Source organism: Phytohabitans rumicis (assembly GCF_011764445.1).
Classification (GTDB): Bacteria; Actinomycetota; Actinomycetes; order Mycobacteriales; family Micromonosporaceae; genus Phytohabitans; species Phytohabitans rumicis.
The window spans coordinates 4,067,056-4,985,637 of sequence record NZ_BLPG01000001.1 but is presented as its reverse complement, the minus strand read 5'-3'; the positions used below and the strand labels follow the sequence as shown (position 1 = coordinate 4,985,637).

The window sequence follows — 918,582 nt, the reverse complement described above, 5'->3', positions numbered from 1 at the left end:
CCGTTCGCCGATCAAGGGCTTCCGCGTCGATCAAGGGCAAACGGTCGTGGATCGGAGATCAAAGCGCGGCCGTTTGCCCTTGATCGACGGCAAAGTCCTTGATCGACGCCGCGCGGGCCGGGGCCCGGCGCGGGCGCGGAGGCCGGGGCGCCGCGCAAGCCGGCGCGCGGCGGAGCGGGCCGTGGGGCAACGGGGGGAGGGCGCGTTATGTGGCGTCGGCGTCGTACGTCTTGGGGCGGTTGACCGGGGTCAGCGTCGCGGAGGACGGGGCGGGGGTCCTGGGGTCGACGGAGGCCGCTACGTCGTTGATTTCGTCCTTGACGCTGGTCAGGTCGGACTTGACCGTGTCGTAGATGCCCTTCAGAGGCTTGCGCAGGGCCTCTTCGTCTTCCTCGCTGAGCAGGTGCTTGCGGATGAACGCCTTCGGGTGCAGATCCTCAAGCTGGATGTCCGTGCCCAGCTCGCGACTGAGGTCACCGGTGGCGTTGCGCGCCATGTTGCGCAGGTTGCGGACCATCCGAAGGCCGTCGGAGATCACGTTGGGCAGCTTGTCGCCAAAGATCAACAGGGCGAGCAGAAGCAGTGCCCCGATCTCCCACCAGTTCAGGTTCTCGAACATGTGACGCCCTCCTCGCCCCGAAGGCTACTTGGCGTCGGCGGCCAACGTCACTGAGGCGGTCTGCTTGGTGCTGCCCCGGCGGTACTCGACGGTGACGACGGCGCCGGGGGCGTACTTGCGGACCAGCGCGATCAGGTCGGTGCCCTCTTCGAGCAGGCGCCCGTCGAGCTTCGTCACCACGTCGCCCGCCTTCAGCCCGGCCGCGGCCGCGGGACCACCGGCGTCGACGGCCGAGAGGCGTACGCCGCCGCCCGGGTTGCGGCCGTTGTCGGCCACGGTGGCGCCGATCACCGTACGGCGGGCCTTGCCGGTGTCGATGATGTCCTGGGCCACCCGCTTGGCCTGGTTGATCGGGATGGCGAACGCGAGACCGATGTTGCCGGCCTGCTCCTCGTCCGCGGCGAGCGACTTGATCACCGAGTTGACGCCGATCACCCGGCCGGCGCCGTCGACGAGCGGGCCGCCGGAGTTGCCCTGGTTGACGGCCGCGTCGGTCTGGATCGCCGCGTAGTACCGGACCTGTCCACCCGGCTCGCCGGACTGGATCGTACGGTCGAGGGCGCTCACGATCCCGGCGGTGACGGTGTTGGCAAGCGCCAGCGGCGAGCCGAACGCGAGCACCGGGTCGCCGACCGCGATGGCCTCCGAGTCGCCGAACTCGACCGGTACGAGGTTGGGCCGCGACACCTTGATCACGGCGATGTCGGACTCCGCGTCGTGGCCCACGACCGAGCCGGACGCGGTCGAGCCGTCGCTGAAGACCACGGTCGCCCCGCCCGAGGCGCCCTCGACGACGTGGTCGTTCGTGATCACGTACCCGTCGGCGGTGGCCACGAAGCCGGAGCCGACGCTGGATCCGCCGCTGGCTGCCACGCGTACCGTGACGACGCTGGGCGACACGCGCTCGGCGACGCCCGCCAGCGAGTCCGGCGGGCGCTGGGCCACCTCGGGTGCTTCGCCGGACGAGCCGAGCACGGTCCCGCCCGCGACGCCGCCGCGCACCGCGAAGGCGTACCCGAGGGCACCGCCGAGCGACCCGGCCAGCAGGGCCGCGAAGATCGAGATCAGCAAGACAGAGGTCATGCCGCGCCGTGGCGCGGCATCCGGGTCGGTGACCGGCTCGGGCGCCGCACCGCCCGCGCCAGGGGGCGTCGGCAGCACCACCGCGGCCGGAGCGCGCGGGTCGCGCCACGGATCTCCGAGGGCGTCTGACCACCAGGGTGAACCGGCATCCGGCGGACTCACCGGCGGCCTCGTCAACGCCGGCTGGTGTGCCGGGGTCGCGGTGCCGTCGGGCTGGTGCCAGTTCCAGCCGTCGGTCACGTTCGCTGCCTCCCAGTAGGGGTCCTTCCCGTGCATCCAGGATTGCACGGATGGGGCGGAAGCATTCAGTGGATGCGTCGGCTCCCGTTCTGTTACCCCCGCGCCTTAGTCTGATACTCCGACCGGTACCCCGCCGCAGGAGGTTCACCATCGCCACGGTCGCTCGCTTCGGCGGCCTGACCACCGCCCAGGCGCTCCAGTTCGCCGAGGGGTACGTCGCCGAGGATCTCGTCCTACAGACCGCCCGCACGCTGGCCCGCGAGGTCGGGCTCGACCCCGTCGCGCCCAGCACCGGGGCGGCGTTACGACTGCTGGCCGCCGCCAGCAGCGCGCGGGCGGTGGTCGAGATCGGCACCGGCACCGGGGTCAGCGGCGTGTGGCTGCTGCGCGGCATGCGCGCCGATGGGGTGCTCACCACGATCGACCTGGAAAACGAGCACCAGCGCATCGCCCGGCGGATCTTCGTGGAGGCGGGGTTCGCGTCCTCGCGTACCCGGATCATCACGGGCCGTGCGCTCGACGTGCTGCCCCGGCTGGCCGACGGCGTCTACGACATGATCTTTGTCGACGCCGACCCGGCCGAGTACGGCGCCTGCGTCGACGCGGCCCTGCGCCTGCTGCGGCCGGGCGGGGTGCTCGCCCTCAACGGCGCGCTGGCCGGCGGCCGGATCGCCGACCCCGCCGCGCGCGACCTCGAGACCGTGACGATCCGCGAGGTCATCAAGGCGGTCCGCGAGGCCGACGAGTGGATCCCGGCGCTGCTACCGGCCGGCGAGGGCCTGCTGGCCGCCGTCAAGCGCGGCTAGCCAGCGCAACAGGGTGCGCACGCCATAACCGGTGGCGCCCTTGGCGAGCACGCCGTCGGCGTTGTCGGACCACGACGGGGCGGACATGTCCATGTGTGCCCAGCGGTCCCGCCGGTCACCGACGAACTCCCGCAGGTACAGCGCGGCCACCACCGAGCCGGCGCCGCGGTCCGGCGCGCTGTAGAGGTCGGCCAGGTCGCTGCCGAGGTACTCGACGTAGTCACCGTGCAGCGGCATGCGCCAGGCCAGCTCGCCGGCCTCCGCGGCCGCGTCGAGCAGGGCGCCGGCCAGTTCGTCGCTGTCGCTGTAGAGGGCGGCCGTGCGCTTGCCGAGGGCCACGGCGTTCGCGCCGGTCAGGGTCGCGAGGTCGATGAGCAGGTCCGGCGACAGGCGCTCCACCGCGTACGCCAGCGCGTCGGCGAGCACCAGGCGACCCTCGGCGTCCGAGTTGGTCGACTCGCTGGTGAGCCCGCCGTAGTGCTTGATCACGTCGCCCGGCCGGTACGCCGAGCCGCTGATCAGGTTTTCCGCGAGCGGGGCGAGCGCGGTCACCCGTACGGGTAGCCGCAGGGCCGCGGCGCCCAGCGTGGCCGCGAGGATCGTCGCCGCGCCCCCCATGTCCTTGCGCATCAGCTTCATGCTGTCCCGCGGCTTGATCGAGATGCCGCCGGTGTCGAAGGTGATGCCCTTGCCGACGAGCACCACGTGCGGCAGTGCCGGCCGGCCCGCTTCGGCCGGAGGGCGCCAGCTCAGCTCGACCAGGCGGGGCGGGCTGGCCGAGCCGCCGCCGACCGCGAGTACGCCGCCGAACCCCTCGGCGGCGAGTTGGGCCGGCTCCCGGACGGTGACGGTGACGCCGGGGCGCCCGGCGGCCGCCGCGACCACCTGGTCGGCGAGCCAGGCCGGGGTCTTGAGCGACGACGGCGTGTTGGTCAGGTCGCGGGCCAGCACGGTGGCCTCCGCGGTGGCGCGGGCGGTGGCCAGCGCGGCCTCGTAGCGGTCGGGCCGGTCGACGGCGATCGTCACATCGCGGTCGGGGTCGGAATCGGGGGGCATCCGGAACGCGTACGCGGCCAGCCACAGCCCTTCGGCCAGCCCGCGTACGGCGGCCGGCGGCGCATCGGCCGGCATCGCGATAGTGATCGACATCTCATCGCCGTACGCCCTGCTGATGGCCGCTCCGGCGGCGCGCCAACCGGCCTCGTCGCCGGTGTCCACCGGGACGAGCAGGAGGCGGCCAGGGGTGCGCAGGGGCCGCGGCAGCGCGTACGCGCCGTCGCCCACCTCGACGAGCACCGCGGTGGCTTCCGCGAGCGCGTCGGCTGGCAGGCCCAGTGCCAAACGGGGCAGCTCGGGCCCACCGTCCCCGGCCACCACCGGGAGTACGACGGTGCGCCCGCCACCCGGCTCCGTCGCGACGCGAACGGCCAACACCCTGGACACCTCCATGATCATGACAGAGAGGCCCGCCGGCACGGCCACGCTGCCGTCCCGGCGGGCCTCACATATTCAGTGACAGCTAGCCGGCGGCGGCCTTCAGCGCGTCACCGAGCGCGTTCGCCTCGTCGGGAGTCATCTCAACGACGAGCCGGCCACCACCCTCCAGCGGAACCCGCATGACGATGCCCCGGCCCTCCTTGGTGACCTCCAGCGGACCGTCGCCCGTCCGCGGCTTCATCGCCGCCATGTTGTCTCCCCTCAGACCTCTACGCCAGGGTCGGTGGGTCTCCCCACAGCCACTTCGTCAGCGTCACCGCGCTCACGGCCCGCGGTGCCGACCAACGATTTTCCCTGATGAAACCCGCTGAGCCCAAACTGAAGCCGGATTGATGTGACAGCATCTAGCTTATCCTGAAGTTGGCTGTCACAATGTCCCGTCATGCAGGCACGGTCGGCGCTCTTCGACCTCTACGGCGACTACCTCCGTCCCCGGGGTGGCCGCGCGCCGGTTGCCGCCCTGGTCAGGTTGCTCGCGCCGCTTGGGATCGCGCCGCCAGCCGTCCGTACCGCGGTGTCCCGTATGGTCCGGCAAGGGTGGCTTCATCCGCTACGGCTTTCCGTGGGCCCCGGGTACCTGCTGACCCCAAAAGCCGCCCGCCGGTTGGACGAAGCGGCAAGTCGGATCTATCGCACCGGCAAGATCAGCTGGGACGGCCGCTTCGACCTGATCGTGCTCGACCCGCCCCCGTCCCGGCGCGACCGCCAGCGGCTGGGCGACAACCTGGCGTACCTCGGCTATGGGGCGCTCGATGAGCGCACATGGGTGGCGCCGCGCCCCGGCGAGGACGTCGACGGGCTGCTCAGCGAGGGCGGCATCCGGTATGAGCGGTTCACCGCCAGCCACGCCATGGGCGGGCCAGGGGCGATGGGCGTGGTCCGGCGCGCCTGGGACCTCTCCGAGATCGGCACGGCGTACGAGCGGTTCGTCACCGAGCAGCGCGACCTGCTCACCCAGGTCACCAGCCGCAGCACCGACGAAGAGGCGTACGCGGCGCGGTTCCGGCTCGTGCACGCCTGGCGTACGTTTCTATTTCGGGACCCGCAACTGCCGCCGGCACTGCTCCCCGAGCGCTGGGCCGGCACCAGCGCGGCCGCGTTCTTCGACCGCCACGCCGCGCGCCTGCGCCCCGCCGCCGACCGCTACGTGGATCTCTGCCTGGACCAGAAGAAGGGCCAACAATCTTGAGTGATCCGCTTCTCGTCGACCGCGCCGGCGCCGTCGTGACCCTCACGCTCAACCGGCCGGACTCGCTGAACTCGCTGGACACGGCCCTGAAGGAGGCCCTGCGCGACACGCTCGCCGACCTTGAGCGGGACCGGTCCTGCCGGGCCGTCGTGCTCACCGGCGCGGGCCGGGCGTTCTGCGTGGGGCAGGATCTCCGCGAGCACGTGGAGACCCTGGAGTCCGGCTCGATCGACCCGCTGGGCACCGTCCGGGCGCACTACAACCCGATCGCGTCCAGCCTGGCCAACATGCCGAAGCCGGTGGTCGCCGCGGTCCGCGGGATGGCCGCCGGCGCCGGCGCGTCGCTCGCGTTCCTCGCGGACTTCCGGGTCGGCGGACCCAAGACCAGCTTCCTCATGGCGTTCGCCAACGTCGGGCTCGCCGCCGACACCGGCGCCTCCTGGTCGCTGCCCCGGCTGGTCGGCCACGCCAAGGCCATCGAGCTGCTCATGCTGGCCGAGCCCGTGCCGTCGGCCGAGGCCGTGCGGCTCGGCCTGCTCACCCGGCTGGTGGACGACGACGATCTGGTGCTGCCCACCGCGCAGGAGTTCGCCGCCCGCCTGGCGGCCGGCCCGACCGTCGCGTACGGGGCGATCAAGCGCCAGCTCTCGGTCGGCGACGCCGGCACGCTGTCCGAGGCCCTCGCGGCCGAGGCACAGGCGCAGGCGATCACCGGCGCCACCGCCGACCATCGGAACGCCACAACCGCCTTCGTCAACAAGCAGAAGCCGCTCTTCGAGGGCCGCTAGTCTTCGTCCTCTTCCGGGTCGAGGTTGGTCTCCTCGCCGAGCACGAACGCCTGCATCGCCAGCTCGTCACCGGTCGGCGAGACGAACGTGGGCAGCTCACGCGGGCCCAGCTCCATGACGTACGACCAGAAGAGCCGGACCGCCTCGGCCGGCGAGGATGCCTCGATCGGCAGGTCGAGGCTCACGATCCAGGTGCTGCGGTCGGCCGCCGGACGCACGGCCTCGGCGAGCTTGCGGTAGGTGCCGGCGTCGACCGGGGCCACGGGCCCGCCGAGGGCGAGCTGCGCGGCCGGCACCGGCTCGTCAAAGATCCGATGGGTGTACGTCACGACAAGTGGCTCGTCGTCGCTGGGCTGCGGGTCGTCCGGGTCGTGCTCGGCGGTCCCGGGCCGGACCAGTCCCAGCGCGACCACGGCGGGGTGCGCGCGCCCGGCGAGCACCAGCACCTGATCGCCGGGGCCGGGCGGTCGCCTTCCAGGCCGGTCAGCTCCAGGGTGTCGTGGTGGAACAGCCGCTCCGCCTCGTGCCTCTCATCCGAGATCACCACCGCCCAGTGCGCCATGGGGGCAATCCCATCACGGCGCGCCGACGTGGCACCCGGCGAGGTGGTCGTCGACCATGCCGGTGGCCTGCATCAGCGCGTACGCCGTGGTCGGCCCGACGAAGCGGAATCCGCGCTTTTTCAGGTCCTTGGCCATCGCGGTGGACTCGGGCGTGAGCGCGGGCACCTCGGCGAACGACTTCGGGCGCTTCTTGCGGGGCGGCGGCGCGTACGACCACAGCAGCGCGGCGAGCCCGTCGGGCAGGTCGAGCGCGGCGCGGGCATTGCTGACGACCGCCTCGATCTTGGCGCGATTGCGGACGATGCCGGCGTCGTTGAGCAGCCGGTCGATGTCGGCCTCGCCGTACTTGGCCACGGTCTCGATGTGGAACCGGTCGAACCCGGCCCGAAACGCCTCCCGCTTGCGCAGGATCGTCAGCCACGACAGGCCAGACTGGAACGCCTCCAGACTGACCTTCTCGTAGAGCGCGTCGTCGTCGCGGACCGGCTTGCCCCACTCCTCATCGTGGTAGGCGATGTACTCCGGCGTACGGCCGCCCCAGGCGCAGCGGGGCAGCCCGTCCGCCCCGATCACCAGGTCCGACATCAGATTTGACCGGCCTCGACAAGCCGGGCGAACTTCTTCAACGCCTGCGTGAGGCTCACCTTGGAACCGGGCCACAGCAGCGGCCAGGCCACCCGCCCGGCGACCCCGCCCGGCAGGTGGAACCACTCGTGCCAGACCACCTGGGTGCGGTCGCTGCCCATCGGGGTGCACCGCAGTACGCCGGGCCCGCGCAACAGCCGGCCGCAGTGGACCACGCGCACCTCGTACGGCGGGTCGAGCCGGACGACGCGCATCTCGTCGCGCAGCACGGCCGGGCCGACCGCGGTGACCGCCTCGACCAGGCTGCCCTCGCCGCCGTTGCCCTCGACCACGCGCACCTTCGTGAACGGGATCCAGTCCGACTGCCGCTCCCACGCGGTGAACGCCGCGAAGACCGCCGCGGCCGGCGCGTTCACGATCACCGTCGCGGTGACCTCGCCCGCACCGGGCTGCGCGGCCGCCCGCAGCTCACCCGCCTCACTCATGCCCGCTCATCTCGATCCGGAAGCTTGGCCCGGACGTCGGTGTCGACGTCGTCCTCGGGCTCGCCGTCCTCCCCATCCTCGCCGTCCTCGACCGCGTCGTCATCGGCCTCGGGCTCGGTGTCCGTGTCGACCTCGTCGTCGATCCCGTCCGGCTCGGCGTCGCTCGCCTCGTCCGCTTCGTCGGCTTCATCCGCGCTGATCACGACGACGGGCGTCTTATCGCTATTGTCCGAGTTGATGGGCGGGCCCGACACGTCCCCGAGGTCGACGAGGCCCGCGGGCGGGACCGCCGGCCCGAGGCCCGCCCCGCCAACCGCCGCGCCGGTGGGTGCCAACGCCGCCTCACGGGCGCGACGCAGCACGTCCGCGTCGTTCGAGCGGCCCTCGCGGAGCGCGGTGACCTCCGCCTCCAGCACGCCGATGAGCTCGTCCTTGTATCCGATGTCGTACGCCGCACGGCGCAGCGCCTGGTCGACCTGGGCCATCCGGTAGCCGCGCACGGTCGTGTCGAAGCGCACCGCCGAGACGTCGGCCTCCATCAATGGCCGGGTGCCGGGCAGCGGCACCGCCCGACCGTCCGGCTCGGCTGTGCCCAGTCCCGGATCCCCGCCCGTCACCAGCACGGTGACGCCGAAGACCACCGCCGCGACGGTCAACGCCACGACCAAGAGGAGGAGTACCTGACCCATAGAAGGATCGTGGCATGGTCGGCCGAACCGGGCGACCCCGCCACCCCGGGATAGCGTGATCGCGTGAGCGACCTGCGCCTCGGTACCCGCACGTTCCCACCAGGTGAGCTGGCCGTGATGGCGATCGTGAACCGTACCCCGGACTCTTTCTTCGACCGCGGCGCCACCTTCGCCGCGGACGCCGCCCTGCGCGCCGTGTCGCAGGCCGTCGCGGACGGCGCGGACATCATCGACATCGGCGGCGTGAAGGCCGGGCCGGGCGCGGAGGTCACCGTCGCCGAGGAGATCGACCGCACAGTGGCCACCATCGCCGCGGTACGGGCCGAATTCCCCGACGTGGTGATCTCCATCGACACGTGGCGGGCGGAGGTGGCCCGGGAGGCCATCCCGGCGGGCGCCGACCTGCTCAACGACACCTGGTCCGGCGCCGACCCGGCCCTCGCCGAGGTCGCCGCGGCCACCGGCGCGGGCCTGGTGTGCTCGCACGCGGGCCGGCTCCGGCCGCGCACCCGGCCGCACCGGGTCGCCTACGACGACGTGGTGGCGGACGTGGTCAGCACCGTCACGCGCCTCGCCGACAGGGCCTGTGCGGTGGGCGTACGTCGCGACGGCATCCTGATCGACCCGGCGCACGACTTCGGCAAGAACACCCGGCACTCGCTGGAGATCACACGGCGGCTGGGCGAGCTGGCCGCGACGGGCTGGCCGGTGCTGGTGGCGCTGTCGAACAAGGACTTCGTCGGGGAGACCCTCGGCGTGCCGGTGGGCGAGCGGCTCACCGGCACGCTCGCGACGACCGCGGTGTCGGCCTGGCTCGGCGCCCGCGTCTTCCGCGCCCACCAGGTGCGCGAGACCCGCCAGGTGCTCGACATGGTCGCCTCGATCCGAGGCGACCGCCCCCCAGCCGTGAGCCGCCGCGCCCTCGCCTGACTGTTAGGAGGGGACCCTTGCTATGCAAAAAGCGTTAACAGGGTGCCCTTCCTTGCAGCTAGGTCCAGCGGAGGATGCGCTTGCGCCAGGCGTACAGGATGCCGAGGGCGAGCACCGCCACGAAGATCGCCATCTCGACCACCGTGGTGAGCCCGAACCCGGGACGGTCGAAGATCACCGCCCAGGGGAAGAGAAAAACGGACTCCACGGCAAACAGGACATATAGATAGGCATACACGTAATAGCGGATCTGGGCCTGGGCCCAATCCCTACCAACCGGGTCGATGCCACACTCGTACGTCTCGCGCTTGCCGGACGGCTCGGCCGGATTGGCCGGTCGCAGCAGCCGATTGGCCGAAAACGCCCCGACGAAGACCAGCACCCCCGCGAGCAGCAGTAACCCCAGCGTCGCGTACGACCCGAGATACCCGTCCACGGTCCGGAGCCTACTCCGTGATCAAGATAACCCGTGACCGCGAGGCCGACCCGGGGTCAGGATGGTCCCAGAATTCGACGTACCCTCAGGGGTGGAAATACAACAGCGGGCCGGCCCATCGACGTGCGAACCCGCCGCCGTCGGCGCGCAAGGAGGCAGAGGTCAGTGACCAAGCAGGTCCGCCAGCTTGATCGGGTGGTCATCCGATTCGCTGGCGACTCAGGCGACGGTATGCAGCTCACCGGAGACCGGTTCACCTCGGAGACCGCCCAGCTCGGCAACGACATCTCCACGCTGCCCAACTTCCCGGCCGAAATCCGCGCGCCCGCCGGCACGTTGCCCGGAGTGTCCAGTTTTCAGGTGCATTTCGCCGACTACGACATCCTGACCCCGGGTGACGCGCCGAACGTGCTCGTCGCGATGAACCCGGCGGCCCTCAAGGCCAACCTCGGCGACCTGCCCCGCGGCGCGGACATCATCGTCAACACCGACGAGTTCACCAAGCGCAACCTGGCCAAGGTGGGCTACGCGGCCAATCCGCTGGAGGACGGCTCCCTCGACGGGTATTCCGTGCACCCGGTGGGCTTGACGAGCATGACCGTGGGCGCGCTCGCCGACCACGCGGTGTCGAAAAAGGACGCCGAGCGCGCCAAGAACATGTTCGCGCTCGGCCTGCTCTCCTGGATGTACTCGCGGCCCTACGAGTCGACCATCCGGTTCCTGGAGCGCAAGTTCGCCGCCCGCCCGGAGCTGGTGAGCGCCAACATCGCCGCCTTCAAGGCCGGCTGGAACTTCGGCGAGACCACCGAGGACTTCGGCGTCCGGTACGAGGTGAAGCCGGCCAAGATGCCGCCGGGCACCTACCGCAACATCACCGGAAACGCCGCGCTCGCGCTGGGCATCATCGCCGTGGCGGTACGGTCCAAGCTGCCCGTCTTCCTCGGTGCGTACCCGATCACCCCGGCGTCCGACATCCTCCACGAGCTGAGCAAGCACAAGCGGTTCGGCATCACGACGATGCAGGCCGAGGACGAGATCGCGGCCATCGGCGCGGCGCTGGGCGCGTCGTACGGCGGTGCGCTCGGCATCACCACCACCAGCGGCCCGGGCGTGGCGCTCAAGGGCGAGACGATCTCCCTGGCGGTCGCGCTGGAGCTGCCCCTGGTGATCGTCGACGTGCAGCGCGCCGGCCCGTCGACCGGCATGCCCACCAAGACCGAGCAGGCCGACCTCAACATGGCGCTGTTCGGCCGGCACGGCGAGGCGCCGGTGGCGGTCATCGCGCCCAAGTCGCCGTCGGACTGCTTCCACGCGGCCATCGAGGCGGCCCGGATCGCGCTGACCCACCGCACACCGGTGATCCTGCTGTCCGACAACTACGTGGCGAACGGGTCGGAGCCGTGGCTGCTGCCCGACATCGACTCCCTGCCCGACCTGCGGGTCGAGTTCGCCACCGAGCCGAACGGCGAGGACGGCAGCACGTTCCTGCCGTACCTGCGCGACCCGCGGACGCTCGCCCGGCCGTGGGCGATCCCCGGCACGCCCGGGTTGGAGCACCGGATCGGCGGCCTGGAAAAGGCGGACAAGACCGGCGACATCTCGTACGACCCGGCCAACCACGACTTCATGGTGCGCACCCGGGCCGCCCGGATCGAGGCGATCGAGGTGCCCGACATGGAGGTCGAGGACCCGGACGGCGATGCCCGCGTGCTGGTGCTCGGCTGGGGCTCGACGTACGGTCCGATCGGCGCCGCCTGCCGTACGCTGCGCCAGCGCGGCCACTCGATCGCCCAAGCGCACCTGCGTCACCTCGCCCCCATGCCGGGCAACCTCGGCGACGTGCTGAGCCGCTACGACCGCGTCGTCATCCCGGAGATGAACCTGGGCCAGCTCGCCCACGTCATCCGGGCCCGCTACCTCGTCGACGCGATCCCGTACAACCAGGTCCGCGGCCTGCCGTTCACCGCCTCGGAGCTGGAGACGATGCTGGAAGAAGTGGTTAAAAATGCCTGAGCCCATCGCTCTCAAGCTCACCACCAAGGACTTCAAGTCCGACCAGGAGGTGCGCTGGTGCCCGGGCTGCGGCGACTACGCGATCCTCGCCGCCGTGCAGTCGTTCATGCCGGAGCTCAACATCCCGCGCGAGCGGATCGTCTTCGTCTCCGGGATCGGCTGCTCGTCGCGGTTCCCGTACTACATGAACACGTACGGGCTGCACTCGATCCACGGCCGCGCGCCGGCGATCGCCACCGGCCTATCCGTGAGCCGGCCGGACCTGTCGGTCTGGGTGGTCACCGGTGACGGCGACGCGCTGTCGATCGGCGGCAACCACCTGATCCACGCTCTCCGGCGCAACGTCAACCTCAAGATCCTGCTCTTCAACAACCGGATCTACGGGTTGACCAAGGGCCAGTACTCGCCCACGTCGGAGCTCGGCAAGATCACGAAGTCGACGCCGGCCGGCTCGGCGGACTCGCCGTTCAACCCGCTGTCGCTGGCGCTGGGCGCGGAGGCAACGTTCGTGGCCCGCACGATCGACTCGGACCGCAAGCACCTGCAGTCCGTGCTGCGCGCGGCGGCGGAGCACAACGGCTCAGCGTTCGTGGAGATCTACCAGAACTGCAACATCTTCAACGACGGCGCGTTCGACGAGCTCAAGGACGTGGGCACCCGCGACGACTACCTGATCCGCCTGGAGCACGGCCAACCGATCACGTTCGGCAAGGACGGGCAGTTCTGCGTGGTGCACCCGCCGGGCGGGTTCGGCCTGGAGGTGCGCGACACCGCCTCCGTCGCACCCGACGACATCGTGGTGCACGACGCGGGAGTGGCCGAGCCGGCGTACGCGTTCGCCCTGTCCCGGCTGCCGGGCGAGGACCTGCGCAACACCCCGATCGGGGTCTTCCGCAACGTGTCCCGGCCGTCGTACGACAACCTCGTGCAGAGCCAGCTCGACGCGGCCAAGGCGAAGGCCACCGGAACGCCCGAGGAGCAGCTCGCCGGCCTCCTGACCGGCGGCGACACCTGGACGATCCTCTAGTTCGTTCGTGCAGCGCCGCGGCGCCGCTTTGTCAGTGGCGTCGCGGTCCGCACCGCCACGGACGCGGCCGCCGCTGGCAAGGCGGCGCTTCGGGCGGCGCGGAGCGAACGAACTCAGCAGGCTCAGCTACCTACCGTCAGCGAGTGCGCTGGCGGTAGGTGGTGGTCGCCGCCTCGATGCGCTTCTGCAACCGCTCGTCACGGTTGATCGCGCGCCGCGCCTTGCGGTAGAGGATTGCCCCGCCGCCGATCACGGCCGCGCCCACGATCAGATACACGGCCACACCCAGCAGCGCCTTCAGCAGCGCGATCGCCAGCCAGCCCACCGCTACCACGGCGACGACTCCCACCGCGGTCCAGGCCAAGAAACGTCCCATGACCCCAGGGTCCTCCACCGGGTCAACCATCGCATCAGGGAAAACCCGGGGCTTGCGCGAGGCGTACCCAGTATGAAAATTTCCTTCTAGCTGTAGATAAACGGCGGCAGATGTTGTCGAAGGGAAAGCTCATGAGGGCACGATCGGCCCGCGTGCGGGCCGGGCTGGTGGCAGCGGCGATCCTCGCCGCCGGGCTCGCCTGCCCCGCGGCGAGCGCGAGCGCCGCACCGGCGACAGAGACAACCAACCCCACTGCACCAGCCACAGATACGACAAAAACTACTTGTACGCCCAACCCGGACATGCCGAAGCGACAGTTCCGGGCGATGTGGATCGCGAGCGTGGTCAACATCGACTGGCCGAGCGCACCGGCGCTGGCCGCTGACAAGATCAAGGCGGAGTACCTGGACTGGCTCGACCTTGCCCAGCGACTCAACCACAACGCGGTGATCGTGCAGATCCGGCCGACGGCGGACGCGTTCTGGCCGTCGCCGTACGAGCCGTGGTCGGAGTGGCTCACCGGCGCCCGCGACGGCGTCTCGCCCGGCTGGGATCCGCTGGCGTTCCTGGTCGAAGAGGCGCACAAGCGCAACCTGGAGTTCCACGCGTGGTTCAACCCGTACCGGATCTCCATGCCGCAGGGTGCCGGCCCGGACGTCAACAAGCTCGCCCCCAACCACCCGGTGCGCCAGCACCCGGACTGGGCGGTCGCCTATCCGGTCAACGCGGCCGGGTCGCGGCTCTACTACAACCCGGGCATTCCGGAAGTACGCCAGTTCGTGCAGACGGCGATCATGGACGCGGTACGGCGGTACGACATCGACGGCGTCCACTTCGACGACTACTTCTACCCGTACCCGGCGGCCGGGCAGGACTTCCCCGACGCGGCGACGTTCACCCAGTACGGCGCCGGCTTCGCCAGCAAGGCCGACTGGCGGCGCAACAACATCGACCTGCTCGTCCAGGAGTTCGGCCAGAAGCTCAAGGCGGTCAAGCCCTGGGTGAAGTTCGGCATCAGCCCGTTCGGCATCTGGCGCAACAAGGCGGCCGACCCGCTCGGCTCGGAGACCAGCGGGACCCAGTCGTACGAGGCGAACTTCGCGGACACCCGCAAGTGGGTCAAGGAGGAGTGGATCGACTACATCCTGCCGCAGATCTACTGGCACATGGGCCTGGCCGTCGCCGACTACGCCAAGCTCGTGCCGTGGTGGTCGGACGTGGTCGCCGGTACGCGGGTGCAGCTCTACATCGGGCAGGCCGACTACAAGATCGGTGACCCGGCGCAGCCCGCGGCCTGGCAGGACCCGGCCGAGATGTCCCGGCACCTGACGTTCAACCGGGACTATCCGCAGGTCGCCGGCAACGTGCACTTCAGCGCGGTGCAGGTGCGGGCGGACAAGCTCGGCGCCACCACGCGGTACGCCGCGGACCACTACTCCAAGCCGGCACTGGTGCCCGCGATGGAGCACAAGCCGCACAAGCCGCTGATGTTCCCGATCGTCACGGACGCGTCCCGGACCGCCGACGGGGTACGCCTGCGCTGGTTCACCCCGCTGAGCAAGCCCACCTCGTACGCCGTGTACCGGTTCGACGGGATCACCCTGCCCGGCCGGTGCGGCTTCGCGGACGCGGCGCACCTGCTCGGCACCACCCGCGACACGTCCTTCACCGACGCGTCGGCCGAGCCCGGCCAGCGGTACACGTACTACGTGACCGCGCTGGACCGCCAGTGGAACGAAAGCCCACCCAGCCCCCACGCCCCATCCTCCGCTAGGGGCTCCCCCACCTTTCTCGCCGATCAAGGGCAAACGGTCGTGGTTTGATCTCCGATTCACGACCATTTGCCCTTGATCGGCACGGAAGTCCGTGATCGACGCGACCAGCACGGGAGTGCTTCACGTCGAATTCATCGACAGGTGCGAACGATATAGATCCACGAAAGGCGATACCCCGACACTGAGGGAACGTTAAGTCCCCCTACCCCCGGGAGGATCCACATGCCCCGTCGGTTCGCCACGCTGCTCGTCGCGGTGCCCCTCGCAATCCTCACCGCCCTCGGGGTGGCCGGTCCAGCCGCCGCCGTACCGGCCGACAAGCCGGCCGTCCTGTCCAGCTGGACGCAGACCAGCGCCAGCAGCTACAACGCCTGGAACTCCGCGCGCCAGAACCAGGGCGCCTGGGCCGACTACGCCTTCGACTGGTCAACGGACCTCTGCTCAAGCAGCCCCGACAACCCGCTCGGGTTCGACTTCAGGTACTCCTGCTGGCGCCACGACTTCGGCTACCGCAACCACAAGGCGGCCGGGATCTTCCCGGCCAACAAGGCGCGCATCGACAGCGCCTTCTACGAGGACCTCAAGCGCAAGTGCAACACGTACAACGTCGTGGTCCGTCCCGCCTGCCTGGCCCTGGCCTGGACGTACTACCAGGCCGTGAAGCAGTTCGGCAGCGTTGTCGTGAGCGACGCCCAGATAGCGGAGGCGAAGGCCCTCCTCTAGCCACGCGAGTTAGGAAGGGCCCCCTGCTATGCAAAAAGCGTTAACAGGGGGCCCTTCCTTGCAGCTCAGGCGGCGAAGCGGGGGGAGCCTAGGGCCATGTCGGGGTGGTCTACCGATAGGGCCAGGGAGGCTGCATCGGCCACCGACAGGGCGCCGCCCTCGGCGTACGCGGTGTCGAAGGCCGCGTCGCCCAGCGCGGCCCGGACAGCCGCCTGCCGCTCAGCCCAGTACGCGCCGAACCGGCCCGGTGTGCTGCGCAGCGCCGACCGGGTGGCCTGCGCCGCCCCGAACAGGCGGGCCGCGGTCACCGGGTCCCCGCCCAGCGCGCAGCGCACCGCGATCGCGCAGATCGCGTCGCACGCCCGGCTGTGGAAGCCGTGCCCGATCCGGGAGCGCAGCGCCACCACTAGGTGGTCATGCGCGGCGATCAGGTCGCGGCGGCCCAGCGCCACCATGCCGAGCAGGAAGTCCACGCTGCGCCGGCCGCGCTCGGCCGGACGGGCGGCCTCCAGCGGGCGGGCCGCGCCGAGCACCTCGGACGCGTCGTCCAGCGCCCCGCGCTGCCACAGCAGCTCGGCGAGGGTGTAGACGGCGAGCAGGGCCTCGTTGGCCACGTCGCTGGCGGCGGCCCAGTCGATCACCTCGCGGCAGACCCGCTCGGCGTCGGCGAGCTGGCCCATGTCGACCAGCGTGCCGCCTCGCCCGGCGAGCACCCGGGCGAGCAGGCCCGCGTCGCCGGCCTGCCGCGCCGCCGCCTCGGCCCGCTGCGAGAAACGCAGCTCCTCGGCGAACTCACCGTCGGCGCCGGCGTGTAGCGAGTGCATGTGGTACGCCGCCGCCAGCTCCGCCTCCGGGATCGGCTCGCCGGTCTCGGCGATCCGCCCGTACAGCCGGAACAGCCAGAGCCGGCCCTCCCGGGCCAGCCCGCGCTCGCGCCACCACTGGTCCAGGCCACCGGCCAGCCGCAGGCCGGCCCGCGCGCTGCCCCCGGTCGCGGTCCAGCGCAGGGCGGCACGCATCTCGTCCGCGAGCGGGTCCAGCGAGTACAGCGACAGCGTCACCGGCCGCTCGTCCGGGCCCAGGTGCGCCTTCTGCAGGGCGTACAGGGACCAGGCCACGTGCCGGTCCCGCGCCGCCCGCTCCTCACCCGCGTCGACCAGCCGCCGGGCCGCGTACGCCCGGATCGGGTCCAGCATCCGGTACGTCGTACCCGACGCGTGCGGCTCGGCTTGAATCATCGACTTGTCGACCAGCACGGACAGCGGGTCCAGCGGGTCGTCGTCGAGCAGCCACTCCACCGTCTGCAGGTCGACCGGCCCGGAGAACACCGCCAGCCAGCGCAGCAGCCGCGCCGCCCGCGGGCCCAGCGTCCGGTACGACCAGGTCACCGTCGCCTGGATGGTCGCGTGCCGCTGAGTCGCCGACCGGGTCGCCAGGGTGCGTTTGCCGGCCGGGGTGCGAGCCAGGTCGACGGTCTCCATCTGGCTGGCGATCCAGCGGCCGTCGCCCGCGTACGTCTGCTCGGGGTCGTCGCGCCCCGCGTCGAGCGCGCCCAGCACGTCGTCGAGCCGCTCGGCCAGCTGGCTCGCGGACAGCACGCGTAGCCGCGCCGCCGCCAGCTCGATCGCCAGCGGCAGCCCGTCCAGCCGGGAGACCACACGGTGCAGGTCGTCGGATTCGGCCGGGTCGGAACGCCGGCCACCCCGGGACGCGGTCGTGCGGTCCAGCAGCAGCGCGACCGCCTCGCTCGGGCCGCCACCGGGCCCGGGCGCCACGGACAGCGGCGGGATCCGCCACACCGCCTCGCCCGGCAGCATGAACGGCTCCCGGCTCGTCGCCAGCACCCGTACCCCACCGCCGCCGGTGAGCAGCCGCGAGATCACCTCAGCGGCCGCCGTGAGCTGCGCGTCGCAGGTGTCCAGAAGCAGCAGCATCCGCCGCGACGCGGCGTACTCCACCAGCGTGTCGACCACCGGCCGGCCCGGCTCCGGGCGCAGCCCGAGCACCGCGGCGATCGCGAACGCCACCAGGCCCGGGTCGGTCACCGTCGCGACGTCGACAAACCACACCCCATCCGGGTACGTCTCGACGAGCCCGCCGGTCAGCTCCACGGCGAGCCTGGTCTTGCCCGCCCCGCCGGCACCCACCACCGTCACCAGCCGGTGCTCGGACATGAGCGTGCCCAGCTCGGACCGCTCGGCGTGCCGCCCGACGAACGAGGTCACCTGGGTCGGCAGGTTGTGCGAGGCGGCGTCGGCCGTACGCGGGCGCGGGAACTGCCGCTCCAACCCCGGCGCGACCAACTGGAAGAGCCGCTCCCGGTCGTCGAAGCCGCGCAGCCGGTGCAGGCCCAGGTCGAGCAGCGACGCCTCGGGCGGCAGCGGGGCCGCGTGCCGGGCGGTCGCCGCCGAACACAGCACCTGGCCGCCGTGGGCCGCCGCGGCGATCCGCGCCGCCCGGTGCACCTCGGGACTGGCGTATTCGCCGTTGACGGCCTCGGCCTGTCCGGTGTGCAAACCCATGCGCACTCTCGGGGTGGACTCCGCGGACGGCCACTCGTGCGCGGCCAACGCCCGTTGCGCGGTCAGGCAGGCATCGACCGCCGCCGCGGCATCGGAAAACGCCACGAAGAACGAATCACCCTCGGTGAAGAGTTCCGTACCGTCACTCTCGGACAAAGTACGACGCAGTAACCGCCGGTGCTCACTCAGCACCGGTCGGTAACCCGCACCGAGCATCTGGGCCAACCTGGTTGAGCCCTCGATGTCGGTGAACATGAAAGTCACCAGCCCATTCGGCAGGTGAATCCGTGCCGACACGCGTGGAACCTCCGCCCCCTGGAAGTCGCGGTTCATGCTGCCGCACCTCCGCAACCTGGCACATCGTAGGAACGGCCGGTACAGACCCACCCCAAGGCCATAGCCAGGGGCGATCTCACCGAGCCGGACACACGAGCGGGGTATGCGAGGGGTGCTACGGCTGACGTAACGACAACCGGCGTACTCAGTTGTGGTACGAGAGGTCAAACAACTAGGGCCTTACGGCCTCAGCCGCAGCCACACCCGCCTCCGCAGCACCCGCCGCCCCCCGCGGCGCTCGCACCAGATCCACCGGTGGCGGCCGAGCCACGCCCGGTGACGGACACGGCGGACAGCAGCTTGACGGTGTCGGCGTGGCCCTGTGGACAGGACGCCGGCTGACCAGAATCGGTCATCGGGCGATTGACCTCGAATGTGTCGCCGCAGGCGCGGCACCGAAACTCGTACCGGGGCATGACAAACAGGGTACGACGAACCCGCTCCGCAGCGCGATGAGACATACTCGACGGGTGGCGGACGGGGAGGCGACACCACCGACAGAGCGACCGTTGCGCTCGGCCACTCCCGAGTGGGCCGGGCCGCTGGGCAGCTCCGGAGCGGCTCCCGAGCAGGAGCCGGAGGCGAGCACGCCCGCACCGAAATCCGAGCCGGCTACGGTCACGGTGGGGCCCGCTTCTGTCGTACCCGATGCGCCTAAGCCAGAACGACCACGGCGGCGGATGCCCGGACCGCGGCAGGCGGCCCGTGCGGTGGGCTCGTGGGCGCGGCGGCCGAGCGGCCGGCTGACACTGCCCGGCGTGCTGCTGCTCGTGCTCGTCGTGGCGGGCGCGGGGGCCGGTGCCATCGTGATCCCGATGACCGCCGGCTCGCGCACGGACGCCGCCGGCGGCACGCCGAGCCCGGAGGCCACCGGGACGGCACAGGCGCCGGACGCCCTCGGGCCGACCGGCATCCCGACCGGCGGATTCCCCACGACGGTACCGACGGCCACGCCCACGGCGACCGGGGCGGCCTCCGTTGGGCGCCCGGCCGACGTGCTGGCCGGCTGGGCCACCCAAACCGCCACCAAGGTAGACATTCCGTGGGTGGCGATGCAGGCGTACGGCTACGCCGAGTTGGTCCTCGCCCAGACCCGCCCGGGCTGCCAACTGCGATGGACCACGCTCGCGGCGATCGGCAAGGTCGAGTCCAACCACGGCCGGCACAACGCCACGCTGGGCACCGACGGGCAGTCGGCGCCGCGGATCCTCGGCCCGGCCCTCGACGGCACCAACAACACCCAGCGGATCCTGGATTCCGACGACGGGGTGCTGGACGGCGACCTCACATACGACCGGGCGGTCGGGCCGATGCAGTTCATCCCGTCCACGTGGCGGCTGCACGAGATCGACGCGGACAACGACGGTCTCAAGGACCCGAACGATATTGATGACGCGACGCTCGCGGCCGGTAACTATCTGTGTCAGGGTACGCGCAACCTGAGCAGCGGCACGGATTGGTGGAACGCGATCTATTCATACAACGACGTGAAACCATATGCGCAGGCAGTGTTTGACGCGGCAAATGACTACGGGGCGAAGAGCCGCACATAGCGTCACCTCATAGGCACTTTGAAGAACGAAGACCCTTCCGCTCACGTTCGGTTGACGGCAAGCTATACGGGTGATGGTGCGCGAGTGGGATCCTCGGACTGCGTCGTCCGCGGAGATTGGGTCCCTGCTGGACACTCTCAACGCGGTGCTCGCGGCCGACCTCCCGGAAGATCCGTTGTGGCAGGACGCCTCCCTTCGGGAGTACCAGTCCGAGACCATGCCTGGCGAGCGACGGATCTCGTGGATCGCCGAGGAGGAGCCGGGCCCGGACGGGGCGCCCGGACGACTACTCGGACACACCAACGTGCTGCTGCTCGGCGACATCGGCGTGGTCGAGCTCTTCGTGCACCCGTCCCTGCGGCGCACCGGCCTGGCCCGCCAGATGCTGACCAAGGCGGTGCGGCGGGCGTACGACGAGGGCTTCTCGTCGATCGGCGTCGAGGTGGTCGGCGGCACCCCGGCGGTGGCGTTCTACGAGTCGCTCGGCTTCGAGCGGGAGTACGTCGAAACACGCAGCGTGCTTAAGCTGTCCACGGTGGACTGGATGGCGTTGGGCGAGATGGCCGGCAGCATCAGCAACGGCTACCGGGTGGAGTTCTTCCCCGGCGGGCCGGGTGACGACCTCATCGAGGCGTACGCGGTGGCCAAGTCGGCGATGCGCGACATTGACGACGGCGACCTCGACCTGCGCCCCAGCTCGTACGATCCGCAGCGGCTCCGGGAGAGCCTGGCCTGCCTGCACCGGCGCGGCATGAAGCCGTACATCGTGCTCGCGATCCACGAGCGCACCGGTGCGGTGGCCGGGCTGACCGAGGTCGTGGTGCCGGCGCAGCACCCGACCCGGGCCGACCAGTACGACACGATCGTCGTGCCGGACCACCGCGGCTACGGCATCGACCGGGCGATCAAGGCACGGATGCTCTTCGAGCTGCGCTCGGCCGAGCCCGACCTCGCCGAGGTGCAGACGTGGAACGCGCTCGACAACGAGCCGATGCTGAAGGTCAACGCCGAGCTCGGGTTCCAGCCGGACCGCGAGTGGTACGAGTACGGCGCGGACGTGGCGGAGCTGCTGCACCGCCTCGATCCGAAAACGTGACATCTAACTGACACCCAGCCGATAGACGCGCGACGGATCGACGCCTTAACGTGCGTTGATCCCTCACGCCTGGAGGCTCCATGCGCCGCTTGTGCGCCCTACTCGCGATCACAGTCGCGTCGGTCGGGCTCGTACCCGCCGTGGCTTACGCCGCGCCGACGGACCTGTTCATCTCGGAATACATCGAAGGTTCGTCGAACAACAAGGCGATCGAGATATACAACGGCACCGGCGCACCCGTCGACCTGACCGCCGGCGCCTACCAGCTGCAGGTCTACTTCAACGGAGCGACCACCGCGGGACTCACCGTCGCGCTGGGCGGCACGGTGGCGGACGGCGACGTGTTCGTGTTCGCCCACTCGTCCGCGTCGGCGGCGATCCTCGCCCAGGCCGACCAGACGACCGGCGCGGGCCTGTTCAACGGCGACGACGCGATCGTGCTGACCAAGGGTGGTCCCGCCGGCACCGTGGTCGACGCGTTCGGGCAGGTGGGCACGGATCCGGGTACGGAGTGGGGCACCGGCCTGACCAGCACGGCTGACAACACGCTGCGCCGGCTGCCGACCCTTTCTGCCGGCGACACCGTCGCCGATGACGCCTTCGACCCGGCGGCGCAGTGGGCCGGCTTCGCGACCGACACGTTCGACGGACTCGGTGCGCACACGCTGGACGGCGGCGACGCTCCGGCGGCGCTGGCCTGCGGCGGCACGCTGACCACCTCGGACGGTGTCGCGGCCACCCGCACGGTGACCGCCACCGACACCGACGACACCATCGTGGACCTGGCCGTCACCGCGGGCACGCCGCTGATCTCCCGTACCGCGTTCACGCCCGCGGCCACCGTCGGCGGCACCGCGACCGCCGAGATCACCGCCTCGGCGGGCCTGTCGCCCGGCTCGTACCCGGTGACGGTCACCTCCACCGACACCGACGGCACGACCGCCACCTGCGGCTTCACCGTCCAGGTGACCACCGTGCTGACCGTCGGCGAGGTGCAGGGCCAGACCACCGACGCGGAAGCCGGCAAGACCGACCGGTCGCCGCTCGCGCCCGCCTCCGGCAACGGCACGAGCAGCACGCTCTACGACGTACGCGGTGTCATCACGCAGCGCACGCTCGCCCGCACCTCGGCCGGCGCCAACCAGTACGGCTTCTTCCTGCAGAGCCGGGCCGGCGCCTCCGATGGCGACCCGCTGACGTCGGACGGCATCTTCGTCTTCATGGGTGCGTTCACGTCGCTCATCGGCGGGTACGTCCCGACCGTCGGCGACGAGGTCGTGCTGCGCGCCCGGGTCTCCGAGTTCTTCAACCTGACCCAGCTCTCCAGCGCCTCGCTCGTCCGTCTGGTCGAGAGTGGGGTGTCCGAAGTAGACGTCACGGACGCCACGCCGCCGACCGTGCTGGCCGACGCCGACCGGTTCTGGGAGCGGCACGAGGGCACGCAGATCAAGGTCCGGTCCGGCAGCGGCGTGGTCGCCGGGCGGGACAACTTCGCCTCCACCGCCGACTCGGAGATCTGGTTGGTGGACAAGGACTCCGCGGTGCTCGACCGGGCCAACCCGTACGGCCGGCGGGTGTTCCGCGACGCGCACCCGAGCGATCAGGTGGCGGACGGCAACGGTGAGCGCATCATGCTCGGCAGCATGGGCGTGAAGTGGGCCGCGCAGGACAACACGACGCTCCTCCCGCCCGCGCACACCTTCGACACGCTGACCGCCGACGCGGTGGGCGGCCTGTACTTCTCCTTCGAGAAGTACGGTGTACAGGCTTCGTCGGCTAGTTTCGCCGACGGCCTCTCGCCCGCCTCCGGTCCTTCGCCCGCGCCCGCCAAGCGCGACCGGGAGTTCGCGGTCGCCACGTACAACGTGGAGAACCTGTACGACTACCGCGACGACCCGTTCGACGGCTGCGACTTCGCCGGAAACTCCGGGTGCACCGGGGTCAGCCCGCCGTTCGACTACGTACCGGCCTCCGACGCCGAGTACCAGGAGCAGCTCGGCAACCTCGCCGACCAGATCATCAACGACCTGCACGCGCCCGACCTGATCCTCGTGCAAGAGGCCGAAGACCAGGACATCTGCACCGTCTCCGGCGGCGCGCTGGTGTGCGGTGCGGTGGACAACGCGGACGGCGCACCCGACACCCTGCAGGAGCTCGCGCTGCGGATCGGCTCGTCCGGCGGGCCCGCCTACGCGGCGGCGTACGACCGGGACGGCGCCGACGACCGCGGCATCACGGCGGCGTTCCTCTACCGCACCGACCGGGTCTGGTTGGCCCCGGCCACCGCCGGCGACCCGGTGCTCGGCTCGGCGCCCACCGTGTCGTACCGGGCGCCCGGCCTGGCGTACAACGCCGACGTACAGAACCCGAAGTCGCTCAACGCCGACCTGCCCGCCGACGTGGACACCTCCACCGGCGTGGACGGCTCGGACGTCTACACCCGCGCCCCGCAGGTCGGCAAGTTCACGGTGGCGGCCGCGCCGGGTTCGGCGGACACCTTCACGGTGTGGGCGATCAGCAACCACTATTCGTCCACCCCGGATGCCCGCGTCGGCCAGCGCCGCGAGCAGGCCGCGTACGGCGCCGCGATCGTCGCCGCCCTCGGCTCCGCCCGGATCGTCTACGGCGGCGACCTGAACGTCTTCCCCGCCCCGACGACCCGGTGCAGCCGGCCTCCGACCAGCTCGCCCCGCTGTACGACGCCGGCCTGCAAAACCTGTGGGAGAACCTGGCGGCGGACAAGCCCGAGTCGGCGTACTCGTACGTCTTCCAGGGCCAGGCGCAGACGCTGGACCACCTCTTCGTCAGCCCGCTGCTGCACGACGACCTGGTCCAGATCCGCGCCGCGCACATCAACGCCGACTGGGCCGCCGACTTCGACGGCGACGGGTCGCGCGGCTCCAGCGACCACGACCCGCAGGTCGCCAGGTTCCGCTCCCGCCCGACGCTGTCGATCGCGGACGTGTCGGTGGCCGAGGGCAACAGCGGCAAGACGTCCATGACGTTCACCGTGGTGGCGTCCCGGCCGGTACCTGCGCCGATCGTGCTGTGCGCGGCGACGCTGGGCCTGACCGCGTCCGCCGGCTCCGACTTCGAGCCGCTGATCCGGTGCACGGTGCTCGGCACCGGACAGACGTCGGCGACGTTCACGGTCTCCGTACGCGGCGACCGCAAGCGTGAAGGCAACGAGACGCTGGCGCTCGTGGTGGGCTCCGTGCCCGGCCAGTGGCAGGGCGACCCCATCGCCATCGGCACCATCCTGAACGACGACTGACCGCGTCCTGTGGGCACCCGCAATTCCAGCGGGTGCCCACGCGGTGGGGCTCGTGGCGAATCGTCGCTTGAAATGGAGCGGGTTCCCCCGACTTCCGCCCGAGTAGGGCGCCCCTATTGGTTCCGCCGGCGCAAGTGGGGCGCCCTCAAGGCCGGGTAGTTAAGGATTCCTGGGCGCTGTCACGCCAGCCTGCGGTGATCATGAAGTTAGCGGCAGGGAGAAGGCTCTCCCCGGGCGTCAACTTCATGATCACCGCAGGAGCCGGGTCACACCGTCCGGGTGATCGGGAACGACGCGGTCACCTGACCCTGATGACACCCCCCTGCCACCAGATAGCGCACAACAGGGGCGCCCTCCATGGCCGCAACATCAGGGGCCGGTGCGGACGTCAAGGCCGCGACGACGAGGCGGGGTAGATCTAGACGAGTTATGGCTGACATCGAGCCCTAACTCGTCTAGATCTACCGCCAGCTTCGACCTTGGCCAGGGGCGGGCCGGGCCTGCACCCGGATGTATCCGATATGACCGGCCATTGGATCCCGGTCCGCCCACCGGGCCGGTGATGTGATCGACGGCAGGGCCGACGTACGCCGCGACCGTGGCGAACAGTTGCCCCTGGGCGGGCAACTTCTCGACACAGTCACCAAAGTCGAGGGCGATGGCCGCGTCACATCAGCGCTCGACATGGACCTGATTCCCTTAACTACCCGGCCTTGAGGGCGCCCCGCTCACCGTCCTGAGGGGAGTAGGGGCGCCCCACTCACGCCGCAACGCCCAACAGGGACCCCCTACCGGGGCGGGACGGCCCTCGCCTCGCCCTCGACGGCCCTCGCTCCCTCGCTGCCCGTCGATCAAGGACTTTCGCGTCGATCAAGGGCAAACGGTCGTGGAAAAGACATCAAACCACGACCATATGCCCTTGATCGACGCGGAGAGCGGGCCCGACGCGACGCGGAGAGCGGGCCCGACGCGACGCGGAGAGCGGGCCCGACGCGACGCGGAGAGCGGGCACGGGCGCGGCGCGGAGAAGGGGCGCGGCGCGGAGAGGGGTCAGTAGCGGGTGCGGAGGAGTCTGGCGGCTTCGACGGCCCAGTACGTGAGGATGATCTGGGCGCCGGCGCGGCGGATCGACGTGATCGTCTCCAGCATCGCGCGCTCGCGGTCGATCCAGCCGCTGGCGGCGGCCCCCTCGACCATCGAGTACTCGCCGGAGATCTGGTACGCGGCCACCGGGACGTCGACGGCCGCCCGTACCGCGGCCACCACGTCCAGGTAGGGCAGCGCGGGCTTGACCATCACGACGTCCGCGCCCTCGGCCACGTCCAGGGCCACCTCGCGCAGCGCCTCGCGGATGTTGGGCGGGTCCTGCTGGTACGTGCGCCGGTCCCCTTGCAGCGAGGACTCGACCGCGTCGCGGAAGGGGCCGTAGAACGCCGACGCGTACTTGACCGCGTAGGCCAGGATCGCCACGTCCTGGTAACCGGCCGCGTCGAGGGCCTTGCGGACCACGCCGACCTGGCCGTCCATCATGCCGGACGGGCCGACCATGCCGGCGCCGGCCGCCGCCTGGGCGACGGCCATTTCCGCGTACGCCGCGAGCGTCGCGTCGTTGTCGACCGTCCCGTCGGGGGCGAGCAGCCCGCAGTGCCCGTGCGAGGTGAACTCGTCCAGGCACAGATCGCTCATCACCACGGTGGCGTCGCCGACCTCGGCCACCACGTCGCGAAGGGCCACGTTGAGGATGCCGTGCGGGTCGGTGCCGCCGGAGCCGGTGGGATCCTTGGCGAGGGGCACGCCGAAGAGCATGACGCCGCCCACGCCGGCCTGCACCGCCTCGACCACCGCCTTGCGCAGCGAGTCGCGGGAATGCTGCATGACGCCCGGCATCGAGGCGATCGGGCGCGGCTCGGTCAGCCCTTCCTTGACGAACATCGGCAGCACCAGCTCGGACGGCGCTACCCGGGTCTCCTCGACCATCCGCCGCAGCGCCGGCGTGCGGCGCAGGCGGCGGGGCCGGACATCGGGGTACGACATGACGGGACCTCAGGTCTCAGCGGAAACGGAGCGCAGTCGGGCCCTGCACCTTCGACCCGCGGCGCTGCTTGGCCGGCATCGCGGCCAGCTTGTCGCGCAGTTCCACGGCGTACCCGGCGAGGGCCTCGACCAGGTCCGGCACGGACGCGTGGGGCGGCTGGACGTCGACCCGCAGGCCGAATTCCGTCGCCGTTTCGGCCGTCTTCGGGCCGATCACGGCGACCACGGTACGGGTGTGCGGCTTGCCTGCGATACCCACCAGGTTACGCACGGTCGAGGACGACGTGAAGAGAACCGCATCGAAACCGCCCGATTTAATAGCGTCCCGGATCTCGGCCGGCGGCGGCGCCGCGCGCACCGTGCGGTACGCGGTGACGTCGTCGACCTCCCAGCCACGCTCGGTGAGCCCGGCGGCCAGCGTCTCGGTGGCGATATCGGCGCGCGGCAGCAGCACCCGGCCGACCGGGTCGAGGATCTCGTCGTGCGGCGAGAACTCGGCCAGCAGTCCCTCGCTCGACTGCTCACCGGACGGCACCAGCTCGGGCTGGATGCCGAAGGCGCGCACCGCGTCGGCGGTGGCCTCGCCGATGCAGGCGATCTTCACGCCGCCGAAGTGGCGGGCGTCGAGGCCGTGCTCGGCGAACTTCTCCCACACCGCGCGCACCGCGTTGACGGAGGTGAAGACGACCCACGCGTACCGGCCGTCGACCAGGCCCTTGACGGCCCGCTCCATCTGGGCCGGGGTGCGCGGCGGCTCGACGGCGATCGTCGGCACCTCGCACGGGATCGCACCGTAGGCGCGCAGGTGCTCGCTCATCACGCCGGCCTGCTCCTTGGTGCGCGGAACGAGCACCTTCCAGCCGTACAGTGGGCGGTTTTCCCACCAGCTCAGCTTGTCGCGGTGGGCGACGCCCCCGCCGAGGGTGAGCACGACGCGGCCGGTGAAGCCGAGCGCGGCCGCGACGAAGCTGTCCACCGTGGACGTCGTCGTGTACTGCGTCTCGCCGGTGCCGTCGCCGGTCACGCCGACCGCCGTGGTGCCGTCGACGCCGGCCGCGAGCAGCCCGTCGCGTACGGCGGCGAGGTCGCCCGCGTCGACGGCGAGCGCGAGCGAGCCGCGGAGGATGGCCGCGGCGAGCGCCTCGAAGTCCAGCGCGGAGACGTCGTCGACGTCGGCGGCGGTGCGGACGCCGGGCAGCGGCACGCCGGCGTACGTGGCGACGCCCTCGGCCTGGCCCACCCCGGGCACCACCTCGAAGTGCACGGCGGTACGCGCGACCGCCTGCACCTCCTTGACCACGGAGTCGTGGCCGAACGGGTCGCCGGCGACGAGATGCACCGCCGACAGGCCGGAGCGGGCCGCGGAGAGCAGCACCTTGGCCACGTCGCCCGGCGCCCCCTCGGCCGGGGTGAACTGGGTGTCCGGCTTCGCCTCAACGCGGATCGCGTCGAGCAGCGGCTCGGAGACGCCACGGTCGTAGATGACCTGGTCCGCGTCGACCAGGGCGGCGTGCGCACGGCGGGTCAGCAGGCCAGGGTCGCCGGGCCCCGCACCGACGAACGCGATACGGCCTGCGGGCTTACGGGTGCGGCTCATTTTCTGTGCTCCCAAGTAGGGTCTCGGCGCCTGCCTCGAAGAGATCGGCGGCGAGCGCGCGTCCAATCTCTACCGCGGCGGCGGGCGTACCGGTGCGGGAAAGCCGGATGTCTCGGGTGCCATCCGGGCTGATAACCGCACCGCGCAGGTAGATCTCATCACCGTCGTCGCCCTCGGCGACCTCGGCGAAGGCGGCCACCGGAGCACTGCACCCGGCCTCCAGCGTGGCCAGCAGCGCCCGTTCCGCGGTGACCGCGGCGCGGGTCGCTGCATGGTCGAGCCTCCCAAGCAGCTCGACCAGGTCCTGGTCATCGGCCCGGCACTCCACCGCGAGCGCACCCTGGGCCGGGGCGGGCAGCATGAGCATCGGATCGAGAGTCTCGGTGATCTCCGCGGCGCGCCCCAGCCGGACGATCCCGGCGCGAGCCAGCACGACGGCGTCCAACTCGCCCTCGCTGACCTTGCGCAGCCGGGTGTCGACGTTGCCGCGGATCGGCACGACCTCCAGCTGCAGGCCGAGGGCGTGCAGCTGCGCCATCCGGCGCAGCGCGCCGGTGCCGATGCGGGCGCCGGGCGGCAGCTCCGCGAGAGTGCGGCCGCCGCTGGCCACCAGCGCGTCGCGTGGGTCTTCACGCGGGGGTACGGCCGCGATGCGCAATCCATCGTGTACGGCGGTGGGCAGGTCCTTGTACGAGTGGACCGCGAAGTCGATCTCCTTGGCGCCGAGCGCGTCCCGCAGGGCGGACACGAACACGCCGACGCCCAGTTGCTGGACCGGGGCCGACGAGCGATCGCCGGCCGTGACGATCTCCACCAGCTCCACCTCCCGCCCGGTCGCGGCGCGCAGCGCCTCGGCGACCTGCTGGGATTGGGCCAGCGCCAGCGCACTCCCCGAGTGCCGAGCCGCAGCGTCACGCGTCGCCCTCCAGATCGGGCAGGTCCTGCACCTGTGCGCTCTGCGGCACCTCAAGGTCGAAGAGCTCCCGCAGCAGGGCCGCGTACTGGTCGCCGCCCGGCTCGGCGGCGAGCTGGCGCACCCGTACGGTCGGCGAGTGCAGCAGGCGCTGCACCACCCGGTGGACGGTGTGCGCGACGTCGGCGCGCTGCTCGTCGGACAGGTCCGGCCGGCGCTGGGACAGCCGGCGCAGCTCGGCGGCCACGACGTCGTCGGCACGGGTGCGCAGGGCGGCCACGGTGGGGGCGACGTCGGCGCCGCGCAGCCAGGCCAGGAACGCCTCGACCTCGCTCGCCACGATCGTCTCGACCGCGGCCTCGTCGGCGGCGGCCGGGCCGGTACGGAGGCTGGCCGCCAACCGGTCGATGTCGACCACCACGACGCCCGGCAGCTCGGCGGCGGCCGGCTCCACGTCGCGGGGCACGGCCAGGTCCAGGATAACCAGCGGGCGGTCGCGGCCCTCGATGGCGCGCGCCACGGCCTCGCGGGTCAGCACGTGCTCGGTGGACGCGGTGGCGGTGGCCACCACGTCGACGCTCGCCAGCGCGTCGGCCAGCTCGGCGAACGGCACGGCCGTCGCGCCGTACGCCTCGGCGAGCCGCTCGGCCCGCTCGGCGCCGCGGTTGGTGACGGTCAACGGACCGGCGCCGGAACGCGACAGCGTGGCCAGGGACAGCGCGCCCATCGCCCCGGCACCGACGACCAGGGCGGGCCGGCCGGCCAGCTCGGTGGTCGGGTGCTCGCAGTCGACGCCCAGCAGGCAGTCGTGGTCGCCCGCCAGCACGGACGCGGCCAGGCCGAGCGCCGCGGTCACCACGCTCTGGCCGGCCCGGTCGATGCCGGTCTCGGTGTGCGCCCGCTTGCCCACCCGCAGCGCCTGCTGCATCAGCTCGTGCAGCACCCGCCCGGCGCTGTCCCGGTCGGTCGCCGCCTGGTACGCGTCGCGGAGCTGGCCGAGGATCTGCGCCTCGCCGACGACCATCGAGTCGAGCCCGGTGGCGACCCGGAACGTGTGCCGCACGGCCGCCGCGTCGTAGTGCACGTAGAGGTGGTTGGCCAGGTCGTTCGCCGTACAGCCGGCGCGCTCGGCGAGCACGCCGCAGATCTCACCCAGGCCGCCGTGGAAGCCGTTGACCGCGGCGTACACCTCGACCCGGTTGCAGGTGGACAGGACGACCGCCTCGCTGACGTACTGCTGGGCGAGCAGCCGGTCGAGCATGCCGTCCACCTCGGCCGGCGAGACCGCGACCTGCTCCAGGATCGACACCGGAGCGGTGCGGTAGGAAGCGCCTACGACGATCAGGTTCACGTGCCGACCGCCTCCTCGGTGCCGGTCGCCGAGAGCCCGCCCGGCAACGCCGTGAGGCCACCTGAGGGACCGGCGGCCGGCAACGAGGTCAGCGATGCCTTGCGGTGCTCGTGGAACGAAAGTATCTGCAGCTCGATGGCGAGATCAACCTTGCGCACGTCGACCCCTCAGGTACCGAGAGTACGCAAGGAGCGAAGTTGAGGATGCTCGTGACACCAGCGGCGACCAACTGATCCGCCACGCTCTGCGCGGCCGCCGCGGGGGTCGCGATCACGCCGATGGCGATCGACTCGGCCGCGGCGATCTCGGGCAGGTCCTCGATGTGCTGTACGACCAGGCCATTTATCCGCTCGCCGACCCGGCTGGGGTCGGCGTCGAAGAGGGCGGCTATGCGGAACCCGCGACTGCCGAACCCGGCGTACCCGGCCAGGGCGTGACCAAGGTTACCCACGCCGACCAAGGCGACCGCCCGGCGCTGGTGCAGCCCGAGGACGTACTCGATCTGCTCGATCAGCAGGGCGACGTCGTAGCCCACGCCCCGCGTGCCGTACGACCCGAGGTGCGAGAGGTCCTTGCGCAGCTTCGCCGAGTTGACCCCCGCCGCAGCGGCCAGGCCCTCGCTGGAGACGGTGTCGTTGCCGGCCTCGGCCAGGTTGTGCAGCGCACGCAAATATTCGGGTAGCCGGGCAACCGTGGCCTCCGGGAGGTCCGGAAGCGCCGGGACCGCGTGCCGACCGGACGAATCGCCGGGGCGCTGCTGACTCATGAGACTCCGTGCTCCGTGGGGAACCCGCCGTCGACAGCCGTGAGGAACTGTGCTAGCGGGGCGCTACGGGTTAACAGACTAGGCGCTTGTGAAGGCGTGCACAAATCGCGATCTTGATCAAGCGGGTGCGCCCAGATACGCCAGGACGGCCAGCACACGGCGATGCTGTTCCTCGTCGGGCGGGAGTTGAAGCTTGGTGAAGATGTTACGAACGTGCTTTTCCACCGCGCCGTCGCTCACCACCAAGGCGCGGGCGATCGCCGTGTTGGACCGCCCCTCGGCCATCAACGCCAGCACCTCCCGCTCGCGCGGAGTCAGCTCGCGCAGCGGGTCGTCCCGGCGACGGCGGACGAGGAGTTGGCTGACCACCTCGGGGTCGAGCACGGTGCCGCCGCTGGCCACCCGGCCCACCGCGTCCAGGAACTCGGCGATCGCGGCGACCCGGTCCTTGAGCAGGTAGCCGACCCCGCCGGCCCGGTCGGCGAGCAGGTCGTCCGCGTACGACACCTCGACGTACTGGGAAAGCACCAGGATCGGCGTGCGCGGCACCTGCGCGCGGGCGGCGACCGCGGCGCGCAGCCCCTCGTCCGTGTGGGACGGCGGCATCCGTACGTCGACGATCGAGATGTCGGGGCGGTGGGTCACGATCGCCTCGACGAGGCTCTCGCCGTCGCCGACCGCGGCGAGCACCTCGTGGCCGTGCTCGGTCAGGAGCCGGACGAGACCCTCCCGGAGGAGGACCGCGTCATCGGCGATCACGACACGCATGGGGCTTTCTAGCACGGCAGCTCTCCGCTTAGCACGGCAGCTCTCCGCGCACCTCGGTCGGTCCGCCGGTCGGGCTCACCACGTCGAGCGTTCCGCCGCCCGCGCGCAGCCGGTCGGCGATGCCGGACAGGCCGTGCCCCTTGGAGACGTGCGCCCCACCCTCCCCATCGTCGATGATCGCGATCCGGAGAAGGTCACCGTCGCGGGCGACGCTGACCCAGCACTCGGTCGCCCGGCTGTGCTTGGCGATGTTGGTGAGCGCCTCGGCGACCACGAAGTACGCCGTGTTCTCCACCGCCGGCTCGAGCCGGCCGCCCGGCGTACCCAGGGTGGGGTCGACGGAGAGGTCGACCGGGATCACGCCGCGGCCGGCCAGCGCGGCGAGGGCGCTGGGCAGGCCGCGGTCGACCAGGATCGGCGGCGCGATGCCCCGGGAGAGCGAACGCAGCTCGTTGAGCGTGTCCCGGGTCTGGGTGAGGGCCTCGTCCAGGGTCCGGCGTACGGCCTCCGGGTCGGTGTCGAGCTGCTGCTGGGCCCGGCCCAGATCCATGGCGAGCCGGACCAGGCGCTGCTGCGGGCCGTCGTGGATGTCGCGTTCGAGCCGGCGCAGCGCGTTCGCCTCCGCCGACACGGCCGCCCGCTTCTGCTCCTCCAGCACCGTGATCCGGTTGCGCATCTCGGCGACCCCGGTGAGCAGGACGCGGCCGAAGCTGGCCTCCAGGAGCGCGCAGCCCCGCACGACGAGCGGCAGAGTGATCAAGAAGAACACGCCGAGCGCGGTGTAGAGGCCGATCCGGGCACCGATCGAGTTGCCCAGCCCGAGCAGGTCGGCGAGATCCTGGTCGTCGGGGCCTTCCGGGATCGTCCAGGCGTACGTCCAGTAGAGCGTGCCGCCGATCGCCCCGGCCCACCACGTCACCGTGACGACGAATGAGAAGATGGCGATCGGGAGCCGCACGACGGCGTGGGCCAGATCGAGCCAGGACTGGGTGTCGGCGATCGGCACCAGGACCCGCCGCCAGACGGTGGCAGCCGGGTCGACGGTGCGGTAGTACGGGCGGACCCGGGCCTGGCGCAGCACCCCGGGCATGCGCAACCGCTCCATGTCGGCGAAGGCCCGAGCCGCGTAGAGCGCGCCGGCCAGGATCGGCAGACCGATGATCGTGATACCAAGGCCGACGCCGACGGCCAGCCCGACGATCACCACGATGAAGCTCGCCAGCGCCAGCGGGAAGCCGAGAAACACGTAGCCGGAGTCGGTCACCAACTGGCGAAGCATGGGGCGGCGCGCGATCGGCTCGGCACCGACGCCCGTTGGTGCGGTGGTGGTCGTCATGTCCTCGACGCTAGGCATCGGCCCGACTCGCTCCCATCCCGTCGGCTGGCCTCTTCAGGGTAGGGCTGCCCCTACTCCCCGCTGACCTCCGCACTGACCTCCTCGTCCTTGATCGGCGTCCCTTCTCGTCCCTCCTCGTCGATCAAGGGCATACGGCCGCGGTTCGATCTCTTTTCCACGACCGTTTGCCCTTGATCGGCGCGGAAGTCCTTGATCGGCGTACGCGCCACCGGGACTTAACAAAACCGAAGTGATCTCGTCGAGGGTGCCAAGTATGGTGCCTCGATGGCGCGCACTCACCTCGTCTGGGACTGGAACGGCACCCTCCTCAACGACCTGCCGCTGGTCGTCTCGTCGACCAACGTGGCGTTCGCCAGCATCGACGGCCCGACCCTGAGTGTCGACGAGCATCGCCGCGCGTTCCACCGCCCGGTCGCCGGCTTCTACTCCGAGGTGCTCGGGCGCCCGCTCGACCAGGACGAGTTCGGCCGCCTCGACAAGATCTTCCACGACGCGTACCGGATCGGGCTGGCAACCTGTGAGCTGGCGACCGACGCCCGGAGCGCCATCGGATCCTGGACCGGCACGCAGTCGCTGCTGTCCATGTGGTTTCACAACGAGCTGGTGCTCGAGGTCGAGCGGCACGGGCTCACCACGCTGCTGGCTCGGATCGACGGCCTGCGCTCCGCGATCGGCGGCGACCTGAAGGCCGCGTACCTGGCCCGGCACCTCGGCGAGCAGGGCATCGACGGCACGTCCACCGTGCTGATCGGCGACTCAGTCGACGACGCCGACGCGGCCGCCTCCGTAGGCGCCCGGTGCGTGCTCTACACGGGCGGCTTCACCGACCCCCTACGCCTGCACGCCGCAGGCGTACCGGTAGCCGACACCCTGGCCGAAGCCGTCCACCTCGCCACCTCCCTCCCCTAACCACCCGCCGCCACGCGCCGCGCGCTCGCCGCCGCACGCCGTCGATCAAGGAAAACAGCGTCGATCAAGGAGGGCTATGGGGTGGTTAGGTCGCGGAGGAGGCGGGGCTCTTCTACGCGCCAGTAGCCGTGCTCCTTGCCGTCGAGCAGGGTTACCGGGACGCGGTCGCCGTACTCCGCCTCCAACTCCTGGTCGCTCGTGACGTCGACCTCCACCCAGCGCTCCCCCGCCGCCGCCGCCACCCGCTCGATCGCCTCCTTGGCCACGTCGCACAGGTGACACCCCGGACGGGTGATCAACGTCAACCGGGCGTCACTCAACGACGGCCTCACTTTGGCTCCCCTAACCGCGGGGGCCCGGAGTGCGCAGCAGCGTCTTGCGCACCTTGCCGGTCGCCGAATGCGGCAGCGAATCCACGAACTCGATCGACGTCGGGCACTTGAAGCGGGCCAGGTTGCGCTCGCAGTGCCGGAGCACCTCCGCGACCGTGACCTCGCTGCCCGGGTCGCGCACGACGTACGCCTTGACCGTCTGGCCGGTGTACGGATGCGGGGCGCCGAGCACCGCGGACTCCGCCACGCCGGGGCACGCGTCCAGCACCAACTCCACCTCGTGAGGGTAGACGTTGAAGCCGCTGACCAGGATCAGCTCCCCCAGCCGGTCGACCAGGAAGAGGTCGCCGTCGGCGTCCGCGTACGCCACGTCGCCGGTCGCCCACCAACCGTCGGGGTCGGGGCCGTCGCGCCCGTCGGGCCAGTAGCCGGAGAAGAGGTTGGCGCCGCGCACCACGATCTCGCCCGGGTCGGTGCCCGGCGATTCCAGCTCCAGCAGCAGCTCGTCCTCGGTGTCCGGGTCGACCGTGCCGTCGCGCCAGATGTCTTCGCCGTCGGCGGCGACCAGGCGCAGTTCCACGCCCGGGATCGGCTGCCCGATCGAGCCCACCTTCGGTGTGGCGCTCAGCAGCGTCGAGGTGAGCACCGGCGCGGTCTCGGTCAGGCCGTAGCCCACGAACACCGGGCTCCCGGTCGCCTCGGCGATCCGGGCCGCGGTCGCCGACTCCAGGGGCGCCGCCCCGCACACCGCGAACCGCACCGACGCGAACGCCTCGCCCAGGCCGGGCAGCCGCGACCAGCCGACGTACATCGAGGGGACGCCGACCACCGCGGTGATCCGCTCGCGGGCGATCACCTCTAGCGCGCTCGCCGCGTCGAAGCGCTCCACGAGCACACCGCACGCGCCGTGGTAGGCCACCGCGCCGAGCCCCGAGTTGAGCCCATAGGCGTGGAAAAGCGGCACCGCGAGCAGCATCCGGTCGTCCGGGCCGATCACTTCCGGCGCTACGCGCGCGACCTGCGTGTGATTGGCGATCAGCGCCCGATGCGACAGCATCGCGCCCTTCGGGTTCCCCTCGGTGCCCGAGGTGTAAAGCAGCACGGCCAAATCATCACCGCCACCACCGCCGGCGGCCTCGGGCCCGTCGAGGTCCGACAATGTCTCTGGTACGGCAGAGAGGGCTGGCAGGTCTCCCCGGAGTCCCGCCACGGTGGTGCGGACCTCCTCCGTCCCGATCAGCACGCCGGCCCCCGAGTCGGCGAGGACATGCAGCAGTTCCCGAGCCGTGAACTCCGGATTGACCGGCACCGCCGCGAGACCGGCGCGGAGCGCCCCGAAGAACGCGACCGCGTAGTCCGGCGTGTTGGGCAGTGCTATCGCCACCCGGGCCGGCTGCCCTGGCGTACCCGCTGATCGGAAGGCCGAAAGCCCACGTGCGATGGCGTCCACGCGGGCATCGAGCTGCCCCCAGGTCGTGGTCTGGCCTTGCCAGACGAGCGCCGGGCGGTCAGCGCCCGATTGCGCGGCGCGACGCACGAAGTCGGCCAGGTTTTCAGCGGCTGGTTCCTGCACGGTCACAGGGTAGTGTGACGCGCCTTACTTCGGCTCTACCCGATGTTCAGATGCTGCCCGGCTGGCCGCGCGGCGTGTCGCTTGTGCTGGTCACTCGAATGGGGAGCGCTACCGCTGTCAGGAACGCGACGCCGCACATGGTGTGCGACGGATTTAGCCACCTTCGGTAAATAATTCGGCTCTGTGTAACGGACTCCGCACACGTGGGTGATGTTGGCCCTATTATCTCCTGGGTCGGCTCACCCGTTTTGCCGTGAGTCGACACCCCTCACCCCGAGGAGGCCGCTGTGCCCGTTAACGCACCGCACCAGCACCTCAAGGGTGTGTGTCGCCTAATGGCGCGCTCTGCCCGATCACCACGGGACCGCGCCAGACCCGGCACATGCCCGAAGATGACGCTGCGCGCGGTTCCGGAGGAGGGCAGTGACGGCCTACACGTATCAAGAGTTCTATGCGCAGATGGCGCTCTCCGATGGCCTGCGGACGCTGCGCTTCGCCATGAACGACATGAGCACCCGGCGCACCCGCAACCGGACCCCGCACATCAACGAGACGCCGGGCCGGCACGTGCCGGGCACGAACGCGAAGCCGATCGGCGGCCGCGTCGTCGCGCCCGGCCGGCCCGCGATGCCGGCCCAGCCCGCGCCGGGGCACAACCCGGCGGACCCGGGCGTGCGCGGATCCGACACCGACACGGCGGTCCTGCCCGCCGTCGAGACCGGGCCACCGTCGCCGCCCACCTATCCCGACCGGCCGGACCCCACCGACGCGGCCGCCGAGGTGTGGGCGCTGGTGGAGCGGGCCCAGGCCGGCGAGTCGGAGGCGTTCGGCCTGATCTACGACCGGTACGTGGACACGGTGTTCCGGTTCGTCTACTTCCGGGTCGGCAACCGGCAGCTCGCCGAGGACCTGACCTCGGACACGTTCCTGCGGGCGCTCAAGCGGATCGGCAGCTTCACCTGGCAGGGCCGCGACCTCGGCGCCTGGCTGGTCACGATCGCCCGCAACCTGGTGGCCGACCACTTCAAGTCCGGCCGCTACCGGCTGGAGGTCACCACGGGTGATGTTCTCGACGCGGACCGCGAAGATCGCGGACCGGAGGGCAGCCCGGAGGCCGCCGTCGTCGACCACATCACCAACGTCGCCCTGCTCACCGCCGTCAAACAGCTCAACCCCGAGCAGCAGGAATGCATCGTGCTCCGCTTCCTGCAAGGCTTTTCGGTCGCCGAGACCGCACAGGCGATGGGCAAGAACGAGGGCGCGATCAAGGCACTTCAGTACCGAGCGGTACGCGCCCTCGCCCGGCTCCTGCCGGACGGGTTCCAGCCGTGACGCTGGTCGCAGCCGCCGGCTTGCCCGTAACCGAACGTGGCCGCCCGGCGTTTGTCATGGTGCGATCGGCGGTGGCTCTGACTTCCCCCAGGCCCGTCTTGCGGCTTCCGCTGCCGTCGCACCGGTTGGCGATCACGCCGGCCGTGCAGTCGTGACCAGCGAAGGGAGGTGCCCGCGGTGACCACAGATGTCTTTTACCGCCGGCGTGCCGAGCGCTTCGCGCAGCTTCTCGACGAGGCCGACGGCGGCCGCCGTCACCACGTACGCTCCCGCTCCGACGAAGACCTCAACTCCCTGGTCTCGGTACGCGACCGGGTGCTCGCGGCCCGGCCCGACGTCGAGATCGATTCGGACTTCCGTACCGGCCTGCGCGCGATGCTGATCGCGAAGGCGGAGCGGGACGGCATCGGGGCGACCGCCGTGGACGCCCCCGAGCCGGATTACCCGCCGGAGGCGGTGCGGCCCAAGTTCACCGGCCGCCGGATCCGGGCCCGCGGCGCCGTGATCATCGGAGTGGCGGTCGGCGCGATCGCCGTGTCCGGCATGTCCGCGGCCAGCGAAAACGCGATGCCCGGCGACGCACTGTACGGCGTCAAGCGCTCCACCGAGCGGGCCCAGCTCGCCCTGGCCAGCTCGGATGTGACGCGCGGGCAGCTCTTCCTCGACTTCGCGAGCACCCGCCTCGCCGAGGCGGAGGCCGTACGCCGCGACAGCGCCGGGTTCGCCGACGTGCTCGGCGACATGGACGGCGACACCCGCCAGGGCGTCAAGCTGCTCAACACGGCCGCTGTGCAGCGCCAGGACGACACTCCCTTGGACGCGATCGACTCGTTCGTGACCAGCCAGCGCAAGCAGATCACCCGGATGCTCGACCCGATCTCCGGCGCCTCGCGCGACCGTGCCCTCGAGTCGCTCACGCTGCTCGACCAGGTGAGCCAGCGGGCCAAGGCACTGCGTGGCACGCTCGACTGCAGCGGCACGGCCACGGCTGGTACGGACCCGCTCGGCCCCAAGCCGAGCACCTGCTGGGCCGGGCCCGGCCAGGGTCAGTCCGGCAACGGCCGGGGCACCGAGCCGCAGCAGCGGGACGGCGCGCAGCCGGCCCCGACGCGTACGGAGAACGAGGGTCCGGGCGGACCGTCGGGCGGCAACGGCACGACGCCGTCCACCGCCGCGCCGACCGCCTCGACGCCGGCCGACCAGCCCGCCCCGTCCCCGTCGAGCACCGACGACGGCCTCCTCGACGGCCTGGGCCGCATCCTTGGCGACCTGCTCGGCTGAGCTCCATGTTTAGTCTGGCCCGCTACCCTCGCAAGGAGCGAGCCAGAGGAGGTCCAGGCGTGGCGCGTACCCGCAGGGTTGCTGGGAAACAGAAGGTGACCGTCAGCACCGACGCCCGTGGCCACACAGCCGGATGGGCCGCCACCGACCTGGAAGCGGCGTTGACCGTACCGCCCGATCCGTCGGCGGCGGCGTTCTTCGACGTCGACAACACGATGATGCAGGGCGCGTCGATCTACTGGTTCGCCCGCGGTCTGGCCGCCCGCAAGTACCTGACCACCGGCGACCTGGCCCGCTTCGCCTGGCAGCAGGCCCGGTTCCGGCTGCTCGCCCGGGAGAACGCCGGCGACATGTCGCAGGCCAAGAACGCCGCGCTCGCCTTCGTCGAGGGCTGGCTGGTCGAGGACATGGAGCGGCTCAGCGAAGAGATCTTCGACGAGCTGATGGCCGAACGGATCTGGACCGGCACCCGCGCGCTCGCCCAACTGCACCTCGACGCCGGCCAGCGGGTGTGGCTGGTCACCGCGGCACCGGTCGAGCTGGGCCGGGTGATCGCCCAGCGGCTGGGCCTGACCGGCGCGGTCGGCACCGTCGCCGAGGTACGCGACGGCGCGTACACCGGACGGCTGGTGGGCGACCTGATGCACGGGCCGGCGAAGGCCGACGCGATCGCGCAGCTCGCCACCGTGGAAGGGCTCGACCTGGCCCGCTGCACGGCCTACAGCGACTCGTCCAACGACGTACCCATGCTCTCCGCGGTCGGCCACGCGGTCGCGGTCAACCCCGACAGCGCGCTGCGGTCCACGGCGCGGGAGCGTGGCTGGGAGATCCGCGACTTCCGCACCGGACGCAAGGCCGCCAAGATCGCCGTGCCGGCGACGCTGGCGACGGGCGTCCTGGTCGGCGCGGTCACCGCCGGGCTCGCCGCGCGCCGCCGCCACCGGCGCCGGTGAGGCTGCGGCTCGTTGGGCTCGCGGTGGCGCTGGCCGCGGCCGGTGTCCTGCTCGTCCTGACGCCGCACGGGTCATCCGCGCCGGCCGGGCCGGCGCAGCCGCGTACCGTCGAGCAGGTCTGGCCCGAGGCCGCCCGCGCCGACGTCGACGGCAACCTGCCGGACGGCCCGGCGTACAGTCCGCTCTTCTTCCTGGACGCGCGGGCCTCGCTGGGCACGGCGCCGGACCCCGGCGGGAGCATGCAGCGGCTGGTGCTGCGCGGCGCGGACGGCGCCGTACGCGAACTGCGGCGCCTGCCGGCCGACAGCACCCCGCAGTTCGCCGGCTTCGTCCGGGCCGGCGACGAGGTGGCCTGGGCCGAGTCCGTCACCGACGAGGACGGCGCCGCGCACACCCGCCTGTGGGCAGCCAACGTGGTATCCGGCGGCGCGCCCCGCCAGCTCACCGCCGACACCGGCGACGTGGTCTTCTTCAACTCCCAGTACGACCTGGTGACCTCCGATGGCCGCCTTTACTGGGTGGCCGTGGCACCCAGTAAGTCGGAAGCGACCGAGATCCGCTCGGTGCCATTGGCCGGCGGCGCCGTGACGGTACGCACCGAGCCGGGCTCGTGGGCGCTGTCCGGCTGGCCCTGGCTGGTCAGCGCCGGCAGCGGCCAGACCGGCCCGGTGCAGCTGCTCAACCTGGACACCCGTCAGGTGTACACAGTGGACGCCGCGCCGACCGAGCTGGCCACCTGCGGGCCGGCCTGGTGCCGCGTGCTCGTCCTCGCCGGCGACGGCCCGTCCCGCATCGACCTGATGCGACCGGATGGCAGCGACCGCCAGCAGGTGGCCGGCGGTGCGGCGACCGCCTCGGTCATCGACGTGGCGTTGGAGGACCGCTTCGAGGTGCTGTCGGTGTCGGAGACCGCGACCCAGCTCCTGCTGTACGACCTGAAGAAGAAGCAAACCGTCGTGGTGGCCGACGGGGTCGGCATGGTCCTGAGCCGGGGCGGCGTGCTGTGGTGGTCCACTCAGGACACCTGGCACTCCCTCGACCTGCGGACGCTGCCCTAACGCCCGAAGGGGTCGGGGCGGCGCTCCAGTAGGCGGTGCAGGGCCTGCTGGATCGTCTCGCGCACCTGATCGGCGAGGTTGAAGATCACCATCGGGTCGTCCGCGGAGTCGACCAGGTCGGCCGTCGGGATCGGCGGGCAGAACTCGATCAGCCACTTGCTCGGCAGCGGCACCAGCCCGAGCGGTCCCAGCCAGGGAAACGTCGGCGTGACCGGGAAGTACGGCAGCTTGAGCAGGCGGGCCAGCGGCTTGAGGTCGGCCAGGATCGGATAGATCTCCTCGGCGCCGACGATCGCCACGGGCACGATCGGCGTACCGGTGCGCAGCGCCGCCGACACGAACCCGCCGCGCCCGAACCGCTGCAGCTTGTACCGGTCGCGGTAGTGCTTGCCGACGCCCTTGAACCCCTCCGGGAAGACGCCCACCAGCTCGCCGGTGTGTAGCAGCCGCTCGGCGTCCGCGTTGCACGCCACCGTCCCGCCTGACTTGCGGGTCAGCTCCGAGAGCACCGGCATCCGGAACACCAGATCCGCGCCCAGCAACCGCAGGTGGCGCGCCTTCGGGTGCTCGTCGTGCACCGCGATCGACAGCATCAGCGCGTCCATCGCGACGGTGCCCGAGTGGTTGCCGACCACCAGCCCGGCGCCGTCCTCCGGGATGTGCTCCGCCCGAAGACCTCGGTGCGGAACCAGTCCCGGTACAGCAGCCGCAGCACCGGGTAGAAGACCTGGTCGGTCAGCTCCGCGTCGAAGCCGAACTCGTCCACCTCGTACTGCCCCGACATCCTGCGGCGCAGGAACGCCAGCCCGGACGCGACGCGCTTGTCCCACACGTCGCCCGGCCGGTCTTCGACCGCGGGCCCGGGCACGTGCCCGTTGCGCCGCGCCGGCCGCTCCAGCTCGTCGGTCGGTTCAGACGGGGGTACGACGAGTCGCTTGTGATCCGTCACGGCTGCTCCTGGGCGGCGGCGCGTACCCGGCGGATGCCGTCGAGGATGATCTGCTCGGCGGTCGCGAGGCGCTCGGCGGTCATCAGTGCGCGGTCGGCGTTCCCGCGGATGAAGTCGTCGAACGCGACGGCCGTGGTGCGCGGCTCGTAGCCGTACTCGTTGATGAGCTTGGTCGTGTCGACCACCCGGCCGTGCACGAAAAGATCGAGCTGGTCGAGCCCGTAGCGCCCGACCCGCAGGCCGCCGGCGAGCGTCGCGGCGGCCGAGAGGCCGGGCTCGAAGACCGGCAGCGCGACCCGGCCGGCCCGCCGGATGGCTTGGGAGAGCGCGAGCACGCCGGCGCCCGCGACGTTGTACGTCCCCGGGTGGTCCTCGACCACGGACCGGTGCAGCACTTCCAGCGCGTCGTCGATGTGGACGAACTGCAGCCGCGGGTCGCGGCCGAGCACCGTGGGGACGATCGGCTGGGCGAAGTAGCGGGTCAGCGTCGTGGCGGCCGTCGATCCGATGAACGGCGCGAAGCGGAGCACGGTCGCGCTGACGTCCGGCCGGCGGCGGCGGAACCCGCGCAGGTAGCCCTCGACGTCGAGGATGTCGCGCGCGAATCCGCCCCGCGGCACCTGGCGCGGCTCGGTGTCCTCGGTGAAGACGGCCGGGTCGCGGAACGACGCCCCGTACGCCGCGGTGGACGAACGCATCACCAGCTTGCGCAGCCGCGGCGCCTGCTGGCAGGCGGCGAGGAGCTGCATCGTCCCGATGACGTTCTGCTCCTTCATCGCCGCCCGCCCGCCGTGCTGCGGCTCGGCCGCGGTGACGAGTGCGAGGTGCACCACCACCTCCGCGCCCAAGTCGGCGAGGACGGTGTTGGCCGAGCCCGCGTCGGCGCGCACGTGCTCCACGTCGGTCAGCATGGCCGCGACCTCAGGCGTGAGCTCGTTTGGGTCGAGCCCCACCACGCGACCGACGCGTTCGTCCGCCGCTAGACGGGCGGCAACATGCGCGCCGAGGAACCGGCCGATGCCGGTCACCACGACGACACCCAAGGCGGCTGTCACCGCCACCTCACGTTTCGTGCCTCGCCCGGCGCGTGGTCCGGACGTGGCTACTTGCCGAGACGACGACGCTGGACGCGGGTCTTACGCAGCAGCTTGCGGTGCTTCTTCTTAGCCATGCGCTTGCGGCGCTTCTTGACAACCGAGCCCATACGTAAGCCTTCCCATCACGAGCGCTAGACAGCGGACACCAGGGTAGCCCCTGCTACGCCGACTCTTGGAACGCCCCCGAAGGTATTCATGCACCGCGTGCTCGGGCACCCGGAACGACCGGCCAACCCGTACCGCGGTCAACTCGCCAGAGTGCACCAGCCGGTAGACGGTCATCTTCGAGACTCGCATGAGCGTCGCCACCTCGGCGACGGTCAGGAACTTGACCTCCGACAGCCTGCCCTCGGACTGTGGTGATCCTGCCATGGCTCACCAACCCATCCCATCCCGGACGCGTGCCGCCGGACGGGATTTTCCCGCGCCGCAGCGGGCAACGCGCGTGTAACTAGTACGGTACCGGGACGGCTGTGACCCACGCGATCCCTTCAAGCATTTGATCATGATCCGTCAAGTCGCCACTCCGCACGGACCGCATATTTCCCCCATTCATCCCCCATTCCGGACACCCCCGCGATGCCCCCTTCCCGCCCCTCTGCCCGCCCCTCTTCCCGCCCCTCTTCCCGCCCCTCTTCCCGCCCCTCTTCCCGCCCCTCTTCCCGTCGATCAAGGGCAAATGGTCGTGCTTTGATCTCTTTTCCACGACCGTTTGCCCTTGATCGACGCCGTTTCCCTTGATCGGCGCGAGGGCCGAGCACGCGAGGGCTCGGGGCTCGTCGGGCGCCAATGGGCCGCCCTTGTTGGCATGCGCCGCGCCCCAACAGGGGTCCCCTATGCACGCCGAAGCGGGTACCGGGGCGCCCCACTCACGCCCGCCGGCCAACATGGGCGCTTGCTCCGTAATCACCGCCGTGATCGGGCGGCAGCGCGCGCCGTGTGCCGTCGATCAAGGACTTCCGCGTCGATCAAGGGCAAACGGTCGTGGATTGGAGATCAAAGCACGGCCATATGCCCTTGATCGACGCGCAATCAGGGGCACGCACAGAGGGGCACGCGCAAAGGGGAGGCGGGGGCGGGGGTTACTCGGTGCGGAGGGCTACTACGGGGTCTAGGCGGCCCGCGCGTTGGGCGGGGACTACGCCGAAGACGATGCCGACCGCGGCGGACACGCCGAACGCGAGCGCCAGCGACCACCACGTGATCGCGGCCGGTACGGGGGACCAGCGTCCCACCAGGAGTGCCGCGCCCACGCCGAGCGCCATTCCCGTGACGCCGCCCAACGTCGTGAGCAGCACCGCCTCCAGGAGGAACTGCACGCCGATGTCCCGCGGCCGGGCGCCGACCGCCTTGCGCAGCCCGATCTCGCGGGTGCGTTCGCGTACGGAGACCAGCATGATGTTGGACACGCCGACCCCGCCCACGAGCAGCGAGATGCCGGCGATCGCGGCCAGTACGCCGGTCAGCACGCCCAGGATGTCGCCGAGTACGCCGAGGATCTGCTCCTGCGTGACGGCGCTGAACTCCGTATCCGGGTGCCGCGACCCCAGCTCGGCGACGATGCGCTCGCCCAGTTCGTCGATCCGATCCCGGTCGGGCGCCTTGACCGCGATGCCGTCGATGCGGTTGGTTCCGTAGAGGCGGTGGGCGGTCGTCACCGGGATGTGCACCTCGTCGTCCCGGTCCACGCCGAGGCTCTGGCCGAGCGGTGCGAAGACCCCGATCACCCGGAATCGCACGCCCGCGACGGAGACCTGCTGCCCGACGGGGTCGCGGTCGCCGAAGAGGGTACGGGCGACGGTCGACCCGAGGACCGCCACCCGCCGGGCGGTGTCCACATCGGACGATGTCAGGTAGCTGCCCCGGCCCATGGAGCGGACGAACACCTGGGGCGTCGTCTCCAGCACGCCCTGCACGGTGGTGAACGTCGACCGGGTGCCGGCGCGTACCGTCTCGCCGGAGGTGACGGTCACCGCCACCCGCGACGGGTCGCCGACCACACGCGTCACCGCGTCCACATCGGACAGTGTCAGGCGGGACACGGAGGGCGCGGAGTTGAACTCCAGCCGCCCCGGTACGACGATCAGCAGGTTGGAGCCGAGCCCCTCGACCTGCTGCTCCACCTCCCGCTTGGCGCCGGTGCCGATCGCGACCAGCACGACGACGGCGGCGACACCGATCACCACGCCGAGCATGGTCAGCCCGCTGCGCAACCGGTTGGCGCGCAAGGCGTCCAGGGCTACCCGCCAGGCTTCGACCAATCTCATGAAACGATCACGCCGTCGCGCATCACGATCTGGCGGCGCGCCCGGGCGGCCACGTCCCGGTCGTGGGTCACCAGGACGAGCGCCACGCCGGACGCGGCGTTCAGCTCCTCCAGCAGGCCCAGCACGGCCTCGCCGGTGACCGTGTCGAGGTTACCGGTCGGCTCGTCCGCCAGGAGTACGGACGGATCGGTGACCAGCGCCCGAGCGATCGCCACCCGCTGCTGCTCGCCGCCGGAGAGCTGGTTGGGTCGGTGGTGCAGGCGATGGCCGAGCCCGACCCGTTCCAGCATCGCCGTGGCCCGTGCGCGGCGCTGGCGGGCGCCGAGGCCCCGGTAGACGAGCGGCAGCGCCACGTTGTCCACCGCGGTCGTACGCGGCAGCAGGTGGAACGCCTGGAACACGAAGCCGATGGTCTCGTTGCGCAGCCGGGCCATCTCCGGCGCGGACAGGCCCGCCACGTCGCGCCCGCCGATGACGAGGCGGCCGCTGCTCGGCCGGTCGAGCCCGCCGAGCAGGTGCATGAGCGTGGACTTGCCCGACCCGGACGGCCCCACGACCGCCACATAGTCGCCGACCGCGATCTCCAGCGAGACGCCGCGCAGGGCGGGCACGGACACCCCGTCCAGCTCGTACGTCCGCGTGACGTCCGACGCCTGGACCGTCATGAAACCTCTTGGCCGGGGCGTACCTGGTCGGTGCCGCGGACGACCACCCGCTCGCCGTCGGCCACGCCGGCGACGATCTGCACCAGGTCCTGCCCCTGCACGCCGACGGTCACGTCGACGCGTTCGGCCTTGCCGCCGCGGACCACCCACACGGCGTCGCGCCCGTCCGCGGAGAAGACCGCCGCCGCGGGGACGGTGATCGCGTCGGCGGCCTCGCGGACCTGGAGGTGGACGACCGCGCTCATGCCGGGGCGGGGTGCGGGTGCCTCCCGGCCGTCGCCGTACGCCCCGGCGCCGAGCGCCAGCCGGACCCGGTACGCCACGCCGCCGCGCGCCGACGAGGTCGGCAGTACGTCGACCGAGCGCACCTCGCCGGTGTACGTCGCTCCGGTCGCCGCGTCCAGCTCCACTGTCGCCGCGAGGCCCTGCCGCACCAGCAGGATGTCGGTCTCGTCCACCTCGGCGACCAGCCCGAGGGCGGACACGTCGACGACGGTCAGCACGGCGGTGCCCGCGGTCACCTGGCCGCCCACCGGAATGGCCACATCGACGCCGGCCACCGCGGGTGCGGCCGGCAAGGATGCGGCCGCGCCGCCCAACAGGTCCGCGAAGGAAGGGGTGGTGGCCGTAGACGTACCACCGAGCTGCACCACGCCCGGGATCGGCGCCCGCAGCGTCAACGCGTCCACGGTGGACTTCGCAAGGTCGTACGCCTGCTGTGCCTGGAGGCGTTGCGCGGCGGACAGCGCGCTCATCGCGGAGCTGAGCCCGGCGACGCCGCGCTGCACCGCCCGGACGGCCTGGCCGGCGGCGCGCGCGGCGGTCTCGTACTGCTTCTGCGCGGCGTCGACCTGGGCCAGGAGCACGCCGCGGACGTGCTGGTCGGCGATCTTCCCGGCGGCGTCCCGCGCGGCGTCGAACGCCGCCGCGGCCGCCTTGTCGGTCTCGCGCTGCACGCCGGACAGGTTGACGCCGCCACCGAAGCCGCCGCCCGCCCGACGGGCCGCGTCGAGCGCCTGCTTGGCCTGCTTCAGCCGGGCCTTCGCGGTCGGCGAGTCAACAACCGCCAGCACCTGGCCGCGCCGCACCGAGTCTCCCGCCCGTACGCGGAGCGTGGCGAGCGTGCCGTCCGCGGGCGCGGTCAGCGTGGCCGCGGCCTTGGCCGTGACGGCGGCCGGGGCGTCGACCACCTCGGCGACGGTGCCGCGCGCGGCGTTGCCGAGCGCGACCGGGGACTCATCGTTGCCGCAGGACGCGGCGGTGGCACCGAGCGCGACAACCGACGCGACGGCGAGCACGGCCAACCTGGGAGGCGAGGGGGCGCCAGGCACGCCGACCATGCTACGAGGCGGCGCTCCGGACGTACGAGACGCAGTCGTCGTGCAGTGCCTGCCAGGGCTCGCCGAACACCTCGGTCGACGCCTGCTCCGGCGACTTTCGCTCGTGGATGACCGCCTTGAAGAACGCGAGCAGGGCCTGCTCACCGAAGCGGTCCACGAGGTGCCGGACCGCCAGATATCCGACCCCGTACGCGGCGCTGACCTGCCAGTCGGCCGCCCCGGCGCCCGGTTCGGCCTTGGTGAGCGGCCCGTTCCAGCCGCCCGCGACGAGCCTCTGGACGTCGGGCAGGCTTTCGTACCGGCCGACCGGGCGCCCGCCGGCCGCCGCGAGGTCGGCCACGCCCTCGACCAGCCACCAGTTCTCGCCGGTACGCGAGCCGCTGCCAGGCAGCGACGACGCGTGGGTCATCTCGTGCCGCAACAGGTCGTCCAGGACGGTGCTGTGCAGGTCCTTGCCGTTGAGCACCACGTCGTAGTGGCCGCCGCCCACCGGCACCGCGTACCCGGCCGTCCACTCCGGCCGGTCGCCGCCGTACCACCGCTTCCACTCCGCCTGGCCGGCGTAGAAGATCTCGTAGTAGTGCGGAGGCGTGCCGTCGACGGCGTACCGGTCGGCGACCTCGGCGGCCCGCTCGGCCTCGGCCAGCACCGCGGCGAGCTTGGACTTGTTGGCGGCGGTGGTGGCGACCACCGTGCGCTTGCCGACGGCGACGACCAGGTCGCTGACCTCCCAGGGGCGCGGTCCGTCCTGCACGGACGGCGACGGTTGTACGGCGACCAGCCGCGGCACGCCCGACCCCTCGACCCATCGCGTCTCGATCCGCACCGGCCCCGGATCGCACCCGGACTCGACGAAGCAGTGCCCGAACGTCACCGGTACCCGCCACTCGGTGCCGACCCGGGCCGGCAGGTCGGTGATCTTCGGCTGCCAGGCCGCGACCTTCAGCGCCCGCAGCGACCGGAACTGCCGACGCAGCACGCCGACCGCGGCCGACTTGGGCTCGGCGGCCGCGAGGAAGCCGCGCTCGTCGCCGCGCAGCAGGGCGCCGGCCTGCTGGGTGAGGACCGCCATGATCTGCTCGCGCAGCCACAGCTGGGTCATCGACTCCGGGTCACCCGGTCGCGGACTGTGCACCTCGACCGGGGTGGGGCTGGCGGACGCGCGCGGTTGGCGGGCCAGCAGGGTCACCGTCACGACGACCGGCACCGAGCACAGCGCCAGCGCGACGACCACCCCAGGGCCAGCCAGAGGGGCCATCGACGCGGGGGGTTCACGACGGGAGAGTACAGCTATCGCTTGGAACGCAGTGCCCGGAGGAAGAAGCCAAGATTCGCCGGGCGCTCGGCGAGCCGGCGCATCAGGTACGCGTACCACTGGTTGCCGTACGGCAGGTAGATCCGCACGGTGTACCCCTCGGCGGCCAGCCGGGCCTGCTCCTCGGGGCGCACCCCGTACAGGAACTGGAACTCGAACTCGTCCGGCGAGCGGTCGAACCACCGGGCGCGGTCCTCGCCGATCGCGACCAGCCGCGGGTCGTGGGTCGCCAGCATCGGGTAGCCGTCGCCCGACATGAGGATGTTGAGGCAGCGCACGAACGCCTTGTCGACGTCCAGCGCGGACTGGTACGCGACCGACTCCGGCTCCTTGTACGCCCCTTTGCACAGCCGTACCCGCGAGCCGGCCGTGGCCAGCTCCCGGCAGTCCGCCTCGGTCCGCCGCAGGTACGCCTGCAGCACCGCACCCGTCGTCGGGAAGTCGGTGCGCAGCTTGGTCAGGATGTCCAGGGTCGAGTCGGTGGTGGTGTGGTCTTCGGCGTCGAGGGTGACCGTCGTGCCCGCCTCGCTCGCCGCCGCGCAGATCGCGCGCGCGCCGTCGTACGCGAGTTGCTCGTCGAACTTCTGCCCGAGCGCGGAGAGCTTGACGCTGACCTCGGCCGCCGGGGTCAGGTCGGCCCCCTTCAGGGCGGCCAGCAGCTCGACGTACGCCTCTTTGGTGGCCGCCGCCTGCTCGGGCGTCTCGGTGTCCTCGCCGAGCAGGTCGAGGCTTACCGACAGGCCGTCGGAGACCAGCTCACCGGTGGCCCGCAGCGCGTCGTCGGCGGCCGCGCCCGGCACGAACCGCCGGACCACGCCGCGGGCGAGCGGGGCCGTCTCGACGAGCCGTTCGATCCGGGACGACCGGGAGGCGGCGAGGATGACCGATCGCAGCATGAGGCGAGCGTAACCCCCCGGGGCCTCACACGAGCGTAGTGAGCGCCAGCCAGCACAGCCGTGATCGCCCCGAGTCGTCTACGGTTGTCACGTGAACTTCGACGCCTACGCCAGGACCGCAGTTGACCTTGTCAACGCGTCGCTGGACGAGCTCGACAGCCTCAGGGGCCTCTTCAACGAGGAGAACTCCTGGATGGCGGCCGAGGTGGTCGAGCGGGATCTGGCCATCTTCCGCCGGGCGCAGAAGCGCCTGCGCGACGTCTTCGAGTTCGGCACCTCCGGCCGCGACGCCGACGCGGTCACCGAGCTCAATACGCTGCTTGAGACGTTTCCGGTCCAGCCGCGGATCTCCGGTCACGACGCCAACGACTGGCACATGCACGTGACCAGCCGGGGCGCCTCGGTCAGCTCCGAATACCTCGCCGGCGCGGTCTGGGGCCTGTCGGTGTGGCTGTGCGAGTACGGCAGCGCCCGGTTCGGCGTGTGCGCCGACGAGCGCTGCGGCAACGTCTACCTGGACACCTCGTCCAACAACTGCCGTCGTTTCTGCTCGGAGCGCTGTGCGACCCGCTCGCACGTGGCGGCCCACCGGGCACGCAAGAAGGAAAAGCTGCTCACAACGGTGTAGCCGGGGTGGGCGTACCCAGGTATTGCCTCGCGAAGGCGAGCGACTCGCGCAGGTCCGCCTCGCGGACCGCGCGGCTGCTCGCCTTGCGCGTGGCCACCTCGACGGCCACCGAGCCGGTGAAGCCGCGGCCCGCCAGCGACGCGAGCAGCTCGCCGCACGGCTGGCCACCCCGCCCCGGCACGAGGTGCTCGTCCCGGCCCTCGCCGGTGCCGTCGCCCAGGTGCACGTGGGCCAGCTGGGACCCCATCGCGTCGGCCATCGCCAGCGGGTCGCTGCGCGACGCCGCGCAGTGCGAAAGATCAAGCGTGTACGCGTCGTAGCCGGTCTCGGTCGGGTCCCAGCCCGGGACGTACGGCACGAACTCCCGGCCGGCCATCCGCACCGGATACATGTTTTCCACCGCGAACCGGACGTCCGGATGCTTGGCCACGAGCCGAGCCAGGCCGGTGCCGAACGTCCGGGCGTAGTCGCGCTGCCAGGTGAACGGCGGGTGCACGACCACCGTCGGCGCGCCGAGCGTCTCGGCCAGCACGGCCGCCCGGCGCAGCCGCTCCCACGGGTCCGAGCTCCACACCCGCTGAGTCACCAGCAGGCACGGCGCGTGCACGGAGAGCACCGGCACCCCGTAGTGCGCGGACAGGCCGCGCAGGGCTCCGGCGTCCTGGCTGACCGCGTCGGTCCAGACCATCACCTCGATGCCGTCGTAGCCCAGGCTGGCGGCCAGCTCGAAGGCCGCCGCCGTCGGCTCGGGAAAGACCGAGGAGCTTGATAGGAGTACGGGCACGCGGGAACTCACACAAACCAGCGTATCGCTAGGCCGGTTCAAGCTGGTCGAGGCGCCTCAGGATGACACCCTCCCGCAGCGCCCACGGGCAGATGTCGAGCGCGTCGATGTCGAGCCGGCGCATGGTCGCCTCGGCCACGATCGCGCCGGCGAGCAACTGGTGGGCGCGGCGGGCGCTGACACCCTCCAAACCGGACAGTTCGCTCGGCGGGATGTGCCGGATGAAGCCCAGCACCTGGCGGAGCCCGTCGCGGTGCAGCCGGCGCGGCGCCCACAGCCCGGCCGCCGAGGGCGCGGCACCGGCCAGCCGGGCCAGCGACCGGAACGTCTTCGACGTGGCGACCGGCCGCTCCCAGCCGTACTCGGACAGTTTCTCCACCGCCGGGTCGAGCATGTCCTCGACGTACTCCCGAAGCTCCTCGACCCGGTGATTCGGCGGCGGCGCGGCGGTGTCGCCGTCCACGTTGAGCCGGTCGCGGGTCAGCCGGCCGGCGCCCAGCGGCAGCGACATGGCCAGGCCAGGGTCCTCGTCGATGCCGGCCGCCAGTTCCAGCGAGCCGCCGCCGATGTCCAGCACCAGCAGCCGGCCGGCGGACCAGCCGAACCAGCGGCGCACGGCGAGGAACGTCATGCGCGCCTCGTCGGCGCCGCTGAGCACCTGAAGACGTACCCCTGTCTCGGCCCGGACCCGCGACAGGACCGCGGCGGAGTTGGTGGCGTCGCGGACCGCGGACGTCGCGAAGGCCAGCAGATCGTCGGTGACCAGCCGCGCGGCGGCGGTCATGGCGTCGGAGGCGGCCTTGACCAGCGAGTCGGCGCCGGTCTTGGTGAGCGCGCCGTCCTTGCCGATCTGCTCGGCGAGGCGGAGCACCGCCTTCTCGGAGTGGGCTGGCCACGGATGGGCGCCGTGATGGGCGTCCACGACCAGCAGGTGCACGGTATTGGAACCAACGTCAAGGACACCCAGCCGCATACTCAAACCATAAGGGGCCAGCGGCGTAAGCTGGCCAGGTGGCAAGCCTGCACGTCCTCGTCGACGACCCCCAGGACCCGCGCAGCAAGGAGGTCGCCCTCGACTTCCCGCGCGAGTGGATCGAATTCGCCGACCCCGAGGACCCGAAACATCTGGTACGCGCCGACCTGACCTGGCTGCTGTCCCGCTGGACCTGCGTGTTCGGCAAGGCGTGCCACGGCATCATCGCCGGCCGCGCGGCCGACGGGTGCTGTTCTCATGGCGCGTTCTTCACCGACGCCGACGACGAAAACCGGGTCAAGGTGGCCGTCAAGCGGCTGACACCGGAGACCTGGCAGCACTACCGCCGCGGCTTCAAGAACTACACCGAGATGGACTCGATCGACGGCACGAGCCCGGCCCGCCGCACCGCCACGCAGGGCGAGGAGGGACCGTGCGTGTTCCTCAACGACGCCGACTTCGCGGGCGGCGGCGGCTGTGCGCTGCACGCGCAGGCGCTGCGCGACGGGGTGCACCCGCTGGAGTACAAGCCGGACGTCTGCTGGCAGCTCCCGGTGCGCCGCGAGCAGGAGTGGACCAAACGGCCCGACGGCACCAAGGTCCTGGTGTCCACGCTGACCGAGTTCGACCGGCGCGGCTGGGGCTCCGGCGGCCACGACCTCGACTGGTGGTGCACGTCCTCCCCGAGGCGCACGTGGGCACCGAGGCGATGTACCTGTCGTACGAGCCGGAGCTGACCGCCCTGATCGGCAAGGCCGCGTACGCCAAGCTGGCCGAGCTGTGCGCGGCCCGGGCCAAGCGCGGGCTGGTGGCCACGCACCCGGCCACGGAGGCCGCTTCGCGATCGAAGAAGAGTCGGTAGGTGCCTTAGGGCTCGAACTTGTAGCCCAGCCCGCGGACCGTGACGATGTAGCGGGGCGCGCTGGGCTCGGGCTCGACCTTGGAGCGCAGCCGCTTCACGTGTACGTCGAGGGTCTTGGTGTCGCCGACGTAGTCCGCGCCCCAGACCCGGTCGATGAGCTGGCCCCGGGTCAACACTCGACCCGCGTTGCGCAGCAGCAACTCCAGCAGCTCGAACTCCTTGAGCGGCAGCTGCACGGCGGCACCGGCGACGGTCACCACGTGGCGCTCCACGTCCATGCGTACCGGCCCGGCGGCCAGCGTGGGCGCGGACAGCTCGACCGCGTCGACGCTCTGCCGCCGCAGCACCGCCCGGATCCGGGCCACCAGCTCGCGCGGTGAGTACGGCTTGGTGACGTAGTCGTCGGCGCCGATCTCCAGACCGACCACCTTGTCGATCTCGCTGTCCCGCGCGGTCACCATGATGATCGGTACGTGCGAGCGCTGGCGAAGCTGGCGACACACCTCGGTGCCCGACATCTCGGGCAGCATCAGGTCGAGCAGCACGATGTCCGCACCGGTGCGGTCGAACTCGGTCAGGGCCGAGGTGCCGGTCGCGGCGACCGAGACCTCGAATCCCTCCTTGCGGAGCATGTAGGACAAGGCGTCGGAGAAAGACTCCTCATCCTCGACCACGAGCACGCGGGCCAACTGACTTTCCTCCTGTTTCCTTCGTCCGGCCTGCCCCGTCAGTTCTGTCGGAGCTCGGCCGGACCGGCCTCGATCTCAACCGACGGCGGTAGCGGCAGAACGGCGTCCGGCGGACGCGCGGGCAGCCGGATGGTGAACGTCGACCCTCCGCCCAGTCTGCTCGACACCTCCACCCGGCCGCCATGGTTGGTCGCGATGTGCTTGACAATCGCCAGGCCAAGACCGGTGCCGCCGGTCGCCCGGGAGCGCGCCTGATCGGCCCGGTAGAACCGCTCGAAGATCCGGTCGAGGTCGCTCGGCCCGATCCCGATGCCCTGGTCGGTCACCGCAATCTCGATCGATTCGTTGTCACCGCGGGTGACGACGTCCACCGTGGTGTCCTCGGCCGAGTAGGCGACCGCGTTCTCCACCAGGTTGGCCACCGCCGTGGCGATCTGGCTGTCACTGCCGTACACGGTCAGGCCGCGCTGGCCTTCGACGTTGACCTCGATGCCGCGGGCGGACGCGGCCGTCCGGGTCCGGTCGATGACCTCCGCGAGCACCCAGTCGACCGAGACCGGTTCGGGCGCCGGCAGCGGCTCGGCGCCCTGCAGCCGGGTGAGCTCCAGCAGCTCGTTGACCAGCCGGCCGAGCCGGGTCGACTCGGTGTGGATCCGCTCGGCGAAGCGCCGGGCGGCCGCCACGTCCTCGGCCGGGTCCGTGGTCACGCTGTCCGGGTCGGTGGCGTCCAGCAGGGCCTCGGCGAGCAGTTGCAGCGCGCCGATCGGGGTCTTCAGCTCGTGGCTGACGTTCGCCACGAAGTCCCGCCGTACCCGGTCGACCCGGTGCGACTCGGTCACGTCGGCGGCTTCGACGGAGACGTAGTTGGCCCCGAGCGCGACCGCGCGCAGGTGCACGCCGAGCGGGGACTGCGGCCCGCCCTCCCGGCCCCGCGGCAGGTCCAGCTCCACCTCACGCCGTACGCCCGTGCGGCGCACCTGGCCGGCGAGCGTGCGCACGAGCGGGTGCGCGGCGATGGTGCCGGGCTGGGCTCCGGCGCGCAGCAGGCCCATCGCCCGTGCGGCCGGGTTCACCAGGACGGGTACGTCGTCCTGGTCGAGCACGATGACGCCGACCCGGAGCGCGTCGAGGCTCTTGCGGCCCATTCCGGGGAGCGAGCCTTGTTGATCATTGGCGATGGCGGGCCTCCCTTGGTCGTGAACGCCTGTCGCCCCTCCTATCGAGGGCATCAAGCGACCCAGGGTCGCGAACCTCGTCCATGCCACGACGCGATCGTAGGGTCATTGTTAACCCAGTTGATTCGCAGAATAGGACAAACCCGGCTCGCGTCCAAGAGTGTTCACCCTGCGGCCTAACGTCGTTAACGCCATGGAGCGTCTGTCACCTAACATCGACGCGATGCGTGATGACCTGAAGGCCGACCTTCTGGAGGTAGGCCGCTTACTGGTGTCGATGGCCGAGGCGGTCCGTACGGCCATGCGCAACGCCACGGATGCCCTGCTCGCCGCCGATCGGGAGGCGTGCGAGGGGGTCATCGCGCGCGACCAGGAGATCAACGAAATGCACCGGCAGGTCGACGAGCGGGTCTACGAGACGCTCGCCCGGCAGGCCCCGGTCGCCACCGACCTGCGGCTCGTGATCACGGGTATCCAGATCGCCGCCGACCTGGAGCGCATGGGCGACCTGGCCGAGCACGTCGCGAAGACCGCGCTGCGCCGGTACCCGGCCCTCGCCGTGCCGCCGGAGCTGCGCGAGGTGATCACCTCGATGGCCGCCGTCGCGGACCGGATCGCGGGAAAGGTCGGCCTGGTGCTGACCACGCAGAACGAAACGCTCGCCGCCGAGCTGGAGTCCGACGACGACGCGATGGACGAGCTCCAGCGGCAGCTCTTCCGCATCCTGCTGGGCAAGGATTGGCCGTACGGCGCGGAGGCGGCGATCGACGGAGCACTGCTCGGCCGGTGGTACGAGCGGTTCGCCGACCACGCGGTGAACGCCGGCAACCAGGTGGTCTACCTGGTCACCGGCGAGTCGGCGTAGGAGCGGCTACCGGCCCTGGTTGGCGACCGCGGCGGCGGCTTCCTTGGCCGCGTCCGGGTCGAGGTAGGTGCCGCCGGGCGTGACCGGGCGCAGGGCGGCGTCCAGGTCGTACCGCAGCGGGATGCCGGTCGGGATGTTGAGCTTGGCGATCGCCTCGTCGGAGACGCCGTCGAGGTGCTTGACCAGCGCCCGCAGCGAGTTGCCGTGCGCGGCCACCAGCACGGTGCGGCCGGCCAGCAGGTCCGGCACGATCGCGTCGTACCAGTACGGCAGGGACCGCTCCAGCACGTCCTTGAGGCACTCGGTGCGCGGCATCAGCTCGGGCGGGAGCGTGGCGTAGCGCGGGTCGCCCACCTGGGACCACTCGTCGTCGTCGGCGATGGGCGGGGGCGGCGTGTCGTACGACCGGCGCCAGAGCATGAACTGCTCCTCGCCGTACGTCTCGAGGGTCTGCTTCTTGTTCTTGCCCTGCAGGGCGCCGTAGTGCCGCTCGTTGAGCCGCCACGACCGCAGCACGGGGATCCAGTGCCGGTCGGCCGCGTTCAGCGCCAGCTCGCTGGTGCGGATGGCGCGCCGCAGCACGCTGGTGTGCACCACGTCCGGCAGCAGGTCGTGCTCGCGCAGCAACTCGCCGCCGCGCCGGGCCTCAGCCTCGCCCTTGGCGGTCAGGTCGACGTCGACCCAGCCGGTGAAGAGATTCTTCGCGTTCCACTCGCTCTCACCGTGCCGTAGCAGCACCAACGTCCCCAGAGTCATGCCCGCCATCCTGCCACCGTGACGCCCACCACGTGGAAAACGGGATGCACGGCTCCCATCCTCCGGACTAGGTTGTAAGGCACCGTACGTCTAGCGGCCGTTACGGTTTCGGGGGAGGACACGACGTGCGTCGCTGGTTTCAGGACACCACCGGCGGGCTGCCCGCCACCTTCTGGTACCTGTGGACCGGGACGCTGATCAACCGTCTCGGCTCGTTCGTCCTGATCTTCCTGGCAATCTATCTGACCACCGAGCGCGGCTTCTCGCAGACCGAGGCCGGCCTGGTCATCGGCCTCTTCGGGGCCGGCAGCGCCGCGGGCGTCACGATCGGCGGCGTGCTCGCCGACCGCTGGGGACGCCGGCCCACGCTGCTGACCGCCCATCTCGGCACGGCCACCATGCTGCTCGTGCTGGGCTTCGCCGAAGACCGGTGGACGATCACCCTCGGCGCCGTGGTGCTCGGCCTCTTCATGGACGGGGCACGGCCGGCGTTCCAGGCGATGATGGTCGACGTCGTGCCCGCGCAGGACCGCCTGCGCGCGTTCTCGCTCAACTACTGGGCGATCAACCTGGGCTTCGCGTTCGCCGCGGTCCTGGCCGGATTCGCCGCGCAGGCCAACTTCATGCTGCTCTTCGTGGTCGACGCGACCACCACACTGGTGACCGCGACCATCATCTTCCTCAAGGTGCGCGAGACCCGCCGGCCGCAGGGCTTCGCCCGCCAGCGCGACGCCACCGTCCCCGCCGCCGGCCTGCGCACCGTCTTCGCCGACCGGGTCTTCGTCGCCTTCGTGCTGCTCAACCTGCTGAACGCCGTGGTGTTCCTGCAACACATCTCGATGCTCCCGATCGCCATGGAGCAGGACGGGCTCTCCCCGTCCACGTTCGGCATGGTGCTCGCCCTCAACGGCGTCCTGATCGTGGCCGGGCAGCTCTTCATCCCGCGGTTGATCAAGGGGCGAAGCCGGTCACACACGCTCGCGCTGGCCTCCCTCATCACCGGGCTCGGCTTCGGACTCACCGCCGGGCCGACGTCGCCTGGCTGTACGCGGTGACCGTGCTGGTCTGGACGATGGGCGAAATGCTCACCTCCCCGTCGAACGCCACCCTGATCGCCGAGCTGTCCCCGAGCGCCGCACGCGGCCGCTACCAGGGCGTGTTCTCGCTCTCCTGGTCGGCGGCGGCGTTCCTGGCGCCAATCGCGGGCGGCTTCGTCATGGAGTACGTCGGCGACGCCGCCCTCTGGGTGAGCTGTGCCGTGGTCGGCGCGGTGATAGCGGTCGGCCACCTGCTGTCCGGCCCAGCCCGCGAACGCAGGGCACTGGCCCTCCGCGAGCCCGCCCCCGAGCCCACGCCTCTCGGGGCTCACGCCTGAGCCACCACGCCGTCCGCGAGCAGCTCCTCGGCGTCCGGTACGTCCCACTCGGCCAGTACGGCCCTGGTGTGCTCGCCGGGGACCGGCGGTGGGAGGGCGGGCGGGCCGGGCGGGGTGGCCGAGAAGCGGGGCGCGGCCGCGGGCTGCCGTACGCCGTACTCGTCGACGAAGACCCCGCGGGCGCGCAGGTGCGGGTCGTCGGGCGCCTCGGCCAGCGACAGCACCGGCGCGACGCAGCCATCCCCGTCCGCGAACACCGACGCCCACTCGTCCCGCGTACGGGTGGCGATGCGGGCCGCGATCAACTCCCGGAGCCGGGGCCAGGATGGGACGTCGAGCTGGGCCGGGGCCGTTTCCGGGTCGAGCCCTACGCGCCGTACGAACTCCGCGTAGAACCGGGACTCCAGCGGCCCGACGGCGACGTGGCGACCGTCGGCCGTCTCGTAGACGCCGTAGTACGGGGCGCCGCCGTCGAGCAGGTTGGCGCCCCGCCGGTCCTGCCACAGTCCACTGTGGAACAGACCGTACAGCTGGGTGGCGAGCAGGGCGGCACCGTCGACGATCGCCGCGTCGACCACCTGGCCGGCTCCGGTGCGTTCGGCCCGCCACAGCGCGGCCAGCACGCCGGCGACGAGCAGCATCCCGCCGCCGCCGTAGTCACCGAGCAGGTTGACCGGCGGCACCGGAGCGCCCTGCGCCGGCCCGATCGCGTGCAGCACCCCGGTCCGGGCCAGGTACGTCACGTCGTGCCCGGCCGTGTGCGCCAGCGGGCCGTCCTGGCCCCAGCCGGTCATGCGGCCGTACACCAACTTGGGGTTGACCGCGTGGACCTGCGCCGGGCCGATGCCCAGGCGCTCGGCGACGCCCGGACGGAAGCCCTCGATGAGCACCGCGGCCCGGGTGGCGAGCGTACGGACGAGCGCGGCGCCGCGCGGTTGCTTGAGGTCGACGGCGATCGAGCGCTTGCCCCGCCCCTGGAGGTCGTCGCGCGGCCCGAGGGGCAGGCCGGGCACGGCGCTGGTGCCCGGACGGTCGACGCGAACCACGTCGGCGCCCAGGTCGGCGAGCACCATGCCGGCGAAGGGAGCCGGCCCGATGCCGGCGATCTCGATCACGGTGAGCCCGTCGAGCGGTCCAGTCATGGAAGCCACCCTAGGTGAGGGGACGCGACGGCCCGATCCCGTAGATCTAGATATTCAGGGCTACCGCGACGCCCGCCGCGCTACAGACCGCTGCTCCCGCGGCCTCACCCGCCGCGACCCACACCCAAACCCCCGCCCGCGCGACTCTCAACCCGACACACCCCCAGCGATCTTGGTATCCCGCTGCCCCAGCGGGGCACTCGGATACCAAGGTCCTTTGGGCAACGTCCGTGCGTCGGGCATGCACGCCGCCGTCTCACCAGGGGCGGCACCCACCCTTGCCTCGTCGATCAAGGAATTCGCCGTCGATCAAGGGCAAATGGTCATGGTTTGGAGATCAAAGCACGACCATTTGCCCTTGGGCATGGACTGAATTTGTAACATCGATGTATGGGAAACGATGACGCAGGTCAGACGGGACAGCAGCCGGAGATCGACCTCTACGCGCGGATCAGTTACGCGATCACGGGTGATTTGATCAAGACGGATGATCAGATCGAGATGGGTCGGGAGGATGTTGAGGCGCGGGGCGGCCGGGTGGGCAGGGTGTTCCGGGATGATTCGTTGTCGGCGTGGAAGCCGAACGTGGTCCGTAAGGACTGGGAGCTGATGATGCATCGGTTGGAGTCGGGTGCGTCGGCTGGTGTGTGGGTGTTGGATTTGACGCGGTTTTCGCGGAAGGTGCGCGAGGGTGAGCGGCTGGTCGAGGCGGCGCAGAGTGGTGCGCGGGTGTGGTCTGCGGCGGGTGAGTACAACTTGCAGACGGCGGATGGGCGGCGGCATTTTCGTGAGGCGATGGTCGCGGCGGCCGGCGAGTCGGACAAGATTTCCGAGCGGGTCAAGCGGGGCAAGGTCCGCCGCGCACGGAAGGGCAAGACCCCCGGGGTCAGCGCGGGTACGCGATGCCGGGCTATGAGCCGAAACCAGACGGGTGGGAACCCGGCGACCCCCGCACCCCGATTCCCGCGCATGTAGTGGAGGCGGAACGGGAGATCGTGCGGGAGTGCTACCGCCGGTTGTTGGCCGGGGACTCTGGGGGCTCGGTAGCGCGGGACTTGAACGCACGCGGGTCGCGCGGGTTGCAAGGCAAGGCATGGACGCTCACGACGTTGCTGCAAATGCTGCGCCGCCCCGCCGTCGCCGGGTTGCTGGCCCACAACGGGGAAATCGTCGGGAAGGTGGCCGGGGTGGAGCCGATCGTGTCCGAAGAGGAATGGGCACGGCTCAACGCGCTGGTGGACTCCCGGCGCCGGGGACGTCCGCCCGGCCGGGTGCACCCGTTCTCCGGACTCATCTTCTGTGAGTGTGGGCAGAAGATGTTCGGCCGTCCGCGTAAGTCCACGGCGGGCCCTTATGAGGATGGGTCGCCGCGTCGGGAGTACCGGTGCCGTCCGACGTTCACGGGTGCGGGCTGCGGCGGCCGGAACCACATCGATGCCCGCGTCTTGGAGACGGCGATCCGGACTGCGGTGAAGGAAGCGTTGGCGGATCCGGATCTGGCGGAGCGGATCGCGGCGCGTGCGGCGAGGGTGAAGGGGGAGCGGGACCGGATCGAGGAGGAGTTGGCCGATTTGGAGCAGATGGGGCGCAACCTGGCTGGGAAGACCGCCAGGTGGGGTGAGGAGCGCGTGGATGCGGCGATGGAGCCGATCCTGTTGCGGGAGCAGGTGTTGAAGGCGGAGTTGGCGACGTTGGAGAAGCCGGAGACCCGCGCGGGCGCGGCAGAGGACGTCGCGCGGGACTATGACACGGCGGAAGCTACCGGGGATTTCGACACCATGCGGTCGATGTTCTTGACGGCGTTCCCGCACATGGTGCTCACCATGCCGATCGGGTGGAACGACCACCGGACGGAACGGTTCCTCTGGGACGGCAAGCCGAAGACCGCCGCAAAAGCAGGGTGACAGGCACGGGTCGGGCGCCCCCACCGGATGGTGGGGGCGCCCGTTTTCGTGCACGGTGCGAGTCATGGTCGGGGTTCCTGTCGTCGCTGTCGTTGTTGCTGTTCGGTGCGGCGTTGCCGCGCGTTGCGGATGATGTCCGCGATTCTGTCTGCCTGTTCGTCGGTTAGCGGCGGCATCGCGCGGACCGCCGCGCGAATGCGTTCGATCGCTTCATCGGACAACGGCCCGGGATCGGGTTTCGTGGTTGTGTCGTTGGTGGTTCCTTTCGGTCGGGAATTCTTCTTGCGGGGTGGAATGGTGTTCTCACCCCCTTTCCGTCAATTTCGGTTGGATAGCCGTGTGGGGGAGGGTTGGGGGAGCGCGCGCGGCTCCCGTGTCGCCGCGCGCACGCCTGCCTGTGGTTACGGTGCGTGAGTTGTGTCGCTGTCTCGTCTCGCGGCCCGATGAGTCCCTATAACGGGTGCAGGCGCGCGAGACAGTGAGACAACGAGACAGTGAGACAGTTACGTTACGTAGGGTCGGGTGGGTTGGTGGTCGTGGTGGCCCGCCAGTGTCCCCAGGTGACCTGGTGGGCGTGCCCGGCGTCGGAGAGTTGCTTCAACCGCCGGTAAACCCACACCCGGGGTTTCTCGGTCACGGCCACGAGTTCCGGCACCGTCACGCCTTCCTCAGGCGCGTTCCTCAGCGCCTCCAGAAGGACCCGTTCCGGAGTGGGCGGCCGGTCGATGACCGCCACATCAGCCGGGGTAGCGAACGTTTCGGCGGTTGGCGGTTCGGTGCCCGAATCCGTCACCAGATAGGTGTCGGGGTCGAATTCGGATGGCATGTCGGCGTTGGTGTGTGGGCTGTATTCGCCGTACTCGCCGACGATGCTGTTGATGTCGCGAAGGGTGATGTAGTAGGCGCGCGCCGGTCGGGGTACCTGGAATTGCGGTTCTCGGGCGCTGACGAGGAACTTCCCGGGCAGGTCAAGCTTGTGGGCGTTCCACCCGGCCGCCAGCATCCCGTCCCCCAAAATCAGGGTGACGTCACGGCGTTCCCGGACCCGTAGACAGATACGGATGTCCATTTGTGAGCGGACAGCGTTATGGGTCATGGCTTTCTGTGTGGGCCGTTGGGTGGCTATCAACAGGTTGACGGCGACGGCCCGGCCCAACCGTGCGATGGTGTCCGCGTGCGGGTGCGCCTCGTCGGGCAGCTCCACGTACTCATCGATCACGATGACCAGGGCGGGTCGGTCCGGGGTGGGTTCCCACACCCGTTCGCCCCGAGCGACTTGTTCGGCTTCCCGTAGCTGGATTTCCTCTACAGCGGCGGTCAGGAACGCGACCGCCTTGGCGGGGGTGGTGGCGAACCGTGCCATGCACGGCGCCCACGGCGCCAACTCCATGCCGCCCTTCAAATCGATGCCCCAAATCGCGACGTCCGGACACTGGGCGAGGTAGGCCAACGCCACATTGAGGACGCCGGACTTACCGGAGTCGGTGACGCCACCGACAAGGCCGTTGCGGCGCAGCAACGGCACCCGCACAACGCTGCCGTCGTCAAACAGGCCGAGCGGGATCGGGTGGTGGATGGACGCGCTCCCCGGCTCGGGCCGCACATAGGCGATCGCGTCCGCGTGCGGGTCTTTGTCGAGTACCCGCAGATACGCCCGGTCGGCGCGGTGCGGGTCCGGCTCGGCGCGTGCCGCACCGGGCGCGACGCCAAGCCCGGACTCGATGGCCGGGATGGCGTTGACGACCTGGGCAGCGGTTTGCCCGCGCGGCAACGCGATCCGGGCCCTCCACCCCCACTCATCCCCCAACGCCGAGACGACCCGCGATCCGGTGAGCCCGGCAGCGTCGGCCACTATCGGCCAGCCGTCAAGGATCCGTTCAATCCGTACTTTCGCCCGACGGCGGCGGTGCGCCCACCACGGGACGGCGCAGATGAGCACGCCGACCAGGGCCAGGACCGGCAACGGCTTTGCGGTCGGCCCGGCCACGGTCGCGACCGCCAGCCAGCCACCGCCGAGCAGCACGCACACGGCGATGTAAGCGCGTTCCGCCGCCCGCCCCAACCACGGCCAGCCCACGCGACGCCAGCGGCGCGGGAACGCCGCCAGGATGGCCACCACGGCGACGGTTGACACCGTGACGGGCAGCCACCAACCGGGGTGATGGGTGTGTGTCCACTGTGCACACCAGACGATCACCCCGGCGACCGCGAAGGGTGCGAGTTCGGAGCGGTAGCGGAACGCGGCACGGGCCAGGGTGCCGATCACGGTGCCGATCGCGGCGAGGATCGCCCCGACCACCATCCCCGTGATGGTGCGATCGTCATACCAGAAGTAGGGATGCTGCCGGTACCGGCGGCGGTAGCGCATCAGGCACCACCCCCACGCCGGTCGGTGTGCAGCGGATGTTCGGGCGGGGTTCGGGCAGCTCGTCCCGCAGATACACCAGCGGGTCTGCCTCCCCGTCCGCGTGCGCGCCGAGCGCGGCCCGGCACGCGGCCACCAAATCGGCGTACGCCCGCCGGACGGCGGCAAGCCTGGATTGCAGGCGCCGAATCTGCGCACGCAACTCCGCTACGGATTCGGTCTCGGGGTTTGGGATGGTTGGGTTCACCTCGCAGTGTTCGATCGGGTCGGTTGGATTGTTGGACAGGTAGACCACCTCCTGTAAGAGGGCGGACAGTCCCCACACCCGCTATCTGTTCGGGGTGTCAGGTGCCGCAGTTTGTTTGTTGCCGCCGGACACGAGACGTGTTCGGACGTGTGAGGGTTCGGGGAAAGGGTGCCGCAGCAGGGCAGCACATTCCCAACAAGGGACAAACGAGGGAATACGGGTTTAGGGGCTAGATGCGGATGTTCACTGCGGTGTGAACGTCGCGGTTATCGGGTCGGGAATGTCGATACGGCAGACCTTCCATCCGCCGATCGTGGCCGGCTCAAATTCGACATTCCATGTTTCCGTGATCGTGTCCGCCCGCATCCGGAACGGGCCGGGCGTGCCGGTATGCGTCGCGGACTCTAATGTCACCGCGTATTGGATGGTCGCGGTATCGCTGTCGATAGCGTCCGGATAGGGTGGGGCAACCGTGTTCCCGTCCACCAGGGTTTGCCCGTGGTCCCACCGAAGGGTGAAAGACAATTGGTAGCTACGGTTCCACTCCCACCATTTGGTGAATGCCTGTTTCGGTTGCGAGTCACACAGCTGGTTGTCGAACCCTGATTCGTCGTAGTCCCCGGCGTAAAAGTCGGCGTCCGGGCCGGACGGGCAATCCGCCCGTACGACGTGGGCGCCGTTGTTGTGGTACGGGTGATCGGCCAGGCACGAGTTAGCCGACAGTGCGGTAAACGCGGCCCACGGTGTCGGCTGTCCTTTCCAGCCGAAACCGTTCGTGGAATCCCAGGTGACCGCGAGGATCCCGGCGACATTCGCCGCGACCACCACACCCAACGCGGCAAGGTAGACAATCGCCCGCCGTGCCACCCCCGGCGCCCGTAGAAACCAGACGGTCAACCACGCCAACCCGGTCAGAGTGAGCGCACCCCACGCGATGTACCACGCCGACCACGCGCCATTCCACCAGAACGGCACCGCCGCATAGGCAGCCACGTGCGGCGCCTGCGTCAAAACGACGCGCACCGGTCCGGGGCGGGTGCGCCACGCCCACACCGAGGCCACCACGTGCCCGACCGCGACCAGCACGAGCACCAGCGCGAGCGCCGCGAACGCATCGAGACCGGACCCGGTGGACGGTTCGGAGATCAACCCCAGCCGCGACGCCACCAGGTACACCCCGGCCGCGCCGAGTCCACACATGCCGAGCACGGCGGCCAGACACCCGAACGCGACACCCGTTGCCACGTCCCGCCCCGACCGACCCCCACCCGTGCCCGGACCATTCGCCCCCGTCGAATCCATGCCGATCAACGTACGCCGCCGTCCGGCGTCACCGCATCGACAGCAGGCGCTACCGCATCCCCATCGGTGGGGGTGTCTACGGTGGCGGGTCCTTTGAGTAGACCGGCATCGGCCAGCAACCGCCGCGCCCGATCCGGGCCCGTGCCGAGAGCTTTCGCGGCCCGGCGTACCGGTACCGTCCCGTCCCGGTCGCGGCGGACTGTTTCCAGCACGGCCAGTAGCGCCGCATCAGTACGCTTCGCCGTGCCCGTATCCGCTGCTGTTCTGTCCCGTCCGGCGTGGGTACGGGCCCGGTGGGTGGACCGGCCATCCAGGTTCGGTGTTGGGGCGCCCGCCGGCGCCACCGGTGCCCGCATCACGCGCACCGCCCTGCCCGCGACCAGGGCACCGGTGGCCATCACCATCAGCCCGTCCACGGCGAGGGGTCCGAGCGTGGCGGTCACGGCGTCTTCGCCGTAGAAGGTCAACAGGCCCGACAGGTGCCGGTAGGACACCACGGCGGCGATCACCGCGACCGGCAGCAACCCACCGACCCGCAGCAGCAGCCACCGCCAGCCGGACGGCCACGAGATACGCGCGAACATTTCCACCGCGACCAGCAGCAGTAGCGGCCAAAACACCGCGCTGACCAAGGCGCCCGGCTCCGGTGCCCAACCGGGTAGCGCGTCCTTCGGCGGTACCTGGGCGTGGGCCACGTTCGCCGCGATGGACACGGCACCGCCGAGCATCACACCCGCGTACGCCCACCCCGCCCCGACCGGCCGCCGCGTTCGGGGCTCACGGGTCCACCTCATCGCGGAGCGCGGCCATGGCGTCGACCGGTTCCAGGCAGTGCAGCCGTACCGGCCCGCCGCGCCAGGTACCGGTGACGTTGGTCAACTGGCACAGCACCCCGTCGATACCGATGTACGGCTGAGAGCGCCACGGGTACACCGACAGCCCCAACCGGTCCGCCCACACCCGCAAATCGACGTGGGTGGCCAGATCGACGGCCAGCCCGAACCGTACCGACACCTCCACGGCTAGGGGGTCCGGCAACCCGCGCACGATCACGTCGGCCGTGTTGAACAGCACCGCCGGAATCGACGGCCCCACCTCCTCAGTACGTGTGTGTCCGCTCAGGTTGGTCAAGTGCTCACCTCCATCCGATCCAGGTACGCCCTACGACGCACCCACCGGGCACGCGCCCGGCACTTCACACACCGTTTGCCCGGTTCCGCGACGGCTCCACAGCCGCAGCGTGGACCGGACAGCCCCAACGGGCGATCTCTCAGCAGTCCCACCACCTCTTCCGCTCTGATCAACGGCCAACGTTGGCCGTTGCTCGTTGACAGAGTACGGCCAACGTTGTACGTTTCGCAACAGGGAAGACCCCGTCTTCGCCGAACCAACCGTTGGGGCATGCCCACCAACACACGCTGAGCAGCACAAACCCCGCCCACAAAATTCGGGCAAGATATTTTTAAGGGGGTGGCTTGATGCCACGGACTCCGCCGCAGATCACCGAACCGGTGACCCGACAGCGACAGGTCGCTGACTACCTACGAGACGGGATCCTGTCCGGCGACTTCCCCGCCGGGCAGCCGCTGCCCTCGGAGGAACGCCTGGCCGACCTGTTCGGCGTGTCCCGGCACGTGATCCGCCAAGCCGTCACCACCCTCGTCGGCGAAGGGCTGCTGATCGTGCGCCGCCCGCACGGCACCATCGTCCGCGACCCGCACGCCCGCCCTGCCCACCTCGACCACCGCGGCCTGACCCTCGCGGACGGCCACCACACCGAGACCGAACCCGTCACCTGGCAGGACATCGACCCGCCCGCGTTCGTCCGCGCCGACGCCACCGCCGCACAGGCAGACCTGTTCAACATCCCACCGGGACAGCCGATGCTCACCCGCGACGTGCTCCAGCAAGCCAACGGGCTACGCCGCTCGGTGCGGCTGCACATGCCCTTCTCGGTTGCCGCCGACCTCGACACCCCGTGGCTGGACGACCCGCACCTACCCGAACCCGTCCAGGTCTACGACTGGTTCCACAGCCACGGACACCCGCTCACCTTCACCGAGTACGTCCGCGCCCGCATGCCCGTCGGGGACGAAACCACCGCCCTACGCATAACCCCCGGCACCCCGCTGCTCGTCATCGCCCGCACCGCCACCACGGCCGGCCGCGTCGTGACACTGGAACAGACCCGAATCCCCGGCGACCAAACAGAACTGGCCTACCCACTCACCACCACCAGCCCGGCCGCACCCGCCAGCAAACCCGCCACCCGCACCCGCCGCACCACCCGCTAACCGGGACATCGGCACGCCGGGGGTGTGGGCGCGTTCCCAACCGCTACCCTCCCGGTAAGCCGCGCACGCAAACGGATTCCCTCCAGCGCGGCCCGATGCCCGCCCGCTTCCCCCGTAGCGGGCGGGCATCCTGCACCCTCCGCCAGACCTCCGACGCCGCGCAGCCCGCTACGCAGCGTATGGTGCCCGACCCGGGGCCGGTACCGCGCTGGCCGGTTGCAGGCGTGCCTGAGCCAACACGGCCGCCAGCAGCTCCGCCAGTTCCGGCGAAACACAGCCCAGCTCGACCACCCCGACACCCCACACACGACCTCGGCCCGCACCGCCGTCCGGCCCTCGATACCCCACGCCCGCAACTCGGCGCGCAGCACCTCGGCCGCCCGGTGCGCATCGGTCCAGCCGCGCACGTACGGGACGCCGTCGGCCAGCGCATACGCCGGGCCGGTCTCGTCCTCGAACGACGGTGCATCCCCGTCGACCACCCGCAGCAACCCTCCCCATCCGGGATCCTGCCGGGGCTCACCTCCGCGTTGCCGGACTGTGGCAACACGTGTACCCCGGTACCATCCGTACCGGGGTTTCGGCCCCAAGCCGGACCACCCCGAACTCTTGCGGGGAACGGGTGGTCCGGCCTGCCTTTCTGGTGTGGACGGTCGATCCCGTCCGCAGTTACGCGTCGGTTATCTCGTTGTCCTTGACGTTGTCGGCGATGAACCCGTCGAACTTGATCTGGTAGCCGTCACCGGTCTTGCCGATGATCCGTCCCTTGGCACCGCGCCATGCGGCGCCGTTGCTGCGTTGGATCGTGGTCACGGCGACTTGGACGGTGTCGCCCACGCTCGGCATGCTCGTGAACCTCCTCGTTTCGGGGGTGGGGGCGTCATGTGGCGGACTTCCAGCCCGCGTCCGGATGTCATGGCGCCGTGGTGGCGAGCGCGGCTGTACCGGTGGGCCGGTCGGCGGGTCGGGTGAGGTTGCGCAGCAGGGTGTGGGAGTCGGTCGGGGTGAGCGCGGCGTTCCAGAGTTGCTGGTGGGCTGCCGTGTACCGGTCGGCGTGGACGGACTCCACGATGAGTTGCCCGCCGAGGTGGTCGATGAACGCGACCGGAGGCATGCCGGTACGCATGTGCAGCACCATGTACGGGCCGTGCACCCCGGCATGGGCGTCGGCGGAGGTGGGCAGCACGCGGACCGTGACCGGGACGTCGCGGCGTAGCGGCTGCCGGTACAGGTGTTCCAGTTGGGCGGCCAAAACCTGTGCGCCGCCGATTGGCCGGTGTAGGACGTGTTCGGCGATCAACACCTCGACGGGTGCGGGTCGTCCGGCCGTGAGCAGGCGTTGCCGGTCGATCAGCCGGTCGACCGCCGCGTCGATGGACAGCCGGGCATCGGCGTGCGGTCCGTGGACATGTGCGGCGGCGGCGTGGGCGTAGGCGCGGGTCTGGAACAGTTCCGGTACCAGGGTGTCGGCGTAGAGGCAGACCCGTTCAGCCCGGCCGTATATCCAGCCGATCGGCGGGGGCGGCAAGTCGACCACGCCGAACGGACGCACCCGCAGCGGCGGGCCAGTGGTAACGGCGGGGTCCAGCCGCCACCAGTTGATACACCCGCTGTGTTCGGCCAAGCCGGTGACCTCGGCCCGGGTCTGCTCGTCGTGCACGGCGTACACGTTCAGCAGCCAGGCCGCGTGATCAGGGCGGAACGCCCACTCGCTGCGTTCGTACCGGGCCAGGGTGCTCATATCCACACCCACGTACGCGGCAACCTCCCTGAGCGCGAGACCGCGTTCCTCGCGCAGTTCCCGCATCAGGTGTCCGAGCCACTGGCCGCGCAGGGTGGGCACGAACGTCATGCGTTTGGTCGGCATGGTCCCGGCGACGCCCTTTCCTAGAGGTTGACATGGGTTTGGTGGATCGGCGCGGCGGCCCGTGTAGGGCCGACTGCCGTGCGCATGTCGTGGTGTGCGCGCGGCTGGTCAGGTGCGTGGGTGTGGCCGGACGCCCGGACAGCGGCAGGCGATTGCCGTTGTTGCGGGGGGATCGGGTGTCCGGCCACGGTCAGGGGTGCCGGCAGTTGCGGCGTACTGGGGTGCGCCCTTCCAGCCATCCTCGTCGCGGGGCGGGGTGTAGATGTCGCGCAGGATCGCGTCCAGAACGTGTGGGGGAGGCACCGCGTGCGGGTCGATTCCCCACCGGGCGCGCAGTTCCCTCCGCGCCCGCCACGTCCGCGCGGCGAAAACCCAGTCAGCCAGCCGATCCGCGACTGCGGCCAGCTTCGACACCACAGCGGTCACCGCCCTACCTCCTCCGGTGCCTGGCCCTGCACCGACCGGCGAACCGTGTACCCCGGGGGATCGACAGCGGCGTGTGTGGTGTCGTGGGGTGCGGTGGTCTGGATGCTCTCCGTGCCCTCCCGTCGCGCACCATCGGCCACATCGCGGGTCCCGCGTCTGGGAGGAAGAACGGTGACGGGTCTCGGTCCTGGTAGCCCTCCCGCGCAAACAGGTGGCGCGCGGCGCGGGTGGTGGCGACCACATAGGACGGCAGGTTCATGGCGTCCAACTCGTGGTGCCGGTAGCGCAGCAGTCGGGTGCCGAGGCCGTAGCCTTGCCGGTCTGGGCGCACGCCTATCCCAGACAGGCAGAAATGCTTGGTACGCGGTTGGTGCGCGACCGTGATGTCGTCCAGCAGGACTATCCGGTCTGCGTACGGGCCGGACACGCTGTTGACCAGTGCCCGCCACCGGGCTTCCGCTTGCGCATCGCTGAGTACATGGTCGGCGTAGTCGTCCCAGACCGCGACCGCGCACACCTCTGCGTCGATGTCGGCGACGTCCACATAGGTGGCGTCGTCCGCGAGGATGGCCGGGAACATAGCCGCGCTGTACCGCCGGTACACCGTCTCCCGCTCGTCCCGATCCGCGATGAGCCATACGGCGTCGGGGGTGTCCAGGCACGCCGTCACCATCACCTCGGTGATCTGGTCAAGGTCCTCATAGGTGGCCGCTCGAAGCGTCGGCACACCGGTCCGCAACGGCCGTCCGGGGCTGCTGCCGGGTGCGGCGGGCTGGGTCACCGTTGGGCCTCCACGCCCGTGTTAGCACCGGCCTTCGGTGGCGATGCCGGGTATGGGATGGGGGTGCACGGCGGGGCGATGAACCGCCAACTGCCGTCCGCCTGCCGGCTGGCCTTCACGTCGATGTTGGTCAGTGCGGGCAGAATCGCAGCGGACACCTTGTGGAGGTGGGTGGCGTCCTGCCCTGCCGGGCCGTACGCGTGCCAGACCTGCTGGCCGTCGCTGGCGCGGTGGCTGTAGATCACCGTCATCCGGACCGGGTCAGCGCCCCGCATTTGCAGCCGCACATCGGTCGGAGCCAGCACACCGGCAGGCGGCACCGCACAGGCCGGCAACATGTTGACGGCTGCCGACGCGGACACCACAGGTGATGCGGCGGGTGCCGCCGCTGCTCGTGTCGGCCCGGAAGCCGCCCGACCGTCACGGACGATGACCGTCACGCCGAACGCGACCAGCACGACAAGAGTCAAGGCGGTCAGCACTCGTACCGGCCAGCGCCGCATCGGCCCCGCCGGCACAACCGCGAACGGGTCCGCGCTGTCGCTGGGTGTGGCAAGGATCCGTTGCAGGATCTCCGCCTGCACCTGCCGATCCGGGCCCGGCTCACGCGCGATCAACGGCGCGAACTGCCGACGCAGATCCCGCCAGGCCCGATCCGTCTTCAAATCGAACCGATCCCGCACCCGGTTAACCGCGCGGCGGACTCTGGCCATGATCACGTTGCTCCCCTGACTTCTCAACAGATTCAGCTCCCCGGTTCGGTGCCCCGCCGTGGGTTGACCGGCCACGCCGGCCCACCCCTCGGTGACGGGGTCTGGTCGATGCATCCGACAAGGCGGCGAACAGATGAACCGTCCGGCCACGTGGATATCCAATCCACGAACCGTGCCTGCAACTGCTGAGCCGACAAAGCAACGAGATGAGGACGCGCTTCACCCATCCAACCGGCCAAGTGCTCAGCCATCGCCTCCGCACTACCGCCGAAATCGGACCACAGCCGGGCCTTATAGGGCGCGCATGGCCACTCCTGCCGATCATCCGCGCATAACCACGACGGACGCACCGGCAAGTGCAAACGCTCATTGAAGTTCCCCCGGTTTCCGGACAACCCAGGTGTGAGGGCAGCAGTTGTCCTCACTGAGAGGAGTCCGGACATGCCCGCACCACATCCTGCGGAGTTCCGCCGTCGTGCGGTGGAACTGGCGCGCCGGCGTGAGAAGCCGGTGGCCGAGCTGGCCAAGAGTTTGGGGATCTCCGAGTCGTGCCTGCGGAACTGGATGTCCCAGGCCGACGTCGAGGAAGGGCACCGTGAGGGCCTGACCGGCGCTGAACGCGAGGAGCTTCGTGTGCTGCGCCGTCAGGTTCGGGTGCTGGAGATGGAAAAGGAGATCTTGGTAAAAGCCGCGGCCTTCTTCGCCCAACAGAACGTTCTGCCACCCCGATGATCTACCGGTTCATCGAGGTGGAGAAGGCCACCTACCCGATCACCCTGCTGTGCCGCACCCTGGGCGTGTCCCGTTCCGGGTTCCACGAGTGGCGCACCAACGGCCCCTCCGGCCGCGATCTGGACGACGCCTATCTGACCAATGCGATCATCGACATCCACGCCGACTCTCGCGGCAGCTACGGCTCGCCGCGGGTACACGCCGAACTACGGCTCGGCCACAAAATCCACTGTGGACGTAAACGGGTCGAGCGGCTAATGAGAGACGCTGGCCTGCAAGGCATCCACCGCCGCCGGCTCCACGGCTGCACCGTCCGCGACCCCGAGGCGGCACCCGCCGACGACCTGGTCGCACGCAAGTTCACCGCCGAGCAACCCAACCAGCTCTGGGTCGCCGACATCACCCAGCAGATGACCTGGCAGGGCTGGCTTTACCTCGCCGTCGTCCTGGACGTGTACTCCCGCCGCGTGGTGGGCTGGGCCATCGGCGACCACATGCGAGCCGAATTGGTCTGCGACGCCCTGGACATGGCCACCTGGACCCGCCGACCCACCGACGGCACCGTGATCCACCACAGCGACCACGGCGCCCAGTACACCTCCTACATCTTCGGCAAACGGCTCCGCGACGCCGGGATCCTCGCCTCCATGGGCAGCATCGGCGACTGCTACGACAACGCCATGGCCGAAGCGTTCTTCGCCAGCCTGCAAACCGAACTGTTGGACCGGCACACCTGGCGCACCCGCGACGACCTCGCCAACGCCATCTTCGAGTGGATCAACGCCTGGTACAACCCGACCCGGCGACACTCCGCCCTGGGCTACCTCAGCCCCGTACAGTACGAACAAACCCACCACACGCCCGCTCAACGAGCAGCGTGATCACCACACGTCCCCCGTCCGGAAAACCGGGGGAACTTCACATCACTCGCCACAGCACCGTCATCCCGGTCAGGCATGAGGACCACCACGCAACCGCATCCGTCCGACCCGCAACGCCGCCTTGGCCAGATCCACCCGCCGTGCGCCGATCCGCTCCGGTTGCGACAACCCCGGAATCCTGCGCGGCAGCCACCGCTTCACCGAATAGACCGCCATCGCCGTCTCCCGGCGAAAACACGGTCCCAACACGCCGCACGCCAAACACCGCCCCGTTGCTGAGGACGTGACGTGCGTGTCCAACACGTTCTGCGCGGTCGCCAACTGTTGCGCCTCGCTGTACACCCTTACTTCCTGGTTCGCGTTCAGCTCAGCGCTCACCACGTCACCCCCGACTTGACGGCCACGCCGACCCATCCGGGGATACGGTTCCGCCGCTGGCGCTCCCGTTCGGTCAGGTGCTCCTCATCCGGTCGCCAGTCCGCGACCTTGACCACGCCCGGCACCGCCACCTCACCGAACACGGCAAGCAACTCGGCCACCTGATCACGGGAGCGCAGCGTCAATGGCGCGGTGCGCTCGCTGTACTCCCGCACCACCCGCACCTGCTCCGGGCTCATCTCCTGCGGCACCGACGCGTGCGAAACCACCAGCACCGAACCGGCCGCCACCGCATCCCGCAACACGGCGATGACCCCCGCCGGGTCGTCCGCGTCGGACACGAAATGCAGCACCGCACCCAGCAGCAGCACCACCGGCCGACCAAGATCACAAAAGTTGACCACAGTCGGATGCGCCAAGATCTCACCCGGACAGAGAAGATCACCATCAAGCGCGGCCACGTCACCGATCCCCGCCCGCTCCCGCTCAGCCGCCACAAACAACGCACTGGCCACAGCGACCGGGTCATGATCGACATACACCACCCGCACGGCAGGCTGATAGCCACCGGTCAACTGATGCGGAGCACCCGCCGTATCCGGAATCCCAGCACCAATATCCAGCACCTGACGCACACCAGCATCCAACGACCACCGCAACGCCCGACCCACGAACGCCCGATTCTGAAACGCCCAAAAACCCGCATCAGGCTCCACAGCCAACAAGTCAGCCGCCATCTCCCGATCAACACCGAACGAGTGCGACCCACCCACCAACCGGTCATACACCCGGGACGCCGTCGGCTTGTCCCCCGGCCAATCAGCAGGCGTCACGTCCTCCGCCATCGCGGCACGCCCCCCTTCCACGCTCGGCTGGTCCCGGACAGAACGCCCTGCGGCGCGCAGGGCCAAACGGTTTTCGACACGGGAATCGGGTCGTCGGCCACGGTTACGACACCCCCTTACTGTCTAAGGTGGGGTCCCTCCACATCGGCCACATCGCCGGACCATTCGCAGGAAGATAGAAAGGGATCTTTCTCCCGTCCTGATAACCGTGCCGCGCGAAAAGACGTCGGCACGCATGTGATGGGGCCACCGCATAGGAAGGGATGGCAACGTCATCCAAATCGGCATGCCGATGAGCGAGCAACGCCGACCCCAGCCCCACACCCTGCCGATCCGGGCGCACCCCGATCCAGGCCAAATAGAAATGACTTACAGCGGGACGATAGGAGGCGAATGTGGCGTCCAGCAAGCGGAAGCGTTCCGCGTGCACGCCGCACGCAGCCGTCAGCAGCGCATCCCAGTCTTGTTGAACGATCGCGCTTGTGCCGAAGTGGCTGTAGTCGTACCAGACCGCAGCCGCGTAAATCCGGCCGCTTATCTCGGCAACCTCGACATACCCGCCGTCGTCGTCCAAGACAGACGCCGCCATGGCTCGGTAGAACCGCCCGTAAACGGCTTCACGCTCGTCTTGGTCCGCCACGAGCCACGCCGCTTCCAGCGTCCCCATGAACGCCGCCACCATCACCTCAGCGAGCTGGTCAAGATCAAGTGACGGGTCCGCGTCTCTAACCCTCACTAGTTGGTCCGCCACCACGGCGTTTACCCCCCTTCCATGCCCGTCGCCCTGATGGTGGCGTGGACTCTTGGTGATCGACAGGTGACACCGAGCGGACAACGACGTGTCACCCCCACAGGTGGGGGTGCCGGCAAGCCGACCTGGCGGGCACACTGGAAGCTATGACCGGTGATCCGGACCAGGTGTTGCGTGATGATCTGCCTTCGTGGGCAAAGCGAATCCGCGCTGAACGGCGAGCGCGTGATTGGTCTCAACGTGACTCGATCCGCGCGCTTCGCGTACATGCGGGAAGCGAGCAGCTTCCGTCAGACGCAAGCCTGATACGCAACTGGCGCCGCTGGGAGTCGGGCGAGGTCGAGCCGGACGACTATTACAAGCCGCTTATCGCGAAGACGTTCGGCACGGTCACAACAGCGATCTTCCCTCGCTCGGCGAGTCGGGACGCAGATTCTGAACTACTAGCCGGCACTGGTCTAGACACCTTGGAAATTGTTTCGCGCCTACGTGCCTCGGACGTATCTGCAACAACACTAGAGGCCGTCCGTATTACAGTAGACAGGCTGTGCAGTGAGTATCCCTATATGCAAGCGCAGCAGCTTCATATAGAGGGTCAAGCGTGGCTACGCCGAATCACAGCACTTCTAGATAGACGGCTTACCCTGAGCCAGCACATAGAGGTGCTCAACTTGGCTGGTTGGGTTGCATTGTTGGTGGGCTGCGTCGAGTACGATATGGGTCGGCGACAGCCGGCAGAGGCCACCCGCCGAGCCGCACTTTCATTGGGAGAAGAATCCGGGACAGCGGAAATCATGGGCTGGGCTCACGAAATGCGAGCGTGGTATGCCCTCACCCAAGGCGACTATCGGGGAGTTATCGCGGCGAGCGAGACCGGAAATAAGCTCGCCCCGAGCCACAGCGTCGCTGTCCAACTCGCTGCGCAAAGGGCCAAGGCGTGGGCACGCATGGGAGATCGCCGACAGGTGGAGGTCGCTCTCGAAACCGGCCGAGTCATGCTCGATCAGCTTCCATACCCAGATAACCTCGATCATCATTTCGTGGTGGATCCTGCAAAATTCGACTTTTATGCAATGGATTGCTACCGAATTGTCGGCGAGAATGAGTTCGCTCGAACGTACGCCGATGAGGTTATTCGCGCTAGTGCGGACGCAAGCGGTGTCGAGCGCAAGCCCATGAGGATTGCGGAAGCTCGCATTACGCTTGCTGTCGTTGAGGCGCGGGAAGGCGATTTGAGTGCAGCGGTTAGGCACGGTGAAACGGCAATATCGGGTGAACGAAAGTCGCTGCCCTCGCTACTGTTTGCGGAGAGAGAATTCAGCTCGATTCTAGCGGAAAAATACAGCAATGAGCCGTTGGCCCGGTCATATCTCGAAGCCGTGCGGTCAATAGACAGCCGCGCGTGACTCGGCCAAAGCCGCGCGCATGCGGCGCAGTCCCATGTGGATGATCCACTTCGCGTCCCTGGGCCTCGGCGCGACGGGCACGGCTCCCATGCCTGCAACGTTTGACCAGTTTTCCTGGTCAGGCCACACGCACGCATAGCCCTAAGAGAATGCTGGTTGAGCCGACCATGGGGCCTGACATGTCGCCACGGTGTGCAGATCACCGCTCACGCGGGCGTTTGTGCATGTCAGGCGCAGCCGTTGATCATCTTCTCGAAGGCTGAGTCACACACCCAACAAGTGGTCCATGTCCTAGCAGTACCAGGCGAGGCACGCTCCGGGGGTGGGGATCCGCAGGAGTCACGCGCCAACCGCGTTCCCGAACTAACATATGCACAGTTCAGCCCACTACTGTTGATATCTTGCGGTTGAGCCCTCCGGAGGCAACACTCCCAGGAAATCAAGATCGTCAAGTAACCGATCCAGTAGGGAGTACGACTAGTGGTGATCAACGTCGGCAACATCGCCGATACATGTCGCAGGTCAGAGTCACCCGCACTCGCGGATCAGCCGCCTCGACCTGACGACATCCAGTCGCCGCCCAATGATGCAAGCATCCACCGTGGACTACGGTGTTACGCGTGACCATCCTCACTAACCCAGCCGGACGACTTCACGCCCTGCTCACCGCGTACCGCGAGACCGCTTCGTCGAACATCACCATTCTTCAGACCTGGGCAAAGGTGCTAGCCGCTGACACCGACGTCCTAGCCGTCCGGGAACTAGCCCTGGCCGCCGCTTTGCTGCCACAACTGGAGATCGCCGTCACCAATACGGGCGACATGTATCAACGCGCGATCGTAGATCTCCATATGTACGCCTGGGCATCTCCCATCTTCTTTCCAGAGCATCATGCCCGCCAGAACCCCTCACCCGGCCCAGACCTCGTCGATGCGGGAGCGCTCGTCTCTCTGGGGGGCGTCTCCTCTTTTCTCAACGCAACGGCGTCCGAGGGACGAATACCAGCGGAAGACCAACTCTCGAAACTCAAGCAACAGATCAGCGAAGTCATCGACGACGTGCCGAATACCTCTGATTTGCCGGCAGAGATCCGGCAATTCCTTCTGGATCGTCTTTACGACATCGCCTGGGCCATCGACCATTTGCGCCTGACCGGACCCGAGGGCGTAAAGGCAGCAACGGAGCGACTGGCGGGCGCTGTGGCTGTTAGTGCACCGACACGATCACATCCGATTATAAAGAGGGCACTTGAGGCGGCCGGCGCGGCGTGGATCGCCTTCTCCTCCGGTCCTATCGTTCAGAAAGGCATCGAATCGTGGACCGAGGTGTTCAAGGCCCTGCCCCCAGGCCCATAGATCCAGATGCCCAACTGCTTGATCCACATGTAGTCAACGGCCGCCGCCGATAGCCGTCCAGAATAGTACAGGACGCCACCTCGGATGACGCCGTGCCGAATACGTGCCCAACCGGCAAGCAACCGGTCCGTGAGACGACGTGTTGCCCAGGTCGACGGGCATAACACGCTCGGGTATAGACCGGCCCTCCGGAGGCGAGAGCGCCTTCCTGAGCGATGCGCGACCAAGGTCAACGGCAGGTCTGCTCACCGGACCTACAGCAGCGCAGAGCAGCGGGCTAGCGCGGGGCCGCAGCCGGGATGCCCTCACAGGGAACCTCCCGCAGGTCGCGGGCGTGATCACGAAATTGAAGAGTGCCCCGAGCGGGCGTGCAATCGCTCGGTCTTTCTGGTTTCTGCCAACTGTTGATCATCTTGGCGTAGATTAAGTATCTGTGTCCGTTTGGATGGTCGCGGTGGGTGCGTCAGCTCGTGCAGGGTGTTACCCGTGACAGGCAGTGGCCGGCCCGGCGGGCTGGATGTGTTCGTGAGTTATGCCGGTCCGCAGCGTCCGTGGGCGGAGTGGGTGGCCGACCAGTTGCGTAAGGCCGGGCTGACGGTCGAGCTGGACGTGTGGGACTGGGCGACTGGCAGCAATGCCGTGTTGAACATGAACACGGCGCTGGCGCGTGCCGACCGGGTGGTGGCGCTGTACTCGGCGGCGTATTTCGAGCCGTCCCGGTTCACCACTGATGAGTGGACGGCGGTGATTGCCGAGCGGCCAGGTGCGGATGGGCGGCGCCGGTTGGTGCCGTTGCGGGTGGAGCCGGTGCAGCCGCCGCCGATTTTGGCGCCGCTGGTGTACAGGGATCTGTTCGACCTAGGCGAGGAGCCGGCGCGGCAGGCGTTGTTGTCGGCGGTGTTCGGCTCGCGCAGCCCGGATCGGGACGTGTCGTTTCCGGGTGCCACGGCGGTGGACGGTGTGCGGCTGCCGGGTTCGCGTCCGGGACCGTTTAATGTGCCTCGGCGGCTGATGGGGTTCACCGGCCGGACGGCGTTGCTGGCCCGATTGCGGGAGCAGTTGACCGCCGGGGGCCGGACCGTGGTGCAGGCGCTGTACGGCATAGGTGGGGTCGGCAAGACCCAACTGGCGATCGAATACGCGCATCTGTTCGCAGGGGACTACGAGTTGGTGTGGTGGATCGACTCGGAGAAGCCGGAGCTGATCGGTGAGCAGATCGCCGCGTTGGCGGTGGAGGCGGGCTGGGCGGAGCCAGGCACCGCCGACGCGAAGGGCGTCCGGGCCGTACAGGCGAAGTTGCGGCACACGTCCCGGTGGCTGCTGGTTTTTGACAACGCCGAGTCGGCCGAGGACCTAGAGCCGTGGTTGCCGCCGCAGACAGGCCATACGGTGATCACCTCGCGTAACGCCGCATTCCTGGGTGTCGCGGTGCCCGTGGGTATTGACGTCTTCACCCGCGCCGAGTCGGTGGACATGGTCCGGCAGAACCTGCCCACCCTGCCCGAACACGAGGCGGACCGGTTGGCCGCCGCGCTGGGTGACCTACCGTTGGCCTTGGCGCAGGCTGTCGGGTTCATGGACGAAACCCGGATGCCAGTGACGGAATATCTGGTCGAATTGTCCGGCCACGCTCACGATGTGCTGGGCCAGAACCGGCCACTGGGATACCCGGCGCCGCTGGCCGCCGCGATCGAGATCTCTGCATCCCGGCTAGCCGAGGAAGATCCCGCCGCGCTGGCGCTGCTGCACCTGTGCGCCCATCTGGCGCCGGATCCGGTGCCGTTGGCCTGGTTCACGCCGACCACGGTCGACGACCCACTCGCCACGGTCGTGGCCGCGCCGAGGGCGTTCCGACATACCCTGAGCCGCCTGGCTCGCTTGGGGCTACTGAGACTCGCCGAGACGACCATCCAAATGCACCGGCTCACCCAAGCCGTGCTCCGTGAACTGTCCACACCGGAACACAACACCGCCACGCGACGCCAAGCCGAAGACCTGGTCGCAAACCAGACGGACGTGGACGGCACCGATCCCTCAACCTGGCCGCGTTGGGCCGAGATCCTGCCGCACGTGCTGGCCCTCAACCCGGCCGACGGCACACAGAGTCTCCAACACGTCGTCAATTCGACCCTCTGGTACCTGATCTCGCGCGGCGAATATCGGATCGCACTGCCACTAGCCGAGACCCAGCACCAACGCTTGCTTGCCGACCTCGGACCGGACGATGCCGACACCCTATTGGCCATAGCCAATCTCTCGGCCGTTTTGACCGGCCTGGGTGAGCATGAACGGGCGCGGGAGTTGGACGAGGACACCCTGGCCCGCCGCCGCCGCATACTCGGCGACGACCACCCCGACACCCTGAACTCGGCCCACTACCTCGCCGTCGACCTGGCGGAGTTGGGTGAGCATGAACGGGCGCGGGAGTTGGACGAGGACACCCTGGCCCGCCGCCGCCGCATACTCGGCGACGACCACCCGCGCACCCTGAGATCGGCCAACAACCTCGCCGCCAACCTGGCGGAGTTGGGTGAGCATGAACGGGCGCGGGAGTTGGACGAGGACACCCTGGCCCGCCGCCGCCGCATACTCGGCGACGACCACCCCGACACCCTGAGCTCGGCCCACAACCTCGCCGCCAACCTGGCGACGTTGGGTGAGTATGAACGGGCGCGGGAGTTGAACGAGGACACCCTGGCCCGCCACCGCCGCATACTCGGCGACGACCACCCCGACACCCTGAGCTCGGCCCACAACCTCGCCGCCAACCTGGCGACGTTGGGTGAGTATGAACGGGCGCGGGAGTTGGACGAGGACACCCTGGCCCGCCGCCGCCGCATACTCGGCGACGACCACCCCGACACCCTGAACTCGGCCCACAACCTCGCCGCCAACCTGTCGGAGTTGGGTGAGCATGAACGGGCGCGGGAGTTGGACGAGGACACCCTGGCCCGCCGCCGCCGCATACTCGGCGACGACCACCCCGACACCCTGAACTCGGCCCACAACCTCGCCGCCAACCTGTCGGAGTTGGGTGAGCATGAACGGGCGCGGGAGTTGGACGAGGACACCCTGGCCCGCCGCCGCCGCATACTCGGCGACGACCACCCCGACACCCTGAACTCGGCCCACTACCTCGCCGTCGACCTGTCGGAGTTGGGTGAGCATGAACGGGCGCGGGAGTTGGACGAGGACACCCTGGCCCGCCGCCGCCGCATACTCGGCGACGACCACCCGCGCACCCTGAGATCGGCCAACAACCTCGCCGCCAACCTGGCGGAGTTGGGTGAGCATGAACGGGCGCGACAGCTAGGCAAAGATACCCTTGGCCCCTAGTAAGGGCTTGGACGGCGGCGATGCGCAACGGCGGCTACTTGACGTGCAGCACACACTAGGCCGCGCTGTGAGCAGCCGTGCCGCTACGAGCATGACTTGCGGCCGTGGTCGCGCGGTCCGTACCGCCAGGGAGGTCCAACGGGCCGCACGAGTTTCCCCATGTCAGGCGATTGATCGAGACCTCACAAATCCGTCTCTTGACTGATCGACGCGGAGAGGGGGACGCGGAGGGAGGGACGCACGGAGGGCGGCGCGGGAGGGGGCGGGGGGAAGGACGCGGCCGGCGGCGGCGGACGACACTCACCCCCGTAAGCGTCGTCCGCTCTCGCCGCCGGTCTTAGGTGGTGCCGTCCCCCAACGGCGTTTAGAGCCACCCATCCCCGGCGCCGATGCCCGGATGTACGGTCCGAATCGGACCGGAGTTCCCCCGAACTCACCAGGCGCGGCGCGTGTAGATGACGTTACGTTGCAAGCGTTTGCACAGGCAAGACGGTTAACTTGTCTCGCCCGTCACACCGCGTGTCTGCCGGTCGGAAGCGTCAGTGTCCACAACGAACATGTGCGCGAACGCCTGGAGGTTCGCCAGCGACTCTCCGCGCTTGACCCGCCACTCCCACTCGCGGCGAATCGCCGTACCGAAGCCGATCTCCAGCATCGTGTCGAACCAGTCGTCGGCGTAGCTCAGCACCGAGCCCAGCAGCCGGTCCAGCTCCTCCTCGTCGAGGCCGCGCAGCCCCACCCGCCCGGTGAGGTAGACGTCGCCGACGGCGTCGATGGAGAACGCGACCCCGTACATGCGGGAGTTGCGCTGCAGCAGCCAGGCCCACAGCTCTTCGCGCCGCTCGTCGGGCTGCCGCATCACGAACGCCTCGACCCGCAGCGCGTGCTCGCCGACGATGAGGTTGCAGATCGTCTTGAGCTTGTGGGTGCCGGCGAGCGTCACCGCGTACGAGTGCTCGCCGGTGGGCTCGCACGGAAGCGCGAGCGAGGCGCAGACGCGCTCGATGAGTGCGGCGACGTCGGCGCGGCTCACACCCCGGCTCCGAGGGCCAACTCGGCGGCGATCCGGCCGCGGTGCTCGGTCACCGCCTCACGGTAGACGGCGAGCAGGCCGGAGGCCGTACGCTCCCAGGAGAAGTTCTGCGCGTGTCCGACCGCGCCCCGAGCGAGCGCCTCGCGCTGGGCCGGCGCCGCGAGCAGCTTGCCGAGCACGGTCGCCCAGTCGACCGGGTCGTGCCCGTCCACGAGTACGCCGCTCACGCCGTCCCGGACCGCGGTCACCAGTCCGCCGACGGCCGCCGCCACGACGGGCGTACCGCACGCCTGCGCCTCCAGGGCCACCAGCCCGAACGACTCGTTGTACGAGGGCACGGCCACCAGGTCGGCCGCCCGGTAGAGGGCCGGCAGGTCGTCGCCGGTCTGCGGCGGCAGGAAGCGCACCGAGTCGGCGATGTCGAGCCCGGCGGCCAGCTCCATGAGCGCGGTCGGCCGGTCCAGCCCGCTGCCGCTCGGCCCGCCGCACACCACGACGGTGACCTGGTCGGCCAGCTCGGGGTCGCGGTGGCGCAGCGCGGCGAGGGCACGCAGGAGCACATCGGGGGCCTTCAGCGGCTGGATGCGGCCGACGAACGCGACGACGTACCCGCGCTCCGGCAAACCGAGCTGGCGGCGGGCGGCGAGTCGCGCCGCGGCCTCGCGCCCGGTGCAGGCCGGGCGGAAGCGGTCGAGGTCGACGCCGGGCTCCACCACCGCGACCCGGCGCGGGTCGGCGTCGTAGCGGGCGATCAGGTCGTGCGCCTCGACCTGGGTGTTGGCGACGAGCCGGTCGGCCACGGCCACCACCTGCTCCTCGCCGACGACCCGGGCCACCGGTTCGGGCCGGTCCCCGGCGGCGAGCTGGACGTTCTTGACCTTGGCGAGGGTGTGCGCGGTGTGCACCAGCGGCACGCCCCAGCGCTCCTTGGCGAGCCAGCCGACCTGCCCGGACAGCCAGTAGTGCGAGTGGATCATGTCGTAGAAGCCCGGCGGGTGGGCTGCCTCGGCGCGCAGCACCCCGTTGGTGAACGCGCACATCTGGCCCGGCAGGTCCTCCTTGGCGAGTCCCTCGAACGGTCCGGAGTTCACGTGTCGCACCAGCACGCCCGGTGACATCTCGACACACGCCGGAAGGTCGCTGGACGTCGCCCGGGTGAAGATCTCCACCTCGACGCCCGCGCCGGCGAGCCGGCGGGCGATCTCCACGACGTACACGTTCAGGCCGCCAGCGTCGCCGGTGCCGGGCTGGTCCAGCGGGGACGTGTGCACGGAGAGCGTCGCGATCCGCCGCGGCATCGGCCGGGGATGAGTTCGCTGCCGCACCTGCACGAGACCTGCTCCTTCCACGGGCGGTTAACACGACGGCAATAAATACGCCTCAGGCACAACCCCCCGTGGCCCAGACCATCTTCCCGATCACCACTTGAAGGTGCATCTAACGCTGGCCCGGACGTGACCCAGCTCTCTTCCGGCGGTGCGGGACAATCGCCGCTATGACCCCCATCGCGATTGTTACCGGCGCATCCAGCGGGATCGGCGCCGCCACCGCCCGCCGGCTGGCCGCCGAGGGCTTCCACGTGGTGGCCGCCGCACGGCGTACCGATCGGCTGGAGGCCCTTGTCAAGGACATCACCGCCGCCGGGGGCACGGCGACCGCGGTCGCCTGCGACGTCACCTCCGACGAGTCGGTGGCCGAGCTGGCCGCCGCCGTGGCCGAGCTAGCCGGGCCGCTCACCCTCCTCGTCAACAACGCCGGCGGCGCCCGCGGCCTCGACCCGGTCGAGACCGGGTCGGTCGCCGACTGGCAGTGGATGTACGACGTGAACGTCCTCGGCACCCTGCGGGTGACCCAGGCGCTGCTGCCCGCCCTGGTCGCGTCGGGCGCGGGCACCGTCGTCGTCCTCAGCTCCACCGCCGGATTCATCGTGTACGAGGGGGGAGGCGGCTATGCGGCTGCGAAGCACGCGCAGACGGCGCTCGCCGGGACCCTCCGCCTGGAGCTGAGCGGCCGCCCCGTGCGGGTCATCGAGATCGATCCCGGGATGGTGAAGACCGACGAGTTCGGGCTGGTGCGCTTCGGCGGCGACGCGGACAAGGCCCAGTCCGTGTACGCGGGCGTCGCCGATCCCCTGGTCGCCGAGGACATCGCGGACTGCGTCGCCTGGTGCGCGACCCGCCCGCACCACGTCAACGTGGACCGCCTGGTGGTACGCCCACTCGCCCAGGCCGCCCAGCACAAGGTCCACCGGGTGCTCTGATGCCCACCCGGCCGCTCGGGGAGATAACTCGCGGGACGACGAACCCCAACCGGCTGCGCCGGGTGGACAAGTGGATCGCCGTCACGCAGCGTGACCGGCTGCGGGACACGGCCGACCCGCTCGTCGTCGACCTCGGGTACGGCGCGACCCCGGTGACGGCCGTCGAGCTGCGCGCCCGGCTGGCCGCGGCGGTCCGGCCCGACGTACGCGTGGTCGGGATGGAGATCGATCCCGAGCGGGTGGCCGCCGCCGCGCCGGCCGCCGATCCGCCCGGCCTGACGTTCGCGCGCGGTGGCTTCGAGCTGGCCGGCCTGCGCCCCACCGTCGTACGGGTCTGCAACGTCCTGCGCCAGTACGACGAGTCTGCGGTCCTGGACGCCTGGCACACCATGGTCGCCGCGCTGGCACCGGACGGCGTCCTGGTCGAGGGCACCTGCGACGAGTTGGGGCGGCTGGCGTCCTGGGTGCTGCTGGACGCGAGCGGGCCACGCTCCCTGACGCTCGCCGCGAAGCTGTCCACCCTCGACACCCCGGCCACGATCGCCGAGCGACTGCCGAAGGCGCTCATCCACCGCAACGTTCCCGGTCAGCGGGTGCACGCCCTCGTCGGCGCGCTGGACGAGGGCTGGCGCGACGCCGCGCCGTACGCCACCTTCGGTCCCCGGCAGCGCTGGCTGCGCGCGGTGGCCGCGGTGCGCGGTGCCGGGTGGCCCGTGCTGGACGGCCCGGCCCGCTGGCGCCTCGGCGAGCTGACAATTGCCTGGTCAGCCGTCCAACCTAGTTACCTGCACTGGCCCTGAATCGTTGAGAAAGGTGCTTACTAGCTTTTTTAGCGACATATTCAGGGGGAAATAGTGCGTACCACCGTGCGAATGGCGGCTGCGGCCGCCCTAGTCGCCGTTCCGTTGACAATGCTCGGCGCTACCGCCGTGTTCTCTTCGGCGCAGGCCGGCCCGCCGGTGGTCTGTAAGCCCGGCTACGGCCACTGCGAGACCACGCCGCCCACCAAGCCGCCGACGACGCGGCCGACCACGAAGCCGCCGACGAAGCCGCCGACCACGCCGCCCACGACGGGCCCGACGACCAAGCCGCCGACGACGCCGCCCACCACCACCCCGCCCACGACTTCGCCGACCACGCCGCCCACGACCCCGCCGACCACGCCACCCAGCACCGCACCGACGACGCCGCCCACGACGCCGCCGACCACTCAGCCGACCACCGCGCCGCCCACCACGCAGCCGCCGCTGCCGGTCACCGGCGACGCGACCACGGCCATCGCGGTGACCGGGGCCGTCCTGGTCGGCACGGGCGCCGCACTCGGCCTGGGCGCCCTGGCGTTCGCGCGCCGTCGCCGCTTCGAGGGCTAGTACCAACTACTCTCCGTGATCAGGGCGTCCCCTCACATCGTTCTAGCGACTTGGGGGACGCCCTGACCACATCCGCGCCCTAGGCTTGGACGCAGCGGGGTGTCTGGGAGGGGTAAGTGATGAGCAGACTGCACGGCTCGAAGGACTTCTGGGTCGCCGGCCTGCGCGCCGAGGGCCCGGCCTTCCGCGCCGCGATCGCCGAAGCCCCGCCGGATGCCGAGGTCCCGTCCTGCCCGGAGTGGACCGTCACCGACCTCGCGCACCACCTCGGTTCGATCTACCGGTGGGTGCGCGGCCACGCCGGCCGCGGGGTCACCACCCCACCCGAGTCCCGCAAGGCCCCCGTCCCCGCCGACCTGCCCACTGGCCCGGCGGTCGTCGACTGGTGGCAGCAGGAGTACACCGAGCTGGTGGAGACGCTCGACGGGCTGGACCCCGAGCTCCCCGCGTGGAACTGGGCACCACAGGCGAAAAAGGCAGGATTCTGGCATCGCCGGATGGCCCACGAGACCGCCGTGCACCGGTGGGACGCGCAGATGGCCATCGGCGCCGGCGAGCCGGTCGAGGCCAAGCTCGCGGTCGACGGGGTGAGCGAGGTGCTGGACACCTGGCTGCCCGCCGGCCGGCGCCAGCTCCCGTCGTCCCGTCAGGGCGTGGTCCATCTCGTCGCGACCGACGCTTCGCAGGAGTGGTTCCTGCGGTTGCGGGGCGAGGGAGTCGCGCTGCTCGACACCGGCACCCTCTTCGACAGCGACGAGCACCCCGCGCGGGTGTTCGCCGCCGGCACCGCCAGCGACCTGCTGCTCGCGCTCTACGGCCGGGTGCTCTTCGACGTGCTGGAGGTCACCGGCGACGCGACGCTGCTCGACTGCCTGCGTACCGGCTGACCCCACTGCCCGATCGCGGTTGGCACATAATCGTAAGGATCGTGCCGCGCGTCGTAAGGGGATGATGGTGGGCCTGCAGTTTCCAGACGACTTCGTATGGGGTGCGGCAACTGCGGCGTACCAGATCGAGGGCGCGGCGCGCGACGACGGCCGCGGTCCGTCGATATGGGACACCTTCTCGCGTACGCCGGGGAAGGTCTACGCCGGCCACACCGGCGACGTCGCCTGCGACCACTATCACCGGTACGCCGGCGACGTGGGGCTGATGGCCGACCTGGGCCTACAGGCGTACCGGTTCTCGATCGCGTGGCCGCGGATCCAGCCGGACGGCACCGGGCCGGTCAACCCGCGCGGGCTCGACTTCTACGACCGGCTGGTCGACGAGCTCATCGGCCGCGGCATCGACCCGATCATCACGCTCTACCACTGGGACCTGCCGCAGGCGCTGGAAGACCGTGGCGGCTGGGCCCACCGGGACACCGCCGCGTGGTTCGCCGAGTACGCGTCCGCCGTACACCTACGCCTGGGCGACCGGGTCCGGACCTGGACCACCCTCAACGAGCCCTGGTGCTCGGCCTACCTCGGGTACGCCGCCGGAGTCCACGCCCCGGGCCGGCAGGACGCGGCGGTGGCCTTCACCGCCGTACACCATCTGCTGCTCGGGCACGGCCTGGCCACGCGGGCCCTGCGCGCGGCGGGCGCCAGCAAGATCGGGATCACGCTCAACCCGGCCGCGGTCCTGCCGGCCGACCCGCAGAGCGAGGCCGACGCGGCGGCGGTACGCGTGGTCGACGGGATCGCCAACCGGATCTTCTTCGACCCGATCCTGGCCGGCGGCTACCCGGCCGACGTGCTCGAGCACATGCGCCGCTTCACCGACCTGGCCTTCATCCAGGACGGCGACGAGAAGCGGATCGCCGCCCCGATCGACGTGCTCGGGGTCAACTACTACTCGCCGACGTACGTCGCCGGGCGCCCCGGCGCGGGCGGCGGTGGCCCGGCGCACCCCGGCACCGAGGACATCCTCTTCCTGCCGCCCGCCGGACCGCTGACCGAGATGGGCTGGCAGATCGAGCCGGCCGGCCTCACCGCGCTGCTGGAGCGGATCGCGCGCGACTACCCCGGCACGCCGCTGCTGATCACCGAGAACGGCGCCGCGTTCGCCGACAAGGCCGGCCCCGACGGGCAGGTGACCGACGCCGACCGCATCGCGTACATCGACGGTCACCTCCGCGCCGTGCACACCGCGATCGCGCGGGGCGTGGACGTCCGGGGCTACCTGGTCTGGTCACTGATGGACAACTTCGAGTGGGCCGAGGGCTACCGCAAGCGCTTCGGCATCATCCACGTCGACTACCAGACCCAGCGCCGTACGCCGAAGGACAGCGCCCACTGGTACCGCGAAGTCATCGCCCGCAACGGGCTGGACTCATGACCGCCGCGCGGGAACGCCCCACCCTCGAAGCGGTGGCCCGCCGCGCCGGCGTCTCCCGCGCCACGGTCTCCCGCGTCGTCAACGGCTCCACCACCGTCGCCGAGCCCATCCAGGAGGCCGTACGGCAGGCCGTCAGCGAGCTCGGCTACGTGCCCAACCTGGCCGCCCGCAGCCTCGTCACCCAGCGCACCGACTCGATCGCGCTCATCCTGCCCGAGTCGGCGACCCGGGTCTTCTCCGACGACCAGTTCTTCCCGAGCATCGTGCGCGGGGTGAGCCAGGAGTTGGAGGCCGCCGACAAGCAGCTCGTACTGATCATGGCGGGCTCCGCGGCCAGCTACGACCGGGTCGAGCGGTACACGACCGGACGCCACGTCGACGGCGTCATGTTCGCCTCGATGCACGGCGTCGACCCGCTGCCCGGCACGCTGGCGCGCATCGGCATCCCGGTCGTGTGCAGCGGCCGCCCGCTCGGCCGCACCAACCCACCCGTGCCGTACGTCGACGTCGACTCCGTCGGCGGCGCCACCAGGGCCGTCCGCTACCTGCTCGACCAGGGCCGGCAGCGGATCGCCACCATCGCCGGCCCGCCCGACATGGTCGCCGGGATCGACCGGCTCGCCGGCTACCGCGACGCGCTGAAGGGCTCCCGCCGCCGGTCGATCGTGGCGGTCGGCGACTTCACCCGCGAATCGGGCGCCGTCGCCATGCGGCAACTCCTCGACGACGACCCGGCCCTGGACGCGGTGTTCGTGGCGTCCGACCTGATGGCCCACGGCGCACTCCGTACGCTCCGCGAGGCCGGCCGGCGAGTCCCCGACGACGTGGCCGTCATCGGCTTCGACGACGTCGAGATCGCCCGCTACACGGACCCTCCGCTGACCACCGTCCGACAGCCGATCATCGACATCGGCCGCGAGATGGTCCGCCAACTCCTGCGCATTGCCGACGGCGACCCGGTCGAGGAGTCGCTGATCCTCCCCACCGACCTGGTAATCCGCGACTCCACCTAACCCGTGATGGGGGCGCCGAGGACGCGGCGGGCGAGCAGGGTGCCGCCGGCCACCGCGGCCGGCATGATCAGCACCGCGCCGAGTGGGATCAGGAAGCAGCAGAACACGCTCACCCCGAACCCGAGCGCCACTACCCTGTTCGCCCCGAGGATGCGGCGCCGGTCGGGTAGGCGCAGCCCGCGCCGGTAGAACGCCATCCCCACCAACTCCAGCGCGAGGAACCAGCCGCCGACCAGCGCCCCGATGACCGGGATCACGGTCTGCCCCACGAACGGGATGAAACCGAGGAGGAAGAGCGGGATGCCGATGAGCAGCGACAGCGCGAGCAGCCGCAGCGAGTCCCACAGGCTCCGGCGCAGCGAACGCCACCACGGCACCTCGACCTCGCCCGGTACGCCGCCGAAGCGGTCCTCGACCTGCTCGGAGATCTTCTCGTAGAACGGGTCGCCGATGAGCAGGGTGACCGCCGTGAAGGCCAGGATGCCGATGAGCCCGCCCAGGCCGAGGATGCCGAGGGCGGCCAGGAGTTGGACGGCGTCCCGGAGTCCTTCGGACCAGTCGTCGGCGAACCAGGTGGCCAGGTCGGCCAGGTCGGATATGAAGTAGACCAACGTCGCGAAGGCGGCGATGAAGAGCAGCCCGGAGATGAGCGCCGGGATGATCCCTAGGAGCACCAGGCGCGGGCTGCGGGCGTACATCGCGATGCCGCGACCGAGCAGGCCAACGCCCTCGAAGAACTCACCCACCACGCCCGCGAGCTTAAGGCGTCGGCGTCGGATCCGCTGTGGACGGTGGCGGCTCGGCCGGGGACGGGGTCGGCTCGGGGGTCGCTTCCGGGGCGGAGGTGGCCGTGGGAGTGACGGTCGGTACGGCGGTCATGGTGGGCGCCAGCAGCGACGGAGTCGGTACGGCGGTGGGCGTTCCGGTCAGGGTGGCGGACGGGGTGGGCGGCACGGTGGTCCAGCCACGGATGGGGGTCGCGCCGGGCGGCGCCGTACCCAGGTTGCCGGCCCCGGCCGGATTGGACGCGGGCGGCGGGGCGCCGTCGGACCAGGTCCACCCGGCCCACACCGCTGGCGGCAGGCCGAGCAGCACTATTGCGGCGAAAACCACCTTTGGCGTCTTGTCCACACCAATTCACCGCGCAAGCGATGAAAAGGTTACGCAACCAAACGGATCCGCACCCGGCGGTTGGCCTTGCCCTTGCTCTCCACCTTGACCAGCTGCACCTTGCCGATCTGCGCGGTGGACGCCACGTGGGTGCCGCCGTCGGCCTGCACGTCCAGCCCGGAGATGTCGACGATCCGGATCTCCTGCTCCTCGGGCGGGATCAGGTTGGACTGGGTACGGATGATGTCCGGCAGGGCGAGCGCCTCCTCGCGCGGCAGCACCCGTACGGCGATCGCGCGGTCCTCGGCCACCTCCCGGTTGACCAGCTCTTCCAGCCGCAGCTTGAAGTCCGGCGGCACCTCGGGCAGGTTGAAGTCCATCCGCGCCTCGCCGGGCTCCATGTTGCCGCCCGTGACCAGCGCGCCGAAGTCGCGAAACACCACGCCGCACAGCACGTGCAGCCCGCTGTGCGTACGCATGAGCAGGCTGCGCCGCTCGTCCTCGACCGCGCCGGCGACCGCCGTACCGGCCGGCGGCAGCGGGTCCCCTCGGCGGGCAGCAGGTACAGGTCGTCGCCCTTGCGGGTGCCCACGATGCGGGTCTGCACGCCCTGCCACAGCAGCACGCCGTGGTCCGGCGGCTGCCCACCACCACCCGGATAGAACGCCGACCGGTCGAGCACGATCCCCTGCTCGGGATCGGCGAAGAGCACCGTGCACGCCCACTCGCGCAGCGTGGGGTCGACGAGGTCGAGCCGGTCCGTCCGGCCGTGGTGTGTCACGCCCATGACTTGGTCCTAACCGTTCAAGAAGGCGGAAATCCGGTCGCGCAGGTCCGCGCGTTCGGTCCAGAGGACGCCCGGACGGTCGTACACGTGCAGATCGGCCTCGGGTAGCGCGGCGGCGAGCTCCGCGGCGACCGCGGCCGGGTGCAGGTCGTCGCCGACGCAGCCGATCACCAGCGCGCGGGCCGTGACCGCGGCGAGCGCCGCCCGGTCCGCGACCGGCGCCTGCTCGGTGAGGCTGGCCAGCTCGGGCGCCAGGCCGTCCCGCATCAGCTGGTCGATGCGCTGGCGCAGGTAACCCCAGCCGGCGGGGGTGTTGCGCACCGCCGCGGGGGTCTCGGCCGAGACGGCCTCCGCCACCGCGGACACATCGCCCGACTGCACCGCGTCGACCAGCGCCGTCAGCCGCTCCCGCGCCGCCGCGGTCCTTGGCTCATCGAGTACGGCGGGAAGGAAGAACACCACCCGCTCGAAGCGCCCCGGGCTCTCGGCCAGCAGGTGGCACAGTGCCCCGGCACCCAGGCTCGCCCCGACCGCCCGGGTCGCCCCGGACAGGTCCGCGATCGCCCGCAGGTCACGAGCGAGATCCCCGTACGTCATGGGCCCGACCGGGGGATCCGACCGCCCGTGCCCGCGGAACTGGAAGAAGACCTTGCGGCCCTCGACCGCGCTGCCCAGCGGGCGGGTGGCGGCGATGCCGGTGGCGAACCCGTGGGCGAAGACGGTCGCCGGGTCGCCTGCGCCGGTGACGAGCCGCTCCAGCTGGGCGCCGTGCGGCGTGGCGACCAGCTCGGTGGGTGGCTCGGGTAGGGCCGGCCGCCCGGTCCGGGGCGCCGACGGTCCGGGGCCGTACGTCCGCGGCCCGCCGTCTGGCGGCGGAGGCCAGCGGAAATCTCTCACCAGAAGCCCTTGCCATCCGTCAGGTCGCGCAGCCCGACCCGCACATCGAGCAGGTAAACGGCGGCCGCGGCGATGCCGATCAGACCGAAAATGCTGATCGCGCTGAAGAAGAAGAGGGTGAGCAGGAGGGAGACGCCCAGGATGGCCAGCCAGGCGCCCTTGGGGATGGTCCCGATCGCGGGGAAGGCGTCGGACCGCTGGGTCAGGCAGTGCACGAGCGCAACGCCCTCGATCACGAGGGCGAAGATGAGCAGCACCAGGTTGATCGCGTCTCGGACCTCGACGTAGAAGAGCGGCGCGGTGATGGCCATGGGTTGAAGCTTATGCCGCAGGTGCCGGCCCTGGCTAAACGGGCCGTGCCAGCTGGCTCGCTCCGCTCGCTTCGGGCCTGAAGCCGGATCAACCCGGGCTGGTCGCTTCGCGCCCAACTCCGGGTTGATCTGGCCCCAGGGCCGCCACCTGGGCGGATGCCAATTACTTGGCGGCGGGGCGGGTGCGCTTCGCCGGACGGGTGGCCTTGGCGGCCGGCTTCGCCTCGGTGGCCTCGGCGGCCTCAGTGGCCTCCGCGGCCGGGGCAGCGGTCACCTCGGCGGGCGGCTCGGTGGCCTCGATGTCGGCGTTGACGGCGTCGGCTGTACGGACGACCCCGGTGCCGACGACGCGCTCACCGTGGGCGACGAGCGTGCCGTAGAACGCGACGGCGCGGTCCTGCACGACCTGGGCACCAGCGGCGAGCGCCGCGGCGTTGCGCTTGGCGGCCGCGCGCAGCCGGTCGGCGTCGAAGTCCGTGGTGGCGGCCTTGTCCCGCAGGGTGACGGCGGTGGTGTTGGCGGCCCGCAGCGTGGCGACGGCCTTCGCGCGCAGGTCGACGCTGCCAGCGGCCGCCTTCTCGCTCAGCTCGGTGACCACGCCGGGCAGCTTGCGCAGCTGCTGGTACGCCAGGTCACCGGCGCCGGCCGCGGCGTAGAGCGGGGCGGGGATGCGGGTCGACTTGCTCTGCTCGGTCATTGCTACTCCTCCTCGGCCGCGGGTGCGACCGTCTCTTTCGGTTTGGTCTCGGGCTCTGGCGACTCGGCGGGAGCCTCGTCGGTGCGGGCGTTTTCCCGCCGGAAGGTCTCGTAGATCTGGCTCAGCGACTGCTTCTGCGACAGGGTCAGGTCGGTGTCGGCCGCGATGGCCGCGAGCACGCCCTGCCCTTCGTTGGCGTCGAGCGCGTCAAGGAGGCCGGCACGCAGGTACATCACCGGGGTGGAGACCCGCAGGGCGCTGGCCAACTGCTGGAGCACCTCGGCGCTCGGCTTGCGCAGGCCGCGCTCGACCTGGCTGAGGTACGGGTTGCTGACTCCCGCCTGATCCGCGAGCTGCCGCAACGAGATCTTGGCGTTACGCCGCAGGTCGCGGATGAAGCCGCCGATGTCGCGGGGCAGATCTTTCGGGGTGGCCATGCATTCGACGGTAACCCCGACCGCTTGCTCTTGCAAGCAAAACGCTAGCTGTGCGCTAACTCACCAGAGCGCGCGCACCGCGCCGACCGACTCGCCGCCGCCCAGCAAGGGCACCTCCGCGAGCTCGCCGAGTATCGGAGCCTGCACCCCCAGGCGGCGCAGGGCGGACACCAGCACGGGCATCCGGGCACGCATGGCGCCATCTTCGATCTTGAGGGCGACCGCGCCGACGTCCGGGACGGCCACCGCCACGACGCCCTCGGCGCCGCCCTTGGCCAGCAGGCCGGGCACGCCGTGCATGAGCCGGGTGTCTTCGGCGTCCGTACCGGCGACCAGCTCGGGGTACGCCCGCATCGCGTCGGCGACGGTGTGCTCCACCGACGCCGGCGCGCCCGACACGAGCCGCAGGAACGCCGACGCCACCCCGGTCAGGGAGACCGCCAGCACGGGTGCGCCGCAGCCGTCCACGCCCACCGCGGCCACCCGCTCGCCGGAGAGGTCCTCCACCGCCGCCCGCAGCCTCTCCTGCAGCGGGTGGTCCGGCGACCAGTACTCCTCGGTCGACCAGCCGGCCGCCCGACAGGTCAGCAGCATCCCCGCGTGCTTGCCGGAGCAGTTCATCCGGACCCGGGACCGCCCGCCGCCCGACCGCAGCACGGCCGCCGCGGCGTCCTGGCTCAGCGGCAGGTCAGGCGGGCAGCGCAGGGCGTTTTCGTCCAGCCCGGCGCTGCGCAGCAACGCGCGCACCCGGGCCACGTGGAAGTCTTCGCCGTAGTGGCTGGCGCACACCAGCGCGAGGTCGGCCGGGTCGGCGAGCCGCAGCCCCGAGCGCACCATGCCGACCGCCTGCAGCGGCTTGTTGGAGGAGCGCGGAAAGATCGGCACCTTGACGTCGCCGGCCGAGTCGAGCACCGCGCCGCTCGCGTCGAGCACCACCACCGAGCCCCGGTGCATGCCCTCCACGAACCCGGACCGGACCACCTCCGCGAGCGGAACTCCTGCATTCATGCCTGCACGCCCAGGAGCGCGCGGGCTTGGCGGGAGGTCAGCGGCGGCCGCTGCGCCAACTGCGCGAAGCCGACCGCCCTGGCCACGAGCTGCATGTTGGACTCGACGGGCCGGCCCTTCGCGTACGTGACGGTGTCTTCCATGCCGACCCGCAGGTGGCCGCCCGCCGACAGCGACGCCAGCATCACCGGGATCGTCGAGCGGCCGATGCCGGTGGCCGAAAACGTGGTGCCCTCCGGCAGGTCACGCATCGCCTGGCGGCACGCGACCAGGGCCTCCGTCGTGCCGGGCATCCCGCCGGGCACGCCCATCACCAGGTCCACGTGTACGTGGCCGCCCGCCGGGAGGCCGTACTTGCCCAGGAGGCGCTGCAACGCGGTCAGGTGGCCGAGGTCGAAGATCTCGTACTCCGGCACGATGCCGCGCTCCTGCATCCGGGTGTGCAGCTCGACGATGAACTCCCAGCGGTTCATGAAGACGTCGTCGCCGAAGTTGACCGTGCCCATCGTGCAGGACGCCATGTCGGGAGCCGCGTCGAGGACGGCCAGCCGGGCGGCCTCCGGATCGGTCACCGCCCCGCCCGACGAGAGCTGCACGATCAGGTCGGTGGTGCCGCGCAGCGCCGCGACCGTGGCACGCAGCCGCCCCAGGTCGAGCGTCGGCCGCGCCTCGTCGTCCCGGATGTGCACGTGGATCACGCTCGCGCCGAGCGCCTCGCACTCCTTCGCCGTGACGACCAGCTCTTCCGGCGTGACCGGCAGCGCCGGCACGTCCGCCTTCGCCGACTCCGCACCGGTCGGCGCCACCGTGATCAACGTTCCCGTCATCCGGTCAGCCTAGATCGATGGCGGCGGTCGATTCGCCGATCCTCAGCACAGCGTCGTCGGGGACGTTCCGCTTGAGCACCGCCAGCGCGATCATGCCGAGCTCGAAGTGCCGCACCGCCGTGCCGACAAAACCCACCGCGCGCCCGTCCGCCGCGGTCACCGCCGTGCCCGGCGCCGGCGGCTGGTCGGTGGCGATCCCATCCAGATGCAGGAGTACGAGGCGGCGCGGCGGCCGTCCCAGGTTGTGCACCCGGGCGACCGTCTCCTGGCCGCGGTAGCAGCCCTTGTCCAGGTGCACAGCGGGCCCGATCAGGTCGATCTCCGCCGGGATCGTGCGGTGGTCGGTCTCCAGACCAAGCCGGGGTACGCGGGCCGCGACGCGCATCGCCTCGTACGCCCACAGACCGGCCAGGGGTACGTCGAGTCGCCGGATCACGTCGTCGATCGAGTCGCGGGGCACGATCAGGTCGATGCCCAGTCGACCGCGCCGGGCCAACCCTCCCTCCGGCAGGACGCGTACGTCGTACTCCGTGGTGGGCAGCGGTGGCACGGACCCGGCGGCGAACTTCGCACCCGGCACCGCGCGGACCTGTGGTGGTTTGAGGTCGAAGAGCTCGGTGGCGCGCGGGCCGACGAGCGTCAGTACGGCCCACTCGGCGCTGGCGTCCCGCGGGTCGACGCGGGTGAGGAAGCGCATCTTCTCCAGGAACGTGAGCAGGTCGGCGGCCGCGCCCGGCTCGGTGTCGAGCCAAGTGGTGGTGCCGTCCTCCGCTACCTGGGCGTGGTACTCGACGTGGCCGTGCGGGGAGAGGACGAGCAGCTCGGTGCCCTGGCCGGCGCGCAGGTCGGCGAGGTGCTGTGTGGTGATGCTGTGCAGCCAGCTGGCCCGCTCCGCGCCGGGCACCGCGAGCACGCCCCGGTTGGACCGGTCGACCAGGCCGACCCCGGTGGCGAGCGTGCGCTGCTCGCGCATCGGGTCGCCGTAGTGGGCCGCCACCCCGGCGTCCCGCGACTGCGGCTCGATGGCCTCGACGGCCACCGCGCCCGCGATGTCGATCATTTAGCTCCCCCGCAATCCTGGCAGGTCCCGAAGAGCGCCACATGACCGATATCGAGCCGGAAGCCACGGCTGGTGGCCAGGTCCTTGGCCAGCGGCGCGAGGACCTCCGGTTCGATCTCGATCACCGCACCGCAGTCCCGGCATACCAGGTGGGCGTGTTGATCCTCGCCCACCGGGTGGTACGTCGGCGACCCGTGCGACAGGTGCGTATGGGTAACCAACCCGAGGTCCTCAAGTAATTCCAGGGTGCGGTAGATCGTGGTGATGTTCACGCCGGCGGCTACCTCACGCACGGCGTGGTGCAGCTGCTCCGGCGTGGCGTGGCCCAGCTCGTGGACGGCCTCCAGCACCAGCTGACGCTGTGCGGTCAGCCGCAATCCTCGCGCCCGCAGGATCTCCGGGAGGGACGTTTCCGACACCGCCCGATAATAGTGCGGCGTCAGCCTCCGACGCGGATCAGGCGGGCGGACAGGTGCGGCGACAGGCTGTGGCCGACGGCGGCCATCTCCTGGGCGTACAGCAGGGCACCCTCGACGATGCCGAAGAGGCGGTGACCCGCGGTGACCTCCTTGGCGGTCGCGGTACGCACCACCGCGTCCGTCGCCATCTCCAGTTGGAGGCCCTTGGTCCGGCCGATGTACAACTCCATGATCCCGGTCGGGTTGGTCAGCAGCGCCTCGACGTCGTCGGTGGGCCGGCCGTCGTCCAGCACCGGACGCCACCAGCCGACCTCCCGCATCGCCGGGCGGACCGGCTGGCTCTGCTCGTCGAGGATCCACGCCCGCGACTCGTAGTGCAGGAACGGCCGGCCGTCGTGGCTGATCCGGATCTCCTGCGCGTAGTCGAAGTCTTCGATCGTGGGGAAACCGCCGCGTCCACGCCCACGCCACAGCCCGACGTACGGCAGCAGACCCAACAGCGCCGGGTGCAGGTCGGGACCCTTGCGCAGGTCATGCGTGTCCTCATAGGGGTACGGATCGACGGGCGGTGCGTTGAGCCAGGGCGGGGGTCCGATCGGGTTGTCAGTCACCAGCGTCCTCTTGAGATGCGCACGGCCAGATAGACCAGGCCACCGGCCAGCGCGCCGAAGCCCGCAACCAGCAGGCTGACGAACCCGATCTCGGTAACCATGACGGGCCAATCCTATGCTGACCGTTATGGCTCGCACTCTCGTCGTCAAGGTCACGGCCGGCTCGGACGCACCGGAACGATGCGCGCAGGCGTTCACCGTGGCCGCCACCGCCGTGGCGGCCGGGGCCGAGGTGTCGCTGTGGCTGACCGGCGAGTCGAGCTGGTTCGCGCTGCCGGGGCGGGCGGCGGAGTTCTCGCTGCCGCATTCGGCCCCGCTCCCGGACCTGCTCGACGCCGTGCTGGCCGGCGGCCGGGTCACGTTGTGCACCCAGTGCGCCGCCCGGCGCGAGATCACGCCCGACGACGTCCTCCCCGGCGTACGCATAGCCGGCGCCGCCGCCTTCGTCGAAGAGACCCTCTCCGACGACACCCAAGCCCTCGTGTACTAACCCCCCTTTCCCGCCCCGCCCCTTTCGCGCGCCCATGTCTGCGCGTCTGCCCCGTTGGCGCCTCTGCCCCGTTTGCGCGTCGATCAAGGGCATATGGCCGTGCTTTGATCTCTTTTCCACGACCGTTTGCCCTTGATCGACGGGGTTTTCCTTGATCGGCGAGGCCCGCGGTGGCACTCACCCGACGGGCACCGCGACGCGCGGGCCAGGCCGCGGGCGGCCGTCCTGGAGCGAGCCGGCTCGCTGCGATCGACGTGTAGATGTTGACGACCTTCTGTTGTTGGGACAGCACTAAGTCGTCAACATCTACAAATCACCCCGCGCCCCGCGCCCGCCCCCGATCAAGGATTTCCCCGCCGATCAAGGGCAAACGGTCGTGGAAAGGAGATCAAAGCACGGCCATATGCCCTTGATCGACGTGGAAGTCCTTGATCGACGCGGCCAGGGTGGGGTGGGGTGGGGTGGGGTTAGCAGGGGGTGGTTATGCGGGCGTCGGCTACGGAGTCGTTCAGCTCGATCGAGGCGGACGTTGACGCGGTGCGGTAGGCGAGCAGTTCCGGGGTGTCCAGTACGACGGTGGCGCCCGCCGGCCTCGGCAGCGGCGTCGGGGGCGTGCCGGCCAGGTCGCCGCTCGCCTCGACCGTGCGTACCGTGCCGCCGTCGGGGCATGGTGCCTCGGCGGTGGTCACCTCGGACGGCGTGACGCCCAGCGCGGACAGTACCGGCTCCACCGCACCCGGTTCGGCTTGCGGCGGCGCGGCGTCCAAGTCGGCGCCCGGACGGCAGCCGGTGCCGACGCTCACCACCACCACGCCGGGGGCGGTCACGCTGCCGCGTACTGTCACGAACTCGCCCGCGTCGGCCCGCAGCGTGTCCTGCTCCTTGGCGTGGCGCGTGCGAGCGCCGTACGAGGGCGGCAGGCTCTTCGCGAGCCGGTCGAGCAGCGCCGGCCCGTCCGCCTCACCGGTGTAGATGGTGACGTCGCGCCCCAGGGTCTGCCCCGAGCGAAATGGGGTGATGCGGCAACCGTCCGTCACCTCGTACCCGGAAATGTGCAGGACCACGTCGGAGCCGCCGGCGGCGGCCAGCTCGCCCACGGCGCGGTCGACGATCGGCCGGGCCTGCTCGATGCTGCGCTGGTCGCGGACGGTGGGCGGGTCGCGTCGGACCGAGGCGTACGCGACGGCGGCGAGGACCACCGCCCACGCCACGGCGATGGCCAGCAGCCACGTACGGCGGCGCGGAGGTGCCGGGGCTGGCAGGGTCACCTGGCCATGGTGCCAGGCGGCGGCCAGGCCACGTCCGTTAGGGCGCGGCGAGGCGGTAGCCGACTCCGCGTACCGTCTCGACGGCCGGCCCGCCATCGGCGGCCCGCAGCTTGCGACGCAGGCGCTTCACGGCCGAGTGCAGGATCGAGGTGTCGCCGAGGTACGCGCCGCCCCAGACGGTGTCGAAGAGCCGCTCGTACGTCCACACGCCCACCGGCGCGCTGGCGAGTCGGGCGAGCAGTTCGCGTTCGAGGCGGGTCAGCGCCAGCGGCTGGTCGCGCCAGGTGACCAGGTGTCCGGCGGTGTCCACGACCAGTTCGCCGAGGCGCACCGGGGCGCCGGCCGGCGGCGGGGCGGACCGAGCGGCAGGGCCGGGAAGAGCATCGCCCGCAGCTCCGACAGGTCGGTGCAGAGCACGACCGCGCCGCAGTCGTCGAGCCGCCGGACCACCCGCTCGCGCACCGCCACATCACTCGACACACACACCACGAACGGCACGTCTCCGTTGACCACCGCAGTCCTCCCCCAGGTAAGCACTGTCGGGTGCGTCCAGCCAACGCCCCGCCATAGACCAAGTCAACTACAAAGTCGGTTTTCTGCCCGAGAACTGCCCGACGCGCGCCATTGATCACCACCACTGCACGCAACAGAGTGACTGCATGCTGAGGTCACTGGTGCTTGGTTTGACGACGGTGCTCGCGGTGACAGCGCAACCCGCTGTCGCGTTCGCGGCTGATCCGGAAGCCGCCATTAGCAAGGAGGTCCTCGCCGAACTGGATGCGAAGGGCAGCACGGGCTTCGTGGTCTACCTGCGCGAGAAGGCGGATCTCAGCAAGGTCGCGAAGAAGAACGTGTACGGCGAGCTGACCGCCACCGCCACCCGTACGCAGGCCGGGGTGCGTGCCGACCTGGACGAGCGCAAGGTGGACTACAAGCCGTTCTGGATCGCCAACGCCATCTGGGTGAACGGCGACAAGTCCACTGTGGACGCCCTCGCGGCCCGGGGTGACGTGGAACGGATCGAGCCGGCGCGGATCTACCCGAAGCTGGCGCCCGAGGTGGCCGACCCCGCCCCGTTGGCCACCGAGTGGAACATCAGCGCCGTCGAGGCGCCGCGGGTGTGGTCCGAGTACGGCGTACGCGGCGAGGGCATCGTGGTGGCCACCATCGACGGCGGCGCGCAGTACGACCACCCGGCGCTGGTCAACCAGTACCGGGGCAACCTCGGCAACGGCACCTTCAACCACAACTACAACTGGTACGACCCGGGCGAGGTGTGTCCCAACCCGGCTCCCTGCGACGACGAGGACGGCCACGGCACCCACGTCGCGGGTACGGCGGTCGGCGACGACGGCGCGGCCAACCAGATCGGCGTGGCGCCCGGCGCGAAGTGGATCGCGGCCAAGGGCTGCGAGTTGACCGGCTGCCCGCTGACCTCGCTCCTCGCCGCCGGCCAGTGGATCGTCGCCCCGACCGACCTGGCCGGCGCCAACCCGCGGCCGGACCTGCGCCCCGACGTGGTCAACAACTCGTGGGGTGGCGGCCAGAACGACCCCTGGTACCAGCAGACGATCTCGGCGTGGACCGCGGCCGGCATCTTCCCCACGTTCGCGATCGGCAACTCCGGTCCGGCGTGCGGCACCGCGAACGACCCCGGTGACCAGCCCGGGTCGTACGCCGTGGGCGGGCACGACATCAACAACGTGATCTACAACCGGTCCAGCCGCGGTCCGTCCGCAGTGGACGGAGGCATCAAGCCGGACATCAGCGCGCCGGCCGTCAACGTGCGATCCAGCGTGCCGGGCAACGGGTACGCGGCGTTCAACGGCACCTCGATGGCGGCACCGCACGTGACCGGCACGGTCGCGCTGCTGTGGTCGGCCGCGCCCAGCATCCGCGGCGACGTCGCGGCGACCCGGGACCTGCTCGACCAGACCGCGATCGACGTGGACTCCACCAGCTGTGGCGGCACCGTCGCGAACAACAACAACTTCGGCGAGGGCCGGCTGAGCGCGTACCGGGCGGTCACCGCGGCGCCGCGCAGCAACCTGGGCCGGGTGACCGGCCTGGTGACCGGCGACGACGAGCCGCTGGCCGGCGCCACGATCAGCAGCGGTGGCCGCACCACGACGACCGGCCCGGACGGGCGGTACTCGCTCAGCGCCGAACCCGGCGAGCAGGTCATCACGGCGACCCGGTTCGGCTACGCCACCCAGTCGGCGACCGTTTCGGTGCCCGAGGGCGGCGCGGTGACCCAGGACTTCGCGCTGGTGAGCGCCCCGACCGTCACGGTGAGCGGGCGGGTCACCGACGGGTCCGGACACGGCTGGCCGCTCGCCGCCACCATCCAGGTCACGGGACGCCCCGGCGAGCCGGTGCGCACCGACCCGGCGACCGGCCGGTACGCCTTCGAGGTGTCCGGCGGCGCGACGTACCGGATCACGGTCACCACCCGCTACACCGGCTACCGGACGGTGACCCGCGACGTGGTGGTCGGCGACGCCGACCTGACCGTGGACGTCGTGGTGCCCGTCGACCCCGGCTGTACGGCGATCGGCTACGCGGCCGGCTTCGAGCCGCCGATGCTGACGGAGGCGTTCGACAGCCAGCAGGCGCCGGCCGGCTGGTCGGTCGTGAACCGCACGCCGAGCGGCGGCTGGACGTTCCAGGACACCCGCAACCGGGGCAACCTCACCGGCGGCTCGGGCGGCTTCGCGATCATCGACAGCGACGCGCTCGGCAGCGGCAACACGCAGGACACCGACCTGATCACCCCGCCGCTGGACTTCTCCGCCGCGCCGGCGCCGTACGTGCGGTTCAACAGCGACTGGCGTGCGGTCGGCACCACCGACAGCGCCGACATCGACGTCTCCACCGACGGCGGGACCACCTGGACCAACGTGTGGCACCAGACCGCCAGCCGGCGCGGGCCGCGGGTCGAGGAGGTGCCGCTGGGGCCGGCCGGTGGCGCCGCGAACGCCCTGGTGCGCTTCCACTTCCGGGGCACGTTCGCCTGGTGGTGGGAGGTGGACAACGTCCAGTTCGTGAACCGGGCGTGCACCCCGATCCCGGGCGGCCTTGTCGTCGGCGACGCCACCGACGGCAACACCGGCGCGAGCCTCGCCGGCGTACAGGTGACCAGCGTGGACGCGCCCGGTGACACCGGCGCGTCGCAGGCGGACGGCTTCTACTGGCTCTTCTCGTCGCTGGTCGGCGCGCAGCGGTTCACCGCGGCGAAGTCCGGCTACCAGCCGCAGACCAAGACGGTCGCGGTGGCGGCGAACAGCGCCACGCGGGCCGACTTCCCGCTCGCCGCCGGGCGGCTGGCGGTCTCGACCACCTCGGTCGAGGCGTTCCAGCCGTACGGGAGCACGCGCTCCACCACGGTCCGGGTCACCAACACCGGTAACGCGCCGGCGCAGGTCGACCTGCTGGAGATGACCGGCGGCTTCGGCCTGCTGAGCGCCGCCGGCGCCCAGCTCTCCGAGCGCTACCTGCCGGGTGGGGCCCGCAAGGAGCGGGTCAGCGACGGCAAGCTGCCGATCGGGACCTCGACCCAGCGGCCCGCGCCGCTCGTCGAGGACGCGTGGGGCCTGGTCGCCGACTACCCGGTCGACATCTTCGACAACGCCGCCACCGTCGTGGACGGCAAGGTGTACTCGCTTGGCGGCGGCGCGACCGGCACCGAGCGCCTGGTCTACCGGTACGACCCGGCGGCCAACGCCTGGACCAAGCTGGCCGACCTGCCGAGCGCCCGTTCCAAGGCGGCGGCCGCGACGGTCAACGGCAAGATCTACGTGTTCGGCGGGTGGGACGAGGCCGGCGTGCCGGTCGCCTCGGTCGACGTCTACGACCCGGCCAGCGGCGCCTGGAGCACGGTGCCTGGCGCGACCAACCCGGCGCCGCGCGCGGCGACCGGCGTGGCCGTGGCGGGCGGCCGGGTCTACCTGGTGGGCGGCTGTGTCGACGGCTCCTGCACGGACGCCGCCGACCTGGTCGTCTTCAACCCGGCCACCGGCACGTTCGCGACCCGGACCGCCTATCCGCACCTGTCGTCGTACATGTCCTGCGGCGGCATCGGGGGCAAGGTCTACTGCGCCGGCGGCGCGTCCAGCGTGGCGCACCGCGACGCGTACGCCTACGACCCGGTCACCAACCGCTGGACCCGCCTCGCGGACCTGCCGTTCGACCTGTGGGCCTCGCAGTTCTCCACCGCTAGCGGCCTGCTGGTGATCGCCGGTGGCGTCACGAACGGGCTGAGCACGATCACCAACCGGGCGGCGGCGTACGACCCGACCGCGAACGCCTGGCGGGTGCTGCCGAACACCCGGTTCAGCCGCTACCGGGGCGCCGGAGCCTGCGGCGTGTACGCGATCGGTGGCGCGCCGACCCCGTTCGTCGGCTCCTCGGAGACCGAGCGGCTGGGCGGGCTGGACCTGTGCGACGAGGTCGGCAACGTGCCGTGGCTCGCGACCACGCCGACCGCCTTCACGCTCGCGCCGGGCGCGTCCCGCAACGTGACCGTCACGCTCACCGCGACGGCCGCCGCCGGGGTCGCCCAGCCGGGGACGTACACGGCACGCCTGGGCATCCGGTCCGACACGCCGTACGCGGTGCCGCAGGTCGCGGTCCGCACGACGGTCTCGCCGCCGGCGAACTGGGGCAAGGTGCAGGGCACAGTCCTGGGTACGACGTGCGGCGGCAACCAGGTGGGCGTGCCCGTCGTCATCCGCGTCATCTCGGTCAGCAACTCCGCCGTCGGCTACACGGTGCTCGCCGACACGTCCGGCCGGTACGGGTACTGGGTGCCGCAGGGGCAGTACGACGTCGTGGTCGCCAAGGACGGCTGGCTACCCGAGTCCCAACGCGTACGGGTGAGCGCCGGGTTCGCCCTGACCGTCGACTTCGCACTCGAACCCCTGGAACCCTGCCCACCCACTTTGGGCGGCATCTGACCCAAACGATCAGGGCGTCCCTCCATACGAGGGACGCCCTGATCAGGGAGTAACTAGGCGACGGTGACGCCGACCTGGTTGATGCCCCGGTTGGCGGTGACGGTGGCGTCGCCGTTGCCGTGGCGGGAGAGCGCCCGCAGCGTCCAGGTGCCCGGTGCGGCGAAGAAGCGGAACTGGCCTTCCGGAGAGGTGACCACCTCGGCGGTGAACTCGCCGGTCGAGTCGAGCAGCCGCACGTACGCGCCGGCCACCGCCTCACCCGAGTCCGCCACGACCGTGCCGGTGATCACGGTCTCCTTCTCCAGGTCGACGCTCGCCGGGATCGGAGCGGCCTGGTCCGGGGCAGCGCAACCCGCCGCGGCATTGGTCGATGTCACAGCAGTCATTGTCACGCCTTCCCAGGCTCGTCGCCGAGCGCGACCGGCACGCCCACCAGCGAGCCGTACTCGGTCCACGATCCGTCGTAGTTCTTCACGTCCTGGTGCCCGAGCAGCTCCTTCAGCACAAACCAGGTGTGCGAGGAGCGCTCGCCGATGCGGCAGTAGGCGATGGTGGGCTTGCCGTCTTCGAGCCCGGCCTCGCCGTAGATCTGGCGCAGGTCGTCGTCGGACTTGAACGTGCCGTCCTCGTTGGCGGCCTTGCTCCACGGCACGCTGAGCGCCGTGGGGATGTGGCCGGCCCGCTGCGCCTGCTCCTGCGGCAGGTGCGCCGGGGCGAGGAGGCGGCCGGCGTACTCGTCGGGGGAGCGCACGTCGACGAGGTTCTTCACGCCGATGGCGGCGACCGTCTCGTCGCGGAACGCGCGGATGCTCAGGTCGGGCTCCTGCGCGGTGTACTCCGTGGCCGGGCGGCTCACCGGGTCCTTGGTGAGGGTGCGGGCGTCGAGCTCCCACTTCTTGCGGCCGCCGTCGAGCAGCTTGACGTCGCCGTGGCCGTACAGCTTGAAGTACCAGTACGCGTAGGCCGCGAACCAGTTGTTGTTGCCGCCGTACAGGATGACGGCGTCGTCGTTGCCGATGCCGCGCTCGGAGAGCAGGGCCTCGAACTGCTCCTTGTTGACGAAGTCCCGGCGTACCGGGTCCTGCAGGTCCTTCTTCCAGTCCAGCTTGATCGCGCCGGGAATGTGGCCGCCGTCATAGGCGGCCGTGTCCTCGTCGACCTCGACGAAGACGACGCCGGGCGTGGCGAGGTTTCCCTCTGCCCAGTCAGCCGATACGAGTGCAGTGTCGCGACTCATCGAATGAGCTCCTTGTGAGGATTGATTCGAGGTCTGCGCGCGGGCGCTTCACTTTGCCGTAGCGCGCGACCCATGGTTTGGGACGGATCACGGGTACGTGCGACGGCGCCACTGCCGGGCGTAGTGAACTTCAGGGGATACGCAAAACCGGCCCCGCCGTCAGATGACGGGGCAACACAGGCAGGTGGCCACGCGGCACAGGTCGACCGCGCGCCGTTTGGTGAGGAGCGTCCCCATGGGCAGGGAGCTTACCAGCCGTTCTTCGGCCCGTCACAGGAGCGACTCACCATCCGGGATGGGGAGCAAATCGGAATCCAGGTACAGCGCCGTCGCGCGCCACCCCGGCTCCTACCCCAACCGAAGGTGAAGCCTTACCACTGGTTCAGGGGCACGTTCTGGGCCGAGGCCGAGACGGTGAGGCCCTCCGGGAGCGGCTCGACGCTGCGCACGTTCAGCTGGAACGGCAACTCGGGCAGGGCCATGTTGACCGAGATCTGCCGGGCGTACTGGTTGATCGCGGACTGCGCGCCCGCGACGTTCGGCAGGTCGTCCGAGGTCAGGTTCTCGAAGTTGATCCGCACCTGGTTGTCGGCGACGGTCAGCTTGGCGGTGCCGCTGACGGTGATCCGCTGGCCGAGCACGTCGAGCGGCGCCGTGACGGCCAGGTTGCCGTCCTGCTCCGACAGGCGCAGGCCGGGCTGGTTCATTAGGTCCACGATGCTGGCGTACGCGATGGTGGCGGTGCCCTCGACGGTGCTGGCCACGACGTCGCCCTGGCCGCTGCGGATGGCGTCGAGAGGTGCCGACACGTCCCGGGCGTCCACGTCGAGCTGTGGCAGCCGTACGCCGTTGCCGGCGACGGTGCCCTCCAGGTCGCGCAGGCGGATCGAGATCGACTCGTACCGGCCGGACAGCACCTGGGTGAGGAACGGGAAGCCGCCGATGCCCACCTCGGGCTGGGACGCCTCGATGTCCTGGGCGACCAGCTCCTTGGCGATCTCGTCGCTGATGGTCCGCTCGGCCACGCTGGCGGCCACCCGGTCGGCGACCGCGAGCAGCCCACCGAGGATCACCAACAGCACGATCAGCACGACAAGCAGCCGCCGGCCCCACCGCCGCCGCCGCGGCGGCGCCGACACATCTCCATACGTGTACGTCGTCACGGCGCCGTTTATACCCAGCTTTCCTGTGTCTCAGTTATGTCTTCGGTTATGTCAGGAACAGGACGCACATCCCATATGCCGCCGGCGCGGCGAGCGCGAACCCGCCGAGCGGGCCCTGCATGTGCCGGGCGATCCACATGGTGGGCGGCTCACCGGCCATCTGGCGACCCGCCTCGGCGTACCCCGTGGCAAGGTCGGCGAGGCCGGCCGCACCCGCCGCGACCAGGCCGACCACGGCGGCGCTCGTCGGCGTGAACCCGACCAGGTAGCTGCCGATGACCGCGGCGACCAGCGTGCCGGCCATCGCGCCGAAGACGACGCCCGCCGCGCCGCGGGGCACCTGCGGCGCCAGGCGCGGCCAGGCGAGCACCGCGTCGGTCAGCCGCGCGACGATGAGCGAGATCCCGGTCGCGGCCAGGCACACGAAGATCGCCTGGGTGCCCAGCGGCACCCGGCCGAGCACGATCAGCGTGGCGAACGAGACGACGCCGACCACGATGAGCAGGGTGGCGCCGAGCGAGTCGGTGACCCGGGCCCGGTCGGCTGGGCGGATGAGCTGCCCGACCACGCCGACCGCGAACCCGCCTGCGGCGACGTATCCCAGCGGCGCGATCGTGGCGGTCTGCGGCAACACGGCGGCGAGGTCGGCACCGAGCGCCACGATCACGCAGACGCCCGCCACCACGGGCAGCGCGGGCGGCCTGATCGCCATCGTCCAGGCCAGGATGAAGAGGAGCTGGACCCCAAAGATCACGATCGCGTACGGGATGCGCGCGCTCCCCGGGCCGGCCGTCTGCGCACCGAAGATCAACCCGATCGTCAACAGCACGGCGAACCCCGCGATGGCGGCCGATAGCCCGGGACGTACCGGAACGACCTCCACCTCTTCGGGCTCGTCGTCGGCTTCGGCGGCCGGCGGGCTGGGGCGCGCCATCGCCGCGGCGATGGTCGCCGCCGGTGAGCCCGGTGCGGGCGGGGCGGGCGGCGGCGGACCGGGATCGGCGGCGGGGGGCCCGCCACGGCGCGCACGCCGTGCGGCCGCCCGTTCGCGCCGTTCGTCTCGCGGTCCGACCTCGGGGGAAGAGGGGAACACGGTGCGATCCTATGGCGCTTAACCGATCTTGGGATTATCAGTCGCCATATCGGACAAACGGACACGACATCAGCAAGATCGGCGGGTGGAAGGTCACACCGTTAACCCCTGATAATCGGTTAAGCTACCCCGGAGTCGCCTAGAAGCGACTCCCCCCGTCAGCGACGCCGGGATCCTGACGCCACCAGAGCGGCGTCTCGTGGACGGAGGTTCGGTGTGGAAATCTTGCTGCTGGTAACGGCGCGTGCCGGTGAGCCTTCCGCGGTGCTCCCGGCGCTCGACCTGCTCCCCCATTCGGTGCGCACCGCGCCTCGCGATGTGCGCACGCTGGTGTCCGGCCCGAGCCCGGACGCGGTCATGGTGGACGCCCGTTCCGAGCTTTCCGAGGCCCGCGCGACGTGCCGGATGCTGCACGCCACCGGGCTCGGCGTCCCGCTGGTCGCGGTGGTCACCGAGGCCGGCCTGATCGCGCTCAACGCCGACTGGGGCGTCGACGACGTCATCCTGGCCAGCGCCGGTCCCGCCGAGGTCGAGGCCCGCCTGCGCCTCGCGGTCGGCCGGCTCACCAACGCCACCTCGGGCGCCGGTGGGCTGATCCGGGCCGGCGAGCTGACCATCGACCCGGACACGTACGCCGCCAAGCTCAAGGGCCGGCCGCTCGACCTGACGTACAAGGAGTTCGAGCTGCTGAAGTTCCTGGCGCAGCACCCCGGCCGGGTGTTCACCCGCGACCAGCTCCTGCGCGAGGTCTGGGGCTACGACTACTTCGGCGGCACCCGCACGGTCGACGTACACGTCCGGCGGCTGCGCGCCAAGCTCGGCTCGGAGTACGAGTCGATGATCGGCACGGTCCGCCAGGTCGGCTACAAGTTCGTCGTGCCGCCCAACCGCCCGCTGCCCGACTCGGAGCCGGCGCCGCTGCCCGTCTGACCCCGAAAGCGCCGTAAAGCGCCACCTAGCTCCGGCTGGGTGGCGCTTTGCTGTATGCGAGGTAATTGGTCGATATCCACGTTAAAGAACTAAAGCGCGATTTATCCTTAGCGCCGTGTCCGTTACGAAAGGGACCGGTGAGACCGGCGATGCCACACCGTCCAACGCGCGTACCGTGGCCATCGTTGCTCTTGTGATCGCCGCGGTCGTGACCAGCGCGTACTTCGTCGGCCGGATGGCCGGGACGGACACCGGCGGCCGGGTCACGATGGCCTTTCCGACGGACAGCCCGACGCCCTCGAAGCGCGCGCCCCGGCCCGCCGCCCAGCGGCAGCGGCCCGTGGTGGCTCGGCTGCCCGCCGTCCAGCCCATCACCGGCCCCAACCGCCCGCCGCTGCCGGCCGAGCGTGGCGGGCCGTACGGCAGCCGGAAGACCACGGGTACGCCGGAGGTCGCGCTCACGTTCGATGACGGTCCGCACCCGACGCACACCCCGCAGACGCTCGCGCTGCTGCGCAAGTACGGCATCAAGGCCACGTTCTGCCTGGTCGGCGTCAACGTGATGGCGTACCCGAGGCTGGTGCGGACGATCGCCGCGGACGGGCACACGCTGTGCAACCACTCCTGGCGCCACGACACCAAGCTCGGTCTGCGCTCCCGGCCCGACATCCGTACCGACCTGCTGCGTACCAACAAGGCGATCATGGCTGCGGCGCCGGGCACCCGGGTCTCGTACTACCGCCAGCCCGGCGGCGCCTGGACCGCCGCCATCGTCGGGGTGGCCCGGGAGCTGGGGATGACCTCGCTGCACTGGACCGTCGACCCGCAGGACTGGCGCAAGCCGGGCGCGGGCAGCATCGCCGGCACGGTGAACGCCAGCACGACCCGCGGCGCGATCGTCCTGCTGCACGACGCCGGCGGGGACCGGCGCGGCACCGTGGCCGCCCTGCGCTCGATCCTGCCCAACCTGAGCCACCGCTTCCGGCTCTGCGCGCTGCCCCCGGGCGTCGATCCGCCCCGCCTGCACGGCCGTGAGCTACCCCTCAAGCCGGGGCAGGTGTAGGGCCCTGTCCCGATACCGTGGCGACATGACAGCGGTGCAGCCCCTCGTCGCCCGGGTGGACCATCTGACCCCGGACGACGTGCACGACGTCCTCGGGCTGGCCCAGGCGGCCGGCGACACCGACGGGGCGTACCCGCTGTCGGAGCACGTCGTGCTGCACATCCGGCACGGCGGCGACGCTCCTGCCGTACACCTGCTGGCGAAGGACCACGACGGCGCGCTCGTGGGGTATGCGCACCTGGACACGACGGACGAGGTCGAAGGCGCTTCGGCCGAGCTGGTCGTGCATCCGCTGCGCCGGCGGCACGGCCTGGGCCGCGCCCTGGTGAAGGCGGCGATGGAGGTCACCGACGAGACCGACCCGCGCGGGCGGCTGCGGCTGTGGGCGCACGGCGACCACCCGTCGGCCGGGGCGCTGGCGCTCGGCCTGGGCTTCACGCGGGCCCGGGTGCTGCTACAGATGCGGCGGTCGCTCTTCGCCCCGCTGAACGAGCCGCTGGCGCCGGACGGGGTGGTGGTGCGCCCGTTCCGGCCTGGCGAGGACGACGCGGCCTGGGTACGCACCAACGCCCGCGCCTTCGCCAGCCACCCGGACCAGGGCCGCTGGACCCTGCGTGACCTGCGGTTGCGGATGGCCGAGCCGTGGTTCGACCCGGAGGGCTTCCTGCTCGCGGTGCAGGCGTCGACCGGCCAGCTGCTCGGCTTTCACTGGACCAAGGTGCACGGCGGCGACGCCGCGCACGAGCACGAGCCGATCGGCGAGGTGTACGTGCTGGGCGTCGACCCGGAGGCGCACGGCGCCGGGCTGGGCGCGCTGCTGACCATCGCCGGCCTGCGGTATCTGCGGGGGCGCGGGCTGGACCAGGCCATGCTCTACGTCGACGAGTCGAACAGCCCCGCCGTGGCCCTCTACACCCGGCTCGGGTTCGCTCTGTGGTCGACGGACGTGAGCTACCACCGCGTGATAAATCCGGTAACGGTCGCGTCAACGTAACGTCGCGTGACGATAACGGCCGTGCCCCTATATCGGATATTTCCGGCACCAGTCTCTCAGTTCACGTAACGGACAACTCTCCCTCAGCATCGCGCCACCTTGCCAAGGTCACGTGTTCACCCTCAGTTCACCCGTGCCGGGGATGCCGGCTACCTCGCGCTCTTAGCGTCGCTTTTGGTCGGGCCAGGCCATGGCCGGACGCTTCCCAAACAGAGAGGCATACCTGAGGTGAACCGCAACGTGCTCTCGCGGCGCGTCCTCGCCGGCGTCGCGCTTGCCGCGCTCGCACTGGCCGGCTGTGGTAGCAACGACGATGACGGTGGCAGCACCGGTTCGGGTACTGACAGCACCGCCGGTGCCAGCGATTACGCCAGCCTGTCCGGCGACCTGAAGGGCGGCGGCGCCAGCTTCCCGAACGCCTTCTACACGGAGGCGATCGCCGAGTTCAAGGGCGTGGCGTCGAAGCTGAACGTCACGTACAACTCGGTGGGCTCGGGCCAGGGCAAGAAGGACTTCGGCGCCAACCTGACCGACTTCGCGGGCACCGACAGCACGGTCAAGGACACCGACGGCGTGGCCGCGGGCTCCTTCCTGTACGTGCCGACCGTGGCCGCGCCCATCACCGTGTCGTACAACCTCAGCGGTGTGGACAAGCTGCAGCTCAGCCCGGACACGCTCGCGAAGATCTTCCAGACGGACATCAAGAAGTGGAACGACGCGGCGATCGTCGCCGACAACCCGGGCGTGACGCTGCCCGACAAGGCGATCACCGTGGCGCACCGCGCCGACGGCTCTGGCACCACGAACAACTTCACCAAGTACCTCAAGGCCGCGGCGCCGGACGTCTGGAAGCTGGACAGCGGTGACACCGTCAACTGGCCGGCCAGCACCCAGGGCGCCCAGAAGAACACCGGTGTGGCCCAGCTGATCAAGCAGGCCGACGGCGGCATCGGCTACGTCGACTTCAGCGACGCCAAGGAGAGCGGCCTCACGTTCGCCGCGATCAAGAACAAGGACGGCCAGTACGTCGCGGCGAGCCTCGACGGCGCCACGGCGGCCCTGGAGGGCGCCACGATCAAGGAAGACCTCACCTATGACCCGCTGAACGCGGCCGGTGCGACGACCTACCCGATCACCGCCCCGACGTACATCCTGGTCCGCACCAGCTACACCGACGCGGCCACGAAGGCAGCGGTCAAGGGCTTCGTCAAGTACATCCTCTCCGAGGGCCAGACCCTCGCCCCGAGGTGGACTACGCGCCGCTGCCGGACGCGCTCAAGACGAAGGCACTCGCTCAGCTCGACAAGATCCAGTGACCTATAGCAGCTGAGGCACCCCCTGCGGGGCGGGATCGACGATCCCGCCCCCGGAGGCGTCCCAAGCCACCGGAGTGAGACCTTGACGACTCAAACACAGCCCAGACCCTCACCGGCACCCACCCTGACCGGCGGGGGCGGCGGCCCACGGGCCGATCGCTCCTTCATGGGGTTGACCATCGCGGCGGGCCTGGTCGTGCTCGCCGTCCTCGCGCTCATCCTGATCACCACCACCCGGGAGGCGTGGCCGGCGTTCAGCGAGATGGGGCTCAGCTTCATCACCAGCAAGACTTGGGACCCACCCGCCGAGGTGTTCGGTGCGCTGGCGTTCATCTTCGGCACTGCCCTCGTGTCGCTGATCGCCCTGATCTTCGCGGTGCCGGTGTCGCTCGGCATCGCGCTCTTCCTCACCGAGCTGGCCCCGCGCCGGCTCCGCGCGCCGGCGGTCACCGTGATCGACCTGCTCGCCGCGATCCCGTCGGTGGTCTTCGGCCTCTGGGGCGTGCTCGTGGTGGCGCCCAACCTCGTCCCGGTCTACCGGGGATCAACGACGTGCTCGGTGGGATTCCGGTCATCGGCAGCGTCTTCGCCGAGCCGGTCGGCAGCGGCCGCAGCTTCATGACGGCCGGCCTCATCCTCGCCATCATGATCACGCCGATCATCACCTCCATCTCCCGCGAGGTCTTCAGCACCGTGCCCCGGGCGGACAAGGACGCGGCGCTCGCCCTCGGCGCCACCAAGTGGGAAATGATCAAGGGTGCGGTGTTCCCGCACAGCTTTGGGGGATCGTCGGCGCGGTCATCCTCGGCCTCGGCCGGGCCATGGGCGAGACGATCGCCGTGGCGCTCATCATCGGCGGTTCCACCCAGATCACAGCCAACGTGTTCGCCAGCGGCAACGCCATGCCCGCGGTTATCGTGGATCAAATCGGCGAGTCCACTGGGACCTTCACAGCCGCCCTCATCGGCCTCGGCGTCGTGCTCTTCGCGCTAACGGTGATCATCAACACCACCGCGCAGTCCATCGTCCGCAGAGCCGAGATCCGGATGAAGGGAGCGGCGTCATGAGCCAGCCCGTCATCGACCTGACCCGCGGCGCGCTCTCGGCCCGCCGCCGGATCACCAACCAGCTGGCTCTCGGCGCGATTGGGCTCGCCCTCGTGATCGCCGTCATCCCGCTCGGCCTCGTCGTCTACTCGGTCATCGCCAAAGGAAGCGGCGTGATGAGCGGGGAGTTCCTCACCGCGGACATCTCCCTCTCGCAGCGCCGAGCCGGCGGCGGCATGGGCCCGGCGATCGTCGGCACGCTGCTCATCACCGGCATGGCCGCCCTGATGGCGATCCCGCTCGGCGTGCTCGGCGCGATCTACCTGAACGAGTACGGCAAGCAGAAGCCGCTGGCCCGGCTCATCCGGATGCTGGCCGACATCATGACCGGCGTGCCCTCGATCGTGATGGGCCTGTTCATCTACACGATCTGGGTGCTCACCTTCGAGGCGCGGACCGGCTTCGCCGGCGCGCTGGCGCTGGCCTGCCTCATGCTCCCGGTGGTCATTCGCAGCACCGAGGAGATGCTCAAGCTGGTGCCCGACGAGCTGCGCCAAGCCAGCCTCGCGCTCGGCGCGCGCAAGTGGCGCACCACCGTGACCGTCGTGCTGCCGGCGGCGGTCTCCGGCATCACCAGCGGCGCCCTGCTCGCGATCGCCCGGGCCGCGGGCGAGACGGCACCCATCGTCTTCGTCGTCGGCGCGGTCAACAACCCCAACTGGAACCTCTTCGACGGGGAGAGCACCGCCCTGCCGGCCCAGATCTTCAGCAACGCCAGCCTGCCGTTCCAGGTGTCCCAGGACCGTGCCTGGGGTGCCGCGCTGACCCTGATCGCGATCGTCCTGATCTTCACGATCGTCGCCCGCATCATCGCCAACCGCTTCGCGATTAAGGAGCGCTGACACCATGACCAACACGCCCGCCGTCAACATCACCAAACCCGTCACGGGGTGGGGCGCCGTTGACACCCCACACGTAGCCGGCGTTCCGGTGATGGACCTGCAGGACGTCAGCGTCTTCTACAGCAGCTACGAGGCCGTACGCGGAACGTCGATGCCGATCCGGCAAAACCAGATCACCGCGATGATCGGCCCGTCCGGCTGCGGCAAGTCGACCATCCTCCGCTCGCTGAACCGGATGAACGACCTCATCCCGGGCGCCCGGGTGGCCGGCAAGGTGACCTACCACGGCCAGGACCTGTACGCCAAGGGCGTCGACCCCATCCAGGTGCGGCGCCGGATCGGCATGGTCTTCCAGAAGCCCAACCCGTTCCCGAAGTCCATCTTCGACAACGTGGCGTACGGCCTGCGCATCAACGGCATCAAGGGCAACCTCAGCGACCAAGTCGAAGAGGCGCTCACCGGTGCGGCCCTGTGGGACGAGGTGAAGGACAAGCTCAAGATGAGCGGCCTGTCCCTGTCCGGCGGCCAGCAGCAGCGGCTGTGCATCGCCCGCACCATCGCCGTACGGCCCGACGTGATCCTCATGGACGAGCCCTGCTCCGCCCTCGACCCGATCGCCACCGGCAAGATCGAAGACCTGATGCACGAACTGGCGAAGACGTACACGATCGTCATCGTCACGCACAACATGCAGCAGGCCGCGCGGGTGAGCCACTACACCGCGTTCTTCACCGCCGAGGTCGACGAGAAGCAGGTCCGCCACGGGCGGCTGGTCGAGTTCAGCGAGACCGGCAAGCTCTTCACCAACCCGACCGACAAGCGCACCGAGGACTACATCACGGGCCGCTTCGGCTGAGCCTTAGATGCAAGGAAGGGCACCTTGTTATCGCTTTTTGCATAGCAAGGTGCCCTTCCTTGCATCGCTCGCTCAGGGGACGTGCAGGCGGACCGTGCCGTCGGGCGCGACCTCGGCCCGTGGGGTAACGGGGGTGGCGGCGTCCCGCGCGGCCGCCGCGGCCAGGACGCCAGCCACATCCTGGTACACGGCCAGCTCGCCCAGCATCACGACGGTCGGCGGCAGCATCGCTATCTTGCCCGCCTCGTAGCGCGCGACGGCCTCTCCGGGACGCACCCACATCGTGTGGTCGGCCTCCCCGGACACGTCCCGGGTCCGCTGCCCCTCCGGTAGGGCGGCCACGAAGAAGTACGTGTCGAAGCGGCGCGTCTCGAACTCCGGCGTGACCCAGCGCGCCCACGCCCCGAGCAGGTCGCCGCGCAACACGAGGCCACGCCGGGTCAGCATCTCGGCGAACGGCAGCTCATGACGTACCAGCCGCTGCCGGTCGGACTCCCAGTCGTCGCCGGTCACGTCGGCCACCAGCGCGCCGGTGCCCGACCCGGCGAGCAACACGCCGGCCTCCTCGAACACCTCCCGCGCCGCCGCACACACCACCGCCTGGGCCTCGCCCGGCGGGCGGTCCAGCCGGTGCATCCAGTCCCCTGCCGACGGCCCCACCCACCGCAGGTCCGGGTCACCGTCGACCGGGTCGACACCGCCACCCGGAAACGCGTACATGCCGGATGCGAACGCCATCGACGCGGCACGCCGCAAGACGTACGCCTCGAAGCCGCCACCTTCGGCGGGCCGCAGCAGCACGACGGTAGCCGACACCCGCGGCACCGGCGCCGGACCGCCTTCGCCGGCTCGCCAAAGACGCGCCCGTTCTACGAGCGCATCCGGCAGCCGCCACCCCTCGTACTCCGTCATCGTGCTCAGTATGCCCGTACGATCGCTGGGCATGAGCGAGCAGAGCTTGAGGGACCGTGTGCGGTGGGGGATCCTCGCTACCGGTGGCATCGCCACGACGTTCGTCAAAGACCTGCGGCTCTTGCCGGACGCCGAGGTCGTCGCGGTCGGCTCTCGATCCACCGAGGCGGCGCAGGCGTTCGCCGCCGCGCACGACATCCCCGCGCGTACGGCTCGTGGGCCGAACTGGCGCAGGACGACGACATCGACGTGGTGTACGTCGCGACCCCGCACTCGGCGCACTATGCGGCGGCCCGGATCTGCCTCGAAGCGGGCCGTGCGGTGCTGTGCGAGAAGCCGTTCACCCTCGACCTCGCCACGAGCGTGGAGCTGATCGACCTGGCCCGGGAGCGCCAGCTCTTCCTCATGGAAGCCATGTGGATGCGCTGCAACCCGGTCATCCGCCGCCTGTCCGAGGTGGTCGCGGACGGCGCGATCGGCGAGGTGCGTTCGGTGCATGCCGACTTTTCGCTGGCCGGCCCGTTCGAGCCGACGCACCGGCTGCGCGCGCCGGAGCTCGGCGGTGGCGCGCTGCTCGACCTCGGCGTGTACCCCATCCACCTGGCGCACCTGCTGCTCGGCGTGCCCGACCACGTACGCGCCTGGGCGAAGCTCACGCCCGAGGGCGTCGACGAGAACACCGGCATGATCTTCGGGTACGACTCCGGCGCCCTGGCCGCGCTCACCTGCGCCCTCGTGCGCGGCACCCCGGTGGCCGGCCTGATCACCGGCAGCGGCGGCCGGATCGAGCTGCCGCCCGCGTTCTTCGCCGCGCGCGAGTTCGTGCTGCACCGGGACGGCGCCGAGCCGGAAGTCTTCCGCGGCTCCGGCGAAGGCACCGGCTACCACCACGAGGCCGCCGAGGTACACCGCTGCCTGCGGGCCCACCAACTGGAAAGCCCGCTGGTCCCCCACCGCGTCACCCTGGAGGTAATGCGCCTCCTGGACGACATCCGCACCCAACTCGGCGTCTCCTACGCCCGTTGATCATGAAGTTGTCACCGGCGGGAGCGCTCTCCCGCGGCGATAACTTCATGATCAACGGGGCGGGGATCAGAAGAGCGGGCGGACCACCAGGTAGGCCAGGCTGGCGATCAGGCCGGCCGCGGGGAAGGTCAGGATCCAGGCGCCGACGATGTTGCCGGCGACGCCCCAGCGGACGGCGGACAGCCTTTTGGTGGCGCCTACGCCCATGATCGCCGACGTGATCGTGTGGGTGGTCGAGATGGGCGCGCCCAGCACGAGGGCGTTGAAGTAGAGGACGGAACTGGCCACCGTCTCGGCGGAGAACCCCTCCGCCGGGCCAAGGTCGATGATCTTGCGACCGAGGGTGCGGATGATCCGCCAGCCGCCGGCGTACGTGCCGAGCGCCAACACCGTGGCGGACGTCCAGAACGCCCACTCCGGGATCGTGTCGGCGCTGTCCTGGTAACCACCCACGTACAGCGCCAGGACGACGATGCCGATGGTCTTCGCCGCGTCCTGCATGCCGTGCCCGACGGACATCGCGGCCGCGGACACGGTCTGCGCCCGGCGAAAGCCGCGGTTGAGCTTGCTGGGCTGACCCTTCCGGAAGATCCACATCACCGCGAGCATCATCAGGTAGCCGAGGGCGAAGCCGACCAGCGGCGACACGATCATCGGCAGGATCACGCTCTTGGTGATGCCGCCCCACAGCACAGTGCCGGAGGCGGTGAGCGTCGCGCCCACCAGGCCGCCGATGAGGGCGTGCGAGGAGGAGGACGGCAGGCCGAAGTACCAGGTGATGAGGTTCCAGACGATGGCACCGAGCACGCCGGCGAACACCACGCCGAGGCTGGCCTGACCCGTCGGCAGCTCGACCAGGCCGCTGCCGACCGTCTTGGCCACATCCGCGCCGAAGTGGGCTCCGATGAAGTTGCCGACCGCGGCCATGGCCAGCGCCACCCGGGGGGTGAGTGCGCGCGTGGAGACGCTCGTCGCGATGGCGTTGGCCGCGTCGTGGAACCCGTTGGTGTAGTCAAACGCCATCGCAATGAGGATCACCGCGATGACGGCGGCGAGTTCGGCGCTCAAGGGTTTATGACTCCTTGACCGCGATTGTCTCGACCGTGTTCGCCACGTGCTCGAACGCGTCGCAGGCCGCCTCCAACTCGTCGGCGACCTCCTTCATCTTCAGCACGGTCAGCGCGTCGTACTCGCCGGAGAAGAGCCGCACCAGCAGCATCCGGTACGCCCGGTCGCCGTCGTTCTCCAGCCGGTTGCACTCGATCCAGTAGTCCTCGAGCGCCTTCATGGTCCGCAGCCGGGGCATGGCGTCCGCGGTCAGCTTGGCCTGCTGGTCCAGCACGGCGACCAGCTCGTGCATCTCCCGGGGCAGGGCCGGGAGCTTGGTGAGGCCGTACAGGTAGAGCAGGCTGCCGACCGCCTCCAGGTGGTCCATCACGTCGTCGAGCTGCGAGCCGAGCCGGTAGATGTCCTCCCGGTCGAACGGCGTGATGAAGGTTGAGTTGATCTTCTTGTACAGCTCGTGGGTGAGCTGGTCGCTGTCGTGCTCCACCTCGGTGAGCCGCTCGCTGACGGACTGCACGTCCACCCCGGGCAGGGCCAGCTCGTTGAGCAGCTCAGTACCGCGCACCAGGTTGTATGCGGCCTTGGTGAAGAGCTCGTAGAACGCCCCTTCGGTGGGACGGAAGGAAAACTTCACAGCGCGAACCTCATGCCGGTGGAGTGGACGTCACGTGTCGGGGACATGCTATTCATGCCCGGACCAGCGGCGACTCGCGGTCCGCCGCCAGCCGCCGGCGCTCCTCCTCGAGATCAAAATCCGGCTTCGGGTACGACAGGTGCATGTCCCGAAATGTCTCCAGCACGAGGTTCGCCACCGCCCAGTCGCGGTACCACTTGCGGTCGCCCGGCACGACGTACCAGGGGCGTGGTCGGTGCCACACCGGCTCAGCGCGTCCTGGTAGGCGGCCTGGTAATCCGCCCAGCGCGCCCGTGCGTCCACGTCCGCCGGGTTGTACTTCCAGTGCTTGGTCGGGTCGGTCAGCCGCTCCAGCAGCCGTGCGCGCTGCTCCTCGTACGAGATTTGCAGCATCACCTTGACCAGCGCGTAGCCGTTGTTGACCAGCTCCTGCTCGAAGCCGTTGATCTGCCAGTACCGCGACTTCCAGGTCCGCTCGGTCACCAGCGAATCGACCCGCGCGACCAGAACGTCCTCGTAGTGTGACCGGTTGAACGCGCCGACCCGACCGGCGGCGGGCAGGGCGCGCCGGATCCGCCACAGGAAGTCGTGCCGGCGCTCCTCCTCGGTGGGCGGGCCGAAGGCGACGATGTGCAGGCCGAGCGGGTTCATCGCACCGGCGACCTTCTTGATCGTGCCGTCCTTGCCACCGCAGTCCATCGCCTGCAGCACCAGCAGGAGCCGCCTCTTGTCGCCGGACGCCTTCGCCGCCGCGTACAGCATCTCCTGATGCCGGGCGAGCTCCGCGCCCAACGGCGTGAGCTGCTCGCGGGCCCAGCCCTTCACATCGTCGCCGGTCACCTTGCGACCGGGAAGGCCGGGCGTGGATCGCGGGTCGATGCCCGACAGGTCCACCGCCGGTCCGACCCGCAGGAGAGCGCGTACAGAGGTCATTTACCGATCATCGCGTACCCGGTGCGGGTACGCCCCTGGTCGGGTGGGTAACACTGGGAGCTGTGCGGGATCTGAGCACCGAGTTCGAGACGGAACGAGACCATCTGATGTCGGTGGCCTACCGGATGCTCGGCAGCCGCGCCGAGGCCGAGGACGCCGTGCAGGAGACCTGGCTGCGGTACGCGGACGCGCTCGCCGACCCGGCTGCCCGCACCAACGTGCGGGACCTGCGCGCCTGGCTCACCACCACGATCGGCCGGATCTGCCTCGACGTGCTGAAGTCCGCGCGGGTCCGCCGCGAGGCGTACCCCGGCCAGTGGCTCCCGGAGCCGATCGTGAACCGCCTGCCCGACGGCGGCCAGGATCCCGCGGACCTCGCGGCCCGCGCCGACGAGGTGAGCATGGCGCTGCTCGTGGTGCTCGAACGCCTCACGCCCGAACAGCGGGTCGCCTTCGTGCTGCACGACGTGTTCGCGGTGCCGTTCGACGACATCGCGTCCGCGCTCGGCACCACACCGGCGAGCGCCCGGCAGCTCGCGTCGCGGGCACGGCGGGCGATCGCCGACGGTCCGCCCCGGCACACCGCCGACCTGCCCGAGCAGCGCCGGCTGTTGGCCGCGTTCTTCACCGCGGTCCAGTCCGGCGACGTCGACGAACTGCTGAACCTGCTGGCTCCTGACGCGGTCATGATCGGAGATGGCGGCGGCGTCTTCCCGGCCGCCGGACGCCCGCTGGCCGGGTCCGTCGAGGTGGCGCGCTTCGTGCTCGGGCTCTTCAACCGGACGGGGAAGGACCTGCGGTCGCTGGTGGCCGCGCCCGTGCTGGTCAACGGTGGGATGGGCATACAGGTCGACGCCGTCTACAAGGACGGCCGGCCAATACGCACGGTCATGGCCTTCGCCATGGCGGACGGGCGGATCACCGGCCTGTTCAACCAGCTCAACCCGGACAAGGTGGCGGCGACACCGCCGCTGTCTCCCGCCGACGCCGCGTGGCCACCAACGCTCTAGGGCCTAGACCACCAGAGCGAGCCATTTCCGGTACGCCGACGCGAACGGCTCGGTGCCGTCGGCCAGCGCGCGAAGGAGCCACTCCGACGCGGCCCGCGCTTGCTCGACCAGTTCGTCCGGGTACCCGAACAGCACCTTGTGCTCGGCGAACTCGTCCTCGTCGCGCAACTCCACCGCACCTGTCGCGCGCCGCCGTACGACGTCGAGATCCAGGTCGATGATGCGTACGACGTCACCGTCCCACTCGGCCGGGCTGGTGATGTCGCAGTAGACCTCGCTGGTACGCGGCGGCGGATTGAACATGCCGGTCCACCATGCGCCGTGCGGCACCAGCACGACGAACGGGATCTGCTCGACGGACGGACGGCCGTGGTAGACCGAGCGGGTGCCGGCGCCCACGCCGAGCCAGGTGCCGAGGTCGTCCTCGGTCAGCCGGCGGGCCGGGTAGTCACGGTGCGCCGTGCCGTCGTACTTGCGGTAGACGACCCGGACCACGTCGCTCGGCATGCCCGCACCCTAACCGATGCCCCTTTCGGCCGAAGCGGGCTCCTCTATCCGGACGCCCAGCGCATCGGCGAGGAGGTACGTCAGGGGCGCCAGGTCGTGCGTGGCAACGGTCGCGCCCGCCAGACTGGTCACGCCGCCGATCCCGTCCAGTACGCAGTCGGCGAACCGGGTGTCCGACATCCGCGCGCCGGAGAACTGCGCCCCGGACAGGTCACACTCGACAAAGTGGACACCCGCCATCTCGACGCGCTCGAAGTCGGCCCGCATCAGGTTGCACCCGGTGAAAACCACGTCCTGAAACTTGCTGAACCGGAACGACGCCAGATCGGCCCGGCACTGCGAAACGGTGACGTCACGCAGCACGCCGTCGAGCCAGTTCAGGCCGGTCATCCGGAGCACGGCCAGCTCGGCCCGCCGCATGGAGGACTTTTCCGCGGTCAGGTTGGCGAGGCTGCCGTTCTCGAACGCGCAGTCGGTGAACGCCGTCCGGTCCAGCGTCGTACCGCTGAGGTCGGTGCCCCGGAACCGGCACTGCTCGAACTCCACGGAGGCCGCCGTACGGCCGGACAGGTCGAGGTCGGGAAACTCCAACTGCCAGAACGACGCCTCGTCCTCCACGTCGTGGTCTTCGACCGTGGCGACGCTCAACGCCGCCGACAGGTCCGGCGCAGCGGGTACGCCCGTGCGCTTCGTCGCTCGACCAGCCATGGCGCCACGCTACCCCCGTCACCCGCCAGCACCGCCGATCAAGGATTCCTGCGCCGATCAAGGGCAAACGGCCGTGGATTGGAGATCGAAGCACGACCCTTCGCCCTTGATCGACGGAACGGGCCCTTGGGGCGGGGGTGTGGATAACTCGCCGGGTTACGTGGGGGTTGTGGATAAGCCGTGGCCTGTCGGTGCGCACAGGTACGGTCGCACCGTGACGATCGCGACCAACGCCGAGCCCGCCACGCCACCCGCGCCCCGACCACGGTCCGCGGGTCAGCCGACGGCGGCCGATCTGCTCGCCGCCGCGGTGGGCGCGGTGCCCGGCGGCGCCGCCCGTCCCGGCCAGCAGCAGATGGTGCACGCGATTGAGCAGTCGGTCGACTCCGGCGAGCACCTGCTGGTCCAGGCCGGCACGGGCACGGGCAAGTCGCTGGCCTACCTGACCCCGGCCCTGCTGGTCGACGGCCCGGTGGTGGTCTCCACCGCCACGCTCGCGCTCCAGTCCCAGCTCGTCGACCACGACCTGCCCCGGCTCGCCGACGCGATCGAGCCGGTGCTGCGGCGGCGACCGACGTTCGCCGTGCTCAAGGGGCGGCATCACTACCTGTGCCTGGCCCGGTTGGACAACTCCGCCGAGGAGGAGCCGGAAGACGCCCTCTTCGACGCGCCCGGCAGCGGCGGCACCAAGTGGCTCGGCGAGGCGGGTCGGCTCGGCAAGCAGATCCAGCGGCTGCGCGAGTGGGCGATGAAGACCGTGACCGGCGACCGCGACGAGTTGGACCCGGGCGTCGAAGACCAGGCATGGCGGCAGGTTTCCATGCCGGCCCGCGAGTGCGTCGGGGCCAACCGCTGCCCGTACGGGGCGGACTGCTTCGCCGAGGCGTCCCGGGCGCGCGCCCGCGAGGCCGACATCGTGGTGACCAACCACAGCCTGCTGGCCGTCGACATGCTCGCCGGGCGCCACATCGTCCCGCCGCACAAGCTGCTCGTGGTCGACGAGGCGCACGAGCTCGTCGACCGGGTCTCCTCCGCGGCCCAGGCCGAGCTCACCCCGACCAGATCGACCGGGCCGCCCGGCGGGCCCGCACGCTGGTGCCGGCCGAGGTGGGCGAGGCGCTGGCCGAGGCGGGCGACGCCCTCGCCGTGGGCCTGGCCGAGGCGCCGGCCGGGCGGATCACGACCGGTCTCCCGGCGGCCCTGAGCGGGGCGTGCACGCTGCTCGACGCGGCCACCCGGCGGGCCCTCGACGCCATCGGCGACATCAAGTCCGACGATCCCGACCCGGTCCGCAAGCAGCAGGCCAAGGCCGTGCTCGACGAGCTGTCCAAGACGGCGCAGCGCCTGCTCGAAGAGGCCGACCACGACGTGGCCTGGGTGGAAAAGCCGGACCACGGGGGGCGGCGGGCGCTCGTCGTCGCCCCGCTCTCGGTCGCCGGCACCCTCGCCACCCACCTGTACGACGAGCGCACGGTCGTCGCGACCTCGGCGACGCTCACCTTGGGCGGCCAGTTCGACACGGTCGCCAAGTCGCTCGGACTGCCCCCAGGCGACGGCTGGCAGTCCCTCGACGTGGGCTCGCCGTTCGACTACGCCCGGCAGGGCATCCTGTACGTCGCGGCGCGGCTGCCCCGGCCCTCCGCGTCCGGCCTGCCCGAGGCGGCCGGCGACGAGCTGCTCAAGCTGGTCGGCGCGCTCGGTGGGCGTACCCTCGGGCTGTTTTCGTCGCGACGAGCCGCGCAGCAGGCGGCGGAGCTGTTGCGGGCGCGCACCGACCTGCCCATCCTCCTGCAGGGCGAGGAGGCCCTGCCCCTGCTGGTGCGGCGCTTCCGCGAAGACCGCGCGAGCTGCCTGTTCGGCGTGATGTCGCTGTGGCAGGGGGTCGACGTGCCGGGCGACTCGTGCCAGCTCGTGGTGATCGACCGGCTGCCCTTCCCACGCCCCGACGAGCCGCTCGCGGCGGCCCGGGCGGCGGCGGTGGACGCGGCGGGCGGCTCCGGGTTCGCGGCGGTGAGCGTGCCGATCGCCGCGGTACGGCTGGCGCAGGGCGTCGGCCGGCTGATCCGGTCGACCGGTGACAAGGGCGTGGTGGCGGTGCTCGACTCCCGGCTGGAGACGGCGCGCGGCTACGGGCAGTTCCTGCGCCGGTCGCTGCCGCCGTTCTGGTACACGACGCGGCAGGACGTCGCGCTGGGCGCGCTGGAGCGGCTACGAGGGAGTTGACGCGACGACTACCGCATCGGGCGGCAGCTCCGGCCGGCGCGGGTGGGTCAGCCGGCGGATCGCGGTGTTGAGCACGGCGACCAGCGGCACCGCGACCAGCGCGCCGACGATCCCGGCGAGCACCACGCCGGCCGCGATCGCCACGATCACCGCGAGCGGGTGGATGGCCACCGCCCGGCCCATGATCAGCGGCTGGAGCACGTGGCCTTCGAGCTGCTGCACCGCGATCACCGCGCCGAGCAGGATCAGCGCGCTGACCCAGCCGCTGTCGACCAGCGCGATGAGCACCGCCACCGCGCCGGAGAGCGTGGCGCCGACGATCGGGATGAACGCGCCGAGGAACACGAGCGCGGCCAGCGGCAGCGGGAACGGGATGCCCAGGATCCACACGGCGACGCCGATGCCGACCGCGTCGATGAACGCCACCAGCACGGTGGCCCGCACGTACGCCACCAGGGTCAGCCAGCCGGCCCGGCCCGCGTCGTCGACCTGCCAGCGGGCCCGCAGCGGGAGCAGCCGGACCAGGAAGCGCCAGATCTTGTCGCCGTCGCGCAGGAAGAAGAACGTCGAGAAGAGGACCAGGAACATGCCGGTGAGCACTTCGAAGAGCGTGGTCGCCGTGGAGACGGCGCCGCTGGTCAGCGACTCGGTGTTGTCTTCGAGCCACTGCTCGCCGGTGTCGATGTAGCTGTCCAGCTGGCTCTCGGACAGGTGCAGCGGGCCGGTCTGGAGCCACTCCTGGATCTGCCGTACGCCGGCGGTGGCGCTGTCGGTGAGCTGCGGCAGCCCGTCGATGAACTCGGTGATCACCAGGGTCAGGGTGCCGGCGACCGCGGCGATCCCGCCGATCAGGACGACGGCCGTGGCGAGCGAGCGCGGGAGGCCCAGGCGCAGCAGCCGCCGTACGGCCGGGGCCAGCAGGGCGGAGAGCAGCATCGCGATGACCAGCGGGATCACCACGATGCGGACCACGCCGATGACCCGGATGAGCGCCCAGACGAGCACCCCGAGGACGATCAGGCGCCAGGCCCAGGCGGCCCCGATGCGCAGGCTGCGGGGCACGTCGGCGTCGTCCCGGCTGGAGGTGCTGGAGTGCGTCTCCTCGACGGCTTCCGGCGGCGGCTCGTCCTGGAAGCCGCCGTTGCCGTTTTCGGCGCGCCGCGCGGCCTCCTCCCGGCGGGTGCGAACGGTCTCCCGACCCGACTCGTACGCCCGTCGCAAGTTGGCCCGGACACGCTGCAGACCTGACGCCGGCGCGTCAGCTCGCTCGGTCACGGTGCGACCCTCCTCAACTGCGGATTCGGCCTCTTACGGTAGCCCGCCGGAACCCGTCAATCCCGTCCATTCGTCCCTGAGTTCTCCCCCACATCGAAGCGCGGTAGCGTTCGGGCGTGACCGCCAATGCCGACCTCGACCACGGGCTGCCGATCCGGCTGCTGCACGACCGCGTTCTCGTACGCCTCGAGGGCAACGAGGGAGAGCGCCGATCCAGCGTCGGCATCGTGATCCCCGCCACCGCCTCGATGGGGCGCCGGCTGTCCTGGGCCACGGCGGTCGGCGTGGGCCCCCACGTACGGTCGATCGTGGCCGGCGACCGGGTGCTCTTCGACCCCGACGACCGCTCCGAGGTCGAACTGCACGGGCGGGAGTACGTCCTGCTGCGTGAGCGGGACGTGCACGCGGTGGCCGCCCAGCGGGTCGAGCCGGACTCCACCGGGCTCTATCTGTAGTAGTACTGGTAGGCCGGCGGCGGAGGCGGAGGCGGGGGCGGCGGCGTCAGCACCACCGGAACGGGCACAACCGGCTCGTCGGGCGCGTCGAGCGTACGGGTGACGCCGTCCGGAAATCTCACCTGATAGCGAACGCCGTCCCAGATGGCGGGCGGCGCCTGCGGGTCCCGCCCCACGAACGCCTGCCGGTACGCGGCGATCGACTCCAGTAGCTGCCGCTCCTCCGCCGCCGCGCGGGCCGCCTCCTCCGGGGTGTCGTAGAGGCCCCGCCGCATCCCGTCGCGCAGCAGCGCCAGCCGGGTGGCCGCGAACTGGTACGCGCGCATCGCCCGCAGGCCCGTCTCACCGGCGACGCGGCGCGCCCACCGGCGGGCGGAGTGCCGCCGGCCGAGGCTGCCCAGCGCCGCCACCTCGGGCGGGGACAGCCAGCCCGACCGCACGTACGCGGGGAGCGTGCGCTCGGTGAGGCGGCCCTCCCAGCCGCGCAGCCAGATCGCGAAGCCCACCATCCCGAAGAAGACCGGCACCATCACGCCGATGAAGCCGTACAGCAGGATCAGGTTTTCCCCGGTGGCCTGTGCCAGCGTGGGGATGAGGTTCCAGGTGCCGTGCAGCATCATCGCGAGCAGCAGGCCGCCGATCGGGGCCAGCCACCGGAGCCGGCGGTCGCCCGTGCGGGACGCGATGCCCAGCCCGACGCCGGTCATCGAGGTGAAGAGCGGGTGGGCAAAGCCGAACAGCAGGATGCGGCCGATGAAGAGCGCGAAGACCATCTGCGCGCCGGTGGCCGGGCCGTACTGGTCGGCGCCCGCCGCGTAGCCGTGCCCGCCCAGGTAGAGGATGTTTTCCACCATGGCGAAGCCGATCGCGGACAGGCCACAGTAGACGATGCCGTCGGTGACCCCGGACCACTCCCGGCGCCGCCGCCACAGCAGCAGGATCGGCCCGAGCGCCTTGGTCAGCTCCTCGATGAACGGCGCGACCAGCACCGCCACCAGCGCGTCCGGGATGCCGAAGCGGGAGAAGGCCGAGGCCGACACGGTGTTGACGAGCAGCGACGCCGCAGTCGAGACGAACGCGCCCCAGGCGAAACAGAAGACGAGGTACTTCGCCGGCTCCGGCTCGTACCGGTCGAGCCACAGGAAGCAGGCGACCAGCGCCGGCACCGGCAGGATCGCGGCGACCAACCCGATGATCAACGCGGTGACGCCGATGTTGTAGCCGAGGTAGCCGAGCATCCCGATCGCGCACGCGGCGATGAACGCGATGACGAGGCCGACCTGGACTGCGCGCCGCCCCACCCGCTTCTGCGCCGGTAGCACCGGTGGCGGTGCCGGGGCGGCGGCAGCAGCGGAGGCGCGTCGTTGGCCATGCCCGCCAGCCTAGCTATGATCGGCGGTAGGTCACGAGCGCCAGCGTGAAGCCCCGGCTTGCTGGCCGGCAACCCTCGTTGAGTTCGCGGTGGGGTGCCCCGGGTGATGACCGGGTCCGGCCGGACGGTCCGCCGGACAAGCGCGCACTCCGGAGGCATTCCGTGACGACCACCGTTCTTGGCGTACCCGATCAGATCAACCTTGACTACGCCGCCACCGCGCCGTGCGCGCGGGCGGCGGCCGACGCCGTGGCCGAGCTTTTGCCGTGGTACGGCAGCGTGCATCGCGGCGCTGGCGCGCTGTCGCAACGGTCCACGCTGGCGTACGAGGTGGCCCGCCAGGCGGTGGGCGACTTCCTCGGCGCCCGGGCCGGCGACCACGTCATCTTCACCCGCAACACCACGGACGCCCTCAACCTGCTCGCCCGCGCCCTGCCCGCCGGCACGCCGGTGGTGACGTACGGCGCCGAGCACCACGCCAACCTGCTGCCCTGGCCGGTGGGCGCGGTGCGGCTGCCCGTGCCGGACTCGCCCGGCGCGGCGATCCGTGCGCTCGACGCGGCTCTGCGCCAGCTGGACGCGCCCGCGCTGGTGGCGGTGACCGGGGCGAGCAACGTCACCGGCGAGCGCTGGCCGGTCGCCGAGCTGGCCGCGGTCGCCCACCGGCACGGCGCCCGGATCGCCGTGGACGCAGCACAGCTGGCCCCGCACGCACCGATCGACATCGCCGACCTGGACCTGGACTACGTGGCGGTGTCCGGGCACAAGCTGTACGCCCCGTTCGGCGCGGGCGTGCTCGCCGGCCGCGGGGACTGGCTCGACGCGGCGCCGCCGTACCTGACCGGGGCGGGGCGACGCGGCACGTGGGCGCGGCCACCCACGACGTACGGTGGGCGACCGGGCCGGCCCGGCACGAGGCGGGCACGCCCAACCTGCTCGGCGCGGTGGCGCTCGCGGCGGTGTGCACGACCCTCGACCCGACCGCCGTCCAGGCGACCGAGCGGGCCCTGGTCGCCCGCCTGCGGGCCGGGCTGGCCGAGATCCCCGGCGTGGCCGAGCTGCGCATGTTCGACCCCGGCGCCGAGCGGGTGGGCATCGTCTCGTTCGTGGTCGCCGGGCGGGACTCCGCCGAAGTCGCCGCCGAACTGGCCCGCGACCACGGCATCGGCGTACGCGACGGCCTCTTCTGCGCCCATCCGCTGACCCGCCGGCTGATCGCCGAGGCCGCCGCGCGCACCGGCCGCCGGGACCTGCCGCCGACCGCGCTGCGCGCCAGCGTCGGCCTCGGCACCACGGAATCGGACGTGGAGGCCCTGCTCAGCGCTCTTTGTCGGTAGCCGGGAGGTGCTCTTTGTCGGTAGCCGGGACGTGTCGGCCCACCGCGCGCCGTACCAGGCGGTGGGCCTCGGCGCGCTCCAGCCCCGAGGCGCGGACCAGGTCCAGCGCCGCCGAACGCACCTGCGCCACGATCACACTGCCGGAGAAGCCCACCCCTCCGCGTACGCCATGCCGGCCTCACCCGCCGCCCGCAGCGCCCGCTCCCGGGCGGCGACCGGCTCCACGGCATCGCCCAGCTCCCGCCGCAGCCAGTCCATCGCCTCGCTGAGCGAGCGCACCGCCGCCACGAGCGCCTCGGGCAGTTCCTCGCCGTCCTGGATCACGAGGATCGCCCGCCGCACCAGCACGCGCGAGTTGCGCAGCGCCCGCGCGACGTGCTCGGCCGCGTCGATGTACTGGTTCAGCGCGCCCCGGGTCCGCCACCGCGCCGGCGCCAGCGCCGCGGTCTCGCTCGCCGCGTCGATCGCCTCGTGCAGCCGCTGTAGGTCGCTCTCCGCCGCCCGCAGGCGCGCCAGCGCCGCGTCCGCTCGGTCCACGTCGCGCTCCGCCAGCGCCTCGGCGGTCTCGGTCAGCCCTTCCGCGAGTACGTCGAGAGCAGGCTTAGCCGCCCGACCGACCACGGTGAGCGGGTTGAGGGGCAGCAGGAGCGCCATCACGCCCAGCCCGATGAGACCGCCCACCAGCGCGTCGACGAACCGGTCGAACGAGACGCCGTCCGTGGGCGGGGTGAGCGTGGCGACCAACACCGCCGACGAGGCCGCCTGGGTGATCAACGCCGACCCGCCGCCGAAGAAGATGGCGGTCACGATCGCGAGCGTGACCACCAGCCCGACCTGCCCCGGGCCGGTGCCGATCAGGTAGATCAGGGTGTCGCCGATCGCGATGCCGATGGCCACCCCGACGACCAGCTCGAAGGCCCGCCGCAGCCGCTGGCCGACGGAGACCGCCAGCGTGATCACCGCGGCGATGGGCGCGAAGAACGGCCGTGGGTGGTTGACGACGTCGTGCGCCACGAACCACGCCAGCCCGGCCGCGATCCCGGCCTGCAGGGCCAGCAGGACGTTGACCCGGACGCGGTGGTAGCGGTCCCGCAGCCGGGCACCGGTGCGCCTGGCCAGGGCGCGTCCCGGTCCTTCTGTCGCGGCCGCCATGCCCGGGACACTACCGGCATGATCGAGTAATGACGCTGACCGAACGGTGGCACCGTGCCGTACGAGGAGCCGGGGCGACCGCCGACGACGCCCCGGTGGACGCGGCCGGCGCCGACCTGCTGGCCCGGTGGCGCGAGCCGCACCGGCACTACCACACCACCGACCACCTCGCGGCGATGCTGTCCATTGTGGACGGGTACGGCGGCTCCGACCCGGTGCGGCTGGCCACCTGGTACCACGACGCCGTGTACGACCCGCGCGCTCCCGGCGACGCCAACGAGCGGGCCAGCGCCGCCCTGGCCCGGTCGGTGCTGACCGACCTCGGGGTGCCCGACGCCGCCGAGGTCGAACGCCTGGTCCTGCTGACCGCCGGCCACACCGTGGACCCCGGCGACCCAGACGGCGCCCTGCTCTGCGACGCCGACCTGGCCATCCTGGCCGCCACCCCCGGGACTACGACGCCTACGCGCGAGCCATCCGCCGCGAGTACGCCCACGTCCCCGACGAGCCGTTTCGCGCCGCCCGAGCAGCCGTCCTCCGCCACCTACTAGCGCTACCCACCCTCTACCGCCTCCCCGCCCACACCCCCTGGACCCCTCTGGCCCGCGCCAACCTAGAGCGCGAGCTGCAAGGAAGGGCACCCTATTAACGTTTTCTACATAGCAAGGGTCCCCTGCTAACCCCAGAGATGCTTGGGGCGGCGGAGGCCGGCGCCGCGGAGGAGGCGCACGATCTCGCGGCTCGACACGACCTGGGCGCCCAGCCACACCGCCATCCGGAACCGGTCGGCCGGCACGTCGTAGTGGTCGCGGTCGAACCCGCGCCGGGGCGCGCCCAGCATCTCCGCGAAGGCGTGCAACTCCGCGTACGACACGTCGCTGACCATGTGGGACCAGAGTCGCCCCCGGGCCGGCCAGGCGGGTGGATCGACGTACACCATGGTCGTCACGCTAACGCGCGGAGACTAACCTGCGAGGCATGGCCGACCTCCTCGATGATCTGCGATCCGCGCTGCCCGACGGGGCGGTCCTGACCGACCCGGACCTGCTCCGCGGCCATCAGCGCGACGAGGCCGACCTGTGCGCGTACGGCATGCCGGCGGTCGTGGTCCGCCCGCGCACGACCGAGCAGGTCGCCGCGGTGGTCAAGATCGCGGCGGCGCACGGCGTCCCGGTGGTCCCGCAGGGCGCCCGGACCGGCCTGGCCGGCGCCGCGAACGCGGTGGACGGCGCCATCGTGCTCTCCACCGCCGCCCTGAACCGGATCCTCGAGGTCGACGCGGTGAACCGGATCGCCGTGGTGCAGCCCGGCGTCATCAACTCGGCCATCGCGGCGGAGGTGGCCAAGCACGGGCTGCGCTACCCGCCCGACCCCGGCTCGTGGGAGTCCTCCACGATCGGCGGCAACGTGGCCACCAACGCGGGCGGCATGTGCTGCGTGAAGTACGGCGTGACCAGCGAGTACGTGCTCGGCCTGGAGGTCGTGCTGGCCACCGGCGAAGTGCTGCGTACGGGCCGGCGCACCGCCAAGGGTGTGGCCGGCTACGACCTGACCCGGCTCTTCGTGGGCTCTGAGGGAACGCTGGGCGTGATCACCGAGATCACGCTGGGGCTGCGGCCGGCCGCCGAAGCGTCGCTGACCATGGTGGCGCTCTTCCCGTCGACGGCGGCCGCCGGTGCGGCCGTCGCAGCGATCTCGGCCGGCGGGCTCTCGCCCAGCCTGCTGGAGTTCCTCGACCAGACCCACCTGATAGCCATCGAGACGCACCGCCCGATGGGACTGCGCACCGACGCGAAGGCGCTGCTGCTCGCCGCGTCCGACACGGGCCCCCGCGCCGCCGCCGACCTGGCGCGGATCGCCGCGCTGTGCGAGGAGGCCGGCGCCGACGAGGTGTACGCCGCCACCGACGCCGTCGAGGCAGCCGCCCTGCTCCAGGCCCGGCGGCTGGCGCACCCGGCGATGGAGCAGTACGCGGCCGAGTCCTTCCCGACCGGCAACGGCGGCCTGATCATCGACGACGTGGCCGTGCCCCGGTCGGCCCTGGCCGCCCTCCTCGACGGCACCGAGAAGATCGCCGCGGAGCATGGCGTCGCGATCGGCGTGGTCGGCCACGCCGGCGACGGCAACATGCACCCGAACATCGTGGTGGACCGCGCCGACCCGGCGAGCGTGGCCAGCTGCCGGCGTGCCTTCGACGACATCGTGTCGCTCACCCTGTCCCTGGGCGGCACGTGCACCGGCGAGCACGGCGTCGGCCTGCTCAAGCGGGAGTGGCTCGCCCGCGAGATCGGCCCGGTGGGCGTACGCGTACACCAGGCCATCAAAGCCGCCCTCGACCCGGACACCCTGTTCAACCCCGGCAAGGTCCTATAACCGCTAGAACGGGGTGCTCTGCTCGACCAGCGTGACGATCTGCATGGCGGTGGCGGGCGAGCCGGTGCCGCAGTCCGCCCACTGGACCTTCGTGCGCCCGGTCACCAGCGTGTACTCGAAGCCGTCCGCGCAGTCGGAGCTCTTCCCGACCTCCCGGGCCAGCCGCGGGTTGGCGAGCAACCCCTGTAGCTCGGCCCGCTCGGCGCTGGTGAGCCGCCCGGTCTGGGGCGTGCCGCCGCCGCTGCCGATGCGGCTGCGCCGGTACGTCCACCGCCCGTCCGGCTCGACCACGATGGACTGGTCGATCCCGACGAAGCCGCCCGTGCGCTCGATGGTGACCCCGCGCGCGGCGGTCGTCGGCTCCGGCGCGGGGCGAGACGTGGACGGAGGAGGCGCGGTCGTGGCCGGCTCGGGTGGGGCGGTGGTCGGCGCTGTGGTGGTCGGCGCCGTGCTGGTCACCGGCGTGGGGGTCGCCTGGTCCGCTGCCGCGCCGCACGCAGCCAGCGCGAGACAGGCAATCACGAGGACGCATCGGCCGTACGCCATGTCCATCCGACGCACGCTACCCCGGCCGCGTTCCACGCACCGCCCTCGATCAAGGACTTCTCCGTCGATCAAGGGCAAACGGTCGTGGATCGGAGATCAAAGCACGACCATATGCCCTTGATCGACGGGGAGAGAGCGGGCGAGGGTAAGCCCGGCCAAGCCCTAGGTGGCGGCGCCGCGGACGTCGGGGGCGCCTAGGCGGGCGGCGTCGGCCGTCGCGTCGTCGGGCATCTTTTGGGACTGGCGCTCGGCTTCGACGCGGGCCAAGTAGTGCTCGACCTCGCGAGCCCGGGTCTCCTCGTTCCAGCCCAGCACCTCGCCCATGATCTCGGCCGCGTGCCCCGCCGACTCGGTGCCCCGGTGCACCGTCTCGAACGAGATCCGCGTACGCCGGGTCAGCACGTCGTCGAGGTGCAGTGCGCCCTCGGCCAGGGCGGCGTACGCGACCTCGGCGGCCAGGTACTCCGGTGCCCCGGCGAGCGGGTTGGCCAGCCGCGGCTCGGCTTGGATCAGCGCGAGCAGTTGGGTGGCGAGCGTGCCGTACCGCTCCAGCAGGTGCTCCAGCACCCCCACCTGTACGCCGTGCCGCCGCGCCAGGTCGGCCCGGTCGCGCCACATCGCCGCGTACCCGTCGGCGCCCAGCAGCGGGAGTTGGTCGGTGCGGGACGGGCGGGGCACGCCGAGCCGCCGAGCCGCCCGGTCGACCACGTCGGCGGCCATCACCCGGTACGTCGTGTACTTGCCGCCCGCCACCAGCATCAGCCCGAGCATGGGCTCGACCACGGCGTGCTCGCGGGACAGCTTGGACGTCGAGTCCGCCTCGCCGGACAGCAGCGGGCGCAGGCCGGCGTACACGCCCTCGATGTCCGATGTGGACAGTGGTCGGTCGAGCACCGTGTTGACCTGCTCCAGCAGGTACTCGATGTCCCGTGCGGACGCCGCCGGGTGGTCCCGGTTGAGCTGCCAGTCGGTGTCGGTCGTGCCGATGATCCAGTGGCCGCCCCACGGCAGCACGAAGAGCACCGACGTGGCCGTACGCAGGATCAGCCCGGCGTCGCCGGTGATCGCCGAGCGGGGCACCACCACGTGCACACCCTTGGACGCGCGCACCCGCAGCCCGGGGCGTACGCCGACCTCGCCCAGCATCGTGGTGATGTCGTCGCTCCACACACCGGTCGCCGCGATGACCGTGCGGGCGTGCACTTCGAACTCCGACGAGCCGGTGCCCTCCAGGTCCCGTACCCGTACCCCGGTGACCTCCCGCGCCTGCCGCAGGATGCCGACGGCGCGCGCGCTGGTCACGACGGTCGCGCCGAGGCTGGCCGCGGTGCGCGCGAGGGTGACCACCAGGCGGGCGTCGTCGACCTGCCCGTCGTAGTACCGGACCGCGCCGGCCACCACCTCGGGGCGCAGGCTCGGGAAGAGGTGGCGGGCCCCGTCCCGGGACAGGTGGCGGTGCATCGGCATGCCCCGCCCGCCGCCGAAGAGCCCGGCGAACGCGTCGTACGCCGCCACCCCCGCGCCGTAGTAGAGCCGCCGCCAGGCCCGCGCGGGCAGTTCGGCCGGCGAGTGGCCGCCGGGCAGCGGGATCAGGATCGGCACCGGCCGGACCAGGTGCGGGGCCAGCCGGGTGGCGAGCAGCCCGCGCTCGGTGAGCGCCTCGTGCACCAGGTTGACCTCGAACTGCTCCAGGTAGCGCAGGCCACCGTGGATCAGCTTGCTGGACCGGCTGGAGGTGCCGGAGGCCAGGTCGCGGGCCTCCACCAGGGCAACCTTCAGGCCGCGGGACGCGGCGTCGAGAGCGGCGCCGGCGCCGGTGACACCGCCGCCGATGACCAGCACGTCGAAGCGTTCGCTGCGCAGGCGTCGCAGGTCGGCGGCGCGGCGCGCCGGGGAGAGCTCCCCGGCGGCGTATCGGGAAACGGCAGGGTCACGCACCCGTCCACCGTAGCTGCCGGGCCGCCGTACTGTTTCGCACATGGTGCATCCGCAGCCCGCCCCCGGCAGTCCCTGGGCGGTCGTCGCCGCGGCATTGGTCGGCGTGTGGACGGTGGGTGTCACCGCACTCACCCAGAGTGTCGGCTGGCTCGCCGACCAGCTGCTGCTGGTCACCGGGTTCGCCACGCCGGTGTGGACCTGGCCGCTCGCGGCCGTTGTCAACGCGGTGCTGGTGGCGACGCCCGCCCTCATCCTCGCCACGGTGCCGCGGTCGGCGGCGGTCCGCACGGCCGGCCGCGCATGGCTGACCGGCGCGGTGGCACTGGGCGGCCTCGGTCTGCTCCGCGCGATCCCGGCCCCGCAGAACGAGCTCTACCTCGCCGCCCTCGCCCTCCTCGCCGGGGCCGGCACGGCCGTACTCCGCAAGGGATGGCCCACGCTGTCGCTGCCCGGACTCGCCGGCGGCCTGGCGGTGCTGCTGCCCTGGTTGTGGATCGGCGCCCTCGGCGGCCTGCTGGAGACCGTGCTCGCGGTGGCCGCCGCGGCGGCGGTCGGCTGGCTCGCGAGCACCATGCTGGACCTCGGCAACCGCTACGGCGTCGTCCTCGGCGGGCTCGTCGGCGGCGTGGCCCTCCTCCTGCTCGCCGCCGGCGTCGGCCAGGGCGGCGCCCAACTCGCGGCGATGCTCGTGCTGCCGCCGCTCGGGTTCGCGGCCGCCGCGCTGCGCGGCGCGGGCTGGCCGCTCGTCGCGGTCGCGGCCGTCGGCCCGCTGGCGTTCGTCGACCCCGAGGAGATCACGCTCCTGCTGGCCAGCGGCCGGGACCTGCCCGCGTGGGCGGCCATCGCCGCCGCCCTCTCACTCGCCGTCGCGCTCCTGGTCGGCATCGGGTACGCCGTGGCGCGTACCCGATTGACGCAGAGGTGGGTCGGCGCGTCCCTGGTGGCCGTCATGGCCATCGCCGGCGTGGCGATCTACCTCGGCCCCGGCCAGCCCGGCCTCCACGGCGAGCAGCTCTTCGTCGTCATGAAGTCGCAGGCCGACCTGACCGGCGTCACCGGGCGCGACGTCTACGGCCGGCTGGTCGAGCACGCCCGGCAGACGCAAGCCGACCTGCACGAGTCCCTCGACCGTTGGCACCTGAACTACACGCCTTACTACCTGGTCAACGGCGTCGAAGTGAACGGCGGCCCGGGGATCCGGGCGTGGCTGTCCCGGCGCGACGACGTCGACCGGGTGCTGCTGAGCCAGCGGCTGCGCCCGCTCCCGGCCGCGCCCGGCACCGCGCACGGCGACGAGCCGGCCCCGCCGCTTCCACCGTGGAACATCTCGCTGCTGCGCGCCGACCGGGTCGCCAGCCAGCTCGGCGTCGACGGCTCCGGGATCGTGGTCGGCACCTCCGACTCCGGTGTGGACGGTACGCATCCGGCGCTGTCGGCCGGCTTCCGCGGCGGCGACGACTCCTGGTACGACCCGTGGAACGGCACCCGCACGCCCGTCGACCACGGCGGCCACGGCACACACACGCTGGGCACCGCGGTCGGCCGTACGGTCGGCGTGGCCCCCGGGGCGAAGTGGGTGGGCTGCACCAACCTGGACCGCAACCTGGGCAACCCGGCCCGCTACCTGGACTGCATGCAGTTCATGCTGGCGCCGTTCCGGTACGGCGGCGACGCGTTCACGGACGGCCGGCCGGAGCGGGCGCCGCAGGTGCTCACCAACTCGTGGGGCTGCCCGCGGATCGAGGGCTGCGACGAGGGCGCGCTACAGGCGGCCACGGCGGCGATCGCGGCGGCCGGCATCTTCTTCGTCGCCGCGGCCGGCAACGAGGGACCGTTCTGCGGCTCGATCGAGGACCCGCCCGCGCCGTACGCCGACGTGCTCACTGTCGGGGCGGTGGACCGCGACCGGGAGGTGACCGAGTTCTCCAGCCGCGGGCCCACCAACTCGGGCACGGCCAAGCCGGACGTCGTGGCCCCGGGCGCGGACATCCTCTCCGCCATGCCCGGCGGCGGGTACGCCATCCAGAGCGGGACGTCGATGGCCACCCCGCACGTCGCCGGCGTGGTCGCCCTGATGTGGTCCGCCAACCCGAAGCTGGTCGGCGACCTGCCCCGTACCCGTGCGATCCTGCGCGAGACGGTGGTGGCCGCGACGGCGGGCGACAGCTCGGGCGACTGCGACACGGCCGACGTGACCGGCGCCGGCATGGTCGACGCGTTCGCCGCCGTGCAGGCGGCCCGAGCAGCGGGATAGCCAGCCGGCTAGGGTCGCGATCGTGGACTTCTCGATCGCCGTACTCACCGATGCCGACGTACCCGCCGTGCTGGCGCTGTGCCGGGAGGCGCTGGACGTGCCGGAGGACGCGGCCGAGGCCGAGCAGATCGTGTCCCGGCTGCGCGAGCAGCCCGGCGTCGGGTTCGTCGCGATCGCCGACGGCACCCTGGCCGGGGTGCTGCTCGGCTCGATCTCGCACCGCGACTCGTCGGTCGGCCACATCGACCTGGTGGCGGTACGCCCCGACGCCCGCCGGCACGGCATCGCGCGGGCGCTGGTCGGGCGGGCCGAGGGGGCGCTGGCCGGCAAGGGTGCGGCCGAGGTGCTGCTGGCCGGCAACCCGCCGTACTACGCCTGGCCCGGCATCGACGTGCGCTACACGCCGGCGATCTGCGCGGCCATCGCACTGGGCTACGAGCAGGACCGGACGGCCTGGAACATGACCGCTGACCTGTCGTACGAAAAGTCCCCGCGCTGCGCCCCACCGAGGCGGCCGAGGAACGGCTGGCGGCAGCCGGCGTCACGGTACGGCGTGCGGTGCCCGACGACATCGACGCCTTGGCCGGGTTCGCGCGGGCGAACTTCAACGACGGGTGGGCCGGCGAGATCACGCACTCGGTGGGCCGCGAGGGCGCGGGATGCTTCTTCGCCACCCGCGGCGACGAGGTGCTCGGGTTCGCCGCGTACGGCTCGTCCCGCCCGAGCTGGTTCGGCCCGATGGGCACCGCACCCGCCGCCCAGGGCCTGGGCATCGGCGGCGTCCTGCTCCGCCGCTGCCTACGCGAGCAGCACGCGGCGGGCCTGAGCCACACCCAGATCGGCTGGGTGGGCCCCGTCCCCTTCTACGCCACAGCCGCCGGCGCCCGCATAGAACGCGTCTTCTTCCTCTACCAAAAAAACCTCTAACCCACCCCACCCCTCACCCGCCCTCGCCGCCGCGCGCCGATCAAGGCTTTGCCCGTCGATCAAGGGCAAATGGTCGTGCTTTGATCTCCAATCCACGGCCGTTTGCCCTTGATCGACGCGGAAGTCCTTGATCGACGCGCCGCACGCCGCCTGCGGTGCGGGCCATCCTAAGCAGGCGAAGCGGACATGCGGATCGATATTCCCGATTTAGTCCGGAGTGCCGGTACCCGCCCATAGCGTGTGCCGTGGAAGGAGGAGATCATGGCCAAGGACAGACGACCAAAGGACGATCTCCAGACCATGGCGAAGTCACGGATGGCTCACATGCCGGCCGAGACCGCCGGAGGCAGGCTCGACGAGACCGCGGACCCCGGACCGGACGGGCGGAACGCCGATCCACGGCGTGACATGCCCCAACGGCGCGACATGCCGCCACGGCGAGACACGCCACCGGGGCGCGGGATGGCCCAGCCGTCCGGAGCGGACTCTCCGGAGGAGCCGCTGACCGATACGCCCCCGACGACGTCGCGGGCGGACAAGCAGCGCAACCAGCCAGGGCGCTGATCAGCAACGCAAAGGGGCGAGCCGGAGAACCGGCTCGCCCCTTCTGCTGAGACGGACTTAGAAGTCCATGTCCCCGCCGCCGGGCGCGCCGGCCGGGGCCTTGTCCTTCTCCGGCTTGTCCGCCACCACAGCTTCGGTGGTGAGGAACAGTGCCGCGATCGACGCCGCGTTCTGCAGCGCCGACCGGGTCACCTTCGCCGGGTCGATGATGCCCGCAGCCAGCAGGTCGACGTACTCCCCGGTGGCCGCGTTCAGGCCGTGGTTGGTGTCGAGGTTGCGCACCTTCTCCACCACGACGCCGCCCTCGAGGCCGGCGTTGACGGCGATCTGCCGCAGCGGGGCGTCCAGCGCGATCTTGACGATCTGCGCGCCGGTCGCCTCGTCGCCGCTCAGGTCGAGCTTGTCGAAGGCGGTCTTGCCGGCCTGGACCAGCGCGACACCACCACCCGGGACAATGCCCTCCTCGACGGCGGCCTTGGCGTTGCGGACCGCGTCTTCGATGCGGTGCTTGCGCTCCTTCAGCTCGACCTCGGTGGCCGCGCCGACCTTGATGACCGCAACACCGCCGGCCAGCTTGGCCAGGCGCTCCTGCAGCTTCTCGCGGTCGTAGTCGGAGTCGCTCTTCTCGATCTCGGCGCGGATCTGGTTGACCCGACCCTGGATCTGGTCGGCGTCACCGGAACCGTCGACGATGGTGGTCTCGTCCTTGGTCACCACGATCTTGCGGGCGCGGCCCAGCAGGTCGAGGGTGACGGCGTCGAGCTTGAGGCCGACCTCCTCGCTGATGACCTGGCCACCGGTGAGGATCGCGATGTCGGTGAGCATCGCCTTGCGGCGGTCGCCGAAGCCGGGCGCCTTCACGGCGACAGACTTGAACGTGCCGCGCACCTTGTTGACGATGAGCGTGGCCAGGGCCTCGCCCTCGACGTCCTCGGCGATGATCAGCAGCGCCTTGCCCGACTGCATGATCTTCTCGAGGATCGGCAGCAGGTCCTTGACCGACGCGATCTTGCTGTTGGCGATCAGGATGTAGGGCTCGTCGAGGACGGCCTCCATCCGCTCGGCGTCGGTCCAGAAGTACGGCGAGATGTAGCCCTTGTCGAAGCGCATGCCCTCGGTGAGCTCAAGCTCGAGGCCGAAGGTGTTGCTCTCCTCGACGGTGATGACGCCTTCCTTGCCGACCTTGTCCATCGCCTCGGCGATGATCTCGCCAACGGTGGCGTCGCCGGCGGAGATCGACGCCGTGGAGGCGATCTGCTCCTTGGTCTCGACGTCCTTGGCGATCTTCGCCAGCTCCTCCGCGACGTTGGCGACGGCCGCCTCGATGCCCCGCTTCAGGGCCATCGGGTTGGCGCCGGCCGCCACGTTGCGCAGGCCCTCGCGAACCAGCGCCTGGGCCAGGACGGTCGCCGTCGTCGTGCCGTCACCGGCAACGTCGTCGGTCTTCTTCGCGACCTCCTTGACCAGCTCCGCGCCGATCTTCTCGTACGGGTCCTCGAGCTCGATTTCCTTGGCGATGCTCACACCATCGTTGGTGATGGTCGGAGCACCCCACTTCTTCTCGAGCACGACGTTGCGGCCCTTGGGGCCCAGCGTCACCTTGACGGCGTCGGCGAGGGTGTTCATACCCCGCTCGAGGCCACGGCGCGCCTCTTCGTCGAACGCGATAATCTTGGCCATACGGCGTTGTCCTCCACTGGACATCCACTGCGCCCCGAGCCTGTCGACTCACGACGCGCACCTTCGAAAAGTCACCGCCTCGCGGCAGCGACGATCCGTCGGCCGGGCCGGATAGCCCGCGACGACCGGCCCGTGTCGCGCGGACGCGACCGAGCCTCACCGTCCCGACCTTTGGCACTCACATGCCGCGAGTGCCAATCACCTGTTTAGCACTCTGCCGGGGGGAGTGCAAGCGCGTCCGGTGAACGGGGGATGACGGGTGGGAACCCCGGGAAAAGCAGGAGGCGGGGCCGGATCCACCGGTGCCCCGCCTTGAACGCGTCCTGGACGTACTCAGGCGATGAGGCGAACCTTCTCAGCCTGCGGCCCCTTTTGGCCCTGCGCGATCTCGAACTCCACGCGCTGACCGTCGTCAAGCGCCTTGTAGCCGTCCATCTCGATCGCCGAGAAGTGGACAAAGACGTCCTGCCCGCCGTCTACCGCGATGAAGCCGTAGCCCTTTTCGCTGTTGAACCACTTGACGGTGCCCTGTGCCACGGTGCACTTCCCTCACTTCGATGGTGCTGGGTTTTCGACAACCCCCGGCCGAAGCGTTCGCTGGCCGGGGCCGCCGATCCGTGGTCCGGGGTGGTCCGTCGAACACAGCGGCCGAAATCGCACGCTACACGAGGACCCTCGCCCGTGCACTACCCCAAACCGGACACCGTGGTCGTGACCCGGCATCCTGCCACCGCCACCAGCGACGCTGACTCGTTGAATAAATCGTGGTTTCGCGAACGCCCGGACGGCGCGGCCGGCACCGGGCCCGACCCCGCTACGGGTGGCTCATGGCGGCTTCCGCCGCGGCCATCCTGGGCACCTTGGGGCGATCATGGTTGTCGATGCCGCCCCCGAGGCCACGCGGTGGGTAGCCGGCGCGGCGCCCCTGCCACCGACACCGTCCGCGCCGCCGTCGCTCACCGTCTCACTGCGCCGGGGCCCGGTGTACGTCGACAGCACCGGCTTCCTCTCCTGGGCCCTGCTCGATCGGCGTACCGGGCGGATCAGCGGCTCGGCGAACCTCACCGCGCCCAGCGACACCATGTCGATGGTCAAGTCCTGGATCGCGGCGGACTACCTGCGGATGTCGGCCGAGGAGGGGGTCACCCCGGACGAGGCCCGGATGCGGCAGCTCACCATCATGATCCGGGACAGCGACAACGCCGCCGCGCAGGCGATCTTCAAGCTGGTCGGCCGGCGCGCCTCGATCGAGCGCCTCATCGCGATCTGCCGACTCACCGACAGCAGCCCGTACCGGAACCGGTGGAGCAACACCACCGTGTCCGCCCGGGACACCGTACGGCTGGGCGCCTGCCTCGCCGACGGGCGCGCGGCCGGGCCACGGTGGACACGCTGGCTGCTGAACGAGATGCGCCAGGTACGCGGCGCGGGCGACTTCGGCGTGCGGGCCGCCCTCCCGGTGCCGATCGCCGAGACGGTCGCCATCAAGAACGGCTGGCTGCTGCGCGACGAGGACAAGCTGTGGCACGTCAGCTGCCTGGCGATCGGCGCCGGGTGGGTGCTCGCCGTGCTGGCCCGGTACCCAGGCCCGTTGGGCTTCGGGTACGGCACCGAACTGTGCCGAAAAGTCGGCGCGCAAGTCGTTAGGGTGGCGGCGTGACAGCTACGGTGCGCCGCGTACGGCCCGAAGATGCCGCCCGCATGCGCGCGCTCCGGCTGGAGATGCTCGCGGACACGCCCCTGGCGTTCCTGGAGACGCTCGCCGAGGCGGCCGCCTTCCCGCACGCCGAGTTCGCCGACCGGGTCGCCCGCAACTCGGTCGGCGGCTTCTGCGCCCAGTTCGTTGCCGAGGCGGACGGCCGCCTGGTCGGCCACGCGGGCGGCATCGCGTCGCCCGAGGAGGCCAAGCTCACCGTGATCTTCGCGGTGTACGTGACCCCGACCCGCCGGGGCACGGGCGTGCTGGCCGAGCTCGTCGAGGGCGTCGCCGCGTGGTCCCGCGACGTCGGCCGGCCCGAGCTGCTGCTCGAGGTCGTCGTCGGCAACGACCGCGCGGTGCGGGCGTACGAGCGCTTGGGCTTCGTGGACACCGGGATGCGGGTCGTGCACCCCACCATCCCGGTGCTCACGGAGCTGCAAATGCGCCGCCGCGCCTAAGCCATCACAGGTGGCGGCGGGACTGGACGATGCGGAAGCGGCTCGCCACGTACGCGCCGTCGGTGAGGGCCGCGTTGGCCGCCGGGTTGGCGCCGCTGGCGTGGAAGTCCGAGAACGCCGCCGACTGGTTCACGAACACCCCGCCGGTCAGGTTGCAGGACAGGTGCACGCCGGTGTCGAGCGCGGCCGCCTCGGCCGCGTCGAGCACCTTCTCGTCGGTCGAGTAAACCCCCGCCGTCAGCGCGCCCCGCTCGCCCACCGTCGCCCGGAAGATGTCGAGGCTCTGCGCGGTGGAGTCGGTGCCGATCACGAATGAGATGGGTCCGAACCACTCGCGGCCGTAAATCTGGTCGGCGTCCGCGGACAGCTTCACCACCGCCGGGGTACGCACGACCGCGCCCTCGTACGCGGGATGCGCGACGACCCGCGACTCCAGCACCGGCTCACCGACCGACTTGACCTCCTCCAGCCGGTCCAGCACCCCATCGTTGACGATCGCCCCGGTCAGCTCGACGGCGCGGGCCGGGTCGCCGGTCAGCTTGCCGACCACGCCCGCGATGCCGGCGGCCACCTCGTCGAAGGTCTTGTGCCCCTGGTCGGTGCCGATGCCGCCGGACGGGACGAGGATGTTCTGCGGGGTGGTGCACATCTGTCCGCTGTAGAGAGTCAGCGAGAAGCCGATGTTGCGGCACATCCCGGCGAAGTCGTCGGTCGAGTCCACGACGATCGTGTTGACCCCGGCCTTCTCGGTGTAGACGGCGGCCTGCCGGGCGTTGGCCTCCAGCCAGTCGCCGTACGCGGTCGAGCCGGTGAAGTCGATGATCTTCACCTCGGGCCGGAGCGCGAGCGTGGACGCCAGCCCTTCGCCCGGCGTCTCGGCGGCGAGCAGTACGAGGTTGGGGTCGAAACCAGCCTCGGCGAGCACCTCGCGGGCGTACTTGACGGTGACGGCGAGCGGCAGCACCGCGCGGGGGTGCGGCTTGACGATGACCGGGTTGCCGGTGGCCAGCGACGCGAAGAGCCCCGGGTACGAGTTCCACGTCGGGAACGTGTTGCAGCCGACCACCAGCGCCACGCCCCGCGGCACGACGTGGAACGTCTTGGTCATCCGCAGCGGGTCGCCCTTGCCCGCCGGCTTTTCCCACTCGGCCTTGCCGGGGTGCCGGGTCATCTCCGCGTACGCGTAGGCGAGCGCCTCCAGCGCCCGGTCGAGCGCGTGCGCCCCACCGGCCTGGAACGCCATCACGAACGCCTGCCCCGTCGTGAACTGCACCGCGTTGGCCAGTTCGAACACGTGCGCGTGCAGCCGGGCCAGGATCTCCATGCACACGCCGGTGCGGGCCTGCGGACCGGCGTCCCGCCAGGCCGGCAGCGCGGCCGTCGCGGCGGCGATCAGGGCGTCGACGTCGCTGTGCGGGTACGTCACGCCCAGCTCGACGCCGAACGGGCTGGCTTCCGTGGCGACCTGGCCGTTGGTGCCCGGCTGGTCCAGCGGGAAGAGGCCGCCGAGATAGGCCCGGAACGCCGCCTCGCCGTCGGCGGCCGCGGTCTCGCCGTACACCCGCGGGCTGGGCGACTCGGGGTAGGCCGACCAGTAGCCGCGCTCGGCGATCGCGGTCAGCGCCCGCGCGAGGGTGTCTGCGTGCTTCTCGTACAGATGCTGCGGGGTCTCCGTCATGCCAGTCATCATGCCGCAGTTGCCGTGCGATGCTGAGCGCTATGCCGACGTGGCACGCCGTGCGCAGCACGCTGACCTGGATCAACGGCACCTCACTGGCCGCGGTCGCGCTGGCGGCGGCCACCCGCACTCCCCTGGTACGCGGACCGGGCGGCGTCTTCGTGGCCGGCGGCTACCGGCTCCGGGTGCCCAGGCAGAAGTGCTTCACCGTCGGGACGGTCGTCTTCACCAAGCGCACCGCCGACTGGCTGCTCGACCCCGAACGCGCCGACCTGCTCGCCCACGAGACCCGCCACGTCGGCCAGTACGCCGTGCTCGGCCCGTTCTTCTTTCCGCTCTACTTCGCCGCGTGCGGCTGGTCGTACCTGGTCACCGGCGGGTACGGCGCGCGCAACTTCTTCGAGCGGCACGCCGGGCTCGCGGCAGGTGGCTACCGCGAGCTTCCACTGCGTCCGTGGGCGACTCGCCTCAGAGTGAGAGCTGCCAGTTCCCCCAACCGTCGATCGCCCGGAACCCCATCGCCTCATTGATCGAGATCATGTGGTCGTTGACGCCCGCGTTCCACGTGTCGATCGAGCGCAGCGCCGGCTCGTGCGCGCGGGTGTAACGCAGGTTCTCCACCTTCACCAGCATGCCCAGCCGGTGACCCCGGTGGGCCGGATCCACGATGGTGATCTGCTGGAACGCGTGCCAGTCCACCGTTCCCGGGAAGTCGATCAGCGTCCACGCGACAACCCGGCCGCTCTCGTCGTGGCGTACCCCCGTGTGGTAGCGACGGCGGCCGCGGGCCGCGGCGACGGCGTCGATCGCGCGGACCTTGACCGCGTCGACCTTCTCCGGCTCCCATTCGAGGTCGCCCATCGGCGCGTCGGCGAGCAGCCGGCCGTCGAGGTAGGCGATGTCGTCGATGTACTCCTCAGGAGTCGCGCCATTCCACTGGACGAGCGAATAACCGGCGGCCCGCTGGTACGCGGCGGCCAGCGACTCGTCCAGCGCCTTGTCGTCGACGGCCGTGACGTCCAGCCGGCGGCGCACGTCGGTCAGGGCGTTCTTGAAGCCCATGGCCTCGGCGAACACGCCGCCGGCCGGGTCGCGCGCCACGCCGCCGGGCAGCGTCTCGATCGCCATCGTGTTCATGCGCTTGCGGCCCAGGCCGCGGACCACCGACACGGCGTGCTCGTGCAGCGCCCGGCCGACGCCGCGGCGCCGGTGAGCCGGGTGGACGCTGAGGTCGATCTCGGCGTTTTCGAGGTTGTCCAGCTGCGGCAGGTGGACGGCGAGGTAACCGGCGGCCTCGCCGTCGACGAAGCCCACCGCTAACTCATGGGCGTTGCCGGGCCAGGGATGCGCCAGCTCGGCGAAGAAGCGCCGGCGCCCGACCGGCGGGAAGTCTGGCACGTCCGCGGCGATGACCGCTTCGACGACCTGGTACGCCTGGTCGGCGGTTACCTCGTCGGACGGATCCATGGGCTTGACGACGATGTCCATGCGACCGAGGATCCCGCGTGAACGCGCGGGCCGCGAGCGAATTTGGTCGGGAGGGACGGTCGCACAGCGCCTCCGGCGCTGGGACGTTAGAACTACGAAAGCCTACGGCGACCGCCCTCCCGCACGGAGCATCCTGCGTCGTCCGGTTGTCGCCGTCAAGTCCCCGGAGCGGTGTTTTCTCGACGGACGGCAAATTCACGATTACAGAATGCAACTCCCGTCCCAGGAAACCGCCGATCCGCCCCGATCATGCCCAGCGACCCCCATCCGCCGCTCGGCGCACCCCACGCACCACTCGGCGCACCACCCCGTCCCCCTGGCGCTCCCTCACCCCCACCCCGCCGCGCGCCGGGGCGCGTCGATCAAGGCCTTCCCCGTCGATCAAGGGCATCTGGTCGTGCTTTGATCTACAATCCACGACCATTCGCCCTTGATCGACGCGGAAAGCCTTGATCGACGAGCGCGGCGGGCGACGGCGTAGCGCGCGGCCGGCGCGCGGCCGATCCCGTGGATCTAGACGAGAAAAAGGTCAGGTCCGAACCCTTACTCGTCTAGATCCAATGCCGCTCAGTTAAGGCGTGGTGTGGCGTCGTCAAGGGCTCTGGGGCACGAGGATGTCGATGCTGATCGTGGCCTGGTAGGTCTTCCGGTCGATGTTGGGGCCTTTGGCGTTGTACTTGGAGATCGCTCGTTTGACGATCCGCGGGGCGCGCCTGGTCCGACGCTCGGGCATGAGGTTGGCTAGGACTCGCCGGCCGATCGCGCCGACCAGGTCGATCACCGCGCCGGTGATGGCGTTCGCCGCCTGCACGACCAGGTCACGCGCCGCGCTCAAGGCGGTAGTGAAGCAGGCCCGGTCGGGGTCAAGGTCGGGCTGGGTGTCGGTGGCGTCGGCCATGGCCAGGCGGATGGCCTGGTAGGTCACCAGCAGGGCGTAGACCTCCTGGCGGACCCCGGCCGGGGTCCTGGCTCGTAGTACCCGCCCGCCCAGGATCGTCGATTTCAGTTCCAGGAACGCTGTTTCGACCTCCCACCGTTCGTGGTAGAGCCGGACCAGGTCGAACGCCGGATAGTGGTGGTGCTCAATCAGCGTGGTGACGAGGCGGTACATGGTCGTGGCACGCCCGGCCGTGGTCTGCACGTGGATTTGACACTCCACCACGCGGACCCGCAGTTGGCCGATCACCGATAGGTATGAGCCGTCCGGCAGCCGCTGTATCACCGGCAGTTTCCGGTTGTCCTTGACCCGCACCACCAGGTATGCCCTGGCCTGCGCGATCGCCTCGATCAGGTCCGCCGCCCCAAAGGCCCGGTCCAACAGCACGACCATCGACGGACGCAGGCTGGCCACCAACCGTTTGGCGTAGGGCATCTCCCCCACCCCGGTGGGCCCGAAGATCGCGTCGATGACGGTCCGGGTTCCGCAGCACACCAACACCAGCAGCCGCAGCTTCGGATAGCCCGACCCGCCATGGTTGCAGCGATGCGGGGTGTACTCGGCCAGATTCGCCGCGCTGGCCGGGACAGCCGCGCTGGTCCCGTCTATAGCGCAGACCAGCAGCCCTCGCCACCACCGCCCACGGGTACGCGGCGCCGGACCCGGTCCCCGCACCAGGTCGAACAAGGCCCGCAAAGGAGCCGGTCCCATGCGTTGGCGGGCCTGGGCCAGCACACCCGAGGTCGGGTTCGCCACCGGCACACCGTCCAGGGCCGCTACCAGCTTGTCCCAGACCTGCCGGTAGCCCACCTCGGCGAACAACGCGCCGGCTAACAGCAGGTAGACCACAACCCGGGCTGGTACCTCACGCACACGGGACTTACCCAGACCGGCCTCCGCCAACGCGGCATCGACCATCTCGAACGGCACATGCTGCGTCAACTCCCCAACGTGCCCTGGGGCGAACACACCCGCAGCGACCTTGATCATCCGGCGGGTGACAAAATACGTGGACAGCGAGGCTCCCTACAGATCATGACCGTCTTGTGAGGACAGCCATGTCTACCGGAGCCTCGCTGCCCGTCTACCCCGGCCCCATCAACAACGCCCGGCCAGACCCTTAACTGAGCGGCATTGCGTCTAGATCCAAAAAATTCAGGGCTACCGCGACGTCCGCCGCGGTACAGACCGCTGCTCCCGCGGCCCCACCCTCCGCGATACAGGAAGCCTCCAGCTACGGACCCCTCGGGCGTGTCTGGCGGATCTTTGTGGGGCTGCGGCGGGTCCAGACGACGACCAGCGCCCTAGTGCAGGAGGCCGGCTTCGCGGGCGCCGCGGAGGGAGGGCTTGATCCGGTACGTCGGGCCGACCAGGTCGGCGACCGCGTCCAGCGTCTTGAGCCCTTCCCCGGTGTTGAAGACGACCGTCTCGGCGTCCGGGTCGAGCTTGCCGGACTCGACGAGCTTGCGCAGGACGGCCACGGTCACGCCGCCCGCGGTCTCGGCGAAGACACCGGTCGTACGGGCGAGTTGGCGGATTCCGTCGCGGATCTCGTCGTCGTCGGCGTAGTCCATCCAGCCCCCGGTACGGCGCACCGCCTCCAGGGCGTACAGGCCGGCGGCCGGGTCGCCGATGTTGAGCGACTTGGCGATGCCGGTCGGCTTGACCGGGACGATCTCCTCGGCGCCCTGGTGCAGGGCCACCGCGATCGGGTTGCATCCGGCCGACTGGGCGCCGAAGACGCGCCAGCCGTTCGCCGGGGCCTCGACCAGGCCGATCTCCACCAGTTCGGTGAACGCCTTGTCGATCTTGGTGAGCAGCTCCCCGCTGGCCATCGGGATCACCACCTGCTCGGGCAGGCGCCAGCCGAGCTGCTCGGCCACCTCGTACCCGAGGGTCTTGGAGCCCTCGGCGTAGTACGGCCGGACGTTGACGTTGACGAACGCGGTGTCCTCGAACTCGTCGGTCTCCACCAGTTCGCTGCAGAGCCGGTTCACGTCGTCGTACGAGCCCTCGATCGCGACCAGGTCGCGGTCGTACACCGCGGTCGTGATGACCTTGCCGGTCTCGAGGTCGCCCGGGATGAAGACGATCGACGGTACGCCGGCCCGCGCGGCGTGCGCGGCGACCGAGTTGGCCAGGTTGCCGGTCGAGGCGCAGGCGAACCGGCTAAAGCCCAGCCCGCGCGCGGCGGTGAGGGCGACCGAGACCACCCGGTCCTTGAACGAGTGGGTCGGGTTGGCGCTGTCGTCCTTGACCCACAGCGGGCCGCGCACGCCGAGCTCGGCCGCGAGCCGCGGGGCGGCGATGAGCGGGGTGAAGCCGGGTCCAGGGTGACCCGGGTGGCCGGGTCCTGGCCGGCGGGCAGCAGCGCCGCGTACCGCCAGATGCTCTTGGGGCCTGCCTCGATCTGGGCCCGGGTGACCCGCGCGAGGGCGGCCTGGTCGTAGGCCACCTCGAGCGGGCCGAAACACTCGTAACAGGCGTGCTGGGCGACGAGCGGGTACTCCGCGCCGCAGCCGCGACAGACGAGCGCGCGGGCGGGGCTGGCCTGGGTGGGGGTGTCGACGACCGTCGTCATGACGAGGGGTTTCCTCTCATCTTTCCCTGCGCCGCACCGTGCGACGGGGACGGAATTGGCACCTGCCCCGCCTGGCCTCGTCGTCGAGTCAGATTGCGGAGTGGTTGCCGGGGCGTCGTCGGGCCGTATCCCTCAGCCCTCTGGATGAGGTATTCAGTTGTGTTACGCAGTTACGCCCGAGTGTAAGGGCGTTCCTTACCGCTCCGCAGCCGCGGTGACGGTTATCACCGCATGTGCTCGGTAAACCACGCCAGCAGCTGCTCGTAGATCGTGGCGGCGGCCGCGGCGTCGTACCGGGCGCCGGTGTCGTTGAAGAAGGCGTGGCCGACGCCGGGCACCGTGACGATCTCGTGGGTGAGGTTGGCGCGCTCCAGGGCGGCACGGGCGGCGTCCCGGCTGGCGTTCACCCGGCTGTCGTTTTCGGCGTAGACGCCCAGCACGGCGGCGTTCCGGGAGCCGGCGAAGTCCGCGCCGTCCGGCAGCGGCCCGTAGAACGGGGCCGCGGCGGCCAACCGCGGCTCGCCGGCGGCCAGCAGGGTCCAGACCATGCCCCGCCGAAGCAGAAGCCGACCGCGCCGGGCTTTTGGTCCGGCTCGCGGCGCACCAGCTCGTCGATGCCGGCCTTCATGTCCGCGACGAAGCGCTCGTCCGGGGCGGCGTTGAGCGCGGCGGTGGCGGCCGCGGAGTCGGCGAAGCTGGCCGTGCCGCCCTCGGCGGAGAGCAGGTCGATGGCGAGCGCCGAGAACCCGCTGGCGGCCAGCCGCCCGGCGACGGAGCGGATGTGGTCGGTGAGCCCGCGGTTCTCGTGGACCACCAGGACCGTGCCGCGCGGTTCGCTGGCCGCCGCCCACGCGGCCTGCAGCGTGCGGCCTCCAGGACCGGCGAAGGTGACCGCCTCGGTCGGCAGGCCGGCCGGGGCCGGGGCGGATGGCGAGCCCGTGGCAGGCGCGGGCGTAAGCGAGTCGCCGCCGTCGCTTGAGCAGGCGGCGAGCAGGGATGAGGCGGCGACCCCGCCGACCCCGAGCAGCCCCAGCCGCCGCAGTGCCTCCCGGCGCGTGATGATGCCGTCGCCGAAGTCGACCGCTACCTCTTCGGCAAGGTACCCGTGGAACTGCGTCATACCCGGATGCACGCAGGATCGGACATTTGGGTTCAGCTCACCACGTCTTTGCGCGTGAAGCGCCAGAATGCCAGCGACCAGAAGACCGTCGCATAGGCGACCGCCGAGATGCAGCCCTTGACGATGTCGTCGGACTGCGCCGGGGTGGAGAGCAGCCCCAGCCAGGCGTCGCTGTAGTGGGTGGGCAGCACGGATCGCAGGCCACCGAGCGCGGTGATCTGGTCCAGGATGCTCGACAGGATGAAGAGCAGCACCGCGCCGCCGACCGCGCCGAGCGGGGCGTCGGTCAGCACCGAGAGCAGGAACGCCAAGCCTGCCACCACGAGCAGGCCGACGGCCAGATAGCCGAGGATGGCGAGCAGCCGCAGCAGCCCTTCGCCGGCCGGGATCTCGGCCGCGACGGTGCTGCGCAGCGGGGCCCAGCCGTACCGGAGCGTGCCGATGAGCAGGGCGGTGCCGGCGAGCAGCACCAGGGCCACCGCCGAGTACGCCAGCGCCACCACCAGCTTCACCGCGAGCAGCCGGGCCCGGGGCACCGGTACGGCCAGCAGGTAGCGCAGGCTGCCCCAGCTCGCCTCGCTGGCCACCGTGTCGCCGTGGAAGAGCGCCACCACGACGGTGAGCAGGAAACCGGCCGACACGAAGAGCGTGAAGAGGGTGAAGTTCAGCCCACCGTTCGTGGCCAGCTCGATCAGGCTGGCGAACTCGCCGCGACCGTTGTCGTCGTCCCCGCCGCTGTCGAACTGGAACGCGACCAGAATGATCAACGGCAGCAGCACCATGAACCCGAGGGCGAGCTGGGTACGCCGCCGGGACGCCTGCCGCCGCCACTCCTGCCGGACCGTGAGGGTCCGTCCGGGACGGTATCCAGAGGCGGCACCAACCAAGGTCATCTGTCCCCACTCCCCCGCGAGTTGTCGCCCACCAGGGCCAGGAACGCGTCTTCGAGGCGCCGCCGCGGCACCACCCGGTCGACCCCGATGCCGGCCCGGACCAGCTCGGCCACGACCTCGCTGCGGGCGGTGCCGTTGATGTCCACAACCAGCCCGCTGGTGCCGTCCCAGGCCACCGAGCGGACCCCGGCCAGCCCGTCCAGCACCGCCTCGGCGGCGTCCACATCGGACACGTCGAAGTGCACGGTTGGCGAGTCGCCGACGATCTCGTCGACCAGCCCGGATGCCACGATCTCGCCCTTGTTGACCACCACCGCGTGCGTACAGGTCTGCTCCACCTCGGCGAGCAGGTGGCTGGAGACCAGCACCGCCCGGCCGTCCGTGGCGTACCGCTTGAGCACCCGGCGCATCTCGGCGATCTGCGGCGGGTCCAGCCCGTCCGTCGGCTCGTCCAGCACCAGCAGCTCCGGCAGGCCCAGCATCGCCTGGGCGATCGCGAGGCGTTGCTTCATGCCGTGGCTGTACTTGCGGACCTTGCGGTGGATCGAGTCGCCCAGCCCGGCGATCTCGACGGCCTCGTCGAGGCGGGCGTCCGCCGCCGGGCGCCCGGTCGCCCCCAGTACGCCTTCAGGTTCTCCAGGCCGCTCAGGTGCGGGAGGAAGCCGGGCCCCTCCACCAGCGCACCGAGCCGGGAGAGCACCGGGGCGCCGGGCACGAGCCGGTGCCCGAAGACGAAGATCTCGCCGCCGCTCGGCTGAGTCAGCCCCATCAGCACCCGCAGCGTGGTGGTCTTGCCGGCACCGTTCGGCCCGAGCAGGCCCACCACCTGCCCGCGCTCGACCGTGAAGTCCACCTTGGACACCGCGACGAAGCCGTCCGCGTACTCCTTACGCAGCTGCTTGACCACCAGCGGCGTCTGCGCGTACTCCGGAAGGACAGAGGTGTCGGTGCGGCGGTGCCGGCGCCGCGCGATCAGGACGACCACGGCGAGCCCGAGCGCCACCGCGGCGATGAGGGCGACCAGCACCCACCGCCACAGTACGGCGGTGGTGGCGATCGGCTCGCCCGTCACCGTCGGCACGGTCACGCCGCCGCCGGCCAGCCCGACCGTGTAGACGGTGGGCTCGGCGGGCGTGGCGTACCCCTGGTCGGAGGTGGCGATCGACACGCGCAGCCGGTGCCCGGCCTCGATCCGCCGGACGATCGCCGGGAGCGTCACGGTGACCGGCTGAGCCTGCGCGATGTCGGTGGGCAGGCCGGTCAGGCGCACCGGGGCGATGAGGCCGCTGGGCAGCGTGCCGGTGCCGTTCTCGTCGAGGTCGTAGAGCTTGACGAAGAGCACGGCCTCGCCGGTCGGCGACGCGGCCCGGATCGACACGGTGGGCGCGCCGACGATGTCGACCGCGTCCGCCAGCGGCGCCGAGTCGAACATGGCGTGCTGCCCGGGCAGATCGGTCACCGGCAGGACCGAGCCGAGCGCGCCCGCCCCCGGCAGCGCCGAGATGGCTGCCGGGTTGCCGCCGGGCGGGTTGGCGATCGGCTGGGTCGGCCCGGTGAGCGCCACCTGCGACAGGGCCGTGCCGGTCAGCCCCGGGTAGGTGTCGACCGAGAAGCCGTTGGTGACCAGGCCCCGGTCCATCGCGTCGAACCCGGCCACCCGCGACCAGGTGAAGCTGTTGGACGGCGCGTCGCCCGCGCCCTTGACGTAGTGGTCCAGCCACTGCGCGGTCAGGTACCGCACCCGGTCGCGGTCGGTCTGCGGGCCGTCGCCGCCGTCGTGGCCGCCGGTGAACCACGCGACGCGTACCGGTGTGCCGCCGGCCGCGATGCCGCGCGCGTTCGCGTCCGCCTCGGAGAGCGGGAAGAGCGTGTCCGCCTCGCCCTGGATCAGCAGCGCGGGGGCCTTGATCCGGTCGAGCACCGGTGCCGGGCTGGACCGGCGCAGCAGGTCGACGGCGGACTGGGTGGCGCGGCCGGTCGTGGCCACCTGCTGGTACATCTCGCACACGTCGCGGGCGAAGCGGCCACACGTCGGGTCGCCCGCCCCGCCGGCCATGTCGCCTGCCGTGTTGCCGAAGAAGAGGCCGGCCCAGCCCTTCTTGAAGACCCCCTCGACCGGGGTCCGGCCGGTCGACTCGGGCAGGAAGGAGCGGGCCAGGTCGTTCCACGTGATCATCGGCACGATCGCGTCGACCCGCTGGTCCTGGGCCGCGAGCAGGAGGGCGAGGCCGCCGCCGTACGAGCCGCCGACGACGCCCACCCGCGGGTCCCCGTCGGCGTCCTTGCGCACCTCCGGCCGGGCGGCGAGCCAGTCCAGCAGCCGCTGCGCGTCGCGTACCTCGTAGTCCGGGCTGTCCAGGTGGACCTCGCCGCCGCTGCGCCCGAACCCCCTCGCGGTGTAGGCGAGGACCGCGTACCCGAGGCCGGCCAGGTCCTTGGCGTCCGCCGCCACGCTCTCCTTGGTGCCGCCGAAGCCGTGCGCCAGCAGCACCGCCGGCACCGGGCCGCCGCGGTCCGTGGGCAGGTAGAGCGTCGTGTCCAGGTCGACCGGCTCGTCCCCGCCCGGTCCGGAGCGCACGGTGACCACGGCGTTCTCGGTGGTGTAGGCCGGCGCGTCCGGCCACGCCGCCCAGACCGCGACGGCCGCGGTCACGGCCAGCCCGGCGGCTGCTGCGGACAGGGCACGGATTCGACGCATGCCGCAAACGGTACGGCCCTGCCGTGGCGCAGCGCTGAGAGCCTTCTCAGGATGTGGCGTGCGGCTACTCTCGGGCGCGTGGCCGAACGCGATCTCACCCTGACCGCCAGCATGCGCCCGGCGGCGCTGGATGCCCGCCGCGGCATCGTCCGGCTGCACCCGGAGGTGCTCACCGCGCTCGACCTCAACCCCGGCGATCCGGTGCGCCTGACCGGCCGCCGCGCCACCGCCGGCATCGCCGCGCGGGCCGAGCCCGGCGCCAGCCGCGCGCTCCTCTACGCCGACGACCTGATCCTCGGCAACCTGGGCGTCCGCGACGGCGGCCAGATCACGGTCGCGCCGGCGCCGGTCGTCGCGGCCCGCCGGGTCACGCTCGCCGGGCCCGTGGAGATCGTCGCGGCCGTCTCGCCCGAGATGCTGCGCCTCGCGCTGCTCGGCAAGGTGGTCACCGCCGGCGACAACGTCTCGCTCCTGCCCCAGGACGTGGTCGCCGAGTCCGGCGTCCGCGCGCTCGTCCAGGCCGCGCGGCGCAGCCTCGCCAACACCGTCGGGTACGCGTGGACGAGCACCCTCCTCACGGTGGGCGCGGTGGAGCCCGCCGACGCCGCGCTGGTCACCATGGACACCGCGGTCGCCTGGGAGGGCGGGCAGGCGACCCATGCGCCGTCCCCGACCCCGGCGGAGCCCGCCCCGGCGGTCGACGACCTTCCCGGCCTGCGGGCCCAGGCGCAGGAGCTGACCGAGCTGCTGGATCTCGGGTTCAACCACCGGGAGGTGCTCGGCCGGCTCGGCACCACCGTCGCGCTGGGCGTGCTCATCACCGGGCCGGCCGGCTCGGGCAAGACCGCGCTCGTACGCGCCGTGGCGGGCGCGGTCGGGGCGCGCGTCGTCGCCCTCTGGGGCCCCGAGGTGGCGGCGCTGACCAACAACGACGCGGCCGCGCGCCTGCGCTCGTCGGTGGGCGCCGTACGCGAAGGCGGGCCGGCCGTCCTGCTCATCTCCGACGTCGAGGCGCTCGTCCCGCGCGACCAGCCCGGTCCACTGTCGACAGTGTTCCGGCAGCTGCTCGCCGAGCTGGTCCGGGCGGGCGCCGCCGTGGTCTGCACCACCAGCCGGCCCGAGTCCGTCGACCCGTCCCTGCGTGGGCCGGACCTGCTGGCCGTACAGCTCGCGGTGCCGCTGCCGGACGCCGCGATGCGCCGGGAGCAGCTGACCGTGCTCACCCGCGGCATGCCGCTCGCCGAGGACGTACGGCTGGACGACGTGGCCGGCCGTACCCCCGGCTTCGTCGCCGCCGACCTGGCCGCACTGGCCCGCGAGGCCGGCGTACGGGCCGCGCTGCGCCAACTGGACGCCGAGTCGCCGACGGTGTCCATGGCCGACTTCGACGCGGCCCTGGAGGTGGTCCGCCCGACCTCCATGGCGCAGTCCACCCTGGAGGTGGCGGCCGTGTCGCTCGACGACGTGGGCGACATGGTGGAGGTCAAGCAGGTGCTGACCGAGTCGGTGCTGTGGCCCCTGACGTACCCGGACACGTTCGCGCGGCTGGGCGTGCAGCCACCGCGCGGGGTGCTCCTCTACGGGCCGCCCGGCTGCGGCAAGACCTTCCTGGTCAAGGCGATCGCCGGCACCGGCAAGGCGAACGTGCTCTCCGTGAAGGGCGCGGAGCTGCTCTCCAAGTGGGTCGGCGAGAGCGAGCGGGCCGTCCGCGAGCTCTTCCGCCGCGCCCGCGAGGCCGCCCCGACGCTGGTCTTCCTGGACGAGGTGGACGCCCTGGCCCCGGTGCGCGGCCAGGCCACCGACGGCGGCACCACCGACCGGGTGGTCGCGGCCCTGCTCACCGAGTTGGACGGCGTCGAGGACCTGCGCAACGTCGTGGTGATAGGCGCGACCAACCGCCCCGACCTGGTCGACCCGGCCCTGCTCCGCCCCGGCCGCCTGGAGCGCCTGGTGTACGTCCCACCGCCGGACACGGAGGCCCGCGCCGAGATCCTGCGGGCCGCGTCGCGCACCGTCCCGCTGGCGGACGACGTCGACCTGCCCGCGCTGGCGTCCGAGCTGGACGGCTTCTCCGCCGCCGACTGCGCCGCCCTCGTACGCGAAGCCGCCCTGGCCGCGATGCGCGAGTCCCTGGAGGCGTCATCGGTAACGGCCGCCCACGTGTCAACGGCCCGCGACCGCGTCCGCCCGTCCCTAGACCCCAGCCAGGTCGCCTGGCTAGAAACCTACGCCGCCCAACAGTCCCGCTAACCCCCCGCGATCAAGGCTTTCCCCGTCGATCAAGGGCATATGGTCGTGCTTTGATCTCCAAACCACGACCGTTTGCCCTTGATCGACGCACAAAGCCTTGATCGACGCGCCGCCGACCGACGCGCAGCCGACGCGTGCGCCGCACGACGCCGGCGCACGACGCGGCCCGCGGCCAGGGGCGGTCAGGGTTGGAAGGAGGTGCCGGTCCAGCGGTACGGCGTCCGGGTAGTGATGCCGGCCGCGTCCGCCGTCTCGACGGCGAGTACGCCGCGGTCGTAGGTCCAGCCGACCAGCGACCGCCCTTCCGGCGGGCGGATCGCGTCGAGGGCGGCCCAGCCACCGTCGAGGTGCCGGTCGAGCACGAACACCGCGGTCGTGCCGAGCCCGTCGTCGGCTCGGCGGTCGCAGGTGATCGCCACCAGCATCCGGCGCACGCCGTCGCCGTCCAGGTCGACCAGGTGCGGCAGTAGGTCCGGCGCCGACGGCTGCTCCAGGTCGAACGTGGTGCCGCCGCCAAGCGCTTTGCCGTCCGCTCCGAACGTCAAGGTCGGCGTGGGGCAGCCGGTACGCCCGGCCACCGGCGCCAGGTGCACCGGGCCACCGGCGAGCAGGCCCGGGTACTCGGTAGAGCTGACGCTCACGAACGCCCGGCCCGTCCACCGGTAGACCTGGGCAGAGCCGAGCGAGTAGTCCCACAGCTCGTGCCAGGGGTGGACGTCCACGTAGAGCCGGCCGTCCCGGACCCAGTGTCCGGTGTAGAGCGAGCCGCGCGGCCCGACCCAGCCGAGCGCGCGCAGGGCGTTGCCCTCCCGGGTCACCACCAGCAGCTGGCCCTGGCCGTCGCCGCTGTCCTCCGCGTCCTGCCGGCACTCGGCCGGCAGGATCGCCTCCGGTCGGCCGTCACCGGTCAGGTCGCCGAACGCCAAGAGCTCGGGGTTCAGCAGCACTCCCGGCAGGTGGCTCGTGCCGATCTCGGTGGGCTTGAACTCGACCGGGCCGGACGGGCAGCCGGCGTGCGGCGGGAACGTGATGGTGGTGTTTCGCCAGTCCGTCGCGCCGATCGGGTCGGTGATCTTCTGCTCCGGCCAGGGCTTCGGCGACGACGAGGGCTTCGGCGAGGACGAGGGTGCCGGCGTACTCGTCGTCCCGGGGGCGGGCTCCGGCGGCGCGGCGGAACCGCGTACCACGCTGATGCCGCCGATCGCGAGGACGAGGACGGCCGCGGCGGCGAGCGCCGCGGTGGCCGTCCGCCGGATCCGCTGCTGGTGCTCGGCCCGGCGGCGGACGGCGCTGGGCGCCGGCGGGACGACCACGCGCCGCACCTCATCGCCCAGCTCGGCCAGGTTCGTCCCGATACGCTCGTGGTCACTCACGGCCGGTCACCTCCTCGGCGGTGTCGCGGAGTTGGGCGGCGAGGGTGGCCCGCCCGCGGTGCAGCCAGGACTTGACCGTGCCCACGGCCACCCCCATCTCGTGGGCCACCTCGGCCACCGGCAGGTCGACGACGTGGTGCAGGACAAGCGCGCGGCGCTGGTCGGCGGGCAGCGTCCGCAGTGCGGTCACCAGCGCGACGTGGTCCGGGCTCAGCGGGGGTACGTCGAGGGTCCGTTCCCTGCGCAGGTGACGGCGCACCACGCCGAGTCGCCGCCAGCGGGAGGTCGCCAGGTTGGCCGCGACCCGGCGGATCCACGCCAGCGGGTCTTCGTAACCGGCGATCACGTGCCAGCGCTGCCAGGCCCGGCAGAACGCCTCCTGAGCCAGGTCTTGCGCCTCGGCGATGTCTCCGGTGAGCGCGTGGACCATCGCCACCACGTCGCCGTACCGGGAGTGGTAGAGCGCGTCGAAATCAGCGGCGCCCGGGGGCCGGTCGCGGCGTCGGGCTGTTGGTCAGCGAGAGCCGGCATGTACGTCACACGCCATGTGGTGCCGGCGGGTTGCGGCTAGCGGCGGCGGGTGCGCGCCCGGGTGGAGCGGATCCGGCGCAGCCGTCCGATGAGGACCGGATCGTGCTCCAGCGCGGCGGGGTTGTCGAGCAACCCGTTGAGCACCTGGTAGTACCGGGTCGCGGAGAGGTCGAACGCGTCGCGTATCGCCTGCTCCTTCGACCCGGCGTGCTTCCACCACTTTCGTTCGAACGCGAGGATCTGCTGCTCCCGCTCCGTCAACGGCGGCTCGGCCTGAACGGCTGCCGGCGCGTCGGTGTCCAGGTCGGTGTCCACGACGTCGAGGTCGGGCTCGAAAGCCTCGACTTCGACCGCCGGAGCGTCAGCGGCGGGCTTCATGGCGCTCCTCGCAGATATCGATTAGCACGGAAGTACTAAAGACTACCTCACGTGACGTCCCGACTCCGCATGAGCCAGATCGCAGCCGCCAGCACCGCCGCTGTGCCGACCCCGAAGACCAATGCGGACTGTTGCCATGTGACCACAAATGTGTCCGGAAGACACTCACCGCCGGGCGAGAAGTTGCAGGCGTTCCAGTCGGTCAGCTCGAACTTCTTCTGGAACCAGGCCACGGTGTACGTCGACAGCACCCACCGGTCGGGGAACTTCGTACCCGCGATGCCCAGCGCGATGCGGAGCCCGATTTCGCTGATGACGCCCACACCGACAGCCACCCCGAGCGCCATCGCCGTGTGCCGGCCGACCGAGGCCAGGCCGAACCCGATCGCCGCCACGGCGAGCACCAGGCCGGCGCCGCGCGCGCCGCTGAGCGCGAACGACTCCCAGGCGCCCTGGGTCATCGTGCCGGTCTGGCCGTCGTACTTGCCGATGAGCCAGAACGCGAGCGTCCACAGTGCACCGAGCGCCACCGTGACGCCGAGCAGGCTGGTCAGCAGCACGCCGAGCTTGGTGAAGAGCACGGAGAGCCGGCGCGGCCGCCAGAGCAGGAGGTTCATCATGCCGCCGCTGTGCCACTCCGCGCCGACGTACGAGGCGCCGACGATGAAGCCGAACAGCGCCACGATCCCGGCGAACACCGAGATGAAGATGCCGAACTCGCCGCGGAAGTTGAACTCGTACGGCATGAACCAGTCGGCGTCATACTGCTCGCGCTGCGGGCCGAACTCCGCGCCGCAGTCCGGCGGGTAGCGGTCGGTGATGTTCTCGCCGCGCGCCTTGGCCGCCTCGCACTCGGTCACCATCTGCTGGTGCCAGCGCACGGCTTCCTCGTACTGCCGCTGCGCCTCGGCCTCGGCGGCGGCCCGCTGCGACGGCCCGATCTCCTGGCTGGCCAGGGTGAACGCCACCGTGATGGTGCCCAGGCCCAACACCAGCAGCACCAGCATGAGCCGGGTCAGCCGCCGCTTGAAGAGCCGGCGCACCTCGGCCTTGATCAAGCCCTTCACGCGGGCACCTCCACAGACTGATCCACCTGGCGGTGCTGGCCGGCCACCGGCGCGGTGCCGGTCAGTTCGAGGAAGACGCTCTCCAGGTCGACGGTGACCGGCGCGAGCTCGCTGACGTACAGCTCGCGGCCGGCCAGCGTACGGGTGACCCAGGCCGGCTTCTCGACGCCGGTGACCAGCAGGTGGTCGGGCTTGATGTCGACCCGCGCGCCGGCCGCGACCAGCACCTGGGCCGCGGTCGGCAGGTCGGCGGCGGACTCCAGCCGCACCACGACGCCACCGGTCGAGTGCTGGGCCAGCACGTCGGCGACCGGTCCCGCGGCGACCCGCCGGCCCAGCGAGATGATCGTGACCGAGTCACAGATCTGCTGCACCTCGCCGAGGATGTGGCTGGACAGCAGCACCGTCATGCCGGACGCGGACAGGTCGCGCATGAGGTCGCGCATCTCCCGGATGCCGCCCGGGTCGAGGCCGTTTGCCGGCTCGTCGAGGATCAGCAGGGCCGGGTTCTTCAGCAGCGCGGACGCGACGGCCAGGCGCTGCTTCATGCCCAGCGAGTACGTCTTGACCCGCTCCTTGGCCCGGTCACGCAGGCCCACCAGCTCCAGCACCTCGTCTACCCGCTGCTGCGGGACCTGGCCCGCGTCGGCGAGCAGGGAGAGCGTGTCGCGCGCGGAGAAGTGCGGGAAAAACTGTGGACTCTCCACAATGGCCCCGACCCGCCCCGCCACCTCCGGCAGGCTGGCCGGCACCTCTTGGCCGAGGATCGCCATCCGGCCGCCGTTCGGGCGGATCAGCCCGAGCAACGTACGCAGGGTCGTGGTCTTGCCCGACCCGTTCGGCCCCAGGAAGCCGTGCACCTGGCCGGCCTCCACCACCATGTCGAAGCCATCCAACGCCTGCCGGGCACCCCGGCGGCGGCTTCGGTAGGTCTTTCGCAGACCTTCTATCTCCAGCACCGCTGTCACGCCGGACACCATACTCGGTATGCACAAGCGACGCTGTCCCGCTCAGGCGCGTGTCACCCGCACGCCCGCGGTTTCGAACGCCGCGACCGTCTCGTCCGGCGCCCCCAAGTCGGTGACCAGCATTTCGATGCGCTCGATGGGGCAGATCCGGGCGAACGCGTGACCGCCCAGCTTGGAGGAGTCGGCGATGATCACGACCCGCTTGGCGCGGGCGACCATCAGGTTGTTCATGGACGCCTCGCCCTCGTGGTGCGCCGCCGCCCCGAGCTGGACGTCGATCGCGTCCACGCCGAGCAGCGCCACGTCGAGGGTCACCTCGCGCAGCAGCGCACCGCCGAGCGGCCCGACCAGCTCGTACGACTGCGGCCGCACCACGCCGCCCGCCACCACGATCTTCATGCGGGACCGGACCAACAGCTCGTTGGCGATGTTCAGCGCGTTCGTCACCACCGTCAGCTGGGCGCCGTCGCTTCCGCTGTTCAGGTCGGGCCGTACGGCCAGGGCGCGGGCCACCTCGGTCATCGTGGTGCCGCCGTTGAGCCCGACGACCATGCCGGGCGACACGAGCGCGGCGGCCGCGGCGCCGATCCGCTGCTTCTCCGCGGAGTGCTTGGCGGTCTTGTAGCGCAGCGGCAGGTCGTACGAGACGCCGTTGGCGACAGCGCCACCGCGCGTGCGCGTAATCATCTGTTGCTGGGCGAGCTGGTCGAAGTCGCGCCGGATGGTGGCCTGCGAGACGTCCAGCTTGGCGGCGGCGTCCTCGACGCTGACCCGCCCGCTCTCGGTGAGCAGTTCGAGCAGGGCGTTCCAGCGTGCGTAGCGATCCACCGTAACCTCCGGTGTACGGACGGTGCTTGGATGCGTGCACAATAGTGCTCGAAACACTGCCACGCAAAACAGCCGGCTGCGCGAAGCTGCGCACGGTTGCCACCGGCCGGGACCACCGAGCACAATGACGCTCGAAAGACGGCCGAACTGAGCTGATACGCGCAGGAGAATCATGACTTACGTAGACGCGGAGATCGCCAGTCAGCCCGAGTGTTGGCGCCAAGCGGCCGCACTGGCCGCCGAGTCGGACAGCCTGCCCCACCGCGGCGAGCGGGTCGCCGTCGTCGGTTGCGGCACGTCGTGGTTCATGGCCATGGCGTACGCCAGCCTGCGCGAGCGCGCCGGCCACGGGGAGACCGACGCGTTCCAGGCGTCGGAGTTCCCCACCACCCGCAGCTACGACCGCATCGTGGCGATCACCCGGTCCGGCACCACCACCGAGGTGCTGGACCTGCTCGGTGCCGTCGACACGCGGACCGTTGCGATCGTCGGCGACCCGGCCGCGCCGGCCGCCGAGCTGGCCACCCACCACGTGCTCATGCCGTTCGCGGACGAGCGGTCGGTGGTGCAGACCCGGTTCGCCACCAGCGCACTGGCCCTGCTGCGGGCGCACCTCGGCGAGGACCTGTCGCCCGCCGCCGCCGACGCGGAGGTGGCCGTGCGGGCCCCGCTCCCGGTCGACCCGACCGGGGTCGAGCAGGTCACCTTCCTCGGTCGGGGCTGGACGATCGGCCTCGCCCAAGAAGCCGCGCTCAAGTGCCGCGAGGCCGCCACGTTCTGGGCCGAGGCGTACCCGGCCATGGACTACCGGCACGGGCCTATCTCGATCGCGGCGCCCGGCCGGGTGGTGTGGGCGTTCGGCGAGATCCCGGACGGGCTCGCCGAGGACGTCACGGCCACCGGTGCCGCGTTCGTGCACTGCAGCCTGGGTGCCGGCGGCGGGGTCTCCTCGCTCGGCCGGTGGGCCGCCGGCCGCAAGCCGCTCGACCCCATGGCCGACCTGATCCTCGCGCAGCGCTTCGCCGTCGCCATCGCGGTCGCCCGCGGCCTCGACCCGGACGCGCCGCGCCACCTGACCCGCTCCGTGGTACTCACATGACACAGGCTGTGGTCGCGCTCGATGTGGGCGGGACCGGCATCAAGTGTGGGCTCGTGTCGGCCACCGGCGCGGTCCTGCACACCGAACGCCACCCCACCGGCGCCGAGCGCGGCGGCGAGCAGGTGGTGGCCACCATCCTGGACCTCGCGGAGAGCCTGGCCGGAAAGGCCCGCGCCGATGGCGCGACCCCGGTCGCGGTGGGCGTGGCCGTCCCCGGCGTCGTCGACGAAGCCGCCGGCCGAGCCGTCTGGGCCGCGAATGTGGGCTTCCGCGACGTACCCCTGCGTGATCTCGTGTCGGCACGGCTCGGACTGCCCGCGGCGCTCGGCCACGACGTGCGTGCCGGCGGTCTCGCGGAGGCCCGGCTGGGCGCCGGGCGCGACCACCGGCACGTGCTCTTCGTCGCCATCGGCACCGGCATCGCGGCCGCGCACATCGTCGACGGGCGTGGCGCCGCCGGCGCGCATGGCGCCGCGGGCGAGTTGGGCCACATCGTGGTACGCCCCGGCGGTGCGCGCTGCGGCTGCGGTGCGCTCGGGCACCTCGAAGCCGAGGCGTCGGCGTCCGGGGTGAGCCGGCGGTACGCGACCGTGGCCGGCGCCCAGGCGACCGCGGCCGAGGTCGTGGCGCGCGCGGCGGCCGGCGAGGCGCTCGCCGCCGAGGTGTGGCGGGCGACCGTCGACGCGCTGGCCGACGGGCTGGTCATCGCCCAGACGCTCTACGACGTCGAGGCCGTCGTGCTGGGCGGCGGCCTGGCCGAGGCCGGCGACGCGCTGCTCGAACCCCTGCGCGGCGCGGTACGGGAACGGCTCACGTTCCAGCCGGAGCCCGCGCTGGTGCGGGCCGCGCTCGGCGACGAGGCCGGCTGCATCGGCGCGGCCCTGCTGGCCCTGGACGCGGCATCGTGAGGCTCACCGGACGGGTGGTCACCCCGGCCGGGATCAGCGGGTACGTGGACGTGGCCGGCGGCCTGTTGACCGAGATCGGCGGCGCGGACCCCGGCGACGGGCCGTGGATCCTGCCCGGGTTCGTGGACATCCACACGCATGGCGGCGGCGGGCACACCTTCACCACCGGCGACGTCGCGGCGGCGCGGGCGGCGGCCGGCTTCCACCTCCGGCACGGCACCACCACGCTGCTGGCCAGCCTGGTCAGCTCGCCTTTCTCGCTGATGAGCTCCGCGACGGTTGCCTTCGCCCCGCTGGTCGCCGAGGGAGTGCTCGCCGGCGTCCACTACGAGGGGCCGTACCTGTCGCAGATCCGGTGCGGCGCGCAGAACCCGGCCTTTCTAAGGGACCCGTCGATCGAGGAGCTGACCCAGCTGATCGCGCTCGGCGAGGGCGCGGTACGCATGGTGACCATCGCTCCCGAGCGACCGGGCGCCCTGGAGGCCATCGACCTGCTCGTCTCGCACGGCGTGGTGGCCGCCCTCGGCCACACCGACGCCACGTATGACCAGACGATCACCGCGATCGACGCCGGCGCGACCGTCGGCACGCACGTCTTCAACGGCATGCGCCCGCCGCACCACCGCGAACCCGGACCGGTGTTCGCCCTGCTCAGCGCCCCCACGGTGATCTGCGAACTGGTCGCCGACGGGATCCACCTGCACGACGGCACGCTGGCGTTCGCCGCCACGGTGACCGGCGCCGACCGGGCCGCCCTCATCACGGACGCCATGGCCGCGGCCGGCATGCCCGACGGCGAGTACGAGTTGGGTGGACAGTCCGTCGTGGTGGCCGACCGGGTCGCCCGGCTGACCCGGGACGGCTCCATCGCCGGCAGCACCCTGACCATGGACGCCGCGCTGCGCCAGGCCGTACACGCGGGGGTGCCCATGGTGGCCGCGGCCCAGATGGCGGCGACGACGCCGGCGCGCGCGATCGGCCTAGCGGACACGCTCGGCGCCCTGGTCGAAGGTTTACGCGCCGACCTGGTGCTGCTAGATGACACCTTGCGCGTCGACCGCGTCATGCGCGCCGGCACTTGGCTACCTGACGAGTGATGGTCCCCAGCTGGCGGGCGACGTCACTGGGCCTCTCGGTATGCGGGGCCAGGGGACGCGGGTCAGGAGGCGGTCGAGCAGCAGCCCCAGCAGGAGGCCGGCGACCGAGTCGGTCACCCAGTGGTAGTTCAGGTAGATCGTCGTGCAGAACACGATCACCGGGGGTGCCACCCGCAGCCAACGCCGGGCCGTGCGGCCCAGCCACGGGGTCAGCAGCAGCACGAGTACGCCGTACCAGACGACGGTGTTGACCAGGTGGCCCGAGGGGTACGAGATGCTGTACTCCCCGGGCGGCAGCGTGTTGAAGAGCTCCACCGCGTCGGGCAGCGTGGAGCGCGGCGCCGCCCGGTCGGTCCACAGCTTGAGCGGCATGATGGCGAACCCGGTGGCGAGGAAGGCGGCCACCACCGGCGCGATCGGCCAGAGCGAGCGGCGACGTACGCCCAGCCAGATGGCGATGCCCAGGCAGAGCAGGGTGAGCGGGCTGCCGCTGCCGAGGAAGTTGAGCACCCGGGCCAGCCAGTACGTCAGGTCGGTCTGGTGGGTGTCCACCCAGTCGGCGACCGCCTGGTCCAGGTCGAGCAGCCAGCCGGCCGCCAGCGCGGCGGTCAACGCGACGAAGCCGGCGACCAGCAGGGCGTCGTACCACCACCCGGCCGGCCGGACCCGGCTGGCCCGCGGGTGGTGGCCAGGGCTGTAGGTGGCTGGGCCTGCACGAACCCAAGCTACAGCTGCGACTTGATCTTGTTGTAGATCAGGTCCACGCGGACGGCCGAGTTCGGGCAGCCGCCGAAGTGGTGCAGGGCGAGCACCTTGTCGGTCTTCTTGGAGATCACCGGCGAGCCGGAGGAGCCGCCCTCGGTGTCGCAGTAGTACGAGACGTCGGACGCCTTGGCGTACCCGGTGTAGGAGGGGTCGTCGATCACGCAGTTGCCGTTGGCGTCCTCGTCGCTGTCCATCGCGATCATCGTGGGGTCGCCGCCCGGGTGCTGCGGGATGTACAGCTCCTCGCCGCGGGCGGCCCGGCGCAGGTCGAGCTCCAGGAAGCCGAACTTCTTCACCAAGCTGAAGTCCTCGAGCGTGAAGAGCGTGTAGTCCAACGCCTCGTCGGTGCTGAGCACCTTGTCGCCCCACACCTTGGTCGACCGAAACACCGCGTGGCCGCCGCACTGCGCGCACTGGTAGTTGAACCACACCTCGGTGTCGTACGCGTCGGAGGAGGTCGCGATGCAGTGGTTGTTGGTCAGCATCCGGTTGTTGCCGCCGACCCGCCAGGCGGTGCACAGCTCGGTGCCGTTGATCAGCAGCCGGGCCACCGCCTTGGACCGCTCGTACGCCACCGGGTCCTTCGAGCGGTAGCAGACCGCGTCGGCCTTGTCGTCGCCGCCGCAGAGGCTCTCCGGCTGCCGTTCACGCGCCGCGGCACGTGCCGACGAGGAGAAGCCGTGCGCCACCTTGTCCACGCTCACGCCCAGGTTGGCCAGGGTCGACTCCAGGCCGAGCAGGTCCGGGCGGATGGAGTGCAGCTCGACCACGGCGGTGTCGCCGGAGACCGACATGGCCCAGCGGCCGGCGGTGCTCAGCAGGTCACCGCCCACCCGGTGCACCTCGGTGCCGGCCGGGTCGGACACCGTCAGGTAGTCGCCGGGCAGCAGCAGGACGCGGCTGAAGTGCGGCTTGACGTACGTGGCGCCCGGGTAGTGCAGCGTCATCCGGCGCTCGGCGTCCAGGTAGCCCAGCACCCGGTCCACCTCGGCGATCGCGCCGATCTGCTCACGGCCGACGCGTACCGGGCCGGACGGGCGCGCCTCGGCGCGTGGCGCGGTGTCCGCGCGGCGCGGGGCGGGTGCATCCGGCCGCTCCGGGGCCTCGGCCACCGGCCGCTCCACCGACTGCGCGGCCGGAGCCGGCTCCGCTTCTGGCGAGACCCGCGCGTACGCGGTCGCGGCCACCCCCGCCAGCGCTACCACCGTACAGACTCCCGCCACCAGCGCCACAGTTCGCCGCATTCGTATGTCCCCCACGTGTCCAACCCAAGACGATCCGTTTCCGACACTGTGTAACGAGCCACGGTTGGCAGCGTCGCGCCGCGTGACCCGGCATGCTTGTCTGCGTGCGGATCACATCGGCCCTCGTGGACCCGGCGCTGCTCGACCTTCCGTGGTCGACACCGCTGGAGGAGTGGCCTGCCGACCACTTGGTGGCACTCCCGCAGGGCATCTCGCGGCACGTGGTGCGCTTCGTCAAGCTCGGGGCACGGTCTACGCGGTCAAGGAGACCGGGGAACGCGTCGCCGAGCGGGAGTACGACCTGCTCCGGGCGCTGGAGCGGATCGACTTCCCGGCCGTCGAGGCGGTCGCCATCGTCGCCGACCGGCAGAGCCGCGACGGCGAGCCGCTCGACCCTGTCCTGATCACGCGGCACCTCCAGTTCTCGCTGCCGTACCGGGCGCTCTTCTCCCACACGCTGCGCCCCGAGACGATGACCCGGCTGCTGGACGCGCTGGCCGCCCTGATCGTCCGGATGCACCTGACCGGCTTCTTCTGGGGCGACTGCTCGCTGTCCAACACGCTCTTCCGGCGGGACGCGGGCGCGTTCGCCGCGTACCTGGTGGACGCCGAGACCGGCGCCCTGCACCCCAAGCTCTCCAACGGCCAGCGCGGCGAAGACCTGGAGATCGCGCGGGTCAACATCTTCGGCGAGGCCCTCGACCTGCAGGCCGCGGGCCTGCTGCACGACTCGATCGACCCCGAGGTGGTCTCCGAGGAGGTCGTGCAGCGCTACGAGCGGCTGTGGCACGAGGTCACCTACGAGCAGGAGATCCAGCGCGAGGACCGGCACGACATCGAGGGGCGCATCCGCCGCCTGAACGAGCTGGGCTTCGACGTCGCGGAGGTGGCGATGTCCCTCGTCGACCGCGGCGCCTATCGGGTACGACCAAAGGTGGTCGACGCCGGCTACCACACCCGCCGGTTGATGCGCCTGGCCGGGCTGGACGCCGAGGAAAACCAGGCCCGCCGGCTGCTCAACGACCTCGACACGTACCGGGCCGAAAGCGACCTGACCGACGAACAGCAGGCCGCGCACCGCTGGCTGACCGAGGTCTTCGAGCCGGTGGTACGCGCCGTCCCCGCGCACCTGCGCCGCAAGCTGGAGCCCTCGGAGCTGTTCGTGCAGATCATCGAGCACCGGTGGCGACTGTCCGAAGAGGCCGGACGCGACGTCGGCCTGGCGCCGGCGGTGCAGTCGTTCCTGAACGACGTGCTGGTGCACCGGCCGGACGAGCAGGCCGTGCTCGGCGTCGAGCTCAGCTCTCTGTAGCCCCCTCGGGCTGCTCCGAGGTCTGCCTTAGCAGCCAGCCCAGGCCGGACCGGCGGGCCACGACGGTGAGCCGGTCGCCGCCGCTGACCTGGAACCCGGGCGACGGCGTCCAGATCGGCCGCGGCTCGCCGAACTTGGCCAGCGCGATGACGCGTACCTCGCCGGCGCGGGTGGCGTCGCGGATCGTCGTACCGTCCAGGAGTGAGCCGCGGGTGACGACCACCTCGGCGACCAGCAGCACGTGGCGGTCCACCGGGATCGTCGCGATCACGTCGCGGTTTTCCAGGGCGGCGGCGAACGCGGGCGCGGCCAGGTACGACACGCTGCGCGACGTGGCGATGTTGAACGCCTTCTGGATCTTGTCGGCCAGGTCGCCGTCGAACAGCCGCATGACCACCCGCAGATCCGGCTTGAGCGAGCGGCCGTTCAGGGCGGCCTGCAGGTTGCTGACGTCGTCGGTGGACACCACCACCAGCGCCTGGCAGGTGGCGACCGACGCGGCCCGTAGCACCGCCTCCTGAGCCGCGTCGCCGATGATGAGCGGGATGTTGAGCTGGCGGGCCACCGGCGCGCCACGGGCCTCCGGGTTCCGGTCGATCGCCACCACCTCGATGCTGAGGTCGTAGAGCTGCCGGATGATCCGGGTACCGACGTTGCCGACGCCGACCACGACGACGTGGCCCTCGCGCGGCATGTTCAGCCGTCCGGCGTTCAAGGCCAGCCGCGCGTTGACGATCGCGTCGACCACGACGGCCGTGATCAGCGGGACCAGCGCGAGCCCGGAGACCGTGAGGAGCACCTGCATCGCCTGTACGCGGAACGACTCATCCAGGTCCACGTCCGGCCCGGTGATGGTGGTGAGCAGGGTCACGTAGAGGCCCTGCCAGCCGTCGAGGCCCTGCAACCGGGCGAGCATCCCGCCGACGATGGTGGCCACCGAGAGCACCGAGATGGTGGCGACGCCCAGCTTGCGGTTGACGAACCAGCGCAGACCGCGGAACAGCGCAAAGAACGGCCGGCGCCGGCGCCGCTTCTGGACGATCCGCCGGGCCGCCACCTCCGTGCCCACCGGCTGCCCCATGACCTCGGCCAGTACCAGGTCGGCGCGGCTCTGGTCGGCGGGCAGCACGCGGGGGTTGTTGCGCTCCCGGGTGTCGGCGAGGCCGCAGACGATGCTGTCCGGCCGGACGTCGGCACGCCGGGCGACGTAGAGCGTGCGGCCGGCGTGCCGGAAGTTCGTCGGAGCCGGTTCGCCGAGGGCGGCGGCGACGAACGCGGGCGCCGCCATCACCGAGTCGGACAGCACCTCACAGTCGGCGAAGAGCCGCTTGACCCCCTCGCCGAGCCGCGGGCTGAACATGCGCAGCACCAGGCGTACCCGGGGCTCGACCTCCTGCGCACACAGGGCGGCGTGGATGTTGCCGACGTCGTCCTGGCGCATCAGCGCCAGGCCATCGGCGCCCGCCAGGCCCGCGGCCCGGAACGTGTCCTCGTTGAGCAGGTCCGCCCGGATGATGCGGATGCCCTTGATCTCGGCGAGGTCCGGGCCTTCGAGCCGGCGCCGGGTCGGCAGGACCACCGTGATCCGCGCGTCGGTCGACCGGGTCAGCTCCCTGACCACCCGGTACGTGAGCGGATCGCTGCCGCAGATCACGTAGTGCGGGGCATCGCCGTTGGTCCGGAGCCCATCGCGCAGGCGGGACACCACCGCGCGCCGCGCCCGGTTGCGCCACGGGTCCGCCGACATGACCGGATCGTAGTCAGCCCACTCCAACGGGCGCAGCCCCGCCGATCATGAACTTTCGCCAAGCCAGGAACGGTTTGGTCGGCGGCTCGTTGGACGATTTGGCGTACTTAGCACCCTATTGCTCGGTGCTACCGCAAAGCACTGAATGGATGGACATGAACAAGTGGTTCTATCGCGCGGTCGGAACGGTCGGCATCGCCGGCGGCTTCCTGCTGCTCGGCGGCGGCGCCGCGCAAGCGGATGACGTCGACGCCACCCCGGTCACCGACCCGCAGCAACTGCGCGGCCTGCTCGACGACTTCTTCTCGCCCACCGGCGGTGGGGACTTCTCGCAGGTGGCGGTCGGCCCGGCTGCCAAGGGCGTCGGCCCCGACCTGGTGATGACCGGCCAGCTCGGCAACCTGGGCGGGAACGTCGCACCGACCCGTGACCTCGGGTTCGTCGGCGCCGCGCCGTCGTCGCCGACCGCGGCGGTGAGCCCGGACGCGCTGGGACACACCTCCCTCGGCCGCGAGGCGGTCCGGACGGAGAAGCCCAACCTGCTGTCGGACCTGCCGGTCGCCGGCACGTTCACCGACACGATCGGTGCCACCCGCGCGGTCGACTCGCTGGGCCTGGCCGGCAGCACGCAGTCGCTGCTCAACGGCGCCAACGGCCTCAGCGCCAACGCCGGCGGGATGCAGGACCTGGTCCCGGCGACGGCCGATGTGGACACCACGCGTGCCGGTGCGGCCATTCCGGCCGCGCTCGGCGTCATGCCGGCCGACGCGATCCCGACGGTCGCCAGCCGCAAGGCCGTACGCGGCAACGGCAACGGCGTTGCCAAGTCGACGTCGTCCTCGGCCCACGGCATGGTGCCCGCCCTCATCGGCGACGCCATGACCGCGCAGAACCCGGAGCTGTTCACCCGCTCGTTCGAGCCGGAGGCGCTGCCGCCGGTCGCCACGCTGCCGCTGGTCGGCGACCTCAACCTCAAGGGCGTCCCGGGTGCGTCCGACAACCCGACGAACGACCTGCCGCTGGTCGGCGCGCTCAGCTCGCTGGGCCTGCCGGGTGCCGGCGCGCCGGCGACCACGCTGCCCGCGCCCGCGGGTGACGACGCCACCGGGGCCAGCCAGGGCCAGACGCGTCGGCACAGCACCACCAACGAGCGCCCGGTGGCCGGCGAGGACGCCGACTACACCGAGGCGGCCAGCGTGGGCCTCCCGCTCCTGGGCGACCTGAGCAACCTGACCAGCATCCTGCCCACGGGCGGCACCCTGGCGGGCATGCCCGGCATGAAGCACATGGACGTCATGTAGCTCCCTCCCCGCTTGCAAGGAAGGGCCCCTTGTTATCGCTTTTTGCATAACAAGGGGCCCTTCCTTGCAAGATCAGAGGAGGCGTTCTAGGAGGCGGGGGTCGCCGGGCCAGGCGGCTAGCAGTACCTCACGCGGGACCTGGCGGCCGGCGTACCGCAGCGCCAGAGCGACCACGACGATGTCGTCGAGCGGACCGATCACCGGAAGGAACTCGGGGATCAGGTCGATCGGGCTGGCCACCCACAGGCCGGCGATGACGATGGCGACCTTGGCACGCCGGGGTACCCGGGGATCCTTGCGGAGCCGCCGCACGGCGGTCACGCAGTCGGGGATGAAGGCCGCCAGGTCACGCAGGACGCCGGGCGGCAGCCGCCGGGCCAGCACGACGAGCAGTGCCCAACTCGCTACCAGGCAGCCCGTCGCGATCGCCAGCCCGAGCAGCCAGCTCCGCATGAGCCCCCGGCCGGACTCGAACCGGCGACATCTCGCTTACAAGGCGAGTGCTCTGGCCAACTGAGCTACAGGGGCGTGCCGTCGCCAGCATAACGACCAATGGCAGCCCCTGGTGATCCGCGTTTGGGCAGCGTACGCGCCGTGTCGTCGTACCCCTGATTTTGTAACGAAAATGGCACGCGACGTTCGTGCCCGGGCGTCCGGATCGCCCTTTCCTGTTTCCTTCAAGATCCCGGCTGACTATTGGCAGCCAGGCAGAAACCGTTTACCGTTGCGTGACGCGGGTGACACCTCGGTGCATCCGCCGGGCCGGCGCGAGGCAGCGCCGGTCGCTCCTTCACTCGGATCGTCCGGCACGTTCCTGCCGGTGAAAGGAAGCGCTTCACCATGGCTACGGTCACGTATTCCAAGGCGACCCGGATCTACCCGGGCACCGAGCGTCCCGCGGTTGACCACCTGGACCTGGAGATCGGCGACGGGGAGTTCCTCGTCCTGGTCGGCCCGTCCGGTTGCGGAAAGTCCACCAGCCTGCGCATGCTCGCCGGCCTGGAGGATGTCGACGAGGGCTCGATCCACATCGACAGTCGCGATGTCACCCACCTGCCCCCAAGGCCCGCGACATCGCGATGGTCTTCCAGAACTACGCCCTGTACCCGCACATGACCGTGTACGAGAACATGGCGTTCGCCCTCAAGCTCCGCAAGACCTCGAAGTCGGAGATCGACCGCCGGGTCAAGGAGGCAGCGGCGCTGCTCCAGCTGGAGGAGTACCTCAGCCGTAAGCCGAAGGCCCTCTCCGGCGGCCAGCGCCAGCGTGTCGCCATGGGCCGCGCGATCGTGCGTGAGCCGCAGGTCTTCCTCATGGACGAGCCGCTGTCGAACCTCGACGCCAAGCTGCGGGTGCAGACCCGTACGCAGATCGCGACGCTCCAGGCGAAGCTCGGCATCACCACCGTCTACGTGACCCACGACCAGGTCGAGGCCATGACGATGGGCCACCGGGTGGCCGTTCTGCTCGACGGCGTGCTTCAGCAGGTCGACACCCCGCGGGCGCTCTACGACACCCCGGCAACGTCTTCGTCGCGGGCTTCATCGGCTCCCCGGCCATGAACATCAAGACCGTTCCGCTCACCGAGCAGGGCGCCGTCTTCGCCCAGATGATCGTGCCGCTGAGCCGCGAGCAGATCGCCGCGGCGCAGGGCAACGGCGGCAACGGCAAGGTCACCGTCGGGTTCCGCCCCGAGGACTGCGACCTGGTCGGCGCGACCGAGGGCGGCCTGCCCGTCGTCGTCGAGCTGGTCGAAGACCTGGGTTCGGACGCCAACGTGTACGGCCACGCCGCGCTCGACGGCGGCTCGGAGCGCTTCACGGTGCGTACCGACCGGCGCCACATGCCCAACATGGGCGACACGGTCTTCGTGAAGCCGCGCACCGACCAGCACCACTCGTTCCACGCCGTGACCGGCCAGCGTCTCTGACGTACCAAAGCAAGGTGGGGGCGGGCCCGAGGGCCCGCCCCTTTGCTATCCGGTGTAACCGCGGAGCTCAGGTTGGAAGTCGCCCCAACCGTGATCAGGGCGGGGGCTACGCGGCGTAGGTCTCGAACTCGGCGACCTGTGGCGCGGCGCTCGCGCTGGTGATCTCGAAGGTGATCTTCTTCAGTGAGGTCTGGGCGAAGGTGATGACTCCGGCGCCGGTGCCGGAGGTCAGGACCGCGCCGGTGTCGTGGTTGATGACCCGCCAGGACCCGATACGGCCCGTGGCGCCGGACGCCTCCCGGATGTTGATCCTGGAAACCGTGGTGGCGGAGCCCCACTTGACCGAGATGGAGCCGGTCGTGCCGGTCGGCGACCAGTAGGTGCTCATGTTGGCGTCCAGCACGTTGCCGTAGCTCGTCCCGCTGGCCTTGCTGGAACCGTCGGCGCCGGCCCCGATGCTGAGGTTGGTACCGCTGGGCGTGGTCGGCGCCGGCGTCGTGGGTGCCGGCGAGGCGGTGGTCGGGTTCGGCGCGGGCGTGGTCGGTGCCGTTGTCGGTGTCGTCGGCGAGCAGTTGCCGTTCGACACCTGTAGGCCCTTGTTGGCGCCCGCCGTCTGGCTCACGATGCTCGGCACGCAGCTGGCCCCGTCGAGGGTGTACGAGTACGGGATGCTGACGGTGGTGTTGGACGGCATGCCGGGGCCGGCCGGGTTGGTGTCGGTGCCGGGGCTGGACCAGGTCACGTTGTCGAGGATGTTGCCGCTGGCCTGCCAGTAGCCGGCCGCGTCGGTGTAGAAGGTGCCCAGTACGTCCTTGGAGTTCTTGAAGTAGTTGTTGTCCACCTTGGCGCGAGCTCCGGCCCGGGAGTTGATGCCGGACTCGTTGAGGCTCACGTAGTGATTGTTGTAGATATGGGCCACGCCGCCACGCAGCAGGGGCGTACGGGAGTCGATGTTCTCGTACAGGTTGTGGTGGTACGTGATGAAGCCGTTCGTGAGGTCACTTTCGCTGGACCCGACGAGGCCACCGCGACCGGAGTTGCGCAGGACGCTGTACGAGAGGGTCACGTACTGGGTGTTGTTCTTCATGTCGAAGAGGCCGTCGAACCCCTCGGCCTCCCCGCCCGACGCCTCCAGGTTGACGTGATCGACCCAGACGTTGCGGACGGTGCTCTCCATGCCGATGGCGTCACCACCGTTGGAGAGGGGTGAGCCCGACTTCTTGACGTTCCGGACGGTCACGTTCTGGATGATGATGTTGCTGGCGTCGCGAATGTGGATGCCCAACTGGTCGAAGATGGCTCCGCCGCCGACCCCGATGATCGTGACGTTGCTGATCTCCTTGAGCTCGATCACGTCGGCGGCGGTGTTGCAGCTGCCGCCCGACACCTTGGTGGTGTTGCCGTGGTTGATGGTGCCCTCGACCTGGATGATGATCGGCGTGCTGCTGCTGGCCCGGCCGCACAGAGCCGTATGGATCGCGGTCCCCGTGGTGGCCCGCACCGTCTGCCCGCCCGCGCCGCCGGTGGTGCCACCGTTCTGGGTCGCGTAGCCGGTGACGCCACCGGTCGCGGCCGACGCCTCGGGTATCGACATGACCACACCGGTCGCGGCCGCCATGGCCACCGTGGCGAGCGCCGCATAGATTCGCAGTCTTTTCCTCACGTGCATGGGGTTCCTCCGGGCTGGTGGAGAAGGGGTTGTGGGGCGGCGGCCCGAGGGCCGCCGCCCCACGGTGTGGGAAGGGATGGCAAGACCGTGGAAGTGGGCCGGCCGGGGCGGGACGCGGGAAGCCCGGGCTGCGCCGCCCGTGCCCCGGCCCCGGCCGGTGTGGTGCCCGCGGACGGTGTCTGCCCACCGCCCGCGGTCACATCTGGGGTCACAGGTGCCCGGTACCGGCACCCGCCATGACGACCGACTTGATGGTGTTCGGGTCGGCGACCGTGTAGCTGTAGTAGTTCGACGGCTCCTGCACGGTGCCGCTGCAGTCGGGCTGGCCCGACTCGCCGACGAACACGTTGTTGCGGGCGACGCATCGGCCCGCCGGCCCGGCGTAGCTGTTGCTCACCGGCTCCTCGACGTCCTCGAAGTAGTTGCCCTCGACGACGCAGCCCGCGTTCGCCTGGCAGGCCACCCCGACGTCGGTGTTGTAGACGTAGTAGTTGTTGAACACGTGCACCGGCTCGCCGAAGCGGACGCGGGGGTTGCGCTGTGGCGTCCGGTCGAACCAGTTGTTGTGGTAGGTCACCTTCAGGTTGCCGGTGTCCTGCGCGCTGTTGCCGTCGTCGTGGCCGAGCAGCATGGTCTTCGTGTGGTTGTGGACGTGGTTCCACGAGACCGTCACGTACGACGAGCCGCGCTTGATGTCGATCAGGCCGTCGTACCCCTCGGCCAGGTCGTTGTGGTCGAGCCACACGTGGTGCGTGTACATCTGCACGTTGATCGAGTCGTCGGCCGCGTCCCGGAAGTTCAGGTTCCGGATGATCACGTTGTGTACGGCGTTCGCGGGCGGCGCGGTCACCTCGCTGATCGGCAGGCCGATGTTGAAGCCGGCGCCGGTGATGCCCGAGCTGGCGCCCACCCCGATGATCGTCTTGTCCGACGTCACGTCGTGCATCGGCCCGGGCAGGGCGATCATGCCGCTCACCCTGATGTTCAGCGGCCCGGCCTGGGCGATCGCGGTGAGCAGCTCGGACGCGGTGTCCACGGTGACCGTCGGCCCGCCGGCGCCGCCGGTCGTGCCGTTCTGGCCGAGCACGTTGACCGACGCGAAGCCGATCGGCGGGGCGCTCGGGTCCAGCGGCGGCTCGGTGGGCGGCAAGGTGGGACCGCCCGACGTCGGGCCTGGCGTCGGGGGTGTACCGCTGACGGTCTCGACCAGCACGTCGTCGACCGTGACGCTGGCGTAGCTGGCCGCGATGCCGGCCCGCCCCGACGAGAACGCGCTATCCGTGGCGCTGACCGCCAGCGCCCCGTTGACGTAGCCGCGCAATGACGTGCCGGCCGCCTCCAGGCGCAGCGTGCTCCACGTACCCGTGCCGCCGGCTCCCGCACCGCTGCCCAGAACGATGGGGCTACCGCCGGCCCGCTTGACGAGTTGCACGCCGCCCGAGCTCGTGATCACCAGGGCGTAGTAGTTGCTGCTGCTCTGCGCCCGAGCGATCAGGCCGGTGAACCGGTTGGACCCGTTGAAGCCGGTCGGCTTGACCCTGGCCTGCACCGCGTAGTTGGTCCAGGTGGTGGCGCCCACCACGCTTCGGGCGTCGCTGCTGGTGCCCGACTGGCGGTACGCCAGTGAGCCGTCGGTGACCACCGACCAGGTGCCGCCGGACGTGGACCAGCCGCTGGCGTTGCCGTCCTGGAAGTCGTCGGACAGCAGCGTGTCGGCGAACGCGGTCGTGGTGCCGAAGGCGATGAGCGCGGCGGCCAGGATGCCGGCGGCGCCCGCGGCCGCCAGGCGTCTCTTCTCCACGGAGGACCTCCCCTTCTACAGCCGGGCGCCGGCGAGTGCGAGCGTGGCGAGCGGGACGAGCGGCGCCGGCAGGACCGGACCGTGACGCAGGGTCGGCGTCCAGCCCGCGTCGGCCCCGAGGTCGGGATCGTGTGCCGCGTTGTACGCGTCGAGCAGGCCCACCTGAGCCGGTCGGGCGGAGCCGGCGCGCACCCAGTTGCCCTTCTCGGTGATCACCGTGCCGCCCCAGTCGAAGATGACGTCCTCGGCCGCGATGCCGTCGCCGAGCGAGAGGAAGTTGTTCTCCGCGTAGACGGCCGACTGGACGCCGACGCCCCAGGCGTACGAGAACGAGTCGCCGGCGAGCCGGTAGTAGTTGTTGTAGATGTCGACCTTGCCGAAGCGCACCCGCGGCAGCCGCTGGAGCGTGCCGTCGAAGACGTTGTGGTGCAGGGTGACGTTGAGCCGGCCGACGTCGGGCCCGACCGTGTTGGACGATCCGATCAGCATCACCTTGTCGCGGGCGACGAACCGGTTGTACGACACGGTGACCAGGCTGGCGGTGTGCGTGATGTCGAGCGCGCCGTCGTGCACCTGGTACGGCCGTCCGAAGTGGACCGGCTGCTCGCTGTCCGGGTTGTCGCCGTCGGAGAACGTGTTGTGGTCTATCCACACGTTCTCGCTGCGCCGCACGGACACCAGGTCGAACTGCGAGTTCCAGTTGCCCAGGCTGCCGTCGGTCGGCGACCACGCCGGGAAGCAGTCGTACGCGTCAACGAAGTTGATGTTGCGAACGATCGAGTTGCTCGCCGAGTCGAGCATGAGCGTGAGCCCGGTGAGCGTGGCGCCGCGCAGGCCGACGATGGTGGTGTTCGGCCCGACGTTGATCTGCGTGTAGCGGGTCTGGTTGGCCACCGAGCGCACCCGGGCCTCCTCCAGCGGCCCGCTCGGGTTGACCCGCCCCCACACCGCGGGGTCGTACGTCGCCAGGTAGGCGTCGAGCGAGTACGCCGGGTCGGCCAGGTCGGCGCACCCGTTGGCCAGGCCCTCGAAGCCGCCGACGCGGCCCTTGATGAAAATAATCTTGGGAGTGGCGTTGGTACGGTTCGTCGCGTTGTCGCCGCCGAGCGCCTGGATCAGCTCGGTGCGGGTGTCCACGACGTGCACCTGGTCGTCCGCGGCGGACGAGCCGCCGGTGGTGCCGGGCCCGGACGCGGCCCAACCGTCGTTAGCCGGCAATACCTGCCGGCCCAGGTTTCCCTTACCGGTACCACCAGCAAGCGCTGTGCCCGAGGGGCCCAGCGCGGCGACAAGACCGATTGCGACCGCTACCGCGGCCATTCGTCTCAGATGCATCGCACTCTCCGCGTCGTTAACGCGCACGAAATCTACTTAACAAGAAAGTAGATTTAGACGCTTAAGAGTGTCAATGCTCTTCGTATGCAGGTATTTTGCAATAAAATACGGCAAGGGTGATTTGCTCGGCCGCGAATTGCCGAGATAGCGGGTGTTCGGTCCGATTTCTACCGAACGAATGTCACCGATGTTTGCAGTTCGTTTTCCATCGATGCACCGAGCATCGGCTCAGGCATCGCCTACCTCCTTGATCAGGTCCACCCGGTGCGGGCGCACCGCCCACGGGTGGGTAGCTCGGAGAACAACGCCAGGCGCTCGGTGGCTTGCCGGAGCGCGGCGTTGATCCCCTGGATGGTGAGCGTCCGCGCCGGAGCGACACCCTCGGGCACGACGAGGTCGCCGCCGAGCAGGGTCGGTTCGGGCGCGGAGTTGAGCACGTCGAGGACCGCTGTGAACGGCTCGGTACGCGCCAGCGGCACGATGAGCGGGGTCCCGTTGGCACGGTGGTCGAGCAGGTTCTCCAGCAGGCTCGTGCGCCCGGACACCTCGCGGAAGTCGGCGTCACCGGGCAGCTTCAGGCGATCGGTCGGGTACTCCAGGACCGCGCGACCGGCCGTCCCGTACACGATGACCTCGCCCTCGATCTTGTCCTCGCCGCAGAGCGTGACCGCGACGACGATGTGGCGTCCGGACGCGAGTGTGATGCGCATGGCCGCGGTGTCGTCGACCTCGATGTCGCGGCAGCGGTAGCGCTCCAGCTCGACCGCGACGGGTGGGTCACCGTCCATGATGGCCAGACACTGCATCCACGAGTGGGCGAGCGGGTTGGCGAGCGCGCCATCCAGCGCGGGCCGCCCGTTCAGGGTGCGCCGGCCGGCCCACGGCGACCGCTGGTAGTACGCGTCCTCGCGCTGCCAGGACGCGACCGTCGCGATGCCGGTGATGGCGCCCAGCTTGCCGTCCACGATCGCCCCGACCAACTCCGCCAAGGCGGCCGAGCCCAGCGCCTGGAAGCCGATCTGGCACGCCCGGCCGGTCTGGGCCACCACACCGGCGAGGGCGCGGTGCTCGTCGAGCGAGAGCACCGGCGGCTTCTCCAGCAGCACATCCGCGCCGGCCCGCAGCGCGTCGCTCGCGATCGGCAGGTGGGTGTGCGGCGGCGTACAGATGACCACCGCGTCCGGGCGTACGGCCCGGAGCATCTCGGCGTGGTCGGTGAAGGTGGCGACGCCGTCCGGCGCCCCCTCGACCGGGCGCACGTCGACGAGCGCGGCGAGTTCGAGCCGGCCGGCGTCCTGCAACTCGGCGATCTGCTGCCGGTGCCACATCCCGTGCCCGCTCGCGCCGACCAGCGCCACCGTTGGGGTCGTCACCGCGTCGCTCCCTCCTCCCCTCGATCAAGGGATATCCCGCCGATCAAGGGCATATGGTCATGGTTTAGAGATCCAACCACGGCCGTTCGCCCTTGATCGACGCAGCCAGTCAAGGTGCGAGCACCGCCTCAACTCCGTGGGTCGTGAGGGCGGCCAGCCACTCGGCCACCAACGTGCGGATGGTGTCGTCGGAGGTCAGCTCCGCGGGGAAGACCTCGGTCAGGCCGAAGAGGGCGTCGACCACACCCTCGGGGTGTCCCGGCCGGCGGCGAGCGCCTTGCGGATCCGCTCGGCGAGCGGGTCGTCGAGCGGAAGCGGCTGGCCGGCGTCGGTCTCGCCCTGGACAAAGCGCATCCAGGCGGCCAGCACCAGCGCGCCCCAGCGCGGCGAGGCGCCGGACGCACGCCGGTCGATGAGCGTGTGCAGCACCCGCTGCGGCAGCTTCTGCGACCCGTCCATCGCCACCTGGATCGTGCGGTGCCGGATGGCCGCGTTGGCGAACCGCTCCAACACCGAGTCGCCGTACTCCACGACGGAGACTCCCTCCGGCGGGACGAAGCTGCCGGCCACGTCCTCCGCGACGAACCGGCGCAGCATCGCGGCCATCCCGGGCAGTGCCAGCGCCTCGGCGATGGTCTCCCGCCCGGCCAGCGCCCCCAGGTACGCCAGCGCCGAGTGCACGCCGTTGAGCGCGCGCAGCTTCAGCCGTTCCCAGGATCCGGCGTCGTCGGTGAGCACCGCGCCGGCCCGCTCCCAGGCCGGCCGCCCGGCCGGAAACGCGTCCTCGATCACCCATTGCCGGTACGGCTCGGCCGCCACCGCCGCCAGGTCGGCCACGCCCAGCGCGCGCTGCGCGGCGGCGAGCGTCTCGGTCGTGGTGGCCGGCACGATCCGGTCGACCATCGTCCCGGGGAACGTGACGTTGCCGCGCACCCAGTCCACGACCGCCCCCGGCGTGCCCGCGTACTCCAGGGCCTGGGTCACGAGGCCGTGCAGGCGCTTGCCGTTCGAGGGCAGGTTGTCGCAGCTCAACAGCGCGATCGGGCCGGCGTCGGCCGCGGCCCGCGCGAGCAGGCCGCGCACCAGCAGGCCGGGCACGGTCGCCGGCGGGCCGTCGCCGGTCAGGTCCGCCGCCACGGCCGCGTCGGGGCGCAGCCGGCCGGTCGCGGGATCCATCTGGTACGCCTTTTCGGTCACCGTCAAAGTGACGACCCGAATCTCGGGGCGGCCAGCAGCGCCACCACGGCGGCCGGGTCGCTCGCCGCGTGGCGCACGCCGGCCAGCGCCCCGATCACGTGGGTCTCCCCGCCGTCGTCGGACAGCGACGTCACGCTGAAAAGGCCGTCCTGGGCGGCGAGCTTGGTCAGCACGTCGGTGCTGCGCGGGGCCACCCCGACGATGCCCCAGTCGCCACCCGCCTCGGCGATCGCCGCCTCGGTGTAGACGGCCTGGTGCGCGCGGTGGAACGCGCCGAGTCCAAGGTGGACGATGCCCGCGGGCACCGTGCCCGGCCGCACCCGGGGCCGGCTCTGGACCGGAAGCTGCCGGAGCGCGCCGAGGCCGAGCCTCACCGCCATACCGGACCGTCCGGGAAGGAGAACTCGGCGATCGACGCCGGCTTCATGGTGGCGCTGTAGCCAGGGGCCTCGGGCAGCAGGTACCGGCCGTCGCGGGTGCGCACCGGATCGACGAAGTGCTCGTGCAGGTGGTCGACGTACTCGACCATCCGGCCGTCGAGCGAGGTGCCGACCCGCAGGTAGTCGAAGATGGCCAGGTGCTGGACGTACTCGCACAGGCCCACGCCCCGGCGTGCGGGCAGATCGGAACGCCGAACTTGGCGGCCATGAGGATCTCGGACAGCACCTCGTTGACCCCGCCCACCCGGCAGGCGTCGATCTGCATCACGCCGATGGCCTCGGCCTGCAGCAGCTGCTTGAAGATGACCCGGTTGGCGGCCACCTCGCCGGTCGCGACTCTGATGGGCGCTACCGACTGCTGGATGCGGGCGTGGCCGAGCACGTCGTCGGCGTGCGTGGGCTCCTCGATCCAGTACGGGTCGAACTCGGCGAGGAGCTCCATGTTGGCGATCGCCTCGTCCACGTCCCAGACCTGGTTGGCGTCCATCATCAGCAGCGCGTCCGGGCCGATCTCCGCCCGGATGATGCTGGCCCGCCGCACGTCGTCCTCGATCGGGCCGCCGACCTTCATCTTCATCGCCCGCCAGCCCTCGGCGTACGCCTGGCGGGTCAGCTCGCGCACCTTGTCGTCGGGATAGCCGAGCCACCCCACCGACGTCGTGTACGACGGGAACCCGTCCCGCGAAAGCTCGGCCAGCCGCTCGTCCATCCCGGCCAGGCCCTTGTCGAGGATCGCCGCGGCCTCGTCCGGGGTGAGCGCGTCGGTGATGTGGTGGAAGTCGACGCTGCGCACCAGCTCCTCGGTGGGCATCTCGGCGAGCAGCCGCCACAGCGGCTTGCCTTCCAGCTTGGCCCGCAGGTCCCACACCGCGTTGACGATCGCGCCGGTCGCCATGTGGATGACGCCCTTCTCCGGGCCGAGCCAGCGCAGCTGGACGTCGGCGCTGAGCGAGCGCCAGAACGCGACCGGGTCCGCGAAGATCTCCTCGACCGACCGGCCCACCACGTGGTGGGCCAGGGCGCGCACGGCGGCGCAGGTGATCTCGTTGCCGCGGCCGTTGGTGAACGTGAAGCCGGCGCCCTCCACACCGGCGTCCGTCTTCAGCGACACGTACGTCGCGGAGTAGTCACCCCGGTTGATCGCGTCGGACCCGTCCCCGGCCGCCGCGGTGGGGAACCGTACATCGTGGACATCGAGAGCGGTGATCACATTCTTCACAGTCGGAAGATCCTCTTTGGGAGTCGGTAGGCCAGGTCGACGATGGTCTCGGCGGCCTCGTCCAGCGGCAGCCGCTCCTCGGCCACCAGCCGGGCCAGGAAGCCGGCGTCGATCCGGCGGGCGACGTCGTGACGTACCGGGATCGAGCAGAACGCCCGGGTGTCGTCGACGAAGCCGGAGGTGTTGTAGAAGCCGGCGCTCTCGGTGACCGCCTCGCGGAAGCGGCGCAGCACCTCGGGCGAGTCCAGGAACCACCACGGCGCGCCGAGGTACACCGCGGCGTAACCGCCGGCCAGCGGAGCGAGCTCGCGGGTGAACGTGTCCTCGTCCAATGTGTACAGCACGAGCCGCAGCCGCGGGTCGTTGCCGTACAGGTCGAGCAGCGGGGCCAGCCCGCGCACGTACTCGGTGGCCTGCGGGATGTCGCCGCCGACGTCGCGGCCGTGCCGGGCGTACAGCCACTTGTTGTGGTTGCGGTCCGCGCCGGGGTGCAGCTGCATCACCAGACCGTCCTCGATGGACATCCGGGCGAACTCGACCAGCATGTGGTTGCGGAAGTACTCGGCGTCGTCCTGGTCGGCCTCGCCACGCAGGCCCAGCTCGTACAGCTCGGCCGCCTCCACCTCGTCCAGCACGAGCGTGTCAGCGGTCGGGTGGCCGTGGTCGGACGACGTGGCGCCCGCGGCGATGAACGCCTCGCGCCGCTTGCGCAGCGCCGCGATGTAACCGCGGTACGTCCCGGTGTCCTCGCCGGCGATCTCGCCCAGCTTGGCCACGTTGTCGGCCCAGCCCTCGAACTCCATGTCGACCACGTTGTCCGGCCGGAACGTCGTGATCACCCGGCCGCCCGGCCCACCCCAGCCGTCGGCGGCGAGCTTGGCGTGCCGGCCCAGGTCGTCCAGCGGGGACTCGGTGGTCGCCAGCACCTCGATATTGAATCGTTCGAACAGCGCCCGCGGACGAAACTCCGGCTCGGCCAGCTTCGCGGCGATCGCGTCGTACACCTCGTCGGCCGTGGCCGGGCTGAGCGCGGTGGTCACGCCGAACACGTTGGTGAACGTCTCCTCCAACCACAGCCGCGAGGGCGTGCCCCGGAAGAGGTGCCAGTGCTCGGCGAACCGCCGCCAGATCGTCCGCCCGTCCTGCTCGTACGGCTGGCCGTCGCGGGTCGGTACGCCCAGCGACGCCGGCTCGATGCCCTGGCTCAGCAGCATCCGGGTGACGTAGTGGTCCGGGCAGATGATCAGCCGCGCCGGGTCGGGAAAGGGCGCGTCGTCGGCCAGGATCGCCGGGTCGACATGCCCATGCGGCGAGATGATCGGCTGGTCCCGGGCGTGGGCGTACAGCTCCCGGGCGATGGCCCGCTGCGTGGGCTCGGACGGGAAGAGCAGGTCGGCTCGCGACACTGAGGGCTCCTAGGGGATGGTAAGCAGGTCGGCGACCTTGACCGGCTGACCGGTCTCGAAGGAGCGGTTGGCGGCCAGACCGGTGAGCAGCGCCAGCGCGCCGTCGCGGGCGGTCGCTCCCCGACCCATGGGATCAGTCTCCCCGCCGAACATGATCGCGGTCATGCGGGCGTCGGCGCCGCCGTGGCCGGCGCGGGTGTATCCGGTTACCGGCACCTGGCGCGGCTGCTCCCAGAACGGCCGGACGGTCAGCCGGGCCCAGCCCTCCTCCACGGCCGCCTGTACGCCGTGCAGGGCCGCGCCCTTCAGCTCGCCGGCGGCGTACGGGCTGACGAAGTCGCTCTCCACCACCTCGAGCTCCAGCCGGCCCTTGCTGCCGCTGAACATCACCCGGTAGCCCTCCCACGGGGCGTACGCGGTCAGGTGGTACGTCATCGTGGCGCCGGTGGAGTACTTGGCGAGCACCGCCATGTCGTCCTCGATCGTCACGCCCGGGGCGAAGACGTTCTGGTCACGGCGGTAGCCGTCCTCGGCCTCGGCGTCCAGGTAGAGCGCCCGCAGCCGCGGGTTGGCCGCGAGGTTGATCGCGAACGGGTCGCCGGCCGCCTCCGGTGCGCCGTACGCGCGCTCGTAGTCGCGGGCGTACCCGTGGCGGCGGCCTTCGTCCCCGTAGAAGAAGAGCCGGCCGTACGCGAAGACCTCCACCGGCGCGGCGCCCAGCCACCAGTTGACCAGGTCGAAGTGGTGGCTCGCCTTGTGCACCATCAGGCCGCCGGAGTTGGCCTTTTCGCGGTGCCAGCGGCGGAAGTAGTCGGCGCCGTGCCGCACGTCAAGCAGCCACTCGAAGTGCACCGAGCCGACCTCGCCGATCTCGCCGTCCGCGAGGACCTGCCGGACCCGCTCGTGCAGCGGGTTGTAGCGGTAGTTGAACGCGACGGTAACCTGCCGGCCCGTTTCCGCCACCGCGTCGAGGATGCGCTGGCAGCGAGGCACGTCGGTGGTCATCGGCTTTTCCGTCACCACGTCCCGGCCGGCCTTGAGCGCGGTCACGATGTACTCGTCGTGGGTCCGGTCGACGCTCGTCACCAGGACGGCGTCCACCCGCTCCTTGTCGAGCATGCTGCCGAACTCGCTCGCGTGGTACGTCGGGACCGCGTCCGCGCCCAGCTCCTCCAGCCAGGCGTTGTGCGCGTCCATCCGGGCCTGGTTGACGTCGGCGAACGCGACCAGCTCGGCCGAGCCCGGGTGGTCGAGCACGAGGGATCGCACGAACATCTCGGCGCGCGAGCCTGTGCCGACGAGGGCATAGCGAAGCCGCCGTTCCGTCCGATCCGGCATCGAAGTTCCTCCACGTCTCTGCAAAGGTTTGCAGTGGCAAGGTGCCATGGGGGCACCCAGCGAGTCAACGCTTTCCGGAAAACTACCTGATTTGTCCCATTAAGCGAACGTTGGAGCGCTCCCGAGATCCACTCTCGCAATGGATCCGTAACCAAAGCCCGTTGACACTGGAGCAACCGTTTGCATTAATTGGCCAACCTAAGTGACCGGAGCCACACGGAGAGGAGTGCGCGTGCCAGCCACGATTCGAGACGTCGCGCGGGCGTCCGGGGTGCACATCTCCACCGTGTCGCGCACGTTCTCGGCCCCGCACCTGGTCAACCCGGAGACCCGCAGCCGGGTGCTGGCGTGCGCGGAGCACCTCGGCTACCGCCCCAACCGGGCGGCCCGCGCGCTCATCACCGGCCGTACGCACAACATCGGCCTGATCGTGGCCGACATCGCCAACCCGTTCTTCCCGCCCCTGATCAAGGCGGCGGAGAGCCAGGCCAGGCATCGCGACTACCACATCTTCGTCACCGACACGAACGAAGACCCGGCGGTCGAGGAAGACCTGGTCCACGCGCTCGCCAAGCAGGTCGACGGCGTGCTCCTCTGCAGCCCACGCATGAGCAACAGCCTGATCGAGCAGCTCAGCCGCGAGGTGCCTCTGGTCGTGATCAACCGGCAGGTTACCGGCCTGCCCGCGGTCGTGATGGACGTCGGCCAGGGCGCCCGCCTCGCGGTCGAGCACCTCACCGGTCTCGGCCACCGCAGGATCGCCCTGCTCGGCGGCCCGCGCGGCTCCTGGACCAACCGGGAGATCCGCCGGGCCGCCACGGCCGCGGCCCGCGCCGGCGACGCGGAGCTCATCGTGCTCGGCCCCAACCAGCCCACCGAGCAGGGCGGCCTCGCCCAGGCGGACCCGGTCCGCCGGGCCGGCGCCACCGCCGTGCTCGCCTACAACGACCTCATGGCGATCGGCCTGATCGAAGGGCTCGACTCGCTGGGGGTACGAGTGCCGGAAGACGTCAGCGTCGTCGGGATCGACGACATCGCGCTGAGCCGGCTCACCCGGCCCAAATTGACGACGGTGGCGAACCCCACCGCAGCCGCCGGACGGGCGGCCGTCGACATGCTCCTGCAGCACGGAGACGACCGCCGCACCACCGCACAGGTAACGCTCCAGACCGAGTTGGTCATCCGCGACTCGACGGGCCCAGCCCCAGCGGCCCTCCCGGCCGTCACCGAAGCCACTGTCAAGGAGTGAAGCACAGAATGCACCCCACAATGCGTACCCCTAGACGACGCCTGCTCCGCGGCCTCGCCGTGGCCGCGATGGCGCTGCCGATCGCGCTCGGCGCCGCGGCGTGCGGCGACGACGAAAGCGGCGGCAGCACCGACCCGAACGCCCCGGTCAAGCTGTCCGTCTTCTACTGGGGCAGCGAGGCGCGCGCCAAGCTGACCGAGGAAGCGCTCAACGCGTACAAGGCCAAGCACTCCAATGTGGAGTTCGAGGTGACCTGGCAGGCAAACCAGGGGTACGCCGACAAGCTCGCCACGCTCGCCGCGGGCGGCGACGTGCCGGACCTGTTCGCGCTCGACGACAACATGCTCGCCGACTTCGCGACCCGCAACGTGACGGCCGACCTGACCGAGGCGAAGAGCAGCGGCAAGATCGACACGTCGAAGTTCCCGCCCAGCCTGGTCGAGTACGGCACGGTCGACGGCAAGTTCGTCGGCGTCGCGGCCGGCGAGAACACCCCGGGCCTGGTCTACAACAAGACGCTGGTCACCAAGAACGGGCTGCCCGAGCCGCAGACCGGCTGGACCTGGGACCAGTTCATCGACTGGGCCGCGCAGGTCACCACGAAGACCAAGGTGCCCGGCACGATGGACCCCAGCGCGGACTACAAGGCGTTCTGGGTGTGGCTGCGCCAGCAGGGCAAGGACCTCTACAACGGCAAGCAGCTCGGCTTCACCGCCGAGGACCTGACCAAGTGGTTCACCCTGTGGAAGGGCGCCCGGGACAAGAAGGCGACCCCCACCGCGGACGTCATCCACGAGGGCAACGTCACCGACATCAGCAAGCAGCTCGTGGTCACCGGCAAGGCCGCCACCTCGTGGGTGTGGGCCAACCAGATGCCGGAACTGAAGAAGAACACCAAGGACGAGCTGGGTGTCGTGGCGTACCCGGGCGACCCGAGCGGCCAGTGGGCGCGTGCCGCCATGTACTGGAGCGTGGCGCGCAGCAGCGAAAAGAAGGACACCGCGATCGATGTGATCAACTTCCTGGTCAACGACCAGGCGGCGGTCAACATCCTCGGCACCGACCGCGGCCTGCCGTCCAACCTGGACCTGCGCACCAAGTTCGCGGAGACGGTTACCGACCCGAACATGAAGCTCTCCATCCAGCTGGAGAACGACCTGGCGTCGAAGTTCGGCAAGGCCCCGCAGGTCCCGCCGAAGGGTCACAGCACGTTCCGGTCCGAGTTGGTGAAGGCGGCGGAGAACGTCCAGTTCGGACGCGCGACGCCGGAGAAGGCGGCGGCGGACCTGATCGCCCTGGTCCAGCCGAAGCTCGGCTAACTCGGAACAAGAGAGGAGTCAGCTCGTGGCGGTGACCACGGCCAACCAGCCGTCGGTGCACGCGAGCCAGGCCCCCGGGGCCTCCGTCAAGCGACGGAGGCCCCGGCGCGGCCAGCAGCGCGAAGGTGTGGCGGGATACGTCTTCCTGTCGCCGTGGCTCATCGGCCTCATGGTCGTCACCGCGGTACCGATGCTCCTGTCGCTCTACATCAGCTTCACCAACTACGACATCCTCAGCCCGTGGAGCGAGGTCGAGTGGGTCGGGTTGGCCAACTACGAACGGATGTTCACGGCCGACCCGTCGTACTGGCGCTCGGTCACGGTGACGATCTCGTTCGCGCTGATCGCGGTGCCGCTCAAGCTCGCGGTCGCGCTCGGCGTCGCCCTGCTGCTCAACAAGGCGTGGCGCGGCGTGGGCCTGTTCCGCGGCCTGTTCTACCTGCCGTCGCTGATCGGTGGCAGCGTGGCGCTCGCGATCGTCTGGGTCAACATGTTCAACCGGGACGGGGCGGTCAACGGCTTCCTGCGCCTGTTCGGCATCGAGGGCAAGCCCTGGGTGAACGACCCGACCTATGCGCTGGAGACGCTGATGGTCCTGGCCATCTGGCAGTTCGGGGCGCCGATGGTCATCTTCCTGGCGGGCCTCAAGCAGGTGCCCACCGAGCTGTACGAGGCGGCGTCGGTCGACGGCGCCGGGTGGTTCCGCAAATTCCGCTCCGTCACGCTGCCGATGCTGTCCCCGGTCATCTTCTTCAACCTGGTGCTGGAGACGATCAACGGGTTCCAGGGGTTCACCGCGGCCTTCGTGCTGAGCAACGGCACCGGCGGGCCGGTCGACTCCACGCTGATGTACACGCTGAACCTCTACATCAAGGGCTTCACCGAGTACGAGATGGGATACGCCTCCGCCATGGCCTGGGTCTTCCTGGTCGCCATCGGCATCATCACCGCCGTCTTCTTCAGCACCGGCCGGTTCTGGGTGCACTACTCGGATGGGGATCGCTGATGGTCGCGCATTCGCAAATGGTGGCCCGGCGGCGCCGCTCGGGATTCGCCCGCGGAGTCGTGCGTACGGCGATCCTGCTGGCGATCCTGACGATCGTGCTGTACCCGCTCGCCTGGATGGTCGGCACGTCGTTCAAGGGGCAGACGGAGATCGTCAGCAACACCGGGTTGCTGCCGACCGAGTTCTCCCGGGCAACTACACCGAGGGCTGGAACCACTTCGACGTCAGCTTCGCCCGCTTCTTCCTCAACAGCACGATGGTGGCGCTGCTGACCGTCGTCGGAAACGCGGCCTCCTGCCTGGTCGCCGCGTACGCGTTCGCCCGGCTGCGGTTTCCGCTGCGCGGCTTCTGGTTCGCCATCATGATCGGCACGCTGCTGCTGCCGCAGCACGTGCTGACCGTCCCGCAGTACATCCTCTTCAAGCAGTTGGGCTGGGTCGGCGGTGACTGGCCGTACGTGCCGCTGGTCGTGCCGCAGTTCCTGGCGACCGAGGCGTTCTTCGTCTTCCTGATGGTGCAGTTCATGCGCGGCATCCCGCGCGAACTGGACGAGGCCGCGAAGATCGACGGCGCCACACCGTTCGGCATCTTCCGGTACGTGATCCTGCCGCTGAGCCGGCCGGCGCTGGTGACGACCGCGATCTTCTCGTTCATCTGGACCTGGAACGAGTTCTTCCGGCAGCTGGTCTACCTGTCCCAGTTGCAGGACTACACGCTGCCGGTGGCGATGACGCTCTTCATCGACTCCAGCGGGCAGAGTTCCATCGGGCCGATGTTCGCCATGTCGGTGCTCTCGCTGCTGCCGGTGTTCCTGTTCTTCGTCGCGTTCCAGCGGATGCTCGTCGAGGGCATCAACACGAGCGGGATCAAGGGGTGAAACCCGGCTGGTACGACACCATCCGCAACGCCAGCGACCTGGCGCTGCTGGGGATCCTCACGGCCGTCGGCTCGCTCGGCGTGGTGACCGCCGGCGCGGCGGTCGCCACCGCCAGCGCGGCCGTGCACGACTGGTCCGCCGAGGAGCGGTGGCCGGCGGTCCGGGTCACCCTGCGCCGCTTCGCCCGAGCGCTGCTGCCCGGAGTCGTGCCCACACTGGTGGGCCTGGCCAGCGTGGTGCTGCTCGTGCTCAACCTGGCGGCCATCACGCGGGGCGTCGTACCGGGCGGGGTCGCGCTCGCCGTACCCACGTTTTTGCTGCTTGTCGCGGCGGCGGGCCTGGCCGGCCTGACCGTCGTCGAGATCGGCCGGCGCGGCGCGGCGGGTTGGTGGGCCGCCGCCCGCGCCGCGCTGCGGACCGGCCAGGCACAGCCGCGCGCCGTGCTGGCCGGTGCCGGCGTCATCGCGCTGGTGGCGGCGCTGGGCCTGATGATCATCCCGGTACTCGTCCCGGTCCTCGCTGGCTACGCCATCTTCGCCCTGCACGCTGTTGCCCGGCGGCTTTCCTGACCATAGTGTCGTCTTCCGTGCGGATGACCCACGCCCCAGGGCGCGTCCTGGCTGCGGTGCTGCTGATGACGCTGGCCGGATGCAGTGGCGACCCGTCGCCCACCGGCACCGGAAACCAGAAGGTCGAGATCGACGTCTTCTGGTGGGGTGGTGAGAAGCGGGCCGAGCTGACCGAGCAGGCGCTCAAGCTCTACACGTCGCGGCACCCCAACGTGACGTTCAAGAACCACTGGCAGGGCAACCAGGGCTATTACGACAACCTGGCGACCGAGGCCGCCGGCCCGAACGGGCCCGATCTCTTCCAGATCGACGACAACTACCTGACCGAGTACGCCGAACGGAACGTCACCCTCGACCTCTCGCCGTACGTGACGAGCGGGGCGCTGGACCTGTCCAAGCTGCCCGACAGCCTCGCCAAGTACGGCCAGGTGGGCGGCCGTACGGTCGGTGTGGCCGGCGCGGAGAACACCCCCGCGATGGTCTACAACCGCAGCCTCGTCAAGCGGTTGGGCGTTTCCGAGCCCTCGGTCGGCATGACGTACGAGCAGCTCTTCGAGTGGGCGACCCAGATCACCGACCGCACCGACGGCGCGGTCGCCGGCACGATGGACCCCTCGGCCGACTACAAGGCGCTGTGGCTGTGGCTGCGCGCCCAGGGCAAGGAGCTGTACGCCGGAAAGCAGATGGGCTTCACCGCCGCCGACCTGGGCGCCTGGTTCGACATGTGGAAGCAGGCCCGGGACAGCGGTGCGGCGCCCGGAGCGGCCGTCATCAAGGAGGCGAACGGCGGCGACGTGACCAAGCAGCTCGTGGCGACCGGGCGCGCCGCCACCTCGTTCATGTGGTCCAACCAGCTTCCGGAGCTGCAGCGCGGCACCAAGGACGAGCTGGCCCTCGTGTCGTACCCGGGTGACCCGAAGGGCCAATGGGCGCGCGCCTCGATGTACTGGTCCGTGTTCCGCGGCACCCGCTACGCCGACACCGTGGTCGACGTGATCAACTTCCTGGTCAACGACCCGGAGGCCGGCAAGATCCTCGGCACCGAGCGCGGCCTGAGCCCCAACACCGACGTCCGCAAGGTGGTCGGCGAGTCGCTGACCGACCCGACGGCCCGCGCCACCATCGCGTTCGAGAACGCCATCACGCCACGGTTCGGCGCCGCGCCGGCACCGCCGCCGAAGGGGCACGCCAAGATCCGTACGCTGCTGACCGCGGCTGCGGAGAGCGTGCAGACCGGCGCGAAGTCGCCCCGGCAGGCCGCCGACCAGTTCCTCAACCAGGCGAACGCGGTGCTGGCCGGCTAGCTCCCCGCTTTTCCCGGCTCACTTCGCGAACTGGCCGATCATGAAGTCGTACTCGCCGGGGCACACGATGTACTTCGCGTTCCACTTGCAGCCGCTGGAGCGTACGTCGTTGAGGTTGCCCATCTCGTCCGGCTCCTTCGCGCCGGCGTGCAGCCCGGCCACCCCGTAGTCGCCGACCGACTCGGTCGAGGAGTCGAGGAAGAGCAGGTTGCCGCCGTCGATGCGGGCGACCGCGCCCTCGCGGCTCAGCAGCTCGTTCCCGGACGGGTCGAGGATGCGCGACCGGTACTCGCCGCTCACGCTCCGGACCGCCACCTGGTCGCCGAAGTGGATCAGTATCTCCGCCTTGGGCGCCGGCTTGCGCCACAGCTGGCCACCCTTGTCCAGGTCGACCGCGACGACGTTGGTGGACTCCGCACCGGAGCCGCCGCTGTCCAACAGGCACAGACGCAGCTCGCCGCACATCGCCAGGAGGTCCAGGTCCCGGTCGGGGTCCGGCGCCGTGTAGAGGCTCTTCGGGTCGCCGAGACTGTCCAGGTCGTATCCCGAGAGCCGATAGCCGCCCGCGTCGTCCGACGCCACCACCAGCCACCCGTTGTACGCCATCACCTGGTCGTCGAGGTCCGCCACGTTGTTGCGGCTCTTGAGCACGTTTCCGTTGGTCGCGTCGATCACCCGCGCGGAGCGGTCCGCCGCGATCTGCACGATCCGCTTGTCGTCGTCCAGCCGCTGGGCGAACGGGGTGCCCCGCACGTCGGACGGGCCGGACACGTCCTCGACGGTCTGCACCTGGTAGACCGTGGTGCCCGCGTCGCCGCCGCCGGTACGCGGGTTGGGCTTCTCCCACCTGACCTTGCCGGTCTCGATGTCCAGCCCGAGCAGCCGGCTCTGCGCCGAATCGTCGAACACGACGATGTCCCCGACGAAGTACAGGCGGTCCTCGGTCTTGTACGGCCGCTTCCACATCTCGTCCCCGGTCTCGGGGTCCAGGACGATCATGTCCTTGATCGCCTCGCTGGTCGTCGGGTCCGCGTACGCGATCACGGCGTCCGGCAGCACGGTGATCCCGGCCCACCGGTCGGCCGTGGTCTTCGTCTGCTTGCGCCACCGCTCCTTCAGCGACGGCGGGTCCACCGCGACGATCTCCAGCCGCAGGTCCTTCCGCTCGTACGCGTAGTAGGCGTGGTCGCCGACGAATCCGGTGTAGACGTTCGACGTGTAGTCCTCCCCGCCCTTGACCCGGCCCAGCTCGGTCACCGACGCCTGGAAGTCGATGTCGTCGTACCCGCCGCCGGTGAGATAAAGCGCCGCGGCCGTGACCACCGCGGCGAGGGCGACCACGGCGGCGGCCGCGATCCACAGCACCGGACGCCGGCGCGGCGTGATCGGGGGCGCCGGCGCCGCCGGCGGAGATTGTGGAGAGAGCGGGACCGTCGTCTCGAACGGCTCCGCCGCTGCCGGCGGTGGGGGTGCGCTCACCGATCCGGCGCCCGCCATCGCCACCGCCCGGATCTCGGACAGCGCGCCCTCGGCGACCGGCAGCTCGGGCTGCTCCAGCACGGTCGGGGCGATGCCCAGCTCGGCGTGCAGCAGCCGGGCCACCAGCGGGACCCGCGACGAGCCGCCGACCAGGAAGAGCCCGGCGAGCTGGCTCGGCGCCAGCCCGCTGTTGCCGATGACCGCCGCCGCCGCGAACACGCCCCGGCGCAGCAGCGGATGGGCGAGCCGTTCGAGCTCCTCCCGGGTCAGGTGCACGGCCTGCTCGACGCCGGGCACCGGCACCGGCGCCGCCGACGTGCGGGACAGCATCTCCTTCGCCCCGCGTACGTCGTCCCAGAACTGCCGCCGGTTGCGCCACTGCGCGGCGGTCGCCGGCTGGGCGAGCTGCTGCCACGCCTGCTGGTGCGTCCCGCTGAGCGTCCGGCCGAGGTGGTCGACGAGGACCGCGTCCAGGTCGAGGCCGCCCAGCTCGGCGACGCCGCCCGAGCCGATGACCGCGAAGCCGGCGCCCTCGTTGCGTACGACGGCGACGTCCAGGGTCCCGCCGCCGAAGTCGAAGACCGCGATGCAGGCGCCCACCGGCACCGGCCGGCGCAGCACCTCGGCGAAGTACCGGGCCGCCGCGACCGGCTCGGGCACCATCCGCGTACCCGTGTCCCCGCCGACCGGCGGCCACCCGGCGCGGGCGATGGCGGCGACGAGCACGTCCCGGCGCCGCGCTCCCCACGCGGCCGGATACGTCACCACCGCGGGCGGCAGGAACCCGACCGCGTCGACCGCCGTACGGGCGACGGCGCCCAGCACGGCCGCCAGCAGGTCCGCGGTCGGCACCTCCAGCCCGCCGAGCAGCACGCCCGGCTCATCCACCCGCCGCTTGGGGTTCGGCTCGTAGCGGGCCGGGTCGGCCTGGCCCAGGCGCTGGGCGTCCCGGCCCACGTGCAGCCGGCTGGCGTCGTCGAGGAACACCGCCGACGGCATGACCGGCTGGCCGTCGAAGAGCAGGGGACGCGTACGCCCGTCGGGCCAGCGCAGCACCGCGACCGTGTTGGACGTACCGATGTCGACGCCGAGGGCGTACCCGCTGGCCGGGCCTGCCATCTACCGCTCCTCCGAGGGGGTGAGGGGTTCCGGCCCTGCATGTTACGGGGACCACGCAGCCCGCCCGCCCGGTACGCCCTACGCCATGCTGCGGCGGCGTACCACCTCGGCGAGCGTCACCGCGGCGGCCACGCTGGCGTTCAGCGACTCGACCGTCGACGCCATCGGGATGCTGACCCGCAGGTCACAGGTCTCCCCGACGAGGCGGGACAGCCCGCGCCCCTCGGAGCCGACCACGACCACCAGCGGGCCGACGGCCGCCTCAAGGTCGTACACGTCGGTCTCGCCATCGGCGTCGAGGCCGACCACGACGAAGCCGGCCTGCTGGCATGCCTTGATCGTCCGGGTCAGGTTGGTGACCTGCGCGACCGGCAGCCGCGCCGCGGCGCCCGCGCTGGTGCGCCACGCCGTCGCCGTCATGCCCGCGGCCCGCCGCTCGGTGAGGAACACGCCCTGCGCGCCGAAGGCCGCCGCCGACCGGATCACCGCGCCGAGGTTGCGCGGGTCGGTCACGCCGTCGAGGGCGACCAGCAACGGCGCCGGATGCTCGGCGGCCGCGGCCAGCATGTCCTCGAACGCCTCGTACGCGTACGGCGGCACCTGCAGCCCGATGCCCTGGTGCAGCACACCGCCGGTCATCCGGTCGAGCTCGGCGCGGCTGATCTCCAGGATCGCGATGCCCCGGTCGGCCGAGGTGCGGATGATCTCGTTGACCCGGTCGTCGATCTCGATGCCGTTAGCCACGTAGAGCGCGGTCGCCGGCACGCGGGCGCGCAGCGCCTCGACCACCGGGTTGCGCCCGACGAGCAGCTCCGGAGTGCCCTTGGCCGGGGTGGACCGGCGACCGGGCGCCACCCGGGGGCCGGACCGGGACGCGGGCGCCTTGCCCCGCTTGGTCGGCTTGACGCCCTGGGTGCCGCGCCCCCACGTGGTGTCCTTGGTGCCCGGGACGCCGGCCTTCGGCGCGCGGCCCTCCTCGGCCGCCGCGCGCCGCTCCTTGTCCTGCTTCCAGGCGGTGCGCTGGGGCAGCTTCTCCGTGCCCGAGTACGCCTTGTGCCACGGCCGCTCGTCGGCGGGCAGGGTGCGGCCCTTGCCCGACAGGCCGGCCTTGTTCTTTCCGCCGGAGCCGCCGGTCGCGCCCTTTTTCGACGTGACCCGCCGGCCACGCCGCTGAGAATTACCTGCCATCGCCCACCGTCCACCGCGGTCCGGCCGGCGTGTCCTCGACGACGACGCCGGCCTGTTTAAGCTGGTCACGAACCGCGTCGGCAGCGGCCCAGTCCTTGCGGGCACGCGCCTGGGCACGCTGGTCGAGGGCCAGCGCCACCAGCGCGTCGACGACGCTCTTCAGCTCGTCGCCGCGCCCGCCATCACCCCACGCGGGGTCGAGCGGGTCGAGGCCGAGCACATCAAGCATCGCCCGTACGCTGCCGAGCGCCTCCCGGACGGCGGCCTCGTCGCCCCGGTCCAGGGCCCCGTTGCCCTCATGAACGACCTCGCGCAGCTCCGCGAGCGCCGCGGAGGTGTTGAGGTCGTCGTCCATCGCGGCGACGAATCCCGCCGCCGGCGTGCCGAGCGGGACGGCACCGACCCGCTCCGAGGCCCGCTTGACGAAGCCTTCGATCCGCCGGTACGCCACCGCCTTCTCGCGCAGGTTGTCGTCGGAGTAGTCGATCCGGGACCGGTAGTGCGGCTCGGCGAGGTAGTAGCGCAGCTCGACCGGGCGTACCCCCAAGGAGGCCACGTGGTCGAGGTCGATGACGTTGCCGAGCGACTTGCTCATCTTGGCCTCGCCGAGATTGAGCAGGGCGTGGTGCACCCAGTAGCGGGCGAACGGCAGCCCCGCCGCGCGGGACTGGGCGATCTCGTTCTCGTGGTGCGGGAACGTCAGGTCGAGCCCGCCGCCGTGGATGTCGAACTCGGCGCCGAGGTAGCGCCAGCACATCGCCGAGCACTCGATGTGCCAGCCCGGCCGGCCGCGACCCCACGGCGACGGCCAAGTGGCGTCCTCGGGCTCGCCGGCCTTCTGCCCCTTCCACAGCGCGAAGTCGTTGGGACTGCGCTTGGCCCGGGCCGGGCCGTCGTCGGGCGCCTGCATCGCGTCCGGGTGCTGGCCGGAGAGCGCGCCGTACGCCGGGTAGGACCGGACGTCGAAGTACACGTCGCCCGACCCGTCGGCCGCCGCGTACGCGTGCCCGTCGGCGATGAGCTTTTCGATCAGCTCGAACATGTCGGTCATGTGCCCGGTGGCGCGCGGCTCGTTCGTCGGCGGCAGCACGTTGAGCGTGCGGTACGCCGCGCCCAGGATCACCTCGTTGGCGTACGCGATCGACCAGAAGGGACGCCCGTACTCGATCGACTTGGCCAGGACCTTGTCGTCGATGTCGGTGATGTTGCGGATGAGCGTGACCTCGTTGCCCGCGCGCAGCAGCCAGCGCCGCAGGACGTCGTAGTTGACCCCCGAGCGAAGGTGCCCGATGTGCGGCTCGGACTGCACGGTGACACCACACAGATAGATCGCCACCCGGCCGGCTTCTCGCGGGACGAAGTCCCGCACCGATCTGGCGGCGGTGTCATACAGGCGTAGCGTCACCCTGCAAGGGTAACTGCGCGGCTATTGGTACTGGATGTCGGCCGTCGCAAAGAAACAGTTCGTGCCGTCCGCGCCGCTGCCAATCTTCGTCGGCTCCCCGTCGGTGACGCCCTTGTACTTCTCGCAGATCGCGATCTTCTCGGCGCCGTCGCCGATGATCGTGATGCCGGAGAAGCGGGCGGTGTCGCCGAAATTGGCGTTGATGCCGGCGAGCGTCTTGCCCGGCGCGGTGACCGTGACGTCCTGGAAGACCACCGCGCGCTTGTGCTGGGTGGAGCAGTTGCCGCACGAGCGGTAGAGCTTGCCGAAGTCCTCCACCTGGAAGTTCTTGACCGTCAGGGTGCCGCCGCCGTTGTGCTGGAAGACCTTGTCCGACGCCGACCGCGCGCCGCCGCCGTCGACGAGATAGGTCGCCGAGGCGCCGCCCTTGAACGTGGCGGCGTCTTCGCCTACGTCCTGCCACCAGACGTTCTTCAGGGTGCAGGAGCCGGTGCAGTGCACGCCATCGCCGGCCGGTGCGCCGATGATGACGTTTTCCAGCACGGCGCCGTCGGCGAGCTTGAACATGGGATCCTGGCGTTCGCTCTGGCCGCCGTCGCCGATGCCGTAGTAGCGCTTGAGTTTGCCGTCCAGGCCGCTCTTGGGTACCTCGATGGTGTCGTCGACCTTGACCTGGTCGGTCGGCTCCGGCCACGCGGCCGGGGCGTTCGTCGTGGGCGCGGCCGTGGTCGGGGCCGCCGTGGTCGGGACGGCAGTCGTGGGTACGGCGGTGGCCGGCACCGCAGTCGTCGGGGCGGCGGTCGTGGGCGCGGGCAGGCCGCCGACCTCGGACACCGCCACGTCGTCGAAGTCCGCGGTGGCGTGGCCGGTGGTCAGCCCGATCCGCCCCGTCGCGAAGAGTCCACTGCTGCCCGAGACGACCGCCTTGCCGTCGACCGAGCCGCGGATCGTGCTGCCGGACATCTCGACCCGCAGCGTGTACCAGGCGCCGGGGGTCACCGGCACGACGGCGCTCGACAAGACGGTCGACGCGCCGCTCTTGACCGCCTGCAACTCGACCCGGCCGCCGTTGACCAGGACCAGCCGGTAGAAGCTCGTGGCGCCCTGGGCGCGGGCGGCGATGCCCGCGTAGCCGGTCGCGGTGCCGAAGCCGGTCGGCTTCACCCGAGCCTGTACGGCGTACCCGGCCCAGTCCGCCTCGCCGGCGAAGACCCGGGCCTGCTCACTGTCCAGCTTGGACTGCTGATAGACCCTGTTCGTGCCGTCGGTGGCGACCGCCCAGGTCCCGCCCGACTTCGACCAGCCGGCCGCGCCGTTGGAGAAATCCGTGCTGAACGAGGTTGTTTCCGCGAACGCGAACGTCCCGACGGCCCCCATGATGCCGACCACGCCCACGACCGCCCCGCCCAGCAGCACGCGCCTGCGCTGGGCAACGTTTGACGCCACGCATTACCTCCGGTGAATCCCCCCAATGTGCTCCCAGCAGGTTGCGGCAAAGGTTCAATAGTGAAAAGCCCTTTCATGAAGACTTAAGAAAACGCGCTCTCGTACGCTGACGGCGTGAGCGACAACGGGCGGCCGGCCGAGACCGCGCAGACGCTGGATCGGGGCCTGCGGCTGCTGCACCTCGTCGCCGACGCGCCCGGCGGGCTGACCGTCACCGAGGCGGCGGCCCGGCTGGGCGTGGGGCGGGCGGTCGTCTACCGGCTGGTCGGCGCGCTCGTCGAGCACGGCATGGTACGCCGGGACAGCCGCAGCCGGCTCCGCCTCGGCGCGGGCCTCCTCCTACTCGCCCGGCGCGCCCAGCCGCTGCTCGCCGACGCGGCCCGGCCCGCGCTACGCCGGCTGGCCGAAGGCATCGGCGCGACGGCGCACCTGACCATCGCCGAGGGCGGCGAGGCGGTGGCCCTGGCCGTGGTCGAGCCAAGCTGGACGGCGTTCCACGTGGCGTACCGCACCGGATCGCGGCACCCGCTGGAGCGCGGCGCCGCCGGCCGAGCCATCCTCGCCGGCCGGCAGGGCGACCCGAGCCCGGTGGCGACGAGCGGCGAACTGCAACCCGGCGCGTACGGCGTCGCCGCCCCGGTCCTCGGCCTGGAGGGCCTGGAGGCGAGCGTCGGCGTGGTCGCCATGAGCCCCCTGGACCCCGACGTGATCGGCCCGCAGGTCCTCTCCGCCGCCGCCGCCATAGCCCACGCCCTAAGCTAACCGCCCCGCCCGCCCCCGCCCCCCGCCCGCGCGCTCCGCCCGCCGCGCGGCCCGCGCGCCCCGCTCCGCCCAGCGCCGCGCGCCCTGCCCGCCGCGCGCCCTGCCCACCGCGCGCCCGCGCGCCCCGCCCCGCTCCCTGCCCGCCGCGCCGATCAAGGACTTTCGCGTCGATCAAGGGCAAACGGTCGTGCTTTGATCTCCGATCCACGGCCATTCGCCCTTGATCGACGACAAAGTCCTTGATCGACGCGCCGCAGCGGCCGGCGCGGGGGCGCCGCGGCGCTCGCTGACCGCGTGCCCCGCTCCCTCACCGCCGCGCCCCGCGCCCTGCGCCCTGCCCGCCGCGCGCCCTGCGCCCCGCCCCGCTCCCTCACCGCCGCGCCGATCAAGGACTTTCGCGTCGATCAAGGGCAAACGGTCGTGCTTTGATCTCCGATTCACGGCCGTTTGCCCTTGATCGACGGCGAAGTCCTTGATCGACACGCCGCAGCGGCCGGCGCCGGGCGGGCGCGGGGACGCCGCCGCGGCGGGCGCGACCACGCGCGGCGGGCGCGACCACGCGCGGCGGGCGCGACCACGCGCGGCGGGCGCGACCACGCGCGGCGGGTGCGGTGGGGGCGGGGCGGGGGCGCGCATGATAGCGGCCGCGAGGTGGGGAGCGGGGGTTATCCACAGGGCATTGTGGATCTTGGGGACGGAGTTATCCACAGGGGTTCTGATCTCGGCGGGCGCGTTGGGACGCTCTCTCACATGGCACCTCCACCTCAAAGGCCCCGGGCGTTGCAGTGGCAGGTATTCCGGGGCAGCGACGCCGTACGGCGCGACCTGCTCTCCGGAAAGCAGTTGCGCGGCGCGGCGTGGATGCGCGTGCACCACGACGTCTACGCCGACTCGCGGCTGGACCGGGACCACGCGCTCGCCTGCCGAGCCTTCGGCCTGCGCCTGCCGGTCAGCGCGGTCTTCGCCGGGCCGTCGGCCGCCCATCTGCACGGCGTCGAGCACGCGGCCGGGTTCGCCGACGACGTTCACGTGATCGTGCCGCCAGAGACGGGGGTCCGGTCTCGGCCGGCGATGCGGGTCCACGCGATCGAGCTGGAGTCCGACGAGTGGGAGGCGATCAACGGGCTGCGCCGTACGACGCCGATGCGCACGGTCTGGGACGTCGCCTGCTGGTCGGAGCTGGCGCACGCGGTGGGGATCCTCGACCGCCTGCTCGATGACGGGCTGGTGGCGCCGGACGACCTCACCGCCATCGCGGCCCGGTATGAGGACAGTCCAAGCCTGGGCCGCGCCTTGCGGGTCTTCGAGCTGGCGGACGCCCGCTCCCGGTCGCACGAGGAGTCGCACCTGCGGATCCGCTTGGTCGTCGCCGGCCTGCCTCCCCCGATGGCCCGCTACCCGGTCGAGCTCAACAGCGGGCGCGTGCTGCATCCCGGGGTGGCCTGGCCCGACTTCCGCGTCGCCGTGGAGCTGGACGAGCGGTCCCCAACAAACGACGAGCGACCCCTCAACGACGAGCGGCCCTCAACCAACGACGGCGACCCGGAGATCCTGCGCCGCTACCAACGTAGCCAGCTCATCGCCGCCGGCTGGGACGTGCTGCACGTGACCGGCCAGCAGCTGCAGCGGGACTTCACGACGTTCGTCACAGACGTCCGTAAAGCGCTCCTCGGGCGGGGCTGGCTGCCATGATTCCCTCGACCGCGTCCGGCACGTCGGCGAGCGACCGCACCTCGGCGTCCGGCCCGGGCCCGGGTGGGCGGGGCACGCCGGCCCGGTTCAGCCAGACCGTCCGCAGCCCGGCCGACTGGGCTCCGACCACGTCGTGGTCCCACGAGTCGCCCACGTGTGCGACGGCCGACGGGGCGCATCCGGCCGCCGCCACAACAGCCGCGAAGAACTCCGGCGCCGGCTTCTTCGGCAGCCCGGCCTCGTGGGCGTACACCTCGAAGGCGAACTCGCCGGTCAGCCCGCACCGGTCGGCGCGGCTGTTCCCGTTGGTGGCGAACCCGAGCACGTACGCCCGGCGGCGCAGCTCGGCCAGCGCCGGCAGCGCGTCGGCGAAGGGGCGGCTCAGCGCGAACCGAGCGGCGAAGAAGATCTCGGCGACCCGGTCCAGCTCGGCTTCCAGGCCCACCCGGGCCAGCGACCGGGCCAGCGCGGCGCGCCGGATGTCGGTCACCGGCTCGGCGCGCATCGCGGCGAAGACCGGCGTCCAGTCCGCGGCCAGGTCCGTCACGGCCAGCGCGGCCGCCGCCGGGGTCAGCCGCCGCATCTCCTCCAGTACGGCGCACAGCGCACCGTGCACCGCCGTCGACAGGTCGACAAGTGTCTCGTCGGCGTCGAATACGACGGTGGTGACGGTCATGGACGGGTCATTCGCAGCACGTCGAGCGCCTCCTCCAGCTGCTCCGCGGTGATCCGGCCGGCCTCGACGTGACCCCGGTCGCGCACCACGGCCCGGATCGGCTGGCCGGACGCCAGCGCCTGCTTGGCGATCGACGCGGCCTCCTCGTACCCGAAATAGCGGTTGAGCGGGGTGACGATCGACGGCGAGGTCTCCGCGTACTCGCGGCAGATCTCGACGTTCGCCACCAGGCCCGACACGCAACGGTCGGCGAAGAGCCGGCTCACGGCCGCCAGCAGCCGGATCGACTCCAGCAGGTTGCGGGCCATCACGGGGAGCATGACGTTGAGCTCGAAGTCGCCCTGGGAGCCGGAAAAGCCGACCGTCGCGTCGTTGCCGATGACCTGTGCGCAGACCTGGCGTACCGACTCGCAGACCACCGGGTTGACCTTGCCGGGCATGATCGACGAGCCGGGCTGGAGGTCGGGGATCTGCAGTTCACGCAGGCCGGCGCGGGGGCCGGAGCCCATCCACCGTATGTCGTTCGCGATCTTGTAGAGGCCGACGGCGACGGTGCGGAGCTGGCCGGAGGTCTCGACCAGCGCGTCGCGGGCGCCCTGTGCCTCGAAGTGGTTGCGTGCCTCGGTCAACGGGAGCCCGGTCAGCTCGCGCAGCTTCTCGATGACCGCGGGGGCGAAGCCGGGCGGCGTGTTGACGCCGGTGCCGACCGCGGTGCCGCCGAGGGGTAGTTCCGCCAGCCGGGGCAGGGCCGACTCCAGCCGCTCGATGCCGTACTGCACCTGGGCGGCGTATCCGGAGAGCTCCTGGCCCAAGGTGACCGGCGTGGCGTCCATGAGGTGCGTGCGGCCGGCCTTCACCACGGTCGCGAACTGGTCCACCTTGGCCTCCAGCGCGAACCCGAGGTGCCGGAGCGCGGGCAGCAGGTCGTGTACGACGCCGTACGTGGCGGCCAGATGGATCGAGGAAGGGAAGACGTCGTTGCTCGACTGGGACGCGTTGACGTCGTCGTTGGGGTGCACCGGCCGGCCCAGCTCCCGGCTGGCCAGCGTGGCGAGCACCTCGTTGGCGTTCATGTTCGAGGAGGTGCCGGACCCGGTCTGGAAGACGTCGACCGGGAACTGGTCGTCGTATCCACCGCCGGCCACGTGGGCCGCCGCCGCGGCGATCGCCTCGCCCACGTCGGCTGGCAGGACGCCGAGCCGCACGTTGACCTCGGCCGCCGCCCCCTTGATCTGGGCGAGGGCCCGGATATGCGCCGGCTCCAGCCCGCGCCCGGAGACCGGAAAGTTCTCCACCGCGCGCTGGGTCTGCGCCCGCCAGAGGGCGTCGGCGGGGACCCGGACCTCACCCATCGTGTCGCGTTCTACGCGCCATGCCTGCTCAGTCACGGTGTCCATCCTGCCGCAGATGCGGATGCGTCCAGCTCAACAAGGCGGCGAGCCACCGCCGCGGCCTCCGGTACGCCCAGCTCACGGCAGATCGTCAGGGCGCGCTCCCAATGCTTGCGGGCCTGCACCGGATCGGTCGGGGCGACCCGGCCGGCCAGCCCGTCGAGGGCGCGCGCCTCCTCGTACCGGTGCTTGATCTGCTCGGCGATGGCGAGCGCCTGGCCGTGCTGCTCGATCGCGGCGGACCGGTGTCCCGCCGCGGCGAGGGTCAGCCCCAGGTCGTTGCGCACGAGGGACTCGCCGCGCCGCTCGCCGATCTGCCGCATGATCGTCAGCGCCTGGCGGTGGTGCCGCTCGGCCGCGACGAGGTCGCCATCCATCCGGTACGCCACGCCGAGGTCGTTGAGCACCTCGCCCTCGCCGTACCGGTTGCCGGTGCGCCGCTTGACCTTGGCCGCGGCCTTCAGCAGGCGCCGCGCCGTGGCGTGCTGACCGAGCCGCAGCCGTACCTGGGCGATGTGGCCGAGCGCGATGCCCACCTGGAAGTCCAGCCCCCGTTCGCAGGAGAGCAGGAGGTGCCGTCGGTGCAGGTCGAGGGCCTCTTCGTAGCGGCCCAGGAACATGAACATCACGCCGAGGTCGGCGAGCGCGGCCGAGATCCCCCGGTCGTTGGCCAGCCGGCGCCAGGTGGCGAGCGCCTGCTGGGAGCAGTCGACGGCCTCGGACAGCCGGCCGAGTTGGATCAGCAGTACGCCGAGGTTGCCCCGGCAGATGGCCGCCTCGCGCTCATGCCCCAGCCGCTCGCGCAGCTTCAGCGCGGACTCCACGTGCTCGATCGCGTCCAGGTAGCGGCCGGCCCGGAAGTACACCGAGCCCAGGTAGTTGTGCATGGTCGCGACCGCCGCCTCGTCGCCGGCACGCTGGGCCGCCTTCAGGCCGTCGCGGTGGGTCGCGAGGAGGTCGTCGTTGTAGCAGCCGATGAAGAGGAACCGCCACGTCGCCCGGGCCAGCTTCCAGGCGTACTCGTGGTGGCCGGTCTGCACCGCGCGCCGGACGAACGGCGCGAGGTTGAGCCGCTCGTCCTCCAGCCAGGCCGCCCCGGCGTCGCCGTTCTCGGTGATCAGATCGGGGCGCAGCGGCTGGCTCAGGCTGAGCGTGCTGTGCAGGGCGCCCTTCTCCACCTCCGCGCTGGCCGCGACCACCGCGTGCAGGTACCAGTCGAGCACCCGGCCGACCGCGGCCTGGCGCGCCGCTTCCGGCTCCGTCGTGGTGACCAGCTCCCGGGCGTACTCGCGCATGAGGTCGTGCAGGCGGAATCGGCCGGCCTCCGGCTCCTCCACCAGGTGCCGGTCGACCAGCTCGTCGAGCTGGTCCTGGGCGTCGGGCAGCGGCAGGTCGGCGAGCGCCGCCGCACCGCGGGCGTCGAACCGCACCCCCGGATACAGCCCGAGCAGCCGAAACAGCCGCTGCGCGGGCTCGGGCAGCTGCCGGTACGACAACGCGAACGCGCTCGCCACCGTCCGATCCTCGGCGGCCAGCTCGGGGAGCACCGGGCGCTCGTTCCGCAGCCGCCCGGCAAGGTCGGCCACCTGCCAGCCGCGCCGGTGGGCCAGCCGGGCGCCCGCCAGCCGGATCGCCAGGGGCAGGTAGCCGCAGCGGCGCACGACGTCGACGGCGGCGGCCGGCTCGGCGGCGATCCGCTCCGGGCCGGCGACCTTGGCCAGCAGCTCCACCGCTTCCGCCTCGGCCAGCACGGGCAGCGGCTCGGGGTGTACGCCGTCCAGGCCGACCAGCCGGCGCCGGCTGGTCACCAGCGCCAGGCAGCCGGGCGCGGCGGGCAGCAGCGGGCTGACCTGCGCGGTGCTCGCGGCGTTGTCCAGCACCACGAGTACGCGCCGGGCCGCCAGCTCGGTCCGCCACAGCGCGACCCGGTCGTCCGGCTCGGCCGGGATCCGCTCGCTCGGCACGCCGAGCTGGCGCAGCAGGGTGACGAGCGCGGCGGCCGGATCCAGTGGGCGCCGCTCGCTGGATCCGTGCAGGTCGACGAAGAGCTGCGCGTCCGGGTAGCGGGCGGCCAGCAGGGACGCCACGTGTACGGCGAGCGTGGTCTTGCCGCTGCCGGCCATCCCGTCGATGAGCTGGATGACCGGTCCACCAAGATCGGCTCGCTCGACGGCGTTCACCAGTCGGGCCACCACCTCGCCGCGGCCGGTGAAGTCGGCCGCGGCCCGGGGCAGGCAGCGCGCGGGCGGGTGCTGGTGGCGGTCCTCCACCGGCGATCCGACGTCGCCGACCAGGATCCGCTGGTGCATCTCGCGCAGGGCCAGACCTGGCTCGATGCCCAGCTCGTCGGCGAGCGCCTCGCGGGCCTGCCGGTAGACGGCCAGCGCGTCGGCCTGCCGACCGGCCCGGTAGAGGGCGAGCATGAGCTGGGCCCGCAGCCGCTCCCGCAGCGGATACCGCTCCACCAGGTCGGTCAGCTCGCCGAGCAGCTCGCGCTCGCGGCCGAGGCGCAGCTCGACGTCGATGCACTCCTCGATCGCGACGGTGTGCTGCTCGTCCAGGGCCGCCGCGCCGCGCTGGACGGCTCGGCTGGAGATCCCGGCGAGCGCGGGCCCGCGCCACAGCCCCAGCGCCGCCCGGAACTGCTCACGGGCCTCGTCGGCGCGTTCCGACTCGGCGGCGGCCCGGGCCGCGGTGGTCAGCTGGCTGAAGACGAGCGAGTCCAGGTCGTCGGGGCCGACCCGGACGGCGTACCCGGCGGGGTCCGTGAGGATGACCTCGTCGCCGCTGGCGGTGGCGAGCGCCCGGCGCAGCCGGGACACGCAGCTCTGCAGCTGGCCGCGCGCGGTGGTGGGCGGCGCGCCGTCCCACATCGCGTCGAGCAGGCGGTCGACGGGCACCACCCGGCCCGCGTTGAGCAGCAGCATCGCGAGTACCACGCGGTCCCGTCCCGCGGTGACCGTGGCGTCGTCGGCGCCGCCCACACGCAGTGGCCCCAGGATCCCGAACCGCATCTCTTGAAATCTATCCCTGTCCGGCTAGAGGCGGTGTCCGAAGGCGAGAGCGAGATGGGAGCGGATTGAGAGCCCCCACCGTCACGATGGACGTGCGGGAACCAGGTGACGGGGTCCGTGCGGGCTCATGACGGGGGCGGTCGCCTGACTAACCGCAAGCGACCGTTTGAGCCTCAACGCCGACCAACGGTCAGCACGGGCTTTGTCACCTCCGCGAAGAAGTCGTTGCCCTTGTCGTCAACCACGATGAAGGCAGGGAAGTCCTCGACCTCGATCTTCCAGATGGCTTCCATGCCGAGCTCCGGGTACTCCAGGACCTCGACGTGCTTGATGCAGTCCTGGGCAAGACGTGCGGCCGGGCCGCCGATCGAGCCGAGGTAGAAGCCGCCGTGCTGGTGGCAGGACTCGGTGACGCCGCGCGACCGGTTGCCCTTCGCCAGCATCACGTGCGACCCGCCGGCCGCCTGGAACTTCGCCACGTACGCGTCCATCCGGCCGGCCGTCGTGGGGCCGAACGAACCCGACGCGTACCCCTCGGGGGTCTTGGCCGGCCCGGCGTAGTAGATGGCGTGGTCGCGCAGGTACGCCGGCATCGGCTCGCCCGCGTCGAGCCGCTCGGCGATCTTCGCGTGCGCGATGTCGCGGGCGACGACGAGCGGCCCGGTCAGCGAGAGTCGGGTCTTGACGGGGTACTTGGACAGCTCGGCGCGGATCTCGTCCATCGGCCGGTTGAGGTCGACGCGGACGACCTCTTCCGTCTCGAGCTGCGCCTCCGTCACATCGGGCAGGTAGCGCGCCGGGTCGGTCTCCAGCCGTTCCAGCCACACGCCGGACGGGGTCACCTTGGCCAGCGCCTGGCGGTCCGCCGAGCAGGACACCGCGATCGCCACCGGGCAGGAGGCGCCGTGCCGGGGCAGGCGGATCACCCGTACGTCGTGGCAGAAGTAGCGCCCGCCGAACTGCGCACCGATGCCGAACTGCCGGGTCAGCTCCAGCACCTCGGCCTCCAGCTGCACGTCGCGGAAGCCGTGCGCCAGCATCGAGCCCTCGGTCGGCAGCCCGTCGAGGTACTTCGCGGACGCGAGCTTGGCGGCCTTCAGCGCGTACTCCCCGGAGGTGCCGCCGATCACGACGGCGAGGTGGTACGGCGGGCACGCGGCCGTGCCGATCAGCCGCAGCTTCTCCTCCAGGAACTGCATCATCCGTGTCGGGTTCAGCAGCGCCTTGGTCTCCTGGTAGAGGTACGACTTGTTGGCCGAGCCGCCGCCCTTGGCCATGAAGAGGAACTTGTACGCGTCGGGCTGCCCGCCCGGGTCCTCGGCGTACAGCTCGATCTGCGCGGGCAGGTTGGAGCCGGTGTTGCGCTCCTCCCACGTGGTCAGCGGGGCGAGCTGGGAGTACCGCAGGTTGAGCCGGGTGTACGCCTCGTACACGCCGCGGGCGATGGCCTCCTCGTCCGTGCCGTCGGTGAGCACGTGCCGGCCGCGCTTGCCCATGACGATCGCGGTGCCCGTGTCCTGGCACATGGGCAGCACCCCGCCCGCCGCGATGTTCGCGTTGCGCAGCAGGTCGAGCGCGACGAACCGGTCGTTCGGCGACGCGGCCGGGTCATCGATGATCGACCGCAGCTGGGTCAGGTGCGCCGGGCGCAGATAGTGCGCAATGTCATGCATGGCCTCCGCGGTGAGCATGGTCAGCACGGACGGCTCGACGGTCAGGAAGCGCCGCCCGCCCGGACCGTGCACCACATCGACACCTTCGTCGCTGACCAGCCGATACTCGGTCAGGTCGGCACCGGTCGGCAGTAACGGAGAAAACGAGAAGGCGGCCGCGCTCATGAGCGGAAAGCCTAGCTCCCTTTGACGCGGGTCACTTGTCCGCGTTGCACTGCGGCTCCTTGGGCCCGTCGCAGAGCGAGGAATCGGTGGTCGAACCACCCGACGTGGGCGCCGGCGTCGCCCCGGAGCCGGCGAACGGGACGTACCCGATCTCCCGGCCCTCACCGATGATCATGCCGCCGGCTCCGATGGCCCAGACCTTCGCGGACGACCGGAGGTCGGCCAGCTTCTTGCCGTTGGCCGGCGCAAGAGCCACGATCCGATCAGGTTCTTCGGGTACGACGACAGCGGCGAACCGGGTGATCACGGCCTGCACCTTCTTGTCCTCGGACTCGAAGCTCCAGCGCGCCTTCTTGACCCCGAACTCGTACGCGGTGACCACCTTGCCACCCGACGGGCGCACCAGCGCGTACCGGTCGTCGACGGCGAGCAGCTTCTCCCCCTGTTTGCCGATCCACAACACCCGCCCGTCGTACGTGTCGACGACCACCTCGCTCCCGTCTGCGGCCACGGCGACGATGACGTTCTGCCCGCCGGCCGGGTCGTCCCGCTGCGTGCACCCGGCGCCGTCGGCCGTACGGAGGTTGAGCGCCTCGTGCCGCCACACCTCCTTCTCGGCGGCCGGATCGGTGGCGGTGACCGTGAAGTAGCAGCTGCCGTCCGCGGAGCGGGCCTCTACGCGCAGCACCCGGCCGCCCACCACCACGTACCGGTCGCGGCGCCCGGGGTCGAAGTCCTGCACGGCGCGGCCGGCGGCGGTGTCGACCACGCGCACCCGACCGTCGACCGGAAAGCCGAGCAGCGACGGCATCAGCGCCGGCCCGGCGGCGTCACCGGCGACCCGGCGCGCGGTGAGCGGCTTGGCGTCGAGCAGATCCGGGTTGTCGGCGAAGAGCACGAACCCGACGCCCGGCAGGTCAACCGTCCACATCGGACTGGAGCCGCGCGGCTCCCAGGCGGTCAGGGTGCAGTCCTTGGCGCCGCCGCAGCGCACGTCGAGCAGCGCGTTGCGGTACGTCCAGACGGCCACCGCGTCCTCGTCCGTCCGGCGCACCGTCCCGGAGACCGGGTCGAGTACCTCGTACCCCTTTTTCAGCAGATCACCCACGACGACGACCGCGTCGTTGCCCTCGCCCGCGACGGCGCCCCAGTCCTTTTTCGTCTCCCAGAGCCGGATGCCGGTGGTGAGGCTGCGGCCCTCGACCGAGGTGCGGTGCTCGACCATGATGGCGTTGCCGGCCATCACCACGCTCTTCGGGCTGCCACCGAGGCGCTGCTGCCAGGAGACCTTCGGGGCGGAGAGGGGCTGGCTGGTGTTCACCCAGTCCCAGAGGCCCGGGAACGGATTCCACGTGTTGGTGCTGACCAGGATGACCAGCACAATGAGGGCGGCCACGACCCACCCCGCCCTGCCATTGGCCGTCCCCTTAGCCATCGGCCCCACGGTAGCGACACGCGGGATTGAAACCCGCTAGCGCGATCCGCCCGTGTCGATGGGGTTTGAGGTGATCTTTCCCCCTGCGATCAAGGCAGCGGACCGGACCAGCGGCAGCGTACGGTACGGAATCTGCTCGGCCAACGCGATGATCGTCGAGGCGCGCACGATGCCCTCGTGCGCGACGATCTGGTCGATCACCCGCTGGAGGTCGGCGTTCGAGCGGGCCACGATCCGGCACAGCAGGTCGCCCGAGCCGGTGATGGTGTGCGCCTCCAGCACCTCGGGGATCTCCGCGAGGTGCGCGGCGACCGGATCGTGCCCCTGCCGCTGGGTGATCTCCAGCGTGACGAACGAGGTGACCCCGAAGCCGATCGCGGCCGGCGCGATGTCCGGCCCGAAGCCCAGGATGACGCCCCGCTCCACGAGCTTGTCCAGGCGGGCCTGTACGGTGCCCCGGGCCACCCGCAGCCGCCGCGAGCACTCCAGCACACCGATCCTGGGCTCGGCGGTCAGGAGCTCCACCAAGCGCCCATCAAGCTCATCGAGCTGGACAGTCTGTCCACCGGTCATAGCGAATGACCCTACCGGCTGCACAGCGGGCAGCGCCGCGTTGGGGAAACCTGTAACACTGTCCGCGTGACGCAACCCCCTGCGCCCTGGACCGCACCTCCGCCCCCCGGGTGGTACGCGCCCCCTCCTCCGCCGCCTCCCGCGTTGAGCCCCGGCGGGCAGCCGCTGGCCAGCTTCACCGACCGCCTGCTGGCTTACCTGATCGACTACGCCATCATCACGGGCGTAATGATCATCCTGGCCATCCCCGCGGGCGTCGTGTTCTTCGTGGTGGTCGGGCCCGACCTGTTCGAGGTGCAGCCGGACGGCACGCCCGCCACGCCGGACTTCCTCGAGTTCTTCGTGCCGCTGCTGCTGATCGACTTGGCGGTCATCGTCGCCACCATGGTCGTGGCGTACCTCTACGAGGTCGAAATGATGTTTCGGTCCGGGCAGACGCTCGGCAAGCGGGCCATGAAGATCAAGGTCACACCGGTGGACCCGGCGGGAGCGCTCAACCGGGGCATGGCGGCCCGGCGCTGGCTGGTCGACCGGGTCGCGGTGATGTTCCTGCCCGGCTTCCTGTACGTCGACGGCCTGTGGCAACTGTGGGACAAGCCCCACCAGCAGTGCCTCCACGACAAGTTCGCCAAGACCGTGGTCGTTAAGGTTCCTGCGTGAGCGTCGCACCTGGCTGGTACAAGGACCCCGGCGAGCCGACCACCCAGCGCTACTGGGACGGCGATGGGTGGGTTGGCGAGCCGCTGCCCGCCGACGCCACGCCGCCCGCCGGGCCCCCGGCCCCGAAGCCAACCCCGCCACCGCCACCAGCGGTGGTTCCGCCGCCTGCGCCGATCGACCCGCCCACGCCGCCGGCCCCGCCCACCCCGCAGAACGGCGTGCCGAGCCCGCAGCCGTGGCCGCAGATGGCACCGCTGCCGCCGGGTACGCGCCTGCCACCGCCGCCGCCCGGCTTCCCGTACCCGCCGTACGGCTACACCGCGCCGGTCCCGCCACCCCGGCCGCACGGGATGCGCCTCGCCCCCACCGGCCTGCGCCTGGTCGCCCGGCTGATCGACATCGGCGCGGTGCTCCTGCTCAACCTCGTGGTCAACGGCTGGTTCATCTGGCGGTACGTCGAGGAGGTCGCGCCGCTCTACCGCGAGCTGAACCGCCGCGCGCAGGAGGGCGAGCCGCTGCTGCAAAACCTCCCCCAGGCCGGCGACCAGGCGAACGGCCTGCAGATCGCCATCATGCTGATCGCCACCGCGCTGTGGTTCGCGTACGAGGTGCCGGCCACCGCCAACACCGGCCAGACGCTCGGCAAACGGATCATGCGAATCAAGGTGGTCCGCATGGAGACCGCCGACCGGCTCGGCTTCGGCCGCTCCGTCCGCCGATGGAACACGCTCGGCCTGCCGACGCTGCTGTGGTACTGCTGCGGTATCGGCTTCGTCCTACAGTTCGTGGACTGCGTGTTCGTGCTTTTCGACCGGCCACTGCACCAGGCACTGCACGACAAGTCGGCAGCCACGGTGGTCGTCGAGGTACCCCGCGAACCGCGGGTGGAAGAACCTGGAGGTAAATCATGACCAAGTTGACCCGCGCGGACCTCGACGCCCTGCCGACCTACCTGCCCGGCCGCAACCCGGCCGACGTGGCCCGCGAGCTGGGGCTGGCCGAGGCGATCAAGCTGGCCAGCAACGAGGTGCCGTACGGCCCCCTGCCCGGCGTCGTGGAGGCCGTCGCCGAGGCCGTCGCCGGCGTGCACCGGTACCCGGACATGGGCGTGGTGGCGCTCCGCGAGGCCCTCGCGCGCCGGCACGACATACCGGCCGACCGGATCGCCACCGGCTGCGGGTCGGTCGCGCTCTGCGAGCACCTCGCCCGAGCTACCTGCCTGCCCGGCGACGAGATCGTCTACTCGTGGCGGTCGTTCGAGGCGTACCCGATCATCGCGGCCATCACCGGCGTGACCAGCGTCCGCGTGCCCAACACCGCGGACCACGGCCACGACCTGTCCGCGATGGCCGACGCGATCACCGATCGCACCCGCGTGGTCATCGTCTGCAACCCCAACAATCCCACGGGTACGTCGATACGCCGCGCCGACCTCGACCGCTTCCTCGACGCGGTGCCCGACGACGTGGTGGTCGTGATCGACGAGGCGTACCGGGAGTTCGTCACCGACGCCGAGGTGCCCGACGCGGTGCGCACCTACCGCGACCGCCCCAACGTGGTGGTGCTGCGCACCCTGTCCAAGGCGTGGGGCCTGGCCGGCCTGCGGGTCGGCTTCATGGTCGCGCAGCCGGAGGTGGCCGCCACCGTGCGCAAGGTGATCACGCCGTTCTCGACCAACACGGCCGCCCAGGCCGGGGCGCTCGCGGCGCTCGCGCAGGAAGACGAGGTACGCCGCCGGTGCGCGCTCGTGACCGCCGAACGCGACCGCCTCACCGAGTCGGTGCGCAAGCTCGGCGTGGACGTGCCGGACAGCCAGGCCAACTTCATCTGGCTGCCGCTCGGCGACGGCGCGGCCGCGTTCGGCACCGCCTGCGAGTCCCGCGGCGTGATCGTCCGCCCCTTCCAAGGCGACGGCGTCCGCGTAACCGTAGGCACCCCCCAGGAAAACGACGCCTTCCTAACCGCCGCCGAATCCGCCCTGCCCTAGCCCGCGCGCTGCGCCCCCTTTGTCCGTCGATCAAGGGCAAACGGTCGTGCTTTGATCTCCAAGCCACGGCCGTTTGCCCTTGATCGACGCAGAATTCCTTGATCGACGCAGCCGCCCACCCCTACCCGGACCTCAGCCACTCCCCGGCTCACGCCACATCGGCCAAAAGGGCGTCCCATCGGGAACGGCGAACCACTCCTCAGCCCGATAGCCATGCCGGGCGTACAGGTCGCGGCTGGGCGGGTTGGTCGCCTCGACGTACGCCGCGATCCCAATGCTGTCCAGCTGGGCGTGGTGATGCCGCAGCAGGGCCGAGCCCACCCCTTCGCCCTGGCGCCCCGGCAGTACGGCCAGGAACGCCAGGCGGTGGTGCGGCCGGGTCGGACGGTTGACGGTGATGAGCTGGTCGAGCACCTGGAACCGCTCGGTCCACCGCCCGCACGCTCGGGCTCGGCGCTGGTCGTAGTCCGGCGGTGGAGGCAGCGGCCGGCCGTCGCGGAGAAACCACACCGCCACGCCCGACCGGTCGCCCGACATGTGCACCTCTCCGTACGTCAAGGCGTGCTCGACGTAGATCCGGATGTGGTCGCGCAGCACGGCACGCCGGTCCTGACGACCGGGCACAAGCCAGACGGCTATACCCAGGTACTGGAATGCGTCGGCGATCAGCTCGGCGACGTCGTCGACGTCGCGGTGGTCGGCCCGCACGATCCGGGATCTGGCCTCCGATGCGGTCAACGACATGCGGCGACTCCGGGGGTGAGCGCTCGATTTCGAGAACAGAACGCAGCGACTTGCACACCGGGAGTGACCTGGTTGACAGATGCTCAAGGACCCGGTAGCCACACCAGAATGCACCGGACAAAGTTGCAATGCAACTCCCGTTTCTCACTGAGAACGACCTTGGTGGCGCGCCGTGGATAGAGGTGCGAAACTCGCTGCCGTGTCTGGAAGCCCTACAGTTCGCCGCCGCCGCATCGCCCGCGAGCTTCGCCACCTGCGTGAGCGCACCGGGATGAACCTGGAGCAGGCGGCTCGCCAGCTCGATATGTCCAAGAGCAACCTGTCCCGAATCGAGAACGCGCAGATCGGGATCAAGCCGCGTGACGTACGTGCCGCCCTCGCTCTCTACCAGGTGACTGGGGCTGACGCCGAAGCGCTCATCGACATCGCCCGGGGAGCCCAGCAGCGTGGCTGGTGGCAGAACTACAGCGATGTGTTGCCCGTATGGTTCGAGTTCTACGTCGGGTTGGAGGCCGAGGCGTCCGCCGTTTGGACTTATGAAGCCGAAACGGTTCCCGGCCTGATGCAGACCGAGGATTACGCGCGCGCCGTTTACCGCCTCACCGCCGGGGACGAGGATCTAGATCGCAAGGTCGCGGCGCGCATCCGGCGCCAAGAGGTGCTGCATCGCGAATCGCCAGTCGAATTGTCCGTTGTACTCAACGAAGCCGTGCTCTTGCGTTCAGTGGGCGGAACGCAGGTGATGAGCCGCCAACTGGACCATCTTGCCGATCTCGGAGAGCTACCTAACGTAACTATTCAGGTACTGCCGTTTTCGGTTGGCGGTCACCCGGCGATGACAACACCCTACGTGATCATAAGCTTTCCCGACGCAGCCGACGAGCCGGTTGTGTATCTAGAGAATTTGACAAACGGCCAAGCCTTGGAAGAGCAGGATCACGTGCGCGGGTATACACTCGTCCACGAGAGGCTGCGCAAAATGGCGCTCGCTCCCGACGACTCGGTCGCCTGGATTCGCAAAGCTTCTCGCAACCGTCCGTAATCAATCTAGGGACAAGGGGTGCGGAATGGCCGCCCTGGACCTGACCCGCGCAGCGTGGTTCAAGAGCACGCGCAGTAGCGGGAACGGCAACTGCGTTGAGGTTGCGATCCTCGACCGCGCGGTCGCGGTACGCGACACGAAAGACCGGAGCGGACCGGTGCTGTTGTTCACGCCGGCCGGGTGGAGCACGTTCGTCGACGGTGCGAAGAACGGGGACTTCGATCTCCGCGACTGACGACTGAACGGCTGAACGGCAACGGCTCTCCAATCCCTAGGGGGCCGTAGTTTGCTTTTCGGGGGCACCTCACTGGGTGCCCCCGATTGCTTGCTGTCGGTAAAGCTTCTACGTTCGCGCGAGGATAACCGGCAGCGCGCCGAAGTACGTCTCTTCAGCATCATCCGTTTCATCTGGCACCGGCTCTATCAGCCGTTCCACTGCCACGAAGCCATCTCCGGCGCGCACCTGGCCGGGCACCCAGTTGACCCGCTCCCGCCCGTATGCCAGCACGAATCTCGACTTCTCCGCGCCGTTTGACGGATCGAGCGTGACAATCTCCCGCGCGTTGGTTAGCAGGTGCACCGCGCCGGGTTGGACCGCGAGCACTTCGGCGGTTCCGTCGCCACGCCAGCGCCAGATCTCCGCCCCCGTACGCAGGGCGCGGGCCACCGCCGCGCCGCCCTGGACGGCGACGCCCACCTCGCCCGCCACCGCGGCGGCCGGCAGATCCAGGGCCGGCGCCGCGACCGGCTGGCCACCCGCCGCCTCCGGTGTCAGCCAGCCCTTCGATCCGCCGCCTCCGGTGGTACGCAGCGCGGTGCAGGCCGAGTGCGCGGTCGCGCAGCCGAGCGGCTCCACGATCAGGGAGCGCCCGGCGTCCGGCGGCTCCCAGCGACCGGTGCGCTGCCCGGTCGCCAGGTCGTAGAACTCCAGCGCCGGCGTGCCCCCGCAGGTGTCCGTCGCGACGTACTGGCCGCCGGCCGTGGTGAAGCCACCGGTCCGGCAGCCCGGCAGCGCCGTACGCCATGCCTCCTGGCCGGTGACGGCGTCGAGGGCGCGCAGGAAGCCGGCATCGCGGACGATCACCTTCGGACCGGCCGTGTAGAGCCCCACGGGGGCGTACAGGGTCTCCGCGCCGGTGCTCCCGCCGTCGTACCCGGCCTTCGCGGTCGGCTTGCCCTTGGCCCGCCACACCACCTTCCCGGTACGGGCGTCGAGCGCCACAAGCTCGCCGTCGGACCACCGGCTGACCACGGTCGTGCCCACCGCGACCACGCCCAGCAGTTCCTCCGGCCACCGCCGGTACGACCAGTACGGCGTGCGCTGGGTCCGGGCGTCGACCGGGCCGTCGGCGCGTACCTGGCGGGTGGTGGCGTAGAGCCGCAGCCGCCCGTCGACGATGAGCGGCGCCGCCGGCAACGATCCGATCACGCCCGGCTGGGCGGCCGGCGCGGCCGGGTAGGCGGTGGTGGCGACGGTGACGGTCTCAGCGGGTGCCAGCACGCGATAAGCGATCACACCGCCAACGGCGACAGCGGCCGCGACCGCCACACCGGCTGCGGCAAGGCGCGGCCAGCCCGCAGTACGCATCCCCACGCGGGGCAGGTTACCTGCCTAGGCCGCAGCCGGCCGGGCCGCGGCGGTGGCCAGGTCGGTCAGGTCCTGCCGGAGGGCGCCCTCGACCGTGCGGGCCGCCAGGCCACCGAAGACCAGCACGAGGAGGCGTCCGCCGGGAGCGGACGGCGCACCCTCTTGTACGACGGTGACCGCCGTGCCGCCGCGGTGCCGCCCGACCTCGACCGGCGTGAACGTGTACGTCATCCGGTAGTTGGCGCCGATCCCGGGCGACGCGACCACGAAGCGGATCGGCGAATCGCACCGCAGCACGGTGAACTCCTCGGTGACCTGCACGTCACCGGGCATCGTGCGGGTCTCCCGCCACACCGTGCCGGCGCCGAAAGGACCGGGGGTGACCACCTCGATCGCATCCACTGTGGAGAGCCAGTCGGCGCGGGCCGGCAGGTCTGTGAAGACGCGCCACACCCGGACCGCTGGTGCATCGATCAACCGTGTTACCGCCACCGTGGACATAGCGCCTCCCCCAGTCGCCCACGGTACGCCCGCAACGCATCCGCGGCACGCAATATTGCTGACAGTGACGCGATCGTGACAGCAGCGTATTTTAGGTCCGCACCGGCCGGCGATCAAGGAAAAACCCGTCGATCAAGGGCAAACGGCCGTGATTTGGAGATCAAAGCACGACCATATGCCCTTGATCGACGCGGCGAGGGCCTTGATCGACGCGCAGAACGGGCCGCAAGGGCGCACGTCAGGAGAAGCCGCCGTTGATCAAGCCTAGGCGGATCAGGTCGGTTAGGGGTTCCAGCACGCTGCAGGAGCCGAAGCCGTTCCATAGTGGACGCTCCTGGTCGCGGCGGGTGCGGGCCGGATCGAGCAGGGGTACGGGGTCGGTGGCGGCGAGCAACTCGGCCACGTCCGCCACTTCGGCCCCGTCTGCGGCGATCGCGGTGCCGACCAGGATGTTGAGGAAGCCGTGGTGCACGAACCCGGTCTCCGGGTCGGTGTGCCGCAGGGCGTGGTGCAGCCCGGCGGTGAGCTTGAACGGCAGGCCGCGGTCCCGGCAGGCGCAGATCACGGCCGCCAGCTCGACCGGGGTGGGAAAGAGCTCGGCGGCCAGCCCGCCGGTGCGGAACTTGGCGGCGACCGCCAGGCCGCCGGCTCGGGCCTCGGCGAGGGTGTCCAGAGCCGCCAGCAGTCCCCAGGTGAGCGGTACTTCGGCGTACCCCTGCAAGAAGGGCCAACCGGCGAGGAGGGTGAGCAGCCGGCGGAGGCCGGGCTGCGGATCTTCGCCGCGCTTGGCCACGGCGACCTCGATCTGGCGGACGGCCAGGCGCGGGTCGGCGCCCTCGACGGCGGCCGGCAGGGCGTCGACGCCGCCGTCGCCGATCAGGCCGGCCACCAGCCGCTCGTCGGGCTTCAGCAGGCGGCCGAGGTCGGGCAGCGCCGACGCGGGCACGATGAGCGGCCCGATCAGGTCGGCGTACCAGGCGGCCCGGTGCTCCCGGTGGCCGGCCACGGCCTCGGGCAACGGCGCGCTCCCCGGCGGGAAGACCGCGGCGTCGTCGACGAGGCCGGCGAAGAGCGCCGGGATGAGACCGGTTGACACGAGAAGAGAACCTAATGGACGCTACAAGGAGCGGACAACAGCGTCCGATTAACGGACACTATCGGCCGGTGAACAGGACATAACGGAGGGTGCGGTCATGCCTTACTACCGCAGCGTCGGTGAGGTCCCACGAAAACGACACACGCAGTTCCGGCAGCCGGACGGCAGCCTCTTCGCCGAGGAGCTGATGGGCCAGGAGGGCTTCTCCTCCGACTCGTCGCTGCTCTACCACCGGCACCTGCCGACCGCGATCGTGGCCGCCGAGGAGTACGACCCGCCCGCCTGGACGCGGGCGCCGAACCGGCCGCTGAAGCCCCGCCACCTGCGCACCCACAAGCTCGACGCGAACGGCGCCGACCCGGTGCTGGGCCGCCAGCACCTGCTGGCCAACGACGACGTGCGCATCTCGTACGTGGTCACGGACCGGCCCTCGCCGCTCTACCGCAACGCGATCGGCGACGAGTGCCTGTACGTCGAGTCCGGCACCGCGCGGATCGAGTCGACGTTCGGGACGCTGGAGGTGGCCTCCGGCGACTACGTGATCATCCCGACATCGGTGATCCACCGCATCGTGCCGACCGGCGACCGGTTGCGCCTGCTCACCATCGAGGCTACCGGCCACATTGGACCACCGAAGCGCTACCTCTCGGTTCGGGGGCAGTTCCTGGAGCACTCGCCGTACTGCGAGCGGGACGTCCGCGGGCCGGACGGGCCGCTGGTGGTCGAGGACTCCGACGTCGAGGTGTACGTCCAGCACCGTCGCGGCTGGACCCGCTACGTATACGCCAACCACCCGTTCGACGTGGTCGGCTGGGACGGGCACCTCTACCCGTGGGCGTTCTCCATCCACGACTTCGAGCCGATCACCGGGCGGATCCACCAACCGCCGCCGGCCCACCAGACGTTCCAGGGGCCCAACTTCGTGATCTGCTCGTTCGTGCCGCGCAAGGTGGACTACCACCCGCTCGCGATCCCGGTGCCGTACAACCATCACAACGTCGACTCCGACGAGATGCTCTTCTACACCGGCGGCAACTACGAGGCGCGGCGCGGCTCCGGCATCGAGCAGGGCTCGATCTCCCTGCACCCGGCCGGGTTCACGCACGGCCCGCAGCCCGGGGCGGCCGAACGCGCGATCGGCGTCGACTACTTCGACGAGCTGGCGGTGATGGTGGACACCTTCCGGCCGCTGGACCTGTGCGAGCCGGCACTGTCCTGTGAGGACACCGGATACGCGTGGACCTGGGCGGGACGCAGCCTCGGCTGAGCCGCTTTTCGGCCGCGCCCGCGCCACCATCGTGGGCAGGGCCGCGCCAGCGGACGCAGCCTATTCCCTCCTCAGGACCACGGCCAGCTCGGCGAGCGTCGCGGCGACGATGGCCAGCACGAGCGGCCAGGGCGTGCCGGTGAACGCGTAGAGCAGGATGAGCGCCGGCGGGGCGAGCACCGCGGCCATCAGGCGCTTGTCCATGGTCCGCCGCAGCCGCACCGCGATGACGCCCAGGCCGGCCAGCCCGACCACCGCCAGTACGCCCGCGAGCAGGCGGGACCCCGCGCCGCCGGCCGCCGCCACGAAGGCCACCAGCACGGCCGCGACCAGGCCGTACCCGGCGCCGAAGAGGACCACTCGGCGTACGGCGTCGACCACCCGGCGGGTCTCCGGCTCCGGCGCGGGCGCGAACGTGGGGGCCGGCCGGAACACCGCCCCCTCGGACAGCCGCTCCAGGGCGCCGGCGTACCGCCGCCGGGCCATGCGCACCACGCCGGGCTCGTCCCGCGCCTGCTCCAGCGTCGGGTCCAGCCGCAGCGCCTCCCGGTACGCCCGCTCGGCCAGGTCGAAGAGCTCCAGCCCGCCGGCCACCAGGGCGAGTACGAGGTGCGAAAGCGGCTCGGTCGGCGCGAGCTGAGCCGCCCGCCAGGCCGCGTCGAGGGCCGCCTGCCCGTTCCGCGAGTCGGCGAGGATGGCGGCGGCGCTGCGCTGGGCGTACGGGTCGGCTGGGCCCAGCCGCAGGATCTCGTCCGCCACCTGGGCCGCCTCGGCGTGCCGGCGCAGGTCGGCGAGGGCCATCGCGCGGCTGACCAGAGCGGGCACCGAACCCGGCGCCGCGGTGACGGCCGCGTCGGCGGCGCTCAGGGCGTCGGTCGGCTGCCCGGCGGCGAGGCGCACGTTGGCGAGCATCGCGTACGCGGCCGGGTGCCCGGGGTCGAGCGCGAGCGCGTCGTCGAGCTCGCCCGCGGCTTCGTCGTAGCGGCCCAGGTCGGCGAGGAGTTCGGCCCGCTGGACGTAGCTGTCCGGGGTGGCGTCCCGGTCCGACGGCGCATCGCTGGGCACCCGCCGAGCGTACGTCAGCGGGGGTAGACCAGCGCCACCGCGAGGCCCGCCAGCCCCTCGCCCCGGCCGGTGAGACCCAGACCGTCCGTGGTGGTACCGGAGACCGTCACCGGGGCGCCTACGGCCTCGGAGAGGGCCTTTTCGGCCTCGTCCCGGCGCGGCCCGATCTTCGGCCGTACGCCCACCACCTGGATCGACACGTTGCCGACCTCGAAGCCGGCCGCGCGTACCCGGCGGGCGGTCTCGGCGAGCAGGGCGACCCCGGAGGCACCCGCCCACTCGGGACGGTCGGTGCCGTAGTTCGCGCCGAGGTCACCGAGGCCGGCGGCGGACAGCAGGGCGTCGCAGGCGGCGTGCGCGGCCACGTCGCCGTCCGAGTGGCCCGCCAGCCCGGTGACCCCGGGCCAGCGGAGCCCGGCGACCCAGCAGTCCCGCCCGGCCTCGAACGCGTGCACGTCGGTGCCGATACCCACCCTTGGGATCATGGCGAGAGCCCCGAGAGCAGGGCCTCGGCCACGACGAGGTCGAACGGCGTGGTGATCTTCAGGGCGTGGGTGTGGCCCGGCACGCAGGCCACCGGGACGCCCTGCTTTTCCACCAGGCCGGCGTCGTCGGTGAGGGCGTCGCTGGAGGCGGCGTGGGCGGCCTCCAGGACGGCCCGACGGAAGCCCTGGGGAGTCTGTACGGCGCGGAGCGCGGAGCGGTCGACCGTGCCCAGGACCACGCCGTCGGCGCCGATCTCCTTGACGGTGTCGACCACGGGAAGAACGGGGATCACCGCGTCGTTTCCGGCACGGACCGCCGCGGCGACCGATTCGACCAGTTCGGGCGGGGCGAGCGCACGGGCGGCGTCGTGCACCAGGATGATCTCTGCTCCGGCCGGCACCGCCGCGAGGGCCGCCGCCACCGACTCCTGCCGGTCGGCCCCACCGGGCACGACGGTCACGGGAGCCACGGGGCGAGCAGGGCGGTCACGGCCTCGACGTCGAGCGGCGGCGCGGCCACCACGATCGTCCGTACGCTGCGCGCGGCGGCGACCCGGCGTACGGCGTGCACGAGCAGCGGCTCCCCACCGAGCAGGCGGAGAGCCTTCGGGCCGCCGGCGCCCAGCCGTACGCCGGCACCCGCCGCAGGAACGAGGACCGCGACGTCACCGCGCGGGTTGAGCTGCGCGGTCACGTCGCGGTCCTCGTTGAGGAGTTGTAAACGGGTCAGGTGAAGCGTCAGGCCTCGGTGAGCACCTTGTCGAGGAGCATCTCCGCCTCGTCCTTGGTGCTCTTTTCCGCCAGGGCGACCTCGCCGACGAGAATGTCGCGGGCCTTGGCGAGCATTCGCTTCTCGCCAGCCGACAGGCCACGCTCCCGCTCCCGCCGCCACAGGTCACGAACAACCTCGGCCACCTTCAACGGGTTACCAGAGGCCAGCTTCTCCAGATTCGCCTTGTAACGCCGCGACCAGTTGGTCGGCTCCTCGGTGTGTGGAGCGCGGAGGACGTCGAAGACCTTGCCCAGGCCCTCTTCACCGACCACTTCACGCACGCCAACGATCTCGGCGTTCTCGGCGGGCACCCGCACCGTCAGGTCACCCTGAGCGACCCTGAGGACGAGATACTGCTTCTCCTCGCCCTTGACGACCCGAGTCTCGATTGCCTCGATGAGTGCGGCCCCGTGGTGGGGGTAAACAACGGTCTCGCCGACACTGAAAACCATAGGTTCGAAACCCCTTTCGCTGTGTCTAGGGTAACACGCTCAGGCACCGATGTCCCACCCCGACCATGACCGTTAGCGCAGCTCAGGGGCCCTGTGAGAGGTCTTTCTCCAGCTTGACATGCGGATTCCATACGTGATTCGACACGCAGAGTGACCCATAAATTACCCAGACGCCACCCCTGGACCCCGATACGGGACGCCCCGTAAGGACCGGACACCCCTAGCGGTCCCCGGGCCAGGTGCGAGATTCTGAAGGTAGACCCCGATCGACTTCCCGGTGAGCAGACAGGGGAAGGCATGGGAACCATGGGCAACGGCAACGGTGGTACGCCGCCGGACGGCGGCGGTCGCCCCGAGGGCGTGCCCGACCTGCCCCCGGAATGGGGCACGGTGGTCATCCCGGACGACGCGCGTGAGCTGGCCGAAGAGTCCGCCGCCATCCGCCGCGAGCTCCGCAAGGAGGTCAACCGCAGCGGCTGGCGCCGGCTGTTCGGGTGGCCATCGCGGGCCGGTGCAGCGGAGACGTCGCTGCGGGTGCCCCTCCTGATCATGGCGGTCGCCGTCCTGGCCACGCTGACGAGCCTGTTCGCCGTCGCGTGGCCCGGGCAGCGCCAGCCGCCGGCGGTCCAGCAGACGGCCGCCGGCCCGTCGCCCAGCCACACGCTCCCGGCGCTGGACCTCATCGACGTCGACGGCGCCACCGTCGCCCTGCGCGGGCTCCTCCCGGCCGCCGTGCTGCTCACCGACGGTTGCGACTGCGACGGGCTGGTCGCCGACACCGCCGCGGCCGCGCGCCCGGGCGTCACGGTGGTCACCGTGACCAAGGCGACCGCGCCCCCGCCACGGGCCAACACGCCGCGCGCCCCCGGATCGGGCGCCCCGGTCGTGCGTACGCTCACCGACCCCGCCGGTGGGCTCCGCACCCACCTCCAGCTCGGCACCCAGGGCCCCGGCAGCGTCGCCACGGTGGTCCTGGTGGCGCGCACCGGCGAGATCCTCGCCATGCGGACCGCGGTCACGTCGATCGAGCAGATCCGGGCCGACCTCGCCAGGCTGGTCTGACCAGCGGCTCAGGACAGGCCGAGCACCTGCACGCCCACCTCGGCTCCGTCGCCCTGCCCCGGCCGCCCCACGTCCACCGTCAGGCTCGGTCCGGCGGCCGTGACCTCGATGGCGCTGAAGCTGCCGCCGCAGTCCAACTCGTACAGCTCCTGGCCGTTGGCGGTGCCCTCGATCCGGATCCGCAGCGAGCCCGGGCCCAGGCAGACGTACTGCACCAGGTACCGGGCGTCCTTCGCGGTGTCGACCATCAGGACCCAGCTCTCGTCCGGGTCGAGCCGGTCGATTTGCCGGGTCAGCGTGTTGGGGAACTCCGGCAGCATGTCTGCCGGGTTGCCCAGCGGCTGCTCGACCGCCGGCTCGGGCTCGATTGGCGGCGCCGTGGACGCCCTGGGCGTGCCGGTGACCGTGGGTGCCGCGGCGACCCACCACGCGCCGCCGGCGGCCAGGGCGACGGTCGCGCCGACGGCCAGCACGACCAGGCTCAACCGCCCGCCCCGCCGTTGTCCACGCCCGCACTCTACGGGCTCAAACGCGTTCCAGGAGGGAGGCGTACAGGGTCAGGCCGGGACCGAACGCGAGGGTGATCACCCAGCGCGGTGGCTCGGGCCGCTGGCGCAGCGCCTCCAGGATCAGCAGCACGGTGGGCGAGGAGCAGTTGCCGTACGCGGCCAGCGTCTCCCGGGACGCGTCCAGCGCGCCGGGAGGCAGCGCCAGTTCGCGTTCGACCACGGTGAGGATGCGCGGCCCGCCCGGGTGCACCGCCCAGCCGTCCACATCGGACAGGACGAGGCCATGCCGGGCCAGCAGCTCGTCGATGAACCGCCGTACGTGCTGGGCCAGCACCTGTGGCACCCGTGGGGATAGCCCCATCCGGAACCCCAGATCGGTGACGTCCCAGGTCATGTGGTCGGCCGTCGATGTGTCGGTGACCGAGGCGACCTCACGGACGGCGTACCCCCGGGCGTTGCCGGGCAGGACCACGGCGGCGGCCGCGGCGTCCGAGAAGAGCGCGTGCGCCACGATCTGCTGGGTGTCCACGCGGGCCGACGCCGGCTGCAGGTGCAGGCTGGTCAGCTCGGCGCACAGCAGCAGCGCGGGACGGCCGCGCGCGGTCACGAAGTCCGCCGCGGCGCCCAGTCCGGGCATCGCCGCGTAGCAGCCCATGTGCCCCACGAAGAGCCGCTGGGTGTCCGCCGCCATCCCCATGTCGCGGGCGAGCAGGATGTCCAGCCCCGGCGTCACGTACCCGGTGCAGGAGCAGACCGCGAAGAGGCCGATGTCGGCGGCGGAGATGCCGGCGTCGGTGAGCGCCCGGTCCACCGCCTCCTTGCCGAGCGGCAGCGCCTCGACCAGGTACCGGTGCATGCGCCGCTCGGTCGGCCAGCCGGAGACGTCCTCGACCAGCGGGTTGGCGACCGCGTGCCGGGTGCGTACGCCGGCGTTGGCGAAGATCCGCTGAGCCAGCGCCCGGGTCGTCCCCGAGTAGTGCTCGGCGAAGAACCCGCGCCACAGGTCGTCCTGGTGGGCCTGGGCGGGCATCGCGATGCCAAGCCCGGCGACGACCGGCATCCCTACCATCGGGGCGTGGTCCCGTCTCGATCAGGGTCGCCGCCCAGCGCGGCCACGCCGAGCCAGTCCGCGCATACGTCCGAGGTGGCCGGGTGCAGCGAGCCGCATCGGGCGTCGCGGTAAAGGCGTTCGAGCGGGTGCCCGCGCCGGGTGGCCGAGGTGCCGGCCGCCTCCAGCATCGACGCCGCCACGTCCGCGGCGGTCGTCCCGGCCAGCAGCTTGGCCCGCCACACCCAGCGGTGGGTCTCGGCCGCCCCGGGGTCCTCGTCGACCCGCCGGGCCGCCTCCGCCACGACCAGGCGGGCCGCCGCCACGGCCGCGTCGGCACGACCGATCCGGGAACGCACCGACGGCAGCTCGGCGACCCCGCGCTTGGTCACGTGCTCGACCGCCGCGTCGACGGCCGCCTGCGCCACCCCGACGTACACGGCGGCGTAGCTGGCGATCAGCCAGTGCGGCATGAGCTGAGCGACCACCAGCGCCAGCCCTTCGACGCCGCCCAGCAGCGTGTCGTCCGGCACGGTCACGTCCAGGTGCAGGTCGTGCGAGGCGGTGGCGCGCATGCCGAGCGCGTCCCAGGTGGGCTCGACCTGCAGGCCGGTCAGGGTCGCCGGCACCAGGAACTGGGAGACCACCGACTGGTCGCCCACGCTGCGGGCCGCCACCAGGTACGCGTCGGCGTGCCCGGCCCCGGAGCAGAACGTCTTCGCCCCCTTGATGTGGTAGCCGCCGTCCACCTGCTCGTACGTGGTGGCGAGCTGGGACAGCCGGGAGCCGGCGCCGCGCTCGCTCATCGCCACGCCGTACCAGGAGCCGGCCGCCGCCTCGGCCAGCAGGCGGTCGCGGGCGGCAAGGGCCTCATCGGGTACGCCCAGCGACTCGGCGACGTCCTCGTCGATCGCGTTGAGCGCGCCGGTGACGGACGCGTGCATGTTGAAGACCAGCGCCGTCGCCCCGTTGCCCCGCGCCAGCTCGTACGCGATCGCGGCGTACTCGGCGAACCCGGCCTCCACGCCGCCCAGCCGCCGGGGCACCATCAGGCCGAAGAGCCCCGCACCGCGCAGATCCGCGAAGTCCTCCACCGGAAACGTGCTGTCCCGATCATGCTGCGCCGCACGCGCGGACAGCCGCGGCGCTAACCTCCGCGCGGCCCCTATCGCGTCAACCGCCATGCCTTGCCCCCTTCATCGCCCGCCCTGGCTTTCACTCCCGGCCTGCTTCACTCCGCGGCCCTGGTAGAGGACGGCCGTCGACCAGGTCGGCACGATCCGGCCCGCGCCGCGGCCGATACCGGCCAACCATGCGGCCAGTCCCGGCACGCCCGGTCGTACGCCCCGTACCAGCAGCGTCACGCCGTGCCGGGCGCACTCCTGCCTTAGTACCCGCGGATCCACAAAAAGTGCCGGGTCGTGCAGGCCACGCGGTACGCCGCGCACGCGCTCGGCGAGCGTCACCGCGATCAGCCGGCTCAGTGCGGTGGAGTTCAGGGTGTCGAGGACGAGCAGGCCGCCCGGCCGGAGCACCCGGCATACCTCCCCGACGGCGGCGGCCAGGTCGGGCACGTGCTCCAGGATCTCGCCGGCCACCACGACGTCGGCGCAGCCGTCGGCCAATGGGAGCGCGCCCGCGTCCGCGCCGACCGGGGCCACGCCGTGCGCGGCGGCTTGCTCCAGCGCGGACCGGGTGAGGTCGAGCCCGACGTGCCGGTAGCCCTTGCCGCGCAGGTGAGGCGCGAGCAGCCCGCCGCCACAGCCCACGTCGACGAGGACCGCGCCGGGTCGCGGCGCCGGTGGCACCAGGCGAGCCCGAGCCTCGGCCAGCCAGTGCAGCATCGCGAAGGCGCCGTCGGGCCGCCACCATTCCCCGGCAAGATCGTCGTACTGCCGGGGATCGTTGCGCGATGGTGTTGTGCGCGGCGCGATGCGCATGAGGTGAGCGTGGCACGACTCACCGGTAACGGCCAGACTTCCCGTTATGCGTACGCTGTCGGGACTCCTGCGTGCCAGCCATCCCGAGCCGGGGCTGGCGGTGACCGTCGCCGCGGCGCTCCTCGCCATCGGCGTCGGGCACGATCCGGCCGGCGTCGCCTTCGTCGCCGCCACCGTCCTGGCCAGCCAGCTCGCGGTGGGCTGGACCAACGACTGGCTCGACGCGGACCGCGACACGGCGGTGGGGCGCGCCGACAAGCCGCTGGCCACCGGCGCGGTGGACCGGCGCACGGTCGGCGTGGCGGGCCTGGTCGCGGCCGTGGCGACGCCCCTGCTGGCCATCGCCTCCGGCTGGCCCGCCGCCGCGTGCGCCACCGCCGCGCTGGTCAGCGCGCTGCTCTACAACTGGCCGCTCAAGTTCACGCCGATCTCGGTGCTGCCGTACGCGCTCTCGTTCGCCGGGCTGCCGGCCTTCGTCGTGCTGGCCCTGCCCGGGGCGCCCACCCCGCCCGCGTGGATCGTCGCGGCCGGCGGGCTGCTCGGCGCCGGCGCCCACTTCGCCAACGTACTGCCGGACCTGGACGACGACGTCCGTACCGGCGTGCGCGGGCTACCGCACCGCATCGGCCCGGCCTGGTCCCGGGCGGCCGCCGCCGCTCTGCTGCTGGCGGCCACGTTCACCCTGGTCTTCGGCCCACCCGGGCGCCCGACGTGGGCGGGCATCGCGGCGGTCGCGGCCGCCGCCGTGGTCCTACCCATCGGCTGGTACGCCGGCCGCGCGGCCACCGCCCGGGGAAACCGCCCGGTGGCGGTGTTCCGGGCCGTGCTCGTCGTCGCCGTCATCGACGTCATCCTCCTGATCTCCAGCGGGACGGTGGTATGACCTGTGCCCGAGGGTCGGCGCAAACCGGCGATCACGGGCAACTACGCTGGGGCGCGGTTACGGACGACATCAGGAGGGACCGTCGTGAGGCGCTCGTTGACGCTGCTGGCCGGCGTGGCTACCGCGACCGCTCTGCTGGCATCGGGGTGCGGTGCGGGGCAGATCGCCGAGACCGCGGAGATGAAGCCCGCGGTGCCCGGCACCAACGGTCAGCTTGACGTGGCGCAGAACCAGAGCCTGTCGGTCCGCAACGCGATGGTCGCGTACGACGGCAGCGAGGGTTACCAGGTCGGCGCGGACGCGCCCCTCGAGGTTTGGATCTTCAACGACACCTCGGAGACCGTCTCCGTGACGGTGTCCACTCCGAACGCCAAGGCGGTGACCCTCTCCGGCGGCGAGACGGCCTCCCCTCCCCGTCGCCGTCCCCCGCCGAGTCGGCATCCCCGTCGCCGGACGCCTCCGGTTCGCCCGCGCCGTCCCCGTCGCCGGAGGCCCCGCCGGCTCCGGAGCCGGCGTCGATCGAGATCGCGGCCGGTAGCTTCGCGGCGTTCAGCGAGAGCACCAAGCAACACCTGGTCCTGACCGGCCTCACCGAGGAGCTGAAGCCGGGTGAGACCGTCGAGCTGACCTTCGACTTCGGCAACGGGCGCACCCTGAAGCTCGACGTGCCGGTCGGTACCCCGCTGTCCCCGGCGCCACGCGCATCCGCCGAGACGGACGAAGGCGAGCACTAGGGCGCGTCGGGCGCGCCCTAAAGTCGTACCCCTTCGGTAGCTTGCCGGTGTGACGACGTCGAGATCGGTTCCGCGGGCGCCCGCGCGCCCGCGCCCCTCTGCCCGCGAGCCGCGCCCGGCCTACCAGTGCGACGCCTGCGGCCATCAGCCGCCCAAGTGGGTGGGGCGCTGCCCCGAGTGCGGCGAGTGGGGTTCGGTCATCGAGTCGACGGTGACCGGCCCGATGGCGGCCGGGCGGGTGGTGAGCTCGCGGATGCCGGCGGAGCCGGCCCGACCGATCGCCGAGATCAGCGCCGCGCCGGCCAAGGCCCGCCCGACCGGCGTGACCGAGCTCGACCGGGTGCTGGGCGGCGGGCTGGTGCCGGGCGCGGTGGTGCTGCTCGCCGGCGAGCCCGGGGTCGGCAAGTCCACGCTGCTGCTCGACGTCGCCCAGCAGTGGGCGGCCGGCGCGGGCAGCCCGTCGCTGGTCGTCAGCGGCGAAGAGTCGGTCAGCCAGGTGCGGCTCCGGGCCGAGCGCATGGGCACGCTGCACGAGCGGCTCTATCTGGCCGCCGAGAGCGACCTCGGCGCGGTCCTGGGCCACCTCGACGCGGTCAAGCCGGGCCTGCTGGTGCTCGACTCGGTGCAGACCATCTCGACGCCCGGCACCGAGGGCGTGCCGGGTGGCGTGACCCAGGTGCGCGCCGTCACAGCGGCCCTGGTGGCGGTGGCCAAGGAGCGCGGCATCGCCACGGTGCTGGTCGGCCACGTGACCAAGGACGGCCAGGTCGCCGGGCCCCGGGTGCTCGAGCACCTGGTCGACGTCGTGCTGCATTTCGAGGGCGACAAGCACTCGTCGCTCCGCCTGGTCCGCGGCGTCAAGAACAGGTTCGGCACGGCCGACGAGGTCGGCTGCTTCGAGATGCACGAGGGCGGCATCTCCAGCCTGCCCGACCCGTCCGGCCTGTTCCTGACCCGGTACGCCGAGCCGGTGCCCGGCACCTGCGTCACGGTGGCGATGGAGGGTCGACGGGCGCTGGTCACCGAGGTGCAGGCGCTGATCGGCGCCGCCGTGCCGGGGTCGCCCCGGCGCACCGTCTCCGGTCTGGACAGCGCGCGGTTGGCCATGGTGCTCGCCGTGCTGCAGCGCCGCACCGAGGGCCTCAAGCTGCACGACCGGGAGGTCTTCGCGGCCACCGTCGGTGGCATCCGGGTCGTCGAGCCGGCGGCCGACCTGGCCGTGGCGCTGGCCGTCGCCTCCGGCGGTCTCGACCTGGCCATCGCGCCCCATCTCGTCGCGATCGGTGAGGTGGGGCTCACCGGCGAGGTCCGCCGGGTAGGTGCGGTGCCGCGCCGGTTGGCCGAGGCGACCCGGCTTGGCTTCCGGATCGCGCTGGTACCAACGGGGTGCGGCCCCGAGGCCACCGGCGTAAAGGCAAAGAGCATCCGGGTGGTCGAGGTCGGCAACGTGCGCGCCGCGCTGCAGTGGGCGGCGCGCGCCTCCGCCGAGTAGTGACACAGCTTCGAGCCGGCGACAGTTCGAGTCGGTGACAGCGAGTGAGCCGCGGTGACGCTACGGATCTGCCGCCGAACCGCAACAGCAAAGGGCGGATGACGGTCCGTAGACTGTTGCCCGTGCCGATCGACCGCGATGCGAACAGAACCGCCGCCGCCAGCCTGGCCGGTCGCGCGGGCGTGGTCGGCTCGCCCGCGCGCACGGTCAGCGCCGGAGCGGCCGCCGTCCCCGGCCCGGCCACCGGTCCCGCCCTTGGAGGTGACCCCCTGCGCGCCAATCTGGCGCTGATGGCGCCCGGCACCGCCTTGCGCGACGGCCTGGAACGGATCCTGCGCGGGCGCACCGGCGCGCTGATCGTCCTCGGCTACGACAAGGTGGTCGAGTCGCTGTGCACGGGCGGTTTCCCCCTCGACGTCGAGTTCTCCGCGACCCGTCTGCGCGAACTGTGCAAGATGGACGGGGCGGTGGTGCTCTCCAGCGACGGGACCCGGATCGTGCGCGCCGCCGTACACCTCATGCCCGATCCGTCCATCCCATCGGAAGAGTCGGGCACCCGGCACCGTACGGCGGAGCGCGTCGCCAAGCAGACCGGCTTCCCGGTCATCTCGGTGAGCCAGTCGATGCGGATCATCGGCCTGTACGTCAACGGCCAGCGGCACGTGCTCGACGACTCGGCCGCGATCCTGTCCCGCGCCAACCAGGCACTGCAGACGCTGGAGCGCTACAAGCTGCGGCTCGACGAGGTCTCCGGCACCCTGTCCGCCCTGGAGATCGAAGATCTGGTGACCGTGCGCGACGCGGTCGCGGTGGTGCAGCGGCTGGAGATGGTCCGCCGGATCGCCGACGAGATCGCCGGGTACGTCGTGGAGCTGGGCACCGACGGCCGGCTGCTGGCGCTACAGCTCGACGAGCTGATGGCCGGCGTCGACGCCGACCGGACCCTGGTCATCCGCGACTACCTGCCCAGCGTGCGCAAGGCCCGCACCCTGGACGAGGCCCTGGTCGAGCTCGACCTGCTCTCGGCCACCGAGCTGATCGACCTGGTGGCGGTGGCCAAGGCCATCGGCTACCCGGGCGCCTCCGACTCGCTCGACGCGGCGGTGAGCCCGCGCGGCTTCCGCCTGCTCGCCAAGGTGCCGCGCCTGCCGGGCACCGTGGTCGACCGGCTGGTCGGCCACTTCGGCAGCCTCCAGCGGCTGCTCGGCGCCACGGTCGAGGATCTGCAGGCGGTCGACGGGGTGGGCGACGCACGGGCCCGCGGGGTCCGCGAGGGCCTGTCCCGGCTGGCCGAGGCGTCGATCCTGGAGCGGTACGTCTAGGTCTAGGTGAGCGTGAGCTTCACCGCTGAGCTTTGGTCGGTGCCCAGCCGGCCGTGGACCTCGTACTCGCCGGGCGCCGGCGGCCGACCCGACGCCGACCCGTTCGAGCAGTTGGTGCTCTGGTTGCCGTTCCAGGTCGCCCGGTATTCGCGCTCGAAGTTCGGCGTGAACGACTGCGGGTCGGAGCCCTTGGCCGTGCCGCACTTGTCGGAGGACCAGATGACCTGCGCGCCCTGCTTGATGTAGATCTCCTGGAAGTCCGGCCCGACGTCGCGCTGGCAGGTGCGGTCGGACTCGTTCTTGAACCGTATCTTGAGCACGATGGTCTGCCCGGCCGGGGCATTGGTGAGACCGGGCACCACCGTGACCTTGATCTCGGCGTTGGTGCAGGCCCCGTCGGCCTGCTGCGGGGGCGCGCTGGTGGCCGGGGCGGAGGTGGGCGGCGGCTCGGTGGGGGCCGGCGACTCGGCCGCCGTGGACTGGTCGACCTCCGGGGTCAGCACGGACGCGGTCACGTCGGGCGTCGGCGTCGCGTTGGTTTTGGCCGCGCCGGAACCGCCCTCGCCCCGACAGGTGGTGAAAAGGACCAGAATCACGACGAAAAGGGCACCAAGCACAACGGCCCGACGCCGCCAGTAGACGGCGGATGGAAGGGGGCCAACCGTCAGTCGCATGATGTCCTCACGGTAACGGGGTGGATCGCAAGGATCCCGCCGACGCGCCGCTGTGCACGCTCAGAGATAGACCTTGCGCGGGTATATCGCGTGCGCCCCGGCCACCCGGTCGAGGAAGAGCAGACCTGCACAGTGGTCGATCTCATGTTGCAGCGCACGCGCCTCGAACGCGTCGGTCGACAGCCGTACCAGCGCGCCGGTGCCCGGCAGGGTGCCCTCCACCACCAGCCGGCTCGCCCGCTTCACGTCACCGGTGAGGTCAGGCACCGACATGCAGCCCTCCCGGCCCGGACGCAGCCGGCTGGCCTCGATGATCTTCGCGTTGCACAGGGCGAACACGCCGTGCACGGTCACCGCCTTCGGGTGCCCCGTCACGTCGACCGCGAAAAGCTGCGCCGCCACGCCGACCTGGGGCGCCGCCAGACCGACGCAGCCCGGCGAGACGCGCATCGTGGCCACGAGGTCGGCCGCGAGCCGTACCACCTCGGGGTCGGTGGGGTCGACCTCGGCGCTGGGCCGGCTCAGCACCGGGTCCGGCGCCGCGACCACGGGGCGTACGCCACCCTCGCCGAGCGCCTCCGGCGTCCAGTCCTGGAGCGCGTCACTCACAGCACATCCGTCTCCGCCGGGCGGAGCGTCACCTCGACGTTCAGGCCGGCCGCCACTTCGGCGAGTCGGGCCGACACGCCGGCAGCCGCGCCGCGGGGCAGGTCGACCTCGGCGACGAGTACGTAGAGCGGGCCGCTGAGCCGGGTGGTGAGGTCGGTGATGTTGCCGCCGGCCTCGGCGAGCACCCGGGTGACCGCGGCCACGATGCCGAGCCGGTCGGCGCCGTGGACGCTCATCAGGTACGGCTCGCCGGCCGCGGTCGCCTCGGTCTCCGGCCGCACCTCCCGTACCGTCGCCAGCAGTTGGCCGCCGGCGGCGAGCGGGGCCAGCTCGGCCTCGACCTCGGCGGCGCCCGGGCCGGTGCAGACGAGCGTCCACGCGAAGTGGCCGCGCAGCCGGGTCATGGTGGAGTCGGTCAGGTTGGCGCCGAGCCGGGCGAGGGCCTCGGCGACGTCCGCGACGATGCCGGGCCGGTCATGGCCGATCACGGTGATAGCGAGCTCGCTCACGGGTGGAAGTCTGCCCGACCCGGTTCGCGTGGCAGGATCGACCCGCCATGCCTACGACCAATCTGGCCGACGCGGCCATCCGGTGGTACGACGAGAACGCCCGCGACCTGCCCTGGCGAGAGCCCGGCACGTCCGCGTGGGCGATCCTGGTCAGCGAGGTCATGCTGCAGCAGACGCCGGTGTCCCGGGTGCTGCCGGCGTACCACGCATGGCTGAGCCGCTGGCCGGTGCCGGCCGCGCTGGCCGCGGACACCCCGGCCGAGGCGATCCGGATGTGGGGCCGGCTCGGCTACCCGCGGCGCGCGCTGCGGCTGCGCGAGTGCGCGGTGGCGGTGGTGGAGCGGCACGGTGGGCAGGTGCCGGCCGATCTGGACGAGCTGCTGGCGCTGCCGGGCGTGGGTGCGTACACGGCTCGGGCGGTCGCGGCCTTCGCGTACGGGCAGCGGCAGCCGGTAGTCGACACCAACGTACGGCGGTTCGTCGCCCGGGCCAGCCGGGGCGCGGCCGATGCTGGCCCCAGCACCACGGCCGCTGACCTGGTGGACACCGAGGCGTTGCTCCCCGCCGAGCCGGCTCGGGCGGCTCGGGCGAGCGCGGCGTTCATGGAGCTGGGCGCGCTGGTGTGCACCGCCCGATCGCCCAGCTGCACGCAGTGCCCGGTGGTCGAGGTGTGCGCCTGGCGGGCGAACGGGCACCCGCCCGCCGAGGGACCGAGCCGCCGCCCGCAGCAGTACGCGGGCACCGACCGGCAGGTACGCGGGCTGCTGCTGGCCGTCCTCCGGGAGGCGCACGGCCCGGTGCCGGCGCAGCGGCTGGATCTGGTGTGGGCGGACGACGTGCAACGCGCCCGCGCCCTGCGGAGCCTGCTGGACGACGGCCTGGTGATGCCGTTTGGCGAGCGCTCGTACGCCCTACCCGCTCAATGATCAGGGCGTCCCTCACGCTGCTCTAACAGCATGAGGGACGCCCTGATCAAGGACTGGTCGTGCCCTTACTCGGCCGTCTCGGCGGCGGAGCCCAGGTCGGCTGGGACCGCGTCGGGGACAGCTACCGGCTTTTCGGCGCCCCGGAAGACGAGCTTCGACTTGTCGATGTCATCCGGGTTGCCTTCGCAGTCGACGACCACGATCTGGCCGGCCTTCAGCTCGTTGAACAGGATCCGCTCGGACAGGTTGTCTTCGATGTCCCGCTGGATGGTGCGGCGCAGCGGCCGGGCACCGAGAACGGGGTCGAAGCCCTTCTTCGCCAGGTACTTCTTGGCGTTGTCGGTCAGCTCCATGCTCATGTCCTTGTTGCGGAGCTGCGCCTCGATCCGGGCGATCATGATGTCGACGATCTGCAGGATCTCCGGCTCGAGCAGCTGGTGGAAGACGATGGTGTCGTCGATCCGGTTCAGGAACTCGGGACGGAAGTGCTGCTTGAGCTCGTCGTTGACCTTCTGCTTCATCCGCTCGTAGTTGGACTCGGAGTCCTCCGACGCCTGGAAGCCCAGCGACACGGCCTTGGCCACGTCGCGGGTGCCCAGGTTGGTGGTCAGGATGATCACCGTGTTCTTGAAGTCCACGATGCGGCCCTGACCGTCGGTGAGCCGACCGTCTTCCAGGATCTGCAGCAGGGTGTTGAACACGTCCGGGTGGGCCTTTTCGATCTCGTCGAACAGGACCACCGAGAACGGCCGCCGGCGCACCTTCTCGGTCAGCTGGCCACCCTCGTCGTAACCGACGTACCCGGGCGGGGCACCGACCAGCCGGGACACCGTGTACCGGTCGTGGAACTCGGACATGTCCAGCTGGATCAGCGCGTCCTCGCTACCGAACAGGAACTCCGCCAGCGCCTTGGACAGCTCGGTCTTACCCACCCCGGACGGACCGGCGAAGATGAACGAGCCGGACGGCCGCTTCGGGTCCTTCAGACCGGCCCGGGTACGCCGGATCGCCTTGGAGACCGCCTTGACCGCGTCTTCCTGGCCGACGACCCGCTTGTGCAGCTCGTCCTCCATCCGCAGCAGCCGGGACGTCTCCTCCTCGGTCAGCTTGTACACCGGGATCCCGGTCCAGTTCGCCAGGACCTCAGCGATCTGCTCGTCGTCCACTTCGGACACGACGTCCAGGTCGCCGGCCTTCCACTCCTTTTCCCGCTGCGCCTTCTGCCCCAACAGCTGCTTTTCCTTGTCCCGCAGCTGCGCGGCCCGCTCGAAGTCCTGCGCGTCGATCGCGGACTCCTTGTCGCGACGGACCTGGGCGATCCGCTCGTCGAAGTCGCGCAGGTCCGGCGGCGCGGTCATCCGGCGGATCCGCATCCGGGCACCGGCCTCGTCGATCAGGTCGATCGCCTTGTCCGGCAGGAACCGGTCCGAGATGTAGCGGTCGGCAAGGGTCGCCGCCGCCACCAGCGCCGCGTCGGTGATCGAGACCCGGTGGTGCGCCTCGTAGCGATCACGCAACCCCTTGAGGATCTCAATGGTGTGCGCCAGCGAGGGCTCACCCACCTGGATCGGCTGGAAGCGCCGCTCCAGCGCGGCGTCCTTCTCGAGGTGCTTGCGGTACTCGTCGAGCGTCGTCGCGCCGATGGTCTGCAGCTCGCCGCGGGCCAGCATCGGCTTGAGGATGCTCGCCGCGTCGATCGCGCCCTCGGCGGCGCCGGCGCCGACCAGGGTGTGAATCTCGTCGATGAACAGGATGATGTCGCCCCGGGTGCGGATCTCCTTAAGCACCTTCTTCAGGCGCTCCTCGAAGTCACCGCGGTAGCGGGAGCCGGCCACCAGCGCGCCCAGGTCGAGCGTGTAGAGCTGCTTGTCCTTGAGCGTCTCGGGCACCTCGCCCTTGATGATCCGCTGGGACAGCCCCTCGACCACGGCGGTCTTGCCGACGCCGGGCTCACCGATCAGGACCGGGTTGTTCTTGGTACGGCGGGAGAGCACCTGCATTACCCGCTCGATTTCCTTTTCCCGCCCGATGACCGGGTCGAGCTTGCCCTCGCGGGCAGCCTGGGTCAGGTTGCGACCGAACTGGTCCAGCACCAGCGACGTCGACGGCGCGGCCTCGCCCGCCGCCGCACCGGCCGCGGCCGGCTCCTTGCCCTGGTAGCCGGACAGGAGCTGGATCACCTGCTGGCGCACCCGGTTGAGGTCGGCACCCAGCTTGACCAGCACCTGGGCCGCCACGCCCTCACCCTCCCGGATAAGACCAAGGAGGATGTGCTCCGTACCGATGTAGTTGTGCCCGAGCTGCAACGCCTCGCGCAGCGACAACTCCAGCACCTTCTTGGCCCGCGGCGTGAACGGGATGTGCCCGCTCGGCGCCTGCTGACCCTGGCCGATAATCTCCTCGACCTGCTGACGGACGCCCTCCAAGGAGATACCCAAACTCTCCAGGGCCTTCGCCGCCACGCCCTCACCCTCATGGATAAGGCCCAGCAGGATGTGCTCCGTGCCGATGTAGTTGTGGTTGAGCATCCGGGCTTCTTCCTGAGCCAGGACGACAACCCGTCGCGCTCGGTCGGTGAACCGCTCGAACATGCCCTCGTGCTCCTCACGTGCCGTGCGCCATGATCTTGGCGGGGCCAGCGCCGGGGACGCCCCGTCGGGACGCCCGTGCCCTTACTCTATCGCCGCGGACCGACTCTGCTGATGCCCTGCGTGCCGGACTAGCCCACGTCCGCGACCTTTTCCCCAACTGTGCACGCTGTTGGGGTGTTCCCCGGGCCCGGCCTGTACGCGGAGAGCGAAATCCACAGCGTCCCCGACCCGCCGTCCACAGGCTGTGGAAAACGCGGGCGGGCCCGCGGCGCGCTGCGCCACGGGCCCGTGCCGGGTCCGATCACGGAGCCAGGGCTCAGCGCCCCGCCTTCGCGTGGTACTCGTCAACGATCTCCTGTGGGATCCGGCCCCGGTCGGAGATCTCCTTGCCTTCCTTCTTCGCCCAAGCGCGGATCGCCTTGTTCTGCTCGCGATCAGCTGCGGCGCCGCCACGCCCCCGGGCTGCGCGACCGCCGATGACGACGCCACCCCGTCCGATCTTTGAGCCGGCAGCCGCGTATGGGGCGATAGCCTCACGCAATTTGTCGGCGTTCTTCTTGGACAGGTCGATCTCGTACTGAACGCCGTCAAGCGAGAACTTGACGGTCTCGTCGGCGTCGCCGCCGTCCAGGTCGTCGACCAACTTGTGAATGATCTGCTTGGCCACGGGCCGTTATCCTTCCGAGCAGGTTCCCTCCCGCAAACAAGAGAACAATAGCTTGGAAGACGCTCCAGCCGTCAATAGGATCGAAGAAATCACTCAGGTCGAACCAGCGGGAAGAGGATGGTTTCCCGAATACCGAGGCCGGTGAGCGCCATCAGGAGCCGGTCGATTCCCATTCCCATCCCGCCGGACGGCGGCATTCCGTACTCCATGGCCCGGAGGAAGTCTTCGTCCAAGCGCATCGCCTCGTCGTCACCCTTCGCCGCCAACTGGGCCTGCTTGACGAGGCGTTCCCGCTGCACAACGGGGTCGACCAGCTCCGAGTACGCGGTGGCCAGCTCGAAGCCGAAGATGTAGAGGTCCCACTTCTCGGTCAGGCCGGACTCTTCCCGGTGGCCACGTGTCAGCGGCGAGGTCTCCTCGGGGTAGTCCCGCACGAACGTGGGCGCCGTGAGGTTTGCAACGACGAGCTCCTCGAAGAGTTCCTCGGCGAGTTTGCCAGGCCCCCACTTGGGCGACACGGGCAGATTGTGCTTCTCGGCGTACTGGACCAGCCGCGCCATGTCTGTACGCACCGTTACCTCCTCACCGAGCGCCTCGGAAAGTGCGCCGTAGAGGGTCACGGAGCGCCACTGACCGCCTAGGTCGTACTCGGTGCCGTCGGCGTGCGTAACAACATTGGACCCAAAGGTCGCTTGCGCAGCCTCCTGTACCAGTTCCCGGGTCAGGCTGGCCATCGTGTTGTAGTCACCGTAGGCGCGGTACACCTCGAGCATCGCAAACTCGGGAGAGTGCGAAGAGTCAACTCCCTCATTCCGGAAGTTGCGGTTGATCTCGAAGACCCGCTCGATCCCACCAACCACACAGCGCTTCAGGAATAGCTCTGGTGCGATTCGCAGATACAGATCGGTATCGAGCGCATTGCTGTGAGTTACGAAAGGTCGAGCCGCCGCACCGCCGTGCAGCAACTGGAGCATCGGGGTCTCGACCTCCAGATAGTCCCGCCCATGAAGGGAGTCGCGGAGGCTGCGCACCACCCGGGAGCGCGTACGGACCGTGTCGCGAGCCTGCGGCCGGACGATCAGATCGACGTACCGCTGGCGGACCCGGGCCTCCTCGCTCAGCGGCCGGTGGGCCACCGGCAGCGGGCGCAGCGCCTTGGCGGTCATCGTCCAGGAGTCGGCCAGCACGGACAGCTCGCCCCGGCGGCTGGTGATCACCTCACCCTCGACCCCGACGAGGTCGCCGAGGTCGACCAGGCGCTTCCAGTCCTCCAGCCGCTCGGCGCCCACCTTGTCCAGGGAGAGCATCGCCTGCAACTCGGTGCCGTCGCCGTCGCGGAGTGTCGCGAAACACAGCTTGCCGCTGTTGCGAATGAAGATCACTCGGCCGGTGACCGCCACCTTGTCGCCCGTGGCGGTGTCGGTGGCCAGCTCGGCGTACGCCTCCCGCAATTGGGCGAGCGAGGTCGTACGGGGGAAGCCCAGGGGGTACGGCTCCACCCCGTCAGCGAGCATCCGGTCCCGCTTTGACCGGCGTACCCGCATCTGCTCGGGGAGGTCCTCGGCGGGGTCAACGGCGGCGGGGGTCGACTCAGTCACGGCACAGCTTTCTAAGAGAAGGATTCGTCACGAGGGTACTAACCTTCCCACCGTGGCCGACCAGACGCAGGCGCTTTCCTTCGGAGCCGCTGCGGCGGCGTACGACCGGTTCCGCCCCACCTACCCGGCCGAGGCGGTGCGCTGGGCGGTCGGCGGACCGCCGCCCCGCCGGGTGATCGACCTCGGCGCCGGTACGGGCAAGCTGACCCGCGTCCTGCTCGCCGCGGGCTACGAGGTCGTACCCGTGGAGCCGGATCCGGGCATGCGGGCCCAGCTCGCCGCCGCCACCGAGGCAACGGCGGCGGTCGCCGGCTTCGCCGAGGCGGTGCCGCTGCCCGACGCGGACGCGGACGCGGTGGTGGCCGGGCAGGCGTACCACTGGTTCGACCAGGACCGGGCGCACCCGGAGATCGCCCGGCTGCTGCGGCCGGGTGGGCACTTCGCGGCCATCTGGAACCACCGCGACGACCGCGAGCCCTGGGTCGCCGAGCTGAGCCGGATCACCCACGACCGGTTCGACCCGGCGCCCTCGCTGGCCCTGCCCGACTCGATCTTCGGCCCGGTCGAGTACGCGGAGTTCGCGCACCGGACGGTGCACACCCCGGACAGCCTGCTCGCCATGGTGGCGACCCGCTCGTACCACCTCACCGCGCCGCCGGAGCGCCAAGCCGAGATCGACGCGGGGGTGCGGGACCTCACCGCCACGCACCCCGACCTGGCCGGGCGGGAGACGTTCGAGGTGCCGTACCGGGTGCTCGTCTACAGGGCCGGGGTGTTGCGCTCGTAGACCATCCGCAGGCCGATCAGCGTGATCATCGGCTCGTGGTGGGTGATCGTGCGGCACTCGCCGATCACGACCGGGGCCAGCCCGCCGGTGGCGATCACCGCGCGCAGCGGCCCCAGCTCCTCGGCCATCCGCTCCACGATCCGGTCGACCTGCCCGGCGAAGCCGAAGTACATGCCGGACTGCAGGCACTCCACCGTGTTCTTGCCGATCACCGAGCGAGGCCGGGTGGGCTCCACCTTGCGCAGCTGCGCGGCCCGCGCCGCCAGCGCGTCGAACGAGATCTCGATCCCGGGCGCGAACGCGCCGCCGAGGAACTCACCGCGCGCGCTGATCACGTCGAAGTTCGTGGTGGTGCCGAAGTCGACCACGATCGACGGCCCCCCGTAGATGGTGTACGCGGCCAGCGTGTTGACCACCCGGTCGGAGCCGACCTCCTTGGGGTTGTCGATCGCGAGCTGCACGCCGGTCTTCACCCCCGGCTCGACGATCACGCTCGGCGTTTCGCCGTAGTACCGGGCCAGCATGGTGCGCAGCGACCGCAGCGCCGCCGGCACGGTCGAGCAGGCCGCCACTCCGGTGATCTCCACCGCGTCGCCGGCCAGCAGCCCGCGCAGCTTCAGCCCCAGCTCGTCGGCCGTGGACCGGGCGTCCGTCTTGATCCGCCAAGAGTGGATCAGCTTCTCGCCGTCGAAGGTCGCGAGCACCGTGTTGGTGTTGCCGATGTCGATGCAGAGCAGCACGCGCTACCTCTTATGGGCGCAGGTCCAGGGCGATATCCAAGATAGGCGAGGAGTGTGTCAGGGCACCTACCGACAGGTAGTCAACGCCCGTCGCCGCGTACTCCGGCGCCACCTCCAAGGTCAACCCGCCGGTCGCCTCCAGCTCCGCACGGTCGCCGACCGCCGCGACCACCTCGCGCAGCAGCGCCGGCGACATGTTGTCGCAGAGCAGGAACGTCGCGCCGGCCTCGACCGACTCCACCGCCTCGGCCACGGTGGTGACCTCGACCTGCACCGCCACGTCGGGGAAGCTCTCCCGCACCCGCCGGTACGCGGCCGTCAGCCCGCCGGCCGCCAGCTTGTGGTTGTCCTTGATCATGGCGACGTCGTACAGGCCCATGCGCTTGTTGGTGCCGCCGCCGGCCCGGACCGCGTACTTCTCCAGGATCCGCAGGCCCGGCGTGGTCTTGCGGGTGTCCAGCACGGTGGTCTTGCTGCCGGCGAGCGCGTCGGCCCAGGCCCGCGTGTGGGTCGCGACGCCGGACATCCGGCACAGCAGGTTGAGCGCGGTGCGCTCCGCGGTGAGCAGGGCTCGGGTCGGGCCGGTCACCGTGGCCAGCACGTCTCCGCGCGCCACGCGCTCGCCGTCCCGGGCCTTGTCCTTCCATTTGGTACGCGGAGACACCTGATCGAAGACCGCGGCGGCGACCGCCAAGCCCGCCAAGACCCCGTCGGCGCGCGCCACCAGGTCGGCGGTGTCCGCCTGGTCGTCCGGGATCGTCGCCACGCTCGTGACGTCGAGCCGGGACGGCCCGAGGTCCTCGTCGAGGGCGGTACGCACGATCCGCTCCACCTCGACCGGGTCGAGCCCGGCCCCGGTCAACGCCACAACGATGTCCGCGTTCATAGGTGCTCCCACGCCTCGGTGACCATGCCGTCCGGCCCGATCCCGCCGAGGAGGTGGCCGAGCCACCGCTCGTCGGCGAGCGGAAAGTCCTCCCGCCAGTGGCAGCCGCGGGTCTCCTGCCGGGCGTACGCGGCGGCGACCAGGGCGGCGGCGACGGTCATCAGGTTGGTGGCCTCCCAGCTCGCCGTGCGGGGAGCCCCCGGGTGCCGCCCAGCGCGGTCAACGCGGTCGCGGCCTCGGCGAGCGAGCCGGCCGAGCGCAGCACGCCCGCCCCGCGCGTCATCGCGCCCTGCAGCGGGGTGCGCACCTGCTCGTCGACCACCCAGCCGCCACCGGCCGATGTGGACACCGGATCCGCCTGGGGTGGCAGGTCGCGGGCGATGTCCTCGGCGATGCGCCGGGCGAACACCAGCCCCTCCAGCAGCGAGTTGCTGGCCAGCCGGTTGGCGCCATGTACGCCCGTGCAGGCCACCTCGCCGCAGGCGTACAGCTGCGGGATGGAACTGCGGCCGTGCAGGTCCGTGCGGACGCCGCCGGACGCGTAGTGCGCGGCCGGGGCGACCGGGATGAGGTCGACGGTCGGGTCGACGCCGGCCGCGAGGCAGGCGGCGGTGATGGTCGGGAAGCGGTGCGGCATGTCGGGCAGGTGCCGGGCGTCCAGGTAGACGTGGTCGTCGCCGGTGGCCAGCATGACCCGGTGGATGCCCTTGGCGACGACGTCGCGCGGGGCCAGCTCGGCCAGCTCGTGCTGCCCGACCATGAACCGCTTGCCGTCACCGTCCACGAGGTGGGCGCCCTCGCCCCGCAGCGCCTCCGAGATGAGTGGCCGCTGTACTTCGTGCAGGGAGCCGCCGACGAACGACGTCGGGTGGAACTGCACGAACTCCACGTCGGTCACCGCCGCCCCGGCGCGCATCGCCAGGGCCACCCCGTCGCCGGTCGACACCGGCGGGTTCGTGGTGGCCGAGAACACCTGGCCCATGCCGCCGGTCGCGAGGACGACCGCCCGGCTCAAGATCGCGCCGACGCCGTCCTCGCTGCCCTCGCCGAGGACGTGCAGCGTGATCCCGCAGGCCCGGCCGTCCGCCGCCTGGAGCAGGTCCAGCACGAGCGCGTGCTCCACCAGGCGGATCCACGGGTCGCGGCGCACCGCCGCGTGCAGGGCCCGCTGCACCTCGGCACCGGTCGCGTCGCCGCCCGCGTGCACGATCCGGTTGGCCCGGTGCCCGCCCTCCCGGGTCAGCATCAGGGAGCCGTCCGGGTTGCGGTCGAACTCCGCGCCGATCCGGATCAGCTCGCGTACCCGGGTCGGCCCCTCCTCGACCAGGACGGCGACCGCAGCCGGGTCGCACAGGCCGACCCCGGCGATCGCCGTGTCGGACGCGTGCGCCGCCGGCGTGTCCAGCGGATCGAGTACGGCCGCGATGCCACCCTGCGCCCACCGGGTCGAGCCGTCATCGATGTTGACCTTCGTGACGACCGTCACGTGCAGGCCGGCTTCGCGCAGGTGCAGGGCGGCGGTGAGCCCCGCGATGCCGGAGCCGACCACCACCACGTCGGTCGTCTCGGCCCAGCCCGGCTCCGCTGCCCCGAGCCGTCGCGGCAGCGCGGGGAATGCAACATCCATCCGACCAGTCAACCACCGCGCGGCCGTCCGGTCGCCGGACTGTGGTGCCGCCCTCAGTCCTCGTACTGGATGGGAAGGCCGTTGGTGCCGGCGCCCTTCATCGAGCGGTTGACCGTGCGCTCGCTCAGCCACAGGTAGCAGCGCACGCCCCGGTTGCCGTCCTTCCACTCCGCCTCGCTGCCCGGTAGGGAGACGACGCCGGTGCGGTACTTGAGGTTGCCGTCGTTGGGCACGCCCGCGAACTTCGCGATCACCTTGCGGCACTCGTTGTGGAACCGGTCCCACTCGGCGCTCTTCGACGGGTACGTCGTGTCGGGCGCGTTCCACACGCCGGCGAACTCGCTGTTGTGCGCCTTGTTGCAGGCGGCCGCCGGCATGGTGTCGATGCTGCTGTCCTTGGCCAGCTTCACCGAGTAGCAGGTGAGCGACAGCGGCGAGGCGGCCTTCAGCACGTCCCGGATGCTGCCGGTGCGGCTCGAGGTGTCGCCGTTGTCCTCCACGTTGGCCACCTCGGTGACGTCGCACCGGAACCAGCGGGCGCCGCCCGTCCACGCCTGCGGCGACGGCACCACCACGCCGAGCCAGAGCCGGCCGTTGCGCCAGTCGCTGCCGACGTACTCCTTGGTCTTGGCGTCGCACTCGGCGTAGGCGGTGCGGACCTCGGCCGAGCCCTTGGCCGGCGGCGTCGTACGGCTCGCGGCCGCGCCGCTGAACTCACCGACGAAGACGGTCTCCAGGCGGTGGCTGCTGGCGCAGTCGACCGGGCTGAACGAAGACAGGTACGCGGTCTCGGCGTAGTCGGCCGAGTAGCACACCTCGGCCGGCGGGACGAACGACTTGGGCTCCGCCACCGCCGTCCAGTCGTCGGTCAGGTCGCCGTCGACGCCGGCGGGATTTCCACAGCCGGATAGCGCGAGAGCCGCCGCGCCGCCAAGAGCCATGGCGGCAATCCACCGTCGCATCGTGCGTCCTCCCCAAGGGCACAGCCAGTCCGGACGGCCGAGCATACGTCACCTATCCGGTTGCCCTCCTAACGTACGGTCCTCATGCAACCAGCTCCACCGGGACGTTGTCGATCAGGCGGGTGCTGCCCACCCAGGCGGCCACCAGCAGCCGGCCCGGCCCCTTCGCGGGTGGCGGGCCCAGATCCGGGTCGGTGAGGACGAGATAGTCCAGTTTGGCCGTACCCCCGTCGAAGGCCGCGCGGGCGGCAGCCTCGGCGTCCTCCCCGCGCCCGGCGGCGGCCACGCCGGCCCGCAGCGCGGCCGACAGCGTCAGCGCGGCCACGCGCTCGGCGGGCGCCAGGTAGCGGTTGCGGCTGGACCGGGCCAGGCCGTCCGGTTCGCGGACGGTGGGCACCGCGACGATCGTCACCGGCAGGTCGAGGTCGCGCACCATGCGGCGAACCAGGGTGACCTGCTGGTAGTCCTTCTCCCCGAAGAACGAGAAGTCCGGGCGGGTGAGCTGGAAGAGCTTGAGTACCACGGTCAGTACGCCATGGAAGAACCCGGGGCGGCTGGCGCCCTCCAAGATCTCGCCGAGCGGCCCCGGGTTGACCCGGACCATCGGCTCGCCGTCGGGGTAGATGTCGGCGCGGCTGGGCGCGAACACCAGGTCGACGCCGGCCGCCGCGCACACCGCGAGATCCTTCTCGAGGGTGCGCGGGTAGCGGCCGAAGTCCTCGTTCGGTCCGAACTGGAGCGGGTTGACGAAGATCGTGGCGACGAGGTGGTCGGCGCGGGCACGGGCGGCCCGCAGCAACGCCTCGTGCCCCTCGTGCAGCGCGCCCATGGTGAGCACGACACCGACGCTGCCGGTAAGCGCGCTCCGCGCCTGCGCCAACTCTTCCCGGGTGTGGACAACCTTCACGTGGCGGCCTCCTCGCGCGCACCAGCCAACACATCCAGCAGCCGCTCGGCATCCTGCGGGCGCAGGCGGCCGGCGGCGATCGCCCGGTCAGCGGTACGCCGGGCCAGCGCCACGTACGCCGGTACGGATTCTGGCGCGACCGCACCGAGCCGGTCCAGGTGCCGCGCGACCGTGCCGGCGTCGCCCCGCGAGACCGGGCCGGTCAGCGCCGCGTCGCCGAGCCGCAGGGCGTTGTCGAGCGACGCGTTGAGCAGCGGGCCGAGCACCTTCTCGGGGTGCACCACGCCGGCGTCGCGCAGCCGGTCGAGGGCCTCGTTGACGAGCGTGACCAGGTGGTTGGCGCCGTGCGCCAGGGCGGCGTGGTAGAGCGGGCGATCCGCCTCGGCCACCCACTCGGGCGTACCGGCGAGGTCGGCGACCAGGCGCTCGACGAGCGGGCGGAGGCCGGGCGGGGCGGTCACGCCGTACGAGATGCCGGGCAGCCGGGCCAGGTCGCCGGCCGTGCCGGTGAACGTCATGGCGGGGTGCAGGGCCACCCCTTCGGGCAGCACCGCCATCCCGTGTGCCCCGGACGTGTGGGCCGCCACCTGCCCGGGGAGCCGGGGCAGGCCGCCGGCGACCGCACCGAGCGCGTCGTCCGGCACGGCGATGAGCAACAGGTCCGTGGCCGCGCGCGCGACCTCCTCGGGCGGCAGGTGCGCCGCGCCGGGCAGGAGGCGGGAGATGCGAGCTCGGGACGCGTCCGAGGAGCCCGAGGCCGCGACGACCTGGTGGCCCGCACGGGCAAGGGCCGCGCCCAGCACGGCCCCGACGCGTCCGGCGCCAATGACACCGACGATCATGATCTTGATCCAGCCCTCGTGGGTAGGTACCGGTCAACGCCAGTATGAAGCTACGTCCTGTCGAGGCGACAAGGCTGTGTGAAGGTTTTCACCGCCGGTGACCGTAGGGTGTGGATCGTGCCGGCGGTTGAGCAGAATGCGAACTGGCGGAACGCGATGGAAGACGCCCTTTACGGACCGGGTGGCTTCTTCGTCGCGGAGGCTCCGGCCGCGCACTTCCGGACCAGCGTGCACGCGTCACCGATCTTCGCCGGGGCGATCGTACGGCTACTCGCGGCGGTGGACGCGGCCCTGGATCATCCTGCGGTCCTCGACGTCGTCGACATCGGCGCCGGCCGGGGCGAGCTGCTGTCCGCGCTTGTCGGGCACTCAGCCCGAGTCCGGCTGACGGCCGTCGAACGGGCCGCGCGACCGGCCGGATTGCCGGAGTCGATCCGCTGGCTCCCGGAGCCCCCGGACCGGATCACCGGGCTGCTGCTCGCGACCGAATGGCTGGACAACGTGCCGCTCGACGTCGTGGTCGACGGCCGGTACGTCGCCGTGGACCGTCACGGCGCCGAGTCGGTGGGCGGGCCGGTGTCCCCCGCGGACGCGGCGTGGCTGTCGAGGTGGTGGCCCGCTGGCCCGCGGGCCGAGGTGGGGCTCCCCCGGGACCGGGCCTGGGCGGCGGCGGTCGCGACCGTGGAGCGTGGGCTCGCGCTGGCCGTCGACTACGGCCACCTGCGGGACGGCCGGCCCGTCGACGGGACGCTCACCGCGTACCGGGCCGGACGGCAGGTGCCGCCGGTACCCGACGGCTCGTGCGACATCACGGCGCATGTGGCCATGGATTCGGCGGCCGAGGCGGGCGGTCCGCCGTACACGCTGATCTCGCAGCGGGAGGCGCTGCGGGCGCTCGGTGTCGACGGCGCCCGACCACCGCTGGCCCTGGCCTCGACGGACCCGGCGGGGTACGTGCGGGCACTGGCCGCCGCGTCACAGGCCGCCGAACTCCTGGACCCGGCCGGCCTGGGCAGCCACTGGTGGCTCCTGCACCCCGTCGGCATCCGGTCGCCGTGGGACGATGAGGCTCATGACTGACCTGCGCCAGGTCACGGTCGGCACCGGGGCCGGGCTGGACACCGCGGACATGGTGCTCAACATCGGGCCTCAGCATCCGTCGACGCACGGCGTGCTCCGGCTGAAGCTGGTGCTGGACGGCGAGCGGGTGATCTCCTGCGAGCCGATCATCGGCTACATGCATCGGGGCGCGGAAAAGCTGTTCGAGGTCCGCGACTACCGGCAGATCATCGTGCTGGCGAACAGGCACGACTGGCTCTCCGCGTTCTCGAACGAGCTGGGCGTGGTCCTCGCCGTCGAGCGCCTGATGGGCCTGGAGGTGCCGGAGCGGGCGGTCTGGCTGCGCACCGCGCTCGCCGAGCTGAACAGGGCGCTCAACCACCTGATGTTCCTCGGGTCGTACCCGCTGGAGATTGGCGCTATCACGCCGGTGTTCTACGCGTTCCGGGAGCGGGAGACGCTGCAGGCGGTCATGGAGGAGATCTCCGGTGGCCGCATGCACTACATGTTCAACCGGGTCGGCGGGGTGAAGGAGGAGGCGCCGGCCGGCTGGACGCGGCGGGCGCGGGAGGCCATCGGCCAAGTCCGGCGGCGCCTGCCCGACCTGGACAACCTGATCCGCCGCAACGAGATCTTCCTGGCCCGGACCGTGGGCGTGGGCGTGCTGTCCGCCGCCGCGGCCGCCGCGTACGGCGCTTCGGGCCCGGTGGCGCGCGCGTCCGGCCTCGACTTCGACCTGCGCCGGGACGAGCCGTACCTCGCCTACGGCGAGTTGGACGTGCCGGTGGTCACCCGGACCGCCGGCGACTGCCACTCGCGCTTCGAGGTGATGCTCGATCAGGTGTACGTCTCGCTGGACCTCGCCGAGCGCTGCCTGGAACGGGTCGACCAGATCACCGGGCCGGTCAACGTACGGCTGCCCAAGGTGGTCAAGGCGCCCGAGGGTCACACGTACGCCTGGACCGAGAACCCGCTCGGCATCAACGGCTACTACCTGGTGTCCCGTGGGGAGAAGACGCCGTGGCGGCTCAAGCTGCGCACCGCGTCGTACGCCAACGTGCAGGCACTGTCGACGCTCATCCCCGGCAGCCTGGTGCCCGACCTGATCGCGATCCTGGGCTCGATGTTCTTCGTGGTCGGCGACATCGACAAGTAAGTCGACAAGTAATAGGTCAGCGGTATTCGTCCTCGTCGCGGTATCGGCGGCGCCGGCCGGCCGGCTCGCGCTCCGGCGCGCTCCACTGCTGGCCCCACGACGTGGTGGGCTCGATCCCGCCGGCGGGCAGGGCTCCGGCGGCGGGGCGGCGCTCCCACCGCTCCTCCTGCGGCCAGGAGCCTTCGGGGGACGGGCGCCAGCTCACCTCGGCCCGGTAGTCGTCGCGGCGAGGCTCCTCCCGGCGTACGGCCGCCCAGCGGTCTTCGATGCGCATCTCGCTGCCGGACTCGTCGGAGTGCATGGCCGCCCGCCGCTCGCCCATCCGCACCTCGCGGCCGCGCTCGTCGCTGCGTACCGCGGTCCATCGGTCGCCGGCCCGCATCCCGGTGGTCCACCGGCCCTCGTCGCCAGGGTCGCCCTCGCCCCGGTCGTACGGCCGGGGCCGGCGCCCGTCGCCGCCGCCCCGCAGGCGCTGGTCGCTCCAGGACTCCTCGTCCGGCTCGGCGGCCCGGCGACCCCGGGTCGGCGGCGGGGGAGGTGGCGGAGCGGACCAGTCGTCGCCGTACCCGCCGTTTCCATACCCGCTGCCGTACGTGTTCGCGCCGTAGACGGTGCCGCTGCCCGGGTCGTCGCCGTGCGGGTCGACGATGGTCTGGCGGGTGGTCACCTGCACGGTCTCGGTGTGCCGCACCACGCCACCGGGCACGCGGGCCCGCCCACCGACGTGTCCGGCCACCGCCGGCTGCGGGATGGCGGCGGGCGCCTCCTGGCGCTGTGCCCCACCCGGTTGGCCCGCGGCGTTCATTTCTATCTGGGCCCGCAGTGCCTGCACGGTCTCCTGTAGCGCCTGCAGCTTTTCCCCGAACGCCTTGTGGGTCGCGCGCGCCGCGGTCGCGATGTCTTTTCGGACATCTTCCCGCAACATATCGACCTCTTCGAGAAGCGTCTCCTCCATGTCGAGGCGTACGGTCTCGGCGTCACGGCGCAAGGTAATCGACAGACCAATAAGGACAACAGCGAGTACGGCGAGCACGGCGGCCACTCGAAGCGCCCCAGCGCCCTGACCCACCAGCAGCAACAGTGCCGCCAGCGGTGCCAGTCCCACCCCCGACCAGAACACCACCGTGAGCATCCGCCTGCCCGGCCGCTCTGATGGCGGTTCGGAGGCCGGCATGGCTGAGGAGCCTACCGATTCTTCCGGGTCAGCGGAATGGCTGTTCTCCTGCACACCAAAACAACGACGCACGCGGGTGCGCCACGCTCATTTCACGGGAAAGTCCGCGATTCGTACCACGAATGGGCAACCGGACGGGTGCGGGACCGATCCCGCACCCGTCCGTCGTTGCGTCAGCCGGCCGCCAGTGCACCGTCCGACGAGAACACCAGGCCGACGGTGATCGTGCCGGTGGTCAGCGCGGACTTGGTCTGCGGGCCGCCCGCGTCGAGCGAGCTGAACGAGCCGGCCTTGAATCCGTAGGTCTCCTCAAGGCCCTTCTGGCACTTCGGCCGCTGCGGGCACTCCGCCGGACCACCCATGACGGTCGCCTGCCCCGAGCACTTCGCGGCCAGGTCAGAGAGGGTCTTGAGGCCGTACTTCGTGGCGGCCGCCTCGGTCACGGCGAACGCGTTCTGGTCTTGCGCCGCCGAGGGCGTGCCGAACGTGATGCCGACCTTCGTACCGACCGCCTTCAGGCCCTCCATCGTCTTGGCGAGGTCGGAGGACGAGATCGCGGCCGCGCTGGCGCCGTTGACCTTGCCGTTGAGGAAGTCGGCCATGGTCGCCGCGTACTCCGGCACCACCTGGATCTCACCCTTTTCCAGCGCCGGCTCGTAGAGCTCACGGTTGCCGATCTGCTGGAGCTTGGTCTGGAATCCGGCCGCCTTCAGCACGATCTGGTACAGCTCGCCGAGCGTCTGGTTTTCGCTGAAGTTGGCCGCGCCGATCACGATCGTGCCGCCCTGGCCCTTGGTGATGCCGGTGGTCAGCGAGTTGGCCGTCGCGAACTCCTCGGCGGCCACCTTCGGCGTCTTGCGGTCGACGTCGACCGCCTTGTTGAGCGCGATCAGCTTCGTCGTGTCGAGGGCCGCCGACACCTTGTCGAGCGCCGCCACCAATTCCGGCGTCGATGCCTTCGAGTTGATCGCCGGCACCACGTTGTCGGTGTTTTGTAGCTTCTTGTCGTCTTCGAGGACCACGAGCTTGTTGCCTGCCACCGGCGCACAGCCGGCGCCGTTGGCGGCCGTGGCCGGGGCCTCCGTGCCCGAAGATCCCGATTCCCCGCAACCCGCGAGGATCCCCGCGCCGGCGAGGACGCTTACCGCGCCCACAGCCAGACGTATACGTGCGCGCATTGTCATGCCCGCCTTCCGTGTCCCGGCGCGACCCTTATGGCCGGCCGCGTGTCTGGCGGACGACTGTCTGCTGCCGCCGCCCGCGAAATCAGCCAACATCCTTTCAGGGGGACCGACAACTCGACGCGATTTGTTGTCACCTGATCGTCATGCGCGGGCGGCGCGCGGCGCCCTCCGCAGAGGTCGGGGCGTGACGGCCCGCTCGACCAGCGCCAGGGCACTCTCGACCAGCAGGGCGAGCAGGGCGACCAGGATGCCGCCCGCCAGGATCTGACCGCCGCCCACCGCGATGCCGAGGCCGAAGCCGGCGCTGATGATCTGGCCCAGCCCGCCGCCGTTGACGAACGACGCCAGGGCGGCGGTCGCCACTACCTGAACGGCAGCCGTCCGGAACCCTGCTGCCAGGTAGGGCACCGCGAGCGGCAACTCGACCCGGGTGAGCACCTGCCAGCCGGACAGGCCCATCCCGCGCGCCGCGTCCCGCGCCTCCGGGTCGATCGACCGCACCCCGGTGTACGCGTTGGCCAGCAGCGGCGGCACGGCGAACACGGCCAGCGCCACGATCACCGGCGGCTTGCCGAAGCCCAGGAACGTCAGCGGCAGGATCGTGAGCAGGGCGATCGTCGGGATGGCCAGGGTGAGGTTGGAGATCAACACGACCGCGCCGCCACCGCGTCCGGTGTGGCCGAGCCACATCCCGATCGGCCAGGCCACTACACAGCCGAGCGCCACCGCCGCCGCGGATATCCACAGGTGCTCGCCGAGGCGGTCCAGGATGCCGCCCGGGTTGGTCCAGTTGAGCGGGTCGTTGAGCCAGAGCACGGCCTGCTGGATCGGGTTGTCCGACGTCATGCCGGACCTCTGCGGGTCCACGGGGTGAGCAGCCGGCCGACCGTGGCCAGCACCAGGTCGAGTACGAGGGCGAGCCCCACACACATCACCGCGCCGGTGAGGATCTCGGCCTTGTAGAAGTTGTTCCGGAAGCCGGTCATGATCAGGTCACCCAGGCCGCCGTACCCGATCAGGGCCCCGACCGTGACCAGCGCCACCGTCGACACGGTGGCCAGGCGGAGGCCGGTCACGATGCCGGGCAGGGCCAGTGGCAGGTCGATCCGGAGCAGGCGGCCCCACCGGCCGTACCCCATGCCCTGCGCGGCGTCGCGCGCCTCGGCCGGCACCTGGTTGAGCCCGGCGAGCGCGTTGCGCACGATCAGCAACAGGGCGTAGAGCACGAGCGCGATCAGCACGGACGCCGGGTTGGTGGTGCCGACGTACGGCGCGACGAAGGCGAGCAACGCCAGTGAGGGGATGGTGTAGAGCACGCCGGAGAGTGCGAGAATCGGCCCGGTGAGGGGCCGGAACCAGTACGCCACGACGGCCAGCGGCACCGCGATGAGGGTCGCGATCAGCACCGCCTCGGCGGTCAGGGTCGCGTGCTCGCGCAGCGCGGCGAGAATGGTGTCGGAGTTGTCCCGCACGTACTGCCAGGAAAACCACGGGTTACCCGGGCTTTCCTGAAGAGCGAGCCGGAAGGACATACGTGGACCGTACCCCGGAGGCCGACGACGCGGCACAAAAGAAGGCCGCGCCGATAGAACTTGTCGGAATTCGCAAGCAGTACCCGGACGGCACCGTCGCCGTCGGCGACCTGAGCCTGGAGGTCCGGGCCGGCGAACTGGTCGTCCTCATCGGACCGTCCGGCTGCGGCAAGTCCACCGTGCTCCGCATGATCAACCGGCTGATCGAGCCCACCGCCGGCAAAATCCTGCTCGACGGCGAAGACGTCACCCGGGTCGATCCGGTGCAGCTGCGCCGGCGCATCGGGTACGTCATCCAGAACGTCGGGCTCTTCCCGCACCAGACCATCCGGACCAACGTCGGCACCGTGCCTCGGCTGCTCGGCTGGTCCCGGGCGCAGGTCCGGGCCCGCTCCGACGAGCTGCTGGACCTGGTCGGCCTCGACCCGGTGCAGTTCGGGAGGCGGTATCCGCAGGAGCTGTCCGGCGGGCAGCGGCAGCGCGTCGGGGTGGCCCGGGCGCTCGCGGCCGACCCCGTCGTACTGCTGATGGACGAGCCGTTCTCCGCGGTCGACCCGATCGTGCGGGCCCGGCTGCAGGAGGAATTCCTGCGGCTACAGGAAGACGTGCGCAAGACCATCGTGCTGGTCACCCACGACCTGGACGAGGCGGTACGCCTCGGCGACCGGATCGCCGTCCTTTCTCAGGGCGGCAAGCTGGAGCAGTACGCCACCCCGGCCGACCTGCTCGGGCGGCCGGCCTCCTCGTTCGTGCGCGAGTTCGTGGGCGCCGACCGGGGGATCCGCCGGCTGGCCGTCACCCCGGTCACCCGCGACATGCTGGAGCCGCTGTCCGGCGACCACGACGGCTACCCGGAGGCCGAGCTCGGCTCGTCCCTGTACGACGCGCTCGCCGCCATGCTCGTCACGAACTCGGACCACGCCCTGATCGCCGAGAACGGGCAGCCCGTCGGCCTGCTCACCCGCCACCGCGTACTGAGCATCGACTACCCCGCCGACTAAGACCGTGATCAGGGCGTCCTTCAAGTCGTTCCGATGACTTGAAGGACGCCCTGATCACCGTGTCGGGGGCTACGTCGACCGGCCGCGCCAGCCTCCCAAAGTGGCCAGCCCGATGATCCACCCGACGAAGAGGCCGTACGTGGCCCCGCTGCCGGCGGCCCGGAAGGCGCCGAGCAGGGTGGGGTTGGACTGGATCAGTGCCGCGAAGAGCGAGGCGAACGCCCCGGCGAAGACGTATGCGGACCACCCGGCGAAGAACTGCGCGAGGGTGCCGCGGGCCCGGGCCAGCTGGGTGCCGGGCAGTGCGTAGAGGAACGCTGCGGTAAGGAGGATCACGAGGATCGCCCGGAGGTTGGTGGCGATGACGTCCTGCACCGGCATGTCGGAGTCGAACCGCCAGGCCGGCCATGCGAGCAACTGGAGGAACCAGCCGCCCGCCGTATTCGCGTCGGTGTTGGACTCGGCCCAGTCCCCGTACCAGGGGCTGCCGAAGACCAGGACCAGCACGAGCGCCGCGATGGTGCCCGCGCCCGTGGTGGTCTTGTTCCGGGTGGTGGTGAGCGCCATGACGCCTTAGATTCCCAAGGCATCGCTGGAGTCAAACCTGTCGTTATTTACCCGCTGGGTGCTTCATGAGGTAGTCGATGAAGGCGGCGCGCAGCAGCGGCTCGGAGTCCGCGTCGTACCCGTGGCCGGTGAACTCGCGCCACAGCGCGACGGCCTCGTCGATCGTCGGGCCGACCGCGTTGGGCGAGCCGTCCAGCTCCTCGATGTCGTCGGCGTGCGGCAGGTGCCGGAGCACTGACCAGAAGAAGCCCACGTCGCGGCGGTGCCGGGCCACGGCGAACGCCCGCTCCCGCAACTCCTCTGTGGATAGGGCATCCAACTCGGCAAACGTGCTCTCTGACATACCGTGAGCTTATCGGCCGCTCGTGCCCCAGCGGTCTTCCCAGGGGTCCGACCGACCGGCCGCGGGCTGCGCCGGGAGCGGGGAGACCCAGGAATCCTCGCGGTCCCGCCGGGAGGACCAGTTGGACGCCGGCGGGTCCGGCTCGGTCCATTCGTCGTCCAGGCCGTCGCCCCGGGAGCGCGGCCGCCCGTACGACTCGACGAGCCGGGTCACCACCAGGCCGGCCGCCAGCACGCCGCCCGCGATCGCGAAGAGGGAGATGTCCCAGTCGGTCTCGGCCTCGTACCGCAGGAACAGGGTGACGAGCACGACCGCCAGGATCGTGCCGAAGATCCCGCCGCGCCGGCCGAAGGCACTCGCGCCGCCGAGCAGCGCGGCACCGATCGCCAGGCCGGTCCACTCCAGCCCCGGCGAGGGCACCACCGGCGCGTTCTCGCCGGCCACCAGCAGGATGCCGGCCACCGCCGCGAACGCGCTGGACAGCACCAGCGAGCCGCCGGTCAGCACGGCGGCCAGGCCGCCACGGCGGCGGGCCGGGTCGGCCACCGGACGGAAGCGGCCCACCGCCCGGCGCACCGGTTTGATCATGCCGATCAGGCCACCGAGTACGGACAGGGCGGCGATCCCGGCGAAGAGGTACAGGGCCTGCTCGGTCGGGTCGTACTCGCCCTGCAAGTTGACCGGCGCGGACCGCTGCTGGATGAAGACGAGCGCCGCCAGCACGCCGGCGAGGGACCCCGCCCAGCCGGGCACGTGGAAGCCGACCACGAGGACGGCCATCACCAGGCCCAGGATCGCGGCGGCGACGGTCGCCTCGCCAGCGGCTATCAGCACGCCCCGGTCGCCGTTCTCCGCGAAGTGCAGCGCCGAGGCGACCGCGATCGTGCCGAGGGCCAGGTTGGGTGCGCCGGCCCGGAGAGTGAGGCTGGCCCCGAGCGCGATCAGGCCGAGGGCCGCCGCCTGCACCAGGAGCTGGTCGAGCGCGGCACCGCGGACGGCGTCCGGGTTCGCGCGGTAGAGCAGGAACGCGACGCCGCCGGCGGCGATCAGCAGGATGATCTCCCAGGCCACGTGCACGCCCATGCGGTCGCGGCCGGGCTCGCCGTGCGTCGGGTCGTCGAAGACGTCGTCCAGGTTCGTCGAGGAGACCGCGCGGCGCTGGGTCAGCTCCATCGGCTCCGGTTCGCGGAATTCGTTGGCCACCGGGAAGCTGCCGGTCTGGTACGTCGGTGTGGAGCCGAAGCCCCCGTCCGTACCGAAGCGCGCGTCTTCCCGCAGCCCGCCCCCGATCGGGTCCGTGCTGCCGGTGTCGCGCCGCCGAAAGGCCGGCTCGTCGTACGCCATTTTGCGCGCCTCCTGTGGTCGTTCAGCCTGGCTTCGCGCCGCCTAGCTTTACGGATCCGGACGCACGACGGATTGAAACCAGTCAGCCGCACCGTACTCGGCTCTACCCAGGGACGTCACCCCCTGTGTACGACACCCCGCATCGGTGGGTGCCCTACTTGTCGGACCTATCCGATTCTTTCTCATCATCTGGACGCTTCGGAACCCGGCACGAGCGCTCCAGCCACAGGGCCGCGCCGACCAGTGCCAACGAGGCGACCAGGCCGGCGGAGGCGGCCGGGATGTCGTTGCTGGCCGCCCTGGTGCGCTCGATCAGCAGCCACCCCAGCAGTCCCGCGTAGAACCCGGCGAAGATGGCCCCGGCCAGTGAGGACGCCTTCGCGAGCACGGCGTACCGCGCGACCGCGAGGGGGTCGACCGGCTCCCGCCCCGGGCGCCGCTCGATGCCGGCCCGGGTGTTGATCGCGACGTACGCTTCGAGCACGGCCAGCGCCGCCAGCGTCACAGTGGGTAACCATGGCAGGCTCGGAATGTCGTTGTAGAAGCTGCTGATCAGCCACCACGCCACCGCGGCCGCGGCGAGGCCGGCCACGACCAGCGTGGCGGGCCGGGTCGGGCCCATTCGCGGTCCGTGCGGCGCGGCACCGCGCGGTGGAGACTCCGGTTCCATCACTCCGACTCTAACCGCAGGTGCGGTCGAGGGCTGACGGCCAGGGCGTCTCCCGCGAGGGGTTCGGTCTGGAGCAGGTCGGACAGCGTCCCGTGGCCCGGCAGCTGCGCGTACGGCTGGATGTCGATCCACGGCCGGAGCACGAAGGCACGCAGGTGGGCGCGCGGGTGCGGGAGAGTCAGCTCGGGGTCGTCACCGCGAATCGGCACACCGTCGTCGGTCCACGCCGCGATCACGTCCACGTCGAGGCTGCGCGGCCCGAACGGGCGGGCCGGGTCGCGTACCCGGCCGGCCGCCTCCTCCAGCGCCCGCGCCCGCGCCAGCCAGTCCCGCGGCGTGGCCGCCGGGTCGTGGACCAGCGCCGCCGCGTTCAGGTACGCCGGCTGGTCCTCGTCGCCCCAGGGTGGCGTCTCGTACACCCCGGACACCACCAGCAACACGTCGGACAGGCCCGCCACCGCGGTACGGAGGTGGCCGAACCGGTCACCGAGGTTGCTGCCCAGCGAGAGGACGGCCCGGGTCATGGCTCCCGCCACCGGGACACGGTCACCGCGACGTCGGCGAACTCGTGGGCGATCGGGGCCTGCGGCTTGTGCACCGTCACGGTCGCCGCGGCGACCCGGCGGTCGGCGAGGCAGAGGGTCGCCAGCCGTTCGGCCAGCGTCTCGATCAGGTTGACCGGCTCGCCGGTGACCACCGCGACCAGGCGCTCGGCCAGCTCGCCGTAGTGCACGGTGTCGGCCACGTCGTCGGAGCGGGCCGCCGGGCCGAGGTCGAGATCCAGCACCACGTCCACGACGAAGTCCTGGCCCTGCTCGCGCTCGAAGTCGTACACGCCGTGGCGGCCGCGGGCGCGCAGCCCGGTCAGGGTGATTTGGTCGGTCACGGTCGCACCAGCCTCGGTGCGCCGGACGCCTCCCAGACGGCCAGCGCGTCCACCGTCCCGCGTACGTCGTGCACCCGCACCCCCCAGGCGCCCGCGGCCACGGCCAGGACGCTGGTGGCGACCGTCGCCGCCTCCCGCTCGTCCGCCGGCCGCGGAGTGCCGTCCGGACCGGCCAGCAGCGCGCCCAGGTACGACTTCCGGCTGGCCGCGACGAGCACCGGGTAGCCGAGCGTCATCAGCTCGTCCAGGTGCCGCGTGAGCTGCCAGTTGTGCGCCGGCTTCTTGGCGAAGCCGAGGCCCGGGTCGATCACCAGCCGGTCGGCGCGGACGCCGGCGGCGAGCGCCTGGTCGACCCGCTGGCCCAGTTCGGCGCGTACCTCGGCCACCACGTCGGCGTACGTGGCCAGGTCCTGCATCCGCCGGGAGTGGCCCCGCCAGTGCATCAGCACCCAGGGACAGCCGGCCTCCGCGACCACCTTTCCCATGTCCGCGTCGGCGAGTCCGCCCGACACGTCGTTGACAACGACGGCGCCGGCCTCTAGGGCCGCCGCGGCGACGCTCGCCCGAGTGGTGTCGATACTCATGAGTACGCCGGCGGCGGCCAGCTCGCGGATGACCGGCAATACGCGCTTGGCCTCGGTCTCCGCGTCCACGCGTGCGGCGCCGGGCCGCGTCGACTCGCCGCCGATGTCGACGATGCCGGCGCCCTGATCGCGCATCTCCACGCCGTGCCGGACGGCGTCCGAACGACACACATAGCGTCCGCCATCGGAAAATGAATCGGGCGTTACGTTCAGAACCCCCATCACGACGGGGCGCGCCGACCGCAGGAGTTCCACCGCTGCGGTGAGGCGTGATTCTGTCACGAATAGACGGTACCGACCGGCGATCAAACCGCTGCTCGCCGGCCCCGATTAGCACAAATGTTCGAGACAAGTTATCATGAGCCACGCCCGAACCACAGGTCACGAGCTTCGTAGCTTGGCAGAAAGGGGGGTGCCCCGTACGCTTTGCAATTGCGCATCATTCAGACGTCATAGCTTGAGGAGATGGGCTAAAGCAGGACAAAACGCCCAGAAAAGTTCACCATATGTGGTGAACGCCAGACAGTGAGTGATGGGGCAACCCGCCTACTCCCACCGCCGACGGGCTGCGCACCGGGGAGGTCCTTACCAATGAACACCACAGAGTTCGTCACAGCGGCGTGGTCAACGGCCACGCACGCGGCTGACGCGCTCGCCCTCATACCTGCGGCGGAGCCGGAACCCAAGGGTATCGACACCGAAAACATCGTCACCTTCTTCGCCAGCAACATCGCGCCGATCCTGCTCGCCGTACTGGGCGTGATCTTCATCGGCCGGGCCAGCAAGGGCGAGATATCGAAGGTGTTGACGAGTTCGGCGATCGCGATCGTGGGCCTGGCGTTCATCGCGGGAGCGGCGACACTGTTCTTCGTCGGCGACTACATCATCAACTTGATCTTCGAGTAGGCCGCGGGCTCGATATGCGGCTGCGTACCGACGACGACATCTACCGGGCTCGCCTGGTCTACCTCGGCCCGCCCGGCTACACGCTGCCCATCCACCTGCCGTACGCCCAGTACGGCGTCTTTATGCTGCTCGTGCCCCTCTTCATATTCATTCATTACCTCATCACGTGGGACGTGGAACTGTTCCCAGCATGGGAGATCGCGCTCGCTGTCGTGACGACGTCCTTCATATTTCGGTACGTCGATCCCGACCGTCCCGCGCGCATGGTGATCCGGACCGCCCTGACCGACTGGCGCCGCACCCGGGAGCCCGTGACGGAGCTGCGCGACCCGCGCCTCGTCGCTACCCGGATCCGGATCCGGGAGGAGTTGGTATGAGGAGCACTCACGGCCTTCTGCGCGGAGCGATGGCATGACCCCACCCTCCCCACCGGGCTCCCCTCGTCCGGTCGGCGTGCCGGCCGACCCTCAAGGTAACGCTGTGCGACCAGACGACTACTCGCCGTTTGATCATGACGATGACGCCGGCGACCTGATCACCAGCCCCGACCACGGCGCGGTCGCCGTTTTCCAGGCCCCCCAGCCGTCGCGCCGGCCGGCACCCCCGGCCGCGAGCAACGGGCGCGGCGAGACCGAACACCCCGACATCGACTCGCCCTTCCTCGACCTCTTCCCCGGCCAGGCCGGCCGACCGGCCCCGACTGCCGGCCCAGGCGAGCGGAGCGAGCGCGCCAGCAGAGCGCCGGCGCGGTCGCCGGCGCCCCAGCCTGCCGTGGAACCCGTCCGGCCGGCAGCCAACGGCACCGGCGCGGCCGCCCGACCCGACCACGACCGGGACCTGAAAGGCGTACCCCCGAAAGAAGCCGGACCAGCAGCGGCCACGCGGCCGCCGGCGCGGGCCGAGCGCCCACCGCGCCATGCGGCCCTTGACAGTGCCGCGTCCGCCGGCACAGCGAACGCGCACGACGTCACGGCTGCCCGGGGGCCGGTGAACCTGCCGGCCGTGCGGGAGCCGATGGCCGAGGCCCCGGTGCGGCGGCCGAGCGCGGAGCCGGCGCCCCGGCGGCGGCCGGAGGAGCCGCGACGGCCGGCGGAGGACGAGGCGCCGCCGCGCGAGCGGCGGTCCGGGGTCAAGAAGCGGCCCGGGTCGGCGCCCAAGCCGGTCCGCGCCCCGAAGATCAAGTTCGCGGACCGCGACCCGGCCGTGGACCTGGCGATCACCGAGATCGCCGGCCACCTGACGTTCACGCCGCACACGGTGACCGCCTGGTACTGGCTGCCGGAGGTGCGCTGGGCGTTCCGGCCGGACGCGGAGCGCGAGGCGCTGCTGTCGGCGATCTCCGAGCAGTACGCGGGGCTCGCCGGGTTCCGGCTGCACCTGCGCCGCACCACCCGGCCGTTCCCGGCCGACGAGTGGGCCCGCACCCTCGACATGCACACCCCGCACCCGCTCGGCAACGCACCCGGCGCCACCTCCTGGTCCGACCACCTGGTGGCCGCGCAGCGCCACCTGCTGTCGGTCAACCACGCGGAGGGCCAGACGTACCTGGGCGTGACGTTCGCCCGGCGGTCGCTCGGCGACTCGCTGGCCGAGCGGCTGCTGCGGGCGTTCGGGCGGGGCGTCGCCGAAGGCGAGCGGCGCAAGCTCGGGCGCACGGTGGAACAGTTCGACGAGGTGCTCGGCGCGTTCGGCATGCGGGGGCGGCAGGTGACGCCGCACGAACTGGAGTGGCTGCTCTACCGCTCGGTCGCGCTGTGCATGGCGCCGCCGACCGCGCTGTCTCCCGTCACCGGCGGACAGTGGGAGCGCGGCGACCTGCTGGCGCTGACCGAGCAGATCGAGCGCTACCGGACCCCGTACGGCTCGACGGTCAAGCTGGTCAACCGGATGACCGGCGAGGAGCGGCACGTCGCCGTGCTCGCCGTCGGCCGGATGGAGCCGCTGGAGATCCCCGAAAAGCACGAGCCGTGGATGCACTTCCACGAGCGGCTGCCCTGGCCCATGGAGCTGTCCTCGCGGGTCGACCTGCTGGGCTCCGGCGACTCGTTCAAGAACCTCGAACACCGCCTCCGGATGATCCGCTCCCAGCAGCTCGACTACGCCGAGCACGGCATCGACGCCCCGCCCGAGCTCGAACGGCTGGCCAAGCGGGCCCTCGTCATCGGCGACGAGATGACCACCGGCCTGCCGGTCGAGTCGGCGCGCGCACACGGCTGGCACCGGATCGCGGTCGGCGGACGCACCCGGGAGGAGTGCCTGGAACGGGCCCGGCGGCTCATCCAGCTCTACTCCCGCGAGCTGCGCATCTCGCTGCAGCACCCGAAAAACCAGGACTGGCTGGCGCGGGAGTTCATCCCCGGCGAGCCCATCGCCAACACCGGCTACATCCGGCGCATGCCGGTCAAGCTGCTCGCCGCCGCGCTGCCCCAGGCGGCGTCCACGGTGGGCGACCGGCGCGGCGACCTCATCGGGCGCACGTCGGGCACCTGCCGGCGGCCGGTCTTCCTCGACCTGCACTTCCCCATGGAGGTACGGGAGCGGTCCGGGCTCGCCGTCTTCGTCGCCGAGCCGGGCGGTGGCAAGTCGACGCTGCTCGGCGCGCTGGGCTACCTGGCCGCCCGGCGCGGCGTACAGGTCACCCTGCTCGACCCGTCCGGCCCGCTCGCCCGGCTATGCGCGATGCCGGAGCTGCGGCCATACTCGCGGGTGCTCAACCTGACCGGCTCCGAGCACGGCACGCTCGCCCCGTACTCGCTGATCCCCACGCCACTGCGGTCGGAATTCGCCGCCGGGCCGCCCGGCGACCGCGAGTTCGAGATCGCGGTGTCCAACGCCCGGGCCGAGCGCCGCATGCTCGTACAGGACATCTGCTCGATGCTGGTGCCGCCGCAGGTCGCCCGCGAGGCGGCGACGGCGACCCTGCTGCGCCACGCCGTACGGCAGGTGCCGGCCGAAGAGACGTCCACGCTGGACGACGTGGTCGCCTGCCTGTCCAGCCTGGACAACGACGAGGGCCGCGAGCTGGCCAACCTGCTCCTGGACACCGCCGAGATGCCGCTCGCCCTGCTCTTCTTCGGCCGCCCACCAGAAGGGCTGCTCGGCGCCGACGCCGCGCTGACCGTCATCACCATGGCCGGCCTGCGCCTGCCCGACCTGAAGATCGAGCGGGAGTACTGGTCGGCCGAGGAGGCGCTGGCCCTGCCGATGCTGCACACCGCGCACCGGCTGGCCGTACGGCGCTGCTACGGCGGCTCGATGTCGTCCCGCAAGATGGTGGGCTTGGACGAGGCGCACTTCATGGAGGGATGGCGCTCCGGCCGCTCCTTCCTCGTACGGCTGGCGCGGGACTCCCGCAAGTGGAACCTGGCAGCGCTGGTCGCCTCCCAGAACCCGCGCGACATCCTCGGCCTCGACGTACAGAACCTGGTCTCCACCGTCTTCGTCGGGCGGATCGCCGAAGACGTCGAGATCGCGTCCGAGGCGCTGCGACTTCTCCGCGTGCCGGTGAACGACGGTTACGAGGCAACGCTCGCTTCATTGTCTAATGTGGACACGTCATCGGCTTCACGACTCGGATTCCGGGAGTTCGTCATGCGGGACGTGGATGGGCGCGTGCAGAAGATAAGAGTGGACGTGTCGTACGTCGAGGGCCTCCTCGACCACCTCGACACCACACCGGCAGTCGCTACAGCGGCACAGTCCCTGCCCACCGGCGCATCCGACGCGGAGGTGTGAGGTGACCAGGCGCGCGACCGCGCTACTCCTCGTCATCCTCGTATCCGCCGCCACGTCCCTCGTCTGGCCCACAGGGCCGGCGTCCGCGTACCCAACCATGCCAACACAAGCCCCCGGCGACCTTTGCACAACGCAGGAGTGGCAAGCCGACTTCCGAGCCTGCGTCGACAAGCTTCAGGACGTGGCGGCCGCACGCGCGGAATGTCTCACCGCCCCGACCCCCGGCACGCCGGACTCCGGCCTCGCCGGCTGGTTCGCAAGTCGCCCCGAGGCATCGAAAAAGGACGGCCCGAAGGGCCTCTACACCGACTACGGCTACGCCGGATACGGCTACACGACCTACGATATCGACAACGGATGCGCCTCAAAGCTTACCCATCCCGAGTACAAGTTCACCACCACGGTCGCCAACGGCGAGTTCATGATTGCGACCGCGATCATCGGCGCGTCGAATGCGCTAAGGGAACGAGCCTGGGATCCAGAGTCGATGTGGGGCTGGGCCGACCCCTTGGTAGACCAGGCGACCAAGGCGGTCTACCAAAAGGTCTTCAGCGTTTTCGGTATCGTCACGCTGGCCGTGGTGGGTTTGTACCTGCTCTGGCGGTCCCGTCAAGCAGACATGAGTAACGCGATGACCACGGCAGGGTGGGCGCTGCTCATCATGGTCGCCGTAACGGCACTGGCGGCGTGGCCGGTGAAATCGGCCAACGTCGCGGACTCCACCCTCGTCGGCACGCTGGGGGTCGTGCACGACGCGGTCGGTCCCCGCTCAATGGATAGGCCGCCCGGCGAATGCCGGCTCGGAAATCCCGAGGCGTGTACGGATCATCGCCCCCGGCGGTGCGGGCCAGCGATACCGTCACCGAAACGATGCTGTACCGCAACTGGCTCCGCGGCGTTCTTGGTTCGGCCGACAGCGAGACCGCGAAGAAATACGGCCGCGCCCTGTACGACGCCAAGTCCCTAAGCTGGGATGAAACTGAAAAACTACGCTCCAACCCAGCCACCCGCGAAGCCACTAAGGCGGCCAAGGAACGGCAATGGATGAAGGTCGCGGAGCAAATCAAGACCGAAGATCCAGAGGCCTACGAGTACCTGCAAGGGACCAAGGACATGGAGCGGATAGGCGCCGGCTTCATCGCCGTGCTCGCCGCCCTTCTGTTCGCGATGTTCGACCTCACCGCCTCGCTGTTGGTACTGCTCGGCTTCCTGATCTTCCGCTGGGCGGTCATCGCCGCCCCGATTCTCGGCACGGTTGGCCTGATGCGGCCCGCCAGTGCGGGCATCCGCCGGCTGGCCAACGCCGTGGTGGCAGCCGTCTTCAATATCGCCATCTTCGGTACCGGCGCAGCGATCTATCTCTTCGCGGTCGACCTGATCATGAGCACACCCACCTTGCCGGGTTGGTTGCAGGTGGTCCTCGTCTGGCTGTGCGGCGTTGTCGGCTGGCTCCTCCTGCGTCCGTACCGCCGGATCACCCAACTTGGCGGCAAGGACGGTACTGCCGCGATCACATCTGCGGGTTCCTGGCATCGCCGCTTCTTCCGCGACGTTCGAGAGGCTGCGAAACTCAACGTCGCCGAGCCGGGCGGCACCGCCGAGCCACAAGCTGGCAAGCGGCGCCAGGTCGTCGTTGAGCAGACCAGCCTTCGGCCTGAAGCCCGGGACGAGGACCCTTCGCACGCCAGTACGTCACGAGCCGACGGCCAAGAGCGCGATGGAGCGGCAGCCCCCGACGTTTCGCCGCCATCCCGCGGAGCCTCGCCGGCCCCGTCACGCACGCGGCGCCCGGCCCAGTGGGTGGAGCCGGATGTCCCCGAGAAGCCACCGGCCTACACCATCTACCGGCCCGACGGTGAGCCAGCCACGGAGCCCGCACCGACGCCCCGGGTGCGCGCCGAGGCCAGGTGACACGAATGCGCCGGGCCATCGAGGTCATCGTCCGCGGGATCCTTCGGTCCCGCGTCGGCGTGGCCCTGGTCCTGTCAATCGTCGTGTTTGGCATCGTCGGTGCCGCAAAACTGTTTTCCAGCTCCACGGACGCCGTCCCGGGAACGCGCGGCGCGCCCGACCAGCCGATCATCACCGCCAGCCCGACGGCTGCCGATGACGGCCTAGCCACACCCGAGTCTGCGCCAGTACCCGTCATCAGTCCGGGGACTGCCGCCCCCGCCACGGTTGCCGAAGCCTTCGGGATGGCGTGGGTCGATCACCGCGACACAACCGCCGACCGCTGGTATGCCGGGCTGTTGCCGCATTGCACAGAGACGCTGGCCGGAAAGCTGGCCGATGTCGATCCGGCCGCGGTCCCCGCCGACCGCCTCACCGGCAAGCCCGTCCTGATTCCGTACGCGGAGAACATCGTCGACGCGACGATCCGCGTCGACTCCGGCCTACTGCGGCTGCGCTTGACCGCCGTCGCCGGGCGCTGGCTGGTCGACGGCGTGGACTGGGAGCGGGCATGACCGACAACCTCGTGAGCGACGTTGAGCGAACTCGCCGTCGGTCCACTCGGAAGGTTGGGCTCGCGGCGGCTCTCGTCGCGACATTGGCCTTGCTTTGCTGCGGGGGTGGGGTCACCTCGTACTTCCTCACCGACCTTGGCGGGGAGGACAACAGCTTGCTGAGTAATGCGTTCGGTTGTGGCGAAACGGGCATCGTCGACGCGTCCAAGGAGTTGCCCAGCGTCGGCCCTTACGGCCAGAACCAGATTCGCAATGCCGCCACCATCGTCAACGTCGGATCCCATCTGCGTGTGCCCTTTCGCGGCTGGATCATCGCCGTCGCGACCGCCATGCAGGAGTCCGCGCTGACGAACCTGCCGCATCTCGGTCCGGACAACGACCATGACTCCGTCGGCCTCTTTCAGCAACGCCCGAGCCAGGGTTGGGGGACGCCGGAGCAGCTCCAGGATCCGAAGTACGCCTCGCGCAAGTTCTACGAGAAGCTGCTGGCCATCCAGGGCTGGCAGCGGATGGCGCTGACCGATGCCGCGCAGAAAGTGCAGCGCAGCGCCTACCCCGACGCGTACGCGAAGCATGAGCCTCTAGCGACCCAGATTGTCAACGTCCTGACGGGCGGAGCGGGGAGGGCGGCTGGCGATGGCACCACCGCCCGGTGTGCCGCAGCCGGCGAGATCGCCGCATCGGGTTGGACGGTCCCGGTCCGTGCGCTCATCGTTTCCGGGTTCCGCACCGCCGAGCGTCCGACCCATGACGGCGTGGATCTCGGCGCCGGCCGCAATACACCCATTCGCGCTGCGGCTTCTGGCCAAGTTATTACCGCGCGATGCGACGTTGACCGGTCCGGCAGGCTCTGCGATCGCGATGGTTCTCCCTCGACGCCCGGCTGTGGCTGGTACGTGAAGATCCGTCACGCCGGCAACTTCGTGACCATGTACTGCCACATGGTCGTCCGGCCAAAGGTGACGGTCGGGCAGATGGTGGCTGCTGGTGAAGAAATCGGCCTGGTCGGCACTAGTGGTCATTCCTCGGGCCCGCACCTGCATTTCGAGGTCTACGACCCCGGTAAGGGTGACAAGATCGACCCGGCGGCATTCATGCGGGACAAGGGTGCGCCACTGGGCAGCAACCCATGAGCCGCGAACCTCGACCAGATCCGTTCGCCGGCCGGCCCGATTGGGCGCCGCATCCGCCGAGGCCTATTGTTCCGATGCCGGCGTTGAACCACGACGATCTGCGTGGCCGTCGCGTGATCGTCGGCCTTCCAGGACTTGGGTGGCGGTGCGACCTACGAGCTGACGAAAGGGTGGTGCAAGGCAGCCGGACCTACATCCCGGTAATGCCGGAACATGAGTGGTACAGGGCCGAACTGGAACAGGTCGAGGTGTTCGCGCCTCTCATACCAGCCGAACAAGTATGGGTAGAAGTACTAGGTGCACGCAACGAGATCGTCCCACACGATCGAAACGATATGCCTGATCGTCTCGTGTCGCTAGACGCTCCTCCGCGGCGAGAACCAATAGCCATTATGGATGTGTCGCGGCTTACAGGTCATCGAGTGGTGCAGGTCGTAGAAGGAGTAGAGCGCCGTGACTTGCGCGCGGTCACTGAGCTGCATACGAGCACCGACGGCTACACCTGCGCACGAGTTGCAACTGAACTGGAATGGTATCGGTGGGCAGCGAATGGCCGAGCTCCGAAAACCCGTGAGATTCCCGTCAATTTGCTCTGGATAGAGTGAAGCTCATCCCCTACGAGCGCTACACACTCGCCATCCATCGTCGTCTTCGGCATCAAACCGCCAGAGCTGCCGATCACTCTCACTTCCATCGGAAATTGTTCTGCGAATTTCGACACTAACTGTGCTTCGCCGTCCAGAGGTTTCCATTGTCAGTGAGCCCCAGGAGATCTGAACATTTATGGCGTGCTGAGACTCCCTCGCCTCAATATCCCGTCGAAATGCACGTATTTCGGCCAGATCTGCACCTCCACAGGTATATAGACCGGCACGCGTGTCATTACGTTCTACTAGGTAGGCGCGGAGGTAGTTATCTACGGCCACGTCGGGGGCGCTGCGGTCTGGTTCGGTGGCGTCGCGGTACGCGACCAGTGCCACCCCCGCACCTCCCAGGCAGAGCAGCGCCACCACCCCAGCGACCATCATCAACACGAGTCGCCCTGTCCGTACTGCAGCCACGCTCCGAGGTTAGCCGCACAGCGCACCACGGCGAAGAACGGACCATTAGTACATTGAGGACGCCCGAAGAAAGACATGAGCGGCTGCGCGACCAAACCCCCGCGCTGGGATACCGTCTCAGTCCAAGGGAGGTGGGCGGCGTGGCCAATGCGAAAGCACGGATCGGCCAGGCCGCCGCTCTGCACCGGCAGGCCGTGGCCACCGTTGCCGCCGCCGCTGGCGCCCTCGATGACTTCCGGCCGGCTCCGCCGGACCAGCGCGAGCAACACGACCTGGTCGAACGGCTGCGCGCCGCCGCCGCGACCCTCGTTCCCGGCTGGTTGGGCGCGCCGCTGGACGCGCAGTCCGAGGACACGCCGCTCGGCGGCCCGCTGCTGCCGCAGTTCGTCCGGGTGGGGATGGCCCAGCCGCTCGACGACGCGCGGTTTCCCGCGGTTGTGCCGCTGCTGGGGACCGGGCACCTCACCGTGGACGCGGATGCCCGCGATCCGCGGGTGGCGGGGCTGCTCCGCGCGCTCCTGCTCCGCCTGCTTGCCGCAGCGCCGGCGGGTTCGCTGCTGGTCCGGGGGGTGGACGCCGCGGGGCCGGGCTGGTTTTCGGGCCTTTTGAGCCGCTGGCCGACGCCGGCCTGATGCCGCCGCCGGTCACCGACCGCACGGGGCTGCGGGCCGTCCTCGCGGAAGCGGAGCAGTGGGTACGCCCAGCGCGGCCGGCCACGGCCCGACACTCCCGCCGGGACCGCACGCTGCTGCTGGCGGTCGCCTCGTTGCCGGAGCTGACCGAGGGTGCAGATCTTGCCCGGATCGCGGCGCTGGCACAGCACGGCCCCGAGGCAGGCTTGCATCTGATCGTGGCGGGCTGGCCGCCCCCACCGCTGACCGAAGACACCACGCAGCCGCCGTTGCCCCGCAGCACAAAGGTTGCCCTGCGCAACCCGCACGCGTTCATCAGCGACCCGCCGGGTGGGAGCTACGGCAGCAGCGGGCTCAACACCCCCGTGTTCCTCGACGAGGATCCGCCGGCCCACCTGTTCGAGCGGGTGTGCCAGGAGCTCTCCGAGCTCACCGCCGCCAGTGCCCACCTCACCCTGGACGATCTGCTGCCCGACGAGCCGATGTGGTCGGACGACTCGGCCGAGGGGGTGGCGACCGCGGTCGGGCAGGACGGCGACACCTCGGTGACGTTGCAGTTCAACGACCTGACTCCACACTGGATGATCGGCGGCCGGTCGGGTGCCGGCAAGACCGCGTTCCTGATCAACGTCCTGTACGGCCTCGGCCACCGGTACGCGCCGAGCGAGCTCACGCTCTACCTGCTCGACTTCAAGGAGGGGTCTCGTTCGCCGAGTTCGTGCCGAGCGAGCGGGACCAGACCTGGCTGCCGCATGCCAGGGCCGTCGGTGTCGAGTCCGATCGGGAGTACGGCGTGGCCGTCCTGCGGGAGCTCGACGCCGAGATGACCCGCCGGTCGGTGGCGTACAAGAAGGCGGGAGTCACCCGGTTCGCCGACCTACGCGAGCACCGGTCGCTGCCGCGCATCATCTGCGTGATCGACGAGTTCCAGGTGCTGCTGGCGGGTAGCGGGCCGCTGACCACGGAGGCGGTGAGCCTGCTGGAGTCTCTGGCCCGCAAGGGCCGGTCGTACGGCATCCACCTGATCCTGGCCAGCCAGACCGCGCTCGGCGTCGAGGCCCTGTACGACAAGCGCGACTCGATCTTCGGCCAGTTCCCGGTGCGGGTGGCCCTCCCGGGCGGCGGCGACGTCCTCGAACCGACCAACGATTCGGCGGCCGGCCTCCCGCTGGGCACGGCGGTGGTCAACACAGCCGGCGGGCTCGGTGGCCCTCGCGGAGCGACCCGGGGGCACGAGCGGACCGTCCGGTTCCCCGATCCACACGCGGACCGGTCCGCGCTCACCGCCCTGCGCCACAAGATCTGGGAGGCCCGCCCGGCGAGGTCGAAGCCGCCGTCCGTCTTCGCCGGCTACGCCCACCAGTACCTCGACGACGACCCGACCTACCTGGCCGCCCGGGGCAAGACGCCCAGCCGGCCGGCGGCCCTCGTGGGGCGAATCATCGACGTGCCGCTGTCGACCGCGGCGTTCCCGCTCGACGCCTCGCCGGGTCGGCACCTGGCCATCCTCGGTCCCAGCGCGCTCGGCGCGGACATCCTGGACGCGGCCGCCCGCAGCCTCGCGGCGCACCATCAACCCAAGTCGGTCCGGTTCGTGGTCGCGTCGCTGGTGGCCGACGGCGACCAGGTCGCCGAGTCGCTGACCACGCACCTCAACGAAACCCAGACCGCCGAGCTGGTCGAGGCCGGCAAGCTCGCGAAGATGCTGGACGAGTCCGCCTACCTCGTCGTGTTCGGCATGGACGCGATCAGCCGCGGCGCTCTTCCCACCGACCGCCTGCGGGACCTGCTGCGCGAGGGGCCCGGCCGCGGCGTACACCTGCTGTCCTGGTGGCGCGGCCTGCGCCGGTTCACCGAGGAGGTGGGCGGCAGCGCGGCTCGCGAAGACGTCGCCGGCATGGTCTTCCTCAACGTCCCGGGATCGGACGTGTCGCTGCTCCTCGGCCAGCAGGTCGACTGGCAGCCGCGGCCCAACCGTGCGCTGCTGCACGACCGGCACGCCGACCGCACCACCGTCATCGTCCCGTTCGTGCGACCGGAGCACGACGCATGACCGAGGCGTGGAGCGACTACGAGGCCGCCGCCCGGCGGCTGGACGCGGTCCGCCGGGGCGCGGCCAACGCCGCGGGCGAGCAGACGCAGGCCATGCGGGCCGCACGCGACGAGCTTGCCGGGGTACGCGCACGGCTGGCACCCCAACGCGCGAAGTTGCTCGCCCAAGGCGTACCAGAGGATCAGCTCCAGCCGTCGCCGGCGGACGTGGCCGCGGCCGCGGCGGCCATGGTGGGTGGACCGGTGGCGGTGCTGGCCGCGCTCCGGCGGGCCCGGACCACCGCGGACGCCGCGGACGCCACCGAGCAGGGCACCGCGCCGATGGGTCCCAAGGGGGAGACGCCGGCGTGGGTGCGCAACCTCATCGTGTACGGCCCGCTGGCGGCGGCGGTGCTCCTGGTGCAGCTCGCGCTCTACCTGACGGCAGACAACGACCTGCCGCTCTACGCCGTCCTGTGTGGACTGACCATGCCGGCGGTGGCCTTCGGGTTCGGCTGGGTGACGGTCGGCATGGCGTTCGAGGCCCCGGCGGGCGGCAAGGTGGACCGGACGCCGCTCGTCGGGGCGGCCGTCTGCTTCGCCCCGGTGGTCGCGACCTGCATGGGCGTCGGCCTGCTGACCCTGGTGAGATAGCACCATGGCGAGTGTCGAAGAGGTCAAGGCGCACGTGGCGGCGAGCGTCGACCAGACCCAGCGCGCGATGACCGCCCTGCGCGGCGTGACGGACCAGCTCGACGAGGCGCTCGCCCGGCTGCGGCTCACCGCCGTCGGCGCGATGCACCCGTCCGTGCTGGACGCGATCTCGCGGCTGGAGCAGGCCAAGTCCCGCCTGGACGAGGCGCACACGCTGGCCCGCGGCGCGATCGACTCCGCCGACCGGTACCGATCGATCGTGTAGTTAGCCGATGATGAGGCTCATCGCCTCGGCGCGCGACTTCGCGTCGCACTGGAAGAGCCCGCGTACGGCCGAGGTGACGGTCCTGGAGCCGGCCTTCTGGATGCCGCGCATCGCCATGCACATGTGCTCGCACTCCAGTACGGCGATCACGCCGCGCGGGTCGAGCTTCTCCATCAGCAGGTCGGCGATCTGAGCCGTCAGCCGCTCCTGCACCTGCGGCCGCCGGGCGAAGACCTCGACCAGGCGGGCCAGCTTGGACAGTCCGGTGATCCGCCCGTGCTCGCCCGGGATGTAACCGATGTGCGCGACGCCCCGGAACGGCAGCAGGTGGTGCTCGCACAGCGACATCACCTCGATGTCCCGGACGAGCACCAGCTCCTCGTGGTTGGCCTCGAACGCCGTGGTGAGCACCTTCGCCGGGTCCACCCGCAGGCCGGCGAAGAGCTCGGCGTACGCGCGGGCCACCCGGGCCGGGGTGCGCACGAGGCCGTCCCGGTCCGGGTCTTCGCCGACGGCGATGAGGATCTCGCGCACGGCCTTTTCGATCCGGACCAGGTCGACGGCCTCCTCGACGGGGCGACCGGTCAGCCTGCCGTTGACCAGCCGGGCCGCCAGATAGTCGAGGGCGTCGTCGCCGTCGCCGTCCGGCTCCGTCGACGACGCCCCGAAGTCGGGCTCGCTGGTCAGTGGACGCCGTCCGAGTTCGGGGACGAACCGCCCACCGTCGCCTCGGCACCGTCGGCCTGCGCCTGCGCCTTCAGCGCCTCCTTCTCGCCCGGCGTGAGCACCGGCGGCTCGTTGGAGGGCTGCCGCTTGCCGAAGCCGTTGTACGGCGCCATCGGCGGCCGCTTCGCGACGCGGGCGCAGATGCGGCCCATGTCGGTCTGCGAGATGGTCTCCTTCTCCATCAGCTCGAGCACGAGGTTGTCGAGGACGTCGCGGTACTCGACCAGGATCTCCCACGCCTCGTCGTGCGCGAGCTCGATCAGCGCCCGCACCTCGGCGTCGATCTCGGCGGCCACCGCGTCGGAGTAGTCCTTCTCGTGGCCCATCGTCCGGCCCAGGAACGGCTCGTCGCCGCTGGTGCCGTACTTGACCGCGCCGAGCTTGGAGCTCATGCCGTACTGGGTGATCATCGCGCGGGCCAGCGCCGTGGCCTTCTCGATGTCGTTGCCGGCGCCGGTGGTCGGCTCGTGGAAAACCAGTTCCTCGGCCGCCCGGCCACCCAGCGCGTACGCCAGGGTGTCGATCATCTCGGCCCGGGTCTGGGTGTACTTGTCCTCGGTGGGCAGCACCAGGGTGTGCCCGAGCGAGCGGCCACGGGACAGGATCGTCACCTTGTGCACGGGGGCCGAGTGCGGCAGGGCGTACGCGACCAGCGCGTGCCCACCCTCGTGGTAGGCGGTGATCTTCTTCTCGTTGTCGCTCATCACCCGGGTACGCCGCTGCGGGCCGGCCACCACCCGGTCGATCGACTCTTCCAGGTTGTCGTTGGTGATCGCCCGCTTGTCGTGCCGGGCGGTCAGCAGGGCGGCCTCGTTGATCACGTTGGCCAGGTCGGCGCCGGTGAAGCCGGGCGTCCGGCGGGCCACCGCGTCGAGGTCGACGTCCGGCGTGAACGGCTTGCCCTTGCCGTGCACCCGCAGGATGGCCTTGCGGCCCTCCATGTCCGGGGTGTCGACGGCGATCTGCCGGTCGAACCGGCCGGGACGCAGCAGCGCCGGGTCGAGGATGTCGGGCCGGTTGGTGGCGGCGATCAGGATGACCCCGCCCTTGGTGTCGAAGCCGTCCATCTCGACCAGCAGCTGGTTGAGCGTCTGCTCGCGCTCGTCGTGGCCGCCGCCCATGCCGGCGCCACGGTGCCGGCCGACCGCGTCGATCTCGTCGACGAAGACGATCGCCGGCGCGTTCGACTTGGCCTGCTCGAAGAGGTCACGCACGCGGGAGGCACCCACGCCGACGAACATCTCGACGAAGTCCGAGCCGGAGATCGAGTAGAACGGCACCCCGGCCTCGCCGGCCACCGCGCGGGCGAGAAGGGTCTTACCGGTACCGGGCGGGCCGAAGAGCAGCACGCCCTTCGGGATCTTGGCGCCCAGTGCCTGGTACTTCGCCGGGTTCTGCAGGAAGTCCTTGATCTCGTGCAGCTCCTCGACGGCCTCCTCGGCGCCCGCCACGTCGGCGAACGTCGTCTTCGGCGTGTCCTTGGTGATCATCTTCGCCTTGGACTTGCCGAAGTTGAGGACCCGCGACCCGCCGCCCTGCATCTGCGACATGAAGAGCAGCAGCAGGATCACCAGCACCGCGATCGGCAGCAGGTTGACCAGCAGGGTGAGGAAGACGCTGTCCTCGGACACCTCGGTGTTGATCGGTCCGGTGACCCGGCCCGCGGTCTTGGCCTCGACGATGTCGTTCCAGATCTCGCGGCCGACCTCGTACGGGAACTGCGCCTGGATCTTGTCGGTCGTGGTGTCGCCGAACTTGGTCTGGCTGCTCAGGTCGAGCTGGAGCGTCTGCTCCTTGTCTTTGAAGACGGCCTTCTTTATGTTGCCCGTCTCATTGAGCTGCTCGAGCGCCACCGAGGTGTCGACCTTGTGGTAGCTGGGGCCGCTGGTAAAGAAAGAGCTGAGCGCAATCGCCCCGATGATCACCAGGATGATCCAGACCACCGGGCGGCGGAAGAAACGCGTACGTTCCATACTGTTGTCGAGCGCCGCGGCGCCCGGACCCTCCTGATCGACGTCCTGACCGTCTGAATACCTGCGCCGCGGGATCACGGCCAGCCACTTGCCGCCTCGCGGCGGTAGCGACACCTGGCGCGGCCACGCCACGCCATCGGGTCATTCGACGGTACACCCCCGGGGCACGCTGCGGCTCCCGGATCAGGCACCGCGCTAGCAATCTGCGCAAACGGGACGCAAAGTCGTCCTGCGAACCGTTATATCCGCAGCTAGCGGGCGTTTCTGAGAGTACGCTGTGCGTTCACGCGCGGGCGTAGACCTCGGGCTTCAGGACGCCGACGAAGGGCAGCTCACGGTAGCGCTCCGCGAAGTCCAGCCCATACCCGACGACGAACTCGTTCGGGATGTCGAAACCGACGTATTTGACCGGGATGGGCACCTTCACCGCCTCCGGCTTGCGGAAGAGCGTGACCACCTCGACGCTCGCGGCGGACCGGGACGCCAGGTACTTCAGCAGCCAGGAGAGCGTGAGGCCGGAGTCGACGATGTCCTCGACCACGACCACGTGCCGGCCGGCGATGTTGCGGTCCAGGTCCTTGAGGATGCGTACGACGCCGGAGGAGGTGGTGCCCTGCCCGTACGAGGACACCGCCATGAACTCCAGCTCGATGGATGGCCCGAACCGGCCCAGCGCGCGGGCGAAGTCGGCCATGAACATGACCGCACCCTTCAGCACGCAGACCAGCAGGAGCCCGTCCTCGATCGAGGCGTAGTCGGCGGACACCTGCTTGGCCAACTCCGCGGTTTTCTCACGGATCTGCGCTTCACTGATGATCACGTGATCGATGTCGGCGTCGTACCAGGAGCCGTCAGCCATGGCCTAAGACTGCCGCATGCGGCTCCTGGCTCGACGCCGGGGTCAGGACCTGTGCTTTCGCGCTCAAGACAGACGCGGGCGGGTCCGCCGGCGGCCTTCGTCGGACGCCTTCCAGTCCGCGGAGTCGCGGCTGTCGGAGGTCCACCCGAAGATCGAGGCGAGGGCTAGCAGGACGAAGAACAGCAAGAGGACAACGAGTTCCATGGCGGCTCAACCTTCTTCGGTCGGTCTCTTTTTGAGGTCTGCCGCCGGTGCGCACCGGACGTCTGTATCTAGTTTCCGCCTGCCCTCCCCACCCGCACAGTGGCAGCAATGCCATTGACCCTTAAAATCCTGCCAAGTGCGGAGTAGGCTAGGTCACATGCTTCACAACGTGGCCGTCATCGTGTTCGACGGCGTTGCCGCCTTCGAGCTCGGCGTGCTGTGCGAGTTCTTCGGCACCGACCGTACGCAGGACGGATTCCCCGCCTACCGGTTCGACGTGTGCAGCGCGGACGGCAAGCCGGTCCGTTCGAAGTCCGGCTTCGATATCTCGCCGCACTCCGACCTGACGCCCGTGGAGACGGCCGATCTGGTCGCGGTGCCCGCGCACGCCGACGACGCGTTCGTCCCGGACGAGGCGCTCGACGCGGTGCGCCGGGCCGCCGAGCGCGGGGCGTACATATTGAGCGTGTGCTCCGGCGCCTTCGTGCTGGGCGAGGCCGGGCTGCTCGACGGCCGCCACTGCACCACCCACTGGAAGCACGTCGACGACCTCCAGCGCCGGTTCCCCGAGGCGAAGGTGCACTGCGACTCCCTGTACGTGCAGGACGGCAAGCTGCTCACCAGCGCCGGCACGGCCGCCGGCATCGACGCCTGCCTGCACCTGGTACGTCAGGAGCACGGCTCGGCGCTGGCCACCAAGCTGGCTCGCCGCATGGTGGTGCCGCCGCACCGCGACGGCGGCCAGAAGCAGTACGTCGAGGCGCCGATGCCCAAGACGCCCGACGCGCCCACCCTGGAGCCGGTGCTGACCTGGCTGATGACCCACCTCGACCAGCCCGTCAAGGTCGAGGAGCTGGCCGTCCGGGCACACATGGCTCCGCGCACGTTCGCCCGGCGGTTCCGGGCCGAGACCGGCACAACGCCGCACGACTGGGTGACCAACCAGCGCGTGCTGCTGGCCCGCCGCCTGCTCGAAGACACCGAGCTGGGCGTGGAGGCGATCGCCAACCGGGCCGGCTTCGGCGACACCGCGACGATGCGCCACCACTTCACCCGCCGGGTGGGCGCGACCCCGCAGGCGTACCGGCAGACCTTCCGCGAACGCGAGCCCGCCGCTTAGCGCGTGGGGCCGCCCGGCGGCAGGACGACCTGCACGTCGGAGGTCACCACGGAGACGCCCGGCACGGTCGACGCGGTCATCCGGGTGGTCACCCGGCCGATACCCGGCGCCGCACCGGTGAGCTGCACCGTGTACGACGCGGTCGCCGGCACCGCGCTGGTCACCCGCAGGTCGGCGGTGGGCGTACGACCGGCCGGGAGGCGCTGGCCGGCGCTGCCGTCGGCGTTCTCGGCGCCCACGAGCAGGGGCTTGCCGTCCGGGGCGGCGGGCAGGGCGGCCGGGTCGTACGCGAACACGACGTCCTCGACGCCGTTCGCACCGAGCCACACCTGGAAGTGCCGGTTGGCGTCGGTGCCGGCCACGTCGACCTGCCACTCCATCACCACCCAGCTCGACACGCCGTCGGTGAGCCGGGCGACCCGTATGCCCTCGTCGCGGGTGCCGTCCAGGTCGGTCCAGAAGGGCGCCAGGACGTTGTTGGGCCGGGCGACGTCGGGCAGCCGACCGGGCAGGCCGCCACCGGAGCCGGTCGCGTCGCCCACGACGAGGTAGCCGTTGGCGTCCGCGCCCAGCGACGTGTACGCCCGCCCGCCGTACACGAACTGCGGCACCTCGTACGTGAGGGTCTCCTGGTCACCGATCGGGGACGGCTGGATGCCGTACTCGGAAAGGGGCCGGTAGCCGGCGATGGTGCCCGGCTTCAGCGTGGGCTTACCCGGTCGGGCTCCGGGAATTGTGAGGCCGCGCCGCGTGACGGACCTCGGCCCGGTCTTGGTCGCGCCGCCGACTCCGCTCACCGTCAGCGGGGCGTCCACGGTGGTGGTCAGGTTGGCGACCGCGTCGGCCAGTGAGGCGTTCTTGGCGGTGATCGTGCAGACGGTCCGCTGGCGCCAGACCACGGCGGCGGCGCAGTCGCTGGTCAGCTCCACGTTGCCGGGCTTGGGAGTGAACGCCACCGGCAGGTGCAGGGTCGGCAGTCCCGGCCGCGCCGGGTCGAGCCGGACCTCGCCGACCTGCGGAGCCGAAGGGGCGGTCGAGGTGATCGTGATCTTCAGGGCGACGGACCGGCCGGCGGCGAGCGTGAAGACGCTGGGCAAGACCGCGATCCGGCTCCGGGCCGGCGACCGCACCGACACCCGGTACGTCTGGGTAGCCCCACTGACGTTCCGGGCGGTGCGGACGGTGGTGACCTGGCCGGGCATCGTGGGCGCGTAGACCGAGGGCAGGTTGAGGTGCACGGCGCCCACCGGGTCGGCGCCGAGCGCGAGCATCCGTTCCGCCGACTCGTCGAAGGTCAGCCCCGGGTCGTCCGCCGCCACCAGGTCGATCCGGCCGCTGCCGCGGTCCAGCGGGCCGGCCGCGGTCTTCAGGTCCTCCTTGAGCACGGCCGTGCGGGCGGTCGTCATGAGGGCGGACTTGATCTGGCCGGGCGTCCAGCTCCGGTGCAGCGCCTTGAGCAGGACCGCCGCGCCGGCCACGTGCGGCGCCGCCATCGACGTACCGGCGATGGCCTGGAAGAGCTCGCCCGGCGGGCCGCCCTCGACCGCGTGCGGGGTGGGCGTGTTGCCGGCGAGGATCTGCACGCCGGGGGCGGTGAGGTCGGGCTTGATGGCCGGACCGCCCGGGCCGCGGGCGGAGAACGCGGCGAGCACGTCGGCCTGCCCCTTTTCCCGCTTGCCGTCGGTGAACGTGCTGGTCACCGACGTGTGCCCGGCCATGAACGCCTTGAAGCGGGCACCGTCGGCCAGGTGCACGGTGGGCAGCCAGTGGTTGTCGGTCTCCACGTCGGCGAGCGACGGGTTGTAGAGGACCATGCCGACCGCGCCGCCCTGGACCACGTTGTAGCCCTTGGCCGCGCGGGCGTTCCCGCCGCGCTGGCAGGCCACGATCTTCCCCACGAAGACACCCCGGTCGGCGGGCTTGTCGCAGAGCGCTCCGCCGCCGTACCCGGCGACCGACTCGGCGAGCACCACCGGAGTCGCGGCGCCGACCCCGCTGGTGATCGACGCGCCCTTCAGCGTCAGCTTGTCGGCGCCGGCCTTCAGCGTCAGCGTCGACACGAACGAACGGGCCTCGGTCGACGCGCCGACCGTGGTCACCCAGGGCGCCAGGTGGTTGGCGGTCGCCTGGCCGGGCCCCGAGTTGCCGGCCGACGCCGCGACGAACACGCCCGCGGCGTACGCGTCGAGGAACGACAGCTCGACCGGGTCGGTGTACGGGTCGGTGCCACCGGAGACCGAGTAGTTGAGCACGTCCACGCCGTCGAGCACGGCCTGCCCGACCGCCCGCGCGATGTCGGAGCCGTAGCCGCCCGCCTCGCCCAGTGCCTTGTAGACGGACAGCCACGCGCCCGGCGCCACACCCTGTAGCGGGCCGCGGTCGACGCCGAAGACGGCGGCCGAGTTGACCACGTTGCCGGCCGCGGTGGAGGCGGTGTGGGTGCCGTGACCGCCGCTGTCCCGGGCCGTCGGGTATTGCTCGCCGTCGTGCCGGGCCAGGTACGTCTCCAGGAACGCGGCCCCGCCGATCAGCTTGTTGTTGCACGTGTAGGCCGTCTTGGTCAGCGGGTTGTCGCCGAAGTCGCAGGCGCGCGCGGCGCCGTCGGCCTTCGCCGGCGGTGCCTTCAGGTTGCCCTGGTCGGCGAACGACGGATGCTCGGGCCACGCGCCGGTGTCGATGACGCCGACGATGACGCCCCGGCCGGCGTTCCGGTCGCCGCCCACCCGGGGATAGACCGCGCCGGCCCCGATGAACCCCGTGCTCGCGTCGGTGAGCGGCTGGTGCAGCTCGTCCCGCTGCACGGCGACCACGCCGTCGATGCCGAGCACCTCGCCGACCTTGTTGGCCGGCACGGTGGCGGAGACGCCGCCGTACACGGTGCGCAGGCGCTGGCGGACGGAGGCGCCGGGCACCTTGACCGCCAGCTCGGCGATGAACCGGTCCTCGCGGGCCGCAAGGTAGTCCTCGTACGCCCGCTCGGTGCCGCTCCGGCTCAGCTTGCGACCGGTACCGGACGGGCTGGTGGCGGCGATCCCCGGCACCCCGCCGGCGTACGTGGCGACCGGGTCGTGGTCCAGTTTGATCAGTACCGGGAGGAGTGCCGTCTCGGCACGGCCGAGCAGGTCGGGATCGGTCTCGGCGAGCCGGCTCGTCGGCGCCGCCCCGGCCGCGACGCGCCCGGTCGGCTCGATGGACGTGGCCGCGAAGGGACCAACAGCGGCCTGCGCCGGGGCGCGAAGGCCAGGACCAGGACAGCCGACAACCACAGCGCTCTATGCATCCCCGTCAACCCCTCCACCCGCACAAGCAAGGGCGGAGTCAGTATCCCATCGCGCAGCCATCGGCACGTGGCTCCGAGCCGGCGACATACCCGCCAAAAGGCAAACGCCAGATCGCCTGGCCGTACCCGAAGATCGCAGACTCGCGCGAAGCGGTGACCTCGTGCCCGCGGCGTTCCAGCTCGGCCAGGACCTCGGGCGCCGCCAGCCCTTCCTCGACGAGCACCGACCGCCCGGCCTGCCAGTACCAGCGCGGGGCGTTCAGGGCCGCCTGCGGATCCAGGCCGCCGTCCACCGTGGACGTGACCACCTGCAGGTGGCCCTGGGGCTGCATGTGCCCGCCCATCACCCCGAACGGCCCGACCGGCTCCCCGTCCCGGGTCAGGAAGCCCGGGATGATCGTGTGGAACGGCCGCTTGGCCGGCCCGACCGCGTTCGGGTGGTCGGGTTCGAGGCGGAACCCGAGGCCCCTGTTCTGCAGCCCGAAGCCGTACCCGGGCAGCACCACATAGGAGCCGAAGCCCATGTAGTTCGACTGGATGAGGCTGACCATCATGCCGTCCGCGTCGGCCGCGCACAGGTAGACGGTGCCGCCGCGGACCGGGTCGCCGGGCGCCGGCGTCAAGGCCCGCGCGCCGATGTGCGCCCGGCGGGCCGCGGCGTACTCGGGGCGCAGCAGCTCGGCGGTCGGCACGATGACCCGGTCCGGGTCGGCCACATAGGCGAACGCGTCGGCGAAGCCCAGCTTCATCGCCTCGATCTCCCAGTGCAGCCGCTCGACGGGCGGCAGCGCGGCCAGGTCGACGCCGTCCAGGATGCCGAGGGCGAGAAGGGCCGCGATGCCCTGACCGTTGGGCGGCAGCTCCCAGACCTCGTGGTCCCGGTAGGCGACGTGGATCGGGTCGACCCAGGTCGACGTGTGCGCGGCCAGGTCGGTGGCGGTCAGCAAACCGCCGGTGCGGGCGGCGTGCCCGGCCAGCGCCGCGGCGATCTCACCCGTGTAGAACGCGTCGGCCGCGCTGTCGGCTATCAGACGCAGCGTCCGGGCGGCCGCCGGGTTGGCCCACCGCTCGCCAGCCCGCGGCGGGCCGCCACCGGGGACGGTGAAGACCCGCCCCCACTCGGCGAACTCCTCGCCGTCGAGCCGCGCGTGCACCGCCGCCGAACGGCCCCAGGCGCGGGCCACCTCGGGCGAGACCGGGTAGCCGCGCTCGGCGTACCCGATCGCGTCCGCGAAGAGCTCGGCGAACGGCAGCGCACCGAACCGCGCGTGCAGGTCCCACCAGCCGGCCGGCGCCCCCGGCACGGTCACCGGCAGCCAGCCGCGCTCCGGCATGCCGTCCCGGACCGCGTCCAGGCTCAGCGCGGCCGGCGAGCGGCCGGAGGCGTTCAGGCCGTGCAGGCGGGTGCCGTCCCAGACGATCGCGAAGAGGTCGCCGCCGATGTCGTTGGAGCCGGGCTGCACCACGGTCAGCGCGATCGCGGTGGCCACCGCGGCGTCCACGGCGTTGCCGCCGCGGCGCAGGACGCCGAGGCCGGCGCTCGCGGCGAGTGGCTGGCTGGTGGCCACGACGCCGCGCGGGGCGTACAGCGGCTTGTGCGGGTGGAAGGTCACCTCAACAGATTGCCGCGCCGGGCCACCGCGATGCCGCCCGGGAGGTGCACCGCGCCCTGGCCGCGCCAATCCGTGACAAGAGCATCGAGCGCGCCGACATGCCGGTGCGACAGCGCCGCCGGCGAAGCGCCGAGCTCGCGGGCCCATGCCTGCAATACCCGGGTACGCACAGCATCTGGCAGCCGGTCCAGTTCCTGCACCGCGAGGGCACCGTCCGGTCGGCGTGCCCGGTCCAGGGCGGTGGCGGCCAGCTCGTCCAGGGTGGCGGCGTCGGCGGCGAGCAGCCGCGCGGTGCGGGCCAGGTTGTCGACCACGCCCGCGCCCAGCGCCTCGACCAGCGCGGGCAGGGCGGTCGCCCGTACCCGGGACCGGGCGTACGCCGGGTCCACGTTGTGCGGGTCCTCCCACGGGCTGAGCCCGAGCGCGGCGCACGCCTTGCGGGTGTCCTCGCGTGCCACGTCGAGCAGCGGCCGCAGCAGCGCGACGCCGCCCACGTCGCGCCGGGGCGGCATGCCGGCGAGGCCGCGCGGACCCGATCCGCGGGCGAGCGCCAGGAGCACGGTCTCGGCCTGGTCGTCGCGGGTGTGCCCGAGGAGGATGGCGACCGCGCCGTGCCGCTCGGCCGCGCCGACCAGGGCCTCGTACCGGGCGTCCCGGGCGGCGGCCTCGGGGCCTTGCCAGCTGGCGCTCGCTCCGCTCGCGCGGTCCCCGGGGCCGGGCCGGTTGCGGACCGAGACGGTCGCCACGTCGACGGGGGCGAAGCCGGCCTCGCGTGCCCACTCGGCCACGGCGGCGGCGCGCTCGGCCGAGCCCGGCTGCAACCCGTGGTCGACCGTCACCAGCCCGGCCGGCATCCCCAGCCGGGGTGCCACGAACGCGGTCGCCGCCGCGAGCGCCAACGAGTCGGCCCCACCCGAGCAGGCGACCAGCACGCACCCGCGTACCCCGCGAAGGGCTTGCCGGACCGCCGCGCGGACGGCGGCGACCGGCGGCGCGAGCGCGGCCACGGGCCCGGCGTCAGGCGGCCTGGGGTGGACGCGGGCCACCCACGCGTCGGGGTCGCCCAGTTCCTCGACCCGGGGGAGGGTGAGCGGCGAGCTGAAGACCTTGTTGAAGCCCGCCATGCCGACCCGCTCGACGACGCCGTGTACGAACTTGCGGCCCTCGGCGTACTGGCGCATCTTCACGTCGACGCCGAGCAGCTTGCGGATCGCCTTTTCCAGCGGCGTGCCCGACTCGCGGCGCCGGTTGAACTTGGACCGGATCTGCTCGACCGTCGGGATCACCTCGGGGCCGACACCGTCCATGACGAACTCGGCGTGCCCTTCCAGCAGCGTCATCATCGCGGTGAGCCGGTCGAGCACGGCCCGCTGCCCCGGCGTCTGTACGAGGTCGATGATGCTGACCCGGCTGTCCGGGTCGCGTACGGCGTCCGAAAGCGTGGCGACGCTGCGCCGGAGCCGCTCCAGGAAGTGCTCGCCCTGGCTGGCCTGGGAGGCGTCGACGAACGCCTGCACCTCGCCGAAGAAGTGCCCGCGCATCCACGGCACGGCGGTGAACTGGGTGCGGTGGGTGACCTCGTGCAGGCACACCCACAGCCGGAAGTCCCGCGAGTCGGCCTGCAGCTTGCGCTCCACCTCGACGATGTTCGGGGCGACGAGCAGGAGCTGGCCGGGGTCGGAGGAGAAGACCTCGTACTGGCCGAGCACCCGGCCGGACAGGTAAGCGAGCACGGTGCCCGCCTGTACGCCGGTGAGCCGGGAGCCGATCGCGTCGGTGATCACACCCGGCTGCTTGTCGCCGGACAGCCGGCTGACCAGCGGCGTGACCACCTCGCGCAGGCCCGCGATGTTGATCGCCGCCCAGTCCTTGCGGTCCACCACGCGCACCGGCGGGTGGGCCACCTGCGATCGCAGCCCGGTGTACGACGTCACCAGGTCGGCCGCTTCATCGGTCAGTCGCCGCAGATCGGCGACGACGTCGGTGGCCTCGTCGTACGAGACTCTCGGGCCAGCCTTACCCAGCGCGCCAGCGGTAGCGGCGGCCAGGTCCCAGTCCACGAACTGCGCCATCACCCCAACGTACCCGGGTTAAGGCAACTCTCCGGCAAACGCTGGGAGCCGGGGTCGCACACGACGGCGCCCGACCTGTATTCCGCTTAAAGACACCCGCATTTGGCCAACGCGGTCGGAATCTTGTCGAGGGCGGTCTCGGCCTTCTCCTTGCCGAGCGGCACCTTGTCCGCCAGCACCGCGAACGCCAGCAGCCGCCCGTCGGCCGTCACCACCACGCCGGCGATCGCGTTCACCCCGTTGAGCGTGCCGGTCTTGGCGCGTACCACGCCGGCGCCGGGGCGGTTGTCCACGGCCGGGCTGCGGAACCGGTCGCGCAGCGTACCCGACCAGGCGGCCACCGGCAGCCCCGCGACCACGCCGGCCAGCTCCGGGTGCGACCCGCCGGCCGCGAGCGCCAGCAGGTCGGTCAGCAGCGTCGGGGTGAGGCGGTTCTTGCGGGACAGGCCGCTGCCGTCCGACAGCGCGCTCTCCGCCGCGGGCAGGCCCAGCTCACCGAGTACGGCGTTCGTGGCGGCCGCCGCGCCGGCGTACGAGGCGGGCTGGCCCTTGGCGAGGGCCACCTGGCGGGCGAGCAACTCGGCCACCACGTTGTCGCTCTCGCCGAGCATGAACTCGACCAGGCGCAGGATCGGCGGCGACTCGACCTTGCCCAGCTCGGTGCCGGCGGTCAGGGGTGCCGAAGACGGCGTCGTGGTCGCCTCCACCGCATCGGCCGGCGCCTTGCCCTTGGTCACGGCCGACTGCGGCAGCCCGAGCAGCTTGGCGAACGCCCTGCCGGCGGCGACGTCCGGCTGCGTGTAGCGCTCGGCGTACCCGCGGGTGGCCTTTGGGTTGATCCGGGCGCCGTTGGTCATCAGCGCGATGGTCGGCCCGCCGAACCCACCGGTCGGCACGTCCGCGTCCCAGCTCGGCTCGTACACCGGACCGGTGAACAGCGACGAGTCGACGATCACCTTGGTCGGCTTGGCCTCGCCGAGGGCCTGCTTCACCTGCTTGGCGAGCTGGTCCAGCCGGGCCGCGCCGGGGTACGTCCCGGTCCCGTTGATCGCCAGCGTCGGGTCACCGCCGCCGATGATCACGACCTCGCCGGGGTTGGCGCCGGCCACCACCCGGGTCGGGATCCGGTACGCCGGCCCGCGCGCCGCCAGTACCGCCGTGGCGGTGACCAGCTTGGTCGTGGACGCCGGGACAGTGGGCACGTCGGGCCCGCGGCTGTAGAGCTGGCCCGCGGAGGTGACGTCCACCACCGAGAGGTTGGTCTGGCTGCCCAGCCCGGCCGACGCCACGATCGGGTCGAGCACGGCCTGTACGCCCGCGGCGGTCGGCGCCGGCGCGTCGCCCGTCGCGGCCGCGAGGACCGGCGCGGGGGACGGCTCGGGCGTCTGCGGGGCGGCGGCGCTGGTCGGATCGGCGCCCGGCTCGCCCAGCCAGTCCGCGACCGGGCCGGGCCGGACGATGACGGCTCCCGCGCCGAACCCGCCGAGCAGGACCACCATGACCAGCGTGACGACCAGGCCGCGCCGCCCCTTACGCGGCTCCCGGGTCGGTGGCTCCGCCTGAGGCGGCTCCGCGGACCGCGGCGGCGCCGGGGGTGGGAAGAACGACGGCAGGCGTATCGTCTGCGTCTGTTCGGGCAGTGCGACGGGTAGGCGCACGGTCTCGTCACCGGAGCCGTACTCGGGACCGTGCTGTGAGTCTTGCCTCGCCACCGGCCCCTCCTCGCGCGCGACAACCGGACTAAGCGACGATACTTGCGTCCGAACACTATGCGGCGTTCGCTAGGCGAAATCGCGTGGGGCAACACGCGAGGGGCGGGACAAGAGTGGGGAGCGTGAGATGGATTTCGACGTAACGGTTGAGATCCCTAAGGGTCACCGAAACAAGTACGAGGTCGACCATGTGACCGGCCGGATCAGGCTGGACCGGACGCTTTTCACCGCGACGCAGTACCCGGCCGACTACGGCTTCATCGAGGGCACCCTCGGCGAGGACGGCGATCCGCTGGATGCCCTGGTCCTGGTGCAAGAACCGACGTTCCCGGGCTGCCTGATCCGTTGCCGGACAATCGGGATGTTCCGGATGAAAGACGAAAAAGGCGGCGACGACAAGGTTCTCTGCGTCCCATTCGAGGACCCCCGTCAAGAGCACCTGCGCGACATCCATCACCTGGGCGAATTCGACCGGCTGGAAATCCAGCACTTCTTCGAGGTCTACAAGGATCTGGAGCCGGGCAAGTCGGTCGAGGGCGCGACCTGGGTCGGCCGCACCGAGGCCGAAGCGGAGGTCCGCGCCTCGTACCGGCGCGCCGAATTAGCCGCCCAGCAAGAAACCCCACACTGACAAATTCCCGACTGCGCATCTAGCCCGCGCTTCACTCAAGGCCCGCGCCTCGCGCGTCGATCAAGGACTAGCCCGTCGATCAAGGGCATATGGCCGTGCTTTGATCTCCGATCCACGACCGTTTGTCCTTGATCGGCGCGGAAGTCCTTGATCGGCACGTCACAAGGCGCGGGCCTTGGCGTAAAGGTCCAGGACCGCGCACGCGATCGGGACCACCGAAACCACCATCACCGTGTCGAAGATGTCGGCCGCCCGGCCCAGGTAGGGCGAGGGCGGCCGTTCGGCATACGCCGCCCCGGCGGCGACGATCACCAGCGCGGCGAGCACCCCGCCGGCGGCCAGCCCCGGCAGGACCGACCCGCCCGCCTCCGCCACGACCGCTCCGGCCAGCGCGGCGAGCCCGACCAGCGCGGCCGCCAGCAGCGGCACCCGGTGCTGGACCGCGGCGAAGAGCCGGGACCGCAGCGACAGGATGGCCGCGCACACCGCGACCAGCAACCGTCCGGCCAGGCCGCCGGTAACGACCAGGACCGCGGCCGCCGCGGCGGCGAGGACCGCGTGGCCGATCAGCATCCCGCCGAGCAATTCCTCGGTACGCGCGACCGCGTCGAACACCCGCGCGCGATCCGGCCGGTCGGAGCCGCGCTGGCTGGCGCTCGCTTCGCCCGGGCGGGCTCCAGGGACTGAGAGGCGGCCTCTTCCCTCGTCACCTCGCTCCTCGGTCCAGGCGCCGGCGGCCCCGCGGCCGAAGCCGGGGTCGCCGCCGGAGGGCGGGGTGACCGGCGGCAGCGGCAGCCGGCCGAGGCGGATGGCGATGAGCGGCAGCACGCCGATCCCGCAGGCCAACGCGGCGAGCAGGAGCGCGGCGGCGCCCTTCGCGGGCAGCCCGTACGCGGCGAGCGCGGTCAGCCCGCCGAGCAGCCCCACGATCCCACCGGCGGCGAATACCCGCTGGTGGGCGGCCACCCCGAGCGCGCCGAGCACCGACCCGGCCAGCACCGCCGCCGCGCCACCGAGGAGATCGCTCGGCTCCAGCCGGCCGCCGGAGCCCGCCACGAAGGCGTACGGCAGGGCGCACCCGGCGAGCACCGCGCCGGCGGGACCGTCCCGGTGGGCGCGGGCGGCCAGCGTGCCGGCCAGGAGGAGCAGCACGCTCGCCCCGGCGGCCAGCGTTCCCGGTGAACCGGTACGCAGCAGGGCGGCCAGCCCGAGGGCGAGCAGCACGGCCGCCGCGCCGAGGGTGGCGACCCGGGTGGCTCCAGCCGACCACGCGGCGCCCCGGCGGCGGGCACCCTCGGCGATCGCCTCCACCACGTCGTCGTACTCCGGCTCGGCCCACCGGACCCGGGCCGGCACCAGAAAGAGCAGCTCGCCGTCGCGTACCCCTTGCGGTTGCAGAGGCTGGCCGCCGGACAGCGCCGCGCCGTCCGCGCGGCGCAGGACCCAGCCGCCGTGCCGCTCGCCGTCGTCGGCGAGCCCGTCGCCGGCGTGGCGCAGCACTTCGGGCAGCAGCTCGGCGACCGGTACGTGCTCGGGGAGGGCGACGTCGAGGCGGCGCCGCGGGGTGGTGATCGTGACCCGCGCCAGTCCGGCAGTCACTAGCGCCTCCCTCATTGAGGGGTCTCCATCGCGGGGCAGTTTACCTACGATGTGCGGTTGGGAGGTGACCCGAGCGTGACGACGGTCCTCTTGCGACGGCCGGCCCGGCGGCCCGCGCCCGAGATCCCGACCGGGGAGGTGCGTGTCGACCCGCCGCCGGAGATACCGCAGGTGGTCGGGGCCGCTGGCAGCAACTGCTGATGGTGTTGCCGATGCTCGGCGGCGGCGTGGCGATGGCCATGATGGTGGGCCACGGCGGCGGCACCTACTCGTACGTCGTGGGCGCGGTCTTCGGCGTTTCGTCCCTGGCGATGCTGGCCTCGTGGGGCGGTGCCGGCGGCCCGAAGAAGGCGGAGATGATGGCCGCCCGGCGGGACTACCTGCGGCAGCTCGCCAACCTGCGGCGCCGGGTGCGCGACACGGTCGTCAGGCAGCGGACCGGCCTGCTCTACCGCCATCCCGACCCGGAGCGGCTGTGGTCCACAGTGGCCAGTCATCGGCTGTGGGAGCGCCGGCCCGCCGATCCCGACTTCGGCGTCGTACGCGTCGGCCTCGGCCCGCAGACGCTCGCGACGCCGCTGGTGCCGCCGGCCACCCGCCCGCTCGACGACCTCGAACCCATGACCGCCGGAGCGCTGCGGCGCTTCCTCGACGCGTACTCGGTGGTGCCGGACCTGCCGGTGGCGCTGTCGCTGCGCGGCTTCGCCCGGGTCTACCTGGGCGGCGACGCGCGGGCGCTGGCCCGCGCGATGGTGGTCCAGCTGTCGGTCTTCCACGCCCCGGACGACCTGCGCATTGCGGTCTGCGCGGGTCCGGAGCGGCGGGCGGCGTGGGAGTGGGTCAAGTGGCTGCCGCACGCGCAGCACCCGAGCCGCACCGACGCGCTCGGCCCGGTACGGCTGGTGGCCGGCTCGGCCGGCGAGCTGGACCGGCTGCTCGGCGACGTGATCGGCGACCGGTCGCACGTCGTCGTGGTGCTCGACGGCGCGTCCTGGCCCCGGGGCGGGGGCGTCGAGGGTGTCTCCGTCCTCGACCTGGACGGCCGGCCGCCCCGGCTGCCCGACCCGGCCACGCTGGTCGTGGCGGTCGGCGACGGCGGCCGCCTCGTCGCGGACTCGGGCGACGGGCCGGCCGAGGTCGGGCGCGCCGACGGTCTGGGCGTGCCGGAGGCGGAGGCGGTGGCCCGGCGGCTCGCGCCGTTTCGGCTGGCCACCGCGGCCGACGCCGCCGACGCGCCGCCGGGCGGCGAGCCCGGCCTCGCCGAGCTGCTGGGCCTGCCCGACCCGGCGGCGTTCTCGACGGTGGACGGCTGGGCGCCGCGGGCCGGACGGGACCGGCTGCGCGTGCCGATCGGGGTCAGCGCGGCGGGCCGGCCGGTCGAGCTGGACCTCAAGGAGTCCGCCCAGGACGGCATGGGGCCGCACGGGCTGCTCATCGGCGCGACCGGCTCGGGCAAGTCCGAGCTGCTGCGCACGCTGGTGCTCGGCCTGGCGGCGACGCACTCGTCCGAGGTGCTGAACTTCGTGCTGGTCGACTTCAAGGGCGGCGCGACGTTCGTGGCGCTGGACCGGCTGCCGCACACCGCCGCGGTCATCACCAACCTGGCCGACAAGCTGCCGCTGGTCGACCGGATGGTGGACGCGATCAACGGCGAGGTGGTCCGCCGCCAGGAGATCCTGCGCCGGGCCGGCAACTTCGTCAGCCTGCGCGACTACGACCAGGCGCGAGCCGGCGGCGCGCCGCTCGCCCCGCTGCCGTCGCTGCTGGTGGTGTGCGACGAGTTCGCCGAGCTGCTCGCCACGAAGCCGGACTTCATCGAGCTGTTCCTCCAGATCGGACGGTTGGGGCGGTCGCTGGGCGTACACCTGCTGCTCGCCTCGCAGCGGCTCGACGAGGGGCGGCTGCGCGGGCTGGACACGCACCTGTCGTACCGGATCGGGCTGCGCACGTTCTCGGCGCTGGAGTCGCGGGCGGTGCTCGGCGTGCCCGACGCGTACGAGCTGCCGCGCTCGCCCGGACACGGGTTCCTGAAGTTCGGCACCGAGCCGCTGGTGCGGTTCAAGGCGGCGTACGTCTCCGGGCCGTTCCGGCGGGCCGCCGACCGGGAGCCCGCCGGGCGCGCGGGTCGGCACCGGGTGCTGCACTACGGGACACACTTCGTGCCGGCGCCCACCCCGCTCGTGGCGGCGGAGGGCGGACCCAGCCTGCTCGATCTCATTGCCGACCGGCTGGCCGGACAGGGCCCGCCGGCGCACCGGGTCTGGCTGCCACCGCTGGCCGACCCGCCCGCGCTGGACGAGCTGCTCGGCTCGGTCGGCTCCGACCCGGCCCGCGGCCTCACCGTCGCCAACCCGGACCTGCGCGGCGGGCTGCAGGTGCCGGTGGCGGTGATCGACAAGCCGTTCGACCAGCGCCGCGACGTGCTGTGGCTGGCGCTGTCCGGGGCAGCCGGGCACGTGGCGGTGGTCGGCGGGCCGCAGAGCGGAAAATCCACTGTGGTCCGCACGATGATCTGCGGGCTGGCGCTGACCCACACCCCGGCCGAGGTGCGGGTGTACTGCCTGGACTTCGGCGGCGGTTCGCTCGGCTCGGTGCGCGGGCTGCCGCACGTCGGCGGGGTGGCCGGGCGGCTCGACGCGGAGGCCGTACGCCGTACCGTCGGCGAGGTCGCCACGCTCCTCGCCGCGCGCGAGGGCGGCGCCGCGGTCGACGGCCACGTCTTTCTCGTCGTGGACGGTTGGGCCACGCTGCGCGGCGAGTACGACGACCTGGAGCCCATGATCACGGACATCGCCACCCGCGGCCTGTCGTACGGCGTACACGTCGTCGCCGCGGCCTCCCGCTGGCTGGACTTCCGGCCGGGAATGCGAGACCTCTTCGGCTCCCGGCTCGAACTGCGCCTCGGCGACCCCACCGACTCGACCGTGTCCCGCAAGGCCGCGCTGACCGTCCCGGAAAGCGTCCCTGGGCGGGGCATCACCACCGAGGGCCACCACTTCCTCACCGCACTGCCCGCGCTGGCCGCCCTCGGTGGCGAGCCCGCCGCGCTGGTCAACGCCGTCGCCGCCGGCTGGGCGGGGCCGCCGGCACCCCGGGTACGCCTGCTGCCGGCCGTCCTGCCGTACCCGGAGCTGGATCTCGACGCGTCCGCCGGGCTACGGCTGCCGATCGGGATCGCCGAGGCCGACCTGCTGCCCGTCGAGATCGACTTCACGAGCGAGCCGCACTTCGTGCTCTTCGGCGACGCGGAGTGCGGCAAGTCGTCGTTCCTGCGCGCGCTCGCCACCTCGGTCACCCGGCGCTTCGCGCCGTCCGAGGCCCGGCTCATCCTGGTCGACTACCGGCGCAGCCTCCTCGGCGCGATCGACTCCGAGCACCTCATCGGGTACGGCACGACGTCCGCCACCACGGCACAGCTCACCGAGTCCGTCGCCGGCTACATGCGCAAGCGGCTGCCAGGGCCCGACGTGACGCCGCAGCAGCTGCGCGACCGGTCATGGTGGACCGGTCCGGAGCTCTTCGTCCTGGTCGACGACTACGACCTCGTCGCCACCGCACCCGCCAACCCGCTCCTGCCGCTGGTGGAATTTCTCACCCAGGCGCGGGACATCGGCCTGCACCTGGTGCTGACCCGGCGAGCCGGCGGCGCGTCCCGGGCGCTGTACGAGCCGGTGCTCCAGCGGCTGCGTGAACTGGCCGCACCGGGCCTGGTCATGTCCGGCGACAAGGACGAAGGTGCCCTGGTCGGAGCCGTACGCCCGGCGGTCCTGCCACCCGGTCGAGGCCGGCTGGTCACCCGCAAGGAAGGGGTACGCCTGATCCAACTCGCTCACCTGCCGGCGTGATCTTCTCGCCCAGATGCTCTTCCGCAAACACATCGACGGGGTAACCTGCCTCGTACGACTCTGCCCGGAATGAGGGGGCGACTCGGCGGCGGCTGAGTCGTTAACCCGAACTGGAGGCCACACTGAGATGAGGCAGTCGCGCCATCGGTTCGCTGGGGCCGTGTTGATTGCGGTGGTCGGCATCGCCGGCGCATCGACCATCACGGCAACCCCCGCGCAGGCGGCTGCGGTGGCGGTGCGGCAGGACCCGGTACGCGAGGATCAGTGGCAACTCGACGAACTGCGGGCCAGCCACGCCTGGCGGCACTCGACCGGCGAGGGCGTCACCGTCGCGGTGATCGACTCCGGTGTGGACGGCAGCCATCCCGATCTCGCCGGCCAGGTGCTCCCCGGGATCGACCTCGTGGCGGGCAGCGGCGACGGGCGCACTGACCCGGTCGGCCACGGCACCACCGTCGCCGGCCTCATCGCCGGGCGCAACGACGACAGCAGCGGCGTCCTGGGCCTCGCTCCCAGCGCCAAGATCTTGCCGGTCCGGGTGCTGGACGCCGAAAACCGGTACGACGACGCGCTCATCGTCGCCAAGGGTGTGCGCTGGGCGGTCGACAACGGCGCCCGCGTGATCAACCTGTCCCTCGGCGGCAGCGGCGACAGCCCCGCCCTCGCCGCCGCCATCGACTACGCGTTCGCCCGCGACGTCGTCGTGGTGGCCTGCACCGGCAACCTCGCGCCCGAAGCCCCCACCGAGGTGTGGTACCCGGCCCGCGAGCCCGGCGTCGTCGCCGTCACCGGCCTCGAACGCGAGAGCGAAAGCCTCTGGTCCGGCGCGATCACCGGCGGGGCGACCGTGCTCTCCGCCCCGGCCACCGGTCTGCTCGGCGCCCGACCCGGCGGCACCTGGAAGGTCCAGGGCACCAGCTTCGCGGCGCCGCTGGTCAGCGCGACGGCGGCGCTGGTCCGGTCGCGGTGGCCCGGCATGTCGGCCGCCACCGTGGTCAACCGCCTGATCAGCACCGCCGACGACCTGGGGGCGGTGGGCCGCGACGACCGCTTCGGCTACGGCCTCGTCGACCCGGTCGCGGCGCTCACCACGGGCATCTCCACGGTCGAGCGCAACCCGCTGGACAACAACGACCCGCCGGGCGTGGCCGGGTTCGGCGCCGCCCCCGGGGTGACGACCGCCGAGGCAGCCACCGCCGACGGACCGCACACGGTCGGCGGCAAGGCACCCGGCACCACCGCAGGCTGGGCCGCCGAGCCCGTCGGCGCCGTCGAACACCACCACGGCGGCCTGTTCGGCGGCGCCACCGTGTTGATCGCACTCCTGAGCGCCGCCGCGGTAGTCCTCCGCCGCCGCCTCCGCCGCTAACCCCTCCCCCTCCCCCGCCCCGCCCCGCGCCCTCCCGCCCCGCGCCCCGACGCCCTCTCGCGCGCCGCACCGCGCCCTCCCTCCCCGCCGTGCGTCGATCAAGGCCCCGTGCGTCGATCAAGGGCAAACGGCCGTGCTTTGATCTCCAAACCACGACCGTTCGCCCTTGATCGGCGGGCATTCCCTTGATCGACGCGCTGAGCGCGGGCTCCATGCGAGCGGCGCGGGGCGCTTGGCGGGCCTAGGCGGGCGGCAAGACGGTGCAGGCCCTGGCGGGCGTGAGTAGGGCGCCCTGGTTGCGCGCCCGGCCGTGAGTGGGGCGCCCTTACTCCACTCCTGACGGCTACAGGGCGCCCCCAAGGCCGGGTAGTTAAGGGTTCCTGGATGCTGTCAAGCGGCGCCGGTTGGTCGCTTGCCGGCCAGTGGACTTGGTGGGGCAGGGCGGGATCTTGTATCCGGATGTATCCGACATAACCGGACCCAAGATCCCGGTACGCCCCACCCAAGTCGAGCGACCGACGCCAGCCTGCGGTGATCATGAGGTTAGCGTCAGGGCAAGCGCTCTCCCTAACGCTAACCTCATGATCACCGCGGCAATCGGGCTACCGCCCGAGTGGTCAGGGAACGGCGCCACCATCGGCGGCGCACCTTGCGCTGTACCGGGTTCCCCTAACTACCGGCCTTGGGGGCGCCCCACTCACACGCCAACGCCCAACCGGGGCGCCCTACTCACGCCCGCACCGCCCCTGGCCGACCACGCCAACTCCCCGCCACCCGCCGCCCCACCGCGCCCCACCGCGCCCCGCCGCCATCATCCTCCGTCGATCAAGGACTTTTGCGTCGATCACGGGCAAACGGCCGTGCTTTGATCTCCAAACCACGACCGTTTGCCCTTGATCGACGCAAAAGCCCCGGCGCAAAAGCCCTTGATCGACGCAAAGCCCGCGGCGCAAAAAGCCCCCGGCGCGCAAGTCCTTGATCGGCGCGCGAGGCCGCGCACACGGCGCGGGCGAAGAGTGCCGGACCCGCGGCGGTCCCAGGGCCGTCCTACGTGCAGTCGCCGGTCGTTGTCGCCCGGGTACGGCTCTGGCCGGCCGTGGCCACCGGCCCGGCCTCCTGGGCGGTCACCGCGAACCCCGTCGTACGGTCGTCCGCCGCCGCCGCGAAGATCACGCCGAGCACCTGCCCGTTGGCGGAGACCAGCGGACCGCCGGAGTTGCCGCTCCGGACCAGCGCCCGAATCGTGTAGATCTCCCGGGTCACGTCGCCCGAGTTGTAGATGTCCGGACCGGTGATCTCGCCGACGTCGCGTACCCGGGCCGGCTGGGCGTTGTACGGGCCGTCCAGGGGGAAGCCGATCACGATCGCGTCGGTGTTGGTCGGCGCCTTCCGGGTCACGAACGGCATCACCGGGGCGTCCAGGCCGGGCACGTAGATGACGGCGAGGTCGCGGTCCGGGTCGTACACGACGACGCGCCCGTCGAGCTTTTCGTCGCCGAGCTCGATCTGGACCGAGTTGGTGCCGGCCACCACGTGGGCGTTGGTCATGACCCGCTCCGACGCGTACACGAAGCCGGAGCCCTCGATGCGCCGCGAGCAGCTCCGCGCCGAGCCGAGCACCTTCACCACGGACTGCCGCGAGTTGACCACGACCTTGGAGTTGGCCAGCGCCGGGTCGGGCGCGGCGACCTCGCGGGCCCGGGTCGGTGCCAGGTTGCCGAAGACCTCCGGGAAGCCGCGGGTGTCGACGGTGGTGCGCAGCGCGTCGGAGAGCGCCTGCGCCTGCTGGGGCATGACCCGGTTGACGCCGTCCAGCAGGGCGCTGTTGCGCACCGAGCTGGCCAGCCACGGCAGCGACGACGACCCGAGCGGCACGGCCACCAGCCAGGCCACCACGAGCACGGCGAGCACCGAGACCAGTGCCCCGCCCGCGTCGTCCACCTTCCGCCCGGTTGGGCTGGTGATGGCGTGCCGCAGGTGGGTGCCCAGCCAGCCCGCCAGCGCCTGCCCGAGGACGGCGAGACCGAAGATGGCGATGAGCGAGACGACGACCCGGATGGCGTCGTCCGCGAACCGCTGGGCGACCAGCGGTCCCAGTTGCAGACCGATCAGCGCGCCGCCGAAGAAGCCGGCGAAGGACAGTGCCCCAATAACGAATCCCTGTCGGTATCCGCTGATAGCGAACAACAGCATGAGGAGCACAAGAGCGACATCGATGGCGGACACGCGTCAAGGGTACGGGGGTCCGGCCACCACTGAAGCCGACGCGCTGTCCGAGCCCGTCAGCCGACGTCGGTGCCCGCTGCCGGAGCCGGCTGCGGAGTGCTGACGGGCAGCTCAGCGATCCGATCCCGGGGCCACGGCCGGGCCCAGCCCGCCATCTCGAGCAGCGCGGAGAGCACCCCCGCGGTGAACCCCCAGACGAGCATCCCGCGCACCTGAAACGCCGGACCGACCCAGCCGCTCGGATGCCGTACCTGCAGGCGGTTGGCCGGATCGACCAGCTCGGCGACCGGCAGCCGGGCGACCCGGGCGACCTCTTCCGGAGCCCGCGGATGCACTTCGTGTGGCGCATGCCACCATGCCAGCACCGGCGTCACCACGAAGTCACTGACCGGAATCCACAGCTGCGGCAGCTGAGCGAGGACGGTCACGCTGGCCGGCGCGAGGCCGACCTCCTCCTCCGCCTCCCGCAGCGCGGTCGCCGCCGCGTCGGCGTCGCCGGGGTCGCTCGCGCCCCCCGGAAAGGCGGGCTGGCCGGCGTGCGTCCGGAGGGTTTCGGCCCGCTGCAGCATCAACACGTCAGGCTCGCCGTGCTGCTCTCCCAGCAGCACGAGTACGGCGCTCGCCCGGCCGCCCTCGGGTGGGGTGGGCAGGCGGGTGAAGTCTTCGACCCGCGCCGTACCCAACCGGTCCAGCAGGGGTCGCAGCCACTCCGGCACCCCGTTTGCTCGGGTCACGGCAGCGTCACTCCCAGGTGGCGGGCGGCGAGGGTCGCGAGCGTGGCGTCGTCGAGCGCGGTCGAGTTGTAGAGGTGCCGGACCCGCCCCTCCCGGTCGACGAAGAGCGTCGCCGGCAGCGCGGTCACCCGCAGTTTGATCCGCAGCTGCTCGGACGGGTCGTACAGATTGGGGTACGTCAGGCCGGCGTCCGTGGCGAGCGAGGTGGCGGCCGACCGGTCGTCGCGGGTGTCGACGCCGATGACGGTCACCTTGCCGGCGGCCCGGTCGGCGAAGCGCTGGAAGGCCGGCAGCTCATCCCGGCACGGCGGGCACCAGGAGCCCCACAGGTTGACGATGGCCGGACCGCGGATCGCCCGCACCGAGACCGTCTCGCCCCCGGTGAAGCACGGCAGCGCGACGTCCGGCAGCGGCTGGGCGTCACCAGCCGTCGCGGCCGCGGCGCCGGAGCCGGCGGGCGGCGTGGTCACCGCGGCACAGTCCGCGAACGGCGGCGCCGCCTCGGGCTGCGCCGGCTCGCCGCCACCGCCGCTACATCCAGCGACCAACAGCAACGCCAGTAAGGACGCTGTTTTCACGGCACGTCCGGCTTTCACGGCACGTCCGGCGCCGCCATCGCCCCGGCCGGCACCAGCTCGGGATCGACGCCGGCGGCCACCGCCAGCTCGCGGGCGCGGGGACCCTTGAGCAGCTTGGCCGCGGCGGCCGCCTCGGTCGGACCGGTCCCGTACGACGGGCACATCTTGGTCAGCGTGCACGCCCCACAGGCCGGCTTGCGGGCGTGGCAGACCCGGCGGCCGTGGAAGATCACGCGGTGCGAGAGCATCGTCCACTCTCGCTTTTCGATGAGCGCGCCGATGGCGTGCTCGATCTTCACCGGGTCGGTCTGCTCCGTCCACTCCCACCGCCGCACGAGCCGCTGGAAGTGGGTGTCGACGGTGATGCCCGGCACGCCGAACGCGTTGCCCAGGATCACGTTGGCGGTCTTGCGACCGATGCCGGGGAGCCTGACCAGCTCGTCGAGCGTGCGCGGCACCTCGCCGTCGTACTGCTCGACCAGCACCTGGCCGAGCCGCATCACCGAGTTGGTCTTGTTGCGAAAGAAGCCGGTCGGCTTGAGTAGCCCTTCGAGCTCGGCCCGGTCGGCGCCGGCGTAGTCGGCCGCGGTCGGGTAGCGGGCGAACAGCTTGGGCGTGACCTCGTTGACCCGCACGTCGGTGGTCTGTGCGGACAGGATCGTCGCCACCGCGAGCTGGAGCGGGGTCTCGTGGTTGAGCTCGCAGTGCGCGTCGGGGTGGGTCTCCTCCAGCACGCGCGCCATCTTGCGCGCCCGGCGCTTGCGGGACAGGTCACTGGATGCACGGGCCACGCGCGAAAGAGTACGCCCAGGCTGTGACACTCAGCCGGCAGAGGAGACGCTGATCTTGCCGGTGCGCTCCAGGGTGGCGCCCGTCGTGGGGAAGTCCGACTCGCTCAGCTCCCGTACCGCCTCGGCGCCGCGGTGCTCGTCGTCCAGGGCCGGCAGGCCGCCCGCGTTCAGGTAGGTGGAGGTGAGCTGGCCGCCCGCCCAGGTGCCGTCCGCGGTCAGCGAGACCTTGAGCACCCCGCCCAGCCCGAGCGGCCCGTCCTTGCGGAGCGTCCCGGCGCCGCCGGCGAAGTTGCCCAGGCTGTACGCGATAAGCCGGCCCTGGTAGAACTCCATCGCCCGGAGCACGTGCGGCCCGTGGCCCACGATGAGGTCGGCGCCCGCGTCGATCATGGCGTGGGAGAACTTGACCGGGTCGCCCCTGTTCTCCCCCAGGTACCGCTCGGTGCCCGGCTTGACGTGGCGCTTGTCGGCGCCCTCCGCGCCCATGTGCACCTGCACGACCACCAGGTCGGCCAGGCCCGCCGCCTTTTCCACCACCTCGGCCGCCGCGACGATGTCGACCAGGCTGTTGGACCACGAGTACGACGAGAAGCCCGCCACCGCCACCCGTACGCCCTCGACGTCCACCACCGTGATCTCGTCGGGCGCGCCGGTGTGCTTCAGCCCGTGCTCGGTCAGCGCCTGCTGGGTGTTGCGGAACCCGGCCGCGCCGTAGTCGTGCCCGTGATTGTTGGCCATGTTGAGCACCTCGAAGCCGGCGTCCCGCAGGTGCCCGGCGTACGACGGGGGCACCCGGTACTGGTAGCAGTTGGTGGACTTGGGCCCACACTTGCCGGCGCCGGTGTCGTCGGTGAGCGGCTCCTCCAGGTTGCCCATGACGAGGTCGGCGGCCAGCGCGGCGCGTACCGAATCGAAGAAGCCCTCGCCGCTGTTCGGCGGAAGCTTGCCGGGCGCGTTGCCCATGATGATGTCGCCGGTGGCGGACAGCGAGATGCTCCGGCCGGCCGCCTTGCCGGATGGCGGCGCGGCGGTGGGCTCGGCCGTGTCCTCTACCGCGCTGTCCCGCCACACCGGCGCGGCCGACCGGTGCTCCTCGCCGAGGATGGCGACGGCGCCCACCGCGACGCCCGCCATCACCGCCAGCGCGGCGCACGCGACGCCGATCCATCGACCGGCGCCGTAGGCTCGCTGACTGGGACTCATCGCCCAGGGACAATACCTGCCGGCCGCTACGCACGCCGCCCGGGACCGCGCTCTGACCAGGGCATTCCGGACCCTTTGCCGGTGCCGCCGCCGGCCCGTACGGCGGCGTGGACGGCGCGGGCGACCCGCGCGCCCCACTCCGAGCGCGGGCCACCGTACGCGGCGGGCGGCCCGTCGTGCGCGCAGAGGATCGAGACGGCGTCGGTGGCCGTACCCGTGGCGGGGAGGCCGAGGTCCCACAAGGCCTGCGCCTTCGCCTCGGTGGCCGTGGCGACGGCGTTGACCAGCGCGGCGTCGGACAGGCGGACCGGCACGCGCACGACGATGTTGACCGTGCCGGCGGCCGGCGGGGCGTCCGACGGCGGGGCCGCCGCCCAGATCGGGTCGCCGAGCCCGACGGTGGCCCAGACCCGTACGCCGCCGTCGCCGGCCGACACCACCTCGGCGACGTCGACGCCGGTGAGCAGTCCGATGCCGGGGCCGGTCAGCCCGAGACACTCGGCCAGCTCGGTGAGGTGCACGTCCGGATCGTCCCGGCGGTACGACATGGGCACGGTCGCGTTGACCACCCACCCTCGTACGCCGATCCCGCCGCCCAGCGGGGCCGACGAGATCGCCAGCAACGGCTCGTCGAGCCGCCACACGAGCAGCGGAATGTCGTATCCGTCCTCGCGGCGCATAGTCAAGATCGGCTCGACGGGCATCCACCGAAGCCTACGGCTCGCGCAGATCAAGTTTCCGGGGGTGGACGCCCGATTCTCCCCCCGGTACGCCTAGACTTACTCCGCGCGTCGAAACGACGCAGGCGGAGGTGGGGCGCGATGGACGAGGTACTGGCCCGCAGCGGGATCTTCCAGGGCGTCGACCCCGAGGCGGCGGAAGCGCTCGCCAAGGAGATGGAGACGATCGAGACCCGCAAGGGCGAGGTCGTGTTCAACGAGGGCGAGCCCGGCGACAGCCTCTACATCGTGCTGTCCGGCAAGATCAAGTTGGGTCGGCGCGCCGCCGACGGCCGGCAAAACCTCATCTCCGTCATGGGGCCGTCCGACATGCTCGGCGAGCTGTCCCTCTTCGACCCGGGTCCACGCACCGCCACGGCGACCGCGGTCACCGACACCCGCCTGGCCCGGCTGCGCAAGCAGGCCCTGCGGCCGTGGCTCAACAACCGTCCGGAGATCGCCGAGCAGCTCCTACGCGTGCTGGCCCGCCGGCTCCGCCGCACCAACGACGCGCTCGCCGACCTGATCTTCACGGACGTGCCCGGCCGGGTAGCGAAGAACCTGCTCCAGATGGCCGGCCGGTTCGGCACCCGCGACGGCGGCGTGCTGCGGGTGACCCACGACCTCACCCAGGAGGAGCTGGCCCAGCTCGTCGGCGCGTCCCGCGAGACGGTCAACAAGGCGCTGGCCGACTTCGCGTCCCGCGGCTGGCTCCGGCTGGACGGCAAGAGCGTCATCATCCTCGACCCGGAGCGGCTGGCCCGCCGCGCCCGCGTCTGAGCACCCGGCTCGGTTGCCCGAGCCGTTCGCTCTGATCAAAAACAAGCAGGCTTGACTGTTTGTTTTTCACGCGGGAGGCTGGCAACCGTGCCGGTACGGACGCCACAACAGCAGCGCAGTCGCGCCACCCAGGCCCGCCTTCTGGAGGCGACCGTGGAGTGCCTGGTCGAGCGCGGCTGGTCGGGCACGACCACCACGGTCGTCGCCGCTCGGGCCGGTGTCTCGCGCGGCGCCCAGCTACACCACTACCCGACCAAGGCGTCTCTGGTCATGGCGGCCGTCGGGCACCTCGCCGAGCGCCGCGCGGAGGAGATCCGCACCGAGGCGGCCCTGCTCCCGGCGGGCACCCAGCGGCTCGACCGGCTGATCGACATGCTCGCCGCCGCGTTCACCGGGCCGCTCTTCGTCGCGGCCCTGGAGTTGTGGGTGGCCGCCCGCACCGACGCGGAGCTGCGCGCCGCGCTGGTGCCGTTGGAGGCCAAGGTCGGCCGGGAGATGCACCGGCTGACCGTCGACCTGCTGGGTGCGGACGAGCGCACCCCGGGCGTACGGGAGGCCGTGCAGGCCACCCTCGATCTGCTCCGCGGGCTCGGCGTCGCCAACCTGCTCTCGGACGACTCGCACCGCCGCACCGCCCTGCTCGCCGCGTGGAAGCGGCAGCTCGCCACCGTCCTCGCCAGCGGGAGGTAATCGATGGTCGATCTCGCCGTACTGCTCGCCGATCTCGCCGACGAGTCGGCGGACCTGGACGCCCGGGTCGGCCCGCTGCCGGATGCGCACTGGGCCCGGCTGACGCCCGCCGACGGCTGGACCATCGGGCACCAGATCGCGCACCTGGCCTGGACCGACCACGTCGCGACGCTCTCCGCCACCGACCCGGACGCGTTCTTCGCCTCGCTGGCCGGGTCCGCGGTTGACCCCGAGCACTTCGTCGACCGGGGCACCGAAGAGTTCCTGGCGCCGCCCGCCGAGCTGCTCGCCCGCTGGCGGGCCGGGCGCGCGGCGCTCGCCGAGGCGCTGGCCGCCGCGCCGCCAGGGGCCAAGCTGCCCTGGTACGGCACCGCCATGTCGCCCGTCTCGATGGCCACCGGCCGGATCATGGAGACCTGGGCGCACGGCCAGGACGTCGCGGACACCCTCGGGCACCGGCGCACCCCGACCGAGCGCCTGCGGCACATCGCGTACCTCGGCGTCCGTACCCTCACGCACAGCTTCCTGACCCACGGCCGCGCGGCGCCGGCGGCGCCGGTCCGGGTCGAGCTGATCAGCCCGTCCGGCATCTGGGAGTACGGTCCGAGCGACGCCACCGACCGGGTCACCGGCCCGGCGTTGGACTTCTGCCTGCTCGTCACGCAGCGCCGGCACCGCGCCGACCTGGCCCTCGTCGCCACCGGCCCGGTCGCCGACGAGTGGCTCGACGTCGCGCAGGCGTTCGCCGGGCCGCCCGGCATCGGCCGCCAGCCCTCCGGTGCGCGGCCATGATCCGGATCGGCAACGCGTCCGGCTTTTACGGCGACCGCTTCTCGGCCTGGCGGGAGATGCTCGACGGCGGTCAGCTCGACGTGCTCACCGGCGACTACCTGGCCGAGCTGACCATGCTGATCCTCGGTCGCGACCGCCTCAAGGACCCTCGCTGGGGTACGCGCGCACGTTCCTGCGCCAGATGGAGGACTGCCTCGGCACGGCGGCCGACCGCGGCGTACGCATCGTGACCAACGCGGGCGGCCTCAACCCGGCGGGCCTGGCCGCCGCGCTCACCGCGCTCGCCGACCGGCTCGGCCTCCGCACCAGGATCGGGTACGTCACCGGCGACGCCGTGGACCACCCCGGTGCCCTGGTCGCCAACGCCTACCTCGGCGCGTTCGGGATCGCGTCCTGCCTTACGGCCGGCGCCGACGTCGTGGTCACCGGCCGGGTCACCGACGCGTCCTTGGTGGTGGGGCCGGCGATCGCGCACTTTGGCTGGGACCGGGCCGACCTCGACGCGCTGGCCGGGGCCACCGTCGCCGGCCACATCCTGGAGTGCGGCGCCCAGGCCACCGGCGGCAACTTCAGCTTCTTCACCGAGCTGCCGGACGGCGGGCGGCGGCCGGGCTTCCCCGTCGCGGAGGTGCACGCCGACGGCTCCAGCGTGATCACCAAGCACCCCGGCACGGGCGGCGCGGTCACGGTCGACACGGTCACCGCCCAACTCGTGTACGAGGTGGGCGCGCCGGCGTACCTCGGTCCGGACGTGGTCACGCACCTGGACACGGTGACGCTCACGCCCGACGGACCGGACCGGGTACGCGTCAGCGGGGTCCGCGGCACGCCCCCGCCGCCCACTCTCAAGGTCGGCGTCAACACCATCGGCGGGTACCGCAACGCGATGACGTTCGTGCTCGGCGGGCTGGACATCGACGCCAAGGCGGCCCTGGTCCGGACCCAGCTGGAGGACGCGGTCGGCAAGGACGGCCTGGAGTTCGTGCTCACCCGTACGGAGGACGGCGCTCTGCTCCTGGCCCACATCCGCGACGGCGACCCGAAGCGCGCCGGCCGGAGGTTCTCGGCCGCCGCGGTGGAGCTGGCCCTGGCGTCGTACCCCGGCTGCACCCTGACCACCCCGCCGGGAGACGCCACCCCGTACGGCGCTTTCACCTCCGCCACCGTCCCCCAGTGCCCCCACCTGGCGATCCACCCGGACGGCACCGCAGTCGCCATCCCCCACCGCCCAAGTGCAAGGAAGGGTCCCTTCCTATGCAAAATCCGATAACAGGGGGCCCTTCCTTGCATCCGGGGCGTGGGGTGGGAGCGCGGTCGGGGGACAAGGGGTCCGACGCCAATGTGGGGGTGTGGGCGCGGAGCGACCACGCCTACGCCGCGCTGCGTGGGTGGTTGACCACCGAGCGGTTCACCCAGCTGCTCCCGGAGACGGCGGGGCTCGACGTCGAGCGGTACGAGCTGCCCAACCTGCGGGCGGTCAACTTCGTGGTGCGCGGGTTGCTCGCCGGGAACCTGGTCGACCCGCAGGCCAAAGGGCTGGGCGAGCGGCTGCGGGCCCGGATCGCGGAGTCGGCGTGAACACCCCCGAGCGGCGGCAGCTGCGCGAGCTGGCCAGGCGGTTCGCCGTACGGGAGATCGTGCCGCACCTCGACGGGTGGGAGCGCGCCGGCCAGGTGCCTCGCGCCCTGCACGCCGCCGCCGCCAAGGTGGGCCTGCTCGGGCTCGGGTACGCCGAGTCGGTCGGCGGCAGCGGCGGTGACCTGCTCGACACGGTCGCGGTGACCGAAGAGATCATCGGGGCGGGCGGGTCGTCGGGGTTGATGGCGGCCCTGTTCACGCACGGCATCGCGCTGCCGCACATCGTCTCGGCCGGCGGCGAGGACCTGACCGACCGCTATGTACGCCCCACGCTCGCCGGTGAGCTGATCGGCGCGCTGGCGATCACCGAGCCGGGCGGCGGTTCGGACGTCGCGGCGATCGGCACGACCGCCCGCCGGGACGGCGACCACTACGTGGTGAACGGCGCCAAGGCGTACATCACCAGCGGGGTACGCGCCGACTTCGTCACCACCGCGGTGCGTACCGAGGGCGGCCTCTCGCTGCTCGTGATCGACCGGGGTACGCCGGGCTTCACGGTGACCGGGCCGCTGGAGAAGATGGGCTGGCACTGCTCCGACACCGCCGAGCTGTCCTTTGTGGACACGATGGTCCCGAAGACCAACCTCGTCGGCCCGGAAGGGCAGGCGTTCCCCCTGATCATGAGGCACTTCGCCAGCGAGCGGATCGCGCTGGCGGTCCACGCGTACGCGGTCGCCCAGCGCTGCCTCGACCTCACGGTCGCCTGGTGCCGGGACCGGCAGACCTTCGGCCGGCCGCTCGCCAGCCGGCAACTCGTCCGCCATCGGCTCGCCGAGATGGCCACCCGCACCGACGCCGCTCGCACGTATGTACACCAGGTCGCGATCCGTGTCGCTGCGGGCGAGCCACTCGTTACGGAGGTGGCGATGGCGAAGAACATCGCTGTCGCGGCGTGCGACTGGGTGGTCGACCAGGCGGTGCAACTGCACGGCGGGTTCGGCTACCTGCGCGGCGCGGAGGTGGAGCGGCACTACCGGGACGCGCGGATCCTCGGGATCGGCGGCGGCACGACGGAGATCATGAACGAGATCATCGCGAAACAGATGGGGGTCTGAGCCATGACCGTCCTGGGCACCGCCATCGACCCGCGCAACCCGTCGTACCTGGAAAACCGCGGCACGATGATCGAACGGCTCGCGGAGCTGGACGCGGCGCTGGACGCCGCCCGCGGCGGCGGCGGCGAGAAGTACGTGACCCGCCACCACGCCCGCGGCAAGCTGCTCCCACGGGAACGCATCGAGCTGCTGCTCGACCGGGATGCGCCGTTCCTCGAACTGTCCCCGGTCGCCGGCTGGGGCACCGACTTCCCGGTGGGCGCCGGCGTGGTGACCGGCATCGGGGTGGTCGAGGGTGTCGAGTGCGTGATCGTCGCGAACGATCCGACGGTACGCGGTGGCGCGGTCAACCCGTACACGTTGAAGAAGACCCGACGGGCCGGCGAGATCGCGCTGGCGAACCGTCTTCCGCTGGTCAACCTGGTCGAGTCCGGCGGCGCCGACCTGCCCAGCCAGGCGGAGATCTTCATACCGGGCGGCCGGGTCTTCCGCGACCTGACCCGGCTCTCGGCGGCGCGCATCCCGACGCTGAGCGTGGTCTTCGGCAACGCGACGGCCGGCGGCGCGTACGTCCCGGGCATGTCGGACTACACGATCATGGTGCGCAACCAGGCGAAGGTCTTCCTGGCCGGGCCGCCGCTCGTGCGGATGGCGACCGGCGAGGTCACCGACGACGAGTCGCTCGGCGGGGCCGCGATGCACGCCGCCAAGTCCGGGCTGGCCGACTTCGTGGCCGAGGACGAGCGGGACGGGATCCGGCTGGCCCGCCAGTGCGTACGCCGGCTGAACTGGCGCAAGGCCGGACCGGCGCCGCGTCTCGCGGTGGCTCCGAAGTACGACGCGGAAGATCTCCTCGCGATCGCCAGCGCCGACCTGAAGGTGCCGTTCGACCCGCGCGAGGTGCTGGCCCGGGTGCTGGACGGCAGCGAGTTCGACGAGTTCAAGCCGGCGTACGGCACCGCGCTCGTCACCGGCTGGGGTGAGCTGCACGGCTACCCGGTCGGGATCCTGGCGAACGCCCGGGGCGTGCTCTTCTCCGAGGAGGCGCAGAAGGCGACCCAGTTCATCCAGCTCGCCAACGCGTCCGACACGCCGCTGCTCTTCCTGCAGAACACGACCGGTTACATGGTCGGCGCCGAGTACGAGCAGCGCGGCATCATCAAGCACGGCGCCCTGATGATCAACGCGGTGGCCAACTCGACGGTGCCGCACGTGACGGTCAACCTGGGTGCGTCGTACGGCGCGGGCAACTACGGCATGTGCGGCCGGGCGTTCGAGCCGCGGTTCCTCTTCAGCTGGCCGAACGCCAAGTCGGCCGTCATGGGCCCGACCCAGCTCGCCGGCGTGCTGTCGATCGTGGCCCGGCAGGCGGCCGAGGCCAAGGGCCAGCCGTACGACGAGGACTCCGACAAGGCCATGCGCGCGATGGCCGAGCGGCAGATCGAGGCGGAGTCGGCCGCGCTCTTCCTCTCCGGCCGGCTCTACGACGACGGGATCATCGACCCGCGCGACACCCGGACCGCGCTCGGGCTCAGTCTGTCCGCGATCCATAGTGGACCGATCAAGGGCGCCGAGGGCTTCGGCGTCTTTCGGATGTGAGGGGTGGCCGCAATGATCAGACGCCTACTGGTGGCCAACCGGGGTGAGATCGCCCGGCGCGTCTTCGCCACCTGCCGGCTGATCGGCATCGAGACGGTGGCCGTCTACTCCGACGCGGACGCCGACTCGCCGCACGTCGCCGAGGCGGACTACGCCGTACACCTGCCGGGGAACGCGCCGACCGCGACGTACCTGCGGGGCGACCTGATGGTGGCCGCGGCCCGCAAGACCGGCGCGGACGCCGTACACCCGGGCTATGGGTTTCTCTCGGAGAACGCGGACTTCGCGGCGGCCGTGGCCGACGCGGGCCTGACCTGGGTCGGCCCGCCAGCCAAGGTCATCAAGGTGATGGGCTCCAAGATCGAGGCGAAGGCGCTGCTGGCCGACGCCGGCGTGCCGATGCTGCCCACCTTCCTGAACCCGGACGAGGTGACCGAGTTTCCGGTGCTGGTCAAGGCGTCCGCCGGTGGCGGCGGGCGGGGCATGCGGATCGTGCGCGACGCGGAGTCGCTCGCCGAGGCCGTGGCCTCGGCCCGCCGCGAGGCGGCCGGCGCGTTCGGCGACGGGACCGTGTTCTGCGAGAAGTACGTGGACCGGGCCCGGCACGTCGAGGTGCAGATCTTCGCGGACACGCACGGGAACGTGGTGCCGTTCGGCGAGCGCGAGTGCTCCATCCAGCGCCGGCACCAGAAGATCATCGAGGAGACGCCGTCGCCGGCCGTCACGCCCACGATGCGCGAGGAGTTGTGCGCGGCCGCCGTGTCCGCCGCCCGCACCGTGGGGTACGTCGGCGCCGGGACGGTCGAGTTCCTGCTCGCGCCGTCCGGCGAGTTCTACTTCCTGGAGATGAACACGCGGCTGCAGGTCGAGCACGCGGTGACCGAGTGCGTGTCCGGCTTCGACCTGGTGCAGCTCCAGCTCCTGGTCGCCGAAGGGCTCCCACTGCCGATCGTCGGGGGCGCGCCGATCCGCGGCCACGCGATCGAGGTGCGGCTCTGCGCGGAGGACCCGGCGTACGCCTGGCTGCCCGCCACCGGCACCCTGCACCGGCTGCGGGTGCCCGAGGTCGCGGCCGAGTTCCGCCCGCTGCTGCAGCCGGGCCTGCGACTCGACTCCGGGGTACGGGACGGCTCGGTCGTCGGCGTGCACTACGACTCGATGCTGGCCAAGCTGATCGCCTGGGCGCCGACCCGGCACGAGGCCGCCCGGCTGCTCGCCTCGGCGCTGACCCGGTCCCAGATCCACGGCGTGGTCACCAACCGGGACCTGCTGGTACGCGTGCTGCGGCACCCGTCGTTCCAGTCCGGCGGCATCGACACCGGCTTCCTGGACCGGCACCCCGAGGTGTTCGCCCCGCTGCTGTCCTCTGTGGACGCCGTACGCGTCTCCTGCCTCGCCGCGGCGCTCGCCGAGGCCGCGGCCCGGCGCTCGTCGGCAGCGGTGCTCAGCTCGCTCCCGTCCGGCTGGCGCAACGTGCCGTCCGCGGCCCAGACCACCCTGTACGACGGTCCCGCCGGCCCCGTCGAGGTCGGCTACCGGCTGGACCGGGCCGGCGAGCTGGCAAGTTGGTGGGTGCGCGCGGTCGACCCGGATGACCTCGACCTCGCGGGTCTCGGCCAGCCGCCGGTCACCGGCGACCACCCGCCGGTCGCGCTCGTGTCGGCCACGCCGGAGGGCGTCGTCCTCGACGTGAACGGCATCCGGCTCTCCCTCGGCGTGGAGCGGATCGGCGACGTGTCGTACGTGGACAGTGCGGAGGGCTCGGTCGCCCTCACCGAGTTGCCCCGCTTCCCCGAACCCACGGCGGAGCTGGCCGAGGGCTCGCTGGTCGCGCCGCTGCCCGGCGCCGTCAGCCGGGTGCTGGTCACCCCCGGCCAGCGCGTCGACGCCGGCGACCTGCTCATGACCCTCGAAGCGATGAAGCTGGAACACCCCGTACACGCCCCGGCCGCCGGGGTCGTGGCCTCCGTGCCGGTCAGCCAGGGCAGCCAAGTCGACACCGGAACAGTCTTAGCGGTTCTCACCCCTCCCGAGTAGGTCCCCCATGGATTTCGAGCTCACCCCTGCACAGTCCGACCTCCGCGACGCGGTCGCCGCTCTTGGCCGCCGCTACGGCCACGAGTACTTCGTGGCCAAGGCCAAAGCCGGCGAGCACACCACCGAGCTGTGGGCCGAGGCCGGCAAGCTCGGCTACCTGGGCGTCAACGTCCCCGAGGAGTACGGCGGCGGTGGCGGCGGCATCACCGAGCTGGCCATCGTGTGCGAGGAGCTGGCCGCGGCCGGCTGCCCGCTGCTGCTGCTCGTGGTCTCGCCGGCCATCGCCGGGACGGTCATCGCCAAGCACGGCACTCCGGCCCAGCGCTCGTCGTTTCTGCCCGGTATCGCCGACGGCACCCGCAAGGTGGCCTTCGCCATCACCGAGCCGGAGGCCGGCTCCAACTTCCACCGGCTCGGCACGACCGCCCGCCGGGACGGCGACGACTGGCTGCTCTCCGGCCGCAAGTGCTTCATCTCCGGCGTGGACGAGGCGTCCTACGTGTTGGTCGTGGCCCGGGTGGCCGCCGGCGACAAGCTCCAGCCGGCGCTCTTCCTCGTCCCGACCGACGCCGCGGGGCTGACCGCGTCCAAGCTGGACATGGAGATCCTCTCGCCGGAAGACCAGTGGCTGCTCTACCTCGACGACGTGCGCCTACCCGCCGACGCGCTGGTCGGCAGCGTCGACGCGGGACTGCCGGCCCTCTTCAGCGGGCTCAACCCGGAGCGGATCACGGTCGCCGCGATGGCCGCCGGCACCGCCCGGTACGCGTTGGCGCGCGCCTCGACGTACACGGCCACCCGGCAGGTGTGGGGCCGGCCGATCGGCGCCCACCAAGGGGTTGCGCACCCGCTGGCGCACGCCGCCATCCAGGTCGAGCTGGCCAGGCTGATGATCGCCAAGGCGGCCACCCTGTACGACGCGGGCCGTGACGTGGAGGCCGGCGTCGCCGCCAACATGGCCAAGTACGCGGCCGCCGACGCCTCGGCGCTCGCCGTGGACACGGCCATCCAGGTGCACGGCGGCAACGGCATGACCACCGACTACGGCGTGGCCACCCTGCTGGGCGCCGTACGCGCCGGCCGCATAGCCCCGGTCAGCCGCGAAATGATCTTGAACTACGTCTCCCAACACGTCCTCGGCCAACCCCGCTCGTACTGAGGCGGGCTAGAGGCCGCTGCAGGCGGTGCCGTTCACCGAGCAGGCGGTCGGGGTCGACACCGAGCCGGTGCGGTTGAACTGGAACCTCAGCAGGGCCACCTTGCCCGCCCCCACCGACGCCCCGCTCGTGAAGATGAAGGCGTTCCCGGACCGTTGGAGCTTGGGCTGCTGCGCGCCCTCCACCCAGAACGTGCGCAGCCCGCCGACGTTGGCCGGGAACTCCAGCCGGACCGTCCAGTTTCGAGCGCCGTTCGCCGAGTTGGCCACTCTCACCTCGCCGATGAACGTGTCGCTGAAGGACTCCACCACCCGGTAGCGCCCGGTCAGTTCGGGAGCCGGCGGCGGTGGGGGTGCGGGCGGTGCCGTGGTCCGGGTCGGCCGCGGTGCGGCCGTCGTACGCGCGGGCGTCGGCGACGGGGTCACCGACGCGCGGGGCGCCTCCGGTGTCGCCACGCCGGAGTCGCCGCTGTCCGGCACGCTCGGCCCGGCCAGGAACGGCGGCGTGTTCGTCACCGCCGCCGGGAGGCTGACTCCGTCAGGATCCGACGGTCGCAGGCTGACGACCGCGAAGACGAGCAATCCGAGCATGATGCCCACGCCGAAGACCGCGGGCACCCACGGCAGCATCTCGACAGCACCGGGCCGCAAAGCCCGGGGTAATCCGCGTCCCACGCGCATAGCCGTCCCCCAACGCCACTCCCCAGCGAGGGATACGCACGGGGCGAGCGATTGGATCAACGGGCCAGCGTCGGACTTTCCAGCGCGTCCTGACCCTTGCCGGCCAGGCAGCGGAACGTGCGGTCACTGCCCTGCGGCGGCAGCACCTCGAACTGCCATCCCGCGGTCGACAGCAGCAGCGTCGTACGCCGGAAGGTCAGGTTGGTGCACAGCTTGCCCGCGACGTCCTCGAGGTCGCCGCCGGCGGGCAGGTCGCCCACGGCGTACGCCTCCCAGGTGTGGCGCCCGGTGCAGGCGACCCGGGATGCCCGGGCGTCCGGGCCGCTCGCCTCCAGCGGGCCGTAGCACTCCAACTCGTCGGTGCAGCGCCCGCCCGCCAACGGCACCAGGCAACCGGGGAGCGCGCCACCGCCGCCGGCGAACGTGCTCTGCGCGACTCCGGTCGGCTTCGGCCCCGGCTCCGTGTCCCGGGAGACGTACCAGGCGCTGGTGCTGATCAGGCCGACCAGCGCGAGCGCACCGAGGCCGGCGAGGAACCAGCGCAGTCCGCGCTTGCGGCCGCCGCGGGACACGGTCGGCGTGTCGTCCGGGGTCCGGGGCGGCGACGGCGGCGGCACAAGCAGAGACGGCGGCGTGGGCGCGGTCGTGGGTGGCGCGGGTGGAGACGCGTACGCCCGGGAGATGTAGACGTTGGCGGCGGGCGTGCCGAGCGAGACCCCGGCCAGCATGTCGCGCAGCTGCCCGGCGGAGGGGCGCGCGTCCGGCTCGTTGGCCATGCCGTACCGCAGCACCTCCATCAGCGCCCTCGGCACGCTGGGCAGGTCCGGGATGGGATGGTTGAAGAGTTCCAGCAGCGTGATGAGGCTCGGGTTGCGGTCGTCGCGCCAGCGGGGCGGCTTGCCGCGCATGACCGCGTACAGGGTGGCGCAGAGGGCGTACACGTCGACGGCCGGCGACGGCGCGCTGTGCCGGAACATCTCCGGCGGCGCGTACGCCGGGGTGAGCACCTCGAGCGTCACCGAGGAGTCGCGGGCCTCGGCGAGGACGGCGAGCCCGAAGTCGGCCAGCGCCGGCTCGCCGAAGCGGGAGCAGAGGATGTTGGCGGGCTTGACGTCGCGGTGCAGCACGCCGAGCTGGTGGGCGTCCGCCAGCGCATCGGCGATCTTGACGCCGACCTCGCGGGTCTCGCCCGGTTCGAGCGGCGCGGTGCGCATCCGGTCGGCGTACGAGCCGTCGCACAGCTCCATGATCAGATAGGGGTGCTGGTCGGCGGTCACGCCGGCGTCGAAGAGGTCGACGACGTGCGGATGGGACGACATCCGGCCCGCCGCCCGCGCCTCGCGCAGGAACCGCCGCTGGTCGCGCTCGTTGTCGAGAGTCCGGTTTTCCACCTTTACCGCGACCTCGCGCGCGACCGACTCCTGGGTGGCCCGGTATACGGTCGCGTACCCACCTCGGGCAAGCACCGACAATCCGGACAGCCCTGGCACCACCGGCAACGGCAGCGCGCTGGGAACGGTGTCGGTCACGGGTTAGAAGGTACCGAAGACACCGCCGTCAGCCGCCCCCGCACCGCGTCTGCGCCGGCTCGCTCGCCCAGCCGCTGCGTCCCGTACGCGTACCGCACCGCGTCATCGGCCGCGGCCAGCGCCTCTTCGTGCAGGCCACCGGCCGCGAGCGCATCGGCCAGCACCTCCGCGGTGATCACACAACTGCGTACGTCTTCGGCCGGCACCGCCAGCGCCCGGCGCGCCCAATCCAGCGCCTGGATCTGCTGTCCCTCGGCGAGCAGCGCGGCCGCGTACGTCGCGAGGGCCTGCCGGCGCGAGAAGAGCAGCCCCGGTCCCTTCGCGGTGGCGATCGGGGCGAGCAGGCCGATGGCTGTCGGCGCGTCGCCGTCGGTGAGCCGGGCGCGGGCGAGCAGGACCCGCGGGCCCATCTGGGCGGGCGCCAGCGGATTGTGCGGCTCCACCGTGGTGATGACCTTCTGCGCGTCGCGCTCGGCGGACGAGATGTCGCCGCGGTCCAAGGCGACGAAGCCGCGTGCGGTGCCGGCGATCCCGGTCAGCAGCGGGTGCCCGGTGCGGTCGGCGTACGACAGCGCGTCGGTGAGCAGGTCGGTCGCGTGGTCGAACTGGCCCAGCCCGCGCGCGATCGCACCCCGCACCACCAGCGCGAAGCCGCGCCCCCAGTCGTCGGCGACGGCGTCGAAGTCGCGGTACGCCCGGCGGGCCTCGCGGTCGGCCTCGGCCAGATCGCCCAGCTCGGCGGCCGCGAACGCCTCGACCGCCCGCAGCGTGCCCACCGCCCACGCCTCGCCGACCCGCTCACCGAACGGCAGGAACACCCGGGCCAGCCGGCGCGCCTCGGCCAGCCGGCCGGCGAGCAGCCGGGCGAACGCGGTGGTGCCACGCAGCCAGGCCCGCCCGGTCGGGTCGCCCAACTCGGCGAAGAGCCGGGCGGCGCGGCCCAGCACCGCGTCGGTGCCCGCGAAGTCGCCCCGCGTCGTCGTCACCCAGGCCAGATCCTGCAGCGACCACGCCTGCCCCAGCCGGTCGCCGGACGCGAGATCCACCTGGTACGCCCCGGCGAACCGGCTGCTCGCCTGGCCCAGCCGCCCGCGCAGGTAGTCGGCCATGCCCAGTCGCCGCATCGCCTCGGCCCGCGGCCCGGGCAGGCCGGCGTCGGTCGCCACCTGCATGGCCTCCTGCCAGGCTTGCAGCGCCCGCTGGGGCTCGCCCAGCACGCGGTGCGCCCGCCCGATCACGAGCAGGGCACCGGCCCGGCACGCGGCGTCGTCACTGGCGTTGGCGGCGATCTTTTCCGCGTACGCCAAGGCGTCGCCGGCGCGGCCGGTCTGCAGCAGCGCCCTGGCCAGCACGAGGCGGTCGGCGGGCGGCAGGTGGTCCCCGGCCAGCCCGGCGGCGCGCTCGGCGTAGTCGGCGGCCAGCGTCGGCTCGCCCATCGCCAGGGAGCGGCGCGCGGCCCGGCCCAGGGCGGACACGCCCAGCGGCACCACGGTACGGGCCACCGCGTCCGGCCGGAGGCTGACGGCGTCGGCCAGCGCGGCGGCGCGTTCCACGTGATCGGCGACGAACGCGTCCCGGTCGGCCGGCGCCATGCCCCCGAACCCGCTGACCCGGCTCACCCGGTCGCCCACGGCCGGTGCCGCCCACTGGGCCAGCGCGGCGTGCCGCTCGGCCAGGTCGGCCTTGCCGATGCCCGCGTACGCGGCCTCGCGCATCAGCGGGGTCGGGAACGCGAAGCCGTCCCGGGCGCGCCGCAGCATGCGCCGCTGGAGCAGCTCGTCGATGGCGCGCTCGAGCTCGACGGCGGCGACGGCGGTCGGCCGCCCGTCGCGCCCGGCCCGGCTCTCGCGCAGCGCCTCCAGCGTCCCGCCGGGCACGGTGTCGCCGATGACTGCGGCGTCCCGCAGCACGGCGCGGGCGTCGGCGGGCAGCGCGTCGATGCGGGCCGCGAGCACGGCGGCCAGGTCGCGGGAGAGCAGCCGGCTGCCCAGCGAGCCGGGCGCCAGGCGCCACGTGCCCCGGGCACCGGCGACCGGCGTCAGCGCGCCCCGCTCCATCAGCAGCGTGACCAGCTCCGCCAGGTAGAACGGGTTGCCCTGCGCGGTGGCGAGCAGCCGGTCGGTGTCGGCCTGCGGCAGCCGGCCGCCGCCCAGATATGAGGTGAGCAGCCGGGCCGCGTCGGCACCCCGCAGCGGCGGCAGCGGGTAGACCTCGGCATCGGCCAACCGGGTCAGCGCGCCAGCGGTGCGGACCAGCTCGGGCCGGCCCAGCAGTACCAGGAGTACCGGGCCGCTCAGGTGCGACAGGGTCACACCCAACGCCTCGATCGTCTCCGGGGTGGCGTCGTGCAGGTCGTCGACGATCACCACCAGCGGCTGCTCGCCGGCCAGCCCGGTCAACAGCTGGCCCACCGCCGTCGGCGTCGCCTCGGTGTCGGGGGCCGCCGCGTCCGGGGTCCACTCGGCCACCCCGGCCGGGACGCCATGGGCGGCCGGCGCCTCGCCGTACCCCATCAGGGCCAGCAGCAGCTCGACGGCGACCGGCGGCGGGTCGGACCGGAAGCGGCCGAGGCGCTGGCCGAGCCTTTTCAGCCTTTCCTCGACGACCGTGCGGGTCACCGCGGTGGCCGAGTCGCGCGGCAGGCCGATGGCGGTGCGGACCAGGTCGGCGAGCGGGGCGAGGCGGCGGCGTTCGCCGAAGGCGGCGCAGCGCACGGACAGCACTCGCGCGCCGGTGGAGGACGTGTAGCCGCCGGCGCCCACGTCGTATCCGGCGGCGAAGCGCTCCACCTCGGCCGCGAACCGGGTCTTGCCGATGCCCGCCTCGGCGGTCAGCACGAGGACGCGCGGCTCGGCGCTCTCGATCGCTTCGGCGAGCCGCCCGGCGGCCCGCCCGATCTCGGCCTCCCGGCCCACGAACGGCGCCTCGTCGCCAAGGCCGGACCGGGTGCCGGGCGCGTCGTGCAGGCCCAGCAGCTCGTACGCCTCGACCGGCTCGCGCTTGCCCTTGAGCCGCAGCGGCCGCAGCGTCCGCCACGAGGCCACGTGCCGGGTGGCCGCCGATGTACGGGCGCCCGCGTAGACCGCGCCCACCGCGGCGGCGTCGGCCAGCCGGGCCGCGGTGTTGACCGTGTCACCGATGACCGTGTACTCGATCGCGGCCTGGATGCCGGCCACCACGTCGCCGGTGTTGAGCCCGACCCGCAGGCCCAGCGGGGCACCGCCGCCGCGCTCGTCGTCGAGCACCCGGCGCACCGCGCGCTGCATGCTCAGCGCGGCCCGGATCGCCCGCTCGGCGTCGTCTTCGTGAGCGACCGGCGCCCCGAAGACCGCCATGATCCCGTCGCCGGTGAGCTTGTCGACGTGCCCGCCGAACGTCTTGACCGCGCCCGCCAGCGCGGCGAGCACCCGGTCGGTGACCGCGCCGACCCGTTCCGGGTCAAGGTCTTCAGACCAAGAGGTGAAGTCGGACAAATCGCCAAATAAGACTGTAACCACGCGCCGCTCGGTCGCCGGCAGGGACGCGGCTGCGGGCAGCGCGGCGCCACAGTTGTGGCAGAAGCGCGCGCCGGGCACCGCGACGGTGCCGCACACGGGGCATGTCACGGTGAGTCCAACCACACTGGTTGGGATGTCGATTCCCCGTCGTCATGATCGAGGTACGCGAGTTGAGCCCGCACCGACCATTCGGCCGCCGGCCAGAGCGAGCGGTCCACATCCGCATAGACCTTCGCCACGACCTCTTGCGCGCTGCGCGCACCCTCTGATAACGCATGTTTCACCTGGTCAAGGCGCGCGCGGCGGTGCGCCAGGTAAAATCGGGCCGCCGCGGCGCAGTCGGCCAGCGCCGGGCCGTGCCCAGGCAAGGCCGTGACTTCCTGGTACGCCGTGAGCGTCGCCAGGCTCCCCAGGTAATCGCCCAGGTCGCCATCCGGCCAGGCCACCACCGTCGTACCCCGGCCGAGGATGGTGTCGCCCGTGAAGATCACCCGCTCACCGGCGGCCTCGACCAGGAAGCACACCGAGTCGGCGGTGTGCCCCGGGGTGAGGACCCGGGTGACCGTCAGACCGGCGATCGTGTCGCCGGCACCGGTCATCTCCACGAACCGCGCCAGCCCCTCCACGTGATCGGGGTGGCCGTGGGTCACCAGCACCGCCCCGACCGGGCCGTGGTCGGCCACCGCGCGCAGGTGCGCCTCGTCCAGCGGGCCCGGGTCGATCACGACGCACGACTCGGCGCCGGGCGCGCGCAGCACCCAGGTATTGGTGCCGTCGAGCGTCATCGGGCCCGGGTTGGGCGCGCGGACGAGCGTCACCCAACTCGGCAACCGGTCGGCCAGCGCGGCAGCCGGCGCGGTGACATGCCCCACCATGCCAGCGATGGTACGGCGACCGACTGACAGAACCGGCCTTCCTGAGTGTTCGCTCAGGCGACCTCGACTATTACCTCGACCTCGACCGGCGCCCCGAGCGGCAGCTCGGCGACGCCAACCGCGCTGCGGGCGTGTTGGCCCGCCTCGCCGAAGACCGCGCCGAAGAGCTCCGAGGCCCCGTTGATCACGCCGGGCTGGCCGGTGAAGCCCTCCGCCGACGCCACGAAGCCGGTCAGCTTGACGATCTTGACGACGTTTTCCAGGCCCACCAGCGCGTCGATCGCCGCCAGGGCGTTGAGGGCACACCGCTCGGCCAGGTCCTTGGCCTGCTCGGGCGACACCCCCGCGCCGACCTTGCCGGTCGCCAGCAGCTTGCCGTCGGCCACCGGGATCTGGCCGGACACGTAGACGTGCTTGCCCGACTGCACGGCGGGCACGTAGGCGGCCACCGGCGGGACCACCTCGGGCAGGGTCAGGCCCAGCTCGGCCAGCTTGGCGTACGCGTCAGCCATGGGTCAGGCCCCCTTTGGCCGCTTGAGGTACGCGACGAGCTGCTCCGGATTCGGGCCCGGCACGACGGCCACCAGCTCCCAGCCGTCCTCGCCCCAGTTGTCGAGGATCTGCTTGGTCGCGTGGACCAGCAGCGGAACGGTGGCGTATTCCCACTTCTGCATGCGGGCACCCTAACGTGCGCGGAACCTGCGGTAGGCGACCGCGTGCCCTATGGCGTTACCCTGTCGGCACACTGCGGACCGAGTCCTGGGGGAGACATGACGCAACCGCCCTACGGCGGCGCCGGACAACAGCCGGACGGCCAGCAGCCGCCCTATCCGCCGCCGGTCGACCCCTTCGCGACCCAACCCCCGCCACCTCCTCCTCCGCCGCCGGCCCAGCCGGTCGACCCGTACGCGGCCCAGCCGCCCGTGCCGCCGCCCCCGCCGGGCCAGCCCGTGGTGCCGCCGCCTCCTCCCGGGTACGGCTACCCGCCCGCCCAGCCGGTGTCCGGCCAGCCCTACCCGCAGCAGCCGCCGGTCTCCGGCCAGCCGTACCCAGGTCAGCCCTACCCGCAGCAGCCGCCCGTCTCTGGCCAGCCCTACCCAGGACAGCCGCCCGTTTCCGGGCAGCCCTACCCGCAGCAGCCGGTGTCCGGGCAGCCGTACCCGCCGTACGCGCCGACCAGCGGCTTTCCGCAGTCGCCTGTGGCCTACCCCGCCGACCCGTACGCCCAGCCCGGCTACCCGGGCCAGCCCGGCTACCCGGCGTACCCCGGCGCTCCCGCGCCCGCGCCGAAGAAGTCCAAGACGCTGGTGATCGTCGCGATCACCGCGGCGCTGGCCGTGCTGCTCTGCGGCGGCGGCGTCACGGCCGCGGTCCTGCTCCTGCAGAAGGGCGAGCCCAACGACGGCGCGGCCGAGCCGGTCGCGGCGGTCAAGGACTTCCTGACGGCGGTCTACACCGACCAGGACGCCGCCAAGGCCGAGCAGTTGGTCTGTGCCGAGTCCCGCGACGAGCCGGCGCTGACCAAGAAGGTCGACGAGGTCAAGGGCTACGCCACCACGTACAAGAACCCGCGTTTCAAGTGGGACGAGCCGAAGGTGGACAGCCAGGACACGGAGAGCGCCGCGGTCTCGGTCAAGCTGACCATGACCACCAGCGACGAGAAGGTCTCGGAGCAGCAGCTCAAGTTCACCGTCGTGCAGAAGACCGGATGGTTCGTCTGCGAAATCGGCGGCTGAGCGCCACCGGACTACGCTCGGAGCGTGCGAGCCACCGAGCAAATCGCCGGCCAGGTCAATCCGACCTGGCCGGCGCGCTTGCATGTCGTCACCGGCAAGGGCGGCACCGGCAAGACCAGCGTGGCCGCCGCGCTCGCCCTGGCGCTGGCCGAGGGCGGCCACCGGACGCTGCTGGTCGAGGTGGAGGGCCGGCAGGGCATCGCTGAGCTCTTCGAGATCGAGCCCCTGCCGTACGAGGAGCGCCGGGTCGCCGGCACCGCCGACGGCGGGGAGGTCCGGGCGCTGGCGGTCGACCCGGAGCTGGCCCTGCTGGAATACCTCGACATGTTCTACAAGCTCGGGGCGGCCGGACGGGCGCTACGCAAGTTCGGGGCCATCGACTTCGCCACCACGATCGCCCCGGGCATGCGCGACGTGCTGCTGACCGGCAAGGTCAAGGAGGCCACCACCCGTACGGCGGACCGGCGCCGGGTCTACCACGCGGTCGTGCTGGACGCGCCGCCGACCGGGCGGATCGGCCGCTTCCTCAACGTCACCGCCGAGACGGCCCGGCTGGCGAAGATGGGCCCGATCAAGACCCAGAGCGAGGGCGTCACCGCGTTGCTGCGCTCGCCGATGACCGCCGTCCACGTGGTGACGCTGCTGGAGGAGATGCCGGTCCAGGAGACCGTGGACGCGGTCGCCGAGCTCACCGCCCTCGGCATCCCGGTCGGCAAGGTGATCGTCAACGCCACCCGGCCGCCGCTCCTGGCCGGCCCGAAGCTCACCCAGGCCGACCTGCGCCGCGGGCTGGCCGCCGCCGACCTGCCCACCGACCGCGCCACGGTCAGCGGCCTGTACACGGCGGCGAAGGCGCACCTGACCCGGCGTTCCATCGAAGAGTCCCTGCGTGTGGAGCTGGCCGAACTGGGCCGACCGATGGTCGAACTGCCGCTTTTGCCAGAAGGTGTAGATCGGGCCGGGCTGCGCACTCTCACAGCGGCATTGGTAGCCGCACACTGACGGTCGCCGGATACGCTCGTTCGGTGCCTTCCGATCATCCGCGGCTCGACGTGGACCGCATCCTCGCCGACCCCGGCGTGCGGATCGTGGTCTGCTGCGGGTCGGGCGGGGTCGGCAAGACCACCACGGCGGCGGCGCTGGGCCTGCGCGCGGCGGAACGGCACGGGCGGCGCACCGTCGTACTCACGATCGACCCGGCCCGCCGGCTGGCCCAGTCGCTCGGCCTGACCGAGCTGGACAACACCCCACGGCAGGTCAAAGGCATCGAAGCGGACGAAAGCGGCGGCGAGCTGCACGCCATGATGCTCGACATGAAACGCACGTTCGACGAGGTCGTACTGGCCCACACCGACGCGGCCCGCGCCACGGAGATCTTCGCCAACCCCTTCTACCAGGCGATGAGCTCCACGTTCTCCGGCACGCAGGAGTACATGGCGATGGAAAAGCTGAGCCAGTTGCACGCCCGCGGCGACTGGGACCTGATCGTGGTGGACACGCCGCCGTCCCGGTCCGCCCTGGACTTCCTCGACGCACCGGCGCGCCTGTCCCGCTTTCTGGACGGCCGGATGCTGCGCCTGCTGCTGGCGCCCGCCCGCGCCGGGGGCCGGAGCATGTTCAGCCTGGTGACCGCGTCGTTCGGGATGTTCTCGCGGGTCGTCCAGAAGGTGATCGGCGCCCAGCTTCTGACTGATCTGTCCGGCTTCGTCGCCGCCCTCGACTCGATGTTCGGCGGCTTCCGGCAGCGCGCCGAGCAGACGTACCGCATCCTGCAGGCACGGGAGACGGCGTTTTTGCTGGTCGCGGCGCCGGAGCCGGACGCGGTCCGGGAGGCCGCGTACTTCGCGAGGCGACTCGGCCAGGAGCGGATGCCGCTCGCGGGCCTGGTCCTCAACCGGGTGCACCGCACCAGCGTCGACGGGCTGTCCGCGGAGCGCAGCCGGGCCGCGGCGGCGAAGCTGGACCGGCTCGGCGGCCACGAGGCCACCGCCGACGCGCTGCGGGTGCACGCCGTGGTGGCGCAGCAGGCGGTACGCGAGCAGCGGGTGGCCGCGGTCTTCACCGACGCCTTTCCCACCGTGCCGACCGTCGAGGTGACGGCTCAGCCCGCCGACGTCCACGACGTCGACGGGCTGCGTACGGTTGGTGACGCTCTCAGCCGGCCGTAACCAGGACCTTTTCCTTGTCTCGCAGTGCTGCCTCGAACATCTTCCGCCAGCTGTCCACATGCGGGTGCCGGCGCAGCAGGGCCCGGCGCTCGCGCTCGGTCATGCCACCCCACACGCCGAACTCGATCCGGTTGTCGAGCGCGTCGGCCAGGCACTCGTACCGCACCGGACAGCTACGGCAGATCCTCTTTGCCACGTTCTGTTCGGCGCCCTGTACGAAGAGTGCGTCCGGGTCGCCGCTCTGGCACGCCGCCATGCTCGGCCAGTCTGTGATCATCCCCATCTGTCCACGTCCCCCTTGCAGTCCGCTTCCCCGGCCCTGCCCGGCCGGTTTCCCCCCGACCACTCGCCCAATGACTCCCCCGAGTCCCGGCGAGTGACGTGCGATACTCGCCGGACCATCATGCTCTGTAGTCGTCCGATTACGCAACGTTGTCTGGCAAATCCATCAAACCGGACGCTCCGTACACTTCGGCAGGCGTCCAGATCACGGATACCCGGCGGCGATCTGCGAAAACGCCAGCCAAGTGTCCCGCACACGGGTCAAACTCAACATCGGCAGAACGCATCCGCACGCAGGGGTCGTGCGTCTAGCACAACGAGGCCAGCGCCCGCAGGACATGCCCAAAAGTCCGACCAGTTTCGGCGTTGGGCGGGCACTCTCACGCGGGACGGCTGATCGTTGCGTGGTCCCGTACCCTGACCAGGTGACCTGGATGCGCAAGCGTGATCACAACATCTTTGCGAACGCCGCGTCGCTGCTGATCTGCGGCCTCCTGGCCGGTGTGGTTGTCGCCGCGGCGGCGTTCCCAGCGGTTGCGATGTCGGGCCTGGCCGCCAAGGCGGGGGCGGAAACCTTCGACCGGCTGCCCAGCGAGCTGACCGTAAAGCGGTCGCCGCAGATGACGTACGTCTACGCGTCCGACGGCAAGACCCTGATCGCCACCATGTACGACGAGAACCGGCGGGATGTCCCGCTGAAGGACGTCTCGCCGCTCATGCAGGAGGCGATCATCGCGGCCGAGGATCACACGTTCCGCACGCACAACGGCGTCGACGCGAAGGGCATCGCCCGCGCGTTCATCGCCAACAACCAGGCCGGTACGACCCAGCAGGGCGCCTCGACCCTGACCATGCAGCTCGTCCGCATGCTGATCGCGTACTCGGCGACCCACCCGCAGGACGTGGTGGCCGCCACCGAAGACACCAACGCGCGCAAGATGCGCGAGATGAAGTACGCGCTGCAGCTCGACAAGCAGATGACCAAGGACGAGATCCTGGAGCGCTACCTCAACATCGCCCCCTTCGGAAACGGGGCGTACGGGGTGTTCGCCGCCAGCCAGGTCTACTTCGGCAAGCACCCGCGCGACCTGAAGATCGAGGAAGCGGCCCTGCTCGCCGGCATGGTGAAGGCCCCCTCGGCGTTCGACCCCACCACGAAGGCCGGCTACCCGCAGGCCGTGATCCGCCGCGACTACGTCATCGACAACATGGTCGAGACGAAGGCCATCACGCCCGAGCAGGCGGCCACCGCCAAGGCCGTGAAGCTGAAGGTCAAGGACAAGCGCACCCCAACGGCTGCGTCGCGACGAGCAAGAACCACTGGGGCTTCTTCTGCGACTACTTCTACCGCTGGTGGATGGAGCAGGAGACGTTCGGCGCCACCACGTACGACCGCGAGCGGCGGCTCAAGAGCGGCGGCTACCAGATCGTCACCACGCTCGACGTGAAGACCCAGGAAGCGGCGTACAAGAACATCCAGAAGCGGATCAAGAACAACAGCAAGAACGCCCTGATGCTCGCCGGTCTGGAGCCGGGCACCGGCCGGGTCCGCGCGCTCGCGGTCAACCGCGTGTTCAAGCTGGACGATCCGGACAAGCCGCAAAACAAGATCTCCAGCAACCCGGCCAAGGCGAAGAAGGGCATCCGGGGTACGTACCCCAACACCACCAACCCGCTGATGACCGGCGGCAATGACATCAACGGCTACCAGTTCGGCTCGACGTTCAAGATGTTCACGATGGTGGCCGCGCTGGAAAAGGGCTACCCGCTGCAATACACGATCGACACCGTGTCGCCGTACAAGTCGAACTACATCGTGGAGTCCGGCTCGCCGGCGGCGTGCCCCGGCACCAACAAGTACTGCCCCGAGAACGCCGGCCGCAAGGGCTACGGCGTACAGAACATGTGGGCCGGGTTCGGACGCTCGATCAACACCTACTTCGTGCCGCTGCAGGAGCGGGTCGGCGCCGCCAACGTGGTCGACGTGGCCAAGAAGCTGGGCATCCAGTTCCGGGCTCAGAGCGACGCCAACTTCGCCAACAACCGGGCCGCGGCCGACGACTGGGGCGCGTTCACGCTCGGGGTCTCCTCCGCCACGCCGCTGGAGATGGCGAACGCGTACGCCACGCTCATCGCGGACGGCAAGTACTGCGAGCCGATCCCGGTGCAGCAGATCGTCGACCAGGACGGCAAGAAGCTCGACATCGCCAACCCGCGCTGCGAGCAGCGGATCAAGACCGAAGCCGCCCGTGCCGCCGTGGACGCGGCGCGTTGCCCGGTCGGCGACAGCTCCTCGACGTCGAAGTGCAGCGGCTCCACGGTTCGGGCCGCACACGACTCCATCCGCAAGCCGATCATGGGCAAGACCGGCACCACCGACTCGGCCAAAACCGCAGCGCTGATCGTCGGCACCAAGCAGATCGCGGTGGCCGGCATCATCGCCGACCCGGACTGGGCGCAGACCTCCACGCACTTCTCACACGACGAGGTCAACCCCGCCGTCTACGAGACCGTGCGGGATGCCATGAAGGGCAAGCCGTCCCAGCAGTTCACCCCGCCCGGCAACAAGATCGTCAACGGCGATCAGCGGTCGATCCCGGACGTGACCTGCAGGTCCATCAACGAGGCCCGGTCCCGCATCGAGGGCGCCGGCTTCGAGGCCAAGGTCGACAGCACCCCGATCGACTCGCCCTGCCCGGCCAACACCGCCGCCGGCACCAGCCCCGACGGCCGCACCATCAAGGGCGGCGTGGTGATCATCCAAATCAGCAACGGCAAGGGCACCCCCCAACCCGGCACCACAGTGACCCCAGGCCGCCCAGGGCGAGGCGGCGCCATCCTCCCGCCACCCCCGACTAGCTCGCCCTTCCCGTCCGCTCAGACGGCGAGCTGGCGGCGGACCTCGGCGGCGACGCGGGCGCCCTCGGCGCGGCCGGCCACGGCGGTCTGGGCGGCCTTCATCGCGGGGCCCATCTGCGCCTTGCCGGTGACGCCGGCCGTGGACAGGGCCTGCGCGACCAGCTCGGCCAGCTCCGCGTCGTCGAGCTGCTTGGGCAGGTAGCGGGACAGCACGTCACTCTCGGCCGTCTCCTTCGCGGCCTGCTCGGCCCGGCCCGCGTCCGCGAACGCGGTGGCCGCCTCGCGGCGCTTCTTCGCCTCCTTGACGAGGACCGCGAGCACCTCCTCGTCAGACAACTCCCGCTTGACCTGGCCCGCCACCTCGGCGGTGCCGATCGCGGCCAGCGCCATCCGCAGCGTGGACGTGGTGAGCTCGTCACGCGCCTTCAAAGCGGCGCGCATGTCAGCGGTGAGGGTGTCCTTGAGCGTGCTCATGGAGGGTCAAACTACCCTTGGCGCCATGCGGAAGCGCACTGTATTCGGGATCGCCGCCGGCACGGCAGCCGCCGGCGCCGCCACGCTGGCGTACGCCTCGCTCATCGAGCGCAACATGTTCACCCTCCGGCGGTACGACGTACCGGTGCTCGCGCTCGACGCGGAGCCCATGCGCATCCTGCACCTGTCCGACATGCACATGACCCCGGCCAGCGGCGCAAGCAGGACTGGGTCGCCTCCCTCGCGGCGACCGACCCCGACCTGGTCATCGTGACCGGCGACAACCTCGCCCACCCGGATGCCGTACCCGGCGCCATACGGGCGCTGCAGCCGCTACTGGACTACCCGGGTGCCTTCGTCTTCGGCTCGAACGACTACCGCGGGCCGGTGTGGAAAAACCCGTTCAGCTACTTCTTCCCGGATCGGGAGTACCGCCAGGGCGTTGAGCTGCCCGCTGAGGAGCTGCGCGAGGTCCTGGCGGGCGCCGGCTGGGTCGACCTGAACAACGCGCGTACGACCGTCAAGGCGGGCGGCCGGCTGGTCGAACTCGTCGGCGTCGACGACCCGCACGTCGAACGCGACGACTACGCCCTCGTGGCCGGCGGCGCCTCCGCCGACGTCGACCTGCGCCTGGGGCTGACCCACTCCCCGGAGCCGTTCATCCTGGACGCCATGGCCGCCGACGGCTTCGACCTGCTACTCGCCGGCCACACCCACGGCGGCCAGGTACGCGTGCCCTTCGCCGGCGCCCTGGTGACCAACTGCGACCTTCCCCGCACCATGGCGCGGGGCCTTTTCCGCTGGCCCGGCTCGGACGCCTGGCTCCACGTCTCGGCCGGCATCGGCACCCACCCGACCGCGCCGGTCCGGTTCGCCTGCCCACCAGAGGCGTCGGTCCTGACCCTCGTCCCGCGGTAGCCGATACCGAATTTGTCCGCCGGTGCCCGTGGGCTACTATTACGCGGGCATGCCTCGGGGTGTGGCGCAGCTTGGTAGCGCGCTTCGTTCGGGACGAAGAGGTCGTCGGTTCAAATCCGGCCACCCCGACCAGGTCAGGGGCCATCTTCTATTGATGAAGATGGCCCCTTTGCCGTCGGTACAGCGGTGCACGACGACGATCCGTCGGCCCGGACGCCGCCCGGAGGGCATATCGGCATTGAAAGGGGGACCTCCCCAGATTCGGGAGGCCCCCTCATCTCCAAATCAGCGTGACCCGGTCCCCGGCGATAAAGGCAGGACCGCCAAGGGATAGATCAGCTTGGCAGGAGGTGCTGGATGCAACGGTACCACCGCGCTGCAAGGATCAGCCCGAAACTGCAAGTGCATCATATGGCGCGAATGCAGACAGCAGTTCCCGCTCAGCAAGTTGCGCCGCCGGTCACCACGGCGACGACGACCGTCCCCGGCGCGAACCGTCCACTATGTACCAGGTCGACGATCCCGTACATCATCTTGGCCACGTACACCCACTCAAGGACCATCGAGTGGCGTTCCGCGAAGTCGCTGATGAAGTCGTCCAGCTCGGCGTCGCGCCTGGCGAACCCGCCGAAGTGATAACCGGCCTCGATCGACCAGTTGTCGGTGACCCGGCCATAGCCTTCCTGGAGCCGCCGGACATCGTCGGCGAGGAATCCGCCGCCCTTCAACGCGGAGAACCCCATCGCCCGCTGCCCTTCCCCGAGCCCTAGCGCGATGCCGGCCAAGGTGCCACCGGTGCCGGACGCGCAGCAGATGGCGTCGAACGCGAACGGAATCTCGGCCGGCAGTTCGGCACAGCCGCGGAGCGCGAGCGCGTTGCTGCCGCCTTCGGGCAGGAGGTAGTAGTCGCCGAACTCCCGCCGAAGGCCCTCGACCAGGTCCGGATCGTGTTTGGCGCGGTACGTGGTGCGGTCCAGGTAAACCAACCGCATGCCCCGATCCGCCGCGTACGCCAGGACCGGGTTGAGGGGCAGGTGCTCCTCGCCCCGGATGATGCCGATCGTGGAGAAGCCGAAGTAGTGGCCCGCCGCGGCCACGGCCTGGATGTGGTTCGAGTACGCCCCGCCGAACGTCAGGAGGGTGCCGTGCCCCGCTGCCTGGGCGTGCGCGAGGTTGTACTTCAGCTTCCGCCACTTGTTGCCCGGGATCTCCGGATGGATCAGGTCGTCGCGCTTCAGGTAGAGGCGGACGCCGTACGGCGCGAGCCGGTCGTCGGAAAGTTCCACGACCGGTGAGGGCACACGCGGCGCGAACGACACCCCCACACCGTAATAGCCTCGCCGGGTGGCACTAGGTACGGAGCGACTGTGGCTGCGGCACTGGCGGGCGTCGGACCTCGATCCGTGGGCCGCCCTGAACGCTGATCCCGAGGTACGCGAGCACTTCCCCGAGGTCCTCACCCGGGAGCAGAGCGCCGCCTCGATGGCCCGTTTTCAGGCCGACCTTGACGAGCGCGGCTGGGGATGGTGGGCGGTCGAGGTGGCGGAGACGGGCGAGTTCATCGGCTTCACCGGCCTGGATCCGGCGGACGACGGCCTGCCGTTCTCCGGGGTGGAGATCGGCTGGCGGCTGGCCCGCTCGGCCTGGGGTCACGGGTACGCCACCGAGGCGGCTCAGGCCGCGCTGGCGTTCGCCTTCGACACGCTGGAGCTACCGGAGGTCGTCGCGATGACGACCACCACCAACCTGCGCTCGCAGGCGGTGATGCGGCGGATCGGCATGACGTACGACCCCGCTGACGACTTCGACCACCCCGAGGTGCCCGACGGGCCACTGCGCCGGCATGTGCTCTACCGGATCACGAAACGGCGGATCTCGTGATGTCCATCACCTCACAGCATCCGCCCAGATACGGTCAGTAGGCTAGGCGCTCCCCGTCCCCCACCATCGAAGGACCCGTGAACGCCGAACGCGTTGTTGCCGACGTCGCGGTCCGCCTGAGCCAGGCGGCGACCGCCGACGAGGCTTGCCAGGCCGTCGTATCCGTTACCGGCCAGCACACCCCGGCGATGTTGGCCGTGCTCCTGCGGGTGCGCGACCGGCTCCGCTGCACGGCGGCGACCGGGTCGTGGCAGGTGTACTCGTCCATCGCGCCGGACGCGGGCGTGGCCGGGCGGGCGTTCACCTCCGGCAAGACCGAGGTGGTCACCGACGCGGCGGCCGACCCCGACTACATCCCGCTCGGCCCGGACATCGACGCGGAGATCTGCGCGCCGATCTTCGACGCGGCTGGCCGCCCGATGGGCGTACTGAACGTCGAGTGGCCGGACCCGGTCGACGTGGACGTGTGGCGCGAGCCGGTCGAGCACATCGCGACCCTGCTGGGCGACCGGCTGGTCGAGGTCGGCGGCACGCCGGCCGAGTCCCGCAGCGAAAAGCTGCTGCGCTACGCGGGGGCGCTGACCGCCGCGACCAGCGTCCGCGAGCTGTTCTGCACCGCGATCGACGCGGCCCGCGACGTGTCCGGCCTCGCGACCGCCGTCCTGGTGCTGCAAAAGCCGGACGGGGTACGCGTCTGCACCGCCCCGGGCTTGCAGACCCGCTTCGAGTCGCGCCTGCGGGCCCACCTGGGCGCGGCCAGCGCGGCTGAGCTGGACCGGTTGGCGATGCGGGCCCGCCGGCACGGCACGTCGTACACCTTGGGAGATCCCGACCACCTCAACGCGCACGGCCTGGAAGAGCTGGTCGAGGCCGGCGTGCGCTCGATGATCGCCGTACCGGTGGGGCCGGACGACGACGGCGGCGTCCTGTTGGTCCTGGACGAGGCGGTGATCGCGCCGGAGCCCACGACGGTCAACCTGGTCGAGTTGCTCGCCGCTCAGGCGTGGACCTGCCTCGACCGCCTCAAGACCCTCGAACGGCTGCACCAGCGCGCGACCTCCGACCCGCTGACCGGCCTGCGCCACCACGGCTCGTTCGCCGAGCGCATCGCCGCGGCCACACCGGGCCGCACCGCGCTGCTGGCCATCGACGTCGACCAGTTCAAAACCGTCAACGACCTGTACGGCCACCAGGCCGGCGATCGGGTACTGGTCGGCCTGGCCCGGGCCCTGGAGTCGGCGCTGCGGCACGGCGACGAGCTGTACCGGATCGGCGGCGACGAGTTCGTGGCCGTGGTCGACGTGCAGCGCCCCGAAGAAGCGCTCGGCATCGGCGGCCGGCTCGCCGCGGCGGCCCGCGAGATCGGCCGCACGATCAGCGTCGGCGTGGCCTTGCGCCGGCTGGGCGAGTCCCCGGAGCTGACCCTGCGCCGCGCCGACGCCGCCCTGTACGACGTGAAGCGCGAGGGCCGCGACGGAGTCCGCGCCGCTTAGCTTCGGCGGGAGAAGTCCTCGGCGAGCAGCTCGGCGATCTGCGCGGTGTTGAGGGCGGCGCCCTTGCGCAGGTTGTCACCGGTCACGAAGATGTCGAGCGCGCGCGGGTCGTCCATCGAGCGGCGCAGACGCCCCACCCACGTCGGGTCGGTGCCGACCGCGTCGATCGGCATCGGGAACTCGCCCGCCGCCGGGTCGTCGACCAGGATCACGCCGGGCGCGTTGCGGAGGGCCTCGCGCGCCCCCTCGGCGTCGACCTCCGTGCCGAAGACCGCGTGGATGGCCACCGAGTGCCCGGTGACCACCGGCACGCGTACGCAGGTGGCCGAGACCTTGAGATCGGGCAGCCCGAGGATCTTGCGGGACTCGTTGCGCATCTTCAGCTCTTCGGACGACCAGCCGGCCTCCTTGAGCGAGCCGGCCCACGGCACCACGTTGAGCGCGAGCGGCGCCGGGAACGGGCCGAGGTCGTCGCCGACCGCCTGCCGCACGTTGCCCGGCCGGGAGCCCAGCACGCGGTCGCCCGCGATCTTGGCGAGCTGGTCGTGCAGCGTGTCCACACCGATCTGACCCGCCCCCGAAACCGCCTGGTACGACGCCAGCACCAGCTCGCGCAGGCCGTACTCGCGGTGCAGGGGCGCGACCGCCACGATCATGGCGAGGGTCGTGCAGTTGGCGTTGGCGATGATCCCCTTGGGCCGGTTGCGGAGCTGCTCCGGGTTGATCTCCGGAACGACCAGCGGCACGTCCTTGTCCATCCGGAACGCGCCGGAGTTGTCGACCACGACCGCGCCGCGCGAGACGGCGATCGGTGCCCACTCGGCGGAGACCTCGTCGGGCACGTCGAACATCGCCACGTCGACGCCGTCGAACACCTCAGGGGCCAGCTCCTGGACGGTCAGCGCCTCGCCCCGGCACATGACCTGCTTGCCGGCGGAACGCGCCGACGCCACGACCCGGATCTCGCCCCAGACGTTCTTGCGCGAGGAGAGCAGCTCACACATCACGGTGCCCACTGCTCCGGTCGCCCCGACGACGGCGAGGGTTGGCTGCGGCATCGGGTCTACCTCCCCGTTCCGGCGTAGACGACCGCTTCTTCCGCACCACCCAGGTCGAACGCCTCGTGCACAGCGCGCACGGCGGCGTCCAGGTCGGTGTCGCGGGTGACGACGGAGACCCGGATCTCCGAGGTGGAGATCATCTCGATGTTGACGCCGGCCTCGCCGAGCGCCGCGAAGAACTTGGCCGCCACGCCCGGGTGCGACCGCATGCCGGCCCCGATGAGGGACACCTTGCCGACGTGGTCGTCGTACAGCAGGCCCTTGAACTTCACCGACTCCTGGATCTTGCTCAGCGCCGCCATGGCGGTCGGCCCGTCGGCCTTGGGCAGCGTGAACGAGATGTCCGTACGACCCGTGCTCTCCGTCGAAACGTTCTGCACGATCATGTCGAGATTGATCTCGGCGTTGGCGACGGTCTCGAAGATCCGCGCCGCCGCACCGGGCTCGTCCGGAACGGCGACAATCGTGATCTTCGCCTCGCTTCGGTCGTGGGCGACCCCGGTGATCAGTGCCTGCTCCACGGAAAGCTCCTCCATCGATCCGGTGACCATCGTCCCGGTGTTGTACGAATAAGACGAACGGACGTGGATCGGCAGCCCGGCCCGGCGTGCGTATTCCACGCTGCGCAAGTGCAGCACTTTCGCGCCGCAGGCGGCCAGTTCCAGCATCTCTTCGTACGTGATCTGCTTGATATGGCGTGCGTTAGTAACGATCCGCGGGTCGGCCGTGAAGATCCCATCGACGTCCGTGTAGATCTCGCACACGTCGGCGTGCAGGGCCGCGGCCAGCGCCACGGCCGTAGTGTCGGACCCGCCACGCCCCAGCGTCGTGATGTCCTTGGTGTCTTGCGAGACGCCCTGGAAGCCGGCCACGATCGCGATCGCGCCCTCGTCGAGCGCGCCCCGCAACCGCCCCGGCGTGACGTCGATGATCCGCGCCCGCCCGTGCACCGACGTCGTGATCACGCCGGCCTGCGAGCCGGTGTACGACCGTGCCTCGAACCCAAGGTTGTGGATCGCCATCGCCAGCAGCGCCATCGAGATCCGCTCACCGGCGGTGAGCAGCATGTCGAGCTCGCGCCCGGCTGGCAGGGGACTGACCTGGTGTGCCAGGTCCAGCAGCTCATCGGTGGTGTCGCCCATGGCGGAGACCACCACCACGACGTCGTCACCCGACTTGCGCGCGGCTACGATCCGCTCCGCGACGCGCTTGATCCGCTCCGCGTCAGCGACCGACGAACCGCCGTACTTCTGCACGACCAGTGCCACGGCAGGTCCGCTCCTTCCACCCACTACGTGCCAACGCCGCCGGTCTGGAGCCGGCGGCGCCGCTTGAAGACCACCCCAGGTTACCGGCGTCCTGTGACGACGTGGACACGCGATCCCACCATCCGGCCCGCCGGTGCGGACGCGGCCGGCGTGTCACCCGCGTACCACATCGTCCGCCACGAGAATGTGAATGTGTATACGCGCGGAATCGTCGGCGTGGCGACGCTCGTTGGTCTGGTCGCGCTCGGCGCCTGTGGTGGCGACGAGCCGGCGCCGGCGGCGACCGGTGCCCCGGCCGCCACGCCCGCGGCGCCGGAGGCGCGCGCGCAGCTGGCCGCGCTCGCGGCGGCCGCGAAGGACCGCAAGCTCACCGCGCTCTACACCTGGTCCGCGTCGGACCGGCCGGACCGCGCGGTAGTGCTCACCAGCGCGGCCGACGGGAGCTGGCGGGTCGACGCGTCGCAGGCCGCCCTGGGCGGCACGGCCGACGTCTCGGTCGCCCAGAACAGGGACGGGCTCTTCCAGTGCGCGCTGGCTTCGGCGGACCGGCCGATCCAGCCCACCTGCGTACGGGTCGCCGACCCGGACGGCCGCATCGACGCGGGCATCGATCCGCGCGTGCAGCACCTGTTCACGGACTGGCGGGCCGTCCTGACCGACCGCACCGCACCGCTGTCGGTCTCGACCGCGAAGCCGCTCCCGGGTGTCGGGGGTGCCTGCTTCTCCGTGGACTCGACCACCGCATCGGTCGGCTCCCCGCTCGACGCCGGCATCTACTGCTACGACGCCGACGGCACGCTGACCGGGGCCAAGGTGAGCTTCGGCACGCTGGTGCTGTCCGGCACACCGTCGGCGCCGCCGGCCGCGATCACGCTGCCCGGTCCGGTGGTCGCCGAGCAGCCGCTGGGCATGGCGGCGCCGCCGACGCCGTCGCCGAGCACTTCCCCGTCCGCGTGAACGCTCTGTCGGAATCCAGACACGCCGGGTGACTCAAGGGGTGGTGACCGAGCGTCCAGTACGGCACACTCGGCGCCATGTCCGAGCTACACCCCTTGCTCGCGACCCGGTGGAGTCCGCTCGCCTTCGACCCGGTCGCCGTGCTGTCCGACGAGGATCTTGGCTCGCTACTGGAGGCCGCCCGCTGGGCACCCTCGTTCGCCAACAGCCAGCCCTGGCGGTTCGCCATCGGCATGCGCGATGAGGAGACACACAAGCGGATCTTGGAGAACCTGTCCGGCGACTGCCAGCGCTGGGCCGGCGCAGCCTCGGCGCTGATCGTGGCGGCCCACCTCACCAGCGCGGCGCTGCCCCACGCGGCGTACGACCTGGGTCAGGCAGTGGCGCATCTCACGGTCCAGGCGACCGCGCTGCACCTACACGTTCATCAGATCGCCGACTTCGACCTGGCCGGCCTGCGGGCCGACCTGGAACTGCCGGAAACCCTGCGCCCGCACGTCGTCATGGCCGTCGGCCAACTCGGCGACCCGGCCGCTCTCCCACCCGATCTGCGCTCCTGGGAGACCGCCCTGCGCAGCCGCCGTCCGGCAAGCGACCTGGTAATCGGGGGCTCGATCACCTAGAGTGTCGTTTGTCATGTGGCAGGCGCTCCTTCTTCGCCGCCGCGACGAGGCCCGCTAGACCGGCACCTCGTCGCGGAGTTTTGGCGCGCGCGCCGGTCGTTTGCCCGGATTCATCGCCCACATGACTTCCCAGGAGCGTTCCCCGTGTCAGAACCCACGGCTGATCCCATCGCGCGGCAACAACCGAGCCGCATGCCGTACCAGCGCTACCAGCCCTACCACCAGCAGTTCTCCATCGAGCTGCCGGACCGGCAGTGGCCGACCCGCCGGGTCGAGGCCACCCCCCGCTGGTGCGCTGTCGACCTGCGCGACGGCAACCAGGCACTGATCGACCCGATGTCGCCGGAGCGCAAGCGGCGCATGTTCAACCTGCTGGTACAGATGGGCTACAAGGAGATCGAGGTTGGTTTCCCGTCGGCGAGCCAGACCGACTTCGACTTCGTACGCCAGCTCATCGAGCAGGACCTGATCCCCGACGACGTCACCATCCAGGTGCTGACCCAGTGCCGCGAGCACCTCATCGACCGCACCTTCGAGTCGCTGCGCGGGGCCAAGCGAGCCATCGTGCACTTCTACAACTCGACGTCCACGCTGCAGCGCCGGGTGGTCTTCGGCCTGGACCGCGACGGCATCACCGACATCGCCACCCAGGGCGCGCGGCTGTGCCAGAAGTACGCCGAGATCCACACCCCGGACACCGAGATCTTCTACGAGTACTCGCCGGAGTCGTACACCGGCACCGAGCTGGACTACGCGCTGGAGATCTGCAGTGCGGTCATCGACGTGATCGACCCGACGCCGGACCGCCCGCTGATCATCAACCTGCCGGCCACCGTCGAGATGGCCACCCCCAACGTGTACGCCGACTCGATCGAGTGGATGCACCGCCACCTGCCCAGGCGGGAAAGCGTGGTGCTGTCCCTGCACCCGCACAACGACCGCGGCACCGGCGTGGCCGCCGCCGAGCTGGGCCTGCTGGCCGGCGCCGACCGCATCGAGGGCTGCCTGTTCGGCAACGGCGAGCGCACCGGCAACGTCGACCTGGTGACGCTGGGCCTGAACCTCTTCTCCCAGGGCATCGACCCGGAGATCAACTTCGCCCAGATCGACGAGATCAAGCGGACCGTCGAGTACTGCAACCAGCTGCCCGTACACGAGCGCCACCCGTACGCCGGCGACCTGGTCTACACCGCGTTCTCCGGCTCGCACCAGGACGCGATCAAGAAGGGCTTCGACGCGCTGGCCGTCGACGCGCAGACCGCCGGCGTCTCGATCGACGAGCACGACTGGGCCGTCCCCTACCTGCCGATCGACCCGAAGGACCTGGGCCGCAGCTACGAGGCGGTCATCCGGGTCAACTCGCAGTCCGGCAAGGGCGGCGTGGCGTACATCATGAAGGAAGAGCACCACCTGGACATGCCGCGGCGGCTCCAGATCGAGTTCTCCGGCGTCGTGCAGCAATTCACCGACGTCGAGGGCGGCGAGGTCGAGCCGGGCCGGATGTGGGAGATCTTCGCCGGCGAGTACCTGGCCAGCCACCAGGGCGCGCCGAAGCTCGCAGTGGGGTCGTACTCGACGGCCACCATCGACGGCAAGGTGGAGATCGGCGCCGAGGTGAGCTTCCGTGGCAACCGCCGGCCACTGACCGCGGTCGGCAACGGCCCGATCGATGCGTACGTCAACGCGCTGCAGACCTTGGACATCCAGGTACGGGTGCTCGACTACCACGAGCACGCCATGTCCTCGGGCGGCGACGCCCAGGCCGCGGCGTACGTGGAGTGCGAAGTGGACGGACGCACCGTGTGGGGCGTCGGCCTCGACGCCAACATCGTCACCGCCTCCCTCAAGGCCGTAACCAGCGCCGTAAACCGCGCCCGCTAACGCCCCTCCCCGCCGGGCTTTCCCCGTCGATCAAGGGCAAATGGTCGTGGTTCGATCTCCGTTCCACGGCCGTTTGCCCTTGATCGACGCAGAAATCCTTGATCGACGCGCGAGAGGCGGGGCACGGGGCCCGCGCGGACGGCGCGCGGACACCCCAGCAGGGGCGCCCTCAGGCGCCTGCTCCGGGGACAACGCCACGATCACCGCCGACCGGGTCGCATGATCCGCGCAATGTCCCGGAAACTGCTGCTTCCCGAGCCCGGGAACCAGCAACTTCCCCGACATTGCTGGCTTCTCGCCTGGGGCCGCAGCGGGAATAACCAGGTCGCCCGCCAGCGCCTCCCGTCCGCCACCCAGTAGGGGCCCCCTATTGGGCACCTCGCCGTGAGGAGGGCGCCCCCATACCCCCCGCAGAGCTGAACAGGCGCACCCCACTCACGCCGCAACCATCAACAGGGGCGCCCTCAAGGCCGGGTAGTTAAGGGTTCCTAGGTGCTGTCAAGCGGGGCCGCCCTGCCCACAAGTCGGGTGATCGATGATCATGAGGTTGGCGTTGGAGAGAGCGTTTGCCCGGACGCTAACTTCATGATCACCGCAGTGATCGGGCTGGTCCGGGGGAACGGGCCGGTGCGCATGTCAGGGCTGAGGCGAGACGAGTAGATCTAGACGAGTTAGGGCTCGATCTCAGCCATTTCTCGTCTAGATCTGCTGCCCGTACGTGCGCCGTGATCGTGGCGAGTGGTTGCCCCTGGGCGGGCAATTGGTCGACACAGTCGCCGAGTCTCTGCGCGATAGCGACGGCGCGGCCACCGCGCGGCGCCAAGATCCGACCGATCAGGCGTCGTCATCGCCTGACATGGATCGACTTTCCTTAACTTCCCAGCCTTGGGGGCGGCCTACTCACACGCACCTTGCCAACCTCCCGGCCTTGAGGGCGCCCCACTCACACGCGCCAAATGTGGCCTTAGCCATGAATCGCCGAAATCGCCTGTCGTTGCCGAGCGGTTTGAGCCGCCGCCCTCAAGCTTGTGGGTGTGCGCCTTCTCCTCGCGGCAGTCGCGGTCACGCTCGCGTTAGTCGGCTGCACCCCGGTCGCCGACCCCGACGCACCCTCCGACGCGCCGGCCGCCGCCGATGACACCGTACGCCTCCTCGGCCAGCTCACCGTCGCGAAGGCCGGCTCGATGAAGGGGTACAGCCGGGCGCGGTTTCCTCACTGGCGAGACGCCGGGAAGAACTGCGACGTCCGGGACACCGTGCTCCAGCGGGACGGCGAAAGCATCAAGCTCAGCGGCTGCAACGTCGTCGGTGGACGCTGGTACAGCGAGTACGACAAGCGCACGTTCTCGGATCCGGCCGACCTGGACGTCGACCACATGGTCCCGCTGGCGAACGCCTGGCGTTCGGGCGCCGACAAGTGGGACGACGAACGCCGGGGCGACTTCGCCAACGACCTGACCCGCCCGCAGTTGCTCGCCGTCTCGGCCAGCTCCAACCGGGCCAAGGGCGACCAGGACCCGTCCGAGTGGCAACCGTCCAACCGCGACTACTGGTGCACGTACGCCCAGAGCTGGATCGCCGTGAAGTCGTACTGGCGGCTTTCTGTCACGACCGCGGAAAAGGCGACGCTGACCGACATGTTGGACACCTGCCCGGCCCAGAAGCCATAGACTGCGGTGATGGCCGAGCAGACCACCGACATCACGGCGGGGCCGGGCGGTGTCATGACCGACGAGGTCGGCGTCGTCACGGGCGACCTGACGCTGCGCACCGAGCTGGTCGACGGTCAGGTCACGCTGCGCGTCCAGTACAAGGACGCCGACGAGTGGTACACCGTGACCGGCGGCCGCGCACCCCTGGCGAGCGAGGCCGACCTGGCCGCGGTGCACACCATCGCGGTCGGCCTGCTCAACCGCCCAGAAGGCTAGAGGTAGGCCCCGGGCTCGCTCGGCGCCGACACCACCGCCGGGGCCTCACCCTCGTCCGCCGGGCGGACCAGCTCGACGCGTACCTCGTGCGGCCGCAGCTCGCCCGACGCGATCTGCTCGGCCCAGTGACAGGCCACGCGCGTGCCGCCCACGTCGCGCAGCACCGGCCGCTCCTCCGCGCACCGGGTCGGCTGCGCCCACGGGCAGCGGGTGTGGAAGCGGCACCCCGCCGGCGGGTTGGCCGGCGAGGGCAGGTCACCGGCGAGCAGGATGCGCTCGCGGTGGTCCTCGATATCGGGGTCTGGCACCGGCACGGCGGACATCAGGGCCCGCGTGTACGGGTGCAGCGGCTCCCGGTAGAGCCGGTCGCTCGGCGCCTCTTCGACCAGCGCGCCGAGGTACATCACACCGACGACGTCGGAGATGTGCCGCACCACGGCCAGGTCATGCGCGATCACCAGGTACGTCAGGCCGAGCTCGCCCTGAAGCTCATCGAGCAGGTTGATCACCTGGGCCTGGATGGAGACGTCGAGCGCGGAGACCGGCTCGTCCGCGACGATCAGCTCGGGGCCCAGCACGAGCGCCCGGGCGATGCCGATCCGCTGCCGCTGGCCACCGGAGAACTCGTGCGGGTAGCGGGACAGCGCCCACCGCGGCAGGCCCACGGCGTCGAGCGTCTTGCCGATGATCTGCCGGCGCTCGGCCCGGCTGCCGCCGATATCGTGCGCGGCCAGGCCCTCGACCAGGATCGACTCGACGTTCTGCCGGGGGTCCAGGCTGGACATCGGGTCCTGGAAGATCATCTGCATGCGGCGCCGCATGCTCCGCAGCTTGGCCGGCGCCAGCTTGGTCAGCTCGACGCCGTCGAACCGCACCTCGCCCCCGGTCGGCGGGGTGAGCTGCAGGATCGCCCGGCCCAGCGTCGACTTGCCGCAGCCCGACTCGCCCACCAGCCCGTACGTCTGGCCGCGCGGCACGGTCAGGTCGACGCCGTCGACCGCCTTGACGTGCCCGACGACCCGGTCGAAGAACACCCCCGTCGTGATCGGGAAGTGCACCTTGAGGTCGCGGACCTCCACCAAAGCCTCGGTCATGCGGGGACCTCCGATGGAGCCGACAACGGCTCCGGGTTGACACAGCGGTACTCGTGCCCGGTGTGGGTCGGCACCATCGCCGGCGGCTCCCCGACGCAGGCATCGACCCGCCGGTCGCAGCGCGGCGCGAACGCGCACCCGTCCGGCCACGGCAGCACGTCGCGCACCGAGCCGCGGATCGGCGTGAGCTTTTCGCCACGGCCCACGTCGAGGCGCGGGATCGACCGCAACAACCCCACCGTGTACGGGTGCCGCGGCGCGGCGAAGAGCTCCCTCCGGCGGGCGGTCTCGACCACCCGGCCGGCGTAGAGCACGTTGATCGTGTCGCACATGCCGGCGACCACCCCGAGATCGTGAGTGATCATGATGAGGGCGGTGCCGGAATCGCGTACCAAATCCTTGAGAAGCTCGAGGATCTGGGCCTGGATGGTCACGTCGAGCGCCGTGGTGGGCTCGTCCGCGATGAGCAGCCGTGGCTGGCAGGCCACGGCCATCGCGATCAGCGCGCGCTGCCGCATGCCGCCGGAGAGCTGGTGGGGGTATTCCTTCAGGCGGCGCCGCGGGTCCGGGATGCCGACCCGGTCGAGCAGCTCCGCGGCCTCCTTGCGGGCGGCGTCGCCGCTCATGTTCCGGTGCCGGGCCAGGACCTCGGTCACCTGGATGCCGATGGGGATCACCGGATTGAGCGAGGAGAGCGGGTCCTGAAAGATCATCGCGACGTCCCGGCCGCGGACATCCCGCATCGAGCGCGCGTCGAGCCTGAGCAGGTCGGTGCCATCGAAGTCCGCAGCGCCGCCCACCTCGACGCCGCGCTGCTTGGGCAGCAGGCCCATGAGCGCGAGCGACGTCACGCTCTTGCCGCAGCCGGACTCGCCGACCAGGCCGATCACCTCACCGGCGTCCACAGTGAACGAGACGCCGTCGACCGCGTGCACGGTGCGCTGGCCGCGCCGGGAGAACGTGACGGAAAGGTCTGTGACATCCAACAGCGCCACAGCTACCTCCGCAGCTTCGGGTCGAGGGCCTCGCGCATCGCCTCGCCGAGGAGGGTAAAGCCCAGCGCGGTGATGATGATGGCCACGGCCGGGTAGATCGCCAGTGCCGGCCGGACGCTGAGCTGATCCTGCGCGTCCGCCAGCATCAGGCCCCACTCCGGCTGGGCCGAGTCGGTGTTGCCCAGCCCGAGGAACGACAGGGCCGCCACCTCGATGATGGCGGTGGCCAAGGTCAGGGTCGCCTGCACGATCACCGGCGCGAGCGAGTTCGGTATGACATGGCTAATCGCGATCTTCGACTTGCGTACGCCCAGCGAACTGGCCGCGAGCACGTAGTCCCGGTTGGCCTGGGCGATCATGGAGCCGCGCAGCAGCCGAGCGAAGATCGGCACCGACACCACGCCGACCGCGATCATCACGGTGACGAGGCTCGGGCCGAGGAGCGCCGCGATGCTCACCGCCAGCAGCAGCCCCGGCAGCGACAGCAGCATGTCGACGATCCGCATCAGGGTGCTGTCGACCAGGCGACCCCAGCGGCCACCGAGGCCCGCCGACGCGCCGGCGACGCCCCCGATCAGGACGCCGATCGTCAGGCCGATGAGCGTGGAGACGATGCCCACGAGCAGCGTCTGCCGAGCGCCCACGATCAGCCGGCTGAACTCGTCCCGGCCCTGGTGGTCATACCCGAACCAGTGCTCCGCGGACGGGCCGGGGATCAAGCCCGCCCTGATCACGCCCTCGCGGATACCGGACGGGTCGACCGGGTCGTGGGGCACCAGGAACGGGCCGACGACCGCGACCAGCACGAAGATCACAAGAATCACGGTGCCCACGATGGCGGACGGGTTGCGCCGCAGCCGGCGCCACGCCTCCCGCCAGAGGCTGACGCCCTGCTCGTCGTCGCGTACGGCGGACAGCTCAGCCAGCCGGTCAAGCTTCTCGGCCTTCTTGCGGCCCGGTGCGATTGTCATCGGACCCTCACCCTCGGGTCGATCAGGCTGTACGACACGTCGACCGCCAGGTTCACCAGCGCGAAGACCAACGCGATGATCATGATGAAGCCCATGAGCACCGGGTAGTCCAGATTGTTGATCGCGTCGTAGATGAACGCCCCGATCCCGCTGAACGCGAAGACCGTCTCGGTGAGCACCGCGCCGGAGAGCAGCAGGCCGGTGAGCAGACCGATCGAGGTCGCCACCGGGAGCATCGCGTTGCGCAGCACGTGCCGCCGGCGTACGACGCGCTCGGTGAGGCCCTTCGCCTCGGCGGTGCGGACGAAGTCCTCGCCGAGCACCTCCAGCACGCTGGCCCGGGTGATCCGCACGATGATGGCGAGCGGGATGCTGGCCAGCGCGATGCCGGGCAGGACCAGGTGCCAGATCGCGTCGGCGGCGGCGTCCCACTCGCGGGTGAGCAGCCCGTCCAGGACGAAGAAGTTCGTGATGTGGGTGGCCTCGATCGTGGGGTCTTGCCGACCGATGGTCGGAAACCAGCCGAGGTTCTCCGCGAAGATCGCCTTGAGGACGTACGCCAGGAAGAAGATCGGGATGCAGGTGCCGAGCAGCGAGCCACCGACCGAGCCGTGGTCGAGAAACGAGCCCCGCCGCCGCGCCGCCAGGTAGCCCAGCGGGATGCCGATGACGATCGCGATCGTCATCGCCGTGATGGTCAGCTCGACGGTGCCGGGGAAGCGCTCCACGAACTCGGTCGTGACCTCGCGCTTGGTGGCGATCGAGGTGCCCAGGTCGAAACTGATGAGCCGCTTCACGAAGCGGCCGTACTGGATCAGGATGGGCTCATCGAGGCCCAGGTTGTGGCGGATCTGGGCGCGCATCTCGGGCGTGCCGCGCTCGCCCAGCAGTGCGGTCTCGGGGCCACCCGGCAGGCGGTGCAGCCAGATGAAGAGCAGGATGGACAGTCCGAACAGCGTGGGGATGAGCTGCAGGAGCCGTCTGACGATGAATCGGAACACGGGCGCCTCGGCGGGTGACTAAGCGGGCCCGCGTGGGCGGGCACCTGGTGAGTGCCCGCCCACGCGTTCCTATCTATATATATTTAGGACTTGAACTCGGCGCTGGCGTACCGCTCGTCAGTGAGCGGGCTTGCCTTTACGCCGGTCACGTCCTTACCGAGGACAAGAGCCGGGGGAGAGTGCGAGATCGGCACGCCCGGCAGGAAGTTCATGATGTCCGCGTTCAGCTCCTTGTAGAGCGCGACGCGGGCGGCTGCGTCCGCGGTCTCGTCGGCCTTCTTGAACTTGGCGAACAGGTCGGGGTTGTTGTAGCCCCACTCGTCCTTCGGCCGGTCGAAGAAGGTGCCGATAAAGTTGTAGGCGTCGCCGTAGTCACCGGTCCAGCCCAGGAAGTGGATGTCGTGCTTGTTGCCCGACGTCGTCGCGTTCAGGTAGTCCGGGCTCCACTTGAGCGGGATCGCCTGCACCGTGATGCCGGCCGCCTTCAGGTCCGCCGCGACGAGCTCGAAGAGGTCCTTCGGGTTCGGCATGTACGGCCGGGTGACCTCGGTCGGGTAGTGGAAGCGCAGGGTCAGGTTGGACGCGCCAGCCTGGGCGAGCAGGTCCTTGGCCTTCTGCACGTTGTAGTCGTACGTGGTGACCTGGTCGTTCCAGCCCTCGACGGTGGGCGGCAGGAACTCCTTCGCCACCTCGGCGCCCGGCGGCAGCTTGGAGTCGACCAGCGCCTTGCGGTTCAGCGCGTACGCGATCGCCTGCCGCACCCGGAGGTCCTTGAGCTTCGGGTTGCCGCTCTGGTTGATGGCCAGGTAGAGGATGTTGAACGCGGGCCGGGTCAGCACGTTGAAGCCCTCGCCCTTGAGCGGCTCGACGTCGGCGGGACCGACCAGGTCGTACCCCTGGATGTCGCCGGACCGCAGCGCCTGCTTGCGGGCGTTCTCGTCGGAGATGGTCCGGAAGATCAGGGTCTTGAGCTTGGCCTTGTCGCCCCAGTAGGCGTCATTGCGCTCGATGGTGAGCGTCTTGTCGGCGATGTTCCAGCTCTTGAACTTGAACGGGCCGGTGCCGGTCGGGTGCTCCATCGCGTACGACGGGTACTTGATGTCGTCCGCGCTGCCGCCGACGTTGCTGGCGTCGTACTGCTGCAGGGCCTGCGGGCTGTGGATGGAGAACGAGGGCAGCATCAGCGCGGCCGGGATCTTGCTGGAGACCCGGGTGAAGGCGAGGTCGACGGTGGTCGCGTCCTTCGCCGTGCACGACTTGAAGAGGCTCGGCGGCAGGTCGGGGGATTCGCTCTTCGCGAAGCCGCCCATGATGTCCTGCCAGTACGCGGTGACGTCCGGGCTCTGCATCAGACCCGCGGAGTTGTACCACCGGTTGAAGTTCACGCAGACGGCCTCGGCGTTGAAGTCCGTGCCGTCGTGGAACTTCACACCCGACCGCAGCTTGAACGTCCACACCGTGCCGGTCGCGTCCGGGGTCCAGCTCTCCGCCAGGCCGGGCGAGACCTTCGTACCGCCCTCTTCGGGCCGGACCAGGGTCTCGAAGATCTGCCGGGCGACACGCAGCGACTCGCCATCACTGGCAAGGCTGGGGTCGAGCACCTTGGGATCCCCGGCGACACCGAAGACCAAGGTGTCCTTCGTGCTCTGGCCCGAGCCTTCGTCGCGATCGCTTTCGGCACAGCCAGCTACCGCGAGGGCGGCGACCGCAACGGCCGCGATCGCGGCCTTCGGCCTTGATGCACGCATGGTGCTTCACCTCGTCCTATGGGTACGGACATACGCGGTGACGGAGGTCACCGATGGCGTGGACACTAGCGGGCGTTCTTACTGGCCGGAAACCGCCCGATAAGGGGTTGGTACCGGATCGTGTCCTAGTCGCCACGGACCATGCGTTGGTGATCGACTGACCGAGACCAAACAAGCCGTTTGTCCCAATTTAGTCGATGCCAAGTTGTTACATGAAGAGAGTGTTTCACCGGCGCGCTGTCAGACCGCTCGGCGCCCCTCGAAGGCCCGCCCGAGCGTGATCTCATCGGCGTACTCAAGATCACCACCGACCGGCAGGCCACTGGCCAGGCGGGTCACCGAGATGCCCATCGGCTTGACCATCAGCGCCAGGTAGGTCGCCGTCGCCTCACCCTCGGTGTTGGGGTCGGTGGCGAGGATCAGCTCCTTGACCGTGCCCGCGCTCAGCCGCGCCATCAACTCGCGGATGCGCAGGTTGTCCGGGCCGATGCCCTCCAGCGGATTGATCGCCCCGCCGAGCACGTGGTAACGCCCGCGAAACTCACCGGTCCGCTCGATCGCCACGACATCCTTGGGCTCCTCGACCACGCACAGCACCTCGTCGCTGCGGCGCGGATCACGGCAGATCCGGCACTGCTCCGACTCGGCGACGTTGTAACAGGTCGTGCAGAACCGCACCAGCTCCTTGACCCTCCGCAGCGCGGTGGCCAGCCGGTTGACGTCGATCGGATCCGCTGACAGGACGTGAAACGCGATCCGCTGAGCACTCTTCGGCCCCACACCGGGGAGCCGGCCCAACTCGTCGATCAGGTCCTGGATGGCGCCTTCGTACATTCCCGTCCGTTCAGAAGCCGGGCAGGCCGAGGCCGCCCATACCGCCGGTGACCGGCCCCATCTTCTGCTCGGTCAGCTTGCGCACCGCGTCGTTGGCGTTGTGCACCGCCGCGAGCACGAGGTCTTCGAGCGTCTCCACGTCGTCCGGGTCGACCGCCTTGGGATCGATCTTCACCGACTTGACCTCGCCGGACCCGGAGATCGTCACCGTCACCAGCCCACCGCCGGACGTGCCGGTCACCTCGGCCTCGGCCAGCTCGGCCTGTGCCTCCGCGAGCTGCTCCTGCATCTTCTGCGCCTGCTTCATGAGCTGTTGCAGATTGGGCTGTCCACCGGGACGCATCGCCGTCTCCTCAGTTCATCGATTCGATGCCAGCCTAGGGCATGTCTGGTGGATCTTGTGGGTGCGAGGCGAGGTCCAGGCGGCGTCCGGCGGCACCCGCCGCAGCTCCACAAAGATCCGCCAGACATGCCCTAAACCTCGCCGATCTTTTCGGCGCCGAAGGTCTGCTGCAACAACTGCATGGCCTGCTGCTCGCTGCTCTGCCGCGCGGTCCGCTCGTCGACCACATCGTCGGTCGGCTCATCCCCGGGGTCAAAGCCCTCATAGGCGGCCTTCGGCCGCGGACCGTCAAACTCCGGGTCGTAAGGAGGCTCGCCGGCAAACGAACTGTCCGCGGTCTTGACAGCAGCAGCAGGGGTACGCCCAACCCGTCCCGCCGCAGCGGCCCTCGCCGCGGCGAGCCCGTTGGTCTGTGAGGGCTCCGGCTCGGGCGGCTTGCCAGCCGCTCCCGCCTGGGCGGCGGCACCTCCGGGGCGCGCCGGCTCGGGCCAGTCGTCACTGGTCGCCGGCTTCGGCGGCGGCGCTGGCGCTGCCTTTTGTGGCGGCGGGATCGCTTTGGGCGGCTGCATGGGGGTGGCTCGCTGGTCGCCCGCCATTTCGCAGCGGACCTCCCAGCGGACCCCGAGCACCTCGTAGATCGCTTCGGTGATGACGCTGGCTTCCTTGGCCACCATCTGCGCGTGCACCGGATGCTGGAACGTCAGCACCAGCGCCTCACCGTCCAACTCGCGGACGGTCGCGTTGCGGGCCAAGGCCGCGATCCGCTTGCTGCGATCGTTGACCATGCCGAGGATCTCGTCCCACGCCTGGCGCACGCCGGCGACGTCGAGCTGCGCCGGCGGGCGGCTGCCGGGGCGTTCCGGCTCGGGGGTCGCCGGATCGTCCATGACCGCGACGACCGGCTTTGCCGGCGCGGGCACCGTCACCGCCTCGGGCTGGGCCGCTGGCGCCTCCGCTACCGGCGGCGCGGGCGGCGCGGTCTTTGTGGGCGGTGCGGGCGTTGTGGGCGGCCGCACCTCCTGGACGCTGGGGCGGCTGCCTTCGTCGCTGAGCTTCTCGTTGCCGCCCTCGTAGCCGCCGCCCGCCGTGATCCGGCGCTCCATGCGCTCCAGCCGCTGGAGCAGGTCGCCGCCGCTGTCGGTGCCCGGCAGCAGCATGCGCGCCGTGATCAGCTCCAGGAGCAACCGCGGCGCGGTCGTGCCGCGCATCTCCACCAGCCCGTTGTGGACAATGTCGGCGCACCGCGACAGCGTCCCCTGGCCGAGCCGCTGCGACTGGGCGACCATCCGCTCGATCTGGTCGGTCGGCCCGTCGATCAGCCCCTTCGTCGCCGCGTCGGGCACCTGCTGCAACACGATCAGGTCCCGCAGCCGCTCCAGCAGGTCGGACGCGAACCGCCGCGGATCGTGACCGGCCTCGGCCACCCGGTCGATCGTCGCGTACGCCGCGGCCCCGTCACCGGCAGCCAGCGCGTCACACATCTCGTCGATCAACGCCACATCCGTGACCCCGAGCAGCGCCACCGCCCGCGGGTACGTGACGCCCTCCGGCCCCGCACCGGAGATCAGCTGGTCGAGCACGGACAGCGTGTCCCGCGCGCTGCCACCCCCGGCCCGCACCACCAGCGGAAACACCGCCGACTCCACCTTGACGCTCTCCGCCGCGCAGAGCTGCTCCAGGTACGGCCGGAGCACACCCGGCGGGATCAGCCGGAACGGATAGTGATGCGTACGCGACTTGATCGTGCCGAGCACCTTTTCCGGCTCGGTCGTGGCAAAGATGAACTTGACGTAGTCCGGCGGCTCCTCGACCAGCTTGAGCAGCGCGTTGAAGCCCGCCGACGAGACCATGTGCGCCTCGTCGATCACGTAGATCTTGTAGCGGCTGCTGGCCGGCGCGAAGAACGCCCGCTCCCGCAGCTCGCGCGCGTCGTCCACGCCACCGTGGCTGGCCGCGTCGATCTCGATCACGTCGATGGAGCCGGCGCCATCGTTCGCCAGGGACTTGCACGACTCGCACTGGCCACACGGCTCGGGCGTCGGACCCTGGGCACAGTTGAGCGAGCGGGCCAGGATGCGGGCGCTGCTGGTCTTACCGCAGCCACGCGGACCGGAGAACAGGTATGCATGGTGCAGGCGACCGCTGCGCAGCGCCTGAGACAGCGGCTCGGTAACGTGCTCCTGGCCGATGACCTCGGCAAACGTGCGCGGCCGGTACTTGCGGTAGAGCGCCAGTGCCACTCTCCCCGCCTCCTCTCGACCGCGCCATTCTCCCCGGCTGCCCCATAGGTTGCCACCGGGGTATGACACGAAAGAGGCCCCCGTGCACCCGCCAGAGCCCGCTTATCCTTGCTGCCTTCCGGCCCTGGGGAGGTTCACAGGGTGTACGCCGCACGAGGGGCGCTGCCCACTGTACCCGGTGGTGCCGGTTGCGCGTCGGCGGTGGGCGTACCTGTATCGTGTCCCGCGGAGGATTCGCCTAGAGGCCTAGGGCGCACGCTTGGAAAGCGTGTTGGGGGCAACCCCTCACGAGTTCGAATCTCGTATCCTCCGCCACGCTCAGCGGCCCAGGAGGCCCTCAGCTTCCCCGGGCACCGCGTCGGATGGCGTCGCCTGGTTCCTGGGGCCAGCGATCACGCCCGCGGCGCCGACCCACTCCGTGTGATCTCCACCACCCGCCATTGAGGGTGCCATCCAAGAGACCACGACGATATCCGCCGTGAATGAACGACGTGAACAGATCAAAAACACCTTCCTGTTGCGCGCATAGGCAAAATGGAGTTAGCAAGGTCCGACGACACAGGGGGCGGCGATGACGATTCGCAAGCTTGATCTGGCGCCCGAAGTCGGCGGAAACATCAAGAAGATCGCGACTGCCGCTATTGCCGTCGCGGCTTCTGTCGCGATCTCCATGGGCTTTCTCCTCTCCCCCATGCTTGTCGGTTCGTTGAACCGAAGCAATCAGGATTGGTCGCGGCTGAGCGAAATCGGCGAAGCGTACGGCCCGGTGTCCGCTCTGCTAGCCACGCTGGCGTTGGTCGCGGTCTCTGTGTCGTTGCTGCTCCAGCGCAGCCAACTGCGGCACGACCGGTTGTGGTTGCAGCGCGAAATGACCTTTAACCTTCTCAAGGTCGCGATGGACGACCCGGCCTATGGACAGTGCTGGGGACCTCGGGTAAGCCCACCGGAAGTAGACGAGCGCTTCTTCTACTACGTTAACTTGATACTGATGGTGTGGTCGCACACATGGGAAAACCAGCAAGTTTCGGAGGATCAAATCCGGACATATGCCCGAACGCTATTCGACAGCGAGGTACCGCGGCTTTACTGGCAACGCTTTGGCGGCTTGAGATCGAATGCACGCCCGCAAGAGCGTTCCTTCTATCGGATCATTAACGATGAGTACGTAAAGGCGGTCACCGCCGGGCCACCGTCTCGCCCATTCGAGCCTCCCAGCGAGCACCAACGCCGCAACCATGCCCCTTTTGTCCGGGAGGTGCATTGGCCGGCGAACGCCTCGCCGCAGCCTGCCCCTAGAGCTGGCCAGTTGGCGGCGCCTCCAGAGCACCAGCCTTAGCCGCGGCGACAAACGTGGCCCAAACCGGCAGTTCGAAGGTCAGGACGGTCTCAGGCTGCTGCGAGTTGCGGAACCAAACCCGATCTTCATGGAAGGCTATCTCCGCGCAGTGAGCCTCACTCACACATCGGCCGCTTCGATACCAGGCGAGGTGGGGTTGGTGGGCCAACGTGATCTCCTGCGTCTGACCAATGTGGACGGACACATCGTGGCATTGATAGAAAGATCAACAGCCCCATGACGCGCTCGACACGCCGAGCGGAGCGCGTCACGCCTGGCCGGTCCGTCGGGCCAGCCAGGCGTTCGACCTGCTTAGGAGCGGTGGCGGCGGGATTTGAACCCGCGGAGGGCTTGCACCCTCACACGCTTTCGAGGCGTGCTCCTTAGGCCACTCGGACACACCACCGCGAAGAAGGGTACCCGACCGCCGGGGGCGCGGTCGTGGCGGTATGCCGCCTGGCAGGATCGCTCCCATGAGTACGCACATCGGCGCGAAGCCGGGCGAGATCGCTGAGCGGGTCCTGATGCCGGGTGACCCGCTGCGGGCCAAGTGGATCGCGGAGACGTACCTCGAGGATGCCAAGTGCTACTCGACGGTGCGGAACATGTTCGGCTTCACCGGGACGTACCAGGGTGTGCGCGTGTCGGTGCAGGGCTCCGGCATGGGCATGCCGTCCGCGTCGATCTACGCACACGAGCTCATCAACGACTACGGCGTCAACACCCTCATCCGGGTCGGCTCGTGCGGCGCCCTGTCCGAGTCGATCAAGCTGCGGGACGTGATCGCGGCGATCGGGTCGTCGACCGACTCGAACATGAACCGGATGCGCTTCGACGGCCTGATCGACTACGCGCCGGTGGCGGACTTTGGCCTGCTCCGCACTGCGGTGGACGTGGCCGCGCGGCGGGGCATCCAGATGCACGTGGGCCCCATCCTGGCCGCCGACGCGTTCTACACGGACCGCCCTGACCTCTACGACACGCTGGCGGACTACGGCGTGCTGGCCGTGGAGATGGAGTCCGCCGCGCTGTACACGATCGCGGCGCGCTTCAAGGCTAGGGCGCTGACCATCCTGACCGTGAGCGACCACATCAAGACCGGCGAACGCACCACGTCCGAGGAACGCGAACAAACCTTCACCGAGATGGTCCAGGTGGCGCTGGACACCGCCATCGCCTGACCCCAAGATCCCCGTGATCAGGGAGTGACTCCGGCGCCGCGCCGCGACACGCCAGAGCCGCTCCCTGATCAACGCCCCGGCGCGCGCGGAGCGCGAGCGCGCGTGGGGCTAGGGGGTGGATAGGGCTTCGGTGGGGGAGAGGCGGGAGGCGCGGACGGCGGGGTAGAGGCCCGCTATGGCGCCGATCATGAGGGTGGCCAGCAGGCCGCCTCCCATGGCCCAGGCCGGGACTACCGTGGGCCACTCCTGGGTCCAGGAGTACGTGGCGGTGACGGCGATCCCGACCAGGACGCCTGCCAGGCCGCCCAACGCCGACAGCAGCAGGGACTCGGCCAGGAACTGTAGGCGGATCTGGCCTCTCGTGGCGCCCAGCGACCGGCGCAGCCCGATCTCCGCACGGCGTTCCAGCACCGAGATCACCATCGTGTTGGCCACGCCCACGCCGCCGACCAGGAGCGCCACCGCGCCCAGGCCGAGCAGCAGGCCGTTCAGGGCCTCGTCGGTGGCCTGCTTGGCGGCCAGCGCGTCGGACGGGCGGGACACCTCGACCTCGTTGGGGTTCTCCGGGTTGGCGGTCGCGGCGAGCACCGCCTGGACGGATTCCACGGAGGTCTCCGTCGTACGGGTGTAGACGGTCGTGGCGTACCCGTCGAAGCCGAGATCCGACGCGGCGACCGGCCAGCCGATCAGCGCGGCTGTGTCCAGTTCCGGGGCCAGCGGCACCGGGTCCAGTACGCCCACCACCGTGAACCAGCGCTCCCCCAGCCAGACCTGCACGGACGGGCCGGCCAGGGCCACGCCGAGCCGGTCGGCCGCGGTGGAGCCGAGTACGACGGCGGGGTATTCGGCGGTGCGGTCGTTGAGCCAGGTGCCGCTCGCCACGGTCGCGCCCACCGTGCCGGGCAGGTCGGTACGGGCGGCGCGTACTCCGATGCCGCCGGACTGGGCGGCGGGGATCTCGTCGTTGCGGTACACCTTCGCGTCGACGTTGCCGGTGGCGCTGACCGACTCGACCGGGCCGATCCGGTCGATCATGCCGATCGCCTCGTCGGGGAGGTGCGAGTCCTCGCCGAAGAAGGTCTGGCCGGGCCCGACGGTGAGCAGGTTGGTGCCCAGCCGGTCCAGGGTGCGGTCCAGTTCGGCGCGGGACGACGTGGAGATGCCCACGACGGCCAGCATCGCGGCGATGCCGATCGCGATGCCCAGCGCGGACAGGAAGACGCGCAGCGGCCGGGAGCGAAGCCCCGACCCCCCGACCCTGAGGACGTCGAGAAAACCCAGGCGAGCGGGCTTCACGACACCACCTGCCCGTCGCGCATGTGCACCTGCCGGGGCAGCGAAGCGGCGATGTCCCGGTCGTGCGTGATCACGACGACGGTCGTGCCGCTGGCGTGCAGGTCGCGCAGGAGCGCCATCACCGCCGCCCCGGACGCCGAGTCAAGGTTGCCAGTCGGCTCGTCGGCCAGCAGGATCGGCGGCTCGCCGACCACCGCGCGGGCGATGGCCACCCGCTGCCGCTCCCCGCCGGACATCTGGTGTGGCCGGTGGTCCAGGCGATGCCCGAGCCCGACGCGTTCCAAGGCGACCACCGCGCGACGCCGCCGGTTGCGCAGCGGCACGCCGGCGTAGAGCAGTCCGTCGGCCACGTTGTCCACGGCCGGCACGCCGCCGGCCAGATGGAACTGCTGGAAGACAAAACCGATCCGGGTTGACCGGAGCGCGGACAGCGAACGGTCGGAGAGCGTCGACACGTCGTACCCGTCGATGGTGACCTGGCCGGACGACGGGCGGTCGAGCGTTCCGATCATGTGGAGCATCGTGGATTTTCCCGACCCCGAAGGCCCGACGATCGCGACCAGCTCGCCGGCGGCGATCGATAGGGAAGCCTCACGGAGCGCCGTCACGCCCCCCGGGTAGGTCTTGGAGACCCCGGCCAGGGCGATCACTTGGGTACCCCCACGACCATGCCCTCGGCCAGCCCGTCGCCGGAGACCTCCACCTTGCCGCCGGCGAACATGCCGGTGTCGACGGCCACGTACCGGGTCGTGGCGCCCTCGACCACCTGCAGGCCGTACCCGCCCTCGGCGAGCGCGACCAGCGCGTTGAGCGGCACGGTGAGGACGTCCTTGCGCTGCTCGGCCGTAAGGACGACGTCGACGGGCGCCTCGTCGAGCGTGCCGAGCGCCTTCTGGTCGGCCAGCGTGACCGTCACGTCAACCGTCGTGGTTTCCTCGTTTCCGGAGGATGACTTGACAGCCACGGTGCCGACGGAGGACACCTTGCCCTGCACGCGCTTGCCGTCCGGCAGCTCGACGCTGGCCGCGATGCCCTTCTTCACCAGCTGCTGCTTGTCCACCTCCAGGTCGACGCTGACGATCCGGGTGGTGCCGGTGTAGGTGAACACGGGCCCGTTGGCCGGGTCGCCGATGCTGAGCTGGAGGTCAGCGACGCGGAGCTTGCCGGATGCGACCACAGCCTGGCCGACCCCCACGGTGCCGGTCTCGGAGAGGCCCAGGTCTTCCTGCCACTGCTCGACGGCGTCCGCCGTGGACGACGTGTACTCGTCGTCCACAGTGAACCCGTCATAGCCGAGCGCCGAAAGGTTCTGCTCAAAGAGCTTCACGTCCGCGCCCTCGACGCCCGACGACAGCGTGCGGTAGAGCGGCGTTCCTCCATAGAGGAGTACGACGGGATCGCCGTCCACTTCGTACAGCGGCTTGCCCCGGCTCACCACCGCGCCCTCGGCCGGGAGCCAGGTGAGCGTCCCGCCCGATCCGCGCGCCTTGAGGGCCGTCGCGTCGCCGTACCCGAGGGTGCCGTCCACCGTCTCGGTCTGGGTGAGGGTGGCGCGGGTGACCGTCGCGGTGGCGGGCGGCAGGCCGCTGCGTTCGGTCGTCGACGCGTCGGCGCCACCGAAGCCCACCGCGGCGGCGGCACCGGCCGCTACCACCAGCACCACGCCCCCGGCGCCCAGCAGGGCACTCCGCCTCATGAGCCCTGCCCCGGACGGAAGGTGAACTTGTCCTGGCATGCCTCCATGGCCTTCTGGAACTTGGGGTCGTCCATGTCGAACGACGGCTGCTCGCCACCGCCGCCGAAGAGCGAGCCGCTGTTGGGGTCCGGGTCCTGAACGTCGATGCCGTTGTCGCGCATGCACTGCGCCCACTGCCGCAACTGCTCCTGCTGGGCCGGATCCAGCTCCCGCTGCTCACCGCCGTTGGGCGCGAGATCGCGGCACGCCTCAAGCGCCTTCCTCGCCGCGTCGTTCTCGAACATGTCGCGCATCGCTCCAGACCCCTGGAAATTGCCGTCCGGGCCCGGGTCGGGGAAGTCGGGTACGCCGTTGTCCCGCATGCACTGGGCGAACTTGCGGCCCTGATCGCCGTCGCTCGCGCTGGCGCTGGCGCTCGTCGTGGGGCTGGCCTGGTTGTTGGACGCGGTCGCGATGCCGTCGTCGGTGTCAGTCCCGCCGCAGCCGGCGACCAGCGCCGCCGCGAACGCGACTATCAGGAGTCTTCTCATGTTCCGGAAGTGAAGCGAGTCACTGATAACCCCGGCGTAACCCGATGAGTTAACGGCCGCGTTATCCACCGCCGGGCAACCATGGAGGCATGCGGATCCTGGTGGTCGAGGACGAGGAGATCATGGCGGACGCGGTCGCGGAGTGGCTGCGCCGCGAGGCGTTCGCGGTGGACGTCGTCTACGACGGCGAGGCCGCGCTGGAGCGCTTCGGCGTCAACGAGTACGACGTGGTCGTACTCGATCGGGATCTGCCCGTGGTGCACGGCGACGAGGTGTGCCGCGCGATCGTCGACTCCGGCGCACCCGCCCGGGTGCTGATGCTGACCGCGGCGGCCGGGGTCCGCGACCGGGTCGCGGGCCTGGGCCTGGGGGCGGACGACTACCTGGTCAAGCCGTTCGCGTTCGTGGAGCTGTCCGCGCGGGTGCACGCCCTGATGCGGCGCGCCCGCCCGGCGGCGCCGCCGGTGCTGGAGCGGGCCGGCATCCGCCTCGACCCGGCCCGCCGCGAGGTCTTCCGGGACGGGCGGTTCGTGCCGCTCGCCAACAAGGAGTTCGCCGTGCTGACCGAGCTGCTGCGGGCCGGCGGCGCGGTGGTCTCGGCCGAGCAGCTCCTGGAGCGGGCCTGGGACGAGCACATCGACCCGTTCACGAACGTCGTCCGGGTCACCGTGATGAAGCTGCGCCGCAAGCTGGGTGAGCCACAGGTGGTGGAGACCGTGCCGGGAGTGGGGTATCGCGTGCCATGAAGCGCTCGACGATTCGGGTACGGCTGACCGTGCTCTACGGCGGCCTCTTCTTCCTCGCCGGGGCGCTGCTGCTCGGCGTGACGTACCTGCTGGTGGAGCAGAGCCTGCGCAGTCCCGGCGACGACAACGCCATGGGCGCCCGCTTCCAGCAACTGGCGACAACCTTCGGCATGGACCCCGCCCTCCAGGAGGCTTTCGAGGCGGCGCGCGCCGAGCGCGAGCAGGTCCGCGACGACGCCCTCAACTCGCTGCTCACCCAGGGCGGCGTGGCGCTGCTCGGCGTCGGCGCGATCGCGGGCGGGTTCGGCTGGGTGCTGGCCGGGCGGGCCCTGCAACCCCTGCACCAGATCACCGACACCGCCCGGCGGATCGCCGGCGCCGACGGGGCGGGCCGCGGGCTGCACGAGCGGATCGCCCTGGAAGGCCCCCGCGACGAGATCAAGGAGCTGGCCGACACGTTCGACGTGATGCTGGAACGGCTGGACCGCTCCTTCGACGGCCAGCGCCGCTTCGTGGCAAACGCCTCGCACGAGCTGCGTACGCCGCTCGCCCTCAACCGGGCGCTCGTGGAGCTGGCCGTGACCCGGCCGGGGGCGATGGCGGAGACCAAACAGCTCGGCGAGGCGCTGCTGACCGTCAACGAGCGGCACGAACGGCTGATCGACGGCCTGCTCACCCTCGCCGACGCCGAGAACGAGCTGACCGAGCGCTCCCCCGTCGACCTGGCCGAGGTCGCCCGTCACGTCGTGGACCAGACCAAGGCGCCCGAGGTGGAGGTCATCCGGCAGCTCGACCCGGCCGCCACGGCCGGCGACCCGATCCTGCTGGAACGGCTGACGCAGAACCTGGTGGAGAACGCCGTACGGCACAACGTGCCCCAGGGCTGGCTGGCCGTCACCACCGGCACGGTCGACGGGTGGGCCGTGCTCACCGTGACCAACACCGGCCCGGCCGTCCCCGGGTACGAGATCGAGACGCTCTTCCAGCCGTTCCGCCGGCTCACCCGGGAGCGGGTGGACGGCGGCCGGGGCTTCGGGCTGGGGCTGTCGATCGTGCGGGCCGTGGCGCGCGCCCACGGCGGCACGGTGCACGCCGCACCCCGGGAGGGCGGCGGCCTGGTGGTCCAGGTCACCCTCCCGCCCAGCGGTTAGGAAGGGCACCTTGTTATGCAAAAAGCGATAACAAGGTGCCCTTCCTTGCACTCCCTAAGGCGCGGCGAGCGCCTCAGTGGGCGCCAGGCGGGCGGCGCGGACTGCGGGGTACAGCCCAGCCACCGCGCCGATGACCACCGTCGCGCCCAGCCCGCAAGCGGTCGCCACCAGCGGCACCACCGTCGGCCAGGACTGGGAGAAGGCGTACGCCGACGTCACCGCGACGCCCAGCAGAACGCCGCCCAGCCCGCCGAGCGCCGACAGCAGCAGCGACTCGGCCAGAAACTGCGTCCTGATCTGCCCGCGGGTCGCGCCCAGCGAGCGCCGCAGGCCGATCTCGGCACGCCGTTCCAGCACCGAGATGACCATCGTGTTGGCCACGCCGACCCCGCCCACAAGCAGGGCGACCGCGCCCAGCCCGAGCAGCAGCGCGTTGAGCGTGGCGTCCGTGGCCCGCTGGGCCTCCAGCGCGTCGGACGGCCGGGAGACCTTCACCTCGTTGGGCTGCTCCGGGTTGGCCGTCGCGGCCAGCACGGCCCGGACGTCCTCCACGGCGTTCTCGGCAGACCTGGTGTAGATGGTCGTCGGGTGCCCGTCGAACCCGAGCACCGACGCGGCGGCCGGCCAACCGATCAGGGCCGCGCCGTCCAGCTCCGGCGCGAGCTGGCCGGGCGCGAGGATGCCCACCACGCCGAACCATTGGCCACCCAGCCACACCCGCACCCCCGGCTGGCGGATGTCGAGCCGGCGGGCCGCCGTGGCCCCGAGCACCACGCCCGGGTACTCGGCCGTGGCCGTGGACAGCCAGCTCCCGGTCGCCACCTCGCCAGCGACGGTCTCCAGCAGGTTCGGCTGCGCGGCGTACACGGCGATGCTGCCGGTCTGGCCCTTCGGGATGCGGTCGTTGCGGTACACCGGCACGTCGACCCGACCGACCGCGCTGACCGACTGCACCGGGCCGATGCGCGCGACCATCGCCAGCGACTCCTTGGGGAGCCGCGAGTCGTCGCCGAAGAGCGTCTGGCCGGGCCCGACGGTGAGCAGGTTGGTGCCCAGCCGGTCCAGGGTGCGGTCCAGCTCGGCGCGGGACGACGTGGAGATGCCCACGACGGCCAGCATCGCGGCGATGCCGATCGCGATGCCCAGCGCGGAGAGAAACACCCGTAGCGGCCGGGTGCGCAACCCGGACGCCCCGACCCGCATCACGTCCACAGGAGACAGTCGCGCCGGCCTCACGACTGGACCTTCCCGTCCCGCATGTGCACCTGGCGCGGCAGCCCAGCGGCGATCTCGTGGTCGTGCGTGATCACCAGGACCGTCGTACCGCCGGCGTGCAGGTCGTGCAGCACCGCCATGACCGCCGCCCCGGACGCCGAGTCCAGGTTGCCGGTGGGCTCGTCGGCCAGCAGGATCGCCGGCTCGCCGACCACCGCCCGCGCGATCGCGACCCGCTGCTTCTCGCCGCCGGACAGCTCGTGCGGGCGGTGGTCGAGCCGGTGCGCCAGCCCGACGCGCTCCAGCGCGGCCCGCGCCTGCCGCCGCCGCTTGCGCAGCGGCACGCCGGCATAGAGCAGGCCGTCGGCGACGTTGTCCACCGCCGGCACCCCGGCGGCCAGGTGGAACTGCTGGAAGACAAACCCGATCCGGTACGACCGGAGCGCCGACACCTGGCGGTCGGAGAGGTCGGCGATGTCGTACCCGTCGATGCTGACGCGGCCCGACGAGGGCCGATCGAGGGTGCCGATCACGTGCAGCATCGTCGACTTGCCCGACCCCGACGGGCCCACGAGCGCCACCAGTTCGCCGGCGGCCACGCCGAGGGATACCTCGTCGAGCGCGGTCACCCCGCCGGGATACACCTTGGAGACGGCTTCCAGAGTGATCATTTCGGCAGACCCACCGTCATGCCCTCGGTCACCCCGTCGCCGCTGACCTCGACCTTTCCGTCGGCGAAGAGCCCGGTCTGCACGCCGACGTAGCGGCTGGTCCCGCCCTCGACAACCTCCAGACCGTAGCCGCCCTCGGCGAGGGCCAGCAGCGCCGCGACCGGCACGGTGAGCACGTCCTTGCGCTCCTGCGCCACGTACGCGACGTCCACCGGGGTCCGGTCCAGCTTGCCGAGCGCCCGCTGGTCCACGATGGACACGGTGACCTCGATCTGGGCGTCGTCGGTGCCGGTGTCGTTCGGCGGCTGGTCCTCGCTGTCGTCCGTGCTCGCCTCGGTGCCGACCGACGCGACCTTGCCGGCGATCTCCTTGCCGTCCGGCAGCGTCACGGTGACCGCCGCACCCTTGACCGCCCAGTCGCTCTCGCCCGCGTCGACCGACACGGTGACCACCTTGGTGCTCCCGGTGTACGTGAACACCTCGCCGGACGCGGACGACCCGACGCGCGAGCTCACGTCGGCCACCCGTACGGCGTTCGGCGCGTACACCACCAGGGTCGAGTCGACCGTGCCGGTCTCGTCGACACCGAGGTCCTCCTGCCACTCCTTGACCGCACTCGCCGTCGCGCCCGTGAACTCCTCGTCGACGGTGAACCCCGTGTACCCCAACGCGCGCAGGTTCTGCTCGAACTGCTTGACGTCCTTGCCCTCGACGCCGGTCGACAGCGCCCGGTACAGCGGCAGCGCCCCGTAGAGCAGCACCACCGGCCGGTCGTCGGCGCGCAACAAGGTGCCGCCCCGCTTGACCGTGGCACCGGCCGCGGGCAGCCAGGTGACCGTGCCCTGGGCGCGGGACTCCAGCGGCACCTGCTCGCCGTAGCTCAGCTCACCCTCCACTGTGGTCGCCGCCACCAGGGTCTGCCGGGTCACCTTGGTGGTGGCGGCCGGCCGCTGACTCGCTTCCGCCGTACCGTCGGATCCGCCTCCGCCGAACCCGACGGCGGCCGCGCCGGCCGCGGCGACCGCGACCACCGCCGCCCCTGAGAAGATCGCCCCCCGCCTCACTGCGCCTCCTTGACCTTGCCCATCTGGGGCATCTTGTCCTTGCATTTCTCGTTGGCCGCTTCAATCTCCTTTTTGGACCCGTTCTTGCCACCGACCATCACCCCGACGCCGCCGGTGTCCGGGTCCGGATCGGGGAATTCGGGCACACCGTTCTCCCGCATGCACTGGGCGTACTGGCGCAGCTTCTCCAGGTCCTCCTGCGACATCTTCGGCGGTTCGCCGCCATCCGGCAGGAACTGCCGGCACTTCTCCATCGCCTCGGACGTCTCCTTCTTGTCGGCACGGATGGCCACACCCCCGCCCTCCACCTTCATGTCGTCCATGTCCACGCCGTTCGCCCGCATGCAGTCGGTGAACTGCTTCCTGCGTTCCTCGTCGTCGGCCGCCACGCTCGCGCTCGCGCTGGGCGCCGGCTTGGTGCCGGCGACCGTCGCCACGTCGGGCCCGTCGTCCTCGGCGCCCGCGCATCCGGCCAGCGCCGTCCCCAGCACCATCAGCAGGGGTACGGCGATGAGCATTCGTTTCATTTCGCTACTCCCTTCTTTGTTCACGCAGCACACTCCCCGCGCCGTAAGAGGGGCATCAGCGCGAATGCTTATGGCCGCCTTATCACTGGGCCGGGCACCATTGGCCCGTGCGGATACTCGTCGTGGAAGACGAGGAGCTCCTGGCCGACGCGATCGCGGAGGGGCTCCGGCGGGAGACGCTGGCCGTCGACGTGGTGTACGACGGCGACGCCGCCCTGGAGCGGCTCGGCGTCAACGACTACGACGTACTCGTGCTGGACCGCGACCTGCCGCTGGTGCACGGCGACGAGGTGTGCCGCGCGGTGGTCGCCGCCGGCGGCGAGACCCGGGTGCTGATGCTCACCGCGGCCGCCGACGTGCCGGACCGGGTCGCCGGGCTCGCCCTGGGCGCCGACGACTACCTGGTCAAGCCGTTCGCGTTCGTGGAGCTGGTGGCCCGCGTACGGGCGCTGGGGCGGCGCGCCCGGCCGGCGGCGCCGCCGAAGCTGGAACGCGCCGGCATCGCGCTCGACCCGGGCCGCCGCGAGGTCTTCCGGGACGGGCAGTTCGTCGCGTTGTCCCGCAAGGAGTTCGCGGTGCTGGAGGAGCTGCTGCGGGCCGGTGGCGCCGTGGTCAGCACCGAGCAGCTCCTGGAGCGGGCGTGGGACGAAAACATCGACCCGTTCACGAACGTCGTCCGGGTCACGGTGATGACGCTGCGTCGCAAACTCGGCTCGCCTCAGGTGGTCGAGACCGTTCCGGGAGTGGGGTACCAGATTCCATGATGATCCGCGGCTGGACATTCCGGGTACGGCTGACCGCACTGTACGGCGGGCTCTTTCTGCTGGTCGGCGCGGCGCTGCTGACCGTGACGTACCTGTTGTTGGCCGGTGCCCTGGACCGCCAGCAGGTCAGCCCGGGTGTCGTGTACAACGGCGGTGTCGCCGTCGCCGCGCCGGCCAAGGCAGGCGGGGCAGCCAAGATCGTCAATTCGGAGGATGTCGACGCCATCGCGAAGAAGGAGGCGTTCGCCAAGCAGGTCCAGCTCGACCTGCGGGAGAAGACGCTGAACAGCCTGCTCCAGTGGGGTGCGCTGGCACTCGGCGGGGTGGCGGTGGTCGGCGTGTACCTCGGCTGGCTCGTGGCCGGCCGTACCCTGCGGCCGATCCAACAGATCACCGCGACCGCCCGCCGCGTCGCGGACCGCAACCTGCACGAGCGGATCGCGCTCGGCGGCCCCCGCGACGAGCTGCGCGAGCTGGCCGACACGTTCGACGGCATGCTGGAACGGCTGGACGCGTCGTTCGACGGTCAGCGCCGGTTCGTGGCGAACGCCTCGCACGAGCTGCGCACCCCGCTCGCGATCAACCGCACGCTGCTGGAGGTGGCGATGGGCCGCCCGGACGCCCCGCCGCAGCTGTGCCAGCTCGGCGACACGCTGCTGGAGGTGAACGCCCGGCACGAGCGCCTGATCGACGGCCTGCTCACCATGGCCCGGTCGGAGCAGCAGGTGACGGATCCCGTACCGGTGGACCTGGCCGAGGTGGCGGGCCACGTGCTGGACCAGACCACGTCGCCGGGCGTCGAGGTCCGGCACGAGCTGCGGCCGGCGACCACGTCCGGCGACCCGGTGCTGCTGGAACGCCTGACGCAGAACCTGGTGGAGAACGCGGTCCGCTACAACGCCTCGGGCGGCTGGGTGCACGTGATGTGCGCCAGGGACGGCGACCGCACCCGGCTGAGCGTGACGAACACCGGCCCGGTCGTCGCCGCGTACGAGATCCCGGGGTTGTTCGAGCCGTTCCGCCGGCTGACCGACCGGGTCGGCTCGGCCCGCGGCACCGGGCTCGGCCTGTCGATCGTGCGCTCGGTGGCCCGGGCGCACGGCGGCGACGTGCACGCCGTACCGCGGGACGGCGGCGGGCTCGTGGTGCAGGTCACTCTTCCGGCAAACTAGGTTTACGACCGGTCGGTCTTATTCATATGCTGACCGGGTGATGGTCTCGACAGACGGGCGCCTGGCCCGCGGCGAGCGGACCCGGACGGCGGTGCTGGACACCGCGGTGGCGCTCGCCACCCAGTCCGGGCTCGACGGGCTGTCCCTCGCCCAGCTCGCCGAGGCCCTCGGCGTGAGCAAGTCCGGCCTCTTCGCGCACTGGCGCTCCAAGCAAGACCTCCAGCTGGCCACCGTCGAGCGGGCCCGCGAGCAGTGGCAGGAGCAGGTGATCGCCCCGGCCCGCACGGCCCCGCGCGGCGCGCGCCGGCTCTGGGCGCTGCACGTCTCCCGCCTCGACTTCTACGCGTCCCAGACGCTGCCCGGGCGGTGCTTCTTCGCCAACGCGAAGTTCGAGTACAACGCCCGTTCCGGCCCGGTGTACGACCGGATCGCGCAGACCCACGCCGAGTGGATGGAGTACGTCGAGCTGCTCGCCCGCCAGGCCGTCGAGCAGGGCGAGCTGCGGCCGGACACCGACGTGGCGATGCTCGCGTACGAGGTGGAGGCGGTAGGCGTCGCCGCCGTCATGCAGTACCGGCTGCTGTCCCCCGAAGTCGTCTACCCCCTGGCCTGGCGCGTCGTGCTGGAACGCCTGCGCGGCCTGTGCACCGATCCGACCCTGCTTCCGGAGGCATGAAGCCAATGACTGACCTGGCAACCGCCGTGGAATACGGCCACGTCGAGCCGATCACGGTCTACTTCGACGACCTCGACGCGATGGGCATCGTGCACAACGCCCGGTACGCCGTACTGCTGGAACGGGCGGTCACGCCGTACTGGACGGAGCGCGGCCACTACTTCGACCACAACGGCCCGTCCACGCCCGACCTCTTCCACGCCGTACGCGAGTTCGCTATCACGTACCACCGCCCCATCCGCGGCGCCGGCGAAGTCCACGTCCACTTCTGGCTCAACCACCTGGGCGAAACCAGCGCAGAGTACGGCTTCCGCTTCCACTCCCCAGACGCCACGGTGGTCTACGCCGAGGGCCGCCGCGCGATCGTCCGCCTGGACCCCGCAACCATGCGCCCCACCCCCTGGACCGAGTCCGCCCGCGCCGTGGCCTCCACCCTCCTCCGGTGACCCTCCCCGCTGACCCTCCCCGGTGATCAGGGAATAGCTCGGGCGTGTTGCGGCGTGGTGGGGGAGCTTGTCCCTGATCATCGGGATCTTCCGTAGCAGATTTCCGCATGATCAGGGCGTTATCCACAGGCACCCAAGTTATCCACAGGCCAGTGGCAACGGTGTGTACAGACGCCGTCGCGGTGGGCAGGCTGCCCAGCCGTGGCCTCCCGACTCGACCTCGCGACCGCGATCGCCGCGGACCAGGGTGGACTGATCACCGCGGCGCAGTGCGCGTCCCTCGGCTTCTCGGCCGGGGCGGTGGATCGCCTGGTGAAGGGTGGACGCTGGCGCCCGGTCTTTCGCGGCGTCTACTTCACCTGGCCAACGCTCATGCCGGACCGCCAACGGATCCGGGCCGCGTTGCTGTCCTGCGGTCCCGCGGCGGTCGCCATACTGGCCAGCGCCGGCATCCTGTACCGCTGGCCGGTGCTGCCCGACGATCCCACCGTCCAGGTCTCGCTTCCCGCCGCCGGGCGGCGCCTCGACCAGCCGGGCCTGACCGCGCGGCAGCTCGTCCTCGCCGAGGAGGACGTCACCGCCGTCGACGGGCTCGCGGTGACCACGCCCGCCCGTACGGCGGCGGACCTGCTGCTCCGGCTGCCGTTTGAGGACGGTGTGGCGATGCTCGACGCGGCCCTCAACGCGGGCCTGCTCAGCCCGGAGCACCTCGACGCCGCCAGCGCCCTCGTCTTCGGACGGCGCGGCGCGATCCAGGCCCGGGAGTCGCTCGCCGCCGCGGATGGACGCGCCCAGTCGCCGCTGGAGACCCGGGTACGGCTCATCTGCCGCGACGACGGTCTGACACCGGAGGAGCTCCAGTTCCGGGTGCGTGACGCGCGCGGCGTCCTCGTCGCCATCGCCGACCTCGCGTGGCCCAGCCGCGGCGTACTCGTCGAGGCGGACGGCAGGGACGTGCGCAGTAGGCCCGAAGCGTTGCTCCACGATCGGCGCCGGCAGAACCAGTTGATCGCGCTCGGCTTCATCCTGGTGCGCTTCACGTGGGCCGACACCCTCCACCCGCGCTATGTCGTACAGGCGGTGCGCCAGGCACTCGCCGTTGGCGGCCGCATCTCCCGTTGATCAGGGACCCGCTCCCCGATCAACGGGGAGGGGTGGGGCTAGCGGAAGAAGTCGCGGATCAACGCGGCGCAGTCGTCGGCCAGGACCTCGGGGTAGACCGTCGGGCGGTGCGGTTGGCGGCGGTCTCGGACTACGTCCCATAGGGAGCCTACGGCGCCGGTTTTGGGTTCCCATGCGCCGAAGACCAGGGTGGCTATGCGCGCCAGGACCAGGGCGCCGGCGCACATGGTGCAGGGTTCTAGGGTTACTACCAGGGTGCAGGCGTCTAGGCGCCAGGTGCCTCGGGTCTCGGCGGCGCGGCGCAGGGCGACGATCTCGGCATGTGCGGTCGGGTCGCCGGTCAGCTCGCGCTCGTTGCGCCCGACGCCCAGCTCGGCACCGTCCGGCCCGAGCACTACCGCCCCGACCGGCACGTCCTCACCCGACGTACCGGCGACCTCCAGGGCCCGGCGCATCCATGCCTCGTGGCGGGCACGGCGATCACTCACGGAGCTCTTCGACCTGGTCGCCACAGCCGATCACCTGGCACACCTCGGCGGTCACGTCGGCGGGCATCAGGCCCTCGTGCGCGCACAGGCTCAGCAGTTGGTGCGCGGAGATGCCGAGATCGGCCAGCAGGTCCGGGTCGCCGACCGGCTCGATGTCCGGCTCGGTGACGGGCGGCTCGTCGTCGTCCGCGACCGGCGCCGGTGGCTCGGTCACGTCGTCGATCTCGAGCGCGGGTGCCTTGATGTCGCCGAGCAGCAGCGCGCCCAGCCGGGACTCCTCGGCGAATACCGAGTCTGACCCGAAGACGCGCAGGTCCTCACCTTGGTCCAGGCGGAGGATGGCGAGGTAGGCATCGTCGGACTCGACGAAGAGCAGGGATACGTCCGCCTCGGAATCGAGGTCGCGCAGCCGGTCCGCGACCTCGTCGATGTCGGCCGCGCCGGCCAGGTCGAGCTCGGCCGCGGTCCACCCGGACGAGCCGCGCGCGACGGCAGCAGCGAAGTACGACACGGTCCCCCCAAGTTGTCCGATACGCGTGACGGTAGCCGCTCGGGTCGGTGACTGACCGTACAACGCCCCGATGAAGAGCCTGGAGGGATTACGTCAGCTTGCCAACCGGCGGCGCATGGCGATCAGCTCACGCAGCCGATCTCCGCGCGCACGCCGTGGGCGCTCACGATCCCGTACCGATTTCGCGCTGGCGAGCTCCGCGAGGAGCTGTAGCCGGCGGCGGCTTCGGTCGGGGTCGAGCCGCTGCACTGTCCAGGCCATGCCGCGAGGGTGCCGAACGCCGGCGCCCTTCGTCAAGCCCGGCTGCGAGGCGCAATCAACCCCACACAGACTGTTTACCAAAGGGGCCAGTCGCCGGTCATCCCCCACCGCACGGCGATGGCCGCGGCGGCCACCGACCACCCCACGCCGGTGCTGATCGCGACGCCGGCGGCCACGCCCCGATCGCCCTGCCGGCTGAGCGTCCACGCGGCCGCCCACGCCAGCGCGCCGGCCAGCACGGTCCACCAGACGTAGCCGCGCAGGTCGCGGCCGAGCAGTCCGATGAAGAGCAGCCACGCGACGCCCGCACCCAGGCCAGCGGTCAGCCCGCCCGCGCGAACGCGGTGCGGCTCGCGGTACGTGGGGCGCGGCGGCCGGGACGGAAACAACCCGGACGGCGTACGCGGGTAGAGGTCCGCCATAAAAGCAGCTTAGCCAAACCGGGGTACGCGCCAGCCAGCTTCGTCTGCCAGTATGTCCGGGTGCTTCTTCGGGGACGGGTACCGGCGTCGATAGTCGCGGTGATGGCGGTCGCCCTGGTGGCGGGCTGCGCGAAGGAGTCACCGGAGGCCAGCGCCCCGGTCTCCTGGGAGGACGCGACCACGCCCACACCGGAGGCGACGACGCCCGCGCCCACACCGGCGCCCACGACGGCGCTGCCCACACCGAGCGCGTCGCCCACACCGAAGAAGACCACCGAGGCGCCCACGACGACCAACACCAAGTGGAAGTACGTCTTCCCGGTCGCCGCCAGTAACGTTTCGTACCACCCGACTCACTCCGCGTACCCGGCGACGGACATCTTCGCCAACTGCGGCGAGCCGGTCGTCGCGGTCACCGACGGCAAGGTCCTCGAGGTGAGCCGGGTCGACAAGTACTCGAAGACGGGCGTCCAGGGGCCGTACAACGGTGGCCTGTCGGTGTCGCTGCTGGGCGACGACGGGGTCCGCTACTACGGCTCCCACTTCACCGTCGTGCAGTCCGGGATCGAGGCCGGCGTGCGGGTACGGGCGGGCCAGCGGATCGGCACGGTCGGCAAGACCGGCAACGCCAACAACGTCTGCCACGTGCACTTCGGCATCTCGCCGCCGTGCGAGCGCACCGGCGACTGGTGGATCCGGCGCGGGGTGGTCTGGCCGGCGACGTTCCTGGACGCCTGGCGCAAGAAGACCAACAAGTCGCCGGTCGACAAGGTGGCCTCGTGGAAGAAGTCCAACGGCTGCCCGAGCGAGCCCTAGAGCGAGAACTGCGCGAAGTACGCCCGCGGCGCCCCGTTGATCGCCGTGAACGCCCCGCCCGCGCCCAGCTTGCCCAGCGCGGCACTGGTCGCCAGGGCGTGTACGCCGGCGCTCCCGTTGCCGTTCGCTGTCCAGGGCAGCAGTTCCCCGTCGGACGCGACCGCGGCGCCGAGCTTGACGCGGCGGATCGACCCGTCCAGGCAGGAGCCCTTGTAGCCGGTACGCGGTGAGCGGCACACGTTGTCGAAGTGCCCGCCGAAGTAGACGATGCCGTCCAGCACCGTGATCGCCTGCGGGTCGCCGTCCATGGTGAGGTTCCACCGCCCGGCGCCGTCCAAGCCGTACGCCACCACCCGGCCGCCGGGACCGCCGTGCGCCGCGTACACGCCGGCGTCGGTGACCGCCAGCGCGCGGACCTCGTCGCTCGCCTGCGGCCGGAAGCTCGGGTCGGCCGCCCCGGACGCCGGATGGACGGCGGCCACCCGTCCGGTGAACTTTCCGCCCACGTAGACCCGGTCCCCCGCGGCCGCCAGCGCCTGGACGGTGGCGCCGGCGGACGGCCGCCAGTTCGCGTCCAGCGCCCCGGTGGCGAGGTCGAACGCGGCGAGCCGGTACCGCGCCTGGCCGTCCACCGCGCTGATGCTTCCGCCCACGTACAGCCGTCCGTTGCCGGTCGCGAGGGCGTACGGCTGGCCGCCGACGCTGTGCACCAAGCCGCCCCGCACCGCACCGCTGGCCGCGTCGAGTCGGGCCAGGTTGTCCCGGCGCAGGCCGTTGACGTACCCGAACTCGCCGGCCACGTAGATGAGGCCGCCGGACGCGGCGATCGCCCGGACCCGCCCGTCGGCGCTGGGCGCCCAGGAGCGCAGCGCGCCGGTACGGGCGTCGAACGCGGCCAGCCGGCCGCGCGCGACGGACGCTCCCCGGCGGTGGCCGTGGTGAAGTCGCCGCCGACGTAGACGGTGTCGCCCACGTACGCCGTCGCCCACACCGTTCCGTTGAAGGTGGGCGCGGCGTCGGGAGTGGGTGACACGACCGCCGCCTGGGCGGGCGCCGCCGCGAGAAGCGCGGAAACAAGCCCGACGACGCAAGCCCGATAAATCATACAATTACGCTAACTGTTCGTTTACCGCGTGGACCGGACTTGTGCTTAAGTCACCCGCGTGGACATCGCGGTGATCGGGTTGGGACTCATCGGCGGCTCGACGCTGCGCGCGCTCGCCGCGGCCGGCCATCGGGTGCTCGGCTACGACGCCGACCCCGCCACCCGGGCCACCGCACGGACCGCGGCCGCGAAGGCGCCGGTCAGCGGCCGGTGGCAGGTCACCGCGACGGTACGGGACGCCGTGGCCAGCGCCGAGCTGGTGGTGGTCGCCGTGCCGCTGCCCGCGGTCGAGGGCGTGCTCATCGAGCTGGGCGGCGCCGGCTACTCCGGCCTGGTCACCGACGTGACCTCGGTGAAGGGGCCGGTCCAGGACCTGGTCACGCACCGGCTGCCGCGGCTGGCCGGGTTCGTCGGCGGGCACCCGATGGCCGGCCGGGAGCGGTCCGGCTTCGACGCCGCCGACGCCGACCTCTTCACCGGCTGCGCCTGGGTGCTCTGCCTGGAGCCGCAGACCACCCAGCTCGCCGACTGGCTGCAACTCGCCGTGCTGTACACCGGGATGGGCGCGCGCGTCGTGCCGACCACCGCCGCCGAGCACGACCAAGCGGTGGCGGCCGTCAGCCACGTACCTCATCTGCTGGCCGCCGCACTCGCGACCGCGGCGACCGATCCGCTCGCGGCGGCGCTGGCCGCCGGGTCGTTCCGCGACGGCACGCGGGTCGCGGCCAGCCGGCCGCAGCTCACCGCGGCCATGTGCGGCGGCAACGCCGCGGCGGTGGCGCCCGCGCTCGACGCGGTGCTGGACGCCCTGGCGCAGGCGCGCGCCGCGCTGGACGGCAAGGACCCGATCGCGGAGCTCAGCGCCTGGCTCACGCCGGGCTGGACGGCCCGCACCACCTGGCCACCCAGCCCGGGTACGACGCTGGAGCTGCCCGCCCGCCCGGACGCCCTGCTGCGCCTGGGCCGCGCCGGCGGCTGGGTCACCGCGGTCGCCGGCGACCGCCGCACCGTAACGGCGGTCCGCCCCCACGAACACCTGTGATCAAGGCGTCCTTCAAGTCTCTATAGCGACTTGAAGGACGCCTTGATCACGAGGATGCCTGCTTGAGGACCGATTCGAGCAGGTCGCGGCTGTCCTTGGCGATCAGCTCGCTGCCCCAGGTCTCGTGCAGGGCGATGGTCTGCCCGCCGTGCAGCCCGATGTCGGCCCGCAGCGGCACCCGCTTCGTGAACGTCACCGCCGTGATCTCCTCGTACGGCAGGAAGCGGTGCTGCGCGGCGATCTGCTCGACCGGGGCGGACCCGACCAGCTCGTGCAAGCGCTGCTTGCCCTTGTCGGCCTTGCCGGGGTTGCCGACGAAGACCAGCCCTTTGTCCAGCACCAGCAGGTCGTGCTCCACGCCGTCGAGCTTCACATTGGACAGTGCCGCCATCACGCCGGCACCGGTGGCGGTCGCCCGCTGCTCCACGAGTACGGCGTGGGCCGGGTCGACGCCGAGGTGAGCCAGCCAGCCGCGGGCCTCGCCGACGGTCTGCGGCCACACCGCGCGCGCGGCGATCTCCGCCGTCGGCAGTGGCTGCCCGTCCCGCCCCACCAGTCGCGCCGGCTGCGACCAGGAGTGCTGCCAGTAGCCGACGCCCGAACGCACCGCGGCCAGGCCGATCAGCATGCCCATCGCGTCGGTGAACCGCTGCGGCACCTCGCGGCGGGTGGCGTTCGGGAAGAGGCTCTCGGCCGCGTGCCCGAGCCGGTTGGCGGCGACCAGGTCCAGGATCGTGGCGAGGCCAACCTGCGGGGCGCCGATCGCCCGCCCGATGGCGCGAAACACGGCGTCCGCGTCGCGCTGCAGCTCGGCCGTGGCGGTGGCCGCGGTGAAGTAGTTCCACGGCAGCACCTGGCGCTGGCCGACGTCGATCATCTGGCGCTGCATCGCCCGGCCGGCGTTCGTCAGGTCGGGGACCAGCACGCCGGCCCGCCGCCCGTCCGGCGCCCGGGGTACGTCCGGCGTGACCGCGATCGCGGAAATCCGCTCACCGATCGGCGGGTGCGTGTCCCACACCGAACCCTCGTCCGGCGGCTCCTGGCCGCGCAGCTCGTCCAGCTCCTGCTTGCGGGCGGCGATCAGCTCCGCGAACCCGCCGAACACGTCGTCGGGCACGTACCCGTGCTCCCAGCCCGGCTCGACGTACCGGCTGAAGTAGAAGCCCCACGCGGCGTCCAGCACCGGCAGCTCGCGCAGCGCGCCGGCCGCCGCTGCCCGGCCGGCGACGCGCACCGCCGCCTGGTCGGCCTCCAGCTCCTGCCGGCGCGACGAGGCGTTGTCGACGAGCAGGTACAGGCGGGCGTACCCCTTGAAGATCCAGCCGGCGACGTTGTACGGCCCGATCCGGTTGATGGTGCCGCCGATCGCCAGCCGCCCCCGGTACGCGATCGCGCCCAGCCGGGTGTGCGAGTGCGAGTAGTGGCCCAGCTCGTGGGCGAGCACGGCGCGCAACTGGTCCACGGTGAACGCCTGGAGCAGCGGCAGTCCGATGTAGAGGGTGCGGCGCCCGCCGACCAGGCCGAGCAGGTGCGCCTGCTCGTGCACCGCGGCGTTGACCTCGGGCACGAGCCGGATCTCGTCGGGCACCCGGGTGCCCACCGCGCCGGCCAGCTCGTGCACGGTACGCCACAGCTCGGGGGCCTGGTCCGGCCCGACGTTCAGGCCCTGCGGCGGCTCCGGCTTGGCCCGGATGGCCTTCCACAGTCCGACGCCCGCGGCGCCCACGGTCGCCAGCACGAGCGGAAATATGATCTTTAGGGCGACGCCGCCCGGCATGATGGTGCTCAGCCAGACGCCAAGCGCGACGGCGGCGGCGAGTTGGACGAGCGCAACGACATAGAAGCCGGCGAGCATGAGCACTGACGCACCGGCACGGAATGCGGCAACCATGCGTAACTTCCTCCCCGTAGAACGCCCGGACAGTATCGAAGTTCACGCTTGAGGTCTACAGTGTCCGGGCGATGGGACTCTTCAATAAAAGGCAGCCACCCCCGCCTGCGCCGCAGGTCGGCCCCGTCATCGACAAATGCCAGGGCGATCCGGGGGCCCGCCATCTACGCGCCGCGATGGAACGGCGGGACTGGCCAACCGCCCGCGACTTCTTGAGCAAAGTGACCGACCGTGACGACCATGCCTTCTACGTGTCGATCTGCGCGGACGTTTCCGGCGTACAGGAATGGATCGGCCAGTGGGTCGCCGCCGAGCCGCAGTCGACGCTGCCGCTGCTCGTCCAGGGCGCGCACGGGGTCTTCTGGGCCTGGGAGGCGCGCGGCTCCGCGTACGCCGAGCACACCCAGCAGGAGCAGTTCGACCTGTTCTTCAAGCGGCTGACGTTCGCCGAGAACTGCCTCGACGACGTCGCCGACCGCGACCCGTACGACACCACCGCGCGGGCGTTCCTGCTCAACTCGGGAATCGGGCGCCAGGTCGACCTGGCCGAGCAGCAGCGACGCTTCAGCGAGGTGGTCAAGCGGCACCCGCAGCACAAGTGGGCGCACGGCGCGATGCAGCAGTACCTGTGCGAGAAGTGGTTCGGCAGCCACGACCAGATGTTCGCGTTCGCCCGGGAGATCTCCCGGTACGCGCCGCCCGGCAGCCCGCTGCACGGTGCCATCGCGGAGGCGTACATCGAGAAATACCTGGATTTGTCGCGGACCGGCGGCGGCTCCGCGTACATGGAGCAGCCCGAGGTGGGCGCCGAGCTGACGGCCGCGGCGGAAAGGTCGGTCTTCCACCCGGCCTTCCAGCGCCGTCCGGGCTGGCCGCGGCTGTTCAACTCATTCGCGTTCGCCCTGCACCTGTCCGACCAGTACCAGGCGGCGTACCGCGTCTACCAGATCATCGGCGATGACTACATCACCGAGCACCCGTGGGACTACTACAACTCCGACCGCCCGGTGGACTACTTCCTGAGTCTGCGCCAGCCGCTCTACGCCTGGATCGAGGCACAGTAGGTTGCAGGTGTGACCGACCGGGATCCCATCGCCGACCTGCGGCGCATCGCGTTCCTGCTGGAACGGGCGAACGAGGCCACCTACCGGGTACGCGCGTTTCGCTCCGCGGCCAAGACGCTCGCCGGCCTGCCCGCCGAGGAAATCGCGTCCCGCGCGGCGGCCGGCACGCTGACCAAGCTCTCCGGCGTCGGCGACGTGACCGCCCGGTGCGTCGCCGAGTCGCTCGCCGGTGAGGAGCCGGTCTACCTGCGCCGGCTGCTCGCCACCGAGGGCACCGACCTGGACGCGGCGGCCACCGCGCTGCGCGAGGCCCTGCGCGGCGACTGCCACATGCACTCGGACTGGTCCGATGGCGGATCGCCGATCGAGGAGATGGCGCTCGCCGCGGTCGAGCTGGGCCACGAGTACGTCGTACTGACCGACCACTCGCCGACGCTGACCGTGGCCCGCGGGCTGACCGCCGACCGGCTGCGCCGCCAGCTCGACTACGTCGCGGCGGTCAACGAGGCCCTCCCGCCGGGCTTTCGCATCCTCACCGGGATCGAGGTCGACATCCTCGCCGACGGCTCACTGGACCAGGAGGACGAGCTGCTCGCCCGGCTGGACGTGGTGGTCGGGTCGGTGCACAGCGGGCTGCGCGACGAGAGCGCCAAGATGACCAGGCGGATGCTGGCCGCGATCGCCAACCCGCACCTGGACATCCTCGGCCACTGCACCGGCCGCATGGTCACCAAGCGGCCGAAGGGCGCCGAGGGCGAGGGCGACCGCGGTCACCGCCGGGCGAGCCGGTCCGGGCGGCCGGAGAGCCAGTTCGACGCCGACGCGGTCTTCGCAGCCTGCGCCGAGCACGGCAAGGCCGTCGAGATCAACTCCCGCCCGGAGCGCCAGGACCCGCCGAAGCGGCTGATGCGCCAAGCCCTGGAGGCCGGCTGCGTCTTCACGATCGACACCGACGCCCACGCGCCCGGTCAGCTCGACTGGCAGCGCTTCGGCTGTGAGCGGGCGGCCCTGTGCGGCGTACCGGCCGACCGCGTGGTCAATAGCTGGCCTGCTCAGCGGGTTGTCGAATGGGCTCGGGGGCACGGCTGACCGCTCTCCGGCGGCGGATCAGCCCCTGCGACACCGCCACCCCGGCGAGCACGACAAGCGCGCCGACCGGCTGGTACCACGACAGGTGCTCGTCCAGGGCCAGCACGCCGATCACGGTGGCCGCGATCGGGATCAGGTAGGTCACCGTCGACGCGGTGGTCGCCCCGGCGATCCGGATATTGCGCATGTTGATCACGAACGCCAGGCCGGTGCCGAGCGCGCCGAGCGCCACCACGCTGCCGACCACGTCGAGCGACAGGCTGGTCGGCGCCGGCGGCGCGCCCACCAGCAGGGGGCTCAGCACCGCGAGCTGCGCGGTGGCCAGCAGCAACTGGGCCGCCGAGAGCGAGGCGCCCGACTCCGAGCGGCCCGCGAGAAACTTCTTCAGGTACGGGATCGCGACGCCGTAGCAGGCCGCTGCCCGAAGCACATCAGCTGCCCGGTGAGGTGCGAACCGCCCACGCCCACCCACACGCCCAGCACGGTGAGCACGCCCACGAAGCCGATCCCGATGCCGGCCGCGCCCCGGACGGTCAGCCGCTCGGTACGGAAGATCAACACCGCCATCGGCAGCGCGATCAGCGGGGTCGTCGCGTTCCAGATGCCGGCCAGCACCGACGAGACGCGCTGCTCCCCGAAGCCGAAGAGGGTGAACGGCAGGGCGACCCCGATCGCCCCGACGACGAACAGGTGCCCCACACCTTCAGGTCGCGGGGCAGCCGGTCACGGGTGACCGCCAGCACGACGAGCAGGGTGAGCGCCCCGGTGCCGACCCGGCCCAGCGTGAGGTAGAGCGGGTGCAGCTCGCGCACGCCGACCTTGATGAACAGGAAGCTGGCGCCCCAGATCACCGCCAGCGTGAGGAACCCGGGCAGGAATGCGCGCAGGTCGACCTTGTCAGGAGCGGTAGCGGTGGACACTCCTGACACTCTGCCCGAGGGGTACGACAAAAGTCCTGCGCTTTTCGGACCTGGTGATGGCCGTCACCCCGTACCGATATGTGGTTGGGACCCTCACGTAGGGTCGCACTGTGGGACGAATCAACGATCTTGCAGACCGGTACGTCGACGACTGGGCAGCGCTCAACCCGACCGGGGCGACGTTCGCCGGGATCGCCGGCTACGACGACCGCCTCGATGACCTGTCGCCGGACGGCTTCGCCGCGCAGGCCGAGCTGAGCCGCCGCGCCCTGGCCGACCTCACCGCGGCCGTGCCCGAGAGCGAGCCGGAACGGGTGGCCAAGGAGGCCATGACCGAGCGCCTCGGCCTGGAACTGGAACGGTACGACGCGGGCGAGACCGCCAGCGAGCTCAACGTGATCTCCAGCGCGCTGCACGGCCTGCGCATGGTCTTCGATCTCATGCCCACCGAGGGCGAGGCGGCCGTCGCCAACATCGCCGCCCGGCTCGGCCAGTTTCCGCGCGCGCTCGACCAGTACAAGGTGACGCTGCTGGCGGCCGCGGACGCCGGGCATGCGAGCCCCCGCGCCCAGATGATCGAGGTCGCCAAGCAGTGCGACACCTGGACCGACCCGGACGGGGACAACTTCTTCCACGGGCTGGTCGAGCAGTTGGAGGCCGACGGCACGCTCGCCGCCGAGCTCAGGCGGGGCGCCGCCGCGGCCACCGCCGCGACCGCCGAATTCGGCGCGTTCCTGCGTGACGACCTCGCCCCGCACGGCCGCGAGAAGCAGGCCGCCGGGCGCGACCGCTACCAGCTCGCCTCCCGGTACTTCCTGGGCGCCCGCATCGACCTCGACGAGACGTACGCGTGGGGGTTCGCGGAGCTGGCGCGCTTGGAGGCCGAGATGCGCGCGGTGGCCGCGAGGGTCGTCGGCCCGGGGGCCTCGATCGACGACGCGGTGGCCGCGCTGGACGCCGACCCGTCCCGGCAGATCCAGGGCAAGGAGGCGTTCCGGGACTGGATGCAGGCGCTGGCCGACAAGGCGCTCGCCGACCTGCACGGCACCCACTTCGACATCCCCGAGCAGGTACGCCGGATCGAGTGCTGCCTCGCCCCGACCAGCGACGGCGGCATCTACTACACCGCGCCGAGCGAAGACTTCAGCCGCCCCGGACGGATGTGGTGGGCGGTGCCGCAGGGCATCAACGAGTTCTCGACGTGGCGGGAGGTCACCACCGTCTACCACGAGGGCGTGCCGGGGCACCACCTGCAGGTCGCCCAGACCCTGGTCCGGGCCGAGCTGCTCAACCGCTGGCAGCGGGTGCTGAGCTGGTCGTCCGGGCACGGCGAGGGCTGGGCCCTGTACGCCGAGCGCCTGATGGACGACCTCGGGTACCTCGAAGACCCGGGCGACAAGCTCGGCATGCTCGACGGTCAGGCGTTCCGCGCGGCCCGGGTGATCGTCGACATCGGCATGCACCTGGAGTTGGAGATCCCGCGCGACAACCCGTTCGGCTTCCACCCGGGCGAGCGGTGGACGCCCGAGCTGGGCTGGGAGTTCCTGCGCGCGCACTGCCGGGTGCCGGACGAGAACCTGCGCTTCGAGCTCAACCGCTACCTCGGCTGGCCGGGGCAGGCGCCGGCGTACAAGGTGGGCGAGCGGATCTGGCTGGGCGCCCGCGACGACGCCAAGGCGCGCAAGGGGGCCAGCTTCGACCTCAAGGAGTTCCACCGCGACGCGCTCAACCTCGGCTCGCTCGGCCTCGACCCGTTCAAGGCGGCGATGGCCCGCCTCTGAAGCCCTCACTCAGCGCGAACAGCGAACGGGTCGGCAGTCGCCGACCCGTTCGCCGCGTGGGAACAGTAGAAGTCTTCGGTTAGCTGGGCAGCGTGTTGATCAGGTCGGGCGAGCCCAGCTTGTCGCAGTCGATGTACGCCAGCTGGATGTCGATGTCGGTGAAGACGATCGGGATCAGCGGGATCTCCACGCCGGGGATCAGCGGCGGCGGCGAGTCTGGCGTGTAGACCTGGGGTAGGCCGAGCAGCTTGCCGGTGAAGCGCGGGGTGAAGAACCGCACGTGGCCCTCGACGGTCAGTGCGCTGCTCTTGAGCGACATGGTCTTGTCGCCGGGGATCGCGGGGCGCAGCTCGAAGTCGTCGGTGGTGGACTTGCCCATCTCGAACCACAGCACTTCCGTCGTGCCGCCGCCGCGGACGGGCAACGCGGTGACGCCGACGTACTTCAGGGCCCAGTTGGTCTGCTTGGTCCCGGTCATCCGGGACGGTGTGCGGCTGATGGGCTGGATGCCGGCCGGCGGGTCGAGCTGCGCGGCCGCGACCACCGCAGGCTCGTCGTCCTCGCCGTCCTCGTCGGTGCCGGTGCCCGTACCGGGGGCGCAGGGCTTCTTGGTGGGGATGGGGCTGGGGCTGGCGCTCGCACTTGGCGAAGGCGACGGGGTGGGCTCGGCAGCGGCGGACTCCTCCGTTCCGCCGATGCCGAGCAGGTCGCCGATGCCGTCCAGGACACTGCCGATGCCCTCGATGATGTCGGTGACGATGTTGCCGTCGTCTTCGCCCTCCGCCGGTGCCGGCGTCGGGCTGGGCGTGGCCGTTGTGGCCGGCGCGGACGCGGTCGGCGCCGGCGTGGTCGCGCACGGCGCCGCGTACGCCGGGCCGGCGCCGGGCGCGGTCACCACACCCACCGCGGCCACGCTCATCAGGATCAACGTCACCGCGAAGAGCTGGGTCCGGTGCCGCGGCGGCTGCTCGCCGCTGAGCAGGTCGTCCACAGTGGCGTCATCGTCGGGCTCGGGCTGCGCGCCTTCCGGCTCCGCTGGCGAAGCCGGCCCTTCGGTCGAGGGCACCTGCACCCACGCGAAGCCCAGCGCGCTGCCCACCATGCCGAAGAGCAGCCCGATCAGGAAGCCGCCCAGGTTGACCCCGATGAGCGAGAAGACCGCCGTCACCGCGGCGACGATCGCGTAGAAGAGGCGGTGCTGCGGTGTGAACCACATCAGCAGTCCGCACGTCGCCAGGATCGTCGGGATCAGCCAGGACAGGAAGCCGGTCGGCCCCATCTGGAAGGTGAGGCCAGCAAGGCTCATCTGCGTCGTGGCGAAGATCTCCAGGCCGGCCAGCAGGGTGAACAACCCGCCCCAGAACGGCCGGGACCGCCGCCAACCGCGAAAGGCCCGCCAGCCCCGCACCCACAAGTTCGGGGTGGTCACATGCTCCTCCACAGCTACGGAGTGTCGACGAAGCATTCCTTGGCGTCCGCACCCACGTTGACCTTGAGCGTGAGCCCGGTCAGCGTGAACGTGCCGGCCGTGGTGGACCAGGCCGTCTGCTTCAGGCCGGTGATCGTGACGTGGTCCGCCCGCTGCCCGAAGCTGCCCAGCTCGCCGCCGAGGTCCGAGGCGTCCCGGCCGATCTGGATGTTGGTGAAGGTGGCGTCGCCCTCAAGCTTCACGACGTCGAGGAGAAGGTTCTTCGCGGTCGCGGGCTTATTGCCGCCGCCGGCGTTGATGGTCAGCACGACGGGCAGGTTGGGCACCTTCACCGACTGGCAGAGGTTGTACAGCTCGGCGCTCTCGATCCCGGAGACGGCGACCGGGTGCGAGGTGCCGGTCTTCTTCTCCGTGACGGTGCCGCCGTACTGGGTGAACCCGTCACCCTCGAGCCGGTCGGCGGAGACCTTGAAGGTCTGGCCCGAGACGGCGAACGACGCGGCGATCGCGCCGTTGGCCATGCCGAAAACTATGGCGCCGGCGACCGCGGTCGCGGGCACCAGCAACGCGGCGAAGCGCCGCCATCTGGTACGCCCGCGCACCAGGTTGCCTTGCGGATCCTTCACGAAGTTCCTCCTCGAGAAACGGCGCCGTTACCGGCCGGTAGCAAGCGCGGAGCTGATGTTCCCGCGAAGCGACCTTTGTCACAAGAGCCCGCGCTACCAGCCGGTAACACGCTCGTGCCGAGGGGAAACACGTCTTGTCACCAACCAACCACCGCAATGTGGCCGGTTATGGGGAGTAAATCAGGAAAAACCGCCCAGTACCGCATAGGACCGCTAACCACCGGTAGGCGATTTGGAAAATGGTCACAGTTTAATAACGCCGCCCCGCCCCAAGTGATCAGGGCGGGGGCGGCGGGGTAGGGCGGCGGGCTAGGCCGCCGCGAGGGCGGGAGCGGGAGCTTCCGCGGAGCGCAGGGCCAGCGCTAGTACGTCGGCCACGTCGCCCAGGGTGTGGATGGTGAGCGCCTCCCGCACCGTCTCCGGCAGGTCGTCGAGGTCCGGCTCGTTGCGCGCCGGGATGATCACCTCGGTCAGCCCGGCCCGGTGTGCGGCCAGCAGCTTCTGCTTTACGCCGCCGATCGGGAGCACCCGTCCGGCCAGCGTGACCTCGCCGGTCATGCCGAACTCCGGGCGTACCGGGCGGCCGGAGGCGAGCGACGCCAGCGCGGTCACCATCGTGATGCCCGCGCTCGGGCCGTCCTTCGGCACCGCCCCGGCCGGGAAGTGCACGTGGATCCGGCGCTTGGCCAGCGAGGCCGCGTCGATGCCCAGTTCGGCCCCGTGCGAGCGCAGGTACGACAGCGCGATCTGCGCCGACTCCTTCATCACGTCGCCGAGCTGGCCGGTCAGGGTCAACCCCGGCTCGCCCTCCATGGCGGTCGCCTCGATGAAGAGCACCTCGCCGCCGGCGCCGGTCACCGCGAGCCCGGTCGCCACGCCCGGCACCGCCGTACGCTCCGCCGACTCCGGCGTGAACCGCGGCCGCCCCAGGTACGTCGCGAGGTTGCCGGCGTCGACGCGTACCGGATCACCGCCGGACGCGAGGGTGACCGCCACCTTCCGCAGCACCCGCGCGAGCGCGCGCTCCAGCTGGCGTACCCCGGCCTCGCGGGTGTATTCGGCGGCGATCGCCCGCAGCGCGTCCTCGTCGATCGTGACCTCGTCGGCCGTCAGGCCGGCGCGCTCGATCTGCCGCGGCAGCAGGTGGTCGCGCGCGATCGCGACCTTCTCGTCCTCGGTGTAGCCGTCCAGCGTGACCAGCTCCATCCGGTCCAGCAGCGGGCTGGGGATGGTCTCCACCACGTTGGCGGTGGCCAGGAAGAGCACGTCGGACAGGTCCAGGTCGACCTCGAGGTAGTGGTCCCGGAACGTGTGGTTCTGCGCCGGGTCCAGCACCTCCAGCAGCGCGGCGGCGGGGTCGCCCGCGTACCCGACCGTCAGCTTGTCGACCTCGTCGAGCAGCACGACCGGGTTCATCGAGCCGGCCTCGCGCAGCGCCCGGACGATGCGGCCGGGCAGCGCGCCCACGTAGGTGCGCCGGTGCCCGCGGATCTCCGCCTCGTCCCGGATGCCGCCGAGCGAGACCCGGACGAACTTGCGGCCGAGCGCCCGCGCGACGGACTCGCCCAGGCTGGTCTTGCCGACGCCGGGCGGGCCGGCCAGGGCCAGCACCGCACCGGAGCCACGGCCGCCGACCACGTGCAGGCCGCGGGTCGCGCGGCGGTTGCGCACCGCGAGGTACTCCAGGATGCGGTCCTTCACGTCGGCCAGGCCGGCGTGGTCGGCGTCCAGCACCTCGCGCGCCGCGGCCAGGTCGGTGTTGTCTTCGGTACGGCTGTTCCACGGCATGTCGAGCACGGTGTCCAGCCAGGTGCGGATCCAGCCCGCCTCCGGAGACTGGTCACTGGCCCGCTCCAGCTTGCTGACCTCGGCGAGGGCCGCCTCGCGGACCTTCTCCGGGAGGTCGGCGGCCTCGACCCGGCTGCGGTAGTCGGCGGAGCCGTCCGGCTCGTCCTCGCCGAGTTCCTTACGGATCGCGGCGAGCTGCTGGCGCAGCAGGAACTCGCGCTGCGACTTCTCCAGCCCTTCGCGTACGTCCTCGTTGATCCGCTCGGTGACCTCCTGCTCGGCGATCTGCTCGCGCGCCCAGCCGACCAGCAGCTCCAGGCGGGCCGCGACGTCGATCGCGGCCAGCAGCTCAGCCTTCTGCTCGTTGGAGAGCCAGGGGGCGTAGCCGGCCGAGTCGGCCAGCTCCGACAGGTCGGTCATCCGCTCGACCGCGTCGATGACCTGCCAGGCGCCCCTGCGCTGCAGGAGCGAGTTGACCAACGCCTTGTACTCGCGGGCCAGTTCCTTCGCCTTGCCCGTGGGCGGCGCCTCCGGCAACTCCGCGGCCTCCACCCAGAGGGCTGCCCCCGGGCCGGGTACGCCAGAGCCGATGCGCGCCCGCGCGAGACCGCGGATCACGGCGGCCGGTTCGCCCGTGGGCAGCCGGCCGACCTTCTCGATCGTCGCGATCGTGCCCACCGAGCCGTACTCGCCGTCCAGCCGCGGCACCGCGAGCAGCCTCTTTCCGGCGGAAGTTCGGGCGCCGTCGATCGCCGCTTGGGTCGTCGTGTCCAGGGTTACCGGGATGACCATGCCGGGCAGCAGGACCGCGTCGGTCAGGGGCAGAACCGGAAGAGTCGTCATTGGGGATACCCCGTTCTTGAGTTGAGCTTGTACGGCTCAAGTTACGAACGGTGCGCTCTGTTCCGGTCAGTGCCTTGATTGTGACCGCGGCCACGTCGTCCGCTGCCGCATCGGCCACCGCGAGCCGGCGGCGGGCGCCGAAGAGGGCGACCCAGCCGAACGTCAGGCCGATGGCGATCGTCGCCACCATGGTCGTGGTCGTCCCGCCGAACGCCCCGCCGACGGCCTGACCGAGCAGGCCCAGCCCGACGTACAGGCCGCCCCAGAGGGCCGCTCCCACGGCGGCCGAGCGCAGGAAGCGGCGATACGGCATCCGCAGCCCACCCGCGGCCAGCGGCACCAGCGCGTTAAGCACGGGCAGGAAAGGGGCGACCGCCACCATCCGGGACCCTTCGAGGCGCAGCGCCCGCTCGGCCGACGCCCACCGGCCCTCGCCGATCCACCGGCCGATCCGGCCGTGGCGTACCCGGTCGCCGAGGTAGCGCCCGACGGCGAAGGTGAGCGACCAGCCGGCCAGGCAGCCGCCGACCACCGCGAGCAGCACGCTTCCGCCGCCCACGGCACCGCGGGCGCCGAGCGCGCCGAGGACCGCGACGTCACCGGGCACCAGCACGCCCACCAGCGGGATCGCGTCGAGCACCATGACCACGCCCAGCGCGATGGTGAACACCACCGTCGGCAGTTCCCCGATCCACCCCAGCCAATCACCCATGTACACGACGCTATGGGTGCGGCGGCCCGCGGACATCCGGGGCGGGCACGGAGACGCCCCCCTAAATCACCCCTGAGTCGATCTCGGGGTACCGAGATGGATGTCACAGGGGGCACTACATTTCTCCGGTGCCGAACGAACGGTGGAGCGCCGCCCAGGTGATCGCGCTCGCCCCGGACGCCAGCTCCGCGCGGGCCGGGCAGGGGGCCAGCGCGGCCACGAAGTGGGAGTCGGCCGGGTGGGGCGGCGACCTGCTCTGGGGGCTGTGCCGGGGCAGTGGCAAGCATCCGTACCAGGTGTGCGTCGACCTGAGCGAGCCGGCGTACCGGTGCTCCTGCCCGAGCCGGAAGTTTCCGTGCAAGCACGCGCTCGGCCTGATGCTGCTGTGGTCGGCCGGCGGCGCCCCGGAGGCGGAGGCGCCCGACTGGGTGGACGAGTGGCACGCGGCCCGGGCGGCGAAGCCCCGGCGCGCCCCGGTCAAGAAGGGCCAGCCCAGCGAGGCGGCCGCCGGCAAGCGCGCCGATCGCGTCGCCGCGGGCATGCAGGAGCTGGACCGCTGGCTCCTGGATCAGATCTCCCACGGGCTGGCCGGGGCCGAGCGCTCCGGCTACGGCCCGTACGAGGCGATGGCCGCCCGGCTGGTCGACGCGCAGGCGCCCGGCGCGGCGAACGCCGTACGGCGGCTGGGGCGGATCGCGGGGGTCGGCGCGCAGTGGGCCGACCGGCTACTGGGCGAGCTGGCGCTGCTCCGCCTGCTCGTCGCCGCGTACGGGCGGGTTGGCGAGCTGCCCGATCCGCTCGCCGCGACCGTGCGCTCCCGGGTCGGCATCCCGGTGCCGACCGAGGAGGTCCTGGCCGGCCCACCGCTGCGCGACCGCTGGCACGTGCTCGGCCAGGTCGAGCTGGCCGACGACCGCCTCATCACCCGGCGCACCTGGCTGCGCGGCACCGACTCGGGGCGGTTCGCGCTGCTCCTGGCGTTCGCGCCGCCGGGGCAGGCGCTCCCCGCCGACACCGTCCCGGGTACGGCCATCGACGCCGACCTGTGCTGGTACCCGGGCGCCCTGCCGATGCGGGCGGTCTTCGCGCACCGGCACGCGGTGCTCCAGCCGGGCACCGCTCCGGCGGGGGCGCCGGCCATCCGCGAGGCGCTGGCCGGCTGGACCGCCGCGGTGGCCGCCGAGCCATGGTGCGAGAGCGTGCCGATGCTGCTGGCCGGGGTGACGCCGACCGACGACCGGCACCTGGTCGACGCGGCCGGCGACGCGGTGCCGCTGTCCGCCGGGCACGACGAGCCGTGGTGGCTGCTGGCCGCTAGCGGGGCGGCCCGATCACGGTCGCCGGCGAGTACGGCCCGGCCGGGTTCCGTCCGCTCGCCGCCTGGCCCGAGGGTCGATACGTGGCCGCCCCGCCCGGTCCCAGCGGCGACCGGCGCGGTCCGGTGCTCCCCGCCGAGCTGCTGTCCGCCGCACTGGTCGGCACCGAGCGCCGCCCCTTCACCGGTACGGCGACCGACGGTCTCCGGCTCGACGGGAGCGGCCCGGCGGCGCTGCTGGAGGGCACCGCGGTCGCGCTGGCGTACCGGCGGGCCGGCGTGGTGCCCGTCACCGGGCGAGCGCCGATCGAGCCGGCCCCACAGGAGAGCGCCTTCGTGGTCCCGGTCGCGGCGGCGCACCGCCTCGCCCTCCTGCTCACCGACGGCGGCGTGCCGGGCGGCAGCGAGGTCGCCCTGGGCCTGCTGGGCGACTGGCTGACCCGGGCGGCCGAGCGCGGCTACCGGGTGCCGGCCGAGCTGCTGCCGTCCCTGCTGGACGCCGGCCGGCGGCGCGCCGCCCTGCGACCCGCCCTCGCCGCCGTGGCCGGCCGCCGGGGTGCCTGGCTGGCCGCCCGCCGGCCGGACTGGCGCTACCTGCTGACCGAGGCGACCGCCGACCCCGACCCGGCCGACTGGGCGACCGGTACGCCGGGCCAGCGGCTCGCCTACCTCGGCGCCGTACGCGCCACCGACCCGGCCGCCGGGCTCGAGCTGCTCACCACGACGTTCGACAGCGAGGATCCGGAAGACCGCGCCCGCCTGCTCGGCACGCTGCTGACCGGCCTGTCCCTGGCCGACGAGCCGCTGCTGGAGCGCGCCCTCGACGACCGCCGCAAGGAGGTCCGCATCACCGCGGCCGACCTGCTCGCGGCGCTCCCCGGCTCGGGGCTGCGCCAGCGGATGGCCGGGCGTGCCCTGGCCTGCGTACGGCTGGAGGGGGACCGGCTCGTGGTGACACCGCCCGTCGAGCGCGACGAGAGCATGCGCCGCGACGGCGTACAGCCCCGGCCGCCGCAGGGCGTCGGACCGCAGGCGTGGCTGCTGGAGGAGATCCTCGCGCGTACACCGCTGGACACCTGGCCGGCCGCGTTCGACCGGCCCGCCGACCGGGTGCTCGCCCTGCCGGTGGCCGACGACTGGGGCGTGACCATCCACAGAGGACTGGCGCGGGCCGCCGCCACCGAGCGCGATCCGGTCTGGGCCACCCTGCTCGCCGATCAGATCACCGACGAGGTGCTGGCCGCCCAGCTCTACGACGCCCTGCCGCCGGCCGAGCTGGCCCGATACGCGGCCCGCTCGCTGCGCCGCGACCCCATCCGGGCGCACCGGCTGATCGCCATGCAGTCCGGTGCCTGGCCGGACGAGCTGGCCGAGGCCGTGCTCGACGCGGTCAAGGCGCTCGCCGGCGGGCAACGGCACGCGTGGCACATCGGCGAGCTGTGCCGCAGCGCCGCGCCGTCGATGCCGGTGCACTTCGCCGGCCGAGCCGCCGACCTCGCCGAGAAGCTGCACGCAGACCACCCCGACAGCCGGCAGCCCATGGTCGTCGCGCAACTGGCCGCTGCCCTGAACTTCCGCCGCGAGATGTACGAGGAGCTCCGATGACGGCAATCCGACCGCACGCCGAGCAGCAGTTCGCCGACGAGTTGGCCGCCCTCGCCGCCGACGACGACCGGCCGCGCCCACCGGGCTGGCGGCTGTCGCCGCAGGCGGTGGTCACCTACCTGCTCGGCGACGGCGGCAAGGTCAGCCCCAAGTACGTCGGCCCGCGCCGGCTCATGGAGGTCGCGGTGGCCACCCTCGCCACCGACCGGGCGCTGCTGCTCCTCGGCGTGCCCGGCACCGCCAAGACGTGGGTCTCCGAGCACCTCGCGGCGGCCATCTCCGGCGACTCCACGCTGCTGGTCCAGGGCACCGCCGGCACCGCCGAGGAGGCCATCCGGTACGGCTGGAACTACGCCCGCCTGCTCGCCGAGGGCCCGTCGAACGCCGCGCTCGTGGCCAGCCCGGTCATGCGGGCGATGGAGTCCGGCGCGATCGCCCGGGTGGAGGAGCTGACCCGGATGCCCTCCGACGTCCAGGACACGCTGATCACGATCCTGTCGGAAAAGACTCTGCCGGTGCCGGAGCTGGGCGGCGAGGTGCAGGCGGTCAAGGGCTTCAACGTCATCGCGACCGCCAACGACCGCGACCGGGGTGTCAACGAGCTGTCCAGCGCGCTGCGCCGCCGCTTCAACACGGTCATCCTGCCGGTGCCGGCCACCGCCGACGAAGAGGTCGACATCGTCGCCCGCCGGGTGGCTCAGCTCGGCCGCTCGCTGGAGCTGCCCGAGGTCCCGCCCGCCCTGGACGAGATCCGCCGGGTGGTGACCGTCTTCCGGGAGCTGCGCTCCGGCCTGACCGAGGACGGTCGTACCAAGCTCAAGTCGCCGACCGGCACGCTCTCCACCGCCGAGGCCATCTCCGTCATCACCAACGGCTGGGCGCTCGCGGCGCACTTCGGCGACGGCACGCTGCGCCCGCGCGACGTGGCGGGCGGCATCCTCGGTGCCGTGATCAAGGACCCGACCACCGACGCGGTGGTCTGGCGGGAATACCTGGAGACCGTGGTGCGCGAGCGGGACGGCTGGAGCGCCTTCTACCGAGCCGCCCGCGATGCCTGAGCGGTTCTACGGCGTACGGCACCACGGCCCCGGGTCGGCCCGAGCCGTGGTGGCGGCCCTGGCGGAGCAGCGGCCGGACGTCCTCCTCGTGGAGGGTCCGCCGGAGGCCGACGCGCTCGTCAAGTGGGTCGCCGACGAGCGGCTCGTCCCGCCGGTCGCCCTGCTCGGCTACGTCGCCGACGATCCACGCCAGGCCGCGTACTGGCCGTTCGCCGTGTTCTCGCCGGAGTGGCAGGCGATCCGCTGGGCGACCGCGCACGACGTACCCGTGCGGTTTTTTGATCTTCCTTATGCCTATCGGCTGGGGCGCGAGGACGAGCCCGCGGACCGGCCGGAGCGGCCGGCCGACCCGATCGGCGAGCTTGCCGCGGCGGCCGGCTACGACGACCCCGAACGCTGGTGGGAAGACGTGGTCGAGCACCGCGGCGCGCCGGCCTTCGAGGCCATCGGCGAGGCGATGGCGGCCATCCGCGCCGAGTCCGCCGAGGATCCAAACGATCTGGTACGCGAGGCGCACATGCGCGGCGTCCTGCGCGAGGTCCGCAAGACGCACGCCAATCTGGCCGTCGTCTGCGGGGCGTGGCACGTGCCGGCGCTGACCGCCAAGGTGTCCGCGGCCCACGACACCGCGCTGCTCAAGGGGCGCAAGAAGACCAAGGTCACGTTCACCTGGGTGCCGTGGACGTACGGACGGCTGGCGTCGTGGCAGGGGTACGGCGCGGGCGTGCGCTCCCCCGGCTGGTACCACCACCTCTTCACCACGCCCGACGAGGTGGTGACCCGTTGGCTGGTCGCCGCCGCCGGGGTGCTGCGCGACGAGGGCGTCCCGACGTCGTCGGCGCACGTCATCGAGGCGGTACGGCTGGCCGAGGCGCTCGCCATCCTGCGCGCGCGCCCGCTGGCCGGCCTCGCCGAGCTGACCGAGGCGACCCGGGCGGTGCTTTGCGAGGGCGACGAGTTGCGCGTCGAGCTGATCGGGCGGCGGCTGGTGGTGAGCGAGCGCCTCGGCGCCGTGCCCGACGACATGCCGGCCGTGCCGCTGGCCCGCGACCTGGCCGCGCAGCAGCGCACCCTGCGTCTGAAGGCGGAGGCGCTGGAACGCGTGCTCGACCTCGACCTGCGCCGCGAGATCGACCTGGGGCGCAGCCGGCTGCTGCACCGGCTCCGGCTGCTCCGCGTCCCGTGGGGCGAGCCGGGCGACAACTACCGCGGCAAGGGCACATTTCGTGAGTCGTGGCGGCTGCGCTGGCTGCCCGAGTTCGCGATCAGCCTGGTCGAGGCCGGCGGGTACGGCACGACCGTGGCCGGCGCCGCGACCGCCAAGGTGACCGAGGACGCGCGGGCGGCGGAGACCCTCGCCGAGGTCACGCCGCTGGTGGAGGTGTGCCTGCTGGCCGACCTGCCCGAGGCGTACCCGGCGGTGCTGCACGCGCTGGACACCCGGGCCGCGCTCGACGCCGACGTGGCCCACCTGATGGGCGCCGTGCCGCCGCTGGCCCGCACCCTGCGCTACGGCGACGTGCGCGGCACCGATGTGACCTCGCTGGTCGAGGTGACCAACGGGCTCGTCGTACGGGTCTGCGTCGGCCTGCCCGGCGCGGTCACGTCCCTCGCCGACGAGGCGGCGGGCGCCCTGCGCGACCTGGTCGACGCGGTCCACGCCGCCTTGGCGATGCTCGACGACCCCGCGCTGCGCGATCGGTGGCTGGAGGCGCTCGGTGGGCTCGCCGGCTCGGACCGGACCCACCCGTTGATCGCCGGCCGGGTGACCCGCCTGCTGTACGACGCGGGCCGGCTCGACGCCGACGAGACCCGGCGCCGGATGGGGCTGGTGCTCACCGCCGGCACGCCGCCGTCCGACGCCGCGCACTGGATCGAGGGCTTCCTGGCCGGCGGCGGGCTCCTGCTCGTGCACGACACCGCGTTGCTGTCCCTTGTGGACCAGTGGCTGGCGGGCGTGGCCGCCGACTCGTTCACCGACGTGCTGCCCTTGCTGCGGCGGACGTTCGGCACGTTCGCCGAGCCCGAACGGAGATCCATCGGCGAACGGGTGCGCGGCGGGGTGACCGCCGCCGAGCCGGCCGCGTTCGCCCTCGACGACGAACGCGCGGCCGCGGTCCTGCCCACGCTGGCTGTCCTACTTGGACGGGAGATTCATCATGGATGACAGAGCGCGCAGGTGGCGGCTCGCGCTCGGCGGGGCCGCCGAGGAGCCGCTGGGCGAGCTGACCGGGCCCGAGGCAGCCATGGACGCGGCGCTCGGGGCGCTCTATGACACCGGGGGTCAGGGCGGCCAGCGCTCGGCCGGCCTCGGCGCGTCCGCCCCACAGGTGGCCCGCTGGCTGGGCGACATCCGGGAGTACTTCCCCAGCACCGTCGTGCAGGTCATGCAGAGCGACGCGATCGAGCGGCTCAACCTCACCACGCTCCTGCTGGAGCCGGAGATGCTCGCCGCCGTCGAGCCGGACGTCCACCTGGTCGGCACGCTGCTCTCGCTCAACCAGGTCATGCCCGACCAGACCATGGACATCGCCCGGCAGGTGGTCCGCCAGGTGGTCGACGAGCTGGAGCGCCGGATCGCCAACAAGACCAAGGCCGCGGTCACCGGCGCCCTCAACCGCGCCACCCGGGTCAACCGGCCGCGCCACGGCGACATCGACTGGCAGCGGACGATCCACGCGAACCTCAAGCACTACCAGCCCGCCTACCGGACCGTCGTGCCCGAGCGCCTCATCGGGTACGGCCGGCGTACGACCGCGGTGCAGCGGGACGTGATCCTGTGCGTCGACCAGTCCGGCTCGATGGCGGCGTCGGTCGTCTACTCCGGGGTGTTCGCCGCCGTGCTCGCGTCCATGCGCTCCCTGCGTACCTCGCTCGTCGTCTTCGACACCGCCGTCGTCGACCTCACCGACCAGCTGCACGATCCGGTGGAGGTGCTCTTCGGCACCCAGCTCGGCGGTGGCACCGACATCAACCGCGCGATCGCGTACTGCCAGGAGCTGGTCACCCGACCGCGCGACAGCATCTTCGTGCTGATCAGCGACCTGTACGAGGGCGGCATCCGGGCCGAGATGCTCCGCCGGGTGGCCGCGCTGGTCGAGTCCGGGGTGCAGGTGGTGGTGCTGCTGGCGCTGTCGGACGAGGGCGCCCCGTCGTACGACCACGACAACGCGGCGGCCCTCGCGGCGCTGGGCGTGCCCGCGTTCGCCTGCACGCCCGACGCGTTCCCCGACCTGATGGCCGCCGCCATCGAGCGCCGCGACCTGCGGGCCTTCGCCGAACGCCTCTAGCCCCCCACTTCTCCACCCCGCGCCCTCGCGCGGCGTCCCCGCGCCCTCGCGCGGCGGCGGAGGGCGGCGCGAGGGCGCTCAGCGTCGGGCGTTCCCTACGCGGAGGTGGCGTTCGTAGCAGACGGAGAGCGTGGAGCCGACGTAGCTGCCGAAGAGCGGGATCTCGCGGTAGCCCTCGCGCTCGTAGAAGCGCCGCGCGTCCGGCTGCTCGGTGCCCGTCTCCAGGCGCAGCGTCGACCATCCGCGCTCGATCGCGGCCGCCTCCAGCGCCCGGAGCAGCGCGGTCGCGACGCCGGTCCCGCGGGCGTCGGGCACGACGTACATGCGCTTGATCTCCGCGGACTCCGGGTCGAGCCGCCGTAGGGCACCGCAGCCGACCGGCCGGCCGCGCTCGGTGGCCACGACGAAGAGGTCGATGTCCGCCGCCGAGGGAGCGGCGCCGGGTTCATGGTCGTCGCTGCCGTACCGGGCGTCGAGCTCCGCCCGCTGCGCCACACGCAGTGCCGCGCCGTCGGGGTCGTCCCACGGCCGTACTTCGATCACACACCGGCTTTCCGTCACAAGCGTTACGGTAACATCTGTTCCCATGACGCGTACGGCAGACCGGGCAGCCCAAGAGGCGCAGCTCTCCCAGGCGGTGTGGGACGTACTGGCGCACCGGGGCATCGAGCACCTGACCATCCGGGCCGTCGCCGCCGCGGCCGGCTGCACGACCGGGTTGGTCATGCATCGGTTCCCCAACCGCCGGTCGCTGCTCCTGCATGCCCGCCGACTGCTGCACGAGCGCACCTGCGCCCGCGTGGAGGAGCTCGAAGCGCGGGCGGCCGGCCCACGGGAGGCGCTGCGCGCGATCCTCCGGCAGGGACTCGCCCTGGACGAGGAGCTGCGCAGCGAGAGCATCGTCTGGATGGGCTTCCTGGCCGCGGCCGTGGGCGACGAGGAACTGATCGCCCTGCACCGCACGAACAACCGGGCCTGGCGGGAACGCGTGACCCGGCTCGTCTCGGCCGCCGCGCCGCGGTGGCCGGCCGAACGCGCGGCCACGGTCGCCCTCGCCCTGATCGCGATGGCGGAAGGCGTCGCCGCCCTGGCATCGGCCGACCCCGCCGGCTACCCACCAGACGTGCAGGAACAGCTGCTCGACGCCACGCTCACCGCGTTTGACTTAGCACGGGCGTACGAATAGGCGTAGGGTGCTGGGCATGGAGGTGGTGCACCAGCCCTCGATGCTGGACCTGGCCGCGGAGGCGAGCCTCGGCCCGCTCGCGGGTCGGGTGCGCCGCCACCCGCTCAGCCGCGGCGCCTGGGTCGACCACCTGCCCGGCTGGGTGCACGGCTCCGACATCGTCCTGGACGCCCTGCTGCACGACGTCGACTGGCGGGCCGAGCGCCGCGAGATGTACGAGCGCGAGGTCGACGTCCCCCGCCTGCTGAGCTGGTACGACGCTGGCGATCCGCTCCCCCACCCCGTGCTGGAGGAGGCCCGCCAGCGCCTCACCGCCCACTACGCCGCCGAGCTCGGCGAGCCCTTCGTCACGGCGGGGATGTGCCTCTACCGCACCGGGCGGGACAGCGTCGCCTGGCACGGCGACACCAACGGTCGTGCCGCCCGGGTCGACACGATGGTCGCGATCGTCTCGTTCGGCGAGCCCCGGCCGCTGCTGCTGCGTCCCAAGGGCGGCGGCCAGAGCCTGCGCTTCCCGCTCGGCCACGGCGACCTGATCGTCATGGGCGGCTCGTGCCAGCGCACCTGGGAGCACGCCATCCCCAAGACCGCCCGGCCGGTGGGCCCGCGGGTCAGCGTGCAGTTCCGGCCCGCGGGCGTCTCCTGAGAGGCCCGCGGGCGTGTCCTAACCCTTACCGGACCCGCTGGACGATCCGGATCGCGTTGCCGAAGGGGTCGCGCAGGCCGAAGTCGACCCCGTACGGGCGCTCGGTCGGCTCATCGGTGAAGTCGACGCCCTTGGCCTTCAGCTCCTCGTACGTCTTGCGCGCGTCGTCGGTGTCGAAGCCGATCCAGCCCCCGCCGGCGCCCTTGGACACCAGCTCGCGGACCCGCTCCGCCGTCGCCTCGTCCATCGAGGGCGGTCCGGGCCGTTCCAGCAGGATCGCCCGGCCCGGGTCGCCCGGGACGTTCACCGTCAGCCAGCGCATGAAGCCCAGGTCCTGGTCGGTGTTGACCTCCAAGCCGAGCGTGCCGACGTAGAAGTCGAGGGCCTCGTCCTGGTCGAGCACGAAGATCGAGGAAAGTGTTGTCGCGGTCATCATGCTGGCGACGCTAGTCGCGCGGCGGGACGTAAGGCTTATCCAAAATTGACCGGTCGCGTCCAGGCTCGGGTGAAACACGTCGGGACAGCCACTTGCTTCGCCGCATGCCGGTACTCGGTCGGGGACTGCCCCACGATGTCGCGAAAAGTCCGGCTGAACGTGCCCAGGCTCGTGAACCCCACCGCCGTGCAGATGTCGGTCACCGAACGAGTGGTCTCGCGCAGCATGAACATCGAGCGCTCGACCCGCCGGCGCTGGAGATAGCGGTGCGGCGTCTCACCGAACGTCGCCCGGAAGGTACGGATGAAGTACGCCTCGGACACATAGGCGATCCGGGCCAGGGCGGGGATGTCGAGCGGCTGGGCGTACGCCCGGTCCATCGCGTCGCGGGCGCGCAGCAGCCGCCGGTTGGTCTCCTCGACGGCGCGACTCACGGTGCCATCACACCACCTCAGGCGCGTCGCAGCGACCTGGTGAGGCCAGCCGCGATGGTCGTCGCCAGCAACCAGCCGGCGACGATCAGGAAGTAAGCCAGCCACTGGTTGGCACCGGTCGGCTGGAACGCCCGTTCCTGCCCGAGGTCGATGATCGGCAACAGCAGGTCCATCGTGTAGATCACCGGCTGAAACTTCGTGGTCTGACCCGGGTCGACCGGCGCCGGGTCCATCCTGACGTTCGCCGCGATCCCCACCACGAGCAGCGCCATCAGCCAGAACGCGGCGCGCAGCGGGCGGTAGCCGTACCCGACCGTGACGTCCTGCAGATGACCCCAGAGCCGCGCGTACCAGGCAAAGCCGGCATTCTGCCGGCGATGCTTGGCCAGCAGCACCGTGCGTGCCTGGGCGCCGTCGCCAAGCGCCTGGTAGGTGGCCGCCAACTGCTCGAACGGCTGCGGCCGGAAGCCGTGCGGTCCGCGATCCACCCACGGCAGTCGCGCCGCGGCGTCCAACGGCGGATCGAGTACGTCGTAGCGCAGTCCATCGAGGTCCAGCGGAGTTGGCCAACGACCGGGTCGGTCCCGCAGGATCCCCACCGTGGCGTGGCGCAGGTCGACGCCGCCCTCCGGGGCCGTGTCCCACCGCATGGACAGCTCCCGCGTGTCGACCCGCCAGCACGACAGCGCCGTGTCGCCGGGCGCCCGGAGCGTGGCGTCGTTGAAGCAGAGCCGGCTGGCTACCGAGGCGTTCGCCAGCCGCACCCGGCCTTCGGCGGTGAACCCGTCGCAGAGGTTCAGCAGCGAGCCGGCCGTCAGCCCGTGGGCCGTGAGCGCCGCGCCGCCCGGGTTACGCAGCGTCGCACCCTCGAAGTGCGCCGGCCCGGTGACGGTGGCGTCCAAGAGGCTCACCTCACCGTCGATGGTGAGGCCACCCCGGCCGTCAAGCACCCCTTCGATCGTCGCGAAGTCGACGCACAGCGCCACCCGGCCCGGGTTGCGCAGCCGCGCCGAGTCCAGCCGGAGCGTCCGGCCGATGCGGGCGCTGACCAGCCGGAGATCCCCTCCGCGGTGAAGCCGTCGTGCAGGTAGAGGCCGCCCTCCAGAGTGGCTCGGCTCACCCGCAGCGCCGTCCCGCCCGGATTGCGCAGGTTGGACCGGCTGAACGAGAGCGCGCCCGTGATCCGGCTGTGCCGCATCGTCACCTCGCCGTCGATCTCGGCGTACCGGCAGTAGAACGCCGCATCCGCGGTCGTGTTGTCGGTGTCGAGCGCCGGGTGCGGGCCGGGCGCGGTGATGCGGATGCGGTCCAGCTCGACCGTGCCGCCGATCCGGCCGTTGCCGAAGCGCACCGGGCCGGTCACCTGGGCACCCGTCATCACGACGTCGCCGGCGATGGCGGCGCGCTGCGCGTACAGGGCCCAGCCATCCGCGGGACCGGTCAGGTGTGCCTCGAAGAGCAGCAGCCCGCCGGAGATCTGCGCGCCGCCCAGCCGTACGCCGTCGGTGATCGTGCACCGGCTCAATTGCAGGTGGCCGTCGACGCGGACGTTGGAACCCATGAAGCCCGGCATGCGCGACCCGGCGAAGCTGGTGTGCGACAGCCGGGCCCAGTACAGGTCGGGCCGCTCGTCGAACTCGCACTCCTCCAGCAGCAGCGGATGGCCGACCTCCGCGAAGACCAGCCGCAGCGAGCCGGTGATCCGGGCCCCGCGCAGCCGGACGGCGGCGGCGTGACCGACCTCGTCCTCCCGCGCGCCGAGCAGCAGCGCCGCGATGACCTCCCCGCGTACCTCCGGCGGCGTACCCGCCGCACGGAGGTCCACGAGCGCACCCGCTGGAAACGCCTCCCAGAGGGCCTTCTCAACGTCGTTCAGATCATCAGGCTGCGCCACGCCGTCCATTGTGGGCGGGCGTCAACCCAGGGTGAACTTCTCCCAGGCACCGATGGCCGTGCGGTTGGCGATCAGCGGCTTCGTCCCGGCGCTCTCGGCCACGACGTACCGGCCGTTGATGGCGGCCTTCAAGCTCACCGTGCCGTCGCTGTTGCGCACCAGCGTGAACCGCTCCCACGGACCGACCGCCGTGCGGTTGGCGATCAGCGGCTTGGTGCCGGCGCTCTCCGCCACCACGAACCGGTTGTTCACCCGGGAGAAGAGCGCGACCTGACCGTTGCCCAGGTCGATCACGGCGAACTGCTCCCACGGCCCCACCGCGGTACGGTTCGCGATCAGCGGCTTCGTCCCGGCGCTCTCCGCGGCCACGAACCGGCTGTTCACCCCGGCCTTCAGCGACCGCGTCGCGTCGGACACCGCCACCTGGAAGAACTTCTCCCACGGCCCGATCTTGACCCGGTCCGCGACCAGGAACGGGGAGTCCGGCGACTGGATGCTCACATAGCGGTTGTTGACCAACGCCTTGAGGCTGATGCTGCCGTCCGCGTTGCGTACGACGGTGAAAAGCTCCGCGTCTCCGAGCCTGGTCTGCCAGGCGCTGAGCGACGGGACGCCGGACGAGTCGATGTTGACCGTCAGGTACTTGCCCAGCGCCCGGGAGACCAGCGCCACCTGCCCGGAGTCCGTGCTGACGAGGTCGAACTGCCCGGCCGCCGTCAGGCCGTACTGGTGCGGCACGAAAAGGCTGCCACTCGTGCTCGAACTGGCGACGTACGTGAGGTTGTACTGGGAGAGCAGGCCCACGGTGCCGGCCGACCGCCGGATGGTGACGATGTCTGCCTTGCTGGCCGACCGGCCGTCGGTCCCGATGGCCTTGACGGAGACGGGGAAATCGGCGTCGTACGTGTAGGTGTGCGACGCGATCGGCGACGCCTGGGTGATGACCGTCCCGTCGCCGAAGCTGAACTCGTACGACGCGATCGGGGTCCAGCCCGGCTGCGACCTGGACGCGTCCACCCTGACCGAGCGAGCCGAAAGGTCCATGGTGACGTCGATGAGGGCCAGCGGGTACTTGACGGACTCTTTCGCACCGCGGTCGGCGTACGCGATGGGGCCGGCGCCGGTGTTGGCGACGGTCGGATCGTCGGCACGCGCCACGCCGATCTGGTCGGTGGCCTGATATCCGGGGCCGCCGAGTTCGCCGAGTCGGTGTTGTGCAGGGTCTGCGCCGTCTCCAGGTCGTGCGCGGCCTGACGGGACACGGTACGGAACTCGGCCAGGCTCATCCGCTTGCCGTTCCAGCCGTACATCTCCGTGGCCGGCGCGCCCCCGTGGGTCGCGTTGTTGTAGTCGACCACCGTGTCCTTGACCGCGTCGCCATGGACACCGATCTCCACGCCGTCGAGCACGGCGGGATCGCAGTAGATCCGGCTGAAGTGGCCGTTCAGAATCAGCGCGTTGTTTTGCACGGACACACCGGAAGAGGCTCCGTCTACCCGTACGCCGTCGAGGCACCGCTCCCGGATGGTGTTGTTGGCGATCGCCGTGACGGTGGCACCACGGTTGTGGATGCCGTAGCCAGCCCCGCCAGTGATCTGGTTATTGGCCACCACGGTGCCGGTCGCACCGGGCTCGACCGCGATGGCCGCGCCGGTGAAGCCGTTGACGTTGTTGTTGATGACCGTGTTGTTGGCCCCGGCGACCTGGATCCCGACACTGCGGTCGGCCGTGTCATACGCGCGGCTGCCGACGAGACTGAAGTTTTTCACCGTGACTTCGCTGGTGGCGGCGTCCATGATCAGACCGGCGGGGAGAAGCGTCCCACCGCTGATCGTGACAAACCTCAGCGTCGACCGGGTCACTCCCGTGAGCCTCGCGGCCGGTGTGGTCGTGGAACTCGCCATCACCAGGCTGCCGCCGTCGATGGCGACGGCAGAGGAGTTGCGCAGGTCCAGGGCGGGCACGCCAGCCGTCTGGCTGACGCGCAGATTCTTGATCGTGATGTCGTGCTGGCCGTCGATGACGAAGCCGGCCGTGGGCCCGACCAGCGTGTAGCCGGTGCCCCCGCGCAACTCGAAGACGATCGGCTGCTCCGGCGTACCGGAATTGGCGACGGTGACGCGCTCGTTGTAGCCGCTGCCACCGACGTCGACCGTCTGCCCGGCGGTGGCGATGGCGGCCGCCGCACCGATCGTGCAGAACGGCTGCTCCAGCGTGCCCGCACCGGCGTCCGTGCATTGCGCGCCCTTCCTGACGTACAGGACGGGAGCAGCGGCGGCCTGAGCCGGGCCCGCGTTGACCAGCAGCGCGCCACCGGTCAACGCCGTCGCGGCAACGCTCGCCAGGATTGTCTTTCGCATGCGTGATCCCCCGTGAACCAAGCAAAAGAGAGAATTCGGCTGACGCCAGAGTCACGTGATCGAACCATGGTCCTTCGATCCCGGCAACCCCGTTCGAGGACGCATGCACCCAGGGAGAAAACTTGCGTGCGGGACACAAACTGATTCATGTGACAGACGACGACGCACCAAAGACTCCGCGCCGTCCACAATGGTGGGTCGCGCTCACGGTGGGCGTGCTGGCCGCGGCCGCCGCCGTACTCGTCGGGTTGTATGTGGACGCGGCCGGGGACCGCGACCACGAACGCAGCCGGGCCACGGACCTCGCGGCCCGTGAGGCCGCGCTGCGCGAGGAGACCGCGGCGCTGCGCACGGAGGCCACCGAGGCACGGGAACGGGCCGACGCCGCGAACGCCCGGTTCACCGCCGTCGAGCCGTGCCTGCGCCAGGTCGCCGCCATGCCGTCGGCGCGACCGCTCACCCCGGCGGAGCTACGCGATCTCCTCCGCGACCTGCCGCCGGGCGAGTACAAGTTCATCGTGCCGGGCGGCTCCGTGGGGCTCACCGCCTGCAAAGACATCGCGAAGCACCTCAAATAGCGGCTGGTCTAGGCGAAGCGCTGGACGAAGGCAAGCGCCGTATCGGCGACCTCACGCCAGCCGCCGTCGATGGTCAGCGAATGTCCCCGGTTGGGTACCTCCACGAACTCGGTCACCCCCGGGTTGCGCTTCTGCTTGGCGTAGATGGCATCCGAGATGGCCCTCGGGACGGTGTGGTCCTTCTCCCCGGAGATGACCAGCATCGGCCCGCGGCCGGGGTTGGTGCTGTTGACCTTCGCCTCGGTCCACGGGTTGAGGTTGGCGGCCGCCGCCTGGAAGATCGGCGCGCCAGCGGCCGGCACGGCGAACGTCTCGAACAGCTCCTTGGCCTCGCCTTCGGTGACCGCGTTGCCGAACGCGTACCGGAACTGCTCGAAGGTCAATGGCACGGCGCGGTGCCGGTTGGCGGGGTTGGCCAGGACCGGAGCCGCGGACCGCAGCGCCGAGATGGGCAGCGGCAGTACGCCCCGGAAGGGTGCGGAGTCGATGGCCACCGACGCCACGGCCAGGCCACGGCCGGCGAGGATCTGGGTGAGCAGACCGCCGAAGGAGTGTCCTATCACGACCGGCTTCTTGGCGAGCTTGCCGATGATCGCGGCGTAGTGGTCGGCCACCTGACCCACTGTCTTGTTGGCGAAGACCTCCGGCTCCGCGTACGCCTCCGCGACGGTGTCGGGGTCGTCCGGCCAACCCGGGCACATCGGCGCGTACCCGGCGTCGGCGAAGACGGGGCCCCAGCGGTCCCAACTGCTGGGCAGCAGCCAGAGCCCGTGGATGAACACCACCGGGGTACGGCCCGTCCCGTTGGCCTGATCGATCTGCTCGGCATCGGTCTGATGCATCGGTGCCGGTTGCGGCTGTGCGGACATGAATGCTCCTCGCGGGCCCAGCGGGCCTCGGGCAGGTGGTAGATGACGTGTGCGCGCGGCGGACTGTCAGCGGATGCCGCTGACTATCGCTTCGCTGCGCGGAAACCTGAGCCGCCCGGTCGTGAGACCTCAACCTCTGATGGGCGCGCCCGCCGATGGCGGATTGTCAGGCCACCGGGGACTTGAGCGACGTACTCACCCTACGCCTTATGCGGTGCGGTAAGGGGTAACCTGGTGGACGATTGCCGCTCCGGTCCCCGGCGGCGCGTCCACGCCCAGGCAGACGCACCCAGGAGCGGCACATGATCAAGGCATCGACGAACATACGTACCTTCACTGCGGCGAACAGCAGCGATCGTCTGCACCACCTTGTCATTCGGATTGCGACCGGCGACCAGGCGGCGTTCCGATGTCTGTACGCCTTCCAGGTCATGCGTGTCTGGCGCGACGCCATCCGGGTGCTGCCGCATCCGGTCGACGCCCGGGCCGTGACACGGTCGACGTTCGTCGAGGTGTGGCACCTGGCCGGACACCATGTCGACGACGCCTGGGTCGACAACCGGGCTTGGATCGCGGCGATCACCGTCCGACGCGCCAACGACCGGCTCCGCGCCGCCGATTGGCAATGCCCATAGACGGCGACTACGACCGGCATACGCACCTGGAACTCGCTGCGCTGCTGGGCGCCGGCCACGCCACGATCCGGACCGGCCCCGCGATCTTCACCCGCGTCGACGACCTTGACCTCAACCTCGCCGCCTGACACCGTGCGTCAGGTCGCCACACCCGCCGCCTTTGGAAGGGACCGAACGTGCGCGTACTCGTCACCGGTGGGCTTGGGTTTCTGGGGCTGGCCGTTACCCGCGAGCTCCTCGCGGCCGGGGACGACGTCACCGTCCTGACCAGGGGCAGGCCCGCCGCCGAGACGCCTCCCGGCGTGCGGGTGGTCGTCGGGGACGTGCGTGACCGGGCTGGCATCGAAGAGATCATCCGTGCGGGCGACTTCGACGGCGTCTGCCATCTCGCCGCCGCGATCAGTGCCCGCGGGTCCTTCGCGGATCCGCTGACCTACTTCGACGTGAACACCAACGGCACGCTCAACCTGCTCCTGGCGCTCCACCGGCCGGTGGCCTTCGTGCTGACCTCGTCCAGCATCGTGTACGGCTCGCGAAACGTCGGTGCGCTCTCCGAAGACCTGGATGTCCACCCGGAGAGCCCGTACGCCGCGTCCAAGGTCGCGGCGGAGCAGATGCTCGGCGCGTACGCCGCCACGGGGGCGATCGGCGCGACCGTGCTGCGCTGCTTCAACATCGCCGGCGCCGCCGGTGGGGTGACCGACACCGACACCACCCGCATCATCCCGAACGTCCTCCGTGCCGTCACCGGCCAGCTTCCGCACATGACGCTCAACGGCGACGGCTCTGCCGTACGCGATTTCGTGCACGTCGCCGACGTGGCGGAGGCGATCCAGCGGAGCCTGCGGCACACCGAGCCCGGCCACTGTCGGTTCTACAACGTCGGCAGCGGCGTCGGTGTGAGCATGGCCGAGGTGGTGGCCACGGCGGAGCGCGTGTCGGGTCGCGCGGTGCCGGTCGAGCGGACGCCGCCGAAGCCGGAGCCGCAGACGCTCATCGCGGACATCAAGCGGGCGAGGGAGGAGTTGGGCTGGCAGCCGGTTCGATCGACGATCACTCACATCCTCCAGGACGCCTGGGAGGCATGGCGCGTCTGAGCCACATGCCTCTCAGGAGTGGAAAGATGACGACATGAGTCTTGACCGTCCTATCGCGCCGGACCCGTACGACCTGCTGCCGACCGTCCCGTCGTTCACGCTCACCAGCGACGACTTCAAGGATGGCCAGCCGCTCGACCCGGCGTTCGCACACCAGAGCGTCGGCGGGCAGAATCTCTCGCCGCACCTCGCGTGGTCCGGCTTCCCCGCGCAGACCCGCGGTTTCGTGGTGACCTGCTTCGACCCGGACGCGCCCACCGGCAGCGGCTTCTGGCACTGGACGCTGGTCAACCTGCCGGCCTCGGTCACCGAGTTGGCCCAGGGCGCGGGCGCGGAAGACGTTCACGGCGGCTTCCACGTCCGCAACGACTACGGCACGCGGGCGTACGGCGGCTCGGCTCCGCCCGCCGGTGACCGGCAGCACCGGTACGTCTTCGCCGTGCACGCCATCGACGTGGACCGCCTCGACGTCACGCCGGACGTCTCGCCCGCCGTGGTGGGCTTTAACCTGGCCTTCCACACGCTCGCCCGAGCCACCCTCCGCGCGACCTTCCAAGTCAAGGCGTGACGCGATCAAGGAATTCGCCGTCGACCAAGGGCAAATGGTCGTGGTTTAGAGATCAAAGCACGACCATTTGCCCTTGATCGACGTCAAGAGCGCGCGTGCGCGGCGAGGGCGGGCGGGCGCGGCAAGAGCGCGCGGGCGGAGGGAGCGCGGAGGTCAGGGCTTGATGCAGCAGCCGGTGCAGATCTTGGGCTTAGGCAGGGTGAACGCCAGGCAGCAGGTCTTGCGCTGCACGGTCGGCTCGCCGGTCGGGCCGGGCACCAGCTCGATGAGGTCGTCGATGCCGAGCGTCGAGAGCAGCGTGCCGACGTGCTCCACGGTCGACCCGGGGAGCACATCGGCCGCGCGCAGGATGCCGTGGGCGATGCCGGAGCTGACCGAGCCGAGCAGCGTACGCGGGCCGACCCGCACCTGGGAGTGGATCGTGTCCAGCAGCGGGGTGAGGTGGGCGTCGAGCAGCGACGCCCGCAGCGCTCCCAGCAGGGCCGCTTCGTCGCGGACGACGCGCACCTGCGGCAGGCCGGAGAGGGCCAGCGGGTCGCTGGGCAGTACGGCGACGGAGATGGACCGCCGTAGACCCAGGGTGAGCAGTGGGCGCTGGTCTTCGAAGTGCATCAGCACGTCGGCCGGGACCAGCAGCGGGACCCGCCGCGCCGATGCCCAGCCGAGCACGGCCGGCAGCGCCAACCAGTAGCTGTACGCCTTCCAGGCGAGCGCGGCGGCGGCGTGCGGAGACGCGTTCCACCGGCGCTTGGCGGCGTCGAGCAGGTCGGGCAGGCGCGAGCCGTCGACCAGTGTCGTCGTGGGGAGCCAGCCGGTGTCGTCCGGGACGAGCAGGCCGGGCGTGAGGCCGGGCAGGTCGTCGGTGCCGAACATCGACCGCAGCGTCGACGTCACCGGTGCCAGCAGGTCGGCGGCGAGAAGGCGGTGAGGGACGACTGTGGTCACTCTGCGTCGCCTCCCTCGCGGTGCTAGATCGTTGCCGACGGACCACCCTAGCTTACTAAGGCAAGGCTAACCAGACACGGACGAGCGCGTCTTCATTTATGCCACACAAGGCGTTAATCGTCACACGTGGTGAGTCCTTACGTTGCGTAATTGACTGAAACGGTTGAGTAGTGACGGCGGCGATCTGTCAAGGTAATTGTCGGTAAGGCGCCAGTTCACGTTCGGCCGGGCCGGTGGGAAAGCAGACTGAAAGTCCCGGCCCGAGGTGCCAAACAGATGACGACATCGCCCATAGAGCGGGCTGCGGACACGTTCGCGGCCGAGCTTGCCAGGTGGCGGGTCGAGCGGAGCATGAGCAAGAAGCAGCTCGCGGCCCGCATGGGTTTTGACCCGTCGTACGTGAGCCACGTCGAAGGACGGCGGCACCGTCCGACCGAGGACTTCGCCCGTCGCGCGGAGGCGGTCCTCGGCGCCGGCGGTGCGATCTGGCAGCGCTACCAGGAGTACGACGAGCTGCGGCACACGCGGTCCGTGTCGGCCGGCCACCGCGACCCACCCGTACCAGAGCAGTGGCTGCCCCCCGGCACCGGCCTGATCGTGGAGCAGGAGATCGCCACCCTGTCGTACCGGGAAGGCAGCTACCGGTGTGTCATCCGGCGGGCCCTCTACAACGCCGGCACCGAACCGGTCACCCGCTACCTGGTCCGGGTCGCCGTCGACCGGTACCCGAACGACCCGGAGCGGTCCAACCGGCATCACCGCGATCACCCGCTCAGCTTCACCGAGCTGGACCTGCAGGCGTGGTGCGGTGACGAGCCCGCTCGCGAGGCGATGGAGTTTCGCAAGAAGCACGACCGGGACGCGTTCAAGGAGGTCTGGCTGCTCTTCGAGAACGCCGAGGGCCGCTTCCCGCTCTACCCGGGGCAGCGGACGGTCATCGAGTACGCGTACACGGTCAGTCACGACAAGTGGGGCCAGTGGTTCCAGCGGGCGGTACGGCTGCCGACCCGCCGGCTGACCGTGCGGCTGGACTTCCCCGACGGACTGGACCCGCAGGTGTGGGGCGTGGAGACGTCACTGTCGGCGGAGGAGGCGCCGCTGCGTACTCCGGTAATCCAGCGCGCGGAGGGCGACCGGACGTATTTCGAGTGGACGACCGAGTCGCCGCCGCTCAACGCCCGGTACCGGCTGGAGTGGCGGTTCCGCGCGCCGGTTGGCCTGGCCGCGACCGGCGTCCCCAGCACGGCGCGGGCCAGTGACCGGATGCGATCGGTGGGGATCGTCCAGCGCGGGGCGGACTCGCTGCGGCAGGCCGCGCGGCACTTCGACATGGCGCGCGACGGGACGGCCGCCCGCGAGATCGTGGACCGGCTGGTCGCGGCGCTCGACCGGGTGGAGGAGCTGCACGCGTTCAACAAGGGGGTCGGTCTGGCGGCGCCGCAGATCGGCCTGCCGTGGGCCGCCGCCGTCGTACGGCCGGCCGACCGCTCGGCCGAGCCGGTGGTGCTCATCAACCCGCGGGTGGTGGACGCGTCTCCGGACACCGACGAGCAGTACGAGGGCTGCCTGTCCTTCTTCGACGTGCGTGGGCTGGTGTCCCGCCCGCTCACCTTGCACGTGGAGCACGCGCGGTGGGACGGCAGCCGGGTGATCACGTCCTTCGACCAGGGCATGGCCCGTCTGGTCGGGCACGAGATAGACCACCTGGACGGCCGGCTGTACGTCGATCGGATGCCCCGGGCGTGCCGCTCGTGCCGGTCGAGGAGTACCGCGAGGCGGGCAACCCGTGGCGTTACTAATGGTGCGAGCTCAAAGTTCGCCGAGCGTGTCGTACCGGATCCGGGTGGCCGGCACCTGCAGCTCGGCGAGGGTGCGCAGGGTGGTCTTGACCATCGTTGCCGGGCCGGACACGAAGAAGTCGTGGTCGGCCCACGGGCCGTAGCGGGCCAGCACCTCGCTGATGGTGCCCTTCTCCCCGGGGAAGCTGGCGTCCTCGCTGCACGCCGGCACCACCGACAGCCACGGGTGGCGGGCCGCCAGCTTTTTGAGATCTTCGAGGTCGTACAGGTCCTCGCGGTCCTTGGCCCCGAAGTAGACGTGCGCCCAACGGGTCCGGTTGTAGCGGGTCAGCTCCTCGATCAGCGCCTTGACCGGGGCGAGCCCCGTACCGCCGGCCACGAACACGATGTCGCGCGTCGACTTGCGGTCCAGCGTCATGGAGCCCATCGGGGCCGCGATGCGCAGCAGGTCACCCGGTTGGACCCGGCGTACGAGCGCGCTGGAGACCCAGCCCGCCCCCAGCGCCCGCACGTGGAAGTCGAGGGTCCCGTCCTTGCGCGGGGCGTTCGCGATCGAGTACGTCCGCCACAGCCTGGGCCGGTAGCGGGGCGCCTCGATGCTGACGTACTGCCCGGCCCGGTACTCCAGCGGGTGCTGCAACGGCCGGAGCGTGAACACGGCGATGTCGCGGCCGCGCCGTTCATGGGCGGTCACCTCGGCGTGCCAGAACGGCGGGTTCGTGTCCGCCTCCCCTCCGGCCATCATCTTCTTGGAGATCACCCCGTACGCGTCGGCCCACGCCTGCTCGTATTCCACGCCCCACTGCTCGCCGGCGAAGGTCCGTAACGCGTCCAGCAGGGCCCCGCCCACCACCGCGAAGTGCTCGGGCTGGACGTGGAACTTGCGATGGTCCCGGCCCAGCGAGCGCAGGTACTCGTCGAACCGCTCGGGGTCGTCCAGCGTCTGCACCGCGGTCACGATCGCGCCGAGCAGTCGGGCCCGCTGCACGTCCATCTGCACCGGAAACAGCGACCGCAGCTCCGGGTTGGACAGGAACATGCGCGCGTAGAAGTAGCCAGCGAGGCGGTCCTGATGCTCTTCGACGAGAGTCCAGCTCTCCTTCAGCAAGCGCGAGAGGTTACCCATGGACCGGCCTTCTCTCGTCGGAGGGATGACGTGGAAGTTGCGCAATATGTCCAGCGTGACCACTCGCTGTGGCCGTTTGTCGCACAGGCTGTGCGATCGGGTTGATCTTGGTGCTGGTAAAGGCACTCAGTCCGCGGATCGGGCACAGTGGTCGGGTGACGGTTGAGCTCGCCCCACCCGCGACCGGTCGAACCACGCGCCGTAACGAGGTCCTCCTCGTCCTCGGCGTCTCACTCGGCCAGTCCGCGGTCTATGCCGCCGTCTCCCTCATGGCCAAGCTCACCGCCGAACGGCCGCTCTCCCAGCAGACCGCCACGCTCAACGCGTCACAGTCGCCCCGTCCGTACCTCGACCTGACGTACCAGCTATTGGGCATCTTCTTCGCGCTCGTGCCGGTGCTCCTCGCCGTACACCTGCTCAATCGGGATCGCGATGCGCGAGCGGACCTCGGCCTGGACCGGCGACGGCCGATCGCGGACCTGGCCTGGGGCGCGGGCCTGGCCGCGGCGATCGGCCTGCCCGGCATCGGCCTCTACCTCGGCGCGCGCGAGCTCGGCCTGAACGCCACCGTCGTCCCGGCCGCCCTGCCCGACATCTGGTGGGCGGCGCCGGTGCTGATCCTCGCCGCCGCACAGAACGCGATCCTCGAAGAAGTGGTCGTTGTCGGATATCTGATGACCCGGTTGGGTGAGCTGCAGTGGCGGACCCGGCAGATCATCGCGGCGAGCGCCCTGCTGCGCGGCTCCTACCACCTCTACCAGGGCTTCGGCGGCTTCCTGGGCAACGCGCTCATGGGTGTGATCTTCGCGTACTTCTTCCTGCGCACCCGCCGCGTGCTACCCCTGGTGATCGCCCACACGCTGCTCGACGTGGTGGCCTTCGTGGGCTACACGCTGCTCCGCGACCATTGGAGCTGGCTGCGGTAGTGCGCGATCGCCCGGTGCGCCAGCCGCTCGGCCGCCGCCGCGTTGCCCGCACCGGCCACCAGCGCCGTCATGCCCGGCAACCGCCGCGCCACCGCCCGCACCGCCGCCCACCCGCGGACCTGCCCGGTCAGCGGCGCCACGATCCGCCACGCCGCCTCCAGCGCCCGCAGCGCCGGCTGCCCCTCCGGGTCGGCCGCCATGGCCGCCGCCAGCGCCGCCCGCGCCGTCTCCGGACTGGGATGCACCCCGGCCAGCACCAGCAGATCAGCCGCCCGCTCGGGATCCGTCGGGTCCTGCCCGTACGCCGCCGCCACATGCAGCACCAACGCCGCCTGCGCCCAGGCCGCCGTCGCCAGCTCCGTGGCCGTCGCGAACAGCCCGAACACCCGCGACACCGCCCCGCCCACGCCCGCCACCCGCACAAACCGCTGCGTGGCCAGCCGCGCCAACCCCTCCCGCGTCGCCGCCGGGTAGGTGGCCAGGGTCTGCGCGGCCCAGTCGCGAGCCTGCGGTCCGAGGACCCGCACCGCCGCGATGGCCAACAGCTCCGGAGCGTGGCCGGGCCGGTCGAGCAGCCGCGGCGCGATCGCCGGCCGCCCTTCGATCACAGCAGGAGTACGCCCAGCGGCCGGCCCAGTTACGGCGGTGACCGTTTCGTCGGCTTTTTCCGCCGGGGCGGCTTTCGCCGGCGCCGCGGCGGCGGTCTCCTTGACGATGGTCTTCGCTGGCGCGGCCTTCTTCGCTGCCGCCTTCTTCACCGGGGCTGTTGCCTTCTTCGCTGCGGCCTTCTTCGCGGGCGTGCTCTTCTTCGCGGGGCTGGCCGCGGCCGGCGGCGTCTCGGTTGGTGGCGCCACCCGCTCGGGCCTGGGCCGCTGCTGGGGAGCCGGGCGGCGGGCGGACTCCGCAGGCGGCTCAGCCACCCTAGCCGGCGGCTCTTTAAGCTCGGTCGAGGGCTCTTTCGGCTCGGCCGGCGGCGCAGCCGGCTCAGTCGGCGGCTGGAAGAGTACGGAAGGCGCGGGCTGCTTACGCCGGGTCGTCGGCGGCTCGGCGGGCTCCTCCGGCGGCGTGAACGCGGCCTTGGACGGGCGGGGCCGCTGTCGCCCTCCGCCCGCACCCCCAGACCGCTGCTCATCCATAACGAGGGAGCCTAGTCCCGCCCGACGCGATTGGCCTCCCCAGCCGACCTTGGTATTCCGTGGCCCCCAGGAGGGCAGCTCCGTACCAAGGTCCTCTTCGACCGGGCGCCGCTTTGCTGCCGGACCAGCGGTCACGGTATCCTCGACCGGCGGTGGTCTGCGAGGGCCGCCTCGGAGACTTCGCCTAGTCTGGTCTATGGCGCCGCACTGCTAATGCGGTTGGGGTTTAACGCCCCTCCCGGGTTCGAATCCCGGAGTCTCCGCGCTCCGACCGGTATGTACACTGGTCGAGCACCGGCGCCCGTAGCTCAATGGATAGAGCATCTGACTACGGATCAGAAGGTTAGGGGTTCGAGTCCCTTCGGGCGCGCAGCAAGTCAAGGGCCGGCCCTCCACTCCTGGAGGCCGGCCCTTGATCGCGTTGACCCCAGGTTTGACCGCTAAAAGCGGAGGGTGTGGGATTCGAACCCACGAAGACGCTCACGCGCCTTAGCGGTTTTCAAGACCGCCGCCATCGGCCACTAGGCGAACCCTCCTCGGCCGCGCTCACTGAGTGATCCGCAGCCGTGCCCAGTGTGCCACGCCGCTCAAGAAGGCTCGCCGCGCGGCATGATCACTAACCATGAGGTCCCGAGCCGTCATCCTGATCACCGGCGTCATGGCCGCCGGCAAGTCGACCGTCGCGCAGGCGCTGGCCGAGCGGCTGCCTCGTACGGCGCATGTTCGTGGCGACGTCTTCCGGCGGATGGTGGTGAACGGGCGGGTGGAGATGGCGCCCGGCGAGGAGGACGAGGCCAGGCGGCAGCTCGATCTGCGCTACCGGCTGGCCGCGCACGCCGCCGACGAGTATTTCAAGGCCGGGTTCACGGTGGTCGTCCAGGACGTCATCCTGGGCCCGGATCTGCCCAGGGTGATCGGGATGATCCACAGCCGGCCGCTGCTGGTGGTCGTGTTGGCGCCGCGGGCCGAGGCCATCGCCGCCCGGGAGCGTGCCCGGTCCAAGACCGGGTACGGCGAGTGGACGGTGGAGCAGCTGGACGCCGGGTTGCGCGAGACGACGCCGCGGATCGGGCTGTGGTTGGACACGTCCGAGCAGTCACCCGAGGAGACGGTGGACGAGATCCTCATGAGAGCCTGGCTCGAAGGGGAGGTGTAGATGTACGCGATCACGATCTCCGAGCCCGGTGGACCGGACAAGCTCGTGTGGGCCGAGGTGCCCGACGCGGAGCCCGGCCCGGGTGAGGTCCTCATTCGCACCGCGGCGTCGGCCGTCAACCGGGCCGATCTGCTGCAACGGCAGGGCTACTACGATCCGCCGCCGGGCACTTCGCCGTACCCGGGGCTGGAGTGCAGCGGCGTGATCACCGCAACCGGCGCCCCGGTGTGTGCGCTGCTGGCCGGCGGCGGCTACGCGGAGTTGGTGGCCGTGCCGGAGGCGTACACCCTGCCGATCCCGCGCAACCTGACGGTCGAGGAGGCGGCCGCGCTGCCCGAGGTGGCGTGCACCGTCTGGTCGAACCTGATCGACCTGGCCGGCCTGCGGAAGGGCGAGACGCTCCTGGTGCACGGGGTGGGAGCGGGATCGGGACGTTCGCGATCCAGTTGGGGGCGGCGCTGGGCGCCACGGTCATCACGACCGCGCGGCGGGCCAAGCACGACGCGCTGCGGGCACTGGGCGCGCAGCACACGATCGACTACACGGACGAGGACTTCGTCGCGGAGGTGCGCAAGCACGGCGGGGCCGACGTCATTCTGGACATCGTCGGCGCGAAGTACCTGGCCAAGAACGTGGACGCACTGGCCACCAATGGCCGGCTCGCCATCATCGGCATGCAGGGCGGCGCGAAGGCGGAGCTCGACCTGCGGGCGCTGATGGCCAAGCGGGGGTCGATCATCGTGACCACGCTGCGGGCCCGCGGCCACGATGAAAAGGCCGCCATCGTACGAGGGGTGCGTGACGATGTCTGGCCGCTGATCGAGTCAGGGGCGATCCGGCCGGTCATCGATCGCCGGCTGCCGATGGCGCAGGCGGCGGAGGCGCACCGGATCGTCGAGGCGAGCGACCACCTTGGCAAGGTCCTGCTACTCGGGCGGTAGCAGCAACCGAGGGCCCGCACCCGAGGCGGCCAGTTCGTCACCGGGGTTGTAGAGCCGGCAGCGCTGCAACGACAGGCAGCCGCATCCGATGCAGCCGGTCAGCTCGTCGCGCAGGCGCTCCATGAACGCGATGCGCTCGTTGAGGCGGGCCCGCCAGTGTGCGGAGAGGCGGGCCCAGTCGGCCCGGGTGGGGGTGCGCGACTCGGGTAGTGCGGCGAGCGCCACCCGGATCTCTTCGAGCGACACGCCGACCTGCTGGGCGATCCGGATGAACGCCACCCGGCGCAGTTCGGCCCGGTCGTACCGGCGCTGGTTGCCGCCGGTGCGCCCGGATCGGATGAGCCCCAGCCGCTCGTAGTACCGCAGCGCGGATGCCGCGACGCCGGAGCGCCGGGACAGTTCGCCAATGGTCAATGAGTTGTCTGTCATATCTGCCTTGAGTTGAAGTCCACTTCAACTTGCAGGCTAGTCATATGACCGCGCCAACGACCACGCACCTGGGTGAGCTGCTCCGGCGGCTCACCGGCGACGAGAAACACGCACCGAGCGCGCACTCGACGCTGGATGTGCTGTGGGTGCTTTACGACCGGGTGTTGCGGGTTTCGCCCGACCGCGTGGACGACCCGGACCGCGACCGCTTCCTCCTTTCCAAGGGCCACGGGCCGGCCGCCTACTACGCCGTGCTGGCGGCCAAGGGTTTCCTCCCCGAGGAGTGGCTGGACGACCTCGCCGGGCCGGACAGCCGGCTCGGCCACCACCCCGATCGCCTGCTCGTCCCCGGCGTCGAGATCGGCTCCGGCTCGCTGGGCCACGGCCTGGGATTGGGCGTGGGCACCGCGCTGGGGCTGCGGGCCCAGGGCCTATCCACCCCTCGCGTGTACGTCATGACGGGCGACGCCGAGTTGGACGAGGGCTCCAACCACGAGGCGATCGCGTACGCCGGCGCGACCGGGCTGGGCAGTCTCACCGCGGTCGTCATCGACAACCGGTCGTCCACGCACGGGTGGCCCGGCGGGATCGCGGGCCGGTTCCACGGCTGGACGGCATCCACAGTAGACGGACGCGACCACGACGCCATCGAGTCGGCGCTGCGGGCGCACACCGGCGCGGCACCGCACGTGGTCGTCGCCGAAGTCGAGACCAAGGAGTGACGATGCGCGACACCTTCGTGAACGCCGCCACGGCGCTGCTCGACGACGACCCGCGTACGGCGGTCGTGCTGGCGGACATCTCGGCCACCGCGTTCGAGCCGGCGGCGCGCCTGCACCCCGACCGGGTCATCAACGTGGGCATCCGCGAGCAGCTCATGCTGGGCGTGGCGGGCGGGCTCGCGCTGACCGGGCTGCGGCCGATCGTGCACTCGTACGCGACGTTCGTGGTGGACCGGGCGTACGAGCAGATCAAGCTGGACCTGGACCATCAGGGCGTGGGCGCGGTGCTGGTCAGCGTCGGCGCCTCGTACGACGGGTCCACCGCGGGCCGCACCCACATGTCACCCGGAGACGTGGCGCTCTTCGACACGCTGGGCAACTGGACCGTTCACGTACCCGGTCATGCTGGTGAGGTCGGGCCGTTGCTGACGGCGGCGGCCGCGCACGACGAGAACGTGTATATCCGGCTGTCCACCCAGCGAAACGCGGCCGCGCGGCCCGCCGCCGGGCTGCAGACGGTGCGCCGGGGTGGCCGGGCCGCGGTCGTGGCGGTCGGGCCGATGCTGGACACCGCGCTGGCGGCGACCGAAGGGCTCGACGTGACGGTGGCGTACACGAACACGCCGCGGCCGTTCGACTCCAAGGGGCTGCGGGCGCTGGGGCACGCGGACGTCGTCCTGGTGGAGCCCTACCTGGCCGGCACGTCGAGCGCGGTGGTGTCGGACGCGCTGCGGGACGTCCCGCATCGGCTGCTGAGCCTGGGGGTCGGCCGGACGGACCTGCACCGCTACGGGAGCCCGAAGGACCACGCGCGGTGGCACGGGCTGGACGCGGCGGGGGTGCGCGAGTCGATCAGCGCTTTCCTGGGGTAGGCCGGCGGGCACGCTCGCGGCCGAGGATCCAGAGGGCCTCGACACCGTCCTTCCAGGTGATCTTCTTGCCCTCTTCCCGGCCGCGGGCGCGGTAGCTGATCGGCACCTCGTACGGCCGGATGCGGCGGCGCAGCAGCTTGCCGGTGACCTCGGCCTCCATGCCGAACCCGCGGGAGCGCACGTCGAGCGAGCGGTAGAGGGCCACCGGCAGCAGCTTGAAGCAGGTCTCCAGGTCGCCGATGTACGAGTTGAAGAGCACGTTGGCGGCGGTGGTGACGGCCCGGTTACCCATCACGTACCAGAAGCTGTAGGCGCTGTGGCTGCCGAACGTGCGGTTGCCGTAGACCACCTGGGCCCGGCCGTCGAGCACGGGGGCGAGCAGCTTCGGGATGTCCTGCGGGTCGTACTCCAGGTCGGCGTCGAGGATCACCATGTACTCGCCCTCGGCGTTGTCGACGGCCGTCTTGATGGCCGCGCCCTTGCCGGCGTTGCGCTTGTGCGTGATCACCCGCACCCGCGCATCGTCGAGCCGGCCCAGCACCTCCGCCGTGCCGTCCCGGCTACCGTCGTCGACGACGACCATCTCGATCTCGCAGGGGTAGTCGACCGCGAGCGCCTGCTTCAAGGCGTCCGCGATGCGTTCCTCCTCGTTGTAGACCGGCATAAGGATCGAAAGCTTCACGGGAAGTCAGCCTAATCGGCCGCGCCGCCCGGCGCGGCGGCCGGGCTGCCGGCAAGCGACAGTTTTCATGATGTTTACTTCGGCGCATGCCGGCAGCTTGGGCGCCGCTCGTGGCGGCGCCGCCCCTCGCGTTCGCCGCGATCGCGTACGCCCTCCGTCCGAGTGCCGAGGTGGTGGCGCCGCGGCGGCTGGCCGCGGTCCGGGCGGCCCTGGTGGTCGGCGGGTACGCGGTGCTCAGCGTGGAGGTCCTGGGCGCGTTCGACGCGCTCACCGCGCCGGCCCTGGCGCTGGCGTGGCTGGTCGGGCTGCTGGCGGCGGTGGTGCTGGCGTGGCGGCGGCGTGCTCCGCTGGCGTTCGGGCGGCCAGCCCTGACCCGCGCGGAGTGGGCACTGGCCGGCACCGTCGGCGGGCTCGTGCTGGTCGACCTGGTCATCGCGCTGCTCGCCGAGCCCAACAATTTCGACTCGCAGACGTACCACCTGCCGAAGGTGGAGCACTGGGCCGCCCAGGGCTCGCTGGACTTCTGGCCGACGGCGATCCACCGGCAGGTGACGATCCCGCCCGGCGCCGAGTACCTGCTGCTGCACCTGCGCCTGCTGACCGGCGGGGACGGCCTGTACAACCTGGTCCAATGGGCGGCCGGGGTCGGCTGCCTGGTGGTGGCGACCCGGATCGCCGCGCAGCTGGGCGGGGGCCGGCGGGCGCAGCTCGTGACCGCGTTCGTGGTCGGCACCACGCCGATGGTCGCGCTCCAGGCGACCAGCACCCAGACCGACCTGGTCGTGGCGGCATGGGCCGGATGCGTGGCCACGCTGGCCCTGGACGGGCTCTCCCGCCGGGCCACGCCGGCGTCGGTGCTGGCCCTGGGCGCCGCCACCGGCCTCACCGCGATCACCAAGACGAGCGGCCTCATCGGCGCCGGGCCGATGCTGGTGCTGTGGGGCGTCGCACAGCTCCGGCTGGCGCGCTGGCGTACGGTCGCGGCCTCACTGGGCGTCGTCCTCGTCGCGGCGGCGTTCGCGGGTCCGTTCCTGCTCCGGGTGTACGACGAGTTCGGGCACCCGCTCGGCCCGCCGCGGCTGCGGGACTCGGTCCCCATGCAGCGCCACGACCCGGGCTCGGTGCTCGTCAACGGCCTGCGGATCGGACAGACCGCGCTGGACACCCCGATCGCCCCGCTGCGATCCGCCAGCGCCGCCGCGATCACCGGGTTCGCGGACCTGATCGGTGTGGACCCGCAGGACCGGGCGACCACCTTCGGACGTACGGAGTTTCCGGTGCGGGCCTGGTACCCGGACGAGGACCGGGTCTCGTTTCCGCTGGCCGGGGCGCTGGTGCTGATCGGCGGGGTGCTCGCCTTGGCGAGGCCACCCAAGCCCCGCGTACGGGCGTACGCCGCCGCGTGCGCCGCGTGCGTGATCCTGCACTCCGCCATGATCAAGTGGCAGCCGTGGGGCAACCGGCTCCTGGTGTACGCGCTGGTCCTGGCCGCCCCGCTGGCCGGACTGTGGCTGGAGCGGGTGCTGTCCCGCTCTCGTGCGCGCTCGCTCGCCACGCTCGCCGTGGTGGCCGTGCTCGCCACGTCGGCGTTGGCCGGGCTGCTCGCCGTGTCGTACGGCTTTCCGCGGCGGCTGGTCGGCACCGGCTCGCTGCTGACCACGGACGGCTGGGACACCCGGTTCCTGCGCCGGCCGGCCTGGGCGGACGAGTTCCGCTGGGCGGCCGACAAGGTGACGGCGGCCGGCGCCCAGCGGATCGGGATCGTGGAGCAGAACGACAACTGGGAGTACCCGTGGTGGCTGCTCCTGGGCGACCGGGACCTCGTGGCGCTGCAATCCGTCCTGCCCAAGCACCCGCCCGCGGACCCGGCCTCCGTGGACGCGATCGTGTGCACCGGCGACCGCGCGGCCTGCGACCGCCTGGTCCCCGACGGCTGGCGCCTGGAGTGGAACGGCTACGCGGGCTACGCGCTGCCCTGAGCTGAGCTGTTAGGAAGGGCACCTTGTTATGCAAAAAGCGATAACAAGGTGCCCTTCCTTGCACCTCAGCGGAGCGGGACGAGGATCAGGCGGGCGACGTACTTGTCGCCGTCCTTGGCGCCCGCGACGCCGACCTGCGTGCCGGGCGTGATGTCGCTCGGCTGGACCGTATTGCGGCGCTCGACCACCCGCAGCTTGTCGCCGAACGTCCACGTCGCGGTGTAGCCGTCGGTGGACTTCACGGTCACCGAGGAGTCGTCGATCGCGGTCACCTCGCCGCGCTGGACGGCCACCGTCGTCGTGCCGCCGTCCTTGGTCTGCACGACCACCTCGCCGTGCAGGACGTTCTTGCGCAGCAGGGCCCTGTCCTTGCGGCGCTCCCGCCGCTCGTTGACGGAGGGAGAAGACGACGGCGCCGGGTCCGCCTGCTCGAAACCCGCGACGGCCAGCGCCTGCCCGTCCACACCCAGGTCCAAGGGTGCCGGTACGCCCCCGCAGCCGGCGAGCGCCAGGCCCAGTACCGCGATACCTACGACAACTCCGATGCGTCTCATGCGTCTCAGGCTCGGCCATGCGGGCGAGGAATCGGTCAAGCCGATGTACGGGTCTCGTAAGAAGGCAACGTGACCGTGAATCGGGCGCCGCCCTCGGGTGCGTGGCCGGCCTCGATCGTGCCGCCCAGCCGGCGTACCAGCCCGGCGGCGAGCGCCAGGCCGAGGCCGCTGCCCACCTTGCGTACCCCCTCGTAGCGCTGCCGGAGCGCGCCGCGCTCGAACGCGACGGCCAGGTCCTCGTCGGTGAGGCCGGGTCCGCCGTCGCGGACCTCGAGCACGGCGGCGTCGGGCTGTGCCCACGCCGCGAGCACCAGCGGCGCGCCCGACGGCAGGATCCGCAGGGCGTTCTCCAGGAGGCCGTCGACCACCTGCCGGATGCGCCCGGGATCGGTGAACGCGGGGATCTGCCCCTCGGCGGGCAGCGAGACCCGCAGCACCACGCCGGCGGTGGCGCACCGGCCGCCCCACGCCTCGGCGGCGTCCCGGACCAGCGTGGCGAGGTCGATCCGGGCCGGTACGAGGGGAAGTCGGCCGCCTCGAGCCGGGCCAGCGCGAGCAGGTCGCTGACCAGCCGGTCGAGGTGTTCGGCCTCGGCCAGCATGGTCTGGCCGGCCCGCTGCGCACCCCCGGCGGCCACCACCCCGTCGGCGAGCGCTTCGGCGTACCCGCGGATGGCCGTCAGCGGGGTGCGCAACTCGTGCGAGACGGACAGCAGGAACTCCCGCTGCCGGCCCTCGCTGGTGGCCAGGGCGGCGGCCAGGTCGTTCAGCGCGTACGCGAGGTCGGCGGCCTCCTGCGGTGATTCGACCGGCACGCGGACCTTGCGGTCGCCGGCGCGCAGCCGGGCGGCCGCGGTCGCCGCGTTGCGGATCGGCCGGGCCAGCCGCCGGGCCAGCAGGGCGCCCGCGCCGACCCCGGCGGCGAGGCCGGCCAGCAGCGGCAGCCAGAGGGTACGCAGGACCTGCCGCCACAGCCCCGAAGTGGCCGGGGTGGCCAGCACGACGCCGTTCCCGTCCGGGAGCGCGCGGCCGACCACAATGGACGGTCGACCGGACACGAGGCGGCGGCCGGCGAAGTCCTGCCCGGCGGCGATCCGGCGGATCACCTGTGCCGGCAGCCCCGGGCGGTCCGCCTCGCCGTGCCGGATCAGGTACGCGGTGACCTCCCGCGTCTGCATCTGCCGGATGATCCGCTCCTCGTCGGCCGTGCGCCCCCGGTCGAGGCGCGGGCGGAGCAGGTTGGCGGCCAACTGGGCCTGCGCGGTGAGCGACTCGCGCGCCTCCCGTTCCACGGCACGCGCCGCGATCGGGAGCCCGATCAGTGCGGTGACCAGCACCGACACCACAGCCACCGCACATCCGGACAGGACCGCGCGGGCGGTCAGGGTACGGCCGAGCCGTTGCCGCGGCACCACGGGCAGCAGGACGGTCAGGTCACGGCGGTCAGCCATCGGCCGCGTACCCGACGCCCCGGTGGGTCCGCAGTACGGCCGCGCCGGCGCCCAGCTTGCCCCGCACCTGAGCCACGTGCACGTCGACGGTACGGGTGCCGGTGTGCGCGGCGTACCCCCAGACGCTGGCCAGCAGTTCCTCCCGCGTGAACACCCGGCCGGGCCGGCCCATCAGGTGCGCCAGCAGGTCGAACTCGGTGGAAGTGAGCAGCACCGGCGCGCCCTCGACGGTCACCGTACGGCGTTCCGGGTCGAGCGTGATGGGACCGACGGAAAGTGGCCGGCCCGCCGGCGTACCGGCCGTGCGGCGGAGCACCGCGCGGACCCGGGCGACCAGTTCGCGCGGGCTGAACGGCTTGGTCACGTAGTCGTCGGCGCCCAGTTCGAGGCCCACGATGCGGTCGACCTCGTCGTCGCGGGCGGTCAGGAAGATGACCGGCGTCCAGTCGCCGCCGTCCCGCATCCGCCGGCAGATCTCCGTCCCGTCCATGCCGGGCAGGGCGATGTCGAGGACGCAGGCGACCGGTCGAAGGCGCCGGGCGGCCGCGAGACCCGCCGTGCCGTCGTGCTCGACGTGCACGCCGAAGCCGTCCCGGGTCAGGTACATCCTGACCAGGTCGGCGATCGAGCGCTCGTCTTCCACGACGAGGACCAGGCCGTTTTGGCTCACGCCGACCATCATCTAGGACTGGGCGGCAACACAGTGTTCGAGGGAGGTAAGGGTCGGGGCGCCCCATACGGGGAGAGTGGGACGCCCCAACTAGTGAACCTTTTTCAACCTCCCCTGCGGTCCGTCGTGGCCGCAGGGGAGGATCGGGGCGCAAGTGCCGCGCTGTCCGGTTGAAAAAGGTTCATCAGGCGGCAGCCGGCACGGGCGTTTGAACGCGGGATGCCTGCTGGGCGCGCTGGGCCACCAGACGGGGACGGAATGCGTGGCTGAGTAGCGCGTCCAGGTGCCAGACCTGCTTCGAGTGACCGGTCCTGATCCAGAACCGCTCACGAACCCCGTCGATGGCGGTGGCGGCCAGTTCGACCGCGGACAGCCGAGGGTCGGGGTTCCACGTGACGTTGCTGAGGTGCCGGAGCTCGGTGTTGAGGTGCAGCCGCAGCCGGTGCAACACGCGGGTCTCTTGCGTCACCACGAGCCGGCGGTACGTCAGCAGGAGCATGAACTCACCCTGCATGGGCCGGTCCGGACGCAGGCAGCGGGTCACCAGCACGGTCGCGTCGTCGGACTCCACACAGCGCCGGAAAACGGGCATGTGGCGGCTCACGGTCGGGATGGCCACGCCGGCTTCGGCGGCGGCGGGCAAGAACGTTCGGGAGAAGACGTCCATGCTCCGTTAACGATGTGCTAATGAATTTTGTCGCGGGTTAAACCGGAAGTTCCACTGATCTACAGCAATTCCAGGATGGTGGCATTGGCCATCCCGCCGCCCTCACACATGGTCTGCAACCCGTACCGGATGTCGTTGTCCCGCATGTGATGCAGCATCGTGGTCATGATCCGGGCGCCGGAGCCGCCGAGCGGGTGCCCCAGCGCGATCGCGCCACCACGCGGGTTGAGCCGCTCCGGGTCGGCCTCGGTCTCCGCCAACCAGGCGAGCGGTACCGGGGCGAACGCCTCGTTCACCTCGTACACGCCGATCTCCTCGATGCCCAGCCCCGCACGGCGCAGCGCCTTCGCGGTGGCCGGGATGGGCGCGGTCAGCATGATCACCGGATCGTCGGCCGCGACCACGGCGGTGTGGATGCGCGCGAGCGGCCGCAGGCCGTGCTCGCGTGCCCAGTCGGACGTCGTGATCGCGAGCGCCGCGGCGCCGTCGGAGATCTGCGACGCGGACCCCGCGGTGACCACCCCGTCCGTCTTGAACGGCGTGGCGAGCTCGCCCAGCTTTTCCAGCGAGGTGTCGCGGCGGATGCCCTCGTCGGCGTCGACCGGGCCACCCTGCTGGCTGCCAACCGCGGCGATCTCCCGCTTGAACGCGCCGGCGTCCTGCGCGGCCGCCGCCTTCTGGTGGCTGGCCAGCGAGTACTCGTCGAGCTGCCCGCGGGTGAAGCCCCACCGCGCCGCGACCATCTCCGCGCCGACGCCCTGGCTGAAGCCATCGTCGCCGTAGCGCTCGCGGATCCCGTCGCCGAACGGCCACTGGCCGGCCGCGCTCGACCCCATCGGCACCCGCGTCATCGACTCGACCCCGCCGGCCACCACCAGGTCGGCCTGCCCGGACAGCACGGTCGCGGCGGCGAAGTGCACCGCCTGCTGGCTGGAGCCGCACTGCCGGTCGAGCGTGGTGCCGGGCACCGACTCCGGCCAGCCCGCGCCGAGTACGGCGTTGCGGCCGACGTTCCACGACTGCTCGCCGACCTGGGACACGCAGCCCCACACGACGTCCTCGACGTCGGCCGGGTCGAGCCCGGTGCGCTCGGCCAGGGCCCGCAGCACGTGCGCCGACAGGTCGACCGGATGGACGGCGGCTAGGCCGCCCTTGCGCTTTCCGACGGGAGTACGCACCGCGCCGACGATGACAGCGTCCCTCATAGGTCCGACGTTACCCTCTGGTAAATGGATTCCCTTAGGTGGCGCGTACCGCGGAAGCTGCCGCTCGTGAAGCTCGTCGGAGCCGGCGCGCTGCTCGCGGTCGGCCTGCTCTTCGCCGACGGGGACGTGGTCCGGCTGGGGCTCGCCGCTGTCGCGGCGGCGGCCCTCGCCCTGTGGGCGGCGCGCGACCTGCTCGCGCCGGTCCGGCTCGAAGCGGACCCGTCGGGGGTCACCGTGGTCGCGGGATTCGCCGGCCGCCGCCACCTGGCCTGGTCGCAGATCGAGGGGGTACGCGTCGACACGCGACCCCGCATGGGCATGCGCACCGAGATGCTGGAGATCGACGCGGGCGACTCGTTGCACCTCTTCACCGTCTACGACCTCGGCGTGCCACCCGGCGAGGTGGCCCAGGCGCTAACTGAGCGCGGCTACCTGTAGCGCGGTGGCCGCCGCCAGCGCGAGCAGGACCGCACCGCAGCCGGCCGCCTGGATCAACGCCCGCTTGGCCTGCGGCGCGTACGCCAGGATCACCCCGACGATCGCGCCCGTGACCAGGCCGCCCAGGTGCCCGGCGATCGAGATGCTGGACACCGCGAACGTCAGGACCAGGTTGACCACCAGGATGCCGATGACGGCGGACGTGTCCCGCTTGAGCTTGCGCAGGATGATGAAGAACGCCGCGAACAGGCCGAAGATCGAGGTCGACGCGCCCGCGGAGAGGCTGTCGGGGCTGAACAGGTAGCAGGCGACGTTGCCGCCCAGCCCGGCCAGCAGGTAGAGCGAGAGAAACCGGACCGGCCCGAGCACGGCCTCCAGGTTGCGGCCCAGCACCCACAGCGCCCACATGTTCAGCAGCAGGTGGATCAGGCCGTAGTGGATGAACATCGCGGTGATCAGCCGGTAGTACGCGCCGTCGGTGATCCCCGTGTAGACGTCGCCGGACTGCGGGAACGCGCCGATGAAGGTCCGGCCGTTGACGTCGGTGATCGACGGGCCGATCACCCCGCCGATCTGCTGGAGTTGGCCGGCGTCGGTGAACAGTCCACCCCCGAGGAGCGAGTCCGCGCCGGAGAGGGCGAGGCCGATCAGCGCGACGATCACGTTGAGGCCGATGAGGGCCTTGGTGACGTACCCCTCACGGCCGGCGGCACTGCCCCCGAAGGCGGTGCGCGCCGGCCGCTGGGTACGCCGTCCTTCGGCCACACACTCGGGGCACTGGTGCCCGACGGAGGCCGCTCGCATGCAGTCCGGGCAGATCGGGCGGTCACACCGGACACACCGGACGTATGTCTCCCGCGACGGGTGGCGGTAACAGACCGGCACGGTCACGGGTGACTCACTCATGCAGGCAAAGGTACCTGTCAGACGCGCGCGGGACGGTACCTGTCAGGCACCGGCGCCGTGGATCTCCACGCGCTCGATGACAACGTCTTCGACCGGACGGTCGCCCGCCGAGGTCGGCGCGTTGGCGATCGAGTCGACCGTCTTCGCGGAGGTCTCGTCGGCGACCTGACCGAAGATCGTGTGCTTGCGGTTCAGGTGCGGCGTCGGGCTGACCGTGATGAAGAACTGCGACCCGTTGGTGCCCTGGTTGTTGTAGCCGGGCCCGGCGTTGGCCATGGCCAGCAGGTACGGGCGGTCGAAGCTCAGCTCGGGGTGGATCTCGTCCTCGAAGGTGTAGCCCGGTCCACCGCGCCCGGTGCCGGTCGGGTCGCCCATCTGCACCATGAAGCCGCTGATCACGCGGTGCGAGATCGTGCCGTCGTAGTACGGCCCGGAGCCCGGCTGCCCGGTGTTCGGGTTGGTGTACGGCCGCGTGCCCTGGGCGAGCTCCACGAAGTTGCGGACCGTCTTCGGCGCGTGGTTGGGGAAGAGTTCCAACCGGATCGGGCCGTGGTTGGTGTGCAGGGTGGCGTAGAGAGCGTCAGCCACGGGTACTCCTCAGTTGTTGGTTAGTTCCATGCGGATCCTCCCATGTGCCCGTTCCGGCCCGTCGGAGGCATCCAAAGGTGCAGGATGACGAGGAGAAAGGGTCAGGAGGTGAGACCGGTGCTCGGGATTGGGCGGCGCAAGACCCGCAGCCAGTTGGTCAAGGCTGAACTGGGCGAGAGTTTCGATCACTTCATGCAGGCGGCGACGCATGCCGCGGGTGGGGTCGGGGCGACCATGGGTCCACGGACAGCCGACGGAGTCGACCGCGTCAAGAGCGCGGCGTCACAGGGGTGGGAGTCCACCATGGCGGCGCTCGCACCGTTGGCCGTCGCGGCTTTGGACGGGGCCCGCGAGGCCGGCCGTACGACGCGCAAGGCCGGCAGCAAGGCACGGTCCGTCACGACCAAGAAGGAGTCGCGCATGTCGCGGAATCGTTGGCCGATGCTGGCCGGTCTACTGGCCGCCGGTGCTGCTGTGGGGGCGGCCGGTGCGCTGGTGATGCGCCGCCGCAAGCAGCAGCAGTGGCAGGAGTACGACCCCAACAAGGCCATCGACCCCACGGCCCCCCTGGAGGAACCCGCGCCAGCGCCCGACTCTGTTCGGTGATCATGAACGTGTCCCCGGCTTCACCACGGTGGAGCCGGGGACAGCTACAACCAACCGCTGCGGCGGAAGAGGCGGTACAGGGCCAGGGAGATGGTCAGCATTACCGCTAGCACGACCGGGTAGCCGTAGGTCCAGTCGAGCTCCGGCATGTGTTTGAAGTTCATGCCGTAGATGCCGGCGATCGCGGTCCACACCGCCGCGATACCCGCCCAGGCAGCGATCTTGCGCATGTCGTTGTTCTGATCGACGGTGACCTGCGCGAGACGCGCCTGGAGCACGGAGTTGAGCAGGTCGTCGTACGAGTTGATCTGTTCGACGGTACGGGTCAGGTGGTCCTGGACGTCCCGGAAGTAGCGCCGGATCTCCTTCGGCACCTCCCGGTTGACCTGGGCGGTCAGCGTCTGCAGCGGCCGTTGCAGGGGCAGCACCGCGCGCTTGAACTCGACCAGTTCGCGCTTCATCTGGTAGATCCGCTGGATCCGGCCGTGCGAGTTGCGCGCGAACACCTCGGCCTCCAGCGCGTCGAGATCGCCCTCGACGTGGTCGGCGACCTCGACGTACAGGTCGACCACCCGGTCGGTCACCGCGTACGCCACCGCCCACGGGCCCTGCTCCAGCAGTTCCCGCTTCGACTCCAGGTCGGCGCGGACCGGCGACAGCTTGGACGCGTCGCCGTGCCGCACGGTGATGACGAACGCCGGCCCGATGAAGAGCATCACCTGGCCGGTCTCGACCACCTCGGAGGTCTCCGTGAGCTCGCCGTGCCCCACATACCGGGCGGTACGCAGCACCAGCGAGCTCACCTCGCCGAACTGCTCCAGCTTGGGGCGCTGCTCGCCCTTGACCGCGTCTTCGACGGCCAACTCGTGCAACCCGTACGTCTCGGCGATGTCGGCCATCTCCGCCTCGCTCGGCTCGTGCAGGCCCAGCCAGACGAAGGCGTGCCGCTGGCGTTCGCGGCGGGCGGCGGCCAGCGCCTCGGCGTAGTGCCACTCGCCCGGCTGGCGTTCGCCCTCGATGTAGACCGCGCAGTCGACGATCCCGCTGTGCTCCGACGAGGGCGCGAGTGGCCGCCGGTTGGCCGCGTCCGCCGGGCTCAACATCCTGGTCATCACCCGCCGCACGGGATCGGTCCAGGTACGCGACAGCGGCCGTCCCCCATCCGCACGCGTCACACCGTCATCCGCCATGGCGCAATTCTGCTCTGACGGGTTACCCCCGAAACAGGGCGCCGGGTGGACCGGCCGCGTCGGGGGTGGGGGGTGCGAGCGGCCCACCCGGCGCCGGTGGGGGCGGGGGGTTGTGCTTATGGGGTCAACCGCATAGCTAGCGATTGGCGCTCGCAGCATTGTGAGCCGATCGCCGGCCCGAGGGGAACCCTGGGCCGGCGAAGATCACTCATTGTCGGAAATCCGACACCGGAAACTTGTTACGCGCGGACCGCCTCGACCGCGGCGGCCAACCGGCGCACGCCCTCGTCGACCTGGTCGACGGTCACCGCGGAGTACGCCAGGCGCAGCGCGTGCTCGCCGCCTTCCAGCAGGAAATCGCTCCCCTTGACCACCGCGACGCCCCGCTCGGCGGCCGCCGCGAAGACGTCGTCGGCGCGTACGTCGTCGGGCAGCTCGATCCAGAGGAAGTAGCCGCCGTCCGGCTCGGTGAACCGGACCCCCGGGATGTGCTCGCGCAGGGAGGTGGCCAGGACCTTCGCCCGCTCGCCGAGCGCGGTGCACACGGTCTGGATCGACCGGTCGATGTCGCCGGACGCGCAGAACTGGTGCACGATCGCCTGCGCCACCATGCCGGGCGAGATGTAGAGGTTGGTGGCCCGCTTGGCGATGTCGGCGATCAGCGGCGCCGGCCCGACGAGGTAGCCGACCCGTACACCAGGGCAGACCGTCTTGGTGAAGCTGGAGGCATGCACGACCACGCCCTTGTCGTCCAGCGAGAGCATCGAGGGCAGGGCCTCGCCGCGGAAGCGGATGTCCGCGTACGGGTCGTCCTCGAAGATCGTGAAGCCGTACTCGGTGGCGAGGTCGAGCAGCGCCCGCCGTTTCGCGAGCGACAGCGTGACGCCGGCCGGGTTCTGGTAGTTCGGGATGATGTGCGCCAGCTTGGGGCGTACCCCGGACTCCAGCAGCTTGCGCAGCTCGTCGGTGTCGACGCCGTCCGGCTGGATGGTGACCGCGTGGATCTCGCCACCCTTGGAGCGCAGGTTGAGCAGGGTGCGGTCGTACGTCGGCCGCTCCACCACCACCGCGTCGCCGGCTCCGACCAGGTAGTCGAACAGGAACGCGTCGGCCTGCAGCGAGCCGTTGGTGACGAGGACCTGGTCGACGGAGACGCCGTGCTTCTTCGCGATCCACTTCCGCAGGGGCGGGTAGCCGACGGAGGTGCCGTACGCCGTGATCCCACCGGGATCGGCGTCGAAGGCGCGGACGGCAGCGGCCTTGAGGCCCTCGACGTCGACGATGTCCAGCGAGGGCGCACCACGGGCGAAAGAGATCAACTGCTCGGCGGTCATGGTTGTCCAGCGTACGGGGTCACACGCTGGCGGCACTCCGCTGCTGGGCCCACACGCGCATGATGTCGCGCACCGAGATCACGCCCAGCACCTCGCTCTCCTCCAGGACGACGAGGTGCCGGAAGCCGCCCCGGGCCATGGCCGCGGCCGCCTCTTCGAGAGTCCACTCCGGGGTGGCGTACACCACGTCCCAGGTGAGGTGGGCGGAGGTGCGCTCCACGTCCGGGTCGAGCCCGGCACCGATGGCACTGAGCACGTCACGCTCGGTCATAATCCCGACTCCTTCGGAGTCCGGGTCGATCACGACGGCGGACCCGATCCGGCGGGTCGCCATCATCCGCGCAGCCTGCCGGAGCGTGTGCTCGGGACCGACGACGAGAACCTGGCTGGACATGGCATCGCGTACACGCATCGCACATCACCCCTGAAGGCACCGTACGAACATGGTCGCCCGCATGAAGACAGAACTACAAGACTTGTGTTCTGTCCCCGGAGCACTCAAGTAGATAGATTCGGGTGGTGCCCACGGAGCCATTACGCTGCGCCGGCGCCTTGATCGTCGACGACGACGGGCGCATTTTCATCCAGCGCCGGTCACCCGATCGGCGCCTGTTTCCCAATATTTGGGACATCGTCGGTGGCCATTTGGAACCCGAAGAGAGCGTCGAGGAGGCCCTGCGCCGGGAGGTGCGGGAGGAGACCGGCTGGACGATCTCGGTGGTGCTCGGCCCGGTCGGCGAGTACACATACACCGGCAACGACGGAATAGACCGGACAGAAGCCGATTTTCTGGTACGAGTTGATGGCGACCTGGACCACCCTCGACTGGAGGCGGGCAAGCACACCGAGTTCCGTTGGATCACCGAGAGTGAGCTCGACGTATTCGACGAGCACCGCGACGTCAACCACGGCCTGATCCGGAAGATCACCGAGGACGGCTTCGCCGCGCTCCACATACTCGGCCTCTGAACACGGCGCTATCCTCACGGCGTCGGGCAGGTTAACCGCCGGGGAAGGAACGTCGTCATGATCGGCTTAGTACTCGCGGCCGGCGCGGGCCGGCGGCTGCGGCCGTACACCGACACACTTCCGAAGGCGCTGGTCCCGGTGGACGGGGAGACCACGATCCTCGACATCGCCCTGCGGAACCTCGCCGAGGTGGGTCTGGGGGACATCGCCGTGGTCGTCGGGTACGCCGCCGGAGCCGTCGAGGCCCGGCAGGCCGCGCTGCAGGACCGGTACGGCGTACGGCTCACCCTCGTGCCCAACGACAAGGCCGAGGAGTGGAACAACGCGTACTCGCTGTGGCTGGCACGGGACCACTTCGCGGACGGCGCGCTGCTGGTCAACGGCGATACGGTGCACCCGGTGAGCATCGAGAAGACCCTGCTGGCCGCCCGCGGACCGGGCATCCTGCTCGCCGTCGACGACGTGAAGTCGCTCGCCGACGAGGAGATGAAGACGACCTTCGACGCCGGCGGGCAGCTCACCCGGATCACCAAGCTGATGGACCCGGCGGAGGCGTTCGGGGAGTACATCGGCGCCACGCTCATCGAGCCGCACGCGGCCGCCGCCCTGGCCGACGCGCTGGAGGCCACCTGGCGCCGGGATCCCAACCTCTACTACGAGGACGGCTACCAGGAGTACGCCGACCGCGGCGGCGAGGTGCGGGCGGCCACGATCGGCGCGGTGGAGTGGGTCGAGGTGGACAACCACGCCGATCTCGCCCGCGCCCGGGAGATCGCATGCCACTACTAGCCCGCACGGTCAACACGCCGCTCGCCATCGAGGTACGCCGGGGCGCGGTGGCCGAGCTCGGCCGCCTCCTCGCCGACCGGCGGATCTCCGGCGGCGGCGACGTGGCCGTGGTGATCGGGCCGGGCCAGGGTGAGCGGATCGCCGAGCTGATCCGCCCGGGGCTGGGCCGCGCCGATCTCTTCACGGTCACCGGCGGCACCCTGGACTCCGCGCTGGAGCTCGGCAACCGGCTGCGCCAGCGGTCGTACGACGCGGTGGTGGGCATCGGCGGCGGCAAGACCATCGACACCGCCAAGTACGCCGCGTCCCGCTACGCCATCCCGATGGTGACCGTGGCGACCAGCCTCGCCAACGACGGGATCGCCTCGCCGGTCGCCTCCCTGGACCACGACGGCGGGCGCGGCTCGTACGGCGTACACATCCCGATCGCGGTCGTCGTCGACCTCGACTTCGTGGAGAACGGGCCGGACCGGCAGACCCAGGCCGGCATCGGCGACGCCCTCAGCAACATCAACGCGGTCGCCGACTGGGAGCTGTCCCACCGGGTACGCGGGGAGCCGATCGACGGCCTCGCCGTGGCGCTCGCCCGGACCAGCGCCGTCGCCCTGCTCAACCACCCCGGCACGATCACCGACGACGCGTTTCTCACCACGCTCGCCGAAGCGTTGATCATGGGTGGGCTGGCGATGGCGATCTGCGGGTCGAGCCGACCGGCCAGCGGCAGCTGCCACGAGGTCTCGCACGCCATCGACCTGCTCCTGCCGGGCACCGCGTCGCACGGCGAGCAGGTCGGCCTGGGTGCGCTCTTCTGCACGTACCTGCGCGGCGACACGGCCGGTTTTGACCAGCTCAGGACCGCCCTGCGCCGGCACGGCCTGGCGACCCGCCCGAGCGACCTCGGCCTGACCGACGACGACTTCGTCAAGGTCGTCGCGCACGCGCCGGCGACCCGCCCCGACCGGTACACGATCTTGGAACACCTCGCGATGGAGCCGGAGCAGATCCGGGCGCGGCTGGCAGACTACGTCGATGCAGTCGGCGACGATAAGTAGGCCCGGACCGGCCGAGTTCTACCGCGTCAACCGCGGCGGTGGGCTCTTCAGCGAGGCGGTCAGCCAGCGCCTGGGCGCGATCCTGGCGGCGGCCGGCAACCGCCTCGGCCTGTCCCCGACCACGCTGACGGTCGCCAACCTGGTGCTCGGGCTCGCCACCTCGGTCGCCGTCGTGGCGCTGGCCGAGCCGGTCGCGGACGGGCGCGTGCCCGCCTGGCCGGTCGGCCTGCTCGCCCTGGTGGGCTGGCAGCTGGCGTACGGCCTGGACTGCGCGGACGGCCAGCTCGCCCGGGTGACCGGGCGAACCAGCCCGGCCGGCGCCCGGGTCGACATCCTGTGCGACGTGGCCGCCCAGATCGCCCTGGTCACCGCGCTCGGGGCGACCGCCGTGGCGCAGCGCCCGTCGACGCCCGCGTGGCTGGTGTCCGCGTTCGCCGGGACCTGGATGGTCAACCTGGTCACCTCGGTGATGCAGTCCGGCCCGAACGCCGCGAGCATGGTCCCCTCGACGTCGCTGCCCGTACGCGTGGTCAAGCTGATCCGCGACTACGGCGCGGTGATCTTCGTGGCCGCCGCGGTGCTGCTCGTGGCCCCATCCTGGTCGGTCTGGTTCATCGCCGCCTTCACCGTCGTCAACGGCGGCTTCCTGCTGGCCAGCATCGCCTTCAGCGCCCGCGCGGCCCGCTAGACATTTCCGCGTACACCTCGATGAGGCGCTTGGTGACCACGTCGGGGTGGAAGGTGTGCTCGTAGCGGGAGCGGGCCACCTGGGACAGCGGCGCGGCCCCGGCAAGGACGGCCGGCAGGGCGGCGGCCAGGGCCTCGGGGTCGGGGGCACGATCCAGCCGGCCTCGCCCACCAGGTACGGGATGCCGCCCAGCGCCGTACCCAGCACCGGCCGGCCGGCGGCGAGCGCCTCGATGACCACCGTGGGCAGGACGTCGTGCCAGGTCGACGTGGCGAGCACGACGGCGGCGTCGCGCACGGCGGCGCGTACCCCGTCCCGGTCCAGCACGCCGAGGAACTCGACGTCGTCGCGGCTCGCGGCCGCCTCCTCGACCAGCCCGCGCAGCTCGCCGTCGCCGGCTATCCGCAGCCGCCCAACCGCCCCGTCCGGATGCCGGCGCCAGGCGTCGAGCAGCAGGCCGACGCCCTTCTCCGGGGAGAGCCGGCCGAGGAAGAGAAACCCGTCGCCGAGCGGGGCGGGCGCCCCCGGGTCGGGCACCGAGTTCGGCTTGACCACGATCCGGTCGTCCGGGATGCCGTAGTCGCGCAGGTGCTCGGCGATCGCCTCGGTGAGCGCGATGTACCTGTCGACCGAGCGCCAGGTCGGCCGGTGCACCGCGAGGGCGGTCGCCATCAGCGCGCTCTGCGCCCGGGAGCCCCGGTAGCACCGGTGCACCACAGCCGGAACCCCTACAAAACGCCCGCGACAGTCCTGGCAGATGCCCCCGTCCCGGAAATACAGGCCAGACGCGCACACCTGGCGGTAGTTGTGGACCGTCTGCACGACCGGCACGCCGTGCCGGTGCGCGGTCCGCACCACCCAGGGCGACAGCAACGGGTACGGGTTGTGCAGGTGCAGCACGTCCGGGCGATGCTCCTGGATGAGCGCGGCGAGGTCGCGCTGGGCGCCCGGGGCGTAGATCGGCGCCAGCGGCAGCAGCGCCTTGCTCGCCTTGGGCAGGTCGGCGATCTCATCGGAGCTGCGCAGGAACGGCAGCACCGTGACCCCGGCCGCCGCCAGCTGGGCGATCTCCAGGTCGACGATCGTGTTTTCGCCGGACGGCTGGGCGGCCCGGTAGCGGTTGTGCGCGACGACCACCTTCACGGCTTTAGAAGCTACCGTTTGTCACATGCCCGAGTTGCCCGAGGTGGAGGCGCTCGCCGCGTATCTTCGCGAGCGGGCCGCCGGACGGCGCGTCGACCGGATCGAAATCTCCGCGATCAGCGCCCTGAAGACGTACGACCCGCCGCCGTCGGCCGCGGCCGGACTGGAGCTGACGGGCGCGTCCCGGCACGGCAAGTTCCTCGACATCCATCTTGGTGCCGATCTGCACCTCGTGGTGCACCTGGCCCGGGCCGGCTGGCTGCACTACCGCGACGCGTTCCCCGGCACCGCACCGCTCAAGCCCGGCAAGGGCCCGATCGCCGTGCGCGTACGCCTCGACGACGGCTCCGGCTTCGACCTCACCGAGGCCGGTACGCAGAAGAAGCTCTCCGCCTACCTGGTGAAGGACCCGATGCAGGTGCCCGGCGTCGCCAAGCTCGGCCCGGACGCCCTGGCCGCCGACCTGCCGACGTTCGCCGAGCGCCTACGCGGCCGGCGCGGCCAGGTCAAGGGCGTCCTCACCGAGCAGGAGGTGCTGGCCGGCGTCGGCAACGCGTACTCGGACGAGATCCTGCACGCCGCGAAGCTGTCGCCGTTCGCCATCACCACCCGGCTGACCGACGAGCAGATGGCGGGACTACACAGCGCATTGCGGGACGTACTCAATGACGCGGTGGCCCGTTCGGTCGGCCAGCGGGCCGCGGAGCTCAAGGGCGAAAAGCGGTCCGGACTTCAGGTGCATGCCCGGACCGGCCTGCCTTGCCCGGTGTGTGGCGACACGGTGCGGGAAGTGTCCTTTGCCGACTCCAGCCTGCAGTATTGCCCGACATGCCAGACGGGCGGAAAGCCACTTGCCGATCGCAGACTGTCACGGCTCGTGCGCTAACCGGATCCGCGAGGTAAACAATGCCGTTCGGATCCGTAAACCGGGCCCGATGGGCGCCTTCATTTCGGGCATCCATCGGTATAGTGACTCGGTCGCTGGTCCCATTCGATCACCGTGGGGCGTATTGTCTCTCGGGTCGCCGATCTGCCGCGGTAGCCGTGGGAGACTGGTGCGGTGGTCAGTCCCGAGCCTGACGGCACATGGGCGGCACGTGCAAAGCGGGAGGACGTAGGTGAGGTGACGACAAGCCTCCAACGCCCGGTAGCAAACACAGGCCGGAGCAGCACCGTGCGTCACGTCGACAGCTTCGAGATTCAGGCTCCGACGCCACCGCCGCACAACGGCGTGCCGCGGTCCGCTTGGGCGCGCGCGCACCGCCGGGCGTCGCGCTGGCACCGTCCCTACACCGTGGCGCTCCTGTTCCTCGACTACGGCGCGGCCGCGCTGGCGAGCTTCATCTCCATCTCCGCGTACGACCAGGCGGTCTCCGGTTTCCAGGACGCCGACGAGGCGTGGTTCAAGACCGTGGCGTACGTCCTGCTGCCCGTCGGCTGGCTCATCATGCTGTGGGGCAACGGCGCCTACGACCGCCGCTATCTCGGCCTCGGCACCGATGAGTTCAAACGCGTCGTACGCGCCTCGGTGACGGTCATGGCGAGCGTGTCGTTCCTCGCGTTCGCCACCAAGACCGACCTGTCCCGACTCACCGTGGCCACCGCCCTGGTCGGCGCCACCCTGGCCATCCTCATCGCCAGGTACTCCGCCCGCTTCGTACTGCACCAGGTCCGCAAGCGGTCCGGGCAGGCGGCCCACCGGATGCTCCTGGTCGGCACGCTGCCGGAGACCCTGGAGGTCTACACGGCGGTCACCCGCAGCCCGTCCGCCGGCCTGATCCCGGTCGCCATCCACATCACCGACGGGTACGCCGCCGCGCGCGGAATCGATACGCCGGTCCCGGTGTACGCCGGGCGCGACGTGCTCACCCTCGTGCGCGAGGTCGGGGCCGACACGATCGCGGTGTGCGGCTCGGCCAGTGCCGAGCCCGGCGAGCTGCGCCGCCTGGCCTGGCAGCTCGAAGGCACCGGTGTCGACCTGGTGGTCGCGCCGCAGCTGACCGACATCGCCGGGCCACGCGTGCACATCCGGCCGATCGAGGGCCTGCCCCTGCTGCACGTCGAGGAGCCGACCCTGTCCGGGATCGGCTGGCTGGCGAAGAATCTGCTCGACCGGGTGGCCGCCGGGCTCGGCCTGCTGCTGCTGGCGCCGCTCCTCACCGTCATCGCGGTGGCCATCAAGATGTCCGACCGCGGCCCCGTCTTCTTCCGGCAGCCCCGGGTGGGTCACGAGGGCCGGACGTTCCGGGTCTGGAAGTTCCGGACCATGTACGTCGACGCGGAGGACCGGCTCGCGACCCTGGTCGACCAGAACGAGTCCGACGGCATGCTCTTCAAGATCAAGGAGGACCCGCGGGTCTTCCCGGTCGGGCGGTTCCTGCGGGCCAGTTCCCTCGACGAGCTGCCGCAGCTCATCAACGTGCTCCGGGGCGAGATGTCGCTCGTCGGACCGCGACCGTTGCCGGCCGACGACGGTGACTTCCTCGGCGACGTCCGGCGCCGGCTGCTGGTCCGCCCCGGCATCACCGGCCTGTGGCAGGTGTCCGGCCGCTCCGACCTGTCCTGGGACGAGGCCGTCCGGCTCGACCTGTACTACGTGGACAACTGGTCGCTCGCCTACGACCTGAACATCCTGTGGCGCACGGTCGGCGTGGTTCTCGCCCGCAAGGGTGCCTACTAAAGGTGCCATGATTCGGGCGTGAGCCCAGCTAACGTTTCGGCAGCGCTCGCGGTCCTCGCTCTGATCAGCGCGCTGGCCGCGGCGGTCTGGGCGGTCGCCCGCCTGCGCGCCCGGCGCGCGATCGCCACCGCCACCCAGCGCGCGACGTACGACGTGCTGCACACCGCCGGGCTCGCCGCCGATCCGCTGCGTACCGGCCTGAGCCAGGCCAGTGCCGCGAAGGCGATCCGGCACCTGCGCGCGCTCGTCGGGGCGGCCGGGCTGGCCCTGGTCAACTCGGACAGCGTGCTGGCCCTCGACGGCCGGGGCATGCACCACTCGGCACAGCTCGTGGCCGCCGCGAAGCGGGCCGTCGAGGCCAACCGCTCCACCGTGCTCGGCCACGCGGAGCTGCCCTGCGACCGGGTGGATTGCCCGATCCGGGGCGCGGTCGTCGCCCCGCTGACCCGCCCCGACGAAACGGCACCGGGCGCGTTGGTCGCGATCGCGGACGACCAGCCGGCGCCGGGCCTCGTACAGGCGACGCTGGAGACGGCCCGGTGGGCCGGCGCCCAGCTCGCGCTCGCCGAGCTGGACTCGTCGCGGGAGCTGCTCGCCCGAGCGGAGGTCCGGGCACTGCGGGCCCAGATCAGCCCGCACTTCGTCTACAACGCGCTGTCGGCTATCGCGTCCTTTGTCCGGACGGATCCGGAACGCGCCCGCGAGCTGATCCTCGAGTTCGCCGAGTTCACCCGGTACTCGTTTCGCGCCCACGGTGAATTCACCACGCTCGCGGAGGAACTACGGTCCATCGACCGATACCTGACCATCGAGCGCGCCCGCTTCGGCGACCGCCTCCAGGTACGGCTGCAGATCGCGCCCGAGGTACTGCCCGTCGGCCTGCCGTTCCTGTGCCTGCAACCGCTGGTGGAGAACGCGGTCCGGCACGGCCTGTCCCGCAAACCGGGCATGGGTATGGTGAGCATCGAGGCTCGGGACGCCGGGGCGGAATGCCACATCACCGTCGAAGACGATGGTGTGGGCATGGACCCGGCCGTACTTGTCGCCGGCGTCGCCGAGGCGGCCGACGGCGCCGAGTCGGGCCACGTCGGTCTGTCCAACGTGGACGAACGGATGCGGTCGGTGTTCGGTGACCAGTTCGGGCTCGTGGTGGAAACCGGTCTGGGAGCGGGTACGAAGGTGAGCATGCGGGTGCCGAAGTTCCATCCGGCGGTCAGGACCGGGCTATGACCGCCTTCCTCCGGGTGCTCGCGGTCGACGACGAACCCCCCGCCCTGGACGAGCTGGCGTACCTGCTGCGCACTGATCCGCGGGTCGGCCGCCTGCACACCGCCGGCGACGCCACCGAGGCGCTGCGGGTGCTGCGCGACACCGATGTCGACGTCGTCTTCCTGGACATCCGGATGCCCGGACTCGACGGGATGGAGCTGGCCCGGGTGCTGCGGCGCTTCGCCCGGCCGCCCGCGATCGTCTTCGTCACCGCGTACGACGACGCGGCGGTGGACGCCTTCGACCTTGGCGTGACCGACTACGTCCGCAAGCCGGTGCAGTCCGAGCGGATCGCCGAATCGCTGCGCCGGGTGGTCAGCTCGCGCATGGTGTCCGCCCACCCCGCCGCCGCGACCCGAGCCGAGGAAGACCCCACGATCCCGGTCGAGCTGGCCGGCACCACCCGGATGCTCCCCCGCTCGGCGGTGCGCTGGGTGGAGGCCCAGGGTGACTACGCCCGGCTACACACGGCCGACGGCTCCCACCTCGTACGCGTACCACTGGCGACGCTCGCCGAGCGCTGGGCCGACGCCGGATTCGTCCGGATCCACCGGTCGTACCTGGTGCAGCTGCGCCTCATCGCCGAGCTGCGCCTCGCCAACTCCGGGTACGTCGTCGTGGTCGACGACACCGAACTCCCGGTCTCCCGCCGGCACACCCGCGAGCTCAAGGACAAGCTGGTCCGCGCCGCCAAACAGGACTGGAACCGCTAGCGCTGCAACAGATCGCCGGCCGACCGCGTCCCGGGTGCGAGGGGTGGGCATGGACGGCACCGATATCGCCTTCGAGGAGTTCGTACGGTCTCGCTCGGCGGCGCTCGTGCGCTACGGCTATGTACTGACCGGCAACGCGCACGACGCGGCCGACCTGGCGCAGGAGGCGCTGGCCCGGCTCGGTTCGAGCTGGTCGCGGGTGCGGCGTCGGGATGACCCCGAGGGGTACGTCCGCACCACCATGGCCCGGCTGCACATCAGCCGGTGGCGGCGGCTACGCCGGGAGCGCCTGGTCGGCGAGGTACCGGATCGGGGGTACGCCGACCCGGGGCTCGCCAACGCGGAGGCCGACGCCGGACTGTGGCAGGCGCTCGGCGCACTGCCGCGCCGCCAGCGCGCCGTGCTGGTCCTGCGCTACTACGAGCAGCGCGGCGACGACGAGATCGCCGCCCTGCTGGGCATCTCCCGCGGCACCGTACGCAGCCAGGCCGCCCGCGGACTCGACAAGCTGCGCGCCAAGTGGGCACCCGCCCATCCGCGCGTCACCAGTGGGAGGGCTCGATGATCGACCAACTCGAAGAGGCGCTGACCCGTGCCCTGACCGCAGCCGCGGACGGCACGCCGCAGCCCGGCGATGACTTCGTATCGGGGGTCCGGCACCGGCAACGGCAGCGCCGAAACCGGCGGGTCGCCGCCGTGGCCGCGTGCGCCGTCGTACTCACGACCGTCGGCACGGTGACCGCGATCAGCCCGAGCAGACCGGCTCCACCGCCCGAGCCGGTCGCCATGTCGTGGTGGTCCGGGGTCGTTCCGGACTTCGCGGCCGCCAAGGCACCGCAAGAGGTCTGGCCCGAGGCCGTACGCCGCTTGCCGCAGAACCTTCCGGACGGCCGCCAGTACCAGGTCGTCGCCGTGATCGACGAGCACCGCTACCTGATAACCACCCACGAGTACGTGCTGACGGCCGACGGGATAGTCGCCCAGAAGCCGGATCCGCGACCGACGGGACCGTCGGTGTTCGACGTCAAGGCGAACACGGTCCGGCCACTCTTCGACCCGGACAGCAAGATCGGCGCGGACGTGGTCTGGTACTCGGCCGATGGGGCCGCCCTGGTCGGTGATCGGGCAGTGTGGCTGATCGCCGTCAACCGCCGCAGCGGCGGCAGCTTCGAGCTGTGGTCGTCCGGCGTCGACGGGGTGGGCGGTCCCCGCCGGCTCGCCGTGGTGACCGGCGACCGGACCGTGCCGCACATCAGCGTCGTCGGCGACGCCGTCTACTGGCAACAGACGAACGCTAACGGCCAGGGGTCGGCCGGCGTGTACCGCCAGCCGGTCTCCGGCGGAGCGGCCGAACGGATCGCCGGCAGCGAGGGGTACACGTGGTTCGGTGTGTCGCCCTGGGTGACCAACGCCGAAGAGGCGGCGCTGCCGGGCCAGAAGCCCGCCCCCAGCAAGGGAACGCTGTGGAACCTGGCCACCGGCGAGCGGCGGCCGTGGACCGTGCACCCGGATGCCCGGCACCTGAGCTGTGACCCGGTGCTGTGTGCGGGCCAGGCAAGCGACGGCAAGCCGGTCCTGCAGCAGCTCGACGGCACCGAATACCAGGTGCTGCCGTACGGCGACCTCAGGTTCGCCATGCAACCGGCGCGCGAGGGACGCTTCGGCGTGGGCTCCATCGCGCGTTCGGACGGGCGGGCCGAGTTCATCTGGGACCGGTACACGGGCACGGCCGCCGTGTTCCACACCGGGAACAAGCCCGGATCGCGTTCGGAAAGCCTGGAAGGCATGACCGTGTTCGGTTTCGAGAACTCGACGGTCCAGTGGTCGGACGGTCGAGGCGGGTCCTACGTACTTGATCTTGCCGCAATCCACTAGCGGACCTTGACATCGGGCGGTGGTGGGCGAGACTGCCGGTCATGGACGAGCCCACCACCGTGGCCGGCGTGCCGCCGCAGCGAACCAGGATCGTGCTGGCCGACGTGGTGCGCAAGCGCGACCACGACCGCACCCGCGCCGAACTGGCCGAGCAGACCCGGGTCGGCGAGGCGCTCGTCCGCGGGCTGGTCCGGGCCCAGCTCGCACTCGCGCTGCGACTCTCCGTCGTGGTCGGCATCGGGCTGGGCGCGCTGCCGCTGCTCTTCGCGGTGGCGCCCACCACCAGCACGGTAAAGATCGTCGGCATCAGCCTGCCGTGGCTGCTGCTGGGCGTCGGCTCCTTCCCGTTCCTCCTGGTCACCGGCTGGGCATACGTGCACCTCGCCGAGCGCAACGAGCAGGACTTCACCGCCGTGGTCCACCGCCCGGAGCGGTGATGGGCAACCCGTACATCGTCCCGGCGATCGTCGCGGTCACGCTGGCCACCGTCGCCATCGGCTTCTACGGGCTCAAGCTGGCCCGCACGACGTCCGACTTCCTGGTCGCGTCCCGCATGGTCAGCCCGACCTGGAACGCCGCCGCGATCGGCGGGGAGTACCTGTCCGCCGCGTCGTTCCTGGGCGTGGCGGGCCTGATCCTCAAGTACGGCGTCGACGTCCTGTGGTACCCGGTCGGCTTCGCCGCGGGCTACCTGGCGCTGCTGCTCTTCGTCGCCGCCCCGCTGCGCCGGTCCGGCGCCTTCACCCTGCCCGACTTCTGCGAGGTCCGGCTGCACTCGCGCCGCCTACGCAAGCTCGCGACCGCGTTCGTCGTCTTCATCGGCTGGCTCTACCTGGTCCCGCAACTCCAGGGCGCGGGCCTTACCCTCACGACGGTCACCGGCGGCCCTTACGAGTTGGGCGCCCTCCTGGTCGGCGCGGTGGTGACCATCAACGTGGCGCTCGGCGGGATGCGCGCGATCACGTTCGTGCAGGCGTTCCAGTACTGGCTGAAGCTCACCGCGCTCGCCGTACCCGCCATATTCCTGGTCCTGCACTGGCAGGCCGACGGGCGCCCGCCGATCACCCCCGCGGACGGCCTGACGTTTCAGCAGAACACCACCGTCGTGGTCCAGGACCGCGCGACCCTCACCCTTCCCGATGGGTCCACACAGGAGGTACGCCCCGGCGAAGAGCTGTCCTTCCAAACGGGCGACCCGGTGCCGAAGGTGTCCGGTGTGGAGACCGCCGGAGGGCTGGACTGGCTGCTGCCCGGCAACGAACCGGGTGGGCTCTTCGGCACGTACAGCCTGATCCTGGCGACCTTCCTGGGCACAATGGGCCTGCCGCACGTCCTCGTGCGCTTCTACACCAACTCGGATGGCGCCGCAGCGCGCCGGACAACGCTGGTCGTACTGGGCCTCGTGGGCCTCTTCTACCTCGCGCCGACGCTGTACGGCGTCCTCGGCCGCGTCTATACCCCCCAACTCCTGCTGACCGGCCGGACCGACGCTGTCGTGCTGCTCCTGCCGAGCGCGGTGGTCGGCTCCGGCGTGCTGGGGCAATTGCTGGCGGCGCTGGTGGCAGCGGGGGCGTTCGCCGCCTTCCTGTCGTCGAGCTCCGGCCTGCTGACCAGCGTCGCGGGCGTGATCTCCACGGACGTCCTGGCGCACGCCAGCGACCGCGGCCCGGGGCAGCGCGGCTCGGTGCGGGACTTCCGCGTCGCCGCGCTGGTCGCCGGGCTGGTCCCGGTGGTGCTCGCGCTCAACGTGGCCAGCCTCGACGTGTCGCAGGTCGTCGGGCTGGCGTTCGCCGTGGCGGCCTCCAGCTTCTGCCCGCTGCTCGTGCTGGGCATCTGGTGGCGCGGTCTCACCGACCTGGGCGCGGCCGCGGGCATCCTGGCGGGCGGCGGGGCGGCTGCCGGCGCCGTCCTGGTCACCGTGCTGGGACCGCCCCTGCACGGCTGGACGGCCGCACTCGTCGGCCAGCCGGCGGCCTGGACCGTGCCGTTGGCATTCGCGGTGATGGTGACCGTGTCGCTGGCCACCCGGCGCCGTACGCCCGCGGACGTCGGCACCACAATGCTCCGCCTACACGCCCCGGAAAGCCTTCGACTCTGATCCCATTGGGAATGTCGCGAATATCGGGTCAGCGCAGCAACGCCTCGCCGGGTATTCTCGGCCGCGACATCACATTAGGCAGGGAGGCAAGGCGATATGACGTACACCGCCACGCTGACCGCGGCCCTCGGCGGAGTAACCGAGGCGCAGCTTGCGCATTGGCGCCGCCGACCAAATCCCCTGCTGATTCCCGAGCATGCCGGTCCCGGAAAGATCCGGTACAGCTTCCGGGACCTGCTCGCCGTTCGCACCGTCGCTAATCTGCGCGCCGAGGTCTCGCTGCAAAAGATCCGCAAGGCGGTCACCAATCTCAAACACTTCGACGATTTCGACCACCTATCTAATTACCAGCTTGTCGCCGACAACGACACCATCGTGTGGGTCGGAGACCAGGCAGTCGACATCCTCAGGCGTCCGGGCCAGCAGGTGCTAGTGACCATGCGCGACGTACTGGGAGAGTTCGTTGGGTGGACCGGGGCCACCGTGGTCCCCTCGCCCATCCCAAGCCTGGGCTGCGAATAGACTCCCTGGTCCTGCGCGGATATCCGGTAATCGATGAGAGTCGCGTGCCGTACGACACCGTCGCCTCGCTCGCCGCCGAAGGTTTCGACGGCGAAGGCATACGCCAGTTCTATCCCTCGGTCAGTGACGTCGGCGTGGCCGGAGCCGTCGCATTCGACCAGTACGTGCGCGAGTATGGCCGAGCCGCTTAGCGCCGTGGACATTCTTCTCGACGAGCAGGTGCCTGAGTTGGTCCTCGCTCCACTCCGTTCCCTTCTGTCCGGTCATAGGATTGACCATGTGCAAAAGATTGGCTGGAAAGGAAAGCAAGACGTCAACCTCATCCCCGACATGAAGCGCCGCGGATACGCCGTGCTCGTAACGGCTGACGTTGACCAACTCGAAGATCATGAGGAGTGCCGCGCGATCAAGAAGGCCGGCACCCACCACGTCCGGTTCGACCGGTCGGGAAGCGGCACCGCGATGACGGCCAGCGCCGTCGCGACGGTGATCGCCGGGCTGCCGCTGGTGATCCCGCGCCTGGACGCCGAGCCGGCGCAACGGTTGGTCGTGCTCAAGCTGGTCCGGTGCAAAGAGACACAGTTCACGATCACCGATCCCGAGAAGGATCCGCCCACGCAGTACTGGCCCGGCCGCCGGACCGTAAGCAGGCGCCGCGTGCCACGAAGCCGAGACGGCGCCTGACGGGGACAGTAGCTATCTTGTCGCGAGGTGGCCCAGCCGTTGCAGCTCTCCGATTGCGACATCCGGTCGGAACCCGATGGCGGCGCACAGTTGCCGGTCACGAAACTCTTCTCGGCTGGCGTCGAGCACCTTTTGCCAGCCGTCGCGGGCCCGGACGAGCCGCTCGTTGACAAGAAACTCGATGACGTCCTCCAGCGACGGACGATACCGCCGCCCACCGACCGGGAAATGCAGCTTCGCCATGGGGTCCTTCGAGCGACCCGCAGTAGTGAGAAGCGTTTTCATTGGCGGCGATTCGCCAACTATTTGCAGATGTGCCTCGGTGTAACCATCCCGCTCGTGCTTATCTCGCTCGTAGTCGTAGTGGAAGACCTCCTCCCGACCGTACGGGTCGGCGCTCAGCGTGAACACCGACTCGCGCACTGTCAGGTATCCCTCCTTGAGCCAGGCGATGTACTCCACCCGCAGCCAGCAGCGCGGCTGAGTGCCGTCGATCGTCAAGCCCACCGGAATGGGCTTTGCGCTTCGTGCGGTGACGCCAGTCCCGATAGTGACATGGCCGGCGGGAGCGTTTGACAACGCCGTCCCCACCCGAGCGGTGCGGCACACGGTGGCGTTGAGAACCCTCTGAAGGCTCGACGCAAACTCGCGGGCCTGCCGCTCCACGTCAGATAAGCTCACGACCCATCATCCACACGTAACGAACACGAGCGTTGGTGAAATACCCTTCTGCGGCCTGCGCGCGAAGCTCCTCTTTGGTGATGCCCAACTCGCGAAGCTCGTCCTCGATGAACTGCATCTGGGTCTCGCGCGTGAACCGGAACGACTCGACATCCAGGCCGTCGTCGTACTCCACATTCGTGGTCATGGGCTCATAGTAGGAAGGGGACTACAGCGCTTCCACCCCGTATTTCAACCGATCAAGCGGCACATCGCGCATCCGTGCACCATCTGAAGAACGCCCACGCCAAGGGGGCAACATCGCGCCCTGATCTCCACAGGTCGTTCACAACACGCACCGCAGCCCTCCATAGGCGGTGCATAGAGTGCCGGACATGAGCGAGCGTCGTGTGCTGGTGGTGGAGGACGAACGGACCATCGCCGACTCGGTGGCCGCGCGGCTGCGGGCGGAGGGCTTCGTCGTGCAGATCGCGGGCGACGGGCCGGGTGCTGTCGAGGCGGCCCGGCAGATCCGGCCCGATCTGGTGGTGCTCGACGTGATGCTGCCCGGCTTCGACGGGCTGGAGGTGTGCCGCCGCATCCAGGCGGAGCGGACGGTGCCGGTCCTGATGCTCACCGCCCGCGACGACGAGAACGACCTGCTGGTCGGCCTCGCGGTCGGCGCCGACGACTACCTGACCAAGCCGTTCTCCCTGCGCGAACTGGCGGCGCGCGTGCATGCCTTGCTGCGCCGGTTCGAGCGGGCCCAGGATGCCGCCCGAGCGGACGCGCCCACCATCCGGCTCGGCGATCTGGAGATCAACCAGGCCGAGCGGCGGGTACGGCGGGGCGGGGTCGAGGCGCACCTGACCCCGACCGAGTTTGACCTGCTGGTGCACCTGGCCGGCCGGCCGCGCACGGTCCTGCCGCGGGCCCAACTGCTGGCCGACGTGTGGGGCTGGGCGGCCGGCGGCGGCACCCGTACGGTCGACAGCCACGTCAAGGCGCTGCGCCGCAAGCTGGGCGTTGACCTCATTCGTACCGTGCATGGGGTCGGCTACGCGTTGGAGGTCAAGTCGTGACCGCGCTGATGGACCTGCTTCCCCGGCCCCTCGATCCGGTCCGCTCGATCAAGCTCAAGCTCGGCATCCTGCTGGTTTGCTCGGGCGCCGCCGGGCTGGCCGTCTTCTGGCAGGGCATCGGCTGGGTGCCGTACCTGACGTCGGCCACCGCCATCGCCGTCGCGCTGGTCACCTCGCAGTTTCTGGCGCACGGCATGACGTCGCCGCTGCGGGAGATGACCACGGCGGCCCGGGCGATGGCCCGCGGCGACTACACGCGGCGGGTGCGCGCGACCTCCCAGGACGAGGTCGGCGAGCTGGCCCACGCGTTCAACCAGATGGCCGCCGACCTCGCCGCCGCCGACCAGCAGCGGCGCGAGCTGATCGCGAACGTTTCGCACGAGCTGCGTACCCCCATCACGGCCCTGCAGGGCCTGCTGGAGAACCTCGTGGACGGCGTCGCCCAGCCGGACGCGGCCGCGTTGCGCACCGCGCTCGCCCAGTCCGAGCGCCTGGGCCGGCTCGTCACCGAGCTGCTCGACCTGTCGCGGCTGGACGCCGGCGTGGTGCCGCTCGAAATGGTCGACATCGACATCGCGAAGTTCCTGGACGCCGTCGTCCAGGAGGCCGCGGTGACCGCGACCGGCGCCGGACGCTTGGTCGATTTCCGGGTACGGGTGCCCGCCGCGGCCGGCTCGGTCAGGGCGGATCCGGACCGGTTGCAGCAGGTGTTCGCCAACCTGCTGGACAACGCGGCGCGGCACAGCCCGCCGGGCGGCACGGTGCTGGTCACCGCGCGGCCGATCGCCGACCGGTGCCACTTCGAGGTGGTCGACGAGGGCGACGGCATACCGCCGGACCAGCGGGCCTCGGTGTTCGAGCGGTTCACCCGCGGCAACCGGACCGGCAACCGCGACGGCGGCACCGGCCTCGGGCTCGCGATCGCCCGCTGGGCGGTGGAGATGCACGGCGGCACCATCGCGGTGCTGGACCCGGAGCGGCAGCGGTCCGGCTGCCGCATCAGGGTCACGATCCCGACTATTTCGTAAAGCACCCCTTCCGATCGAGATTGAGCCCGATGCACTCTCGGGCCGATGAAGCCTGCCCATTGGTTGTCAAGAGACCCAAGCTTGGAGAAGCGATGGCTGTACAAGCACCTCCGCTGCGGCCCATGCACGGCCCGCGCCCGCCCACCGCCTTCGAACGCCGATGGCCCGGCCCACAGAGACCGGCCCGCCCGGTCGTGCTCGGCGCCGCCGCGGTGACCGGCGTGGTGGCCGCCGCGAGCGTCCCGCTGGACCGGCCGGGCGTCGGCTGGATGGTCACCGGGTTGGCCGGTACCGCGGCGCTACTCACCGTCTCCCGGCGCCTTAGGCCACTGTGGACGGCCGCGACGGTGGCGCTGCTGGGCGTCGGTACGTTCCGGGCGGCCGGCTGGCTCTTTGCCCTGTGCCTGCTCACCGCCCTCGTTACCGCGTCACTCGCCGTGGTGCGGGGACGCAGTGTGCCCGCGCTGCTGGCGGCGGCGCACGCCGTACCCGTGGCGGCTCTTCGGGCGCTGCCGTGGACGGCGGGTGGCGTCGCCGCGCTGGCCCGTGCGCGGCAAGGCAGCTCGTCGGTCCGGACCGGCGCGGCGGTCGGCGTGTCGGCGCTGCTGCTGGTGGTGTTCGGCGGCCTGTTCGCCTCGGCGGACGCGGCCTTCGCCGAGCTGGCCGGGCGGGTGCTGCCGGACCTGGCCGTCCCGACCATCTTCCGGTGGGTCTTCGTCTTCGGCGGTACGGCGGCCGGCCTGCTCGGCGCCGCCTACCTGCTCGCGGCGCCGCCGGACCTCGCCGGGCTGGAACGGCCGGCCAAGGCGCGCGTGCACCGTCTGGAGTGGACGCTGCCGCTGACCGTGCTCAACGCCGTCTTCGCCGTCTTCGTGGCCGTGCAGCTCACGGTGCTCTTCGGCGGCGCCAAGCACGTGCTGAGCACGGCCGGCCTGACGTTCGCCGAGTACGCCCGGCGCGGCTTCTGGCAGCTCCTGGTGGTGACCGCGCTGACGCTCGGGGTGCTGGCGCTGGGCGCCCGGTGGGCTCCTCAGGAACGGCGCGCCGACCGGATCCTGGTCCGGGCGCTGCTGGGCACCCTGGCCGGGCTGTGCCTGGTGATCGTGGCGTCGGCGCTCTACCGGATGCACACGTACGAGGAGGCGTACGGCTTCACCCGGCTGCGTGTGCTGGTGAGCGTGTGTGAGCTGTGGCTGGGCGCGATCCTCGTGATGGTGCTGGTCGCCGTCGTACGGCTGCGCGCCAGTTGGCTGCCGCAGGCGGTGGTCGGCAGTGCGGTCGCGGCGCTGATCGGGCTGGCCGCGCTCAACCCGGACCACTTCATCGCCGACCGCAACGTGACCCGGTACGAGCAGACCGAGAAGATCGACGTCGCGTACCTGTCCGGGCTGTCGGCGGACGCGGCGCCGGCGCTGGATCGGCTGCCGGCCCCGCTGCGCGGCTGCGCCCTCGGCAACGTGTCCGACGACCTCGCCGAAGATCACGACTGGCGCCAGTGGAACCTGGCCCGCAGCCGCGCCCGCGCGGTGCTGGAGGATCTGCCCGCGGAGTCCTACCCGTGGCCGGAGGCGTGCGGCCCGGCCCGCTATTACTGGTAGGTACCGTCGAGGTCATGACGGACGCACTGGCGTTGCGGGGGCTGGTCAAGCGGTTCGACACGAAGGTGGCCGTGGCCGGCGTCGACCTGGACGTACCGGCCGGCTCCTTCTACGGCCTGCTCGGCCCGAACGGCGCCGGCAAGACCACCACCCTCTCGATGGCCGTCGGGCTGCTGCGCCCGGACGCGGGCGCAGCCTGGGTCCTGGGGCACGACGTGTGGGCCGACCCGGTGCGGGCCAAGGCACTGCTGGGCGTCCTGCCTGATGGCGTACGGCTCTTCGACCGGCTCAGCGGGGCCGAGTTGCTCGCGTACCACGGTTTGCTGCGCGGCATGGACCAGGCGGTCGTCGAGCAGCGTGCCAAGGAACTGCTCGACGTGCTGGCCCTCGCCGACGCCGGCCGTACCCTCGTCGTCGACTACTCGGCCGGCATGAAGAAGAAGATCGGGCTGGCCTGCGCCCTGTTGCACGCCCCTCGCCTGCTCGTGCTGGACGAGCCGTTCGAGGCGGTCGACCCGGTCTCCGCCGCGTTGATCCGCGACATCCTGCACCGGTACGTCGCCGGTGGCGGCACGGTGATCTTCTCCAGCCACGTGATGGAGGTGGTGGAGCGGCTCTGCACGCACGTCGCGATCCTCGCCGAGGGCGCGATCAAGCGGGTGGGCACGCTGGCCGACGTGCGTGGCGAACGGTCGCTGGAAGACGTGTTCGTCGAGGTGGTCGGCGGTCGCACCGCGACCGGCGAGGAGCTGGCATGGCTATAGGTCCACTGCTCTTCGTCCGGCTCAAGCTGCGGGTGCTGGGCAACGGCATGCGCGGGCGGCGCGGCCGGGTGGTGCTCTTCATCCTCGGGCTCCTCTTCGGACTGTGGTGGGCGTTCGGCGGGTTCTTCCTCTTCGCGGCGCCCGGCCTGGCGGACGACCCGGACGTCGCCATGCTGGTGTCCGCCGCCGGCGGGGGGCTGCTGGTGGTCGGCTGGCTGCTGCTGCCGCTGGTCTTCTTCGGCGTCGACGAGACCCTCGACCCGGCGCGGTTCGCCCTGCTGCCGCTGCCCCGCCGTACCCTCGTCACCGGTCTGTTCGCCGCCGCGCTGGTCGGCGTGCCGGCGCTGGCCACGCTGATCGCGACCGGCGGCCTGGTGCTCGGCGCCGGCGCGCTCGGCGGGTGGGGCGCCGCGCTGGCCCAGGCCGCGGGGATCGCCGCCGGACTGCTCCTGTGCGTGGCGGCCAGCCGGGCGATCACCAGCGCGTTCGCCACCATGCTGCGCTCGCGGCGGATGCGTGACCTGGCCGCGATCCTGCTCGCCGTGCTCGCCGCGGTGCTGGGTCCGCTGCAGGTCGGGGTCATCGCCGCGACCGAGAACACCGACTGGGAACGGCTGGTCGGGCCGGCCCGGGTGCTGGGGTGGACGCCGCTGGCCGCGCCGTACACGCTCGGCGTCGACGTGGCCGAGGGGCGCGCCTGGGCAGTGCCGGTCAAGCTGCTGATCACCGCGGCTGCGATCGCGGCCCTGCTCTGGTGGTGGGCGCGGTCCCTGGAGGCGGCGATGGTCGGCACCGAGGGCGGCGGGAAAGTGGGCCGAGCGGCACAGGGCACGGCCGTCGCCGAGCTCTTTCCGCGCAGCATGCCGTGGCTGCCGCGCAACCGGTACGGCGCGCTGGTCGCCCGCGAGGCGCGCTACTGGTGGCGGGACGCGCGCCGGCGTGCCGGGCTGATCACGTTCGCGGTGATCGGCGTGTTCATGCCCGTCATGATCAATGTTGGGACGGGCGGGCTCGGGGACGCGGCCTCACCGACGGTGGTCGGCCTGTCGATGACCTTCGTCGGGGTGCTCGGTGCCACCACGCTCGCCAACCAGTTCGGCTACGACGGCACCGCGTACGCCGCGAACGTGGTCGCCGCCGTGCCCGGCGCGGTGGAGCTGCGCGCCCGGGTGACCGCGTACTCGACGTACATCGGTCCACTGTTGCTGGTCATCGCCGTGGTGGTGGCGTCCGTGCTGCGCGAGCCGAGCTGGATCGGAGTGATGCTGGGCTCGCTGTGCGCGGCGTACGGCGCCGGCCTCGCGGTCAACCTCTTCGTCTCGATCGTCGGCGCGTACGCCCTGCCGGAGACATCCAACCCGTTCGCCGTCAACACCGGCTCCGGCATCGCGAAGAGCCTGCTCAGCCTCGTCGGGATGGTCGGCTCGGTGGCGATCGCCGTACCGATGGTGGTGGCGTCCGCGCTGCTCGGCGACGCACCGCTCTGGCTGTGGCTGGCCGCCCCGGTCGGCGTCGCGTACGGCGTGGGCGCCGCCTGGCTGGGCACGTACCTGGCCGGCGACCTGCTCGACCGCCAGATGCCGGAACTGCTGGCGGCCGTGACCCCGCGCCGCTAGCCCCGGCCGCACGGGCCGCGCCGATCAAGGACTCTTCCGTCGATCAAGGGCGAATGGTCGTGCTTTGATCTCCAAACCACGACCGTTTGCCCTTGATCGACGCAAGAGTCCTTGATCGGCGGGCGCCGCCGAGGCGAGCGCCGCCGCTACGCGCGCTGGCAGGACGAGCGCCGCAAGGGCGAAGGGGCGCGCTAGTCGCGGTAGATGGCGGGCGGGGGTGTCGGCACGTCGCCGAGCGGGGTCAGCCACCGCTGGTAGATCCTGGCCAGCGTCCCGTCGGCCCGCATCCGGGCCAGTACGCCGTTGACGAACCGGACCAGGTCCACCGCGGACTGGTTGATCATGATCCCGTAGGGCTCGACCCGGATCGGCGGGCCGACCACCTTCGTCGTGGGGTCCTGCGCGACGAACCCGGCGAGCTGCGCGTCGTCGTTCGAGATGGCTTCGACCTGTCCCTGTTGGAGCAGCACCAGGCAGTCGAGCACCTCCACCGCGGCGACCGGGATGGGCCGCTGCGCCGACTCGGCGATGTTCGCCAGGTCGGAGCTGCCGGCGGCCGCGCACACCTTCTTCCCGCCCAGGTCCCCGAGGCCGCGCACGGTGGAGTCGCGCCGCACGAGCACCCGCTGCCGCGCCTCGTAGTACGACGTGGAGAACGCCACCTCGCGCCACCGCTGGCAGTTCATCGACGTGGTCCGGATGATCATGTCGACGTCGCCGGCCTTGGTGGCGGGGATGCGGTCCGCCGCCGCCATCGAGCGCAGCACGACCCGGTCCGGCGCGCCGAACAGCGCCTTCGAGATCTCCCGGGCGATGTCGATGTCGACGCCGACGATCTGGCCCGAGTCGGGCTCGCGGTAGCCGAACATATATGTGGTCTGGCTGACGCCGACGATCAGACGGCCGCGGGCAAGGATCTTCGCGACGGTCGGGGCGGGCAGGCCACCGCCCGGGCGGTAGCTGGCCCGCGGGTCACAGCTCTCGGTCTCGGGCTGGGTGGTCGGTGACGGCGCCGGGTCCTGCACGCCGACCGGCCGCGGCGGCGGCAGCGGCGCGCCCGGCGGCGCCGGTGCGGCACCCGACCCGCATCCGGCGAGAAGCGCCGTGACCAGCACGAACGCTCCGATCCTTGGCAACATGCCCGCACGGTAGAAAGAAGGGGTTAACGCGAGTCGTAACGGCGGGTGAACGACAATGTTCCACGTGAATCCTCCGGAACCCGGCGCGCAGATCCACGGGACCGACCCGTTCGCCACACCGGCCGAGGCACGCTCCCCCGTACGCCGGCTGCGTGGCCGACTGGCGGCGGCCGTAACGCTGTGGACCACGCCGGGGCCGGCGGGCCTGACCGTCTCGTCCACGCTGGTCGCGGACGGTGAGCCGGGCCGGATGATCGGCCTCGTCGACGACGAGTCCGAATTCTGGGCCGCGGCGAGCGCCGCCGGGGTCTTCGCCGTCGTCCCGCTGGGGCCGGCGCACCGGCAGCTCGCCGACCGTTTCGCCGGGCTGATGCCCGCGCCGGGCGGCCTCTTCCGGGGGTACGACTGGACGAGCACCCCCTATGGACCGGTGCCCGCGGACGCGGCGACCTGGGCGGGCTGCCGGTTGGACGGCGCCCGCGAGTTCGGCTGGGCGCTGCTGGTGGAGGCGACGATCGAGGCGGTCGAACTGGGCCCGGACACGGCGCCGCTGCTCCATTTTCGCGGGCGTTACCGGGAGTTGCGCGACTGAGTCACACCGGTTACCGGCGTGATCCAGGTCACTCGGCGCAGGCAGGTAACCGTTCGGCGCAATCGACGACCGTGACCGCGATCACGGGTTCCCGCGCCACGTACCGCCTCCTTACGGTGCGTGCCGACACCCGCCCACGCCTGTGAAGGTGGTGAACCCGCATGACGACGGATGCCCCCGCTCCCGCCCCCACGGCGTCGGAACGGTACGTCGACGTACAGCGGTCGGACGAGTTCGCTGGGCTGCGCAAAGCCCTGCGAGGCTTCATCTTTCCGATGACCGCGGCGTTCTTTTCCTGGTACGCGCTCTACGTGATCCTGTCCGCGTACGCCCGCGGATTCATGGACACGAAGGTGGTCGGCCACATCAACGTGGCACTGGTCTTCGGGCTGCTGCAGTTCGTGTCCACGTTCCTGATCGCCTGGCTTTACTCGCGGTACGCCGACCGCAAGGTCGACCCGATCGCCGACAAGATCCGTGCCGATCTTGAGAACGGAGACCAGGCATGAGCTTTCTCGCCGCCGAGGCCGGTGACACCACCGCTCGCACGCTGACCATCACACTCTTCCTGGTCTTCGTGGCGGCCACGCTCGCCATCACGGTCTGGGCGAGCCGGCAGACCAAGACGGCCACCGACTTCTACGCCGGTGGTCGCTCGTTCTCCGGCTTCCAGAACGGCATGGCGATCGGCGGCGACTACATGTCGGCCGCGTCGTTCCTCGGCATCGCCGGCCTGATCGCGCTGTACGGCTACGACGGCTTCCTGTACTCGATCGGCTTCCTGGTGGCGTGGCTGGTGGCCCTGCTCCTGGTCGCCGAGCTGCTGCGCAACTCCGGCAAGTACACGATGGCCGACGTGCTGGCGTTCCGGATGCGGCAGCGTCCGGTGCGGACGGCGGCCTCGGTCTCCACCATCACCGTGTCGATCTTCTACCTGATCGCCCAGATGGTGGGCGCGGGCGCCCTCGTCGCGCTGCTGCTGGGCATCAAGCCCGGCACGACGTTCCTCGGCATGGACGCGGACTCCGCGAAGATCGCCACGATCATCCTGGTCGGCGCCCTGATGATCATTTACGTGACGGTCGGCGGCATGAAGGGCACCACCTACGTCCAGATCGTCAAGGCGTTCCTGCTGATGAGCGGCGCGGCGCTGATGACCGTGCTGGTGCTGGCCAAGTTCAACTTCAACCTCTCCTCCCTGCTCGGCGCCGCGTCCGACGCATCCGGCAAGGGCGAGTCGTTCCTCCAACCCGGCCTGTACTACGGCAAGGAGGTCGCCGGCGACGCCACGCAGACCTTCTACAACAAGATCGACCTCTTCTCCCTCGGCATCGCGCTGGTGCTGGGCACGGCCGGCCTGCCGCACATCCTGATCCGCTTCTACACCGTCCCGACCGCACGGGCGGCCCGCAAGAGCGTGCTCTGGGCGATCGGCATCATCGGCACGTTCTACCTCTTCACCCTGGCGCTGGGCTTCGGCGCGGCGGCGCTGGTCGGCGGCGAGGCCATCCGGGCCCAGAACGCGGCCGGCAACACGGCGGCTCCGCAGCTTGCCGAGGCGCTCGGCGTGGAATTCCTCGGCGGTGACACCGGCGGGGCGGTGCTGCTCGCGGTCATCGCCGCGGTCGCGTTCGCCACGATCCTGGCCGTGGTCGCCGGGCTGACATTGGCGTCGTCGTCGAGCCTCGCGCACGACTTCTACGCCAATGTCATCAAGAAGGGCCAGACGTCCGAGGGCCAAGAGGTACGGGTGGCGCGGATCTCGGCGTTCGGCATCGGCGCGGTGGCCATCGTGTTGGCGCTCTTCGCCCAGAGCCTGAACGTGGCGTTCCTGGTCGCGCTGGCCTTCGCGGTCGCCGCGTCGGGCAACCTGCCGGCGATCCTCTACAGCCTCTTCTGGAAGCGCTTCAACACCTCCGGCGCCACCTGGGCTATCTACGGCGGCCTGATCGCCGCGGTCGTGCTGGTGTTCTTCTCGCCGGTCGTGTCGGGGACGCCGACGTCGATGTTCAAGGGCTCGGACTGGCAGTGGTTCCCACTGAACAACCCCGGCATCATCTCGATCCCGTTCGGCTTCCTGTGCGGCTGGATCGGCACCATGCTCTCCAAGGAGAGCGACGAGGCAAAGTACGCCGAACTGGAGGTGCGCTCCCTCACTGGCGCGGGCGCGCACTAAGCAACCGGCGTAACCCCTGACGAACCCGCGCGGCCTGCCCACAGCCGCGCGGGTTCGTCCCGTCATACCTGGGTACGTGGGAACGTGGGTCTAAGGATCAATCGGTAGGCTTACTTTCATGGTGGTAGCCCAGCGTTATGGAACAGGTCATCGCGTCCTCGTTACCGGGGGTGCGGGATTCGTGCCATCGCACCTGGTCGACGCCCTGCTCGCCCGCGGCTGCGCGGTGGTCGCGGTGGACAACTTCGTGACCGGCTCGAAGGACAACGTGGCCCACCTCGGCGACCACCCTCGGTTCACCCTGGTCGAGGCCGACGTGTCCGACGGGCTGCCGGACCACCACCCGGCGATCGCCCAGCGCTTCGACGCGATCCTGCACATGGCATCGCCGGCGAGCCCCACCGACTTCGCCACGCTGCCGATCGAGATCCTGCGGGTGGGCTCGCAGGCCACCCTGCACCTGCTCGACCGCGCGGTGAAGGACGGCGCCCGGTTTCTGATGGCCTCCACGTCGGAGGCGTACGGCGACCCCAAGACGCACCCGCAGCCCGAGTCGTACTGGGGCAACGTCAACCCGATCGGGGTGCGCAGCGTCTACGACGAGTCCAAGCGCTTCGCCGAGGCCGCCACGATGGCGTACCACCGCCACCACGGCCTGGACGTGGGCATCGTTCGCATCTTCAACACGTACGGGCCACGGATGCGGCCGGACGACGGCCGGGCGGTGCCGACGTTCATCACCCAGGCGCTGCGCGGCGAGCCGCTCACCCTGCACGGTGCCGGCACCCAGACCCGCTCCATCTGCTACGTCGACGACCTGGTGCGCGGCATCCTGCTGCTGCTCGACTCGACCGAGACCGGGCCGATCAACTGCGGCACCGAAGACGAGTTCTCGATGCGGGAGCTGGCCGAGCTGATCGTCCGGCTCACGGACAGCTCGTCGGAGGTCACCTACCTGCCGCGTACGGCAGACGACCCGGAGATGCGCCGGCCCGACCTGACCCTCGCCCGCACCCGGCTCGGCTTCGCTCCGAAAGTCGGTGTCGAAGAGGGGCTGCGCCGCACAATTGAGCACTTCAGGCTGCGTATCGGCTGACTTGGGGAGTCCCCACTTTGTGCCGCCTCGGCGTTGGCTGAAAGGCAGCCTTGGATTTTCGACCTACCCTGAGTTACATGTCAGCGACCAGGTCTTCCTACGGCGCCTCGTCCGGTCGGGCCGCGGTGCCCGGTACGAACCCGCCCAACGGCGGGCGTATCTCCGGCCGCGCAGCGATCCCCGACACCTACGACCGGGGCCGCTCGCCGGTGCGTTCCGGATCCGGCGGGCGCGGGCCGGGCGGACCTGGTGGACCGGGCGGCCCCGGTGGGCCGGTCTACCCCGGTGGCCGCGGCAGGCGCCTGCGTCCCAAGTGGGGCCGGATCGCCCTGGTGGCCGTTATCGCGCTCGTCGTGCTGGGCCTCGCGGGCGCCGGCGGGGTCTGGGCGTACGTCAACGGGCTCGACGACGACCTCGCTCGCACCGACCCGTTCTCGGAGATCACCGGCGGACGCCCGGCGAAGACCGTCGACGGCACGCTCAACATCCTGATGGTCGGCAGCGACTCCCGCGACCCCGACGCCCCGGTGGACAAGAGCAGCCAGTGGCGGGCCGACACGATCATCGTGATGCACATCCCGGCCAGCCACGACAAGGCGTACCTGGTCTCCATCCCGCGCGACCTCTACGTGCCCATCCCGGAGAACGCCAGCGCCGACTGCGGCAGCGGCCAGCGCGCGAAGATCAACGCGGCCTTCGCGTTCGGCGGGCTCCCGCTCGCGGTACGCACCGTGGAGTGCTTCACCGACGTCCGCATCGACCACGTGATGGCGATCGACTTCGGCGGCTTCAAGGAGGTCACCGACGCGCTCGGCGGCGTCGACCTGAACGTCGAGCGCACCATCACCTCGATCCACAAGCCGTACCGGACGTTCAAGAAGGGCGTCAACCACATGGACGGCGCGCAGGCCCTGGACTACATCCGCCAGCGCAAGCAGTTCCCGGACGGCGACTTCGCCCGGATGCGGCACCAGCAGGAGTTCCTGCGGGCGCTGATGGACAAGGCGGCCAGCTCCGGCACGCTGACCAACCCGAAGAAGCTCAACGACTTCCTCAAGGCGACCACCAAGGCCGTCACCGTGGACGAGGACTTCGGCCTGGTCGACATGGCGCTGCAGTTCCGCAGCCTGCGCGGCGAGAACCTGAAGTTCGTCACCAGCCCGCACAAGGGCAGCGACACGATCAACGGCGAGTCCGTGGTGGTGTCGGACAAGGAGAAGGCGCTGGCCATGTACCAGGCGATGGCGGCCGACAAGATGGAGGAGTGGGTCACCACGAACGCCTCCCCATCCCCCAAGCCCGGCGGCTGACCGCACCCGCGCCGCTTGCGCCGCCGACGCTGCTTTCGCGGCGTCGATCAAGGACTTTCGCGTCGATCAAGGCCGAACGGTCGTGGTTTGATCTCCAATCCACGGCCGTTTGCCCTTGATCGACGCGGAAGTCCTTGATCCGCGCGGAGGGCGCGAGGACCGCGCGAGGGCCGCGCGGAGGGGCGACGGCCGCGCGAGGGCCGCGCGGAGGCGCGACGGTGTGGGGCAGCGTTCTTCGGGGCGCTACCTGCGTTTCACCTGGCGTATCGGGGGTGGCGGTAGCTTCCGCGCTGGACCTGACCATCCGGCGATCGGACCCAACGCATGCAGGTGGAGCGCGGCCAACGGCGCCGCAGGGATCCCCTCTGGGCCCGTATCACCGTCGTCGCCGGAGCCGTGCTGATGATGTTGAGCGGCACCGCGATCGTCGGCGTCCGGGTGGTGATCGGCAGCGCCACGTCGAACATCGAGACCACCAACCTCCTCGGCGGCGAGGCGGCGGCCGCCCAGCGGCCCGGCGGCAACAACATCAAGGGCGCGGTCAACCTGCTGCTGGTCGGCATCGACGCCCGACCCAGGGGCAGTTCCGAGACCAGCGTGCTGGCCGACACGATCATCGTGCTGCACATCCCGGCCAGCCACGACCAGGCGTACCTGGTCTCCATCCCGCGGGACTGGCGGGTGGACATCCCGGCGTACGACAAGATCGGCTTCTCCGGCGCCACCGATAAGATCAACGCCGCCTTCTCGTACGGCTATCAGGGTGGCGGTACCGAACTGGAGAAGCGTGCTCGGGGCTTCAGCCTGCTCGCCCACACGATCAACAAGTTGACCGGGATCACGTTCAACGGCGCCGCGATCATCGACTTCGGCGGCTTCGAGGCGGTCGTCAAGGAGCTCGGCGGCGTGAACATGTGCGTCGACGAACGGGCCGAGTCGATCCACCTGGGCATCGACAAGAAGGGCAAGATCTACAAGCTCTGGTACAAGGAGGGCGTGGGCATCCAGGACCTGCCGGCCGGCGCGAAGCCGGTGGTCCACGAGAAGGGCTGCCGCCGGATGTCCGCCCAGCTCGCGCTCGACTACGCCCGGATCCGCAAGAGCCTGTCGGACGGCGACTACGGCCGGCAGCGCCACCAGCAGCAGCTGATCAAGGCGATCGCCAAGGAGGCGACCAGCAAGGGCGTGATCACCAACCCGCTCAAGCTGAACAACGTGATCAAGGCGGCGGGCAAAGCGTTCATCCTGGACACCCAGGGCATACCGGTCGAGGACTTCATCTTCACGCTGCGTGGCGTGGCCGCCAACGACCTGGTGTTGATCAAGACCAATGCCGGCGACTTCAACACGGTGACCCTGGGCGGGGTGGAGTACCAGCAGCTCAATGCCGAGTCGATCCAGATGCTGGCCGCCGTACGGGACGGCACGCTGAGCGACTTCCTGCTCAGCCATCCGCAGTACGTCGCCAAGGCGTAGCCGAGTACGCCCCGATTTGCGGCGAACCATCCATCGGAAGACACGAATCTGAAACCAAGGAGAACTCGCGGGAACGGGACGGTGTCCGTACAGTGGGCTAGCCCCCTGTTGCCTGCCTGGAGTCGAGCATGCCGGTACAGACCCCCCGACGCCCGTCGTCGCTGAGTCAGGCCGCCGCATCCACTCCCGTCAAGCCCCCACCAAGAAGTCCTCCTCGGCCGCCGCACCCACCCCCAGGGGCAGGCGCAAGGATCCGCTCTGGGCGCGGCTGATGATCGTCTTCGGTGCGGTGGTCATGATGGCGAGCGGTGGGGCCATCGTCGGCAGCAAGGCCCTGATCGGGCAGGTCACCGGCAACATCGAGACCGACAACCTGGTCGGCGGTGCCGGCAAGACCGACGCCGAGGGCGGCAAGAGCCTGGACGGGCCCATCGACCTGCTGCTGCTCGGCGTGGATACCCGGGTCGGCAAGGACGTCACCGACACCCGGGCCGACACGATCATCATCCTGCACATCCCGGCCAGCCACGACCAGGCGTACCTGATCTCGATCCCGCGGGACACCGAGGTGCAGGTGCCGGCGTTCCCGAAGAGCAGGTACCCGGGCGGCACGGCCAAGGCCACCGAGGCGTTCTTCCACGGCGTGCAAAACGGCGGCGGTCTCGCCGGCGGCGCGCAGCTCATGGCGCAGACGATCCGAAACCTCACCGGGATCAGCTTCGACGGCGCCGCGATCATCAACTTCTACGGCTTCCGGGACGTGATCGACGCCCTCGGCACGGTCCGCATGTGCGTGGACCAAGAGGTCAAGTCGCACCACATGATGTACGTCGACGGCAAGCCCGAGTGGAACGCGATCGCCAAGAAGATGAGCGGCAAGAAGGAGCCGATCGTCTACAAGCCCGGCTGCCGCGAGATGAAGGGCTGGGAGGCGCTCGACTACTCCCGCCAGCGGTACGGCTTGAAGAACGGCGACTACGACCGCCAGCGCCACCAGCAGCAGCTCATCAAGGCCATGGCGAAGAAGGCGGTGGACAGCGGGATGACCAACCCGCTGAAGATCAAGGCACTCGTCAAGGCGGCCGGCAAGGCGTTCATCCTCGACACCGGCGGGGCGAGCGTGGCCGACTTCCTCTTCACCATGCGCGGGGTGGCCGCCAACGACCTCGTGCTGCTGCGCACCAACAACGGCACGTTCAGCAGCAACAGCGCGGGCAAAGAGGTGCTGAACCCGGTCAGCGTCGACATGTTCCAGGCGGTCAAGAAGGACACCCTGGGTCAGTTCGTGCTGGACAACCCGACCATTCTCGCGAACGAGAAATAAAGCCGCAATTCGGACCGTACGCTGGCGGAAAGTAGCAGCCCAGCCGGTCCGGGAGGCGAGACGGACACACCACCGCAGCCAGCCACGTCGCCACCTGCTCAGGAACGGCGTCCCGCCCCGCGCTGGGCGAAGCTCGCCATCGGCGTGGGCTTGGTGCTCCTGCTGTTGGCCGGGGCGGGCGGGGTCGGCCTCCAGGTGATCGTCGAGCGGTACCAGCGGGCGGTCTCCCAGGAACGGCTGCTGGACGAGGCGGCCCGGCGCAACCGGAGCACGGTGAGCGGGCCGCTCAACTATCTGATCATCGGCTCGGACCTGCGGGCGGCCAACCCCGCGGGCGGCCAGCGGGCGGACACCATCGTGATCGCCCACATCCCGGCCGGGCTGGACCAGGCGTACCTGATCTCGGTGCCGCGCGACCTCCAGGTGGAGATCCCCGGCTACGGCACCGACAAGATCAATGCGGCCTACCAGTTCGGCCGGGCCCAGTTGCTCTCCGCCACGTTGACCAGGCTCATCGGCGTGCCGTTCGACGGCGCCGCGATCATCGACTTTTCCGGGTTTCGGCACGTCATCGACCTGCTCGGCGGGGTGACGATCTGCGTGGACCACCAGACCCGCTCGATCCACACCGGGCGGCTCTTCACCGTGGGCTGCCAGACGATGTCCGGGGCCATGGCGCTCGACTACGCCCGGCAGCGCTACGACCTGCCGGCCGGCGACTACGACCGGCAGCGCCACCATCAGCAGATCCTCAAGGCGATCATGACCAAGGCGACGGACGCCGGGATGGTGACCAACCCCCTCAAGCTGGACGGACTCATCCGCGCAGTCGGATCCTCGCTGACCGTCGACACCAACGACGTACCCCTGGAAGATCTGATCTTCGCGCTGCGCGGCCTGCGGGCCGACGGCCTGGTGGGGGTCCAGATCCCCTCGCATCCCGACATGATCAACGGCACCTCGTACGCGGTGCTGGACGATCCGGCCGATGGGCTCTTCGCGGCGATCTCGCGCGCGGACCTCGCGGGCTGGGCCGCCGCCAACCCGCGGTGGATCAACAATCTCTAGTTACAGTTACCAACGTGTTCGGACCTCACATTCCTACGGTGACCACCACCGAGATTCCCGACGGTGCTTTCCTGCTCGACGTCCGTGAGCCGGACGAATGGTCCGCCGGCCACGCGCCCGGCGCCCACCACGTGCCGATGATGGACGTTCCGGCCCGCCTCTCCGAGGTGCCCTCCGAGGGCGACATCGTCGTGGTGTGCCGCTCCGGCGGACGCTCCGGCCAGGTCGTGGCCTATTTGCTCGGCAACGGGTGGGACAACGTCAGCAACCTCGACGGCGGCATGCAGGACTGGGCGGCGTCCGGCCGCGAACTGGTCAGTGAGGACGGGCAGCCGGCCCGCGTCCTGTAGGTGGGCGCCCACACCCTCGTCTTCGCGCACCGGGGCTCGTCCGCCGCGCTGCCGGAGCACACCCTCGCGGCGTACCTCCGGGCCCTCGACGAAGGCGTCGACGGGCTGGAGTGCGACGTCCGGCTGACCCGCGACGGCCACCTGGTCTGCGTCCACGACCGGCGGCTGGAGCGCACCAGCAACGGCCGCGGGCTGGTCAGCGCGTACACCCTCGCCGAGCTGGAGCGGCTGGACTTCGGCTCCTGGCACGAGAGCGTGAACGGCGACGACCCGCCCGACCCCGACCGCACCCGGCTGCTCACGCTCGACCGCCTGCTCACCGCCGTCCGGGCGGCGGACCGCGACGTACGGCTGCTGATCGAGACGAAGCACCCCGCCAAGCAGGGCCCGGAGGTTGAGCGCCGGCTGGTCGCGCTGCTGCGCCAGCACGGGCTCGCCACACCCTCGCCCGACCAGCGGGTACGCGTGACCGTCATGTCCTTCTCCGCGCTCGCGGTCCGGCGGGTGCGCGCGCTGGCCCCCGAGCTGCCCACCGTGCTGCTGCTGGAGGTGCTGCCGCCCGGCCTGCTCCGGCGCGGGCGGCTGCCGTTCGGCGCGCACGTCGCGGGGCCGGGGATCGACCTGGTCCGGGCCCGCCCGCAGCTCGTGCCGCACCTGCGCGAGGCCGGCCACCCCGTGTACGTCTGGACCGTCAACGAGACCGCCGACCTGGACCTGATCGAGGCGTACGGCGTGGAGGGCATCATCACCGACCGACCCCGGATGGTCCTGGACCACCTGGGCCGGTAGGACGAATCCACGCGACAGCGTGGAAGCGCACCAATAGCGAAGTGGGAGTCCCACAGGGCAGACTCTGGGCATGCCGGAGCGTCCCGACTATGCCGCTCTCATCGCCGGACAGGCCCTTGTCATCGAGATGACCAATTCCGGCCAGTCCGGCCTGCCGGTGCTCACCCGGCTGCTGGCGCTGGGGCAGCGGGCGCTGCGGGCCGACGGGATGGCGTTCGTCGAGTTCGGCCCGGCCGGGGGTCGGATCATCGCGGCCAACGGCGCCACCGACTGGGCGCTGGGCCGGCCGGTCGACACGTCCGACCCGGCGATCGCGCGGCTGCTCGCCGGCCCGCGCACCCAGGCTCTCCCGGTCGACGCCCTCGACATCGGCCTCGCCCAGCAGCTTCGCGGGCGCGGGCTGCGGGGCATGCTCTACGCGCGCACCGAGATCCGCGGGCTGCTGATCGGCAGCCTGCACGCGTACTTCGCCGACACCGGCGACGAGCCCGACGCCGAGCACCACGCGCTCATGGCGTACCTGGCGACCTGCATCGCCCACATGTACGGCGACCAGGCGGGCCTGCCCGTGCACGGCGACGGCCCGGTGATCGCCGCGCTGGCCGACGGGCTGGCGGTCGTCGACCGCGACCTGGCCGTCCGGCTGTGGAACCCGGCCGCCGAGCAGGTCACCGGCCTGTCCTCGGCCAAGATGCTGGGCCAGCCGCTGCCCTTTCCGGTGCCCCCGCCCGGCCAGGTGCTCGACCACCGCACCCGCGACGGCCGCTGGCTGAAGATCACCGCGGGCGAGCTGCCGGGCGCGTTCGAGTCGCAGGTCGTCACGTTCCGCGACACGACCGACCAGTACCGGCGCGATCACGACCGCGACCTCTTCGTCGCGGTCACCAGCCACGAGCTCCGCACGCCGGTCACCGTCATCAAGGGGTACGCGGACACGCTGTGCAACCACTGGGACTCGCTTTCCGAGCCCGACCGGCGGGAGGCGGCGCGCGTCATCGGGCTGCGCGCCGGTGAGCTCGCCCGGCTGGTCGACCGGCTGCTGTCCGCCGCCAACGACGGGGGTCAGGTGGGCGGCGCCCCGCCAATGCCGTTTGACCTGGTGGAGGCGCTGCGGTCGGCGGTGGCCGCGCTCCCGGCGGACCTGCGCCGGCGGCTGTCCATCCAGTTGCCCGACGACCTGCCGAAGGCGCTCGGCGACCGGGCGAGTATGGCGACGGTGCTGACCGAGTTGGCCACTAATGCCGAAAAGTACTCAAACCCGGACTCTTTCGTCGAGGTGACGGCTGAGGTCGACGAGAGAACTGTCGTATTTCGGGTTAGCGACCGGGGCATTGGGGTACGTCCCGAGCACGTTGAGCGCGCTTTCGACCGATTTTGGCAGGGCGAGCAAGGTGATCGGAGGAGGTATCCAGGGACCGGTTTGGGCCTCTATCTCGTTAGAAGGATCGTCGAGCGACAAAACGGATGGGTTTCCCTTCGTCCACGCGAAGGGGGCGGTACGGTCGCAGAGGTGCGACTCCCGCGCGGCTAGCTCAGGCAGGAGGCGCGATCGTGTCGATGGCACTAGCCGAACGAGCGTGGTGCGTAGTCATCCCGCACCATCCCCGCGGTGCCCGGATCGCGCGCCAGCGCCTCACCTCCGAGCTCGGCGACACGGTCCATCCGGCGCTGCTCGCTGACGCGGTCGCGGTGCTGGCCGAGCTGGTCGGCAACGCCGTACGGCACGCCGAGCCACTCCCCGGGGGCGTGATCCGGGTGGCGTGGCGGCTGCGGCCCGGCTCATCCGGCACCGACGGCGACGTCATCGAGGTCCGCGTGACCGACGGTGGAGCGGACAACCCGCCCCGGATCCGCACGATCCCGACCGACGCGCTCGACGGGCGCGGCCTGAGCATCGTGGCGGCGCTGTCCGACCGGTGGGGCGTGGAGCGCGACGGCCTCGGCCAGAGCGTCTGGGCGGAGTTGTCCGGCGCGCTCGACCTCGAACGGCGGGAAAGTCCGTGATCCACCGCGCCGTTGGCCCCACGCCGGGCGCATAACGCCTATTCTGGACCGCCGTGAGGGAGCAGCGCCTCAGCGAGTGATCCAGGAGACCCCGTGAGTAAGCGTCGTAAGCACACCCGGTCCGCCACCGACGCGGCACCCAAGCGCCAGAAGCTGCGGGACATCTTCGTACCCCGGCCGTTTGAGGGTCTCGCCGACGAGCCGGAGTGGATCGCGCTGCGCGAGCTGGTCCCGGCCGCCTCCGCTCCCCTGCACCTGACCCCGAGCTGGTCGAGAAGCACGGCGACCGGCCGATCACCCTGGCCACCGTCCTGCCCATGGCCTGGCCGGCGATGACCAAGCCGGACGGCCGGATCTTCGTCGGACTTCAGCGGCACGTGCAGTCCGGGGACGTCTCGCGCGACCTGGCGGTGGCGATCCTCTCCGCGCTCCAGACCGAGCCCGGCGGCACGGTCGCGGTGCCGGCGCTGCCCGGCGAGGGCCCGCGGCTGCAGGACATCCTGGTCGACGGTGTGCTCGACATCACGATGCACGACACGTTCGAGTTCTGGCTGGACGCCGACGCGGCCGATGACCCGAACGTGAAGGCGTCCCTGGAGCGGGCCAACGCCTCCATCTACCCGACCGTACGGCTCGCGTCGGCGCGGGCCGCGTACTGGTGCCGCGTGCCCGAGAAGAGCCACGTGCGCTGGGTGCTGCCGGACGACGAGGACGCCGCCCTGAACGCGCTGTCCCGGCTCGGCGCGGCTGGCGAGCTGCTCCTGGGCGAGGGCACGAAGTTCGCCGGCATGTTCCGCGCGCACGGCCGGCTGGTGCCGGTGTGGGACATCCCCCGCGAGCCGGAGGCCGCCGAGTGGGAGGCCGCCGTGGCCGACTTCGCCAAGCGCTACACCGACGCCCTCGCCGACGAGTCCCCATTGGACGGCCCCGCCCGCCGCGCCAAGCAGGGCCTGCTGGGCCGCCAACTCACGCTGCGTTGAGGGGAGCCCGGACCAGCGGGCAGGACATGCACCTGGGGCCACCCCGGCCGGAGCCCAGCTCGGAGCCGGGGATCGGGATGACCTCGATGCCGGAGCGTTCCAGCCGGGCGTTGGTCTCGACGTTGCGCTCGTAGGCGACGCAGAGCCTGGGCTCGATGGCGAGCGTGTTGTTGCCGTCGTCCCACTGCTCGCGCTCGGCGGTGACCGGGTCCAGGCCGGTGTCGATGACCCGCAGCGAATCCAGGTCCATCGCGTCCGCCGCCGCCCGCAGGAACGGCGCCGGACCGTCCACCTGCGGCTCCCCGTCGTCGCCGGCGATCACCGTGTACGCCACGAGCGCGTCCGCCACGTTCGGGTACATCAGGACGGCGTCCACGTCGACCATCGTCACGATGGTGTCCAGGTGCATCGTGGCCCGCTCCTGGGCGATCGGGACCACCAGGATGGTGTGCGCAAGCCCTTCGCCGAACACTCGCCGCGCCAGGCGTTCGGCCCCTGCGGGCGTGGTCCGCTCCCCCACCCCCACCGCGATCACGCCGGGCGCCAGCAGCAAGACGTCGCCGCCCTCGACCGGCTCCAGCGACGGCTCGTACACCAGCGCCGTGCCGGCGAACCGCGGATGATGCCGGTAGATCGCGTGCAACAGGCTGGTCTCCCGCTGCCGGGCAGGCATCGCGAGACTGGTCACCACGGCCCGGTCCCGGACCCACACCGACGAATCGCGGGTGAACAGCAGGTTGGGCAGCGGGTCGATGATGAAGTCGTGCTGGTCCATCAGCGCGTAGACCAACCCTCCGGTACGCCCGCGCAGCTCCTCGTGCGCCAGCCCGGCGGTGAGCACATCGGACAGTCCAACCGGGTCGAGGTACGTCAGGTGGTCGGCCACCCGACGGCGCAGCGTGTCGCCCAGCCGCAGGTCGGCGAGCACCAGCGCGGTCAGCTCGGCGCGCGCCTCGTCGATCGCCAGGGTCTCGGCGAGCAGGGCGCTGAGGTAGAGCACCTCCACGCCGCGCCCGCGTAGGGCGCCCGCGAAGGCGTCGTGTTCCTCCTGGGCCCGCCCCACCCACGGGATCGCATCGAAGAGCAGCGAATCGTTGTTGCGCGGCGTCAGCCGGGCCAGCTCGGGACCCGGGCGGTGCAGGAGGACTGTGACGAGTCTGCCAACCTCGCTATCCACGTAATGGGCCACAATGGGCAGCGTAGGTCAGTCGGGTAGCGCTATCTGACAAAAGAGGCGGGTCGTGAATGCGGCATTCATCCCCACTCACTCCCCGTCACTCCTTCTTCCGTACCCGTCTAACCACGTACGGTAGTGGAACCACAACTTCGAGAGACCTTTTGCCGGAGGTCCGCGATGACCGTCTTCCCCGCGCGTCGAGCTGTCCCCCGCAGCGGGCGCTCCCCCGTCCCCAATGTCGACCATCACCCCGTTCTCGAAGCGGTTCGACCCACCCCGCTGGAGTGGGCCCGTCGGCGGCGCGCCGAGCGGGACGCCAAGCGGGTAGAAGCCGCCGGAAACCGCGCGCTCACCCGCCTGGACCACCTCGGCCCGGCGTGGCACGTGGTGGACTGGCCGCGCACCGAGGTGCCCGCCGCTCCCTGGCTCGACATCGACGGCCGCGCCCGTGACGAGCGCGCCGGGTTCCTGGCGATCGGCCCGAGCGGCCTCTTCGCGGTGACGGTCGCCGACCATGGCCGGGCCCGCGTCATGATCGCTGGCGACGTCGTGCAGATCAACGGCAAGCGCCCCGGCTACTTCGCCGAGGCCCGCCGCGACGCCAAGCGCGCGAGCAAGGCACTCTCCGCGGCGGTCGGCATGGCTGTGCCGGTCACGCCGGTGCTGACCTTCGTCGGATCCGGCCAGATCAGCGTGTACGGGCTGCCGAAGGACTGTCTCGTCGCCACCCACCGGGAGCTCGACCGCCTGCTCGTGGCCGGCGGCCAGCGCATCAGTCCCGCCACGGCGGAAAAGCTGTCCCAGGTTGCCCGCCACCCGGCTACTTGGCTCAACGCTCCGTACCGGTCCTCGGCCGACTACCGGTGGTACGAGGACGGCCGAACGGCCGCTGACAAGCGGAGTGCCCGCCGGTAGCGTGCCAGCCAGCCGTTCCGGACAAACCCGCCGGATGGACCGGGGTCGGCGATCGGCGCCAAAACCGGTTAGCGTAGCGGTGGGCCGGCGGACTGTATTGGAGGCGCGGGTGGCGCACGTCGAACTCTCGCTCTCGGAAGCGTTCGTGCCGCAAGCTCGCACGAGCATCGAGCCGGAGTACGGCAGCAGCGTCGAGCTGTGGTCCGCCACCGTCGCGGCGGCCGCGGAGCCCTGCCTGCTGATCGACGCCGACTTCGCGATCGTGGCGGTCTCCGAGTCCGCGTGCCAGCTGCTCGGGCTCGGTAGCCCGGCCGAGGCGACCGGCCGGTCGCTGCTCGACGGGGTGCTGCGCCTGGTCGACTTCACCCAGGCCCGCAGCGAGCTGACCGAGACCGAGATCGAAAAGATTCCGCCGCTGCTGGCGCTCTCCTCCGGCCGGCTGGCGCGCGGTCTGCTGCGGGTGCCCGCGGGCGGCACGCCCGAGGCGGCCACGGTGGACGCCATCGCCACGCCGATCTCCGACGAGGGCACGGTCTCGGGTTCGCTCACCTTCTTCTGCGAGGTGTGAGTCGGTCGTGGACTGACGGCTCCGTCCGCCTAGGATTGAGTCGCCTGTCGTAACGACCCTGACCTATGCCCGAGGAGTCGCGTGCCTGCCCACGCCCGCGTCCCTTTGCGTACGGCGGCCGCCGTGCTCGCCTGCGCCGCCCTGGCCACCGGGTGTGGCGTGCCCCCGGAGCTGCGCGATCCACCGGGGAGCGTGGTGCCGTCGCCGCAGAGTGGCCCGTCCACGGCCCCGCCGGCGGTCGTCCCCTCCATGCCGCCCACGCTCGGGCCAACCCCGAGCCGCACGTTCGGCGAGGCGCAGGCGGTCGCATGCGACGGCACGCCCAGCGGCACTCAGGTGATCTCGCTGCTGCGCAATACCTCCGGGCTGCTCCCGTCCGGCGCCACCGCGACCGTGCGCGCCGACACGCCACTGTGCGCCGGCACGTGGCAGTACAGCGTGGTGACCGTGAACGGGCGGGATCCGTTGGCCGTGGTGACGAAGGGCTCCCCCGGCGCGCTGACCCTCGTCACGGCCGGCACCAACGTCTGCAACATCCCGGTGCGCACGAGCGCGCCCGCCGGCATCCGCGAGGTGGCCTGCGAGTCCGGCCCCGCCCCGGAACGGTTTAACCTGATCACATGCCCGGAGTTCCACCCACCCGCTTCGTCTTCCTCGGTCCCGAGGCGACCTTCACCGAGCAGGCGCTGCGGACGATCCCCGCAGCCGAGCGCGGCATCCGTACGCCCATGCGGAGCGTCCCGGAGGCCCTCGACGCGGTCCGTGGCGGCGACGCCGACGCCGCCCTCGTACCCCTGGAGAACTCGATCGGCGGCGCGGTGGGCGTCACGCTCGACGAGATGATCGACGGGGCGCCGCTGGTGATCACCCGCGAGGTGGTGATCCCGGTGGAGTTCGTGCTCGGCACCCGCGCCGGGGTTTCGCTGGACCGGATCCAGACGGTGGCGGCCCACCCGCAGGCATCCACCCAGTGCCGCGGCTGGCTCCAGGCCCACCTCCCGGCCGCGACGGTCGTCGACGTGCTCTCCAACTCGACGGCCGCCATCGCGGCAGCCGAGGGCGAGTACGACGCCGCGATCTGCGCCCCCATCGGCGCGACCCGGTACAAGTTGTCGGTGCTGGCTGACAAGATCGCCGACCATTCGGACGCGGTCACCCGGTTCGTACTGGTGACCCGCCCGGGGCCGCCCCCCGAGCCGACCGGCGACGACGTCACATCGCTGGCGGTCTTCATCTCACACGACCGGGTCGGCGCCCTGCTCGCCGTCCTCATGGAGCTGGCCGTACGCGGGGTCAACCTCACCCGCATCGAGTCCCGGCCCACCGGGGAGCAGCTGGGCCGGTACGCGTTCTTCCTGGACTGCTCCGGGCACGTGGCCGACGGCCGGCTCGGCGAGGCGCTCCAGGGTCTGCGCCGGGTCTGCGCCGAGGTGCGCTTCCTCGGCTCGTACCCGAGGCACCGCTGGGCGACGGAGTCCGACCGGCCGGTCCCCGCGCCGGCCGGACTCTCCGATGTGGACTACGCGGACGCCGCCGCGTGGCTGGCCCGCCTCCGGGCCGGCGACCTGGCCTGAGCTCAGCCGCCGAGGAGGCTGCCCAGGCCGCCGCTCTGCTGCTGCTGGCCGCTGCCCTGCACGGGCGGCTCCTCCGAGGGCTGGACCACCACGAAGCCCTGCCCCGCGAAGCTCATCGTGAACGCCTCGCCGGTACGCCGCCCGAGCAGCGTGCCGAGGCCCAACTGCTCGGCCCGGTGGTAGCCGGTCTGCAGGTTGGCCGACCAGCAGACCGCCGCCTGCGGGTCGACGAACGTGGGCTGGTCGACGTTCAGCACGACCGGGGTGCCCTTGGTGGTGACCGCGATCCGCCCCTGGCCCGTGAACACGCAGTTGAACAGGCCGGCCGAGGAGAGCATCCCCATGCCCTGGACCATCTTGATGTCGTACTGGAGGGTCGAGTCGAACGCCAGCACGCTGGAACCGTTGATCGACAGGGCGTCGCCGGGCTCCAGGTCGATCAGGTGCACGTCCGAGGCGAGGTCCGCGAGAAACACATCGCCGCGGCCCGCCATCTTCATCAGGGGTACGCCCTCGCCGGTCAGCTTCTGCTTGAGAAACTTGCCGATCCCACCCGAACCGAGGGCCTGGAACTGCACCTGCCCCTGGTAGGCGACCATGGCGCCGGTACGGGCCATGCACTCGCCGTTGAGCTCTATCTTCAGCATCTTCGAGTTCTGCAGCCGCATTCCGGGCTGGGCGGACTCCTTCTCGAGGTTCTCTGCCGAGAACAGCGCGCTACGCATGCCCAGGAGGGTAGGAGGGCAAGGCAAGGTCAGCCCCAGCCGAGCTCGTGCAGCCGCTCGTCGTCGATGCCGAAGTGGTGGGCGATCTCGTGGACGACCGTGATCGCGACCTCGTCCACCACGTCGTCCTCGGTATCGCAGACGCGCAGCGTGGGATTGCGGAAGATGGTGATCCGGTCGGGCAGCACGCCACCGTAGTCCCAGCCGCGGCGGGTGAGCGCGTACCCCTCGTACACGCCGAGCAGGTGCGGGTCGCCGCGCGGAGGGTCGTCCTCGACCAGGATCACAACGTTGCTCATGAGGCCGAGCAGCTCTTCGGGCACCTCGTCGAGCGCCTCGCTGACCAGTTCCTCGAACCGTTCCCGGCTCATCTCAACGGGCACCCAGCCATTGTGCCCGATGGGTTAGGAAGGGCCCCTGCTATGCAGAAAGCGTGAACAGGGTGCCCTTCCTTGCACCTCAGGCCAGGCGGGCGGTCAGGGTGATCTCGGCGCCGGGGGCGAGCAGCCGGGAGATCGGGCAGTTCGCCTTGGCGTTCTCCGCCATCTTGACGAACTCGGCCTCATCGACGCCCGGCACCGAACCGACGGTCTCAAGGTCGATCCGGGTCACGGTCTGACCGGCGTCGGTCTTCTCCAGGTGCACGTTGGCCGTGGTGTCCACGGACTCCGGGGTGTAGCCGGAGTCGGCGATGACCTTGGAGAGGAACATCGAGAAGCAGCCGGCGTGCGCGGCGCCGATGAGCTCCTCGGGGTTGGTGCCCTCGCCCTCTTCGAAACGGGACTTGAACGAGTAGTTCCCCTCGAGCCCACCCTTGCCAGTGCGGATCGTGCCGGAACCCTCGGTGAGGTTGCCCTGCCACAGGGCAGTCGCGGTGCGGATAGCCATATGCGCGACGCTAGCCCAAACCGCAGCGCGATGCGACGATCCCCGTCATGACCCGGAGGTTGGCCACGGTGGGCGGCGGCGTGCTGGTGGCGGCCGGGTTCGTGCTCGCCTTGCTGGCGCTCGCCATACCGTGGGCGCGCTACCGGCTGGCCGTCGACGTACCCGCGGGCGAAGCCGCCCTCGACGAGTCCGGCGGCATCGCGGTGTTCCAGCTGGAGCGCGGCTGGTGGTACGTGCTCGCGCTCTTCGCGCTGCTCGGCCTCGTGGCGGGCGCCGCGACCGCCACCGGCGGCGCGGCCCGCGGCGCCGCGGTGGCCGGCCTCGCCGTCGGCGTGACCGGCATGCTGGTCGCCAACCTCCTCAGCAACCACGTCGTCGGGGCGTCGGTCGACACCATCACCAGCGGGCTCGCGATGATCGACGTCCGCGCCACGCGCGGTCCCGGCATCGGGTACGGAGTGGCCGCGCCCATCGTTTTGGCCCTGGGTGGTGCCCTTTTGTCAGTCCGCACCCAACGTTTTTGACGCCTATCCTGGGTGGGGAGCAGCCCAGGAGGTGCGCGATGCAGGTTATCGAGCTGCCGGTGACCGTCGAGTGGACACCGGAGATGCTGGAGAGACTCCCTCGCGACTATCGCTACCAGGTGAGTGAAGGGAACCTGATCGTGTCGGCTGCGGCGATGCGCCCATGGCATGGAGACGCCCAGTTTCGTATCACACACCTGCTCCGGTCCACCGGACTGGAGGCATATCCAGAGTGCGGCGTCGTGATCGGGCGGGGTGAGATCTACGACTGCGACGTTGGCGTATTCCGCGATCGCCCCGCAGGGAACGTCGCATACCACCCGGCGCGCGAGTTCGAGCTGGTCATCGAGGTCGTCTCGCCCGACTCACGGCGCGCAGATCGGGTCGTCAAGCCGCAGCAATACGCCGCCGGTGGCATCCCCGAGTTCTGGCGTGTCGAGGAGACCGACGACGGAGAGGCGATCGTCCATCAGCACCGGCTGGTCCGGGAGTCGGGAGCTGGGCGCTATGTCGAGACGCGGGTGGTCATGTTGAGCACGCTCGAGAAGGAAGCCGGCGCGTCATGACGCAGGTCGTCGAGGAAGAGGCGGAGGTCGTCGAGTTCGGCGACAAGGAGCCGCGCAGCCGCCGCGCCGTGCTCACCCAGGCCCTCGCCGGCGTACGGCGGGACAAGCGGCTGGTGCCGGTGCTCGCCGGGCTGGGGCGGTCGCCGTCTTCGCCTCGATGATCGGCGAGTGGCAGATCACCACGATGACCGAGGAGGGGATCTTCACGCCCGACTCGACCGGCCAGCCCATCGCCACCGGCGTCGCCGACCTGGGCGCCTGGTCGGCGGCGTACCTCGTGGGGATCTTCGGCCTGGTCGGCTGCCTCGGGCTGGTGCTGTTCGGGCGGCCCACGGTGCGCGATCACGCCCGGGTGCTGGGCCTCACCACGACCGGCGTCCTGGCGGCCATCCTCGTCGCGATCGCCATCGACATCGACGACCGCAGCGTGGTCTTCGGCCCGATGACCTTCGGCGGGGCGGTGCCGTACGAGGTGGAGTACGGCCGCGGGCTCACGACGGCGTTCATCGGCGTGGTGTTCCTCGGCGTGGCCCTGTTCATCTCCGGCCGCCTCATGCCGGCGCCCCCGCCGGCGCAACCGTCCCCGGAAGCGGCGCCGGAGAAGGCCGACGAGGAGCCGGCCGAGCAGGCGGACTGGCCCTGGCGGCGACCGCGCCAGGCGCGGGAGGCCCACGACCCCGAGGCCGACCTCCCGCCGCCCATCGATCTCACGGTCGCGCCGACCCCGCCCTTCGTGCCGCTGCCCGACGGAAAAACCGATAGTTGAGTCGCCTAGGCTTTATGTCGTGATTGACCTCCGCCTGTTACGCGAAGACCCGGACGTCGTACGTGCCAGCCAGCGGACTCGTGGCGAGTCCGAGTCGCTGGTCGACGACCTGCTGCGCGCCGAGGAAGGCCGGCGGTCCGCGGTGCAGGCGTTCGAGGCGGTGCGGGCCGAGCAGAAGGCGCTCGGCAAGCGGGTATCCCAGGCCACCGGCGACGAGAAGGCCGCGCTGCTGGCGCGTACCAAGGAATTGTCGGCGGAGGTGAAGGCGGCCGAAGCGGCCGCCACCCAGGCCGAGCAGGTCCTGCGCCAGGCGCACCTGGCCGTGCCCAACGTGGTGGAGGCCGGCGCGCCGCCCGGCGGCGAGGACGACTTCGTGGTGCTGCGTGAGGTCGGTCAGAAGCCCGACCTGGCCGAGCCGCGCGACCACCTGGTGATCGGTGAGGCGCTGCGGGCGATCGACATGGAGCGCGGCGCGAAGGTGTCGGGCAGCCGGTTCTACTTCCTGACCGGCGTCGGTGCGCTGCTGGAGATGGGGCTGTTGCAGCTGGCGATCGCGCAGGCGGTCGAGTACGGCCTCACGCCGGTCATCCCGCCCGTGCTGCTGAAGCCGGAGTCGATGGAGGGCACCGGCTTCCTGGGCGCGCACGCCAGCGAGATCTACCGGCTGGAGGCCGACGACCTCTTCCTGGTCGGCACCAGCGAGGCGGCGCTGGCGGCGTACCACGCGGGCGAGATCCTCGACCTGGACCAGCCGATCCGGTACGCCGGTTCGTCGTCCTGCTTCCGCCGGGAGGCGGGCTCGCACGGCAAGGACGTGCGGGGCATCATGCGGGTGCACCAGTTCAACAAGGTGGAGATGTTCTCGTTCTGCCGGCCCGAGGAGGCGCACGCCGAGCACCTGCGCCTGCTGGCCTGGGAGGAGGAGATGCTCGCCAAGGTCGAGGTGCCCTACCGGGTGATCGACACGGCGGCCGGCGACCTGGGGTCGAGCGCGGCCCGCAAGTACGACTGCGAGGCGTGGGTGCCGTCGCAGGGCCGCTACCGCGAGGTCACCTCCACCTCGAACTGCACCACGTTCCAGGCCCGCCGCCTGGGCATCCGCTACCGCGACGCGGACGGCAAGACGCAGACGGCGGCGACGCTCAACGGCACCCTCGCGACGACGCGGTGGCTGATCCCGATCCTGGAAAACCACCAGCAGCCGGACGGCTCGGTGCGGGTGCCCAAGGCGCTCCAGCCCTACCTGGGCGGCCGGGACGTGTTAGAGCCAGCGTGACCTAGGCGTCGCACAGAAGTCATGGTTGCGTAGCGTTCGGTGAGGTACGGTTGCTCCCCCGCCGTCACCGGGGCGGATGCCCCGCCTCGTGGCGGCCGGGTGAGGAGGGACCATGCCGCGCCCGGGACTGCCCAAGCTGATCGCGACCGACCTCGACGGGACGCTGGTACGCAGCGACGACACCGTGTCGGACTTCACCCATGAGGTGCTCGACCGGGTACGCGCTGCCGGCATCCCGATCGTCGGCGCGACCGGGCGCGGGCCGCGGCTGGTCGAGCTCACCCGAAACGACATCCGGGCGGCCGACTACCTCGTGATGGCCGGCGGCGGCCGGGTGGTCGACCAGACCGACCCGGCCGGGCCGGTGGTGCTGCGCGACGAGCGGCTGGCCGGCCAGGTGCTGGCCCGGCTGCTGGCCGACCTGGAGGCGAACGTCGGGCCGCTGACCGTCATGGTGGAGGCGCTGGACGCGCCGGACGCGCCGCTGTGGGGCGACCACGACCCGGCCTGGCGCTACCCGGACCGGTTCGAGGCCCGGCCCCGCGCCGACTGCCTCACCGGCGACGTGATCAAGGCGTTCGCGCGTACGGCGGACCACGACGTGGACACGCTGCTGGCCGCCGCGCGCCGGATCGTGCCGCCGGACCTGGCGTCGGTGACCCAGGCCGGGCTCGGGTTCGTGGAGATCTGCCCGCCCGGCGTGGACAAGGCCACCGGGCTCGCCGTGGTGGCGGGCGCGCTCGGCGTCGACCCGGCCGAGGTGCTGGTCTTCGGTGACATGCCGAACGACATCCCGATGTTCGAGTGGGCCGGGTGGGGCCGGGTCGCGGTGTCCAACGCGCACCCGACCGTGCGGCTGCTCGCCGACGAGGTCACCTTGCGCAACGACGACGACGGCGTAGCGGTCTACCTCGATCGACTACTGTCGCGGTGATGGGAGCAGCACTGCCACGCCTGGTCGCCACCGATCTCGACGGCACACTCGTGCGGCAGGACCGCTCACTCAGCCCGCGCACCGTCGACGTACTGCACCGGATACCCGCGGAGGTCGTCCTGGTGACCGGCCGCCCGGTCCGCTGGCTGAGTCAGGTGTACGACCAGCTGCGCGCGCCGCTGCCGGCCGTCTGCGTCAACGGTGCCGTCGTGTACGACCCGCACGCCGACCGGGTCCTCCGGGCCGACCCGCTGGCCCCGGACCTGCTCGTCGAGGTGGCCCGCCGGCTGCGGGAAACCGTGCCCGACGCGGTCTTCGCGGTCGAGGTCGAGGACGGGCGCGCGCTGCGGCACGACGTCAAGTGGCCGGTCCTGTGGGACGCGGGTGACGCGTCGATCCGGGCCTTCACGTCGCCGGACGAGCTGGGGTCGGTGCCGGCGGTGAAGCTGCTGATCCGGGCCGGCAAGCGGGACCCGGACGTCTTCACCCGGCTGGTGGCGGAGGCGCTCGGCGGGTTGGCGGAGGCGACGCACTCGTCGTACTCCGGGCTGGTGGAGATCTCCGCCGCGGGGGTGACCAAGGCGGCGGGGCTGGCCTGGTTCTGCGCGGAACGCGGGATCGAGCCGGCCGAGGTGGTGGCGTTCGGCGACATGCCCAACGACGTACCCATGCTGACGTGGGCCGGGCGGGCGGTGGCGGTGGCCAACGCGCACCCGGCCGTACGCGAGATCGCGGACGACGTCACGCTGTCCAACGACGATGACGGCGTCGCCGCGTACCTGGAAAAGCTCTACGAGCTCTGATTAGAGGTACTGGCCGGTCTTGCCCTGGCCCTCGGTGGCCTGTCCGGGCTGGATCTGCATCCCGGGGACGAGGCCCCCGCCCGGGGCCATCGGCAGCGCCGGCCGGCCGGTGCGCATCTGCTCCAGCTGCATCCGGGCCGCCATCTGCTGGGCCACCAGCGCCGCCTGGATGCCGTGGAAGAGCCCTTCCAGCCAGCCGACGAGCTGGGCCTGGGCGACCCGCAGCTCGCCCTCGCTGGGCGTCGTGCCCTCCTCGAACGGCAGCGACAGCCGCTCCAGCTCGTCGCGTAGCTCGGGGGCTAGACCGTCCTCCAGCTCGATGATCGACCGCTGGTGGATCTCGCGGAGCCGGGTGCGGCTCGCCTCGTCAAGCGGCGCGGCGCGCACCTCCTCCAGCAGCTGCTTGATCATGCTGCCGATGCGCATCACCTTCGCCGGCTGCTCGACCAGGCGCGACGGGTCTTCGGCGTCGATCTGCAGGTCGGTCTCGACGGTGCCGACCGGACGTCCGTCCGGACCGACCACCACGACGGTGCCCGGACGGACGCCGGGCTCTTCCGGGTTGCGGTGTGCTTCGGTCATGCCGTCCATCTTCGCTCAGCACCCCTGCCACCCGCGCGCCGGTACGCGGGATAGCGTCACTCGCATGTCCCCCGACCCCGTGGTGTCCTGAATCGCCCGGCGCCGCCACCGGACGCCACCATTCGCTACGGCGACCACCCCGACCAGGTCGCGGACGTACGGTTTCCGGCGCGTACCCCGGACGCTCCGGCGCGACCGGTGGTGATCGTGCTGCACGGCGGATTCTGGCGATCCGAGTGGGATCGGTCACACACCGGCCCGCTCGCCGCCGAGCTGGCCGCGAGCGGCTACCCGGTGATCCAGTTGGAGTACCGGCGGACCGGGCAGCCGGGCGGTGGCTGGCCGGGCACCTTCGCCGACATCGTGTCCGGGATCACGACCGTGCCCCGGCTGCTGAGCCTCGACTCAACCCCGCCGATCCTGCTCGGCCACTCGGCCGGCGGCCAGTTGGCGCTGTGGTACTCGATGGCGGGTCCGGCGCCGGTGCTCGGCGTAGTGGCGCTGGCCCCGGTCGCCGACCTCGCCGAGGCGTACCGGCTGGATCTGGATGGTGGCGCGGTGGCCGCGCTTCTCGGCGGCGGCCCGCGCGAGGTGCCGGACCGGTACGCGGAGGCCGACCCCTCCGGGCGGACTCCCCGAGGTACACGGAGCGTGATCATCCACGGTGTGATCGATCGACAGGTTCCGGTCGAGCTGAGCCGCCGGTACGCGTCGGTCGCCCGCGCCGCCGGAGCCGACGTCACACTGGTTGAGCTGCCCGACGTGGAGCATTTTTCCCTTATCGACCCGCAATCGGGAGCCTGGCCGGTGGTGACGAGCGCATTGCAATCGCTGCACCGCTGATCACCTGATATTGACGCAGCGTCGCGAACCGGGTAGACAGCCGGATGGGTCGCGATCCGGCCTGCAAGGGAACCGTGGGAGGAAAGACCGTGTCGCCATTAGATCGCCGGCAGGCGCTCAAGCTCTTCGCCGCCCTGGGTGCGGCGGGGTTCGCTGCCGCATGCGCCACGGACGACGACGCCGACGCTGATCCGCAGCTCAGCGACGAGCCCGTGAAGATCGGCCTGGTGGCCCCGCAGACCGGGTCGCTGAAGGTGGTCGGCGACGACATCGTCAACGGGTTCCAGCTCTACCTTGCGCTGAACCAGAACCGCCTCGGCGGGCACCCGGTCGAGTTGGTGACCGCGGACGAGGGCGGCGACGACAAGTCCGCCAAGGCGGCCATCGACTCGCTGCTGCAGCAGGGCGTGCTGGCGCTCACCGGCGTGGCCAACTCGACGGCGCTGGGGGCCGTGCGCGACACCATCGAAGGCGCCAAGGTGCCGCTGATCGCGTCGAACGGCGTACCGAGCAGCCTGCAGGGCGTGCTCTACATCTGGTCCGCCTCGTTCGTCGACAGCGACCCGAGCCAGGCGCTCGGCAGCTACCTGACCGGCGTGATGCCCTCCGGCGACCGGCTCACCGTCATCGCGCCGAACAGCGAGACCGGGCAGGACGCGGTGGACACGTTCCGGCAGGCGTTCGGCCCGACCGACAGCCGGCTGACCGAGACGCTCTGGACCCAGCCGTCGGCCACCGCGAGCAAGAACTTCTTCCAGGCGACGCTGGCCCAGGTGGACACGCTCAAGCCCGACGCGGTGTACGCGTTCTACTCCGGCCCGGTCGCGGTCGAGTTCGTGAAGCAGTTCCGCGCGCGCGGCCTCGACGCGAAGATCTACGCGCCCGGGTTCTTCACCGACGGCACGGTCCTGACCGAGATGGGCGACGAGGCCGAGGGCATCTTCACCGCGATGAACTACTCGTCGGACCTCAACAACGCGGCCAACCGGCTCTTCGCCACGGCGTACCGCCGGGAGCACGACGTCGCGCCCTCGGCGTCCGCCATGGCCTCGTACGACTCGGCGCAGGTGCTCGACCGGGCCATCCGGCTCGCCGGCGGCCGGCCCACCCCGCAGCAGGTCAACCTGATGCTCGGCCGGGTCGGTCAGATCGACAGCCCGCGCGGCACCTGGCAGTTCAACCAGCCACGTACGCCGCAGCAGAAGTGGTACCTGCGCGAGGTGCGGCAGGACGGCCAGGTGCTGTCGAACGTGCTGCTGAGCGAGCTGGCGACGCTGGGTTAGGGGCGCAGCTCCGCCACGCAGCACTTCACGCTGCCGCCGCCCTTCTTCAGCTCGGACAGCTCGACCAGCACGGGTACGTAACCGGCGTCCGCCAGCTTCTGCGCCATGCCGGTGGCCTCGCTGTTGAGGACGACATGCCGCCCGTCGCTGACCAGGTTGAGCCCGAAGGCGTGCGCGTCGGCGTCGTCGGCGGTTACCGCGTCCGGGAAGAGCTGGCGCAGCACCCGCTGCGACGGCTCGGAGAAGGCCGCCGGGTAGTAGGCGATCGCGCCGTCGTCGAGGGCGGCGAGCGCGGTGTCCAGGTGGTAGAAGCGCGGTTCGACCAGCCGCAGCGAGACCACCGGCCGGCCCAGCACGTCCTGCGCCTCGGCGTGCGCCGCCACCTCGGTACGGAAGCCGTACCCGGCCAGCACCAGGCCGCCGTACGCGTCGGGCAGGAACGCGAAGTCGCCCTCGCCCTCGTTGGTCTGCGCCGGCGCCACGTACGTCCAGCCGTTGGACTCGTAGAACGCCCGGTGCGCGATCGCCTCGGCGGTGCGCTGCGGATGCTTGAAGCGCGCGCCGTACGCCGTGCCGTCGACCATGAACGCGCCGTTGGCCGCGTAAACCATGTCGGGCAGGTTCGCCTCGGGGGTCAGCACGTGAACGGTGTGGCCGAGCCCGGTCAGCGTCTCCCGAAGCCGCTCCCACTGCTTGAGCGCAAGCTCGGTGTCGACCGGCGTGGCGGTGTCCATCCACGGGTTGATCGCGTACGCCACCTCGTAGTACTCCGGTGGGCACATGAGATATGTCCGGTTTCGCGGCATGCGGTGCTGGGTCACGCACAAAGAGTAGGTACGCTGCATGATCGGTGACAGCCGAAATTGTTGCGTCGGAGAGGGGGAACGTTGCAGATCGACGACGTAGACCAGCGAATCATTGCGTCATTGGTGGCAGACGCCCGCGCTTCGTACGCGGAGATCGGCGCCCGTGTCTCCCTCTCCGCGCCGGCGGTCAAGCGCAGGGTCGACCGGCTGCGCTCGGCCGGCGTGATCCGGGGATTCACGGCCGTCATCGACCCGGCCGCGGTCGGCTGGACCACCGAGGCGTTCGTGGAGCTCTTCTGCGCCGGGCGCACCACACCGGCCCAGATCGGGGCCGCGGTGCGGCGCCTCCCCGAAGTGATCGGCGCGTACACCGTCTCCGGCGAGGCCGACGCGCTGGTCCACCTCCGCGCGGCCGACATCGCCCACCTGGAGAACGCCCTCGAACGCCTGCGCAACCAGCCGTTCGTCACCTCCACCCGCAGCGTGATCGTGCTGTCCCGGCTGGTCGACTCCCCCACCGTGGTCGCCGCCCCCGATCCCGTTCTTCCGTGATCAGGGCGTCCTTCAAGTCGCTATGACGACTTGAAGGACGCCCTGATCACGGAAAGAAAAGAGCGGGGAACGGTCGCCGTGCCCGCCGCGTCCAAGCCGGCATGACACCCAGACTCGCGGTGGCCGCGGGCGCACCGCTCGCCCTTCTCGTCGCGCTCTCCGGATGTACATCCAAGCCGGAGCCTGCCCCGCCCCGCGACCCCGGCGTGCCCGTCGGGCAGCAGTTCCGGCTGGTCGCCTTCGACTCGTGCGACGACGCGCTCGGCCGGCTCAAGAAGGCGGCGAAGGAGTACGTCACGCCGTGGGGCTTCGGCGGCGACAACCGCCTCTTCGCGGAGTCGGCCGACGGGGCGCGGGCCGCGACGGGCGGGGCGGCGGACACGGCGAAGGCCGATCGCGACACGGCACAGAGCTTCTCTGGCACCAACACCCACGAGGCCGGCGTCGACGAGCCGGACCTGGTCAAGACCGACGGCCGGCGCATAGTCACGATCAACCAGGGCGTGCTGCACGTGGTCGACCCGGCCAGCCGCAGGGTCACCGGCAAGCTCGACCTGGCGTCCGGCCCGAACGACCCCACCCGCTGGGCCGACTCCAGCCTCCTGCTCAGCGGCGACCACGCGCTGATCCTCGTGCGCGACTACTTCCTCTATGCGGCGGACACCGTACGAAGCAAGGGTCCGCAGAGCACCAGCGCGCGCCTGATCCTCATCGACCTGGCCGGCGCGCCGAAGGTGCTCAGCGAGTACACGATCGACGGCAGCCTGGTGGACGCCCGGCAGGTCGGCGCCACCGCCCGCGTCGTCATCCGCTCCTCGCCACGCCTGGAGTTCCCGTACCGCGAGAAGGGCACGGACGCGCAGCGGCTCGCCGCCAACAAGAAGATCATCGACAAGGCCGGCACCAACGACTGGTTCCCGCACTACACGATCAAGACCGGCGGCAGGACCACCGAAGGCGTGGTCGGCTGCGACCTCTTCTCCCGCCCGACGACGTACTCCGGCACCTCGATGGTCACCGTGCTCAGCTTCGACCTCGGCGCCAACGCCCTCGGCGAGGGCGACCCGGTGGGCGTGGTGGCCGACGGCGACACCGTCTACAGCAACGGCATCAACCTGTACGTCGCCAACGACCAGCGGTGGCGCGTACTGCCGTGGCTGCAGCAGAGGAACGCCGAGCCGAAGCCGGAGGACCAGACCACCGAGATCTACCAGTTCGACACGTCCAAGCCCGGCCGGCCGTCGTACGTGGCCTCCGCCTCGGTACGCGGCTGGCTCGTCAACCAGTACGCGATGTCCGAATGGGACGGTCACCTGCGGGTGGCGACCACCACCGGCCAGACGTGGGGCGACGCACCGAAGTCCGTCTCGACCGTATACGTCCTGCGGGTGGGCGACGGCGCCCTGAAGGAGACCGGACGCGTCACCGGCCTCGGCAAGGGCGAGCGCATCTACGCCGTACGCTTCGCCGGCACGACGGGGTACGTGGTGACCTTCCGCCAGACCGACCCGCTGTACACAGTGGACCTCTCCGACCCGGCGAAGCCCCGGGTGGCCGGCGAGCTGAAGATCACGGGCTACTCGGCGTACCTGCACCCGACCGAGCCCGGACGGGTCATCGGCATCGGCCAGGAAGCCAACAACGAGGGCCGCGCCCAGGGCACCCAGGTCTCCCTCTTCGACGTGTCCAACCTGGACAGTCCGGCCCGGCTGGCCCAGCACCACGTCAAGTACGGCCACTCCGAGGCCGAGTACGACCCGCACGCGTTCCTCTACTGGCCACAGGAACGGCTGCTCGTCGTGCCGCTGACCGTGTACACCGAAAAGACGGACAACAGCGGGGCACTGGTCCTGCGGGTCGGCGAATCGGGCTTCACCGAGCTGGGCAGCGTCTCGCACGCCCCCAAGGAGCCGGGCATGGGCATGATCCGGCGCTCCCTGGTCGTCGGCGACACGCTGTGGACCGTCTCCGACACGGGCATCAAGGCCACCACGATGTCCACCATGGACACCCAAGCCTGGCTGCGCTGGAGCAACTGATGGCCCCACTCGGGGACACGCAGCTCGTCCCGTGTACCGGCAAGAACGAGCCGCGTGCTTGGCAGGTGCGGCGCCGCAAGCGCCGCACCTGCTGAGAGCTACAGGTACATCCCGGTGCGGTGGTCGTCGGCGTCGCGGTTGCTCGGCTTGTCGCCCTCGCCGAAGAAGCGCTTGCCGCCGAACTCGCCGTGCAGCCGGTCGTCCAGCTCGTCGGCCAGGCCGGTCATCACCTGCACCGCGAGCATCAGGTGCGTGGGCTGGAAGTTGCGGCCCATGACCGGGATCGACGCCCAGACCGTGTCGTTGGTGCAGTAGAGCCGGCCGATCGGCATCCGGTTGGTCAGCTCGGACAGCTTGACGTACAGCTGCTCGGTCGGCTCGACCTCGGTCAGCACCGGCGAGAAGACGTCCACCAGGGGCGGGTTGTCGCGTACCCGGACGAACACCATCGCGGAGCCGGCCCGGATGCCGATGTCGCCGTCCGAGTCGACCTGAAGCTGGTCCGGCGCGCTCTTCATCAGCGCGCCGACCACCATCCGCACCTGCTCGTCCAGGTCGATCACGTCGCCGAGCCCGCTCTCGCGCACGCTCGCTGCCAGGTCGATGTCGGCCTCGTCGATCGCGCCCTCGGGCCGGGCGGTGCCGAGCGGGGGCACCGACAGCGGCGCGTCGTCGGCGTCGTGCACCAGATAGACCAGGAACGCGGGGTGCGGCGCCCCGTACACGTCGCGGAGCGTCCTGGAGATCGTGGCGGCGAGGCGGGTCGCGCCGGACACCGGCGCGCGCAGGCCGAAGGAGTCCCCGGAACCCTCCACGACCCCGGGCGGCGACCAGCCGAGCGCGACCAGGTCCGCGACCGCCGCGCGGTCCATCCGGAAGCCCGGCGGTAGCCCGGCGTTGCCGACGGCCAGCGCGTTGATCCGCCCCTCCTCGGCGACCCCGATGGTCACCGAGTAGATCGCGTCGCCGGTGCCCGACGCGGTCGGATCCAGGGTCAGTTCCAGCATCGCGCCGGGCGGCAGGGTCGGGAGGACGGCGGCCAGCGCCGCGGCGAACTCCCGCCACGCCTCGGTCACCTTGGCGCGCAGGTCAGCCGTTGACGGCTCATCGAGCAGGATCGAATCTTGCGGCTGCTCGGTGGGCTCGATGGCCTCGTTGTTCATGATCGCCTCCGTACGGTCAGCCACACCCTATCGAGCGACCGCACCGCGCTATCGTGCGAGCATGGCAAGGAAGCCGCCAAAAGACGACATCGGCGACCGCGACCTGCGGATCGAGCCCCCGGAGCGGTCCGCGGCCGGGCTGCCGGGGGTCACCCACGCGCTGGGCGCGAGCTTCGCGCAGATGGGGGTACGCCGTACCGCCCTCACCCTCTTGCGGATCAACCAGGCGAACGGCTTCGACTGTCCGGGCTGCGCCTGGCCCGAGCCGGCCCCCGGCGCGCGCTCGCACACCGAGTTCTGCGAGAACGGCGCCAAGGCGGTCGCCGAGGAAGCCACCCTGCGCCGGATCACGCCGGAGTTCTTCGCCGAGCACCCGATCTCCGCTCTGGCCGAGCAGTCCGACCACTGGCTCGGGCAGCAGGGCCGGCTCACCTCGCCGATGGTCCGCGCCCCCGGCGCCGACCACTACACCCCGATCTCGTGGGACGACGCGTTCGCGCTGACCGCCCGGCACCTGCGCGAGGCCGAGCCGGCGGAGTCGGTCTTCTACACCTCCGGCCGTACGTCCAACGAGGCCGCGTTCCTCTACCAACTGCTGGCCCGCGCGCACGGCACCAACAACCTGCCGGACTGCTCCAACATGTGCCACGAGTCGTCCGGTGTCGCGCTGACCGGCGCCATCGGGGTCGGCAAGGGCTCGGTCACCCTGGAGGACATCCACCGGGCCGCGCTGATCGTCGTGGTGGGCCAGAACCCCGGCACCAACCATCCGCGCATGCTCTCCGCCCTGGAGGAGGCCAAGCGCCGCGGCGCCAAGATCCTGGCGATCAACCCGCTGCCCGAGGCCGGACTGATCAATTTCCGCAACCCGCAGAAGCCGCGTGGCCTGGTCGGCAAGGGCACGCCGCTGGCCGACCGCTTCCTGCACATCCGGGTCGGCGGCGACCAGGCGCTCTTCCGCGCCATCGCCTCGCTGCTCGTCGAGTGGGGCGAGGTCGACCGGTCCTTTGTGGACCGCTACACGAGCGGTTTCGACGGCTACCGGGCCGTACTCCGTACCCTCGACTGGGCCGGCGTGGCGGCGGCGACCGGCCTGGCGCGCGAAGAGATCGTGGCGGCGGCCAAGATGTTCGCCGCCTCCGACGCGACGATCGTGTGCTGGGCGATGGGCCTGACCCAGCAGCGCGAGGCGGTCGCCACCATCCGCGAGCTCGTCAACGTGCAACTGCTGCGCGGCATGATCGGCCGGCCCGGCGCCGGCCTGTGCCCGGTCCGCGGCCACTCCAACGTCCAGGGCGACCGCACCATGGGCATCTGGCACGAGCCGCCGCGCTGGTCGGCCGCCGTCGGCGACCTGCTCGGCGTCGCCATGCCGACGACCACTGGGTACGACACGGTCGCTGCCCTCCGGGCGATGCGCGACGGACGGGTACGCGTCTTCATGGCGCTCGGCGGCAACTTCGCGGCCGCCACCCCGGACACGGCGGTGACCGAGGCGGCGCTGCGGTCCTGCGCGCTGACGGTGCACGTGTCCACGAAGCTCAACCGCTCGCACGTGGTCCCCGGCGAGACCTCGCTGATCCTGCCCTGCCTCGGGCGCACCGAGCGCGACCGGCAGCTCTCCGGCGAGCAGTTCGTCACCGTCGAGGACTCGATGTCCGCCGTGCACTCCTCGCGCGGCCGCCTGGCCCCGGCCGCCGAGACGCTGCTGTCCGAGGTGTCGATCGTGTCCCGGCTGGCCCGTGCGCTGGCGCCCGATTCGCCGATCCCCTGGGCCGAGTACGAGGCGGACTACCGGGCGATCCGCGACGTGATCGCGGCGACCGTGCCCGGTTTCGATGACTTCGAGGCCCGGGTGGCCCGTCCGGGCGGTTTCACGCTGCCGCACCCGCCGCGCGACCGGCTGGAGTTTCCGACCCCGTCCGGCAAGGCCCACTTCACCGCGGGGGCGCTGTCGCTGATCGAGGTGCCCGAGGGCCGGCTGCTGCTGCAGACCGTGCGCAGCCACGACCAGTACAACACCACGATCTACGGGATGGACGACCGTTACCGGGGCATCCACGCGGGTCGCCGGGTGGTCTTCGTCAACCCGGACGACCTCAAGGCCCTGGGCATCGCCGACGGCACGATGGTCGACCTGGTCTCGGAGTGGTCCGACGAGGTCGAGCGGCGGGCGCCGCGGTTCCGCGTGGTCGCCTACCCGTCGGCGCGCGGCTGCGCCGCCACGTACTTCCCCGAGGCCAACGTTCTCGTCCCGCTGGACTCCACCGCGACCGGCTCCAACACCCCGACCTCCAAGCAGATCATTATCCGCCTCGAACCGGCCTGACCTGCACATTCGCCTGCCGATTCAGCCTATTTCGGACGCCGAACGTACAGTTACTTTCCGTTAACAGAAAGTGAACAACCGCCCGGCCTAGCGTTTGCGCCGATTGGTGTATCGGCTGCGTCCTCGGGGCGGCGGGCTTAACGGTGAACCAGCCGGCGCAGCCCCTGCACTCCTCAGGGAGTTTTGGGGGATCGGTCATGTACCGATGGAGTCGCGCCGCGCTGGTCGCGGTGGTGGGCGGAGCAATGGTCCTCGCGCCCACGATGGCTGCGGCGAGTCACCCGGAGGTGAGCCTGCCCGGCAGCAACTTTGAGATCGACACCGACGCGAACCTCAAGGTCGACGACCCCGCGCCGTCGATCGACTGGGCGAGCGTCGCTGAGACCCGCAAGCAGGACACGGCCAGCGGCCCCACCGACGAGTCGTTCGGTCAAGGGTCCAAAGAGGACACCGCAGTGCCGTCGGTGGTCGATGGCAGCATTCCGCCCAACAAGAGCGACCTGAAGTTCTTCGGCGTGTACCAGGAGGGCACCACCGCGACCGGGTTCCTGAACCTGTTCTGGTCCCGGGTGCAGGACCCGCAGGGCACCACCAACATGGACTTCGAGTTCAACCAGAGCAGCACGCTCTCGTCGAACGGGGTGACCCCCGTGCGGACCGCTGGCGACCTGCTCATCATCTACGACCTGTCGCAGGGCGGCACCAACCCGCAGCTGTTCATCCGCCGCTGGACCGGCAGCGCGTGGGGACCGGCGACCGACCTGACCGCCTCGAACCTGGCCACCGGCTCGATCAACACCTCGAACATTCCGGCAGCCGACAGCGACGGGCTGGGCGGACAGAGCGCACGCACGTTCGGTGAGGCGCAGGTCAAGCTGTCGGCGCTGTTCCCCAACCCGAACGTGTGCGCCGGATTCGGCGCGGCGTACCTCAAGAGCCGCTCGTCCGACTCGTTCACCGCGGCGCTGAAGGACTTCGTGCCACCGGTGCCGGTCAACATCAGCAACTGCGGCTCCGTCAAGATCCTGAAGGTCGACGACGCCGGCACCAAGCTGGCCGGCGCCACGTTCCAGCTGTACGCGGACAACGCGCCGGTCGGCGGCAGCCGCGGCGCCGAGGACACCCTCGTCGCGGGCAAGTCCTGCACGACCACGCTGCCCACCGGCAGCTGCACGATCACCGCGGTCCTGCAGGGCGAATACTGGGTGGTCGAGACCGTGGTCCCGCCCGGCCATGAGGGCGCGGCTGACCAGCACGTAACGGTGACCGCGGACTCCACCGTCGAGCTCACGTTCGTCGACCCGCGCCAGCGCGGCGCCATCCTGGTCACCAAGCTGCGCAAGCACGTCGCGGACGGCGCCGGCGACCACCCGCACGCGGGCGTCGACTTCACCGTCAACGGTGTCACCAAGGCAACCGACGCGAACGGGCAGGCATGCTTCGACAACCTGCTCTTCGGCAGCTACACCGTGCACGAGACCACCCCGGCCAACTACCAGGGCGAGGCGGACAAGAACGTCACGGTGAACAACAGCGCCAGCTGTGCGGACACCCCGTACGCCGGCGAGACGGTGACGTTCACGAACACACCGCTCTCCAAGATCACAGTGTCGTTCGAGTCGCAGGTGCCGGGCGGTACCGCCGCCACGATCGCGTGCACCGGCCTGACCGCCACGCCACCCGATGGCACGCCGAGCGCCTTCGACGACACCAGTGAGACCTTCCAAGATCTCATCCCGGGCACGTACACCTGCACCGTGGTGATCGACCCGTAGCCCTTCGACCGTCGATCGTCAGGATCGACTGGACAGGGCGGTGAGACGGGCCGCGGCGTCGGCAGCGTCGGCGCCGCGGCCCACCGCGAGCCCCAACAGGTACGCCGTCACCGGGGCGGCCGGGCGCACCACGTTGTGCGCCACGTCGCGGGCGAGATCGAGGACGAGCGTGGTGGCCGCATCGCCCTCGTCCAGGCCCAGCTCGGCGCAGGCCGCCACGGTCCACTCGTCCAGCGTCATCGCGCCCACTTCTTCGCTCGCCGCAAATCTTCCTCGGTGTCGCAATCGAACCACGGCGGCGGCCCGCGGTCCTTCCAACGCGACTCCTGGACCGTCATCCCGTCCACGAGCTCCCGCATGGAGGCGCCGGCAAGCTCGCCGCGACGCTCGGCGAGGCGTTTGATCGCCTCGCGCAGCAGGAACACCCGCCACATGCCACACAGCAACTGCCGGCGGCCGTCCCCGTCGACGAACACCGCGCCGTCTTTTCCGGAGAACTCGACGTCGAGCTGGAGGAGTCCGAGCGCCATCCGGCTCATGAACGGAAGGTCGGCGGCGAGGACCGCCACGAAGTCCACCCACGGCTCGACGAGCGCGAGGCCGGCGGCGGTGGCCGCGACCGGGCCCCCACCGGGCGGATCCTCGACCGTGGTCAGGACGTCGGGAGGCACCTCCCCGACCGACCCGACCACGATGCGCTGGGTCGCGATGGTGGACGCGGCGAGCACCCGGTCGAGCATGCTCCGGCGGCCGACGAACAGCGCGGGCTTGTCGACGCCGCCCAGCCTGCGCCCCGCACCGCCCGCCAGCACGATCGCCGCGACGTTATCCATGGCTTCACCGTAACGCCGGAAACTCAGTGGTGCGCACCCGTAACACACCGTACCGTCATCGGTAGCTCAAGGGTTTGCCTTGCAGCCAAACCCAGGCTCCCACTCCCTCCCCTGCCAAGGGATCGGAGTGCAATCCGTCTGTCCACAGTAGACACTCGGCGTGCCGAGGGAGGTCGCCATGTCCACCTTCACCCACCCCGCGTCCGGCGACCACGACTGGCAGCGCCACCTCCTATCGCCTTAGATCGCGAGGGCGCTGGGCCGCGTGGTCAACACCTGGCGCACTGGGCATCGGCCCTCGATCCATGCGCGGCTCGTCGGGCAGATCCAGTCCGCGACACTCAGTGCGGACTCGTGCAGGTCCATGAGCGGGCGGTTGTAGATCGCCCGGCGAGAAGGAATCGCCAGAACCCCAGCGTCAGCTCGGCGACCACGCGGCCCGGCGTCTCGGACTGACCGGTCCGGGTAGCGCGTCTCCGCGCGTTCGCGATGTCCTGGCGTGCTTCGACGGTGAGGAGCTGGCCCGGGTCCAGGTACCAGAGGGGCTCATTGTGGTCGCTGATGGACCACAATGTGAGCTGATCATGCATTGCGTTTCGGAGCAGGATCTCGACATGGCCGAGCGTGGCCCAGAAGGCGGCCGACGCGTCGGCGTTCCACTCGTAGAGTTTGACCGCCTGGTGCACGTCGCCGCCGACGGCGATCCGGTACGGGGCGAGGCGTTCGGCAGACAGTCGTTGTTCGAGCGTGGTCAGTTCGGCGGGTGTCACCGGACCGCTCCCTGGTAACCTTGTCGGCGAAGACCCCGGTCGCCTCTGCTTCGGCAAGCCGCCGGGGTTTTGACTTGGGCAGGGTATGCCGCGCGTACGACGAGGTGTGGTCCCGCAAACACGGTGGCGCCGTAGCGCCAACGGGCCGGCACGTAACCCGCCCCGGCTCTCATAAGAGGGCCGGGGCGGTCTGTGCGGGAAGTGAGGCGTTAGACGCCGCGGGGAGCGACGGTGAGGCTGGTGAGGACGCTGCCACGGCCCAACTTGCCGATGAGCTTCGCCTGGCCGGAGTTCAGGTCCACCCAGTAGATCCGGCTGCCGCCCGAGCGGGAGAACGCCGCGATGGCGTCACCGTCGGCCGCGATGTCGAAGCCGCCCGCGCTGTCCACGTTCAGCTTCAGCTTGCCGGTGGTACGCAGGGTGCCGTCGTTCGGCGGGTTCTGCACGGCGAGCACGTCGAGGTTGGTGTCGACGTCGTACAGGGTCGTGCTGGCCGTGCCCACCCGGTTGTTGGTGTACGCGGCGTGCGCCACCTTGGGCTTGGACTTGGCGTTGCGGTCGTCGGCGGCGTACGCGAGGGCCTTGTCCACGCCGGCCACGGCGGCGGTGTCGGGGACGAGGCGGAGGTTCTGCCCGGTGGAGGTGACCACGCGCAGCCGGTCGACGGCGGGGTTGACGTCGAAGCCGACGCCGTTGCCGTATACGGCCGGGCTGAACGGGGTGCCCACCTTGGTGGCGGCCGCGGTCAGCGGGTTGACCGTGTAGATCTGGTTGGTGCTGCCGAGCACGTAGAGCTGGCCGTTGGCCGGCCGCACGTCGATGCCCAGCACCTTCTCGCCGGACGCCAGCCCGGTGATCGGCTGCTGCGAACGGATCTTCAGGCTGTCCCGGTCGAAGCTGACCAGGTCGTTCTTGGCCGTCGTGGCGTACACGGTCTGCGGGGCGCCGGCCGAGGCGGTGATGCCGACGACGTTCTTGGGCAGCTTCGCCTTCGAGGTCGCCTTGCCGCTGCGCAGGTCGATCCGGACCAGCCGGGTGTCGTCGCTGCCCTTGATCCGGACCGCGGCCAGCGCGGTGTAGTCCGACTCGTTGAACATCGCGCTCTTCGCGGCGCCCACGATGTCGAACCCGTCCAGGCCCACGACGTCGACGCCGAGCCGGCCGACCGGGAAGAGCTGGCCGGTGTTCGGCGAGACGACCGGGGTGACGCCGGGCTTGGAGCCCTGCAACACCAGGCTGTCCTTCTTGCTGTCGATGTCGTACAGGGCGGTCGAGGTCGCCCCGGCCACGCTGTTCGTGTAGCCGGCGGCCGTCACGCCCTGGCGGTTCAGGGCCGTGTCGACGCCCGCCACCGCACCGGTCGTCGGGTCGATGCGCAGGTTTTGGCCGGTGTCGCTGATGATGCGCAGCCGGTCGACGGTGGGGTTGAAGTCGACGCCGAACCGCTTGCCGGACAGCGCGGTGGCGAACGGGGTGCCGACCGGGCTGGCCATGCCGCTGATCGGGTCGATGACGTACAGGCGGCTGGTGCTGCCGACGGCGTACAGCTGGCCGTTGGCGGGCCGGGTGTCGATGCCGACCAGCTTCTCGCCAGACGCCAGGCCGGTGATGGCCACGTTGAGCTCCTGCTTGCCGGCGCCCAGCTTGTCGAACCGGTAGAGGCGGTTGTCCTGGGTGGCGACGAAGAGGTCACCGCGGTCGCCGTAGCCGTCGCCCGCCTTGCTCCTCGCCCCGGCCAGCTCGGTCGCCGGCTCGTCGTTGCCCGGGACCCACGTGCCGATCGAGACCATCCCGGTCGCGACCGCGACGATGGCCGCTCCGGCGAGCCCCGCGGTCAGTGCGGTCGCGGTCAGCGATACCCGCTTGACCGTTCCTTTCCTCGAACCCATCAGGTTCCTCCCTCAGTGCCCCGGCCGGACGGCCGGCTTCTACGAGGGCTTCGGAGGGACCTTCGTGCCTGATTGGGCGCCGATGTGGGAGTGGCACGAATTGGGGAGAGAAGATGGGCGACATGGGACGCGCGACGGATCGGCGTAAGGTGCTGCGGATCGACGCGGGCGGGCATCGGGCCGTCGAGCGGCGGGACACCCTCGCCGCCGAGGAACCGCTGGAGATCCGGGTCGGCCCGGCCGGACCGGGGCGGCGGCGCCCGCTGGCCGTGACCATGCGCACGCCCGGCGACGACCTGGACCTGGCGATCGGCTTCCTGCTCACCGAGGGCGTGATCCGGGCGGCCGACGACGTGGTGACCGCCCAGCTCTGCGCCGGCGCGGACAGTCCCAACACGTACAACGTGGTGGACGTGGTGCTGGCGGGGCACGTGCCGCCGCCGGAGACGGATCCGACCCGCAACTTCTACACCACCAGCTCCTGCGGCGTCTGCGGCAAGGCCAGCATCGACGCGGTGCGCACCCGGTCGCCGTACGACGTGGCCGGCGACCCCGTGGCGGTCGGCGCGGACGTGCTCGCCGCGCTCCCGGACCGGCTGCGCACCGCCCAGCGGGTCTTCGAGCGCACCGGCGGGCTGCACGCGGCCGGGCTCTTCACCCCGCAGGGCGAGCTGGTGGCGCTCCGCGAGGACGTGGGGCGGCACAACGCGGTCGACAAGCTGATCGGCTGGGCGGCCCGCGAGCAGCGCCTGCCCCTGCGCGGCCACGTGCTCCTGGTCTCCGGGCGGGCCAGCTTCGAGCTGACCCAGAAGGCGTGGATGGCCGGCCTGCCCCTGCTCGCGGCGGTCTCCGCGCCCAGCACGCTGGCGGCAGACCTGGCGGACGAGGCGGGCATGACGCTGGTCGGCTTTCTCCGCGGCGCCACGATGAACATCTACACGGCCAGCCATCGGGTCAAGCCTTAGCGCGGCGTGGGCGGCGGCGCGGCTTTCGCGCTCCCGGCCGCGACCGCCGCGACAACGGGAAATCGTCCATTATGGACGGCGGGACGCCGCGCCCGAGCACCTCGTCGAGCAGCTGCGCCATCGAGTACGTCGGGTCGGCGCGCCGGGCCCGCTCGACCGCGGCGTGGGCCAGCGCGCCCTGACCGGACCGCCAGGCGGCGAACGCGAGCAGGCACGCCGGCGCCGGCACCAGCTCGAACTCGGCCCGGCGCAACACGTCGATCCACAGCTCGACGTGCCAGTCGCCGGGCCCGAGCCGCTCCCACGCGAAGTCGCGGACCGGCAGGTGCACCAGCAGCACCGTCAGCCAGGCCACCTCGTCATCGGTGAGCCGGCCGCCCTCGCGGTGGCGCTGCATCGCCTCCCGTACGGCCGCCTCGCCGGCCCGGCGCAGCGCACGGCTGCCCAGCACGTCACCGGGGGTTGCGGTGGTGAGCAGGTCGGCGAGGCGTACGGCGGCGCGGTCGGTCGCCTGGCGCATCGACTCCCTGGTGAGGCCGCCGATCGGCGCGACCTGGCGGACGAGCGCCGCGCGGTCGGGCAGCGCGACCTGGCCCGCCATCGTGGCCGCGGCGGCGATCTCGCTGGCCGCCGGGTCGTACGGCATGCCGTCCGGGGAGCAGCAGTCCTGGTTTTCGCACATGTACGACCAGTAGCGGCCGTCGGCCACCCGCAGCGCCTCGACGACGTCGACCCGATGGTTCTCCAGCGCGGCGCTGAGCGCGATGATCGGATTGTGCACCCGCTCGGCGGCGCCGAATCCGATGACCGCCGCCGAGTCGACGCCCTGCCGCATGATGACCGAGGTCATGTACTCCACCGAGCCGGGCGGGCTGTCCAGGTCGCCGCGCGCGGCGAAGACGAGCTGTTTCGCCCGCAGTCCGACCACGACCACGCTGTCGCTGGGGTGGAAGCCGAGCAGGTACGGGACTGCGGAGATCAGCTCGGCGGGAGAGCGGAGGGAGAGCTTCGGCGTCATGCGGAGGAGCCTCGTGGTCGTCCACACCGCCTGGTACCCCCTGTGGATAACACGCCAAGTTATCCACAGCTACCGTGCGTATTTGCCCTGCTAGGACTTAAATCGAAGCTCGTGCATGTCAATGCCGTCCCGCCACTCGTGCTCGCGCCGGCCCAGATCGAGCGTGAGCTGCACGGCGGACAGCACGTCGTAGCCCGCCGCGTGCAGGCTCCGGATCGCGTCCACGTTGCGTGACTCGGGGAGATGGTCAGGTACGTGAGCCCGCGCCGCCGCGCCTCGGCGGCCACGTGCTCCAGCAGCGCCCGGCCGATCCCCTGCCCGCGCCGAGCCTCGGTGACGACCACCGGCTCGATCTCGCCCGCCCGACCCTTCATGATCAGGCCGACCAGGCCCACCACCCGTCCTCCCGTGGTCGGCCACCCACATGCCGGACAGGTCCAGCCTGGTCAGATAGTCCTCGAATGCCGCACCCGGGTCCGCGCCGCCGTAGCCCGGGTCCTCGTAGAGCGCCCGGTGCCGCTCGGCCAGCTCGACCCAGAGTCGCCGCCCGGCGCTATGGTCGCCCGGCCGGTACGACCGGATCGTCACCGCCATGACGTCATACTTACCCCTGTTCCGCCGGCTGTGACACCCACTTGGTAAGAGTGGTCGGTATGGACCTCGCGTACCTCCGGGCGCACCCCCAGCACCTCACTGCCTTCCTGACCCATCAACGGATCCGCGAGACACCGGTCCCCGGGGGAGCATCTGCACGGCCTCCCGCCTCACCCTGGACGACGGCACGTCCCTCTTCGCCAAAGCTTGGGGTGGGGAGGCGGACGGCGTACCAGCTGAATTTTTCGCTGCGGAGGCCGCTGGCCTGCGGTGGCTGCGCGCGGCGGACGCCGTGCCGGTGCCGGAGGTGATCGCCGCGCTGCCCGACCTGCTCGCGCTCGAATGGGTCGAACCGGGCGCGGCCTCCCCCGCCGCCGCCGAGCGCCTGGGCCGCGACCTCGCGGCGCTGCACCGGGCCGGCGCGGAGGCGTTCGGGGCGCAGTGGCGGGGCTTCATCGGCGCGCTGCCCGCTGACAACACGCCGTCGCCCGGCCCCTGGCCGGGCTGGTTCGCCGAGCGCCGCCTCCGGCCTTACCTGCGGATGTCCGCCGACAGCGGCGCACTCTCCGCGGACGACGTCGCGCTGGTCGAGCACGTCATCTCCCGGATCGAGGGGTACGGCGGAAGCGAGCCGCCCGCCCGGATCCACGGCGACCTGTGGCCCGGCAACGTGCTGTGGGGAGCGGACGGGCGGGCGTGGCTGGTGGATCCGGCGGCGCACGGTGGCCACCGGGAGACGGACCTGGCCCAGCTGGCGCTCTTCGGCGGGGTGCCGCACGGAGACCGGTTGCTGGCCGCCTACCGCGAGGAGTGGCCGCTGTCCGACGGCTGGCGCGAGCGCGTGCCGCTGCACCAGTTGCACCTGATGCTCGTGCACACGGCACTGTTCGGCGGTGCCTACCGGGACGCGGTCCGCACAACGGCCGGTGCCGCGTTGCGGGCGTGACGGGGTAACGTCAAGTGGTGACCTCCGCGGGGCTCGTTGACCGGTACGGGCGGGTGGCGACCGACCTGCGGGTCTCGCTCACCGACCGGTGCAACCTGCGCTGTTCGTACTGCATGCCGCCCGAGGGCCTGCCCTGGCTGCCCAACTCCGACGTGCTGACCGACGACGAGATCATCCGGCTGGTCCGGATCGCGGTCGAGCGGCTCGGGGTGCGGGAGGTGCGGTTCACCGGGGGTGAGCCGCTGATCCGGCCCGGCCTGACGAAGATCGTCGCGGCCTCCGCCGAGCTGGCGCCGCGGCCGCAGCTCTCCCTGACCACCAACGGGATCGGCCTGGACAAGCTAGCCCGCTCGCTGCGCGCGGCCGGGCTGGACCGGGTGAACGTCTCGCTGGACACGCTCGACGCCGACCGGTTCGAGCGGCTGACGCACCGGCGGCGCCTGCCCGACGTACTGGCCGGGCTGGTCGCCGCGGGAGCCACCGGACTGCACCCCGTAAAGATCAACTCTGTGCTCATGCGGGGCGTCAACGACGACGAGGCGCCCGCGCTGCTGCGCTTCGCCCTGGCGGCCGGATACGAGCTGCGCTTCATCGAGCAGATGCCGCTGGACGCCCAGCACGCCTGGGACCGCACCAAAATGATCACCGCGGCGGAGATCCTGGCGTCGCTGCAGGCCGAGTTCACGCTGCAGGCCGACCCGGCCGAGCGCGGCGGAGCGCCGGCCGAGACGTGGCTGGTGGCCGGCTGGACCGCGCCGGACGGCGAGCCCGCGAAGGTCGGCGTGATCGGCAGCGTGACCCGCCCGTTCTGCGGTGACTGCGACCGCACCCGGCTGACCGCCGACGGCCAGGTACGCGCGTGCCTGTTCGCCACCGAGGAGTCCGACCTGCGGGGCGCCCTGCGCGGCGGCGCCGACGACGAGGAGATCGCCCGACGCTGGCGGGCCGCGATGTGGACCAAGCGCGCCGGCCACGGCATCGACAACCCCGCCTTCCTCCAGCCCGCCCGCCCCATGAGCGCGATCGGCGGCTGAGGTGATCACTGTGCGGTACTTCGCGGGGGCGCGCGCCGCGGCGGGCGTGCCCGAGGAGACCGCGCCGAGCGGGCTGTCGCTCGAAGACCTGGCGGCTCACCTCACGGCCGCGCACGGGGATCGGCTGGGTACGGTGCTCAAGGCGGCCAGCTACCTGGTCGACGGGGTTGCCTGCCACGACCGCCAGCAGGCCCTGCCCGGCGGAGTGACCATCGACGTACTGCCACCGTTCGCCGGAGGGTAAAACTTGCTCGGGTTCATCCTGTTCGCCTTCGGCATGATCGCGCTCATCCACCTGTACCTGTGGAAGCGGCTGGTACGCGACACCACCCGGAAGGGCCGCTGGCGCCGGGCCGGCACCGTCGCCGCGATCGCGCTGGCCGTACTGCTGCCGGTCACGCTCGTCGGCACCCGGATGGGACAGTGGTGGCTGGCGTGGCCCGGCTACATGTGGCTGGCCGTCATGTTCTACCTGATCGTCATGCTGGTGCTGCTCGAGCTGCCGATGCTGGTGGCCAAGCTGTGGCTGCGGCGGCGTAACCCCACCCACACCTCCGCGCTGGTCGGCGTAGGCGTAGGCGTTGATCAGGGAGCTCCTCCCGCGGCGCACCACGACACGCCAGAGCAGCTCCCTGATCAACCGGGTACGCGGGGAGCCGATCTCGACCGGCGGCTGCTGCTGGCGCGCGGGGCGGCGATCTTCGCGGGGCTCACCGCGGTGGGGGTCTCCGGGTACGGGATACGCAGCGCGCTCGGGGCGCCGCAGCTCGACCGGGTCACCATCCCGCTGGCCAAGCTGCCGCGCACGATGGACGGCCTGCGCATCGCGCTGGTGTCCGACATCCACCTCGGTCCGCTGCGCGGGCGCAGCCACACCGAGCGGATCGTCAACATGATCAACGGGATGGACGCCGACATCGTGGCCGTGGTCGGCGACCTGGTTGACGGCTCGGTCGAAGAGCTTGGCGTGGCCGCCGCCCCGCTGCGCGACCTGCGGGCCAAGCGGGGCAGCTACTTCGTGACCGGCAACCATGAATACTTCTCGGGCTACGCCGAGTGGGTCGACGAGGTGGCCCGGCTTGGCCTGCGGCCGCTGCGCAACGAGCGCCTGGAGATCGACGGCCTCGACCTCGCCGGGGTCAACGACGTCGTCGGCGAGGATTACGACGACGGGCCGGACTTCGCCAAGACCTTCGACGGGCGGGACACCAGCCGGCCGGTCGTGCTGCTGGCACACCAGCCGGTGCAGGCGCACGATGCCGCCAAGCACGGCGTCGACCTCCAACTGTCCGGGCACACGCACGGCGGCCAGATGGTCCCGTTCAGCCTGCTCGTCGCGCTCGAACAGCCGGTCCTGTCCGGACTGGGCACGGTGGACGGCACGAAGGTGTACGTCACCAACGGCGCCGGCTTCTGGGGACCGCCGGTACGCGTGGGCGCACCCCCACAGGTCACCCTGGTGGAGCTCCGCGCCGCGACCTAACCGCAGCGGCTAGAGGTCGTCGAGATCCACCGGTCGGAGCGTCGTTCTCGTGGCGGTGTAGATGAACGGACCTGGTTTGAGCAGAAGCTGCTCGATCGACCGCCACTGGCACATGAGGACCTCGAGTTGGTCGAACGTGCTCCGGGCCTCCACGCCGGAGAGCGCGACCATCCGGGCGCCATGCTGGCGAACAGCCGCGATCTCCTGCCGATGGTCCTGGATGTGTCGATCACGCGTGATGATAAGCCAGCCTTGGCGGGTGGCCTCCGGAATCCATATCGGGTCGGGCGTCGCTGGTGTAGTAACCGAACAGGATGGACGTCTGCGTTTGTGTATGACCGCGCCGGTGTCGCCCGGGTAGGTGATGTCAGAGCGCAGGCCCGCCAACACGTGGCCCACGCCGAGGATGTCGGCGTCGACGTAGATGCGGACCTCTGCGGGCTTGACCCGGCTCACGCCGCGCGCTTTGCGCTCTTGGCGTTCTCATATGCGAGCGCCCAGCGCACGTCCGCTACGTCTAGCCCGTACACCTGCGCGATCTGGTCGGTTTCCTCACCGACCTCGGCCTGCTCCCAGATCGCCTCGGTGCTGATCCCCTTGATCGCCGGCCGGCCAAAGCGCACGTCCGGCTCGATGCGCACGGGAGAATCCGGGTTGGGGTCGGGCCGATACCGGATCGCTATGTCACCGTCCCACTCGATCCGCTCCACGAACGCCTGGCCCGGCGGCGTGAGCAAGAGTTGGCCGTTGACCACCGATACCAGGCAGAATTCGGCACCGAGCTGGACGGCGCTCTGCGCGTCGAACACGAGTTGGCGGCCAGAAACCAGTGGGCGCCGGTCCGCCAGGGGATACGGAACGCCGAACTGATCCCGCAACTGGTCGATGAAGGCCCGCAGTTCGACCATCGGGACATTGCGGTTGCGATACTGCAGCAGCCACCCCGCCTCTACGAACTCTGCCCAGGTGACGATGCGTGTCCTGCGCGGCTCCGGCCGGATCACCGGTCGGTACCTCCGCCCTCGACGTTCGCCGCCTTCGAGCCAGTAGTGCAGCGTCGACTGCGGGACGCCGAGCAGCCTGGCTGCCTCCGCCTCGGAGTACATCTCCCGGTCCAACACGCTCACCACGCCGCAAGTGTCGCACCACGCTGACGGTGGCGCGGGGCATTAAGGCGCTGGTGCTGGTCGGCTGAACAGCCGAAAGTGTCGGGCGGGTTGGCATCGTGCATCTCACGCTCGCGCGTGGCGCCGCACCTGAACCAAGGTGGGCATGGCACTATGCGGCGTGCCTCCGTTCAGCGTTGCACCTCAGGGCAGCTCGACCGGCGAACCGTACGTCGCGGATCTGCACATCCACTCCAAGTACTCCCGCGCCTGCAGCCGTGACCTGAACATGCCCAACCTCGCCTGGTGGGCCCGGCGCAAGGGCGTGAGCGTACTGGGCACCGGCGACTTCACCCACCCCGCCTGGTACGACCACCTGCGCGAGACGCTGCACCCCGCCGAGCCGGGCCTCTACCGGCTCAGCCCCGAGGACGAGCGCGACATCGCCCGCAAGCTTCCGCCCCGGCTGGCCAGCGCCGCCGAGGCCAACCCGGTCCGGTTCATGCTCAGCGTGGAGATCTCCACGATCTACAAGCGCGACGACCGTACCCGCAAGGTGCACCATCTCATCTACCTGCCGGACCTCGACGCGGTGGCCCGCTTCAACACCGCGCTGGGCCGGATCGGCAACCTCGGCGCGGACGGCCGGCCCATCCTCGGGCTCGACTCGCGCGACCTGCTGGAAATCACGCTGGAGGCCAGTCCGGACGGATACCTCGTACCGGCACACATCTGGACGCCCTGGTTCTCCGCGCTGGGCTCGAAGTCGGGCTTCGACGCGATCGCCGACTGCTACGCGGACCTGGCCGACCACATCTTCGCCGTGGAGACCGGGCTCTCCTCCGACCCGGAGATGAACGGGCGGGTGTCCAGCCTGGACCGCTACCAGCTGGTGTCCAACTCGGACGCGCACTCGCCGCCGGCCCTCGCGCGCGAGGCGACCGTGCTCACCGCGCCGCTGGACTACTACGCGATCCGCGAGGCGCTGCGCACCGGCGACGGGCTGCACGGCACCATCGAGTTCTTCCCGGAGGAGGGCAAGTATCACGCCGACGGCCACCGCGCCTGCGGCGTCAACTGGCAGCCCGACCAGACCCGCGCCGCCGGCGGCCGCTGCCCCGAGTGCGGAAAACCGCTGACCGTGGGCGTGCTCAGCCGGGTGGAAGACCTCGCCGACCGCGAGGAGCCGCGCGCCGGCGCCAAGCAGGTCACCCATCTGCTGTCGCTGCCGCAGATCGTCGGCGAGATCCACGGCGTCGGGCCGCGGTCCAAGACCGTCGACGGCCACGTCAACACGCTGGTCGCGGCGCTCGGCCCGGAGCTGGAGATCCTCACCCGCACGCCGCTGGCCGACATCGGCCAGGCCGGCGGCGAACTGCTCGCCGAGGCCGTCGGGCGCCTTCGCCGCGGTCAGGTGCGGCGCCTTCCGGGGTACGACGGGGAGTACGGCGTCATTACCGTCTTCCAGCCCGGCGAGCTGCCCCGCGGGGGCCACGGTCACCAGGCGGACGCGCTTTTCGACGTACCCGTGCCGGCGCAGCGACGCCCCGCGGAGTCGGCGCCGAAGAAGAAGGTCGAAGCCCGGCGTCCCGCCGCGAAAGCGGCGCCGCCCATTCCCCCGCCGCCGTCCCCGCACGAGCCGTTCGAGCCGATGCTGTCCGGGATGGAGGAGGTCGGCACCGGCCTGCTGGACCGGCTGGACGCGCTGCAGCGGGTGGCCGCGTCGGCGCCAGGAGGCCCGCTGCTGATCGTCGCCGGTCCGGGCACCGGCAAGACGCGCACGCTGACGCACCGGATCGCGTACCTGTGCGCGGAGCTCAACGTCTACCCCGAGCACTGCCTGGCGATCACCTTCACCCGGCGGGCGGCCGAAGAGCTGCGCGAACGGCTCGACGGACTCCTCGGGCCCGTCGCCGAGGACGTCACGGTCGCCACGTTCCACTCGCTCGGCCTGTCGATCCTGCGCGACCACGCGGCGGCCGCCGGCCTGGCGGACGGCTTCGGGATCGCCGACGACGCCCAGCGCGCGGAGGCCAAGACCGAGGCCGGCGAGGACCGGGACGCGTACGTCAAGCTGCTGCGCCAGCAGAACCTCGTCGACCTCGACGAGCTCGTCGAGCTGCCGGTGGCGCTGCTGCGCGACGACCCCGAGCTGGTCGAGCGCTACCGGGACCGGTGGCGGTGGATCTTCGTGGACGAGTACCAGGACGTGGACGCCGTCCAGTACGAGTTGCTGCGCCTGCTCAGCCCGCCGGACGGCAACCTGTGCGCGATCGGCGACCCGGACCAGGCGATCTACTCGTTCCGCGGCGCGGACGTGACGTACTTCATGCGCTTCTCGCAGGACTTCACCGACGCCCGGCTGGTCCGGCTGACCCGCAACTACCGCTCCGCCGCGCCGATCGTGGCGACCGCGGTGCAGGCGATCGCGCCGTCGACGCTGGTGCGGGGCCGGCGCCTCGACCCGGCCCGGCTCGACCCGGAGGCGGCCCTGGTCGGCCTGTACGCCGCGGGGTCCGCCGCCGACGAGGCCGACTTCGTCCGGCGTACGGTCGACGATCTGGTCGGCGGCGTGTCCCACCGCTCCCTCGACTCGGGGCGGATCGACGGGCGGTCCTCGACCGTGTCGTTCTCCGACGTCGCGGTGCTCTACCGCACCGACGCACAGGCCGCCGCGATCGTCGACGCGCTTTCCCGCGCGGGCATCCCGGTGCAGAAGCGGTCGCACAACCGGCTCCGCGACCGCCCGGGCGTCGGCGCGATCGCCCGGGAGCTGCGGCACGCCGACGGGCTGGGCGGTTCACTGGCCGCTCGGGTACGCCTGGCCGGCCAGGTGCTGGCGCAGCGGTTCACCGCGCCGACGCTGGACGCGGCCCCGACCGTCACCCCCGAAGACGTGTGGGCCGCCGTGGAGGTACTGACCCCGCTCGCCCAGCGGTGCGGCGACGACCTGCCGCTCTTCCTCTCCCAACTGGCGACCGGGGCCGAGGTCGACGCGCTCGACCCGCGGGCCGAGGCGGTCACCCTGCTCACCCTGCACGCCGCCAAGGGCCTGGAGTTTCCGGTCGTCTTCCTGGTCGGCTGCGAGGACGGGCTGCTCCCGCTGCGGTTCCCGGGCAAGCCGGCCACGGACGACGAGCTCGCCGAGGAGCGCCGGCTCTTCTTCGTCGGCCTCACCCGGGCCCAGGATCGCCTGTACGTGAGCCACGCGGCACGCCGTACCCGATTCGGCACGGAGCGTGACTGCCGGCCGACACAGTTCCTGGACGCGATCGACGCCGGCCTCTTCGAGCGGCTCGGCGACGCCGGCCCGCGCAAGCCGAAGGACCGCCAGCTTCGGCTGTTGTAGGGCGTGTCTGGTGGATCTTGTGGGTGCGAGGCGAGGTCCAGGCGGCGTCCGGTGCCGCCGGTCGTCGTCTGGACCCGCCGCAGCCCCACAAAGATCCGCCAGACACGCCCTACGGCGAAACTGTCAGCTATTTGACCACCACGAACGCCCTGGAGGGTTCACACTCCGGTGCGTGGCTATCACCGTCATCGCGGTCGCGGAGGGGACACTCGTCCGCGCCGGCATGGCGTCCGTCCTCGGTGGGCAGAGCGACCTCCAGCTTGGAGGTGTGGCCGCGGACATCGGGGAGGCGCGGCTACTGATCGAGCGCCTGCGCCCGGCGGTCGTCCTCCTTGACATCCACGTCGGTGGCGACGCGGTGGGGTACGGGGCCTGGCTCCGTCAGAACCACCCCCACCCGGGCGTCGTGCTGGTCGGCGCCGACGACGACCACCTGCTCTTCCGCGCCCTCGACGCCGGCCTTTCCGCGTACGTCCCGCAGACCGCTCCGGTGAACGTGCTGCTCGCGGCTGTCCGGTACGCGGCGGCGGCCCCGTCGTCGTTCACCGCGCCACAGATCGCCGCCGCGATGGCGCGACGCCGGCGCGGCCAAACCGCCGCGTTGAGCCCACGCGAACGGGACGTCCTGCGCCTGATCGGCGACGGCGTACCCACGTCCGCGATCGCGCTGACGCTCCAGGTCAGCGACTCGACGGTCAAGACGTACCTGGCTCGGCTGTACGACAAGCTGGGCGTGCACGGCCGCAGCCAGGCCGTACTCGTCGCTGCGGAGCGTGGCCTGCTCGACTAAAAGACGGTGTCGATGAGGCGCAGCACGCCGGGGCCGAGCACGATGATGAAGAGCGCGGGGAACAGGCAGAAAACCAGCGGGAAGAGCACCTTGACCGGCACCTTCCGAGCCTTCTCCTCGGCCCGCTGCCGGCGGCGTACCCGCATCTCGCTCGCCTGCTCGCGCAGCACGGTCGCGATGGGGATGCCCAGCTCGGTCGCCTGCACCACCGCCACGGAGATGGTGCGTAGCTCGGGCACGGTGGTCCGGTGGGCCAGCGAGCGCATCGCGTCCGCCCGGCGCTTGCCCATCTGCATCTCGTGCAGCGCCCGCGCGATCTCCCGGCCCAGCGGCCCGCCCACGCCGCCCGCCACCTGGGCGAGCGCCGCGTCGAAGCCGAGGCCGGCCTCAACACAGAGGGTGAGCATGTCGAGGGCGTCGGGCAGCGCGTCGCGGATCTTTTGCTGGCGCCGCTGGCCGAGATCGAAGATCACACCGACCGGCAACCACAGTCCCACCAGCGCGCCGCCCACCAGGCCGAGCAGGATGCCCACCGCGAGCGGGTACTCCAGCGCGAACGCCAAGCCGAGGCCGCCGAGCGCGCCCGCCGCGCCGAGCACGACCAGCCCCACGCCCTGCGCCTCCATGATCCGGGCCGCGGGCCACGCCTGCGGGTTGCCCGCGTAGTCCAGCCAGCGCTGCAGCCGCGCCGCCGCGCCGGACGGCGTCAACGCGCGGGCGAGCGCGGTGAGCACACCGGCGAGGGGCCGCAGCGCCCGCTCGGTCAGCGACTCGGCCCGCGCCGGCACGCCCGTGGAGTAGATCTGGTCGATGTCGGCCAGCGCGCGGGCCACCCCGCTGCGGCCGGTGCTGCCGAACGCGAGGGTGAGCAGCGCCGTGACCAGGCCGAGGAAGACCGCGCACAGCCCGACGGCGAGTACGACGAAGTCGATGTCCACGCTAGACCTCCACCCGCACCAGTCGACTGAGCCAGAAAGCGCCCAGCCCGAGCAGGCCGATGCACACGACCAGGAGCACGACGCCGCGCGGATCCGTCCACAGCGGAGAGATGTAGTCCCGCCGTACGGCGAACATGACCAGCGCTGCGATGCCCGGCAGCGCCAGCAGGACCATCGCGGAGAACCGGCCCTCGGCGGACAGCGATCGGACGTGGCCGCGCAGGGCCTCCCGCTCCCGGATCGTCGCGACGGTGGTGGACAGCACCTCGGCAAGGTTGCCGCCGACCTCCCGTTGCACCCGGATGGCCATGACGGTCCAGGCCAGGTCTCGGTTGCGGACCCGGCGGGCCAGCCGGTCGAGCGCCTCTTCCAGGTCCATGCCGAGCCGGACCTGGGTCATGGCCCGGCTGAACTCGGTGGCGACCGGCTCCGGCACCTCCTTGACCATGGCGTCCAGCGCCTGCGGCAGCGAGAACCCGGAACGCAACGAGCCGATCACCAACCGGAGCGCGTCGGGCAGCAGGGAGGCGAACTTCTCCAGCCGCCTCCGGGCCCGGCGGCGGTGGTAGACGGCGGTGACCAACCAGCCCATGATCAGGCCGAGCGCCACCCCGACCAGCTTGAGCGGGATGGCGAGCAGCACGGCCAGGCCGACCGCGATGCCGACGCGCAGCAGCACCCATTCCTGGGGGCGCCAGCTCATCCCCGCGCGGTCGAGTTGGGCCGCGAACCGATCCTCCCAGCCGCCCCGGCGTACCACCCGCTCGGTGACCGCGAGTGCGCCCTGGGCCAGGGCGCCACCCGCCTGAGCCGGCGGCGGCGCCTCGCCACGGGCGGTCCGGGCGTACAGGTCGATCTGGGCGAGCCGGCGCCGCCGCTCCACACCGCCGAACAGGGGCGCGAAGATGATCAGGAACAGCGTCACCAGCGCGATGAACACGACCACCGCGACGCCCAGGTAGAGCAGTTCCGGTGGGATGTCGTCGAGCCCGTTCATGCCCGCACCTCGCCACGTCCCAGCAACTGCGGCGGTACGTCGATGCCCTGCTCCGCCAGCCGGTCGAGGAATCGGGGCTTGACCTCGGTACGGCGCAAGGCCCCCTTGGCCCGGCCGTACGCGTCCGTGCCCGACTTGTAGTCGAAGACGTAGAGGTCCTGGGTGGCCACCGTTTCGCCGTCCATCCCGAGCACCTCGGTCACCTGGGTGACCCGCCGCGTGCCGTCCCGCAGCCGGCTGAGGTGCACGATGATGTCGACGGCGGACGCGACCTGCTCCCGGATGGCACGCACGGGTAGCTCCATGCCAGCCATCAACACCATGGTCTCCAGCCGGGACAGCGAGTCTCGGGGCGAGTTGGCGTGCACGGTGGTCAGCGACCCGTCGTGACCGGTGTTCATGGCCTGCAGCATGTCGAGCGCGGCCCCGTCGCGAACCTCGCCGACCACGATCCGGTCCGGGCGCATACGCAGCGCGTTTCGGACCAGGTCACGGATGGTGATCTCGCCCTTGCCCTCGATGTTGGGCGGCCGGTACTCCATGCGTACGACGTGCTCCTGGCCGAGCCGGAGCTCGGCCGCGTCTTCGATGGTGATGATCCGGTCGGTGGTCGGCAGCATCTGGGAGAGCACATTGAGCAGGGTGGTCTTACCGGTGCCGGTACCGCCGGTGATCACCACGTCGAGGCGGCCCTGGACGCAGACCGAGAGGAGGGTCGCGACCTCCTGGTCGAGTGTGCCGAACGCGATCAGGTCCTCGACGCCGTACGGATGGGCGGAGAACTTGCGGACGGTCATCGCGGCGCCGTCAAGCGTCACCGGCGGGATGACCGCGTTGATCCGGCTGCCGTCCGGGAGCCGGGCGTCGACCATCGGGCTGGCCTCGTCAATCCGCCGGCCGACCCGCGAGACGATCTTGTCGATCACCCGGCGCAGGTGCGACTCGTCGAGGAACGCGGTCTCCACGGACTGGATGCGCCCGAAGCGCTCCACGTAGATGCGGTCCCAGGAGTTGACCATGATTTCGGTGACGTCGGCGTCCCGCAACAGCGGCTCGATCGGGCCGTGACCGATGATCTCATCCAGGACCTGACGGAACGCCACCCCGCGATCGCCGGCGGTGAGCTGCTCCTCCTTGGCGAGCAGCCCGGGCAGCGCGTCCCGGACGCGGTGCTCCAGCTCCTCCGGATCGGCGCCGCCGTCGTACATCTGCGGGCCGAGCTCTTCGAGCAGCGCGGCATGCGCGCGCCGCCGGACGTCGGCCAGCGGGTCGTAGGTACGCCGCCCGTTGCGTCGACCGAAGATGCCGGCGCCCGACGATGGCGAGCTGCCGCCGGTCGTCGGGAAGCTCGTCGTCGGCACCGCCGTCACCGGGATCGCGGTGACCGGCTCCGCCGAGCCTTCCATGAACGAGAGCATCTCGGCGGCGCTGAACCCGCTGCCCACCCGGGGGATCTCGTCCGGCCGGTGCTTGCCGTTGGTCCGCTCAGCCATCGCAGATCACCTCTTCGCCCGCCGGGACAGCATGGACTTCAGACCCTTGGGCGAGGCCATCTCGGCCCCGATGCGCTTGCTGGCCACCTCGCGGATCGCCTCGCTCACGGCGTGGGTGGGTGAGTCGAGCACGATCGGCACACCCCGGTTGATCGATATGGATACGTCCCGGCTCATCGGGATGTGGTTGCTGATCGGGATGCGCAGCACCCGTTCGATGTCGGCGGGCGTCACCCCGAGCCGCGGGTCGGCCCGGTTGAGCACGACCAGCCTGTTCTCCTTGCGATAGTCCAGGACGTCGAAGGTGTCCAGCAGGATGCGGAGGTTCTTCATCGCGGTCACCGCCGGCGTGGCGACCAGCAGGTACTGGTGGGACGAGTCGAGCGCGGCCAGCACGTGCTCGCTGAACACCGGCGGCGTGTCGATCACGACGTAGTCGTACATGCTGCGGGCCAGATAGAGGATCTCCGTGACAAGTTCCCGGTTGATCTGTTCGGCAACGGTCGGCACCACGGGCGCCAGTAGGGCGTCCACCCCCGGGCAGAACGGCGTCACCATCGTGCGCAGGCCGGTCTCGTCGATCCGGTCCGCGACCGGGACGGCGTCCGCGATCGTCCGCTCCGGTTGCAGTTGCAGCATCAGCGCCACGTCGCCGAGGGTCAGGTCCAGGTCGATGAGGCAGACCCGCTTCGCCCCGCCGCTGGCCAACGCGATCGCCAGGTTCGTGGCGATCATCGTCTTTCCGCAGCCGCCTTTGGCGCTGTAGACCGTGACGACGCGGCCGTCCGCGGCCGGCTCGGCGCCGGCCCGGCTCCCGCCGGTGAGCCGCCGGGACAGGTCCTGCGAGCGGGCGCAGGCCGCGAGGATGCTGGTCGGGTCGTTGACGTCCGCGACCTCGCGCACACCGGACCGGATGGCGTCGGCGAGCACGTTGACCTCGAGCGAATGGCGCAGCAGCACCACACCGAGCGCCGGCCGGGCCAGCCGGAACCGAGCCGCGAGGCCGACCGCCTCCATCAGCGGCGTGTTGGGGCCGAAGAGCACCAACTGCTCATCCGGGTCCTCATCCAGCAGCATGTGCGTCTCGTCGAGACTGCCGGCCGTGCGCACGTCGCCGCCGATGAGCATGGCGAAGTGCTGCGCCACCTGGCGCGACGGTTCGTACAGGATGGTCATCGCCGGATCACCGCAAGAAGTTGTAGCTGTCGACGCCCGTACCGGGCTTGACCTCGGAGCTATCCGAGAGGAGCGCCAGGTAGATGGCGTCACCCTCGGCCGCGTGGATGATCTTCGCCGCCTCGACGTCGGTGGCCGCGACGGTCACGAGCACGACGGTCTGCCGGTCGTTGTCCGAGTCCTCCTGGGTTTCCTCGTCCAGCGGCGTAACCGTCGTTTCCCCGTCGCCGCCGTACGTGCCCACCGCGATCACCTCCGCCTTGGACAGCAGCACCGACGTGCCCTGTGGATCATCGCCGGTATCCCGACCCACCGACTTCACCTTGGTATCCGGCACGATCCGGTACGTGACGAAGAGCGCCACCTGCGAGCCCGGCCGCACGAAGCCGGCGACCTGCTCGGCCATGGTGGCCTCGAAGCTGACGGCCAGCTTGCCCTCGGGGATCGCGAGGCCCCCGGAGGTCCGCGTGGACTCGCTGAACATGCGGCGCAGCAATAGTTGGCCCGGCTGCAGGTCGGAGGTGAGCACCAGCTTGTCCACCTCGGTGGGGACCTCGGTGAGCACCTCGTCCTCCGGAAGGCTGCCCAGCGGCATCCGCATCGGCTCGACCAGGTCTTTCTTCCGGACGTTCTCACCCGTCGTACCGGCGGGGATCCGCTGTTTCGCCACGAGCACCTCGACCGGGCTGGCGTCGGCGACGGCTCTGTCGTCGGCCCGGCTGACATAGAAGAGCACCGCCGCGGTGCCCAGCACGGCGAGCACGATCGCGAGGAAGACGGCGAGGATGCGACGGGTCATGGCGTGCGGTCCGTTCTGGAATGTGGTTTAGCCGATGGTCCGGACGTGGACGGCGCCGAAGTGGGGATCGCCCAGCGTCGCCCGGTCGCCGGCGTCGAAGACGCGGGTGGTGAAGTAGCCGTAGATGCAGAAGCGCCGGGGATCGGAGCCTGGACACCCGGCGGCGCCGGTGAGGTCTGATGAGTGCCTGGGCGGGTTGGGCGGACTCCGCCATTCATCGGTGGCGAACCATCCCGTCACCACGAAGACGGCGATGCCAGCGACGATGAAGTCTCTGGTCGTCGTGCTGTTGAAGAGCGGCACGGCGATGGGGGTCAGGTTGTCGTGCAGGTTCGCGATCCGGTTGCCGCAGCCGTTCGGCACCCTCGGCCTGACACGTGGATCGGTTGGCAGCCGGTAACCCATCTCGCCGTCGCCGACGTCGAGTGCGGGGCGGCACAAGCCGTTCGTCAAGAAGCCGAAGCCGCCGCGCGGGCCGCCACACGCGCCACCGCCACCACCACCGCCTCCGGGACAGCGCGGCTGGCGGAACAGCAGCGTCACCTCGCTCGAACGCCGAGCGCGGTGCCCGCCATCCGGCCAGGGCTCCAGGCCCGTCCTGCTGTACACCGCGTCGAACTCGCGGCGGGAGATGGCGATGCCCAGCGTGTCGCCGCTGTCGACCTCGTCGACCGGGCCCCAGCTCACCCGCGAGCAGGCGCCCACGTCGGAGCCGGGGGCGCCGACGACGGTCTGGGCGAACGCGTACGGCAGGATCGTGCCCCCGCCAGCAGTCTGCGTGTCCGTGCGTACCTCGACGAACGGCTGCGGCGCCGGAGGAGGTGCGCCGATGCAGCTCGACAGCCCGCCACCAGGGGCGCCGCAGGGCGGAAGCAGGTTGCCGGACCCGGAGGGCAGCGTGGGCACGCGGCCGCACAGGGTCGCGTTCGACACGCCGTCGCTGGCGTTCTGGTTGGCGAAGCTGCTGGCCAGGCCCGCCACCGTGGCGGCGCGGCAGGTGACGTTGTTGCCGTTGACGCATGCCTTCGCCACGGCCACCGCGGCGGCGTCCGCGCCGCTCTGGAGTTCCTCACGTTCGGCGTAGAGCAACCCGACGTCAATGGTGAGCGCCGCCATGCCGAGCAGGACGTTGCCGCTGAGCAGCACCGCCACCAGCGCGGCAACGGCGCCCCGGTCGCCCGGGGCGCCGCCGAGCCGGCGCAGCAGGGTCATCCGCGGCACGGCATGACCCCCTGGCATCCACGTTGATGGGGCCCGCGACCAGGTCCGCCAGCGCCACCACCGGCGTGATGAACTGGAAGGTGAAGGTGACGGTGACGCTGGCCGCCGCGTTCGCACCGGGATTGGCCGGGCAGGCCGCCCCGACCCCCACGGCCACGGGGCCGAGGCTGCCGGCGGCATCGGTGGCGCGGGCGACCGGATTCCCGCCGACGGCCTCCGCACGTGCGCCTTCGCGCGCCGCCTGGCTGACGACGATCTGTGCGTTGAGCAGCCGCCCGAAGTCGATGATGCCGAAGACGACCATCAGAACAATTGGCAGGACCAGTGCGGCCTCGACCGCGGTCGCACCACGATCCCGCCGCGTGTTTCGCCGTCGCGCCACGCCGAACCTCTTTCCACCAGCGCGAGCGTCCGGGAGAAGGACTAGACGATCTGGCCGGCGATGTTGTTGAAAGCGGCGGCGATGTTCACGCCGAGGGCTGTCACGCCGGCGACGATCGCCCCCGTCACCAGGAGGATGATCAACGCGTACTCGGCCGCCGTCGCGCCGCGGTCCGGCCGCGCGGCCAGCGCCTTGATCCGGTTCTTGGTCGAGGTGATCAGCTTGATCATTTTAAATAGGCCCCTTTCGTGCGCCGCGCCACGCGGTGCCAACGCCTGTGGCGGCCGGATGGCCGCGATGGAAGCCTGCCTATCGCCCCTGCTCACGCACCAGTCAGGCGAGCGGCGCCCAGCCGGCACCGATCGCCGCGCCGTGTCCTCCGGGGATGACATCCTGGGACGACAGCTAATCCTCCAAATGGCCTAGGTCAAGACGGTCCAAGAAGGACGAAATCCGGCTGGGCGCTGGCTTTCCGGCCAGCCCGGATGCACCGGTTGGCTTCGTATCTCGGTCGTGTCAGATACCTGATCGAAGGTTTAGCGTTATTTCAGGCGGTAACCACCACGGCCAGCAGCCAGCCCGCCAACAGGGCGGGCCCCAGCGGCAGGTCGGTGCGGCGGCCCGCCCGGCCGGACAGCAACAGCACCAGCGCGATCGGCCCGTTGAGCAGGTGTGGCAGCACCAGGCCGAGCAGGACGGCGGGCCAGCCGAGCCAGCCGAGCGTGAAGCCGAGCACGCCGGACAGCTTGACGTCGCCCAGGCCGAGCCCGGCCCCGGGGACGAGCGCGAGCACCAGGTAGATGCCGGCCATCAGGAGCGCGGCCAGCGCCGCCCGGCCGAGCGGCCCGGCTGTGCCGTCCAGCGCCGCGACCAGCAGCAGCGGGGCCACGCCCAGGATGGTGGCGGCGCCGACCAGCGGGTCGGGCAGCCGCAGGCAGGCCAGGTCGATGAAGGCGAGCAGCACGCCGACGCCGGCCACGCCGAGGTACGCGGGCAGTTCCGGCGCCGGTCCCAAGGCCGAGGCGATCAGGGCGAACGCCAGCGCTCCCACCGGGACGGTCAGCCAGGCCGTCGGCCCGAGTACGGCGCGGCAGCCGGGGCACCGTCCGGCGATGGGCAGCGGGCCCGCGCAGTCGCCACAGGTCGACCGGGGCGGCGATCCGTACTCCACCGAGAGCCGGTACGCGGTGACCGGAGTCAGCCATCCGACGACCGCGCCCAGGACGGCGCAGGTGGCGATGGTGGGGCGGACATGCGGCAGCATGCTATCCGAGAATTGGCGCGGTTCCGGGAGGTCAACGGGCCGGGTCACCACGCTACGGTGACGTGAGCGTCGCAGTTTAGAAGGGGTCGGTTCACATGTCTAACTACGGTCCGTATCCGGGCCCGCCGCAGGAGCCTTGGCCCGGGCGGCAGCCGCAGGAGCCGTATGGGCAGCCGTCCGACCCCTGGGGTGGCCAGCAAGCGGATCCCTGGGGCGGTCAGCCGTCGTCCTCGCCGCCCGGCGGTCCCGGGTCGCCGACCGGCGACGCCGGCTATTACCCCGGCTATGACCAGGGCGGACCCGGCTACGACCAGGGCGGATATCGCGACCAGGGCTACCCGCCGGGCCCGGCGTACGGGGCGACCAGGCAGTACGAGCCGGGGTACGCCCAGCCGATGGCGCCCGATCAGGTGTGGAGCCAGCCGACGGCGCCGCCGCCCCGCAAGCGCGGCAACGGCGTACTCATCACGGTGATCGCCGTCCTGGCCGTCCTGGTGGTGGGCGGCGCGGCGGCGGCGGTGGTCAAGCTCGGCGGCTCCGACGACGACGGCAACAACAACCAGGTTGCGCAGAGCACCTCGGAGCCGGCGACGACCGATGACCCGAGCGCCGCCGCTTCCGACCCGGCGGGCGCGTCCGCCTCTCCCGCGCCGGGCTCGTCGACGGATGCCCGCTTCGTGAAGGCCGGCCAGTGCGTCGTCAACGAGGGCTCCAACCAGAAGCCCGCCCTGAAGATCGTGGAGTGCGCCCCGAAGACGTTCGAGGTAGTGGCCCGCTTCGACGGGACCATCGACTACGAGGCCAAGTGCAAGTCCGTCAAGGAGTACCAGTTCCACTACTTCTTCGACAGCGAGCTCAACCCGCTCGACTTCGTCCTGTGCCTCAAGCAGCGATAGGTCCGTATACCGCTTTCTAGGGCCAGAGCTAGATTTCGACGACCTCGACACGCCTATACGTCAATCTAGGGTTCACGGTAGATAACCCGATACGGTGCGATACGTGGATCCGGTTCGGAACCCGTACGCGCCGGGCGCCGGTCAGCGCCCGCCCGAGCTCGCCGGTCGCGACCGCGAGCTGGAGGTCTTCGACGTCGTGCTCGAACGGGTGGCCCGCGGCCGCCCCGAGCGCAGCCTGATGCTCACCGGTCTGCGCGGCGTCGGCAAGACGGTGCTGCTCAACACGCTCCGCTCGCAGGCGATCGGCCGGCTGTGGGGCACCGGCAAGATCGAGGCACGGCCGGACCAGTCGCTGCGCCGGCCGGTCAGCGCCGCCCTGCACATGGCCGTCCGGGAGCTGGCCCCGCACCACCGGGCGCCCGACCGCATCGACGAGTTCCTCGGCGTGCTCAAGGCGTTCGCCATGCGCGCCAACGCCGCGAACGCCAAGCTGCGCGACCGCTGGCAGCCGGGCATCGACGCGCCCGCCCGCGCCGGCCGGGCCGACTCCGGCGACATCGAGATCGACCTGGTCGAGCTCTTCACCGACGCGGCCAGCGTGGCGACCGACGTCGGCACCGGCATAGCGCTCTTCATCGACGAGATGCAGGACCTCGGCCCGGAGGACGTCTCCGCGCTCTGCGCCGCCTGCCACGAGCTTTCCCAGCTGGGCGCACCGCTCATCGTGGTGGGCGCCGGCCTGCCGCACCTGCCGGCCGTGCTCTCGGCCGCCAAGTCGTACTCCGAAAGGCTCTTCCGCTATCAGCGGATCGACCGGCTCGACCGCCTCTCCGCCGACCAGGCGCTCGGCGCGCCGGCGGGCCGCGAGGACGTCGAGTACGAGCAGAAGGCGCTCGACCTGCTCTACGAGAAGTCGGGTGGCTACCCCTACTTCGTGCAGGCGTACGGGAAGGCCACCTGGGATCACGCCCCGCGCTCCCCGGTGACCGCGGGTGACGTACGCGTGGCGGCACCGGAGGCGGAGGCCGAGCTGGCCGTCGGGTTCTTCGGCTCCCGGTACGAGCGGGCCACGCCGGCCGAGCGGGAGTACATGCGGGCGATGGCGACGCTCTCGGCCGCCGAGCCCGCCGACGACCTCGACGCCGCCGTGCCCACCGCGGACGTCGCCAAGGCGCTCGGGCGCAAGCCCGCCAGCCTGTCCCCGGCCCGGGACGCGCTCATCAAGAAGGGCCTGATCTATTCCGGCGAGCGCGGCACGGTGGCCTTCACCGTGCCGCACTTCGGCCGTTACCTCCGAACCGTGGGGTAACGGCCGACCCAAGCGGGTATGAAGGGCGTATGAGACCCGTACGCACCGCCGCGCGCGCCCTGCTCAGCGGGATCTTCGTGGCCAGCGGTGCGCGCGCCCTGGCCGACCCGGAGCAGCTCGTCCCGCGGGCCAAGGTGGTGACGGACCGGGTCGCACCGCTGCTGGAACGCGTCGACCCGCGGATCCCCACCGAGGCGCGCACCCTCGTGCAGCTCAACGGCGCCATGCAGGTGGCGGGCGGGCTGCTGCTCGCGACCGGCCACTTCACCCGGGCCGCCGCCGCGGTCCTGGCCGGCACGATGGTGCCGACGACGCTCGCCGGCCACCCGTTCTGGACGTACGAGGACCCGGCGGAGCGGCGGGTCCACCAGGTCCAGTTCCTCAAGAACCTCGGACTGGTGGGCGGCCTGCTCTTCGCGGCCGTCGACACCCGGGGCGTCCCGGCCTGCGCTACCGGACTAGTCACTTTGTCGGCAATCGGCGCCGCGCGCTGGGGCGCACGGTCCGCACGGTGCGGCGCGACGCGCGAATTGCGGTCAAATCGGCCGCAGCGGCACGCAACCTGCCGGGATAACCGACACGAATCACCTGAACTACACACCGTACGTTAACCGGTTGGAAATGTCGCGAACCAGTGTGGGATCGGACACGGTCGGGTAACGCAGGAGGGGTTGGAGTGACAGGCCGTTCTAGGCTTCTAGGCGGACCTGGGTGGGTATTACGACATTGGTACGGGGGTGGCCACGCCATGCCGGCGACCGTCGGGAGACGGATGGGCCGCTTCGCCCCAGTCCGCCGTGTACTTCGTGGTATCGACAGTTGGACGGTCGTACGGATCGGCATAGTGGCCGGTGTCTTCTACGCTGCGTGGCTTGCCATCCAGGCGTATGGGCGCTTTTACGACTTTTTCGACATGAAGATCTACCACGGCGCGGTGGTCTGGTGGGCGAGCGGCAACGAGCTCTACGCGTTCATCGCGCCGGGCACGACACTCGGATACACGTATCCGCCGTTCGCGGGCTTGGCCATGTTGCCCATGGCCCCGCTGCCAGTGGGTGCGGCCGGGTTCGTCAACATCGTCGCTAGCCTCGCGGCGCTCGCCGTCGTGCTGGCCGCGCTCCTGAGCCCGATCGCCCGCCGCTACGGCTGGTCCCTGTGGTTCGTCGTCGGGGTGGCCACCGCGCTCGCCACGGCGACCGAACCGGTCCGCGAAACCCTCGGGTACGGGCAGGTCAACCTGCTCCTCTTCGCGCTGATCATGGCCGACCTGGTGGCGCTGCGCTGGCGGGCCCGGGGCCGGGCCAACCCGCGCGTGCGGGCCGGACGCACCCAGCTCGCCCGGTTCTTCTACAGCGGCGCCTGGGCCGGGGCCGGCATCGGCCTGGCCACCTCGATCAAGCTCACGCCGGCGCTGTTCATCGTCTATCTGCTGGTCACCCGGCAGTGGCGGGTCGCGCTCACCGCGGTCGGCACCGCCGTCGGCACCACCGTCGCGACCTTCGCGGTGGCCGGGCACGAGTCGATGACGTACTTCACCCACGTGCTCTGGCAGACCGAGCGGGTGGGTGCGGCGGACATGACGCCCAACCAGTCGCTCGCCGGCGTGCTCGCCCGGATGTACGACTCGGTCGAGGCCCCCGGCCTGCTCTGGCTGACGTTCTCGCTGCTGATCCTGGCGGTGGGCCTGTCCCGGGCGGCGCACTCGCACGCCGACGGCGACGAGCTGACCGCGTTCGTGCTGGTCGGCCTCACCGCCAACGTGATCAGCCCGATCTCCTGGTCGCACCACCTGGTCTTCGTGATCCCGGCCATCCTGGTGCTCGCCGACGGGGCGCTGCGGCGCCGCGCGGCCAGCCAGGGCCTGACCCGCCGCGGCGGATCATCGTCGGGCGGCTCCGGCCTGTCGGGCATGACCGGCCTGCGCAGCCCGATCTGGTTCCCGGCGCTCACCGGGGTACGGCACGCCGCCGCCGCGGCCGGCCTCTTCGTGCTCTTCGTGGTGTCGCCGATCTGGCCGTACGAGCACCGGCTCCCGGAGGTCTCGCACTACGCCGATGGGCTGTGGGGCGCGCTGATGGAGAACTCGCTCGCCCTCGCGCTGATCGTGCTCGTCGCGGCCCTGCCGTGGCGGCCAGGCGCCGAGCCGGCGTTCTACGCTCCCGCGTTCGCGGCCGAGCACCGCCGCCTCGTGCGCCCGCGCAACACGGACGGTCAGGGGCAGTTGACCCACTCTTCGGTGCCGTCGGCGAAGATCTGACGCTTCCAGATCGGCAACCGCGCCTTCACCTCGTCGACGAGGCGGGCGCAGGCCGTGAAGGCCGCCGCGCGGTGGGCCGTGCTCACCGCGGCCACCAGCGCGGCGTCGCCGATCTCCAGCGGCCCGATCCGGTGCGAGACGGCGACCGCGTACACCTCGGGGTCGGCGGCGATCTCCGCCGCCACCTCGCGGAGCACCCGCTCGGCGCTCGGGTGCCCCTCGTACTCCAGCTTGGTCACCGCGCGCCCGTGGTCGTGGTCGCGCACCACGCCCTGGAACGACACCACCGCGCCGGCCCGAGGGCCGGCGACGGCCGCCTCGTGGGCCGCGACGTCCAGCGGTTCGGTGGAAATTTCGATCATGGCCGTTCTCCGTTCAAGAGCGGCAGGGGTACGAAGGGAACCACCGCCCCCGGCTCACCCGTGGTGCCCGGCGCGATCACCGCGAACCCGTCCGCCTGGGCGAGGCCGCGGAGCATGGCCGAGCCGACGTGCCGTACCGGATGGGCCGTGCGGTCGACCGGGTCGACCCGCACCAGCGCCAGGTGGGTGTAGTCGCCGCGACCCGGCACCGCCTCCACCAGGGTGACCTGCGGCAGTGCCGGCTCGGGCCGGCCGTGCAGGCCGGCGAGCAGCGGCGCAACGAGCGAGACCAGCGCCACGATGGCGGACTGCGGGTTGCCCGGCAGGCCGGCGAGGAAGCGGGGCCGCCCGTCCGGGCCGGGCACGGTGGCGACGAGCATCGGAAAACCGGGCCGTACGGCGACGCTGTTCACCACGTACTCCCCGCCGAGCTCCTCCAGGGCGGGGTGCAGGTGGTCGACGGGTCCGCGCATCGTGCCGCCGGTGGTGCACACCAGGTCGGCCTTCTCCAACGCCTTCTGGATGGCCGACACGTGCGCGCCGAGGGTGTCCTCGACCGGGCCGACGAACGGGCCCGACTCCGCACCGAACCGGCGCAGCCAGGCCGGAACCGGCACGCCCAGCGCGTCGCGGACCCGCCCGGCGCCCGGCAGGCCGGCGGTCAGCAGCTCGTCGCCGAAGACCAGCACGGCGGCCTTCGGCGGCCGGCGTACGGACAACGTGTCGTAACCGCAGGACGCCGCGAGGCCGACCACGCCGGGGTTGACGGCGGCGCCGGCCGGCAGCAGCACCTCGCCGCGCCGGGCCTCCTCACCGGGCGCGCGCCACTCGGGCTGGGCGCGCGGCGTGCCGATCACCAGGCCCCCGGTGCGCGTCGACTCCTCGATCCGGAGCACGGCGGTCACCCCGGCCGGCAGCATCGCGCCGGTGGCGATCTCCACTGTGGTGCCGTCCTCGTCCAGCGGTGGCGGGCTGCCCCCGGCCAGCACCCGGCCGACGACCCGCCACGGTCCCGGACCCCGCACCGCCCAACCGTCCACGCTGGACGTCGGGAACGCGGGCAGGTCGGTCAGCGTGGTCAGCGGCTCGGCCAGCGTGTGCCCGTCCGCCTCGCCCAGCGGCACGGCGACGGCCGGCGGCGCGGCGGCCAGACCGGCCGAATACACCCGTGACCGCGCCTGCACCCAGCCGACCGGCACCGTCTTAGTCGTCACCCGCTGAGCCTATCGCCGCACCGGTCAGTGGTCGCCGCCGCGGAGTTGATCCACCGCGTGCGCGAGGAGCGGCCCCAGCACCGCGAGCCCGTCACGTGCCCCGCCGGTGGAGCCGGGCAGGTTGACCACCAGCGTCCGGCCGGCGACCCCCGACAGTCCACGGGAGAGCGCGGCGGTCGGGACCTTGGCCCGGCCGTACGCCCGGATCGCCTCGGCGATGCCGGGGATCTCGTAGTCGAGCACCGCCCGGGTCACGTCGGGCGTCCGGTCCGTCGGCGTGATGCCGGTGCCGCCGCTGGTCAGCACGACGTCGATGCGATCGGCGACCGCGCGGCGCAACTCCTCCCCGACCGGATCCCCATCGGGTACGACCACCGGCTCGTCCACCTCGCAGCCGAGCTCCCGCAGGCCGGTGACGAGCAGCGGCCCGCTCGTGTCGGCGTACACCCCGGCGGCCGCCCGGTTGGAGGCCACCACCACCCGGGCCCGGATCACGGCCGGTCCTCGGGGCGTACCCAATCTCCGGTCTTGCCGCCCTCCTTGCGCAGCACGCGTACCCCCTCGATGGAGGCGGCGGGGTCGACGGCCTTGACCATGTCGACCAGGGCGAGCCCGGCGGCGGCCACCGCCGTCAACGCCTCCATCTCCACCCCGGTCCGGTCCGCCGTCTTGGTGCTCGCGGTGATCTCGACCGTGTCGCCGGTGAGCTCGAAGTCGACGGTGACGCCGTGCAGCGCGATCGGATGGCACAGCGGTACGAGGTCCGGCGTGCGCTTGGCGCCCATGATGCCCGCGATCCGGGCGACCGCGAGCGCGTCGCCCTTCGGCAGGCCGTCGCGGCGCAGCAGGTCAAGGACCTCGGGCGTGGTGTGGAGCCGTCCGGCGGCGACCGCTCGGCGTACCGACACCGACTTGGCCGATACGTCGACCATGCGGGCGGCGCCGGCCTCGTCGACGTGGGTGAGATGGGCGGAATGCGTCACGAGGCGAGCCTATGCCCCCGCAACCCGGGGAAGGAGCGCCCCCGGTGACCGCTCCTTTTCCACTCCTGACACCGTTGTCTCCCAGAGAGGAGGATCGATATAGTGTCGGCCACCAAGGAGGCCGGGTAACCGAGTGACGGGAAGAACTTCGACCCTGCGCGTTGCATTTATGTCCCGTTGCAGGGGAACAGTCGTGCGAATTGGGCCATCGGTGGATTGAAGGGTTTTAGCAATCTGATCAAATTGGCGACAGATCAGGCGCTCAAGCGGCTGAGATGTGCCCCACAACGTGCGTATCGGGCGGCTTCCGGGTTGGTACAACTTGGGGGCGCGACGCCACGTGATCAGGTGATCTACAAGATCGAGTCTTCCATCTTGTAACAATCCGCGTAACTGTAGATGCGGAAGAAACGCTCTTCTCAGTTGAGCGATTGCGCTGCGTTCACGCTTGCGAACTAGGCGTGACAATTCAGGCCATAGTTACTGATACTGCGCATTGGGACACTAATTAGTACTTAACGCGCGACGTCTACCTTAGGCTCCTTCACAGCAAGACGGGGGTCGGATCCGCACATAGCGCGCCAAACAAATTCGCGCCATGTGCATCTATGGCGAGGGAGACGTCATGCGCGGCAACGAATGGGGCTAGACACTTAAGACCAACCACGCCTCGCCGAAGTACGCTACGGTGACTCATCCACCGGGTGCGCCAAGGACGATCGTGGTTCAGACGGAGCGACGCGACACTGGGACCGATCGGCGGCTCTTGCTGCTCGTCGGTCTCGTCGTCGTTTTTGCCGGATTAGTCGGAATCTCCGCGACGTACCACACCATCATCGAGCCGCCCGACTCACTTCGCGACGCCGCGACCGTGGTGCTGCTGATTTTCTTGATCGCCGTTGGCATCACCGTCAAGGCGCCGATCCGGATCCGGTCGGGCACCCACTACATCTCGTGGACCGAGACGGCCATCGTGATCGGCCTGGCCATCGCGCCCGTGTCATGGGTCGTGCTGTGCACCGGCATTGGCGTGGCCGTATCCGTCGCGAGACGGATGGCTTCGATCAAGATGTTCTTCGCCATCGGCAAGAACATGCTGGTGGCGGGGGGAGCCGGCGTTACGCTTGGCCTGCTGGACTGGCATTGGCCGCCAGAGAGCCTCGACGCGATGGCCGGCCCGTTGGCCGCCGCGTACATCACGGCCGCGCTCCTCGACGAGGTGCTCGCGATACCCGTGATCGCCCTCGCCACCCGCACCAAGGTCCTGCAACATTTTCGCGCCAACTGGGACCTGCGGCTCGTTGGCTGGGCCGTACGGTTTCTGGTGGCGCTCTGCTCCCTGGTCCTCCTCCAGGTCGACAGCCTCCTGCTCTTAGCGGTGCCGCCCCTGGTGGTGAGCCTTCATCTCGCGTACTCGGCGCGTTTTCGCAGCCGTGAGGAACGCAAGGCGTGGCAGCGGCTGGCGCAGACGACCGACGCGCTCAACGACGTCAACCTCGACGCCGTACTCACCAGCGCGGTCATCCGGGCCTCCGAGCTCTTCTCCGTCGACGAGGTCGAAGTGGAGTTGCATGGCCGGCCCCGGCTGGTCCGCGGCAACGCCGATGGCGTCACGTACGACGGCTCCGTCGCCGGTGCGCCCGCCACGACCGGCTCGGTCATCCTCACCGCCCTGGAAGGGCACGACGGCACCGCCGACGTCGGCGAGCTGCGGCTGCGCTTCCGCGGTCCGGTGAAGCTGTCCGAGCGGGAGCAGTACACGCTGCGCACGTTCACCTCCGCGCTCTGCACCGCGGTCCGCAACGCCTCCGCGTACGAGGAGCTGACCCGGGTCGCCGCCGAGCACGCCCGAGCCGCCGCCCATGACGCCCTCACCGGCCTGGCCAACCGCCGGCAGCTCCTCGAACACGGCACCGAGCTGCTCGCCAACCGGCACGCCGACGGGGTCACCGCGCTCGTCCTGATCGACCTCAACCACTTCAAAGAGGTCAACGACACGCTCGGTCACGCCGCCGGCGACCGGGTGCTGATCGAGGTCGCCGGCCGGCTCCGCCGCGAGGCCCGCACCGACGACATGGTCGCGCGGCTGGGCGGCGACGAGTTCGCGGTGCTCATCACCGGACTGCCGGCACCCGCCATCGCCGCCCACCGGGCCGAAGGGCTGCTCGCCGCCCTGCACGAGCCCATCGCGATCGACGGGATGCGGATCAGCGTGGAGGCGAGCGGCGGCATCGCGGTCGCGCCGGGCAGCGGCGGGATGCCCGAGCTGCTGCGCCGGGCCGACGTGGCGATGTACCAGGCCAAGCGGTCGGGTCAGCGCACCGCGACGTACGCGCGGGCGCGGGACACCGCCGACGTGGGCCGGCTCGCCCTGGGTGGCGACCTGCCGCGGGCGCTCACGCAGCACGAGTTCACGGTCAACTTCCAGCCGATCGTCGACCTCGCCACCGGCGAGGTGGTGGCCGCCGAGGCGCTCGCCCGCTGGCGCCACCCGGACCGCGGCAACCTCGACCCGCTGCGCTTCCTGGAGACCGTCGAACGCTCCGGCCTGCTGCCCGCCTTCGCGGACGCCGTGCTCGACCAGTCGCTGATCGCGGCCGGGGACTGGCGCGACGCCGGGTTCGACCTGCCGGTGGCCGTCAACGTGTCGCCACGCAGCCTCCTCGACCCGCGCTTCCCGAGCGCCGTCGTGGCCCGCCTGCGCGCCCATGACCTGCCACCCGACCGGCTCTTCCTGGAGCTGACCGAGACCCTCACGATCAGCCAGCTCGAGGTGGTCGACCAGGTGCTCGGCCAGCTGCGGGACGCGGGCGTACGACTGGCCCTGGACGATTTCGGCACCGGGTACTCCTCGCTGTCGGTGCTGTCCCGGATCCCCGTACACGAGCTGAAGATCGACCGCGGGTTCGTCCGGGACATGGAGACGTCGGCCGAGTCGGCGGCGGTCATCCGGTCCACACTGGACCTCGGCCGCAGCCTCAACCTGGTCGTGGTCGCCGAGGGCGTGGAGAGCGAGCCGCAGCGCCGGGCCCTGTGGGAGATGGGCTGCACCGCCGGCCAGGGCCACCTCTTCGCCCGCCCGATGCCGTCCGCCCGCCTGCTCGCCGCCCTGCACCGCGGCTCCGGCGGCCGTCCCGGCACGCTCGCGCCCGCGCTGCACGACGAAGGCTCGGTCATCCGCCTGTCACCCAACCGCCGTGCCAGCCGCAAGTCGGACCGTCTGCCACACTTGCCCGCGTGACTGTCGCGGCCGCCACCAAGACCCGGACGCTCGCCGCTGACCTGGCCCTTTACGGCCTCTCGGCGGCGTTCGCCGTGATCACCGCGTACACCTCGACGCTGCTGCCGCACCGCGCATGGGGCGCGGTCGCCGCATCCGGGTACGCGATCGCGGCGCTCGCCGTCGGCACCCAACTCCTCACCGGCCGCACCCCGAGCACGCGGGAACGCACGGTGCTGGCCGGCTTCGCGTTCGTCACCACCGCGTTGCTGCCGATGGTCGTGCAGGCCGTCCAGCGGGCCGGTGGGCGCACCGACCGGGCGCAGGAAGAAGTGATCGTCATCGAGCACGGCGGGCAGCGCCTGCTCGACCATGGCACCCCGTACCTCGAGGGCGGCGCGATCGCCGCCCTGCCACCGGGCGAGCAACTGCTCGGCTACCTGCCGTACCAGCCGGGCATGGCCCTCTTCGGGCTGCCGCGCGCGCTGGTCGGGGACGTGTGGTGGACGGACGCGCGGATCTGGTTCGCCGTGGTGACGATCGCCGCGCTCGGCCTCGCCGCATCCATGCTCCAAGGCGGGGACGCGCTGCTGCGCGCGATGCAGCTCACCGCCGTACTCCCGCTCGTTCCGCTCACCATGGCGACCGGCGGCGACGACGTACCCGTACTCGCGCTGTGTCTCTTGGCTCTGGCCCTGTGCGCCGCTGGGCGTTACGGCGCGGCGGGCCTCGCGGTGGGATCGGCCGCCGCGCTCAAGCTCTTCGCGTGGCCGGTCGTGCTCGTCCTGCTGGTCCACGCGCTCACCGCCGGACGGCGATCGGCGGCGCGGCTCGCCGCCGGCGCGATCGGCCTGCCCGTGGCGGCCCTGCTGCCCGCGCTGCTGGTCGATCCGACCGCGTTCGTCGACAACGTGATCCGCTTCCCGCTCGGTGAAGGCGTGGTGACCAGCCCTGCGCAGTCCCCGTTCCCCGGCTACCTGATCGCCTCGAACCTGCCCGGCGGCCGCGTGATCGCCGGCGCGCTCCTCGCCGCCGCGGGCGTGGCGATCGCCGTCTGGCTCGCCCGCCGCCCGCCGCGCACGGCCGCCGCCGCCACGATCGTCTGCGGGTACGGCCTGCTGGCCGCGATCCTGCTGATGCCCTCGACCCGGTTCGGGTACCTGCTCTACCCCGTAGCGTTCCTGGCCTGGGCACCCGCGCTGCGCCGGCCCGCATGACCCGCCGCGCCAGCTGGGACGTGCTCGCCGCGGTCGCCGCCGGCGGCGCGCTCGGCGCCGCCGCCCGCTACGGCGTGGGCCTCGCCTGGCCGCACTTCCTGGCCACCCTGGTCGTCAACGTCACCGGGTGCCTCCTCATCGGAGCCCTCGCGGAACTGTCACCCCCGCACCGGCTGGCCCGGCCCTTCCTGGGCACCGGCGTGCTCGGCGGCTACACCACGTTCTCCACCTACGCGGTGGAGACGCGCACGCTCCTGGCCGACGGCCGCCCCTGGACAGCGGCCGCCTACGTCGTGGGCACGCTGATCGCCGCCCTCGCCGCCGTCCAACTGGGCATCCTCGGGGTACGACGGCTGCGGCGGCCCGGATGACCCTGGTGCTCGTGCTGATCGGTGGCGCCTTCGGCGCGGTGGCCCGTCACCTCGCCGGCCATCTCCTGCGGGACCGCGTGCTGCCGTGGGGCACGTTCCTGGTCAACGTGGCCGGCTCGGCGCTGCTCGGCCTCCTGGCCGGTTTCAGCACAATACTGCCGGGTTGGGTTGGTTCACTGGTCGGTGTCGGTTTCTGCGGGGCGCTGACCACGTATTCGACATTCGGCCTGGAGACGGTCCGGCTGCCCCGGCGCTACGCGATCCTCAACGTGGCGCTCACCCTCGCGGCCGGGTTCGGCGCCGCGGCACTCGGCTGGCAACTCGCCCAACTTGCCTGACCGGCGTACACCTAGAGAGGTGGGAGCCGTCTACCGCGACCGGCGGACGGCCGGAGCGGCGCTCGCCGACCAGCTGCGCGCGTACGCCGGCCGGCCGGATGTGGTCGTCCTCGGCTTGGTCCGCGGCGGCGTGCCGGTGGCCGCCGAGGTCGCCGAGCGGCTGGGCGTCGCCCTGGATGTGCTGGTCGTCCGCAAACTCGGGGTGCCGTGGGCGCCCGAGGTGGCGTTCGGGGCGCTGGGCCCGCACGGGGTGCGGGTGCTCAACGACAGCATCGCCGAAAAACTGGAGCCCGAGGAGATCGCCGAGGTGACCCAGCGGGAAGAGGCCGAGCTGCGCCGCCGCGAGGACCGGTACCGGGCCGGGCGCCCGTCGCTGAACCTGACCGGGCGCACCGCCGTCCTGGTCGACGACGGGCTCGCCACCGGCGCCACCGCGCGGGCCGCCGCCCTCGTGGCCAAGCGAATGGGCGCGGCTCGCGTCGTGCTGGCCGCCCCGGTCGGATCGGTGGAGGCGTGCGAGGGCCTGACCACCGTGGTCGACGAGGTGGTGTGCCCGGTGCACCCGGCCGACTTCGGCGCGGTGAGCCGCTTCTACCGCGACTTCCATCAAGTCACGGACGCCGAGGTCGGCGCCGTCTTGACAGCATTGGGGTGACCGCACCCGGTACCGTCGAGCAATGCAGATGACCTGTCCGAAGTGCCATGGCGAGATGCGCCAGTACGAGCGCAGCGGCGTCACCGTTGACCAGTGCTCCGAGTGCCGAGGGATCTTCCTCGATCGGGGCGAGCTGGAGAAGCTCTTCGAGGCCGAGGCGAACTGGAACCAGCAGCAAACCGCCCCGGCAGCCCAGCAGCGGCCGCCGGCCCCGGCCCCCGGCGGGTACGCCCCGCCGCCTCCGCCGCCGCCCGGCGGGTACGCACCCCCGCCACCGCAACCCACCCACGGTTACCCGGCGCCCGCGCCCGCCCCGGCGTACGGCCAGCACTACGGGTACCACGGCCACTACCGTCACAAGCGGCGCAAGGGCTTCCTGGGCGAACTCTTCGACTGACGAGTTCGTGGGGCTCCTCGCGGTTTGAGGGGCCCCACGCCCTTTCGCTAGACGATCGCCATGTCGACGAAACGGGACAGGTGGAGCTGGGCGGCCACCGTCACCGTGTCGGTCGGCCCGTTTCGGTGCTTGGCGACGATGAAGTCCGCTTCGCCCGCTCGCGGGGACTCCTTGTCGTAGTAGTCGTCGCGATGCAGAAGGATGACAACGTCGGCATCCTGCTCAATTGACCCAGATTCGCGCAGATCGGACAGCTGGGGACGCTTGTCGGTGCGCTGCTCGGGACCACGGTTGAGCTGACTCACCGCGATCACCGGGCACTCGACCTCCTTGGCGAGCAGCTTGAGCCCACGGGACAGCTCGGCGACCTCCTGCTGCCGGCTCTCCGTCCGCTTCGGCGAGGACATCAGCTGCAGGTAGTCGACCACGATCAGCTTGAGGTCGTGGCGCTGCTTGAGCCGGCGCGCCTTGGCCCTGATCTCCATCAGGTTCATGTTGGGCGTGTCGTCGACGAAGAGCGGGGCCTCGCTGATCTCGCCCATCCGCCGGGCGAGCTTGGTCCAGTCGTCGTCGGAGAGCTGCCCGGAGCGCAGGATGTGCAGCGGCACCCGCGCCTCGGCCGAGAGCAGTCGCATGACGATCTCGACCTTGCTCATTTCCAGCGAGAAGATGGCGCTCGCCAGGTTGTGGCGCACTGCGGCATTTCGAGCAAAGTCCATAGATGCCGTCGAGTTGTGTGTCGGGATCATCGAATGGCCGGCCAGGTACATGTGGTCGGCGTTGTCGACGGTGATGCACCGCACCGGGACGCTCGCCACCGGGCGAACGTCCACGATGAACCGGGAACCGGTGCGGGCGCTGTTCGTGGCTCGCGCCCGCTCCTGCTGCGCCTTTCGCTTACGTTCCAGGCGGAAGACCTCGTCAAGGGTGGTGAAGTTCAGTGTGTACGCGGTCGACGAGGCAGCTGTGCGGCCCCGCACTGGTCTGCGGGTCATGGTGCAGCGATAGCCGAGGCTGACCACCAACTCGTAGGCGCCCTTGGCGAGCCGGTGCGAGGTTGAGCAGAACTGGACGTTACCGCTCGGTCCGACGGTGCCGTCCGTGTCGAGTAGGCCGGCGAGCAACGCCCTGCGCTGACTCTCCGACCCGCGCAGGTATGCGACCGGGATGTGCTTGTCGCCCAGGACGTCCGCAGCCCGAAGGTAGCCCTGGAACGACCCGTACCGCCGGTGGCAGTCCGCACAACGGCGGCTGCCGTTCCAGGAGCTAGCGGTAACGCGCCCGCATGTCTCGCAACCCTCGCGCTCGTCCGGAGCAACCAGCCCTCTGGCCCGCCCTCCGCAGGACTGGCCACAGGTGCGGACGCTAGGCCCACGGGGGGTGAAACGCTTGCCGCAGACGACGCAGTCGCGCTCCGGTAAGGGTTCTAGGGCCGGAGGGAAAATCGAGTAGACCATGGGCCCGCTGGGACGGACCACGAACCCGTCTGCCTCGACGTACGACACCATCTCCGGGTCCGCGGTGGTGAACCGGGCGGCGGTGGAGTGCCCGTCGCCCAGCCAAACACCCAGCGTGTACGGCGGTATGGGCAGATCGTCCCGCTCCGGCAAGGCGAGAGGGCTGCAGTTCTCGACGGCGTGGTTGAGTCGCCCGTCCGCCGGGTGGCGCAACGTGGCGGCGATCTCGCTCGTGGTGACGACCCCCGGATGGACCACTGTCGTCTCCGCGTTCATGTACCGATTGACGCGCTGTGAGAGTGCCGACACGAGTGCTTGCCGGGAGTACGCCGGTAGCTCTCGCCGCCATGGCCTATCCGCCCGGATGTATTCGTGAGTCACGCCGCCGTCGAATCCAACCTCTTTTCCGACGACATGCAGAACATGCCGGAACTCATCACCGACCAGGCTTACCGCCTCGCCGAATGGGACGAGCTTGTCCGGCTCGGCAGTCACCGTCTTGTGGGCCGCGGCGACGGCGGCCCTGGCGTCTGCGGACCACTGGTGAGAACGCTTGGCCTCGGCCTTCTGGCGGCGGCTGGCGCGAGTGGTCGTCTTCCACAGGTGCTCGGCGTCGGCGACGATCGTCGAGCCGTCTGAGAACACCACCTCGTAGCACGGACGATCGTGCCTGAGGTCGTATGCCTGGGTGACGGTCGTGGGCTGTCCGTCAGCCCCGAGCACCCGGTCGCCGGCCTTGAGGTCGCCCATGGTGGTCCAGCCGTCCGGCGTCGGGATGGGGGTGTCCGTCGCCAGCGCCTTACCCAGACCAGGTCGTCCAGCAACAATGATCAACTGGCCCGCGTGCAGGCCGTTGAGCAGCCGGTCGAGGTCGGTGAAGCCGGTGGGCACACCGGTCATCACGCCGCCCTGCGCGCCGACCGCCTCGATCTCGTCGAGGGTCGGCTGGAGCATGTCGGCGAGGACGGCGAAGTCTTCGCTGACCCGGCGCTCGGTCACGTCGTACACGGCTTGCTGGGCCAGGTCGACCACGTCGTCGACGTCGCGCCCGCCGCCGCCGGCCGAACCGTAGCCGAGCTGGACGATCCGGGTGCCGGCCTCGACCAGGCGACGCAGCACGGCCCGTTCGCCCACGATCCGGGCGTAGTACGCGGCGTTGGCGGCCGTCGGCACGCTGGCGATGAGCGTGTGCAGGTAGGGCGCCCCGCCGATGCGGCCCAGGTCGCCGGTGTCGGCCAGGGCCGCCGCGACCGTGATGGGGTCGGCCGGCTCGCCCCGCCCGTACAGGTCGAGGATCGCGTCGAAGACGGTGGCGTGCACGGGCCGGTAGAAGTCGCCCGGCTTCAGGATCTCGACGACGTCGGCGATCGCGTCCTTGGACAGCAGCATCCCGCCGAGCACGCACTGCTCGGCCGCGATGTCTTGCGGGGGAGTCTTGTCGAACTGCCCGCCGGTGCCGCCGGGGGAGGACCGTTGGGCGGTGGCTCATACGGTGGCCTTCCGGCCGCCCGCACGTCATCGGTGACCGACACCCAAGCCCCCCTCCGCCCGATCGGCTGCACCCGCAAGCGAACCGCAGAGGTGTGACAGTTTTCTCGCTGAGGCCGAACGAACACCATACGAAACCGCAGGTCAGCTCAGCAAAACGAGCGGTGGATGAGGCTCGGGACAACCTGTGGACAGTCACCCGGCGGGGTGTGTGCAGCCTGTGCACAGGTTGTGTATAACCACTGGGGACGAGCGGCCAGGTACGGTGTGACGTGGGCATGCTCAGTCCCCAAGTTGTGGAGAAGAAATTCAGGGTCGGCTGAGGGCCCGTTCGCGGCATATCATGGCCATCGACGTATGTGTCTTGAGGGCCAGTTGCGGATCTGGCACCAGGAAGGTCACGCTTTGGCGGTGGACTACCGGGACTGGGGGTACGACACACGCGGCCGGCGCGAGCGCCGGTCCGGCGATGACGCGCGTCCGCAGAGCTCGGAGTACACCGGCGAGATTTACGGAGCGTCAACGTCGGGTGCACACCGCGCTGACGAGCCCTCTTCGGGATCGGGCAGTGTCTACCGCGGTCGCCGGCGCCAGCAGGACGATTCGATGGCCGATGACCGGCCGTACGGTCGCCGAAGTGCCCGCGCTCGCTGGCAGCCGGAGCAGGACGACAGCACCGGCACCTGGAGCAGATACGAGGAGCCGGGCGAGCAGAGCGACGCCCCGACGAGTGGCTGGACCCCGGCTGCGCCGACCAGTGGATGGACGCCCGCGACACCGACCAGCGGCTGGACGCCCGGCGCCAGCACGAGCGAGTGGACCCGCGAGGCGTACACCGGCGAGTGGAGCCGCGAGGAGCCGAGCGGGGAGTGGAGCAGCAGGGGCGCGCACACGGGGGAGTGGAAGCGGCCGGCCTCGTGGGAGGACACCGGGCGGGACGACACCCGGGGTGGCCGCCGGCGCCGCGAGGCGGAGCCCAGCACCGGCCGGCGGGCGCTGCCGGACTGGCGGGAGCTGCCCGCGCCGGCCGATGACCCGCCTCCCCCGCAGGAGCCGGCCGAGCCGCGGCGCCGCGACCGCTTCACCGACACCAGCGAGTGGGTGGCGCCACGCGACGAGCAGGCGACCGAGGAGCGGAGCGAGCGTTCCGCCGGGCGTCCGGATTGGGCGGTCGGCCGCGATCCGGCGCCGAGCGCCCGCCGCCGGCGTTCCTGGCAGGATCAGATCGAGCCCCGCTGGCCGAACGGCCGCGGTGAGGAGAGCACCGCACGCCTGTCTGACGACGACCCGCGGTGGGTCGGCATCCCCTCGTCGGCACCGCGGTCACCCGCGGTGGCGTACCCGGATGATCCGCCGGAGCGGGACGAGCCGGAAGATTTCCGCGAGCGCCGTTCGGCCTCGTCCTTCCGGACCGACCCGGGCCGATACCGCTCGCCGGAGCCGCGCTATCCGGAGGAGCCCCGCTACGGCGAGGAGCCGCGCCCAGCGGCGCGGCCGCGGTATCGGGAGGAGACCTCCAGCCGTACGGCGGCGACCGGCTGGCAGCGGCCCGTCGCGCCGTCCAGCCGCCAGCGCCCGGCCTCGGCGCCGTCGATCCGGCGGCGACCGAGCGCTGAGGAGATGGACGACGACTTCGCCGAGCGGACGCCGGGCGGCGTGCTCGCCGCCGTCCTCGCCACCCTCGGGTGGTACGCGGTGCCGCTGGTCCTCTTCGTCGTCTACACGCTCTTCCAGAGTGACAACTCGCTGGCGCTCGGGTCGCTGTCCGGCAGCGCCACCCGGTTCGCCGCGGCGCTGGCGATCAGCCTGATCGTGGCCGTGCTGTTGCGTTGGGTGAGCACGAGTTGGCGATCGGTGAGTGTGGGCCTCGCCGCGGCGGTGGTCGGCGGTGGGCTGTCCACTGTGCTCCTGTCCGCGATCAGCGGCCAGCCCATCGGTTGAGCCGGTTAGGTCTGTAGCGCGCCGCTCACGCTTGGGTATCGGCTCGGCCACACCCGGAGCGGCTGATCGGGTACGCCCGTCGAACGGGCCATGACGACGACCACCAGTACGCGTAATTTGCTGCTTATCGGGGCCGCCACCGTGCTGGCGCTGGCGGGTTGCACCGCGGACCACACCAGCGACAGTGGCGCGTCCGCACCCCTCCAGCGCCCGCCGGTCGCCCCGGGGGAGGATTCGGCGGGGGAGACCGGCACCGACGAGGATCCGCAGTCGACGTTCGCCCTCGACGTGGACACCGCGTCGTACGGCTACGCGCGCCGCCTCATCCAGGACGGCCGGCTGCCGGATCGCTCCGAGATCCGCGCCGAGGAGTTCGTCAACTCCTTCGCCCAGGACTACCGGGAGCCGAGCGGGGATGGCTTCGCCGTGTACGTGGACGGGGCGCGGCCGCCGTCGTTCCATGAGGCGGGCTCGGAGGTACGCCTCATGCGCGTGGGCCTGCAAACCCGGCGGGAGGACACGGAGACCCGCAAGGACGCCGCGCTGACGTTCGTCATCGACGTCTCCGGCTCGATGTCCGAGCGGGGCCGCCTCGACCTCGTCCAGGACGCGCTGCACACGCTCGTCGACGAGCTCCGGCCGACCGACTCGGTCGCCATCGTCGCGTTCAGCGGTGAGGCGCGGGTGGTCCGGGAGATGACCCGGGTGTCCGACGCCGGCTCGCTGCACGACGCCATCGACTCGCTGCACACCGAGAGCAGCACCAACCTGGAGGGTGGCCTTGTGCTCGGTTACCGGGTGGCGCGGGACGGGTTCCGGTCCGGCGCCTCCAACCGGGTGATCATCCTCTCCGACGGCCTGGCCAACGTCGGCAACACCGACGCCGCGCCGATCCTGAGCCAGGTACGCGAGGAGGCCGCCAAGGAGATCGCGTTGCTGGGCGTCGGTGTCGGCAGCGAGTACGGCGACAGCCTCATGGAGCAGCTCGCCGACCGCGGTGACGGCTTCGTCGTGTACGTCAGCGAGCGCGCCCAGGCTCGCGAGGTGTTCGTGAAGCAGCTGCCCGCCTCGCTGGCCGTACGGGCGCTGGACGCCAAGGCGCAGGTCACCTTCGACTCCGAGGCGGTCGAGTCGTACCGGCTGATCGGGTACGAGAACCGGGCCCTCGCCGACCAGGACTTCCGCGACGACCGGGTGGACGGTGGCGAGATCGGGCCGGGACACAGCGTCACCGCCCTGTACGCCGTACGCCTCGCCGAGGGGGCGAGCGACGGCGACCAGGTGGCCCGGGTACGCGTACGGTGGCTCGACCCGGCCGACCGGGAGCCGTCGGAGGTGTCCGAGTCGGTGCGGGTCGCGGACCTGGGCGGCGCGTTCGAGGGCGCGGCGCCGCGGCTGCAGGTGTGCTACGCCGCCGGCTTCTTCGCCGAGACGCTCCGCGGCGGCCGGGAGGCGTCGTACGACGACCTCGCCCGGGTGGCCGACCGGGCGGCGGACTCCACGGAGGACCCGAAGGTGCGGGAGCTGGCCGAGCTCATCGACCGTGCCAGCCGGCTGGACTGAACGAACGCGAAAGCGGGGGCGCCTGGGCGCCCCCGCTTCACGCACTTGCCGTTACTTGGCCTTGACCACCGTCAGGTCGAACTTGGCGGTGACCTCCGGGTGCAGCTTTACCCGCACCTGGTGGGCGCCCAGCGACTTGATGTGGCCGGGCAGCTCGAGCCGGCGCCGGTCGAGTGCCGGGCCGCCGGCGGCCTTCACCGCGTCGACGACCTCGGCCGGGGTGACCGAGCCGAAGAGCCGGCCACCGTCGCCGGCCCGGGCCGACAGGCTGATCTTGCTCAGGCCCTCGATCTGCGCCTTGACCTCGTTGGCGTGGCCGAGGTCCCGGATCTCCCGGGCCGAACGGGCCCGACGGATCACCGTGACCTGCTTCTCCGCGCCCTTTGACCACAGGATCGCGAAGCCCTGCGGAAGCAGGTAGTTACGGCCGTAGCCGTCCTTGACCTCCACGACATCGCCGGGAGCGCCGAGGCCGGACACCTCCTGAGTCAGAATGATCTTCATCTCGGTGCCTCCCCTCAGCGCGCCGTGGCGGTGTACGGCAGGAGCGCCATCTCGCGGGCGTTCTTGACCGCGCGGGCGATCTGCCGCTGCTGCTGGGAAGTCACCCCGGTCACCCGCCGAGCGCGGATCTTGCCGCGGTCGGAGATGAACTTGCGCAGCAGCGCGGTGTCCTTGTAGTCGATGTAGGTGATCCCCTCCTTGTCGAGCGGGTTCACCTTCTTCTTCGGCTTGCGAAGCGCCGCAGCCTTAGCCATTGCTCTTGCTCCTGATGATCCTGCGTTGCCCCTCCTGGGACTCCGCATTAGAACGGGGGCTCTTCGTCGAAGTTGCTGCTGCCGCCGCCCGAACCGGAGCCCGAGGGTGCCGGCGTCGCAGTGGCCCACGGGTCGTCGAAGTTGCCTCCGCCGCCCTGGCCGCCGCCACCACCGGAGGCGCCGAAACCACCGCCGCCGCCGCTGGAACGCGACATCTTTTGCACCTTCGCCGTGGCGTACCGCAGCGAGGGGCCGATCTCGTCGACCTCCAGCTCGATGACGGTGCGCTTCTCACCCTCGCGCGTCTCGTACGACCGCTGGCGCAGCCGACCCGAGACGATCACGCGGGCGCCCCGCTGCAGCGACTCCGCGACGTTTTCCGCCGCCTGCCGCCACACCGTGCACGACAGGAAGAGCGGCTCGCCGTCCTTCCACTCGCCGGACGTGCGGTCCATGAACCGGGGCGTCGAAGCGACCCGGAACTTGGCGACCGCCGCACCCGACGGGGTGAAGCGCAACTCGGGGTCATCGGTCAGGTTGCCGATGACCGTGATGGTGGTGTCTCCTGCCATGACCAACTCCTCGCGCCCTCATCGTTTGCCGCCAGGCTGCCAGAGCCGTACGACAAGAAAATGAGGTCGATCCGGGCGGGCCGGCGCCGCGTCAGCGGACGTCCGGCCGGATGACCTTGGTCCGCAGAACGGACTCGTTCAGCCGGAGCTGACGATCCAGCTCGGCGACCGCATCGGGGGATGCCTGCAGATCGATGACCGCGTAGATACCCTCGGCCTTCTTGTTGATCTCGAATTGCAGGCGCCGGCGACCCCAGACGTCGAGCTTTTCCACCGAGCCACCCGCGGTGCGGATCACGTTCAGATACGTGTCCAGCGACGGGGCGACGGTGCGCTCCTCAAGGCTTGGATCGAGGATCACCATGATCTCGTAATGACGCAAGACTTGCTCACCTCCTCTGGGCTAGTGGCCACGGTCCATCCGTGGCAGGAGGTCGTGCGTCTGTTCGCATAAGTGAAGCCGTGGGATAGGCCCACGGCAACGAGCGAACCGAACAAGAGTACCGGGCGGGCCCGGCATAGAGAGCCGCGGGGCGCCCTATCCTCTTCTTTGGGTGGGACCTGGGGAGGAACGACCACACCGACGAGGTTGGATAGAAGGCGCCCCGCGGAGCCTGTGTGTTTACTTGTATATTACGCGACACCCGTCCGGGTTGCACGTTGAGCGATAATAGCCCGGATTGCTCCCGCTAGCACACCAACCACGCAGACTGTGGCGATAAGTGCAAGCAGTCCGATTGGTCCGCTTTCCCGCACCGGCTGGACCGAAGACAGCGCCTCGGCGGCCGCCCCTTCCGTGCCGGTGCCTGCTGTTTCATCCACGGTATCCACGGCCGCCGCCGGGTCGCCACCGTCGTCCGCAGGGATCGCCTGTTCGGGGCCGACCTCGGCCGCCGTGGGGCTGGCGTCCGGCGCGGCCGACACCGCCGCCTGCGGTTGCTCTTCCCGTTGGGTACGCGTACCGCCCGCCGGCCGGCCCGGTGCGCTCGTGCCCGGCTTGGTCCCCGGCGCCCCCGTACGCGGTGCCGCGACCACCTCGACGCGTACCGCCGCCTCGTCGGCGAGCATGCAGCTCGGCTTGAGCCCGAGCGTGACCGGCCCGCGGTGGAACACGACCGGCGCGGCGCCACCGTTCTCGATCTCGCCCTGTGCGGCGCCGTCGATGAGCAGCTTCGCCCGGTAGCCGGTCCGGTTGACCACACGCAGCGTGGTCTCCGCCGGGATGGTCACCGTGGACGCGCTCGGGTTGGCCTCGCAAGAGACCCCCAGCAGCCCACGGTCGCCGCTGAACACCACTTCCTTGCCGCTCTCCAGCGGCTCGGCCTGGGCCGCGGTGGCGGTCAGCAGCGGCGCGGCGGCGAAAACGGCGGCAACCGCTGTAGCGGCGGCACGATGTCGGGCCAGCGGCGGCATTCACCATCTCCCAGGTCGGCGGCTTGGATCTATCGGGCTAACGAATCGGGCGAGTCGCCGGTGACGGGTGATTTGTCACGTACCGACCCAGATGTTGTTCTCCGGGCTACGTCCCTCGCGCCGGTGTCGGACCTAAGACGTAGGCTCGCCTCCATGCGTATCGGAGCCCACGTCGACTCGACCGACCCGCTGGGCGCCGCGACCGCCCGCGACGCCGAGACCGTGCAGTTCTTCCTCACCGACCCGCAGGCGTGGAAGGACCCGGCCCCGCGCGACGACGCCGAGGCGCTGCTCGCGTCCGAGATCGACATCTATATCCACGCGCCGTACCGCATCAATGTGGCGACGCTCAACAACCGCATCCGCATCCCCAGCCGCAAGCTGCTGATGAGCCACGCCCAGGGCGCGGCCGCCGTCGGCGCCAAGGGGTTGATCGTCCATGGTGGACACGTCGAAAAGGGTGAAGACGTCGCCATCGGCTTCGACAACTGGCGCAAGGCATTCGAGTACGCGGCGAAGTCGGGCGGCTTCCCGCTCCCGGTGCTGATCGAAAACACCGCGGGGGCGACAACGCCTGTGCCCGCCGGTTCGACGCGCTGGCCCGGTTGTGGGACGCGATCGGCGAGTTCGAGCCGGGCTTCTGCCTCGACACCTGCCACGCGCACGCCGGCGGGGAAGACCTGCTCGACGCCGTCGACCGGATCAAGGCGATCACCGGCCGCATCGACCTGATCCACGCCAACGACTCCAAGGACGGGTTCGACTCCGGCCGGGACCGCCACGACAACCTGGGCAAGGGGATGATCGACCCCAATCTGGTGGTCGCCGTCGTACGAGCCGCCGGGGCTCCTGTCGTGGTCGAAACCCCGGGCGGCGTCGAGGGCCAGGCCGCCGACATCGCGTTCCTGCGTGACCGGGCCGGCCGATAGGGGCCATGACCGATGAGTACGGAGCAGCCGCAGGTCGTCAAGGAAGACCCGACGGTTCCGGAGTCGAGCGTGCAGGCCGACGACACGGCGGTCGTTGACACCGGTGCCGACGACACCGCGGTCATGGACGCCAATGGCGACGACACCGCGGTCGTTGATACCAAGAGCGACGACACGGCAGTCGTGGACACCAAGGCCGACACCGCGGTCGTCGTCGATACCAAGGCCGACACCGTGGTCGTCGATGCCACGGGCGACGACACGGCCGTTGTTGACACAAAGTCCGACGACACCAAGGCCGACGAGCGCAAGCCGAAGGCGGCGGCGCCCGAGCGTTGGGAGGCGTTCGCCCCCGAGCCGGAGCGGCCGCCCACCCGGCGCCGGCGGGTCGGCCGGGCGATCGGGCGGTTCCTGATCCACGAGTGGACGCTCGCCATCGCGGGCTCCCTGCTGCTCGCCGTGCTCATGACCTGGCCGACGCTGCGCTATCCACAGCACACGCTGCCGCAGGACATCTGGGACCCGACCCTCCAGGCGTGGCAGATGGCCTGGTCGGGGCACATCCTGATCAGTGACCCGGCCCAGCTGTGGAACTCCAACACGTTCTTCCCCGAGCGGCTCAGCTTCGCGTTCTCCGACACCCTGCTCGGCTACGCGCCGGCCGGCATGATCGGCGACGGCCCGGTGGCGGCGGTCGTCCGCTACAACATCATGTTCGTGCTGGCGCACGCGCTGGCCACCCTCGGGGCGTACGCGCTGGTCCGCCAGCTCGGCGCGGGCCGCACCGGAGCGGTCGTCGCCGCTGCCGCCTACACCTACGCGCCCTGGCTGCTCTCCCAGGCCGGGCACCTGCACATCGTGTCCAACGGCGGCATCCCCCTGGCGTTGGCCATGCTCGCCCGCGGGCACGGCTGGTCCCTTCGCGACGGCTACCGCCCGGACCGCCGCCAACCGGGCTGGGCGCTGGCCGGGTGGGCGGTCGCGGCCTGGCAGATCAGCCTCGGCTTCGGCATCGGCCTGCCCTTCGCGTACGTCCTGGGGCTGATCGCGCTCGTCTCGATGGTCACCTGGTACGTGGGCAAGGTGCGGCGCAGGCCGGTACGGCGGCCGTTCGGAGCGCTGCTGCTGGCCACCGACCTGGTCGGCGGCCTGCTCTTTGCCGCGACCGGAGTGCTGCTCTCCCTCGCGTACTTCGACGTGGCACACCTGCACCCGGAGGCGGAGCGTACGGTCGACGCCCTGCGCGCCTACTCGCCACCGGCGAGCGGGTTCTTCATCGCGCCGGCGGAGTCGCGCATCTGGGGCGGCCTACACGAGCAGGCCCGCGAAGGGCTGCCCTGGGCGCCCGAGATGACGCTGCTGCCCGGCTTCGTGCTGTACGGCCTCGCCATCGCCGGCCTGTTCTTCTCGATCTGGAAGGTGCGCCACCGGATCCTGCTGCTCGTCGGCGTACTGGCCAGCGGCATCCTCGCCATGGGCCCGCGGTTCTTCGGCGGCCGCTACACCTACCTTCCGCTCTTCGAGCACCTGCCCGGCTGGGACGGCCTGCGTACGCCGGGCCGCCTCATGCTCTGGACCACGCTCCTGCTCGGCATCCTCGCGGCCGGAGCGGTAAGCGCGTTCGTCCGGCGGGTCGGCGACATCACGGCGACCCGGGTGCCCCCACGGCCCGGCGCGCTGCTCCGCCTGGCCACCCTCCTGCCGCTGGTCCTGGTGCTGGTCGAGGGCCTCAACACCACCCCGCACCCGGTCGTCCCCCAGCAACCCGAGGTCATGCGGGTCGACCCGGGCCCGATCCTCGTCCTGCCGAGCACCCTCAAGATCGACCAAAACGTCATGCTCTGGTCGACCACCCGCTTCCAACCGGTGGTCAACGGCGGCAGCGGCTTCACCCCGACCGGGCAGGCCGAGACGCGGGAGATCACGCAAACCTTCCCCGACCAGGCGAGCGTCGACTACCTGCGCGAGTTGGGCGTCAAGACGGTGGTGCTGCTACGCGACCAACTGGTCGACACCCCGTGGCAGGCCGCCGTGGACATGCCCGTCGACGCCCTGGGCATCCAGCGCGAAGTCGTCGGCAACACCATCGTCTTCCACCTCTGACACGAGCGGGCCGCGCCCCCGGACGCAGTAGGACGCGCCCCGCTCCCGCGCCGGCTCCGCACACCCCAAACCTCGCCCGACCTCGCCCACGCGCCGGCCGCGGCGCCCGCGGCCCGCGGCGCCCAGACCCTGCGGGCCCCGCCGCCCGCAGCCCTCATCGCCCGCGGTGCACGCCGCCTGCGGCGTCCAGACTCTGCGGCCCCCGCCGCACGCCGCCCGCAGCGCCCATCCCCTGCGGCCTTCATCGCTCGTGGCGCCCGCCGATCAAGGACTTGCGCGTCGATCAAGGGCAAACGGCCGTGGATCAGAGATCAAAGCACGACCGTTCGCCCTTGATCGACGGAAAAGTCCTTGATCGACGCAGCCGCCGCCGGACGCGGGCCTCCGGCGCCGCCCGCCGGACGCAGGCCCGCCGGACGCAGCCCTCCAACGTGGTGCCGCCGGGGACGCGGGCCCCGCCGGACGCGGACCCGCCGGACGCCGGCCTCGCGGGACGCCGGCCTCGCGGGACGCGGGCCTCCGACGTGGTACTGCCGGAGGCGGTTAGGCCGGGGTGGGGGTGGGGAGGTGGGGAGTTCGGCGCGGCGGTTGCGCCATCGCGCCAGCCATGGTGCGTCCTCGGCGCCGTCGTAGACGCCGCCGTCCGGGTCGTCCTCGTACGTCTGGCGGACCGGGTCGCGCTCCGGCTTCAGGATGTCGCGGACGACGAATCCACATAGGACGGCCACGGTGACGAGCCGGAGCGTGGCGGCCAGCACGAAGACGCCCTCGGGAAATACCTGCTTACCCGAGGCGCCCAGCAGCTCGCCGTAGAACGACACGAAGTAGAGGACCTCGGCCACCTGCCAGGCGAGGAAGGCACCCCACCGCGGCCGGGCCAGTACGGCGAGCGGGAGCAGCCACAGCACGTACTGCTGGGACCAGACCTTGCTGAAGATGAGGAAGGCCGCGACGACGAGGAATGCCAGTGCGGACAGCCGTGGCCGGCGCGGCGCGAAGAGCGCCAGTCCCGCGATCGCCAGGCAGGCCAGGCCGAACAGGCCGTACGTCAGGTAGTTGAGCTGCGGGTCGACGTGGTTGCTCAGCCACTGGAACGGCCCCTCGTCGCCGGGTGCGCCCGTGTTCCACTTGCCGTCCAGGTAGCGCCCGACGTACCAGAAGGTGCCCCAGTCGATCGGGCGCTCGGTGTTGAGCTCGAAGAAGCGGTCCCAGCTTTCCCGGTACGGGATCGCGACCGGCAGGTTGACCAGGACGAGGGAGACGAGGGCGGTAACGGTCGCGATGACCGCATGTTTGATCCGTCCCGACCGGAGGCCGAGGACGAGCAGCGGCCCGAGGATGAACAGTGGCCACATCTTCGCCGCTCCGGCGAGGCCGATCAGGATGCCGGCCGCCACGGGTCGTCGTTTCGCCCAGGCGTACAGGCCGAACGCGAACAGGCCGATGGCGAGAAAGTCCCAGTTGACGGTCGCGGTGACGAGGAGCGCGGGGGACAGCGCGAACATCGCCGCGTCCCAGGGTCGTCGTCGGCGCAGGCCGAGGATCATCCCGACGGTCGCGACGGCGAGCGCGCTCAGCACGAGCGCGTTGGCGTCGTAGAACCAGAGCGCCTGGTTGAGCTCGGGTCGGCTCTGGCCGAGGGCGTGCACCGGCAGGCCGAGGGCGCCCATGAAGTAGCCGGTCAGCACCGGGTATTCCACCGGGTGATCGCGGTAGGGCACCTTGCCCTCGTTGAGCCCTTCGGCGTAGTACAGCGCCAGCACGTCGGTGTAGCAGAACTTGGTGTACTGGACATGGTCCGCCCAGGCGCCGTCGCGGCAGGGCGACTTTTGCACCCAGTGCAGGGCCAGGGTGAGACAGGTCAGCGCGATGACGATGCGGGTCGCGGTCCAGAACCGACCGCCCCACTGCCGCTGCGGCCGGTCGGCGCCGGTGGCGTGCTCACCGATCGGCCCACCGATCGCTTCGGAGAGGCCGCGGACGAAGGCATCCGACTGTGCCGGATGGTCCACACGTTCAGGACCGTCGATGTCGGCCGACCGTACGCTCATGAAATGGCATCTTGCCGCATCGGCACCGGGCCTGCGGGGCCCGGTGCCGATTTGGCACTTATCACTCTCGGGCCCGGGTCGTCGGCGTGGGTATGACGATCACGCCGCCCCCGCCGCCACCGGTGCCGGGCGACGGGGTCGTCGGCAGGTTGCCGTTGTTGTTGTTGCCATTCCCGTTGCCGTTGCCGTTGTTGTCGTCGTTGCCGTCCCGGTCACACTGCGGCAGGAACGGGAACTGCCGGCACAGCAGGTTCTCGTCCGGACCCGTCGTCGGCGGAGGGGGCGACTGGCCGTTCGGGTACGGGCTGTCCGGGTCGCCGGTGTTCTTCCGGTCCTCGAACCGCTTGATCTCGTAGTTGAGGGCCTTGTGCGCCTCGTCCATGAACTTTTCCCAGATGGCGGCGGGCGTGCCGGAGCCGCTCATGTTCTTTGAGCCGCCGGGCTCCTTGATGGCTCGTCGTTTGCCCTCGGTGCCGACCCAGACCGCGGACGCGATCTGTGGCGTCGCGCCGACCATCCAGGCGTCGCCGGTCGCGTTGCGCTCCTGGTTGAGCTCCCAGGTACCGGTCTTGCCGGTCGCCGGGCGGCCGTCCTCGAGCTTGTTGTCGATCGAGCCGGGGATCTTCTGTAGCACGGAGTTGATGTCGTCGATCTGGTTCGCGACGAACTTCTGCTGCGGGTCGAGCTTCTCACCGACCCCGGCGACCTTGACGTACTTGCCGGTCGCCGGGTCGCGCTTCTCCACCGACCGGATGAAGTGGGCCTTGTTGTAGGCGCCCCGGTTGGCGAGCGTGGCCACGCCGTTCGCGTGGTCGAGCACGGTCACCGGGTACTGGCCGAACGCCACCTCGTTGTCGAACTCCTCCGGCGCCAGGTCCTCCGGCTTGCTCTTGGTGAGGTCGTGCGGCTTGCCCTTGCTGGTGTCGAACATGGTGTGGATGCCGGCGTCGCGGGCGGCCGCGACGACCTTGTCCGGCCCGATGCCGTCGGCGATCCAGTAGAACGGCACGTTGAACGACGAGATCGTGGACTGTTCCAGCGTGCAGGTCTTTCCACAGGCGATCTCGTTCCCCTCGCGTCCGGCGTTCGAGATCTTGCGGGCCCCGTCCTGGTCCTTGGTCGCGTCCCAGCGCGAGTCCATCGGGATCTCGGCGCGCATCGCCGCCGCCAGCGTGTAGATCTTGAACGTCGAGCCGGGCGCGTGCCCACCGGAGTTGCCGTCGTCGTTGAGGCCGGCGTAGTCGTACCCGGTGCCGTTCTCGCCGCCGTAGTACGCGATCACCCGGCCGTTCGACGGGTCGATCGCCACCAGCGCCGCCTTGTAGTACGCCGGAAGCTTGTTCATCGGCGATTCCTTGGACTGCCGGCGGGTGGCGTTCTCGGCGGCCTTCTGCGCCTTCGGGAGGATCGTGGTGGTGATCCGGTATCCGCCCTTCGCCTTCCACTCGGACGGCGGGATCCCCATCGCCTCAAGCTCGTCCCGGACGTAGTTGATCACGTTGCCGGTCGGCTTGTCGGCGCCACACCCGATGTTGCACGTCTTCGGGTCGTACTTCTTGAGCGTCTTGGTCGGGTAGACCGCCTTCGCCCGCTCGTCGGCCGTCATCCAGCCCTTTTCGACCATGTTGCCGAGGGTGTAGTTCCACCGCTCGGTGGCCGCCTCCAGGTTGAGCTGCGGGTCGTAGCCCTTGTGCGTGGACGACGGCTCCGGCTGCTTGATCACCGAGGCGAGGACGGCCGCCTCTTCCTTGGTGAGGGCGCCCGGCTGTCCGGGCTGGGTGAGGGCCGACTTGCCGAAGAAGCACTGCGCCGCGGCCTCGATGCCGTGGCAGCCCCGGCCGAAGTAGATCGCGTTGAGGTAGAACCCGAGGATCTCGTCCTTGCTGTACGTCTGCTCCAACCGGCGGGCGAGCACCGCCTCACGGATCTTCCGGTTGTAGTTGATGCCGGTCAGTTCGGCCGCGTGCCGGGCGTACTGCTGGGTGATCGTCGAGGCGCCCTGGGTGTCGCCGCCGGTGAAGTTGTTCCACGCGGCGCGGGCGATGCCCTTCAGGTCGATGCCCTCGTGGTCCTGGAAGCCCTTGTCTTCCGCGGCCATCACCGCTTCGCGGACCACCGGTGAGATCTTGTCGTACGGCACGACCGTGCGGTTGGACTCGCCGAGCTTGGCGAGCTGGGTCTTGCCGTCCGCGAACATGATCGAGGTGGCCTCGACCTCGCTCGTGCTGTACGCCGGCACGTCGTCGTAGAACCACGTCAGGGCGACCACGGCACCGCCGGCGAGCATGACGACCACCGCGAAGGCCGCGACGATCCAGTTGATCCGCTTACGCCGCTTCGCCCGCTTGATCGCCGCCGGGTCGCCCTTGCCACCCTTGCCGCCGCGCCGACCCGGACCGCCGGGACCACCCGGTCCACCGGGCCCACCGGGGCCGCCCGGACCTACCGGGCCACCCGGTCCTTCGAGGACGTCGGGCCCGGAGAAGCCCGGCCCGGCCGGGGACACCGGGCGTACGGTGGCCCGGCCCACCGTGGCCCGCCCAGCGGCACCGGGGGGCGCCGCGCCGACGCCGGCCCGGCCGACCGAGGCGGAGCCGACGGAGGCGGAACCCACCGACGCGCGACCCGACCCGACCGGCGCGCGGCCGGAGGTAGGAGTCACCGACGCGCGCCCTGCTGACCCCACGGTCGCGCGCCCTGGCGCGGCGGGACGTGGGGAGGAGCTGGCGCTTGACCGCCGGTATCCCCCGCGTCGGGTCCGTAGTCGTCGGACGGGCCTGATGCGTTGGCCCGACCGCGCGCGGAACTAGGGTCGTCGTACGAGTTCATTGGTCACACCCTGCCGGTCGCGATGGCGCGCGCCTGCGACACCACCGGTTTGCGGTGAGTTTGGACACCCTGCTGAAGGGTCGTGCCCGACATAAACGGACTTATCCGATTAACGAGTGATCGCCTGCCCCGCCACTCCGGGTTGTCCCTGATGTCGCTGGGGCAAGCGGTGGTCACCGTCGGGCCCCTCGCCTTCGTTTGGTTGCCGGCGCCCCACCGCCGGAAGCGGATGAACCTGACGCGGAGGAGCCGACGGCCGTGGCCGTCTCAGCGCCGGCGCCGACGGAATCGTCGGACAGGCCGTCGCGGCCGAGGAGGAACTGCTCGACCAGGTGATTCCAGGAGCAGGCGCGGCAGACCTCCACCACGTACACCTGGAACTCACGGAACGTCATCGCGAGCACCGGGAGCTCGGTGCGGGTGCGGGCCTGTCCGGCCGACTGCTTGAGCTCGTCGCCATAGATGTAGTGGACGAGCGTCAGGTTCTCCCGCCGGCATATCGGGCACCGCCGGTCGGTCGGCTCGCCGTGGAAGCGGGCGGCGTTCTTCAGGTAGGGAGAGGCATCGCAGACCTCGTAGGTCCCGACCCGGCCGGAAAGCACGTCACGCAGCAGCGCTCGCTTCTGAAGCGAGTAGTCGACGATCTGCCGCTGCGTGCGCATGCGGACGAGGGTACGCGGTTCCGGGCGGCGAGGCGACAACCGTCACTTTCCGCTACCGAACACCCCTATATCCGATGTTTGCCCGAACCTCGAAGCCGAGATACCGTGCGATGTATCGGCCCGATACATCGAGCCGGTGAACGGGAGCCCACGGGAAGGTAAGGAGGGTGGGACATGCTTGAGCTCGCCATCCTCGGCCTCCTCCAGGAGTCCCCGATGCACGGCTATGAGCTGCGTAAAGAGCTGGCCACCAAGCTGGGAGCCATCCGCGCGGCGATCAGCTACGGCACCCTGTACCCCACGCTGCGACGGCTGCAGAGCACGGGCTGGATCACCGAGGCGGGGGAGACGTCCGCAAACGCGGAGGAGATCCCACCCCTCACCACCCGCCGCGGCCGCGTTGTCTACAAGATCACAGCGGAAGGCAAGGAGCGCTTCGCCGAGCTGCTCGCCCAGGTCGGTCCGGAGACGTACGACGACGCCGGCTTCGGCGTGCACTTCGCGTTCTTCGCCCGTACGGACCGGGCCACCCGGCTGCGGATCCTGGAGGGTCGCCGCCGGCGGGTCGAGGAGCGTCGCGAGGGCCTGCGCGACGTGCTCGCCCGCGCCACCGAGCGGCTCGACGCCTACACGCTGGAGTTGCAGCGCCACGGCCTTGACGCCTGCGAGCGCGAGGTCCGCTGGCTGGAGGAGCTCATCGCCAACGAGCGCTCCGGTCGCGCACCTGATCGAGAAGAGAAACCGTCTCCGCCTGGATCGTCCAGGACACAAGAGGAGCGGCCGTGATGAACAAGAAGGAGGCAATCGCTATGGGCTCCGTCCGCGTGGCCATCGTCGGCGTCGGTAACTGCGCCTCGTCCCTGATCCAGGGCGTGGAGTTTTACCGGAACGCCGACCCCACCGACCGCGTTCCGGGTCTCATGCACGTCACCTTCGGCGACTACCACGTTTCCGACGTGGAGTTCGTCGCGGCGTTCGACGTGGACGCCAAGAAGGTGGGCCGGGACCTCGCCGAGGCGATCGTCGCCAGCGAGAACAACACCATCAAGCTGTGCGATGTACCGCCGTCCGGCGTACAGGTGCAGCGGGGCCCGACCTTCGACGGCCTGGGCCAGTACTACCGCGAGATCATCGAAGAATCCGACGAAGAGCCGGTCGACGTCGTCAAGGCGCTGCGGGACGCCCGGGTCGACGTCGTGGTGGCGTACCTGCCGGTCGGCTCGGAAGAGGCCGACAAGTTCTACGCCCAGGCGGCGATCGACGCGGGTTGTGCGTTCGTCAACGCCCTGCCCGTCTTCATCGCCTCCGACCCGGTGTGGGCCAAGAAGTTCGAGGACGCCGGCCTGCCGATCGTCGGCGACGACATCAAGAGCCAGGTGGGCGCGACCATCGTGCACCGCGCGCTGGCCAAGCTCTTCGAGGACCGCGGCGTCGAGCTGCTGCGCACGTACCAGCTCAACTTCGGCGGCAACATGGACTTCATGAACATGCTGGAGCGCACCCGGCTCGTCTCGAAGAAGATCTCGAAGACGCAGTCGGTCACGTCCCAGGTGCCGCACGAGATGGCCAAGTCCGACGTACACATTGGACCGTCCGACCACGTGCCGTGGCTCGACGACCGCAAGTGGGCGTACATCCGCCTGGAGGGCAGGTCGTTCGGCGACACGCCGCTCAACGCGGAGCTGAAGCTCGAGGTGTGGGACTCGCCGAACTCGGCGGGCGTCATCATCGACGCGATCCGCGCCGCGAAGATCGCGAAGGACCGCGGCATCGGCGGCCCGATCCTGTCCGCGTCGTCGTACTTCATGAAGTCCCCGCCGGTCCAGTACGCCGACCACGAGGCGCACACCGCCGTCGAGTCCTTCATCAAGGGCGAGATCGAGCGCTGACCCACCGCTGAGCTAGGGCGTGGGCCGGGACCGCGGGTCCCGGCCCACGCCCGTCGCTACTGCCAGGCGCGCTGCAACGCGACGCGGGCCTCCAACTCCAGCAGGAACCGCTTGCGCGGCAGCCCGCCGCCGAAGCCGACCAGCTTGCCGCCCGCGCCGACGATGCGGTGGCAGGGGACGATCACGGGAATGGGGTTGCGGTTGCAGGCCACCCCGACCGCTCTCGCAGCGCCGGGGTCACCGACCGCTGCGGCGATCTCGCCATACGTGCGCATCTCGCCGTACGGAATAAGGGACATCTGCTGCCAGACCGCCCGCTCGAAGTCGCTGCCCCGCCGCACCGACAGCGGCACCGTGAAGTCGGTCAGCTCGCCGGCGAAGTAGGCCCGGACCTCCTCGACCGCCGCCGCCAGCATGGGCTCGGGCTCGGCCACCTCGCCGGCGCCGTCGACGGCCCCGAAGTGCACCCCGCAGACGCCGCTCTCGTCGACCGCGACGGAGAGCCGGTCGATCGGCGAGTCGATAACCGTCCAGCGCATCCACCCATTGTCGTCCCCGGGTACGACACTGTCCGCGCTGCCCGTACGGATGCGTTCAGCTGACCCGTTCGAACCTGGTGGTGAACAGGAACGTCTTCTGGGTGAGCTCGTTGGCCGAGCACGTGTAGGTGGACGTGTCGTCCTCGGCGTTCAGCGGCTGCGAGTCGCCGTACTGCTCGTTGTCGAAGTACAGCTTGCCGCTGGCCGTCGACTCCACGTCGGTGATCGAGAGCGTGCCCTTCCGGGCGGTGAAGTGGTAGGTCATCTTCCCGGACACCTCGAGCCGCACCTCCTGGCCGCTCAGGTCGCCCAGGTACTCGGTGCCGCTCTTGTAGTCGAACTCGCCGGTCCCGTCGGCGTTGAGCTGGAGCGTGGCGCCGTCACCGCCGGTGAACTTCACCTTGCCCCGACCCTCGACCGGCACCTCCTCCTCGTGGGAGGTGACCCGCCAGCTGCCCACCACGCATTCGTCCACATCGGACACGGGGTGGCGGAGGCGGACGGGGCTCTGGCCGTGGCGCTGCCGGCGACCGGCCCGGGCCCCGGCCCGTCGTCGCCGCCACGGACCGCCACGACGATCACGATCGCGACCACCAGGACGGCCAGCGTCGCCGACAGCGCCACCAGCGGGACCAGGAACGACCGCCGGGCCTGCGGCGCCGGCACCGCCGGATAGCTCATCGGGTAGCCGCCGCCGCTGGTCTGCTGCGGGTAGCCGGGGGGCACGCTGGTCGGATAGGCCGGGCTTCCCGGTGGTCCATAGCCTTGGTACGGCGACTGCGGCTGCTGCGGGTAGTTGGGCGGCTGAGGCGGTGGCTGCTGGGGTACGCCCCGGAAGGTGCGGCACTGCACGCAGAAGCCGGCCGCGTCGACCTGAACGGCGCCGCACACCGGACACGGCTGCATCCGCTTTCCTCCCTGATGCCGCAATCGACCACTCGTCTCGCGAGCGACGGTAGCCCAATCGCGCCACGGTCGGTAACAGCAGCTTGGATCGGACTAAATCAGACCTTCGGCCCGGGCCCAGCGCAGCAGCTCGGCCTCGGCCTCGTCGCGGTCCAGCGGGCCGCGCTCCAGCCGTGCCTCCTTGAGGTGGCGCCAGGCGCGCCCGACGATCGGGCCGGGCGGCACGCCGAGCAACTCCATGATCGCGTTGCCGTCGAGGTCGGGCCGCACCCGTGCCAGGTCCTCGTCGGCCTGCAGTTGCGCGATCCGGTCCTCCAGCGCGTCGTAGTCGGCCGAGAGCTGGGCCGCCTTGCGCCGGTTGCGGGTCGTGCAGTCCGAGCGGGTGAGCTTGTGCAGCCGGGACAGCAGCTCGCCGGCGTCCGTGACGTACCGCCGCACCGCCGAGTCCGTCCACTCGCCACGGCCGTACCCGTAGAAGCGCAGGTGCAGCGCGACCAGCTTGACCACCTCGGACGTCACGTCCTTGGGGTAGCGCAGCTCCTTCATCCGCAGCTTGGTCAGGCGCGCTCCGACCACCTCGTGGTGGTGGAAGCTGACCCGGTTGTCCGTGCCGACCGCCTTCGTGGCGGGCTTGCCGACGTCGTGCATCAGCGCGGCCATCCGCAGGACGAAGTCCGGGCCCTCGTCGCCCTCCAGGCGCACGGCGTTGCTCACCACCGTGAGGGTGTGCTCGTACACGTCCTTGTGCTGGGCGTGCTCGTCGATCGCCAGCTTGAGCCCCGGCAGTTCCGGCAGGAAGTGCTCGGCCAGGCCGGTGTCGACCAGCAGCCGCAGCCCGGTGACCGGGTCGGCGCCGAGCAGCAGCTTGGTGAACTCGTCCCGGATCCGCTCGGCGGTGATCCGCTCCAGGTCGGCCGCCATCGCCGCCATCGCCGCCCGCACGTCCGGGTCCAGCGTGAAACGAAGCTGGGCGGCGAACCGGGCCGCGCGCAGCATCCGCAGCGGGTCGTCGCCGAACGACTCCCGGGGCGTCCCCGGCGTACGGAGCCGGCGGGCGGCGAGGTCGTCCAGCCCGCCGTACGGGTCGGTGAACCGGTGGTCCGGCAGGCTCACCGCCATCGCGTTGACGGTGAAGTCCCGCCGGCGCAGGTCCTCCTGCAGGCTCTCGCCGTACTGGACGACAGGGTTGCGGGTGACCCCGTCGTAGGCCTCGGCGCGGAACGTCGTGATCTCCAGCCGGAGCCCGCGGCGCTGGGCCCCGATGGTGCCGAACTCGCGCCCGGTTTCCCACGTGGTCTCCGCCCAGCCCTTGAGCACGCGGAGCGTGTCGTCGGGGCGGGCGTCGGTCGTGAAGTCGAGGTCGTCGCCCAGGCGGCCGAGCAGCGCGTCGCGTACGGAGCCGCCGACCAGGTGCAGCTCGAATCCGGCCTTGGCGAAGCGTCGGCCCAGCTCGTCGGCGATGGGGGAGACCCGCATCAGCTCGGCCACCGCGTTGCGCTGGGCATCGGTCAGCTCCCGCCGGTCGGCGGTGTGGGAAATCTTGGACATGGGAGTGCCAGCCTATAACTGAGGTGCGCTGGGTCGTGGGCAGCCCTACGCGCAGTGTCCCCGTACCCTTTGGATGGCGGCAACCGGAAATGGGGACGGGTGAGATGAGCAGCGGGCTGTACCGGAGCGCCAACGCCGGGCACAGCGGCCATCCGCCCGCCGACGGTGCCGTCCTGATCACCACCCAGCCCTGGACGGCACAGTTCGAACTGGAACGCGAGGCCGTACAGGCGCAACCGGACGGCGAGCCGGAAGGCGGCAGCGCCGCCACCAACAGCGCCGTCATGGCGATCGGCAGCCTGGTCAGCCGGGGCACCGGCTTCCTGCGCACGGTCATCCTGGCCGCGGCCATCGGCGGTGGCGCGATCAACAACGCGTACACCACCGCCCAGGTGCTGCCGGGGATCGTGTACGAGCTGCTGCTCGGTGCGCTTCTGAGCAGCACGATCATCCCGGTGCTGGTACGGCGGCGGAAGGCCGACCCGGACCGCGGCGAGGCGTACACCCAGCGGCTGATCACGCTCTCGCTCCTGGTGCTCGGCGGAGCGGCCCTCCTGGCGACGGTGAGCGCGTCCGTGCTGACCGTGCTCTACACCAGCGACAAGGCTTCGGACGCGTTCAAGGACCTGGTCACCACCCTGTCCTACCTGATGCTCCCGATGATCTTCTTCATCGGGCTCTCCGGGATCCTCACCGCCGTGCTCAACACACGTGGTCACTTCGCCACGCCGATGTTCACGCCGATCCTGAACAACCTGGTGGTCATCGCCACCGGCGGGCTGTACATCCTCATCTACGGGGCCAAGGCGATCCGGCCGGAGCAGATGACCGCCGGGCAGATCCTGCTGCTCGGCGGCGGCACCCTGCTCGGCGTGGTGGTCCAGAGCGTCGGCCTGCTGCCCGCCCTGCGCAAGGTCGGGTTCCGGTGGCGGTGGCGGTTCGACTTCCGGGCCCTGGGCCTGCGCGAGCTGGGCCGGATCGGCGGCTGGGCGCTCTGCTACGTCGTGGTCACCCAGATCGGCCAGGTGGTCGCGTTCAACCTGCTCAACCGGGCGGGTGACAAGGGCGCGGCCGGGCCGGCGATCTACAACAACGTATTCCTGCTGATGTACATGGCGCACGGCATCATCTCGGTGTCGATCATTACCGCGCTGACCCCGCGGATGAGCTCCGCCGCGGCCGACGGCCGGCACGCCGACATGGCCGCCGACCTGTCCCGCGGCATCCGCACCATCACGGCCGTGCTGACTCCGGTCGCCATCTGCTACGCCGTGCTGGCCGCCCCGATCTCGGTGGCGCTGTTCCGCAGCGGGGCATTCACCCAGGACGAGGCCATGGACACCGCCGTGGTGCTGGTGGTCACCGCGGTGGCGCTGCTGCCGTTCTCGGTCAGCCAACTCCTCACGGTCGGGCTCTACGCCCGGCAGGAGACCAAGACCGCGGCGCTGGTCAACATCCCGGTGGTGGCGCTGCGGATCCTGATCCAGCTCATCGTGTTCGCGGCCTTCGCGGCGACGTTCTCCGCGCCGGGGCTGATGCTCGCCAACGCCTTCTCGTACGCGGCCTCCGGGCTGATCTCGGGCGCGCTGCTGCACCGCCGGATCGGCGCGATCGGGCTGGGCGGCATCCTGGTCACCGGCGTCAAGGTGGGCGTGGCCGCCGTCGGCGCGACGGTGGTCGGCCTGGTCGCGATCTACCTGCTGCCCGGCGGCTGGTCGCCCAGCAAGCCGGAGGCCATCCTGCAGCTCCTGGTCGGTGGGGTCGCGATCGGCGGCACCTACCTCGGGATAGCGCTAGGGCTGAAGGTGAACGAGGTGAACTCGGTCATCAACCTGGTCCGCCGCCGCATCCGCCGCTAGCGCCGCTTTTTCCGAGCCGTGCCGAAGATCTGGCGGGTGATCGCGGCGCCCGCGGCGGTGGCGGCCGCTCGGATGAACGACTTCGCGGCGCTGGAGCCGAGCACCTTCTCCACCACCCCCTTGCCCTGTGGATAAGTCTGTGTGGGAGCAGCGTCCGGCGCGGGAGTTGCCTGTGGATAACTCTGTGTGAGCTTGCCGGCCAGCTTCTCGTACGCCGACTCCCGGTCCACCGTCTCGGCGTACTTGGGGCGCAGCGGGGATGCCTGCACGATCGCCTCCATGGCGGCGGGGTCGGCGGCCGCCATCAGCGACCGTGGCGCCCGGAGCCGGGTCCACGCGACCGGGGTGGGCGCGCCCTTCTCGGACAGCACGGTCACGATCGCCTCCCCGGTGCCCAACTGGGTCAGCACCTCTTCCAGGTCGTACGCCGAGTGCGGGAACGTCGACGCGGTCGCCTTGAGCGCCTTGGCGTCGTCCGGCGTGTACGCCCGCAGCGCGTGCTGGACCCGGTTGCCGAGCTGGGCCAGCACGTCGGGGTGTACGTCCTTGGGCGTCTGGGTCACGAAGAAGACGCCCACCCCCTTGGACCGGATCAGCCGGACCGTCTGCGTGATGGATTCGAGGAACTCCTTCGACGCGTCCTTGAAGAGCAGGTGCGCCTCGTCGAAGAAGAACACCAGCTTCGGCTTGTCGACGTCGCCCACCTCGGGCAGGTCCTGGAAGAGGTCGGCCAGCAGCCACATGAGGAAAGAGGAGAAGAGCGCAGGTTGAGTGACCACTCCGGGCAGTTCCAGGATCGAGGCCACGCCCCGCCCGTCCGGTGCCGTACGCATGAGGTCGGCCGTGTCGAACTCCGGCTCGCCGAAGAAGTCTTCCGCGCCGGCGTCGGAGAACGCCACCAGCTCGCGCAGCAGGACGCCGGCGGTCTGCTTGGCGAGGCCGCCGAGCGACCGCAGTTGCTCGGCTCCCTCCTCGGAGACCAGGTACTGGATGACCGACCGCAGGTCCTTGACGTCCAGCAGCGGCAGCCCGTTGGCGTCGGCGAAGTGGAAGATCAGGTTCAGCGACGACGCCTGTACGTCGGACAGCCCCAGCACCTTGGACAGCAGCACCGGGCCGAAGGACGTCATCGTCGCCCGCACGGGGATGCCGGTGCCGTGGCCGCCGAGTGCGTAGAACTCGACCGGGTACGCCTCGGGCGCCCAGTCCTGCCCGATCTCGGCGGCTCGAGCGGTGATCTTCTCGTTGGGCGTACCCGGCGCGGACATGCCGGACACGTCGCCCTTGATGTCGGCGAGGAAAACCGGTACGCCCGCGGCGCTGAGCTGCTCGGCCATCACCTGAAGGGTCTTGGTCTTGCCGGTACCCGTGGCGCCCGCGACCAGACCGTGCCGGTTGAGCATGGCGAGCGGGATGCGCACCTGTGCGGCCGGTTCGCCGCGGTCGTCCACCACGAGCGCGCCAAGATCCAGCGCCGCGCCCGCGAACGCGTAGCCGTCGCGCACCTGTGCCGCAAGATCAGTCATGACAAAAACTACCATAAGTCTGTCAATCGGACAGGCCGCTGGCAACGACTCGGATCCGGTTTGGTGCCACGCGAAGATGACGTGTCGTGAGGTCGCACGACCCAGGTAAGGTCGCTCTCGACAGGTGCCGGTTGCGCCTACGCTATGAGTTGACGCCCGTCGCCGGGGTGCCCGGCTGCGGCTCGGCGGTCAGACCACAGGCAGCACCGGTCCACTGATCGAAACGATCACCGAGGGAGGACGGGGTGACCCAGGTCGGCGAAGGTCAGGAGGCGAGCGAGAGCGCGCCCCAGGTCATGACCTTCGGTGCACCCACCGTCGGTGAGATCCTGGCCGAGCGGTACGAGCTCGCTCAACACATCAACGACGACAGCGCCGGACGGCAGGTCTGGCGGGGCGTCGATGTCATCCTCCGGCGGCCCGTCGCGGTGGTACTGCGCTATCCGGGCGGCGACTCCGCGATGGAGATGCTGCAGGCCGCCGTCGCGGCCAGCCGCGTCATCCACCCCAGCCTGGTCGGCGTCTACGACGCCATCGACGAGGCCGATCGGGCGTACGTCGTCCGCGAGTGGGTCGACGGCGAGTCGCTGCGCGAGATCGTGGCGGAGGAGCTACTCGATCCGACCCGGACGACCGCCGTCGCGCACGCCGTCGCCGACGCGGTGGCGGCGATGCACGCGACCGGCATGGTCCACGGCAACATCCACCCCGGCACCGTGCTCATCGGCGACGACGGCCGCGTGGTGGTCGCCGACGCCCGCGCGGACAGCGCCGACACGCCCGAGACCGATGTGCGGGCCACCGGCGGCATCCTCTACTTCGCGCTGACCGGGCACTGGCCGCACACCGAGGCCGGCCGCTCGACGCTGCCGGACGCGGTCCGCGACGCGGGCGGCGCCATCGCGGCGCCCCGCCAGGTCCGCGCCGGTGTCCCGGCGTACCTCGACGACCTGACCATGGACCTGCTGGATCCCCGGCTCGCCCTCCCCGCGGCCGACGTGCTCGCGGCGGAGTTGGCCCGCCTCGACAGCGCCGCCGAGGAGCAGTACTACGAAGACGCCGGCCCGCTGCGGCTCCTGTCCGCCACGCGAGAGGTGGTCAGCGGCGCACCGGGCGTGCCTCCCGAGCCGCCGCGCACCGCCATTCGCAAGATCGCAGCCGGCGTGGCCGGGCTGCTGGCGATCGCCGTCGCCGGCCTGCTCTTCGGGATCAGCGCCCTGGCCAACGGCGACGACGACCCCACCGACCTGCCGTCGAACTCGCCCGCGGCCGCTGCCCCCAGCGGCAGTACGGACGGGGCAACCGCCCCCAAGCCGCAAAACTTCGCGCTGCGCGCGGACCAGGTGCGCGTGGTCGACCCGCCCGACGGCGACCGCAGCGGGCTGGACGACGTCGCCAAGGTCGTGGACGGCAACGACAACACCGGCTGGGAGACCAGCGGGTACAAGAACGCGAAGTTCGGCAACCTGAAGCCCGGCATGGGCATCCTGATCGACCTCGGCCAGCCGCGCACGGTCAGCTCGGTCCAGGTCACGCTCTCCGCGCCGGGCGTCTCCGCCGAGCTGCGGACCGGCGACCAGGACCCGGGCGACAGCTCTTCCGGCGACGACGCGATCGTGCGGACGTACAAGACGGTGGGACAGCCGCTGGAGGGGTTCGACGCGACGAAGATGAGCTTCAACGCGTTCGAGCCCGACCAGAAGTACCAGTTCCTGCTGTTCTTCATCACCGAGATGCCGGCGACCAGTGACGGTCCGTTCCCGTTCAAGATCGGCGTGCAGGAAATCGTGGTCGCGGGCTTGAGCTAGGGTGCAGCCGTGACCCAGAGCACACGCAGCGACGACGAGTTGCTGCGCGCCCACGTCGAGGGCGACCGGTACGCGTTTGCCGAGCTGTTTCGCCGGCACCGCGACCGGCTCTGGGCGGTTGCCTTGCGTACGGTCACCGATCGCGAGGAGGCCGCCGACGCATTGCAGGACGCGCTGCTCTCCGCGCACCGGGCGGCGGCCAAGTTCCGCGGCGAATCGGCGGTCACCACCTGGCTGCACCGCATCGTGGTCAACGCCTGTCTCGACCGGATCCGGCGCCGGCAGGCCCACCCCACCGTGCCGCTGCCGGACGGCACCCGCTCCGAGCCGGACCGCCCGGTCGCTCCGGAGCCGGCCGCCCCGCCGGTCGACCACGACACCGCGCTCGACGTACGGCAGGCGCTGGCCCAGCTGCCGGCCGAGCAGCGCGCCGCGCTGATCCTGGTCGACGTGCAGGGATACCCGGTCGCCGAGGTGGCGATCATGCTGGGTGTGGCCGAGGGCACGGTGAAGAGCCGGTGCGCGCGGGGCCGGGCCAAGCTGGCGGTTGTGCTAGGTCACCTTCGGGCCGGCGGCGGGAACCCATCGCCCGGCGCCCGCGTCCCAACAAGTACGGCGCAAGCGCGCACCGCGAGCGTGGAGGAAGAACGGTGACCGGGCGGGAGTTTAGCCAGGTCGACATCGACCTGCTGGCCGACTACGTCGGCGGGGTGCTCGACGGCACCCCCGACGAGGCGGTCGTTGCTCGGCGGGTCGCCGACGATCCGACCTGGGCGGAGGCGTACGCGACCCTGTCGGCGTCGGCCTCGACCATCCAGGCCGACCTGGCAGCCTGGGGCGCCACCCCCGAGCCCATGCCCGCGGACGTGGCGGACCGCATCGCCACAGCCCTGGAGCAGGAGCCCACCCGGCCCGCGCTCTCTGTCGTACCAGATGCTGATGGACCGCGACGGAGCGTGAGCCGGCTGCGGCGCCGCTGGCCCGCGTGGGCCACTCCGGTGGCGGTAGCCGCCAGCCTCGCGGCCTTCGCCGGCCTCGGCATCGGCCTGGCCGACAGCTCCAGCACCGACGACGCCGGTAGTGGTACCGCGGCGGAGGCGCCCGCGGCCGCCCGGGACAACGCGGCGGGGGGCGCCGAGCTGGCCACGCCGCAGGCGCTCGTGGCCAGCGGCAAGGACTACCGCGCCGGCACGCTCGCGGCGGCCCAGCCGCCGCCGGACGGCGACCGGGCGATGAGCGCGCAGTCCGCCACGACGGAGGAGGACTCGGGGAGCTCGGGACTGAAGTCCACGGCGGCGGCCGCGTTGCAGCGGCTGACCGCCCAGACCGCGCTGTCCGCGTGCCTGGACGCCATCGCCCGTGAGCACAACAACGGCGCGGCCACCGTCCAGGTGGTCGACTTCGCCACGTTTGACGGCTCACCGGCGGTCATCGTGTTTTTCACCGACGGCACCGGGGCACGGTGGGTATGGGCGTCCGGGCCGAACTGTGGCCAGGCCGCGTGGGGCGCGGACACCCGCGGAAACGCGAAGATAGGGTGAGCTGACCCACCCGGACGACGGGTCGGGAATCATCGCCGCACGCGGTGGGTTCTCCTCTGCGCACACAACACTACGGGAGTCGGCAGTGGACGAGGTCCGAAACCTGATCATCATCGGCTCGGGGCCGGCCGGTTACACCGCGGCGGTGTACGCCGCACGAGCCAGCCTGCGGCCGCTGATCATCGAGGGCGCACAGTCCGGTGGCGCGCTGATGACGACCACCGAGGTGGAAAACTTCCCGGGCTTCCCCGACGGGATCATGGGTCCGGAGCTGATGGACTCGATGCGCAAGCAGGCCGAGCGATTCGGCGCCGAGTTCATCACTGATGATGTGACCCGCGTCGAGCTGGTTGACACCGGCGTCATCGGTTCGTCGGCCGCCCACAAGGTGTACGTGGGGGAGACCGAATACCGCGCGAAGGCGGTCATCCTGAGCACCGGCTCAGCCTGGCGGCCGCTGGGCGTGCCCGGCGAGCAGGAGCTGCTCGGCCACGGCGTCTCGTCCTGCGCGACCTGTGACGGCTTCTTCTTCCGCGGCCAAAACATCGTGGTCGTCGGCGGCGGCGACTCGGCGATGGAGGAGGCGACGTTCCTCACCAAGTTCGCCGAGACCGTGACGATCATCCACCGTCGCGACGAGTTCCGCGCCAGCAAGATCATGGCGGACCGGGCGCTGTCCAACCCGAAGATCCGCGTCGAGTGGAACTCCCTCGTCGAGCAGGTCCTCGGCGAGGACGGCAAGGTGGCCGGGGTACACGTGCGCAACGTGCACACCGGTGTGGACAAGGTGCTCGACGTGACCGGTGTGTTCGTCGCGATCGGCCACGTGCCGCGCAGCGAGCTCTTCCGCGGCCAGGTCGAGATGGACGAGAACGGGTACGTCGTGGTCGACGCCCCCACCACCCACACCAGCGTGCCCGGCGTCTTCGCCGCGGGTGACCTGGTCGACCACACCTACCGCCAGGCGATCACCGCGGCCGGCACGGGCTGTGCCGCGGCGCTCGACGCCGAGCGGTTCATCGCATCATTGGAAGTCTGAGCAAAACCCGGGAGGGTCCTCGTGGGAGTAACCAAGTCGGTCACCGACGCCAGCTTCACCACCGACGTGCTGCAGTCCGATACACCGGTGCTGGTGGACTTCTGGGCCGAGTGGTGCGCGCCGTGCAAGAAGGTCTCGCCGCTGCTGGAGGAGATCGCCGGTGAGATGGGCGACAAGGTGCGGATCGTCAAGCTCAACATCGACGAAAACCCCGAGACGGCGCGGGCCTACCGGGTGATGTCGGTGCCGACGCTGACGGTTTTCAAGGGTGGCGAGCCGGTGCAGTCGGTGGCCGGGGCCCGGCCCAAGGGTGATCTGGTGAAGCTCATCGAGGCCGCTCTTTAGTCCTGTCGTACAGGGGCGCTCCCTACTGTGGGGGCGCCCCTGTCGTGTTCCATCCGGTCTTGCGGCGCGGTGCCGCCGGCCGGGTTAGGCTCCTGTGGCGTACTCACTGAGGAGGTCCGCCGGTGCTTCCGATTCGGCGCGGAGACCGCGGGCCCGCGGTCGCGGAAATCAACCAGATCCTCTCGGGGCTCGATCTCCTTCAGTCCTTGAGTGCCGATGACTTTGATGGGGTTACCGAGCACGCCGTACGCAGCTTCCAGCAGACCCGCGGCCTGACCGTCGACGGCCAGGTCGGCGACGAGACGTGGCGCGCCCTCGACGCGGCCCGCTGGCGGCTCGGCGCGCGGGTGCTCTACCACGCCGTCCCCGAGCCGCTCGTCGGCGAGGACGTCCGGACGCTCCAAGAGCGTCTGCTGGAGATGGGGTACGACGTCGGGCGCGCCGACGGCATCTACGGCACCCGCACCGCGCGATCGGTCGCCCAGTTCCAGCGCGAGGTCGGTCTCGTGCCGGACGGCTCCTGCGGGCCGCAGACCATGCACGCGCTGCGCCGGCTCGGGCGCAAGGTGGTCGGTGGCCGCCCGCAGTGGCTGCGGGAGGCCGAGGCGTTCCGCCGATCCGGGCCCAACCTGATCGGCAAAGTGATTATCATCGATGCGGGTCATGGTGGCGACGACCCGGGCGTCGTGGTGCGCGACGGCCCGCTGCGCTGGACCGAGGCCGACCTGGCCTTCGACATGGCGGCCCGGCTGGAGGGGCGGCTCGCCGCGGCCGGCATGCGCGTACACCTGACCCGCGGGCCGGTCGGCGCCGGCAAGCTCACCGACCTGGCTCGGGCCGGGCTGGCCAACGAGTTGGGCGGCGACCTGCTCATCTCGGTGCACGTCGACGGCCACGCCAACCCCGACGCCGACGGCGTCGCCACCTTCCACTACGGCACCGGCAACGGCGTCACCTCGACCGTGGGGGAGCGGCTCGCCGGGCTGGTCCAGCGGGAGATCGTCGCCCGTACCGGGCTGCGCAACTGCCAGACCCAGCCGAAGACGTGGGAGCTGCTGCGCCTGACCCGCATGCCGGCCGTACGGGTGGACGTGGGCTACCTGACCTCACCGGTCGACCGCGAGCGCCTCATCGACCCGGCCTTCCGCGACCGTGTGGTGGAGGCGATCGTCGCGGCGGTCCAGCGGATGTACTTCCCGATGGAGGCGGACGTGCCGACGGGGTCCTTCGACGTCCGTTCGCTCCGGGCGGCTGTGGCGTAGGGCTTAGCTGGCCGTCGAGCGGGTGGCCGGGCGCACCGGGCGCAGCAGGCTCTCCGGGCTCATCGAGCCCAGCAGCTTCTCCAACGCGTACTCCACATCGGACTTCCAGGACAGCGCGGTGCGCAACTCCAGCCGGAGGCGCGGGAAGCGCGGGTGCTGCCGGACCGTCTTGAAGCCCACCGAGAGGAAGAAGTCAGCCGGCGCGAGGCAGCCGTCTTCGCCCTGACCCGCCTCGCCGAACTTGGCGTCGCCGAACGCCTCGATCGCCTTGATGCCGCGCTTGGTGAGGTCGCGGGCGACGCCCTGCACGAGCATCCGGCCCAACCCGCCGCCGGCGAAGGCGGTGACGATGTGGGCGTTCATGAGCAGCGCGGCGTCCGCCGATACCGGTGAAGTGGGAAACGCCATCGAGCGCGGCACGTACGCCGGCGGGGCGTACATGACGAAGCCGGCGGGCATGCCGTCGACGTACGCCAGCTTGCCGCAGGAACCCCACTCGAGCAGCGTCTGGGAGACCCACGCCTCCTTCTCCAGGCCCGGGTCTCCGGCGGCGCACGCCCGCTCGGCCGCCACCGGATCCAGCTCCCAGAACACGCACGCCCGGCAAGGACGTGGCAGATCTTCGAGCGTGTCGAGTGTCAGACTGACCAAGCGTCGCGACATTGGCGAATCCCGCCTCCTACGCAGCCCGGTCATCCACGTCGACACAGGCCCTAGCCCCCGACAGCAGATCGTACGCCCGAACTTCGCGTCTGGGGAGAGGTCGGGCAATCAGCCACCCCATGGTCCGCCATGTGGACGCCTAACGGGGTAACCCGAGGCGTGGGTGGCTCCGGGCGACTACGATCGACCGACCACCACTGTGCCTCTTATTTTGCAAACCCCTTAGGCGAGGTGAAGTCATGACCGGCACGACGCTTGACGACTATACCGATCGCTACGCCCGGCGGGTGCGCGGCATGACGGCGTCGGAGATCCGCGCCCTCTTCGCCGTGGCCAGCCGGCCGGAGGTCGTCTCGCTCGCCGGTGGTGCACCGTACGTCGCCGCCCTCCCGCTCGACGCCGTGGGGAGATGCTCGGCCGCCTCGCCTCGGAGCACGGCCCCACCACGCTCCAGTACGGCATCGGTCAGGGCACGCTCGAGCTCCGTGAGCGCATCTGCGAGGTGATGGCGCTGTCCGGCATCGACGTCGGCTGCGGCGCCTCCCCGGAGGACGTCGTGGTGACCGTCGGCGGCCAGCAGGCCCTCGACCTCGTCGCGCGCATCTTCCTCGACCCCGGTGACGTGGTCCTCGCCGAGGGCCCCACGTACGTCGGCGCGCTCGGCGTCTTCCAGGCCGCCCAGGCCCAGGTGGTGCACGTGCCCATGGACGCCGACGGCATCCTGCCCGAGGCGCTGGAGCAGGCGATCGCGGACGTCGCCGCCTCGGGTCGCCGGGCCAAGTTCCTCTACACGATCCCGACGTTCCAGAACCCGGCCGGCGTGACGCTGACCGAGGAGCGGCGCGAGCGGGTGCTCGACATCTGCGAGCGGGCCGGCCTGCTGGTGGTCGAGGACGACCCGTACGGCCAGCTGAGCTTCGACGGGGAGGCGCCCCCGCCGCTGCGCTCCCGCCGCCGGGACGGGGTGTTCTACCTCAGCACGTTCTCCAAGACGTTCGCGCCGGGCATGCGGGTCGGCTGGATCCTGGCGCCCCACGCCGTACGCGAGAAGCTCGTCATCGCCAGCGAGGCGCAGATCCTGTGCCCCAGCGCGTACGCCCAGGCGGCCGTGACGGCGTACCTGTCGACCATGCCGTGGCGCGAGCAGCTCAAGACGTACCGGGAGGTCTACCGGGAGCGGCGCGACGCGTTGCTGGCCGCCCTCGCCGACCTGATGCCCGCCGGCACCACCTGGACCGAGCCCAAGGGTGGCCTCTTCGTGTGGGCCAACCTTCCCGAAGGGCTCGACGCCAAGGCGATGATGCCGCGGGCCATCGCCGCCCGAGTGGCGTACGTGCCGGGCACCGGCTTCTACGCCGACGGCACCGGCACCGGCAACATGCGGCTCAACTTCTCGTTCCCGCCGCCGGAGCGCATCCGCGAGGGCGTACGCCGGCTGGCCAGCGTCATGGAGCAGGAATTGGCGACGCGCCAGGTGTTCGGCGCGGTCGGCGGCACCGCCGCCCGCCGCCGGGGGCAGGCCGCGGCCGACGCCCCCGACCCCGGCTTGGCATGATTCGAGCATGAACTCGGGCTTGACCACAGACCTGCGCGTCCTCGTCCTCGCCGGCGGCCTCTCCTACGAACGCGACGTCTCGCTCAAGTCCGGACGGCGGGTGCTCGACGCACTGCGCAGCGCCGGCATCGAGGCCGAGCAGCGGGATGCCGACGTGTCCCTGCTGCCCGCCGTCCAGGCCGACCCGCCGGACGCGGTCGTCATCGCGCTGCACGGCGCGACCGGTGAGGACGGATCGCTGCGCGGCGTGCTCGACCTGTGCGACGTGCCGTACGTCGGCTGCGACGCCCGCACGGCCCGGCTGGCGTGGGACAAGCCGTCCGCCAAGGCGGTGCTCCGCGAGGCCGGCATCCCCACCCCCGACTGGGTGGCGCTGCCGCACGACCGCTTCTCCGAACTCGGCGCCGTCGCCGTGCTCGACCGGATCGCGGAGCGGCTCGGGTTGCCGTTGATGGTCAAGCCGGCGCAGGGCGGCTCCGGGCTCGGCGCCGCCGTCGTACGGGACGCCACCGCACTGCCGGCCGCCATGGTCGGCTGCTTCGCGTACGACTCGACCGCCCTCGTCGAGCGGTACGTCGCCGGCATGGACGTGGCGGTCTCGGTGATCGACCTCGGCGAGGGACCGCAGGCGCTGCCGGCCGTGGAGATCGTGCCCCGCAACGGCGTGTACGACTACGCGGCCCGCTACACCGCCGGCCTGACCACATGGCACGCCCCGGCCCGGCTGGACGACACGGTGGCGGCGAAAGTCGCCGAGACCGCGATCGCCGCACACACGGCACTCGGGCTGCGCGACCTCTCCCGGGTCGACCTGATCGTCGACCCGCAGGGCCAGCCGCACGTGCTCGAGGTGAACGTCTCGCCGGGGATGACGGAGACGTCGCTGCTGCCGCTCGCCGTACAGGCCGCCGGGCTCGACTTCGGCAAGCTGCTCGCCACTCTGGTGGGGCGGGCGGCTCACCGCGGCGGTTAGCTCTTCGCGCCTTCTTTGCGCCGGTGCTCGTTCGGCGTGGTTGGTGGGTCGCCCTACGCACGCCGGGAACCGCGTCGTTTTGTGCCCGCAGCGCTTCCGCGCTCGCCGTCGTGGTTGGCCTCGCCTGAGTAGGGGACCCTACTCACGGGACCGCCCCGCAAACGCGCGTCCCCTACGTCCTCGTCTCGCCCGTCGCCCGCCTCTCCGCCTCCGCACCCACCGTCGCGGCTGGGCCCCTCCCCGTGAGTGGGGCGCCCCTGTACACGTCAGAACGTGCATAGGGGCGCCCTACTCACATCGGGGGCGCGCCCCCAAGGCCGGCTAATAGGGGAAACCCGGTCCACCGTCAAGCGCTGACAGCGCCGGTGACCGTGGGATCTGCGTGAAGGATCCGAGTCGCCCCAGCGACCCAGATCCTTCACGTTCACGCAGGCGTGAGATCGGCTGACTATGACGAGCGGTCAAACCGACTGCATCGACGCGGAACCCGCCGCCAAGGTGCGCCCCTGACTCACGGGGGTCCCTGGCGACCTACCCCCTGACTCGCAGCACGGCATCCGGTCCGGCTCGCACGGGCGGTCGACGAGAAAGCCAGCGCCCCCGCATCGCTTCCGATGCGGGGGCGCTGTCGTGTTGCCGGTGGCCGTGCCGCTAGGTGGCCGCACCCTGTGGCGCCGCGTTGCTCGCCAGGGCGGGCTTGGCGTCGGGCGCGTCCGAGTCGCCGGGCCCGCTGGAAGGCTGGGTCGGTACGACCGGCACCGCCAGGTCGACCGTCGCCGCCTCCTCGTCTTCCGTGCTGTCTTCGACGGGGTCGGCGAGGACGGCGTCGTCCGGCTTCTCGTCGGCGTCCACCGCTTCCGCCTCCTCGTCCACGGATGCCTCATCCGCCGGCGACTCGACAAACGCCACGGACGTGTCGTCGGCTTCTTCCGCCAGGGCCAAGCCAGCGGCTTCGGCCTCGGCCTGCTGGACCAGACTCGATGGCGCCTGCCACTCGATCCGCGGCGGCTCGGCGAGCGGCTTTCCACCGAACTCGGCGAGCCACGCGGCGACGAGGGCGAGACTCTCCCGCCACCGCGCCTCGGAGATCGGGGGCAGGATGTCGTCCCAGAGCGACAGGAACGTGCCGCGCAGCTGTAGCCGCCCGTACGGGCGGGCCAGGAACCACATGTGCAGATGCGCGGAGCCGTCGCCCCACCGGTTGACGTGAACCCGCGCTACTCCGTCCAGCGAGCGGACCGCGCGCTCGAGCCGGACCGTCATCACGCCGAGCTCGGCGGCGAGGAGGTTCGGGAGGTCGCCCAGATCGAGGTGCGACCGGGACTCCAGGATGAGGACCATCGGGAGTCCGGTCGGCCGGTCCATGGCGCGGACTCTCCATCGCTCACTGACCCAGATGTACGCCTCGTCGGGCGCGTTGCACGCGCTGCAGTCGGCGGCGTCTTCGCCCTTACGCTCGGGCTCTTTCTCCACCGGGTTGTCGAGCTGCTTCACCCGCAGATCGCCCTCGAATGGGAAGGAGGGCCACTTCGTAAAGTCAGGAACAGGGGATGCGATGTCGGGCACGAGGCTGACCCTAACGGGTTTCGGGACGCCTGTCGTTCCCCGTTTCGGGCTTCCTTGTCCACAGGCGAGCACCCGCTCCGACCGGCGGTTTTCTCGACAATCGCGCTCGACTGTGGATAACCCCTGTGGATTGTGCAAGCCCGCCGTTTCACGTGAAACGCGGGGCACCTCGCCGGCACCGGTTTCACGTGAAACGGCAGCGGCCGCGGTCCCCCAGACGAGGGATCCGCGGCCGCCGCCGTTGGTGGCTCGCGCTACTCCGGTTGCTCGGTCCGCTCCACGCCGATGATGCCCACGATCCGCTCGAGGTCGTCGACCGTCGCGAACTCGATCGTGATCTTCCCCTTGCTCCGTCCGATGTCGACCTTCACGCGGGTGTCGAAGCGGTCGGACAGCCGGTCGGCCAGATCGGTGAGTGCGGGGGCGTGCGCCTTCGCCCTCCGCTTCGCCGGCGCCGACTTGTTGGTCGGGCCCTCGGCGACGGCCAGCGCCACGATCTCCTCGGTCGCTCGTACCGAGAGTCCTTCCGCGACGATCCGCTTCGCCAGTTCCTCCTGAGCCTCGCCGCCGTCGAGGCCGAGAATCGCACGGGCGTGGCCCGCCGACAGGACACCGGCGGCGACGCGCTTCTGCACCTGAGCCGGGAGGTTCAGCAGCCGGATCGTGTTGGAGATCTGCGGCCGGCTCCGGCCGATCCGCTGGGCCAACTCTTCGTGGGTCGCGCCGAACTCCTCCAGCAGCTGCTGGTACGCGGCCGCCTCTTCGAGCGGGTTGAGGTTCGCTCGGTGGATGTTTTCCAGGAGGGCGTCGCGGAGCATGGCGTCGTCCCGGGTGTCCCGCACGATCGCCGGGATCGTCTCGCGGCCGGTCGCCTGGGCGGCCCGCCACCGCCGCTCGCCCATGACGAGTTCGTACTTCTCGCCGTCGAGCTCGCGGACCACGATCGGCTGGAGGAGGCCGACCTCCTCGATGGAGGTCTTCAGCTCCTCCATCGCCTCTTCGTCGAAGACCTGCCGCGGCTGCTTCGGGTTGGGCACGATCGCGGCGACCGGCACCTCGGCGAAGCGGGCGCCGGGCACCGGCGCGAGGTTGATCGGGTCGGCCGGCGTGGCGGCGAGTTCGGCGGGCGGCACGTGGACCGGACTCGCCGTGTCGACGCCGTTCGCCGAGTCCGTGGTGACGCCCCCGGACGGTTGGGCCGGCGCGGTCGGAATCAGCGCACCCAACCCACGCCCGAGGCCGCCGCGCGGACGGTTCTTCATGCCAGGCTCCCCAGATCAGCAACGTGTCGATTCGTCATGCCGCGCCTCCCAGTTTGACGCCTCGCTCGGCAATCTCCTGAGCCGCCTCGAAGTAGCTCGTGGCGCCGCGCGAACCGGGGTCGTAGGTCATGACCGACTGGCCGTAGCTGGGTGCCTCGGAGACGCGGACGTTCCGGGGGATGACCGCCTGGAGCACCTTTTCCCCGAAGTGGTTCCGGACGTCCTGCTCGACGGCGTCGGCAAGACGGGTGCGCCGGTCGTACATGGTCAGCAGGATCGTGGAGACGTCGAGCGTCGGGTTGAGGTGCTGCTTGACGAGGTTGATGTTGTTGATGAGCTGGTTGAGCCCTTCCAGCGCGTAGTACTCGCACTGGATCGGGATCAGCACCTCCTGGGCCGCCACCAACGCGTTGACCGTCAGCAGGCCGAGGGACGGCGGGCAGTCGATGAAGACGTAGTCGAAGGTCTCCGGGTGCGCGGCGATCGCCCGGGACAGCCGGGACTCGCGGGCCACGACCGAGACCAACTCGATCTCGGCACCGGCGAGGTCAATCGTCGCCGGGACGCACCACAGGTTGGGGATGCCCTCGACCGCCTGAGCGACGTCCGCGAGCGGGACGTTGTCGATCAAGCAGTCGTACACGTCCGGGATGCCCGCGTGGTGCGGGACGTTGAGCCCCGTCGAGGCATTCCCCTGCGGATCCAGGTCGACCACGAGCACCCGGTTGCCGTGCAGGGCGAGGGCCACGGCCAGGTTCACGGTGGTGGTCGTCTTGCCGACGCCGCCCTTCTGGTTTGCCACGCACAGGATCCTCGGCCGGGCCGGGCGAGGCATGGTGACCTCACCACTCGGGTTCAGGATCTGCACGGCGCGCATTGCCTCCATAGCCAACGGTGGATCATCCTCTTCACGCGATGTGGTTTCACGTGAAACGTACGCGTCGGCGTCGGCTTCCTCGGTGAAAGGTCCGGACGGCGACACGGGCGTGTCGGAATTGGTGGGGTTTCGAGCGGGGGAGGGTGACGGCGACGGCTCGACCCTCGCCGTACCGACCGAGGGTTGCGGCCTGGGCGAGGGGGCCGGGCGGCGATTCTGGTCGTCCTGCCCACTCGGCGGATAGGACGGCGGCTGGGGCGTGCGCTCCGGCACCGCGGACCGGCCGGTCGCCGGCGGCCCGGCGGCGGCGGGTCGACCGCCTTGGCCCTCGTACCCGGTGCCGGCCCTCGGCTGCGGCACGGAACGAGGGTCGGGATCGCCGTGGGCGGCGACCGGCGGGCGCTGGTGTCCCGGGCCGGCCACGGGCGCTCCCCGTCCGACCGCCCAGCCGTCGTAGTCAGTTTCACGTGAAACAGCGGCACCGCCCGGGCGGTAGCCACCGGGGTGGCTCAGCCCCGGATCGTCGTACGTTCCGTAGTCCTGCACCGTGTCATCCCTGTCCGCTTCGGATGGGTGGGCATTACCAGCGCTCGCGCCCGCACGTCCCGGCGACGGGGGCAGCTCGACAGAATCGTCTGCGCGCGGCCAGCCTACGGCCGTTGAGCGAATGAGGCCATTGGTGTCCGACACATGAGCCCGACTGGCACCCAACGGCGGGACAAGAAAAAGGAGAAAGCCGCACACACGCCTCAGCACGCCCCCGCATTGCGGTACGACGTCGGGCGGCCAGCCGACGCCTGTTCTTGTGCGAGGGCATTTCGTGCCCTCGTTCATTTAGCCCCTCCGCGCTCTCCCGCGCGCGACGTCACCGTCCGATGTAGACCGGCGACCCGCCCCCGCGACGATTTCGACCGTGCCGGCCCGACGGCGCGCTCACGGACGATCTCCACGACGGTCGTCGGCGGATCGATGAGACCGACCCCGCAGCGCCGTACGACCGGCGTGGCACCGCCCAGTCGACCGATCGCGTCGCGGTGTTCCGCCACTTCGTCGGCGGCTGACTCGCCCTTGAGCGCGAGCAGCCGCCCACCAAGGGCGGCGAGGGGTAGACACCAGCCAGTGAGCCGATCGAGTGGCGCGACCGCCCGAGCGGTGACGATGTCGGCGGGAGACCTCCCGACGCATTCCTCGGCCCGTGCCCGGACCACTGTTACGGTCCGTTCCAGGTCGAGAGCCGTCACCACTTCCGCCAGGAAGGCGGTCCGTCGTGCCAGTGGCTCGACCAAGGTGACCGTGAGGTCCGGCCGCGCCACAGCAAGCACGATACCGGGCAAACCGGCCCCGGACCCGACGTCCACCACGGAGGCGCGCGGCGGAATCAGCTCGGTGACCGCCGCGCAGTTCAACAGGTGGCGGGCCCAGATGCGGGGAGCCTCGTGCGGGCCGATCAGGCCGCGGACAACGCCGTCGGTGGCCAGCAGATCCGCGTACGCGATGGCGCGGTCCAGCCGCTCGCCGAAGAGCGCCTGAGCCGCGGGGAGCAGCTCGGGGGGCACAGGCAACGGCCCGGGTGGCGAACCACCCGGGCCGGATTCGATGTCACGCGGCACGTTAGTCGACCGGACGGACGACGATCCGCCGGTTGGGCTCCACGCCCTCGGACTCGCTCTCCACGCCGGCGAGCGCGTTCACCACGTCGTGCACGCACTTGCGCTCGAACGCGGACATCGCCTCCAGGCGTACCGGCTCGCCGAACTCCTTGACCTTCTCCACCGCGTTCTTGGCCACGGCGCCGAGCTCCTTGCGCCGGGTGGCGCGGTAGCCGCCGACGTCCAGCAGCAGCCGGCTGGGGGAGCCGGTCTGCCGGAAGACCGCGAGCCGGGTCAGCTCCTGCAGCGCCTCCAGCGTGGCGCCGCGCTGGCCCACGAGCGGCTGGAGGCGCCCACCGACCACCTCGACGACCGGGCGGCCGGCGGAGACCAGCTCGTCGATGTCGCCGTCGTAGTCGAGGATGTCGAGCAGCCCTTCGACGTAGTCCGCGGCGATCTCGCTCTGCCGGAAAAGATCCGTGTCGCTCGGAGCGGCTTCCGGCTCCTTTTCGGCCTCTGCCTCGTCGTCCTGCTCCGCGACCGGCGTGGTGTCCAGCTCATCGTCAAAGGACTGCTCGGTCTGGGGAGTGCTGGTGTCCGTCACGGTCTCATCTCCGTACTCGCTCGGCCGGACCGTCTCCGGTCCGATGGCTCCCGTGGCGGGCGAGGCGTCGCCAGCATCCACGGGCACGTCTGTTGTTGGGCGTCGCGTCTGCGGTGAGGGGAGCCGCGGTGCCCGCCGGTCTGGCCGGCGGGCACCGGTCGTCTCAACCCTGGCGCTTCGCGGGGCGGCCCTTCTTGGGGTTGACCGGCTTCGCACCGGGGCGCGGCGCGAGAGCCTTGCCGTCGACCGCGGGCTTGGTCTCGGGCGCGGCACCGTTGGGCTTGGACTTGCCGCCGAACCGGCCCGGCTTGGCGGGCTGCTGCGCGGCGGCCTTGCGCGCCGCCGGCCCGGGGACCGGCTTTCCGTTCTTGCCGGTGATCACCGGCGGCGGGTACTTGCGCAGCACCCACTGCTGCTGGCCGAGCGTGAACAGGTTGTTCGTCACCCAGTAGATGATCACACCGATCGGGAAGATCGCGCCGGAGATCAACAGCGACGCGGGGATGCCGTACAGCATCAGGCGCTGGATCATGCGCTGCTGGGGGTCTTCGGCCCATCCGGTCTTGAGGATCATCTGCCGGCTGGTCAAGTAGGTGGTCATGATCATGATGGCGACGAGGATGCCTGCAATGATCTTGACTGTGGTGCCGTTGGCGCCGAGCCGGGCCAACTCCTCCGCCGACGAGCCGAACTGGCCGGCGATCGGCGCGGTGAAGAGCTTCGCGCTCGCCGCGCTGTCGAACTGCTCGGCGGTCCAGCCGTACAGGTCCTTGTTCATCTTGGCGGGGTCGAGCCGCCGGAGCACGTGGAAGAGACCGAGGAAGACCGGAATCTGCAGGAACATGGGCAGGCAGCCCATGAGCGGATTGGCCTTCTCCTTCCGGTAGAGCTCCATCATTTCTTTCTGGAGCGTCTCCCGGTCACCCTTGTGCTTCTCCTGCAGCGCCTTGACCTGCGGCTGCAACGCCTGCATCGCGCGCTGTGACTTGATCTGCTTGACGAAGACCGGGAAAAGGATCACCCTGACGGTGACCACCAGGAAGATGATCGCCAGGATCCACGCCCAGTTGGTGCCCAGAACCGTTTTGTCCGGGACACCGATCGCTTCCCACAGCGAATGCCAGCGCAGCAGGATCCACGAGATCGCCCAGTAGATCCAGTCGAGACTCAATTCGGGGCTCCAGTCACATCAGCACGACGGTGTCTCTTGGGAACGGGCACGGGGTCGTACCCGCCGGGGTGGAACGGGTGGCAGCGCAACAGCCGCCAGACCGCGAGACCGGCTCCCCGGAGGGCACCGTGCTTAGCGATGGCCTCCAGGGCGTACGCACTGCACGACGGATAGAACCGACAGCGGGCCGGCAGTGCCGGGCTTATCCAACGACGGTACGCGATGACCAGCGAGGTCAGCACTCGGGCCGCGATTCCGGGCCGCTCAGCCATGGCGGCGTCCTTTCGGAGCACGGGCGGCGGCCAGGGCCGCGTCAAGATCGGCAGCCAGTCGGGTGTACGGAAGGTCGGCCGCGGCCGGCAGCGCCCGTACCACGAGCACGCTCCCGGGGGCAGCTCGCCGAGCCGCTCCCGCACCAGGTGGCGCAGCCGCCGCCGTACGGTGTTGCGCGTCACGGCACCGCCCACCGCCTTGGACACGATGAAGCCGGCGCGCACCGAGTTTTCCTCGGTGGGCGCCGGCTCCGGAAGCTTCGTCGACGTGGTGATATCCGTCTTCGGGGTGGTCAGGTGAACGACCAGGGCGCCGCGGCCAGCGCGGCGTCCACCGCGTACCGCCGCGGCGAAGTCGCCACTGCGCCGCAGTCTTTGCGCGGCCGCCAGCACGACTGCCTCACCTGAAGGACGCGCCCCGTCAGGCTCAGGCCGACAGGCGGGCGCGGCCCTTCGAACGGCGGGAGGCGAGGATGGCGCGGCCGGCGCGGGTGCGCATGCGCAGCCGGAAGCCGTGGGTCTTGGCACGCCGGCGGTTGTTCGGCTGGTAGGTGCGCTTGCTCACGTCGATGCTCTCCGTCTTCGTTGCGATCCTGGCTCAGCGGTGCCATCCTGGCTCAGCGCTACGGTCCTCGCTCAGCACAACAATCTTCGCTCAGCACAATATGCTCCGTCAGGCCACGGAGCAGCCGCTCAAGCTTACGCACGCGGGCAATGACCGTCAAACACGCGCGGCGAGGGCAGCATGGCCACAGCTAGTGCCGAGCGGATCACGTTGGGCAGTGGGCCCAATGCGCGGTTTCACGGTCACCGACAACGAACCGGTGTGGACAGCGGTTGAAGGGTTGTGGACAACGCTGTTAGCGTGCCCGATTGCCGGTCCGCGTCAGGGGGTCACTGTCGCTACATATCGGTGCAAAACCGGACGAGGTAGTCAGTCGTTCGGCACGGTGTACCCGCACTGGCGTCGTCGCTGGCCGAGCGAGTTCCGATGGGGCGTCATGCGGGGGGCCACAATCGGTCGGTACACAGGGTGTGGATAACTTGTGGACAACGACCGCCGACAGCGGCGACCCGGGGGAACTCGGAGGCGAAGGGGGTGGCGCGACGGTGGCCGAGAACGACCTGGCCGTGGTCTGGTTGGCAGCGACCGAAGAGCTGGCCGATGAGATCGTTTCGGCACAGCAGCGGGCCTATCTCCGGCTGACCCGGTTGGGCGCCATCGTCGAGGACATCGCCCTCCTCTCCGTACCTGACGCGTTCACCCGCGACGTGATCGAGTCGCGCCTCCGGCCGGCGATCACCGACGCGCTCTCCCGCCGGCTCGGCCGGCCGATCCAGGTCGCCGTGACGATCCGCCCGCCCGAAGAGGGACAAGGGCGCACGGCCGGGACCATATATGGCAGCCCCACCCCGGCCGACGCGTTCGGTGAGGGCGGGCCGACCGGCTCCGCGCAGCACCCGATCTCGCCGGCGGGCCCCCCGGCGACCGCCTCGGCCACCGTGCCCGTGATGCGCGATCCGGCGCAAGAAGAAGGTGCGCTCTTCAACGCGCCGCGGCAGCACGCGGTCGACCCGATGGGCCAGACCGAACAGCTCCCGTTGCAGCCCAACCCGCGCTACGACGACCTGCACCACCCCGACCTGACCCGGCGGGACGAGCCGACCACCCGGGATCTGCGCCACGACTCCGGCCCGGACAGCGGGCCCGGCCGGGTCGCGGTGGGCGAACGCGCCGGCGGCGTCCGCGAGCACCAGGGCGGCCCACTGCGCGACGACCGCAGGTCCGCCGGGGGTACGGAGGGCAGCGGCAACCGCCTCAACCCGAAGTACATGTTCGAGACGTTCGTCATCGGCTCCTCCAACCGCTTCGCGCACGCCGCCTCGGTGGCCGTGGCGGAGTCGCCGGCGAAGGCGTACAACCCGCTGTTCATCTACGGCAGCTCCGGGCTGGGCAAGACCCACCTGCTGCACGCCATTGGTCACTACGCCACCACGCTCGGCAACGCCCGCTCGGTACGGTACGTCTCCACCGAGGAGTTCACCAACGACTTCATCAACTCGCTGCGCGACGACAAGACGAGCGCCTTCCAGCGCCGCTACCGCGACGTGGACATCCTCCTGATCGACGACATCCAGTTCCTGGAGAACAGGGAGCGGACGCAGGAGGAGTTCTTCCACACGTTCAACACGCTGCATAACGCCAACAAGCAGATCGTCATCACCTCCGACCGGTCGCCCAAGCAGCTGGCGACGCTCGAGGACCGGCTCCGCACGCGGTTCGAGTGGGGACTGCTGGCCGACATCCAGCCGCCGGACCTGGAGACGCGGATCGCGATCCTGCAGAAGAAGGCCGCCCAGGAGCGGCTCTTCGCGCCTCCGGACGTGCTGGAGTTCATCGCCTCGCGGATCTCCAACTCGATCCGCGAACTGGAGGGTGCGCTGATCCGGGTCACCGCCTTCGCGTCGCTGACCCGGTCGCCGGTGGAGCTGGCCCTCGCCGAAGAGGTGCTGCGCGACTTCATCCCGGACGGCTCGGGACCGGAGATCACCGCCGACCAGATCATGGTCTCCACGGCCGACTACTTCGGCGTGAGCCTGGAGGACCTGCGCGGGCACTCGCGCTCCCGGGTCCTCGTCAACGCCCGCCAGGTCGCCATGTACCTGTGCCGCGAGCTGACCGACCTCTCGCTGCCCCGCATCGGGCAGGCGTTCGGGGGCCGGGACCACACCACGGTCATGCACGCCGACCGGAAGATCCGCCAGCAGATGGCCGAGCGGCGCTCGCTCTACAACCAGATCGCCGAGCTGACGAACCGGATCAAGCAGAACTCCTGACGTTCTCCACAGGTTCGGCTCTCTACACAGTCGTCCACACCCGTCCACATGAGGTTGTCCACTGTCGGTGGACAACCTTTTGTGTTCATGGGACGCCTTACCCACAACCTGTGGACAACACCTGGGGAAATCGCTGTGGACGTGTACGGCGGGTAACAACTCTGTCCACGGTTCATGGACGGGTGTGTACGACATGTTGAAGGTTCTGGGGACGGGGCCGGGCGACGGCCGCGTCGCTGTCCCCACAGCTGGGGAGAAACCTCGGGGAAACCCGGTGGACGACCGGTGGACAGCAGTGGACAACCATTGCGGTCCTGCCACCTTGTGGAGGGACGAGCCCGTTCGGACCCGGCTTCTCCACAGCCCGACCACCGGTGGATAACGGGTCCGGCCTGCGCAGACGCTCGTTCTCCACAGTTCGCACAGCACCGATGAAGACGATGAGTTAGATCTTCTAAGACAACAAAAACCAATCACCAGCGTTGTGGGTTCTGTGGACCGGCACCCGCCGGTCCAACCCTGGATATCTGATCGGGCAAACCACCGGGGGTGGGCGTACGCCGCCGGCCGGAGAGCCCTATGGTCGGTAGGACGGTTCCTGCCCACCGGAGTCGACGCGGAGGCGAGCCATGAGCTGCGGAGGAGAACGATGAAGTTCCGAGTCGAGCGCGATGCGCTCGCCGATGCCGTGGCGTGGACGGCGAAGAGCCTGCCCAACCGGCCCTCGGTGCCCGTCCTCGCCGGGGTGATGATGCGGGTCACCGACGGACAGCTCACCGTCTCCGGCTTCGACTACGAGGTGTCCAGTCAGGTAAGCCTCGACGTACAGGGTGACGCCGACGGGGCGGCCCTGGTCTCCGGTCGGCTGCTCGCCGAGATCACCAAGGCCCTGCCGGCCAAGCCGGTCGACATCGCCGCCGTCGGTTCCCATCTGGAGCTGGTGTGCGGCAGCGCCCGCTTCACGCTGCCCACGATGCCGGTGGAGGACTACCCGACGCTGCCGGATATGCCGTCGAGCGCGGGCACGCTCGACGCGGCGCAGTTCGCCTCGGCGGTGGCCCAGGTCGCCATCGCCGCCGGGCGGGACGAGACCCTGCCGATGATGACCGGCGTCCGTCTCGAGCTGAACGGCAGTTCAATCGCCATGCTCGCCACCGACCGCTACCGCCTGGCCATGCGCGAGCTGCAGTGGCGCCCGGACAACCCGGAAGTGAGCCTCAACGCGCTCGTGCCGGCCCGTACGCTCGCCGACACGGCCAAGACGCTCGGCCCGCTCGGTGGCGACGTGACGATGGCGCTGGCTCAGGGCGGCGCCGGCGAGGGCATGATCGGGTTCGTGGGCGGGACCCGGCGTACGACCAGCCGGCTGCTCGACGGCGCCAACTACCCGCCGGTGCGCTCGCTCTTCCCGGCCTCGCACAACGCCGAGGCCCGGGTGTCGGTGGCCGCGCTCAACGAGGTGGTCCGCCGGGTCGCGCTGGTCGCCGACCGCACCACGCCGGTGCTGCTGAGCTTCAGCGACGAGGGCCTCGTCGTGGAGGCGGGCGGCACCGAGGAGGCACGGGCCAGCGAGGCGATGGAGGCCACGTTCACCGGTGAGGCGCTGACCATCGGGTTCAACCCGCAGTACCTGCTCGACGGGCTCGCCGCCCTCGGCTCGCCGATCGCGCAGCTCTCCTTCGTCGACGCCTTCAAGCCGGCCGTGATCTCCCCGGCGGGCGAGGACGGAGAGATCATCCCCGGCTACCGGTATCTGATCATGCCCATTCGGGTAACCCGCTGACGGGGCGAAACAACGAGGGGACGCGAAATGCAGCTAGGGCTTGTGGGCCTTGGCCGGATGGGCGGCAACATGCGTGGGCGGCTGCGCTCGGCCGGTCACGAGGTCATCGGGTACGACCGCAATCCGGCGGTGAGCGACGTCGCCAGCATGGCCGAGCTGGTCGAGCGGCTCGCCCCGCCGCGTGCGGTGTGGGTGATGGTGCCGGCCGCCGTGACCGAGGAGACGATCGACGCGCTGGCCGCGTACCTCGGCGAGGGTGACCTCGTCATCGACGGCGGCAACTCGCGCTTCAGCGCCGACGCGCCGCGGGCCGAGCGGCTCGGCAAGCGCGGCATCGGCTACATGGACGTCGGCGTCTCCGGCGGCGTCTGGGGCCTGGAGAACGGGTACGCCCTGATGGTGGGCGGCGACGACGAGCACGTGGCCCGGCTGGCGCCGGTCTTCGAGGCGCTCAAGCCGCAGGGCCAATTCGGGTTCGTCCACGCCGGCCCGGTGGGCGCCGGGCACTACGCCAAGATGGTGCACAACGGCATCGAGTACGGCCTGATGCACGCGTACGCCGAGGGCTACGAGCTGTTGACCGCGTCCGAGCTGGTCACGGACGTGCCCGGCGTCATCAAGTCGTGGCGCGACGGCTCGGTGGTCGAGTCGTGGCTGCTCGACCTGCTCGACCGCGCCCTCGACGACGACCCGGAGCTGTCCAACCTGAGCGGCTACGCCGACGACACCGGGGAGGGGCGCTGGACCGTGGAGGAGGCGATCCGGCTCGCTGTGCCGATGAACGTCATCGCCGCGTCGCTCTTCGCCCGCTTCGCGTCCCGCCAGGAGGACTCGCCGGCCATGAAGGCGGTCGCCGCGCTGCGCCAGCAGTTCGGCGGGCACCCGGTCCACAAGCGCCCGTAGCCGTCGATGTATGTACGCCGGCTCGAACTGGTCGACTTCCGCTCGTACGAGCGGGTGGAGGTCGACCTGGAGCCGGGCGGGGCGGTGCTCGTCGGCCCGAACGGGGTCGGCAAGACCAACCTCGTCGAGGCCCTCGGGTACGTAGCGACGCTGGGCAGCCACCGGGTGGCCACCGACGCGCCGCTGGTCCGGGCCGGCGCCGGGTCCGCCGTGATCCGGTGCACGATCGTCCACGATGGACGGGAGCTGCTCGTCGAGCTGGAGATCGTGCCGGGCAAGGCCAACCGGGCCCGCCTCGGCCGTTCGCCGGTGCGCCGGGCCCGTGACGTGCTCGGCGCGCTGCGGCTGGTGCTCTTCGCCCCGGAGGATCTGGAGCTGGTCCGCGGCGACCCGGCCGAGCGCCGCCGCTACCTCGACGATCTGCTGGTCGCCCGGTTGCCGCGGTACGCCGGGGTACGCGCCGACTACGAGCGGGTGGTGAAGCAGCGCAACGCCTTGCTGCGCACGGCGTACCTGGCGCGCAAGACGGGGGGCACCCGTGGCGGTGATCTGTCCACACTGGATGTATGGGACACGCACCTGGCCCAGCACGGCGCCGAACTGCTGGCCGGGCGGCTGGAGCTGGTCGCCGCCCTGGCACCGCACGTGACCAAGGCGTACGACGCGGTGGCGGCCGGCAAGGGCGCGGCGGCGGCGACGTACCGGGCATCGGTGCCGGTGGACACGCCCGACCGGAGCGCGTTGCAGGCCGCGCTGTCCACCGCGCTCGCCGAGTCCCGACAGTCCGAAGTGGAGCGTGGTGTGACGCTGGTCGGCCCGCACCGCGACGACCTGGCCCTCACCCTGGGCGACCTGCCCGCCAAGGGGTACGCCAGCCACGGCGAGTCCTGGTCGTACGCGCTGGCGCTGCGGCTGGCCGCGTACGACCTGCTGCGCGCCGAGGGCATCGAGCCGGTGCTCGTGCTCGATGATGTGTTCGCCGAGTTGGACGGGGGCCGCCGGGCCCGCCTGGCCGACCTGGTGGGCGGGGCGAGCCAGCTCCTGGTCACCTGCGCGGTCCCGAGGACGTGCCGGCGGTCCTGCGCGGTGCCCGGTACCAGGTGGCGGAGGGGGGAGTGCGGCGTGTCGACTGAGGAGCAGCCCGGCGAGACCAGCGCCAGCCAGGCGGGTCCGGAGCTGGCCCGCGCCGTACTGGACGCGGCGCGAGCTCGCCGGCAAGCGGCCGCGCCGCAACGGCGTACCCGATCGGGAAATGACGCCGCGGACGCGGCTGCCGGCGGCGGTGGTCGCCGGTTGCGAGGCTATTCCGGCCCTGGGCCGGACCCGCGCGACCCGCAGGCTTTCGGCGATGTGCTGGCCCGGCTGGTCAAGGCCCGCGGCTGGCAGAAGCCGGCGGCGGAGGCGACCGTCTTCGGCGCGTGGGAGCGGGTCGTGGGGCCCGACATCGCCAAGCACAGCCGCCCGCTGAAGCTCGACGACGGCGAGCTGACCGTGGAGGCGGAGTCCACGGCGTGGGCGACGCAGCTGCGGCTGCTGGCCGCTTCGCTGCTGCAGCGGATCGCCGCCGAGGTCGGCCACAACGTGGTGCGCAAGCTGCACATCCACGGGCCGGCCGCGCCGTCGTGGTCCCGCGGGCCGCGGCGGGTGCGGGGTCGGGGCCCGCGGGACACGTACGGCTGAGCGCTAGAAGTCGGCGTAGATGGCGAAGCCCCGGTCGGCGCACCGGCGGTAGAAACGGGACAGAACGCCCAGTTCGGAGCGGGAGAAGCTCCACTGCGGCGCGCCGCCCGATTCGTCCCGGAGGCCGTCGAGGCGGCCTTCCAGCCAGCGCAACTGCTGGTCGGCCAGGCGGCCGCCGGACAGGGCGGCGCGCAGCACCGCGCCGACGGTGTCGAACGTGACCGCCTCGCCGTGCTCGCGATGGCTCTCCACGAAGCGCTCCAGGCCGCCGGCGATCCAGGCGCACCCGTCCGGGTCGATCACCGGATCTTCGTCTTCGGCCGCGGCCTCTGTGGCGTAAAGCACACCGTCGAGACCGAGGAGCAGATCGACCAATTCGGTGTACGCGGTGGCGCGCACCGTGCCGGTCTTGGCGATGTGCCCGGCGAGGGCGGCGGTGGGTGCGGAGACCTGCGGGTCATCCGCCAACTCGGCGAAGTCGACGAACTCGGCCGGGGCGACCGGGTCGTAGAAACGGCCGGTACGCGGCCACTGCACGGCAACGTTGTCCAGCCCCAACGGGGTTCACCCTTTCAAGTAGCGCAGCGTGACTGTGCGCCCGCAGGTTAAGAGAGGCGCCTGGTCCTTCAAACGGCGCCGGGCAAAATTACGACACGGCGTGCCCTTTGCGCGACCCCCGAGCGGGCAGACCCGCGTGTTTCCGGTCCCGCCGGGCGGCCACCCGCGCCAGAGTGCCCCTCGTGTGGGGGGAGTTGCGCCCGGAGCCAATCGGGCCGCTACGAAGGTCTCAGGTGCCCGCGAGGGGCGCCGTGTACCCGGTTTCCGGCTTCCGCACAGTAAGATTGGGGACGACGAAGACGCCGGTTCGCTCGGCGTCCCAGTGAACGTGATCCGCGGGCGACCGCGGTGACGGGAGCGCCCGCCCCAGCAGCCGGCTGCGGTGTCGTGCGCGCCTGTCACCGTAACCGCCCGCCTACCCCGCGTCCCCCGCGCCGACCGGTGCTGGGTGGCGCGAGAAAGTGGCCAAGGGTGGCAGCGCAGAAAAAGCAGGAGTACGGCGCCGAGTCGATCACCGTCCTGGAGGGCCTGGAGGCGGTTCGCAAGCGTCCCGGCATGTACATCGGGTCCACCGGTGAGCGGGGCCTGCACCACCTGGTCTGGGAGGTCGTCGACAACGCCGTCGACGAGGCGCTCGCCGGGTACTGCGACACCATCGACGTGGTCCTGCTCGCCGACGGCGGCGTACGGGTCGTCGACAACGGCCGGGGCTTCCCGGTCGACCTGCACCCGAAGCTGAAGAAGCCCGGCGTCGAGGTGGCGCTGACCGTCCTGCACGCCGGCGGCAAGTTCGACGGCAAGGCGTACGCGGTCTCCGGCGGCCTGCACGGTGTGGGCGTCTCCGTGGTCAACGCGCTGTCGATCCGGATGCAGCTGGAGATCTGGAAGTCCGGGCACGTCTACCGGCAGCAGTACCACGACTCCAAGCCGACGCCGCTGGAGAAGGGCGAGGTCACCAACCGGTCTGGCTCGTCGGTGGCCTTCTGGCCCGACCCGAAGGTGTTCGAGACCACCGAGTTCTCCTTCGAGACGATCTACCGCCGGCTGCAGGAGATGGCCTTCCTCAACCGCGGGCTGACGATCCACCTGCGCGACGAGCGCACCACCGAGGAGGACGGTAAGCCCCGCGAGGTGACCTTCCTCTACAAGGGCGGCATCGCCGACTTCGTCCGGCACCTCAACCAGACCAAGAGCGCGATCCACAAGACGGTGGTGGAGTTCGGCGCCGAGGAGGAGGGCATGTCGATCGAGGTCGCCATGCAGTGGAACGAGTCGTACGGCGAGTCGGTCTACACGTTCGCCAACACGATCAACACGCACGAGGGCGGCACGCACGAAGAGGGCTTCCGGTCGGCGCTGACCACTGTGGTCAACAAGTACGGCGCGGACAAGAAGCTGCTCAAGGGCGACGAGAAGCTCTCCGGCGAAGACATCCGCGAGGGCCTCGCCGCGATCATCTCGGTCAAGCTGGCCAACCCGCAGTTCGAAGGCCAGACCAAGACCAAGCTGGGCAACACCCCGGTGAAGAGCTTCGTGCAGCGGGTCTGCAACGAGTGGCTGACCGACTGGCTGGAGCGCAACCCCAGCGAGGCCAAGATGATCATCTTGAAGGCCACCGCCGCGGCCCGGGCCCGCATCGCCGCGCAGCAGGCCCGCAAGCTGGCCCGGCGCAAGTCGCTGCTCGAATCGGGCTCGATGCCGGGCAAGCTGGCCGACTGCCAGTCCACCGACCCGCGCGAGTCCGAGATGTTCATCGTCGAGGGCGACTCGGCGGGCGGCTCGGCCAAGCAGGGCCGCGACCCGCGTACGCAGGCGATCCTGCCGATCCGTGGCAAGATCCTCAACGTGGAGAAGGCCCGGATCGACCGGGTTCTCAAGAACAACGAGGTCCAGTCGCTGATCACGGCGCTCGGCACCGGCGTCCACGAGGACTTCGACATCGAGAAGCTGCGCTACCACAAGGTCATCCTGATGGCCGACGCCGACGTGGACGGCCAGCACATCCAGACGCTGCTGCTCACGCTGCTCTTCCGCTTCATGCGGCCGCTGGTCGAACTGGGGCACGTATACCTCGCCGCGCCCCCGCTCTACAAGATCAAGTGGAACAAGAAGGGCGATGACGCCCAGTACGCGTATTCCGACCGCGAGCGGGACGGACTGATCCGGCTGCGCCAGGAGAAGAAGCCGAACGCGAAGCCGGACGACATCCAGCGGTTCAAGGGTCTCGGTGAGATGAACTACCCGGAGCTGTGGGACACCACGATGAACCCGGGGACCCGTACGCTGCGCCAGGTGACCCTGGATGACGCGGCGACCGCGGACGAGCTCTTCAGCGTCCTCATGGGTGAGGACGTAGAGGCGCGCCGGTCGTTTATCCAGCGCAACGCCAAGGACGTGCGGTTCCTGGATATCTAGCGCGGACACCCTCGTTATCCACAGCTTTTGCAGTTTCCACAGCCGTTATCCACAGGCAGTATGCGGCTTTTAGTCTGATAAGGGTTTCATTGTGACGGACACGCCATTCGACAACGAGCCGGAAGACTCGATCGACGCGGGCGAGGGCGGCCAGCGCCTCCGGATCGAACCGGTCGGCCTCGAGGTGGAGATGCAGCGCTCCTACCTCGACTACGCGATGAGCGTGATCGTCGGACGGGCGCTGCCAGACGTACGCGACGGTCTCAAGCCGGTGCACCGCAAGATCCTGTACGCCATGTACGACTCCGGCTACCGGCCGGACCGCGGCTACGTCAAGTGCTCCCGCGTCGTCGGCGACGTCATGGGCCAGTTCCACCCGCACGGTGACTCGGCCATCTACGACGCGCTGGTCCGGATGGCGCAGCCCTGGTCGCTGCGCTATCCGCTGGTCGACGGCAACGGCAACTTCGGCTCGCCGGGCAACGACCCGGCCGCCGCCATGCGGTACACCGAGTGCAAGCTCGACCCGCTGGCGATGGAGATGCTGCGGGACATCGACGAAGACACCGTCGACATGCAGGACAACTACGACGGCCGGGCCAAGGAGCCCACGATCCTGCCGTCGCGGATCCCCAACCTGCTGATCAACGGTTCCGAGGGCATCGCGGTCGGCATGGCCACCAAGATCCCGCCGCACAACCTGCGCGAGATCGCGGCCGCCGTGCAGTGGTGCCTGGAGCACCCGGAGGCCGACGAGGCCACCACGCTCGACGAGCTGATCCAGATCGTCAAGGGCCCGGACTTCCCGACGTACGGCCTGATCGTCGGCATGGCCGCGATCCAGGACGCGTACCGGACCGGTCGCGGCTCCATCCGGATGCGCGCGGTGGTCGAGGTCGAGGAGGACAAGAAGGGGCGCGCCTGCCTCGTCGTCACCGAACTGCCGTACCAGGTCAACCCGGACAACCTGGCCGAGCGGATCGCCGAGCTGGTCAAGGAGGGCAAGCTCGCCGGCATCGCGGACATCCGCGACGAGTCCTCCGGCCGTACCGGCATGCGGATCGTGATCGTGCTCAAGCGCGACGCGGTGGCCAAGGTCGTGCTCAACAACCTGTACAAGCACACGCAACTGCAGGAGACGTTCGGCGCCAACATGCTGGCGCTGGTCGACGGCGTGCCGCGCACGCTCAACCTGGCCCAGTTCATCCGCTACTACGTCGAGCACCAGATCCAGGTCATCTACCGGCGTACGGCGTTCCGGCTGCGCAAGGCCGAGGAGCGGGCGCACATCCTGCGCGGCCTGGTCAAGGCGCTCGACGCGCTCGACGACGTGATCGCTCTGATCCGGCGCTCGCCGACGGTCGAGGAGGCCCGGACGGGCCTGATCCAGCTGCTGGACATCGACGAGATCCAGGCCACCGCGATCCTGGACATGCAGCTGCGCCGCCTGGCCGCCCTGGAGCGCCAGAAGATCATCGACGAGCTCGCCAAGATCGAGGTGGAGATCGCCGACCTCAAGGACATCCTGGCAAAGCCGGCGCGCCAGCGGAAGATCGTCTCCGAGGAGCTCGCGGAGATCGTCGCCAAGTGGGGCGACGACCGGCGTACGAAGATCGTGCCCTTCGACGGCGAGGTCTCCATGGAAGACCTCATCGCGCGCGAGGACGTGGTCGTCACGATCACCCGCACCGGGTACGCCAAGCGCACCAAGGTCGACCTCTACCGCTCGCAGCGGCGGGGCGGCAAGGGTGTGAGCGGGGCGACGCTGCGGCAGGACGACATCGTCAGCCACTTCTTCGTCACGTCCACGCACTCGTGGATCCTGTTCTTCACGAACAAGGGCCGGGTCTACCGCGCCAAGGCGTACGAGCTGCCCGAGGCGAGCCGCATTGCCAAGGGCCAGCACGTGGCGAACCTGCTCGCGTTCCAGCCCGAGGAGCACATCGCGCAAGTTATCGTGATCTCGGGTTACGACGTGGCTCCGTACCTTGTGCTGGCCACTAAGAATGGTCTGGTGAAGAAGACCCGGCTGGAGGAGTTCGACTCAAACCGCAGCGGTGGCATCATCGCCATCAACCTGCGAGACGAGGACGAGCTGGTCGGCGCCGCGCTCGCCGGTCCGCAGGACGATCTGCTGCTGGTGTCCAAGCACGCCCAAGCCATCCGGTTCAACGCCACCGACGATGCGCTGCGCCCGATGGGTCGGGCCACCTCCGGCGTGATCGGCATGCGGTTCAGCGAGGACGACGAACTGCTAGCCATGGAAGTCGTGCGCGAGGGTATGGATGTCCTGGTGGCGACCAACGGCGGATACGCCAAGCGGACGCCCATCGAGGAGTACCCAACGCAGGGGCGGGGCGGCAAGGGCGTGTTGACTGCGAAGATCACCGAGCGCCGTGGTGCACTGGTCGGCGCGGTCGTCATCAACCCGGACGACGAGCTGTTCGCTATCACAAGCAACGGTGGAGTTATCCGGACTCCGGTGAAGCCTGTACGCCGCACTCGCGATCGGAACACAATGGGGGTCAAGTTGATGGACCTGCCAGACGGTGTAACCATCGTGGCCATTGCTCGCAATGCCGACGAGCCTGACGAACAGGACTAGTTGATGACGGAGACACAGGCGAAGTCGGGGGCTGCGGGGACCTCGACCAACCCGGTCGAAGAGGAGGCCGCCGCGAGCGGCACACCGGCGACCGGCCGCGCGGTTGTGGGCCGGGCGGCAGTCCCCGCCGATACGCCGTCCCCGAAGTTCACTCGGGCTCCCGGCATGCCGCCGCCGCCCGATCAGGCGCCGGCGGGCGGGCCCACGCCGGACGGAGCGGCACCGCCAGCGGCGGCCGCCACCGCACCGGTGGTGTCCGGAAAGGCGCCCGTCAGCGCGCCGCCCGTCGGGGCAACGGCCGTGGTGACACCGGGGCCGCCGGCGGCAGCGCCCGCGCCGGCCATGCCGCCGGGAGCCGCCGGTAGGCCAGGAGCCGCCACGGGGACCGGCCGGGTCGCCGCAGGGGGCGCCTCGGTGCGTACCGTCGGCGTAGGCGCGGCCGCGGTGGGCGCGGCCCGGGTCGGCGAGGCGGTCCGGACAGCGCGGAGCACCGTGGCATCGGCTGCGTCGCGCGGGCCGCGGCGAGCCAAGCTCAACGTCAAGCGCATCGACCCGTGGTCCGTGATGAAGTTCTCGTTCGCGGTGTCGCTGGTGCTCTTCATCGTGGTGATTGTCGCCACCTCGGTGCTCTACCTGGCGCTCGACGCCATGGGCGTGTTCGAGAGCGTCAACAGCAGCCTGGCCGACCTGGTCAACGCCGGCGGCGGCGAGACCGCGAGCACCTTCCGGATCACCGCCAAGGGCGTCATCGGCACCTCGGCCCTGATCGGGGCGGTCAACGTGGTGCTCTTCACGGCCCTCGCCACCCTCGGCGCGTTCATCTACAACGTCTGCGCCGACTTGGTCGGCGGCGTCGAGCTCACGCTGGCCGAGCGGGACTGACGCGCATCCCTCGGGGCGTCCGCCACGCCGGGCGCCCCGACTTGGGAGTAGCTTCCCGCGTACGGTAACCTTGCCCGGTCGCACGGGGGGCTATAGCTCAGTCGGTTAGAGCGCAGAGCTGATAACTCTGAGGTCGATGGTTCGATTCCATCTAGCCCCACATGTGGAAGAAGATCCTTATCATCGCCGGCGTGATCGGTGCGGCCGCCCTGATCGCCAAGAAGGTCAAGGAATCCAACGACGAGCGCGCGCTGTGGCACGAGGCCACGACCGCGCCCGACCTTCGGTAGCCAATCCGACGGCGGCTCCGCCGCCAGCGGGGCCGTAGCTCAACTGGCAGAGCACTGCCTTTGCAAGGCAGGGGTTAGGGGTTCAAGTCCCCTCGGCTCCACCACCCCCCGAGCATCGCCCACATAAGACACCCCGTCGTGGCTCGTCTCGCCCCTTTTCGTCGATCAAGGGCGAACGGTCGTGGATCGGAGATCAAAGCACGGCCGTTCGCCCTTGATCGACGAGGGGCGGGGGATCCGACGGCCAGGTGGTGAAGGCGTTGTCCAGGGCGCCCACCAGGCGGTCGTACGAGCGGTCGACGTCTTGGGGAAGCCCGAACCCGCCGGCCGCCTCCAGCGCCACGAATCCGTGCAGCGCGCTGCGCAGGCACCGGGTCGCGTCTATCGCGGCCGGGCCGGTCAGCCCGTACCCGGCGAGCACCGCGTAGATGACGCCCACCGCGGCTTCGCCGGCCGCGACGTGGTCGGGGTCGTTCGGGTCGGCCGCGCGCAGGGTCGCCGCGTACCGGCCGGGATGGGCGTGGGCGTACGACCGGTAGGCGGTGGCCATCGCGACCAGGGCCTGCCGTCCGGAACGGCCGATCGCGGCGGCGGACAGGGCCGCCGTGATCTCGGTGAGGGCGCGTACGGCGAGGCTCTGCTGGAGTGCGCCCAGTCCCCGGATGTGCTTGTACAGGCTGGGCAGCGCGACGCCCAGCTTCTGCGCGACGGCGGCGAGGGTGAGGCGTTCCAGGCCGACCTCGTCGGCGAGCTTGGCCGCCTCTTCCACCACGATGGTGGGTGTCAGGCCGGCCCTAGGCACGGTCGAATACCTTGCCGGCGAAGGCGATCAGTGCGGGGTTGACCACGTCTGGTGAGTCTGCCATGGGGTAGTGGCCGGAGTCGGGCACCAGCACGACCTCGCCGCTCAGGCGTTCGCCGGCGAAGCGCGCCTCGGCCGCCGGGTCGGGAAAGTCGGGGTCCTTCTCGCCCATGACCACGATCGCCGGCGACCGTACGCCGTCCAGCCGGGCCTCAGCCGGCGCGTGGCTGGTCCGGGTGGTCCGCACGAACGAGCGCCAGTGGCCGCCCCGCGCCAGGCTCCCTGCGACGCGGTCCACGTGCGCGGCCAGGTCGGCGGGGCGGCGGCCCGGGTAGAGCGTCTTGTAGTACGCCTTCCACGCGGCCGGGCCCCACGGCTTCACCAGCATCACCCGCATGACGAGCAGCAGGAGCGGGTTCACCTTGGGGTTGCGCACGAACGGGCCGAGCAGGCCGAGCCCGGCCACGGCGGCGGGGTCGTCGCTCGCGGCGATGACGGCCGCGCCGGCGCCCATCGAGTTGCCCAGTACGAGCGCCGGGCCGCCGAGGTGCGCGATCAGCGCGAGGATGTCGGACGCGAGCGCGACGTCGTCGTACGCGCCGAAGCCGTCGTCGCTGTCGCCGTGCCCGCGCAGGTCCATGGTGGCGACGCGGTAGCCGGCCGCTACCAGCGCCGGGACGGTGAAACGGTAGTTCGACCGCAGGTCACCCATGCCGGGCACGCACACCACCAGCGGGCCTTCGCCCTGCACGTCGTACGCGATGCGACCCTCGCCGCGATCCAGGTAGCTAGTAGTCATAGCTAAAAAGCTAACAGCATTAGCTAGTCACGTCAAGAGCCGCTGCTTCGTCCGTACCCCATGAAGGTTCTCGTAACGGGGGCGACCGGTGTGCTCGGCACGGCAGTGGTACCCCGATTGACGCAGGACGGCCACCAGCTTCGGGGGACAAGCAGAAAGGGCGGTGACTGGGTCATGCTCGATCTGGCGACCGGCGAAGGGCTGGCCGAGGCGGTCGCCGGCCTGGACGCCGTCGTCCACCTCGCGTCCGCGACCAGGCAATACCGCAAGGCCGCAGCGGTCGACGTCGCCGGCACGCGCCGGCTCGTCACGGCCGCGGCACAGGCCGGGGTACGGCACGTCGTGTACGTCTCGATCGTCGGCATCGACCGGGTGCCGTTCGGCTACTACAAGCACAAGCTGGCCGCGGAGCAGGTGGTGCGGAGCGGCCCGGTGCCGTGGACGATCCTGCGGGCCACCCAGTTCCCACAACTGCTCGACGAGCGGCTCCTGCCGATGGCGAGCACGCTGGGCGTACTCCTGGGGGATCCGGAGGTCAAGATGCAGCTCGTGGACCCGCGCGACGTCGCGGATCGGATCGCCGGCATGCTCGCCGCCGGTCCGAGCCGGGCCATCGAGGAGTACGGCGGGCCGGAGGTGCTGACCTTCGCCGAGATCGTCGAGCCGTGGCTGCGCGCCCGTGGCAAGCGGCGCCCGGTCCTGCGCCTGCGACTACCCGGGGCGACGGTGCGCGCCATGCGGGCCGGCGCGCTCACCACGGACGCCGTCCCCACCGGCACGCGGACCTGGCGGGAGTACCTCGCCGAGCGGTACGAGCCAATGCGACGATCGCAGGCGTGATTGGGATCCTGAAGACCGAGCCGGCACGGACCCGCCCCGACCTGCTGGCCGTGCCCACCGTAGCCGCCCTCGATGCGTGGGGGAGGGTGCCGACGAGGTGCTGGTCGCGCCGATCGACCCGACGCTGGCCGATACCGCCGCGTTCTGCGAGGCGTACGAGGTGGGCCTGGACGTGTCGGCCAACTGTGTGGTGGTGTCCGGCAAGCGCGAGGGCGTGACCCGCTACGCGGCGTGCGTCATCCTGGCCACCACCCGCGCGGACGTGAATGGCGTGGTGCGGCGGATGCTCGACGTGCGCAAGGCCAGCTTCGCCCCGATGGCGGAGGCGGTCGAGCTCACCGGCATGGAGTACGGCGGGATCACGCCGATCGGCCTGCCCGAGGGCTGGCCGATCCTGGTCGACGCCCGGGTCGCCGGCACGCCGTACGTGATCATCGGTTCCGGCGTACGACAGAGCAAGATCGCGCTCCCCGGGCCGGCGCTCGGCGGCCTCCCGGGTGCCCAGGTGGTCGACGGACTTGCAAAGAGCGTCGATACCGTTGCACGTGAAACCTAACGACTATCGATAGTTGAGGTCACTCAGCGAGACCACGCCCACGAGCTGCCGGTCGGCGTCGCAGACGAGCAGCCTGCGCACCGACCGCTCGCGCATCAGTCGGGCGGCCTCCTCGATCCGGGCGTCCTGCTGGATCATCACCAGGTCCCGGCTGGCGATCGTGCCGACGGCCGTCCGCCCCGGGTCCCGATGCACGGCTATCGCACGGACGACGATGTCGCGATCGGTGACGATCCCGGCGAGCACGGGGCCGTCGGTCACGACCACGTCGCCGATGTCCGCGCTACGCATGGCCTCCGCGACCTCGTCCACAGTGGTCTGGGCCGGCAGGTAGACCACCTGCTTGGTCATGACGTCGGCAACGGTGTGCGTGTCCATGACGGTCCGATACCCGCACCGTCGCGCGGCTACACCCGCGCTACGGTCCGGCCGCATGCGGCGCGCAGCCCGTCAACCAGTACGCGTCCTTCAGGCCCGCCCGGAGCAGCGCAGCGTAGGCGGTATCACTACGCGTACGGCATCGGTTTTCGCCACTCTGATGCGAGACTGGTCGGCGTGGAGTGGCGCAGTTACGTAGCGGTCGGGGACAGCTTCACCGAGGGGATGGACGATCCGTACCCGGATGGTGGCATCTACCGGGGTTGGGCGGATCTCGTGGCGACCCGGCTGGCCGCCGAGGCCGGCCCGGACTTCCAGTACGCCAACCTGGCGATCCGCGGGCGGCGCTTTGACGGCGTGGTCGCCGAGCAGGTGCCCGCGGCGCTGGAGATGCGCCCCGACCTGATCAGCTTCGCGGCCGGCGGCAACGACATCCTGCGCCGCAACGTCGACCTGCCGGACCTGGTCAACCGCTTCGACAAGGTCATCGGCAAGCTGCGCGACGCGGGCGCCGACGTGATCGTCTTCCGGTTCTCCGACGCGTGGGTAACCCGGCTGCCCGGCCAGCGGATCACCCTGCCCCGCGGGTCGGCGCTCAACCGGGTGGTGGAGGAGACCGCCGCCGCGCGCGGCGCGACCCTGGTCAACCTGAACGAGGACGCCGACTTCCACAACCCGCGCATGTGGAGCATCGACCGCCTGCACCTGTCGGCGATCGGGCACCAGCGGGTGGCCGCGCACGTGCTGACCGCCCTCGGCGTCGGGTGCGACGAGGAGTGGCTGCTCGTCCCGCCGCGACCGGAGCCGACCCCGTGGCTGGCCGCCCGCGCCGCCGACCTGCGGTGGGCCGGCCGCTACCTCGCCCCGTGGATCAAGCGCCGGCTCACCGGCCGCTCGTCGGGCGACGGCATCGCGCCGAAACGCCCACAGCTGGCGCCCGTCGAGTGACCCGCGCGTGACCTGAGGCACGCAGGCTGGTCCCATGAGACGGCGGAGCTTGCTGGGAGTGGCTGCCGCGGCGGGCCTGGTCGGAGCGGCCGCCGGCTGTGATGAAGAGCCGACGGTCGCGCCCGCGGCACCGGGCGCGCCGCCGTTGATTCCCACGGATTGGGCAAGTGTACGGGGACAGTTCGCGGTGAACGCCGACCTGGCGCACCTGTCCGCGTTCGTGTTCGCAACCCACCCCGCGTCCGTACGGGCCGCCATCGACCGGCACCGGGCAGGGCTGGACGCCGATCCGATCGGCTACCTGCACGAAAACGAGGCCCGGCTGGACCAGGCGGTGGCGTCGGCGGCGGCCAACTATCTGAGCGTGCAGTCGGACCGCGTCGCGTTCACCGACTCCACCACGATGGGGCTGGGCCTGCTCTACAGCGGCCTGCGGCTGGCCCGGGGCGACGAGGTGCTCACCACCGAGCACGACTTCTACGCCACCCACGAGACGCTGCGGCTGCGCGCCGAGCGCGACGGCGTCGCGGTCAAGCGGGTGCGGCTCTACGCCGACGCGGCCACGGCGAGCGTCGACGAGATCGTCGGCAACCTGTCCCGCGCGGTTGGGCCGCGTACGCGGGTGGTCGCGATCACCTGGGTGCACTCCAGCACGGGGGTACGGCTGCCGGTCCGGGCGATCGCGGACGCGCTGCGCGGCCGGGACGTGCTGCTGTGCGTCGACGGGGTGCACGGATTCGGCGCGGTGGACGCCGGCCCGGACGACCTCGGCTGCGACTTCCTCGTCTCCGGCTGCCACAAGTGGCTCCTCGGGCCGCGGGGCACCGGCCTGATCAGCGGTACGACCGAGGCGTGGGCCCGGTTCACCCCGATCATCCCGGCGTTCGACGGCCGCAGCATCGGTGCCTGGCTGGGCTTCGACAGCGGTCCCACACCACCCGGCCCGGCCGCCACGCCCGGCGGCTACCACAGCTTCGAGCACCGGTGGGCGCTGGCCGAAGCGTTCGACTTCCACAAGGCGATCGGGCGGGATCGCGTCGCCACCCGGACGACCGAGCTGGCGACGGCGCTGAAGGACGGCCTGGCCGGCATCGCCGGGCTCACCCTGGTGACGCCGAAGAGCCCCGAGCTGTCGGCCGGCGTGGTCTGCTGCACGGTGCCCAACGTCGCGGTGGACGAGGCGGTGTCCCGGCTGCGCGGGCTCAAGGTGGTGGCGAGCTCCACGCCGTACCGGCCCTCGTACCTGCGCTTCGGTACGACCATCGTCAACAGCGAGGCGGACGTCGAGGCCGCCCTAAAGGCCACCCGCACCCTGGCCTAGCCCTCCCCGCCCCTTCGCCCCCCTTTCCGCGTCGATCAAGGGCATACGGTCGTACTTGGATCTCCAATCCACGACCGTTTGCCCTTGATCGACAGCAAAGTCCTTGATCGGCGAAGGGCTGGCGGGTGGCTCGGCTCGCGCCCGGGGGACCTGGCGATGCCGGACACGCCAGGTAAGGCCCGTGCGGGTGTGTGGTCCCGTTCGGCGCCCCCGAGGCTGGGAGGTGAAGGGAATCAGGTCCACATCAAGCCCTGACAGCGGCTTCCCGCTGCTGCGAGATCTGCGTGAAGGATTTGGGTCGCTGGGGCGACTCGAATCCTTCACGTTCACGTAGGTCGCTGCTCTACCCGGGGTGCGCCGTCCGTGCCCGCAAACTCCGTGATCACCGCCGACTTCAGGTACGCCGCTGCGGCCGAGGTTCCTGGACGAACTCGGGTGCTGCGTCTCCTCCTTAACCTCCCGGCCCTGAGGACGCTCCACGGCGTGAGTAGGGCTCCCCTATGCACGCTCTGGCTGGTATAGGGGAGCCCTACTCACGCCCTGACGCCCAAGAGGGGACCCCTTTTGGGACTCGCGCCGCTCGCCCCCACCCAGCCCGCGCCGAAGCTCCCACCTCGCCCGTCGATCAAGGACTTACGCGTCGATCAAGGGCATACGGTCGCGGATTGGAGATCCAAGCACGACCATATGCCCTTGATCGACGAGGAAGAGGGCGAGGAAGAGGACGCGGGAAGGGGGTGGGGGCTGTTCAGGGGTGGGGGATGACGTGTCGGACGGCGACCAGGTTCGGTACGGGGGTGCGGCCGAGCAACTGCCCGTTGGTCAGCTCGTGGGCGGTCACGGCGCCGTCCTGGCCGACGTAGACGCGCGGCCCGGCTAGGGCGAGGCCGCGTACCGCGGTCGGCGTGGACCACCGGGTGGGGCTGCCCGACAACGGCGACACCAGCACCTTCGTGCCCGCACCGGCGACGAGCGTGCCGCCGTCGTTCGTCAGCAGGGCTGTGGCGGCGCCGGTGTCGAGGGGGCGGGCAAGGGCCGCACGCTGACCACGTTCAGCGCCGTCGGGTCGATTGTCGCGAGGGTGGCGGTGGTGGCGTCGACCACGCACAGCCGGTTTCCGGACTCGCTGAGCGCGATCGCGTGCCCTTCCGCCGCTCGCGCGCCGAACGGCTCGGGCAGGTCGATGCAGTACGCCCAGCGCTCGGTGAGGTGCAGGGTGTGGACGAAGGCATGCACGTGCGGGGCCGAGTCTCGGGCGCCGGCGAGCAGGTCCCGGGTGTGCAGGTGGTCCGGCTGGTGCGTGTAGAGCGTGAAGAGTTGGCCGCGGACCGGGTCGTACACGGACTGCCGGCCCTGGCCGCGCATCTCCTCCTCGGCGCCGGCCGGTACGACCGACTTGGTCCGGGTCAGCAGCGGCTGCAGCGCTCGGGCGCCCAGGTCGATGGCGCGTACGCGGTAGCGGTCCGGCGCGGTCGGCGGCAGGTAGTCCAGGACGAAGAGGAATTGTCCGGTCGCGTCGAACGCCTCGGGTTCGAGGTTGCCGGGCAGGTCGACGCGGACCCGTTCGCCGCTGCTGTCGGCCACGACCACCGTCGTACGGCTGCGCGGGCCCTTGGGGGAGGCGAGCGCGACCAGCCGCCCGTCCGGGGAGACGACCCTGGCCTCCAGCCGGTCCCGCAGCGTGCCGCCGGCGACCACCTCGCCGCCCGGCAACTCGTGCGTCGCCAGCCGGGTGCCCTTGCCGGTCCAGTCGGTGCGGACCAGCCGGGTCCAGTCGCCGGTCACCACGGACGGCCCGGCCGGTACGGTGGCGCGCCCGGTCGTCGAGTCCACCACCGCGAGCCCATCGGTCGTCTCCACGATGAGCCGATCGCTGGCGGCGGCCGGGGCGGGGCGTTCGTCGCAGGCCGCGAGTGACATCAGCCCTGCGAGTTGGAGCAGGGCGCGTCTGGTCGTCATGCCCGGAAAGAGGCGTGACGCTCCGTTGTGGTTCCGGGGCGCTACCGTGCTGGCACGTGACGGAGGTCTGGCGGCAGTGGGGCGCTGTGGTCGCCGTCTCAGTCCTGGCGCTGCCGGCCGCGGCCGCCCTCGGGTGGGCCCTCGCCACCTGGCGGCGCCGGCGCGGCGTACCGGCCCGGGTGGCGTGGTGGCGCAGCGCCGCGGAGGTGGGCGCGGTGGCCGGCACGCTGCCGTGGGTGTGGATGATCCTCACCCCGCGGTCGGCGACGCGCGGCGTCCAACTGGTTCCGCTGCGTGACCTCGCCGTCCTGTTTTCCGGCGAACCGGGCACGCTGGTGGCGCAGCTCGGCGGAAATTTGCTGGTATTTGCCGCATTAGGGTTCTTCGCGCCCATCCGGTGGGCCGCCCTGGCGAGCCTTCCGCGGCTCTTCGCGCTCGGCGCCGCGGGCTCGGTCACGGTGGAGATCCTGCAGTACGCCCTCGACCTCGGTCGGGTGTCCTCAGTGGACGATGTGCTGGTCAACGCGCTGGGGGCCGCGCTTTTCGGGGCCGCGTCCAAGAGATGCTGGCGCGTCGGCGCCGATCGCCTGATATACGCGGGTTGAGAGTTGGTTACGCTGACCGGGTGACGGTGGAGCAGCAGACGTCGTCGGTGCCGGCCCGCAGGCGGACCCGGCGCGACGAGATAATCGAGATCGCTGTGGGCCTCTTCGCGGCCCGCGGTTACCACGGCGTGTCGATGGACGACATCGGTTCGGCCGCAGGGGTCACCGGTCCGGCGCTCTACCATCATTTCGCCGGTAAGGAAGCGATGCTGGTGGCGGCCCTGATCCCGGTCAGCGAAGGGCTGCTGGAGGGCGGCCGCGCCCGGGTGGCCGAGCACCCGAACGGCGCCCGCTCGGCACTGGAGTCGCTGATCGACTTCCACGTCGACTTCGCCCTGGCCAACCCCGCCGTGATCGCGCTGCACCTGCACGAGCTCGACCGGCTGCCCGAGGAGCCGCGGCGGCAGATCCGCCGGCTCCAGCGGCTGTACGTGGAGGAGTGGGTCAGCGTGCTCACCACCCTGCGGCCGGAGCTGTCGGCCGGCGAGGCGCGGGTGCTGGCCCACGCCGCCTTCGGCCTGATGAACTCCACGCCGTTCCTCGGTGGCGAGGTCGAGCGCACGCGCCGCGCGGCGCTCCTGCGCGACGCCACCATGGCCGCACTGATCGGGCAGTGATGATCGAGTCGCTGCTGGTCGCCAACCGGGGCGAGATCGCCCGGCGGATCATCCGCACCGCCAAGCGCCTCGGCGTACGCGCCATCGCGGTGTACTCCGAGGCCGACGCCGGCCTGCCGTTCGTGGCGGAGGCCGACGAGGCGGTCAACATCGGACCCGCGAACCCCGCCCAGAGCTACCGGAACACCGACGCGATCCTGGCCGCCGCCAAGGCGACCGGTGCCCAGGCGGTGCACCCCGGCTACGGCTTCCTGTCGGAAAACGCGGACTTCGCCCGTACCGTCGCAGCCAACGGCCTGATCTGGGTCGGGCCCGGCGCCGACGCGATCACCGCGATGGGCGACAAGATCAATGCACGAAACCTGATGGCGGCGGCCGGCGTGCCGGTCGCGCCCGGCACCACCGACCCGGCCGGGACCGTCGAGGCGGCGCTGGAGGCCGCTGCGACGATCGGCTACCCCGTGATGGTCAAGGCCGCCGCCGGTGGCGGCGGCATGGGCATGGGCGTCGCCAACGACGAGGCGGCCCTGCGCACCGAGTACGACAAGGTGCGCGCCTTCGCGGAGCGGATGTTCGGCGACGGCTCGGTGCTGATCGAGCGCTACTTCCCGCGCGTGCGCCACATCGAGGTGCAGATCCTCGGGCTGGCCGACGGCCGCGTGGTCGCGCTCGGCGAGCGGGAGTGCTCGGTGCAGCGGCGCAACCAGAAGCTGCTGGAGGAGTCGCCGTCCCCGGCCGTCTCCGCGGACCTGCGCGAGCGGCTGCTGGCCGCGGCCGTCCGCGCCGGCGAGGCGGTGGGCTACCGCAACGCGGGCACCGTCGAGTGCCTCTTCGACCCCGGCAGCGGCGACTTCTTCTTCCTGGAGATGAACACCCGGCTCCAGGTCGAGCACCCGGTGACCGAGTTCGTCTACGGGCTGGACCTGGTCGAGGAGCAGCTCCGGGTGGCCGCCGGGCTGCCGCCCACGTTCGACCCGGCGCGGCTGGCGCCGCGCGGGCACGCGATCGAGCTGCGGATCAACGCCGAAGACCCCAAGCGCTTCCTGCCGGGTCCGGGCGTGGTCACCGTCTGGACCGAGCCGACGGGCGAGGGGGTACGCGTCGACTCCGGGTACGCCGCCGGCACGACCGTGACACCGTTCTACGACTCGCTGATGGCGAAGCTCATTGTGTACGGCGATGACCGGGCGGCCGCTATCGCGCGGGCTCGCGCCGCGGTGGCCGACTTTGAGATCGCCGGGCCGAAGTGCAATCTGCCGTTCTTCGCGGAGCTGCTGGAAAACCAGGAGTTCATTTCCGGCGACTACGACACCGGCATCGTCACCCGGATGCGCTGATTTCTTCAAATAATGGCGTGACCCTCCTGACGTCGTCTCGTTACCAATTACGAGCGGTTAAAACCGCAAGGAAACGAACCGGCGGACGAGAGGCGAAACATGACGGGGTCGGGGGTCGAGCGCACACAGCGCGCGGCATCGCGACCCGCGCATGTGCGGATTGGCCTGCGCGTCCTCGCCGTCGGCGGCCTCGCGGGAGCGGCCTGGCTGCTCTCCGCTGCTTCGGCTCACGCCGCCGAGGCCAAGCCCGTTGACGACGCCCCCGCCGACCTGTCGGTGGTTTCGCTCGTCGACGGCACGCTGACCAGGACGCTCGCTCCGGTGATCTCGCCGGAGCTCGTCCCGGTCGCGCCGGCCGGCACCGTGGTGCTGCCCAGCGCGACGGCGGCTTCGGCGACCCGGATCGCCGCGCAGCCGGCCACCCGGCCGGACGGCGATCGGGTCCCCGCCACCCGTGCCGCGGACGCTTCGACGCGTACCGCGACGTCGCGGGACCGGTCCGGCTCCGGCGACGGAGTCCTGGCCGGAACGGTCCGCGGTCTGACCACGCCACTCGGGCTCACCGGGGCGCTGGCCGGACCGACGGGCCTGCTCACCCCGCTTACCCGCGCGGTCGACCCGGTCGTCGCCCCGCTGAACGGGGTCCTGCGTCCGGTCACCGGCGTGCTGCTCAGCGCGGCACAACCGGTGACCTCGACGCTGGGCTCGGTGACGCGTACGGTGACCGGTTTCGTCGACCCGGCGGAGCGGCGGGCCCAGGACCTGACCCCGGCAGTGACACCGGTCCCCGGCACCGACGGGACAAGAGCCGGCAACGGCTCGGCGTCCGTGCTCGGAACGCCGTTGGTGCACCTAGCCGGGGTCAGCACAACCTCCGGTGACCGGCACCTCGCCGGTACGGAGCTGCGCTCGGCCGGTACGCCGGACGAGCGCCCGGGCGGCGGCAACCTGCCCGATCGGCACTACCCCGCGCCCCTTCGGGCGTACTTCGGGGCGGGTGCCGGGATCCCGGCCAGTGGGCCCGGATCTCACGCGGAGGGCGGCGCGTTCGCGACAGTTCCCTCCTCGGTCGTGGAGCGCACGGTGGCGACCCACCGGCTGCCGGTCACGACCGACGTCGCGGCCCTGCGGCATGACGCCGAGGCCCCGACCGTCTCACCTGACTAGAGGGTGGTCCTGAGCCGGCCTTGCCGGCGCTCGGTAGATCGGTATATCCCGCACCGAAGCCTCAGGAAAATGATCCCAGGACCGCTCTGACTAGCGGTGGATCTCCCAACACACCATCACCAAATCCGGGCGCATGTCGACGGGTGGGTCAGGGCAATTCAAATCGCCAGGGCACTGCCGCGCCCAAATTGAGCGACGAGCGTATTCGTACGGGCGCTCGCAGTAAATAAGAAATACCAACAACCGAATATGCACTTCCCTTTACTCAACAATTATCGAAGGGCAAATCTTCATCATGAAGACTTGGGTTCGTAAGACGCTGAGCGTTGGTGTGCTGGCCGCGGGTGCGCTGCTGTTCGCGCCGTCCGCCGTCCAGGCCGACACCGCTCAGATCTCCGTGGACAACAACGGCATCGCGAACGGCAACCAGGCGTTCGTGCCGGTCCAGGTGCCGGTCAACGTCTGTGGCAACGGCGTGGGCGCGGTCATCGGCGTCGGCGTCGGCATCAGCGGGGCGTGCGTCAACGGCGCCGCGATGGACATCGACCACAAGGGCGACAGCAAGCCGTGGAAGGCTCAGAAGGAGTCGTCCCGCGCCGAGGACACCACCCAGTTCAGCTGGGACAACAACGGCATCGCGAACGGCAACCAGGCGTACGTGCCGATCCAGGTGCCGGTGAACGTCTGCGGCAACGGGGTCGGCGCCGTGATCGGCGTGGGCGTCGGGCTGAGCGGCATCTGCGCCAACGGTGCCGCCCACGACGTGGACGTCAAGGAGTCGTCCCGCGTCGAGGACACCGCGCAGATCTCCGGTGACAACGACGGGATCCTGAACGGCAACCAGGTCTACGTGCCGGTCCAGGTGCCGATCAACGTCTGCGGCAACGGCGTGGGCGTCCTGGGTGTCGGCGTCGGCGTCAGCGGGGCCTGCGTGAACAGCGCGACCCACGACGTGGACGTCAAGGAGTCGAAGCGCACCGAGGACACGCTGCAGTGGAGCGGTGACAACGACGGGATCCTGAACGGCAACCAGATCTACGTGCCGATCCAGGTGCCGATCAACATCTGCGGCAACGGCGTGGGCGTGCTCGGCGTCGGCGCGGGCATCAGCGGTGCCTGCTTCAACGGGGCCATCCACGACGCCGACTTCGAGTCGACCCGCGAGTCGAAGCGCACCGAGGACGTCGCCCAGATCTCCGGTGACAACGACGGGATCCTGAACGGCAACCAGGCCCACGTGCCGGTCCAGGTGCCGATCAACATCTGCGGCAACGGCGTCGGGGCTGTCCTCGGCGTTGGCGTCGGCATCAGCGGTGGCTGCTTCAACGGCGCCGCGATGGACATCGACAAGAACGGCAAGGGTCACAACCACTACAAGAAGTCCGGGAAGTCGGGCGACCACTACCGCTCGGCCGGCGAGGAGTCGCTGCCCCTGGTCGGCGACCTGGCCGGCACCCTGACCGGCGGCCTGCCGGTCGGTGGCGGGGCGTCCTCCCTGCCCCTCGCGGGTGACCTCGGCAGCGGCGTGAAGACCAGCAAGGTCAACGTCGCGGGCGTCGACCCGATGGGCCTGGTCAGCGCGGTGCCCACCGCCTGAGGCGCATAGCAACACGTACAACGGGGGTCTCCGCAGCCGGCGGAGGCCCCCGTTTCCGTACCCGCCCGTGCTACCCTAACGATCGTTCAGTCTGGCTGGGGAGGGTTGCGTGACGCTCGACGAAGAAGCGCTCGAACGGCTCCGCAAGCGGGTCCTCGCGGGCGGTGCGGAGAAGTATCACGCGGCCAACGCCGGCAAGGGCAAGCTTTTCGCCCGCGAGCGGGTCGCGCTGCTGGTCGACGACGGCTCGTTCGTCGAGGACGGACTGTACGCGAACGCGCTGTCCGACGGGCTCCCGGCCGACGGCGTCGTCACCGGCCAGGCCACCGTCGCCGGCCGCCCGGTGTGCCTGATGGCCAACGACTCGACCGTCAAGGCCGGCTCCTGGGGCGCCCGCACGGTCGAGAAGATCATCCGGAGCATAGAGCGGGCCTATCAAACCGGCGTACCGATGATCTATCTGGTCGACTCGGCCGGCGCGCGCATCACCGACCAGGTCGACCTCTTCCCGGGGCGCCGCGGCGCCGGCCGGATCTTCTGGAACCAGGTGCGCGCCTCCGGTTCGATCCCGCAGGTCTGCGCCCTCTTCGGCCCGTCCGCGGCGGGCGGGGCGTACATCCCGGCGTTCTGCGACGTGGTCGCGATGGTCGACGGCAACGCGAGCATGTACCTCGGGTCGGACCGCATGGTGCAGATGGTCACCGGCGAAAAGACCACGCTGGAGGAGATGGGCGGCGCGTCCGTCCACACCAGAGAGTCCGGGGTCGGCCACTTCCTCTGCGAGACCGAGGCCGAGGCGCTCGACACCGTCAAGCGCTACCTGTCGTACCTGCCGGACAACTGGACTGGGCAGCCGCCCGCCGCCGTGCCGACCGACGCGCCCTCCACTGTGGACCTCGCGGCGCTGGTGCCGGCGAGCGAGCGGCAGGCGTTCGACATGCGCCGGTACGCGCGCGGCCTGCTGGACGACGGCAGCTTCTTCGAGATCCAGGCGCTGTGGGCGAAGGAGCTGACGATCGGCTTCGGCCGCCTGGCCGGCGAGGTCGTCGGTGTGGTTGCCAACAACTCGATGTTCAAGGGCGGCGTGCTCTTCGTGGACTCGGCGGACAAGGCGACCCGCTTCATCCAGCTCTGCGACGCCTTCAACGTGCCGCTGCTCTTCCTCTCCGACGTGCCCGGGTTCATGGTCGGCGCGGCGGTGGAGAAGGAAGGCATCATCCGGCACGGCGCCAAGATGATCACGGCGGTCGCGGAGGCCACCGTACCCAAGATCTGTGTGGTGGTCCGCAAGGCGTACGGCGCCGGGCTGTACGCGATGGCCGGCCCCGGCTTCGATCCGGACGCGACGATCGCGCTGCCCACCGCGAAGATCGCGGTGATGGGCGCGGAGGCCGCGGTCAACGCGGTCTACGCCAACAAGATCGCGGCCATCGCCGACGACGAGGAGCGGGCCGCCTTCGTCGCCGCCAAGCGCGCCGAGTACGAGCGCGACATCGACATCGTCCGGCTGGCGAGCGAGCTGGTGGTGGACGCGATCGTCGAGCCCCATGAGCTGCGCGCGGAGTTGATCCGGCGCTTCGCCGCGGCGCGCGGCAAGGAACGGCACTTCTCGCGGCGCCGGCATGGCGTGACACCCGTTTAACCAGGGAGAAACGACGATGCTCAACCAAGAGCACGAAGCACTGCGGCAAACCGTGCGGGACTTCGCCCAAGAGGTGGTCGCGCCGGTCATCGGCAAGTACTACGAGCAGCACGCCTTCCCGTACGACATCGTGCGGCAGATGGGCCGGATGGGCCTGTTCGGCCTGCCGTTCCCCGAGGAGCACGGCGGCATGGGCGGCGACTACTTCGCGCTCTGCCTGGCCTTGGAGGAGCTGGCCCGGGTCGACTCGTCGGTCGCGATCACCTTGGAGGCCGCGATCTCGCTCGGCGCGATGCCCATCTACCGGTTCGGCACCGAGGCCCAGAAAGCGCAGTGGCTGCCCCGGCTGACCAGCGGCGAGGCGCTCGCCGCGTTCGGGCTGACCGAGCCGGGCTTCGGCTCCGACGCGGGCGGCACGCAGACCCGGGCGGTCCTGGACGGCGACGAGTGGGTGATCAACGGGTCCAAGGCGTTCATCACGAACTCCGGCACCGACATCACCGCGCTGGTCACGGTCACCGCGGTGACCGGCACCAATCCGGACGGGTCCAAGGAGCTGTCGACCATCATCGTGCCGTCCGGCACGCCCGGCTTCACCGTCCAGCCGGGGTACTCGAAGGTCGGCTGGTGTGCCTCCGACACGCACGAGCTGACGTTCAGCGACTGCCGGGTGCCGGCGGCGAACCTGCTCGGCGAGCGCGGGCGCGGCTTCGCCCAGTTCCTGCGCATCCTCGACGAGGGGCGGATCGCGATCGCGGCGCTGGCCGTGGGGCTGGCCCAGGGCTGCGTCGACGAGTCGGTCAAGTACGCCAAGGAGCGGCAGGCGTTCGGCCAGCCGATCGGCAACTTCCAAGCGATCCAGTTCAAGATCGCCGACATGGAGCTGCGGGCGCACACCGGCCGGCTGGCGTACTACGACGCGGCCGCCCGGCTGCTCGCCGGCGAGGACTTCAAGCGCCAGGCGGCCATCGCCAAGCTGTACGCCAGCGAGAGCGCGGTCGCCAACGCCCGGGAGGCGACCCAGGTGCACGGCGGGTACGGCTTCATGAACGAGTTTCCGGTGGCCCGCTTCTGGCGGGATGCCAAGGTGCTGGAGATCGGCGAAGGTACATCCGAGGTTCAGCGGATGGTCATCGCCCGGTCACTGGGCTTGTGAGACTTTCGGGCCTTCGAGTGCCCTTCTGTCGGGTATCCGAAGGTCCTCCGGTCGGCGAGACGACGCATCGCTCCCCAAGGTCCAAACTGATGCGTAATCTTCCTGGCCATGACCCCGGATCATGGCTCTGACCAGGGCCACACCGAGTTTGACGCGCTGCTGCGCGCCAGACGGCGGGCGGCCGGCCTCACCCAGGCCGAGCTCGCCGGGCGGGCCGGTGTCGGCGTACGGACGGTGCGTGATCTTGAGCGTGGGCGCTCCCGCCCACAGCGCACCACCGTGGAGCTGCTGGCCAAGGCCCTCGGCCTCACCGGACGGGAGAGGTCGGACTTCCTCGGTGTGGCGCGGGGCACGACCGCGGACCCGGGCACGGCCACCGGCCCCACCGGCGTCGACCTGCCACCGCCGCCCGGCGAGCTGATCGGGCGCGACGACGACGTGTCCGAGTTGGTCGCGCTGTTGGGCGGCCTGGACGGCAGCATGGTGAGCCTCGTCGGGCTCGCGGGCGTGGGCAAGACCGGCCTCGCGCTGGCCGTCGCGCACCGGGCCGCCGCCGTCCACCCGGCCGGGGTCGCCGGGATCCTCGTGTCGGACGTCTCGACGCCGGACCACGTACTCACGGCCATCGCCTCGGTGTTCGGCGTGGGCCGCGCCGCGGACCTCGCGGGACGCCTCGCCGGCGCGCCCGCCCTCCTGGTCGTCGACGCGATCGAGCGGGCACCCGACGCGGTCGCGGTGGCCCTGCGGTGGCTCGCGTCGGCCGCGCCCACCCTGCGCGTACTGGCCACCGGCCGGCATCCGATCGGCCTGCCGGGGGAGCGGGTCTGGCCGGTGGCCCCGCTGGAGGTGCCGCCGGCCGACGTGGAGGCGGACCTGGACACCGTGGCCGGCTACCCGGCGGCGGCGCTCTTTCTGGCCCGGCTGCGGCAGGTCCGCCGCGACCCGCTGGAGCCGGACGAGGTGGGTGCGCTGGTCGGCCTCGTACGCCGGCTCGGCGGCCTGCCGCTCGCGCTGGAGCTGGCCGCCGCCCGGGGCCGGGTGCTGGACCTCAACGAGATCCTCAACCGGTACGGCGACCGGGTGCTCGACCTGGCCGGGCCGGCCCAGGGGCCGGCACCGTCTGGACTGAGGAGCGAAGCGACGAGGGAAGGCGGTGCCTCCCAGGCCCCTGGGCCCGCGCGAGCGGAGCGAGCGCCAGCCAGCACGGTGACCGTCAGCCTGCGGGACGCCGTGGCGGCCAGCTACCGGCTGCTGGAGGCCGAGGAGCGGCGGGCCCTGCGCCGGCTCTCCGCCTTTCGTAACCGGTGGTCGGTCGACCTGGCCGAGTCGATGCTGGTCAACGACTCCGGCGGTGGTGAGGACGCCGACCCGGTCTCGCTCCTGGACCGGCTGATCGCGCTGGGGCTGCTGAGCGTGCGTGGCACCGGCCCCATCCGGTTCCGCCTGCTCGACGTGGTGCGCGACTTCGCCACCGAGCGGGCCGCGGCCAACGGCGAGCTGGGGCGGATCCGGCGGCGGCACGCCGTGGTCTTCGCGGCCGTGGCGGTCCGCACCGCGCCCGAGCTGGCCGGCGCCAACTTTCCGGCCGCGGTCAGCCGCCTCGACGACGTGGCGAGCGACCTGTGGGCGGCCCTGGCGTACTCGGCGAACGACGATCCGCACACCGCGCTGCGACTGGCTGCCGGGCTGCCGCGCTGGTGGCGGTTTCGCGGGCGGGACGTGCCCGGCCGGCAGTGGCTGCGGCGGCTGCTGGACGACCCGCGTACGGCCGACGCCGACCTCGTCGTACGGGCCTGGGCCGGGGTCGGGGTGGCGCAGCTCGCGGCCGAACACGGCGCCGGCGCCGACGAGCTACCGACGGCCGAGGCCGCCCTCGCCGAGTTTCAGCGTGCCGGCGACCTGACCGGCGAGCTCGCCGCGCGCAGCCTGCTCTGCGGCCTCTGGATGGCCACCGGGGGTACGACGAAGCGCGCCGGCACGGCGAGGCGGCGCTCGCCCTGGCCAGCCGGGCCGGGCGGGTCCGGGACATGACGGTGGCGCAGAACAACCTCACCTGGCACGAGATCCGGGCCGGCGACCTGCGCGCGGCCCGGCGCCGGCTGGCCGCGGTGGACCGGCTGGCGGCGGAGTGCGGGGAGCACCGGCTCCGCGCCCTCGCCCGCGCCAACCTCGCCGAGGTGGCCCGGCTGGACGGCCGGTACGAGGAGGCCGAGGTGGTCGGCCGGCGGGCCATCGCGGCCCTGGCCGAGCTGGGCGACCCCGGGCACAAGCGGCGGGTGCTCGGCACGATCGGCCGCGCCCTCGCCGAGGCGGGCCGGGTCGACGAGGCGAAGGCGGCGCTGACGGAGATCCGGGAGCTGGTGGCCTCCGGCGACCTGGCCGATCGGGCCGCGACCGGTAAGGCGCGATCGGCGGAGTCCGGCGAGGTGGCGTCGATCGAGGCCACGCTGGCGCTGCGCCGCGGCGATCGGAAGGCGGCCGCCGAGTGGTTCACCGCGGCCGCGCAGGCGTACGCGGGTGCTCACGACCTGCGTGACGTGGCCGAGGCCCTGGTCGGGCTGGTGGCGAGCACGGATGAGCCGGAGGCGCGGGCCGGGGTGGTGGACTGGCTGACCTCGGTCTGCAAGGAGGGCGGCATCACGCTGCTACCGAGAGAGAAGGCCCTGATCAGCGTCTGACCAGGGCCTTCTTACCTCGTTGGCGGCGCGAACGGAGACGCCCCCGACAATCGGGTCCCCCTCGACCCGCCCGCGCCGCACCCCCGTGGTGCCCCTCCCGTGTGCGGTGCACGCTAGCCCGTTGGACGCGTCTTATGTCCGCTTAAAACCTAGTTACAGGACTTGCCAAATCAGTTCTGCCGGTCGTTCTGCCGGTCGGATCGGGGCGGTACTCCGCTCCGTCACACCTCGACCACGACGTGCTCGGTCGGTGTGGTCCCGGCGGTGGCGCCCGGGTTGACGGCGTCCCGGATCGTGCGAAGCGCGTCCAGGACGACGGTCAGCTGCTCCGGCCGCAGCTGCCCGGTGAACCACTGCTCGATCAGTTCAAGGTGCCCGGGCAGGATCTCGTCCAGCCGGGTGAGGCCGGCCTGCGTGATCACGGCGTACGAGCTGCGGCGATCCGTCGGGCACGCCCGACGCGTGATGAGCCCGTCCCGCTCCATCCGGTCGACGACGCGCGTCACGCCGCTGGTCGACAGCGACGTCTGGGCCGCCAGGTCGGTCATGCGCAGCTGGTTGCCGGGGGACCGGGCCAGCCGCATGAGGACCTCGAACTCGACCGGGGAGAGGTGATGCTCACAAAATTGTGCGGCGAAGCGGGCGTTGAGCCCCGTATGCGCCTCGAAGAACAGCCCCACGGCGGTGAGCCGCTGGTCGTCGAGGAGGTCTCTACCCATCCATGCAGCGTAACATCCCTTGACACGCGGAATATTGTCGTGAGTATAGTTGCTCAGGCAGAGGTAGAACCGTCAAGCACCTGCTGGAGGAGTATCCCATGACCGACACGACCGCCGTCACCCGTGAGTTCAACGGCCTGACCATTCCCGCGGCTGGCACGTACGAGCTCGATCAGGCTCACAAGGTAGTCGGGTTCGTCGCGCGGCACATGATGGTCAGCAAGGTCCGCGGCCAGTTCACCGAGGCGACCGCCACGATCACCGTTGCCGAGGACCCGCTGCAGTCCTCCGTCGTCGCCACCATCCAGGCCGCGAGCATCAACACCGGTCAGCCCGACCGCGACGCCCACCTGGCCAGCGGCGACTTCCTGGAGACCGAGAAGTACCCGACGCTGGAGTTCCGCAGCACCGGCGTGAAGTCGCACAGCGGCAACGAGTTCGTGCTCGTCGGCGACCTCACCATCAAGGACGTCACCAAGCAGGTCGAGCTCGCCGTCGAGTTCGAGGGCGTCGGCCGTAGCCCGTTCGGCACGGACATCTTCGGCTTCACCGCCAGCACCGAGATCGACCGCGAGGACTTCGGTCTGACCTGGAACGTCGCGTTGGAGACCGGCGGCGTCCTGGTCGGCAAGAAGATCAAGATCGAGATCGAGGGCGAGGGCGTTCGCCAGTAGTGTGCTCGCACGCGATCCATGCCCCGGTGACCGATTTCACGGTCGCCGGGGCATTGCTTTTCATGGACTTAGCGCGCTCCCACGCTTACGACCGGTGATATCTGTCTGTTTTGTCCCTAGCCCACGGGCCTGCCGCGCTCCTAACGTGAAAGTCACCGCACCGGGGCGGCGGCACTGCGGGCCGGGCAGGAGGGCAAATGGGGAAGGACGTCGCACAGGGTGCGTTCTCCCGGGAGGATCGCGCCCGGTACCGGCAGAAAGTGCGCCGGTGCCTGGACGTCTTCGCACTGATGCTGGACGACTTCGGGTTCGACGCCGAACGGCCAACCACCGGCCTGGAGATCGAGCTCAACCTGGTCGACAGCGAGGCGGAGCCGGCGATGCGCAACGCCGAGATCCTGGCCAACCTGGCTGATCCGACGTTTCAGACCGAACTGGGGCAGTTCAACCTGGAGCTGAACGCGCGGCCCCGGCTGATCGAAGGGGACGGGTTCGCCGACTACGAGGAGGACGTGCAGGCCAGCCTCGGCCGCGCGGAGCACCGGGCGGTGAAGGCCGACTCGACGATCATCCTGATCGGCATCCTGCCCACCCTGACGCCACGTCACCTCGTCCTGGACAACATCTCCGCCAACGAGCGCTACCGGGTGCTCAACGAGCAGATCGTGGCCGCCCGCGGCGAAGACATCGAGCTGGACATCCGCGGCGTGGAGCGGCTGCAGACGTACACCGACTCGATCGCGCCGGAGGCGGCCTGCACGAGCGTGCAGTTCCACATGCAGGTGTCGCCGGAGAGCTTCGCCAGCTACTGGAACGCGTCCCAGGCCATCGCGGCGGTCCAGGTGGCGGTGGGGGCGAACTCCCCTTTTCTGTACGGCAAACGGCTGTGGGCCGAGACCCGGATCGCGCTCTTCGAGCAGGCCACGGACACGCGTCCGGACGAGCTCAAGGCCCAAGGGGTACGCCCCGGGTGTGGTTCGGCGAGCGGTGGATCACCTCGATCTTCGACCTCTTCGAGGAGAACGTGCGGTACTTCCCGCCGCTGCTGCCGATCTGCGACGACGAGGACCCGGTCGAGGTCCTGCACGCGGGCGGCGTGCCGCACCTGGGTGAGCTGCGCCTGCACAACGGCACGGTCTACCGCTGGAACCGCCCGGTCTACGACGTGATGAACGGCCGGCCCCACCTGCGGGTGGAGAACAGGGTGCTCCCGGCCGGGCCGACCGTCATCGACATGCTGGCGAACGCGGCCTTCTACTTCGGACTGACCCGGGAGCTGGCCGAGGCCGACCGGCCCATCTGGTCACAGCTCACGTTCAGCGCGGCCGAGGAGAACTTTCACGCCGCGGCCCGCCGGGGCGTCGACGCCACGATCCACTGGCCCGGGTGGGCGAGATCCGGGTCACCGATCTGGTGCTGGAGTCGCTGCTGCCCAAGGCGCACGCCGGGCTGGACCGCTTCGGCGTCAGCCCGGTGCTGCGCGACCGGCTGCTCGGCATCATCGAGCAGCGCTGCCGGCTGCGCCGCAACGGGGCGGTCTGGCAGACCGAAGCGGTCCGGGCGGCGGAGCGCATCCGCGACCTGGACCGCCCGGCGGCGTTGCACGACATGCTCCAGCGCTACGGCCGCTTCCAACGCACCAACGACCCGGTCCACACCTGGCCCGTGGAGTGATCCGCCCCAGACACGCCCTACGGCTGCTTGCCGCGGCGCGGTCGCTTCCGGCCGGTATCCGGGGTGGACTGCTCGGGCCAGAGCGGCGCGGCGACCGCCGCCTGACCGCGGGCCGGCTCCTGGGCCGGCTCGGTGGCCGTCGCGGTGTCCGAGACGTACGCGCGGGCCGGCGCGTACGCGTCGTCGGCGAGGTCGGCGTCCGGCTCACGTTTGGGTTCCTGCGCCGGCACCGGGTCGCCCGGTGTCAGCTCGGCGGCGGGCTTGGGCGCGGGCCACTGCAGCTCGGCCAGGACGGCGGGGGTCGGCGCGCTCCGCGCCTCGCTGCGCTGCCGGATGGCGGTGACCAGCACCGATCCGGCCAGACCCGCGATCACCGCGTACGGCGCGAGCAGGTACGCGGACAGCTGCTCGGCACGGATCCCGACGAGCCTCGGGCGGCCAGGATGTACGCCGCCGCGACGAGCAGTGGGCCGATGCCGCCGGAGACCGCGGTGCCGACCCGGCTGTCCGACCGGCGTACCGCGGGCCAGGCGGCGAGGGCACCGATCACCAGCGCCGAGCCCAGCGTGAGCGCGGCACCGGGCAGGTAGATGTTGCGGAACCAGAACCGGTCGGCGTCCGAGGTCAGCTGCCAGACGCCGAGCTGTGCGGTGCCCAGCCCGCGCCCCGAGGCGACGCCGTCGATGACCGCCACCACGGCCAGCAGCCAAAGCCAGCTCACCGTGGCGATCACGTTCGCCGCCACCGCGCGGGACACCACCGCCCACACCGCGATCAGCAGGCCGACGATCACCCCGATCGCGGCGTACCCGGCGGCGATGGTCTGCGGCGTGAACGTGTCGGCGCGCGCGGCATCGCGGGCCGGCACCGCGACCAGGGCCACGGTCGCGAGGGCGCCGACCGACGCGGCTACCGCGAGCACGACCCGCCAGAGCCCGCTCGCGAGCACGTCGCGACTGTCCACCAGGGACGCGGCCGAGCTGAGCCGGTCGGCGCAGATCGCGCCGATGACTGTGGACGTCGCGGCGATCCAGGTGGCCCACGCCAGGCTGGCCACCCACGCGGCCTCGTTGCTGCCGTTGGTGGACGGCAGCCACGCGATGATGCCGAGCCCATAGCCCAGCCCGAGCTGCGCGGCGCCCGCGCCCGCAGCTATGCCGATCGCCGCCGCGATCGACCCTCCCCAGCCTCGTACGGCCATGCCGGGCAGCGTAGCGTCCAGCCGCTATCTGGGCCTTTCGGGTCACCGAGAGATTGGGTGAAACCCGATAAATTGACACCCGGCGGTGGGATTGACGTGGGAGAGGACGCACGCCATGGCTGAGGAGTCGGAGCACCCGGAGGGCGACGAGACGCGGCCGCTTCCGGCCGCGGACGAGACGCAGTCCGTTCCCGTGGCGGACGAGACGCAACAGATTCCGGCCGGCGACGAAACCACCAAGATCCCGGCCACGCCGGAGCAACCGTGGTCGGGTCGAGCCGGCGTGCCGCCGCCGGCCGCGACTCCGCTGCGCGGCCCGACCCCGTACGACTGGGAGCCGGCAGACGAGGGCGCCGGCCGCCGCTGGTGGCTGCCGATCGTGCTGGGCATCGTCGCGCTGCTGCTGCTCGGCGTGCTGGCGGTCGGGATCTGGCTGATCGTCCGCGCCGAGGAGACCGAGCCGAGCACGCCTACCCCTTCGCCGACGCTCGCGCCCACCTCCGCGCCGGCCACCTCGGCGGCGCCGACCACCGGCCCGCCGCCCACGACGGCGGCGGCCACGGTGCCGGTGCCGCCGCTGGTCGGGCTGACCCAGAACCAGGCCAGGGCGGCGCTGGAGGAGCTCGGATTGGGGTACCGGCTGGTGTTCCGGCAGTCGACGCAGCCGGCCGGCACGGTGATCGAGACGGACCCGGCCGCCGGTGTCGCCGTGCCGGAAGGCACCGAGGTCACCATCGTGATCGCGACCGTGCCGCCCACGTCGGCACCGCCCACGTCGGCCGCGCCGGCGACCACGGCCGCCGAGCCCACACCGACCCAGTAGCCGCGCTCACCACCGGCGCCGTCGCAGGCCGACCATGGTGAGGCCGATGACCGCGAGCGCGAGCCCAAGCATGCCGGAGTAGACGAGCGTGTGCTGGGCGGCGCTGGTGGGCTCGGTGTTCGCCCGCACCGGCAGGACGGCCAGCGGCTCGTCCGGCGTACCGGCCGTGGGGGCCGTGACGGTGGGCCGCGGGGTCGGCGATGGCGACGGCGATACAGATGGCTGGTCGACCGGGTCACCCAGACCCAGCTCCCGGCTCGGCGCCTGGTCGTCCGGGTTGGCGGCCACGGGTTCGCGGTTCGCCTGATCGGGTTTCGGACCCTGCCGGCCTCCGGTGGTCGCCGCCGGCGTCGGGGTCGACGTCTCCGCGTCCGGCGACATCGTCGACGGGGTCGAGGTGAGCGATGGCGTCGGCGTGGCGGTCGGCGAAGTGGTCGGCGGGTACGACTCGGTCGGTGGGAACCAGGAGCCCGACGACGGTGGGGTCAGCGGCGGCGGAGGTGGCGGCCAGCCGTACCCGCCGCTGCGCTCCGGCTCCGGCGTCGGGGTGGGGGTGCCGGTCGTTGGCCGGCCGCTGAGCTGCCCCGGATCCAGCCAGGACGGGTCGGTCCAGTGGTGGTAGAGGTGCCAGTCACTGGACTGCTGCGGGTCACCCGCGGGCGCCTGCCCCGGCCCGCTCCGCTGGCTCCCCATCCGGGAGCCGAGGCCACCGGCCACGGTGGTGGACGCGGACGACCCGGTGGGGTCGCGCGGGTCCGGTGAAGAGGCGACCACCGGCTGTGCGCCGGCCACGCCGATGGCGAGGGTCGTCAGAACCACGCCAAAGAGCGCGGCTCGTCGACTGAGAGCTTGCATTCCGTCCCCAGGCTCGGGGTCCGGATCACGAGTGGGGAACGGCGGGTGTCTCTCGATTTTACGCGTCCTGGCCTGCCTGGGGCGGGGAATGTCGAAGCTCAGCGGGTGCGGGTGGGCATCACGTGCCGTGCGCCGGGCTGCCGCGCGTTGCGGGTGCGGATGTCGGGTGCGGAGCCGATGGTGCGCAGTCCGCTGATCTTGACGAAGATGGAACGCCGCTCGACGGCCTCGCCGCCGCCGTTGAGCTCGTATCCGTCGAGCCACACCCAGCCGTCGTAGGTGGGCCAGTCGTGCACTCGGATCACCCGAAAGAGCATGGGGTCGGCGAACTGGACGCTCGCCTCCTTGGTCACCCGAAGGACGTCACCGGACCGGGGTAACACATCGACTCCTGTCCCGAATCTAACGATTCAGCCAAGTTTGCCGGAGTATTGGCCTTACGTACCTCACCTCGGGGTCACCCGCTCAGGTGTATTTCCGCGTAGGTCGGCTAGCCCCTGGGGTAGGGCTGCCCGCGGTCTGCCCGACCGGCCGGAGACGGTGAGTGATCCGAGCCATACGGACAGGGTGCACCAAGAACATGATCAATGCAAGTTGCAACTTAGGGTCCGATCTGGTCGTCCTTTGGGCCCGATTGCTGGTTGATGTCCGGCCCGAAAGCGCGCAAACTGAACCCGGAACCGGCGCACCTGCGCCGGTCCTTTACGTGTCGCAGCGGACGAGCCAAAAGTCGCACACCGGGTCGCCGCGACCGCACAGCTCCGTCATAGCATGCGTCCGCAGTGACGGATAGCGGTGATGCCGATTCGCGACAGCACTCGTAATGTTCTCCAGGACGCGATCTGCGGAGGTGACCCGTGACCGAGCGTCGGAGTCCGACAATTCGCCGACGCCGACTCGGCGCGGAGCTGCGCCGTAGGCGTGAGACGGCAGGAGTGACAATCGAGGCGGTTGCCGAGAGGTTGGAGTGTTCCGCCTCGAAGATTTCTCGCATTGAGACCGGACACACGACAGCGACTCCGCGTGACGTCCGCGACATGTTGGACATCTATGGGGTACGCGGGGACGAGTGCGAAGAGCTTGTCCAGATCGCCCGCGAGGCGCGGCAGAAGGGGTGGTGGCACGCGTACAGCGCGGTGCTCACCGGTGCCTATGTCGGGCTGGAGCAGGCGGCTGAATCTGTCCGGGCGTACGAGCAGCAGGTGGTGCCTGGCCTGCTACAGACCGAGGAGTACGCCAAGGCGATGATCCGTGCCGCCCGGCCGGATATCACGACCGACGAGGTAGACCGACGGGTGAGCGTCCGGTTGAACCGTCAGTCGTTACTGACTCAGGACGATCCAATCGACCTGTGGGTGGTCCTCGACGAGGCCGTGGTGAGCCGTCCGGTGGGCGGCGACGCCGTCATGCGGGCTCAGCTTGAGCGTCTCGTGGAGGCCGCCGAGTTACCGAATGTCACGCTCCAAGTCCTGCCCTTCGAGGCCGGCGGGCACGCCGGCATGGACGGGACGTTCACCATCCTCTCCTTCTCCGAACCGGGTGACCCCGATGTCGTTTTTGCGGAAAATGCCACGGGAGGACTCTTTTTGGAGAAGAGTGAGGAACTGCGTAAGTACGTGTACATCTTCGATCACATCCGTGCAGCGGCCCTCCGTCCGGAGGAGTCCGTAGCCCTCATCGGAAAGCTCGAAAAGGAGCCATTGTGGAAGTCGAGACAAAGGGGTTCCGGCTGGACCTGAGTCGTGCTGCGTGGCGTAAGAGTTCACGCAGCGGGCCCAGTTGCGACAACTGCGTCGAGGTCGCCTTCGTGGACGAAGCGATCGCGGTGCGCGACTCGAAGAACCCAACCGGTCCGGTACTGATCTTCACCGCCGACGAGTGGGACGCATTCGTCGGGGGCACCAAGGACGGCGAGTTCGACCTGTAACTGATCGGCATCGTCTCGCGAGGTGACGGGTAGCGAGCAGGCGTGGCTTTCTAGCCGCACTTCTTTGATGTCGGACAGCGTTATCCGCAGCGCAGCCGTGTCGTTGCAGCCCGCAGCGGCACGGCAGTGCGCTGTCCGTACAGGGAGTATACGAGATCTCTCCCGCAGTAGCCATACCGTCGCCAGATGGCGAACAACCTCGTTGTATTCGGCATGACCATTGGGCCAGACGAGCGGGGTAGCGGACCCGCGACAATGCAGGATCGGTTTCCGGGAGAGGCGCCGGAGCGGTACGCCCCACCGGCCGCCTACCGTCCAGAAGGGACGGATCGAGCCAACCGGGCCGGCGACCTGCCCAACGAGCCGCGCAACGGGTCCGCACTGGACCTGGGCGGCCTCACCGAGCCCGTCTTTCCCCGGCCGCGTGGCTGGACACCGCTCCCGGATCGCTCGCCGACCACCCGCTGCTGCGGGGCCTGCTGCTGGAGTTGCCGCCGAAGGGCGCGGTCCCCCGCCCGGCTGGCTGGACCGCTGGTTCGAGGCGGCTCGTTCGATCCTCGAACTGCTCTACGGGCACGACTCGGGTCGGCCCCGGTAGCCCTATCCCGGGATACCTATTGCCGGTGATATAGAAGGTTCAACATCTGTCGCTGGCTGACATAACCGAATAACGTCTCCTTCGATCGGCATATATCTCTGCCCGATCCGGCGCCACAAGCGTCTGGACGGCCGTAGAGCCGGTCAGAGGGGAGGAGGGAGATGACTCTCCCGAGAATGCGTCGGCTGGCGACGCTCGGACTGGCCACCGTCGGTGTGACGGTGGCGGTATCGATGGCCGCACCACCCGCGCTCGCCGCCGAGCCGGAGGGTGCGGTCCGCAACGCGGGCGGCGAGACCGCCGTCGCCGGCAGCTACATCGTCGTCTTCAAGAACAGTTCGGTCACCCGGGACGGCGTCGACAAGGCGTCCCGGGACCTGGCGGCGAGGCACGCCGGGACGGTCGCCCGGACGTACCGTGCCGCGCTGCGCGGCTTTGAGATCAAGGCCAGCGCGAAGCGGGCAGCGCAGATCGCGGCCGACCCTGCGGTCGCGTACGTCGAGCAGAACCACACGGTCCGGATCCAGGACACCCAGAACAACCCCCCGAGCTGGGGCCTGGACCGGATCGACCAGCGGAACCTGCCGCTGAGCAGCTCGTACACCTATCCGTCCACGGCACCGACCGTGCGCGCGTACATCATCGACACCGGGATCCGGTTCAGCCACAACGACTTCGGCGGCCGGGCCACCAGCGGGTTCGACGCCGTCGACGGCGGCGCCGCGGACGACTGCAACGGCCACGGCACGCACGTGGCCGGCACGGTCGGCGGCACGTCGTACGGCGTGGCAAAGGGCGTCCAGCTCGTCGGCGTACGCGTGCTGGACTGCTCCGGAGGCGGCACCACGGCGGGCGTGGCGGCCGGCGTCGACTGGGTCACGGCCAACGCGGTCAAGCCGGCGGTGGCCAACATGAGCCTCGGCGGCGGCGCCAACACGACCCTCGACACGGCGGTCCGTAACTCGATCAACTCGGGTGTCACGTACGGCATCGCGGCCGGCAACGGCAACGCGCTCGGCGTCCGGCAGAACGCCTGCAACTACTCGCCGGCCCGGGTCACCGAGGGCATCACCGTCGGCGCCACCCAGAGCAACGACGCCGCGGCGAGCTTCTCCAACTTCGGCACCTGCGTGGACATCCTCGCGCCGGGCGTGAGCATCACCTCGGCCTGGTACAACAGCAACACCGCCACCAACACGATCAGCGGCACGTCCATGGCGACGCCGCACGTGGTGGGCGCGGCCGCGCTGGTCCTCGCGGCGAACCCGTCCTGGACGCCGGCCCAGGTACAGACCTACCTGATCAACAACTCCACCCCGAACGTGGCGACCAACATCGGCACCGGCACCCCGAACCGGCTGCTGTACGTGGTCAACACCGGCACCCCGCCGGCCAACGACTTCTCCGTGTCGGTCTCCCCGACGTCAGGCTCGGTCGCGGCCGGCAGTTCGATCACCACGACGGTGGGGACCGCCACCACCGCCGGCTCGGCGCAGACCGTGAGCCTGTCGGCCAGCGGCCTGCCCACCGGCGCGACCGCGTCGTTCAGCCCCACGTCGGTCACCTCCGGCGGCTCGTCGACGCTCACCATCGCCACGACGGCAAGCGTCGTGTCCGGCACGTACCCGATCACGGTGACGGGCACCGGCACCGCCGGGGCCAGGACCGCGACGTACAGCCTGACCGTGACCGGCGGCAGCTCGGGCAGCTGCACCGGGACCAACGGCACCGACGTGTCCATCCCCGACCTGGGTACGGCCACCAGCGCGATCACGATCGCCTGCGGCCGCAACGCGTCGGCCACCTCCACGGTGGCGGTCAACATCGTGCACACGTACCGCGGCGACCTGGTCATCGACCTGCTCGCGCCGGACGGCACCGCGTACCGGCTGAAGAACAGCAGCGGGTCGGACGGCACGGACAACGTGAACACGACCTACACCGCGAACCTGTCGAGCGAGGCCGGGAACGGCACCTGGACGCTGCGCGTGCAGGACGTCTTCGCGGCGGACACCGGATACATCAACACCTGGACGCTGACGCTCTAGGCCCGACCTGGGGAGGTCGGCAAGGCTTCCACCTCCGGACCTGATCACAGGGTACGGAGGTGGAAGCCCCCGTCCACGTCGATGACCTGCCCGGTGCTGAACGGCAGCAGGTCGGTCGCGACCGCGACAACCGCCTTGCCGACATCCTCCGGTTGTCCCCACCGGCGGATCGGGGTGAGCCCCTGGTTGAAGATCAGGTCGTCGTACCGCTCCTTGACGGCTCCCGTCATGTCCGTCTCGATGACGCCCGGCCGGATCTCGTAGACGTTGATGCCGTGCTCGGCGAGGCGCGCCGCGTACAGCTGGGCCGCCATGGCGAGCCCCGCCTTGGTGACGCAGTAGTCGCCGCGGTTGACGCTCGCGGTGTACGCGCTGATCGACGACACAATGACGATTTTCGGGTTGGCGAGCGTGCCGGCCTCGATCTGCTCGATCATGCGGCGGGCCACGAGCTGGGTGAGGAAGTACGGCCCCTTGAGGTTGATCTCCACCAGCCGGTCGAACGACTCCTCGCCCGCCTCCAGGATGTCGGCCCGCACGTCGGGTGCCACGCCGGCGTTGTTGACCAGAAGGTCGATGCGGCCGAACGCGCCGACCGCCTCCTCGACGAGCCGCTCGCGGTCGGCGCGACTCCCGATGTCGGCCTGGACCAGGTGGGCGCGCTGCCCGAGGGCGTCGACCTGCTTGCCGACCTCCTGCGCAGCGTCGGCGTTGCGTGCGTAGTTGACGACCACGTCGTACCCGGAATTGGCGAGAGCGAGCACGATGCCGCGTCCGATGCCCCGCGAACCTCCGGTGACGATCGCCGCGCGGCTCATGCCTGTCCCCCGAAGAAGGTGTAGTAGGGCTCGTCCCGGGCGACGCGCTGCACGTACAGTGCCAGCTCGCGGGCGTGGTAGTCGCCCCACATGCTGGACTCGCCGTTGGGCACGTGCTGGCCGTCCGGCACGTGGTCCCAGCCGTTGGGGCGGTGATAGACCGAGTGCAGGATCAGGCCCTGGTGCCGGGCGTCCGTGCTGAGGTACGGCTCGCCGAAGATCGTGTCGCACACCGTGAGGCCGGCCTGCCAGTAGCGCTTGCCTTCCTCGGCGCGCCCGCGCTCGATGAGGTAGCGGCCGAGCCGCAGCAGGCCCTGCGCGCCGATCGCGGCCGCGGAGGAGTCGACGGGCTCGTGGGCGTTGTACGGGTCGGCGGGGCGGTCGAGGTAGTCGCCGAGGTGCACCAGGCCCGGGGCGCCGGTGTCCCAGTACGGCACGCCGTCGGTGGGGGTGTGCTCAAGATAGAAGTCGCAGGTCGCCATGGCCGCCTTTTCCATCATCGCCACGACCTCCGGACCCGCCTCCTTCGTGGCGGCCTTCGTGGCGGCCAGGAACTCGAGCTCCTCGGGGTAGCCGAGCATCGCCCAGGCCAGGCCGCGCGTCCACGTGCTGAACGGCGAGTAGCCCTGCTGGGTGCTCGGGCACCGGAAGCTGCCGTCGTTCACGTTGAAGATCGACTCGTGGGCGGTGCGCCCGCGCACGTCGTAGGAGTCCCGGCCCTCGCCGTAGAAGATGTTCCACTTGGCGGTGTTGGTGGCGTGCTGGATGATCCGGTCCAGCAGCGAGATCCGCTCGTCCCGCTCACCCATCAGGACATGGCCGAGCAGGTGGGAGACCGCCAGCGCCCGGCACGACCGGATGGTGTCGACGAAGAGCGACTGCGGCCCGTTGAACGAGTAGATGTATCCGGTGCCGTCCGCGGTGTCCCGCCAGCGGGCCGCCTGCACCGCCCCGGTGAGCTTGAGCGCCAGCTCGTAGAAGTTGAGGTCGCCGTCGTCGATCCGCCCTTCGCGGGTCAGCCGCCACAGGTTCCCGTACGTGCTGACGTTGTTGAAGCCGTGATCGTGCACGCCGATGTGGCTGACGTGGCTCGCCATCACCTGGACGGTCAGGTCACGCCCGAGGTCCAGGAAACGGTGCTCGCCGGTAGCGTCGAACTGCAGGATCGCCGAGCCGTACTGGAACCCCTGGGTCCACTCGGTCCAGCCGCGCGCCGTGTACTGCCCCTCCACGGTGAATACCGGCGACGGCGAGCCGGGTGGGCAGGTCTTTTCAATGGAGTCGAGCTTCTGGGCAGACGCGTCCCAGAGGCGCTCGATCTTGGGCAACAGCGCGGCGGCGGTGATCCCGTCGTCAATCCTCATCACCCGCCCAGCATAGGAAAGCGCATTCCTAGAAGGAAGCCCCACCCCTCCCGCTCTTACCCCGCCTCGCGCCGCGCCGCCTCGCGCCGCGCCGCCCGCCTCGCGCCGCGCCGCCCCGCCTCGCGCCGCGCCGCCCCGCCTCGCGCCGCGCCGCCCCGCCTCGCGCCGCGCCGCCCGCCTCGCGCCGCGCCGCCCCGCGCCGCCTCGCGCCGCGCCGCCTCGCGCCGTCGATCAAGGGCATATGGTCGTGCTTTGATCTCTAAACCACGGCCGTATGCCCTTGATCGACGCAGAAAGCCTTGATCGACGCAGGGTGCGGGCGGGCGTGTGGGCCACGCGGGGCGAGTGCGAGGGGCGGAGGTGGACTGTTCGGGCCGATCTCGCGGGTGCGACCCCAGTAGGGCGCCCTTCTTGGGGGCTCGCGCGTGAGAAAGGGTCCCCTATACCGCTCCGCGCGCCCGTAGGAGAGCCCTCCTCACGCGGCACCGCCCGATAGGGCCGCCCTACTAAGCGTGGGCTGGGCCAACCGCGCCCGCCCGGGCGAGGTAGCAGAGCTAGCCATGCCGCCTCGTACCGACTTGGTGGGGCACACCGGGATCTTGCGTCCGGATGTGTCCGAAATAACCGGGCGCAAGATCCCGGTGTGCCCCACCAAGTCGCCGAGGCGCCAGGCGCGCCGCCCTCGGGCGCCCGGGTCGCTCTGGCTGCACCCATCCACTCGGCCATTCGTCGGCGGGGTGCCGGGCCGGTCTAGCCGACCACGCCCGCCCCGCCCCAGCGCCGTCGATCAAGGGCGAATGGTCGTGCTTTGATCTCCAATCCACGACTTTTGCCCTTGATCGACGCAAAAGTCCTTGATTGGCGCAGCGCCCTAGCCCAGGGCCGCGCCCCCGCCTCGAGCCGCCCTCGCCCCGGCGCCACCCGACCCCGCACGTCTCCGCCCACCCGAGGCCGCACATGCTCAGCCTGGCCTACCCGCACGTCCGCCCACCTGGCCGCGCGCCACCCGGATCGCCCCACCCGGACCGCGCCAGCTGGGCCGGAGGGCGGCCCGCCCGCCGGGCCGTGGGCGCACCTCGGCGTGGGAGAGAGCGTGGGAGAGAGAGGTGAATGATCAGACTGTTGATCAGGGATTTTGTCTCTCGCCACGCCGCGACACGCCCGAGTTACTCCCTGATCAACAAAAAGGGAGGGGGTTTAGATGGAGAAGGACTGGGGGCGGTCTGTGCTTGGTTCGGGTGGGGTGGCGTTCCAGAGGTGGGCCTTTTGGGCGCCTAGGCGGGCCAGGTAGGCGGGGTTGAGCATGACGTAGCGGCGCCAGAGGCGCTTGGGCTCCAGGCCGAGCCGCCACAGCCATTCGAGGCCGAATCGTTGCATCCACGCGGGCGGCTGGGCGAGCAGGCCGGCGTGGTAGTCGAAGGCCGCTCCGACCGCCATCAGGGGCATGTCGAGCAGCGGCCGCATGGCGTGGACGAAGACTTCCTGGCGGGGGCAGCCGAGCCCGACCAGCACGATCCTGGCGCCGGAGGAGCGGATCCGGTCGGCGATCTGTACGTCCTCGCCGACCTCGACCTGGCGGAACTTCGACGCCTCGGCACCGGCGATCTTCAGCGCGGGGAACTTTTCTTCCAGCGCGGGGACCAGGCGGGACAGGGTTTGGTCGGTGGAGCCGTACAGGTAGACGGGCAGTCCTTCGGCGGCGCACCGCTCCAGCACCTTCAGGGTGAGGGTGGGGCCGTAGACGCGTTCCGCCAGGTGGGTGGAGTAGAGCAGGTTGAGCGCCCAGCGTACGGGCTGGCCGTCGGGGGTGACGAGGTCGAACGAGTTGAGCCGCGCGTTGTGCGACCGGTCCAGCACGCCCGTCATGACCCCGTGTACTGCGAGGGCGGTCAGCGCCAGCGGCCGGCGTTCTTGGGCGGCGGCGATCACCTGAGCGGTGGCGGCGTCGTAGTCCACGGCGTCGACCAGGACGCCGAGCACGTTCCGCTTGCCTTGGTTGATCATGGGGACGTCCACTTGTCGACGTTGGCCTCGTAGATCTCTTTCAGGATCATCGGTACGTCGTACACCTGCTTCCAGTCTGGGTAGTCCCGCTGGAAGGCGGCGTTCGAGCCGATCCACCACTGATGGTCGCCGACCCGGTTGGCTTCCTGGTACTCGGTGATCATCTCGATGCCGCTGATCTGCTCGGCGAGCGCGAACGCTTCGAGGTGTGAGGTGTTCGAGTACCGGCCGCCGCCGAGGTTGTAGATGGCCGCCGAGCGGGGGTCGCGGAAGAACGCCTCGAACGCGCCGACCACATCGTGGGAGTGGATCGCGTCTCGGACCATTTTTCCGCCGTACCCGAAGATCTTGTAAGTGCGGCGTTCCATGTTGCAGCGCATGACGTACGCCAGGAAGCCGTGCAACTCGGTGGCCGAGTGGGCCGGGCCGGTGAGAGTGCCGCCCCGGAAGCAGGCCGTCCGCATGCCGAAGTAGCGGCCGTACTCCTGGACCATGACGTCGGCCGCGACCTTGGACGCGCCGAACACGGAGTGCAGGCAGGCGTCGATCGACATGTCTTCGGTGATGCCCTGCTCGTACGGGTGGCCGGGCTCGATTTCCCAGCGGGTGGACAGCTCGACCAGGGGCAGGCCGTTGGGCCGGTCGCCGTACACCTTGTTGGTGGAGCAGTGGATGAACGGCGCCTCGATGCAGTGCTCGCGCACGTTCTGGAGCAGGTTGAGGGTGCCCACCGCGTTGACGTCGAAGTCGGTGAACGGGTCGCGCAACGCCCAGTCGTGGGACGGCTGGGCCGCCGTGTGGATCACTACGGCGACGTTACGGCCGTACCTCTCGAAGATCTTGGAAAGGCCGTCGCGGTCGCGAATGTCCAGGTCATGATGGGTGTACGCGCTGCCGAGCTCGCTGCCCAGCCGGCGTACGTTCCACGCTGTGGAGGCTTCTTCCCCGAAGAACTGCCGTCGCATGTCGTTGTCGATGCCCACGACGTCGAGCCCGATCCCGGCGAAGTGGCGGGCGGCCTCCGAGCCGATCAGGCCACCTGACCCGGTCACCAGCGCGACACTCACACGACACTCCAAGTTGGGGGCTACGAAACCGTTCAGGAGCATAACGCGCCCGACTGCCACCCCAGGATCACGCGCGGAGACACGTGGCACAGATCCGGTAGAAACCAGTGAGGGCTCGTCCGCTGGACGAGCCCTCAACGTGCGGGTGGGGAAGGGGGGAGTTGAACCCCACGCCCTTTCGGGCACACGGACCTGAACCGTGCGCGTCTGCCATTCCGCCACTTCCCCGGTACAGGGGTTACCCCTGGACAGGATGCGGCCACATATTACGCTGTGCGTGGCTGCACCCGCGAGGCAGGTTAACTGCCCTGGCGCGTGGGAAGAGTAGCACGGCAACACCGGTCATCCGAGACAGGCCGGGAGCAGGGCGGTACGTCGGTGCGCAACCTGCGCGTGCGGCGGCCGGATACCATCATGTCCTCGGAACCCGAGGAGGAGCCGGTGAGCGTGCTGCAACGCTTCGAGAAGCGCTTGGAAGGCCTGGTAGAAGGTGCCTTCGCGAAGGTGTTTAAAGGGGTAGTGCACCCCGTAGAGATCCTTAACGCCATGCAGCGGGAGGCCGAGGCGCACAAGGCGATCCTCGCCGGTGGGCGCACCCTCGTGCCCAACCGCTACGTGATCGATCTCTCGCCGTACGACCACAGCCGGCTCGCGCCGTACGCGGCCGCGCTCGCCCAGGAGCTCGCCCAGTCGCAGGCGGAGTTCATCGGCGAGCAGGCATGGACGGTCTACGGCGACGTCATCGTCGAAATCGAGCGCGGTGACGGGCTGGACACCGGAATGTTCCGGGTCACGGCCGAGGTCTACACGGGTGGGGAGGTGGCCCCTGTCCAGCAGCCGGCGTACGACGCGCCGGCGCCTCCCGCCTATCCGCCGTACGACCAGGCCGGTGCCGGCGGGTACGGTCCACCGCCCTCGCACGGCGGCGGGCGAAATGTCCGCCTCGTGTCGGGCGACGGGCGGACCTACCCGCTGCAGATGGGCTCGACCGTCATCGGCCGGGGTGACCAGGCCAACCTGCGCCTGCCCGACGTGGGCATCTCCCGTCGTCACGCCCGGCTCGACTTCGACGGTGCCCAGGTGGTGCTCACCGATCTGGGATCAACCAACGGGACGATGGTCAACGGTCAGCGCGTGTCCGCCGTGGCCCTCAACCCCGGTGACATGATCCAGCTCGGAACGACCACCCTGACGTTCCGAGTGGATGGCTAAGGACGTTGCCTGAGTTCGTCCTCACCGTTGCCCGGTTCGGCTTCCTCATCCTCCTGTGGATCTTCGTGTTCACGGTGGTCGGGGTGATCCGCCGGGATCTCTTTGCCGGGGCCAGGAGCAGTCGCCTCGTCGCCGCGCCACGGGGGGTAGGCGCGTCGACGGGGCAGGCTCGTCCGGCGAAGGTGAAGCGGGGCCGCGCAGCACATCAGCTCGTGGTGACCGCCGGCCAACTCGCCGGCACCCGCATCACTTTGGGTGAGGCTCAGATCACCATCGGTCGAGCCGAAGACTCCACCCTGGTGATCACCGACGACTACGCATCCGCTCGGCACGCCCGGCTGGTTCCTCGCGCCGGACAGTGGTTCATTGAAGACCTCGGCTCGACCAACGGCACCTATCTGGATCGCGCTAAGGTCACTGGACCAACCCCCGTACCCCTCGGCGTGCCGATCCGTATCGGCCGCACTTCTCTTGAGTTACGGCCATGACTCTCACCTTGCGCTATGCGGCCCGCAGTGACCGCGGTCTGATCCGAGACGGAAACCAAGACTCCGTCTACGCCGGACCGCGGCTGCTCGCCGTGGCCGACGGCATGGGCGGCATGGCCGCCGGTGACGTCGCCAGCAACATCGTCATCGGCGCGATGGCACCGCTCGACGAGGACGTCCCCGGTGACGCCCTGGTCGACGCCCTTCGCGGCGCCGTAGATACAGCCAACCAGCAGCTGCGGGACACCGTGGACGCCAACCCTCACCTCGAGGGCATGGGCACCACGCTGACCGCGGTCCTCTTCTCCGGCAGCAAGATCGGCATGGTCCACATCGGGGACTCGCGTGCCTACATGCTGCGGGACAAGGAGTTCAACCAGATCACCAAGGACGACACGTACGTCCAGATGCTGGTTGACGAGGGCCGGATCAGTGCGGAAGAGGCCAGCAGCCATCCACAGCGCTCGCTGCTCACCCGGGCGCTCGACGGCCGCGACATCGACCCCGAGTACTCGGTGCGCCAGGTCCTGCCCGGCGACCGGTACCTGATCTGCAGCGACGGTCTGTCCGGGGTGGTGAGCGCCGAGACCATCGCGGAGACGATGGCGGAGTTCCCCGACCCGCAGCATTGCGTCGAACGGCTGGTGCAGCTCGCCCTGCGTGGCGGCGGCCCTGACAACATCACCGTGGTCGTCGCCGACGCCACCGACCAGGACATCCTGGAGGCCGCCCCGATCGTGGGCGGCGCCGCCGCGCGCGACCGCGGGATGGCTACATCGGCGGACGAATCGACCCCCGCGGCCCGCGCCTCGGCTCTCCAGGCAGCGGCTCCGCGGCCCTCGGCGCCGGAGCCGAGCGGCCCCAACAGCCATGCCCGGGACGACGAGCCGGACCGGCCACGCCGGCGCCCGGCCCGCACCGCGCTGCTGCTCGCCGGGCTGCTCACCATCCTCGGCGGCGGCCTCTGGGTGGGCTGGAGCTACACCCAGCGGCAGTACTACGTGGGCGCCACCGACGAGGGCCAGCTGGCCGTCTTCCGTGGCGTGCCCGGCCAGATCGCGGGGCTGAGCCTGTCCAGCGTCCACGAGACCAGCGACATGCAGTTGGACGACCTCACCACGGTCGCCCAGGAGCGGGTCAAGCAGGGCATCCAGGCCGACGACGAGCCCGACGCCGAGCGCCGGCTCGCGGAGCTGACCAGCGACGACCCGTCGAACCCCAACGTCAAGCCGTTCTGCCCGGTGACGACGATTCCGAGCCCGAGCGCCACACCGACCGCGAGCGCGACCAGCACCACCGCTCCCGGTGCCACCGCCAGCCCGTCCGCCTCCTCCGTGCCCACCTCGGGCCCCGCAAGTACGCCCGACGCCCAGCCGTCCGACACCGACCCGCCGGTTGATCCGACCGGGTGCCGGTCGGCGGACTGAACGTCGCAAAGGACACCAGGGATCTTGTTGTGACCGCCCCCGCCGTACCGGCACCGACGCCCGCCACCACGGGCGAGATGCCGCGTATCTCGGCGTCGAGCAGCCGGCGCAACGCCGAGTTGGCGCTGCTGGTCTTCGTGATGGTGATCGTCGGCGTGTACGCGTGGACGGTCGAGGCCACCGCGCTCGACACGGTCACCAGCGACTTCTGGGTGCCGGTGGCTCTGGTCTTCGCGGTCTTCCTCGGGCTGCACCTGGTGATCAGGTTCCTGGCGCCGTACGCCGACCCGGCGCTGGTGCCGGCGGTGGCGCTGATCAACGGGCTGGGCGTGGGGTTCCTGCGCCGCATCGACCTGGCCCGCGCCGAGTCGGCCGAGCGGGCCAACCTGCCGATCTTCTCGGGCGATGGTGGGCGGCAGCTCGCCTGGACGCTGCTCGCCGTGGTGATGGCGGCGGTCCTGCTGGTGATCGTCCGGGACCACCGGGCGGTCTCCCGGTACGCGTACACGCTGGGCCTGGCCGGCATCGTGCTGGTCATGATCCCGGCGGTCCTGCCCAGCCGGTACTCGGAGATCAACGGCGCCAAGCTGTGGATCCTGATCGGCGGCTTCTCCATCCAGCCGGGTGAGTTCGCCAAGCTGGCGCTGGTCTCGTTCTTCGCGTACTACCTGGTCCGCAAGCGTGAGGTGCTGTCGCTGGCGAGCCGGCGCTTCCTCGGCATCGACTTCCCGCGCGGGCGCGACCTCGGGCCGGTCGTGGCGGTCTGGCTGCTCAGCCTCATGGTCCTCGTGTTCGAGAAGGACCTCGGCACCGCGCTGCTCTACTTCGGCATGTTCGTGGTGATCCTGTACGTCGCCACCGAGCGGGTCAGCTGGCTGATCATCGGTCTGCTGCTCTTCTTCGGCGGGGCCACCCTGGCGTACCTGCTCGGGGCCAGCGTCGGCGGACCCTTCGCGAACTTCTACGACCGGGTGGCCATCTGGCGCGACCCGTTCGCCGACCCGTACAGCGCGGGCTACCAGCCGGTCCAGTCGCTGCTGGGCCTCGGCACGGGTGGCCTCTTCGGGTCCGGGCCGGGCGGCGGCCAGCCGACCAAGGTGCCGGACGTCGAAGACGACTTCATCTTCGCCGGTCTGGGCGAGGAGATCGGGCTGTTCGGGCTGTCCGCGTTCCTGGTGGGCTACCTCCTCATCGTCGAGCGGGGACTGCGGGCCGCCATCGCCGTCCGGGACTCCTTCGGCAAGCTGGTCGCGGGGGCCTGGCGTTCACCCTGGGCTTGCAGGTCTTCGTGATCGTCGGTGGGGTCACCGGCCTCATCCCGCTCACCGGCCAGACCACGCCGTTCCTGTCCGCGGGCGGATCGTCGCTGATGGCGAACTGGTTGATCATCGCGATGCTCCTGCGGATCTCCGACGCCGCGGGCCGCCCGGTGACCGGGTCGGCTTCGTCGCGCGGGGCGGCGGCAGCCCTGGCCCGCCGGTCCAGCTACACGGCGCCCCGACGGAGGTGATCAGGTCGTGAATGCCCCACTGCGCCGGGCCGGCGTGGTCGTCATGGTCCTCTTCGGCCTGCTCTTCGCCAACCTGAACTGGGTACAGGGGTACAAGGCGGACGAATACCGCACGAGCGACTACAACGGACGTGTCCAGGTCGACGAGTACAACCGGCCGCGCGGCGTGATCGAGGTCGCGGGCAAGGCGCTCGCCGAGAGCAAGGCCACCGAGGACGAGCTGAAGTACCTCCGGACGTACCCGTTCAAGAGCCAGTTCGCGCACGTGGTCGGCTACAACCCGGTCAACCTCGCGGCCATCGGCATCGAGAAGTCGGAGGACGACTTCCTCGCCGGCACCAGCGACCGGCTCTTCGCGGACCGGTTCCGGGACATGTTCACCGGCGAGGACACCGCCGGCGGCAACGTGGTGCTGACCCTCTCCCTGCGCGCCCAGGACGCGGCGATCAAGGGCCTGGCCAACAACGACGTGGGCGTGACTCGGGGCGCGGCGATCGCCATCGACCCGAAGACCGGCGCGGTGCAGGCCCTGGTCTCCATGCCGAGCTTCGACCCCAACCCGCTGGCCAGCCACAACACCAACACGGCGCAGGCGGCGTACGACAAGCTGGCGGCCGACAAGCAGGGCCCGCTGAAGAACAGGGCGCTGTCCGAGGTGCTGCCGCCCGGCTCGACGTTCAAGGTGATCGACAGCGCGGCGGCCCTGGAGAACGGCTACACCCAGCAGACCCGCATCCCGGCCGGGTCGAGCTACACGGCGCCGACCTCGGGCACGCCGATCCGCAACTCGGCCGCGTCGATCTGCCCGGAGTCGCAGGTCACCCTGATCCAGGCGCTTACCGAGTCGTGCAACACCGGCTTCGCCCGGCTCGCGGTCGAGCTCGGGGCCGACAAGATCAAGGCCAAGGCGCGCGCCTTCGGTTTCGAGGTCGACGACCAGACCGTGGGCAACCTCGACGGTGGCGGCCTGCCGGTGGCGGCAAGCCGTACCGGAGACATCCAGAACGCCGACGGCAGCGAGGACCCGGCGGCGCTCGCCCAGTCCGGCATCGGCCAGAACAACGTCCGGATGACGCCGCTGCAGGGCGCCATGATCGCCGCCACGGTGGCGAACGGCGGCGAGCGGATGCGCCCGTACCTCGTGCAGCAGCTCCTCGGCCCGGACCGGCGTACGATCAGCACCGCCTCGCCGCGGAAGATCAACAACCCGATCTCCGGCGACGTCGCCGGGGACCTGCAGCAGATGATGGTCAGCGTCGTCGAAAACGGCACCGGCCGCCGGGCGCAGATCGACGGGTACACCGTCGGCGGCAAGACCGGAACGGCACAAGATGGGGACGACCCCGCCGACCACGGGTGGTTCATTGGCTTCGTGATGAAGGACGGTGAACCGATCTCGGCCGTGTGCGTGTTGCTGGAACGAGCGGGTGTGGCCGGCGGCAGCTCCGCGGCAGCGGAGATCGGCGGTCAGATCATGGCGGCCGTGATCAAGGACCGAGGAGGCGACTGATGATCAGTCAGGGCGTCCTGCTCGGCGGCCGCTACCGCCTCGACGAGCGCATCGCCAGCGGCGGGATGGGCGACGTGTGGCGCGGCACCGACGAGGTGCTCGGTCGCACCGTCGCGGTAAAGATCCTGCTCCCGGCCTTGCTGGAGGAGCACGGCTTCGCGGAGCGCTTCCGCGGCGAGGCCCGGACGATGGCGACCATCAACCATCCGGGCGTCGTAGACGTGTATGACTACGGAAGTGACCAGCAGATCGCGTTTCTGGTCATGGAGTACGTCGAGGGAGACGCCCTGTCGCGCACGCTGAGCCGGGTGGGCCGGCTCACGCCGGCCCGGACCATGGCGCTGGTCGCCCAGGCCGCCGACGCGCTCCAGGCCGCCCATGAGAAGGGCATCGTCCACCGCGACGTCAAACCGGGAAATCTCCTGGTACGCCCGAACGGCACCCTCGTGCTGACCGACTTCGGCATCGCCCGCTCGGCGATGGTGGGGCAGCTCACCGCCGCCGGCTCGGTGCTGGGCACGGCGTCGTACATCTCGCCGGAGCAGGCGGCCGGGGGTACCGCGACACCGGCGTCCGACGTGTACGCGCTCGGCGTGGTGGCGTACCAGTGCCTGTCCGGGCACCGGCCCTTCGAGGGGGACAATCCCCTCGAAATCGCCATGAAGCACGTGCGGGACCAGGCTCGCCCGCTGCCCGGTGACATCCCGCCCGCGGTGCGCCGGATCGTCGAGCAGTCGATGGCCAAGGACCCGGCCGCCCGCTTCCCGACCGCCAACATGCTGGCCGCGGTCGCCCGCCAGGCCGCCGCGACGCTCGGCTCGCCCCCGGCGAACCGGCCGGCCCAGCCGGCCCAGCCCGCCTCGCCGGCACCCACCACGCCACCTCCTGGCCCCGCACCCGTCCAGCCGCGCCCCGCCCCGCCGTACCCGCCGGCGTCGGGCAGCCCGGTCGTGGCGCCCACGGTCCCGGTCGCCCAGCCGCCCGTGCAGCCGTACCGGCCGCCGGTGACCAGCCCGGCCGGCTACCGGCCCGGCGCGGCGGTCGTACCGCCGGGGCGGCCGCAGCAGGTCAGCGGGCCGCCGACCCGCCCGGGTCAGCCGTACGGGTACCCGCCGGCCCAGCCCGAGGACGGTTCGGCGAACAGGCAGATCCTCATCGTGCTCGCCGTGGTCCTGGGCGTCCTGGTCCTGCTCTGTGCCGGCCTGATTTCCTACCTGGTGGGACAGCAGGGAGACGGAAACAGCGCAAACTCGGTCCCAACCGGGTTGCAGATATCGGCCCGCCACGACGGCTCGGCCTCTCGGCCCGTACCGTCGGGTGGTGGAGCAGCCTCCGTAACCCGGCAGGGTGACGTACTGACGAGCGAAGGACGACAGACGAGATGACTGCGCAGGCCCGCCTGCTCGGTGGCAGGTACCAGGTCGGCGAGCTGCTCGGCTACGGTGGCATGGCTGAGGTTCACCACGGCCGCGACCTGCGGCTCGGCCGGGACGTGGCGATCAAGATGCTGCGCACCGACCTCGCCCGCGATGCCACCTTCCAGATGCGGTTCCGCCGGGAGGCGCAGAACGCCGCGTCGCTCAACCACCCCGCCATCGTCGCCGTGTACGACACCGGCGAGGAGATCGCCCCGACCGGCGAGACGCTGCCGTTCATCGTCATGGAGTTCGTCAACGGCCACACCCTCAAGGAGGTCCTCGCGGCCGAGGGACGGCTGATGCCCCGGCGCGCCCTGGAGATCACCGCGGACATCTGTGCCGCGCTGGAGTTCAGCCACCGGCACGGCATCATCCACCGGGACATCAAGCCCGGCAACGTGATGATGACCCAGAACGCCCAGGTCAAGGTCATGGACTTCGGTATCGCCCGGGCCCTGGCCAGCGGCGCGACCACGATGACGCAGACCAGCGCCGTGATCGGCACCGCCCAGTACCTGTCCCCGGAGCAGGCGCGCGGCGAGGCCGTCGACGCCCGCTCCGACGTGTACGCGGCCGGTTGCGTGCTCTTCGAGCTGCTCTGCGGGCACCCGCCGTTCGTCGGCGACAGCCCGGTGAGCGTGGCCTACCAGCACGTACGGGAAGACCCGCGCGCGCCGAGCGAGATCAATCCGGACGTCAACCCGGACGTCGACGCGATCGTGCTCAAGGCGCTCGCCAAGAACCCGCTCAACCGCTTCCAGAGCGCCCAGGAGATGCGGGCCGACCTGCTGCGGGCCGCCGCCGGACGGCCGGTGCTGGCCACGCCGGTGCTGCGTGAGGCGGAAACGATGGCGATGGGCGCCGCCGCGACGACCCGTCAGATCAACGCCACCGGCATGCGCCCGAACGCCGCGCGGGTGGGCGACCCCCGGCGGCGCAAGGCGTCGGCCTGGGTGCTGGCGGCGCTCAGCACGCTCGGCGTACTGGCCGTGGTCGCCTTGATCGCCGGCCTGATGCTCGCCGATCGGGGCGACGACACCCAGCAGGCCCAGGTGCCCAACGTCGTCGGGCTGGCCCAGGTGGTCGCCGAGAGCGACCTGAAGAACGCCGGCCTGGTGCCGGTGCTCGGCGACCCGATCTTCAATGACACCTGCAAGAAGGGCCAGGTGGCCGAGCAGAGCAAGGGGGGCGGCCAGCGGGTCGACCGCAACTCCGAGGTCGTCATCCAGATCTGCGGCGGCCAGGAGTCCATCGAGGTGCCAAAGACCCTCGTCGGCGCGACGCGCGACGCGGCGGCACAGCAGCTCGGTACCCTCGGCTTCAACCCGGACTTCCGGGAGGTCGACAGCGATGTCACGAAGGGGCAGGTCGTCCGGGTCCCGGACGCGGGCAAGTCGCTGGCGAAGGGCTCGACGGTGGTCGTCGAGATCTCGCTCGGCAACGTCAAGACCATCCCGAACGTGGTCGGCGACGAGGCCGAAAGCGCCAAGGACGAGCTGGAAGACCTGGGCTTCATCGTGGACCTCAAGCAGGGCAGCCCCGCCCCGTCCGACGCGCAGGTCGGCACGGTGGAGCAGCAGAGCAAGCGCGGCAAGGCCAAGGCCGGCGAAACGATCATCCTGGAGATCTTCGTGGAGCCGGAGGAGGAGCCCAGCGAGACCCCGACTCCGTCGCCGTCCGCGTCGGCTACTCCCTAGGGCCTAGGACGTCGCGAAGGCGGCGCGGCGGCGCTCCTCCACCTCGGCGGCCAGCGCCGGCGCCCGGTCCAGGGCGGCTGGCAGGCCGCACTCGGCGAGCCAGTTGGCGAGCATGAGGTGGCCGCCCTCGGTCAGCACCGACTCCGGGTGAAACTGCACGCCCTCGATCGGCAGGTCCCGGTGGCGCATGGCCATGACCACACCGGACTCGGTGCGGCCGGTCACCTCGATCTCGGGTGGGAGGGTCTCTTCGACGACCGCGAGCGAGTGGTAGCGGGTCGCTGTGAACGGGTCGGGCAGGCCAGCCAGCACCCCGGCGCCCTTGTGGTGCACCTCCGAGGTCTTGCCGTGCAGCAGCTCCGGGGCCCGCGTGACGGTCGCCCCGAATGCCGCCCCGAACGCCTGGTGACCCAGGCACACGCCGAAGATCGGCAGCCGGCCGCCGTACTCCTGGATCACGTTCATGCAGATGCCCGCGCGCTCCGGCGTACCAGGTCCGGGGAGAGCAGGACTCCGGCGGCGCCGGAGCGGCCGACGGCGGCCAGGTCGATCTCGTCGTTGCGCCGTACGTCGCACTCGACGCCGAGCTGGCCCAGGTACTGGACCAGGTTGAAGACGAACGAGTCGTAGTTGTCGATCACGAGTACGCGCATGACGTCACCTGCTCGGCGTGGCGGATGGTTCGGTTTCGTACGGGATGTCGTGCTCGTCCCCGGCGTCGGGAGATGGCGAAGCCGGGACACCGGAGTCCTGCTCCACCTGCACGTCGTCGAACGGTAGCAGCGGCTCGGCCCAGGGAAACACGACGTACCAGAGCAGCGCGCCGATGCCGACGATGAGCACCAGCGAGGTGGCCAGCTTGTAGGGCCACTTGCGGAACGGCAGATGGCGCCAGATCCAGGCGTACATCGTCGGCCCCTAGCCCAACTCCGCCGGCTTGCCGGCCGATCTGGCCTGCTTGTGATCCAGCTTGGCGTGGATGATCAGGCGCTGGTAGTTGTCGAACTTCGGGTTGCAGGTGGTGAGCGTCAGCATCGCCGTGGTGGGCTTGGCACCGGGCCGGCCGGGCACCGGCGCGACGACCTCCACCTGGCTCGGCTTGACGATGCGGGTCTGGCTGACCTTGTAGACGAACCACTCGGTCTTCGTCTCGACGACGATCGCGTCGCCGTTGTCGAGCTCGTCGAGCCGCCAGAACGTGGCCCGGTTGCGGTGCCCGGCGACCGCGAAGTTGCCGATCTCGCCGGGGTCGGCGCTGCTCGGGTAGTGGCCGGGGGCGTACCGGATGTCCTTCTGCGTCACGCCCTGGACCACCACCCACTGCTTGTCCAGCTCGGGAATGTAGAGGCGGGCGATGCCGGTCAGCGGGGCCTTGGTGGGCGACGCGCTCGGCGTCGGCCCGACCGTGGGGTCCGGCTCGTCCCACTGCTCGGCGAGCTGCTGGTCGAGGCTGTCCTGGTGGTCGCCGATGATCGCGGTCGTGCCCCACACCTCGTACGCCGCGAACAGCAGCACGATCACGCCCAGCGTGATCATGATTTCGCCGAGCCCGCGGACGCCGGTGCGGATGCGGGAGCCGACCGTCGGCCGGGTCAGCTCGGAGTAGACGCTCTTGTAGCCCTCGTCGGTCTGCTCCGGCCGGAGCCGCACCACGCGCTCTCCGCGCCGGGGCACGGGAGGTGCCGCGGGTGCCGGCGCGTCGGACTTTTCCGGAGCCGGGGGTACGACGCCGAGCAGCCCGGTCGCCTGCTCGTCATGTCCGGGAACGACCGGAATGACCGTGGTGGGCGTTTCGGCAGATACCTGCGGGATGATCGCGGTTTCGTCGTCGCCGTCCGGCATGCGGTGCCGGCTCACCCGAACTCGCTCCGCTCACTCATGCGGCACCTCGGCGGAGTTCAGCGTGCTGGAACCGTCGTACGCCGGCACCGTCACGCTCCCTTCCACGGTCTCCCGGTAGCCCAGCCCGTAGTGCTCGACGGCGTCCCGGAAGAGCCGGACCCCGTCGGACGCGGACAGCGCCGCCCGAAGCTCCGCCGGGTCACCGATCGCCGTGATCTTGAACGGCGGCGAGTAGACCCGCCCGTGGAGCAGCAGGGTGTTGCCGACGCAGCGGACCGCGCTGGTGGAGATCACTCGGACATCCATGATCGACATTGCCTCGGCCCCTCCCGCCCACAGCGCGTTGACCACGGCTTGTACGTCGCTCTGATGCACAACGAGGTCATCGTTGCTGGGGTTTCCCGGCCGGTTCGTGTCGCCCAGGCGCGGCGCGTCGTCGAGCTCCACGGTCAGCCCGGGCCCGCGCAGCGCGGTGAAGCCCGCGGCCTCCCGGCTCGCGTCGGCACGCTTGCGCTGCTCGGCGATGGGGGCGTCGGAGCCGGCCAGCGCCTCGGTCTGGGCCTCGACGTCCGCGAGGAGGGCGGCCCGCCGCTTGTCGCTCTGCTCGACGCGCTCGCGCCGGTCCTCGATGAGCTGGGCGAGCTGGGGGCGGCGGTCCTCCCGCAGGGACGTCCCGTTGGCGGTCGTCGCGCTCGTGGTGAAGAGGAGGCCGGCGGCGATCGCGATCAGCGGCACGACGATCGACCAGCCGGAGCGCGCGCGCCCGAGCCGGCGCGGCACCAAACCGGCGAGGGCCCGGTGTAGAACCTCGCGCCAAGAGGAGGCGCCGGACGTGTACTCCACCCCGTCTCCTCACGCCCCCTTGTGCTTCCGCGCGCCGGCTTGACTACTCTAGCTGTTGTTGCGATCCTCGCCCGGCCTGACGGCTGGGTGCAGCGGCGCTAGTCTATGGACAACGGTGTTGACAGGAGAAAGCGTCGTGCCCAAGTCTCAAGTCCGTAAGAAGAAGGTCTACACGCCGCCAACGGATGTCCGTCCGGCGTCGACCGCGGCAGCCAAGAAGCCGAGCCCTGTCTGGCTGCCGATCACCGCAGTAAGCCTGATCTTCTTCGGCATCGCGTGGCTCGTCGTCTACTACTTGTCCGAGACGGCCTACCCGGTCGAGTCCTGGGGGTATTGGAACCTCGCCGTGGGCTTCGGCTCGATGGTCGCCTCACTGATCCTGCTCTCCCGCTGGCGGTAGGGCGACGCGGCTTGCCCTAGGGTGTTGCCTGGGCTGCGACTTTATTCACGTTACCGGCGGGTAACGTAGCCAGTACGCTGCTCTCGTGACCAACTTCGGGAGGCGACGTACATGGGCACCGTCCAGATCGTGACCACAGTCCTCGCGGCCGCGATCACGCTGGTCGCGGTCGTGCTCGCGGTACGCGCGGTGCGAACGATGGTGTCGGTGATCCGCCTTGGGCAGCCGGACCCGACCCGCTTCCCGGACAAGGGCACCCGGGCCAAGCGGATGCTGGTCGAGACCGTGGGCCACACCCGGATGCTCAAGTGGTCCGTGGTCGGCGCGGCGCACTGGTTCGTGATGGTCGCGTTCATTGTGCTGTCGCTGCTGGTGCTGGAGGCGTACTTCGAGGTCGTCGACCCGCAGGACGGCCTGCCGGTGGTCGGTGGCTGGGCGCTGTACGGGCTGGTCACCGAGTTGATCGGGGTCTTCGGCCTGGCGGGCATCCTGGTGTTGATCGCGATCCGGCTGGCCAACCGGCCGACCCGCGCGAAGGGGCGGTCCCGGTTCACCGGCTCGACGATGTGGCAGGGCTACTTCGTCGAGTGGGTCATCGTCGGGGTGCTGATCTGCGGGTTCCTGATCCGCGGGTTCAAGGCCGCCACCGGGCACCTGGAGTGGCCGACGTGGGCCGCCCCGGTCTCGCACGCCCTCGGGGACGTGCTGCCGGCCTCGGAGGCCGGGCTCTCCATCACCGCCGCGGTGAAGATCGTCATCTCGATGACCTGGCTGATCATGATCGCGTTGAACGTGACGATGGGCGTCGCCTGGCACCGGTTCGCCGCGTTCTTCAACATCTTCTTCAAGCGCGACCCGGGCCGCCCGGCCGGCTCCGGCCTCGGTGGCCTGCGGCCGATGATGTCGGCCGGCAAGCCCCTCGACTTCGAGCAGGCCGACCCGGACAAGGACCAGTTCGGGGTCGCGGCGGTCGAGCAGTTCACCTGGAAGGGCCTGCTCGACTTCACCACCTGCACCGAGTGCGGCCGCTGCCAGTCGCAGTGCCCGGCGTGGAACACCGGCAAGCCCCTCTCCCCGAAGCTCCTGGTCCTGTCCCTGCGCGACCACGCGTACGCCAAGGCACCGTACCTGCTGGCCGGGGACGACCACAGCAAGGTCGACGCGCTCGCCCTGGCCGAGTCGCAGCGGCCACTGATCGGTGGCGCCGAAGAGCAGGGCGTCATCGACCCGGACGTGCTCTGGTCCTGCACCACCTGCGGCGCCTGCGTCGAGCAGTGCCCGGTCGACATCGAGCACGTCGACCACATCGTCGACATGCGCCGCTACCAGGTCCTGATCGAGTCGAACTTCCCGTCCGAGGCCGGGATCATGCTGCGCAACCTGGAGAGCAAGGGCAATCCGTGGGGCGCGCCGCCGAACACCCGCGAAGACTGGACGAAAGGGCTGGACTTCGAGGTGCCCCGGGTCACGGACGGCGGGGAGTTCGAGTACCTGTTCTGGGTGGGCTGCGCCGGCGCGTTCGAGGACCGGGCCAAGAAGACCACCCGCGCGGTCGCGACGCTGCTGCAGCAGGCCGGCGTGTCCTTCGCGATCCTCGGCGAGGGGGAGACCTGTACGGGTGACCCGGCCCGCCGGCTCGGCAACGAGTTCGTCTTCCAGATGCTCGCCCAGCAGAACGTGGAGACGCTGACCGAGGCCGGCGTAACCAAGATCGTCGCCTCCTGCCCGCACTGCTTCAACACGCTCGGCAACGAGTACAGCCAGCTCGGCCTGAAGGTCGAGGTGGTGCACCACACCCAGCTGCTCGCCGAGCTGGTCGCCAGCGGCAAGCTCACCCCGGTGCAGCCGGTGGACGGCGGGATCACCTACCACGACCCGTGCTACCTGGGCCGGCACAACCGCGTCTTCACCCCGCCGCGCGAGATCCTCCAGAACGCGGGCGCGCTCACCGAGATGCCACGTAACAGCGAACGCTCGTTCTGCTGCGGCGCCGGCGGCGCCCGCATGTGGATGGAGGAGCGCATCGGCAAGCGCATCAACACCGAACGCGTCGAGGAGGCCCTCGCCACCGGCGCGAAGACCATCGCGGTCGGCTGCCCGTTCTGCTACACCATGATCGGCGACGGGGTCACCGGAAAGGGTGCCGCGGACGAGGTCGAGGTCGTAGACGTGGCCACTGTGCTGCTCCGATCGGTCAAAGCCGAGGCATGAATCCGTCATAACGGGCCGGGTGCGGGGTGCGCCTGGTAGTCATGGACGCGTGCGCGCCTGGGCCAGTGACTTTCTTTCGCAACCCTGGCCCGCGTTGACGTTTGCCTTGCTGGCGCCGCTGGCCTTGGTGGCGCATCGCGGGCTGGCCGGTCGGCTCGGCTGGGCCCGGTGGCCGACGCTGGGCGTACTGCTCAGCCTCGCGGTGGTGCTGACGCTGACCCTGCCGCCCGAGCCGGGCGTGCCGATCGGTGGACCGGGCCTGTCGGGGCTCGGCGCCTGCACCGGCTCGCTCTTCGACCCCGGCGTGCTCGGGCGGGGCCTGATCGCCACCACCGAACGTGGCGAGCGGGTCGGCAACGTGCTGATGTTCGTCCCGCTGACCTTCTTCGCGGTGTACGCCTCCCGGCGGCCAGCGCTGGTCGCGACCGTCGGTGTCGTGCTTCCGGTGGCGATCGAGCTGACCCAGTCGATCGAGGGCGTCGGGCGCGAGTGCGTCGGCTACGACTGGGTCAACAACGCCATCGGCGCCGTGGCGGGCGTGCTGCTGGCCATGGCAGTCATCCGGCTCAGGGACGTCGTGGGAGAATCACCGCCGAGGTGAACCGATCATCGACGGCCTGCTCCTGACCATCCTGCCGCTGCTCGGCTTCGTGGCGCTGACGGCTGGCAACGCGTTCTTCGTGACGGCCGAGTTCGCGCTCGTGACGGTCGACCGGGCCGAGATCAACCAGCGCGCCGAGGCCGGTGACCGCCAGGCCCGAACCGTCCGGAAGGCGCTGCGCGAGCTCTCGTTCCAGCTCTCCGGCGCACAGCTGGGCATCACCATCACCGCGCTGCTCACCGGCTACCTCGCCGAGCCCGCGCTGGCCAAGCTCTTCGCACCGGCGATCCGGTCGTTCGCCGGCGACGCCACCGACACGGTCGCGCGGGTCCTGGCGCTCACCCTGGCCACCCTGCTGTCCATGCTCTTCGGCGAGCTCGTACCCAAGAACGCCGCCCTGGCCCGCCCGATGCCGGCGGCGCTGGTGACGGCGGCGCCGATGCGCACGTTCTCGATGATGTTCGGCTGGCTGATCCGAGGGCTGAACAACTCCGCGAACGCGCTCGTGCGCCGCCTCGGCGTCGAGCCGCAGGAGGAGCTGGCCAGCGCGCGCTCACCCGAGGAGCTGGGGCTGCTCGCCGCGATCTCGGCCCGCGCCGGCGCGCTGCCCACCGAGACCGCGCGGCTGCTGCAGCGCACCATCCGCTTCGGCGAGAAGCGGGCCGCCGAGGCGATGACGCCGCGGGTCGACGTGGTCGCGCTCAAGGCGGACGCCACCGTGGCCGAGCTTCTCGCGGCCGCTCAGGAGACCGGCCGCACCCGCTTTCCGGTGTACGAGGACACGCTCGACCTGGTGACCGGCGTGGTCGGGGTGCCGGACGCGCTCGGCGTACCCCCGGCGCGCAGGTCGACCACGACGGTGGCGGCAGTGGCGCGCGAGCCGGTGTACGTGCCGGAGAGCCTGGACCTCGACGCCGTGCTGGCCGCCCTCCGCGCGGCCGACGCCGACCTGGCGATCGTGGTCGACGAGTACGGCGGCACGGACGGCGTGGTGACCGTCGAAGACCTGGTCGAGGAGCTGGTCGGGGAGATCGTCGACGAGTTCGACCCGGAGGCGGTCGAGGACGCCGGTCCGGTGGAGCTGACCGTGCCGGGCGGGGAGCGGACGTACCTGGTCGACGGCCTGCTGCGCGAGGACGAGCTGGCCGAGCAGACCGGCTTCCGCCTGCCCGAGGGGCCGTACGAGACGCTGGCGGGCTTTCTCATGGCCCGGCTGGGGCACATCCCGGTGGCCGGCGAGACCGTCGTGGAGCACGGCTGGGAGTTCACGGTCGTCGAGGTGGACCGGCACCGGATCGAGCAGGTACGGGTAGTCGCCCCGGAGCTGGTGCCATGAGCAAGATCCTGATCACCGTCGTGCTGCTGCTGGGCAACGCGTTCTTCGTGGGCAGCGAATTCGCGTTGATCGCGTCCCGGCGTACCGTCATCGAGCCGCTCGCCGCGACGTCGTCCCGGGCCCGGTGGGCGCTGTCGGCGATGAACCAGATCCCGCTCATGATCGCGGGCGCCCAGCTCGGCATCACGGTCTGCGCGCTGCTGCTCGGCGCGATCGCCGAGCCGGCGCTGGCGCACTTCCTGGAGGGCCCTTCCACGCTCTCGGCGTCCCGGACCGGGCGCTGCACCCGGTGGCGTTCGTGCTGGCCCTGGGCGTAGTTGTCTTCCTGCACACGGTCGTCGGCGAGATGGTGCCGAAGAACATCACGCTCGCTGGGCCGGAGACCTCCGCGCTGTGGCTGGGGCCGGCGATGCTGGCGTTCTGCCTGGCGACCAAGCCGCTGCTGCTGGCGATGAAGTGGGCGTCCCGGGCGGTGCTGCGGATCTGGCGGATCGAGGCGACCGACGCGGTCAAGACCGTCTTCACCGCCGAGGAGCTGGCCGGACTGGTCTCGCAGGCGCGCACCGAGGGCCTGCTGGACGCGGAGGAGCACGCCCGCATCACCGGCGCTCTCGCGCTCGGCCGCCGTACCGCCGGCGACGCGCTGCGCCCGTGGTCGCAGGTGACCACCGTCGCCGAGGACGTCTCCCCGGCGTCCCTCGAGGTGCTCGCCACCCGTACCGGCCGGTCGCGCTTTCCGGTCGTGCACCGGGCCACCCGCCGCGTGCTGGGCTTCGTGCACGTCAAGGACATCCTCGGGTACGAGGGTGCGCGCCGCACCGCGCCCGTGCCGCCGGAGATCATCCGCCCGCTCGGGGTGGTGCCACCGGAGCGCACGCTGGCCGAGCTGCTGCTCGCGATGCGCCGCGAACGCCGGCACATGCTGCTGGTCAGCGACGGCAGCGCCGCGCTCGGCGTCGTCACGCTCGACGACGTCCTCACGGCGGTCGTCGGCCGAGCTTGATTTCCGTTACCGATCTTCCCTAAGGTTGCGTCCGGTCATTCCTGGGGAGTCTTTCTTTGCGCACTTTTCGCCGCGGCATCGTCACGCTGAGTGCCGTCATAATGGTGTCTTTGCTGCCCGCCGTCCCTGCCCAAGCCGAGCCCACCGTCGATGAGATCGAGGCGCAGATCGACGCCAAGTGGGAGCAGCTCGAACCCGTCATCGAGCAATACAACAAGGTGCACAGCCAGCTCAAGACCAACCAGCAGAAGGCGGCCGACCTCCGCGACCGGATCCAGCCGTTGCAGTTGCAGGCCAACCTGGCGCTGGTACGCATCGGCTCGATCGCCTCGCGGTACTACATGACCGGGCCCACCTCCGACGTGAACGCGCTGCTGTCGACGGGGTCGCCGACCACGTTCACCGACCAGCTCACGATCCTGGACATGCTGGCCGCGAAGGAGCGTGCGCAGGTCGCCGACGTGGTGGCCGCGCGGGAAAAGCTCGACACCGAAAAGCAGCGGCTGGACGCGCTGATCACCCAGCAGCAGAAGCAGGACGCCGAGTTGGGCGCGCGCAAGAAGCAGATCGACGGCGAAATCGCCAAGCTGCAGAAGCTGCGGGACAGCGCGATTGGTACTTCCTCGAAGAGCTCGCTCTACATCGGAGCGTGCCCGGCTGTCTACATCGGAGGCGCGGCCGGCACGGCGGTGCGTACGGCCTGCAACCAGATCGGAAAGCCGTACGTGTGGGGCGCGGACGGGCCGGGTTCGTTCGACTGCTCTGGGCTCACCCAGTACGCCTGGGGCAAGGCGGGCGTGAGCCTGACTCACCACGCAGCCGACCAGTGGAACGAGGGCGCGGTGATCGGCCGCGACAGCGCCCGCCCGGGCGACCTGGTCTTCTTCTACAGCGACCTGCACCACGTGGGCATGTACGTGGGCAACGGACTGATGGTGCACGCCCCGCGATCGGGCAAGCCGGTGCAGATGGCCACCATCGACACCATGCCGTTGCGCGGCTTCCGCCGCCCGAGCTGAGTGCAAGGAAGGGCCCCCTCCTATCGCTTTTTGCATAGGAGGGGGCCCTTCCTAACATGCACGCGCCTAGAGGAACGACGGGAGCAACTGCACGTCGGCCAGGTTCACGAACATGACCCGGTGGCCGAACTGGATCTGCACGTACTTGGTGTCGCTGCGGATCACCGTCCAGTCACCCGGTGACGACCCGTCGAACGTCACCGCCCGGTAGTACTCGCCCGGCAGGACGTTGCCGACCGCGTACCGCTGCCCCGCCGACAGCGTGTACTGCAACGGCGTGATGGCCTGGTACGGCACGCCCGTCGGGTACGCGGCCTGCTCCGGATAGGCCCGCCCGTACACCGGAATCGTCGCCTTGCCCGGCTTGGGCGTCACCACGAGCCCGGTGGCCCACTTCGCGGCCGGCGCCGACCGCGGGTTGTAGAACCATCCCTTCTGCCCGAGGTACCAGATCGCCGTCCAGTCGCCCTGCCGGTCGGCGACGGCGTACGTCTGCCCGGCCGACACCCGGGAGCCGTGGTCGGAGACGTGCATGGTGGCGTCCACGCCGCTCGGCCGCAACCCGATGTCCTTGAGCAGCGGCGAAGCCGCGTCCGGCGCGGTGTGCAGGATGACCGCCGAGGATCCGCGCGGCGTGCACGGCTGGGACGCGACGCTGCCGCACCCGACGAACGCCGGCTTGTTGGTCGCGAAGTCCGGGTCGATCGTCACCATGCCGCTGCCCGGCCAACCGGTCGTCCTAAATGGAGCCTTCAGCAGGTCGAAGTAGTGCGACCAGTCCCAGTACGGACCCGGGTCCCAGTGCATGCCGCGCACGTTCGCCGGGATGGTGCCGGGCACGTTGTCGTGGCCGATGATGTGGTTGCGGTCCAGCGGGATGCCGAGCCGCGTCGCCAGGTACCGCACCAGCTTCGCCGACGTGCGGTACATCGCCTCGGTGTACCAGGTGCCCTGCGCGGCGAAGCCCTCGTGCTCCAGCCCGATCGCCTTGGCGTTGACGTACCAGTTGCCGGCGTGCCAGCCCACGTCCTTGGCCTTGAGGTGCTGGGCGATGTGCCCGTCGACCGAGCGCAGCGTGTACTGCCAGCTCACATATTTTGGATCCAGTACCAAGTTGACGGAGGGCTGGAAGTACCCCTCGGTGTCGTGGATGACGATGTACTCGATCTTCTGCTGCTTGGGCCGGTTGCCCAGGTCGTGGTTGCCGTAGTCGGGGTTGCCGTTGTTGTCCAGGAACTCCTGGTACGGCGCCGGAATCCACTCGCAGGAGATGTCCACCGGGCACTCCAGGCCGTCCGGGCGGGCCAGCTTGCGCAGCCCGAGCCGGTCCAGCCAGCCGCGCGCCGGGTTGACGCTCCGCGCGGCCAGCGTCACGCTCTGCCCGTCGTCGGTCACCCGCGCGACGCCCTCGCGGATCGTCGTGAAGACCTGGTCGGCAAAGGCCGCCGCGGCATCGGCACTGTCCGCGCCGCTGTACCTGGCCACCGCGCCGTACCAGGCCGCCGGGTCGCTCGCGCTCCCCGTCGGTCCAGCGATGCTTTCCTGGTACGCGGAAAGGAGTGCCGCCCCACCCCGGATGTTCTCGGTCGGGCTGGTGCGCAGCGCCTCCTCGGTCGCGCCGGTGAGCGCCGCGGCACGGTCGAGCGTCTGCAGCGCCTCGGGAGCGGGCGCCGGCACACCCACCGAGGCGACGTCCTTGGTGCTTCGGGCGTCGTCGCCCCGGGCGTCCTCGGCGTCGTCGTCGTGGTGGTTTCCGCCGGGTAGCGACGTCACGTACGTGGCGTCGGTAAGGTGCATCGGGCCGTAGCCGGCGCTGGTGCTGGGCGTGCCGGCGTTGGTGTCCCACCGGGACTCCAGGTACGACACGCCGAGCAGGACGCTCTCGGGTACGCCGAACTCCGCCGCGGCGGCCGCGTACTCCTGCTGTCGGGTGTCGGTTGATGGGCTGGTCGCGGGGGCGGGCGTGGTCGACACCAGCGTCGCCGCGCCGACCACCGCCGTACTGAGCACGATTCGCGTTGTAAGACGGGGCATGGTCAATAGATTACGAGACTTCGCGCCTACATGTAAGAAAGCTTCACGCGCTCCTGAAATCTAGCTCTGCGAGTGATTGTCTGAGTTGCCCTGGAATCTCCACAATCGAGCAATGTCGCGCGAAATGCACATGACGCGCCGATGGGGCGTACCCCTGCTTGGACTGGTGTGTGTGGCGCTGGCCGCGACCGCGAAGCCCGCGCCGGGTGGGCCGCCGTCGGTGTCGGTGCGGTACACGTTCGACGGCTGGTTCACCGGCTCGGTGCCGGATGCCGCCGGGCGGCACCCGCTGCGGACGCGGGGTGTCGTGGGCTTCACCGAGCGCGGCGGCGGGTGGGCGGCACGGTTTCCGGACCGGTGCGACGGCGCCGGCTGCCCCCGGGCGATCCTGGAGAGCGGGCCGGCGCCCGAGCTCAATCCGGGCACCCGCGCGCTGCGCTACGGCGCCTCGGTGCTGATGACGGCCGCCGACGCCGGCGACGGCGCGAACGTTGTGCAGAAAGGGTTTTCGACCGGCGGCGTCACCCAGCTCAAGCTCCAGGTCGACGGCCGCGCCGGCCAGCCGAGCTGCGTGGTCGCCAGCACCACGACGATCTACCGGGTGATCGCGCCGGTGACCGTGACCGACGGCCGGTGGCACGCGCTCGCCTGCACCCGGGCCGGCTCGACGCTGTCGATTTTCGTCGATGCGGTGCCGCGCGGCTCGGTCCACGTGCCGCCCGGGGTGTCCATTGTGAATTCCGAACCGCTGCGAATCGGCGGCAAGAACGTCTCCGTCGACAATGACCAGTACGCCGGACTGCTGGACGACGTGTTTCTGTCTATTGACTAGCATCGTTTCGATATACGATGCGCTACCGTGCGCACACGGACCGAACTAGTGCCCCCGTACCGCTTGCGGGTCGATTGCGCCGCTCCTACCCTTGGGGATCGTTGAGCCGGAGGTCGGCCTCCCAGCCTGGGAGACCACGGCTCAGCCCGCCGAGTCGGTCAGACAACGAGCCGGGGAACCACGCAACTTGGGGTGAATCCGCGATCCGCGGTAGGGCGTTCTTCCCGCCCGAACCCGTCAGCTAACCCGGTAGGCGGCCAGGGAGAAGGAGTTCGGACTCCGGTGGCAGGCTATGCCGCGCGTCGCTCCATCATTACCGCGTTCCTCGCATGCGCCGCCGTGCTGTCCAGCGGCACGGTCGTGCACGCCGCGCCGTCCCCCGCCGAGATCGAGAAGCAGATCGACGCGGCGTTCGAGAAGCTCGAGCCGGTGCTTGAGCGCCACAACGCCACCCGGATCGATCTGGCCGCCAAGCGTAAGCAGGCCGACGCGCTCGCCAAGAAGATCGCGCCGCTGCAACTCCAGATCGACCTGGCGATGACCCGGGTCGGCGAGTTCGCCGTGGAGCGCTACAAGGGCGGAAACTTCTCCGCGTTCAACGCGCTCCTGACGAGCGGCACGCCGACGACGTTCGCCGACCAACTGGAGCTGCTGGACGTCTTCGCCCGCCGTTCCCAGGCCGAAGTCCAGCAGGTCATCGACCTCAAGGAACGCTACGCCAAGCAGAAGGCCCCACTGGACGCGTTGGTCAGCCAGCTGACCGAGGCCGAGGCCGACCTGGCGGTGAAGAAGAAGCAGCTCGACGGCGAGATCGACAAGCTGGAAAAGGCGCGCCTGGCCGCGTACGGCAGCGGTGGCGGCGTCGGTGAGCTGAGGCCCGCGGCGTGCCCGTACTCGTACGACGGCAGCGCCGGCACCAAGGCGGCCAAGTTCGCCTGCGCGCAGATCGGCTCGGATTACGTCTTCGGCGCCGAGGGTCCCGACGCGTACGACTGCTCCGGGCTGACCATGAAGTCCTGGCAGGCCGCCGGCGTCTCGCTGCCGCACAACGCCGCCCGCCAGAAGGGCACGGTCGATCCGGTCAGCAGTCGAAGCAACCTGAAGGTCGGCGATCTCGTCTTCTACTACAGCGACGTCCATCACGTGGGCATCTACGTCGGCGGCGGCTACATCGTGGACGCGTCCAAGCCCGGGGTACCGGTCCGGATGCGCACGATCAACGCCGCGCCGATCAATGGCTACGGCCGACCGGGCTAGCGTTACCCACCCCCGTGGCCGCGCCTGTCGCGTGTTCCCCCGTCACGCGACCCGCACCGGCCAGAGAAAAAAAGACGCCCTCCCATCCACCCGGGATGGGAGGGCGTCTTCTCGGTTAACGTGCTGTCGGCCAGGTCCGCCAGTTCTTCCAGGCCCTACTCGGAGTGGGCCCGCGCTGACCCTGGTACCGCGAGCCGTACACGCTCGACCCGTACGGGTGCTCGGCCGGCGACGACAGCCGGAAGATGCACAGCTGACCGATCTTCATGCCCGGCCACAGGGTGATCGGCAGGTTCGCCACGTTGGAGAGCTCGAGCGTGACGTGCCCGCTGAACCCCGGGTCGATGAAACCGGCGGTCGAATGCGTCAGCAGGCCGAGACGGCCCAGGCTCGACTTCCCCTCGAGGCGGCCGGCAAGCTGGTCGCCCAGCGAGATAACTTCCAGCGTGGAGGCCAGCACGAACTCGCCCGGATGCAACACGAACGGCTGACCGGCCGGCACCTCGACCTGCGAGGTGAGATCGTCTTGCCGTACCGACGGGTCGATGTGCGTGTACAGGTGGTTGTTGAACACGCGGAAGATCCGGTCCAGCCGGACGTCAATGCTGGACGGCTGGACCAGGTCCGGCTCGAACGGGTCGAGCGCGAGGTTGCCCGCCTTGATCTCGCTGACGAGGTCGCGGTCGGAGAGCAGCATGCGACACACCATAGGGGACTACCTTGCTCGTACATACGTTCGATAAGATGCTGGCATGGCATCTTGGTCTGAGTTCGTCACCGATGAGCCCCGCCTGGCCGAGGCGATCCGCTCCCTCATGCAGCAGTACGGTCCGGGTCTGGGCTACCTCGCGACCGTGCGCGCCGACGGCGGACCGCGGGTGCATCCGGTGTCACCGGTGATCACGGACGAGGGCCTCTACTGCTTCGTCGTCGACTCGCCCAAGCGGCGTGACCTGGAGCGCGACGGCCGCTACGCGCTCCACTCCTTCCCGCCCGAGGACAGCGACGACGAGGCGTACCTGGCCGGCCGCGCCCAGGTCGTCACCGACCGCGCCAAGGTGGCCCGCCTCGCCGGCAACCTGCGGGCCGCACCGCAGGTCGACTGGCGGCTGTTCGAGTTCACGGTCGACGTGGCGATGCTGGCCCGGCACGGACGCAACGGCGCCACCCCGTTCACGGTCGGCACGCCCGAGCGCCCCGCGGTGCAGGTGTGGCTCGACCCGACGGCCGCCTCTTCGGCTACGGCGTCCTCGGCTACGGCGTCCGACAGGCGTTCCAGGCGTTCGACCTGCGCGTCGCCTGGCCTGCGGTGATAGTCCCTGGGCGGTGTGCCCGTGGTGGCTGGGTTGTGATGTACAGTGGTGTCCGCTTGCGGGTGTAGTTCAATGGCAGAACATCAGCTTCCCAAGCTGACAGTGAGGGTTCGATTCCCTTCACCCGCTCCAACGATGCCTACCGGCTCGCGCGCTCCGCTGAGTCGAGCCAAATCAGCGCCGATTCGATCTTCTGACTAATCTTCACGTGCGCGCCGTCGCGATCCGGATCAAGGTCAGCGCTGATCGCATCGATCTCCGTCCGCAATTCCACGATTGTGCCCCGTATATCTGAAGGCTCATCGACGGCGGCCGAGTCCAGCGCCCGCGCGTCGCGCCAGTCCCAGGCTGTGACGACCAAGCCTGTTACCAGCTTCGCCAGGACCCCCGTGCCGCCGAGCGCCACCGCCAGCACAAGCGGCCGGCTCGGGTCTGGCACGGCCAGGAGCACAGCCACACATGCCACCACATGTAGGAACGTGATCAGCACTGAGCTCGCCATCATTCTGCGGGAGACGGTGGGAGCCGGCTCGATCACCTCTACGGCCGCGTGCAGGCTCTCGGCGGTGAGTTCCAGGCCGCCGATCACGCCCGCGCGGAAGCGCCGGCCCTTGAGTTCCGCGTGCTGACAGGTCACCGCCGCACGTTCCGCCATCTCTTCGGCGGCCCGCAGCCTGGTCGCGATCTCCCTCACCGGTCGTGGTCCAGGGCGTCGAGCCAGATTTCGATGGAGTGGATCGCCTGGCACACGGACCGGTCGGCGCGAGTTAACCAGGCGAGGTGGCCGTTGCGCCGGCGCAGCCAGTCGAAGCCGGTGGCGGTCCGCCCGACGTACCCGAACCGATCTGTGGCGGCGCGCTGTCTCATCTCCCCGCGCAGTTCGTCTCGTGCGGCCCACAGCAGCCGGAGGACCTGATCCGCCGGGTCGAGACCGGCCGGCATGCTGATTTCCGGTGGCGGCTCCGGTCGCCGGGTTCGCCGCCGATTGACCCTGTCCGCCAGCACGTTGTGCAAAGTAAACATCGGCCAGTACAGGCCAAGCACCACCACAATGGTGACGCCGATGAGCCCTCCGCTGACCGTGGCCGCTGTCCACGCGCCTACCGCGGCCACCGCCATGCCGAGCCAGGTCCGCGTCCAACTGGACAGTCCGCCGGCCGCCCGAGCGACGGCTGCGCTGGCCGTCTCGATCCTGGTACGGGCGGTGTCGATCCGTGGGTGGTCCTGACCATTGGTCATCGCGTCGAACCGCTCCGCGGCCACGTCCAGCAGCCACTTCATCGTCGCGAGCCGTCGATCACCGCGGTCGGTCACGCGGTCAGGGTCGCATAGTGACCCAACCCGGCCAGGAGATCAACTGGGCTGGGAGACTGGAACGATGCTGACCTTGCCCGACACGGTGGGCGCGCTCGTGCTCCGTACGGACTTTGCCGACGATGGCGCGTGGGACGCGGTTCAGGCGGCGTGTGCCGTGCCGTCGGTCGATGGGTTCGCGGCCAGTCTGTCCTTCGTCGGCGACCGGGCGTTCGCGGCGGTGACCGCCGAGCAGGTCGCGCGCTTGCCGAGCGCTACCTATCGCAGTTTTCTCTTCCTGGTTGACGACGTCACGGTCACCGATCCCGAGATGCCGATCGTCGCGGTCGACCTGCTCCACACACCGGGGAATTGGTTCCGGGTGGTGCCGGGCGAGATGTGGGGCATCGAAAATAATCTGTCGATTTCCAACATGGACTTCTTTGAGTTTGCCAATCATGCCGACCCGGATGGCGTGTTCCGTGGCTTCGCCTCATAGGGCGTGTCTGGTGGATCTTTGTGGGGCTGCGGCGGGCCCAGACGACGACCTCCGCCCGGTGCCGCCGGACGCCGCCTGGACCTTGCCTCGCACCCACAAGATCCACCAGACATGCCCTTGGTTCAGGCACAAGCGTTACCTGCTGCTCGACTTCGACGGGCCGGTCTGCCGCGTCTTCGCCAACCATCCCGCATCCACCGTCGCGGCCGAGCTGCGGCAACTGCTCGCCGACGAGGGCGTCAGCCTGCCCGAAGCGATAATCGCCGAGTCTGATCCGCTGGAGATCCTCCGCTACTCGGCGACGGCTGGCCGGCCCGGTGTGACCCGCCGGATCGAGGACGCCCTGCGCGCCGCCGAGTTGGTCGCGGTCGGCGGTGCGGAGCCGACGCCGTACGCCGGGGAGGTCATCGGGGCGGCCCACCGGGTCGCGATCGTGTCCAACAACTCCGCCGAGGCGGTCCGTGCCTATCTCACGGCGCACGGGCTGGCCGGCTCCGTGCACGCGGTCATCGGACGGCCGTACGCCGAGCCGGCTCGGATGAAGCCGAATCCGTGGCCGGTGCTGGCGGCACTCCGCGAGCTGGGTGCCCAACCCGAGGAGTGCGTGCTGGTCGGCGACTCCACGACCGACATCGACGCGGCGCACGCCGCTCGGGTCCCGGCCATCGGGTACGCCAACAAGCCGGGCAAGCGCGCCCGCCTCGCCAGGGCGGACGCACTGATCGACAGCATGGCCGAGCTCGCGACCTACTAGATCTCGCCGGCGTAGAGGCTTTCGGCGTACTCCCGCTTGGCGGCCTCGTCGCGTGCGGACCGCAGGTAGCGCGTCCAGGCCAGGTGCTCGTGCGCGACGGCGCCGAACTCCCAGACGCAGATCGCGCCGCGGTGCGTGCCCTGTGGGGCGAGTTGGAACGGCCCGCCGTCGCGGAGGTCCTTGTAGTAGACGGACTCCCACATCTCGTTGTTGCCCCGCCAAGTGAACACGAGCAGCAGGTGGATGTGCTCGCCGGACAGGTGGTCGATGACGAAGCCGAGGTCACCCGAGATGGGTAGCCGGCCGGCGGCGGTCTCGGCGCGGACGAACTCGCGCGCCTCGGCGTCGACCTCCGCGCGGACCGTCTGGTCCGCGCGGTGCAGGTCGTACCACTTCAGGTAGGTGTCGGGCAGAGCGAGCGCGGGGCGCGGGATGATCACCTTGGTGACGTGCTGGTATCCCCCGTCGACCACGTTGCCCACGGCTGCGAGATTGTCGAGCGTCACGGTCATGCGCCCACGCTAGCCAGCGGGTACGACAACAAACCGGCGGAGGACGCCTTGCTCCAAGGCGGTCCACGCGGTCGTCGTCACCAGGTAGAGCCCGGCCGCGAGCGGCATCACCGCCGCGGCGATCAACACCGTGAACGGCAGCAACGGCAGTACCCGGCTGATAGCGGCCGCGGGACCGTCTGCGGGCACCGCGGCCCGCCGCATCCGGCGCGACGTGAGCCAGGCCAGGGCCGCGAGCGCGGCGAACAGCGCGAGGAAGACAAGGCCCGCGCCGCCGCCGAGGCCGTCGGCGAAATGCTGCCCCAGGGGTACGCCCAGCAGGCGCTCGGCCAGCAGGCTGTTGCCCTCCCCGTTGATTGTCGACGTGGTGAACAGGCGGTACATGACGAAGAAGAACGGTGCCTGCAGCAACGCCGGGAGGCATCCGGACAGCGGCGTGGTGCCCGCTTCCCGGTAGACCGTCGCCAGCTCGGTACGTAGCCGGGCCGGGTCGTTCCGGTGGCGTTCCTGCAGCTCGCGCAGCTTCGGTGCGAGAGTGGCCTGGCGCTGCTGGCCGCGGATCTGTGCCCAGCTCAGCGGCGAGATCAGCAGGCGGACGAGCATCGTGAAGAGGACGATGGCGGCGGCGGTGGCAGTGGTCCCGGCCAGCGGGGCGATGAGGTCGGCCAGGCCGGTGACGACGTGGTACGCGGCGCCGGCGGCGCCATTGATCGGTGCGAACGCGAGCATGAGGAAACCCCTCGGCTGGTTGCGGATGACGGCATCGCAAACCGGCCGCGCGGCGGCAGGCAGATGGGTGAGGAAGCGCTACGCGGCCGAGGGGCGCGCGGACGGTGCTCGGGGCCGGGCGCGGCCAGCCGCGTCGGGGTCGCGCAGTCGCGGGAGCCGGGCGCCGCGGGTGTGCTCGCGTACGGCGGCGCTGTGCAGTCGTGCCGGGCGGCCCGTGCCGGGCAGGCGGCCCGCGGCGACGTGGAAGGAGACCGCGATGGCGAGGAGGCTCACGGCGGCGAGCGCGGCACCGGCGATCAGCTCGGTCGAGCTGGTGCCGCCAGCGAAAAGCCCGATGACGTACGCGCACAGGCTCAGCACACTCGGCACAGCAAAGAGTCTAGGCGCCCGGTGCTACAGGTCCTTGTGGTAGATCACGAAGTCGCACGGGGTCGCGAGTTGGGGTTGCAGCGCCGGGTACGCCTCGTCCAGCCGCCCGGTACGCACGGGTTGATAGCCGATGCGGGTGTACCAGCCGTGGAGGAACTCCTTGACCGGATGCGTCCACGTCTGCGGTACGAGCAGTTCGAGCTGCATCCGGGCGAGCCCCTGCTCCCGTGCCCACCGCTCGGCGAAGTCGACCAGCGCCCGGCCGACGCCCACGCCACGCAGCTCCGGGCTGGCGACCAGCATCCCGAACTCGCCGATCCCGCCGTCGAGCCGCTGGACGCGTACGGCGCCGGCGAGCTCACCGTCCAGCCGGGCCACGGCGAGCTGCCCGGTACGGACGATCGCCACTACCTCGGGTGCGTTGGTCCGGTCGGCGCCGTCCAGCCACAGCCCCTTCTCGGCCTCGGCGTACACCCGGTTGACCAGGTCCACGACCTCCGTCACGAACAGGTCATCGTCGGCCGCGGGCGAGGACACGATCGAAACATCGATTCCTGGCAACGCAGTGCTCCTCACGTCGTCGTCGGGGCAGCGCGTTCAGCCCGCTGCTCATAGCATCGATGCTATGACCTGGGGTACGGTGGAGCTGGAACCGGAGATCAGGGAGTGGTTGGAGAGCTTACCTACCGCGCACTTCGCGCGGGCGGCGTTCTACATCGATCTGTTGGCCGCGGAAGGGCCGCTGCTGGGCAAGCCCTACACACCGTTGAGGAAGACGAGGGTTGAGGGATGAGCGAGCGCAGCAGTTGGACCGATGTCCGGGACCGCCGGATGGCCGAGCCCGGCGCCGTCGCGGAGTACGAGGCCGCCCGGCTCGCCTTCGAGCTCGGTCGTGCCGTGCGCGAGTTGCGTGAGCAGCGGGGTTGGAGCCAGAGCCGGCTCGCGCAAGGGGCCGGGATGACGCAGTCGGCAGTCGCGCGCTTCGAGGCTGGCGGGACGGTCCCGACGCTTCACGTTCTGGAGCGTCTCGCCCGCGCTCTCGACGTTGAACTGGCGGTCGGGTTCACCCCCAAGACCCCTGCGGCATGACTCAAGGGTGCGGGTCGAGGGTGTCGGAGGTCAGGAGGGAGCGGATGGCCAGGCGGGTCTGGATCTCCGGGGGCAGTCGGCGACCACCGCGGCGCAGCCCACCACCGTCGCGCCGAGGGCGCGTATTACCTGGTAGAGGGCGCCTACCTGGGCGCCGGTGGAGACCCAGTCGTCCACCACCAGGACGCGGTCGGCGGGCGTGATGTGGCGGCTGCGTACGCCCAGCGCCAGCGTGCGGCCGCGATAGTCCGGCTCGGTGCGGGCCCAGGTCACGGGCTCGGCGATCTGGCGGTCGGCGCCCTCCTTGAGGCCCGGCACGAAGCCGGCGCCCAGGGCCGTGGCGACCAGGGGGCCGACCAGGTAGCCGGTGACTTCGGGCGCGATCACCACGGTGGGGCGGTCGGTGCGGAAGAGGTCGGCGAGGGCCGGGCCGAGGCCGTCGAGGATCTCCGGGTCGCGCCACCAGCCGGACATGTCGCTGACGAGGTGGGTGCTCTCCGGTCCGGGGTCGATCCAGCGGAACGCGTCGACCAGGCGTTTCGTGAGGGCATCCGGCACGTACCCATTGTCCGGAGCGGGGACAACCGGACCACACCAGGTCGTTCGATTGGCTGAACGTTTCACCACAAAGCCGTACTAAAGCCATAGATCACTTTGACACTGGAGGCGGGGAGCTGCCTACGGTCCGCCGGTGACCGGAAAGCATTCACGCAGGTCCCGGGGCAGTTCACTGGTCTCGGCGGCGGTCGTCGGGGTCCTGCTCGTGGGCGGGGCGTACGGCGCGCTGCGGCTGCACGATGCCCGCCAGCCAAGCACCGAACCGGTGGCCGCGGCGGCCAGCGCGACGCCTACGGTGGCGGCGCAAACACCAACGCCTGCCGCGACGCCGCTGCGGGCCTCCCGGGGCAACGCCCGCAGCGCGGAGCCCAGCTCGGCGAAGACCAGCGCCAAGGCCACCAAGGCGCCGGAGACGGTCACCGCCACCGGGTCGTGCGGGGCGTCGTACTACGACGAGCCACAGCCGACCGCCAACGGCGAGGAATTCGACCCGGAGGCGCTCACCGCCGCCCACAAGACCTGGGCGTTCGACACCCGGGTACGGGTCACCAACCCCGATAACGGCAAGTCCGTGGTCGTGCGGATCAACGACCGTGGCCCGTACGTCGACGGGCGCTGCATCGACCTGTCCCGGGCCGCCTTCCGGGCGATCGCCTCGCTCGACCTGGGCCACGTCGACGTGACGTATGAAATCCTGAAATGACCTTAGGCATAGCAACCACCCGCACCAGGTGGCCAAATCCGGATCGGACGACGGGTCAACTTCGTTCAGTCGTGGCCGTCGATCAGGCATGCTGTTCGGCGTACCCATGCGATTGTTGCCGCCGGGCCGCCGCCCGCTGAGCCCTGGTTCCCGCGCCGGCCTCGGCGCGGCCCTTGTGCTGCTCGCGCTCGTGTCGGCGATCGAGCTGGCGGACGGGTCGGAGGCCCGGTATATCGGCCTGATCGTGGCGGCGCCGTTCCTGGCGGCGGCGTTCGCGTCGTGGCGGGTGGTGCTGGCCGTGGGGTGCTGGCGACCGTGGTGGGCGGCGCGTTCGCGCTGGCCGGGCAGGACAACAGGCTGGCCAACGCCACGATCGTGGTGGGCATCGGGCTGGCCACCGGGATCGCCGCCGCGGTGGCCACCATCCGGGAACGGCAGGCCGAGCGCATCGCGGAGCTGTCCCGGCTGGCGTCGGTGGCGCAGCAGGCGGTGCTGCGGCCGCTAGGCCCGCAGGTGGGGACGCTCGCGGTGGCCGGGCGGTACATCTCGGCGACGGCCGCGGCCGACATCGGCGGCGACCTGTACGAGGCGCTCGACACGCCGTACGGCGTTCGCATGATCATCGGTGACGTGCGCGGCAAGGGCCTGGACGCGGTCCGGCTGGCCAGCATCGTGCTCGGCTCGTACCGGCACGTCGCGTATGAGCGGGCCGACCTGCGGGCGATCGTGGCCGACCTGGACCGGGCGGTGGCCCGCAGCGTCGGCGACGAGGACTTCGTGACCGCGGCGCTGGTCGAGGAGCGCGGCGGCACGCTCACGATCGTCAACTGCGGGCACCCCGCGCCGCTGCTGCTGCGGCGGGGCGAGGTGATCCCGCTGGAGCCGCCGGCCCCGGCGCCGCCGCTGGGCTTCATGCCGGTCGTCCGGCCGCGGGTGGAGCGGCTGGAGCCCGGCGATCGGCTGCTGCTCTTCACCGACGGGCTGGGCGAGGCCCGCCGGGAGGGCGAGTTCTTCCCGACCGCCGACCGGGCCTGGCGGCTGCTCGGCCACGGCACGGTCGGCGACGGCCTGGCGTCCCTGGAGACCGCGCTGGTCGAGTGGGTGCACGGTCGCCTCGACGACGACATCGCGCTGGTGCTCTTCGAGTACGCCGGTGCGCGCCCGGTCCCGACCGCCGCGGTGCCAAGTTGGGAGCTGGGCGCGTCGGATAGCTGACCGTGCCGTGCTCCGGGGGCCCGGAGTTGGTATCCCTGCGCCATGGTCAAGAGGCTGAGCGTCGCCGTCCTGGTCGCGGCGGCATCCACGGTTTTCGTCACGGGAGTGGCCGCGAGCCCGGCGTACGCGGGGCCAGCCGGCGGCACGGTCGAGGTGGGCATCGACGGCAACCTGGACTTCGACGGCGCGCCCGGGTTCGCCAACGACGTCACGGTGGTCAAGACCGGCACCACGGTGACGGTCGACGACGTGTACCCCATCACGATCATCGGGATGTGCACGTACCCGGTGCCGGCCGACGACACGTACGTGCAGTGCAACGTCGGGGTGGCCTCGCCGGACGTGACGATCGAGCCGGGCGACCAGGGCGACACCGCCACGATCGTCGGCGGCGGCTCGGTGAACTGGCGGATCGGCCTCGGCGACGGCGCCGACACCGCGGACCTGACCGGGATCGACGTCGGCGGGTCGTACGTGGTGGCCGGCATGGGTGCGGACACCGTCTTCTCCAGCCCGTACGGCGAGCACATCGAGGGCGGCACCGGCACCGACACGATCAGCTACGCCCTGCACGCGACTGCGGTCACGGTGAACCTGGCCACCGGCGACGGCGGCACCGGCGCCGAGCACGACGACCTGGAGGAGTTCGAGCGGGTCGTCGGCAGCCCGTACGGCGACACGCTGACCGGCGGCACCGGCGCCGACACGCTGGAGGGCAACGCCGGCGCCGACACCGTCAACGGCGCGGGCGGCAACGACACGCTCGTCGGCGACTGGGGCACGGACCAGTTGACCGGCGGCACGGGCAGCGACACCGCCAGCTACCGCAACCACAAGGCGGCCGTCACGGCCAGCCTCGACGGCGTCGCGAACGACGGCGCGGCCGGCGAAAACGACATGATCGCCGTCGATGTCGAGAATCTGACTGGCGGCCTGGGCGCCGACACCCTGTACGGAAACACGGGGGCGAACGCGCTGCGCGGCGACCCGTCCGGTAACTGGCTGCCACAGGTGGGCGGCGACGACGTGATCTACAGCTTCGGCGGCGGCGACGGCATCTGGGGCATGGGCGGCGACGACACCGTGTACGGCTCGTGGGGCCACGACGTCGTGTACGGCGGATACGGCAACGACGCGCTCAACGGCGGCGCCCACGAGGACGCGCTCCACGGCGACCAGGGCTCGGACACCCTGCACGGCGGCGACGGGTACGACGACCTAGACGGCGGTACGCAGAGTGACTGGTGCTACGGCGACGCGCTCGGCGCCAGCAAGGTCAACTGCGAGTACCCGCTCGTCATCGTGCTTCCCTGAGCCGGGGTGTGGCGACGGTCACTCACACCCTTTTCTTGTCGCTGCTTACTGGCGGGTAATACAATTGATGTTACTGATCGGTAACACAACCTGCCGAAGCGGGGGCCAGCGAGCATGACGCACTACAAGAGCAACCTTCGGGACCTCGAGTTCAATCTCTTCGAGGTCTTCGGCGCCGACCGGGCGTTCGGCCAGCAGCCGTACACCGATCTGGACGTCGATACGGCCCGCAGCATCCTGGCGGAGATGGACCGGCTGGCGCGTGAGGATCTCGCCGCCAGCTTCGTGGACGGCGACCGCACGCCCCCGGTGTTCGACCCGGCCACCCACTCCGTGACGATGCCCGACGCGTTCCGCAAGTCCTACGACGCGTTCATGGCGGCCGAGTTCTGGCGGCTGGACCTGCCCGAGGTCCTGGGCGGCACGAACGCTCCGCGGGCCCTCTGGTGGACCCTCGCCGACCTGGTGCTCGGCGCGAACGCGCCGGTCTGGATGTACGCCTCCGGCCCCTCGTTCGCGACCACGCTGCACCGCGAGGGCACGCCCGAGCAGAAGGAGTGGGCCAAGCTCTTCGTCGAGAAGCAGTGGGCCTCGACCATGGTGCTCACCGAGCCGGACGCCGGCTCGGACGTGGGCGCCGGTCGCACCCGGGCCATCCCGCAGCCGGACGGCACCTTCCACATCGAGGGCGTCAAGCGGTTCATCACGAGCGGCGAGCACGACCTCTCGGACAACATCATCCACTACGTGCTGGCCCGCCCGGTCGGCGTCGAGGGGGTCGGCGGCCCCGGCACGAAGGGCCTGTCGCTCTTCATCGTGCCGAAGTTCCACTTCGACCCCGCGACCGGTGAGCTGGGCGAGCGCAACGGCGTCTTCGCCACCAACGTCGAGCACAAGATGGGCCTGAAGGTGTCCACGACGTGCGAACTGACGTTCGGCGAGCACGGCGTGCCAGCCAAGGGCTGGCTCATGGGCGACGTGCACGAGGGCATCCGGCAGATGTTCCTGATCATCGAGTACGCCCGGATGATGGTTGGCACCAAGGCGATCTCCACGCTCTCCACCGGCTACCGCAACGCCCTCGAGTACGCCAAGAACCGCGTCCAGGGCGCCGACCTGCTCCAGATGACCGACAAGGCCGCGCCCCGGGTCACCATCACGCACCACCCGGACGTGCGCCGGTCGCTGATGCTGCAGAAGGCGTACGCCGAGGGCCTGCGCGCGCTGGTCTGCTACACGGCCACCTGGCAGGACCGCATCAACATCGCCGAGGCGGCCGGCGACGAGAAGACCGCGAAGATCGCCAAGCGGGTCAACGACCTGCTCCTTCCGCTGGTCAAGGGCGTCGGCTCCGAGCGGGCGTACGAGCTGCTTGGCCACGAGGCGCTGCAGACCTTCGGCGGCTCCGGCTATTTGCAGGACTACCCGCTGGAGCAGTACGTCCGCGACTCGAAGATCGACACCCTGTACGAGGGCACGACCGCGATCCAGAGCCTGGACCTGTTCTTCCGCAAGGTGGTCAAGGACGGCGGCAAGGCGCTGATGACGGTCGCCGGCGAGATCCAGCAGTTCCTGGAGGCGGAGACCGGCAACGGCCAGCTCAAGGAGGAGCGGCTGGCGCTGGGCAAGGCCCTGGCCGAGGTGCAGAACATCCTCGGCATCCTGACCGGATGGCTCGGCGAGGCCGGGGGCGACGAGCCCCGGGCGCTCTACAAGATCGGCCTGAACTCGCGCCGGCTGCTGCTCGCCCTCGGCGACCTCGTGGTCGCGTGGCTGCTGCAGCGCCAGGCCGACGTGGCGCTGCGCGCCCTGGCCGCTGAGACCTCGGCCGCTGACAAGTCCTTCTACGAGGGAAAGGTCGCCGCGGCTCGGTTCTTCGCCCACGAGGTGTTGCCGCGCATCGGCTCCGACCGCAGGATCATCGAGTCCACCGATCTGGACCTGATGGACCTGGCGGAGGAAGCGTTCTAAACAGAGGCTCGCGAGGCGGCGGAATCCCATCGAGAGACCGCCGCCTCGCGATGTAATGGACAGATGGGCATCGGCGGCGGGATCTTCCTGATCGCGGCCGGCGCCATGCTGACGTTCGCCATCCGGGTCGATCCGTGGTGGGTCGACCTGGACGCGGTGGGCGTGGTGCTCATCCTGTCCGGCGGCGCGATCCTGCTGGTCACCGTCTGGTACTGGCAGGACCGGCGGCGCCGCATGAGCGACAACTTCCTGGAGGAGACCCGGCTGTCGCACCCGCCCGGCGGGGCGCCGCAGCCGCCGTTCCCGCCCGACGCACCGCCGCCCCCACCCCCGATGAGCTGATCACTCCCGCTCCGCCCCGCGTCCACGCGGCCCGCCTCTGCGCCGATCAAGGAAAACCACGCCGATCAAGGGCATATGGCCGTGGAATGGAGATCGAACCACGGCCATATGCCCTTGATCGACGGCGAAGTCCTTGATCGACGGCGGCGGCCGCGATCGGCGCGGCGTCGGCCGCGGCGGGGCGAGGAGCGGGGCGAGGAGCGGGCTAACCGCGGGCGGTGTGGGTGCTGTCCATGGCCGCGGTTCCCGGCTTGCAGGAGGACCACGAGCCCGCGAACCGGTGCACCGCGATCCCGCTCGTGCGCAGCCCGTCCGAGTCCAGGCTCGTGCCCGGGTCGAGCAGCGCCGACAGGTCCGAGACGCTCGGGTTGTGCCCGATCAGGAGCACGGTCCGCACCGAGTCCGGCACGCCTTGAACGAGCTCGAGAAGATCGCGCCCGCCGCCGTCGTACACGCCGGGCTCGTAACTGACGGCGGGCCCGGAGCCGCCGAGCGCCAGGGCGACCCCGTGCCAGGTCTGGCGGGTGCGCTTGGACGGCGAGCAGATGACGCTGTCAGGGGCGATCTCGTGGCGATGGAGCCAGGCGCCGGCCGCGGCGGCGTCGGCGTGGCCACGGGCCGTGAGTGGCCGGTCGATGTCGGCGATGCCGGCGGGCCGTTCGGCCTTGGCATGGCGCAACAGCACGAGGGTGCGTTCCGTCATGCGTTACAGCTTGCCTGATTGGGGAACGAAACACGTGGGTAAGCACGTGTTATGGGTATCGGTGGAAGCATTTTCCTGATCGCCTTGGGTGCGATCTTCACGTTCGCCGTGGACTTCGACCTGGGTTGGCTGGACATCAACGTCGTCGGCTGGGTGCTGATGATCGCTGGTCTGGCCGGGCTGCTGCTCACGCTGTGGTTCTGGCAGAGCCGCCGCCGCACGATCGTCACGCCCGAGCGCGTGGTCCCGGTCCAGACCCAGCGTGAGCGGGTCGTCGAGGAGCGCCGGGAGGCCGGCCGCCTCTACGAGTAGATCGCGAAGTAGATGGCGATGTGGTGGCATATCGCGGCGACGAGCGTGCACGCGTGGAAGAACTCGTGGTGCCCGAAGACGGTCGGCCACGGGTTGGGCCGGCGCAGGGCGTAGAAGATCGCACCGACCGTGTACGCCAAACCGCCGGCGACCAGCAGCGTGAGCGCGGCCGCGCCGCCGTGCCGGCCGATGTCCGGCAGCACGGCGACCGCCACCCAGCCCAGCCCGATGTAGAGCGGCGCCGAGGCCCAGCGGGGCGCGTGCGGCCAGATCAGCTTCAGCGCCACGCCGCCTACGGCGCCGATCCACACGATCGCCAGCAGTATGGTCGCGAGCCGCGTCGGCAGCAGGAGTACGCAGAACGGCGTGTACGTGCCGGCGATGAAGATGAAGATCATGGAGTGGTCGAGGCGCTTCATCACCGCGTAGCCCTGCGGTGACCACACGCGCCGGTGGTAGAGCGCGCTGGTACCGAAGAGCCCGCACACGGTGAGGCTGTAGATCACGCAGCTCACGATCGGGCCGGCGCCGGGACGGGTCGCGGCCAGCGAGCAGAGAACGACGCCGCACACGGCGGCGACGAAGAAGGCGTACGCGTGAAGCCAGCCGCGCATCCGCGGCTTGCCGATGTCGATGGGTCTCAGACGGGTTGGGGCCTCAGTCGTCACATCATCTAGGTTACGGCACCGTAGGTTACTTGCAAGTAGATAGCGGGTGTCGGGCACCATAGCTGCCATGCGGACACGCCGGGTAGGCGCCGCGGCCCTCCTCATCGAGTGCGCCGGCGGTGCCGAGGTCGAAGCGTGGCGGGCCGAGCTGTGGCGCCGCCGCGACCAGGGCGAACTTGCGGCCGTCGAGATCATCCCCGGCGCCCGGACCGTCCTGCTCGACGGCGTCGACCCGGAAACCACGGACCGGCTCCTGGCCGGCTGGGCACCGCCGCCGCCCGCCGGCACCGTCTCCGGCGAGCTCGTGACGATCCCGGTCTGGTACGACGGAAGCGACCTGGTCGACGTCGCCGCGCACTGGGGGTGCCCGTCGCCGAGGCGGTGGAGCGCCTCGCCGGGACCGAGTTGCGGGTGGCGTTCTGCGGCTTCGCGCCCGGGTTCGCGTACCTGGCCGGGCTGCCGGCGTCCTGGGCGGTGCCGCGCCTGGCGAGCCCGCGCCCGAGGGTGCCCGCCGGGTCGGTGGGGCTCGCCGGGGAGTACGCCGGCATCTATCCGACCGCGTCACCCGGCGGCTGGCGGCTGGTCGGCCGGACCGACGCGGTGCTCTTCGACGTACGGCGGGACCCGCCGGCCCTGCTCGCGCCCGGCACCCGGGTACGGCTGGTGCCCGCATGACCGTCGACGTGCTCCGGGCCGGCCCGCTGACCACCGTCCAGGACCTGGGCCGCCCCGGCTGGGCGCACCTGGGCGTGCCCCGGTCGGGCGCCCTCGACGCGTCCGCGCTGCGGCTGGCCAACCGCCTCGTCGGCAACGCCACGGACGCGGCGGGGTTGGAGGTGACGGCCGGCGGGTGTTCGCTTCGGCTGTCCTCGGCGGGCACGGTGGCGCTGACCGGGGCCTGTGCGCCGTTCTCCGTGGACGGACGGCCCGCGGCGTACGGCGTACCCGTCGCGGTGCCGGCTGGTGCGGTCATCTCGGTCGGCCGGGCGCTGTACGGCGTGCGGTCGTACCTGGCCGTTGCCGGTGGCATCGCGGTGGAGCCGGTGCTGGGCAGCCGGTCCACGGACACCCTCTCCGGGCTGGGGCCGGCCCAACTGCGGGACGGCGACCGGCTGCCGCTTGGCTCGGCCGGTACGCCGTCCACGGTGGACTTCGTGCCATGGGAGCCGCCCCGGCCGCGCTGCACCTCTGGATCAGGCTGGGGCCCCGGGACGGCTGGTTCACGCGGGAGGCGGTCGAGGCGCTGCTCGGCACCGCGTACACGATGAGTCCGGTGAGCAACCGGGTCGGCGCGCGACTGACCGGCGCGGCCCTGCCCCGCGCTTCGGGTGTGCAGGCCGCGGAGCTGCCGAGCGAGGGCGTGGTGCTCGGCGCGGTGCAGGTGCCGGCGAACGGCCAACCATTGATCTTCCTCGCCGACCATCCGACGACCGGCGGCTACCCCGTCATCGGGGTGGTCGACGACGTTTCGCCCCTCGCGCAGGCGGCGCCCGGGACTACGGTGAGGTTCCATGGATCTGAACGCTGATCTGGGCGAGGGATTCGGCGCCTGGCGGCTCGGCGACGACGACGCCCTCCTCACGGTGGTGACCTCGGCGAACGTCGCATGCGGCTTCCACGCCGGCGACCCGGTGACCATGCGACGGGTGTGCGCGTCCGCCGCTTCGCGTGGTGTGGCGGTGGGCGCGCAGGTGGGCTACCGCGACCTGGCCGGCTTCGGGCGGCGGCGGATCGAGTACGCCTTCGACGACCTGCGCGACGACGTGATCTACCAGATCGGGGCGCTGGACGCCTTCTGCCGCGTCGCCGGCACCCGGGTGCGGTACGTCAAGCCGCACGGCGCCCTCTACAACACGGCGGCGGTCGACGAGGCACAGGCGGCGGCCGTGGTGGCCGCGGTGGTCGACTACGACCGGACGCTGCCGGTGCTCTGCCTGCCCGGTTCGGTGCTGGCCCAACTGGCCACGGGTGCCGGGCTGCGCACCGTCGGGGAGGGCTTCGCCGACCGCGGTTACCAGGCGAGCGGGCTGCTGGTGCCGCGCTCGTCGCCCGGCGCCCTGGTGAAGTCGCCGGACGAGGTGGCCGAGCGGGTCGTGCGGATGGCGGTGGACGGCACGGTGGTCGCGGTGGACGGCACCGTCGTACGGCTCCCCGTGGAGTCGATCTGCGTACACGGCGACACCCCGGGCGCCGTGGAGCTGGCTCGCGGGGTGCGCGCGGCGCTTGAAAGGAAGGGCACCCTGTTAACGCCTTTTGCATAGGAGGGGTCCCCTCCTAACGCCTCAGGCGTCTAGACGCCTCAGGCGTCTAGCCCGCGGAGGATGAGCGGGAGGCGGGTGGTGCCGGCTGGGGTGACGTGGATGGGGACGCCCCAGTCCTGGCGGGTGAGGTGGCAGGCGGCGTGCTCGGCCTCGGCGTCGCAGGTCGCTGCCTGGGCGACCACCTGCAGCACCCCGGCCGGCACCTCCGCGTTGAGCACCAGCCGGCGGGACAGGTCGGTGGTCACGCCGGCGCCGTCCAGGAGCAGCTCGGGCGGGGACGCGGACACCTCCAGCCGGGTGGACGGGCCGAATGACTCGTCGAGCTTCTGGCCGGGTGCCGGGGTGAAGACGACGTCGAGGGTCACCTCGCCGGGTGCCAGGTCGGTTGGCGGCCGCTCGGTACGGTGCCGCTCGCCGGCCACGGTCACGGCGCCCGCGGCGGACAGCGCGCCCGGTGCGAGCCGGGTGAGCCGATGCGCCGCCGACTCCACCACCACGACGCCACCGTCCGCGGTGAGCACCACGTCGCTCGGCTCGGCCAGGTCGCCGGCCACGGTGGACACCATCCCGGAGTGCGGGTCGTACCTGCGTACCGCGCCGTTGTAGGTGTCGGCCACCAGCACCGAGCCGTCGGGCAGGGCGCAGACCCCGAGCGGGTGCTGCAGCAGCGCCCGGTCCGCCGGCCCGTCGACGTGGCCGAAGTCGAAGAGTCCCTGGCCCACTGCGGTGTGCAGGGCGTCGCTTTCGACGTACCGGAGGGCCGAGGCCTCGCTGTCCGCCACCCACAGCCGGGCACCGTCCGCCGAGACGGACAGGCCGGACGGCTGGGCCATCCACACGTCGGGCAGCGGACCGTCGCGCAGGGCCTCGACGGTGGTGCCCGCGTACACGCCGGTGGTCCGCTTGACCGGGTCGAACCACCACAGCTGGTGGATGCCGGCCATCGCGACGATCACGCGGCCGTCGTACCAGGCGAGGTCCCAGGGAGAGGACAGGTCGGCGGCCAGCGCGTCGTGCGCGTGCTCGTCCACGGTGGACCGCCACGGCCGTCCGGTGCCGGCGACGGTGGTGACCTCGCCGGTGTCCAGCCGTACGCCGCGCAGCAGGTGGTTGACCGTGTCGGCGACGACCAGGTCGTACCCGGCGATCTCGGCCTCGCGTGGCGGCAGCAGGGAGAGGCCCTGCGGCTCGGAGAAGCCGGCCACCTCGGGCGCGCCGTCGGCCCGGCCCCGCGTCCCCGACCCGATCCGCCGTACGACGGTCTCGGCATCGGGCGCCAACTCCACCAGCGAGTGCCGCGCGGAATCGGACACCAGCAGGCTGCCGCTCGCCAGCCGGACCCCCTTACCCGGGAAGCGCAGCGTGGTCGCGGCGTCGGCGGGTGGCACGTACGGCCCGTCGCCCCGGTGCAGGGTGCCCTTCGCCTCGTGCGTGGCGATCAGCTCGTCCAGGAGCCGACTCAGCCCTTCGGCGTGGCCTTCGCCGGCCATCGACGCGACGACGTACCCCTCCGGGTCGATCACCGACAGCGTCGGCCACGCCTTCGCCGCATACTGCCGCCAGGTCTCCAGCTCAGGATCATCGAGTACGGGGTGCGCCACGCCGTACCGTTCGACGGCGTCGGCGAGCGCGGCGGCGTCCCGTTCGTGCTCGAACTTCGGCGAGTGCACGCCGATCACGACCAACGCGTCGCCGTACTTGTCTTCCAGCGGCCGTAGCTCGTCCAGGACGTGCAGGCAGTTGATGCAGCAGAACGTCCAGAAGTCGAGCAGCACGATCTTGCCGCGCAGGTCGGCCAGCCGCAGGTCGCGGCCGCCCGTGTTGAGCCACCCGCGCCCGCGCAGCTCCGGCGCCCGAACGCGGGCCCGCTGGTCAGCCACTGGCGGCGGGGGCCAGGCAGAGCACCTGGTCCTTGCCGCCGTCACCGGCGATCACGACGTGCGGCTGGCTCTGGTCGGTGCACTGCTTGGCCTCGTCCACCTTGGACACGACCTTGAACGCGTTGGCCTCGGTGCACTGCGCCGCGACCGCGCCGGTCGTGCCGGACTGCTTGACGCAGGAGCCGACCTCGGGGTTGAACGACGGGTCGGACCCGCGGGTGAGCAGCCAGACGATGCCTAGCGGGACGATCAGCAGCAGCGCCGCGGCGGCCAGCACCATGATGAGTACGCGGCCGTTGCGCACCTGCGGCACCGGCTCCGACTCCGGCTTGGCGGGTGCCGCCTCCGGCTGGAACGCGTTGAACTTGTTCTGCTCCTGGTCGGCGCCGGGCGGTGGCCCCCACGGTGCGGGACCGCCCTGGGGTGGCCCCTGCGGCGGGAAGCCGGGCGGCCCGTCATGCGGCGGATAGCCGGTCGGGCCGTCGTAGGGCGGGTAGCCGGGCTGTCCCTGCGGCGTCGGGAACATGGCCGTCGACTGCGGCGACTGGGGCGGGTAGCCGGGCGGACCCTGCGGCGGTGCGTAGGCGGCCGGGCTCTGCGGAGCCGCCGTGTACGCCGCGGGACCCGGTGGCGGGTACGGCGGCGGGCTCACCGGGCTGCCGGGAGGCGCGCCCTGGAACACCCCGGTGGGCTCCGAGTACGGCCCGGGCGCGTCCTGCGGCGACCCGTACGGCCCGGGAACGTTCGGCGGACCGTCCTGGGGCGACCCGTACGGCCCGGGAACTCTTGCGGCGGTGCCGCGTACGGGCCGGGTGTCTCGGGCGGGGCGCCATACACGCCGGGCGGGCTGACCGGCCTGCCGTACGTGCCGGGGGGCGCGCCGTAGACGCCCGGGGCGGGCGGCGAGGTGGGCTGCGCGGCCGGGCCGCTGGACGGCGACGGTGGCGCGCTGGACGGCGACGGTGGCGCCACCCGGGCGCTGGCCGACACGGGACCCTGGCGCGGCGGAGGCGGTGGCGGCGGCGAGAACGGCTCGGGGTCGTCGACCTCGGGCGCCGCCGGACGGCCGTAGACGCGGGACTGCGGCGCCTGCGCCTGCGGTGGGACGACCGCGACCTGGTCGGCCGGGGGCGCGATGCGGCTGGCAACCGGCACGGAGGCGCTCGCCGAGACCGGCTTGGGCTCGACCTGGTCCGAGTGCGGCGCCGCGGCGGCCGCGTGGGGCGGGGCGCGGAGGGTCCCGCCGACCCGAACACGTGACCGTTGGACCCGAACGGCCCCGGGGCCGGAGCGGATCCGCCAGCCGGGGCGGATGCGTACGGCTGCTGATCGCGCGGATCCGTGCCCTGCGGCTCGGAGGAGTGCGGGGCCCCGTACGGAGCGTCGTGCGGCGGCCCATAGGACCCAGGACCGTCGTACGAGGGCGGAGCCTCGTGTGGGGGGCCGTAAGAAGGGGGAGGAGCCTCGTAGGCGGGCTGAGCCTCCGGCGCCTGCCCGTACTGACCCGGCGCGGGCGGCGGAGTGAAGAGATCTGCCCCTGACCGGCCTGCGGGTACGGGTTGGCCGCCGGCGGCGCCTGGTACGGATCGGCCGGGCGCGGGGTGAACAGACCGGGCTCACCGGGCGGCGGGGTGCCGAGGTTGGCACCTGGGACGCGCACCTCCTGCCCGGGGAAGCCACGCGGCGGCGAGTCTTCGCGGTCAGGCTGCCGGTGACCCGCCTCGTACCGGGTCGGCTCGAAGCCGCCCCTAGGCTGCTCGTAACCGCCGGAAGCCGGCTCAAAACCGCCGCCGGGCTGTTCGCCGTAACCGCCGGCGCTGGGCTCGAAGCCGGCAGTGGGCTGGACGCCCCGGCGGGCTCGAAGCGACCGCCAGGCTGCTCGTAACCACTGGCGGGCTGCTCGTAACCGCCGGCAGCGGGCTGGAAGCCCTCGGCGGGCTCGAAGCCGCCACCAAGCTGCTCGTAACCGCCGGCGTTGGGCTCGAAGCCCCTGGCGGGCTCAAAGCCGCTAGCCGGCCCGAAGCCACCCGGCTGGAAGCCGTTGCCCGGCTGAAGGCCGCCGTCGGGCTCGTAGCCACCGCCGGGCTCGCGCTGGGGCAGGTCGTGCCGGCTGGCCGGGCGCAGGGACGGCTGGGGAGCCGGCTCCGGCGGGTACGACGGCTCCGGCTGGGCGGTCGGCGGCGGCCAGGCACCTACCGGCGCCCACGCCTCGGGGGCAGGCCCATCGGCTCGGCCGGGGCTGCGCGGGAGGCACGGAGGCCACGCCGGGCGGGGACACCGACGCCACGCCGGGCGGCGGGAAGCCTGCCTGGGGCGGCTGTGGGAAGCCCGGCTGAGGGGGCGGGGGGAAGTTGCCCTGGGGCGGCGGGGGGTACGCCGCTGGCGGAGGCGGGTAGGCGTCCGGCTGCGGTCCCCAGTTGGTGGGGAACGCGGGTGCCGGTGCACCGGCCGGAACGCCGGGGGCGGGTGCCTCGGCGCTGTTCGGCGGGGGAGCGGCTCCCCACGGGGTGGGTACGCCCCATTCGCTGTCGTGCGCCGGCTGTCCACTACTGCCGTACAGCGCTGGTCCGCCGGCGCCCGGCGCAGCGTCAGCCGGCTCTTGGCCGGGGTGCTGCGGGCCCTCGGACGTCATGTGCGCCTCCTCCATCACATGTCGGCCGTGCCGCCTCCGCGTAGAGGCCCGGCGGAGCCGGCCGTGCAGGTCGTGGCGGCCCCGACTCGCGACCGCCGCCAGCAGTAACCGATTGATGACGACGGGTGCGCTGCCCAAGGGGCGACGACCGTTGCCAACCGTACCGGGCCCGCGCTGCTATCAGGAATCCCGGTCTCGGCGACCAGCCAACACAAACGACCCGCCCGGTGCACCCGGACGGGTCGCTAGGGCCTATCCGGCGGATCTTTGTGGGGCTGCGGCGGGCCCAGACGACGACCGGCGGCACCGGACGAAAGGCTACATACAACACCGGTATGTGACCTCCCGCCCGGCACCGCCGGATCGCCGCCTGGACCTCGCCTCGCTCCCACAAGATCCACCGGATAGGCCCTGACGTGCTTCAGATCACCCGTAGTGACGCTGGGCGATGATGCGGATCTCGTCGCGCACGGCTGGCGAGTTCGCGGCACTCAGTGCGCGCTCGATGGCGCGGGCGCGCCGGTTGGCCTCGCGGCGGCTGCGGTACCGATCGATCATCTTCATGGCTTCCCTCCCCTTTGCTCGCCTCCTATTTAACCTCGGAAAGCGTGCATCCGCCATCGATTATTAGGTGAGGTCGGCCACGTGCCGAATAATCTTAGGTCCAGGCCAGCAGGATCGCCTCCGGATCGGAGAGGAACGCGCCCACGTCCCGCAGGAACTTCGAGCCCAGTTCGCCGTCGATGATCCGGTGGTCGAACGACAGGCCGAGCGTCGTGACCTGGCGCACCCGGATCTTGCCCTTGTGCACCCAGGGCGCCTCACGTACGGCGCCGAACGCGAGGATCGCCGACTCGCCCGGCGGCAGGATCGGCGTGCCCGTGTCGATCCCGAAGACGCCCACGTTCGTGATCGTGAACGTGCCGCCGGACATGTCCGCCGGGGCGGTACGTCCTGCTTTGGCGGTTTGCACGAGCGCTGTCATCGCGTCGGCCAACTCACGCAGCGAGAGCCGGCCGGCGTCCTTGATGTTGGGAACGATCAGCCCGCGCTCGGTGGCCGCGGCGATGCCGAGGTTGACGTACTGCTTGACGACGATCTCGTCGCCCGCCCAGCTGGAATTGATCATCGGGTGGCGCTGGGCCGCCAGCAGGACCGCCTTGGCGACCAGCAGCAGCGGGGAGATCCGCGCCTCGCGCCACTCGGGCAGCGCCCGCAACCGGTCGAGCGCCTTGATCGACCGGGTCATGTCGATCGTCAGGAACTCGCTGACGTGCGGCGCCGTGAACGCCGACGTGACCATGTTCGCCGCGGTGAGCTTGCGCACGCCCTTGACGGGGATGCGCTGCTCCCGATCACCGACCGCAAAAACTGGGGCCGGCGCCGACACCGCGGCCTGCACGTCGTCCCGGGTGATCGAGCCCTCCGGCCCGGAGCCGGTGAGTGTGGTGAGATCCACACCGAGATCCCGGGCGAGCTTTCGGACGGGCGGCTTGGCCAGCACCAGCGGCTTCGACGGCGGTTCGGGCACTGCCTCTACGGCCGGCGGGGCGGTGCTGGGCGTACTCCCGTTTGTTTTGCGAGGACGGCGCGCGGCCGCGGCCGTCCGCGGACCGTAACCCACCAGGACCGGGGTGCGTGCGGCCTCGGCCGGCTCGCCGGCGTCGGGGTCCGTGTCGATCGAGATGATCGGCGCGCCGACCTCGACGGTCGTGCCCTCCTCGCAGTGGATGGCGAGGACCTTGCCGGCCCACTTCGCGGGGATCTCGACGGCGGCCTTGGCGGTCTCGACCTCGACGATCGGCTGGTTGAGCTCGATGGTGTCGCCGACCGACACCAGCCACTTGAGGATCTCGCCCTCGACCAAGCCCTCGCCGAGGTCCGGCAGGGGAAACTCCTTGATCCGCGACATCCCGGTCACCACCTGAAGGTGCGGTCGACGGCGTCGAGCACCCGGTCGAGGTCGGGCAGGAACTCTTCCTCCAGCCGGGCGGCCGGGTAGGGGGTGTCGTAGCCGGTCACCCGCAGGACGGGTGCCTCCAGGGAGTAGAAGCACTCCTCGGTGATCCGGGCGGCGATCTCGGCGCCCAGGCCGACGTTGGACGGCGCCTCGTGCACCATCACGCAGCGGCCGGTGCGGCGCACCGACTCGTAGATCGGCGCGAGGTCGAGCGGGGAGAGCGTGCGCAGGTCGAAGACCTCCAGCTCGCGGCCGTCCTCGGCCGCGGCCGTCGCCGCGTCCAGGGCCGTGCGGACCATCGGTCCGTAGGCCAAGACCGTCGCGTCCGTGCCGGGCCGCACGCGGCGGGAGGCATGCAAGGGGTACGTCAGGTCCGGGTCGACCTCGCCCTTCTCGTGGTACCGCCGCTTGGGCTCGAAGAACACGATCGGGTCGTCGGAGGTGATGGCCTGCTGGATCATCGTGTACGCGTCCTGCGGCGAGCTGCACGCCACCACCTTGAGGCCGGCGGTGTGCGCGAAGTACGCCTCGGGCGACTCGGAGTGGTGCTCGACCGCGCCGATGCCGCCGCCGAACGGGATGCGGATCACCATGGGCACTTTGACCTTGCCCTGCGACCGGTAGTACATCTTGGCGACCTGCGAGACGATCTGGTCGTACGCCGGGTAGACGAAGCCGTCGAACTGGATCTCGCAGACCGGGCGGTAGCCGCGGATCGCGAGGCCGATCGCCGTGCCGATGATGCCGGACTCGGCCAGCGGGGTGTCCATGACACGGTCGTCACCGAAGTCCTTCTGCAGGCCGTCGGTGATCCGGAAGACGCCGCCGAGCTTGCCGACGTCTTCGCCCATGATGAGGACCTTGGGGTCGCTCTCCAACGCCCGTCGCAGGCCGGCGTTCAGCGCCTTGCCAATGGTCAGCTTCTCGGCCATCAGTGCGCGCTCCCCTCGAACGAGTCCAGGTACTCGGCGAACCGCTCGCGCTGGGCGTCGATCTCCGGCGAGCCGTGCGGGTAGACGTTGTCGAACAGGGTCAACGGTTGCGGGTCGGGCATCGCGAGCACGCGCTCGCGCAGGTGCAGAGCCTCCCGCTTGGCCTGCTCGTCGACCTCGTCGAAGAAGGCCGCGTCGGCGATCTGCTGCTTTTCCACGAACGCCCGTACCCGGGCGATCGGGTCCTTGGCCTGCCATGCCTCGACCTCGCTAGCGATGCGGTAGCGGGTCGGGTCGTCGGTGGTGGTGTGGGCGCCCATCCGGTACGTGTACGCCTCGATCAGGGTCGGCCCCTGGCCGTGCCGCGCGTTGTCGAGCGCCGTGCGGGTGACCGCGTACGTGGCGAGCACGTCGTTGCCGTCCACCCGCAGGCCGGGGAAGCCGAAGCCGTCCGCCCGCCGGTAGAGCGGGATGCGGGTCTGCTTCTCGATCGGCTCCGAGATGGCGTACTGGTTGTTCTGGCAGAAGAACACGATCGGGGAGTGGAACACGCTGGCCCAGATGAACGCCTCGTTGACGTCTCCCTGGGAGGTGGCGCCGTCGCCGAAGTAGCAGAGGACGGCCTCGCCGTCGTCGCCGCCGACCTTGCCGTCCTTGGTGATGCCCATGGCGTACCCGGTGGCGTGGAGCGTCTGGGCGCCGATGACGATCGTGTACATGTTGACCCGGACCTCGTTGGGGTCCCAGGCGCCCTGGTCCACGCCCCGGAAGAGGCTCAGCGGCAGGATCGGGTCGATCCCGCGGCAATACAGGACCCCGTGCTCGCGGTACGTCGGGAACGCCATGTCCTGGGTGCGCAACGCCCTGCCGGAGCCGACCTGAGCCGCTTCCTGCCCCAGCAGGCTGGCCCAGATGCCCAGCTCGCCCTGGCGTTGCAGCGCGGTGGCCTCGGCGTCCAGTTTGCGGATCACCACCAGGTCGCGGTAGAGCCCCCGGTACTCCTCGTCGGTGAAGTCGACCGAGTACTCGACGCCGTCGGCGCCGGTAGCCCTCTCGATCCGCTCCCCGTCCGGGGTGAGTAACTGGACGAAATCCGGTGCTGGTTCGCCGGCCGCTTGTTTCGCCATCCGTCTCTCCCTGTCGTCGGTGCGGCGCTGCCGGGGGTGTCCCGGGGACGCGCAGCTCGTGGTGCCGGTGCCGCGCCTAGCCCGGGTTGGGGTTGCCGCGCGGCGGAGTGACGGCCCGCGCCGCCGCTCACCGCTGGTGGGCGGAGATTACGGCGGCGTTGCCGTCGGGTCCATATTCGCAGAGGTGAGGAGGCTCTCCACAGTGCCACCTTGCCAATGGTGGCTAATGCCGGTCTGGGGTAGTAGTTGCGGCGTCCGCTGGTGCGGAGGCCGCCCACGATGGCGGCGCGGACGTGGCAAAAAGGCCGGTATTCGCTGCGTCCGCTGGTGCGGAGGCCGCCCACGATGGCGGCGCGGACGTGGCAAAAAGGCCGGGTATAGCAGAAAAAATGGCACATGGACACGCTCTAGAGCGGTGGCGCTCCGTGTCCGTATGAGCGACCCTGTGTGAGGACTTCCGCCTCAACGTAGAGGAGCTACAGCCGTGCCGCACCGGGGGGATGGTTCGGTGCCGCTGCCGCTGCTCGCGCGCCACCGGCCGACGGGCGGCACGCACGTGGCGGACCGGCGCGTGGCCGGCGTACACCGGGCGGAGGGCCTAGCCGGCCCCACCAGGCGTTACACCGTCATCGTAATCATGCTTGTGACAATGTCCTCACTCCCGATCATCGCGGCGATCAGCGCCGGTTCGGCGACCGTCGGGAGTACGGCGGCGGGCGGTACGACCCCGTTCATCGCGCCGCCGTCGGAGGGACCGGTGGTGGTGTTGCCGCCGCCCACGCTGTTCCCCGAGGAGCCTCCGCTTCCGGCCGGAGTGGCCGAGTCTCTGCGCCCCGTGGCGAAGCGCGAACCTCAACGCCGCCGCCCCATCCGCACGCACCCCCGCCCCGCCCGTCCCGTGGAGTCCGCCTCGGTCTCCCCCGCCCGTCCCCGACCCCGACGCCGTCCCCCTCGCCTTCTCCCACGCCTTCCCCGTCCCCCACGCCCCCGGTGATCACCCTCCCGCCCACGCCCACACCTCCGTGCGTGCCCTTCCCGTCCGCGTTGATCAGGGAATAGCTCGGGCGTTTTGTGGCGTGCCGAGAGAGCGGGTCCCTGATCAGGCGGATCTTGGGCGTTCCGGCCGCAGCATCGGAGGGTGTAGCAGGGCGGCCGGGCCCGGACGAAGACCTGGGCGGGCCGGCCACGGTCGCCGGTCGTCGAGCGGCCGGCCGGCTCGACAAAACCGGGCGTACCCGTGACCTTGCGGTGGAAGTTGCGCGGATCGAGGTGGGTGCCCCACACCGTCTCGTACACCTGGCGCAGCTGGGCCACGGTGAACTCGGGCGGGCAGAACGCGGTCGCCAGCGGCGTGTACTCCAGCTTGGCGCGGGCCCGCTCCAGGCCGTCCGTGAAGATCTTTTCGTGGTCGAAGGCGAGGTCTGCCTCGCGTACCCGGCAGATCGGGAGCCACTCCGCGTGCGCCGCGTCGGTGCCGGCCACCGGGGTGGGCAGATCCGGCAGCAGGGCCAGGTAGGCGATCGTGACCACCCGCCCGCGCGGGTCGCGGTCCGGGTCGCCGTAGCTGCCGAGCTGCTCAAGGTGGCCGGCCGGGTGGCGTAGGCCGGTCTCCTCGGCCAACTCGCGTACGGCGGCGGTGGCGAGGTCCTCGGCGGGGAGGACGAAGCCGCCCGGCAGCGCCCACCGGCCCGCGAAGGGCGGGGTGCCGCGGCGTACCAGGAGCACGCACAGCTCGCCGCCGCGGACGGTCAGGACCACCAGGTCGACGGTGACCGCGAACATCTCTTTATCACCACCTTGACGAGAATCTATCACGGCTGTTATCGTCATGGTGACGAGAAAAAGGGGAGGGTGGTCATGGCGGACGTGACCAAGCGGTTGTTCCTGCGGCACCTGCGGGGTGCCCCGACGACCTGGGTCCGGCACCACGCGCGCGGCCGGGTCAAGCACGAGGGGATCGGGCAGTCCTTCTGGTACCGGCCGCTGGTCGGCGTGCTGAGCGAGGTGCCGGTCGACGACCGCGAGCTGCCCCTGCTCTTCCACGCCCGGACCAGCGACTTCGCCGACGTGACCGTGCAGGCCACCGTGACGTACCGGGTCGCCGACCCGGCCCTGGCCGCCGGCCGGCTGGACTTCTCCGTCGACCCGCACCGCGGCGTCGCCCGGGCCAGGCCGCTGGACCAGATCGCCACGCTCCTCGCCGAGCTGGCCCAGCAGCCGGCGCTCGACCTGCTCGCCCGGGTGCCGCTGGCCGAGGCGCTGACCGACATCGCCGCCGTACGCGAGGCGGTCTCGGCGGCGCTCCGCGACGAGGCAAGGCTCGCCGATGTGGGCGTGGCCGTGGTCAGCGCCCGGGTCGTCGCGGTCCGCCCGGAGCCGGAGATGGAGCGCGCGCTGCAGACGCCCACCCGGGAGGCGGTGCAGGTCGAGGCCGACCGCGCCACGTACGCCCGCCGCGCCCAGGCCGTCGAGCAGGAGCGGGCCATCGCCGAAAACGAGCTGCAAAGCAAGATCGAGCTGGCCCGCCGCGAGCAGCAGCTCGTCGAGCAGCACGGCGCCAACTCCCGCCGCAAGGCCGAGCTGGAGGCGACCGCCGAGCTGGCCGTCGCGCAGGGCAAGGCCGAGCGGTCCGCGGTGCTGGCCGCCGCCGAGGCAGAGAAGGAGCGCACCCTCGCCGCTGCCAAGGCTGAGGGGGTACGGGCGGTAGGGCTGGCCGAGGCAGAGACCGAGGCGGCCAAGCTGGCGGCGTACCGGGACCTGCCCCCGGCCGTCCTCCAGTCGTTGGCGCTGCGCGAGGTCGCGGGGCAGCTCCCCGAGATCGGCCAGCTCACCGTCACTCCCGACGTGGTGACCAGCCTGCTCGGACGGCTCTCGAAATGAAAATGAGCGTGGGTGCGGCGACCGGCACGCTCGCCCCGCGGGTCGTCGTGGTGAGCCGGCACAGCGAGCTCGACGAGCTGCTGGCTCACCACGGCACCCAAGCCGCCGCCGGCTACTTCCTCCGGCAGCGGGGCCGCGACATGGCCGAGGTCGTGGCCCGGCACGACGCGCTCCAAGCCGCGCTGACCGCGGTCGGGGCCGCGATCCCGGCGGACTGGCGGCGCGGCCGGGCGGACCGCGACGACCTGGCCCGGTTCCCGTTCGCGCCGGAAGACATCGTGATCGCGGTCGGCCAGGACGGGCTGGTGGCAAACGCGGCGAAGTACCTCGACGGGCAGCCGGTCATCGGCGTCGACCCGGAGCCGGGGCGCAACGCGGGCGTGCTCGTGCGATTCGCACCAGACTCCATCGGCCGGCTGCTGCCGGCGGTGGTCGCCGGTCGGGCGCGGATACGGGAGCGCACGATGGCCCGCGCCGCCCTCGACGACGGGCAGGCGCTGCTGGGCCTGAACGAGATCTACGTCGGGCACGCCAGCCACCAGTCCGCCCGGTACGTCCTGTCCACCGCGGACGGGCGCCGGGAGCGGCAGTCGTCGTCCGGCCTGGTGGCGGGCACCGGCACCGGCGCGACCGGGTGGTGTGCCTCGATCTCCCGGGAGCGGCCCGGCGCACCCCACCTGCCCGAGCCCGACGAGCCGGCGCTGTGCTGGTTCGTACGCGAGGCGTGGCCGTCACCGGCGACGGGGGTGTCGATGACGGCCGGCCAGCTGAGTGACGGCGACGCGCTGGAGGTGACCGCCGAGGGCGACCGGCTCGTGGTCTTCGCCGACGGCCTGGAAACCGACCACCTCGCCATGTCCTGGGGTCAGCGGGTGACGATCACCCTGGCGGAGCGCCGGCTACGCCTGGTCGAGCCCGCGTAGTGCTCACCCCTCCGGCTCACCGCCCGCCGTGCTGCGTCGATCAAGGCTTTCTGCGTCGATCAAGGGCAAATGGCCGTGGATTGGAGATCAAAGCACGACCATTTGCCCTTGATCGACGGCAAAGTCCTTGATCGACGCAGCGCCCGCCGGGGCGCGGCGGGCGGGGCGGGGCGGGCGGGGCGCGGCAGGTGGGGCGCGGCAGGTGGGGCGGTGGGGTAGCGGGGCGGGGTTAGTCGCGGTCGCGGAGCCAGGCGTCCAGGGCGTCGGGGTCGCTGGGGTCGATGCCTTCCGCGATCAGCTGGGCCACGGCGGCCGTGGCCGGGCTGCGGCGTTCGCCGGTCGTGTAGAGCCGCACGAACTCGGGGATCATCTCCTCGATCGCCTCGTCCGTGCGGGCGGCCGCCGAGGCGGGCAGCCCGCGCTGGCGGCTGGCGTACGCGGCCCAGGCGCGGACCACGCGGGGCAGCATCGCGGCGTCGTCCATGTCGAGGACGGCCCGCCGGTGCACCCAGTCGAGCAGGAAGAGGCCGGCCACGGCGGGACTCCACCGCATCGGGTCGGGCTCGGCGTAGCTGGCCACATGGTCCAGCACCAGGCTGATGCAGAAGTGCAGCGACGGCAGCTCCGCCTCGGTGACGTGGGTCAGCCCGTGGCGGGCCGCCTCCGAGGAGTCGAGGAAGCGGCGTACCAGGTCATCGGAGGAGAACGGCGCGGGATCGGGCACCGCCGTCAGCATCGGCGTGGGCAGCAGCGACAGCCGGGCGCCGGCCAGCGCGCGGTCGGTGGCCAACGAGCCGTCCGCCGGCAGGTTGGTCAGCCCGTCGGTGATCCGCAGGTGGCGGGCCACCTCGCCGCGCAGGCGCCGCGGGTCCTCCTCGCGAAACCAGGTGAGCTCGTCCTCAGCGCACATCTCCCGCACCTGGGCCAGGATGCGCTCGGCCGGGCCGCCGACGAAGACGTCCTTGGTGATGCCGATGTTGTGGTCGACCAGGGCCACCACGGCGTGCTCGGGGCCGCCCGAGTCGCTGTCGTCGTAGGCGAAGGTGGCCAGGTAGGACGTCTGGTCGCCGTACACGTCTCCGTAGGCGTAGCTGCCGGTGAGCCGCACCTGCCCGAGCTGGTCGGTCCACGGCGGCGCCTGGGCACCGCGCTTGACCGCGGCGGCGCCGGACGCCTCGGGCACGAGCGCCGCGAAGACCTCCCGGATCGTGGTCGCGGCGGCCGTGCGGCGCCGCGACGTGGCGGCGAGGAACCCGCCCACGAAGTCGCGCACGGCGTCGGCCCGGTCTTCCTCGGCGACCGCGTACACGCTGCCGAGCAGTGCGGTCCCGAGCATCTCGGCGTCCAGGGCGCAGTCGAGCTTGGCAACGTCGCGAGCGGCTCGCAACACCGCCTCGTAGGGCGTCATGGACAGACCCTACGCCCGCCGCCGCCGGTCGAGCACGAGAAGGCCGACCGGGACGGCCACCCCGAGCGCCAGCGCCACCAGGCTCGCCACGAGGTCCGCACCGGCCAGCGCGCCATGGTGGCGGGCATGGAAGATCAAGTGCAAAGAAGAGAACACCAGCACTCCACACAGGACCACCGCGGTCACCTTGCGGTCCGCGAGCCACGCCGCCATCAGCAGGAGTACGCCCAGGGCGGTGAACGTGGCGCCCAGATCTATCACGAGGTGCTCGTTGTAGGGCGGATACGCGGCGGTCCACGCCCGCCCGAAGCCGGGGAACGTGTCGAAGAACCACCGCGGCGCCAGCGTCGCCGGCACGCCCCAGGACAGGTGGAGCGCGCCGAGCAGCCCCAGCCCGAGCCTCACGATCCGGCGGACGTCAGTGCCTCTCGTGCCTCGGCGTACGCGTGCAGGACCGTCCGGACGGGCGCGACGATGTGCTCCCGCGCCACCTCGGTGACGGCCGCCCGCAGCCGGTTTTCCGCCCGGCGCCGGGCACGCCGCGCCGCGTGCCGGATGAGCGGGCGCACCAGGAAGCCGATCAGCACCCCGGCCAGCAGCCCGCCGACGAGCAGCACCGTGGGCAGCGGTACGACGCCGACCATCGGGTAGTCCAGTTCGGGCAGCCCGAGCACGCGTACGGCGTACCCGGCAGCCAGCCAGAGCAGCCCGCCCACGGCGGCGAGGGTGACCAGCCACTGCAGCCCACCCACGACCCGCCACCACGCCGGCGTCTCGTCCATCCGCAGGTTGGTGCTGGCGACGGCCCGGTCGAGCGCGTCGGGCACGTCGCGCAGCCGGGAACGGGCCGCGGTGTTGAGCGCGGTCGACCACAGGTCGGGCAGCGGTGCCGAGGCGCGGTCGGCGACCGTGCGGAGCGCCAGGCCGACGGCGGCGCGCTGGGCGGCGTTCGGGTCGGGCACCGAGGTGGCGCCGACCGGCTCGCCCGGCTCGACCGGGCCCTCGGGAAGGTGCAGCCGGCGCAGCGGATCGGGGCGCAACCGGCGCCAGCCCCGCACGACCGGCCAGCCGGTCGCCTGCGCCGCCCGATGCCGGTACGCGTGCTCGGTCGCCTCCGCCACGGCCGGCACCCCGGCGGCGACGGCGAGCGCGTCGGTCAGCTCCCGCACGGTGCTCCGGTCGATCTCGTCCTCGGCCACGGCCGGGCCCACCACGTCGGAGAGCTGGTCGACCACGGTGTCGACGTCGCCGGCGAGCCGCCGCAGGGATGCCTGCCGCTCGGCGACGGTTTGCTCGAGCATGCCGCGCAGGTCGGTGATGGCCGACTGCCGCAGCGCGGTCGTGGCCACCAGCGGTACGCCGTCGAGCTGGTCTTCGTCGAGCAGTTTGCGCAGGTCGGTAAGGACCCGCTCGACCTCGTCCGGGGGCAGCCGGTCGATCTGGTTGAGCACCACGACCGTGACGTCCTTGTGGTTGCGAAACTCCTGCAGGTATCGCGTGTGGACCACCCGGTCGGCGTACTTCTGCGGGTCGACCACCCAGACCACCAGGTCGACGAGGCCCAGCAGCCGGTCGACCTCCAGCCGGTGCGACCGCTCCACCGAGTCGAAGTCGGGCAGGTCCAGCAGCACCAGCCCACGCAGTGCCCGCTCGTCGTCGCCGTCCAGCGCGCTCTCCCGGATGAACCGGTGCCGCGGCAGCACCCCCACCCAGTCGAGCAGGCGGTTGGCGCCCTGCAGGTTGCCCCACACGCAGGCGTGGGCCATGCCGGTGGTCGGGCGGCGCACGCCCACCGGCGACAGGTCGAGCCGGGCCAGCGCGTTGAACAGGCTGGACTTGCCGCTGCCGGTGGCACCGGCGAGGGCCACCACGGTGTGGTCGCGGGAGAGCGCCAGCCGGGCGCCGGCCCGTTCGACCACGGTGTGCGCGGCGATCAGGCGCTGCTCGGGCAGGTGGCCGTCGACCACCCGGATGAACCGGCCGATCGCGTCGACCCGGTCGGACAGCCGGTCGGCGTCGATCTCGTCGTCGCGCCGCAACCTGCTGAGAATGCTCATAGATGAACCCCCGGCAGGGCCAACATGGTGCCGTCGGTGAGGGCGGCCTTTGCCCGCGCGTACTCCACCAGGGCGGCGGCGTCGCGCAGGTCCGTGGCGGGATCCGCGCTGATCCCGGCGGCGATCAGCCGGTCGGCGTAGCGCGCGGCCTCCTCGTCCAGGATCGCGTTCGTCCGCGCCAGCAGGTCGTCGCGGGCCTTCGCGGCCAGGGCACGGATGGCCTGGTCGCCGAAGATGGCTTCGAGCACCTTCTGCGCGGCGACCGTGGTGCCACCGGCGACCGCGACCTCCGCCCCGGTCGGGATGAACGCCGTCGACGCGAACACGCCGATCATGACGAGGAGCCCGGTGGCGTTCACGGCGTACGCGGCGCCGCGGGCGGTGGCCCGCTTGTGGCCCGCCTCCCGCCGGATCATCTCCAGCACCCCGCGCTGCCAGTCGCGTACCAGCCGTTCGGCCCGCTCGGGCAGGTCGGCGCTGGATCGGCCGAGGCTCGGATCGAGCAGCGCGGACCCGGCCGGGTGCGCCTGCCAGCCCGAGTACGCCTGGTCGGCCGCGTCGGCGGCGGCACCCCGGATCAGCGTGACCAGGTTGGCCTCGATCGCCGAACGAAGCTCGCGCCCGGGCACCGGCCGGCCGCGGAGCGCGGCGACGACCCGGTCCCGGAGTCGGCCGATGCGCGCCTCCAGGGTGCGCAGCAACTCGCCGGTGCCGATGAACTCCTGCCACCGGGCGAGCACCTCGCCACGCAGCAACCGGCCGTCCTGCACGCCCTGCGAGACCGTGCGGCGCCCGGCCCGGTACGCGGCGCGTACCCGATCGTCGAGGGCGTCCGCGGTGGTGACCTGCTCGTCCGCGGCGGCGGCCAGCCCCGCGACCGCCGGTTCGAGCGCGGCGAGCGCGCCGTCGAGCGTCTGCCGGACCACGGCGGCGCGGGTGGCCGCGTCGGCGGCGATCCGGCCGAACCAGTCGCGCAGCGGCATCGTCACCGACTCGGACAGCAGGCCCTGGCTGTCGACCTCGGTCTCCGGCAGTACGAACAGGGGCGCGGTGTCCAGGCCGTGGATGGACAGCATCTCGAGCAGGTGGGCGGTGACCTCCTCGGCGGCCTCCGGCGGCACCCGGTCGAGCACCAGCGCGGTGACCGTGCCCCGGTAGCGCGCGGTCTGCAACAGCTCCCACGGCACCGCGTCGGCGTACCGGGCGGCCGTGGTGACGAAGAGCCACAGGTCGGCGGCCGCGAGCAACTGCGCGGCAAGCGCCCGGTTCTCGTCCACCACGGAGTCGATGTCGGGCGCGTCGAGGAATGCCAGCCCGGCGGTCAGCGCGGGCGCGGCGACGATCTGCAGCGAGTCCGGTTCGCTGGTGGCCTCGGTGGTACGGGTCAGCCCCGGCAGCAGGTCTCCGCGCCGAAACCACTGCGAGTCCGCCGGATTGCACACCAGTACGGGCGTGCGCGTGGTCGGCCGCAGCACGCCGGCCGGGCTCACCGGTGCCCGTACGAAGCTGTTGACCAAGGTGGACTTGCCCGCTCCCGTCGAGCCGCCGACCACGACCAGCAGCGGCGCGTCCAGGCGCGCGAGCCGGGGCAGCAGGTAGTCGTCGAGCTGCGCCAGCAGGGCCGCACTGATCCGGCGGGCGTCTTCGGCCGAGTGCAGGACCAGCGGGTACTGCGACCCGGCGATCGCCCGCGCAGGCGGGTGAGCGCGGCGGCTATCTCCGCGGCGCTGTCGTCTTCTGGGCCGTCGTCGTCTTCTTCCGCCGCTTCCTCGTTGGCCGGGTTGGCCGGCTCCACCTCGGCGGTTGGCTCTTCCGGCTCCGGCTCCGGCTCCGGCTCGGCGACGGCCTCGGTGTCCTTCTCCGGCTCGGCGTCGGCCTCGGGCTCGGTGGCCTCAGGCTCGGTTTCTGCCTCGGGCTCGCTCGCGGCGGGCTCGGTGACGGCTTCGGGTGTCTCGGCGCTGGTCTCTGTGGGAGCCGCGGCCGGCTCCGCCTCCGTGGCACGCTTGAGCTCGGCGGGCTTCGCCTCCGTGCCGTGCTCAGCGTCGGCCGCGGCTCCGGCGTCCTGGTCAGACCCCGGATCCGGGCTGGCCGGCGGCTCCTCGGGGGTCGCGGTAGGCGTGCCAGATCTCCCCGCCGGCATGTCACCGTGCGACGTCACGGGTAAAGACTGCCCGATCCACGCATCGCATACAACACAAACAGTGCGGCTTCCGCTAACGTTTGCCCGTTTCCCGCTCGACCACCACCCTCGTTCCGATCAAGGACCTTCCCGTCGATCAAGGGCAAACGGTCGTGGTTTGATCTCCGATTCACGGCCGTTTGCCCTTGATCGACACGGAAAGCCTTGATCGGCGTGGCGGGGCGCAGTGTGGCGCGGGGGTGGCCCGGCCCGCGTAGCCTTGCGTGGGGGGCGCTCAACCCTGGATTTGACGATGAGGGTGGGCGTGGCACTATTGAGCCTGGTCCACTCAACTTGACCCGTTAGAAGCGAGGGAAGCGAACATGGCACGTGCGGTCGGCATCGACCTCGGCACTACCAACTCCGTGGTCAGCGTGCTCGAGGGTGGCGAGCCCACCGTCATCGCGAACGCCGAGGGATCGCGCACCACGCCGTCGATCGTCGCGTTCGCCCGTAACGGTGAGGTGCTCGTCGGTGAGGTTGCCAAGCGGCAGGCGGTGACCAACCCAGACCGGACGATCCGGTCGGTGAAGCGGGAAATGGGCACCAACTGGACCGTCGACATCGACGGCAAGAAGTACACCCCGCAGGAGATCTCCGCGCGGGTGCTGATGAAGCTCAAGCGCGACGCCGAGGCGTACCTGGGCGAGCGGATCACCGACGCGGTGATCACCACTCCGGCGTACTTCAACGACGCGCAGCGTACGGCCACCAAGGAGGCCGGTGAGATCGCCGGCTTCAACGTGCTGCGGGTGGTCAGCGAGCCGACCGCGGCCGCGCTGGCGTACGGGCTGGACAAGGGCTCCAAGGAGCAGACCGTCCTGGTCTTCGACCTCGGCGGTGGCACGTTCGACGTCTCGCTGCTGGAGCTGGCCGAGGGCGTCATCGAGGTGAAGTCCGCCAGCGGTGACAACCACCTCGGCGGCGACGACTGGGACGAGCGGATCATCGACCACCTGGTCAAGACGTTCCGCGGTCAGCACGGCGTCGACCTGTCGCAGGACAAGATGGCCATGCAGCGGCTCAAGGAGGCCGCCGAGAAGGCCAAGATCGAGCTGTCCGCGGCCACCACGACGAGCATCAACCTGCCGTACATCACGGCCGGTCCGGCCGGTGCCGACGGCAGCCCGTCCGCGCCGCTGCACCTGGACGTGACCCTGAGCCGGGCCGAGTTCCAGCGGATGACGCAGGACCTGCTCGACCGCTGCAAGGGCCCGTTCGAGCAGGCGATCAAGGACGCCGGCGTGAAGCTGGCCGCCATCGACCACGTGATCCTGGTCGGCGGCTCCACCCGGATGCCGGCCGTCTCCGACCTGGTCAAGCAGCTCACCGGCAAGGAGCCCAACAAGGGCGTCAACCCGGACGAGGTCGTGGCCGTGGGTGCGGCGCTGCAGGCCGGTGTGCTCAAGGGCGAGGTCAAGGACGTCCTGCTGCTCGACGTGACGCCGCTGAGCCTGGGCATCGAGACCAAGGGCGGCATCTTCACCAAGCTCATCGAGCGCAACACGACGATCCCGACCAAGCGGTCCGAGGTCTTCACGACGGCCGACGACAACCAGCCGTCCGTGCTGATCCAGGTCTTCCAGGGCGAGCGGGACATCGCGGCGTACAACAAGAAGCTCGGCACCTTCGAGCTGACCGGCCTCCCGCCGGCGCCGCGGGGCGTTCCGCAGATCGAGGTCACCTTCGACATCGACGCGAACGGCATCGTCCACGTCAACGCCAAGGACCTGGGCACCGGCAAGGAGCAGTCGATGACGATCACCGGCGGCTCGGCGCTGCCGAAGGACGACATCGAGCGGATGATGCGCGACGCGCAGGAGCACGCCGACGAGGACAAGCGGCGCCGCGAGGAGGCGGAGACCCGCAACCTCGCCGAGCAGCTCCAGTGGCAGACCGAGAAGTTCATCGCGGAGAGCGGCGACAAGCTGCCCGCCGACTCCAAGGACCAGATCAACGAGGCCCTCGGCGACCTGCGCAGCGCGCTCGGCGGCAGCGACATCGAGAAGATCCGTTCGGCGCACGAGAAGCTGGCCACGGTCTCCCAGCAGGCCGGCTCGCTGCTGTACGCGCAGCAGGCCGAGCAGGCCGGTGCGGGTGCGGATGCCGGGGCGGACAACCCGGGCCCGGGCGCCACGGGTTCCGCCGGTGCCAAGCCGGATGACGTGGTGGACGCCGAGATCGTCGACGAGGACGACAAGAAGTGACTCCTGCACGCGACGATGACCAGGCCGCCGAGCGGGTCGTCATCCGTGACAAGCGGAGGATCGATCCGTCCGGCGGCAAGGTGAAGGCCGCCGACGCGGCCGAGTCCGATGCCGCCAAGGCGGACAAATCAAAGAGGTCTGAGACGACCGACAAGGCGACGGAGGCGTCGGTGGCAGCCGAGGCGGAAACCACCGCAGCGGGGCAGGACGCGCCGGAGGGCGCCACGAAGGAGCGCAAGCCCAACCACGCGGCACCGGAGGTCGCCGAGGACGAGTCCGCCGTGGAGGCGGAGCTCGCCGAGGTGACCGCCGGTGCGCTGGGTGCCGAGCTGGAGGCGCTCCGGGCCGACCTGGACGAGCGGACCAAGGACCTGCAGCGGGTTACCGCGGAATACGCGAACTACCGCAAACGGGTCGACCGCGATCGAGGACTGGCCGCGGAGCAGACCACCGGTCAGGTGTTGAGCGCGCTTTTGCCCGTACTCGATGACCTGGATCGGGCCCGCGAGCACGGTGACCTGGTGGGCCCCTTCGCCGCGGTGGCCGAGCAGCTGGTCGCGGCGCTGGGGAAGTTCGGGCTGACCGCGTTCGGTGAGAAGGGCGACCCCTTCGATCCGACCCGGCATGAGGCGGTCGCGCATCTGACCTCGGCAGAGGTCAGCGAGCCGACGTGCGTCAACGTCATGCGCCGGGGCTATCTGCTCGGCGATCGGCTGCTGCGGGCGGCGCTTGTCGCCGTCGCAGACCCTGAATAGTCGCCGGGGGAGGTGGATGAGGTGAGTTCGAAGGACTGGCTGGAAAAGGACTTTTACGCCGTCCTAGGGGTTCCGAAGTCCGCCTCCCCGACGAGATCAAGAAGGCGTACCGCAAGCTCGCCCGCGAACTGCACCCGGACCACAACCCCGGCAACGCGGAGTCCGAGGACCGGTTCAAGTCTGTCTCCGAGGCGTACGACGTGCTCTCCGACGAGCGCAAGCGCAAGGAGTACGACGAGATGCGCGCGCTCTTCGGGTCGGGCGCGTTCCGGCGCGGGGCGCGGGGCGGGTTCGATCCCTCCGACCTCTTCGGCGGGTTCCAGGGCGGCGGCGGTGGCGGCGACCGTCGGTTCGGCGGCGCCGGCTTCTCGGACATCTTCAGCTCGATCTTCTCGGGCGGGGGCGGTGGTGGCGGCGGCGGTCGGGCCCGCGGGCCGGCCCGTGGGCGCGACGTCGAGGCCGAGGTGGTGCTCGACTTCGGCGACTCCGTACGCGGGGTCACGCTGCCGCTCTCGCTGCGGGCGCCGGGCGTGTGCGACACCTGTCACGGCAACGGTGCCAAGCCGGGCACCCAGCCGCGCGCCTGCCCGGTGTGTCTCGGCTCCGGGCTGGTGACCCGCAACCAGGGGTCGTTCAGCTTCTCCGAGCCGTGCCGCGAGTGCCAGGGCGTCGGCACGATCGTCGACGAGAAGTGCCCCGAGTGCCTGGGCACCGGCGGGGTCACCAAGACCCGCACGATCAACGTCCGCTTCCCGGCCGGCGTGGGCGACGGCCAGCGGATCCGGCTGGCCGGGCGGGGTGAGCCGGGTGTGCGCGGCGGCCCGGCCGGCGACCTGTACGTGCTGGTCAAGGTGCGCCGGGACGACCTGTTCGGCCGGTCCGGCGACGACCTGACGCTGAACGTGCCGATCACGGTCGCGGAGGCGGTGCTCGGCACCGACCTGCGGGTGCCGACCATGGACGGCGCGGTCACGCTCCGGGTGCCGCCGGGCACGCCGAGCGGGCGCACCCTGCGGGCCCGTGGCAAGGGCGTGGCCCGGCGCGACGGGCGGGTCGGCGACCTGCTCGTGACCGTCGAGATCACGATCCCGAAGGACCTCAACGACAAGGCCCGGGACGCGCTGGAGACGTTCGCCGCGGAGACCTCGCCGCCGCCGCGGGAACATCTTGACGCACGGGTACGTCGATATGGGTAGCCGGTAAGGGGTGAGCATGATGGACGCCGAATTCACGATCTCCGTCGAGGCCGCCTCCGACGCCAAGGTCTTGATCATCTCAGTGGCGGCGCGGATGGCGGGCATGCACCCGCAGACGCTTCGCCAGTACGACCGGTTGGGGCTCGTGCAGGCCGGCCGCGCGACGGGTGGCGGCCGGCGGTACAGCGCGCGTGACGTGGCGCTGCTGCGCGAGGTGCAGCGGCTGAGCCAGGAGGTCGGCGTCAACCTCGCCGGGATCAAGCGGATCATCGGCCTGGAGCAGCTCGTGGCGGAGCTCCAGGACCGGGTGAGCGAGCTGGAAGGCGCGCTCGCCGAGGCGTACCAGCGGGTGGCCGAGTACGAGGCCGGCACGTACCCGCGGGCCGACCTCGTGCCGATCAACCAGGTGTCGAACGCGCTGGTGGTCTGGCGTCCACGCCGGTCGTCGTAATTGCCCGTTTCAGCTCCTCAGCCAGCCCTGTCGACTAATCTGACGTTTGGCCTGGACGGCACATTCCGGGCTATTGGGAAGGCGAAGGAGGGGTCAATGGGGATCGCCGACTCGTTCAGGGAGAAGGCCGAGCAGGCCATCGACAAGATCGGCGCGGATCGGGTCAAGGACGGCGTGGAGAAGGCGGGCGACAAGCTCGACGAGAAGACCGGCGGCAAGTACGCCGACCACATCGACAAGGGCCAGAACGCGGCTTCGAACTACATCGACAAGATGGACGGCGACGACTCGAACAAGTGAGCCGTTGGCGCGAAATGGCGACAGCGCACGGGCGGGGATCCACGGGGGGTCCCCGCCCGTCCCGCTGTCCGCGTGGGCCCGCAAGATCGCCGTGATCAGGGACCGGCTCCAGGGGCGCGCCGCAACACGCCCGAGTTACTCCCTGATCAACGGGGAGAGACGGGGAGGCCGGGGCCGGGGGTTAGGCGAGGCGGCGGGATTGGCGGACTAGGCCGCCCTCGCACCAGTCGTGGTAGTCGAAGAGGTCGGGCTTGGACAGCAGGACCTCGCGTTGTGGGCCCAGGTGACCATCAGCTCGTCGCCGTACTCCTCGGCCTGCTCCACCAGCTTGCGCAGGCGCCGCTTGGGGTGCGCGCGGAAGTTCGTCCGGATGCCGTCGGCCGCGTAGATGTAGAGACAGTGCAGCGCGAAGCGGCGGGCCGGGCAGGACCGGTCCATGGCGAGATCGAAGAGCGTGCCGATCAGGCGGTCGCCGGAGACCAGCAGGTCCCAGTCCGGCGGCATCGACTGCAGCGGCACGGAATCCGGCTGGTACGCCCACGCGCGTAGCTCCGCCGCCGAGGGATCGACAGCGTTGGCGAAGCCCCGAAACATCGACTGTTGTAAGGTCACCCGCCCGCTCCCCTCGCGAGTCTGCCCCCGCAGGCTCCGGGCCCGACCCCCGGAATCTGCGGCGACACGGTAACGCGCCGCCGGGTATTTGCGGAAGAGGCGGAAAGTGTCATACGCCAACCCGTTACGTAAGCGGCCCCTGTCAGTCCGTTGTGGGCAAGGGTTGCGGCCGCCTTCGTGCCCTGCTCCGGCGCAGGATAAGCCCCTTGAACCAGGCGAAGTCGGGCAGCCGTGCCAACATTGGTCCACTCACCACTGTGATCAAGACGTAGGCGGTCGCGAGCGGTGCGAGTTGTGGCTCGATGCCCGGGGTGGCCACCGCCAGGCCGGCGATGACGATCGAGAACTCGCCGCGCGGCATCAGTCCCAGTCCGGCCCGTAGCCGGCCCGGCACCGCGATGCCGGCGCGCTTCGCCGCGACGTACCCAGTAATGATCTTGGTGGCCATGGTGACCACCGCGAGCCCGAGCGCGGGCAGCAGCACCGGCGGCATGTCTTCGGGGTTTGTCGCCAGGCCGAAGAACACGAAGAACACCGCGGCGAAGAGGTCGCGCAGCGGCGAGAGCAGTTCGGTCGCGTGGTGGGCGACCGGGCCGGAGAGCGCGATGCCGACGAGGAACGCGCCGACCGCCGCGGACACCTTGAGCTGGGCGGCCACGCCGGCGACGAAGAGCGTCAGGCCGAGTACGCCGAGTAGCAACGCCTCGGGGTCCTTGACGGAGATGAACGCGGAGATGGCGTGGCCGTACCGGATCGCGACCATAAGCACGACACCGACCGTGCCGACCGCGATCGCCATGGTCTGCGCCCCGCCCATCAGCCCGACGCCGGCCAGCACCGCGGTCAGCAGCGGCAGGTAGAGGGCCATGGCCAGGTCCTCGATGACCAGGATGGACAGGATGACCGGCGTCTCCCGGTTACCCAGCCGGCCCAGGTCGGCGAGCACCTTGGCGATGACGCCGGAGGACGAGACCCAGGTGATGCCGGCGAGTACCAGCGCGGCCACCCAGCCCCAGCCCAGCAGCAGCGCGAGCGCGGCGCCGGGCAGGGCGTTGAGCAGCCCGTCGAGCAGGCCGGCCGGGGCGTTGCTGCGCAGGTTGCCGATGAGCTCGCTGGCCGTGTACTCCAGGCCGAGCATGACCAGCAGCAGGATCACGCCGATCTCGGCGCCGATCGCGAAGAACTCCTCGCTGGCCGACAGCGGCACCAGTCCGCCGTGCCCGAACGCCAGCCCGGCGAGCAGATAGAGCGGGATGGGCGAGAGCCCGATCCGCCGGCTGAGCCGGCCGAGCAGTCCGAGGCCGAACAGCAGCGCGCCTACCTCGATGAGTAGGACGGTGGTGTCGTGCATGCGCTCAGCTGTCCGGATCGCCGTCGGCGAGGATCGCGGTGACGCCGTCGAGCCCTTGCCGGGTGCCCACCACGACCACCACGTCGCCCGCTTCGAAGACGAACTCCGGCCCCGGCGATGCGATCACCTGGCCGTCGCGGAGCACCGCGACGATCGAGGCGCTCGTCCGGGTACGGGCCTTGGTGTCGCCGAGGAGCCGGCCGACGAACCGCGAGCCGGCCGGGATGGAGATCTGCTCGGTGAGCAGGCCCGCGGCTTGCTGGCGCAGCCCGGAGAGCTGGCCGAGCATGAGCGAGGCGCCGAGGATGTCGGCGAGCGCCTCCGCCTCGTCGTCGTTGAGCGGGATCGAGGCGATGCAGGCGTCCGGGTCGTCTTCGTCGTACAGGACGAGGTCGCGGCGCCCGGTGCGGTGGGTCACCACGCCTACCCGCCTGCCCGACTCGGTCACGATGTCGTGACGTACGCCAATGCCCGGAAGTGCCGTCTGCTCTACCCGTACTCGCACCAGCAACACGGTACCTTTCTGCGTGTGAGCGAGCTTTCTCCTCAGCACCCGTCGCCCCATCGCGATCTCCGCATGTCCAACGCGGATCGGGAGCGGATCGTGCAGCGGCTGAACGACGCCGCCAGCGAGGGGCGGATCACCCTCGCCGAGTTCGAGGAACGGGTCGCCGGGGTGTGGGCCGCCGCGACGTACGGGGAGGTCGAGCCGTACGTCGCCGACCTGCCGGTGGCGCCCGGGCTGGCCCCACCCCGCGAGGTCGCCGAGCTGCGTTCGATCGCATCGGAGCTGAAGCGCAAGGGTGTCTGGGCGGTGCCCCGGCGGATCGTGGCGAGCAACAAGGCCGGCTCGGTGAAGCTCGACTTCACCGACGCGGTGATCTCCCATCCGGTGGTGGAGATCAGCCTCGACGTCGTCGCCGGCAGCACCGTCCTGGTCATGCCGCCGGGCGCCTCCGTGGACGCCACCGACGTGCAGACCGTCGCGGGTAGCGTCAAGCATCGCGGAGTGCCCGAGGCGGGCGGTTCGCCCCACTTCGTGGTGACCGGCCGCCAGTCGATGGGCAGCCTCGTCGTACGGCATCAGTACCGGTTCTGGCGCTGGCGGTGGTAGTTCGTCCGGCGCGCTAGAGTTGAGTGGTCCACGCTCAACTTTGGGGAGCAAGATTGAACGCCGAACGTTTGACCACCAAGAGCCGCGAGGTCATCACCGGCGCGGTCGCCATCGCCAACCAGCGCGGGCACGCCACCGTCGAGCCGTGGCACCTGCTGCTCTCGCTCCTCGACACCGGCGGGTCCACCGCGAGCGGCCTGCTGCGGGCCGTCGGCGCCAACCCCGCCGACATCCGCCGGGCCGCCGCCCGCGCCGTGGAAAACCTGCCCACCGCGCATGGGTCCAGCGTCGCCGAGCCGAGCCTGTCCCGCGAGTTCGTGAACGCCATCGGCGCGGCCGAGCAGATCGCCCGCCCTCTCGGCGACGAGTACACGTCGACCGAGCACATCCTGGCCGGGCTGGCCCGGGTCGGCGGGGCGGTCGCCAAGGCCCTGAAGGCGGCCGGCGCGACGGAGGAGAACCTGGTCGCGGCGTTCCCGACGGTGCGTGGCGGGGACCGGCGGGTCACCACCGCCGACCCGGAGCAGACGTACCAGGCGCTGGAGAAGTACGGCGTCGACCTGACCGCGCGGGCCCGCGACGGCAAGGTGGACCCGGTCATCGGCCGCGACTCCGAGATCCGCCGGGTGATCCAGGTGCTCTCCCGGCGTACGAAGAACAACCCGGTGCTGATCGGCGAGCCCGGCGTCGGCAAGACCGCGATCGTGGAGGGCCTGGCCCAGCGGATCGTGGCCGGCGACGTGCCGGAGTCGCTGCGCGACAAGAAGCTGGTCTCGCTCGACCTGGCCGCGATGGTGGCCGGCGCGCAGTACCGCGGGCAGTTCGAGGAGCGGCTCAAGTCCGTGCTCGAAGAGATCAAGAATTCGGACGGCCACGTCATCACGTTCATCGACGAGCTGCACACGGTCGTCGGCGCCGGCAAGGGCGAGGGCTCGATGGACGCCGGCAACATGCTCAAGCCGATGCTGGCCCGCGGCGAGCTGCGCATGGTCGGCGCCACCACGCTCGACGAGTACCGGGAGAAGATCGAGAAGGACCCCGCGCTGGAGCGGCGCTTCCAGCCGGTGCTGGTCGGCGAGCCCACCATCGAGGACACCATCGGCATCCTGCGCGGCCTCAAGGAGCGCTACGAGGTCCACCACGGGGTACGCATCACCGACGCCGCGCTGGTGGCCGCAGCCGCGCTGTCCGACCGGTACATCACCGACCGCTTCCTGCCGGACAAGGCCATCGACCTGGTGGACGAGTCCGCGTCCCGGCTGCGCATGGAGATCGACTCGCGGCCGGTGGAGGTCGACGAGATCGAACGGGCCGTGCGCCGCCTGGAGATCGAGGAGATGGCGCTCGCGAAGGAGCCCGACCCGGCCTCGGCGCAGCGGCTGGAGCGCCTGCGCCGGGAGCTGGCCGACAAGCGCGAGCAGCTCACCGCGCTGTCCGAGCGCTGGCGGCTGGAGAAAGAGCACATCACCAAGATCTCCACGGCCAAGGAGGAGCTGGAACGCCTCGGCGGCGAGGCCGACCGCGCGGAGCGGGACAGCGAGCTGGAGCGCGCGGCCGAGCTGCGGTACGGCCGCATCCCGCAGCTCCAGGGCGAGCTGGCCCGGGCCGAGGCGGAGCTGGCCGTACTGCAGGCCGACGGCGCGATGCTCAAGGAGGAGGTCGGCGCGGACGACATCGCCGCGGTGGTCGCCTCCTGGACCGGCATCCCGGCCGGGCGGCTGATGGAGGGCGAGACCGCCAAGCTGCTGCGCATGGAGGCGTCGCTCGGGTCCCGCGTGATCGGCCAGTCCGAGGCGGTCGGGGCGGTGTCGGACGCCGTACGGCGGGCCCGCGCGGGCGTCGCCGACCCGGACCGGCCCACCGGCTCGTTCCTCTTCCTCGGCCCCACCGGCGTGGGCAAGACCGAGCTGGCCAAGGCGCTCGCCGAGTTCCTCTTCGACGACGAGCGGGCCATGGTCCGCATCGACATGAGCGAGTACGGCGAGAAGCACTCCGTCGCCCGGCTCGTGGGCGCGCCGCCCGGGTACATCGGGTACGAGGAGGGCGGCCAGCTCACCGAGGCGGTACGCCGGCGGCCGTACTCCGTGGTGCTGCTGGACGAGGTGGAAAAGGCCCACCCGGACGTCTTCGACGTGCTGCTGCAGGTGCTCGACGACGGGCGGCTCACCGACGGCCAGGGCCGTACGGTGGACTTCCGCAACGCGATCCTGATCCTCACCGCCAACCTCGGCTCGTCGGTCCTCGCCGACCCGACGCTGTCCGAGGACGAGCGGCGCGAGGCGGTGCTCGCCGTGGTGCGGTCGCACTTCAAGCCGGAGTTCCTCAACCGGCTCGACGACATCGTGGTGTTCCACTCGCTGACCGGCGTGGAGCTGACGTCCATCGTGGACATCCAGCTCGACCGCCTGCGCCGGCGCCTGGCCGACCGGCGGCTGACCGTGGAGGTGACCGATGCCGCGCGGGTCTGGCTGGCCGAGCACGGCTACGACCCCATCTACGGCGCGCGGCCGCTGCGCCGGCTGGTCCAGTCGGCCATCGGCGACCGCCTGGCCAAGGCGCTGCTGGCCGGCGAGATCCGCGACGGCGACACCGTCCGCGTGGATCTGTCCGATTCTAAGGACGCCCTGACGGTCACCTCAGCCTGATCACGAGGATGCGGGCGCGCGGCGGCGATCGAGGAGGAGAATGGGGCGGTGGACCAGGCACTCGCCGCCGCGGTACGGGAGCTGGCCAGCGCGGAGGTGGTCGCGTTCGGCGGGGTAGGGCTCGCCGCCCGGATCCTGCCGGTCACCGAGGCGTTCTGGGCGGTGGAGAAGGCCCTGCCCGAGCAGGCCGACGAGATCAGACCGCACCTCGCGTGGCTGCTCGCGAACGGGTCACCGGCCGGCAAGGCGTACGCGGCCACGCTGCTCGCCCGGTTCGACCCGGCCGCCGGGCAGGCCGCGTGGGGCTCGCTGAGCCACGAGAGCGCCGAGTTCACCACCTTTCACGGCTGCATCTTCGACCGCACCAGCCTCGCCGCGTACGCGACGGGGCAACTCACCGCGCGCTGACCGATCGGCCGCTGCCCAAATAGGACGGTCGCCGGTAGGTTCCGGCCGTGATCGAACCCAAGCAGCGCCCCGCCACCGTCACGGTGGCGTTCTGGCTCCAATTGGGTGCGGCTGCGGCACTCATGGTCATAGTGGCGCTGATCGTCGTCGACTCGATCTACTACGCCGGCCTCATCGACCGCGCGGCGGAGCTGACCAATGCCGAGCCGGCCGAGGTGTCGTCGGAGCGGGCGTCCAACGTGGCGGGCGCCGCCGTGGGTTGCGCCGTCGCGGTCGTGCTCGCGGTCTGGTCCGTGGCGACCGCTGTGCCGTTCGGCCGGGGTAGCAACGTCGGACGCGTCCTCGCCTGCGTCGGCGCGGGACTCCAGCTGCTGTGCTGTGTCGGGTCGACCGGCGCCGGCTCGTTGATGTTCCTCTTCGTCGCCTCGCTGCCGGAAGACCCGGCGCTGGCCGAGGACGAGGTGTGGCCGGCGGACTCCGCCTTCTACGAAAAGCTCTACGAACTGGACGAGAGCGGCACGATGGCCTGGCTCGCCCCGGTGGTGCCGCTCGCCGCGGTGACGGTGTTCCTGCTGTCGATCGCGGTCGGGGTGTTGCTGCTGGTGCCGCCGTCCAACCGTTACTTCCGCACGGAGCCGGTGCCGCCCGCGTACGTGCCGTATCCGTATGGCTACGCCGTGCCCGTCTATTACGCGTACCCGCCGCCGCAGTACGGTGCACCGCCGGCGCCGCCGAAACGGGAAGTGGATCACCCGTCGCCGGACGTAGATCCGCCTTGCTAGCCTCGTGGGCCAGCGACAGCCGGAAGGGGCGTGCGTGAACGGGAACGCGGCAATCCTCGTGGTCGTGCTCGGCTGCCTGATCGGCGCCGCTGGCGTGGTGATCGCGGTGGTGGCGCTGCGCCGGGCCCGCCGCCCCCAACAAGCCCCGGCGCCGCCGGCCGATCCGTTCCGCGCGGCCGACACCGACGCGCTGCGGGGTGACCCGCGCGTCCTCAAGCCCGGCGACATCGTCGAGATCCGCACCCGGTCGTACGCGGTGCGCGGCTCGCTGCGCTTCACCGAGGGCGACTGGGGCTGGGCCGAGCACCTGCTCGACGACGCGGACGGCGGCAAGGTGTGGCTCTCCGTCGAAGAGGATCCCGACCTGGAGCTGGTGCTGTGGACCGAGGTGCCGAGCGCCACCATCGCGCCGGGCGCCCCGACGGTCGACTTCGACGGCCGGCGCTACACCCGCGACGAGGCCGGCCAGGCCCGCTACACGGCGACCGGCACGACCGGGCTCAACCCCACCGGCACCGTGCGGTACGAGGACTACGCCGCACCGGACGGGGCCCTGCTGTCGTTCGAGTCGTACGGCGACAGCGGCAAGTGGGAGGTCGGCCGGGGCGAGAAGCTGCACCGTGCCGAGGTGCTCATCTACCCGCAGGGCGGCTGAGCGCCGTGCTGGTGCGCCTCGACACCCCGTACGCCGACACGACCGCTGGTGACCTGAGCTTCGCCCTCGGGCTGCCGGTGTTGCCCGCGCTGCACGTCCTCTACGTGGGGTCCACTATGGAGTTCCGTTTGCTGGGCGCCTCGCATCAGGTGGTCTGGCCCGGCGGAGTCGAGACGGTCGCCTGCCTGCCCGGCCACGCACCGCATCTGCCGGGGGCGGTCGACGACGGCGCGTACCGGTTCAACTCCACTGTGGAGCCCCTGGACCGGACCGCCGTGCAGGCGCTGTGGCGGCAGCTGGAACGTGACCCGCACGCACTCGTCGGTGCCTTTCCCGGCGACCCGGACGCGGTGACCGCGATGAGGGCCGAAGAAACAGGCTGGCGCACCTGGCACGCCTATCCGCAGACCGGCGAGCTCGTCACCACCCACACCACGCTGGGGCACCCTCATGAAGTACCGGAAATGGTTTGTGCTGGGCGCGGGCCTCGCGCTGGTCGGCCTGCTGGTGGCCGGCGTGGGCACGTTGTATGGCAACTTCTCCCCGCGCGGCTACGTCGCGGACAAGTTCAGCCGGTCGACGGGCGACGACATCGGGCAGGACGCGGTCGCGTACACGTCGGCGAAGGCGCCCAGCGAGGTGGCCGACCAGATCACCGACGCGTGGCGGCCGGCCGACCGGTACGTCGACGGCAGCGGCGTCTACCTGCGCTACAACGACGACTCGATCGTGATCCTCCCGGCCGCCGTCGGCTCCCTCATCCTGGTGGAGCGGATGCTCACGGCCTATCCCCGCTACTACGGCATCGTCGGCGGTTACTGGGGCTGGGGTCGCGGCGCGAGCGTCCGCGGCGGCGGCCCGGGCGCCGGGAAATAGGAGTCCCGCCATGCTGATGGACCTCACCACCGACCTGCTCGTCACCCTCGCGTACGGCGCGGTGGGCATCGCGCTGATGGGCATCGGCTACGTCCTCGTCGACGTGGCGACGCCGGGCCGGTTGCGCGAGCTGATCTGGGTCGACCGCAACCGCAACGCCGCCCTGCTGCTGGCGTCCAACCTCGCCGGCGTCGGCATCATCGTGGTGGCCGCGATCATGTCCAGCGACGACGACTTCTCCGAGGGGATCGTGGACGCCGGCGCGTACGGCCTGCTTGGTCTGCTCATCATGGCGGGCGCGTTCGTGCTGCTGGACATGGTGACGCCGGGCAGCCTCGGGGAGATCCTGGTGGATCCGGAGCCGCACCCGGCCTCTTGGGTCTCCGGGGTCATCCACCTCGCCACCGGCGCCATCATCGCGGCTGCGATCAGCTGATGGCCAACACCAAACGGACCGCCAAACTGTGGAAGGTGTTCGGCCTCTTAGGGGCGGTCGTCGTCTTGGTGGTGGGGCTCCTGCTGATCGATCCCCCGTCGGAGGGTGACGACAGCACCGAAATCCCGGTGCCGAGCGCCGAAATGGCTCAGGAGACGTCCAGGAAGCTGGCAGCGGCCACGGCGGCGCAGGGCGTCTGCTACGGCTGGCAACTCGCTGACTTCGGCACACCCATCAGCGAAGGCTCCAACCTGGGCCCGACCACACCGATCGACCCGGCCCAGTGTCCACAGTGGGTCGAAGTGCAGGCGTCGGTCACGTACTGGTCATCGAGCAGCGAGATGGCGGACTACGCCTCGGTCACCGTGACCTCGTCGGGTGGCGGGCTGTCGACCTCCACACTGGACCGCTTCGGCCTCACCGAAAAGATGTTCATCGACGAGCCGGACTGGGCGATCTGCCAGGCCGCGCTGGCGCTGCCGCTGCTCATGGCCGAGAGCGGTGCCGCCAAGGCGGTGCCGACGCCGGCGATAACCGGCACGACGGCCGCGTTGCCAGCCGCCGGCAACGACTTCTGGCGGGATCGCTACTCGTTCGTGGTGGGCACGGCCATGCTCGTCGCGCTGGCGCTGATCTTCTTCCTGATCGGTTGGTTCGACCGCCGCCACCAGCGGGCGACCGTGCAGCAATGAGGCTGGCCCGCAGCGCCGTACTCCTCGCCGTTTTCGTCTGCGCGGCGTGCGGCCTGGTGTACGAGCTGGCGCTCGTCGCGCTCGGCAGTTACCTGATCGGCGACACGGTGGGCCAGGCGTCCATTGTGCTCGGTGTGATGGTCTTCGCGATGGGCATCGGCGCGCTGGCCGCCAAGCCATTGCAGCACAAGGCCGCCGCCGCCTTCGCCGCCATCGAGCTGTGCCTGGCGCTCCTGGGTGGACTGTCCGTGCTGGGCCTCTACGCCGCGTTCGCCTGGCTCGACCTCTACGGGCCGGCGCTGATCGCCACGGCGTTCGTCCTCGGTGGACTGATCGGCGCGGAGATCCCGCTGTTGATGGTGCTGTTGCAGCGGATCCGCGAGCAGGCGGCGGGCAGCGCGGTCGCCGACCTCTTCGCCGCCGACTACGTCGGCGCGCTTCTCGGCGGGCTGGCGTTCCCGTTCCTGCTGATGCCCGTCTTCGGGCAGCTTCGTGGCGCGCTGGTGGTCGGCGCGGTCAACGCGCTGGCCGGCATGGCGCTGGTCTTCACGCTCTTCCGCCGCGATCTGGGACGCCGGTCGCGCGCCGCGCTCGGCGCCGCCTCCGTCGCGGTCGCGCTCTGCCTCGGGTACGCCTACGTGGTCGCGCACGACTTCGAGGTGACCGCACGGCAGCAGCTCTACCGCGATCCCGTCGTGCACGCCGAGCGCAGCCGTTACCAGGAGATCGTGCTGACCCGTTCGCTGCCGCTGGTTTCCGGCGGGGTGACCGACCTGCGCCTGTTTCTCAACGGCGACCTCCAGTTCAGCTCGGTCGACGAGTACCGCTACCACGAGGCGCTGGTGCACCCCGCGCTCGCCGGAAGCCGCGCCAACGTCCTGGTGCTCGGTGCCGGCGACGGCCTGGCCGTACGGGAGGCGCTGCGCTATCCCGACGTCGCGACGGTGACCGTGGTGGAGCTGGACCCGGCGGTGGTGGCGCTGGCCCGCTCGCTCCCGGACCTGCGCGCGCTCAACCGCGGGTCGTTCGACGACCCCGGGTACGCCTCGTGCACACCGACGCGTTCGGCTGGCTGCGCACCGCGGCGGCGCGCTACGACGCGGTGATCGTCGACCTGCCCGACCCGGACGAGACGGCCACCGCCAAGCTGTACTCGGTCGAGTTCTACGCGCTGCTGCACAACGTCCTCGCGCCCGGCGGCCGGATGGTCGTGCAGGCGGGCTCGCCGTACTTCGCGCCGCGGTCGTTCTGGTGCATCGAGGCGTCGATCCGGGAGGCCGGGTTCGCCACGTCGCCGTACCACGTGGACGTGCCGTCCTTCGGCGACTGGGGGTTCGTGCTGGCCGTGTCCGGTGGCGCCGCGCCCACGCCGGCCATTCCCGCGGGCGTACCGCCGCTGCGCTTCCTGGACGCGGAGGTGCTCCGCGCCGCCACCGTCTTCCCGCCGGACCGGCGCCGCGTCGACGTACGGCCGTCGACACTGCTGGAGCCGCGAGTGCTGGAGTACGCCCGGGCGGAGTGGCGCAGCTACTAGGGGCACCGTTTGCGACGCCGTACTGGCAGGGTATCGATACGGTGAGTTCATTCTTGATCTAGGAAGGAGCGTCGTGGCTGATCCCACGAACCCGGCCGCCCCCGCGCGACCGGGGAGCGTCAGCATCTCCAGCTACCTGCTCTACCTTTACGCCGCGCTGGGATTGATCGGCGTGGTCGTGCAGTTGTCCGTGCTCGGTACGACCAGCGACGTCTACCGCGAAGCGTACGAGGGCACCACGGCCGAGGGCGGCGAAGTGTTCGTCACCGTCACCACGGTCATCGTCGCGGTGGTGGGTCTCCTGTTCGCCGTCGCGTTCGTGGTGCTGGCGGTCCTCAACAATCGGGCCAAGAACGCCTCGCGGATCGTCACCTGGGTGCTGGGCGGCATCTCGCTGTGCTGCTCCGGCGTGGGCCTCGCCAGCACCGCGTTCACCAACTCGATGGACTTCGGCTCGACGGACAGCGACGTGCCGAGCCCGTCGGAGATCCAGAGCCGGCTCGAAGACGCGCTGCCCAGCTGGTACATGCCGACGTCCATCACCCTCACGGTGCTGGCGCTGCTCGCGCTGCTGGCGGCGCTGATCCTGCTGGCGCTGCCGCCGTCGAACGAGTTCTTCCGCAAGCCCGCCCCGGCCTGGGAGCCGCCGGTGCCCGGATCGGCCTACCCGGCGTACCCGCCACCGGCGACGCCGCCGACGGCCTCGCCCGCCCCGGGAGCGCCACCGGCAACCGGCAGCACGCCGCCGCCACCCGCGGAGCCGCCGAACGAGCAGCCCGGACCGCAGAGCCCGCCCCCGGGCCAGTGAACTCGCGTTCGTTGCTGTAGTTCTACTTGCATGAGCGACGTCTCGATCCCGCAGCAGTCCCGGCCACGGCCGGCGACCGTCACCGCCGCAGCGGCCCTCATGATCTTCATGGGGGTCGCCGGTCTGGTCAGCGCGGTCGTCACCCTGGCCGGGATCAGCGGGGTGGTCGACCGTTTCCGCGAGGCGGCGGGGCGCACCGGGGCCAGCCAGAACGACATTGACGGGCTGGCCGGGTTCGCCTGGGGCACGGCCATCGCCACCGCGGTGCTCGCCGTCCTGCTGGCGGTGGTCCTCATCGTCCTGGCGCTGGGCAACCTGCGCGGGCGCAACGGTGCCCGGATCGCCACCTGGGTGGTCAGCGCGCTCGGCCTCCTCTGCGGGTGCTGCGGCCTCCTCGCGGTGATCTCCCAATCCGCGCTGTCCTGGAACATCAACGCCGACGACCAGGTCGCGGAGGACCTCACACAGGCGCTCACCGACGCGTACCCGGGCTGGTGGATCGGCCTCAACGGTGGGCTTTCGGCGGCGCAGGCCCTCGGTTACCTTGTAGTAGCTTTGCTGCTCGTCCTGCCGGCGTCGCATCCGTACTTCCGCGCGACCCCGCCGGCGCCCGTCGTGCCGCAACCACCACCGCCGCCCCCGAGGTGAGGGAAACGGATTGGCAGCCTCCCGCACAGCTCTGATCACCGGGGCCACCGCCGGCATCGGCGCGGCCTTCGCCCGCCGGCTGGCATCGGACGGGTACGACCTGGTGCTGGTCGCCCGCGACGAGCGGCGGCTGGCCGAGCTGGCCGCAGAGTTGGCCGAGAAGCACGGCGTCGCGGCCCGCGGGCTGCCGGCCGATCTGTCCACCGACGACGGCTGCTCCATCGTGGAGAAGGCGCTCGCCGAGCCCGTAGACCTGCTGGTCAACAACGCCGGCATCAGCCTGAACCGGCCGTTTCTCTCCTCGGCCGTGGCGGACGAGGAGCGGCTGCTGCGGCTCAACGTGCACGCCGTCATGCGGCTGACGCTCGCCGCCCTCCCGGGCATGACCGAGCGCCGGCACGGGGCAGTGATAAATGTCTCTTCGGTCGCCGGCTTCGCGGCCGTGATGCCGGGCTCGACGTACTCGGCCAGCAAGGCGTGGGTCACCAACTTCAGTGAATCGGTGGCCCACTCGGTGCGTTCCTTCGGCGTTCGGGTAATGGCGTTGTGCCCCGGCTACACCCGTACCGAGTTCCACGACCGGGCGGGCATCAACATGTCGAAAACCCCGAATGGATGTGGCTCGAAGCCGATGAGGTAGTCGTCGATGCCCTGCGTGACCTGCGTAAGGGCAAGGTGGTCAGCGTTCCTGACTGGAAGTACAAGCTCGCGGTCTTCGGTCTCCGGCACGCCCCTCGCGGGCTGCTTCAGTCGGTCGCCCGGGACACCCGCGGACGGATAGGTCGCGACTCTCAGTAGCGGGTCGATGGTGGACGACCCACGTTGGCGCAGTACCCTTTGCGCCATGGGTGACCATGACGACCTGCGTAAATTCATCACTGAACTAGCCGTGGTCCACGGCAGGGTGGTGCTGTCCTCAGGTCGTGAAGCGGACTGGTATGTCGATCTACGCCGGGTGACCCTGCATCACGCGGCGTCTCCGCTGGTGGGGCGGGTCATGCTCGACCTCACGGCGGACTGGGACTTCGATGCGGTCGGCGGCCTGACATTGGGTGCGGATCCGGTGGCTTCGGCGATGTTGCACGCCGCTTCGGCGGCGGGGCGGCGGCTGGACGCCTTCGTGGTGCGTAAGGCCGAGAAGACGCACGGGTTGCAGCGACGGATCGAGGGTCCGGATGTGGTGGGCCGCCGAGTACTGGCGGTGGAGGACACCTCGACGACGGGCGGCAGCGTGCTGACCGCGGTCGAGGCGCTGCGAGAGGCTGGAGCCGAGGTAGTCGGTGTAGCGGTTATCGTTGATCGCGGTGCGGGTGAAGCGGTTCGGGACGTGGGAATCCCCTACCGCGCCGCCTACACGTTGGGCGACCTCGGCCTTTAGGCCTAACAAGTTTGTCGATTCGGACCTGCTGATATGCAGGCGGATCGATGGTGTAGGTGGAAGGATGGAGTACGTGGGAACTGCGTTGGCTGAAACGACCATGCCTCAGATCTCGCCGCTTGGCGGCGAGCCGATCGAGCGCGCTGATGCTGAGCGCCTCGCTGGGGTCCTCAAAGCACTCGCCGATCCGGCCCGGTTGCGGCTCTTGAGCCTCATCCAGTCGGCTCCGGAGGGTGAGGCGTGCGTATGCGACCTCACCGCACCGCTCGGGCTCTCGCAGCCGACGGTGAGCCACCACCTGCGTATCCTCACCGAGGCCGGCTTGCTGGAGCGGGAGAAGCGCGGCGTGTGGGCTTACTACCGGCTGGTGCCGACCGCGATCGCGACGATCGCGGACCTGTTGACTCCGCCGCGTAAGCGGGCCACGAAGAAGGCTCGCTGAATTAGCGCGGAATTCGCCCGGCGTCACTGGATGGTGGCGTCACCTCCTCGGTGACACCGGGCGATTTCCGAATGTCCGCTCAGGGTTTGATCAAAAGATCTTGGCGGTCAGCGCCGGCCGCGTCCGGCGTGACTCGGCGTTGATTCCTGCCCGGCTGCCGCCGCCCGCCGCTTCGCACGGCGGTCCCGGATGATCTCGATGATGATCGGCAGCACGGAGATCAGGACGATCAGGGCCACCACCGGCAGGATGTAGCGGTCGATGTGGTCGCCGACCGCGTCATAGATGCTGTCCGCGAGGAAGTATCCGCCGAGGATGATCCCGTCGGTCCAGAGGATCGCGCCTACGACGTTCCACAGGAAGAACGTCTTCGCCGGCATGCCGAGCACGCCCGCGACCGGGTTGAGGAACGTCCGCACGATCGGGATGAAGCGGGCCAGCACCACCGCCTTCGCCGGGCCGAACTTCTCGAAGTAGTACTCGGCCTTCTCCACGTACTCCCGCTTGAAGAGCCGGGAGTCGGGGCGGTCGAACATGCGCTGCCCGTACCGGGCGCCGAGGAAGTGACCGAGCTGGGCGCCGGCGATCGCGCAGATGGGCGCGCCGATCACCAGGCCGAGCAGCGACAGCCTGGTGCCCTCGCCCAGCATGGCGTCGGCCACCGGGGAGGCGGCCACGCCGGCGAGGAAGAGCAGGGAGTCCCCTGGAAAGAAGAAGCCGACCAGCAGGCCGGTCTCGGCGAAGAGGATCGCCCACACTCCGACGAGGCCGAAGGTCTGCAATAGCTCCTTCGGATCTAGCGGGTTGACGGCCAGCTGCTCGGAGAGCGCGCGGGTCTTCTCGGCTGTGTCCACGGGCACAAAGGGTACCGGTGCCCTGCTCGTTTACCGGTACTCGTCGTCGAGGTCGACAACTCGGGCCTGCTCGAGCGCGTCCCACTCGTCGACCTCCAGGCCGCGGTGCACGTCGAGCTGGCCGTCCGCAGGGTCGACCAGGGTCGCCTGCTCCATGGCGTCTGCCGCCGGCGCCTCGATGTCACGCTCATCCGGCGCGAGGTGATCATCGGGAGCGAAGTCCTCGTCGGGCTCGGTCATCGTCGCCTCCCTCCCCTCCGATATGCCCAGGCAGTGGCGCCGGAAACCGGCACATGTCCCGATGCTGTGGTGTCAGGATGGAACGGTGGGATTTCTGATCAGGTGGGCGATCAACGCAGTCGCGTTGTGGATCACCACCCTGGTGGTGCCCGACATCAACCTGACGGGCAGCACCTCGGGCCGCAACGCGCTGACCTTGATCATCGTGGCACTGATATTTGGCCTCGTGAACGCCGTACTCAAGCCGATTATCCACGTCGTGGGGTGCGTGTTCTACATCCTCACGCTGGGGCTCTTCGCGCTGGTGGTCAACGCGCTGCTCTTCCTGTTCACCGACTGGATCGCCGGCGTGCTGGACCTGCCGTTCGAGATCGACGGGTTCTGGCCGGCGTTCTGGGGCGCGATCGTGATGGCGGTGGTGAGCTGGCTGATCAGCCTGGTGATCCCGGATAGCTGGGAGGGCAAGGCGTAAGGGGTCGGTGACGTCGCCCCGGGTGAGCTGCGGGATACTGCCGGCTGGAGGACAGCGCGGTCCGGCGCACTCAATCCGCATACTTAGGAGCGTTTGACATGCCTATCGCTTCCCCAGAGGTCTACGCCGAGATGCTCGACCGCGCCAAGGCCGGCGCGTTCGCGTACCCCGCGATCAACGTGACTTCCTCGCAGACGCTCAACGCGGCGCTGCGCGGCTTCGCGGAGGCGGAGAGCGACGGCATCATCCAGGTCTCCACCGGTGGCGCCGAGTACCTGTCCGGCCCCACGGTCAAGGACATGGTCACCGGGTCCGTGGCGTTCGCCGCGTTCGCCCAGGAAGTGGCCAAGAAGTACCCGGTCAACGTGGCGCTGCACACCGACCACTGCCCGAAGAACAAGCTGGACGGCTTCGTCCGCCCGCTGCTGGCGATCTCCAAGGAGCGGGTCGCCCGGGGCGAGGCGCCGCTCTTCCAGTCGCACATGTGGGACGGCTCGGCCGTGCCGCTCGACGAGAACCTCCAGATCGCGGAGGAGCTGCTGGCCGAGGCGGCCGCCGCCCACGTCGTACTGGAGATCGAGGTCGGGGTCGTCGGCGGTGAAGAGGACGGCATCGTCGGCGCGATCGACGAGAAGCTCTACACCACCGTCGAGGATGGCCTGGCCACCGTCGCGGCGCTCGGCCTGGGTGAGAAGGGCCGCTTCATGGCGGCGCTCACGTTCGGCAACGTGCACGGCGTCTACAAGCCCGGCAACGTCAAGCTGCGCCCGGAGATCCTCAAGGAGATCCAGGACGCCGTCGGCGCCAAGTACGGCAAGGAGAAGCCCCTCGACCTGGTCTTCCACGGCGGCTCCGGCTCGCTGCTGTCGGAGATCCGGTCCGCGCTCGACTACGGCGTCGTCAAGATGAACATCGACACCGACACGCAGTACGCGTTCACCCGGCCGGTCGTCACGCACATGTTCACGAAGTACGACGGCGTACTCAAGATCGACGGCGAGGTCGGCGACAAGAAGTCGTACGACCCGCGCGCCTGGGGCAAGTCGGCCGAGGAGGGCATGGGCAAGCGCGTCATCGAGGCGTGCGAGCACCTGCGCTCGGTGGGCACCAGCATTTCCAAGTAAAGATCAAGCATCCGCGGCCGGTCCCCCGTTCGGGGGCCGGCCGCGCGCCGTTCGGGGGTCTGGGGTGGCTTTTCGGTACGATCGTCCGATCTGAATGCCACCCAGGAGGTCGGTCGTGCTCGGCATCGAAGGGTACGAGCCGCAGTGGTGTCACAGCAGTAAGACCCTGGCAGCCGTGCACCGTTCCCGGTTCTATCGGATCGTCGGGCGGCAGCTCGACGGCGCCTGGCTGATGTGGGACCTGGAGCGCGGCCGCTGGTTCGCCGATGGACCGGTGATCCTCGGCTTCGGCGACGTCAACGTCGAGGTCACCCACCGCAAGTTCGACGAGTGCGGGATCACCTGGGGACAGGTGGACATGTCCATGCCGCTGGACTGGCCCGGTCTCATGCTCGACTGGCGTGCCGACGCCCACGCGGCGCTCCGCTCGGTACGCGGGCAACGCCTCCGCGAGGTCAACGTGATCGAGCGGATCATGCCGTCGCACTGGCGGCCGCGGGTGCTGCACGCGGTCGAGTTCCTCTTCGAGAGCGGCCGGCTGGCCATCTACAACGCCCTGGACGAGAACGGCCTGACCGACGCGGTGGAGATCGACCTCCCGGTCGGCTTCTGGTGCCGCGTACCCATCGCCTAGCCCACCGCGGCGGGCGTCATCGATCAAGGCTTTCGTCATCGATCAAGGGCGAACGGCCGTGCTTTGATCTCCGATCCACGACCATTTGCCCTTGATCGACGGGGAAAGCCTTGATCGGCGCGGAGGCCGGCGGCGCCGGCGCGCGGGCGGGGCGGGGTTAGCAGGTGGTGAGGACGGCTACGGCTTCTTCTACCGAGTCGGTGACTACCACGAGGTGGGAGACGTCGCCGTGCGGGGAGGCGGCCAGCAGGGGGCGGAGGAGCGCCTCGACCGGTAGCCGTCCCCAGTGCTCGGTGCCGAGGAAGACGAACGGGCCGGACGGTCCGTCGGTGGCGTAGAACGTCTTCGTGGCGGCCTGGAAGATCTCCTGCACGGTCCCGGCGAGGCCAGGCGCGAAGACGATCCCACCGCGGGCCAGTCGCAGGATCATGTCCTCGCGTACGGCGTTCGAGAAGTATTTTCCGATCTGGCCGGCGAAGAGGTTGGCCGGCTCGTGGCCGTACAGCCAGGTGGGCAGCGCCAGCCCGCCGTACGCGAGCCGGGTGACCACGTCGCGCTCCGCGGTGGCCTCCAAGGGGTACGCGGTGCGCACTCCCAGGGCCGTACCCGTGTAGGGCTCGTGGTCGTGGAAGTTGGGTGCCGCGGCCAGTTCGTCGATCGCGGCGGCGAGGTCTTCGCGGGAGTTGCCGGCCATGTACGCGCCGAGGTTCGCCGCCTCCATCACGCCGGGGCCGCCGCCGGTGACGATCAGCCGCCCGGCCACCGTCAGCTCGCGGCCGAGCGCCGCCGCCAGGCGGTACGCCGTGGTGCCCCGCGGCTCCGCGTGACCGCCCATGACGCCCACCGCCGCCGCTGGGCCGCGCGCGGCGACCCAGGCGTTGACGGCTTTGGTGAGGGCGTTGTCGATCCCGGCGTCGTGCAGCCGCTGGGCGAGCGCCTCCCGGATGTCCGGCATCGCCCCGCCGTGCGCGACGAAGTGCTCGAAGACGACCGTGTCGTACATCGTCTTGAAGCCGCCGTCGGCGAAGCCGGCCGCGAGGTCGTCGGCGGTGTAGAGGCGGGCCGGGTGGGTGGGGTACGGCAGGTCGTCGAAGGGCGGTACGACGTGTGCCCCGCGCCGTACGAGGTCGGCCTCGATCTCCACCGACGCGAAGTGACAGCCCACGAAGAGGGTGTCGGACAGGACGACGCGGGCGAGATCGGGCGGGTCGACGTCGAGCCGCAGTCCCTGGACGGTGAGGCCGGCGAGCGAGCCGGCGGCGAGGTGCAGGTCCAGTTCTTCGCGGGACTCGATCTCGTTCGGCGAGCTGTCGTAGGGGTCGAAGAGCACCAAGCCATCCTGCAACACCGGAACAAGAGAGAGCCCGGTGGCACATGGCCACCGGGCTCCCGTTACCGGGTCCTGGGGAGGCTCCGGACTTTCATTTGTAGTCCAGTGTGGGGCGCCGCACACCCGCCGCACGCGTGACGAATCCCTCAGCCTTTCAGGCACAGTCTGGCGGAGGTTGCGGGTTGAATGTGCCCATGCAGAACCTGTTGCCCGAACCGCCCGCCACCCTGCTGCCCGCCGACGACAAGGCCGTGGCCGCTTTGGCCGAGGCGGAGCAGGTCGACACCGACGAGTCGTACGCGGATGTGGCCGCCCGGTTTCCGGCCTTTAGCGCCGCATGGGCGATGCTGGCCAGCCGGGCGCTCGCGGCCGGACAGCCCGTGGCGGCGTACGCGTACGCCCGCACCGGCTACCACCGCGGCCTTGACCAGTTGCGCCGCAGCGGCTGGAAGGGGAGCGGCCCGGTGCCGTGGTCGCACGGGCCGAACAGGGGCTTTCTGCGTTGCCTGCACGCTTTGTCCCGGGCCGCGGACGAAATCGGTGAATCGGACGAGGCGGCCCGTTGCGCCCAGTTCCTGCGCGACTGCGACCCGGCGGCCGGGGACGCCCTTTCGAGCGTCTAGCGACCTCGCGCCTGTAGGTACCGCTGCTCGGGGATGCTGAGCGTGCGGCGCGCGGCCAGGCGGTAGTGGGCGCGCGCCTGGTCGTGCTGTCCGGCCATGTCGAGCAGGTGCGCGCGTACGGCGTCGACGCGGTGGTGCCCGGCGAGCGCGGGGTCCGCCTCGGCGCTCGCCAGCTGCCGCAGGCCCGCCTCCGGGCCGTCGACCATCGCAACCGCGACGATCCGGTTGAGGGTGACCATCGGGCCGGGGGCCAGCAGGCGCAGCCCGTCGTACAGGGCGAGGATCTGCGGCCAGTCGGTGTCCGCGGCGTGCGGTGCCTCATCGTGTACGGCGGCGATCGCGGCCTGCAGCTGGTACGGCCCGACGGGGGCGGTGGCGAGCGTTTTGGTGATCAGGTCGACGCCTTCGGCGATGGCACCCGCGTCCCACCGGCCGCGGTCCTGCTCCGCGAGCGGCACGAGCGCGCCGTCCGGGCGGGTACGCGCCGGCCGCCGGGCGTCGGTGAGCAGCATGAGTGCGAGCAGCCCGGCAACCTCGCCGTCGTCCGGGAGCTCGGCGTGGAGCTGGCGGGTCAGCCGGATCGCCTCCGTGCTGAGTTCGACGCGGTTCAAGGTCGGCCCGGAGCTGGCGGTGTACCCCTCATTGAAGATCAGGTAGAGCACCTCCAGTACGGCGGTGACCCCCTCCTCCGAAGAGGGTTGCCGGAATTCCGCGCCGCTCGCCTTGATCCGCTGCTTGGCCCGGCTGATGCGCTGGCCCACCGTGGCCTCCGGCACCAGGAACGCACGGGCGATCTCCGCGGTGGTGAGCCCGCCGACCGCGCGCAGCGTCAGCGCCACCTGCGACGCCGCGGTGAGCGACGGATGGCAGCACAGCATCAGGAGGGTCAGCGTGTCGTCGGCGGCCGGCACCGTGGCCGGCTCCGCGGGTTCGAGCAGGGCGACGGCGTCCTCCCGCCGGCGCCGGGCCACTTCGCTGCGCCAGATCTCGGTACGCCGCCGCGCCGCGACCCGGATCAGCCACGCCCGCGGGTTGTCCGGCACCCCTTCGGACGGCCACTGGTTCGCGGCCGCGAGCAGGGCCTCCTGTACGGCGTCCTCGCAGATGTCGAAGCCGCCGTAGTGCCGGACGAGCGCGGCGAGGACCTGCGGCGCGTGCTCCCGCAGCAGGTCCTCGACCTCGGTACCGCCGGTCACCGCGCCTCACATGTCCGGCCCGGTCATGGCGAGCACCGGGCGCACCTCGACCAGGCCCAGCGGTGCCTCGGGTATCTGGGCGGCGATCTCCATGGCCCGGTCGAAGCTCTCGCAGTCGACCAGGAAGAAGCCGGCGAGCTGCTCCTTGACCTCGGGAAACGGCCCGTCCGTCAGGGTGGCCCGGGTGTCGGTCACGGGCACCCGCCGGGCCTGCGACGGGTCGGTCAGCGCCTCGGCGACGATCATCTCGCCGGAGGCGACCAGGCTCTCGTGCAGCGCGGCGTAGAACTTCCAGCCCTCCGCCCGTTCGGCCTCGGAGAAGCTGTCCCAGATCTCGCGGGACTTCGGGTTGCCGTAAATCATGATCAGGTACTTCATCGGTGCCCTCCACGCGTCTCGACGTCTTCTTACCCGATACGTCGAGACCGGCGCGGCCACTTCGACATGCGCGGCTAAAGGCCCTCCGAGACCGCGCCGGCCACCTTCAGCCAGGCGTCCAGCGTGGGGTTCGAGAGCTGGCCGTACCGCAGCGGCTCGCCCGTGTCGATCAACCGCTCGTACGGCGCCAGCAGCACCGCCCGCGTACGCGCGGCGAAGTGGCGCTGGATCGGCGGCAGGTCGATGTCTTTCGCGCGGGGCGGCATCGACACGACCGTGACCGCCTGCCGTACCAGCCGGGTGCGCCCGCTCTGCTCCAGGTGGTCGAGCATCCGGGCGGCGGTCTCGGCGGAGTCGTTACGCGCCGACATCGTGACCACGAGCTGGTCGGTGGCGTCGATCGCGGCCTGCCAGTTCTGCGCGCGCACGTTGTTGCCGGTGTCCACAAAGATCAACTTGTAGAACCGGCTGACCACCTCGCGGATCTCCGCGAACGCGTGCGCGGTCAGCATCTCGCCCGCGGTCGCGGACTCATCCGAGGCCAGCACGTCGAACATGCCCTCGCCCTGCGCGCGCACGTACTGGGACAGGTCGCCGACCCGTCCCTGCGCGCCCTGGAAGTTGGACAGGTCGCGCAGCATGTCGCGCACCGTACGGGTGTGGAAGTCCTGCTGGGCGCGCATCCCGAGGGTGCCCTGAGTCTCGTTGTTGTCCCAGGCCAGCACGTACCCGCCGCGCTTCTGCCCGAACGTCATCGCCAGCAGCAGCACCGCGACCGTCTTGCCGGCGCCGCCCTTCGGGTTGACCACGGTCACCTGGCGCAGGCCGCCGAAGTTGCGCCGCACCTTCTCGACGTCCTGGCGGAACTCCTGCTCGTGCCGCCCCGGCGCCAGCTTGACCAGGCCGAGCGTGGACTTGTTGACCGCCGCCCGCATGCCGGTCCGCGCCACGGGCTCCGGCGGGCGAGCCGCGCGGCGCCGCGCGAACTCCTCCGCCGTCGGCACGGCCGCCTCCGGGGTCCAGGTCTGTTCCGAGTACGTCTGCGGCGGCATCCGGTACACGCCGGGCGCCTCTTGCTGGGGGCGCTGTGGCACCTCGGTCACGCCGGGGTGCACCTCGCGCGGTGGCTGCACCGGAGCCTGCGGCGTCGGGTTGGTCGGCGGCTCGGCGTGGCCCGGCGGTGGGGCCGACCACGGCGACCCCGGGGCGTGGGGCAGATGTGCGTGCGGCAGCGGCGCCGCGCCGGCCCAGGGGTCGGCCGGCGGCAACAGCGGCTGGTTGGTGGTCGGCGCGTTGTTCGCCGGCGGTCCCCAAGCCGGGCCGGGCGGGTGCGCGTGCCCCGGCGGGGCGGGCCCGGCATGTGCGCCATGTTCGCCGGCGGCGGCCGCCAACCGGGCTGGCTCGTCGCCGGCTGGCTCGAGGGCTGGGCGCCGGCCGGAGGGCCCACGGGCGGTTGGCTCCAGCCCGGCTGGCCGGCTCGCCGGCCGTGGTCCGGAACGGGTTGTTGCCCCCAGCCCGGTTGGTCCGCGGCGGGCTGGTGGTGGTCCGGGGCGGGTTGGCCCCAGCCCGGCTGGTCCGCAGGCGGCTGGCCATGGTCCGGGGCGGGCTGGGCCCAGGCCGGCTGGTCCGGGAGTGGCTGGTCCGCGCTGGGCTCGCCCCAGCCCGGCTGCTGCGCTGGCGGCGCTGACCTGACCGGCGCAGGCGAGTCCGGCGCGGACGACGCCGGCCCGGGGGAGATCGGCGTATATGGCTGGGCCGGCGAGACCGGGTGCGCCGACGCCACGGGCGGTCCCGGCGAGATCGGGTGCGCCGAGGCGACCGGCGGCGCGGACGCGACTGGGGGCGCCGATACAGCCGGCCGGGCTGAGACGACTGGCGGGGCTGAGACGACTGGCGGGGCTGAGACGACCGGCGGGGCCGAGACGACCGGCGGGGCTGAGACGACCGGGGGTGCCGATACGACGGGCGGGGTCGACATGGCCGGCGGAGCTGAGGAGACCGGCGGGACCGGGGGCGCGGGCGGCAGCGGGATGCCACCGGAGTGGCCCGAGGAGACCGGGATGCCGGCGGGTGGCGTGGTGGCGATCGGCGGGCCGTTGTGCACCGGCGTGAGCGGCTCGCTGGGATCCGGGCCGCCGCCCGCCAGGTGCCAGACGCCGGGCGGGAGGTTGTCGGCCCCGTTGGCCCAGCCCTGGGCGGCGGGTGGGGGCGGCTCGGCGTACACCTGCGGAGCCGGCTCGGGCGCGAAGACCGGGGGCGGTGGTGGCGGTGGTGGGGGTGCGGCCGGCGCGGGCGTCGGGTCATCGTCCGGGACGTAGCCGTCCGTGGGCCACAACGGCTTCACGCCGCGGTTGGGCCCGACCGGCGTCTGCCGCGACGCGTGTCCCCGATCCTCGTCCACCATCACCCTCCCCTCTCGCAACCCGCAGCCTCGCACAGGAGTCAGCGGACGTACACCGCCCAGGCGCCGGGCTCGACCCACCACGACCGCTTGTGACTGAGGGTGGCGGTGACCCCGTCGTCGACGTACCCGATCTCCTGCTGCCGAGGGGTGATGGCGACCGCGCGGCCGCGCGCTCGGCGGACCTCGATGCGGACGCGGGGCCGGCGCAGGGCGCGGCGCGCGAGCACCGGCACGGCCACCGCCACCTCCACGATGCCGTCGGCCGGATCGGGCGCGGTAAGCAGCGGCAGGCCGTCGTACCGCGCGTAGCCGGCACCGTTGCCGACCGCGCAGGCCAGGATGGGGTCGGCGCCGTCGCTGAGTACGGCGTCGTCGACCTCCACCCGCGCGTGCCAGGGCGACTCCTGCCCCCGACCAGAGCCCCGTCCAAGGTCACCGAGCCGCCATCGTTGCGAAGCAGGTCAAGCCGGCGCACCTTCTCGCCGAGCGCCGCAGCCGCCACGTCTGCGGGGGCGCGCGGGAGGTCGAGCTGGGCGGCCAGGTCGTTGGCGGTGGGGTCGAGGGGGAGTACGCCGATCGGCGGGAGGTCGGGCACCGTCCGGTCGGGCGGGAGGTCGGCGGGGCGCTTGCTGGGCGCCGGGGCGTACCGGCGGACGAGGCGGCGCACGACGGCGCGCAGCTGGCCGTCGGTGGCCGCGGCGACGATGAGCCGGCGCCCGTCGAGCGCGGCGTCGATGTCGGCATCGGACTCGGCGGTGACGGTCTCCACGCGGGCGCCGGCGGCGCTGAGCGCGTCGGCGCAGGCGAGCACGGGGACGCGCGGCGCGCCGCAGCCACCGCCGAGGGTGAGCAACACCACGTCGTACACCGGCGGTGACCCCCTGCTGATCTCCATGGCCAGCTCTGACCTGGCCGTAACTTCTTGTTAGCCTGACACCTCGGGCTCGCCACGCGGTCGCCACACTGGCACCCGAGCCCCCCAGAAGGCGGGAAGAGATGCCAGCGATCGTGCTCATCGGCGCGCAGTGGGGCGACGAGGGCAAGGGCAAGGTTACCGACCTGCTGGGGGAGCGGGTCCACTACGTCGTGCGTTACTCCGGTGGCAACAACGCCGGGCATACGGTCATCACCCCTGACGGCCAGAAGTACGCGTTGCACCTCATGCCGTCGGGCGCCCTGTCCCCAAACGCGATGATCGTCATTGGGAACGGGGTGGTGGTCGACCCGAAGGTGCTGCTCGCCGAGATCGACGGGCTGGCCGAGCGCGGCGTGGACGTGTCCCGCCTGCGCATCTCCGGCGACGCCCACCTGATCATGCCGCACCACCGGGCGATGGACCGGGTGGTCGAGCGCTACCTCGGGTCGGCCCGGATCGGCACGACCGGCCGCGGGATCGGTCCCGCGTACGGCGACAAGGTGGCCCGCATGGGCATCCGGATCCAGGACCTGCTCGACCCGGGCATCTTGCGCAAAAAGCTCGAACTGGTGCTGCGCGAGAAGAACCAGACCCTGTTCAAGGTCTACAACCGCAAGGCGCTCGACCCGGCGGCGGTCGTCGAGGAGTACCTGGCGTACGCGGAGCGGCTACGGCCGTACATCGCCGAGACCCGCACGATCCTGTGGGACGCCCTGGACCGCGGCGACACCGTCCTCCTGGAGGGCGCGCAGGCCACCATGCTGGACATGGACCACGGGACGTACCCGTTCGTGACCTCGTCCAACCCGTCCGCGGGTGGGGCGTGCGTCGGCGCGGGCATCCCGCCCACCGCGATCACGAAGGTGATCGGGGTCAGCAAGGCGTACACGACGCGGGTGGGCTCGGGGCCGTTCCCGACCGAACTCTTCGACGAGAACGGGGCACACCTCCGCAAGATCGGCGCCGAGTACGGCACGACCACCGGCCGGGAGCGCCGGTGTGGGTGGTTCGACGCGGTGGTCGCCAAGTACGCCACCCGCCTGAACGGCATCACCGACCTGGTCGTCACCAAGCTCGACGTGCTGACCGGGCTGGAAAAGGTGCCGATCTGCGTGGGCTACGAGATCGACGGCGAGCGGGTCGACACGATGCCGATGACGCAGACCGCCTTCCACCACGCCAAGCCGATCTACGAAGAGCACGACGGCTGGTGGGAAGACATCACCAAGGCCCGCCAGTTCAGCGACCTCCCAGAAAACGCCCGCACCTACATCGAACGCATAGAAGACCTCTGCGCCACAAGGATCTCCATAGTCGGCGTAGGCCCCGGGAGAGAGGAAAACGTAGTCCGCCACGACCTCCTCTAGTCCCAATGCCGCTCAGTTAAGGGTCTGGCCGGGCGTTGTTGATGGGGCCGGGGTAGACGGGCAGCGAGGCTCCGGTAGACATGGCTGTCCTCACAAGACGGTCATGATCTGTAGGGAGCCTCGCTGTCCACGTATTTTGTCACCCGCCGGATGATCAAGGTCGCTGCGGGTGTGTTCGCCCCAGGGCACGTTGGGGAGTTGACGCAGCATGTGCCGTTCGAGATGGTCGATGCCGCGTTGGCGGAGGCCGGTCTGGGTAAGTCCCGTGTGCGTGAGGTACCAGCCCGGGTTGTGGTCTACCTGCTGTTAGCCGGCGCGTTGTTCGCCGAGGTGGGCTACCGGCAGGTCTGGGACAAGCTGGTAGCGGCCCTGGACGGTGTGCCGGTGGCGAACCCGACCTCGGGTGTGCTGGCCCAGGCCCGCCAACGCATGGGACCGGCTCCTTTGCGGGCCTTGTTCGACCTGGTGCGGGGACCGGGTCCGGCGCCGCGTACCCGTGGGCGGTGGTGGCGAGGGCTGCTGGTCTGCGCTATAGACGGGACCAGCGCGGCTGTCCCGGCCAGCGCGGCGAATCTGGCCGAGTACACCCCGCATCGCTGCAACCATGGCGGGTCGGGCTATCCGAAGCTGCGGCTGCTGGTGTTGGTGTGCTGCGGAACCCGGACCGTCATCGACGCGATCTTCGGGCCCACCGGGGTGGGGGAGATGCCCTACGCCAAACGGTTGGTGGCCAGCCTGCGTCCGTCGATGGTCGTGCTGTTGGACCGGGCCTTTGGGGCGGCGGACCTGATCGAGGCGATCGCGCAGGCCAGGGCATACCTGGTGGTGCGGGTCAAGGACAACCGGAAACTGCCGGTGATACAGCGGCTGCCGGACGGCTCATACCTATCGGTGATCGGCCAACTGCGGGTCCGCGTGGTGGAGTGTCAAATCCACGTGCAGACCACGGCCGGGCGTGCCACGACCATGTACCGCCTCGTCACCACGCTGATTGAGCACCACCACTATCCGGCGTTCGACCTGGTCCGGCTCTACCACGAACGGTGGGAGGTCGAAACAGCGTTCCTGGAACTGAAATCGACGATCCTGGGCGGGCGGGTACTACGAGCCAGGACCCCGGCCGGGGTCCGCCAGGAGGTCTACGCCCTGCTGGTGACCTACCAGGCCATCCGCCTGGCCATGGCCGACGCCACCGACACCCAGCCCGACCTTGACCCCGACCGGGCCTGCTTCACTACCGCCTTGAGCGCGGCGCGTGACCTGGTCGTGCAGGCGGCGAACGCCATCACCGGCGCGGTGATCGACCTGGTCGGCGCGATCGGCCGGCGAGTCCTAGCCAACCTCATGCCCGAGCGTCGGACCAGGCGCGCCCCGCGGATCGTCAAACGAGCGATCTCCAAGTACAACGCCAAAGGCCCCAACATCGACCGGAAGACCTACCAGGCCACGATCAGCATCGACATCCTCGTGCCCCAGAGCCCTTGACGACGCCACACCACGCCTTAACTGAGCGGCATTGCCTCTAGTCCGGTCCCCCACCTCCCCGTTGATCATGAACTTGTCCCCAGGAGAACGCGCTCTCGCGGCGGACAAGTTCATGATCAACGGGGAGGTGGGGGTAGTTATCCACAGGGGGTTTTGTCGATCTCCTTGTGGGGCCACCGTGGGGGCGTGGATGGGGTCGAGGTTGTTCGGCTGGTCGCGCAAGGGCAGGACGGCGTAGTTACGTTGGCGCAGGCGCGCGAGGCGGGGTTGACAGCGCACGACGTCGATCGGTTGTGCCGTGCAGGTCGGTGGCAGCGGCTGGCGCGCGGCGCGTACCTAGTGGACCCGCAGGCCGTCGCGCCGCGCCGGGCCCGGATCCGCGCGGCTGTGGCGTCGGCCGGCGCCGGGGCGGTGGCGGCGCTGGGCACCGCGGCGGAGCTGCACGGGATCGCCGGCCTCAGGCAGTCGCAGGCCATACACGTGACGGTGGCCGGCTCGGCGGCCAAACCGCATCGCCGCACCGATCCCGCGCTCGTGATCCATCAACTGGCGGTGTTACCGGAGGAGGTTTGTGCGGTCGGTGGCATCCCGACGACGACGCCGGTGCGTACCGCGGCTGATCTCATCCTCCGGGTGGACCGGTATGTGGCCGTATCGGTGCTTGACTCGGCGCTGAACCGAGAGCTGATCCAGCCCGAGGAGTTGGCGGCAATCCCGGCGTTGATCCGGGGACGGCGTGGCGCGGTCGCTGCTCGCGTGCACCTCACCGAGGCCGATGGCCGCGCACAGTCCCCTTTGGAGACTCGGGTGCGGCTGCGCTGCGTTGACGGGCGGGTCCGCCCCGATGCCCTGCAACACGCGGTCTGCGACGAGGACGGCTACATCCTCGGCGTTGGCGACCTGGCCTGGTTGCGTGCTCGGATCATCGGCGAGGCCGATGGCAAGGCCCCGCACAGCCTGCCGGACGCTGTCTTCCAGGACCGGCGTCGGCAAAACCGCCTGGCGAACGCCGGCTGGCTGATCCTGCGATTCACCTGGCAAGACACCCTGGACCCCGGCTACATCCCCTACGTCGTGCGCGCCGCGCTCCTGTCCCGCATCCGGTGATCATGAACCTGTCACCCGGAAGTGGGCCCCAAAGTGCGGATAACTTCATGATCAACGGGGAAAGCTAGGGTGGGCGGCGTGCGAGTTGTAGTTGTTGGGGGTGGGGGCGGGAGCATGCGCTTGCCCTGGGGATTTCCGCGGATCCCTCCGTTGAGCGGGTTATTGTGGCGCCGGGGAATCCTGGGATTTCGGCGGTCGCGTCCGTCCTTGAGGTTGATGGGAATAGTCCGGACGCGGTCGCCGCGTTGGCGGTCGAGGCGGCGGCTGATCTCGTGGTCGTGGGGCCGGAGGCGCCGCTTGTCGCCGGGGTAGCGGACGCGGTGCGGGCCAAGGGGATTCCGTGCTTCGGGCCGTCGGCCGCCGCCGCCCGGTTGGAGGGCTCGAAGGCGTTCGCCAAGGAGATCATGGCGGCCGGCAACGTGCCGACGGCTCGGGCGTACGCGTGCCGCACGGTGGACGAGGCGGCGAAGGCGCTCGACGAGTTCGGTGCGCCGTACGTGGTCAAGAACGACGGGCTCGCCGCCGGCAAGGGCGTGGTGGTGACCGACGACCGGGCCGCCGCGCTGGCGCACGCCGAGGCGTGTGGCCGGGTTGTCATCGAGGAGTACCTGGCCGGGCCCGAGGTGTCACTCTTCGTGGTCACCGATGGAGAGGCGGCCGTGCCGCTGCTGCCGGCGCAGGACTTCAAGCGGGTGGGCGACGGCGACACCGGGCCCAACACGGGCGGCATGGGCGCGTACGCCCCGCTGCCGTGGGCGCCACCCAACCTGGTCGACGAGGTGATGAGCAGCGTCGTGCGCCCCACGCTGGCGCAGATGCGTGGCCGGGGCACCCCGTTCGCCGGGCTGCTCTATGTCGGGCTGGCGCTGACCGCGGCCGGCCCGCGGGTGATCGAGTTCAACGCGCGGTTCGGCGACCCGGAGACCCAGGTCGTGCTCGCGCTGCTGGAGACGCCGCTCGCCGGGCTGCTGCACGCGGCCGCGACCGGCACCCTCGCGGAGCACCCGCCGCTGCGGTGGCGTCCCGGCGCGGCGGTCACCGTGGTGCTCGCCGCGCACGGTTACCCCGCGGCACCGCGTACCGGGGATGTCATCACCGGCGCGGAGCGCGCCGGCATCATCCACGCCGGCACCGCGCGCCGGGCCGCCGACGGTGCCCTCGTCTCCGCGGGCGGCAGGGTTCTCTGTGGTACGGCGACAGGCCCCGACCTGGCGGGCGCACGCGCAGCCGCGTACACCTTGCTGGATGGGGTGACCCTGGACGGCGCGCACCGACGGTCGGACATCGCGCTGGCGGCGGTGCAGCGGCGAGTCGTCCTGCCAGAGTGACGACGGCACGATCTCGGGATTACCGTCCGTGTTCCAAGCTCCTACCGTGTGGACATGAGGAACCGGACGGCAATGCTTGTTCTCGCCGGAGCTGTGGTGTTTGCCAGCTCCATCGGGGCGGTGGCCGGCTGCCTGTCGCTGGAGCGCGGCGGCAGCGGCGCCAATCTAGGTGCCGGGGCTACGGAGACCTTCGGCACGCCTACGGTCACCGCGAGCGCCAGCCCGTCGGCCGAGGCGACCGCGGCCGAGCCCGAGACGCCGCGGACCACCAAGCCGGCGCCGCGCCGGACCACCAGGGCGCCGGAGACCGGTCCGAAGATCGAGTACTTCAAGATCACGCAGTGGCCCAAGTGCCCGCAGGGGACCTCCGAGTACCCGGTCGAGGGCGTGCCGGTGAAGCTGGAGTGGAAGGTCACCGGCGCGCACGAGGTGACCATCTCGGTGGACGGTGACGGCGTCTACAAGACGTACGAGACCGAGGGCTGGGACGAGATCTACTTCCCGTGCGGTGACGGTCAGCCGGGCGAGGAGGTCACGCACACGTACAAGCTGAAGACCGTTGGCGGCGGAGACGTGAAGTCCAAGACGCTCAGCGCGTCGGCCGAGGTCTACGAGGTGGCCACGGTCTGAAGGCTCAGCGCGAGCCGGGGGCACTGCGCGACCGCGCGGCGGGCGTGCGGTGCCAATTCCCGGGGTACGTCGAGGCCGGCGCGGGGCAGCGGATAGCCCCATTCGTCCAGGTCGAGCAGCTCCGGGATCAGTTCGGAGCACACCCCGCGGCCCCGGCAGGCGGTCCAGTCAATGTGCAGCTGATCAGCCACGGTGTCCTCCCTCGGTGACGCAGGTGCCGGCGAGGTGCGCGCGCACCTCCGGTGCGAACGTCTGGAGCGCGCTGCGTACGAAGCGCGCGGTGCCATCCGGGTGGTGGCAGGCGCCGCGACCGGTGACCAGGCCGATGAGGCGTTCCACCTCGGCGGGCAGGCCGGCGTGGCGCTCGCGGCGGGCCAACCGGGTGAGCGTGTCGGCGAGCCGGGGCAGCCCGTTCACGCACGGGCCGCACTGCCCGGCGGTCTGGCGGGCCAGGTAGCTCGCGATGCGGCCGCTCTCCACGAGCCCGCAGGCATCGGTGGGCAACGCGATCACGACGCCGGCCCCGGGCGAGGCCCCGTACGGCCGCAGCCCCGCCCGAGACACCGGCACCTCGGGACGGGCCGGAAGCCACGCGCCGTGATAGCCGCCGATGAGCACCGCTTGCAGCGACTGCGACGGGCCACCCGCCATGGCGACCAGCTCGGCGAGCGGGATGCCGTACGGGGCCTCGTAGACGCCGGGTTGCCGCACCGCGCCGCTGAGCGTGGCCAGGAACGTGCCGGGCTCCTCCGGCGTGCCACGGCGGCGGAACCACCGCGGGCCGTACCGGGCGAGTAGTGCCAGGTGGGCCAGGGTCTCCACGTTCTGGACGAGCGTCGGTGCGCCCTTCACGCCGTGCTCCACAACGCGCTTGCGCTTGTCGCGGGGCAGCGCTGCGCCACCCTCCACACGGGACACCACGGCCGACTCCTCGCCCGCGATGAACGCGTCCGGCGCGTCGACGACGGTGACGTCCGGGGCCAGCGGCCGCAACCGACCGGCCAGGTCCGCGGGGACGTAAAGGTACAGCTGCGAGGCGCCGACCGCCGCCGCCACCAGGCGCAGGCCGTCGAGCACCAGGTGCGGTGACCGGGTGAGCAGGGTCCGGTCCTTGTCGCTGCCCGGCTCGCCCTCGGCGCCGTTCCCGATCACGATGGGCCGGCCGGCGGCGGTCGCCACGGCGGCGAGCTTGCGCCAGGTGGGAAAGCCTCCCCCGCCCCGGCCGGTGAGCCCGGCCTCCTGGGCCAGCGCGATCAGGTCGCGGCCCAGGATCGGCGCCGGGCCGTGGTCGTGCCCGGCGAGCAGGCCGGCCGCGTCGACGGTGGTGACGGTCATCGAAGGCTCCCTACGGGTGCGAAGCGGTCGGACAGCCGCCAGCCGAGCGCGGAGACCACCGCCGCCACGCAGGCGACCGTGATCACCCACAGCCACGCCTCGCTGCGGTCAGTTCCGGTGCCCAGGCCGTGGAGGACGGCGATGGGCCAGGTGAGGTATGCGAGCCAGTGCATGGCCCGCCAGGCGGTCAGGCCGAGCCGGTGCCGCAGCAGGCTGGTCACGACCAACGCGATGATCAGGTCGAGCGCCAGCGTGCCGAGGCCCAGCCACATCGGCCGGTACGCGCCGAGGAACGGCACCACGAGGTCGACGAGCTTCAGCTGGGCGTACGGGTCGAAGAAGAGGGTGAGCACGTGCGCCGCGAGCAGGCTCACCGCGAGCAGCGAGGCGTTGCGGTGCACCGTCGCCACGGCGAACCGGGGCAACCCGAACACCGGGCGACCGGAGCGGCTGCCGACGCCGAGGACGACCACGACCGTGAGCAGGACCAGCGAAACCACGCCGGTGCCGCGAGCCAGGTACCAGAGGGCGTCCGTGCTCATGCCGGCCAGCCGTTCAGCGTGAGAACCTCGCCGCTGGCCGTCACCAGTCGCGCCGGCTTGTGCAGCGAGGTCGGGGCGTGGTGGCCGCGGACGAGCGCGGCGGTGCTCAACATGTTCGCCTCCAGGCAGTGTTCCGCCGCCACCGTCACGGTGCGCCAGACCGGGTCGGCCGGTTGGCAGGTGCGCGGGTCGAGGATGTGGTGCAGGGTCCGGCCGTCCGCGAGCCAGCGCCGGCTGATCGTGCTGGACGTGGCCAGCGCCATGCCGGCCGCCAGCGCGATCGTGCAGTGCGGCTGGTCCGGCCCGTCCTGCACCAGCACCCGCCAGCCGCCGTCGGGCTCCGGACCCGCCGTGGCGATGTCGCCGCCGAGGCTGACCAGTACGCCGACACCGCAACGCTCGGCGACCAGCCGGGCGCAACGGTCGGCGGTGAACGCCTTGGCGGTTGCCCCCAGGTCGAGCTTGATTGCCGGCGGGATGGTCAGCTCCTGGCCCTCCAGCTTGACCTGATGCCAGCCGGGGGCGGGGACGACGACGATCGGCAGCTCCGCGCGGTAGGCCGGCAGGTCGGCGAAGTCACGGTCGTAGCCCAGCCGGTACAGTGCCGCCCCCACGGTCGGGTCGACGTCGCCGTCGCTGTGCTCGGCCGCCCACAGGGCGGCCTCGATCAGCTCCGCGAGCAGGAGGCTGACGCGTACCGGCCGGCCGGCGGCGGGGCGCAGCCGGCGCAGCTCCGAGTCCTCCCGAAACCGGCTGCACGCCAGCTCGACGGCGAGCAACTCGGCCTCGACCAGGCGGCGCGCGGTGGGCAGGACGGCCGGGTCGGTCACGACCAGCCGTGCGGTCGTGCTCCAGACCGGCCACTGGGCGGTGTCGACCCCGACCGGCAGGTTCTCCAGCAGCGGCATGACCGTCAGGACCCGCCCGACGTGGCCTGCGCCCCGCCGTCGCTGCTGCTGGTGACCCCGCTGCTGCTACTCCCAGAAGAGGATGAGCTGCTCCCGGATGAGGAGGACGAGGAGCTGCTGTCCGATGAGGACGTCGAGGTCGACTCCGTGGTAGGGGACGCCACAACCGCTGCGACCACCAGGGAGCCGACCAGGCTCGCCGCCACAAGCCCGCCCGTGACAGCCATCGTCCGCCGCTGTCCGCTCTCCCGCACTGCTGACACGTAAGCCATGTCCATCAGGTTGGCGGGGCGGACTGGAGAGTCCTTGTGGCGTTCCTGTGCGGCTCCTGTGCGACGCGGCGCGCAGGTACGGCGCTCAGCGGGGGAGGTTGCGGGTGACGATCTTGCCGGTGGCGTTGCGCGGGAGGTACGGGAGGAAGACCACGTCGCGCGGTACGGAGTAGCGGGCGCGGTAGCGGCGGACGTACTCGCGTACCGCGTCGGCGTCGAGCGTCTCGCCTGGGTGCAGGGCGAGGTAGGCGGCCAGGCGCTGGCCGTACTCGGGATCCGGGACGCCGATCACCGCGACCTCGCGCACCTGCGGAAGCTCGGCGAGCAGGTTTTCCACCTCGGAGGGGAAGACGTTTTCGCCGCCCGAGATGATCATGTCGTCTTCGCGGCCCACGACGAAGAGCAGGGCGTCGGCGTTGACGTGGCCGAGGTCGCCGGTGGCGATCAGGCCGTCGTGCGACTCCTTGGTCGCGCCGGACGTGTACCCCTCGAAGAGCATCTCGTTGCCCACGAAGATCCGCCCGACCTGGCCGCGGGGGACCGGCTGGCCGTCCGGGTCGAGGATCGCCAGGTGGGTGCCGTGCGGCGGGTGGCCGGCGGTCTGCGGTGCCTTGCGCAGGTTGGCGGGGGTGGCGATGGACGCCCAGGAGACCTCGGTGGAGCCGTAGAGGTTGTAGAGCACCTCGCCGTACGCGTCCATGAACTTCGTGGCCAGGCCGCCGGGGAGGGCGGAACCGCTGACCGCGACGATGCGCAGCGGGTTCGGGTCGGGCGGCGGCGCCTCCAGCAGCCGCTGCAGCATCACCGGTACGGCGAAGAGCGCGCGTACCCGATGCTGGGCCACCAGGTCGGCGCAGCCGGCGGGCTCGAAGCGGCGCTGCAGCACGACGGTGGCCCGCAGGGCGAACGCGACCTGAAGCGCGGCGTACCCCCAGGTGTGGAAGAGCGGCGCGGCGATCATGATGCGGTCGCGGGCGTGCAGCGGGATGCGGTGGATGATCGAGACGAGCGGCCCGAAGCCGCTGGGCGTACGGCGGCGCGCGCCCTTGGGCGTGCCGGTGGTGCCGGAGGTGAGCACGATCGTCCGGCCGTCGCGCTCCGGCGGCCGCAGGTGGCCGGGCGGCGCGCCGGCGGCCAAGGCGAGCAGGCGCGTCTCGTCGATGCGCTCCACAGTGGCCGGTACGGCCACCACCTTCTCGGCGAACTCGGTGTCGTGGATCAGCACCCGCAGCTGCTGCTCTTCGGCGACCGCTTCGAGCTGGGCCGGCGACAGCCCGGTGTTGACCAGCACGGTGTCGGTGCCGAGCAGGTTGCCGGCGATCATCGCCTCGACCATGCCGGCGTGGTTGCGGCAGAGCAGGCCGATCCGGTCGCCCGCGCCGACCCCGGCCGTGCCGCGCAGCGCGCGGGCCAGGCGTTCGGCGTTGCCCAACAGGGTGCGGAAGGTCAGCGCGCCGCGCTGTTCGTCGATGACGGCGATCCGGTCCGGGTCGCGGGCGGCCGCCTGGCGCAGCTCGCCGGAGAGGCTGAAGCCCCACCGGCGCAGCGCGTTGAGCTGGGCAGCCACCCGGACCGGTGACCCGGGCGTGAGTAGCCCACGCCGGGTCAACGTCGCCACGACGAACGGTGTGATCACCTGATCTGCATCCCGGAGATGGCCCGGGAGATCACCAGACGCTGGATCTCCGACGTGCCCTCGAAGATCGTGTAGATCTTCGCGTCGCGGTACCAGCGCTCGACCGGGTGCTCGCGCAGGAAGCCCGCCCCGCCGAGGATCTGCACGGCCTTCTCGGTGACGGCCACGGCCACCTCGCCGGCCTTCAGCTTTGACATCGAGCCCTCGCCGGCCTCGAAGGCGCGGTTGTTGCGGCCCATCCACGCGGCCCGCCACACCAGCAGGCGCGCGGCGTCGATCTCCGTCTTCATGTCGGCGAGCGCGAACGCGACGGCCTGGTTCTCGATGATCGGGCGGCCGAACTGGACGCGCCCGCGGGCGTACTCCAGGGCGTACTCGTACGCGGCTCGGGCGACGCCGATCGCCTGCGCGCCCACGGTCGGGCGGGACAGCTCGAAGGTGCGCATCGCGGCCTGCCCGGCGGCTCGCTGTCCGGAGCGGGCCCGGTCGAGCCGTTCGAGCAGGGCATCCCGGCCGCCGAGCAGGCACCGGCCCGGCACCCGTACGTCATCCAGGAACACGTCGGCCGTGTGCGAGGCGCGCAGGCCCAGCTTCTTCAGCTTGCCCGGCGAGGAGAGCCCCTTCGTCCCGGGCGGTACGACGAACGCCGCCTGCCCGCGCGAGCCCAGGTCCGGGTCGACCGTGGCGGTCACCACGTGCACCGCGGCGATCCCGCCGTTCGTGGCGAACGCCTTCTGGCCGCTCAGCACCCACTCGCCGGTGGCCTCGTCATAGGCCGCGCGGGTGCGCATCGAACCGACGTCGGACCCGGCCTCCGGCTCGGTGCTGCAGAACGCCGCCACCGCCGGCTCGTCCACCGTGCCGAAGCACCGCGGCACCCACTCGACCATCTGCTCCGGCGTACCCGAGCCGTAGATCGAGGCGACCGCCAGGGAGGTGCCGAAGAGGGCCAGGCCGATGCCCGCGTCACCCCAGAAAAGCTCCTCGCTGGCGATCGGCAGCGAGATCCCGGTCGGGTCCGCCCAGCAGTTGGCGAGGAACTCGAAGCCGTAGAGCCCGATCTTTGCCGCCTCTTGGATCAGCGGCCAGGGCGTCTCTTCGCGGGCGTCCCACTCCCCGGCGGCTGGGCGCACGACGTCTTTGGCGAAGCCGTGCACCCAGTCCCGGAGGTCCCGCTGCTCCTCGTTCAGGTCGAGCGAGAACTCCGGCATATCAAGCCTTCGGGATGTCGAACAGGTTGGCGATGTTCGCGGCCAGGCCCAGGTCGCCCTTTGCCTTCAGCTTGCCGGTCATGAACATCATCACCGGGTTGCCGGCGCCGGAGACCACCTTGAGGAACTCGACGGGCCCCATCGTCAGCGCCAGCTTGGGGTCGCGCTCGGGCGTGGGCGAGAGCGTGCAGGTGCCGTTCTCGATCACGACCTCGTACGTGTCGGCGCCGCCGTCCGGGCGGCCGGTGACAGTCCAGTGGATGACCGCGTTGGTCCCGCCGGCCCGGTCCGCCCGGAAGAGCGACGGCATCCGGCCGAACACCTCGTCAAGGACCTTGCCACGCATGTCGCTCTGCATGACCTCCTTGATCTGTGAGTCCGGTGCGGTCTTGACGATCTTCGCGAACTGCTTCGGGTCCACACTGGCAAAGTCGGACAAATCGAAGTCGGTCATGGGTTGAGCCTCCGTGAGTAGAGAACTTACTCGTGCGTAACCTTACGCACGAGTAGGTATGCTGACAAGGGTGACAGGCTATTCCGCCCCCCGACCTTCAAACGACTGCCACGGGCGGTTCGTGAGCAGCAAATGTTGGACGCCGCCGTCCGGGTCTTCTCCCGGCGCGGCTTCCACGCCGCGAGCATGGACGAGATCGCCGACGACGCCGGCATCTCCAAACCCATGGTGTACGCCTACCTCGGCACCAAAGAGGAGCTCTTCGTCGCCTGCCTGCACCGCGAGGGCACCCGGCTGATGGAGGCGATCGCCGAGGCCGTCGCGCCCGACCTGACGCCGGACGGGCAGCTGTGGAGCGGGCTGCGGGCCTTCTTCCGGTTCGTCGGCGCGCACCGGGACGGCTGGGGGGTGCTCTACCGGCAGGCGCGCGCCCAGCAGCCGTTCGCCGACAACCTCGCCGAGATGCGCGAGCGCATGGTCAGGGTGGTCGGCGTGATGCTCGCGCAGGCGCTCGCCGCCGAGGGCCGAGAGATCCGCGACACCGACCTGGAGGTCATGGCGTACGCGCTGGTCGGCGCCTCCGAGTCGCTCGCCGACTGGCTGGCGGATCACCCGGAAGCCGACCCCGACAAGACCGCGACCCGGATGATGAATGTGGCCTGGCTCGGCGCCGCCCAACTGCTGCGCGGCGACGTCTGGCACCCATCGGGCGAATAGGAGTGATGATGGCGCCCTACCTCAAGGCCGCGATCGGCCTGGTGCCGGTCTTCTCCCGGCCCGACCACCTGCCCGACACCGAGCTGGAGCGGCGCGGCGTCGCCGTCGACCGGGGCCGGCTCGCCGGCTACAACCGGGTGTGCGGCTTCCGGCTCACCGACGCGCTGCCGCCGACGTACCCGCACATCCTCGCCTTTCCGCTGGCGACGAAGCTGATGTCCGCCGCGAACTTCCCGTTCCCCGTCGTCGGCGTCGTGCACGTGGCCAACCGCATCGAGCAGCGCCGCCCGATCGACGCCGGGGAGACGCTCGACCTGTCGGTCCGGGCCGTCGACCTGCGCGAGCACGAGCGCGGGCGGCAGTTCGACGTCGTCGCCACCGCCTCGGCGGGCGGCGAAGAGGTGTGGCGGGGCGTCTCGACGTACCTGCGCAAGGAGCGTAAGGGCGGGTCCGCGCGCGGCGGCGACCGCCCGGAGCCGCCGGCGCCGTCGGCTCGCTGGCGAGTCCAACCCCGCGCGGGTACGGATTACGCGCGCGTCTCCGGCGACCACAACCCGATCCACACCTCTCGCCTCGGCGCCCGCCTCTTCGGGTTTCCCCGGCCCATCGCGCACGGCATGTGGAGCAAGGCCCGCTGCCTGGCCGCGCTGGAGGGCCGGCTGCCCGAGGCGTACGCCGTGGACGTGGAGTTCAAGCTGCCGATCCTGCTCCCGTCCACCGTGGCCTTCAGCGCTCAGCCACAGTGGACGTTCGCCCTCCACAACGCCGGCTCCGGCAAACCCCACCTAGCCGGCACAATCACCGCCTGAGTGCAAGGAAGGGCCCCTTGTTATCGCTTTTTGCATAACAAGGGGCCCTTCCTTGCACTCAGGCGCCGAGGAGGCTTTGGCCGCAGACTCGTACCACGTTGCCGGTGATGCCGCCGGACGCGGGCGAGGCGAACCACGCGATCGTCTCCGCCACGTCCACCGGCAGCCCGCCCTGGGACATGCTGTTCATCCGGCGGCCGGCCTCGCGGATCATCACGGGGAGCTTCGCCGTCATCCGGGTCTCGATGAACCCGGGCGCCACCGCGTTGATCGTGATGCCGCGCTCGGCGAGCACCGGCGCCATCGACTGGACCAGCCCGATCACGCCGGCCTTGCTGGTCGCGTAGTTGGTCTGGCCGCGGTTGCCGGCGATGCCGGCGATCGAGGCCACGCCGATCAGTCGCCCGCCGTCCGGGATCAGGCTGCGCTCCAGGAGTACGTCGTTGATGCGCTCCTGGCTGGAGAGGTTGACGTCGAGCACGGAGTCCCACCGGTCGGCGTCCATCCGCCCGATCGTCTTGTCTCGCGTAATGCCCGCGTTGTGCACCACGATGTCGATGCGCCCGTGCCGACCGCCGATGTGGTCGGCGAGCCGGTCAGGTGCTCCCTCCGCGGTCAAATCGAGCTGGTACGACGTACCCCTGATGTCATTGGCGACAGCGGCGAGCGCGTCGCCGGCGGCGGGCACGTCCAGCGCGACGACGTGCGCGCCGTCGCGGGCCAGGACCCGCGCGATCGCCGCGCCGATCCCCCGCGCCGCGCCCGTGACCAGGGCGACCTTGCCGTCGAGCGGGCGGTCCCAGTCGGCCGGCGGGTTGACGGCGGCCGCCGGGCCGATGCGGATGACCTGGCCGGAGACGTACGCCGACTTGCCGGACAGCAGGAAGCGGACGGTCGACTCGATGGCGTTTTCGGCGCCGGGGTGACGTAGACGAGCTGCGCGGTCGTGCCGCGGCCGAACTCCTTGCCGATGCTGCGGGTCAGCCCCTCGATGGCGCGTTGGGCGGTGGCCTCGCGTGGGGTCTCGCACGCCTCGGGCGGGGTGCCGAGCACGATCACCCGGCCGGAGGCGTGCAGCGAGCGCGCGTGCGGGTGGAAGAAGTCGTAGAGCGTGTGCAGTCCGGTGGAGTCGCTGATGCCGGTGGCGTCGAAGATCAGGGCGCTGTACTTCTCGGCCTGCTCCTCGACACCCTTGAGAATTTCGCTGACGGGCTCGCGTAGTCGACCGCCCGGCGCGGCGTCGAGTAGCACCGGACCCAGCTTCTCGCCGGCCTTGTACCGGCGCAGCCGGGGCGGCGCGGGCAGACCGAGGCGCTTGACCACGGCTCGGCCCGGGGCGGAATTGGCGAAGGTCGCATACCGATCGCTCATAGGCGTATCCTACTCACGAGTAGGTTTCGCTGGGAGGGGAAGTCGTGCAGAGTGTCGCGATCATCGGTGGTAACCGGATCCCGTTCGCCCGGTCGAACAGCCGGTACGCCACGGCGGCCAACCAGGACATGCTGACCGCCGCGCTGGACGGCCTGGTCGCCCGGTACGGCCTGGCCGGTGAGCGCCTCGGCGAGGTGGTCGCGGGGGCGGTGCTGAAGCACTCCCGCGACTTCAACCTGACCCGCGAGGTCGTGCTCGGCTCGCGGCTCGACCCGCACACCCCGGCGTACGACGTGCAGCAGGCGTGCGGCACCGGCCTGGAGGCGGCGATCCTGGTCGCCAACAAGATCGCACTGGGCCAGATCGAGGCCGGTATCGCGGGCGGGGTCGACACCACCTCCGACGCGCCGCTGCAGCTCAACGAGGACATGCGCCGCGCCCTGCTGGAGCTCAACTCGGCCCGCTCGCTGGGCGCGCGGCTGCGGGCGGTCGCCCGGCTGCGGCCGCTGCAGCCGTTCCGGCCGGAGATTCCGCGGAACGCCGAGCCGCGTACCGGGCTGTCGATGGGCGACCACGCGGCGATCACGGCTCTGGACTGGGGCATCTCCCGTTCCGCCCAGGACGAGCTCGCCTTGGAGTCGCACCAGAAGCTCGCGGCCGCGTACGACCAGGGCTTCTTCGACGACCTGCTCACGCCGTACCTCGGGCTGACCCGGGACCAGAACCTGCGGCCCGACACGTCGCTATCGAAGCTGGGCTCTCTGAAGACCGTCTACAAATCTGCGGATCCCACCATGACGGCGGGCAATTCTTCCCCGCTCACGGACGGGGCCGCCGTGGTGCTGCTGGCATCCGAGGAGTGGGCCGCCGCGCGCAACCTGCCGGTGCTCGCCCGGTTCGTCGACGCCGAGACCGCCGCGGTCGACTTCGTGCACGGCGGCGAGGGCCTGCTCATGGCACCCGCGTACGCCGTGCCCCGGCTGCTCGCCCGCAACGGGCTGACCCTGCAGGACTTCGACTTCTACGAGATCCACGAGGCGTTCGCGTCCCAGGTGCTGGCCACGCTCGCCGCGTGGGAGTCGCCCGAGTTCTGCAAGTCCAGGCTGGGCCTCGACGCGCCGCTGGGCTCGATCGACCGCTCCCGCCTCAACGTGAACGGCTCGTCGCTCGCCGCCGGGCACCCGTTCGCCGCGACGGGTGGGCGCATCGTGGCGACCCTGGCGAAGCTGCTCGCCCAGCGCGGCTCGGGGCGTGGCCTGATCTCCATCTGCGCTGCCGGGGGCAGGGTGTCGTCGCGATCTTGGAACGCTGAGACAATTTGCCCGTGATTCCGAATGTGCTCGCAGCCCGGTACGCCTCACCCGAACTCGTCGCGTTCTGGGCGCCGGAAGAAAAGGTACGGCTGGAGCGGCGCCTGTGGGTGGCCGTGCTCCGGGCCCAGCGCGACCTGGGCATCGAGGTGCCGGACGGCGTCGTCGAGGCGTACGAGCGGGTGCTCGACCAGGTCGACCTGGCGTCGATCGCGGCCCGCGAGCGGGTGACCCGCCACGACGTGAAGGCGCGCATCGAGGAGTTCAGCGCGCTGGCCGGGCACGAGCACATCCACAAGGGGATGACCTCGCGCGACCTGACCGAGAACGTCGAGCAGTTGCAGATCCGGCGGTCCCTGGAGCTGGTCCGGGACCGCGTCGTGGCCGCCCTGGCCCGGCTCGCCCGGCTCGCTGTGGAGCACTCCGACCTGGTCATGACCGGCCGCTCGCACAACGTGGCGGCGCAGGCGACCACGCTCGGCAAGCGGTTCGCGTCGGCGGCCGAGGAGCTGCTCATCGCGTACGAGCGACTCGACGACCTCATCGCCTGGTACCCGCTGCGCGGCATCAAGGGCCCGGTCGGTACGGCGGCGGACCAGCTGGACCTGCTTCTCCACTCTTCTGATCGGCTGGCTGTCTTGGAGAAGCAGGTGGCCGCGCACCTGGGCTTCACCCGGGTGCTGGACAGCGTCGGGCAGGTCTACCCACGTTCCATCGACTTCGCGGTGGTGGCCGCGCTGGCACAGCTCGCCGCCGGCCCATCCTCGCTGGCCACAACCATCCGGCTGATGGTCGGGCAGGAGTTGGTCACCGAGGGCTTCCGGCCCGGCCAGGTCGGCTCGTCCGCCATGCCCCACAAGATGAACACCCGCTCCAGCGAACGCGTCAACGGCTTCGCTGTGATCATCCGGGGTACCTGTCTATGGTCGGTGAGCTGGCCGGCGACCAGTGGAACGAGGGCGACGTCTCCTGCTCCGTCGTACGCCGGGTCGCCCTGCCGGACGCCTTCTTCGCCACCGACGGACTCTTCCAGACGTTCCTGACCGTGCTCGACGAGTTCGGCGCGTACCCCGCGGTGATCGCCCGGGAGCTGGACCGCTACCTCCCGTTCCTGGCGACCACGAAGATCCTGGTCGCCGCCGTACGCCGGGGCGTCGGCCGGGAAGCCGCCCACGAGGCGATCAAGGAGCACGCGGTGGCGGTGGCGCTGGCGATGCGGGAGAAGGGCGCCGTGGAAAACGACCTCTTCGACCGGCTCGCCCTTGACCCGCGCCTCGGCCTGAGCCGCGCCGAGATCGACGCGCTGGTCGCGGACCGGGAGGCGTTCGTGGGCGCCGCACCAGCCCAGGTCCAGTCCGTAGTCGACCGGGTCGCCACCGTAGTAACCGCCCACCCCACAGCCGCCGCCTACACCCCACCCCCATCCTCTGAGCCCCTCCCTCTCCGCCGTCTCCCCGCTCCTCTCCGCCTCTCCCCGTCGATCAAGGGCATATGGTCGTGCTTTGATCTCTAAACCACGACCGTTTGCCCTTGATCCACGGTGAAGTCCTTGATCGATGCGGTGGGCGAGGCGTGCGGGCTTGCCCCGGTCGCGGGGCAGGGTGCGGTGGGGCGCGACGACGTCTGCGGGTGTGAGCGGTTACTACCCGTGAGTGGGGCGCCCTCAAGGCCGGGTAGTTAAGGGAATCAGGTCCATGTCGAGCGCTGATGTGATGCGGTCATCGCCCTTGACTTTGGTGACTGTGTCGAGAAGTTGCCCTCCCAGGGGCAACTGTTCGCCACGGTCGCGGCGTAGGTCGGCCCTGCCGTCGATCACATCGCCGGCCCGGTGGGTGGACCGGGATCCAGTGGCTGGTTGTGTCGGATACATCCGGGTGCGGGCTCGGCCCATCCCTTGCCAGGTCGAAGCTGGTGGTAGATCTAGACGAGTTAGGGCTCGATGTCAGCCGTAACTCGTCTAGATCTACCCCGCCTCGTCGTCGCGGCCTTGACGTCCGCGCCGACCCCCTGATGTTGCGGCCTTGAGGGCGCCCCTGTTATGCGCTATCCGGTGACCGGGGGGTGTCATCAGGGTCAGGTGACCGCGTCGTTCCCGTTCACCCGGACGGTGACCCGGCTCCTGCGGTGACCATGAAGTTGACGCCTGGGGAGAGCCCTTTCCCTGCCGCCAACTTCATGATCACCGCAGGCTGGCGTCGATCTAGGAGTCGTGGTGGGTATAACCCACGACAACTCCTAGATCGATTCGGCGGCTCCAACGCTGGGCAAGCGATCAGCCGCGCGGCTTGACAGCGCCCAGGAATCCTTAACTACCCGGCCTTGGGGGCGCCCTACTTACGCGTAGCGCGCCCTGCCGAACCCGAACCCCAACCCCGCCCTCCGCACCCGGCCAGCCTCGCCGATCAAGGGAAACATCGTCGATCAAGGGCAACGGTCGTGGATCGGAGATCAAAGCACGACCATATGCCCTTGATCGACGGGGAAAGGCGGGAGGGCGGGCGTGGGACGCGCGGCGGCGCGGGGGCAAGCGGGGTGCGTGGGGCGGGGGAACGCGTTGGGCCGGGGAGAACCTCCCCGGCCCAACGCGAGCGCCCACCGCGAACAGGTACGGCCTCCGGCAGGACGCGGGCTCAATATGGTGATCTGTTCCACTTTCACGTCTTGGTGACCACGACCGCGGTCCCGTACGCACACAGTTCCATCCACATGGTCCCGACCTCCCGGTGGTCGAAGCGCATCCCGACCACCGCGTTCGCTCCCCGTTGCCGGGCGGCGTGCCCTAGCCGGGCCACCGCCTCGGTGCGCCAGCGGAGCAGGTGTTCGCCGGCGCGTGGGTCGTACGCGCCGCCTCTCAGGGACTTGACGCCCTCGGCGAAGGCGTTGCGGGTCCGGGGAAGCGAGACGATCACTTCACCCAACACCGCATGCACCTGGTAGCCGGGTAGGCCGTCCGTCGTGACGACGAGCACTATGACAAATTAGGACCTAGCGGATGAAGGCGCGCCGCAAAACGTGAGACGTCCCCGTGTTCTGCAAAACCGCGCACCGCGCTCAGACCCCCGCGACCGAGGTGATCCAGGACCGGTTGTACGCGACGCTGCCGTAGTTCTGGATGCTCACGCCGTCCGCGGTCGAGGCCACGCCCACCTGCGCGCCGTTGTAGAACTGCGGCCCGCCGGAGTCGCCGCGCCAGGCGTTCCCGTTGATCTCGGTGCTCCGGATGGCGCGGCCGCCGTAGGCGTCGGTGACGTTGGTGCTGGTCACCCGGACGTTCGCGGTCTTGAGCTGGCTGGAGGCGGAGCAGCCGCTGTAACAGGTCATGCCCCAGCCGTAGATCGAGTTGGTTGAGCCCACCGGCGGATAGCTGCCGGAGAGTGTCACGTACGTGGTGCTCACCGCGCTGCTCAGTTGCATCAGCGCGAGGTCGTAGCGGGCATACGAGGCGGTCACGGTGCGGGTGACGCCGCCGGAGGCGCGGTAGACGCTGCCGACACGCACCGACATCGTGCCGCTGACGCAGTGCCGGGCCGTGAGCACCCAGGTCGGCGCGATGATCGTGCCGGAGCAGGTGAACGAGCCGTTGCTGAAGACGGCGGCGGCCCATGGGGCGGACGAGACGGTGCCGCCGCCAATGATCATCGGAGTGGGGTCGGCGACCGCGGTGCCGGGAACGACGAGGGCGCCGGTGACCGTGGCGGCGATGGCCGCTGCGGCGAGGCGGATGCGCATGGACAAACTCCTTTGTGAGGTGGTTTGTCGCCCCACGCTAGAGATATCGAAGATGGTCTACAAATCACATCAGGGTCATAAGATCGGTATGCTCGGCTCCCGGCCCGGCCGGGAAAGGATCCCGATGGAATACCTGGTCGTCGCGCTGACCGCGTTCGCGATGGTCCTGCCGGTCGAACTCCCGGACAAGACGTTCGTCGCCACCCTCGTGCTCGGCACGCGCTACCCCGCCCTGCCGGTTTGGCTCGGCGTGATCGCCGCGTTCGCCGTCCAGTGCGGCGTCGCCGTCGGCGCCGGCCACCTGCTGTCCCGGCTGCCGCAGCAGCCGGTCGCGCTGGTCGCCGCCGCACTCTTCGCGACCGGCGCGGTGGTCCTGCTCCGCGGCGCACGGCGGGCCGACGCCGAGGAGAAAAAGCATGAGCAGGAGTACGCCCAGCGCCTCACCAACGGCGCGAGAGGGTGGCGGGCGGCCACTACCAGCTTCCTCGTCCTCTTTACCGCCGAGTGGGGCGATCTGTCGCAACTGCTGACCGCCGGCCTCGTGGCGAGCGGCAAGCCGGCGCTGCCGGTGTTCGTTGGATCATGGGTGGCCTTGGTCACGGTGTCCGGCGCGGCCGTCCTTCTGGGGCGCTGGTTGCTGCGGCACGTCCGGCTGGCCGTCGTCCGGTACGTCGCCGCCGCTGTCTGCGCACTTCTGGCCGTGGTCACCGTGATCGGGGTGGTCGCCTGAGGCCCGTAGCCGGTGCGTGCTGGTCACGTCCTACCAGGTACGCTGGGCAACGCTCGCCTCATTGTCCGGGCCCCCGCGGTTAGGGTGCAAGGCAGCGACAAAATCTGCGTACACAGTCAGGAGTGACCCGTGGCTCGCGTCGTTGTCGACGTCATGCTCAAGCCGGAGATCCTTGATCCGCAGGGCCAGGCGGTCGCCAATGCCCTGCCCGGCTCGGCGTCAGCGATGTCACCTCCGTCCGGATCGGCCGCCGCATCGAGATCGAGTTCGCCGGGGAGCCGGACCTCGACCGGGCCCGCGAGATCGCCGACAAGCTGCTGGCCAACCCGGTGATCGAAGACTTCGCGGTGCACCTGTCCGAGCCGGGCCCCGAGGCCGTCGAGCCGGCTGGGCGGGAGAGCGAGCCCGCCGAGGCGCCGGCATGAGCACTCGCGTGGGCGTGGTCACGTTCCCCGGATCGCTTGACGACGGAGACGCGGCCCGCGGTGTGCGCCTGGCGGGCGGTGACGCCGTCCGGCTCTGGCACGCCGACCCCGAGCTGTACGGGGTGGACGCGGTGATCCTGCCCGGCGGCTTCTCGTACGGCGACTATCTGCGTGCGGGTGCGATCGCCCGGTTCGCCCCGGTGATGGAGACGATCGCGCTGGCGGCCCGCGACGGGCTGCCGGTGCTCGGCATCTGCAACGGTTTCCAGATCCTCTGCGAGGCCCACCTGCTGCCCGGCGCGCTGACCCGCAACCAGCACTTGCACTTCCGCAACCGCGACCAGTGGATGCGGATCGAGGCGGTGCAGCCGGTGTGGACAAACGCGTTCACCGACAGCCAGGAGATCCTGATCCCGGTCAAGAACGGTGAGGGCTGCTACGTCGCCGACCAGCACACGCTGGACGAGCTGGAGGCCAACGGCCAGGTCGTGGCCCGCTACATCAACGGCAACCCGAACGGCTCGCTGCACGACATCGCCGCGATCAGCAACTCGACCGGCAACGTCGTCGGCATCATGCCGCACCCCGAGCACGCCGTCGACCTGCTGACCGGGCCGTCCGTCGACGGGCTCGGGTTCTTCACTTCGGTACTCAAGTTCCTCGCCGGCGTACCGGCCGACCAGGGGGCCACGACATGACCACGCAGGCGGAAGAGGTGGTCATCGGCGAGTTCGACGGGGGGCCCGACACCGTCCAGCGGGCCGCGGCGACGCCGGAAGAGCTGCAGCCGTACGCGGAGCTGGGCCTGCGCGACGACGAGTACGAGCGGATCCGCGAGATCCTCGGCCGGCGGCCCACCCAGTCCGAGCTGGCGATGTACTCGATCATGTGGAGCGAGCACTGCTCCTACAAGTCGAGCAAGGTGCACCTGCGCCAGTTCGGGGAAAAGGCGCCGCCCAGCGACCGCCTCCTCGCGGGCATCGGGGAAAACGCCGGTGTCATCCAGATCTCCGACGACCTCGCGGTGACCTTCAAGGTCGAGTCGCACAACCACCCGAGCTTCGTCGAGCCGTACCAGGGCGCGGCCACCGGCGTGGGCGGCATCGTCCGCGACATCCTGGCGATGGGCGCGCGCCCGATCGCGGTGATGGACCCGCTGCGGTTCGGCGCGGCCGACCACGAAGACACCGCCCGCGTGCTGCCCGGCGTGATCGCCGGCGTCGGCGGGTACGGCAACAGCCTGGGCCTGCCCAACGTCGGCGGCGAGGTTGTCTTCGACCCCTGCTACCAGGGCAACCCGCTGGTCAACGCGCTTTGCGTGGGCGTGCTCCCGGTCGATCGCCTGCAAAACAAGGCGGCCGCCGGGCCGGGCAACATCGTCGTACTCATGGGCGCCAAGACCGGCCGCGACGGCATCGGCGGCGTGTCCGTGCTGGCCAGCGCGACGTTCGACAGCGAGAGCGACCAGCGCCGGCCGTCCGTGCAGGTCGGCGACCCGTTCATGGAAAAGCTGCTGATCGAGGCGTGCCTGGAGCTGTACGACGCACGCCTCGTGGTCGGCATCCAGGACCTTGGTGGCGCGGGGCTGACTTGCGCGCTCACCGAGACCGCCGCGGCGGCCGGCACCGGCATGCGGGTGGAGCTGGACCGGGTGCCGCTGCGCGAGCCGTCGATGGTGCCGCAGGAGATCCTGGCCAGCGAGTCGCAGGAGCGGATGCTCCTGATCGTGACGCCGGATCAGCTTGAGACGGTGCTGAAGACCGCCGCGCGCTGGGGCGTGCAGGCCACCGCGATCGGCGAGGTCACCCCGCCCGGGCCGGACGGCCTGCCGGGGCGCCTCACGATCACCTGGCAGGGGTACACGGTGGTCGACGTGCCGCCGGGCTCGCTGGCCGACGACGGCCCGGTGTACGCCCGCCCGGTGCGCGAGCCCGCCGACCGGATCCTGCTGCAGGCCGACCGCGCCGAGACGCTGCCGCGCCCGTCGACCCCCGACGACCTGCGCGAGACCGTGCTGCGCATGATCGCCTCGCCGAACCTGTGCGACAAGACCTGGGTCACCGAGCAGTACGACCGCTACGTGCTTGGCAACACCGTCCTGGCCCAGCCCGAGGACGCCGGCGTGCTCCGGGTCGACGAGCGCACCGGCCTGGGCGTGGCGCTGTCCGTCGACGGCAACGGCCGGTACGCCCGGCTCGACCCGTACGAGGGCGCCAAGCTCGCGCTGGCCGAGGCGTACCGGAACGTGGCCGTGACCGGCGCCCTGCCGCTCGCGGTGACCAACTGCCTCAACTTCGGCTCGCCCGAAGACCCGAGCGTGATGTGGCAGTTCGCCGAGGCGGTGCGCGGCCTGGCCGACGGCTGTGCCGAGCTGGGCATCCCGGTCACCGGCGGCAACGTCAGCTTCTACAACCAGACCGGCGCGGCGGCGATCCACCCGACGCCGGTCGTGGGCGTGCTCGGCGTGCTCGACGACGTCGCCAAGCGGGTGCCGATGGGCTTCCCCAAGCCGGCCCACCCCGAGGGCGACATCATCTTCCTGCTCGGCGAGACCCGGCTGGAGCTGTCCGGCTCGGAGTGGGCCTGGGTGACGCACGAGCACCTCGGTGGCGTGCCCCCGCGGGTCGACCTGGGCCGTGAGCGCGCCCTCGCCGGGCTGCTGGCCGAGGCTGCGCGCGTCGGTCACCTGTCCGCGGCGCACGACCTCTCCGACGGCGGCCTGATCCAGGTGCTGGTCGAGGCCAGCCTGCGCCGCGGGGTCGGCGCCCGGGTCGCGTTGCCGGAGGAGTTCGCGAGCGGCTCGATGCCGTTCGTCTACCTCTTCAGCGAGTCGGCCGGCCGTGCCATGGTCGCGGTGCCGCACGGGCAGGAGAAGGCGTTCACGGCGCTGTGCACCGAGCACGGCGTGGCGTGGACCGCGCTCGGCGTGACCGACGAGAGCGGTGGCGTGCTCGAGGTGCGCGACCAGTTCACGATCGGCCTCGAAGAGCTGCGTGAGGCGCACACGGCAACCCTGCCGAAGCTCTTCGGCGCCGGTGGCTGAGTCGGTCTACGCCCAGTCCGGGGCAGGGGTCCGGTTCGAGTGGGGTCTGGCCGGCGCGGCTGAGCTGGGCCGGGTCTGCGCCGTACTCGTCGTGGTCGACGTGCTCTCCTTCACCACCTCGGTCGACGTCGCGGCCGGGCGCGGCATGCGGGTCCACCCGTTTCCGTGGGGCGCCCAGGCCGACGACTACGCCCGCCGGGTGGGCGCGGTCGCGGCCGTCGGTCGCGGAGCGGTGACCGCCGACCGGCCGTGGTCGCTGTCGCCGGCCAGCCTGCGGTCCGCGCCGGTCGTCCCCGACCTGGTGCTGCCCTCGCCGAACGGCTCGGCCATCTCGGCCGCGGCCAGTGCCACCGGCCATCCGGTCCTCGCCGGCTGCCTCCGCAACGCACCCGCCGTCGCGCGCTGGCTCCTCAGCCAGGGGTACGGAAGTTTGGACGCCCCCATCGGCGTGATCGCGTCCGGGGAGCAGTGGCCCGACGGCACGCTGCGCCCGTGCGTGGAGGACCTGCTCGGCGCGGCCGCGATCCTCGACGGCCTGATCGACGCCCCCGGCGGCCTCTCCGTGGAAGCGGCCGTCGCGCTTGCCGCGCTGGCCAGCGTCCCGGACGTCCCGGCGGCCGTCCGCGGCTCCGCCTCCGGCCGCGAGCTGACCGAACGCGGCTTCACCGCCGACGTAGACCTGGCAGTCGCGGTCGCCACCTCCGAGGGAGTCCCCGTCCTGCGTAACGGCGTCTTCACCCCCATCCCCCGGTGATCAGGGAGTAACTCTGGCGTGTTGCGGCGCGCCGGAAGGGTTAGTCCCTGATCAACGCGCGGCTATTTTGGTCACATGTTGCTGCGGGGCGGGCGGGTGTGGAAGCACGGGGCGGTGGACGTTCTCGTTCGCGGCGGGGAGATCTCGCGGGTTGCGGCGGGCATTGAACCGCCCGAGGGCGTGGAGGTCATCGAACTCGCCGGCAAGCTCGTGCTGCCCGGCATGGTCGAGGCGCACTGCCATCTGGACAAGACGCACTTCGGCGGGGAGTGGGTGCCGCACACCGCCGGCGACGCGCTGACCGACCGGATCGACACCGAGCGCCGGCGCCGGGGCGAGCTGGGTCTGCCCAATGTGGACAACATCGTCGCCCTGCTGGAGCGGATGGTCGCCGCCGGCACGTCGTATGTGCGTAGCCACACCGACATCGACCCGGCCCTCGGTCTGTCCGGTGTGGACGCCGTATGCGCGGCGGCCGAGCGGATGGCCGGCCGGATCACCGTCGAGCAGGTGGCCTTCCCGCAGTACGGCATCCTCGCCAACCCGGGCACCGCCGAGCTGCTCGAAGAGGCCCTCAAGAGTGGCGTCGGCACGATCGGCGGCCTCGATCCGGCCGGGTTCGACCGGGATCCGGTGCGGCACCTCGACGTGGTGTTCGGGCTCGCCGAGCGGTACGGCGCCGGGATCGACATCCACCTGCACGACGCCGGCACACTCGGCACCTGGCAGCTGGAGCTGATCGCCGAGCGCACGGCGGCCACCGGGCTCGGCGGGCGGGTCACTGTCAGTCACGCGTACGGGTTGGGCCAGGCGGACGAGGCGACCCAGGACCGGATCGCCGTACGGCTGGCCGAGGCCGGCGTGGCGATCGTGACGGGGGCGGTCTACAACTTCCCGGTACCGCCGATCAAGAAGCTGCGCGCGGCCGGCGTCACCGTCGCGTGTGGACACGACGGCATCCGCGACCTGTGGGGCCCGTACGGCAGCGGTGACATGCTGGAGCGGGCCATGCACGTGGCGTATCGCAGCACGTTCCGCCGCGATGAGGACATCGAGCTGGCGCTGGAGGCCGCCACGTACGGCGGGGCGCGGGTGCTCGGGCTGGCCGCGTACGGCCTGACCGTGGGTGCGCCGGCCGACCTCGTGGTGGTGGACGCGCGCACACCCGCCGAGGCGGTGGTGACGCACCCGGCGCGCGCCTTGGTCATCAAGGGCGGCCGGGCTCTCGTCCGCTAGCTAGTGGCTAGTCGTCCAGCCAGTCGAGGGAACGGCGCTCGGCACGCCCGGCCGGCTGCTGCGGTCCGCCGTGGCGGGGCGGCTGCTGGCCGTTCGCCTGGTCGTCGTAGTAGCCGCCCTGACCGCTCTGGTCGTACCCGTGCTGGTCGTAGCCGCCACGCTGCTCCGGCACGTACCCGCCGCGCTGGTCGTAACCACCGGGCTGCTGCTGCTCGTAGCCGCCGTAGCCACCCGCGCCGCCGTAACCGCCGGGCTGCTGCGGCTCGTAGCCGGTGCCGGCGCTCGGCTGGCCGTACTGGCCGGCGTCCTGCTGGCCGTAGCCGCCCTGCTGGTCGTACCCGCCGGCGGGAGCGTAGCCACCCCGGTCCGGCTCGGGCTGGTAGCCGCCACCGCCGCCGTACTGGCCGGACTCGTAGGGCGCGGCGGGAGCCTGGCCGTAGCCGCCCGCTCCGCCGGCGCTGTTGCCGTCCCAGCGGCCGGTCGGCTCGTCGTACCGGTCGCCGCCGCCGTAGCCACCGTTCTGCGCGGGGGCGCCATAGCCGCCCGCGGGAGCGCCGTAGTCTCCGCCACCGCCGGGAGCGCCGTAGTCACCGCGACCGCCGCCGTACCCGTCGTCCTGCCGGCCCGCGCCGGGACCCGCGTACGGGCCGGCCGGTGCCGCCGGGCTGCCGTATCCGCCGCCGGGCGCGGCCGGACCGCCATAGCCGTTGGCCGGCGCGGCCGGACCGCCGTATCCGTTGGCAGGACCGCCGCCGTATCCGCCGCCCTGGCCGGGGGGCGGACCGTAGCCGGCGCCGTTCGGGCTGGCCGGCGGGCCGTAGCCGCCACCGCTGGTCTGGCCGGCGGGCGGGCCGTAGCCGCTGCCGCTCGTGGGGCCGCCGGGCGGCGGACCGCCGTACGCCCCGCCACTGCTCGTCGGGCGGCCATACGTGCCGGCGCCGCTCGTGGGACCGGCGGCCGGGCCGCCGTAGCCGTTGGGGCCGCCCTGGGGGGCGCCGTACGCACCCGCCGCGCCTGCAGGGGCGCCGTAGCCGGCCTGGGTCGGTGCGTAGCCACCAGCGCCCTGACCGCCGTAGCCAGGGCCCTGAGGAGGCATCGGGGCGCCGTACGGGTCGGGGAACTCGTCGACCGGCGGCACCGGGCTGTGCATCATCGTCGGCGCGTCGGCCAGCGAGGGCCGTCCGCCCATCCCCGGGCCGGGGCCCATGCCCGCACCGGCCACGCGAGTGGCGTCGGGGGCCGGATGGTAGACGCCCTGCGAGCCGGGCACCGGGGCACGCGGACCGCCGCGCGCCGGCTCGGGCTCGTCCTCGGGATCGCCGTCGTCCTGCTTGCGCCGTATGACGAGCAGGACGATCGCGCCGACACCGAGCGCGACGAGCAGACCACCCACGATGATGAGCAGCCACGAACCCATGCCGCCGCCGGAGTCCTCACTGGAGGCGTTGTCGACGGCGACGCCCGTGGGTCCCGCCGTCTCCTCTTCCTCGGTGGCCGCCGGCTCCTCAGAAGGCGAGGCGGCCGCGGTCGCGGAGGGGGTCGCCGCCTTCGCGGACTTCAACGCGAACGTGCCAACCGTCACAGACTGGCCGGCGACGCCGTTGACCTGCTTCTCGTCGACCTGGGCGTAGTCCTCGTGCGACACCCCGACCAGGATCTCGCCGGGCGCGATGGGCTGGCCCTCACACGACGTGAACTTGTAGCTACCGCTGCTGTTGGTCGTCGTCGTGCAGTTGTGCCGCTGCGAGTCGAGCAGGGCGACCGATGCGCCCTCGATCGCGTCGCCGGTCGCGGTGTCCTTCACCTTCCCGGACACCTGCTTAACAGCCTGCTGCTGCTCCGCGCCCTTGACGGTCATGCCTCGCTCGGCCTGGCCGTTACCGTCGGGACCCTGCGCCCTGATGCGGAGCGTGCCCGACTTGGTTTGACCAGCACCCACGTTGCCGCCGACCAGGGTCGCGGTGAAGGTCTGAGTCTGATCTACGCCGATTAAGCGCTGCAGGTCGCAGTCACCGTTGCATGACAGTCCGTCAAAGGTCTCTACGTTGATCTGAAAGGACCCTGGCGTGTCGTCATTGTTCTTGACGGTGAACTGGAGGGTCGCCTGCTGCCCAGAGCTCAGCGAGCCAGACGACAGATTGGTGATCTGAACTGTGGGGTCATCAGCCAGAGCTGGTGTGGGGACGGCGACGAGAGCGCCGACAGCCAGCGCCCCGACTACACCGGCGCGTAGCATCCAGGCCCGTCGGTGCGTAGTCACGTCCACCGCCTTCCAGTCATTCGACTACACCGTCGGCCACTATGCCTTGTTTAGGGGTACAAGCGCGACCCAGGGCCGCGAGGTTGTGGCTATTCCCAGGGTCGTATCGTCCCGACGTGTCCCCTGCGCACAATAAGTCCGTCGTCCTAGGGGCGGTTCTGAGCGACCTCGACGCCGGCCGTACCCCCGATCCCGCCGCCCTCAGAGAGGCGGTCCGGGAGTTGCTGAAGGAGCTGGCGCGCCGCGCTCCGGGCAGGTCGGTGGAGGTTCGTGTCCCACCCTACGGGGCGGTACAGGTAGTAGCCGGGCCGCGACACACCCGGGGCACGCCATCAAATGTCGTGGAGATGGATCCGACCACTTGGGTGCTCTTGGCGACCGGACGACTCAGATGGGACGAAGCGGTTACGCAGGGGCGCGTCAGTGCCAGCGGCACCCGCGCCGACATATCCGACTACATACCTATGTAACACCGTAGTCATTTGACTACATCGGTAACGAGAGGAAGCCAAAAGGTGGCTCTCTGTTATCGGCGTCGGCTCGCGTACACTGTGGCGACAGGATGTCCCGGATCAGCACTGAGGAGCGGCAGGTGCCCCGAGGCGACGGCCGGTTGAGCCACGACCTCGACCCCCAACGGCCCGGCCCGCAAGATGCTTGCGGCGTGTTCGGTGTCTGGGCGCCGGGGAAGAGGTGGCGAAGCTCACCTACTTCGGTATGTACGCCCTACAACATCGCGGCCAAGAGGCAGCGGGCATTGCGGTAAGCGACGGCTCCGGCGTTGTGGTCTACAAGGATCTCGGCCTGGTGGCCCAGGTCTTCGACGAGCCCACGCTGGCGAGCCTGCGCGGCCATCTTGCGATCGGCCACACGCGCTACTCCACCACCGGCGGTTCCACCTGGGAAAACGCCCAGCCGACGATCCGGGCCACGCCAGCGGGCACGACCATCGCCTTGGCGCACAACGGCAACCTGGTCAACACCGCCCAACTCGCGCGCGAGGTCACCGTCCGCGGCCTGAACTCCGACGGCGCCACCTCCGACACCGCTCTGGTCACCACGCTGTTGGCCAGCCGCCCGGACCTGTCCGTCGAGGCGGCGGCCATGGAGGTGCTGCCCACCCTGCGCGGCGCGTTCAGCTTCGTGTTCATGGATGAGACCACGCTCTACGCCGCACGCGACGCACACGGCGTGCGCCCGCTGGTGCTCGGCCGGCTCGAGCGCGGCTGGGTGGTGGCCAGCGAGACCGCCGCGCTCGACATCGTCGGGGCCAGCGTCGTGCGCGAGGTTGAGCCGGGCGAGCTGATCGCCGTCGACGAGCATGGCCTCCGTTCCGCACGCTTCGCCGTGCCCGAGCCCAAGGGCTGCCTTTTCGAGTACGTCTACATCGCCCGTCCCGACACCACGATCTCCGGCCGCAACGTCTACGCGACGCGGGTGCAGATCGGCCGGCTGCTCGCCAAGGAGCACCCGGTCGAGGCCGACCTGGTGATCCCGGTGCCGGAGTCGGGCACGCCCGCCGCGATCGGATACGCGGAGGGCTCTGGAATCACCTACGGCGCCGGCCTGATGAAGAACCCGTACGTCGGGCGCACCTTCATCCAGCCGTCGCAGACATTGCGCCAGCTCGGCATCCGGCTCAAGCTCAACCCGTTGCGGGAAAACGTTCGCGGCAAGCGGGTGGTGGTCGTCGACGACTCGATCGTCCGCGGCAACACCCAGCGCGCGATCGTCCGGATGCTGCGCGAGGCCGGCGCGCTGGAGGTGCATGTGCGCATCTCGTCGCCGCCGGTCACCTGGCCTTGTTTCTACGGCATCGACTTCGCCACCCGGGCCGAGCTCCTCGCGAACGGCCTGGACAACGAGGGCATCCGCCGCTCCATCGGCGCCGACACGCTCGGCTACGTGTCGCTCGCCGCCTTGATTTCTGCCACGGAGCAGCCGAAGACGCGCTTGTGCCGCGCCTGCTTCGACGGCGAATATCCGATCGAGTTGCCAGCCGGCAACCTGATCGGCAAGCACGTGCTCGAGGGTGTCGACAAGCGGGTCGCTGACAGCGGCACCACGGGGCAGGAGCACGACAACGAGGCCGGGGCCGACCGTTCCGCGCCTGGCGCTCTACCACTCGTCGCCAGTCCTGGCGGCAGTGACGCGCTGCACCGCCCGTAGCCAAAGACGTCGAGAGATCCTCGACAGCTACCCGACGCGGCCCGCCGCGAATGCACAAAGGGGAGAACCGTGACGCACGTGACCGAGCGCGGCAGCAGCGCGGGCACCAACGGAGCCGGAAACAACCGCCAGCCATGGAGCGCAGGATCGAGCCGGTCCCGCAAGCGCACCGTGACGTACGCGGACGCCGGGGTGTCCATCCACGCCGGAGAGCGGGCGGTGGAGCTGCTGAAGTCCAAGGTGCATCGGACGCTGCGGCCAGAGGTCATGGGCGACCTGGGCGGCTTTGCCGGGCTCTTCAAGCTTGACGTCAAGAAGTACAAGAACCCGATCCTCGCCTCGTCGACCGACGGGGTGGGCACTAAGCTGGTCATCGCGCAGCAGCTCGACATCCATGACACGGTCGGAATCGACCTGGTGGCGATGGTCGTCGACGACCTGGTGGCGTGCGGGGCCGAGCCGCTGTTCCTGCTCGACTACATCGCCTGCGGCGAGGTCGTGCCCGACAAGGTGGCCGAGATCGGCGCCGGCATCGCGGACGGCTGCCGGTACGCCGGCTGCGCCCTGCTGGGCGGCGAGACGGCAGAGCACCCCGGCGTGCTGCGCCCCGACGAGTACGACGTGTCGGCCACCGGCGTGGGCGTGGTCGAGGAGAGCGACATCCTGGGTCGCGAGCGGGTCGAGGTCGGCGACGTCGTGATCGCGATGGGCTCGTCCGGTCTGCACTCGAACGGCTTCTCGCTGGTCCGGCACGTGCTGCTGGGCGCGGGCCGGATGCGGCTGGACACGGTGGTGGACGACTTCGGCCGGCAGCGGACGCTGGGCGAGGAGCTGCTCACGCCGACGAAGATCTACGCGCGCGACTGCCTCAAGCTGATCGAGGAGTGCGAGGTCCGGGCGCTGGCCCACGTGACCGGCGGCGGCATCCCGGGCAACCTGGTCCGGATCCTGCCCGAGCACGTCGACGCCGTCGTCAACCGCTCGACCTGGAAGCCTCAGCCGATCTTCGACCTGATCCAGGGCAAGGGCCGCATCGACGACGCGGAGATGGAGTCGACGTTCAACATGGGCGTGGGCATGTTCGCGATCGTGTCCGCCGCGGACGCCGACCGCACGCTGGCGTTCCTCGCCGGTCGCGGCCTGGCGGCGTGGCAGGCCGGTGAGGTCATCGAGGGCACCGGCATGGTGCAGATGATCGGCCAGCACACGCGCGGCTGACCGACCTCGTCGTTGATCTAGGGCAAATCGGCGCAGGTGAATCTTTGCTCGCGCGGATATACCCTAGATCGACGGGGAGGAGATCCTGTGTTCACCGGGATGCGGGGCATCGCATCGGTTCCGACGTACGTCGTCATGCAGCCCACGACGCTGTGCAACCTCGATTGCGCGTACTGCTATCTGCCCTTGCGCTCCACGGACCGCAAGATGCCGGTGGCGGTCGCGGCGGCGGTGGCCGGCCCCGTCAACGCGTGGGCCGCCGCCGGTCGGTTCTCGGTCGTTTGGCACGGCGGGGAGCCGCTCGCGGCCGGGCGCGAGCACCTGGCGAAGCTGCTGGCGCCGTTCGACCCCGCGGTCGAGCACCACGTGCAGACCAACGCGACCCTGATCGACGACCGGTGGTGCGAATTCTTCGCCGAGCACGAGATCCGGGTGAGCGTCAGCGTCGACGGGCCGCGGGAGCGCAACGCCGAGCGGGTCACCCGCGGCGGCGGCCTGTCGTACGACCGGATCATGCGCGGGGTGGAAGCGCTGCGCCGGCACGGCATCGGCTTCTCCGCGCTCTGCGTCGTCGGCCGGCCGGAGCCCGGCCTCGCCACCGAGCTGTACGACTACTTCCTCGACCTGGGCTGCGACGTGCTCGGCATCAACATCGAGGAGCTGGAGGGCGTCAACGCGCGGTCGAACGCGCGCGATCCGGCGGCCGTGGCGGCGTTCTGGTCCGAGCTCGTCGGCGCCTGGCGGCGCCGGCCGAGCATCCACGTGCGCGAGGTCGAGTGGTCGTTGCGCTACGCGTCGGCCGTGCTCGACGGCACCGCGGACGATGTCCTGCCGCGACAGCTCGATCCCATCCCCACCATCGGGTACGACGGGTCGGTCGTCCTCCTGTCGCCCGAACTGGCCGGCTTTTCCGACCCGCGATACGCCGACTTCACGAGCGGAAACGTCCTGTCCACCCCGCTGCCCGAGATCATCACGGGCGCGATGTCCGGCACGCCGTGGGTGGCCGAGTTTCTCGCCGGCGTGGAGGCATGCCGGGCGACCTGCCCGTACTTCGGTTTTTGTGGCGGTGCTCACGCCGCCAACCGGTACTTCGAGCACGGGCGTTTTGACGGTACGGAGACCGACCACTGCCGCAACAGCAAGATGCGTCTACTAGAGGGAGTGTTGGACCATGCCCGAGACCACGAGCCGGCCTGACGGTGTGCTCGACCCGGTGGCCGAACGAGTCCTCGCGGCCCGGGCGGGGCTGACCGCGCTGCTCTGCGAGGCCGAGACGGCCCGGCGTACGCGTGCGGAAGCCGCGACCGCCACCGACTCCGGTGCGGTCTGCGCCTGGAACCACTTTGAGAACATCCCGACGTTCTACAACTGGAACAACCGCCCCCGCTGACGAGCCGCTAGTCCCCGTGATCAGGGCACCCTGCGTCGCTGCGGGATGCCCTGATCGTGTGGGCACGCAGGAGCACGCGGGGGTCACCGCGTGCTCAGGTGTGACTAACGGTCAACGGGCGCGGGGCGCCCAGTTGTCCGGTTCGTCTGCGTCGTCGTCCTCGTCATCGTCGTCGACGTGGTCCTTGTAGTCGTCGTCGAATTCGTGGTCCAACTTGCCGCTGCCGGTGAGTTCTCGCTGCAAGGCGGCGAGGTCGGTGTTCGGAGAGTGATATTTCAACTCCCGGGCCACCTTCGTCTGCTTGGCCTTAGCACGGCCGCGCCCCATGGCTCGACCCCCTCGCACAGAATTCGGGGCAGCCCGAAGGCGGGCCCCGATGACGTCAGGCATCTCTCGTGGCTCTTACGGTACATGGGGATGCCACGGTTCGGCACCTCGGGTTACCCGCGCCACCTCCGCGCGTCGCGCCGGGCGCCCTCGGCCGGAGTAAGGGTCGTTTCGCTCACCCGGTCGTGACGGGTAGCAGACATCACCGAAGATGGATCGCTCGGAGCCGGCCGACCTCCGCCATGCGACGCTCGGCGAGCTGATCCGCCGCCGCCACGGGCGGTACGCCGTCGGCGTCCGCCAGCCGCAGAATGTCCCGGGTGGTCTCGTAGATCCGGCTGGCCCGCAGCTTCGCCCGCTCGAAGTTGAAACCCTCGATCTCGTCGGCGACCTGGATCACACCGCCGGCGTTGACCACGTAATCGGGCGCGTAGAGGACGCCGCGGTCGGCGAGCAGCTTCTCGATGCCGGGGTGGGCCAGCTGGTTGTTCGCCCCGCCGACGACGACCTTCGCGCGCAGCACCGGCACGGTGTCGTCGTTCAACGCCCCGCCCAGCGCGCACGGCGCGTACACGTCGATGTCGGAAGTGATCAAGGCCGCGGTGTCCGTGACGAGATCGACCTGGGGGTACTTTTCGCGCGTCCACGCGGTGGCCTTGGCGCTCACGTCGGTGGCGACCACCTCGGCGCCGTCGTCGATGAGGTGGCCGACCAGGAATTTGCCCACCTTGCCCAGGCCGGCGACGCCGACCCGGCGGCCGGCGAGCGTGGGCGCGCCCCAGGTGTGCTCGGCCGCCGCCCGCATGCCCTGGAAGAGACCCCAGGCGGTCAGGACCGACGAGTCGCCCGCGCCGCCATGCTCGGCGCTGCGCCCCGTCACGAAGCGCGTCTCGCGCGCGATGACGTCCATGTCGGCCACGTAGGTGCCGACGTCGCAAGCGGTGTAGTAGCGGCCGTTCAGGGACTGCACGAAGCGGCCGTACGCCCGCAGCAGCGCCTCGGACTTGATCCGCTCGGGGTCGCCCCAGATGACGGCCTTGCCGCCGCCGTGGTCGAGACCGGCGAGCGCGTTCTTGTACGCCATGCTGCGGGCCAGATCCAGCACGTCCCGCAGGGCGTCTTCTTCGCTCGCGTACGGGTAGAAGCGGGTGCCGCCGAGCGCCGGACCGAGCGCGGTGGAGTAGATGCCGATGATGGCCTTGAGGCCGGTCTTCTGGTCCTGGCAGAAGACGACCTGCTCGTGCGCGGGTGAGTCTTGGCCTTCGGTGCTGGTGAACACGTTCACTGGCTGCTCCTGGGTGATTGGTGTGCACCCTTGTGGGGTGCGGCGCCTTTCGGGGGCCGGCAGGGTGGCGTCGGCCTGAACCGAGCCTAGTGCGGTCCCCGCCCTGCCGGTGTACCGCCGGATTGGTGACGCCAACGTTGTCTGCGTACGGTTTCGTGGGAGGATCGCGCCGTGCCGTCGCTGTTCGCTTCGTACCTGCGGGTGTATGAACCGTTGACCGCCTTCGACCGCGACCGCCAGCTCTTCTGGCGGCGGTATGTCCGCGAGGGCCGCGCGGTGGCGCCGCTGGAGGGGCCGGGACGGCAGCGCACGGCGGTGCTGGAAGCCCTCGGTGCGGGCTGGACACGGTTGCCCGACCTGCCCGACGAGGCGTACGTCCTGGAGGCCGACGACACCCTCCTGGTCTGTCCCTGGAACCTGCGCGTACGGGTCGCCGAGGCGGCTCTGAGTGCCCGCGACGGGGTGCCGTCGGTGCTCGCCGACGCGTTCGTGCCGCCGATCCTGGCCGGGCAGGCCAAGGCGATCGTGGAGGACTGGCGCAGCGGCGCCCGGGTGCTGGAGCACGGGGTCCCGCGGGTGCACGAGCAGATCGCCACGTGGGGCGTACCGCTGCGGTGGTTCGTGTTCGTGGACGCCGAGGAGCGGGAGCTGGTCACCCGGCGTGGCCGGCGGGCGCTGCGCTACCGCACCGAGATCTCCAAGGCCCGCCGGCGGGCGCACCGGGGCGTCTCGGTGCTCCGCAAGTCGGTGGGGGACGCGCCGATCACCGAGGCGGTTGAAGAGGGCGCTCGGTGGCTGGAGGAATTCCACCCACGGTCGGTCGTCGAACTCGACTACGGAGGGCTCGTCGACCTGCTTCCGGATCACGTACTGGAAGAGGACGATTCGCCCAAGCTGGTCGCAGCCGGGCTGGCCGGGCTGTCCCGTGGCGACGCCGAGGCGGCCACCGAGGCGTACGAGAAGCTGGTGTCACGGTGGCGTGCGGTCCAGTTGCTTGAGCGCTGCAATTAGGTGTTTTCGTCATAGTGGTCGCGCTCCCAACGCGAGCCAACCTCGTAGTTGGCCCATCACGAAGCGTGACAGAGCGTCCAAATATGACGGTTTCTGGCGTATAAAAACGCCATAAATCGGTCATTGCTCATCCGTCCATCCAGGGACGTTCGGCCGTTCGGCCCATGTCGGACATCGGGGACTAGCCGGACCATGGGAGACGCGTCGGCCGGCGGGACCCCGGCCGATGTCTATAGGTATGTGGAGGAGTGACCGATGGCATCGCGTACGCATGAACCAGAGCCGCTACTCACGCCGGCCGAGGTGGCGTCGATGTTCCGTGTTGACCCGAAGACCGTGACCCGGTGGGCGAAGGCGGGCAAGCTCAGCGCAATTCGGACGCTGGGCGGCCACCGGCGTTACCGCGAGTCGGAGGTTCGCGCCCTGCTGCAGGGGCAGATTCCCCAGCAGCGCCAGGGCGACTGACGAGCCGCTCTCCAGTCAAGCCCTTCAGTTAGGGGCGGGCCACCCGGGCACCCGGGCAACCCGCCCCTAACTCTGTCTCCGCCCCTCTCCGTTTTCCCGTCGATCAAGGGCATATGGTCGTGCTTTGATCTCCGATCCACGACCGTTTGCCCTTGATCGACGCGGAATTCCTTGATCGACGGTGCCGGCTCCCGGGATGGACACCCACCGGGCGAGCGTCCGTACGACCTCTAGCTCTCAAAGGGCGGCGTCGCGTACTCACGCGGCGGTACGGCATGAGCGGGCGCCCAAGGCCGATCACCGCATGCTGGTGTCTGCCGGCAGCGGTCGGCCGCGCCGATCAAGGATTTTCCCGCCGATCAAGGGCAAACGGTCGTGGATTGGAGATCAAAGCACGACCATATGCCCTTGATCGACGAGGAGAGAGGGCGCGCGCCGCGCGGGGAGCGCGACGAGGAGAGAGCGGGCGGCGCGGCGGGCGCGGGAGGAGGGTGGGTCAGGCGGGGGTGGGGTGGCTAGGGCGCCGTCTCGGAGGTGGAGGACGCGGTCGGCTACCTCGACCAGGGCGGGGTCGTGGGTGGCTACCAGGGCGGTCATGCCGCGCGCCTTCACCAGGGCCCGGAGCAGCTCCATGATGGACCGGCCGGTCTCGGAGTCCAGTTGGCCGGTGGGCTCGTCGGCGATGAGCAGCTGAGGGTCGTTCGCCAGGGCCCGCGCCACGGCCACTCGCTGTTGCTGCCCGCCGGAGAGCTCGTACGGGCGCTGGGCCGCGTGGGCGCCCAACCCGACCAGCTCGAGCAGCATGGCGACCCGCTCCTCGCGTTCCGCGGCGGGCACCTTGGCCAGTCGCAGCGGTACGCCCACGTTTTCGGCCGCGGACAGGATCGGGATCAGCCCGAACGACTGGAAAACAAACCCGATCGTGTCGCGCCGCAGTGACAGTAGCTCCTGCTCGCCGGCCGCGGTGACTTCGTGTCCGGCGACGTACACCGTGCCGGCGGTGGGGCGGTCGAGGCCGCCGACCAGGTTGAGGAGCGTGGTCTTGCCCGCGCCGGAGCGGCCCCGGATGGCCAGTAGCTCGCCGCGGTCGGCGGTGAGGTTGACGTCCCGTACGGCGTGCACGACCCGGTCGCCGCTGCCGAAGTCCCGGCTGAGTCCTTCGACCCGTACAAGGTTCACTTGCCATCACTCCCGGGGCGGATCTCGATGTGGTCGGGCTCCAGGTTCAGCTTCACGCGTTCGCGCAGCTCCAGCGTGTTGACGAAGGACGCGGGCAGTTGCATCCGGCCGGCGCGGTCCAGCAGCGCGTACTCCTCGGTGTGCAGCTCGTGCGAGCCGTCGTCGGCGATCCGCGCCGAGCGGCGTACCTCGGAGGCGGTCCGGCCGTCGCGGATCGCGACGGTCCGGCGGACCTGGGTCGCGACCTGCGGGTCGTGGGTGACGACGACGATGGTGACACCCAGTTCGGCGTTGATGGTGCGCAGCGCGCCGAAGACGTCGGCCGCGGTCGCCTCGTCCAGTTCGCCGGTGGGCTCGTCGGCGAAGAGGACCTCGGGGTTGTTGGCGACCGCGACGGCGACCGCGCAGCGCTGCTGCTCGCCGCCGCTCATCTCGGCGGGTCGCCGGTCGGCGCAGTACCCGACGCCGACCATCTCCAACAGCTCGCCCGCGCGGCCATCAACCCGCTGGCGAGCCAGCCGGAGCGGCAGCTCGACGTTTTCCCGGGCGGTCAGGTACGGCAGCAGGTTGCGCGCGGTCTGCTGCCAGACGAAGCCGACGGTGTGCCGGCGGTACCGCAGCCGGCTCTTGGCGGACATGGCGAGCAGGTCGACGCCGGCCACCCGGGCGATCCCGGCGGTCGGCACGTCGAGCCCGGAGAGGATGTTGAGCAGGGTGGACTTGCCGGAGCCGGACGCGCCGACGATCGCGAGCAGCTCGCCGCGGTCCACCACCAGGTCGAGCCCTTGCAGCGCGACGACCTCGATCCCGTCGGTCTTGAAGATCCGTACGAGGCCGTCGCACACGATGTGCCCGCCCAGCCGGTCGGTGCCGCCGGCCCGGGCCGCGGCCCGCTCGGCCGCCCGCCGCTCCAGCTCGGCCAGGTCCGGCACGTCGGTCGTCGCGGTCATCGCCCCTCCTCACCCACGCGGAGCACCTCGCCGAGGCGCAACCGCCGGTTGATCACATTTTCGACCAGCATCGCCGCGATCAGGGCCGCGACCACCAGCATCAGCACCGCGCCCACCAAAATCGGATCGAGGTACGTCCGTACGGCCGCCCCGCTCGTGAAGCTGGACAGGCCGAGCGCCGGCCCGAGGAGGCGGGGCAGGAACACGCCCACCAGCCCGCCGGCGACCACGGCGATGCCGACGAGCGGCACCAGCTCGTACACGAGGAGCCCGCGTCCCTGGCGGCCGGACAGGCCCAGCGTGCGCAGCCGGGAGAGCACCTGGCCGCGTACGCGGGCGCCGGCCAGCACGGCGAAGCCGACCGCGAGGAGGGCCAGCACGGTGGCGCCCGCCGCGCCGGTGGTGAACGTGAAGGTCAGCACCTCGTTCGCCCCGGTGCGGTCCAGGGTCTGCCGATGCGCGGCCCAGGTGGTCACGGTGGTCTCCGGACCCGCGGCGGCCTGCAGCTTGAGCGGGTCGAACCCGTCCCCGGCGATCAGCAGCGCGCTGGGCGCGATGACCTCGGGCGCGGGCAGCGCCTGCCACGGCAGCACGATGAACCGGCCGAGGCTGCTCGCCCCGAGGCCGGGGAAGATGTCCGCCACCGCCGCGACCGAGAACTCGTACGGGCGGCTGTTCATGGTCGCCACGCCGCCGGATCCGACCTCGGCGGCCAGGGCCGGGGAGACGAGCGCCGGCACCGGGCCGCTGCCGGGCTTCGCGTCCACCAGGGCCGCCGGGAGTCGTACGTCGACGCCGCTGTCCGCCACCACCCGGGCTAGGGCGGCCACGTCGACGATGAGCACCCGCGCCTGCCCGATGCCGCCCGCGTCGGAGTTGACCATCGTGGCCGGGTCGTCGGCGTACCGGGCGACGGCGGTGACGCCGGGCAGCCCGGCGATCCGGTCGGCGGTGGCCGATGTCAGGCCGGGCCCGCTGAGCCGCGCGTCGGCCGGCACCGCGATGTCGCTGGCCCGGTCCCGGGCTTCGGCGACGGACGTCATCACGACGCTGCTGAAGATGCCGGTGGCGATCGCGACGACCAGCACCGCGAGTGGGCCGATCGTGACCGGGGCGCCCCGGCCGGCGCGCGCCAGGCCGAGGAACGCGACCGCGCCGCGGGCCCGGGAGGCGAGCCGGCTCACCTGACGCAACGGCCACGGGAAGAGGCGCAGGGCGACGATCGCCGCGCCGACCGCGAGCAGCACCGGCACCGACGCCAGGTACGGGTCGACCCCCGCGTCCGTGCTCAACCCGCGCCGCCGCAGCAGGTACGCGCCGAGCCCGGCGACCACGAGGAAGAACAGCTCGGCGGTCAGCCGGCGCCGGGACGGCCGGTGGCGTACGAGGTCCTGCCGGCGGGCGGTGAACGCGAGCCGGCGCTGGGTCGCCGCGGCCAGGACCGGTACGGCGAGGGTGGCCGCCGCGCCCGCCGTCACCACCAGCCAGACGGTGTCCGCCGGGCGCCCCGGGGCGTACGTGCCGATGGCCCAGCCGGCGAGCGTCGCGGCGGGCAGCACCACCAGCGACTCGGCGAGCGACCGGCCGGCGATCGCCGTGATCGCGCTGCCCCTGGCCCGGAGCAGGGCGAATTCCTCCCGCCGCCGCTCCACCGCGAGCGCGGCCGCCAGCGCGATCAGCCCGAGCAGGGTGGCCACCAGGCCGGCCTGTACGACGGCGAGCAGCGCCTGGACCGCGCGCAGCTGCCCCTGGAACCGGAGCAGCGTGTCGTCCAGCGCCGTGGACATGACGAGTCCGCCGCCGGGCGGGGTGCGCTTGGTCCCGGCGAGCGCGGTGGCGATCGGCTCGACCATCCCGGCGTCCAGCCGCTGCGCGTCGATCCGGTACCGCCACGACAAGGTCAGCGAGCTGAGCCCGACCCCGGCGGCGGTGATGCCCTGCGGGTCGGTCACGGCCAACACGGACGCCGGCACGTCCGGCGGGAGCCCCGGGAAGGGCTCCAGCGCCAGCCGCATCCCCTCCCAGCGGTGCGCCGACGGGTCCACCGGCTCGTAGATCCCGGTCACCACGACCTGGACCTGGACCGGCACCTGGCTCGTCGGCCGGATCGCGAGGGTGGTGCCGAGTGCCAGTTCCATCTGCTTGGCGACCGCGGTCGAGACCGCGATCTCCACCGGCCTGGCGGCCGGCTCGTTCCGCGGCCAGCGCCCGGCCGTCACCCGGACGGCTTCTTGCAGCCCGCTCTGGGCGCGCAGGCCGAACGTGGTGCGCGGGCCCGTCGGCGCCATCGTCCGGCCCGCCACCGCGGCGGTGAACCAGCCGTCCTGCACCAGCCCGGGCAGCGGCTCCCGCATCCCGTGCCGGTACGGGTCGACCGAGCCCAAGCCGTTGCGCACCTCGCCCTCGGCGTACTGGGCGACCGGCTGCCGCTCGAATGTGATGTCCCGCGCGCTGTACGGCAGCCGCTCGACGTCTTCCCGCAGCGCCTGGTCGGAAAGCTCGTTGGCCACCCGCGGCGCGGCGGTGACCAGCAGCGCGGCGACGAGCGAGAGCGCGGCGAGCAGCCCGAGCTGGCCGGCGAACACGCGCACCCGGCGAAGCACCGCGATCATGTGTCGCCCCCGATGCGGAGCTGGGCCGCGAGCACGCGTTGTCGGGCGGCCGTGGCGACCGTCGCGCTCAGGGCGAGCGTGAAGATCAGCAGCCCGGCGGCGGTGGCGGCGACCGGGGACCAGTCCACGGTCAGCAGCGGCTCGGGCACCGGCCGGCCGGCGGCGGGAGTGAGGATGACCAGCGGCGCCATGGTGGCGGCGACGCCGATCCCGACCACCAGACCGGCCAGCACGCCGACGCCGGCGAGGAACGTCTGCTCGGCGACCAGCGAGCGCCTCAGCAGCCGCGGGCTGGCGCCGAGCGTGTGCAGCACGGCCAGCTCGGTGACCCGGCGGCGGGCGGTGGCCCGCATGTCCACGCCGATGCCCATCATGGCGATCAGCACCGCGCCCAGGGCGGCCGCGAAGAGGGCGGCGCGGGCGCCGACGCCGTACGGGTCGCTGCCGGCCGCCCGCCGGTCCAGCACCGCGATCCCGTTGAGCTTCGCCGCGGCGGCGGCCGTGGCCGCCGGGTCGTCGCCGGTCGCCAGCCACCACTCCTGCGGTCCCGGCACCTCGCCGTACCCGTAGAAGACCTCCGCGGCCAGGGATGGAAGGTCGACGAGCAGCGCGGCGGTCTCGGTCGTCCCGGGTATGGCGGTGGCTGTGCCGGCGATCCGGACGCCGACCTCGCTCTGGCCGAGCGACATGCGCGTTTCCGCGCCGGTGCCGACGCGGAGCGCGGACAGCGCCGCCGGGGTGGCGACGACCGGCACCGGGGCCGCCTCGCGCGCACGGGTGACGACCAGGTTGACCGCGGCGTCGAGGCTCCAGATCCCGCCGGGTCTTTCGACGGTGTAGGTGGCCGACGGGGCCGGGCCGCCCGCGACGCGCTCGCCGGCCCGGTCGTGCCCTTGCCACGGCCCGGCGCCGGCGAGGTCGACCGGCTGGTCCCCGGCGCGCAACGACGTGACGTCCCAGCGCAGGGTCATGTCGGGCGGGCCGGAGGTGGCGACGAGGAACCCGGCCAGCCGGGTCGAGCGCAGGTCGTCGGGCAGGTCGATGGCGAAGCGCAGCGGCTGACCGTTGTAGCTCGTGCCGAGCGGCAACCGGCGGTAGCCGCCGGTCACGGCGAACACGGCCGATGTCCGCACCGGCGGGTCGGGCCGGGTGAACGGCCCGACGATCCACCCGGTGACCTTCGTGACCACCTCGCCGGTCAGCCGGCGGGTGCCGGCGGGCAGCTCGACGACCGGCGCGTCCGGCGGGGTGGCCGCCATGCCGGCGAAGAGGCGGCTGGGGGACCCGCCGGCCAGGTCGTCCCGCATCCGCACCACGCCGCCGGCGGCCGCGGCGTCGAGCGCGACCACCGACGCGCTCACCCCTTCCGCGCCCAGCCGCAGGTCGTCCCGCCAGGCCGGCAGTGCCGCCTCGACGCCGGGCAGGTCGGCGATCTCGGCCGCCCGGCTGTCGGGTGCGTAGCGGGTCGCTTCGAGCAGCCGCAGGTCGGCGCCGACACGGTGGTTGGTCTGGTCGACCAGTGAGCTTTCGGACGTGCTGGCCAGGCACCAGGCGAGCGTGCTGACCGCCACGGCCAGCGCGAGCAGCAGCACCGGACCGGCCTGCGGGCGCCGCCCCGCCTGCCACATGCCGAGGATGGTCGCGGTCCACGGCTTGCGGTCGACGGCCCGCTCGGCGAGGCGGGTCAGCGGCGGCAGCACCCGCAGCGCGAGGACCGCGCCGGCCAGCACGCCGAGGGTCGGGCTCGCCGCCAGCAGGGGGTCGATGCCGAGGTCGCCGCCGGTCAGCGGCGAGGAGTACTGCCGGAGCTGGAACCAGCCGAGCACGGCCAGCCCCACCAGCGCGAGGTCGAGACTGGCCCGCTGCGCGGCCGCCCGCCGGCTGGGCCGGGACCGGGCCGCCATCTCGGCGACGTAGGTGCCGCCGCGGCGCAGCGCCGGGCCGAGCATCGCCACCGCGCAGCCCGCCGCGGCCAGGCCGGCGACCAGCCAGGTGAGCGCGTCGAAGCGAGGGCTCAGCCGGATAGCCGCCGAGGTCAGCATCGGCACGTCGGCCGCGTACCGGAGGACCTGCGTGGCCAGCAGCGGCGCCAGCGCCGCCGCCGGCACGACGACCAGGGCGGCCTCCCGCGCGGCCAGGCCCGCGATCTGCAGCCGTGCGGCGCCGCGCGCACGCAGCAGCGCCGTCTCCCCGCGGCGTTGTTCGGTCAGGAGTACGGCCACGAGCGCGAGCGCATACCCACCGAGTACGACCATGAGCAGCATCGGCGTGACCAGTGCCGACCGACCGACGAGATCGGCCTGCCGGAGTCGCCCGACGAGCTGGTCGAGCCGCGACGTGACCAGCCCGGAGGAGCCGAGCCCGACCTCGTCGGCCAGCGAGTCGAGGGCGGTCCTGGTTTCGCCGGGCACCTTGTCGAGCTGCGCCAGGTTGGACACCGCGAGGTCCGGCTCGATCAACCAGGCCGCCGAGGCGCTCGCCGCGTAGCCGGCCTGGAAGTCGTCCCGGGTCACCACGAACGGCCCGTACGTCGCGGACTGCGGTGCGACGCCCTCGGCCACGCCCGGCGCCAGCCGCCAGTACGCGTCGGCCGGGTCGCGCGGGCGCCAGACGCCGACCACCTCGATCTCGGACGTCTTGCGGGTGAGCCGGTCGAAGATCCGGACGCGGTCGCCGACGGCGGCCCGCAGCGTATGGGCCGCCGCCTCGGCCAGCACGGTCTGCACCGGCGTCGATCCGGCCCGGGGCCACGCGCCCGCGGTGAGCTCGGCGCGCTCGGTCAGCCCGTCGAGGAAGACGACGGAGGCGTAGACCACGCCTTCCTGGTCCGGCCGGGCGTCGCCGGTGTCGCCGGTGAGCTGGCGGCCGACCGCGTACCCGGCGGTGAAGACGCTCGCGTCCAGCCCGGCGAACTCGCCGTCGTACCGCTGGCGTACCGCGCCGTCCCGCTTGGCCTGCTCGGCGGGTGAGCCGCCGGCCGGGCCCTGGACCAGGACCGAACGCTCGTCGGGCGCGGCGGCGGCGATCGCGCTCCGGGTGCCGGCGTCGACCACCTCGCGGCTGTAGTCTGCCAGGCCGGTGAGCAGGACAGTGGCGATCAACGTCGCCCCGGTCGCCGCGAGGAGCAGGCTCTTCACTCCACCGGCGCGACGAAACACCAACCTCATGCGTACCCGTCTCCTCGGCGCCTTGTCTCGATGTTGAGGGGCTGGCGGAGAAAGAAGGTTCGCTCGGTTACCGGAACGTAATGCTTCAACCTTCCCGCCCGCTGCGGCGTCGTGTCAGGTGTGACCGTCGATGAGGGGTTTCGGGAGTTCGTCGAGCTGCGGTACGGCGAGCTCTTACGGATCGCGTACCTGTTGACCGGCTCGGCCCACGCCGCCGAGGACCTGTTGCAGACCTCGCTGCTGAAGGTGATGCGGCGGTGGAAGCGGGTCGACGAACCGATCGCGTACGTGCGGCGCACCATGATCAACCAGCACATCAGCGTGTGGCGGCGGCAGGGCGCCCGCGAGCTGCTGACCTCGATGGTGCCGGACCGGCCGGTGCGGGACCCGGCCGACCTGGTGAGCGACCGGCAGGCCCTGTACGGGGCGATGCGCCGGCTCACGCCGCGTACCCGGGCGGTGATCGTGCTCCGGTACTGGGCTGACCTGCCCGAGGCGGAGATCGCCGACCTGCTCGGCTGTTCGGTCGGGACGGTCAAGAGCCGCGCCTCGCGTGGCCTGGACCGGCTTCGTGAAGTGCTGGATTCCACGCCCGTCGCGGCGGATTTCGTTCCAAGGAGGGCCTGATGACGCTGGACGAGCTGGTACGGCGAGAGCTGTCCGCGATGGTGGAGGACGTGCTGCCCGAGCCCGATCCGCTGGGCCGGCTGCAGGCGCGGCGGCGGCGCGCCCGGCGTACCCGGACGATCGCGGCATGTGCCACCGCGATGGTGGCGGTGGCCGGCGTCGCGGTGACCACCGGCGGTCCTGGTGGCAGCCCGGCGCCCGACGTGGCACAACCGCCGTCCGGCCCGGCGGAGTGGGTGCGGCAGCTGATCGCCTCGCCGCCTCGCGGGGCGGTCGGGGCCGACGCGGCGTTCCGGCGGGAGCTGATGCAGATCGTCGCCCTGACGACCCGGCAGGGCACGGTGCGCCTGCTGTACGCCGACGACGTGGGTGACTCGCGGGTGGCGGTCGTGGCGTTCGTGCGGGGGGACGGCAGCGGGACCGGTACGGCGTGGATGGTGGCGCCGCGCGGGGCCACGGCATTGGTTCTCGCGAGTGCCCTGACCGCGGCGCCCCCGCAGCCCGACGCCAACTACAAGATGTCGTCCGGCGGCATGGAGCCGTTCGTGCTGGCCAACCTGAGCCTGTCCAGCACGAACGCGGCCATGGGCTCGATCTCGATCGGCATCGCACCCGCCGGCTGCCAGGTCTCCGCCGCCGACCTCCCGTCGGCCACCGCGTGGAAGGTCGAGCCGACCGGCTCGTACGTCGTGCGCGGCCCCGCGGACCACCGGGCCGAGTGGTGGCGGGTGACCTGCGACGGTGTGGTGCGGGCCGAGCAGCCGGCACCGGTCGCGGGTAGCCAGACGATCTCCGAGGCCGAGCTCGACCAGGCGTTGTCCGGGACGCGCGGCACGGTGGACCGCGAGCGGGCCCGCGAAGCGGTGGAGGCCAGCATGCTTACCCACGGGTACCAGCTCACCGAGCGGCCAGCCGTGGTCTGGGGTGGGACCCTGACCGAGCCGGACGGGTACGCCGGGAAGGCGATCGTGCTCGCCGCGCCGATCGTGGGCGGGGGCTGGATGGGCGATCTGACCGTCACGTCCGACAGGCCCAACGCGAACCCGCGCATCGTTGTCACCGGGCTGAATTTCTTCACCGAGTCCGAACCGCGGGCCAGGGGGTCGCGGTCATCCCCCTCGTCGACGACCTGGCGTACGCGATCGTCCCCGACGGGGCGGTTACGGCGCGGGCGATGCGGGGCGGGCGGGAGCTCAGCCGGGCGGACGTGCACGGCAACCTCGCGCTGCTGTCGATGCCCGCCGAGCCCGGCATCGGGGTGGAGGCGCTGGACGCCCAGGGCCAGATCCTCGAGGTGGGCATGGTCGGCGCCGGCCCGAGGCGTGGAGCGATCTCCAACTGGTGAAACGTCCGCGAGGAGTGGTTGGAGGCGGTTAGCGTCGAAACATGAGGGTCGCACGGGGCCGGCTGCTCCGGAACGCCGCCGGCAGCCTGGGCATCCTGGTGACCCTTGCCGTGATCGCCATCGGGCTCCCGGCGGTCGACCGGGCCGTGCCGGCCATCCGGCCGATCCCCACGCACGAGCCGTACGAGGTGGGCGGCGGGGTCACCGTACTGCCGCCGCCCGGCGCACAGCTCGACGTGACGCGCACCCGGCCCAGCGCCCAGCAGGGCACCGTGCTCTTCGTCCTCGGCCCCATCCGGTACGTCATCGTCGTCGCACCCTTCGACGGTGACCTGGATGGGGCCGTCGGCCGCCTGCGCCGCAAGGTCGTGAACGCCCAGGGGCGACTCGACGCCGGCCTCGCCACCGCCACCGGCAGCGGGCTGCCCGGCCAGCAGGGCGCCTACGCCACGCCGGACCGGACCGGCCGGTATGCGGTCTTCCTCGCCCCGCGGCTGTCCATCGAGGTGACGGTCAGCGGGAGCGTTCCTCTCCCGGCCCCGATCGAGGCCAGCATCCGCTCCATCGCCTATCGGGGGCGGGAGTGACGGCCGCGGCCGGGTGCCCCGGCGGGCACGGGGTGCCGCCACGCAGCGCCCGCAGCGCCCCCGTACACCCCACGCCGACCTGGGCGGTGGCCCGCAAGTCGCTGCTGCTGCCCGCGTTCTGGCTGGTCACCGGGCTGCTGGCGGTCGGTGCCGCGCGGATGGGCCTGTTCGTGCGGGACGCCCTCATCGAGTACCCGGTGGCCACCGCCGTCGCGCTGGCGCTCTTCGCCGCGTACGCGGTGCCGTTCTGGTTCTTCGTCGCCGCGCTCGACTACCTGGAGCGGGAGCCGCCGCTGCTGCTCGCCACCGCGTTCGCCTGGGGTGGCCTGGTCGCCACCACGCTGTCCGTGCCTGGCAACGCCGCGGTCCAGAACCTGCTCGCCAAGGCGTACTCGCCGGCGGTCGCCACGGCCTGGGGTCCCGCGATCGCCGGACCGACCATCGAGGAGGTCGTCAAGACGCTGGGCATCGTCGCGATCGTCCTGGTCGCGCGGGCCCAGATCAACAGCGTCCTCGACGGGGTCATCTACGGCTCGCTGGTCGGGCTCGGCTTTCAGGTGGTCGAGGACATCGTGTACGCGGTGAACGCCGTCGCCGCCGCCGGCCGGGGTGACGACGTGGGGCCGGTGGTGGCGACGTTCTTCGTCCGCGGCTTCCTCGCCGGGCTGTGGAGCCACACGCTCTTCAGCGCGCTCGCCGGCGCGGGCGTGGCCTCCGTCGTGGTACGCACCGACCGCACGCTCCGCTTCCGGCTGGGCGTCGCCGCGCTGTGCTTCTTCGGCGCCTGGGCCTGCCACTTCGTCTGGAACTCGCCGCTGCTGGCCGTGGACGTCGGCGACAACGGGTACGCCCTGATCGCCGTGCTGCTGGCCAAGGGGATCCCGCCGCTGCTCGTGATCCTGCTGCTGGTACGCGCCGCGCGGCACCGGGAGGCCGACTACTACACCGCGCAGCTGGCGGCGCTCCACGATCCGGACATCGCCACCCCGGCCGAGCTGCACGTGCTGAGCATGGGCCACCTGCGCGCCAACGCCCGCCGGTACGCGTACGCCCGGGCCGGCCTGCTCGGCCGCCGCGCTGTCCGCCGTCTCCAACGCGCCCAGGCGAGGCTAGCCGTGGCCATCTCGAGGGACGACGCCCCCTAATAGCCCACTGGCGCCAAGAACTCCTGCAACACCGCGCCCGCCTACGCACCCTAGCCCACCCCGAAGCCGTGTCCCCGGACGAACGCCGCGGCTCCATGCGCCGCCGCGCCCTGCTCCTAGCTGTGGCCCTCGTAGTAGTCGCCGCGCTCTGCGCCGCACTCTCCCTCTAGCCCGTCGATCTTGAAGTTGTCATGCCCAAATGTCGGAAATGGAACCTGACAACCTCAAGATCGACGGGTTTTATGGCTAGGCCGCCGGGGGGTGGCCGCCGTCGCCGTCTACCACCTGGTCCGGCGTGCCGTCCTCGTCTAGGTCGGTCATCGTGACGTTGACCTTGCCGTCCTGGTCGGTGTCGAACTGGAAGAGGTCCGCCTTGCCGTCGCCGTCCGTGTCGGCGGCCCAGACGTCCGGCTTGCCGTCGTTGTTGGTGTCTACCTTGATCAGGTCAACGCGCTCGTCGCCGCGCGTCTCGACAGTCTCCTGAGCCTCGCTCATGCCGCCATCCCTTCGATGTGGTCTGGTGCCAGTCCTACGGCACCATAAAGCAAGGCGCCCCACCTTGCTGGTGAGGCGCCTCCGCGTTGGCTATGGGATCAGCTCGCGGCGTACGGGTTGACCTTCTCCTCGGTCGGACCGTCACCCTCCGTGCCGTACACGACCGCGTCCGGTGCACCGTCGCCGTTGGTGTCGAGCCGCACGACGTCGGGCTCGCCGTCGTAGTTGGTGTCGGCGACCCAGGTGTCCGGCCGGCCGTCGTAGTTCGTGTCCAGCGTCAGGTGGTCGACCTGGCCGTCGTTGTTGTGGTCGGTGGCGACGTAGTCGATCCGGCCGTCGGCGTTCGTGTCGGCCAGCGCGGCGTCGATCTGGCCGTCGTCGTCGTAGTCCTTCAGGATCGTGTCGAGCTGGCCGTCGTGGTCACTGTCCACGTAGGTCGTTTCGGCGTACCCGTCGCTGTCGCGGTCGTGCTGAACCACGTCGGCGTACCCGTCACCGTCGACGTCCGTGACGACCTCGGTCGAGCCGTCGAGGTTGTGCTGCACGATCGAGTCGGGCTCGCCGTAGTGCGGCTCGGTGTAGTGCGGGTCGTGACCGGGCTCGTAGCCAGGCTCGTGACCGGGCTCGTAACCGGGCTCATAGCCGGGCTCGTGCCCAGGGTCGCTCGGGCCGAAGCCGTCGTGCCCAGTGCCGGTGTCTTCGGTCAGGGTCGGGTCGTCGAACTCGCTCATCGTGGGCTCCGTTTCGTTCGCTGCCTTGATGCTGGAAACCGTAAGGCCACCAGACCACCCCAGGGATCCCGGAAACGTGCCACACAGAACGACTAGGTCTAGTGTCGCAACTCCACTCCCGCCGCGTCGAGCGCCTTGATGACGTTCGCGGACTCGCCGAAACCGATCACCAGAACCGCGTCCGGCGCGAACTCCTTGATCTGCTTGGCGCCCTGCGAGAAGTCCAGCTTCGTCGCGGCGTCGGCCGGCGGGTCGTACGTCAGGAGCTTGAGGTTGTCGGCGCTGATGCCGGCCTTCTCCAACTCGGTGCGGACGTTGCCCTGCAAGCCCTCGCCGTACGCGTCCTTGCGCGCGACGATCGCGACCTGCTGCGGCCCGTCCCGCATGATGACGTCCGCGAGCGCCTTGCCCTGCAAGATGTCCGACGGCGCGGTACGGAAGTACAACCCCTTGTCATCCGCCTCGCTGAGCACGGCGGCGGTGTTGCACGGCGAGAAGAGGATCACCCCGGCCGCGACGATCTCCGGCAGCACGGCGGCCGAGATGCCCGAGGCACCGGCGCCGATGATGACGTGTACGCCGGCGTCGATGTGGGACGCGACCGTCTGCTTGGCTTTGTCCGGGTTGGTGCCGTCGTCACCGTCGACCCATTCGACCGGCTCGCCGAGCACGCCGCCCGCGGCGTTGATCTCCCTGATGGCGAGTGCCGCGCCGGCACCCATGGGCGGGAAGGCCAGCGCCAGGTCGCCCGTCTTCGGCAGCAGGCCGCCGATCTTGAGTGGCGCCCCGGTCTCGGTCTCGGCCCCCTCGCCGCGCGGCGTCGGAGACGCCTTCGTGGTCGTGGCCGACTCGTCGCCGGCGCCCACGAACTCGGTCTTGCCGTCGTCCAGCTTGTCGCTGGTGTCGAAGTGCAGCGTCGCGTAGCTTGCGGTCGACGGCTCACCGGCGTCAGTGAAGCCGCCCCGCTTGAGCGAGATGCCCCGGTACTCGAGGTCCCGCCCGGCCCGCGCCAACTGGAGGCAGGCACGCGGGGTGTCGCACCGGGTGCCGCTGGTGGTCACGCCGTTGACGTACTTCGCGATCTCGCTGGGGGTCGTGGTGCCAGCCAGTTCGGCCGCGATCGCGCTGATCACGATCGCGTCGTACGTCTCTCCCGAGTACAGGTAGTCGCCCAGATCGGGGTCGACCGACAGGAGACGCTCCTTGAAGTCGTCGGAGAGCGGGGTGAGGGGCGTGGTGCCCTTCATGCCGGCCAGCAAGCCCGCCTGATCCTTGAACTCCTCACCAAAGGAGTTGATCATGTTGCCGTCGGATCCGTACAGCCGGACCGGGCCGGCCGTCGTGCTGTCCGATTCGCCGCTGCTCGAACTGCAGCCGGCGATGGCGAGCAGGAGTGCGGTGCAGGCGGCGATGGATGTGCCGCGCAAGCCGTACATAGGGTCGTCCTCCCTCCCCGGGGGTCGGCGGGGGTCCGCTGGGCACACTAGCGTGCCATCCGTACGCAGTGTGACTGCGGTCGCAGGCCATTCTCTTACGGACCGGTAACCTGCGCAGCGTGGAACCTGAGACGGATAGCGTGACCGCGGTCTCTCCCGATCCCGGGGCACTCGCCCAGCGTATGGGCATCACCATCCTGGAGGTGTCGGCCGAGCGGGTGGTCGGCACCATGCCGGTCGAGGGCAACACGCAGCCCCTGGGCCTGCTGCACGGCGGTGCGTCCGGGGTGCTGGCCGAGACCCTCGCCTCGTACGGTGCCTCCATGCACGGGTATACGATCGGGCGCCCGTTCGCGGTCGGGGTGGATCTCAACGCGACCCACCACAAGGGGGTACGCCACGGCACCGTCACCGGGGTGGCCACCCCCGCGCACCGCGGCGGCACCGTCGCGACGTACGACGTGGTCATCACCGACGAAAAGGGCGACCGGGTCTGTACCGCGCGCCTGACCTGTCTCCTGCGGTCCGCCTAGCTCCTTTGCGTGCTGCGTAGATAGGGATTCACCGGGCGCGGCTTGACCCGGCGGCATACCCTTCGGCTCGTGACGGATGTTCCGCCCGAGGCGTTCGACGATGCCGCCCAAGTGCTCCGCAGTGCGTTGGCCGGCGACAGCGACGCAGTCGTAGGGACGTTCGACGCGGTGGTCGACCGCTCCGGGGTCGCCGGGGCGTACGACGTGGCCTGGTGCATCGCCGCCACGATGGTCGGCGACAACGTCCAGCGTGGCCGCTGGACCCTCGACTTCCCCGGCATCGACGAGGCGGGGTACGACGCGCGTTGGGTGGCCCGGTTCGTGAGCGCCTACGCCAACGCCGACATACCGACCGGCGAGGCCCTCTTCGGCGCCGCACTGGCCGACGGCCAGCTCCCCGAGTGCCTGCTGACGCTCGCCGGTTCGGCCGTGGCCACCCTGAAGCGCCGCGCCGCCTGACGTCACTTCGTGGCGGGCGTCGCTGCCAGCCATGGAAGGTGGGTGCGCAGCCAGGCGTCGACGCCGGGCAGCGCGAGGACCCGAGTGATCGCGGTCGTGACGACGATGACCTGCGCGATCGCGGGAACCGTGTCGATGCCGGCGGTGGCCGCCACCACCGGAATCAGGGTGAGCGCGCCGACGACGGCGGCGAAGATCGTACGGGCGGTGGCCCGCCACGGGTGCTGCGTCTGCGTGGGCGCGATCGTTTCCTGTGTCATGGAGCACCTCCTAGCTCGCTGATAGCGGGAGTCCCGCTACGCCTAAGAGGCGACGGAGTACGGCGGGGATACACCCTCGCCGCTACCCAAGATGCGGCTGCTCAACACCGGACAGATAGCGGTCGACCCTGAGCCGCATCGACCGGTCCATCCGGAGCGATCCGACGGCGTCCCGAGCCACCCAGCGAACCTCACGGGACTCGTCGCTGGGCGTCGGCGTGCCGCCGAGGGGCCGGGCCGTGAAGACGACCGAGAACTCCTGCCGGGCCTCACCGTTGCTGGTGTAGAGAATCACATGCCGCGGGTCGGTGTAGATGCCGACGAGCCCGGTGACCTCGACCCGTACCCCGGTCTCCTCCAGCGTCTCCCGGACGGCCGCCTGCGGCAGCGACTCGCCGAGGTCCATCGCGCCGCCGGGCAGCGCCCAATTGTCGTTGTCCGTCCGGCGGATCAGCAGGATCCGCCCCCGGTCGTCGGCCACGACGACGTTGACGGAGGGGACGACGCTGTTCGCCTTCGGCGCCCGGGGTCGTCGAAGTAGTCGATGCGGCCTGCCACGGTCGCAACCGTAACGGCGCTGGGACAGCCTCGCAGACATGAAGAACGCCCACCGGCGTTTCCGCTGGTAGGCGTTCAATAGCCCGGCGAAAGGCTATGTGGCCAGGGGCGGGGTCGAACCGCCGACCTTCCGATTTTCAGTCGGACGCTCGTACCAACTGAGCTACCTGGCCGGGTGCACCGCACATACTACCCGTACGGCAAGAAGCGGTCCTGACGGGACTTGAACCCGCGACCTCCGCCTTGACAGGGCGGCGAGCACTCCAACTGCTCCACAGGACCTTGCTCCGGCTAGGCCGGTCCGTGCCCCCAACGGGATTCGAACCCGTGCTACCGCCTTGAAAGGGCGGCGTCCTGGGCCGCTAGACGATGAGGGCGGCCCCGCCATCATTGCACACGCAATGCTGACAGCTGTGCTCCCATCCGGCCCCGCCGGAGGCTCCGAAAGCATACGTGACGCCGGACCTTCCCTCCAAACCGATTCGGGGCGCGCCGCATTCCCTCCCAAACACGGCTTAGCGCAGCAGGGTGATGCCGTACCGGCGCTTGAGGTCGCGGAGCACGGCGGGGCAGGCGCCCAGCGTGCCGGAGCGGTCGCCGCCGCCGTCGTGGAGCAGCACGATCGAGCCGGGCCGGACGGCGCCGATGACCCGGTCGTGGACCGCCTTGGCGCCGGGCTTGGCCCAGTCTTGCGGGTCGACGTCCCAGTCCAGCGAGATCATGCCGAGGTCGCGGGCGACGGCGATGGCGGCGGGCGTCCACTTGCCACCCGGGTGGCGGAAGAACTTGATCTTCGCGCCGGGTACGGCCTTGCGGATCTCCCGGTTGGTGGCTTCGAGGTTGGCCTTGATCTCGGCGGGTGGCTTGGTGCCCAGGTCCAGCTCGTGGTGCCAGGTGTGGTTACAGAGGGTGTGCCCCTCGCGGACGATCCGGGCGACCAGCGCGGGGTATTTGCGTACCTCGGTGCCGACCAGGCAGAACGTCGCCCGCACCCGGGCGGCGCGCAGCTGGTCCAGGATCTTCGGCGTCCACTCCGGGTGCGGCCCGTCGTCGAAGGTGAGCGCTACGCGCTTCGTGCCGGTGGTCCGCTTGGTGCCGAGCGGGCCGATGGTGGAGCGCGGGCCGGAGGGCTTCTTGGGCGTGCGCGTGACGGTGGGCGCCGGGGACGAGGAGGGCGTGGGCGAAGCCTCGGGAGGCGGGGCGCCGGGGACGCCGCCGGCGCGGGCCCCACGCCCAGGCGCTGCTGCGCGACGGTCTCGGCGGGATCCCGGCCCATCATCCAGCGCCCGCCAACCAGCAGCGCCAAGACAACGAGGGCGGCGGTGACGGCGGAGCGGTGGGACATGGGTCGCGGACTCCCGACTGTTCGGGAACAGAGCGACAAAACACTACTAGAGTGGCTCCCGAGAATCGAGGGTCACCGCTAGCACCCCACCCAGCCAGGGCGCGTACTCGTCGGGTCGGGCCTTGATATCAACGGAAAGCTCCGCCGGGGTCACCCACCGCAGCGCCGCCACCTCCGCCGGATCCGGATTCATGGGTACGTCATGGTCGTGCCGCCCGAGCAGGACGTGGTCGTATTCGACCTCGACCCGGCCGGTCGCCGGGTCGGCGGCGGAGTAGGCGTACACGCCGACCTCGGTCAAGGGGCCGGCGGCCAGGCCCAGCTCCTCGGTGAGCCGGCGGGCGGCCGCCTCGGTCACCGGCTGGCCCGGCTCAGGGTGCCCGCAGCAGGCGTTCGCCCAGCGCAGTGGAAAGCGCGTCTTGACGGCGGCCCGGCGCTGCAACAGGAGGCGCCCGCCGGCGTCGACGAGCAACACGGAGAACGCCCGGTGCAGCTGGCCCGGAGCCTGATGCGCCGCGTCCACGGTGGACTGGCCGATCGCGTGCCCGGTGTCGTCGACCAGCTCGACGAGGTGGGACTCCCGGGGACTCATCCGATGATCCGGCCAGCGGCCAGCTTGCCCGAGATGAGCACCATCGGCACGCCCACGCCCGGCTGCGTGCCGGATCCCACGAACACCACGTTGTCCAACGTAGGGTGCAGGTTGCTCGGCCGGAACGGTCCGGTCTGCCGGAAGTTGTGGGCCGCGGCGAACGGCGTACCGGCGGCCATCCCGGCGCCGGCCCAGTCGGCCGGCGTCACCACCCGGGACACCTCGACGCCCGCCGCGAAACCGCGGTAGCCGCGAGCCTCCAACACACCCATCAGCTCGTCGGCGTAGCGCCGGCCGAGGCCGCCCTGCCAGTCCAGACCTGACCCGCGGATCAGATTTGGGACGGGCGCGAGTACGTAGTACGCGTGCCGCCCGGCCGGCGCGAGCGACGGGTCGGTGCGGCTCGGGTTGGTCACCAGCAAGGACGGGTCGGACATCAGGGTTCCGCGCCGGATCACCTCGTCGAAAGTAGCCCGCCACGACCGTCCGAAGTGGAGATTATGGTGCGCGATCTTTGCGTACCCCTGGGAAGAGCCCACGTGCAGCACGACGCAGGACGGCGAATAGCGCAGCCTTGGCGGCGTGGATCCCACGAGTTGGTGGGCGACCGGCAGGTCGGGATTGAGCACGACGGCGTCGGCGGGGATCCGTTCCCCGCCCGCGGTGTGTACGGCGACCGCCCGGCCAGCGGCCGTCTCCACGCGGGTAACCGTTGTGCCGTAACGGATCCGGACACCGTGCTTTTCGGCGGCCCCGGCGAGCGCGCGCGGTACGGCGTGGATGCCGCCGTGCGGGAAAAACACACCGGCCACCGAGTCGAGGTAGGCGATGACCGCGTAGATGGCGAGCGCCTCACGGGGGCGAGGCCGGCGTACATCGCCTGGAACGAAAAGATCCGGCGGGTGCGCGGGTCCGCGAAGAACCGGTCCACCTTCGTCTGCAACCGCCGGAAGCCGCCCATCAGCAGCAGCCGCACCAGGTTGGCGTTGAGCAGGTCGGTGGGGGAGTCGAGGTTGCGCTCGATGAAGTCGGCGCGCTCCAGCCGCCACAGCCGCCGCGCGTAGTCGACGAAGCGCAGGTAGCCGTCCGCCTCCCGCGGGCCGCACACCCGCCCGATCTCACCGGCCATCCGGGCCGTGTCGGCGATGACGTCCAATGTGGATCCGTCGGGAAAGTGGGCCCGGTACGCGGGTTCGAGTGGGGTCAGCTCCAGCCAGTCGGGCAGCCGCTCGCCGACCGCGGCCAGCGCCTCGGCGACAAGGTCGGGCATGGTGAGCACGGTGGGCCCGGTGTCGAAGTCGTAACCGTCCACAGTCAACCGTCCGGCGCGCCCACCCGGGACGGCCTCGCGTTCGAGCACGGTGACCTCCCGCCCGGCGCCCGCGAGGTGCAGCGCACAGGCGAGACCACCCAGGCCGGCGCCGACCACCACCACCCGGTCGGTCCGGCCGGTAACTCTCCGCATGCAGGGGAGGGTACCCTTGCGGTCCGTGGACACCGACCTGGCGGCGGCCTACGAACGCTGCCGTGAACTGCACCGACGCCACGGTCGCACGTACTACCTGGCCACCCGCCTGCTGCCGCGGTGGAAGCGCCGGCACGTCCACGCTCTGTACGGATTCACCCGATATGCGGACGAGATCGTCGACCGCACCGACCGGTCGTTGCCCGCCGAGCGTGCCGAGCAGCTGCGGGCCTGGTCCGACCGCTTCCTCGCCGGCCTGGCCGGTGCTCCCGTCGATGACCCGCTGTTACCGGCGGTGCTGCACACGATCGCGGCGTTTGACCTCGACCGCGCCGACTTCGCCACCTTTCTGGGCAGCATGGCGATGGACCTCACCGTCACGTCGTACCCCACGTACACCGATCTGCTCGCCTACATGGACGGTTCGGCGGCGGCGATCGGCACGATGATGCTTCCCATTTTGGGAGCCGACGACCGCGCCGTCGCCCGCGAACCGGCCCGCCAGCTCGGCCTCGCCTTCCAACTCACCAACTTCATCCGCGACGTCGCCGAGGACCTCGGTCGTGGCCGCACGTACCTGCCCGACGAGGACATGGCGCGCTTCGGCCTCACCCGCGCCGATCTCATCGCCGCCGCCGTCCAGGGCGCGGCCACCGCGCCCATCCAAAAGCTCATCGAGTACGAGGTACGGCGTGCCCGGATGCACTACGCCGCGGCCGAGCCGGGGCTCGCCATGCTGGAACCCACGTCGCGGGCCTGCATCCGCACCGCGTTCCGGCTCTATCGGCGGATCCTCGACGAGATCGCGGCCGCCGACTTCGACGTCTTCGCGGGGCGCGCCGTCGTGCCGGGCTGGCGCAAAGCCGCCGTTCTGGCCGGGACGTTGGTCTTCGGCTGAGCTGCCGGCACGCCGCGGAAGTGGAATGCTTGGCGGCATGGCGGAGCAGGTGGACGTGATCGTGGTCGGGCTCGGCGTCGGCGGCGAGGAGGTCGGCGGCAAGCTCGCCGAGGCGGGTCTCGCGGTCGTCGGCATCGAGCACAACCTGGTCGGCGGCGAGTGCCCGTACTGGGGGTGCGTCCCGAGCAAAATGATGATCAGAGCGGCGAACGCCCTGGCCGAGGCCCGCCGCGTCGAGACGCTCGCCGGCCGGGCGGAGGTACGGCCGGACTGGACGCCGGTGGCCAAGCGGATCCGCGAAGAGGCCACCGACACCTGGGACGACAAGGTCGCCGTCGATCGGTTCACCGGCAAGGGCGGTCGCTTCGTACGCGGCTACGGCACGCTCGTCGGCCCGGGGCGTGTCGAGGTCGGCGGCGAGACCTTCGAGGCCCGGCGCGCCATCGTCATCGGCACGGGCACGTCGGCGAGCATCCCGCCGATCGAGGGCCTGGCCGGCACGCCGTACTGGACCAACCGGGAGGCGATCGAGGTCGAGGAGCTGCCCGCCTCCCTCGTGGTGCTCGGTGGCGGGGCGATCGGCCTGGAGTTGGCGCAGGTTTTCGCCCGGTTCGGCGTACGGGTGACGATCGTCGAGGCGCTGGACCGGATCCTCGCGGTAGAAGAGCCCGAGTCGTCGGAGCTGGCCGCCAAGGCGCTCACGGCGGACGGCATCGACATCCGCACGGGCGTCAAGGCCGAGCGGGTCACGTACGACGCCGGCGAGTTCACCGTGCACCTGTCCGGCGGCAAGAGCGCCAGCGGGGAAAAGCTGCTCGTCGCCACCGGCCGGCGGGCACAGCTCGGCGAGCTGGGGCTGGACACCGTCGGCCTCGACCCCAAGGCGCGCTGGCTGGAGGTCGACGACCGGATGCGCGCCGGCGACCGGATCTGGGCGGTGGGCGACGTGACCGGGCACGGCGCGTTCACCCATATGGCGATGTACCAGGCGGGGATCGCGGTCCGGGACATTCTCGGCCGGGAAGGCCCACCCGCCGACTACCGCGCGCTGCCGCGGGTGACGTTCACCGACCCGGAGATCGGCGCGGTAGGGCAGACCGAGCAGCAGGCCCGGGACGCCGGCGTCGACGTACGCATCGGCAGCACCCCGCTGCCCAGCTCGGCGCGCGGTTGGATCCACAAGGTCGGCAACGACGGGTTCATCAAGCTCGTCGCCGACGCCCGGCGAGGCGTGCTGGTGGGCGCGACGTCGGCCGGGCCCGCGGGCGGAGAGGTGCTGAGCGCGCTGTCCGTCGCCGTACACGGCGAGGTGCCGATCGAGCGGCTCCGCCACATGATCTACGCGTACCCGACGTTCCACCGCGCGATCGAAGCCGCCCTCGCCGACCTCTAGGGTCGGGTTTTTGCAGGATGCTGTCGTAGGATTTCAGGGTGACACGACGGCTTACTGAGGTCGCCAAGAAGGCGGGGGTCAGCGAGGCGACCGTCAGCCGGGTGCTGAACGGTCGCGAGGGCGTGTCCGAGGCCACCCGCGCCGCGGTGCTGACCGCGCTCGACGTACTCGGCTATGAGCGCCCGTCGAAGCTGCGGGGCGAGCGGGCGCGACTGGTCGGCCTCGTGCTCCCCGAGCTGCAGAACCCGATCTTTCCGGCGCTCGCCGAAGCGGTCACCGGTGCGCTGGTGCAGCGCAGCCTCTCCCCGATCCTGTGCGCCCGTACGATCGGCGGCGTCTCCGAGGTCGACTTCATCGACATGCTGCTGGAGCACCAGGTCTCCGGGGTGATCTTCGCGGGTGGCAACTACGCGATGGCCGACTCCACCCAGGATCACTACCGCATGCTGCGCGAGCGGCGGCTCCCCGTGGTGCTGGTGAACGCGGGCGTGGCCGGCCTGGGCTTTCCGAGCGTGTCGACGGACGACGCGGTGGCGGTGGAGCAGGCGTACGCCCATCTGGCCTCGCTCGGGCACACCCGGTTGGGCGCGCTGCTCGGGCCGGAAGACCACGTGCCGTCGCGCCGCAAGCTCGACGCGTTCGAGGCCGCCGCCAAGGCGAGCCCGGGGGTGACCGCCGAGGTCGAGCGGACGAGCTTCTCCATGGAGGGCGCCCGAGCTGCTGCCACGCGGCTGGCCGAGCGCGGGGTGACCGGCATCCTCTGTGCCAGCGACGTGCTGGCGCTGGGCGCGATCCGGGCCGTACGCCGGCTCGGCAGGCGGGTGCCGGAGGACGTGTCGGTCATCGGGTTCGACGACTCGGCGTTCATGACCTGCACCGATCCGCCGCTGACCACCGTGCGCCAGCCGATCGAGGCGATGGGCCAGTCGGTGGTCGACCTGCTGGTCCAGCAGATGGAGGGGGTCGGCGTACCCCCGGACGAGTTGCTCTTCGAGCCTGAGCTCGTCGTCCGCGGCTCCACCGCCCCCGCCCCCGCTAGTCCCAAGTCCCGCGCGCGGTCGTCAAGATCGCGTTGATCAGGGACCTTCTCCCTCGCCACGCCGCAACACGCCCGAGCCGTTCCCTGATCACCGGGGAGGGGCGGCGCGCGCGTGTGCGGGGAGACGGAGGTCGGGTTTTTGCGGGATGGAGTCCAGTTCTTGCGTTCACGGGGCCGGGTTCGTATCGTCATCGGCACGAAACATGGCAGGCACGCTCTTAGGAGTTCTCCATGATGAGATCTAGGCTGCGCGGGGCTCTCTCGGTGCTGCTGGTCGCGGGGTGGCGGGCATGGCCACCGGCTGCGGTGACGACGATGGCAGCGGCGACAAGTCCAGCGCGGACGGCAAGGTCACGATCACCGTCAACGGTCTGCCCCCGGCCACCGAGACGGCCAACCACCAGCGGTTCCTCGACAATGTCGCGGAGTTCGAGCGGCAGAATCCCAACATCGACATCGACGCCCGCGAGGGCAAGATGGATCCGCAGACGTTCGCCGCCAAGCTCGCCGGCGGCCAGCTCGAAGACGTCTTCTACGTCTACTTCACCGACCCGGCCAACCTGATCGCCAAGCGGCAGGTCGCCGACATCACGGCGTACACCAAGGACTTTCCGGTTGTGAGTCAGGTGCGGCCGGAGATCCTTAAGGTTTTTTCGGGCAACGATGGCAAGGTCTACGGCCTGCCGTACAAAAATTACTCGTTGGGCCTGCTCTACAACCGGACGCTCTTCACCAAGGCCGGCCTGGACCCCAATAGCCCGCCGAAGACCTGGGCCGAGGTCCGCGAGGCCGCGAAGAAGATCACCGCATTGGGCGACGGCCACATCGGGTACGGCGATTACAGCAAGTCCAACACGGGCGGCTGGCACTTCACCGCGGAGCTGTACTCGGTCGGCGGCGACGTGGCGGTCAAGGACGGCGACACCTGGAAGGCCGCGTTCAACAACGACCAGGGCAAGCAGGTCCTCCAGCAGCTCAAGGACATGCGCTGGACCGACAACTCGATGGGCAGCCGGCAGCTGCTGGAGTGGGCCGACCTGCTGCAGCTGATGGGCTCCGGCAAGCTCGGCATGTACGTCGCCACCGCCGACAACATCCCGACGATCGTCAACCAGTACAAGGGCACCTTCGCGGACTACGGCCTGGGCCCGATCCCGGACGGCAAGGGCACGCTGGGCGGCGGCGAGGGCTACATGTTCAACGCGAAGGCCAGCCCCGAGAAGATCCGCGCCGGGCTGAAGTGGCTCACGTTCTGGTTCACCAGCGCGGACCGGTACGAGGCGGAAAACAAGTGGTCGGCGGAGAACAAGCTGCCGGTCGGCCTGCCCGAGCCGCAGATCTTCACCGGCGCGGCGGCCGACACCCAGGCCGCGGCCGACAAGAAGTACGCCAACGTGCCGCAGGAGAACTACGCGCCGTTCGTCAGCGCGGCCGCGAGCATCCCGGTCAAGCTGGAGCCGCCGAACGCCCAGCAGGTGTACGCGGTGCTCGACGTCGCGATGCAGAAGGTGCTGACCGACAAGAACGCCAACGTCGACCAGCTCCTCGCCGACGCGGAGAAGCAGGTCAACACCATCCTCGCGACCGTCAAGTAGATGGCCGTCAGCACTACGGCGAAGCCGGGTGTGGCGCGGGCAGGGCGCCCGCACCACGCCCGGCCGGTCCGGACCGGAAGGCGCGGCCGCAAGGTCAAGGACAATCTGCTCGCGTACGCCTTCATGGCGGCCGGCATCGCGTGCTTCGCGCTCTTCTCGTGGTATCCGCTGGTGCGTGGCGTCATCCTCAGCTTCCAGCAGGTCAACTTCGTCACCGACCCGTACTGGGTGGGGCTGGACAACTTCCGGGCGCTCTTCGACGACCCGCTCTTCTGGACGGCCTGGAAGAACACGCTCGTCTTCACCGGTCTGGCGCTGATTTTCGGGTACGCCGTGCCGCTCGGCATCGCCGTGTTGCTCAACGAGCTGCGGCACTTCAAGGCGTACTTCCGGGTGGCCGTGTACTTGCCGGTGATGCTGCCGCCGATCGTCGTCGTGCTGCTGTGGAAGTACTTCTACGATCCGGGCAACGGGCTTTTCAACACCCTCCTGCGCGGCGCGCACCTGCCCGAGTCACAGTGGACCCAGTCCGGCAGCACCGCGATGATCTCGCTGGTCCTGGTGTCGACCTGGGCCAACCTCGGCGGCGCCACGCTGATGTACCTGGCCGCGCTGCAGGGCATCCCGGGCGAGCTGTACGAGGCCGCCGAGCTGGACGGCGCCAGCGTGTGGCAGCGGCTGCGGCACGTGACGCTTCCGCAGCTGCGCTTCATCATGCTGGTCCTGCTGCTCATTCAGATCATCGCGACCATGCAGGTCTTCATCGAGCCGTACCAGCTGACCGGCACCACCAACCCGGACACCATCACCGTGATGGTGCTCATCTACCGGTACGCCTTCACCGTCAACCACGACTTCGGGTTGGCGGCGGCGATGAGCGTGCTGCTCTTCGTGGTGCTGGCCATCTTCTCCGCCATCTACCTGCGCCTGACCCGGGGAGGCGAGCGGTGACCCGTACCCTCATCTCGGACGCCGAGCTGCGCCGGCCGCGTACCCGCGCCGCCTATTTCGCGGTGCTCGCGCTCGTGACCGTCCTCTTCGGACTCGTTTTCTTCTTCCCGCTCTACTGGATGGCGTCGAGCGCGCTGAAGACACCGTCGGAGTTCGCGCTCTCCCCGCCCACGTTCATCCCCGAGTCGTTCGAGCCCGGCAACTACGCCGACGCGTGGAGCGAGATGCGGATCGCCCGCTACTTCGCCAACACCGCCTTCTACGCGCTGGGCGGCTGGCTGGTCCAGCTCGTGGTCGACGTGGCCGTGGCGTACGCGCTGTCGAAGCTCCGCCCGGTCTTCGGCCGGCTGGTCCTCGGGCTGATGCTGGCCAGCCTCATGCTGCCGGCGGCGGCGCTGCTCGTGCCGGCGTACCTGACGGTCAGCGACGTGCCGATCGTCGGGGTCAACCTGCTCAACACCCCGTGGGCGCTGTGGCTGCCGGCGGCCGCGAACGCATTCAACATCTACGTGCTCAAGCGCTTCTTCGACCAGATCCCGGACGACCTGCTCGACTCGGCCAGCATCGACGGCGCGGGCCGGCTGCGCATCCTCTGGAGCGTGGTGCTGCCGCTGTCCCGGCCGGTGCTCGGCGTCGTCTCGATCTTCGCGATCATCGGCATCTGGAAGGACTTCCTCTGGCCGCTGCTGGTCCTGCAGGACCCGGAGAAGCAGACGCTGAGCGTGGCGCTGAGCCGCCTGTCCAACACGAGTCAGGTGCCGCCCACCGAGATGATGGCCGGTCTGGTGATCGCCAGCATCCCGATGATCGTCATCTTCCTGATCTTCCAGCGGAGCATCGTCGGCGGGCTGTCCGCCGGGGCAATGAAGGGTTGAGGGGAACGAATGTCCACAGCAGACAACTGGTGGCGAGGCGCCGTCATCTACCAGGTCTACCCGCGCAGCTTCGCCGATGGTAACGGCGACGGCATCGGTGACCTGTCCGGCGTACGGGCGCGCCTTCCCCACCTGGTCGAGCTCGGCGTGGACGCGGTCTGGCTGAGCCCGTGGTATCCCTCGCCGATGGCCGACGCCGGGTACGACGTCGCCGACTTCCGCGACATCGACCCGGTGTTCGGCACGCTCGCCGACGCGGAGGCGCTGATCGAAGAGGCGCACGCGGCGGGGATCCGGGTCATCATCGACCTCGTCCCGAACCACTGCTCCACCGAGCACTCGTGGTTCCGGGCCGCGCTGGCCGGCGGCGAGGAGCGGGAACGCTTCTGGTTTCGGCCCGGCCGTGGCCCGGACGGCGCGGAGCCACCCACCGACCTGCGCTCCATCTTCGGCGGCCCGGCCTGGACGAGGGTCGACGATGGACAGTGGTATCTGCACCTGTTCGCGCCGGAGCAGCCGGACTTCAACTGGGACCATCCGGCGGTGCGCGCGGAGTTCGAGGACATCCTGCGGTTCTGGCTGGACCGGGGCGTGGACGGCATCCGCATCGACTCCGCGGCCGTACCGGTGAAGGATCCGGTGCTGGACGGGCCCGACGCGTACACGGATCAGGACGGCGTGCACGAGATCTACCGGGCGTGGCGCCGGATCTCCGACGGCTACCCGGGGCAGCGGATCCTGATCGGCGAGGTGTGGCTGCCCGACCGGCAGCGGTTCGCCAACTATCTGCGCGCCGACGAGCTGCACACCGCCTTCAACTTCGACTTCCTGTGCTGCCCGTGGGAGGCGGCCGCGCTGCGGGACTGCGTCGACGAGACGCTGCGCGCGCACGCACCCGTCGGCGCACCGGCCACCTGGGTACTGTCCAATCACGACGTCACCCGGCACGTGACCCGGTACGGGCGGACGGACAGCTCGTTCAGCTTCGCCGGCAAGCGCGAGGGCATCGAGGCCGACCTGGAGTTGGGCGGCGTACGGGCCCGGGCGGCCGCGCTGCTCACCCTCGCGCTGCCCGGCGCCGCGTACGTCTACCAGGGCGAGGAACTGGGCCTGTGGGAGGTCGAGGACATCCCCTACGAGCTGCGGCAGGACCCGATGTGGCATCGCTCCGGCCACACCGACCCCGGCCGGGACGGCTGCCGGGTGCCGCTGCCGTGGTCCGGGATGGAGCCGCCATTCGGGTTCAGCCCAGTGGGCGCTTCGGCGGCACCGTGGTTGCCGCAACCACCCGACTGGAAGGATCGGACCGTCCAGGCTCAGTCGGGTGACCCGTACTCCATGTTGGAGCTTTATCGCGCGGCCGTGCGGATCCGGCGGGCTGAGCCGGCGCTCGGCGATGGTGACATGCGGTGGTTGCCCGCGCCCGACGGCGTGTTGTCCTTCGCGCGCGAGCCCGGCTTCGGCTGCGTGCTGAACCTGTCGGCGGCGGCCGTGCCGCTGCCGGCGCACGACGCGGTGCTGCTGGCGAGCGGACCGCTGGACGGCGGGGTCCTGCCGCCCGACACGGCGGCGTGGCTACGGATTTCGTGACCAGCGGGTCGCCCCGAGCGAGGCACCGACGACACAGGCGATGCCCAGCAGCTGCGGCCAGGCCAGCCACTCTCCCAAGAGGACGGTGCCGACGAGCGCGGCCACGGCTGGTTCCAGGCTCAGCAGTACGGCGAACACCCGCGCCGGCATGCGGCGCAGGGCGGCCATCTCGGCGGAGTACGGGAGCACCGACGACAGCAGCGCGATGCCGAGGCCCAGCACGAGCGTCCAGGTCTGCACCAGTTCGGGCCCGCTCGTGGCGACGCCCAGCGGCAGTACGGCGATGGCGCCCACCGCCATGCCGAGCGCGAGCCCGCGCCCACCCGGGGCGCGGGCGCTGACCGCCGAGCCGAGCACGACATAGCCGGCCCAACACAACCCGCAGGCGGTGCACAGCAACAGGCCGATCGGATCCACTGTGGAGCCACCAAGCCCGGCGAGCAGCACCACGCCGGCGGCGGCGAGCACGGCCCACGCGGCGTCGCGCAGCCGGCGGCTGGCCGCGAGCGACACGACGAGCGGGCCGGCGAAGCTGATGGTGACCGCCACGCCCAGGGGCACCCGCTGGATGGCGGCGTAGAAGGCGAGGTTCATGCCGGCCATGCCGAGGCCGAAGGCCGCCACGATGCCGGCGGTGCGCCAGCCGAGCCGCAGCGTAGGGCGGGCGAGCGCGAGCAGGACCAGCGCGCCGAAGCCGAGCCGCAGCAGGGTCGTCCCGCCGGCGCTGGCGGTGCCGAAGAGCTGCTTGGCGACAGCCGCGCCGACCTGGGTGGACACCATGCCGAGCAGCATGAGCAGCGGCGGCGGCACGGCGTCGGGGCCGGCCAGCGCGCGGAGCCGGGCGGCTGCGGCCGGCGGCTCGTACGAACGGGCGGCGTGGGCGTACATCCGACGATGATCTCCGTGGTGCGCCTGGCCGCACCAGCGGATTTTCGATTCTGGCGTTTTCCCCCCATCAGGGCGTTCAGGGAAGCATGATTCCTCTTGTTCGGTTACACGAGGAACGGGGGATTCATGAGTCTTCGTCGCATTGTCCCTGTCGGCTTCTTGGCCGCGGCGCTGGTGGTGGTCGGCGCGCCCGCCGCGTCGGCGACCACTGGCGCCGAGGGCAAGCCTTCGGTCACCGTCATCGCCAAGAGGCTGGACAACCCGCGCGGCATCGCGGTGGGCTGGCACGGCCAGCTGTACGTCGCCGAGGCCGGCAAGGGCGGCGCCGGGCCGTGCGTCTCGTCCCCGGAGGACCCCGAGGCGCAGGTGTGCCTGGGCCTGAGCGGCGCCGTGACGGCGCTGTCCCCGCACCACCGCGGGAAGTGGAAGCAGAAGCGGGTCGTCAAGGGCCTGCCGTCGGTGGCCGAGACGGACGGATCGTTCGCCCTGGGCCTGCACGACATCGCGCCCGTGCACCCCGGCTTCCTGCTCGGCACGATCGGTCTCGGCGGGACCCCGGAGGTGCGGGCCAGCCTCGGTCCGAACGCGCGCCTGCTGGGCCATCTGGTGGGCATGCGGCTCAAGCGGCACGGCAGCGACGTCAAGCCGATCGCCGACCTGGCGGCGTACGAGGCGGCCAACAACCCGGTCGGCGAGATCGACTCGAACCCGTACGGCCTGCTCGCCACCCCCTTCGGCGCCTACGCGACCGACGCGGGCGGCAACGACCTGCTGCGGGTGGACAAGCGCGGCAACATCTCCACGGTCGCGATCTTCCCGGACCGGCCCGTCACGGTTCCCAACCTGCCGCCGGACTTCCCGATGCAGGCGGTGCCGACCACGGTGACACGCGGCCCGGACGGCGCCCTGTACGTCGGCCAGCTCACCGGCTTCCCGTTCCCCGTGGGCGCGGCGAACGTGTACCGGATCGTGCCGGGTCAGCAGCCGGAGGTGTTCCTGAGCGGTTTCACGAACATCATCGACATCGCCTTCGACCGCTGGGGCCGCCTGCTCGTCCTGCAGATCACCAAGAACGGCATCACGTCGGGTGACCCCACCGGTGCGCTCATCCGGGTCGACCTGAAGAGCGGCCAGCGGACCGAACTTGCCGCCGGCAAGCTGACGTTCCCCGGCGGCGTCGCGATCGGGCACGACGGCTCGATCTACGTGACGAACAAGTCGGTGCTGCCGGGTGCCGGCGAGGTGCTGCGCATCCGCGCCTGACATATCGCATATAGGTGGAGGCGTCCTGCAAGGGGTTGCGGGACGCCTCCATCATGATTTGGATCAACACTTGTGCGTCGAGTCACACGGCTGAGTGCTGTTCTGGTATAGAGATTTCATTTAGCGTTGAATTGCAGTAAACCGTGGATGAAATCTCGGTGGGGGACGGCGATGGCAGTCACGGATCAGATCTCGCGGCCGGCCGCGGGCCCTCAGCATGCACCTGAGGCGCCCAGGCCGAGCCGCTTTAAAGCGGCGCACCTGCGCGAGCTCATCATCGAGGTGTTGTTGATCGCCTCGATGATGATCGTCTACCGGGGTGTGCGCCACCTCGCCGACGGTCAACTCAGTCTCGCATTTAGCCATGCGAACTGGGTGTGGGAGGTCGAACGGGCACTACGCCTGCCCAATGAGGCAGCGATTCAGGACTGGGCGTTGTCCTGGCCATCCACCGCTCGGCTGGCCAACCTGTACTACGTCGGCGTGCACTTTCCCGGCACTCTCGTCGCGATGGTCTGGCTGTGGATCCGGCACCGGCCCGAGTACCTGCGGATGCGCACCGAACTGTTCGTCCTGACCGGCGCTGCTCTCGTCCTCCACGTGCTCTTTCCGCTGGCGCCCCCGCGGCTGGTGACCGGCTTCGGGATGGTCGACACGATGATCCTCACCGGGCCCTCGGCGTACCCGGACAACACCACCACGGGCGTGGCCAACCAGTTCGCCGCGATGCCCTCGCTGCACGTCGGCTGGGCACTGCTGGTGGCGGTGGCGCTCATCCGGGTCACCACCAGCCGGTGGCGCTGGCTCGCCCTGCTGCACCCGATCCTGACGATCAGCGTCGTCGTGATCACGGCCAACCACTACTGGCTGGACGGGATCGTCGCCGCCGTGCTGCTCCTCGCCGCGATGCGCCTGGTAGGCGCGAGATCGAGGTACACCTCGCGCGTACCAGGTCAGCCGCTGCCGGGCTTCTCCCGCGTCCTGCTCTAGCCCGCCAGCCACTGCTCGAACGTCGGGCCCGCGAGCCGGGCGCCGGCGCCCGGCAGGAGCGCGCCGTTCGCCTGCGGCTCGCTGTCCGGGTTTGCCGGGTCGCGCACGCCCTCGACCTTCAGCCCGTCCTGGCGCCGGGCCACGAGCAGGGTCGCCATGTCGACCAGGTTCTCCTCGCGCGGACCGGCCACCTCGGTGAGCGGCGCCGCCTCGGCGGCCGTGGCCAACTCGCCCGCCGCCTCGGCGACGGTGCGGGCGGCCACCAACTGCGTGCGCATCACGGGTACGTAGGCCACGTCGCCTTGGCGGCCCCAGTCCACGAGCTGCGCGACGAACTCGTGGAACTGGGCCGCCCGCAGGATCCGCACCGGGATGGGGCCGGCCAGCATCGCCTCCTCGTGGGCGAGCTTCGCCGCGGTGTAGCCCACCCGCGGCAGGCGTTCGAGCCCGATGATGGACACCACCACGATCCGCTGGACGCCGGCCCGCGCGCCGTACTCCTGCAGGTTGCGGGTCGCGGTGGTGAAGAACTCCGTGGCCGCCCGCTCCTCGGGCGACGGGCCGGTGGCCGCGTCGACGACGCACTCCACGCCGGCCAGGGCCGCCGCCAGACCTTCGCCGGTGATGATGTCCACACCGGTGGTACGCGACATCGGGACCACGTCGTGCCCGGCCTCGCTGAGTACGTCGACGACGTGCCGGCCAACGCGTCCGGTCGCTCCGGCTACCGCGATCTTCATGACTGCTCCTCTTTGTCCTCTGTCACACCCGACTGGGTTCGCTTCGTCAGTGCTATGACGGAAGGCGAGCGAAGGATGTGACCGTGGACGAGTACGACTGGTTGGTCGAGCGGTTCGAGACCCACCGACCCCACCTGAAGGCCGTTGCGTACCGGATGCTCGGCTCGCTCAGCGAGGCCGACGACGCGGTGCAGGAGGCGTGGCTGCGGCTCAGCCGCTCAAACACCACCGACGTGCTGAACCTGGGCGGCTGGCTGACCACTGTGGTCGGGCGGGTGTGCCTGGACATGCTCCGCACGCGTACGGCCCGCCGCGAAGTGTCGATGGCGGAGCACCTGCCCGACCCGATCGTGAGCCCGGCGGACGGGATCGACCCGGAGCAGGAGGCGCTCCTCGCCGACTCGGTCGGGCTGGCGATGCTGGTGGTGCTGGACTCGCTGGCGCCGGCCGAACGGCTCGCCTTCGTGCTGCACGACACGTTCGCGGTGCCGTTCGAGGAGATCGCCACCATCGTGGGGCGTTCGCCCGCCGCCGCCCGGCAGTTGGCGAGCCGTGCCCGCCGGCGCGTACAGGGGGCCGCGGCACCGCCCGACCCTGATGTGCACCGGCAGCGCGAGGTGGTGGACGCGTTTCTCGCGGCGGCCCGGGGCGGCGACTTCGAGGCGCTGGTGGCCGTGCTCGACCCCGACGTGGTGCTCCGCGCCGACCGGGGCGCCGTGGCCGGGCTGTCGAAGCTGCACGGCGCGGCGGCCGTGGCGGAGCAGGCGCTCACGTTCGCCCGATTCGCCTACTCGCCGCAGCCGGTGCTGGTGAACGGGGCGGCCGGCGTCCTCAACACGGCCGACGGAAAGCCGGTGGCGCTCATGACGTTCACGATCCGCGACGGCAAGATCGCGGAGATCGACATCATCGCCGACCCGGAGCGGCTGGCCCAGCTGTGAGCAGCGCCCGGCGTTTTTGCGCCCGGCGTTTTTGCGTCGATCAAGGGCATACGGCCGTGGTTGGATCTCCGATCCGCGACCTTTCGCCCTTGATCGACGGGGATTTCCTTGATCGACGATCGGCCGGCATTGAGTGGCGACCTGGGTCAAGGCAAGAGCCCGCGACCTGCGCCGGGAGCGCCATGCGGCGTCCTCTCTGCCGGTGATCGTCTCCGCCCGGTGATCAGGGAGTAGCTCTGGCGTGTCCTCGGCGCGCCCCGGAGCGTGTCCCTGATCACCGCGATCATGGAAAGCCGCCCCGGGCATCCACACCTGCGCCGATCAAGGACTTCGACGTCGATCAAGGGCAAACGGTCGTGGATTAGAGATCAAACCACGACCGTTTGCCCTTGATCGGCGTAAAGAGAGAGGGGGTTAGCGGGGGCGGCGGGCGGCGCGGCGCTTGTCGCGTATGCCCAGCAGCACGCCGATCTGGGCGCCCACCAGGCTGGCCGCGGTGAGCACGGCGGACACGGCCAAGGGCAGGTTGAGGCCCTGCTTCTGGTCGGGCCGGGTCGCCGAGGCGCCAGTCCCGCCGCTCACCGACTCCTCCTGCACCGTCGGCGGTGGCGGAACGTAGGGGACCTCGGGCTCCTCCTCGACAACCGGCGTCGGCGGGGCCTCGGTACGCGGGGGCGATGCCGGGCGTTCCGTCGCCGGCGGGGGCGCGGACACCAAGCCGGTGGCGTGGGAGCGTACGCCGCTGTCGGACGCACCATCGGGCAGGTGCAGCATCTGTCCGGGCCGGATCACGTCCGCATCGCGGATCTTGTTGAGCTTGGCCAGCTCCGGATAGCGGTCGAACTCGCCCAGGTAGCGGTCGGCGATGTGGCCCAGGTAGTCGCCCCTCTCCACGCGGTAGACGGGCACGCCGGGATCGTCCCGCACCGCGGATGAGGCGACGAGCGGCGCGGGCGCGTATGCGGGCGCCGCCACCACGGCGGGCGCCGGAGCCAACGTCGTGGCCGAGGCCATCGCCGGGCTCGCCCCGATGATCAGGGCCACCCCGCCCACCAGCGCCGCCGCCATCCGCTGCTGCCGCCGCATGCCCGGCAGCCGGGGTACGGGGATGCGCAGTGCCCGCGCCGGGATCTCCACGAGTACGGACAGCGCGAACGTCGCCCAGCCCAGCCACCCGACCACGGCCAGCGTGCGGAGGAAGAGCTGCCCGTCGTCGGGCTTGGTCAGTGCGTCGCCGATCTCGGCGAGCGCGGGCACGTGGTCCGGCAGCGGGTTGCCGGCGAAGACGGCCAGCGCGAGGGGTGCGCCGGCCAAGAGTCCAATGAGGATGACGAGCGACCCCAGCCCGGCGATGATCTGCCGCAGACGCATGGCGCCGCCTCCTTCCTATCCGTCCGGGGTGGTGAGAAGCACAGCCGTGGCCGTACCGGTCACCGTGGTGGTGTCCGAGAAGCCGAAGACGTCGAGAAACTTGTTGTCGTACGTGACGATGACCTGCACCTGGATGAGCGGTTCGCCGTTGGGGCCGGTGGAGAACGTCGGCGGCGGCCCGCTCACGCCGGCGGCCGTCCGGTACGCGTCGACCGCGGCGACCGCCTCGGCCTCGTTGATCTCGGTGGGACCGCCCTCGATGGCTTGCGCCCGGTCGATCGACTGGCCGCCCGCCCGAGCGGCCTCGGCGGCCAGGTTGTGCGCGCGCTGCAACGCGCCGAGGTGCCCCGCGCCGTCGTACGCCAGGCCGATGATGATCAGCATGCCGCCGAGGGCCACGGCCAGGAAGATGCTGACCCGGCCGCGGTCGTCACCCAGGCGCGCCCTCATCCGCGGCTCCGGTACCGGTCCAGCGGCGAGACGTACGTCGCCTGCACGGTCTTGCTGCCGGGCACCCCGGGCATGGCGAGGTCGGCGAGCGACACGTCGCAGGTCACCGTCGCGGTGACGGTGGCCGGCTCGCCCAGGTCGGCGGCGAACCCGGACGTGTTCACCTCCACGACGAGGCTGTTGCCGCAGTCGAGCCCCTGCTCGGCGAGGGTGGCGTTGGCCGCCGCCTCGCCCTGCACCTCGGCGGTGGCGGCCGTACGCGCCAGCGACGCGGTCCGGGCGGCCTCGTGTGCGGCCAGGTCGACGGCGTTCTGCGCGATGGCGGTGCGCCCGGCCACCGCGGCGAGCACGACAAGCAGCAGGAACGCCGGTGCGAGCACCGCGATCTCCACCGAAACCGAGCCAGCGTCCCGCTTCGTCATGGTTCCTCCGGGACGAAGCGCTCGACCGGCCCCTGGGCCGTCTGGCTGACCGACCAGCTGACGCCCGGGATGACGGACACCACGTTGCCGGTCACCGTCGCGCTGACCTGCTCGTCGTCGCGGGTGACCTGCACGTCCCAGCCGACCAACCAGCCGCCGGTGTCGGCGATGAAGCTGCTGGCCTGCTCTTCGCCCGCGCCGGTGGAGGCGCCGTTGAGGGTACGGGTGGAGCTGACCGCCACCTGGGCCGCGTTGAGCGCCACCGCCCTGGCCAGGAACCAGGCACCGACCTGGATGGACGCGAACGTCAAGATCAGGATCGCCGGAAACGCGACGGCCAGCTCGACCGGGGTGGCACCCCGGTCGGACCGCAGTCGTGCGAACCAGCGACGGATCACGGTGCGATCTTGGCCATCCAGCCGTTGGCCAGCGTGGTGGCGGCGAGGACCACGGCCCCGGCCGCCGCCGCGAGCCCGGCGATGATGATGGCGGTCGGCACCGGGCTGTCGCCCCGGTCCCGCTCGCCGGCGGTACGCAGGTGGTCGATCCGCGTTTTGAGGTACGTGTGCACGTAGTAGACGGGGGTCATGGCGGTTCCCTTCAGATTCGGGCCAGGAACGGGTAGAGGACGAAGCCGACGAGGACGAACACCAGCAGCGCGCCCGGCACGTCGAGCCGGCTGGTGATCGCTTCGGCCCGGGCCAGGTTGTCGGTCCGGATCTGGTCGCGCAGCGAGTCGGCGCGTACCCGCAGCGTCTCGTGCACCTGTGCACCCTCGGTGCCGGACGCCTGCACGATCGCGCCGACGTCGCCCAGCTCGGGTACGCCGATCTTGTCGGCGAGCATGCGCAGCTCGTCCCAGGGCGACTGCATCTGCATCTGGGCCATCCGCAGCGACTCGCGGAGCCGTTGGAATACCCAGCCGTCGCACACCTCGGCGGCGCGTTCGAGCGACTGCACCGGCCCGTGAGCCGCGGAGAGCTGGAGCGCCACCAGGTCGAGGTAGGTGCAGACCGCCTGGGTGAACTCCCGCCGGGCCGCCTTCGCCTTGCTCAGCACGTCGGCGTGCGCCACCACCGCGAACACCACAGCGAGCCCGAGCCCGGCCGCGGTCGGGACGACAAACGGCAGCGACATGCCGACGGTCGCCGCGGCGAGCGTCAGCATGGCCGGGATGGCGAGGCCGATCAACCCGGACAGGATCAGCGACAACGTGTACTGCTCGGGCGTCTTGCCGAGCAGCGCCAGCTCCTTGGTCGGCGGCCGGACCCACCGGGACAGCCCGGTCAGCCAGTCCAACTGCCGGCTCGCGCGCACCGGGGCGAGCGTGGTCGGGTGCAGCCGGTTGAGCGCCGGGCCGAGCGCCGGCGTCGCGGGCAGCAGCTCCCGTACCGCCAGGAAGATGCCCAACCCGACCGCCGATCCGGCCACGACGGCGATGACGAGCAGCGGGTTGACGATCATGAGACCACCTCCCGGCGTTCGTCGGGGATGGCCAGGAAGCGGACCGGCGGCGGAGGCATGCTCATCGTCCGGGTCCAGGCGAGCAGCGCGACGAAGGTGCTGCCGAGGACAATCAGCACGATCTGGCCGGTCGCGGTGCCGTACGGCTCCATGTACTGCGGGTTCAGCAGGCCGTACCCGAGGGTCAGGAGCGTCATCCCGGTGAGGAAGCGGACCGCGAACCTCGGCTGGGTCCGCTTGGCCTCGACCTCGCGCCGCGTCGCGACCTCGGCCGCCGCGGCGGTCGCGATCGAGGAGAGTACGTCGCCGAGCCGCTCACCGCGGTCGCTGAGGTGCAGGATCAGCGCGGCCACCACCTGGTCGCACATCGGGTCGCCGAGCTGGCCCGCGAACGACAGCAGCGCGTCCTTGGCGCTCCAGCCGGCCTGCAGGCGCGCGGCGAGCAGGCTGACCTCGTCGGCGATCTCCTCGGGCGCGGTGGAGACCGTCGCGATGATGGCCTGTTGCAGGCCCTGGCCGGTGCTGGAGACGTCGCGCAGCCGGCGGGTCCACTCGCCCACCGCCTCGATGCGGGCGATGGCGCGCTGCTCCGCCCGGCCGACGCTGAGCAGCCACGGCGCGCCCGGCACGGCGACGCCCACCAGCAGGCCGATCATCGGCAGGCCGGTGACCAGCCAGGCCAGCGCCCCGGCCGCGATCGCCGCGATCAGCACGGTCCGGTGCCGGCGGCGTTCGCCTGCGGTGACCCCGGAGCCGTTCCACAGCCGGTCCAGGCGGCGGCTCGTCGGCGACGGCGGCCGGTCCGGCCGCCGCGTGCCGATCAGGGAGACCACCGCGAGGATCAGGCCGCCGACGCACGCGGCGCCGGACAGGACCGCGACCAGCTCGATGTTGGCGGGTACGGTCACGACCGCCTCCGCAGCTGGCTCCTTCGCGGGCGCCGCCAGGCCCCGGTCTTGGCCTCGATGTACCGGCTGAGCATCCGCGCGTCATAACCCACCCGCAACAGCTCGTCGCGGACGCGTTCGGGCAGATGCATGGGTACGGCGCGGCCGTCCGCGCCCGGTCCGAAAACGGTCGTGGTGGAGATCCGGGCACCGTCGCCGACCCCGATGATCTCCTCGACGTGCGAGACGAAGCGGTGCTTGCGCCCGCCGATCGCGGTCTCGTCCTCCACCGTCACGTACACGATGAGGTCCAGCGCGTTGCCGGCCATCCGGCGGGCCTGCTCGACGCTCATCTCCCGGCCGTGCGAGAGGGCCAGCTCGATGATGCGATCGCTCACGCTGCCCGGCGAACGGGCGTGGATCGTGCACATCGACCCGCGGCTCGTGGTCATCGCCTGGAGCATCGGCACGATCTCCCGGGACCGGACCTCGCCGACGATGATCCGCAGCGCGCCCATCCGCAACGACACCGGGATCAGGTCGGCGATCGCCACCTCGCCGGCCGGGCGGCCGTCGGCACCGCGCTCGCCGTGCCCCTCCCGGGACTCGAAGCTCATCACGGCCCGGTGCCGCTGGCTGCGCCGCGCCGGGAGCAGCTCGCGGCTCTCCTCCAGCAGCACGTACGGCTCGTCGGCCGGGATCTCGTTCATCAGGGCCCGGATCACGGTGGTCTTACCCGCGCCGGCCAGCCCGGCCACCATGATGTTCAGCCCGGCGCGCAGCGCGGCGCGCAGGAAGTCGCGGATCAGTGTGTCCATCATCTCGTCGAGGTCCGGCCGGCCGCCGGCGATGTCGTCGAGCGAGATGTCGAGCGTGTTGTGCTTGCGGATCACCGCGTACGGGCGGTGGCTGACCAGGTAGACGGCGGCGAGCCGGCTGCCGTCCGGGAGCTGTAGGTCGAGCGTGGGCTTCGAGGTCGACAGCGAGCGCTCGGTGGCGCCGGCCCGGCGGGCGGCCGCCTGAAGGATCTCCACCAGCTCCTCGTCGCTGTCGGCGATCGGCTGCGCCCACTCGATACCGCCGCCGTGCCGGGTGATGCGCACGTGGTCGCAGCCGAGGATGTGCACCTCTTCGATCGTCTCGTCGACCAGCAGGGTCTGTAGCCGGCCCAGCCCTACCAGCTCGGCGGTGACCTGGTCGAGCAGCATCCGCTCCTCGACCGCCTGCATCGGCGTGCCACTGCGGCGCACCGTGTCGGCGTACTCGGAGACGACCGCGACCGCGAGGCGTACCCGCTCGACGTCTTCCTCGTCGGGCGTGAACTCCCGCCCGCGCTGCCACTGCGTCAGCCGCTCGGTGAGCTGCCGGCGCAGCTCGCGTACGACGGCGAAGTCGGCCTGCCGCTGGGCCGGCGGCGGGGGACGGCCGGCGGCGCGGCGGGCAGGGCGGCGTGACGGCCGTTGGTGATCTGCGGCGGGACCGGCGGCGCCGTGGAGGTCGCCGCCGGCTGGCGTACGCGGGGGTCGTGGGTGACCGGCTCAAATCGCATTCGGCGCCTCCGCGAGCGCTGGACGCCAGCCCAACCGGGCGCGCCGGCGGTCGAGGATGGCGGTGATCGGGACCTCCAGCGCGTTGGCGGCGCGCATGAGCGGGCGGGCCGCCTTGACCGTGCCGCCGAGGGTCAGCACCTCTGCCGTACGCGGGTCGTCCGGCATCCGCGCGATGACCGGCAGCTCCAGCGCCTTGCTGATTTCGCCGCGCCCGTGGCCGTCGCCGACCAGCAGCAGCCGCACCGACCCCGGCACCACCCGGTGCTCGCGGAAGTCGCGCTGGATCGCGGCGACCGTGGCCCGCGCGCTCGACAGGTCGGGCAGGTGGGCCCGGGTCACGACCAGGACCACGGCGGCCGCGCGCAGTACCGGCCACGGCGGGTTGGCCACCTGCAGCCGTCCACAGTCGACGATCACGTCGTACGCGGGCTCGCCCTTTTCCAGCCCGACGAAGAAGTCGGCGAACCGTTGCCACAGCGGGCTGACGCTGCCGGCCTGGGCCGGGTCGACGATGCCCGGCAGCAGCAGCCGCTCCCGGCGGGGCGCGTCGAGGTCGATGAGCTGTGACCAGAAGTCCTTGTCCAACCGGCCGTCGCGCAGCTCGGCGACGGCCAGCTCGCCGAGGCCGCGTGGACCGGGCACCCCGCCACCCAGGTAGCCCGCCATGACCGAACCGCCCGCGGGGTCGCACTCGGCGAGCACGAGCCGCCGGTGCCAGGACAGCGCGCAGGCCAGCGCCGTCGTTGTCACCCCGGGTGATCCCTTCGGCGAGACCAGCGCGACGATCGCCATGGTCAGGCAGCCCCGGTGAGGATGACGGCCAAGCGGTTCTGCGCGGCCAGGGTCACCACCGCCGGTGCGTCGCGGTTGGCCAGGGCCAGGTAGACGACGATCGTGTTGCGGTCGGGGCCCTTCTCGTCCGGCTCGGCCCAGTCGACCACGACGGCGTCGTACCGGGTGGTCTGGGCCGGGCGGTCGTCGCCGGTCACCGAGCTGTTCTGCGGCGGCGTGCTGACCAGGAGCACCTTGTCACCGGGTTTGAGCTTCTTCGCCGGCACCTGGTTGGGCTTCAGGCCGATCGCCACCTGCTGCTGGCCGGGGCCGAGCAGCGGCTTGTCGGTGAGCTGGTCCATCGTCAAGAGCGTGCCCGGGACCAGCGTCACCGCCGCCCGCTTGCCGATCACCTTGTCGATGTCGCCCGCCGACACCGGCGACAGCCCGACCCCGCCGGCCACCTGTACGGAGCGCAGGTCGTCGGCGGTCAGCGCGGTGCCGACCGACACGTCACGCGAGACGGCGAGGTACGTGCCGGTGGCGCGTACCGAGGTCACGGCGAACGCCGCGCCCAGCCCGCCCAGCGCGATCAGCAGGACGGCGAGCCCGAGCAGCCCGGGGCGCATGCGCCGCTGGCGTACGACCCGGGGCGGCTCGACGGGTGCGTCGACGGGACCCGCCACGCGGTGGTTGGCTGCCACGCTCATTCGGTCACCACCTGGAGCTCGTTGATCCGTACGGCCACCTCGGCCTCGCGGATCTGCGGCTCGATCGTGCCGCTCTCGCCGCCGCTGCTCTCCCAGGTCACCGTCCACGTGGTGGTGGCGGTAATGGTGAACTTCTGGCCCGGCTGCTGGCGGCTGGACTTGGTGAAGACGTGACCGCAGTCCGGCGACGGCCCGGTCGCACCCTTGGGGTACGGCGTGCCGCCGCTCGGGCAGTCGATCGGAGGACTGCCGTCACCCAGGTCGAACCTCAGGTTGGTGACCGTTGCCGTGATGTCCACCTGTAGACCCGCTTCCTCCGCCGAGTTGGAGATCGGTCCCCAAGTCTCGGGAGCCCTGTTGGCCCAGAGCCACACCGGGAGTCCGACAAGTCCGGCGCCGTTCGGGTCCGGTTTGATCTGAAGGTCGGGCTTGCGAAGTGTGACCGCGGCGAGTGCGCGGCGGGCGAGCGTCTCCGGGTCCGGCGGTGCGGCACCGACCGGCGGGTCGTCGAACCAGTCCGGCTCCAGCGTCCCGGCCAGGCAGGTCGGCGTCCACCAGGCCCCGTCCTCGCTGGCGCCCGGCGGGGGCGGCAGTTGCGGCTCGGTGAGGCGGTAGTAGCACTCGTCGGACTGGTTGAACCAGCCGAAGACGGGGTCGTAGCAGGCGATCGGCTCGCCGCCCCGGGTGCACTCCCGCTCGCCGCCACCGCCGCCGTTGTCGTCGCCGCCACCGCCGCCGTTGTCGCCGCCATCGCCCGGGTCATCGTCGATGATGTGGCAGCTGTCCTGGCCCGGCGGGCACTCGCCGATCGGCGGGTCGGCGACCGCCGCGGTCGGCGCGGCGAGGACGACGAGAGCGGCGGCGAGGGCTAGGACACGCCCTAGGAGCCGGCGGGTCAGCATGGCTGGTCCTGGTGCGTCGCGCCGTCGCTGATCAGCCATCTGCCGTCGGGATAGCGGGTCGCGACCGCGGTCGCGACGTATCGGCCACCGGCGGCACCGGGCACGGGCTTTTTACTGTCGGCGTAGACCATTTTGTATCCCGTGGAGTCGAGACAGTCCTGAATGGACACCGTCGGCGGGTCGGCGGTCAGGTCGAGCGTGCTGACGCGCGGATCGGACACGAGCTTTCCCGTACGCATCGCGCCGTGGCTGTCCAGGTCGCGCACGGCGTCGCGGACCCGGGTGAGCAACGGATCGGCCAGATACTTCGGCAGGTCGGGATGCGCGGGATCGGGGTCGGCCGACGCCGTGCGCGAGGCGGCCAGATAGCCGGTGTACGCGGCGAGTGCGGCCTTCGACGCGGCCGCTTCATCCTGATCGGGGGAGGCGGCTGGAGCCGGTGCGGCGGGGGGCGTTGCCTTGCTGGACGAGGAACAGGCGGTGGCGTGGCCGGCTATCAGCAGCGCGACAAGGACCGCCGAGGCTCGGCCCAGGTGCTGTGCGGGCAACAGAAAACCCTCCCCCTTGCTTGCGTCCGGCGCCTCCAGCCGGTCATAGGCCCGTTTCCCCCCAGGCGATGTGGTGTATGTGATGGATGAGTCAGGTGGTGCACCATCCCAGATGGGCAGCATAGGCTCAGTCGGGCCGATGCAACAGAGGCAATCCAAACGATCACGGTCGGTAATGATCATTGGTGGGAGGGTGCCACGTGGGCGTCACACTGCGTGTCGTGGGCGCGGTCGTGCTGGGCGTCCTCCTCGGCCCGGTGTTGCGCGCGCAAATCCACCGGTACGCCGTGCCCGTGGGCGAGCCGTGGCGCGATGCGTCCAGGGCTTGGTCGTTTCGCACCGGCCCTCGGCTCGGCGTCGTGGAGGCCGTCGCGGCGGCGGTGCTCGCTCTCGTCGCCTGGCGCGTCCCGGAGCCGCTCGTGCTGCTCGCCGTGGCCTGGGTCGCGGTCTTCGGGGTGGTGCTGGCGTTCGTCGACCTCGCGGTGCACCGCCTGCCCGACCGGCTCACCCTTACCGCGTTCGGTGGCGGTCTTGTCCTGTTTGGACTGTCCGCTGTGGTCGATGGCGAGTACGGCCCGCTCTGGTCCGCGGTGGTCTGCGCCCTTGCCGTGTCGGCGTTCTATCTGATCCTGGCGGTGGCCTCACCCGCCGGCATGGGCCTCGGCGACGTCAAGGCGGCACTCAGCGTCGGCTTGGTCGCCGGCTGGTTCGGCTTGGGCGTCGCGCTCGCCGCCGCCGTCGCGGGCTTCCTCCTCGCCGGCCTGTACGCAGCCGCCCTGCTCGTGCTGCGCAAGGCCGGCCGCAAGGACCACATCGCCCACGGCCCCTTCCTCCTCCTCGGCGCCCTGATCGCCCTAACCGTCGCCGCGTGACCCGCCCCGCCCCCGCCCGCCGCTCCCGCGCGCCGCGGCCTCTCGCCGCGGCCTCCCGGGCCGCGCCGATCAAGGACTTTTCCGCCGATCAAGGGCGAACGGCCGTGCTTTGATCTCCGATCCACGACCATTTGCCCTTGATCGACGCGGAAGTCCTTGATCGGCGAGGAAGTCCTTGATCGGCGCGGCGCGGGAGGGCGCGGCCCGGGAGGCCGCAGCGGGAGGCCGCGGCCCGGGAGGCCGCAGCGGGAGGCCGCGGCCCGGGAGGCTGCGGCGGGAGGGAGCAGCGAGGGGGTGGGGGCTATGCGGAGCGTTGGGCGTCGGCGGGTGTTTGGGCGGTGCCGATTCGCGGGAACGGGTCGATGGAGAAGATCACCTCGACCGGTACCTCGAAGTACTGCGAGATGCGCAGCGCGAGGTGCAAGCTCGGGCTGAACTCGCCGCGTTCCAGGTAGCCGACCGTCTGGTAGTGGACCCCGAGCGCGTCGGCGAGCTGCCGCCGCGAGATGCCCCGCTCGGCGCGCAGCATGGCGATGCGGTTGTAGATGACCTCGCTCATCCGCTGTTCCTCACGTGATCCGCTGCATGGCCTTCTCGCGGCGCGCGGCCACGCTGGACCCGGACTCGCGGCGGGCCATCCGGCGCAGCACGATCGGCGCCATGACGAGGCCGAGGATGGCCCAGGCGCCGAGGACGCCCACCGTCTCCAGGTGGCGCCACGAGTGGCCGAACTCCACCGCGGCCATGCTGTCGGGCAGCAGGGCGGACCGCATGCCGAGTCCCAGCCAGTAGACCGGGAACACCTGCGCGACCCACTGCAGCCACGCCGGGAAGTTCGTGATCGGGTAGAAGATGCCGGACGTGGCGATGAGGCCCATGAGCGGCAGCATCATGATGCCCATGCTGCGCGGGTTGCTGAACAGCGAGCCGAAGATGGCGCCGATCGGCATGGTGGCGACCATGCCCAGCAGGAGGACCCAGATCAGCGTGAGCCAACCGGTTGGGCTGCCGATCGCCAGGCCGTCGAGGAGGAACACGCCGGGCGTCAACTGCAGGACCATGCTCACCACGCCCATCCCGGTGACGAGCACGATCTTGCCGATGAGGTAGCCGAACATGCCGTTCGGGATGGCCTTGGCGCGCAGCAGCGTGCCGTCTTCGCGGTCGACGGTGAGCGCCATCGCCGTCGTGATCAGACCGCCGAACGCTATCCCCATGCCCAACGCGCTGGGCAGCGTCCGGGAGCCGAGCGAGAAGTTGGTGCCGGGCACCGTCGAGTTGCGCATGAAGACCATGACGACCAGCAGGATCACCGTGGGGAAGAGGTAGTTCCACAGGTCCTGGCCGTTGGTGAAGGTCTGGCGCAGCTCGATCCAGCCGCGCGCCAGCCCGGCCCGTGCCGCGCTCACCATGGGACTCACAGCGAAGCCACCTCCTCGAACGCGCGCAGCGCCGCCGCGCTGCGGCCCGACTCGAACTCGCGCACCAGCGCCATGTACGTGTCTTCGAGGTTGGCCCGGCGCACCTCGAGGTCGGCGATCGCGTCGCCGTACTGCAGGAAGAGCTCGCGCACGAAGCGCGTGGCGTCGGCGGTCGAGTGCACGAACCGCTCCCCGTCGCGGCTCCAGCGCACCTCCGCGTCGGTCTTGATGCGGCGGGACAGCTCGTCGGGCGAACCGTCCGCGATGATGGCGCCGCCGGCCAGGATCAGGATGCGGTCGGCCAGCTTTTCCGCCTCGTCCAGGTCGTGCGTGGTCAGCAGGATCGTGGTGTCGTCGATGTCGGAGAGGCGGTGCACCAGGTCGTGGAAGTCGCGCCGGGCCTCCGGGTCGAACCCGGCCGTGGGCTCGTCGAGGAAGAGCAGCTCGGGCCGCCCGACGATGCCGATGGCCACGTCGAGCCGCCGCCGCTGGCCGCCGGACAGCTGACCCACCTTCTTCGCGGCGTGCAGGGTGAGGCCCACCGCGTCGATGAGGTCGTCAATGTCCCACGGGCGGGTGATCCGGTCCGTGGAGTAGCTGGCGTAGTACGTACCGAGGTGGGCGAGCAGCTCGCGGACCCGCCACTTGCCGTGGTCGCGCCACGATTGCAGGACAACGCCGATGCCGGCCCGCCAGTGCTCGTCGGCGTGCCCGGGGTCGACGCCCAGCACGCGCACCTCGCCGGCCGACCGCATCCGGAAGCCCTCCAGGATCTCGATCGTGGTGGTCTTGCCAGCCCCGTTGGGCCCCAGCAGGGCCAGCACCTCGCCACGCCGGGCGGTGAACGTCACTCCGGTGAGGACGTCGGTGGTCCCGTACCGCATCCGGAGGTCGCTGACCTCGATCGCGGCGGCGTCATCGAGCGGCACGACACTTGGCGCCCGCAACTGCTTCACGACCGTCATAGAACTCCCCCGTCCCGTCTAAGAAGTCCTCCAAACGATAGTACCTATGCTATGGGCGGGTCCAGGCGATGAAGCGTTGGTACAACTCGGTCGGGCTGGCGTGCGTGAGTTCACCGGCGGCATGGCCCAACTGGGTCGCCATATAGACGGCCAGGTTCACGCGCTGTTCGCCGTACTCCCCAATGAGCTGGACCCGCGCGGGCTCGCACGGCCAGTCCCGGCTGCACGCCACGCAGGTCCAGGCCGGCCGTGCCGGCGTATGTTCCCCCTCCGTCACGCCCCGACGGTATGAGAGGGGCAGTCACGGAGGGTGAGGCACGGCGTCCTACCTTGCTGACTACGCCGCGGCGACGCCGATCCGCTCGGCCAGGCCGACGAGGCCAGGGAGCCGCTGCTTGCGGCGGCGCGGTAGCAGCTCCGCGACGATCGTGCGGGCGATCGTCTGGTGCGGCAGCATCTCGGCGGCCAGAGCCTCGACGGTACGCAGCGTGTCGACCGCATCCTGTGAACGCCAGTCGGTCATCTGCGCCCAGGCGACGTTGAGCAGGTAGCGGGCGTGCATCGCGGTGGGGGCCGACTCGGGGTGCTCGACCCGTTCGGCGAGCTTGATGGCCTGGCGCGGCCGGTCGGCGGCGATGGCCACGTCGACCGCCTTCATCGCGGCGACGGTCGGTCCGAACGCCATGCCGACGTACCGGCTGCGGTGGTCGCCGCCCATCCGCGCCGCGGCGGCGCGGACCAGGCCGAGCATCTCCTGGGCCTCGGAGTGCCGCCCGGAGCGCGCGACCGCGGTCGTGCCGTAGCGCAGCAGCTCGCCCCACACGGCGACCTGGTCGACGGACGCGCGGGCCAGCGCCGGCCGCACCTGCTCGGCGGCGGTCACCGCGACGTACTCGGCCTCCGACCACAGACCCTGCCGGGACAGCACCCACGAGCGGGTCGCCTGCTGGCCGGCGTGCAGCAGCTCGTCGCCGGACGCCTCGGCCGCGCGCAGCGCCTCGGCGAGGGCCAGGTGGGCCAGGTCTTCGTGGGCCAGGTGGGCCAGCAGCGAAGCGGTGACCTGGAGCAGCTCCGCGAGCACCGCCCAGGCCGCCGGCCGGCCGTGGGTCGCCGCCGCGTCGACCGCCGCTCGCGCGCCGGCGATGTGGTCGGGCAGCTCGCGCGCCAGCTCGGCGTAGCGTCCGGCCCAATACAGGCGCCAGACTTCCGCGGCCGCCGCGCGCTGCGCGTCCATCGTGGGCGGTTCCACGTTGGTACGGCGTACGCCCAGCACCGCGCGCCGGATGGCACCCACCTCGCCGCTCACCCGGCCGGCGGGCAGCCCGCGCGGCTTGCCGAGCAGGTCGGCGGGGCTGACATCGAGGGCGTTGGCCAGCGCGGTCAGGCTGGCGATGCGGGTGGCGTGCCGCTGACCCTGCTCCAGCTTGCGGACCAGGTCGACGGAGACGCCGGCACGTTCGGCCAGATCGCGCTGTGACATGGCCCGCCGGCGGCGCAAGGCGGACAGCTGAGCGCCGAGCGTCGACCGCATATATCGACGGTACGCGCTACGTCACTGTACGTGTAGACCCCGTTCGAGGGCTCAGAGGACGAACGCGTCCGTCCAAAGTTGACGAGACCGCCCGGACAGGGCGTCGAGGAGCGCGACCGCCTGGCTGTCCGTCAGCGCCGCGACGAAGTCGATGACGGCCCGCCCGCGGGCCTGGATCACGCGTTCCGTGACCTGCGAGGTGCGCCCCAACTCGGCCTCGGCCAGCTCAACCAGGTCGTGCAGCCGGCGCGGCAGGCGGGCCTGCTCGTCCGGGTCCAGCAGCCAGTCGTGCAGCGCCGTCACGAGCGTGGTGAGCAGGCTGGCCTGACCCCGCTGGTGCAGCGCGAGATCCGGCCGGGCCAGCACGAACCCCTGATGAATGAACTTGAGCACCTGCACCTCATGCCACTGCACCTGGGCGAGCATCACGTGGCCGGACCGGATCGGCGGCTGCGGCGCCACCATGATCGCGTCGATCAACCGCCGGGTCCACCGGGCGGAGAAGCGGGCCACGTTCTGCTCGGCCTCCACCGACCCGTCGAACGGCGCCGCCAGCAGGCCGTCGATCAGCTCGTGGCGCACGTGCTCCACCGCCGCGGCGAACGCGTCGTCGTCGCTGATCCAGCCGTCCTTGCGGTGCAGTTGCCGGCGCAGGCGCTCGGTCGCCCGGCCGGGCCGCCGCGACTGCGCGTCCAACTCCTCACCCGGCAAGGCCCGCAGCTCCGCGCGCTCGTTCTGCCAGGCCATCAGCTCGGTGGCCACCGAACCCTGCTGCAGCACGCCCACCCGGTGAAAGTCCTCGACGTCGTGGATGGCGTACGCGATGTCGTCGGCGGTGTCCATCACCGACGCCTCCACGGTCTGCTGCCAGTCGTCGATCCGCCCGGCGAACGGCTCCCGCGCCTGCCGGAGATCCGCGACCTCGGTGCTGTACGCGCCGAACTTTGCCGACCCGCTGGCCGGATCGTCGGCCGGCGCGCTGGCCCCGCGCGGCGCCGGGTCCAGGTGCCGCGGATGCGGGTCGGGATAGGTGTGCCGGGTCCACGGATACTTGAGCATCGCGGCGCGTACGGCGGCCGTCAGGTCGAGGCCGATCGTCGTCTCGCGCCGGATCTCCGTGCTGGTCACGATCCGGTACGACTGCGCGTTGCCCTCGAACCCGTCCGGCAGGCCGAGCCGCTGGCGCGCCAGCCGGTCCAGCACCTGCTCGCCCAGGTGCCCGAACGGCGGGTGCCCCAGATCGTGCGCGAGCGCGGCCGCCTCGACCACGTCCGGGTCGCATCCGCCCAGCTTGTCCAGCAGATCCCGGTAACGCTCATCGGCCACGAGCCGCTCCGCGATCGCCCGCGCCACCTGCGCGACCTTGAGACTGTGCGTGAGCCGGTTGTGCACCAGCAACCCCGAGCCGCCCGGGCTGATCACCTGAGTCACGCCGCCGAGCCGGCTGAAGAAGGGCGAGCTGACAATGCGGTCCCGGTCGACCCGGAACGGGCTCGCCGCCAAGTCGCCGGGCGCGATGGCGGTGCCGCCGAACAGGCGCCGGCTGCGCGGATCCGCCGTATCCATGATCCGACGTTAACGCACGCCCATCTAGTAATTGGCACTCGTTTCCGATTGGATGCTGAACGACCCCTCAATGAGAGGAAACCAATGGTGAGTAGACGCCTCATGGCCGGTGCCGTCGCCACCGCGACGTCCCTGGCTCTCGTGGCCCTGATTCCGGCGGGGCCGTCAAGCGCGGCGCCCGCCACGGCTACCGACTACACGGTGGTGGCCGAGGACGGAGTGTCCGCGGACGCGGCCCTCGCCGCGATCGGCGCGGCTGGCGGTACGGTCGTCGCCCGCAACGACAGCGTCGGCGTGTACAAGGTGTCGTCCAGCCGCACCGATTTCGCCAGCCGCGTCGCGGCCGCCGATGCGCTGGTCGGCGCGGCGCAGAACCGCGCGGTCGGGTACGCCCCGAAGCAGGAGAAGTTCGACCTGGTCGAGCAGGAGCACCGGGCGGCCGGCGCGGCCGGCGGCCAGCACGGCGGCTCGACCGCGGGCCTGGACCCGCTCGACGACAAGCTGTGGGGCCTGGACATGGTGCGCTCGGACGACGCGCGCCGCAAGCAGGCCGGCAACAAGGGCGTGACGGTCGGCATCCTCGACACCGGCCTCGACGCCAGCAACCCCGACCTGGCCCCGAACTTCAGCGCCAAGCTGTCCCGCAACTTCGCGCCCGACAAGACCGACATCGACGGCCCCTGCGAGGTGGCGAGCTGCCTCGACCCGGTCGGCACCGATGACGGCGGCCACGGCACGCACGTCGCCGGCACGATCGGTGCGGCGGCGAACGGCTCCGGCCTGTCCGGCGTCGCGCCCAACGTGACCCTCGTCGAGCTCAAGGGCGGCCAGGACTCCGGCTACTTCTTCCTGGAGCCGGTGGTCAACGCCCTCACGTACGCCGGCGACGCCGGCATCGACGTGGTCAACATGTCGTTCTACGTCGACCCGTGGCTCTACAACTGCCTCGACAACCCGGCCGACTCGGCGGCGTCGAAGGCGGAGCAGCGCGCGATCATCAAGGGGATGACGCGGGCGCTGACGTACGCCCACCTGCGCGGTGTCACGCTGGTCGGCGCGCTCGGCAACAACCACGAGGACATGGGCAACCCGCGCACCGACATCTCCAGCCCGGACTACGGTGCCCCGGCGTACCCGCGTCCGATCGACAACGCGACCTGCTGGGACCTCCCGGCCGAGGGCCCGTTCGTGATCGGCGTGTCGGCGCTCGGCCCGTCGGGCAAGAAGTCGGACTACTCCAACTACGGCACCGAGCAGATCTCAATCTCGGCACCGGGTGGCTGGTTCCGTGACGGGTTCGGCACGCCGACGTACCGCACCGACGCCAACATGATCCTCTCGACGTACCCCAAGAAGGTGCTGCAGGAGGAGGGTGCTGTCGACGCGGACGGCAACGTCGTGCCGGAGGCCGCCGGCGTCGTCTTCAAGGACTGCACCGCGGCGGGCGCGTGTGGCTACTACACGTACCTGCAGGGCACCTCGATGGCGTCCCCGCACGCGGCCGGCGTGGCTTCGCTGATCGTGAGCCAGTACGGCAAGCGGGACTGGTTCCGGGGCGGCCTCGGCCTGGAGCCGTGGAAGGTGGAGAACCAGCTCTACCGCACCGCGGCCGAGCACGCCTGCCCCGAGCCGCGCCTGCAGACGTACACCAACGAGGGCCGGTCGGACGAGTTCAACGCGCTCTGCGAGGGCGGCAAGAACTTCAACGGCTTCTACGGGTACGGCGTGGTCGACGCCTACGCCGCGGTCACCGAGCGCCCCATCTGGGGCGCTCGCCCGTAGCCCCCAACCTGCCATGATCAAGGCGTCCCTCATGTTGCTATGGCGACTTGAGGGACGCCTTGATCATCCAGAGGGCGGCCTCGGTGCGGGAGGCTGCGCCGGTCTTGCGGAGCAGGTTCGACACGTGCACGGTCACCGTGCGAACCGAGATGCCCAGCGAGCGGGCCACCTGTTTGTTGGACATCCCGGCGGCGATGCACGCCAGCACCTCGAGCTCGCGCGCGGTCAGCTCGGGCGGGGCGTCGGCGGAGAGCAGTACGTGGGACGGGACGGGCTCGTTGGCCAGCGCCTCGGGGCCGCCGTCCCGGGCCGTGGCCAGCAGTTCGGTCAGCCAGTACGGGTTGCCGCCGGTACGTTCGCGCACCATCCGGGCCACGGCCGGGGTCACGGCCGACTCGGGGTAGACCTGGGTGAGGATGGCGGCCACCTCGGCGGTGTCCAAGGGGCCGAGGTGCTGCCGGATCGCGCCGGGCGCGCCGGAGAGCCGGGCGAGCGTACGGGCCACGACCGCGGTGTCCGGTGGCCGGCTCGCGACGATCAGCAGCACGGGCAGGTCGGGCGTGGTGGCCAGGGCGCCGATCAGGTTGAGGCTCGCCGGGTCGAGCGCGTGCAGGTCGTCGACGACGAGCACCGCCGGGCCGGTGTCGACGAGTTCGCGTACGACGCGTACGGCCAGGCGCAGCAGCGCGTCCGGGGCGTACCGCTCGCGGGGCACGTCCGGATCCTGGGTGAGCCATGCCAGCCCGTCCGGCGGCTCGAAGGGGAGCGCGAACGGGCGGCTCAGCACCGCCGCCAGCCAGTCGTACGGCGCCGGGGTGTGCACCCGGGCGGCGCCGGCCAGCACGGTGGCCGGGCGGGGCGTGAGCGCGTCGAGTGCGGCGGCCACCAGCAGGCTCTTGCCGACGCCGGCCGCACCGGTGATGACCACGGGCAGCGGGGAGCCAGCGACCAGGGACCACGCCTGGACGACTTCGTCGACTTCGGCCGTGCGACCGATCATGGACAGCGGCATCACGGGGTTCACGATACGTACTAGTGCGTAGAGACATCGGGACCGTCTATTTGGCATCCTGCATGCCATGACGCTCAGCTTGATAGCGGCGGTCCGTAGCGATGTGGGGCTCGTCCGGGAGAACAACGAGGACGCGGCGTACGCCGGGCGGCGCCTCTTCGCGATCGCGGACGGGATCGGCGGCCTGCCCGCGGGCGAGTTGGCCAGCGACCTGGTCATCAAGGCGCTGATGACGCTCGACGAGACCGGCGGCGACCTGCGGGAGGCCGTGCGGGGCGCCAACCAACGCATCCGTGAGGTCGTCGACGAGCACCCCGAGCGCGAGGGCATGGGCACGACGCTGACCGCGCTCGTCGACACCGGCGACGACCGGCTCACCCTGCTGCACATCGGCGACTCGCGGGCGTACCTGTTGCGCGAGGGCGTGCTCACCCAGCTGACCCGGGACGACACGTACGTACAGTCGCTTGTGGACCACGGTGTGTTGACGCCGGAGGAGGCGCGCCGGCACCCGCAGCGATCGGTGGTCACGCAGGCGCTGCAGGGCGACGATGTGACGCCCACGATCGCGGCGCTCGAAGCGTACCCGGGCGACCGGTATCTGCTGTGCAGCGATGGACTGTCCGATTATGTGACCGACGACGCGATCGCCGCGGCCCTGCGCGAGTACGGTGACCTGGGCGAGTGTGCGGAGGCGTTGATAAAGCTCACGCTGCAGGGCGGCGCACCGGACAACGTGTCGGTCGTACTCGCGGAGGTAACCGCCTAGGATCGCTCCGTGACGACGATCTCTCTGCACCAACGGATCGCCGAAGAGCTCGGCGTGCGCGAACGGCAAGTGGCGGCTGCGGTCGAGCTGCTCGACGGCGGGGCCACCGTGCCGTTCATCGCCCGCTACCGCAAGGAAGCCACCGGCACGCTGGACGACGCCCAACTCCGCACGCTGGAAGAGCGGCTGCGCTACCTGCGGGAGATGGAAGAGCGCCGGGCCGCGATCCTGGAGTCGATCCGCAGCCAGGGCAAGCTCGACGAGGCACTCGAGGCGCAGATCATGGCGGCCGACTCGAAGGCCCGCCTCGAAGACATCTACCTGCCGTACAAGCCGAAGCGGCGGACCAAGGCGCAGATCGCCCGCGAGGCCGGGCTGGAGCCGCTCGCCGACCTCCTTCTGGGCGATCCCACGCAGGATCCCGTGACGGCGGCGACAGCGTTCACGAAAGAGGAGCTGGACGCCACCGCGGCCCTGGAAGGCGCGCGCCACATCCTCGTCGAGCGCTTCGCGGAGGACGCCGACCTCATCGGCCCGTTGCGCGAGCAGATGTGGTCGCGGGGCCGCCTGCTTTCCCGGGTACGCGAGGGAAAGCAGGACGAGGGCGCCAAGTTCGCCGACTACTTCGACTTCGCCGAGCCGTTCACGAAGCTGCCGTCGCACCGGATCCTGGCGATGTTTCGCGGCGAGAAGGAGGAGGTCCTCGACCTCACGCCGGAGCCAGAGGCCCCACCGGCTGATGGAGCCCCCGAGCTGCGTAATTCCTATGAGCCCCGGATCGCGGGCCACTTCGGCATCGCCGACCACGGCCGGCCGGCCGACAAGTGGCTGAGCGACACCGTGCGCTCCGCCTGGCGTACCAAGATCCTGATCCACCTGGACGCCAGCATCCGCAGCCGGCTGTGGCAGGCGGCGGAGGAGGAGGCCGTCCGGGTCTTCGCCGCCAACCTGCGCGACCTGCTGCTGGCGGCGCCCGCCGGCACCCGGCCGACCATGGGGCTGGACCCGGGCTTCCGCACCGGCGTCAAGGTCGCGGTGGTGGACGCCACCGGCAAGGTCGTGGCCACGAGCACGATCTACCCGCACGTGCCGCAGCACAAGTGGGACGAGTCGATCGCGACGCTGGCCAAGCTGGCCGCAGCGCACGGCGTCGAGCTGATCGCGATCGGCAACGGCACCGCCTCCCGGGAGACCGACAAGCTCGCCGGTGACCTGATCACCCGGCACCCGGAGCTGAAGCTCACGAAGATCGTCGTATCGGAGGCCGGCGCGTCGGTCTACTCGGCGTCCGCGTACGCCTCGCACGAGCTGCCCGAGCTGGACGTGTCGCTGCGCGGCGCGGTCTCGATCGCCCGCCGCCTCCAGGACCCGCTGGCCGAGCTCGTCAAGATCGACCCCAAGTCGATCGGTGTCGGGCAGTACCAGCACGACCTGTCCGAGGTGAAGCTGTCCCGGTCGCTGGACGCGGTGGTCGAGGACTGCGTGAACGGCGTCGGCGTGGACGTCAACACCGCCTCGGCACCGCTGCTGACCAGGGTGTCCGGCATCGGGGAAGGGCTGGCGACGAGCATCGTCATGCACCGCGACGCGAACGGGCCGTTCCGATCCCGGAAGGCGCTCAAGGACGTACCCCGGCTGGGTCCTAAGGCATTTGAGCAGTGCGCCGGGTTCTTGCGGATCCCGGGTGGTGAGGATCCGCTCGACGCGTCCAGCGTGCACCCCGAGGCGTACCCGGTGGTGCGTCAAATGCTCTTGGCGGTCAGCTTGGGTGCGACGAAGAGTGACCTGACGACGCTGATCGGCAATGGTCAGCTCCTTCGGAAGCTCAATCCGGCGGACTTCGTCGATGACACGTTCGGGCTACCGACGGTCACCGACATCCTCAAGGAGCTGGAAAAGCCGGGGCGCGACCCGCGGCCCGCGTTCAAGACGGCGACGTTCGCCGACGGCATTGAGAAGATCGCGGACCTGCAGCCCGGCATGGTGCTGGAGGGCGTGGTCACGAACGTGGCCGCGTTCGGGGCGTTCGTCGACGTCGGCGTACACCAGGACGGGTTAGTCCATGTGTCCGCGATGTCCAAGACGTTCGTCAAGGATCCGCGTGACGTGGTGAAGCCGGGGGACATCGTTCGGGTGAAGGTGCTCGACGTGGACGTGCCTCGCAAGCGCATCTCGCTGACGTTGCGGCTGGAGGACGAAGGTCCGGCAGCCACCGGCGGTGGCCGGCGGGAGCGGCCCGAAAAAGGTAAACGCCCAGCTCAGCCGGCACGCCCGCCACAGGGCGCGATGGCTGACGCGCTGCGCCGCGCGGGGCTCGACAAGAGCCCCCGCGAGCCGCGTCGACCGGGCCGGTAGATACGAGATATTTTCTGTTATCGCGTCAGGCGCGCCGCATCTCCTATGTGCAGGGGGTCGGCGCGCCCGACCCGGTCATGCCGAGGACCGTGAGGTGAGGGTGTCTGGAATCGTGTTCGCGTCAGGTGGCCGAGCATGACTTCGGGGGTTGCTGCGGGGCGTCACCGCGGGGAAGGGTCCGAGGACGCGCTGGTCCGCGAGCTGTACGAGGAGCACGCGGCGCCGCTGCTGAGGTTCGTCCTGCAGTTGGTGGCGGGCGATCGGCAGCGGGCGGAGGACATCGTGCAGGAGACGCTCCTGCGCGGCTGGCGCAACGCGCACCGGTTGGGCGCGCAGGGGCAGGTGTCGCTGCGGCCGTGGCTGGTGACCGTGGCCCGGCGGATCGCGATCGACGAGCACCGCAGCCAGAGCGCCCGGCCGGCGGAGGCGTACGGCCTGGATCTGGAGAACGTCTCCGAGCCGGACGAGAGCGAGCAGGTCCTGCGCCGGATGACGGTCACCGACGCGCTGCGTACGCTCAGCCCGCCGCACCAGGAGATGCTGCTGGAGACGTACTTCAAGGGCCGGACCGTGGCCGAGGCGGCGGAGGCTCTCGGCCTGCCGCTCGGCACGGCCAAGTCGCGCGTGTACTACGCGCTGCGGGCTCTGCGTAGCGCACTGGAGAAGCGCGGCGTCACACACTGATCATTGATCACGACCGTGCCGGTTCACCGGCACCGGCACGGTCGTCTGGTGTTAGCAGGCACCCAAAGGTGCTAAATCAATCGATTCGTTCGAATCTGCGACGTGCAGCCCCGGACGTGGCCCGCCGGCGAAGGTGTACAGCGTCGTACCGAGCGCCACCACGCCGAGGCCGTGCCGGGGCGTGGGCAGCGGGGGCAGCGATCGCCACTCGCCGGCCCGTACGTCGAACGCCTCCGCCTCCTCGAACGTCGCCTCCGCCTCGCCGCCCACCGCCATGATCTGGCCGGAGCAGGTCGCCGCGGCGGCCAGGCCACCCCGGCGGGTGGGCAGGTCGGGCAGCTTCGCCCACACGCCCGTCGCCGGGTCGAAGACCTCGAACGCGGTGAAGTTGCCCGGCCCGTTGGCGCGCCCGCCGACCGCGTACACCTTGCCGCCGAAGCCCGCCCCGCCCAGGTGCTCGCGTGGCGTCGGCGGCCCGGGCGCGGTGGACCAGCGGTCGGTCGCCGGGTCGTACACGAGCGTCTGGCGGGCCAGGCCGCCCGCGTTGACCCCGCCGACGACGTAGACCTTGCCGCCCTGGGCCACCGCCGTGCCCGCGCCCCGGGCCTGCGGCAACGGGGCGATCGGCTGCCAGCCGTCCCCGGCCAGGCGGAACGCCCCCGCCCCGGCGTCGCCGCCGGACTCGAAGCCGCCGAAGACGTACACGGTGTCGTCGACGGTCGCCGCCATCGCGTGGTTGACCGCCACCGGCAGGCCCGGGCCGGCGGCCCAGCGGCCGGTCGCCGTGTCGAAGACCTCCACCGTCGCGACCGTCCCGCCGTCCGCCCGGTAGCCGCCCACGACGTACACCTTGGTGCCGGTGGTCGCGGCCGCGACCTCGGTCCGGGCCGACGGCGCGCCGGCCAGGCGCTGCCACTGCATCGCGACGGTCACACTCGGCGCCGGCGTCGTGACCGGCGAAGACGGGTCGTCCGTGCATGCGACAGCCACGAGTGTGACGAACAGCAGACTGGTGAGCCACCGTCGCATCCGACCAGCGTGTGCGATCGTTCAGGCATGCGCAAGTACGTCGTGATGGGCGTCCAGGGCAGCGGCAAGGGCACCCAGAGCGCCATGCTGTGCCGGGAGTACGACCTCGTGCACATCAGCGTCGGCGACATCTTCCGCTGGCACGTGCAGCACCACACCAAGCTCGGTGCGCAGGTGCGCCGCACGATGGCGACCGGCGAGCTGATCGGCGACGACCAGGTCGAGGCCGTCGTGCGGGACCGCCTGCAGATGCACGACTGGAACTACGGCTTCGTGGTCGACGGCTTTCCGCGCAACGGCCGGCAGGCCGAGTTCTTCCTGGAGAGCTACGACATCGACGGCGTCATCTACCTCGACCTGCCCGACTCCGAGGTGCACCGGCGGGTGCTCAACCGGCGCCTGTGCTCCCGGTGCGGCATGGACTACAACCTCATCGCGGACCGGCCCGAGGTCGAGGGCAAATGCGACGTCTGCGGCGGCGAGCTGGTGACCCGGGAGGACGACACGCCGGACGCGCTGGCGGCCCGGCTGCGGGAGTACCACAGCAAGACCAAGCCGGTGCTGGACATCTTCCGCCGCAAGGAGTTCGTCTTCACCGTCGACGCCCGGCCGGACCCCACCACGGTGCAGCACGACATCCGCCGCCAGCTCGGGCTGGCGGGGGACATCTGATGCGGGTCGCCCGGTTGCACGGCGTCAAGGACATCCGCGTCGCCGACGAGCCCTCCCCGCCGGTCGGCCCGGGGGAGAGCCTGGTCCGGGTCACCGCGGTCGGCCTGTGCGGCTCCGACCTGCACTGGTACGGCGAGGCCGGCATCGGCGACGCCCAGCTCGACCGGCCGCTGGTGGTCGGGCACGAGTTCGCCGGGGTCATCGAGGGCGGCCCGCGGCACGGCGAGCGGGTAGCGGTCGACCCGGCGATCCCGTGCGAGGCGTGCGACATGTGCCGGCAGGGGCACCCCAACCTGTGCCCGACCGTCCGCTTCGCGGGCCACGGCGCCGTCGACGGCGCGCTCCGGGAGTACGTCGGCTGGCCCTCCGCGCTGCTGCATCCGCTGCCCGACGAGCTGTCCGACGTCGACGGCGCGATGCTGGAGCCGCTGGGTGTCGCCCTGCACGCGCTCGACCTCGGGCACCTGCGACTCGGCATGACCGTCGGGGTGTTCGGCTGCGGCCCGATCGGCCTGCTGCTGGTGCAACTGGCCCTGCGCGCCGGCGCGCGTACCGTCTATGCCGCCGACCCTCTGCCGCACCGCGCTCAAGCGGCCTTGTCGTTCGGTGCCGAGCATGTCGACGGAGCGGTCGACGTCGCCTTCGAGGTGGCCGGCACCGACGCGGCCGTCGAGGCCGCGATGGTGGCCGCCCGCCCCGGCGCCCGCGTCGTGCTGGTCGGCATCCCGGACAGCGACAGCACCACGTTTCCGGCCTCGGTCGCCCGCCGGAAGGGTCTGACCATCGCGATGTCGCGGCGGATGAAGGACACCTATCCGCGCGCGATCGATCTGGTACGCCGCGGCGCGGTCGACGTCGCCTCCCTGGTCACCGACCGCTACCCGCTGGACCGGGCGCCCGAGGCGTTCGACGCGGCCGCGGATCGTCGGGGCCTGAAGGTCATCGTCGAGTAGGGTCGGCTCATGTCGGCTCTTGATGCCCTCGATCGGGCGGGCATCTCGTACCGGGTGATCCGGCACGGACCGGTGCGCAGCCTGCCCGAGGCGGCTACCGCCCGCGGCGTCGAGATCCCCGACGTGGTGAAGACCATCGTCGTACGGCGTGCCGACGACGACTACCTCTTCGTCCTGGTCCCGGGCGACCGGGTCATCTCCTGGCCCAAGCTGCGCACGCTGCTCGGCGTCAGCCGCCTCTCGATGCCCGACGCCGCCTCGGCCAAGGAGGCGACCGGGTACGAGCGGGGCACGATCACGCCGTTCGGCTCGACGACGAGCTGGCCGGTGATCGCCGACGAGCGCCTGCGTGGCCGAGCGATCACCCTGGGCGCGGGTGAGCACGGGGTGGCTGTGGCCCTCGACGCCGACGCCGCGCTGACCGCGATCGACGGCACGTACGCCGACGTCACCGACCCCGCATAGCCTGGGGCAGATCCGCGGGCCGGCCGGTCAGCCGGAGCAGGATCGCGCCGATGGGCCCGCGTACCTCCGGCCCGTCACCCGCTGACCACGCGGTGTCGGTCGCGGTGAACCGGAAGGCGTGCAGGTGCTTCGTCGACCGGAAGAGCGACGGCTTCGTCCAGATCCGGGCGACGGCGACGGCCGCGGCCTCCGGTGCCATGTCGAGCCGGCGGCCGAGCGGCACCGCGATGTCCTGACCGTGGACCAGCACGTCGATGAGGGTCTCCAGGTAGGTCATCCCGGGGACCGGCCGGCGCGCACCGATCGTGCCGCGTACCTCGGCGATGATCTGCTCGGTGGGGCGTCGCGCGTACCGGACGGCCTCGTCGTGGATCGCGCGGTGCATGCTGCCGCGCGCCCGGATGAGGCCGAGCATCGCGGCGGGCAACGCGGCGGGCATCGTGATGGTCGGCTGCCAGGCCAGGTGCGCCGCGACGTCGCGGATCGTCCAGCCGTCGCACAGCGACGGCCGGCGCCACTCGTCCTCGGACAGGTCGGCCAAGAGGTCGGTGAGGCGGGCGCGGTGGTCGTCGATCGTCGTCCAGACCTGGTCCTGGTCCATGGCGCTACCTCCCGGGTACCAGTGTGGTGATGAGGGCCGTCAGGTGCCCGAGCGGATCGAAACCCGGGTTGGGATACGACAGCTGGTGCAGGACGAGGCCGGTGAGGTAATTCGCCACGATCGGGGTGTCCCGCTCGGGGTCGGTCGAGCCGATGACCCGCATCCAGTTGGTGAAGTACTGCCGGACGCGGGCCCCGGTCTCGGTGAGCTGGGCCCGCAGCGCCGGCCGGTTGGCCGCCTCGACGAGGATCGCGTAGCGGGCCAGCGTCAGCGTCCGGTACGGGCCGACCTGCTCATGCGCGAACTCCGCGAGCGCCTTGGCCATCTCCTCCGGGGTGGTGGGACACATCCGGGCGGCGGTGTCCTCCCAGTTGGCCCGCTCGCGGTCGGCGAACCGCTCCACGACGGCGGTCAGCAGCGCGTCCCGGCTGCGGAAGTAGTTGGCCGTGGAGCCGGCGGGCAGCCCCGTGGCGGCGTCGACCGCGCGATGGGTGACCCCGTGGACCCCGCGCTCGCCCAGGAGGGAGATCGCGGCGTCGAGCAGGTCGGTGCGGCGGGTGGACACGCGCCGACACTACCATCGTTGTGGAATTAACAACAGACGTTGTCTCTTCGGGTCTCTTGTTGTGCGGGCGAGTTAGATCGATACTGGTAACTGTTTGAATTGACGGGGGAGGGCGTTGCTCATGAAAACGAAGATCAGGATGCTGTGCGCCACCGTCGCGGCGATGGTGCTCGCCGTGGTCTGGGCGATGACGCTCGCGCAGCCCGCGTCGGCCGCGACACTGACCGAGGTGACCGGGTTCGGGGCCAACCCGAGCAACATGCGCATGTTCCTCTACGTACCGGCCACCGTCGCGCCGCAGCCGGCCATCGTGGTCGGCCTGCACTGGTGCGGCGGCAACGGCCAGGCGATGTACTCCGGCACCCAGTACGCCTCCCTCGCCGACCAGTACGGCTTCATCGTCATCTACCCGTCGGTGACCCGCAGCAGCGCGTGCTTCGACGTCTACTCCGAGCAGGCGCTGCGCCGCGGCGGCGGCAGCGACCCGGTCGGCATCGCGTCGATGGTCAGCTACGTGCAGCAGCACTACAACGCCGACCCGAACAGGATCTTCGCCACCGGTGTGTCGTCCGGCGCGATGATGACCAACGTCATGCTCGCCCTGTACCCGGACGTCTTCGACGCGGGCTCGGCCTTCGCCGGCGTGCCGTACACCTGCTTCGCCACGACCGGCGGCGCGGAGTGGAACGGCGAGTGCTCCGCCGGCCGCATCATCAAGACCGCGCAGGAGTGGGGCGACGCGGTCCGCAACGCCAACCCGTCGTACACCGGGCCGTGGCCGCGCATGCAGATCTGGCACGGCACCGCGGACGAAGGGCTCAACTACCAGAACTTCACCGAGCAGATCAAGCAGTGGACGAACGTTCGCGGCCTGACCCAGACGTCCTGGTACACCGACACCCCGCAGGTGGGATACACGCGCATCCGCTACGGCGGCGTCGGCAACACGCCGCCGGTCGAGGCGATCAGCATGCAAGGCGTCCCGCACAACCTGCCGGTGGACGCCGCCCAGGCGATCCGGTTCTTCGGGCTGGACGGTAGCGGCCCCGGGCCGAGCATTCCGGTGACGGCCACCTGGTCCACCGGGAACGCCGCCGGCCCTTGCAAGGTCCAGTACACCGTCAACGCCTGGAACACCGGCCTGACCGCGAGCATCACCATCACCAACGTCAGCACTACGGCGGTGAACGGCTGGAACCTGGTGTTCGTGCTCCCCAGTGGACAGACGCTGACGCAGGGCTGGAACGCCGACTACCTCGCGTTGACCAACAACGGGGTACGCGCCACCAACCTCTCGTGGAACCGCACCATCGCGCCGAACGCCTCGGTGAACATCGGCTTCCTGGCCACGCACACCGGCAACACCGGCCGTCCGGCCACGTTCGTCCTCAATGGAACGGCGTGCTCGATCGTGTAAGTGGGGCCTCATCGCTCTGCTCGGGTACGATTGCGGCACGCAAATTCCACAATCGTGAGGAGCAGAAATGCTTTCGTGTTTCGATTGGCACATGCCGTCTGATATATGCGTACGACTTTCGATCTGTCAGACCTGAGCGGGAGGGCGGAGACTTGTTTAACGACTGAGCGGCGACGCCCCCTAAACAAGTCGAAAAACGCGGCGGCCGGGAGCAACGATGCTTCCCGGCCGCCGTATTGCTGATATCAGTCGTTCTCCATGATTCCTCCTGGCGCGTGCGTCATGAGGCGAGTGTATAGCGCGCTTTGTCGGCATTAGGTCGTTTTGGTATAGTTGCCCCAGGGCCCCCAGTAGAGGGCGTACCGGCGTCCTGTGCGTGGATCGTTTGCGACGAAAATGGCCTCTGTGGTCTCGCCCGTGCTCTCGATCTCGGCGTCCCGTTCGTGGACCGTTCGCCAGTCGGCCTCCGGGTTTCGGCTGCGTACGAGTTCTCGGGCCACCACGTGACGCGGCTCCAACCCAGCGGGGTAGATCACCCTCAACGTCAACCTACCCACCGGCTCGTTGAGACTCTTGGCCAGGACCGGTTGAAACGTCCGCTCCTCGTCGAATAACTCCTGCCGGATCTGGATGACGGCCGTGTCTCCCCGGTTCAGCGGTCTGTCCAACAGCACGTAGTAATAACGGCGCTGAGAGTCCATGGCAACTCTCTCGGCCACGACTCGGTGACCGTTCAGCGGGAGCAGCCTGCTTTCGCCCTGGCCGGTCCAGTAATACCGGTTACGGAAGAATGCAACGTCATCGCGGTTCGCCCGGATCTTGATCTTTGTGAGCTGTACCTGACGCCTCGGGTCGTCACCGTCGAATCGGTAGACGTACTCCGCCGACTCCCATGTGTACGGGGCGATGGAGGCGCGGCGCATCATCACTATTCCCGCGGCAAGGGTCACGACGCCGAGTACGGCGAGGACGGTTCCGACGGTCAGGTACCAGCCGCCAGCCCGGCCAAGTCTCCACGCAACGACGCCACCGCCACCGACGGCTAGGAGGAGCCACCAGAGATTGCGAAATACGCTGATCGAGTTGCTCAGTCGGTGGGCGGAGCGCAGCGCGTCGCTAAACCACGTCATTTCCGCGGTTTACCTACCTTCGTCATCGGCTGCCGAGGGACCTCACCATGTTCTGAAAACCTGGGGAGCGACGATCGGACAAACCGTGCGTTCCGGTTCACGCCACTCGTACACAATGTGCGGTCAGCGTGCCGCCACCGGCCATTTGCATTAACCGGTTCGGGCGAACACCGCGTCAGTGGCCGTGTCAGGGGCGTGTCAGGGGCGTGACAGGTCAGGCGCCGATCGTAGGTCGCATGAGAAGTTCAGCGATTGAGGTTTCAGGGCTGCGAAAGGCTTTCGGGGACAAAGTCGTGCTCGATGGCATCGATCTCGATGTACGTGCTGGCACGGTCTTCTCCCTGCTCGGCCCGAACGGGGCGGGCAAGACGACGACGGTGAACGTGCTGACCACGTTGATCAAGGCCGACGGTGGGACGGTGCGCGTTGCCGGCCATGACGTCGCGACCAACGCCAAGGCGGTGCGCGCGGCGATCGGGGTCACCGGTCAGTTCGCGGCGGTGGACGAGCTGCTGACCGGGCAGGAGAACCTGCAGCTGATGGTGGATCTGAACCGGGCGACCTCCGGCGACGGTAGGCGGATCGTCACGGAGCTGCTCGAACGCTTCGATCTGGTGGAGTCGGCGAAGAAGCCCGCATCGACCTACTCCGGGGGTATGCGCCGGAAGCTCGACCTGGCGATGACGCTCGTCGGTAACCCACAGATCATTTTCCTGGACGAGCCGACGACCGGACTGGATCCACGCAGCCGCCGCACGATGTGGGAGATCGTCCGCGGGCTGGTGGCCGATGGTGTGACCGTCTTTCTTACCACTCAGTACCTTGAGGAAGCCGATCAGCTCGCCGACCGGATCGCGGTACTCGACCAGGGTCGCCTGGTCGCCCAGGGCACTCCCGACGACCTCAAGCGGCAGATCCCCGGGACCCACGTCCGGCTCAGGTTCACCACCGTCGCCCAACTCCAAGCGGCCGCGCCGCTCTTCCCCGGCTCCACGCGCGACGACGAGGGACTGACCCTGCGGGTTCCCGGCGATGGCGGGACGAAATCGCTGCGGGCTCTGCTGGACAGGCTCGATGAGAACTCGCTCAGTGCCGAGGAGTTCTCCGTACACACACCCGACCTCGACGACGTTTTCCTCGCCCTGACGGGCCACACCACGGAGGCCGCGAAATGAGCGCCAAGTCCCCTTCGATCGTGATGTTGCGCCGCAACTTCAAACACATCGCCCGGAACCCGGTCTCGGTGTTCAACGCGGTCCTGATGCCGATCATCATCATGTTGATGTTCGTGTACATGTTCGGTGACGCTTTCAGCGTCGGTGTCGACTACATCGACTACGCGACGCCGGGACTGATCCTGTTGGCCGTCTGTTACGGGCTGGGGGCCACCGCGACGTCGGTGAACTCCGACATGACCAAGGGCATCATCAACCGGTTCAAGGTGATGGACGTCTCCCGTGGTGCGGTGTTGACCGGTCACGTCATCGCCAGCCTGCTGACCAATCTGCTCGCCATCGCGGCCCTCATCGGGGTGGCGTTCCTGTTGGGATTCAGCCCGGCGGCGAGTGTCCTCGACTGGCTCGGCGTGGTCGGCATCGTCGTGCTGCTCGGCTTCGCGGCCGGCTGGCTCACGGTCGCCCTGGGACTCGCGGCGAAGTCTCCGGAAACGGCGGGTATGGCCGCCATCCCGCTGGTCATGCTGCCGTTCTTCAGCAGCGCGATCGTGCCGGCGGACAAGATGGGGCCGGGCCTGCGGGAGTTCGCGGAGTACCAGCCCTTCACGCCGATCATCGAAACCGTGCGCGGGTTGCTCAACGGCGCACCATCCTCCAGCGACGCGATCATCGCCATCGCCTGGTGCGTCGGGATCGCACTGGTCGGGTACCTGTGGGCGCGTTCCACGTTCACGAAGCGGGCGTGAGTTGGCATGCCGACATTCGCCACGCCAGGGCCGATCGCCGCCACCGTGCAGGTCGCCGGCGCTCGGGTGCGGGTCACCGCGAGCGACCGGACCGACACCGTAGTGCGGGTCGAACCCATCGACAAGGCGAGTCAGCGGGATGTCAAGGTGGCCACCAGGACCAAGGTCGACTTCGCCGGCGGCCGGCTATCGGTCAAGACGACCGTCTCGGGTGACAAGAACGGCTCGGTCGCCATCACGATCGACCTGCCCGCCGGCTCCAGCCTGGTCGCGTACATGGCGCACTCAAGCGTTCAGGCGGACGGCTCACTTGGCGAGTGCGAGCTGCACATGGCAAAGGGTCGAGTCCAACTGGATCGCATCAACGAGCTGCAGGCGAACATCGCGGCCGGTGAGGTCGCGATCGGCCATATCGCTGGCCGCGCCAACATCGAAGGCAGCGTGGTCGCGGCGCGGATCAGCGAGGTGAATGGCGCCGTCGGGCTCTCGAGTTCGGGCGGGCAGATCTGGATCGGCCGCGCCTGCGCCGACCTCGATCTCAGCAGTGGTAACGGCAGTTTCGACATCGACCGCGCCGACGGCAGCGTCACCGCTAAGACAGGCGACGGTGCCATCCGGATCGGCCGGTTGACACGCGGTCAGGCGGAGCTGTTGAACCGCTCAGGAAACATCGAGGTCGGCATCGGCGAGGGCACCGCTGCCCAGGTGGACGCCAGCAGCACGCGAGGGTCGGTGCGCAACTCCGTTCCGTCGCAGGAAAACCCCGACACGTTCGACGACAAGGTCGCGGTCCACGCCCGCACGCGGTACGGCGACATCGTCATTCAACGAGCGTGGCCGTGACCAGTTGAGACCAGTTCGACTCCGTGCCCTCCCTGGCCGCCTCGGCGAACCCCGCGTCGCCGAGGCGGCTTCGCGCGGCCCGCTCGATCCGGGCCACATCCGGTTGGGAGCGATCCGGCAGTCCGCGCACGCCGGTGCTCGCCGCGAGCAGCCGCGCGGCCTGTTCGTACTGGTCGCGGCGTAGAGCCAGGTCCGCGACCCCGACGAGGATCCGTGCGATCAGGGTTGGGTACCCCGCCTCGGCCGCCGCCTGGCAGGCCGCGGCGTGGTGCTCGCGGGCCTTGCCGAGATCGTCGGCGAGGTAGCCCAGCAGGTCATGTGCCATCGCGCGGACACCCGCGCGCTCCGCTTTGTCGCCCAGCATGGTCGTCGCGACATCGAGTTGCCGGTACGCCTCCTCGGTGTCGCCGCCCCAACGCGCGAGTTCCGCCTTCGCGAGGGCCAGCTCGATCAGCGCATCCGGCCAGGTGACCCTTTCCGCGCACCGCTGCGCCTCGGCCATGGCAGCCGCGCTGGCGTCCTCGTCACCTAGCAGCCAGTACAGCTGCGCCTGTCGCGACCGCATCCGTATGACATCCTCGATGGCGCCGACCTCGGTGACGACCACGACCGCCTGCTCGTAGAGCTCGCAGGCACCCGCGAACTCGCCGCGCGTGGCGATGCGTTCCGCCAGCTCGGTCAGAGCCAACGAAATCCCGTACCTTTCGCCGAGTGCCCGAAACTCGGCGAGCGCCATCTCGAGATACATGTCCGCGTCTCGCCCGCCCTGGCCGAGCACGATCCGCATCTTGCCGAGCTGGAACCGGGCCAGTGCGCGTACCCAGGGGTCCTCGTTGTCCAGCAATGATTCCCACGCGGGCAGGAACGCGTCCGGCGCCTGCAACATGCGTTCCAGCGGGACGACCAACGCCAGCAGCGGGTAGCGGGACTGGCTGCGCCGGCTGAGCTGGTATGCCTTGTGGATCCACTCCGCCGCATCGTTTTCGTCGCTCAGCCCGGAGCTGCTCACGAACAGCACGACAAGTCCGTACACCATGGCCCGGATCTCGTCGTCCACCTCGCCGGGAATGGTGGCGGCCGCGATGAGCAGCTCGTTGCCCTCACCCTTGTGCCCGCTCAGCCACCAGTACCAGCCGGCGCCCGCCGCGAGCCGCATCGCCCCATGCGCCTCACCGGCCGCGAGCGCACCACGTATCGCGGAACTGATGTTGTCGTGCTCGGCAGCGAGCGTGGCGAGCCACTTCACCTGCTCGGCGCGGCGAAGCTGCGGGTCCGCGGTCTCGGTGAGCTCGGTGAAGTAGGCGAGGTGCGCGTGGCGCGCCAGGTCCGACTCCCCCGCCTCCGCGAGGCGCTGCGCGGCGTACTCCTTGATCGTGCCGAGCATCCGGTAGCGCGGTGCGCTGTCACCCTCGGCGACCAGCAGCGACTTCTCGGTCAGCGCGGTGAGCAACTCGAGCACCGGCTCCTGCTCGACGGCGTCGCCGACGCAGACCCGCTCGGCCGCCTCCAGGCTCGCCCCGCCCGAGAACACCGACAACCTGCGCAGGACCGTCCGTTCGGCGTCGGTGAGCAGCTCCCAACTCCAGTCGACCATCGCGCGCAGCGTCCGGTGCCGCGGCAGCGCGGTGCGGCTGCCGCCGGTCAGCAGACGGAACCGGTCGTCGAGGCGGTTGGCGAGCTGATCCAGGGACATGGTGCGCAACCTGGCCGCGGCCAGTTCGATCGCCAGCGGCATCCCGTCCAGCACCCGACAGACGCGCACGATCGTCGACAACGCGTGGGCGTCGACCGCGAAATCCTTGCGCACCGCGCCCGCCCGGTCCCGCAGCAACTGGACGGCCGGAGAGGACTCGATCTCGCCAGGGCTGGCGTCCCCCTCCGGCAAGGTCAGCGGCTCGACCAGCCACAGCGCCTCACCGGTGATGCCGAGCGGTTCCCTGCTCGTCGCCAGGATCCGCAGCCGCTGGCACTCCCCGAGCACTCGATGGGCGAACGCCGCCGCCGACTCGATCACGTGCTCACAGTTGTCCAGAATCAGCAGCGCCTCCCGCTCGCGGACCGCGGCGATGAGCCGGTCCGCCGGCTCCGCGTTCGGTGCCCCGCCGAGCAGAGCATCCCGCAGGCCGAGGCCGGCGAGCGTCGCCTGCGCCACGTCACCGTCGGTGCCGATGGCCGCGAGCTCCACCAACCAGGCCCCGTCCGGCAGGTCATCGAGCAGCGTGCGCGCGGTTTCCGTGGCCAGCCTGGTCTTCCCCGAGCCGCCCGGCCCGATCAGGGTGGTCAACCGATGTTCGGCGACGAGTTCGCGAACCACAGCGACATCGGCGTCCCTGCCGACGAAGCTGGTCAGCTCGGCACGCAGGTTGGTGTTCCGCTCCTCCTCCCGCCGCCCCACATCGCCGCGCAGCAGCGCGACGTGCAACGCGGACAACTCTGGTGAGGGGTCGACGCCCAGCGCGTCCGCCAAGGCTTCTCTTGTGCGCTGGTACACCAGCAGCGCCTCGCTGCCGCGACCGGCCGCCACGAGGGCACGCATCAGCGCAGCGACAAGCCGTTCCCGCATCGGATGCGCGGCCACCAGGTCGGTCAGTTCCGCGACCAGCCCGCCACCATGGCCGGCGCTGACCTCCGCATCGAACCGATCCTCCATGGCGGTCAGGCGCAGCCCTTCAAGCCGGCTGACCGCCGCGTCAAACGCCGCACTCTCCTGCAAACCGACATCCTGCATGGCCGCACCACGCCACATGGCGAGGGCCTCACGCAGCAGCCCTACCCGCTGTGGATCGTCCCCATTGCGAGCCTGACCGACGAGGCGTTCGAACCGCACGGCGTCGACAGCGTCGGGTTCCGCCCTCAGCCGGTAGCCGTCCGGCTGCCCCTCGACCGATCCCTCCGGCAGCGCCTTCCGCAGTCGGGAAACCAAGCGTTGCAAGGCGTTCGCCGCGTCCGCGGGCGGGTGTTCACCCCAGATCCAGTCGACGAGCGTTGCCTTCGGGACCACGCGACCAGGTTCGAGCGCGAGGGCGATCAACAGGCCGCGCAGCCGCGCGCCCGGTACGTCGGCGAAGGCTCCGTCGTCCGTGCGAACCTCGAACGATCCGAGCATCCCGATCTGCACCCGGCCGATTTTGCCACGGACCGCGCACCGCTATGTGGGCCGGACGGGCGTCGGGGTGCGGCTCAGCCGCCAGAACGCGCCCCCGACGAGTGTGAGCGTGATGACGCTGACCGCGACGTCGCCGACCAGTGCCGCTGTCGGTGAGGCGGGCGCGTAGTTGGGCACCAGGTATGCCTGGGCTGCCGCGACGAGCAGGCCGGCCGACCCGGCGGCGAGCACGTGCCGCTGACCCCAACCGGCGCGCCGGGACCAGATGACGATGACAGTCGCGACCACCGCGACCACCGCGGCGCGCACCGCGACCGCCGGCCAGCCGGTCACGAGCCAGGACGCCAGGTGCGCGACGAGCACGACCATCCCGATCCAGAGCGGCCGGGGTGCGTTCGCTGTTGCCGGTGTACGGCGGTGCCGGAACCGGGGCAGGATCGCGGCCCCGACGAGCGTGAGCACGACCGACCCGGCGAACAGCAACTGCAGCGGGCTGGCGGTGAAGCTCTTTCGCCCCGAATCGTCGAAGAAGATCAACAGGCTGCCGAGCACGTACATGACCGCGACGGCAGCGAGGCCGGACGCGCCCAGCCACGGCCGATGCCGGCGCTGCGCACCTACGAACGACTCCACGAGCGCGATCGGCGCGCAGATGCTCAGCGCCACATGATTGCCGATGTAGTCGAACGCCTGTTCGGCGCTGAAGCCGAGAACCGGCACCCGCGTCGCGTTGGCAGCACCCGCCCAGTCGGCGAACTCGGTGTCGTCGAGGTACCGAGGATTGAACAGCGACTGGTCGACCAAGGCGGCCTGGAACAGACCGAACGCCGCGGCCAGCAGGATGATCGCCGGCCAGCCGCCGCCCGTACGGCGTGCGATCTCCCGGATGACCACCGCCGCCCCGCCGTACAGCGGTGCGAGGATCAGCACGACCGGCAGGACATTCTGGAGGGTGAAGCCACCCCACGAGCATTCGGCCGCCCACGGCGCCAACACCAGAAGCGCCATCACCGGGGTCAGCCGCCGCCAGCGTGACAACCGCGTAACAGCAGTCTCGGTCACCCCACCACGATGGCGTGATCGACCCAACGGCCACTACCGCCATCGGGCGATCTGACATCGACCAAAGTCGGTTGCCGCTAGTCATTGCCGAACTCCTGCGTAGCTGGCGCTGCTTCAGCGGAGCCTTCGCGGTCAGAAGAGGGTGAGCTGACCCGGCATCGGGCCGGGCCGGCGCGAACGCGGTGGACGGACAGCCACGCGTACCCATGCCGGTGCGTCCGTGACCTCGTCCGGGGAAACGCCTCCGGTCAGTGCCCACAACGACGGGCCGAGCAGGATGCCCCGCCCGGCGAGCGCGCGTCGCATCCTGGAAATCTCAAGCGGGAGCCTGATCCCTTCGAGATCGGGCACCGGAAGGTCAGTACGCATCCGCATCAACCGGCGGTTACGCACCACCACCTCGCGCGCGGCCGGTCCGGCCAACCGCTCGGCCGCCCGTGCGCCCACGGCCGCGCTCACCTCAGCCGCCCTCCCACCATCCAGCGCCGCCCACGCCGCGTCGACCGTCCCGAACGCGGCGAGCAGGTCGGCGGCGGTCGCCGGCCCGAAGCCGGGCACCCCGGGAAGGTTGTCGGACGGATCGCCGCGCAGCGCGGCGAAGTCGCGGTACTGCCACGCCTCGACCCCGCACACGCCAGGCAGGGTTGCGGCCCTCACCAGCACCGCGGCGTCGCGGCCACCGTTGCGGATCCGCAACACCGAGGTGCTCGCGTCAAGCAGCGCGAAGGCATCGCGGTCGCTGGTGACCAGGATCGTACGCCAGCCGGTGTCCCGAGCCTTCGCCGCGCAACTGGCGAGAACGTCGTCGGCCTCGTAGCCAGCCGGGACGCGCACCGGCAGCCCAGCCGCGCGCAGCAGGTCCGGCGCGGCGGCCAACTGCTCCTGCAGATCCGCTGGCTTGGCCGGCCGATGCGCTTTGTACCCGGCGTAGTCGTCCGCCCTCGTCGACGACACTGGACAGTCGAAGCCGACCAGCACGGCGTCCGGACGCAGCTGGGCCGCCGCATGGGCGACATGGGTGACCAGGCCCTTGAGCGCCCACACCGCCCGCCCCTCCCCGTCGCGTAACTCCCCTGTGGCCGCGGCGTGGTACGCGCGGTGTAGCAGGCTGTTGCCGTCGACGACAAGCAGCAGCGGCTCCGGGGCCTCACACCACCAGCGTAAAGCGGCGGGTCGGCGCGGGGTATCCAGCGTGCGTGGCCGGGCCGGCTGGGTCTGGTACATCGGAGTACCTGGCTGACCAGAACGACAGGGTGCACAGGGATCAAGCGCCGGCCATCGTCATGTTACGTATCCTCGAGATCCTTTTGTGCTCGGCGCGGCAGAATGCGAAACCGGTTCTGACTGTCGCCTAAGATCGGTTCTGGCTGGAGATCCAGTTGCGCAATCGGTGCCGGAGCGCGTCCGATACCTCGACCGTTTCGACGCGTTGGGCAAGCACAGCTGGATCGATGAGCCGGTGCTCGATGAGCGCACTGGCGAAGTTGTAGTCCTTTTCCCGCCCTGCTACCAGCTTCGACACGACGCAGTCATGCGGGTCGAGCAGGTATCCGCGACCAGGAGTGGTGCTGGACGTCTCCACAAGGACGAGGCGGTCACGCCACCCCGCCGGCAGGACGGCCGTCGACACGCTGACCCCTTGGGCGTAATAGCCGAAGGTCTCGTGAAACGCCGACAATTCGCCGATCGCCCCATCGACTTGATCGGCTTTGCGGTCGTCGGGGTCGTCGAAGAAGGCCACGTCGACCTCGATCGAGGCCGTCGCCGCCGGCGGCAGACGTTCCTCCGGGATCGCCCCGAGCACGGACTGGCTGCCGATGACGAGCACATCCGGGTCACCGGCGATCTGCGAAGCGGCTCGCAGCACGTGCTCCAGGTGTTCGCGCCTCATGCGGCGTGCGCGCTGCGCCAGCGGTCGGCGAACGCCGCCAGCACGGCCCGGCGCTCCGCCTCTGGCAACACCCCCGCGAACGGTGAGTTCTGCCGCAACTCGATCGCGTCCGGTGCCCGAGACGCCAGCATGTCGAGCACGGCCTCGACGCCAGAGTCGAGTACCACGCGCCATCGATCAAGCCACTTGGCAGCCATTCCGTCCGGGTGGACCCGGCGTAGTCGTTCCAGGTTCGTCGCCGCCTTTGCCAGCACCGCGTCGGGATCCTGGACCAGTCGGCCAGCCACCGCGCGATGCAACCACAGCGCTTTGAGCTGGTCACGAGTCAGCTCCGGACGCAGGAACGCCTCGACATCCGCCCGACGCAGCCGCCGATGCGCACCGACCTTGACGTACGGCAGCAGTCCACGCTCGCAGATATCGACGACATGCTGGCGAGATGATCGCAGCAGCACCGCCGCCTCGCTCGTCGTCAACAGGTCACGTTCACGAACCGCCATAGTCCCAAGGATGTGCCATAAACACCAGAAACGCAACCAAGCCCAAATGCACACGAACATGCGCGGCACGTTTCTGCCTGCGTCTGGGTACGCGTTTCGTGGGCCGGACGCGTCGCCGCGAACACCGCCCATCACGGTTACCGGTGACCCGCTACCAGCGCATTTGACCAGGTCACGGGCGCGGGGTGGTGCCCGATGACCCCGACCCGCCGCCCCGAACTCCCGGCCGGCCTCGACCCTGCCGCCTGGACCGCCCTGCACCTGCCGGCACGCCAGGCCGTACGCCATGCCCTCGTCACGGCATTGGTCAAGCAACTGCTCGACACACTCACCAAGAGCACGACCTCGGACACCGAGGCGTACCAGGTGTTCGTCCGCACGGTGAGGCTCCTCAACGTGTTCGTCGTCGAGGAGGGCCGCCGATGAGCCGAGCCCTCCCACCGCCGACACGGTTCACCGACGCTGAGAAGATCAACCCGTTCCAACTCCTCATCAACCTGCACGATCACACACTGGACCACGCTCCCGATCCGACGCCTGACGGCGTACTGGCGGAGTTGGCCCTCGCCGCCGCGGTCGTGGCCTGGTGGAGCCGCTGGCAGCCGATCACCATCCACGCCGCGCTCCGGGCCGGAGCCACGGTGACGGACGTTGCCGCCGCGACCGGACTGGACACCGGCGAAGTGGTCCGTCGATGGACCCGATGGGCCGATGTCCAGACCAAGTTGGTCATCGCCGGACGTCCATCCGTTAACCCGGACGAGGTCCGGACCATCCAGCAACGCATCCGAGAGGAGGTGCACCCATGAGCCCAACCCGCGTCGCACGAAACGTCAGCACCGTCGCGGTCGCGTCCATCGCTGCTTGGTCGTCGTGGAGCCATATGGTCCACGTCGCGTTGCGTTTCGGTGAGCGACCGGAGGTTGCGTACGTCCTGCCGATCTCGGTCGACGGGATGCTCATCGTCGCCTCCACCGCGATGGTGGACGACCAACGCGCCGGACGACCAGTGCGCTGGTCGGCCCGGGTCGCGTTCATCGCGGGTGTCGGGGCCAGCGTCGCAGCGAACATCGCCGCAGCTCAACCCACCCTCGGCGCCCGCATCGTCGCCGCCTGGCCAGCCATCGCGCTCCTGCTCGTGGTGGAGATGCTGTCCCGCGTCCGACGGACATCAACGCCACATGCCGAGGCAGTGGGCCTCCCCGCGGGCGCGGACCCGCTCGATGTTGCTGCTGATGCTGTTGCGCACGCCAATGCGGGAACCCCGCCGGAACCGGCCGGCACGTCCCCGGCCGTCCGGACACGAAAGACCTCTGGGGCGTCTGAGCATCGGCGAAGGACTGGCCGCAACGCGTCCGAAGCCGCGTTGAAGGTGAGGGAGGAACGTCCGGACGCGAGCACGGCGGACATCGCCGCTCACCTGGGAGTGACTGAACGTCATGTCCGCAGACTCCTGAGGACCGACAGGAAGAGTCCACGCACGACGTCGACGTAGAACCCCGGACGGAGGCATTGATCTGCACGGAGCGCCTTTGCGCCTAGCAATCGCCTTGCGAAAGCCTTGCAAGATCGCTAGCATCTGCTCATGGCCCAAGATGTCATCTACGCCCGCGTGCCGACCGCACTCAAGGAAGCGGTCGACGCCTACGCCAGCCGGCAGGGCACGTCCTTGACGGCAGGCGTCGTGGATCTGCTCGACCGTGGATTGGCAGCCGCGAAGGGCTTGTCCGTCGAGCGGCTGGAGGCGAGTCTTGCTGAAACCAATTCTCGGCTGCAGGCGGCTGAGGCTCAGCTGGCGACATTGAGCGCCTTCGCCGAGCGGGCAAGCCATCGCATCGGCACATGCCCCTACTGCAGTAAGGACATCACGGGGCGGGATCTGCTGGCAGTGGGCAACTGCCCACACTGCGGTAAACCCTTGTCAGAACTCATCGTTCCGAACAACGGCAAGAACAGCCTGGACCAACGCGAGGCCCTCATGCTGGTCGGCGCACTTGGAGCTGTTCTTGCCGTCGCCTACCTCGCGTCCAAAAAGTGACGCGATCCGTCCGTCGTCAGACGAAAGGAGGAAGCAGTGGAGTCAATCGTGAAGTTCATCGTCCTGGCCGCGGTCGCCGGAGCGGCGATCAAGGCGGCAGGTAAGGCTGGAGCCAAGCTGGGCATCCCGGCAATCGCAGTGCCTGCCATCGCCGGCGTGCTGTACACCTACGCCAAGAAACTCAGATAAGGCGCGCCACACAGAGACGAACCCCGGGCGGGACCGAGGCGTTAGCAGCACCTCGGTAACGGCGGGGTTCGCCCCTGTGACCATACCCAGGGAGCCCAAGCGTGTGCACACCAAGCCCCCATGGCCGGCTCTTTCGGTATCACGTTCGAATCGACACCACCTCAACGTCAACATTGTCGCCGCGCAGGCGCCGGACTGTCCGGTGGAGCGCGACCTGCGAGAACGTGAAGAGCGTGTCGGCGGTGAGCCGCTTGCCCTCGCCGAGCGCGATGGCGTAGACCACCTTGCGGGGCTGGAAGGTCGTGTCGATGGGGTGCCCCGGACGTTCGGCGTGCACCTGGGCGACGAGCCGCTCTCGCGCCTCAGCCTCGTGGATCAACGCGTCGACGGAGACCTCGCCCTGGGCGAACAGGTGACTCAGGGGTGCCGACCGTTCGGCGCGCTTGACGTGGATCAGTTCGTTGGCGGGCCCGAGCAGGTCGCAGGCTTCGATGCCGGGGCCACGGCGGTGCTGCCTGGTCTTGAGGAAGTGCTTGTCGAGCAGGACGTATTCGGTTCCCTGTTCAGCGACCATCCGGTTGTAGGCGTCCTCGTTGGCGAGGTCGCCGGTCCACGGGGCAGGGCGATCGTCGGGGTCCGGGTCAGGATCTGCTCGATCTCGGCGCGGAGGATTGCGAGATGCTCGACGCCGATCTCGTACCAGCGGCCTTCGTGGTAGATCATGCGGGCCGCTCCGAGGGAGATCTCGGCGGTGATCCACTTGTGCGCCGCGACCGCCGGGGTGAGCAGTTCGCGGCCGTCCGGGTCGGCGCATAGGCCGATGGAGCCGATCTTCAGCGCCTCCAGCCGGCGTCCGGCGGGCCGTCTCCGGGTGCGTTCGAGGATCATGTCCAAGTCGAGGTCGGGGGTGCGAATCGCACGGTACGGCGCCCTGATCACGTACGACTGGGCGGACGCTTCGTACTCAATCTGGGAGGCGGGCACGGCAAGGCCCAGGTCGGGGTGCCCGTAAGTGCCCAGCAGATCATCTAGGAGTACGTCGAGCCGGGCGGTGCTGTCCCCGGGTGTATTGGCCGGACCTGGGCGATGAATTCGAGGTCTGGCGAGGGGACTCCCGGGCGCAGACGCGGCTGATCTCGCGCAGGTCGTCCAGCAGCCCTGCGGGGTCGGTGCTGACCGCGATCTGCAGCGACTCGGCTCCGGCGATGGACACCGGGCGGCCGCTGCCGCGGACGACGGTGAGCTGTGTGTTGGTGAGGTGGCCGGACAGCTGGCCGACGATTTCGCCCCAGCCCTCGATGCCGTAGCGGCGGATGTGCTGTCCGCCGGGTACGAGGCTGCGTTCGACCCGGCCAGTGGAGGCCAGCACGCGACGGGTGACCCGGCGGATCTGTTCCGGTTCGATCGCCCGGATCGCGAACGCGATGCCGAACCCGGGGTCGATCCGTTCCGCGTCGATCATGAACCGTCCGATGGTGCCGTAGGCCAAGGCGTACACCTGGTCGTCGACGGCGATGAGCAGGACGCAGCCGGCGCTGCTGTGGCTGACGGTCATCGTGTCACCGGTCAGGCCGGTGATGATCGGGCACCAGTCGGCGATGGGTTGCGGAACGTGCCCGTGGACCAGCAGGGCCGGCGCTCCGGCAACCTCCGTGGTCACCGTGGTGAAGTCGTTGCCGCGCAGGTAGCGGTGGTTGAGCACAGCCGCCAGGCTCTCGCGATCGAGGTCGACGCGCATCCGGTAGACCGTGGTGCGGTACGTCGATCGGGGCCGGGTCACGCGTCGTGTGGTCCGCCGCCGGCGGCTTGCCGCTGCCGGGCGGGTTTCGTCGTCGCGACTGGGTGGGCGGTTGCTTGTGGTCTCGCTCATGGAGCGTTTTCTCCTTGCTCGCGGATGACCCCCGGGCCGGTCGCGTGCGACAAGGCCGGGTGGCGCTATCTGAGATGGAGCGAGGCGGGCGCGTTCGGCTCCGCCGGAGCAGTAGCGGCCAGCTACGTGCTGTTGAGCTGAAAGCAACCATAGCATGCGACTCAATGAAAGCACTGTCAAACCGTTTACACGGTTCTGACTTCGTGTAGGGTGCGGGGTAGCACATCCGTGTACCGACCGACAGGACGTCACATGCCGGACCTTGCCCAGGTGACCGCCGCCGAGATATCCCGGCTGGCGGGGTCACGCGCGCCACGGTCAGCAACTGGCGCCGGCGACACCCGGATTTCCCCGCGCCGTCCGGAGGGACGGAAGCCAGCCCGGCGTACGACCTTGTCGCGGTGCGCGCGTGGCTAGCCGCCCGGGGGCAGCTTCCGGCCGGCTCTCCGGCGGACGACCTGCGCGCCGGTCTGACAACCAAGGTGGCGCCGCTGTGGCTGCTCCCTCTGGTGCTCGCCGCTGGGCGGATGGACCCAAGCGACCTCAAAGACGTGATAGCACTTCCCGACGAGGCGCTGATGTCTCGCATCGGGGAAACGGTCAAGCGGTACCACGGCCACGTACCGGGGGTCGACGATCAGCGGTATCAGGGCGAGAGCGTGGACCTGCTGCGCACTCTGTTGCGCTGTGTCGCCGAGACGGGCGCCGTGCCGACCGCCGAGGTTCTGGCCGAATACGACTCCGACGACACCGCCAGCGGCAATTATCAGACCCCGGCCCCGCTGACCGAACTGATCGCCGACCTGCTATCCACCCCCGGTGAGCCCTACCCGGTCAGTGTCTTCGACCCCGCCTGCGGCGGCAGCGGCGGCCTGCTGATCGCAGCAGGGAAACACGGCGCGACCAAGCTGTACGGCCAGGATGTCGTCGCCGGCCAGGCCGCTCAGGCCGCGGTCCGCATTACGCTGGAGACACCGGACACTCAGGTAACCGTGCGTGCCGGTGACAGCATGCGTGCCGACGGCTTCCCCGGGCTGCTCGCGGAGGCGGTACTGTGCGCGCCGCCGTACGGGGACCGGGACTGGGGCCACGAGGAACTGGCCTACGATCCACGATGGATGTTCGCCCTACCCCCAAGAGTGAATCAGAACTGGCCTGGGTGCAGCACTGCCTGAGCCACACGCAGCAGGGCGGCCGGGTCGTCATGCTCATGCCACCGGCCACCGCCGAACGAGCTGCGGGACGACGCATCCGGGCGGAACTTGTCCGTAGCGGCACACTGCGCGCCGTAATCGCCCTCCCGGCCGGCGCGGCACCCCCGCTGCACATCGGGCTGCACCTGTGGCTGCTCCAACGCCCGCACCAGCAGACGACTCCGGCACAGCAGATCCTCTTCGTCGACACGGCCACCAACGACGCGCGCCACACCGGACAAACACCGGCCCGACGCCCCACCGTCGACTGGCCCACGCTGCGTGCTGCCGTGCTCGACACCTGGCGCGAGTACGACCTGCATCCGGACGCCTTCGACACTGTCCCGGTAAGGCACGCGCCCTACCGGTCGTCGACCTGCTCGACGAGGCCGTCGACCTCACCCCGACACGCCACGTCCGGGCGACACCGGCAGCCGCCCCACCGGAGGAACTGGCCGCTGCCGCTTTCGCGGTGCGGGACAGGCTGCGGCGCGCCGCCGCCGGACTGACCGCACTCAGCGGCGGACAGCATTGGCCGCCCGCAGGTGGCACAGCCAGGACATGGCGGCACGCGACCGTCGCCGATCTGCTGCGCGGTGACGCGTTGACCCTGGTACGCGCCCCGATATTCAACCGTCAGGCGGTGGACGCGTCACGCGGCGAGGCGGCACATGCCAGGACCTTGACGGCCCAGGACGTACTCACGCGCCGACCCGCCTCCGGGCCCGCCGAGCAGACCGGCGAGGAGATCACCATCGAGGCCGGCGACGTCATCCTGCCCGAGATCCTGCACCACGGCGCCGGCGTCGCCCGAGTAGCCGTCGACGCCGACGCCGGCCACCTCCTGGGCCGGCAGCTCTACCTTTTGCGACCGGATCCCACCCGCTTCGACCCGTGGTTCCTCGCCGGATTCCTCGCCGGCGAGGACAACCTAAACGCCGCCTCCACCGGCACCAGCATCGTCCGAGTCGACGTACGTCGCCTGCGGATACCGCTACTGCCACTACCCGAGCAGCACCGGTACGCGGTGGCGTTTCGCCGATTGCACGCGATGCGATTCGCCGCCGATCTCGCGAACCGCCTTGCCGACGAAACCGCCCGGGTGCTCAGCGCAGGCCTTACCGAAGGAGCGCTGCTCCCACCCGACACCGCAACCTGAGCACGGCCGATAGTCCAAGAAACGTCCCCGTCCCGGACCTGACGGAAGGAACCCGTTGAACAGCAGCAAGCACACCGAGCTGGCGAACCACGCTTGGTCGGTGGCCGATCTTCTGCGCGGCGACTATAAGCAGTCCGACTACGGCAAGGTCATCCTGCCGCTCACCGTGCTACGCCGCCTGGAATGCGTCCTGGAGCCCACCAAGGACAAGGTCCTCGCGGAGTACGACCGGCTGAAAGGGCAGGTGAATGTCGACCTGCCCCGGTTTCTGCGCCGCGCCGCCGGCCACAGCTTCTACAACACCAGCGGCTACACCCTGAAAGCGATCACCAAGGATTCGAGCCAGGCGGCGAAGCACCTGCTCGCGTACGTCGGCGCCTTCTCCATGAACGCGCAGGAGGTGCTCGAAAAGTACGACTTCCCCCAGCAGATCCGGCGGCTCGACAACGCGAACCTGCTCTACCGGGTGATAGGCCGATTCGCGGACCTCGACCTGCGGCCCATCGAGCTCAAGGACGGCAAGCCCGTCCTCGGCGAGGACGGCCAGCCCAAGGTCATCGTCTCCAACCACCAGATGGGCTACGTATTCGAGGAGCTGATCCGGCGCTTCGCCGAGCAGTCCAACGAGACCGCCGGTGAGCACTTCACCCCCCGCGAGGTCATCGAGCTGATGGTCAACCTGCTTATCGCGCCGGACGACGACGCGCTCAGCATGCCCGTGGCTTCGCGGACGGTCATGGACCCGGCATGCGGCACGGGCGGCATGCTCTCCGCCGCTGAAGAACACATCAAGTTGCTCAACCCGTCCGCTACGGTCACCGTCTTCGGTCAGGAACTCAACCCGGAGTCCTGGGCGATCTGCCGCTCCGACATGATGATCAAGGGCCAGGACCCGGAGAACATCAAGTTCGGCAACTCGTTCAGCGACGACGGCCACCGTGCCCAGCACTTCGACTACCTGCTGGCCAATCCACCCTTCGGAGTGGAGTGGAAGAAGGTCAAGGACGACGTCGAGCACGAGTACGAAACGCTCGGCGAGAGCGGTCGCTTCGGCGCTGGCCTGCCCCGGATCAACGACGGCTCGCTGCTCTTCCTCCAGCACATGATCTCGAAGATGAAGCCGGTCACCGCCGACGGCAAGGGCGGCAGCCGGATCGCCATCGTCTTCAACGGCTCGCCGCTGTTTACCGGCGCCGCCGAGTCGGGTGAGTCGCGCATCCGCCAGTGGATCCTGGAGAACGACTGGCTCGAAGGCATCGTCGCCCTGCCCGACCAGCTCTTCTACAACACCGGCATCTCCACCTACTTCTGGATCCTGACCAACCGCAAGTCCAACGGACACCGCGGCAAGGTGGTCCTGCTCGACGCCCGGGACCAGTTCGCCAAGATGCGCAAATCCCTCGGCGACAAGCGCAAATACCTGACCAAAGACCAGATCAAGACCATTACCCAGCTGTACGCCGAAGCGCTCGACGCCGCCCAGGACACTGAGCACCCGATGCACACCAAGGTGAAGGTGTTCGCCAACGAAGACTTCGGCTACCGTCGCATCACCGTCGAACGCCCGCTGAAGCTCCGGTTCGAGGTCGCCGAGGAGACGCTGACCGAGCTGGCCGCCTCGAAGCCGATCCAGAAGGTGACGAACGCCGAGGCGCTCGCCACCGCGCTGAAGCCGCTGGTCGGCCAGGTCTGGACGACGAAGCGGGCGGCCTGGGACACGCTGCGCAAGACGATGGCCGAGGCCGGGGTTCTCTGGCCCACCGGCACCCCGTTCCAGAAGGCGATGCGCGAAATCATCGGCGTGCGCGACCCGGATGGCGAGGTGCAGTTCGTCAAGGGTAGCCCCGAGCCCGATCCGGAGCTACGCGACTACGAGAACGTCCCGCTGAACGAGGATATCGAGGAATACCTGCGCCGCGAGGTGCTCCCCCACGTCCCCGACGCCTGGATCGACCACGAAAAGACCAAGATCGGATACGAGATCCCCTTCACCCGCCACTTCTACGTCTACAAGCCACCTCGCCCGCTCGCCGAGATCGACGCCGAGCTGAAGGCGCTCGAGTCCGAGATTCAGACGCTGCTGGGTGAGGTGACGGAGTGACGCTGACAGCGGATTCGTGGGTTGGCGATTCTCCGAGGCATTGGATCCGAGGTCGCCTAAAGGACATGATTGGTTCTGCAACAAATGGAGTATGGGGAAATGACCCAATCGGGGGCGGTGCGGACATCTATTGCATTCGGGCGACCGACTTTGACCGCACCCGACAACGAGTGCGAATAGAAAATGCACCGCAACGGAATGTCGACCACAGGACACTCATTCAACATAGACTACGACCCGGCGACCTAATCCTTGAAAAATCGGGGGGCGGCGAAAAACAACCCGTCGGAATGGTGGCGATGTTCGACAGTCACGAAATTGTCGCCGTATGTTCGAATTTTTGCTCTCGGCTGGCCCCTGCGAGCGGAATTGAATCGAGATACCTGGTATACTCCCTTGCCGCAGCTTACTTCCAAGGGCTCACACAGAGTGCAATCAAACAGACCACAGGAATCCAAAATCTCGATACAGGGGCGTTATTCTCGGCGCCATGGGCGTACCCAAGAATAGAAGAACAGCGTCGCATCGCCGGCTTCCTTGACGCTGAAACCGCGCGTATCGACCAGCTCGGCGCCTACTTGAACAGCTTCGAACGAGATGTTAGAGAGCGCGATCGGGCCGTCCTATGCGAATTGCTTAACAATCAGGGCGTCATAGCGGGAGGACCTCTGGCACCTAATTGGCGTTGGACTCCACTAATGCACCTGACTGATCAGCTTCGCCAAATCATGTATGGGATCGTTCTGCCCGGACCGAACGTCGAAGACGGCGTGCCTATTGTAAAAGGCGGCGATGTTGCTGCGAGTCGACTGTCCCCGACCCTCTTGAGCAGGACCACCAGGGAGATCGAGTCAGGCTACGCACGATCGCGCCTAAAGGGTGGCGACTTGGTCATCGCAATCCGTGGAAGTGTCGGCGAGGTGGCAGTTGTTCCAGGCGAGCTAACCGGCGCCAATTTAACGCAAGATGCAGCGAGGATTTCTATTGGCCCGCATGCTGATCCGACGTGGCTCCGCCTTGTGCTTGAGTCCCCGAACGTGGTTCACCAAATCCAACAGAGAGTAACCGGAGCCACCATCAAGGGCATTAACATCTGGGACCTAAAGCGAATCCTGATCCCAACGCCTAGTCGATCTCGCCAGACTGCGCTTGCCGCTGCGGCCTCGCAGGCGCTCGAAAAGCATGGGGCCCTCCGGATACACGTCGCCAAACATCGCAAACTCATTGCCGAACGGCGCCAGGCACTAATCACCGCAGCCGTTACCGGGCAGATTGATGTGTCTACCGCTAGCGGCCGGGGAATCGAGGACTGACAGCCATGAGCCCGATCCATCATGAGTCTGCGTTTGGTGATGCCATCGTTGCTTCCCTCCGCGACGGCGGGTGGGAGGTGGGACCAGTGTCGACTATCGGGCCGACGTAGGATTCGATACCGGTCGGCTCTTCGAGTTCATCGGCGATACCCAGGCTGCCGAGTGGGCTGGTGTGGTGGACCTCTACGCCGGCGATCCGGCCGCTGCGCAGCGGGGCTTCGTCAGGCGGCTCGATCAGGCGATCACTGCGGACGGGCTGCTCGACGTGCTGCGCAAAGGCGTGAAGGACCGCGGGGCTCGTATCCGGGTCGCGTACTTCGAGCCGTCCTTCGTGGAGTCGGATGCCATCCTCGGCGACTACCGGAAGAACCGGCTCAGCGTCGTGCGCGAGTTGGCGTACGCGACCAAGCAGGCCGATCGCGGCAACCGGCTCGACCTCACCCTGTTCCTCAACGGGATTCCGATCGCCACGGCGGAATTGAAGAATCCGCTGACCGGGTCGGGCGTGGAGCACGCCAAGGAGCAGTACCGGACCGAGCGAGACCCCACCGAGCTGATCTTCGCCCGGCGGGTGATCGCCAACTTCGCAGTTGACCCGGACCTGGTCTTCGTGACCACCCAACTGCGGGGCAAGGCGACCCGGTTCCTGCCGCTCAACACCGGCTCGGAGGGCCGGGCCGGCCGGGCGGCAAGGGCAACCCGCCCGCCACTGCCTTCGGCAAGTACGCCACCTCGTACCTGTGGGACGAGATCTGGCAGCGGGACAACTGGCTCGACATGCTGGAGCGCTTCGTCCACCTACACAAGGAGAAGGGCGCGGATGGGCGTACCCGAAAGAAGTTGATCTTCCCGCGTTATCACCAGTGGCATGTGGTGCGGAAGCTGACGGCGCACGCGGCCCGGCACGGTGCCGGGCACAACTACCTGGTCATGGCGTCGGCTGGGTCGGGGAAGTCGAACACGATCGCCTGGCTCGGGCACCGCCTGTCGTCGTTGCACACCTCGACCGATCCGGCCGACCTGGACCCGGACGCGACCGCTGCGGGGCTGAAGCCAGGCTCGCCGGTCTTCGACAAGGTCATCATCATCACCGACCGGCGGAGTCTGGACTCGCAGCTTCGCGAGACGGTCGGTAGCTTCGAGCAGACCGCCGGCCTGGTCGTGAAGATCGACGAGCAGCACGGGGCGAAGTCGGAGCAGCTCGCCCAGGCGCTTTCCCGGGAGACCGGAAAGATCGTCACGGTCACGCTGCACACCTTCCCGGCGCTGGTGGATTACCTGCGGCGCAACCCCACTGAGATTCAGGGCAGCCGATTCGCGATTCTGGTGGACGAGGCGCACTCGTCGCAAACCGGCGAAGCCGCTGGCAAGGTTCGTGAAGTGCTGCGCGACCTCGGCCTGGACGCTGACTCCGACGACGAGGGCGCGACCACCGCGACGGCCACCACCGACCTTCGGCTCAAGAGAAAGGCGAAGAGCCGGCAGCGGGCCGCGAACCTGTCGTACTTCGCGTTCACGGCGACGCCGAAAGCGAAGACCCTGGAAGAGTTCGGGACGCTCGGTGAGGACGGGAAGTACCACCCGTTCCACACGTACTCGATGCGGCAAGCCATCGAGGAGGGGTTCATTCTCGACCCGCTGCGCAACTACGTCACTTACAACACGTACTGGAAGCTGGTCAACGAGAACCCGGACGAGCGGGAGGTCGACCCGGCCAAGGCGAACCCGTTGCTGGCCCGGTATGCGCTGACCCACGACTCCACCGTCGCCCAGCATGCGCAGATCATCGTCGAGCATTTCCGGGCGCACAGCGCCGGCAGGCTCGGCGGCCGGGCCAAGTCGATGGTGGTCACGGCGTCGCGGCACAGCGCCGTACAGATGGCCCGGTCGATCAAGCGGTACCGCGACGACCGCGGTTACCACGACCTCGGCGTGCTAGTGGCGTTCTCCGGCATCCTTACCTACGACGGTGAGGAGACCACCGAGGCCAAGGAGAACGGCGGCCTGTCGGAGACGGCACTACCCAAGGCGTTCGGCTACACGCGGGCGGACGACAAGGCCACCCGGGCCGGCGGCGCAGGCCAGCCCGAATACCGGATCCTAGTCGTCGCCGAGAAGTATCAGACCGGCTTCGACCAACCGTTGCTCACCACGATGTACGTCAACAAGAAGCTGACCGGCATCTCCGCCGTGCAGACCCTGTCCCGACTCAACCGGACCATGGACCGCAAGGACCAGTCCGACCTTGCGGTGCTGGACTTCGCCAACGAGGCCGAGGACATCAAGGAGGCATTCCGCCCGTACTTCGAGGAAGCCGCCACCCTGCCATCCGACCCCAACCTGTTGTTCACCGCGCAGAGCAAGGTGATGGCCCCGGAGCTGCTCGTCGACGCGGAGATGCAGGAGTTCGCGGCGGCCTATCTGGCGGCCGAGCAGCAGGCCGCCGGGCGGGCGGCGAAGTGGGAGAAGCTGCACGCCGAGTTGTATCGGCACCTGGACCCGGCGGTGGCACGCTTCACCGACCTGCTCAACAGCGACGACGAGGAAGACCAGGCGAGCGCCGAAGCCTTCCGGGCGGACCTCAACGACTACGTCCGCAAGTACAGCTTCCTATCCGGAATCGTCCCCTACGCCGACGCCGAGTTGGAGCGCCTCTACCTGTACGGGCGGCACTTGCTCAATCGGCTGCCCCGCCGTGACGACGGCGGCGTGGACATCGGCGAGGTCGATCTGAGCCACCTGCGGGTGGAGCACACCGGTGACCACGACGTCAGCCTCGTTCCCGAGGGTGAGACCGAGCTCAAGGGGTTCGGCGACGGCACCGGCGGGGCCAGAGAGCCGGAGAAGTCGCTGTTGTCGGAGCTTATCGACCGGTTCAACGAGAAGCACGGCACCGAATTCACCGAACAGGACGTCATCACGCCGTTCAACGAGGCCCTCGAAGACCCGAAGGTGCGCCTGGCCGCCGTCGCCAACGACGAGGAGAACTTCGGCCACGTCTTCGACCCGGTCTTCGAGGACAAGATGATGGACCACTTCGACACCATGGCCACAATGGGCCGCAAGTACTTCGACCCGCAGGAGGACTTCCGTAGCTCACTCAACCGCAGCGCCCGCAGCGCCGCCTGGCGGATGATCCGCCGCCAGGAGGGCGTAGAGGACGACGCGGCCTGACCGTCCGGAAGCTCGTTCAGCCTGGACGGGGCACCGTCTACACGAGACACTGAGCCCCGGAACGGGGCAGCCGACGCGCGGGGGTGACGGTGCGGGTAGAGCCGATCGTCGGCCGGTACGAGCTGGTCGACGAGATCAGCGCCGGCGGCATGGGGCAAGTCTGGCGCGGATACGACGGTGTCCTCGACCGTGAGGTCGCCGTCAAGCTGATCCGCCCGGACGTGATCTCCACCGCCGAGCAGGCCGAGGAGTTCGCCAAGCGGTTCCGCCGCGAGGCCCGGGTCACCGCCCGCATCCAGCACCACGGCGTCCCCCAGGTCTACGATGCCGTCCTCGACCGCACCTACGACCGGGTCTACCTGGTTATGGAGTACGTGCGCGGCACCTCGCTGCGCGCCTACATCGACCCGGCCCAGCCGCTACCGATCGACTGGGCGGCGGCGATCACGGCGCAGATCTGCACTGTGCTCTCCCACGCGCACGCCATCCCGGTCGTGCACCGCGACCTGAAACCCGACAACGTGCTGGTGTCCGCCGGCGGCGAGGTCAAGGTCCTTGACTTCGGCATCGCCGCCATCCTGCGCACCGACGTCACCCGCCTCACCGCGACCGGCAGCGTCGTCGGCACCCACCATTACATGCCGCCGGAGCAGATCCAGAGCGCCCAGATCAGCCCACAAAGCGACCTGTACGCCCTTGGCTGCGTGCTGCACGAGCTCCTCGCTGGCAAGACCCTTTTCGACGGCGGTAGCGACTTCGAACTGATGCGCCAGCACGTGTACGAGGCGCCGCGTCCCCTTCGAGAGATTCGCGCCGACGTACCCGAAGCGCTTGAGTCGCTGGTCCTCGACCTCACGGCCAAACAGCCCGAACAGCGGCCTCGGGACGCGTACGACGTCTACGACCGGTTGGTGCCGTTCCTACCCGAAGCGGGCGCGCGCCCGCCCGCGGCCGGCCTTGCGCCGGCCGGTGTACCCGATCCCACGCGGCTGTACCGCCACCCCAATGCACCACGGCCCCGAACCGTGACCGGCACGCCCGACCAGCCGGCCCCGCCCCCAACTCCTTCGCCGGAGACGGCACGGGCAACGGAGCTACGCGGAGCGATCCGAGCCGCGATATCGCGCTCCGACGACCTGCTCGACGATGAGCGCTACGCCCAGGCCGCGGAAGCGCTGCATCAGGTCATCGAGCCCGCGGCAGCCGCCCTCGGCATCGAGAGCCCGCGCGTGCTCAGCCTGCGCCAGCGCCGAGCCGCGATCCTCATCATCAGCGGCGACTTCCGCGCAGCCCTGCCCGAGTTCGACGCCCTGTACGCGGCTTTCACCCGGACCGGCGGCCCCACCAGCAACGATGCACTCGAATGCCTGCGCCAGGCGGCGCACTGCCGCGCCGGGCTGGGACAGGCCACCATCGCGCTACGGCAGTTCCGGCAGGTCCTCACCCAGGTCCGCGCCCGCGACGGCGACGTCTCCACCGAGGCGGTGGACCTACGCCGCAACATCGCGATACTGCTGCTCGCCGAGGGCTACACGGAAGAGGCGGTCGCCGAACTGATACCGCTGCACGAAGACCTCCTCGTGCTGCACGGCCCGGACCACGAGGAGACCCGGGAAATCGCGGACATCCTCACCCGGTTGCGGGCTTCCGGTGATCAAGAAGGTTGACCGGCTGAAGGGCATACGGCTGGCGGGCGCCACAGCGGCGCGGCCAGCGCCACGGCGACCCGCGCGTGGCCCAGGCATTCGCCGTCGAACGCAAAGCCATCGGCCGCGTGCCCCGACTCCGCAACCGGTAGCAGGCAACGTGACCGGGTGGGTCACCCACCTGCGTACGGTCCCGGCGTGGAGGTAAAGATTTGGGTATGGAGTTCTTCTGCTTCCACCGCGACCGGCGCGACTCTGTGGCGCTGCGCAACGAGCTGCTGGAAGAGCACTGGTCCTACATGGACCGATACGCGGCGCAGATGATCGCCCGTGGCCCGACCTTCGCCGACGAAGGTGACGCACCCACCGGCAGCGTGCACATCATCGACCTACCAGATCCCGCCGCCGCTCGGGCATTCGCCTTCGAGGAGCCCAACTACCAGGCCGGCGTGTACCGGGACGTGCTGCTGCGCAGGTGGCGCAACATGCTAGGCCGCACCATGTGGGACTTCGCCGGAGGCCGGACCGGTGGCAACCGGTACCTGGTGCTGGGCCTGGGTGCGGGGCAGGCCGCCGACCTCGTCGTGCCGACCGACCGCGATGACCTGATCGCGTACGGGCCGCTGCTGTCCGACGACGGCGCCACCTGGCTAGGTACGGCGGTGCTGGTCCGGGCGTCAGACCTGGACACGGCGCGCGCCGTCCTGACCCCGAACCGGTACGCCGACATCGAGGTGCATGACTGGGCGTATGGGGGGCGGCCTTCATGACCCGAGGATCGACGAGACAGTGCGGCTGGGCGGACCAGGTCGGCCCGCGGGCGTTGAGGCTCCATCTCCGGCACATACGAGACTTAGCGACGACCGCTTAGCTAGCCCGTATGACCAGGCACAACGCCAGATTGTCCGTTATGCCTTGGCTGGCGAATACCGAGAATGTATGAAGTGCTGAGTTCGGAGAGCGCTTTCCCGGATGTCTGGGCAGTGCTAGTCGTTGTGACGTCGTCCGACGTCGCGTCGCGACGTATGGCAAGGGCTGGTAGGTGCCCGATCGAGAGGCGGACATCCAGCGGGATACGGCCGGATCGGCGTGCCCGGCGGGTGATTGCCCTGGGGCGGCTGGCTGGCGGGCATGATTTCCTGCACGTACGGTCGTAGATGCCACCGTTGACCTCGCCAGGAGGCTCCGATGCAGGCCCATGACGACACGCCGAACCTGACCACGGGGCAGCGGATCAAGCTGTACCGGGAACGCGCTGGGAAGACCAGGGCTGTGCTCGGTGGCCTGGTCGGTCGCTCGGCCGAGTGGGTGAAGGCGGTCGAGACAGGTCGGATCCTGCCGCCGCGGCTGCCGATGCTGACCCAGATCGCCCGCGCGCTGAAGGTCAACGTGCGCGAGTTGACGGAAGAGGATCACGGCCACGCCGATCTGGTGTCGGGGCCTGGGCACGCGGGCCTGCCAGCGGTGCGGGAGGCGCTGAATCGCTGGCCGATGTCGGTGAGCGAGGAGCCTCAACCGCTCGAACATATTCGGGCTCGGCTGGCCACGGCGTGGCGTGCCCGGCATGCCGCGCCGGATCATCGCACCGTTGTCGGCGCGTTGCTGCCGGATCTGATCCGGGATGCGCAGGTCGCGACGCGCGCCTACCAGGGGGATGCCCAGAACCGGGCACACGCAGTGCTCGCGGAGACGCTCGGCCTCACTCAGATGTTCCTGGCCTACCAGTCGGGGGCGGCGGACCTGCTCTGGCGGGTGGTCGACAGGGCTGTTCTGGCGGCGCAGGAGTCAGGTGATCCGGCGGCGCTGGCGGGGGCGGTGTGGTTCGCGGCGCAGGCGCACCGTGACGCGGGTGACTGGGACACCGCGATGGCCGTCAACCTGGATGCTCTGACCGCGGTGGAGCCTCAGTTGGAAGACGCGGATGACGAGCTGTTGGCCCTGTACGGCGCCTTGCAGTTCGAGGCTGCATACACCGCGGCCCGCGCCGGTGAGGCCGGCCGTGCTTGGCGGTACTGGGATGCCGCGGATGCGGTATCGCGTCGGCTTCCGGAGGGCTTCTATCAGCGCTGGACGTCGTTCAGCCGGGTGATCATGGGGGCGCATGCGGTGACCGTCGAGGTGGAGCTGCGCAAGGGCGGCAGCGCATTGCAGACCGCGGACCGTACTCCTGCGGCGTTGATCCCGTCCCGGCCGCGTCGTGCCCGTCATTTGATCGAGGTCGCTCGTGGTCATTACCTCAAGCGCGACCATCAGGCGACGGTGGGCACGCTGCGTGAGGCGTACGAGACGGCGCCGGAGACAATCCGTTACAACGGCTATGCCCGGAAGATCACAGCCGAGCTGTTGGAGGGGCCGCCGTCGCTGCGCCGGGAGGCGAACGATCTCGCGGTGAAGGTCGGCCTTCTGGGGTAGGGGGTAGGAACCGTACCTGTCCGCTGCCGGAAGTAGCCCTACGGTCCGTTCTCAGATCGGCACGCAACGTTCGCCGGTCGCTGGCCGGTGCAACGGTCATGCGCGGACATCCTTTCCAGGTGTCGCACCCGGCCGCATGACTGTCCCCGCATCGGCCAGGGGTGCGGAACTGTTCCCGTCGGCAGCCTCGAATGAGGTCTGCCCTGGGCTGTAGCGCTGCGCCCGCTAGGACTGGTCCGGCGGCTCATCACCATTGCCCCCACCGGAGGTGGGCTGCCGGACCCCGAATACTCGGGGAGGCAGCGGTGGACATCCAACTCCAGCTATCGGCGCGCAAGGACGCCGCGTCGCGCTGGTCGGCTGCGGTGGTTCGGTCATGACCTGGCCGGAAAGCGTTGTACCCGGCTGCGACGGAATCCAGGAGCCCGTCCCGTCGCGGGTATACGCGGCGCTACTTGGCGACGCACATACGTTCGCTCCGGACCGGGCCATGGCCGCCGATCTGCTTGCCGCCGAGCCTGAGGCCAGGTACTGGGCACGAGCCAATCGCGCGTTCCTGGGCCGCGCGGTTCGGTACGCCCTCGATGCAGGCGCGCGCCAGATCCTCGACATCGGCTGCGGGCTACCCGCGACCAGGGGCAGCCTCCATGAGATCGCGTGGCGAGTCGACTCGCGGACCCGCATCGGGTACGTGGACATCGACCCGGTAGCGGTGGCGCACGCCCGCCAGCTCCTTGAGGAGCACAACCGGGTGGTTGCGGTTGTCGGCGACCTGCGAGACCCCGACACGGTCGTGGGGCATCCGGAGCTGGCGGCGTTACTGGATTGGACCCAGCCAATCGCCGTCATCCTGGGCGCGGTGCTGCACTTCGTGTCCAATTCGGACGACCCGACCTCGATCCTGGCCCGGCTGCGGGACTCGGTCCCGGACGGCTCGTGGCTGGTGATCTCCCACGCATCGGCCCCCAGCGCGATGACGCCGGAGCAGGTACGGGCGGTGCGGGAGTACAGCGAGCGGACGGCTCCATTGACGTTGCGGTCCCGCCAGCAGGTGACGGAGTTGCTCGACGTCTGGGGTGAGGTGGTCGAGCCGGGCGTGTGCGGCGTGGCGTTCTGGCGTCCTGAGCCCGGTGAGCTGGATGGTCCGGCCGAGGTGGAGAGGGCGGCGCGGATTCCCGGCTGGGCTGGCGTCGCCGTCAAGGGCGCCGGCGCGGCTGACTCGGTTCTGTCCGGTGTGGACGTGGGTGGGCGCGATGTTGGCTGACGACTTCTTCCGGCTCGCCCACGACGACACGTCCGGCGAGCTTCGCGTTCACGCGCAGGCGGCGGGTTGGGGGTTGGCCGCGGCGTTGCTCGGTGAGTTGTTGTACGCGGGTCGGATCCGCATCACTGACAGCCTCGTGCATGTCGCACATCCAGCCGTGCCACCGGCGGATGCGGTCGCCCATGGCATCTTCGACCAGATTGTGGCGGAGCGGACCCGGCACACGGTGCGGACCTGGCTGACGTTCCTGTCCGACGACGGCTACGAGCAGGTGGCGACTCGGCTGGTCCGGGAGGGGCACGCGCGCAGGAAGGCGTCCCGGTTCCTGTTCGTGACCTGGTCCACGACGTACGTGCCGGTGGACATGAAGACCGCGGCATGGCCGGTCGTGCGTCTGGCGATGGGGTTGCGGCAGCGGACCCCGCTGGACGAGCACGACGTGTTCCTGGCCGGGCTGGCTGAGGCGACCGGGTTGGACGAGTACCTGATCCGGGACGCGGATCACCGTGATTGGGCGCGCGGCTATCTGCGGCATCTGCTCAGCACGGTGGCCGCGCCCGCCGCCGAATTGCTCGCGCACACCCGGGCTGCGGTCGGCAACGCGCTGGTCGCCCACCACACCTGACCCTGCACCCCTTTACCGCCTGCCTTCGCTGGAGTCCTCTATGGTCCTGACCGATCCTGTGCGACCACGCCGGGTCAGTAACGTGTCCACCGCTTTGGCCCGTAACCGACTTGGTGTGCCGGCGGTGGTGTTCTTCGTGATGGCCGCCGCCGCCCCGCTCACCGTGGTGGCGGGTTCGGCGACGACCGGGTTCGCGGTGACCGAGTTCATCGGAATCGCGGTCGCCTATCTGGCGGTCGCGGTGATCCTGGCGGTGTTCGCGGTCGGCTATATCGCCATGTCCCGCCGGGTCGTCAACGCCGGCGCGTTTTATACGTACGTCGCCCACGGCCTCGGCCGGATACCGGGGGTGGGAGCCGCGTTCGTCGCGGTGGTCGCGTACAACGCCATGCAGATCTCGATCTATGGGGCCTTCGGTGTCGTGGCCGCCGCCGTGCTGGAGGCGACGTGCGGCTGGCAGGTGGCCTGGTGGGTGTGCGCCCTCGCGGCGTGGCTGCTGGTCGCGGTTTTGGGTGTGCGGCGGGTCGACCTCAACGGCTACGTCCTGGGCGTGCTGCTGGTGGCAGAGATCGCCGTCGCAGTCGTGTTCGATGTCGTCCTGCTGACCCACCCGGCGGACGGGCAGGTCAGCTTCGCCGCGCTCGCACCTGGCCTGCTGCTGTCGGCTGGGGCGGTGGCGCTGCTCGTCGGAGGGATCGCCGGGTTCGCCGGGTTCGAGATGACCGCCGTGTTCTCCGAGGAGGCCAGGGATCCACAGCGGACGGTGCCCAGGGCTACCTACCTGGCCATCGGCATCATCGGCGTGCTGTACGGCCTGTCCGCCTGGGCGATGACCGTCGCCACCGGCCCCGACCGGATCGTGCAAGCCGCCCAAGAGCAGGGCACGGAGCTGTTCTTCAACCTCGCCGCCCCACACGTCCCCGCCGCAGTCATCGACGTCGGGCACCTGCTGTTCCTGACCTCCCTGTTCGCGGCGCTGCTGGCCTTTCACAACACCGTCTCCCGCTACCTGTTCGCGCTCGGCCGCGAACAAGTACTGCCCGGCCGGCTGGGACGCACCAGCCGCCGCACCGGCGCCCCGAAACTCGGCTCCTTCCTGCAGTCCGTCACCGCCGTGGCCGTGTTGATCCTTTATGCGGCGGCCGGGTGGGATCCGATTACCCACCTGTTCTTCTGGGGTGGGATCGGCGGCGGGCTCGGCATCCTCATCCTGATGGCGGCGACGTCGATCGCCGTGGTCGGCTTCTTCGCCCGCCACCGGCACGGCGAGCCGGTGTTGCGGCGGCTGATCGCCCCGATCCTCGCCGCACTCATCCTCACCGCGACCCTCGTGGTCACCGTGGCCGAGTTCGCGGAACTGCTCAACATCCCGAACTCCTCGCCGGTGCGGTGGGCGTTCCCCGCCGCCTACGCCACCGCCGCGGTCCTCGGCGTCGGGTGGGCGCTCATCCTGCGCACCGCCCGGCGCAGCGTGTACGCCGCCATCGGCTTGGGCGCCGACAGTTCCACCGCCGCCATCCGTCTCAGCCCTACCGGCGTCGCCCAACCCGACCTGACCCTCGACCCCGCGTTCACGAAGGCGAGCCCGCGATGACCCACCACGAACAGGTCGTGACGATCCGCCTGGCCACCGCCGCCGACACCGACCGCATCACCAGCATGCTGGTGGAGGCGTTCCTCGACACCCCGGACGGGCGGTGGCTGGTCCCGGACCGGGACGAGCGCCATCAGGTGTACCAGCGCTTCTGCACAGCGCTGGTCGGCTACACCCTCGCCCACGGCTACATCGAGGTCACCGACAATCTGGACGCCGCCGCGGTCTGGTTCGACCACGCCTACACCCCGCCGGACCTGGCCGAATACGACAGGCTCCGCACCACCGCGTGCGGCGAACACGCGGCTCGGTTCCGGCTGCTGGACGACACGTTCGCTCAACATCACCCGCAGCAGCCGCACCACTACCTGGCCTGGCTCGGCGTACACCCAGACTCGCAATGCACCGGCTTGGGCAGCGCCCTGCTGTCCCACCGCAGCCAGCAACTCGACGCCGCCGGTCTACCCGCCTACCTGGTCGCCACCTCCTCCGGCGCCCGAGACCTGTACGCCCGCCACGGCTACGCCCTGCCGCAGGCACCGTTCTTCCTGCCCGAGAGCGGACCTCCGATGTGGTCGATGTGGCGGCAACCGACCCGATAGCCGCCGCTCCCGCAGGCCCCGCCCAGCCGACACCCCCCAGTCGCTGGAGCGGACAAGGGCCGGAGGGCGAACGACGGTAGGCGACCCCGCCCGTTTGGCCTCCCGAATGGGCAGGGCCGCCGACATAAACCCGCACCGTGTTCACCCTCCGGCCCACCCCAATGACCTCACCCAGACCGATATCGCACCCGCAACCCGCCCGGAAGGCAACGGCGACAATGCCAACATCACGACCGCGGTTCATCCGTACGCTCCGTGCACGATGGCTTGGCCACTGCATGCGCCAGATCCGGGAAGAGCGCGGCCTCACCCTCAAGGACGTGGCCGCCGAGATCGGCATCGAGTTCTCCACGCTGGCCCGCCTCGAACGCGCCGAATGGCCGTTCCGTCGGGACCAGTACGTCGAGCCGCTCTTGGATGTGTACGGGATCTACGACCAGACCACCCGCGACGATCTGCTCCAGTTGGCCTGCCGAGCGTGGCAGATCCACCAGTGGCACCTGGACCCAATTTCCGACGCGCACCCGACGCCCCGCGATAGCTCGATCCGGCACCAGCCGCCGCTGGACTGGATCTACGCACAGGCCGAGCAGATCTGCCCCTACGCCGCCCTCACCATCCCAGACCTGCTGCAAACCAACGACTACACCTACGCCTCGCTGCGGTCCGCAGCCCCGGACGCCGACGACAGCAGCATTGAGGCGCAGGTGCATCAGCGGATGCGCTTACAGGACATCCTCGTGGGCAGTCCACCGCCCAGGTTATGCGCCATCCTCGACGAGCAGGTGCTGCACCGCCCGGCTGGCGGAGTCGAGATTCTCGCCGCCCAGCTCGACCACCTACGGCACCTCACCGACCGCCCGGACCGGAACATCGAGATCCGGATCCTGCCCACGCAAGCAAGCCAAGCCGCGGGTATCGATGGCCCCTTTGTCGCGCTGCGAATGTCCCAGGGACACCCGCCCGTCACCATCGTCCCGCACCTCGGCGGCCACCTCGTCATCGAGGCAACGCTGGCCCAGCAATACGACCATCTACACGAACGGCTGACGGCCGACGCGTTGAGCCCGTCCGAGTCCCTGACCCTCGTCGAGACGCGCGCCAAGGAGCTGGCATGACGCGGGCATCAAGGGCTCCCCGCCTCGCCGCAGGCGACAACCCAGTCGCCGGACGGACCGCCCGGCCGCATGTGGCTACGGCTCACCACCAGGACCGGGTCGCACGGGCGCGGACGGGGATAGCGCCGTGATCACGTTTATGACGTACAACACGCGGGATTACGACCGCCACCGCACCGCCGACGAGCTGACCCGGCACCGGCTGGTCGAGGCGGTAATCCGGGACGCCAAACCGGACGTGGTCGCGGTCCAGGAGCTGCCGGGGCACAGCGAGCAGCGCGCCCAGGCTGCAATACTGCGGCTCGCCGACGCCACCGGGATGGCGTGCCGTGTCGGTCAGGATCTCAACGGGCCGGTCGCCGCCGCACCCGGCGGGCACGACGACCTCGCCGTCGGGCTGATGTGGCGACCTGGCATCTGGGCCACCCCCGGCAGCATGCGCGTGTACTCCGGTGCTGGCTGGTGGCACGCACTGATCTGCGTCGAGTTGAACGTCGGCGACGGGCACCGGGTCCGGCATGCCTGCTATCACGCACCGCCCCGCGCCGGTGGCCTGTGCCGCCCCGACGAGGCCACCCACCTGGTGGGCGCGATGACCACCGGGCCGGGGTTGGTGGGTGGGGACTGGAACAACCCGTACTACTTCCGGGACCGTGAGGGGCGGGAGCTGGCGTGGCCGCAGCCCTGGTGGGACACAGGCGAGGGAGCAGACCTCGCGGTAGCCAACCGGGCCGCCGCTCGCATCCTCGCCGACGGCGGCCTGCACGACGCCGCCGTCGTACTTGGACACTCGCGGCCGATCACGACCGGGCACTGGCCCACGGAGAGCAACGGCGCCAGGCCCATCGACGGCGTCCTCGCCACCCGCCGCATGCTCGACGCCGTCCGCGAATGCGTCGTCATCGACAACGGGCAAGCCCGCAGCGCATCAGATCACCTGCCAATCGCCGTCCGTTATGAACCCGCGGCACCATAAGCGCCGGCCAGCCTGCACGCAGCAGCGCCCTCGGGCTGAGCGGAGGTGACTGCGGGTAATGCGGGAAGCGCGGAGAGGAAGGTGCCGCTACGCTCGTTCGCTTGACCGAGTTGTCGCTACACGCCGATGTAGACCGTGGAAGAGGCTGATGGACAGCGCGCGATCAATTGAGCCGCAGGACGGGCCATCCGGTCCGATGTTCCGGATCGCCTTCCTGTTCCACTCCGATCTCGACCTTCTCAAGACGACGCTGCCGCGGTGCCTCGAAGCGCTGACCAACGGGACGTCCCAATCGTTCGAGGTGGTCCTACGAGCTGACGGGACTCCCCAAGACGTCGCCGAACAGCTTCCGGCACTGCTGGATGCGTGGGGCGTCGACGAGCTGCAACTTCGTCGGCGCCACCGGCATGTGGCGAGCGGAGATCCCTCGAACAACGGCCACCGTCGCTTCTTCACACCGCGGGCACCGTATCTGATCGTCATCGAGGGAGACGTGGTCATGTACCGGTCCGAGCGATCGTTCGACGTCTTGACCGAATGTCGGGAGTTGTTCGAGCGGCATCCGCAGGTTCCGGTGCTGTCCAAGGTGAACGACTACGACCAGTGGTCGTGGAAGCTGGCCGACGAAGGTCCAGCGGTCGAATCTGGGGTGCGGTCGGTCAACCGGTTGTCGGCGCATTTCATCGCGTACGACGTGGCGCGCTTCGTCCCCGTTGCAGAACGGTTCGGGGCGTGGGATCTGGACGTGTTCATCGACCGCCCGGACCTGAGTTACAACTGGGAAGACCTTGTGTCCCACGTCGGCACGACAGGAGGCCGGCAGATCGCGTTTCCCGAGGCATGGCCGCTGGACGTGTTCCACTGTGACCGCAAGGTCGCAGCCGGCTCGATGTACCACACCCAGGAGCCGGACGTGAAGGCCGAGATCCTGGCCGAGTTGGAGCAGCGGTATCGACCGGCGGGAGTACCGGCGTGACCGCGACAACCTCGGCGGCAGCCGATGCCGCCACGCAGCGGGCGGGTCGGGTATCGGCATGGCGGGCGACATTGTCGTCGGCGGGCGCGCTGTCCTGGCGGTTCGCCGACCGGTACGCGGTCGTACTGGCTCAGCTCGAACGGGACGCCCCGCCCAAGACGGTCGAGGCGGCACTCGCCACAGCCGTGCACGACCCGGGCGCCGCGGTGGCGCTGCTTGCTGGAACGCCTCGCCCGCCAGCACAGGAAACCCAGGGTGGCAGCAATCCGGCGGTCGGTGGTGCCGGACCGGTTGTCAGCCTGGTCCGGGACCTCGTCGCGCGCCATCCGGACGTCACCAGGTTCGTCGAGGCTCAGCCGCGCCTGGAGCAGACCGCCGTCCCCATCCACCCGTCCCGGCAGGCGCATCTGGTTCGCGCCGCCAGCCACGAACTGGTCGCGCTGAGGTGGCCGGCCGAGTCGGTCGCGGCGCGGTCCCGGCACCAGAGCCGGATCAAGCCGGCGTTGTCCGCCGCGTCGCGAGCCGCCCCGCTCAGTATCAAGGCGCACGACGAGTACGCGGTGGTCGACGTGCCCGACGGCGACCCGTGGGTCTTCGCGCCCAACCTTGGTCGCACGTTGGAGGACCGATTGCGCTCGCGGGACCTCGACGCCACTCAACGCTCGGCGCTCGTGGAATCGCTCGCCGCGCTGAGAGCAGCGATGACCGACCAGGGTCTCGTGTGGCAGGGCTTCGCGCCCCGGAACATGTTCCTGCGTGGTGGTCAGGTCGTGCTCATCGATTTCGAGGAGTCCGTCGACGCCAGCCAGGATCCGGCGCGGGCCGCGGAGTGTCTACTGTGGCACCGGGTCTTCTTCGCCGACTGCCTCACCGCAGAGGAGACCGTGCGGCTCTTCGCACCTGTCGACGGCGGGCCCGACGTGCCGGACGACTACCCGATGCCTGCGGACGACTTCGAACGGGCGCTGCTCGGCGTCGACATGGTGACCTGGCGCCAACGCAGAGAGCTGCTGGAGGCCAGCGTCGCACTCGAAGGCCGGCACACCCGTCCGACCCGCGATCGGGACAGTGGCGTCCTGCACGGGCATGAGCTGGGCCACTTCTGGGGCGACTTCATCCCGGTCGAGCTGGAAGTACGGCTGTTCCGCCACCTGACCGCGGTCGCTGAGCCCGCACAGCTCGTCGCCTGTCTGGAGGCGTTCGAGGCCGCCATGGAAGCCGACATCTGCCGCAGCCTTCGCCGACACGCCAGCGGCATGCCTGACCCGTCCGCCCCCAGGACCGCCGCACTCGTGGAGGCTCTCGACGCTATTGGCGTAGAGCGCCTTGCGGCCCACCGGATGGAGGCCGAGCACTGGTACCAGCGCCTCACCACCGATCCGGGCCGGCTCGTCGACGAGCTGTTGTACAGCGCCGGGACCGCGATCGGCGGGCTCGATCGCGAGTTGCTGGACACTTACCTCGTCGGAAGCGGCGCGGCGCGGAAGGGGCACGAGGAGTCCCTGGCTGCTGCCACCCGCATCGGCTTGGACTTCGTCCACCGCGCTGACGACGGTGAGCCTTACCTGCGGTACCGTTCACCGACAGATCTGGCCTCCTTGCTCGACCGGCCGCTGCCGTCGGAAGGCTCCGACCTGGACGCGGTCCTGGCGGATCTGGAAGCCAAGATCGTGCCGTACTCGGTGTCGCAGTCCCACCCGAGATATCTCGCCTTCCCGGATTCGGGCAATGCCATCGCGGCGATGGCCGGCGGTCTGCTCGGGCGGCTGCTCAACCAGAACCTGATCGCGGTCGACCGCAGCGCGCCCGCGGCGACCTTCGTCGAGATCCAGGTCATCGAGTGGCTCCGTGACCTGGTGGGCTACGAGTCCGCGCCGTTGACGGACCTGCGCGGGGTCAAGGACGTCGCCGGCCTGTGGGCGACGGGCGGGCACCTGTCCAACCACCTCGCGATACTGGTGGCGCTTGGCCGGCGGTTCCCGGAGGTACGGCGGCACGGTCTGCCGGCCATGGGCACCCGGCCGACCGTCGTCATGGCCGGTCCGATCGCCCACTACTCCCACAGCGACGCCGCGTTCCACCTCGGTCTGGGCTGGGACGGCATCGTCAACGTCGGTGCCCGATCCGGGTACACGACGGATCCGGCGGCCGTCGAGGCGGCCCTAGCGGATCCGCCGGCCGGGACGACTCCGTTCATGGTCGTCGGAGTCGCCGGGAACTGTCGCACCACCGGCCTGGATGACCTCGCAACGCTCGCCGAGATCTGCCGCCGCCACGGTGTCTGGTTCCATGTCGACGCCTGCCACGGCGGCAGCCTCATCTTCAGCGAACGGCTGCGCCGCCGGCACCTGGCCGGCATCGAACATGCCGACTCCGTGTCGCTCGATCCGCACAAGGGCCTGTTCACGCCGTATCCGTCCTCGTATGTGCTGTTTCGGCAGCGCGGGGTCCTCACCCAGTTCAGCCGCCATGAGACGGCCGTGATGGCGGACGACTGCTGGGACCTCGGGCTGATCACACCGTTCCTCGGCTCCCGCGGGTTCGAGAGCCTGGCGACCTGGACACTGCTGCGCCACGTCGGTGTGCGGCGGCTGGGCGATCTGGTGGAGAGCCGCCAGGCGCACGTCCGCTACCTCGAGCGACGCATCGACGAGACCGGGCTGTTCATCTCCCTCAACGACGTCGACTTCTACCGCCTCGCGTTCGTCCTCTGCCCACCCACGATCCGGCAGGCGATACGTGCCCTTCCTCCGGAGCGCAGACGTCATGCGGCCCGAGTCGTCAGCCAGTACACGTCGCGGCTGAACGCGATGCTGTACCAGTCGGGTGAGGTCTGCTTCGACGAACACACACTCGCCGATCTCGCTGACCGAATCGGGGCCGGCGCGGATATCAGCTACACGATCATGGCCGCGTGTCCCGGAAACCCGCTGATCACCCAAGCCGACCTGGACCGCGCTGTCGAGTACCTCACGCACGCTGCGAGGCCCCTTGTACCGGCCATGCTCGCCGACATCACCGGCGCCAGACCCGCCGGCGGCACAGGTCGGCCGACGGTCGCGGGGCCGGCCGGCTGGAGCGACGTGCCATGAACGCCGACATGATCGCCTCCTTCCTCGACGAACACCTCGGTAGTGACCTGGTCGCCGCGTTCATCTACGGCTCGGTGGCCTCCGGTCGGGCCGGCCCGGCCAGCGACCTCGACTGCTTCGTTCTAGTCAGGAAGCCGCTCGCGAGCGCCGACCTGGAGACGGTCAAGACCGATTTCGGGGTACTTCAACGCCGTCTCGGCTACGAACCCGACCTCGAGTACCCGATCGAGTTGTTCACCGCCGATGTCTGCCACGCCGCGCTGGGCAGCGACCTGCTCCACCACGTCCTAAGCGATGCGGCCGCCACCGGTCACATCGACCCGCACCTAGCCGAGCACGACAACGTCGAGGTGCTCCGGGCGTTGCTGGACCGCCGGATCGTCATCCGGCATGCGCCCGCGCTCGACTTGCTCACCGCGCGGGCGCACGACGTGCTGGGCCAGCACCCGGCGCCGCCGGGACAGTTGCGTCGCATACTCGGGCTGGATAGAGAGCAGCCGATTCGGCTATGAAGGCTCTGGTGGAGCGGCTGGTTGCGTCACCGGTGTTCATTCTGAGTTCGATCCGTTCCGGGTCGACGCTGCTGCGCTGTGTGCTCGACACTCATTCCCGCATCCATGCTCCTCACGAGCTGCACTTGGTGGACTTGACGGTGGGGATGGATAGCCGGTTCGCGCGGCTTGCCATGCAGGTAGCGCAGCTTGATGAGCGCAAGCTGGAGCACCTGCTGTGGGACCGGCTGCTGCACCGGGAGCTGATCCGCTCAGGCAAGCAGTTGGTGGTCGACAAGACGCCGACGAATGTGTTGCGGTGGCGCCGCGTTGCCGAGTGCTGGCCGGAAGCCCGCTACATCTTCCTGCTCCGCCACCCGGTACACGTGGTGGAGTCCGCGATCGCGGCCCGCCCCCATGCGACACCCACCGAATCAACGGAGCTCGTCGAGCTGTTCCTGACGCACCTCGGCGAGGCGCGGCGGGCGCTTACCGGCCTCACGGTCCGGTACGAGGACTTCACCGCTCACCCGGAGCGGGTGAGCCGGGAGCTGTGCGAGTACCTCGATGTGCCGTGGGAGGCTGGCATGGTCGAGTACGGCAAGCGCGACCACGGCCCGTTCCTGTCCGGCATCGGGGACTTCACCGACCGGATCCGGGCCGGCCGGGTTCTGCCCGGCCGGCCGCTGCCCACGGACGCCGAGATACCCGAGGGTCTGCGGCCGTTGTGCCGCACCCTCGGGTATCTGTGACTCACATACGGTCGGGGGCACCGATACCAAGCAGGCCAAGCCCGCGGCCGAGTACGCGTGCGGTCAGGTCGCTCAGCGCCAGCCGGCTCTCGCGTACCTGGTCCTCGGCCTTTAGGACCGGGCACTTTTCGTAGAACGCCGTAAACGCCGTCGCCACCCCGTACAGGTAAAGGGCGAGCCGGTGGAACTCCAGCGACTCGGCGACCTCAGTGACCACGCCCTCGAAGGCCAGCAGCTCGATCGCCAAGGCCCGCTCAGCCGGTTCGGTAACGACGATGGCAGCTAGGTCCCGTACCGGTGTGACCTCACCACGACGGAAGATCGACAAAATCCGGGCCCGTGCGTATTGCAGGTATGGGGCGGTGTTGCCGTCGAAGGACAGCATCCGCTTCCAGTCGAAGACATAGTTTCTCGTCCGGTCATTGGACAGGTCTGCGTACTTGATCGCGCCGATGCCGACCATCTGCGCGACCTCGGCGCGGGTGGACTCGTCGAGGTCTGGGTTTTTCTCCTCGATGAGAGCCGCCGCCCGCGCGACCGCCTCGTCGATCAGGTCGACCAGCTTGATCGTATCGCCGGCCCGGGTACGGAAGATCTTGCCGTCCGGGCCGAGAACGGAGCCGAACCCGATATGGGCGGCGCGGGCCGGTGGCCTCAACCAGCCAGCCTCCCGGGCGACCTCGTACACCATCTCAAAGTGCTGCTGCTGCGGCAGCCCAACCACGTACAACAGCCGGGTAGCGGCCAACTCCTGGGTCCGGTACCGGATCGCTGCCAGGTCTGTGGCGCCGTACCCGAATCCGCCGTCACGTTTCCGCACGATGATCGGCAGTGGGTCGCCATCCCGGTTGGTGAAGCCCGCCGGGAACACAACCTTGGCGCCGTCGCTCTCCCGCAGCAGCCCGAGCCGGTCCAACTCCTCAACGACCGGCATCAGCATGTCGTTGTAGAAGCTCTCGCCGAAGAAGTCCTTCTCGGTAAGGCACACATCGAGCCGGTCGTACACGGCCAGGAAGTACTTCTCCGATTCATCGACTAGCAGCCGCCACATCCGGCGGGTCTGCTCGTCCCCGCTTTGCAGGGCGACGACCCGAGTCCGGGCCCGCTCCTTGAACGTGTCGTCGGCGTCAAACTTCGTCCTGGCCGCCTGGTAGAAGGTGTTGAGGTCGCCCAGCGACAACTCGTGGGCGGCCTCGGTCTCGCCGATATCGAGCAGGTGCTCGATCAACATGCCGAACGGGGTGCCCCAGTCGCCGAGGTGGTTGGCCTTGATCACCCGGTGGCCGAGCCACTCCAGCACCCGGACAGCGGCATCCCCGATCACCGTCGACCGAAGGTGGCCGACGTGCATCTCCTTCGCAACGTTCGGCGCCGAGTAGTCGACCACCACGGTGTCAGGAGCCGCGACGGACTGCACGCCGAGCCGTTCGTCCCTGTTCATCGCGGCGAGCAGCGGCGCGATCGCGGCGTTGGCGACAGTCAGGTTGATAAACCCCGGCCCCGAGATCTCCACCGACGCGCATAGATCATCAAGCCGAGCTTGCTGAACCACGTCGGCGGCGATGTCCCGGGGCTTACGCCCTAGCTGGCGGGCCAGAGCGAGGGCACCATCGGCCTGGAAGTCCGCGTGCTGGGATCGGCGCACACTCGGGTCGGCCGGAACCCCGGCCACAGCCTCGAACGCGGACGCTAGCCGATCATGTAGCAGCTTTTCCAGGGTCGCCATGGGATACCAATCTAGTCGACCTTCCGTGTGTAGCTTCATGGATTACCCCCGCGCCACGAGCACGCCACAGTGCCTCGCCGCCTGCCATCGTTGTTGGGGCCTAGCCACCATCGCCAGGGCGCCCGATACTGTTCGGCGTGTCCCGGCCACTCTGTGTCTTCCTGCCCGAGATCGGCGTGATCAGCGAGACCTTCATCCGCTGGGACACCCGTGAGCTGCTGCCAGGCGGAACCGCCATCGTCGCGGACCCCCTCCGAGAGGTGAGTCGGTCCTGCACGGCCAAGCCTGGGACGCCGGCGAATGTCCCGTCCTCGCCTTCGACCCGCTTCCCGGCGATCCGCCACCGTCAGCCGAACGCCTCAACGCGGTCGCCGACTTCCTCGCAACGCACAGTGTCGAGGCGGTGCTCGTCGAGTACCTGGACTTCGCGGACCGCTGGTTCGACTTCCTCCTTCGCCAGTCGGTCCGCGTGTGGCTACGGGGACACGGCGTCGACTTCTCGGCCAGATTGACCGAGCAGCGGTGGCGCGACGCCTACCGCCGCTACGAACTGGCGGCTGGGATCATCGTCCCCAGCGCAGTCGCCGCCGACGCCCTCACAACCCTGGGGCTGCCAGCCGAGAAGATCCACGTCGTCCGCTACAGCGTCGAACTCCCGCGACCTCGCCCAGCCACAACCCGCGACCGCAGCCCAGACGTCCGGTGCGTCGCCGTCGGCCGCCTGGTACCGAAGAAGGCGCCGCTCCTGCTGCTGGAAGCCTTCCGCGACGCCGCCAGCCGCCACCAGAACGTGGTCCTGGATCTGGTCGGCGACGGTCCTCTGATGGGCGAAGTCCGCCAGTACGTGGACGAGCACGAGCTAACGGATCGGGTTCACGTCCACGGCCGACTCCCACACTCCGACACCCTCGCTCTCATCCGAGGCGCGGACATCCTGCTGCACCACGCCGTCACGTCGCCGCAGGACGGCGACACCGAAGGCCAACCGCTGGCAATCCTCGAAGCCATGGCGGCCGGTCTACCGGTCATCGCCACCAACCACGCGGGGATCCCCGAGGCCATCACCGACAAGGTCAACGGACGACTTGTCGCCGAGCACGACGTCCGCGCGATGACCGCAAACCTCCTCGAGCTTGCCGACGACCACGCCGAGCAGCAGCGGCTCGGGCGCGCCGCACGCAAGACCATCAAAGAACGGCATGGCCCGGACCATGCCCGGCAGGTACTCCTCACCCTTCTCGGACTCGCTGAGGCCGGCACGACCGCTCGGGCCAGGGCGCGATGAGGAACGCTGTCTTCCTGGTCAAGAACGGCATCGGCTTCGGTCACATCCGCCGGGCCCTGCTGATCGCCGAAGCTGTCCAGGACGCCGGCCGGCTCCGGCCCATCGTGATCAGCCAGGCCAGCTCCCTGGCCCTGTACCGGAACACGCCCGTGCGGGTGATCAACTTCCCGCTTCTACACCGGGTCCCGTCTGCCATCGCCGAGGACCTCTACACCGACCTCCTCGACCGGCTGCTCGACCGGCTCGACCCGGCCGTGGCCATCGAGGACACCTACCCGGACGCCCGGTACCGGCGGCTGCCCGCCTTGGCCGACCGGCCCCGGCTCCTGGTCATGCGACGGCTCGACGGGCTCTCCTTCGACCAGATCCGCCAGCGCGGCGACTTTGCCCACTACGACCAGGTCCTCATCGCCCAAGAGCACGAAGCCTTCCTCCAGGAAGGCCACAGCGGTGACTCGCTGGCCGCGGTGGAGTCCAGCGGCCGGTTCACCTTCGTCGGCAACATCGCTCGCGCGCCGGCCCGGGACGAGGTCGCGGCGGTCCGGTCGGCGTACGTACCCAACGGCGCGCCGCTCGTCGTCGTCAACGGCGGCGCGGGCGGCGACCAGATGCCCGACGGGTACGGCGACCGCCTATTCTCCGCATGCCAGGCGATCGCGGCAGCATTGGCCGATGAAGGACATCCGGCACGGTTCGTACTGGTCACAGGCCCCTACTACGCCGGCCGCCCGCTCCACGAAACCGCCACCGTCACGGTGCGACGGTTCGAGCCGCACCTGCCCGCCCTGCTCGCCGCTGCGGACGTCGCCGTCATCAAGCCTGGCAACAACGCCCTTTCCGAGGCGCTCGCGGGACGCGGGCAGCTCGTCCTCGTACCGGACGTGTCGTTCATGGAAGGGCTCGATGAACACGCCCACCGGATCGCCGCCCAGTTCGGCGGAGCCGTCGGGGCACCAGACCGCAGCAGCCTCGAAGCGCTGATCCGCGACGCTCTCACCCGGCAGCCCAGGACAGCGAGGCTCCCGGCGTCGGCGACGGCCCTCGAAGCCGTGGTTCGCGCCATCCATCACCGCGCCGAGCCGACCCGCCCGCCGGAGCTGCCGCCCAAGCTGCTCCTCCTGGTCCTCATCGCGCCCGCCTCGATCGAACCGGACAAACTTCGCGCCCAGCTGCCCGAGACCCTCCGGAACGCGGCGGTCCTCGACAGCCGCCAAGACGGCGTCGGCGTGGTGGGGCTTGCGTCGCTCAGCAGAAGCGGGCAGCCGGCAACCGTGCCTGGCAGGCCAGTTGCGGCACTGGTGGACTGTGACCCAGGCGCAGTGCCACCGCAGGCGATCGTGGATCACGGCATCCGGCTACTCATCCAGCGCAGCCCCTCACCGGCAGCCGAACGATGGCTTCGACAGCGGCCGCCTTCCCCTGCGCTGCTGAGTGTCTCGGCCGAATCGATCAACGCCTCCACGAACCGGCCGGACGCATTCCAGCGCCGCACGGCGCGACTGCTCCGGTCCACTGCTGCGGCAGTCGTGCTCCTCGACCTCGGCGCACAACCCGAAGCGGAGGTGGCCGACTACCTGACAACAATCGGAGGGTGGGCGGCACGACAACCGCTCCGCCTGACCGGCGTGGACGCCGTGCTCGCCGAACAGGCAGACCACCTTCTGAGAGGGTGATTGGGATGAGCGACGTTGGAGCCGACGAGGTTGAGCCATTGGCGACGACCGTCCGGACATTCGCGGTACGCCGCGACGACGACGATCTCGACGCCTTCGCCGACACGATCGTCGCCCTGCTGGACCAGGACGGCGTCCTGGTCGACCTGTCCCGCCACGACCGGCGCGCCGACCTGATCGAACTCCGCGTGGCCACGTCCGATCCGAGGAGCGAGGCATGACCATCGTCCCTGCCCTGGTCGCCGACGAGGTCCGCCGGCGCGGCTACGCCATCTGGCCGGGCTACGCGACACCCGACCAATGCAGCGCCCTCAAGAGTGCTGCGGACATCCTCGCCGACGGCGAGTACGCGAACCGATACCCGAAGTCCACACGGGTATGGGACCTCTACCGGCACGATCCGATCTTCGCCGACATGCTGGTCAAACCCGGCCTCGCCGACGTTCTCGATGAGCTCCTCGGCCGGTACTACCTGCTGTCCGACTACAGCCTCAATGTGGTCAACCCTGACCAGCCCATCGACGACTGGCACATCGACTACCCGTACAACGAAATGCCTGAGCTGGTAAGCGGCGGCCTACTCGGCCTCCAATGCGTCCTGGCCTTGGACCAGTTCGACGAGCACAACGGGGCAACCCGCCTCGTCCCTGGTTCGCACGTGCCACCGCGGCGGCCATCGGCGCCGTGGCCGAGTGCGGCCGAGACGTTCCTGGCAGAGCCCGGAACGCTGTTGGTGATGGCGGCGGCAACCTGGCACCGCTCGGGCTTCAACTCCTCTGGCCGTCCGCGGACAGCGGTCCTGATGAGCTTCGTCGAACGATGGATCCGGCCGCTGTCCGATCCGTTGCCGCCGGATCTGTGGGTGCATGACCAACGACTCCAGGTCATGCTCGGCTACCAGCGCTCGACGGAAACGATCAACGGTGTGCCCGTCTGACGGTCGGCGAATGGCTGACTCCACAACGCACTGGCCCCACGAAGCGTCGGTCAAGTTCTCCTGCGTCGTGGACCACGACCCGAAGTACATCCATCAGGCATGGATCTGGAGTACGACACTCCTACGAATCGCCCGACGTCAACCCCATGAACTGGTGGTGCATGTCGTCGACGGAGTGGATCGCCGGCACCTCGGCTTCCTTCATGACCAGGGCGTGGAGACGCGCGCCGTTCCTCGGTTCGACCAGCGCCATCCTCCCTCGAACAAGCTCAGCCAGCTCCAGGGCGGGGCGTTCCAGGACGCGGATCTGATCGTCCTCACCGACTGCGACATCGCCTTCGCCGACGACGTCAGCGGCCTGTTCGCCGGCCTGGAGATGGTCGCCGCCAAGATTGTCGACAACGGGAAGCCGTCCCACAATCACTGGAGGAGGATCTTCGCAGCGGCGGGCCTCGATGCCGAACCAGAACTCGCGCTCTCCACGCATTCCCGCGAGCCCACCTTCGTGCACAACTTCAACGGCGGCGTCTACGTGTTGACGCGCGGGGCCTTCGAGGCGATTCGGGAGGCGTGGGCGAGGTGGGACAGGTGGCTCCTGGCCCACCCTGAAATCCTGGGTGATCTCGCGTTCTTCGCGGACCAGGTTTCCTTCGGCCTCACAATGCACGAACTGGGACTGGCCGTGCGCCCTCTCGCGTCGCGGTACAACTACCCGACGCACCTTGCCGACCCGATGCCCTCCGACCCGGTGGTGCTGCACTACCACGACCGCGTCGACAGCGCCGGGTTCCTCAGGACCACCGGACACGACGCCACCGATGCCAGGATCCGCCGGATCAACGAGATACTGGCGGCCGAGCAGCGTGCACCATTGCGGCCATAGGAGCGCTCCTTCCAGGAGACCTTTCCAAAGAGCCATGCAAAAAGTTCAGGTGTCGATCAGTTGCGTACGGCGTTCAGGTGGGATGAGTCGCGGCGGCCACGCAGGCCGCGCCGCGGGAACTGGCGACGCGCTGACCGCCCGAGGTTGAGGCACTGCCACCCACAGGATCCGGCCACGGGGAGGCTATCCGCGCAGCCGGATCCTGGAACCGTAGGTTTGTGGGTGTCGTCCGAGGCGCTATCGGCGTCCGGGCTACGCCGCGTTCGGCAGCGGTCGGCTTGCGCGAGCTGATGGCGCGCCAACGTGGGTGACAGCGGTGCTCGTCGCGGTCGGAACGAGGCCGGGGTGGTTGGCCGCGATGAGCGCCTTGGCCCTATGCAGGGCGGCGATGGTGCGGTCGATGCTGATGGCGTCGAGTTCGGCGCCGCCGTCGCCCCCCACGACTTGGACGTATGCGAACGGCTGCCGGTCGCCCTCGGTCAGGTACTCAACGGCCACATCGACCGTGCCGGTGATCGAACCTATCGAGAAGGGCACGCTGTCGATGTCGCCGTGGTGCAGGAATCCATCGCCGGGGGTCCGTGCGTCCTTGATCTCGCGCTTCGAGTGGCCGCTGCACCAGGGGATCCGGTGGGGGCAGGGGAACTGCTTCTTGCGGTGCGTCAGATCCCGCCGCAACGGGTCGGGGTGTCCGCCGTGACCGGGCCAACAACTGTCTTGGTCGGGCGCCTGACGGCTGGCCTCGACGAGATGACAAAGGTGGCGGGCCAGGTTACGGGCTTCGGCGGGCGTGAGATCCACGCCGGCCGCCCCGGACTTGCTCAGGCTGACTACCCCGATCACAGCTTGGTAGTCGCGTAGGACGAGCACCTGGAGCTGTTCGGGCTCCTTCTCGTCTGCACGTTCGAGGTGCAGGTCGATCGTTGCCCATCCACGGTCCAGGTCTATGTGGGTGCGATCGTCGTAGAAGTCGCGTACCTCGTGTCCCGAGTTGCACCACGGCGGGCACGCGGTCGTCTGCCAGAACGGGGAATCGTCGGAGGCTGGCTCGGTGGGAAGTGCTTCCTCCCCACGCTCAGCTGCGATGGCGAGGTTGGTTGCGAGGGTTTCGGCTTCGGTAAGGGTGCAGGTTACCCAGGGCTTGTCGGACTGGTTCTCGCGGAACAGCCGCACGGCGGGTTGGGCTTCGGTGAGTCGCTGGACCAGGTCGACGCGCAACCGGGCGGGCTCCCACCGGTTCTCCATCGCGAGGCTCGACCCGCGGTCCTGGGAGTCGACAAGGGAGAGCTTGATCTCGGCGGCGGCGCTGACGTGGCGGCGGTCGTCGAGCCGGTCATCGTCGAAGTGGCCGAAGACGCACCAAGCGGGTTCCGGGCCCAACATCCAGAAAGGCCGATCGCCATCGTGGGTGCGAAGCGGGACATCGGCGGTTGGCTCAGGCTGAACACCCGCCGTCGCCATTCGGATGATGCCGGCGGGGCGGGCGCCAGTGGACGGCAGCGAGCGGACCAGGCCGGAACGTACGGAACTGCCGGTCCGCCCGCCACGCCTCTTTGACCTGCGGGTCCTCGGGCCTGTCGTCTTCGGCATCGTCGTCTTCCTCTCTAACGGATCGCGCTGATGGCTGCCGCTCATCAGCTCGGCTGAAGGCCTAAAAGGTCGGCGTTCCAACCAGGACTTTGACGGACAAACTGTGTGTTTAGGGCTGATATCACCCATTGGAGGCGGGCAGCAGCAGCCACGTCATCACCGTTGCCGGCGCCGCACACCGATTCGGCGCCTGTCAGGCGGCAGTCGGCGGAGCCAGGTGATCCATGACTACGGCCACAGCGAGCCCGACGTCCGGGGTGCGGGCTGTTCGCTCCGGGGTGAACCCCAGCCAGAGCGCGAGTACATCAGTCTTTGGGAATCTCTCCGCGCCGGTTGGACGGATCTACATCGGCCCGGACCGGGCCCTGGTTCTATGGAGCCGGGGAACGGTCGGCGGACCTGAACGTACCCATGCCCGGATCTTCGAGATCTGTAATGGGCTATCGCGCGAACCTTCGATCGTCTACGGTGGATGGGCTACTTCGCACCACCAGCACCTTGCACACCCCGCACAGGGTTCGTGCGTCCGATGGATCAGCGTCGCATGGGTGCCCACCCGCCTGAGGGCCGGTCGGCGACGACGCCCCACCTGACAGCGAGCCTGCCGCGTCGTTTGCTTGGCGCACCAGGCGTCCGTATGGGTGCCCACCGAGCCCTTGAGGCAGGTCGGCGGCGGACACCGCGCCAATGTGGACGGCCCCGCCGTGCGGAGCTGTGTCAGCGGCACACCCCCGGAGGGGTCGCGCTGCCGCTGAGCCTCTTCTGTTCCCCGTTGTACCGCCGCACGTCGTCGTCTCATCGGACGGCGATGCCACCTACCCGAACTCTGCCCCGATTTGCCCGGTAACTACCGCTTGGTACGCGTTCGTTGACAACTCCACAGAGGGAACACTCAGCACCGTCCAAGCCCGGCCAGGGGGCTCGTCTTCCGGCAGGGCTACAGCCTGCCCTCCTCGCGTCCAAGGACGACGAGGCCGGGCAGCCCGCGCAACACCCGAGGCCGTTCGACGTACCCGACCTGACCTCGGGTGCAAGCACCTGTCAGTCCCATCCATCCCGTGTTCGAGGAGTACCACGTGTCCGTCCATCATCAACCTGCGCCATCGGCGGTGGCCATCCGGCCTGGCCGGTCCTACGGCGTTGACAGATCCCGCCTTGACCTCCGTCCGGGGCTCCGTTCGGGCCTCCGGATGGTGGTCCACCTTCATCCGGACCCCGAAACGGACCCCTCCCGGATCTGTCAGGGCAGGCCACGGCCGCTGTCGGCGGCGGGCGCCCTGCTCCGACAGACCCTCTGTCTTGGGGTCTCCCCGGGGGAACAACGACCTATAGGAGGCTGCCTATGACCGATCACGTCCTGCGCATCCAATCCGCGCTCACCGACCGTGACCACGTCCTGCTCGGCTGGCTGGCCGACCACGGCGTGCTCACCACCGCCCAGATCGCCCACGCCCTGTTCCCGTCCGTCGACTTCGCCCAGGAACGCCTGCGCAAGCTCGCCGCCCTGGGCGTGCTGGCCCGGTTCCGGCCCCAGCGACCCGACGGTGGCTCCCACCCCTACCACTACGTCCTCGACCAACTCGGCGTCGACGTCGTCTGCGCCCAACGCGGCGACGAGCTGCCCCGCCGAGATGCGGCCCGCAAGCGGCGCTGGCACCTGACCAACCGGGCTAACCTGCCGCACCTGCTCGGCGTCAACCAGTTCTTCATCGAGCTGGCCGGCTACGCCCGCACCCACCCCGAAGCTCGGCTGGAGCGGTGGTGGCCGGCATCGCGGATGCAGGGAAGGGGCGCCTTCGCCGAACCTGGCGACGACGTCCAGATCCTGGTGTACAAACCGCGGATCCGCCCGGACGGGCACGGCATCTGGGTCGAGCACGATGCCCGGGTGCCGTTCTTCGTCGAGTACGACACCGGCACCGAACCGCTCGGCGTGCTGGTGGACAAGCTCTACGACTATGCGGCGTTGGCCAAGGTCACCGGAAGGGTCTGGCCTGTGCTGTTCTGGCTCCACGCCGCCGCCCGGGAACAGAACCTGCACCAACACCTCGACCAGGAGGGGATCGCGCTGCCGGTCGCCACCGCCGCCCGCGCCGACGCGGTCCGTACCGGTGCCAGTCCCGCCGAAGCGGTGTGGTGGCTGCACCGTCACCCCGGCGGCCTGCTCCGGCTGGCCGACCTCGCCGCGACCGTCTTCACCCGTAAGGAGGCAGCGGCGTGACCACAGCAACACCCGCCCGTGCCAGCCCGTGCCGCCACAAAACCGGAAGGCAACCGGACCACCCCGCCGAGGCTGCCGCGACGCCGCTGTCGGCCGCACAGCGCCACGACAGCGACGCCACCGGCAACCTTCGGCGCCGTCCAGGACACTGCGGCCCCACGGACTGGCGAAGGCCACGACTGGGCCGGCACGAACCATGCCCATCGGTCCTCTGTGGAGCGACATAACAGACACGCTGCGCGTCTGTCAGCACCTGACACGACCTGACAACCGGCTGCGGTGACAGACCCTGACAGATCCGCACCCCTTCCCCTGACAGACGCCCGGAGCTACCATCCCGCGCCGCGCCCGAGCAATCCAGCTGAAACAACCAACTCCACAAAGGACCTTCCCCGAACACCCCGGCACGGCCATGTCTGAACCCGTGGTCGCCGGCAGCCCCGACGACAAGAAGTAAGGAGCGATCACCATGACGCCCACCCGCGACCAGCTTCGGCCACGCGCACCCCCGGGGGCCGGCAAGATCCCAGTCCCGGTACCGCCTCGGCCCACAACCCGCATGAAGGAGGCCACCTGTTCCACCGTCCATGGGCGCCTCGCGGCCTCGGCCGGCGCCGCCCGCACCAGAGGACAGCATGCACCATCACAGACAACGCAACAATTCTCGAATCAGGCAGATCCGACCAGTCCAGAAAGGAACCGTCGCCAATGTTGCTCATCTTTTCGCCCGCACGAATCGGTGACATCAATTCCGGAGGAATATGCATTCCCACGCCGCAGGCGACATCACCCGAAACGGGTATGATGAAAACACCGCACCAAATAGCGGCGACACGACGGACAAACCGCCGACGAAACGTCGGCGTACCCCTGACCGCCGTCGCCGCGCACCCGCCACCATAACCGATGTACGCGTCGGAAGAATAGAAACGGTCACCATGACAGCCGAGGAAGAAACCGAAGCCGTAAAAGCCCTCGCAGTCCTGGTCGCCCGCTACTGGCGCGCACATCCCGACCACGCAGCATAAAGAACACGGGGTGGTGGGAACCCCTCCCACCACCCCAACCCCCATCAGCATCCGGAGGCGGCCCGAACACCCGGGGCTGCCTACGTCACGAAGGAAGACGACCTATGCCCAGCGCCACCCCGAAACCCAGGCGCGGCAAACGCCGCTACACCAGCACAGCGCTGGGCCGCGAGCCCGGCCTGCGCCGGATCGCCATCTACACCCGCCGCTCCACCGACGACGAACACCAACCCTTCTCCATCGACGCCCAACTCGCCGCCCTCAAGAACTACATCAAGTCCCAGCCCGGCTGGACCCTCGTCCTAGAATTCAGCGACGACGCCTCCGGCGCCACCACCGAACGCCCCGACCTACAACGCGCACTCCGCGCCGCCAAAGCCGGCCAATACGACGTCCTACTCGTCGTCCGCGTCGACCGATTCTCCCGCCGCCTGTCCGACCTACTCGACCTGCTCCACGAACTCGACGAGGCCGGAGTCGCGTTCTGCTCCGCCACCGAACCATTCGACACCTCCACCCCGATCGGACGGATGCTCGTCCAACTCCTCGGCGTCTTCGCCGAATTCGAGAGAGAAACCATCATCGACAGGGTGATCAACGGAATGAGCACCAAAGCCGGCAAAGGAAAATGGCCCGGCGGCACCCGCCCCTACGGCTACCACGTCGACCGCGACACACAGAAACTCGTCCCCCACCCCGAAGAGGCCCCAATCCTGCGCGACATCTACCGCCTCTACACACAGGAACGGCTCGGCACCCGCGCCATCGCCACCGAACTCAACCAACGCGGCGTACGCAACCGCACCGGCAAACCCTGGTCCGGCTACACCATCGCCCGCATCCTCGACAACCCCGCCTACGCCGGCGACATCGCCTACCGCGACGTCTACGTCACCGACGCCCACACCCCGCTCATCGACCGCAGCACCTTCAACACCGCCCGGGACATCGCCGGCGCCCGCGCCGACGCCCACACCCAACGCGCCGCCTCACCCAGCGAGTACCACCTCACCGGACTGATCACCTGCCCCGACTGCGGACGCAAGTACATCGGCACCGCCGTCCGCGGCCGCAACGCCCGATACCGCTACTACACCTGCTTCTCCCGCAACCGCTACGGCGCCGCCGGCTGCAACGGCGTCCGCCTCGCCGCCGACCCCACCGACACCGCCGTCCTGCAAGCCCTCTACGACTTCTACACCAACGCCCACACCGTCCTGGACAAGGTCATCACCGAAGCCAGACAGGAGTTCCACGACACCCACGCCGACCGGCACGCCGAACTCGACGCCATCACCGCCCAGATCAACACCACCCAGACCGCGATCGACCGATACCACACCGCGTTCGAGAACGGCACCATGGACGACGCCACCGCCGGACCCCGCATCCAAGAACTCCGGCACAAGATCACACAACTGAAGGCGCACCGCGACGATCTCGCCGCCAGCCTCGAAGCCGAGCCGGCCCCGCCACCGCCCGGCACCATCGAACGGCTACGCGCTTACCTGCACCACACCATCGCCGAGGGCACCTCCGGCGAACGCAAACGAGCCATCGAAGCCCTCGTCGCCGAGATCCGCATCAACCAGGAAGGGCGGGTGATCCCCATATTCAAGATCCCAGGACAAGATGCCGGCATCGTCATCGACGACGCCGGCATCAGGACAGCCACCCAACCCACCGGTGTGCGCAATGGTGAGGTTGGTGGGCCGCCGGGGACTCGAACCCCGAACCTAAGGATTAAAAGTCCTCAGCTCTGCCATTGAGCTAGCGGCCCGCCGGTGATCCAGGTTACCGGAGCGTCGGTTGCCGACGACTGAGACTTCCGTCCCGCTGCGACCGGATCGGCCAGGTGACGTCCGGCCCAGATTCTTGACTCTTTCCAGAAAAGGGGCAAGACTTCGCTGGGTGGGTACGACGACCTTGGACTTCCAGCGGATGCTGCGGGGGCCGCTCTGCGCGTTACCCGTCCTCGGGTGGCGGTGCTGAGCGCGGTGCACGCGCATTCGCACGCCGACACGGAGTCGATCATCGGCGCCGTGCGCAGGGACCTGCCGGAGGTGTCCCACCAGGCTGTCTACGACTCGCTGCACACGCTGACGGCCGCTGGTCTGGTGCGGCGCATCCAGCCGTCCGGCTCGGTGGCTCGCTACGAGTCCCGGGTCGGCGACAACCATCACCACGTCGTGTGCCGGTCGTGCGGCGTTATCGCCGACGTCGACTGTGCCCCGGGCGAGGCGCCCTGTCTGACCGCGTCCGACGATCATGGCTTCGCGATCGACGAGGCCGAGGTCATCTACTGGGGGTTTTGTCCCGGTTGCTCCACATGACAGAGTTTCTGATCACTCCGCAATCAACGCTGATTCGCCCGACCCTGGAAGGATCTCCATGTCTGAGAATACGAGTACCGAGACCGGCGGCTGCCCGGTCGCGCATGGACGTGCCCCGCATCCGACCCAGGGCGGCGGCAACCGCGGCTGGTGGCCAAACCAGCTCAACCTGAAGATCCTCGCCAAGAACCCGGCCGTGGCCGACCCCATGGGCGGGGACTTCGACTACGCCGCCGAGTTCAACACCCTCGACCTCGCCGCCGTGAAGCGGGACATCGGGGAGGTCCTGACGACCTCGCAGGACTGGTGGCCGGCCGACTTCGGGCACTACGGGCCGTTCATGATCCGGATGGCGTGGCACAGCGCCGGCACGTACCGGATCAATGATGGCCGCGGCGGTGCCGGGGCCGGCATGCAGCGCTTCGCGCCGCTCAACAGCTGGCCGGACAACGCGAACCTGGACAAGGCCCGCCGGCTGCTGTGGCCGGTCAAGAAGAAGTACGGCAAGAAGATCTCGTGGGCCGACCTGATGATCCTCACCGGCAACGTCGCGCTGGAGTCGATGGGCTTCAAGACCTTCGGTTTCGCCGGCGGTCGCGCGGACGTGTGGGAGCCCGAGGAGGACGTTTACTGGGGCCCCGAGAGCACCTGGCTCGGCGACGAGCGGTACACCGGTGACCGGGAGCTGGAGAGCCCGTTGGCCGCGGTCCAGATGGGCCTCATCTACGTCAACCCGGAGGGCCGAACGGCAACCCGGATCCGCTTGCCGCGGCCCGGGACATCCGCGAGACCTTCCGCCGCATGGCGATGAACGACGAGGAGACCGTCGCCCTCATCGCCGGCGGGCACTCGTTCGGCAAGACCCACGGTGCCGGCCCCGCGACGAGCGTTGGCGCCGACCCGGAGGCCGCCTCCATCGAGGAGCAGGGTCTGGGCTGGAAGAGCAGCTACGGCACCGGCAAGGGCGCCGACGCGATCACCAGCGGTCTCGAGGTCACCTGGACCACGACACCGACGCAGTGGAGCAACAGCTTCTTCGAGATCCTTTTCGGGTACGAGTGGGAGCTGACGCACAGCCCCGCGGGCGCCCAGCAGTGGGTGGCGAAGGACGCCGAGGAGATCATCCCGGACGCGTTCGACGCGTCGAAGCCCCGCAAGCCGACGATGCTCACGACGGACCTGTCGCTGCGGTTCGACCCGGTCTACGAGCCGATCTCGCGGCGCTTCCTGGAGAACCCGGACGCGTTCGCGGACGCGTTCGCCCGGGCGTGGTACAAGCTGACCCACCGTGACATGGGCCCCATCGTGCGGTACCTCGGCCCGGAGGTCCCGCAGGAGGTGCTGCTGTGGCAGGACCCGGTCCCCGCGGTGACGCACGACCTCATCGGGGCGGAGGACGCCGCCGCCCTCAAGGCGCAGATCCTCGCCTCGGGGCTGTCCGTCGCCCAGCTCGTCTCCACCGCCTGGGCATCGGCGTCGACGTTCCGCGGCAGTGACAAGCGCGGTGGCGCCAACGGGGCGCGCATCCGCCTCGCGCCGCAGAACGGCTGGGAGGTCAACAACCCCGACGAGCTGCCGGCGGTGCTGCACGCCCTGGAGGGGATCCAGGAGAGCTTCAACGCCTCCCAGACCGGCGGGAAGAAGGTCTCGCTCGCCGACCTGATCGTGCTCGCCGGGTCCGCCGCCGTCGAGCAGGCCGCCAAGAACGCCGGCTACGCCGTCGAGGTGCCCTTCACGCCGGGACGTACCGACGCGTCGCAGGAGCAGACCGATGTGGAGTCCTTCGCCGCGCTCGAGCCGACCGTGGACGGGTTCCGCAACTACCTCGGGAAGGGGAACCGGCTGCCGACCGAGTACCTCCTGCTCGACCGGGCGAACCTGCTGACCCTCAGCGCGCCCGAGTTGACGGTCCTCATCGGTGGTCTGCGTGTCCTCGGGGCGAACTACGCGCAGTCGTCGCTCGGCGTCTTCACCGAGACGCCGGGGTCGCTGACCAACGACTTCTTCGTCAACCTGCTCGACCTGGGTACGGCGTGGAAGGCGACCTCCGAGGACCAGGAGACCTTCGAGGGTCGCGACCTCGCCACCGGCGAGGTCAAGTGGACCGGCAGCCGCGCCGACCTCGTCTTCGGGTCGAACTCGGAACTGCGCGCGCTGGCGGAGGTCTACGCGAGCGACGACGCGCGGGAGAAGTTCGTGCGCGACTTCGTCGCGGCGTGGGTCAAGGTCATGAACCTCGACCGGTTCGACCTCGTCTGATTGATCCTGACGTCCAGGTCGGCCCACCCGGGCCGACCTGGACGGCGAGGGCGGTTCTGGCGTCCGGTGCGTGATTACGCGCCGCGGCCCTGCCGATTCACGCAATTACCTTCCGACTCATTGCCTGCGCGTGGCACTCGTCCAGAGAATCACCGCGCCGGCAACGTCAAGGAAGGTGATTGATGATGAAAGGGAAACTGTTACGCGGCGCCGTCGCCGCGATCCTGGCCGCGACGATCGGCGCGACCGGCGCCGTCCAGCCCGCGCAGGCCGCTAATCCACCATGCGAGTACGTCGTATGCCCGGACGACATGCCGCCCGCCGGCCCGATGGTGGATTTCGTGTTCGCCGTCTTCAACCTGATCAAGGGTGGTGCCTCGGCGGCAAATATCCATGCGCTGATCCAGGTGGTCCTCGCCGCGTCCAGCCAGGCGACCAACGAGGTCATCGTCCACATCGACTCGTACGCGGCGGAGGCGGCGAGGTCGGCGGCCATCAGCGCCAGCCGGGACTTCGCCGACTTCGACCAGATCAGGCAGGACGATCTCGTGCTGGATCAATGGGCGAGAGAGGTCGGCCATAAGGCGACGGATGTCAAGGGAATGCTCAACGCGGTCGAGGACAGGCGGGCGGCGGACCAGATGGGGCACGCTGTCCACAAGCTCTATCCCATCGGGCTGACGGGCTACGAATTCGCCGGTCTCCGAAACAGCTACGCCAGCCTCCTGCACGACTACATCGAGGTGACCGACAAGATTATCCGGGACCTGGCACCGGTCTGCTCCTATTCGGACGTTCCGTTGGCCCCACCCTCGATGTGGGTTGTCGAAAGGCACCACACGTGCACCGCGGCCGACGGGAAGACGGCGACCGGCGTCGAGACCCTCGCCGGCGGTGTGGCCGTGGGTGAGGCCGTGAACCTCGACCAGCTCAAGGTGGATGCCGCGAGGGATTCCAGCTGGCTGGTGGCCGTACGAATCAGGCCGACGCTTACGTCCTGACCAGCACCGCTCAACGAGATCTGCTGACGGGGCCGCCCCCGGCCCCGTCAGCGCATGCACCGCTACCCGGTGCGGCGGTGCCGTTCCCAGGCCCGGGGCGCGGTCCAGTGGCGCATCATCGCGACCACCCGGAAGAGGAACACGAAGATCGCCGCGCCCACCGCGACCGCAGGCAGTGGCAGGTCGGTGTGGGAGGCGGCGGCGACGAGGGTGGCGCCGGCCGCGGCGGGGATCGAGTAGAGGTCCGTGTCGACCTGTACGAGCGTGGGCGTCTCACGGGCGGTGATGTCGCGGAGCAGGCCGCCACCGACGGCGGTGGTGACGCCGAGCACCACGGCCTGGAACGAGCCGAGGCCGTAGTCGAGCGCCTTGAGCGTGCCGGTGACGCAGAACATCCCCAGCCCGGCCGCGTCGAACACGAGCATCGTGGTGTTCAGCCGCTCCACCACGGGGTGCGCGAAGAAGGTCACCGCCGCCGCGAGCATCGGGAGCAGCAGGTAGCTGGTCTTCGTGAACGCGGCCGGCGGGATGTCACCGATGATGAGGTCCCGCAGGACGCCGCCGCCGAGCGCCGTGACCTCCGCCAGGATGAGGATCCCCACCACGTCGAATCCCTTGCGGATGGCCATCAGGGCGCCGGAGGTGGCGAAGACGTAGATCCCCACCAGCTCCAGGACGTCGTGGGCCGCGTATACCGACATCGGCCGAAGTTACGATATTCATCAGGGTCTTCCTCCGGCTGGATCCGGGCGCTCGCCGGCGGGGTCCACGGCATCAGTGCGCGGGCGTCGGGTACCGGGAGTATTTCGGAAGTCTTCCAGCCCTGAATCTGGGCATGAGACGGGTATTGACCCCGGTGATTCGGGCGCCGTAGCGTGCGCGGCATCGCGTGATTTTCGGATGGGCACCGAAAGTTCCGACCGGCGTAAACACCCCCACGAAAGGCCGGATACATGAGATACCCGCGGATCATGGTCGCCGCATGCCTGTTGGGCCTCGCGGTGTCCGCAGTGGCCGTCCCATCGACGGCAGCCTCCGCCGCGCCGCAGGTCGTCCTCACCAACGACTTCGAGGACGGCGCCACCCAGGGCTGGTTCGCCCGCGGCTCGGCGGCCGTCGCCAACACCACCGACGCGGCGCACGGCGGCACGCACAGCCTCCTCACCACGAACCGCGCGGCCACCTGGCAAGGGCCCGGCCGCGACATGCGCGCCGTCCTGCTGCCCGAGGCCGTGTACGTCGTCGAGGCGTACGCCCGGGTCGCCGCCGGTGGCCCGCAGGCGGCCATCCACGTGACCATGCAGCGCACGCCCGCCGGCGGTTCGACCGCCTTCGAGCGGGTGGCCAGCGCGACCGTCACGCCCGACGGCTGGGTGGTGCTGCGCGGCGAGTACCGCTTCAGCGGCGACGTCACCGAGTTGCAGCTCTACCTGGAGAGCGCCGACGCCACCGTCTCGTTCCTGATGGACGACGTCACCGTGACGATGACCGCGCCGCCGCCGGGCGGTCCGCCGGACGAGGCCGGCGTCACCAGCGACTTCGAGGCCGGTACGGCCCAGGGCTGGGCGCCGCGGATCGGCTCGGAAACCGTGACGGTGACCGACGCCGACGCCCACGGTGGCACCCGCAGCCTGCTCACCACCGGCCGTACCCAGAGCTACACCGGTCCGGCGATCAACATGCTCGGCCGGATGGGCAAGGGCAAGAAGTACACCTTTACCTTGTGGGTGAAGCTGGCGCCCGGCCAGGCGCCAGCTGACCTGCGGCTCACCATCGAGCGGCGGTGGCAGGGCACCCCGTCGTACGAGCTGCTCGCCGGGGCGTCCGCGGTGAACGACGGGGCCTGGTCGCAGATCTCCGGCTCGTACACGCTGGGCGCCGACGTCGACTTCCTGAGCGTGTACGTGGAGACCGCCGGCGGATCCTCCGCTTCGTTCTACCTGGACGACTTCCAGATGACGTACGTGGTGCCGATGCCGATCCAGACCGACATCCCATCGCTGAAGGACGTGCTCGCGGACGACTTCCCGGTCGGCACCGCGCTGGTGCCCAGCGACACCCTGGGCGAGAAGGCGAAGCTCGTCGCCAAGCACTACGACTCGGCGACCGCGGGCAATGCGATGAAGTGGGACGCCACCGAGCCGGTGGAGGGCCAGTTCTCGTGGGCCGACGCCGACACGATCGCCAACTTCGCCACCGCGAACGGCATGGGGCTGCGCGGGCACACGCTCGTCTGGCACCAGCAGACGCCGGCCTGGGTGTTCCAGCGCCCGGACGGCACCCCGCTCACGAGCAGCGCCGAAGACAAGGCCCTGCTGCTGAGCCGGCTGGAAAACCACATCCGCGCGGTCGCCGGCCGGTACGCCGGACGGATCTACGCGTGGGATGTGGCGAACGAGGTCGTCGACGAGGGCGAGCCGGACGGCTACCGGCGCAGCCGCTGGTTCGAGGTCGCCGGCCTGGACTACCTGCGTACCGCGTTCCGGGTGGCCCGCGAGGTGGATCCGAACGCCAAGCTCTTCATCAACGACTACAACACCGAGTACCCGGCCAAGCGGGTCGCCCTCTTCAACCTGGTCAAGCTGCTGCGGGCGGAAGGCGTACCGATCGACGGGGTGGGCCACCAGCTGCACGTCAACATCGAGCGGCAGCGGATCGGCGAGATCGAGAAGAGCATCCAGCTCTTCGCCACGCTCGGCGTCGACCAGCAGGTCACCGAGCTGGACATGAGCGCCTACACCAACTTTGTCGAGTCGTACCCGTCGTTCCCGGCCACCACGATGGCCCAGCAGGGGATCCGCTACCGGGACCTGTTCGACCTGTTCGACAGGTACTCCAGCCAGATCAGCTCGGTGACCCTGTGGGGCGCGGCCGACGACGGCACCTGGCTGGACACGTTCCCGTTCCCGCGCCGCGACGACCCGCTGCTCTTCGACCGGGACCTGCAGGCCAAGCCGGCGTACTGGGGCGTCGCCGACCCGACGAAGCTGCCGTCGCTCGGCCGTACGCTCACCGTCCCCAGTGCACGACCCACAGTGGATGGCAAGCGCGATCAGGTGTGGGACTACCTGCCCGGCACCGACGTGCACTCCGCGACCGGCCTGGGCACGACCTTCCAGTTCCGCTGGGACACCCGCACGCTGTATGTGCTCGCCGAGGTGACTGACCGGTCAAACAACAAGACGGACACGGTCGACGTCTTCGTCGGCGACACCCGCCATCGCATCCAGCGCGGCGGTAAGAACAGCAAGCCCATCGACGGTGGCTATCGCGTGGAGGCGGCGATCCCGCTCAGCCCGGCGGTGTCCGCCGGTGCCAAGCTCCGCGTGGACCTGCGGGTCCGCGACGCCGCCACCGGGGCGCAGGCGTCCTGGAACGACCAGTCGCACGCCCAGGACACCAGCACCGCCGAGCGCGGCGAGATCACGCTGGTCCCGGCCGTGTCCACCGTCGACGTGGTACGGGGTACGCCGGTGCTCGACGGCGTCGCCGAGGCGGTCTGGTCCAAGGCATGTGCCATCACGACAAACGTGCGAGTGTCCGGTTCGGACGGTGCGACCGCCACGGCGAAGCTGCTGTGGGACGCCGGGCACCTCTACGTCCTCGCCACCGTCACCGACCCGACCCTGGACGAGTCCAGCCCGAACACCTGGGAGCAGGACTCCATCGAGATCTTCGTCGACCCGGACAACTCGAAGGGCAGCGGATACAACGACGAGGACGGCCAGTACCGGGTCAGCTTCACCAACAAGCAGACCGTCACCAGCAACTTCGGCGGCTTCCGGATCGCCGACAACCTGCGTAGCGCCACCCGCGTGGTGCCCGGCGGGTACGTCGTCGAGGCGTCCATCGAGTTGGACAGCATCACGCCGGCCATCGGCTCCCTGCTCGGCTTCGACCTACAGGTCAACGACGCGACCGGCGGGACCCGTACCGCCGCCACCACCTGGCACGACCCGACCGGGCGGTCCTACGTGGACACCTCCCGTTGGGGCGTGGCCCGGCTCGTGCGATAAGGAGATCCTGCCGTGACATCCCGCATCCGTAGGCCGCTCACCCTTGGGGCGGCCGCACTCCTCGCCCTCGGCGTCGCGGTGGCTGTGCCCACCCTCGCCGACGCGTCCACGACGCTCGGGCAGCACGCCGCCGCCCGCGGCAAGTACTTCGGCTCGGCGACGGACAATCCGGAGCTGTCCGACGCGCCGTACGTGTCGATCCTGGGCAGCGAGTTCAACCAGATCACCGTCGGCAACACGATGAAGTGGCAGTACACCGAGCCCACCCAGGGTCAGTTCAGCTACGGCCAGGCCGACACCATCGTCAACCTGGCCCGCGCGAACAACCAGTCCGTCCGCGGGCACACGCTGGTCTGGCACAGCCAGTACCCCGGCTGGGTCGACAGCGTGCCGGCCAGCCAGCTCCTCGGCGTCATGCGCAACCACATCTCCAACGTCGCCGGCCACTTCAACGGCCAGGTCATCCACTGGGACGTGGTCAACGAGGCGTTCGAGGAGAACGGCACCCGGCGCCAGTCTGTCTTCCAGCGCAACATCGGGGACAGCTACATCGCCGAGGCGTTCCGGGCCGCGCGGGCCGCCGACCCGACCGCCAAGCTTTACTACAACGACTACAACATCGAAGGGCTGGGCGCGAAGAGCGACGCCGTCTACAACCTCGTCCAGTCGTTCAAGCAGCAGGGCGTGCCGATCGACGGCGTGGGCATGCAGGCGCACCTGATCATCGGCCAGGTGCCGAGCAGCGTCCAGCAGAACATCCAGCGCTTCGCCGCCCTCGGCGTCGACGTGGCGATCACCGAGCTGGACATCCGGATGAACCTGCCCCGCGACACCACCAAGGACACCCAGCAGGCGAACGACTACCGCACCGTGGTCAACGCCTGCCTCGCGGTGACCCGGTGCGTCGGGATCACCGTGTGGGACTACACCGACAAGTACTCGTGGATCCCGTCGGTCTTCCCCGGGCAGGGCGCCGCGCTGCCGTACGACGAGAACCTCAACAAGAAGCCGGCGTACACGGCGATCCACGACGCGCTCGCCGGAACCACCACTCCCACGTCGGCGCCGCCGACCACGGCGGCCCCGAACCCCGGCGGCTGTAGCGCCACGTACCAAGTGGTCAGTCAGTGGCAGGGCGGCTTCCAGGCGACCGTGACGGTCCGGAACACCGGCACGTCCGCGGTGAACGGCTGGACGGTGCGCTGGACGTTCGCCAATGGACAGACGGTCACCAACCTGTGGAACGGCGTGGTGACCAGCAGCGGGTCCGCCGTGACGGTCCGGAACGCCAGCTACAACGGCTCGATCCCGGCCAGCGGGAGTACGTCGTTCGGCTTCCTCGGCTCGTGGAACGGCACCAACGCCGTACCGGCGAGCGTCACCTGCTCAAGCCCGTAGCGTCGGGCGGTGGTGCGGGGCAGGTGCTGCCCCGCACCACCAGGGTGGTGGGCAGCTCGACGCGCGGCTCGGTGGGCTCGCCGGCGACCAGCGCGAGCACCATCGTCGCGGCGGTCGCTCCCATGTCGGTCAACGGCTGCCGGATGGTGGTGAGCGCGGGGCCCAGCCACCCCGCCACCGGCACGTCGTCGAACCCGACCACACTCAGGTCTTCCGGTATCCGCACGCGCGCCTCGCGGGCCGCCTGGTAGACGCCCATCGCCTGGAGGTCGTTGGCGGCGAACACAGCCGTCGGCGGGTCGGGCAGCCGGAGCAGGTCGGCAGCGTGCCGGTAGCCGTCCTCGACGATCAGGTGGCCGTACCGGACAAGGGTGGGGTCGGCCGGGATGCCGGCCGCGGACAGTGCCTCATCGTGGCCGGCCTGCCGCTCGCGGCAGCACCAGATGCGCTCCGGGCCGCCGATCATGGCGATCCGCCGGTGTCCGAGCTCGAGGAGGTGCTCGGTCGCGGCCCGCCCGCCGAGCCGGTTGGTGGCGGAGACGGACGGCGTGGGCTCGCTCGGCTCCTCGGTGGGGTCGACCGCCACCACGGCGATGTTGCGAGCGCGGAGCTGGTTTCGCTGCTCCGCGGTCAACTGCGCGAAGACCGAGATGACGCCGGCCGGCTGGCGGGCGAGCACCTGCCGCATCCAGTCGCCCTCCGGCGTGTGCCGGCCGCGCAGCTCGGACAGGACGACCGACAGCTCGTGGTCGGCGGCCACCTGCTCGACGCCGCGGATCGTCGGCATGGCCCACGGCCCCAACAGCTCGTGAAACACCAGCTCCAGCAGGCCGGCGTGGTGCACGCGGTCGTGCCGGCGGTATCCACTCGCCCGGATGACCGCCTCGATCCGCGCCCGGGTCGCGGCCGACACGTCGGCCTCGCCGTTGAGCACCCGGGACACCGTCGGCACCGACACGCCCGCCGCCTTCGCCACCCCGGCGATCGTGAGCGGGCGCGTCGGTCCCTCCTCCAGGTCCATGACGGCAGTCTATTTCTTCGGTACGACCTTGTAGTTCAGGTGCGTGACGCCGATGCCCTCCACGACGGAGATCGGGCCTTCGAGCTGCACGGGCGCGTTCTCCAACTGCCCGAAGAACGGGATACCGCTGCCGAGGATCACCGGCACGAGGTCGACGGCGACCTCGTCCAGCAGGCCGGCGTCCAGGCACTGCTGGGCGATCGTGCCGCCGTTCACTCCGACGTCCTTGCCACCGGCGATCTGCTTGGCCTTGTCAATCGCGGCGTGGATGCCCGCGGAGACGAACACGAAGTTCTCGTCCTCCTGCGGCTTGCCCTCCGGCACGCTGTGCGAGAGGACCACGACCGGCTTGTCCATCGGGTGGCGACCGCCCCAGCCGTTCGTGATGTCGTACAGCCTGCGCCCGCAGACCAGCACGCCGAGCTGCTCCTGCAGCTCGTGCAGGTGCTTGGCGCTGGCCGGCGATACCCGGAACGTCATGTCCGGGAAGCCCGTGGGGACCTCGACGTCGCCCGCGGTGTACCACTGGAAGAGGTACTCGAAGCCGCCGTGGTTGGCGTCGGCGATGTAGCCGTCCAGCGACATCGTGGCCCCGGTCGTGATCTTCGTCATCGTTCCGCTCCTCGGTCTGCTGGGCTGTGCCCGATGTGGCCAGCCTCTACCAGGGCGTCGCACAAGGTGGCCCACATTCGACACGGCCCCGAGATTTTTCCCCCAGCCCCAGCCCGGCCCCCGCCGATCAAGGACTTTTGCGTCGACCAAGGGCATACGGTCGTGGATTGGAGATCAAACCACGACCGTATGCCCTTGATCGGCGGGGAAAGCCTTGATCGGCGGGGGCCGCGCTGGGCGCGGGCGGGCGCGGGGTGGGCGTTAGAGGGGCGTTGCATGAGGAGGGTGTCGATCCAGCGGGCGTGTTTGTAGCCCACGTTGACCAGGCGGCCGGCTTCGGCGAAGCCGAAGCGGCGGTGCAGGGCGGCGGACGCGTCGCTGCCGGTGTCCGCGATGACGGCCACCACCTGCCGGGCGCCCGCCTCGGCGCAGCCGGCGAGCACGGCCTCCAGCAACGTGCTGCCCAGGCCCTTTCCGGTGTACGCGGGGGCGAGGTAGATGGTGTCCTCGACGGTGTGCCGGTACGCGGGCTTGGGCCGGAACGGGCCGGCGTACGCGAACCCGGCGACCTCGTCCCCGGCGAGCGCCACCAGGAACGGCAGGCCGCGCCCGGTCAGGTCGTCGCGCTTGCGCCGCCAGTCGTCCGCGGTGGGCGCGACCTCGTCGAACGTGGCCACGGTGTGGGCGACGTAGTGGGCGTAGATCGAGGCAATCGCAGCCATGTCGGCGGCCGTGGCCGACCGGACTGATTTCTCTATAGCGGACACGGTCGTTATTATAGCGAAATGCTGGATCTTGTTGAGCTCGGCCGGCGGATCCAGGCGTTGCGGCTCGACCGGGCGCTCACCCTCCATGCGCTGGCCGGCACGGCGTCGGTGAGCGTGAGCATGCTCTCCTCGGTGGAACGCGGTCAGAAGGCGCCCACCGTCGTCGTGCTCGCCCGCATCGCCGACGGGCTGGGCGTACCCCTGGCGGCGCTGGTCGCGGAGCCGGACCGGGACCGGGTCATCGTGCGGCGCGCGGCCGATCAGGACGCGGTGGACGAGCCCGGCGGCTGGCGGCGGGTGATCCTGAGCCCGGTCGTGCCGGGCGTGAACTTCGAGTGGATCCGGTCCACCCTGCCGGTGGGCTGCGACGCCGGCGACTTCCCGGCCTACGCGGCCGGCTCCCACGAGTACGTCGTGGTCGAGTCCGGGACGCTGCTGCTGACCGTCGGCGACCGGGCCGTCGAGCTGCACGCGGGTGACTCGGTCTACTTCGCCGCCGACGCCGTCCACGGGTACGCCAACGCGGGCCCGACGCCGTGCACGTACCACGTCGCGGCGCTGGTCATGCGGCCGCGACGGGCGCGGTGAGGAAGACTGGGCGCATGCCCTTCGACGTACACGCGGTCCGCGCGGCCTATCCGGCGCTCGCGGACGGCTACGCCTACCTGGACGGCGCGGCCGGTACCCAGGTGCCGCAGCCGGTCATCGACGCGATCGCGGAGGCGTACCGGCGGGGGATCGGCAACGTCGGCGGGGCGTTCCCAGCCAGCCACCGCTCGGACGGCATCGTCGCCGAGTGCCGTGCCGCGGTCGCGGACCTCGTCGGCGGGCAGCCGGACGGCGTGATCCTCGGGCCCAACATGACCACCCTGACGTACCGGTTGGCGTACGCGATCGGGCGGGACTGGGGTCCGGGCGACGAGGTGGTCGTCTCCCGGCTCGACCACGACGCGAACGTGCGGCCGTGGGTCCAGGCCGCCGACCGCGCCGGGGCGACGGTGCGCTGGGCCGAGGCCGACACGGCGACCGGGGAGCTGGGGGTGGAGCAGTACGACGCGCTGCTCGGCCCGCGTACCCGGCTGGTGGCGGTGACCGCGGCGAGCAACGTGCTGGGCACCCGCCCGGACGTCGCCGCCATCACGGCGAAGGCGCGGGCCGCCGGCGCGTTGAGCTACGTCGACGGGGTGCACGCGAGCGCGCACGGCCCGACGGACATGGTCGCGCTGGGCGCGGACTTCTACGCGACCAGCGCCTACAAGTGGTCGGGTCCGCACATCGGCGCAGTCGTCGCCGATCCCGGGCTGCTGGAGACGCTCCGCCCCGACAAGCTCGCGTCGTCACCGGACACCGTCCCGGCGCGCTTCGAGACCGGTACGTCGCCGTTCGCCGACTTCGCCGGGGTGGTCGCCGCGGTCGAGCACCTGGCGGGGCTGGCCGGCGCGGTCACCGGCACCCGGCGGGAGCGGCTGCTCGTGTCCCTCGCCGCCGCCGAGGAGCACGAGCGCGCGCTCTTCGGCACCCTGCTGAGCGGGCTGGAGTCGATGGCGCATGTGACGACGTACGGCAAGCCTGCACGGCGCACCGCGACGGTGTATTTCACGGTCGCCGGCCGTACGCCGGGCGAGGTCGCCGCCCACCTCGCGCAGCGGCGGGTCAACGTGTGGAATGGACACAACTACGCCTGGGAACTCACCGGCGCGCTCGGGATCCGGGACGCGGGTAGCGCGGTGCGCGCCGGACTGGTGCATTACAACAACGAATCAGATGTCAATCGGCTGCTCGAAGCGGTCGCGGGGTGGACTCCCTGATTGTTTGCGCGGCCTCGACCAGATGGGCGAGCGCGGCCGAGACCTCGCCGTAGCCACGCGTCTTGAGGCCGCAGTCGGGGTTGACCCACAGCCGGTCGCCGGGCACGACCTTCAGCACGGCCTCCAGCATGTCCACAACCTCGTCGACGGCCGGGACGCGGGGCGAGTGGATGTCGTACACGCCGGGGCCGAGGCCGCGGGCGAAGCCGTCCAGCTCGCCGAGGACGCGCCCGCCCGAGCGCGCGGACTCGATCGTCGTCACGTCCGCGTCGAGACCGTCGATGGCGGCGATGACCTCGTCGGCGTTCGAGTAGCACAGGTGGGTGTGGATCTGCGCGGTGTCGCCGGCGCTGGAGGTCGCGTGCCGGTACGCGGCGACCGCCCACTGTAGATACTCGTCCTGCCGTTCGCGGCGTAGCGGCAGGAGTTCGCGCAGGGCCGGCTCGTCGACCTGGATGATCGAGGTGCCCGCCGACGCGAGGTCGCGCACCTCGTCGCGTACCGCCTCGGCGACCTGGGCCACGACGTCGCGCAGCGGGATGCCCCGCCGGACGAACGACCACGCCACGATCGTGACCGGTCCGGTGAGCATGCCCTTGACCGGCCGGTCAGTCAGCGACTGGGCGTACCGGTCCAGCGCACGGTGATGGGCGCCGGGCGGCTCACGTCGCCGTGCAGGATGGGCGGGCGGGTGCACCGCGAGCCGTACGACTGGACCCAGCCGTGGCGGGTGGTGGCGAAGCCGTCCAGGTGCTCGGCGAAGTACTGCACCATGTCGTTGCGCTCCGGCTCGCCGTGCACCAGTACGTCGATGCCGAGCCGCTCCTGCAGCCGGATCACCCGTTCGATCTCGGCCTCGATCCGGCGCTCGTACTCCGGCTCGGACAGCCGCCCGGCGGTGAGCGCGGCCCGGGCGGCGCGCAGCTCACCGGTCTGCGGGAAGGAACCGATCGTGGTGACCGGCAGCTCGGGCAGCCCAAGCCGGGCCGCCTGCGCCGCGGCGCGGAACCGATACGGCGCCCGACTGTCCCATGTGGACCCAACGACGGGAGTCGCTGGCGAGGCCGCCGGCGGCGCCCCGGCCTCGCCCCGGGCCAGGCGCGCGGCCAGCTCCACCACCTCGCCCACCTTCTGGTCGGCGAACGCCAGCCGGGCCCGCAGCTCAGGGTCGAGGTCGGGCTCCTGATCCAGGTCGTACGGCACGTGCAGCAGCGAGCAGGACGTGCTGACCACGACGTCCGGGTACCGCCGCAGGGTGTGCAGCGCGGCGTCCATGTCGGTGCGCCACGGGTCGCGTCCGGACACCACGCCGGCCACGAGCGTCTTGCCGCCGAGCAGCGCGGGGTCGACCGGGTCGCCGCGGACCAGGTCCACCGCGATCGCCTCGACCTCCGTGGCGGCCAGCACCGGCAGCGCGTCGCCCAGCTCCCCGAAGTAGGAGGCGACGAGCAGGCGCGGCCGGTCGGTGAGCCCGCCCAGGCGCCCGTACGCCCGCCGCGCGGCATCGATTCCCGCGCCGGTGACCAGGGCCGGCTCGTCGAGTTGGACCCAGTCGACGCCCTCCCGCTTCAGGGCGCCGAGCAGCTCCGCGTACACGGCGAGCACGTCGTCCAGGCGGCCCAGCGGGTCGAAGCCGGCCGGGCCGTCGGCCAGCAGCAGGAACGTCACCGGTCCGACCAGCACCGGCCGGGTGGCGTACCCGAGCGCCCGCGCCTCGCGTACCTCGCGCAGTGGCTTGTCGGCGACCAGCCGAAACGCCGTGTCCGGACCGATCTCCGGGACGATGTAGTGGTAGTTGGTGTCGAACCATTTCGTCATGCGCAGCGGCGGGAGCCCGTCGGCGCCCCGGGCCATCGCGAAGTACGGGTCGGCGGCCGCCCGGTAGCGCGCCGGCACCGCGTCGAGCAGGACCGTGGTGTCCAGCACCTGGTCGTACTCGGAAAAGGTGTTGGATGGCAGGGTGTCGAGGCCGAGGGCCGCGAGGCGCTGCCAGGCCGCGGCGCGCAGCTGCGCGCCCACCCGGTCGAGGTCCGCGCGGCCGGCCCGCCCGTCCCAGTACGCCTCGAGCGCCTTCTTCAGTTCCCGCTGCGGGCCGATCCGCGGATAGCCCAGGATTGTCGATCGCACCCGGGCATCCTGCACCGGAGAAAGAGCCCGCGAGCCGTCTATAACCGCTGCTTATGTGCCCGGTGGGCATACTGGGACGTGTGGACCCGGGCCCGCCGCAGCGTGAGATCGCCTGCTTCGTGCAGGTGGCGGAGCGGCTGAGCTTCTCCCGGGCGGCGGCCGCGCTGGGCATGACACAGCCGGCGGTCAGCCAGGCGGTGGCGCGCCTGGAGCGCACGCTGGGGCTGCGCCTCTTCGACCGGAGCAGCCGCGAGGTGGCGCTGTCCGACGCGGGCAAGGTGCTCCTGCCGTACGCCGAGGCGATGCTCGACCACGCCGCGGCCTTCACCGCCGAGGCGGCCCGGCTGGCCGAGCCGGCGAGCGAATCCATCAGGCTGGCTTATTGCCCGCTCGTCGGGGCGCTCGCGGCGCGGGTCGCCCGCCGGTTGGCGCGGCGCTCGCCGGAGATCGAGGTGGAGCTGCGCCGGGCCGGGTGGAGCGCGGCGACCGCCGAGCTCACCCAGGGATACGCGGCCGCGGCGTTCATGACCACACCCTTCCCGACCGGGTACGCGATGACGGCTCGGTTCCACGTACCCGTGACGCATTTGGCCGTCCCGGCGGCCAGCCGGCTGGCGACGGCCACCCGGCTGGGGCTGGACCAGTTGTGCGGCGTACTCCTGCCGCGCCTGCGCCCGCCGGGCAGTGTGTGGCACGCGCTGGCCTCCCGGCTGCGCTCGCCGGCCGTCCCGGCCGACCTCGACGACCTGCCGGCGGCGCTCGACCTGGTCGCGGCCGGACGCGGGCTGCTGGCCGCGCCGCACCTGCTGGTGGAGACGGTACGCCGGCCCGACGTGCGGTTTGTGCCGCTGGACGCCGGTGACCTGCGCATGACGTACGGCCTCGTATGGTCGCCGGAGCGGGCATCGGCGGATGTGATGGCCCTGGTGCAGTCAGGACGCCAAATTCTGCGAGTGCAGTGATGTGGCACACTCCCGCGGGTGAATACTATTCAGGGATTGCAGGAGCTCATCGTGCGGCAGCGGATCCGCATGATGGTGAATCAGTACGAGGTGCACGCGGCCGGGCCGGACGGCTCCGAGGCCGGGATGGTCGCGTTCGCGCAGCAGAAGCGCATGGCCTTCAAGGAGCAGGTGACGCTCTACACCGACGACACCAAGCAGCAGCCCGTGTTGGGCTTCAAGGCCCGCTCGGTGATGGATCTGGGCGCCACGTACGACGTGACCGACCCGGCCGGTGCGCAGATCGGCCTGTTCCGCAAGGACTTCAAGCGGTCGCTGCTGCGCTCGACATGGATCGTCGAGCAGGGCGGCATGCCCCCGGCGACCGGCCAGGAGCGCAGCCAGCTGGTGGCGATCCTGCGCCGCTTCGTCGAGTCGCTGTCGTTCCTGCCTTACCACTTCGACTTCGTGTATGAGGACGGCCAGCCGGCGTTCTCGGTGGTGAAGAAGTGGGGCCTGCGCGACAAGTACGTCGTCAGCATCCAGGACCCGCGCCTCGACCGCCGCCTCGTCATCGCGATGGCGGTGGGCCTGGACGCGCTCCAGGGCCGCTGATCCTCGGTGGGGAGTCGGGGCTCTGCCGGTCTCGCCTGACAGGCAAACCCCCGACTCCCGTGGCGGCAGCGTCAGTACAGGACCGGCGAGCCCGTCAACTCCCGAACGAACCCACCCTTACCGTCGTTGTCGATGTCGACGGAGAGGGTGCCGTCCCCGGTCCAGCCGCCGGTCAGCGTGGTGTAGACCCAGCTCGTGTAGCACGTCCCGTCATCCCAGAAGCCTTCGTTCATGTCGGCCAGCAGGTTGCAGTTTTTCCAGGCGATGTGGCCGTCGTAGCGCTCCAGCCGAGTACCGAGGGTGAACAGGTCGTAGCGCTTCTGGCCCAAGGCCAGGTCTGCTACGTCGGTTTCCTTCCAGCTGATGTAGGCGCGAAGGTACTTGCCGCTTCGCTGGACGCAAACCTTGAACGCCGCCGCGTGGTCGGGCTTGCCGGGCAGGGCGAACCTCTTCTCCTGCCAGCCGGCCAGCGGCCGCTGATCGAGGAGGGTCGCAGCGGGGCATACAAGCTGCATACATCTGAGTGTTTCGATGTTCGCGCGGAGGTTTCAAGGCGTGGCGGGCTTGCAGCGCACTGCCTCTACCGGGCCGCGGAGCACGCACCGGCCCGCCGCGTACGGCACGACGGCCGTGTCGCCGGCCCGGACCGCGAGCGGGGCGTCGTGCTCGGCTTCGAGTACGCCGGACCCGGACGTCACCACGACGACCGAGAACGCCGGCTCCAGCACGCTCTCCGGGTCGGGGTGGAGCCGTTCGGCCGCGAAGAACGGGTCGGCCAGCTCGGTGAAGAGCCGCTGTACGCCGGGGCGATCGCCCGCCCGCGTACCGCGCAGGCCGGTCAGGCGGTCCGGCGTCCACGCCGCCCGGTCCACGCAGGACAGTGCGAGGTCGTAGCCGAGGCCGAGGTGCCCGGCGGCGGCCCCGTCAATGGCGAACCCTTCCCACTCCAGGAGCACCGAGAAGTCGGTGGGCTCCTGCACCTCGACCAGGAGGATGCCCGCGCCGATCGCGTGTGGCACGCCGGCCGGGCAGAGCACCGCGTCGCCGGCCCGCACCGGCACCGCGTTCGTGGCGGCCAGCATGGCGTCGACCCGCTGATTCGCGACCCAGTCCGCCAGCTCCTCCGGCTCGACGTCCCGGGCGAAGCCCAGGTGTACGACCGCGTCCGGGGCCGCTTCGACGATGACCCACGCCTCCGTCTTGCCGTACGGGGAGGCGAGGTGGTCGGTGGCGAACGGGCGGTCGGGGTGGACGTGCAGCGGGAGGCGCTGGCCGGCGTCGAGCAGCTTCACCAGGATGGCCGGGTCGGCGCCGTGGGCGGCCACGTGCTCCTTGCCGAGCCACCACTTCGGGCTCTCCGCGATCGCGTCGGCCAGGAGTTGCCCGTCCGGCAGCGTGGTCAGGCCCAGCGGCGCCTGCTGGAAGCGGCTCGTGGTGGAGGCGATCCAGTCCTCCGGGTAGAACGGGTCCTCCGGCGCCGCGACGCCCCGGAAGCGGTGGATGCGGCCCGCACCGCGGTAGAACGAGCGCGGCGTGTTCGCGGGTAGGAGCGTCATTACTGGTCCTTCGAGTTGCCGATATTTGCAAGAGTATGCTTGTTGTTGCAGGATTTCGCAAGATCTGACACGGCCTGCCGGACGCCACTGCCTCCGTATTAGTTGGCACGCCAAACTATTGACAGCTCACAGTCGCATGTGTGAATCTCTGCCACGGAGCCGGCGCGGAAGCCTGGGCAGCTTCCCTCATCACCACCTCACTAGCGCCTGCTTCCCTTTAGGAGCCCTACATGCGAAGAAGTCTTGCCGGCGTGCTCGCGACCGTCGTGACCGCCGGCGTGGTGGCCGTCGTGGCCCAGGCCGCCCTCAGCACCACAACCGCGTCGGCGGCCGCCTCGGACCCGTACAACTGGAAGAACGTGCGGATCGATGGCGGCGGGTTCGTGCCGGGCATCATCTTCAACCCGACCGAGCGCAACCTCATCTACTCCCGTACCGACATCGGCGGCGCGTACCGGTGGGACCAGGCCGGCCAGTCGTGGATCCCGCTGCTGGACAAGTACGGCTACAGCCAATGGGGATACAACGGCGTCGTCAGCCTGGCCACCGACCCGGTGCAGACCAACCGGGTGTACGTGGCCGCGGGCATGTACACGAACTCGTGGGACCCCAACAACGGTGCGATCCTGCGCTCCACCGACAAGGGCAACACCTGGGCCGAGTCGCCGCTGCCGTTCAAGCTCGGCGGCAACATGCCGGGCCGCGGCATGGGCGAGCGGCTGGCGGTCGACCCCAACCGCAACAGCGTCCTGTACCTGGGCGCGCCGAGCGGCAACGGCCTGTGGCGAAGCACCGACTACGGCGCCACCTGGGCGAAGGTCACCAACTTCCCCAACGCCGGCAACTACGTGGCCGCACCCGGCGACGTGTACCAGGGTGACAACCAGGGCATCGTCTGGGTGACGTTCGACAAGCGCAGCGCCACCGCCGGAAACACCACCCAGACCATCTACGTCGGCGTGGCGGACAAGCAGAACACCGTCTACCGCACCACCAACGGCGGTACGACGTGGGAGCGGGTCGCCGGCCAGCCGACCGGATACATCGCCCACAAGGGAGTGTTGGACACGGTCGGTGGCTTCCTCTACATCGCCACCAGCGACACCGGCGGCCCGTACGACGGTGCCAAGGGCGACGTGTGGAAATACAACACCGCGACCGGCGCGTGGACGCAGATCAGCCCGATCCCGTCGAGCAGCGCCGACGACTACTTCGGGTACAGCGGCCTGACGATCGACCGGACCGCGCCGAACACCATCATGGTGGCGACCCAGATTTCCTGGTGGCCCGACGTCATCTTCTTCCGCAGCACCGACGGCGGCACGACCTGGACCCGGATCTGGGACTGGAACGGCTATCCAAACAGGACCAAGCGCTACACGATGGATATCAGCTCGGCGCCGTGGCTTTCGCTGGGCGCCAACCCGTCGCCGCCGGAGGAGACCCCGAAGCTCGGCTGGATGACCGAGTCCATGGAGATCGACCCGTTCGACGGCAACCGCTTCATGTACGGCACCGGAGCCACCATCTACGGCGCCACCAACCTGAAGAACTGGGACACCGGCAGCACGGTCACCATCCGCCCGATGGTGAAGGGCCTGGAGGAGACGGCCGTACTCGACCTGATCAGCCCGCCGTCCGGCGCGTCCCTGATCAGCGGCCTCGGTGACATCGGCGGCTTCCGGCACACCAACCTGGACGCCGTACCGCCGATGATGTTCCAGCAGCCGTACTTCACCAGCACCACCAGCCTGGACTACGCCGAGACCAACCCGAGTGTGATGGTGCGGTCCGGCAACTTCACCGACGCGGACCGGCCCAACGACAGCCATGCCGCGTTCTCCACCGACGGTGGGGCCAACTGGTTCCAGGGCGGCGAGCCCGGCGGCATCAACTCCGGCGGCACGATCGCCGCGGCTGCGGACGGCAGCCGGTTCGTCTGGGCGCCCGGCGACTCGGGCATCCAGGTGCACTACTCGGTCGGCTTCGGCAACAGCTGGTCGCAGTCGCAGGGCATCCCGGCGAACGCGGTCATCGAGTCCGACCGGGTCAACTCGCAGAAGTTCTACGGCGTCAGCAACGGCACGTTCTACGTCAGCACCAACGGCGGACAGACGTTCACCGCGGCGGCGACCGGCCTGCCCACCACCGGCGTCAAGTTCAAGGCCGTACCCGGCCGGGAGGGCGACATCTGGCTGACCGGCAGCACCGGGCTCTTCCGCTCGACCAACTCCGGCACGAGCTTCACCAAGCTGACGAACGTCACCGAGGGGGTCAACGTCGCCTTCGGCAGGGCGGCGCCCGGGCAGTCGTACCAGGCGGTCTTCCTGGTCGGCACGGTCGACGGCGTCAAGGCCGTGTACCGGTCGGACAACACCGGCACGACCTGGCTGCGGATCAACGACGACCTTCACCAGTACGGCAACATGGGTGAGGCGCTCGCCGGTGACCCCCGCATCTACGGCCGCGTCTACCTCGGCACCAACGGCCGGGGCGTGCTGTACGCGGACCGCACCGGCGGCACGCCGACAACGCCGCCGACAACGCCACCTACAACGCCGCCAACCACCCCGCCGACGACGCCTCCCACGACGCCGCCGACGACCCCACCCACCACGCCCCCGACCACTCCGCCCACGTCCAGCCCCGCTGGTAGCTGTGCGGTGACATACACGATCGCCGGTCAGTGGACCGGCGGGTTCCAGGGTGAAGTGAAGATCACGAACACCAGCGCCACCGCCGTCAACGGCTGGACGCTGGTCTGGTCGTTCGCGAACGGCCAGCAGATCTCGCAGATCTGGAGCGCCACACACACCCAGAGCGGGGCGACCGTGACCGCTCGGAACGTGAGCTACAACGGCTCGATCGCGGCCGGCGCCTCGACGACGTTCGGCTTCCTCGCAAGCTGGACCGGGAGCAACGCCAAACCGACCGCGTTCACCTTGAACGGCTCGGCTTGCTCGGTGAGCTGAGCTGAGGCTGGCCGGCCCGGTGGCCGCCGGGCCGGCCAGCGACCAAAGTCGTACCCGGATAGACCGCGGGCGGACGCGGTGCCCGCCATGCGTTGGCAGGCTGAACGCATGGACAACGAGACGGTCGTCTCCGATCCCGCCTGGGCGACGGCCGTGATGTGGGGCGGCCTCCCGGTCGCCGGCGCCGGCGCCGCGTGGGCGCTCCAGGCGGCGGCGGGGTGGCTGGCGTCGCTGCCGTGGGTCCCGTTCGAAGGACCGCTCAACCTCGTCGCCTCCGTCGCCGACGCCGAGCCGCAGGCCACCATCGGCGCCCTCGCCATCGGTGGGCTGGCCGGCCTCGTGCTCGCGTTCATCGGGGCGCAGGAGACGCTGTCCGTCACGGTGGCCGGCGACCGCGTGCTGCTGGGGCGCGGCGACTCGGCCCAGGAGATCGGCCGGGCCGCGGTCACCGCCGTCTTCGTGGACGGCAAGAAGCTCGTCCTGCAGGGCCGGGACGCCGAGGAAATTGCCCGGGAGGGCTTCGACCTGAGCGCCGATCGGCTCCGCGAGGCGTTCGTCGCGCACGGTTACCCCTGGGCGACCGGCGGTGACCCGTACCGGAGCGATTTCCGGCGCTGGGTGCCGGACGACCCGGACCTGCCGGGAAGCGCCGCCGCCGTGCTCAAGGCCCGCGCGAAAGCGCTGGACAAGGACGACAAGACCGACATCAAAGAGTTGGGTACGGAGTTGGCAAAGCTCGGCATCGTGGTACGCGAGGAAGGCAAGCGCCAGTACTGGCGGCGCACCCGGCAGCACAGTTAGCCTGTGCCGCGTGACCGCCATGGGGGGAGTGGTCGCGCCGCCGCTGCCACCGCGGCCGCGCCGCTACCGGACGCTGAGCGCCGCCGTCGTCGAGACCGGCGCCGTGCTGGCCACCGCGTTGCGCCTACTGTGGCGGCACTGGCCGGCGCTGTTCGCGCTCTACTTCGCGGGCGCCGCGGCGCGGGAGTTCATCCTCATCGGGGCGGTGCGGGCGAGCAAGCTCAACGGCGTACTCGGGGCGCTGGTCGTCATCCTCGGCCCGGTCGCCACGCTCGTCGCGCTCGTGCTGATGCTGCGCGTCATCCGCCCGTCGCTGCCCTGGCTGGCCGCCGCGACGGCGCCGGACGCCACCGACCCGGCCCGCCCGAAGACCCTCATGGACCACCTGGCCAGCGCCCTGGTGCCGTTCCTCGCCGTGTACGCGTCGTGGGGCTACCTCGAGGAAGACATCTCCCAGTACGTGTACGACGTGTGGGCCGACGCGACCTTCGGCGATGCCCGCATCTTCAGCGATCCCGGCGTGGTCCGCCGCGAACTGGCCGACCGACTGCCGTTCGACGTCACCGTGACGCTCGTTGCGGTGATCGCGGTGGCGGTGCTCCTGCGCTGGCTGCTGAACTGGTGGCAGGGCAAGCGCCGCTGGTGGGTGCTCGGACTCGTCGGCGCGTACGTCGAGGTCATCTGGATCATCGTCTCGGTGGCCGCGCTCAACAACGCCCGCGACCCGCTGACCACCTGGGTGATGGAACGCCGGGTGGTGCTCTGGGTGCAGGACGCGTGGAACAGCACAGTGGACAAGCTCGGGCCGTTGACGAACCCCGTACGGACCGCCGGCGAGTGGCTCGCCGGTGCCATCGCCAACGCCGACACCGTCATCGTCGTACCACTGGCGTGGCTGGCCGTCGGCGCGGTCGTGTACGGCCACAAGCTCGCCCCGCCCGCGCCGTCCGGGTCGGAACTGTTGCAACGGGCGAGCAAGCGATGGAACGCGCTGCCCAAGCCCGTACGCGTCGTCGGCACCAACGTGACCGCCGACGTACGGGAGCGGTTCACGCCGCTGGTGCACGGCATCCGCGTCATCGCCCGCGCCGGGTTGGCCCCGATGCTCTTCTTCTGCGTGGCGTTCCTGGTGGCGCAGACCGCGCGCGACTGGATGTGGGAGGCGGAGCGCTTCCTCATCGGGCCCCGCGACCTCGAGGAAGTGTGGATACCGATCTCCGGCCCGCTCGCCCTCCTCAACGACGCGGTCGGCGTGGTACTGCTGGCGTGCCTGTTGGGCGCCGCCGTCGACCGCGTCCTCCGCCTCCAACCGCTACCACCTCCCGACGCCCCCGCCCCCGCCTTCACCCCCGAGTAGGGCGCCCTCAAGGCCGGGTAGTTGGCGACTGTGTCGAGAAGTTGCCCGCCCAGGGGCAACTGTTCGCCACGGTCGCGGCGTAGGTCGGCCCCGCCGTCGAACACATCACCGGCCCGGTGGGCGGACCGGGATCCAGCGGCTGGTTGTGTCGGATACATCCGGGTGCAGGCCCGGCCCACCCCTTAGCCAGGTCGAAGCTGGCAGTAGATCTAGACGAGTTAGGGCTCGATGTCAGCCATAACTCGTCTAGATCTACCCCGCCTCGTCGCTGCCTTGACGTCCGCACCGGTCCCTAATGTTGCGGCCTTGAGGGCGCCCCTGTTGGGTGGCCCTACTCAGGTCGCGTCGGTGCGATCGGCCTGCCGCAGGACGGTGGCCGCGTGGTTGGCGACTGTCTGGCCGAAGATGCCGTCGACGTGGCCGCAACCGGGGCAGTAGAGGTCCTTGCTCAGCGGCTTGCCGCAGTTGGCGCACGTGCCGTGGTCGTCCGGGTCGACGTAGCGGGTCAGCGCCTCGGTGAGGGCGTGCACCGCCCGCGCGCTGAGCTGGAGTGTTTCGCGGGCCCGGCCGACCTGCACCTGCAGGGACATGACCGTGGTGTCGGGCTCCGGGTCGTGGGCGGTGATCCTGGCGAGAAACGCATTCATCGCTTCGATCGGGTCCATCCCGCGTGCAGAAGTCACTGCGGCACCCTAGCCAATCCCTAAGCGGGGAGGCGGGCGTAGCGCGGCATGGAGGTCGCGCGGGAGACCCAGACGGCGGCCGGCGTGGCTGACTCGGGCAGGACGAAGTACGTCACCGTTTGCCATGGCGAAGGCGCGTTGTCGTCCTCCGGTGTACATGCTGGAAAGCCCACGCGGGCGCCATCCAGCTCGTCCGGGTTAGGGCCGAACATGCGGCCGTCCTTGTCTTCCAGTGCGAGCGTGCAGCCCCCGACCGCCTTGGTGGTGGACGCCTCGAACGTGATGGTGGCGCGCCAGACCCGCGTGCCCGCGGGCACCGGAAACGGCTCGCCACCGTAGGTTTTGACGTCGGTCGTGGGGGCCAGCTCGGCGAGCTTGATGCGGGCGTCGGAGTAGCTGACCCAGCCATCCGCGCCGGGGTTGACCGCTTCGTGGAAGTCGACCCGGTTGTAGACGTCCAAACCCTCCTTGACCCCCGGACCCATGGCCAGCGCGAGGACCGGCACCAGCGCCAGCAACCCCCACAGGTTCCGGCGCCACCAGCCCTTCGGGGCGGTCGGGGCATGGACCGCCGCGGGCTGGACAACGAGACCGGGCGGCGGGACAGCTGGCGGCGCCAATGGGGGAGGGCCCGGCGGTGCGGCCGTCCACAATGGCGGGCCGGCGGCCGGTGCTGGCAGCGGGACCGGGGGCGACGGAGTCGGGGGCGGCGGTGCTGGCGGCGGGCCAGCACTGGGGGCGGCGGCGAGCAGGGCCAGCGCCGCGGGCGTCAACGGCGGCGGCGTCGTGGCCAGCGGCTGTGTCGGTGCCTCCAGAGGGGCGACAGATGAGGGCGGCGGGAAAGGGGTGGGGGACTGTGCAAAGCCGCGGGCTGTGACCTGCGGTAGAGCCGCTGTGTCCGCGTCGACAGGGCGCTGGATCGCGGCGGTGACGGGCTCGTCGGGCTGCACCGCGGGGATGACTGCGGTGTCGGTCTCGCCCGGTTCGGGAGGCGGGGGTGGCGGCGGGGCCCACGGCGACAGCGGGGGCTGGGTCACGGTGCCACCGCCGGGGTCTTGAAGATCACCGGTTCTTGGTTGGTGGCCCACTTGTCGATGGTCGCGGTGTCGAACTTCGGCAGCTCGATCTCCGCCATCCCGTCCATGCGCTGGTCGATCAGTGGCGCGGCGAGCCGGATGCGCAGCGAGGTGGCCACGTCGCGGGGCACCTCGAACGCGATCTCGCCTTCGACCGGGATGCCGGGCTGGAGCGTACGGCCGGCGGTGAACGGCTGGTCGAACCGGCCCGTGGCCCGGTAGACGCGGTCCTTGTCGTCCACCAGCGCCGCATAGTTGAGCAGGGTGTCCTCGGTTGTCGCGGTGATCCGTACCTGGACCAGGATCCAGACGCCGTCGGTGTCGTGGCCGGTGCCGCGGAAGCCGACCACCTTGGCGCCCCGGACCTCGAGCACCTTGGCCTCGAAGGAGCGCGCCGACACGGAGTCGCCGACCTGGCCGGCGGAGATGTACGGGCGTTCGCGGGCGTCGGCGCGGGCACCGTCGACGGGACGCCAGTTGGCGACCAGCCCGCCGACCGCCAGCGCCGCGACGACCAGGGAGCCGACGCTCGCCCGGGTGCCGGCGCGCTGGACCGGGCCGGGTGGCGCCCGGTGGCTGCGTACCTGCTCGGGGTCGGTGCCGGGTGGGTTCATGCTTCGCGCCGGTCTTCGATGGGCACCGTCAGCTCGGCGCGTGGCTCCAGGTCGAGCCACTCCATGCTCCGGCCGAGGGTGTCGAGCCGGTACGTCTTCTGGTAGATGGTCACCCGCATCTCGGTCGGCACGGGCACGCTGCCGGACTGCTCCCACAGGAAGGCCAGCTTTTCCGGCATGCCCGGGTTGAGGTAGTCGACCGGGGTCGCGTCGCGTACGACCAGGATGCGGTCAGGCTCGTCCGGGTGGAGCAGGCCGTCAACCCCCGAGATGTCGACGATCTCCCGCATGTCGTTGCGGCTCTCCGGGGCGGTGACCTCCACTGTGGCCACCACCGCGACCCAGTGGTTGGCGTCGTCCTGCAGGCTCAGCCCGGGCAACTCGCCGACGAGCCGGCCGCCGGTCACCGTCACGTTCCACGGCTCGCCCTTGTTGAGCTCGTTGAGCGTGGCGGGCGGGATCTCGGGCTTCCTGACCTGCTCCAAGCCGCCGAAGAGACCGGACGCGGCGAGCGCCGCGGCCCCGGCGCTCAAACCGAGCCAACGCAGTGGAATAGCGACAATACGGGCGCCGAGCCCCTGCCGGCCCGCGCCCGGCCCCCCGCCGACGCTTGACACGATTCCGGAGCATAGGCGCTGCCCGCCGCCTCAGCTAGCCTCGATTTGGGTACGGCCAGCCGTTGGGAACGCAACCGTGCATGCCGTAGATGTGGGTCTGCATGACGGGTGCCGGTTTGCCCTTTCCGGGGCAGGTGGCGTGCCTGTGGCCCAGGAAGTGACCCACCTCATGGTTGACCACCGTATGGCGGTACATGTCCACATTGCCGTTGTAGGCCGGGATCGCCAGGAGCCACCGTTTTATGTTGATGATGACGTTCTCCTGGCCACGGCAGGAGACCTCGCCGCCGGTGTCCAGGCCGTACGAGCCGCAGATGCGGTCGACGGTGTCCGGCGTGGAGAGCCGCACGATGAAGTCCACGCTGCCGGCGGCCGGGCGTTGAAAGGCCCACTGGCCGGCGGCCGTCCATCCCCGCGGGTCGGCCAGGATCTGGTCGACCCACTCGGCGAACTCCTCCGGATCCTCGTCCAGGCCCCGCTCCACCTCGACCCGGTAGCGCAGCACCTTTCCGGTGCCGACCCGCTTCGCGCTGCCGCTGGCCTTGCGAAACGTTCCCTCGCCCGACTGCGGAAACGTGGGCGGCGGGGTGGTGGGCGGGGGCGTCGGCTTGGCGGTGGTGGGCTTGACGGAGGTTGGCGTCGGATCGCTCGAAGCCCCGGACCAGGCGGCGGGCGTACCCGAATTATCACCAATCGCGTAGCCGGCGGTTGCGATCAGGAGCCCGCCCACGACGGCGGCGAGGGCCGCGACAACGACGCTTTTCATATCTGGAAGGTACGAACGTGCTTATGAAGAACCATTGAAGAAGCCGTCTGTCTGCCGTTCTTCACTGCATCTTCACCGCATCAGCATGCAGTATGGAACACCATGAGCGCGCGGATCCTGGTCGCCGAGGACGACCCCAAGCAGGCCAACCTGGTCCGGGTCTACCTGGAGCGGGAGGGTCACAGCGTGTTGCTCGTCGGCGACGGCCGGGCCGCGCTGGAGCAGTGCCGGACGCGCCGGCCCGACCTGGTGGTGCTCGACGTGATGATGCCGCTGGTGGACGGGCTGGACGTGTGCCGGATCCTGCGCGGCGAATCAGACGTGCCGATCCTGCTGCTGACCGCCCGGACCACCGAAGAGGACGTGCTGCTGGGCCTCGACATCGGGGCGGATGACTACATCACCAAGCCGTACAGCCCGCGCGAGCTGGCCGCGCGCGTGCGCGCGCTGCTCCGCCGTGCCGGCGCGGTGAGCGCCGGCAACCACGCGGTGCTGCGCGTCGGCGACCTGGAGATCGATCCAGGCCGATTTGAGGTACGCGTGGCGGGGCGGCCGATCGTGTTGACGGCGAAGGAGTTCGGGATCCTGGAGGTGCTGGCGGCCGAGCCGGGGCGGGCCTTCACCCGGGCGCAGATCATCGACCGTGCGTTCGGGTTCGATCACTACGTGTTGGAGCGCACGGTGGACGCGCACGTGATGAACCTGCGCCGCAAGATCGAGGAGGACGCCGCCGAGCCGCGGTACGTGCAGACCGTCTACGGGCGGGGATATCGCCTGGCGGACTCTTGAGCTTTCGCCTGCGGGTCCTGGCGCTGGTCATGCTGGTGGCGGTCACCGCCATCGGGGCGACCGCCTGGCTGACGCTGCGCCAGGCGTCGCAGCAGATCACCGAGTCGGACCGGGCCGACCAGCGCGTGGTCCAGCTGGTCCACGACCAGCTGCTGTCGTACGGGCAGCGGCACGGCACGTGGGAAGGCGTGCCATCCACGGTCATCGACCTGGGGCAGCAGACCGGCGAGCGGATCCACCTGGCCAGCGAGACCGGCGTCGTGGTGTCGGACACCGACCAGCTCGACGGCCGAACCGCGCGCCCGCTGGGCAGCGATGTGACGCTGGTCGACCCGCGCCCAACCATCACCCTGCCAACCAACGGTGACCCGTCGGGCTCCGTGCTCAAATCGATCACCGTGTACCGCTTGGGGGTGCGGTTCGCGGCCTGCCTCACCCGTAGCGGGTACGACGTCACGATGACGAGTGGCGCGCTGGGCGTCCCGGGGTTCGCGGCGGCCGCCGGCACCGACAAGACGGCCGAGGCCGACTGCCAGGAACGGGCCCGCGAGCCCGGCCGCGACCTGGCGGTGGACCAGCAGCGGATCGAGGCGTGCCACGCCGGCGTGGAATTCGAGCCGCTGAGCACCTGCCTGGCGCGCGTGTTCACCGACCAGATCAGCGACGTGGCGGCCGTGCCGCTGCGGGTCACCATCGGAGTGGTCGGCGAACAGCAGTCGCCGCTGCAGGCCGGGCCGATGCTCGCCGCCGCGGCCGGCGTCGCGGTCCTGGCCATCGCGGGTACGGCGCTGCTCAGCCGCCGGGTGCTACGCCCGATCGCGCGGCTCACCGAGGCGGCGGGCCGGCTCGGCAAGGGCGACCTGAGCAGCCGCGTCGCCGTCGTCGGGAGCGACGAGGTGGCGGAGCTCGGGCGGTCGTTCAACCGGATGGCCGACTCGCTGCAACGCGGCGAAGAACGCCAGCGCCGGCTGGTCGCCGACGTCGCCCACGAGCTGCGTACGCCGCTGGCGAACCTGCGCGGCTACCTGGAGGCGCTCAAGGACGGCGTGATCGCGCCGGACGTCGACCTCTTCGCGTCACTGCACGAGGAGGCGGTGCTCCAGCAGCGCATCGTCAACGACCTGCAAGACTTGGCGCTGGCCGAGGCGGGGACGCTGAACTACCACCGGACCGTCATCGACCTGGCCGAACTGATGGAGACCAGCCGGGCCGCGCACCACGCCGTGGCGGAGTCCGCGGGCGTACGGCTGGTCGTGGCCGCCGTGTCGCCCGTCCTGGTGCACGCCGACCCGGACCGGCTCCGGCAGGTGCTCGGCAACCTGGTGACGAACGCGCTGCGCGCCACCCCCGCGGGCGGGAGCGTGACGCTGGCGGCGGCGCCGGTCGGCCCCTCCGTGGTCGTGCGGGTGGCCGACACGGGGACGGGCATCGCGGCACGCTCACTGCCGTACGTCTTCGACCGATTCTGGCGGGCCGACTCGGCGCGTGGCCGCCGTACGGGCGGGAGCGGGCTGGGGTTGGCGATCGCCCGCCAGATCGTGACCGACCACGGCGGCACCATCACGGTGGCGAGCGAACTGGGCGTGGGCACGACGTTCACCATCACGCTTCCTCCGCTGGCGGCTCCGCCGTTCACCCCGGCCGCCGCCTCCCAACCGCGCCACTCCGTCCCCGCCGAAAGCCCACGATCGGCGTAGCCCTCAACTCCCGCCCCTATATCCAGCCCGCGCCCGCGCCCGGCTCGCGCCCGCGCCCGGCTCGCGCCCGCGCCCGGCTCGCGCCCGCGCCCGGCCCGCGCCCGCGCCCGGCCCGCGCCCGCGCCCGGCTCGCGCCCGGGCCTCGGCCCCGCGCCGTCGATCAAGGGCATATGGTCGTGCTTTGATCTCTAATCCACGGCCGTTTGCCCTTGATCGACGCGAAAGTCCTTGATCGACGGCGCGGGCGGAGCGGGTTGGGTGCCGGGCGTGGGCGCTTGAGCGTGGCGGCCCACCCGTGCCGAGGGTGGCGGGGTGCGGCCCACGGTTGGCGCGGGCGAGGCGCCCTGCGTTCGGCGCCGAGGCGGTGTGCGAGCCCCGACACTGGGCCGGCCCTCCGGAGGCAATGTCGGGGACATTGCTGCTTCCTAGGGTCGCTGAGGCAGCAGTTTCCGGGACATTGCGCAGATCTTGATTCGAGCGGCCTCGCCGCCCGCCCCGCCCACCAAAAGGGGCCCCTATGGGGTGCGGACCCTGAGGAGGGCGCCCCTACACCCGCCCACGCAGGTATAGGGGCGCCCTCCTCACGCGCGAACACCCAATAGGGGTCCCCTTCTGGGGGCAGGCGCACACCCCAGGACCGCCGCCACCCCACCCACGACCCGCACCCTGCGTCGATCAAGGACTTTCGCGTCGATCAAGGGCAAACGGCCGTGGATTAGAGATCAAAGCACGACCATATGCCCTTGATCGACGAGGAAGTCCTTGATCGACGCAGGGAGAGGGATGGAGGGGACGGGGTGAGGAGTGGGGATGGGTTAGAGGTAGCGGATGTGGGGCGGGTTCGGAGGCGGAGGGTGGAGAGCAGCGCGACCAAGAGCGTTGCCGCCAGCGTGAAGAGGACGCCGTGCAGCAGGCCGCGGGTCAGGTACTCGGTGCCGGTGTGGTCGACGGCGTACGTGCCGAGCTCGCGGCTGGACCAGAACGGCGTGATCCGCGTAACGGAGTCGGCCGGGTCGATCATCATCTGGACGCCGACCACGACGAGCAGGAGCAGTGTGCCCTCCAGGTCGCGCGGCACCACCGCCCCGATCAGCAGGCCGAACGGTGCGGCCACCGTGACCGTGAGCAGCATCGCCAGGGCGACCGCGCCGAGGCGTACCTGGTCGCCGTGGTCGACGGCGATCAGCAGGAAGAATGCTGCCGCGATGGACAGGCCGAGTAGCCACATCGCGGCCAACCGACCGAGGTAGAGGTGGTGGCTGCGGTAGCCGGACAGCCGTAGGCGGGGCTCGATCGGCCGGCTGGTGCCGCTGGCGAAGAGCGCCGCGGTGCTGACCGCCCAGGCGATGCCCAGCAACAGGAACCGGATCGACTGCCCGACGTGGTCGCCCCGCCGGACCAGGTAGAACGCCAGCGGGAGGGTCAGCAGCAGGACGAGTACGCCCCGGCGGCGCAGCATCTCGCGCAACGCCATCTCGGCGACGGTAATGATCCTCATGCGGCTCCCTCCAGCGTGACCACCTGATCCACCTGGTCCAGTTGGCTCAGCAGGTGGGTAACCACCACGATCGCCCGGCCCTCGTCGCGCCAGCGCCACACGTGCTGCCAGAAGTCGAGGTACGTGCCGCGGTCGAACCCCTGGTACGGCTCGTCCAGCAGCAGCACGTCGGGGTCGCCCATGGACGCCATCACCAGGTTGAGCTTTTGCCGGGTGCCGCCGGACAGGTGGCGCGCCTGCACGCCAACGGTCGGCTCCCACTGCAACGTGGCGGCGCCGGCCCGGCCGACCCGCCGGGACTGGGCGCGGTCCATGCCCCGGCCGGCGCCGACCAGGACGAAGTGCTCGTCGGGCAGGAGGAAGTCGTACGTGCCGGCGTCTTGCGGGCAGTAGCCCAGCACGCCGTCCACGACCACCGTGCCCGAGTCGGGGGAGACCAGGCCGGCGCAGATCCGCAGGAGCGTGCTCTTGCCGCATCCGTTGGCGCCGACGATGGCCGCCACTTCGCCCGCCCGTACGGTCAGGTTGACGTCCTTGAGGACGGCGCGGCGGCCGTACCGCTTGGTGATCCGGCGGGCGTCGAGCCGGACGCCGCCGGGCGGACGCCGTGGTGGGCGGCGCTGGGCGGTGAGGCTCTCGGCGACGGCGGTCGCGTATCCCTGTGGCGTGCCGAAGGCCCGCAGCGCCGGCTGGCCGCTGTCGCGCAGGTGGGCGGCGGCCTCGGCGATGACGTGGCGTGCCACGTCCGGGCCGAGCTGCTGCCGGGCCAACTCCTGGCCGAGGGCGTGCAACCAGTGGTCATTGTTCATGCTGAGAGCCACCTCCCAATATGGCGTCCACCCGGCCGGCGAACGCGGCCCAGTCGGCGGTCAGCTGGCGCATGCTCTGCTCCCCGGACGGGGTGAGCCGGTAGTACTTGCGGGCCGGACCGGCCTCGCCTTCGCGCCACTCGGCCGCGACCAGCCCGGTGCGCTGCAGGCGCAGCAGCACCGGGTACAGCGTGCCGCCCTGGATCTGGCCCATCCCGGCCTCGTCGAACGCCTGGGCCAGCTCGTAGCCGTATGACTCGCGGTGGCTCAGCAGCGCCAGCACGCAGACGTCGAGTACGCCGCGCAGCCACTGACCCCGCCGGTCTTGATCCACGCCGAAGAAGGTAGCACGGCTACCTAGATAGTGCCGCCATCTAGTGGGCGCCACTCGTCCGGACCGTCGAGCAGCGCGCGGATCGCGTCGTACGCCTCGTCCTCGCTGTCGTACTCATAGAAGCGGGAGATGCCCTCGGCGCCGCCTGCGCGCTGCTCGACGTACCACTGGTCGGCGTCGTTACGCAGGAACACGTCCTTGCGTGCGATCCGCCCCCATTTGCCGTTCCACCAGTGTTTTCGCTGCTCCATCGGCACACTGTATAGAACAGATGTTCGACTATCGCTGCCCGGGGACCTGGGTCTTGGTGGCGTTGGCGACGAGCGCGTCGCGGATCTCGGTGAGCAGCTTGATCTCCTCGCTGGGGGCGGCGGGCGGCGGCTCCTCGCCCCGCCGGCGCCGCTCGGCCAGCCTGTTCATCGGCATGACGATGAGGAAGTAGAGGGCCGCGGCGGTCAGCAGGAAAGTGATGGCGGCGTTGACGAACGCGGCCCAGTCGAAGTCCACGCCGCGGATCTTCCAGACGCCGGCGAGCTGGCCGCCGCCGCCGAGGACCTGTATGAGCGGCTTGAGGAAGGAGTTGGTGAGCTGTGTCACCACGGCCGTGAACGCGGCGCCGATCACGATGCCGACCGCCAGGTCGACGACGTTCCCGCGCATGATGAAGTCCTTGAAACCCTTGAGCATGACCAGCACCGTAGTGCCTGCGGCGGTCATACCTCCAGAAACGCACCCGCCTCGGCCGCCGCCCGATCCGGGTCGCCGGCCCGGATCGCGTCCACCAGCCGCGTGTGATCCACATACCGGTCCGGGTGCAGCTCGCCGCCCACCCCTTCGGCGATCGTGGCGCGCATGGCCGCGTCGAAGGACGCGTACAGCTCCGCGAGCATCGCGTTGTGCGCGGCCGCCACGATCACGATGTGCAGCGCCGCGTCCGCCTCGACAAAAGCGGAGACCCGGCCGGATCGCCACGCGGCCTCGCGGTCCGCGAGCGCGCCGTCGAGCGCCGCCAGGTCTTTCTTGGTACGCCGTAGCGCGGCCAGCCGTGCCGCCTCCACCTCGAAGGCCCGGCGCACCTCGACCGCCTCGGCCGTCCGGGCGGCCGCCAGCCGGCGGGTCACCGCACCGGACATCTCGTCGGACGAGATCACATAGGTGCCCGAGCCCTGACGGCACTCCAGCACGCCGGCGTGCACCAGCGCGCGCACCGCCTCCCGGACCGTGTTACGGCCCACGCCGAGCGCCTCGACGAGCCGCGGCTCGGTCGGGATCCGGGCGCCGACCGGCCACTGCCCGCTGGCGACCTGCTCGCGCAGCTGATCGATCACCTGCCGGACCAGCGTCGGGCGGGAACCAACAGCGAGTGTCATCGGTTACATCACCCGACCATAAATCATCCCATGATTCTAGGATCGGATCCGTGGTAGCGCCAGCAACGACCCTCCCCACCAGTCGCACCAAGGGCACCGCGTTCGTCCTCGCGGGCATCCTGCTCGTGGCGCTCAACCTGCGGGCCGCCATCACCAGCCTGGGCCCGCTCCTCGACGAGGTGCGCGTCGGCCTGCACTTTTCCGGCGCCATGGCCGGCGTGGTGACGACCATGCCGACGATCGCGTTCGCCGTGTTCGGGGCGGTGACGCCGTGGCTGGTCCGCCGCTTCGCCCCGAGCCGGGTGCTCGTCGCGGCGATGGTCGCGCTCGTCGCCGGCGAGGCGGTACGGGTCAGCACCGGCTCGACGGCCGTCTTCGTGGCGACCAGCGCGCTGGCCCTCGCCGGGATCGCGGTCGCCAACATCCTGCTGCCGCTGCTGGTCCGGCAGCACTTCCCGGAGCGGACCGGGCTCATCACCGGGGCGTACACGGTGTCGCTGACGGCCGGCGCGACGGTGGCCGCCGCGTCGGCGGTGCCGATCGCGGACGCCTTCGGCTCCTGGCGGGCCGGGTTGGGCGCGTGGACGCTGCTCGCCGCGGTGGCCGTACTCCCGTGGCTGCCGATCCTGCGGCGCCGGACCGGCGCGCGGGCCGTGCCCACGGCGGCCGGTGGTCGGGTACGGGCCGGCCGCACCCGCCTGGGCTGGGCGATGGCGGTCTACTTCGGCACGCAGGCCCTGAGCGGGTACGCGACGATCGGCTGGCTGGCCCAACTCTTCCGCGACTCGGGCTACCGGCCGCAGTCGGCGGGACTGCTGCTCGCCGCGGTGACCGCGGTCGGCATCCCGGTGGCGTTGGCGATGCCGACGCTCGCCACCCGGCTGGGCAACCTGCGCCCGCTGGTGCTGGTGCTGGCCGTCGCCATGATCTCGTCGTACGTCGGCCTGGCGCTGGCGCCGCACGGCGGTGCGCTGGCGTGGGTGGTGCTGCTGGCGATCGGGCAGGGCGCGTTTCCGCTCAGCCTGGTGGTGATCGGCCTACGCGCGCGTACGCCGGAGGGCACGGTGGCCCTCTCGGCGTTCACGCAGTGCGTCGGTTACCTGATCGCGGCGCTCGGTCCGCTCGTGGTCGGTGCCCTCTACGAGGCGACCGGCGGTTGGCGGATCCCGCTGGTCTTCCTGATCGCCGCCGCCCTGGTCCAGTTGGTGGCTGGCCTGGCGGTGTCCCGCGTCCGCTACGTAGAAGACTGAAGTGCAAGGAAGGGCCCCTTGTTATGCAAAAAGCGATAACAAGGGGCCCTTCCTTGCACATCAGGAGGACGGTGAGGGGGATGGGGAGAGCACGGCGCATGCCTGCGCGGCCGCGGCGTACTTGGGGTCGGTCGTGGCCTGCGGGTCGACGCCGCGGTCGCTGATGCAGTTGCGGTAGGCCGCGTCGGCCTGGCGGTTGCCGCCACCGTTGTTGCCGCCCGGCCCGCCGCCGCCCGGCCCGCCCGTGGGCCGGACCGATTGGCACGCCTCCTGCGCCTTTTGCCAGGTCGCGTCGTCGACGCCCTCCGGCCGGAAGCCGCCGCCGGGCCCGCCCATGCCGCCACCCGGGCCGCCACTGGGCTCTCCGCTGGGGCCGCCGGACGGCCGGCCCGACGGAAACGCGGTAGGCCGGTCGGACGGGAACGCCGTCGGGCGCCCCGAGCCGTTCGCGCGAGGCTGGTTGGTGGGCAGGGTGATGCCCTGCTCGCGAAGGCAGTCGGCGTAGGCGTTGAAGCCGCCCGCGCTGCCGTTGCCCGTACCCGCGTCGGAGTTGTCGTCGGAGCCGCACGCGGCGACGAAGAGCAGCGCCGCGGACCCGGTTGCCAGAGCGAGGGTCCATCGCATTCGCCGGTTCATCACTGCTACTGGTTCCTCCATCGTGGTCATGCCCGCAGGAACTTAGGTCGTGCCGCGGGCCTGGGGGTTGCACCGCGGCACGATGACGAATGCAACTGGTTCAACCTCCACGACACGTCAGGCGAACCTGGGAGAACGCTCCAAATAGACTCTGAGGCAACTCCGAGGTCCACCTCAGTCAACTGCGAGGTGAGCGCTCGACACTCGCGGCTCATGGGTATAAGGCGGTGGGTCGTGGGTGGCCTGGTCGCGGTGGCCATCCTGCTCACGTCCGTCGGGGCGTACGCGTTGGCCAGTGACGAGCCGGCGGCGCCGGCCAAGACCAGCACGGCAAAGGTCGACCGGGGCGAAGTGACCACGGCCGTCGCGACGACCGGGTCGCTGGAGCCGGCGCAGACGCGGAGCCTCGGCTTCGCCGTCGCCGGGACGGTCACCACGGTCAAGGTGCGCCCGGGGGACCAGGTCGCGTCCGGTCAGGTGCTCGCCGAGATCGACGCCACCGACGCCCAGGAGAAGGTGGACGACGCCGAGGACACGCTCGACGAGGCGCAGGACGCGCTGGACGAGGCCGAGAGCGGCGACAGCAGCAGCTGCGGCAGCGGCAGCGGCAGCGGGTCCATCGTGCCCGCGGCGCTGACCTCCGCCACGCCGACGCCGTCCGCCACTCCCACACCGACCCCGAGCGCCTCGGCGACCACGCAGGCTCCGACCGCGTCACCGACGCGCTCGACGCGGAGCACGGCGCCGAGCCCCAGCGCCTCGTCCCGGACCTGCACCAGCAGGAGCGACCCCATCCTCAGCGCCCAGCAGCGGGTGACCAGCGCCGAGTTGGCGCTCGCCGAGGCCGAGGAGGACCTGGCCGGTACGAAGGTCAAGGCGCCGATCGCGGGCAAGGTGCTCACGGTCGCCGGCTCGGTGGGCGCCGAGGTCAACGGGGGCGGCACGTTCGTCACGCTGGCCGACGTGGCCGGCATGCAGGTGGCGGCCAGCTTCCCGGAGGCCGACGCCGGCCACCTGGAGACCGGCCTGACCGCCACGGTGACCCTGGCCGACCGGCCGGGCGAGCAGTTCGCGGCCCGCGTGGTGCAGGTGGATCCGGTGGGGGTCGCCGATGGCAACATGGTCAAGTACGGGGCCGTGCTCGCGTTCGAGACCGTGCCCAGCGACCTTCTGGTGGGTCAGAGCGCCAGCGTGAAGGTCGTGATCAGCAAGCTCGCCGACGTCCTGCGGGTGCCGTCCACGGCGGTCCGCGGCGACGGGCAGGTCGTCGTCCGCGCGGCGGCGGGCGACGAGACCCGGTCGGTCGAGATCGGGGTACGCGGCGACCAGTACACCGAGATAAAGTCCGGTCTCATCGAAGGCGATGAGGTCGTCATAGCTGGCACCTAGGTGGCTCCCAGCTAATTCTGAGCCAACACCCTTAGAAGTGTGACGTGGCTGCGCGGTTGACGAGAGTGCTCGTGGTTGATGACGAGCCCAATATCTGTGCCCTGCTGTCGGCGACGCTGCGGCTCATCGACTTCGAGGTGAAGGTGGCCAGCGGTGGCCACGAGGCGCTGATCACGGCCGCCGAGTTCGAGCCCGACCTCGTCGTACTCGATGTGATGCTGCCGGACCTCGATGGCTTTCAGGTCGCGCAGCGGCTGCGGGCCGGCTCCGGCCCCGGCGTGCCGGTGCTCTTCCTGACCGCGCGCGACGCGGTCGAGGACCGCATCTCCGGCCTGACCGTGGGTGCCGACGACTACGTGACCAAGCCGTTCAGCCTGGAAGAGGTGGTGCTGCGGATCCGCGCGATCCTGCGGCGCAGCCGCGTCGAGCCGGACGGCGAGGGCGACGCCGGGGTGTTGCGCTACGCCGATCTGGAGCTCGACGAAGACGCCCATGAGGTACGGCGTGCCGGCAAGCTGGTGGAGCTGTCGCCGACCGAGTTCAACCTGCTGCGCTACCTGATGGTCAACGCCGGGCGGGTGGTGAGCAAGGCGCAGATCCTCGACCGGGTGTGGAGCTACGACTTTGGCGGCGACGGCCGGATCGTGGAGTCTTACGTCTACTACCTCCGTAAGAAGATCGACTGCTGGGAGCCACCGTTGATCCACACCGTGCGCGGCGTCGGATACGCGCTGCGCCTGCCGAGGGCGCCGGAGGAATGAAGCTTCCCCGGTGGCGGCACTGGACGCTCCGGTCCCGTCTCGTCGTCGTCGCGGCCGCGCTGACCGCGGTCGCGCTGATCGTGGCGAACGCGGCCGGGCTGCTCCTGCTGCGCCGGTATCTGACGGACCAGATCGACGACCAACTCGTCGGGATGAGCCGCATGGCCCAACGGGAGCGCCCGCCGCCCTCCGACTCGTTCATCGAGCCCAACCCCGAGTCGGACCCGTTCCCCAGCACCAAGTTCGACCCGTACAAGGTGATGCTCTCCTTCAACGCCGAGGGCGAGCGGGTGCGGCCGAGGACGGTGGACTCCGCCATCTCGCTGCCCGACCTGGAGGCGTTCGACAAGCTGACGGAGCGGGCGGGTGGCGCGCCGTACACGGTGCAGTCCGCCGACGGTGAGAGCTCCTGGCGGGTGGTGGTCGTCTCGCGCGACAGCGGCGGCGTCGCGGTCGCGGCCATCTCGCTGCGTCAGGTGGACGCCACCGCCGACCTGCTGCTGGTCATCGACCTGGCCGTGATGTTCATCGTGCTCCTGCTGCTGGGCATGGTTGCGGCGTCGGTGGTGCGGATCGGGCTGCGCCCGCTGACCCAGATGGAGCGGACCTCGGCAGAGATCACCGCGGGCGACCTGTCCAGCCGGGTCGACGACGCCGACCCGCATACCGAGCCCGGGCGGCTGGGCATCGCGATCAACTCCATGCTCGACCGGATCGAGTCCGAGGTTGCCGCGCGTACGGCGTCGGAGCAGCGGATCCGCCAGTTCGTCGCGGACGCCTCGCACGAGCTGCGCACCCCGCTGACCTCGATCCGGGGCTTCGCCGAGCTGTACCGGCGCGGTGGCACCCGCCCGGCCCCGTGCTCGACGAGACCATGGCCCGGATCGAGGCCGAGGCCGCCCGGATGGGGATCCTGGTCGAAGACCTGCTGCTGCTGGCCAAGCTCGACCGGCAGCGCGAGCCGCAGCGGCGCCCGGTCGACCTGCTCGCGATCGCCGCCGACACCATCCGCGATGCGCACGCCCGCCGCCCCGACCGGCCGGTGCGGCTGGCCGGGTACGGGCCGGACGAGGGCGGCTTCGAGCCGGTGACGGTGCTGGGCGACGAGCACCGGCTCCGCCAGGTGGCCACCAACCTGGTCGCCAACGCGCTCCAGCACACCCCGCGCAGGCGAACATCACCGTACGGGTGGGGCGGCTGGGGGCGTACCAGCCGTACCGGGCGCCGGCCGCGGCCGTCGGCGGTGCCCTGGCGGGCCAGGTGCCGATCGCGGTGCTGGAGGTTGTGGACAACGGCCCGGGGTGCCGCCCGAGCACGCGGGGCGGATCTTCGAGCGGCTCTACCGGGCCGATCCGAGCCGCACCCGGCGTAACGGTGGCTCGGGTCTCGGACTGTCCATCGTGGCCGCGATCGTCAGCAGCCACGGTGGCCGGGTGGAGCTGGATACGATGCAGGGGCGCGGTTCGGCGTTCCGGGTCTTGCTGCCGACCGGTTCTCAGTCAGCTTTGAGCTAGCGCGGGGGTTGCTCCGAGCCGTTTGCTTGAAGCTGACGCGCATGCGTTTGCCTCCTCCGGCGGTGCTCGTCAACGCCGTGCTCGCGGTTGCGGTCATTGGCGCCGGGACATGGGCATATACCTCCTTCAATAGCGCCGAGGCGGCCGAGACCAGCGCCGGCAGCAGCCGGACCGTGGCGGTCGCCCAGGGCACCGTCACGTCCACGGTGTCCGCCTCGGGCACCGTGCAGAGTTCCTCGACGGCCAGCGCGTCGTTCGACACGTCCGGCACGGTCACCGAGATCCGCGTCAAGGTGGGCGACAAGGTCACCAAGGGCCAGGTGCTGGCCAAGGTGGACGCCACCGCGGCCAACCGACAGCTCGTGGCGGCCGAGGCCAACCTCGATGCCGCCCAGGACGCGCTCGACCGGGCGGAAGACGAGGGCAGCGACACCTCCGACGCCGAGGCGCAGGTCACCCAGGCCGAGCTCGACGTCGACGAGGCCGAAGACGGCGTGTCCGGCACGGTGCTGAAGGCGCCGATGGCCGGCACGGTGACCGCGGTCTCCGGGACGGTCGGCAGCTCGTCGGGCGGCTCGTCCGGGGGCTCGTCCTCGCCTTCCAACTCCTCGTCGTCCTCCTCGTCCTCGTCCACCGGCTTCGTCGAGATCGCCGACCTCAGCAAGCTGGAGATCTCGGCGTCGGTGGCCGAGGCCGACGCCACCAAGCTCAAGGCCGGGCAGGCCGGCACGGTCACCTGGAACGCGCTGCCCGAGGCACAGGCCACGGCCAAGCTCGCCGCCATCGACCCGAACGCGACCACGTCGAACAACGTCGTGACGTACGGGGTGACGTTCACCCTCAGCGAGCTGCCCGACGGGGTGAAGTCGGGGCAGAGCGTCGAGGTGTCCGTGGTCGTGGGCCAGGTGGACAACGCCGTCTACGTCAACTCCGCGGCGCTCACCAGCGTCGGCACCCGGCACACCGTGACCGTGGTGGAAAACGGCCAGCGGGTGACCCGGAGCGTCGAGATCGGACTCGAAGGCGACCAGGCCACCGAGATCACGTCCGGCCTCACCGTGGGCGAGCAGGTCGTGATCAACACGTCGTCCACGTCCACGACGCAGGGCGGCTTCCCGGGTGGCGGCTTCCCCGGCGGAGGCGGGTTCCAGGGCGGCGGCGGGCCCGGCGGCGGCCTCACCGGCGGCGGCACCCGCACCGGAGGAGGGAGATGAGCGTTCTCGATGTGCGTCGGGTGACCAAGGTGTACGGGGAGGGCGAGGCGACCGTGCACGCCCTGCGCGGCGTGTCGCTGACCGTGGAGCAGGGCGACTACGTGGCCATCATGGGCTCGTCGGGCTCCGGCAAGTCCACCCTGATGAACATCCTGGGCTGCCTCGACGTGCCCTCCAGCGGCCAATACCTGCTCGACGGCGTGGACGTGAGCCGGCTCAACGACCGCCAGCTCGCCCTGGTGCGCAACCGGCGGATCGGCTTCATCTTCCAGTCCTTCAACCTCATCCCGCGTACGACCGCGCTGGCCAATGTGGAGCTGCCCCTGGCGTACGCCGGGGTCAAGGCGACGCCGCGCCGGCGCCGGGCGCGCGTCGCGCTGGACATGGTTGGGCTCGCGGACCGGGCGGACCACGAGCCCAACCAGCTGTCCGGCGGCCAGCAGCAGCGGGTGGCGGTGGCCCGGGCGCTGGTGACCGAGCCGGCGCTGCTGCTCGCCGACGAGCCGACCGGCAACCTCGACAGCCGGTCCACCGCGGACATCCTCGGGATCTTCGACGACCTGAACGCGGCCGGTCGCACCATCCTGCTCATCACGCACGAGCCCGAGGTCGGCGCCCGGGCCAAGCGCCTGATCAAGCTCTTCGACGGGCAGATCGCCTCCGACGTACGACAGGACCGGGTGGCCGCGGTATGAGCACGTGGGAGATCCTGCGCTTCGCCGTGCGCGGCATCAGCGCCAACAAGCTGCGCTCCGGCCTGACCATGCTGGGCATCCTGATCGGCGTGGCGGCGGTCATCCTGCTCGTGGCCGTCGGTAACGGCTCGGCGCAAGAGGTGGCGCAGCGCATCGAGGCGCTGGGCACCAACACGCTGACCGTGCAGAGCACGGGCGGCAGCTCGGCCCTGACCGTGGAGGTCGCCGAGGCGCTGCACGATCCGGTCCTCGCCCCCGACGTGAAGTCGGTCTCGCCGGTGGTCAGCACGTCCGCCACGCTCACGTACGAGGGCACCGACCACTCGGTGAACCAGTTCGTCGGCACGTACCCCACGTACTTCGGCGCGTCGAACTCTCCGGTCGGCACCGGCTCCGCGTTCACCACCGAGGACGTCGAGCAGGGCCGGCGCGTCGTCGTGATTGGACAGACCGTGGCGGAGGAGCTCTTCCCCGGCGTCGACCCGATCGGCCAGGAGCTCACGGTTAGCGGCGCGCTCTTCACCGTCGTCGGCGTGCTCGACGAGAAGAGTTCCTCCAGCGGCTTCCAGGACGCCAACGACGTCGCGGTCGCGCCGCTCACCGCCGTACGGCAGGCGCTGACCGGGTTCGGCTCGCTGAACTCGATCGTGGTCGAGGCGGACTCGCCGGACAAGGTCTCCGACGTGCAGACGCAGATCGCGACCGTGCTGGACCAGCGGCTGAAGGTGTCCGCCACCTCGACCAGCTCGTCGACGAGCACGCCGTACCGCATCCAGAACGCCTCGCAGCTGCTGGAGACGCAGACCGAGACGGCGGAGACGTTCACGACGCTGCTGGGCGCGGTGGCCGGCATCAGCCTGCTCGTCGGCGGCATCGGCATCACCAACATCATGCTGGTGACGGTCACCGAGCGGACCCGCGAGATCGGCATCCGCAAGGCGCTCGGCGCCCCGCGCCGCGTCATCCTCACCCAGTTCCTGGCCGAGGCGACCATGCTGAGCCTGCTGGGTGGCGGGTTAGGCGTCGCCGCGGCGCTCATCGGCAGCAACTTCAAGATCGTCGGCGTGCAGCCGGTGATCGTACCGAGCTCCGTCGTGCTGGCCCTGTGCGTGTCCGTCGCGATCGGACTGTTCTTCGGCAGCGTGCCGGCCAACCGGGCCGCCGGCCTGCGCCCCATCGACGCGCTGCGCTACGAGTAAACCGAGGAGACCGTTGTGACGACCCTTGACGTTGAGCTTGCCGCCGCCGCGGGCCGGCGGTGGTGGAACAGGTACACCGTCATCCTCGGTGTCGCGTTGGTGCTCGTGGGCGGCTTCGTGGCGGGCATCGAGGTGCAGAAGGCGTACGGCTCGGACACCGGCACCGCGGCGGGGCCCGGCGGCGGCACCGGCCAGCGCGGGGCGGGCGGCTACGGCGGCTTCCCCGGTGGCGGGATGCCCACGGCGTTCCCCGGCGGTGCGCAAGGCGGTGCCCAGGGCACGGCCGCGTCGAACGCCACCACCGGCACGGTCAAGCTCGTCGACGGCACCACGGTGTACGTGCAGACGGCGTCCGGCGAGCTGATCACGGTCCGCACCGACGGGGAGACGGCTGTACGCGTACCCGGGGCGCTGAAGGACCTGAAGGCGGGCGACAAGGTCTCGGTCGAGGGCGCAACAGACGCCGAGGGCACGGTGACCGCGGAGTCGGTGACCGAGAGCAAGTAGCCCTCGGGAGTGGAACGCCAGGGACGTTATCCCGTCCACATAACGTCCCTGGCGCTCCGGTCCCGCAGGACAGCAGGCCCGCGCCGATCAAGGACTTTCGCGTCGATCAAGGGCAAACGGTCGTGGATTGGAGATCAAAGCACGACCGTTTGCCCTTGATCGACGGGCAAGACCTTGATCGGCGCGCGGCGCGGGCGGCGCGCGCCGTACGCCGCGCGGGGCCTGGCGCGGGCGGCGGGCTTAGTGGGGTTGGAGCCAGCCGAAGGTGCGTTCCACGGCGCGTTGCCAGTTGTCGTATTCGGTCTTGCGCCACTGCGGGTCCACGTCGGGCAGCCACTGGGCCGCCCGGTGCCAGTTGCGGCGTAGTTCCGACAGGTCTTGCCAGTAGCCCACGGCCAGCCCGGCCGCGTACGCCGCACCCAGGGACACCGTCTCCGCCACCATCGGGCGTACGACGGGGACGTCCAGCACGTCGGCGAGGAACTGCATGAGCAGGTTGTCCGACGTCATCCCGCCGTCCACCTTCAGCGCCTTCAGCGACAGCCCCGAGTCGGCGTTCATGGCCTCGACGACCTCGCGGGTCTGCCAGCCGGTCGCCTCCAGCACCGCGCGGGCCAGGTGACCCTTGGTGATGTACGACGTGAGCCCCACGATCACGCCCCGCGCCTCGCTGCGCCAGTGCGGCGCGAAGAGCCCGGAGAACGCCGGCACGATGTAGCACCCGCCGTTGTCGTCGACCGTGCGGGCCAGGGTCTCGATCTCCGGAGCGGTGGTGATCAGGCCCAGCCCGTCGCGGAACCACTGCACCAGCGACCCGGTGATCGCGATCGAGCCTTCCAGCGCGTAGACGGCGGGCTCGCCCTCGATGCGGTAGCCGACGGTGGTGAGCAGCCCGTGGCTGGAGCGCACCGGCCCGGCACCGGTGTTGAGCAGCAGGAAGCTGCCGGTGCCGTACGTGCACTTGGCCTCGCCGGGGGTGAAGCAGGTCTGCCCGAACAGCGCCGCCTGCTGGTCGCCGAGCGCGGCCGCGAGTCGCACGCCGGGCAGCACGGTGCGGGTGGTCCCGTACACCTCGGCGGAGGAGCGGATCTCCGGCAGGATCGCCGCCGGGATGTCGAAGAACGCGAGCGAGTCCGGGTGCCAGGACAGCGTCGCGAGATCCATCAGCATGGTCCGGCTGGCGTTCGTCACGTCGGTGATGTGCAGGCCGGTCAGCTTCCAGATCAGCCAGCTCTCCATGGTGCCGAAGAGCACGTCGCCGCGTTCGGCCCGTTCCCGCAGGCCGGGCGTGTGATCGAGCAGCCAGCGCAGCTTGGGCCCGGCGAAGTACGTGGCGAGCGGCAACCCGCAGCGATGCTGAACGGCCGACGCGCCCGGCTTGCGGGACAGCTCCTCGACGAGCGTGTCGGTCCGGGTGTCCTGCCAGTTGATCGCGTGCCCCACCGGTACGCCGGTGCGGCGGTCCCACACGACGGTGGTCTCCCGCTGGTTGGCGATGCCGATCGCGGCGATCTGGCTGGCGTCGATCCCGGCGCGGGCGAGCGCGCGCGGGACGACCTTCTCGACGTTCCGCCAGATTTCCATGGCGTCGTGCTCGACCCAGCCTGGGCGGGGAAAGTGCTGGGCGTGCTCGCGCTGGTCGACGGAGACGAGTTGGCCGCGACGGTCGAAGACGATGCACCGGGTGGAGGTGGTCCCTTGGTCGATGGAGAGGACGTAGCGGTCACGGAGAGAGGTCATACACCCGGCCTCCAAGGTCACGAGAGACGGCGCGGGCGGCGTCGCGGACGTACGCCACCAGCGATGTGTCGGGTCTGCCGTGGGCGTCGCAGACCCGTTCGACCGGGCCGGAGATGCCGATGGCGCCGACGACGAGGCCGCCGTACCCCCGGATCGGGGCGGCGATGCCGGCCTCGCCGATGGTCATCTCCTCGATGTCGGCTCCCCAGCCGGCCTCGCGGATCGCGGCGAGCGCCCGTGCGAGGGTGCGGGGGGAGGCCAGCGTACGCCGGGTGTACGGCTCGAGGTTGCCGGAAAAGACCCCGGTCTCGTACGCGAGCAGCACCTTGCCCAGCGCCGTGGCGTGTGGGGGCAGGAGCGCCCCCACGTCCAGGGTCTGGAGCGTGTCGTCCGGCCGGAAGACGTGGTGGACGACGAGCACCCGGTCCTGCAGGAGGGTGCCGATCCGGACCGCCTCGCCGCTGCGCGCCGCGAGCGGATCCGCCCAGTTGATCGAGCGCGAACGCAGTTCGTTGACGTCGAGGTAGCTGGTGCCGAGGTGGAGCAGGGCCGCGCCGAGCTGGTACTTGCCGGAGGTCTTGTCCTGCTCGACGAAGCCGACGTCCTGCAGCGTGCGCACGATGCCGTGCGCGGTGCCCTTGGGCAGGTCCAACGAGCGGGCGATCTCGAGCAGCCCGAGCCGGCCTGACCCGCCGGCGAGCAGTCGAAGGATGGCTGCCGCACGGGCGATGGACTGGACCTGACCGGGCACGGGCGAATGCTAACTCTGTTCCGCCTTCACCAACAATGTTCGACAATGCCGACCATGGTTCGTTGACCGCCCCAACCCAAGCTCCTAGCGTTGCCCTTCGTAACAACCCGGGCACGAGGAGGAAACATGGCACAGCGCATGAGACTCCCCGGACTCCTCGGCGAGTTGGCCGCGGAGTTCGCGGGCACGATGATCCTCATCCTCTTCGGGGTGGGGGTGGTGGCCCAGGTCGTTGCGGGCGGCATCGGTGACCACGACAGCATCGCCTGGGCCTGGGGCCTGGGCGTCACGCTCGGTGTCTACGTCGCCGCCCGGATCAGCGGCGCTCACCTCAACCCCGCGGTCACCCTCGCACTCGCCGTCTTCAAGGGCTTCTCCTGGCGCAAGGTGATGCCGTACGTCCTGGCCCAGACCGCCGGCGCGTTCATTGCCGCGCTGATCGTCCGGTGGAACTACACGGAGGTGCTCGGCGCCTTCGACCCCGGCCACACGATCAAGTCGCAGGGCGTCTTCTCCACCCTCCCCGGCAACGGCACCCTCCCGGTCGGCATGTGGGGCGGCTTCCGGGACCAGATCATCGGTACGGCGATCCTGCTCTTCGTGATCCTCGCGCTCACCGACATTCGCAGCACCCCGCCGCTGGCGAACCTCGCCCCGGTGGTCATCGGCCTGCTGGTCGTCGCCATCGGCATGGCCTGGGGCACCGACGCCGGATACGCCATCAACCCCGCCCGTGACTTCGGCCCGCGCCTGGCGTCCTACATCACGGGGTACGGCACAGCCTGGCGAGATCAATATGGTGATCTCTACTTCTGGGTGCCCATCGTCGGCCCGCTCATCGGCGGACTCGTCGGCGCCGGGCTCTACCAGGCGTTGATCGGCAGGTTCCTGCCAAAGGAAGAGCCGCCCGAGCCGGGCCGCGTGCCCACCCCAGCAGATGCTGAGACCGTGAAGGCCGGACAGTAAAGGAGACCCAGCATGGCTGACTTTGTCGGCGCGGTGGATCAGGGCACCACCAGCACCCGATTCATGATCTTCGACCACGGTGGCAACGAGGTCGCCCGCCACCAACTGGAGCACGAGCAGATCCTGCCGCGGGCCGGCTGGGTCGAGCACAACCCGGTGGAGATCTGGGAGCGGACCACGGCGGTCATCCGTACCGCGCTCAACGCCCGCGGCCTGCACGCCTCCGACCTGGCCGCGCTCGGCGTCACCAACCAGCGCGAGACCTCCGTGGTCTGGGACCGGCGCACCGGGCGGCCGTACTACAACGCGATCGTCTGGCAGGACACCCGCACCGACCAGATCGCCGCGGCGCTCGACCGCGACGGGCGCGGCGACGTCATCCGGCGCAAGGCCGGCCTGCCGCCGGCCACCTACTTCTCCGGCGGCAAGGTGCAGTGGATCCTGGAGAACGTCGACGGCGTACGCGCCGCGGCCGAGCGCGGTGAGGCCCTCTTCGGCAACACCGACACCTGGCTGCTGTGGCACCTCACCGGCGGGGTCGACGGCGGCGTGCACGTCACCGACGTGACCAACGCCAGCCGCACCATGCTGATGAACCTGGAGACCCTCGACTGGGACGACGAGCTGCTGTCGTTCTTCAACATCCCGCGGTCGATGCTGCCGCAGATCCGCCCGTCGTCCGACCCGCGCCGCTACGGCGTCACGCTGCCCAGCGGGCCGCTGGGTGGCGAGGTGCCGCTGACCGCGGACCTCGGGGACCAGCAGGCGGCCACCGTCGGCCAGGTCTGCTTCGCCGAGGGCGAAGCGAAGAACACCTACGGCACCGGCAACTTCATGCTCCTCAACACGGGTACGTCGCTCGTCCGCTCGAACTCCGGCCTGCTGACCACGGTGTGCTACCAGCTCGGCGACGATCCGGCCGTGTACGCCCTGGAGGGCTCGATCGCGGTCACCGGGTCGGCCGTGCAGTGGCTGCGCGACCAGCTCGGCATCATCAGCGGGGCGGCGCAGAGCGAGTCGCTCGCCGCGCAGGTGGAGGACAACGGCGGCGTCTACTTCGTGCCGGCGTTCTCCGGGCTCTTCGCGCCGTACTGGCGTTCGGACGCCCGCGGCGCGATCGTCGGGCTCTCCCGCTACAACACCAACGCGCACCTGGCCCGCGCCACCCTGGAGGCCATCTGCTACCAGAGCCGCGACGTTTCCGAGGCGATGGAGAAGGACTCCGGCGTCCACCTCGACGTGCTCAAGGTGGACGGTGGCGTGACCGCCAACCGGCTGTGCATGCAGCTCCAGGCGGACATCCTCGGCGTACCGGTGAGCCGGCCGGTGGTCGCCGAGACCACCGCGCTCGGCGCCGCGTACGCCGCCGGTCTCGCGGTCGGTTTCTGGAAGTCCACCGACGAGCTGCGGCAGAACTGGAACGAGAGCGAGCGGTGGGAGCCCACGTGGTCGCAGGAGCGGCGCGACGAGGGCTACGCCAAGTGGAAGAAGGCCGTGCAGCGCACGCTCGACTGGGTGGAAGTGGACTGATGAACCCCGTACCCCTGTCCCCGCAGGCCCGCGAGCAGGCGTTCGCCGCGTTCGCCGGCGGGCCCGAGCTCGACGTGGTGGTCGTCGGTGGCGGCGTGGTGGGCGCGGGTGCCGCGCTCGACGCGGTCACCCGCGGCCTGTCCGTGGCGCTGTTCGAGGCCCGTGACTGGGCCAGTGGTACGTCCAGCCGATCCAGCAAACTGATCCACGGTGGCCTGCGCTACCTGGAGATGCTGGACTTCGCGCTCGTCCGGGAGGCGTTGCGGGAGCGGGGCCTGCTCCTGCAACGCCTCGCCCCACACCTGGTCCGGCCGGTGCCGTTCCTCTATCCCTTGCAGCACCACGCCTGGGAACGCGTGTACGCCGGCACCGGCGTCCTGTTCTACGACACCTTGGCCGTCTCCAGTGGACACTCGCGCGGCCTGCCCCGGCACCGGCACCTGACCCGGCGCGGCGCGCTGCGCGTCGCCCCCGGCCTCAGGAAGGACGCGCTCATCGGCGCGTTGCAGTACTACGACGCGCAGGTGGACGACGCCCGGTTCACCGAGTTCCTGGTGCGCTCAGCCGCGTCGTACGGGGCGTACGCCGTGTCCCGGGCCAGCATCGTCGGCTTCCTGCGCGAGGGCGACCGGATCTCCGGGGTACGGGTGCGCGACGAGGAGACCGAGCGCGAGGTGGAGGTGCGCGCCCGCCAGGTGATCAACGCGACCGGCGTCTGGACCGACGACACCCAGGCGCTGGTCGGCGAGCGCGGGCAGTTCCACGTACGGGCGTCGAAGGGCATCCACCTCGTGGTGCCGCGCGACCGCATCCGCTCCTCGACCGGCCTGATCCTGCGCACGGCGACCAGCGTCCTGTTCGTCATCCCGTGGGGGCGGCACTGGATCATCGGGACCACCGACACCGACTGGCATCTGGACAAGGCGCACCCGGCGGCGACCCGGAAGGACATCGACTACCTGCTGGAGCAGGTCAATCGGGTGTTGGTGACGCCGGTGACGCGCGAGGACGTCCAGGGCGTGTACGCCGGGCTGCGCCCGCTGCTGGCCGGCGAGTCGGAACTGACCTCCAAGCTGTCCCGCGAGCACGTCGTGGGCAGCCCGGCGCCCGGCCTGGTCGTGGTGGCCGGGGGCAAGTTCACCACGTACCGGGTGATGGCCGCGGACGCGGTGGACGCGGCGGTGGACGGGCTGGGCGGCTCCGCGCCGGGGTCGGTCACGGACCGGACCCCGCTGGTCGGTGCCGACGGCTTCGCCGCGCGGTGGAACCAGCGCCGGGCCCTGGCCGCCGAGCACCGGCTGCACATCGCCCGGGTCGAGCACCTGCTCGGGCGGTACGGCACGCTGGTGGACGAGCTCTTCGAGCTGATCGACAAGGATCACGCGCTGGGCGAGCCGCTCGACGGGGCCGACGACTACCTGCGCGCCGAGGTGGTCTACGCGGCCAGCCACGAGGGCGCGCTGCGGCTGGAAGACGTGCTCACTCGGCGTACCCGGATCTCGATCGAGGTCTTCGACCGCGGCGTGACCGCGGCCCGGCCCGCGGCGGAGCTCATGGCCGGGGTGTTGGGCTGGTCCCCGGAGCGGGTCGACAAGGAGGTCGCGCACTACCTCGCGCGGGTACGCGCGGAGCGCGCGTCGCAGGAGCAGCCCGACGACGCCTCGGCGGACGCGGAGCGCCTCAAGGTCTCGTGATCAGGGCGTCCTTCAAGTCGTTCTAACGACTTGAAGGACGCCCTGATCACGTTGTTAGTCGGTGACGGGCGCAGTCTCGGCGGCGAGGGCCTCGTCGACGCTGGGATAGGTGTCCAGCACCTCGACCAGGCCGCTGACCTCGAGAATCCGCAGCACGCCGCGCTGCGGTGCGGCGAGCCGGACCGTGCCTCCGGCCTCGTCGGTGTTGTTTTTCGCGCGGACGAACACCGATAGCCCGGTCGAGTCGCAGAACGACACCTCGGCCAGGTCGAACACCAGCCGGCTGCGCCCCTTGTCGAGCAGGTCGGTGATCTGGTCCTGGAGCTGCGGTGCGGTAGCCATGTCGAGCTCACCGGCGACCACGACGATGACCATGTCGCCGCGCTGCTCGGTGCTCACTGTCAAGGACATTCGCGACCTCCCGTTACGGGACGAAGGTACTCCACAGCGAGCGTGTGCGCAGGAGAGGGGCATAACCCGTACAGTTCTCTGCGTGGCTGAGTCTGCAGTCGTGCTGGTGGCGGACGAGGACGCCGCAAAACGCCAGCGGCTCGTGGACCGGTTGAAGGCGGCTGGCCACCGGACCATCGAGGCGAGGACCGGCGCGGAAGCGCTGGCGCTCGTCGATGCCGAGCCGGTCGACCTCGTCGTCCTCAACGTGAAGCTACCCGACGTGACCGGCTTCGAGGTGTGCGAGCGGATCAAGTCGACCGAGCGGCACGCCGCCCTGCCGGTGATCTACGTGTCGGCGTTGGCCGTGCAGATGATCGACCGCACGCGCGGCCTGTCCGGGGGCGCGGACGCCTACCTGACCGAGCCGTTCGAGGCCGACGAGCTGATCGCGTCGGTGCACTCGCTGCTGCGCTACTACCACGCCCGGCGGCACGCCGAGCAGCTCGCCCAGCGGATGACGCGGCTGGCCGAGACCACCCTCGCGCTGAGCCTGGCTCCGTCCGTCGCCAAGCTGCTGGAGGCCGCGTCCGCCGGCGCCGCGCGCATCTTCGAGGGCCCGGCCGTGGTGTTCGCCGAAACGGTCGACGGCGCCGGCATGGCCGCCGCGACGAACGGTCCGGACTCGCCCACCGCCATCCACGTGATGAACGTCGACGATCCGGGCGCGCCGGTCGGCATCGCCGTACGCGTCGACGCGCCCGGCGGATGGCCGCTCGCCGCGTGGCCCGCCGGCGACACCGTCTCCGTCGCGATCGCACGGCTGCGGGTCGACCGCGCGCCCGTGTACGTGGCCGTCGCCACCGGCACCCAGATGTCCGGCTACCCGATGCTGCGCCAGCTCGCCCAGGCCGTCGCGGCCGCGGTCGAGGCGCAGCGCTCGTACGACGAGGAGCACCGGATCGCGGTGACGTTGCAGCGCAGCCTGTTGCCGCCGCGGGTGCCCCAGATCGCCGGGCTGGACATCGCCGTGCGGTACGAGCCGGCGAGCGCGGAGACCGAGATCGGCGGCGACTTCTACGAGCTGACGATGATCGAAGGCGACCTGCTGGTGGCGATCGGCGACGTGACCGGCCACTCGCTGCACGCCGCGACCGTGATGGCCGAGCTGCGGCACGCCGTCCGCGCGTACGCGGTGGAGGGGCACCCGCCCGGCGCGGTGCTGCACCGGGTCGACGTGATGATGCGGACGCTGCTGCCCGGCGAGCTGGCCACCCTCTGCCTGCTGCTGCTCGACCCGGGCACCGGCCGCATCCGGATGGCCAGCGCCGGACACCTGCCCCCGCTGGTGGTCACCCGCGACCGGAAGGTGCGGTATCACGAGCACCTGGCCACCTTGCTGGGCGTCCGGGCGCATAGGCCGGACGACATCGAGTTCACCCTGCCGAAGGGCGGCACGCTCGTCCTCTTCACCGACGGGCTGATCGAGCGGCGGGGCAGCGACATCGACGAGGGGCTGAGCACGCTGGCCAACGCCGCGTCGCGGGTGGACGCCGACATCGAGCGCTTCTGCGACCGGCTGCTCGCCGAGCTGTCCGGCCCCGAGGTGGACGACGACATCGCCCTGGTGGCGATCCGCCGAGCTTAGGGCGTGTCTGGCGGATCTTTGCGGGGCTGCGGCGGGCCCAGACGACGACCAGCGGCACCGGTCGCCGCCTGGACCTCGCCTCGCACCCACAAGATCCACCAGACACGCCCTAGACGTTGACGGTCAGGCCCGGGGTGCTCGCGGACTCGTGCAGCTCCAGCTTGAGGATCCGGCTGTCGGGCGGGATGTCGTAGACGACGACGGCGGTCACCTGGTTGCCCGGGTTGATCTCGTTGAGGAAGACCTGCTGGTCGGAGTTGGCAAGGATGCCGGCCGCACTGTCGGCGCCGAAGCGCACCCCGTCCGGCCCGTACGCCCGCTGCAGCGTGTCGGTGAACGTCGCCGGCTTGGTGCCGACGTTCTGCACGGTCATCTCGGCCAGGCAGAACTGGCCGACCGCGGTCTGGCTGACGAACGAGTCGCCGATCTGGGCCACTCCACAGTCGAGGCGGACGACCGTGAACTCGAACTCGCCGTCCCGGCCGGCCGTGCCCATCCGTACGGTGTCGCCGCGCTCCCGGGTGACCCGGTGATAGAGGTCGTCGCCCCAGGTCGCGGCGCTCACGATCAAGCCGACGCAGCAACAGAGCGACAGCAGCGCGATGGCGGCGCCGACGAAGACCGCGACGCGCGCGCCCTTGCCGTTCGGCGCGTCATCCGCTGTCGTCATTGGGCGATTCTAGGCTTTTGTCCGGGACGTCGAGGCGCATTCTTGACGCCATGCAGCTGATCTCCATCGAGGACGTACGCGCCGCGGCCCGCAGCATCGCCGGGGTGACCCTGCGCACCCCGCTCCTGCCCTGCCGGTGGGACGACCAGCTCCTGCTCAAGCCGGAGAGCCTGCAACCGGTCGGCTCGTTCAAGCTGCGCGGGGCCACCAATGCGGTCGCCCGGCTCTCCGCCGAGCAGCGGGCCCGCGGCGTGATCACGCATTCGTCGGGCAACCACGGGCAGGCCCTCGCGTACGCCGCCCGCAAGGCCGGTGCACCCTGCACCGTGGTGATCCCCGACGTGGCCCCGACCGTCAAGATCGAACAGGTGCGGGCGCTCGGCGCCGAGGTCGTCCTCGTACCACCGGCGGACCGGCTCACGGTCGCCCAGCAGCGGGCGGCCGAGGGCGGCCTCACGCTCATCCCGCCGTACGACCACCGGGACGTCATCGCCGGCCAGGGCACCGCCGGGCTGGAGATCGTCGAGGACCTGCCGGACGTGGACGTCGTGCTGGTGCCGGTGGGCGGCGGCGGGCTCGCCTCGGGCGTGGCGACCGCGGTCACCGCGCTCAGCGAGCGGGCGGTCGTGATCGGCGTGGAGCCCGAGCTGGCCGCCGACGCCCAGGAGTCGCTGGCCGCCGGCCGCCTGGTGACCTGGCCGGAGGAGCGCAGCTACCGCACGATCGCGGACGGCGTGCGGGTGAACCTGTCCGAGCTGACCCTCGCCCACCTGCGCGCCCGGCTCGATCGCGTGGTGACCGTCAGCGAGGACGAGATCCGTGCCGCGATGGCCCGGATCGTCCGGGAGAGCCGGCTGGTCGTCGAGCCGAGCGGGGCGGTGGCCGCCGCGGCGCGCCTCTTCCACCGCGAGGAGCTGCCCGCTGGCCGTACGGTCGCGGTGATCTCGGGCGGCAATGTGGATCCGGCGCTGCTGGCGGCCGCGCTGGGCTGAGGCGGTCTCGGGCGTAGCGCGGCAAGTGTCCAAAAGCGCTCGGCTTTACGGCTTCCATACCAGCGTGATGGAATTAGGTTCCCGTGTAGCGGAACGCACCGTCTGGGACCACATTCATGACCCTTGTCCATGCCAACGACCTGACCGCGATCGCGACGAAGGTGCTGCTCGCCGCCGGCACCCCGCGCGCCGGTGCCGAGGTGGTCGCCGCGTCGCTGGTCGAGTCGGATCTCGTCGGGCACGATTCGCACGGCGTTCGCCGGCTCCCGTCGTACCTCGAAATGGTGCGCGCGGGGCGGATCGACCCGGCGGCGCGGCCGCAGCTGGGCGGTGTCCGCGCCGCGGCGGCCGTGGTGGACGGGCGGAGCGGCTTCGGGCAGCTCGCGGCCCGCACGGCGGTCGACCACGTCCGGCGGCTGGCCCGCCAGTACGGCGTGGCCAGCGTCGCGATCAACAACTGCGAACACGTCGGCCGGCTCGGCGAGTACGTCCAGCTGCTCGCGAACGACGAGACGGTCGGGCTGGCCCTCGGCGGTCGCGGCACCAACCCGCTGGCGCTAGCGGCGCCGCGCGCGCCGGGGCGACCGGCGCTGGTGGTCGACTTCGCCGCGCCGGAGGCCGGTCACGGCTTGGGCGTGCTGATCGAGCTGATCGGCGGCCTGCTCTCCGGCGCGGGCGTGTCCGGCCTCACCACCCGGGAGGACAGCAACGGCACGGTCATCGTCGCGATGGAGATCGCGGCGTTCCGGCCGGTGGCCGAGTTTCGGCAGCGGGCCGAGGAGTTCTGCGCGTTGCTGTCGGCGGGCGCCGGCCCGATCCCCGGCGAGATCGAGTCGGCCACCCGCATGACCCGCGTGCGCGAGGGCGTCCCGGTGCCGGACGACATCTGGGCCGACCTGGCCAGCCGGCCCGGCGGCCCGGCACACCGCCCGGCGCGGCCCTAGGCTCGGTCCAGCCGGTCCAGGACCCAGGAGGCGACGAACGCCTCCTCCTTCCAGGAGTCGTACCGGCCGCTCGGGCCGCCGTGGCCGGCGCCCATCTCGGTCTTGAGCAGGTAGGTGCCCGAGGTGGTGGCCCGCAGGCGGGCGATCCACTTCGCCGGCTCGTGGTAGAGCACCCGGGTGTCGTTGAGGCTGGTCACCGCCAGGATCGGCGGATAGTCCACAGCGGACACGTTCTCGTACGGCGTGTACGACTTCATGTACGCGTACACCTCGGGTCGTCGAGCGGGTTGCCCCACTCCTCCCACTCGGTCACGGTCAGCGGCAGCGACGGGTCGAGGATCGAGTTGAGCGCGTCGACGAACGGCACCTGCGCGACCACCCCGGCGAACGCGTCCGGGGCGAGGTTGGCGACCGCGCCCATCAGCAGGCCGCCGGCCGAGCCGCCCCGAGCCACGAGCCGGTCGGACGAGGTCCAGCCGGCCTTGACCAGGTGCCGCGCGCAGGCCACGAAGTCGGTGAACGTGTTCTTCTTGGCCAGCATCTTGCCGTCCTCGTACCACCGGCGGCCCAGCTCACCGCCGCCGCGGATGTGCGCGACCGCGAAGATCACGCCACGGTCCAGCAGGGACAGCCGCGGGATCGAGAACCAGGGATCCATGCTGGCCTCGTACGAGCCGTACCCGTAGATGACGCACGGCGCCGAGCCGTCCCTCGGGGTGCCGGCCTTGCACACCAGCGAGATCGGCACCCGGGTGCCGTCGTCGGCCAGGGCCCAGTCGCGGTGCTGCTCGTACGCCGCCGGGTCGAACCCGCCCAGCACCGGCTTCTGCTTGCGCAGCACCATCTCCCGGGTCACCAGGTCGTAGTCGTACACCGAATCCGGGGTGACCAGCGAGGCGTAGTGCAGGCGCACGGTCGCCGTCGCGTACTCCGGGTTGGCCTCCAGGCCGACGCTGTAGAGCGGCTCCGGGAAGTCGATGTCGTACGTGTCGGTGGAGCCCACCGGCAGCACGCGCAGGCCGGTCAGGCCGTCCTTGCGCAGCGAGACGACCAGATGGTTGGCGAACGCGTCGACCGACTCCAGTCGGGTGCCCGGGGAGTGCGGGATGAGCGTCGCCCACTCGCCCGGGGCGTCCGCCGAGGTGTACGCCAGCGCGAAGTCCTCCGCACCGTCGTTGTGCAGGATCAGGAAGCGATGCCCGTGGTGCTCCACCGAGTACTCGACGCCCTGCCGGCGCGGCGCGATGACGGCCGGCTCGCCGGTCGGGTTGCTCGCCGGGATCACCAGCACCTCGCTGGTCACCTTGCTGTGTACGTCGATAACGACAAAGTTCTCCGAGCGGGTCAGGTCGACACCGACCCAGAAGCGCTCGTCGCTCTCCTCGTACACGATGACGTCGTCGCCGGCCGGGGTGCCCACCGCGTGCCGCCACACCCGGTACGGCCGCCACGCCTCGTCGACCGTCAGGTAGAACAGCGTCGAGCCGGTAGCCGACCACGCGGTGCCGTAGAACGTGTCCGGCACCTCGTCGCCCAGCACCTCGCCGGTGTTCAGGTCCTTGACCCGCAGCGTGAAGCGCTCGTCGCCGGCGAAGTCCGTGCTGTACGCCAGCCACCGCCCGTCCGGGCTGACGTCGAACGTACCGAGGGCGAAGAACTCGTGCCCCTCGGCGAGCGCGTTGCCGTCGAGCAGCACCTCCTCGCCGTCCAGCGGGGTGCCGTCCACCGTGGACGGTGGGTCCGTCTCGCCGTCCCGTACCGCCCGCCGGCACTGGATGCCGTACTGCTGCCCCTCGACCGTGCGCGTGTAGTACCAGTAGCCGCCCTTGCGGCTGGGCACCGACAGGTCGGTCTCCTTGGTGCGCCGCTTGGTCTCCTCGAACAGCGTCTCGCGCAGCTCTTTCAGGTGAGCCGTGGCGGCCTCGGTGTACGTGTTCTCCGCCTTGAGGTAGGCGATGGTGTCCGGGTCTTCCTTGTCGGCGAGCCAGGCGTACTCGTCCACGACGGTGTCGCCGTGGTGGGTGCGCTCGGCCGGGACACGCTTGGCAACCGGCGGGGTCGCAGCGGGTTCGGTGGTCACGTCCGACCACGTTACCGGCAGCCCTCGGGATGGCGTCGGGTGGCAGCCAGTCGTACACTTGTTCGATGCCGACACGCGGCGCGATCTTTCGGGGACTCGTGGACATCTGCGGGATGCGGTTCGTGCGGCTGGCCGGCGCGACGGACACGGTCGCCGGTGTGCCGGCCAGCTGGGTCGCCGCACCCGCCACGGTGGACGGCGTGGCCGCCACGGTGCGGTTCGCCGCCGAGCACGACCTCGCCGTCGTCGCGCGGGGCGCCGGGACGAAGCTCGACTGGGGCTCCCGCCCGACCCGCGCCGACCTGGTGCTCGACACCGCCCGGCTCGCCGGCGTCTGGCACCACCCGCCCGGCGAGTTCCTCGCGGAGATCGGCGCAGGCACACCGCTGCGCGCGGTGCAGGCCGTGCTGAGCCAGTCCCGGCGCCGGCTCGCGCTCGACAGCCCGTCGGCCGGCGCCACCATCGGCGGCCTGATCGCGGCCGACGAGTCCGGCCCGCTCGCCCACCGCTACGGCACCGCCGCCGACCAGATCCTCGGCGTCAGCTACGTGAACGGGGACGGCACGCTGACCCACTCCGGCGACACGGACCAGGGCGTCGGGCGGTTGCTGTGCGGGTCGTTCGGAGCCCTGGGCGTACTGGTCTCCGCCACGTTCCGGGTCCACGTCGAGCCGGCCGCGCGCGCCTGGGTGCAGCGGTCGGTGTGGACCCCGCTGGAGCTGTACGACCTGGTCCGCGAGGTGCAGGCCAGCTCGGTCCAGGTGGCCGCCGTGGAGCTGGACCTCCCGACCACCAAGCCCGTACTCGTGCCCCGCCAGCGGGCTCCGCGCGGCCCCGGCACCCTCGCGATCCTGCTGGAGGGCGAGCCCGGGGCGGTGGCCGAGCGGTCCACCCGGATCGTCGACCTGCTCGGCGGCGACGCGGAGGTCCGCACCGAGGCACCCCCGTGGTGGGGGCGCTACCCGTTCGGCGCCGGCGACGTGGCGCTGCGCATCACCGTGCCCACCGCCGACCTGCACGCCGCGATCTACGCCGTACGCGACGCCGCCGGCGTCACCGTGCCCGTACGCGGGTCGGCCGGAGCCGGGGTCATCCACGCGGCACTGCCCGGGGCACCGAGCCCGATCGGATCACCGCGATCCTGGAGGCCGTCCGCGGCGTACTGCTCGGGCGGGCCGGCTCCTGCGTCGTCGTGTCCGCCCCGGCCGCGGTGCGGGAGGCCGTCGACATGTGGGGTCCAGGCGCGAGCCCCGACGTCGTACGCCGGGTCAAGAACCGCTTCGACCCGCGGCACCGGCTGGCGCCCGGAAGATTTTTCGGCGTCTAAGGTCGAAGTCGCTCTCCCTTGTTCGACGCCCTGATAGAGCCAGGGTGGCTCCGACAGATCGAAGGAGTGTCGACGATGCGATTCATGCTGCTGCTCAAGGGCGACCCGCAGGTCGATGGCGATTCCACCGACGCCATCTCCCAGCCGCCGGAGGAGCTGATCGGCGCGATGCTGAAGTACAACGAGGACCTGGCCAAGGCCGGGGTGCTGCTCGCGGGCGAGGGCTTGTACCCCAGCGCGTCCGGCGCGCGGGTGATCTACAAGGACGGCAAGCGCACCGTTGTCGACGGGCCGTTTGCCGAGGCGAAGGAGCTGATCGCCGGCTTCTACATCATCCAGGTGCGATCGAGGGAAGAGGCCATCGAGTGGGCCTCCCGCTGCCCCGTGGACGTTGCGGTCGGGCCGGGCCAGGAAGCCGTGGTCGAGGTGCGCCAGGTCGGCGAGTCCGAGGAACTGGAGAACATGACCGAAGACCAGCGATCCACCGAACGCGCCCTCCGCGCTTCCCTGGAGAGCTAGCCCTCCGTTCCGCTCTCTCCTCTTTCGTCGATCAAGGACTTCTGCGTCGATCAAGGGCGAATGGTCGTGGAAAAGAGATCAAACCACGGCCATATGCCCTTGATCGACGGGCAAGCCCTTGATCGGCGCGGAGAGAGGGGCGGGCGGCGCGGGGAGCGGGCGCAGAGGGCTAGGTGGGGTCTGGGTCGTTGCGGAGGACGAGGATGGCTATGTCGTCTCGCGGGGCTTCGGTGGAGAAGCCGATCGCGGCCGTTTTCAGGCGGGCGGCCACCACGTCGGCGGAGTAGCCGGCCAGCGGCGCCGCCGTGTCGCGGAGCCGCTCGGGGCCGAAGAGCTCCCGACCGCGCCGGCGTTCGGTCACGCCGTCGGTGTAGAAGACCAGCGCGTCCCCGGGGGCCAGGGGTACGGCGGCGACCGGGGTGGCGATGGAGTCGAGCAGTCCGAGTGCGGTGCCTCCGGTACCTACGAAGGAGGCGCGGCCGTCGCCGCGTACCAGGACCGGGCGGTCGTGGCCGGCCAGGTGCAGGGAGACGTCCAGCCGGCCGTCGTCGCCGCGCTCCACCGCGGCGAGCGCCAGCGTGCAGTACCGGCCGCCGCCGCGTTCGACGAGCGTGTCGTTGAGCCGGCCGAGCGCCTCGGGCAGCGGCTTGCCGTCCCGGACCAGCACCCGGATCACGTCGCGGACCAGGCCGGTGACCGCCGCGGCCTGTACGCCCTTGCCGGAGACGTCGCCGACCACCACCAGCCAGCGGCCGTCGGGCAGCGGCACCACGTCGTAGAAGTCGCCGCCCACCTCGGCCGCGTCGCCGGTGGGCACGTACTCGGCGGCGAAGCCGATGCCCCGTACCACGGGCAGTACGGGCGGGAGCAGCGACTGCTGGAGCGTGTGGGCCACCCGGCGGCGCTCGTCGTGGATACGGGCGTTGTCGACGGCGAGGGCGGCCCGGCGGGCGACGTCTTCCAGGATCGCGATCTCGTCGGCGTCGTGCCGGTGGCGCAGGTGCCGGCCGACCGCGAGCGTGCCCAGCCGCTGACCGCGGGCCACGAGCGGTACGGCGAAGCCCTCGGCCGGGGCGCTGAGCGGCACCTGCGAGCCGGAGCGGGACGCCTCCCGCAGCCGGGCGATCGCCGAGTCCGGCCCGGTCTGGAGAAACATCGCGTGCAGTTCGGGCAGCGCGGACTCGTCGGCGTGGGTGGCGGCGGCGAGCTGGAGGCGGCCCCACTCGTCGGTGGTGTGCACCGCGCACCACTGCCCGAGGCGGGGCACCACGAGCTGGGGGATCAGCGCGAGCGTGAGGTTGACGTCGAGCGACTGTGCGAGCAGCTCGCTGGCCTCGGCGAGAAACGTGAGCCAGGTCTGGCGGCGCAGGTCGGCGCGGCGCAGGCGGTCGTTTTCCAGGTGCAGGGCGAGGCGTTCGGCGGCGAGTGCGGCGAGCGGGCTGGCGTATCCGGACGGTGCCACGTCGAGTTCCAGCTCGCCGGCGTACGGGCGGTTGACGGCCAGCGGCACGCGGAGCAGGTCGGCGCCGGGGCCGGACGGGCGGCCGTACCGGGCGAGGAGTTGCGCGCCGGCGCCGTCGCCGCGGTCGAGGCGTACCGCACCGCCGGCGGCGCCGACCAGCTCGGCGACCCGTACGAGCAGGTGGCTGGCGAAGTCGCCGAGCGCGTCTTCGGCGTGCGGCTCCGGCATGATCTGCAGCAGCGCGGTGAGCGCACCGGCGGTGGGCGCCGGCCCGTCCGCGGGCGCCGCCGGATGAACGGGCTCCTTGCGGTCCAGCCGGAACCAGACGCCCTTGCCGGTGGGCATGTGGGTGGTGCCCCAGCGGCTGGCGAAATGGTCGACCAGTAACAATCCGCGACCGCGTTCCGATACATCAGAGATGTCTATGTTGTCGTTACGCGGGCCGGCGGTGAGGCTTTCCACCGGGGTGGCCTCGAAGTCCGTCACCGTCACCGTGAGGCCGGTCGGGCCGGCGACGACCTCGATGTCGAGTTCGGTGCCGGCGTGCACGACCGCGTTGGTGGTCAGCTCGGTGGTGAGCAGCAGGGCCTCGTTGAGCAGCTCGTCGAGGTGTGCCTCGGCGAGCACGGTGCGGACGACCGCCCGGGCGGCCGCGGGCGTACGGCGGTCGGCGGGTAGGCGTACGTGGCGGGTGTGCTCCTCGACCGAGGGGGGCACCACCGCACCGCTGACCTCCGCTGACACGTTTGCATCCTCTACCGCGCGACCGGGTTCATCCAAGCCGGACGCTCGCATCTGTCACTGCCTAGGCGCAATGATGAGTGGACACCGAGGGTGAGTGAGGAATCGCATGACCACGGCGAAGCAGATGACCGACGAGGCCGCCGTTCTTCGTGAGCTGGCGGACGCGCTACGTCGGGTGGGCCGCGGTGACTTGAAGGTACGGCTGCCCCGGCGCGCTGGAGTCGGCGGCGAGGTGGCGGACGCGTTCAACGACGTGGTGTCGCTGCAGGAGCGGCAGAACCTCGAGGTCCGGAAGATCAGCCGGATCGTCGGACGGGACGGCCGGCTCACCGAGCGCCTGGACGAGGAGGGCGTCGACGGCGCCTGGGCCGACCATGCCCGCGCCATCAACTCGCTCATCGACGACCTGGGCCGCCCGACCACGGAGATCTCCCGGGTCATCGTGGCGGTGGCCGACGGCGACCTGACCCAGCACATGGCGCTGGAGATCGATGGGCGTCCGCTGCGCGGCGAGTTCCTGCGCATCGGCCGGACGGTCAACACGATGGTGGACCAGCTCTCCTCGTTCGCGGACGAGGTGACCCGGGTGGCCCGTGACGTGGGCACCGAGGGCGCGCTGGGCGGCCAGGCCGACGTGCGCGGCGTGGCCGGCACCTGGCGCGACCTCACCGACTCGGTGAACACGATGGCCTCGAACCTGACCAGCCAGGTGCGCTCGATCTCGCAGGTGACCACGGCGATCGCCCGCGGCGACCTGTCGCAGAAGATCACCGTCTCGGCGAAGGGCGAGGTCGCCGAGTTGGCGTACACGATCAACTCGCTCACGGACACGCTGCGGACCTTCGCCGAGCAGGTGACGCGGGTGGCTCGCGAGGTGGGTACGGAGGGCAAGCTCGGCGGTCAGGCCGAGGTGCCCAACGTGGCCGGCATCTGGAAGGACCTCACCGACAACGTCAACTCGATGGCGTCCAACCTCACCGCCCAGGTCCGCAACATCGCCCAGGTGTCGACCGCGGTGGCGAAGGGCGACCTCTCCCAGAAGATCACGGTCGCCGCGCAGGGCGAGATCCTGGAGCTGAAGAACACCATGAACACGATGGTGGATCAGCTCTCGTCGTTCGCCGAGGAGGTCACCCGGGTGGCCCGCGAGGTGGGTACGGAGGGCAAGCTCGGCGGTCAGGCGCAGGTGCGCGGCGTGTCCGGCACCTGGCGCGACCTCACCGAGAGCGTCAACCAGCTCGCCGGCAACCTCACCGCCCAGGTCCGCAACATCGCCCAGGTGTCCACGGCGGTGGCCAAGGGTGACCTGTCGCAGAAGATCACGGTGGATGCGCGCGGGGAGATCCTGGAGCTGAAGTCGACCGTGAACACGATGGTGGATCAGCTCTCGTCGTTCGCCGACGAGGTGACGCGGGTGGCGCGCGAGGTGGGTACGGAGGGCAAGCTCGGCGGCCAGGCCCAGGTGAAGGGCGTGCTCGGTACGTGGCGCGACCTGACCGACAACGTCAACTCGATGGCGTCCAACCTGACCTCTCAGGTCCGCAACATCGCGTCCGTCACCACGGCGGTGGCCAAGGGTGACCTGTCGCAGAAGATCACGGTGGATGCGCGCGGGGAGATCCTGGAGCTGAAGTCGACCGTGAACACGATGGTGGATCAGCTCTCGTCGTTCGCCGACGAGGTGACGCGGGTGGCGCGCGAGGTGGGTACGGAGGGCAAGCTCGGCGGCCAGGCCCAGGTGCGCGGCGTGGCCGGCACCTGGCGCGACCTCACCGACAACGTCAACTTCATGGCCTCCAACCTCACCGCCCAGGTGCGCAACATCGCCCAGGTGTCCACCGCCGTGGCCCGCGGCGACCTCTCCCAGAAGATCACGGTGGACGCGCAGGGCGAGATCCTGGAGCTGAAGAACACCATGAACACGATGGTGGATCAGCTCTCGTCGTTCGCCGAGGAGGTCACCCGGGTGGCCCGCGAGGTGGGTACGGAGGGCAAGCTCGGCGGTCAGGCGCAGGTGCGCGGCGTCTCGGGCACCTGGCGCGACCTCACCGAGAACGTGAACTTCATGGCGTCCAACCTCACCTCTCAGGTCCGCAACATCGCCTCGGTCACCACGGCGGTGGCGAAGGGCGACCTGTCCCAGAAGATCACCGTCGACGCCGAGGGCGAGATCCTGGAGCTGAAGAACACCGTCAACACGATGGTCGACCAGCTCTCGTCGTTCGCCGAGGAGATCACCCGGGTCGGCCGCGAGGTCGGCATCGAGGGCAAGCTGGGCGGTCTGGCCAGGGTCAAGGGCGTTTCGGGTACGTGGCGCGACCTCACCGAAAACGTCAACCAGCTCGCCGCGACGCTGACCACGCAGTTGCGCGCGATCGCCCAGGTGTCCACGTCGGTGACCAAGGGCGACCTGACCCAGCGGATCACCGTCGAGGCGCAGGGCGAGGTCGCCGAGCTGAAGGACAACATCAACCAGATGATCGTCACCCTGCGCGAGACCACCAGGAAGAACGCCGAGCAGGGCTGGCTCGACTCGAACCTGGCCCGCATCGGCGGTCTGCTGCAGGGCCAGCGCGACCTCGGCGAGGTCTGCCGCATGATCATGGGCGAGGTGACCCCGCTCGTCGAGGGCCAGCTCGGCGCGTTCTTCCTGATCGACAACGACGAGGCGATCACCCGGCTGCGGCTCACCGCGTCGTACGGCTACGTCGCGCGTACCAATGAGGTGGTGTTTGGACCGGGGAGGGACTGATCGGGCAGGCCGCGGTGTCGCGGCGCATGATCCGGGTCGGCACCGACCCCGGCGGCGCCCTGACCCTGCGGTCCGGCCTGCTCACCGCGAAGCCGAAGGACATCGTCGTCCTGCCGATCCTCTTCGAGGGCGAGATGCTCGGCGTGATCGAGTTCGCGTCGGTCAACGCGTTCTCCGAGCTGCACATCTCGTTCCTGGAGCGGCTCGTGTCGACCATCGGCATCGCGCTCAACACGATCCAGGCCAACCGGCGTACCGAGGAACTGCTCTCCCAGTCCCAGCGGCTGGCGCACGAGCTGCAGGAGCAGTCGGCGGAGCTGCAGCGCACCAACGCCGAGCTGGAGGACAAGGCGCAGCTCCTGTCCGAGCAGAAGGGCAACATCGAGACCAAGAACCGCGAGATCGAGATGGCCCGGATCGGCCTGGAGGAGAAGGCACAGCAGCTGTCCCGGGCGTCGGCGTACAAGTCCGAGTTCCTCGCCAACATGAGCCACGAGCTGCGTACGCCGCTGAACTCGCTGCTCCTGCTGGCCCGGCTGCTGGCCGACAACCCCGAGCACAACCTGACCGACAAGCAGATCGAGTTCGCCCGCACGATCCACAGCGCCGGCTCCGACCTGCTCTCCTTGATCGACGACATCCTCGACCTGTCGAAGATCGAAGCGGGCCGGATGGACGTCGAGCCAACCGAGGTGGGCTTCCAGGACATCCAGGCGTACGTGGAGCAGGCGTTCGCGCCGCAGGCCGAGGAGAAGGGCCTGGACTTCAGCGTCACCCTCGGGCGCGGGCTGCCGGCGGCGGTGGTCACCGACGCCCAGCGGCTCCAGCAGATCCTGCGCAACCTGCTGTCCAACGCGGTCAAGTTCACCGACAGCGGCTCGGTGACGCTGCGCATCGCGCCGGCGCCGCCCGAAGAGCGTGGCACGGCCACCCGGCCGGTGATCGCGTTCACCGTCGTGGACACCGGCATCGGCATCTCGGACGAGAAGCTGGACATCATCTTCGAGGCGTTCCAGCAGGCCGACGGCACCACGAGCCGGCGGTACGGCGGCACCGGCCTGGGCCTGTCGATCAGTCGCGACCTGGCCCGACTCCTCGGCGGCACGATCACGGTGGCGTCGACGCCCGGCCAGGGTTCCACGTTCACGCTGCTGGTGCCGGACGTACTCGTGCCGGATGCGTTGCAGGCGACGCTGCCGATCCCGCTGCCCGTGAGCAGGGCCAGCCTGCCCGACCTGCCCAACCTGGCGGATCTGCCGCTGTTGCGGCAGGGCCTCGAAGCCGAGCGGCCGCCGTCGCCCTCGACGCGCAAGCTGGACGGCGCCACCGTGCTCATCATCGACGACGACGTGCGCAACGTCTTCGCCTTGACCAGCGCGTTGGAGCTGCACGGAATGACGGTTTTGTATTCGGACAACGGGGTGGACGGCGTACGGTTGCTGGCAGAGCATCCGGAGGTGGACATCGTCTTGATGGACGCGATGATGCCGGACCAGGACGGCTACGAGACGACCCGCGCCATCCGCCGCAACCACCGCTTCGCCGATCTGCCGGTGGTGTTCCTGACCGCCAAGGCGATGCCGGGGACCAGGACTCGGCGCTGGGTGCGGGGGCCAGTGACTACATCACCAAGCCCGTCGACCTGGACGAGCTGATCGAGCTGATGGCCGCCTGGGTGAACGGTGGCGGCAGGGAGGTTGTCAACTGATGGGTGTCGCAAAGGCGCTTCTGGTGGACGACCGGCGCGACAACCTCGTCGCGCTGGAGGCCATCCTGCAGGGCCTGCCGGTGCACGCCGTGGCGGTGGAGAGCGGCGAGGCGGCGCTCAAGCAGCTCCTCGTCGACGACTTCGCGGTGATCCTGCTTGACGCGCAGATGCCCGACATGGACGGCTTCGAGACGGCGAGCCACATCAAGCGGCGGGAGCGTACGCGCCACGTACCGATCATCTTCCTGACCGCCGCCGACCGGGACGCGCAGCTCGCCCTGCGCGGCTACTCCGTGGGAGCGGTCGACTACCTGACGAAGCCGTTCGACCCGTGGGTGCTGCGTGCCAAGGTCTCCGTCTTCGTCGACCTGTGGATCAAGACGCAGCAGCTCAACGCCCAGTCCGAGGTCGTACGGGAGCGGGAGACGCAGTGGCGGGCGCTCATCGAGGCCGTGGAGGAGGCCACCGCGCTGCTGCGGTCGGCCGATCCGGACAGCCGGGACCGGGCGGTGGCCCTGCTGGAGCAGGCCCGCTGGGGCTCTTAAGCGACAGTCGACCGCGCCGCCTTCCCCCGTATGAAAGGCGGTGCGGCCGTCTGTCGCCTCAGCCGTTCAGGAACTCGTACGCCTCGGCCGGCGCCTCCTGGACCTGATCCGCCGGCGGTTCTTCAACGGCGGGCGCGGTGCCGTAGTCGCTGTACTTCGTCTCGTAGGTGAAGGCCGGCTCCTTCCCGAGCGCGGGCACGTCGAAGCTGACCGCGGTCAACCGTCCGGCGGAATCGACGGTCGCTCGGAATGGCAGGGCCTTCGCCTTGTCGCCGAGCTCGGTGAGAGCGTCGGGTTCGACCACCTCGGCCTCGGCCGTCTTGGTGAGGTCGAGAGTGCCGGCGTACGAGCCGGCGGTGGACTCGGTGACGTCCACAATGGAGCCGAAGAGGGCTGCGGCGCTTCCCGGGTCGAGGTCGTCGGAGGTCAGGTTTTTCAGGTCGGGGACCTTTGACCGGTCCACGTGGAGCCACGCCTTCGGCAGCTTGGGTAGGCCCCTGACGCTCTGGGTGTTACTGAAGGTGATCTTGACCCAGGCTTCCTGGTCGATGACCAGGAAGGCCATCGTCATCGTGAATCCGACGCTCGGATCCTTGTACTCGGTGGTGTAGTGGAGCCGCTTGCCCGCGACGTCCACCACACCGGTGCCGGTGGTCCCCGCGACCTTCTGGGTGAACCGGAAGCGCTCGGACGACTCGTCCGGAGCGGCTGCGAGGAGCTTGTCCTTGGCAGACGCGGGCGGTGCCGCGGAAGGCGTCGCGGAAGGTGTCGTGGCTGGCGTCTGCGCTGCCTTCTCGGCGCAGCCGCCCGCGAGCAGCACGCTCGCCGCCAGGGTCAGGGCGATCCGTCGTTTCATGGCTTTCCTTTGGTGTGAGTGGAGGTATGCCCAGATCGTGAGGAGGCGGGCTGCGGTATCGATGCGGCTATGCTGCTGATGGCTGCGGCCTCGCTGCGGCCGACTGCGGTTTGGCTGTATGTCCTGGTCAACGGGGTGAGTAAGAGCTGAAACGCTTCGAGATCCTCGGACCGGTCCGGGCCTTCGACAGCGAAGAGGAGCTGCCGCTCGGTCCGGTGAAGCAGCGTGCCGTGCTCGCCGTGCTGCTGCTGAACGCCAACCGGCCGGTACAGACCACCCAGATCGTCGATGCGGTGTGGGCGGACGACCCGCCGGAGAACGGCGCGAACGTCGTCCAGAAGTACGTCGCCGGGCTGCGCCGGGTGCTGGAGCCGGACCGCTCACCCCGTACCCCCGGCCAGACGCTGTCGCTCACCGGCGCCGGATATGTGCTGAACGTCCCGGACGGCGGCCTCGACGCCGACGTCTTCGACCGGCGGGTACGCCGGGCCCGAGGCGCCTGGGCCGCCGGTCAGCTCACGACGGCCGGCCCGGAGCTGCAGGCCGCGCTCGCCCTGTGGCGGGGCGAGCCGCTTGCGGGGCTCACCGGGCGGGTCTTCGAGGCTGCGCGCGAGCGGCTGGGGGACAGCCGGGCGGGCGCCCTGGAGGCGCTGGCGGAGATCGACATCGGGCTCGGTCGCCACGCCGCGCTCGTGCCAGAGCTGCGCCGGCTCGTGGCCGAGTACCCGCTTCGCGAGCAGCTGCGCTACCTGCTGATGCTCGCCCTGTACCGGTGCGGCCGGCAGGCCGAGGCGCTCGCCGCGTACCGGGAGGCCCGGGACTTCCTGGCGGACGAGTACGGGGTCGAGCCGGGCGAACAGCTACAGGATCTGCACCAGCAGATCCTCCGGAGCGATCCAGGGCTGTCCATGCCGATGAGCCCGGCACCGCCCGGGTCGCCGGCACCGCCACCGTTGCCGCCATACATGCCACATATGCCGTACATGCCGTACGCCCCGGGCCCGCCGTCTCCGCAGCTACCCGCCGCCAAGGAGCTGCCGGCGTGGGCCCGGTTCGGTGCGGTGCTCGTGCCGGTGTTCAGCGCCGGCTCGCTGACCTGGATGCTGATGGCCGCGTTCGCGGTGCACCGCCGCAGCCGCGTGCTCGGCGTGCTGGCCGCCGGCTACCTGGTACTAGCCGTCGCGGGCTGCCTGCTCTTCGGCGCGGACGAGGATGCGTTCACGCTCCGGTCCGACATCGGGATGTTGATGCTCATCGTGGTGTCGCTCGGCGGTGCCGTGCACGCGGCGATACTCCAGGTCATGCCGCGGCGGACACGCCTCGACCCGGACGCCGTCCGCACGGTCGAGCAGCGGGTACGCCGCCAACAGGCCCGCGAACTGCTCTGGTCGCACCCCGGGATCGCCCGTGAGCTGCTCATCGGGCGGCCCGACCTGCCGGGGTCCTTCGACGACGGCGGTCTCGTCGATATCAACGGCGCACCGGTGCACGTTCTCGGGGCCCTGCCCGGTATCCCGGTGCAGACCGCGCAGATCATCGTCGCGGACCGAAGCCTCCGGGGCGAGTTCGCCTCGGTGGAAGACCTCATCGCGCGGGGCTTGCTGCCCGCGCCGGTCGTGCAGGAGCTGCGCGACACATTGATCGTCGTGCCACTGACGGCGTCGCGGGACGGGGGTGTCAGCGCACCATCAGCGCGGACCGCAGGCCCGTGATATCCAGCACACGCTGCAGGAAGTCGCCGACGTTGGTCAGCATCAACACGCTCTGCGCGCGGCTGGCCTTGCGGCTGAGGACGACGAGGGTGCCCAGCCCTTGAGAGTCACAGAACGTGACGCCCGCCATGTCGAGCACGATGCGCGTGGGCGGCTCGGTCAGGACGTCGCTGACAGCGTTGGAAAGCCGGGCGGCCGTGAGCATGTCGATCTCGCCGGCGAGCTTGAGTACCGTCTCGCCGGGAGCCCGTTGCACCGCGATGGACAACTCCGGACGTTCCACATCCATCAGCCTATCGTGATCTAGCTGGACATGCCCGGCGAGGCATCGCAGGTCGGGGGCCGTGACAGGCTCTCAGCTTGCGCTGACAGAATGGCTGCACCGTGACCAAGACACCTGCTTCCGACGCCCTCTTCACCCGAGCCCGGGCCATCGTGCCGGGCGGGGTCAATTCTCCCGTGCGCGCCTTCCAGGCGGTAGGGGGAACTCCCCGCTTCATGGTTAGGGGTAACGGTCCGTGGTTGTTCGACGCGGACGGCAACCGGTACGCCGACCTCGTGTGCTCGTGGGGCCCGCTGATCCACGGCCACGCCCACCCCGAGGTGGTCGCCGCCGTGCAGGCTGCCGCCGCCAAGGGCACCAGCTTCGGCACGCCCACGCCGGGTGAGGTGGAGCTCGCCGAGGAGATGGTCGCCCGTACGCCGATCGACCAGGTGCGCCTGGTCAACTCGGGTACCGAGGCGACGATGTCGGCGATCCGGCTCGCGCGCGGCTTCACCGGCCGCTCGAAGGTGGTGAAGTTCGCCGGCTGCTACCACGGCCACGTCGACGCGCTGCTGGCCGCGGCCGGGTCCGGGGTGGCGACCCTCGGGCTGCCCGACTCGCCCGGGGTCACCGGGGCGGCGGCGAGCGAGACGATCGTGCTGCCGTACAACGACGTGGCCGCCGTGGAGGCTGCCTTCGCCGCGGACGGTGACCACATCGCGGCCGTCATCACCGAGGCCGCGCCGGGCAACATGGGCGTGGTCGCCCCGCGCGACGGTTTCAACCAGGCGCTGGCCGCGATCGCGCACCGGCACGGCGCGCTGCTGGTCCTCGACGAGGTGATGACCGGGTTCCGGGTCGCCCGCGGCGGCTGGGCCGCTCTCGACCCGGTCGACGCCGACCTCTTCACGTTCGGCAAGGTCATGGGCGGCGGCCTTCCCGCGGCCGCCTTCGGTGGGCGGACGGAGATCATGGGCCGCCTCGCCCCCGCCGGGCCGGTCTACCAGGCCGGCACGCTCTCCGGAAACCCGCTCGCCTGCGCCGCCGGGCTGGCCAGCCTGCGCCTGGCCGACGACGCGGTCTACCGCCGCCTCGACGAAACGGCCGCCGCCGTGGGCAAGCTCGCGAGCGAGGCGCTGAGCGCCGCCGGGGTCCCGCATCGGCTCTCGTACGCCGGGAGCATGTTCTCGATCTTCTTCACCGACGCCGACGTGGTCGACTACGACAGCGCCAAGACCCAGGACGTGGCCGCGTTCAAGGCGTTCTTCCACGCGATGCTGGACGGCGGGGTCTACCTGCCGCCGAGCGCGTTCGAATCGTGGTTCGTATCCACCGCGCTCGACGACGAGGCGTTGGAGCAGATATCGGCGGCCCTGCCGGGAGCGGCGGCCGCGGCGGCAGCGGGGAGCAATACATGACGAGCAGCACCGTCGTGCACGTGCTTCGGCACGGGGAAGTACACAACCCGGACAAGATCCTGTACGGCCGGTTGCCCGGCTTCCGCCTCTCCGAACTGGGCGGGCAGATGGCCAAGGCGGCGGCGCAGGCGCTGGCCGACCGCGACATCGCGTACGTGGTGGCCAGCCCGCTGGAGCGCGCCCAGGAGACCGCCGACCCGATCGCCGCGCAGTTCGGGCTGCCGGTGGCGGTCGACGAGCGGCTGATCGAGAGCGCCAACTGGTTCGAGGGCAAGCGGGTCTCGCCCGGCGACGGCTCGTTTCGCGACCCGCGCAACTGGTGGGTGCTGCGCGACCCGGTCACCCCGTCCTGGGGCGAGCCGTACAAGCAGATCGCCGAGCGGATGTTCGGCGCGCTGCACGCCGCCCGGGTCGCCGCCGAGGGGCGCGAGGCGGTCTGCGTCTCGCACCAGCTGCCCATCTGGACCCTGCGCCGGTACGTCGAGCGCAAGCGGCTGTGGCACGACCCCCGCAAGCGCCAGTGCGGGCTGGCCAGCCTCACGTCGTTTCACTTCGAAGGCGCCAAGCTGGTCGGCATCGGGTACTCCGAGCCGGCCGCCCATCTCGTCGCGATGTCACCGGGTGCCCGGACGGCCAAGGGGGCCTGATGCTGCGGCGCCTCTCGCTAGTCCTGCTCCTCCTCAGCACCGCGCTCGCCGCCTGTGACGGTGGCGGGAAGTGGGAGGACGACTGCGAGACCACCGCTGGCGTCATCGAGTGCGCGCCGGACAAGCGGCCGCCCGCACCCGACCTGTCCGGCGAGCTGCTGGAGGGCGGCAGCTACAACCTCACCCAGGACCGTGGCACGGTCGTCGTGGTCAACTTCTGGGGTTCGTGGTGCTCGCCGTGCCGGGCCGAGATCGACGACCTGGAGCAGACGTACCAGGCGACGAAGGGGCAGGGCGTCACCTTCCTGGGCATCAACGTGCGGGACGACCGGGACAAGGCCAAGGCGTTCCAGCAGGGCCGGGTCGGCTACCCGAGCATCGTCGACCCGGGCAGCAAGCTGGCCCTCAACTTCGACGTTCCGCCCAACACGATCCCGGCCACGATCATCCTGGACCGGGAGGGCCGGATCGCCGTGGTGATCCGGGACGCCGTCAAGCAGGACCAGTTGCAGCCGCTCGTCGCCCGGGTCGCGGCGGAGGCGAGCTGACGTGGGCGACACGTTCCGTGAGCTCGCCAACGGAGGACCGATCGCGCTGGCGATCGGAGCCGCCGCCCTCGCCGGCCTGGTCAGCTTCCTCTCCCCGTGCGTGCTGCCGCTCGTGCCCGGCTACCTGTCGTACGTGACGGGCTTGTCGGGGGTGGAGCTTGACGCCAAAAGGGCAGCCCTATCACCGGCTGGACGGGTACAGGGGAGCCCTTCTCAGAATTCATCCCCAACAGGGCAGCCCTTTGGGGGCGCGGGCCGGGTGCTCGCCGGGACCGCGCTGTTCATCAGTGGGTTCACCGTGGTCTTTACGTTGACCGCGGTGCTCTTCACCAGCGTCAGCAGCGTGCTGCTGGACAACCGGCGGGCGCTGGAGATCGGCGGCGGCATCCTGATCATCGTGCTGGGGCTGGCGTTCGTCGGGCTGGTGCCGGGGATGCAGCGCGAATTTCGGATCCACAAGCTGCCCAACGCCGGGCTGCTCGGCGCTCCCGTCTTCGGCGCGGTGTTCGCACTGTCCTGGGTGCCCTGCGTCGGGCCCACCCTCGGCGCCGTGCTGACCATGGCCACGGTCAGCGGCAAGACCGATCGGGCCGTAGTGCTGGCGGTCGCATACTGCCTCGGGCTCGGACTACCGTTCATCGCGTTCGGGCTGGGCTTTCGCCGGTTCCTCGGCGTCTTCAAGGCGATCCGGCGCAACAGCCGCTGGGTCACCCGGGCCGGTGGCGCGCTGCTGATCGTGGTGGGGATCGCGCTGGTCACCGGCGGGTGGAACAGCTTCCTCATCTGGTTGCAGACCACGGTCGGGGTCGGCAAGGTGGGCATCTGATGGTCGCGGTGCAGGAGCGGCCGCCCACGAACGCGCGGCCGAACCCCGTTCTTGCGTTTCTGCGCAACTCGTGGCGCCAGCTCACCAGCATGCGTACGGCGCTGATCCTGCTCTTCCTGCTGGCCATCGCGGCCATCCCCGGCTCGGTGCTCCCGCAGCGCAGCGTCAACATCGAGAAGGTCAACCAGTACTACGTCGAGCACCCCTCGCTGGCGCCGTGGCTCAATCGGCTGGGCATGTTCGAGGTGTTCGCCTCGGTGTGGTTCTCGGCGATCTACGTCCTGCTGTTCACCTCGCTGGTCGGCTGCGTCCTGCCGCGCCTTCGCGACCACTACCGCGCGCTGCGCTCCGTACCCCCGAATGTGCCGGCCCGGCTGGACCGCCTGCCGCAGCATGCGGTCCTCGAAGGCGCGGCGGGCATCGACGACATCGCCGCCGCGCTGCGCAAGCGCCGCTGGCGCGTCGCGGTCCGCGACGACACGGTCTCCGCCGAGAAGGGGTACCTCAAGGAGACCGGCAACCTGATCTTCCACTTCGCGCTGCTCGCCGTCCTGGCGGGCGTGGGCTTCGGATCCTGGTACGGCTGGCACGGCAACCGCCTGCTGGTCGTCGGCTCGGACACCGCGTTCTGCAACAACCTCCAGCAGTACGACGAGTACGGCCTCGGCGCGCGCATCAAGGCGGCCGACCTGCCGCGCTTCTGCCTGGAGCTGACCGACTTCAAGGCCGAGTTCCTGCCCAGCGGCCAGCCGTCGTCCTACCAGGCGACCGCGCGGGTGGACGACGGGCCCCCGCAGCGCTTTTCGGTCAACTCGCCGCTGCGGCTCGGCGACGCGAACGTCTACCTGCTCGGGCACGGCTACGCGCCGATCATTCGCTACACCGACCGGTACGGCCAGTCGCAGACCACGGTCGCCCCGTTCCTGACCGTCGACGGGATGCTGACCAGCGAGGGCGTGGCCGCGTTCCCGGACGCCAATGTGGACCCGCGCGGCGGCGCCCGGGACCCCAACCTCCAGGTCGCGTTCGAGGGGCTCTACCTGCCGACCGCGCCGGACGCGGCGCCGTACACCCGGTCGGTCTATCCGGCGGAGCGCTCGCCGGCGCTGATGCTGTGGGCGTACCGGGGCAACCTCGGGCTGGACGTCGGCCTGCCCCAGTCGGTCTACACGCTCGACCAGCGGCAGGTGAACTCGGGGCGGTTGAAGCCGGTCGGCGAGGCGAAGCTGCTGCGGGTCGGCGAGAAGATGACGCTCGACGACGGGACGACCGCGGAGTTCCTCGGTACCCGGCAGTACGCCACCCTGTCGGTGCGGTACGACCCGGGCGAGTTCGTCGCGCTCGGCGGGGCCGCGACCGGCCTGGCCGGGCTGATGCTGTCGCTGACCGGACGGCGGCGCCGGGTCTTCTTCCGCGTCACTACCGGCAGTAGTAGATTGGTCGAGGCCGGTGGGCTGCCGCGCACCGACTACTCCGGGTTCGCCGAGGAGTTCCAAGAGACCGTCAAGGCCGTGACCGTTGTGGAGAAACGCTGATGTCCGCACTGTCCGATCAGCTCCTGGTCATCGCGATCATGTCGTACGTCGCGGCGATGGTCTGCCATGCGGCCGAGTACGCGTTCGGCAACGCCAGTCACGTGGGCCGGGCTGCCGCGCGTGAGCTGGTGGCCGTCGGCGCCGGGGGGCCACCCGTTGTGGAGGTTGTGGACGCGCCTCCGGCCCGGCCCGACCGTGCTGCCTTCGCCGGCCGGGCCGCCGTCGCCGTCACCTTGATCGCGGCGCTGGCCCACCTCGGCACGCTCGTGACCCGCGGCATCGCGGCCGAGCGCATGCCGTGGGGCAACATGTACGAGTTCGTGCTCTCGGTGACGTTCGTCGGCAGCGCCGCCTGGCTTGTCGTGCTCGCCAAGCGACCGGCGATCCGGCACCTCGGCCTCTTCGTCGCCACCGTGATGGTGATTCTGCTCGGCGTCGCCGGCATGGTGCTCTACACCGACGTAGCGCCGCTCGTGCCGGCCCTGAAGTCGAGCTGGTTCGTCGTGCACGTGTCCGCCGCGGTCACCTCGTCCGGCATCTTCCTGCTCGGCTTCGTGCCCGCCGCGATGTTCCTGATCCGCAGCGGGTACGACCGCGGCAAGCGCAGCTTCCCGTACACGCTGGGGCGGCGGGTCCCCGAGGCGGCCGCGCTCGACCGGCTGACCTTCCGCCTGCACGCGTTCGCGTTTCCGATCTGGACGTTCGGCGCGCTGATCGCCGGGCCGATCTGGGCCGAGGCGGCCTGGGGCCGCTACTGGGGCTGGGATCCCAAGGAGGTCTGGGCGTTCATCTCCTGGATCGTGTACGCCGGCTACCTGCACGCCCGCGCGACCCCGAGCGTCAAGCGCACCACCGCGACGTGGATCGCCGTGATCGGCTGGCTCACCATGCTGATGAACCTCTTCGGCGTCAACATCTTCTTCACCGGCCTACACTCCTACGGCGGCCTATAGCTCTCCTCATCACCGTGGATGGCCAGGGGCGTTAGCAGGTGCCGGCCGTCCAGGTGTCGAAGCGGGTGGCCCAGTCCAGGCAGTACGCGCCGGAGCCGCCGCCGGACGCGGTGGGCACGTCGTCCTGCCGCCAGTAGCGCAGCGCGTCGCCGTCCTTGACCTGGACGTTGTCCACGGCGATCCGCGGTACGTCGATGGCCCCGGCGCCGTCGGTGTGCACCTCGACGTACTGCTCGACCTGGGCGCGGGCGCCCATCGGCAGGCGTTGGCTGGTGAGCAGTTGCCAGCGTTCCCGCCACCACAGCCATGCCTCCCACACGCCGTCCCGCGCCGCCTGAATGGAGATCCAGATCTGGTCGCCGGGCGCGAGGGCGTATTGGTCGTAGAAGGTCCACGCCTGCCGGTTGGTGTCGTACGTGTAGACGCGTTGCTTGTCGCCACCCGCCCACCCGGTCTCCGCCCACCCGGCCTCCAGCCACGTGAGTCGGCCATCCGACTCACGTTTTGCCATGAGCCGGGTCGCCACAAAGTCGTGCGTGCCGGTCCGTACGCCCGGATCGCGCACGGTCAGTCGGGCGAGCACCCCGGACCATTCCCCGGTCGTACCGGCGCCCAAGTGGTGGTAAACGCCGCTTGCCATAGACATGGCCGGTTCGCCGGCAACGAGTAACACGGCGCAGAACGCGGTGGCCGCGAGCCGCCTGCGAAGTCTCACATTTGACAAACCAGAAATCGATCCAGCGGTGACTCACTCAATGCAATTGGTCCGAACGGGTGACCCCCGAAAGGCGTAAATCAACGAAGATGGTCAGCGTCTTTATCGAGAGGCAATGCCGTCCACCCCTCATCCACAGTGGACGCTGATCTCAAACGGGGAGTCTGAAGTGTCCCAACTTCGCCGAGTTGGTCGCTCGGCCGTGGCGGGCATCGTCCTTGCCGCCATGGCGACCACCGCGAGCATCGCTGGAGGCGGTGCGGCTTCGGCCGATCCGCCCAGCCCGTCCAAGCGGAAGGTTCCGGGCATCGTTGGCACGTCGGCCAAGGATGTCATCAAGGACAGCTACATCGTGGTCTTCAAGGACCGCAAGATCTCGGCCACGGCCGCGAGGGCCGGCGCCACCGCGCTGACGAAGACGTACGGCGGGACCGTGCGTCGGACGTTCACCAAGACCGTGCGGGGCTTCGCCGCGAAGATGACCGAGGCGCAGGCCAAGAAGCTGGCCGGCGATCCCGACGTGGCGTACGTCGAGCAGAACCGCCGAGTGACCAAATCGGACACTCAGGCGAACCCGCCGTCCTGGGGTCTGGACCGGCTCGACCAGACCTGGACGCCGTACAACAAGCTGTACACGTACCCCAACACGGCGACCAACGTGCACGCCTACGTGATCGACACCGGCGTCCGGATCTCGCACACCGAGTTCGGCGGCCGGGCCAGCTACGGCATCGACACCGTTGACGGCGACGCCGTCGCCGACGACTGCAACGGCCACGGCACGCACGTGGCCGGCACGATCGGCGGCACGAACGTCGGCGTGGCCAAGGGCGTTCAGCTCGTCGCGGTGCGCGTCCTCGACTGCACGGGCAGCGGCACCCTGGACGGCGTCATCGCCGGCGTCGACTGGGTGACCGCCAACGCCGTCAAGCCTGCGGTGGCCAACATGAGCCTGGGCGGCGGCGCCAGCACGGCGCTGGACGACGCGGTGCAGGCGTCGATCGCGTCCGGCATCACGTACGCCGTGGCGGCGGGCAACGACGCCGACGACGCCTGCTTCTACTCGCCGGCCCGGGTGCCGGCCGCGATCACCGTCGGGGCCACCGACGAGTTCGACTTCACCACGTCGTTCTCCAACTTCGGGCAGTGCCTCGACATCAACGCCCCGGGTGCCAACATCACGTCGGCCGCCATCAGCAGCGACACCGCCCGGGTGGCGTACAGCGGCACCTCGATGGCCAGCCCGCACGTGGCCGGCGCCGCCGCGCTGCTGCTGTCCACCAACCCGGCCTGGCTCCCGGCGCAGGTGCGTACCGCTCTCGTCAACGACGGGGTCCTCAACGGCGCCCGCGGTTACGTCGAGGACACGACCACCAAGCTGCTCCAGGTCGGCACCCGCACCATCCCCAACACCGTCACCGGGATCAAGGCCAACGCGAACAAGAAGGTCGTGACGGCCGAGAGCCGCGGGACCAAGCCGCTGATCGCCAACCGCGGCGACGCGGGGATCTGGGAGCGGTTCGACGTCGTCAACGTCGGCGGCGGGTTCGTGGCGCTCCGGGCTAAGATCAACAACCTGTACGTCACGGCGGAGAGCGCGGGCGCCAAGCCGCTGATCGCCAACCGGTCGGCGGTCGGCACGTGGGAGAAGTTCACGCTCGTCAACAACGCCGACGGGTCCTTCAGCCTGCGGGCCAACGCCAATGGCCGGTACGTCACGGCGGAGAGCGGCGGTACCAAGCCGCTGATCGCCAACCGGACGGCGATCGGCGCATGGGAGAAGTTCTACTGGACCACGCCGGCCACCACGATCGGCGTGCGGGCCGCCGTCAACGGCAAGATCGTCACGGCGGAGAGCGCCGGTGCCAAGCCGCTGGTCGCCAACCGGGCGGCGGTCGGCGCATGGGAGAGGTTCGACATCATCGACGCGGGCCTGGGGTACATCGCGCTGCGCGCCCAGGTGAACAACCGCATCGTGGTCGCGGAGAGCACCGGGTCCAAGCCGCTGATCGCCAACCGTACGGCGATCGGGGCGTGGGAGGTCTTCTACCTGGTCCACTTCGACAACAAGTTGATCCTGATCTCCAACGCCAACGGAAAGTTCGTAAACGCGCCGGGCGGCGGTGCCTCGCCGCTGATCGCGAACTACGTGTACGACCCGGTAACCACGCCCCTGCCGCCGTCGTCCACGCAGTTCACCTACGTGTTCTAAGCGCGACCTGAGAGCGAAAGCGAAGAGGTGGGCCGTCGAGACACGCGTCTCGGCGGCCCACCCGCGTCATTGCCGGTACCAACCGGTAGGACAGACTGGCTGCCATGGCGGTACGTGGCTTCCCGTACACGGGGCTGAAGGACTTTCTCGCGGCGCTGGAGAAGGCCGGCGAGCTGCGCCGGGTGTCCGTGCCGGTGGATCCGACGCTGGAGATCAGCGAGGTGGTCACCCGTACGGTCGCCGCGAAGGGCCCGGCGCTGCTCTTCGAGCGGCCCACCCGGGGCGAGATGCCCCTGGCGATCAACCTCTTCGGCACCCACCGGCGCATGGCCATGGCGCTGGGCGTGGAGAGCGTGGACGAGATCGGCGCCCGGATCGGCGAGCTGGTCCGCCCGGAGCTGCCGGTCGGCTGGTCGGGCATCCGCGAGGGCCTGGGCAAGGTCATGCAGCTCAAGTCCGTACCCCCGAAGAAGGTCAAGACCGCGCCCTGCCAGCAGGTGATCTACCGCGACGGCGAGGTCGACCTGGGCCGGCTGCCCGGGTTGCAGACCTGGCCTGACGACGGCGGCATCTTCCACAACTACGGGCTGACCCACACCAAGCACCCCGAGACCGGCAAGCGCAACCTCGGCCTGTACCGCCTGCAGCAGCACTCGCCCACCACGGTCGGCATGCACTGGCAGATCCACAAGGACTCGACGGCGCACCACGCGGTGGCCGAACGGCGGGGCGAGCGGCTGCCGGTCGCGATCGCGTTCGGCTGCGACCCGGTGGTCTCGTACAGCGCGTCCGCGCCGCTGCCGAGCGACATCGACGAGTACCTCTTCGCCGGATTCCTGCGCGGCGAACGCGTCGAGATGGTCGACTGCCTCACCGTTCCGCTCCAGGTGCCGGCGCACGCGCAGATCGTGCTGGAGGGGTACGTCGAGCCGGGCGAGCGCCTGCCCGAGGGCCCGTTCGGCGACCACACCGGCTTCTACACGCCGGTCGAGCCGTTCCCCGTGCTCCACGTCGAGTGCATGACGACGCAGCGCGACCCGGTCTACCACTCGATCGTGACGTCGAAGCCTCCGCAGGAGGACGGGCCGATCGGGCACGCCACCGAGCGGATCTTCCTGCCGCTGCTCAAGCTGCTGATCCCGGACATCGTCGACTACTCCATGCCGGAGGCCGGGGTCTTCCACAACTGCGTGATCGTCTCGATCCGCAAGCGGTACCCCAAGCACGCCCAGAAGGTGATGTCCTCGATTTGGGGCGCGCACCTGCTCTCGCTCGCCAAGCTGATCGTGGTCGTCGACGAGGACTGCGACGTGCAGGACTACAGCGAGGTGGCGTTCCGGGCGTTCAGCAACGTCGACTACAAGCACGACCTGCTGCTCACCGAGGGCCCTGTCGACCACCTCGACCACTCGTCGTACCAGCAGTTCTGGGGCGGCAAGGCGGGCATCGACGCGACCCGCAAGCTGCCGACCGAGGGCTACACCCGGGGCTGGCCGCCCGAGGCGGTCATGTCGCCGGAGGTCAAGGCGCTGGTCGACAAGCGCTGGCGAGAGTACGGAATTTCATGAAGGCGTTCCTACGGCTGGTCGCCATCGAGCACTCGGTCTTCGCGCTGCCGTTCGCGTACCTGTCCGCGCTTACCGCGATGCGGCAGGAGGGCGGCGGGGTGCGCTGGGGCGACCTGGTGCTCATCACAGTCGCGATGGTGGGCGCACGGACGTTCGCGATGGCCGCCAATCGGATCATCGACCGGCGCATCGACGCCCGCAATCCGCGTACCGCGAATAGAGAGCTGGTCACCGGTGCCGTCCGCGTGCGGACGGCCTGGACCGGCGCGGGCATCGCGCTGGTGGTGTTCCTCGGCGCGGCGGCGCTGCTCAACCCGCTGTGCCTGGTGCTCTCGCCGCTCGCCGTGGTGCCGCTGGTGGTGTACCCGTACGGCAAGCGGTTCACCGACTGGCCACATGCGATCCTGGCGATCGCGCAGATGGTCGGGCCGGTCGGCGCGTGGCTGGCGGTGACCGGGACGTTCGCCGGGTCCGGGCCGGCGTGGGTGCTGGCCGCCGCGGTGGGGCTGTGGATCGGCGGGTTCGACCTGATCTATGCGTGCCAGGACGCCGAGGTGGACCGCGAGATCGGCGTGCGCAGCGTGCCCGCGCGGTACGGCGTGCCGTTCGCGCTCGGCCTGTCGACGGTCGTGCACCTGGTGACGTTCGCCCTGTTCGTCTGGTACGGCGAGCTGGTCGGTTTCGGCTGGCTGTGGTGGGTGGGCCTGGCCCTGACCGCGGTCGCGTTCGGCTACCAGCACGTGGTCGTGCGCCCGAGCGACCTGACCCGGGTGAACCGCGCGTTCTTCACCGCGAACGGCTTCGTGGGCATCGCCCTGTTCGCGTTCGCGCTCCTCGACCTCCTTTAGCGCCGCTAGCGAAAGGGCGCCGCTACCGGTAGCGGGCGCTCTCGAAGGACCAGTCCATGGTGCCCCGCACGGCGTACTCCACGCCGTCGAGGAAGCGCCGCTCAGCCCGCGACGTCGTGGGTACGGCGGCGCGCAGCGCGGGGAGGCGCGCCATCGTCCGGTGCCAGCGACCCCGCGCCACGTCGGCCGCGTCGGCGATCGGGAGGCGGTGCTGCCGGGCCAGGGCCAGCACGAGGTTGTGCCCGCCCGACGTCGCCGTGTCCCGTTCCAGCGACAGCAGGTCGTTGAACCAGGAGAGCAGGTCGTTGCCGGCGGCGCTGAACGCGCGTACGGCCGGGTGGGCGTAGAACCGGCCGGGCACCGGCACCCGGTCGGCGAAGTCGATGAGCGTGTGCGCCACGTACGCCGCCGACGTGGCCCGGCGCAACTCGACGTACTCCTCGACGCCGGGCCGGTGGCCGGTCGCCTTGTTGCGGGCCTCGACGACCACGCCCTTCAGGTGGTGCTCGACCGCGCCGATGAACCGGGTGCACCACCGGATCGGCATCCGCCGGAACGGCTCGCGCCAGGCGTCGGTGAGCATCGAGCCCAGCGGCCCGGCAAGGGTGGAACGTCCGGTACGGAAGGTGGCGAGCGCGCCGGTGACAAGCTCCCCTACGTGCTCTGGTGATGGGACGCTCGCCCGGTCGCACTCGTCGTCAGCCAGGAAGAACCAGGTGAACAGGGCGGCGACCACCCGCAGGTCGGCGAGGGTCGCGTCGGGGTAGAGACGGGCGGCGTACCGGGCGATGCCACCCTCGGCGAGGCGATCGGCGTACAGCGGTGGGAGGCCGTGCCGGCGAATCCAACCACCGAGCCATTCCTCCGCAGCCTCCGCGTACGGTGAGAAAACCGGATTAATCGGGCATTCGAGGTCGAGTGAAATCGTCGGCGTCATTGCCGCCTCCTGCTGTCCGGCCAACATCAGTTGGGGCCGACGGTAGCCCTACGCTGGATCTATGCGGAATCCGTGGATCGTCGGTGTTTCTGGTGCATCCGGGACTCCGTACCCCGCGGCGGTGCTGCGTGCACTCTTCGACGCCGGCGAATCGGTCGATCTCGTCGTGTCTCGGGCGGCTCGATTGACCATCCTCGACGAGACCGGGTCACCCTTTCGGGACGCGCACTGGAAGGACGACCTGGCCCGGTGGCTCGGGCGCGACCTGGCCGGCGCGGACGTCGTGCACTGGCCGGCCGGCGACCTCGCGGCCGGGCCCAGCAGCGGGTCGTACCCGGCGCGCGGCATGGTGGTGGTGCCGGCGAGCACGGCGGCGTGTGCCGGCATCGCGATCGGGCTCTCGAAGGACCTGCTCCAGCGCGCCGCGGAGGTCAACCTCAAGGAGCGGCGGCGGGTCGTGGTGGTGCCGCGCGAGACCCCGGTCACGCGCAGCCACCTGGCGCACCTCATCGACCTGCACGACGCGGGCGCGGTCGTCCTGCCGGCCAGCCCCGGCTTTTACGGCGCCGGGGCGTCCGCATCCGCGCAGCAGCTCATCGACTTCGTAGCCGGCAAGGTGCTGGACGCGCTGGGCGTACCCCATGCGCTCTTTCGCCGCTGGAGTGGCGAGCTGAACGCGCCAGGCAAGCCTTAGCGCATGTTGGTCGACGAGTGGTGGCTCGGACGCACCGCGCCTGGGTGCTGCGTTGTCGGTCCGTCGTTGCGTGGGCGGTTGGACGGTGGCGGCGTTTCGTCGCTCAGCTCCTCAAGCTCGCCTTCGCCCTCGAGTAGCGCTCGTACCTCTGATTCACGGAAGCGCCGGTGGCCACCCGGCGTCCGGATGCTGCCGATCCGGCCCGCGGCCGCCCATCGGGTCACGGTCTTAGGATCGACGCGGAACAACGCAGCCACCTCGCCTGGCGTCAGCAGACGATCTCCAGTGTCCACAGCCCCTCCTTCGCGTCGAACGAAGTGACGGGTGGGATGCCCGACAGCCTCGATAGGGACGTACGGTCATTACAGCACCGTGAGCGTGTCGTGTCCGGGAAACAGGGAAAACGCACTGTCTGGGAAGTTAGGCGCTAGGATCGCGAGCCCTGTTACTGTTTACGCACCGTGGACGACATCGATCTGAGGCTTGTGGAGCTATTGCGGGCGAATGCCCGACTATCGTATGCCGAACTCGCCCGCCAGGTCGGACTCTCCGCGCCGGCGGTGCACGATCGGGTCGGCAAGCTGGAGAGCACCGGGGTGCTCCGCGGTTACCGGGCGGATGCCGACCCGGAGGCGATCGGGCTCGGGGTCACCGCGCTGATCGGGCTGGTGCAGGACTCCGGCGGCGACACCGACGAGGTGCTGGCCGCGCTCCACGACATGCCGGAGATCGAGTCCTGCTACTTCATGGCCGGCGTCGAGTCGTTCCTGCTCAAGGCGAGGGTGGCCACGATCGCCGAGCTGGAGCACCTGATCGTGCGGCTCAACCGCACCCCGGGCGTGGCGTCCACCCGTACCGCGATCGCGCTGTCCACCAAGTGGGAGGACCGGCCGCAGCCCCTGTTACGGTCCGAGGATGGAACAGCTCGACCGGTGTAACGACGCCGACCGCGCCTGGGTGACCGACGCGATCGCCAAGGTCGAGGCCGACGCCAACCGCTCCGCCGACACCCACCTGCTGCCGTTTCCCCTCCCGGACGGCTGGGGGATCGACCTCTACCTCAAGGACGAGTCGGTCCACCCCACCGGCTCGCTCAAGCACCGGCTGGCCCGCTCGCTCTTCCTCTACGGGCTCTGCAACGGCTGGATCGGCCCGCGGACCACGATCGTCGAGGCGTCGTCCGGCTCCACCGCGGTCTCCGAGGCGTACTTCGCGCGCATGCTCGGCCTGCCGTTCATCGCCGTGATGCCCGCCTCCACGTCGCCGGAGAAGGTGCTGCTCATCGAGTTCCAGGGCGGCAAATGTCACCTCGTGCAGGACCCGGCCGCCGTCGTGGTCGAGGCCCGCTGGCTCGCCGAGGACACCGGTGGGCACTTCATGGACCAGTTCACGTACGCCGAGCGGGCCACCGACTGGCGCGGCAACAACAACATCGCCGAGTCGATCTACGCCCAGCTGGCGCTGGAGCGGCACCCCGTACCGGCCTGGGTCGTCGTCGGCGCGGGCACCGGCGGCACCAGCGCCACCATCGGCCGGTACGTCCGCTACCTGCGCCACCCGACCAAGGTGTGCGTCGTCGACCCGGAGAACTCCGCGTTCTACCCGGCGTGGGAAGCCGCCGACTGGGCGGTGGAGACCGGGCGCGGCTCCCGCATCGAGGGCATCGGCCGGCCGCGGGTGGAGCCGTCGTTCCAGCCGACCGTCGTCGACCGCATGGTCCGGGTGCCGGACGCCGCCTCGCTCGCCGCGATGCGCGCGGCCTCCGCCGTGCTCGGCCGCCGCGTCGGAGGCTCCACGGGTACGAACGTGTGGGGCGCCTTCGCGCTGATCTCGGAGATGCTGGCGGCCGGCGTACGGGGTTCCGTGGTGACCCTGATCTGCGACGGCGGCGAGCGGTACGCCGACACGTACTACTCGGACGAGTGGGTCGCCGCGCAGGGCCTCGACCTGTCGCCGTACCTTCGGGTGGCCGAGAGCTTCCTGGCTACCGGCGCTTGGCCAGCCCGGGGTACGTGACGACGTACCCCTCCTTGTCCACGGTCAGGTCGGCGCGGAAGTCGTCGATCGCGAAGCGCACCGTCTGCTCGTCGACGACCGTGTAGACCTGCTCGCTCGGCATGACGATCAGGCTCGGCACCAGCACCCACGCCATGGTGAGGCGGTGCGCCGTGCCCGGCGGCGCGCCGAGCAGGCCCAGCCGCCGGATCGGCAGCGTGTTGGGCAGCGGGGCGCCGGCCAGGTCGATGTCGATCGCGTCGTGCAGGCGCTCCGGCTCCTCGGTGCCCGGCAGGCCGGCCGGCCCGTGCCCACCGTCGACCAGGGCGCGATCGAGGTCGCCCTGCTCGCCGGTGGTGACCCGCCAGCGGCCAACCGCCCGTTCGAGCCGGAGGGTACGCAGCCAGCCGGCGCCCTCGACGCTTACGTCCAGGTGCGCCGTCGCCCAGCTCTCGTCGGCGACCAGCTCGTACCGGCAGACGTACGGGATGGGGTCGCGCGCGGTGGCGTACCCGCGCGCGTACAACCCCCGCCGATCGTCCAGGACCGCGAGGTCAGTCCCGCTGGTGTCGGTCCGCTCCCACATCAACACTCTCGGCAAGGTGGCCATGGTTGCCATCTTGCCCGTTGATCATGAAGTTATCCGCGTCCCGAGCGGTCTTTCCCGCGGAAACCCTCGTGATCGCCGCGGCGGCGCGGTGCGCCGTGGTGCGGCGCGCGCGGCGGGCGGTGACCGTGGGGGCGCGGGGGACGCGCTTCGCGGGCGGCGGGGTCGGCTCGTCCACCACGGGTACGCCGCTGGGCTCCCGGGCGCCGGTCAGCTCGGCCAGGGCGGCGTCGCCGGGGCGTACCCGGGTCTGCGCCGGATCGACGCCGGCCCGCTGCAGCATGGCCAGGGTGGACTTGCGCTGCTTGGGCAGCACCAGGGTGGCGACCGCGCCGGACTCACCCGCGCGCGCCGTACGGCCGGCCCGGTGCAGGTAGTCCTTGGAGTCCTTTGGCGGGTCGATGTGCACGACCAGCGAGACCCCGTCGACGTGGATGCCGCGGGCGGCCACGTCGGTGGCGACCAGCACGTTCACCCGGCCCTCGCGGAACTCGGCGAGCGTGCGGGTGCGCGCCCGCTGGGTCTTGCCCCCGTGCAGCGCACCGGCCCGTACGCCGACCGCCGCGAGCTGACCGACCAGCCGGTCCACGCCCATCTGGGTACGGGCGAACATGATCGTCCGGCCGTCGCGGGCGGCGATGGCGGCGGTCACCGCGAGCTTGTCGTGCGGGGGATCAGCAGCAGGTGGTGATCCATGGTGGTGACGGTCGCCACCGGCGGCGCGGTCGAGTGCGTCACCGGGTCCGTCATGAACCGCTTGACCAGCGCGTCCACGTCGCCGTCCAGGGTGGCGGAGAAGAGCATCCGCTGGCCCACCTTCGGCGTCTTGTCCAGCAGCTCGGTCACCTCGGGCAGGAAGCCCATGTCGGCCATCTGGTCGGCCTCGTCGAGCACGGTGATCGCGATGTCGTCGAGCGAGCAGGAGCCCCGCTCGATGAGGTCCTTGAGCCGACCCGGGGTGGCCACCATGATCTCCACGCCGCGGCGCAGCGAGTCGATCTGCCGGTCGTACGGCACACCGCCGACGGCCGTGGTCAGGAAGACCCCGACCGCCCGGCCCAGCGGCCGCAGTGCGTCGGCGACCTGCATCGCCAGCTCGCGTGTGGGCACCAGGATCAGCGCGCGCGGGTGGCGCGAACGGGCGCGCTCGCCCTGGGACAGCCTGGTCAGCAGCGGCAGGCCGAAGGCCAGCGTCTTGCCGGAGCCGGTCTGGCCCCGGCCGAGCACGTCCCGGCCGGCGAGCGCGTCAGGCACGGTCGCGGCCTGGATCTCGAACGGCGTGGTGATGCCCTCCCGGTCCAGTTCGCGGACGAGGGGAGCGGGCAGGCCGAGATCGGCGAAAGTGGCTGGGGCGTCGAAAACGGACGGAAACGTGCTGGGATCAGCGAAGGTGCTCAAGTAAACCTCTCAGCGGGGGGCGTCTCTGCGCGTGTACCCCGCCAGAACGCCCATGGGCGCGCTCGATTCGCGCGCCGAGTCAGTGATCTCGACAAGTGTACGGGGAACCGCCCCCGGTGACACATTTATGCCGCCGGGCAGTGGGCAGGCTCACCTCAACTGTTCAGAAATCCGTCGAAAAGGTTGGTGAACGTGTCGCCCGCGGCCAGCACCGCGAGCACGCCGACGGCCACCAGCACGCCCAGCACGAGCGCCATGATGAGCAGCACCTTGGCGGTGTTGCGCGCCGGCGTCGGCTCGTCCATCCGCCCCTGAGCCAGGATGTGACCGGTCAGCGAGCCGGAATTCTCCACCGACAGGCCGGCCGGCATGGCCGTCGTCATCGGGCCGGCGCCGGGACCCTCCTGTCCGCCGTAGACGGTCCCCTGTAGACGCTGCTCGCGCGCCCACTGCCCGTACTCGGGCGAGGTCGACACGGCGGGGGGAGCGGGCGCCGGGGACACCGGTGGCGCCACCTCGGCCGGGCTGGCACCCCAGCCGGGCGGCGCGGTCGGGTTGCCGGCCGGCGGCCAGGTCGGCAGCGCGGGGGCCGGCACGAAGGGCGGAGCCGAGGTGGGTGGCGGGGCCACGGCGACGGGCCGGGCCGGGGCCGGCGTACCGGGCACCGCCATCACGGGCGGCGGTGGCGGGAACGGCGGGGACGGCGGCTCGGGTGGCTGGGGCGGGCCGGGCGGCACCGGGACCGGACCCGGCGGGATCGGCACCGGGGGCACCGGCTCCGGCGGCGGGAACGGGTTGGGCGCCGGCCCCGGACCGGGCGGCTCGGGGCGGGGCGGCTGGATGGGCTCCGGCGGCTCGCTCGGCTCGGCGAGCTCGGGCGCGCCGGCCCGGTACACCCGCGCCCGGGCGGCCGGCGCCGGGACCGCGGCGTTGAACTGGCCGGGCGGCACCTGCGCGCCGGGCACGACCGCCCGCGCCCGGGCCGCGGCCGGCGCCGGGGCGGCGTGCTCCCGCCGTTGCTCAGCTTCCGGCCGCTGCCCTGCTTCCGGCCTCTGCCCTGCTTCCGGCCTCTGCCCCGCTTCCGCAGCGGACACAGCGGACACAGCGGGTACGTCGGGCGCGCCGGCCCGCTGCGCCGGCAGTACGTACTGCGGCGGCGCGGGGGCGGTCGGCTCGGGCGCCGGGGGAGCGACCGGCGGCGGTGGCGGTGGCGGAGCTGGTGGGGCCGCGGGCGGCGGCGCTTGGGCGGCCGGCTGCGGTGGCGCCGCGGGGTCGCGCCAGGGCACCTCGAACGCCGACCAGGGCGAGTCGGTGACCGGGACCTTCGGCTGCCGCCGCTCCAGGGGCGGGCCGGGCGTGGGCGCCAGCTTGGGCACGGGCAGCCCAGGCGGAGCAGCTGGTGGTGCGGCCGGCGCTGGGGGCGCGGGCTCCACCTCGGGC

797 protein-coding genes, 15 tRNA genes, 1 other RNA gene, 91 pseudogenes and 3 riboswitches (1 of these 907 only partly in view) are annotated in these 918,582 nt (G+C 70.8%); of the genes and pseudogenes, 456 read left to right on the top strand and 448 right to left on the bottom strand.

Going from position 1 to position 918,582, the window contains the following annotated elements; translation table 11 throughout:
* Positions 1–205 precede the first annotated feature (205 nt).
* Both Prum_RS22455 and Prum_RS22450 read right to left on the bottom strand, forming a co-directional pair.
* Positions 206–619 carry a twin-arginine translocase TatA/TatE family subunit gene (locus Prum_RS22455; protein WP_173078295.1) on the bottom strand — a complete coding sequence of 138 codons (414 nt, stop codon included), beginning with the start codon at positions 617–619 and terminating at the stop codon, positions 206–208.
* 24 nt (positions 620–643) lie between these two features.
* Positions 644–1,978 carry a S1C family serine protease gene (locus tag Prum_RS22450; protein WP_173078294.1) on the bottom strand — a complete coding sequence of 445 codons (1,335 nt, stop codon included), beginning with the start codon at positions 1,976–1,978 and terminating at the stop codon, positions 644–646.
* 140 nt (positions 1,979–2,118) lie between these two features.
* Here Prum_RS22450 and Prum_RS22445 point away from each other — a divergent pair, with 140 nt between their 5' ends.
* Complete coding sequence (locus tag Prum_RS22445; protein ID WP_246278603.1) at positions 2,119–2,748, top strand: O-methyltransferase; 630 nt, start codon at positions 2,119–2,121, stop codon at positions 2,746–2,748.
* On the opposite strand, the gene Prum_RS22440 is transcribed toward Prum_RS22445, so the two are convergent.
* Together Prum_RS22440 and Prum_RS22435 are read right to left on the bottom strand one after the other, a co-directional pair.
* Positions 2,704–4,182 carry a leucyl aminopeptidase family protein gene (locus Prum_RS22440; protein ID WP_246278602.1) on the bottom strand — a complete coding sequence of 493 codons (1,479 nt, stop codon included), beginning with the start codon at positions 4,180–4,182 and terminating at the stop codon, positions 2,704–2,706. The two genes, Prum_RS22445 and Prum_RS22440, sit on opposite strands and share 45 nt — an antisense overlap.
* An 85-nt stretch (positions 4,183–4,267) precedes the next feature.
* Positions 4,268–4,435, bottom strand: a complete 168-nt coding sequence (locus Prum_RS22435) for a DUF3117 domain-containing protein (RefSeq protein ID WP_007455245.1) — start codon at positions 4,433–4,435, stop codon at positions 4,268–4,270.
* A 192-nt stretch (positions 4,436–4,627) separates the two neighbouring features.
* Between Prum_RS22435 and Prum_RS22430 the strand changes: the two genes are divergently transcribed.
* Positions 4,628–5,434 (top strand): PaaX family transcriptional regulator, encoded by an 807-nt coding sequence (locus tag Prum_RS22430; RefSeq protein WP_173078292.1) that lies wholly within the window; start codon positions 4,628–4,630, stop codon positions 5,432–5,434.
* On the top strand, positions 5,431–6,222 hold the full coding sequence (locus Prum_RS22425; RefSeq protein WP_173078291.1) for an enoyl-CoA hydratase-related protein: 792 nt from the start codon (positions 5,431–5,433) through the stop codon (positions 6,220–6,222). The genes Prum_RS22430 and Prum_RS22425 overlap by 4 nt, the downstream gene beginning before the upstream one ends.
* Here Prum_RS22425 and Prum_RS22420 read toward each other — a convergent pair.
* The 4 genes and pseudogenes from Prum_RS22420 to Prum_RS22405 all read right to left on the bottom strand — a co-directional run bounded on the left by Prum_RS22420 (position 6,219) and on the right by Prum_RS22405 (position 8,544).
* Positions 6,219–6,784, bottom strand: a pseudogene (locus Prum_RS22420) (hypothetical protein). The gene Prum_RS22425 and the pseudogene Prum_RS22420 overlap by 4 nt on opposite strands.
* Positions 6,785–6,797: 13 nt before the next feature.
* Positions 6,798–7,370 (bottom strand): DNA-3-methyladenine glycosylase I, encoded by a 573-nt coding sequence (locus Prum_RS22415; protein WP_173078290.1) that lies wholly within the window; start codon positions 7,368–7,370, stop codon positions 6,798–6,800.
* Positions 7,370–7,855 carry an SRPBCC family protein gene (locus Prum_RS22410; protein WP_173078289.1) on the bottom strand — a complete coding sequence of 162 codons (486 nt, stop codon included), beginning with the start codon at positions 7,853–7,855 and terminating at the stop codon, positions 7,370–7,372. The genes Prum_RS22415 and Prum_RS22410 overlap by 1 nt, the downstream gene beginning before the upstream one ends.
* Complete coding sequence (locus Prum_RS22405) at positions 7,852–8,544, bottom strand: DivIVA domain-containing protein (protein WP_173078288.1); 693 nt, start codon at positions 8,542–8,544, stop codon at positions 7,852–7,854. Before Prum_RS22405 ends, Prum_RS22410 begins: the two co-directional genes overlap by 4 nt.
* A gap of 117 nt (positions 8,545–8,661) precedes the next feature.
* On the opposite strand from Prum_RS22405, the gene folP (Prum_RS22400) reads away from it, so the two are divergent.
* Entirely contained in the window at positions 8,662–9,474 is an 813-nt protein-coding gene (gene folP / locus Prum_RS22400) for a dihydropteroate synthase (protein WP_173084038.1), read from the top strand.
* Between the two features lie 58 nt (positions 9,475–9,532).
* On the opposite strand, the gene ndhC is transcribed toward folP (Prum_RS22400), so the two are convergent.
* On the bottom strand, positions 9,533–9,910 hold the full coding sequence (gene ndhC, locus Prum_RS22395; protein WP_173078287.1) for an NADH-quinone oxidoreductase subunit A: 378 nt from the start codon (positions 9,908–9,910) through the stop codon (positions 9,533–9,535).
* Between the two features lie 165 nt (positions 9,911–10,075).
* On the opposite strand from ndhC, the gene Prum_RS22390 reads away from it, so the two are divergent.
* The gene (locus Prum_RS22390; protein WP_173078286.1) at positions 10,076–11,923 is read left to right on the top strand and encodes a 2-oxoacid:acceptor oxidoreductase subunit alpha; all 1,848 of its coding nucleotides are present in this window, start codon (positions 10,076–10,078) and stop codon (positions 11,921–11,923) included.
* Complete coding sequence (locus tag Prum_RS22385; protein ID WP_173078285.1) at positions 11,916–12,950, top strand: 2-oxoacid:ferredoxin oxidoreductase subunit beta; 1,035 nt, start codon at positions 11,916–11,918, stop codon at positions 12,948–12,950. Before Prum_RS22390 ends, Prum_RS22385 begins: the two co-directional genes overlap by 8 nt.
* Before the next feature lie 136 nt (positions 12,951–13,086).
* Here Prum_RS22385 and Prum_RS22380 read toward each other — a convergent pair whose 3' ends face one another.
* The gene (locus Prum_RS22380; RefSeq protein ID WP_173078284.1) at positions 13,087–13,356 is read right to left on the bottom strand and encodes a hypothetical protein; all 270 of its coding nucleotides are present in this window, start codon (positions 13,354–13,356) and stop codon (positions 13,087–13,089) included.
* Between the two features lie 101 nt (positions 13,357–13,457).
* Here Prum_RS22380 and Prum_RS22375 point away from each other — a divergent pair, with 101 nt between their 5' ends.
* Entirely contained in the window at positions 13,458–15,149 is a 1,692-nt protein-coding gene (locus tag Prum_RS22375) for a glycoside hydrolase family 10-like protein (RefSeq protein ID WP_173078283.1), read from the top strand.
* A 174-nt stretch (positions 15,150–15,323) separates the two neighbouring features.
* Entirely contained in the window at positions 15,324–15,824 is a 501-nt protein-coding gene (locus tag Prum_RS22370; RefSeq protein WP_173078282.1) for a phospholipase, read from the top strand.
* 65 nt (positions 15,825–15,889) lie between these two features.
* Here the strand turns inward: Prum_RS22370 and Prum_RS22365 are convergent, their stop codons facing one another.
* Both Prum_RS22365 and Prum_RS22360 read right to left on the bottom strand, forming a co-directional pair.
* Entirely contained in the window at positions 15,890–18,643 is a 2,754-nt protein-coding gene (locus Prum_RS22365) for an adenylate/guanylate cyclase domain-containing protein (RefSeq protein ID WP_173078281.1), read from the bottom strand.
* 227 nt (positions 18,644–18,870) lie between these two features.
* Positions 18,871–19,098, bottom strand: a complete 228-nt coding sequence (locus Prum_RS22360) for an FmdB family zinc ribbon protein (RefSeq protein WP_173078280.1) — start codon at positions 19,096–19,098, stop codon at positions 18,871–18,873.
* Between the two features lie 36 nt (positions 19,099–19,134).
* Between Prum_RS22360 and Prum_RS22355 the strand changes: the two genes are divergently transcribed.
* The 3 genes and pseudogenes from Prum_RS22355 (at position 19,135) to Prum_RS22345 (ending at position 24,605) form a co-directional block, all read left to right on the top strand.
* A complete protein-coding gene (locus tag Prum_RS22355) occupies positions 19,135–20,235 on the top strand; it encodes a lytic transglycosylase domain-containing protein (RefSeq protein ID WP_173078279.1) in 1,101 nt (366 codons plus the stop codon).
* Positions 20,236–20,308: 73 nt separating this feature from the next.
* Positions 20,309–21,331, top strand: a complete 1,023-nt coding sequence (locus Prum_RS22350) for a GNAT family N-acetyltransferase (protein WP_173084037.1) — start codon at positions 20,309–20,311, stop codon at positions 21,329–21,331.
* A gap of 80 nt (positions 21,332–21,411) precedes the next feature.
* Positions 21,412–24,605: pseudogene (locus Prum_RS22345) on the top strand (lamin tail domain-containing protein).
* Positions 24,606–25,655: 1,050 nt separating this feature from the next.
* On the opposite strand, the gene hemB reads toward Prum_RS22345, so the two are convergent.
* From hemB to Prum_RS22310, 7 genes and pseudogenes are all read right to left on the bottom strand, one after another.
* Positions 25,656–26,639 (bottom strand): porphobilinogen synthase, encoded by a 984-nt coding sequence (gene hemB / locus Prum_RS22340; protein ID WP_173078278.1) that lies wholly within the window; start codon positions 26,637–26,639, stop codon positions 25,656–25,658.
* Between the two features lie 16 nt (positions 26,640–26,655).
* Positions 26,656–28,236 carry a bifunctional uroporphyrinogen-III C-methyltransferase/uroporphyrinogen-III synthase gene (locus Prum_RS22335; protein WP_173078277.1) on the bottom strand — a complete coding sequence of 527 codons (1,581 nt, stop codon included), beginning with the start codon at positions 28,234–28,236 and terminating at the stop codon, positions 26,656–26,658.
* Positions 28,220–29,151 (bottom strand): annotated as a pseudogene (hemC, locus tag Prum_RS22330) (hydroxymethylbilane synthase). Before hemC ends, Prum_RS22335 begins: the two are co-directional and overlap by 17 nt.
* Positions 29,148–30,500, bottom strand: a complete 1,353-nt coding sequence (locus tag Prum_RS22325; protein WP_173078276.1) for a glutamyl-tRNA reductase — start codon at positions 30,498–30,500, stop codon at positions 29,148–29,150. The pseudogene hemC and the gene Prum_RS22325 overlap by 4 nt, the downstream one beginning before the upstream one ends.
* Positions 30,497–31,266: pseudogene (locus Prum_RS22320) on the bottom strand (redox-sensing transcriptional repressor Rex). Before Prum_RS22320 ends, Prum_RS22325 begins: the two are co-directional and overlap by 4 nt.
* 117 nt (positions 31,267–31,383) lie before the next feature.
* Positions 31,384–32,034 (bottom strand): response regulator, encoded by a 651-nt coding sequence (locus Prum_RS22315; RefSeq protein ID WP_173078275.1) that lies wholly within the window; start codon positions 32,032–32,034, stop codon positions 31,384–31,386.
* A gap of 28 nt (positions 32,035–32,062) precedes the next feature.
* Positions 32,063–33,370 carry a sensor histidine kinase gene (locus Prum_RS22310; protein ID WP_246278033.1) on the bottom strand — a complete coding sequence of 436 codons (1,308 nt, stop codon included), beginning with the start codon at positions 33,368–33,370 and terminating at the stop codon, positions 32,063–32,065.
* Between the two features lie 285 nt (positions 33,371–33,655).
* On the opposite strand from Prum_RS22310, the gene Prum_RS22305 reads away from it, so the two are divergent.
* Positions 33,656–34,300: an HAD family hydrolase gene (locus Prum_RS22305; RefSeq protein WP_173078273.1), complete on the top strand. Its 645-nt coding sequence runs from the start codon at positions 33,656–33,658 to the stop codon at positions 34,298–34,300.
* A gap of 74 nt (positions 34,301–34,374) precedes the next feature.
* Here Prum_RS22305 and Prum_RS22300 read toward each other — a convergent pair whose 3' ends face one another.
* Positions 34,375–34,620, bottom strand: a complete 246-nt coding sequence (locus Prum_RS22300) for a glutaredoxin family protein (RefSeq protein ID WP_173084034.1) — start codon at positions 34,618–34,620, stop codon at positions 34,375–34,377.
* Between the two features lie 22 nt (positions 34,621–34,642).
* Complete coding sequence (locus Prum_RS22295; RefSeq protein ID WP_173078272.1) at positions 34,643–36,205, bottom strand: AMP-binding protein; 1,563 nt, start codon at positions 36,203–36,205, stop codon at positions 34,643–34,645.
* Positions 36,206–36,721: 516 nt separating this feature from the next.
* Between Prum_RS22295 and Prum_RS22290 the strand changes: the two are divergent.
* The 4 genes and pseudogenes from Prum_RS22290 to Prum_RS22275 form a co-directional block, all read left to right on the top strand.
* Positions 36,722–37,537, top strand: a pseudogene (locus Prum_RS22290) (ECF subfamily RNA polymerase sigma factor, BldN family); the annotation flags it as partial.
* 177 nt (positions 37,538–37,714) lie between these two features.
* A pseudogene (locus tag Prum_RS22285) lies at positions 37,715–38,575 on the top strand (DUF5667 domain-containing protein); the annotation flags it as partial.
* A 248-nt stretch (positions 38,576–38,823) separates the two neighbouring features.
* The gene (locus Prum_RS22280) at positions 38,824–39,771 is read left to right on the top strand and encodes an HAD family hydrolase (RefSeq protein ID WP_173078270.1); all 948 of its coding nucleotides are present in this window, start codon (positions 38,824–38,826) and stop codon (positions 39,769–39,771) included.
* On the top strand, positions 39,768–40,829 hold the full coding sequence (locus Prum_RS22275) for a hypothetical protein (RefSeq protein ID WP_173078269.1): 1,062 nt from the start codon (positions 39,768–39,770) through the stop codon (positions 40,827–40,829). Before Prum_RS22280 ends, Prum_RS22275 begins: the two co-directional genes overlap by 4 nt.
* On the opposite strand, the pseudogene Prum_RS22270 reads toward Prum_RS22275, so the two are convergent.
* The 9 genes and pseudogenes from Prum_RS22270 to Prum_RS22230 all read right to left on the bottom strand — a co-directional run bounded on the left by Prum_RS22270 (position 40,826) and on the right by Prum_RS22230 (position 49,358).
* Positions 40,826–41,697, bottom strand: a pseudogene (locus tag Prum_RS22270) (lysophospholipid acyltransferase family protein). The gene Prum_RS22275 and the pseudogene Prum_RS22270 sit on opposite strands and share 4 nt — an antisense overlap.
* A 77-nt stretch (positions 41,698–41,774) precedes the next feature.
* On the bottom strand, positions 41,775–42,833 hold the full coding sequence (locus Prum_RS22265) for an NAD-dependent epimerase/dehydratase family protein (protein WP_246278031.1): 1,059 nt from the start codon (positions 42,831–42,833) through the stop codon (positions 41,775–41,777).
* 47 nt (positions 42,834–42,880) lie between these two features.
* Positions 42,881–42,982 (bottom strand): 30S ribosomal protein bS22, encoded by a 102-nt coding sequence (locus Prum_RS22260; protein WP_007465623.1) that lies wholly within the window; start codon positions 42,980–42,982, stop codon positions 42,881–42,883.
* 53 nt (positions 42,983–43,035) lie between these two features.
* A pseudogene (locus tag Prum_RS22255) lies at positions 43,036–43,247 on the bottom strand (helix-turn-helix domain-containing protein).
* 710 nt (positions 43,248–43,957) lie between these two features.
* Positions 43,958–45,142, bottom strand: a complete 1,185-nt coding sequence (locus Prum_RS22250; protein WP_173078268.1) for an ABC transporter permease — start codon at positions 45,140–45,142, stop codon at positions 43,958–43,960.
* Positions 45,142–45,807, bottom strand: a pseudogene (locus Prum_RS22245) (ABC transporter ATP-binding protein); the annotation flags it as partial. The pseudogene Prum_RS22245 and the gene Prum_RS22250, both read right to left, overlap by 1 nt.
* Positions 45,804–47,147, bottom strand: coding sequence for an efflux RND transporter periplasmic adaptor subunit (locus tag Prum_RS22240; protein ID WP_173078266.1), 1,344 nt, complete (start codon positions 47,145–47,147; stop codon positions 45,804–45,806). The pseudogene Prum_RS22245 and the gene Prum_RS22240, both read right to left, overlap by 4 nt.
* A 1-nt stretch (position 47,148) precedes the next feature.
* A complete protein-coding gene (locus Prum_RS22235; protein ID WP_173078265.1) occupies positions 47,149–48,381 on the bottom strand; it encodes a hypothetical protein in 1,233 nt (410 codons plus the stop codon).
* A gap of 56 nt (positions 48,382–48,437) precedes the next feature.
* Complete coding sequence (locus tag Prum_RS22230) at positions 48,438–49,358, bottom strand: proline dehydrogenase family protein (protein ID WP_173078264.1); 921 nt, start codon at positions 49,356–49,358, stop codon at positions 48,438–48,440.
* 91 nt (positions 49,359–49,449) lie between these two features.
* Here Prum_RS22230 and Prum_RS22225 point away from each other — a divergent pair, with 91 nt between their 5' ends.
* Complete coding sequence (locus Prum_RS22225) at positions 49,450–49,986, top strand: CGNR zinc finger domain-containing protein (RefSeq protein ID WP_173078263.1); 537 nt, start codon at positions 49,450–49,452, stop codon at positions 49,984–49,986.
* Here Prum_RS22225 and Prum_RS22220 read toward each other — a convergent pair.
* Both Prum_RS22220 and Prum_RS22215 read right to left on the bottom strand, forming a co-directional pair.
* Positions 49,973–50,782 (bottom strand): sugar phosphate isomerase/epimerase family protein, encoded by an 810-nt coding sequence (locus Prum_RS22220; RefSeq protein ID WP_173078262.1) that lies wholly within the window; start codon positions 50,780–50,782, stop codon positions 49,973–49,975. The two genes, Prum_RS22225 and Prum_RS22220, sit on opposite strands and share 14 nt — an antisense overlap.
* A gap of 16 nt (positions 50,783–50,798) precedes the next feature.
* Positions 50,799–51,743 (bottom strand): Ppx/GppA phosphatase family protein, encoded by a 945-nt coding sequence (locus tag Prum_RS22215; RefSeq protein WP_173078261.1) that lies wholly within the window; start codon positions 51,741–51,743, stop codon positions 50,799–50,801.
* A gap of 38 nt (positions 51,744–51,781) precedes the next feature.
* On the opposite strand from Prum_RS22215, the pseudogene Prum_RS22210 reads away from it, so the two are divergent.
* A pseudogene (locus Prum_RS22210) lies at positions 51,782–52,605 on the top strand (DUF3109 family protein).
* Between the two features lie 5 nt (positions 52,606–52,610).
* Here the strand turns inward: Prum_RS22210 and Prum_RS22205 are convergent.
* Together Prum_RS22205 and Prum_RS22200 are read right to left on the bottom strand one after the other, a co-directional pair.
* Positions 52,611–53,294: a response regulator gene (locus Prum_RS22205; RefSeq protein ID WP_173078260.1), complete on the bottom strand. Its 684-nt coding sequence runs from the start codon at positions 53,292–53,294 to the stop codon at positions 52,611–52,613.
* Positions 53,295–53,332: 38 nt separating this feature from the next.
* A complete protein-coding gene (locus tag Prum_RS22200) occupies positions 53,333–54,523 on the bottom strand; it encodes a sensor histidine kinase (protein ID WP_173084028.1) in 1,191 nt (396 codons plus the stop codon).
* Between the two features lie 169 nt (positions 54,524–54,692).
* Here Prum_RS22200 and phoU point away from each other — a divergent pair, with 169 nt between their 5' ends.
* A complete protein-coding gene (gene phoU / locus Prum_RS22195; RefSeq protein ID WP_173078259.1) occupies positions 54,693–55,334 on the top strand; it encodes a phosphate signaling complex protein PhoU in 642 nt (213 codons plus the stop codon).
* A gap of 6 nt (positions 55,335–55,340) precedes the next feature.
* On the opposite strand, the gene Prum_RS22190 is transcribed toward phoU, so the two are convergent.
* On the bottom strand, positions 55,341–56,099 hold the full coding sequence (locus tag Prum_RS22190; protein ID WP_173078258.1) for a phosphoglyceromutase: 759 nt from the start codon (positions 56,097–56,099) through the stop codon (positions 55,341–55,343).
* Between the two features lie 116 nt (positions 56,100–56,215).
* Between Prum_RS22190 and Prum_RS22185 the strand changes: the two are divergent.
* Positions 56,216–57,465 (top strand): annotated as a pseudogene (locus Prum_RS22185) (MDR family MFS transporter).
* Here Prum_RS22185 and Prum_RS22180 read toward each other — a convergent pair.
* Complete coding sequence (locus Prum_RS22180) at positions 57,456–58,607, bottom strand: CaiB/BaiF CoA transferase family protein (RefSeq protein ID WP_173078257.1); 1,152 nt, start codon at positions 58,605–58,607, stop codon at positions 57,456–57,458. The pseudogene Prum_RS22185 and the gene Prum_RS22180 sit on opposite strands and share 10 nt — an antisense overlap.
* A 390-nt stretch (positions 58,608–58,997) precedes the next feature.
* Here Prum_RS22180 and Prum_RS22175 point away from each other — a divergent pair, with 390 nt between their 5' ends.
* Positions 58,998–59,582 carry a recombinase family protein gene (locus Prum_RS22175; RefSeq protein ID WP_173078256.1) on the top strand — a complete coding sequence of 195 codons (585 nt, stop codon included), beginning with the start codon at positions 58,998–59,000 and terminating at the stop codon, positions 59,580–59,582.
* A complete protein-coding gene (locus Prum_RS22170; protein ID WP_173078255.1) occupies positions 59,582–60,511 on the top strand; it encodes a recombinase family protein in 930 nt (309 codons plus the stop codon). The genes Prum_RS22175 and Prum_RS22170 overlap by 1 nt, the downstream gene beginning before the upstream one ends.
* A gap of 508 nt (positions 60,512–61,019) precedes the next feature.
* On the opposite strand, the gene Prum_RS22165 is transcribed toward Prum_RS22170, so the two are convergent.
* The 5 genes from Prum_RS22165 to Prum_RS22145 form a co-directional block, all read right to left on the bottom strand.
* Positions 61,020–62,627 carry an FtsK/SpoIIIE domain-containing protein gene (locus tag Prum_RS22165; RefSeq protein WP_173078254.1) on the bottom strand — a complete coding sequence of 536 codons (1,608 nt, stop codon included), beginning with the start codon at positions 62,625–62,627 and terminating at the stop codon, positions 61,020–61,022.
* 205 nt (positions 62,628–62,832) lie between these two features.
* Complete coding sequence (locus Prum_RS22160) at positions 62,833–63,171, bottom strand: hypothetical protein (protein WP_173078253.1); 339 nt, start codon at positions 63,169–63,171, stop codon at positions 62,833–62,835.
* 195 nt (positions 63,172–63,366) lie between these two features.
* Positions 63,367–64,368 (bottom strand): hypothetical protein, encoded by a 1,002-nt coding sequence (locus Prum_RS22155; RefSeq protein ID WP_173078252.1) that lies wholly within the window; start codon positions 64,366–64,368, stop codon positions 63,367–63,369.
* 62 nt (positions 64,369–64,430) lie between these two features.
* Positions 64,431–65,153 (bottom strand): DUF2637 domain-containing protein, encoded by a 723-nt coding sequence (locus Prum_RS22150; RefSeq protein ID WP_173078251.1) that lies wholly within the window; start codon positions 65,151–65,153, stop codon positions 64,431–64,433.
* A 49-nt stretch (positions 65,154–65,202) separates the two neighbouring features.
* Positions 65,203–65,556, bottom strand: coding sequence for a hypothetical protein (locus tag Prum_RS22145; protein ID WP_246278030.1), 354 nt, complete (start codon positions 65,554–65,556; stop codon positions 65,203–65,205).
* 347 nt (positions 65,557–65,903) lie between these two features.
* On the opposite strand from Prum_RS22145, the gene Prum_RS22140 reads away from it, so the two are divergent.
* Positions 65,904–66,719 carry a GntR family transcriptional regulator gene (locus tag Prum_RS22140; protein WP_173078250.1) on the top strand — a complete coding sequence of 272 codons (816 nt, stop codon included), beginning with the start codon at positions 65,904–65,906 and terminating at the stop codon, positions 66,717–66,719.
* A 669-nt stretch (positions 66,720–67,388) separates the two neighbouring features.
* On the opposite strand, the gene Prum_RS22135 is transcribed toward Prum_RS22140, so the two are convergent.
* The 4 genes from Prum_RS22135 to Prum_RS22120 all read right to left on the bottom strand — a co-directional run bounded on the left by Prum_RS22135 (position 67,389) and on the right by Prum_RS22120 (position 70,581).
* Positions 67,389–67,565 carry a hypothetical protein gene (locus Prum_RS22135; protein ID WP_173078249.1) on the bottom strand — a complete coding sequence of 59 codons (177 nt, stop codon included), beginning with the start codon at positions 67,563–67,565 and terminating at the stop codon, positions 67,389–67,391.
* Between the two features lie 67 nt (positions 67,566–67,632).
* On the bottom strand, positions 67,633–68,571 hold the full coding sequence (locus Prum_RS22130; RefSeq protein WP_218577305.1) for a helix-turn-helix domain-containing protein: 939 nt from the start codon (positions 68,569–68,571) through the stop codon (positions 67,633–67,635).
* Between the two features lie 445 nt (positions 68,572–69,016).
* Entirely contained in the window at positions 69,017–69,793 is a 777-nt protein-coding gene (locus Prum_RS22125) for a GNAT family N-acetyltransferase (protein WP_173078247.1), read from the bottom strand.
* Entirely contained in the window at positions 69,790–70,581 is a 792-nt protein-coding gene (locus tag Prum_RS22120) for a hypothetical protein (RefSeq protein WP_173078246.1), read from the bottom strand. The genes Prum_RS22125 and Prum_RS22120 overlap by 4 nt, the downstream gene beginning before the upstream one ends.
* A gap of 366 nt (positions 70,582–70,947) precedes the next feature.
* Here Prum_RS22120 and Prum_RS22110 point away from each other — a divergent pair.
* A protein-coding gene (locus Prum_RS22110; RefSeq protein ID WP_371871189.1) for an IS3 family transposase occupies positions 70,948–72,119 on the top strand; the annotation gives its coding sequence in 2 pieces (ribosomal slippage) (positions 70,948–71,188 and positions 71,188–72,119; 1,173 coding nt in all).
* Between the two features lie 69 nt (positions 72,120–72,188).
* Here Prum_RS22110 and Prum_RS22105 read toward each other — a convergent pair.
* The 3 genes from Prum_RS22105 to Prum_RS22095 all read right to left on the bottom strand — a co-directional run bounded on the left by Prum_RS22105 (position 72,189) and on the right by Prum_RS22095 (position 74,024).
* Positions 72,189–72,497 (bottom strand): hypothetical protein, encoded by a 309-nt coding sequence (locus Prum_RS22105; RefSeq protein ID WP_246278029.1) that lies wholly within the window; start codon positions 72,495–72,497, stop codon positions 72,189–72,191.
* Complete coding sequence (locus tag Prum_RS22100) at positions 72,494–73,342, bottom strand: SAM-dependent methyltransferase (RefSeq protein WP_173078245.1); 849 nt, start codon at positions 73,340–73,342, stop codon at positions 72,494–72,496. Before Prum_RS22100 ends, Prum_RS22105 begins: the two co-directional genes overlap by 4 nt.
* Before the next feature lie 103 nt (positions 73,343–73,445).
* The gene (locus Prum_RS22095) at positions 73,446–74,024 is read right to left on the bottom strand and encodes a GNAT family N-acetyltransferase (protein ID WP_173078244.1); all 579 of its coding nucleotides are present in this window, start codon (positions 74,022–74,024) and stop codon (positions 73,446–73,448) included.
* A 215-nt stretch (positions 74,025–74,239) separates the two neighbouring features.
* Here Prum_RS22095 and Prum_RS22090 point away from each other — a divergent pair, with 215 nt between their 5' ends.
* From Prum_RS22090 to fxsT, 3 genes are all read left to right on the top strand, one after another.
* The gene (locus Prum_RS22090; RefSeq protein ID WP_246278028.1) at positions 74,240–75,499 is read left to right on the top strand and encodes a helix-turn-helix domain-containing protein; all 1,260 of its coding nucleotides are present in this window, start codon (positions 74,240–74,242) and stop codon (positions 75,497–75,499) included.
* Between the two features lie 620 nt (positions 75,500–76,119).
* On the top strand, positions 76,120–76,854 hold the full coding sequence (locus Prum_RS22085) for a hypothetical protein (RefSeq protein WP_173078243.1): 735 nt from the start codon (positions 76,120–76,122) through the stop codon (positions 76,852–76,854).
* 486 nt (positions 76,855–77,340) lie between these two features.
* The gene (gene fxsT, locus Prum_RS22080; protein ID WP_173078242.1) at positions 77,341–80,190 is read left to right on the top strand and encodes an FxSxx-COOH system tetratricopeptide repeat protein; all 2,850 of its coding nucleotides are present in this window, start codon (positions 77,341–77,343) and stop codon (positions 80,188–80,190) included.
* 493 nt (positions 80,191–80,683) lie between these two features.
* On the opposite strand, the gene Prum_RS22075 is transcribed toward fxsT, so the two are convergent.
* Both Prum_RS22075 and mshA read right to left on the bottom strand, forming a co-directional pair.
* A complete protein-coding gene (locus Prum_RS22075; RefSeq protein ID WP_173078241.1) occupies positions 80,684–81,223 on the bottom strand; it encodes a type III secretion system chaperone family protein in 540 nt (179 codons plus the stop codon).
* The gene (mshA, locus tag Prum_RS22070) at positions 81,220–82,521 is read right to left on the bottom strand and encodes a D-inositol-3-phosphate glycosyltransferase (RefSeq protein WP_173078240.1); all 1,302 of its coding nucleotides are present in this window, start codon (positions 82,519–82,521) and stop codon (positions 81,220–81,222) included. Before mshA ends, Prum_RS22075 begins: the two co-directional genes overlap by 4 nt.
* A 197-nt stretch (positions 82,522–82,718) precedes the next feature.
* On the opposite strand from mshA, the gene Prum_RS22065 reads away from it, so the two are divergent.
* Together Prum_RS22065 and Prum_RS22060 are read left to right on the top strand one after the other, a co-directional pair.
* Positions 82,719–83,483: an SDR family NAD(P)-dependent oxidoreductase gene (locus Prum_RS22065; RefSeq protein ID WP_173078239.1), complete on the top strand. Its 765-nt coding sequence runs from the start codon at positions 82,719–82,721 to the stop codon at positions 83,481–83,483.
* Positions 83,483–84,283 carry a class I SAM-dependent methyltransferase gene (locus tag Prum_RS22060; RefSeq protein ID WP_173078238.1) on the top strand — a complete coding sequence of 267 codons (801 nt, stop codon included), beginning with the start codon at positions 83,483–83,485 and terminating at the stop codon, positions 84,281–84,283. Before Prum_RS22065 ends, Prum_RS22060 begins: the two co-directional genes overlap by 1 nt.
* Before the next feature lie 176 nt (positions 84,284–84,459).
* Here the strand turns inward: Prum_RS22060 and Prum_RS22055 are convergent, their stop codons facing one another.
* Entirely contained in the window at positions 84,460–84,693 is a 234-nt protein-coding gene (locus Prum_RS22055) for a hypothetical protein (protein WP_173078237.1), read from the bottom strand.
* Positions 84,694–84,972: 279 nt separating this feature from the next.
* On the opposite strand from Prum_RS22055, the gene Prum_RS22050 reads away from it, so the two are divergent.
* The 3 genes from Prum_RS22050 to Prum_RS22040 all read left to right on the top strand — a co-directional run bounded on the left by Prum_RS22050 (position 84,973) and on the right by Prum_RS22040 (position 88,188).
* Entirely contained in the window at positions 84,973–85,740 is a 768-nt protein-coding gene (locus tag Prum_RS22050) for a maleylpyruvate isomerase family mycothiol-dependent enzyme (RefSeq protein WP_173078236.1), read from the top strand.
* A 64-nt stretch (positions 85,741–85,804) separates the two neighbouring features.
* Positions 85,805–87,175, top strand: a complete 1,371-nt coding sequence (locus Prum_RS22045) for a GH1 family beta-glucosidase (RefSeq protein ID WP_173084022.1) — start codon at positions 85,805–85,807, stop codon at positions 87,173–87,175.
* Positions 87,172–88,188: a LacI family DNA-binding transcriptional regulator gene (locus Prum_RS22040; protein WP_173078235.1), complete on the top strand. Its 1,017-nt coding sequence runs from the start codon at positions 87,172–87,174 to the stop codon at positions 88,186–88,188. The genes Prum_RS22045 and Prum_RS22040 overlap by 4 nt, the downstream gene beginning before the upstream one ends.
* Here Prum_RS22040 and Prum_RS22035 read toward each other — a convergent pair.
* The 13 genes and pseudogenes from Prum_RS22035 to mtfM all read right to left on the bottom strand — a co-directional run bounded on the left by Prum_RS22035 (position 88,185) and on the right by mtfM (position 96,453).
* Positions 88,185–88,967 (bottom strand): EI24 domain-containing protein, encoded by a 783-nt coding sequence (locus Prum_RS22035; protein ID WP_281369128.1) that lies wholly within the window; start codon positions 88,965–88,967, stop codon positions 88,185–88,187. The genes Prum_RS22040 and Prum_RS22035 overlap by 4 nt on opposite strands.
* Positions 88,948–89,319, bottom strand: coding sequence for a hypothetical protein (locus Prum_RS22030; RefSeq protein ID WP_173078234.1), 372 nt, complete (start codon positions 89,317–89,319; stop codon positions 88,948–88,950). Before Prum_RS22030 ends, Prum_RS22035 begins: the two co-directional genes overlap by 20 nt.
* Positions 89,320–89,348: 29 nt before the next feature.
* Positions 89,349–90,085: pseudogene (locus tag Prum_RS22025) on the bottom strand (alanyl-tRNA editing protein).
* Between the two features lie 9 nt (positions 90,086–90,094).
* Positions 90,095–90,982 carry an alpha/beta fold hydrolase gene (locus Prum_RS22020; protein WP_173078233.1) on the bottom strand — a complete coding sequence of 296 codons (888 nt, stop codon included), beginning with the start codon at positions 90,980–90,982 and terminating at the stop codon, positions 90,095–90,097.
* A complete protein-coding gene (locus Prum_RS22015) occupies positions 90,979–91,293 on the bottom strand; it encodes a DUF2516 family protein (protein WP_173078232.1) in 315 nt (104 codons plus the stop codon). The genes Prum_RS22020 and Prum_RS22015 overlap by 4 nt, the downstream gene beginning before the upstream one ends.
* A gap of 163 nt (positions 91,294–91,456) precedes the next feature.
* A complete protein-coding gene (locus tag Prum_RS22010; RefSeq protein ID WP_173078231.1) occupies positions 91,457–91,990 on the bottom strand; it encodes a hypothetical protein in 534 nt (177 codons plus the stop codon).
* Between the two features lie 8 nt (positions 91,991–91,998).
* A pseudogene (locus Prum_RS22005) lies at positions 91,999–92,427 on the bottom strand (helix-turn-helix domain-containing protein); the annotation flags it as partial.
* Between the two features lie 60 nt (positions 92,428–92,487).
* Positions 92,488–93,435, bottom strand: coding sequence for an asparaginase (locus tag Prum_RS22000; RefSeq protein ID WP_173078229.1), 948 nt, complete (start codon positions 93,433–93,435; stop codon positions 92,488–92,490).
* Positions 93,432–94,262 carry a beta-keto acid cleavage family enzyme gene (locus Prum_RS21995; protein WP_173078228.1) on the bottom strand — a complete coding sequence of 277 codons (831 nt, stop codon included), beginning with the start codon at positions 94,260–94,262 and terminating at the stop codon, positions 93,432–93,434. The genes Prum_RS22000 and Prum_RS21995 overlap by 4 nt, the downstream gene beginning before the upstream one ends.
* Before the next feature lie 4 nt (positions 94,263–94,266).
* Positions 94,267–95,322 carry a CAF17-like 4Fe-4S cluster assembly/insertion protein YgfZ gene (gene ygfZ, locus Prum_RS21990; RefSeq protein ID WP_173078227.1) on the bottom strand — a complete coding sequence of 352 codons (1,056 nt, stop codon included), beginning with the start codon at positions 95,320–95,322 and terminating at the stop codon, positions 94,267–94,269.
* Positions 95,319–95,741, bottom strand: a complete 423-nt coding sequence (locus Prum_RS21985; RefSeq protein ID WP_173078226.1) for a Fur family transcriptional regulator — start codon at positions 95,739–95,741, stop codon at positions 95,319–95,321. Before Prum_RS21985 ends, ygfZ begins: the two co-directional genes overlap by 4 nt.
* A 20-nt stretch (positions 95,742–95,761) precedes the next feature.
* Entirely contained in the window at positions 95,762–96,355 is a 594-nt protein-coding gene (locus Prum_RS21980; RefSeq protein ID WP_173084018.1) for a heme-binding beta-barrel domain-containing protein, read from the bottom strand.
* Entirely contained in the window at positions 96,349–96,453 is a 105-nt protein-coding gene (gene mtfM / locus Prum_RS53880) for a small membrane protein MtfM (RefSeq protein WP_269746704.1), read from the bottom strand. The genes Prum_RS21980 and mtfM overlap by 7 nt, the downstream gene beginning before the upstream one ends.
* A gap of 14 nt (positions 96,454–96,467) precedes the next feature.
* Here mtfM and Prum_RS21975 point away from each other — a divergent pair, with 14 nt between their 5' ends.
* Entirely contained in the window at positions 96,468–96,842 is a 375-nt protein-coding gene (locus Prum_RS21975) for a DsrE family protein (protein WP_218577304.1), read from the top strand.
* A gap of 467 nt (positions 96,843–97,309) precedes the next feature.
* Here the strand turns inward: Prum_RS21975 and Prum_RS21970 are convergent, their stop codons facing one another.
* Together Prum_RS21970 and Prum_RS21965 are read right to left on the bottom strand one after the other, a co-directional pair.
* A complete protein-coding gene (locus Prum_RS21970) occupies positions 97,310–98,110 on the bottom strand; it encodes a hypothetical protein (protein ID WP_173078224.1) in 801 nt (266 codons plus the stop codon).
* Positions 98,111–98,147: 37 nt separating this feature from the next.
* Positions 98,148–98,578 (bottom strand): annotated as a pseudogene (locus tag Prum_RS21965) (winged helix-turn-helix domain-containing protein).
* Between the two features lie 191 nt (positions 98,579–98,769).
* On the opposite strand from Prum_RS21965, the gene Prum_RS21960 reads away from it, so the two are divergent.
* Positions 98,770–103,065, top strand: a complete 4,296-nt coding sequence (locus Prum_RS21960) for a S8 family serine peptidase (protein WP_173078223.1) — start codon at positions 98,770–98,772, stop codon at positions 103,063–103,065.
* A 53-nt stretch (positions 103,066–103,118) separates the two neighbouring features.
* Here Prum_RS21960 and Prum_RS21955 read toward each other — a convergent pair whose 3' ends face one another.
* The 5 genes from Prum_RS21955 to Prum_RS21940 form a co-directional block, all read right to left on the bottom strand.
* Positions 103,119–103,451, bottom strand: a complete 333-nt coding sequence (locus tag Prum_RS21955; protein WP_173078222.1) for a DUF1416 domain-containing protein — start codon at positions 103,449–103,451, stop codon at positions 103,119–103,121.
* A gap of 2 nt (positions 103,452–103,453) precedes the next feature.
* On the bottom strand, positions 103,454–104,302 hold the full coding sequence (locus tag Prum_RS21950) for a sulfurtransferase (RefSeq protein ID WP_173078221.1): 849 nt from the start codon (positions 104,300–104,302) through the stop codon (positions 103,454–103,456).
* A 159-nt stretch (positions 104,303–104,461) separates the two neighbouring features.
* Positions 104,462–104,539: an Ms5788A family Cys-rich leader peptide gene (locus Prum_RS55115; RefSeq protein ID WP_322791022.1), complete on the bottom strand. Its 78-nt coding sequence runs from the start codon at positions 104,537–104,539 to the stop codon at positions 104,462–104,464.
* A 134-nt stretch (positions 104,540–104,673) separates the two neighbouring features.
* On the bottom strand, positions 104,674–105,465 hold the full coding sequence (locus Prum_RS21945; RefSeq protein WP_246278026.1) for an LmeA family phospholipid-binding protein: 792 nt from the start codon (positions 105,463–105,465) through the stop codon (positions 104,674–104,676).
* A gap of 46 nt (positions 105,466–105,511) precedes the next feature.
* Positions 105,512–106,558 (bottom strand): hypothetical protein, encoded by a 1,047-nt coding sequence (locus Prum_RS21940; RefSeq protein WP_425571469.1) that lies wholly within the window; start codon positions 106,556–106,558, stop codon positions 105,512–105,514.
* Between the two features lie 216 nt (positions 106,559–106,774).
* Between Prum_RS21940 and Prum_RS21935 the strand changes: the two genes are divergently transcribed.
* The 8 genes from Prum_RS21935 to pstB all read left to right on the top strand — a co-directional run bounded on the left by Prum_RS21935 (position 106,775) and on the right by pstB (position 113,665).
* Positions 106,775–107,488, top strand: coding sequence for a winged helix-turn-helix transcriptional regulator (locus Prum_RS21935; protein WP_173078219.1), 714 nt, complete (start codon positions 106,775–106,777; stop codon positions 107,486–107,488).
* Between the two features lie 115 nt (positions 107,489–107,603).
* Positions 107,604–108,551: a polysaccharide deacetylase family protein gene (locus tag Prum_RS21930; protein ID WP_246278025.1), complete on the top strand. Its 948-nt coding sequence runs from the start codon at positions 107,604–107,606 to the stop codon at positions 108,549–108,551.
* A gap of 25 nt (positions 108,552–108,576) precedes the next feature.
* A complete protein-coding gene (gene mshD, locus Prum_RS21925) occupies positions 108,577–109,545 on the top strand; it encodes a mycothiol synthase (protein ID WP_173078218.1) in 969 nt (322 codons plus the stop codon).
* A 240-nt stretch (positions 109,546–109,785) separates the two neighbouring features.
* On the top strand, positions 109,786–110,868 hold the full coding sequence (pstS, locus tag Prum_RS21920; protein WP_246278024.1) for a phosphate ABC transporter substrate-binding protein PstS: 1,083 nt from the start codon (positions 109,786–109,788) through the stop codon (positions 110,866–110,868).
* A gap of 159 nt (positions 110,869–111,027) precedes the next feature.
* Positions 111,028–111,483 carry a PstC family ABC transporter permease gene (locus Prum_RS51745; protein ID WP_246278023.1) on the top strand — a complete coding sequence of 152 codons (456 nt, stop codon included), beginning with the start codon at positions 111,028–111,030 and terminating at the stop codon, positions 111,481–111,483.
* A gap of 199 nt (positions 111,484–111,682) precedes the next feature.
* Positions 111,683–111,928 carry a hypothetical protein gene (locus tag Prum_RS51735; RefSeq protein WP_246278718.1) on the top strand — a complete coding sequence of 82 codons (246 nt, stop codon included), beginning with the start codon at positions 111,683–111,685 and terminating at the stop codon, positions 111,926–111,928.
* Positions 111,925–112,809, top strand: a complete 885-nt coding sequence (pstA, locus tag Prum_RS21910) for a phosphate ABC transporter permease PstA (protein ID WP_173078217.1) — start codon at positions 111,925–111,927, stop codon at positions 112,807–112,809. The genes Prum_RS51735 and pstA overlap by 4 nt, the downstream gene beginning before the upstream one ends.
* A 4-nt stretch (positions 112,810–112,813) precedes the next feature.
* Positions 112,814–113,665, top strand: a complete 852-nt coding sequence (gene pstB / locus Prum_RS21905) for a phosphate ABC transporter ATP-binding protein PstB (protein WP_173078216.1) — start codon at positions 112,814–112,816, stop codon at positions 113,663–113,665.
* 72 nt (positions 113,666–113,737) lie between these two features.
* Here the strand turns inward: pstB and Prum_RS21900 are convergent, their stop codons facing one another.
* Positions 113,738–114,577, bottom strand: a complete 840-nt coding sequence (locus Prum_RS21900) for an NUDIX hydrolase (RefSeq protein ID WP_173078215.1) — start codon at positions 114,575–114,577, stop codon at positions 113,738–113,740.
* Between the two features lie 31 nt (positions 114,578–114,608).
* Here Prum_RS21900 and Prum_RS21895 point away from each other — a divergent pair.
* Positions 114,609–115,603, top strand: a pseudogene (locus Prum_RS21895) (Gfo/Idh/MocA family protein).
* Between the two features lie 66 nt (positions 115,604–115,669).
* Here the strand turns inward: Prum_RS21895 and Prum_RS21890 are convergent.
* From Prum_RS21890 to Prum_RS21880, 3 genes are read right to left on the bottom strand one after another with little or no spacing between them, the layout of a single operon-like run.
* Complete coding sequence (locus Prum_RS21890; RefSeq protein ID WP_173078214.1) at positions 115,670–116,671, bottom strand: inorganic phosphate transporter; 1,002 nt, start codon at positions 116,669–116,671, stop codon at positions 115,670–115,672.
* A 4-nt stretch (positions 116,672–116,675) separates the two neighbouring features.
* On the bottom strand, positions 116,676–117,302 hold the full coding sequence (locus tag Prum_RS21885) for a DUF47 domain-containing protein (protein WP_173078213.1): 627 nt from the start codon (positions 117,300–117,302) through the stop codon (positions 116,676–116,678).
* Positions 117,303–117,350: 48 nt separating this feature from the next.
* The gene (locus Prum_RS21880) at positions 117,351–118,235 is read right to left on the bottom strand and encodes a PPK2 family polyphosphate kinase (protein WP_246278022.1); all 885 of its coding nucleotides are present in this window, start codon (positions 118,233–118,235) and stop codon (positions 117,351–117,353) included.
* Between the two features lie 62 nt (positions 118,236–118,297).
* On the opposite strand from Prum_RS21880, the gene sigJ (Prum_RS21875) reads away from it, so the two are divergent.
* A complete protein-coding gene (sigJ, locus tag Prum_RS21875; RefSeq protein WP_173078212.1) occupies positions 118,298–119,245 on the top strand; it encodes an RNA polymerase sigma factor SigJ in 948 nt (315 codons plus the stop codon).
* Between the two features lie 3 nt (positions 119,246–119,248).
* On the opposite strand, the gene Prum_RS21870 is transcribed toward sigJ (Prum_RS21875), so the two are convergent.
* Together Prum_RS21870 and Prum_RS21865 are read right to left on the bottom strand one after the other, a co-directional pair.
* The gene (locus Prum_RS21870; RefSeq protein WP_173078211.1) at positions 119,249–119,752 is read right to left on the bottom strand and encodes a DUF402 domain-containing protein; all 504 of its coding nucleotides are present in this window, start codon (positions 119,750–119,752) and stop codon (positions 119,249–119,251) included.
* A 9-nt stretch (positions 119,753–119,761) separates the two neighbouring features.
* On the bottom strand, positions 119,762–120,460 hold the full coding sequence (locus Prum_RS21865) for a pentapeptide repeat-containing protein (protein ID WP_173078210.1): 699 nt from the start codon (positions 120,458–120,460) through the stop codon (positions 119,762–119,764).
* A 214-nt stretch (positions 120,461–120,674) separates the two neighbouring features.
* Here Prum_RS21865 and Prum_RS21860 point away from each other — a divergent pair.
* Positions 120,675–122,683 (top strand): annotated as a pseudogene (locus tag Prum_RS21860) (ATP-dependent DNA helicase).
* On the opposite strand, the gene Prum_RS21855 reads toward Prum_RS21860, so the two are convergent.
* Positions 122,669–123,958 carry an AI-2E family transporter gene (locus Prum_RS21855; RefSeq protein WP_246278021.1) on the bottom strand — a complete coding sequence of 430 codons (1,290 nt, stop codon included), beginning with the start codon at positions 123,956–123,958 and terminating at the stop codon, positions 122,669–122,671. The pseudogene Prum_RS21860 and the gene Prum_RS21855 overlap by 15 nt on opposite strands.
* Before the next feature lie 116 nt (positions 123,959–124,074).
* Between Prum_RS21855 and Prum_RS21850 the strand changes: the two genes are divergently transcribed.
* Positions 124,075–124,413 carry a GroES family chaperonin gene (locus tag Prum_RS21850; RefSeq protein WP_173078209.1) on the top strand — a complete coding sequence of 113 codons (339 nt, stop codon included), beginning with the start codon at positions 124,075–124,077 and terminating at the stop codon, positions 124,411–124,413.
* On the opposite strand, the pseudogene Prum_RS21845 reads toward Prum_RS21850, so the two are convergent.
* Positions 124,404–125,768, bottom strand: a pseudogene (locus tag Prum_RS21845) (PrsW family intramembrane metalloprotease); the annotation flags it as partial. The gene Prum_RS21850 and the pseudogene Prum_RS21845 overlap by 10 nt on opposite strands.
* Positions 125,769–125,814: 46 nt before the next feature.
* Positions 125,815–125,934, top strand: a riboswitch (SAM riboswitch).
* Between the two features lie 13 nt (positions 125,935–125,947).
* Between Prum_RS21845 and Prum_RS21840 the strand changes: the two are divergent.
* Positions 125,948–127,122 (top strand): annotated as a pseudogene (locus tag Prum_RS21840) (aminotransferase class V-fold PLP-dependent enzyme).
* A 132-nt stretch (positions 127,123–127,254) separates the two neighbouring features.
* Here Prum_RS21840 and Prum_RS21835 read toward each other — a convergent pair.
* On the bottom strand, positions 127,255–128,274 hold the full coding sequence (locus Prum_RS21835) for an FUSC family protein (RefSeq protein ID WP_246278020.1): 1,020 nt from the start codon (positions 128,272–128,274) through the stop codon (positions 127,255–127,257).
* 29 nt (positions 128,275–128,303) lie between these two features.
* On the opposite strand from Prum_RS21835, the gene Prum_RS21830 reads away from it, so the two are divergent.
* Positions 128,304–128,825: an HD domain-containing protein gene (locus Prum_RS21830; protein WP_308785365.1), complete on the top strand. Its 522-nt coding sequence runs from the start codon at positions 128,304–128,306 to the stop codon at positions 128,823–128,825.
* A gap of 125 nt (positions 128,826–128,950) precedes the next feature.
* Here the strand turns inward: Prum_RS21830 and Prum_RS21825 are convergent, their stop codons facing one another.
* A complete protein-coding gene (locus Prum_RS21825; RefSeq protein ID WP_173078207.1) occupies positions 128,951–129,214 on the bottom strand; it encodes a DUF4031 domain-containing protein in 264 nt (87 codons plus the stop codon).
* Positions 129,215–129,252: 38 nt separating this feature from the next.
* On the opposite strand from Prum_RS21825, the gene Prum_RS21820 reads away from it, so the two are divergent.
* Positions 129,253–130,647 carry an FAD-binding oxidoreductase gene (locus Prum_RS21820; protein ID WP_173078206.1) on the top strand — a complete coding sequence of 465 codons (1,395 nt, stop codon included), beginning with the start codon at positions 129,253–129,255 and terminating at the stop codon, positions 130,645–130,647.
* A gap of 3 nt (positions 130,648–130,650) precedes the next feature.
* Here the strand turns inward: Prum_RS21820 and Prum_RS21815 are convergent, their stop codons facing one another.
* Positions 130,651–131,199 carry a hypothetical protein gene (locus Prum_RS21815; RefSeq protein ID WP_173078205.1) on the bottom strand — a complete coding sequence of 183 codons (549 nt, stop codon included), beginning with the start codon at positions 131,197–131,199 and terminating at the stop codon, positions 130,651–130,653.
* Positions 131,200–131,355: 156 nt separating this feature from the next.
* Entirely contained in the window at positions 131,356–133,173 is a 1,818-nt protein-coding gene (locus Prum_RS21810) for a glycerol-3-phosphate dehydrogenase/oxidase (protein WP_173078204.1), read from the bottom strand.
* On the opposite strand from Prum_RS21810, the gene Prum_RS21805 reads away from it, so the two are divergent.
* Together Prum_RS21805 and Prum_RS21800 are read left to right on the top strand one after the other, a co-directional pair.
* Positions 133,172–135,385, top strand: a complete 2,214-nt coding sequence (locus Prum_RS21805; RefSeq protein WP_173078203.1) for a S8 family serine peptidase — start codon at positions 133,172–133,174, stop codon at positions 135,383–135,385. The two genes, Prum_RS21810 and Prum_RS21805, sit on opposite strands and share 2 nt — an antisense overlap.
* Positions 135,386–135,407: 22 nt before the next feature.
* Positions 135,408–136,312 (top strand): annotated as a pseudogene (locus Prum_RS21800) (GNAT family N-acetyltransferase).
* Positions 136,313–136,933: 621 nt separating this feature from the next.
* Here Prum_RS21800 and groL read toward each other — a convergent pair.
* Together groL and Prum_RS21790 are read right to left on the bottom strand one after the other, a co-directional pair.
* Positions 136,934–138,556, bottom strand: coding sequence for a chaperonin GroEL (groL, locus tag Prum_RS21795; protein WP_173078202.1), 1,623 nt, complete (start codon positions 138,554–138,556; stop codon positions 136,934–136,936).
* 333 nt (positions 138,557–138,889) lie between these two features.
* Positions 138,890–139,093 carry a cold-shock protein gene (locus Prum_RS21790; protein WP_173040429.1) on the bottom strand — a complete coding sequence of 68 codons (204 nt, stop codon included), beginning with the start codon at positions 139,091–139,093 and terminating at the stop codon, positions 138,890–138,892.
* Between the two features lie 334 nt (positions 139,094–139,427).
* On the opposite strand from Prum_RS21790, the gene Prum_RS21785 reads away from it, so the two are divergent.
* Together Prum_RS21785 and Prum_RS21780 are read left to right on the top strand one after the other, a co-directional pair.
* The gene (locus Prum_RS21785; RefSeq protein WP_173078201.1) at positions 139,428–140,216 is read left to right on the top strand and encodes a serine hydrolase; all 789 of its coding nucleotides are present in this window, start codon (positions 139,428–139,430) and stop codon (positions 140,214–140,216) included.
* Positions 140,213–140,713, top strand: coding sequence for a GNAT family N-acetyltransferase (locus tag Prum_RS21780; protein ID WP_281368951.1), 501 nt, complete (start codon positions 140,213–140,215; stop codon positions 140,711–140,713). The genes Prum_RS21785 and Prum_RS21780 overlap by 4 nt, the downstream gene beginning before the upstream one ends.
* 4 nt (positions 140,714–140,717) lie before the next feature.
* Here the strand turns inward: Prum_RS21780 and paaN are convergent, their stop codons facing one another.
* Positions 140,718–142,391 carry a phenylacetic acid degradation protein PaaN gene (gene paaN / locus Prum_RS21775; protein WP_173078200.1) on the bottom strand — a complete coding sequence of 558 codons (1,674 nt, stop codon included), beginning with the start codon at positions 142,389–142,391 and terminating at the stop codon, positions 140,718–140,720.
* A 41-nt stretch (positions 142,392–142,432) separates the two neighbouring features.
* On the opposite strand from paaN, the gene Prum_RS21770 reads away from it, so the two are divergent.
* Positions 142,433–142,921, top strand: coding sequence for a hypothetical protein (locus Prum_RS21770; RefSeq protein ID WP_173078199.1), 489 nt, complete (start codon positions 142,433–142,435; stop codon positions 142,919–142,921).
* Here the strand turns inward: Prum_RS21770 and Prum_RS21765 are convergent.
* The 7 genes and pseudogenes from Prum_RS21765 to Prum_RS21740 form a co-directional block, all read right to left on the bottom strand.
* Complete coding sequence (locus Prum_RS21765) at positions 142,860–143,879, bottom strand: GNAT family N-acetyltransferase (protein WP_173078198.1); 1,020 nt, start codon at positions 143,877–143,879, stop codon at positions 142,860–142,862. The two genes, Prum_RS21770 and Prum_RS21765, sit on opposite strands and share 62 nt — an antisense overlap.
* A gap of 592 nt (positions 143,880–144,471) precedes the next feature.
* The gene (locus Prum_RS21760; protein ID WP_173073357.1) at positions 144,472–145,806 is read right to left on the bottom strand and encodes an IS4 family transposase; all 1,335 of its coding nucleotides are present in this window, start codon (positions 145,804–145,806) and stop codon (positions 144,472–144,474) included.
* A 314-nt stretch (positions 145,807–146,120) separates the two neighbouring features.
* A pseudogene (gene thrC / locus Prum_RS21755) lies at positions 146,121–147,397 on the bottom strand (threonine synthase).
* A 13-nt stretch (positions 147,398–147,410) separates the two neighbouring features.
* Positions 147,411–147,548: riboswitch (SAM riboswitch) on the bottom strand.
* A gap of 73 nt (positions 147,549–147,621) precedes the next feature.
* Entirely contained in the window at positions 147,622–147,909 is a 288-nt protein-coding gene (locus Prum_RS53875; RefSeq protein WP_218577303.1) for a dienelactone hydrolase family protein, read from the bottom strand.
* Positions 147,801–148,517: a dienelactone hydrolase family protein gene (locus tag Prum_RS21750; protein ID WP_218577302.1), complete on the bottom strand. Its 717-nt coding sequence runs from the start codon at positions 148,515–148,517 to the stop codon at positions 147,801–147,803. Before Prum_RS21750 ends, Prum_RS53875 begins: the two co-directional genes overlap by 109 nt.
* Before the next feature lie 32 nt (positions 148,518–148,549).
* Complete coding sequence (locus Prum_RS21745; protein WP_173078197.1) at positions 148,550–149,410, bottom strand: ABC transporter permease; 861 nt, start codon at positions 149,408–149,410, stop codon at positions 148,550–148,552.
* A pseudogene (locus Prum_RS21740) lies at positions 149,407–152,108 on the bottom strand (alpha/beta fold hydrolase). The gene Prum_RS21745 and the pseudogene Prum_RS21740 overlap by 4 nt, the downstream one beginning before the upstream one ends.
* 111 nt (positions 152,109–152,219) lie before the next feature.
* On the opposite strand from Prum_RS21740, the gene Prum_RS21735 reads away from it, so the two are divergent.
* Positions 152,220–154,358 carry an AAA family ATPase gene (locus Prum_RS21735; RefSeq protein ID WP_371871380.1) on the top strand — a complete coding sequence of 713 codons (2,139 nt, stop codon included), beginning with the start codon at positions 152,220–152,222 and terminating at the stop codon, positions 154,356–154,358.
* Positions 154,359–154,540: 182 nt separating this feature from the next.
* Here the strand turns inward: Prum_RS21735 and Prum_RS21730 are convergent, their stop codons facing one another.
* The 6 genes and pseudogenes from Prum_RS21730 to Prum_RS21705 form a co-directional block, all read right to left on the bottom strand.
* Positions 154,541–155,731 carry a hypothetical protein gene (locus Prum_RS21730; protein ID WP_173078195.1) on the bottom strand — a complete coding sequence of 397 codons (1,191 nt, stop codon included), beginning with the start codon at positions 155,729–155,731 and terminating at the stop codon, positions 154,541–154,543.
* Positions 155,724–156,200: pseudogene (locus Prum_RS21725) on the bottom strand (SigE family RNA polymerase sigma factor); the annotation flags it as partial. The pseudogene Prum_RS21725 and the gene Prum_RS21730, both read right to left, overlap by 8 nt.
* A gap of 98 nt (positions 156,201–156,298) precedes the next feature.
* A complete protein-coding gene (locus Prum_RS21720; protein WP_173078193.1) occupies positions 156,299–156,640 on the bottom strand; it encodes a DUF3263 domain-containing protein in 342 nt (113 codons plus the stop codon).
* A 47-nt stretch (positions 156,641–156,687) separates the two neighbouring features.
* Positions 156,688–157,707, bottom strand: coding sequence for an ABC transporter permease subunit (locus tag Prum_RS21715; protein WP_246278019.1), 1,020 nt, complete (start codon positions 157,705–157,707; stop codon positions 156,688–156,690).
* Positions 157,704–158,675 (bottom strand): ATP-binding cassette domain-containing protein, encoded by a 972-nt coding sequence (locus Prum_RS21710; protein WP_173078192.1) that lies wholly within the window; start codon positions 158,673–158,675, stop codon positions 157,704–157,706. The genes Prum_RS21715 and Prum_RS21710 overlap by 4 nt, the downstream gene beginning before the upstream one ends.
* 42 nt (positions 158,676–158,717) lie before the next feature.
* A complete protein-coding gene (locus Prum_RS21705; RefSeq protein WP_173078191.1) occupies positions 158,718–159,503 on the bottom strand; it encodes a DeoR/GlpR family DNA-binding transcription regulator in 786 nt (261 codons plus the stop codon).
* Positions 159,504–159,675: 172 nt separating this feature from the next.
* On the opposite strand from Prum_RS21705, the gene Prum_RS21700 reads away from it, so the two are divergent.
* The 3 genes from Prum_RS21700 to nagA are packed head-to-tail and all read left to right on the top strand — an operon-like array spanning position 159,676 to position 162,607.
* Positions 159,676–160,602, top strand: coding sequence for an SIS domain-containing protein (locus tag Prum_RS21700; protein ID WP_173078190.1), 927 nt, complete (start codon positions 159,676–159,678; stop codon positions 160,600–160,602).
* Complete coding sequence (locus tag Prum_RS21695; protein ID WP_173078189.1) at positions 160,599–161,510, top strand: ROK family protein; 912 nt, start codon at positions 160,599–160,601, stop codon at positions 161,508–161,510. The genes Prum_RS21700 and Prum_RS21695 overlap by 4 nt, the downstream gene beginning before the upstream one ends.
* Entirely contained in the window at positions 161,504–162,607 is a 1,104-nt protein-coding gene (gene nagA, locus Prum_RS21690; RefSeq protein WP_173084004.1) for an N-acetylglucosamine-6-phosphate deacetylase, read from the top strand. Before Prum_RS21695 ends, nagA begins: the two co-directional genes overlap by 7 nt.
* Here nagA and Prum_RS21685 read toward each other — a convergent pair.
* Together Prum_RS21685 and Prum_RS21680 are read right to left on the bottom strand one after the other, a co-directional pair.
* Positions 162,593–163,219, bottom strand: coding sequence for a phosphatase PAP2 family protein (locus Prum_RS21685; RefSeq protein WP_246278018.1), 627 nt, complete (start codon positions 163,217–163,219; stop codon positions 162,593–162,595). The two genes, nagA and Prum_RS21685, sit on opposite strands and share 15 nt — an antisense overlap.
* A gap of 113 nt (positions 163,220–163,332) precedes the next feature.
* A complete protein-coding gene (locus tag Prum_RS21680) occupies positions 163,333–164,616 on the bottom strand; it encodes a trypsin-like serine peptidase (RefSeq protein ID WP_173078188.1) in 1,284 nt (427 codons plus the stop codon).
* A 104-nt stretch (positions 164,617–164,720) separates the two neighbouring features.
* Between Prum_RS21680 and Prum_RS21675 the strand changes: the two are divergent.
* Positions 164,721–165,928: pseudogene (locus Prum_RS21675) on the top strand (DUF4032 domain-containing protein).
* Here the strand turns inward: Prum_RS21675 and Prum_RS21670 are convergent.
* Positions 165,915–167,675 (bottom strand): NAD-binding protein, encoded by a 1,761-nt coding sequence (locus Prum_RS21670; protein ID WP_173078187.1) that lies wholly within the window; start codon positions 167,673–167,675, stop codon positions 165,915–165,917. The pseudogene Prum_RS21675 and the gene Prum_RS21670 overlap by 14 nt on opposite strands.
* Positions 167,676–167,830: 155 nt before the next feature.
* Here Prum_RS21670 and Prum_RS21665 point away from each other — a divergent pair, with 155 nt between their 5' ends.
* Positions 167,831–168,976, top strand: a complete 1,146-nt coding sequence (locus Prum_RS21665) for a hypothetical protein (protein WP_173078185.1) — start codon at positions 167,831–167,833, stop codon at positions 168,974–168,976.
* A gap of 72 nt (positions 168,977–169,048) precedes the next feature.
* On the opposite strand, the gene Prum_RS21660 is transcribed toward Prum_RS21665, so the two are convergent.
* Together Prum_RS21660 and Prum_RS21655 are read right to left on the bottom strand one after the other, a co-directional pair.
* The gene (locus Prum_RS21660; protein ID WP_173078183.1) at positions 169,049–169,429 is read right to left on the bottom strand and encodes a YkvA family protein; all 381 of its coding nucleotides are present in this window, start codon (positions 169,427–169,429) and stop codon (positions 169,049–169,051) included.
* A gap of 1 nt (position 169,430) precedes the next feature.
* Positions 169,431–169,504: transfer RNA gene (locus Prum_RS21655), tRNA-Thr, on the bottom strand.
* Positions 169,505–169,816: 312 nt separating this feature from the next.
* Here Prum_RS21655 and Prum_RS21650 point away from each other — a divergent pair.
* Positions 169,817–170,906, top strand: a pseudogene (locus Prum_RS21650) (ABC transporter ATP-binding protein).
* Between the two features lie 106 nt (positions 170,907–171,012).
* Here the strand turns inward: Prum_RS21650 and Prum_RS21645 are convergent.
* The 10 genes and pseudogenes from Prum_RS21645 to Prum_RS21610 all read right to left on the bottom strand — a co-directional run bounded on the left by Prum_RS21645 (position 171,013) and on the right by Prum_RS21610 (position 182,684).
* On the bottom strand, positions 171,013–172,524 hold the full coding sequence (locus Prum_RS21645; RefSeq protein ID WP_246278598.1) for a pectate lyase family protein: 1,512 nt from the start codon (positions 172,522–172,524) through the stop codon (positions 171,013–171,015).
* Positions 172,525–172,783: 259 nt separating this feature from the next.
* Positions 172,784–174,376 (bottom strand): pectate lyase family protein, encoded by a 1,593-nt coding sequence (locus Prum_RS21640; protein ID WP_173078181.1) that lies wholly within the window; start codon positions 174,374–174,376, stop codon positions 172,784–172,786.
* A 15-nt stretch (positions 174,377–174,391) separates the two neighbouring features.
* Positions 174,392–175,711, bottom strand: a complete 1,320-nt coding sequence (locus tag Prum_RS21635) for a pectate lyase family protein (protein ID WP_173078180.1) — start codon at positions 175,709–175,711, stop codon at positions 174,392–174,394.
* Positions 175,712–175,962: 251 nt separating this feature from the next.
* A complete protein-coding gene (locus Prum_RS21630; RefSeq protein WP_246278017.1) occupies positions 175,963–177,084 on the bottom strand; it encodes a Gfo/Idh/MocA family protein in 1,122 nt (373 codons plus the stop codon).
* Between the two features lie 109 nt (positions 177,085–177,193).
* Positions 177,194–177,328 (bottom strand): hypothetical protein, encoded by a 135-nt coding sequence (locus tag Prum_RS54515; RefSeq protein WP_308785364.1) that lies wholly within the window; start codon positions 177,326–177,328, stop codon positions 177,194–177,196.
* Positions 177,304–178,281, bottom strand: coding sequence for a mannitol dehydrogenase family protein (locus tag Prum_RS54510; RefSeq protein WP_371871379.1), 978 nt, complete (start codon positions 178,279–178,281; stop codon positions 177,304–177,306). Before Prum_RS54510 ends, Prum_RS54515 begins: the two co-directional genes overlap by 25 nt.
* 2 nt (positions 178,282–178,283) lie before the next feature.
* Positions 178,284–178,655: a mannitol dehydrogenase family protein gene (locus tag Prum_RS54505; protein ID WP_371871251.1), complete on the bottom strand. Its 372-nt coding sequence runs from the start codon at positions 178,653–178,655 to the stop codon at positions 178,284–178,286.
* Positions 178,652–179,940, bottom strand: a pseudogene (locus tag Prum_RS21620) (enolase C-terminal domain-like protein). Before Prum_RS21620 ends, Prum_RS54505 begins: the two are co-directional and overlap by 4 nt.
* On the bottom strand, positions 179,937–181,346 hold the full coding sequence (uxaC, locus tag Prum_RS21615; RefSeq protein WP_173078179.1) for a glucuronate isomerase: 1,410 nt from the start codon (positions 181,344–181,346) through the stop codon (positions 179,937–179,939). Before uxaC ends, Prum_RS21620 begins: the two are co-directional and overlap by 4 nt.
* A gap of 9 nt (positions 181,347–181,355) precedes the next feature.
* A complete protein-coding gene (locus Prum_RS21610) occupies positions 181,356–182,684 on the bottom strand; it encodes a Gfo/Idh/MocA family protein (RefSeq protein ID WP_173078178.1) in 1,329 nt (442 codons plus the stop codon).
* 232 nt (positions 182,685–182,916) lie between these two features.
* Between Prum_RS21610 and Prum_RS21605 the strand changes: the two genes are divergently transcribed.
* The 6 genes and pseudogenes from Prum_RS21605 (at position 182,917) to Prum_RS21580 (ending at position 189,008) form a co-directional block, all read left to right on the top strand.
* On the top strand, positions 182,917–183,933 hold the full coding sequence (locus Prum_RS21605; protein WP_173078177.1) for a LacI family DNA-binding transcriptional regulator: 1,017 nt from the start codon (positions 182,917–182,919) through the stop codon (positions 183,931–183,933).
* Between the two features lie 8 nt (positions 183,934–183,941).
* Entirely contained in the window at positions 183,942–185,252 is a 1,311-nt protein-coding gene (locus tag Prum_RS21600; protein ID WP_173078176.1) for an ABC transporter substrate-binding protein, read from the top strand.
* Between the two features lie 25 nt (positions 185,253–185,277).
* Positions 185,278–186,258 carry a carbohydrate ABC transporter permease gene (locus tag Prum_RS21595; protein WP_371871250.1) on the top strand — a complete coding sequence of 327 codons (981 nt, stop codon included), beginning with the start codon at positions 185,278–185,280 and terminating at the stop codon, positions 186,256–186,258.
* A pseudogene (locus Prum_RS21590) lies at positions 186,258–187,135 on the top strand (carbohydrate ABC transporter permease). The gene Prum_RS21595 and the pseudogene Prum_RS21590 overlap by 1 nt, the downstream one beginning before the upstream one ends.
* A complete protein-coding gene (locus Prum_RS21585; protein ID WP_173078175.1) occupies positions 187,132–187,704 on the top strand; it encodes a hypothetical protein in 573 nt (190 codons plus the stop codon). Before Prum_RS21590 ends, Prum_RS21585 begins: the two are co-directional and overlap by 4 nt.
* A gap of 23 nt (positions 187,705–187,727) precedes the next feature.
* Positions 187,728–189,008, top strand: coding sequence for an ABC transporter substrate-binding protein (locus Prum_RS21580; RefSeq protein WP_173078174.1), 1,281 nt, complete (start codon positions 187,728–187,730; stop codon positions 189,006–189,008).
* An 18-nt stretch (positions 189,009–189,026) separates the two neighbouring features.
* Here Prum_RS21580 and Prum_RS21575 read toward each other — a convergent pair whose 3' ends face one another.
* From Prum_RS21575 to Prum_RS21560, 4 genes are all read right to left on the bottom strand, one after another.
* Entirely contained in the window at positions 189,027–191,606 is a 2,580-nt protein-coding gene (locus Prum_RS21575; protein WP_173078173.1) for an Hsp70 family protein, read from the bottom strand.
* 78 nt (positions 191,607–191,684) lie between these two features.
* The gene (gene rlmB / locus Prum_RS21570; protein ID WP_173078172.1) at positions 191,685–192,794 is read right to left on the bottom strand and encodes a 23S rRNA (guanosine(2251)-2'-O)-methyltransferase RlmB; all 1,110 of its coding nucleotides are present in this window, start codon (positions 192,792–192,794) and stop codon (positions 191,685–191,687) included.
* On the bottom strand, positions 192,784–194,199 hold the full coding sequence (gene cysS, locus Prum_RS21565; RefSeq protein WP_173078171.1) for a cysteine--tRNA ligase: 1,416 nt from the start codon (positions 194,197–194,199) through the stop codon (positions 192,784–192,786). The genes rlmB and cysS overlap by 11 nt, the downstream gene beginning before the upstream one ends.
* A 21-nt stretch (positions 194,200–194,220) precedes the next feature.
* On the bottom strand, positions 194,221–195,645 hold the full coding sequence (locus tag Prum_RS21560) for a pectate lyase (protein ID WP_246278016.1): 1,425 nt from the start codon (positions 195,643–195,645) through the stop codon (positions 194,221–194,223).
* Between the two features lie 114 nt (positions 195,646–195,759).
* Between Prum_RS21560 and Prum_RS21555 the strand changes: the two genes are divergently transcribed.
* Positions 195,760–196,407, top strand: a complete 648-nt coding sequence (locus Prum_RS21555) for a helix-turn-helix domain-containing protein (RefSeq protein WP_173078170.1) — start codon at positions 195,760–195,762, stop codon at positions 196,405–196,407.
* Positions 196,408–197,187: 780 nt separating this feature from the next.
* Positions 197,188–198,099, top strand: coding sequence for a type IV toxin-antitoxin system AbiEi family antitoxin (locus Prum_RS21550; RefSeq protein ID WP_173078169.1), 912 nt, complete (start codon positions 197,188–197,190; stop codon positions 198,097–198,099).
* Here Prum_RS21550 and Prum_RS21545 read toward each other — a convergent pair.
* The 6 genes from Prum_RS21545 to Prum_RS21520 all read right to left on the bottom strand — a co-directional run bounded on the left by Prum_RS21545 (position 198,053) and on the right by Prum_RS21520 (position 207,026).
* The gene (locus Prum_RS21545; protein ID WP_173078168.1) at positions 198,053–198,775 is read right to left on the bottom strand and encodes an HAD family hydrolase; all 723 of its coding nucleotides are present in this window, start codon (positions 198,773–198,775) and stop codon (positions 198,053–198,055) included. The genes Prum_RS21550 and Prum_RS21545 overlap by 47 nt on opposite strands.
* Positions 198,772–200,127 carry a class II fumarate hydratase gene (locus Prum_RS21540; protein WP_246278596.1) on the bottom strand — a complete coding sequence of 452 codons (1,356 nt, stop codon included), beginning with the start codon at positions 200,125–200,127 and terminating at the stop codon, positions 198,772–198,774. Before Prum_RS21540 ends, Prum_RS21545 begins: the two co-directional genes overlap by 4 nt.
* Positions 200,128–200,159: 32 nt before the next feature.
* Positions 200,160–203,180 (bottom strand): AfsR/SARP family transcriptional regulator, encoded by a 3,021-nt coding sequence (locus Prum_RS21535; RefSeq protein WP_173078166.1) that lies wholly within the window; start codon positions 203,178–203,180, stop codon positions 200,160–200,162.
* A gap of 173 nt (positions 203,181–203,353) precedes the next feature.
* Complete coding sequence (locus tag Prum_RS21530; RefSeq protein ID WP_173078165.1) at positions 203,354–205,018, bottom strand: fumarate hydratase; 1,665 nt, start codon at positions 205,016–205,018, stop codon at positions 203,354–203,356.
* Between the two features lie 31 nt (positions 205,019–205,049).
* On the bottom strand, positions 205,050–206,453 hold the full coding sequence (locus Prum_RS21525; RefSeq protein WP_173078164.1) for an outer membrane protein assembly factor BamB family protein: 1,404 nt from the start codon (positions 206,451–206,453) through the stop codon (positions 205,050–205,052).
* A gap of 36 nt (positions 206,454–206,489) precedes the next feature.
* Positions 206,490–207,026 carry an Lrp/AsnC family transcriptional regulator gene (locus Prum_RS21520; protein ID WP_173078163.1) on the bottom strand — a complete coding sequence of 179 codons (537 nt, stop codon included), beginning with the start codon at positions 207,024–207,026 and terminating at the stop codon, positions 206,490–206,492.
* Between the two features lie 144 nt (positions 207,027–207,170).
* Here Prum_RS21520 and Prum_RS21515 point away from each other — a divergent pair, with 144 nt between their 5' ends.
* Genes Prum_RS21515 through hisC form a run of 3 tightly spaced genes read left to right on the top strand, consistent with a single transcriptional unit; the run spans position 207,171 to position 209,673 of the window.
* Positions 207,171–207,686: an RDD family protein gene (locus Prum_RS21515; protein WP_173078162.1), complete on the top strand. Its 516-nt coding sequence runs from the start codon at positions 207,171–207,173 to the stop codon at positions 207,684–207,686.
* The gene (locus Prum_RS21510) at positions 207,683–208,597 is read left to right on the top strand and encodes an RDD family protein (RefSeq protein ID WP_173078161.1); all 915 of its coding nucleotides are present in this window, start codon (positions 207,683–207,685) and stop codon (positions 208,595–208,597) included. The genes Prum_RS21515 and Prum_RS21510 overlap by 4 nt, the downstream gene beginning before the upstream one ends.
* Positions 208,594–209,673: a histidinol-phosphate transaminase gene (hisC, locus tag Prum_RS21505; protein WP_173078160.1), complete on the top strand. Its 1,080-nt coding sequence runs from the start codon at positions 208,594–208,596 to the stop codon at positions 209,671–209,673. Before Prum_RS21510 ends, hisC begins: the two co-directional genes overlap by 4 nt.
* A 132-nt stretch (positions 209,674–209,805) precedes the next feature.
* On the opposite strand, the gene Prum_RS21500 is transcribed toward hisC, so the two are convergent.
* On the bottom strand, positions 209,806–210,417 hold the full coding sequence (locus Prum_RS21500) for a GNAT family N-acetyltransferase (protein ID WP_173078159.1): 612 nt from the start codon (positions 210,415–210,417) through the stop codon (positions 209,806–209,808).
* 199 nt (positions 210,418–210,616) lie between these two features.
* On the opposite strand from Prum_RS21500, the gene Prum_RS21495 reads away from it, so the two are divergent.
* Together Prum_RS21495 and Prum_RS21490 are read left to right on the top strand one after the other, a co-directional pair.
* On the top strand, positions 210,617–211,459 hold the full coding sequence (locus Prum_RS21495) for a helix-turn-helix domain-containing protein (RefSeq protein ID WP_173083996.1): 843 nt from the start codon (positions 210,617–210,619) through the stop codon (positions 211,457–211,459).
* A 25-nt stretch (positions 211,460–211,484) separates the two neighbouring features.
* Positions 211,485–211,694: a DUF397 domain-containing protein gene (locus tag Prum_RS21490; protein ID WP_173078158.1), complete on the top strand. Its 210-nt coding sequence runs from the start codon at positions 211,485–211,487 to the stop codon at positions 211,692–211,694.
* 108 nt (positions 211,695–211,802) lie between these two features.
* Here the strand turns inward: Prum_RS21490 and Prum_RS21485 are convergent, their stop codons facing one another.
* From Prum_RS21485 to Prum_RS21475, 3 genes are all read right to left on the bottom strand, one after another.
* Positions 211,803–212,960 (bottom strand): outer membrane protein assembly factor BamB family protein, encoded by a 1,158-nt coding sequence (locus Prum_RS21485; RefSeq protein WP_246278015.1) that lies wholly within the window; start codon positions 212,958–212,960, stop codon positions 211,803–211,805.
* 111 nt (positions 212,961–213,071) lie between these two features.
* Positions 213,072–213,548, bottom strand: a complete 477-nt coding sequence (locus Prum_RS21480; protein ID WP_173078157.1) for an SRPBCC family protein — start codon at positions 213,546–213,548, stop codon at positions 213,072–213,074.
* A 238-nt stretch (positions 213,549–213,786) separates the two neighbouring features.
* Complete coding sequence (locus tag Prum_RS21475; RefSeq protein ID WP_173078156.1) at positions 213,787–214,644, bottom strand: hypothetical protein; 858 nt, start codon at positions 214,642–214,644, stop codon at positions 213,787–213,789.
* 97 nt (positions 214,645–214,741) lie between these two features.
* On the opposite strand from Prum_RS21475, the gene Prum_RS21470 reads away from it, so the two are divergent.
* On the top strand, positions 214,742–215,911 hold the full coding sequence (locus Prum_RS21470; protein ID WP_173078155.1) for a homogentisate 1,2-dioxygenase: 1,170 nt from the start codon (positions 214,742–214,744) through the stop codon (positions 215,909–215,911).
* A gap of 60 nt (positions 215,912–215,971) precedes the next feature.
* Here Prum_RS21470 and Prum_RS21465 read toward each other — a convergent pair whose 3' ends face one another.
* The 4 genes and pseudogenes from Prum_RS21465 to Prum_RS21450 form a co-directional block, all read right to left on the bottom strand.
* Positions 215,972–216,976, bottom strand: coding sequence for a tetratricopeptide repeat protein (locus tag Prum_RS21465; protein WP_173078154.1), 1,005 nt, complete (start codon positions 216,974–216,976; stop codon positions 215,972–215,974).
* A 14-nt stretch (positions 216,977–216,990) separates the two neighbouring features.
* Positions 216,991–217,461, bottom strand: a complete 471-nt coding sequence (gene ispF, locus Prum_RS21460; protein WP_173078153.1) for a 2-C-methyl-D-erythritol 2,4-cyclodiphosphate synthase — start codon at positions 217,459–217,461, stop codon at positions 216,991–216,993.
* Positions 217,458–218,155, bottom strand: a pseudogene (ispD, locus tag Prum_RS21455) (2-C-methyl-D-erythritol 4-phosphate cytidylyltransferase). The gene ispF and the pseudogene ispD overlap by 4 nt, the downstream one beginning before the upstream one ends.
* Before the next feature lie 44 nt (positions 218,156–218,199).
* Positions 218,200–218,685: a CarD family transcriptional regulator gene (locus Prum_RS21450; RefSeq protein WP_173078152.1), complete on the bottom strand. Its 486-nt coding sequence runs from the start codon at positions 218,683–218,685 to the stop codon at positions 218,200–218,202.
* A 297-nt stretch (positions 218,686–218,982) separates the two neighbouring features.
* On the opposite strand from Prum_RS21450, the gene Prum_RS21445 reads away from it, so the two are divergent.
* The gene (locus Prum_RS21445) at positions 218,983–219,747 is read left to right on the top strand and encodes a hypothetical protein (RefSeq protein WP_246278014.1); all 765 of its coding nucleotides are present in this window, start codon (positions 218,983–218,985) and stop codon (positions 219,745–219,747) included.
* Between the two features lie 8 nt (positions 219,748–219,755).
* Here the strand turns inward: Prum_RS21445 and Prum_RS21440 are convergent, their stop codons facing one another.
* From Prum_RS21440 to Prum_RS21425, 4 genes are read right to left on the bottom strand one after another with little or no spacing between them, the layout of a single operon-like run.
* Positions 219,756–220,232 carry a DUF6023 family protein gene (locus tag Prum_RS21440; protein ID WP_173078151.1) on the bottom strand — a complete coding sequence of 159 codons (477 nt, stop codon included), beginning with the start codon at positions 220,230–220,232 and terminating at the stop codon, positions 219,756–219,758.
* Positions 220,233–220,272: 40 nt separating this feature from the next.
* Positions 220,273–221,325: a type III polyketide synthase gene (locus Prum_RS21435; protein WP_173078150.1), complete on the bottom strand. Its 1,053-nt coding sequence runs from the start codon at positions 221,323–221,325 to the stop codon at positions 220,273–220,275.
* The gene (locus tag Prum_RS21430; RefSeq protein WP_173078149.1) at positions 221,319–222,488 is read right to left on the bottom strand and encodes an acyl-CoA dehydrogenase family protein; all 1,170 of its coding nucleotides are present in this window, start codon (positions 222,486–222,488) and stop codon (positions 221,319–221,321) included. Before Prum_RS21430 ends, Prum_RS21435 begins: the two co-directional genes overlap by 7 nt.
* Positions 222,489–222,500: 12 nt before the next feature.
* A complete protein-coding gene (locus Prum_RS21425) occupies positions 222,501–223,244 on the bottom strand; it encodes a methyltransferase domain-containing protein (RefSeq protein ID WP_173078148.1) in 744 nt (247 codons plus the stop codon).
* A 46-nt stretch (positions 223,245–223,290) separates the two neighbouring features.
* Between Prum_RS21425 and Prum_RS21420 the strand changes: the two genes are divergently transcribed.
* From Prum_RS21420 to disA, 4 genes are all read left to right on the top strand, one after another.
* A complete protein-coding gene (locus Prum_RS21420) occupies positions 223,291–224,127 on the top strand; it encodes a UbiA family prenyltransferase (RefSeq protein ID WP_173078147.1) in 837 nt (278 codons plus the stop codon).
* Positions 224,128–224,441: 314 nt separating this feature from the next.
* The gene (locus tag Prum_RS21415; protein WP_173078146.1) at positions 224,442–224,861 is read left to right on the top strand and encodes a copper chaperone PCu(A)C domain-containing protein; all 420 of its coding nucleotides are present in this window, start codon (positions 224,442–224,444) and stop codon (positions 224,859–224,861) included.
* Positions 224,862–224,910: 49 nt separating this feature from the next.
* Positions 224,911–226,353 carry a DNA repair protein RadA gene (gene radA, locus Prum_RS21410; protein ID WP_173078145.1) on the top strand — a complete coding sequence of 481 codons (1,443 nt, stop codon included), beginning with the start codon at positions 224,911–224,913 and terminating at the stop codon, positions 226,351–226,353.
* Positions 226,354–226,475: 122 nt separating this feature from the next.
* Positions 226,476–227,675, top strand: coding sequence for a DNA integrity scanning diadenylate cyclase DisA (gene disA, locus Prum_RS21405; protein ID WP_173078144.1), 1,200 nt, complete (start codon positions 226,476–226,478; stop codon positions 227,673–227,675).
* A gap of 2 nt (positions 227,676–227,677) precedes the next feature.
* On the opposite strand, the gene Prum_RS21400 is transcribed toward disA, so the two are convergent.
* The 3 genes from Prum_RS21400 to Prum_RS21390 form a co-directional block, all read right to left on the bottom strand.
* Positions 227,678–228,271: a RodZ family helix-turn-helix domain-containing protein gene (locus Prum_RS21400; RefSeq protein ID WP_425571473.1), complete on the bottom strand. Its 594-nt coding sequence runs from the start codon at positions 228,269–228,271 to the stop codon at positions 227,678–227,680.
* Between the two features lie 138 nt (positions 228,272–228,409).
* Positions 228,410–228,958: a peptide deformylase gene (locus tag Prum_RS21395; protein ID WP_173078142.1), complete on the bottom strand. Its 549-nt coding sequence runs from the start codon at positions 228,956–228,958 to the stop codon at positions 228,410–228,412.
* Positions 228,955–229,467, bottom strand: a complete 513-nt coding sequence (locus Prum_RS21390) for a glycine cleavage system transcriptional repressor (RefSeq protein ID WP_173078141.1) — start codon at positions 229,465–229,467, stop codon at positions 228,955–228,957. Before Prum_RS21390 ends, Prum_RS21395 begins: the two co-directional genes overlap by 4 nt.
* Positions 229,468–229,514: 47 nt before the next feature.
* Here Prum_RS21390 and Prum_RS21385 point away from each other — a divergent pair, with 47 nt between their 5' ends.
* Entirely contained in the window at positions 229,515–230,393 is an 879-nt protein-coding gene (locus tag Prum_RS21385) for an iron-sulfur binding domain-containing protein (protein ID WP_173078140.1), read from the top strand.
* A gap of 65 nt (positions 230,394–230,458) precedes the next feature.
* Here the strand turns inward: Prum_RS21385 and Prum_RS21380 are convergent, their stop codons facing one another.
* From Prum_RS21380 to lysS, 3 genes are all read right to left on the bottom strand, one after another.
* Positions 230,459–232,984 (bottom strand): ATP-dependent Clp protease ATP-binding subunit, encoded by a 2,526-nt coding sequence (locus Prum_RS21380; RefSeq protein ID WP_173078139.1) that lies wholly within the window; start codon positions 232,982–232,984, stop codon positions 230,459–230,461.
* Between the two features lie 316 nt (positions 232,985–233,300).
* The gene (locus tag Prum_RS21375) at positions 233,301–233,651 is read right to left on the bottom strand and encodes a histone-like nucleoid-structuring protein Lsr2 (protein WP_173078138.1); all 351 of its coding nucleotides are present in this window, start codon (positions 233,649–233,651) and stop codon (positions 233,301–233,303) included.
* 89 nt (positions 233,652–233,740) lie between these two features.
* Positions 233,741–235,195, bottom strand: coding sequence for a lysine--tRNA ligase (gene lysS, locus Prum_RS21370; protein ID WP_173083990.1), 1,455 nt, complete (start codon positions 235,193–235,195; stop codon positions 233,741–233,743).
* A 106-nt stretch (positions 235,196–235,301) separates the two neighbouring features.
* Between lysS and Prum_RS21365 the strand changes: the two genes are divergently transcribed.
* The gene (locus Prum_RS21365) at positions 235,302–236,036 is read left to right on the top strand and encodes a class I SAM-dependent methyltransferase (protein WP_173078137.1); all 735 of its coding nucleotides are present in this window, start codon (positions 235,302–235,304) and stop codon (positions 236,034–236,036) included.
* Here Prum_RS21365 and Prum_RS21360 read toward each other — a convergent pair.
* From Prum_RS21360 to Prum_RS21335, 6 genes and pseudogenes are all read right to left on the bottom strand, one after another.
* Positions 236,009–236,776 (bottom strand): type III pantothenate kinase, encoded by a 768-nt coding sequence (locus Prum_RS21360; RefSeq protein WP_173078136.1) that lies wholly within the window; start codon positions 236,774–236,776, stop codon positions 236,009–236,011. The genes Prum_RS21365 and Prum_RS21360 overlap by 28 nt on opposite strands.
* A gap of 10 nt (positions 236,777–236,786) precedes the next feature.
* On the bottom strand, positions 236,787–237,662 hold the full coding sequence (nadC, locus tag Prum_RS21355) for a carboxylating nicotinate-nucleotide diphosphorylase (protein ID WP_173078135.1): 876 nt from the start codon (positions 237,660–237,662) through the stop codon (positions 236,787–236,789).
* Positions 237,659–239,289, bottom strand: a pseudogene (locus tag Prum_RS21350) (L-aspartate oxidase). The gene nadC and the pseudogene Prum_RS21350 overlap by 4 nt, the downstream one beginning before the upstream one ends.
* Before the next feature lie 53 nt (positions 239,290–239,342).
* Positions 239,343–240,251, bottom strand: coding sequence for a septum formation family protein (locus Prum_RS21345; protein ID WP_173078134.1), 909 nt, complete (start codon positions 240,249–240,251; stop codon positions 239,343–239,345).
* Positions 240,252–240,333: 82 nt separating this feature from the next.
* On the bottom strand, positions 240,334–241,158 hold the full coding sequence (gene panC, locus Prum_RS21340; protein WP_173078133.1) for a pantoate--beta-alanine ligase: 825 nt from the start codon (positions 241,156–241,158) through the stop codon (positions 240,334–240,336).
* A complete protein-coding gene (locus tag Prum_RS21335) occupies positions 241,155–242,000 on the bottom strand; it encodes a Rossmann-like and DUF2520 domain-containing protein (RefSeq protein ID WP_173078132.1) in 846 nt (281 codons plus the stop codon). The genes panC and Prum_RS21335 overlap by 4 nt, the downstream gene beginning before the upstream one ends.
* A 156-nt stretch (positions 242,001–242,156) precedes the next feature.
* Between Prum_RS21335 and Prum_RS21330 the strand changes: the two genes are divergently transcribed.
* Both Prum_RS21330 and Prum_RS21325 read left to right on the top strand, forming a co-directional pair.
* Positions 242,157–243,080, top strand: coding sequence for an SAM-dependent methyltransferase (locus Prum_RS21330; protein WP_173083988.1), 924 nt, complete (start codon positions 242,157–242,159; stop codon positions 243,078–243,080).
* Positions 243,073–244,215 (top strand): NADH-quinone oxidoreductase subunit D, encoded by a 1,143-nt coding sequence (locus Prum_RS21325; protein WP_371871249.1) that lies wholly within the window; start codon positions 243,073–243,075, stop codon positions 244,213–244,215. The genes Prum_RS21330 and Prum_RS21325 overlap by 8 nt, the downstream gene beginning before the upstream one ends.
* Before the next feature lie 16 nt (positions 244,216–244,231).
* On the opposite strand, the gene Prum_RS21320 is transcribed toward Prum_RS21325, so the two are convergent.
* The 4 genes from Prum_RS21320 to Prum_RS21305 all read right to left on the bottom strand — a co-directional run bounded on the left by Prum_RS21320 (position 244,232) and on the right by Prum_RS21305 (position 248,105).
* Positions 244,232–245,389 (bottom strand): hypothetical protein, encoded by a 1,158-nt coding sequence (locus Prum_RS21320; RefSeq protein ID WP_173078130.1) that lies wholly within the window; start codon positions 245,387–245,389, stop codon positions 244,232–244,234.
* A 173-nt stretch (positions 245,390–245,562) separates the two neighbouring features.
* Positions 245,563–246,543, bottom strand: a complete 981-nt coding sequence (locus Prum_RS21315) for a glycine betaine ABC transporter substrate-binding protein (RefSeq protein WP_246278013.1) — start codon at positions 246,541–246,543, stop codon at positions 245,563–245,565.
* A gap of 171 nt (positions 246,544–246,714) precedes the next feature.
* A complete protein-coding gene (locus Prum_RS21310; protein WP_173078128.1) occupies positions 246,715–247,419 on the bottom strand; it encodes an ABC transporter permease in 705 nt (234 codons plus the stop codon).
* Positions 247,416–248,105 (bottom strand): ABC transporter permease, encoded by a 690-nt coding sequence (locus Prum_RS21305; protein ID WP_173078127.1) that lies wholly within the window; start codon positions 248,103–248,105, stop codon positions 247,416–247,418. Before Prum_RS21305 ends, Prum_RS21310 begins: the two co-directional genes overlap by 4 nt.
* A gap of 2 nt (positions 248,106–248,107) precedes the next feature.
* Between Prum_RS21305 and Prum_RS21300 the strand changes: the two genes are divergently transcribed.
* Positions 248,108–249,106 (top strand): ABC transporter ATP-binding protein, encoded by a 999-nt coding sequence (locus Prum_RS21300; protein ID WP_173078126.1) that lies wholly within the window; start codon positions 248,108–248,110, stop codon positions 249,104–249,106.
* Between the two features lie 69 nt (positions 249,107–249,175).
* On the opposite strand, the gene Prum_RS21295 is transcribed toward Prum_RS21300, so the two are convergent.
* The 7 genes from Prum_RS21295 to folP (Prum_RS21265) form a co-directional block, all read right to left on the bottom strand.
* Positions 249,176–249,673 (bottom strand): hypothetical protein, encoded by a 498-nt coding sequence (locus Prum_RS21295; RefSeq protein ID WP_173078125.1) that lies wholly within the window; start codon positions 249,671–249,673, stop codon positions 249,176–249,178.
* A gap of 43 nt (positions 249,674–249,716) precedes the next feature.
* Positions 249,717–250,016 carry a hypothetical protein gene (locus tag Prum_RS21290; protein ID WP_173078124.1) on the bottom strand — a complete coding sequence of 100 codons (300 nt, stop codon included), beginning with the start codon at positions 250,014–250,016 and terminating at the stop codon, positions 249,717–249,719.
* Positions 250,017–250,025: 9 nt separating this feature from the next.
* A complete protein-coding gene (locus Prum_RS21285) occupies positions 250,026–251,360 on the bottom strand; it encodes an ABC transporter permease (RefSeq protein ID WP_173078123.1) in 1,335 nt (444 codons plus the stop codon).
* A 154-nt stretch (positions 251,361–251,514) separates the two neighbouring features.
* Positions 251,515–251,982 carry a DUF3180 domain-containing protein gene (locus tag Prum_RS21280; RefSeq protein ID WP_173083986.1) on the bottom strand — a complete coding sequence of 156 codons (468 nt, stop codon included), beginning with the start codon at positions 251,980–251,982 and terminating at the stop codon, positions 251,515–251,517.
* 47 nt (positions 251,983–252,029) lie between these two features.
* On the bottom strand, positions 252,030–252,554 hold the full coding sequence (folK, locus tag Prum_RS21275; protein ID WP_173078122.1) for a 2-amino-4-hydroxy-6-hydroxymethyldihydropteridine diphosphokinase: 525 nt from the start codon (positions 252,552–252,554) through the stop codon (positions 252,030–252,032).
* Positions 252,551–252,916 carry a dihydroneopterin aldolase gene (folB, locus tag Prum_RS21270; RefSeq protein ID WP_173078121.1) on the bottom strand — a complete coding sequence of 122 codons (366 nt, stop codon included), beginning with the start codon at positions 252,914–252,916 and terminating at the stop codon, positions 252,551–252,553. The genes folK and folB overlap by 4 nt, the downstream gene beginning before the upstream one ends.
* Entirely contained in the window at positions 252,913–253,722 is an 810-nt protein-coding gene (gene folP / locus Prum_RS21265) for a dihydropteroate synthase (RefSeq protein ID WP_173083984.1), read from the bottom strand. Before folP (Prum_RS21265) ends, folB begins: the two co-directional genes overlap by 4 nt.
* A gap of 369 nt (positions 253,723–254,091) precedes the next feature.
* Here folP (Prum_RS21265) and Prum_RS21260 point away from each other — a divergent pair, with 369 nt between their 5' ends.
* The 7 genes and pseudogenes from Prum_RS21260 to Prum_RS51730 all read left to right on the top strand — a co-directional run bounded on the left by Prum_RS21260 (position 254,092) and on the right by Prum_RS51730 (position 262,344).
* Positions 254,092–254,406, top strand: coding sequence for a hypothetical protein (locus Prum_RS21260; protein ID WP_173078120.1), 315 nt, complete (start codon positions 254,092–254,094; stop codon positions 254,404–254,406).
* A 14-nt stretch (positions 254,407–254,420) separates the two neighbouring features.
* On the top strand, positions 254,421–254,783 hold the full coding sequence (locus Prum_RS21255; protein WP_173078119.1) for a hypothetical protein: 363 nt from the start codon (positions 254,421–254,423) through the stop codon (positions 254,781–254,783).
* A gap of 34 nt (positions 254,784–254,817) precedes the next feature.
* Positions 254,818–258,141, top strand: coding sequence for an ATP-binding protein (locus Prum_RS21250; RefSeq protein ID WP_173078118.1), 3,324 nt, complete (start codon positions 254,818–254,820; stop codon positions 258,139–258,141).
* 1 nt (position 258,142) lies between these two features.
* A pseudogene (locus Prum_RS21245) lies at positions 258,143–260,052 on the top strand (MFS transporter).
* 5 nt (positions 260,053–260,057) lie between these two features.
* A complete protein-coding gene (locus Prum_RS21240; RefSeq protein WP_173078117.1) occupies positions 260,058–260,606 on the top strand; it encodes a hypothetical protein in 549 nt (182 codons plus the stop codon).
* The gene (locus Prum_RS21235) at positions 260,603–261,739 is read left to right on the top strand and encodes a M23 family metallopeptidase (protein WP_173078116.1); all 1,137 of its coding nucleotides are present in this window, start codon (positions 260,603–260,605) and stop codon (positions 261,737–261,739) included. The genes Prum_RS21240 and Prum_RS21235 overlap by 4 nt, the downstream gene beginning before the upstream one ends.
* Entirely contained in the window at positions 261,736–262,344 is a 609-nt protein-coding gene (locus Prum_RS51730; protein ID WP_246278012.1) for a hypothetical protein, read from the top strand. Before Prum_RS21235 ends, Prum_RS51730 begins: the two co-directional genes overlap by 4 nt.
* Before the next feature lie 3 nt (positions 262,345–262,347).
* On the opposite strand, the gene Prum_RS55780 is transcribed toward Prum_RS51730, so the two are convergent.
* Positions 262,348–262,764 carry an Rv0361 family membrane protein gene (locus tag Prum_RS55780; protein WP_443094366.1) on the bottom strand — a complete coding sequence of 139 codons (417 nt, stop codon included), beginning with the start codon at positions 262,762–262,764 and terminating at the stop codon, positions 262,348–262,350.
* A gap of 167 nt (positions 262,765–262,931) precedes the next feature.
* On the opposite strand from Prum_RS55780, the pseudogene Prum_RS21230 reads away from it, so the two are divergent.
* The 3 genes and pseudogenes from Prum_RS21230 to Prum_RS21220 all read left to right on the top strand — a co-directional run bounded on the left by Prum_RS21230 (position 262,932) and on the right by Prum_RS21220 (position 266,382).
* Positions 262,932–265,485: pseudogene (locus Prum_RS21230) on the top strand (FtsK/SpoIIIE domain-containing protein).
* Positions 265,482–266,117, top strand: coding sequence for a hypothetical protein (locus Prum_RS21225; RefSeq protein ID WP_173078115.1), 636 nt, complete (start codon positions 265,482–265,484; stop codon positions 266,115–266,117). The pseudogene Prum_RS21230 and the gene Prum_RS21225 overlap by 4 nt, the downstream one beginning before the upstream one ends.
* Positions 266,118–266,121: 4 nt before the next feature.
* The gene (locus tag Prum_RS21220; protein ID WP_173078114.1) at positions 266,122–266,382 is read left to right on the top strand and encodes a hypothetical protein; all 261 of its coding nucleotides are present in this window, start codon (positions 266,122–266,124) and stop codon (positions 266,380–266,382) included.
* Here the strand turns inward: Prum_RS21220 and folE are convergent, their stop codons facing one another.
* From folE to Prum_RS21200, 4 genes are all read right to left on the bottom strand, one after another.
* Positions 266,383–266,997 carry a GTP cyclohydrolase I FolE gene (folE, locus tag Prum_RS21215; protein ID WP_173083982.1) on the bottom strand — a complete coding sequence of 205 codons (615 nt, stop codon included), beginning with the start codon at positions 266,995–266,997 and terminating at the stop codon, positions 266,383–266,385.
* A gap of 68 nt (positions 266,998–267,065) precedes the next feature.
* A complete protein-coding gene (gene ftsH, locus Prum_RS21210; RefSeq protein ID WP_173078113.1) occupies positions 267,066–269,081 on the bottom strand; it encodes an ATP-dependent zinc metalloprotease FtsH in 2,016 nt (671 codons plus the stop codon).
* Between the two features lie 283 nt (positions 269,082–269,364).
* Positions 269,365–269,940, bottom strand: coding sequence for a hypoxanthine phosphoribosyltransferase (gene hpt, locus Prum_RS21205; protein WP_173078112.1), 576 nt, complete (start codon positions 269,938–269,940; stop codon positions 269,365–269,367).
* A gap of 63 nt (positions 269,941–270,003) precedes the next feature.
* A complete protein-coding gene (locus tag Prum_RS21200) occupies positions 270,004–270,144 on the bottom strand; it encodes a hypothetical protein (RefSeq protein ID WP_173078111.1) in 141 nt (46 codons plus the stop codon).
* Positions 270,145–270,301: 157 nt separating this feature from the next.
* Between Prum_RS21200 and Prum_RS21195 the strand changes: the two genes are divergently transcribed.
* Positions 270,302–271,264, top strand: a complete 963-nt coding sequence (locus Prum_RS21195) for a GlxA family transcriptional regulator (RefSeq protein WP_173078110.1) — start codon at positions 270,302–270,304, stop codon at positions 271,262–271,264.
* Here Prum_RS21195 and Prum_RS21190 read toward each other — a convergent pair.
* The 5 genes and pseudogenes from Prum_RS21190 to dacB form a co-directional block, all read right to left on the bottom strand.
* Positions 271,261–274,530 carry a S8 family serine peptidase gene (locus tag Prum_RS21190; protein ID WP_173078109.1) on the bottom strand — a complete coding sequence of 1,090 codons (3,270 nt, stop codon included), beginning with the start codon at positions 274,528–274,530 and terminating at the stop codon, positions 271,261–271,263. The two genes, Prum_RS21195 and Prum_RS21190, sit on opposite strands and share 4 nt — an antisense overlap.
* Positions 274,531–274,582: 52 nt before the next feature.
* Positions 274,583–276,157, bottom strand: a complete 1,575-nt coding sequence (locus Prum_RS21185; RefSeq protein WP_218577301.1) for a gamma-glutamyltransferase family protein — start codon at positions 276,155–276,157, stop codon at positions 274,583–274,585.
* Entirely contained in the window at positions 276,154–277,164 is a 1,011-nt protein-coding gene (gene tilS, locus Prum_RS21180; protein ID WP_173083978.1) for a tRNA lysidine(34) synthetase TilS, read from the bottom strand. The genes Prum_RS21185 and tilS overlap by 4 nt, the downstream gene beginning before the upstream one ends.
* A pseudogene (locus Prum_RS21175) lies at positions 277,156–278,229 on the bottom strand (zinc-dependent metalloprotease); the annotation flags it as partial. The gene tilS and the pseudogene Prum_RS21175, both read right to left, overlap by 9 nt.
* An 86-nt stretch (positions 278,230–278,315) precedes the next feature.
* Positions 278,316–279,728 (bottom strand): D-alanyl-D-alanine carboxypeptidase/D-alanyl-D-alanine endopeptidase, encoded by a 1,413-nt coding sequence (gene dacB / locus Prum_RS21170; RefSeq protein ID WP_173083976.1) that lies wholly within the window; start codon positions 279,726–279,728, stop codon positions 278,316–278,318.
* Positions 279,729–280,068: 340 nt separating this feature from the next.
* Between dacB and Prum_RS21165 the strand changes: the two genes are divergently transcribed.
* Positions 280,069–280,572 (top strand): inorganic diphosphatase, encoded by a 504-nt coding sequence (locus Prum_RS21165; RefSeq protein WP_173078108.1) that lies wholly within the window; start codon positions 280,069–280,071, stop codon positions 280,570–280,572.
* Between the two features lie 159 nt (positions 280,573–280,731).
* Here the strand turns inward: Prum_RS21165 and eccD are convergent, their stop codons facing one another.
* Positions 280,732–282,171, bottom strand: coding sequence for a type VII secretion integral membrane protein EccD (gene eccD / locus Prum_RS21160; protein WP_173078107.1), 1,440 nt, complete (start codon positions 282,169–282,171; stop codon positions 280,732–280,734).
* A 75-nt stretch (positions 282,172–282,246) separates the two neighbouring features.
* On the opposite strand from eccD, the pseudogene eccCa reads away from it, so the two are divergent.
* Positions 282,247–286,016: pseudogene (eccCa, locus tag Prum_RS21155) on the top strand (type VII secretion protein EccCa).
* A 127-nt stretch (positions 286,017–286,143) separates the two neighbouring features.
* Positions 286,144–287,385: a type VII secretion-associated serine protease mycosin gene (mycP, locus tag Prum_RS21150; protein WP_173078106.1), complete on the top strand. Its 1,242-nt coding sequence runs from the start codon at positions 286,144–286,146 to the stop codon at positions 287,383–287,385.
* Positions 287,386–288,432: 1,047 nt separating this feature from the next.
* On the opposite strand, the gene Prum_RS21145 is transcribed toward mycP, so the two are convergent.
* The 6 genes from Prum_RS21145 to Prum_RS21120 all read right to left on the bottom strand — a co-directional run bounded on the left by Prum_RS21145 (position 288,433) and on the right by Prum_RS21120 (position 293,621).
* Positions 288,433–289,611 (bottom strand): MarP family serine protease, encoded by a 1,179-nt coding sequence (locus Prum_RS21145; RefSeq protein ID WP_173078105.1) that lies wholly within the window; start codon positions 289,609–289,611, stop codon positions 288,433–288,435.
* A 56-nt stretch (positions 289,612–289,667) separates the two neighbouring features.
* Positions 289,668–290,345, bottom strand: coding sequence for an NUDIX hydrolase (locus tag Prum_RS21140; RefSeq protein ID WP_246278011.1), 678 nt, complete (start codon positions 290,343–290,345; stop codon positions 289,668–289,670).
* Positions 290,342–290,923: a TlpA family protein disulfide reductase gene (locus Prum_RS21135; RefSeq protein ID WP_173078104.1), complete on the bottom strand. Its 582-nt coding sequence runs from the start codon at positions 290,921–290,923 to the stop codon at positions 290,342–290,344. The genes Prum_RS21140 and Prum_RS21135 overlap by 4 nt, the downstream gene beginning before the upstream one ends.
* A gap of 14 nt (positions 290,924–290,937) precedes the next feature.
* Positions 290,938–291,714: an endonuclease III gene (gene nth / locus Prum_RS21130; protein ID WP_281368948.1), complete on the bottom strand. Its 777-nt coding sequence runs from the start codon at positions 291,712–291,714 to the stop codon at positions 290,938–290,940.
* 30 nt (positions 291,715–291,744) lie between these two features.
* Entirely contained in the window at positions 291,745–292,848 is a 1,104-nt protein-coding gene (locus tag Prum_RS21125; protein ID WP_173083972.1) for a CapA family protein, read from the bottom strand.
* Between the two features lie 95 nt (positions 292,849–292,943).
* Positions 292,944–293,621 carry an adenosylcobinamide amidohydrolase gene (locus Prum_RS21120; protein WP_173078103.1) on the bottom strand — a complete coding sequence of 226 codons (678 nt, stop codon included), beginning with the start codon at positions 293,619–293,621 and terminating at the stop codon, positions 292,944–292,946.
* Between the two features lie 117 nt (positions 293,622–293,738).
* Between Prum_RS21120 and Prum_RS21115 the strand changes: the two genes are divergently transcribed.
* From Prum_RS21115 to Prum_RS21080, 8 genes and pseudogenes are all read left to right on the top strand, one after another.
* Positions 293,739–294,416 carry a Crp/Fnr family transcriptional regulator gene (locus Prum_RS21115; protein WP_173057568.1) on the top strand — a complete coding sequence of 226 codons (678 nt, stop codon included), beginning with the start codon at positions 293,739–293,741 and terminating at the stop codon, positions 294,414–294,416.
* Between the two features lie 78 nt (positions 294,417–294,494).
* Complete coding sequence (locus tag Prum_RS21110; protein ID WP_173083968.1) at positions 294,495–295,106, top strand: TetR/AcrR family transcriptional regulator; 612 nt, start codon at positions 294,495–294,497, stop codon at positions 295,104–295,106.
* 3 nt (positions 295,107–295,109) lie between these two features.
* Positions 295,110–295,898: a TIGR03084 family metal-binding protein gene (locus Prum_RS21105; RefSeq protein ID WP_173078102.1), complete on the top strand. Its 789-nt coding sequence runs from the start codon at positions 295,110–295,112 to the stop codon at positions 295,896–295,898.
* Positions 295,895–297,476, top strand: a pseudogene (locus tag Prum_RS21100) (acyclic terpene utilization AtuA family protein). The gene Prum_RS21105 and the pseudogene Prum_RS21100 overlap by 4 nt, the downstream one beginning before the upstream one ends.
* Positions 297,473–298,591 (top strand): acyl-CoA dehydrogenase family protein, encoded by a 1,119-nt coding sequence (locus Prum_RS21095; RefSeq protein ID WP_173078101.1) that lies wholly within the window; start codon positions 297,473–297,475, stop codon positions 298,589–298,591. Before Prum_RS21100 ends, Prum_RS21095 begins: the two are co-directional and overlap by 4 nt.
* Positions 298,592–298,594: 3 nt before the next feature.
* Complete coding sequence (locus tag Prum_RS21090) at positions 298,595–300,190, top strand: acyl-CoA carboxylase subunit beta (RefSeq protein ID WP_173078100.1); 1,596 nt, start codon at positions 298,595–298,597, stop codon at positions 300,188–300,190.
* Positions 300,191–300,202: 12 nt separating this feature from the next.
* On the top strand, positions 300,203–302,227 hold the full coding sequence (locus tag Prum_RS21085) for an ATP-binding protein (protein WP_173078099.1): 2,025 nt from the start codon (positions 300,203–300,205) through the stop codon (positions 302,225–302,227).
* Between the two features lie 7 nt (positions 302,228–302,234).
* The gene (locus tag Prum_RS21080) at positions 302,235–303,386 is read left to right on the top strand and encodes an acyl-CoA dehydrogenase family protein (protein WP_173078098.1); all 1,152 of its coding nucleotides are present in this window, start codon (positions 302,235–302,237) and stop codon (positions 303,384–303,386) included.
* A gap of 6 nt (positions 303,387–303,392) precedes the next feature.
* Here Prum_RS21080 and Prum_RS21075 read toward each other — a convergent pair whose 3' ends face one another.
* The 6 genes from Prum_RS21075 to sp36 form a co-directional block, all read right to left on the bottom strand.
* The gene (locus Prum_RS21075) at positions 303,393–304,013 is read right to left on the bottom strand and encodes a cellulose binding domain-containing protein (protein ID WP_173078097.1); all 621 of its coding nucleotides are present in this window, start codon (positions 304,011–304,013) and stop codon (positions 303,393–303,395) included.
* 107 nt (positions 304,014–304,120) lie between these two features.
* Entirely contained in the window at positions 304,121–305,593 is a 1,473-nt protein-coding gene (locus tag Prum_RS21070) for a serine/threonine-protein kinase (protein ID WP_173078096.1), read from the bottom strand.
* Positions 305,590–309,198, bottom strand: coding sequence for an adenylate/guanylate cyclase domain-containing protein (locus tag Prum_RS21065; protein ID WP_173078095.1), 3,609 nt, complete (start codon positions 309,196–309,198; stop codon positions 305,590–305,592). The genes Prum_RS21070 and Prum_RS21065 overlap by 4 nt, the downstream gene beginning before the upstream one ends.
* A complete protein-coding gene (locus Prum_RS21060; protein WP_173078094.1) occupies positions 309,195–309,965 on the bottom strand; it encodes an MBL fold metallo-hydrolase in 771 nt (256 codons plus the stop codon). Before Prum_RS21060 ends, Prum_RS21065 begins: the two co-directional genes overlap by 4 nt.
* Before the next feature lie 53 nt (positions 309,966–310,018).
* The gene (locus Prum_RS21055) at positions 310,019–310,477 is read right to left on the bottom strand and encodes a RidA family protein (protein ID WP_173078093.1); all 459 of its coding nucleotides are present in this window, start codon (positions 310,475–310,477) and stop codon (positions 310,019–310,021) included.
* A 3-nt stretch (positions 310,478–310,480) separates the two neighbouring features.
* The gene (sp36, locus tag Prum_RS21050; protein ID WP_173078092.1) at positions 310,481–310,639 is read right to left on the bottom strand and encodes a Sp36 family protein; all 159 of its coding nucleotides are present in this window, start codon (positions 310,637–310,639) and stop codon (positions 310,481–310,483) included.
* 96 nt (positions 310,640–310,735) lie between these two features.
* On the opposite strand from sp36, the gene Prum_RS21045 reads away from it, so the two are divergent.
* From Prum_RS21045 to bagB, 3 genes are read left to right on the top strand one after another with little or no spacing between them, the layout of a single operon-like run.
* Complete coding sequence (locus tag Prum_RS21045; RefSeq protein WP_246278009.1) at positions 310,736–311,701, top strand: Rv0361 family membrane protein; 966 nt, start codon at positions 310,736–310,738, stop codon at positions 311,699–311,701.
* A gap of 24 nt (positions 311,702–311,725) precedes the next feature.
* Positions 311,726–312,703 (top strand): ATPase BagA, encoded by a 978-nt coding sequence (gene bagA / locus Prum_RS21040; RefSeq protein WP_173078091.1) that lies wholly within the window; start codon positions 311,726–311,728, stop codon positions 312,701–312,703.
* Between the two features lie 23 nt (positions 312,704–312,726).
* Positions 312,727–313,869 carry an ArsA family ATPase gene (gene bagB, locus Prum_RS21035; protein WP_371871248.1) on the top strand — a complete coding sequence of 381 codons (1,143 nt, stop codon included), beginning with the start codon at positions 312,727–312,729 and terminating at the stop codon, positions 313,867–313,869.
* Here the strand turns inward: bagB and Prum_RS21030 are convergent.
* Positions 313,856–314,152, bottom strand: coding sequence for a WhiB family transcriptional regulator (locus Prum_RS21030; RefSeq protein WP_173078090.1), 297 nt, complete (start codon positions 314,150–314,152; stop codon positions 313,856–313,858). The genes bagB and Prum_RS21030 overlap by 14 nt on opposite strands.
* A 433-nt stretch (positions 314,153–314,585) precedes the next feature.
* On the opposite strand from Prum_RS21030, the pseudogene Prum_RS21025 reads away from it, so the two are divergent.
* Positions 314,586–316,975, top strand: a pseudogene (locus Prum_RS21025) (penicillin-binding protein); the annotation flags it as partial.
* Positions 316,976–317,028: 53 nt separating this feature from the next.
* On the opposite strand, the gene Prum_RS21020 reads toward Prum_RS21025, so the two are convergent.
* Positions 317,029–317,484, bottom strand: coding sequence for a GatB/YqeY domain-containing protein (locus Prum_RS21020; RefSeq protein ID WP_173078089.1), 456 nt, complete (start codon positions 317,482–317,484; stop codon positions 317,029–317,031).
* Positions 317,485–317,509: 25 nt separating this feature from the next.
* Here Prum_RS21020 and Prum_RS21015 point away from each other — a divergent pair.
* A pseudogene (locus Prum_RS21015) lies at positions 317,510–318,402 on the top strand (metallophosphoesterase).
* Between the two features lie 55 nt (positions 318,403–318,457).
* Positions 318,458–318,534, top strand: a tRNA-Pro gene (locus tag Prum_RS21010).
* 308 nt (positions 318,535–318,842) lie between these two features.
* On the opposite strand, the gene Prum_RS21005 is transcribed toward Prum_RS21010, so the two are convergent.
* Positions 318,843–319,688 (bottom strand): 1-aminocyclopropane-1-carboxylate deaminase/D-cysteine desulfhydrase, encoded by an 846-nt coding sequence (locus Prum_RS21005; RefSeq protein ID WP_246278008.1) that lies wholly within the window; start codon positions 319,686–319,688, stop codon positions 318,843–318,845.
* A 58-nt stretch (positions 319,689–319,746) separates the two neighbouring features.
* Between Prum_RS21005 and Prum_RS21000 the strand changes: the two genes are divergently transcribed.
* Both Prum_RS21000 and Prum_RS20995 read left to right on the top strand, forming a co-directional pair.
* Entirely contained in the window at positions 319,747–320,283 is a 537-nt protein-coding gene (locus Prum_RS21000) for a GNAT family N-acetyltransferase (protein ID WP_173078087.1), read from the top strand.
* Positions 320,284–320,360: 77 nt separating this feature from the next.
* Entirely contained in the window at positions 320,361–321,776 is a 1,416-nt protein-coding gene (locus Prum_RS20995) for a sensor domain-containing diguanylate cyclase (protein WP_173078086.1), read from the top strand.
* Here Prum_RS20995 and Prum_RS20990 read toward each other — a convergent pair.
* Positions 321,773–322,834 (bottom strand): aspartate-semialdehyde dehydrogenase, encoded by a 1,062-nt coding sequence (locus Prum_RS20990; RefSeq protein WP_173078085.1) that lies wholly within the window; start codon positions 322,832–322,834, stop codon positions 321,773–321,775. The two genes, Prum_RS20995 and Prum_RS20990, sit on opposite strands and share 4 nt — an antisense overlap.
* Before the next feature lie 5 nt (positions 322,835–322,839).
* Positions 322,840–324,105: an aspartate kinase gene (locus Prum_RS20985; RefSeq protein ID WP_173078084.1), complete on the bottom strand. Its 1,266-nt coding sequence runs from the start codon at positions 324,103–324,105 to the stop codon at positions 322,840–322,842.
* Between the two features lie 93 nt (positions 324,106–324,198).
* On the opposite strand from Prum_RS20985, the gene Prum_RS20980 reads away from it, so the two are divergent.
* From Prum_RS20980 to Prum_RS20960, 5 genes and pseudogenes are all read left to right on the top strand, one after another.
* Positions 324,199–325,062 (top strand): hypothetical protein, encoded by an 864-nt coding sequence (locus Prum_RS20980; RefSeq protein ID WP_246278007.1) that lies wholly within the window; start codon positions 324,199–324,201, stop codon positions 325,060–325,062.
* A 77-nt stretch (positions 325,063–325,139) separates the two neighbouring features.
* The gene (locus tag Prum_RS20975; protein WP_173078083.1) at positions 325,140–325,685 is read left to right on the top strand and encodes a nitroreductase family protein; all 546 of its coding nucleotides are present in this window, start codon (positions 325,140–325,142) and stop codon (positions 325,683–325,685) included.
* A 192-nt stretch (positions 325,686–325,877) separates the two neighbouring features.
* Positions 325,878–327,566 carry a 2-isopropylmalate synthase gene (leuA, locus tag Prum_RS20970; protein WP_173083960.1) on the top strand — a complete coding sequence of 563 codons (1,689 nt, stop codon included), beginning with the start codon at positions 325,878–325,880 and terminating at the stop codon, positions 327,564–327,566.
* A gap of 1,034 nt (positions 327,567–328,600) precedes the next feature.
* Complete coding sequence (locus tag Prum_RS20965; protein ID WP_246278006.1) at positions 328,601–329,236, top strand: HNH endonuclease family protein; 636 nt, start codon at positions 328,601–328,603, stop codon at positions 329,234–329,236.
* A gap of 18 nt (positions 329,237–329,254) precedes the next feature.
* A pseudogene (locus Prum_RS20960) lies at positions 329,255–329,494 on the top strand (hypothetical protein); the annotation flags it as partial.
* Here Prum_RS20960 and Prum_RS20955 read toward each other — a convergent pair.
* The 9 genes from Prum_RS20955 to ffs all read right to left on the bottom strand — a co-directional run bounded on the left by Prum_RS20955 (position 329,491) and on the right by ffs (position 338,884).
* Positions 329,491–330,588, bottom strand: a complete 1,098-nt coding sequence (locus Prum_RS20955) for an ABC transporter ATP-binding protein (RefSeq protein ID WP_173078080.1) — start codon at positions 330,586–330,588, stop codon at positions 329,491–329,493. The pseudogene Prum_RS20960 and the gene Prum_RS20955 overlap by 4 nt on opposite strands.
* The gene (locus Prum_RS20950) at positions 330,585–331,583 is read right to left on the bottom strand and encodes an ABC transporter ATP-binding protein (protein WP_173078079.1); all 999 of its coding nucleotides are present in this window, start codon (positions 331,581–331,583) and stop codon (positions 330,585–330,587) included. Before Prum_RS20950 ends, Prum_RS20955 begins: the two co-directional genes overlap by 4 nt.
* 2 nt (positions 331,584–331,585) lie before the next feature.
* Entirely contained in the window at positions 331,586–332,554 is a 969-nt protein-coding gene (locus tag Prum_RS20945) for an ABC transporter permease (protein WP_173078078.1), read from the bottom strand.
* Positions 332,551–333,555: an ABC transporter permease gene (locus Prum_RS20940; RefSeq protein WP_173078077.1), complete on the bottom strand. Its 1,005-nt coding sequence runs from the start codon at positions 333,553–333,555 to the stop codon at positions 332,551–332,553. Before Prum_RS20940 ends, Prum_RS20945 begins: the two co-directional genes overlap by 4 nt.
* 83 nt (positions 333,556–333,638) lie before the next feature.
* On the bottom strand, positions 333,639–335,303 hold the full coding sequence (locus Prum_RS20935) for an ABC transporter substrate-binding protein (RefSeq protein WP_173078076.1): 1,665 nt from the start codon (positions 335,301–335,303) through the stop codon (positions 333,639–333,641).
* Between the two features lie 240 nt (positions 335,304–335,543).
* Positions 335,544–336,137, bottom strand: a complete 594-nt coding sequence (recR, locus tag Prum_RS20930) for a recombination mediator RecR (RefSeq protein ID WP_173078075.1) — start codon at positions 336,135–336,137, stop codon at positions 335,544–335,546.
* A 10-nt stretch (positions 336,138–336,147) separates the two neighbouring features.
* Positions 336,148–336,480 carry a YbaB/EbfC family nucleoid-associated protein gene (locus tag Prum_RS20925; RefSeq protein ID WP_173078074.1) on the bottom strand — a complete coding sequence of 111 codons (333 nt, stop codon included), beginning with the start codon at positions 336,478–336,480 and terminating at the stop codon, positions 336,148–336,150.
* Positions 336,481–336,611: 131 nt separating this feature from the next.
* Positions 336,612–338,720, bottom strand: coding sequence for a DNA polymerase III subunit gamma and tau (locus Prum_RS20920; RefSeq protein WP_173078073.1), 2,109 nt, complete (start codon positions 338,718–338,720; stop codon positions 336,612–336,614).
* A 70-nt stretch (positions 338,721–338,790) separates the two neighbouring features.
* Positions 338,791–338,884, bottom strand: an RNA gene (ffs, locus tag Prum_RS20915) — signal recognition particle sRNA small type.
* A 63-nt stretch (positions 338,885–338,947) separates the two neighbouring features.
* Between ffs and Prum_RS20910 the strand changes: the two genes are divergently transcribed.
* Positions 338,948–339,035: transfer RNA gene (locus Prum_RS20910), tRNA-Ser, on the top strand.
* A 256-nt stretch (positions 339,036–339,291) separates the two neighbouring features.
* Positions 339,292–340,056 carry a DUF6082 family protein gene (locus Prum_RS20905; protein ID WP_173078072.1) on the top strand — a complete coding sequence of 255 codons (765 nt, stop codon included), beginning with the start codon at positions 339,292–339,294 and terminating at the stop codon, positions 340,054–340,056.
* Here Prum_RS20905 and Prum_RS55110 read toward each other — a convergent pair.
* Entirely contained in the window at positions 340,013–340,180 is a 168-nt protein-coding gene (locus Prum_RS55110; protein WP_173078071.1) for a DUF397 domain-containing protein, read from the bottom strand. The genes Prum_RS20905 and Prum_RS55110 overlap by 44 nt on opposite strands.
* A gap of 195 nt (positions 340,181–340,375) precedes the next feature.
* A tRNA-Ser gene (locus Prum_RS20895) sits at positions 340,376–340,462 on the bottom strand.
* Positions 340,463–340,529: 67 nt separating this feature from the next.
* Between Prum_RS20895 and deoD the strand changes: the two genes are divergently transcribed.
* Positions 340,530–341,237 carry a purine-nucleoside phosphorylase gene (deoD, locus tag Prum_RS20890; RefSeq protein WP_173078070.1) on the top strand — a complete coding sequence of 236 codons (708 nt, stop codon included), beginning with the start codon at positions 340,530–340,532 and terminating at the stop codon, positions 341,235–341,237.
* A gap of 108 nt (positions 341,238–341,345) precedes the next feature.
* On the opposite strand, the gene Prum_RS20885 is transcribed toward deoD, so the two are convergent.
* Genes Prum_RS20885 through Prum_RS20870 form a run of 4 tightly spaced genes read right to left on the bottom strand, consistent with a single transcriptional unit; the run spans position 341,346 to position 344,759 of the window.
* Positions 341,346–342,533, bottom strand: a complete 1,188-nt coding sequence (locus tag Prum_RS20885; RefSeq protein ID WP_173078069.1) for an ABC transporter permease — start codon at positions 342,531–342,533, stop codon at positions 341,346–341,348.
* Positions 342,530–343,183 carry an ABC transporter ATP-binding protein gene (locus tag Prum_RS20880; protein ID WP_173078068.1) on the bottom strand — a complete coding sequence of 218 codons (654 nt, stop codon included), beginning with the start codon at positions 343,181–343,183 and terminating at the stop codon, positions 342,530–342,532. The genes Prum_RS20885 and Prum_RS20880 overlap by 4 nt, the downstream gene beginning before the upstream one ends.
* Complete coding sequence (locus Prum_RS20875; protein WP_173078067.1) at positions 343,180–344,229, bottom strand: peptidoglycan-binding protein; 1,050 nt, start codon at positions 344,227–344,229, stop codon at positions 343,180–343,182. Before Prum_RS20875 ends, Prum_RS20880 begins: the two co-directional genes overlap by 4 nt.
* Positions 344,226–344,759 (bottom strand): hypothetical protein, encoded by a 534-nt coding sequence (locus Prum_RS20870; protein WP_173078066.1) that lies wholly within the window; start codon positions 344,757–344,759, stop codon positions 344,226–344,228. Before Prum_RS20870 ends, Prum_RS20875 begins: the two co-directional genes overlap by 4 nt.
* An 89-nt stretch (positions 344,760–344,848) precedes the next feature.
* Here Prum_RS20870 and Prum_RS20865 point away from each other — a divergent pair, with 89 nt between their 5' ends.
* The gene (locus tag Prum_RS20865) at positions 344,849–345,505 is read left to right on the top strand and encodes a response regulator transcription factor (RefSeq protein ID WP_173078065.1); all 657 of its coding nucleotides are present in this window, start codon (positions 344,849–344,851) and stop codon (positions 345,503–345,505) included.
* Entirely contained in the window at positions 345,502–346,656 is a 1,155-nt protein-coding gene (locus Prum_RS20860; RefSeq protein WP_173078064.1) for a sensor histidine kinase, read from the top strand. Before Prum_RS20865 ends, Prum_RS20860 begins: the two co-directional genes overlap by 4 nt.
* Positions 346,657–346,710: 54 nt before the next feature.
* Here Prum_RS20860 and Prum_RS20855 read toward each other — a convergent pair whose 3' ends face one another.
* From Prum_RS20855 to Prum_RS20840, 4 genes are read right to left on the bottom strand one after another with little or no spacing between them, the layout of a single operon-like run.
* Positions 346,711–347,859 (bottom strand): ABC transporter permease, encoded by a 1,149-nt coding sequence (locus Prum_RS20855; protein WP_173083956.1) that lies wholly within the window; start codon positions 347,857–347,859, stop codon positions 346,711–346,713.
* A gap of 29 nt (positions 347,860–347,888) precedes the next feature.
* Positions 347,889–348,542: an ABC transporter ATP-binding protein gene (locus Prum_RS20850; RefSeq protein ID WP_173078063.1), complete on the bottom strand. Its 654-nt coding sequence runs from the start codon at positions 348,540–348,542 to the stop codon at positions 347,889–347,891.
* On the bottom strand, positions 348,539–349,606 hold the full coding sequence (locus Prum_RS20845; RefSeq protein WP_246278005.1) for a peptidoglycan-binding protein: 1,068 nt from the start codon (positions 349,604–349,606) through the stop codon (positions 348,539–348,541). The genes Prum_RS20850 and Prum_RS20845 overlap by 4 nt, the downstream gene beginning before the upstream one ends.
* The gene (locus tag Prum_RS20840; protein WP_246278004.1) at positions 349,603–350,133 is read right to left on the bottom strand and encodes a hypothetical protein; all 531 of its coding nucleotides are present in this window, start codon (positions 350,131–350,133) and stop codon (positions 349,603–349,605) included. The genes Prum_RS20845 and Prum_RS20840 overlap by 4 nt, the downstream gene beginning before the upstream one ends.
* A gap of 107 nt (positions 350,134–350,240) precedes the next feature.
* On the opposite strand from Prum_RS20840, the gene Prum_RS20835 reads away from it, so the two are divergent.
* From Prum_RS20835 to Prum_RS20815, 5 genes are all read left to right on the top strand, one after another.
* Positions 350,241–350,897: a response regulator transcription factor gene (locus tag Prum_RS20835; protein WP_173078061.1), complete on the top strand. Its 657-nt coding sequence runs from the start codon at positions 350,241–350,243 to the stop codon at positions 350,895–350,897.
* Positions 350,897–352,069: a sensor histidine kinase gene (locus Prum_RS20830; RefSeq protein ID WP_173078060.1), complete on the top strand. Its 1,173-nt coding sequence runs from the start codon at positions 350,897–350,899 to the stop codon at positions 352,067–352,069. Before Prum_RS20835 ends, Prum_RS20830 begins: the two co-directional genes overlap by 1 nt.
* A 40-nt stretch (positions 352,070–352,109) precedes the next feature.
* On the top strand, positions 352,110–352,745 hold the full coding sequence (locus Prum_RS20825) for a TetR/AcrR family transcriptional regulator (RefSeq protein ID WP_173083954.1): 636 nt from the start codon (positions 352,110–352,112) through the stop codon (positions 352,743–352,745).
* Between the two features lie 5 nt (positions 352,746–352,750).
* The gene (locus tag Prum_RS20820; RefSeq protein WP_173078059.1) at positions 352,751–353,191 is read left to right on the top strand and encodes an acyl-CoA thioesterase; all 441 of its coding nucleotides are present in this window, start codon (positions 352,751–352,753) and stop codon (positions 353,189–353,191) included.
* Positions 353,192–353,392: 201 nt separating this feature from the next.
* Complete coding sequence (locus Prum_RS20815) at positions 353,393–354,313, top strand: type IV toxin-antitoxin system AbiEi family antitoxin domain-containing protein (RefSeq protein WP_173078058.1); 921 nt, start codon at positions 353,393–353,395, stop codon at positions 354,311–354,313.
* A gap of 38 nt (positions 354,314–354,351) precedes the next feature.
* On the opposite strand, the gene Prum_RS20810 is transcribed toward Prum_RS20815, so the two are convergent.
* The 3 genes from Prum_RS20810 to Prum_RS20800 form a co-directional block, all read right to left on the bottom strand.
* Positions 354,352–354,801: a nucleoside deaminase gene (locus Prum_RS20810; RefSeq protein WP_281368945.1), complete on the bottom strand. Its 450-nt coding sequence runs from the start codon at positions 354,799–354,801 to the stop codon at positions 354,352–354,354.
* Positions 354,794–355,312: a tRNA adenosine deaminase-associated protein gene (locus Prum_RS20805; protein WP_173078057.1), complete on the bottom strand. Its 519-nt coding sequence runs from the start codon at positions 355,310–355,312 to the stop codon at positions 354,794–354,796. Before Prum_RS20805 ends, Prum_RS20810 begins: the two co-directional genes overlap by 8 nt.
* Before the next feature lie 335 nt (positions 355,313–355,647).
* Positions 355,648–355,995, bottom strand: a complete 348-nt coding sequence (locus Prum_RS20800) for a hypothetical protein (RefSeq protein ID WP_173078056.1) — start codon at positions 355,993–355,995, stop codon at positions 355,648–355,650.
* A gap of 102 nt (positions 355,996–356,097) precedes the next feature.
* Between Prum_RS20800 and Prum_RS20795 the strand changes: the two genes are divergently transcribed.
* Positions 356,098–356,811 (top strand): M23 family metallopeptidase, encoded by a 714-nt coding sequence (locus tag Prum_RS20795; protein WP_173078055.1) that lies wholly within the window; start codon positions 356,098–356,100, stop codon positions 356,809–356,811.
* Here the strand turns inward: Prum_RS20795 and Prum_RS20790 are convergent.
* Positions 356,808–357,800: an NHL repeat-containing protein gene (locus tag Prum_RS20790; protein ID WP_246278003.1), complete on the bottom strand. Its 993-nt coding sequence runs from the start codon at positions 357,798–357,800 to the stop codon at positions 356,808–356,810. The genes Prum_RS20795 and Prum_RS20790 overlap by 4 nt on opposite strands.
* 174 nt (positions 357,801–357,974) lie before the next feature.
* Between Prum_RS20790 and Prum_RS20785 the strand changes: the two genes are divergently transcribed.
* Positions 357,975–358,958 carry a prephenate dehydrogenase gene (locus tag Prum_RS20785; RefSeq protein ID WP_173078054.1) on the top strand — a complete coding sequence of 328 codons (984 nt, stop codon included), beginning with the start codon at positions 357,975–357,977 and terminating at the stop codon, positions 358,956–358,958.
* A 46-nt stretch (positions 358,959–359,004) separates the two neighbouring features.
* Here the strand turns inward: Prum_RS20785 and Prum_RS20780 are convergent, their stop codons facing one another.
* Positions 359,005–360,849 (bottom strand): M48 family metallopeptidase, encoded by a 1,845-nt coding sequence (locus Prum_RS20780; protein WP_173078053.1) that lies wholly within the window; start codon positions 360,847–360,849, stop codon positions 359,005–359,007.
* Between the two features lie 221 nt (positions 360,850–361,070).
* Here Prum_RS20780 and Prum_RS20775 point away from each other — a divergent pair, with 221 nt between their 5' ends.
* Positions 361,071–361,913: a hypothetical protein gene (locus tag Prum_RS20775; RefSeq protein WP_173078052.1), complete on the top strand. Its 843-nt coding sequence runs from the start codon at positions 361,071–361,073 to the stop codon at positions 361,911–361,913.
* A 9-nt stretch (positions 361,914–361,922) separates the two neighbouring features.
* Complete coding sequence (locus tag Prum_RS20770; RefSeq protein WP_173078051.1) at positions 361,923–363,002, top strand: PHP domain-containing protein; 1,080 nt, start codon at positions 361,923–361,925, stop codon at positions 363,000–363,002.
* Here Prum_RS20770 and Prum_RS55105 read toward each other — a convergent pair.
* On the bottom strand, positions 362,950–363,432 hold the full coding sequence (locus Prum_RS55105) for a DMT family transporter (protein ID WP_246278002.1): 483 nt from the start codon (positions 363,430–363,432) through the stop codon (positions 362,950–362,952). The genes Prum_RS20770 and Prum_RS55105 overlap by 53 nt on opposite strands.
* Positions 363,387–363,814 (bottom strand): annotated as a pseudogene (locus Prum_RS55100) (DMT family transporter). The gene Prum_RS55105 and the pseudogene Prum_RS55100 overlap by 46 nt, the downstream one beginning before the upstream one ends.
* Before the next feature lie 218 nt (positions 363,815–364,032).
* On the opposite strand from Prum_RS55100, the gene Prum_RS20760 reads away from it, so the two are divergent.
* Positions 364,033–365,703, top strand: a complete 1,671-nt coding sequence (locus Prum_RS20760) for a DUF885 domain-containing protein (RefSeq protein ID WP_173078050.1) — start codon at positions 364,033–364,035, stop codon at positions 365,701–365,703.
* Positions 365,704–365,782: 79 nt separating this feature from the next.
* On the opposite strand, the gene Prum_RS20755 is transcribed toward Prum_RS20760, so the two are convergent.
* The 4 genes and pseudogenes from Prum_RS20755 to Prum_RS20740 form a co-directional block, all read right to left on the bottom strand.
* On the bottom strand, positions 365,783–367,132 hold the full coding sequence (locus Prum_RS20755; protein ID WP_173078049.1) for a DUF6114 domain-containing protein: 1,350 nt from the start codon (positions 367,130–367,132) through the stop codon (positions 365,783–365,785).
* A 14-nt stretch (positions 367,133–367,146) separates the two neighbouring features.
* Entirely contained in the window at positions 367,147–367,758 is a 612-nt protein-coding gene (locus Prum_RS20750) for a DUF6230 family protein (RefSeq protein ID WP_173078048.1), read from the bottom strand.
* A gap of 309 nt (positions 367,759–368,067) precedes the next feature.
* Complete coding sequence (gene lon / locus Prum_RS20745) at positions 368,068–370,389, bottom strand: endopeptidase La (protein ID WP_173078047.1); 2,322 nt, start codon at positions 370,387–370,389, stop codon at positions 368,068–368,070.
* Positions 370,390–370,639: 250 nt separating this feature from the next.
* Positions 370,640–371,032 (bottom strand): annotated as a pseudogene (locus Prum_RS20740) (DedA family protein); the annotation flags it as partial.
* A gap of 197 nt (positions 371,033–371,229) precedes the next feature.
* Between Prum_RS20740 and Prum_RS55880 the strand changes: the two are divergent.
* From Prum_RS55880 to Prum_RS20720, 5 genes and pseudogenes are all read left to right on the top strand, one after another.
* Positions 371,230–371,865, top strand: a pseudogene (locus Prum_RS55880) (SWIM zinc finger family protein); the annotation flags it as partial.
* Between the two features lie 635 nt (positions 371,866–372,500).
* Positions 372,501–374,021: a DUF5691 domain-containing protein gene (locus Prum_RS51710; RefSeq protein WP_443094362.1), complete on the top strand. Its 1,521-nt coding sequence runs from the start codon at positions 372,501–372,503 to the stop codon at positions 374,019–374,021.
* Positions 374,018–375,079 carry an ATP-binding protein gene (locus Prum_RS20730; RefSeq protein ID WP_173078046.1) on the top strand — a complete coding sequence of 354 codons (1,062 nt, stop codon included), beginning with the start codon at positions 374,018–374,020 and terminating at the stop codon, positions 375,077–375,079. The genes Prum_RS51710 and Prum_RS20730 overlap by 4 nt, the downstream gene beginning before the upstream one ends.
* A complete protein-coding gene (locus Prum_RS20725) occupies positions 375,072–377,246 on the top strand; it encodes a DUF5682 family protein (RefSeq protein WP_173078045.1) in 2,175 nt (724 codons plus the stop codon). The genes Prum_RS20730 and Prum_RS20725 overlap by 8 nt, the downstream gene beginning before the upstream one ends.
* Positions 377,239–378,369 (top strand): VWA domain-containing protein, encoded by a 1,131-nt coding sequence (locus Prum_RS20720; RefSeq protein ID WP_173078044.1) that lies wholly within the window; start codon positions 377,239–377,241, stop codon positions 378,367–378,369. Before Prum_RS20725 ends, Prum_RS20720 begins: the two co-directional genes overlap by 8 nt.
* A gap of 78 nt (positions 378,370–378,447) precedes the next feature.
* On the opposite strand, the gene Prum_RS20715 is transcribed toward Prum_RS20720, so the two are convergent.
* Positions 378,448–378,930 carry a GNAT family N-acetyltransferase gene (locus tag Prum_RS20715; protein ID WP_246277999.1) on the bottom strand — a complete coding sequence of 161 codons (483 nt, stop codon included), beginning with the start codon at positions 378,928–378,930 and terminating at the stop codon, positions 378,448–378,450.
* 25 nt (positions 378,931–378,955) lie between these two features.
* Between Prum_RS20715 and Prum_RS20710 the strand changes: the two genes are divergently transcribed.
* Complete coding sequence (locus tag Prum_RS20710) at positions 378,956–379,555, top strand: TetR/AcrR family transcriptional regulator (RefSeq protein WP_173078041.1); 600 nt, start codon at positions 378,956–378,958, stop codon at positions 379,553–379,555.
* Positions 379,556–379,571: 16 nt separating this feature from the next.
* Positions 379,572–380,201 (top strand): alpha-ketoglutarate-dependent dioxygenase AlkB, encoded by a 630-nt coding sequence (locus tag Prum_RS20705; protein WP_173078039.1) that lies wholly within the window; start codon positions 379,572–379,574, stop codon positions 380,199–380,201.
* Positions 380,202–380,226: 25 nt separating this feature from the next.
* Here Prum_RS20705 and Prum_RS20700 read toward each other — a convergent pair whose 3' ends face one another.
* The 6 genes and pseudogenes from Prum_RS20700 to Prum_RS55095 form a co-directional block, all read right to left on the bottom strand.
* Entirely contained in the window at positions 380,227–380,637 is a 411-nt protein-coding gene (locus Prum_RS20700; RefSeq protein WP_173078037.1) for a VOC family protein, read from the bottom strand.
* 35 nt (positions 380,638–380,672) lie between these two features.
* On the bottom strand, positions 380,673–381,071 hold the full coding sequence (locus tag Prum_RS20695) for a helix-turn-helix domain-containing protein (protein ID WP_173078035.1): 399 nt from the start codon (positions 381,069–381,071) through the stop codon (positions 380,673–380,675).
* 17 nt (positions 381,072–381,088) lie between these two features.
* On the bottom strand, positions 381,089–382,021 hold the full coding sequence (locus tag Prum_RS20690) for a hypothetical protein (RefSeq protein ID WP_173078033.1): 933 nt from the start codon (positions 382,019–382,021) through the stop codon (positions 381,089–381,091).
* The gene (locus Prum_RS20685; protein ID WP_173078031.1) at positions 381,979–382,965 is read right to left on the bottom strand and encodes a hypothetical protein; all 987 of its coding nucleotides are present in this window, start codon (positions 382,963–382,965) and stop codon (positions 381,979–381,981) included. The genes Prum_RS20690 and Prum_RS20685 overlap by 43 nt, the downstream gene beginning before the upstream one ends.
* Before the next feature lie 21 nt (positions 382,966–382,986).
* The gene (locus Prum_RS20680) at positions 382,987–384,123 is read right to left on the bottom strand and encodes a PKD domain-containing protein (RefSeq protein ID WP_246277998.1); all 1,137 of its coding nucleotides are present in this window, start codon (positions 384,121–384,123) and stop codon (positions 382,987–382,989) included.
* 338 nt (positions 384,124–384,461) lie between these two features.
* Positions 384,462–385,325, bottom strand: a pseudogene (locus Prum_RS55095) (right-handed parallel beta-helix repeat-containing protein); the annotation flags it as partial.
* Between the two features lie 149 nt (positions 385,326–385,474).
* Here Prum_RS55095 and Prum_RS20670 point away from each other — a divergent pair.
* A complete protein-coding gene (locus Prum_RS20670) occupies positions 385,475–385,903 on the top strand; it encodes a hypothetical protein (protein WP_173078027.1) in 429 nt (142 codons plus the stop codon).
* An 8-nt stretch (positions 385,904–385,911) separates the two neighbouring features.
* Here the strand turns inward: Prum_RS20670 and Prum_RS20665 are convergent, their stop codons facing one another.
* Positions 385,912–386,772 (bottom strand): alpha/beta hydrolase, encoded by an 861-nt coding sequence (locus tag Prum_RS20665; RefSeq protein WP_246277997.1) that lies wholly within the window; start codon positions 386,770–386,772, stop codon positions 385,912–385,914.
* Between the two features lie 302 nt (positions 386,773–387,074).
* Here Prum_RS20665 and Prum_RS20660 point away from each other — a divergent pair, with 302 nt between their 5' ends.
* From Prum_RS20660 to Prum_RS20645, 4 genes are read left to right on the top strand one after another with little or no spacing between them, the layout of a single operon-like run.
* Complete coding sequence (locus Prum_RS20660; RefSeq protein ID WP_173078024.1) at positions 387,075–387,407, top strand: hypothetical protein; 333 nt, start codon at positions 387,075–387,077, stop codon at positions 387,405–387,407.
* Positions 387,398–387,535, top strand: coding sequence for a hypothetical protein (locus Prum_RS20655; protein WP_173078022.1), 138 nt, complete (start codon positions 387,398–387,400; stop codon positions 387,533–387,535). The genes Prum_RS20660 and Prum_RS20655 overlap by 10 nt, the downstream gene beginning before the upstream one ends.
* A gap of 48 nt (positions 387,536–387,583) precedes the next feature.
* Positions 387,584–388,504, top strand: coding sequence for a GDP-mannose 4,6-dehydratase (locus Prum_RS20650; protein WP_173078020.1), 921 nt, complete (start codon positions 387,584–387,586; stop codon positions 388,502–388,504).
* 34 nt (positions 388,505–388,538) lie between these two features.
* Complete coding sequence (locus Prum_RS20645; protein WP_173078018.1) at positions 388,539–389,072, top strand: YbhB/YbcL family Raf kinase inhibitor-like protein; 534 nt, start codon at positions 388,539–388,541, stop codon at positions 389,070–389,072.
* Positions 389,073–389,225: 153 nt separating this feature from the next.
* Here the strand turns inward: Prum_RS20645 and Prum_RS20640 are convergent, their stop codons facing one another.
* Positions 389,226–389,945 (bottom strand): hypothetical protein, encoded by a 720-nt coding sequence (locus tag Prum_RS20640; RefSeq protein ID WP_173083948.1) that lies wholly within the window; start codon positions 389,943–389,945, stop codon positions 389,226–389,228.
* Positions 389,946–390,293: 348 nt separating this feature from the next.
* Here Prum_RS20640 and Prum_RS20635 point away from each other — a divergent pair.
* Positions 390,294–391,816 (top strand): annotated as a pseudogene (locus Prum_RS20635) (peptide deformylase).
* 10 nt (positions 391,817–391,826) lie between these two features.
* On the opposite strand, the gene Prum_RS20630 reads toward Prum_RS20635, so the two are convergent.
* Entirely contained in the window at positions 391,827–392,942 is a 1,116-nt protein-coding gene (locus Prum_RS20630) for a globin domain-containing protein (protein WP_173078016.1), read from the bottom strand.
* Positions 392,943–393,097: 155 nt separating this feature from the next.
* On the opposite strand from Prum_RS20630, the gene Prum_RS20625 reads away from it, so the two are divergent.
* Positions 393,098–393,868 carry a CPBP family intramembrane glutamic endopeptidase gene (locus tag Prum_RS20625; protein ID WP_173078014.1) on the top strand — a complete coding sequence of 257 codons (771 nt, stop codon included), beginning with the start codon at positions 393,098–393,100 and terminating at the stop codon, positions 393,866–393,868.
* On the opposite strand, the gene Prum_RS20620 is transcribed toward Prum_RS20625, so the two are convergent.
* Positions 393,829–394,788, bottom strand: coding sequence for an EcsC family protein (locus Prum_RS20620; protein ID WP_246277996.1), 960 nt, complete (start codon positions 394,786–394,788; stop codon positions 393,829–393,831). The genes Prum_RS20625 and Prum_RS20620 overlap by 40 nt on opposite strands.
* Before the next feature lie 389 nt (positions 394,789–395,177).
* Between Prum_RS20620 and Prum_RS20615 the strand changes: the two genes are divergently transcribed.
* Positions 395,178–395,267 (top strand) — tRNA-Ser (locus Prum_RS20615).
* A 34-nt stretch (positions 395,268–395,301) separates the two neighbouring features.
* Positions 395,302–395,374: transfer RNA gene (locus Prum_RS20610), tRNA-Arg, on the top strand.
* A 77-nt stretch (positions 395,375–395,451) separates the two neighbouring features.
* Here the strand turns inward: Prum_RS20610 and Prum_RS20605 are convergent.
* Positions 395,452–395,540, bottom strand: a tRNA-Ser gene (locus tag Prum_RS20605).
* Between the two features lie 86 nt (positions 395,541–395,626).
* Here Prum_RS20605 and Prum_RS20600 point away from each other — a divergent pair.
* Positions 395,627–396,160, top strand: coding sequence for an AAA family ATPase (locus Prum_RS20600; protein WP_173078012.1), 534 nt, complete (start codon positions 395,627–395,629; stop codon positions 396,158–396,160).
* Positions 396,161–397,101 (top strand): annotated as a pseudogene (locus tag Prum_RS20595) (NAD(P)H-quinone oxidoreductase).
* Here Prum_RS20595 and soxR read toward each other — a convergent pair.
* Positions 397,087–397,530: a redox-sensitive transcriptional activator SoxR gene (gene soxR / locus Prum_RS20590; RefSeq protein ID WP_173078010.1), complete on the bottom strand. Its 444-nt coding sequence runs from the start codon at positions 397,528–397,530 to the stop codon at positions 397,087–397,089. The pseudogene Prum_RS20595 and the gene soxR overlap by 15 nt on opposite strands.
* 44 nt (positions 397,531–397,574) lie before the next feature.
* Here soxR and Prum_RS20585 point away from each other — a divergent pair, with 44 nt between their 5' ends.
* On the top strand, positions 397,575–398,252 hold the full coding sequence (locus Prum_RS20585; RefSeq protein ID WP_173078008.1) for a thiamine pyrophosphate-binding protein: 678 nt from the start codon (positions 397,575–397,577) through the stop codon (positions 398,250–398,252).
* A gap of 2 nt (positions 398,253–398,254) precedes the next feature.
* On the top strand, positions 398,255–399,124 hold the full coding sequence (locus Prum_RS20580; RefSeq protein WP_173078006.1) for a transketolase family protein: 870 nt from the start codon (positions 398,255–398,257) through the stop codon (positions 399,122–399,124).
* On the opposite strand, the gene Prum_RS20575 is transcribed toward Prum_RS20580, so the two are convergent.
* On the bottom strand, positions 399,105–399,806 hold the full coding sequence (locus Prum_RS20575) for a glycosyltransferase family 2 protein (protein ID WP_173078005.1): 702 nt from the start codon (positions 399,804–399,806) through the stop codon (positions 399,105–399,107). The two genes, Prum_RS20580 and Prum_RS20575, sit on opposite strands and share 20 nt — an antisense overlap.
* An 86-nt stretch (positions 399,807–399,892) precedes the next feature.
* Between Prum_RS20575 and Prum_RS20570 the strand changes: the two genes are divergently transcribed.
* Positions 399,893–401,785, top strand: a complete 1,893-nt coding sequence (locus tag Prum_RS20570) for a hypothetical protein (protein WP_173078004.1) — start codon at positions 399,893–399,895, stop codon at positions 401,783–401,785.
* Positions 401,786–401,850: 65 nt separating this feature from the next.
* Here Prum_RS20570 and Prum_RS20565 read toward each other — a convergent pair whose 3' ends face one another.
* From Prum_RS20565 to Prum_RS20545, 5 genes and pseudogenes are all read right to left on the bottom strand, one after another.
* Positions 401,851–402,339, bottom strand: a complete 489-nt coding sequence (locus tag Prum_RS20565) for a hypothetical protein (protein WP_173078003.1) — start codon at positions 402,337–402,339, stop codon at positions 401,851–401,853.
* Positions 402,340–402,374: 35 nt separating this feature from the next.
* Positions 402,375–403,789: pseudogene (locus Prum_RS20560) on the bottom strand (sensor histidine kinase).
* Positions 403,782–404,459 (bottom strand): response regulator transcription factor, encoded by a 678-nt coding sequence (locus Prum_RS20555; RefSeq protein WP_246277995.1) that lies wholly within the window; start codon positions 404,457–404,459, stop codon positions 403,782–403,784. Before Prum_RS20555 ends, Prum_RS20560 begins: the two are co-directional and overlap by 8 nt.
* A gap of 184 nt (positions 404,460–404,643) precedes the next feature.
* Positions 404,644–405,126 (bottom strand): hypothetical protein, encoded by a 483-nt coding sequence (locus Prum_RS20550; protein WP_173078001.1) that lies wholly within the window; start codon positions 405,124–405,126, stop codon positions 404,644–404,646.
* Positions 405,127–405,185: 59 nt separating this feature from the next.
* A complete protein-coding gene (locus Prum_RS20545) occupies positions 405,186–406,331 on the bottom strand; it encodes a thiolase family protein (protein WP_173078000.1) in 1,146 nt (381 codons plus the stop codon).
* Positions 406,332–406,355: 24 nt separating this feature from the next.
* Here Prum_RS20545 and Prum_RS20540 point away from each other — a divergent pair, with 24 nt between their 5' ends.
* Positions 406,356–406,769, top strand: a complete 414-nt coding sequence (locus Prum_RS20540) for a PH domain-containing protein (RefSeq protein WP_173077998.1) — start codon at positions 406,356–406,358, stop codon at positions 406,767–406,769.
* On the opposite strand, the gene Prum_RS20535 is transcribed toward Prum_RS20540, so the two are convergent.
* Together Prum_RS20535 and Prum_RS20530 are read right to left on the bottom strand one after the other, a co-directional pair.
* Positions 406,746–407,675 carry a rhomboid family intramembrane serine protease gene (locus tag Prum_RS20535; protein ID WP_173077996.1) on the bottom strand — a complete coding sequence of 310 codons (930 nt, stop codon included), beginning with the start codon at positions 407,673–407,675 and terminating at the stop codon, positions 406,746–406,748. The two genes, Prum_RS20540 and Prum_RS20535, sit on opposite strands and share 24 nt — an antisense overlap.
* 42 nt (positions 407,676–407,717) lie before the next feature.
* Positions 407,718–408,263, bottom strand: coding sequence for a peptidylprolyl isomerase (locus Prum_RS20530; RefSeq protein WP_173077994.1), 546 nt, complete (start codon positions 408,261–408,263; stop codon positions 407,718–407,720).
* 108 nt (positions 408,264–408,371) lie between these two features.
* On the opposite strand from Prum_RS20530, the gene Prum_RS20525 reads away from it, so the two are divergent.
* Entirely contained in the window at positions 408,372–408,869 is a 498-nt protein-coding gene (locus tag Prum_RS20525; protein ID WP_218577299.1) for a hypothetical protein, read from the top strand.
* 44 nt (positions 408,870–408,913) lie between these two features.
* Here Prum_RS20525 and corA read toward each other — a convergent pair whose 3' ends face one another.
* From corA to Prum_RS20510, 3 genes are all read right to left on the bottom strand, one after another.
* Positions 408,914–410,059: a magnesium/cobalt transporter CorA gene (gene corA, locus Prum_RS20520; RefSeq protein WP_371871247.1), complete on the bottom strand. Its 1,146-nt coding sequence runs from the start codon at positions 410,057–410,059 to the stop codon at positions 408,914–408,916.
* A gap of 239 nt (positions 410,060–410,298) precedes the next feature.
* A complete protein-coding gene (locus Prum_RS20515) occupies positions 410,299–411,393 on the bottom strand; it encodes an aminotransferase-like domain-containing protein (RefSeq protein ID WP_173077991.1) in 1,095 nt (364 codons plus the stop codon).
* A 19-nt stretch (positions 411,394–411,412) separates the two neighbouring features.
* Positions 411,413–411,805 (bottom strand): CBS domain-containing protein, encoded by a 393-nt coding sequence (locus Prum_RS20510; protein ID WP_173077989.1) that lies wholly within the window; start codon positions 411,803–411,805, stop codon positions 411,413–411,415.
* 104 nt (positions 411,806–411,909) lie between these two features.
* Between Prum_RS20510 and Prum_RS20505 the strand changes: the two genes are divergently transcribed.
* The 4 genes from Prum_RS20505 to Prum_RS20490 are packed head-to-tail and all read left to right on the top strand — an operon-like array spanning position 411,910 to position 414,891.
* Complete coding sequence (locus Prum_RS20505; protein WP_308785362.1) at positions 411,910–412,362, top strand: NUDIX domain-containing protein; 453 nt, start codon at positions 411,910–411,912, stop codon at positions 412,360–412,362.
* 57 nt (positions 412,363–412,419) lie between these two features.
* Positions 412,420–413,151, top strand: coding sequence for a phosphocholine cytidylyltransferase family protein (locus tag Prum_RS20500; protein ID WP_173077987.1), 732 nt, complete (start codon positions 412,420–412,422; stop codon positions 413,149–413,151).
* Entirely contained in the window at positions 413,139–414,203 is a 1,065-nt protein-coding gene (locus tag Prum_RS20495; RefSeq protein ID WP_173077985.1) for an iron-containing alcohol dehydrogenase family protein, read from the top strand. Before Prum_RS20500 ends, Prum_RS20495 begins: the two co-directional genes overlap by 13 nt.
* Complete coding sequence (locus Prum_RS20490; RefSeq protein WP_173077983.1) at positions 414,181–414,891, top strand: CDP-alcohol phosphatidyltransferase family protein; 711 nt, start codon at positions 414,181–414,183, stop codon at positions 414,889–414,891. Before Prum_RS20495 ends, Prum_RS20490 begins: the two co-directional genes overlap by 23 nt.
* Here the strand turns inward: Prum_RS20490 and Prum_RS20485 are convergent.
* Positions 414,869–416,034 (bottom strand): annotated as a pseudogene (locus tag Prum_RS20485) (glycosyltransferase). The gene Prum_RS20490 and the pseudogene Prum_RS20485 overlap by 23 nt on opposite strands.
* 25 nt (positions 416,035–416,059) lie before the next feature.
* On the opposite strand from Prum_RS20485, the gene Prum_RS20480 reads away from it, so the two are divergent.
* From Prum_RS20480 to Prum_RS20430, 11 genes are all read left to right on the top strand, one after another.
* On the top strand, positions 416,060–416,920 hold the full coding sequence (locus Prum_RS20480; protein ID WP_173077981.1) for an Fpg/Nei family DNA glycosylase: 861 nt from the start codon (positions 416,060–416,062) through the stop codon (positions 416,918–416,920).
* A gap of 288 nt (positions 416,921–417,208) precedes the next feature.
* Positions 417,209–418,714 carry a sugar transferase gene (locus Prum_RS20475; RefSeq protein ID WP_173077979.1) on the top strand — a complete coding sequence of 502 codons (1,506 nt, stop codon included), beginning with the start codon at positions 417,209–417,211 and terminating at the stop codon, positions 418,712–418,714.
* Positions 418,715–418,732: 18 nt separating this feature from the next.
* A complete protein-coding gene (locus Prum_RS20470; RefSeq protein ID WP_173077977.1) occupies positions 418,733–419,944 on the top strand; it encodes a sensor histidine kinase in 1,212 nt (403 codons plus the stop codon).
* The gene (locus tag Prum_RS20465) at positions 419,941–420,696 is read left to right on the top strand and encodes a LytR/AlgR family response regulator transcription factor (RefSeq protein WP_173077976.1); all 756 of its coding nucleotides are present in this window, start codon (positions 419,941–419,943) and stop codon (positions 420,694–420,696) included. The genes Prum_RS20470 and Prum_RS20465 overlap by 4 nt, the downstream gene beginning before the upstream one ends.
* A gap of 49 nt (positions 420,697–420,745) precedes the next feature.
* Entirely contained in the window at positions 420,746–421,261 is a 516-nt protein-coding gene (locus Prum_RS20460; RefSeq protein WP_173077975.1) for a SigE family RNA polymerase sigma factor, read from the top strand.
* Positions 421,258–422,571 carry a TolB-like translocation protein gene (locus tag Prum_RS20455; RefSeq protein ID WP_173077974.1) on the top strand — a complete coding sequence of 438 codons (1,314 nt, stop codon included), beginning with the start codon at positions 421,258–421,260 and terminating at the stop codon, positions 422,569–422,571. Before Prum_RS20460 ends, Prum_RS20455 begins: the two co-directional genes overlap by 4 nt.
* A gap of 41 nt (positions 422,572–422,612) precedes the next feature.
* Complete coding sequence (locus Prum_RS20450) at positions 422,613–423,008, top strand: DUF485 domain-containing protein (RefSeq protein ID WP_173077973.1); 396 nt, start codon at positions 422,613–422,615, stop codon at positions 423,006–423,008.
* Positions 423,008–424,669, top strand: a complete 1,662-nt coding sequence (locus Prum_RS20445) for a sodium/solute symporter (protein ID WP_173077972.1) — start codon at positions 423,008–423,010, stop codon at positions 424,667–424,669. Before Prum_RS20450 ends, Prum_RS20445 begins: the two co-directional genes overlap by 1 nt.
* Before the next feature lie 96 nt (positions 424,670–424,765).
* The gene (locus tag Prum_RS20440; protein WP_173077971.1) at positions 424,766–425,191 is read left to right on the top strand and encodes a MerR family transcriptional regulator; all 426 of its coding nucleotides are present in this window, start codon (positions 424,766–424,768) and stop codon (positions 425,189–425,191) included.
* Positions 425,192–425,235: 44 nt separating this feature from the next.
* The gene (locus Prum_RS51705) at positions 425,236–425,382 is read left to right on the top strand and encodes a hypothetical protein (RefSeq protein WP_246277993.1); all 147 of its coding nucleotides are present in this window, start codon (positions 425,236–425,238) and stop codon (positions 425,380–425,382) included.
* Positions 425,383–425,386: 4 nt separating this feature from the next.
* Entirely contained in the window at positions 425,387–425,875 is a 489-nt protein-coding gene (locus tag Prum_RS20430) for a PIN-like domain-containing protein (protein WP_173077969.1), read from the top strand.
* A gap of 12 nt (positions 425,876–425,887) precedes the next feature.
* On the opposite strand, the gene Prum_RS20425 is transcribed toward Prum_RS20430, so the two are convergent.
* Positions 425,888–426,541, bottom strand: coding sequence for a hypothetical protein (locus Prum_RS20425; RefSeq protein ID WP_173077968.1), 654 nt, complete (start codon positions 426,539–426,541; stop codon positions 425,888–425,890).
* Position 426,542: 1 nt separating this feature from the next.
* The gene (locus Prum_RS20420; RefSeq protein WP_173077967.1) at positions 426,543–426,743 is read right to left on the bottom strand and encodes a hypothetical protein; all 201 of its coding nucleotides are present in this window, start codon (positions 426,741–426,743) and stop codon (positions 426,543–426,545) included.
* 187 nt (positions 426,744–426,930) lie between these two features.
* Here Prum_RS20420 and Prum_RS20415 point away from each other — a divergent pair, with 187 nt between their 5' ends.
* The 5 genes from Prum_RS20415 to Prum_RS20395 all read left to right on the top strand — a co-directional run bounded on the left by Prum_RS20415 (position 426,931) and on the right by Prum_RS20395 (position 432,623).
* Positions 426,931–427,617, top strand: coding sequence for a response regulator transcription factor (locus tag Prum_RS20415; RefSeq protein WP_173077966.1), 687 nt, complete (start codon positions 426,931–426,933; stop codon positions 427,615–427,617).
* Positions 427,614–428,645 (top strand): HAMP domain-containing sensor histidine kinase, encoded by a 1,032-nt coding sequence (locus Prum_RS20410; RefSeq protein WP_425571407.1) that lies wholly within the window; start codon positions 427,614–427,616, stop codon positions 428,643–428,645. Before Prum_RS20415 ends, Prum_RS20410 begins: the two co-directional genes overlap by 4 nt.
* A 92-nt stretch (positions 428,646–428,737) precedes the next feature.
* Positions 428,738–430,243, top strand: a complete 1,506-nt coding sequence (locus Prum_RS20405) for a DUF4153 domain-containing protein (RefSeq protein ID WP_173077965.1) — start codon at positions 428,738–428,740, stop codon at positions 430,241–430,243.
* A gap of 14 nt (positions 430,244–430,257) precedes the next feature.
* Complete coding sequence (locus Prum_RS20400) at positions 430,258–431,007, top strand: ABC transporter ATP-binding protein (protein WP_173077964.1); 750 nt, start codon at positions 430,258–430,260, stop codon at positions 431,005–431,007.
* Positions 430,998–432,623, top strand: coding sequence for an ABC transporter permease (locus tag Prum_RS20395; RefSeq protein ID WP_173077963.1), 1,626 nt, complete (start codon positions 430,998–431,000; stop codon positions 432,621–432,623). The genes Prum_RS20400 and Prum_RS20395 overlap by 10 nt, the downstream gene beginning before the upstream one ends.
* Before the next feature lie 191 nt (positions 432,624–432,814).
* Here Prum_RS20395 and Prum_RS20390 read toward each other — a convergent pair whose 3' ends face one another.
* Complete coding sequence (locus Prum_RS20390; protein WP_173077962.1) at positions 432,815–433,762, bottom strand: glutamate ABC transporter substrate-binding protein; 948 nt, start codon at positions 433,760–433,762, stop codon at positions 432,815–432,817.
* Between the two features lie 55 nt (positions 433,763–433,817).
* Between Prum_RS20390 and Prum_RS20385 the strand changes: the two are divergent.
* The 13 genes and pseudogenes from Prum_RS20385 to Prum_RS20325 all read left to right on the top strand — a co-directional run.
* Positions 433,818–434,354, top strand: a pseudogene (locus Prum_RS20385) (flavin reductase); the annotation flags it as partial.
* A 161-nt stretch (positions 434,355–434,515) separates the two neighbouring features.
* The gene (locus Prum_RS20380) at positions 434,516–434,863 is read left to right on the top strand and encodes a DUF485 domain-containing protein (protein WP_173077960.1); all 348 of its coding nucleotides are present in this window, start codon (positions 434,516–434,518) and stop codon (positions 434,861–434,863) included.
* A complete protein-coding gene (locus Prum_RS20375; protein WP_173077959.1) occupies positions 434,860–436,530 on the top strand; it encodes a monocarboxylic acid transporter in 1,671 nt (556 codons plus the stop codon). The genes Prum_RS20380 and Prum_RS20375 overlap by 4 nt, the downstream gene beginning before the upstream one ends.
* Before the next feature lie 118 nt (positions 436,531–436,648).
* Positions 436,649–437,626, top strand: coding sequence for a UDP-glucuronic acid decarboxylase family protein (locus tag Prum_RS20370; RefSeq protein ID WP_173077958.1), 978 nt, complete (start codon positions 436,649–436,651; stop codon positions 437,624–437,626).
* A 77-nt stretch (positions 437,627–437,703) separates the two neighbouring features.
* Positions 437,704–438,936 (top strand): LCP family protein, encoded by a 1,233-nt coding sequence (locus Prum_RS20365; RefSeq protein ID WP_173077957.1) that lies wholly within the window; start codon positions 437,704–437,706, stop codon positions 438,934–438,936.
* A gap of 402 nt (positions 438,937–439,338) precedes the next feature.
* Positions 439,339–440,412 (top strand): LCP family protein, encoded by a 1,074-nt coding sequence (locus Prum_RS20360; protein WP_246278594.1) that lies wholly within the window; start codon positions 439,339–439,341, stop codon positions 440,410–440,412.
* A 271-nt stretch (positions 440,413–440,683) separates the two neighbouring features.
* Positions 440,684–441,736 carry an LCP family protein gene (locus Prum_RS20355; protein ID WP_246277992.1) on the top strand — a complete coding sequence of 351 codons (1,053 nt, stop codon included), beginning with the start codon at positions 440,684–440,686 and terminating at the stop codon, positions 441,734–441,736.
* 153 nt (positions 441,737–441,889) lie between these two features.
* Entirely contained in the window at positions 441,890–442,804 is a 915-nt protein-coding gene (locus tag Prum_RS20350) for an LCP family protein (protein WP_443094361.1), read from the top strand.
* Between the two features lie 14 nt (positions 442,805–442,818).
* Complete coding sequence (locus Prum_RS20345) at positions 442,819–443,154, top strand: rhodanese-like domain-containing protein (RefSeq protein WP_173077955.1); 336 nt, start codon at positions 442,819–442,821, stop codon at positions 443,152–443,154.
* A complete protein-coding gene (locus Prum_RS20340; protein ID WP_173077954.1) occupies positions 443,155–443,943 on the top strand; it encodes a glycerophosphodiester phosphodiesterase in 789 nt (262 codons plus the stop codon). It begins immediately after the preceding gene.
* Positions 443,944–444,013: 70 nt separating this feature from the next.
* On the top strand, positions 444,014–445,474 hold the full coding sequence (locus Prum_RS20335; RefSeq protein WP_173077953.1) for a sensor histidine kinase: 1,461 nt from the start codon (positions 444,014–444,016) through the stop codon (positions 445,472–445,474).
* A 26-nt stretch (positions 445,475–445,500) separates the two neighbouring features.
* Positions 445,501–445,947 (top strand): ATP-binding protein, encoded by a 447-nt coding sequence (locus Prum_RS20330; RefSeq protein ID WP_173083936.1) that lies wholly within the window; start codon positions 445,501–445,503, stop codon positions 445,945–445,947.
* A 93-nt stretch (positions 445,948–446,040) separates the two neighbouring features.
* Positions 446,041–446,927: pseudogene (locus tag Prum_RS20325) on the top strand (DUF5926 family protein).
* Here the strand turns inward: Prum_RS20325 and Prum_RS20320 are convergent.
* Positions 446,914–448,119: an arginine deiminase gene (locus Prum_RS20320; RefSeq protein WP_173083934.1), complete on the bottom strand. Its 1,206-nt coding sequence runs from the start codon at positions 448,117–448,119 to the stop codon at positions 446,914–446,916. The pseudogene Prum_RS20325 and the gene Prum_RS20320 sit on opposite strands and share 14 nt — an antisense overlap.
* 162 nt (positions 448,120–448,281) lie before the next feature.
* Between Prum_RS20320 and Prum_RS20315 the strand changes: the two genes are divergently transcribed.
* A complete protein-coding gene (locus tag Prum_RS20315) occupies positions 448,282–449,019 on the top strand; it encodes a hypothetical protein (protein WP_173077952.1) in 738 nt (245 codons plus the stop codon).
* 109 nt (positions 449,020–449,128) lie between these two features.
* Positions 449,129–449,587 carry a PAS domain-containing protein gene (locus Prum_RS20310; RefSeq protein WP_173077951.1) on the top strand — a complete coding sequence of 153 codons (459 nt, stop codon included), beginning with the start codon at positions 449,129–449,131 and terminating at the stop codon, positions 449,585–449,587.
* Between the two features lie 332 nt (positions 449,588–449,919).
* Here Prum_RS20310 and Prum_RS20305 read toward each other — a convergent pair whose 3' ends face one another.
* Positions 449,920–450,207, bottom strand: a complete 288-nt coding sequence (locus Prum_RS20305) for a hypothetical protein (protein WP_173077950.1) — start codon at positions 450,205–450,207, stop codon at positions 449,920–449,922.
* On the opposite strand from Prum_RS20305, the gene pheA reads away from it, so the two are divergent.
* Positions 450,208–451,161: a prephenate dehydratase gene (pheA, locus tag Prum_RS20300; RefSeq protein ID WP_173077949.1), complete on the top strand. Its 954-nt coding sequence runs from the start codon at positions 450,208–450,210 to the stop codon at positions 451,159–451,161. It begins immediately after the preceding gene.
* Between the two features lie 2 nt (positions 451,162–451,163).
* Here pheA and Prum_RS20295 read toward each other — a convergent pair whose 3' ends face one another.
* The 3 genes from Prum_RS20295 to Prum_RS20285 all read right to left on the bottom strand — a co-directional run bounded on the left by Prum_RS20295 (position 451,164) and on the right by Prum_RS20285 (position 452,774).
* On the bottom strand, positions 451,164–451,886 hold the full coding sequence (locus Prum_RS20295; protein WP_173077948.1) for an AIM24 family protein: 723 nt from the start codon (positions 451,884–451,886) through the stop codon (positions 451,164–451,166).
* A gap of 29 nt (positions 451,887–451,915) precedes the next feature.
* Entirely contained in the window at positions 451,916–452,257 is a 342-nt protein-coding gene (locus Prum_RS20290) for a metallopeptidase family protein (protein ID WP_173083932.1), read from the bottom strand.
* 88 nt (positions 452,258–452,345) lie between these two features.
* Positions 452,346–452,774, bottom strand: coding sequence for an OsmC family protein (locus tag Prum_RS20285; RefSeq protein WP_173077947.1), 429 nt, complete (start codon positions 452,772–452,774; stop codon positions 452,346–452,348).
* 47 nt (positions 452,775–452,821) lie between these two features.
* Between Prum_RS20285 and Prum_RS20280 the strand changes: the two genes are divergently transcribed.
* The 7 genes from Prum_RS20280 (at position 452,822) to Prum_RS20250 (ending at position 457,643) form a co-directional block, all read left to right on the top strand.
* The gene (locus Prum_RS20280; protein WP_173077946.1) at positions 452,822–453,298 is read left to right on the top strand and encodes a hypothetical protein; all 477 of its coding nucleotides are present in this window, start codon (positions 452,822–452,824) and stop codon (positions 453,296–453,298) included.
* A gap of 38 nt (positions 453,299–453,336) precedes the next feature.
* Complete coding sequence (locus Prum_RS20275) at positions 453,337–453,864, top strand: Uma2 family endonuclease (protein WP_173077945.1); 528 nt, start codon at positions 453,337–453,339, stop codon at positions 453,862–453,864.
* Entirely contained in the window at positions 453,861–454,025 is a 165-nt protein-coding gene (locus Prum_RS20270; RefSeq protein ID WP_173077944.1) for a hypothetical protein, read from the top strand. Before Prum_RS20275 ends, Prum_RS20270 begins: the two co-directional genes overlap by 4 nt.
* Entirely contained in the window at positions 454,022–454,630 is a 609-nt protein-coding gene (locus Prum_RS20265) for a hypothetical protein (RefSeq protein ID WP_173077943.1), read from the top strand. Before Prum_RS20270 ends, Prum_RS20265 begins: the two co-directional genes overlap by 4 nt.
* 19 nt (positions 454,631–454,649) lie before the next feature.
* On the top strand, positions 454,650–455,906 hold the full coding sequence (gene serS, locus Prum_RS20260; protein WP_173077942.1) for a serine--tRNA ligase: 1,257 nt from the start codon (positions 454,650–454,652) through the stop codon (positions 455,904–455,906).
* A 112-nt stretch (positions 455,907–456,018) separates the two neighbouring features.
* The gene (locus Prum_RS20255) at positions 456,019–456,840 is read left to right on the top strand and encodes an HAD family hydrolase (protein ID WP_173077941.1); all 822 of its coding nucleotides are present in this window, start codon (positions 456,019–456,021) and stop codon (positions 456,838–456,840) included.
* Positions 456,840–457,643: an HAD family hydrolase gene (locus Prum_RS20250; RefSeq protein ID WP_173077940.1), complete on the top strand. Its 804-nt coding sequence runs from the start codon at positions 456,840–456,842 to the stop codon at positions 457,641–457,643. Before Prum_RS20255 ends, Prum_RS20250 begins: the two co-directional genes overlap by 1 nt.
* Here the strand turns inward: Prum_RS20250 and Prum_RS20245 are convergent, their stop codons facing one another.
* The gene (locus Prum_RS20245) at positions 457,644–458,225 is read right to left on the bottom strand and encodes a bacterial proteasome activator family protein (RefSeq protein ID WP_173077939.1); all 582 of its coding nucleotides are present in this window, start codon (positions 458,223–458,225) and stop codon (positions 457,644–457,646) included.
* A gap of 87 nt (positions 458,226–458,312) precedes the next feature.
* On the opposite strand from Prum_RS20245, the gene Prum_RS20240 reads away from it, so the two are divergent.
* Both Prum_RS20240 and Prum_RS20235 read left to right on the top strand, forming a co-directional pair.
* Complete coding sequence (locus Prum_RS20240; RefSeq protein ID WP_173083930.1) at positions 458,313–459,068, top strand: alpha/beta hydrolase family protein; 756 nt, start codon at positions 458,313–458,315, stop codon at positions 459,066–459,068.
* Between the two features lie 89 nt (positions 459,069–459,157).
* A complete protein-coding gene (locus tag Prum_RS20235) occupies positions 459,158–460,351 on the top strand; it encodes an ABC transporter substrate-binding protein (protein ID WP_173077938.1) in 1,194 nt (397 codons plus the stop codon).
* On the opposite strand, the gene ddaH is transcribed toward Prum_RS20235, so the two are convergent.
* Complete coding sequence (gene ddaH / locus Prum_RS20230) at positions 460,348–461,196, bottom strand: dimethylargininase (RefSeq protein WP_345535441.1); 849 nt, start codon at positions 461,194–461,196, stop codon at positions 460,348–460,350. The two genes, Prum_RS20235 and ddaH, sit on opposite strands and share 4 nt — an antisense overlap.
* Positions 461,197–461,238: 42 nt before the next feature.
* Here ddaH and Prum_RS20225 point away from each other — a divergent pair, with 42 nt between their 5' ends.
* Positions 461,239–461,709 carry an Lrp/AsnC family transcriptional regulator gene (locus tag Prum_RS20225; protein ID WP_173077937.1) on the top strand — a complete coding sequence of 157 codons (471 nt, stop codon included), beginning with the start codon at positions 461,239–461,241 and terminating at the stop codon, positions 461,707–461,709.
* 101 nt (positions 461,710–461,810) lie between these two features.
* Positions 461,811–463,748: a beta-propeller domain-containing protein gene (locus tag Prum_RS20220; protein WP_173077936.1), complete on the top strand. Its 1,938-nt coding sequence runs from the start codon at positions 461,811–461,813 to the stop codon at positions 463,746–463,748.
* A 98-nt stretch (positions 463,749–463,846) separates the two neighbouring features.
* Here Prum_RS20220 and Prum_RS20215 read toward each other — a convergent pair whose 3' ends face one another.
* Positions 463,847–464,911: a T3SS (YopN, CesT) and YbjN peptide-binding chaperone 1 gene (locus tag Prum_RS20215; protein ID WP_173077935.1), complete on the bottom strand. Its 1,065-nt coding sequence runs from the start codon at positions 464,909–464,911 to the stop codon at positions 463,847–463,849.
* A gap of 61 nt (positions 464,912–464,972) precedes the next feature.
* Between Prum_RS20215 and Prum_RS20210 the strand changes: the two genes are divergently transcribed.
* Complete coding sequence (locus Prum_RS20210; protein ID WP_173077934.1) at positions 464,973–467,240, top strand: FdhF/YdeP family oxidoreductase; 2,268 nt, start codon at positions 464,973–464,975, stop codon at positions 467,238–467,240.
* A gap of 197 nt (positions 467,241–467,437) precedes the next feature.
* Complete coding sequence (locus Prum_RS20205) at positions 467,438–469,015, top strand: MSCRAMM family protein (RefSeq protein WP_173077933.1); 1,578 nt, start codon at positions 467,438–467,440, stop codon at positions 469,013–469,015.
* An 18-nt stretch (positions 469,016–469,033) separates the two neighbouring features.
* Here Prum_RS20205 and Prum_RS20200 read toward each other — a convergent pair whose 3' ends face one another.
* From Prum_RS20200 to Prum_RS20185, 4 genes are all read right to left on the bottom strand, one after another.
* Positions 469,034–469,255 carry a DUF6457 domain-containing protein gene (locus Prum_RS20200; protein ID WP_173077932.1) on the bottom strand — a complete coding sequence of 74 codons (222 nt, stop codon included), beginning with the start codon at positions 469,253–469,255 and terminating at the stop codon, positions 469,034–469,036.
* Positions 469,252–469,848 (bottom strand): molybdenum cofactor guanylyltransferase, encoded by a 597-nt coding sequence (mobA, locus tag Prum_RS20195; protein ID WP_173077931.1) that lies wholly within the window; start codon positions 469,846–469,848, stop codon positions 469,252–469,254. Before mobA ends, Prum_RS20200 begins: the two co-directional genes overlap by 4 nt.
* Positions 469,849–470,189: 341 nt before the next feature.
* On the bottom strand, positions 470,190–470,618 hold the full coding sequence (locus tag Prum_RS20190; protein WP_218577298.1) for a hypothetical protein: 429 nt from the start codon (positions 470,616–470,618) through the stop codon (positions 470,190–470,192).
* A gap of 209 nt (positions 470,619–470,827) precedes the next feature.
* Positions 470,828–472,507 carry a DUF4394 domain-containing protein gene (locus tag Prum_RS20185; RefSeq protein ID WP_173077930.1) on the bottom strand — a complete coding sequence of 560 codons (1,680 nt, stop codon included), beginning with the start codon at positions 472,505–472,507 and terminating at the stop codon, positions 470,828–470,830.
* Positions 472,508–472,629: 122 nt separating this feature from the next.
* On the opposite strand from Prum_RS20185, the gene fdhD reads away from it, so the two are divergent.
* Positions 472,630–473,472, top strand: a complete 843-nt coding sequence (gene fdhD / locus Prum_RS20180) for a formate dehydrogenase accessory sulfurtransferase FdhD (protein WP_173077929.1) — start codon at positions 472,630–472,632, stop codon at positions 473,470–473,472.
* Here the strand turns inward: fdhD and Prum_RS20175 are convergent.
* Both Prum_RS20175 and Prum_RS51700 read right to left on the bottom strand, forming a co-directional pair.
* Complete coding sequence (locus Prum_RS20175; RefSeq protein ID WP_173077928.1) at positions 473,462–474,490, bottom strand: DUF4192 domain-containing protein; 1,029 nt, start codon at positions 474,488–474,490, stop codon at positions 473,462–473,464. The two genes, fdhD and Prum_RS20175, sit on opposite strands and share 11 nt — an antisense overlap.
* A 59-nt stretch (positions 474,491–474,549) precedes the next feature.
* Positions 474,550–474,864, bottom strand: coding sequence for a GNAT family N-acetyltransferase (locus Prum_RS51700; RefSeq protein ID WP_246278593.1), 315 nt, complete (start codon positions 474,862–474,864; stop codon positions 474,550–474,552).
* A 279-nt stretch (positions 474,865–475,143) separates the two neighbouring features.
* Here Prum_RS51700 and Prum_RS20165 point away from each other — a divergent pair.
* The 4 genes and pseudogenes from Prum_RS20165 (at position 475,144) to Prum_RS20150 (ending at position 478,547) form a co-directional block, all read left to right on the top strand.
* Positions 475,144–476,030: pseudogene (locus tag Prum_RS20165) on the top strand (fructosamine kinase family protein).
* A gap of 17 nt (positions 476,031–476,047) precedes the next feature.
* On the top strand, positions 476,048–477,064 hold the full coding sequence (gene moaA / locus Prum_RS20160) for a GTP 3',8-cyclase MoaA (protein ID WP_246277991.1): 1,017 nt from the start codon (positions 476,048–476,050) through the stop codon (positions 477,062–477,064).
* Between the two features lies 1 nt (position 477,065).
* The gene (locus tag Prum_RS20155) at positions 477,066–477,308 is read left to right on the top strand and encodes a MoaD/ThiS family protein (RefSeq protein ID WP_173077926.1); all 243 of its coding nucleotides are present in this window, start codon (positions 477,066–477,068) and stop codon (positions 477,306–477,308) included.
* 33 nt (positions 477,309–477,341) lie between these two features.
* Positions 477,342–478,547, top strand: coding sequence for a metallophosphoesterase (locus Prum_RS20150; RefSeq protein WP_173083926.1), 1,206 nt, complete (start codon positions 477,342–477,344; stop codon positions 478,545–478,547).
* Between the two features lie 9 nt (positions 478,548–478,556).
* Here the strand turns inward: Prum_RS20150 and Prum_RS20145 are convergent, their stop codons facing one another.
* Both Prum_RS20145 and Prum_RS20140 read right to left on the bottom strand, forming a co-directional pair.
* Entirely contained in the window at positions 478,557–479,003 is a 447-nt protein-coding gene (locus tag Prum_RS20145) for a PIN-like domain-containing protein (protein WP_173077925.1), read from the bottom strand.
* Positions 479,000–479,677 (bottom strand): DUF433 domain-containing protein, encoded by a 678-nt coding sequence (locus Prum_RS20140; RefSeq protein WP_173077924.1) that lies wholly within the window; start codon positions 479,675–479,677, stop codon positions 479,000–479,002. The genes Prum_RS20145 and Prum_RS20140 overlap by 4 nt, the downstream gene beginning before the upstream one ends.
* Before the next feature lie 157 nt (positions 479,678–479,834).
* On the opposite strand from Prum_RS20140, the gene Prum_RS20135 reads away from it, so the two are divergent.
* Both Prum_RS20135 and Prum_RS20130 read left to right on the top strand, forming a co-directional pair.
* Entirely contained in the window at positions 479,835–483,002 is a 3,168-nt protein-coding gene (locus tag Prum_RS20135) for a UvrD-helicase domain-containing protein (protein ID WP_246277990.1), read from the top strand.
* Positions 483,003–483,174: 172 nt separating this feature from the next.
* Entirely contained in the window at positions 483,175–483,792 is a 618-nt protein-coding gene (locus Prum_RS20130) for a response regulator transcription factor (protein ID WP_173077922.1), read from the top strand.
* Here the strand turns inward: Prum_RS20130 and Prum_RS20125 are convergent.
* From Prum_RS20125 to Prum_RS20085, 9 genes are all read right to left on the bottom strand, one after another.
* Entirely contained in the window at positions 483,789–484,730 is a 942-nt protein-coding gene (locus Prum_RS20125; protein ID WP_173077921.1) for a type II secretion system F family protein, read from the bottom strand. The two genes, Prum_RS20130 and Prum_RS20125, sit on opposite strands and share 4 nt — an antisense overlap.
* A gap of 1 nt (position 484,731) precedes the next feature.
* On the bottom strand, positions 484,732–485,727 hold the full coding sequence (locus Prum_RS20120; protein WP_173077920.1) for a type II secretion system F family protein: 996 nt from the start codon (positions 485,725–485,727) through the stop codon (positions 484,732–484,734).
* Complete coding sequence (locus Prum_RS20115; protein ID WP_246277989.1) at positions 485,724–487,220, bottom strand: TadA family conjugal transfer-associated ATPase; 1,497 nt, start codon at positions 487,218–487,220, stop codon at positions 485,724–485,726. Before Prum_RS20115 ends, Prum_RS20120 begins: the two co-directional genes overlap by 4 nt.
* Before the next feature lie 6 nt (positions 487,221–487,226).
* On the bottom strand, positions 487,227–488,396 hold the full coding sequence (locus Prum_RS20110) for a CpaE/TadZ family protein (protein ID WP_173077919.1): 1,170 nt from the start codon (positions 488,394–488,396) through the stop codon (positions 487,227–487,229).
* Between the two features lie 7 nt (positions 488,397–488,403).
* Positions 488,404–489,195, bottom strand: coding sequence for a Flp pilus assembly protein CpaB (gene cpaB, locus Prum_RS20105; RefSeq protein WP_173077918.1), 792 nt, complete (start codon positions 489,193–489,195; stop codon positions 488,404–488,406).
* A gap of 27 nt (positions 489,196–489,222) precedes the next feature.
* Positions 489,223–490,407 carry a pilus assembly protein TadG-related protein gene (locus Prum_RS20100; RefSeq protein WP_173077917.1) on the bottom strand — a complete coding sequence of 395 codons (1,185 nt, stop codon included), beginning with the start codon at positions 490,405–490,407 and terminating at the stop codon, positions 489,223–489,225.
* The gene (locus tag Prum_RS20095; RefSeq protein WP_218577297.1) at positions 490,292–490,798 is read right to left on the bottom strand and encodes a TadE family protein; all 507 of its coding nucleotides are present in this window, start codon (positions 490,796–490,798) and stop codon (positions 490,292–490,294) included. The genes Prum_RS20100 and Prum_RS20095 overlap by 116 nt, the downstream gene beginning before the upstream one ends.
* 41 nt (positions 490,799–490,839) lie before the next feature.
* Positions 490,840–491,028: a Flp family type IVb pilin gene (locus Prum_RS20090; protein WP_173077915.1), complete on the bottom strand. Its 189-nt coding sequence runs from the start codon at positions 491,026–491,028 to the stop codon at positions 490,840–490,842.
* A gap of 317 nt (positions 491,029–491,345) precedes the next feature.
* Complete coding sequence (locus Prum_RS20085; protein ID WP_173077914.1) at positions 491,346–492,062, bottom strand: prepilin peptidase; 717 nt, start codon at positions 492,060–492,062, stop codon at positions 491,346–491,348.
* 95 nt (positions 492,063–492,157) lie between these two features.
* On the opposite strand from Prum_RS20085, the gene Prum_RS51695 reads away from it, so the two are divergent.
* From Prum_RS51695 to Prum_RS20065, 4 genes and pseudogenes are all read left to right on the top strand, one after another.
* Positions 492,158–492,958 (top strand): LppU/SCO3897 family protein, encoded by an 801-nt coding sequence (locus Prum_RS51695; protein ID WP_246277988.1) that lies wholly within the window; start codon positions 492,158–492,160, stop codon positions 492,956–492,958.
* Positions 492,959–493,061: 103 nt separating this feature from the next.
* A complete protein-coding gene (locus tag Prum_RS20075; protein ID WP_173077913.1) occupies positions 493,062–494,267 on the top strand; it encodes an ATP-binding protein in 1,206 nt (401 codons plus the stop codon).
* A 29-nt stretch (positions 494,268–494,296) separates the two neighbouring features.
* Positions 494,297–494,841: pseudogene (locus Prum_RS20070) on the top strand (DoxX family protein).
* Positions 494,842–495,015: 174 nt separating this feature from the next.
* Positions 495,016–496,524, top strand: a complete 1,509-nt coding sequence (locus Prum_RS20065) for a glycosyltransferase 87 family protein (protein ID WP_173077912.1) — start codon at positions 495,016–495,018, stop codon at positions 496,522–496,524.
* On the opposite strand, the gene Prum_RS20060 is transcribed toward Prum_RS20065, so the two are convergent.
* Genes Prum_RS20060 through moaC form a run of 4 tightly spaced genes read right to left on the bottom strand, consistent with a single transcriptional unit; the run spans position 496,479 to position 499,083 of the window.
* Positions 496,479–496,886 (bottom strand): molybdenum cofactor biosynthesis protein MoaE, encoded by a 408-nt coding sequence (locus Prum_RS20060; RefSeq protein ID WP_173077911.1) that lies wholly within the window; start codon positions 496,884–496,886, stop codon positions 496,479–496,481. The two genes, Prum_RS20065 and Prum_RS20060, sit on opposite strands and share 46 nt — an antisense overlap.
* Complete coding sequence (locus Prum_RS20055) at positions 496,883–498,100, bottom strand: molybdopterin molybdotransferase MoeA (RefSeq protein ID WP_246277987.1); 1,218 nt, start codon at positions 498,098–498,100, stop codon at positions 496,883–496,885. The genes Prum_RS20060 and Prum_RS20055 overlap by 4 nt, the downstream gene beginning before the upstream one ends.
* Positions 498,101–498,124: 24 nt before the next feature.
* On the bottom strand, positions 498,125–498,595 hold the full coding sequence (locus Prum_RS20050) for a MogA/MoaB family molybdenum cofactor biosynthesis protein (RefSeq protein WP_173077910.1): 471 nt from the start codon (positions 498,593–498,595) through the stop codon (positions 498,125–498,127).
* A complete protein-coding gene (gene moaC / locus Prum_RS20045; RefSeq protein WP_173077909.1) occupies positions 498,592–499,083 on the bottom strand; it encodes a cyclic pyranopterin monophosphate synthase MoaC in 492 nt (163 codons plus the stop codon). Before moaC ends, Prum_RS20050 begins: the two co-directional genes overlap by 4 nt.
* 721 nt (positions 499,084–499,804) lie before the next feature.
* On the opposite strand from moaC, the gene Prum_RS20040 reads away from it, so the two are divergent.
* From Prum_RS20040 to Prum_RS20015, 6 genes are read left to right on the top strand one after another with little or no spacing between them, the layout of a single operon-like run.
* Entirely contained in the window at positions 499,805–502,324 is a 2,520-nt protein-coding gene (locus Prum_RS20040; protein WP_173077908.1) for a putative bifunctional diguanylate cyclase/phosphodiesterase, read from the top strand.
* The gene (locus Prum_RS20035) at positions 502,321–503,520 is read left to right on the top strand and encodes a glycosyltransferase 87 family protein (protein WP_173077907.1); all 1,200 of its coding nucleotides are present in this window, start codon (positions 502,321–502,323) and stop codon (positions 503,518–503,520) included. The genes Prum_RS20040 and Prum_RS20035 overlap by 4 nt, the downstream gene beginning before the upstream one ends.
* Entirely contained in the window at positions 503,517–503,891 is a 375-nt protein-coding gene (locus tag Prum_RS20030) for a fluoride efflux transporter FluC (protein ID WP_173077906.1), read from the top strand. The genes Prum_RS20035 and Prum_RS20030 overlap by 4 nt, the downstream gene beginning before the upstream one ends.
* Positions 503,888–504,229, top strand: coding sequence for a fluoride efflux transporter FluC (locus Prum_RS20025; RefSeq protein WP_173077905.1), 342 nt, complete (start codon positions 503,888–503,890; stop codon positions 504,227–504,229). Before Prum_RS20030 ends, Prum_RS20025 begins: the two co-directional genes overlap by 4 nt.
* A 19-nt stretch (positions 504,230–504,248) precedes the next feature.
* A complete protein-coding gene (locus tag Prum_RS20020) occupies positions 504,249–504,884 on the top strand; it encodes a phosphoribosyltransferase (RefSeq protein ID WP_173077904.1) in 636 nt (211 codons plus the stop codon).
* A 22-nt stretch (positions 504,885–504,906) separates the two neighbouring features.
* A complete protein-coding gene (locus Prum_RS20015; RefSeq protein WP_173077903.1) occupies positions 504,907–505,281 on the top strand; it encodes a TFIIB-type zinc ribbon-containing protein in 375 nt (124 codons plus the stop codon).
* A 47-nt stretch (positions 505,282–505,328) separates the two neighbouring features.
* Here the strand turns inward: Prum_RS20015 and dnaB are convergent, their stop codons facing one another.
* A complete protein-coding gene (gene dnaB / locus Prum_RS20010; protein ID WP_173083918.1) occupies positions 505,329–508,127 on the bottom strand; it encodes a replicative DNA helicase in 2,799 nt (932 codons plus the stop codon).
* 705 nt (positions 508,128–508,832) lie between these two features.
* Between dnaB and Prum_RS20005 the strand changes: the two genes are divergently transcribed.
* Positions 508,833–510,167, top strand: coding sequence for a DMT family transporter (locus Prum_RS20005; protein ID WP_173077902.1), 1,335 nt, complete (start codon positions 508,833–508,835; stop codon positions 510,165–510,167).
* A 90-nt stretch (positions 510,168–510,257) separates the two neighbouring features.
* Positions 510,258–511,730: a vWA domain-containing protein gene (locus Prum_RS20000; protein ID WP_173077901.1), complete on the top strand. Its 1,473-nt coding sequence runs from the start codon at positions 510,258–510,260 to the stop codon at positions 511,728–511,730.
* A gap of 51 nt (positions 511,731–511,781) precedes the next feature.
* On the opposite strand, the gene rplI is transcribed toward Prum_RS20000, so the two are convergent.
* The 5 genes from rplI to Prum_RS19975 form a co-directional block, all read right to left on the bottom strand.
* Positions 511,782–512,234 carry a 50S ribosomal protein L9 gene (rplI, locus tag Prum_RS19995; RefSeq protein ID WP_173077900.1) on the bottom strand — a complete coding sequence of 151 codons (453 nt, stop codon included), beginning with the start codon at positions 512,232–512,234 and terminating at the stop codon, positions 511,782–511,784.
* A gap of 14 nt (positions 512,235–512,248) precedes the next feature.
* Entirely contained in the window at positions 512,249–512,488 is a 240-nt protein-coding gene (rpsR, locus tag Prum_RS19990) for a 30S ribosomal protein S18 (protein ID WP_089250287.1), read from the bottom strand.
* A 47-nt stretch (positions 512,489–512,535) separates the two neighbouring features.
* Positions 512,536–513,060, bottom strand: a complete 525-nt coding sequence (locus Prum_RS19985) for a single-stranded DNA-binding protein (protein WP_173077899.1) — start codon at positions 513,058–513,060, stop codon at positions 512,536–512,538.
* 91 nt (positions 513,061–513,151) lie between these two features.
* Positions 513,152–513,442 carry a 30S ribosomal protein S6 gene (gene rpsF / locus Prum_RS19980; RefSeq protein ID WP_173077898.1) on the bottom strand — a complete coding sequence of 97 codons (291 nt, stop codon included), beginning with the start codon at positions 513,440–513,442 and terminating at the stop codon, positions 513,152–513,154.
* A 251-nt stretch (positions 513,443–513,693) separates the two neighbouring features.
* Positions 513,694–514,473, bottom strand: coding sequence for a hypothetical protein (locus Prum_RS19975; RefSeq protein WP_173077897.1), 780 nt, complete (start codon positions 514,471–514,473; stop codon positions 513,694–513,696).
* Between the two features lie 153 nt (positions 514,474–514,626).
* Between Prum_RS19975 and Prum_RS19970 the strand changes: the two are divergent.
* Both Prum_RS19970 and Prum_RS19965 read left to right on the top strand, forming a co-directional pair.
* Positions 514,627–515,402, top strand: a pseudogene (locus Prum_RS19970) (deoxyribonuclease IV).
* 12 nt (positions 515,403–515,414) lie between these two features.
* The gene (locus Prum_RS19965; RefSeq protein WP_371871246.1) at positions 515,415–517,505 is read left to right on the top strand and encodes a hypothetical protein; all 2,091 of its coding nucleotides are present in this window, start codon (positions 515,415–515,417) and stop codon (positions 517,503–517,505) included.
* Between the two features lie 311 nt (positions 517,506–517,816).
* Here the strand turns inward: Prum_RS19965 and Prum_RS19960 are convergent, their stop codons facing one another.
* From Prum_RS19960 to Prum_RS19950, 3 genes are all read right to left on the bottom strand, one after another.
* Positions 517,817–519,556 (bottom strand): glycosyltransferase family 87 protein, encoded by a 1,740-nt coding sequence (locus Prum_RS19960; protein ID WP_218577296.1) that lies wholly within the window; start codon positions 519,554–519,556, stop codon positions 517,817–517,819.
* Positions 519,557–519,617: 61 nt separating this feature from the next.
* Positions 519,618–522,170, bottom strand: coding sequence for a transglycosylase domain-containing protein (locus Prum_RS19955; RefSeq protein ID WP_246277986.1), 2,553 nt, complete (start codon positions 522,168–522,170; stop codon positions 519,618–519,620).
* A gap of 388 nt (positions 522,171–522,558) precedes the next feature.
* Positions 522,559–523,047 carry a DUF5318 domain-containing protein gene (locus Prum_RS19950; protein WP_173077896.1) on the bottom strand — a complete coding sequence of 163 codons (489 nt, stop codon included), beginning with the start codon at positions 523,045–523,047 and terminating at the stop codon, positions 522,559–522,561.
* Between the two features lie 174 nt (positions 523,048–523,221).
* On the opposite strand from Prum_RS19950, the gene Prum_RS19945 reads away from it, so the two are divergent.
* Entirely contained in the window at positions 523,222–523,833 is a 612-nt protein-coding gene (locus Prum_RS19945) for a PadR family transcriptional regulator (protein WP_173077895.1), read from the top strand.
* 23 nt (positions 523,834–523,856) lie between these two features.
* Positions 523,857–524,936, top strand: a complete 1,080-nt coding sequence (locus Prum_RS19940) for an inositol-3-phosphate synthase (protein ID WP_173077894.1) — start codon at positions 523,857–523,859, stop codon at positions 524,934–524,936.
* 56 nt (positions 524,937–524,992) lie between these two features.
* On the opposite strand, the gene Prum_RS19935 is transcribed toward Prum_RS19940, so the two are convergent.
* The 4 genes from Prum_RS19935 to Prum_RS19920 all read right to left on the bottom strand — a co-directional run bounded on the left by Prum_RS19935 (position 524,993) and on the right by Prum_RS19920 (position 527,929).
* Positions 524,993–525,475: a methylated-DNA--[protein]-cysteine S-methyltransferase gene (locus Prum_RS19935; protein WP_173077893.1), complete on the bottom strand. Its 483-nt coding sequence runs from the start codon at positions 525,473–525,475 to the stop codon at positions 524,993–524,995.
* Positions 525,476–525,530: 55 nt separating this feature from the next.
* Positions 525,531–525,899 carry a hypothetical protein gene (locus tag Prum_RS19930; protein WP_173077892.1) on the bottom strand — a complete coding sequence of 123 codons (369 nt, stop codon included), beginning with the start codon at positions 525,897–525,899 and terminating at the stop codon, positions 525,531–525,533.
* Positions 525,872–526,381: a hypothetical protein gene (locus Prum_RS19925; protein WP_173077891.1), complete on the bottom strand. Its 510-nt coding sequence runs from the start codon at positions 526,379–526,381 to the stop codon at positions 525,872–525,874. The genes Prum_RS19930 and Prum_RS19925 overlap by 28 nt, the downstream gene beginning before the upstream one ends.
* Positions 526,382–526,474: 93 nt before the next feature.
* Positions 526,475–527,929 (bottom strand): CCA tRNA nucleotidyltransferase, encoded by a 1,455-nt coding sequence (locus Prum_RS19920; RefSeq protein ID WP_173077890.1) that lies wholly within the window; start codon positions 527,927–527,929, stop codon positions 526,475–526,477.
* A 104-nt stretch (positions 527,930–528,033) separates the two neighbouring features.
* Between Prum_RS19920 and murJ the strand changes: the two genes are divergently transcribed.
* Positions 528,034–529,788: a murein biosynthesis integral membrane protein MurJ gene (murJ, locus tag Prum_RS19915; protein WP_173077889.1), complete on the top strand. Its 1,755-nt coding sequence runs from the start codon at positions 528,034–528,036 to the stop codon at positions 529,786–529,788.
* Here murJ and Prum_RS19910 read toward each other — a convergent pair.
* Positions 529,785–531,314: a helicase HerA-like domain-containing protein gene (locus Prum_RS19910; RefSeq protein WP_173077888.1), complete on the bottom strand. Its 1,530-nt coding sequence runs from the start codon at positions 531,312–531,314 to the stop codon at positions 529,785–529,787. The two genes, murJ and Prum_RS19910, sit on opposite strands and share 4 nt — an antisense overlap.
* 245 nt (positions 531,315–531,559) lie before the next feature.
* Here Prum_RS19910 and Prum_RS19905 point away from each other — a divergent pair, with 245 nt between their 5' ends.
* The 6 genes from Prum_RS19905 (at position 531,560) to Prum_RS19880 (ending at position 537,309) form a co-directional block, all read left to right on the top strand.
* Positions 531,560–533,122: a protein kinase family protein gene (locus Prum_RS19905; RefSeq protein ID WP_173077887.1), complete on the top strand. Its 1,563-nt coding sequence runs from the start codon at positions 531,560–531,562 to the stop codon at positions 533,120–533,122.
* 9 nt (positions 533,123–533,131) lie between these two features.
* Entirely contained in the window at positions 533,132–533,776 is a 645-nt protein-coding gene (gene sigM / locus Prum_RS19900) for an RNA polymerase sigma factor SigM (protein ID WP_173077886.1), read from the top strand.
* Positions 533,773–534,663, top strand: coding sequence for an RsmA family anti-sigma factor (locus Prum_RS19895; RefSeq protein ID WP_173077885.1), 891 nt, complete (start codon positions 533,773–533,775; stop codon positions 534,661–534,663). Before sigM ends, Prum_RS19895 begins: the two co-directional genes overlap by 4 nt.
* Before the next feature lie 85 nt (positions 534,664–534,748).
* Positions 534,749–535,702 (top strand): thioredoxin-disulfide reductase, encoded by a 954-nt coding sequence (gene trxB / locus Prum_RS19890; RefSeq protein WP_173077884.1) that lies wholly within the window; start codon positions 534,749–534,751, stop codon positions 535,700–535,702.
* A 21-nt stretch (positions 535,703–535,723) separates the two neighbouring features.
* Positions 535,724–536,047, top strand: coding sequence for a thioredoxin (trxA, locus tag Prum_RS19885; protein ID WP_173077883.1), 324 nt, complete (start codon positions 535,724–535,726; stop codon positions 536,045–536,047).
* 122 nt (positions 536,048–536,169) lie between these two features.
* Positions 536,170–537,309, top strand: a complete 1,140-nt coding sequence (locus Prum_RS19880; RefSeq protein ID WP_173077882.1) for an N-acetylmuramoyl-L-alanine amidase — start codon at positions 536,170–536,172, stop codon at positions 537,307–537,309.
* A gap of 3 nt (positions 537,310–537,312) precedes the next feature.
* On the opposite strand, the gene Prum_RS19875 is transcribed toward Prum_RS19880, so the two are convergent.
* A complete protein-coding gene (locus Prum_RS19875) occupies positions 537,313–537,972 on the bottom strand; it encodes a GNAT family N-acetyltransferase (RefSeq protein WP_173077881.1) in 660 nt (219 codons plus the stop codon).
* Positions 537,973–538,211: 239 nt separating this feature from the next.
* On the opposite strand from Prum_RS19875, the pseudogene Prum_RS19870 reads away from it, so the two are divergent.
* A pseudogene (locus Prum_RS19870) lies at positions 538,212–539,527 on the top strand (aminotransferase-like domain-containing protein).
* A gap of 7 nt (positions 539,528–539,534) precedes the next feature.
* A complete protein-coding gene (locus tag Prum_RS19865) occupies positions 539,535–540,500 on the top strand; it encodes a D-alanine--D-alanine ligase family protein (protein WP_173077880.1) in 966 nt (321 codons plus the stop codon).
* A 651-nt stretch (positions 540,501–541,151) separates the two neighbouring features.
* Here Prum_RS19865 and Prum_RS19860 read toward each other — a convergent pair.
* From Prum_RS19860 to rpmH, 9 genes and pseudogenes are all read right to left on the bottom strand, one after another.
* Entirely contained in the window at positions 541,152–542,066 is a 915-nt protein-coding gene (locus Prum_RS19860) for a hypothetical protein (protein ID WP_173077879.1), read from the bottom strand.
* A gap of 254 nt (positions 542,067–542,320) precedes the next feature.
* A complete protein-coding gene (locus tag Prum_RS19855; protein ID WP_173077878.1) occupies positions 542,321–543,328 on the bottom strand; it encodes a ParB/RepB/Spo0J family partition protein in 1,008 nt (335 codons plus the stop codon).
* Between the two features lie 34 nt (positions 543,329–543,362).
* Entirely contained in the window at positions 543,363–544,751 is a 1,389-nt protein-coding gene (locus Prum_RS53865; RefSeq protein WP_281368941.1) for a ParA family protein, read from the bottom strand.
* Between the two features lie 284 nt (positions 544,752–545,035).
* A complete protein-coding gene (gene rsmG / locus Prum_RS19845; RefSeq protein WP_246277985.1) occupies positions 545,036–545,767 on the bottom strand; it encodes a 16S rRNA (guanine(527)-N(7))-methyltransferase RsmG in 732 nt (243 codons plus the stop codon).
* 49 nt (positions 545,768–545,816) lie between these two features.
* Positions 545,817–546,398 carry a Jag family protein gene (locus Prum_RS19840; RefSeq protein ID WP_173077877.1) on the bottom strand — a complete coding sequence of 194 codons (582 nt, stop codon included), beginning with the start codon at positions 546,396–546,398 and terminating at the stop codon, positions 545,817–545,819.
* A gap of 163 nt (positions 546,399–546,561) precedes the next feature.
* Complete coding sequence (gene yidC, locus Prum_RS19835; RefSeq protein ID WP_173077876.1) at positions 546,562–547,569, bottom strand: membrane protein insertase YidC; 1,008 nt, start codon at positions 547,567–547,569, stop codon at positions 546,562–546,564.
* Complete coding sequence (gene yidD, locus Prum_RS19830) at positions 547,566–547,841, bottom strand: membrane protein insertion efficiency factor YidD (RefSeq protein ID WP_173077875.1); 276 nt, start codon at positions 547,839–547,841, stop codon at positions 547,566–547,568. The genes yidC and yidD overlap by 4 nt, the downstream gene beginning before the upstream one ends.
* Positions 547,834–548,234 (bottom strand): annotated as a pseudogene (gene rnpA, locus Prum_RS19825) (ribonuclease P protein component). The gene yidD and the pseudogene rnpA overlap by 8 nt, the downstream one beginning before the upstream one ends.
* Before the next feature lie 34 nt (positions 548,235–548,268).
* Positions 548,269–548,406: a 50S ribosomal protein L34 gene (rpmH, locus tag Prum_RS19820; RefSeq protein WP_173077874.1), complete on the bottom strand. Its 138-nt coding sequence runs from the start codon at positions 548,404–548,406 to the stop codon at positions 548,269–548,271.
* 545 nt (positions 548,407–548,951) lie between these two features.
* Here rpmH and dnaA point away from each other — a divergent pair.
* The 5 genes and pseudogenes from dnaA (at position 548,952) to Prum_RS19800 (ending at position 555,045) form a co-directional block, all read left to right on the top strand.
* A complete protein-coding gene (gene dnaA / locus Prum_RS19815; protein WP_173077873.1) occupies positions 548,952–550,679 on the top strand; it encodes a chromosomal replication initiator protein DnaA in 1,728 nt (575 codons plus the stop codon).
* 649 nt (positions 550,680–551,328) lie between these two features.
* Complete coding sequence (gene dnaN / locus Prum_RS19810) at positions 551,329–552,462, top strand: DNA polymerase III subunit beta (RefSeq protein ID WP_173077872.1); 1,134 nt, start codon at positions 551,329–551,331, stop codon at positions 552,460–552,462.
* Positions 552,463–552,489: 27 nt separating this feature from the next.
* A complete protein-coding gene (gene gnd / locus Prum_RS48845; RefSeq protein WP_178132658.1) occupies positions 552,490–553,365 on the top strand; it encodes a phosphogluconate dehydrogenase (NAD(+)-dependent, decarboxylating) in 876 nt (291 codons plus the stop codon).
* Positions 553,366–553,371: 6 nt separating this feature from the next.
* Positions 553,372–554,498, top strand: a pseudogene (gene recF / locus Prum_RS48840) (DNA replication/repair protein RecF).
* On the top strand, positions 554,488–555,045 hold the full coding sequence (locus Prum_RS19800) for a DciA family protein (RefSeq protein ID WP_178132657.1): 558 nt from the start codon (positions 554,488–554,490) through the stop codon (positions 555,043–555,045). The pseudogene recF and the gene Prum_RS19800 overlap by 11 nt, the downstream one beginning before the upstream one ends.
* Before the next feature lie 3 nt (positions 555,046–555,048).
* Here the strand turns inward: Prum_RS19800 and Prum_RS19795 are convergent, their stop codons facing one another.
* The gene (locus Prum_RS19795) at positions 555,049–555,603 is read right to left on the bottom strand and encodes a hypothetical protein (protein ID WP_173077870.1); all 555 of its coding nucleotides are present in this window, start codon (positions 555,601–555,603) and stop codon (positions 555,049–555,051) included.
* Positions 555,604–556,074: 471 nt separating this feature from the next.
* Between Prum_RS19795 and gyrB the strand changes: the two genes are divergently transcribed.
* The 6 genes from gyrB (at position 556,075) to Prum_RS19770 (ending at position 561,899) form a co-directional block, all read left to right on the top strand.
* Entirely contained in the window at positions 556,075–558,018 is a 1,944-nt protein-coding gene (gyrB, locus tag Prum_RS19790; RefSeq protein ID WP_173077869.1) for a DNA topoisomerase (ATP-hydrolyzing) subunit B, read from the top strand.
* A 91-nt stretch (positions 558,019–558,109) separates the two neighbouring features.
* The gene (gene gyrA / locus Prum_RS19785) at positions 558,110–560,623 is read left to right on the top strand and encodes a DNA gyrase subunit A (protein ID WP_218577295.1); all 2,514 of its coding nucleotides are present in this window, start codon (positions 558,110–558,112) and stop codon (positions 560,621–560,623) included.
* 3 nt (positions 560,624–560,626) lie between these two features.
* On the top strand, positions 560,627–561,505 hold the full coding sequence (locus Prum_RS19780) for a DUF3566 domain-containing protein (protein ID WP_173077868.1): 879 nt from the start codon (positions 560,627–560,629) through the stop codon (positions 561,503–561,505).
* 86 nt (positions 561,506–561,591) lie between these two features.
* A tRNA-Ile gene (locus Prum_RS19775) sits at positions 561,592–561,665 on the top strand.
* 1 nt (position 561,666) lies between these two features.
* On the top strand, positions 561,667–561,795 hold the full coding sequence (locus Prum_RS49635) for a DLW-39 family protein (protein ID WP_218577294.1): 129 nt from the start codon (positions 561,667–561,669) through the stop codon (positions 561,793–561,795).
* Positions 561,796–561,823: 28 nt separating this feature from the next.
* Positions 561,824–561,899 (top strand) — tRNA-Ala (locus Prum_RS19770).
* Between the two features lie 89 nt (positions 561,900–561,988).
* On the opposite strand, the gene Prum_RS19765 is transcribed toward Prum_RS19770, so the two are convergent.
* Entirely contained in the window at positions 561,989–562,597 is a 609-nt protein-coding gene (locus Prum_RS19765; protein WP_173077867.1) for a TetR/AcrR family transcriptional regulator, read from the bottom strand.
* Positions 562,590–563,396 carry an alpha/beta fold hydrolase gene (locus Prum_RS19760; protein ID WP_173077866.1) on the bottom strand — a complete coding sequence of 269 codons (807 nt, stop codon included), beginning with the start codon at positions 563,394–563,396 and terminating at the stop codon, positions 562,590–562,592. Before Prum_RS19760 ends, Prum_RS19765 begins: the two co-directional genes overlap by 8 nt.
* A 60-nt stretch (positions 563,397–563,456) precedes the next feature.
* Between Prum_RS19760 and Prum_RS19755 the strand changes: the two genes are divergently transcribed.
* Positions 563,457–564,236 carry an SDR family oxidoreductase gene (locus Prum_RS19755; protein WP_173077865.1) on the top strand — a complete coding sequence of 260 codons (780 nt, stop codon included), beginning with the start codon at positions 563,457–563,459 and terminating at the stop codon, positions 564,234–564,236.
* A pseudogene (locus tag Prum_RS19750) lies at positions 564,236–564,792 on the top strand (YbaK/EbsC family protein). The gene Prum_RS19755 and the pseudogene Prum_RS19750 overlap by 1 nt, the downstream one beginning before the upstream one ends.
* Positions 564,793–564,795: 3 nt before the next feature.
* Here Prum_RS19750 and Prum_RS19745 read toward each other — a convergent pair.
* Positions 564,796–565,170 (bottom strand): CBS domain-containing protein, encoded by a 375-nt coding sequence (locus tag Prum_RS19745; RefSeq protein ID WP_173077863.1) that lies wholly within the window; start codon positions 565,168–565,170, stop codon positions 564,796–564,798.
* A gap of 177 nt (positions 565,171–565,347) precedes the next feature.
* Between Prum_RS19745 and Prum_RS19740 the strand changes: the two genes are divergently transcribed.
* Both Prum_RS19740 and Prum_RS19735 read left to right on the top strand, forming a co-directional pair.
* Entirely contained in the window at positions 565,348–566,118 is a 771-nt protein-coding gene (locus tag Prum_RS19740; RefSeq protein ID WP_173077862.1) for an SGNH/GDSL hydrolase family protein, read from the top strand.
* A 34-nt stretch (positions 566,119–566,152) separates the two neighbouring features.
* A complete protein-coding gene (locus Prum_RS19735; RefSeq protein WP_173077861.1) occupies positions 566,153–567,439 on the top strand; it encodes an aminotransferase class V-fold PLP-dependent enzyme in 1,287 nt (428 codons plus the stop codon).
* A 748-nt stretch (positions 567,440–568,187) separates the two neighbouring features.
* Here the strand turns inward: Prum_RS19735 and Prum_RS19730 are convergent.
* Complete coding sequence (locus Prum_RS19730) at positions 568,188–568,382, bottom strand: hypothetical protein (protein WP_173077860.1); 195 nt, start codon at positions 568,380–568,382, stop codon at positions 568,188–568,190.
* A 47-nt stretch (positions 568,383–568,429) separates the two neighbouring features.
* Complete coding sequence (locus tag Prum_RS19725) at positions 568,430–569,398, bottom strand: hypothetical protein (RefSeq protein ID WP_173077859.1); 969 nt, start codon at positions 569,396–569,398, stop codon at positions 568,430–568,432.
* Positions 569,399–569,454: 56 nt separating this feature from the next.
* On the opposite strand from Prum_RS19725, the gene Prum_RS19720 reads away from it, so the two are divergent.
* The 8 genes and pseudogenes from Prum_RS19720 to Prum_RS19685 all read left to right on the top strand — a co-directional run bounded on the left by Prum_RS19720 (position 569,455) and on the right by Prum_RS19685 (position 580,197).
* Complete coding sequence (locus Prum_RS19720) at positions 569,455–570,003, top strand: VanZ family protein (protein WP_173077858.1); 549 nt, start codon at positions 569,455–569,457, stop codon at positions 570,001–570,003.
* A gap of 20 nt (positions 570,004–570,023) precedes the next feature.
* The gene (locus Prum_RS19715) at positions 570,024–570,620 is read left to right on the top strand and encodes a TetR/AcrR family transcriptional regulator (protein ID WP_246277984.1); all 597 of its coding nucleotides are present in this window, start codon (positions 570,024–570,026) and stop codon (positions 570,618–570,620) included.
* Positions 570,620–571,957, top strand: coding sequence for an acetyl-CoA carboxylase biotin carboxylase subunit (locus tag Prum_RS19710; RefSeq protein WP_173077856.1), 1,338 nt, complete (start codon positions 570,620–570,622; stop codon positions 571,955–571,957). Before Prum_RS19715 ends, Prum_RS19710 begins: the two co-directional genes overlap by 1 nt.
* Positions 571,958–572,110: 153 nt before the next feature.
* Positions 572,111–573,124: a hypothetical protein gene (locus tag Prum_RS19705; RefSeq protein WP_173077855.1), complete on the top strand. Its 1,014-nt coding sequence runs from the start codon at positions 572,111–572,113 to the stop codon at positions 573,122–573,124.
* A gap of 295 nt (positions 573,125–573,419) precedes the next feature.
* Complete coding sequence (locus tag Prum_RS19700) at positions 573,420–574,721, top strand: chaplin family protein (RefSeq protein ID WP_173077854.1); 1,302 nt, start codon at positions 573,420–573,422, stop codon at positions 574,719–574,721.
* A gap of 109 nt (positions 574,722–574,830) precedes the next feature.
* Positions 574,831–576,363 carry an acyl-CoA carboxylase subunit beta gene (locus Prum_RS19695; protein WP_173077853.1) on the top strand — a complete coding sequence of 511 codons (1,533 nt, stop codon included), beginning with the start codon at positions 574,831–574,833 and terminating at the stop codon, positions 576,361–576,363.
* Between the two features lie 16 nt (positions 576,364–576,379).
* Positions 576,380–577,519, top strand: a complete 1,140-nt coding sequence (locus tag Prum_RS19690; protein ID WP_173077852.1) for an acyl-CoA dehydrogenase family protein — start codon at positions 576,380–576,382, stop codon at positions 577,517–577,519.
* A 108-nt stretch (positions 577,520–577,627) separates the two neighbouring features.
* Positions 577,628–580,197, top strand: a pseudogene (locus Prum_RS19685) (ATP-binding protein).
* Positions 580,198–580,418: 221 nt separating this feature from the next.
* On the opposite strand, the gene Prum_RS19680 reads toward Prum_RS19685, so the two are convergent.
* Complete coding sequence (locus tag Prum_RS19680) at positions 580,419–580,916, bottom strand: MarR family winged helix-turn-helix transcriptional regulator (RefSeq protein ID WP_173077851.1); 498 nt, start codon at positions 580,914–580,916, stop codon at positions 580,419–580,421.
* Positions 580,917–581,014: 98 nt separating this feature from the next.
* On the opposite strand from Prum_RS19680, the gene Prum_RS19675 reads away from it, so the two are divergent.
* Both Prum_RS19675 and Prum_RS19670 read left to right on the top strand, forming a co-directional pair.
* Entirely contained in the window at positions 581,015–581,590 is a 576-nt protein-coding gene (locus tag Prum_RS19675; RefSeq protein ID WP_173077850.1) for a YceI family protein, read from the top strand.
* 197 nt (positions 581,591–581,787) lie between these two features.
* A pseudogene (locus tag Prum_RS19670) lies at positions 581,788–583,264 on the top strand (glutamate-cysteine ligase family protein).
* A 17-nt stretch (positions 583,265–583,281) separates the two neighbouring features.
* Here the strand turns inward: Prum_RS19670 and Prum_RS19665 are convergent.
* On the bottom strand, positions 583,282–583,638 hold the full coding sequence (locus Prum_RS19665) for a hypothetical protein (protein ID WP_173077849.1): 357 nt from the start codon (positions 583,636–583,638) through the stop codon (positions 583,282–583,284).
* A complete protein-coding gene (locus Prum_RS19660; RefSeq protein WP_173077848.1) occupies positions 583,635–584,465 on the bottom strand; it encodes a hypothetical protein in 831 nt (276 codons plus the stop codon). Before Prum_RS19660 ends, Prum_RS19665 begins: the two co-directional genes overlap by 4 nt.
* 115 nt (positions 584,466–584,580) lie before the next feature.
* Here Prum_RS19660 and Prum_RS19655 point away from each other — a divergent pair, with 115 nt between their 5' ends.
* A complete protein-coding gene (locus Prum_RS19655) occupies positions 584,581–585,288 on the top strand; it encodes a PASTA domain-containing protein (RefSeq protein ID WP_173077847.1) in 708 nt (235 codons plus the stop codon).
* 6 nt (positions 585,289–585,294) lie between these two features.
* Here Prum_RS19655 and Prum_RS19650 read toward each other — a convergent pair whose 3' ends face one another.
* Both Prum_RS19650 and Prum_RS19645 read right to left on the bottom strand, forming a co-directional pair.
* A complete protein-coding gene (locus Prum_RS19650; protein WP_173077846.1) occupies positions 585,295–586,107 on the bottom strand; it encodes a hypothetical protein in 813 nt (270 codons plus the stop codon).
* 134 nt (positions 586,108–586,241) lie between these two features.
* A complete protein-coding gene (locus Prum_RS19645) occupies positions 586,242–586,526 on the bottom strand; it encodes a hypothetical protein (RefSeq protein ID WP_246277983.1) in 285 nt (94 codons plus the stop codon).
* A 474-nt stretch (positions 586,527–587,000) separates the two neighbouring features.
* Between Prum_RS19645 and Prum_RS19640 the strand changes: the two genes are divergently transcribed.
* From Prum_RS19640 to Prum_RS19630, 4 genes and pseudogenes are all read left to right on the top strand, one after another.
* Positions 587,001–587,882, top strand: a complete 882-nt coding sequence (locus Prum_RS19640) for a helix-turn-helix domain-containing protein (RefSeq protein WP_173077845.1) — start codon at positions 587,001–587,003, stop codon at positions 587,880–587,882.
* On the top strand, positions 587,846–588,070 hold the full coding sequence (locus Prum_RS19635; RefSeq protein WP_173077844.1) for a DUF397 domain-containing protein: 225 nt from the start codon (positions 587,846–587,848) through the stop codon (positions 588,068–588,070). Before Prum_RS19640 ends, Prum_RS19635 begins: the two co-directional genes overlap by 37 nt.
* A gap of 213 nt (positions 588,071–588,283) precedes the next feature.
* Positions 588,284–588,668, top strand: a pseudogene (locus Prum_RS54500) (hypothetical protein).
* 161 nt (positions 588,669–588,829) lie between these two features.
* Entirely contained in the window at positions 588,830–590,716 is a 1,887-nt protein-coding gene (locus Prum_RS19630; protein WP_173077843.1) for a S8 family peptidase, read from the top strand.
* Between the two features lie 44 nt (positions 590,717–590,760).
* Here the strand turns inward: Prum_RS19630 and Prum_RS19625 are convergent, their stop codons facing one another.
* The 5 genes from Prum_RS19625 to Prum_RS19605 all read right to left on the bottom strand — a co-directional run bounded on the left by Prum_RS19625 (position 590,761) and on the right by Prum_RS19605 (position 596,197).
* Complete coding sequence (locus Prum_RS19625) at positions 590,761–591,534, bottom strand: 3-ketoacyl-ACP reductase (RefSeq protein WP_173077842.1); 774 nt, start codon at positions 591,532–591,534, stop codon at positions 590,761–590,763.
* Positions 591,531–592,898, bottom strand: a complete 1,368-nt coding sequence (locus Prum_RS19620) for a glycoside hydrolase family 88 protein (RefSeq protein ID WP_173077841.1) — start codon at positions 592,896–592,898, stop codon at positions 591,531–591,533. Before Prum_RS19620 ends, Prum_RS19625 begins: the two co-directional genes overlap by 4 nt.
* 1,197 nt (positions 592,899–594,095) lie before the next feature.
* A complete protein-coding gene (locus tag Prum_RS19615) occupies positions 594,096–594,902 on the bottom strand; it encodes a WecB/TagA/CpsF family glycosyltransferase (RefSeq protein WP_173083910.1) in 807 nt (268 codons plus the stop codon).
* Complete coding sequence (locus tag Prum_RS19610) at positions 594,899–595,969, bottom strand: NAD-dependent epimerase/dehydratase family protein (protein WP_173077840.1); 1,071 nt, start codon at positions 595,967–595,969, stop codon at positions 594,899–594,901. The genes Prum_RS19615 and Prum_RS19610 overlap by 4 nt, the downstream gene beginning before the upstream one ends.
* A gap of 146 nt (positions 595,970–596,115) precedes the next feature.
* Positions 596,116–596,197, bottom strand: a tRNA-Leu gene (locus Prum_RS19605).
* A 186-nt stretch (positions 596,198–596,383) separates the two neighbouring features.
* Between Prum_RS19605 and Prum_RS19600 the strand changes: the two genes are divergently transcribed.
* The 7 genes and pseudogenes from Prum_RS19600 to pknB all read left to right on the top strand — a co-directional run bounded on the left by Prum_RS19600 (position 596,384) and on the right by pknB (position 605,231).
* On the top strand, positions 596,384–597,181 hold the full coding sequence (locus Prum_RS19600) for an FHA domain-containing protein (protein ID WP_173083908.1): 798 nt from the start codon (positions 596,384–596,386) through the stop codon (positions 597,179–597,181).
* A gap of 5 nt (positions 597,182–597,186) precedes the next feature.
* On the top strand, positions 597,187–597,669 hold the full coding sequence (locus Prum_RS19595; protein ID WP_173077839.1) for an FHA domain-containing protein FhaB/FipA: 483 nt from the start codon (positions 597,187–597,189) through the stop codon (positions 597,667–597,669).
* Positions 597,666–599,096 (top strand): PP2C family protein-serine/threonine phosphatase, encoded by a 1,431-nt coding sequence (locus Prum_RS19590; RefSeq protein ID WP_173077838.1) that lies wholly within the window; start codon positions 597,666–597,668, stop codon positions 599,094–599,096. Before Prum_RS19595 ends, Prum_RS19590 begins: the two co-directional genes overlap by 4 nt.
* A 77-nt stretch (positions 599,097–599,173) precedes the next feature.
* Positions 599,174–600,617 (top strand): annotated as a pseudogene (locus tag Prum_RS19585) (FtsW/RodA/SpoVE family cell cycle protein).
* Positions 600,614–602,116, top strand: a complete 1,503-nt coding sequence (locus tag Prum_RS19580; RefSeq protein ID WP_173077837.1) for a peptidoglycan D,D-transpeptidase FtsI family protein — start codon at positions 600,614–600,616, stop codon at positions 602,114–602,116. The pseudogene Prum_RS19585 and the gene Prum_RS19580 overlap by 4 nt, the downstream one beginning before the upstream one ends.
* Entirely contained in the window at positions 602,116–603,501 is a 1,386-nt protein-coding gene (locus tag Prum_RS19575; RefSeq protein WP_173077836.1) for a serine/threonine-protein kinase, read from the top strand. Before Prum_RS19580 ends, Prum_RS19575 begins: the two co-directional genes overlap by 1 nt.
* Entirely contained in the window at positions 603,498–605,231 is a 1,734-nt protein-coding gene (pknB, locus tag Prum_RS19570; RefSeq protein ID WP_173077835.1) for a Stk1 family PASTA domain-containing Ser/Thr kinase, read from the top strand. Before Prum_RS19575 ends, pknB begins: the two co-directional genes overlap by 4 nt.
* A gap of 3 nt (positions 605,232–605,234) precedes the next feature.
* Here pknB and Prum_RS19565 read toward each other — a convergent pair.
* The 4 genes and pseudogenes from Prum_RS19565 to Prum_RS19550 all read right to left on the bottom strand — a co-directional run bounded on the left by Prum_RS19565 (position 605,235) and on the right by Prum_RS19550 (position 607,916).
* A pseudogene (locus Prum_RS19565) lies at positions 605,235–605,884 on the bottom strand (aminodeoxychorismate/anthranilate synthase component II).
* 4 nt (positions 605,885–605,888) lie between these two features.
* Positions 605,889–606,140 carry a hypothetical protein gene (locus Prum_RS19560; protein ID WP_173077834.1) on the bottom strand — a complete coding sequence of 84 codons (252 nt, stop codon included), beginning with the start codon at positions 606,138–606,140 and terminating at the stop codon, positions 605,889–605,891.
* A gap of 9 nt (positions 606,141–606,149) precedes the next feature.
* Positions 606,150–607,070 (bottom strand): annotated as a pseudogene (locus Prum_RS19555) (class E sortase); the annotation flags it as partial.
* Between the two features lie 33 nt (positions 607,071–607,103).
* Positions 607,104–607,916 carry a DUF881 domain-containing protein gene (locus tag Prum_RS19550; RefSeq protein ID WP_173077833.1) on the bottom strand — a complete coding sequence of 271 codons (813 nt, stop codon included), beginning with the start codon at positions 607,914–607,916 and terminating at the stop codon, positions 607,104–607,106.
* 136 nt (positions 607,917–608,052) lie between these two features.
* On the opposite strand from Prum_RS19550, the gene Prum_RS19545 reads away from it, so the two are divergent.
* The 6 genes and pseudogenes from Prum_RS19545 (at position 608,053) to Prum_RS19520 (ending at position 614,486) form a co-directional block, all read left to right on the top strand.
* The gene (locus Prum_RS19545) at positions 608,053–608,316 is read left to right on the top strand and encodes a cell division protein CrgA (RefSeq protein WP_173077832.1); all 264 of its coding nucleotides are present in this window, start codon (positions 608,053–608,055) and stop codon (positions 608,314–608,316) included.
* A gap of 111 nt (positions 608,317–608,427) precedes the next feature.
* Positions 608,428–610,527 (top strand): (Fe-S)-binding protein, encoded by a 2,100-nt coding sequence (locus Prum_RS19540; RefSeq protein ID WP_173077831.1) that lies wholly within the window; start codon positions 608,428–608,430, stop codon positions 610,525–610,527.
* Positions 610,528–610,621: 94 nt separating this feature from the next.
* The gene (locus tag Prum_RS19535; RefSeq protein ID WP_173077830.1) at positions 610,622–611,128 is read left to right on the top strand and encodes a VanZ family protein; all 507 of its coding nucleotides are present in this window, start codon (positions 610,622–610,624) and stop codon (positions 611,126–611,128) included.
* A 31-nt stretch (positions 611,129–611,159) separates the two neighbouring features.
* Positions 611,160–612,464, top strand: coding sequence for a hemolysin family protein (locus Prum_RS19530; RefSeq protein ID WP_173083904.1), 1,305 nt, complete (start codon positions 611,160–611,162; stop codon positions 612,462–612,464).
* A pseudogene (locus Prum_RS19525) lies at positions 612,461–613,467 on the top strand (hemolysin family protein). The gene Prum_RS19530 and the pseudogene Prum_RS19525 overlap by 4 nt, the downstream one beginning before the upstream one ends.
* A 101-nt stretch (positions 613,468–613,568) precedes the next feature.
* Entirely contained in the window at positions 613,569–614,486 is a 918-nt protein-coding gene (locus Prum_RS19520) for a C40 family peptidase (RefSeq protein WP_173077829.1), read from the top strand.
* A gap of 66 nt (positions 614,487–614,552) precedes the next feature.
* Here Prum_RS19520 and Prum_RS19515 read toward each other — a convergent pair whose 3' ends face one another.
* Entirely contained in the window at positions 614,553–616,496 is a 1,944-nt protein-coding gene (locus tag Prum_RS19515; protein ID WP_246277982.1) for an N-acetylmuramoyl-L-alanine amidase, read from the bottom strand.
* 136 nt (positions 616,497–616,632) lie between these two features.
* Here Prum_RS19515 and Prum_RS19510 point away from each other — a divergent pair, with 136 nt between their 5' ends.
* Positions 616,633–617,352 carry a LamG domain-containing protein gene (locus tag Prum_RS19510; RefSeq protein ID WP_173077827.1) on the top strand — a complete coding sequence of 240 codons (720 nt, stop codon included), beginning with the start codon at positions 616,633–616,635 and terminating at the stop codon, positions 617,350–617,352.
* Positions 617,353–617,489: 137 nt separating this feature from the next.
* Positions 617,490–617,622: riboswitch (cyclic di-AMP (ydaO/yuaA leader) on the top strand.
* A 12-nt stretch (positions 617,623–617,634) separates the two neighbouring features.
* On the top strand, positions 617,635–618,609 hold the full coding sequence (locus Prum_RS19505) for a C40 family peptidase (RefSeq protein WP_173077826.1): 975 nt from the start codon (positions 617,635–617,637) through the stop codon (positions 618,607–618,609).
* A 115-nt stretch (positions 618,610–618,724) separates the two neighbouring features.
* On the opposite strand, the gene dcd is transcribed toward Prum_RS19505, so the two are convergent.
* On the bottom strand, positions 618,725–619,306 hold the full coding sequence (gene dcd, locus Prum_RS19500) for a dCTP deaminase (protein ID WP_173077825.1): 582 nt from the start codon (positions 619,304–619,306) through the stop codon (positions 618,725–618,727).
* A 55-nt stretch (positions 619,307–619,361) separates the two neighbouring features.
* Here dcd and Prum_RS19495 point away from each other — a divergent pair, with 55 nt between their 5' ends.
* On the top strand, positions 619,362–619,922 hold the full coding sequence (locus tag Prum_RS19495; RefSeq protein ID WP_173077824.1) for a pyridoxamine 5'-phosphate oxidase family protein: 561 nt from the start codon (positions 619,362–619,364) through the stop codon (positions 619,920–619,922).
* Positions 619,923–619,980: 58 nt separating this feature from the next.
* Positions 619,981–620,054, top strand: a tRNA-Gly gene (locus tag Prum_RS19490).
* A gap of 7 nt (positions 620,055–620,061) precedes the next feature.
* On the opposite strand, the gene Prum_RS19485 is transcribed toward Prum_RS19490, so the two are convergent.
* Both Prum_RS19485 and Prum_RS19480 read right to left on the bottom strand, forming a co-directional pair.
* On the bottom strand, positions 620,062–620,616 hold the full coding sequence (locus Prum_RS19485) for a hypothetical protein (protein ID WP_173077823.1): 555 nt from the start codon (positions 620,614–620,616) through the stop codon (positions 620,062–620,064).
* Positions 620,613–621,236: a hypothetical protein gene (locus tag Prum_RS19480; protein ID WP_173077822.1), complete on the bottom strand. Its 624-nt coding sequence runs from the start codon at positions 621,234–621,236 to the stop codon at positions 620,613–620,615. The genes Prum_RS19485 and Prum_RS19480 overlap by 4 nt, the downstream gene beginning before the upstream one ends.
* Positions 621,237–621,300: 64 nt before the next feature.
* On the opposite strand from Prum_RS19480, the gene Prum_RS19475 reads away from it, so the two are divergent.
* Positions 621,301–621,714, top strand: coding sequence for a DUF6924 domain-containing protein (locus tag Prum_RS19475; RefSeq protein ID WP_218577293.1), 414 nt, complete (start codon positions 621,301–621,303; stop codon positions 621,712–621,714).
* Between the two features lie 100 nt (positions 621,715–621,814).
* Positions 621,815–622,468, top strand: coding sequence for an HAD family hydrolase (locus Prum_RS19470; RefSeq protein ID WP_246278589.1), 654 nt, complete (start codon positions 621,815–621,817; stop codon positions 622,466–622,468).
* Here the strand turns inward: Prum_RS19470 and Prum_RS19465 are convergent.
* The 4 genes from Prum_RS19465 to Prum_RS19450 form a co-directional block, all read right to left on the bottom strand.
* Positions 622,465–622,980 carry a hypothetical protein gene (locus Prum_RS19465; protein ID WP_173077820.1) on the bottom strand — a complete coding sequence of 172 codons (516 nt, stop codon included), beginning with the start codon at positions 622,978–622,980 and terminating at the stop codon, positions 622,465–622,467. The genes Prum_RS19470 and Prum_RS19465 overlap by 4 nt on opposite strands.
* Positions 622,981–622,989: 9 nt before the next feature.
* Positions 622,990–623,709 carry a YidC/Oxa1 family membrane protein insertase gene (locus tag Prum_RS19460; RefSeq protein WP_173077819.1) on the bottom strand — a complete coding sequence of 240 codons (720 nt, stop codon included), beginning with the start codon at positions 623,707–623,709 and terminating at the stop codon, positions 622,990–622,992.
* 78 nt (positions 623,710–623,787) lie between these two features.
* Positions 623,788–624,078, bottom strand: a complete 291-nt coding sequence (locus Prum_RS19455) for a DUF6412 domain-containing protein (RefSeq protein WP_246277981.1) — start codon at positions 624,076–624,078, stop codon at positions 623,788–623,790.
* A gap of 24 nt (positions 624,079–624,102) precedes the next feature.
* Complete coding sequence (locus Prum_RS19450; RefSeq protein ID WP_246277980.1) at positions 624,103–624,615, bottom strand: GNAT family N-acetyltransferase; 513 nt, start codon at positions 624,613–624,615, stop codon at positions 624,103–624,105.
* 88 nt (positions 624,616–624,703) lie between these two features.
* Between Prum_RS19450 and Prum_RS19445 the strand changes: the two genes are divergently transcribed.
* Together Prum_RS19445 and Prum_RS19440 are read left to right on the top strand one after the other, a co-directional pair.
* Positions 624,704–624,871 (top strand): type II toxin-antitoxin system RelE/ParE family toxin, encoded by a 168-nt coding sequence (locus Prum_RS19445; RefSeq protein ID WP_218577292.1) that lies wholly within the window; start codon positions 624,704–624,706, stop codon positions 624,869–624,871.
* Positions 624,868–625,167 carry a helix-turn-helix domain-containing protein gene (locus tag Prum_RS19440; RefSeq protein ID WP_173077818.1) on the top strand — a complete coding sequence of 100 codons (300 nt, stop codon included), beginning with the start codon at positions 624,868–624,870 and terminating at the stop codon, positions 625,165–625,167. Before Prum_RS19445 ends, Prum_RS19440 begins: the two co-directional genes overlap by 4 nt.
* A gap of 30 nt (positions 625,168–625,197) precedes the next feature.
* Here Prum_RS19440 and Prum_RS19435 read toward each other — a convergent pair whose 3' ends face one another.
* The gene (locus Prum_RS19435) at positions 625,198–625,725 is read right to left on the bottom strand and encodes a phosphoribosyltransferase family protein (protein ID WP_308785361.1); all 528 of its coding nucleotides are present in this window, start codon (positions 625,723–625,725) and stop codon (positions 625,198–625,200) included.
* A 133-nt stretch (positions 625,726–625,858) separates the two neighbouring features.
* On the opposite strand from Prum_RS19435, the gene Prum_RS19430 reads away from it, so the two are divergent.
* From Prum_RS19430 to Prum_RS19410, 5 genes and pseudogenes are all read left to right on the top strand, one after another.
* A complete protein-coding gene (locus Prum_RS19430) occupies positions 625,859–626,428 on the top strand; it encodes a septal ring lytic transglycosylase RlpA family protein (protein WP_173077817.1) in 570 nt (189 codons plus the stop codon).
* Positions 626,429–626,516: 88 nt separating this feature from the next.
* Positions 626,517–627,643, top strand: a pseudogene (locus tag Prum_RS19425) (PP2C family protein-serine/threonine phosphatase).
* 42 nt (positions 627,644–627,685) lie between these two features.
* A complete protein-coding gene (locus Prum_RS19420; RefSeq protein WP_173077816.1) occupies positions 627,686–628,957 on the top strand; it encodes a calcium-binding protein in 1,272 nt (423 codons plus the stop codon).
* 114 nt (positions 628,958–629,071) lie between these two features.
* Complete coding sequence (locus Prum_RS19415) at positions 629,072–630,928, top strand: acyl-CoA dehydrogenase (RefSeq protein ID WP_173077815.1); 1,857 nt, start codon at positions 629,072–629,074, stop codon at positions 630,926–630,928.
* A 63-nt stretch (positions 630,929–630,991) separates the two neighbouring features.
* On the top strand, positions 630,992–631,270 hold the full coding sequence (locus tag Prum_RS19410) for a DUF6458 family protein (protein WP_173077814.1): 279 nt from the start codon (positions 630,992–630,994) through the stop codon (positions 631,268–631,270).
* Positions 631,271–631,475: 205 nt separating this feature from the next.
* Here Prum_RS19410 and Prum_RS19405 read toward each other — a convergent pair whose 3' ends face one another.
* Positions 631,476–631,973, bottom strand: coding sequence for a SixA phosphatase family protein (locus Prum_RS19405; RefSeq protein ID WP_173077813.1), 498 nt, complete (start codon positions 631,971–631,973; stop codon positions 631,476–631,478).
* A gap of 51 nt (positions 631,974–632,024) precedes the next feature.
* On the opposite strand from Prum_RS19405, the gene Prum_RS19400 reads away from it, so the two are divergent.
* On the top strand, positions 632,025–632,285 hold the full coding sequence (locus Prum_RS19400; protein WP_173077812.1) for a DUF6458 family protein: 261 nt from the start codon (positions 632,025–632,027) through the stop codon (positions 632,283–632,285).
* Here Prum_RS19400 and trhA read toward each other — a convergent pair.
* The gene (trhA, locus tag Prum_RS19395) at positions 632,276–632,953 is read right to left on the bottom strand and encodes a PAQR family membrane homeostasis protein TrhA (RefSeq protein WP_173077811.1); all 678 of its coding nucleotides are present in this window, start codon (positions 632,951–632,953) and stop codon (positions 632,276–632,278) included. The two genes, Prum_RS19400 and trhA, sit on opposite strands and share 10 nt — an antisense overlap.
* Positions 632,954–633,020: 67 nt before the next feature.
* Here trhA and Prum_RS19390 point away from each other — a divergent pair.
* The 3 genes and pseudogenes from Prum_RS19390 to Prum_RS19380 all read left to right on the top strand — a co-directional run bounded on the left by Prum_RS19390 (position 633,021) and on the right by Prum_RS19380 (position 635,214).
* Positions 633,021–633,628 (top strand): annotated as a pseudogene (locus tag Prum_RS19390) (5-oxoprolinase subunit B family protein).
* A pseudogene (locus Prum_RS55090) lies at positions 633,625–634,481 on the top strand (5-oxoprolinase subunit C family protein). Before Prum_RS19390 ends, Prum_RS55090 begins: the two co-directional pseudogenes overlap by 4 nt.
* The gene (locus Prum_RS19380) at positions 634,465–635,214 is read left to right on the top strand and encodes a LamB/YcsF family protein (protein ID WP_173077810.1); all 750 of its coding nucleotides are present in this window, start codon (positions 634,465–634,467) and stop codon (positions 635,212–635,214) included. Before Prum_RS55090 ends, Prum_RS19380 begins: the two are co-directional and overlap by 17 nt.
* Positions 635,215–635,252: 38 nt before the next feature.
* On the opposite strand, the gene Prum_RS19375 is transcribed toward Prum_RS19380, so the two are convergent.
* Both Prum_RS19375 and Prum_RS19370 read right to left on the bottom strand, forming a co-directional pair.
* A complete protein-coding gene (locus tag Prum_RS19375; protein ID WP_173077809.1) occupies positions 635,253–637,094 on the bottom strand; it encodes an NHL domain-containing thioredoxin family protein in 1,842 nt (613 codons plus the stop codon).
* Positions 637,087–637,620, bottom strand: a complete 534-nt coding sequence (locus Prum_RS19370) for an LppU/SCO3897 family protein (protein WP_173077808.1) — start codon at positions 637,618–637,620, stop codon at positions 637,087–637,089. The genes Prum_RS19375 and Prum_RS19370 overlap by 8 nt, the downstream gene beginning before the upstream one ends.
* Positions 637,621–637,702: 82 nt before the next feature.
* On the opposite strand from Prum_RS19370, the gene Prum_RS19365 reads away from it, so the two are divergent.
* Together Prum_RS19365 and Prum_RS19360 are read left to right on the top strand one after the other, a co-directional pair.
* Entirely contained in the window at positions 637,703–637,945 is a 243-nt protein-coding gene (locus tag Prum_RS19365; RefSeq protein WP_173077807.1) for a hypothetical protein, read from the top strand.
* A gap of 56 nt (positions 637,946–638,001) precedes the next feature.
* Positions 638,002–638,166: a hypothetical protein gene (locus Prum_RS19360; protein ID WP_173077806.1), complete on the top strand. Its 165-nt coding sequence runs from the start codon at positions 638,002–638,004 to the stop codon at positions 638,164–638,166.
* 1,986 nt (positions 638,167–640,152) lie between these two features.
* Here the strand turns inward: Prum_RS19360 and Prum_RS19355 are convergent.
* From Prum_RS19355 to Prum_RS19325, 6 genes and pseudogenes are all read right to left on the bottom strand, one after another.
* Complete coding sequence (locus Prum_RS19355) at positions 640,153–640,290, bottom strand: hypothetical protein (RefSeq protein ID WP_173077805.1); 138 nt, start codon at positions 640,288–640,290, stop codon at positions 640,153–640,155.
* A gap of 94 nt (positions 640,291–640,384) precedes the next feature.
* On the bottom strand, positions 640,385–641,638 hold the full coding sequence (locus Prum_RS19350) for a dihydrolipoamide acetyltransferase family protein (protein ID WP_173083896.1): 1,254 nt from the start codon (positions 641,636–641,638) through the stop codon (positions 640,385–640,387).
* A 5-nt stretch (positions 641,639–641,643) separates the two neighbouring features.
* Positions 641,644–642,621: an alpha-ketoacid dehydrogenase subunit beta gene (locus tag Prum_RS19345; RefSeq protein WP_173083894.1), complete on the bottom strand. Its 978-nt coding sequence runs from the start codon at positions 642,619–642,621 to the stop codon at positions 641,644–641,646.
* A complete protein-coding gene (gene pdhA / locus Prum_RS19340) occupies positions 642,618–643,745 on the bottom strand; it encodes a pyruvate dehydrogenase (acetyl-transferring) E1 component subunit alpha (RefSeq protein WP_173077804.1) in 1,128 nt (375 codons plus the stop codon). The genes Prum_RS19345 and pdhA overlap by 4 nt, the downstream gene beginning before the upstream one ends.
* A 618-nt stretch (positions 643,746–644,363) precedes the next feature.
* Entirely contained in the window at positions 644,364–644,525 is a 162-nt protein-coding gene (locus tag Prum_RS19335) for a hypothetical protein (protein WP_173077803.1), read from the bottom strand.
* A gap of 319 nt (positions 644,526–644,844) precedes the next feature.
* Positions 644,845–645,575 (bottom strand): annotated as a pseudogene (locus Prum_RS19325) (NUDIX hydrolase).
* Positions 645,576–645,602: 27 nt separating this feature from the next.
* Here Prum_RS19325 and Prum_RS19320 point away from each other — a divergent pair.
* Together Prum_RS19320 and Prum_RS19315 are read left to right on the top strand one after the other, a co-directional pair.
* Positions 645,603–646,625 (top strand): SPFH domain-containing protein, encoded by a 1,023-nt coding sequence (locus Prum_RS19320; RefSeq protein WP_173077802.1) that lies wholly within the window; start codon positions 645,603–645,605, stop codon positions 646,623–646,625.
* A 2-nt stretch (positions 646,626–646,627) separates the two neighbouring features.
* A complete protein-coding gene (locus tag Prum_RS19315) occupies positions 646,628–647,548 on the top strand; it encodes an NAD(+)/NADH kinase (protein ID WP_173077801.1) in 921 nt (306 codons plus the stop codon).
* Between the two features lie 229 nt (positions 647,549–647,777).
* Here the strand turns inward: Prum_RS19315 and Prum_RS19310 are convergent, their stop codons facing one another.
* The 4 genes and pseudogenes from Prum_RS19310 to Prum_RS19295 form a co-directional block, all read right to left on the bottom strand.
* Entirely contained in the window at positions 647,778–648,956 is a 1,179-nt protein-coding gene (locus Prum_RS19310; RefSeq protein ID WP_173077800.1) for a hypothetical protein, read from the bottom strand.
* A 9-nt stretch (positions 648,957–648,965) separates the two neighbouring features.
* Positions 648,966–649,361, bottom strand: a complete 396-nt coding sequence (locus Prum_RS19305) for a hypothetical protein (RefSeq protein WP_173077799.1) — start codon at positions 649,359–649,361, stop codon at positions 648,966–648,968.
* The gene (locus Prum_RS19300) at positions 649,358–651,013 is read right to left on the bottom strand and encodes a GTPase (RefSeq protein ID WP_173077798.1); all 1,656 of its coding nucleotides are present in this window, start codon (positions 651,011–651,013) and stop codon (positions 649,358–649,360) included. Before Prum_RS19300 ends, Prum_RS19305 begins: the two co-directional genes overlap by 4 nt.
* Positions 651,010–652,808: pseudogene (locus Prum_RS19295) on the bottom strand (ABC transporter). Before Prum_RS19295 ends, Prum_RS19300 begins: the two are co-directional and overlap by 4 nt.
* Positions 652,809–653,515: 707 nt before the next feature.
* Here Prum_RS19295 and dnaK point away from each other — a divergent pair.
* The 5 genes and pseudogenes from dnaK to Prum_RS19270 all read left to right on the top strand — a co-directional run bounded on the left by dnaK (position 653,516) and on the right by Prum_RS19270 (position 658,101).
* Complete coding sequence (dnaK, locus tag Prum_RS19290; RefSeq protein WP_173077797.1) at positions 653,516–655,399, top strand: molecular chaperone DnaK; 1,884 nt, start codon at positions 653,516–653,518, stop codon at positions 655,397–655,399.
* Entirely contained in the window at positions 655,396–656,154 is a 759-nt protein-coding gene (gene grpE / locus Prum_RS19285) for a nucleotide exchange factor GrpE (RefSeq protein ID WP_173077796.1), read from the top strand. Before dnaK ends, grpE begins: the two co-directional genes overlap by 4 nt.
* Positions 656,155–656,175: 21 nt before the next feature.
* Positions 656,176–657,350: pseudogene (gene dnaJ, locus Prum_RS19280) on the top strand (molecular chaperone DnaJ).
* Positions 657,351–657,369: 19 nt separating this feature from the next.
* Positions 657,370–657,801 (top strand): heat shock protein transcriptional repressor HspR, encoded by a 432-nt coding sequence (locus Prum_RS19275; protein WP_173077795.1) that lies wholly within the window; start codon positions 657,370–657,372, stop codon positions 657,799–657,801.
* 96 nt (positions 657,802–657,897) lie between these two features.
* Entirely contained in the window at positions 657,898–658,101 is a 204-nt protein-coding gene (locus Prum_RS19270) for an antitoxin (RefSeq protein ID WP_173077794.1), read from the top strand.
* 181 nt (positions 658,102–658,282) lie between these two features.
* On the opposite strand, the pseudogene Prum_RS19265 reads toward Prum_RS19270, so the two are convergent.
* The 3 genes and pseudogenes from Prum_RS19265 to Prum_RS19255 form a co-directional block, all read right to left on the bottom strand.
* Positions 658,283–658,695: pseudogene (locus Prum_RS19265) on the bottom strand (hypothetical protein).
* Positions 658,696–658,855: 160 nt separating this feature from the next.
* Positions 658,856–660,064: a cation:proton antiporter gene (locus Prum_RS19260; RefSeq protein WP_173077793.1), complete on the bottom strand. Its 1,209-nt coding sequence runs from the start codon at positions 660,062–660,064 to the stop codon at positions 658,856–658,858.
* 4 nt (positions 660,065–660,068) lie between these two features.
* Positions 660,069–660,569, bottom strand: a complete 501-nt coding sequence (locus Prum_RS19255) for a cation:proton antiporter regulatory subunit (protein WP_173077792.1) — start codon at positions 660,567–660,569, stop codon at positions 660,069–660,071.
* Between the two features lie 72 nt (positions 660,570–660,641).
* On the opposite strand from Prum_RS19255, the gene Prum_RS19250 reads away from it, so the two are divergent.
* The 15 genes and pseudogenes from Prum_RS19250 (at position 660,642) to Prum_RS19180 (ending at position 672,482) form a co-directional block, all read left to right on the top strand.
* Positions 660,642–661,178 carry a DUF1707 SHOCT-like domain-containing protein gene (locus tag Prum_RS19250; RefSeq protein WP_173077791.1) on the top strand — a complete coding sequence of 179 codons (537 nt, stop codon included), beginning with the start codon at positions 660,642–660,644 and terminating at the stop codon, positions 661,176–661,178.
* A gap of 53 nt (positions 661,179–661,231) precedes the next feature.
* The gene (gene clpB / locus Prum_RS19245; RefSeq protein WP_173077790.1) at positions 661,232–663,823 is read left to right on the top strand and encodes an ATP-dependent chaperone ClpB; all 2,592 of its coding nucleotides are present in this window, start codon (positions 661,232–661,234) and stop codon (positions 663,821–663,823) included.
* Positions 663,824–663,871: 48 nt separating this feature from the next.
* On the top strand, positions 663,872–664,231 hold the full coding sequence (locus Prum_RS19240; protein WP_246277979.1) for a hypothetical protein: 360 nt from the start codon (positions 663,872–663,874) through the stop codon (positions 664,229–664,231).
* 47 nt (positions 664,232–664,278) lie between these two features.
* Positions 664,279–665,013 carry a hypothetical protein gene (locus tag Prum_RS19235; protein WP_173077789.1) on the top strand — a complete coding sequence of 245 codons (735 nt, stop codon included), beginning with the start codon at positions 664,279–664,281 and terminating at the stop codon, positions 665,011–665,013.
* A gap of 34 nt (positions 665,014–665,047) precedes the next feature.
* Positions 665,048–665,668 carry a DUF4178 domain-containing protein gene (locus Prum_RS19230; RefSeq protein ID WP_173077788.1) on the top strand — a complete coding sequence of 207 codons (621 nt, stop codon included), beginning with the start codon at positions 665,048–665,050 and terminating at the stop codon, positions 665,666–665,668.
* A 5-nt stretch (positions 665,669–665,673) separates the two neighbouring features.
* A pseudogene (locus Prum_RS19225) lies at positions 665,674–666,108 on the top strand (DUF2617 family protein); the annotation flags it as partial.
* A 10-nt stretch (positions 666,109–666,118) separates the two neighbouring features.
* Complete coding sequence (locus Prum_RS19220; protein ID WP_173077787.1) at positions 666,119–666,544, top strand: DUF4247 domain-containing protein; 426 nt, start codon at positions 666,119–666,121, stop codon at positions 666,542–666,544.
* Positions 666,545–666,554: 10 nt separating this feature from the next.
* The gene (locus Prum_RS19215) at positions 666,555–666,980 is read left to right on the top strand and encodes a DUF350 domain-containing protein (protein ID WP_371871245.1); all 426 of its coding nucleotides are present in this window, start codon (positions 666,555–666,557) and stop codon (positions 666,978–666,980) included.
* Positions 666,980–667,672, top strand: coding sequence for a hypothetical protein (locus Prum_RS19210; protein ID WP_173077786.1), 693 nt, complete (start codon positions 666,980–666,982; stop codon positions 667,670–667,672). The genes Prum_RS19215 and Prum_RS19210 overlap by 1 nt, the downstream gene beginning before the upstream one ends.
* Positions 667,669–669,206: pseudogene (locus tag Prum_RS19205) on the top strand (polyamine aminopropyltransferase). The gene Prum_RS19210 and the pseudogene Prum_RS19205 overlap by 4 nt, the downstream one beginning before the upstream one ends.
* A gap of 73 nt (positions 669,207–669,279) precedes the next feature.
* A complete protein-coding gene (locus Prum_RS19200; RefSeq protein ID WP_173077785.1) occupies positions 669,280–670,014 on the top strand; it encodes a hypothetical protein in 735 nt (244 codons plus the stop codon).
* A gap of 30 nt (positions 670,015–670,044) precedes the next feature.
* Complete coding sequence (locus Prum_RS19195; protein ID WP_173077784.1) at positions 670,045–670,662, top strand: hypothetical protein; 618 nt, start codon at positions 670,045–670,047, stop codon at positions 670,660–670,662.
* Positions 670,663–670,672: 10 nt separating this feature from the next.
* A pseudogene (locus Prum_RS19190) lies at positions 670,673–671,460 on the top strand (SDR family NAD(P)-dependent oxidoreductase).
* 46 nt (positions 671,461–671,506) lie between these two features.
* Positions 671,507–672,040: an orotate phosphoribosyltransferase gene (pyrE, locus tag Prum_RS19185; protein ID WP_173077783.1), complete on the top strand. Its 534-nt coding sequence runs from the start codon at positions 671,507–671,509 to the stop codon at positions 672,038–672,040.
* A 64-nt stretch (positions 672,041–672,104) separates the two neighbouring features.
* Positions 672,105–672,482: an ArsR/SmtB family transcription factor gene (locus Prum_RS19180; protein ID WP_173040617.1), complete on the top strand. Its 378-nt coding sequence runs from the start codon at positions 672,105–672,107 to the stop codon at positions 672,480–672,482.
* Between the two features lie 107 nt (positions 672,483–672,589).
* Here the strand turns inward: Prum_RS19180 and Prum_RS19175 are convergent, their stop codons facing one another.
* Together Prum_RS19175 and Prum_RS19170 are read right to left on the bottom strand one after the other, a co-directional pair.
* A complete protein-coding gene (locus Prum_RS19175; RefSeq protein WP_173077782.1) occupies positions 672,590–673,342 on the bottom strand; it encodes a DedA family protein in 753 nt (250 codons plus the stop codon).
* A gap of 24 nt (positions 673,343–673,366) precedes the next feature.
* The gene (locus tag Prum_RS19170) at positions 673,367–673,576 is read right to left on the bottom strand and encodes a hypothetical protein (protein ID WP_173077781.1); all 210 of its coding nucleotides are present in this window, start codon (positions 673,574–673,576) and stop codon (positions 673,367–673,369) included.
* 85 nt (positions 673,577–673,661) lie between these two features.
* Here Prum_RS19170 and Prum_RS19165 point away from each other — a divergent pair, with 85 nt between their 5' ends.
* The 3 genes from Prum_RS19165 to Prum_RS19155 all read left to right on the top strand — a co-directional run bounded on the left by Prum_RS19165 (position 673,662) and on the right by Prum_RS19155 (position 675,806).
* Positions 673,662–674,048 (top strand): phage holin family protein, encoded by a 387-nt coding sequence (locus tag Prum_RS19165; RefSeq protein WP_173077780.1) that lies wholly within the window; start codon positions 673,662–673,664, stop codon positions 674,046–674,048.
* A gap of 98 nt (positions 674,049–674,146) precedes the next feature.
* Complete coding sequence (gene fbaA, locus Prum_RS19160; protein WP_173077779.1) at positions 674,147–675,172, top strand: class II fructose-bisphosphate aldolase; 1,026 nt, start codon at positions 674,147–674,149, stop codon at positions 675,170–675,172.
* A gap of 115 nt (positions 675,173–675,287) precedes the next feature.
* Positions 675,288–675,806: a hypothetical protein gene (locus Prum_RS19155; RefSeq protein WP_173077778.1), complete on the top strand. Its 519-nt coding sequence runs from the start codon at positions 675,288–675,290 to the stop codon at positions 675,804–675,806.
* A 157-nt stretch (positions 675,807–675,963) separates the two neighbouring features.
* Here the strand turns inward: Prum_RS19155 and Prum_RS19150 are convergent, their stop codons facing one another.
* Positions 675,964–677,136 carry an LOG family protein gene (locus tag Prum_RS19150; RefSeq protein ID WP_371871244.1) on the bottom strand — a complete coding sequence of 391 codons (1,173 nt, stop codon included), beginning with the start codon at positions 677,134–677,136 and terminating at the stop codon, positions 675,964–675,966.
* A 194-nt stretch (positions 677,137–677,330) separates the two neighbouring features.
* On the opposite strand from Prum_RS19150, the gene Prum_RS19145 reads away from it, so the two are divergent.
* Positions 677,331–677,759, top strand: a complete 429-nt coding sequence (locus Prum_RS19145; protein WP_173077777.1) for a DUF3151 domain-containing protein — start codon at positions 677,331–677,333, stop codon at positions 677,757–677,759.
* Here the strand turns inward: Prum_RS19145 and Prum_RS19140 are convergent.
* The 3 genes and pseudogenes from Prum_RS19140 to Prum_RS19130 form a co-directional block, all read right to left on the bottom strand.
* Positions 677,756–678,955, bottom strand: a complete 1,200-nt coding sequence (locus Prum_RS19140; RefSeq protein ID WP_173077776.1) for an RNA polymerase sigma factor — start codon at positions 678,953–678,955, stop codon at positions 677,756–677,758. The two genes, Prum_RS19145 and Prum_RS19140, sit on opposite strands and share 4 nt — an antisense overlap.
* Before the next feature lie 6 nt (positions 678,956–678,961).
* Complete coding sequence (locus Prum_RS19135) at positions 678,962–679,333, bottom strand: YciI family protein (RefSeq protein WP_173077775.1); 372 nt, start codon at positions 679,331–679,333, stop codon at positions 678,962–678,964.
* 74 nt (positions 679,334–679,407) lie between these two features.
* Positions 679,408–680,667, bottom strand: a pseudogene (locus Prum_RS19130) (MinD/ParA family ATP-binding protein); the annotation flags it as partial.
* 119 nt (positions 680,668–680,786) lie between these two features.
* On the opposite strand from Prum_RS19130, the gene Prum_RS55085 reads away from it, so the two are divergent.
* Together Prum_RS55085 and Prum_RS19120 are read left to right on the top strand one after the other, a co-directional pair.
* Entirely contained in the window at positions 680,787–681,020 is a 234-nt protein-coding gene (locus Prum_RS55085) for a hypothetical protein (RefSeq protein WP_173072754.1), read from the top strand.
* 289 nt (positions 681,021–681,309) lie between these two features.
* Positions 681,310–681,651, top strand: coding sequence for a hypothetical protein (locus Prum_RS19120; protein WP_173072752.1), 342 nt, complete (start codon positions 681,310–681,312; stop codon positions 681,649–681,651).
* 124 nt (positions 681,652–681,775) lie between these two features.
* Here the strand turns inward: Prum_RS19120 and Prum_RS19115 are convergent.
* Positions 681,776–682,605: pseudogene (locus Prum_RS19115) on the bottom strand (diacylglycerol kinase family protein).
* Between the two features lie 128 nt (positions 682,606–682,733).
* Between Prum_RS19115 and Prum_RS19110 the strand changes: the two are divergent.
* The 5 genes and pseudogenes from Prum_RS19110 to Prum_RS19090 all read left to right on the top strand — a co-directional run bounded on the left by Prum_RS19110 (position 682,734) and on the right by Prum_RS19090 (position 688,570).
* Positions 682,734–684,020: an adenylosuccinate synthase gene (locus Prum_RS19110; protein ID WP_173077774.1), complete on the top strand. Its 1,287-nt coding sequence runs from the start codon at positions 682,734–682,736 to the stop codon at positions 684,018–684,020.
* A gap of 150 nt (positions 684,021–684,170) precedes the next feature.
* On the top strand, positions 684,171–685,505 hold the full coding sequence (locus Prum_RS19105; RefSeq protein ID WP_173073357.1) for an IS4 family transposase: 1,335 nt from the start codon (positions 684,171–684,173) through the stop codon (positions 685,503–685,505).
* A 186-nt stretch (positions 685,506–685,691) separates the two neighbouring features.
* Positions 685,692–686,612, top strand: coding sequence for a type IV toxin-antitoxin system AbiEi family antitoxin domain-containing protein (locus Prum_RS19100; protein ID WP_173077773.1), 921 nt, complete (start codon positions 685,692–685,694; stop codon positions 686,610–686,612).
* Between the two features lie 78 nt (positions 686,613–686,690).
* A pseudogene (gene purD / locus Prum_RS19095) lies at positions 686,691–687,940 on the top strand (phosphoribosylamine--glycine ligase).
* A 54-nt stretch (positions 687,941–687,994) separates the two neighbouring features.
* On the top strand, positions 687,995–688,570 hold the full coding sequence (locus Prum_RS19090) for a hypothetical protein (RefSeq protein ID WP_173077772.1): 576 nt from the start codon (positions 687,995–687,997) through the stop codon (positions 688,568–688,570).
* Here Prum_RS19090 and Prum_RS19085 read toward each other — a convergent pair.
* The 4 genes from Prum_RS19085 to Prum_RS19070 are packed head-to-tail and all read right to left on the bottom strand — an operon-like array spanning position 688,549 to position 691,355.
* The gene (locus Prum_RS19085) at positions 688,549–688,761 is read right to left on the bottom strand and encodes a ferredoxin (RefSeq protein ID WP_246277977.1); all 213 of its coding nucleotides are present in this window, start codon (positions 688,759–688,761) and stop codon (positions 688,549–688,551) included. The genes Prum_RS19090 and Prum_RS19085 overlap by 22 nt on opposite strands.
* Positions 688,754–689,905 (bottom strand): NADH-ubiquinone oxidoreductase-F iron-sulfur binding region domain-containing protein, encoded by a 1,152-nt coding sequence (locus Prum_RS19080; RefSeq protein WP_173077770.1) that lies wholly within the window; start codon positions 689,903–689,905, stop codon positions 688,754–688,756. The genes Prum_RS19085 and Prum_RS19080 overlap by 8 nt, the downstream gene beginning before the upstream one ends.
* A complete protein-coding gene (locus Prum_RS19075) occupies positions 689,902–690,447 on the bottom strand; it encodes a ferric reductase-like transmembrane domain-containing protein (protein WP_173077769.1) in 546 nt (181 codons plus the stop codon). The genes Prum_RS19080 and Prum_RS19075 overlap by 4 nt, the downstream gene beginning before the upstream one ends.
* Entirely contained in the window at positions 690,444–691,355 is a 912-nt protein-coding gene (locus Prum_RS19070; RefSeq protein ID WP_173077768.1) for an FAD:protein FMN transferase, read from the bottom strand. Before Prum_RS19070 ends, Prum_RS19075 begins: the two co-directional genes overlap by 4 nt.
* Before the next feature lie 51 nt (positions 691,356–691,406).
* Here Prum_RS19070 and Prum_RS19065 point away from each other — a divergent pair, with 51 nt between their 5' ends.
* On the top strand, positions 691,407–691,622 hold the full coding sequence (locus Prum_RS19065; RefSeq protein ID WP_173077767.1) for a hypothetical protein: 216 nt from the start codon (positions 691,407–691,409) through the stop codon (positions 691,620–691,622).
* A gap of 90 nt (positions 691,623–691,712) precedes the next feature.
* On the opposite strand, the gene Prum_RS19060 is transcribed toward Prum_RS19065, so the two are convergent.
* From Prum_RS19060 to Prum_RS19050, 3 genes are read right to left on the bottom strand one after another with little or no spacing between them, the layout of a single operon-like run.
* Entirely contained in the window at positions 691,713–693,263 is a 1,551-nt protein-coding gene (locus Prum_RS19060) for an AMP-binding protein (protein ID WP_173077766.1), read from the bottom strand.
* Positions 693,260–694,474 (bottom strand): acyl-CoA dehydrogenase family protein, encoded by a 1,215-nt coding sequence (locus Prum_RS19055; protein WP_173077765.1) that lies wholly within the window; start codon positions 694,472–694,474, stop codon positions 693,260–693,262. The genes Prum_RS19060 and Prum_RS19055 overlap by 4 nt, the downstream gene beginning before the upstream one ends.
* Before the next feature lies 1 nt (position 694,475).
* Positions 694,476–694,928, bottom strand: a complete 453-nt coding sequence (locus tag Prum_RS19050; protein WP_173077764.1) for an SCP2 sterol-binding domain-containing protein — start codon at positions 694,926–694,928, stop codon at positions 694,476–694,478.
* A gap of 132 nt (positions 694,929–695,060) precedes the next feature.
* Between Prum_RS19050 and Prum_RS19045 the strand changes: the two genes are divergently transcribed.
* Both Prum_RS19045 and Prum_RS19040 read left to right on the top strand, forming a co-directional pair.
* Positions 695,061–695,645: a TetR/AcrR family transcriptional regulator gene (locus tag Prum_RS19045; protein ID WP_173077763.1), complete on the top strand. Its 585-nt coding sequence runs from the start codon at positions 695,061–695,063 to the stop codon at positions 695,643–695,645.
* Positions 695,646–695,653: 8 nt separating this feature from the next.
* A complete protein-coding gene (locus Prum_RS19040; protein WP_371871243.1) occupies positions 695,654–696,454 on the top strand; it encodes a MaoC/PaaZ C-terminal domain-containing protein in 801 nt (266 codons plus the stop codon).
* A 58-nt stretch (positions 696,455–696,512) separates the two neighbouring features.
* Here Prum_RS19040 and Prum_RS19035 read toward each other — a convergent pair.
* A pseudogene (locus Prum_RS19035) lies at positions 696,513–697,825 on the bottom strand (3-oxoacyl-ACP reductase).
* Between the two features lie 44 nt (positions 697,826–697,869).
* Between Prum_RS19035 and Prum_RS19030 the strand changes: the two are divergent.
* Together Prum_RS19030 and purB are read left to right on the top strand one after the other, a co-directional pair.
* Positions 697,870–699,137 (top strand): annotated as a pseudogene (locus Prum_RS19030) (acetyl-CoA C-acetyltransferase).
* Positions 699,138–699,143: 6 nt separating this feature from the next.
* Positions 699,144–700,558, top strand: a pseudogene (gene purB, locus Prum_RS19025) (adenylosuccinate lyase); the annotation flags it as partial.
* 1,243 nt (positions 700,559–701,801) lie between these two features.
* Here the strand turns inward: purB and Prum_RS19020 are convergent.
* A pseudogene (locus Prum_RS19020) lies at positions 701,802–702,104 on the bottom strand (heavy metal-binding domain-containing protein); the annotation flags it as partial.
* 82 nt (positions 702,105–702,186) lie between these two features.
* Complete coding sequence (locus Prum_RS19015) at positions 702,187–702,864, bottom strand: S1 family peptidase (protein ID WP_173077760.1); 678 nt, start codon at positions 702,862–702,864, stop codon at positions 702,187–702,189.
* Positions 702,865–702,988: 124 nt separating this feature from the next.
* Here Prum_RS19015 and Prum_RS19010 point away from each other — a divergent pair, with 124 nt between their 5' ends.
* The 6 genes and pseudogenes from Prum_RS19010 (at position 702,989) to Prum_RS18985 (ending at position 709,052) form a co-directional block, all read left to right on the top strand.
* Positions 702,989–703,594, top strand: coding sequence for a TMEM165/GDT1 family protein (locus Prum_RS19010; protein ID WP_173077759.1), 606 nt, complete (start codon positions 702,989–702,991; stop codon positions 703,592–703,594).
* A gap of 129 nt (positions 703,595–703,723) precedes the next feature.
* Positions 703,724–704,019, top strand: a pseudogene (gene purS, locus Prum_RS19005) (phosphoribosylformylglycinamidine synthase subunit PurS).
* Positions 704,016–704,717, top strand: a complete 702-nt coding sequence (gene purQ / locus Prum_RS19000; protein WP_173077758.1) for a phosphoribosylformylglycinamidine synthase subunit PurQ — start codon at positions 704,016–704,018, stop codon at positions 704,715–704,717. The pseudogene purS and the gene purQ overlap by 4 nt, the downstream one beginning before the upstream one ends.
* The gene (gene purL, locus Prum_RS18995) at positions 704,714–707,062 is read left to right on the top strand and encodes a phosphoribosylformylglycinamidine synthase subunit PurL (RefSeq protein ID WP_173077757.1); all 2,349 of its coding nucleotides are present in this window, start codon (positions 704,714–704,716) and stop codon (positions 707,060–707,062) included. Before purQ ends, purL begins: the two co-directional genes overlap by 4 nt.
* Positions 707,055–707,816 carry a 2-phosphosulfolactate phosphatase gene (locus Prum_RS18990; protein WP_173077756.1) on the top strand — a complete coding sequence of 254 codons (762 nt, stop codon included), beginning with the start codon at positions 707,055–707,057 and terminating at the stop codon, positions 707,814–707,816. Before purL ends, Prum_RS18990 begins: the two co-directional genes overlap by 8 nt.
* 75 nt (positions 707,817–707,891) lie before the next feature.
* A complete protein-coding gene (locus tag Prum_RS18985) occupies positions 707,892–709,052 on the top strand; it encodes an amidohydrolase (RefSeq protein WP_173077755.1) in 1,161 nt (386 codons plus the stop codon).
* A 7-nt stretch (positions 709,053–709,059) separates the two neighbouring features.
* Here the strand turns inward: Prum_RS18985 and Prum_RS18980 are convergent, their stop codons facing one another.
* Entirely contained in the window at positions 709,060–710,910 is a 1,851-nt protein-coding gene (locus Prum_RS18980; protein ID WP_173077754.1) for a carboxypeptidase-like regulatory domain-containing protein, read from the bottom strand.
* Between the two features lie 518 nt (positions 710,911–711,428).
* Here Prum_RS18980 and Prum_RS18975 point away from each other — a divergent pair.
* The 5 genes and pseudogenes from Prum_RS18975 (at position 711,429) to amcA (ending at position 716,092) form a co-directional block, all read left to right on the top strand.
* A complete protein-coding gene (locus tag Prum_RS18975; protein ID WP_246277976.1) occupies positions 711,429–711,782 on the top strand; it encodes a sterol carrier family protein in 354 nt (117 codons plus the stop codon).
* 122 nt (positions 711,783–711,904) lie between these two features.
* Positions 711,905–713,481 (top strand): annotated as a pseudogene (gene purF / locus Prum_RS18970) (amidophosphoribosyltransferase).
* A gap of 69 nt (positions 713,482–713,550) precedes the next feature.
* Positions 713,551–714,699: a phosphoribosylformylglycinamidine cyclo-ligase gene (purM, locus tag Prum_RS18965; RefSeq protein ID WP_173077752.1), complete on the top strand. Its 1,149-nt coding sequence runs from the start codon at positions 713,551–713,553 to the stop codon at positions 714,697–714,699.
* Between the two features lie 99 nt (positions 714,700–714,798).
* Positions 714,799–715,899, top strand: a complete 1,101-nt coding sequence (amcB, locus tag Prum_RS18960; protein WP_173083884.1) for a cyclophane-forming radical SAM peptide maturase AmcB — start codon at positions 714,799–714,801, stop codon at positions 715,897–715,899.
* A complete protein-coding gene (gene amcA / locus Prum_RS18955; protein ID WP_173077751.1) occupies positions 715,874–716,092 on the top strand; it encodes a multiple cyclophane-containing RiPP AmcA in 219 nt (72 codons plus the stop codon). The genes amcB and amcA overlap by 26 nt, the downstream gene beginning before the upstream one ends.
* A gap of 111 nt (positions 716,093–716,203) precedes the next feature.
* On the opposite strand, the gene Prum_RS18950 is transcribed toward amcA, so the two are convergent.
* The gene (locus Prum_RS18950) at positions 716,204–716,419 is read right to left on the bottom strand and encodes a DUF3073 domain-containing protein (protein WP_173077750.1); all 216 of its coding nucleotides are present in this window, start codon (positions 716,417–716,419) and stop codon (positions 716,204–716,206) included.
* A gap of 202 nt (positions 716,420–716,621) precedes the next feature.
* Positions 716,622–717,704, bottom strand: a complete 1,083-nt coding sequence (locus Prum_RS18945; RefSeq protein WP_173077749.1) for a Glu/Leu/Phe/Val family dehydrogenase — start codon at positions 717,702–717,704, stop codon at positions 716,622–716,624.
* 171 nt (positions 717,705–717,875) lie between these two features.
* On the opposite strand from Prum_RS18945, the gene Prum_RS18940 reads away from it, so the two are divergent.
* Positions 717,876–718,715 carry a DUF8083 family protein gene (locus Prum_RS18940; RefSeq protein ID WP_173077748.1) on the top strand — a complete coding sequence of 280 codons (840 nt, stop codon included), beginning with the start codon at positions 717,876–717,878 and terminating at the stop codon, positions 718,713–718,715.
* 255 nt (positions 718,716–718,970) lie between these two features.
* Positions 718,971–719,180 carry a BldC family transcriptional regulator gene (locus tag Prum_RS18935; RefSeq protein ID WP_007073996.1) on the top strand — a complete coding sequence of 70 codons (210 nt, stop codon included), beginning with the start codon at positions 718,971–718,973 and terminating at the stop codon, positions 719,178–719,180.
* Positions 719,181–719,693: 513 nt separating this feature from the next.
* On the opposite strand, the pseudogene Prum_RS18930 reads toward Prum_RS18935, so the two are convergent.
* The 4 genes and pseudogenes from Prum_RS18930 to Prum_RS18915 form a co-directional block, all read right to left on the bottom strand.
* A pseudogene (locus Prum_RS18930) lies at positions 719,694–720,359 on the bottom strand (ABC transporter ATP-binding protein); the annotation flags it as partial.
* On the bottom strand, positions 720,356–721,309 hold the full coding sequence (locus Prum_RS18925; protein WP_173077746.1) for an ABC transporter ATP-binding protein: 954 nt from the start codon (positions 721,307–721,309) through the stop codon (positions 720,356–720,358). The gene Prum_RS18925 and the pseudogene Prum_RS18930, both read right to left, overlap by 4 nt.
* Positions 721,306–723,921, bottom strand: coding sequence for an ABC transporter permease (locus Prum_RS18920; protein ID WP_173077745.1), 2,616 nt, complete (start codon positions 723,919–723,921; stop codon positions 721,306–721,308). Before Prum_RS18920 ends, Prum_RS18925 begins: the two co-directional genes overlap by 4 nt.
* A complete protein-coding gene (locus Prum_RS18915; protein WP_173077744.1) occupies positions 723,918–727,088 on the bottom strand; it encodes an FtsX-like permease family protein in 3,171 nt (1,056 codons plus the stop codon). The genes Prum_RS18920 and Prum_RS18915 overlap by 4 nt, the downstream gene beginning before the upstream one ends.
* 120 nt (positions 727,089–727,208) lie before the next feature.
* Between Prum_RS18915 and Prum_RS18910 the strand changes: the two genes are divergently transcribed.
* Positions 727,209–727,715, top strand: coding sequence for a SigE family RNA polymerase sigma factor (locus Prum_RS18910; RefSeq protein WP_173077743.1), 507 nt, complete (start codon positions 727,209–727,211; stop codon positions 727,713–727,715).
* 511 nt (positions 727,716–728,226) lie between these two features.
* On the opposite strand, the gene Prum_RS18905 is transcribed toward Prum_RS18910, so the two are convergent.
* Complete coding sequence (locus Prum_RS18905; RefSeq protein WP_173077742.1) at positions 728,227–728,775, bottom strand: hypothetical protein; 549 nt, start codon at positions 728,773–728,775, stop codon at positions 728,227–728,229.
* 114 nt (positions 728,776–728,889) lie between these two features.
* Here Prum_RS18905 and Prum_RS18900 point away from each other — a divergent pair, with 114 nt between their 5' ends.
* The 3 genes from Prum_RS18900 to Prum_RS18890 are packed head-to-tail and all read left to right on the top strand — an operon-like array spanning position 728,890 to position 730,792.
* On the top strand, positions 728,890–729,060 hold the full coding sequence (locus tag Prum_RS18900; protein ID WP_173077741.1) for a hypothetical protein: 171 nt from the start codon (positions 728,890–728,892) through the stop codon (positions 729,058–729,060).
* 41 nt (positions 729,061–729,101) lie between these two features.
* On the top strand, positions 729,102–729,647 hold the full coding sequence (locus Prum_RS18895) for a hypothetical protein (protein ID WP_173077740.1): 546 nt from the start codon (positions 729,102–729,104) through the stop codon (positions 729,645–729,647).
* Positions 729,644–730,792 (top strand): PrsW family intramembrane metalloprotease, encoded by a 1,149-nt coding sequence (locus Prum_RS18890; protein ID WP_246277975.1) that lies wholly within the window; start codon positions 729,644–729,646, stop codon positions 730,790–730,792. The genes Prum_RS18895 and Prum_RS18890 overlap by 4 nt, the downstream gene beginning before the upstream one ends.
* A 246-nt stretch (positions 730,793–731,038) precedes the next feature.
* Here Prum_RS18890 and Prum_RS18885 read toward each other — a convergent pair whose 3' ends face one another.
* The 3 genes from Prum_RS18885 to Prum_RS18875 all read right to left on the bottom strand — a co-directional run bounded on the left by Prum_RS18885 (position 731,039) and on the right by Prum_RS18875 (position 733,454).
* Positions 731,039–731,287, bottom strand: a complete 249-nt coding sequence (locus tag Prum_RS18885) for a hypothetical protein (RefSeq protein WP_173077739.1) — start codon at positions 731,285–731,287, stop codon at positions 731,039–731,041.
* A 98-nt stretch (positions 731,288–731,385) separates the two neighbouring features.
* Positions 731,386–732,018, bottom strand: a complete 633-nt coding sequence (locus tag Prum_RS18880) for a hypothetical protein (RefSeq protein ID WP_173077738.1) — start codon at positions 732,016–732,018, stop codon at positions 731,386–731,388.
* A 98-nt stretch (positions 732,019–732,116) separates the two neighbouring features.
* Positions 732,117–733,454: an ABC transporter substrate-binding protein gene (locus Prum_RS18875; protein WP_173077737.1), complete on the bottom strand. Its 1,338-nt coding sequence runs from the start codon at positions 733,452–733,454 to the stop codon at positions 732,117–732,119.
* Positions 733,455–733,636: 182 nt separating this feature from the next.
* Between Prum_RS18875 and Prum_RS18870 the strand changes: the two genes are divergently transcribed.
* Positions 733,637–733,987, top strand: a complete 351-nt coding sequence (locus Prum_RS18870; RefSeq protein ID WP_173083882.1) for a PaaI family thioesterase — start codon at positions 733,637–733,639, stop codon at positions 733,985–733,987.
* A 69-nt stretch (positions 733,988–734,056) separates the two neighbouring features.
* Complete coding sequence (locus tag Prum_RS18865; protein WP_173077736.1) at positions 734,057–734,446, top strand: hypothetical protein; 390 nt, start codon at positions 734,057–734,059, stop codon at positions 734,444–734,446.
* Positions 734,447–734,448: 2 nt separating this feature from the next.
* Here Prum_RS18865 and Prum_RS18860 read toward each other — a convergent pair whose 3' ends face one another.
* From Prum_RS18860 to crtI, 8 genes and pseudogenes are all read right to left on the bottom strand, one after another.
* Positions 734,449–734,706, bottom strand: a complete 258-nt coding sequence (locus Prum_RS18860; protein ID WP_173077734.1) for a hypothetical protein — start codon at positions 734,704–734,706, stop codon at positions 734,449–734,451.
* A gap of 82 nt (positions 734,707–734,788) precedes the next feature.
* Positions 734,789–735,187, bottom strand: coding sequence for an NUDIX hydrolase (locus tag Prum_RS18855; RefSeq protein WP_308785360.1), 399 nt, complete (start codon positions 735,185–735,187; stop codon positions 734,789–734,791).
* A gap of 176 nt (positions 735,188–735,363) precedes the next feature.
* Positions 735,364–735,437 (bottom strand) — tRNA-Phe (locus Prum_RS18850).
* Between the two features lie 35 nt (positions 735,438–735,472).
* Positions 735,473–735,546 (bottom strand) — tRNA-Asp (locus Prum_RS18845).
* A gap of 22 nt (positions 735,547–735,568) precedes the next feature.
* A tRNA-Glu gene (locus Prum_RS18840) sits at positions 735,569–735,641 on the bottom strand.
* A 138-nt stretch (positions 735,642–735,779) separates the two neighbouring features.
* On the bottom strand, positions 735,780–736,373 hold the full coding sequence (locus Prum_RS18835) for a polysaccharide deacetylase family protein (RefSeq protein WP_246278588.1): 594 nt from the start codon (positions 736,371–736,373) through the stop codon (positions 735,780–735,782).
* A 282-nt stretch (positions 736,374–736,655) separates the two neighbouring features.
* Complete coding sequence (idi, locus tag Prum_RS18830; RefSeq protein WP_173077732.1) at positions 736,656–737,201, bottom strand: isopentenyl-diphosphate Delta-isomerase; 546 nt, start codon at positions 737,199–737,201, stop codon at positions 736,656–736,658.
* Positions 737,198–738,666, bottom strand: a pseudogene (crtI, locus tag Prum_RS18825) (phytoene desaturase family protein). Before crtI ends, idi begins: the two are co-directional and overlap by 4 nt.
* Before the next feature lie 25 nt (positions 738,667–738,691).
* Between crtI and Prum_RS18820 the strand changes: the two are divergent.
* From Prum_RS18820 to Prum_RS18790, 7 genes are all read left to right on the top strand, one after another.
* Positions 738,692–739,564 (top strand): phytoene/squalene synthase family protein, encoded by an 873-nt coding sequence (locus Prum_RS18820; RefSeq protein ID WP_173077731.1) that lies wholly within the window; start codon positions 738,692–738,694, stop codon positions 739,562–739,564.
* A gap of 37 nt (positions 739,565–739,601) precedes the next feature.
* Complete coding sequence (locus tag Prum_RS18815) at positions 739,602–740,957, top strand: dihydrolipoyl dehydrogenase family protein (RefSeq protein ID WP_173077730.1); 1,356 nt, start codon at positions 739,602–739,604, stop codon at positions 740,955–740,957.
* A gap of 38 nt (positions 740,958–740,995) precedes the next feature.
* Positions 740,996–742,033: a LacI family DNA-binding transcriptional regulator gene (locus tag Prum_RS18810; RefSeq protein WP_173077729.1), complete on the top strand. Its 1,038-nt coding sequence runs from the start codon at positions 740,996–740,998 to the stop codon at positions 742,031–742,033.
* 253 nt (positions 742,034–742,286) lie between these two features.
* Positions 742,287–743,591 (top strand): ABC transporter substrate-binding protein, encoded by a 1,305-nt coding sequence (locus Prum_RS18805; protein WP_173077728.1) that lies wholly within the window; start codon positions 742,287–742,289, stop codon positions 743,589–743,591.
* Positions 743,592–744,542, top strand: a complete 951-nt coding sequence (locus tag Prum_RS18800; RefSeq protein ID WP_173077727.1) for a carbohydrate ABC transporter permease — start codon at positions 743,592–743,594, stop codon at positions 744,540–744,542.
* Entirely contained in the window at positions 744,539–745,417 is an 879-nt protein-coding gene (locus Prum_RS18795) for a carbohydrate ABC transporter permease (RefSeq protein WP_173077726.1), read from the top strand. Before Prum_RS18800 ends, Prum_RS18795 begins: the two co-directional genes overlap by 4 nt.
* A gap of 9 nt (positions 745,418–745,426) precedes the next feature.
* Positions 745,427–747,007, top strand: coding sequence for a glycoside hydrolase family 13 protein (locus Prum_RS18790; protein ID WP_173077725.1), 1,581 nt, complete (start codon positions 745,427–745,429; stop codon positions 747,005–747,007).
* Here Prum_RS18790 and Prum_RS18785 read toward each other — a convergent pair.
* Complete coding sequence (locus Prum_RS18785; RefSeq protein WP_173077724.1) at positions 746,993–747,895, bottom strand: EamA family transporter; 903 nt, start codon at positions 747,893–747,895, stop codon at positions 746,993–746,995. The genes Prum_RS18790 and Prum_RS18785 overlap by 15 nt on opposite strands.
* 126 nt (positions 747,896–748,021) lie before the next feature.
* On the opposite strand from Prum_RS18785, the gene Prum_RS18780 reads away from it, so the two are divergent.
* Both Prum_RS18780 and Prum_RS18775 read left to right on the top strand, forming a co-directional pair.
* Complete coding sequence (locus Prum_RS18780) at positions 748,022–749,158, top strand: ScyD/ScyE family protein (RefSeq protein WP_173077723.1); 1,137 nt, start codon at positions 748,022–748,024, stop codon at positions 749,156–749,158.
* Positions 749,159–749,443: 285 nt separating this feature from the next.
* Positions 749,444–750,148: a phosphatase PAP2 family protein gene (locus tag Prum_RS18775; protein WP_218577290.1), complete on the top strand. Its 705-nt coding sequence runs from the start codon at positions 749,444–749,446 to the stop codon at positions 750,146–750,148.
* Here Prum_RS18775 and Prum_RS18770 read toward each other — a convergent pair.
* Positions 750,145–750,888, bottom strand: coding sequence for an SDR family oxidoreductase (locus Prum_RS18770; protein WP_173077722.1), 744 nt, complete (start codon positions 750,886–750,888; stop codon positions 750,145–750,147). The two genes, Prum_RS18775 and Prum_RS18770, sit on opposite strands and share 4 nt — an antisense overlap.
* Before the next feature lie 83 nt (positions 750,889–750,971).
* Between Prum_RS18770 and sigJ (Prum_RS18765) the strand changes: the two genes are divergently transcribed.
* Complete coding sequence (gene sigJ / locus Prum_RS18765) at positions 750,972–751,829, top strand: RNA polymerase sigma factor SigJ (protein ID WP_173077721.1); 858 nt, start codon at positions 750,972–750,974, stop codon at positions 751,827–751,829.
* Positions 751,830–752,243: 414 nt separating this feature from the next.
* On the opposite strand, the gene Prum_RS18760 is transcribed toward sigJ (Prum_RS18765), so the two are convergent.
* The 12 genes and pseudogenes from Prum_RS18760 to Prum_RS18700 form a co-directional block, all read right to left on the bottom strand.
* A complete protein-coding gene (locus tag Prum_RS18760; protein ID WP_173077720.1) occupies positions 752,244–753,200 on the bottom strand; it encodes a LysM peptidoglycan-binding domain-containing protein in 957 nt (318 codons plus the stop codon).
* 15 nt (positions 753,201–753,215) lie between these two features.
* Entirely contained in the window at positions 753,216–753,650 is a 435-nt protein-coding gene (locus tag Prum_RS18755) for a pilus assembly protein TadG-related protein (RefSeq protein WP_173077719.1), read from the bottom strand.
* Positions 753,647–754,072, bottom strand: a complete 426-nt coding sequence (locus tag Prum_RS18750; protein WP_173077718.1) for a TadE/TadG family type IV pilus assembly protein — start codon at positions 754,070–754,072, stop codon at positions 753,647–753,649. Before Prum_RS18750 ends, Prum_RS18755 begins: the two co-directional genes overlap by 4 nt.
* Positions 754,069–754,470 (bottom strand): TadE/TadG family type IV pilus assembly protein, encoded by a 402-nt coding sequence (locus tag Prum_RS18745; RefSeq protein WP_173077717.1) that lies wholly within the window; start codon positions 754,468–754,470, stop codon positions 754,069–754,071. Before Prum_RS18745 ends, Prum_RS18750 begins: the two co-directional genes overlap by 4 nt.
* Complete coding sequence (locus tag Prum_RS18740) at positions 754,467–754,661, bottom strand: hypothetical protein (RefSeq protein WP_173072750.1); 195 nt, start codon at positions 754,659–754,661, stop codon at positions 754,467–754,469. Before Prum_RS18740 ends, Prum_RS18745 begins: the two co-directional genes overlap by 4 nt.
* Positions 754,662–754,672: 11 nt before the next feature.
* Positions 754,673–755,533, bottom strand: coding sequence for a type II secretion system F family protein (locus tag Prum_RS18735; RefSeq protein ID WP_173083875.1), 861 nt, complete (start codon positions 755,531–755,533; stop codon positions 754,673–754,675).
* Positions 755,533–756,483 carry a type II secretion system F family protein gene (locus Prum_RS18730; protein ID WP_173083877.1) on the bottom strand — a complete coding sequence of 317 codons (951 nt, stop codon included), beginning with the start codon at positions 756,481–756,483 and terminating at the stop codon, positions 755,533–755,535. Before Prum_RS18730 ends, Prum_RS18735 begins: the two co-directional genes overlap by 1 nt.
* Positions 756,441–757,972, bottom strand: a pseudogene (locus Prum_RS18725) (TadA family conjugal transfer-associated ATPase). The gene Prum_RS18730 and the pseudogene Prum_RS18725 overlap by 43 nt, the downstream one beginning before the upstream one ends.
* Positions 757,962–758,765: a CpaE/TadZ family protein gene (locus Prum_RS18715; RefSeq protein WP_173077715.1), complete on the bottom strand. Its 804-nt coding sequence runs from the start codon at positions 758,763–758,765 to the stop codon at positions 757,962–757,964. Before Prum_RS18715 ends, Prum_RS18725 begins: the two are co-directional and overlap by 11 nt.
* A gap of 2 nt (positions 758,766–758,767) precedes the next feature.
* The gene (locus Prum_RS18710; RefSeq protein WP_173077714.1) at positions 758,768–759,454 is read right to left on the bottom strand and encodes an SAF domain-containing protein; all 687 of its coding nucleotides are present in this window, start codon (positions 759,452–759,454) and stop codon (positions 758,768–758,770) included.
* Complete coding sequence (locus tag Prum_RS18705; protein ID WP_246277973.1) at positions 759,451–760,356, bottom strand: hypothetical protein; 906 nt, start codon at positions 760,354–760,356, stop codon at positions 759,451–759,453. Before Prum_RS18705 ends, Prum_RS18710 begins: the two co-directional genes overlap by 4 nt.
* On the bottom strand, positions 760,350–761,027 hold the full coding sequence (locus Prum_RS18700) for a hypothetical protein (RefSeq protein WP_371871377.1): 678 nt from the start codon (positions 761,025–761,027) through the stop codon (positions 760,350–760,352). Before Prum_RS18700 ends, Prum_RS18705 begins: the two co-directional genes overlap by 7 nt.
* 77 nt (positions 761,028–761,104) lie before the next feature.
* Between Prum_RS18700 and Prum_RS18695 the strand changes: the two genes are divergently transcribed.
* Positions 761,105–761,776 (top strand): prepilin peptidase, encoded by a 672-nt coding sequence (locus Prum_RS18695; protein WP_173077712.1) that lies wholly within the window; start codon positions 761,105–761,107, stop codon positions 761,774–761,776.
* Between the two features lie 301 nt (positions 761,777–762,077).
* On the opposite strand, the gene Prum_RS18690 is transcribed toward Prum_RS18695, so the two are convergent.
* The 6 genes from Prum_RS18690 to Prum_RS18665 are packed head-to-tail and all read right to left on the bottom strand — an operon-like array spanning position 762,078 to position 767,259.
* A complete protein-coding gene (locus tag Prum_RS18690) occupies positions 762,078–762,335 on the bottom strand; it encodes a helix-turn-helix transcriptional regulator (protein ID WP_173077711.1) in 258 nt (85 codons plus the stop codon).
* 10 nt (positions 762,336–762,345) lie between these two features.
* The gene (locus Prum_RS18685) at positions 762,346–763,197 is read right to left on the bottom strand and encodes an ABC transporter permease (protein WP_173077710.1); all 852 of its coding nucleotides are present in this window, start codon (positions 763,195–763,197) and stop codon (positions 762,346–762,348) included.
* Positions 763,194–764,162, bottom strand: coding sequence for an ABC transporter ATP-binding protein (locus tag Prum_RS18680; RefSeq protein WP_173077709.1), 969 nt, complete (start codon positions 764,160–764,162; stop codon positions 763,194–763,196). The genes Prum_RS18685 and Prum_RS18680 overlap by 4 nt, the downstream gene beginning before the upstream one ends.
* 49 nt (positions 764,163–764,211) lie before the next feature.
* On the bottom strand, positions 764,212–764,439 hold the full coding sequence (locus tag Prum_RS18675; RefSeq protein WP_173077708.1) for a flavin reductase: 228 nt from the start codon (positions 764,437–764,439) through the stop codon (positions 764,212–764,214).
* A gap of 60 nt (positions 764,440–764,499) precedes the next feature.
* Positions 764,500–765,693, bottom strand: a complete 1,194-nt coding sequence (locus Prum_RS18670) for a helix-turn-helix domain-containing protein (RefSeq protein WP_173077707.1) — start codon at positions 765,691–765,693, stop codon at positions 764,500–764,502.
* Positions 765,694–765,744: 51 nt separating this feature from the next.
* Positions 765,745–767,259, bottom strand: a complete 1,515-nt coding sequence (locus tag Prum_RS18665; protein WP_173077706.1) for a deoxyguanosinetriphosphate triphosphohydrolase family protein — start codon at positions 767,257–767,259, stop codon at positions 765,745–765,747.
* An 87-nt stretch (positions 767,260–767,346) separates the two neighbouring features.
* On the opposite strand from Prum_RS18665, the gene Prum_RS18660 reads away from it, so the two are divergent.
* Entirely contained in the window at positions 767,347–769,041 is a 1,695-nt protein-coding gene (locus tag Prum_RS18660; protein WP_173077705.1) for a S8 family serine peptidase, read from the top strand.
* Between the two features lie 37 nt (positions 769,042–769,078).
* On the opposite strand, the gene Prum_RS18655 is transcribed toward Prum_RS18660, so the two are convergent.
* Entirely contained in the window at positions 769,079–770,053 is a 975-nt protein-coding gene (locus Prum_RS18655) for a helix-turn-helix transcriptional regulator (protein WP_246278586.1), read from the bottom strand.
* A gap of 67 nt (positions 770,054–770,120) precedes the next feature.
* On the opposite strand from Prum_RS18655, the gene Prum_RS18650 reads away from it, so the two are divergent.
* From Prum_RS18650 to Prum_RS18640, 3 genes are all read left to right on the top strand, one after another.
* Complete coding sequence (locus Prum_RS18650; protein WP_173077703.1) at positions 770,121–770,822, top strand: PP2C family protein-serine/threonine phosphatase; 702 nt, start codon at positions 770,121–770,123, stop codon at positions 770,820–770,822.
* Positions 770,823–770,831: 9 nt separating this feature from the next.
* A complete protein-coding gene (locus Prum_RS18645) occupies positions 770,832–773,177 on the top strand; it encodes a Tex family protein (RefSeq protein WP_178132656.1) in 2,346 nt (781 codons plus the stop codon).
* Positions 773,178–773,312: 135 nt separating this feature from the next.
* Positions 773,313–773,861 carry a sigma-70 family RNA polymerase sigma factor gene (locus Prum_RS18640; RefSeq protein WP_173077702.1) on the top strand — a complete coding sequence of 183 codons (549 nt, stop codon included), beginning with the start codon at positions 773,313–773,315 and terminating at the stop codon, positions 773,859–773,861.
* 51 nt (positions 773,862–773,912) lie between these two features.
* Here the strand turns inward: Prum_RS18640 and Prum_RS18635 are convergent, their stop codons facing one another.
* Positions 773,913–774,890 carry a Kelch repeat-containing protein gene (locus tag Prum_RS18635; protein WP_173077701.1) on the bottom strand — a complete coding sequence of 326 codons (978 nt, stop codon included), beginning with the start codon at positions 774,888–774,890 and terminating at the stop codon, positions 773,913–773,915.
* 27 nt (positions 774,891–774,917) lie between these two features.
* On the opposite strand from Prum_RS18635, the gene Prum_RS18630 reads away from it, so the two are divergent.
* The 3 genes from Prum_RS18630 to Prum_RS18620 are packed head-to-tail and all read left to right on the top strand — an operon-like array spanning position 774,918 to position 776,980.
* Entirely contained in the window at positions 774,918–775,562 is a 645-nt protein-coding gene (locus Prum_RS18630; protein ID WP_173077700.1) for an adenylate kinase family protein, read from the top strand.
* Entirely contained in the window at positions 775,562–776,515 is a 954-nt protein-coding gene (locus Prum_RS18625; protein WP_173077699.1) for a zinc-dependent alcohol dehydrogenase, read from the top strand. The genes Prum_RS18630 and Prum_RS18625 overlap by 1 nt, the downstream gene beginning before the upstream one ends.
* 9 nt (positions 776,516–776,524) lie before the next feature.
* A complete protein-coding gene (locus Prum_RS18620; RefSeq protein ID WP_173077698.1) occupies positions 776,525–776,980 on the top strand; it encodes an aminoacyl-tRNA deacylase in 456 nt (151 codons plus the stop codon).
* Here Prum_RS18620 and Prum_RS18615 read toward each other — a convergent pair.
* Both Prum_RS18615 and Prum_RS18610 read right to left on the bottom strand, forming a co-directional pair.
* On the bottom strand, positions 776,964–777,581 hold the full coding sequence (locus Prum_RS18615) for a maleylpyruvate isomerase family mycothiol-dependent enzyme (protein ID WP_173077697.1): 618 nt from the start codon (positions 777,579–777,581) through the stop codon (positions 776,964–776,966). The genes Prum_RS18620 and Prum_RS18615 overlap by 17 nt on opposite strands.
* Positions 777,582–777,585: 4 nt before the next feature.
* Positions 777,586–778,146 (bottom strand): TetR/AcrR family transcriptional regulator, encoded by a 561-nt coding sequence (locus Prum_RS18610; protein WP_173077696.1) that lies wholly within the window; start codon positions 778,144–778,146, stop codon positions 777,586–777,588.
* A 121-nt stretch (positions 778,147–778,267) separates the two neighbouring features.
* Here Prum_RS18610 and Prum_RS18605 point away from each other — a divergent pair, with 121 nt between their 5' ends.
* On the top strand, positions 778,268–779,563 hold the full coding sequence (locus Prum_RS18605; RefSeq protein WP_173077695.1) for an extracellular catalytic domain type 1 short-chain-length polyhydroxyalkanoate depolymerase: 1,296 nt from the start codon (positions 778,268–778,270) through the stop codon (positions 779,561–779,563).
* A 314-nt stretch (positions 779,564–779,877) separates the two neighbouring features.
* On the opposite strand, the gene Prum_RS18600 is transcribed toward Prum_RS18605, so the two are convergent.
* A complete protein-coding gene (locus tag Prum_RS18600) occupies positions 779,878–780,693 on the bottom strand; it encodes a hypothetical protein (protein WP_173077694.1) in 816 nt (271 codons plus the stop codon).
* A gap of 236 nt (positions 780,694–780,929) precedes the next feature.
* On the opposite strand from Prum_RS18600, the gene Prum_RS18595 reads away from it, so the two are divergent.
* The 3 genes from Prum_RS18595 to Prum_RS18585 are packed head-to-tail and all read left to right on the top strand — an operon-like array spanning position 780,930 to position 783,457.
* Entirely contained in the window at positions 780,930–781,868 is a 939-nt protein-coding gene (locus Prum_RS18595; RefSeq protein WP_173077693.1) for an ATP-binding cassette domain-containing protein, read from the top strand.
* Positions 781,865–782,614, top strand: coding sequence for an ABC transporter permease (locus tag Prum_RS18590; RefSeq protein ID WP_173077692.1), 750 nt, complete (start codon positions 781,865–781,867; stop codon positions 782,612–782,614). The genes Prum_RS18595 and Prum_RS18590 overlap by 4 nt, the downstream gene beginning before the upstream one ends.
* A 6-nt stretch (positions 782,615–782,620) precedes the next feature.
* The gene (locus Prum_RS18585) at positions 782,621–783,457 is read left to right on the top strand and encodes a DUF4097 family beta strand repeat-containing protein (RefSeq protein WP_173077691.1); all 837 of its coding nucleotides are present in this window, start codon (positions 782,621–782,623) and stop codon (positions 783,455–783,457) included.
* On the opposite strand, the gene Prum_RS18580 is transcribed toward Prum_RS18585, so the two are convergent.
* The 5 genes from Prum_RS18580 to Prum_RS18560 all read right to left on the bottom strand — a co-directional run bounded on the left by Prum_RS18580 (position 783,435) and on the right by Prum_RS18560 (position 789,992).
* Positions 783,435–786,575, bottom strand: a complete 3,141-nt coding sequence (locus Prum_RS18580) for an ATP-binding protein (protein WP_173077690.1) — start codon at positions 786,573–786,575, stop codon at positions 783,435–783,437. The two genes, Prum_RS18585 and Prum_RS18580, sit on opposite strands and share 23 nt — an antisense overlap.
* Before the next feature lie 30 nt (positions 786,576–786,605).
* Positions 786,606–787,625: a hypothetical protein gene (locus Prum_RS18575; RefSeq protein WP_246277972.1), complete on the bottom strand. Its 1,020-nt coding sequence runs from the start codon at positions 787,623–787,625 to the stop codon at positions 786,606–786,608.
* Between the two features lie 132 nt (positions 787,626–787,757).
* On the bottom strand, positions 787,758–788,849 hold the full coding sequence (locus Prum_RS18570; RefSeq protein ID WP_173077689.1) for a 5'-3' exonuclease: 1,092 nt from the start codon (positions 788,847–788,849) through the stop codon (positions 787,758–787,760).
* Positions 788,850–788,976: 127 nt separating this feature from the next.
* Positions 788,977–789,453: a DUF6036 family nucleotidyltransferase gene (locus Prum_RS18565; RefSeq protein WP_246277971.1), complete on the bottom strand. Its 477-nt coding sequence runs from the start codon at positions 789,451–789,453 to the stop codon at positions 788,977–788,979.
* A gap of 59 nt (positions 789,454–789,512) precedes the next feature.
* Positions 789,513–789,992 (bottom strand): excisionase family DNA-binding protein, encoded by a 480-nt coding sequence (locus Prum_RS18560; RefSeq protein WP_246277970.1) that lies wholly within the window; start codon positions 789,990–789,992, stop codon positions 789,513–789,515.
* Between the two features lie 219 nt (positions 789,993–790,211).
* On the opposite strand from Prum_RS18560, the gene Prum_RS18555 reads away from it, so the two are divergent.
* From Prum_RS18555 to Prum_RS18535, 5 genes are all read left to right on the top strand, one after another.
* Positions 790,212–790,442, top strand: a complete 231-nt coding sequence (locus tag Prum_RS18555) for a hypothetical protein (protein WP_173077688.1) — start codon at positions 790,212–790,214, stop codon at positions 790,440–790,442.
* On the top strand, positions 790,439–790,825 hold the full coding sequence (locus Prum_RS18550; RefSeq protein ID WP_173077687.1) for a hypothetical protein: 387 nt from the start codon (positions 790,439–790,441) through the stop codon (positions 790,823–790,825). Before Prum_RS18555 ends, Prum_RS18550 begins: the two co-directional genes overlap by 4 nt.
* The gene (locus Prum_RS18545; protein ID WP_173077686.1) at positions 790,822–791,511 is read left to right on the top strand and encodes a DUF2637 domain-containing protein; all 690 of its coding nucleotides are present in this window, start codon (positions 790,822–790,824) and stop codon (positions 791,509–791,511) included. Before Prum_RS18550 ends, Prum_RS18545 begins: the two co-directional genes overlap by 4 nt.
* Before the next feature lie 90 nt (positions 791,512–791,601).
* The gene (locus tag Prum_RS18540) at positions 791,602–792,054 is read left to right on the top strand and encodes a hypothetical protein (protein ID WP_173077685.1); all 453 of its coding nucleotides are present in this window, start codon (positions 791,602–791,604) and stop codon (positions 792,052–792,054) included.
* 48 nt (positions 792,055–792,102) lie between these two features.
* Entirely contained in the window at positions 792,103–792,243 is a 141-nt protein-coding gene (locus tag Prum_RS18535) for a hypothetical protein (protein WP_173077684.1), read from the top strand.
* 139 nt (positions 792,244–792,382) lie between these two features.
* On the opposite strand, the pseudogene Prum_RS53860 reads toward Prum_RS18535, so the two are convergent.
* Positions 792,383–793,239: pseudogene (locus Prum_RS53860) on the bottom strand (DUF6119 family protein).
* A gap of 28 nt (positions 793,240–793,267) precedes the next feature.
* A complete protein-coding gene (locus Prum_RS53855) occupies positions 793,268–794,023 on the bottom strand; it encodes a DUF6119 family protein (protein ID WP_173077683.1) in 756 nt (251 codons plus the stop codon).
* A 617-nt stretch (positions 794,024–794,640) separates the two neighbouring features.
* On the opposite strand from Prum_RS53855, the pseudogene Prum_RS55080 reads away from it, so the two are divergent.
* The 19 genes and pseudogenes from Prum_RS55080 to Prum_RS18435 all read left to right on the top strand — a co-directional run bounded on the left by Prum_RS55080 (position 794,641) and on the right by Prum_RS18435 (position 818,601).
* Positions 794,641–795,815: pseudogene (locus Prum_RS55080) on the top strand (HsdM family class I SAM-dependent methyltransferase).
* Positions 795,779–796,465 (top strand): restriction endonuclease subunit S domain-containing protein, encoded by a 687-nt coding sequence (locus Prum_RS49620; protein WP_218577286.1) that lies wholly within the window; start codon positions 795,779–795,781, stop codon positions 796,463–796,465. Before Prum_RS55080 ends, Prum_RS49620 begins: the two are co-directional and overlap by 37 nt.
* A 55-nt stretch (positions 796,466–796,520) precedes the next feature.
* Positions 796,521–798,566 (top strand): type I restriction-modification system subunit M, encoded by a 2,046-nt coding sequence (locus Prum_RS18510; protein ID WP_173077682.1) that lies wholly within the window; start codon positions 796,521–796,523, stop codon positions 798,564–798,566.
* Between the two features lie 290 nt (positions 798,567–798,856).
* The gene (locus Prum_RS18505) at positions 798,857–799,879 is read left to right on the top strand and encodes a hypothetical protein (RefSeq protein ID WP_218577285.1); all 1,023 of its coding nucleotides are present in this window, start codon (positions 798,857–798,859) and stop codon (positions 799,877–799,879) included.
* A gap of 175 nt (positions 799,880–800,054) precedes the next feature.
* Positions 800,055–800,723, top strand: a complete 669-nt coding sequence (locus tag Prum_RS49615; protein WP_218577284.1) for a type I restriction endonuclease — start codon at positions 800,055–800,057, stop codon at positions 800,721–800,723.
* A 26-nt stretch (positions 800,724–800,749) separates the two neighbouring features.
* Positions 800,750–803,053 (top strand): type I restriction enzyme subunit R domain-containing protein, encoded by a 2,304-nt coding sequence (locus Prum_RS18500; RefSeq protein WP_218577283.1) that lies wholly within the window; start codon positions 800,750–800,752, stop codon positions 803,051–803,053.
* 83 nt (positions 803,054–803,136) lie between these two features.
* Positions 803,137–804,720, top strand: coding sequence for a serine/threonine-protein kinase (locus tag Prum_RS18495; protein WP_246277968.1), 1,584 nt, complete (start codon positions 803,137–803,139; stop codon positions 804,718–804,720).
* A 197-nt stretch (positions 804,721–804,917) separates the two neighbouring features.
* Complete coding sequence (locus Prum_RS18490; RefSeq protein WP_173077680.1) at positions 804,918–805,469, top strand: YciI family protein; 552 nt, start codon at positions 804,918–804,920, stop codon at positions 805,467–805,469.
* A 418-nt stretch (positions 805,470–805,887) separates the two neighbouring features.
* Positions 805,888–807,111, top strand: coding sequence for a helix-turn-helix domain-containing protein (locus Prum_RS18485; RefSeq protein ID WP_173077679.1), 1,224 nt, complete (start codon positions 805,888–805,890; stop codon positions 807,109–807,111).
* Positions 807,112–807,487: 376 nt separating this feature from the next.
* Positions 807,488–808,375 (top strand): SAM-dependent methyltransferase, encoded by an 888-nt coding sequence (locus tag Prum_RS18480; protein ID WP_173077678.1) that lies wholly within the window; start codon positions 807,488–807,490, stop codon positions 808,373–808,375.
* Positions 808,365–809,000 (top strand): GOLPH3/VPS74 family protein, encoded by a 636-nt coding sequence (locus Prum_RS18475; protein ID WP_173077677.1) that lies wholly within the window; start codon positions 808,365–808,367, stop codon positions 808,998–809,000. Before Prum_RS18480 ends, Prum_RS18475 begins: the two co-directional genes overlap by 11 nt.
* A gap of 40 nt (positions 809,001–809,040) precedes the next feature.
* Positions 809,041–810,594, top strand: coding sequence for an APC family permease (locus Prum_RS18470; RefSeq protein WP_173077676.1), 1,554 nt, complete (start codon positions 809,041–809,043; stop codon positions 810,592–810,594).
* Positions 810,591–811,196: a GNAT family N-acetyltransferase gene (locus tag Prum_RS18465; protein ID WP_173077675.1), complete on the top strand. Its 606-nt coding sequence runs from the start codon at positions 810,591–810,593 to the stop codon at positions 811,194–811,196. Before Prum_RS18470 ends, Prum_RS18465 begins: the two co-directional genes overlap by 4 nt.
* Before the next feature lie 161 nt (positions 811,197–811,357).
* Positions 811,358–812,314: a helix-turn-helix domain-containing protein gene (locus Prum_RS18460; protein WP_308785359.1), complete on the top strand. Its 957-nt coding sequence runs from the start codon at positions 811,358–811,360 to the stop codon at positions 812,312–812,314.
* A 127-nt stretch (positions 812,315–812,441) separates the two neighbouring features.
* Entirely contained in the window at positions 812,442–813,290 is an 849-nt protein-coding gene (locus tag Prum_RS18455; protein WP_173077673.1) for an endonuclease/exonuclease/phosphatase family protein, read from the top strand.
* A 148-nt stretch (positions 813,291–813,438) separates the two neighbouring features.
* A complete protein-coding gene (locus Prum_RS18450) occupies positions 813,439–814,266 on the top strand; it encodes a hypothetical protein (protein WP_246277967.1) in 828 nt (275 codons plus the stop codon).
* Positions 814,263–817,358, top strand: a complete 3,096-nt coding sequence (locus Prum_RS18445; RefSeq protein ID WP_173077672.1) for a pyridoxal-dependent decarboxylase — start codon at positions 814,263–814,265, stop codon at positions 817,356–817,358. Before Prum_RS18450 ends, Prum_RS18445 begins: the two co-directional genes overlap by 4 nt.
* Positions 817,355–817,870, top strand: a complete 516-nt coding sequence (locus Prum_RS18440; RefSeq protein ID WP_173077671.1) for a nucleotidyltransferase domain-containing protein — start codon at positions 817,355–817,357, stop codon at positions 817,868–817,870. The genes Prum_RS18445 and Prum_RS18440 overlap by 4 nt, the downstream gene beginning before the upstream one ends.
* Complete coding sequence (locus Prum_RS18435) at positions 817,867–818,601, top strand: sulfotransferase family protein (protein ID WP_173077670.1); 735 nt, start codon at positions 817,867–817,869, stop codon at positions 818,599–818,601. Before Prum_RS18440 ends, Prum_RS18435 begins: the two co-directional genes overlap by 4 nt.
* A gap of 1 nt (position 818,602) precedes the next feature.
* On the opposite strand, the gene argS is transcribed toward Prum_RS18435, so the two are convergent.
* A complete protein-coding gene (gene argS, locus Prum_RS18430; RefSeq protein WP_173077669.1) occupies positions 818,603–820,327 on the bottom strand; it encodes an arginine--tRNA ligase in 1,725 nt (574 codons plus the stop codon).
* Between the two features lie 403 nt (positions 820,328–820,730).
* On the opposite strand from argS, the gene Prum_RS18425 reads away from it, so the two are divergent.
* Genes Prum_RS18425 through Prum_RS18405 form a run of 5 tightly spaced genes read left to right on the top strand, consistent with a single transcriptional unit; the run spans position 820,731 to position 825,105 of the window.
* Positions 820,731–821,612, top strand: a complete 882-nt coding sequence (locus tag Prum_RS18425) for a glycosyltransferase family 4 protein (RefSeq protein ID WP_246277966.1) — start codon at positions 820,731–820,733, stop codon at positions 821,610–821,612.
* Positions 821,609–823,285: a hypothetical protein gene (locus Prum_RS18420; RefSeq protein WP_173077668.1), complete on the top strand. Its 1,677-nt coding sequence runs from the start codon at positions 821,609–821,611 to the stop codon at positions 823,283–823,285. The genes Prum_RS18425 and Prum_RS18420 overlap by 4 nt, the downstream gene beginning before the upstream one ends.
* Before the next feature lie 5 nt (positions 823,286–823,290).
* Entirely contained in the window at positions 823,291–823,506 is a 216-nt protein-coding gene (locus Prum_RS18415) for a hypothetical protein (protein ID WP_173077667.1), read from the top strand.
* Positions 823,503–824,222, top strand: coding sequence for a phytanoyl-CoA dioxygenase family protein (locus Prum_RS18410; protein ID WP_173077666.1), 720 nt, complete (start codon positions 823,503–823,505; stop codon positions 824,220–824,222). The genes Prum_RS18415 and Prum_RS18410 overlap by 4 nt, the downstream gene beginning before the upstream one ends.
* Entirely contained in the window at positions 824,152–825,105 is a 954-nt protein-coding gene (locus tag Prum_RS18405) for a GT-B fold glycosyltransferase domain-containing protein (RefSeq protein ID WP_503826926.1), read from the top strand. Before Prum_RS18410 ends, Prum_RS18405 begins: the two co-directional genes overlap by 71 nt.
* Positions 825,106–825,357: 252 nt before the next feature.
* Here the strand turns inward: Prum_RS18405 and Prum_RS18400 are convergent, their stop codons facing one another.
* On the bottom strand, positions 825,358–826,566 hold the full coding sequence (locus Prum_RS18400; protein ID WP_173077664.1) for a DUF6907 domain-containing protein: 1,209 nt from the start codon (positions 826,564–826,566) through the stop codon (positions 825,358–825,360).
* A 1,471-nt stretch (positions 826,567–828,037) separates the two neighbouring features.
* On the opposite strand from Prum_RS18400, the gene Prum_RS18395 reads away from it, so the two are divergent.
* Together Prum_RS18395 and Prum_RS51675 are read left to right on the top strand one after the other, a co-directional pair.
* Positions 828,038–828,916 carry a replication-relaxation family protein gene (locus Prum_RS18395; RefSeq protein WP_173077663.1) on the top strand — a complete coding sequence of 293 codons (879 nt, stop codon included), beginning with the start codon at positions 828,038–828,040 and terminating at the stop codon, positions 828,914–828,916.
* A gap of 1,132 nt (positions 828,917–830,048) precedes the next feature.
* Positions 830,049–831,071: pseudogene (locus tag Prum_RS51675) on the top strand (recombinase family protein); the annotation flags it as partial.
* A 578-nt stretch (positions 831,072–831,649) separates the two neighbouring features.
* Here Prum_RS51675 and Prum_RS18385 read toward each other — a convergent pair.
* Positions 831,650–831,724, bottom strand: a tRNA-Lys gene (locus Prum_RS18385).
* Between the two features lie 199 nt (positions 831,725–831,923).
* On the opposite strand from Prum_RS18385, the gene Prum_RS18380 reads away from it, so the two are divergent.
* The 3 genes and pseudogenes from Prum_RS18380 (at position 831,924) to Prum_RS18370 (ending at position 835,537) form a co-directional block, all read left to right on the top strand.
* Complete coding sequence (locus Prum_RS18380; protein ID WP_443094360.1) at positions 831,924–832,277, top strand: Fur family transcriptional regulator; 354 nt, start codon at positions 831,924–831,926, stop codon at positions 832,275–832,277.
* Positions 832,278–832,335: 58 nt separating this feature from the next.
* Positions 832,336–834,536, top strand: a pseudogene (gene katG / locus Prum_RS18375) (catalase/peroxidase HPI).
* A gap of 185 nt (positions 834,537–834,721) precedes the next feature.
* Positions 834,722–835,537, top strand: coding sequence for a hypothetical protein (locus Prum_RS18370; RefSeq protein WP_173077662.1), 816 nt, complete (start codon positions 834,722–834,724; stop codon positions 835,535–835,537).
* Between the two features lie 62 nt (positions 835,538–835,599).
* Here the strand turns inward: Prum_RS18370 and Prum_RS18365 are convergent, their stop codons facing one another.
* Positions 835,600–836,238, bottom strand: coding sequence for a trimeric intracellular cation channel family protein (locus Prum_RS18365; protein WP_173077661.1), 639 nt, complete (start codon positions 836,236–836,238; stop codon positions 835,600–835,602).
* Between the two features lie 252 nt (positions 836,239–836,490).
* On the opposite strand from Prum_RS18365, the gene Prum_RS18360 reads away from it, so the two are divergent.
* Together Prum_RS18360 and Prum_RS18355 are read left to right on the top strand one after the other, a co-directional pair.
* A complete protein-coding gene (locus tag Prum_RS18360; RefSeq protein ID WP_173077660.1) occupies positions 836,491–839,553 on the top strand; it encodes an endo-1,4-beta-xylanase in 3,063 nt (1,020 codons plus the stop codon).
* A gap of 12 nt (positions 839,554–839,565) precedes the next feature.
* Positions 839,566–840,951: a glycoside hydrolase family 10 protein gene (locus tag Prum_RS18355; RefSeq protein WP_173077659.1), complete on the top strand. Its 1,386-nt coding sequence runs from the start codon at positions 839,566–839,568 to the stop codon at positions 840,949–840,951.
* On the opposite strand, the gene Prum_RS18350 is transcribed toward Prum_RS18355, so the two are convergent.
* Genes Prum_RS18350 through Prum_RS18340 form a run of 3 tightly spaced genes read right to left on the bottom strand, consistent with a single transcriptional unit; the run spans position 840,932 to position 843,438 of the window.
* Positions 840,932–841,972, bottom strand: coding sequence for a LacI family DNA-binding transcriptional regulator (locus Prum_RS18350; RefSeq protein WP_173077658.1), 1,041 nt, complete (start codon positions 841,970–841,972; stop codon positions 840,932–840,934). The two genes, Prum_RS18355 and Prum_RS18350, sit on opposite strands and share 20 nt — an antisense overlap.
* A 9-nt stretch (positions 841,973–841,981) precedes the next feature.
* On the bottom strand, positions 841,982–842,584 hold the full coding sequence (locus Prum_RS18345) for a dihydrofolate reductase family protein (protein ID WP_173077657.1): 603 nt from the start codon (positions 842,582–842,584) through the stop codon (positions 841,982–841,984).
* Complete coding sequence (locus tag Prum_RS18340) at positions 842,581–843,438, bottom strand: GNAT family N-acetyltransferase (protein ID WP_281368936.1); 858 nt, start codon at positions 843,436–843,438, stop codon at positions 842,581–842,583. Before Prum_RS18340 ends, Prum_RS18345 begins: the two co-directional genes overlap by 4 nt.
* Here Prum_RS18340 and Prum_RS18335 point away from each other — a divergent pair.
* Together Prum_RS18335 and Prum_RS18330 are read left to right on the top strand one after the other, a co-directional pair.
* The gene (locus Prum_RS18335; protein WP_173077655.1) at positions 843,370–843,939 is read left to right on the top strand and encodes a helix-turn-helix domain-containing protein; all 570 of its coding nucleotides are present in this window, start codon (positions 843,370–843,372) and stop codon (positions 843,937–843,939) included. The genes Prum_RS18340 and Prum_RS18335 overlap by 69 nt on opposite strands.
* Positions 843,940–843,953: 14 nt before the next feature.
* A complete protein-coding gene (locus tag Prum_RS18330) occupies positions 843,954–845,159 on the top strand; it encodes a cysteine desulfurase-like protein (protein ID WP_173077654.1) in 1,206 nt (401 codons plus the stop codon).
* On the opposite strand, the pseudogene metE reads toward Prum_RS18330, so the two are convergent.
* Positions 845,119–847,286: pseudogene (gene metE / locus Prum_RS18325) on the bottom strand (5-methyltetrahydropteroyltriglutamate--homocysteine S-methyltransferase). The gene Prum_RS18330 and the pseudogene metE sit on opposite strands and share 41 nt — an antisense overlap.
* 80 nt (positions 847,287–847,366) lie before the next feature.
* Between metE and Prum_RS18320 the strand changes: the two are divergent.
* On the top strand, positions 847,367–848,248 hold the full coding sequence (locus tag Prum_RS18320; RefSeq protein WP_218577281.1) for a LysR family transcriptional regulator: 882 nt from the start codon (positions 847,367–847,369) through the stop codon (positions 848,246–848,248).
* A 69-nt stretch (positions 848,249–848,317) separates the two neighbouring features.
* On the top strand, positions 848,318–848,842 hold the full coding sequence (locus Prum_RS18315) for an LURP-one-related family protein (protein ID WP_173083855.1): 525 nt from the start codon (positions 848,318–848,320) through the stop codon (positions 848,840–848,842).
* Between the two features lie 71 nt (positions 848,843–848,913).
* On the opposite strand, the gene Prum_RS18310 is transcribed toward Prum_RS18315, so the two are convergent.
* Both Prum_RS18310 and Prum_RS18305 read right to left on the bottom strand, forming a co-directional pair.
* Positions 848,914–849,357, bottom strand: coding sequence for a hypothetical protein (locus Prum_RS18310; protein WP_173077652.1), 444 nt, complete (start codon positions 849,355–849,357; stop codon positions 848,914–848,916).
* A gap of 33 nt (positions 849,358–849,390) precedes the next feature.
* Positions 849,391–850,398: a class I mannose-6-phosphate isomerase gene (locus Prum_RS18305; RefSeq protein WP_173077651.1), complete on the bottom strand. Its 1,008-nt coding sequence runs from the start codon at positions 850,396–850,398 to the stop codon at positions 849,391–849,393.
* 230 nt (positions 850,399–850,628) lie between these two features.
* Here Prum_RS18305 and Prum_RS18300 point away from each other — a divergent pair, with 230 nt between their 5' ends.
* The 3 genes from Prum_RS18300 to Prum_RS18290 all read left to right on the top strand — a co-directional run bounded on the left by Prum_RS18300 (position 850,629) and on the right by Prum_RS18290 (position 855,528).
* The gene (locus Prum_RS18300) at positions 850,629–853,370 is read left to right on the top strand and encodes a cellulose binding domain-containing protein (protein ID WP_173077650.1); all 2,742 of its coding nucleotides are present in this window, start codon (positions 850,629–850,631) and stop codon (positions 853,368–853,370) included.
* Between the two features lie 108 nt (positions 853,371–853,478).
* A complete protein-coding gene (locus tag Prum_RS18295; protein ID WP_173077649.1) occupies positions 853,479–854,171 on the top strand; it encodes a YqeB family protein in 693 nt (230 codons plus the stop codon).
* Positions 854,172–854,181: 10 nt separating this feature from the next.
* Positions 854,182–855,528 (top strand): hypothetical protein, encoded by a 1,347-nt coding sequence (locus Prum_RS18290; RefSeq protein ID WP_173077648.1) that lies wholly within the window; start codon positions 854,182–854,184, stop codon positions 855,526–855,528.
* A gap of 335 nt (positions 855,529–855,863) precedes the next feature.
* Here the strand turns inward: Prum_RS18290 and Prum_RS18285 are convergent, their stop codons facing one another.
* From Prum_RS18285 to Prum_RS18265, 5 genes are all read right to left on the bottom strand, one after another.
* On the bottom strand, positions 855,864–856,211 hold the full coding sequence (locus Prum_RS18285; RefSeq protein ID WP_173077647.1) for a hypothetical protein: 348 nt from the start codon (positions 856,209–856,211) through the stop codon (positions 855,864–855,866).
* 20 nt (positions 856,212–856,231) lie between these two features.
* The gene (locus Prum_RS53850) at positions 856,232–857,248 is read right to left on the bottom strand and encodes a hypothetical protein (RefSeq protein WP_178132654.1); all 1,017 of its coding nucleotides are present in this window, start codon (positions 857,246–857,248) and stop codon (positions 856,232–856,234) included.
* Positions 857,245–857,901 carry a DUF4352 domain-containing protein gene (locus Prum_RS18275; protein ID WP_173077646.1) on the bottom strand — a complete coding sequence of 219 codons (657 nt, stop codon included), beginning with the start codon at positions 857,899–857,901 and terminating at the stop codon, positions 857,245–857,247. Before Prum_RS18275 ends, Prum_RS53850 begins: the two co-directional genes overlap by 4 nt.
* Positions 857,898–858,434: a hypothetical protein gene (locus Prum_RS18270; RefSeq protein ID WP_173077645.1), complete on the bottom strand. Its 537-nt coding sequence runs from the start codon at positions 858,432–858,434 to the stop codon at positions 857,898–857,900. The genes Prum_RS18275 and Prum_RS18270 overlap by 4 nt, the downstream gene beginning before the upstream one ends.
* A 118-nt stretch (positions 858,435–858,552) precedes the next feature.
* The gene (locus Prum_RS18265) at positions 858,553–859,284 is read right to left on the bottom strand and encodes a DUF3152 domain-containing protein (protein ID WP_173077644.1); all 732 of its coding nucleotides are present in this window, start codon (positions 859,282–859,284) and stop codon (positions 858,553–858,555) included.
* A gap of 102 nt (positions 859,285–859,386) precedes the next feature.
* Here Prum_RS18265 and Prum_RS18260 point away from each other — a divergent pair, with 102 nt between their 5' ends.
* Positions 859,387–860,073 (top strand): response regulator transcription factor, encoded by a 687-nt coding sequence (locus Prum_RS18260; RefSeq protein ID WP_173077643.1) that lies wholly within the window; start codon positions 859,387–859,389, stop codon positions 860,071–860,073.
* Complete coding sequence (locus Prum_RS18255; protein WP_173077642.1) at positions 860,070–861,770, top strand: sensor histidine kinase; 1,701 nt, start codon at positions 860,070–860,072, stop codon at positions 861,768–861,770. The genes Prum_RS18260 and Prum_RS18255 overlap by 4 nt, the downstream gene beginning before the upstream one ends.
* A gap of 715 nt (positions 861,771–862,485) precedes the next feature.
* Here Prum_RS18255 and Prum_RS18250 read toward each other — a convergent pair.
* Genes Prum_RS18250 through Prum_RS18225 form a run of 6 tightly spaced genes read right to left on the bottom strand, consistent with a single transcriptional unit; the run spans position 862,486 to position 865,781 of the window.
* Positions 862,486–863,268, bottom strand: coding sequence for an ABC transporter permease (locus Prum_RS18250; RefSeq protein ID WP_246277964.1), 783 nt, complete (start codon positions 863,266–863,268; stop codon positions 862,486–862,488).
* Complete coding sequence (locus tag Prum_RS18245; RefSeq protein WP_173077641.1) at positions 863,265–864,077, bottom strand: ATP-binding cassette domain-containing protein; 813 nt, start codon at positions 864,075–864,077, stop codon at positions 863,265–863,267. The genes Prum_RS18250 and Prum_RS18245 overlap by 4 nt, the downstream gene beginning before the upstream one ends.
* Complete coding sequence (locus Prum_RS18240) at positions 864,067–864,411, bottom strand: PadR family transcriptional regulator (protein WP_173077640.1); 345 nt, start codon at positions 864,409–864,411, stop codon at positions 864,067–864,069. The genes Prum_RS18245 and Prum_RS18240 overlap by 11 nt, the downstream gene beginning before the upstream one ends.
* 23 nt (positions 864,412–864,434) lie before the next feature.
* Positions 864,435–864,662, bottom strand: coding sequence for a hypothetical protein (locus Prum_RS18235; RefSeq protein ID WP_173077639.1), 228 nt, complete (start codon positions 864,660–864,662; stop codon positions 864,435–864,437).
* 28 nt (positions 864,663–864,690) lie between these two features.
* Complete coding sequence (gene mscL / locus Prum_RS18230; RefSeq protein WP_173077638.1) at positions 864,691–865,098, bottom strand: large conductance mechanosensitive channel protein MscL; 408 nt, start codon at positions 865,096–865,098, stop codon at positions 864,691–864,693.
* Between the two features lie 26 nt (positions 865,099–865,124).
* The gene (locus Prum_RS18225; protein ID WP_173077637.1) at positions 865,125–865,781 is read right to left on the bottom strand and encodes a FadR/GntR family transcriptional regulator; all 657 of its coding nucleotides are present in this window, start codon (positions 865,779–865,781) and stop codon (positions 865,125–865,127) included.
* Positions 865,782–865,831: 50 nt separating this feature from the next.
* Here Prum_RS18225 and Prum_RS18220 point away from each other — a divergent pair, with 50 nt between their 5' ends.
* Positions 865,832–867,031, top strand: a complete 1,200-nt coding sequence (locus Prum_RS18220; protein ID WP_246277963.1) for a CynX/NimT family MFS transporter — start codon at positions 865,832–865,834, stop codon at positions 867,029–867,031.
* 60 nt (positions 867,032–867,091) lie between these two features.
* Here the strand turns inward: Prum_RS18220 and Prum_RS18215 are convergent, their stop codons facing one another.
* Positions 867,092–867,655 carry a hypothetical protein gene (locus Prum_RS18215; RefSeq protein ID WP_246277962.1) on the bottom strand — a complete coding sequence of 188 codons (564 nt, stop codon included), beginning with the start codon at positions 867,653–867,655 and terminating at the stop codon, positions 867,092–867,094.
* Between the two features lie 225 nt (positions 867,656–867,880).
* On the opposite strand from Prum_RS18215, the gene Prum_RS18210 reads away from it, so the two are divergent.
* The 7 genes and pseudogenes from Prum_RS18210 to Prum_RS18175 all read left to right on the top strand — a co-directional run bounded on the left by Prum_RS18210 (position 867,881) and on the right by Prum_RS18175 (position 874,946).
* Positions 867,881–869,056 carry an efflux RND transporter periplasmic adaptor subunit gene (locus Prum_RS18210; protein WP_173077635.1) on the top strand — a complete coding sequence of 392 codons (1,176 nt, stop codon included), beginning with the start codon at positions 867,881–867,883 and terminating at the stop codon, positions 869,054–869,056.
* Between the two features lie 44 nt (positions 869,057–869,100).
* Positions 869,101–869,817 carry a response regulator transcription factor gene (locus Prum_RS18205; protein WP_173077634.1) on the top strand — a complete coding sequence of 239 codons (717 nt, stop codon included), beginning with the start codon at positions 869,101–869,103 and terminating at the stop codon, positions 869,815–869,817.
* Positions 869,814–871,331, top strand: a pseudogene (locus tag Prum_RS18200) (sensor histidine kinase). Before Prum_RS18205 ends, Prum_RS18200 begins: the two are co-directional and overlap by 4 nt.
* A 41-nt stretch (positions 871,332–871,372) precedes the next feature.
* Complete coding sequence (locus Prum_RS18190; RefSeq protein WP_371871242.1) at positions 871,373–872,545, top strand: efflux RND transporter periplasmic adaptor subunit; 1,173 nt, start codon at positions 871,373–871,375, stop codon at positions 872,543–872,545.
* Positions 872,542–873,240 carry an ABC transporter ATP-binding protein gene (locus Prum_RS18185; RefSeq protein ID WP_173077631.1) on the top strand — a complete coding sequence of 233 codons (699 nt, stop codon included), beginning with the start codon at positions 872,542–872,544 and terminating at the stop codon, positions 873,238–873,240. Before Prum_RS18190 ends, Prum_RS18185 begins: the two co-directional genes overlap by 4 nt.
* Complete coding sequence (locus Prum_RS18180; RefSeq protein WP_173077630.1) at positions 873,237–874,439, top strand: ABC transporter permease; 1,203 nt, start codon at positions 873,237–873,239, stop codon at positions 874,437–874,439. The genes Prum_RS18185 and Prum_RS18180 overlap by 4 nt, the downstream gene beginning before the upstream one ends.
* Positions 874,440–874,454: 15 nt before the next feature.
* On the top strand, positions 874,455–874,946 hold the full coding sequence (locus tag Prum_RS18175) for a hypothetical protein (protein WP_173077629.1): 492 nt from the start codon (positions 874,455–874,457) through the stop codon (positions 874,944–874,946).
* 240 nt (positions 874,947–875,186) lie between these two features.
* Here Prum_RS18175 and glpK (Prum_RS18170) read toward each other — a convergent pair whose 3' ends face one another.
* Together glpK (Prum_RS18170) and Prum_RS18165 are read right to left on the bottom strand one after the other, a co-directional pair.
* A complete protein-coding gene (glpK, locus tag Prum_RS18170) occupies positions 875,187–876,686 on the bottom strand; it encodes a glycerol kinase GlpK (RefSeq protein WP_173077628.1) in 1,500 nt (499 codons plus the stop codon).
* Positions 876,670–877,437: an IclR family transcriptional regulator gene (locus Prum_RS18165; RefSeq protein WP_173077627.1), complete on the bottom strand. Its 768-nt coding sequence runs from the start codon at positions 877,435–877,437 to the stop codon at positions 876,670–876,672. The genes glpK (Prum_RS18170) and Prum_RS18165 overlap by 17 nt, the downstream gene beginning before the upstream one ends.
* A gap of 126 nt (positions 877,438–877,563) precedes the next feature.
* Between Prum_RS18165 and Prum_RS18160 the strand changes: the two genes are divergently transcribed.
* The 3 genes from Prum_RS18160 to Prum_RS18150 are packed head-to-tail and all read left to right on the top strand — an operon-like array spanning position 877,564 to position 881,627.
* Positions 877,564–878,403, top strand: coding sequence for an MIP/aquaporin family protein (locus Prum_RS18160; protein ID WP_173077626.1), 840 nt, complete (start codon positions 877,564–877,566; stop codon positions 878,401–878,403).
* Between the two features lie 12 nt (positions 878,404–878,415).
* Positions 878,416–879,933 carry a glycerol kinase GlpK gene (gene glpK / locus Prum_RS18155; RefSeq protein ID WP_173077625.1) on the top strand — a complete coding sequence of 506 codons (1,518 nt, stop codon included), beginning with the start codon at positions 878,416–878,418 and terminating at the stop codon, positions 879,931–879,933.
* Entirely contained in the window at positions 879,933–881,627 is a 1,695-nt protein-coding gene (locus Prum_RS18150) for a glycerol-3-phosphate dehydrogenase/oxidase (protein ID WP_173077624.1), read from the top strand. The genes glpK (Prum_RS18155) and Prum_RS18150 overlap by 1 nt, the downstream gene beginning before the upstream one ends.
* A gap of 54 nt (positions 881,628–881,681) precedes the next feature.
* Here Prum_RS18150 and Prum_RS18145 read toward each other — a convergent pair whose 3' ends face one another.
* Positions 881,682–882,038, bottom strand: a complete 357-nt coding sequence (locus Prum_RS18145; RefSeq protein ID WP_173077623.1) for an STAS domain-containing protein — start codon at positions 882,036–882,038, stop codon at positions 881,682–881,684.
* 82 nt (positions 882,039–882,120) lie between these two features.
* On the opposite strand from Prum_RS18145, the gene Prum_RS18140 reads away from it, so the two are divergent.
* Entirely contained in the window at positions 882,121–883,665 is a 1,545-nt protein-coding gene (locus tag Prum_RS18140; protein WP_246277961.1) for a fused response regulator/phosphatase, read from the top strand.
* 109 nt (positions 883,666–883,774) lie between these two features.
* Here the strand turns inward: Prum_RS18140 and Prum_RS18135 are convergent, their stop codons facing one another.
* Complete coding sequence (locus tag Prum_RS18135) at positions 883,775–884,335, bottom strand: DUF4352 domain-containing protein (protein ID WP_173077621.1); 561 nt, start codon at positions 884,333–884,335, stop codon at positions 883,775–883,777.
* Positions 884,336–884,385: 50 nt separating this feature from the next.
* Here Prum_RS18135 and Prum_RS18130 point away from each other — a divergent pair, with 50 nt between their 5' ends.
* Positions 884,386–885,327, top strand: coding sequence for a threonine ammonia-lyase (locus Prum_RS18130; RefSeq protein WP_173077620.1), 942 nt, complete (start codon positions 884,386–884,388; stop codon positions 885,325–885,327).
* Between the two features lie 116 nt (positions 885,328–885,443).
* On the top strand, positions 885,444–886,271 hold the full coding sequence (locus tag Prum_RS18125) for an Ldh family oxidoreductase (RefSeq protein WP_173077619.1): 828 nt from the start codon (positions 885,444–885,446) through the stop codon (positions 886,269–886,271).
* Here the strand turns inward: Prum_RS18125 and Prum_RS18120 are convergent.
* Positions 886,268–888,273, bottom strand: a pseudogene (locus Prum_RS18120) (S9 family peptidase). The gene Prum_RS18125 and the pseudogene Prum_RS18120 overlap by 4 nt on opposite strands.
* Before the next feature lie 143 nt (positions 888,274–888,416).
* Between Prum_RS18120 and Prum_RS18115 the strand changes: the two are divergent.
* Together Prum_RS18115 and Prum_RS18110 are read left to right on the top strand one after the other, a co-directional pair.
* A complete protein-coding gene (locus Prum_RS18115; RefSeq protein WP_246277960.1) occupies positions 888,417–889,712 on the top strand; it encodes an FAD-binding oxidoreductase in 1,296 nt (431 codons plus the stop codon).
* Positions 889,713–889,762: 50 nt separating this feature from the next.
* Positions 889,763–890,197 carry a YciI family protein gene (locus Prum_RS18110; RefSeq protein ID WP_218577280.1) on the top strand — a complete coding sequence of 145 codons (435 nt, stop codon included), beginning with the start codon at positions 889,763–889,765 and terminating at the stop codon, positions 890,195–890,197.
* 169 nt (positions 890,198–890,366) lie between these two features.
* Here Prum_RS18110 and Prum_RS18105 read toward each other — a convergent pair whose 3' ends face one another.
* Positions 890,367–892,454 carry a SpoIIE family protein phosphatase gene (locus tag Prum_RS18105; protein ID WP_173077617.1) on the bottom strand — a complete coding sequence of 696 codons (2,088 nt, stop codon included), beginning with the start codon at positions 892,452–892,454 and terminating at the stop codon, positions 890,367–890,369.
* Between the two features lie 55 nt (positions 892,455–892,509).
* Between Prum_RS18105 and Prum_RS18100 the strand changes: the two are divergent.
* Positions 892,510–896,863: pseudogene (locus tag Prum_RS18100) on the top strand (HAMP domain-containing protein).
* Entirely contained in the window at positions 896,860–897,408 is a 549-nt protein-coding gene (locus Prum_RS18095) for a response regulator (RefSeq protein ID WP_173083849.1), read from the top strand. The pseudogene Prum_RS18100 and the gene Prum_RS18095 overlap by 4 nt, the downstream one beginning before the upstream one ends.
* 58 nt (positions 897,409–897,466) lie before the next feature.
* On the opposite strand, the gene Prum_RS18090 is transcribed toward Prum_RS18095, so the two are convergent.
* Positions 897,467–898,264, bottom strand: coding sequence for a hypothetical protein (locus Prum_RS18090; RefSeq protein WP_173077616.1), 798 nt, complete (start codon positions 898,262–898,264; stop codon positions 897,467–897,469).
* Between the two features lie 215 nt (positions 898,265–898,479).
* Here Prum_RS18090 and Prum_RS18085 point away from each other — a divergent pair, with 215 nt between their 5' ends.
* Positions 898,480–899,976 (top strand): AfsR/SARP family transcriptional regulator, encoded by a 1,497-nt coding sequence (locus Prum_RS18085; protein ID WP_173077615.1) that lies wholly within the window; start codon positions 898,480–898,482, stop codon positions 899,974–899,976.
* Here Prum_RS18085 and Prum_RS18080 read toward each other — a convergent pair.
* Positions 899,942–900,259 carry an STAS domain-containing protein gene (locus Prum_RS18080; RefSeq protein WP_173083847.1) on the bottom strand — a complete coding sequence of 106 codons (318 nt, stop codon included), beginning with the start codon at positions 900,257–900,259 and terminating at the stop codon, positions 899,942–899,944. The two genes, Prum_RS18085 and Prum_RS18080, sit on opposite strands and share 35 nt — an antisense overlap.
* Positions 900,260–900,360: 101 nt before the next feature.
* Between Prum_RS18080 and hemL the strand changes: the two genes are divergently transcribed.
* Genes hemL through ccsB form a run of 6 tightly spaced genes read left to right on the top strand, consistent with a single transcriptional unit; the run spans position 900,361 to position 906,168 of the window.
* A complete protein-coding gene (hemL, locus tag Prum_RS18075; protein WP_173077614.1) occupies positions 900,361–901,659 on the top strand; it encodes a glutamate-1-semialdehyde 2,1-aminomutase in 1,299 nt (432 codons plus the stop codon).
* Positions 901,656–902,306: a histidine phosphatase family protein gene (locus Prum_RS18070; RefSeq protein ID WP_173077613.1), complete on the top strand. Its 651-nt coding sequence runs from the start codon at positions 901,656–901,658 to the stop codon at positions 902,304–902,306. The genes hemL and Prum_RS18070 overlap by 4 nt, the downstream gene beginning before the upstream one ends.
* Positions 902,303–902,854, top strand: coding sequence for a TlpA family protein disulfide reductase (locus tag Prum_RS18065; RefSeq protein WP_173083845.1), 552 nt, complete (start codon positions 902,303–902,305; stop codon positions 902,852–902,854). The genes Prum_RS18070 and Prum_RS18065 overlap by 4 nt, the downstream gene beginning before the upstream one ends.
* 1 nt (position 902,855) lies before the next feature.
* The gene (locus tag Prum_RS18060; protein ID WP_173077612.1) at positions 902,856–903,680 is read left to right on the top strand and encodes a cytochrome c biogenesis CcdA family protein; all 825 of its coding nucleotides are present in this window, start codon (positions 902,856–902,858) and stop codon (positions 903,678–903,680) included.
* The gene (locus Prum_RS18055; protein WP_173077611.1) at positions 903,680–905,215 is read left to right on the top strand and encodes a cytochrome c biogenesis protein ResB; all 1,536 of its coding nucleotides are present in this window, start codon (positions 903,680–903,682) and stop codon (positions 905,213–905,215) included. Before Prum_RS18060 ends, Prum_RS18055 begins: the two co-directional genes overlap by 1 nt.
* A complete protein-coding gene (gene ccsB / locus Prum_RS18050; RefSeq protein ID WP_173077610.1) occupies positions 905,215–906,168 on the top strand; it encodes a c-type cytochrome biogenesis protein CcsB in 954 nt (317 codons plus the stop codon). The genes Prum_RS18055 and ccsB overlap by 1 nt, the downstream gene beginning before the upstream one ends.
* 31 nt (positions 906,169–906,199) lie before the next feature.
* On the opposite strand, the gene Prum_RS18045 is transcribed toward ccsB, so the two are convergent.
* Positions 906,200–906,814 (bottom strand): hypothetical protein, encoded by a 615-nt coding sequence (locus tag Prum_RS18045; RefSeq protein ID WP_173077609.1) that lies wholly within the window; start codon positions 906,812–906,814, stop codon positions 906,200–906,202.
* 295 nt (positions 906,815–907,109) lie between these two features.
* Here Prum_RS18045 and Prum_RS18040 point away from each other — a divergent pair, with 295 nt between their 5' ends.
* The 3 genes from Prum_RS18040 (at position 907,110) to mqnP (ending at position 911,511) form a co-directional block, all read left to right on the top strand.
* Positions 907,110–909,095 carry a S8 family serine peptidase gene (locus tag Prum_RS18040; RefSeq protein ID WP_173077608.1) on the top strand — a complete coding sequence of 662 codons (1,986 nt, stop codon included), beginning with the start codon at positions 907,110–907,112 and terminating at the stop codon, positions 909,093–909,095.
* Positions 909,096–909,199: 104 nt separating this feature from the next.
* On the top strand, positions 909,200–910,663 hold the full coding sequence (locus tag Prum_RS18035; RefSeq protein WP_173077607.1) for a menaquinone biosynthesis decarboxylase: 1,464 nt from the start codon (positions 909,200–909,202) through the stop codon (positions 910,661–910,663).
* On the top strand, positions 910,660–911,511 hold the full coding sequence (gene mqnP, locus Prum_RS18030; protein WP_173077606.1) for a menaquinone biosynthesis prenyltransferase MqnP: 852 nt from the start codon (positions 910,660–910,662) through the stop codon (positions 911,509–911,511). The genes Prum_RS18035 and mqnP overlap by 4 nt, the downstream gene beginning before the upstream one ends.
* Positions 911,512–911,533: 22 nt before the next feature.
* Here mqnP and Prum_RS18025 read toward each other — a convergent pair whose 3' ends face one another.
* Entirely contained in the window at positions 911,534–912,448 is a 915-nt protein-coding gene (locus tag Prum_RS18025) for a terpene synthase family protein (RefSeq protein WP_173077605.1), read from the bottom strand.
* A 61-nt stretch (positions 912,449–912,509) separates the two neighbouring features.
* Between Prum_RS18025 and Prum_RS18020 the strand changes: the two genes are divergently transcribed.
* On the top strand, positions 912,510–913,142 hold the full coding sequence (locus Prum_RS18020) for a UbiX family flavin prenyltransferase (RefSeq protein ID WP_173077604.1): 633 nt from the start codon (positions 912,510–912,512) through the stop codon (positions 913,140–913,142).
* On the opposite strand, the gene Prum_RS18015 is transcribed toward Prum_RS18020, so the two are convergent.
* Complete coding sequence (locus tag Prum_RS18015; protein ID WP_173077603.1) at positions 913,139–913,435, bottom strand: BldC family transcriptional regulator; 297 nt, start codon at positions 913,433–913,435, stop codon at positions 913,139–913,141. The genes Prum_RS18020 and Prum_RS18015 overlap by 4 nt on opposite strands.
* A gap of 168 nt (positions 913,436–913,603) precedes the next feature.
* On the opposite strand from Prum_RS18015, the gene Prum_RS18010 reads away from it, so the two are divergent.
* Both Prum_RS18010 and cds1 read left to right on the top strand, forming a co-directional pair.
* Positions 913,604–914,080, top strand: a complete 477-nt coding sequence (locus tag Prum_RS18010; RefSeq protein ID WP_173077602.1) for an Lrp/AsnC family transcriptional regulator — start codon at positions 913,604–913,606, stop codon at positions 914,078–914,080.
* The gene (cds1, locus tag Prum_RS18005; RefSeq protein WP_173077601.1) at positions 914,058–915,158 is read left to right on the top strand and encodes an L-cysteine desulfhydrase Cds1; all 1,101 of its coding nucleotides are present in this window, start codon (positions 914,058–914,060) and stop codon (positions 915,156–915,158) included. Before Prum_RS18010 ends, cds1 begins: the two co-directional genes overlap by 23 nt.
* On the opposite strand, the gene Prum_RS18000 is transcribed toward cds1, so the two are convergent.
* The 3 genes and pseudogenes from Prum_RS18000 to Prum_RS53845 all read right to left on the bottom strand — a co-directional run.
* Positions 915,127–915,723: a putative glycolipid-binding domain-containing protein gene (locus Prum_RS18000; protein WP_246278585.1), complete on the bottom strand. Its 597-nt coding sequence runs from the start codon at positions 915,721–915,723 to the stop codon at positions 915,127–915,129. The two genes, cds1 and Prum_RS18000, sit on opposite strands and share 32 nt — an antisense overlap.
* Positions 915,724–915,776: 53 nt before the next feature.
* A pseudogene (locus Prum_RS17995) lies at positions 915,777–917,142 on the bottom strand (DEAD/DEAH box helicase).
* Between the two features lie 155 nt (positions 917,143–917,297).
* Positions 917,298–918,582 carry the 3' portion of a hypothetical protein gene (locus tag Prum_RS53845; protein ID WP_173072746.1) on the bottom strand. Its footprint extends 305 nt past the window's final position, so only the last 1,285 of its 1,590 coding nucleotides appear in the window; the start codon falls outside the window, past its right edge; its stop codon occupies positions 917,298–917,300.

What these genes read in the sequence shown, in the direction of transcription:
- Prum_RS22455 (WP_173078295.1), bottom strand. Translation starts at nt 619, where the DNA reads ATGTTCGAGAACCTGAACTGGTGGGAGATCGGGGCACTGCTTCTGCTC.
- Prum_RS22450 (WP_173078294.1), bottom strand. Translation starts at nt 1,978, where the DNA reads ATGCACGGGAAGGACCCCTACTGGGAGGCAGCGAACGTGACCGACGGC.
- Prum_RS22435 (WP_007455245.1), bottom strand. Translation starts at nt 4,435, where the DNA reads ATGGCGGCGATGAAGCCGCGGACGGGCGACGGTCCGCTGGAGGTCACC.
- Prum_RS22430 (WP_173078292.1), top strand. Translation starts at nt 4,628, where the DNA reads ATGCAGGCACGGTCGGCGCTCTTCGACCTCTACGGCGACTACCTCCGT.
- Prum_RS22415 (WP_173078290.1), bottom strand. Translation starts at nt 7,370, where the DNA reads ATGTCGGACCTGGTGATCGGGGCGGACGGGCTGCCCCGCTGCGCCTGG.
- Prum_RS22410 (WP_173078289.1), bottom strand. Translation starts at nt 7,855, where the DNA reads ATGAGTGAGGCGGGTGAGCTGCGGGCGGCCGCGCAGCCCGGTGCGGGC.
- Prum_RS22405 (WP_173078288.1), bottom strand. Translation starts at nt 8,544, where the DNA reads ATGGGTCAGGTACTCCTCCTCTTGGTCGTGGCGTTGACCGTCGCGGCG.
- folP (WP_173084038.1), top strand. Translation starts at nt 8,662, where the DNA reads ATGGCGATCGTGAACCGTACCCCGGACTCTTTCTTCGACCGCGGCGCC.
- Prum_RS22385 (WP_173078285.1), top strand. Translation starts at nt 11,916, where the DNA reads ATGCCTGAGCCCATCGCTCTCAAGCTCACCACCAAGGACTTCAAGTCC.
- Prum_RS22380 (WP_173078284.1), bottom strand. Translation starts at nt 13,356, where the DNA reads ATGGTTGACCCGGTGGAGGACCCTGGGGTCATGGGACGTTTCTTGGCC.
- Prum_RS22375 (WP_173078283.1), top strand. Translation starts at nt 13,458, where the DNA reads ATGAGGGCACGATCGGCCCGCGTGCGGGCCGGGCTGGTGGCAGCGGCG.
- Prum_RS22370 (WP_173078282.1), top strand. Translation starts at nt 15,324, where the DNA reads ATGCCCCGTCGGTTCGCCACGCTGCTCGTCGCGGTGCCCCTCGCAATC.
- Prum_RS22360 (WP_173078280.1), bottom strand. Translation starts at nt 19,098, where the DNA reads ATGCCCCGGTACGAGTTTCGGTGCCGCGCCTGCGGCGACACATTCGAG.
- Prum_RS22355 (WP_173078279.1), top strand. Translation starts at nt 19,135, where the DNA reads ATGAGACATACTCGACGGGTGGCGGACGGGGAGGCGACACCACCGACA.
- Prum_RS22350 (WP_173084037.1), top strand. Translation starts at nt 20,309, where the DNA reads ATGGTGCGCGAGTGGGATCCTCGGACTGCGTCGTCCGCGGAGATTGGG.
- hemB (WP_173078278.1), bottom strand. Translation starts at nt 26,639, where the DNA reads ATGTCGTACCCCGATGTCCGGCCCCGCCGCCTGCGCCGCACGCCGGCG.
- Prum_RS22335 (WP_173078277.1), bottom strand. Translation starts at nt 28,236, where the DNA reads ATGAGCCGCACCCGTAAGCCCGCAGGCCGTATCGCGTTCGTCGGTGCG.
- Prum_RS22315 (WP_173078275.1), bottom strand. Translation starts at nt 32,034, where the DNA reads ATGCGTGTCGTGATCGCCGATGACGCGGTCCTCCTCCGGGAGGGTCTC.
- Prum_RS22310 (WP_246278033.1), bottom strand. Translation starts at nt 33,370, where the DNA reads ATGACGACCACCACCGCACCAACGGGCGTCGGTGCCGAGCCGATCGCG.
- Prum_RS22305 (WP_173078273.1), top strand. Translation starts at nt 33,656, where the DNA reads ATGGCGCGCACTCACCTCGTCTGGGACTGGAACGGCACCCTCCTCAAC.
- Prum_RS22280 (WP_173078270.1), top strand. Translation starts at nt 38,824, where the DNA reads ATGTTTAGTCTGGCCCGCTACCCTCGCAAGGAGCGAGCCAGAGGAGGT.
- Prum_RS22260 (WP_007465623.1), bottom strand. Translation starts at nt 42,982, where the DNA reads ATGGGCTCGGTTGTCAAGAAGCGCCGCAAGCGCATGGCTAAGAAGAAG.
- Prum_RS22250 (WP_173078268.1), bottom strand. Translation starts at nt 45,142, where the DNA reads ATGAGATTGGTCGAAGCCTGGCGGGTAGCCCTGGACGCCTTGCGCGCC.
- Prum_RS22240 (WP_173078266.1), bottom strand. Translation starts at nt 47,147, where the DNA reads ATGGTCGGCGTGCCTGGCGCCCCCTCGCCTCCCAGGTTGGCCGTGCTC.
- Prum_RS22230 (WP_173078264.1), bottom strand. Translation starts at nt 49,358, where the DNA reads ATGCTGCGATCGGTCATCCTCGCCGCCTCCCGGTCGTCCCGGATCGAA.
- Prum_RS22215 (WP_173078261.1), bottom strand. Translation starts at nt 51,743, where the DNA reads ATGCGGCTGGGTGTCCTTGACGTTGGTTCCAATACCGTGCACCTGCTG.
- Prum_RS22200 (WP_173084028.1), bottom strand. Translation starts at nt 54,523, where the DNA reads ATGCCCTCGATAGGAGGGGCGACAGGCGTTCACGACCAAGGGAGGCCC.
- phoU (WP_173078259.1), top strand. Translation starts at nt 54,693, where the DNA reads ATGCGTGATGACCTGAAGGCCGACCTTCTGGAGGTAGGCCGCTTACTG.
- Prum_RS22190 (WP_173078258.1), bottom strand. Translation starts at nt 56,099, where the DNA reads ATGGCGGGCATGACTCTGGGGACGTTGGTGCTGCTACGGCACGGTGAG.
- Prum_RS22180 (WP_173078257.1), bottom strand. Translation starts at nt 58,607, where the DNA reads ATGACTGGACCGCTCGACGGGCTCACCGTGATCGAGATCGCCGGCATC.
- Prum_RS22175 (WP_173078256.1), top strand. Translation starts at nt 58,998, where the DNA reads ATGGGAAACGATGACGCAGGTCAGACGGGACAGCAGCCGGAGATCGAC.
- Prum_RS22150 (WP_173078251.1), bottom strand. Translation starts at nt 65,153, where the DNA reads ATGCTCGGCGGTGCCGTGTCCATCGCGGCGAACGTGGCCCACGCCCAG.
- Prum_RS22140 (WP_173078250.1), top strand. Translation starts at nt 65,904, where the DNA reads ATGCCACGGACTCCGCCGCAGATCACCGAACCGGTGACCCGACAGCGA.
- Prum_RS22135 (WP_173078249.1), bottom strand. Translation starts at nt 67,565, where the DNA reads ATGCCGAGCGTGGGCGACACCGTCCAAGTCGCCGTGACCACGATCCAA.
- Prum_RS22130 (WP_218577305.1), bottom strand. Translation starts at nt 68,571, where the DNA reads ATGACGTTCGTGCCCACCCTGCGCGGCCAGTGGCTCGGACACCTGATG.
- Prum_RS22100 (WP_173078245.1), bottom strand. Translation starts at nt 73,342, where the DNA reads ATGGCGGAGGACGTGACGCCTGCTGATTGGCCGGGGGACAAGCCGACG.
- Prum_RS22095 (WP_173078244.1), bottom strand. Translation starts at nt 74,024, where the DNA reads ATGGTGGCGGCGTTCATGGGGACGCTGGAAGCGGCGTGGCTCGTGGCG.
- Prum_RS22090 (WP_246278028.1), top strand. Translation starts at nt 74,240, where the DNA reads ATGACCGGTGATCCGGACCAGGTGTTGCGTGATGATCTGCCTTCGTGG.
- mshA (WP_173078240.1), bottom strand. Translation starts at nt 82,521, where the DNA reads ATGCCGCGGCGGATCGCGACGCTCTCCGTGCACACGTCCCCGCTGGAC.
- Prum_RS22065 (WP_173078239.1), top strand. Translation starts at nt 82,719, where the DNA reads ATGACCCCCATCGCGATTGTTACCGGCGCATCCAGCGGGATCGGCGCC.
- Prum_RS22060 (WP_173078238.1), top strand. Translation starts at nt 83,483, where the DNA reads ATGCCCACCCGGCCGCTCGGGGAGATAACTCGCGGGACGACGAACCCC.
- Prum_RS22050 (WP_173078236.1), top strand. Translation starts at nt 84,973, where the DNA reads ATGAGCAGACTGCACGGCTCGAAGGACTTCTGGGTCGCCGGCCTGCGC.
- Prum_RS22045 (WP_173084022.1), top strand. Translation starts at nt 85,805, where the DNA reads ATGGTGGGCCTGCAGTTTCCAGACGACTTCGTATGGGGTGCGGCAACT.
- Prum_RS22040 (WP_173078235.1), top strand. Translation starts at nt 87,172, where the DNA reads ATGACCGCCGCGCGGGAACGCCCCACCCTCGAAGCGGTGGCCCGCCGC.
- Prum_RS22015 (WP_173078232.1), bottom strand. Translation starts at nt 91,293, where the DNA reads ATGGCCATCACCGCGCCGCTCTTCTACGTCGAGGTCCGAGACGCGATC.
- Prum_RS22010 (WP_173078231.1), bottom strand. Translation starts at nt 91,990, where the DNA reads ATGACCGAGCAGAGCAAGTCGACCCGCATCCCCGCCCCGCTCTACGCC.
- Prum_RS22000 (WP_173078229.1), bottom strand. Translation starts at nt 93,435, where the DNA reads ATGAATGCAGGAGTTCCGCTCGCGGAGGTGGTCCGGTCCGGGTTCGTG.
- Prum_RS21995 (WP_173078228.1), bottom strand. Translation starts at nt 94,262, where the DNA reads ATGACGGGAACGTTGATCACGGTGGCGCCGACCGGTGCGGAGTCGGCG.
- ygfZ (WP_173078227.1), bottom strand. Translation starts at nt 95,322, where the DNA reads ATGATCGACATCGCGGGCGCGGTGGCCGTCGAGGCCATCGAGCCGCAG.
- mtfM (WP_269746704.1), bottom strand. Translation starts at nt 96,453, where the DNA reads ATGGTTACCGAGATCGGGTTCGTCAGCCTGCTGGTTGCGGGCTTCGGC.
- Prum_RS21975 (WP_218577304.1), top strand. Translation starts at nt 96,468, where the DNA reads ATGCTGACCGTTATGGCTCGCACTCTCGTCGTCAAGGTCACGGCCGGC.
- Prum_RS21960 (WP_173078223.1), top strand. Translation starts at nt 98,770, where the DNA reads ATGCTGAGGTCACTGGTGCTTGGTTTGACGACGGTGCTCGCGGTGACA.
- Prum_RS21955 (WP_173078222.1), bottom strand. Translation starts at nt 103,451, where the DNA reads ATGACTGCTGTGACATCGACCAATGCCGCGGCGGGTTGCGCTGCCCCG.
- Prum_RS21950 (WP_173078221.1), bottom strand. Translation starts at nt 104,302, where the DNA reads ATGAGTCGCGACACTGCACTCGTATCGGCTGACTGGGCAGAGGGAAAC.
- Prum_RS55115 (WP_322791022.1), bottom strand. Translation starts at nt 104,539, where the DNA reads ATGGGGACGCTCCTCACCAAACGGCGCGCGGTCGACCTGTGCCGCGTG.
- mshD (WP_173078218.1), top strand. Translation starts at nt 108,577, where the DNA reads ATGACAGCGGTGCAGCCCCTCGTCGCCCGGGTGGACCATCTGACCCCG.
- Prum_RS51745 (WP_246278023.1), top strand. Translation starts at nt 111,028, where the DNA reads ATGGGGTTGACCATCGCGGCGGGCCTGGTCGTGCTCGCCGTCCTCGCG.
- Prum_RS51735 (WP_246278718.1), top strand. Translation starts at nt 111,683, where the DNA reads ATGGGCGAGACGATCGCCGTGGCGCTCATCATCGGCGGTTCCACCCAG.
- pstA (WP_173078217.1), top strand. Translation starts at nt 111,925, where the DNA reads ATGAGCCAGCCCGTCATCGACCTGACCCGCGGCGCGCTCTCGGCCCGC.
- pstB (WP_173078216.1), top strand. Translation starts at nt 112,814, where the DNA reads ATGACCAACACGCCCGCCGTCAACATCACCAAACCCGTCACGGGGTGG.
- Prum_RS21900 (WP_173078215.1), bottom strand. Translation starts at nt 114,577, where the DNA reads ATGACGGAGTACGAGGGGTGGCGGCTGCCGGATGCGCTCGTAGAACGG.
- Prum_RS21880 (WP_246278022.1), bottom strand. Translation starts at nt 118,235, where the DNA reads ATGACCTCTGTACGCGCTCTCCTGCGGGTCGGACCGGCGGTGGACCTG.
- Prum_RS21870 (WP_173078211.1), bottom strand. Translation starts at nt 119,752, where the DNA reads ATGCCGAGCGACGTGGTCCGGGTCGTCTACCGCAAGTACGACGGCACG.
- Prum_RS21865 (WP_173078210.1), bottom strand. Translation starts at nt 120,460, where the DNA reads ATGGCTGGTCGAGCGACGAAGCGCACGGGCGTACCCGCTGCGCCGGAC.
- Prum_RS21835 (WP_246278020.1), bottom strand. Translation starts at nt 128,274, where the DNA reads ATGGCGGCCGCGACAGAAGGACCGGGACGCGCCCTGGCCAGGCGCACC.
- Prum_RS21830 (WP_308785365.1), top strand. Translation starts at nt 128,304, where the DNA reads ATGACGCTGACCGAACGGTGGCACCGTGCCGTACGAGGAGCCGGGGCG.
- Prum_RS21825 (WP_173078207.1), bottom strand. Translation starts at nt 129,214, where the DNA reads ATGGTGTACGTCGATCCACCCGCCTGGCCGGCCCGGGGGCGACTCTGG.
- Prum_RS21820 (WP_173078206.1), top strand. Translation starts at nt 129,253, where the DNA reads ATGGCCGACCTCCTCGATGATCTGCGATCCGCGCTGCCCGACGGGGCG.
- Prum_RS21815 (WP_173078205.1), bottom strand. Translation starts at nt 131,199, where the DNA reads ATGGACATGGCGTACGGCCGATGCGTCCTCGTGATTGCCTGTCTCGCG.
- Prum_RS21805 (WP_173078203.1), top strand. Translation starts at nt 133,172, where the DNA reads ATGGTGCATCCGCAGCCCGCCCCCGGCAGTCCCTGGGCGGTCGTCGCC.
- Prum_RS21810 (WP_173078204.1), bottom strand. Translation starts at nt 133,173, where the DNA reads ATGTGCGAAACAGTACGGCGGCCCGGCAGCTACGGTGGACGGGTGCGT.
- groL (WP_173078202.1), bottom strand. Translation starts at nt 138,556, where the DNA reads ATGGCCAAGATTATCGCGTTCGACGAAGAGGCGCGCCGTGGCCTCGAG.
- Prum_RS21785 (WP_173078201.1), top strand. Translation starts at nt 139,428, where the DNA reads ATGGTTGTCGATGCCGCCCCCGAGGCCACGCGGTGGGTAGCCGGCGCG.
- paaN (WP_173078200.1), bottom strand. Translation starts at nt 142,391, where the DNA reads ATGACGGAGACCCCGCAGCATCTGTACGAGAAGCACGCAGACACCCTC.
- Prum_RS21770 (WP_173078199.1), top strand. Translation starts at nt 142,433, where the DNA reads ATGCCGACGTGGCACGCCGTGCGCAGCACGCTGACCTGGATCAACGGC.
- Prum_RS21765 (WP_173078198.1), bottom strand. Translation starts at nt 143,879, where the DNA reads ATGGACATCGTCGTCAAGCCCATGGATCCGTCCGACGAGGTAACCGCC.
- Prum_RS21760 (WP_173073357.1), bottom strand. Translation starts at nt 145,806, where the DNA reads ATGATCAAGGTCGCTGCGGGTGTGTTCGCCCCAGGGCACGTTGGGGAG.
- Prum_RS21750 (WP_218577302.1), bottom strand. Translation starts at nt 148,517, where the DNA reads ATGACGCAGTTCCACGGGTACCTTGCCGAAGAGGTAGCGGTCGACTTC.
- Prum_RS21745 (WP_173078197.1), bottom strand. Translation starts at nt 149,410, where the DNA reads ATGACCTTGGTTGGTGCCGCCTCTGGATACCGTCCCGGACGGACCCTC.
- Prum_RS21735 (WP_371871380.1), top strand. Translation starts at nt 152,220, where the DNA reads ATGCGCCCGGCGGCGCTGGATGCCCGCCGCGGCATCGTCCGGCTGCAC.
- Prum_RS21720 (WP_173078193.1), bottom strand. Translation starts at nt 156,640, where the DNA reads ATGAAGCCCGCCGCTGACGCTCCGGCGGTCGAAGTCGAGGCTTTCGAG.
- Prum_RS21700 (WP_173078190.1), top strand. Translation starts at nt 159,676, where the DNA reads ATGACTTACGTAGACGCGGAGATCGCCAGTCAGCCCGAGTGTTGGCGC.
- Prum_RS21695 (WP_173078189.1), top strand. Translation starts at nt 160,599, where the DNA reads ATGACACAGGCTGTGGTCGCGCTCGATGTGGGCGGGACCGGCATCAAG.
- Prum_RS21680 (WP_173078188.1), bottom strand. Translation starts at nt 164,616, where the DNA reads ATGCGGCGAACTGTGGCGCTGGTGGCGGGAGTCTGTACGGTGGTAGCG.
- Prum_RS21670 (WP_173078187.1), bottom strand. Translation starts at nt 167,675, where the DNA reads ATGTCGGCGGACCCGTGGCGCAACCGGGCGCGGCGCGCGGTGGTGTCC.
- Prum_RS21665 (WP_173078185.1), top strand. Translation starts at nt 167,831, where the DNA reads ATGAACAAGTGGTTCTATCGCGCGGTCGGAACGGTCGGCATCGCCGGC.
- Prum_RS21660 (WP_173078183.1), bottom strand. Translation starts at nt 169,429, where the DNA reads ATGCGGAGCTGGCTGCTCGGGCTGGCGATCGCGACGGGCTGCCTGGTA.
- Prum_RS21645 (WP_246278598.1), bottom strand. Translation starts at nt 172,524, where the DNA reads ATGGCGGCCGCGACCGGTGTGGTCATGTCGATACCCGAGGCGTCGGCC.
- Prum_RS21635 (WP_173078180.1), bottom strand. Translation starts at nt 175,711, where the DNA reads ATGCATCTGAGACGAATGGCCGCGGTAGCGGTCGCAATCGGTCTTGTC.
- Prum_RS21610 (WP_173078178.1), bottom strand. Translation starts at nt 182,684, where the DNA reads ATGCCGGATCGGACGGAACGGCGGCTTCGCTATGCCCTCGTCGGCACA.
- Prum_RS21600 (WP_173078176.1), top strand. Translation starts at nt 183,942, where the DNA reads ATGCACCCCACAATGCGTACCCCTAGACGACGCCTGCTCCGCGGCCTC.
- Prum_RS21580 (WP_173078174.1), top strand. Translation starts at nt 187,728, where the DNA reads ATGACCCACGCCCCAGGGCGCGTCCTGGCTGCGGTGCTGCTGATGACG.
- Prum_RS21575 (WP_173078173.1), bottom strand. Translation starts at nt 191,606, where the DNA reads ATGGCAGGCCCGGCCAGCGGGTACGCCCTCGGCGTCGACATCGGTACG.
- rlmB (WP_173078172.1), bottom strand. Translation starts at nt 192,794, where the DNA reads ATGGCAGGTAATTCTCAGCGGCGTGGCCGGCGGGTCACGTCGAAAAAG.
- Prum_RS21545 (WP_173078168.1), bottom strand. Translation starts at nt 198,775, where the DNA reads ATGACCGTCACCACCGTCGTATTCGACGCCGACGAGACACTTGTCGAC.
- Prum_RS21540 (WP_246278596.1), bottom strand. Translation starts at nt 200,127, where the DNA reads ATGGGTGAGGTCCGGGTCCCCGCCGACGCCCTCTGGCGGGCGCAGACC.
- Prum_RS21535 (WP_173078166.1), bottom strand. Translation starts at nt 203,180, where the DNA reads ATGCGGTTCGGGATCCTGGGGCCACTGCGTGTGGGCGGCGCCGACGAC.
- Prum_RS21530 (WP_173078165.1), bottom strand. Translation starts at nt 205,018, where the DNA reads ATGAGCGCGGCCGCCTTCTCGTTTTCTCCGTTACTGCCGACCGGTGCC.
- Prum_RS21525 (WP_173078164.1), bottom strand. Translation starts at nt 206,453, where the DNA reads ATGGCTAAGGGGACGGCCAATGGCAGGGCGGGGTGGGTCGTGGCCGCC.
- Prum_RS21520 (WP_173078163.1), bottom strand. Translation starts at nt 207,026, where the DNA reads ATGACCGGTGGACAGACTGTCCAGCTCGATGAGCTTGATGGGCGCTTG.
- hisC (WP_173078160.1), top strand. Translation starts at nt 208,594, where the DNA reads ATGACCAAGTTGACCCGCGCGGACCTCGACGCCCTGCCGACCTACCTG.
- Prum_RS21500 (WP_173078159.1), bottom strand. Translation starts at nt 210,417, where the DNA reads ATGTCGTTGACCGCATCGGAGGCCAGATCCCGGATCGTGCGGGCCGAC.
- Prum_RS21490 (WP_173078158.1), top strand. Translation starts at nt 211,485, where the DNA reads ATGGCCGCCCTGGACCTGACCCGCGCAGCGTGGTTCAAGAGCACGCGC.
- Prum_RS21480 (WP_173078157.1), bottom strand. Translation starts at nt 213,548, where the DNA reads ATGTCCACGGTGGCGGTAACACGGTTGATCGATGCACCAGCGGTCCGG.
- Prum_RS21470 (WP_173078155.1), top strand. Translation starts at nt 214,742, where the DNA reads ATGCCTTACTACCGCAGCGTCGGTGAGGTCCCACGAAAACGACACACG.
- ispF (WP_173078153.1), bottom strand. Translation starts at nt 217,461, where the DNA reads ATGATCCCAAGGGTGGGTATCGGCACCGACGTGCACGCGTTCGAGGCC.
- Prum_RS21450 (WP_173078152.1), bottom strand. Translation starts at nt 218,685, where the DNA reads ATGGTTTTCAGTGTCGGCGAGACCGTTGTTTACCCCCACCACGGGGCC.
- Prum_RS21445 (WP_246278014.1), top strand. Translation starts at nt 218,983, where the DNA reads ATGGGAACCATGGGCAACGGCAACGGTGGTACGCCGCCGGACGGCGGC.
- Prum_RS21435 (WP_173078150.1), bottom strand. Translation starts at nt 221,325, where the DNA reads ATGGTAGGGATGCCGGTCGTCGCCGGGCTTGGCATCGCGATGCCCGCC.
- Prum_RS21430 (WP_173078149.1), bottom strand. Translation starts at nt 222,488, where the DNA reads ATGGCGGTTGACGCGATAGGGGCCGCGCGGAGGTTAGCGCCGCGGCTG.
- Prum_RS21425 (WP_173078148.1), bottom strand. Translation starts at nt 223,244, where the DNA reads ATGCGCATCGCGCCGCGCACAACACCATCGCGCAACGATCCCCGGCAG.
- Prum_RS21420 (WP_173078147.1), top strand. Translation starts at nt 223,291, where the DNA reads ATGCGTACGCTGTCGGGACTCCTGCGTGCCAGCCATCCCGAGCCGGGG.
- Prum_RS21385 (WP_173078140.1), top strand. Translation starts at nt 229,515, where the DNA reads ATGCCTACGACCAATCTGGCCGACGCGGCCATCCGGTGGTACGACGAG.
- Prum_RS21380 (WP_173078139.1), bottom strand. Translation starts at nt 232,984, where the DNA reads ATGTTCGAGCGGTTCACCGACCGAGCGCGACGGGTTGTCGTCCTGGCT.
- lysS (WP_173083990.1), bottom strand. Translation starts at nt 235,195, where the DNA reads ATGCGGGTACGCCGGTCAAAGCGGGACCGGATGCTCGCTGACGGGGTG.
- nadC (WP_173078135.1), bottom strand. Translation starts at nt 237,662, where the DNA reads ATGAACGCGGACATCGTTGTGGCGTTGACCGGGGCCGGGCTCGACCCG.
- Prum_RS21345 (WP_173078134.1), bottom strand. Translation starts at nt 240,251, where the DNA reads ATGCGACGGTGGATTGCCGCCATGGCTCTTGGCGGCGCGGCGGCTCTC.
- Prum_RS21335 (WP_173078132.1), bottom strand. Translation starts at nt 242,000, where the DNA reads ATGATCGTCGGTGTCATTGGCGCCGGACGCGTCGGGGCCGTGCTGGGC.
- Prum_RS21330 (WP_173083988.1), top strand. Translation starts at nt 242,157, where the DNA reads ATGGAAGACGCCCTTTACGGACCGGGTGGCTTCTTCGTCGCGGAGGCT.
- Prum_RS21325 (WP_371871249.1), top strand. Translation starts at nt 243,073, where the DNA reads ATGACTGACCTGCGCCAGGTCACGGTCGGCACCGGGGCCGGGCTGGAC.
- Prum_RS21320 (WP_173078130.1), bottom strand. Translation starts at nt 245,389, where the DNA reads ATGCCGGCCTCCGAACCGCCATCAGAGCGGCCGGGCAGGCGGATGCTC.
- Prum_RS21310 (WP_173078128.1), bottom strand. Translation starts at nt 247,419, where the DNA reads ATGACGTCGGACAACCCGATCCAGCAGGCCGTGCTCTGGCTCAACGAC.
- Prum_RS21305 (WP_173078127.1), bottom strand. Translation starts at nt 248,105, where the DNA reads ATGTCCTTCCGGCTCGCTCTTCAGGAAAGCCCGGGTAACCCGTGGTTT.
- Prum_RS21295 (WP_173078125.1), bottom strand. Translation starts at nt 249,673, where the DNA reads ATGGCGCTCACCACCACCCGGAACAAGACCACCACGGGCGCGGGCACC.
- Prum_RS21290 (WP_173078124.1), bottom strand. Translation starts at nt 250,016, where the DNA reads ATGTCAGAGAGCACGTTTGCCGAGTTGGATGCCCTATCCACAGAGGAG.
- Prum_RS21285 (WP_173078123.1), bottom strand. Translation starts at nt 251,360, where the DNA reads ATGGCGTACGACGAGCCGGCCTTTCGGCGGCGCGACACCGGCAGCACG.
- Prum_RS21280 (WP_173083986.1), bottom strand. Translation starts at nt 251,982, where the DNA reads ATGGGCCCGACCCGGCCCGCCACGCTGGTCGTGGCCGGCCTCGCCGCG.
- folK (WP_173078122.1), bottom strand. Translation starts at nt 252,554, where the DNA reads ATGACCCGGGCCGTCCTCTCGCTGGGCAGCAACCTCGGTGACCGGTTC.
- folP (WP_173083984.1), bottom strand. Translation starts at nt 253,722, where the DNA reads ATGGGGGTTCTGAACGTAACGCCCGATTCATTTTCCGATGGCGGACGC.
- Prum_RS21260 (WP_173078120.1), top strand. Translation starts at nt 254,092, where the DNA reads ATGAACACCACAGAGTTCGTCACAGCGGCGTGGTCAACGGCCACGCAC.
- Prum_RS21255 (WP_173078119.1), top strand. Translation starts at nt 254,421, where the DNA reads ATGCGGCTGCGTACCGACGACGACATCTACCGGGCTCGCCTGGTCTAC.
- Prum_RS21250 (WP_173078118.1), top strand. Translation starts at nt 254,818, where the DNA reads ATGACCCCACCCTCCCCACCGGGCTCCCCTCGTCCGGTCGGCGTGCCG.
- Prum_RS21240 (WP_173078117.1), top strand. Translation starts at nt 260,058, where the DNA reads ATGCGCCGGGCCATCGAGGTCATCGTCCGCGGGATCCTTCGGTCCCGC.
- Prum_RS21235 (WP_173078116.1), top strand. Translation starts at nt 260,603, where the DNA reads ATGACCGACAACCTCGTGAGCGACGTTGAGCGAACTCGCCGTCGGTCC.
- Prum_RS51730 (WP_246278012.1), top strand. Translation starts at nt 261,736, where the DNA reads ATGAGCCGCGAACCTCGACCAGATCCGTTCGCCGGCCGGCCCGATTGG.
- Prum_RS55780 (WP_443094366.1), bottom strand. Translation starts at nt 262,764, where the DNA reads ATGGTCGCTGGGGTGGTGGCGCTGCTCTGCCTGGGAGGTGCGGGGGTG.
- Prum_RS21225 (WP_173078115.1), top strand. Translation starts at nt 265,482, where the DNA reads ATGACCGAGGCGTGGAGCGACTACGAGGCCGCCGCCCGGCGGCTGGAC.
- Prum_RS21220 (WP_173078114.1), top strand. Translation starts at nt 266,122, where the DNA reads ATGGCGAGTGTCGAAGAGGTCAAGGCGCACGTGGCGGCGAGCGTCGAC.
- ftsH (WP_173078113.1), bottom strand. Translation starts at nt 269,081, where the DNA reads ATGGAACGTACGCGTTTCTTCCGCCGCCCGGTGGTCTGGATCATCCTG.
- hpt (WP_173078112.1), bottom strand. Translation starts at nt 269,940, where the DNA reads ATGGCTGACGGCTCCTGGTACGACGCCGACATCGATCACGTGATCATC.
- Prum_RS21200 (WP_173078111.1), bottom strand. Translation starts at nt 270,144, where the DNA reads ATGGAACTCGTTGTCCTCTTGCTGTTCTTCGTCCTGCTAGCCCTCGCC.
- Prum_RS21195 (WP_173078110.1), top strand. Translation starts at nt 270,302, where the DNA reads ATGCTTCACAACGTGGCCGTCATCGTGTTCGACGGCGTTGCCGCCTTC.
- dacB (WP_173083976.1), bottom strand. Translation starts at nt 279,728, where the DNA reads ATGGTGGTCCTGCTCGGCGGGTTCGGCGCGGGAGCCGTCATCGTCCGG.
- Prum_RS21165 (WP_173078108.1), top strand. Translation starts at nt 280,069, where the DNA reads ATGGATTTCGACGTAACGGTTGAGATCCCTAAGGGTCACCGAAACAAG.
- mycP (WP_173078106.1), top strand. Translation starts at nt 286,144, where the DNA reads ATGAGGCAGTCGCGCCATCGGTTCGCTGGGGCCGTGTTGATTGCGGTG.
- Prum_RS21125 (WP_173083972.1), bottom strand. Translation starts at nt 292,848, where the DNA reads ATGGCGGGCGTCGCGGTGGGCGCCGTCGCCATCCTCGGCGAGGAGCAC.
- Prum_RS21120 (WP_173078103.1), bottom strand. Translation starts at nt 293,621, where the DNA reads ATGCCCGTCGAGCCGATCTTGACTATGCGCCGCGAGGACGGATACGAC.
- Prum_RS21115 (WP_173057568.1), top strand. Translation starts at nt 293,739, where the DNA reads ATGGACGAGGTACTGGCCCGCAGCGGGATCTTCCAGGGCGTCGACCCC.
- Prum_RS21105 (WP_173078102.1), top strand. Translation starts at nt 295,110, where the DNA reads ATGGTCGATCTCGCCGTACTGCTCGCCGATCTCGCCGACGAGTCGGCG.
- Prum_RS21090 (WP_173078100.1), top strand. Translation starts at nt 298,595, where the DNA reads ATGACCGTCCTGGGCACCGCCATCGACCCGCGCAACCCGTCGTACCTG.
- Prum_RS21085 (WP_173078099.1), top strand. Translation starts at nt 300,203, where the DNA reads ATGATCAGACGCCTACTGGTGGCCAACCGGGGTGAGATCGCCCGGCGC.
- Prum_RS21080 (WP_173078098.1), top strand. Translation starts at nt 302,235, where the DNA reads ATGGATTTCGAGCTCACCCCTGCACAGTCCGACCTCCGCGACGCGGTC.
- Prum_RS21075 (WP_173078097.1), bottom strand. Translation starts at nt 304,013, where the DNA reads ATGCTGCCGTGGGTGCCCGCGGTCTTCGGCGTGGGCATCATGCTCGGA.
- Prum_RS21060 (WP_173078094.1), bottom strand. Translation starts at nt 309,965, where the DNA reads ATGGTGGGGCATGTCACCGCGCCGGCTGCCGCGCTGGCCGACCGGTTG.
- Prum_RS21055 (WP_173078093.1), bottom strand. Translation starts at nt 310,477, where the DNA reads ATGGCTGACGCGTACGCCAAGCTGGCCGAGCTGGGCCTGACCCTGCCC.
- sp36 (WP_173078092.1), bottom strand. Translation starts at nt 310,639, where the DNA reads ATGCAGAAGTGGGAATACGCCACCGTTCCGCTGCTGGTCCACGCGACC.
- Prum_RS21045 (WP_246278009.1), top strand. Translation starts at nt 310,736, where the DNA reads ATGACGCAACCGCCCTACGGCGGCGCCGGACAACAGCCGGACGGCCAG.
- Prum_RS21030 (WP_173078090.1), bottom strand. Translation starts at nt 314,152, where the DNA reads ATGGGGATGATCACAGACTGGCCGAGCATGGCGGCGTGCCAGAGCGGC.
- Prum_RS21020 (WP_173078089.1), bottom strand. Translation starts at nt 317,484, where the DNA reads ATGAGCACGCTCAAGGACACCCTCACCGCTGACATGCGCGCCGCTTTG.
- Prum_RS20990 (WP_173078085.1), bottom strand. Translation starts at nt 322,834, where the DNA reads ATGCCGCAGCCAACCCTCGCCGTCGTCGGGGCGACCGGAGCAGTGGGC.
- Prum_RS20975 (WP_173078083.1), top strand. Translation starts at nt 325,140, where the DNA reads ATGTCCGAGCTACACCCCTTGCTCGCGACCCGGTGGAGTCCGCTCGCC.
- leuA (WP_173083960.1), top strand. Translation starts at nt 325,878, where the DNA reads ATGCCGTACCAGCGCTACCAGCCCTACCACCAGCAGTTCTCCATCGAG.
- Prum_RS20955 (WP_173078080.1), bottom strand. Translation starts at nt 330,588, where the DNA reads ATGACCGAGGCTTTGGTGGAGGTCCGCGACCTCAAGGTGCACTTCCCG.
- Prum_RS20945 (WP_173078078.1), bottom strand. Translation starts at nt 332,554, where the DNA reads ATGACAATCGCACCGGGCCGCAAGAAGGCCGAGAAGCTTGACCGGCTG.
- Prum_RS20935 (WP_173078076.1), bottom strand. Translation starts at nt 335,303, where the DNA reads ATGCGTGCATCAAGGCCGAAGGCCGCGATCGCGGCCGTTGCGGTCGCC.
- recR (WP_173078075.1), bottom strand. Translation starts at nt 336,137, where the DNA reads ATGTACGAAGGCGCCATCCAGGACCTGATCGACGAGTTGGGCCGGCTC.
- Prum_RS20925 (WP_173078074.1), bottom strand. Translation starts at nt 336,480, where the DNA reads ATGCGTCCCGGTGGACAGCCCAATCTGCAACAGCTCATGAAGCAGGCG.
- Prum_RS20905 (WP_173078072.1), top strand. Translation starts at nt 339,292, where the DNA reads ATGACGATTCGCAAGCTTGATCTGGCGCCCGAAGTCGGCGGAAACATC.
- deoD (WP_173078070.1), top strand. Translation starts at nt 340,530, where the DNA reads ATGAGTACGCACATCGGCGCGAAGCCGGGCGAGATCGCTGAGCGGGTC.
- Prum_RS20875 (WP_173078067.1), bottom strand. Translation starts at nt 344,229, where the DNA reads ATGAGGCGGAGTGCCCTGCTGGGCGCCGGGGGCGTGGTGCTGGTGGTA.
- Prum_RS20870 (WP_173078066.1), bottom strand. Translation starts at nt 344,759, where the DNA reads ATGAGAAGACTCCTGATAGTCGCGTTCGCGGCGGCGCTGGTCGCCGGC.
- Prum_RS20865 (WP_173078065.1), top strand. Translation starts at nt 344,849, where the DNA reads ATGCGGATCCTGGTGGTCGAGGACGAGGAGATCATGGCGGACGCGGTC.
- Prum_RS20860 (WP_173078064.1), top strand. Translation starts at nt 345,502, where the DNA reads ATGAAGCGCTCGACGATTCGGGTACGGCTGACCGTGCTCTACGGCGGC.
- Prum_RS20855 (WP_173083956.1), bottom strand. Translation starts at nt 347,859, where the DNA reads ATGCGGGTCGGGGCGTCCGGGTTGCGCACCCGGCCGCTACGGGTGTTT.
- Prum_RS20850 (WP_173078063.1), bottom strand. Translation starts at nt 348,542, where the DNA reads ATGATCACTCTGGAAGCCGTCTCCAAGGTGTATCCCGGCGGGGTGACC.
- Prum_RS20840 (WP_246278004.1), bottom strand. Translation starts at nt 350,133, where the DNA reads ATGAAACGAATGCTCATCGCCGTACCCCTGCTGATGGTGCTGGGGACG.
- Prum_RS20830 (WP_173078060.1), top strand. Translation starts at nt 350,897, where the DNA reads ATGATCCGCGGCTGGACATTCCGGGTACGGCTGACCGCACTGTACGGC.
- Prum_RS20825 (WP_173083954.1), top strand. Translation starts at nt 352,110, where the DNA reads ATGGTCTCGACAGACGGGCGCCTGGCCCGCGGCGAGCGGACCCGGACG.
- Prum_RS20820 (WP_173078059.1), top strand. Translation starts at nt 352,751, where the DNA reads ATGACTGACCTGGCAACCGCCGTGGAATACGGCCACGTCGAGCCGATC.
- Prum_RS20800 (WP_173078056.1), bottom strand. Translation starts at nt 355,995, where the DNA reads ATGGCGGACCTCTACCCGCGTACGCCGTCCGGGTTGTTTCCGTCCCGG.
- Prum_RS20795 (WP_173078055.1), top strand. Translation starts at nt 356,098, where the DNA reads ATGGCGGTCGCCCTGGTGGCGGGCTGCGCGAAGGAGTCACCGGAGGCC.
- Prum_RS20780 (WP_173078053.1), bottom strand. Translation starts at nt 360,849, where the DNA reads ATGGTTGCCGCATTCCGTGCCGGTGCGTCAGTGCTCATGCTCGCCGGC.
- lon (WP_173078047.1), bottom strand. Translation starts at nt 370,389, where the DNA reads ATGACGACTCTTCCGGTTCTGCCCCTGACCGACGCGGTCCTGCTGCCC.
- Prum_RS20730 (WP_173078046.1), top strand. Translation starts at nt 374,018, where the DNA reads ATGACGGCAATCCGACCGCACGCCGAGCAGCAGTTCGCCGACGAGTTG.
- Prum_RS20725 (WP_173078045.1), top strand. Translation starts at nt 375,072, where the DNA reads ATGCCTGAGCGGTTCTACGGCGTACGGCACCACGGCCCCGGGTCGGCC.
- Prum_RS20720 (WP_173078044.1), top strand. Translation starts at nt 377,239, where the DNA reads ATGGATGACAGAGCGCGCAGGTGGCGGCTCGCGCTCGGCGGGGCCGCC.
- Prum_RS20710 (WP_173078041.1), top strand. Translation starts at nt 378,956, where the DNA reads ATGACGCGTACGGCAGACCGGGCAGCCCAAGAGGCGCAGCTCTCCCAG.
- Prum_RS20705 (WP_173078039.1), top strand. Translation starts at nt 379,572, where the DNA reads ATGGAGGTGGTGCACCAGCCCTCGATGCTGGACCTGGCCGCGGAGGCG.
- Prum_RS20700 (WP_173078037.1), bottom strand. Translation starts at nt 380,637, where the DNA reads ATGATGACCGCGACAACACTTTCCTCGATCTTCGTGCTCGACCAGGAC.
- Prum_RS20665 (WP_246277997.1), bottom strand. Translation starts at nt 386,772, where the DNA reads ATGTCCGCACAGCCGCAACCGGCACCGATGCATCAGACCGATGCCGAG.
- Prum_RS20660 (WP_173078024.1), top strand. Translation starts at nt 387,075, where the DNA reads ATGATCAAGGCATCGACGAACATACGTACCTTCACTGCGGCGAACAGC.
- Prum_RS20655 (WP_173078022.1), top strand. Translation starts at nt 387,398, where the DNA reads ATGCCCATAGACGGCGACTACGACCGGCATACGCACCTGGAACTCGCT.
- Prum_RS20645 (WP_173078018.1), top strand. Translation starts at nt 388,539, where the DNA reads ATGAGTCTTGACCGTCCTATCGCGCCGGACCCGTACGACCTGCTGCCG.
- Prum_RS20640 (WP_173083948.1), bottom strand. Translation starts at nt 389,945, where the DNA reads ATGTTCGGCACCGACGACCTGCCCGGCCTCACGCCCGGCCTGCTCGTC.
- Prum_RS20630 (WP_173078016.1), bottom strand. Translation starts at nt 392,942, where the DNA reads ATGGGTAACCTCTCGCGCTTGCTGAAGGAGAGCTGGACTCTCGTCGAA.
- Prum_RS20600 (WP_173078012.1), top strand. Translation starts at nt 395,627, where the DNA reads ATGAGGTCCCGAGCCGTCATCCTGATCACCGGCGTCATGGCCGCCGGC.
- soxR (WP_173078010.1), bottom strand. Translation starts at nt 397,530, where the DNA reads ATGACAGACAACTCATTGACCATTGGCGAACTGTCCCGGCGCTCCGGC.
- Prum_RS20585 (WP_173078008.1), top strand. Translation starts at nt 397,575, where the DNA reads ATGACCGCGCCAACGACCACGCACCTGGGTGAGCTGCTCCGGCGGCTC.
- Prum_RS20580 (WP_173078006.1), top strand. Translation starts at nt 398,255, where the DNA reads ATGCGCGACACCTTCGTGAACGCCGCCACGGCGCTGCTCGACGACGAC.
- Prum_RS20570 (WP_173078004.1), top strand. Translation starts at nt 399,893, where the DNA reads ATGCCGGCAGCTTGGGCGCCGCTCGTGGCGGCGCCGCCCCTCGCGTTC.
- Prum_RS20565 (WP_173078003.1), bottom strand. Translation starts at nt 402,339, where the DNA reads ATGAGACGCATCGGAGTTGTCGTAGGTATCGCGGTACTGGGCCTGGCG.
- Prum_RS20550 (WP_173078001.1), bottom strand. Translation starts at nt 405,126, where the DNA reads ATGGACGTCTTCTCCCGAACGTTCTTGCCCGCCGCCGCCGAAGCCGGC.
- Prum_RS20545 (WP_173078000.1), bottom strand. Translation starts at nt 406,331, where the DNA reads ATGAGGGACGCTGTCATCGTCGGCGCGGTGCGTACTCCCGTCGGAAAG.
- Prum_RS20540 (WP_173077998.1), top strand. Translation starts at nt 406,356, where the DNA reads ATGGATTCCCTTAGGTGGCGCGTACCGCGGAAGCTGCCGCTCGTGAAG.
- Prum_RS20535 (WP_173077996.1), bottom strand. Translation starts at nt 407,675, where the DNA reads ATGAGTGAGTCACCCGTGACCGTGCCGGTCTGTTACCGCCACCCGTCG.
- corA (WP_371871247.1), bottom strand. Translation starts at nt 410,059, where the DNA reads ATGGCGGATGACGGTGTGACGCGTGCGGATGGGGGACGGCCGCTGTCG.
- Prum_RS20515 (WP_173077991.1), bottom strand. Translation starts at nt 411,393, where the DNA reads ATGACCGCCGAGCAGTTGATCTCTTTCGCCCGTGGTGCGCCCTCGCTG.
- Prum_RS20510 (WP_173077989.1), bottom strand. Translation starts at nt 411,805, where the DNA reads ATGCGTGTACGCGATGCCATGTCCAGCCAGGTTCTCGTCGTCGGTCCC.
- Prum_RS20500 (WP_173077987.1), top strand. Translation starts at nt 412,420, where the DNA reads ATGATCGGCTTAGTACTCGCGGCCGGCGCGGGCCGGCGGCTGCGGCCG.
- Prum_RS20495 (WP_173077985.1), top strand. Translation starts at nt 413,139, where the DNA reads ATGCCACTACTAGCCCGCACGGTCAACACGCCGCTCGCCATCGAGGTA.
- Prum_RS20490 (WP_173077983.1), top strand. Translation starts at nt 414,181, where the DNA reads ATGCAGTCGGCGACGATAAGTAGGCCCGGACCGGCCGAGTTCTACCGC.
- Prum_RS20480 (WP_173077981.1), top strand. Translation starts at nt 416,060, where the DNA reads ATGCCCGAGTTGCCCGAGGTGGAGGCGCTCGCCGCGTATCTTCGCGAG.
- Prum_RS20465 (WP_173077976.1), top strand. Translation starts at nt 419,941, where the DNA reads ATGACCGCCTTCCTCCGGGTGCTCGCGGTCGACGACGAACCCCCCGCC.
- Prum_RS20460 (WP_173077975.1), top strand. Translation starts at nt 420,746, where the DNA reads ATGGACGGCACCGATATCGCCTTCGAGGAGTTCGTACGGTCTCGCTCG.
- Prum_RS20455 (WP_173077974.1), top strand. Translation starts at nt 421,258, where the DNA reads ATGATCGACCAACTCGAAGAGGCGCTGACCCGTGCCCTGACCGCAGCC.
- Prum_RS20450 (WP_173077973.1), top strand. Translation starts at nt 422,613, where the DNA reads ATGGACGAGCCCACCACCGTGGCCGGCGTGCCGCCGCAGCGAACCAGG.
- Prum_RS20445 (WP_173077972.1), top strand. Translation starts at nt 423,008, where the DNA reads ATGGGCAACCCGTACATCGTCCCGGCGATCGTCGCGGTCACGCTGGCC.
- Prum_RS20440 (WP_173077971.1), top strand. Translation starts at nt 424,766, where the DNA reads ATGACGTACACCGCCACGCTGACCGCGGCCCTCGGCGGAGTAACCGAG.
- Prum_RS20420 (WP_173077967.1), bottom strand. Translation starts at nt 426,743, where the DNA reads ATGACCACGAATGTGGAGTACGACGACGGCCTGGATGTCGAGTCGTTC.
- Prum_RS20415 (WP_173077966.1), top strand. Translation starts at nt 426,931, where the DNA reads ATGAGCGAGCGTCGTGTGCTGGTGGTGGAGGACGAACGGACCATCGCC.
- Prum_RS20405 (WP_173077965.1), top strand. Translation starts at nt 428,738, where the DNA reads ATGGCTGTACAAGCACCTCCGCTGCGGCCCATGCACGGCCCGCGCCCG.
- Prum_RS20400 (WP_173077964.1), top strand. Translation starts at nt 430,258, where the DNA reads ATGACGGACGCACTGGCGTTGCGGGGGCTGGTCAAGCGGTTCGACACG.
- Prum_RS20395 (WP_173077963.1), top strand. Translation starts at nt 430,998, where the DNA reads ATGGCTATAGGTCCACTGCTCTTCGTCCGGCTCAAGCTGCGGGTGCTG.
- Prum_RS20390 (WP_173077962.1), bottom strand. Translation starts at nt 433,762, where the DNA reads ATGTTGCCAAGGATCGGAGCGTTCGTGCTGGTCACGGCGCTTCTCGCC.
- Prum_RS20380 (WP_173077960.1), top strand. Translation starts at nt 434,516, where the DNA reads ATGACGACGGATGCCCCCGCTCCCGCCCCCACGGCGTCGGAACGGTAC.
- Prum_RS20375 (WP_173077959.1), top strand. Translation starts at nt 434,860, where the DNA reads ATGAGCTTTCTCGCCGCCGAGGCCGGTGACACCACCGCTCGCACGCTG.
- Prum_RS20370 (WP_173077958.1), top strand. Translation starts at nt 436,649, where the DNA reads ATGGTGGTAGCCCAGCGTTATGGAACAGGTCATCGCGTCCTCGTTACC.
- Prum_RS20365 (WP_173077957.1), top strand. Translation starts at nt 437,704, where the DNA reads ATGTCAGCGACCAGGTCTTCCTACGGCGCCTCGTCCGGTCGGGCCGCG.
- Prum_RS20360 (WP_246278594.1), top strand. Translation starts at nt 439,339, where the DNA reads ATGATGTTGAGCGGCACCGCGATCGTCGGCGTCCGGGTGGTGATCGGC.
- Prum_RS20355 (WP_246277992.1), top strand. Translation starts at nt 440,684, where the DNA reads ATGATCGTCTTCGGTGCGGTGGTCATGATGGCGAGCGGTGGGGCCATC.
- Prum_RS20335 (WP_173077953.1), top strand. Translation starts at nt 444,014, where the DNA reads ATGCCGGAGCGTCCCGACTATGCCGCTCTCATCGCCGGACAGGCCCTT.
- Prum_RS20330 (WP_173083936.1), top strand. Translation starts at nt 445,501, where the DNA reads ATGGCACTAGCCGAACGAGCGTGGTGCGTAGTCATCCCGCACCATCCC.
- Prum_RS20315 (WP_173077952.1), top strand. Translation starts at nt 448,282, where the DNA reads ATGACCGTCTTCCCCGCGCGTCGAGCTGTCCCCCGCAGCGGGCGCTCC.
- pheA (WP_173077949.1), top strand. Translation starts at nt 450,208, where the DNA reads ATGCCCGGAGTTCCACCCACCCGCTTCGTCTTCCTCGGTCCCGAGGCG.
- Prum_RS20295 (WP_173077948.1), bottom strand. Translation starts at nt 451,886, where the DNA reads ATGCGTAGCGCGCTGTTCTCGGCAGAGAACCTCGAGAAGGAGTCCGCC.
- Prum_RS20290 (WP_173083932.1), bottom strand. Translation starts at nt 452,257, where the DNA reads ATGAGCCGGGAACGGTTCGAGGAACTGGTCAGCGAGGCGCTCGACGAG.
- Prum_RS20285 (WP_173077947.1), bottom strand. Translation starts at nt 452,774, where the DNA reads ATGGCTATCCGCACCGCGACTGCCCTGTGGCAGGGCAACCTCACCGAG.
- Prum_RS20280 (WP_173077946.1), top strand. Translation starts at nt 452,822, where the DNA reads ATGACCCGGAGGTTGGCCACGGTGGGCGGCGGCGTGCTGGTGGCGGCC.
- Prum_RS20275 (WP_173077945.1), top strand. Translation starts at nt 453,337, where the DNA reads ATGCAGGTTATCGAGCTGCCGGTGACCGTCGAGTGGACACCGGAGATG.
- Prum_RS20270 (WP_173077944.1), top strand. Translation starts at nt 453,861, where the DNA reads ATGACGCAGGTCGTCGAGGAAGAGGCGGAGGTCGTCGAGTTCGGCGAC.
- Prum_RS20265 (WP_173077943.1), top strand. Translation starts at nt 454,022, where the DNA reads ATGATCGGCGAGTGGCAGATCACCACGATGACCGAGGAGGGGATCTTC.
- Prum_RS20255 (WP_173077941.1), top strand. Translation starts at nt 456,019, where the DNA reads ATGCCGCGCCCGGGACTGCCCAAGCTGATCGCGACCGACCTCGACGGG.
- Prum_RS20250 (WP_173077940.1), top strand. Translation starts at nt 456,840, where the DNA reads ATGGGAGCAGCACTGCCACGCCTGGTCGCCACCGATCTCGACGGCACA.
- Prum_RS20245 (WP_173077939.1), bottom strand. Translation starts at nt 458,225, where the DNA reads ATGACCGAAGCACACCGCAACCCGGAAGAGCCCGGCGTCCGTCCGGGC.
- ddaH (WP_345535441.1), bottom strand. Translation starts at nt 461,196, where the DNA reads ATGCAGCGTACCTACTCTTTGTGCGTGACCCAGCACCGCATGCCGCGA.
- Prum_RS20220 (WP_173077936.1), top strand. Translation starts at nt 461,811, where the DNA reads ATGACACCCAGACTCGCGGTGGCCGCGGGCGCACCGCTCGCCCTTCTC.
- Prum_RS20215 (WP_173077935.1), bottom strand. Translation starts at nt 464,911, where the DNA reads ATGAACAACGAGGCCATCGAGCCCACCGAGCAGCCGCAAGATTCGATC.
- Prum_RS20210 (WP_173077934.1), top strand. Translation starts at nt 464,973, where the DNA reads ATGGCAAGGAAGCCGCCAAAAGACGACATCGGCGACCGCGACCTGCGG.
- Prum_RS20205 (WP_173077933.1), top strand. Translation starts at nt 467,438, where the DNA reads ATGTACCGATGGAGTCGCGCCGCGCTGGTCGCGGTGGTGGGCGGAGCA.
- Prum_RS20200 (WP_173077932.1), bottom strand. Translation starts at nt 469,255, where the DNA reads ATGACGCTGGACGAGTGGACCGTGGCGGCCTGCGCCGAGCTGGGCCTG.
- mobA (WP_173077931.1), bottom strand. Translation starts at nt 469,848, where the DNA reads ATGGATAACGTCGCGGCGATCGTGCTGGCGGGCGGTGCGGGGCGCAGG.
- Prum_RS20185 (WP_173077930.1), bottom strand. Translation starts at nt 472,507, where the DNA reads ATGGGTTCGAGGAAAGGAACGGTCAAGCGGGTATCGCTGACCGCGACC.
- fdhD (WP_173077929.1), top strand. Translation starts at nt 472,630, where the DNA reads ATGGGACGCGCGACGGATCGGCGTAAGGTGCTGCGGATCGACGCGGGC.
- Prum_RS20175 (WP_173077928.1), bottom strand. Translation starts at nt 474,490, where the DNA reads ATGACGCCGAAGCTCTCCCTCCGCTCTCCCGCCGAGCTGATCTCCGCA.
- Prum_RS51700 (WP_246278593.1), bottom strand. Translation starts at nt 474,864, where the DNA reads ATGAAGGGTCGGGCGGGCGAGATCGAGCCGGTGGTCGTCACCGAGGCT.
- Prum_RS20150 (WP_173083926.1), top strand. Translation starts at nt 477,342, where the DNA reads ATGATCGCGCTCATCCACCTGTACCTGTGGAAGCGGCTGGTACGCGAC.
- Prum_RS20120 (WP_173077920.1), bottom strand. Translation starts at nt 485,727, where the DNA reads ATGAACGGGCTCGACGACATCCCACCGGAACTGCTCTACCTGGGCGTC.
- Prum_RS20115 (WP_246277989.1), bottom strand. Translation starts at nt 487,220, where the DNA reads ATGGCTGAGCGGACCAACGGCAAGCACCGGCCGGACGAGATCCCCCGG.
- Prum_RS20110 (WP_173077919.1), bottom strand. Translation starts at nt 488,396, where the DNA reads ATGACCATCCTGTACGAACCGTCGCGCCAGGTGGCGCAGCACTTCGCC.
- cpaB (WP_173077918.1), bottom strand. Translation starts at nt 489,195, where the DNA reads ATGACCCGTCGCATCCTCGCCGTCTTCCTCGCGATCGTGCTCGCCGTG.
- Prum_RS20100 (WP_173077917.1), bottom strand. Translation starts at nt 490,407, where the DNA reads ATGACCCTGCTGCGCCGGCTCGGCGGCGCCCCGGGCGACCGGGGCGCC.
- Prum_RS20090 (WP_173077915.1), bottom strand. Translation starts at nt 491,028, where the DNA reads ATGATCAAGCTGATCACCTCGACCAAGAACCGGATCAAGGCGCTGGCC.
- Prum_RS20085 (WP_173077914.1), bottom strand. Translation starts at nt 492,062, where the DNA reads ATGCTGCCGCATGTCCGCCCCACCATCGCCACCTGCGCCGTCCTGGGC.
- Prum_RS51695 (WP_246277988.1), top strand. Translation starts at nt 492,158, where the DNA reads ATGTCTAACTACGGTCCGTATCCGGGCCCGCCGCAGGAGCCTTGGCCC.
- Prum_RS20065 (WP_173077912.1), top strand. Translation starts at nt 495,016, where the DNA reads ATGCCGGCGACCGTCGGGAGACGGATGGGCCGCTTCGCCCCAGTCCGC.
- Prum_RS20060 (WP_173077911.1), bottom strand. Translation starts at nt 496,886, where the DNA reads ATGATCGAAATTTCCACCGAACCGCTGGACGTCGCGGCCCACGAGGCG.
- Prum_RS20030 (WP_173077906.1), top strand. Translation starts at nt 503,517, where the DNA reads ATGACCCGCCGCGCCAGCTGGGACGTGCTCGCCGCGGTCGCCGCCGGC.
- Prum_RS20025 (WP_173077905.1), top strand. Translation starts at nt 503,888, where the DNA reads ATGACCCTGGTGCTCGTGCTGATCGGTGGCGCCTTCGGCGCGGTGGCC.
- Prum_RS20015 (WP_173077903.1), top strand. Translation starts at nt 504,907, where the DNA reads ATGCAGATGACCTGTCCGAAGTGCCATGGCGAGATGCGCCAGTACGAG.
- dnaB (WP_173083918.1), bottom strand. Translation starts at nt 508,127, where the DNA reads ATGCTGCTGTCCAAGGACGCGATCGCCGACGTCGTCGAGATCCTGAAG.
- Prum_RS20005 (WP_173077902.1), top strand. Translation starts at nt 508,833, where the DNA reads ATGGCCGATGACCGGCCGTACGGTCGCCGAAGTGCCCGCGCTCGCTGG.
- Prum_RS20000 (WP_173077901.1), top strand. Translation starts at nt 510,258, where the DNA reads ATGACGACGACCACCAGTACGCGTAATTTGCTGCTTATCGGGGCCGCC.
- rplI (WP_173077900.1), bottom strand. Translation starts at nt 512,234, where the DNA reads ATGAAGATCATTCTGACTCAGGAGGTGTCCGGCCTCGGCGCTCCCGGC.
- rpsR (WP_089250287.1), bottom strand. Translation starts at nt 512,488, where the DNA reads ATGGCTAAGGCTGCGGCGCTTCGCAAGCCGAAGAAGAAGGTGAACCCG.
- Prum_RS19985 (WP_173077899.1), bottom strand. Translation starts at nt 513,060, where the DNA reads ATGGCAGGAGACACCACCATCACGGTCATCGGCAACCTGACCGATGAC.
- Prum_RS19975 (WP_173077897.1), bottom strand. Translation starts at nt 514,473, where the DNA reads ATGCCGCCGCTGGCCCGACATCGTGCCGCCGCTACAGCGGTTGCCGCC.
- Prum_RS19965 (WP_371871246.1), top strand. Translation starts at nt 515,415, where the DNA reads ATGAGTACGGAGCAGCCGCAGGTCGTCAAGGAAGACCCGACGGTTCCG.
- Prum_RS19960 (WP_218577296.1), bottom strand. Translation starts at nt 519,556, where the DNA reads ATGAGCGTACGGTCGGCCGACATCGACGGTCCTGAACGTGTGGACCAT.
- Prum_RS19950 (WP_173077896.1), bottom strand. Translation starts at nt 523,047, where the DNA reads ATGCGCACGCAGCGGCAGATCGTCGACTACTCGCTTCAGAAGCGAGCG.
- Prum_RS19945 (WP_173077895.1), top strand. Translation starts at nt 523,222, where the DNA reads ATGCTTGAGCTCGCCATCCTCGGCCTCCTCCAGGAGTCCCCGATGCAC.
- Prum_RS19940 (WP_173077894.1), top strand. Translation starts at nt 523,857, where the DNA reads ATGGGCTCCGTCCGCGTGGCCATCGTCGGCGTCGGTAACTGCGCCTCG.
- Prum_RS19935 (WP_173077893.1), bottom strand. Translation starts at nt 525,475, where the DNA reads ATGCGCTGGACGGTTATCGACTCGCCGATCGACCGGCTCTCCGTCGCG.
- Prum_RS19925 (WP_173077891.1), bottom strand. Translation starts at nt 526,381, where the DNA reads ATGCAGCCGTGTCCGGTGTGCGGCGCCGTTCAGGTCGACGCGGCCGGC.
- Prum_RS19920 (WP_173077890.1), bottom strand. Translation starts at nt 527,929, where the DNA reads ATGTCCAAGATTTCCCACACCGCCGACCGGCGGGAGCTGACCGATGCC.
- murJ (WP_173077889.1), top strand. Translation starts at nt 528,034, where the DNA reads ATGAGCAGCGGGCTGTACCGGAGCGCCAACGCCGGGCACAGCGGCCAT.
- Prum_RS19910 (WP_173077888.1), bottom strand. Translation starts at nt 531,314, where the DNA reads ATGACTGATCTTGCGGCACAGGTGCGCGACGGCTACGCGTTCGCGGGC.
- Prum_RS19875 (WP_173077881.1), bottom strand. Translation starts at nt 537,972, where the DNA reads ATGTCGCGACGCTTGGTCAGTCTGACACTCGACACGCTCGAAGATCTG.
- Prum_RS19865 (WP_173077880.1), top strand. Translation starts at nt 539,535, where the DNA reads ATGAACTCGGGCTTGACCACAGACCTGCGCGTCCTCGTCCTCGCCGGC.
- Prum_RS19855 (WP_173077878.1), bottom strand. Translation starts at nt 543,328, where the DNA reads ATGAAGAACCGTCCGCGCGGCGGCCTCGGGCGTGGGTTGGGTGCGCTG.
- yidD (WP_173077875.1), bottom strand. Translation starts at nt 547,841, where the DNA reads ATGGCTGAGCGGCCCGGAATCGCGGCCCGAGTGCTGACCTCGCTGGTC.
- dnaN (WP_173077872.1), top strand. Translation starts at nt 551,329, where the DNA reads ATGAAGTTCCGAGTCGAGCGCGATGCGCTCGCCGATGCCGTGGCGTGG.
- gnd (WP_178132658.1), top strand. Translation starts at nt 552,490, where the DNA reads ATGCAGCTAGGGCTTGTGGGCCTTGGCCGGATGGGCGGCAACATGCGT.
- Prum_RS19780 (WP_173077868.1), top strand. Translation starts at nt 560,627, where the DNA reads ATGACGGAGACACAGGCGAAGTCGGGGGCTGCGGGGACCTCGACCAAC.
- Prum_RS49635 (WP_218577294.1), top strand. Translation starts at nt 561,667, where the DNA reads ATGTGGAAGAAGATCCTTATCATCGCCGGCGTGATCGGTGCGGCCGCC.
- Prum_RS19760 (WP_173077866.1), bottom strand. Translation starts at nt 563,396, where the DNA reads ATGACTACTAGCTACCTGGATCGCGGCGAGGGTCGCATCGCGTACGAC.
- Prum_RS19755 (WP_173077865.1), top strand. Translation starts at nt 563,457, where the DNA reads ATGAAGGTTCTCGTAACGGGGGCGACCGGTGTGCTCGGCACGGCAGTG.
- Prum_RS19745 (WP_173077863.1), bottom strand. Translation starts at nt 565,170, where the DNA reads ATGGACACGCACACCGTTGCCGACGTCATGACCAAGCAGGTGGTCTAC.
- Prum_RS19735 (WP_173077861.1), top strand. Translation starts at nt 566,153, where the DNA reads ATGAGACGGCGGAGCTTGCTGGGAGTGGCTGCCGCGGCGGGCCTGGTC.
- Prum_RS19725 (WP_173077859.1), bottom strand. Translation starts at nt 569,398, where the DNA reads ATGACGACCAGACGCGCCCTGCTCCAACTCGCAGGGCTGATGTCACTC.
- Prum_RS19710 (WP_173077856.1), top strand. Translation starts at nt 570,620, where the DNA reads ATGATCGAGTCGCTGCTGGTCGCCAACCGGGGCGAGATCGCCCGGCGG.
- Prum_RS19700 (WP_173077854.1), top strand. Translation starts at nt 573,420, where the DNA reads ATGAAGACTTGGGTTCGTAAGACGCTGAGCGTTGGTGTGCTGGCCGCG.
- Prum_RS19690 (WP_173077852.1), top strand. Translation starts at nt 576,380, where the DNA reads ATGCTCAACCAAGAGCACGAAGCACTGCGGCAAACCGTGCGGGACTTC.
- Prum_RS19680 (WP_173077851.1), bottom strand. Translation starts at nt 580,916, where the DNA reads ATGGGTAGAGACCTCCTCGACGACCAGCGGCTCACCGCCGTGGGGCTG.
- Prum_RS19675 (WP_173077850.1), top strand. Translation starts at nt 581,015, where the DNA reads ATGACCGACACGACCGCCGTCACCCGTGAGTTCAACGGCCTGACCATT.
- Prum_RS19660 (WP_173077848.1), bottom strand. Translation starts at nt 584,465, where the DNA reads ATGGCCGTACGAGGCTGGGGAGGGTCGATCGCGGCGGCGATCGGCATA.
- Prum_RS19655 (WP_173077847.1), top strand. Translation starts at nt 584,581, where the DNA reads ATGGCTGAGGAGTCGGAGCACCCGGAGGGCGACGAGACGCGGCCGCTT.
- Prum_RS19630 (WP_173077843.1), top strand. Translation starts at nt 588,830, where the DNA reads ATGACTCTCCCGAGAATGCGTCGGCTGGCGACGCTCGGACTGGCCACC.
- Prum_RS19625 (WP_173077842.1), bottom strand. Translation starts at nt 591,534, where the DNA reads ATGAGCCGCGCGGCGATCGTCACCGGAGGTTCGCGGGGCATCGGACGC.
- Prum_RS19620 (WP_173077841.1), bottom strand. Translation starts at nt 592,898, where the DNA reads ATGAGGATTGACGACGGGATCACCGCCGCCGCGCTGTTGCCCAAGATC.
- Prum_RS19615 (WP_173083910.1), bottom strand. Translation starts at nt 594,902, where the DNA reads ATGATCAACCAAGGCAAGCGGAACGTGCTCGGCGTCCTGGTCGACGCC.
- Prum_RS19600 (WP_173083908.1), top strand. Translation starts at nt 596,384, where the DNA reads ATGTCCTCGGAACCCGAGGAGGAGCCGGTGAGCGTGCTGCAACGCTTC.
- Prum_RS19590 (WP_173077838.1), top strand. Translation starts at nt 597,666, where the DNA reads ATGACTCTCACCTTGCGCTATGCGGCCCGCAGTGACCGCGGTCTGATC.
- Prum_RS19575 (WP_173077836.1), top strand. Translation starts at nt 602,116, where the DNA reads ATGATCAGTCAGGGCGTCCTGCTCGGCGGCCGCTACCGCCTCGACGAG.
- pknB (WP_173077835.1), top strand. Translation starts at nt 603,498, where the DNA reads ATGACTGCGCAGGCCCGCCTGCTCGGTGGCAGGTACCAGGTCGGCGAG.
- Prum_RS19560 (WP_173077834.1), bottom strand. Translation starts at nt 606,140, where the DNA reads ATGTACGCCTGGATCTGGCGCCATCTGCCGTTCCGCAAGTGGCCCTAC.
- Prum_RS19540 (WP_173077831.1), top strand. Translation starts at nt 608,428, where the DNA reads ATGGGCACCGTCCAGATCGTGACCACAGTCCTCGCGGCCGCGATCACG.
- Prum_RS19520 (WP_173077829.1), top strand. Translation starts at nt 613,569, where the DNA reads ATGGTGTCTTTGCTGCCCGCCGTCCCTGCCCAAGCCGAGCCCACCGTC.
- Prum_RS19510 (WP_173077827.1), top strand. Translation starts at nt 616,633, where the DNA reads ATGTCGCGCGAAATGCACATGACGCGCCGATGGGGCGTACCCCTGCTT.
- dcd (WP_173077825.1), bottom strand. Translation starts at nt 619,306, where the DNA reads ATGCTGCTCTCCGACCGCGACCTCGTCAGCGAGATCAAGGCGGGCAAC.
- Prum_RS19495 (WP_173077824.1), top strand. Translation starts at nt 619,362, where the DNA reads ATGGCATCTTGGTCTGAGTTCGTCACCGATGAGCCCCGCCTGGCCGAG.
- Prum_RS19475 (WP_218577293.1), top strand. Translation starts at nt 621,301, where the DNA reads ATGCTGACCTTGCCCGACACGGTGGGCGCGCTCGTGCTCCGTACGGAC.
- Prum_RS19465 (WP_173077820.1), bottom strand. Translation starts at nt 622,980, where the DNA reads ATGACCGTGACGCTCGACAATCTCGCAGCCGTGGGCAACGTGGTCGAC.
- Prum_RS19460 (WP_173077819.1), bottom strand. Translation starts at nt 623,709, where the DNA reads ATGCTCGCGTTCGCACCGATCAATGGCGCCGCCGGCGCCGCGTACCAC.
- Prum_RS19445 (WP_218577292.1), top strand. Translation starts at nt 624,704, where the DNA reads ATGACCTGGGGTACGGTGGAGCTGGAACCGGAGATCAGGGAGTGGTTG.
- Prum_RS19440 (WP_173077818.1), top strand. Translation starts at nt 624,868, where the DNA reads ATGAGCGAGCGCAGCAGTTGGACCGATGTCCGGGACCGCCGGATGGCC.
- Prum_RS19420 (WP_173077816.1), top strand. Translation starts at nt 627,686, where the DNA reads ATGGTCAAGAGGCTGAGCGTCGCCGTCCTGGTCGCGGCGGCATCCACG.
- Prum_RS19415 (WP_173077815.1), top strand. Translation starts at nt 629,072, where the DNA reads ATGACGCACTACAAGAGCAACCTTCGGGACCTCGAGTTCAATCTCTTC.
- Prum_RS19410 (WP_173077814.1), top strand. Translation starts at nt 630,992, where the DNA reads ATGGGCATCGGCGGCGGGATCTTCCTGATCGCGGCCGGCGCCATGCTG.
- Prum_RS19405 (WP_173077813.1), bottom strand. Translation starts at nt 631,973, where the DNA reads ATGACGGAACGCACCCTCGTGCTGTTGCGCCATGCCAAGGCCGAACGG.
- Prum_RS19400 (WP_173077812.1), top strand. Translation starts at nt 632,025, where the DNA reads ATGGGTATCGGTGGAAGCATTTTCCTGATCGCCTTGGGTGCGATCTTC.
- Prum_RS19380 (WP_173077810.1), top strand. Translation starts at nt 634,465, where the DNA reads ATGGATCTGAACGCTGATCTGGGCGAGGGATTCGGCGCCTGGCGGCTC.
- Prum_RS19370 (WP_173077808.1), bottom strand. Translation starts at nt 637,620, where the DNA reads ATGTTCCCGACGCCGCAGGGACAGCCCGGCTACCCGCCCTACGACGGC.
- Prum_RS19355 (WP_173077805.1), bottom strand. Translation starts at nt 640,290, where the DNA reads ATGAAGATGATCGATCGGTACCGCAGCCGCCGCGAGGCCAACCGGCGC.
- Prum_RS19350 (WP_173083896.1), bottom strand. Translation starts at nt 641,638, where the DNA reads ATGTCGCGGATCAAGGAGTTTCCCCTGCCGGACCTCGGCGAGGGCTTG.
- pdhA (WP_173077804.1), bottom strand. Translation starts at nt 643,745, where the DNA reads ATGGCGAAACAAGCGGCCGGCGAACCAGCACCGGATTTCGTCCAGTTA.
- Prum_RS19320 (WP_173077802.1), top strand. Translation starts at nt 645,603, where the DNA reads ATGGCGGACGTGACCAAGCGGTTGTTCCTGCGGCACCTGCGGGGTGCC.
- Prum_RS19315 (WP_173077801.1), top strand. Translation starts at nt 646,628, where the DNA reads ATGAGCGTGGGTGCGGCGACCGGCACGCTCGCCCCGCGGGTCGTCGTG.
- Prum_RS19310 (WP_173077800.1), bottom strand. Translation starts at nt 648,956, where the DNA reads ATGACGCCCTACGAGGCGGTGTTGCGAGCCGCTCGCGACGTTGCCAAG.
- Prum_RS19300 (WP_173077798.1), bottom strand. Translation starts at nt 651,013, where the DNA reads ATGAGCATTCTCAGCAGGTTGCGGCGCGACGACGAGATCGACGCCGAC.
- dnaK (WP_173077797.1), top strand. Translation starts at nt 653,516, where the DNA reads ATGGCACGTGCGGTCGGCATCGACCTCGGCACTACCAACTCCGTGGTC.
- Prum_RS19275 (WP_173077795.1), top strand. Translation starts at nt 657,370, where the DNA reads ATGGACGCCGAATTCACGATCTCCGTCGAGGCCGCCTCCGACGCCAAG.
- Prum_RS19270 (WP_173077794.1), top strand. Translation starts at nt 657,898, where the DNA reads ATGGGGATCGCCGACTCGTTCAGGGAGAAGGCCGAGCAGGCCATCGAC.
- Prum_RS19260 (WP_173077793.1), bottom strand. Translation starts at nt 660,064, where the DNA reads ATGCACGACACCACCGTCCTACTCATCGAGGTAGGCGCGCTGCTGTTC.
- Prum_RS19250 (WP_173077791.1), top strand. Translation starts at nt 660,642, where the DNA reads ATGTCCAACGCGGATCGGGAGCGGATCGTGCAGCGGCTGAACGACGCC.
- Prum_RS19220 (WP_173077787.1), top strand. Translation starts at nt 666,119, where the DNA reads ATGAAGTACCGGAAATGGTTTGTGCTGGGCGCGGGCCTCGCGCTGGTC.
- Prum_RS19215 (WP_371871245.1), top strand. Translation starts at nt 666,555, where the DNA reads ATGCTGATGGACCTCACCACCGACCTGCTCGTCACCCTCGCGTACGGC.
- Prum_RS19210 (WP_173077786.1), top strand. Translation starts at nt 666,980, where the DNA reads ATGGCCAACACCAAACGGACCGCCAAACTGTGGAAGGTGTTCGGCCTC.
- Prum_RS19195 (WP_173077784.1), top strand. Translation starts at nt 670,045, where the DNA reads ATGAGCGACGTCTCGATCCCGCAGCAGTCCCGGCCACGGCCGGCGACC.
- pyrE (WP_173077783.1), top strand. Translation starts at nt 671,507, where the DNA reads ATGGGTGACCATGACGACCTGCGTAAATTCATCACTGAACTAGCCGTG.
- Prum_RS19180 (WP_173040617.1), top strand. Translation starts at nt 672,105, where the DNA reads ATGGAGTACGTGGGAACTGCGTTGGCTGAAACGACCATGCCTCAGATC.
- Prum_RS19170 (WP_173077781.1), bottom strand. Translation starts at nt 673,576, where the DNA reads ATGACCGAGCCCGACGAGGACTTCGCTCCCGATGATCACCTCGCGCCG.
- fbaA (WP_173077779.1), top strand. Translation starts at nt 674,147, where the DNA reads ATGCCTATCGCTTCCCCAGAGGTCTACGCCGAGATGCTCGACCGCGCC.
- Prum_RS19145 (WP_173077777.1), top strand. Translation starts at nt 677,331, where the DNA reads ATGCAGAACCTGTTGCCCGAACCGCCCGCCACCCTGCTGCCCGCCGAC.
- Prum_RS19135 (WP_173077775.1), bottom strand. Translation starts at nt 679,333, where the DNA reads ATGAAGTACCTGATCATGATTTACGGCAACCCGAAGTCCCGCGAGATC.
- Prum_RS19120 (WP_173072752.1), top strand. Translation starts at nt 681,310, where the DNA reads ATGGCCGGCGGAGCTGAGGAGACCGGCGGGACCGGGGGCGCGGGCGGC.
- Prum_RS19110 (WP_173077774.1), top strand. Translation starts at nt 682,734, where the DNA reads ATGCCAGCGATCGTGCTCATCGGCGCGCAGTGGGGCGACGAGGGCAAG.
- Prum_RS19105 (WP_173073357.1), top strand. Translation starts at nt 684,171, where the DNA reads ATGATCAAGGTCGCTGCGGGTGTGTTCGCCCCAGGGCACGTTGGGGAG.
- Prum_RS19090 (WP_173077772.1), top strand. Translation starts at nt 687,995, where the DNA reads ATGAGGAACCGGACGGCAATGCTTGTTCTCGCCGGAGCTGTGGTGTTT.
- Prum_RS19080 (WP_173077770.1), bottom strand. Translation starts at nt 689,905, where the DNA reads ATGACCGTCACCACCGTCGACGCGGCCGGCCTGCTCGCCGGGCACGAC.
- Prum_RS19075 (WP_173077769.1), bottom strand. Translation starts at nt 690,447, where the DNA reads ATGAGCACGGACGCCCTCTGGTACCTGGCTCGCGGCACCGGCGTGGTT.
- Prum_RS19070 (WP_173077768.1), bottom strand. Translation starts at nt 691,355, where the DNA reads ATGCCGCTGCTGGAGAACCTGCCGGTCGGGGTCGACACCGCCCAGTGG.
- Prum_RS19055 (WP_173077765.1), bottom strand. Translation starts at nt 694,474, where the DNA reads ATGCCGGAGTTCTCGCTCGACCTGAACGAGGAGCAGCGGGACCTCCGG.
- Prum_RS19050 (WP_173077764.1), bottom strand. Translation starts at nt 694,928, where the DNA reads ATGACCGACTTCGATTTGTCCGACTTTGCCAGTGTGGACCCGAAGCAG.
- Prum_RS19045 (WP_173077763.1), top strand. Translation starts at nt 695,061, where the DNA reads ATGTTGGACGCCGCCGTCCGGGTCTTCTCCCGGCGCGGCTTCCACGCC.
- Prum_RS19040 (WP_371871243.1), top strand. Translation starts at nt 695,654, where the DNA reads ATGGCGCCCTACCTCAAGGCCGCGATCGGCCTGGTGCCGGTCTTCTCC.
- Prum_RS19015 (WP_173077760.1), bottom strand. Translation starts at nt 702,864, where the DNA reads ATGCGCATCCGCCTCGCCGCAGCGGCCATCGCCGCCACGGTCACCGGC.
- Prum_RS19010 (WP_173077759.1), top strand. Translation starts at nt 702,989, where the DNA reads ATGGAATACCTGGTCGTCGCGCTGACCGCGTTCGCGATGGTCCTGCCG.
- purQ (WP_173077758.1), top strand. Translation starts at nt 704,016, where the DNA reads ATGAGCACTCGCGTGGGCGTGGTCACGTTCCCCGGATCGCTTGACGAC.
- purL (WP_173077757.1), top strand. Translation starts at nt 704,714, where the DNA reads ATGACCACGCAGGCGGAAGAGGTGGTCATCGGCGAGTTCGACGGGGGG.
- Prum_RS18985 (WP_173077755.1), top strand. Translation starts at nt 707,892, where the DNA reads ATGTTGCTGCGGGGCGGGCGGGTGTGGAAGCACGGGGCGGTGGACGTT.
- Prum_RS18980 (WP_173077754.1), bottom strand. Translation starts at nt 710,910, where the DNA reads ATGACCGTCAAGGGCGCGGAGCAGCAGCAGGCTGTTAAGCAGGTGTCC.
- amcB (WP_173083884.1), top strand. Translation starts at nt 714,799, where the DNA reads ATGCGGGGCATCGCATCGGTTCCGACGTACGTCGTCATGCAGCCCACG.
- amcA (WP_173077751.1), top strand. Translation starts at nt 715,874, where the DNA reads ATGCCCGAGACCACGAGCCGGCCTGACGGTGTGCTCGACCCGGTGGCC.
- Prum_RS18950 (WP_173077750.1), bottom strand. Translation starts at nt 716,419, where the DNA reads ATGGGGCGCGGCCGTGCTAAGGCCAAGCAGACGAAGGTGGCCCGGGAG.
- Prum_RS18935 (WP_007073996.1), top strand. Translation starts at nt 718,971, where the DNA reads ATGGCATCGCGTACGCATGAACCAGAGCCGCTACTCACGCCGGCCGAG.
- Prum_RS18925 (WP_173077746.1), bottom strand. Translation starts at nt 721,309, where the DNA reads ATGACCGCGACGACCGACGTGCCGGACCTGGCCGAGCTGGAGCGGCGG.
- Prum_RS18920 (WP_173077745.1), bottom strand. Translation starts at nt 723,921, where the DNA reads ATGATCGCGGTGCTTCGCCGGGTGCGCGTGTTCGCCGGCCAGCTCGGG.
- Prum_RS18915 (WP_173077744.1), bottom strand. Translation starts at nt 727,088, where the DNA reads ATGAGGTTGGTGTTTCGTCGCGCCGGTGGAGTGAAGAGCCTGCTCCTC.
- Prum_RS18900 (WP_173077741.1), top strand. Translation starts at nt 728,890, where the DNA reads ATGCGGGGCGGGCGGGAGCTCAGCCGGGCGGACGTGCACGGCAACCTC.
- Prum_RS18895 (WP_173077740.1), top strand. Translation starts at nt 729,102, where the DNA reads ATGAGGGTCGCACGGGGCCGGCTGCTCCGGAACGCCGCCGGCAGCCTG.
- Prum_RS18885 (WP_173077739.1), bottom strand. Translation starts at nt 731,287, where the DNA reads ATGAGCGAGGCTCAGGAGACTGTCGAGACGCGCGGCGACGAGCGCGTT.
- Prum_RS18880 (WP_173077738.1), bottom strand. Translation starts at nt 732,018, where the DNA reads ATGAGCGAGTTCGACGACCCGACCCTGACCGAAGACACCGGCACTGGG.
- Prum_RS18875 (WP_173077737.1), bottom strand. Translation starts at nt 733,454, where the DNA reads ATGTACGGCTTGCGCGGCACATCCATCGCCGCCTGCACCGCACTCCTG.
- Prum_RS18870 (WP_173083882.1), top strand. Translation starts at nt 733,637, where the DNA reads ATGGGCATCACCATCCTGGAGGTGTCGGCCGAGCGGGTGGTCGGCACC.
- Prum_RS18860 (WP_173077734.1), bottom strand. Translation starts at nt 734,706, where the DNA reads ATGACACAGGAAACGATCGCGCCCACGCAGACGCAGCACCCGTGGCGG.
- idi (WP_173077732.1), bottom strand. Translation starts at nt 737,201, where the DNA reads ATGAGTCCCCGGGAGTCCCACCTCGTCGAGCTGGTCGACGACACCGGG.
- Prum_RS18815 (WP_173077730.1), top strand. Translation starts at nt 739,602, where the DNA reads ATGGCGGAGCAGGTGGACGTGATCGTGGTCGGGCTCGGCGTCGGCGGC.
- Prum_RS18805 (WP_173077728.1), top strand. Translation starts at nt 742,287, where the DNA reads ATGGCCACCGGCTGCGGTGACGACGATGGCAGCGGCGACAAGTCCAGC.
- Prum_RS18800 (WP_173077727.1), top strand. Translation starts at nt 743,592, where the DNA reads ATGGCCGTCAGCACTACGGCGAAGCCGGGTGTGGCGCGGGCAGGGCGC.
- Prum_RS18790 (WP_173077725.1), top strand. Translation starts at nt 745,427, where the DNA reads ATGTCCACAGCAGACAACTGGTGGCGAGGCGCCGTCATCTACCAGGTC.
- Prum_RS18785 (WP_173077724.1), bottom strand. Translation starts at nt 747,895, where the DNA reads ATGTACGCCCACGCCGCCCGTTCGTACGAGCCGCCGGCCGCAGCCGCC.
- Prum_RS18780 (WP_173077723.1), top strand. Translation starts at nt 748,022, where the DNA reads ATGAGTCTTCGTCGCATTGTCCCTGTCGGCTTCTTGGCCGCGGCGCTG.
- Prum_RS18770 (WP_173077722.1), bottom strand. Translation starts at nt 750,888, where the DNA reads ATGAAGATCGCGGTAGCCGGAGCGACCGGACGCGTTGGCCGGCACGTC.
- Prum_RS18760 (WP_173077720.1), bottom strand. Translation starts at nt 753,200, where the DNA reads ATGCGTCTGCGGCAGATCATCGCCGGGCTGGGGTCGCTCGTCATCCTC.
- Prum_RS18755 (WP_173077719.1), bottom strand. Translation starts at nt 753,650, where the DNA reads ATGAGGGCGCGCCTGGGTGACGACCGCGGCCGGGTCAGCATCTTCCTG.
- Prum_RS18750 (WP_173077718.1), bottom strand. Translation starts at nt 754,072, where the DNA reads ATGACGAAGCGGGACGCTGGCTCGGTTTCGGTGGAGATCGCGGTGCTC.
- Prum_RS18740 (WP_173072750.1), bottom strand. Translation starts at nt 754,661, where the DNA reads ATGACCCCCGTCTACTACGTGCACACGTACCTCAAAACGCGGATCGAC.
- Prum_RS18715 (WP_173077715.1), bottom strand. Translation starts at nt 758,765, where the DNA reads ATGGCGATCGTCGCGCTGGTCTCGCCGAAGGGATCACCCGGGGTGACA.
- Prum_RS18710 (WP_173077714.1), bottom strand. Translation starts at nt 759,454, where the DNA reads ATGAGCGTGGCAGCCAACCACCGCGTGGCGGGTCCCGTCGACGCACCC.
- Prum_RS18705 (WP_246277973.1), bottom strand. Translation starts at nt 760,356, where the DNA reads ATGCTGACCCGCCGGCTCCTAGGGCGTGTCCTAGCCCTCGCCGCCGCT.
- Prum_RS18700 (WP_371871377.1), bottom strand. Translation starts at nt 761,027, where the DNA reads ATGCTGCCCATCTGGGATGGTGCACCACCTGACTCATCCATCACATAC.
- Prum_RS18690 (WP_173077711.1), bottom strand. Translation starts at nt 762,335, where the DNA reads ATGAGCGAGGTCATCTACAACCGCATCGCCATGCTGCGCGCCGAGCGG.
- Prum_RS18680 (WP_173077709.1), bottom strand. Translation starts at nt 764,162, where the DNA reads ATGACGGTCGTGAAGCAGTTGCGGGCGCCAAGTGTCGTGCCGCTCGAT.
- Prum_RS18670 (WP_173077707.1), bottom strand. Translation starts at nt 765,693, where the DNA reads ATGCGGTCGACGCTCGGCGCTCAGCTGTCCGCCTTGCGCCGCCGGCGG.
- Prum_RS18665 (WP_173077706.1), bottom strand. Translation starts at nt 767,259, where the DNA reads ATGGATACGGCGGATCCGCGCAGCCGGCGCCTGTTCGGCGGCACCGCC.
- Prum_RS18655 (WP_246278586.1), bottom strand. Translation starts at nt 770,053, where the DNA reads ATGCCGCTGTCCATGATCGGTCGCACGGCCGAAGTCGACGAAGTCGTC.
- Prum_RS18650 (WP_173077703.1), top strand. Translation starts at nt 770,121, where the DNA reads ATGACGCTCAGCTTGATAGCGGCGGTCCGTAGCGATGTGGGGCTCGTC.
- Prum_RS18640 (WP_173077702.1), top strand. Translation starts at nt 773,313, where the DNA reads ATGACTTCGGGGGTTGCTGCGGGGCGTCACCGCGGGGAAGGGTCCGAG.
- Prum_RS18635 (WP_173077701.1), bottom strand. Translation starts at nt 774,890, where the DNA reads ATGCGACGGTGGCTCACCAGTCTGCTGTTCGTCACACTCGTGGCTGTC.
- Prum_RS18630 (WP_173077700.1), top strand. Translation starts at nt 774,918, where the DNA reads ATGCGCAAGTACGTCGTGATGGGCGTCCAGGGCAGCGGCAAGGGCACC.
- Prum_RS18625 (WP_173077699.1), top strand. Translation starts at nt 775,562, where the DNA reads ATGCGGGTCGCCCGGTTGCACGGCGTCAAGGACATCCGCGTCGCCGAC.
- Prum_RS18620 (WP_173077698.1), top strand. Translation starts at nt 776,525, where the DNA reads ATGTCGGCTCTTGATGCCCTCGATCGGGCGGGCATCTCGTACCGGGTG.
- Prum_RS18615 (WP_173077697.1), bottom strand. Translation starts at nt 777,581, where the DNA reads ATGGACCAGGACCAGGTCTGGACGACGATCGACGACCACCGCGCCCGC.
- Prum_RS18605 (WP_173077695.1), top strand. Translation starts at nt 778,268, where the DNA reads ATGAAAACGAAGATCAGGATGCTGTGCGCCACCGTCGCGGCGATGGTG.
- Prum_RS18600 (WP_173077694.1), bottom strand. Translation starts at nt 780,693, where the DNA reads ATGACGTGGTTTAGCGACGCGCTGCGCTCCGCCCACCGACTGAGCAAC.
- Prum_RS18595 (WP_173077693.1), top strand. Translation starts at nt 780,930, where the DNA reads ATGAGAAGTTCAGCGATTGAGGTTTCAGGGCTGCGAAAGGCTTTCGGG.
- Prum_RS18590 (WP_173077692.1), top strand. Translation starts at nt 781,865, where the DNA reads ATGAGCGCCAAGTCCCCTTCGATCGTGATGTTGCGCCGCAACTTCAAA.
- Prum_RS18585 (WP_173077691.1), top strand. Translation starts at nt 782,621, where the DNA reads ATGCCGACATTCGCCACGCCAGGGCCGATCGCCGCCACCGTGCAGGTC.
- Prum_RS18570 (WP_173077689.1), bottom strand. Translation starts at nt 788,849, where the DNA reads ATGTACCAGACCCAGCCGGCCCGGCCACGCACGCTGGATACCCCGCGC.
- Prum_RS18555 (WP_173077688.1), top strand. Translation starts at nt 790,212, where the DNA reads ATGACCCCGACCCGCCGCCCCGAACTCCCGGCCGGCCTCGACCCTGCC.
- Prum_RS18550 (WP_173077687.1), top strand. Translation starts at nt 790,439, where the DNA reads ATGAGCCGAGCCCTCCCACCGCCGACACGGTTCACCGACGCTGAGAAG.
- Prum_RS18545 (WP_173077686.1), top strand. Translation starts at nt 790,822, where the DNA reads ATGAGCCCAACCCGCGTCGCACGAAACGTCAGCACCGTCGCGGTCGCG.
- Prum_RS18540 (WP_173077685.1), top strand. Translation starts at nt 791,602, where the DNA reads ATGGCCCAAGATGTCATCTACGCCCGCGTGCCGACCGCACTCAAGGAA.
- Prum_RS18505 (WP_218577285.1), top strand. Translation starts at nt 798,857, where the DNA reads ATGGTGGCGATGTTCGACAGTCACGAAATTGTCGCCGTATGTTCGAAT.
- Prum_RS18490 (WP_173077680.1), top strand. Translation starts at nt 804,918, where the DNA reads ATGGAGTTCTTCTGCTTCCACCGCGACCGGCGCGACTCTGTGGCGCTG.
- Prum_RS18485 (WP_173077679.1), top strand. Translation starts at nt 805,888, where the DNA reads ATGCAGGCCCATGACGACACGCCGAACCTGACCACGGGGCAGCGGATC.
- Prum_RS18480 (WP_173077678.1), top strand. Translation starts at nt 807,488, where the DNA reads ATGACCTGGCCGGAAAGCGTTGTACCCGGCTGCGACGGAATCCAGGAG.
- Prum_RS18475 (WP_173077677.1), top strand. Translation starts at nt 808,365, where the DNA reads ATGTTGGCTGACGACTTCTTCCGGCTCGCCCACGACGACACGTCCGGC.
- Prum_RS18470 (WP_173077676.1), top strand. Translation starts at nt 809,041, where the DNA reads ATGGTCCTGACCGATCCTGTGCGACCACGCCGGGTCAGTAACGTGTCC.
- Prum_RS18465 (WP_173077675.1), top strand. Translation starts at nt 810,591, where the DNA reads ATGACCCACCACGAACAGGTCGTGACGATCCGCCTGGCCACCGCCGCC.
- Prum_RS18460 (WP_308785359.1), top strand. Translation starts at nt 811,358, where the DNA reads ATGACCTCACCCAGACCGATATCGCACCCGCAACCCGCCCGGAAGGCA.
- Prum_RS18450 (WP_246277967.1), top strand. Translation starts at nt 813,439, where the DNA reads ATGGACAGCGCGCGATCAATTGAGCCGCAGGACGGGCCATCCGGTCCG.
- Prum_RS18440 (WP_173077671.1), top strand. Translation starts at nt 817,355, where the DNA reads ATGAACGCCGACATGATCGCCTCCTTCCTCGACGAACACCTCGGTAGT.
- Prum_RS18435 (WP_173077670.1), top strand. Translation starts at nt 817,867, where the DNA reads ATGAAGGCTCTGGTGGAGCGGCTGGTTGCGTCACCGGTGTTCATTCTG.
- argS (WP_173077669.1), bottom strand. Translation starts at nt 820,327, where the DNA reads ATGGCGACCCTGGAAAAGCTGCTACATGATCGGCTAGCGTCCGCGTTC.
- Prum_RS18420 (WP_173077668.1), top strand. Translation starts at nt 821,609, where the DNA reads ATGAGGAACGCTGTCTTCCTGGTCAAGAACGGCATCGGCTTCGGTCAC.
- Prum_RS18415 (WP_173077667.1), top strand. Translation starts at nt 823,291, where the DNA reads ATGAGCGACGTTGGAGCCGACGAGGTTGAGCCATTGGCGACGACCGTC.
- Prum_RS18410 (WP_173077666.1), top strand. Translation starts at nt 823,503, where the DNA reads ATGACCATCGTCCCTGCCCTGGTCGCCGACGAGGTCCGCCGGCGCGGC.
- Prum_RS18405 (WP_503826926.1), top strand. Translation starts at nt 824,152, where the DNA reads ATGACCAACGACTCCAGGTCATGCTCGGCTACCAGCGCTCGACGGAAA.
- Prum_RS18400 (WP_173077664.1), bottom strand. Translation starts at nt 826,566, where the DNA reads ATGGCGACGGCGGGTGTTCAGCCTGAGCCAACCGCCGATGTCCCGCTT.
- Prum_RS18395 (WP_173077663.1), top strand. Translation starts at nt 828,038, where the DNA reads ATGACCGATCACGTCCTGCGCATCCAATCCGCGCTCACCGACCGTGAC.
- Prum_RS18370 (WP_173077662.1), top strand. Translation starts at nt 834,722, where the DNA reads ATGAAAGGGAAACTGTTACGCGGCGCCGTCGCCGCGATCCTGGCCGCG.
- Prum_RS18365 (WP_173077661.1), bottom strand. Translation starts at nt 836,238, where the DNA reads ATGTCGGTATACGCGGCCCACGACGTCCTGGAGCTGGTGGGGATCTAC.
- Prum_RS18360 (WP_173077660.1), top strand. Translation starts at nt 836,491, where the DNA reads ATGAGATACCCGCGGATCATGGTCGCCGCATGCCTGTTGGGCCTCGCG.
- Prum_RS18350 (WP_173077658.1), bottom strand. Translation starts at nt 841,972, where the DNA reads ATGGACCTGGAGGAGGGACCGACGCGCCCGCTCACGATCGCCGGGGTG.
- Prum_RS18345 (WP_173077657.1), bottom strand. Translation starts at nt 842,584, where the DNA reads ATGACGAAGATCACGACCGGGGCCACGATGTCGCTGGACGGCTACATC.
- Prum_RS18335 (WP_173077655.1), top strand. Translation starts at nt 843,370, where the DNA reads ATGCTGGATCTTGTTGAGCTCGGCCGGCGGATCCAGGCGTTGCGGCTC.
- Prum_RS18340 (WP_281368936.1), bottom strand. Translation starts at nt 843,438, where the DNA reads ATGGAGGGTGAGCGCCCGGTCGAGCCGCAACGCCTGGATCCGCCGGCC.
- Prum_RS18330 (WP_173077654.1), top strand. Translation starts at nt 843,954, where the DNA reads ATGCCCTTCGACGTACACGCGGTCCGCGCGGCCTATCCGGCGCTCGCG.
- Prum_RS18315 (WP_173083855.1), top strand. Translation starts at nt 848,318, where the DNA reads ATGATGGTGAATCAGTACGAGGTGCACGCGGCCGGGCCGGACGGCTCC.
- Prum_RS18310 (WP_173077652.1), bottom strand. Translation starts at nt 849,357, where the DNA reads ATGCAGCTTGTATGCCCCGCTGCGACCCTCCTCGATCAGCGGCCGCTG.
- Prum_RS18305 (WP_173077651.1), bottom strand. Translation starts at nt 850,398, where the DNA reads ATGACGCTCCTACCCGCGAACACGCCGCGCTCGTTCTACCGCGGTGCG.
- Prum_RS18300 (WP_173077650.1), top strand. Translation starts at nt 850,629, where the DNA reads ATGCGAAGAAGTCTTGCCGGCGTGCTCGCGACCGTCGTGACCGCCGGC.
- Prum_RS18295 (WP_173077649.1), top strand. Translation starts at nt 853,479, where the DNA reads ATGGACAACGAGACGGTCGTCTCCGATCCCGCCTGGGCGACGGCCGTG.
- Prum_RS18275 (WP_173077646.1), bottom strand. Translation starts at nt 857,901, where the DNA reads ATGAACCCACCCGGCACCGACCCCGAGCAGGTACGCAGCCACCGGGCG.
- Prum_RS18265 (WP_173077644.1), bottom strand. Translation starts at nt 859,284, where the DNA reads ATGAAAAGCGTCGTTGTCGCGGCCCTCGCCGCCGTCGTGGGCGGGCTC.
- Prum_RS18260 (WP_173077643.1), top strand. Translation starts at nt 859,387, where the DNA reads ATGAGCGCGCGGATCCTGGTCGCCGAGGACGACCCCAAGCAGGCCAAC.
- Prum_RS18250 (WP_246277964.1), bottom strand. Translation starts at nt 863,268, where the DNA reads ATGAGGATCATTACCGTCGCCGAGATGGCGTTGCGCGAGATGCTGCGC.
- Prum_RS18245 (WP_173077641.1), bottom strand. Translation starts at nt 864,077, where the DNA reads ATGAACAATGACCACTGGTTGCACGCCCTCGGCCAGGAGTTGGCCCGG.
- Prum_RS18235 (WP_173077639.1), bottom strand. Translation starts at nt 864,662, where the DNA reads ATGGAGCAGCGAAAACACTGGTGGAACGGCAAATGGGGGCGGATCGCA.
- mscL (WP_173077638.1), bottom strand. Translation starts at nt 865,098, where the DNA reads ATGCTCAAGGGTTTCAAGGACTTCATCATGCGCGGGAACGTCGTCGAC.
- Prum_RS18225 (WP_173077637.1), bottom strand. Translation starts at nt 865,781, where the DNA reads ATGACACTCGCTGTTGGTTCCCGCCCGACGCTGGTCCGGCAGGTGATC.
- Prum_RS18215 (WP_246277962.1), bottom strand. Translation starts at nt 867,655, where the DNA reads ATGCGATGGACCCTCGCTCTGGCAACCGGGTCCGCGGCGCTGCTCTTC.
- Prum_RS18210 (WP_173077635.1), top strand. Translation starts at nt 867,881, where the DNA reads ATGGGTATAAGGCGGTGGGTCGTGGGTGGCCTGGTCGCGGTGGCCATC.
- Prum_RS18190 (WP_371871242.1), top strand. Translation starts at nt 871,373, where the DNA reads ATGCGTTTGCCTCCTCCGGCGGTGCTCGTCAACGCCGTGCTCGCGGTT.
- Prum_RS18185 (WP_173077631.1), top strand. Translation starts at nt 872,542, where the DNA reads ATGAGCGTTCTCGATGTGCGTCGGGTGACCAAGGTGTACGGGGAGGGC.
- Prum_RS18180 (WP_173077630.1), top strand. Translation starts at nt 873,237, where the DNA reads ATGAGCACGTGGGAGATCCTGCGCTTCGCCGTGCGCGGCATCAGCGCC.
- glpK (WP_173077628.1), bottom strand. Translation starts at nt 876,686, where the DNA reads ATGACCTCTCTCCGTGACCGCTACGTCCTCTCCATCGACCAAGGGACC.
- Prum_RS18160 (WP_173077626.1), top strand. Translation starts at nt 877,564, where the DNA reads ATGGCACAGCGCATGAGACTCCCCGGACTCCTCGGCGAGTTGGCCGCG.
- glpK (WP_173077625.1), top strand. Translation starts at nt 878,416, where the DNA reads ATGGCTGACTTTGTCGGCGCGGTGGATCAGGGCACCACCAGCACCCGA.
- Prum_RS18150 (WP_173077624.1), top strand. Translation starts at nt 879,933, where the DNA reads ATGAACCCCGTACCCCTGTCCCCGCAGGCCCGCGAGCAGGCGTTCGCC.
- Prum_RS18145 (WP_173077623.1), bottom strand. Translation starts at nt 882,038, where the DNA reads ATGTCCTTGACAGTGAGCACCGAGCAGCGCGGCGACATGGTCATCGTC.
- Prum_RS18135 (WP_173077621.1), bottom strand. Translation starts at nt 884,335, where the DNA reads ATGACGACAGCGGATGACGCGCCGAACGGCAAGGGCGCGCGCGTCGCG.
- Prum_RS18130 (WP_173077620.1), top strand. Translation starts at nt 884,386, where the DNA reads ATGCAGCTGATCTCCATCGAGGACGTACGCGCCGCGGCCCGCAGCATC.
- Prum_RS18125 (WP_173077619.1), top strand. Translation starts at nt 885,444, where the DNA reads ATGACCCTTGTCCATGCCAACGACCTGACCGCGATCGCGACGAAGGTG.
- Prum_RS18115 (WP_246277960.1), top strand. Translation starts at nt 888,417, where the DNA reads ATGCCGACACGCGGCGCGATCTTTCGGGGACTCGTGGACATCTGCGGG.
- Prum_RS18110 (WP_218577280.1), top strand. Translation starts at nt 889,763, where the DNA reads ATGCTGCTGCTCAAGGGCGACCCGCAGGTCGATGGCGATTCCACCGAC.
- Prum_RS18105 (WP_173077617.1), bottom strand. Translation starts at nt 892,454, where the DNA reads ATGCGAGCGTCCGGCTTGGATGAACCCGGTCGCGCGGTAGAGGATGCA.
- Prum_RS18090 (WP_173077616.1), bottom strand. Translation starts at nt 898,264, where the DNA reads ATGAAACGACGGATCGCCCTGACCCTGGCGGCGAGCGTGCTGCTCGCG.
- Prum_RS18070 (WP_173077613.1), top strand. Translation starts at nt 901,656, where the DNA reads ATGACGAGCAGCACCGTCGTGCACGTGCTTCGGCACGGGGAAGTACAC.
- Prum_RS18055 (WP_173077611.1), top strand. Translation starts at nt 903,680, where the DNA reads ATGGTCGCGGTGCAGGAGCGGCCGCCCACGAACGCGCGGCCGAACCCC.
- ccsB (WP_173077610.1), top strand. Translation starts at nt 905,215, where the DNA reads ATGTCCGCACTGTCCGATCAGCTCCTGGTCATCGCGATCATGTCGTAC.
- Prum_RS18045 (WP_173077609.1), bottom strand. Translation starts at nt 906,814, where the DNA reads ATGTCTATGGCAAGCGGCGTTTACCACCACTTGGGCGCCGGTACGACC.
- Prum_RS18040 (WP_173077608.1), top strand. Translation starts at nt 907,110, where the DNA reads ATGGCGACCACCGCGAGCATCGCTGGAGGCGGTGCGGCTTCGGCCGAT.
- Prum_RS18035 (WP_173077607.1), top strand. Translation starts at nt 909,200, where the DNA reads ATGGCGGTACGTGGCTTCCCGTACACGGGGCTGAAGGACTTTCTCGCG.
- mqnP (WP_173077606.1), top strand. Translation starts at nt 910,660, where the DNA reads ATGAAGGCGTTCCTACGGCTGGTCGCCATCGAGCACTCGGTCTTCGCG.
- Prum_RS18025 (WP_173077605.1), bottom strand. Translation starts at nt 912,448, where the DNA reads ATGACGCCGACGATTTCACTCGACCTCGAATGCCCGATTAATCCGGTT.
- Prum_RS18020 (WP_173077604.1), top strand. Translation starts at nt 912,510, where the DNA reads ATGCGGAATCCGTGGATCGTCGGTGTTTCTGGTGCATCCGGGACTCCG.
- cds1 (WP_173077601.1), top strand. Translation starts at nt 914,058, where the DNA reads ATGGAACAGCTCGACCGGTGTAACGACGCCGACCGCGCCTGGGTGACC.
- Prum_RS18000 (WP_246278585.1), bottom strand. Translation starts at nt 915,723, where the DNA reads ATGTGGGAGCGGACCGACACCAGCGGGACTGACCTCGCGGTCCTGGAC.